Here is a 922,746-nt window from a genome sequence, read left to right as displayed (position 1 = left end):
TCATTGACATAACTCCTTAGATAAGTCCTGCTGCACGGGGCAGGAAGAGGGTGATCTCGGGGATGTAGGTGATCAGGATGAGGACGATCAGCATGACTATAATCGGCCAAAGGATTTCACGCATGATATCCTTCAGCGGAGTGCCGGAAATACCGCTTGTGATGAAGAGCAGCATACCGAACGGCGGGGTGGAAAGTCCTACCATCATGTTGAAGGTGACTACCAAACCGAAGTGGATCATGTCGATGCCCAGGGCGTTGGCCACGGGAATCATGATGGGCACGAAGACCAACTGGATGGTGGAGGTGTCCATGAACATTCCCAGGATCAGGATGACTACGTTTACGATGAAGAGGAATGTCCACTTGCTGCTGGTAATTCCCAATATCCAGTTGCCGATGTTGGCGGCTAGTTGCTCACGGGCGACGATGTAACTGATGATGGTGGCAGCTCCGATCATGATGCTGGTTGCCCCCACATCCCTGATGGAGTCCTTGACCACATTCAAGAGATCCTTGAAGCCCAATGCCTTATAGGCGAACACAGAAATGATGATGGCATACAGGCCTGCAATTGCTCCTGCCTCGGTCGGGGTCATGACTCCGGTATAGATGCCTACCAGCAGGATGACAGGAGTCAACAGGGCGGGAATCGCCTTGACAGTGGCGGAAATAAAAGTTTTTAGGACGATCTTCTCGCCGCGTGGGTAGTTGCGTTTCTTGGAAACGATTGCTACATAGATCATCAAGGCAATCGCAAGCAGGACGCCTGGAACCATGCCGCCCATGAACAGTGCTCCCACCGAGGTTGAGGAGAGCATGGCATAGATGACCAAGGGAATGGACGGGGGGAAGATCGGGCCGATGGTCGCCGAGGCTGCGGTGATGGCACAAGCAAACTCAGGTTCGAAACCGCTTTTCGTCATAGCTTCAATTTCAATTTTGCCCAGGCCTGCCGCGTCGGCAATGGCCGATCCCGTCATTCCGCTGAAAATCAGCGATCCGAGAATATTCACCTGTCCCAAAGCGCCCCGCATTCTTCCCACAAGCCCAAGGGCGAAATCATAAATCATCTCGGTGACTTTCCCTGAGTTCATGACATTTGCAGTAAAGATAAAGAGCGGGACTGCGATGATGACGTAGTTGGTGTAATAGGTGTTCATGACCTGGTTGACGACCAGGCTCAGGTCTGCGCCCTTTACCAGCAGGTAACATGCAGCTGAAGCAAGCATGCCCAAGGCGATGGGCATCCTGAGAATGAAAATCAATATGAATACGAGCAGGGTGATGAATAAGGGAAAACTCATTTCTTTACCTCCCCGAGCAGCGGGTCGTAGCTGTGGTCGAAACTATCGGAAAGTTTTCCGGTAATGACCTTCCAGTCCTCCAGGACCGGCTTGATGCTGTAGCCGATGATGGCCAGGAGGAAGTAGGTGAAGGGGAGAAAGATCCAGGTGTAGGAGACACGCAGGACCGGGGTTTTCTGGAAACCCAGAAAGAAGGCGTATTTGAAGGAGGGGACTACCATCACTGCAAAGGTGATGATGATCAGCAGATTGCCCAGCAGTCGTGCAACAGCTGCAACCTTGGGGCTATAGGCTTCATAGAGCATGGTGAACTGGACGTGTCCCTTGCGACGCATCGTGTAGCAGGCACCAAGGATGACCGACCAGCAAAATCCGATGACAATCACGTCCTGGGTCCAAGTAAGAGGATGGTTGACCACATACCTGAAGAATACTTGCAGGATGAATGCCAGAAACAAGAAGATGAAAGCGGCGGTAGGAATGTAGACTTCCAGCACCTCTCTGATAAATAACGCTAGTTTTCTCACGTGGTTGGTCTCCTGTTCAATTACAAGAAGAAACCCGGGGCAGGCAGCCCCGGGTTCGTAAGTGATTGCTTACTTTCCAGCAGCTACGACTTTGTCGAACATCGCCTTGTCCCATTTCTGAGCGTAAGGGCTTGCCAGATACTGTGCCAGAACGTGGTCGGCGAATGCATTCAGGTCTGCATTGTAGACCTTCAGGCCTGCATTCTTGAAGAATGCTACTAATTCAGCCTCAGCCTTGAGGTTGGTGCTGTCGCAATACTCGATGCCGGCCTTCACCCCTTCCATGACCCAAGCCTTTTGTTGAGCGGTCAGGGACTGCCATTTTGCTTCGTTGATGGCAGGCCATACCGAGTCAACCAGATGGTTGGTGATGGTGATGGATTTAGTTACTTCATAGAACTTTGCGTTCTTGGTGGACGGAAGCGGGTTGTCCTGGCCGTCGACGGTCTTGGTCTGCAGTGCCATATACAGTTCGCTGAAGGAGATCGGGGTCGGGTTGGCTCCCAGAGCCTTGCCCAGGAAAATCCAGGAGTCGGAGTTCGGCATTCTCAGGTTCACACCCTTAAGGTCAGCCGGGGTCTTGATTTCCTTGTCTGCAACCAGGTTGAGCTGGCGGGTTCCAAGGTATTGTGCACCGAGGGGGCGGATTCCCTGCTCCTTGGCGATGCGGTCGAACACCTCAGCGCCGATGGGGCCGTTGAGTACGCTGGTCATGTGGTCGTAGCTCTTGAAGATGTAGCCTGCGGTAAACATGGATACCCAGGGGCTTCCATCGGTCAGCCACGAAGCTGCAGTGGCGGTCATGTCGGCCTGGCCGCTCTTGACCGCCGATACTTCCTGCTCCTGCTTGAACAAGGATGCCGAATCGTAGGTAAGAACCTTGATCTGTCCATTGGAAACGCGTTCGACGGTTTCCTTGAAGACGCGCATGGCACCGGCGTGTGCATCGGTGGGGACTGCGGTCATGGTATAGACCAATTCAACGGGCTTGACTTCAGTTGAAGCTTGGGCGAATGCCATGGGAAGTACCAGGGCTGCCAGCAACAGGGTGACGATTACTTTCTTCATTGTTTCCTCCTCAGGACCGCAAAGCGGCTAACAATGTTCGATGCGTTTCCCGGCGTATGCCGGGAATATAAATCTGCTTAGCTGTAAAGCTGTCTTACAGGTTAATGATTGCATGGGTTTTCCCGTCTGTCAAATAGAATTTTCAATACGTCAAAAAAGAAACCATTGATTCCTACAGAGTAATCACTATGTGTCAATTTTATTCTTCATACCCATACTTTTCTATTCGGTTCGTGGTATACTGTATACAATCATCATTGAGGGACATCCATGTTTACCATTGAATTCATTGCACCATACAAGAATCTTGTTGCTACTGTTGAAACTGCCTTTGCCGAGCATCCCAAGCGCGAAGAGATCAAGCATGTCGTCAATTTCAAGGGTGTTCCTGAGATACGAAGAAGCACCTTGGTCGGCGACATCTTCATCGCACGCGGCTTGACCGCATCGTACCTCAATCAATTATGGAAGGATGCAACCGTGATCGAAGTGCCGATGAGCGGTTACGACATCCTGCGTGCCATGAGTGAAGGAGTTCGTCTCCATGGTTCCAAGAGCATCGCCCTGATAGCTACCTCCAATGCCATCTACGGGGTTGACAATTTCTCCACCATCTTCTTGCCTCCTGTTGCAACGTATGAGATCGGACCCTTGGACGAGGTGGAGCCGATCATCCGCAAGGCTGTGAGCGATGGGGCCGATCTGATCATCGGAGGCAATTCGGTGACCATCAAGGCAAAAGCGATGGGTTTGTGTGCACAGAGAATTGAAGTCGGTAAGGAAAGTGTACGCCAAGCCATCGACGAGGCTTGGCGATTATGGCACTCAAACATCGAGGAACGGGTCCGGGTACAACGCTTGAATGCCTTGGTGGAGCATGTGCATGAAGGTATTATTGCAATCGACCAGGATAAGAGAATCACCATCTGCAACCAGTTCGCCGAACGGCTTCTCAACAACCAGGCACAGGAAATCTTTGATCGTCCTCTCTCTGAAATTGCTCCATCGCTCGCCGAACCCGATCTTCTACAGCTGCAACAGCCCGGTCTTGGTGATTACTTGGAAATCCAGGGCAATCAGGTCGTAGTAAACAGGGTTCCCATTATTGTGGATGGAAAGTTTCAGGCAGGCATCATCACGTTGCAGGAAGTGTCGCAGATTCAGAAGATCGAGACGAGAATCAGAAGAGAAGCGCATCAGAAGGGATTGGTCGCCTCCTATGATTTCTCAATGATGCTTGGGGAGAGCAAGGCATTCTGTGCATCCAAACGCTTGGCCCTCAGTTATGCAAATGTGAGCTCAAGTGTCATGATCGTCGGTGAAACAGGAACCGGAAAGGAGCTGTTTGCACAAAGCATCCATCGCTCGAGTCAGCGTTCAGGCGGACCCTTTGTTGCCGTCAACTGCGCGGCATTGCCTGAGTCACTCCTGGAAAGTGAGTTGTTCGGCTATGTGGGGGGTGCCTTCACCGGAGCTTCAAAGAACGGAAAAATGGGGCTGTTTGAGCTTGCCCATACCGGTACCATATTCCTTGATGAGATATCTGAGATGAGCCTTCACCTGCAAGGCCGCCTGCTTCGGGTGATAGAGGAGCGGGAGATCATGCGAATCGGCCACGATACCGTAATCCCGGTCGATATCCGCATTATTGCAGCAACGAATCGCAATTTGGAAACTTTAGTCGACCAAGGCCTCTTTAGGAAGGACCTGTTCTATCGGTTGGACGTATTGCGCCTGAACATCCCGCCGCTTAGGAAGCGGGGGGAGGATGTGCTCTTGCTCACCAAGCATTTTCTCAGGCAATTTGATGAAGCCAATGGCAAAAAACGGCACATGCTCGACCCCGAGGTCCTTCCAATATTACTCAACCTCCCTTGGGAAGGAAATATCAGGCATCTGCGAAATGTCTGCGAACGGCTGTCGGTTGTCATCTGCGAGACGGTCATCACAGCCAAGGATATATTGGCTTGTCTGGGATCCAGCGATGAGGAAAAGCAAGTGCACTTGTGTGCGGAGGGTTTGGATGAGAAGGACAGACTCATAGCAATACTTGGCCAAACCAATAACAACAAGAAGGAAGCGGCACGCCTGTTGGGTATCGATCGCAGCACCTTGTATCGAAAATTGCAAAAGTACGGCTTGATGTAGTGTTGTGTGTCATAGGTGTTGCATTGCATCACAGGCAAGCGCTTTCCAAGCCTTCGTTGGTGCGATTTCCTTGCTTTGGGAACAAAGAAGCCAGAAAAAAGCCGTTTTAGTGATGTTGGCATGATATATGCATTGAATAAAGCGTAGAAAACAGACAAGGAACAATCAGTCTGAAACAAGAAAAGGAGTACCTCATGAAGAAACTGTTCGTTGTATTGGTGTGTGTTCTCGCACTTTCCGGAGTGCTTTGGGCGCAAGGTAATGCTGAAGCTGCAAAGTATCCCGATCGTGGCATTGAATTTGTCATTCCCGGTAGTGCAGGCGGCGGAAGCGACATTTTGGGTCGTACCATTGCTGACATCATCCAGAAGTATAAGCTGGTTGACCAGACTATCACGATTGTAAACAAAGGCGGCGGGGCTAGTGCCGTGTCACACGGATATGTGAACGCCAAGACGGATGTTGATTACTATCTCTTGACCTGCAACTCAGCAAATCAGCTTTCCATGCATGTCAACAAGAGCATGTCCCCGAAGGGTCCCTTCACTCCGATCGCCAACATGGCCTTGGATGATATTCTTTTGGTTTCCCGCACCGACGGCAAGTTCCCTGATTGGGCATCGGTCGAGAAAGCCATCAAGGCAAATCCCTCTTCACTGACTGTCGGGCTTGCCGATGACCTCGATGCAATGGCTCTTGCATTGCTCGAAGAGAAGACAGGAACCAAGTTCAACTACTCTGCATATTTTGCTTCCAGTGGTGAAGTAGCGACCGCTTTGCTTGGTGGCCATATGGACCTTGCCATTCTCAATCCTGTTGAGTGTGTAGGATTGGTTGAGGGGGGAAGACTGACAGCCATCGGTTCGTTTGCTCCAAAAGCCATGTCCGCCCCGTTTGAGAAGACTCCGACCTTTACAGCTCTTGGTCATCCCGATGTTGTCATGCAGATGTCCCGTTCGGTCATCGGACCTGCCGGCATGAGCCGTGAAGCTCAGCTTTTCTGGAGTGATATTCTGCAGAAGGTATCGGAAACCGAAGAGTGGAAAGTTGGATACATCCAGAAGAACGTACTCGAAGGACAATATCTGAATGCCGATGACTTTACCAAATTCTACGGTGAATCCGAGAAAATGCTCCTCGATTTCGCAAAGAAACTTGGAATTCTCTAGTGATACAGTACTGAACGATCAGGGGGGCGAAGAGCCCCCTGATTCATAAAAGGAATAGGGTATGGAACTAGCAATCAACCTCATTATCTTTCTGCTGTCGGGATATTGGTGTCAGCAAGGTTTGATGGTGTATACGTTTTGGAATAAGAATCAGCCGGGCAGCGGATTCATCCCGGTCATATTCTCTGTAATATTGATGATTTTCTCCTGCGTTCTCCTAATCAAGGAAATCAAGCGGATTCGCATGAATCACCGTCAAACATCTCAAACAGCGAGTACCTTTTCCTTGTCCCGCATTCGTCCACTGCTTCCAGTGGTGTATACCATTGCTGCCATTGTGGTGTTCCGCTTTGCCGGAGTAGTGGTTTCGATGTTCCTTACATCGTTCATCTGGCTGCTTTTCATCAGTAAAGTACGCCTGTCCAAATCTCTGATCATCTCGGTCATCGTGACGCTGCTGGTGTACCTGATCTTTGTCGTGTGGCTGAGGATTCCCTTTCCTCGCAGCATATTCGGTTTCTAGAGAAGAAGGAGGAAGGGTATGAACAATTGGGAATTATTGATGCAAGGCTTCTCAGTCGCATTTACGTTCAGTAATGCGATGGCGGCATTTATTGGATCTCTGCTGGGTATTGTAGTTGGTGCGATGCCTGGAATCGGGGCTGCAGCGGGTATCTCCATGTTGCTGCCTATGACATTTAAAATGAGTCCAACGGCAGGAATCATCATGCTTGCCGGCATCTACTATGGAAATATGTATGGCGGTGCGTACAGTGCCACCCTGTTGAATATCCCCGGCGATACTCCAGCAGTGGTGACCGCCCTCGATGGATACCAGCTGACATTGAAAGGAAAAGCGGGCAAGTCCCTGGCTACCGGCAACTATGCCTCATTCATCGGTGGGAGCATCGGTATTGTCTTTTTGACCATTTTCGGCCCGCTTCTGGCGGAAATCGGTCTGAAATTCGGACCGGCAGAAGTAGCCGCCCTGATTTTCCTTGCTCTGACCTCAATCGGTTGGCTGCTCGGCGACGATCCGGTCAAGGGTCTGGTGACAGCATGCCTTGGCATCCTGCTTTCAACCATCGGCATCGACGGGGCTTCAGGCAACGCCCGTTACAACTTCGGCAGCCTCAACCTCATCGGCGGCATCACCTTCGTTCCGTTGGTGATCGGCATGTTCGGTTTCAGCCAAGTCCTGGAGATGATCAGCGATTCCAAGGATTTCAAGGTCGATGGAGTGAAGAAGCTTTCCATTCGTGAAAGCATGCTGAGCTGGGCTGAGTTCAAGGAAATTTTCTGGCCGTCGGTACGAAGCGGCGTGTTGGGTAACTTCATCGGTTTTCTTCCCGGTGCAGGAGCAACCACCGGATCCTTCCTTGCCTATATCCTGGAGAAGCGCATTGGAAAGAAACGACATACGCTGGGAACAGGCGAGATTACCGGTGTCGCGGTTTCCGAAGCTGCAAACAATGCAGCTGCTGTAGGTTCTTTTGCACCGTTGCTTTCATTGGGCATCCCTGGATCCTCCACCAGTGCGGTTCTTCTTGGAGGTTTGATGATGTGGGGGCTGAGGCCCGGCCCGCTGTTGTTCGAGTCGAATCCGGATTTTGTCTGGGGCCTGATCAGTTCCATGTATTTCGGCAATATACTCTGTCTAGTTGCCGGTATGGCGGTTCTCCCGTTTCTGGTGTCTTTCCTCAAGATTTCCAAACGAGTCATGATTCCCATTATTATGGTGATCTGTCTCGTAGGTTCCTATGCGGTAGGCAACAGCATCTTTGACATGGGTGTCATGGTGACTGCAGGGGTGGTGGCCTTTTATTTGAAGAAACAGGCATTCCCGTCCTCTCCTGTGTTGTTGGCTTTTGTATTGGCACCTCGGCTGGAGGTCTCGATGCGCCAGGCTCTCAGTATTTCACAAGGAAGCCTTTGGGTATTCTTCGAGAAACCGATATCTGCGGTGATTCTGATTTGCACCTTTGCTCTGCTGCTTTTTCCTGTGATACAGAAACTGATTGCTTTCTCAAAAGCCCGCAAGAACTGAAAAAGAGTGAAAAAACCTGAGACTCAGAATCCCTTCGTATGAAGGGAGAGCCTCTGTCTATCAAACTACCAAGAGGAAACAATGCTGATGAACTATTCAACCTTATTCAAAGATAATGCAAAAGTCGCTCAAGTTGGCATCATCGGAGCTAATGGCGGTTTCGGCTATTCATTTCTGGCACAGGTCCCCAGGATGCAGGACTCCCTTTCGCTGCGGGTCATCTGCGACCTGGATATGGATGTATCGAGAAAGCTGCTGGAGTCACTGAAGTATGACAGCTCGCGCTTTCATCCCTGCAGGAACCAGCGCGATATCGAACAGGCTCTGAAGACCGACGATCCCATCATCATCCTGGAGGATGGAACACTTCTGCCATTCTGCAAGATCGATGTGTTGGTTGAGGCTACCGGCTCTCCTGAGGTGAGCTCGGTGATGGCTCAAGCGTGCCTGAAACAAGGTATTCATGTCTGTATGGTCTCCAAGGAAGCCGATTGTGTCTCAGGTCCCTACCTGTACAACCTTGCAAAACACCACAAGTGCGTATATGCCATTGCAGCGGGGGACCAGCCTGCCAACCTTATCCAGCTGTTGAGTTGGGTGAAAACATTGGGCCTGGAAATCATTGCCTGCGGCAAGTCCAGCGAATACGATTTTGTTTATGACCTCGAAAGCGGAAGCTTTGAATTTCAAGGCCAGAAGGCAGACTTGCCTGAATTGGCAACCTGTTGGCACCTGGAGAGTATGCAAACACTTAAGGAGCGCAGCAGAATTCTCTCTGACTTCCCACAGTTCGCCGTTCCCGATTACTGTGAGATGAACGTAGTCAGCAATGCGACGGCCTTACGGCCCTCCTGTGACCGTTTTCACTACCCAGTGTGCCGGGTGGAAGAACTTGCCGATATTTACATCCCGATCGAAGATGGGGGTGTGCTTACCAAAACAGGGGTGGTGGATGTGTTCAACAACCTGCGCCGACCCGATGAGGCAAGCTTTGCCGGCGGTGTCTTTGTCATAGTGCGCTGCCACGATGAGAAGGTATGGGGCTTGCTCAAGGCCAAGGGCCACATCGTCAGTCAAAATGGCAAATATGCCTGCATGTACCTGCCGTATCACTTCATGGGAGTGGAAGCTCCGTTGTCGGTGGTGAATGCCTTCCGCCTCGGTCTTTCCACCTACGACGCATGTACCCATCAGTCCATTATGCTCGCAACCGCAGAACGTGACTTCAAGCAAGGCGAGCGGATGGACTTACGAGGCCATCACCGCCTACTCGATGACGTGTATGTAGAGCTGCTTAGTGCACAGGAAGCCCCGATTGATGCAGCCCCTTACTACCTCATTGCAGGCAAGAAATTGACGAAGGATGTACAAAAAGGTGAGGTTATCACCCTCGATATGCTCGACCTTGCAGGCTCTGAGCTAGAAAGGATGTACAGGGAGGGTAAGAACATATGAGTGAATGCCGTGTTCTAAGCACCAATCATGTAGGTTTGGTGGTGGAGGATCTGGATAGGTTCCTTGTCATCATGACTGAGTTATTCGACTATACCGTACTTGATCGCGGCCCTAGGGATATCGGCGTGCAATCCCAGGTGACGGGCCATTCCGATGCGACTGTTGAAATTGCATATATCAGTGGGGGCGGGTTTACCTTGGAAATCTTGTGCTATGCGCAGACTTCAGGTACTGCTCGCTATCAACCAAAGGTTGTGGATATCGGTCATTGGCATCTTTCGATCAATATCGAGGATATCGAGAAGATCCGCCGCGCTGCAGCTACCTTTGGCTTGAAAGAGCTAGGCAGCCTGATTACTGTCTCATCCGGTCCCAACAAGGGGAACAAGATTCTGTATCTCTCAACTGTGGAAGGAATCGTCATTGAACTAACCGAGCGTCATGCATGAATACGTGACATCTGAAAGATTTGCAGATTCAGGAATCCGACTCGAATGGGTCGGATTCCCTATGCGACAGCGAGAGCTGACAAGTCCTGCTATTCCCCATCCAACAACCAGTTTGATGTTCTACTTGCGTATTCCTTCAACGGCTTGGGTCTCCTTGCTCAGGTCATGAGCTATATCCATGGCTGCAAAACTTTCACTATCAGGAAGCACAAGCGTGTACTCCTTCATATCCCCCATTTCCAACTCAGCTTCTTGAACATCGACTTCCAAAAGATGGCCGCCCTTGAGGGTATCGGAAGAGAGGAAATGGAGATGCCAACCCGGCATGTTGATCCCCTGTACATAATCCGGACAGCGGAACGCAACGATACTGCCGTCGACTTGCTGTAAGACGTATTCCTTCTGGGAAGCGGCAATCGTTGCAAGCCTCTGGTAGGGCTTTTCCTGGGCAGGAACGCTGCGTATCCGTACATGGCTGAACGAACCTTCCAGTTTCACGACATAGAAGCGGTTGAAGTCATTGGTTGTACTGCTGATCATCCGGTCCAAGCTTGTTTTCAAGGCTTCGATTCCAGAAATAGAGGACAGTGATTTCGCCCCGAGTGTAGGCGAGAAATGGGTGGCCATGGCAAAGGGAATCATTATTGAGTCCCCCACAGGCAGTACAGTACCGTCTGCCTTGGCTTGATAGACCGTCCCATCGAGCAGGATCATCTCCCCGTCGAGGGTATCGAAGGTGCCGATGCCGATGTCTCCATACCTCTTCAAGTCCTCAACAGGCAAAAAGCCATCGTACTCGCCAAGCAGCAAGGCATTAAGTAATGAAACCTGGAACAAATGACCGCTTTGACGATTAAGCGTGCTGCATCCTGAAAGAACCAACACCACCACGAGCATGCAGACCAAAAGAAACCTACGTGAACGAACGCGCCAATACTTCATGTACAACCTGCCTTTTGCTAGTAGCGTACAACCCTGATAGTCATGGTGCAAGAAGGTGAAAGAATTCTTCTTGAACTCACCGAGCATCAGAGAGGGAAAATTCACGTTTCTTCTCTTGGATGAGCAAGCCAATGGTCAAGCCTACCGCCAGCATGTCCGAGAGGGGGAAGGAGAACCACAAGCCCTTTGAGCCAAAGAGATGGGAGAAGGCCAATACAAGTGGCAACAGGAAGAGAAACTGCCTGCCCGTCCACAGCAGCAGTGATTGTATGCTCTTGCCGATACTCTGAAAGTAGGCCGCTCCCAAGCTTTGGATGCCGATGAAGGGAATGGTTGCAAGGACAATGCGAACCCATGGCAGTGTTGAAGCAACAAGTGCTTTGTCACTGCTGAAGAGCCCCACCAATGACTCAGAAAAGAGCTGGAATACCGCAAGCAGCAACAAACCAATACCTATCTGCAAAAGAAGCGAGAGTTTGATCAGGGCTCTTAAGCGCTTCTTGTTGCTAGCCCCGTAGGCAAAGCCTGCGATCGGTGAGAAGCCCATCACCAAGGCGGAAAGCGGCAGGTAGGCGAGCATGGTCAGTTGGTTGATGATGGTATAGGAAGCTAGGGCAGCTTGTCCTGCTGTTTGTATCAAAAGAGTATTGACTGTGGCAATGACCAAGGTAGTGCCCAACTGCCTGACCAGTGAGGGAAGTCCCAGGGGAACAATCTGCTTAAGCAACTGGAAATCGGGCTTGTTTGGCTTAAGCAGCAACTTCTTGTTCAGTATGAGCGATAGGGCATACGCGCACGCCCCGGTGTGACCGAGGGCCGTAGCAAGGGCCGCGCCCTTGATACCCCAGCCGAACTTCAGGATGAAAAGGGCATCGAGGGCGATATTCAAGCCATTTCCCAGCAATAAAAGAAGCAGCGCTTTATCAGCCTTTCCTTCTGAACGCAGGATGGCGGACAGGAACGTGGAAGCACAAAAAAGCGGGGTGAAAGGAAGCAGTATTTTCAGATAGGCAAGGGCTTGTCCCTGGATGGCGGGATTATCACCTTTCAAAAGCAATGAGGGAAGTAGGAAAAAGAGGAGTGCAAGGCTGCATACGGTCAAAACCAGGGCCGTAAGAGCAGTGCTGAAAGCCGCTCCTGCTCGTTTTTCGTCCTGTTTCCCCAAAGCCCGGCTGATCACAGACGCGCTGCCTGCCCCGAACATCTGGGCGAAGGCAACAAGAAACAATTGGATGGGAGAGGCATACCCCAGGCCTGCCAGGGCGAGCTCTCCTACCGCTTTTCCCAAGAAGATGCTATCGGTAATGCTGTACAGCGAGCTTGCAAACAAGGCAACCAGCGAAGGGATGGCCAGTTTTGCAAGCAAGGAAGGCAGTGCATCGGTCGCAAGGTTTGTACGCATGCCTTATGATACACGACCTTTGTCTGTTCAGGATACCAGAATCTTGAATACCACCTTCACTACTTCAGTTGCAGCACCATCCACCAAATTGGGGGCATGGGGCTCACCGGGGAAAAACAGGGCAAACGTTGAGGTATCAGCATGGTAGCTGACAGCCTTCTTACCCTTGGAAAACAAGGCATCCTTGTCACTGTCGTACTCTCGGACAGTTTGTAGTCCATCCTTGGAAGCGATATCCATCCGCTCAAAACCTGAAAGGAGAATCTGTACATCTACTTCCTTGCGATGGATTTCATAGACATCACTTTCTATCTTTTCTGTATGGTAGGTGAAGAGGTTGTAGCGAACCTTCGGATTTTCAGTCTTATAGCTTCCAAAGCTCTGGTTTTTCAGTACTCCGCTTTCCACTATTGAGCAGACTTTCTCCAAGTCTGGAAGAGCCGGCACATAGCGACGCAAGTCGCTGAGTTTGTCAATGATCATTTCTGATTCTCCTTGTCCTCAGCATATCCAAACCAGCGCATTTGGAAAAGGAGAAAGGATGGGAAAAGCTTTTGCATTCTCTTATTCGGAAGCCTTCTTTTTAAGGATGGATGAGCATTATTTCCTTGATTTTACGCAATAAACACCCTAGGATTTGCCTATGGGAAAACAAGCTTTAGTCATCGGTGGAGGCTTTGGAGGCCTCAGCGCAGCTGCATTGCTTGCACGAGATGGATATACGGTAACCGTGGTTGAAAAGAACGCAGAGCTCGGCGGACGTGCCCGGTACTGGCATAAGGATGGCTTTACCTTCGATATGGGGCCGTCCTGGTACCTCATGCCCGAAGTATTCGAACGCTACTTCTCCCTCTTTGGAAAGAAACGGGAGTCGTACTACAAACTCAAGCCGTTGGACCCCTACTATAAGGTGTTCTTTGGGGAAGAGGGAACGGTAGCGCTTACCCCGGATTTTGAAAAGGACATTGCCATTTTCGAATCCTTTGAAAAGGGTGGCGGTCAGGCCCTGAAAGCCTACATGGAGCAATCGACATACAAATATGATGTTGCCATGGAGGATTTCCTCTATCGTGACTACAAGCATATCGGACAGTTTTTCAACCGACGCCTGATGACTGAAGGCCTCAAGCTCGGAGTGTTGGGAAAACTCGACACGTTTGTCTCGCACTATGTGCAGGACCGCAGGGCCAAGCAGATTCTTGAGTATGCCATGGTATTCTTAGGTACCAATCCCGCCCAGGCACCTGCCATTTACTCGATCATGAGTCATGTAGACCTTAAGCCGGGTGTATTCTTCCCTGAGAAAGGCATGGCAGGGGCGGCCGAGGGTTTTGCCAACCTTTGTAGGGAACTGGGTGTTTCTTTGCTCACCGATACAGAGGTGAAGAACATAGTGACCAAGGACGGCAAGGCCGTCGGCGTACAGACAACCAAAGGGTATTTTACAGCCGATGTGATCGTCAGTTCCGCCGACTATCACCATACCGAAACAGCTTTGGTCAAGAAGGAGGAACGGACGTATTCCGACTCCTATTGGGAAAAGAGGGTTGTCGCTCCTTCCATGTTCATTGCGTACCTGGGCATCGGTCGTGAGCTGAAGGGTCTTGAGCATCACAACCTCTACTTCGCCAAGGATTGGAACGAACATTTCGATGATATTTTCAAGAACCCCGCATGGCCGCAGGAAGATCCCTGCTTTTACCTCAGCTGCATCACCAAAACCGATCAAAGTTCTGCACCCCAAGGGTGTGAGAACGTCTTCCTGCTCGTTCCGGTAGCCCCCGGACTTGCCGATACCGACGAACAAAGGGAAGCATATTTCTCCTTGATGGTCGAACATGTGAAGCGCGTCACCGGCGAGGATCTGAGTCAGGATGTCTTGGTCAAACGGCTGTATACGCATCGGGATTTCATCCAGGATTACCATGCCTACAAAGGCACGGCGTTGGGGCTGAGCCACACGCTTTTGCAAACAGCAGTGTTCCGTCCCAGACACCAAGCCAAGCGATTATCGAATCTGTACTACACAGGCCAATATACCCATCCGGGCGTAGGAGTACCGATGGTGCTCATTGCAAGTGAATTGATTGCTAAGGAAATCCAAGAAACCTATGGTCGCTGAGAAACATGAACACATTTTCAGAAACGGGAGCAAGACGTATTACTTCAGTTCCCGTTTCTTTCCTCCTGTAGTTCGCAGGGATGTCTATGCTTTGTATGGGTTTGTCAGGGTGGCTGACAACCTGGTGGACGACCAACCGGTCGACCCTGATGCTTTTCATGCTTTTCGGAAAACCTATACCGAGGCATTAACATCAGGGAAGGCAAGCGGCGATGTAATCATCGATGCTTTTTTGGAGCTGCAAAACCGCAAACATTTCGATCCTGCCTGGACCGAAGCGTTCCTGGACTCCATGGAACACGATCTGTCTGCTCGTACGTGTGAAAGCCTCGATGAAGTATTGACCTACATCTATGGCTCGGCCGAAGTCATCGGCCTGTATATGGCAAGGATCATGGATCTCAGTGAAGAGGCTTTCGGTTATGCGGTGATGCTTGGTCGGGCGATGCAGTACATCAACTTCATCCGCGATATAAAGGAAGACCTGGAGATTGGAAGGCGCTATCTCCCTCTTGGAGGAAGCGGCCTCACCTCCTTGGACTCAGAGTACGTTCAGCAGCATCCTGAGCAATTCAAAACATTCATCAGAGATGAGATCAAGCGCTACCAACATTGGCAGAAAGAAGCGCAGAAGGGCTATCGCTTCATCCCAAGGCGTTATCGCATACCCATTATGACCGCAGCGGACATGTACTGCTGGACTGCACATCAGATAGCCAAGGATCCTTTCATCGTGTTTGAGAAGAAGGTAAAGCCGCCGAAGGCGAGAATCCTGAGAAAGGGAATAGCCCACAGCATAGGAGTCGCCCTACCATGCAGAATAGTAGCAAACCAGAAAGGTTGATCTTCCTCCTGCTAGTTCCGTTCTACTGTATCGGAATTCTTCTGCACAGCATTGAGGCAACCTTGCCTTTGATGCTCCTCTTCACTCCCTACACCATTGCAGCAACCTCGATTCTTGGGTTTGCCTTTGAGATCAAGGCTCGCAACCGGAACTTGCTTATCTGGGCGGTCGTTACCTTGTTGGTCACCCTATGTTTGGAAATCGTGGGAGTGGCTACTTCCTTGGTTTTCGGGGCCTATACGTATGGTCAAACACTGGGACTGAAGCTGTTGGGTGTGCCGCTCTTGATTGGCATCAACTGGACCATTATCATTATGGGCATTGCTCAGGTTGCCGTTAGGGTGCTTGAAAAGCCCTTGCTCGCAGCCTTTGCTACAGCAATTTTTACTGTGGTATTTGACTATGTGATGGAGCCTGTAGCCATCGCTTTCGACTACTGGACGTGGGCTGAAGGAGATATACCCTTGCAGAATTATATCGCTTGGTTCTGTATTGCTTTTGTCTTTGCCTTATTGTTTGCACAGCATAAGCTTACCACAACGAACAAGGTTCCCACCTTGATCGTTGGTATCCAGTTTGTCTTTTTCACCGGATTGCGGGTCTTCGCCCTATGAAAAAATACCTGCTTACCCTAATTTTGCTCACCCTTATGCTCGCTGTATCGGCGGAGGTGGTCCCCGAACAGCAAAGTGCGCCGCTCAGTAGAACAGAAGCCCCTGCAGTACGATATTGGAGTACCCATGAGCAGGGCCTGCTTCCCGTACAGACGCTGCCGGGCTTGGATAGTACCGTTCAGGTTCCCCAAAGAAAGGATCCCAAGCTCTTGGTAGTGCTCTACCACAATATCGTGTTCGGCAGGACGGGGAATGTCTACAATCGCGATCTCTATAATTTTGAGCACGACCTGGCTTTTCTCAAACGGAATTTCACCATCACCAATTTCAGGGATGTATTGGCCAAGGGCTCCAAAGCGACCACCGACCAGGTGATCATTACCTTTGATGACGGAGACCTTTCCCTGTATGCCATCGTCTATCCGCTCTTTCGTCAGTATGAACTTGAGGCTACCATTTTCCTGGTTCCCAACTTCATCGGAGAAGTGGGCTACATGAGCTGGGAGCAAGTGCGGCAGATGAGTGATTACCGAACGCTCTCAGGCAGAAAACTATTCTACTTTGAATCACACTCGCTCACCCATCGGATGATGGGGCAACTCAGCGTTGAGGAAATCCGTCATGAGGCGGATACCTCCAAGCGCCTTATCGAGGAACAGACAGCCGAGGGTGTCACCGTTTTGGCTCTGCCGTTCGGAAACGGGGCAGGGGAACGCAGTATCATCGATGAAGCCCGCGCCTCGGGGTACCAGGCGATCAGGACCAGCATCCCCCAGGCAGTGTTGACAAAAAACCTCAATGTATGGGAAATCGGGGCAATGAATGTGGAGAACTACAGTACCGATGTCTTTGTGCAGAAGGTGCTTGTCTTGACCGGGAGGTAGGTATGAAAGCTTTATGGGTTCTATTGGCGTTGGTAAGTTTGCTTTCCTGCACCCTGTACGCACAAGACGTTCCTCTAGTGAAGACCGGTCCGAGGGAACTGGAATTCGGCAACCTGCACTGGAGAATGAAGTCCAGTCTTACCCCTACAGCCCCCGGACCGAACTACTTTCGGGGAACCGAGGATGCAGTCTGGGTCGACGACTGGGGCTTGCATCTGACCATACAAGAGCAGCAGGGAACGTGGTGGGCTACTGAGATATTCACCCGTGAGCGGGTCGGGTACGGTACCTATACATTCACTGTTGAGACTGACATCCAGCAGTACGACCCAAACGTGGTGGCAGGTTTCTTTACCTGGGATACCGCACCACAAGAGTACAACCGGGAAATAGACATTGAGTTTGCAGCATGGGGACAACCAAGTGGGACTTTGTTTCAATATGTGGTCCAGCCCTATGCCGATCCCTCACGCATTTTCGTCTTCAAGCCGGCTTTGAACGGCAATGTAACGACCCATCGCATTGTCTGGACAGCTGATGGGGTAACCTTTTCGTCCTACCACGGCTCTGTCGACCCCGACCAAATGGAGAGTAGTACCATGCTGATCAAGCAGTGGCACCATCGCCCAAGCCCCACCGAGGGGAAGGTTCGGTTCCGCATCAACTTCTGGCTCTATCAGGGAACAATACCGGTAAGGCCCGCCGACATGGTTATTACTTCGTTTTCGTTTGTGCCCCACCGGCCTTGAAGCCCGTCCTCACCTGTGCCCCCCATCCGCGGTTCTTACGCATGGCGCTGAAATAGGCGCTCACCCGCCACAAGCTGATCACTTGGCGTACTCCGAAATTCTCGATGATTGCCATCCACACCAAACGCAACATATCCCGCTTTGAGTAGAGCGGACGGTCGAACTCGCTGATAAGCAGAGCGGAGAGTGAGACAAGAATCCCCAAGAGAATGGTAGAGGTGAACAAGGCAAGGGCGATGGGAAGGTTTATCAGACCCATGAGGGCTCCGATGAACACAAACAACAACCCTTGTGCTTCCACAAACGGTCCGAGCAGCTCAAAGATGAAGTAGTAGAGCATGCCCGCCATACCAAGCCGTCCGTAGCGGGGATTGGCTATCATGGTGCTGTGGAAGAGCAGGATATCGATGAGCCCGCGATGCCAGCGGTCCCGCTGGCGATGCAGGACTTTCCACTTCTCGGGGACCTCGGTCCAGCAGTTGGCATTGCTTGCATACTGCACCCGATAGGGAAGCTTGCGTTCACGCATGTAGCGTGAAAGCCTGACCACCAACTCCATATCCTCACCCACTGTGTCCTTGTGATACTTGCCGCTCTTGGTAAGGTAACCGCCGGTGGCAATTGCACGGTCACGATGGAATATGCCGAAGGCTCCGCTGATGATCAGCAGCATATTCAAGCGCGCCCAACCTACGCGGCCGGTCATGAAGGAACGGATATATTCAAGACTCTGAAGCCGGGGAAGGAACTTCGACGGCAAGCCGATCGAGTCCAAATTGCCCAATTCGACATCACAGCCGTTTACCGGGCAAATATTGCCGCCGCTGGCAATACTCTCGGTACTGTGGTCGAGCATCACCGAGACCGCCCTGAGCAGGGCATCGGGTTCCAGCAAGGAATCGGCATCGATGCCGCAGAAGAATACTTTGGTAGCGACATTCAGCCCCAGGTTCAGCGAGTCGGCCTTCCCCCCGTTCACCTTGTCCACCACAATCAGGTTGGGAATGTTCTTGTTCTTGTAGATTCCCCTCAGCGCTCGTGTTTTCAGCCTCTTGGGGACCAACTGGTCGCGTTTTTCCAAGTTGAAGTACATGATCAACTTTTTAAGCGTGTCGTCCTTGGACCCGTCGTTGACAACAATCAGCTCAAAGTCGGGGTATTGCTGGTTGAGCAGGCTATTGGTGCTCTCAATAATATTGGCCGCCTCATTGTAGGCCGGAGCTATGATCGAGACCGAAGGAAGCACCCCTTTGGTGAAAAGCATGCGTGTATCCTTTGCCCTCCAGAGTCGATTCTGTACTCCCGCCCCCCGATACGAAATGGCCAGCATGGCAAGATAGATGACATTGATCGTAACCGAATAGTAGACCAATAAGTAATTGAAGCGGACTACATACAGGGAAAGAAATTCTCCCAAACTCAAGTCGATGAGGTTGGGAATTTCTGAGAGGAGGATGATCAAGGGGAAGATCAGAAGGGTGAGAATCAAAAGGAGAATCAGATTCAGTCGTTGGGGTTTCTCCTGATGTGCTTGTGCTGAAGGTTTGACTACCTCCGGCTTGGAGAGGTTCAGTGTTTGATACACAGACGGATGCAGGTAGGCGAAGAACAAGAGCTTGAGCTGCTTGTTGCGCTTGGCAATTTTCCTGACCAGTGCTACCAACTGCTCTTGTTTGTGGATATCGGTATTGGTATTGAGAAATTGCACCAAACCGCTGATATGTTTCTCTTCAGCCAACCTGGTAACCAGATTGACGAGCTGTGCATCCAAATCCCCTTGGTAGGCACTCAGGATGTAGGTCAGACGGTTATCCAGCACTTTGGCTAAAACGATTGCTTCGCTTTTACTGCGGGCCTTCTCAAACCGCAACAAAAAGTCATTGAGCAGCGTAGGGTCCTTATAGGCCATCTCGGAAAGACTTTGCACCAATTGGTCGCGCATTGAAGTGTACTTGCTGTATGCCAAGAGGGCAGGGATGTATCGTTTATCCCCGATGCGTGCATATGCGCGGATTACAGAGAGTTTTGTGCTTGGAAAGGGACTTTCCAAGAACTCAGGTTTGAGCAGTTCCTCAGGAAAATGTTGGCATAAAGCGAACAACGCACTCTTACGGACTTGGATATTCTTACTTTGTGCGTGACGGACCAGATAGGACTTCAGTACATCGGTGGGATATAGAGCGGCATATTCACAGATGAGAAGCCCAAGGTACATGCGGTCGACGGAAAGTCGCTTTTTCAGATAGGGCAACAATTGGAATTCATAGCTGATCAAGAGGGCCCGGTAGCGGCCTGCCATCCACGGAGTCGCCCTGCTTAGGCGTCTGAGCATGGGAATGATGGCACGCTTCTCCTGTACCCAGGTGAGGGCTTGGAATAGGTACAGCGTAACGACTTGGCTTTTTTCTGCAGATAGCACCTGTAAAAACAGTGTTCGGTATTCACTAAGACAGAGCAGTGGCTTGAGACGGACTGCAGCCTCAATGCGTCTGATGAAAAAAGGGGATTTCAGGCGTTTGGTCTGTTTCTTGACGAAGGGGGATGTGCAAAGAAAGCTCAGAATGCTGTCATGCACTGAGGCTTCCAACTGCAGACTGTCGCACAGCCTGCTGTAAAGCTGGAGCAGGGTCCTGGCCCTAAAGGTTGAGAAGTCTGGTGTTTCTGCCTCAAGCTGGGCTAAAAACAAAACTTCTGTATGCTCAAGTTTGCGCTTTCTCCTCGCTCGTACCAAGCGCAGGCATACAAGGCTGGCCAAAACGAAAAGGTTGAGTGCCACTACGGCAAAGGTCATGATGATGGCGAAGTTGCTGGACACCTTAGGCCCCCTTTTCTGCAATGAGGTTGACGAGGCCAGTCAACTCATACAAGGCCAAGGGGCGGGCGAAAAAGTGTTGGATGCCTAAGTCGAAAGCTCTTCTGACAGTCTGTTCCTGCTTGTTAACCGACATGAGAATGAAGGGGATTTTTGCGGTGAGAGGTTCTCTGAGCAATTCCTTGCGAAGGGTCAGGCCACTGAGCTTGGGGATGAGCAATTCACATACAATCAGATCAATGCCACCCAAGAGCAACTTGTTTTTCGCTTCCAGTCCATTGTCGGCAACCACCACACGGTAGCGCTGTTTTTCCAAGGTTTGTTTGAGCAAATCCCGGGAGAAACCCGGAACATCCACCAGGAGAATGGTATAGGCTGAGCGGCTCCCCACTTCGCTTGTAGAGCAGTCAATAATTCCCCCGGCTCCACTCTTTTTGGCAAGACGGAGTCGGAACGCTGCGTTTTGATTGATATAGGCTGCCATGAGCGTCACATCCTCACGACTGGCTTCGTCAATTTCATCAGAGTGGATAATTCCCATCGACACCGTAATCGGGACGATGAATCGGTCCTCCTCTGCTATGAGATTTCGCAGTTTTGCAGCCCGCTGTAAGGCTTCTTCCTTGGTCAGGGAAGTACATAAGAGAGCGAACATTCCCCCGGTGATACGACATACCTGGACCTTCGGTTCAACGCTCTGGATCAGAAGTTCTGAAAGGATGCGCATGGTGCGGTCCCCTTCGCTGCTTCCGAAATCGAGATTGATTCGTTCCAAGTTGTCGATACTGAGCACCAAGGAGACTACGGAAGAGCCCAAGGCCAGTTCTTTTACTAAGAAGGCTTGGTGAAATTCCTTGTTGTAGAGCTTGGTCACTGGATCGCGGTACATGCTCTCTTCCAAGTCCTTGAGACGTTCTTCCAACGCCTTGAGTTCGGCTTCCTTTTCCTTAAACTTACGCTCTGAATCGACAATGAGGGTGGAGAAAGCCAAAGGAATGGTAAGGCCGTATTGTTTTCCGAGCAATTCCACCAGTGAAGAGATGGAAGAGAGGTAGCTCACCCCCCTCCTTTCCTCGATGAACGAGAAAAAGCTCTCCCACATCTGGTCCTCGGCGATGGTGGTCTTTGCTATTTGCCGCTTTTTGATCGCAAGGGAGAAAGGAGAATTCTCAAATGTCTTTTTAACTTCTTGCTCCCCATGGATGGTTATCAAGCGGAGAACCACTTGGTCGAGCAGGGAGCGAACGCCACCATCAACAGGAAGCGTTTGGAGACGGGGTTGCAGAAACAGGCCGCATGGCATGGCCTTGAGCGTTGAGATAGAGAGCTCAATGTTCTCTTTGATAATTGAACCATGCTGGGGGCAGATGAGGGAAATGGGGTAGCTTTCCAGGCTTTGCATGGCAGATGCAAGAATTTCATGGCTGGGCATGTAGACTTCGTGGAATGCCTTCATGCCATCGAGATAGTTCTCATCGGCATATAGGTGCCAATCGGCGGTGATCGAACCGAAGAGGTCGCCGCTGATAAGAACCTGCTGGTCCGGCAGATAGCTCATGATGGAACCTGGGAAGTGGAGGTAGGGAGCGAAGATGAAACCGATACTGGCATTCTTACCCAAGGTATAGGAATAGAAATGGTGGTTTACGATATAGAAAGGGCTTTTCACCCCATAGTACTGAATCAACAGCGCTGTACGCTCATGGCAGCAGATGTCCCCTTTGAAGCCGGCTTCTTCAAAGAGGGGAATGGCCGAACACAAATCCGGGTCCTGATGGCTGCATACGATGGCTTTGAGATTGGAAAGCGGGAGTAAACTCTTGGTTTTCTCCAGGACAATGTGGCCGTCCAAGGTTGAGCCCGGGTCGAAGAGAATGCCCAGTCCATCCTTGATGTAGAGAAATGGATTGCACTGTAAACTCTGATGGATTCCCTCTGAACCGACCCACCACAAGTCTTCTGCAACCTGTACGGGTTTGGTAAGGTCATTCATGTGCTCTCTCCTCGGCAAAATATGCCTTCAGCAAATCATAGCTTGCTTTCAGTCGTTCTTGGTATATAGGTTGGTTCCATCCCGAAAGAGTCAGCTGTAGTGCTTGCGGTGCATCGAGGATGGTTTGTTTACCTGTATCAGAGACCACAACGCTGAGCACAATGCCATCGGTTGCCGTAGTGGCAAGTTGGTCGCGAAGCGGATCGCTGTAGTAGAGCTTCTCGTCGTCGAGTACTTGGGAAGAAGAAGGATCGCTGACATTGATGCGTGTCCAGGGGATGCGGATGGAAAGCTCCTTTCCCTGCATGTCCCAGTGATTGGTATTGCCCTCAAGACTGCCGAATCTGAGGTGGCTCGAATCCTCATACTTTGCCTCGATTACTGTTCCGTCCTCCAACATCCGCCGTTTGTTGATCAGTTTGCTCATCGGCTCAAAGTGGCCTTCTTCTTGCAAGGAAGGCGCCGTACTGAATTGGTAGGTGGTATAGTTCGCTTCCGGTAAGGCGAGCAGTCGTGCATGCTCAAAGGAGTCGAGCACTACTATATACTCCATTCCGGACGGCCCTTTATAGTCGAGCAAGACAGAATATGCGAGCTCTCCACGGTCGCGATAGAGTGTATCGATGCCGACTACTACCTGCTCGGCTCCAAAGTTCAATGCTCGTTGCAAGGTGATATCAATATACAGGAAGGAGGCGTCTGAACGTACTTCCATGCGCTGGACCAAACCTTCCCCGAGAAGCGAATTCCCGCTTCGTTTTGGTTTGACCGACTCATAGGCAAGAATACCGTAGTTCTGTTCGGGGTCGACGGCATTGTGCCACAGAATCTGCCGCTCATAGGGAACCATGTAAGGTTCGGTGGTCCAAGTTTTCTTTGCCCACTCATCCATCCATTCAAAGATGATGCCCCCGCTGTAGCCCTCAGCCTGCATGGCCTCGAACATGCGGATAATGCCCTCTGCCTGCTGTTTTTCGGTAAGTCCTCCGTGGTTGTAGCCATCGGGACTTGTATGGGCATTGCCCATGCCGGTGGCAATACCGAACTCGGCAACCACAGCCGGGTACTGTCGATGTCCTTCCATAAAAGCCTTGAGGTACCCACCGTAGCGAAACCTTCCATTCTCATCCTCATACGCTTCAAAGGAGGGCTCGTTGTTCATGAAATCGGGATAGTTGGGGTAGATGTGGTACGAGCCGAAGAGACCGACTTGGTTGCGGCTCCCAACCACCAAGTGGTTGATGTCCACCGTAGTACGGTCGTTGTATTCTCGCACCTTCTTGCCATCCTCATCACGCTCTGATTCGTGGACAAGATAGTCGAGGGTGGGCCAGTTGACGATGGAGACGGGGTGTTGCCAACCGTAGGTTTCCTGTTCGTAGGCGAGCAGGTAGTCACAGCTTTGGGCAAGCCAGCTCTCGGTGGGTGTCGCATCCTTTGTAGTACTGATGTATTGGCCGCTGTAGCGGTAGCCGGCGTGCAAAAGATTGGTCTCTTCCACTTCCTGCGGTTCGAGCTCGCGCCCCACCAGATATCCCAGTACATAGGCGGAGACATCGGTGGTATACTCCCCGAAGGCTCTTCCTTTGCGTTCAGCTATACTGGCTTTCCCGTGAATGGCATCGACGACGTTGATGATTTCCTCTTCAAAGGCCTTCTGGTAGGCAGGCTGTAGGTAATCGTGTCCCGGTGGCTCTTCTTCAGGCCATACCTCCTGCAAGAGGAACAGAGGCTTTTGGGGATGCATCCGGTTGTACAGTGCGAAGGCTTGGTAGAACTGTGGGTCCAGCAGGGTATAGATGCGTACGGTATTCACCCCAAGCTCTCCCATCTGCTCCATCCATCGGTAGTACAGGCTCTTGTCCTGGGGGAACTCGGTGAACCACCGACCCGGCATGGCTATGCCCAGGTTCATGCCATACACAAAGTAGGGCTTCCACGCTCCTTGGCTGTACAGTTCGAGGGTGGTACTGGTGGCTCGGCTGACCATTCTGCTCTGCGCAATAGTGGCAATCTCACGAGAAAGAGGAGGTAAAATTTCGGTTTTCCGCTCTTCAGCCTCGGCAAAGATTGCATTGAGGATGGGGAAATAGAATTTCCAGGTGAAAGCGCGTTCCCCGGTGGCAACAGTCTTTAGTAAGGAGTACAAGCCTTTGAGTCTAAACAGATTCAATGTCCGTTTACTGTATGCCCAGTTGCCTCCCAGATAATACGAGCGGTGGTTTGCAGTTTGCTTGAGCTGGATGGCGGCAAAGGAGGAGGGGATACCAAACTGATCGAGCAACGCTTTTCCTGTATCGGTGACATCAAGGTTGTAGGTAGCCAACACCTCAGTACCACCGAGCGGCTCGGTAATATCAAAGAGAAGGCGGTAGGCTGTTGAGCCTGAGAGCCCCAGGATATCCGTTCCTTTTTCGGTAAAGGAGAAGGTCATGTGCTCAGGTCACAACTCAATGCCGTTTCTCAATACCACAATTTCATCATCGGTGTTGTACAGCAAAATGCCGCTGCCGGAGAATTCCCAATTCTGGGCGTAAAGGTCCATAATCCAAGCAGGGGTTTCCCCACCTTTGGAGAGGTCGTTGACGTACATGCCGGTCCATCCGGTCCATCGGGTTCCCAGTACTTCATACATCTGTGCCTGTACATAGGAGGGAGTGGGGGTGGCGAAGGTGTTGTATTCGGCAACAACGGTACTGCTGGATTCCCGATTGAGGAAGGTACGGAGAACCTGGACATCGGAATTACTACTTCCCCCCCAGATAAGATTGCTCTCCCCTTCTGAAAGAGTGCGTAAGAAGCCCTCACCACTTTTATACACACCATAGGTATCGGCAATATAAAGCAGATCGGTTCTTTCATCCATGCTCGAAAGGTCGCGAATTGGATTCTCACTTTTTGGATGGTACCCCAGATAGGTTTTTTGTGTCCTGAAACGCTCACCTTCTTGGGTGGGAACCTTGAAGTGGCTGAGAAACCACCCCAGATTCTGGTGTTGTTCGGCTTTTAAAGTCGCTACACTCTTGTCGTAAACGGTGACTTGTACATCCTGATTTGGCGTAAGCAGCCACAGCACAAAGGGAAGGCTGAGTACAAGAGCTAGCAAAAACAACAGGGCTACAAGGAAAAGAGGTCGCATGCGACCCGGCTTCGGAGGTTTTTTGCGCTTCATTGTCTTCAGTATAGCCTTGCTCTGTACCTTTACCAAGAGAATAAGCATGCAGGATAGTGCGTACTTTTTGGTTTGGAAGTATGTACATTCAAACTGAGGGTGGACGTGGTCGACAGGAAAGGAAATGGGTATCTTTACTGTATAAGGAGAAACCAACTATGAGCGATACCCATATCTATACCACCTCGGTAGAGTGGACAAAACAAAAGAGAGGGGCTTTGTCCTCTGCATCTCTTCCTACTCTTGAGGTAGCAACGCCACCGAATTTCCCTGGCGGCCATGAGGGCATTTGGTCACCGGAGCACCTCTTCACGGCAGCTGCAGAAGTGTGCCTGATGACAACGTTCCTCTCCCTGGCTGAAAAGGCCAAATTTGCCTTCAGAAGCTACAAGAGTGAGGCCGAGGGGAAGCTGGACAAGGTGGAAAAGGGCTTTCTTATGACGAAAATCCACATCAGGCCGACGGTGGTCATTGCAGAGGAAAGCAGACGGGAAGAGGTGATGAAACTCTTTGAGAAAGCAGAGAAGTATTGTTTGATCTCCAACTCCATGCGCACTGAGGTTACCGTCGAGCCCCTTGTTTTGGTCAAGTAAGTGAATTGGTGACATTTGTCACTGCCCTATGTCTCTGACTCTTTCTATACTGGGATTCAGAGGTACACACATATGGTATTGCAAGTAGACGATGTCATTAAACGATTCAATGCGAATCTCGCCCTCGATTGTTGTTCGCTGAGTGTAGAGAAGGGTGAGGTAATCGGCCTGCTCGGACCCAATGGTGCGGGCAAGACGACCTGCATCCGCTCGATCATCGGCCTTATCGGCATCGATGAAGGCTCCATTACGGTATTCGGGATGAAGCAGGATGGGAAGAATAAAGCCATCCGAAGTAAAATCGGGTATGTTACGCAGGAAATTACCCTGTATGAGGATATGAGCGGGAAGGACAACCTGGCGTTCTTTGCTTCCTTGTATGGGATGAGTAAGACCGATATCCAGCTGCGCATCGCCGAAGTCGGCAAGCTCATCGGCCTTGAAGGAAGACTGGCCGACAAGGTAAAGCACTACAGCGGTGGTATGAAGCGCAGGCTGAACATCGGCTGTGCCTTAATGCACAAACCTTCGTTGATCATTATGGACGAGCCGACAGTGGGCATCGATCCTCAGTCACGTTCTTTCATATTGCAGTCGGTGAAGGAGCTGGCCAAGGGCGGGGCGACCATTATCTACACTTCCCACTACATTGAAGAGGTGGAAGCTGTTGCCAGCCGCATATACATCATGGACAACGGTCATATCATCGCACAGGGAACGCTGAGCGAGTTGATCGCCCGCATCCAAGGCGACCATTTCATCGAGGTCGAGGTACGGCTTGCCACCGAGCAGAAGCGCAAGGAGCTGCTGGGTCTTGGTGATGTGAAGGAAGTTGCCTTGGATGGCAATCGATATACGATTGTGGTGCCCGGCGGCATCCCCATTCTGGACAAGGTAGTCCTCGCCCTCTCCGAGCAGGGATTGGTTGCCATCAACACAAAGCAGCCCAATTTGGAGGATGTGTTTCTCACCCTGACCGGCAAACAGCTGCGTGATGAGGTAGCATCATGATTGCGTTTCAGATCAAACGTTCGGCAAAGGACCTGCTGGGCAACGCCATTCTTATACTCTTTCCCTTGGTCCTGATTTTCTTCTTCGACTACTTGTACAAGACCATCGATATCCAGACCGGTATGGAGGTGGCAGGCCAACAGCGATTGTCCCTTTTGGTCATCGGTTTTGCCCTCACGTTTCAGATCTATGGAGCCGGTTTGAGCTTTGAGACCTTGGCCGAGGACCTCTATACCCCAATGCACGACCGCCTATTTGCCTCTCCGGTGGAAGGGCGTACACTGGTCCTCTCGGTACTGTTCAGCGGCTCTGTGGTCAGTTTTTTACAGTCTCTGGTAATTGTGCTCTTCACTACTGTCGTATTGGGAGCCCGCATTCCCGGCATTCCTTTGGTACTTATAGTTCTTCTGGTTTCAGTAATCTTTAATCAGTTGTTGGGAACGGTGCTGCTCTTGCTCGTAGGCACTCCAAAGGTAGCCAATGTCGTGACTACCATCTACGGTTCGGTGGTTCCCATGCTGGTGGGCCTCTACTTTCCATTACCCACGACTGCTTTGTTCCGATTCATCCGCCTCTATGGTACGCCGATGAGCTTGGCCAATACGGCGAGCATCCGGGCGATGGAGGGAAACTTTTCCTCCATGGCGCTTGTGATGCTTCCCATCCTCATAGCAATAGCTCTGTTGCTGCTTTGTCTGAAACCTTTGGTACGGAGGATAGCAGTATGACAATTTTCCTGTTTGCCTTACAACAAAATCTTAAGCAGCGCATCTCTCTTCTACTGCTGTTGGTCCTTCCGCTCATTCTGCTTTCCATTCCTTCGATGAACGGCTCGCTGCCGATGGGATTCAGCCTCTTTGGTCTGTTGAATCTCTATACGGCGTTTCTGATGTCCAGGCCTGTGGTGGAGGACCGGATGCAAAAGATAGTAGTCCGTATCGCAGCCTCACCGATAAGCCACGGGTTCTACCTGGTGAGCCATCTGCTTGCTTCCTTGTTGCTGCTCTCTGTGCAGTGTCTGATTTTTGTCATTGCAGCGCGCCTCTTCTACGGTCCGGATAGAACCAATTACCTGATATTGTTTTTGCTCTATTTCTCCTATAGTGCGATGGTCCTTTCGCTTGCCCTGGCTTGGAACAGCATGTTCCGCTCCTATACCACCAGTTTCGCCTTGTTTAGCGGTATCGGTTCGATCATGTGTCTGGTAAGTGGCTTGTCCTTTCCGCTCAGCCTTCTTCCTCAGTCGGTGCAAACCATGGTGAGAATTCTGCCCACCTACTACCTGGCCCAAGCGCTTGCCATGCTCGATGCGCAATCGCTCTCTGGTATCCTGCTATCCGCTGTGGTACTCTGGATATTCACAGGGATATTCCTGTTGATCGGCAGCAAAAGGAGATTCTAACCGTTGGCTCAGAGCAAATATTCGCTTGGTTGTGAACAGGTGACGAGGCTGATGGCAATCCTGCTGTTGGTTTCGTCGCTGTTGTTGCTCTTTGACAAGCTCGATGTCCCGCTGATGCTGGTCTTTTTGCTGGTTTTGTTTTCTTTGTTGCTCCGCTGGAGGTTTGCACTCAATCCTTTGCTTTTTCTTGTGGACAGTACGGCTTTAGTGGTTGTCTCCTTATTCCAAAGCGACGCCACGCTTTTAGTGAGTTTGTACCTCTACAGCTTTGCCTCACGCTTGCAGTTGCTCGCCCTTGCCCCGTTTCTGCTCTATGCCTTGGTTGTGCTTCCCCTTCCTCTGGCATTATTTCCTGTTTTGAGCGTATTGCTGGGCTTGACGATGGCTTTGTGGCAGAAAGAGAATACTAGAGTACAGGACGAGGCGGATGAGCTACGTCTGAAAGTGTATCACCTCCAGGAGGAAGAGGAGCATTTGCTGCTCGACTATCAGGACGCACAGCAGCTTTCGCGTCTTGAGGAGCGCAACCACATTGCACAGATTTTGCATGACAGCCTTGGCCATGAGTTGACCGCTGCACATCTGACGCTCAAAGCGCTGGGGTCATTGCTCCAGCGCGGCGAGGTTGAGAAGGCACAGGACAGCCAGGCCAAGGCTCTTGTTCGTCTCCAGAACAGCCTCGAGCAGCTCAAGCTTGCCGTCAGGCAGTTGCAGAGCGATGAGGAGGAGGCTAGCCGGAGGTTGAAACAGCTGTTTGAGGGTTTTGGTTATCCGGTGGATTTGCATATGAGCGGTGCATTGGAAGAGCTGGATCCTGCAGTTCAACAGGTGCTCTATGCTTCTGCAAAGGAAGCTTTGACCAACGTTGCCAAGCATGCAAGGCCGACTATGGTCAAAGCCCAAATTGCCGTTACCAGCACGACAACCCGCATGATGTTGGAGAATGACGGGCTTTTGGAAGAGAGACCTTCAGAGGCCGGTAACGGACTGAGATATATGCGTCGGCGGGTGGAAGCCCTCGGTGGCAGTGTGGCCATCCAGCGGGAGAAGACCTTTCGCCTCATCGTCACCATCCCTTCAAAAAAGGAGTTTTAAGATGCGGCTTCTGCTCGTCGATGATGATGTTTTGGTGCTTGAGAGCCTGGAGATCCTGCTCTCCGATGATCCTATGCTTACCATTGCAGGGAAGGCTGAAAATGGGGCACAAGCCCTTTCGTTCCTGCAAAAACAATCAGTTGACTTGGTGCTTTTGGATATTCAGATGCCGGTTATGGATGGCATTGAGGCCGCCCAGCGCATACGGGCCGAATTTCCCCCTATCAAGATTTTGATGCTCACCACCTTTGCCGATTACCGGACGCTGCATCGTTGCCTGGAGTCGGGGGCCTCGGGCTTTCTGCTTAAGAGCGACAGCACCGAGAAACAGATTTTAACGATCAAGGCGGTGCACCAAGGTCTTCCGGTGATCAGCGAGCAGGCACTGAAGAGCTTTTCAGACGATCAGTTGTTCAGCGATTTGACCCAACGGGAGCAGGATGTATTGATGCAATTAGCTCAGGGGTTGAGCAACAAGGAAATCGCTACTAGGCTGTGTATGAGTGAGGGGACGGTGCGTAATATGATCTCAGTGATGCTGGATAAGCTTGATTTGCGTGACCGCACCCAGCTTGCCATTGCGTATTGGCAACGTAAAAGCAGGGGGAGGTAGCATGTCCGATATTCTGATTCTCATCACCATCTATGTGGTGGCAGCAGCCCTTGGGGGAATTGGACTGTACTTTTTGCTTACGCATCACACAAGCAAGCCTCATAAACACGAGAGGCCAAACAAGCAGGCCACTATTTCCACCGAGGATATGCTTCCTGGTTGGGGTAAGGAAGAAGAGGAATCGAAGCGATGAGACAGATTTTTTTGCTCGGCGACTCCACCTGCGCCCACAAGAGTGATGACAAGCGCCCGGAGACGGGGTGGGGGATGGCACTCCAACCGCTGGTCAAGAAACCATGGCAGATACTCAATCTGGCACAAAATGGCCGCTCGACCAAGTCATTTCTTGACGAAGGCTTGTTCGATTGCTGTTTGGACCAGCTTACCGAAGGTGATTGGGTTTTCATCCAGTTCGGGCACAATGACAGCAAGGAAGATGAAGCTCGGCATACCGACCCTTGGACAACGTTTCAGGGAAATCTCCTTCTGATGACTGACCAAGTACTGGCAAGGAAGGCGCACCCTGTGCTGCTGACACCTATTTGCAGAAGGCGCTTCGATGAGAGGGGAAATCTGGTCCAAACACATGGCGAGTATCCCATGGCAATCCTTTCATTGGCTGAAAGCCGAGGCTATGCTGCCTTGGATATGACAGAGAAGACGTTTCAGTTGTTCAACCAGCTGGGTCCTGAGAACTCCAAAATGCTGTTTTTGCACCTGAAGAAGGGAGAACACCCCAATTACCCGGAGGGAGTAGCCGATGACACCCACCTGAATGAGTGGGGTGCCCAGGTTATTGCCACCCTCATACTGTCCCAGCTACGGGACTTGTATGCTTTCGTTCCCTTTCTGAAAGACTAGTAAGTCGTTAGTACTCAATTTCTTTTTGGAACTATTTCCTCTTATCGAGGAGTGCAATCGTGTGTGTGGTAAGAGTGAGCTGAAGAAAGTGGTGAGATTCGCAACTATGTGCCTGATTAGAGGGATGGAGCACGCTCTTGATGGCGTGCTCCATGAATCGGATGAGGCGAAAGCGTCATTGTGCAAATTCGCCTTATATTCCATTTACTGGACCTTGTTCGGCCCTTCGGTTTCATCATGCTGTGATGCGAACATACGCATCAGAAGATTCGCACCCATCATTTCCGGCTCCTGCATGCTTCTCAGGCTGTCGGCGAACTCCTGAAAGTCGACCAAGCTCTCCATGAGCATCAGCCGTGCATAGGCTTCCTGCTCTTTCTTAGCGGATAGCTCAAGCTTCGCTCCGAGCCTTCGGAGGATCAACACCGTTTCTTCCTTGCGAATCTGCCAGGCACGGACCGAACCTTCGATGGTCCTGATGAAGAAGCCCTCACCGCGGAATGCGTCAGCCAAGGAGTGGCGCATGAAATCGGCCGTCCGCTCCGAGGGAAACTGCAGTTCGATTGTCACCATCCCCTGCATTTCATCGGTTACCAATGTTTCGCGGTACCCAGAACCACCCTTGAACGAGGCGAGAATCATCGGGGGTGCTGCCACCGATGCCAAAAGCATTGTCATTACTGCGACACCAAACATGTCATTTCCAATGATACCGCTCGATAGTCCGATCCCAGCAACAATCAGGGCGACTTCACCGCGAGGGAGCATTCCGGTGCCGATGCGCAGCGCCCCTTTGAGGTTGAACCCCACAAAAAGCGCGGGAAGTCCGCACCCGGCGATTTTGCCGATGAATGCAGCGACGTTGTAGATGAGTCCGAAGACGAGAATCGATCCCAAGGCTTTGAAATCGACCATCATTCCCATAACAGCGAAGAATACTGGGACGAGGTATTCACCCACAGCATTGACCCGCTCGTTGATTTCACCGGCGACATCGGTCTGGCTGAAGGAGAGTCCGGCGATGTAGGCTCCAATGATCATTGCCAATCCCGCCATTTCCGACAGACCTGCAAGCAAGAGTGCGATTCCGAACGAGATTTCGGCCAGTACTCCCAGCGACTCCATGCGTTTCATCTGTTTTGTCAATCGTGGTGCCAGTAGAATTCCTGCGACCATGCACAGAACCCAGAACCCCACTGCCTTCAGGGCAACCGCACCGATGCTTCCCCACGCTACTGTGCCCCCTGCGAGAGACACCGTCGAGATGCCAACCACCACCGAAAGCAGGATGATGCTGATAACATCATCCAATACCGCCGCCGCCAGGATGGTCACCCCCTCAGGGCTTGATATTTTGCGTGTCTCACTTAAAATTCGTGCAGTGATCCCAATTGATGTCGCTGTGCTTATGATGCCCAGGAACAATGCTTCGGGGTCCATCAGGGAGTCGACTGCGGGATTGAAAAGAACGGTGATCCATGCACCGAGGAAGAAGGATATGATCACTCCCCCAAGACCGACCACTGTGGCCTTCCCGCTGAAGCGCAGGAACGTGGGCAGGTCTGTTTCCAACCCGCTGGTGAACAACAGCAGCACCGAGCCCACCGTCGCAATTCCGTACAGTTCAGGCGTCACCGGAATCGAGCCGGATACCACAGGGAACAAGGGTCCCAAAGCCCCAAGGGGTATGGCTCCCAGTACGTACGGGCCCATTACCATTCCCGCAACGAGTTCACCCAGTACCTTCGGCTGGCCCAGCTTGCGCGAAAAGAACCACCCACACAGCTTGGCGGCCACCAGGATTACACCTAGTTGCAGTGCCAGCATCATCATTTCATGTGCCATCGCTTTTCCTCACAACCCGAACACGGACAGTACGTCCTGCGCGTTCTTTGATTGGAGCAGGCGCTCGCGCGCCTCCTCCGTCCTGATTACCATGCTCACCTCTGCCAGGAACTGCACATGCGGTCCCACACGATCTATCGGCGACAGCGTCATGATGAAGATCCGGCTCGGCAATCCATCCAGGGCTGCGAAGTCCACTCCCTCCGGCTTCAGACCGATGCACGCCACCAGCGATTTGACTGCAGTCGTCTTAGCATGCGGGATAGCCACCCCGTGCTGGAGCCCGGTTGACATCTTTCTCTCGCGCTCCATCAAGGCCTCATATACAGTTTCCCGATCGGTTACCAGCTGTGCCTCGACCAGGACTTCCAGCAGCTCGCGAATTACTTCTTCTTTTGTCGTCCCTTGCAGTGATGTCTTGATCACCGCGGGACTTAATTTATTCTTGATATTCATATAAGAAGTGATACCATTTGCGCGGAGTTCACACAAGATATTGAGAGCATTCTTCCGAGTGAGAACAAGGATGCAAGGTATGATCGAAGAGGGTAAGTATTTTAATGCATAGTCAGAATATAACAAGCATGATAGTACTCATCACATTCCTGTTGGGCTGTGCTGCCTTGGATTTGACTGAGAGCACGTTCCGCTTGGGTCCTGGGAATTCCAAAATACTGTTTCTGCACCTAAAGGGGGGTACCCTAGGTATTGCCGCCCCATACAGTCCTACTTAAGAGAGTTCTACTCAGGTAGCCTTTCTCTGGGAGTGCTTGATTAGGCTAAATACCTAATTCGATATGATACGCTTTCATATAAGGTATTGTTTGTTGGATTCTTGGTTTTTCAAATTGTGGAATTGTTAGTTTTTTTAATCGTTCAGTATTACTTATGCTATGCTGTATCTACCTTAATTTTGGAGGAAGAGCTGTGAAACGGAATACATCAAGGACTATTCTTGCATTGTTGGTTGTTTTATTGGTAGTTGGGGGCTTGTTTGCCCAGACAACTACTTCAGGTACCCTGAAATTCACCGGGGCTTGGGATGGGAAGAAGGGCATTGAAGCCAAGGGTGAAGCAGCCTACCAGGTGAAGATTCCCATGCTGGTCGGTGAAGGCCCGCTTATGAGTGGCAACAACCTGAAGCTCAAGACCCAGATTGGAGTCTCTCCGATTGCTGCAACCGCTACCCTGGATGCAGTCTTGACCCCAATCGCCGTTCTTGAAGTCAGCCTTGGCGGCGGAGCAGGAACTGGTTGGGATTTCTCTTTGATGGATCTTGCCGGCCTGAAGCTGGCCACCGGCGGTATCGGCACTACACTAAACTCTGACCAGCTTGCCGGAACCTACTATATGGGAAGACTTGGTGCTGCATTCCAGTTTGACACCGGAGCAATTCTCGAAGGTGATTGGACCAGCGTAGTCATCCGTGCCTATCAGGAATTGAACTACAAAGGCTACTCCAACGCACCTGCAGACATTGCCTGGGAGTTTGAGAATGGGGGAGCCATGGTCAATGGTTTCAACTACAAGGGCGAATACATCCTTGGCTATCAGATGCCTCTCATCGTCAACCTTGTTGGTGTACAACTCGAAACCTATGCGTACAACGTGCTTGATAGCGCGAGAACCGGCTTGTTTAGTGACCTGAGTATCCTTGCCAATACTCAGATCAACGAGAATCTCTCGGTACTCACCGCCGTTCAATTTACGAATTTCGAGAAGGATGCCAACAGAGTCATCGTCAAGAAGGCAGAACCTGCCTTCAAACGTGTTGCCATGATTCTCAGTTATGGCTATTAAATAATCCTGCTTTCTATATTGTCCTAAAATCCCCGACCCTCATTGAGAGCCGGGGTTTTTTCCGTCCGTGAAGTTCAGTAAAAATCAGGATTTTACAGATCTTGTTGAGAGTTCATCTAGAAAACGTATTGTGCTTGCATTGGAATTTCATTTAAATCATCAGGCTTTCTCAAGTTTAAAATGGTATACAATTCAATATTTTGCAAGCTATGGTATTCAGAATGATAGTAAAAATGTGTACAATATTCATGAAAATGTATACAGTTATAAACAATAACAAGAACAATAATACTGTAAAATCATATAATAAAAGAAATAGAAAAACTACCATAAATTGATCTTTTTTATTGACAGATACATATGTCGATGTTACGATGCTAATGTATACAAAAGGAGGATTCTATGAAGGGCAGCAAACGCGAGCACACTGATAATACATTTATCGCTCTGGTTGATATCTTTAATACATGGTTGCAGTATGTCGGGATTTTAATCCTTTGCATCATGACAATTACAGTATTTGTTGCTGTGTTATCAAGGTTTTTTATTGGTTTCTCATTAAGTTGGGTTGAAGAAAGTGCCACTTTTGCCATGGCCTGGATATGTGCCATTGGTGCTGGCCTGACAGCTAGAAAAGGTGGGCTTACCACCATTGAAATTGGTGTCATGTGGTTGCCCGAACACATTAAGCGTGTGGTTGCAGTTATTGCTGCACTCATCAGTTTCTGTATCTTTACTGTAATTATCTATTACGGAACCGAAATGGCCATTATTGTAAATTCCCAGCATGCAACGACAATACCTATGCTCACAATGTTCTGGGTATATGTCGCGATGCCTTTCGGAGTATTGATAATGTTTGTGAATACACTGATTCATACCGTTGAAGTTGTTCGAGGGGGGGCTGCAAAATGATTGTTGTTGTACTAATACTTATTGTTACAATGTTCCTCGGTGTTCCTATTGCTTTCTCATTGGCAGGTGCCTCAATTGTAGGATTCCTAATTTCTGGAACAAGCCTCATGGTACTTGGACAGCAACTTACCATGGGAATTGCGAAGTATTCCTTATTACCCTTACCCTTTTTTATTTTTTCTGGTTACCTGATGGGCCAGGGTGGAATTTCAAGAAGACTTATTAAAGTAGTACAAGCCTATACCGGACATAGAACAGGTGGTGTGGCAATGGTTACCATCATTTCCTGTATGATTTTCGCTGCGGTATCTGGATCAAGTTCTGCAACCACTGCTGCAATCGGTTCAATCCTGATTCCAGCAATGCTTGAAAGAAAATATGATCGGGCTTTTGCGGGTTCTGTCACTGCAGTTTCGGCTGAGCTTGGTATGATTATTCCACCAAGCATTTCCATGATTATCTATGGTGTAATAACTGAAACATCAATAGCGAAATTGTTCATGGCGGGGTTTTTGCCTGGTATTTTCATTGGCATCACTCTGATAATTGTCTCCTATGTACTTTGTAGGAAAAAAGGCTATTCGGGGTCTGAAAAGGCAAGTAAAGAGGAAAAGCATAATGCATTAAAAGACTCATGGCTTGCTCTTCTTATGCCAGTAGTGGTCCTCGGTGGTATCTATACAGGAATTTTTACTGCAACCGAATCTTCTGTAGTAGCCGTAGTGTATGCAATTATCGTTGGTACATTCGTCTACAAAGAAATTAGCTGGGAGAAGTTCAAGAAATCAGCAATCGATACCCTTACAACTTCAGGAATGATTATGATGGTGATTGCCTGTGCAACCGCATTCTCTTTCCTTCTGACGAGAGAACAGATACCTCAAAATGTGGCAATAGCATTCAGTACCATTGCACCGAACTCTGCAGTTTTCCTCATACTGACGATTCTTCTGCTCACTTTGACTGGAATGTTTTTCGATTCTACATCTGCAGTAACTGTACTTGCAGGAATCCTTACCCCTGTTGCTATCGCTTTTGGAATTAACCCAATTCATTTTGGAGTAATCATGATTGTCAATATGGCGATAGGGTGCGTAACGCCTCCTGTGGGAGTAAATCTATTTGTTGCTTGTAAGTTAGGGGATATTCAGATGGAGAAAATGTTTAAGGAACTGATTCCCTTCTGGATAGTAATACTACTCGACCTAATTGTGATTGCATTCGTGCCGCAATTGAGTCTCTTTTTACCAAGTCTAATGCATTAAGCATAAATAAGGAGAAATTCATGAAAAAGATTCTAATTATGGTACTAGTAGCACTAGTAGCCACGGTCGGTGTGTTTGCAAGTGGTGCGTCAGAAAGTGGAACTGCTGCAGCACCTAAGAAAGTTGTAGTTGCTCATACCGGCAATGAAAGAACTACGTATCAGACAGGAATGTTAGCATTCAAATCGGAATTGGAGAGCCTTACAAATGGAAGATTCGTCTGTGAAATTTATCCTGCTACTCTTGGTGGCGATAAGGTTCTCATGGAAGGGCTTCAGATCGGGACTGTCGATTTTGCAGAGGTTAATACTTCTGTTGTAACAAGCATTGTTCCCGAGCTGTCAGTTTTGGACCTTCCCTACTTATTCGCTAGCAGTGAACATGTTTACAAAGTTCTTGATGGTGAGATTGGTGCCCAGATGCTCGCGCTCGTTCAGGCGAAAGCAGGAATTGTTCCCGTAGCATATTGGGAAAATGGGTTTAGGTATTTTACGAATGATGTAAGGCCAATCACAAAACCTGATGATCTGAAAGGCATCAAAATGCGCAGCATGCAAAGTGCAACCCATCTTGCGTCTTATAGATTGTGGGGTGCTGATGCTACTCCGATGAGTATCTCTGAAATGATCACTGCTATGCAGCAGGGAGTAATTCAAGGGCATGACAACAACGCTGACACTGTTGTTGCAAATAGCATGTGGGAATACCAAGATTACTTCTCTGAAAGTGGGCACTTTTATGGAAGTAAGGTGCTTGCCTTCAGCCCGAGTTTCTGGAAATCCCTTTCCTCAGAAGACCAGAAGTTATTTGTTCAAGCGGTCAACTATGCGAGAGATATACAGAGAAAGGAAGTGTCTGTCAGGTTTGAGAAATCAATTCAGACGCTGCAGGAGAATGGCATGAATGTAACAAGGAAGAAGGATATCGATACAGATGCTTTCATCAAATCAGTTCAGCCGGTTTGGGATGAGTATAAAAATAAATATGGCGATGAATTAATTAAAAAGATTGAGAGTGCTCGTTAAGCGCAAGGAGATGGTAGATGAGAAAGTATAATATCGCGTTGCTCCCAGGAGATGGCGTTGGCCCTGAAGTAGTGAAAGAAGGAGAAAAAGTCCTTCGAGCAGTCTCAAAGGTAGTGGGACTTGACCTTGATTATCAGGAATACTATGTAGGGAACCAAAGATATCTTGAACATGGAGAGGTTCTGCCGGAACAAACGTTCCAGGATTGTAAGGCTGCTGATGCAATTCTCATGGGTGCAATTGGACTTCCTCGAGCAGGCATGAAACCGGTAACCGACAAATATGGAACAGAAGTCACTGGGCATCTTATGTTCAAGCTCAGATTTGACCTAGACCTTTTTGCAGGGGTTCGACCGATTAAATCGTTTCCCGGTGTTCCTTCCGCACTTGCAGGAAAGGATAGAAAAATAGATTTGATTATTCTGAGAGAGAGTACTGAGGGGTTGTTTTCCTCATACGGAGGAGGAGGAGTAGTCAATGATGCATGTGCCTACGATACTCAGATCATAACCAGAAAAGGAACTGAGCGAGCTGCTCGATACTGCTTTGAGCTCGCTATAGGAAGGAATGGCAGACCTGTTGATGGGAAAAGACTGGTAACCTGTACGCATAAGGGAAATGTATTCAGATCATTCGCTTACATGACTAAAGTATTCAATGAAGTGGCAGAAGAGTATAAAGAAAGCGTTGATTCAGAACTTTGTATGATTGACGCACTTACATTGCTGATGACGCAACGGCCTGAGAACTACGACATTATTCTTGCAGAGAATATGCATGGGGATATTATCTCTGACATGGCTGCAGCTTATGTTGGCGGAATGGGTATGGCTCCGAGTGGTGACATTGGGTTTGAACACGGATTATTTCAACCTTCACATGGAAGCGCTCCTACTATTGCGGGTAAGGGATTGGCCAATCCTACTGGTACGATTTTGTCAGCAAAAATGATGCTTGATTGGTTAGGCCGAAAGCATGAAGATGCAGCACTCACCAAAGCTGCGCAATTGATTGATGATGCCGTGTACCAAACCTTCCTTGAAGGGGTGAGGACATCAGATGTTGCAGGTACTGCTTCTACGTCAATGTTTGGCGATACAGTAGTAAAGCACATAATGAAATAAGCATATTGCCGACCTTCGAAAGAGGGTCGGCAATCATTTCTAGGATATGATTATGATAAAAAGCGTTCTCGACCATTGTGCAGTGATGATACAAGACATTGAATTTGGAATTAATCTTTGTGAAACAGTATTTGGTATGACCGTGAGAAAGACTGAGATGAAAGAGGATAGAATCTTTCAGATTTGGTTTGATCAAGGAATCCAACTCACCAGAAGTGATTTCCCAGGAGTGCCGGGACATGAAATTGTGAATCATATTGGGATTCGGGTGGATGATGTAGAGAAGTGCCTCTCGTTGGCTAGCAAGTATGGTGCGAAGTCTCTCGAAAAAGGATTAAACTGGCTTGTATTCCCCTTTGGACTTTGTATAGAAGTACTTCCCATGGAGAAGCATGTATGAACAGGATAGCTTTGATCCATACCGTACCAACCGTGTATTTGTCATTTGCAAATGGACTCAAGGAATTGCTTCCTGATACGAAAATTACCAATATGCTCGATGATTTTCTCGCAAGTGATGCAGAAGTACGCGGCTATTTTTCAAAAGAGAATCAAAGACGGTTGTATAGTTTTTTAGATGCGGCAGAAAAAACTCATCCGGATGTAATCGCTGTGACATGCTCAACCCTATCCCCGTATGTTGTGGCTGCAAGGGCTTTATATGATATTCCACTCGTGACTATTGATGAATTGATGATTTGTGAATCTGTTCGGATAGGGACTTCGATGTTGATTGTCTCAACTGCAGAAAGTACTGTTATCCCAACAAAAAACAAATTATTGGATGAAGCCGTAAGGCAGAAAAAACATATTCTTATCGATAATATTGTGTGTAATGAAGCATATGTCGCAATAAAGAATCGCGATACAGAAAGGCATGATAAACATGTCCTTAAAGCAATACATGAAATACAAAAAAACTACGATGTGATTATTCTTGCTCAAGCTTCCATGGCACATCTCGAACAACAGGTACGTGCAATTACTTCAAGTATTGTAGTCAGTAGTCCACGGTTCTGTATCCAGAATATCATGGCTGTATTGAAAACATGTCAATAAGTCTTTATGATTTATGAATCAAGACAAGGTGGAAATAGTTCAATATGGATGATACCTCACGAAAAGTATGTGATCAAGCGTATGCAAATATTAAGAAAAAGATTCTGGATTTCGAATATAAACCGGGTGAGAGCATCGCTGAAACCACATTATCCGCGAGCTTAGGTATTAGTCGGACACCGATACGAGAAGCTTTGAGACGTCTCGAACAAGATGGACTTTTAGAAAATAAGAATGGACGGAAAAAAGTTACAATCATCACAGTTGATGACTTGCAGCAAATATTTGAACTGAAAATTGCTATTGAAGGCATGGTAATGAGAAACTGTGCAGAAACTCGCACAGAAAAAGATATTTCCAAATTGAGAAAAGCCATTAAACAAATGACTGATCTTGAAGATAAAGCAAGAAATGGATTCACGAAAAATTTATTTAATGAGTGGGGTGAGGTAAATGCCGCCTTCCATTCACTTACGTATAAGATTGCCAATAATTCCAGAGCTGAAGCAATTATCAATAATCTCAATATGCAATGGCATCGTTGGCGCGTTGGTATTACTGCAATGGAATGGAGACTGGAACGAAATATCAGTGAGCATATCCAGTTTTGTGAGGCAATTATTGAGGGAGATGGAGGGAAAGCTTTTCAGCTTATGGAAAAACACACAAAAGACTTGTTTAATACTGTTGTCAATATTATTAAAACATTCTCTCTGGATTAGGCCTGAACGTATATTTTTGTCCAATTGATCAAAAAGTCAGAAAACGGCTTTCTGAGAGACTGGGCTTTTTGTTATCTAGACCCACTCAAAGTTTTAACTTATGGCTATTAAACAGATTTGACACTTTTGACTTTATATCGATACTGCGATATCTTGTCAGTACAGATTATGCCCCGGTTTTTTGCAAATCCGGGGTATTTCATACCTAACCGATAGACACTTTTTGGAGGGATAGATGAAAACGAATCAACTTGCAGATGCAATCCGTATATTAAGTATGGATGGTGTGCAGAAAGCAAACTCTGGACACCCCGGAGCCCCAATGGGAATGGCCGATATCGCCGAGGTTCTGTGGCGCAAAATTATGGCACACAACCCCAAGAATCCTCAGTGGGCTAACCGTGACCGCTTTGTCCTTTCCAATGGTCACGCTTCCATGTTGCTCTATTCTCTGCTTCATTTGAGCGGCTATGACTTGGGTTTGGATGACCTGAAGCAGTTCAGACAGCTTCACAGCCGAACAGCCGGTCACCCTGAATATAAACTGACTCCGGGTGTTGAGACCACTACCGGACCCCTTGGACAGGGCCTTGCCAATGCTGTTGGTATGGCTTTGGCAGAAAAAATGCTTGCTGCCCAGTTCAACAAAGAAGGCTTTCCTGTTGTAAACCACTATACCTACACCTTCCTTGGTGACGGATGTCTTATGGAAGGTATCAGCCATGAGGCTGCTTCCCTTGCTGGAACCTGGAAGCTTGGAAAGCTTATTGCTATCTACGACAACAATGGCATCTCCATCGATGGCGAAGTAAAAGGTTGGTTGACCGACGACACTGCCAAGCGCTTTGAAGCATACGGATGGCAGGTGTTCAAAGACATCAACGGTCATGACTCCGATGCAATCCAGAAAGTTATTTCTGCTGCCAGATATGAGACCTCCAAGCCCACGCTGATCATGTGCAAGACCACCATCGGCTACGGCTCCCCCAACAAGGGTGGAAAGGAATCGTGTCACGGTGCACCCCTTGGCTCCGATGAAGTTACTCTTGCCCGCAAGCAGCTCGGCTGGGAATACGACGAGCCGTTCTTCGTTCCCGAGGAAATCTACAAGGCATGGGATCAGACAGAACGGGGTGGTAAGCTTGAGCACAAGTGGAACGATCTCTTTGCTTCCTACGAGAAGGCTTATCCTGCTGAAGCTGCTGAACTGAAGAGAAGACTCAATGGTCAGTTCCCTGCCGATTGGGAAGCTTCTTTCGACGCAGTGGTGAAGCAGTGGCAAGCTGATAAAGTAAAGGTAGCAAGCCGCAAGGCAAGCCAAATGACCTTGGATGTATTGGGCAAGTTGTTTCCCGAGCTCACCGGCGGTTCGGCTGACCTCTCTCCCTCCAACCTTACCCAGTGGAAGGGTGTACAGGACTTTGATGTAACAACCGGCAAAGGCACATACCTGCGCTTTGGTGTTCGTGAGTTTGGTATGACTGCCGTTCTCAACGGCATGGCCCTTCACGGTGGCTTCCTTACCTACGGTGCAACCTTCTTGATGTTCATGGAATATGCCCGCAATGCGCTTCGCATGTCCGCTCTCATGGGACTGCGCAACGTCATGGTATTCACCCATGATTCCATCGGCCTGGGCGAGGATGGTCCCACCCACCAGCCGGTCGAACAGATTGCAAGTCTGCGCATGACTCCGAACATGACTACCTGGAGACCCTGTGATGCCGTTGAGACCGCCTGCGCTTGGAAGAGTGCAGTCAAGCGGACCGATGGCCCGACAGCCCTGTTGCTCAGCCGCCAGAATCTGGCTCCGCAGGAGAGAACGGAAACCCAGCTCGCTCAGATTTCCAAGGGAGCTTATACTCTCTATGAGTCTGCAGCAAAGCCGCAGGTGATTCTCATCGGAACCGGTAGTGAAGTATCACTCGCCCTGGAAGCAGGCAAGAAACTTGCTTCCGAAGGCAAAGCTGTTCGTGTAGTCTCCATGCCCTCTCCTGAAGTCTTTGAGAGGCAGGATGCAGCCTACAAGGAAGCCGTACTTCCAGCTTCTGTGAAAGCACGCGTTGCAGTCGAAGCTGCCTGGACTGATTTCTGGTACAAGTATGTCGGTCTTGATGGCAAGGTCATCGGTATGCACAGCTTTGGTGAGTCCGGTCCTGCTGAGAAGCTCTATGAGTTCTTCGGCATTACCGCTGTTAAGGTGTACGAAGCTGCAGCATCACTGCTGTAGGTAATACTCTCTCTAGTTTATTCAGCCCGCTTTCCTTTGGGGAGGCGGGCTTTTCTGTACTTAGCAGGTATGAACATGCATACAACACCCCCGCGTGAGCGGGGAAAACGTTTTAACTTCCCTCCATTGTACTAGTCAATAAGAAACACCCCCGCGTGAGCGGGGAAAACTCCCAATACTTGGAACAGAAACACGATCTTTTCGAAACACCCCCGCGTGAGCGGGGAAAACACTGATGTTATTCTATCACTGGTTCAAATACGGTGTTTTTTTTGGGCTATTACCTTTCCTACTCTGCTTTATTTAAAAATCAATGGTGCAGTGCTAATGAAGCGACGCTTTATGTAAGTTCTCTACTGATAATTGCTTTGGTTGACACCCGCTAGTTTCTTGAAAAATACTATCATGAGCATTGTACCTTGCTTTCTTTGCAGATAAAGGGAAAACTAACGCAGATTGGTTCTCAATGTAGAAATATCCGGCAATTATCCTGATTGCGTTCTGTACCTAAGTAAGCCGATTAAAAATTTGCAAGGAATATTTCCTTATGACCTTGTTCTCCCTCTTTTGATCTGTACCATGCCGTTTTTTAATCTTCCCCAGGATCCTCCTTGTTGATAGAACTACTTACATAGTACAATAAAGAAGGCGGAGGCTTATGCGATGGACTACTATGACAAGCATGCTGATAGCTATATCAGTACTACCGTCTCGGTGGATATGAGCATGCAATACTCGATGTTTCTTCCCTATCTTGTAGAAGGTTCCTCCATTTTGGATGCCGGCTGCGGGAGCGGGCGTGACAGTCTTGAGTTTCTGAAGAGAGGGTACTCGGTTGAAGCCTTCGACAATAGTATTGCGATGGTTGAGCATGCACGAAACCTCACCGGTTTGGATGTTCGACGGCTCTCCTTTCAAGAAATGGACTATGAAGGAGCCTTCGATGGTATTTGGGCTTGTGCTTCGCTCTTGCATGTACCCAATACTGAGTTACCTTCTGTGTTTGTCCTTCTGCACCGGGCTCTTAAACCGCAGGGCTTGCTTTACTGTTCCTTCAAGGACCGTGAAGCTGACTTCTCCCAAGAAGGAAGAAGTTTTTCCTGTTTTACGTCTGATGGCTTCAAATCTCTTCTTTCTGAGCTCTCCCTCTTTGAGCTTATTGAGCTTAAAAACTCCCAGGATATGAGAGTGGGAAGGGAAGATGAAAGGTGGTTGAATCTACTTTTACGTAAGAAATAATACAAAGATGAAAGGGTTATTCGCTGTTTCTGGTGGGTAAGACTCAATTGGGTATTCATGAATAGAGGGTAATTTGCTATGTTTAGAGCAAGGAGCAAAGCAGATGATCGATCCGCATATTCAGAAACTTTTCAGCCTCGGATTGGGCCTTGAGGAACCTTGGCGCATCACTTCACTGGAGATGGTTCCGTCCGAGAAGCAGCCAACGCTGTTGGAACTCCACATACGGATCGATTTTGAGGAAGGGTCGAGTTTCCCGTGTCCAGGCTTCGACCAGGGCTGCAAGGTCCACGACACACGGGAGAGAACCTGGAGGCATCTTAATTTCTTCCAGTATCGCTGCTACATCACGGCGAGGGTTCCCAGGATCATCACGCCCGACGGCAAGGTGAGGACCGTCCCGGTGCCCTGGGCAAGAAGCGGCAGCGGCTTCACCTTGATGATGGAGGGGGTGATACTCACCCTGGTGAAGCATATGCCGGTCAGGACGGTTGCCCGGGAGATCGGGGAGCACGACACCAAGCTGTGGCGCCTGATCGATTACCATGTGGGGGAGGCCCTCAAGGACCAGGACTTCTCGGATGTCAGTGCGATAGGGGTGGACGAGTACAGCCACAAGGGTCACAACTACATCACGGTATTCCTCTCCCATCCCGATGTCGTCACCGATGAGGCTGGAAGGCGCAGGCAGGCGGGGAAAGCGAGGGTACTCTTTGTGACGGAAGGAAAAGACAAGGATGCCGTGAAACGTTTTCTTGAGCGTTTCAAGGAGAAGGACGGAAAACCCGGGCAGGTGAAGGTTGCCACCAGCGACATGATCCACGGCTACCGCAGCGTCCTGGGGGAGAGCTTTCCCGAGGCCGTCGTCACCGTGGACAAGTTCCATGTGGTCAAGAATTGTTCGGATGCGGTGGACAATACCAGGAAACGGGAAATGCGCAGCAAGAACGCCGCAAAGACAAAGGACCTGAAAGAGACGCGGTACATCTGGCTGAAGAACCCCGACAACCTCACCGACAGGCAGCGGGAGCGGCTCGGCCAACTGCTCCAGGTCGAATATCTGGATACGGTCCAGGCCTACAGCTGCCGTCTTGAGCTGCAGGATTTCTATGAGACCCACAAGGCCTATGACGAGGACATGGTGTCTGACTTTGAGCGGCTGGCCATCAGATTCGCCAACTCGGCGGTCATGGAAATCCGCAAGTTTGCACAGTGCCTGACCAGGAATGCGGTGGAGATTCTCAACTACTTCCAGACCCTGAGGACCAATGCAATCCTGGAGGGGTTCAACTCGAAGATAAGCATCATCAAGAGCCGTGCGAGAGGCTTCAGGAACATGAGGAACTTCATGAATATGATCTACTTCGTCTGTGGAGAATTGTCCCTTCCCCTGCAGCCAATCATGTAGAGCTACCCACTATAAACAGCGAAAGGCCGATGAAAGTTGGATATATATAAACATGATAAAAAGATACAAATCCTTCCCCCATTGCAACACACCCATATGTACATTACTATTAAGGAGTCGATAGCAAGTATCGGTAGGCTAAGGGAGAAAAGTCTTTGCTCAGTACATCGTTGTTTGCCATGCTTTTCATCACCGTATGTATTGTCTCCCTGGTAAGCGGAATTCTGGTTGTACAGAATGACCGAAAATCAGCTGTTCACCAAGCGTTCTTTGCTTTGGTAGTCTCGCTCATTCTCTGGACGCTTGGATTAACCATGTCCACCATCGCTTCCTCGGAGTCTATTGCACAATGGGGGTATCGCATCTCCGCCTTTGGATGGGGAAACCTCTATGCAATTCTTCTTCTGTTTATTCTTCGCCTCACAAACAGGCCCTATCGCAACTATTACCTGCTGTTTATCCCCACCGTATTGATGATACTGGTCTTCGGACTTCCCCTAGGCCTCTATACCTACGACTTGAAATTCACCCGCTTTGGGTATGCTCTTTCTACTGTCGATACCTTCTGGGATTACATCTTCTATGCCTACTATATTGGGTACACGATTGCGAGTGTCTATCTCCTGTTCAGCTGGAAAACAACGCGGGAACAGAAACAGAGAAAACAGATTTTATACTCGCTGGTCATTGCCTTTCTTGTCGGTTCAGTAACCGACGTGCTTCTGCCTGCACTCGGTTTTGAATTGCCTCAACTTGGACCGATCATTCTTGTCGTGCCTATAGTTCTCTTTTCCCAAGCGTTGCGAAGCAGAAACCCCGTGGTTGTAGGATTGGACTCCAATTCTCGTTATACCATCACCTTTATCGGAGTAGCCCTGTATGTACTCTTATCAGTAGTACAGGTCCGGTTGGCAGTAGATGCAAGCCTGCTTGGCTTGTTCAACCTCCAAGAGTCGACCTTTAGGGGTATCATCACCCAGATGCAGATGTTTATATCCATCTATCTCGTCCTACGCGCAAAGAGAACCGGCGTTATTGCGGCGCTTCTGGTAAACGGTGCAAATCTTGTTTCCTCCTTGCTATTTCTCCTGAGAACAAACTCCGCGGCTCCCATTCCAGGCATTATCTCCTATATCGGAGTGTTGTTGCTCGTCTATCTCATCATGGAATATGAGCAACGCTCTGAATGGTACATCTCCCACATGGACTCCCAACGTGTTGAACTTGAGCAATCACAGGAAAAGCTCTATACCATGGCTTTTTATGACTCACTTACCAATCTCCCCAATCGAGACTATTTCATTGAGCAAGTTGATCTGGCGATTGCTCAGTCATCAAAAAATGGGCAGTTGATCGGACTTCTCTTTCTCGATTTTGATTCCTTCAAATCCATCAACGACACCGCCGGGCATGCCACCGGTGATTTGGTACTGAAGAAAATTGCCCATGTGCTTGCATCAGTCTTGGACAAGGATGATGTGATAGCCCGATTTGGCGGCGATGAATTCCTTATGCAAATAAAAAGGCGAAAGGAAACTGATATCCTGCAGGTGACCAGACAGATCATGAAGGCGCTCAAGCATCCTATTGTCATCGAAACTGAGGAATACTTTCTTCCCGCCAGCATCGGAGTTTCGATGTATCCGACTGATGGCAACGACGCCGAAACCCTGATCATGAATGCCGATATTGCCATGTACTCTGCCAAGGCGAAGGGAAAGAATCAGGTAGTATATTGCGACGAGGAAATGAAGGAGCAGACAACAAAGAGGCTGCGACTGACAAACAGCCTCTATAGGGCCCTTGATAAAGGCGAATTGTATGTTATGTACCAACCCCAGGTAGACACAAAAACCCGCAAGGTCTGTGGGTTTGAAGCCCTCGTGCGTTGGAACAACCCAGAGTACGGCCTGATTCCTCCCTTGAGTTTCATTCCTCTCGCCGAGCAAACCGGCCTCATCCGCCCCATCGGTTTGTTTGTTCTTGAAGAAGCCTGCAATCAGCTTGTTTCCTTTACGAGTCAGTTTACGGAAAGGCTGACCATGTCGGTCAATCTCTCCCTGATACAACTAAAGGATTCCCGTATTGTAGAGAAAATCCAGGAAATACTGGTTCGCACGGATGTTGATGTCTCTTGCGTGCAAATAGAGATTACCGAGAGTGCCAACTTCTTGGACGAACCGATTCTGCTGCAGCGCCTGATTGAATTGAAAGAACTTGGTCTTTCAATAGCCATTGACGACTTTGGAACCGGACACTCGTCCTTCAGTAGACTGAAGACCTATCCCATTGATCAGCTGAAAATCGATATTGAATTCGTACGGGGCATCAGCACCGGCTCAGAGAAGGATATGGCCCTTATCAAGAGCATTATCCAGATAGCAAAGAATCTGGGAATTGAAGCCCTTGCTGAAGGCGTGGAGACCGAGGAGCAACTGCAGTATCTCAGTGAACACGATTGTGACAAGCTGCAGGGTTATTACTTCTCCAAGCCCCTGGAGGTTGAGGCTATTATCCAGAAAAATATGCTGACACCCCGGAACTAGGATCTCTGCTACAACGTTACATGAAACAAGCGCAACACCCACACAAGAGCGCCGTACAGGACTATGGTTGCTGAAACCGATATGCCCAGGCTCGCCCAGAAATGCAGACCTTTGGAAAGCAGGGCAGGGAAGAGCAAAAAGAATGCCAGAGAAGGCAGTACGAGCCAGAAAATCGAACGGGAAAGATCGGCAATCGCCTGTGTTTCCGTCTTTTCCAGGTACATCCAAATCAAGGCAAGCAAGGATGTAAGCGGCAACGAAGCGATGAGTGCCCCAACGAAAGAACTTCGTTTGGCAATCTCACTGACAGCAACGATCAGGGATGCAGAGAGGGTTAGTTTGACAAGGTAGTAGAACACAGCGGCCTCCGATACGTTCTTTATATCCTGTTTGTGAACCGGATGCTAGAAGTTTGACATTTCGAATCTGTCGACATGATTGCCGTATTCTCGCCTTGTGGGCACACAAAACCAGTTCTAGAATAGAACTAGATTACCTTGTGTGATCCAAAAGGAGAAAACTATGAAGAAAGCATTGGTGTTACTCGCCGCAATTCTGCTGATCTCAACGATCAGCCTCTTCTCTGCAGCACAGCCTGAGGCAAAGCCTGTTTCGAATGAGCTGACTCTCTACTATTCCCACGCAGCTGACTGGACAGACCCCATTATCAAGGAATTCCAGGACAGAACTGGCATAAAAGTCAATCTTGTTGGTGCTGGAACTGGTGAACTGGTTTCCAGAATCCGTGCTGAGAAAGACAACCCACTCTCTGACGTACTTTGGGGTGGTGGTTCTGACTCCTATCAAGTTATTGTTGAACTCCTCGAGCCATATTCCCATGCGCACATGGACAAGGTTCTGCCCGTTACCCGAGACCCGGGTAATCGCTGGCATGGTACTACCATCGACCCGATGGTAATAATCTATAATCCAAAGCTGGTGGCTGAAGCCGATGCTCCCAAGGGTTGGGCTGACCTACTTAATCCCAAATTCAAAGGAAGAATTGCTCATGCCGATCCGGCCCGTTCAGGCTCTTCCTTCATGGCTCTTATCATCCAGTTGCTCTCTATGGGAGGAGACAATGAAGTTGGTTGGACCTACATGAAAAACTTTGTTACCAACCTTGACGGTAAGTTGCTCGGTTCTTCATCGGGCACTTTCAAAGGCGTTGCTGACGGTGAATATGCTGTGGGAATCACCTATGAGGAAGCCGCTCTCAAGTATGAGAGAGCTGGTGCAAACCTTAAAGTTGTCTATCCCGTAGAAGGCTCTTCCAAGGTTCCCAGTCCTATTGCTATCGTAAAGGGTGCAAAGAACCTAGAGAACGCCCAAAAGTTTGTTGACTTCATCCTTAGTAAGGATGTCCAGGTTCTAATGGGAAATCTCAATCGTCGTACTGTACGTACCGACATCGAGTTGCCCTCCATCATGATTCCAAACGACAAACTCGGCGATATTCCTTACGACACGGTTTGGGTCGGCCAGAACAAGGACCGCATCATGAACCAGTGGAAGAATTTGATTGTAGGTCGCTAATGCCTATCTCTTGCCAGGCTTCAGTCAGAAGCCTGGCACACTTTCTAAAGGAGCTTTACATCATGAGCCAGCCATTATTCATTGAAGAAGTCACCAAACGCTATGGGGACTTTACTGCCATAGACAGAGTCAGCATCGCTATTAAAAAAGGCGAGTTCTTTACCCTGCTCGGACCATCGGGTTGCGGCAAGACGACGTTGCTCAGGATGATTGCAGGTTTTAATAGCATAGAGGCTGGTACAATACGTTTTGGGGAAACGGTAATCAACTCGATTCCCGCATACAAACGAAATGCAGGCATGGTGTTCCAGAACTATGCCATTTTCCCCCATCTCTCGGTCTTTGACAACGTAGCGTACGGTCTGAAAGCCCGCGGCTACACAAAAGAGAATATCGAGAAGGACGTAGAAGAGGTCTTGGGTTTGGTGAAAATGAGCGAGTACAAGGATCGTCAGCCCTCACAGCTCTCCGGAGGGCAACAGCAGCGCATCGCTCTTGCTCGTGCCATTGTGATAAAGCCTGACGTATTGTTGATGGACGAGCCGCTCTCCAACCTTGATGCCAAATTGCGCATTGAGATGCGCTCGGTCATCAAGAAAATTCAGCAGAATCTGAATATCACCACCGTTTATGTTACTCACGATCAGGAAGAAGCCTTGGCGATGAGTGACCGCATCGCTGTCATGAACTTAGGTACCGTTCAACAAATCGACAAACCCTTGGAAATCTACACCCGTCCACAGAATACCTTTGTCTCCAACTTCATCGGCATCTCTAGCTTCATTCCGTGTACAGTAGTCGGAAACGCTGTCTCACTGCTTGGGCATACCTTCGCGATAAAGCTTAAGAAACAGCACACAGGAGAGGCAATATTGGCTGTTCGCCCCGAAGAGGCGAGTCTGTCGATTACCGACAACGGCGGCATCCCTGGTAGAATACAATTTGCCACCTTCCTAGGTGATTTCATCAACTACGAAGTCGAATTGGGTGGTGAGCGTGTAATCCAAGTCAACGAATACTTGAAGGAGGGTTTGGCCATCAAGCAAGCAGGAGACGTGGTGTATGTCTCCTTTGACCACAAGAGTGTGAACCTCTTCACTTCCGATGGAAAGGAGAGTCTGGTATGAGAGAGCCTAACTGGATGCAGAAAGGTCTGAATAGATTCGGCTTCTGGGGCTTTGTCATTCTTTCAGCCTTTGGCTTGGCAATTTTCTTCTTGGTCTACCCTCTGGTCGGAATGCTCTCTCGCAGTTTCCTCGCCAACGATACAGGAAAGCTGTCACTGGTGAATTATGTCGACTTCTTCCGCCTTCCCTATTATTTCAACACTTTAAAACACAGCTTTGCTGTTTCCATTACCACTACAATCTTTGCGATACTACTGGGAGTCCCAATGGGATATGTAGTTGCCCGCTTCAATATCCCAGGCAAAAAGATTCTCAATGCCATGGTTATCATAAGCCTGCTTTCACCTCCTTTCATTGGAGCCTACTCGTGGATTATGTTGCTGGGTCGAAATGGTTTTATCACAAACCTAGTACGGCATATTGGTATTGAGATTCCTACCATCTATGGGTTTCGCGGTCTGATTCTTGTTTTTACCCTTAAGTTGTTTCCCTTTATTTATATGTATGTCCAAGGGGCGCTACAGACGTTCGACAGCTCTCTCGAGGAAGCAGCTGAGAACTTAGGTGTTCACGGACTGAAGAAGCTTCTGACGGTTACGTTTCCCTTAATCATGCCCACAATCACAGCCGGAGCGGTAGTAGTATTTATGACAAGTCTGGCAGATTTAGGGACTCCGATGCTCATCGGAGAGGGTTATAAGGTTCTTCCTGTTCTTGTTTATGAGGAATATATGAGTGAAATCGGCGGCAATGCAACTATGGCGAGCACGCTGAGCGTAATTATTAAAAATCCGTATTTGCACACGGGAGCTGACCAGTGAATAGGAAGGGACGCCGAATCATGGTAGAATATCCATGAATCCGGCGGAGAGGCTGCATTTGGAGCGTGGTGGCCCTTGATGCAGCTTCAAAGCTTGGTTCTTCAAGAGGCCACCACCTATGAAACCAGATCAGCACAGCACATCCCGGCGTTCCACGCCCTGGGATGAACAAGGAGACATCACTCCTTCCCAGGCTTTCATCAAGCAGCATCATGAGCGTCATTACCATGAGCGGCACCATGCCTTAGCCGAAACAAATGAAGCCGAGTTCCTCAACAGCAAGATTCCTTTTGGTTGCAGGCTGTGCGGATCCAGTGACATTAAGAAGGCCGGACTGTCGGCAAATGGTGTGCAGATGTACCGATGCAATGCCTGCTACAGGAAATTCACCGTGCTTACTGAAACGGTCTTCGACGGGCACAAGATACCAATCAGCGAATGGATAGAGTATCTGTACAACTTGTTTTCCTATGTAAGCCTGCGTGCGGACTCATGGAACAACAAGAACGCCATAACCACGTCCCGATTCTGGCTTGAGAAGGTATTCCTCCTTGTCCAGGAATACCAGGAGGGCATCGTCCTCGAGGGTGAGGTGACCCTTGATGAGACCTTCTATTCCGTACGCACCTCGGATCTGGTCATGCAGGAAGGAAAGAAGCTGAGAGGCATATCGAGAAACCAGATCTGCATCGGCGTCGCCTGCGACTCCCATCATGTTTTCTGCACATTGGAGGGATACGGAAAGCCAACCCAGAGAAAGGCGTACGAATCCTTCAAGGATCACATCAGGCCTGGTTCGGTGCTCATCCATGACAAGGAAGGCTCCCACAGAAAGCTTGTTGAGGGACTTGGCCTTCAAAGCAGGGCCTACCAGTCGGCAGAGCTTAAGAAGCTCCAAGACAAGGAAAACCCGATGGAACGCGTCAACAGAATCCATTTCTATCTGAAGAGGTTCTTTCTTGCCCATTCCAGCTTCGACAGGGACTCGATTGAAGGCTTCATCAACCTCTTCTCATTCGTGATGAATCCTCCTAAGGAAAAGCTTGAAAAAGTGGATATTTTGATCAATTTGGGAATTGAGTGCTCCCGAAACATCTCATATCGGGAGCTGTTTCTCAAGAAGAAAGCGAATTCTGAAGGTTTCTAGCTCCCGTGTGCAAATACGGATTTTAATTATTATTCTCTTTTCCCTTTCCGTTCTGCTCCTACAGAAAATTTCCATCGGCAAGCGCTCCTATTCCATGTCTGGCCTTCGTCCGCCAGCGGTGAAAAAACTCAAGAAGCTGCCTTTTATTCTGCTGACCATCCTTTGTTACTTCATTGCACTATGTGCCTTAGCACCTCAGATAACGACGATGGTTACGTCCTTCATAAAAACCCGAGGGCCTCTTTTTGTTTCCGGTTTTAGTTTGGAGAGCTATCGTTCTGTTTGGTTCAAGCTATCGGCGAACATAGCAAGAACGTTCCTCTATTCCACTATCGCTATGGTATTCATGATTGTCATCGGGATGTTCACCTCCTATGTCATTGTCAGACGCAAATCGAACTTAACCAACATTCTGGACTTCGTGCTCATGTCACCGTATGTCATTCCTGGTTCTGTATTGGGCATAATCTTGGTTATGGCTTTCAACAAGCCGCCGCTTGTCCTCACCGGAACCGCTGCGATTTTAATCATCAGCTACACCATTCGCAAGATTCCCTACATCATCCGTTCAAGTACCGGCATTCTGTATCAATTGGATCTCAGTAGTGAAGAGGCTTCAATTAACCTTGGAGTTTCCCCAATGAAGACCTTCTTCAAGATTACTGCCATATTAATGCTTCCCGGGGTTCTCTCGGGAGCTATTCTCAGCTGGATTTCCACCATCAATGAATTGAGTTCTACCCTCATTCTTTACTCGGGCAGGACAGGAACCATCTCTGTGGCAATCTACACCGAGATTATGAAGGACGGGTACGGAACTGCAGCAGCGCTTGCCTCAATTCTTACATTTGCTACTATTATCAGCTTGCTGGTTTTCAACACTCTGACCAAGGGTAAAGGGAGCGTGGTATGACGGTATCTTGTTTCGAAGATCGTCTGAAAATCGCCTGTGGTGCAGCTAAAATGGCCGGTGAAATGATTCTTGCTTCCAACCTGACTGATATCGCCTTCCTGGTAAAAGGAAAGAGCGATGTGGTCACTCATCTGGACACTGCCAGCGAGCGTCTGATTCGCGATATAATCCATCACTCATTTCCTTTGGATAACTTCCTTGGTGAGGAAGAAGGCCTGATTGAGTATGGTAATGGAGGGACCTGGATAGTTGATCCCATAGACGGGACAAACAACCTTGTCCACGGTATCCCCGGCTATACCATCAGCATTGCCTACGAGGCTCAGGATTCACACCCGGTAATCGGCGTGGTGTTCTCTCCCCAAAGTAACGAACTCTTCTATGCCGCACAGGGCTGTGGAGCCTTCTTGAATAGTAAGGCGATTCACATCTCTTCGGTTGCTTCCATTGCCGATGCAGTGAGTATTGCACCTCCTCCCTTACGCGTTCCCTCTCTCATCCCTTCCCACTTGAAAATCTATGAACTTCTCTGCCGAGAGGGTGGGGATGTGCGTGACTTTGGTTCGGCAGCGCTTCATTTGTGCTATGTGGCCATGGGGCGTGTTGAGGCTTTTGTCGAGTTTAAGCTCAAGTATCATGATTATGCCGCAGGGAAGGTGTTGGTTGAGGAAGCCGGTGGCTGTTTTTCATCTCTGCACTGTGTCGACCACATGCCGTATCAGGATATTCTTGTCACTAACAAAGCGCTTTTCCCATGGTATACTAGGTTCATTCGAAATCTACTGGGAGAGCAGGCGTGCAACGACGAGTCAGAAAGTTCTTTTCACAGCTCCTGATTTCTTACCTGCTTATCGGCGTGCTGCCGTTGGTAATTATCGGTCCGCTGGCATACTCTCTTGTACGCAATATTCTGCTTGATCGGGTACGTTCAACAACTGTGGAAGTGAATGATCGTCTCTTTCTTCAACTGCAGGGACTGGTTGGTGACACCTTGACTGTATTGGATGCAATTGCCACCGACCAAACCTTTCTTCCTCTGTATGCTTCGCAAATTTCCCAAGAACAACAAACCAATCTTTATAATGCCCTTTTCCTGTTGCTTACTGCACGTCACCTCAAGCCTGCAGTCCATGTAGTATCACTTGATGGTCACGTACGTCTGAATTCTGTAGAAACACCCATCGAATATACCCAAGAGTCCTATCGTAACTGGGGTGTCCTTCGCAAAGCCTTTCTAACCCAAGGTGAGGCAGTGTTATATCTACACGCCTCTCAGGATAGTCTGGGACGAATATTCAGTCTTGCAAGACATGTCAAGCAAGCTTCCTTTGAGGGTTTCATTATTCTCGATATTGGATATGAGCAACTAAAGGATATTTTGGATACTCACTCTACCGCCCACTTTCCCTATGTGGCTATACTCGACGAGCATAAGACAAGCAGTCGGATACTCAACGGAATTTTTACTGATGAAGAGCTAGATTTTATACGTCAGAGCAGCCTAAGCATCCATACCCCTGTTTCCATCAACGACGGCCAGCGTTATCAATTCTCTATCCAGAATGATAGAGCTCTTGCGTTCTCGTTAGTTTCTCTTTATCCGTTGGCCCAGATTGATGAAATTACATCCATTGTGGCTACCATCAGCATATCGCTGGGAACACTCATGACACTCTTATGTTTTTATCTTGCCTATCGATACAGCCGAAAAGCATCCAAGCCGTTGGATGAGGTGGTTGCATGCTTGAAGCGTGTTAGCGAGGGAGACTTTTCTGCTCGAACGCACATCATCGGCAACGATGAATTTGGCGTGCTCGGTGAATCGGTGAACGAGATGGTAATGAACATGGAACGGCTGTTACTGACCAACCAGCAGAAGGAGCAGAGCCTCAGGACTGCCCAGATTAAGGCATTACAGGCCCAGACTAGGCCGCACTTTATTTTCAACTGTTTGGAGTTGGTCAAATGGTACATTCTGCTTAACCAAAGCGAGGAAGCTTCCGCCACAATTGTTGAGCTGGGTCTTTTGCTCAGGAGTACGCTCGATTTGGCCGAAGGTATGATCACTCTCGAAGAGGAACTGGCCATTGTTTCCCACTACCTAGCTTTGCAGCAACGAAGAATGGGCGAGCGTTTGTCAGTCGAGTGTGATATTGATTCAACGCTTAACTCACTCACGATTCCCCGCTTTCTTCTCCAGCCTCTCGTTGAGAATGCTCTTATGCATGGACTTGAGAAGAAACGGGGAAAAGGGAGGCTGACCATCGGTACAAAGCGCGAGGATGCTGCAATACTATTCACGATTTCCGATGACGGGGTCGGCATGGAGAGTGAGAGGGCAAAAGGCATGGCATCCTATCGTGAAATCATTGATGCAATGCAGGAGGGTACCGGGCTGCAGAATGTTCAGAGGCGACTTACGTTGAACTATGGCAGTGCTTGTGAATTCTTCATCAGATCCGATGTGGGCAAGGGAACTACCATTACGATTCGCATACAGCAAGAGGTACTGCAATGGAAGAAAGGTTGAAGGTATTGGTAGCTGAGGATGAGAATATACTGAGAAAGGGGCTAATTCTCACTACCGATTGGAAGGCTTTGGGCATGGTCGTCATCGCAGAGGCCGACAACGGTATCGATGCACAAGAACTAGCTCTTAAGCTAGAACCTGATATCCTAGTCACCGATATCGCCATGCCAGGCAAGGATGGTCTTGAGCTCATCGGCGTTTTATCTGATCAGCTTCCCGATTGTGAGTGCATTATCATCAGCGGCCATGCGCAATTTTCCTATGCCCAGAAAGCTCTCAGTCACGGGGTGAAGGGCTACATTCTTAAGCCCATAGATCCCAAAGAGCTGGCAGCGGTACTCACCAAGGCCGCCAAAGAGATTCACAGCCGCAAACAGGAACGGGAAAAAGACCTTGAATTGGAGCAGCTGAGAGCTCTCTCTGAGGGATTTGTCCCAGGTAAAGCCAGTTTATCAAAAGATTATCGAGATCAATACATCCAAGATGCGGTCGCCATCATCGAGCAACACTATGCCGAGCATCTGAACGTAGGAGATATTGCCGAGCACATGGGGTTGAGCGAAAGAACCCTTTCGAATCTGTTCAAGGAACGAACCGGTTATACCTTTTTGGAATATCTCACCTTGTATCGAATGCGAATGGCCACCGCGATGCTGCAACAAAAGGAGCGGCAGGTGGGAGAGGTAGCCCTTATGGTTGGGTACAAGGACTATCGTTACTTCTGCAAGATTTTCAAGAGTTGTTTCGGTCTCACTCCACTGGAGTTCAAGAAAGGCGGCCGTTGATACGATTGACATGGAAACAGAGCAAGTCTACTGTTTTCTTATGTGAATATCACTCAAGGAGTAAGCAGATGAATTTGTGGTGGGTATTTGTAACAGTTGGTATTCTTTTGATGGCCATGGAAATCATTACTCCGGGCTTTATTATCATGTGGTTCGGTATCGCAACCATTGTAGCTGCAATACCGGTCTATTTCGGAGCTTCTACGTCGGTGGTTCTGATCACGTTTGCTATAACGCTGCTCATACTCACCGTATTCGTCAGAAGAATCTTCACCAATAGGTTTGCAGGCAAGGGTGGCATTCGGACCAACGCCTCCTCCCTGATCGGGGAGAAAGGGGTAGTCATTGAGTCGATCGACCCCCTCAAGGCAACAGGGAAGGTGCGGGTTCGCAAGGAAGTCTGGAGCGCCGGGACAAAAAGTGGAAAGCCTATCGGTGTCGACCAGATTGTCGTAGTCCAAGCCATCGAAGGGGTGAAACTGTTGGTGGAAAAGGAGTAGGGGATGGAAGAGCTCTATATTATTCTTGCGATCACGTTCTTTGTCATTCTCATCGTACTGAAGGGCATTAAGCAGGTAAGCCAAGGCCAGGCGATGATCATCGAGCGGTTGGGTAAATATGTGCGAACCCTGGATTCGGGCATTAACTTCATTATCCCGTTTTTGGACCGCAAGCGGGTGGTAAAACACCTCAACTACAAGCCCGACGGCCTCTCCATCTACTGCGTCGACCTTCGCGAGCAGGTCTACGACATCCCCTCGCAGGCGGTGATTACACGCGACAACATCAGCCTGACCGTCGACACCCTGATTTTCTACCAGATTGTGGAACCACACCGGGCCCTGTATGAGATCAGCGACCTGATCATGGCCATCCGTGAGCTCTCCAAGACCACCATGCGTAACGTGTTCGGTGAAATGGACCTCGATGCCAGCCTCTCTTCTCGTGATGTTGTGAACCAAAGGCTGCGCACCATCCTCGATGAGGCAACCGACAAGTGGGGGGTGAAAATCCTTCGTGTTGAAATCCAAGACATTGTCCCCCCTGCCGATCTCAAGGAGGATATGGAGCGGCAGATGCGCGCCGAGCGTACCCGCAGGCAGGAAGTCACCATAGCCGAGGGAAAGAAGCAGGCTGCCATACTGGAAGCTGAAGGAGTCAAGCAGAGCTTGATTCTCAACGCCCAAGGAGAAAGCGAGTCCCGTATAATGAAGGCCGAAGCATTCAAGACAGAGAAGATTCTGCTCGCCCAAGGCGAGGCGGAGTCAATTCAGCTTGTACAGCAAGCAAAAGCCATCGGCCTCGATGCTGTACGAAAGGTCTATGCTGAGCAAGGTGGTTCGAACAACCTGCTGATGATGGAAGTGCTGCGTTCCCAGAACGAGATTGCCAAGGACCTAGCCAATGGAACCAGCCAGAAGATTTTCCTCCCCACCGAGGCAGCCGGCTTGTTTGGATCTATCAAGGGCATCCAGGAACTGCTTTCTACCAGAGACTCCTTAGCCGATCAAAGCTAGATGAGTACTCACTGCAAGGCTTTCACCCATCCCAAGAGCACGGAATCCACTCTTTTCGGGTGGAAGCTTTGAGTTCGGGGCATCGATGATCCAGGTTTGCGGCTCAGCACAGACAAACCCTTCCTTGCCCCCCTTATTGAAGAGCATCCAATAGTCCAAAGGCGAGCTGGTGCTGTAATGGATGCTCCTCTGACTCGGTAGGTGGGTATACCAGATTTCATGCACCTGGTCAGTTTTGGTGGTGAGGTGGTTGGAAAGTGCCTGAGCATACGGTCTATAGGAACCCTCCCGCAGTGCAGTAAGCAGTGCGTTATCCCTAGCATATTCACCGGTAGGCATGAACGTTGACCGTTCGATCAGGATTTCCTGGTCGGCGTCCACCTTCAGTACATACGCTTCTTCTCTTCCCTCATGTAGAAAGTCAGCATTGAAAGCAGTATGAAAACCCACGCCCACCGGCATTGCAGTCTCTGACGTGTTGGTGATGGTCAACGCATGAGTCAGCCCTGTCTCATCAAGGCTGAAGGAGGATTCCACTGAGAATGTGTGGCCGAAGGAGAGATAGGGCTCAGAGGCGGTAGCCTCATAGAGGAAACTGATATGCGCTTCTTTTGCAGTGCACCACCGCTCTTTCGGCTTGAAAGGCGTGCTGCTGAGAAACCCATGAATGTGATGACCCCGTTCCTGCTCGTTGATCGGCAAGCAGTATTCCCTGCCTCCAAACGTAAACCTTCCGCTATTGATGCGATTGGGAGGAAACAGCAGGGGAGTGCCATACAGATTGGGTTGAGCAAAAAATTCTTCTTGTGAAGGTGGGGTGCGTAGCAGGTCTGCCTCTCCCTTACTTAGCTGGATGCAGTTTGCCCCCTTTTGGGCGCAGATGAAGGCACTGTAGAGCCCTGCTTCCAAACGATAGCCGCTGATGCCGTTAAGTTCTTCTTTATTGATTCTAGATGTCATAGTATCAAGATTGTGACCTTGGATGATGGAACACGCAAGATGAAAATCTTGCAAAATTCAGCAATCAATTGAACTGGCTCTGCGTATTCAGCTCCAACAATGCTTTTGTCCATATTTCTGCAAGGCTTGCAAGGCTCTGCTCGTCACTTACGAAGAGTCGCTTGATACAGTCAGTCAGAGTGAGAGCTTTTCTCCAGCGCAGCGGAATCCCTTCTGCGCTGGCAAAGGCCCCGGCCAATGCACCATAGATGGCTGCGTTGGTATCTGCATCACCGGCACGCATCGTGACTTCGACCATGCCTTGCTCAAAGCTCTCTGCATGGAGGACAGTATAGAAAGCAAGCTGGAAGGCAATGAGAACCCAACCCTTCAGACTTCCGTCTATGCCGTCAGGGGGAGCATCCTTGGCCTTCTTCAGGGCTGCAAGCACTTCTGTTTCCGTTACATAGGAAGGGGCGCATTCAAGCAGGTAGGAGTATACTTCCCCTGCACCCCAGCCTTTGCAGATGGCAAGGCTCAGGGCAATTGCAAAGAGGCGGTTGCAATCCCGGCTGACGGGGTTGGTGTGGGTGATGGAGCAGTCGAGATCAGAGAGCTGCATAAGTTGCGGAATGGATAGTTTGCAGCCCAGGATTCCTAGTGGTGTTATCCGCATCAACGCTCCATTGGCTTGGCTGTTGGGATTCATTCTTCCATCGAGGGCACCGCAGATGGTGATACCGATATCCTCAGGTCCCGCATTGCGCCACCTTTGGTATGCTTTTCGCACCATGCTCTGTGAGTAGGAACCGTGGCTGAGGATGCTTTGAAGCATCATGATGGCCATTTCGCTATCGTCGGTGATTTCCCCGAATGACCCCACCGATCGCTTGCATGCATCCATCTCCAAGATTCCCGAGGGGAATTGCTTCAGAATGTCTTTTTCCCGCTTGAACTCAGTTTGGGCTCCGAAGGCATCACCAACAAAACTGCCAAGCAGCGATCCAAGCGCTCGTTCATACAGTGTTGCCATCTTTGCATCTCCTTGCAGCCACTTTATCATAAAAATGGCTAAAAGGTTGGTAATCCTTACTCGCTGAGCAAGTTTTTGCTGGAAAACCATGCACAATTCTCCGTACCTATGAAATAGTGAGCAGGATTGGATGCTTGGCAAGCACTTCCCAACTCCTTTGCAGTACCTGGTCTTCACACCCAATTTTGCTATTGTGCTCGAGCAAAATAAACTCTTTGGTGTGAAACCTGCGGTGGCAGGAAGGGCAGAGACATAGTAAATTTGAGAGAGAGTCGGGGCCATTTTGATAGAGCGGCTGGATGTGATGGGCATCGGCATTGAGGTAGTTCCACTGCTGTTCTCGGCTCAAGGTCTTGACCCAACCGGGACGATAGATTCGTGTCCCGCAGACTTGGCACTGAAAATCATACAGGCATTTGACCGCTTCCTTCAGTGCACCGTTGCTGTAGTAATAACGCTTGGTTCCTATCTTCACGGTCTGATCATGAGAATTAGTAGAGAGAAGGCTGAGCAACTTCTGATCGATGCTTTTCTGGGGAGCCTTAGTCAGAAGTGTCTCCTTAATCCAGTAGGAAGCTTCAACATGGTCGGTATGGTAGTCTGGATCCTTCTCTTTTACCAGGTCTTCAGTAAGGGCATCCGATGCCGGATGCTCGATAAACCAGTCCCGTAGATAGCAATAAATAAGGGTATAGGCAGGGTCGGAATCGGTATGGGAGAGCAGGGTGGTCAGTGCATACGAGGGTTGGGCCTGTTCGAAGAAGCCATGATGGGTGTCGTCCAAGCCTAGGTAATGGGCGATACCCATCGACTGCCAGCCATGGCTGACCAAACCATCAAGGCCAAGGCAAAGCGCATCAAGCTCTCGAAACCCTTTTCTGCTGAAGAGCCAGTAGTACACAACCGATGAGCGTTGTTCGTCGGTATAGAGGGAGAATTCACGTTTTCGTGTTCGCTTGTTCAGGATAGGAAACTCATACATGAGCACATCGTAGCAGCCTTGAGGCTGGGAGGCCAGAGCCGGCTCTCATACTTTTCTGAACTATTTCTCATGATTTGCTGGTGAAAACCTCGCAATCATAGCGCAGTGTGTGGCCATCCAGACATTTCTGTGGAGGAATACATGAGAAAACATTTACTGATGGTTTTGCTGCTTGCAGCAGCAGTCATGGCAGGTCTCTCGGCACAAGCCGCGGGAGAAATTCAGGGTAGCAGTGCAATGCCTGTACAAGCACAGCCCAAGTACGTATTCATGTTCATCGGTGATGGTATGAGCCATGTGCAAATCAATGCTGCACAGGTTTTGAAGGGCAGCAATGAGAAGGGAAAGCTCTCCCTCAAGCCTCTTACCTTTACTTCATTCCCGGTTCTTGGTTTGCAGACCACCTACGATGCAACATCCTTCTGTCCCGATTCAGCTTCCACCGCAACTTCGCTTTCCAGCGGGTACAAGACGCATAGTGGAACGCTCGGACTGGGCATCGACAAGCAGATGCTTGGCAAGACCATTGCAGAACAGGTAAAAGAGCAGAAGGGCTGGAAGGTGGGTATAGTATCCACTGTCACCCTCAACCATGCCACCCCTGCTGCCTATTATGCCCACGTACCTTCACGCAATAGTTACTACGACATCGGCCTACAGATGGTACAAAGCGGGTTCGACTACTTTGGAGGTGGAGCGATCAACAAGGCTGACGATGGTGGCAAGAAGAGCATCTATACGTTGCTTGAGGAAGCAGGCTACCTGGTTACCGACGATGCGGACCAAATACGCAACCTCAGCTCAGCAAGCGGCAAGGTCTATGCCCAAAGCCCAAGGCTCCAGGACAGCGGTTCAATGCCCTATGCACTGGACATGGGCTTTGAGGATATCGGCCTTGAGCTGTTTGTACAGAAAGGAATCGAGGTGTTGGACAATCCCAATGGGTTTTTCATGATGGTGGAGTCAGGCAAGATCGACTGGGCTTGCCACGCCAACGATGCCGCCGCCGAAATCTACGATCTGCTTGCTTTTGATAAATCCATCGATGTTGCACTCGCCTTTGCCCAAAAGCACCCAGAAGAGACCTTGATTGTGGTGACCGGCGACCATGAGACCGGTGGTATGACCATCGGCTATGCCGGTACGGGATACTCCACAGCGTTCGATATCCTGGATGCTCAGAAGCTCTCCTATATCGCCTTCGATGAGAAGTTTACTGCACTGCAGAAACAGAATCCCAGTCTGCGATTCGAACAGGCTATGGCCTTGGTGGAAGCAGACTTTGGCTTGGTGGCACCTGGTAAAAACACAGCCAACAAAGCTTTGGTGCTTTCAGCTCTTGAGTATTCCAAGCTTGAAGCATCGTTCAAGCAGGCGATGCTGCCCTCCAAGCAGAGAGACGGCAGTGACCAAGCCTACTTGCTCTATGGTGGATACAATCCATTCTCCGTCACCCTGACGCACATCCTGAACAACAAGGCAGGTATCGGTTGGACCAGTTATTCTCACACCGGAACTCCGGTAGGAGTGTATGCCTATGGAAGCGGCAGCGAGCTTTTTAGTGGTTCCTATGACAACACCGAGGTGTATGCCAAGTTGAAGCAACTGACTGGTATTGTGTAACAGGGACGACTACTTTCTCCCTTCTTCTCCCCCCCATCCGGGGGGAGATTTCTTGCAAAGGATGAAGAAATGAAACTACATAAAGTTGTTCGCGAACGGGTTTTGATCGGTGTGTTGCTTGCCTTCGCTGTTGTATTGTTCCTGATTCCTACCGGTTTTGAACGCGAGTTGTACAGTAATGCCTTGGGCAGCAAGGCCCGTGTCATTGCCGTTGACAATACCAATCTCATTCAAAAAGGTGTGGTGAGGATGGGGGAACAGGTTGTAACCGTCCGCTTGCTCAAGGCTCCCTATAAGAATTTGGAAACCAATGCAGTTAACTTGTTGGGGGGCAAACTGGAGTTCGATACCGTCTATCAGGAGGGAGACCTTGCTTGGGTGCTGGTGGAGCGGGGCGGGGACGGCTCGATAGTGTTCGCCAACATGGTAAGTCTTTACCGGGTCTCCAAAGAGTTGCAGTTGCTTGGGGTTTTTGCATTTCTGGTACTCATGGTCTTAGGATGGAAGGGGGCTCGGACGCTGCTCTCCTTTACCCTTGCGTTCCTCTTGATCTGGAAAGTGCTCATCCCTCTCTGCCTGAAGGGGTATGAGCCGATTCTTGTCGCCCTGTTGGTGGGTGCTGTATTGACTGTCTCCTGTTTGCTTTTGGTGGCCGGGCTCACCAGAAAAGCATATTGTGCTATTGCCAGTTCCCTGCTCTGCTCGCTGGTCACCTGTCTTCTTGCCATGGTCGGCACGTGGTACTTTGCCATCCATGGAGCGGTATTGAGCTGGGCTGAATCCCTGCTGTTTGCCGGTTTTGGTCATGTCAATCTGACCAAGCTGCTGCAGGCAGCCATCTACCTCTCTTGCAGCGGGGCAATTCTGGACTTGTCCATCGATATCAGCGCAGCCTTGGAGGAAGTGCATCTGCACAATCCTCAAATTAGCCGGCTGCAGTTGTTTGCTAGCGGTATGCATATCGGCCAATCGGTAGTGGGCAGTCAGACCACCACCTTGCTGCTTGCCTATATCGGCAGCTATTTGACGATCATGATGGTCTATATGGCCCAAGGGACCCCGCTGATGAGCATTCTCAACTCCCAAAGTGTAGCCTCTGAGATCCTGCATACTCTCATCGGCTCCATCGGACTGGTACTGGTAAGTCCCTTGACTTCAGCAGTGTGCTCTTACGTGTATACGAGAATCCCGCAGCACAGAGCTTAGGATTCCTCGCGACTTTCTTTCTGCTCCTCAAGCGCCCTCAGCCGGCTCTTGTCCCGGTAGATGACCGGACTCGCTCCAAAGAGGAAGTCGTCCTCCAATGCGGTGCGTTCCATTTTGGTTAGTTCCTTGGCAATGGTGGTAACATTGCGCTTGAAATCCGGGCTGTTGATCTCCTCAACTGTCTTGCCCTTCTTCTTTCGGTAGTGGGAGTAGTGCTTCCACAGGCTGTTGGTGATTTTAACCGTAGTGGAAGGACGACGCAACAAATCCAATACTTGGGCTCTGAATGTCGGCTCAAACTGGGCGAAGTCTCCCTTGGAAAGGGATGCAAGGGTACGCCCCATCTCCCTAGCCCACGTGTTGTCCAACTCCTGGCAGAGGAACTTGAGCACATACCAAGTCTCATAGAGTTCCTGCATGGAGTGTAGTGGATGGTTAGCAAACCAATGGAAGGCGAGCAGCCGCCTTCTCCAATCCCACCACTTCAGCGGGCTTTGCAGATCACTGGAAGGAATGAGGAAGAATCCCTCGTCAAGCAGAAGCGAGCCGAAGACTCCGGGAGGGTTGCCCCGCTTGGTGCTTTTCAGCGTTGTACGATATACCCCGCAGGAAGGGCTGCCATCCATGTAGATGAAGGCTTTGACACCCGAGCGCTTGAGTACTTCAAGGCACTCTAGGGAACCTTGCTTCATCTGCTTGGTCACCAACCGGCCGGAACGGTTCTTTACTTCGGCTTCCCCGCTCCAAACCTGCTCCCCGTTTCCTCCTGAAAGGTGTACAGGGTCGCGGGTGACACCCAAGCCCGCCTGGCACTCAGGACAGACAGGGTAGAAGATAAAGTCGTTTTTCTCTCTTCCCAAGTCAGAGAGAACATCGATGCCCTTGCCGTTATAGCGAACCGGCCCTCCCATGGCACACAAGCTTATGCCGATGGGTATCTTCTCGGTAATGACGACTTGTTTTTGCTCCACAGATAGTTCCTCACTTGATTGCATTGTAGCATTGAAAAAGCGGAATGCGATAGGGAAGCAATCTGTTTAAATTTGGTCAGGGGTATAGTACTATCTAGGTATGACCCTTGAGCACTTCTTCCAGGACTTTCCCCAATCCTTCTCTCTCTTCACTGCTGTAGAAGAGGCTCTCAAAGCCCTTGGTCCCTCTACCATGAAAGTAACCAAGAGCCAGATCGCCTATCACTATGGCAAGCCGTTTGCCTATGTGTGGGTACCCGCACGCTACCAGCGAGGTATAACTGCACCCTTGGTGATCAGCATCCCGCTCTCCTATCGGGACGGGACCGTACGGTGGAAGGAAGTCTATCAGGTACGCAATCATGTAATCATGCATCATAAGGAACTATGGTCCTCAGAGGACCTGGCTCAGACGCTTCTAGAGTTGCTGCAGACAACCTATCAAGCATTGAGGAAAGGCCGTGCGTAATCCACGGTTTATCGCCCGACATCGAGGCGGCTTGTTGGAAATGGACCATCATCGGCAATTGATGAGCTGGGCGCTTGCAATGACAGAACACCTCATTCCCTACCTGTCAACATCCGTCGATTCCCTGTTACTGGAAGCACTGGAAATTGGAAAGCAATGGGGTGAAGGCTCTGTCGGCACCGGGGAAGCAATGGGGATGAGCAGATCAGTGCACAAACATGCCCAGAGCGTTGCAGACCCGGCCTACAAGCTCTTTTGCCGTGCTGTCGGGCAGGCAGTGGCAACCGCCCATATGGCCGACCACAGCATGGGGCCGGTCTATTACGGAAGAAAGCTGGTAACGCTCCTTGGTATGGATGCAGATAAGGAACTGGCTTGGCAGCTTGCAACACTGCATGAGCTCTGCCCAAGCCTTGCTGATGGGGTAGTAGAGGCTCTTTCTGAAAAAGGGATTATCTGATCAGGCCGAAATTGCTGTAATGAAGATAATCACCGAGAATATGTTGCACAGGCAGTGGCAGACCATCGATACGTAGATGTTCTTCAGCTTGAAGGCTGCATACGCCGCAGGCAAAAAGACGGCAATCCTGAAAATATTCCCAAAGGGCGCCCAGAAGTGGTAGAGCGAAAAAAGGATGGTGATGATCAGCGGTGCAGCCTTGCCGAATCTGCTTACTCGTGAGGTGAGATATCCCCTGAAAAACAGTTCTTCGGTGATGGGACCCACAAATCCATTAAAGAGGAAGTAGTACGCGAACGTAATGAGTACGGTAGTGCGTGGATACTGACCCAGGGCATTCCAATCAAAATACGCAGGGATGTTCTGCTGCATCGGGACAAACAACCTAGCTTCCCAAGGAGCAACCGTAATGGACATGAGCCCTGCAAAGGCAAAGAGTAATGACCCATACAGTAGGATTTTCCACCATTGCAGCTTCATTTGGTCAAAAAAGGCACTTCGTAAGGAGATTTTCCCGTACTCCTTTTTACTTGCATACAGAATAATTCCAAGTTCAAGGGGAAAGAGAATTGCTGTGGCACACAGGTAAAAGAGTAGGAGGGATGGGATGGTGGTTTGCATCATACCCAACACCACATAGGTGCCGGTAACAAGGGTCGTGGGCACGAATATCAGAAGCACCAGCTTTGTACTGCTGATTTCGTGTGTTTTGATTGTTGAATCCATCACCATTCCTCCCCGTAGCACCCGTTCAATTGTGAACCCTCTTTGTCACAATGAAAAGCCATGGATGTTGCATTCATGACGATCGGTTAGGAATTGTGAGTATCGTAACAAGTACTTGACATGTGTATAAATAGTATTCAAATCAATTTTTGAAAAACGATTTGGATAGCATGGATAATCCGGTTACTTTCACCATCTAAATCCGGAGAAATCTAACCAGTATAATTCGGTAATAATTCACCAGTGATGGAGGTGACGGCCTGAACCGTCACCGGTTTAAAAACCCTATTTCAGCTTAACGACAGTCGCTCCTTCGGTCAGGGTTTTGATCATCGAAACCTTGTAGCTGGTATTGGTTTGCATCATCGAAGCCCAGTCATCCGGCGGGGATGGGATATCAGGATGGTTTTCTAATAGTTTGGCCGGTAGTCCATGATTTCTCTGATCAGCATCAGTTCGTTGTGGTTCAGCGGGGTGTTTCAACCTGAGCAAGGTAGGTCGAAAATCCATTTGTAAGATACCATCTGTTCTTACCTCCATAGTTACGAATTGCTCCCCCAAGTCGGAGGAGATTCCCTATGGTACAGGCAAACAAGTGGTGAAGATTATACGGATTTAACTGATGAAAATTTCCGGGATTCCACTGGTGAATATAGCGGGATTAACCAACCATCAGCTTCAAGAATTCCAACATTCATGTAGCAGATTGCCGAGTACAGTACTGCCCATCACCAGCAATCCTTGTATTGAGTTTTGGTTCCTCTTGCAGTTTCTGGACAACCCGAAAAGTCGAATATATGAGTCATGTCAAAGCGTTATCAATAATGCGTTGCACAAGTTCATCCCTGGCTATGAAAAAACAGAAACATATTTCGCCTCTTCTCAAGCCTTTGCACGTATGGAGCAAAACAATGGCTTACAGAGAGCTTTGTCCAGTGCTGAGTATCTCCTTTCAATCCTACACGCCGAAATGGATGTCGCATTGTGTTCTTTCACTGAAATATCGACACGTATTATGCACTTGGAGACATGTAAAGGATGTACCTTCAAAAACGACTGCAGAACATGTTCCAACACAGTATCTACGTTCTTCGGGAGATAGATGCACGCTGAATATGCATGCAATTTCACTGATAGAGTGAAATTGCACCCATCAGTGAAACTGTCTCAGTTCAATAGAGCTACTTGCTATCGGGAGAAGTACAGCCGCTGTGCATTGTCATGAAAGACCAAGGCCTGCTCAGCTTCACTGAAGAGAAGCCTCTGATACTCCATAAGCTGCTCATAGCTGTACTGTACCAACGTCGATGGAGCGTCAGTACCCCACATCAGGTGCTCTGACCCCACGATATCCTTTGCAAGGTTGATGAACGCCTGTGCGGTAGGGAAGGGATAGGCCTCGGGACGTACCTTGTGGTGCAGGGCGGCAAGGTCGAAGTGGATGTTCTCGGCTTTCATGGTCTGTAGAGCATCGGTAAGCTCCGCCCGATGCTGGCGCCTCGGACTAGCCAAGTGGCAGATGACAATTTCAAGATTAGGAAACTGTCGTGCGATATTTCGTATCGCGTTGGGTTGGTGTGATCCATCACCGGGGCTCCCTAAGTCGAAAACCAATACACCCTTGTTCCCTGCAATCTGTTCGTAGAAGCCCATCATCAAGCTGTTGTCCAGCGCGAAGTCGGGGTGGCTGCCCATAATGCCGCAACCGGTGGAAAGCTCGAACTTGAAGAGAGAAAAGCTCTTTTGCACATTGTCCAGAATTTTCTGTGCATTACGGCAATAGGGGTCAAACGTTGCTGCAGCTGCAAAACGTGTGGGATATTTCTCTACTACTTCCTTCAGATACTGGTTGGCGAAGCCCAAAAAGCCACCTTGCAACAGCACTGCCTTCTCTATGGCATGCGCATCCATCACCTCAAGGAATCGCTCAGCGGGAAAGGTTGTGTCACCATAGCAGGATGGAACAAGGTCTATAACCTCTCCAGTAGCCCAGATGGCTTTCCCTTTGGGCATAGCCCTCAGTTCTCCGTCGGCACCGAACCCGCAAAGCTGTTCAAATATATGGGCATGAGCATCAATATACGCCATGGCAAGACCTCCCTTTTTCCTGTACGCTACAGGTGTTTATGCTATCGGTCAATGGAGGTTTCGTTTCTTCAATGTCAAGAAATGATACTACTTTGTCAAAACTCTCTTGCTGGTAAGAGTAGAGAAACCATCTCAGACTACAGCTACTTAGTTCACAAATGGAGGCTCGTTATGAAAAAGACACTCGTACTGCTTCTCATCGCCATGTTGGCAATGGGAACCGTGTTTGCAGCAGGAACCAAAGAAGCTGCAGCACAAACCGGACCGGTTACCCTCAGGCTCAGCTGGTGGGGTGGAGATTCACGCCACACCCCGACCCTCAAAGCCATGGATGCCTATACGCAGAGCAACCCCAACGTAAAGTTGGAAGGTGAGTATGGCGGATGGGACGGCTACTATCAGAAAATCGTGACCCAGATCGCCGGTGGAACTGCTGCCGACATTATCCAGATCGACCAGCCCTGGCTTGCCGAACTCGCCTCCAAGGGAGACGTGTTTGCAACCATCGACAATTCGATGGTCGACCTCTCCCAGTTTGATGCAGACTTCCTGAAGAACTACTGCACCTACAACGGAAAGCTTCTTGGACTTCCCACCGGAACCAACGTCAACACCTTTATCGTTGATGCAGACATGCTTGCTTCAGCCGGTATCGATCCCAACACCAAATGGACGTGGGACAATATCGTCACCGAGGGCAGGAAGATCAACCAGAAGGACAAGACTGCGTATTTCAGCGGAGCAACCCCGGACCTCATGCGCTACTGGTTTGAGATTTATATCGCCCAGCTCGCAGGTGCAGTGGTAGACGGCAACAAGAAAGTTGCATTCACCCAGGCTCAGGGCACCGAGGCTTTCACCTACTTCAAGCGTTGGTTCGACGAGGGCATCGTAGCTCCTTTCAGCCAGACCTCCCTTTTCTACCAGAAGTTCCAGGAAAATCCGTCGTGGATCAATGGCAAAATGGCCACCAGCTGGACTTGGGTGAGCTCAATGGATAAGGACATCGGAGCCAGGAAGATGGTAACCCGCCAGTTCCCCGTCATGGCAGGAGCCAAGAACAGCGGAGTGCTGATGAGACCGTCCCAGATTTTCGTTGTCAACAACAACTCCAAGAACAAAGCCGAAGCGATCAAGGTACTCAACTATCTGTTTACCGACGCCCAGGCCCTTGAGCTGCTCGGTCTTGCACGCGGCATTCCTTCGACCACCGTCGGAAGAAGCGTACTTGCCCAGAAAGGCATGATCACGACCATGGCTGAGAAGGCTACCAATGAAGGCATCGCCCAGGCAGGACTGCCCCAGAGCGTATACCAGATGAACAGCGAAGTTATCCAGACCATGCAGGATGTCATCGATGAGTTCGGCTTTGGAAAGCTCACTCCCGCTGAAGCTTCCGCCAAGATGATCAAGAATCTCGAAGCTACTCTCGCAACTCTGTAAATCATGATTGTTTGCCATCCGTCCACTACGGACGGATGGCTTCTAGCAAAGGGAATTGAGATGCAAATACGCAAACGCTACAACTACACAGGATACTTGTACATCCTGCCTTGGATCATTGGGTTTCTGCTGCTCCAGCTCGTTCCCCTGATCAACTCCTTCTATTACTCCTTCACCAATTTCCAGCTTCTGGGGGATCCCAAGTTCCTTGGACTGGAGAACTATAAGAAAATCTTCACTGCCGACGCGACTTTTTTGCAGTCGCTGAAAGTGACGTCCTACTATGTCATGATCGCAGTCCCCCTGAAGATTTCCTTCGCCTTGGTTATTGCAATCATCCTTAATCAGAATATCAAGGGTATCAACCTGTTCCGTACCCTCTACTACATACCTTCCATTCTCGGCGGCAGTGTGGCCATCAGCGTACTGTGGAAGTATCTGTTCATGAACCAAGGGGTGGTGAACAACATCATTGCCGTCTTCGGCATCAAGGCCGTGGACTGGCTGGGTGATCCCCGCTTTGCACTGGGAACCGTCAGTTTGGTCACCGTCTGGCAGTTCGGCTCGTCCATGCTGCTCTTTCTGGCCGGGCTGAAGCAGATTCCGGTCAGCCTCTATGAGGCGGCACGGATCGATGGGGCGGGACGGATGCGGATTTTCTGGAAAATTACCATCCCCGAGCTCTCTCCCATCATTCTGTTCAATCTCATCATGCAGATGATCAACGCCTTCCAAGACTTCACCAGTGCGTTTGTCATTACCCAGGGAGGTCCGCTCAAGTCGACCTACCTCTACGGCCTCATGCTCTACGACCAAGGCTTCAAGTTCTTCAAGATGGGCTACTCCTCGGCCCTCTCGTGGATTCTGTTTGCCATCATCCTCTTCTTCACCAGCCTGACCTTCCGCTCCTCCGAGTCCTGGGTCCATTATGGAGATTCGCTATGATCAAGAGAAAAACCCCTGTAGCAAAATTCCTTTCGTATTTCTTCTTGATTGTCCTGGCGTATATCATGACCTATCCGCTTCTGTGGATGATCGGGGCTGCCTTCAAGAGCAACGAGGAAATATTCGGTACCATCGGACTTTTGCCGAAAAACCCGATGTTCGGTGCCTTTACCGAAGGGTGGAAAGGTTCAGGCCAGTATGGTTTCTCAACCTTCCTGTACAACACCTTTCTCATGGTAATTCCCACCGTCATTTTTACTGCCATCAGTGCAACCTTGATCGGTTACGGTTTTGCACGCTTTGAGTTTCCTTTCAAGAAGACACTGTTCACCATCATGCTCTCGACGATGATGCTGCCGGCTACCGTTATTCTTATTCCGCGGTATATCTTCTTCCGCAACCTGGGATGGCTTGACTCGTACCTGCCGTTCATCGTTCCTGCGATGCTGGGATGCTTTCCCTTCTTCAACTTCATGATGGTTCAGTTTTTCCGCGGCCTTCCCCTGGAATTGGATGAATCGGGAAAGCTTGACGGTTGCAACAGCTTCATCATCCTCAAGGACCTCTTGTTGCCGCTGTGCAAGTCGGCCATTTTCTCAGTCATCGTCTTTCAGTTTGTCTGGACATGGAATGATTTTTTGAACGTGTTGATTTACATCAGCAGTGTGGCAAAGTACCCCGTTGCCCTGGGCTTGAGGATGACGATGGACATATCCACCGAGTTCAACTGGAACCAGATTCTGGCCATGAGCCTGATCTCGATCGCTCCCCCGATCGTCCTCTTCTTTGCAGCTCAGAAGTACTTCGTTGAAGGTATTGCCACCACTGGTATGAAGGCCTGATTATTCTCTTCTCAGCGGGAGGACGATCGTAACGGTCACACCCCCTGTTTTCCCGCTGGCAACGACGATGGGGGACTTCCCTTGGGAAAAGAGCATCAAACGCTTGTTGATGTTCATCAGCCCAAGGGATTTCTTTTTCTTCAGCACATCGCTTTGGTTGTTGTTCAGCTTTGCAAGTTCATGTTCGTCCAGTCCTTTTCCATCGTCTGTGACAACGATTTTCAGCTTCTCTGCATCCTTGAAAGCATCCACGGTGATGCAAAGCACTTTTCCCTCGACAAAGCCATGGTTGAAGGCATTCTCCAAAATGGGCTGGAGCAACAGGCTGGGAACCCGTACATCGAGCAGTGTTGGATCGATGTGTTCTGTGTAGGTGAAGCGACCGGGGAACCTGATTTTCTGCAGCTCGACGTAGTAGCTGGTCTGTTCAAGCTCCTTAGCAAGTGCAACGCCGCTAAAGTCGTCAACCTGCAGCGAATACTTCAGCAGCTTGGAGAGCAGCAGAATCATGCGCGAAACATCGTTCTCACCTTCAGCTAACTTGACTGCCTTCCAGTTGATCGTATCCAGGGTGTTGAAGAGGAAGTGCGGGTTAATCTGCATCTGCAGGGCCCGGTACTCCATCGCTTCCTTCTGCCACCTGAGGTAGTCCTGCTCCAGGAATGTCTTGATCACGTGGTGGTTGAGGTAGTCGAAAATGTTTCGGTACTCCTCGGGTCCCTCTCCGGTAAGGTCGGCATCGGCAACCTGCGTCAGCTGTTTCATGACATTGGAAAGGAACTTGCGCTCCTGTCGGTTTGTGCGGTGGGTGAGGTACAAACCCAGCAACAGTGCTATGAGGGTGAGTGCGATGGTGTAGTACATCAGGGTGGCAGAGAGCCGATAGAGCATCGGTTTATACATCCCCAAGGTATATTTCCAGCCATATTTGCTGGAGGCCGCCTGGAAATACTGCATGTCCTCGTCTGCATAGTGCTGAGGTTTGACGGTATTGTAGAAGAGCAACTCTCCGTTTCTAGTATGCACCTGCAGAATTTCTCCTTCCTGGAACTGGTAGGCTTCCGACAGTGCGGCTTCCTTGATGTCCAGCACGATCACACCGATGCGGGCGTTGAGCTGACTGGTAATCGGACGCATGATGCGGATGATGGACTGCTCGGTCGGAGTGCCGGCCTTCAGGTGTACCCGCTCGGAGTAGCTCTGGTTGGAGTCGCCCAGGTTTTGGTAGGTGCCGAACCAGGAACTATCTTCCAGGTGGGAGAGTGGAATGAAGGCCAGGTCGGCGCTGAGTACCAAGTCTTGGGGATTTTCCAGGTATACATAGATGTTGTGGATGTACGGCCGGGCATTGGCCGGGGCGGACAGGAACGAGCGGATGAGCCGAATCTCCCGGTAGTTGTCCAAGTCGACGCGTCCTCCTTCCTGCAGGACACGCATCAGGCGGGCCATCATCTCGGGGTTGGTGCTGAACATCAAACTCAGGCTGTCCATCTCATCAAGTATTACATCGTAGTAGGATTGGACGGCCGCAAGCTTCTGGTTTGCCTGCAGTACTGAATTGCTGCGGATGAAGTTGCGCGACAGAAACATGGCTCCGCTGCCAAGCAGGAGCGCGACAATGACCAGAGGAAGGCTGTGGCGCATGAAAATCCTTACGATTCTATTCGGTCGTGCATTCATTGTCCCATCTCCGTCTTGAATTTCTGCGGACTTTTGCCAAAACACTTTCGGAAGGTTCTGCAGAAGTTCTGGGTGTCCTGGTAGCCCAGGGCTCGGGCGATTTCCTTATTCTTGTATCCGATTTTGCTTTCGAGCATCCGTCTTGCAGTCTCCATCTTCACTGAAAGCAGGTAGTCCTGGAAATTCTGGCCGGTTTCCTCCTTGAAGAGGCGCGAGAGGTAGCTGGACGTCACCCCAAGCTCGCCTGCGATGTTTTGCAGGGTGCAGGAGCTGAGGCGTTTCTGAACGATGACAAAGGTTTGGGAGACCAAGGGATTGCCTGCATCCTGGGCGGTATCGGAAGCAGCCGACGGTACTGTTCCATCGAGGGTGTGGCGGATTTTCTCAAACGTTGCCTGTATCTCCTCAAAGGCCGCAGGTTTGACCAAGTACTCCTGGACCCCGTAGCTGATGGCCTTTTTGGCATACTCGAAGTCGTTGTATGCACTCATAATGCAAAAGAGCGGACAGGTGGGGAGCGCTTTGAGCTGCTCGATCAGTTCGAGCCCGCTCATGAAGGGCATTCGGATGTCGGTAAGTAGTACATCGACGCGCTCCTTCTTGCAGTAGGCGAGGGCGCTGCGGCCGTCGCCGAAGGAGCCGACTACCTCGAATCCAATCGATTCCCAAGGGAAATAGCTGCTGAGCCCTTCCAAGAGCTCCTTTTCATCGTCTACAATTACCAAGGTGTACATGAGCCTACTCTACTAAGAAATGTCAAAAAAAGATACTCAATGTCAAGGTAAACAACCTGTTCTTCTTTCCATGGAGAGGGGAAACTACACCTACTGATAGGAGGGATGAGATGAAAGAGACCCGTATCTGCATTATTGGAGGCGGTGGCCGTCTGTGGGCCATCCAGTTCATGAAAGATCTTGCGTACAATACCATGACCCATGGGACCTTGGTTCTGTACGATATCGATAAAGAGGCTGCCCGCAACAATATTGCCGTAGCGAACCAGGTGTTTGCCGTCAACAAGAGTGAAGGCCGGTTCAATGTCATCGCCATCGACGACCTTGGTCAGGCCTTAAGCGGCTGTGATATGGTGATCATCTCCATCGAGCCGGGGAAGACCGAATGCCGGTACGGCGATTTGGTGTTGCCCGAAGAGTACGGCATTCTGCAGTCCGTCGGTGATACCACAGGCCCTGGCGGCATTATGCGTGCACGACGTGCGCTCCCCATGTTCTTCGACCTTGCCAGGAAAATTGAGCAGTTCTGCCCCGATGCCTGGGTTATCAACTATACCAATCCCATGACGCTGTGCACTGCAGCGCTGTACAAGGCATTCCCGAACATTAAGGCCTTGGGCTGCTGTCACGAGGTTTTTCATACCCAGAATTTCCTGGCAAAGAAAGTCAGTGCGTGGTTCAATGTCCCCACGCCCGACCGCCGGGAGATCAAGATCGACCTGACAGGGGTGAACCATTTCACCTTCGTGACCAAAGCGTTCTGGCAGGGTCACGACCTGATGGCAAAACTCATTGAAGAAATTGCCGATCCTGCAACGTTCACCGATGAGACAGCCATTGCCAAAGAACGGCTTGCCAATGAGAAGTGGTTTGACTGCGACCAGAAAATTGCTCTGGCTTTCCTGCGTGACTTCGGTTCCCTCGGAGCTGCCGGGGACCGCCATCTTGCTGAATTCGTTCCCTACTTCCTCACCAGTGATGAGAACCTGCACACCTATGGTGTCATTCGTACTCCCTATGCTTGGAGAATGCGTCAGGCTAAGGAGAAGCGGGAGAGGACATTCAAGGACGAGGATCTGAAGGCTGCACTCTCCGACGAGGAGGGTGTGGACATCATGCGCTCGTTGATGGGCGACAAGAGCATGGTCACCAACATAAATCGACCCAACGAGGGGCAGATCAGCTACCTGCCCAAGGGCCGGATTGTGGAGAGCAATGGTTTGATCAGCGAGGATTCGATCAGACCCATCGTCGCCAACGATCCCCCGCTTGCCATCCAGAACCTGGTCAAGCAGGTCAGCGATGTCCAAGAGATGACACTAGAGGCTATCTACAACAACGATGACGAGCTTCTGTTCACAGCTTTCCTGTCCGACCCGTTGATGAACTTGAGTCTGGACAAGGCACGTGAGCTCTTTGAGAAGATGCTCGAAGCTTCGAAGTTGCAGTATTAGGAGTAAGCATGATCAGCAAGAGCGAGTATGAGAAGGCGGTAGAGCGAACCATTTCTTTCTTTGAAAAGGCACAGATTGTGCTTACTAAGGAAGAGAAAGCCTCAATCGAGGTTGCCGACTTTGGTTTGAACGACCTTTCTCATACCGGTCTTGAGTTGATCACCTACCTGAATACCGAACGTGTCTGTGCCAAGGAACTTGTATTGTTCCCGGGCCAGACCTGCCCTGAGCACCGTCACCCCGCCTTCGGCTCCTACATCGGCAAGGAGGAGACCTTCCGCTGCCGATGGGGGAGGGTATTTCTCTATGTGGATGGAGAGACAACAAATCCCATCAAGGCCAAGCCTGTTGATGGGGTTTATACGGTCTTTCATGAGATAGAGCTCCTTGGGGGAGAGCAATACACCCTCAAACCCGATACCAAGCACTGGTTCCAGGCGGGAGATGAGGGAGCGGTAGTCTCAGAGTTCTCCACTCCCAGCTTTGATGAAGAGGATATTTTTACCGATCCCAGGATTACAAGAAAACCTCAGATACTCTAGAAAGAAAGCTGTCGTGCATCCAACCCGAAAGCTATAGCAACTCGATTCCTTGTTGCTTGTCTCGGACGCTTCGCTTTTTCCATCTGACAGTAGGCAGCTTGAGAGACATTGAGCCTATGCGCCACTTCCTCCTGGGTCAATCCCAGATATGTCCGCCATGCTGCAATAACAGAGAGTTCATCCAACAGATGGAGTTTAACCACAGCATTGGGTATGGAAATTTGTTCATCTTGTTTTGATTGGACTATCAACTTCTGAAAGTCTTCCACAGGCACGAGGAAATAGTGTGTTTTACCATCCGATCCAACCACTCTGCTATACTGAGTATGTGCGCTCATCACGTTTTCTTACCTCTTCAATGCTGATGATTACGATTCCATCCTCCAGTGAGTCAACATGGGCAGAAATTCTCATTTGATCTGATTTTGGAATCTTCTTCATTTGTTTGATGGCTTTCAATTTTCATTCAATTTTCATTTATAATATAAGTAAAATATAAGTAAAAAACAAGAATTTATCCTACTATTTACTTAAAAAACAGGCATAGAATAGTGTTTGATAAACGTCTACTCGGTGTTCCTTTTTCATTCAAGCCTACCATACTTGCCTCCTCCCTGCAATGAAAGGAGGGAGGAGTGAACTGCTTCAGTCAAGGGGCATACAAATATTTGTAAGCTATTTCAAAATAGCTTACAAAATCTTGTAAACCTACCTTAGTTCTTCAGCGGCAGAACTTCACTGACCATGAAGTCGATGAACATGGATGCTTGTGTATACACACCGTTATGCCCTGATCGCTCAAGCCAAAGGTAGTGCTTGCTTGGTGCTTTTGCCTTGGAATACCATCGCTCGGTAATTGATGCTACACAGCTGTAGTCGTATGTAGCATTGACTACCACCAAAGGGCAGTCGAACTGAGTTGCTTCGTTCTCCAGACTACGGTGCCTCAGCTGTGGATAGACCTCTTTCACTCCCTGAATTAAGCCCTTTATTAGATTGATTCGATCAAAGAATGAATGCTCCGGGGCCAGGAATAGAATCTCTGAACGGAAACCCGAGTCTGAAAGGGCTTTGGGGCTGTAGGAATAGAGACGCGAAAGCACTGCATAGTAAGCATCCCCATCGCCAATTACATTGCCTTTCTTGTCCAGCTTCTCATAGGGAGGCAGGCCGATAGCCTCAAGCTTCGCTACTGTTTTGGTGTCGCCCCGTTTCTTGGCTCCATCCAGAATCATGTGGTACCCGATGGTGTCGTTCTCGGTGGAGTTCACATGCGGGGAGGCTGCGATAAAGGCATGGTAGAGATCGGGTCGCTGTTGGGTTGCCAAGGCTCCGATGAACCCACCCCAGGAGTGACCAAGTAGGAAGATTTTTTTCTGTCCATGTTCCTTTACCAGGTACTCGGAGAGGGCGATGACATCCAGGACGTAGTCCTCAACACTTTGTCCTTTCTTTGCTGCCTTGAAGCTTGCAGCAACACCTCGTTGGTCCCAGCAGACAATGGTGAAATCCTGATGCAGCGGCCCCAGATACTTTCTCACCCAGGCAAGCTCCGAGCCGCCGGGGCCTCCGTCGAGCCACAGAAGAATTGGGTTGTTCTTGTCAGTTCCTGCTGTGTAGATGGTCTGCTTGGTACCGTTGATCGAGACTCTCTGCTTGCTATGAAGCTCAAGGGCGAGTGTGTTTCCCTCTTCATCCTGTACTTTCGCTGTGTGGGTGCAGGAAGTTGCCAGAAGAAGTAGGCAAAAAATGAGAACGCTTGCTGTGATGAATTTGTGATGCATGATTGTTGACTCCTTACTAGGCCAAGTGTAGGGAGCCAGTGAGGGAAAACCTATCGGAAGAAACGTTGAGTACTGTAAAACTCATCTACGTACTGTATCGTAGAGCCCTATTGATGCAGCACATTCAGCAGTTCGATACGGCTTTGCACACCGACTTTCTGGAATAGATTGTAGATATGGGTGCGTACCGTTGCCTCGGAAATACCGAGACGAAAAGCGATTTCCTTGTTCGTAAGTCCCTGTGCTATGAGTGATGCCATTTCCTGCTCACGGGCGGTGAGCAGAAAGCGCTTCGCTGTTTCTAAAGAGAGCTCACCAAAGGCGGCTCCGCTTTTAGGTTGCTTGGCAAGGACCTGTACAGCGGCCAAGAGAATTGTGATGTTGATGCCCAAGTACAGCAGATACTCCAAACTCAGCGGTTGGTAGGCATACAGGGAAAATACTTCCAGAACATACTCTATCGCCCCCATGGGAACAAAGAGTAGGCAGCATAGCCCGATTCCCTTAAAGAGAATCTGAAGGGAGGGGTGGTCATTGCTTGTGCGGCTTTTTATGAGCAGAAGACCTAGGGCTCCCATTGCCAGGGCAATTATCAAATAGGTGGCAACCTGCCACAGTGACGATTGCACCAACCCAGGCGACCCGAGTAGAGCAGAGAGCAGATGCACGATTTGGATGGCAATGGTTGTCAAACAAAGGGCGAGAGCTGTTTTATAGAGACTTTTATTAGCAGTGCGAAATGAGTGAAGTGACAGCAGAAAGACCAACGACCCGTAGAGGGCAATACTGAGAATCGTAGCAATGATGCCGAAGGTGAAGTCTATTGAAGACGAAGTTCCGACGAGCTCTACCACCTGCATGGTATAGTAGTAAATGGCAACCAGTGCAAGGTTGGCGATGAACAGGCTCTGCACCAAGAGCATTCGTTTGACAAACGGATGAGAGAGACGCACAGCAAGCACACCCAAGCCTGCAAGGGAGGCAAAGCCGGTGGAGAAGATCAAAATGTAGACCAGTAGGATGAAGTGCTTCATAGGGAAAAAGCGTACCATCGCACTCCCTGATAGGCAATACTTGGTCGTAGGAAAGCGTAACTACGAAGAGTTTCTGAGTGTAATTTTTTTGTAATAAATCTAAGTTTGGGGCATTGGAGATACGTTATGAAACAATTACAACATTTACTTTTGCTTAGTATCGTTTGCCTCGTCTTGAGTTCCTGCTCGTTCATGGGCAATATCTGCCTCGGTTCTTATTCACCGTCAATTGTCGATGACCAGCAGAGGATGCTGCAAGCCGGTGACTCATTCTTTTACCGTAATCGGAATTTGAGTCTCACAAATCGCAATGCTAGCCTTTCCTTTCGAGGCTTTCATGGCATCGAGACGCTCTACCGCCTCGATTGCGACCAGAGTGGGTACGTGACTATTACCATCAGCAGCTCTGTCGATACCACACACTTCAAGCTGGTTCTCGTCGATACCGTCCGGCAGGAAGTTGTCACCCTTATCCAAGGTTCAGGCTATGCCAACCGGACGGTGAACTTGAAAGCCGGAAGGTACTACATTAAGTCGGTCGGTTACGATGTCGAGGGTTCGGTGAGTATAAACCTTTCGGTACCATTAGCGGTGAATGTGAGTGCTCAGGCTTCACGGTAGGACTGTATGAATTCTGGGAAATAGAGAATGCTACTGCTCTTTTGTTTGTCGAAGAGCAGATGTTCACAATCATGCTGCTTCAGAGATAGGTCGACTTGTTTGAGACGTTCCAGAATTGCCTGCTTGAGCTCGGCTTCGCTTGTAATCCCTTGCTTTACTGAAAGAAAGTCATAGTTGGGCTTTGTTTGTGTTAGCAGAAACTGAGCATCATAGATATCTCTTCCCTTTGTTCTTGAAAGCAGAGCTGAAATTTTCATGGCACACAATATGTCATCCGGAGGAACAGGGACAGGGAAATGGAAACCACAGCTCTGGATAAAGGCACGCTTAACAGGATAGGTGTATCCTTGGTCCTGCATCTCAAGCTTTATAAGGAATTTTGCATTTTTATAACCGCTGAGGTTCAAGGAAAAGAGAAGCTGGGGGAAATACAAGCTTCTTCGATAGGCATGCAGTCCCTCATGTTCCTGCGGTTTTGGCTCAACGTTGTACCCTTGGTCCAAAAGATGCTTGATTACCAAGTCTGTCATCTCCTGAAACTCTTCAGAACTGAGGTTCTTGCAATCAAAATCGAGATCCTCACTGAAACGGTCGATTCGCTTGATCAAACGGAGGTTTGTTCCACCGATGAATGTGAGGTGCTCCATATATTGCGTATGGCCTAGATATTCCAATATTTGGCACTGCAGGTATTCTTTTACCATATAAGCAGCCAAGTCTGTTCTTCGTTGTACCGTGACGGGAAAGTAGTGTTGCAATGCTTGTAGATCGATCATATAGAATACGCCTCCTTCAAGGTTTGTACACGCTTTTCGAGGGCTCTTACTCCATACTGCACTGTATAGGCATCGAGTTTTACTATATCGACGTCATCCAGGTCCAGACGCAAGTCAAGCATGTCCAGTTTGCTCGTGTACTGTGGATACAGGTAGAGCAAGTCCAAGATTGCTTTTTCCCGTTCAGCGATGAGCATTCCCCAAGTTGGATGGAAGGCACTTTGTTCGATTGTGTAGCCAAACATCGCTTCCCTTTTCACGGTATGGTAGCTGAACTGTCCCAGCTCATTCTCAAAGAAGGTTGTTTTTCTGCTGCCGACACTCGTAATTTGAACTACCGCTTCAGGTATCATTCCATAGAAAGCGAGTGCCGAGTGGATGCTGATGTATGATGGTGTATAGAGCTTGTTTGCAATGTAGAATGGGGCATCACCATCCTGCTTTACATCGGGAAATGCATACATTCCTTGCCTAAGCTGTATTAGCTTGCCTTCCTTAACCCACCGGGAAATGGAGTTCCTGCCCACTTGGTATACTCCACCAAAGCGTATTTGATTCAGGGAGAAGCAACCCATTTCAGAGAAGATAGATCGGAATGTGAGATATGAAGCACGTTCATTTGTTTCCATGATGCACTAATTATAGTGCATTCTAGAAATATAACAAGGAGCTGAGCAAGATAGAGAGAATGATTTATTGTTGTCTTGGTACTATGGTATCATGCACCTATGAATAGCAACCAAGCAGACACGAACCATGAAATTGATTTTTCTGATTTGGCATATGAAAGCCTTGTATTCGCAGAACAAGAAGCTGAGAGTGATCAGAGACGATTTAGCTCAGAGGATATCCTACAGGCAATAGCAACAGAACTTGGTAGTACTATAAAAACCTTCTGAAAAAGTTTGCCGCTCTTGATTGTTTCTCCTCTGTGAAGACATGTCCATCCTCAGTCACTTCTGTTATGCACTGATTGGACGCTTCCTGAAGGGTATAGATGCTTTGAGCCTTTCTGCAGATGTCCAAAGAGGCGTCCACAGGGAAAATCCTGTCCTCAGCTCCGAAGGTGAGATACAGCGGTTTGGGACAGATTTCATCAAGCAGGTCCGGGGTATCCCCGTAGTTCAGGATGCTGGGCAGGTACATGGTGAAGGTGTGGTTCAGGTGTCGTTCCTGAAGAAGTGTAAGAGAGGAGAAGCCGCATGCCGAGGTGATTGCCTTGATCCGCTTTTCATACCAGCCGAACCAGTAGGCGATAAGGCCTCCCATTGAGTGGCCACAGATGCCGATGCGCTCCTTGTCCACAAATGGTACATTAGCGAGTACATCCACCGCACATTCCAGGTCGAACAGGCACTTGCCAAGTAGCGTACGGCCTTGAAGGTAGTACTGAATGAAGAGCCAGCGCTCATTGTCTCGGCCGTTCATGTACTGTCCGTCAGAGAGCTTCTCTCTTCTTCGGCCAAATCCTATCTGCTCGGGGCAGAGGACGACAAAGCCTGCCTTGCAGAGTGTGAGAGCGAAGGTGTTGGCCGGATTTTCGCACAAGCCTGCCGGCTCGAGCATCCCGGCATCGTATCGCCCTCCGTGCTGATGGTGGGCGATGATGGTGGGATGCTTCTCACTCGTTTCAATATCCACACCATCGGGGATCAAGAGCAATGCCTGCACCGTCTCACCGTCACATGCTTGGTAGGAGATCTCGGTATATCGATACCCATCCTCCTGCGTCAATGTCGCAAGACTGTAGGTGGTTTTTTCCTGTCTGGCAGGTTTTTCTCCCAAGAGACGCAACAGCAACGCTCGATCCATATGCTTCATCCTTTTTCAAAGCGAGGGAGCCTGTATGTTCCCGTCAGGCTCCCTCAGATTTGGTATTTCTACAACAGGAGTCCATTCTCCTGGGCGTAGGCACGTGCTTCGTCCTCCCAGGCTTTGCCGCCCAGACGGTCGAAATCTGCTACAAAGGCCTTCCAGTTGGCCTGGTTCAGCACTCTGCGGCCGGTGATGAACTCCGCAACACCCTGTTCATAGAAGCGCTTGAGATCGTCATTTGGCAGCGGCAGGGTATCGGCACCGGTATCCTCGGTCCAAGAGCGGGTCTGGTAGTCCCGCAGAATATCCAAGGCACTCTGGCTTCTCCCATTGGCAGTTTTGTACGTGGGGAAGGTGGCCTTCAATTCGGCATCAGTATAGCGGTAGATGAGATTTGCAAGCTGGATGACTGGTCTTCCCTTGGGCTGCGTGTAAGCAAGCTCAGCATTGGGAATGCCGGCAGCGGTCGGGATACCATCCTTGTCAAAGGTGTAGTTCACACCTTCAACACCCCAGCCTAGCAAGTAGTAACCTTCGTCGCTGCTCATCCATTCAAACAGGCGGGCGATGGCTTCTTTCTTGCCTTCCTTGGCAGCCTTCGCACTGATGGCAGTGATGCGGTAGGTGACAGAGTATACACCGACGGAAGACTTGCCTTCAGGACCCATAGGAGGATCGATGACCATCCACTGGCCGTCGGGGAAATTCATGTCAAACGGCTTGTAGTTCGCTTCCATGGCCAGCGCTCCGTTCTGTTCTCGCATGATGCCGAAGCGGCCCTGTTTCCAAGCGGCTCTGAAGTCGTCCTTGCGGTAGGAGAGCCAGTTTGGATCGATCAAGCGCTCATCAACCATCTGCTTGACGAATGCGAGGGCATCGTAGTATGCGGGCTTTCGGATGTTCAGGCCGAAGTTGTCCTTGCTCATGTTCCAAGTGCCGGCTACGCCGAATGCTCCGAAGAAGGGGTCGAGCCTACGTCCGAGTCCTTCCTCACGCGGATTGATTTCCAAAAAAGCCCCATAGCCGTAGGTGTCGTTCTTGCCGTTTCCATCAGGGTCGTTGAAAGTAAACGCACGCATGACGTTCAAGAATTCTTCTGTTGTCTTTGGTGCTGCGAGGCCAAGTCTGTCCAGCCAGTCCTTGCGAATGACCACGCCTTCATTCTTGATGATGGCTCCCGGGGAGGCAAGGCCGTAGGATTTGCCGTTGTAGGTGGTGTAGGCGCGGCTGCCGGGAGTGTACATCTCTTCAGTCCGTTTGGGCATGAGGGGATACATGTCGTCGACATCTGCAATGACACCCTGCTTGACCAGCCTCAGCCACGGGGTGCGTCGAATCATGAATACATCGGGAAGGTTGTTTGCCGCTCCTGCTGCCTGGACCTTAACGTCTTGGTCGCCTTCACTGGAAGGAAGGGCAGTGAGGCTAAGCTCGATGCCAAGCTTTTCGCGTACGATGTCATACACGACCCAGTCTGCAGGCGGTGGACCGGCTTCGGTCATCAATGCTCCATACCACATGGTGATTGGAATTAATTCTTGCTTTTGCGCTTGTTCCTTGGTTCCTTGGGCAGGCAAAGAGAGTGCCATCATCAGGCACAGAGCCAGACCGACGAGAATGCGTAGGTGTTTGTTCATAGAATCCTCCCTTTTGCGGATAGGGCAGAGCCCTTCCCGTGTGTAGGTTCAGTATAGAAGGAGAAAAAAGTGCAATTCCTAAATATTATTGCATTATACCGGTAAACCCTGTGACTCATTGTTCTTAATTTCTCCCGCTACGGAAGGCGGAAGGGGCTTTGCCCGTCAGATTGCGATACATCCTGCAAAAATAGGGGCTTGAAGAGAAACCCGACATTTTTGCAACCAGCTCGACCGGTAGTGTGGTGGTTCCCAATAGGTTTGAGGCATGCCAGATACGATACCTGTTCAAGTACTCCCAGACAGTCAGCCCGTACTCGGCCTTGAAAAGAACGGTCAGGTAATCTTCGCTGAGACCCAGCTCCTGGGCAAGTTCCCAACGGGCGAACGGGGTGTCAAAGCGCCTATGCAGGGCGAAAAAGATTTGTTTTGCCATGGCGCTGGCAGTGTCTTTCAGAGGTTGGGTCTCAGATACAAGACCTTCAAGGCGGTCGAGAAACCCCTTACTTCCCGCCAAGGCTGGGTCGCAAAGTAGTACCTGGGAAAGATTATGGTACGTTTCACCCTCTTGATTCGACCATCGTCTTTTGTGGATGACAATCGGTACTGTTTTGGTGTTGGTCAAGGACCGAAGGTCCATGATCTCAACTGCCGACAGTGAATCGGTGAGAATAGCCAGCGGTTTTGCTTCCAAAACAGCTGCGACCAGTTGTTCGAAATTGGTGAATGTTTGCTTTGTCCTGTTCGAGAGTTCCTGAGGTGGAGCTCCATACAGATAGATGTCTGCAGTTTGGACCTTGTCGGTGCTGGGTTGCTGTGAAGAGGCGTGCGGCTTGTTGAGTCGTTGGATGTGGTAGGCAGCATCACCGATATAGACACACAACGTTTCAAGCAGTGAGGCCTCCCACTGTGAGGGCTGAAGATGCAGGTATCCAAGCAGCTTTTGGTCTCTGATGATCGGCTTAAGGCTGTGGATGCCCGGCTCCTGTGCAAATGACATCGTTTCACCTTTTGTAGCAAGGAAGCTGGACCCTTGGAGGCGAAACCCGCTTTGATACTTAATCAGCAGAGTTTGCAGCTGATTATAAGAATGGATTTCACCTAGGGCTACCTTGAAGGAAGAGAGCATCTCTTCGCGTTTGGAGATTCTCGCAAGCGTGTGCACATACTGCTGTTCCTGGGCTCGGGATATAAGGGGAAAGAGCAGTTCGCTGACAAGTGGCCGAAGGTTTTGATTGCTGAGTTCTGCACAGCGGAGCAGACCTGCGTGTAGTAATTCAATGTCCTCGGATGAACCGATGATGTCCTGCACACACTGCAAGAACAGGCGTTCGAGTCGAGCTTTGTTTTCTTTGGTCTGCTCTTGTTCGTAGAAAGAAAGTAGGTTCCATACTTCAATCAGGCGTTCTTTTTCCTCTTTTGCGAGGTGAAAGAGACCAGCCATACGGTTCTGGACTGCCTCCAGGCTACGCGAGGTCTGTCCGAAGGTGTCCTGTACCGTACAACCGCATGAGCGGCGGATAATAGTCTTGGCGGGATAGCTGAGATCGCTGACCGATTGACCTTTCCATACTCTGTCCAGAAGGGTATATACAGCACAGCTCATCTCCCGGTAGGGAAGTCGTACGGTAGTGCAAGGAGGATTGAAGCTTCTACTCTCCTTGCTGTCGTTGAAGCCGATGACCTTCACATCCTCGCCGATGTTGATGCCTTGTTTTCCAAGCAGACTGTACACTCCAGTGAGCAACAGGTCGCTGGCACAGATGATAGCCTCATAATCACTGCCTGGGGCAAGGCCTCTTCTATAGAGGGCTTCCAACCCTAGTTGCCCGCAGCTCCAGTCCACCGGAGGGCTGATTAGGTCGGATTGGAAGGGTATGCCGGCATAAGAGAGTGCATCTAGGTATGCTTGGTACCGCTCTTGTGCGTAGGCATCCTCTTGCGGCCCACGGATGAAGGCAAGCCGTTTGGCCTTGTGCTCGTAAATGCAATGTAGTACCACGGCCTTCATGCCAGAGTAGGAGTCAAAGAGCAGACAGGGGTGGTCGGGATGCTTGCCTCCGATGCTGATCACTGCAAGCTCTTCCTCTTTCGCCTTGGCATAGACCGGGGCGAAGGCTTCAACGGTTCCCCAGACTATTAAGGCATCGAAATTCGCAGGAGTAAGTAGTTGGAGTACCTGCTCATATGCACTGTTCTCCTTCACATAACCAACCATGACAAGGCTTGCCGAGGCTCCAAGTGCTCTACAGAGGTGGCTGATCATCTCAACCGAAGCCCCTCCGAAGGGGTTGCGGGCGAGAAAAGCGATGCGCTTGATTGGTATAGGTGTTGATTGAGCCTTTGCACGCATACAGAAAGTATACATGACGCTTCCTTGAGAAACACGTGAATTGATGAATAAATGAATCGGGCATGCCATTCAGCATGCCCAACAATCATTAATACTCTTCCCGTACTCCAAACTCGGCATTCTCAACCCAGCGATGCGGGCGAGTGACAAGTTTGATGATCTCTTCCAGGATTGCATAGTGGCGTTTCTCTTCAGCAAGAATCAGAGCGAGAGCTTTCTTCTCTGCCTCAAATTCGAGGGAGGGAAGTTGTGCTGTATAGAAGTCGATGCTCTTCTTTTCTACAAGCAATGCTTCTTCATAGGCGGGAATCTGGCCATCGATGATAAAGAAGTTTTCAGGATTGAATGCCAAGAAAACCTGCTTTGCTTGTTCAAGAACTGAAGATTTAACGGTTACGAGAGCACTTCTTGCCTGTAATGCCTTGAAGTAACTTTCGTGCTTCTTTTCATCATCAGCAAGCATGTTGAAGATAGTAGCGAAACCCTCGGTTGGAGCCTTCTTAGCTAGCTCTTTATAAAACTGAGCACCTTCTTGCTCGAGCTTGATTGCAACTTCAAACAAATCCATAACGTCCTCCTCGTTTGTCTACAGTATAGGTAGGATATGAGGAGGATGCAAGGGGGAGTTTGCGTATCGAGCTGTATTGCGATAATTCTGTACTAAGAATCAATGCACATGCTATGCAAAATACCTTTGTATTGTTATAAATCAATAATTAGATATCTATTGCGGGAGTAGGCATGAAAAAGCTCATATTTAGTTCTCTTTGTATTATAGTGTTGTTGTCTAGTTGCGCTTCTGTTTCAACAAGAACAACAGAATCCGGAATATATCAGATTCCCTCGTATGACGGCTACTTAATCGAGGGCAAGCTTGCAATGCCGGAAGGCAATACAGCTGATCAGCTGGTCATTTACGTTAATGGATCAGGGCCCAATACGTATGACAACAAGCGTCAGCTTGATGAGCATAAAAAGTTCACCTATTTCGATCTCTTCAGAGAAGAATTTACGAAGCGGGGGAGTGCATTCTTTAGTTACAATACACGAGGAGTTACCACTTCTGATGAACCTCCTTATTTCACTGATGTTGATGATGAGCTCTACAGAAGTTACACACCGCAGGCGAGTGTGAAAGATGTGGTCTCGATGGTTAAATATCTGAAGAAACAGCCTGGACTTAAACATGCAAAAGTAATTCTATTGGGTTGGAGCGAAGGCACGCTTATAGCACCATTAGTCTCACAACAAACCCATATTGACGGCCTTATTCTCTGCGGCTTTATGTACGATGACATGATGACCATTCTTGACTGGCAGCAGACAGGTGGATCAAGCATGGTTTTCTATCGCAACTATTTTGATTACGACAAGAATGGCATTGTATCGCCTGAGGAGTTTGCAGAAGACAGGAACGAAATCGCAAAGTACTTTGGGATCACGTACGACTACATGGATCAGAACAAGGATGGGATTCTCGATGAAGCTGACTTTGCAATTATGCTTGAGCCTTCAAGAACCGAGCTCTATAAAGCGATTGAAGAAGGAAATCGAGAATTCCTAAAAGACAGTTACGGTGTATATCTCACTCCTGAGTGGTTTGCCGGTCACAAGCTGATGCCAACAAACAAGGAGATTCTTCCCCAAGTTGATATCCCAATCCACATTATTCATGGCACATTTGATCAGAATGCTTCTGTCGAGGGTGTCTATGCAATCGAAGCAAAATTCAAGCAACTAGGCAAAGATAATCTTACTGTCTCAGTATTTGAAGGCTACAACCATGACCTTAACTACATTGACTATGTATTAACTGGTGAGATTCCAGAGGGGCTGGAGAAGGTGTTTGAGGCGGTGGGAGAGTGAGGATGCTTGTATTGGGTTCCATCCTTCTCAGTTGTTTGAAGGCAGCTTTAGGGGATTAGACTTGTAAGTTCCCCAGGGTGATGTATTATTGCTTTAGGAATTATCCATGCAACAAGAGTACTTTGAACGATACCTGCTAAATATTCGTGATCTCTCAACAAAATCGATTGAGAACTATAAGCAGGCATTAAGAAAGATTGATTCTGTTTTACAAAGCAATGGATTCAACGAATATGCTTCAATCTACGAAATTGATTCATATGCTGAACTGCAAGACATAGAGCAAATGCTAAAGCGTGATGAAGATTTCTGTGCCTTGGATTCACGAGGAAAGCAGATGTATACTGCTGGCCTGCATAACTATATGAATTTTGTTGAAGGTAAAGAGTTCGAGCGAAAACCTGCCCCCTTAGCACTGATTGATTATCCTGTTATCCCTACAAGAAAACGTACATTAGGGGTAAGAGAAGAAGCTGATAGGGATCGAATTATTGTTAGGCAAGTATTGATTGCTGAGCATTTTCAATGTGAATCAGATTCATCACATAGGACTTTTACTTCAGTTGCTTACAAGATGCCCTACATGGAAGGACATCATTTGATACCCTTAAAACAGCAGGAGAAATTTGAATATAGCCTCGATGTGTACGCAAATATCCTCTCCCTGTGCCCAATTTGCCATCGTTTGCTTCATCATGGAGTCCTAAGTGAAAAGAAACCTGTGTGGAAAAAGCTGTTTGATGAGCGAAAAGAAAGGCTTGAAGAATCGGGTATTAGATTAGGTCCAAAGGAATTCTTGGATCTCATCACCGAGGATGAGAGCAAGCGGCTATTTTAGCAGATGGGCTTGATCAAAAATGTCCTTTTCAGTATGCTACAGCGAATAAGTTGCATTGATTCCCTGTGTCCTTAGGTACGAGAGCAGCTTAACTGATGTGTGGGGAAATTTATAAAATCGCATGCCGGCACGCAAATTTTGCTGGATCGATTCTGCAAATATATGTATACTAATGTTAACATACGTATTTTTAAGAATGGCAGGTAATCATGTCTGATAACTATAATGTAGTGGAACTGTTCGCTGGTGTGGGAGGCTTTCGGGTCGGGCTCGAGGCTAGTGGAGTCTGGAAAGTAGCATTCGCCAATCAGTGGGAACCCGGAAAGAAGAACCAATGGGCTTTTGACTGTTACACCAAACATTTCTCAGAAGGCATTCATTCCAACGCAGATATTGCAAAGGTTGAAGCAAAGGATATTCCAGACCACAGCCTTCTGGTTGGGGGGTTCCCCTGCCAGGACTATTCGGTTGCTGCTACTCTTGCCAAGGGAATTCAAGGCAAGAAAGGAATTCTTTGGTGGGAAATAAGAAGAATTATTGAACAGAAGCAACCAAAGTTTGTTCTGTTGGAGAATGTTGATAGATTAATAAAATCACCGGCTAAGCAACGAGGTAGGGATTTTGCAATTATACTATCTTGTTTAAATGCATTGGGTTATATTGTCGAATGGAGAATCATCAATGCGGCTGATTATGGTTTCCCTCAACGAAGAAGGAGAACTTTTATATTTGCAACCAAACCAAATAAGAAAGCTCGTAAGATGTATGCGTCCCCTTCTTCTGATGTGATTCTTCAGTCAGGGTTCTTTGCTCGAACCTTTCCGGTTGAGTCAGGCTCAATTCAAAAGAGCATCGAAATCCCTAAGGATTTGGTGAGAATCACTGATGAGTTCAGTACGCTCTTTGGAAATGCCGGCTATTGTGTTGACTTCTCAGCTGTTCATCAGACTGTTCTTCCCCAAGAATGTGAAAACGGAATGACACTAGGTGACATCTTAGATACAGATGTTGGTGAATCATTCTATATCAGGGCAGAGGACATGCCCAAATGGGAATACATGAAAGGATCGAAACGGGAGATGAGGAAAACCCGCGAAGGGTTTGAGTACAATTATACAGAAGGCGCAATACCATTTCCTGAATACTTGGATAGGCCAAGTAGGACCATGCTTACTTCAGAATCTACAAAGAATAGATCTACTCATGTGATTCTTGACCCACAGACGAACCGTTTGCGGTTGTTGACTCCACGAGAATGTGAAAAACTGGATGGCTTTGAACCAGATTGGACTGCAACAGGCATGCCTATGAGAACTCGATATTTCTGCATGGGTAATGCTTTAGTCGTAGGATTAATCGAGAGAATGGGAAAAAGCTTGCTTGAGTTTGCCAAGGAATATAAATTGCTAAAGGCTTGAGTTTTCACCCGTTTTTCTTGAGGTATTCAATTAATCGATCAAGTGATTCTGCTGAGAAATATTTTGATAGTGCTTTCTTGGTCGAGTTGATTGAAATACTTTCCTGCAATTGATCTCTCAACTTCCGATTCTGCTCCAAAGCGTTGGAAAGTAGTAAAGTTTGCTTGAGATGTTGATCTTTAAGCAATGAATATTTGCTATTTTGCTTTTCTAATGGTTCAGGGGCTGGACTTTGCTGGAGATGGACAAAAAGAGCATGAGTCCTTTTTTCTTCTTCAAAGGCGGTCAAGACATTTACATCGTTGAATATTTCCGAAGCAGAGGGTGTGCTTGCTTTTTCCTTTTCGCGTAGAGCAACGATTCCTTGTAATTGAACGTAAAGTCTTTCCAAATGAGTGGTAGCAAGTTTAAGAAACTCGAATGGCACATCACCATCCAAATTTGTGACGGTTTCAAGGATGGTCTTCAGTTCTGTATTAAGTTCTTCAATTCTATCGTTCTTGTCATCATTAGTAAGTGCTTTATTTAGAAGTAATTCTTCCATTATAAAGACAGTTTCTAAAAGTATAACAATCTGCTCTGAATAAGCATCTTTACTATCTAGCTCGAGGGAATCGATGGATGTTGAATCATCTTCAAATGCTGGAGACTGATTTACATCAACTCTGACTAAGAAAGTTGGTTGAATTGGTTTCTTGGAATATTCAACAATCAATCGATTTATAGTTTGCTTGTCTTGTAGTGTCTCATTGGTTGAATTTCTTCGCCACGAATATTGAAGAGGCAGTACACCACTTCGGATTTTAGTGAGAAGCGAATAGTCTTCATGCCGCATTGAATATCCTGAGTGAAGGAAATTACCCAATACTTCTTTGAAGTCTTCGAAGTAATCTTTCTTCTCTGCTTCGTTCCAGATGAAAGTGGACTCATCCTGATGTCTGGGATCCCAAGGAAAAGCTAATTTGGTACCTGGCTGGCAAAATAGCAATGAACACTCAAGTAGTTTTGCTATGCTAGAAAAACCAAGCCCCTTTACACGATCATCATAAAGGAAAAATGTGGATTGAGCGTTTCTTTCCATGTATGAAGTATACGAAGCGGGGTAGGATAGGGTGAGAAAAGTTAGAGCACAACGAGTGAGAAATCTTTTATCGACATCTTTTCGCAAGGTGTCGTAGTTTATAGTCCAATATTCATTCCAGAATTGAAAAATTCGAAAATAGTGATAGAAGCCTTCAGCGACTCGTTTCAATTCCTTCTCATCATAAAAATTATACTGTTGAACGATTTTCTCCATAATTGGAGCATTGGGATTATCGAAAACTACTTCGGTAAATGGGACACCTAGCTTTCTCGCAATCTTTGATTTGTTATCAAGATATGCACTGATGAAGAACTCAAGATAAAAAGAATCCCGTTCCCTTTTTGAGGTACCTTTTTGTAGAGAAAATTCAGAAACGCGTTTTTCCCAATAGGGGACTGAATTGAAGGGCTCTATGCTAAAAAAGGTGGTTGTTTCCATGATGTTGGTATTCTTTTCTCCTTCAAGTATTACCCCTTTGCAGTCAAATCCTCAATTATTTCAGTAATAGAGGATTGTTGGAGAATAGGGGGTAGTTCATTTTCAATTGCTTGATTCATCCTCACTTCTTTCATGATGACACGACTGTAGACTCGTTCATCAATCGTATTATTTGCCTGAATATAGTAATAAAAGGTTTTAATTTCTGGAGAGAGGCCCAATCGGTGTATCCTATCTTTCGATTGGATGTAATGAACTGCGTTGTAACTCATATCCAAGTAGATGGCATGATGACAGCAAGTATGGAGTGAAATTGATTCGGACACCGCACTTGGATTTGCAATTACTACAGGGAGCGCATCTGAGTGTTTAAACTCTTCAATAATCTCTGCTCTAAAATTTTTAGTTTGCCCGTTAAGTAGTTCTACAGAAAGTCCAAGTTCCTTTTGTATGAGATTGCGCAAGTCTTGCATTGTCTGCACGAAGATGGTCCAAACGATTACCTTATTACCTTGTTTTACCAAATCAGAAATTAGATTGAGCACTGTTCTCAGCTTTGTTGAAACTCCAATTTCTTCAATCAGATTTGAAATCTGATTCTTGGATGCTTGAGAGGCCATTAGGACCAGGGGATCGTAAATCATTGGATTGAAAGAGTCTTTATCATCACTCTCTTCAGTGTCATCGGGAACAGAGTTGTTGAAAAGTAACTCAAAACTAATCCTATTTAAGGGTTTTTTCAGTAACTTTGGATTGGTTGTCACTTGCATAAGTCTAATCACTTTTGCACGTAGTAAGCGAATAGACGTAAGATCATTTGGATCAATATTGATTTTTGCTTGATTGACTAGGTCATACAATTTTTGTTCGGTTTCAGAAAGTCTAACCGTTTTTATAACAGGTAACTCTGGCGGGGGCAGCTGTAGCATTTGTTTTGTGATTCTTACAAAGTAAGGGGAGATATTTTGTTGTAAAACCTCTATCGTCGGTTTTGCGTAAAGCGAGTTTTGTCCTGCCTTGGATAGGTTTTTCAGCTGGTCATAGGTAAAACCTATTGTTTTATGGTCTGGCCAAAGAAATGAAAACTGCGTATATAAGTCCTCATACCCATTGGGCATTGGAGTACCGGTTAATAACATTTTTGCGTTAGGTATATCCCCAAATTTTCTGATAGCGATGGATGTTTGCGAGAGGGGATTTTTCATTCGATGCACTTCGTCTATCACAAGCATTGTCTTGTTACGTTCAAGGAATATTTTAAATGAATCTGCGTTTCTTCTCACTTTTTCATAGTTAACCACGGTAATTTCATTCGTAAGCATACTTCTGCAATATGTATTGATTTGATCAGGTGTGAATTTATCAAGGACTACTACACTTAGTTCGCGTTTGCTTCCGAAGCATTGCACGAATTCTTCTTTCCACGGTTGAAAGGAACTGATTGGGCCGATTACCAAGACTTTATCAACATGTTCTGACTCGGTCTCTGGAAGGCTGTTAAGGTACGCAAACGATGCATAGGCGATGGATGTCTTTCCTGAACCGGGAACTGAAAAATTACATGACATAATGGCTTTTACGGCAAAAAAAGCAGCCCTATACTGGTATTCCCGTAATGTTCTAGTCATTAATCTGTCAATAGAATGCTTGAACGATTGATACTCTATCCCTAGAAAATTGTCCCTTGCTAAGATTGCTGCTTCTCTACAAGTATCATAATCATTCTTTTTAGACTTAAGTTGCTCCACCAATTTGTGAGTTTGTAACGTCAATGGTTCAAAAATGATGTTTTGACGTTGACATAATCCATATATAGCAATCAGGAGATCTTTCGATTGATCAGTAGAATTAGTTGTTACAGAAAAATTATCACTGGATTGAAAATTGTTCCTATACACAACAGATTTTGCAATCAAAGATTGCAAGGTTCTAAAAAAGATAGTTTGCTCTCTAATATCTGGACTAATTTGAATTGTTAGCTCAGTGCCTTCAATTCCAAAGGACAAAGTCGGTTTTTTCATTCCCTTATGAACCTGCCATTTCTTTCTGTATCATAGTCAGATTCTCGATAGTCTCAGCAATTGCTTTCTTCACTTCTTTGTTTTTTGAGTATTGGGCAATCAACAAATCATGATAAGTATCGAATAGATTTTTAGTGCTGTCTCGGATTGTTTCCACAATAACAAGAACTTTATCATCCTCGTTGTCAATTTTGACTTCTCTAATTGCTTTATCCAAATTGGTTCTCATCTCTTTTGAATAAGTATTCTGGAGAGTTTTCTCTATGTCATTGGTCGAGGATTCAAAATCATCAGTTGCAAGCTCAGTTTTAAGTGCTTGTACGGTAGGGGCGATTCTTTTATGCACTTTTTCCATGTGTTTTTCGAAAAAGTCTTCCCAAATAGCTTTTCTGCCAAAAATACCGTCAGCTGTTTTAGCATTTGGTTTTCCAATAATTTCACGAACGATTTTATGATCGTTGGTAGGTTTTATTCTGATTGTATCAAAAACGATAAGCTTCAGCTGTTCAATTTCTTCCGGATTTATCGTCCTAGAGAGATTTGCTGAATGGGAACCCTTCTCTAATCTGGATACAGCTGAATGTAATTGTAAGATTGGATCCTCAACCCCTTCGAGTAAATCATAGTATTCTGGATACCCAATGAACTCCAGATACTCCTTGAATAGTTGATATATTTGTTGGTACTTCTCGATGTCCTTTATCGTTAGGTTCATCATTTTAGCAATGGCTTCAGGAGTATAAGTATACTCATTGAGTAACTCATCGACACGAAGGTATTTCTCAATGGCGTTGTAGCCTTCTTTCTCATCTGTACCTAATTGTACCTCAGTTTCAAGTCGTACCAGCTCACGCTCATCAATGTCTTCAGTGAGGATTACTGCCTCAAAATATTCAAATTGGGTGGGATATATCTCGTGCAGTTTCGAAAGAACCATGAAACGGCGGTTCCCATCAATTATCTGACCATCTCTTGTTACAATTCCCGATTGCTGTTGCCCTTTCTCACGGATGTCATCCATGGTCTGCTTATTTTTTGGTTCATTAGATTTCCAAAGAAAGTCGTTGATGATTTGCATGTCTGACGAAATCTCTGAATTAAGCTTTCTCCCATGAATTGCTTCATATGTCTTGAACTTCGATTTGAATCGTCCGTTGTAGGAGTTGTAGATAAGACAATCTAAAGGGATTTGATAGACATTGAAGTCTCTGGATTTATTGCGTAGTGTGAGATGAATTCCTGTCTTTATTGGGGTGGTTTTTAAAACTTCTTGAATCTTTCGCTCGCGGGCACTTTTATCCATATCAACCTCATAAAAATATATCGCTATGAGTATACTCCAAAATATCTAATCATGCTAATATTATCTATATACAATCTAGACGCGCATTCATGACGTATTTTCAGATGAGGATGAAGTTTCTAATATCATTGCAGTTGAGCGGTGATACCTGGAGAAATATTCAAATAGATTAATTATTGTTCAAAATTTCCATGATGTAATTTCGATTAAGCCAAAAGCTTTTCTTTTTCTCATAGGTTCCTTGTGGTGTTCTCATTACATCAGAAGAGTCTGTTGCATGAGGCCGCACATGAGCGATTTTCCTATCGCTAGATTTGACAAAATTCTCATAATTCCCACTGGAAATTTTCTGTTGAGCATCCAACCACACTTGCTTTACTACTTGAAGGTCTGTTTCGGGCATATTCCAGAATAGAACCCGGTCGAGAATGTAGGGATCCTCTGGGTGATCATGCTTGAAAACTATAAAAAAGAATTTGCTGGTAAGTTCTACATAAAAATCACTATCTTCCCATTCTTGATCAATTATCTCCTCGTACCGGATTTGCTTGAACGACATTGATTCTTTGCATTTGCCATTAGGTTCAATTCTGATGGTTTTAATCTGTATATCAGCAGCCTCGAACTCGTATATCTGTTGAGTATCCTCTGCTCCAAGTATTCGTTTAGTCACCATTGCATAAAAATTTTTTGACTTCAGCTTAAAAGGGATTTTTAGAAGAGTGCAAATCATAAGTACATTCATACCTATGTAGGGCAAGAACTTATTTTTAACGATTTGCTCCAGTTCGTTACCAGGGGAGTTGAGCATGTGGATGTATGAGACGAAACGGTCCTTTTTTCGGTCCAATAGTATTTGATAGATATGATTGACATACTGAATCTTAAAACAGAAGGCGCGAGCGTGGGCGAGCAAAGGAGAATATGGTTGCATTCTTTGTGCAGTTTCTTTTGTTGCTCCTTTGGTACATGCTCCAAGGTAAAGTGTATCTCCCTCAGAGATTTCGTGGGCACGGCCCTCCTGTACTTTATTAACTATATATTCCCAGTCCTTCCTAATCTGGTACTCATCCTCCTGGATACAGTTCCATATATCTACTAGCGGGATGCCGAGATTGCAGTACTCTTTGAGAGGATCATGGAAATAGAAAACCAATAAGATGTCTATGTTCTTTGCGATAAAATGAGATGTGTCAAAATTCTCATGTACGATAGTCATAAAATCCATGAGTCCAAGCACAATTCTTTCTTTTGCCCTTACTTCCCCATTCGAAAGTTTCTTGAGCGGAGCAGTCTTAAGTTCCAATCCAGCTTCTTCAAAGTCAGCTTTGGACAATGAATTATTACGTTTGCCAAAATAGACCTCCTCAAGATACTGACCAAAGCCTCCTTTACCTGAATATTCTTTATCCCACTCAATCGAGGCCTCTCCTATGGGCATCCCCCCATACATTGCGTTTGTATCAAGTGCTTCTGCAACGCAAGAATCTTCAAGCATACGGGCAAAATCACAAATTGATTCCTTCGAATTTGCATCATAGAGGTAAGGCATCAGTTCATTCCTTATTGATAAGCATAGTTATAATATCACATATGAAGTTATACCGTGTTCTATACATATTGCAACCTTTTGTATTCAGAAAGCTATTTTTCTATACCTCTATAGTTTTTAGAGTATGGTATGATAGGTCATAAAGGACACCCGCATGACTACCACCTATACCCGCATTCTAGATATCCGGAAACAACTCCAGCTCTCTCCATCCGAGATGGCAGAGAAACTAGGACTCTCCGAACAAGACTACTTGATCGGCATTGAGTTTCCCTCTGCTTCCTTGATTGAACAACTCTGTTCTGTTTTTGGTCTTTCTCATCAGTACCTTACCGAGGGAGTTGGTCCTATGTTTACTGAACGGCCGCTTCCCATTGCTGAAATCCTTGCTTTTAGGGATGCTCGCAACTGGAAACAGTTTCACACTCCAAAGGACCTCTCAATTTCCTTGAGCCTTGAGGCTGCTGAGCTGCTTGAATGTTTTCAGTGGTCGGGAAGTGATGTAGAAGCAAAGAGTAAGCAGGCTCAGATGGAAGAGGAGCTTGCAGATATCCTTATCTATAGCGTTCTGTTTGCAGATGCCATTGGTGTTGATATTCCTACCATCATACATAACAAGCTCAAGAAGAACGGTGAGAAGTACGCCGTAGCCAAAGCCTTCGGGAATGCAAAGAAGTACACTGAATTCTCAGAGACCGATTAGCCTGGAGGCTTGAATGCTTGTATATGCAGGAGACAAACAGCAGTTTCTTCACGATGTTCGGACCAATGCCATCGACCGAAAGATTGAGGATTTGATGGCAGTGAAGCTGCATAAGCATGTAGGGAGCAGTGAAAAGCAGTCGTGGATTAATTCGCTTACCCATATGCAGAATATTCTGCTTGACCCTGAAATTCCTCAGGACTCAGGAGTAGCCATCGAGTTTGCCATCCCTAATACCTCTAAGCGAGTCGACTTCATCCTTAGCGGTCTTGATGAACACAACCGCCATAGTGCTGTAATAATTGAATTAAAGCAGTGGAGCGAGGTGTTTCCTCTTGAAGCTGTTGACCAGCTGTTGCTTACCGAGGATGAACCAGAGATCAAGCATGTGAAAACTTACCTTGGAGGAGGCAAACACAAGGCTGTGCATCCCTCCTACCAAGCTTGGTCCTATCGAGCTTTCATTTCTGATTACAACTCCAGCGTTGAAGATGTTCCTATTACCTTGCAGAGCTGTGCATACCTGCACAATTACTACAGTAAAGCAAAGAATGATCCTTTGTTTATGCCATATTTCAAGGAAATTCTTGAAGAATCGCCATTGTTCTGCCGCTCCGATTCTGAACTTCTCTGTACCTTTATTAAAAAGTACATCCGCAAGGGCGATGCCAAGCAGACTCTCTTCTATATTGAGAATGGAACGATTAGGCCTTCCAAGAGCCTACAGGACTCCTTGGCAGCAATGCTTCGGGGCAAGCGGGAATTTGTTCTCATCGATGAGCAGAAGATTGTCTATGAGCAGATACTCTCCCTCTCCCGCAGGTCCTACTCTGATGGAAAGAAACGTGTTTTCTTAGTCAAAGGCGGACCGGGAACAGGCAAGACGGTTGTTGCTATTAACCTGCTGGTCCAGTTAAGTAATGAAGGTCAGGTATGTGCCTATGTGACCAAAAACAGTGCTCCACGCAATGTATTTGAACAACGATTGAAGGATGGGAAGTTCAAGAGAAAGAACATTTCCAGTCTTTTCAAGAGTTCTTCTGGTTTCATTGATTCTGAGTCCAATGACTTTGGTACGCTCATTGTCGATGAGGCACATCGCTTGAATAAGAGAACCCAACTTGGCCCGAAGATAACTGGTGAGGACCAGATCAAGGAAATCATGCATGCTGCTGCCTGCAGCGTATTCTTTCTAGACGAAGATCAACGGGTAACCGCCCAGGATTATGGTGATAGGGAGCGAATCCTTTATTGGGCAAAGCAGTTTGGAGCAGAGGTGCAGGAAGGGGAGCTGGTCTCACAATTCCGTTGCAATGGATCCGATGGCTACCTGTCTTGGCTTGATTATGTTCTGGGAATCCAGAGGGAAACAGCCAATCCAACACTGGTAGGTATTGAGTACGATTTTAGAGTATTGGATGACCCGGCTGAGCTCAGAAGGCTCATTGAAGAAAGGAATGCACCAGACAATAAAGCACGCCTGGTTGCCGGCTACTGCTGGGAGTGGATTAGTAAAAATGGAGCTAATACTGAGAATGACATTGTTCTCGGTGACTTTGCCATGCGTTGGAATCTCAGCAGTGACCCGACCTTTGCCATATCCAAGAGTTCCATCGACCAAGTTGGATGCATTCATACCACTCAGGGTTTGGAATTTTCGTATGTCGGTGTGATAATCGGGGATGACCTGCGCTTTGAAAATGGGAAGGTCATCACCGATTTTTCCAGGCGAGCAAAGAGTGACAAGTCCCTGCATGGTTTAATTGGTAAAGTGAAAAAGGGCGACTTACAGGCAGCGAAGGATGTGGACATCATCATCCGCAATACCTATAGAACTTTAATGAGCCGGGGGATGAAAGGCTGTTATGTGTATTGCACTGATAAAGTATTGGCACAATTCCTGAGGAGCAGGATTACAGGGTATGCATTTGAAGACGACGAAATGCTGGCAGCGGAGGAAACGCGATGAGAGCATTCGTTGGGGTAACTGATTATGATTGGTATCAGAGACTTTCAGCTCAAGCATACGATGAGGTGAACTTCTGGAAGCCGGGTGGGAGTACCAATTTCAAGGCGCTCGAACCAGGAGAACTTTTCTTATTCAAACTCCATGCACCGTTGAATTACATTGTCGGCGGCGCTTACTTTGTCCGGTTCTATATCTTGCCCAGCTTTCTAGCCTGGGAAGCTTTTGGGGAGAAGAATGGAACACAGAGCTTTGAGTCGTTGGAGAGTCGAATTGCAAAATATCGTACGACCAATGATCCCAATCCCCAGATAGGGTGCATCATCCTTAGCTCTCCCTTCTTCTTTGCTGAGTCCGATTGGATACCAGCTCCCTCTGATTGGGGCAAGAGCATTGTACAAGGCAAAACGTATTATTCTGATACCCCGACGGGTAAAGCTTTGTTTGATGCGGTGTATGAACGGATCGGCATGCCTTTTGGACGGAATTATTTTGAGCAGGTAGACGGTGTCAGAGAAGGTTTGACTCTGACAAAATACCGAATCGGACAAGGAACTTTTCGTGTCATGGTTACCGAAGCCTACCATAGAAGGTGTGCAATCAGCGGAGAGAAGACCCTTCCTGTTCTTGATGCAGCCCACATCATACCTTTCAATGAAGAGGGAAGTTATTCTGTTCGAAATGGCCTTCTGCTCAGAAAGGATATTCATACGCTGTATGACAAAGGATACCTGACTGTAACTCCGTCATATCATGTCGAGGTAAGTCCTCGTCTTAAACAGGACTACGGCAATGGAAAAATCTATTATGCTTACCATGGTCAGGAACTGCCAAACCTACCTAATGCTCCTCAGGAGAGACCTTCTGGAGAGTACCTCATGTGGCATGCGGAGCATGTGTATCACTAGAACAAACAAAGACCTAGTACAGTGGTAGAGTAGGTAAATAGATCAACATTGAGATTTTCTGAATTCTTACCAAACTTACAGAAGTATGATATTTACTCGAGCAAAACATGCATGGGAGAACTCTTTTTTTTTAGTTTAGGCTCCATCACCTAAGACTGAACCTTGTTGGAGATGATTCTTCTGAAGCAAAACAGAAACTGATGTTCCTTAGACTTACGGGTAGCAAATGGCGCAAGTCTCTAGAATCGTTGCATATCAGGACCGGATGTGCGAAGATGGTTTGGTAGGGTATAGAGGGATAATTTCAGATGAAAAATAGCAGTCAATTATTCAATAAACTCTTTACACAGAAAGTGTTCGGTGAGTTAGTGAATAAGAGAACTCATCCCATTTTTCACGAGATAGTTGAGGACAATCTGGATAATCCTAATCTCCATAGCAATGGCGAGATTGTGAGTACCCTCTATACACTAATGGCAAAATCGTACCGTAACGAATACTTCTATCAGAACACCCTGCTTAATAGTCTGCTGCTAGGAAAGCACAGCGTACGTACTACGACTGCATTAAGCCAAGTTCCGATCGGAAAGGCAGTAGCTGATTTCCTCCTCATCAACGGGAAAGCCGTAGTGTATGAAATAAAATCTGATTTGGACAACTTCGACCGATTGGAAAGTCAGATCCAAGCTTACTATCAAGCGTTCGACCACGTCTGTGTTGTAGCCCCTGAGTCGTCGTTTCCCAAGTTGCAAGCAATGTTTAGTGAAGGTCCTGTTGGCATCTATACACTGACAAAGCGCAATACTATCAGTGCAACCTACAAGAAAGAACCTATTGTTGATAGAAGCAAACTTTCTCATCAATCATTGTTCAAGCTTCTTAGAAAGAGAGAATACGAGCATATCGTGTACTCCTATTATAGCTTCCTGCCTAAAGCGACTCCTGTGTTCTGGTATGAAGCGTGTGAATCGTTGTTTTCAAAGATTCCAATGGATCAAGCCTATCCCATGGTGCTGAATACGCTGAAACAGCGGGTATCTGCAAAGCAAGAACACCTGATTGATGTCCCATATCCCTTGCGCTCTCTTGCCTATTTTTCCAAGGAATCAGGCGCAAATCCTGCATCCTTGCAATCCTTTCTGACACAGCAATACGGGAGGTAAACGTATGTATTTCCCTTATATACGAGGCCGACAATTTGATTTATTGGCGTTACGTGAACTGGTGGGAAAAAACCTTTTACATGAACAGATTATCCCGGTGATTGAGCCAGTCAATCTGTCCTCAACCTTGATATCCACAATCGCCCAGTTCAATACAATGAAACATACGCTTGCAGTAATCCGAAACCCTGAAGTGGGCTCTTTTTTGGAAGAATTTGGAAGTCTCGACGGAGCAATCGGGAATGCTTCGAAAAAACAGGATTTCATTGCATCAATTCAGCAGCCTACAGTGTTGCAAGCGCTTATTATGAACAACGAAACGCCTAGAATTCTTTCTGAATTAGCAGTATTAGGCATCCAGAAGCAAGATTTAGTAGTCGTCCTTAGCGATCGGGACATGCTCAAACCATATCAGAACTTGTTTGCATCAGCTGCGCCCCGCTATACTGTAATACCCGATGAAGGAACATTTAGGCGCAATATTGCTACAAATAAAGTCTTGCTTACAGACTGCTTTCAACGGCAGGAGCGTAATGCTGATTACTCTCATAAAGAAGACGAACCCTTTTCTGATACGTATCAATACTACGCAGATGAAGGGTATGTCGGATTCGGTGACTACTCCATAATTGGAGATGACTATAATGCCTCGGGCTTTGCTCCTTACGCAGTTGCCATCCATCTTGTGTATCCAGCAAAGGATAATAGCCTGAGAGTCAGGCATTTTGTTTCCGATTCCAATGAAGACATCAGCAATCCTGCCCAAAAATTCTACCAAGCCTTGAGAAAATTGGTTCGTTGGTATGAGGAAGAGAGAGCAGTACCTCTGACAATGGGACTGAAGACGTTACTCAATCATTTTAAGGATGAAACGTATCCTGGACTCGGAAGCTTGAAAAAGCTCACCATCATGCACCATCTCGAACTGATGGGCAAATTGCTTGATGGGGGATTGTTTGTATGAAATGTTGCGTCCATTGTTTTAAGGATTCTGAAATCATTGCGGTTATTGAAGCAACTCAAAATATTGGGACCTGTGACTTTTGTGGGCATGAGCACACTGCCATATATGAAATTTCCGCCAACACAATCCTAACAGAACTGTTTGAAGGATTTCTTGACATCTATTCGGTGGTTGATGAATTGCCCCCTGGGTATCCAGATGAACGAAAAGCTCTATTACGTGATTGCCTGTTTCAAGATTGGGGCATCTTTGCCGTGGACGCAGAATGTATCCAAAAACTCATACTTGCCCTATGCCACGACAAATATGTCGCCCAACCCAAGCTTTTTGAATCACCAGTTGGAATTGCAGAATATTGTAATCCCACATATTTGGAGAAGAATGCCATTCTTAAGACTTATAGTTGGCAGACTTTTGTTGAGGACATCAAGCGAAACAATAGATTTCATACCAAGTATGTGAACAAAGACATATTGAAACTGTTCATACATTGTGTGAGAAAAACATATGAGCCTAGGCAGGTTTTTTACCGGGCAAGAATTTGCACGAGTATAGCCGGGTACAAGACAAAGGAAATGGGCGCTCCCCCATTCGAGCGTGCAACTGCAGGCCGGGCGAATCCTGAAGGTGTTCAGGTTCTCTATGTATCAAATTCCGAGAAGACGACACTGCACGAGATTCGTGCGGGTATGTTTGACTACGTCTCCATCGGAGCTTTTGCATTGCTCAAGCAAATCGAAGTCATCAATCTCGCTGAAATTGATGTAATCAGCCCATTTATAGCTAATTCTTTATTTGGAATTGACTATGTACAGTATGCAGTCAATCTTGAGGTGCTACGGAAAATGAGAGCTGAGATTGCAAAACCGCTTCGTCGGCACGATAGCTCCTTGGATTATCTGCCTACACAATACATCAGCGATTTCATCAAGAGTCTTGGGTTCGATGGAATAGAATACACCAGTACCATGAGTGAAGAGGGAAGGAATCTTGCAGTTTTCAAGGAGTCAGTATTCCGTTGCACCAAAACCAAAGTTCTCGACATCAAAGCAATCGAATATGCATACGATGTACTAGGTAAAAGAGCGTGAGTATTACCCTTACTTCAATAATGAAGCGTTCTCGCTTCCCGCGAATTATTGTCGTAATGAAGATTCCCAAGCACAATATTCCTGCTTGTTCTTCTCTGAAGTAAATCTGTATTTCCAAGGTTGAACCCTTCACTTAAAATCTTGAATCATAGAGAGCATCCCCGATGTAACATCAATACAAGGCCAAATAAGGTAACTATTGATGACTATGATCAGATGCTAAATCTTTACAATTACAATTGTTGGACCTATGCTGTCCTTGATATGGAATATTTTTTATTGTTGAATTACAGTAAAAAAAATCCGTTGCTAACCATAACTCGACCGAAACCATCTCGCTAATTTACTTGCAGAGTGTACCACCCAGAACATTGTATATGTGTGAAACCTAGCAAAGCAAAACGCTTTGAAATTTTATATGGTTTTAATCCGTATCGTTACATCTGGAGGGTTTATGAACAAAAAAGTATTATATGTTCTTTTACTGGTTGCATTAATGGATATGCTTCTTGGTGGATGTGAGAATGAAAACAACTCGTATATTTATCAATCCGCAGATAAGGCCGTCACCATAGTATCAGCAAATCCAATCCCTGAAGATATGAAAGATGGCTTCACTTTCAATGTTTCCATCGATCTTCCAACGAATATTTCGGTGTATTATGTCTGGATTTATCCCGATGTTTGGTCCTCGAATTCGGGAGAAATTCCAGTAGATGCTGATGAAGTTGGTATATGGTATAAACCAAGTGGGAGACTACCACCAACAGCTTCAAATATTATACGGGGTGGTTGGATTTATTATATACACAGTAATCAAGCTGTTTATGCTCAAAAAGGTATGGTATCCACTTGGACCCTCACTGTCAGTTATAAAAATGAAGCAGGAAAGTTTGTTGATGTGGTTAATGAAAATTTTACGTATCTGGTTCAAATAAAGTAAATTTAGAATAGAAGCGCTCCTGTTACCTCATCACTCTGAGAAGCATGTGCTTCGCTGTCCCCTGGATCAGTGGCCTAAGTATGCTGCGTGCTACCGACCCAATTTCCGCCCTATACAGTCGCTACAGGACAAAAATCCATCCCAAGGGATTCTGGTTTGAAAAGGAATACCATGCCTCTGACCCCGGGGTGAAGCAGGTTCCGGTTACGGTGCCAAGGCATGATTGAAATCCTGTATGAATGACATTTTATGTTGAGCCAACGCTGATACCTTTGAAGTTTTCGCAGACCTCCCGCTTAATACAAGATACTAAACAGGAGGTTTGCTATTTTTTCATGGATAAACCCGGCTGTTGATGTGAGGTTTATACCCTTACAGTGTTCTTTCGAATAGTCAAAACAGCTCTTCAGTAAAATCGCACGTTTATGGGATTGAAACTTTTGCTTGATGCATTCGTAAATTCTCGAGGCTATGCATGGTAATACCAATGGGGACTTTACATAATGAATCCAAAGCAAGCATTCAAATTCATGCAGGTATTCCTTGCATCGTTATGTAATGAAATCTGGTCAAGTCTCCTTATATAGTTTAGTAAAATTGAAATCCAATCCTTCAATGCTGTTGGAGTAGTACAATCTGTTGTCTTTACTCTGAATTACTTTAGCCTTGTAAAGTCAGGGATTCTCTTGAAAAGTACGAAGTCGTAAAATGTATTAAAATTTTTATTGACTTGTATACAATCTTGTATAAAATGGAAGTCGGGTACTTTTCCAGTGGTGTGGAAAGAGAGTGCCTTCATGAAACAGGTCGTTGTCAAGAAAGACATGTATGTCGATTCTGTTGTCTTAATGCTACTCAGCAGGGATCTGGAAACAAGAGAAGAAGTCGAATCGGCAACTGTTGCCATGGGCACTGCCATGAATGTGCAATTGCTCATCGCCCAAGGGTTCTCTCCCGCACAGCTCGAAAAAGCTACCCCTTCCGACCTGCTCATAGCCCTCAATTGTCATCATGAAAAAGACATACCCACCATACTTACATTCACCGACACGCTGTTGGCAGGCAAAGGCGGGAGTGGGAAAGCAGGGACTTCGCAGGAAGTTTTTTGCAGCATTGAAGATGCAGTACAAGCCCAAGAAGAAACAAACCTCGCCATAATATCCGTACCAGGTGCCTATGCAGCGCATGAAGCAAAAAAGGCGTTGGACCTTGGCCTGAATGTCATGATATTCTCCGACAACGTTACCTTGGAAGATGAAATTGCGCTCAAGAGCCGTGCCCAGGAAAAAGGCTTGCTGGTCATGGGTCCCGACTGTGGGACGGCCATACTCGGGGGAAAACCCCTGTGCTTCGCGAATGTAGTCCCCAGTGGCTCGATCGGGGTGGTTGCCGCATCAGGTACAGGCTTACAGGAAGTGACATGCCTCCTTACTCGAATGGGCTGCGGCATCAGCCAGGCCATCGGTACCGGGGGAAGAGACCTGAAGAACAAAGCCGTAGGAGGGCGGATGATGCTCATGGGCATCACAGCCCTGGGCAACGATCCAAACACCGAGCTTATCGTGGTGGTATCAAAACCCCCCGCACCGGAAGTGGTTACCACCGTACTCAATGCCTTGGTGCAGACAAACAAGAACTCAGTCGTGCACTTCATCGGAGCCGATGCAAATCAGTTTCCCGGTCATCCCTTGATTCACTGGGCTTCCAATCTGGAAGAAACCGCACGCATTGCAGCCTCGCTCAGCGGTAAAGCCATCCCCAAGCGTGAACACTCTGATGATTGGCCGTTTGACCTGGACCATGAAACCATCGACGCCTTGGTCTTACGGGAAACAGCGCATAGATTGAGTGAGCAAACCTGTATCCGTGGATATTACACAGGGGGGACACTCTGTGACGAGGCTTGGATATCCCTTGCCGGCCTCAAGGAAAAGGTCTATTCCAACAACCATACCAACCCAGCTTTGGTCCCCTCAGACCCGCACATCTCTAGCGGGAATACCATCATCGATCTGGGTGATGACGTCTTTACCGTAGGGCGGCCGCATCCCATGATCGACCCCACCACCCGTACCGATCGAATTCGCAAGGAAATGCATGACGCAACCATCGCTGTCATGGTACTCGACTGCGTACTCGGCTACGGAAGTTGCGACGACCCGGCGGGAGCGATGGTTCCCACGTTGCTTGCAGCCAAACAGGCTGCTCTCAAACGGGGAGGGTATCTGAGTATCGTCGCTTCGGTAACCGGAACACAGCACGATCCCCAAGGTCTTGCAAGCCAGGTGCAAAAACTTGAGCAGGCAGGGGTTGTCGTCATGCCGTCGAACTTCCAGGCTGTCAAACTGGCCCAGAGGATTTTACTGAAGCAACAGGGCGTCGGAAAACAAGTAAAACAAACAGCTGCATCGGTGCAACCCAAACTCAAGAGTGCTACGTTGTCACCTATGCTGCAGGTTGCCCCGATTCTCTCGCTCTTTACAGAGGGAGTACATGCCGTAAACCTCGGTTTGGAATCATTCTCTACGAATCTCAAGGTATGTGGGGGCGATGTTCACCATTTGGATTGGAAACCCCCTGCCGGTGGTGATGTCGCTTTGATAGATGCACTACGTCGCATAGAGGACATCAAGGGCATCGATATCGAGCAAGCCAACAAGCAAGCCGTGGAAAGGGTCCTAACCAGCAAACCGATGCTGCTTGGCATCGCCAAGGCAAAGGACGTCATCCCTGGCATGCGGGAGAATCTTCTATTGCATGCCGGTCCCCCGGTTACCTGGGCCCGTATGTGTGGTCCCATGCGGGGGGCGGTCATCGGCGCTCTGTTGTATGAAGGGATGGCAAAGGATGAGAAGGAAGCCCAAAAGCTTGCAGCCTCGGGCAGCATAGAATTTGAGCCCTGCCATCACCATAATGCGGTCGGTCCTATGGCCGGCATTATCAGCAGTCGTATGCCGGTGTGGATCGTAGAGAACGACACCTACAAAAACAAGGCGTATGCAACACTCAATGAAGGACTGGGAAAGGTGCTCCGTTACGGCGCATACAATGAGGAAGTGTTGACCCGCCTCTCTTGGATGGAAACAGTACTGGCACCGATTCTGAACAAAGCCCTGCAGCTCCATGGACCGATAGACATGCGTTCCTTGATGGTGCAAGCCTTGCAGATGGGCGATGAATGCCACAACCGCAACAGGGCGGGAACCTCTCTGGTCATTCGTGAATTGGCCCCGTATCTTGTATTGCTTGACGAACCGAAGAAGGACATCTCCGATGTGCTGACATTCATGCACAAGAATGACCACTTCTTCCTCAATCTTTCCATGCCGTCTGCAAAGTGCACGATGGACAGTGCAAGAAATATTCAGGGAAGTACGCTCATAACGGCGATGGCCCGCAACGGTACGGATTTCGGTATACAGCTTTCAGGCCTTGCAGACCGTTGGTTTAAAGCCGGGGCAACGGCGGTGGAAGGGTTATATCTGCCCGGGTATAAAGCCGAGGATGCCGCATTGGATATCGGAGACTCGGTCATAACCGAGACATCGGGTATCGGCGGCTTTGCCATGGCAGCCTCTCCTTCCATCGTCAAGTTCGTCGGTGGCTCTCCCTCTGATGCAATCATGTACACCAAACGGATGTACACCATCACCATGGCTGAAAACAGAGAGTATAGGATTCCCATTCTGGATTTCAGAGGGACTCCCACCGGCATCGATGTACGGAGCGTGGTGGAGAAGGGAATATTGCCCGTCATCAATACCGGAATCGCGCATAAGGAACCGGGTATCGGAATGGTTGGGGCAGGTTTGGTGAAACCTCCGATGCAGTGTTTTCAGGATGCTCTCTTGGCTTTTGCCGACGAATATGCGCCGGTTGATCATAGCGTGAAAGGAGAAAGCAATGAAAGTAATTGATCTGACGATTCCCTTGGGCGTCGGAACCCCGCCTTGGCCAACGTATATACCGCTACAGGTCCAATATTTCAAGCGGCTTGCCCCCAACGGAGCTAACGGGCAGGTGGTAACCCACTCCAACCACGTGGGAACTCACCTTGATGGAGAAATTCACTTCTATACGCCCGGCAAGGATATTGCACAGCTGGATATGGACTTTCTGGTACATGAAGGCGCCATTGTCGACCTTTCCGATGTGTGCGGCGACTACGATGTCTACACCTCGAAAATGGTCGAGGAACGCGTCGAGGTGAAAGAGGGTGATATCCTGCTCATCCATACCGGGTATCACCACTATGGGTGGGACCAGCCTACCGGGGACGAGATCAGATACATGATCAAGCACCCGGGACCCGATCGGGAGTTTGCAGAATGGGCCAAGAAAAAGAAACTGCGGTGGATAGGAGTCGACTGCGGCAGCGCCGACCATCCCATGAACACCAAAATCCGGGACTGGATGCCCAAGGAAGCCAAGCAGTGCGATGCACATTTCAAGGAAAAGTACGGCAAACCTTTGGATGAGTTCTTTTCCGAGGACAAGTACCAGTTGATGCACATTGAAATGTTCAACCATGGAATCATCCATGCAGAGTGTGTCGGGGGAGACCTCGATTTGCTGTTGAACCAACGGGCGGTCATCGGATGCTATCCTTGGCGGTTCGTGGATGGGGAGTCCTCCATCGCCCGAATTGTAGCCCATGTCGATGACGATCGCTATGAAAGGCTGATGGCAAAGAAGGCAAAGGCTGTACTTACCCGTTTTGGGGATGTTGCAGGAAGCAAGAACGCTTGGTTGCATGAAGAAGCAAGAAAACATAGGTAAAAAAAAAGGAGTCTACGATATGGCATTGGATGCTATGGAAAAGACATTGAGACCTCCTGAGCTGACGCTCAAGGCCTATCCCCCCAAGGTAATAACTTTGGCATCAGGGGAGAAAATGGTGGTTCGGGAAGCTAAACGGGAAGAAGTGGGAGCTTTGCTGGGAACCTTGTATCCCCTGATCGGTGTCCCAAAGGACTTCTACGACATCGTAGCTGTGCGCATGTATTCGGAAATCCTTGGCTGGTATCGCTATCGGGTGGCCAATGAGTTCGTCCTGGTCGGTACCATCGGCGGAGTCATCGCCGGCATCGTCACCAGCCGTGCCGTTACTCCGCAATTGGGTATGAGCCTGCATACATTGACGATCAAGCGAGGCCTTCGGGTAGGGGCTCAGCTGTTTGCTGCAAAAATGGAACATCACATCGACATTTTGGGTGAAGATGAAGTGTACATCGTTGCCGAGAGTCCCAACGGTTTCAAGCGATGGATGATCGAATACCAGCTTGAAGACCGATCAGCCCAATTCCCCGAAGTCAGGCATGAATTAGGCGGAGTTCCCACCTATGTGTTGACTCGACCGCTTTGGGAAGCCGTACGGCCAAGCAAGTGTACCGGCAGCCGGCCGGTTTCACCTGAGGATCTCAAATCATCCGAAAAGCTGATTATGCCCAGTGAATATCCCCAGATCCCGGGATTCAAGAGGTAAGCCATGGCAAATGTAGGAATAGTAGGAATCGGGCACACACGATTCGGCAATTCATCCGAGTATGATCTTTCGGATGTATTGGCGTATGCTGCAACTGATGCCCTGGAGGATGCACATTTCCTATCAAGAAGGAAAGAAGTGGACCAGGTGATCGTAGGCAATATGGCAAGCGGTCTCTTCTGTCACCAAAGTGCCGTGGCTTCAGCCTTGGTAAGTCGCATGGATATGGAACCGGTCCCTGCAGAGCTGGTGGAGAATGGGCCCGCCTCGGGAGCCAGTGCCATCAAGATCGGGTACATGGCGATTGCCTCCGGCATGGCCGACATCGTTCTGGTTGTTGGAGGCGAAATCATGCGCAAGGTCTCGGGTTGGGTTGGAACCGAGTATGTAGCGACGATGCTGCAGACCGAAGCCGAATACAACATGGGACTCACTCTTCCTGCCTTCGGGGGCATGTTCACCCGCATGTATATGGAACGTTATGGACTGACCGAACGTGATCTTGCCTTGTTGGCAGTGAAAAACCATGCCAATGGAGCAAAGAACAAGTACGCCCACATCCAAGCTCCTTGTTCCATAGAAGCAATCAGTGATGGTCCTGAAGCGTCGGTAGTGAATACGTACGTGGCTGAGCCGCTTCGCATGTATTCCACCTGTCCGGTAAGCGATGGGGCCGCAGCCTTGCTGTTGGTAAACATGGATAGTCCGAAGGCTAAGCTTTTCCCCAAGAAGCCGATCAGGATCGCAGGCATCGCCAGTGCCACCGATACGCATTGCGTGCATAACAGAAAAGATCCTTTACTGCTCGATGCAGTGAGGATTGCAGCTGAGAAAGCCTATGCAATGGCAAAGCTTACACCAAAGGACATCTCCTTTGCGGAGCTTCACGATGCTTTCTCCATTCTTGAACTTGCCATCAGTGAAGAGGTTGGGTTCTTTGAGCGGGGTAAGAGTTTCTTGGCGGTACGTGAGGGACAGACCAACATCGATGGGAGATTGCCGATCAATACGTCCGGGGGGTTGAAATCCAAAGGCCATCCGGTAGGGGCGACCGGAGTATCGCAGGCGGTGGAACTGGTAAGGCAGTTGCGCGGGGAAGCTGAGAAAGGAAGGCAGGTAAGCAATCCACGCTATGGAATGTCGGTCAATTTCGGTGGATTCGGCAATAATGTCGTTGCGCTGATCTGCGCGAAGGAGTAAGGGTGCAACCATGATTGATTTCAGCATGTACGAGCTTAAGGAACCGAAGATTTCCGCCTACCGATGTGAATCGTGCGGGACGCTGTATTACCCAGCACCCATGGTGTGCAAAACCTGCAACTGCCGCCGCGATCCTGTAACTGACAGGGGATGGGAGAAATTCGACTTGGAGGGACCGTGCACCTTGCTTTCTTGGACACGGCTGTGGAATCTTCCCGAAGGCTATACAAAAAAGAACATGCTATTCGGGATCGTTGAATTCGAAAATGGACTCCGTGCATCCGGGCAACTGGAAGTGGATGAACCCAAAACAGGAATGAAGTTGGTTTCAACCGTGGTGGAGTCGGATGAACGACCGGGCAACCCCGTGAAGGTATTCGTTTTCAAGCAGTAGCATCCCAGGAGGATCTCGATGGGCAATCCGGCACGCAGCACTGATATCTACAACACGCTTTCAAAGCGAATCATAACCTGGGCTTACACCCCGGGATATCGGTTGACGGAAGAAGAGCTCTGTGCCGAGTTTGAGGTTAGCCGCTCTCCCGTGAGAGAAGCGCTCAACAGTCTAGTATCAGCCCGTTTGGTTTCCAAGGAAGCTCATAAGGGGTATATGGTAAGGCTGATCGACCTCAGGGAAGTGAACGAACTGTATGACACCCGACTGGTCCTGGAACTCGCGGTAGTCCAGACTCTTTGTGAAAAAGGTATGGATATCCACGTGCTTAAGGATTTGCAGGAACGTTGGAATACGTTGATAGAAACGTTGCCTGAGGTACTTGCCTTGTGTGCCGACGAGGATGAGATTTTTCACAGAACGCTCTGCAGTGCTGCGGGGAATTTGGTGATGGCCCAGATGTTGGACGATATTGCCAAGAGGATTCACTTCGTCAGACTATCGGACATAACCGATCCTGACAGGATGCGGATAACCTGCCAGGACCATCTTGATCTGTTGTCTGCACTTCAGCAAAGGGATGTAGAATCAGCAAAGGCGATCGTGCGGCGGAACATCCTTTGGGGAAAAGAGAAGGTCGATACCGCCATCAAGGAGGCGTTGTTTCATGCGCACCATATGGCCTGAAGGTCCCTTGGGGACCATTGAGGTAATGGGCTCACGCTTCCCTTCTTCTCCAAGGGTGCTTTCGGTGCACTCTGTATTCAACACCTCGCTGAATCTTAAGGATAAAGATGGTAGCCTGTACGCTCTGGTGATGCGACCTTCGCAACTGCATCCCTGTACCGCTGTCATGCATCCCAAATCGACCTGTACAGAATTTTCCCAGCTTTGCCTTAGCGCCGGACAGAAGGTTATGCTGCAGGAGGAACGCATAAGTTTCGACTGTGGACTTTGGGTTTCCTTTGTAGGAGCCATGAGGGTGCATCCATACAACGAGGCAGCACCTTGTGTCAGCTCCCTGAAAGTAAAGAGCATTACTCGACAGGGAAATGAGCTTTCCAAGGCCCAACACGGAAAAGGTACGTTGTTGGTGTATGATGCATTATTTCAGCATCTCGATGTCAGCGATGGTTTTATGGGATATTTTTCCCCTCATGCAAAGGTTCTTCTCGTAGGTGTCCAAACAAAAAATCTTCTCGTAGCTGAACGGGGAATGCAGGCCCTCTTGGGGCTTGGTCCCGGTTCCACCCCGGTGGGTGATGATTTTCTTTGTGGTTTTCTTCTCGCCCTTTTTATGCTCTCTCAATCGGCCGACGATAGCTCGTTTACTCATTTCGTACAGGTATTCACTACGAGTATTCGTCGAATGCTCCATGATTCATTCCACTATACAACTGACATCTCAAAACACATGCTGCTCCTTGCCTGCGACAATTTGTTTGCTCAGGCATTGGTTGCGTTTGCCAAGGTGTTTTCTCAAGCCCAAGTCGATGAAGTGCAGTTTGCTGGAGCGTTACAGGTACTTTCAGGATTGGGCCATAGTTCCGGGTTTGATGCAGCTTCCGGCCTGTTGTACTGCCTTCATGGCCTTATGCCGGAAATTTTTGGGAAGGGGGACGTATGATTGTTGAATTCTCGTACAAAGGACCTACCTCGGAATCTACTCTGTTGGAATTGTTGTCTGATACATCCCGAAAGGCAAAGTTGCTCGCCGGTGGGACAGACCTATTGGTTGGTATCCGGGGAGGTGTATACAAACCCGATTTGGTACTCGACCTGAAAAAGATACCCGAGTATCAAAAACTGGTTTTGGGGGAGGATCACGCCCTTACGATAGGACCTGCTGTTACCATCAATGAGATTCTCTCAAACAAAGTAGTGCAGCAGTACCATCCTCTTCTGTGTGCATGTGCCAAGGACTTGGCTTCCTATCAGATTCGCAATCGGGCGACCGTGGTTGGGAATATCGTGAATGCTTCTCCGTGTTCCGATATGGCTCCCGCATTGCTGTGCCTGGATGCGACGATCACCATTGCCTCGGTGAGGGGGAAACGCGAAGTGGCAATCGGCGAGTTCTTTACCGGGGTGAAAAAGACCGTACTGGAAAAAGACGAACTGGTCACTGCCGTACATGTTCCTGCAAGCAGTGCATCTGCAAATGGCGTCTATCGGAAGTTGAAGAGAATACAGGGCCATGACCTGGGGATCGTAGGGGTTGCAGTAGCCCAAGTACAGGGGAAACTAAGAATTGCGGTGAGCTCAGCAGCTCCAACTCCTGTAGTTACCAAGCCTTTGGATGGTACTCTTTCCGTTGAAGCGTTGCTCAAGGAAGTCGATTCCATCATCAGTCCCATCAGCGATGTCCGGTGTTCACAGGAATATCGCAGGTTCATGGTTTTGGAGTACACCAAGTATTTGCTGAGGGAGGTGACATCATGCTGATACGAGTCACGGTGAATACAGTAGTCTATGAACGTGAGGTGAAGGAAAACCGTACCCTGCTGAGGTTCTTACGGGAAGACCTGGGGCTGACAGGAACCAAGGAAGGGTGTGGTGCCGGTGAGTGCGGCGCCTGTACGGTATTCCTTAATGGAAAGACGGTAAATTCATGCATGGTCCTTGCTGTGGAAGCCGATGGTGGTGTTGTCCAAACAATAGAGGGGGAAGCTCAAGAGGGAATGCTTTCCGCGTTGCAGGCAGCGTTTGAAGCCCATGGGGCGGTCCAATGCGGTTTCTGTACTGCGGGGATGATCATGTCTGCACGACAGTTGATCCATAACAATCCCCATCCTACGAAAGAGGAGATTCAGGAAGGTCTGGAAGGTAATTTCTGCCGATGTACCGGCTATGAGCAGATTATCGAGGCTATTTTGGATGTCACCGGTCAGGTGCAGGAAAAGGAGGAGTTGCGGTATGTATGAAACCCTCGATCGTTCTGTTCTGAAAAGTGTAGGAAAAAGTGAGATTCGCCCCGATGCAAGGGTCAAGCTGACAGGTGAGGCCGGCTATGTCAGCGACATGGTCCTTCCCGGGATGCTGTATGCGCAGGTTAAGAAGAGCCCGCATGCACGGGCAAGGATATTGAGCATCGATACGTCAAAAGCCGAAGCCTTGCCGGGAGTAAGGGCTGTATTGACGGGAGCCGAGCTCGATTATCGGCTGGGGCTCTACATCGTGGACAAGTATATTCTTGCAAAAGGAGAAGTGCGCCATTATGGGGAGGCGGTAGCTGCAGTGGCAGCCGAGACGCTGCAAATAGCCCGCAAGGCAGTCGATTTGATAGAGGTTGTCTATGAGGTCCTGCCTCCCGTACTCAGTCATATGGATGCGCGCAAAGAGGATGCTCCTCTGGTACATCCCGATTTGGGCAGCTACCAATACATCAAGGCGGTCTTCACTCCGATTCCGAATACCAACATTGCGAACTGGACGAAACTCCGCAAAGGCGATGTGGAACAAGGATTCGCAGAAAGTGATTATATTGTGGAACGCGAGTACGACAATCCAAGTGTACAGCATGTTCCCATGGAAACCCATGTGGCCATTGTTACCTGGGGTTCCGGGGACAAGGTCACCATCTATACCAGTGCCCAGTCGCCGTTTACCGTCCGCAATCTGTTCTGCAATACGTTCAGTCTTCCCCTGTGCAACGTACGGGTGGTCATCCCGTATGTCGGAGGTGGATTCGGCGGGAAGGCCGGTATTCATATCGAGCCCTTGACGGCATGCCTTTCGAAGAAGGCCGGCGGAAGGCCGGTGAAATTCCAAGCTACGAGGGAGGAAGAATTTTCCTTATTGCCTTGTCGCAGTGCCCTGACGTATCACATAAAAACAGGAGTTACCAAGGAAGGAAAAATCCTTGCCCAGAAAATGGAGATGTATTGGGATGCCGGTGCGTATGCTGATTATGCGGTGAATGTCACCAGGGCTTCGGGGTACTCGGCTTCGGGGCCGTACGAGATTCCCAATGCATGGGTCGATGCGTATACGTTGTATACGAACAAACCCTATGGGACTGCCTACCGTGGATTTGGGCACGTGGAGTTTCACTGGGGTATCGAACGCCATATGGATTTGGTCGCAAAAACGGTGGGGATGGATCGGGTTGCTTTCAGAAAGCTCAATGCCCTGAAGGAAGGCTCCATTACCTTGACCGGGGAGAAAATCACCAAGCATTCAGGAGATGTGGTAGCCTGCTTGGATGCTGTTGCTGCCTCAATCGGATATGGGAAGCTTTCCAAGGAAGAGCGACAAAGACAGAAGGATACCGGTTGGAGGATTGGCAAGGGGGTGGCGATGTTGCAGAAAGCTCCAGCCATGCCTTCCAATACCGCTACTGCCAGCGTGGTGAAAATGAACAGCGATGGGACGGTTTCTGTCAATGTAGGGTTGACCGATATCGGTCAAGGGTCCTCAGCTGCATTGGCACAGATTGTTGCCGAGCGCCTGGGTTTCGAGTACAAGAAGGTCTTCGTCAAAATCGAGAAGGATACTGACAGCGATCCCTATGACTGGCAGACGGTAGCTTCCAAAGGTCTGATCATGTCGGGGAACGCCTGTATCCTGGCTTGTGAGGATCTGTTGAGAAAAGGGTATGCCGTGGCCTCCCATGTCCTGAAGGCTAGTGTGGATGACCTTGCCCATGACGGAGAGGGTGTCTATGTAAAGCATGACAGTGAGAACCGCATTGAATGGCCTCAGATAGCCATCGGGTACGCGTATCCGGATGGGAAAGCCATCGGCGGGCCCTTGATCGGGGTGGGTAGTTACATAGCCCAGGGACTTTCCAATCTCGATAAGGAGACAGGCCAGGGTAAACCTGCCCTGGATTGGACCTTTGGTGCCCATGGAATCATCTGTGAGGTGAACCCCAGGACTGGGGAATACAACATACGAAAGATTGCCTCGGCTTTTGATGTAGGAAAGGTAGTCAATCCTCAGTTGCTTCGGGGCCAGATTGTCGGTGGGATGCTTCAGGGTTTGGGAACAGCCATGTGTGAAGGCTATATATTCGATACACAAGGGCATCTGCTCAATCCTTCGTTTACCGATAATAAGATTCCGACTTCCAAGGATTTGCCGTTTGAGATTGAGACGATTGCAGTGGAGAATTCTCAAATCGACGGGCCTTATGGAGCCCGCGGGGTGGCTGAACACCCTATGATCAGCGTTGCACCGGCGTTGGGAAATGCTCTTTTTGAGGCAGTAGGGGCCGACCTGGTTCATATGCCTATTCGAAGTGAGGATGTCTGGAGAGCTATGGGGGATAAAACGCCAATCGACAATTGGATTACCAAGTCTCCGATCGGTTCATGTCGCAGCGACTTGGTATACAAAAAGGAGGATGCAAGCAAGCATGGAATTGATTGAAACGATGTATTTGAATCAAATGTCCGGGCTTATGTCTCTGCGCGTGAGATCCGGATAGGACTGTAGGCTTTTTTATGAGGAGACTATCGTGACTAAGAAAGATTTGACAGGAAAGAACATTGTATTTGGACTCCAACATACCTTTGTCATGTTCGGGGCAACGGTATTGGTCCCGATTCTTACAGGGTTGGATATCGGGGTGACGTTGTTTGCCGCAGGTATCGGAACTTTGTTGTTCCATGTGATAACCAAATTCAAGGTTCCTGTGTTTTTGGGAAGTTCTTTTGCCTATATACCCGGCATTGTTGCCATCGGGGCTTCTCAAGGGTTGCCGTATGCATTGGGTGGTATAGTCGTTTCCGGCGGGCTCTATATTGTAGTTTCAATTATTTTCAGATATGTAAAATATGAGAACCTGCATAAGATTCTTCCTCCCCATGTCACAGGACCCATGATCATTATGATTGGGCTGATTCTAGCCCCTGTTGCCATCCAGAATGCCAATGGGACGAACTCCCCGGGCATCGCCGAAGCAATTGGGCAGAATGGTTGCTGGCTTGTTGCCTTGCTGACGTTCGGAGCTGGGGTGTTCGTCAAGATTGGCTTCCCAAAATTTGGATGGAAGTTTGCTTCCAATCTTCCCGTTCTGCTTGCCTTGGTGTTTGGCTATTTTGTTTCCATCATCATTGGGATCATCGATTTCTCCGCAGTCAAGGAAGCCGCCTGGGTGGGTATCCCTCATTTTACACTGCCCAAATTCTCAGTAAGTGCCATAACCGTCATGGTCCCCATCGCCATTGTTACGATGGTGGAACATTTTGGTGACATCCTTGCTATCGGCAATGTAGTCGGCCAGGATTTCATCAAGGATCCCGGCATCAAGAGAACGTTGCTTGGTGATGGTCTTGCGACCAGTTTGGCCGGTTTGATCGGCGGTCCTGCAAACACGACATACTCTGAAAATACTGGTGCTATAGCCCTTACGGGGGTTTCCAATCCCATTATTATGAGAATTGCTGCAGTGTTTGCGATTTTCCTCTCCTTGATTCCCAAGTTCACCGCGTTGATCGGTACCATTCCCGCTCCTGTAATCGGTGGTATTTCCATTTTGCTGTTTGGTATGATCAGTTCGATCGGTATCAAGAATATGGTTGACGCCAAGGTGAACCTTTCCAATCCGAAGCTGTTGATCATCAGTGCTGCCATGTTGGTGTTGGGACTCGGTGGAGCTGCCTTCAAGTTGGGCGCAATACAACTTTCGGGTCTTGGACTCGCTGCCATTTTCGGTATTATTCTCAATGCAATCCTCAGGCCGAAGGATATAACCAAGTCCGAGGGCTAAGGGTGAGTCTGCAATGGACTGATTCCAAAGAAAAGGATTAAGAAAGGAACAACCAGAAAAGAAATCATGCAACGAATGGCTTCATCAAGAAAAGGATGAGGCCGTTCGTCTGTATCAGAGAGGGAGAAACAGCGACCGTCTACCTTTTCCGTCAGGACTTTTGGAAGCATGCCCGACTCCCGTTGTGTCCTCTACCAAGACAATGGACCCTGGTCCAAACGTCCGTTTCTCGCCATCTCCCACTTCAATCTCCACCAACCCTTCTAGCATGACGATGTACTGCCTGCAGGGTGCCGTGTGCCAAGGATAATCGTATCCTGGAGGGTTTTCCCGAAGTATCATGCACTGTACTGCAAGAGGAGAGGACATCCACCCCAAAGGTCCTGAAGGGGTAACCAAAACTTCCTGTTCTTCGAAATGGGAATTACCGCTTTGGTCTGCATAGATTCTTGTGATGGTCATGCGATGCTCCTCGCTATTTCAGCTTTCCCATGCAAAAGTGCACGATGAAACTACCCCGGTAGTATACCATGGCTTGTTGGATGGGGGGCATAGGATATCTGCTGGTTCCTTACCTGCATATCACCAATTGGAGTACATGCCACTAGGGAGGTCTTTCCGCCCAAATCTGACAGGAGATGCCATCGCAGTGTATAGCGATAATCCAGTATGTGAAGTATGGCTTATTACAATTATATATTCCCGATTACTTTATCCCTGCATTTCCAGATTGCCATAGGGTGATACATAAGTCGTTCTACGATAGTTGAATCATCAAACAATAACTCAGGCTTATATTGGTTTCGAGAGAAGGATGACCAAAAAGCCAGCTCATTAGTTGTCGGTATAAGAATTTCCTGCAAATATGCAACAACCGTTTCATAGGATTTTTTGACATCAAACCATGTACCATGACGTAGAACTGGTACGAGATCAGTCTTGATTCGTTGTTGAGTTATTAATTTGGCATTCTCTAAATTGAATTGTTCCGGTACCTTCTCAGACCCAACTGCGCTATAGAACATCACACATTTTCTTAATAATGATTCTTGAGATTTATTGATAAGGCCCTGCTGTATCATCATAGCTACATCAAACAGATCTCTTGGTGCGGCACGATTGATCATAGCCACAATTTTTGAAGCATATATTTCTATTGGATCGAGGCTAAGTGCAGTTAGCTCTTCTTCTCTCCATGACAATAGGGCAGTTCTTTTTGTAGGAGGAAGAATATGGCAACGAAGCATGTAGTTGATCTCGATTTTAATATTATCCTTCATGCTACCAGCATTTTGGTATTCAAACACAAGTGAATCCAGAGCATGATACGTTTTTGACTTGGCCCCAAGCAGGTAACCGGCAGAACTCATGTACTTTCCAATTCGTTCTACAAGGATTTTTCGGGTCAGCAACATTTCATCACGGGAGATATTGTCAGTGAAATCCAAATCTATATCAACAGAGAGCCGAGGAAGCTCGAGGATCATCAGATTGAGTGCGGTTCCTCCTTTGAGAGCTAATAACTCAGATAATAATGAGTCAGAATTGATCCATTTCAATACATCTGCCAGCCGACATATTTTTTCAAAGGTATCTCTGACAAAGCCCAGTTCTCGAGCTTGTCTGCCTAGTACCATGCGATTATATTGCATCGTAATCAGTCACTCCTTTATTAACAAGCTGCAACACATCTGCAGGTGCGTACATGTTCCAATTCTTATGCCATATAAAACCGTTCGATTTTTCATGCAGGTACGATTTACCAGATGGGAGATGTGTTTTGCACTCCTTGAAAAACGAATTGGATATATGGAGTGAGTTTGCTAATGCAGAAAGAATCAATCCGGTTTTTTGGTACAAGAACCCGTTAGCATACTCCTCCAAGCAAGCAAGAAGAGCTGTTTCCTCCAGTGCAGGAATCAGCAAGAGGCATCGTAACAGTTCTTCCAATCCCCCAATTCTCTCGAACATATCTATGCTTTCTATCACAGCTCGTTCAAGGGACGAGATACGGACTCCATTTGGTTCGTGTTGTATGTGGCTGTAAATTTTTGGGACAACTCGCCGATAATTGATGCTATCAAATTCAAAATCTCGAAACCGACTCTGACTTGTCACATAAACCTCATAGAACACTTGATTCGCATAGCCGTAATATTCAAAAGCACTGTGGTACGAAACAACAGCATCATCGCTGATATGGGAGGCAATTTCAAAACGACTTGGTACTGGTTGTTTCGATTCTAGGCTGATTGCAACATAGAGATTCTTCCGGACACTTTGGATATATCCTTTCTTTCTATACGCTTGGCTAAGAGACTTTGCGGCAGCTTCACTGCCTGTAATGGTTTCCAAGTCTGTAATTCGGAAGCATCCGAGAGATACTAACTCTGGATAATACTTCATACACTACCTCCTTCTGTAGGTAATATAACACAGAAAGATGGTTATAACTATCTTTCTGTGCAATTGTGGCTACAATTGAAACGGTATATACTGGATTTTACTCAGAATGCTTTAACAATATAGTAAGTGAAAACGCATTCGGTTCTGCTTCAGGTTTTCCTGTACTGAGGATGGCATTGGGGGAATTCCAGAGGAAGTACCACGATTTTTTCCATGAGGTGTATGAGCGAGCAGATATCCAATGGCTCTTAGCTCGCTCGCACCGAAGCCAGCCACATGGCCATGCGAGATGGTGAAGAAGTCTATCTCAACGGTATCAAAGAATTTCTCAACAAGGTGTAATAGAGAACATCTCTTTGTAAGACTGTCCCGGATCCTAGATACTATTCGGGACAGAGAGCAAACATTCAAATCTTGAATGAAAGCCGTGTTCTAGTTCTGAATCTGCACAATGCCTGCGAGTACGATCAAATGCAGCACCACCTGTTCAATCCAGGAGAACCATTCAGAACCGCTAATGTTACCGAAGTCTATGGTCAATACATCGAGGATGACAATCATGGCAAGCCAGAATATCACGATTGCCATATGGGCAAGTTTGACGAACTTGTCAGGGATGCCTTGCATAAGCAATTGGGCGCCCAGAAACAACCCACACAGCAGTTCGAGTGTGGAGATGAGATAGAGCAACAGCTCATTGTCACCTCCAAACATGTTGGAAAGCTCCCGGGAAATCTGGTTACCTAGTCCCCTGCCAGAAGAGAACCCGAGGATTCCCATTGCAATAAACAGCAGGGCGATAAGCATTTGCATAGCTTTTTTCGATGCTACAATCTGTAGCGATGCCTTAGGATCTTTTGCCATGTTCTCACTCCTCATTCAATACGTAGCTTCATTGTAGTGCCATGGCAGCCTGGCGTAAAGGCTGGGGGAGTACTAAATCTTAGGTATCTACTTGACGATTACAAAATAATATTGTAAGCTACTAAATATACAGCAATCAAACATTGTTAAGGAGATTTGAAATGAACGTACCAAAAATTGGAATTATCATAAGCAGCACCAGAGCAACGAGAGTAGGACAGCAGGCGGCAGAGTATGTTGAGTCAATCGCAAAGAAGAGAACCGACCTCTCTTTTGAGATCGTCGACCTTCGGGACTTTCCCATGCCGTTCTTCGACGAAGTAGCTTCAAACGCTTATGTCCCTTCAACCAACACTATTGCCCAAGCATGGCAGAAAAAGGTTGCAAGTCTGGATGGCTTCATTTTCGTTACCGCTGAATATAATAACAGTATAACAGCAGCCCTGAAAAATGCACTGGACTATGCCTATCCTGAGTGGAATCGCAAGGCAGCAGCTTACTTCTCCTATGGATCAGCCGGTGGAGCACGTGCTGTACAGCACCTTAGGGACATCTGTGTTGAACTGCAGATGGCACCGGTCAGGCAGTCTGTACTGATTATGGGAAATGACTTCTATCCGATCATGAACGGTCAGAAGCAGGTAAAGGACCTTCCCAATCTCGAACCCCAGGTAACAAACATGCTCGATCAGCTTTCCTGGTGGGCAACTGCATTGAAGAGCGCCCGCGAGAGTAAGTAATACGCATCGATATCCAGTAACCAAATAAACGTTGGGAGGAACAGGCCGTTGGCTTGTTCCTCCTTTTTAGTTTGCTCAGCGCATCTCGTTCGGATACACAACCTTCTCCAAAGCATCGAGCAGTATATAGAGCCCAAGTCCCAGGAGACTGAGCAGAACAATTCCTGCGTACATGCCTACATAGTGGGCCATCACCCAGTTGTTCATAATGTAATAACCCAGCCCATAGGTGGCTGCATAGTTTTCGCTGATGAACAGCACCGACAGCGAAATGCCGAGGGTAATGCGCAAGGAACTGAATATTCTCGGTAGTATTGCCGGCCACACGATATCGGTAATCACCTGCCTTGGGGTGAGTCGGTACGCTTTGGCAAGCTCCAGGTACTGCATGGGGATTTCCTTCACTCCGTCGCGGATAGTTACGGCTGCAGGAAAGAATACTATGACTGCGATAAGGATGATTTTTGAGAGGTCACCGATACCGAAAAGCACCATGAAAACCGGAAGAAAAGCAATCTTGGGAAGGGGATAGAGCAGGTACAGTACCGGCGAAATGAACTGGTCGAGGCGCTTCTTGCGGCCGGCGACCATACCGGTGGGAATGGCGAAGAAGAGGGCAAGAGCCATCCCCATAGCAATCCTGTACAGCGAAAAAAGCAGATGCAGGTACGTCTTTGTAGTTTGCATGGTTGAAAGAAGAAAAACAAACACTGCATGGGGGTAGGGTATGATCGGACTGTGCATCAGCAAGGCCAACAGGTACCACCCTATAAGAACAACCAATGAACCTCGCAGGTATTTCATAGATTCCCTCCAAGCTTACAACGCAACGTCCGCTCCAACTCAAAGGCCTCGGTTCTGCTGCGTAGGTCTGAAAGGGCGTAATAAGGATTTTCTGTCTCATAGGAAATTCCGCCAGGAGTCATCACTACAATCCTATTTCCCATGAACACAGCCTCCCTGATGCTGTGGGTAACCAGAACCAACGTGATGTGGTGAGCTTGGACATAGGCTTTCACTTCATCCTGCAGCCGCTCCCTGGTCTGTTCATCCAAGGAGGCAAAGGGTTCATCGAGCAACAGAAGGCGGGGGTTGCGAATGAGACAGCGTGCAAGGGCGACCCGCTGTCTTTCCCCGCCGCTGAGTTGTTTGGGATAGCTTTCCGCCTTATCCGAGAGTCCTACCAGAGCCAACATCTCTTGTGCCTGCTTTCTCATGTCCTTGGGCAGCCCAAGGCACACATTGTCGAGGGCTCGCTTGAAGGGAAGCAGACGGTCCTGCTGAAACATGAGTGAACACTCAAGCGGGGAAGCAATGCTCCCCGTGCTCAGTGGAAGCAGGGATGCAATGGCATACAGCAGACTGGTTTTGCCACAGCCGCTCTTACCTATGATGCTCACCCTATCGCCTTGCTGTACTTCCAAAGAGAAGTGGGAGAATGCGAGCTTGGTGCCATAGCTAAGAGAGGCATCCTGAATGCTGAGCATCACAGGCCTTCGATGAAGCGGGAATCGATCATGGCGGTAGGTGAGAATTGATACTTCATACCGGTTACCGAACTCGTCCAGTCCATAATCTCCTGTATGAAAGGAGTGCTGGGAAGCCTGGGGGATTGGTATATCGGCACCTTGATCGTCAAGCAGATTTCTCCAGGAAGGTTTGGAATATATTTCATCAGGGCGTCACGTGCAAGATTCTCGTCCTGTCCGATGGCTTCAACCGCCTTTGCATAGGCGATATGAAATCTCTTGAGTGCTATAGTCTTCGTTTGCGTGGCTTTCTCGGTGAAAGCGATGATGTTCAGGCTTTCCGAAGGAATGCCAGCAAAGAAGAGCTTATCCAACCCACGAAGCTGCCCGATGGAGGCAAAAGGCTCAGGAAATATGCCGGTATCGAGTTGGCCTGAGACTACAGCCTCAAGGCGGGCGGGTATCTCATTGATATAGACTTTGTTGATGGTATGGTCTTGCCCAAGGTACTTGTCGACGAGGTAGTTGGTGACACTTATTTCCATCGTGCCAGCCGAAATTGCCTGCTTTTCCTGTAAACCGGGTTTTGCCAGAAGGGGAAAATCCCCATCGGTGGAAAGCGTTCCTATGAGCTTGAAATCTCCCTCTGTCTGGGTGATGAGGGCAACCAGGTCGGTCATGGCCCCATCGACCTGGCCGGTCTGCAAGGCAGTCTGGCGATTCTGGCCGTTGGTGAAAAGTATCAGGTCGACAGCAACGCCTGCTTCCTGAAAATACCCTTTCTCCAGGGCTACATAAAAGGGCGCGGCATCAACAGCGCTCATCATGCCTACGGTCAGACTGGGAAGGGCAGCTTGTGCAGAAGTTTGTTGTTCTTCTTTCCTACAGCCGGGAAACAGTAACAGGGTCGAGAAGAGAAAGGCGATCAGAATCTTTTTATACATGGTAGACCTCATACATACATCAGCATACTGTAGCATGGCAGAATATGCTGATTCAATGAGGGGAAGGTTGATGTGTACCGCATGACAGATAGGAGGAAGCTGTAGGGCAGGTGAATACCTGGTCTGTTGCACTTTCTCCACAAGGATGGGAATCATGGTTGCTATTTCTTTCGTTTCTCAAAATTCTGCTTGATATCCTTGTTCCAGTTCTTGGGAAATGCCTTGCAGGCTCTCACGCTGGTCACCGTCTCACATACCGTATTGAAGTTGACCTGGATGCCCTCGCTGTCGGCATGAAAACTTTGGGCACGATCGGCATCGATGCCGAAATGGGAAGCAGTCTCGACGGCATCGATATTTGCACCCAGGAACATAAACTCCCAGTGTTCGGCTTGCTTTGCTTTGACCAAGTCCTTTACAGCCTCGGCGGTGTATTCCCTGCTCGAGTTCTCCTGCCCATCGGTGATGATGACCACCAGCACCTGCTTTGCCTGAAACTCCGATTCCAGATGCTTCTGCACATTCTCAATCGTATGCACCGTCCTGCCGATGGCATCCAGCAATGCCGTACTGCCGCCGACGCAGTACTCCTTCTCGGTAATGGGGCTTACGGCCTTGATGGGTAGGCGGTTATGCAGCGACACATACTCGTTGTCGAACAGAACGGTGGTGATGAAACACTCACCCTCAACAGCCTTCTGTTTCTTCAACATTGCGTTGAAACCTCCGATGGTATCCGTTTCCAAGCCACTCATCGAACCACTCTTGTCCAGGATGAAAACCAATTCCGTCAATCCAGTTTGCATTACAACGCCCTCCTTAGGCTGACTAAGGAGTACCATGTCTGTGTTGGTAAGAGGTCACTTGAAAAGCGACATTTTCAGTTTCCCAAGAGCGGCTGGTCGTAGCTGAACAATACCTCATTGATGCAATAGATATCATACAGGTGTTCTTTGAGGAAATACTCAACAATCACATCGAATTTGCTGGCATGGGAAAATGAGTAGCCAGCAAGGCTCAAGAGCCATTGGGTCTCCTTAAGGCTCAACTCCAACGCGACAGCAAGAGCCAGAATTGTCTTTTTGCTTGGTACATATCCACCGCCGGTCCTGATTTTTGAGAAATGCTTGCGGTCGAGGTTCGCCCTCTTATAAATCTCGACCTCGGTTCTCCCTTTCTGCTGGATCAGATGAAGCAGCGTATCGGAGAAGCTCTCGTCCAGATGTTCCAACAAATCGTCGAGGCCATCATAATGAGGCGATCCAATTCCGCACTCTTGCACACTTTGCATTGCTTGGATTTCTGCATTGAGCAATGCCCGAGAAAGGGCGGGTTCGTAGGCAGTATCGAGATAGGCTCCAACTTGACCAAGCAACGTACTTCGTATCTGAATCGAGTCGAAGAGGGCCAAGGTGACTTCCATTTCACAGTCCAGCAAGAACCTTTGGATGGCATCGGTAGCAATCTTCAAGGCCTCCTCTTTAGGATACCCATAGATTCCGCTGCTGATCAGCGGGAAGGCAATACGTTTGCAATGATGTTGCTTGGCTAGATTGAGGCTGTTGGTGTAACAGGCTTTGAGTTTCTCCTGCTCTCCATGCTTTCCGTCCCTATAGACAGGGCCTGCAGTGTGAATCACGTAGGTGGCGCTCAGATTGAAGCCCGGGGTAAGTACCGCCTCCCCAATGTTGATAGGAGAGAGAGCCTCACAGGCGCTTTGCATAGCTTCAATGCCTGCTGCCTTGAAAATTGCACCGCATACCCCGCCTCCCATCTTCAAGGCAGTATTTGCTGCATTGACGATGGCATCGGTCCTAAGCGTGGTGATATCTTTTTTGATCAGGAAAAAGGGCATGTTTACATTCCTTGGTAGGGTTCGAACACCTTCTGAAAGGGCTTCAGGTTTCCCTCGGGGTTGAACCATCTATAGGAGTTGTGATTATCCAGAATGGCAAATAGGATGTGCGAGAACTGATTCTTGTACAAAGGTTCCTCAAGGACTTCCTTAAACAGAAGAGCAATGTGGTTTGGAGGATTCTTAAAGGCGCCACAGCCGAATGCCCCAAGGACCAGATGGGTGTGGTTGTGAAGGATTGCGATGTTGAAAATGGTCCTGATCTTGCGTTTGGTCGGTTCAATGAAGGAGTCTTCGAGCCAGTAGTGCTCAGTATGGTCGCTCAGCAGGTTGGGTTGGCTGATGGCTGCAACAGCTACGCAGGAAACCTCGAACGGCTGCTCAAGTTTCGCATACCCCTCTTGCTCCGTCGAGCGGAACACACTAACCGATGGTGAATAGACACCCCCGTAGTTTCGATCAAGCGGGTAAGATTCTTCTCGCCTGGGAACCATGAAGGAGGAGCCTGTATCGCTGAACTGATAGAGAAAGCGGAAGTAGTTGGAGACGCGAAAGAGATATTCCTCCTGGGCCCCAGCCCCATCGAGCACGCCGCCTCCCGGCTGGTGGCGGTTAGCCATATTCAAAACCAGGGGATTACTGAGTAATTGTGCAGCCTTCAGGGTGTCCAGCTCCTTGACCTCGATACGGGTTGTCCTGTCTTCCCTGGGTCTTTCCACCTGAAGTTCTTGTTGGTACAATTCCGATTTTTCTAAACGTAGAGCATCGTCCTTCAGAAGGACCTGCTTGCCAGAACTGGATAGATAGTAACCTTTCTGTACATCAGCGACGGTATCGAAAAACACATCACGCCTGAGCGCGTGCAACCGTTCATAATCTTTTTCATGAGAAGCCTTTTCAAATTGTTCAAGCCATCGTTTAGCATCCCACATACCTGACTCCTAATTCAGTAGTTTCTCCAAGTCCGTAAGCATCAGATCCAGTGTATCACACAATCGGGTGATCAGGGCATGTTGGTTGCCAAAAGAGAGGTTGCCTTCCAATCCGATGCTGACGATTGCATCGATGCCCGGCCCCTTTTCGACCAATAGGTAGGGTGCATACACCTTGTTTCTGAGCTTCTCCCTCCAACTATCCTGCAATCCACGGTTCCGTGCAGCCAGCCAGAATTCAAAGCCTTTGTTTGCATGCACATAGACGATGGCAAGCTTAAGGCCGAGTTGTTCCAGTCTGGGGGGAACCAGTGCCAGGTAGCTCATATCCAGATACCCTTGGTAGAGCGAGCTGACCTTTGCTTGGGGATACTGCTGTTGCAACTGTGTTTGCAGGTTGCAAAAGAACGAGAAGATCAAGCGATAGGCTCTCTCTTGCAAACCCGACTGCAGACTCCGGGTGTAGAGATCGATCAGTGAATCATCACTCAGCTGTTTTTTGGCAACGGCCAGCATCTCAAAATCATCGGACGTCAATGGCTTTTCCCTGCTGAAAGCACCCAGTGTTGCCCCAAAGAACTCTATGGTGGAGAAGCCAAGCTTTTCAAGCATCGAGGTAAGCTCGCTTGGGATGTAATAGCGCTCGCTGCTTGTAACGGAGTGTTCCTTGTTTGCATCATCGGTAAAGGATGTCGTATTGTGATCACGCATGGAAATTGGGTTGAAATGAGTATCGGCACACGCCGAGCCTGCATCAATTACTTGGCCATAGAAGTCATCCAGCGAGTGGGTGAGTGGAAACAGGCCGTTGAGCGTGGTGAATATAAGAAGGGCCTCATCCTTGAGTGCTTTTGCAATGCTGATGAGAATTGCCTCATTCTCCCTGTCCGTTTCCATCAGGCAGAAGCCACCCTCACAAAGCATGATTGCTGCATCAAAACACCTATCAAAATTCAGATTGCGGGCATCGGCCTGGAGAAAGGGGATGTCCAGATGAGCCTCTTGAGCTTTCTGTCTTGCACGCTGCAATTGTGCCTCGCTCAAATCGATGCCGGTGACAGTGTACCCGCGCTTAGTCAGCTCGATAGTATGCCTTCCGGTTCCACAGCCTACATCGAGGAGTTTGAGCTTCTTGTCGTAGCCCAATTCCTGTTCAATGAAGTCGCACTCGCCAAGCGTACCCTGCGTGAAGGACTCGTTGTCATAGTGGTGGGCATAGTTTTTAAAAAGCGAAACATACCAAGGATCTGCCATAGAAGCCTCCTTGTCTCAGTCTCGCTCGATTATCAAAGCTTGTACAGCGTTGTACTAAAGCAAATACAGCTCATTTTCGATGAATAGATTGACCAAATCGGTATCAAATTGGGAGCCGCTGAAAAACTTGAGTTCCTCGATAGCGATTTCTGTGGGTAGCGCGGCACGGTATGCTCGGCTGCTGGTCATCGCATCATAGGCATCGGCAAGGCTGACAATTTTAACCTCAAGGGGAATGGCTTCGCCTTTCAGCCCATCGGGATATCCCTGTCCATCGATGCGTTCATGATGACTTCTTACTATGGGGATATAGCGCTTGAGGTAGGGAAGGTGTGCAACAATGCGCTGGCCTGCCTCCGGATGTGTCTTGATAACCTCATACTCTTCTTTGCTTAGCGAGGAATCCTTGTTGAGAATTTCCTCGGGGATGCTGATTTTGCCGATATCGTGCAAAAGGGAGCCTCCCTCCAGTATATCAAGACTCTCGTGTGGCAGTCCCAGAACCCTGCCCAAGGCTACCGAGAGGTTGCGCACCCGGTTACAGTGTCCCTTGGTATAGGAATCCTTCTGCTCAATGGTCTCGCTGAAAGCTTCCAGTGTAGCAATGGTGGTATCCTGCAAGGAAGTAAGGACCTCCTTGAGTTCAGTCTCCAGTAATGCCCTCTGATGTTGGGACTGCATCTGCTTGTCCAAGAGTTGTTGCTCTTTTTCAGCTTCATCAAGCACACGCTTGACGGTAGCAAACAAAGCCTCTCGGTGCACCGGCTTGGCCAGGTAATCGGAGGCTCCCATCCGCATGGCTTTCATACCGGTATCCAGGTCGTTGAAAGCGGTAATCATAACAATGGGAATCTGTGGATAGCTTGCACGAATCATCTCAAGCAGCTCAAAACCCGAGAAGCCCGGCATTTTGATATCCAGCAATATGAGGTCGATGGATTCCTCACTCTGGCGCAGCAGTTGCAGCAACCCATTTCCTTCCTCACAGGCAGTAACCATGTACCCTTCCTTGCGGAGCATGATTTGAAGGATTTTACGGATAGCAGGATCGTCATCAGTAGTCACAATATGTCTAGTCATCGCAAGCTTCTCCGATTTTTCCAGCCCTAGAAGGGAATGAGAAAACGTGTAGTCTTTTTATAATCCTTGTATTGGGGGAACATTTTTGGAAACAATACTACATCCTCCAGCGTTATCAATGCGAAGTTGCAGCATATAAATCCCAAGCACACCCAAGCAAGTGGAGCATACCAGAAATAGGTAGCAGTCAACAAGGTGAAAAAGGAATACCATAGGAAACCGGGATGTCTGCACAGGCTGTAGGTCCCTTTTGTGTAGAGTGTACCATTTCCATGCAAGGGTATTTCCAGCAGGACCGAGTAGAGGGTCAATACCAAGGAAATGAACATCAGGACCAAGATAACGACTCGTAATGCGGTTGGATGGGGTGAGGTGAAAGAGATGAAAAAGAAGACAAACGGAAGGGCAGTTAGAAAAAAACCCACGTATAATAGTCTGGCAAGCCAATTTTTATTATACAACAAAGCAATATCGTATAGAGTGGCAAGCAAATAGCCACATGCTCCTAGTAGAAATAGTTTGATTATGTTCATAAATTGCCTTTATACTAATACAAATTTTCCGTGAGTGAAAGGAAAAAAGAGGAATCCCCATGATTATTGATGTCTCGACTATAATTCCTGCGGTGGCGTTCGTCTTATATGTGTCATTTGTTATATTTGGATTCTTCCAATACAAGAAAGATCGTTTCTATTGGTCCTTTCAGCTATATATGATTTTTGTCTCCATCTGGAGCTTCGGCTCAATGATGATGCACCTCAACAGCCCAATCCAGACACCATTGTTCTGGAACCGTATTATGCTTATAGGCCTCTTGTCTGTACCATACGCCCTGTGCAGTTTCGTAGTCGATATTCTGGAAATCCAGAAACGCGCGATTGTGGTTATCATCAAGCTTAGTTATATATTGATCATTCCCCTGATGCTCCTCAACTTCACCGGCAATATCGTCAGTGCCGTCAGTTTCAGCGCAGGGGGAGAATTCTCCTACCAGTTGGCCCCAGGAGCACTTTCGGCATACTCGCTGAGCTATGTCTATTTGATTTTCACCCTGGTCATGCTGCTGATCGGGGCCAATCGCCGAAACAGTCAAGGGTTCCAGAAGAATCTTGCACTTCCCCTCATCGGCGTTGCGATCATGCTCGTTGGTATTTTCATGAATGTTTTCCCGGAACTGGGGCGCTATCCAATCGATATTTTCGCTGCAACCATCAACGCAGTCCTTCTTTTCTACACTATCTATAAGTATAAGTTGATAAACTACTCACGCATCGGGCTGTCAATCATCTACTCGACCATTTTGGCAATAGCGGCCTCGGTGGTGTACCTGCTGATTTTTACGTTTATCCAGTACTACAACAGCAATTTCGATCCCGGCAACATTTTCCAGCTCTCCTTCATCCTTGGTGTTGCAACGGTATTGATCATCCACCCACTACGCAATTTGCTCTCCTATATCGTGGATACGGTAATTATTCCCAAGCGCCACCCTTACCAAACAACCATCAAGAATTTGAGCAAACGACTTACCACCATCGTCAACTTGCACGATTTGGGCAACGAGGTGGTCAAAAGCCTGAGTTCGGGTCTAAAAACCGAATGGGTTGTGTTTGTAGCCAAGCGTCATGACGATGAGCAAAAGTTCTTTTTGGTAGCCCACAACAACTGTCCTTCCGCATGTAAGATTGGACAAGAGATTAGCTTCTCGTTTTCCGATGAGGTTTCACAACGTCTGGAGTTGTATAAGAAGGAGAATCAGGGTTCGGTCATCAGTGTAAACCCCGATGAGAAACGCATGGAAGTCAGCTCCTCGCTTCCTCCGGTCGATGTACTCATTCCCTTGGTTTTCCGCAAGCAGATCGCCGGCTACATTTTTATCGGCTATGACCATGCCAAAGCTCTGATCAGTGAGATCGAACGCGAAGCATTGGAAATCCTTGCCGCCCAGAGCAGCCTTTCTTTGGAGAACGCTCTTTCGTTTGAACAACTGCGCATCCAAGGTGATGAGCTGACCATGAGCAAGAATAAGCTGGAGGCCATTTTCAATGGTATCGCTTCCCCTGTCTGCCTGATTGATATCGACTTCACCATCCAGGAAGCCAATACCGCTGCTGTAAGCTTTTTCGGCCAGGACCGGGAAGCCCTTATCTCAAGCAAGTGTTACCGCGCGTTCTTCCACCGAAGCCGTCCCTGCCCATTCTGCCAAGGCCTTGAGTGCCTGCACACCGGGGTATTGCAGGAGACCGAAGCCGATGTCGCCGACCAAGTATTCTCATTCCAGTTTCACTCCGTTCGTTCCCCGGATAAGAGCAAGAGTGTATTCATTGAGATAATCAACGACATCACCGAGCAGAAGCACATGCAGGAGGAACTGGTCCGAACCGAGAAAATGGCGGGTATCGGAACGTTGGCTGCCGGTATCGCCCACGAATTGAACAATCCGTTAGCCGGTATTGTGGGAACAGCCGAAATTATGCTCAGTGAGCTTGAGGAGAAGAACCCGCACTTTGAATATGTGCAGGATATCCTTACCTATTCCAAGACTGCCAGCGATGTTATCAAGGAGTTGTCCATCTACAGCCGCAAGGAAGAAGTGAAGCAGACCCAGCAGGTTGAACTGGTACGGGTGCTGGAGTTCTCCCTGCGATTGGCTCTCCGAGGTATCGATTCCCTGAATATTCATGTTGAGCGTAATTATCATGCACTTCCCTCCATTGAAGCCAATGAGGGAGAGCTGCAACAGCTTTTCCTGAATCTTATCGTCAATGCCATCCAGTCAATGGATGGAAATGGCAAGCTCACCTTGAGCTGTATAGAGAAAGATGGATTTGTGCAGGTCAAAGTCGGTGATACCGGCTGCGGTATTCCTGAGAAGCATATGAGCCAGATTTTTACCCCGTTCTTCACCACCAAGGCTCCTGGAAGCGGTACCGGTCTTGGACTATCCAACTGCTATAACATTGTAGAAAAGATGGGGGGACGAATCCGGGTGAAGAGCGAGGAACAGGTAGGTTCGGAATTCACGACCATCTTTGCCCTCAATGAGGAGAACAAGGAAAACATCCGGTTCCAGCTTGTCACCGATCAGAACGGCATGAATGACGTATTCTTCATCCAGCGCAAGGTGCTGGTTGGGGAGAAGGGCTACATTGAGGAGTCGATCCACCGCAAGGTGGACGAGAAGGCTCTCCACATTCTTGCTTTCAGGGGTCTGCACCCGGTGGGAACGGTGAGCCTGATGACCAGCGAGCACTTCTGGCCGCTGCCGATTTCCAAGTACTTTGACATCCAATCGGTGCTTAAGACACGCAAGTGTGCCGAGATCATCCGCTTGGCGGTGCTGCCTGAGATGCGCAATACCTCAGCGTCCATCGGCTTGATCATCCTGGTATTCCTTTTGGCTCGTGCTACAGGGGTGGAGGAGTTGATCATCGATGTGTTCGCCGATGACGATAAGACTATCAAACTGTACAAGAAGTTCGGTTTCGTCGAAGTTGGCTCGTACAACTCACCCTCGGCGGTGACCGTAATGGTGTTGCAAAGCAAATCCACGTTGGAAAAGGATAGAAGCCAGCTCAGGCACTTTGTCCGTCCGCTTTTCATTCGTCTCAGGCCGTTGTTCGACTTCGGTCCCTATACCCAGGCAGTCCACGATGAGATGGACCGCATCCTGAGTGTGGACAAGGAAGAAGATATCGAGGAGATCAAAGTCATTTAGACGGGAACGGTAAATATCTTTTGGGTGGGATAGGCAAACTTGATACCCTCTTCGGTAAACTTCTTGAGTAAGGCAAGGTTGATTTCTTGCTGTACGTCCATGAAGATTAGGTATTCCGGAGAGGGTACATAATAGACTGTTTCGAAAACCAAGGCCGAAGCACCGAAGGTCTGAAAGTGGGAGCGGTCACACAGTACACCCTCTATGGTTTTTACATCGGCAATTGCATCCTTGATGAACCCAGTTACCTTTTGCACCTTTTCAATAGGAGTCTCATACGGAATGGTAATGGAGGATACTACACGCCTTCGCTGCATCTGTTTATAGTTATGGATCCGACTCGAGGTCAAATCGGAATTGGAGATGATCAGAACCTCACCGCTGAGGACCCGTATACGGCTGCTCTTGATTCCGATCCGTTCCACGACACCTGACTTATCACCGAAGACGATGAAGTCCCCGAGTGCGAAGGGATGGTCGAAAAAAATGACGAAGTAGCTGAACAGATCCCCCAAGATTCCTTGGGCGGCTATGGCAACTGCGATACCGCCGACCCCGAGGCCCGCAAGGGCCGTGGTGATATTGAAGCCAAGGTTGCTGACTAATATGAGAAAACCTATCACCCACAGAAGCAACTTTACAAAGGAGAGCAAAGGCTTGAGATTCTTCTCATGCTCCCGATTTGCATACTCTTTTTCAAAATACTTGGAAAAACTCAGTTCCAGGGCCTTATTGACCGATCGCACAATAATGATGGTCATAATAACGGCAAAGACAATCTGGACTATCCTATGCACTCCCTCTGCAAACGAAACACTGTTCAAAAACAAAGAGAGAGAGGCAAGGAAGAGCAGGGGGATGGCGATGCGCTTGATAAAGCGCAAGGCAGGAAGGGCGAGTGCCTTGACGCTCTTCTCATCCCGAATTTTCAGATCCTCAAGCTTTTTGATACGCTTACCCAATAATGCATTTGCTCCAAGCAATACCAGCAACGTGCCAAGGAGTATGAAAAAGGAGACCATGTATTGCTCTTCAAAGGTTTTCAGGAATTCTGTGATATATGTCATGTAGGTACTATACAATACTTTTTATCTGCCATCCATCAGATGGGAAGCTTCGCTGAACTCAAGGCCGGCATGGGGGCTGCAAGCGTCGAACAAAAGTTCGCCTTGATTTGTTTCCAGTCTGAGTTGCATCGTTCCGTCCACGCTCTCGTAGATGGTGCGCTCCATACTCCCTTGTTTCGGTGCTGCCAGGCCGCTGGCGCTTCCTAGCGAGGCAGAAAGCGTAATCCGATATGCTTTGGTGGATATCGTCACCTGTACATTGGTCGGCTTAACCTCATCGATACGGAATTTTGCGCCGGTGTAGGTGCCGAACGAAATTAGGGAGTCGGGTAGCTGGATGAATCCAAGAAAACCCGTAAAGGAGAGCCCGTGAAAGGGTATGTGGGCGATGCTGAGCATGACCGATACTCCTTTGGCGGCAAAACTGTTGGCCTGCATCCATAGGTAGGCTTTGGGAAACGAAGTCCCCCAATCCTTTTCCATGTATCCGTCGGCCTCTGCAATGTCGACAGACCGACTGTTCAGCACGTACTGGCCTCTTGCTGTACAGCATGTGGCAACAACGGCATGCAGGCATTCCATTCTAGGTACATAGGCATACCAACCCATGATGCCTGGCCTGGTAAAAGAGACAGGGAATTGTTTCACCTCCGAGAAAGTAAAATCCCCGACAAGGTCCAACCCGTCGGTTTTGATACTGATGTGTACCGTATCCCGGCTGAAGCTGTTCTCACCGATGTGAATGATGAACCGGTTCTTTTCTGCATGAAAGGCTGAGAGTGGAAACCGTACATACCAGGATTTTTCCTGCAAGCTCGAAACAACCTGGATAAAGGCATGCGAGTCAGAGGAGAGGGAGATGCCGCTGATGAGGCACAGTACTTCAGGCGTCGGTTTTTGTAGGGCGATTTTGCAATACCAGCCTTCAAAATACTTGTGCTTTCTCTTTGCGCCTTGGAACAGTTCGGGATGAAAGACCTTCCATTCTCTCATGATTTCTCCTAAGGTATTGGGTAGATGGTAGCAGAGAGGAGGCGCCGAGGAAACATAAATCGACAAGTAGGGTTTCCTGGATTCCGGCCATTCACTGAGACCGGAAAGCAAGGTTGTTTTTCATTGTTCTCGTTCAGTTTTTTGAGAGCTTTCATTCTGAAAAAATACCTACGAAATGATGAAGAAATATGCACAGAGTATAGCGACCTTTTTTATTCTTAGTGATACACTGGTGGCGACGATCATGGAGAGTCGAAAGGACCGTGATTTTGGTCGTCAAGGACGATTTTTATGGGACAGTTCAATACTAACGAGCGTGTTATTATTGATGATGTCGAGCCTCCGCTTATACGGAGCGGTGTACCTTCGGGTGCACCGAAACCTCATCACCAGAACGGCAACCTTCAAGAGTCGAGATTTCCTCTGGAAGGCAGAATCGAAGAGTTCAGGAAGCAGTTCTTCCCGGACGCGACCGATACGATGTGGAATGACTGGCACTGGCAGCTTTTTCATCGAATCACCACCTACGCGGACCTTTGTCGGTTCCTCACTCCCACTGAAAGTGAACGCGAAGCCCTCAAGAGTGCGGACACCTTGTTTCCCTTCTCCGTAACCCCCTACTATCTCAGTCTCATTGATCCAAATGATCCTACAAGTGCCCTTCGCAGGACTGTCATACCCTCCATCGAGGAATCGTATGTTGGTAAAGGCGAGAGTGCAGATCCCTTGGCCGAGGAGCATACCACCGCCGTACAAGGTCTGGTGCACCGCTATCCCGACCGTGTGCTTTTTCTAACCACCAGCTTTTGCAGCACCTACTGCAGGTACTGCACCCGCTCGCGTATGGTTGGAGGTCACACCGAGGCTCTGCAAAAGCATTGGGAAGGCGCGATCAACTATATCAAAGAGCATACCGAGGTCCGTGATGTGGTCATCAGCGGTGGCGATCCGCTTACCCTTTCGGATGAGATGATTGACTATCTGCTCGACCAGGTGACCAGTATCGACCATGTAGAGATGGTGCGTATCGGTACCAAGGTTCCGATGGTCATGCCCCAACGTATCAATGAAAGCCTTTTGGCAATCCTCAGAAAATACAAACCGATTTACATGAGTATCCATGCAACCCATCCTGATGAGCTGACCAAGGAATCGGTCAGGGCCTGCAATGCACTTGCCGACAGCGGTGTGGTGTTGGGCAGCCAGACGGTGTTGCTCAAGGGTGTCAATGACTCGGTATCTGTATTGACCGATTTGTTTCACAAGCTCTTGCGTGCAAGGGTGAAACCCTACTACCTCTTCCAGTGCGATCCTATTTCCGGTTCCGAACATTTCAGAACAACGGTGGACAAGGGCAAGGCACTGATGCAGGGACTCAGGGGATTTACCAGCGGGTATGCGATTCCCCAGTACGTCATTGATACTCCGGGCGGCGGTGGCAAGGTACCTATTCTGCCGCAGTACGAAGTAGGACAGGATGATGAGCATCTGTACCTCAGAAACTATGAGGGAAAAGTGTTTACCTATCCCACTGCAAGGGAGCAAGTAACGTGCTGATTGGAATGACCTATGACTTGAAGGACGACTACCTCAAAGAAGGGTATGCACCTGAATTGGTTGCCGAGTGCGATAGCATCGTAACCATCGATGCTATCGATGCGGCACTGCAGAAACTGGGCCATCAGACGGTGCGTATCGGCAACGTGAAGGCTTTGGTGGGGTATCTTGGTGAAGGTAAGCGTTGCGATCTGGTGTTCAATATTGCCGAAGGTCTGTTCGGCTTGTTGCGTGAGTCGGTGATCCCGGCCCTCCTGGATGCCTATCAGATACCCTATGTTTTCTCCGATTCCTTCGTTCTGGCGATTTGCCTGCATAAAGGATTCACCAAGGAAGTGGTGAGAAAAGCCGGGGTGGCTACTGCAGACTTTTGCGTGCTGAGCTCATCCGATGACTGGAAGCAAGTTTCGTTGCCCTATCCTCTCTTCCTTAAACCGGTTGCAGGGGGTACGGGTATTGGGATTACCGCATCCAGCAAGGTAACGAACCCCAAAGATCTTCAGAAGGTTTCGGGGGCAATGCTTGCTGCGTATCAGCAGCCGGTCTTGGTCGAGACGTATCTGGGTGGGCGTGAGTTCACTGTCGGCATCACAGGAACCGGTGATGAGGCACAGAGCACCGGGGTGATGGAAATTATTATTGACCATAGCAGTGACGGTGGCATTTATTCCTACAAGACCAAGCAGGAGTACGAGACCACTACCCGCTATGAGAGACCCGATGAGTCGGCATGGAAGGCCTCCGAGGCTGTTGCCTTGGCCGCTTGGCGTGCCCTCGGGTGCCGCGACGGGGGACGTATCGATGTGAAAATGGACGAGAAAGGGGTAGTGCACTTCTTGGAAGTGAATCCTTTGGCCGGCCTGCATCCCATCGATTCAGATCTCCCGATACTAAGCAGGATGCATGGCTTGGGCTATGATGAGCTTATTGCCCGGATCATGCACTCTGCACAAAAGAGGCTCGGCTTATGAAGGTTCTGATTCTCACCGATGTACAGCGTAGCGGTATGCGTGAGGATGAGGCTGACACGCTGCTTCAGGTTAAGGCGGTAAAGAAAGCTTTGCTCCGCCTTGGCCATTCCGTCGAGGTGGCTGCCTTTTCCTTGAACCTGATTCTCACTGCCCGCCGCATTGAGAAGTCGGGCTGCGACCTAGTGTTCAATCTGGTGGAGAATCTGAGTTCAAGCCGACTTCTTCACTTGGTCCCGTTGGTTTGTCAGACGCTTTCGGTTCCGTACAGCGGAGGTAGTGCCTATACGCTTTCTGTTACCGGAGACAAGCTGGTTGCCAAGAGGCAACTCGGTTTGGCTGGTCTTCCAACTCCTCCTTGGTTCGAAGATGTTGCTGAGTGTTCTGACTTCCTTCAGGTCCCCTTGATGCTTAAACCTGTCGCTCAGGAAGCCTCGGTGGGTATTACCGATGCTTCGGTTCGGACATTTTCTGATAAGGCTCAGCTTAGCCTGGCTTTATCAGAGCATCCCGACCTCTTTGCCGAGCGCTATATCGATGGCAGGGAGTTCAATCTCTCCATCCTACCCTCAGGCAGAGTATTGCCGGTCTGTGAAATGCGCTTCGTTGACTATCCCAAGGATAAGGTGAAGATTGTAGGGTATGAGGCTAAGTGGCAGCAGGAATCTTTTGCCTATCAGCATACCCAGCGTTCTTATGTCTTTGCCCCTGAGCAGAGAGTCTTGGTTGAGGAGCTGAAACGGCTTGCCAAAGAAGTCTATACTCTTTTTGGAAGCAGTGGGTATGCCCGGGTAGATTTTCGTGTTGATGAGCAGAACAGGCCGTTTATCCTTGAGATGAACAGCAATCCGTGCATAACCGCAGACAGCGGCTTTATTGCTGCCGCGTCTGAAGCAGGCATGTCCTATACTGAGGTAATCGAGCAGTTGCTCGGGAGTTACTAAATGCAGTTTCGTGAACAACCAATAGATACGGATAGGGAGGCGGTGGCTTCCATTTTGAAGGCCTCGGGTTTCTTCAATGAGGAGGAGCAGGAGGTAGGGGTGTCGCTCGTTCGTGAGCGGCTTGAGCAAGGCGAGAAAAGTCTGTATTTCTTCCAGTTTGCCCAAGAAGGCGATCGTGTGCTCGGATATACCTGCTTCGGTCCCATTCCCGGTACACAATTCAGCTATGATCTCTACTGGATAGCCGTCGACCCCGCGTATCAACGACAGGGGATCGGAGCACAGCTGCTTATGCAGACTGAGGCTGAGATCGAGCGTAGGGGAGGGAAGCGGATTTACATTGAGACGTCCTCCCAACCTTTATATGTCCCTACCCGCAGTTTCTATACCCGCCATGATTACATCCTGGAGGGTCAACTGAAGGACTACTACGCTCCCGGTGATGACAAGTTGCTCTACGTCAAAGGGTGGTAGGCTATGGACATTCAGATTACAACCTTCCAACACACCTGTGCCATCGCTGATATCGAAGGTGTGCACAATCTTGTGCATCAACAATTGACGTTCATCGGGTATACGCCAACGATGGAGGATGTACAGGCTGTCTTGGCCAATGCCATGAAACAAGAGAGCCGCTCGGTTCTCTTCGTAGCCTACCAACACAACAAAGCTCTGGGTATCGCGTTCGGCAATGTCTGTTGCGGGCTGGAGAGCGGAGGCGACTACTTATGGCTCAATGAGCTGTATGTTGCAGAAGAGGCCAGGGTCCATGGCTTGGGGACTCAATTGTTGACCGAAGCCCAGCGTTGGGCGAAAGAACATGGTTGTACCTATTTTGCCATGGTGACCCATCCTAAGAATGAACGGGCCCAAGGGTTGTATGCAGCTGAGGGGTTTGAACTGGAAAACCTGGTTTGGGTTGACAAGTACTTATGAGACGTGCGGGTGTTCTACCAAAAAGAGAACGATGTCCTCGAAGCTGAAGAGCCACTCCTTGGCTAGGTGGTAGAAGCCATAGAAACTTGGATTTGCGTTCAGTTCAAGGATATAGGGACGATTCTGATCATCGACCCTGAAATCGACGCGTGCATATCCGTGCAGGTCGAAAACATTCCAACACGATGTGGAAATCTGTACCAATTGCTGAAGTAAGGCTTTGTCAGCTTCATCGTGGGTATACTTTGCAGTGATGTGTTCATAGCCGAATGTATTTTCAGTCCATTTGGCATCGTAGGTGATGATTTTTGCATTCTGTCCGTAATCATTGAAAACCCACTCATACGGGGGGAGGATGTGTGCCTCCTCCTTGGTTCCATACATACAGACGGTGAACTCCCTGCCGTCGATATACTGTTCGGCAAAACAAGGACACCCAACCTCCTGTTCCTTTTCCCTGAGTACTGCTTGTACTCTGTCATGCTCCACCAGACACTGTTCATCCAGGCCCACCGAGGCATCCTGGGTTGTCGGTTTGATCAGGTACAGGCCTTTCTCACTCTCTTTGCTATAGAGGGCCGGGGTGGGCAGGGTGTGCTCACTGAGCAGTCTTTTTGCCAATACCTTGTCGGTACTGAGAAAGAGCGAGGATAGTGAACAGCCGGTATAGCGCAGATGAAGGCTTTCAAGGATTCCCGGAACCAAGTAGGAGAGCAGCTCCTCCTTGGGTGCCGAGTCAACGAGATTGAAAACGACAACGCTCTTCTCCAATTGTTCGAGTGCAGAGAGCGAGTAGGGCAGAAGTGTTGTAGCATACCCTTTTTCTGTGAGGATTTCAGCAATCCATTGGGCTTGCCGAAGAATATCCAGTACGTCCTCTGGGGCGTCTGAAGGGATCTGGTTATGGAGGATGATTACCTGTTGCATGATGGTAGTTCATCATTTCCCTGCAAGAGGAAATTGTCAAGGACGATGGGGCAGCTAGGAAGGTTTTTCGGATTAGTATTGAGAAAAAGCTCTAAGCAAGCTTCTCGGATGCTGGCATCTGTGTAAAGAAAAAGGAGCCCTTTTGGGCTCCCTATGCTGCTTGATATAGAGACTAGTACCTGTTGTTGTAAGAAGGTCTGCGTTCAGTTCTTTCTTTTGCAATGGCTTCGTTGACCCTGAGGTTTCTGCCATCGAGCTCACGGCCATCAAGCTGGCTGATTGCTGCAACTGCTGCGCTATCGTCGTCCATCTCAACAAAGGCAAAGCCCTTGGGACGGTTGGTATCGCGATCCATGATGATGCGTGCGCTCATTACGTCGCCGTACTGTGCGAACAAAGAGTACAAAGCCTCTTCAGTGGTCTGGTAGCTCATGTTTCCTACATAAATTTTTTTTGCCATGATAATTTCCTTGCGCAGGTCAATGCCTGCTTTCTTTGGGTGTCTTAGGAGTTTGGTACAGTTTCGATCGATTACCCGTCAGAAGTGCATGGAAGTCAAGCAGCATGGCTACAAAGATAGGATCGGGAACAAAAAGGAACACAAAGTCTAAGCTCCTTAACACTACGAGGTATCACAGAAAGAGTCAATGCTATTGGAGAAAATAAGTATCTATTTTTTCCAGACTTATGAAAGGAATGATTTGAAGAAATCCAAATTACCCCATCCGGGTTTTCCTTCTTCTGACTCAATTTGCCCAATTAGTTGTACTACCAAGTCGTTGACAGGGGTAGCAATACCAGCCCTTTTCCCTTCCTTGGAAAGAATGCCGTTGATACTATCCACCTCACACTTTTTCCCCTTTTCAATATCCTGCAGCATGCTGGGCTTGAGACTGGCATGTTTCTTCATGGCAAGGGGGATGAGCAGGTAACTGAGCTTTTGCTTCAGGCTGTTTTGGTAATCAAACAACTTTTCAAGGTTCTTTCCCTGAACAGGCTCGAATTTGATGGCTAGCCGGTGACCGGTATCAAAACACTCCTTGAGGATCAACTGGGCGACCCGGCGGGCCTTTTTGTCCTTGGCAACCTCACCGAAGGTGCACCCGAGTACTGTTGCCGTTCCACTGAAGGCGGCATTGATCAGAAGCTTTGACCATCTGGCCCCGATGAAGTTCTGTTCGATGGTGACCGTTCCCATAGCAGCCAGGACAGTAGCAATCGCTTTCAGAGTCTCCTCCCGTCCCGCTTTGAGCATGCCCAGGCTGAAGGCGAGGGCTTGTGGCTCGCTGGTAAGTTCTGCAACCCCGCTTTCCAGCAACGTTGCTCCCCAGCCGATTGCACACCCTGCCACCCGCTGAGAACCCAGTACCTGTTCCAGTTCGCTTTCCGGCAGTCCATTTTGCATGGTTACCAACAATCCATCCTTGGCAAGGTAGGAGCGGAGGAATGTGGCTACCTTGCGGTTCTCAAGCTGCTTGGTCAAAAGGAAGATTACGTCGTAGGTTCCCTCCATTTGATCGGGCAACAATGCCTTAACCGGAACGGTGAAATTGGCTTTTCCTACAATGCGTGCCCCTTTTTGCTGTAAAGCAGTGACATGGGACTTGTTACGGCTTATCAGGTCGCATTCGATGCCCTGTTTCGACAGATAGGCTCCCAATACCGTTCCCAGTGATCCCGCTCCATAGATGGCTATACGCATAGATGTTCCTCTTGGGCATCAGCGTACCGAGACTGTCGATGTGAGGCAATAGATGAGCTGTATTCGCTTCGTGAACGTATACATGCCAATTCTCTCCAACATTGATTCAAATCAATTATTCATTTTTACATCGGTGCTACAGTACCTCTGTAACAACGAGAAAGAAGGAGAAATCAGCATGTCAAATACTACAGCATTCGCCGATGTCAAAAAGCAGTATCTCAAGGTTCTGAAACAATATGTCCCCATCGTAGATCGTGTCCACGGCTCCAATCATCCTGAGTTCCACGAAGTTCGCAGAGTATTCGAGACTATGGTCAAAAACATCGAGCAAGCAGGGACAAAATACCCTTCCTTACAAGAAGAATTCGCTATGCTGCGAACCATTACCCATGATTACCGTGTCCCCCAGGATGTATGTGAAAGCTATGAAGCGGTCCTTTTTATGTTGTCAAAACTCGACGAAGCATATCGTTCATACTGGAAACAAGGAGGACCAAGTGCAGAAGTTCATACTAAGCAATAAAACCATAATTACAGTTCTCGGTGCATTGTTGATCGCCTTCGGCTTTACAGGAGAGATTGTCTTTCACCAAGAGCAGCTGGCCATGTGGTCGTTCATTCTTGCATCGGTGCTCGCAGGAGCTCCGATTGCCATCCAAGCCTATCAGGCTCTTAAGGTCAAAGTGGTCAGCATTGATGTCTTGGTAACCTTGGCAGTCATCGGGGCTTTTTTCATCAGAAACTTTGAGGAATCAGCAGTAGTCACTTTCTTGTTTCTCTTCGGAGCCTATTTGGAGCAACGCACCTTGCAGAAAACACGTTCCGCCATCAAGGAACTGACTGAAATGGCTCCTGAAAGTGCTTTGAAACAGACCGACAGTGGTGAGTTTGAGGAAGTTGCTGTCGATGATGTCGACGTTGGCGATACGCTACTCGTAAAAACTGGCTCAAAGGTCCCCGTTGACGGAACCGTCCTTACCGGTGAAGGCTATATCAACGAGGCGAGCATCACCGGTGAAGCAGTGCCGGTTGGCAAGAAAATGGGCTCCCAGGTATTTGCCGGAACCATATTGGAAAATGGCACCCTGCAAATTGTTGCCGATCGTGTTGGTGAAGATACCACCTTTGGACGAATCATCGAGCTGGTGGAGGAGGCTCAGGACTCAAAGTCGGAAGCAGAACGGTTCATTGACCGATTCTCAAAATACTACACACCCGCAGTTTTGGTGCTTTCCACGCTTGTATGGGTGTTCTCCCAGAATATGGAACTAGCCATTACCATTCTTGTATTGGGTTGCCCCGGAGCCCTGGTAATCGGGGTTCCCGTTTCTCATGTCGCAGGCATCGGCAACGGTGCACGTCATGGCGTGTTGCTCAAGGGTAGTGAGGTCATCCACGATTTCAGCAGGGTCGATACTATTGTTTTTGACAAGACAGGGACGTTGACAGCGGGCAATCCTACTGTTGCAGATACCCAATACTACGCCTTTGATACGCAGAAAACCTTAGGATATCTGTCCAGTGTGGAACGAGAGTCTGACCATCCGCTGGCAAAAGCGATAGTCCAACACCTCGGTCCGGTCGATGCCTATGTCGTTCAAAAGACCGATGTGGTTGCAGGTGGGGGAATCGTGGCAGAGGTGGATGGGCACCGTGTTGCAGTCGGAAACGTTGCTCTGATGGAGACGCTTGGCGTAACAATCCCTCAGAACGGACGTAAGGATATCGCCCGGTTTGAGGCAAGAGGAAATTCTCTTGTGTTGACCGCTGTGGATGGGCAGCTTAGCGTGTTGATGGGGATTCGGGATCAAATACGGCCTGGTGTGAAGGAACATCTGCAAGCGTTGAAGAAACTGGGTGTCAAACACTTGGTAGTCCTCTCCGGTGACAACCAAGGGACGGTGGATTTGGTTTCAAAGCAGCTGGGTTTGACTGAGGCCCACGGGCACATGTTACCCCAAGACAAAGCAGCCTTCATCAAAACGTTGCAGTCAGAGGGTCGCATCGTTGCCTTTGTCGGTGACGGGGTGAACGATAGTCCCTCGCTTGCCTTGGCCCAAATTGGCATTGCCATGGGTAGCGGTACCGATGTTGCCATCGAAACGTCAGATGTCGTATTGATGAATTCAGACTTCAGCCGCCTGCCCCATGCTCTTGGTCTGGCGAAGGCGACAGCAAGCAATATGCGCCAGAACATAGCAATCGCTGTAGGTGTGGTGTTGGTTCTTCTGGCAAGTGTGTTCTTCAGCGAGTGGATGAACATGTCCATTGGGATGTTGGTGCATGAAGCAAGCATTCTGGTTGTCATCCTCAATGGAATGCGGCTGCTTCGCTACCGATTGAAGAGAAGGAAGTAGAAGTTGATTTGAATCAATTACTACGTGAGAGAACCCTGGTATGCTATCCATACCATACGATGAAAGGAGCGATACCCATGAAAAAATTAACCATCCAACTAGAATCCTTGGCCTGCCCGTCCTGCATGCAAAAGATTGAGAATGCAACCAAAGTACTGCAAGGTGTGCAGAAAGACAGCGTGAAGGTGTTGTTCAACTCCAGCAAAGTAAAACTTGACTTTGATGAGTCCCGTATTGCTGCAGAAGCCATAGAACAGGCCATCAGTACGTTGGGCTATGAAGTAAAGAAGTCACAAGTCAAGGAAATCTAGTTTTTTTCCTAAGGCAAAGGCACTCTGTTGTTTCCAGCAGGGTGTCTTTTTGTGACCGCTTGGTGGTATATGACCGTGACTATTTGGCATGTGAAGAAAAACGGGACTGCATTCGCAATCCCGTCTTAGCCTCAACTCAGCCCTTTTTCTGCTCGATCCGCTTCTTCTGCGTCTTTTCAATTGCATCGACAATGTGTTCATAGCCGGTGCATCGGCAGAGGTTGCCTGAAATTTGCCTTCGGATCTCCTCTCGGGTGGAAGGCTCATCCTTTTCAATGATGGGAATGGAGGCCATGATGAAACCCGGGGTGCAGAAACCGCACTGGACAGCTCCCTCATCGATGAACGCCTGCTGGATGTCACTGATGGTACCCTTGGTGTCACTGAGCCCTTCAAGGGTGAGAATGGTTTTTCCCTCAGCCCAGATAGCCATATAAATACAGGTGTTGAACGGTTTTCCGTCGATGAGTACGGTGCACGCACCACATTCGCCTACGTCACAGCCATGCTTGATGCTGTCCAAGCCGGCATTACCCCTGAGCATATCTGAAAGGGATGATCGAACATCCACACTGAATACTCTCTCTTTTCCGTTCACGATACAGTGTACGTCTTTGTTAGCCATTGATGGTGCCTCCTGCTTTCTCAACCGCAGTCTTGGTTGCTCTTCGTGCCATTTCCTTGACCAGCTGCAAGCGGAATTCCTTCGATGCGCGCCAGCTGGTTCTGGGCTTTACATCGGCCAAAGCTCCTTGTGCCACTGCTTCAAGCAATTGCTCATTCAAACCATGCCCTTGGGCATTTGCTTCTGCAGTTGTGGAACGAAGGGGAGTCGGGGCGGCAACACCGAAGGCGATACGAAGTCGATCGATGTGTTTCTTGTCGTTGGAAAGTCGTACATTGACCGAACAGCCCAGTGTTGCGATATCCATGGCCTTGCGCATTGCATACTTGATGTACTGACCGTACGTGTTTTCGTAGCTTTGCTTGGCAATACGAATGCCAGTCAACATTTCACCCTCTCTGAGATCGACCTTTCCGGGTCCGAGGTTGAATTCGGCATAGGGAAGAAGGCGAATCCCGTCCAGGCTCGTAATTTCCAAGGTTGCATCGTACGCTTTCAGCGTAGTGGCACTGTCGGCACTGGTAACACCGTTGCAGATATTGCCTCCGATGGTGCCGATGTTTCGTACCTGCGGGCCGCCGATTTGGTCAACGGCTTCCCCGAGGACGGGAACGTACTTCCTGATAACCGGGTGCATCGACACGTCGGTGAAACTGGTAAGGGGTCGGATGAGAATCGAGCCATCGTCCTCAAGGCAGATTCCTCTCAATTCTTCCAGGCAATAGATGTTGATCAGGTCGCAACCGGCAAGCTTGCCTTCCCGAATTTTAATCAGGATGTCGCTTCCCCCAGCGAGGAGCAAGGCTTGGGGATGCTCCTTTTTCATACGCAGGGCTTCTTCGACTGAGGTTGGTTCATAAAGGTTGTTGAAGTTATACATACACTGTTTCCTTATTTAATCAGGGCCGCTTCGATGAATGCGTCGAACATCCGCTGTGGGTGCAGGGGAATGGCATTGATGGCAACTCCGGTTGCATTAAGCACCGCATTACGAATTGCAGGCGCGACAGGAATCGTCGGGGGTTCTCCCAATGACTTGTTCCCATAAGGCCCGGTGGGGTCATCGGTCTGTACAAAGTCCGCATGGAGTTCGGGCGTATCGATGGCTGTCATCAGCTTATAGTCCAAAAGGTTGTCGTTGAGCATCTGACCGGTTTTCGGGTCGAACTTCAGGTGTTCATACAGCCCGTACCCCAAGCCCATGCTCATACCGCCATGGACCTGTCCGCGTGCGGTCTGTCCATTGATGATTTTGCCGGAATCGTGGACGTTGATGATGTCCAGGATCTTGACCTGGCACATCGGAATGTCCACCTCGACTTCGGTAAAGCAGACCCCGAAGGAGTAGGTGTTGTCCGTACAGTGGTGTGATTCCTCGGCAGCAATGTGGGTGGAATTGGTCAAGCTGTAGCAGGACTCAATGGCGACATCGGCGACGCTGAGCAATTTCTCGTTCTTATTGACATGCACGATGTTGTTGTCCTTGATATCCAAATCCCAGCTATCCTTCTTCAGCATGAAACCGGCGAATTCAAGAATTTTTTTCCTGAAGGATTCAGCGGTCTTTTTGACTGCCATACCCGATACGTAGGTTTGCCTGGAGGCATAAGCTCCGGTGTCATACGGGGTGACATCGGTGTCCTGCTTGCTGATCACATGCACCTTATCCATCGTCACTCCGATGGTCTGGGCTGCCATCATGGCAAAAACGGTGTCGGCCCCCTGTCCAATTTCGGTAGCTCCGATCTGCATCTGCAGCGAACCGTCCTGGTTGAGAATCATGCGGCAGGCGGAAGTCTCCAAGCTGATGGGGTAGACACCTGTCTTGTAACAGAAAATTGCCATACCCACACCCTTCCTGATCGGACCTGTCTGGTGGGCATAGGCAACCCGTTTCTTGGAATAATCGAGGTACTTTTCACCTCGGTCGATGCACTCCTCCAAACCGGTGGAGTGACAGGTGATGGTGGTAAGCGGGTCGACATACCCAAGCTTCATCATGTTCAGCTTACGCATTACAAGCGGATCGAGACCGGTCTGCCTGGCAATGTCGTCGACGTGGGCTTCCAAGGCAAACCCGATCTGGGGAATACCGTATGCACGCATGGCTCCTGCAGTGGGCAGGTTGGTGTAGACTGTGTAGGCTTCACTTTTAATGGCTCCTACCGGATACATCATCCTAAAACCGTTTACTGCATTGGCTACGAGGGCATGTGCATGGGATGCATAGGCACCCTGGTTGGAGTAAGCCTTGATTGAGCGGGCGGCGAAACTGCCGTCCTTGCGGATATAGCTTTCAATATGGAATTGCATGGCATGACGGGTACGGGTACAGGCGAAGGTTTCCTCGCGGGTGTAGGCAAGCTTAACAGGCCTTCCCCCGACTCGGGTGGTGAGGTACGCATTCAACGGTTCGGTCAAAGCATCCTGCTTGTTTCCAAACCCACCGCCGATGTACGGCTTGATAATCCTGATTTTGCCGAAGCCAAGGCCAAGGGCCTGTGAACAAATACGCCTGACAATGTGGGGGATTTGGGTGGAGCTGACCACGACAATCTTGTCACTCTCCATGTAGGCAAAGGAGTTTGCACTCTCAATATGGCAGTGGCTTACTACCGGAGTTTCATAGTCTCCGACTACCTTGATCAGTCCTTCTTCCTTGATTGCTTCCTCGAACTTGCCAATTTCGTAGGTTGACTTTACAACAATATTGTTCGGCCGCTCGTCATGGAGGGTTATCGCCCCTTCCTTCATAGCGTCTTCGACGGTAAGAATGGGGGTGAATTCCTCATACGTGACCTTGATTTTTCTCACTGCCTCTTCGGCAGCAATTTCATCCTCAGCAATGACGGCAGCGATGTCATCGGCATAACAGCGAACCCTTGCATTGAGCAACTTTCGGTCTGCAATGTCCTGATGCTTCGGATCAGTCGACCAAGGGTGGCCTGCGGTGGGGAACTGGATGTTGGGTACATCGAAGCAGGTAACAATATCCACAACACCGTTGACCTTCCACGCTTCGCTGAGATCAAACTCCTTGACCCAGCCGTTTGCAATGGTGCTATGCAGTACTTTTGCAATGAGGGCATGATCTGAAACCAAATCGTCCGTGTATTTCGCTTTACCTGTCACTTTGTCGAACGCATCGACTCGTTTCAGGGAAGTTCCGATTATATCCATGAAGTCCTCCTTCCAATAAGGAACCAACGTATGTCTACTCTTCCTGGAATTGAACAATCACCAAAGTCTTGGTAACAAGCGTACGTAGCCAGAAAGGGAGACCTTTCTTATCTGTAGGTCAATAATACAACAATCTGCAACAAATACAAGAAAAAACTTGGGTGAGAATCGTAAGAAAACATACACTCTTTCCATCGGTTGCTTCTCCAAGTTTATCATCTTTACCCCTACGTGGCGACTCCCCCTCCCAAAGGCAGGAAGCTTGCTTGGCACCAGTCTTGTTGAAGCAAAGGCCGAATCACAACACAATAGTGGAATTCTCAATGTCCAGTTATTCTATGCCTTGGACTTGGTAAAGATGGAATCTGAAAAGACAAAGGAACCTACCTATCGGTATGGTGTGGATATCGCCAAGGCAGTTGAAGCCCTACCTTAGCGTCATTGGATGCCTGAAGGATGTCTGGATTCTGAAGGTAAAGCTTCTCTCTTCTGATATTCTATGGCACCATAGGCCTATGATTGAATCTTTTATTGCAGCTCTGTCTGCACACCCTGCTCTCCAAGCTCTTGCTCTTGCAGGTTCCAGAACCGGTCTCGGTTCTGATGAGCTGTCGGATTACGACCTCTATGTGTACAGCAAAGAACCGATACCAATGGCCTTCCGCCAAGAATTGGCAGATACTTTTGCATCCAAGGCTGAATTGGCGAATGACTATTTCGGCCCCGGTGATGAGATGCAGCTGAAGGACGGGACCTTTGTTGATCTCATGTACCGCAATCTTGATTGGGTCGAAGATGAGATCAAGCGCGTCTGGGTGGGTCATCAGCCTCGGGTAGGGTATTCCACAGCCTTTGTGCACAACATCAAGACATCAACGGTATTGTATGACGAAAGCGGAAGGTTTACTGCACTGAAGCAACTGCTTGAATCTGATTATCCCCAAGCTTTGCAGAAAGCAATCATCAATCACAATTATCCATTGCTTAGAAGCAAGCTTACCGCTTCTTTTTATGAACAGATCGAGCATGCAATGACACGAGGTGATCAGGTAAGTCTGATTCATCGTACTGCTGCCTTGCTTGAGAGTTATTTTGATATTCTCTTTGCCTTGAACAATCAGACTCATCCCGGTGAAAAACGTCAAGAAGCCTGGGTGCATACAACCTGTACACTCATCCCCCCCCTGTTCGATGAGGATATCAAAGAGCTCACCCAGAGCATTGGCCATGCCGACCAACTGAAGGCGATAACCCGGTTGTTGGATCATCTGGATGAACTCTTGGAACAAGAGGGGTGGGTTTAATCTTTCCAAGAAGGTGCATCGCTTAGTCAAAGGTAGGGCAATCTGTACTGATTGTCTATTTTGTATGTCTTTGGTGGAGCAAAAAACTTCCCATTATCTAAAAATTGAATACTTTTTCTTTACAAATCGTTAAACCTGTTCAAAGAATAATCATATAATTCCGTGGCAGCGGAGATGCAGGGCGGGAAGCCTGGTCCGTATCGTTGATATGAAGCCGCTGTTTCTCACATCCAATATACAACTTACAAGCAGCGAGGGAGGCCTGGTTCGTGGCTGTGTGCCGCCTTGTACGTACCAATCCACAAAATTCCGAAAGAGTTGGAGCAGGACGGGAAGCCTGATTTGTAGCAATACCTTCAACCTTACACCATTCGTCTGGATACCCACTGCAGGACGGGAAGCCTGGTTTGCCAAAAAGGCCGGAGTATCTGAATTTTGATTGATTGGAGGATTCACGATGGAACGAACGATTGAGAATTTGAGGCAGCTCATACGCGCAGGGCGCGCATTGACTCCTGCCGATACAGTCATCCTGAACGGGAACCTGGTCAATGTCATGACTAGTGAAATCTACCCGGCGGATGTAGCCATTTTCCAAGACATGATTGTTGCTGTAGGAGATGTATCAGCGTACCGGGGTCCAAAGACCCAGGTTATCGATGCATCGGGTTCCTATTTGGTCCCCGGCCTCATAGACGGTCATATCCACAGCGAATGCAGCAAACTCAGCATCACCAGCTTTGCAAAAGCAATTGTCCCCTCAGGAACCACCAGCATGGTCTCCGGTCTTGACGAGTATATCTCCGTCTCAGGACTGGAAGGCCTGAAAGAGGTGTTTGCCGAGATTAAGCAAAGCCCGTTGAAAGTCTTCTGGGGAGCCCCCTACAAGACACCCTACACATTTCCAACCTCAACAATCTCTTGCAATTTCAACCCTGAGATTCATGAGCAGGTACAACAGTGGCCTGAGTGCTTCGGTGTGTGGGAAACGGTGAGGGAAGCGGTGCAGGAGTTGGACGAGGATACCTTGGGTGCCCTCTCGCTTGCATATAAAAACCGACTTCCGATTTTTGGATGTGCACCCATGGCACGCGGCAACGACCTCAATGGATACTTGTGCGGGGGAGTAAGACTCGACCATGAGAGCTATGACCACCAAGAAGTGGTTGAAAAGCTGCGCAAGGGTATGCACATGGTCATTCGCGAGTCTTCGGTGACCCATTTCCTTGCCGAGAACATCAGAGCGGTAACGCAAGTGAACCCAGCTCTCGCCAGACGGGTGAGTTTCTGCACCGATGATGTAACAGCGAAGGATGTAGTTGAGAAAGGCCATGTCGACCATTTGGTCCGACTAGCCATCAAAGCCGGCGTAGCTCCTATGACAGCGATCCAAATGGGGACGATCAACAGTGCCGAGGCATATCGCATCGACCATCTTGTTGGTTCCATCTCGCCGGGCAGAATCGCCGACATTCTTTTGGTGGACGATCCGGCAACCTTCAAGGTGCACACTGTAATCACCAATGGAAAGCTAGTGGCCCGCAACAAAAAGCTCACCTATGACCTGAGGGCACCCAAGAGGAGCAGCCTCCTTAGCAGTGCCCTGAAATGCAACCTTACGGTGGCAAAGGATTTTGAGTATCGCGTACAGTTGGCGAACGGAAAGGCCAAGGTCTTGTCCATGGAGGTCAAGGGTCCGTTTGTTCGTAAACGCCGTGATGTAACGCTGGATGTAGTCGACCATGTGGTCCACAGCGACACCAAACAGGATGTATTGATGGTTTCAGTCTTGGAGCGTTTCGGCATCAACGGCAATAAGAGCCTTGCCTTCTGCTCGGGCTGGGGACTGAAAGCTGGAGCGATGGCCTCCTCAGCGGCTCCTGACGACAACAACATCATCGTGTTGGGCGCCAATGCCCAGGATATGGCTGTTGCAGTCAATCATCTGATTACCGAAGGCGGTGGCCAAGTGGTAGTGAAGGATGGAAAGATTCTTGATTTCCTACCCCTGCCGGTCGGCGGCATCGTCTGTGACCTTGAGCCACAAGAAGTAGCACGAAGGGAAGATGGTATCAATGCATCGGCACGACTGCTTGGCTGCGATCTGCCGGAACCCTTGATGTACATGTTCTTCCTGCCGATTACGGCTATCCCCGATTATGCGATAACTGATGTTGGGCCGGTCGATTGCGTTGCGTTGACCACTTTCGATCCAATCCTCGAACTCATCGAGCACACATAAGGAAAACAGAAATGGAACGAACTCTTGGACATACTGGACTGTTTCGGCCGGGAGACCTCGGCGGTGTCGTCTATTCGTATTTTGGCAATATCATCAATTTCATTATTATCGCCTACGCCCTGCAGGGCATTGGCTGGCCTGATACCATTATCTATGGTCGAGTGATTCCGGGTTTGGCGGTTGGCTTGATGCTCGGCTGTCTGGCCTATGCCTGGCAAGGCTATCGGCTTGCAAAGAAGACAGGACGCAATGATGTAACCGCCCTGCCTTCAGGCGTTTCCACCCCGGCCATGTTCGTCTATCTGTACGGTGTCATCTATCCGTTGCATTACTCAGGGCTTTCGCCTGAGATGTGCTGGATGGCAGCCACCGCTGCTTGCTTTCTCGGTGGATTCATCGAGATGCTTGGTGGTTTCATCGGTCCCTACATTCGCCGCTTGATCCCCCGCGTTGCCATGCTTGGCACCGTAGCGGGTATCGGACTGGTCTGGATGGCTACCGCAGGTCTGTTTGAAGTCTATCACGATCCAATTCTGGGTATGCCGGTCGTTGTCATTGCCATCATCGGCCTGATCGGAGGGTATGTCTTCAAGAAGCGGATTCCGATGCTCCTCATCTCTGTCGTATTCGGTATTGTGTGGGCACTCTTCTTGGGCCGTGTCCAGGTCGATACTTCCACGCTGGGCGTCTCTCTTCCTGTACTTTCCATCGGGGCTGTAATCCAAGGCTTCAAGTACATCATTCCCTTCCTCAGCGTCATTATTCCGATCGAGGTCTATAACTTCATCGAGACGATGGACAACGTTGAGTCGGCCATTGCAGCCGGTGATGAGTACAATGTCGGTCAGACGCAGATTATCGACGGAGCCTGCACCATGGTATCCGCGCTGTTCGGTTCCGTCGTCCCCAATACTGTATGGCTCGGTCATGCAGGATTGAAGAAGAGTGAGACCGGCATTTCCTACTCATGGATCTCTGCAATTCTCTATGCTCTTTCTTCAATTTTCGGTCTCTATGGGTTTATGAACTCTCTCATGCCGGCAGTGGTTGCTTCGATCACGTTCCTGTGGTGTGCAATGCTGATGCTGGTCCAAGCCTATACCGACGTTCCCCGCCGTCACGGGGCTGCTTTGGCCATTGCTCTCATCCCCCATCTCGCCGATGGACTGTATACCTATGTTCGTGATGCCCTCGGTGCCTTTGGCATTTATCTGGAGGAAACCCTGACAATGAACAGTTCGGATGAGATCGCCCAGACCATGATCACTTACGGGGTAGTATGGAAAGGGGTGGTCGCCATGCATAGCGGGGCAATTATCACCAGTATTCTCTGGGCTACGGTGGTGGCTTTCATTATCGACCGTCGCTTGGATAAGGCTGCTGTTGCTTTTCTGGTAGCTTCTGTACTGTCGTTCTTCGGCTTTATCCACTCTCCTGCACTGGTCGTTGGCGTGGCTACGATGAGCTTCCCCTACGCAGTGGGCTATCTGCTCGCTGCAGTAATTTGTTATGCCATCCACCTTGGCCAGAAGAAGTTCATGGATGTGCCTCGTCGGTATGACTACGTCTAAGGAGGAAGTAGTATGGATGTCAAATGCGTACGTATTTTGAGAGCTTATGAAGATAGCAACGATACAGAAAAGGCCATCTATGTTGATGAAGCAGCCCGATATGCCTTGATTAAGAAATGGGGAGACTCGGTGATGGTTCGTGGTCGCAGGGATGTGAAAGGCGTTGTGATCAAAGCTCTTAAGGAGCTTGACCAGGACGGTTTCATTGCAAGGGCGAACCAAGCGCTCATCGATGAGCTTTTCATTGAATATGGAGAAGAGGTATTGTTGATTTGATGAACAAGAAAACATTGAAAAAACTGATCGACGTGGCCAGCGGCAGGCTTCCTGCCGACTTGGTCATAAAGCATTGCAAGATTGTGGATGTGTATAGCGGTACCATTACCGAAGGTGATATTGCAATCTCCGACGGCATAATCGCCGGTGTTGGCTGCTATGAAGGACTGAAGGAAATCGATGCCCAGGGGCGCTATGCCGCCCCTGGCTTCATCGACAGCCACATCCACATTGAGTCCTCGTATGTTACTCCTGAGGAGATGGGAAGGTTGGTTGTTCCCTATGGGACAACCACCATCATTGCCGATCCTCATGAGATTGTGAACGTTTGCGGCCTCAAGGGGCTTCAGTATATGCTGGATGCTGCTTCCGAGACTGCCTTGGATATACGCTTTATGATTCCTTCCTGTGTACCGGCAACACCGTTTGAGCATGCAGGGGCGGTCGTAGATGCTGCTGCCATGAGCAAACCCATTACCGATGAACGCATATTGGGGGTGGGGGAGTTCATGGACTTTCCTGGAGTCATACATGCCCAGGATGGAGCTTTGGATAAGCTTATGCTTGCAAAGCAGGTAGGAAAGCTGGTTGACGGTCACTCACCAGGAGTGTTCGGCAAGGATTTGAACGCCTATGTCGCCACGTTGATCCATACCGATCATGAATGTTCCAGTGTACAGGAGATGCACGACCGTATCGCAGTCGGCATGTATGTGCTGCTTCGGGAAGGGTCGGCCTGTCATGAGTTGTCTCATCTTATGAAGGGGATCACCCAGTACAACAGCAGACGCTGTCTGCTCTGTAGTGATGACCGCCAGCCGAAGACCATTCTTGAGAAGGGGCATTTGGATGAGCATATGCGCATGCTCACTAAAGCAGGCATTGACCCGATTGTTGCCATCCAGATGGCCAGTTTAAATGCTGCTGAGTGTTTTCGCCTGTTCGATAGAGGGGCACTAGCTCCGGGCTTGAGGGCGGACATCGTACTGCTTGATGACCTGAAGGATTTCAAGGCTGAATCGGTTTTCATAGAAGGTCGGTTGGTTGCCCAGAAGGGCTGCTATCTTCCTGAGGTGAAGCGACACAGCATCGATAATGTCAGGGGAAGCTTCCATGTCAAGGATTTTTCCCTACAGAAGCTGCGGTTGAAGCTCTCCTCCGATTACGTCACTACCATCGATATTCTCCCTGGCGGGGTGGTAACCGCAAAGGGAAAAGCTCGTGTGGCACGTGATGAGCAAGGTTGTTTCAAGTATGACCCCTCCCAGGATGTAGTCAAGGTGGCAGTGGTGGAACGACACCATGCAACCGGCAATGTAGCGGTGGCTCTGCTGCGCGGCTATGGAATTACACAAGGGGCTCTAGCCATTTCCATCGCTCATGATTCTCACAACATCATCGTTGTGGGCGTGACTGATGAGGATATGGCTGTTGCCGTCGAGTCCTTGATCTCCCAGAACGGCGGTATGGTGTTGGTGAAGGACCAGAAAGTCATTGCTTCAATGCCGATGCCGGTGGGTGGGATCATGAGCGACCAACGTGGTGAGTGGGTGGATGAAAAGCTCAGTGAAATCCATGAGGTAGCGTATCGGGAATTGCATGTCAAAGAAGATGTGGAGCCGATTATGACGCTCTGTTTCATGTCCTTGGCAGTCATTCCTGAAGTAAAGCTGACCGACATGGGTTTGTTCGATGTAACTACCTTCTCATTCATTCCGGTAGAAGCATAAAGTAGTTGGAGGTGGGATTGCACTCCTCCCGCCTCCTTCCATCTCTCATTCCCAATATGTTTAGTCTCTAGAGAAACAGCTATGTATGCCCCAACAATCCTACCAAACAAAATGGTTTGCTAGGAAAGCATATGCTTGTTTGGCTGCTTCCAAGCCGGTTGGCTTGGGAAGACATTCCACCGATACAACTCCGTCGTAGCCAATCTCGCATAATTGTTTGGTAAAAGCTTCGAAGCGAAAACTCCCCGACCCTGGATAGCCTCTTGTGTTGTCAGCAACATGAACATGGCCGAGAAAGGGAGCAATCTTGGTGATGCAGGTATTGAGATCGGGTTCCTCGATATTGCTATGAAAAGAATCCAAGAGTACTTGAGCATGGTCCAGTTGGTATTTTTTGATGATATCAACTACTTCATCACCCCGGTTCAAAACATTATTCTCATAGCGATTGGTAGCCTCAATAAGAAGCTTTACTCCTTTTTCCCCTGCATATTCAGATAGACTGTGCAAGGTAGTCCCGAATACCTGTAGGGCTTCTTCCCGTACCCATCCGTTGCAGCAATTCCCTTTGATGCTTCCAATGGTGACTTTGCTTTCCAATAGTGCTGCACAGTCGATGAATTGATGGATCATGCCTACCAGCATTTCCCGCTTCAAGTCATCTTTTTCCAACAAGGAAAAACCAAATTTCCCAAAAATGGATCCTGTTCCCAAGGTTGCAATAGAGAGGCCCAGCTCTTTTTTTGTTTTCAGCAATGCGGGAATATCCAAAACATTTGGCATGGGTATATGTAATTCTACGGCATCATAGCCTATTGAAGAAGCAATGTTCATTTGCTCGATGAGATTCCCCCCGAGCGGTACCGGAGTGGTTTCAACCAACGCAGTTCCTATAGCTACACAAAATTTCAATTTCTACTCCTATGAAGACAAGGCACAGCCTTCTGAAAGAAAGGTGACATTAAAAATCAGACGAAAGAGGATTAACCTCAGAAAAGCAAGTTCTGAAGGAACAAGAACGGTCCGGGAAGGAATACCAGCACTATCATGGAAAGCAGAAAGGTAACCAACCATGGAATCATTTCCTTGGTATATTCATTCAGCGAACAGCCGATGATGGAGTTTACGGTGAACATGGAAAGCCCCACAGGAGGCGTGCAGTTGCCCATGGTGACAACCGTACATACGATGAGACCGAAATGGACCGGGTCTATTCCCATCTGAAGAATCAGCGGCATGAATACCGGGGTGAGGATCAGAATGGTTGCTGCTCCTTCCATGAACATTCCAACCAAGGTGAGAATGAGCACGAGAAGAAGGAGAATGATATTCGGATTGGTTGAAATGCCAACCATGAATTGGGAAACTACTTGAGGTACTTTTTCGATGGGTACTCCATACCCGAAGATAGCCGATAGCGCAATGATGAACATTACCGCCCCGACATCCTTGACGGTATTCTCCAAAGCCTCAAAGAAGGTCTTTACATTCAATTCCTTATAGATGAATGCACCAACCAAGAGTGCATAGATACAGGCAAAGGCGCCTACTTCTGAAGGGGTGAAAAGACCCATCCTGATGCCTACCAACAACATAATGGGGAATATGAGTGCCCAGATACATTCTTTCAAGGAGACAACAATTTCCTTGGCGCTTGCTCGTGTTGATCGGGCTGGTTGATAGTTCCGCATTCTTGAGATGCCCCAGGTGGCGAGCATCATGACCATCATCATGAAGCCACCCACAATCAGGCCTCCTGCAAAAAGCTTCCCGATGGAGACGTTGCTGGTAGTTCCAAAGATAATCAGGGCATTCCCCGGAGGGATGGTGGCGGTGATAAGACCCGTGAAAGCAATGTTGTTTGCAATAAAGCCCTTCGAATAGCCGGCTTTCTTCATATCATCGCCTAACAGGCGTGCTTCCATGGCAGCATCGGCAATAGCAGAGCCTGAAACACCGCCCATAAGGGTACTGAGCACTACACTTGTTTGCGCGAAACCTCCGCGCATGTGACCGGTAAGGAGTCCGGCAAACTTGGCAAGCCTTTGGGTCGTCCCTCCACTGTTGAGAAGATTCCCGGCAAAGATGAAAAGCGGTACAGCCAAGAGGGCAAAGTTCTGTGTCTGGGTAACCGGCAACTGAACGAGAATGGTAGCTGGAAGGTTGGGATGCTGCAGAAAGAACAATGCTCCAGAAATACCGATTGCAAAGGCCATGGGCATACCAAATAGCAAGAAAATAACAAAGGCAATAAAGACTAGCGTCATATATATCTCCCCGACCTACATTTTCGCAATTGCAGAGCAGTCATTGCTTTTCAACAGGACAATTACTCGCTTCACAGCTGTAACAATCATGAAGACTGCACTGCAAGGCAAGGAAACGGTTACCCATGCAAAACTGAAGTTCGGCACACCGTTAAAGGTTCTGAATCTGGTAGTGTAGGTTAATCGCGTCCCGAGATAGACCAAGGAACAAAGAAAAATGATGATGATTGCATAGATAATGACCACCAATGTTTTCTGGATTGATTTAGGGAACTTGGCAACAACAATATCCAAGTTGGCGAGCCTTCCTTCCCGAAATGCGATGTCACCGCCTAGGAAGGTGGACCAAGTCAACATCAGCATGCCGATGTCCGTCGTCCAGCTCAAGGGTTTGCCAAGTGTTCGTGAGACTGCCCCCAGAAAGATGCAAAGTGTAAGCACGACGATGCCGAACATGGCGAAGTACTTCTCAATTTTGCATATCCGATTAAATAGTGTGTTCATGCTGTGTGGTTCCTATACAGTATGATCGGACGGATGGAAAATCACCCGTCCGATCGAATGCCTTTGAGTAAGGCTTATTTGCCGAGAGCCTTGTAGACGAGATCTTTTGCATCGGTGATACCAAGTACCTGGTATGCCTTCTCGCCGGCTTTACGGAATGCTTCCATATCAAGTTCTGAGTTGGGAATTACGCGGATTCCTTCCTTGATCAGCTGTGCCTTTACAGTATCAGCCTCGGTCTTTATTCTTTCAGATACTGCGTATCCTGCACGGTCGGCCTCTTCAACCAGAATAGTCTGATACTCAGCCGGAAGAGCATTGAACCAAGCAGCAGAACACACGGAGAAGTTGATCAGGTAGATGTGATTAGTCTCACTGACCACCTTCAAGACTTCGTCAAGCTGAGCAGCTGCGTAAGCGGTATATACATCTTCAAGACCATCGATAGCCTTAGTCTGGGCTGCGGAGTAAATCTCACTTCTGCCCATCGCTACGGGAGTGGCTCCGATTGCACGGACGGATTCCTGCCAAATGGGAGCACCTGCTGTTCGCAGCTTGAGACCCGCGAGGTCTGCAGGCTTGAAAACAGGCTTATTGCTGATAACGTTTCGATGACCCTGTATGTAAGCAAAAGAAAGCACCTTGAGACCGAACTTGTCCTCAAGCTCCTTCTCCCAGCCTTTAACAACCGGCAATTCTGCTGCACGCTTCACTTCATCCATGTTCTCCAGCATGTAGGGGCCGTTGAACACAGCAATCTGCGGTACATAGTTGCCAAGTCTTGCTGAGTCAGTATTATGCCCGATATTTGCACCGGCTCGCATCTGTTCAATGACATCTTCTTCAGCACCGAGCTGGGAGCTGGCAAACACATCGATAACCAATCCACCGTTCGTTTTGGTCTTCACTGCATCAGCCCAATCCAAGAAAGCCTTGTGATAAGGGTCATTCTCGGTCAAAGCATGACTGAACATCAGATTGTATGTCTTCTGTTCTCCGACGGCTTCCTTGGACCCTGCAGCGGCTAATGCACCGAGCACCAAGACGAGTACACACAGACTAACGAGTAATTTTTTCATTTCTTCCCCTCTATTGCTCTACGATTTGATGCGTTGGAGCAAAAATTGATGATGTTTATTGAAGGGAGTCTTCTCTCCAACAAACCTGACTAGAATATATCACAGCATTAGAAACAACACAATAAAAATATTTAAAACGAAAAAAACAGCTTTTATGTATATTTAAAATTGGTTTAGTCTCTATTAGTAACAAATCTATAGTGTGAGCTTTATATGCACAAATAAAAACTCCCTGATTACGGCAGGGAGTTGCATGAACAAGAAAGGGTAAGTCGATCAATCACTACCATGTTCCTTCTCATAGAGATCGATGGTGGCAAGAGCGGAAGCCAGATAGTAGTTCAGATGGGTATTGTAGGTGCTGACTATTTCCTGTTTGTCCTCTTTGAATATTGCTTGCAGAATCAGGTGATGGTGATCATAGGTTTCTTTCCAGGTTCTTCCTCTGGTATTGGTAAACCAATTGTTGAACATGCTGATGCGGTAGGCATCCTGGAAGACTGGGTTCAGCAATCGGCTAAGTCTGCTGTTGCCTGAGTTCTCGATGAAGAACGAGTGAAAGGCCATATCTGTCTTGCAAAGTTCTGATGCCGGTACCTCTTCGGCATTCTTGCTGAGCCGTTCCATCAATCGGTCGTTCTCAAGGAGTTTGGAGACGTCAATTCGATTCAGGTAGGTAAATACGGCCACAGGTTCCAGCATTTTCCTCATGCTGAAGACTTCTATGACGTCTGTTCTGGTCAATCGAGTGGAAAAAGTCCCATGTCGAGGGCGTACTTCAACCAGATGCTCAGCTTGCAGCATGATTATCGCTTCTCGAAAGGGGGTTCGCCCGATTTCTGCGGATTCGAGAATATCTTTCTCCGAGATATATTCACCGGGTTTAATCTCACAGTTCAGAATCTTTGTTTTTAGGTAATCATACGCTTGCTGCTTGAGGTTGAGATCTTTCATGCATTATAGGTATCCCAATCGACAGGGCAAGTCAAGAGCGTGGAGAAGGGGTGCTCAGCTGAGAATGCAATAATCTGACAATTCCCAGACACTATTTGAAGTTCTTTATAGGGAAAAGCAGAAGCATCTCTCGATTCCGAACATTCCATCTACAAGTAATCCCAATCACTGAGGGTGATTTCCAGGTTCTCATACTCAGGCAGCCAGAATTGGAAGAGTGGGTACCCATCCTCGTCATACGCCTCTACTGAAAGAAGATCCTGTGTTTGTTTCTCCAGAAACGAACGCAGATACGGCCATTTCATGAGGTCTATGACACATGTTTCGCCACTTCTTATCACTTGTCCTTGCAGGATTTCCTTACTGTAGTCTCGCTTCGCCTCCATCGCCGGGGTGAGTAGATACAATTCAACGAGTGCATACTCACCTTCATTGATCACGGCAAGTGATGTAAGTGATTTCTGCTTTCTTTCGTGCTCCGGTAACAGAATAATCTGAAGATTGTTCGTGTCAGGTCTCCATTCGTACCTGAACTCTCTCTGTCGCTCTGCGGTTGCATCGACTTGCAGTACTTGGCCGTATCGATAGAGGATTACCGCTTCTAGGTCGGGGTTCTCAGCAAAGTATATCTGCACACTTTGTCCATTCGGCAGTCTTTCGTTGGCGAGAAGATTTTTTTTATGCACTCCTACCGCCCGCATGTCGGAGCTAAAGATACCCAGGTACGTAAGTGTTGTACCTGTGTTGTTGGAAACGGTGAAAGACTTTGGGGAAGGGGTGCTGACCGGTTCAAACGGTTCCTCAGGGATATCAATATACATAATCGAAGCTTCATCCGGTTTAATAATGTTCCCCTTGGCATCGAGAAATACAAAGGTGGTATTCCAACCCTCGTAGGTCTCCCCACTTTTGTAATACTCAGGACCTTCCACAATGAGAATTGTTACCGTCCCCCCATCCTTGTAGGTAAGCAAGTCCATGGCTACGGCGGCGCTACCGATACTTGAGTTCCATGCATATTCACCAAAGCCATAGACAGGCTTAGGTGTCCCGTTTGGAGGCAGTTGAAAAGTGATCTTCTCTGTGTATCTGCCTTTATATTCCTGGGCAGTCGTCTCCCAGGTAATGGATGTGACCTCCGACCCCGGCAAAAGCGGGAGTGCAAACACGATGAGGATGCAAACAAGTAGAGTTCTCTGCTTCATAGGCTTCTCTCCTCACTTCTACTATACCCATGAATTTTGGAATCACGTAAGCTCTTGTTCCCTTGGTTTTGCATGGTTGTAGAGAGCATGTAAGATTTTGTATTTCCCTAAAGCAATAAACCTATACAAATCTTGTATATTTCAAGGTGTATAGCTACAATCATGCGAGAGGAGTCCCTATGAGCAAAAAGAAAAAAGGCTGGTTCAAACGACTGTTGAAGTGGGTTTTCTTGTTCATTGTGCTTTCTTTGGCAATTACGACCTTGTTGCATGCAACGTACTTCAAGCAGCAATACAAGAAGGCTCAGCCGAATGGCCAACTGGTATCAGTCTTTGATGGGACTATGCACATAAGCTCTATGGGGCAGGGTAAAGACACCGTTGTTCTGTTGCCTGGCATGGGAATCGGCCTTCCTTCTGCTGACTTCGGTCCGTTGATGAGAGAACTCAGCAAAAAGTATACTGTGGTTTGCGTAGAATATTTTGGAGTGGGTTTTTCCAGCCAGACACAGCGTGAACGTTCCAGCGCCAACTATGTAGAGGAGATTCGCTCAGCACTGAAAACAGCCGGATTTACGGCCCCCTATGTCTTGATGGGCCATTCAATCTCAAGCCTTTACAGCGAGTACTATGCTGCTGTATATCCAAACGAAGTCAAAGCCATCATTTCCTTGGATGGAACCTCGTCGGCCTTCTATGCAAAGACTCCGGGCTTTGTAGCAGCGCTGCTTCCGATAGCAAAACTCCAGCAGACATTGGGAGTTCCCTCCCTGCTCGGCCCATTGGTGACCAACCGAAAAAAAACCTTGGAATTAGGCTACACAGAAGAGGAAATCGATCATATGTTGCTGTTTGCAGGCTTTTCGGTCAACGACACGCTGCTTAAGCAGATTGCATACGGTAATGAGTTTGTCGCCGAGACCAAAGCTCTTGCCTATCCATCCGAGATCCCCTATTTCAAGGTCATTTCCAAGCAGACCTATGAGACACCCAATAAACAGTTGCCCATTACACCCCAGGAATACCAAATGGAGCATCTCAAGAGAATTGGGCCACAGGCCAAGTATGAGGTGCTTGAAGGGACGCACTTCATCTACCAGACCAATGTGGAACGTATTGCCTCCATTGTGGATGAGGTGCTGAATACCTAAGCTTTACTCACATATTCCTTCGCTTCCCGAAGTACCTGCTCAAGCTCTCTGAGCACCGAGGCAATACTCTCTTGTGAGGGCATACTCTCCTTCTCGAGGCTTTGTTGCAAGCTGGCACAAAGCTTTTGTGCCTGCATTGCACCGACAGCACCACAACTACCCTTGGCCTTATGGGCCAGTTCTGCAGCAGCAGGGAGATTCTGCTCGGTAATTGCACTTCTCAAGCTGAGCAGCAACTGCTCCAGCTCCGAAGTGAAAGAAGTGAGTACGCGTGTATACAGATTTTTATCACCACCAATGCTGAATATTCCCCGCTCGAAGTCAATGCTCTGCCTTCTTTGGTGGTAAGCAAGGGCTAGTTCGGCAACTTTGCTGATAAGTTGGTCCGGGTCATAGGGCTTTCCAATGAGGTCGGACACTCCGATTTCCCTGCACTGCTTCTGAACCGTTTCCATCAGGTCGGCACTGGTGATGATAATCGGCACCCGCTCATTCTTTGCCCTGATCAGGGTGGAGGACTCATATCCATCCATCACATCCATATGCAAATCCATCAACACCAGATCCAGGGTATCCTCCATGGAAAGGAACATCTCATACCCAACTTTGCCATTGTTGGCCAGGTGTACCGACCAGCCCTGCTGTTGTAAAATCTCCTTGGCGATGATTTGATTGGTTGCATTATCCTCAACTACCAGGATCTGCAGCGGTACTGAAGCAGCAGCCTCGGGATTTGGATTGCTTCTTTGCCCATCTGCCACACCTTTCCCAAACAGATGCAGCAAGGCATTGAAAAGCACGGAGTTGATTACGGGTAATGGCAGTACTATGTCTATGAAAGGAGAACTCTTCAGCTGGGTATCGTCATGCACGAAGGCTAGCACTTTCGGGCGCTCCAGCCCTGTTTTCTTCATACTATTCATAAGGGTATCGGAAAAGGCTTGGATGTTTGTAAGCTCAACTACAACTATGTCAAAGGTATTTCCGCTTTCCAATACTTTGGCCGCAATTGAAGGCGAGGAGACAGCCTCCGATTGGATTTTGTACTCACCAAAGAGTATTCTTATGCGCTCGTCGAGGTAGCGGTCCGAACAAACGACCAAAGCCTTGATTGCCGAGAAATCAATGCTCTTTCTCCTTTGCTGTTCCTCTTTTGAACCCTGGATGTCGAGTGTGTAGGGAATGGTGGCGGTAAAGGCACTTCCCTTTCCCATCTCACTTGTCACCGTGAGGGTCCCACCCATTTTCTCTACAAGAGCTTTTACGATGGAAAGACCAAGCCCGGACCCCCCGTATTTGCGATGAATGGAGGCATTGGCTTGTACAAAGGGTTTGAAGAGGTTCTCCATCTGTTGTTCGTTCATGCCGATGCCGGTGTCCTTGACTTCAAAGCTAAGCGAACACGATTGTTCCGCCAAAGTTTGGACCTGTACCGTGAGGTCGATGGACCCGGCTTCTGTAAACTTGACTGCATTATTCAGCAGATTTATCAGTATCTGGGCGAGGCGGGTCGGATCACCCACCAGATGTTGTGGTACATCATCTGGTTGATTGAGCCTGAAGTGCAGGCCTTTTTGTTGAATGAGATACGATTCAATGGATATGCAGTTCTCAAGTACATCGTCTAGTGCAAAGGGAATATTTTCCAGAATAATGCGGTCTTCATCGAGACGGGAGAACTCAAGAATGTCGTTGATGATGCTCTGCATCGTCTGCGTTGCACCGCTGATAGTCTTCACATACCGCATCTGATTGGCATCGAGGGATGTTTTTTCCAACAGGTAACTCATGCCGCGAATTCCGTTGAGCGGAGTGCGGATTTCATGGGACACACGGGCGAGGAACCTGCTCTTCTCAATATCTGCCTGCTGAGCCTGCTTCTGTGCTGCATCCTTTGCCTTCACCGCATCCCTGAGACGGGAGACCCAGAACAGCGAACTGCCCAGAATGATGACCAGAATGGAGACAATGATACCGACCAACCGGATGATGGGAGCAAGATCGTAGCGGCTCTCGTAGCGGATCCAGCGGTCGAGGATTGACTTCATCTCTTTTTCGCTGATTGAGTCGATCCCTTTTTGCAGGATGCTTGCCAATTGCGGCCAATCGCTGCGTACCGCCATATGCAATTCCTGCAGCCCCCCTTCGGCGATGGGAATAAACTGCAGATCGGTCAAGCCAAGGGTGCGGCTGAGGTAGATGCTGGTAGCCTCATTGCCAACGAAGGCTAGCTCTTCACCATGCTGTACTGCAAGCAGAGCCTCCTCGACAGTATCGTAGAGACGCATGGTGATGTCGGGGTAATAGAGCAAAAAACCTTCATGGGAGCTGTCGCGTTGTACCGCAACCTGTCTATACGCTAAATCCTTGAAACTGGTAATGGTGGAGTTGCTCTTTTGTATGATGATGGCCCGTTGGAAGTGTAAATATGGTTCCAGATAGGTCATGTACTGTGCCCTGGCCTGGGTGTAGCCTACCGCAGAGAGCAAATCGATGGACCTTTCACGTGTTTTCTGTACTGTCTCTGTCCAGCTCAGTGAAGGGTCATAGGTGAAAGTGAGGCCGGTGCGTTCAGAAATGAGGGAAAGTACATCGGCGGTGATACCGCCGTGCTTTCCTTCACTGGTAATAAATTCAAAGGGAGTGAATTTGGGATCGATACCTACCTGAATTTGCGGATGAACGGCGATGAAGCGCAACTCTTCTGCACTGAACTGAAGCTTTGCTTCTGCTCCAAGGATTGATGAGCACACAAAAAACAGCATCAAGAAACTGCAAACCTTGATCCTGCATTGGCTTCGCATCGCTTCTCCTTATGACTCTTCCAGTCTCTTTCGTATTTGGGGAACCACCGCTAAAAATGCTGCAAAGACAATGGGATCGAAATGTCGCGGAGATTCCTGTTTCATCACCTCAATGGCCTCATTGTGTTCGATTTTTTCTTTGTATACACGTTTGCTGGTAAGCGCATCGTACACATCGATTACCGCCATCAATCTGCCGGCAAGAGGGATGGCTTGGCCTTGGATGTTAGCTGGATACCCGCTGCCGTCGTACCACTCATGATGACTGGCAATCAACTCACGGGCTGTTTCGATGAAACTTATCTTCGTCTCTTCGCTCTCAATGCTGTAGTCGAGAGCCTCAATACCCTTGTTTACATGCTCGCGCATGATGGTAATCTCATCTGGATCAAGTCTTCCCGGCTTAAGCAGGATGTTGTCCGGTATACCGACCTTGCCGATGTCGTGCAAGGGTGCCGTATCGACCAACTCGTTGATCTCCTTATCACTTAGCTGGTATCCAGCGAGTCCTTGCTTCTGCAACTGGCGGCAAAGCAACTCCATCATGACCTTGGTTCGTCGGGCATGGTGGCTGGTCTCGATATTGCGTACTTCCAAGAGTCTAACCAAGGCATTGATGGTGATCTCATTCGTACGTCGGATGGTTTGGGTTCGTTTCTCAATAAGCTCCTCGAGCTGGCGGTTGTGTTCCTTGATCAATTCGGTTGACTGTTTGAGCCTTAGCTGTACATCGATGCGCATTTGCAGGGCTTTGAAATTCAAGGGTTTGCGGATGAAGTCCACAGCTCCTTTCTCCAAGCCACGTATTTCCTTATCTATTTCCTCGGAGTTGGTAAGGATAATGATTGGTGTATCGAGATTACGATCATGGCAGATGTCCAGGAAGGTGAATCCATCCATGACAGGCATGTGCAGATCCAGGAGTATCAGGTCGACTTTGGGATGGATGTCCAGTTCTTGCAAACCTTCTTCACCGTTTCGTGCCAAAATGACTTCATGGTTGGTCAAAATATACTGAATCATTGAAAGATCGGTTGCCGAGTCGTCAATTGCAAGAATTAATGCCATCTTCCCACCTCTTTGCATACACCCTGACATACATCATCCTAGCATCGGCAATCAGTGCGGTAAAGAAGAATAGTATGCCTTTTATTTGCCTTTTATTTGCAAATAAAAGAAAACATAGCTAATAGGCTCGGGTGAAGTCTACAAGGTTGATCAGAGGTTTTTCTTCAAGGTACAACGCAAGATTTTGGAGAAAAAGGGAGAATACCTGATGGGGGTCGCTCGGTGACAACCCGCTTGCATGCGGGGTGATCAGCACATTGGGCAGCGTCCACAGCACATGGTCGAAAGGAAGTGGTTCCACCGTGGTCACATCCAGTCCGGCTCCACCTATATGCCCGCTCTGCAAAGCCTCGACCAAGGCCTCCTCGTCAATCAGGTTGCCACGACCGATATTACACACAAAAGCTCCGTGCGGCAGCAAGGAAATCCTTTTTGCATCCAAAAGGTGCTCGGTTTGGCTGGTGGATGCAGCGCACAGGGCGACATAATCAGCTTGGGGTAGGAAAGCCTCCAAGTCATCCTCGGTTCCGAGTTCATCCACCCAGGCGGGCTTTTCCGTCTTTGTTCTCTTGACGGCCAATACCCTCAGATTATGGGCTTTTGCCCGAACAGCCAGCTGATTTCCGATATCCCCGAGTCCGATGATCAACAGTGTACTTTCCCAAAGGTCCTTGGTGGGAAAGTATCGCTTCCAAAGCTTTGCTTTCATCTGGTCATGGTAGCGGAGCAAGTTATGATTGAAGGCGATGATCATGCCGATGATATGATCGGCAATTTGTTTGCCGTAGGTTCCCCTTGCATTGGTCAACAGAATGGGATCAGCAGCATAGAGGGTTGGATCGACATACTGGCCGACACCTGAAGAAGGGGTCTGCAACCATCGGAGATTGGTTGCAAGCTTCAGATCCTGTGCCTTGGGAAGGCCGACGATGATTTGTGCCTGCTGGATGTGCTGTGGGGTATAGTCTAGCATGCTCACACTGGTCAATTGAATCTGAGGAAACAAGGCGGCAAGCGTAGCTAATTCCTCTTGGTCTGGATTGAAGTGGGAACCGGTAAGAAAGAGTGTGTTGATGGTGCGCATGTCAGCATCCCTCCCATATGGGTGAAACCCTATCGGTTACCTTCTGTTTGGGCAAGACGCAATCAGCCTTTTTTTCTAGCAGCTTGGTTTTTTTTCATCTCGTAGAGGCTGGCATCGGAGCGCTTGGCTAAATCTTCCAGACTCTCTGTTTCGTGCCATTGGGCCAATCCAATGCTTACAGACAGGGTTTGTCCCTTCAGTTCAGGGAGGAAAATTGCTTGGACATCAGCCTGTATCATGTCGCGGATTGGTTCTGCCTGCTCCAGGTTGCTTTCTGGCAGCAATACGGCATACTCATCTCCGCCTGAGCGGAAGCAACCATTCTCCCAAATCGAGTGTTGCAGCAGGGTATCGGCGATTCGTATCAGTACCTTGTCCCCGACGGGGTGTCCGTATTCGTCATTGATCTGCTTGAAGGCATCGACATCGAGGGTGAGGAGCACAAAGGTCTTTTGGTTTTTACGAGCCTCTTTCTCCACGCGAGCCAAAGCCCTGTTCAGTGCGCGTCGGTTGCCCAGTCCTGTCAATTCATCGGTATACGCATGGATGCCGATCGCCTCCATGATTACAAAAAGGGCAAAGGAGAGCAGCAGCGAAAGCAGGGAGAATGTAACGATATGCAACCATAGTAAAGCTCTTGATTGGGCAAGCAGTGTATCGGCGGAGTAGTCTACTCCCACCAAGCCTGCCAGGCTATTGTCACGGCCGTCGATGATGGGGGCGAATGCACTGAGCAACGTTCCCCATTCTGAGACTAGTAAGTTGCTGGTAGCAATCTGTCTGCCAGCATAGGCACCGCTTTCGGTATCGTCCATCTCATCGAGGGAGTTGAAAGCAGAGAAATTCTCACTGTCGGGCAGTTCTGCATCGAGCACATATCGGATGGTGGATGCATCAACCAATGCTTCAGCGTACACAAAATCAGCTCCGCTTTCTTCCTTTATGGTACGAAGTAACCTATTGAATCGCAGGTAGTCGGCATGCTCTTGGGAGTTGTCCAGCAGCGTTGAACTCTCACTGAGGTTGCGATATGCCTCGATATCATCTTCCAAAAAGGTTGCAATGGTGGTGGCAATGGAAAGGGCACGCGAGCGTGCGTTGTCTTCCAGGACGCCTGTAGTCTGACGATAAATGATTTGGGCGGGTATGAAGATGCAAAGACTCGTTGCCAGCAACAGCAATAAGAATAGCTTGCGTTTTTCTATAAGCGATGTAAGCAGGGCTTTCTTCATAGAACCTCAGAATGCAGAGAGAGTAGTGCTTGTATTCCCGCTCGTTACTGACCTTCTGCATCTATCATACTTATAACGTACTATGACTGATTTGTCATCCAGTGCATGCTTCATGGACGCTGGAAGTTGGTGAGAAGTGGGAACAAGAAGCCGATACAAGGTTGTGTACCGGCTTTTTGCAATTATCTCAGGTCTGCTCGAAAACTCACCGAGTTGAATGGGCTTGAAAGGGTGTTGGCCTGCATGCCCAATTGTGCTTCATGGGGGGCAAAGCGATAGCCTGAGAGCAGGAGAATGGTGAAGGAGTCGAAAATGTTGAGTTCGAACCCGGTGGCAATGCTGCTATAGAAATGCCACGCAAGGTCGGGATATGACTCGGTCTCCTCAATCTTTCCCAGAATCATCTGCCCTATGCTTGCCTGTACCATAGGATTGAAGGTGGCGTCCTCAAAGAGGGTGAGAGAGGTTCTCATTCCGCTCATCAGTGCAAACGTGTTGTCTTGTGCTGTCAGTTGCACGGCAAGCGGCTGTGCCAGCAGGAAAGCTTCGACTGAAACTCTTGAGCCTAATGGTGTTCCTACTGACAATTCATAGAATCGATACTTCTGATCCTCGATTTCGGCCTTTCCTTTACCAAAACCGAGATACGGTTCCCAGGCTACGGCAGCACCTACCTGGAAAAGTGCGATGCACAAGAGTGCGACGATGACCATGCTTCGTTGTTTCGCTTTCATACTAAATTCCTGTTTCGTGAGAATGGAGATGTATCTACATCAAATTTCTTTATGCAGAAACCTTGCCAAGTCTTGAAACAGCGCAATTTTGAAATACAAATCTAAAAAGGATGGGAAGGGAATGTTGCAACATGGTGTAATACGCCAAGGCTGGTGGGGGATATTACCATTTTAATCGTATTATGAGGGGTAACCTCTTTTGAATAGGTGATTTGCATTGAATTGTTGCTCTGAGTTAGTAACTCCTTCTGCAACTATTTTTAGAAATTTGTATTATACAAAGGTTGAAATATGTCACATTCAAAAAGTGCGTAGTATACTTTTACAAACTTTATGCACAAAAGGAGAGTGCTTTATGGAACTGTTGAAATTGATTGGAGTACTGATAGTCATCGTCGGCTTCGTACTCAAGAAAGACACCATCGCAACGGTTGTCATTGCCGGTGTAGTCACCGGTTTGGTAGCAGGTATGCCCTTTTTGGAGATTCTGAACACCTTGGGTAAATCCTTCATTTCACAACGAACCGCCACCCTGTTCGTCCTCACCCTTCCAGTCATAGGGATTTGTGAGCGATACGGACTGAAGGACAAGGCCGTTGATTTGATCAGGAAAACCAAGCGTGCCACCTCGGGAAGGATTATCAGCCTCTATCTGGCTGTCAGGGCTTTGGCTGCCGCCTTCTCGCTCCGTCTCGGAGGCCATCCACAATTTGTACGTCCCCTCATCAATCCTATGGCCCAGGCTGCCTATGTTGCCAAACATGGAAAAGCGGATGAAAAGACCGAGGATACCATAAAGGGTTACAGTGCAGCAGGTGAGAATTTTGGTAACTTCTTTGCCCAAAACTGCTTTATGGGCGCCAGTGGTACGCTATTGATCGTATCCACCCTCAACGGGCAGGGGTATGAGATAAACGCCTTGCAGATAGCCATGATGTCCATTCCCATTGCTGTCATCGCAGTTCTGGTGGGTATCGGCCACAACTATCTGCTTGACCGCCATCTCGACCAACATGCCAAGAAAGGAGGGAAATGAATATGACCAGAAACGTAGCAATCGCTGAATTCTTCTACTGTATTATCGCCATCATTTTCCTGTTGGTCGGCGTGAAAGCCCTCAGGGATAAGAATCATCCAAAGCGCATCAGTACGAGTGCGTTCTGGTTCATCCTTGCTTTCACCTTCTCAGCCGGGCCCTACCTGCCGTCTTGGATCACCGGTGTATGCGTACTGGCTATTGCAGCCCTTACGGCAGCAAACCGGGTGGTGCAGTCCAAAAGCGAAAACCCCGAAGCCGAGGAGACACGAAAGCATGCCGACACACTCGGGTACAAGGTGTTCGTCCCAGCTTTGTGTTTGGCAATTGTTGCTGTATTGGCGGCCACGTTTCTCCCCTTCGGGGCAAACAATGCCATCGGTATTTCAGCGGCCGTCGCCCTCATTGTTGCCTATCTGATCACCAAGGCACCGGCACGTTCTGCTGTTGTTGATGGTACCCGCCTGATGGACAATGTAGGTCCGGTAGGAATTCTGCCTCAGTTGTTGGCAGCCTTGGGTGCCTTGTTTACTGCAGCCGGGGTTGGTACGGTGATAGCCAAGGGCGTCAGTGCAATCATTCCCGATGGTTCCAAGCTCATTGCTGTTGCAGTGTACTGCATCGGTATGGCTCTCTTTACCATCATAATGGGCAATGGTTTTGCCGCATTCAGTGTCATTACCGTCGGTATCGGTATTCCTTTTTTAATCATGCAGGGAGCCAATCCGGTGGTGGTTGGTGCATTGGGCCTGACAGCAGGCTACTGCGGTACACTGCTCACCCCGATGGCGGCCAACTTCAACATTATGCCGGCAGCCTTGCTGGAAACCAAGGATAAGTACGTCATTATCAAAAGCCAGGCACGTGTGGCTTTGGTTATGTTGGTTGTCCATATCATCCTGATGTATATCTTGGCATTCTAAGGGGGTGCACATGAAGCTCTTGTTGACAGCGTTCGATCCTTTTGGCGGGGAAGCAGTCAATCCAGCCTTGGAAGCGGTGAAGATGGTCCGTCCAGTGGTCTCAGCCATCGAGGTGGTGAAGCTGGAAGTTCCTACCGTCTTCGGCAAGGCTATCGAGAAGGTGAGGGAAGCAATCGAAGAAATCCAGCCGGATGTGGTGCTTTGCATCGGACAGGCCGGTGGCCGATTCGATATTTCCGTTGAACGGGTGGCGATAAACATCGACGATGCAAGAATCGCCGACAACGAGGGTAATCAACCCATCGACTGCACTATTGTCGTCGATGGGCCTCCTGCCTACTTTGCTACCATTCCCATCAAGGCGATTGTAGACACAATCCGTAAAATCGGCCTTCCAAGCAGTGTTTCCAATACTGCCGGCACCTTTGTGTGCAATCACCTGATGTACGGCGTGTTGCATACCCTTGCCCTCCAGGACAAGCCGATGCGAGGGGGATTCATCCATGTTCCGTTCATTCCCGCCCAGGTGGTGGCAAGGCCCAATGCCCCGTGCATGTCCCTCTCTGATATTGTACGGGCTCTGGAAGCAGCCATTACCGCCATCGGGTCCTTTACCGATGATGTGAAACTGGCAGGAGGAAAGGAGTTTTGAGTACGTGTGAACGACTGTGGGTATACGGCAGTCTGCTCTGTGGCTACTTCAACCATGTGAAAGTGCTACAGGGCAGGGTGCTTTGTGTTCAGCCGGCACGCATCAAAGGCAGGTTGTTTCACCAACTTCACAAAGGGTATCCGGCCTTGCTTCACGGGTCCGATTGGGTCTATGGCGAGCTTTTGGAAGTCAAGGATTTTGCCAGTGTCCTTCCTCTGGTTGATGCGCTGGAAGGGTATGAATACGGTGGGGCCGACAATGAGTATGAGCGTACGGTAAGTGAGGTGTTTGCCCTTGAGGATGGGATTTGGAAAGTTGCAAACGCCTACGTCTACTGGTATGGCCGAAAGGACTTGGGAACCAAGGAGAATCCTGCTCTCTATCTGCCTGGTGGTGACTGGAAGGGGTATATGCGTGGCTAGCATCTAATTGTCTTGACAGGAGATGAATCTTTTAGTATATAATGAATGAATTAATATATATTCATTCAGGATGCATTGATGGAAGAAAAACAAGCGCAATTATTCGAGGCAGGAAGGACTTTGTTCACCCAGTACGGATTCAAAGCCACCAGTGTGGCTGCCATAGCCAAGCAGGCCGGCCTTGCAGTAGGTACTTTTTACCTCTATTACCCGTCGAAGGAGAGACTCTTCCTGGATATTTTTATACAAGAAAATGAGAGATTGAAGCAGCAGTGCCAAGATGGGCTAAGTCGGATGCAAGAACCCAAGGAAGTGATTATGCATATGCTCTCATGCAATGCACAAGGCATGCAAAAGAGTCCGATCCTCCGCGAATGGTACAACCGCAAGGTCTTTGACAAGCTCGAACGCCTGTATCGAAAGGAGCACGGCAACACTAGTGTCCATTTCCTTTTTGACACGTTCATGAAATTGGTGGAGAAGTGGCAGGCGGATGGAAAAATCAGGGGCGATATTGATGCAGCGACGATTATGCAGGTCTTTACGGCGATCATCAATGTCGATCTGCACAAGGAAGAAATCGGCATAGAGTACTTTCCTCGTCTACTTGAGGTTCTTACCATCTTGGTATTGGATGGCCTGGTGCCGGGAGGCTCTCATGCACTGGTATGAAGCAAGTCTTGCAGTCATGCATACCCAGCTTACCTGCAAGGCCTATGGCAAGCAACCTGAGGCTGCTGTTGAGGCGGCATTTGCTGAGGTACAGCGCTTGGAATTGGTTTTCAGCCGTTTTTTGGCTCAGAGTGAGATTTCACAGATTAATGCCCATGCTGGCAAGGGTATGGTCGATGTATCGTTGGATACAATACAGGTTCTTGAGGAAGCTATTTCGATTGGAAATCTTTCGCACGGCCTGTTCGATGTGACTATCGCCCCGTTGATGAACCTTTGGGATTTTACGCATGCAAAGAGCTCTCCCTCCCCCAGGGCAATCGAGGAAGTGCTTATGCATGTCGACTACCGAAAGCTGGAGGTTTCTGCCCATGCACATCGTGCCGGGTTACGCGAAAGCGGTATGCTCTTGGATGTGGGAGGCCTTGCCAAAGGCTATGCTGCAGATTGCGCCAAGCAGGTTCTCAAGGTATGGGGGATTACATCGGCATACATCAACATAGGCGGCAATGTGATGCTTCTGGGTGCAAAACCTGATGAGTCTGCATGGAAGGTGGGAATCCGCCATCCCCGGGTGGCATCTTCGTTGGTGGGTGCCATTGCAGAGCGGGATGTTTCGGTGGTTACCTCCGGTGACTATGAACGATTCTTCATCGACTCGGAAGGGACTTGGTACCACCATATCGTCAATCCGAAGACCGGCTATTCCGCTCGGTCGGGATTGCTTAGCCTGACTGTTGTTTGCCCCCGGTCCTTGCATGCCGATGCACTGTCTACTACGTTGTTTATTGCGGGCTTGGAGGGTTCGATAAAGCTGCTTGAACAGCTGCCCGGGGTAGGAATCTTTGCTATTGATGAGACTATGCATGGATGGATTACTGAGTCATTGATCCCGGCCTTCCAACCGGTAACGGGGCTGGAACTATCACTTCTCAAGGTTTGAGGAGGTATGAAATGCATAAGAAAAGGAGAATGTGTATGTGGATTCTGTTAAGTTTGGTAGCGGTACTTGCCATTGGCCTATGTATGGCAATGCGCGTGGATAGTCCGAATCGAAAGGAAGCTTCCCAGTTGCAGTTTGCTCAGGTGCAGTTCTCCAATCTTAAGGATGGAACCTACGTAGGACAGTGGAATGGCAGTACGTCTCATGTGCGCGATACCAAGGTTGAGGTCGAGATTGCCGATGGCAAGGTTGCGCACTTCAAAATTCTCAAGGGAGCGGTGGGCAAGGATGGCCAACCGGTCAAGCTTTCCAAGGGACGAACAATCGAGGAGCTGTTTCAAGCTGTTGTTGATCAGCAAAGTCTGGCAGTTGACGTGATCAGCGGGGCAACCGTTACTTCCAAGACGCATCTCAAGGCATTTGAGAATGCCTTGGTGCAAGCAGGACAGTAACATAAGAAAGAAAAGAATGCCTTGACAAAATTATCGTATTACGATAAATAATAACTGTAATACGATATTTGGAGGCGTTCTATGCTTAGCGTATCAAACAAAGGGTGGCGTTTGCTTGCCAGCTTGCTCACCCTCAGTCTCATCCTTGGTTCGGTTGCTGTCATTGCTCTCGGGGTATTCTTGGTATTCATGGCTTTGCAAGGCAATCTCTCATTGCCTTTGTTGCTTGGTGAAGGGATTCAGCTGTCTCACGCACTTACAGCGGTAAGCCTGGGTTCTTATATAGGCTATTCCCTGCTTCTGGTGGCAACACTCCTGATTGGACTTTCCTTCCTTTTTCTGCTGCGTTCGATACTCATCTCAATCCAGAAAGCCAAGGGGTTCAGCCAAACCCTTCCTACGCAGATCAAGCGCATGGCTTTTCTGTTGCTGGTTCTTGCGTATGCAAAACAACTGCTTATGCTGTTTGCTTTCAGTCAGGATTTGGGAAGCCTGTCAGGCCTGCTTGAGTTCCGTTTCCAATTGCTTCCTTCCGAAGCGCTCTATGCACTCACCCTTCTCTTGCTTGGAGAGCTTTTCAGGTATGGACTCGCTTTGCAAAGTGAATATGAGCAAACGGTATAGGTGCATATATGGCAATAATCATCCGACTTGACCGTGTGCTTGCAGACAGAAAAATGTCCCTTACCGAATTGTCTGAGAAGGTGGGGATTACCATGGCGAATCTTTCCAATCTGAAGACAGGAAAAGTAAGCGCAATCAGGCTGAGCACCCTGGAAGCAATCTGTAGGACCCTGTGCTGTCAGCCTGGGGATTTGTTTGAGTATCAACAAGAATCTGATTAAGGTTGAATCCCCTCCTGTTGCATGCGATGATACTGTAAGCATAAAAGTAATCAAAGAAACGGAGTGCGTATAAGCTGAACAAGAATACTTGAAATTCATGTCGTGTCGTCTTTGACGATGCGGTTTGTTTACGGGCTCGCTTTGTTTCAGAGGAGAAGTATCGGTATGGATGCATGGAGGATTGAGCACGATTTATTAGGGCACAAGCAGGTCCCTTCTGATGCCTATTATGGGGTGCAGACCGTTCGGGCAATGGAGAATTTCGTGGTGTCGAACATCCCGATATCCCAGTTTCCCTTTTTTATTCAGGCTTTGGGATATATAAAGAAAGCTACGGCCTTGGCGAACCTTGAGTATAAGATTCTCGATCCAATCATTGCCGATGCCATTGTTACGGCATGCGATGAGATTATTGGTGGCAAACTCCACGACCAATTTCCGGTTGATGCCATCCAGGGAGGGGCGGGAACCTCCACGAATATGAATGCGAATGAGGTTATTGCGAACAGGGCCCTGGAACTGTTGGGTAAGAAACGGGGTGAGTATAAGATTGTCCACCCCAACAACCATGTAAATCTCTCGCAATCGACCAACGATGTGTATCCTACTTCCATAAGGCTCGCGGCTTCCTGGATGCTCAACGCTTTGCTTTCCGAGTTGGAGCGGTTCAAGCAGGCCCTTGAGGAGAAAGGCCGGGAGTTTCACGATGTGCTGAAGATGGGGAGAACCCAGCTGCAGGATGCCATTCCCATGACCTTGGGTCAGGAGTTTATCGCCTGGGCGGAGAGTGTGGGGGAGGATATCGAACGGATGCGGATAGCACAGACTCTGCTGTATGAGATCAACATGGGAGCCACCGCCATCGGAACCGGCTTGAATGCTCCCAAAGGGTATGCAGAGGTGGTTACCCGGCATTTGGCACTTCTGACAGGTTTACCTTTGGTCCCCTCCCGAAACTTGATTATGGCTACCCAGGACTCTGGCGGTTTCATTGAACTGAGCGGGGTACTGAAGCGAATAGCTGCAAAGGTCTCAAAGATTTGCAACGACTTGCGCTTGCTCTCCTCCGGTCCGAGGGCGGGAATCAATGAGATCAACCTCCCACCCATGCAACCAGGGTCTTCAATTATGCCCGGCAAGGTGAATCCCGTCATCCCCGAGGTTGTAAACCAAGTAGCCTTCGACGTCATTGGCAATGACCTTGCCATAACCTTGGCTGCCGAAGCCGGCCAACTGGAATTGAATGTCATGGAGCCGTTGATCGCCTTCAAGCTCTTTACTTCGATCAACAACCTCACCAACGTGCTGAATATCCTGACCACGCGCTGTATTACCGGCATTACAGCAAACAAGGAACGCTGTAGGGAGATGGTGGAAAACAGCATCGGTTTGGTAACGGCTTTGGTTCCCGTATTAGGGTATGAACTCTGCTCTGAGATTGCCAAGAAAGCCCAGAAAACCAATGGCTCGGTGTATAGGATCGTGCTTGAGGATGGGTATCTCAGCGAGGCCGACCTTACAAGGATTCTCTCGCCTGAATCGATGTTGAACGGGTGATGCCACAATCCCAATTTTCTTGACTTCCCGCTTTTACCCCCATACCCTATAGCCAATACTAGTATGCTGAAGGAAGGAGATTGGGTATGGGTGAAGCGACCAAGGTGGTTATCGTCAATGCGAGTCCGAAGGGTGAGTATAGCCTTACCCTGCAATATGCTAAGTATCTGGTTACCCGTGAGCCAACTATTGACTGGTTCATTATTCACGTTGGTGAACAGTTGACCGATATGGAGTATGACAAGGCCTGGTTTGAGAACAGTCTTGGTGTGCTCGAAACGTGTAAGGCCGTCATCTGGGCTACGCCAGTTTATACCATGCTGGTTCCCTGGCAGCTGATCCGCTTCTTTGACTTGGTCAAGCAGGCAGGAAGGGATTCCATTTTCAAGGACAAGTATGCAACCAGCGTGATGAGCTGCTTCCACTACTTTGACAACCTTGCAGAGCAATGGCTCTATGGGACCTGTGAAGACTTGGGCATGCATTTCATGGAAGGATTCAGTGTCGACAATACCGATCTCCTCAAGAGCGAGTTCCGAGCAAGCATGCGTTTCTTCATGCAGGAGTTTCACCAGGCCACAATCGATCGATCTGTTGTGATACGCCGCAGCAATGTACTGAGAAATGAGAGCTCTCCTCCTTTCAAGGCGCAAAGTATGCATTCTGCAACCGCCAAGAAAAAGGATCTGCGTACCGTGTTGCTGACCGACGAGAAGAACACGGACAGCAATCTGTCTGCCATGATCGATGTCTTTGTAGCTGCGTATCCCAATGAGGTGGAAGTCGTGGACATCAACAGCTTCCCCTATGAAGGAGCATGTCAGGGGTGTCTCAGATGCGAGCTGGTAGGAGAATGCGACCGCAAGGACGGGTTTCAGGACTTCTACCAAAACTTGGTGAACACCTGTGATGTATTGGTCCATGCCATGAATATCGAAGGGCGGTACGCCCGCCCCATATGGAAGCTTTTCTTGGATCGAACGTTCTCCAACGGCCATCGAACGAGCATGATGGGCAAGCACACCTGTTATCTGGTAGCCGGCCCTTTGAGCCAACTTCCCAACATGAAGGAGTTTTTGGAAGGAAAGGATCGGGTTGGAAAAGAGAATTCAGCAGGCGTCATCAGTGATGAGTGCCCCGATTCTGCTCATTTGCAAGCCTTGATCGAGAACCTCGCCTTGCGCCTCGATCGTGCAGCACGAGCCAACTACCAGAAAGGTGTCAACTTTTTGGGCGTCGGTGGTATGAAAATCTTCCGTGATCTGATTTATGGTATGCGCGGTGTGGTGCGGGATGACCACCGCTTCTATAAAGAGCGCAAACTTTACGACTTCCCGCAGAAAAATCTGAAGAACCAGCTGTTCAATCTCTTCATGGGAGTGGCAACCACCTTCAAGTTCGTACGCCTTGGGGCATATCAGAACATGAAGCCCCTGTACATCCTGGAACACAAAAGGTTGGTCGATTCTGACAAGCTTTAGGAAAATAATTGTTTGATCAATTAGTATTCAATGATCAACGGTTCGAATGAGGCTCCCCTGGCAGCAGGAACATAAACGAGGTTTTCCGTATCGAAGGCAAGGAAGGCTGTGGTCTCTTCCTTCTTCTCGAGAATGGGAATCGACCTGGGGCCAGCCCAAAACTTTCGTGGTTTATCGTGTGTATAGCGGATAGTAATCCTATCCCCAACGGTGAGGTTGGACTCGCTGCGAATAACGGTACGTACCTCCGCATTGGCTTTGACTTTAGTGTTGCCGGAAAAGAGGTTGTAGGATTTGGAGACAGAAAGTACTTTGATTTCCAAGTGCTCAAAAGCATTCAGCTGCATACCCCGGTACTCCTCTGGTGCAATCTCTGCACTCAAGGTCCCTACAGTGAGAAGCAGCAGCAATACCAACAGGTGTTTCACGTACGTATCCTCTCTTTATTTCATCATGTACGGCACAATTAGCGATTTGTCAATTGAAGCGCCCTTGCAGACTGGACAGCTTTGCATGTCGGCAGTAGGGTTGGTCAAGGAGTTTTACCGATATGGCAACCACCCAGGATTTCATAGAGTTTGTCGTAAACCAGATAGATGATGTATGGCAGCCGCTGTACAAGAAAATGTTTGGTGAGTACATGGTGTATGTGCATCGCAAACCCCTGTTGCTGGTCTGCGACAACACTGTGTATGTGAAGATGTTGGAAAGCCTTTCTGCCGTTCTTGGTGAAGCTGAGAAAGGCTTTCCCTATCAGGGAGCAAAAGAACACTACATCGTCGATGTGGAAGATAGGGAATTGTTGTACCAGGTTATCGAGATTCTCGAGCAAGAAATTCCTGTTCCCGTCAAGCGCTCCAGAAGCAAGAAGAAGAGCTGAGTCAGGTCAGTCTTCATCTGCATATGCAATGATACAAAACTTTTAAAGGCCTTTGGCTGATACATAGTAATAAGATGCTTTCGAGGGGGCTCCATGATGGTGTTGCTTGGGCCAGCCACTCTCATCTACAGAGTCCCATAGAGTTTTCGCTGAAAGACTTGGACTTTATATTCAAGCCTTTGCAGCCTATGGACAGTATAGGTACGCTGAAGCTGGAGAACAACCTGTACCAAAGCTTGTATCAGCATACTTTTTTTCTTTGTTGTTCGCATGCAGTGCTCTAGATACTGGGTATCGATCCCTTCTTGTCTGCAAGCTTGGCTGAAGTGGAAACTTTGACTCAGCCGCTCTCTCTGCCGCTGATGGTCATGCTGTGTGAATTCCATAGCAGTGAATCCTCCTTTTGCTGTAGTTAGGGTTGTAGTGCCAGCTCAATGGATTTTAGGTAGGCCTTTGAAGTCACGGTGGAGCCTGAAACTGCATCGACTCCCAGGCTCTGCTGATCAAGGACCTTTTCGAAAATTGCATTCGAAACCTCAGCCTTTGCAAAGCGCACATCCTTGATAATGGATATTGCCGTGATTGCATGGCCTTGTACCGTTACTTCCAACATATTGCTCCATCGTTCAAAGGTAAACGAACCACGGTAGGAACCGTTTTCGACGGCTGACAAGGAAATTCCTCCCACCTCAAGGGCCATCATTTCATCCAGCCCTTTTGTCAAAGAAAGCAAACTGCAGGAACTGAATACAGTAAGCGAGCCGAGGAGGAAAAGGAATACGGTGATTTTTCTCATTGCTTATTCCTCCATCCTTGCCATTCGGGCGACCACTATGTCGGAAAAGTAGGTGATCACCGTCTCTCTCTGCTTCAGAGGAAGGTCTTTCTCGGTGATGAGTTTCAGGGCAAGGCCCAAGGTGGCCGCAGCAATCGACTGGGCGGTCAATTCAACCAGGTCTTGGTCGAGTACCCTCCCTTCATGCATGGCATTGATGCACTTTCCAATAAATTGAAGCGGAAGTCGTTTCTCCATATCGCCCTTTGACAGATAGGAGGTGTGTTCCAATACCTCTGCCGAGCTGTCCAGATGGACGATGACAAACTCTTTGGGAATGGTGAGTGCTGTCATCAGGAAGGTGCGAGTCATTCCTGTCAGCATGGCTATCGGTTCCTTGGCGGCATGCATTGAAGTTCCAAGGGCTATCGTAAGCTTTTGGTATCCTCGTTGCAGCAAAACTGAAATGATTTCTTCCTTGCTGGCAAAGTAGTGGTAGATAAGCGAAGGGGTATAGTCAATTTTCTGGGCGATTTTACGGACCGATATGGCTTCAAAGCCTTCTTGTTCTGCTATTTGACTTGCAGCTGCGAGTATATCGTCCTTCATCTGCAGTGCATCGCGCTCTCTTCTTGTCGGCATGGCGGCTCCTTGTTGAACAGTGTAAGAATATTAAACACTGTTCTATATATTCCTAAATATATTCCTTGTCAACAAGATAAAGCATTTTTTATACAGAAAATGTAAGAAGACTGTTGATCAGCTGTCTTGTCGCCCTGTATCGGTTTTCTGTAGGAGCTTGAGAAACAGTGCTGCAAGATCTGGGTCGAATTGACTCCCTACTCCTTGCTCGATAACTGCCCTTGCACGTTGTTCGTTGCCCTGTTCTTCATTGTTTCTGACCCTGTCATAGACTTCGGCTATAGCGATAATGCGGGCAAGCAAAGGAATCTGCACTCCTTTCAGGGCACGAGGGTAGCCTGTTCCATCCCACCTTTCATGGTGAGAGTAGACAGGTTCTGCGAGAATTAGGGTGTCTTCAAACAGGTTCAGGATGCGATAGCCGATCACAGCATGCTGCTGCATGGTGGCATACTCTTGCTCGGTGAGGGTTTTCTTGTGAAGCAATTTTTCAGGGAGGGAAACTTTTCCAATGTCGTGCAGGAATGCGGCTTGCTTGAGGGTGGCGAGCTCTGATTTGCTGATGTGAAGTTCTAGTCCGAGAATCTCACTCAGATTGCTGACCTCGATCGCATGCTCTCTTTCACGACTGCTGCGAGCATGCAACCTCGCTTGCAATGTAGTAATCATATCGGTTTGTACATGCTTGCGATTGGTTACTTTATCCTTGTACATGGCATTCTCAGCATTGGCCATCAGCTCTGCAAGGGTCATCGTTTGATTGGTTTTTGTTTCATAGCCCAAGGAAATACTGCACTTGATTGCATCAGAAGGCGCGTGTTCAAGGCTTGCATGAATCAGGGAGATGGTCATTCGAGCTTGTACGGTGTCGGTATTCGGAAGCAGCACAATGAACTCATCGCCTCCAATGCGTGCCACTACATCACCACCCCTGCATGCTTGCTTCAGGATTTCAGCTGCTTGGCAGAGCAGGCGGTCTCCAGCCCCATGACCAAAGATGTCATTGGTTAGTTTCAACCCATTAAGGTCGGCAAAGATAAGGGATAGGGGCCAATACTGGGCGGTATCGAGGAGGCGGAACTGTTCCTCAAAATGCCGCCTGTTGAACAGACCTGTCAAGGGATCATGACTTCCCAAGTAGCTGATTTGGTTCTCTCTCTGCTTGCGTTGGGTGATGTCCATGAAGGAGACCACCCCTCCAACTATGTTGCCTGCACGAATTTGGGGGTAGGAGTGGTAGGCTACCTCGAAAAAGGTTCCGTCGGCTCTCCAGAACACTTCGTCCTCGGCTTCGTAGCCTTTGCCCTCTCGTATTGACTGGAAGATTTTGCAACTCGAAACAGCCATCGGTTTGCCATTGCGGTTGCTATGATGAATAAGATCGTGCATCTGTTTGCCCAGAAGTTGCTGAAACCCGGTAAAGCCTAGGATGTTTACGGCACTTTGGTTGCAGAAGGTGCAATATCCGTCGAGATCGATTCCATAAATACCCTCAGCTGTAGAGTTCAATAGCAGCTCAAGTTGCTGCTTGTTTTCCTCAAGGGCGTCGGTTCGTTCCTTGACTTGGTCCTCAAGGTTGTTGATCAGCTGTTGCATGGTGTCGGCGACATTGTTCATGGAGGAAGCGATACCGCCGATTTCATCCTTGCGTGTAAAACTTACACGTTTTGAGAGGTCGCCTTCCGACAAAGCTTTTGAGACTTCAAGCAGGTGCGATATCGGCTGCATCAAGTACGAACTGGCTGCTACATACAGTATCAGGCCGATCAGGAGGGCTGCCAAAGCCAATACTATCGTAATGACGATGGTCTGCCTGACCTGGGCAAATAAGAGGGATCGAGGGATGGCCGAGATCACCACCCAATCGATACCGGCAAGCTGTAGGGGGAACAGACTTACCTGATAGTCTTCATACAGCGAACTCTGTCCTGCTTCATACGCTTGGGCAAAGGCTTGGGTTTCGAGTTCAGCGACATGCTTTCTCTTAAGTTTTCCATCCTCACTGACCGTGAAGTTTTTCAAACCGAGGGAATTGGCAACCAGCAATCCACTCTCTCGTTCCACCACTATGGCCTGCCCTTCATGTGAACGGACGGTGTTCGCCAAAAAATCTCCTATCCGATTCAAAAGAATATGGGTGCCCAGAACTCCTTGCAGCACATGATCGCGATCATAGATCGGCCAAGCTGCAGAGATGGCAAGATCATCGATGATGAAGTGCTTGTAAACCGGAGAAAATGAAGGGCCTTCCTGTTGCTCGGCAACTTGGTACCACGCTCGAGTACGGGGGTCGAAAGGTCCGGCATCCAGAACTTTTTCTCCTGCACTGAGGTCTTCAGCAACTGAATAATACCAAGAGTGAGAGTCGGTTTGCTCATTGTTTCGCATGATTTCGATGGCACCTTGCGTATTGCGGCGCGCACCGTAGTAGTGACCGTCGCTGCTGCCATAGCTGAAGCTGTATAGGGAAGGGTCGAAGGAAGACATGAGTGATACGAAGAACCGGTCGCGTTCCTGTTCATCATCCAGATGTACAATGCGTTCTTCGATCATGCCCTGACTTGTGTGATTGATTTGAAGCGGAACTTGCATGAATGTACGAAGTTGTTGCTGCAATGACAAGCCGATTGTGTTTGCTATGTCATCTGTGGTTTGTTCAGCAGAGGCAGCCCAACGAACATACACCAGTGAGCCAATGCCCCCTATGGTGAACACCATTACGGCAAGGAACAAGAGGAATACCATACTTTTGATTGAAAGCGGCTTTGCTTTTATGCGGTTCACAGCTCAACCCCTTGTTCATGGGCGCTCGGTTCTGTCATAAGTAAAATCAGTATGACATAGGAGCAAGTAAAAATACTAGTGCTTTTCCGCAGTGACAAGGTTTCAGACTCGGTAGAATTCCGTTGTCCAAGAGAATGGATGTAAATAGAAAGGTACAGGCTTAAGACTCAAGTCTGAAGTTCTTGCTAATTACGTATGAATGGACTGCTTAGTGATGGTGCTTTTTCAGCTTTTGCACATACAGGTCCTTGTCAGATAAATCGATCAGCGTCTCAGCTGTAATGCCGGGAAGCCATTCAGCCATGCCGATGCTTGCCGACACACGCATTCCTTTCAAGTCAGGAATATCGATTGCGCTGATTTCATCCTCCATGCTCTTCTTGGCTGCTTGCGCTTGCAAAAGTGTGGTGTTGGGTAAGAGTACTGCAAATTCATCGCCTCCGTAGCGGTAACACCCTTTGGATTTATCTACTGCCTGCATCAATGCCCTGCCTATACACCTCAATACACTATCCCCTACCGGATGACCGTAGGTGTCGTTGATGGCTTTGAAGGAATTGACGTCGAGCATGCATAAGACAAAATTCTGATTGGTCTTTTTTGCTTCCTCCAAGGTTACCTGCAGTCCTTTCAGGAAGGCTCGCTTGTTGCCGAGCTTGGTTAAATCGTCAATGCCGTTACGTTCATGGATGGCAACTATGAGGATGTAGATAGCAATGGAGATCAGTAGGGTGAAGACGGTAAAGCTGATATTCAGGACCCAACCAAACCGTCTGAATTGTACCAGAAGATAGTCTTCTGAATAGTCGACCCCTACCAGTCCAACTGTCGACCCGTCCCGGTTATCCTTAATCGGAGCATATGCTGAAAGGTAGGTCCCCCAGACACTGTCATCCTCAACTCGTGTTACGGTCGATTCTCCTGAAAGCAGAGTCTGGAGCTCAGCTGGATCCATGCTGTCCCGGCTGCCGAAGGGGGAGAAGAGTACACTGTTGGGATTCTCTGCATCCAGGATGAATATGCTGGTTTTGTCGTTGAGGTACTTGCTGGTATAAATAAAGGTGACATCACTGTTCCTTTTTATCTCTTCAAGGACTGCGTTGAACGCAAGGTATGTTTGTTCAAGCTTGCCGCCCTCTGCCAATACATCCGCTTCCGAGAGAGGGCGATAATCCTCTATGTTGTAGGATAGGAAGGCTGCCACAGAAACAGCGAGGCTGCTTGCTTTTGATTGGGTTTGTTCGATCATGATGGCTTCAGCCTGTTTATAGATGTAGTACACAGGCATGGCGACAGAGAACCCCACTACAAGCAGGAGCAGAAGGAAAAGATTACGCTTCCAAGCCAGGGCATGACGGTTGATGGGCATGCTGAAACCTCTGTCTGTAGCTGGTACGTTAGAAGTGACAGTCCAGTATCACGTACCTCTTTCCTACTTATAACGTATGATACGCTCTTTGTCATGTGAATGTTGTGCGTTGCATTCGTATAATTCTTCTATGCTCTCATCCCAATCGTATGGGCAAACGGACGTACCGGGCAGTAAAGTATGCTGTTCAGCATCAATTTATACGAGAATAGACGATTTTTATTGACAGATGAGGTAAAGTTGTTCCAACTATTATCTCATGTTGTATGAAAAAGGGGTATGAATTTACCATGAAGAGAAACATCTTTATTGTTGTGCTATTGATTGCATTGGTGAGTATGTTTGCAAGCTGTGATATGTCGATGAGCAGTGATGCACTATCACGGAGTCTTTCAACAAGTGACGAGGTCGTGTCACGCAAGGTGGGAAAAACCGGCGGACCTACAAGCTTCACAGCGACTGTTAATGTGTACCAGGACTATGAGAGTGTGGTTACCGAACACAAGGGTGACAGCAACCACTACAAGACTGTCGAAGAGACCTTGTATAGTTTTGCCTATGGCCCATACGGTGGAGCGGTTGAGTCCGACTGGGATTTGCTTGATGGCAAGAATGTGATCATGAACAATGTCACCAACTACAATCTCGATCCTGTTACCGGTGCGATTTCCGGCTCCAATCATAGCGTAATCAAGATTGTTGATGACGCCATGCAGGTTGTCGCGGTATTGGAAGCAAACGGCACGATCGATGGCTCTCTGCTTGGTGCCGAAATTGCCATGAATTGGGTACTCAAGGAAATGAATGGCAAGAAGGTCAACGCTCGCGGCAAGATTGGCGGTCTGTTTACTTGGGCCGTATTCAATTATGAAACCATGTCACTGGAGTATATTCTTCCCAATGGGACGTTCAATCTGACGGGCACCTACAACTAAGCTATCATTGTTAGAAGGTTGAGCCGGGCTTTTCAGCCCGGCTTTCCTATTTCCTGGCGATTCATACTGCCCTAAGCGGATCTTTGAATCTGCACAAGGACTTCTTGATTACATCGTAGCTGCAGGAATCGGCATTCTCCCGATTGCAATCATCAGATTGCAATACAAATCGCGGATGGTATAGATACAGAGAAAGAGAGCGCAGATCGGGATTGCCATATACCCCCAGCGTTTGCAGATAGGCAGTATTGTCATGGTCATGTTTCCCTCAATGGTCAGTTTGGTGCCATACCAAAGCAAGAGAGAGAAAAAGGTAAGACTGATGAGGTTGGTTACGACCTCCAAGTAATAAAAGTGCTTTTTTGTGCCAAAGCGAGTTACCAATAAATCGACCTTGAAATGCTGTTTTTTCTGACAGAGTACTGCACTCGATGCCATGACCATATAGGCAAAAAGAAGTTCGACAACTTCTGAGTACCAACTCATTTTAATCGGTGCACTAGTAATCCTGATCACCACATTGCTTAAGAGTACCATGAAGAGGGCTACGAAACAGCCTATGGAGAAGGTGGTTAAAGCACGTACAGCTAGTTTGTCTAGTTTTCGTAATAATTCCATACAATCCTCTCTTTAGGCCAAAAGATTTGGCAGTGTCATGGAAAGCGGCGGCCAGAATGCAATCGCAAGGAGGACCAAAAAAATACCTAAGACATAGGGTAGTACTTCCTTGGACAGTTCGATGACACTAACTCCTGATATGCTTGAAACTGCATACAGGCTCATGCCTACAGGGGGTGTGAGCAGCCCAATCATACTAGCAAGGATCATGATTACACCAAACTGAACGGGGTCCATACCGATTGAGGTGATTACCGGCATGAAGATAGGTGTAGTAATAAGAATGACGGCAACCCCTTCCACAAAGCAACCAAGCACCAGAAGGATGAAGATGATGATGAGGATCAAAATGGTAGGATTGGTGGTGAGCGTAGTCAGACCTGTTATGATCATATTAGGTATTCTTTGGTGGGTAAGGAAGTAGGCGAGGAAGTTTGCGACAGCAATTATGAAAAGTGTCATACAGCTTTGCAACATTGAATTAGTCAGGACTTTTTTAAGGTCTGCAAGCTTGATTTCCTTATAAACCAGCGTTCCGAGAATGAGGGCATAAAAGCTTGCAATGACTGCAGCTTCGGTTGCCGTGAAAAACCCTCCCCAGATACCTCCGATGATCAGGACCACAGTCATCAGAGAGGGAATGGCTTTCCAAAAATACACCAAGCGCGTTTTCCAAGGCATTTTTGCCTCAACAGGGTAGTGTTTGCGTTTGCTGGTGATAAACACGGCAACGCTCATTGCTGCTGCCATGAGTAGGCCGGGAATGAAGCCTGCCATGAAGAGTTTTCCGACTGAAGCTCCTACAATGGAAGCGTAGACGACAAAGGGGATGCTTGGGGGGATTACCGGCCCGATGGTGGAAGAGGCTGCGGTAATACCTGCAGCAAATCGCTTATCAAAGCCTGCATCTCCCATTGCCTTCATCTCAATAGCTCCCAAGCCTGCCGCATCGGCAACTGCAGAGCCGCTCATGCCTGAGAAGATGACGCTTGAGAGAATGTTTACTTGTCCCAAGCCCCCCGGCCAATGGCCGCAGCAGGCTCGAGCAAAGTTGAAAATCCTATCGGTGATACCCCCGGTATTCATCAGGTTCCCTGCAAGAATGAAAAAAGGAATCGCCAACATGGTAATGCTGGTCGCCCCCACGTAAATTCGTTGCGGCATGACTGCCAGATATTGGCCTTGTCCAAGGGCTGCGAAGATGCCAAGTGAAGTGATACCCATGCTTGCTGCAACGGGAACACCGAAAATCATAAGACCGATGAGTAATACAGAAACGATCAATGCCAACATAGTGTACTCTCCCTTTTATAAGCGTGAAGCAGCTGCAAGCACTGCCGCTTCACGCATACACTAAAACCCAGCGTTATTTGCTATTCTTGGTATCACTTACCATTTTCAGGAATTGGTCGATGATCGCCTGGTCCCCAACGTACTTGGAGATTGCCTTGTACGACGAGTCCATTTTGGCTGCAAAGGCCGCAGTATTGGGCCGAGTGACAATCATTCCCTGCTTCTCAAGTTTAGCGATGTAATCGGCATCACTGCTCTTGATCAGGTTTCTCATGGTCTGGGCTGCATTGGCACTCTCTTCGCGCAGGATTTTCTGATTCTCGGCTGACAGCTTGTCCCAAACCTTCTTGGAGACTACCAGGTTCATGGAGTTGTACACATGGTTGGTGATGGCAAGATACTTCTGTGCTTCATAATACTTGTTGAAGTAAATGACGCTCAGCGGGTTTTCCTGTCCATCAACGGTGCCTTGTTTCAACGAGAGGTAGAGTTCATTGAAGGCTATGGTCTGCACGTTTGCTCCCAAGGCTTCCATACAGGACTGCAGTTGGATCTCTCCCGGCGTCCTGATCTTAAGGCCTTTGACATCATCGGGGGAGTTGATGGGTCGTACCGAGTTGGTAAGATTCCTGAATCCATAATCCCAGCTTCCGATGAAGACAAGGCCCTTTGACAGAAGGTCGTCCTTTATCCAATTGTAGAAAGGTCCATCCAATACTTTGTAGGCAAGGTCATAGCTGTCAAAGACAAAAGGAAGCATGACAACGGCAAACTTGGTTGAATACTTGCCAAGCGATCCCTGGGTGCCGAGTGTCATGTCGACAACGCCTTGGATGTTTTGTTCAAGCATTTCATCGGGTGCTCCCAATTCATTGTTGGGATACACTTCGATTTTAATGGCTCCGTTGGTCCGCTTTTGTACGTTCTCGGCAAATTGCTTTGCAGCAATCCCACCGGGGTGGTCAACTGCCGCATAGTGTGCCAGCTTCATGTTGATAACAGGAGCAGCGGCGGCTGCTGTTTCAGCTTGTGCAGCTGCGAAAACTGTTGTCAAAGCCAAACAAAGAACCATCAGAATTACAACGATACTTTTTTTCATCCTTTCCTCCTATGTTTTGTGGATATTCCACAAATTGCTATTTTTTGGCCCTCAGTGCAGCCAAAACCCCTTTGAACCAGGTGGGTACCTTGGTCTCAATCTTGTTGGCGGGATATTTTCCCTCGGAATCGGGCATGGTTTTGTAGGAGATCATTCGTTCAACATGCCCGCCTTTGTCGGTACGGGGGGGTGAGAAAATATCGATTCCTTTGAAGCCTGTGAGAGTTACCCCTCCGTGCATGACATTGCCCGGATGAATGCAGACATCGCCTGCTTCCATGTGAATCTTCTGCCCATCGATTTCATGTTCCTCGGTACCTTCCAGCATGATGAGGATTTGTTCAGCTTCGTGGGAGTGTAGGGGAAAGGTTGCTCCGGGAGGGTTCTGGATGAAACTGATCTGAATGTTGTCACCTAATAGGAATTGCGTGACTATCCCTTCTTTTTCCACAAGCGGTGTGAAAGGTAGATCATCGATGCGATATACATACTGTTTTTTTGCCATGGGGCTCTCCTTCCTTCTTTTTGAATCGAGTATTTATATGAATTCTTGTATAAGTATAGGAACCGGTTTTTTGAATTGTCAACTCTTGGATACAAGCAAAATAGATAAATTGATAATAATGTCCAAAAATATCTGCAAATACTGGTAATATTCAGGACATTATTGATGATACAACGTCATAACTTGGATACATGAAGAGTATATGGCGATAAAAAAATTCTATAAATGACAAATATAGTTGCAAGAAATGGCAATAAAAGTATAGTATTTGCCAATATTTCTTGGTATATCTATTGCTTGTATCCAAGAATCGATACAGTATGTGGTATATACTTATTGCACTAAAACAGGTGAGGAATCCATGGTTTCTGATGTTTTCCAGGATGAAAGTAAGAATGCACTTTCGATGAGTGAGATCTATACAATTCTTCGACAGGATATCCTTACGCTCAAAATAACTCCGGGTGCATTACTTAGCGAGAATCAAGTCAGCACTCGCTTCAATACTTCGCGCACTCCGATCCGCAATGTGTTTGCCCATCTGGCACGTGAGGGGTTGGTAACCGTCCATCCAAAAAAGGGGACGTATGTCAGTCTTATCGATTTGGATTTGGCTGCCCAGATTATTTTCATGCGCACCCAGGTGGAATATGCCGTCATGTCGCATATTGCTTCGAATCCTGATGCACAGCTGTTCAAGGCTTTGGAAGAGAATTTGCAGATGCAGCAGGAACAGATCCGCCAGGGTGTCAACGATGAAGAGTTCTATTTCATCGACTCTCAGTTCCACGGACTCTGTATGCGCTCGATGCGCAAGACCAAGCTCTGGGAAATGATTCAGAGAATGGATGTCCACTACTCGCGATACCGCAGATTGGATTATAAGGCAACACGGCAGAAACACGTGTTTGAGACGTTGCTCAAAGAACACAAGCAGCTCTACCAATATATGAAGAATGGTGAGCCTGCGAAGCTTAAGTATGCCCTCACCGCCCATCTGTATGGTGGGTTCTTCAGGATCAATACCCGGTTCGAGACTGAGTATCCAGAACTGCTGACCAAGAACGGAAAGAGTGTGGAAGACCTGCTGCTGGAGATAAAAGTCCTGCTCAACGAAGCCCAGAAGGGGTAGAGGAAGAGCAGCTGAAATCGCCTGTTGCCAGCAAGGCTTACGCCCGTAGAATCTTCCCCATCGCCTTTCCCTTGGCAAGTTCATCAATGAGCTTGTCCAAGTACCGGATCTCCTTCATGATCGGGTCCTCTATCTCACTCAGGCGTACGCCACAGACAGAGCCCGTGATGTTACTTCGCTGCGGATTGGGATGGGGACTTTGTTTGACGAAGGTCTCAAAGTCAGTTTCCTTCTGAATGTGCTCTTGCAATTGTTCTTGGGTATACCCGAACAGCCAACGGATGATGGTGTCCACCTCATCCTTGGTTCGGCCTTTCTTCTGTGCCTTTTGGATATACATAGGATAAACACTGGAAAAACTCATTGCATAGATTCGATGTGCTGCCATATCTACTCCCCTGATGGCTAATCCTACGAGGTAGAAGAAAGCATGTCCAGAGTTACTCTTGCTCAGGTCGTTCTACGGCTTTTCATATGCCGTCTGTGATTCTCCCCAGATTTCCTTATTGTTGTTTCTCGGCTTCCTGGTCCCGGCAGCCCCTGGAATCATCGGCTTCGCAGGATGCTCTTGTAGACGTAGAATGAGGGAATCAATCATCTTTTCTTTTTCCTCAATCTTTGCACCAGCACCGCTTAGCAACTCGGCTACATGGAGATTAAGACTGATACCGTCAGCTTTGGCTTGTTCAGCCAATGTTTTATGAAGGGAAGGGGAGACACGCACAATGAATTTTCCGCTGTAGGCTCTGCTTGAGCTGGCTTCAGGTTCTGGTATGGGTAATCCTTTCTCTAGGCTGAAACGAATCCAATCTTCCTTTGCATCTTCAATCATTGCAATGGCTTCTTCTACTGTCTGGCCAACTGAGATACAGCCTTCCAATTCTTTGACTGAAATGTACTAGGAGCCTGATTCTTCTTTCTTGATACCAAGGGTATATGACAATGCTAGATAGTCCTCAATCGTCCTCATGCAGGTAATCCTCCAATTGAAAAATCTTTATACCATCTTTGATATACTGTGCCTTAACTGGCATGAAAAGGCATTAATTCAAGTAGTAATTCATTTGGAAATACGAATTACATAAAATGATTACAAAAACGTGTTTATTGAATTAAACAGGTATAACGTCATGAGAGTCTTACTGCGCTTGTTCCATCAGATAGGTATAGAGATCATCCTCACAGGGATGCTGAAGTCTGAACAGGAAGTTTACGATATTCAGGTCCTTTCCTTCATCGTCCTTGATTGTGGTCTGTCTTTCCCTGCCTTTGAGGTATTCGGCTTGCCCGATATAATAGAAGTCAGCACCTTCATCGTCGTGTTTCTTGATGAACAAGGGTATGGACAGACCGGAATCATGCTGGCCTAGAATTTTTTTCACTTCACCTGAATCCAGCGTTCTTTTACTGCGGGTCATCCAAGAAAAAAGCTCGGGGCTGAGAAACATATCATCGTAATCGGTACTGGCACTAATCGCCTCTCCCTTATGGTACGTCACAAAGATTGGACACGTATTGTACTTGATCTTATACCCATACATGGTCGAGTCCTCATTGTCCTCCCAATTGAGGATTCGACATACATCCTTGCGTGAGTATTTCTCATAGAGCACAAGAGAATTCGGCTGGCGAAGGTGATTGTCATAATGGGCTCTGTAGTTGAACAACCCCAGCGCAATCACATCGTCGCATGCATTGCGGTAGCTCTCTGATGCAAGCAGGGCAAGAAACTGTGGTGTTGCCGATAGGCTGCCATCCTGCATGAGGGCATATGAAATATTTCCATAGGTATCGCGTACTGCTTGTTTCACAAACCCATTATTCAGCAATCTGATTGCTGATCCAAACGTTTGTTCATCAAGAATTACGTGGTACTCCTGCTCCAATGTGGATTGGAACATGGCAAGTTTGATGCCACCGTGTTTTGCAAGAAGCTTCAGGATCAACAGCTCATGCGGCCTTTTGCCGTTGGCTAGTTCTTGGGAAAGAAAGCGTAGTGAGGAGAGCTCATTCTTTGTGAGGGTGTCTCTTGCAAGTTCCCCAAAGCCCATAAGCAAGGCGGGATAGCTGTCATACTTCTTGAAGAAGAGCAGGGGATCATACTCCTTGGCAATGGCAAAGTCCATGAGAGAAGGTATTTGACCCAATTTTGCCTTGAGTTTCAGGTACTGTTCTTTGAACAATGCCTTGGTATCGAGACGGGCATTATCAATGGCTTTGTAGATGCGTTGACGCGCAATGCGATCAAAACTTACCGTCGACTCGCCGCTGAGAACCAAATTTCCGCTAACCATCATCTTGCGCATCCTATCCTTGTTGAAGGATGTGTCCCCATAGAGGGCGATAGGAATAAGGTAGTTGTTGTCATAGTTGCCGACAAAATCGATAACGGTGACAAACCTCTTGCCTTTTGCCTTTCTCAGTCCCCGTCCCAATTGCTGTACAAAGATGATAGCCGACTGGGTGGGCCTGGCCATAATGATCTGATTAAGATTGGGGATGTCGATTCCTTCGTTGAAGATGTCGACACTCACCAAGTATTCAAGCATATCCGGCCTTTGGTCGGATTGCAGCCTTTGGATTGCTTGCTCCCGCACTGTCTCCGAGTCTTCCCCTGTTACGGCCAGTGTTTTCAAACCGAGTGAATTCAGCCTTCCTGAAAGCTCTTTTGCTTCTATAACCGTGCGGCAGAAAATGAGTCCCCGTTTTCGTTTCTCGTGCATGCTGTAGGTGTCGATTGCCACTTTGATGTGCCCGGCTCGTGCTGCGCTTGTCAAAAAGCGCGTATCACTGGAGTCATCGACGGCAAACCCATCAAGTGTGAAATCACTGATACCATAGTAGTGGAACTGACACAGCAGCTTGGCCTCCATAGCTGCCTGCAGTCTGATGATGTACGCAATATTGTAGTCAAAGAGCCGGTAAATATCCTGACCGTCGGTACGTTCGGGGGTCGCGGTCATGCCAAGGGTAAATGCTCCCTTGAAGTAGGCAAGCACCTTCTTGTAAGACTCTGCACCCGCGCGATGTACCTCATCGACGATGATGTAGTCAAAATGATCGGGTGCAAATTGGGAAAGGACATCCTCGCGTGCCAAGGTGGAAATACTGGCAAAAATGAAATCGCACTGGGTTTCTTTCCTCCCTCCTCCTACAACACCGAAGCGTATTCGCTCATTCTTTCCAAATACTTGCTGGAAGGTTGCCATGGATTTTACCAGGATGGTCTCTCTGTGCACCACATAGAGGAGGCGTTTGGGATTACAGGCCTTTGCGTCGAAGGCGGCAAGGTGGGTCTTGCCCGTGCCGGTGGCCGAGATGATAAGCCCTTTTGTCTCGCCCTTTGCACGCAGGCACAAGAGCTCTTGTAATGCTTCCCCCTGCATGGTGTTCGGAACAAGCTCACCCTGCTGCGTCTCCTCTTCGTAGAGGGGATAACGGGGTTGGGGAACCGGAGGTAACGGTGTCCATTGCATTGTTGTCCTAGCAGCCTCGCGCTCTTTTTCGTAGTGCATCAGATATGCTGGGGATAGCGTTACCGCAGTATCCCACATTCTGTTAAAGTCGGCATAGGTTTGATGCACCAGTTCCCCGTTCTCGGTCGAGGTGAACTGCACATTCCACTCCTGGTTGGTCGAAAGAGCCTGAGCTGTCAGGTTGGCACTTCCCACCACCAGGTTGATGGTCTTGTGCGCATGGTGGAACAAATACCCCTTGGTATGCAGGTTGCCCTCGAGGATTCGTACTTCCAGGTTAGGCAAGTCGAGTAAAGTCTCAAGCGCCTCCGGTTCATTGAAGTGAAGGTAGTTGGTGGTGAGCAGCCTTCCCCGAACCCCCCGTTGGGATGCTTCGAGCAAGGTTTGCAGCAGCGAAGCAATTCCATCGCGGGTGATGAAGGCGACTGCAATGTCGAACTGTGTGCAAGATGAGAGTTCACTCTGGATGGTGAGCAGCACCTTTTGGTGCTTCTCCCGATTGTTGATGATCAAGCGGGGACGAAGCGAGGGAGAAGAAGGGAAGGCTCTGTCTATGAAGCCGGTATAGAGACTTTTCTCTATCTCCTGAGGACTATACTCTGAACTCTGTTTTGACATACCCTTTCCTTGACAATAAAAGTACACCAATTGTACAAGTTGATCCAGGCATGCATCCAGGATTCCTTTGCAATAGCAATCTCAAGGTTTTATTTGGATGGATTATGGCGATGGGTAGCCGCCATGGTTTGTTCTATGGCCTCGATGGAGGCATCGAGATTCTTGGAAACCATCAATGAATAGAGAATATCGATGACTGCCAATTGATTGATACGTGACGTACTTGCCCCTTGGCGGTAGATTCGTTCAGAGGCGGGAACCACAATATTGATATCGGACAAACGACGGATGGTGTTGTCGCTATCCATCGTGATCGAAATAATGGGAACCTTATTCTTCTGGATTTGCTTTGCTGCAGCTATCATGGAGTCGTTCTCTCCCGAGTAGGAGATTATGAAAGCACAATCATGCATCCTGATGGTTGAAGCGGCAGTGAGCTGCAGATCGGTATCGTGCGTATAGAAAACGGGAAGCCCGAGTCGGACGAGTTTCTGCATGAAGTCGAAGGCAACAACTCCCGAGGCTCCGACACCGAATAGGGCGGTGGACCGGGCAGAAAGAATCATGGTGACAGCTTGCTCCAAACACTGGCTGTCGAGCCCCCGTTCAAGGGCTGCAAAGGATTGCTGAAACCGCTGGATTATGGAATGAATGACCGCTTGCGGGGCTGTCTCAGACTCAAGTTCCAGATCGGGAACATAGCGCTCATCGTAGTTGTCGAATACATCGCGGGCAAGCCGAAGCTTGAAGTTGCTGAAACTGGAAAAGTTGAGATGCTTGCAAAAACGGATGACCGCCGCTTGGCTGGCACCACTTTGCTTGGAAAGTTCACGGACGTTGAAATGCAGGGTTTTTTTTGGTTCACGCAGTACATACGAAGCTACTTTCTTTTCAGAATCACTGAGAAGATTGTAATGTGCATTGATTTCAAACAAAGCTCCTTCAATTTGTACTTTCTCTTGCATGAACATCCCCTTTGGATTGTGTAGTTTACCGGGTATCTCTCCCCTGATACAAGCGAATCATTTCAGAAATCGGCCCGCTGGACTGCTCTTCCAATGCTATGGCGGTTTGGGCATCAACGCCAAGGAGAATCATGAGAATCGCCACCTTGGGCCTTTTTCCTGATTCCTCAAAGGCCTTTGCCGCTTCAGCTTCCGTACAGCCGGTTGCCTGCTTGATCAGATGCTTGGAGCGTTCCACCAATTTTTGGTTTACCGGTTTCAGATCAACCATCAGATTATGATAGACCTTTCCCAGGCGGATCATACTCGCAGTGGTGAGCATATTCAAAACCAATTTCTGGGCAGTCCCTGCTTTCAGGCGGGTGGAACCGGTGAGTACTTCCGGACCGACATCCAAAAAAATGGCATGCTTGGCGGCACTGAATGTCTTGGAATCCTTGTTGCAGCTGATCGCTCCAACCACTGATCCAAGGTTCCTGGCATACTCCATGGCACCAATTACATAGGGAGCCTGCCCCGAGGCGGTAATGCCGACCAATACATCATCTGCATTGAATTGGATCGCCGTAAGAGCTTCTATTCCTGCCTGTCTGTCGTCCTCTGCATTCTCAATGGAACGGACCAAGGCATCGCGTCCTCCGGCGATCAGAGCCTGCACCATCGTGCAAGGGACTCCGAAGGTAGGCGGGCACTCCGATGCATCGAGCACTCCCAACCGGCCAGACGTTCCCGCCCCTATATAGACAAGCCTTCCACCTTTTCTAAAGGCTAGTACAATGTCAGAGACCAATGCTTCAATAATCGCCAGTTGTTTCTCTACAGCATACGGAACTGTTTTATCCTCATTGTTAATGATTTGGAGAATTTGTGAAATGGAGAGCTCATCAATATTGGAGGAGTTGACGTTACACTGCTCGGTGGTAAGCGAGCGCAGTGTTTCTTGCGTGATTTGCGTATCCATTGCGTGAGATCTCCCTGAAGTGGATAAAATTTTATTTCAGTACATGCTCACTATACCCTTTCATAACACGGATGTAAAGAAATAATATTTTAAAAACATTTGCGTTTTGAAATATTGTGCCATATACTATCGGTAATAGGGATAGGCATATGAACCAGATGGATTTTCTTCAATCGTATCGAAATCGTTTGCAACACAGGCTCATCGGACTCATGTCAGGAACATCACTGGACGGGGTGGATGCTGTTCTCGTTTCCATTACCACGAATGAAACCGGTGAAGCTGTTCAGGTAACCTTGGAAGATCAAGTTTCCATCCCCTACACCAAGGAAATGAAGGAAACTGTAGCAAAACTCTGCATCCCTGGATCTTCAGACATCAACGACATAACCGTGGCTCATAGCGGTCTTGCCTATTGGAATGCGGCTGCAGTCAATGAGCTCATTAAGCATAGCAACATGGAACGAAAGGCCATTGATGCAATATGTATGCATGGTCAAACCGTGTGGCATGCTCCCACGGGTCAAACCTTTCCAGGTCCTGCCGGACCGTTGGAAGTAACAGGAACCTTGCAACTGGGGAACTCCCAATTTGTGGCATCGCTTACCCACCTTCCTGTTATTTCAGACTTTCGCTCTGCCGACATGGCTGAAGGCGGCCAGGGTGCACCCTTGGCACCCTACATCGATTACCTGCTCTTTCACCAGGAAGGCAAAGGTATTGCCGTACAGAACATCGGAGGTATCGGCAATGTCACCGTTCTTCCCGTGCATGGGAAAAATGAGGGTGTTTTTGCCTTTGATACAGGTCCTGGGAATATGATTATCGACCAGATTGTTGCACTGCATTCAAACCAGCAAAAGCAATACGATGAAGGGGGGGCTATCGCTGCTTCAGGGACTGTATGCGAAACCTTGCTTTCCCTGTTGCTTGAGGATCCCTATTTTGCCAAACAGCCCCCGAAAAGCACGGGTCGTGAGGTGTATGGATATGAGTACACCAACTCATTGCTTCAGAAGGCTGAAAGGCTTCATCTCTCGTTTGAGGACATCGTTGCAACGGCCACAGCCTTTACTGCATGCACCATTGCCCAGGCATATAAGGACTTTGTGTTGCCTCTCACCGCCCTGCATACGGTAATTATCAGTGGAGGAGGGGCCCGCAATGCAACCTTGGTATCTATGATCAAGCAATACCTGGGCGGGAGTATCGAGGTCGTCACCTCCGATGACGTTGGTGTTCCCGACCAAGCCCGCGAAGCCATGGCCTTTGCCTTGATGGGTCATGAGTCCTTGCTGGGGAGGCCTTCAAATCTACCTGCGGTAACCGGAGCAAGAAAGCCGGTGGTGTTGGGTACCATAACCATGCAACAGCTCTGATGTATGTCAGATGAGTATCATTTCATAGGAGTTAACGATGAAAAAACGCAATCTGTTCGTGTTGTGCACTGTACTGCTAGTTTTGGTCGCAGTCTCTTCTGTGTTTGCCGCCGGTGTAGCCGAACAGGCTCCAACTGCCCAGAAGTCCCCGACCTTGACAATCGGTGTGAGTCAGGAAGCAGTAGGCTTGGACCCACATATCGTAACGGCATTCTCTTCGATGCGTCGTTTGGATTTGCTGTACAACCGTTTGGTACGTCTTGATGACAACATGCAGGTGGTCCCGGATTTGGCAGAGTCATGGGAAATTCCCAATAACCTTACCTACATCTTCCACTTGAGAAAGGGTGTCAAATTCCATAACGGAAGAGAGTTGACTGCCGACGACGTGAAGTATTCGCTTGAGCGTGTACTCGACCCGGCTACCGCTTCCCCTGGTCGTTCCTACATCTCCACCATCTCCAAGATTGAGGTCGTGGATGCATACACCGTAAAATTGACCCTTTCAGCCCCTCTTGCCTCACTACTCGATGCGCTCACCTCGAACAACATTTCCATCGTGCCGAAAGAAGCGGTACAGGCGAATGGAAATCTGCAGCGCGTTGCTGTAGGAACCGGTCCGTATATGCTTCAGGAGTGGGTGGTCGACAACTCCATGACCCTTGTAAAGAACCCCAACTACTTTGAAGCGGGTTTGCCCAAGAGTGACCAGATCATTTTCAGAGTCATTCCCGAGGAAGCTTCCCTCTATGCTGGTGTGCGGTCCGGAAACTTGGACTTGGCTACCATCAACGATGGTGCAACCATCCGCCAAGCAAAGTCCGACAAGAATGTGGTCGTCATGAGCAAGCCGGGTATGAACGTTCGCGTGTTCAGTTTCAACAACCAGAAAAAGCCTTTCGATGACATCCGTGTCCGTCAGGCTGTCGCCCTTGCCCTCGATCGTTCGGAAATCCTGACCATGGCTGAGTATGGCATGGGTGCCGCAACCGGTCCGATTCCCATCTCTGCCAAAGTGTGGGCGATTTCTCCTGACAAGCTTCCCTTGGGAAAGACTGACTATGCAAAAGCAAAACAATTGCTCGCAGACGCCGGCTATCCTAATGGATTCTCCTTCGACATCGTGTGTTCCTCAACCTATGAAGGCGGTTTGGCAGTAGCACAGGTGGTACAGAACCAACTGAAGAATATCGGCCTGACTGCAAACCTGGACGTAGTGGAGTGGGGCAACTATATCGATCGTTGGGTGAAGCGTGACTTTGCCACCATGGTTGAGCTACGCGGTGGAAGCAGCGAACCTGATAGATTCCTCTATCGATCCCTGCACAGTACCGGTGGGGTGAACAACTTCATGTATAAGGATGCAGAGACTGATGCCCTGTTGGAACTGGGACGTGAACAAACCGATCCTGCCCAAAGAAAAGCCACCTATGACAAGGTGCAGGAGGTCCTCAGTGAGAAAGCTCCGTTGGTGTTCCTCTATAGCCCGAACGAAAACCAGGTAACCAGTCCGTACGTGGAAGGTTTCAAGCAAATCGGCAATGGAAGTCTCTACTATGTGACCCATGCCCAGGTGATCAAGTAACAACTGTGGATGCACTCCTCCCTTCGGGGAGGAGTCTCTCTTCTTTGCTGTACTGAGGTGTTTCGTGGGAAAATATATAATCAAACGACTGCTCTCTCTCGTGCCTGTCCTTATCGGGGTTTCCTTGATTGTGTTCTTTTTAGTGCGCATGATCCCGGGTTCTGCCCTGCAAATGTATATGGGTACCCAAGTTGAAGCGACACCCGAGCAAATGGAAGAACTCAAACGGCTCTTTGGCGAGGATAAGCCCATTCCCGTGCTGTATATCGAATGGGTGGGTGATTTGCTCAAAGGCGATTTCGGGTACTCCCTGAGAACCGGTCGACCCGTGCTGCCCGATATCCTCAACAGGCTTCCCATCAGCCTGGAGCTGACGCTCTATTCTCTCATTCTGGCGCTATTGATCGGCATCCCTTTGGGAGTGCTTTCTTCCTTGCGCCAAAACACCTTTGGTGATTTTTTGAATCGGGTTTTCGGCCTTATCGGGCTCTCGTTGCCGCAATTTTGGCTTGCAGCCCTCATGGTGATTGCGTTTTCCAATTCCCAAGGCTGGATTCCCATGGGCAACTATATCAGTTTGCTCCAAGACCCGTTGAAGAACCTGAAAATGTTCTTTCTTCCTTCGCTTGCCATCGGCTTCGGTTTTGCCGCAGTGGTTATGCGTTATACGAGAAACAGCATGCTGGAAGTACTGCAGATGGATTATGTTCGAACTGCAAAAGCCAAGGGCCTTCCGCATCGCAAGGTAATACTGATCCACGCCCTTAAGAATGCCATTCTCCCGGTCATTACCGTTACCGGGTTTAATGCCGGATACCTGCTTGGCGGCTCGATTGTGATCGAGGAAGTGTTCGCCCTTCCCGGAATGGGCAGGCTTGCCCTCTATGCGATCAATCAACGCGACTACCCGGTCATCCAAGCGATTGTTTTGGTAATAGCGACCCTCTTTGTGTTGGTCAATTTGGTTACCGACTTGGTGTATGCCTTGGCAGACCCAAGAATCCGTTTGGTCGATGAGAAGAGGTGACGGTATGAAAACTCCACGATTGCTGCGAAACAAAATTGCCATGGCCGGCCTTGTCCTGATACTCCTGTATGTGCTTATGAGTGTAGTCTCCCTGTTCTGGTTGCCTTTCGATCCTTTGGCCATGCATGCTGAACAGATTCTACAACAACCATCGTTTGCCACCGGCCATCTCTTCGGAACGGATGAATTCGGTCGGGATATTCTTTCACGCATTATGAAGGGAACCTCCGTCTCCTTCATCATCAGCGTGAGTGCTACAGCTTTAGGAGCTGTGATTGGCATTTTCATGGGAGTGTGGGCAGGTTATTTGGGTGGAAAAGCGGATAATGTCATAATGAGAATCGCCGATATCCTGTTTTCCTTTCCCTCCCTGCTTCTTGCCATTTTCATCATGGCAGTGTTGGGGGAGCACACCTATAACGTGGTGCTCGCAATCGGTATTGTGTACATTCCGCAGTTCGCAAGAATCAGCCGGGGTGCAATCATCGCCCTGAAAGGGAATGAGTTCATCAGGGCGGCAAAATCAAACGGTGCAGGAAGGAACTACATTCTGGCCCATCATCTGCTACCCAATATTACCGCTCCGCTTATTGTTCAAATATCGCTGTCTCTCTCCACTGCCATTTTGCTCGAATCGGCGTTGAGCTTTCTTGGTTTGGGAGTGCAGCCTCCAAATCCCTCTTGGGGGAATATGCTCAGCAGTGCCCGCAAGGTAATGATGTTTGCACCTTGGACGGCAGTGTATCCAGGTCTCGCCATCGTGTTGTTGGTGCTTGGTTTCAACCTGTTAGGCGATGGATTGAGGGATATCCTGGATCCGCGGCTGCGCAACGTCCGATGAGGAAAGTGAGTATGAAAGAATCACCCATTTTGCAGGTGGAAGCCTTGATGACGGAGTTCAAGACCGAACGAGGTATCGTCAATGCAGTAAACAAGGTCTCCTTTGATGTTGAACGGGGTCAAACGTTGGGTATCGTGGGGGAGTCCGGGTCGGGCAAGTCGGTTACCAACCTCTCCATCCTGCGTTTGATCGAGTTCCCACCCGGCCGGATTACCGGGGGTAAGGTCTTGTTTCATGACAAGGACCTGTTGACAGCAACGGAACACGAGATACTGGGCATCCGCGGCAAACATATCTCCATGATTTTCCAGGACCCTCTGACTTCCCTGAACCCGGTTATAAAGATTTGGAAGCAGATCGCCGAGGCTTTGATCCTTCACCAAGGGATGAAGAAAAAGGAAGCAAAGATGCAGGCAATTGAGTTATTGCGGATCATAGGCATCCCTGATCCCCAAACACGGGCGGAGTGCTATCCCCATCAATTTTCCGGGGGGATGCGCCAGCGTGTCATGATTGCCATGGCTCTTTCCTGCAACCCCGATATCCTCATTGCCGATGAACCTACCACAGCCCTGGACGTTACAATCCAGGCGCAGATTCTTGAACTCATACGAGCTCGGAGGGACCAACAGCAGACATCAGTGATTATGATCACCCATGATTTGGGTGTCATAGCCGAAATGTGTGACCAGGTCTGTGTGATGTACGCGGGCCGAATTGTGGAAAAAGCCGATGTTTTGGATTTGTTCCAATCGCCCAAGCATCCTTATACGCAAGGCTTGCTTGATTCCATTCCCCGTCTTGACCGCACAGGTGTTGAACGGCTGCACTCCATCAAGGGCTCTCCCCCCGATTTGCTGCATCTTCCAGAGGGCTGTCCTTTCAGGGAACGCTGTGACAAGGCGATGAATCGTTGTGTTAGCGAACTTCCTCCCGAGCTGGTTCTTGACGGGTCCTCCAGTCCAAGAAAAGTTGCTTGCTGGCTGTACGCAGATAAGGAGGAAGCCCATGCAAAAGCGTGATGTCCTACTGGAAATCAGGGACCTCAAGGTCCATTTCCCCCTGGAGAAAGGCATTTTATTCAAAAAGAATGTAGGCTCTGTTCGAGCCGTCGATGGTGTCTCCTTTTCCGTATACAAAGGCGAGTCCTTGGGTTTGGTTGGGGAGTCGGGTTGTGGCAAGTCTACAACCATCATGGCTCTTGCAAGGCTCGAACGCATCACTGAAGGGCAGGTTCTCTTTGAAGGAAAAGATCTGGCTACCCTGAAAGCGGAAGAGCTCACTCGCGCCCGCAAGGATTTCCAGATTATTTTCCAGGATCCGTATTCATCCCTCGATCCCCGTATGAGGGTCCTCGATATTGTCGCAGAGCCCATGAGGATTTTTACCAAAAAGGGAATTCTATCGCTGTCAGAGAAAGAGATTGAAGAGAAAGCACTCAGTTTGATGGATAAGTGCGGGCTGTCTGCGTCGTATGCCAAGCGCTATCCTCATGAATTTTCCGGGGGACAGAGACAGCGCATCGGCATAGCGCGGGCCTTGTCGCTTGGACCGAAGCTCATTCTCGCTGATGAACCGGTAAGTGCTTTGGATGTTTCCATCCAGAGCCAGATCCTGAATTTATTGAAAGACCTGCAGAAGGAATTCGACCTCACCTTCCTGTTCATCGCCCATGACCTGTCGGTCGTCGAATATTTCTGTAATAGGGTGGCTGTTATGTACCTGGGCAATATTGTGGAGATGGCCTCCTCCAATGCCCTGTATAAGGATCCGATGCATCCCTATACGAAGGCGTTGCTTTCCGCAGTCCCTATTCCTGACCCCGTTGCCGCTACAACGCGAAAGCGTTTGATTCTTAAAGGTGATGTCCCTTCCCCGAGTGTAGTTCGTCCCGGTTGCCCGTTCTTTGAACGTTGCCATATGGCAATGCCGATGTGCAAAGAGCGAAAACCAAGGCTGCTGGAAGTTGGTGAAGACCATCAGGTGGCCTGTTTCCTCTATGAGAAAGTTGAAGGTGATGTGCATGCTTAGAGTTACTGCGATTCCTAGGAAATTGCTGTTGCAAAATCCGTTTCATATTGCCCATGGCAGTTCCGATTACCGGGAGAATGTCTTTCTTCAGATCATTCACGATTCGAATGTCGCCTATGGAGAGGCGGCTGTCGTTCCTTACTATGGTATTACCAAGGAGCAGATTCTCCAGGATCTCAAGCAGACTATCACAGCTGAGATGATTCTTAAACGCGAGGCTCTGACAGCAGTAAAGCGGTTCTCGCACAGCATGAGTGCCTGTGCATATACCAGTGCTATACAGGCTCTTGTGATGCAACAGAGCGGACCAGCTTTGGCCGGTTCCCTGGAAAAGCAGTACCAAAGAGGATCTTCATTCACCATTTCCTACCGAGCTGATGTGCAGAAGATGTTGGATTCCATCCGAACCTGTGGTTTTTCAACCATCAAGCTGAAGGCGGGTTTCCCTGACGATGTCCAGAGAATTCGTCTGATCCGACAGCATTTTCCCGACTTGGTCATCCGTCTGGATGCAAACCAAGGATGGAATTTCGAGCAGGCTTGCAACATCATCTCAGAACTTAACACCTTGAACATTGAATTGATCGAGGAGCCTATCAAGGGAACGGTAGATGAAATTCGGATGCTTTCAGAACTGAGTGAGATTCCCATCCTACTGGACGAAACGGTGCAAAATGCAGAGGATTTGAGAAGGTACGCCCCAAGTGTCTCCGGTATTGTGGTGAAGCTTGCCAAGAGCGGAGGGCCCCAGGCGGCTCGTGTTCTGATTGCAGAGGCAAAACAGCTCGGCCTTGAGGTTATGCTGAGTTGCATGATTGAGTCGTCCTTGGGTATTGCCCATGCCTTGACGCTGGAACCCCTGTGCAAATGGATTGATCTGGATGCTCCTACCTTGTTGGCAGAGGATGTATTTTCCGGTTTGACCTATCAGGATGAGTTGCCTCGTTGCTCAATCTCATCCTTGGTTCCTTCCGATGGATTGCTGCAAGCCTTCGCTATGGCGAAGCCCTTTATTGAGGAGTAGTATGAAAGTCGAGATTCGGCCTTTCACCGAGGATGCTTTACAGCCTTGCGCACGCCTTGCAGCTTCTTCTGCATTGAAGGATGTATACGGGTTTACCGAGGACAGCTGGTTTGAAAAACTGCGTAATGCAGGTAAGGACCCTTTGAATACTGTGTTTGTTGCCTGGGTGGGAAATGAGGTTGCCGGGTTTGCCTGGGTGCATCTCAAGGGTGCATTTCTGGTAGCTCCCTACCTTCGATTCATTGCAGTGGACCCCCAGTTTCAAGGTATGGGAGTGGGCAATCTTTTACTTCATGAGTTTGAGGAAACAACCAAACATCTGGGAAAGAGTTTTTTCCTGTTGGTTTCCGATTTCAACCAAACAGCGCAGCTTTTCTATGAGAAACATGGGTATTGTAAAGTAGGGGAGCTTCCCGATTTTGCAGTTGCTGGTGTAGCTGAAGTCCTTATGTGCAAACAGAACAAGGTGGAGTGTGAATGAACGAGCAAGAAAGGCTCGAAAGCTTGTCTCCCTTGGTACAGCAGTATATAGGCGAGCAGTACTTCAGCGGGGCGGTGATTGCTCTCTCTCATGCACAAAGCACCTGCTCAAAAGCTTGGGGCACTACTGCCATGCAAGGTGGTCCATTGGATGGTTCCCATCTCTTCGACCTTGCTTCCCTAACCAAGCTTTTTACTACTCTAGCGGTATTGCGCCTGATTGATACCGCTATGGTTTCCGATCAGACACGATTGCTCGATATCCTGCATTTTCCCGACCCGGTACTTGCAACCTATTTGGGTAAGGTAACGGTTTCGTCCCTATTGACCCACACTTCTGGGCTGCCAGCCTGGTATCCATTCTATACAAGACAAGGGGAATCCTTTGAGGGAATTCTTCACGATATTCTTCATTCCACCCCACTCCAAACAGGAGTGGTGTACTCCGATCTCAACTTCATGCTGCTGGGTATGGTGGTAAGCAGCGTGACAAAGCTCTCTTTGGAACAGGCAATGCGTAGTTTGGTGTTTGAACCCCTAAACCTGAAGAGTGCCACCTATCATCCTAAGCGGTCACGCTGTGTTGCCACGGAGTTTGGGAATCAAATAGAAAAACGCATGGTATCGGAACGTGGACTGCACTTTGATGGTTGGCGCAGTGAACAGGTTCCCCTCTGCGGGCAGTGTAATGACGGCAACGGATTTTATTATTTCGGGGGAGTAGCAGGGCATGCGGGTATTTTTGCAGACGCTACCGATGTGCTGGCCGTGGGAAGAGCATTCGATTCCAAGAGGGGAACCTTCCTTTCGCCTGATGTGCTCACCCGAACCTTGCATGATTGGGGTGGTGGGCGCGGATTCGGCATTCAATATGGTGAGCTGTATCCAAACGGGGGCTTTGGTCATACAGGGTTCACTGGAACCTACCTGTACATACATCCTCAGCGTGATTTGGTCATCACGATACTCACCAACCGCTTGCATGCACCGGTTGTGCAGTCAATCAATCATATTCGCATCGAGGTGGTAATGCAGCTTTTACGTAGTATTGCCAGTTAGTCAAATCCATATCTATTGGTAATATAGTCCTTATCCCATACTTTGTAGAAGTTTAGCTCATACAATGTCATTTCATCCTCGTACACACAAGAGACATCCTTGATGAAGATGTTGGCATTGGAAAAAACCTTACATATTTCAGATTCAATCTGGCATTTTAGATTCGTATTGCTCATAGGTGCACGCCCATCGAGCAGTACTTGGATTGCGAGTTTATATTGTTGGTCGGGCGCAACCTCCCTGTCCGGTTCAACGAGGAAGAAGATCCGTTTGAGAAATGGATACCGTGCATTCAGAGTTTTCAGTTTCGTATCGATATGCTTGATCTTTGCAATATAATCGTTGAATCTGTCAGGAAAAGCTGGCCTGCTGTATCGTTTTGACATCCAGGAAAGCAGAATCGTGTGTGACTTCTCTGCAAGAACAATCCTTGGTTGTGTGCACGATATGTCTGCAAGAAACTCTCTGTGGATGCGAATGTGATGACTTATGATTACTTCAAAAAATCAGGATGAATCGCAACATAGATGAAGTCGTCGTGGGTTTTTCCCATAGGCGATTGAACAATCCAGAAAGTCGATAGTCCTGATACAGAAGAACTCTGCAAAAGGCTCATAATCTAGTGATGGATGCAAGATATCACAATCTTGGCTGAAAAGAAGAAGCGCATCAGATGACTTTGCCCAAGTAAACTGTTCTGTTGCATGGGAAAGGATGGTATCCTTATTCTCTCCAAAGAGAATCAGCCCTTGTTCCCATCCATTGTTTTGGATGGCATTTCTCAGAACAATTCCCTCGGTGATAGATTCAATCATGGATTCAATTGGTTAAGATTGTAATCAAAGGTTTCACGGCTAGGTCGTTGTTTATTCTCTAATCTATCCAACGCACTTGCTTTGTTTCGAGCCCGTTCGAGTACTTCAGTTATTATTCGCACGAGGGTTGTTCGGTCGGTTTCAAACTCACTCCGGTTGCAGAGAAGTTGCAACAGAGATGTATTGAGAATACTGATGTGCATTCGTGTGTACACCCCGAGCGAGTCATGTTCGGTGCGTTCTGGTATTGCAGCGATAAGTGAATACAGGGAAGCCATCTTGCTCGCATGTTCACCGGTAGGAACCAAGGATTTATTCAGCCACCCATAGATTGTTATGCGGGAGACGTTAAATATCTGCGCCCATTCAGTTTTTCTAAATCCAAAGAATTGGTGTAGTGCGTGAAATTGTTGCTGGCTATCCAGTACGTACAACTCGGATGGGGTGGGCGTTGCAATCAATGGGAATATTCTGCTATAGAGAGGCCGTAACCGATATGCCGTTGCAGGGAGTAGAAAATTGGAATAGGGAGTCTGCTCCATAGGATTGCCTATTGTGATGTAGTGACTTTGTTCCCAAAGTAGGAAACTAGCATGCACTGGACCAAAGCAAGGCAATGCCTGCAAAGGGGTTGGTTGGGAAACCGGAATTTCGTTCATGTTTATGACCATAGTGCGTGTGCTTCCTTTGTCGTGATAGTAGTAAGGAATACTTTCATGATTACTGCATAGAAGGCATGGAAAATTTCTTTCTGATTCAGTAAAAGCGTTTGCTTATCTATGTATTCGACTGATCCGTAGTGATCCAAATCAATGCAGGTAACCAGAGTTTGCGGTGTAACAAAGTCTGTGAGTCCGCGTGGATCTCGGAGGATATCGTCAGGGTAAAGCCTCCCCGATGGGTTCTGGAGTATTCGTACTTGGAAAATGCTGGGATTCTGTAATACTTGTAGCTGTATGGTTCTTTGTAGTGCAAAGTTATACCACCCTGATCCAGTCCAAGGAATATCGACAGGTAGGCTGCTCCCCAAAAACCCCTTCTGCACTATAGTTTTCCACGAAAGATTCGTTGACTCCACTATGCTCTGAATGCATCGAAGTCCGAGCCTGGTAATAATGGAAAAGTCGAGTATTGTATCGAGAGTGTGTACAAGAAACTCAAATTCACGCACGATTGCATCAAGTGAATTTGCTTGAGTGTCGAAAACTTGGAATGTGCATTTCTCTGCATCAAGGATAAGGGCTTTCTGATAGTCTGAGGAGACAAGCATCCATTGCTCAATGGCTTTTTTCTCCAAGTCACCCGATGTTGTTAGCTGGACGATATCGCCTTTCATCGTATGGCAAAGAGGGTAGCCCAGTTTTCTGAGCATATCCTGGATAGGAGCTATGTAGTGCTCGATATTCAAAAGAGGAGTGTACTGCATTTGCAGTAATACTGCAGAAAACGGATTGGTTGCAAGTTCATGGGTATTGGTGTTCATGGTTTCCTACCTACGTAGACTTTACACCAAACTTTACACTCTGTACAGGAAAATTACACAGAAGCGTGTACTATTATTCACGCCAATACCATGAGTGAATGGAAATCTGTTCAGCGTATTTCAGAAGTATGAACAAAGTTTTTCGGAGACATCCGCATCCGAATGTACACGTCTTTGCTCCTCTTCTTCCCTCTCAAACGGGATGCCCCCGTTGGCTTTGAGCACTTTAATCTCCGGCTTGAGCATGACATGCTGGGGGAAATCCTCCCAATTGCCGCCTAAGCGCTTGAGTAGCAGGGCCGCAACTTCTTGGCCGATCTGCTCGAAGGGCTGGGAGACGGCATAGTGGCAGAGCTTGAGCAGGGGAGCGTAGCTTAGGTAGTCAAAACTGGCGAACACCGGCGGGAGGCCTTGGATTTCTTGGAGGTTCTCTATTGCATAGATGGTAGCCCCAAGGTGCATGGAGTCGTTGGCAATGAAGAATGCCTGGGGATGGTCGGGATCGGAGAGTGCCATTTTCAGCTGGTCCCGTCCATTGAGCTGGGTCATCGGTCCTTGATGGAGGACAAACTCGTCCTCTACGGGCAGGTTGTACGCAGCCATTGCTTCCAAATATCCATGAAGTCGTTCGCCGGCTGTATGGATATTGGGATCCCCACCGATGAATCCTATGCGTTTGAAGCCTTCATTGCAGAGAGCCTCTATCATTTTGTGGACACCGTAACGGTTGTCTGTTTCCACAGAGTCAACCTTCAAGGCCTTGATACGGCGGTCGACAAGCACAAGTGGAATATTGGAAAGTGCTTTGGACAGGAAGTGCTCTCCCTCGGAGCCCGAGGGCATGACTACCATGCCATCGACGTTGCGTTCGATGAGAATCTGCAGTTTTCGCTTTTCCTCCTGTACCGAATCGTAGGAGGAGGTGATGATCATCGAATACCCTTTCGGAGCGAGGCAACGCTCCAGAGCCTCGACGACCTCCATGAAGAAAATGTTGGAGAGCTCGGGGGCGATAATCCCAATAGTTCGTGTCTGACGAAACTTGAGTGAACGAGCAACCTCGTTGCGGTTGTACCCAAGTTTCTCTACAGCCTCCAACACGGCTTTACGGGTCTGGTCCTTGACCACATCGCTTTCGTTGAGGACCCGGGATACCGTAGCGATCGACACACCGGCCAATCGAGCGACATCCTTAATTGTCACAGACACGTTAGCTTCCACCGGTATGCTCTCCATGAAAGCTGGGGGTCTTGTACGACCCCCAGTTGAAAGTAAGGTGTATCAATCGTAGATCAGGCCCTTGATATCGGCATTATCCATATTCTGGAAGTTATAGAACTTGGCACCGGTATCGACATCGGCAACTGGTTCGCCCTTGTAGGCCTTGTAGGCCAACTCGACTGCCTTGTAACCGATCTGGTACGGATCCTGGGTGATGGAACCGAGGAAGTACTGGTTGCGCACTGCATTCTTCTGGGCGGCACCGGCATCGTAACCGATAACCACTACGTTCTTCAGAGCAGCATTGGTCTTCAGCGTAGCACCATCGTTGGTGGCGGCCAAAAGACCCTTTACGGTTGCTTCATTGGAGCAGAAGATTCCCAGAATGTTGTCGCTGCTTACCTTGTTCAATACTGCTTGGGCGGCATTGGTGGCGTCAGTCATGGCAGCGGAGGCAGGAACGATCATCTCAATGATGACTTTCTTCCCGCTTCTGGGGCTGTCTGCGGCGATGTAGGCGGTGTTGCCGATGACTGCGATATCACTCTTGGAAAGAGCGGTTTTCTCATCGATCAACTTGACGATTGTGTCGCGGAAACCCTTGCCGCGGCTCAGCAGTGATTCACCGGAAGCATCCTGGTTCATGACCACGATTTTTACCGGTTTTGCATCGGTTGCTGCTTCAATTCGGCTCTTGATCACCTCGAACATCTTATCAGCTGCCATACCGGCTGCCGCATAGTTGTTCGTGGAAGCATTTGCCCAAATCGATCCAGCCGGGGCTTCGGGTACACCAGAGTCAAACCCGATTACGGGAATTTTCTGGCTCTTGGCCTGCTGTAATTGGTCAAGAACACTGCTGGTATTCAGGGCTGCCAATGCGATAGCCACCGGGTTCTTTGCCATGGCATTGTTCAGCATTTCTACCTGGATTTGCACATCACTTTCAGAAGGAGGTCCTTCGAAGGTAATGTCGACGCCATACGCTGCAGCAGCTGCGTTGGCACCAAGTTTTACCTGCTGCCAGAAATCATGCTGCTCCCCTTTGGAGACAACGGCGATGTACGGCTTCTTGGCTTCCTGCACGCCTTGGGCGAATACAGTTACCGAAGCGAGTACAACCAGAGCCAATAGAACGACTAAGGTTCTCTTCATAATAACCCTCCTATTTTCTTCCGGGATCATACGACCCCGGATATTCTCGCGTCTATGATTTCTCAAATTCCTTTTCTTGCTTGCGCAATGCTGCCCGCTGCAGTTTCTCCTCACGCCTGAGCCGTCGGTACTCCTTGTTCATTTCCACTTTCAGGGCAGCTGCTTCTTCACCCTGCAATTGGCTGAGTTTGAACAGCATCTCCTGGCGATACCGGTCGGAGGCTGAGAGTATGCGGACTTCTGTGGATTTTTTGGTGCGGTAAATATCCAGCATTACTGCGCCCAGGACGACTATACCGGTGAAGAATGTCTGGTATTGGGCTTGCAGGTCCATGGATGGCAGTCCTGCCCGAAGGACACTCATGATGTAGACACCGATCATGGTACCGAGCACAGATCCTGCTCCTCCGCTGAGGCTTGTTCCTCCGATGACCGTTCCTGCAATGGCGTACAGCTCAAAACCTTGGCCTTGGGCGGGCATGACGGTGGTATAGACGGCTGCGAAGGCAATGCCGCCCACACCTGCCAGAAAACCGCTGATCACATAGGCCATCATCTCCCACTTGGCTACATCGACACCGGAGAGGCGGGCTGCTTCCTTGTTGGAGCCTACGGCAAATATGTAACGGCCCATCTTGGTCCGTGTCAGGATGATGTATGCGATGAAGGCCGTACCGAAAAGAACCAATGCCCCCGTGGGATAACTGGCATTGTCGGGGGCGATATACTTGAAGATGCCCTTGAACCAGCTGTCCGCTGCTCCACGGGCCGGGAACGTGGCACTACGGACATTGGATACGATTGAGCCGATACCGAGGCTGATCATCATCGTGCCGAGAGTAGCTATGAACGGGGGAAGCTTCAGGCGGCTGACCAGAATTCCATTGAATAGCCCGAAGCTGGTGGAAACGAGGAGAATGAGGACGAGAGAGAGCCACATGGGCCATCCCCATGTCTTATAAGCCGTACCACCGATGATGGTGGATGCCATCATGATGGTGCCGCAGGAGAGGTCGATGCCGCCGGTGATGATGACGAACGTTACCCCGATGGCAATGAAGCCGATGTAGTAGGAGGAGTCGAGGATGTTGACCAGCGTTGTGTAGGAGAAGAAGTTTCTGCCGAACAGGGCGAAGAAGGCATAGATGATGACAAGCGCAAGGGGTGCAAGCAACTTCTGTGCACTCACTCCTTTTTTCTCCCTGATGTTAGTGTTCTCTTTCAGTTTCATTGATAGTCACTCCTATCCTCGTTGGGTAGCCAAGGCCATGATTCGTTCCTGGGTTGCCTCTTCGATATTGAGAATTCCGGTGAGTTTTCCTTCGCACATGACGGCGATGCGGTCACTCATCCTGAGAATTTCGTTCAGTTCGCTGCTGATCATAATGATTGACTTACCTTCTTTAACCAGGTCGTTCATCAGGTGGTAAATCTCGCTCTTCGCCCCTACGTCGATACCGCGGGTCGGTTCGTCGAAAATGAGCACCGAGCAATTCTTGATCAACCATTTGGCGATGACTACCTTCTGTTGGTTTCCCCCCGAGAGGTTTCTGACAAACTGGTCGAGCGAAGGGGTTTTTACATTCAGCTTCTCTACATACTCGCCAGCGATTTTGACGAGCTTCGCCCGGGGGAGGAAAAGGGAGGGGCAGAGGTCATCGTAGGATGCCATGACTGCATTCTCTTGGACGGAGAGCTTGATAGCCAAGCCGAAGCGTTTGCGGTCTTCCGAGAGATATCCGATACCGTTGCGTACGGCATCCTGAGGGTTCTCGATGAGGGTTTTCGTGCCATTGATGAATATGTTGCCGGAGGCTCTGTCGGCTCCGAAGAGCGCGCGCATGGTTTCGGTGCGTCCTGCTCCCATAAGACCTGCAAAGCCAAGGATTTCACCTTTTCTCAGCTCGAAGGAGATGTTCTGCACCAACTTTCCGGCATTGAGATTTTCAATTTTCAGAACCACCGGGGCATCGGGGGGAACGGTACTTTTGGTTTTGGGCTTCTCGTAGATTACCCGGCCGACCATCATGTTGATCATCTCATCCTTGCTCAGGTCCTTGGTTTCCTTGGTACCGACATACTCACCGTCGCGCAGTACGGTGACTCGGTCGGTGATGACCCCGATTTCGTCGAGGCGGTGGCTGATGTAAATCATGCCTACGCCTTTTTGGGCGAGATCCTTCATTATGATAAACAGGTCGTTGATCTCTCGATCCGTCAAGGCTGCGGTAGGTTCATCGAGAATGAGAACTTTCAGGTTGTGTGAGACTGCTTTGGCAATTTCTACCATTTGCTGCTTGCCTACGGTAAGGTTGCTCACTTTCTCCTGGGGATCGATATGCATGTTCAGCTTCTCAAAGAGCTCTGAAGCACGCTTGTTTTGTTCCTTTTCATCCAGTAGCCAACCATTGCGTTTGGTTGCCTCGCGACCTATGAACAAATTCTGGGCAACGGTAAGGTGCTCCATCATGTTCAGTTCCTGGTGCACGATTGCAATGCCTGCATCCAGTGCTTCCTTGGGCCCCTGTGGATTGAAGAGCTTGCCAAGGTAGTGGATTTCTCCTGAGTCCTTCGGGAATATTCCGGTCAGTGCTTTCATCAGAGTCGATTTGCCGGCTCCGTTTTCACCAACCAGTGCATGGATTTCGCCTTCGCACAACTCGAAGTCAACACCCTTGAGTGCATGAACGCCGGCGAACCGCTTGTCAATGGCTTTCATTGACAGTATGACGTTTCTCATGGCCGCATCTCCTTGCCAAGTACCATGTTCACATGGCTTATTGCATCTGTCAAGGATTGGACTGTAATCGTTTACAATTTTACTAAGGTTCCTGATAGCATCAAAGATGCAATACGTTTGGAGGATACAGAGTCCATATGGCTAGAAACCTTGAGAGCTAGTAATTACCCATATCCAAGAACTCTCTGGTGATTACAATGCCAATCTGTTTCTCCATGGGACACCCATTGGAGTAGTAGTCGTACCCCAATGTTGACATGGATATATTCATCTACAGGGATCGATCCTTTCTTTGGATCTTTACTGTTTGAAATACACAACAGATTACATAAGCATCATTGCAAAGCTAAAAATTTGTAGCACACCTGTTTGGTACATAAGCATAGTCACTGTCCGGGAAAATCTCATTGCTAGGTTTAGAGAATCTATAGAACTGGGGCTTACCTGAGTTCTTCTCTTGGACTGTATACCCTTCTTCATGGATAACATCCCAAAATTCCTCAACAAACGAGGCTTTTACCACGAAACGCTCTCCTTCAATGTCTGTAGCGCCTGTTCAGTTCTTTCGTCGTACTCCCCGGTGAAACTCAACAGCAACGAGATGATATCTACCGTTTTGCTTGGTACCAATAAAGTAGGATCATACTTCCAGATTTCAACAGGAAAGCCTCCGAAGTCCAAGAAATCCTGTTTACTTATCTTCTGAAATTCCTGCTGGTTTGTTTTACGCCTTGGTATGACGTACGATCCATCCGATGAATCCTCTGAAAGAGATGTAAGAGAGGCCAAAGCCAACATTCCCCCAAGCAACACGTTGGTTGGTTTTTCTGAGAGGTAGATGGTTTTAAGCACTGGTGATTGTAAATATGGTTTAGCTGCTTCCAGTAGCTTATGGTTGGAGGTGCTGGCAGGTGAAAGTAACTTCTTCGTTCCTTCACTCGTCACCGTGAGGAGGCCAAGCTGTTCAAGCGAGCTTATTGCCCTGGTGAGCGTTGCCTTTGATAGTTTCAGGTGTTTTGCCAAATCTGTAGCCGTAACTGCATGACTGGATTTCAGATAGTAGAAATAGAGAAAAACAAGTTGTGTACCTGGAGCCATCGCCTCCGGCAAGGGGAGCGTACTCCTTTTCTTTTCAGTGAACACACACCCAATAAAGGGAAGGTATACTTGTGCATCGGGTACCAAGAAAGGAATCCTTAGTTGAATAAGTACACTGCGTTGCTGTGTACGCAATAGGGAAAAAACCAAAGCACAAGGCAGACCAGTCAGCTGAACTACTTTTGATAGATGCTTGACCAGAGTGGGTAATCGATACTCTTGCGTAACAGGTCCCATAGCAATGAACTTGGTTAGCTGCATGGTAATAAGCAGGAACTGGTAGCCTTCAGCTAGATAGAGTGGAGAAGTCTTTGGCAATGAATACTCGTGGATGTCAGTTTCAAATCCGAACAGAGATTGCAAATATCGATTCAGTGTATCACGCTTTATTTGTACCATCATACTAGTAATGTACCGCTAACAATGAAACAAGTCAAAATAAAAGAAACAATAAAGAACCTATCAGCGTAAGTCCTAGAGTACAAACCGATTCTCAGAAGGGTAACCTAGATGTTTATTCCATACATAGGGACGATAAAGACAGAACTTTCTTCATTTCCCAGCATCCAAGAATTCGCTATCGATTACGATGCTCACCTGTTTCTCCAAGGGAAAGCCATTGGAGTAGTAGCCATACTCAACGGAAGTGGTAATCCCCTCATGCTCAATAGCAACGACATAGCAGCTATCACTCTTGGTAGCCTTCTTCAAGTTGAGTTGGAGAGTCTTTGTCTGACTGCAGGCAAGTGTGGAAGATGAGGCGGCAAGTTCGGAATTGTGGATGGGGTAAACAGAAACCGTTTGTATGGTACTGCCCAAAGCGTTGGTGAACGTGAATGCTATCCTCTGATCGGGAAAGAGAGAACAGGAGATGAGAAGAATGCTCAGTACTAGGGAAAACAATAGGCGTTTCATGCTAAGAGTATATTCCTACGTGACAACTATAGTAATAAAGATTCCCTGCCAAGCAATTGCCTGGCAGGGTAGATACCTTTAGAAGTAGCGTACTGCCCTGATAGGTGTTACGGCAGGTTTATCGAACACATGGTTCCGCATATCCCCATCAAAATAAACTGCATGGAAATATGGCCACGGGTCCCAGCCAGGTTGAGTAGACTCTGAAGAACTCATGTAGACACTGGCAACGAAATTGCCGATGACAACTCTATTGTCTCGTAGTTTCAACAACTCATGCCACGAAGGGAGGAACCAATCATTGTAGTCTCCATTGGTATACAAGCGTGCTTCTTTTGCACCGTACATACCTATCTCGCTGCCACCAAGGGCCAGGATGATGGCATCGGTATTAGATGATCCCGTTCCGATTCCGATTCCCGTGCCAATAGTCAATGTAGTATTAGTGGACCATTTACTTCCATTGGTAGACGTATCAGATTTGGCTGCGATCAAGCCATGCAGTTGTCCTTCTACGTACCCAGGATCGTAGGTTTGGTAGATGTACCCTACCACACCTCCTGCGTAGTAGTCTCCGATTGCCAAGTCTTGCTCTGCGACGTTGAGCACTAGGTCAGCTCCTGGGAAGGCTGTTGGTGTCTCCTTATACCTGATTTTGACTTTTGTAGCGGAAGTTGTTGATATCATGGCCCTGCCCCGACTGTCGATTTCGAGTTCATCATATGATCCATACGTCGTCCCATCCGTAGAGATATTTGCCTCCAGTCCTGTCTGATTAACATCAAAGCCAGTTACGTTGACGATTGTCTTTGTTGCAGGTGAATACGGATAGTATGCACTGATGGTTCCGCTGAAAGAAGCTCCTGCAGCTTTTGATATGTTTGCTGCTGTGCTTACAACCTGACCCTTATAGTTACCCGCTGTCGCATTGATAGCTACTTTGATGGAATACCCGATATCAGCTTCAGTCAAAGTATACGTAGATTCTGTTGCACCAGCTATAAGCCCACCATTACGCACCCATATATAGGTTGGAGCAGGCCCGGCATTTGTGAGAGTTGGAACAGCTGTGAGGGTCTCGCCATACGTCCAGCTGCCAGTAAGGATGACAGAGCCCGTCATAGTGATTGGTTCGATGATCAGCGTACCTGTATCGCTGGTATTGAAGCTGTAGTTGGTTGCACTTCCTCCCGATATGGAGATTTCATAGTTTCCCGTATCGGTGGTGGTAGTGGCTGCAGTAGATGCAGTCGGTGCAACATAGTCGCCGGCTGTTAAGGCCGTCTCGCCGTTCACAAAGCCCGTAACGGATACAGTGAATACAGGGTTCGCAGTTCCATAAGTCTTTGAGTAGTCTCCCACCGTCGCTGTCAAAACAGCCTTGTTGATCGTCAGCGTAGCCGTCTTGTCGGCAATGGCCTCGTAATTGGTGGCATCGCCGCTGAAATGAGCGGTAGCGGTGTAGGTTCCTGCATCGGTCTTCGCATTGTCGGTGTAGGAAACAGTAACGCCTGAAGGCAGAGTCCCGGAAATGGGCAGGCTCTGCTCGGTCCCGTTGTACGTAACCGTCTTGTCGGTGAAAGAGACTGCGCTCATATCATACGTGGCCTTGTTGATCGTCAACGTACCTGTATCGCTGGTATTGAAGCTGTAGTTGGTTGCACTTCCTCCCGATATGGAGATTTCATAGTTTCCCGTATCGGTGGTGGTAGTGGCTGCAGTAGATGCAATCGGTGCAACATAGTCGCCGGCTGTTGAGGCCGTCTCTCCGTTCACGAAACCTGTAACATTCACAGTGAATGAGGGATTTGCTTGACCGTATATCTTTGTATGATTTCCAACAGTGGCCGTCAGCCGCCTCTTGGAGATTACTCCCGGGAGGCTACTGTTGGAAGAATCTGCCAGTAACGTATAGTTATTGGCATCATCACCTCTGAGGTTATAGGTTACTGTAATTGTCTTCTCATCACCCGCGGTTGCCGAGTTATAGGAAGCCTGGGCATGAATTTGCACATCGTCACCAGGTATCACATCATCTTCGTCGAGGCTTCCGGATGTCGTAAAAACAGCTGTTGTGCCATCATACTCCTTGGATAGTTGGATGGAAGGAAGATTGGCAGTAAGTGCTTTCCTGGTTATCGTACCCGCAAAACTTGCGTCGTCGACTGGCTTGAGGTAGTTGTCCTTGTCATCACCAGTGAGGGCATAGGTAACGGTGATCTGCTTGCCCGTTCCTGCATTTTTGTCTCTATACACAGCTGAGGCAGTTACCGAGACCTGTTCCGAGCCAATGACGCCAACCAAGCTTCCTAGGTTGGAAACCTCGGCTCTGGTTGCATTGTCATACTCCTTGGAAGTATCAACACTGGTTCCTGTGATGGAGAGCTGCTTTTGCTGAATGATGCCTGTCACCGCTGCGTCGACCGGCTTGAGATAGTTGTTTGCATCAGCGCCTCCAAGGAAGTAGGTAACGGTGATGGTTTTACTGTTCCCTACAGAGGAAGAATCATAGACAGCTTGTGTGTGAACAGTCACCTCATCCCCGCTGAGCATACCACTCAGAGTTCCCGGTGTAATGCTTCCTTGCACGGTATTCGTCCCGTCATATTCCTTGGTCGTGGTCAGAGAGGTACTGGTTATCGTCAGCTGAATCGGCGTGTATGCAGGGACGGTGACGGTAAGACATTCGCTAGCCTGAAGACCATGTGCAGCAGCATATCTGACTTTGTATGTCCCCGGTATAAGCAAGGTGATACCAGCAGAGCAGGCGCTAAAGGGAGCATCCTCGGCAGCTGAAGCAAGTCGGTACTCCATCTTCACCGTTGTTCCTGCGACTGAACCCTCTCTGGAATCGTGACGCGAGGGTCCTGTGATGGTGAACGCACTTGCCAGCGGCGTGCTCTGGCTGAATACCACCAAAAGCGAGGTGTCGACAATCTGGCCTTCTTTGAGATCGACCGCCTTGGTCCCGATTCCTATCTGACTGCCTTGGTCGTCGAACGCTTTAACGCTTAGGTTCCATCTTCCCTGCTTCAGTTCAGTGAGTGTATGCCTTGGCGGGGTTATATTGTTCAGGGTGAATCTGGTAGCCGTATCGACTAAATTCCCCTCCAAGGTATAAGAGGCCACCTCAACTTCGGGAGTGTCCAAATCGATGGTCAGACTGATGTTCCCAAGCGTAGCCATCATATCGCTGCAACCAACGAAGCTAAGCAGAGTGCAAAGTATCACGATAGATATGATTGATAGTGTTGTATTGATGTTTTTCATGGTTTTTTCCTAGAAGTTGAAGCGCATTCCAGCTTGGACGCCATACAGTGCTGCGACCCTTGATTTCTCGAAGAACATGACACCCAAAGGAGCGATGAAGAATGCATGAGCTTCACAGAATGTGTAGCTGAAGGTGAGCGCAAGGCGTGCCTGCTGGTCGACAAAAACCTCAAGCGAATCCGTCCCATCCAGGTCTTGGTCGCCGTCGAGGATGTGGAGGACCAAGCCGTAGCCCGCCTCAGGTGCAAGATCCACGCTCTTTCCCAAACGTATCCTGTAACCAAACCCTGCTGAAATGTTGACCGCCTGCATCACATTAACCCAATCAGACTTTGAAGGTCCTCGGCTGTATGCGCCTTCCACGTATCCGTACAAGGGCTTGTGTTCGTCGACGCTGAGGTTGAACTTGACAGCTCCCCCGATCACTGAGGAATAAAGCGTGGAACTCGAATTTGTCGGGAACAACGCATACGGTTTAAGCTCCATCGAGTCAATGAACAACGGTTTCTTGAGAGTCGGCAGCGTTACGTCCCAGCTGTTTGTCTGCTCGTCGTACCGGTACTCATAGCTACGGCTCCAACCCTTGTTTGGTTCTTTTTGCTGAACGAAGAGGACATCCTGTATACTGTCGAATGCTTGAAGTGACAGGATGGGATGGTCGGCATTCACCTCTTTCCAAGGTCCTTTTGCTTTGTGTCCGGTTTGGTACCGGATTGCCACAACCTGCTCGGAGGTCGGTTTGATTACAATCGGCAAGGGTGAAGCCGAAGCATAAATCGATAGAGAAGATGCAAGAAGCAGGAGCGCAGTACAAACCGCTGTCCGAACGCTGAGTTTCATGGTTAAACCCCTCGTGCAAGAACGACCTTTGTAATTGTCTCTCTGTTGATAAAAGAACAAAGTACTGAGTCGTTTGTCAGAAAATTTGGAATAAATTCTAGCTGATTACTCACAGCAAGAACTCGGATTTACATAAATAGTATGTTTTTCTACTTAGATATTACATGAACAGTTGTACGGTAAATATTCCCTGATCGATGTTATAGATAAGCTCGGCATGGTACTTCGCTGCAAACGCGACGACGCTTTTGGTCCCGATACCATGGCCTTCCCTGTTACTTATAGGCAGACCATCAGCATCGAGGACGATATTCTCCCTGCATGGGTTTGTGATTTCCAACAGAATTCGCCCTTTTTGAAAGCAATGGAAAGAAATACATTTCTTTCGGTCTTCCTGAATGGACAGTGTGCCTTCTATTGCATTCTCCAAAAGATTTGCGATAACCATGGAAAACTCGAGAGAATCGAAGGGAAGTTGAGCCGGCACAGACAGGTTTATAGTTGTCTGTACCCCTTGTTGTTCTGCCATTTCAGCATAATAACTGGTTACTGCATTTACTGCTGTATTCTCACAATAGACTTTCGTTGCCGGTTGTTTTGTTGCAAGCTGTACTTGTAGGCAACCTATCGCTTCCTGGGTTTCGCCTTGCTGCAACAATTGCAGCAGCATACCGTATATATGTCGGCGGTCATGAGATGCAAGGTTGTTCTGGTAGACAACCTTATCCATGAGATCAAGTTTCTGCGCCATCGTGGAAGCTGCTTGGGAGAGTAGGGTTTTTTCGTACTGCATGCTCAGGTTTTCCGTCTCCAAGGCGTGTATTACACTATAACGCTTGAGTGAATAGAAAATGGTCCCGTATGCCGCTGTTGCAAGAACGACAAGCAATAAGAGCGGCCAGCGATACGTCTGTAAGGTTCCAACTATATCGGTGGTTGCATAAAAGGGATAAGAGAGGATCAAAAAGAGGCAAATTACCAAGACTGAGAATATCGGCCAGTTATCGGCCGCAGACCGATAGAGTGGAAGCAGGTATCGATTGAATAAGAAAATTACCAGCACATAGAGAACCAAGCGCGAGAGTGTATGAATGTGAGGAATGAAGGGAAAAAGCATTCCAATTTGGAAACTGGCGATGACGATCATAATCATGATGTTCATCGTTGTCAGATAGTTGAATGCCCACTGCATGGTGCTTGTTTTGGATAAGGGTTTGAGAAAAATGCCCAGTATGATGATGGTAAGCAGATTTACGTGTGATACTGCTGTGAGGTCGGCATACAGGTATAGATACATAGTCGAACAGATATCGGCCAGGAATACCAGGGTTGCCGCGACGATGGTACTGGTCCTTCCGTATTTTGATTTGGTCAGGGTGAAGAGGAGCAGGACGTTCATGACAGCCGTAACACTTCCCCGTAGGATGTTGCTGATCAGGTCCTGCATCGTTCAGTTTCCTTTGCAACCAGATACTGCATGTAACCAATTCGTACTGCCTCATAGTGGTTTGTTGCTATGGGAATGCTCTGTCCCGACCGGAGCGTGAATTGAGACTTGGTAAAGCTGTCAACATGTTCCATATTCAGCACATAGGAGACGTGCGGCCTGATGAAACGCGAGTCTTGCAGCAGGGGCTCGATATGCTGTGAAAATGTACCTTTGATCACGCACGTGGTAAAGCATCGCTGCCTCGTGAGCGTATAGGTCACGGTGTGTTTTGAGTATTCACAAGAGAGGATTTCCGAGTATCGGATTACCCGGATTCCCTCACGAGTTTTTATAAGGCAAGTTTTCTCCTCTGAAAGATTCAACTTGGAGACAACCAGTTGCAGGGTACTGTAGAATTGTTGCTTGTCGATGGGCTTGATCAAGTAATTGATGGGGTGTGTTGCAAATGATTGCAGCGCGAAGTTTGGTTCATTGGTGGCGTAGAGTATGAATGCTTCCTGATCGTATTCCCTGATTGCTTTTCCCACTTCCAACCCGTTGATCATGGGCATTACTATATCCAGGATGTAGAGATGATAGTGTTGTTTTTCACACTTGGATAAAAGTCTGTCGGGGTGATCGAATTGGTGGATTACAGCCCCGATTGCGTTTGCCTGGATAAACTCTTCTGTATAGGAGGCAAGCAGGCTCAATTGGGTGGGATCATCATCACAGATGGCAATATCCAGCATACAGTATCCTTGCAGAACAAACCTTAGTTTTAACTAAAATACTCTACCGTATAACTGAACAGAAGTCTATTACAAACTTGTGAGAAGTGTGTAAGAACAGCCGGATTAACCGATTATAAACGGGTAATACCCAGCATGGTACTAAGGAAAATACCCCCGCCAAGCAGATGCTTGGCAGAGGTAGGGTATACTAGAAATTTCGGACGGGACGGACGAAGTAAGCGTATGTTTTCGGAGAATTTGAAACCAATATTGAATTGCCACTATTGGGATTGAATTCTATCGCATGCACTGTATCACCTGTATATGCCGTTTCTTCGCGCGACCACGCCTTTTCCTCAGTGGAACTCCAATAGAATGATGCTGGTGATGCGAAATTACCGATAGAAACAAACGCTAAGCGCATTTTATATAGTTCATCTTTTGAAGGCAGGAACCAGTCGGAATATCCACCTCCCCTGTAGTTGCGAGTCATACCTGCAGCATAGGATGACGCTGAAGAGCCGATTGACGTAACAATTTGATTGGTATTATTCAATCCTGTTCCGATACCTGATGATGTTCCCACAATGGTAGTCGTACTATTCGACCAAGCAACTCCTGTGGATGAAACGTCATTTGTTGCTGCAATCAAACCATGAACTTGCCCAGCTATGTAGCCAGGGTCCCCACTTACAAAGAAATAGGCCACAATACCACCCTGATAATAGTCTCCGATCGCAAGGGCTTGGGAGGTGAGAGCAATCTCCTTTGCAGGTCCTGCCGCTAGAATGTCTGTCTCTTTCACTCTGATCCGGACTTTGGTAGCAGTAGTTACCGTCGTAGTGGGGACTATCATTGCACGATTACGACTATCTACTGCAATATCGACATAACTGCTGAATGTTGAACCATTGATGGCAACAGCCGCCTCGAGGTTAGTTAAGTTCGTAGAGAACCCTGTAACGTTGATGACCGTCTGGCTTGCAGGAGACGCAGGAATATAGCCCATTATGGTATCACTGATTGCAGGGCCGGCAGGCTTCTGGATGGTCAGAGTTCCCGTGTCAGTCATAGTGAAGCTGTAGTTGGGGGCGCTGCCTCCTGATATGCGAATCGTGTAGGTTCCTGCAGCAGAGGAGGAATTGGTTCCTGCTGTTGCAGTAGGAGCGGTATATCCCCATATATTGGTAGCGCTATCCCCTGCAACAAAGCCGGTGACATTGACGGTGAAGGCAGGGACAGCAGATCCGTATTGCTGGGTATAGTCTCCCACCGTTGCAGTCAAAACTGCTGCGGTAATTGAGGCAGTTTTGCTTGTATCACTATTCAGGTAGTAATTGTTGGCATGAGTCCCGCTGATGGTATAGTTAATGGTAACGGCCTTGTTGGTTCCTACATCATCACTAGCAATACCAGAGAAATATGCAACAACATTGCTCAGAGTTACAACATCACTTCCAATCACACCGGACAGCGTCCCTTGTGATGTGATGGTGATTGTAGATGTTTTATCATACACCTTTGATGCAGGGAAGACAGTGCCGATGACGCTCAGTTGTTTCTTCTCAATGGATCCCCAAGGGAAAGCCCAGACTGGTGGGGCGTAATTGCTTGCATTGGGGCCATCCAACGTGTATTTGACTGTGATCTTATTATAACCACTCGTTGCATAGGTAACGTCGGCCGACTCATAGCTTGCAGCAGCTTCTACGGTAACCTCTTCTCCTGACACCACGCCGGAGAGAGTCCCTGGTGTGACGGTACCAGCGACAGCTGTTGTGCCATCGTAGACCTTTGTTATTGTCTCCAAGGTAGGATCACTAATCGTAAGCTGCTTCTTTGAGATTGAGCCTGCTCTTGTCAATACCATGTCAATTGGCTTGAGATAGTTGTTCTTGTCGTCTCCTGAAAGCGTGAACACAAGTCCAATCACTTTATTGGTCACTGCTGCAGCAGAGTCATAAGTAGCTGTTGTCGTTACTGTTACAGTATCGGGCGAAAGCTTTCCAATCAGAGTTATTTGGGGAGCTGTTGCAGAAGTGGTACCGTCATACACCTTGGTGGAAACATAGTCTTCAATCCTGGCATCAAGTTGTTTTGGGGTAATCACACCTGCTTGTGATGCAATTGAGTCAACTGGTTTGAAGTAGTTGTTCTGGTCTGTTCCGAATAAGGTGTACGTGAGAGTAATGGGCTTGCCTGTGCCTGCCGCTTTTGTATCGTAGGCAGCTGTTGCTGATACGTACACTGAATCACCGGAAACAACACCTGCCAATGAGCCGGGTAATCCCACCGCAGCGGAAGTCGTCCCGTTATATACTTTGCTTGCTGTGATGGTTGTTCCTGTAACGGTAAGCTGCTTCTTGGTGATAACTCCCTGACTTGTTGCTAAAACATCAGCGGGTTGTATGTAGTTGCTCTCATCGGCACCAGCGATGGTGTAATGCACCCAAATCGATTTATCTATCTCTGCAGATTTCGTCACATATGCAGCCGTTGTTGCCAACGTCACCGTGTCTCCTGGAATAACACCACTGAGGCTGCTGTATTGCGTAATCTGTGCACTCAGCGTCCTGTCATAGATTTTCGTCGTTGCTACTGTTGTCGGTGTGGTCACCTGTAGTTGCCGTTTCTGAATTACGCCTGAGCGCACATAGCTCTCCGGCTTGATGTAATTATCCTTTGCATCACCGGTAAGCGAGTAGACAACAATGATATCTTTGTTTTCACCCGCTGTTTCCGAGGTATAGGCGGCAGTGACGCTGAAATCGACTGCATCACCTGCTGCAATGCCCGAGAGCGTACCGGACACCGTGATTGCTGCAGCAGTATTTCCATCATATACCTTGGTCAGGGTGAGCTCTGTCCCTCTGGCCGTCAATTGTTTCTTGGAGATTACACCCGCAATGGTGGCTGCTGGGTCGATTGGCTTGAGATAGTTGCCCTTGTCGATTCCCTCCAGGGCGTAGGCAACGGTGATTTGCTTTGCATTTCCCGCAGTAGGTGAATCATAGGTTGCAGTTGCCGTCACCCGTACATCCTCGCCCAGGACCTTTCCATCGAAAGAAAATGTGGGGGATGCTACAGAGGTCGTGCCGTCATACACCTTGCTGGAAGTAAGGGCAAGATTCGAAACAGTGAGTTGCTTTTGTGTGATCTGCCCGCCATTGAACGTAGCATTCTCAGGCACCAAGTAATTGGTGGTATCGCCACTGATTGCATAGCGGACGGTAATTTGTTTTCCACTTCCTATCGTAGTGTCGGAATAGGTTGAAGTTGTTTGCAATGTCACAGCATCACCAGGTACAACCCCTATGAGATTCCCGCTGTTCTGTAGCTGAGCTGATGGAGTGCCGTCGTATTGCTTGGCAAGTATAGGTTCAGTGCCGGAAACAGTGAGTTGCTTCTTGGTGATTTCTCCAATGAAGGAGGAATCGTCAATTGGTTTAAGATAGTTAGCGGCATCAGTATCACCCAGCGTATAGCTCACTGTGATTGTTTTATCGGTCCCTGCAGAGTTGTCACTGTATGCTGCACTTGCAGAGACGGTGACGGTATCGCCTGTCACAATTCCAGAGAGGGCGCCGTGGGAGATGACCGCCGAAAAGGTCTCTCCATCATATACCTTGGAGTTGGTGATGGTTGTTCCCGAGACGGTAAGCGGCTTCTTCTCAATGGATCTCGTTACAGCCTTGTCGACCGGCTTGATGTAGTTGCCTGCATCAGGTCCATCGAGGGTGTAGGTGAGCGTGATGGTTTTCCCGCTTCCAGATGATTTGTCGTCATAGGTTGTCCGGGCACTTACGGTTACCGTGTCAGTTTCCCGTACCCCGCTGAGGGCTCCAAGCGTAACGGTGCCGGACACCTCCGTCGTCCCGTCATAGACTTTGCCGGTGGTCAGCGTCGGGTCTGCGATGGTCAGCTGGATCGGCTGGTACTGCGGCACGGTGACACGAAGCGGCTCGCTTGCCCTCAGGCCGTGTGCGGCTGCGTACCTGAGCAGGTACGTGCCGGTCCCCAGAATGGTAGTACCTTCAGTACATGCCGTATAGGGGGTGTCTTCCGGCTCCGATGCCAGCCGGTACTCCATGTTCGCCGTCGACCCGGATAAAATGCCGTCAAAACTGTCAAAGCGCGTGGGGGCTGAGAACGTGAAGGAGCTTGCGGCGGGTACGGCCTGGTTGAAGACGACCAAGAGGGTGGTCTCCGCTATCTGGCCTTCCTTGAGGTCGACGCGGCTCGTGCCGGCGCCGATCTGGTCCCCGTCGGCGTTGAAGGCGGTGACAGTGAGATCCCACGTCCCTTTCTTCAGCGAGGAGAGCGAGTGCCTCGGAGGGGTGATGTCGCTTATGCTAAAACGTGTATTGGGAGTGTTGTGCAATCCCTCCAAGCTATAGGATGCCACTTGTACATCGGGGGTGTCCAGGACGATGGTAAGGCTGATGTTCCCCAGCTTTTCCATCATGTCACTGCAGGCGGTGAAGCCGAGCAGGACTGCGGCAAGCACGAATAGACTGAGTAGCATCGTTATGGTGGTTTTTTTCATGGCAATCCCCTAGAAGTTGAATCGAAGGCCGGCCTGGAGGCCCAACAGGGTCCCGATGTTGCCTTTCTCGAAGAACACGACACCCAGCGGGGCGGCGATGAGGGTGTACTGTTCACAAAGGGCGTAGGTGAGGTTCAGTGAGAGGCGGACCTGCTGGTCGATGAAGGGCTCGAAGGACTTTGTCCCATCCTCGTCGAAATCCGCATTCAGCAGATGGAGCACAACCCCGTAGCCGAGCTCGGGGGCCAGCTGTAACTTTTCGGTAAGGCTGAATCGATACCCCATCCCCACCGACATGTTGAGCGCCTGCATGGTATCGACCCAGTCGGACTTCGACGGGCCCCTGCTGTAGGCGAGCTCCGTGTACCCGAGGAGGGTCTCTTGCTTGTCCAAGGCGATGTTCATCTTCAGCCCGGCCCCAATCACATACGAGTAGTAGGTGGAGCTCTTGCTCAGCGGGTAGAGGTTGTACAGCTTCAGGTCCAGCGATTCAACGGGACCGGATGTTTCAGATCCAATAGGAGAGACCGTCCAGGACCTTGCCGATGGGTTGTATTTGTATTCGTAGCTTGGGCCCCAGTTCTGGCTGTCCTGCGACTGCTGGACAAAGAGCCTGTCCCGGTTGCTGTCGAATACCTCAAGCACCAAAACGGGGTTGGATGCATCCATTTCTGTCCACGCATCGGTTGCCTCGGCCCCGGTCTGGAAGCGTATGGACCGGACCTTCTCCGAGGTTGGCCTGATAACAATCCGGATCGGGGGGATAGTCCACCTTTTGTCGGAGGGGTTGTATTTGTATTCATAGCTGTAGTTCCAGGAAAGTTTGTCCACCGACTGCTGGACGAAGAGGCTGTCCCGGGTACTGTCGAAGCTCTCAAGCACTAGAACTGGGTTGGCTGCATCCATTTCCATCCATGTATTGGTTGGCTCTATTCCTGTCTGGTAGCGTATGGCTTGGACGCTGGCGGAGGCTGGCTTGATTACGACCTGCAAGGAAGTGCTTTCGGCACATAACGATACGGTAGAGAGAAGAAGCAGGAGAGCTGTGCAAGCTGCCGTCCGAACTTTGAATGCCATGATGAGACCCCTCTTACTCGGTTGGCATTCAGCTGCATACTTGTGAGGAAAAGGAACATGCAGGGAGTGCCAACCAAAAATCTGTTTGGGTGTTAGCCTAGCAAATTCGGATGGGGGAGAAAGAGTTTTTCCTTAAAAGGCTTGAGTTCCTACTTATAAAGCAAGGAGAAGTTAGACGAGCAGTCTCACTCTGAACTGACCGCCCTCTACAGAGTAGAGCAGTTCTGCATCGTACTTGGCCGCAAAGGCTGCGATGCTCTTGGTTCCCACTCCATGGCCTTCCTGATTAGTGAACGGAAGCCCATCGGGGCCTAATTGTACTGTTTCCCTGCAAGGGTTGGCTATTTCAAGCAAGAGCCGTCCGACCTGGTGGCAGGTGAGATGGATATATCGGTTCTGGGTTTCACTCAAAAGAGAGACTCCCTGGATCGCGTTCTCGAAGAGATTCGATACCACAAGCGCCAATTCCAGCGAATCGACAGGCAATTGGGCTGCAATGGTGAGGTTGATGTCTGTCTGAATGCCTTTCTGTTCTGCCATATCCACGTAATAACTGACTGCGGCGTTCACGGCTTTGTTTTCACAATAGATTTTGCTAGGACTTGTTTTGATTTCATTCTGCTTTTGCAGACAGTCCATGGCCTCTTCAATCTCTCCCTGTTTCAGAAGGCCTAAGAGCATGCTGTTGAAGTGTCTGCGGTCATGGGAGACGAGGCTGTGTTCATAGGCTATTGTATCCATGAGCATAAGCTTCTCTGTCATGGTAGAGGCTGCTTGGGAGAGAAGTATTCGCTCATGCTGCATATTCAGGTTTTCTGCTTTCAATGCATACATTGCAGTAAAGCGCTTCAGCGAATAAAAGACTGTCCCATAGGCGGCTAGGGAAAAAGCGACCAACAGGAAGAGAGGCCATTTGAACATAACCAAGGTATTTTTGATGTCGTCAGTGATGGAGAAGTAGTAGGACAGATTGAGGAACATGCAGATTATCAGGGCAGCGAACATCGGCCAGTTGTTGACAACCGACTCGTACAAGGGGCGAAAGAACCTGATAAAAAGTACGATGACCAGTAGGTAGAGTACGAAACGGATGAGGGTATTGGCATACTGTGGCACGGGGAAGAGCCTTCCCATATGAAAGCTGATGATGATGATCATCATCGCAATATTGAGGGTTGTAAGAAAGTTGAAGCACCATTGTATGAAACTATGCCTTGTGAGGGGCTTGAGGGCTAGTCCGACTACGATAAACATCACAATATCAAACCGGGATAGGGAGGTAAGGTCTTCCTTCAGATAGAACCAGAGCGTGAAGGCGATGTTGCTCACAAAGACCAGTACTGCAGCAAGGACGGTACTTTTACGTCCATATTTTGGTTTGGTCAGGGAGAATAGGAGCAGGATATTCATGAATGAGGTGACACTGCCCCGCAGGATATTGCTCAGTAGATCCTGCATCACAGCTGTCCCTTCGTTGCCAGATAATCGAGGTAGGTATCACGTATCGTGCAATACTGTTTGGCGACTATGGGAACTGAAAGGCCCGATCGAAGGGTGAATCTTGTTTTGGTGAAACCCTCGACATACTCCATGTTCAGAATGTAGGAGACATGGGGCCGTAAAAAGCGCTTGTCTTTCAGTAATGGTTCAATATGATGAGAGAACGTACCTTTTATTACTTTCGTGGTTACAGTTCTGGCATCCGTGAGTGTGTAGATGACGGTGTGATCACAGTATTCGCAGCACACTATTTCTGAGAACCTGAGGACTCGCATTCCCTCTTGGGTTTTCACCGTGCAGGTATGCTCTTGCGGGAGATTAAGTTTGGAGACGGCAAGCGAAAGCGTCCTAAAGAGTTGCTGCTTGTCGATCGGCTTTAGCAGGTAGTTGATGGGGTTTGTCGCAAACGATTGCAGAGCGAAGCTTGGTTCAGAAGTTGCATAAAGAATAATGGCTTGTTGATCGTGTTCACGGATGGTTTTGCCTACTTCAACCCCGTTGAGCATGGGCATGACAATATCCAAAATATACAGGTGATATCGTCGTTTTTCACAGGTTCGCAAGAGTTCATCAGGATGCATGAATTGGTGAATGGAGGCTTGGATGTTATTTTCTTGCACAAATTGAGCTGTATAGGAATGAATCAGCGCCAGCTGGCCGGGGTCATCGTCGCAAATGGCAATATCTAGCATACCTCTTCCTTGTCGTGCAACACCAAGATTCAGACTGGTTTACTGTACTGTAAATGGAGAGAGAAGTCTACGAAGAATTTGTTGGAGGGATGTAAGATGAGAGATAAATATGCAGATAAATATGCAGATAAATATGCAGAGCATATATTCTCTTTTCTTGTGGTTCCAGGTCACGTATACTACCCTTACGAATGAAGGATGTAGTATGGGTAGGGTACATGTCGGACTTGATATTGGTACAACGAATATTTCGATGGTGGTCTTGGACCTGAATGGAGGCACCTTGTTGCCTGCCCGCTCGATTCCCAATGTCCAGCTGCAGACTGGCGAGTCGTATGCCTATGCTCAGGACCCGCATGCGATAGAGAGCGCTGTGCGAACACTGCTTTTGCAAGTGAAAGAACCGATAGGCTCCCTGTGCGTGACAGGCCAGGTACACGGTATCGTCTACTACGATGCTTCGGGAATTGCTGTTTCTCCGCTCTACACCTGGCTCGACCGGAGGGCCATGGAGCAGGTGGACGGAATGGACTCGCAGCAGCTGTTGTTTGAGAAAACCGGAGTACATCTTCCTTGCGGCTATGGCTTGCTTGCCCACTATGCCAACAGAAGACTCAAAAATGTCCCTGCTGAAGCTGTAGGTTTCTGCGGGATTCTGGAATATATAACAAGTCGCTTGGTGGGAAAAACGATCGATAAGTCTGATCCAAGTTGTCTAGGTCCGTTCGGCGCTTTCGATCCGGTTTCCTCTCGTTTCAATGACAGAGTCATCGAAGAAGTGTTCGGATTGAAAGAGTCCCGGTTTCTAGATGCCTGCTCTCCCTTTGAGTTGGCTGGATATACCCCTGAGGGTATTCCCGTGGCCTTCCCTGTTGGTGACAACCAAGCCGGTTTCTTTGGTATGGTTTCCGACTGGCCTCATTCTGCGTTGGTCAGCATGGGAACCAGCGGTCAGATTTCCTTGTTCAGTACTTCACCTGTTTGTCCTGCCTCCATGGAACTGAGGCCCTTTCTTGGCGAAGGATATTTACATGTCGGGGCAACGTTGACTGCAGGCAAGGCCTATGAGACCCTCCACCACTGTATTGCTTCCATTATCAGCAGTGCTGGAATGAAAATTTCTGATGAGGCTGTGTTCGAGCTTATGAAGAAAGAAGGGAAAAGTCATGGTATTCCTGGTTCCCTGGCTGTCGATACGAGGTTCAATGGCTCAAGAAAGGAGCCGAATGCCAGGGGCTCGGTCAGTTCCATCCAGTTGGACAATCTGACACTGGGGAATTTAGTAGTGGGAACAATCGATGGGATTGTAGATGAGTTATATCAATTCAGCGTTGAGGCCTCTGAGGTGTTCCTAGCAATGGAAAGAATTATTGCAACCGGAAGCTCAGTACGAAAAAACTTTCTATTTCAGGAGGCACTGGATCGGAAGTTCAAGCTACCGACCAGCATAGCTCAAGTAGATGATGGGGCAGGCTTGGGAGCTGCGCTGATCGGGGCTGTGGCTGTAGGGGCTTTGAGCAAGCAAGAGGCGAAATCCTTTGTTGGGAGCATGTTGAGGGCGTAGTAGGGGATTTTGATCAGCTATTTTTTCGGATGGGGAACAACATGAAGGCTTTCCCTGTTGCTGGGTCTGTGAAGTCTTGAACTGCACCTGCAAGAGGCATTTTATGAGCCTTAAGAAAAGCAATCGTTGTTTCAAAGATAGAAGCTGACCAACACTCAACTGAGAGATATTCAAAACCTGGGATTGTCCAGCATGTCCAACCATCAGGGGTCTGTATATCGTCAAGGCACTCAACTCCTGCAAGGTATAATCCTCGAGTAAAATTCTGTTCCCAGGGCTTGAAGGACCGAGACATGTCGCTCATCAGACCCCAGATGCCGCATACCTTCCCATTGCTGTCCTTCTTCGCATACGGTTCTATGTGGTCGAAGTGATTGTTGGCTTCCTGCCAGAGTCGTTGCACAAATCCAGGTCCTTCTTCTGTTGAACCTTCCTTCCCCAAAACTGAGAAGCTGGCTTTTTCTCGTATTGTGGAATGCTCGGGCAGGCGAAGAAACATTATATATTGCTCTTTCATGGAGATTTTGTGGCAGAGCCAGCCATAGGCGTGAAGGTCCTTCTTGTAATTCAGGAAGGCATGGTTGATAGGAAACCCCAAGATTGCTTGTATTTCAGCAAAAGACAGTGTCAAAGACTGTACATCCTTTTCTGCAATGTACTGCCAAAGTGGTTCGTATAGACTGTTCTTCTGCATGGTCCTCTCCATTGCTAACGTGAGAAAAGTATAATGCAGCACGGGACTGCGCTCAACAGGAGGTGATAGTGAGAGATAGCACAATATTTTCTTTTTTGCTTGAAGCAAAATGCAATGACTTTCTGAATACAAGACAGTTGCGCATCCTAAGGAGGATGCCTTGAGTAGAGAAGAAAAAGGAGAGGAGTTATACAATTTGTATAATAGTTGACATATTTTATACATAGTGTATAATCTCAAATAGAGAAGTGATCAATTCACGGCCGAACTATTGTTTTAGCGATTTTGTGCAGGCATGTAGAGAAACGCTATCAGGGAAACACGTAAGCGTGGGATTGGAAAACTGGGTACACAAAGATGCTTATAATGATTTTAATTTGACGACAAAGAGTCAAATCCTCGAGTTCATTACTGCTGGTGGTTTAGAGAACATGGAATTTGTGAATTCAACCCACTATAGAATTAGCAATGAATTCCCTCCACCGATTTGTGATGCCTATACGTTTTCCTCAGGCTCGATTTGTGGCTACATCTCGATTTTCTACAGCCAACAGAATCAAAGGTGGATTATCAAATCTCTTCATCGCTGTCGTAAACGAGATGAGACTGATTTTGCTCTTGCATTCAGGAAGGCCGGGATGCTGAATGATGAAAAAAATGAGGAGTGAACTATGAAATGTTCCTATTGTGGAAGTGATTCTCTGGTAATACAGGAAGCAATATTTGCATTGAATGAACCCTTTGCTCAGAAGAAAACTGTACCTGTGAAGGTGATACGGTGCGAGGCCTGTGGATTTGAAGAGGACGATCCAGGCAATGATGTACTTATACAGAAAGAGCTTGCCTTGCAAAAGCAATCATCCATGGTGAATATTCTGAATTACCTCAACGAACAGGGGTATTCCAATGCCTCGATGGAGAGATCCCTTGGATTGCCTGCCAGAACGCTGGCTAGATGGAAAAATGATAGTGCAATAGTGCCTTCTGCTGCAGCCTTGGCTCTCATGAGGATAGTCCGAACCTATCCGTGGATCCTCCAAGTCGCTGATGCCAAGTTCGATGAGGAGATAGCATGCTCCTTACTCAGCCATGCGACAGTTGAATCGACGAGAATGAGGTCCCTCGGCTGATTACTATTTGATGCATGCCATAGGTTGAACATTCTCAGGAATTGGTATATCACTATGCTGCAAGTACTGTTTGACAAGGATTCCTATAAACTGTTTGAGGATAAATTCTTATGTACTATCGCATCCTTCGCTGGTGCGTGGATTGAAACGAGCCCTATTATGAAGTAATAGATGGATTGGAACCTGTTGATTGGGGAGGAATCCCTGGTATCGACCTGACATTGAGAAGAGAACGTTATTATAGGGTGGGAGTAATACCCACGTTCATCAGTGAACGCACTCCAGCTGCGAACCGAGTAAATCTGCAAGAGGAATTGCGTAGAGCGAATCTGGACTATCTCAACCGCCTGCAGTGGTTGATCAACACCGATACAATATATACAGGCGATAAGCTGGTGGTACAACAGGATGGATTCAACAACTTCACCGGTCTCTCAATCAAAAGTGCACAATGGCATGCACTCTCGATTCTCCAATTGCTGGGGATGAGACTTCCGATCGACATCCATGGCACACATTTCTCCGAGCTGGAACGTAGTACTCTCATCAAGGCTTATCTGATCGAGTATGAGTTTCTTGCAACCAAGCGAAGACAGCAGCAGAGCAGGGGCCAACTGGAAGCTAGGGAGCGGGGTGTCTATACTGGAAGAAAGCCCATTAAGGTACCCCTGCCGCTGTTGGATGAGGTGAGACAGAAGCTGAATGCAGGCCGCATCACGCTCAATGAGGCTCTTACAATCACCAAGCTATCAAAGGCGACGCTGTATAGGCGATTCAAGGAGTTGGAAGAGTCTCAGAAAATGAAAGTATAACTTAGTGAGACTACGCGATAGTGTGATAGAAGCCGAATGTTCCTGAGTCAAGAACAAAAACGTAAAACCGTTCCTAGCGCAGGGACGATGGAGTGCAGACCACTAGTACAAGGCAGCCATAGCCAGTATGCGACGTTTCATTTCTGTACGGATATCTAGTGGTTCCAAGCATTCACACTCCGTACCAAAACCGAACAGGATCTGGTAGTAGTAGTCATTCTCCATGAAGGGAAAAGCAACGATGTAGTGCTCAGGTCCGTCAGGCTGGAAGTGGTCATAGGTGCAGTATTCGAGCACCTTGTCCATGACCGATGTATGAATCCGAATGGTGATGGTTGTGTACAATGGAGCCAAAGCATCCGGATACTCAAACTGTGGCTTAGGGCATTCCTTGGGAATGAACGACTGCTCAAGCATATGCAGGTTCAGTGTCCTGGATAGCCTGAACAATCGGAAGTCCTTTCGTGTATGGCAGTATCCCTGCCAATACCAATGACTGTTCTTCAACACGAGTTGATAGGGCTCGGCTGTCCTGGTGGTTTTTGTCCCATGTCGGTCTACGTAGTCGAAGGCGAGCAGGTTGTTTTGCTGCAACGCTGTTTTCACCATTTCTACATAGGGTTGTACATTCCTGTTGCCCAGCCAGGGACTCAAATCGATGTATAGTTGGTTGGCCTTCAGGGAAATGTCCTTTGCTTTATCAGCAGGAATGAAGCTTTTTACCTTCGCAAGGGCCTGCACCACTTCTTCAGCACGTACCATGGAGGAAAGGCTGGATAGCCCCATCAGGATGGCCGAGAGGTCGGAACTGGAGAATACCTTCTTTTCCAGCTTGTACTCCTCCATAATCTCAAATCCACCGCCTACCCCTGGTGTCGACCGTATGGGAATACCCGCCATGTTGATGGTTTCAACATCGCGGTAGATGGTGCGTTGTGATACCTCGAACATAGCTGCCAACTGCTGTGCACCTATACGCTTCTTGTCAAGGAGCACCATGATAATGCTTACAAGCCGGTCAATTTTCATCGTTGGTTTCCTAATTCTTTTTCATTGTTGCCATACTGATGTCAACAATAGCACAGCACAGTGGAACAATACAGAAAGCAATCCATGAGGAGGAGCTATGCGTACTGTCTATGTGTATGTACTTGATACGTTGGCCGACTGGGAACTGGGGTATGTGACGGCGGAACTGCACAGTAGTCGCTTTTTCAAGAAGGATGCTGAGCGGATATCTCTTAAAACGGTGAGTTGTTCCAAGGATCTGGTCATAACGATGGGAGGCCTGAAGGTCGCTGTCGATTGCCTCGTTGATGATATTAACGTAGGTAATGCAAGTGTGCTGCTTCTGCCGGGTGCCGATACATGGAGCGATCCAAAACATGGTGCCATCATCAAGAAAGCAAAGGAATTGCTTGCTGTCGGTGCAACGGTCTGTGCGATCTGCGGCTCTACTGTTGCGCTTGCTGATGCAGGGGTGCTGGACGAACGAAGACATACCAGCAACGGACCTGGGTTTTTGGAGATGGTTTCTCCCTCCTATAAAGGCCAGGCATTGTACGTTGACCAAGGGTCGGTAACTGATGGCAACTTGGTTACTGCTGGTTCGACCGCTTCGCTCTTATGGGCGAAACAGATTATTGAGCTCCTGGAGGTGTTTGAAGAGAATACGCTGGAAGCTTGGTTTTCTTATTTCAGTACCGGTGAGCCCAGTCATTTCTTTGCCCTCATGCAAACATTGCAATCCGGCAATGAGAGCTGATCATTTTCGATGCTTTTACCTACTGGTGCAGATAAAGATAATCGGAGAATGTGGCATTTGGCAGCTTACGTCGCTTAGCTAACATTGAAGCCCAAATTGTATTGCCTTGTGCTTCGGTAACTAACTTCTGATTGAGAGCTGCCTCTAGTATGCTTGGAGATGTAATGTGCTGTAAGTTGTATATCTTTACATAGTGAGCGACATCTCGCAGATTATTGCTGGCCAACAAACCATCGTTGATGATTGCCAAGGCTATGCATGCGGCTTCTCCGTTTCCAATGGCCATTCGGCCTGCTTTTGGCGAGGTTAGTGTAGAAAATATTTCATATGCTTTAGAATCGATAAGAATATGTTCGATTTGCAGTTGCTGGTTGGCTATCATACTATCCGTTTGGGCTTTAAGGTGCGGAACTTTAGATATCTCTGAATATGTTTCATACGGGATGAATAGTCTTCCAGGATAGAGGGATTGTAGTACATTTTCATGCTTCACCCACAGAAAGGCCGATAAACAATCAGTATCGAAATATATAGGATCAATCAACATACTCATCCTCAGTCTCAGGGCCGAAAACTATGTCCGCTCTGAATGCGTCGAGGAGGTACTCTTCATATTTCCCTGTTGAAATTTTGTTGTCGCTTAAGAGTTGTTCTGCTTTTTCAATGTAGTAACCCAATGTGGTCTTCTGTCTTTCTACTGGTCTAGGTTCATAGAGTGCCAAATCATATCCAAATGCAGAAGCGGTGATTTTGACGTTTTGTTCCATGCTTTTCGAAGCTTCTTGTGAGAGTAGTTTTTCTTCACGTAATCGGAATAGTATGGCTTTCCTGCTTACCTGAAAGTATTGCTCCAGATCAACTATATCTTTCGTGGTGAGATTGCGATTCGAACCGTTACGCAATTTTGCTATTCGTTCGTTGAGGGCTAACGGTGGTATCAAAAGATATGAAGCGAACCTATCGGCATTCCTCTCTTCAATATCCCCAGAGTCAATTTGTGTTGGGCATATGTTGGTTGTATTGGTCTTGTCATAACAGTAATGATACATCTCGTGTGCTAAAGAGAATCTTTGTCTTCCCAGGGTTTGTGTTGAGTTGATGGCTAACACTGCCGATGTAGGACTTTTTACGCATATACCACTAATATTTTCTCCAAAAGGGAATAATACTAGCGTTGCGGTATCGATTTGGCTCACAATTGCAAAAATATCAAGAGGAGATGTTGAGTCCTTTCCCCATCTGTGTCTAGCTTGCTCTGCATAGGTTCTGAGTTTCATTTTATCCATAGGTAATCCTAATTGGAAAACTGGTCCATCATCATTTGATTCAACACAATCTTATTGATTTCTGCTAGTGACACTAAGTCTTTCATGCTGGCATTATCAGTTCTGAAGGAGAATTTCAGAGACGTGTTGCAAGGTTCTCCTGAGAGAATCTTGCTTGCCGGGCAACAGTATAACATAGCGAGTTTCTCTAAAGTTGCAGAGGTCATTGCCCGATCCCCATTTTCAAATCTTGCAATGAGGCTTTGGTCAACTCCAAGATAATCTGCAATATGTTTCTGCATCAATCCTGACTGCTTGCGAAGTTCTTTTAAGCGATTACCGATTGCAACGTTATCGATAGTCATGTTCGTACTCCTTACTTCTTTCTCATTTCTAGTATACCATAAATTGTCATAAAAGAAATATAGTTAGTACTCATATTTATGACAACATCACGGTAGTTAGGCTTTGTTGATTGAGAATTGTAAGCAAGCTAAACATGACACTTTTACATTCGTTCTCTGTACTTGGAAATACTCTCAGAACCGTAAGTTACTATTACAAGGCTGGTATATTGATTTTCCATCGTATAGATTCTTTTTGCATTGCCGAATGTTTATCTCCAGATTCTGTAATGCTTTCCTCGGTTACTCCGGGAAATATTTTGATCACGTGTACGTTTCAGATTCCCAAGAGTTGATATGCCCTTACTACTGCTTTCCATAGAGAGATTTTTAGACTAAACGAGAATGATGTATGCCACATTTTTGAACTTTGCAGAGATACTCTTCAAAATGATCAGCGCAACAAAAAGCCCCACACGTTTCTGGAGAACTCCAGAGAATGTAGGGCTTTTACCTTTTGGATTGCCAGGTTCTAGTAGGTTTTAGAAGCTGAGGGCAACACCTAGTTTTCCCGTAATCGTGTAGCCTTCGACATCATAATCTACCGTAGTCGAGCTCCCTCCGAGGGTGTATTCTCCCTGCTCGGTAAGGGGGAATGCGACATCTACTCCTCCAACAATTGCGAGGGAGTCGGATAGGTGGATGAGCAGGTCACTTGCAAGTATCGCACTGAGTGTATTGAAGTTGATCACATAATCAGTTCCTAGGATACTGCCAGTTCTTGCATACCGTTCGTACATAAGGCCTGCACCAAGTTCAAGCGAGAGCAAGTCTGACAGGGGGAGCATGAATTTTCCAGTAGCTCCAACATTCATTGTCAGCGGATAATCCTCGACTTCCAACTCCTCTCCGTCCCTTTGGTGAATAGCTGTCTTGGAAAAACCAGCTTGGAATCCTATTCCGACGGGGGAATCGCCAATACCAATGGTTCCTGCGATATTCAAACCGATAGGAATGATGGTGTGATCTTCAGTTCCCGTTTCCTGTTTGACAGAGGCTGTGCCTTGGACACCTATCCAGCTTGGCGCTGCAAACAGAAGTCCGGTTGATAGCAATACGATTGCTACTACAATAAACATTTTTTTCATGATTTTTCTCTTTTCCCTAGGATTTGTCCTAGAATCTTTTTGTAAGTAGGAGGTGATGTGGAATAAAAAGTACCTAAAATCAATATACACCAATATTCATTAATTAACAACAAATATTAATAATAATAAATATTATTTAATAAATATTGTCAGAAATCGAGCTATACCAGAGTGTTTTTAGTCTCAGGGAAATTTTTCTTAGTACCGTTGATTATGCGAAGAACTTCCTTGATTTCCTCTGGAAGTATTTGAATTATTTGTTTATCGCAGGTATCCAAGAATATAATTATTCAATATTCCTATAACCTACTCGGTTCCGAGCAGATGGAAAGCATGCAACAGCAAGGCAAGGTGATCAAATCGTACGGACACATCGATGAAACCAACAGGATGCTGATTGGTCACAGCATGTTGATTGTTGAAAGACCCTGTGATGAGTTTTCAGGGGTTTTAGGGGACAATGCACCTGGTCTGGATTCCAGACATTGAACGACAACCCTTACTGCTGCTAACCCGTATATTGAAATGGATTTCTTGAGCAATCCAAGGCATGCATTTTTCCTACACGAAATGTTTCAGCGAGAGACTCTGGACGGATTTGGGTCTGAAAGACTTAAAGCACTTGGCTTCGTGTTTTCCTGAAAAGAGTATACCGGATACCTGCCTCTGAGGGAATTTGATTTGTTCGTTCAAGGTCCAGGTTGGCGCTTCAGCGGACAGCCTGGGTGAGGCATCGAGTAAGCCTGCGTATAACAGCTTGTTTCCTTATCAATCATGGCCCGTTTTTATCAGAGAGTTCAGAGGTGCTGCTATGCAAGGTTAAGGCAGTTTTCCTTGTATTTTGATTTGAGGTATCTGAGCAACATTGACCAAAAGTTCGTTTTTGGTTAGCCTGCATTCAGGCGATGGGGTTCGCCGAAACCTATTTGGTATAAACCGCACGTTATAAACGTTTGCTGATAACTCCTACAAATTGTAAGGCCGCACTCTTGCTGCATCCAATAGGATGCACATTGATAGTGTGTGCCTGAAGTAGGAGGAAGGTATGGCCTTCAGTCTATCGAGGCGAGTTCCCTGCTGCGTTTCTGATAGTAAGTGACACCAACGGCTTTTTGCTCTGCAGTATATTCTTTTTTACTCGAGACGTTACCAGTGATTGGCGTTTCAGTATTGTATACATGATGGTCTATTAGCAATTATTCTCTCCTTTTTACTTGACCCGCTAAAAGTCTGGAATTTATACTGCCATCCATAACATACCAACATCCCCTATTTGCTGTCTCAGCTTTGATGCTTTGCCTGTACGTGGTGGCAAGCGTCATGCTTAAGAACGTGGCTGAGGGATAGAGAAGGAAGAGTTCGTGATGCACACATTGCAACGTATGGTACTTGTAGTAGGCTAGATACTGACGATGGGGCTTCTGTTGATATCCTGTACTGATGAAATTGAGATGGTCCAGGTCCATTTTGACAGTAGGGAGGGAAGTTCCCTGGATGCAGTAGGGGTGGCCAAAGGAAACCGACTTTCCGAGCCGGAAAATCCGCAGCGAGAAGGCTATGCGTTTGCCGGATGGTATAAGGAAAGTACCTGTAGTACGGCATGGAACTTCACCACTGATGTTGTGGATGCCGACACCCTGCTCTATGCAAAGTGGACCCCTACAGTCCAAACGCTACGCTTTGATGCGAACGGTGGCGATAGGTCAATGGGTTCTCTTACCCTTGCAACCGGACAAGAGGCTTCGCTGCCAACATGTGCGTTCATAAACTCTGGCTATGTTTTTACCGGTTGGTCGACCAGCCCTGATGGGGAGCGAGAATATAGTGACGAAGGCCGGTACACCATGGGACCTGTTGATCAGACGCTCTATGCGCTTTGGATACCCCTGTGTTCCATCACCCTTGATCCGCAGGGAGGCTCTGGGGGAACTACCCATGTTATTGCCGTATTGGGAGAACCCATGCCACCTGATATGGATCCGCCTCAGAGACCCGGGTATCAGTTCTGTGGATACTCTGATCAAGCAGGCAGTGGAGGAACCCTGTACTATGCAGCGGATATGAGCAGTGTCAAAAACTGGGATAAGTCTACTGGTAGTACTGCGACGCTCTATGCACAGTGGAGCCCGACGAATCTCAATAGTTCTGCGGGTGGGCATGTTTTCTTTGACAAGGGCTTATATAGTGATGGATGGCGATATTTGGAGGCAGCCCCGGTATCTACTCAGTGGGTGGCCAAGCAGTGGAGTAGTGCGGAGCAGTTTCGGCTTGTCGGAGCGGCAGACTCTGCTATCGGTGATGGTTATGCAAACACCAACCTGATCGTCGATGAACTCGGGCAAGATGGAGAGTATGCTGCCCTGCTTTGTGCAAATCTCTCGGTTGAACATGATGGGGTGACCTACGATGATTGGTTTCTCCCCAGCCACGACGAGCTTGCTTTGATGTATCAGGTACTGCATCAAAGTGGGCTTGGGGGCTTTTTTAATACATACTATTGGAGTTCCTCCGAGCGTTCCTCCGCAATTGCGTTCATGGATAACTTCTCAGACCCAACCGAACCACTTGAAGCGGCAAAGACCTATTGTGCTCATGTTCGAGCCATCCGTGCTTTCTGAGTAATCGTTTTTCAGATCCTGCGGGACTGCCGATAGGCGGTAACGTGCTCTTCTCATTCTTGGCTTCATGTCCAACTGGCATGAAGCCATTGTTTTTATTTTATTGTAAAAAATTCTATTTTAAGCTACATATATGCAACTCTTTGTCAGAAATACACTTTCAAAGTATTCGGCTTCACGAATTCTCGCATGTGAACACAATTGCAGGTTGATATACTACAATTTTGGTAGTATATTAATTGAAGGTACAAATAGCATTTTTAATGATAAAATTATCAAGTACGTACACTCACCATCGGAGGAAATGTATGAGTAAACAGATTTTTCATGATCCAGACCCTGCAGAAACCAAAGATTGGCTACAGTCGTTAGAAGGTGTAATTCAGAAAGAAGGCGATCAGAAAACTGATTATTTGCTTTCAGAACTTACCCAAACCGCCCGTAACAAAGGTGTTGCAACATCTCCTGGAGTCATAAGCCCTTATATCAATACAACTATTACTGACCCGAGTGCGGCCATTCCCGCCGAAGAGTCCCTTATCGCCCGAAATGTGTCTGCGTTTGTCCGTTGGAATGCCATGGTAATGGTAGCTAAGGCAAATGAAGGGGGAAAAGGCTTGGGCGGGCATATTGCCAGCTACTCATCCTCTTCAGCAATGTATGAAGTGGGATTCAACTGGTTCTTTAGGGGACCACAGTCCGAACACGGTGCGGACTTAATCTACTTCCAAGGCCACTCATCGCCAGGCATGTACGCCCGGGCATTTGTGGAAGGAAGGCTGAGCGAAGAACAACTGGATCATTTCAGGCAGGAAACAGAAGGGAAAGGCCTCTCTTCCTACCCACACCCTTACCTGATGCCTGAGTTCTGGCAGTTCCCGACTGTCTCGATGGGCCTTGGTCCTTCGATGGCAACCTATCAGGCACGCTTCATGAAGTATATGGAAGGAAGGGGTCTGAAGAAACAAGGTGACAGGAAAGTCTGGGTATTCATGGGTGATGGCGAATCGGACGAACCTGAGTCCTTGGCCGCACTCTCTCTCGCATCCAGAGAGAAACTCGATAACCTCATCTTTGTGGTTAACTGCAACCTGCAGCGCCTGGATGGACCGGTTCGCGGCAATGGTAAGATTATCCAGGAACTTGAAGGAAAGTTCAGAGGTGCCGGCTGGAATGTCATCAAGGTTATTTGGGGAACTGAATGGGACTCCATCTTGGAAAAGGATACGAAAGGATTACTCCTGCAAAAGCTCGCACACATGGTTGACGGGGAGTTCCAGACCATACAGGCTAAAGGCCCCGCATATCTGCGTGAGAAACTTTTCTCCGGGGATGCATACCTTGAGTCGCTTATTGAAGGCAAGACCGATAAGGACCTGTGGCAGTTAAGTCGTGGAGGTCACGACCCAAGAAAGATTTATCAGGCTTTCCATGCGGCATCGAACCATAAGGGAGCCCCTACGGTCATTCTTTTCAAGACCATCAAAGGGTATGGCATGGGAAGCGGAGAAGGTGCGATGGGCGCTCACAACCTGAAGCATATGGAAGAGAAAGACCTTCTCGCCTTCAGGGATCACTTCCATGTACCCATTGATGACGAGCAGGCGAAGAACATGGTGTTCATCAAGCCTGATCCAGAAAGTAAAGAAGGGAAATTCCTCACAAGGCGCCGAGAGGTAATGGGAGGCCCTGTTCCTTTCCGTTATAAGGATGGAGAGAAGCTGACGGTTCCCGCATCCAAAAGTTTTGAAGACATGGTTGCCTCTTCAGGTGATAGAGAGCTTTCCACCACCATGGCCTTTGTCCGTCTGCTTACCAAGCTGGTTAAGGACGAGAACATTGGTGAAAGAATTGTTCCCATCGTCTCCGATGAGGCACGAACATTCGGTATGGAGGGCTTGTTCAGACAGATTGGAATTTATGCACCGGACGGCCAGTTGTACGAGCCGGTGGACAAGGATTCGTTCCTTTGGTATCGCGAGGATAAGAAGGGACAGATTCTGGAAGAGGGAATTACCGAAGCCGGAGCCATCTCCTCTTGGATAGCAGCTGCTACCAGTTATGCAAACCATAAGGTTTCCATGATTCCTTTCTTCATTTTCTACTCAATGTTCGGTTTCCAGCGTATCGGTGACTTCATCTGGGCCGCAGGGGACAGTGGGGCAAAGGGCTTTTTACTGGGAGCAACTGCCGGAAGAACTACCTTAAACGGTGAGGGTTTGCAGCATGAGGACGGGCATGGGTTGCTTTTGGCATCCACCCACCCAACCTGTCAGGCATACGATCCCACCTTCTCCTATGAGCTTGCTGTAATCATCCAGGATGGATTGAAGCGCATGTATGAGGATAACGAGAACATCTTCTACTACATCACGCTGATGAATGAGAACTACACCCATCCAGAGATGCCCAAGGGGGTCGAGGAAGGGATTAGGAAGGGTGCCTACCTCTTCAAAAAAGCCAAGAAGAACAAGAATCCTGTCGTCCAGCTTATGGGAAGTGGAACCATACTGAGGGAAGTCATCGCAGCTGCTGAGCTCCTTTCAAAGGACTTCGGGGTGGAAGCGGACATCTACAGCATTCTCGGGGTCAATGAACTGCATCGTGACGGCGTTGAAGCAGAGCGATACAACCTCACCCATCCGGAAGCTGAAGCGAAGGTGCCGTACCTTACCAAGCTTATGGAAGGCCACGACGGACCGGTGGTGATAAGCACCGACTATATCAGGGCCTATCCTGAGCAGATCAGAAGGCTCATCCCCAATCCAAGGGTTACCATCCTGGGTACTGATGGATTTGGCAGATCTGATTTCAGACAGGCCCTCAGACGGTTCTTTGAGGTTGACCGGTACTATATCGCCGTTGCAGCGCTTAAGGGACTTTCCGATGAAGGTACCATTCCTGCCAAGCGCGTAAGTGAGGCACTAAAGAAATATGGCATTGACGTTGATAAGCCCAATCCATTGTTGAAGTAAGGAGGTAGGAAACATGGCAATAAAGCAAATACTCATCCCGGATATCGGGGATTTCGAAGATGTGCCGATCATTGATGTGTACATCAAAGTCGGTGATATCATTGCAGTTGAAGGCTCCGTGGTAGCTCTTGAAAGTGAGAAGGCTGTCATCGATATTCCTTCCCCCTTTGCAGGGACCGTCACAAAGGTTCTGATCAAGGAGGGCGATACTGTCTCCAAGGGCTCTCTGGTGGCGGAGATTGAGGTTGCATCAGAAGAAGTTGAAGAAGCAAAGCAAAGCTCTGCAAAAGAGCCCGAGAAACAACAACCTGCTGCACCTAAGGAAGAAATAAAGCCGGAAGTGGTTGCTGAAATTGAGCAGCCGACAGAAGTGGCCGAAGAGAAAGAACCTGCCAGTGAGCTTATCAATGAACAGGCACCGGGTGCTGTCTTTCATGCTACCCCTTCACTACGCAAGTATGCACGGGAGCTCGGAGTCGATCTTGCTCTGGTGAAGGGTAGCGGGCCCAACGGAAGGATCTTGCATGAAGATGTGCAGGCTTTGGTCAAGAAGGCTCTCAGTGGTAGCAAAGAGTCTACTGCTTCCTTCGGCAAAATCGAGCTGGAGGACTTTTCAAAGTACGGGAAGACCGAACGAAAGAGACTTTCCCGTATTCAGAAAATCTCCGGACCGCATCTGCAGAAGAGTTGGCAGATCATTCCTCATGTCACCCAATTTGATGAGGCTGATGTCACCGATCTTGAGGTTTTGCGAAAGGCGATCAAGGAAGAGATGAAGCGAAGTGACGAGCCTGTGAATATCAGCATCCTTCCCTTCATTATCAAGGCTGTTGTCGCAGCATTGAAGAAGTTCCCTGAGATGAACGCTTCCTTTGATGAGGACAGCGGTGAGTTGATTCTCAAGCACTACTACCATATCGGGGTTGCTGTGGACACCCCCGAGGGCCTGATCGTACCGGTTCTCAAGGATGCCGATACGAAGAGTGTGACAGAGATTGCAAGAGAGATTACATCCATAAGCCAGCGTGCCCGAGACAGAAAACTGAAGCCGGAGGACCTTAGCGGAGGATCGTTCAGCATTTCAAGCCTCGGAGGAATCGGTGGTACGGCATTCACGCCCTTGATCAACCCACCGCAGGTTGCCATCCTTGGTGTCTCACGGCTTACCAAGAAGCCGGTATGGAATGGCAAGGAATTTGCTCCCCGTGACGTTCTGCCTTTCTCTGTAGCCTACGACCATAGAGTCATCGATGGTGCTGCAGCAGTTCGCTTTACCACGTATCTCGCCTCCCTCTTGGGCGATTTGCGACGTGTACTACTCTAAGGAGGTGTGTACAGATGCAAGAAAAGAAAACAGACCTCGTGGTCCTCGGAGGAGGACCCGGTGGGTATAGTGCAGCTTTTAGGGCTGCTGATTTAGGTCGGAAGGTAACGCTCATCGAAAAGAGCTCTGTTTTGGGAGGGGTATGCCTGAATGTAGGCTGCATCCCTTCCAAGACGTTGCTCCACCTTGCCGAGGTGATAGAGGATGCCCAAAAGCTTGCTCCGCTTGGAGTGTCTTTCGGTAAGCCTACGTTTGACCTGGAGAAGATCAGAGCCCATAGGGATTCGGTCGTACATACCCTTACCTCGGGGCTGGACCAGTTATGCAAGGCAAGAAAGGTCGAACGCTTGGTGGGAGTCGGTACGTTTCTCAGTGATACCGAGCTGAAGGTGGTTACCGATAAGGAAGAGCTGAAGCTTACCTTTGAAGACTTGATTATCGCCGTCGGCTCCCGTTCGGTGCAGATACCGGGCATTCCTTACGAGGACCAGCGTATCTGGGACTCTACAAAAGCCTTGGAGCTCACGCACATTCCCAAGCGGCTTGCGATCATAGGGGGAGGGATCATAGGGCTGGAAGTGGCTACCATGTACCACGCCCTGGGCTCGGAGATTACCATTATTGAGATGATGGATTCCCTCATCCCTCCTGCTGACACCGATCTCAAGCAGCCATTGGTGAGAAAGCTCAAGAAGCAGTATGCAGCCATCTATACCTCCACGAAAGTCGAGAAGGTGGAAGCGAGAAAGGATGGCCTTGTGCTCTATTTAAAGGGGGAGAAGGCTCCTAGCACAATCGAAGCTGATGCTGTGCTTGTAGCAGTGGGAAGGAAGGCCAATTCCGATGGCATTACACTAGAGAATACGTCGATTAAGACGACCAAGCGCGGCTGGATCGAGGTGGACAAGAAGCTGAGGACCAATGTCGCTCATGTGTTTGCCATTGGAGATGTTGTGGGAGACCCCATGCTCGCCCATAAGAGCAGTCACCAGGGCAAGGTGGCAGCCGAGGTGGCATCGGGACACGCTTCTGCTTTCACTCCCATGGGGATCCCCTCTGTCGCCTATACAAACCCCGAGGTCGCATGGATTGGTTTGACCGAAATGGAGGCTAAGGAGAAGGGGATAGCCTTCAAGAAAGGTTCGTTCCCGTGGACGGCAAATGGGAGGGCATTGAGCGCTGTCGCCTCCGAGGGGGTCAGCAAGGCCCTCTACGACGAAAAGACAGGACGCTTGTTGGGAGCGGGAATTTGTGGGAGGAATGCAGGCGAGCTTATCTCTGAGGCTGTGCTTGCCCTTGAGATGGGCGCTGTCGCCCAGGATATTTCGCTAAGCATCCATCCGCACCCAACCCTCAGCGAGACGTTTGCACTTGCTGCAGAACTTGCAGAAGGCACAGCAACCGATACGCTAAATAGGTGAATAGTAGAGAGCCCGCCCAGACAAAAAAGGACGGGCTTTCTGTCTCCAAGCGGATGTAGTGAGTTGTTTTCTCCCACAGGGATTGATTATCTCCCAAAATAGAGTATTCTATGGGAGATAAAGGAAACACGTGGGAGAAAGATGCACCAATTCGATTATATCAAATTGAAAGAAAGCTCTTGGGACAGTGAGGTCCTCTCGTTTGTTGCTCAGATTCGCGAGCATAAGGGAAAACAGGAGCTGTATCTCAGGCAGAAACCGGTCGAACTGGAACGTTTGATCGAGGTGGCAAAGATCCAGAGCACCGACAGTTCGAACAGGATTGAAGGCATTGGGACCTCAAGTGCACGGATGCGGGATTTGGTCCAGGAAAGGACTACCCCTAAAAACCGCGACGAACAGGAAATCGTAGGCTACCGCGATGTCCTGAATACGATTCACGAAAGCTACGAGCATATCCCGCTCAAGAGCGATATAATTCTGCAATTGCACAGGGACCTACTTGCATACACTGACAAGACTTTCGGTGGGAAGTTCAAGAATTCCCAAAATTACACCACTGAGACTCATACCGATGGCAGCTCCTTTACCCGCTTCACGCCGCTTGAGCCTTTTGAGACACCGATGGCAGTGGATGCAATCTGTAGCAGCTATCAGCAGGCTCGTGAGAATCAAGTGATTGATCCGCTGATCCTGATTCCAATCTTCATTTGCGATTTTCTCTGCATTCACTCGTTCAATGATGGCAACGGCCGACTGAGCCGGCTCCTTACTACATTGCTGTTGTACCAAAGCGGTTTCATTGTCGGCAAGTACATCAGCATGGAGCAGAAGATTGAGAAGTCAAAGGATACGTACTACGATGTATTGGAGAAAGCCTCCAACAGCTGGCGTGACAGGAAAAATGATTACGTTCCCTTCATCAAGTACTTTCTGGGGATTGTCTTGAATTGTTATCGTGATTTTGAAACCAGGCTTGGTTCGGTCGACTTCAAGAGTACCCCGTATGAGATTGTAAGAAAAGCAGTTGGTGATACCTTGGGAGTATTCACCAAGACGCAGATTCTCGAGCTTTGTCCCAGCCTCGGTAGTTCATCCGTTGAGGCTGCACTTAAACGCCTCAAGGAGGAAGGTATCATTTTCCGCCTAGGCGGCGGCAGAAGCACCACATATATACGGAATCATAATCAATAGTAATCTCCCATACAATACACTCAATGGGAGATTAATGCCGTACGTAGAAGAATCATGCGGTACCTGGACGGTACATGGCGGAGCTGCCTGTCGAATTCATCAGCTGTTACTGATAATCCATTACAAGGTTCAAGCCTGCCTGCATCAGGGAAGCGAGCACTTCCATGCCCATGCGGGTTGGATGGAGACCGTCGGTAAGCATCCCATCTCCTTCGGTGATTGGATGCAGGGCAAGGTCGATCAGGTGAGCTTTCGGATAGTCTGCAACGATAGATCGAATGCTGTCGGCAAGGTCAAGTTGGGTCCACCCATGGATGTTCTGTTCTGTTAGTGCGTGGTCGGTCCTTTGCAGCGGTGTGCAGAAATAGAGCTTGCTTTTTGTGTGTCGCTTTAGCATCATCTCTACCAAGTTCCGGTATGCTTCGGTAAAGATTTCTTTGGTAGCGGGTTGTTCCTTCGCTCCCCAGTCATTGGTTCCCCCAAAAATGATGATTATATCGCCGCATAGTGGGCTTTGTCTCTTCTCGTCCAGAAAGGAAGAGGTAATCGGTCTGTTTCCCGTCCGGCTGACTCTGCTGCCCGAATAGGACTCATTGACCAAAAGACTTAAGCCTGTTCTCTTTGAAAGGATATGCCACCAGGTTTGAGAGACATCTACGACATCTACGCCATCTTTTGGATAGAAAAGTTCATTCTCCTCAGGCACGTAACCAGCGAAGGTCGATATCGAGTCTGCGAGAATTGAAAAAGTGTTTGCTGCTATGCCGGGCAGGATATTGCTGAGCTTTTTCTCCGTCAATGGATTAAGCCACGCCCTTTGGTGAGATTGGCATAGATACGACAATTTCGAAGGTTGAACTGGATGCTTAGAAGCTGGTGGGAGGTATTGTGTTTGTAGATGCATTCTGTAATGTCTCCGCTTTGTTTGCCATTGAGGAAGGAAGTCTAGTAGGTTCGTTCAGGCAAGTCACTGAAAGCTCAGTTTTTGCTGATTCCAGTAATTCTGGTCAAGAAGTAAGCTGCTTCACTCGTCGATTAATCTCAAGGCAGGCCCGTACGGTATGGTAGGGACATTTGTAGGCGCTGGCTTTCTCCTTGCCGGTCCTGCTGTCCCTTGCCCTCTGTTGTTGAATGCTCACCTCATCTGTGTAGGGATTTTTTGCCGAAGAAAACCATTCTCCTCCATCCCAGTCGACCAGATGTTGTTCGATAAACTTCCATATTTCAGTTGCCCAGTTTAGGAAACAGTTTTCGTTGGTGGCCTCATAGGCATCCAACAGAGCGACCATTGCCTCTGCATGGACATACCAAACCTTGCAACGATTTAGTCCATGCTGAACATGAGATGAGAAAAAAAGGCCCCCATGCGTCTCATCCAAAGCAATATGCATGACATTTCTCACCAATGTAGTACAAAGTTGGTCGACTCTCTTTTCGTCTCCACAAAGCCTTGCAGCTCGTCTGAGAAGGTATGCTGTCTCCAGTTCGTTGGAGAAGTTTATCGTTTCATCCATTGGCTTAGCCTGATCTGAGATTGAGATAAATAGATGATTGTTCGTGCAATCGAGGAACCATTGGAGAATGAAGGTTATTTGGTCCTTAATCTGATTTGATTTTTTTTCGCTTGGGGCTGCTTCTTGAAGTTCAATTGCTGCCTCAAGCATGTGCAGTTGGCTGTTAAAGATGAAAGGCGCTCCTTGGTTGTTCATCCACCAGAAGTGTTCATCCACCTCGTCACGCCAGTCGCGAGTGAGGGTGTCGGTGAAACCTCCTCTCACTATCTGGGCATGTTGAAGAAGAAGTTGGTGGGTGTTACTTGCTTCCAAGAGCGCTTCATTGCTCCCGGTAGCCTTTGAATACCGTGCCAGGGCGATGATGTAGAAGGCTTGAGCAAAGATCCGTTTTTGTAGAACCAAAGGTGTGGAGTCAGCCTGTATTTGGTAGAAGATACCCCCGTAGAGAGGATCCCTGAAAGAGTTGAGCAGGGTTTTGTAGGCAGCATCAGCAAGTTTAAGACAGGCAGTGTCCCCGGACTGTTCGTAGACGGCACTGTAAGCCCAGAGCATCCGGGTCAATAGTATGGCGTTCAACGGGCGTGTTTTGTCGGGTATCCGATTCTGGTCAATATATGAGTAAAAACTCTGATTCTGCTCATCAAAGAGAGCTTCTTTCCAGAAGGGGAGAATATTGGTCCCTAGGACATGCTGAGCACGTGCTGATAGATTGGTGAGGGTACTGAAATCATCCGTATTCATCGTTTCACCTGTGATGGAGGTGTACCTATGACCTGTTTGAAGAGCCGGCTGAAATAAAACTCATCATTGATACCTACCCGGTCGGCTACTTCGCTGATAGTATAGTGCTCGCAGGTAAGCAGATCGTAGGCATGGTGCATTTTGATATAGTTCTGGTATTGGACCGGTGAGAACCCGGTGAACTGTTTGAAGATTGTCCTGAAGTAAGAGGATGAGAGATCGACCATTTCAGCAAGTTCTTGGACCGAATAGTTCTCTTGTACATTACTTCCGATGACCGATAGCACATTGGATAGCACTTTGGAGTACTTTGAATGTTCCATATTCCCGGCCATCTTGCTAAAAAGCTGGTACATGATGGAATAGAGCAACCCTTTGCATTTCAGGATATAACCCGGTTTTTTTGTCCTCCATGCCAGTTCCATTTCCTTAAACCCTTGGATGACCGGATGGTTGGGTAGTTGGAGGATGTTTGGGATAGAGTCAAGAATTGCCTTGGTCTCATCATTTACATGGGAGAGACGGAACTTGATAACGATGAATTTCCAAGGACTGAAGGAGCTGGTAGTAGCGGAACGTGATTTTCCAGGAGGGATGAAAAGAATATCTCCCTTCTTGATCATCTTGTACTGATTGTCAATGGTATAGGTGACCTCTCCGTCGACCGAATAGCAGAGGATCCAACGGTCCATGAAACAGAGATTGCTCAACTTCCAGTCACGTTGGGTCTCAATGAAGACGGCACTGAGAATTTCGTCGATGGAAAAATCGTAGGTATTCTGTACAGAGATCATAGGCGTTGATTCTCCCGTATTTTACGTTTCTCTATAGCTTCCATAAGGCCTCTTAGGTAGCCGATGGTAAAGAGGTTACCCAAAATGCCGTATCCAGGAATCTGGTTGTTTTCTCCGATGAAGGTCGGGGTGTGGTCAGGTCGGATGACTCCCTTGAAGCCGATGTCGTAGTAGCTTTCGATGGTCTCTTCCATATCAGTAATCCCATCATCGGCAAAGCATTCTACGAATTGTTCGGCATTTCCTGTGACATCCCTGAAGTGAGCGAAATGGATGCGCTTGTCGAATCGTCGAATTTCCTTAGGTACATTACTACCCATCGTAGCGAAAGTACCCTGACAAAAGGCGATGCCGTTGTATTCGCTGGGAACCAGGTCAATGGCTTTCATCATGGCATCGCTACTGGTGAGTATCCGTTCTACACCGGCTATTTCTCCTACCGGGGGATCATCCGGGTGAAGGGCAAGCTGTATCTTATACATTTCTGCAACAGGAACCACGCGACTCATAAAGTATGCAAGGTTTTTCCAAAGGTCCTCTGCCTTCACTTTTCCAGCAGAGGTTTCCTCTAGATCCTTCACAGCATCGAGAGAAAAGGCTGTGGCAAGTGCACCACCCCGGACAGGAACCTCAAGGTTCGTTCTAAACCAGCCGAAAATCGGCATCCAGTTGTAACAGACTGTCTTGATACCAAGTTGGTGCATATTCTTGAGCAGAGTACAGAAGTTGTCGATGGCCTGATCGGCGTCATTGGTTCCCAGTTTGGCAGCATCGATGAACTTGATTCCTTCCAAGACGGCAATTTCCATGCCATATTGTTTCATCTCAAGCATCTGGGAACGCAAAGCTAAGGTATGCCAGCTTTCAATATAGGCACTCTGCTTTGCGCTGTAAGGGACAGTACAGACAGCCTTGTTGATGCCCAGTTGCTGGGCGATGGCTTTCAACGGTGCGTGGTGGTCCCCAAAAAAGTTCAGTGCAATATCCATCTGATAGTGCCTCCTTGTTCCAGAATATAGGTATCGTTCACGGTGGGAATCAGATACGAAAGGCCTTGTTTGTTCGCCTCGTTGACGAACCGACCAACCTGCTCCGTGTTGATTGTGAACATATCGTAATGGCAGGGAATGGCGATTTCAACGTTTGTTTTGAGTGCGAGGTTGATGGCCTCCAAGTATGTAAGATTCGAGGCAAACCCCTTCTCAAGAAGCTCCTGGGTGTAGCCATTGATCGGCAGGAATGCCATTTCTGGCTTGATACTGGATAAAAAGGCTTCCAAGGGGGGATGGGGAATTGTGTCCCCTGCAAAGAATAGGGTATGGGAGGAAAGCCGAATGGCGTAACTCAGGTAGGGGAACCCTGTTTCCTCCTTCTGGTCATAGTTGTTATGCTTTGCCCGGATGGAGTCTATAGTCAATCCATTCTCATCCCAATGTTGTCCATCATCGAGACTGATGACCCTACAGTTTTGTTCCGCCTTAATTCTTTGGGCGAGAGCTTTGGAAGCGATGACGGTACATGCAGGATTGGAGGAGAGAATTCCGCTGACCGTCACTTGGTCATAGTGGTCTCGATGTTCATGGGAGATGAGTATGTAATCAACCTTGGAGAGCTCTATAGGTTCGATCAGGATGTCCATCATGCGAATGTGACGTTTCCAACTCTGCTCCATAGTCGCCTTTTCCAAGGTGGTTGAAAGATATGGATCAATTACGATGCAAAGGGAGTCGGTCTTCAAGACGAAGCCGCTCTGTCCTATCCACCAGAAATAGATCTCCCCAACTTTGGGTTGTGCTTCCTTAATTATCGAACCGAGCATCAGGGAACCTGCTTGAGCATCAGTCCTCCGTCGATGACGACGGTGGCTCCGGTCATGTATCGGAAGGCGTCTCCTGCAAGTAGAGCTACTGCTTCCCCGATTTCTTCTATAGTTCCGATTCGTCTGAGAGCAACCTTCTTGTTGAATTCCTCCTTGAATCCGGGGGTATTGAAAGCCTCCGCATTGATTGGGGTGTCGATGGCACCAGGTGCACAGCTATTGACCCGAACGTTGTAAGGGCCGAGGGAGGAAGCGAGGGCTTTCACTGCTCCTTCCAAGGCGAATTTGGTGACCGAGTACATCGCCTGGGTGGGGTGAGGGTTCAACCCGTTGACTGAGGTGATAACCACAATCGAGCCCTTTCTCTGCGCCTTCATGATCCTTGCGGCCTGCTGCAGGCAACAAAGAGCACCTTTGAGGTTGGTATCCAGAAGCCCATCGATATCCTCCTGTTTTGTTTCCTCCAAGGTGGCATGGACCGAGTAAGCTGCATTGTTGATGTAGATATCAAGACATTCATGATGTTCTTTGTAAGTCTGGAAGAATGCGTTTACTTCTTTCCTGTCTGAAACATCAAGAGTATATGCTTCATGATACTCGCCAGGAAGTAGCTTCAACGTCTCCTGAAGGGTTCGAGGATTCCTTCCTACAATGGTAACATGGGCTCCCAGCCTGGCAAGAGAACAGGCGATGCCCCTACCGATACCTTGGTTGCCCCCCGTAACAATGGCGTTTTTTCCTTCAAGACTACAGATAGATTGGATAAAATCAGAGTCAAACATTCCTAGCCTTCCTTTAGAAGAGAAGATTGGGTATGACCATGGTAAACCATGGGATATAGGTTATTACTATTAACACCGCGATACAAACCCCTATGAAGGGAAGTAGTTCCCTGACAAGGAGGTCTGTCTTCACCTTGACCGTCCCTGAGACAAGGAAGATATAAGTCCCAAATGGTGGGGTGATCGCCCCGATGGCGCAGTTGAGGCACATAACCAGACCAAATTGTACCAAATCGATTCCCAATGCGGTCGCAACTGGTGCCAATAATGGGGCTAGGATAATCATCGTAGCCATGCCGTCAAGGAACATCCCAAGAATAAGCAGAAGTACATTGACGAAGAGTAGGAAGAGATATTTGTTTTTGCTGATTTCAATGAGTGAAGCGCTGAGGGCTTGGGGAATTCTTTCCCAGCTAAGATAGTAACTGAAGACATTGGCTGCGGTGAGGACCAGCATGACGGCTGCCATGCTCAATACCGATTCATAGAGAATCTTGGGAAGATCACGGAACTTCAGTTCCTTATAGACATATTTACCAATGATCAGGGAATAGAGAGCCATCATAGCTCCACCTTCAGTGGCGGTGAACATGCCGAAACGAAGGCCCATTATTAATCCAAAGGGGAGGAAGAGCGCCCAACTGGACTGCTTAGTCAGAGTCAAAATCTCCTTGATGGTTGCCCGTTTTGTTCTTGAGGGCTTGTATCCTCGCTTTCGGCTGATGAAGCCAACTAACAGCATCATGCCGATCATCATCAGTAAACCGGGTATATATCCAGCACTCATCAGTTTCCCAAGGGAAACTTCACAGACGAAGGCGAAGACGACTAACCCAACTCCAGGAGGGATGATTGGAGTAATGCAAGCTGAAGCTGCGGTTACTGCAGCGCTGAAGCCTTTGTCATACCCCCGCTTCTCCATTTCGGGAACAAGGAGTTTGCATTCCATTGCAGCATCGGCAGCTCCGCTTCCGGAGATACCTCCCATCAAGGTGGAAAGAAGGACATTGACATGTCCAAGACCACCGGTAAGATGACCCACCAGGGCATCGGCTAGAGACATGAGCTTTCCGGAAATTCCTGAGTAGTTCATGATTGTGCCGGCGGTGATGAAGAAGGGGACGGCCATTAAGGAGATACTCTCTGAAGAGGAGACAAGTCGTTGTATGACGACGTTGATTGAAATATAGGGGTCAAGGATGAAGTAGGGGATGACCGAGATGATCAGGGCGAAGGCGCAGGGGAAGCCAAGCATGAAGCTAATGGCAAGGATACACAATGGGATAAGGTTCATGCTTGTTCTCCTTGAAGCTCGACTTTCATATCGTCGGTTTCTTGATAGGCATTAGCGTAGTATTGCTTGAAATAGTCAGGTGCTTTGATACTCTTGATGAAGAAGTAGAGCGAATAAATGGTCATGCTGAGGAACCCGACGATGGCTGCGCTGTTGATGAATCGGTAGGAGACCATGAAAAATGAAGTAGTCTTGGTAGTTCTGATGGTAAATGCGATAGCCACATAGGTCAGTGTTGCGAATAGAATTACGCAAACCCCCATTAGGACTTGACGAAGTCTATACTGCATATTCTCGGGCAGTCGGTTGACGAGGAAATCCATTCCATAGTGGAGATTCTTTTTATGGCAGGCAGCAGCTCCGGGAAAGGTAGCCCAGACCAGGCAGATGACCGCAAGTTCTGTCGCCCAGCTCTTGGGTCTATCGAATGCATAGCGCATGACCACATTGAAGATGGTAAACAGCAACATTCCCGAGAGGCCGATGACCGAGATGGTTTCCTCAATGTGAAGTATCAACCAAAGGAGTTTCTTTTTCATTTACTCATTCCTGTGTTGTATGAATTTGAGAGAAGACCTCCCTTCCGATAGGCTTTCCCATCGAAAGGAGGGTCTTCAAATAGGTTAGTAGATTATCGCAGAAATCTGATCGAAGAGCCCCGCAGTCATATTCGGGAACATTGCAAAGCTAGCCTTGCCTGCCTTCTTCAGAGTCTCGACATCCACAGCAGAGGGTTTGACGAACTTCACACCGGCTTCTTCCATCTTCTGACGATACGAGGCTTGCGTTTCCAATCCCTTCTGGGTGAAAACCTTCCCGTACTTGACCATAGCATCTTGAAGGACCTTCTGGTCGGCGGAGGAGAGACTGTTGAAGATTGTGGCACTCATTGCCCAGCATGACGGAGCGAGGGAGTGTTCCGAGAGATAGATGTTCTTGGCGACTTCATGCAGGCTGTAAGAGTAAAGGGTACTCAATGGAGCTTCACAAGCCTGAAGCACTCCTTGACTCATGGCTGTGTAAATTTCGCTAAAGGGCATCGACTCGGTGGAGGAGCCTAAAGCCTGGAAGAAGGCAGAAACTGCTGCACCGGGAACGCGAAGCTTGAGATTCTTCAAGTCTGCAATGTTGTTGATAGGTTTGGTAGACATCACACTTCTAGGGGCAGCAGCCCAGTTCATGCAGAGCATCTTTAGTCCAGAGGCCTTCTCAATGTCGTTCGCCATTTTTTGGAAAAGCGGAGAGTCATTGAACTTCTGCACGGCATCAGGGGTTGGAAGAGCGTATAGTAGCGCCGTCCCCATGATGTCAGGACTTCCATAGGTGGCATAGAAGTCACCGGAGGTTCCTGCCAAGATATTTCCACCCATGACCATCTGTTCTGTGACGTCGGCCAAGGAACCCAGTTCGTTACTGTAGTAGATTTCGAACTTGATTCTTCCATTGGTAGCACTCTCAACCTCAGCGGCCATATCCTTGATGATATCGCCCTTGATGTCAGTCGAGGTTTCTGCCATGCTGACTTTCAAGACAACGGGCTTTGCCGCGGTCTCTGCTTGTCCGGTTGCGAACAACGATGAACTGAGCAGGAGCACGAGCAGAGCCAATACGATACGTTTTACCATTTTCATGTTTTCCTCCTTTTTGGAACAACGAAATAAACGGTTTATAATGCACTTTGACCACTGTGTGCGGTCAGGTCATTTGCTAAAGAATACTCTTCCGACCAATCGATTCCGCGGTAAGCATCTGCTTTTGGGTCGGTTTTGATGAACTCGACCAACAGATCGAGCATTTCTTTCGTCCAGACATGTTTATCTATTTGGGCGGTAGTGAATCGATTCAGGGAGATCATCTCAAATCCAAAAAGGTCCTTGATCTGCGTCTTGAACGCTCCATCGACCACAGAAGCTACTAGGTGTGGAGGAATGAAGAGCACTCCGCCACTACAACCGTACACAATATCCCCGGGGAGGCAGATGGCTGCTTCCCGACCCTGGCCAAGCCTGATGGCACCATTCATCTGAAGCATGGAGAAATCTCTGATTGGGGTTGGATCGATGCCTCGGTAATATACCTGTACATCGGGTACCTTCTGCATTTGTTCTACATCTCGTATGCCGCCCCAGATAACAGCTCCACCATGAATTGTTTTCGTTTGGATGGCAGTAAGCAAATTACCACCTACGAAGGTTCCCTTATAGATTTTGTCATACATGTCAATAATAATTACGTCGCCTTCGGTGAGGCTGTCGATAATCCACTGGTTGGGTGTACCGGAAAGCCCCTTCTGTTGTGCAAGGGTGAGGGAAGCTTCATGATAGTCCGGCCGAGAGGGGGCATACATGGCAGTTACCGCCCTACCGATCAGCTTACAATTAACATCCCCGGACTCCTTGAACTCCGGGTGGAGCGACTTCATCGCAATGAACTGGTTTTCATACCCTTTGACGAAGATGACCTTCCATAGCTCCTCCAATGTCATCTGTCGTAAAGCCTCCAAGTAGCGGTCCGCTACCTTGGGCCTCCCGTCGGCAAACCGTTCTCCTTTCCATTGGGGGGTTATTGAAATCAACTCCTCTGGTGTCGTGAAAATCATAGCTTTGTACCCATCCTTATAGTATTGGAGCCTTTAGCTCCAGAGTCTGTCGTTTGAGAACTCCTGGTCCCACTCATCGGTGCTTTCCCACAGGCCTGGAATCTTGGGATTGAGATGCGCTTGAATAACCGAATCGTTCAAAGACTCAATACCGAGTCCTGGTTTCTCTGGCACCTTGATGAATCCATCATGAATAAGCGGCTCATCAAGACCGATGACAATATTCTTCCACCACGGAACATCCACAGAGTGTAGTTCCAAGGCCATGACATTATGCATTGCTGCTGCTACATGTACCGCTGCCATACACGCGATTGGACTTTCAGCCATATGAATGGCCACTGCAATACCGGCATCATCGGCCATATCGGCTATTCTCTTCAGTTCTGCAGCTCCACCGCAGGTTAAAATGTCTGGGTGGATAACCGAGACAGCATGCGACTCCACCAACGGTTTGAAGTTTTCTGCGAGATAGATATCCTCCCCTGTACAGACCGGAATGGTCGTTGCTTCCTTAAGGCGCCTATACTGGTCAGTGTACATCCAGGGAACAATATCCTCGATCCAGGCAAGATTGTACTTTTCCATCCTACGGGCGAAACGTATGCCATCCTCAACACAAACGTGACCAAAGTGGTCTACAGCCAGCGGGATGTCATACCCAATAACCGATCTGACGTCAGAAATATACGTTTCCAGGTAATCCAGACCCTTTTCCGTAAGGTGAATCCCAGTAAATGGGTGAGCTGTAGTGGCAAGGGCATAACTCTTCTGATGACTGATCATGTCCGAAGTAACAGAACCACCTTGGGCATTCAATACATGCGGAGCATAGGTTTTCATCTCCTCAAGTAATCCTAAAGGAGCAGTAAGCATTCCCTCTTTACCTAATAACATTCCGATACCAAGATCCATTTTTAGAAAAGTGAATCCCATCGCCATCCGTTCTTTCAGTGCCTTCCCCATTTCCAACCCACTATGTCTACCTTCTACATCGGTATCACAGTAGATTCGTATTTTGTCTCGATACTTGCCTCCGAGCAGTTGGTAAAGAGGGACTTGATAGACTTTGCCTACAATATCCCAAAGTGCAATTTCGATGCCTGAGACCCCACCACCTTGACGGGAGTGACCTCCGAATTGTTTGATTTTTCGAAAAATCTTATCTACATTGCAGGGATTCTCGCCGATGATTCTGCTCTTTAGCATAAGTGCATAAGTTTTACTGGCAGCATCTCTGACTTCTCCGTACCCTTCGATGCCTTGATTTGTCATGATCTTCATCAAAGTACATCGCTTCGGTGCATCGATGATATCTGCAAATCGCATGTCGGTGATCCTGAGGGTTTCTGGATCGATTTGTTGGCTTGCTCTCATCAAAGATTCTCTCCTTGGAATTGCTTCTCTATAGTTATTCTACGCTAAGAAACGTAGAAATCCATGAAAAATATAACTATTATTTGCATAAAACAACTATCTCATTTATTGTCTAGAAGTACAGGTAATTTTCTTAAAAATTAATTAAATATATATAATAAAAAAAGATAAATACGATTAGGTATAATTTTACTTATACATACTCCTGTATATGTATCCTAAAAACAATATATCCATTTGTACAAAATGATTTTTATCGGAAATTTGAAATGGTAACCAATTTCAAGCGAACTATAGATTTCACGATGACTTTTCACCGAATTCACCACAAGCCGTTTTTTACGCTTTGAATGGCTTGTTCCCTAGATACCTAAGGACGAAATGATCTTTCTTTTTGGGATTGATATATTTTTGATTAGAGAATATGTAAGCGATTACATTAAATCTATATATTTTGCATTCTATGGTAGAAGCAATTACCATACAGAGAATTTTAAAAACTATGTAAAACAATATATTATAATAATATAATAAATTAAAATACAAAAACCCTCTTTTGCACAGTGTTGGTAAACTGTTAGCAAAATATTGAAATTAGTGGTAAGGTAATAAGGCATTGAGAGGGCGATGGAGCAGAAGATGTGGTAGTCCCTGCCCATTGTTCTCCCAATGCTTAGGACTACCACAATGCCCAAGCATATCACTTCATCCAGGAAGGAGACACCCTGGACCGGCAAGGACGATGCGACCCCGTTGCAATCATTCATTGATGCAATCAATCTGTCCAACTACAAGAAGAAGCATCCCTCAATTTCGGACACCGAAGAAAGTGAGCTTCTCAACTCCTATGCACCCCAGGAGTGCCGGTATTGCCAGAGCCTCAAGATCCAGAAATACGGATTCACGAGCAACCATGTCAGACGTTACCGGTGTTCGGATTGCGAAAGGACTTTCACGGTCACAACGGGCACCATATTCGACAACCACAAGATACCCATAAGCGAATGGGTGGATTATCTGCTCGGCTTGTTCAGGATGCAGAGCTTCAACTCAGTATCGAAATCAAACAGAAACAGCGACACAACAACGAATTACTGGACATCCAAACTCTGCCTTACACTCAGGGGATACCAAGATACTATTGTTCTCAGGGGAAAAGCTTACATCGATGAGACCTTCTACAAGCTGAGGAAAGAAGATATCCAGATGAAGGAGGATGGGCTGCAGTATCGTGGTCTATCACGAAACCAGATCTGCATGGGGATAGGATGCGATCTCTCCGGCCATGTTTTCTGTACCATCGAGGGGAACGGAAAGACATCCTCCAAGAAAACGTTGGAGGCATTCCTTCATCATATCGAGCCAGGGACAACCCTTGTCCATGATAGAGAGAAAAGCCATGACAGTCTGGTGAAAGACCTGCACTTGGTGAGTGAAGCTCATAGCTCGAAGTCGCTCAAAGGCTTGCCTGACAAGGAAAATCCAATGAACGAAATCAACCAGCGCTGTCGACAGCTCAAGCAGTTCCTGAACTCGCATTCCGGTTTTGACAGAGCCAATCTCTCTGATTACTTGAACCTCTTTGCTTTTATTGTCAATCCTCCCAACGACCCGTACAAAAAGATTGAAACTCTACTCAACAGGGTTTTCGAAAACCCTATTTCGCTCAGTTACAGAGAGAAATACTCAAACTAACGCTCTATTTGCAGTTGGCGACCAACACTGTGCAAAAGAGGGTTTAAATACAAATAAATGTAGAATTAATTAAAAATCTACCACATGTAAGCGTTGACAAATATGCAATGAGTGCTACACTACACGAGAAGATGCTGTATCATAAAAAGGAGAGAATTATGAAAAAAGCTTTGCTGGTATGGTTACTCATTACCCTTGTATTTCCAGCGTTTGCTGCAGGAAATATTGAACAAGCTGCCCCGATCAAGAGGGAGTCTTCGGTTTCTTCAGAAGAAATTGCGCTGGTAGGAGGAAGCCCATTCCCAAAAACTGTTGCGATTACATTCATGAATTCAAAACCAGAAATTACAGAAGCATTACAGGCAGGCTGTAAGGTGTTTGGCACTACGTACAATGTCGACATTGAACTGTATGAGACATCCTCTCCCGGTGATGCTTTGGCCAAGAAGTATGCATCAGGTGAAGCCCCTACGTTGGCTATTGTTGATTTGGCAAATATTCGGGACTTGTATGCAGAAAAATTGGTCGACTTGTCTGACGAAACTTGGGTTCCTCTTGGGGGGCGAGAACTAGGGGCGGTGATGAATGGCAAGGTGTATGGTATGCCTTTCACCATTGAAGGTACTGGCTTGCTGTATAACAAGACTGCAATTGAGAAAATTATTGGAAAACCCTTTGTTCCAACTGCCTATGCAACGCTCGACGCTTTCAAGGCCCTCTGTACTGAATTGCAGAAAGGTGGGATGAAGTATCCCGTCGTCCTCAACTCGGAAGATTGGTCTGTCAACAAGACCTACCAATGGATATATGCATTGCAGGATGGGACAATTAAGGGTGGGATTCAATTCCTGAAAGCTGTACACGATGGCAAGACTACGTATGAAGATAATGCAATTTTCCAGGGTGTGATGGATACCTACGACTATCTCATTTCCACCAATATCAACCATGCTGATCCGCTCGCTGCAGACTATGATTTGAATGCCAGCTATGTGGCGGAAGGGGAAGCAGCTTTCTGGCTGAATGGAACTTGGGCATGGCCTGATTTTGCCCCTTTTGCGGTTCAGGGTATGGAATATGGTATCTGCGGCTATCCCATTAACGGTGCCCCCGCTGTCCAGGCGAAAGCTTTTGGAGCTGCAACAAAGTTTATTATGATTGACAAAATCAACAGTAGCGAAGAGCAGAAAAAAGCTGCAAGATTGTTCTTGAATTGGTTGGTATTCACAAAGGAAGGGCAGGATTGTCTGGTGAATCAGTGTGAGATTGTCCCTGCGTTCTCAAACGTTACGTTACAGCCCACGAATCCGTTCAATGTCAGTCTGAAGAAACTGATCAACGACGGGTTGTTGGCCGAAGGCGTTACGTATTCACCTTCAGACCACAGGAGCGTATTGGCCGCCCCGCTTCAGGCATATCTAGCCGGAAAGAACTCAAGAATGGATATTGCCAAGTTGCTTGATGAGTATTGGACCAAACGACTGCCCAAGGAATGAGTTGCGTAATCGGCAGGTTGGATGAAACCAACCTGCCGACTAGAAGGAAGAAAGGTATGCCTGTTCAGAAATCTCACTATCGGAATGTCGCTTTATTCCTTTCGTTCGTCGGACCTTCAATCCTTTTCTTTGTGTTGGTGTTTATCGTTCCGATGATATTCGGTGTATACCTTACGTTTACTGATTGGAATGGATATTCGAGCAGCAAAGTGTTGGTTGGGTTGAAAAACTATATCGATGTTTTCTCTGATGGTTCATTCTGGAAATCGATGGCGAACACCGTTAGGTATTCGTTTGTTTCAGTTGTGATGGTCAACTTGTTGGCCTTCGCCCTTGCCTACATGCTAACGAGCGGGATTAAAGGGGAGCGCTTCCTGCGAGCTGTTTTTTTTATTCCGAATCTCATCGGAGGCCTGATTCTAGGCTATATTTGGAGGTTTATCTTCAGCCGGGTTGTTGTGAACCTGTATTCAGTCATTCCATTGGCACTTTTCAAGCAATCGTGGCTCTCTTCTCCCGATACTGCAATGGCTGCAATGATTATTGTTACTACATGGCAATACTCAGGATATATCCTGTTGATTTATATAGCCGGTTTTATTGGCATTCCACAGGATATGATTGAGGCTGCACGAATCGACGGTGCGAAGGAATTGTGTATTACGAGAAAAATTCGGATACCGCTCATGGTTCCCTCGATAGTGGTAAGTTTATTCCTGACCTTGACAAGAACATTCAAAGTATATGATTTGAATTTGTCGCTTACCGGTGGCGGCCCCTACGATGCAACGAAATTGGCAGCGATGCACATATATGCAAAGGCCTTTGAGGAACAAAAATATGGGGTCGGGCAGGCTGAAGCACTCATACTGTTTGTCGTGATGGCGACTATTGCCCTTACCCAGACATACATCGGAAAGAAACGGGAACAGGAGATGTAGAGATGGCCTCTGAGAAAAGAAATTCCACAAAACAGAGCTTCGGGATCAAGACCCTTTTTGGATTTGTTCTGTGTTTCATCTACCTGCTTCCGTTTGCCCTGGTGTTGGTCAACTCCTTGAAGCGCAAAGTGAGTATTGTCAAGTTTCCCTTGCAACTTATCGATGACAATGGCTTGCAGTTCATAAACTATTCGAATGCCATCGAAAAGATGGATTTCTTCAGGTCGTTTGCAAACAGCATCGTCATTACGGTGTTCAGCGTTATGATTCTGGTTGTTTTCTCGTCGATGGCGGCATATTTTCTTGTTCGACACAGTACCTGGAAAGTGTGCAAGCTGACTTTCTCTTTGATGCTTGCCTCAATGGCGGTTCCTTTTCAGGTAGTGATGATTCCCTTGATTACCATCTATGGCGGCACACTGCATGTATTAAATTCCCGAGCTACTTTGATTTTGATGAACTTTGGGTTTGGCGTTGCGATGTGCATCTTCATGTGCCATGGATTCATAAAATCAAGCGTTCCAATCGCAGTTGAGGAAGCTGCGACGATAGATGGCTGCAGCGCACATGGTATTTTTTTCCGTATCGTGTTTCCTTTGCTGAAACCGATTTTGTCGACGTTGGTGATTCTCGAGTCCATGGGATTCTGGAATGATTTCCTGCTTCCTTCCTTGGTGCTTGGACAACGACGTTTGTATACGCTACCCTTGGCAATCCGGACATTTTATGGCACTTTTTCCAATGATTATGGGAATATTATGGCTGGACTAGTACTTTCCATGCTTCCTATTATTATTCTCTATATTCTGTTGCAACGTAATATAATTAGCGGTGTTGTCTCTGGTGCTGTAAAATTTTAATCACGAGGAATGAAAAAGTGTCGACAATCAACGATGTAGCAAAAGAAGCCAATGTATCAACAGCAACGGTATCCAGAGTAATCAATGGTAGTTCCCGAATCAACGCCGATACTGAAAAAAAAGTATTGGACGCAATGTCCAAATTGCGCTATAGCCCGAATACAATCGCCAGGTCATTGGCGAAAGGTCATAACGATTGTATTGGTTTCCTCCTTCCTGATCTGAGCATGCCCTTCTGGGCGAAATTGGCTCATGAAGTCGAGAAGTGTGCAAAAAGTCATGGTTGGAATGTTATGATTTCCTCTGCTCCCAAAAACTTGGATGATTATTATGCAGCATACAATCGTCTTTCAGGAAGTATGGTTTCTGGGATTATTACCACATTCATCGGGGGGACTGCCGACTTCATTGGTAGGTCGAAGACTCCGACTGTGACAATAGGCAGCATCAATGAAGGTTCTCACTCCGTATCGTCCAACGATGAGCAGGGTGGTATTTTTGCAACCCGTCACCTCATCTCCCGCGGTTGTAAGAAAATCATTCATATCAGTGGTGAAATGCTTCCCCAGCGGTCATCGAACGCACGGACATATGCCTTTGTCAAGGAATGTGAACAGTCTGGTATCCAATGCAAGCTGTATGAGACTTCTTTGGTGGATCAGGTTGAGAACGACTATGCAGGAATTGTTGGAAATGTTTTTTATGAGAACGCCGACTTCGATGGCATTTTTGCCAGCAACGATATTCTTGCAAGTATGTGTTTGTCGACTGCGCTCTCTCTGGGCTATCGTGTACCGCAAGATATAAAAATTGTGGGGTATGATGACATACCCATCAGCGCAATGATATATCCTCCGCTCACAACGATACATCAGAACTATCAAAAGTTGGCGACTCTTGCAGTTGAGACTGTCTTGAATCTGATTAATGGAGTCGATGTTCCAATGAAACAGCAAGTTCCTGTTGAATTGATTGTTCGTGGAACAACATAGGAATAATTTGAATGTCACAAAAAATCACAAATCGAATCATGTTGATTACGTATCCTGATTGTTTTGGCCAGGGCCTGAAGGACTTGAGAATGGTTCTGGATACCGATTTCAAAGGGTTGTTCGGAGGACTTCATATCCTTCCGTTTTTCCCTTCTACCGCTGATCGAGGATTCTCTCCGACCACCTATACAGAAGTGGATCCACGGTTCGGCGATTGGGACGATATCATGGCACTGGGCGAGCAGTATTACCTGATGTACGACTATATGATTAATCATCTGTCATCGGAAAGTGATGCATTCAAGGATTTTGTTGAGAAGAAAGACGCCTCGCTGTATCGCGATTTCTTTATCCGATATAAAGACTTTTGGTCGAATGGGGAGCCGACAAAACAAGATCTGGAAAGGATGTACCGCCGGAAACAGATTCCCTGGATTACTGTTCAGTTCAACGATGGGTCACAAGAGAAGTTGTGGACGACGTTCAGCGACTACCAGGTAGACATCAATCAAAATTCACGAGTTGCCAAGCAATTTCATGCGGACACTATTTCATTTCTTGCTTCCCATGGCGGTACCTTGATTCGCCTCGATGCGGTTGCCTATGCGGCAAAGAGGGAGGGTACTAGTTGCTTTTTTGCAGAGCCGGAAATTTGGGAATTGCTACAGCAGTGTGCTGATGTATTGAAAGGTTCAAATTCCGTTGTGCTTCCTGAAATCCATGAGAATTATTTCTTGCAACAGAAAGTCGAGGAGAATGGCTACTATGTATACGATTTCCAACTCCCGATGCTTGTTCTGAATGCGCTCTATTTCGGTAAAAGCCGATATCTGAAGAACTGGTTGAGGATTTGCCCGAGAAAGCAATTCACGACATTGGATACCCACGATGGGATCGGGGTGGTGGATGCTCGATATCTCATGCCGGATGAGGAGTTGCTTGCCACCCGCAGGCGGTGTTTCGAGATGAATCCCGATGTATATGCAATGTATGCACATTCAGGAATAAAGATTGATTTAGATGCGTTCGATACGTATCAGATCAACTGTACCTATTATTCTGCCTGCGGTGCGGATGACTGGCAGTATTATATTGCCCGCGCTATTCAATTTTTCGCCCCTGGTATTCCTCAAGTGTATTATGTCGGGCTTCTTGCTGGGGAGAATGATTTTGAGCTCTACAACCAGACACAACAGAATCGTGATGTGAACCGGTCGTATTATTCTTTGCTGGATGTGAAAGAGAACATGAAGCGACCGATTGTGCAGAAACTGATGCGCCTGATGGCCTTTCGGAACACGCATCCTGCCTTCAACGGTGATTTTGAAGTGCTCCCATCTGGTGTATCTGAACTAGATCTCTGTTGGAGAAATGGTTCAGAGTATGCAATATTGTATGTTGATTTCTCGACGTTCGAATGTTCAATTGTCTATACAGAACAGGGTGTTGAGAAAGAGCTGTGACTGTAATGTAGACTCATTTTAATGGTAGAAATCAACTATCACTCAGGAAGTGGTAAATCCTATGGTACAGATCCTAGGCACTAAGTATAAATATGAGCATTCTCTCACACCAATACGCAGCTTCCTTGGTTTAAAGCTCATTGGTTACTAGTCTGGATTTGTGTATTCCTAAAACCTTTTTGCAGTGGGTACTGTGCCATACGACATTACTTTACATAACGGTCGATCCCTATCGACTTCCTTCAAGTTTCATCCCTTTTCAACGCTACCACAACGAAAGTTCGTTATGGATATTAGGTGTAAGGAAAGAGGTGAGGGCAATATTCTGAGTGGTAGAGAAGGAAATAACTTAGCATCATGAAATATTTTATAAACATTGAATCATAATAGGAAAATATTTTCAAAATTCTTGGGATTGTTAGGCAGGGGTATTGACAAAGTAAGAAGATGGTAATAAATAGAACAGTGTTCTATTATAAAACGACGTTCTTATAAAGAGATGTAAGACTATTGCCGGCAGTGATAAGGGAAATATTATGCGTCTCGATAAAAAAGGTTTCCACTATTGGATTGCGTGATGAAGCGGGGGTATTTGAGGAAGTTTTAAGAAGCAAATCTATTAATAAGATTGGGGACAATCCCCCAATCAAGACACAATATTGTTACAACAAGCAGCATGTATCAAACTATTGAAACCTTTGGGATCAAACTGTTCTCTTAAGCAGGTAGTGGATACCCCTACCTTGATTATGAATTTGATACCGCAACGTTTTCATACATCGTGGGAAACCAGAGTAATGAAAAAGATCAAATTAGCTTCTTGGATGGCTCGCGCTACCAGAATTCATAAAATCATGCATGTAAATCGCCTGGGTGGCAAATGCGTCTTCAATGAAAAGGAGAAATCAAATTGTATATGTCAAGATTTGATCATTCACGTCATCGTGAACGATTAATGGATGGATATCGCTTAACTTCCTTCAGTGAAATTGAAGGAGTTGATGAAGATTATCTCAAGTATGAGATTATGAAATCTCACGAAAAGCCGTCTCTATTGCACTGTCTCGGTGCCCGAATTAAAGACTATCTCATGCAATTTTGGGTCGTAACATTTGGAATCACCACTATCGCCAAATCGAGTAACGAGGAACACACCATGTAAACGGTAGCATTATTTTATAGAAGAACTTGATTAGCTTCGGATTCATATGAATCATCAGGAATCGTTGTAATGCTGGCAGAGTTCCAGTATCCAAGGATTGAACCATGCAAAACGTGGAAAATGATTGAAAAGCATGAAAAAATATCGATCATTTTTCAACAAAGTAAAAAGATGAATAGTCATCTCAATTTTAATTACCTGTAGGAAATGATATGAGGACCGCATTAAAAAATCTTATTTGTCTTAGTCTCATTCTTCTGTCCCTCTCAAGTATTGGAGCTGTAGTAACGTGGGAGCCGTATCTTGGAATCAACAAAGGAAGAGCAAAAATCGAGGAGGAAAAACTTTCATTGTATGAGCTCTCCTTTGGGACATCTCTCGGCTCAAGGGGAGCAATTGAACTGTTCCTCATAGCCCAACCGCTTTCTGAGAATTTTCTCAATTCTTTGGATGTGAATAACGCAGAAACTGTAGGCACCTCTGTCTTTATGACGGGAATAAAAACTAGTCTCACATTATTCAAAGATGCCTTCTTTAATCCGATGATACAAACTGGTGTCGGACAGATGATGATTACCAGTTTTGAATCACCAGAGACTCAACCAAATTTCTTCTGGTATTTTTATAGTAGCATTGCAACAGGTTTTGAAGTTGATTTCGGTGATTCATTCAAGATTAACCTCCTATCGGGGTATCGCTTTGCTCCCCATAAGCACGTGATGAATATAGAAAGAAATGCGCTATCGTCAAAATTCAGCTCAATAGGCTTTAGGGTGCAATTGGATTAGTTTCTATGGCCAGTTATCTTGTATGGAGCTGGTCTATTCTTTTTGAATCCATAAAGTATAAGAAAATACTAAGCAAAAGGAGAGGATCATCATGAAAACGGGTGTAAAGATACAGATTATTTCAATAGTGGTTTTTTGTGTGTTGCTTGATATCTTTCTGCATATGTTGACAAGCGCATATAGCACAATGCCTGATAATCCCGACTTTAGCTTCGTAGTAGCTAGCATCGGAATAGAAGCCACAGCTTCTCTATGGGCTTTATTAGCATTTTCAGTTGCAGCTTTTGTCTATTGGCGTATCAGGGATGCGATACCTGGGAAAGGTGTGAGGAAAGGTTTGCGTTGGGGGTGAAGACATTTTCTTGGACTCTTTAAGGAGAAGGGAATGTATTCATACGAAGAGAGGAAGAAAGCCGTTGAACTTTACATAAAGTTTGACAAAAGTGCTTCTGCTGTCGTAAGGGAACTTGGGTATCCAACCACCAGGATGCTTACGCTATGGTATCGGGAATACCTTGAGAATGGAGACCTGCGCAAGAAGTCTCGAATGCAATCAGGATACACAGCAGAGCAAAAAGCGGTTGCTGTCAAATACTACCAGGAGCACGGGAGAGGATTCGCCCGTACGGTCAAGGCTCTCGGATATCCTTGCCGCCAACTTCTTGGGAAATGGGTCAGCCAAGACTCTTCTTGCGATTTTCAACCTTTGAAAAGGGAACAGCCTGTTGTAAAATGCACAGACAAGCAAAAGATGGCCGCTGTAGTGTCTGTAGCTTCCGGTGAAAAGACTTCAAAACAGATCCAATCAGAGATTGGAGTATCCCGGAGAACGGTCTGGCATTGGAAACGGCAATTGCTTGGGGAGGTAAGCAACCCCGAGATGAGAAGGAAATCCCAAAAAGAATCCGAGAAGGCTTCATCAGAACAGGAGATTCAGCTGAGGGCTGAATGCAACGACTTGAAAGAAGAACGGGACAGGCTGCAGAAGCAGGTACAGAAGCTCCAGATGGAGAAGGATATTCTTGAAAAGGCGGCTGAAATAATAAAAAAAGATGAGGGCATCGGTATCGATACACTCTCCAACAGGGAGAAAGCCATGATTATCGATGCCCTTACAGGCAGGTACACCATAAGGCAGCTGCTGCCCTCCCTGCATATGGCGAAAAGCAGTTACTTCTACCAAATCCAAGCCATGAAGAAAGATAAGCATGAGCTTGTCAGGAAAGACCTGAGGAATGTGTTCTCTGAGAACCGGCAGTGTTACGGTTATCGCCGACTGCATGCAGTCATGACATCCAATGGAAGCACCATTTCAGAGAAGGTGGTTCTTCGCCTTATGCACGAGGAAAACCTTGTCGTTCCTTCCGTGAAGAGAAAGAAGTACAGCTCATACAAGGGTGAGCTCAGCCCTGAGGTCGAGAACATCATCAAGCGTGACTTCCATGCCGAGAATCCGAATGAGAAATGGCTGAGCGACATCACGGAATTCAGCATTCCCGCCGGCAAAGTATATCTTTCTCCGGTGATTGATTGTTTTGACGGCTACGTCACCTCCTGGACCCGTGGTACGAGCCCCAATGCGGAGCTGGTGAACTCGATGCTGGATGGGGCTGTAGGAACACTGGAAGACGGTGAGCACCCATTGGTCCATACCGATCGGGGGAGTCATTACCGTTGGCCCGGCTGGATTGAGAGAATGGATAATGCCGGGTTGGTTCGTTCAATGTCGAAGAAAGGCTGCTCACCCGACAATTCGGCATGCGAAGGTTTTTTCGGCCGATTGAAGAATGAGATGTTCTATTCCCGCTCATGGTTTGGTGTATCAATCGAAGAGTTTTGTGCACTGCTTGATGATTACATCTATTGGTATAATGAGAAACGAATCAAAATGTCCTTGGGAGGGCGGAGCCCTCTTGAGTACCGCAGGAGTCTTGGTCTAGTATCATAGAAAAGTCCAACTTTTTGTCCGCACCCCCATACCTAAACGACTGGTTACCGTGTAACCTCAAAAAGTTGTTGTCATGCTACCTCAAAAACATCATACCGCCAGCAATTGCGCTACTTTGGTTCTTGGCAATGCTTGAGGGAGTATCCTTGTTTGGCAATCCTATCATCAAAGAGAGCATTATTGGTCTTAGTGATGCGATACCTGTATTTCTCTTGGGTATCTTATTAAGCTTGGTGAACCCCAAAAAAGATTCGAAAAATTATGCAATACCATGCTTTACTCATCCTAAATATAAGGTTATATCACTCTTCGCTGTACTATTCTTGGCAGGAAGATACCTTGCATATTCAACAGGTTTGATTACTTCTGGACTACATGACATGTCCGTGGGAACATTCGTATGGACCCTGCTGATGGGAATTGCAATCGGGACATCCTTCATTTTACTAGGTGATTATCGAAATGAGAAATCACTGAAGCACAGGGCAGGGGAATTTTCATTTTTGATATTTGGCATGAATTGGTCGGTTTTTCTTGTTTTCATGCCTCTGTTATTCTCTGGATATACCATTGATGTCATACTCCGCATTGTACTAGATACCACGATTGTGATGATTGCTTCATGCATGATACTGGCAGACAATCAATTTTTACATAAACTTCCTACTATTAAGATTGGGTGAACCCGAATGATTCTGAAATTCCACCTCTTTGAGAAGGGAAAATACAAAAACACAACACTAGGTATGATTACATTCCTAGCGCTGCTTGGTATGCAATTTGTATTTGGGAAAGTATGATAGGTAATCGCTGGAATACTGAAGCAAGTCCGGAGAAAGTGTTAGGTGAGCTGTTTCTTTTCATTTTCCCGGGTACTTTGCCATTCTGACTACCATTTCATCGGAAAAGTAATCGATTATTTTCTTTTTCTGTGCTTCTTCCAGGTTTTTCTCAGCGATTAATTTTAGTGTCAGACCCATTGTTGCAGCCGCTATCGACTGAGCGGTTAATTCTACTTTTCCCCCCTCCAATTCTTCTTGTGGATTCATGTCGATGATACACTTCTTAATCATATGAATTGCCTTTCTTTTTTCTGAGGCTCCCTCAAAAAGGAAGGAAGTGTGTTTTATCACATTTGGGGAGCTATCTGAGTGAACAATTGCAAACTCTTCAGGGATCTTTAGTGCTTCTTCAATATAGGTACGGGTCATAATACGCAATGTATCTTCTGGATTGTCCGAGATCCTTTTTGACGAAGCAAGGGATGTAGTCAATTTCAGATAACCACTTTCCAACAGTTGTTCTAATATTTCCTCTTTGTTGGAAAAATAATGATAGATTATGGACGGTGTATACTCGATCTTTTGGGCAATCTTTCTTATCGAGATGCTTGCAAACCCATCCTGGTTGGAAATTTCTCTTGCAGCAGCAAGGATATCTTCCTTCATTTTTTGTGCATCACGTTCTCTTCTTGTTTGTATCGACATGGTTGCTCCTTATTGAACGATGTTTATATATTAAACACTGTCTTGGTCGGGTTTTCAATGTTTTATGAGCATCTAGTAACCTTTGAAGCAACTTTATAACGAATCTATTTCTGATTCATACACGATGGTGTTACGCTATATAGTTACAACGAAAGCTTTTTGTTCCATACCGCTTTCACATCCCATTACTCATTATCTCCTCAAACACAAATCACTCTAAGTATGTGCTCATAGCCATATTGCTGAAGAACATACCCAAATTTCGTTCACTCTGTAACCAAACGGCGGTTTGGACAAGTATGCAATGGTATTCTTATCGTTTTCTATAGCTAGGGCAATGATGGGGTGGAGTGAGAAGAGGAATTCTGTTGTTTGCTTACAATAGCCAAAGTATCTTCTGCATGATGACGATGATGTACGTTTTGCCCTAACGTCATCTTTCTTGTGATAATCCACTGTACAGAAACGCTGTATTAAATAAATACAAAGTGTTTTATCTCTGCAGAGAACAAACTTTCAATAACTATATACTTTTTTCTGAATAGTCGAGATATGATTCATCGCTTATGACTACTGACCGCCTAGTGCCGTACGCTGCTCGTTTTGTAGCGCATCCGTGGTTTTCCCGATGTCATTGTCTCCTATGAGCGGGTTTTGACACATCCAATTATTTTTAAGTAGAAAACTTCAACTAGTAAGTATTCACGCATCCACCGGTCGTGAAACTTGCTAGAGTACATTCCAAATTTATGCCTATGCGACCTCTTGTGTATATCCTTCAGCCCATCAGGTAAGGGACTACATGGATGTCGTTCAAAAGAAGGATTCTTGCCATGATTTTTAGAATACGGACAGCCGTTTGCACAATCTTCCTGCTTCTTCTGTCTTGTGCAGCCTTGTTTGCTGCAAGTAACCTCCTCTCTTTAAAGGTCCGATCCACCGATGATCGCATCCAGGCATTCCGGTGCCAGCAAGGTCCTGAGTCAGAAAGCCTTTGGAAGGAGCTTGAAGGTGCTGCGCCCACCATGTCTCTTGAGGCTTTTGATTATGTGCAGGACAAGCTGTTCATCCAACAATCGGAAGACAGCGTATCGTGGAGTGAAACGTATGCATACCACTACGACGCTGCAACGGATGTGTGGAGACTCGCTTCCCATAAAACATCAGAACTTCAGCGGAGCATCACTGCCTATGCAGTTGCAATGAGGACGGCCAGTCCCATCGTACATCTGTATGAAACAAGTTATGGTGCTGGAGTCGAATTCATGCAGGAAACACCTTTTCTCCAGAATGCGGTGTTCATCGCTGACTTTTCAGCCAGTGGAGCTGATTCAAACAATGTCTTCATGGATCAGTTTTTGATCCTCAATGGCCGTTTCGGGCTGGGTTACAAGATTGCGGTGACCAAAAGGCTGAGCCTTGTTCCCTCTTTTACGTACGGCGTCTTGGCTCATACGGGCAATACTGATCTCGATCATGACGGGAATGTCGAAAGACAATGGTATTTCGACCAGCAGGTACGGGGCTCGCTGGGCTTTGATTTTATGCTGAACAACGGGATGAGTATGGTCGTTAAGCCTGAGGTTGCAGCTTTCTTTGAGTCGAACAACGTCGGATTTCTGTATGGAATCACGGCCGGACTGAAGTTCGGATGGTAGAGGTGAAACTATGAAAACTTGGAAGATTCTAACGATATTCACAGTTTTGGTGCTCTCTCTATTCATCGGATGCAGCGACATGATCGATACGATGGCCCGCATTGAACTGACGGTTACCATCAATGACCACAACATTCCCTTGGATTCAGCATTCACGCTCCATGCAACCCGCGAAGGGTCTTCAGACCAGATCAGCAAGACACTCGGCTCAGTGGCGACCGATGTGACCCTTATTGAATTGCAAAGCGGAACTTGGACGCTGCGTGTACAAGCAAGGGCCGACGGCGTGCTGATAGGTGAAGGTGAAGTTTCCGTTACCACCAAGCCGGGGACCGCCATACCTGCGACGATCAACATGGTCTATCAGTATGCGGTCACATTCGATGCTGCAAGCGGTACTGCTTCGCTACCGGGTAAGGATGTCGTGTATGCAGACACCTATGGTACGTTGCCGACTGCCAGCAGGATCGGGTATGCATTCGACGGATGGTATACCGGCCTCAATGGTACGGGAACTGAAGTTGATGAGACGACGACAGTGTCCACGACGACGAATCACACGCTGCATGCAAAGTGGACCCCCCTCCGTTACGACATTACCTACGCTTTGAATAGCGGGACCAACAACGCGTCCAATCCCTCCACCTATACGATTGAAACTACTGATATCATACTAGCTGCTCCCACGAGAACCGGCTATTCATTCGGTGGCTGGTTCGCCGACAGTACCTTCGCAGGGAGTGCAGTACCAAGCATCCTGCAAGGGTCCACGGGGTCCAAGACGCTGTACGCGAAGTGGAATCCGCTCAGCTACGACATCACGTATGCTTTAAACAGCGGGACCAACAACGCGTCCAATCCCTCCACCTACACGATTGAGGCCACTGATATCATACTAGCTGCTCCCACGAGGACCGGCTATACGTTCGATGGCTGGTTCGCCGACAGTACCTTCGCAGGGAGTGCAATACCAAGCATCCCGCAGGGCTCCACGGGGACCAAGACGCTGCATGCTAAATGGATGGCCAACAGCAATTTGGCAATCTTTGACAAGCAGGAAGGTACCGGTGGAACAGTTTCAGTGAGTGCAACCTATGATGCAGCGATGCCAGGGGCAATGGCTCCCACAAGGGCCGGTTTCACATTTGGTGGATACTACGATAGAGAAGGTGGTGGTGGAAACCAATACTATACCGATGCGATGGCAAGTATGCGCAGTTGGGACAAGACTGCCGAGACTACACTGTATGCGAAATGGACCTCTCTGGTGACGTATGATAGCCAGGGTGCGACGACAGCAGCCGATCCTACTGCTAAAACTGTAATCTACACTTCGGGAATCGACACGGTCGGCTTACTACCGACACCTCCCCAGAGGACGGGTTACACTTTCGGTGGATGGTGGACGGCAACAAGCGGAAACGGAACCGAGTTCACAGCTATCACACCGGTGAATGGAAACATTACCGTTTATGCGAAATGGATAGCCAACACCTATGCCGTCACCTACGATGGGAATGGTGCAACCGATGGCTCTGTACCTGGAACTGGCATAACCAAGACTCACGATATTGATCTTGTTATTCATGGGAATACGGGAAACCTGGTGAGGACCGGCTATGCCTTCAGTGGTTGGAACACCCTGTCGGGTGGTTCTGGAACTGATTATGCAGTAAATAGCACCTATGTTGTAAATGCTGCTGTCACGCTGTATGCGAAGTGGAATCCCCACAGCAATACGGCATACAAGGTGGAGCATTACCTGCAGGACCTTAGCGGAAGCACGTATACCCTGAGTGATACCGAGAACATGACAGGGATAACTGGCGAGCCGGTCACTGCCGAAGCGAAGAGCTACACGGGTTTCACCGAGAATACCAGCAATACCTCCAAAGTGGACAGCGGGACGGTGGCAGGCGATGGTACGCTTGTGCTGAGGCTGTACTATGACCGCAATACATACTCGGTAAATTTCATCGAGAACGAGGGTAGTGCAGTGACCGATCTGACGGGAGTGCGATACGGAGCAACGATTACTGCACCGACGGCCCCGACAAGGACCGGGTATACCTTTGGCGGATGGTACAAGGAGTCGAGCCTAGCCACAACTTGGACGTTTGGTAGCGATGCGGTAACCAGTGCCCTTACTCTGTATGTGAAGTGGACCTCTCTGGTGACGTATGATAGCCAGGGTGCGACGACAGCAGCCGATCCTACTGCTAAAACTGTAATCTACACTTCGGGAATCGACACGGTCGGCTTACTACCGACACCTCCCCAGAGGACGGGTTACACTTTCGGTGGATGGTGGACGGCAACAAGCGGAAACGGAACCGAGTTCACAGCTACCACACCGGTGAATGGAAACATTACCGTTTATGCGAAATGGATAGCCAACACCTATGCCGTCACCTACGATGGGAATGGAGCAACCGATGGCTCTGTACCTGGAACTGGCATAACCAAGACTCACGATATTGAGCTTTTCATTCATGGGAACACGGGAAACCTGGTGAGGACCGGCTATGCCTTCAGTGGTTGGAACACCCTGTCGGATGGATCGGGAACCGATTATGCAGCAAATAGCACCTATGCTGTAAATGCAGCAGTCACGCTGCATGCTAAATGGATGGCCAACAGCAATTTGGCAATCTTTGACAAGCAGGAGGGCACCGGTGGAACAGTTTCAGTGAGTGCAACCTATGATGCAGCGATGCCAGGGGCAATGGCTCCCACAAGGGCCGGTTTCACATTTGGTGGATACTACGATAGAGAAGGTGGTGGTGGAAACCAATACTATACCGATGCGATGGCAAGTATGCGCAGTTGGGACAAGACTGCCGAGACTACACTGTATGCGAAATGGACCTCTCTGGTGACGTATGATAGCCAGGGTGCGACGACAGCAGCCGATCCTCCTGCAAAGACTGTAATCTACACTTCGGGAATCGACACGGTCGGCTTACTACCGACACCTCCCCAGAGGACGGGTTACACTTTCGGTGGATGGTGGACGGCAACAAGCGGAAACGGAACCGAGTTCACAGCTACCACACCGGTGAATGGAAACATTACCGTTTATGCGAAATGGATAGCCAACACCTATGCCGTCACCTACGATGGGAATGGAGCAACCGATGGCTTTGTACCTGGAACTGGCATAACCAAGACTCACGATATTGATCTTGTTATTCATGGGAATACGGGAAACCTGGTGAGGACCGGCTATGCCTTCAACGATTGGAACACGCAGGCGGATGGATTGGGAACCGATTATGCAGTAAATAGCACCTATGTTGTAAATGCTGCTGTCACGCTGTATGCAAAATGGACTCCCAATACCAATACGGCATTCAAGGTGGAGCATTACCTGCAGGACCTTAGCGGAAGCACGTATACCCTGAGTGATACCGAGAACATGACAGGGATAACTGGCGAGCCGGTCACTGCCGAAGCGAAGAGCTACACGGGTTTCACCGAGAATACCAGCAATACCTCCAAAGTGGACAGCGGGACGGTGGCAGGCGATGGTACGCTTGTGCTGAGGCTGTACTATGACCGCAATACATACTCGGTAAATTTCATCGAGAACGAGGGTAGTGCAGTGTCCGATCTGACGGGAGTGCGATACGGAGCAACGATTACTGCACCGACGGCCCCGACAAGGACCGGGTATACCTTTGGTGGATGGTACAAGGAGTCGAGCCTGACCAATGCATGGTCGTTTGGCAGCGATGCGGTCGTAGCGGATACCACGCTCTATGCGAAGTGGATCACGAATTACGTAGTTGGAGGCTTAGGCCCATCCGGCGGATACATTTTCTATGCTAAGGAAAGCTACAGTGAAGGTTGGCGATATCTTGAGGTAGCTCCTTCGGACATCGTATTGGGCGGATCCGATTATGGACATGTTTTCGGATATTACCGGACAACCCCAATAGAGGACAATCAAGGGACGGGTGCTACGGGCACGGCGATAGGAACGGGTAAGGCGAACACTGCTAGCCTTGTGGGTAGCATGGGAGCAGCAGCCTATACTGAAAGTTCGGGAACCACGACAACATCAGACTATGCGGCTAAGCTTACCGATGACTATACTATCACTAATGGCGGAGTGACATACAGCGATTGGTTCTTGCCATCGAAGGACGAGTTGAATCAGATGTACTTAAACCTAAAGGTTAGTAATCTTGTGAATTTTTCATCCGATACCTACAATGAATACTGGACTTCCTCAGAATACGACTCTGGTTATGCAATGTACCAATCCTTCGACAATGGGTATCAGGGTTATATATATCGTGGGTCTATGGGGCATAGGGTCAGGCCTGTACGGGCTTTCTGATGAGCCTTTCAATCATGTATCTGGTTAACTAGTTCGAAGGAAGCAGGGGGCGAAATGCCCCCTGCTGATATAAAAGGTACATAGCTCAGAATAAAATCCAATCAGCTCGTTATTACTGCAACTATGCAGTATTGGGAGACCAGCCACGTTATGTGTTCATTGTTCCTGACCCTAAAGTCTTGTGCTCTTAGTGTGCCGGCCTCAATTCAATACACGGTATGTATTACGTAGCCATTAACATATAGGTATGTAAGTCTCTATAGCCAAATAGCATATTAGTTCTATCTCGATAGAGAAAAAACTTTCGAAAATTACATACTTTTTGCTGAATAGTCGAGATTTGATTCTTCGCTCATGCCATCAGAGTATGGGGAATGCACAAGTAAAAAGTGGTTAGAACAACCGCTGGCTAAAGCACCCCTGTACTCTCAAGAGGCAATAGCATATGATTCGCAACAGACCGTCCATCAATAATAAAGCTATACAAGTAGTATAAAAGGATCAAGCTCATATGCCATTTACTTCTTTGGGAATTTCAGAATCTCTGTGTGCTGTTTTACAGCGAGAAAATATTACAACGCCTTATCCAATTCAAACAGAAGTAATTCCAGCAGTCTTGAGCAAGAGAGACGTGCTTGGGATTGCCAAAACGGGATCGGGCAAGACTCTTAGCTATGTATTGCCTATCCTCATGAATATTCAAAAAAAAGTGGTTCTGAAAAGCAGGCATATCCAGGTATTGGTAATGGTTCCCACCAGAGAGCTGGCAGCGCAAGTTCATTCCGTGTTTTCCCAGTATATTCATGAATCAGGATTGCGTATAAAGACCCTTGCTGCCTTTGGCGGAGTATCAATCAATCCTCAAATGATGGCAATGAATAATGTAAGCATTCTCGTTGCTACCCCGGGCAGATTGTTGGAACTAGTCTCTTTACATGCTGTTAATTTGTCATCAGTGGAAATGGTAGTTCTCGATGAGGCAGACAAGATGTTAACGGTCGGTTTTGAGAAGGAAATGGATCAAGTTTTTGCGTTACTTCCTGAGAAACGCCAAAATTTGCTTTTTTCGGCAACGTTGAATGATCAGATTCAATCATTGGAAAAAGTTCTTTTGCATGATCCCTTGGTGATAAAAATCGAAGAGGAGTCAGATGCGTTGGATTATATCCATCAGAGTGCATATTTTATTCCAGAAGAACAAAAGGGACCGCTTTTACGGTACCTTATCAAGAGTCAGGATATGCAACAAGTATTGGTCTTTACTTCTTCTGTAGCAAGAGCTGATCGGGTTGTTGAGAAGCTGCAAAAAAACGGTATTGAGGCCAGATCAATTCATAGTAAGAAGACTCAGGGAGCGCGGACAGAACTGCTGCGGGATTTTAAGCTGGGATACCTCAGGGTATTGGTTACCACCGATCTGCTGTCCCGAGGAATTGACATTGAGTTCCTTCCCTTCGTCATTAACTATGAGTTGCCTCGTTCCCCTATCAATTTCATTCACAGAATTGGGAGAACGGGCCGTGCAGAAAGGTTTGGTGAAGCCATTACGCTTGTAAGTCCTTCAGAAGAAGCCCATTTCAAGGTGATAGAAAAGAAGATGAAGAAAAAGGTTCCCCGGATAGCGTGGGAGCCTCTTGGTCGTACCTAAGCGACTCTTTTCCGTAAAACCCAGAATTCATGCATCGTTGAGTGATTGTATCAGTTGCTTGACCAGAGGTTTCTTGAATGATACGAAATAATTTTGATGCAAATCCAAAACTATGCGCCAGAAGGCTGACATCCTCTAGTTTTCCTTGTTAATGCTTGTGCAGTGAATGTATAATCAGTTCATATGCACTCAAAAGGATCCTGTCAATGATTCATCATACAAGGCAAATCAGTAAGCGATTCCGTATTGTCATGATTGTTATAATCATCTGTTGTCTAGTCGGATGCGGCGCTCAGAAAAAGAAGGTCTCCCAATTTGAAGAAGACCATGGGATTATCGTAGGTTTTTCGCAGATTGGTGCTGAAAGCGCCTGGAGAACTTGCAACACCCGCTCAGTTCAGGATGCCGCAGCTGAAAAGGGCGTGCAGTTGGTGTATGCCAATGCTGAACAGAAACAGGAGAATCAGATAAAAGCATTACGTTCCTTTATCGCGTATCAAGTTGATGTGATAGTGTTTATACCGATTGTCACCGATGGCTGGGATAATGTACTGCAGGAAGCCCGGGATGCCGGTATTCCTGTTCTGGTCACCGACCGCAAGATTGCTGTTGAAGATCAATCCTTATATGCAGGATTCATAGGTACCGACAGCCTGAAGGAAGGCCGGACTGCCGGGCAATTTGTATTGGAAAAATTTGCAGCCAAGCGGGAGAGTTTCGGCCAAACCAAAGAACCCATTACGATTGTAGAGTTATTCGGAACAGAAGGTTCTTCCGTAGCAAACGGAAGAGCGGAAGGTTTCAGGGAAGTGCTAAAGTCGTATCCGGAGTTTCAAATCATATACAGTAAATCAGGTGATTTTCTCCGCTCAAAGGGATACGAACTCGCTGTGGAATTTCTCGAGATGTATGATGATATCGACGTTATTTTTTCGCACAACGATGGAATGACCCTTGGGGCGATCGAAGCAATGGAAGAGCGAGGGCTTCGTCCTGGAAAAGACATCGTCATCATCACTATTGATGCACAGCAGGAAGCCATCGATGCGCTGCGTGAAGGAAAGGTGAACTGTGTCATCGAGTGCAACCCTAAAACCGGTCCTGAAATTATCAAGCTGGCTCAGCGCTTGGCTGCTGGAGAAACAATTCCACGACTACAATATGTACATGAAGAAGTGTTCTATGAAACCGATAACCTTTCGCTCATAGAGCCGCGTGGGTATTAATATGAAGAAACATACATCCATTGTTGATAAGATTTTCTCAGTGTTCAAAAGCAGAAGCATAAAAGAGAGAATTAAGATTTCCTACGTGATCATAATCCTTCTGATGATAACACCTCCTGTTATTACGATTGTTTCGTTTGTTGTCCAAATGGGTCGCTATGACCGTATCATAACCAATGTCAGCAAGACAAACCGTCTCAACCAGACAGTAAAGATGGAAATCTCAGACGAAATATGGGATATCGTTGCTGGAAAAAAGAAATTCGATGAAGGTAGGCAGTACGACATCATTGATGGGATCAACGAGAGCCTGGATGATATCATGCAAACGACTGAAGAGCGAGAAAACCGACAGATGCTTGAAGTGGCGGGTAGGGCAGTCGATACGCTGAAGCGCAATGTTGACCGGTTGGGAAGTCAGATAGCGAACCAGTCTCTGGTGAGTGAAAATGAAGAAATCCTCGATGAAATTCGAGGGGTATCCGCCCTTATCTATGATATCCTTCAGGATTTTATTGTACGGGTGATAGAATCGGCAACGATAACAAATGAGCATCATAAACGTATTACTTTCGTACTTACAGTCATTCAGATTTTTACCGTATTTTTTGTTACCATCTTTGCTGTTTTTACCCAACGTTCAGTGACTGCCAGTATCAATAATCCTATTAAAAGACTTGAGAACCTGTCTAAAAGAATTGCTGAGGGAGATTTCTCTGTCAGGGTAAAACTTCCGCAGGTAAGCGAGCTTGACGGTCTGACCGACAACCTGAACATCATGGCAGTCAAAATCCAAGCATTGATCGCAGAGAATGTGCGGGAACAGCAAAACCTTCAGAAATCGGAGATGAAGGCCCTTCAGGCTCAGATTACACCACATTTTCTCTATAACACATTCGATACGATAGTCTGGCTTGCAGAAGAAAAGAAAAATGATCAGGTCATTGACATTACCCGTGCCTTTTCCAGTTTTTTCAGGATATCTCTCAACAAGGGCAAAGATTTTCTCACGGTCAGCGAGGAATTTGAGCATGTGAAAAGCTATCTGACTATTCAGAAAATTAGATATAGGGACATCCTGGATTATGAAATCGAGTACATGCCTGAGATGGCAGACTGTCAAATTTTGAAACTATTGCTCCAGCCTCTTGTTGAAAACGCATTGTACCATGGAATTAAGAACAAAAGGGGTCGTGGATTATTGTCGGTGAAGGGCTGGCGTGAAAACAATCGCCTTTGTTTTTCCGTTCAGGACAATGGAATAGGAATGACACAAGAAAAATTAGCGAACATCATGAAACAGATTAGTGGTTCGGCCGATCCCGAGGATTTGAACAATGTCTATGGACTGTATAATGTTAATAAGAGACTTGAGCTGTATTATGATGCTAGCACAAAGCTGGAAATAACAAGTCAGTATCAAAAGGGTACTACCGTGTATTTCAGCGTACCTGAGGTTGGATTCAATGTATAAGGTTTTTATTGCAGAAGACGAGATAGTAGTACGTGAAGGGCTGCGAAACAGCATTCAGTCGGGGACAGGCCCCTTTGTCCTCGTGGGTGAAGCTTCCGACGGCGAGATGGCCCTATCAATTATGAAGGATTTGAAACCCGATATCCTGATTACTGATATTAGAATGCCGTTTGTTGATGGACTTAGCCTTTCTAGAATTATCAAGAAGATACTTCCCTGGATAAAAATAATCATAATTTCAGGGCATGATGAATTTCAGTACGCACAAGAGGCAATATCAATCGGTGTTGACGAATACCTTCTCAAACCCATTTCTGCCTCAGGTATGCTAGAAACGCTTAATAAACTGGTAGATACGATTGAACAGGAAAAAAAGCACCTTTCAAGCATAGAGAACCTTAAACAGCAGGCCCAATCCAATTCGGACTTGATTAGGGAACGCTGGCTATGCGACTTGGTAACCGGTATTGTCAAAACGGAAGATGCGCTTGAGAAAGGAGGTGATATGGGCATAGACCTCATCGCCCATGGCTATCTTGCAGCAATCATCAAGCTTTCCATCTCCTCTGAGGACTATTCCAATTTGATTACCGCCAAGCTCCATATAAACAGTCTTATTGACAATCAAGAAGAGGTGGTATGCTTTTCACAAAGCAGGGACTCCATCATCCTGCTGTTGATGCAGCTTGTATCTGAATCGCTCGAGGAGACTGCTTATACATTAGGCCAGGCGATCAAATATGAGGTTGAACGAAACACCGACTGCATGGTAACCATTGGAATAGGCTCTTTCGTTGAGCGAATCGGAAGCCTGTCGCAATCCTATGCTGATGCGGAAAAAGCTATAAAATTTTCTGTTAAAACCGGTCAGAACCTGATATTTGGAATACATGACCTGAACTCCTTTTCGGAAATTGATTTTTTAAAACTGGACGGTAGCCCCATATCGGAGCGGCTGAAATATGTAAAGAAATCAGGTATCAACGAAATCATCGCCCAGTATATGACCATGATAGGCGATGACCCTTTTCAGACCACTCTCATAAGCTATTACCTTCTCTATGATCTTATGGTGGCTATATCAAGGATTATTGATGAACTGGGTGGTGTTGTTCAGGAAGTTATACCATGGGTAGCAAATAAATCGCAGCTTTCAGAGATAGCCGGCTCAAAAGAGACTTTCTGTGACGGTGTGAAGTCAATCCTGGATGCATTCATAGATTTCAGGGATTTAAAATCAGCGGGCAAATACTATGAAATGATTCAGAAGGCGAAGCAGCATATAAACCTGCATTTTGCCGACCAAGATATTTCCCTGCACTCAGTGGCCTCGATCGTGCATGTTAGTCCAAACCATTTCAGTACCATCTTTTCTCAGGAAACCGGGGAGACCTTCATTGAATATCTTACTCGAGTCCGTATTAATACATCGAAAGACCTGTTGCTGACGACAGCGCTCAGAAGTGCGGACATCGCCTACGATGTAGGATTTGGTGATCCCCATTATTTCAGTTATATTTTCAAGAAACATACAGGCATTTCCCCCCGGGAATTTAGAACCGGGAGCAAATGCCTGAATTGAAAATGGAGTCTCTCGCTAGCCTTTGCGGCTATTTATGATTTTGGGCTTGATCCTTGTCCGACAGCCGCAACCAAGGCGGTAGCGCAATACTGATTCTTTTTCTGTCACGAAGCGACATGATGACGCTTTGCAGCACGATGAAGAAATAGAGCAAAAGTCCGCTTACCATTGCTTGGAAGTTTGATTGAACTCCCGCTGCTCGGATTAGTTCGTTGATTATCAGAAGCGTCAACGTGCCTATAGGGGCGCCAAGCAGGTTTCCTACGCCGCCGTTGAGCAACGTACCACCTATGATAGCCGAGGCTATTGCTTTCATTTCGGCTCCTGCCGCATTTCCGACATTGCCTGCTCCTGTTGTCATTATGTACACAAAACCCGCGATACCGGCCGTCAATCCACTAATCACATAGGTGATGAATATCGTTCTCTTTACGTTGATGCCGAGCATCATAGCGCTGCGACTATTGCCACCGACGGCGTAGACATTGCGCCCGAAGCGCGACCACTTCATCAAGGACGCAAGAATGGCAAGAAGGATTACAACAAGTATAGCACCGGGTTTTATTTCACACGGAATGAAGATTCCCAGTCTGTTTTTCGTACCAAGCCATGTGATCACTATATCAAAATCCCTCAAACTCACGAATGCAGGCATGGTGACATTGATAGGGTCCTTATGGAGTGTCGTCAACAGTCCCTGTGCCAGGAACAACCCTGACAAGGTAATGATAAACGGTTGAATCTCAAGATAGGCTATGAGATATCCTTGCAGGATTCCGAACGCAATGCCTATGCCCAGTGCAATAAGGATGGCACCGGCGATGCTCCCTGACTTAGACTGGAGGAAGACTGCACAGGCCATTGTTATCAACCCACATACTGAGCCGATGGAGATGTCGATACCGCCACCGATCATAACGATGCATAGTCCAAGTGTCATGATGATGAGTGGGGCATTGAGGTTGAATAAGTCAAAGAACGTCTGAAACTGCATGAAACTGGCTGGATACCAGATAATTGCAAACAGGTACATCAGCACAAATATGACTGCAGCGATGAGAAATAGAATATTCGAATTCGATAGTCTTGCTTTTGGTTTGATTACATTCATAGATGCCATCCTATTCCTCCTTCTTTTTGGCTGTGTTCGTGGGGGGAATGGTTGAAGCTCCACCCTTGCTCTGGCTTGCAGGAATTCTCCACGCTCGAACCTTGTCCAGGGATTTGCTGATAAAAACCCTGACTACAGGCGATGAGACCACCATGAGAATGATTATGAAGACCGCCTTGAAAACCTTGATCATCGCGGGTTCAATCTCCAGCCTCAGCAGGGTCCTATTCAGCATCTCTATCGTGTACGCACCGATTATGGAACCGGTAATGCTGAACTTCCCACCGCTCAGTGAGTTTCCGCCTATGGCCACGGCGAGAATCGCATCCATCATGATAAGTTTGAGCAAGTTGACGCTATCGTGACGCCCTGCTTTGTTCACTGCAATGAAACCTGCAACTGCGGAACAGAATCCCATAATCAAGAAGGTCAAAAATATGATTTTCTTGGGATTGATACCATTGAGGCGTGCAGCATTCGGGTTGATCCCCACGGTCTCTACATAGAGCTTGAGCGTTGTAGTCTTGAACAGCACTGCAACAAACACGATGAAGACAACAGTCAGGATTATTGGAGTCTGTATTGGTACTCCTGGAATAACCGTACCGATTTTATTCGATATATCGTTCGCAAGGATGGGAGATAATTTTCCGTCGATCATGAAGGCTATCGACCGGCCACCTGTAAACAGGATAAGTGATGCAACCATTGGCTGAACCTTGAATACTGAAACCAAGGCACCGTTGAATGCGCCAAGAGCCAAGCCTGCAACACAACTTAAGAGGAAACCCATCACTATGGTAAACAGGGTGACCTCACCGGCCTGTAGCACAAACAGCACAAATACCGCAGAAGTAATGGTGGCACTCTCTCCGATGCTGATGTCCTGTCCTCGTGAAGCTGCCGTTACCAGCGTCATGCCTATGGACAGGATGACCAGCTCGGAGGCCCCAAACAAGATATTCGGAATATTCCCGTAGAGTGCCCCGTTTACCATGGTTATGGAGAAATAGTCGGCACCCTTTATCAAATTAATGATAATGAGCAGCGCCAAAACCGAGAGAGGGAGAAACAGGTAAGAAAAGTTTTTTATCAATTTGCGCATTTGGTCTTTCCCCCCTGTGCGATTACGTTCATTACATCGTTCTCCGTCAACTCTGTTCCCTTGAGTTCTGCTACAATTTCACGGTCTTTCATGACTATCAAACGGGAACAGGTTCTCAGCATCTCTTCAATTTCTGAAGAGATGAATGTCAAGCTCATTCCTTCACTTGCGAGCTTGAGTACAAGTTTCTGAATCTCGACTTTGGTGCCAACATCGATACCACGGGTTGGTTCATCCAGGATCAAGTACTCCGGGTTGGTAAGCAACCATCGGGCCAGAATGACTTTCTGCTGGTTGCCTCCAGAAAGAGATTTGATCGGCGTGTTGGGAGTCGGAGTCTTGATATTCAACTTCTCAATATACTCTTCGGCAAAGGTCTGTGCCTGTTTTAATGAGAGCGGTTTGAAAAATCCTTTCAGGACCTGCAGGGTGAGAATGATATTGTCTCGTACCGACAGGTCATCGATGATTCCATCGTCTTTGCGGTCTTCGGGCAAATATCCTATTCCTTGCTGTATGGCTTGCAGGGGTGTTTTGATCTTCACCCGCTTACCCTTCATTCTTACTTCACCACCGGTTACCTTATCTGCTGCGAAAATTGCACGGGCACTTTCACTGCGTCCGGAGCCGAGCAGTCCGGCAAACCCATTCACTTCACCTTTTTGTATGGTAAAGTTGAAGGGTCTTACTCCTGCGGCACTTGAAAGCTCTCTCCCTTCAAAGACCGGGATGGTGGTGTCGGTTACAATCGGCTCATGTTTTTGTAATTTGGTAATATCCTCAAGTACATTTCCCAGCATCTTTGAGATGAGGTCGAATTGGGAAAGCGAGGATGTTTCATATTCGCCTACCAGCTTCCCATTGCGAAGCACGGTAATTCTATCGCTGATTTCATATACCTGCTCGAGAAAGTGAGTGATAAAGATGATTCCCACGCCCCGCTCTTTCAACTCACGCATGAGGGCGAAGAGTTTCTGTACCTCGTCTTCATCAAGAGAGGAAGTTGGCTCGTCGAGTATGAGGATCTTGCAGTCCATATCGACTGCACGGGCGATTGCAATCATCTGCTGTACCGCAAGCGAGCAGCTTGAAAGTTCCTGGATCGGGCTTGCTGGAATACCCAGTGATGCAAGCAACTGCGCCGCCTTTTCGTTCATTTGCTTCCAATTGACAAATGAGCTGTGACTGCGGCCGATACACATATTCTCTGCCACAGTTAAATTCGAACACAGCATTATTTCCTGATAGACGGTGCCTATTCCTTTGTTTTGCGCTTCTTCCGGTGTCTTACAGTGGATAGGTTCTCCCTGTAAGGTAATTAAGCCGGCGTCCTTTTCGTAGACTCCGGTAATGACTTTAATCAGTGTGGATTTGCCTGCTCCGTTTTCTCCCATGAGAGCATGGATCTCCCCCTTTCGGAGTTTGAAGTCCACGCCGTCCAGAGCTTTGACTCCGGGAAATGATTTGCAGATATCCTTCATTTCGAGTATGGTTTCTGACAACAATCCAAGATCTCCTTATGCTCATAGGGAAAAGCTAGGTGCGGTGCGGTATTCACATACCACACTGCACACATAGCTTCGTTGTGATCGAAAATCTTACGATTACTTACCTGGTGATTACACCCTTGCCAGGATCTGCGTTGATGCCCCACTTGTCGATGAGTTCATCGCTAATGGTTGCAGTAGTCAAGAGCAGTTCTTCCTGATAGATGGTTCCGCTGGGGATGGTTCCACTCTTTATCCATTTGGAAATCTCAGCTGCCTGACGGGGATTGCATTGCATGTCGGCATCCCAGTAACCGGCCTGGACGTTGCGAAGTGCAAAACGGTTGAAGTCAAATCCGATGACCTTGACCTTTCCGTCTTTGCCATGGCTGATACCGGCTGCTTCGAGTGCCTGAACGGCGCCTTGTGCCATACCATCATTTTCTGCGTAGATAACGTTGAAATCTTTGCCTGCTGCAATTGCTGCTTCAACAACTTTGCGGGCTTCTTCAAGACTCCAGCTGTCTCCACCGGTTCCATCTGCTACGATGGTGAGCTTTCCAGCTTTTGCGGCTTCGAGTACGGCTCCACTTCGGCCGATTTCAGCTGCAGAACCCATCTGTCCGCGAATGAGGATCAGATTGATCTTAGGAAGACCAAGGCCCAACACCCATTCCACTGCTTTCTTGCCTTCATAGGCCATGTCGGAGAGCAGAGCTGCCTGGTAATTGGCTTTGTCCGTATCGATTGCACGGTCGAAGAGGATTACTTTTATGCCGGCATCTTTTGCGGACTTGAGGGTGTCATCCCATCCAGAAGCGTTTGCTGCTGAGATCAGAAGATAGTCCACTCCGTCACGAATGTAGCCTTTCGCGGCAGCGATCTGTTCGCTGTTGTCCATTGTGTTGGTCTGTTTTGCGTCATAGCCGTTGGCTGTTGAGAACACAGTGTTCATGTCTTCAACGTTAGCTTGCCGATATCCGGATTCTTCTGGGGGCAGATTGACAATACCCACCTTGGTAAGACCGGTCTCCTTCTGACCTTGGGCGAACAGAACGCCTGAACCCAACATAACCAGAACCATCAAAAGAACTAGAGTCTTTTTCATGTTCTCCTCCTTTTAGGGAATCATAAAAAATTTGGATAGTTGTTTAGCGGCAACGCCGCATCTAATAACAAAATCCTAAAGTCTGCTATGTCAGAAGTACATGAAGTATTCTATCGAGTTTGGTATGATATTTTACGCTTTCAAACCAAATCCTGTGAAAGGAGAAATAAGGTTTGCTATTTTATGAAAAAGGTACGTTTTCTTCCGATTTCAACAAGGACATCGTATAAATCATAAAATAGGTGTAGGAGGGTGGAGATGGAAAAAGGGGTGAGGCATTCGATGAGAAAGAGCCACCGGATGAAGAAGGTGCCGGCTTATTGGAAGAGGGTAGTGTTTGCTGAGATTGTTCAGCTTGCTATGAAGGAAATGCAACGATAGTGGCTAGAAGGGAAATCACTCAACAAGTTGACTGATCATACAGCTAGTTGCCCGGCTTTTAGCATCGATGAGGCATTGCCATTGCAGTAATAGGCTTTACAGTCAGTATCGGCTGATCTTTCAAATCTGAAGGACTCAGATGCTAAGAATTCTCATCTGATGTTTTATATTCATTTCCCGTGCACTCTACGTGTTGAAGTAATAAACAGATTTAGCAATCGCTATATCAATGATTTCCGTCGCGTTCTTGGCTCCTTCCACTGATTCGAACAAGCTAAGCCATGAAATGCAGGCGTCCACGACTCAGAACAATTCGCTATGACTTCCCGTTCTTGTCAAGGTAAGGACAAGTTTTTCATTGTTCACAGAGTAAACTAAAAGCCAATCGGGCTTGATGTGGCATTCCCTTTGACTCTTGAATTTCTTGGAGTCGATCAATGCATGATCGCGAAATTTCTCTGGCAGAGATAGTCCTTGCCGCAGCAGGTCAATTACCTCATCAAGCAAGGTTATCTCCCCGGATTTGGACACTTTTCGATAATCTTTCTTGAATTGGTTGGTGAAATAGAGATCAAACATTCAAGGCAACTTTTAGCTCTTTCATCGATTTGTATGGTCCGGAAAGATTCTTTCCGTTCTCTGCATCATCCATTGCTGCGAGAGTCTCTTTATTGGGAAAGCTCTTGGAGACATTGAAGGGAATTCCATTCATGTCAATCGATTTTAAAAGGAAAATGTTGATTGCAGTGGACATATCCAATCCAATGCTTTCATAAAGTGCTTGAGCCTCTGCTTTTATCTTCTCGTTCACTCGAACGGTAATGGTTCCAGACATTTTTGTTCTCCTTGATTACAACTTTAGTACATTGTATATACAAATGCAATATTTGGCTAGGTGATCGCACGAATCTTCGTAAAACCAGAAAGCTGAAGACTATCGATTCTCAACAGTCCAGGGGTTCTCGAATCAAAAAGATTAATTGCACCAATCGTTCTTTTCCTGAACTTCAGCCCGAATTGCTAAAGACTCTCGCCTATTATGAAATGGCCAACTTGGATTACGGGAAATGAATAAAGGCTGGGCTGTACCTGATGGCATTCGAACCTGTTTTCTTCAGTCTATACCTATTCCGCCCAAAACATGACGTTGATTACATGAAGATTATTATCAGGGCTATACTAAGACCAGGTTTTGGACAGGAGGACATACATGGATTCTTTTAAGAAAGAGGTTTTGTTTGAGACTCAGAAATAGCGGAACACGGTCAATGTAATTGCTGCTAAATACGGAATCTCGGGAAGACGCGAATGGAGAACAAAATCCTACACTCTGTTGATTTGTCGGCAATGCCAGCTAGAGCCTCCAGCATACTTGGAATGCTGGCAGTTTGGCACCTGGTGCAAATCTGATACGGATTGCTCTTCAACTTTATTCCATTCTCCTATAGAGTGAGGGGTGTGGGAGAGATCGATATGGATGGTAAGACAAGAGCTAATATACACGCTGGATTGGAAGTGCTTATCGTCCTCAAGCAGGACCAAGCCACAGGTAACACCACCAAAGGTGTGGTCAAGGACATCCTGACCAACTCCAGCACGCATCCGCACGGCATCAAGGTCCGCCTTGAGAGTGGTGAAGTAGGGCGGGTGAAGGAGATTCTATCACGGACATAACCAATTCAACTACACAAGTGAACAACCCCCTCCATGGTATAACGCTGGAGAATTTGCTTATCCGTCTGGTCGATTACTACGGCTGGGACGGGCTGTTCGAAAGGTTGCAACTACAATGCTTCTATAACGATCCCAGCATCAAATCCAGCTTGAAGTTCCTACGCAAGAATCTTTGGGCGCGGACAAAGCTGGAGAATATCTACCTGGACCTTGAATATTACCTGAACGAGGAATCGAGGCGTTAGAGGTAGGCTGAAAAAGCTGGGTATTTTTCTTTAGATCCTTGAAATGAAGAATCAACAAAGAATCCTACTTCAAGTAATATTTTTTCTCCATCGATGTAATCAGTACAAACCCATGTTGTAAATCCTTCAGCTTCCTCCTCAATAATTGTTTTGGTGTTAATGATGAGTGTTCTTGGACCAGATGCAGTAGCAGAAGCAGGTGGAATTAGGCTAACACAGGAAGCTAATAAAAAACGCACAACACAACTACAATGAATATGGAAAACGCCATGGCAGTGGTATTTTACAATCTCTATGGAAGATATGGAAATCCTTCCGGATGCCGGGAGTTGGATTTGGCAATCATCCTATCATGATGAGAATAAGATTATGGAAACTTTCGTAGTATCATACGATGGTGTGAATATTCACTACAGCATCAGCGGAAACGGGAGACTTGCGCTCGTTTGTATCCACGGTTGGTTGGGTAATGAACATTGATGGAATGAACAGAGAAAGTATTTCAGCAAACAATACGCAGTTGTTTGTCTTGAATTTGCTGGGTATGGAAAATCAGGGAAAAACAGGGTCGACTGGACAAGTAGTCGGTACGCTGAGGATATTCTTGCGGTTCTTGAAATCGTGGATGCAGACGAATTCATTTTGATTGGACATTCTCAATTCTTGAGAGGATACTACAGCGTTTTAAAAGCATCTTTGCCCCAAAGGTCAATGATTGAAAGATTGTGGTAATATATGTTGCTATGTGTGAGAAACAAGTTAAAATTTTCGTAAAAAGGCATTGACGCTAATACAAAACATACGTGGAACTTAGGTACAGGTAAACAATAAAAAATAGAAGGAGAAAAGCCATGTCGAAAGGTATAGAAATAATCGATGTAGGTGGGGTGAACTGTTATTTGATCGAAGCCGATGATGACTTTGTGCTCATAGATACTGGGTTTTCCACAAAACGTATGTTTCTTGATGAAGTGCTGAAAAAAGCAATCAATAAGCCCGGAGAAGTACCTAAAAAGTTAAAGCTTGTTATTTTAACTCATGGCGATTCCGATCATGCTGGAAATTGTAAGTTCCTTAAAGAAAATTACGGAGCGAAAATCGCAATGCACTTTGAGGATTCTAAGATGGTCGAAAATGGTGATATGTCGTGGAATCGAAAGTCAAAACCTGATAAAATCTCTTTTACTTTTAGATTAGTTACGCTTGCTTTCGGTAAGAATAGTGCTTTTGGCACGTTTAAACCTGATATTTACTTGCAGGAGGGACAAAATCTCTCTAAGTTTGGTTTATCTGCAAAAGTAATTCATCTTCCGGGGCACTCAAAGGGATCTATTGGTGTACTGACAAACGAAGGCGATTTATTTTGCGGTGACTTGATTTACAATTTCGCAGGTTTCAAGTATATCGATAATCTTGAAGACTTTAACAAAAGCATAGATAAACTGAAGAAGTTAGATATCAATATCCTTTACCCTGGTCATGGAAAACCATTTTCTATAAGTAATTTTTATAGAAAAGTTAACAAGAAATAAGTCGAAGATTATTGTCAACAAACAAAAGTTGTTACGTTAATTCTATGATTATATGAATTATGTATCAGAGGTCCTAGGGATTTTACAGAATTGAATCCTTGGATCTTTCTGATGATTTCAAGAGTTTGTTTTATGCCGAAATTGGAGTTTGGATAGACCTGAGATACGAAGAAATTTTGTTCGTGTGCTCCAATTTCCTCCTCAATGAGGATTTCCTACCTGATACCGTGAGACGTTCGGCATCTATCTTGTCAATTATTGGTACCATTAAGAACTTCCAAATCCTCCGTAGAAATCGCAAAATTGTACTTCCAGACCGCATATTTCTAACTTTGGGTTTCTCGTAGAATATCCCGAAAATCCTCTTCTCTGTTTCATCTGTTTAGATTATGGCCTCCTGACTTTTTTGACTTGCTGAAAGAGAAATCAGTCAAAATAGTTGAATAGGATCACCAAATGAAGGTTTCTAGGGAAATGTGAGAAAATAGATTCTCCTACTAAATCCGGTTCCGCTTCTTTTGCAGATTCATCTTTGTGGCAGGGAGGAACTTCATGATAGTCATGTCCCTGCGAAAGTCTTTCATCTTCAGAAGCCTTGGCCTGTCCAGGTACTTTTGACTGACATTGATTAGGGTAGCCATGACATCGGGATAGGCACCCTTGCTAGTGTCAAGGACTTTTTTATATAGGGAAACTTTTAGGCTGACTCTAACAACATCAAACTAGTTCGAAAACAAACATAGAAATTGATTTGTCTTTAAAAATGCCTTGTTAGATGAAGAAAAATCAAAATAGTTCTTGACAATCAGGAAAAAGTGTTTGATTATGAACACAATAATTGTTAGAAAACAAACACGATACTGTGAAAATCGGAGGTGTAGGGATGAATGAGCGACGAGTGAATATCATTGGTATCTTGGAAAAAAATGGATTTGCCTCAGTCTCCCTTCTTGCAGAAGCCTTGGGCGTTTCCGACATGACCATCCGAAGGGATTTGGATTATCTTGAAGAAAAAAAGAAAGTAAGAAGAGTTCATGGAGGAGCGGTTACGGTGGAGAACTGCAACCGAGAACCAGCCTTTGAGCAAAGAGCCACAAATCTTGTCGAAGAGAAACGCAATATTGCGCGCTTGGCTGCGACCTTGGTGGAGACAGAAACCACTATTGCCTTAGATAGTGGTTCTACTGCACTCGAATTGGTCAAATGTCTCGTAGATATTCCCCAGTTAACCATCGTCACGTCCAGCATTCATATAATGAATCTTTGTCTGAGTCATCCAAATATTCAAATACTTGTACCTCCGGGGCATCTGCGTCCACACGAAGGTTCCATAGTTGGGAGTGAAACCGTCGAGTTTCTTCGCACCATTCATGTGGACCAATTCTTTATGGGCGTAGGGGGAATTGATAGTAAGGCTGGTGTTACAGAATACAACATGGATGATATTGCTGTCAAAAAAGCGCTAGCTGCGAATGCAAAACAACTCATCGTCCTGGCCGACGCCAGCAAGTTCAATAAGATAACATTTGCAAAAATCTGTGATCTCGATCTTATAGATTGTCTGGTCACGAATGCAACATTACCAAAAAATTTACAAGAACTATTCGATGACCTGGGAACTATGGTTCTCAAGCCATAATAAATAAGAAGAGTACAAAGACCTACGCGGGAGGAAGTATGGGTAAAGAGTGGTTGAAGGATGTATATGGAACATACAAGCCAGTTATCGGTATGTGCCATTTGGATGCGCTTCCTGGGGATCCCAGATACGACGTTGAACATGGTTTGGATTGGGTTATAGATAGGGTGAGATACAACGTAAAGGCACTCCAAGAGGGTGGAGTGGACGCAATCATGTTCTCCAACGAGTTCAGTCTCCCCTATCTGACAAAAGTCCATCCAATAACTCCCATCACGATGGCTCGCATTATCGGTGAGGTCAAGAACGAGGTAAAGGTTCCCTATGGGGTGAACGTACTTTGGGACCCCGAGGCAACCATAGAACTGGCAGTTGCTGTTCAGGCACAGTTTGTTCGAGAGGTTTTCACCGGTGTCTATGGAAGCGACTTCGGCCTCTGGGATACTAATTGTGGAGAAGTGGTACGGTCCCGCAACACTCTTGGAGGTAAAGGTATCCGCTTGATGTTCAATATCTATCCGGAAGCCAGCACCTATCTCGGTGGACGTGACATAGCTGATATCGCCAAGACCACGGTATTCAACGCACATCCCGATGTGCTTTGTGTATCAGGACGAACAGCAGGGGCTGAGACTTCTCCCAAGCTTTTACAGGATGTCGTTTCCGTTGTTCCAGATGTTCCGGTTTTCACAAATACCGGGGTCAATGAGAAGAATGTAGTAGAACAGTTGAGGATTGCCGATGGGGCGGTTATAGGTACTGCGTTCAAAAAGAACGATGATTTTTTTGAGTTAATAGATCGCGAGAAAGTATCGCGTTTTATGCATAAGGTCCGTTCATTCAGAACCTAAAGAAGGAGGAAAACGTATGAACAGAAAACTAGGAACAATGGTATTGTTGCTTCTGTTGGTCACCACCATGGTGTTTGCTGCCGGTCGTACTGAACAGAAAGTAGTGGACGACAAGGTAACCGTCGCAGTCGTTATGCCCAGTCCACTTGGGGACCGATCATTTGTTGATTCAGCAGCGACGGGGGTAAAGAGGGCTAATGCCGAGCTTCCAGTCCGTGCCGACATCATCGAGACTCAAGGTGTTCATGAACATGAGACAGCGATGAGAAGTGCCATTAACAGAGGGTATGACCTGATCTTAGGTGTCGGTCTTGACACTCAGATGATGCTTGACCTTGCAGAAGAGAATCCAGACCAGACATTTGGCTCCCCGTCGGAACTATATGCAGACAAGCTTCCTGCAAATCTTGCCTCATTGCTGATTAATGTCAACAAGTCCAGCTTCCTTGCTGGTATTGCTGCAGGTCTGTTAACAGAGACTGGTAAAGTTGGTGCAGTATGTGGTGGCGATGCCCCTGGTATTAACCAGTTCTTCTACGGCTTCAAGCAGGGTGTTTTGGAAGTAAATCCTGACGCCAAGGTCTACGTTAACTACCTCGGTTTCGATTTTTCCAATCCCACCTTGGGAAAAGAGAGTGCCATTAGTCTATACGATGAGGGATGTGATATCATTTATCACGTTGCAGGGCTTTCGGGAGAAGGTGTTCTTGCTGCTGCAGCAGAGCGTGGCCTTTATGCGATCGGCGTTGACAATGTGCAGGATGGCTTCTATCCCGGAAGTATCATCACCTCGGTCATCAAACGCGTCGATAACAGCACCTATGACTTGATTAGTGAGTTTGTGAATGGTACCTATCAAGGCGGTTTCCGATCACTAGACCTTGAGGATGGCGCAACTGGACTTTCATGGGACGTCGGTGCAACCGATTTTGCAGACAAGGGACCCAAGGAGATGGTTGCGAAGCTGCCAGAGATCCAAAGTCTGATTGCCTCCTATCGTGAGCGTATTCTCAGTGGAAAATTCGAGGTCTATGATGCATTGACCATGCCTCTCTGGGATTCATTGAAGTAAGAGTCATTTGGTTGTGGATGGTGCGTTTGTACCATCCACAAATATGACAGATTAGTTGAGGAGGCTTTGTGTGGAACATGCAGTCACATTCCATGCCATAAGCAAATATTTTGCCTCTACGCAGGTCCAAGCCAACAAAGATGTCTCCTTTTCAATCCGAAGAGGTGAAATCCATGCAATCTGCGGTGAGAATGGAGCAGGGAAATCGACCTTGATGAACATTCTGTTCGGGATTACCAAACCGGACTCAGGCATGTTGGAAGTGAATGGGAAAGAACAGGCCTTCGCTTCACCATCAGATGCAATAGCGGCTGGGATTGGAATGGTCCACCAGCACTTCAAGGTTGTCAACTCCTTTACAGTCACCAAGAATATTCTCTTAGGTATCGAGCGTGGAAAGTTTGGATTCATCAATTCCAAAGCAGAACAGGCTTTTGTCGAGCAGCTTTCTGCGAAGTATTCACTTCCCATTAAGGCCGACCAGATAGTTGGTACACTGCAGGTTGGTCAACTCCAGCGTGTGGAAATCCTGAAGATGCTTGCCAGGAATGTAAGCATTCTCATTCTCGATGAACCAACAGCGGTTCTCACCCCGCAGGAAGTGAAACCCTTCCTTGCCACCTTGAAAGAACTGGCAAAGGCAGGCCAGACAATCCTCTTTATCTCACACAAACTTCAGGAAGTACTTGATGTTGCTGATCGAGTTACCGTCATGAAAAAGGGTGAGGTGGTAGGGACCAAGGAGACAAAGGATACCACGCTTGCTGAGCTTGCAATGATGATGGTCGGAAGGGAAGTACTCTTCACTGTCGAGAAAAGTGACCCGGATCCGAAGGATGTCGTTCTTACCGTCGAGAACCTATCAGTAGTAAATCAGCTGGGGGTAAAGGTGCTCAGTGATGTCTCCTTTTCCATTCGATCGGGAGAGATATATGGTTTGGCCGGGGTGAGTGGAAATGGTCAGGAGGCCTTGGTAAATGCCATCTGTGGACTTGAAAAGGTAGCGGGGGGAAGCATTGTTCTTGAGCATAAGGACATTACCCAAGCTGATGTCATCAAGCGTAAGGAGCTTGGGATGTCGCATGTACCGGAAGACAGGATCAATGTCGGGTTGAACCTGTCGACATCGATTAAGGAAAATTCCATTCTAGGGTTCCAGCGTAAGAAACCATTTAGGAAGCGATTCTTCCTTGATTCGATGGTGTGTGAAAGTCACACCCAGCAAATCATCGAAAAGTATCAAGTTGCAGGAGCTCATGCCAACGGTGAGGTTGGAAAGCTTTCTGGAGGAAATATGCAAAAGATTGTCCTGGGACGGGAACTCGCTTCCAAACCTAGGCTTCTAATTGTCAACCAACCGACTCGTGGATTGGATGTCGGTAGTATTGAGTTCGTCCATCGTATGTTGATCAAACAGCGAGATGAGGGGGTTGCTATTCTCCTAGTCTCAGTTGAGTTGGAAGAGATTCTGAGTATGAGTGACCGAGTCGGAGTGCTCTGTGCAGGAATCCTTCAGGGAGAGTTGTTGGAACACGAAATGAATGAGAGAAATATCGGAATACTGATGGTAGGAGGGAGCCTGGATGAAACGGCCAAGTAAGACCATGGTACTTTCTGCATTAGTGCCGTTGTGTGCTCTCACCTTGGGAGTGGTGGTCACCTCTTTTTTTATTGCACTTACTGGAGTTTCTCCGCTCAGTGCGTTCCGTGTTCTGCTTTCAGGCGCTTTTGGAACGTCGGGAAAGGTCTGGCCATTGTTGATTACTCTTGGACAGGCAACCCCCTTGATTCTAACTGGCCTTGCTGCAATGTATTCGTTCAGGGTGGGCGTCTTCTGTATTGCCCAAGAAGGGCAGTATGTGTTTGGCGCTATTGTGGCCGCCTGGCTTGGTGTGGTACTTGCTCTCCCTCCTTGGTTACATATTCTAGTTGTATTGGCTGCTTCAATGCTTGCCGGCGGTATATACGGCCTCATTCCTGCGTTTCTGAAAGTCAAACTTGGGGTTAATGAAATTATCTCCTCCATCATGCTCAATAGCATCGCTGTTTTGGTGCTGGAGTACATGGTGGCCTTTCCCCTACGTGCCGATCAAGGGCAAAAAGCCCAATCGGCCGTTCTGTCCCGCGCTATCTGGCTTCCTCAGTTTGTCCAGGGTTCTCGATGGGGTATCTCGTTCGTCATTGCGATCGCTTTAGCTGTGTTCGCCTACTTCCATATCTGGAAGACTTCAAAAGGGTATGAACTCCGCATGGTCGGCCAGGCCAAACGGTTTGCCCGCTATGGGGGAATCAAGGCGGATCCGACTATTCTCAAGACCCTTTTTCTGAGCGGTATGATTGCCGGTCTTGCGGGAAGCATGGAGATTCTGGGTAATTATCATCGTATCATGACTGGCTTTTCCTCCGGCCTTGGATTTGACGGATTGAGTGTGGCCTTGCTTGGTCAATCCCATCCTATCGGGGTCGTCATAGTGGCGATTCTCCTCTCCGGTATCCGCCAAGGTGCCCAGTTGGGGCTGCAGATCAGTTTGCAGGTCCCCCGTGAACTTGGTGGGGTACTCATTGCCATGATAATTCTCTTCATCGCTGCCGAGAATGTTTATCGTCCCATCTTGGAGAAATTGTACGATGCTGTTCGAGGATGGTGTCTCGCCTTGAAGCAAAAAAGAAATGGGAAGGAGGTTGATCATGCTTGAGTTTCTCAATTTTTTCAATATCAATGTCATCAACAGCTCAATCCGCCTTGCTACTCCCATCGTTCTTGCTGCCCTTGGAGCCGCAATGTGTAATAAGGCAGGGGTTCTAAACCTTGCCATCGATGGGAAAATGCTCATTGGAGCCTTCACAGCCATAGTAACCACTTACTTCTATCGGAATTTTACCTCCTTGGGGATGGCATATCCCGTGTTGGCCACTTATCTCGGAGTACTTACAGCGATGCTAGTCGGAGGGGTATTTGGGCTCTTCTTTGCTTGGATGCATATTAAATACAAGGTCCACTTGGTCATACTTGCCATTGCCATCAATATGCTAGCTTTGGAAGTGACTGTTTACTTGATGCGAGTTCTTTTCAAGCAGGCAGGAACTTGGAGCCATCCTAGCATTGTTCAGTTGCCTTCGATCAATGTTGCTTGGATATCTTCGATTCCTCTGATTGGAAGGTTTCTTACCGGATACAATGCTATTGTTTACTTTTCTTGGTTTGTTGCCATCGCGTTGACGATTATGATGTACAAGACCAGTTTTGGAAGGCATATTCAAGCGGTTGGAGAGAACATCGAGGCTGCCGAGGCAGCAGGAATCTCGGTAAAAAAAGTCCAGTACTTTGCTCTGGTGTTCAGCGGGATGCTCGCCGGTATGGCAGGAGCTTTCCTTTCGGTCGGCCACCTTACTCTTTTTACCAGAGATATGAGCAGTGGTAGAGGATGGATCGGTAATGCGGCTGCTCTGTTCGGATTCAACAGTGCCCCGGGTTCCTTCTTTGCCGCCCTGTTTTTTGGGTTTGCCGATGGAATTGCACTTCGATTACAGAATGTCACCAACCTGCCACCCTATATCGTTCAATTGATGCCAAACTTATTGACCCTAGTCATTCTCGCTATTGTCTCCTATCGGGGAAAAATTCGCGAACTCAAGCGTACACAACAGTAATTACAGGGAGATGTTGAAATGAAACGTACTTTGATTATGGCAAAAGCTATTGTTACCATGGATGACGATTACCATGTGTATGAGAGCGGACATCTGGTTGTTGAGGATGAACGTATTGTTCTGATTGGAAGTGGAAAAGCTCCGAACCAGCACTACGATGAGGTAATGGATCTTCCCAATCATCTCTTGATGCCCGGTTTGATTAACGCCCACACCCACACCCCGATGGTGCTCACACGCGGTATGTGTGAGGGTGTCAGTTTATTTACGATGGATGGGTTCATCAACACCCTTCGCCGATACGAGATGGATGCCGATGCTGACATGGCCAGTGCCTCAGTGGGTGTTTCCTGTGCAGAGATGATTCGAACGGGTACAACCTGTTTCGTAGACCAGTATTTCTATGCTGATCGGATTTTCGAGGCAGTCGACGCTTCATCCTTGAGAGCCGTCATTGCCTACGGAATTGTAGAACTTGGGGAAAAGAAGGCACGCGAACGTGAACTGGCTCTAGCAACCGACTTTCTCAATCAATGCAGAACCCATGTCCGAATAACTGGTTGGATTGGACCTCATGCTTTTTTCGTGGACAACAGTGAGGAGTTGATCCAGGAAGAGATGCGTCTTGCCTTGAAGTACAAGGCAGGATTCCATATTCATTTCGCCACGAGCAATGAGGAGAATAACTACTGTAGAAAGACCTATGGCTGTGATGCCATCAAGAAAATGGAAGCTATGGGAATCATGGAGATACCAATTCTTGCAGCTCACTCCATCACTGTCAGCAATGAGGATATCAGGATAATGGCGGAACACCCTTTCTATCCAGTCATGGCCCCCTCTGCCGCAATGAGAAGCGGTTTTGCTGCAGCTCCGGTAAAAGAAATGAGACTAGCTGGGGTAAAGGTCCTTCTTGGAACAGACAATGTTTGTAACAGTAATTCATACGATATGTTCAGGGAGATGGCTACCGCTGGGAAGTTGGTCATCCATACAGCACGTGATGTCAACGCCATCACTCCGAAGGAAGTTGTTGCCATGGCGACCCGCGATGCTGCCCAGGCTATTGGCCAAGGAGATAGGATAGGGTCCTTAGAATCTGGCAAACTTGCCGATGTTATTGCGCTCGACCTCTCCGATATCGGGTGGGTTCCGATGGGAGCACAGGATTGGTATACCCAGTTGGTTTATTCTGTTTCCGGCCACAGTGTTACCCACTCGATGGTTGGTGGGAAATGGTTGATGAAGGATCGGCTTCTGTGCACTGTAGATTATCGGAAGGAATGCGAGAGATTGGAAGAATCAAATCTCAAGTTGCTCAAACGGCTCGCAAAACGGGCAGGCCGATGAGAGAAGTTGATAGCTTGCTCTTCGACCTTGATGGGACGCTCTGGTCACCTCTACCACTTTCTCTCCATTGTTGGAACGAGGCGTGCCGGGTTAACTCTGTCTCATCAGAAAATGTTACCGAAGAGAATCTGAGATTGTGTTTTGGACGAAGCTCATCTTTCATTAGGTCCACCTTGGTTCAATCCTATTCCTCCTCTGTGCAGCGGAAGGTATGTGAAACAGCCTTTGGCTTGGAGAACCAGAACATTGCCTACCATACCAACTTGCTCTATCCCTTAGTGAAAGAGACTTTGGAACGACTATCTGTAAGCTATCCACTCTTCATTGTCAGCAATTGTCAGCCTGGGTATATCGAGGCATTTCTTGAGTCCTACCATCTTGCTCATTTGTTTATTGATTTTCGTTCTTCAGAAGAGAATGGATTATCGAAGCATCAAAATATTGCAGATTTGGTACGGATTTATGCGTTGGACCATCCCATCTATATTGGAGATACCCAGCTTGATGCTGAGGCCGCTTCTCTTGCACATGTCCCCTTTATTTATGCAACCTATGGATTCGGATCTGTTCCAGAGGCAGGATTTGCAATCTCAAATTTTTCCGATCTTCCAAAGTTGCTAACCCAATAGGAGCGTATCCATGGAAAGAAGTTTGTATATTGGACTTGATATTGGCACTACAGCTATTAAGCTGCTCTGTCTTGCACATGATGGGACGATAGTATTCAGCGATTCTCTCACTCATGACTTGTTAACGTCTAAGGAAGGTTTTGCAGAAGAGAATCCCGAGGAATGGGAACAGCATACTTACAGCCTTTTCAAGGCTTTGATAGCATCCCTTTCTTCTGAAGACCTTGCTTCAATCAAAGCCATCGGAGTAACAGGGATGGTCCCCACACTTATTCCTCTTGATGCTGATTACCGGCCGATGGGATATTCCATTCAGCAGCAGGATAATCGTGCTATCACCGAGGTGGAGGAAATGCAACGTGATTTCGACTCTGATTGGATGTTTGAAACCACTGGAAGCATGATTAACTCTCAACATATCGGGCCGAAATTGCTTTGGTTGAAGAAGCACAAACCAGATCTCTTTTCGCATATGTCTCATATCCTGGGGTCTTATGATTATATCAGATATCTATTGTGCGGAATGGCAGCCATTGAGCGAAACTGGGCTTTAGAGAGTGGGATGTGGAATCTTAGAGAAGAGGCCTGGATTAATGATGTGCTTTCCTACTGCTCTATTGATGTCTCCTATCTTTCTGAAGTGAGAAAGTCACAAGACGTAGTGGGCACGACAACTAAGGAATTTTGTGCTAAGACCGGGTTCCCGAGTGGCGTGAAAGTCGTTGCTGGCAGTGCAGATCATATAGCCTCTGCATTTTCGACTGGAGCCCGCTCTAATGGGGATTTAGTACTCAAGCTGGGTGGCGCCGGGGATATCTTATTCAGCGTTGATCACCTGGTGACCGACAAACGGCTTTTCATAGATTATCAATGTGATGGAAGTGACCATTATGTTCTAAACGGATGCACCGCAACTAGTGGATCCCTTTTAAAGTGGTTCAAGCAGGAAGCAAGTCTTCCAGAATTCGAAGATATGGATGTTCAAGCGCTGCATATAGGCCCGCTAAGTGATGGTGTCATCGTGCTGCCTTACTTCATGGGGGAGAAGACGCCTTTGTTTGATGCCCATGCAAAAGGAGTCATTTACGGTCTTTCACTTTCTCATACGAGGGTGCATATATATCGTGCAATTCTTGAGGCTGTGGCATACAGTTTCCGTCACCATATTGAAGTGTTTGCTGAACAGGGGCTAGAGGTCAAACGGGTTTATATCACCAACGGAGGCTCTAAAAGTAAACTCTGGCGTTCCATTCTTGCCGATGTAATCGGGTATGATGTCGCCTATATTCCGAATCATCCCGGTTCTTGCCTTGGAGGAGCCATTATTGCCGGTATAGCAGTCGGGGGGATGGATCAATCAATTATCGATACAATGCTCGTGCATGCCCTTCATATTCCTCACAATAGAAAGTACCACTTACAGTACAATGAGGGCTATCGAAGGTATAGACAGCTCTATGAACAGTTGAAAGGAATGATGAGAGCAGAATGAAACAAATTGATATGATATTGACTGATATTGATGGGGTTTGGACAGATGGAGGCCTATATTTTTCCCAGACCGAGGAGAGTATGAAACGGTTTTCTGTCTATGATGGATGGGGGATTAGGTACTGCAGAAACCTCAACATTCCTGTAGGGATAATTACCGCCGAAGATCTTCCAATGGCTAGTTTAATTGGAAAAAAGTTCAAAACTCCGTATATCTTCACAGCGGTGTCTGACAAGTTGGAAACTGGAAAGACCCTAGCGGAACAATTGAATATATCGATGGAACGCGTTGCCTATATTGGCGATGACCTCAACGATCTGCCCTTACTACGGGCAGTGGGATTTTCTGGTTGCCCAACGAATGCTCCAATCTGGGTAAAGCGTGAAGTCGATTATGTATGCCAAACACAGGGTGGATATGGCGCTTTCCGAGAGTTTGTGGAACACATCCTTCAAGATAGAAAGGATTTCCAACATCTAATCGAAATCTATGCACAAAAAGGGCGGTATGTACAATAATCACACCGCTTGAGGCTTTGATTTGTGATTCCTGCGGAGGATGTGGATGTTCTCCCTGGTACCGATATTACAGAAGGTTTCGGGGCTTGGTAGATCTTGTTAGAATTGATTCTAATCCTTTCTGTAGAGCACTATTGGCTTTTAGATACTGGCTGTATTTGAATGTCCAGCAGCTAAACTGTTGTTCATACAGGTAGCTCCCAATGATGAGATGCTCATGCCTAGTTAAATTGGTGAAATAATTGTGAACTAGCTCATGAGATGTTTCAGTTTAAGCAATATATAACTTAATCCCATTTGATGTAATGAAATCTCTATAGGCTTGCGGGATTCCTTCATCAGTTATGATTGCTGAGAAAGTTGTGAGATTGGTAAATACACATGTACTCACTTTGTCGAACTTGCTTGAGTCAATAATGAGGATTCGTTCTTGACTACAATCAAGCATAGCTTGTTTCAATGGTACATCTTCAAAATAACCGCAGGTAATCCCTTGATTGATATCAAAGCCTGTAGCGCCGATGAAGCATTTACTAGCACGATATTGACGAAGTAAATTTGCAGATTCCTGATTATAAAACACTCGTGGCTTATTCAAATATATGCCGCCAGGGCAAATAATCGATGATTGGTCCAGTTTGACAAGTAATTCTATTGCAAGGAACGATGGAGTAATAATTGTATAGGAAGAATCACGAGGTAACAATTTGGCTATTGCAGCAGCAGTAGTACCTGAGTCCAAAAAAAATACCTCATCTTTCGCCAATAAGCTAATTGCCTTGGCTGCAATTTTTTCCTTGATAATCGTGTTCTTTTTGATTTCAGAATCAACTATATAATTTGGCGTCTTTCCTGGGATATTGGACGTAATACCACCATAAACTTGCTTAATTAACCCTTGATTTGCTAACTGTGCACAATCTCTGCGTGCAGTCATTTCTGATACGTTGAGAGTATTTGCTAAGTCTTTGATGGTAATGAAGTGAAGATTGTTTACAATTTCTACTTCTTTTTGCTGTCTGTTGTTCAAAGTGTTCATTTGTTGCTCAGTATATATAATCTTATTCATGAAAAAAAGTGTCATCTACTAAAGGATAGACACTTTCAGGTTCGTGGCGGCGTATTGGTCGTTGAATCAATTCATAACAAATTCCATATGTTTCTTCTGTGTCCAAATAAGCATAATGTCCATCTCCATCAAGTCCAAAACCGCCTCCCTCCATTATTACATCGATTCCACTTTTCTTGACGATAGCAAGAGAACTTTCAATATCTTGAACATAGATGCCAAGGTGCTGCAGTCCGTATCCGTGTTTTTCAATAAAGTCGGTGTAGATTGTGTGTCCATCGAGAGGTTGAATTAGCTCGATTCTCGTGCTACCAAAATAGCCGAGAGCAATACGAGAAGAATAGCTTGTCGGTTTTCCCTTATAGGTCATTAGTGTTAGTAGTTGCGGGCCATAGGTATAGATCTTCCAATCGCCAATCCCAAAACTCTCATAGTAAGATTTGACCATGGCATGTACGTTTTCTACGACAAATCCAAGTTGTCCAATCGATGAATCCAAGATGGCTAATTTTTCTTTTACCGGCATGATAGCCTCCTCCTATTGATTGGATTGCCTTGAGATACTTGATTCAATCTAATTCATGATCAAGTCACCCGATGTGCCGGGTATGAATAAATCTATAACACATCTTTTATCCAAAATATCGTTATAGTCAATGTTTTTATCACAAATGCAGAGTTAAATGGTAAAAATGTTGACATAATAGCAATGTGATGGTAATACTTTAACATAGGATACCAGATAGATTAGGCTGCTTGAGCTGTGAAAAGGTATCATGTGGTAGGAACATTGTGGCTCATTCTAGATACAAGGGAATAATGTTATTTCATATAAATATTTGCATGAATTAAAAGGAGTAGCAGGATGGATTTTAAGAAACTTGCTGAAGTGATACTTGAGGAGAACCGACAGGTTCTGGACAGGATTGATATCAAAGAAGTTGAACGCTTAATTGAGGAGATTGATAAGGCTAAGACCATCCAACTCTACGCCATGGGCAGAATGGGACTCTCTATGCAAGGCTTCACCATGCGATTGAGACATATGGGTTATGATGCTTACATAGTCTACGACACCATCACTCCCTGTATCGGAGAGGGTGACTTATTATTGGTTCTGTGCGGTATGACCAATGTAGAAATGAATATTGTTAAGCTTTCCAAGGAAGCCAAAGCCACTATCGGCATTCTTAGCCCTCATCCAGAGAATGAGATCGGACAACTAGCGGATTTCACCGTTAGGGTTCCGGGTCAATTTTTCGGTGATCCAAGTGAAGTAAAGTCAATTCAGCCGATGTGTACAATCTTGGAACAATCGATGTTCCTGTTCACCGACATCATTACCATGATGATCATCGAGAAGAATCATGTCGACATAGACAAGATGCATAAGAGACACACCAATCTGGAAGGATTGTTGAAACCATTTGCAAAATAGAAGGGGACGGTATATGAAAGATGGAGATATCTGTCAGATAGCAGAGGTTGTTACTGACATTGACAAAGCCATGAAGCATCTTTGGGAAGACTTTGGTATGGGACCTTGGGACATCTATGAATATGGACCAACTACTGTACGTAATTCGATGTATCGCGGGAAACCCAACCTGCAAAGATATAAGCTAGCCGTGTGCTGGATTGGGCCGGTTCAATACGAACTGATGCAGCCGATTGATGGATATAGCATCTATAACGAATTCCTTGAGAAATCCAATGGGAGAAGTGGTATCCAGCACTTCAAAATCTACTACAAGGATTGCAAGAAAAAAATTGCTGAGCTGAAGAAGAAGGGTTATGAAGTCATTCAATCAGGAGAAATTGGAGACGACGAATTTTATTATTTATCAACTGAGGAAAAAATCGGGACTGTCATAGAACTTGGTAATGCAGGCTCCATACCTGCACCAATAAGGACGTATCCTGAAACGTAAATAAAGGGAGAAAAACACTTTATAAGTGGAAGTATCATACAAAAAGGAGAAAAAGGTATGAAAAAATTTTTGTTGGTGATGGTGATTGCACTTGTTGCACTTTCACTTTTCGCACAGGGTACAAAGGAAGCTGGAAAGACAGAGCCGGAGATGATTCTGAATCCGAAGCTGATTTCAGCTTGGTTTGAGCCATATGAAGCCGATGGTATTGCAGCAGGCACTGAATATGGCGCAAAAGTGTATTTTAAGGCTAGCGCAGCGGCTGATGAAGCCGAGCAAGTCAGAATACTTGAAGATGCTATCAATACTGGAGTAAATGCTCTTCTTGTAGTTCCAAATGATGCGAACTCGCTCGTTCCGACGTTTAAGAAAGCTAGAGCGCAGGGAATCGTTGTGTTGACTCATGAGTCACCGAATCAGCCTGAAGCCGACTTTGATATTGAGATGATTGACAATGTCAAGTTTGGCGAGAAGTTCATTGATGAATTCGTGAGGATCACAGGGTCCAAAGAAGGTGAATATGCAATATTCGTAGGATCCCTGACGGTTCCAGCACACAACATTTGGGCAGATGCAGCCATTGCATATGCCAAGAAGAACTACCCAGGCTTAAAGCTTGTTGCCAGCAAATTCCCAGTATCAGAAGACAGGAATGCCGCTCGACAACAGACTCTTGAGCTGCTCCAGGTGTATCCTAAGCTGAAGGGAATTCTCGGATTTGGAAGTCAGGGCGGCCCAGGTGCTGCACAAGCTCTCAGAGAAGTTGGAAGAACAGCTGATGTAACCGTAATCTGCACCACTAGCCCAGCTGAAGCCTCTCCGTTCTTGAAGGATAATTCCATCGATGAATGCATCCTTTGGTCCTCTGGAGATGCAGCGAAGGCTATGGTCTATGTAGCAAAACTAGTCCTCGATGGAAAGCGTGATCAGATTAAGCAGGGCATCGAGATCCCCGGGCTTGGTAAACCAACCGTAGATGGTATGAACCTGATATTTGATTTCCCGCTAATCGTCGATAAGACAAACAGTGACAAGTACAATTTCTAGTCTGTATTGACTCATTTATATTGTGCGGGACTGGGAGAACCCCCCTCCCGCACATTTATTAGGAAAACGGGCATCAACATTCCTAAACTGAATAACACTTAAGAGTACAGGATTCGGCGAGTCAGTTAGACTAAAGATAGATGAAATTCTCACGATTGGTGGACGATGTAAAGTGTCTATCTCGTGAATGAAAAGGGCCTATTCAGGGGTGCTGGAATCTGGTTGGTGCAGCAATTTATGCCATGATCCTTTCTGTAAAACGCATGGACCGGTATGGTATTGTACGTAAATTCATGTACAATAAATAAAAGAATCTGGTTGGTCGAATCTTCATATTCTGTGCAGCTTGTACACCGGTGTAGGGATTAGTGAAGTCCAATAGTCTCCGCCCTCACTCATACGATTCAGCCAAAAAAGAGGGAATCAGATGGATTTTATCGCTATTGAAAACTGCAGCAAGGCATTTGGCGGGGTCAAGGCTTTAAAGGGCATCTCGTTTTCTGTTAAGCAGGGAGAGATACACGGTCTTGTGGGCGAAAATGGCAGCGGAAAATCAACTCTTATCAATATTCTAGCAGGTTCTCTTTCTGCTGATACGGGTAAGATTGCTATTGATGGGGAGCCGATGGCTTCCTATGGACCTCTTTCCGGTATGCAATATGGCATCAGTGTAATCTATCAAGATTTCTCTTTGTTTCCGAACTTGACCGTCCTGGAGAATGTCTGCCTTTCGAACCAGATAAAGGACAAGAAAGCTTTCTTCTCGATTAAGAAACACTCTGATGAGGTGAAGAGCCTTTTAGATCAATTGGATGCCAATATCAGCCTTTCTGATATAGTCGGAGAAATTCCTGTGGCCAAGCAGCAAATGGTAGCTATTGCCCGGGCTTTGAATAATAACCCCAAGCTCCTAATCTTCGATGAACCAACCACTGCTCTTACGAGAGAAGAAATAAATAATCTTTTCAAAATCATAGGTATGCTGAAGTCTAAGGGCATTTCGATTATCTTTATCAGCCATAAGATTGATGAGATTATGGAAATCTGTGATGTAGTTACCATTCTGAGAGATGGAGAGGTAATTGATATCAAGCAAATCAGCGATGTAAGCATTGCCGAAATAGAGAAGTTGATGGTTGGAGCCTCTTCTGTCTATACAAAGCATGTCGATGATTCGCTGATCAGTAGTGATTCTTATATGTTGAAAGTTAAGGGCCTGTCGAAGATAAATAATTTCCTGGATATCTCATTTGACTTGAAGAAAGGGGAGATTATTGGTTTTACAGGCCTTCTTGGTTCCGGTCGTACTGAAATTGCAACTGCTTTATTCGGGATTGCGCCGGCAGACAGTGGGGAGATTGAGATCGATGGACAAGGTGTTTCAATCAGAAGTGTTCAGGATGCTGTGACCCATGGGATTGCTTATGTTCCGGAGAACAGACTAACCCAAGGGTTGGTGATGGATTATTCCCAGAGGGATAATATTATACTTCCCACAATCAGTAAATTCACCAGAAAAGGCTTGTTGGATGAAGTCAGAATGACTGAAACAGCAAATCATTGGATTGATGAGGTGAAAGTCAAGACTGATGATGTTTTCAAGGAAGTCAAGACGCTCTCAGGTGGAAACCAGCAGAAAATTGTGTTGGCAAAGTGGTTGGAAATGAATCCGAAAGTGCTGATTCTAGATGGTCCTACGGTTGGAGTGGACGTCGGTGCAAAGGCCAGCATTTTTAAGACTATCCATGAGATGGTAGAGAAATACGAGATGTCTGTTATTCTTATTTCTGATGAGATTCGTGAGCTGACTGCCAATTGCAATCGCGTTCTGGTCATGCAGAATGGAAGGCTTTGTAGGATTCTGGATAAACCTGAGGAGATTGATGATGATTACATCAAGGGCATTCTTGATGAACAGAAACGAGCAATTTAGGAAGTAGCAGTATGGAAAAAATTAGAAATATACTCAAAAAACGAGAGGCCTTGCTAGCTGTAATCATCCTGATTTACTCTGCTTTTGTTGCTATCATGGCACCGACATTCCTCAGCTATGGGAATCTAACCAACGTGCTCAAGGCGTGTTCTGTCACGGGTATCTTCTCATTGGGTGTGCTGATCATAATTATCAGCGGAGGGTTCGATGTATCCTTCACAGCTATCGCTCAGGTCACAGAATATTTTTGCGTCTATTTCATGGTCAATTGGTTTACTCACGGTAATTTGTTGCTTACCCTCCTTTTGGCAAGCCTTGTAGGGGCTTTGATGGGACTTTTCAATGGTTTTCTCATCGACCATTTCAAGATGCCTGCCATCATCATAACGATTTCGACCCAGAATCTTTTCTACGGCCTTATGTATGTGGTTACGAGGGGAAAATTGCTGTATACCATCCCAGAATATATCTGGCCGCTCGCTGATGGCAAATTATTCAAGGTGGCACAGGCTGTTGGTTCTCCCAATGGATTTAGTTATGTCACGGTACTCTGGTTCGTCATGGCAGTCATTCTTGACTTTGTGCTGAGGAAGACTACGTTCGGTAGAACCATCTATTGGGTTGGGGGCAACCGAACAGCAGCTAAAAGAGTCGGAGTCAACATGTTTCGTAACACGATGCTGGTTTACGGTATCGCAGGGGCGATAGTTGGAATAGGATCAATAGCTCACGTGGCCATTGTCCAGACAGTTATTCCAAATTCAATTGTAGGTACTGAGATGGCGGTAATCGCCGCAATCATTCTTGGAGGTGCTTCAATCTCTGGGGGAAGAGGTTCTGTCCTCGGTTCTATTTTGGGCGTTCTTTTGTTTCAGATAGTGAATAACAGCCTTACTCTTTTGAAGATCTCTTCATATTGGTACAACGTATTCACAGGCGCCATCATTATTCTCAGCCTTATCCTCAATGCTACCCAAGAAATACAGCAGAAGAGGCAGATTATCAGAGTGAAAGTTGCATCTGACATCAAGGAGGCTGCTGTATGAGCAAAAGGAATATTTTTCTGAGAATGAGGGAAAGTGAGTTCTTTTCGCTGTTGATTACCATAGTAGCGATATTCCTCTTCATGTACTTGCTCAATGGCTCCAAGTTTCTGTCGTTCAGGAATCTCACCACTATGATGTACCAAATGCCAACTATTGGGTTTATGGCCATCGGCATGCTGATAGCTGAGCTCACCGGAGGAATCAATCTATCCATTGTTGCTGCTGCTAATTTCAACGGTATTGTAATCCATGTGGTACTTAAGTCCCTTACCATGGGAGATACAGTGAATGCCAGCAATGGCCAGGTGTATATCGCACTTTTGATAGGGCTACTGGCTTGTATTCTGATTGGGTTTATTAATGGCCTGCTGATTTCCAAACTGAAAATTCCAGCCCTTTTGGTTACTTTGGGTATGTCCACTCTCCTACAAGGTCTGAGCATTCTCATTACCATGGGATATACCATTTCTGGATTTCCAGAGCAAATAACATGGTTTGGAGTAGGGGAGGTTATTGGTATCCCTGTATCAATCATTTTATTCATCGTAGTTGTATTTGTGCTTCACTTTATTTTGGATCGTACAGTTTATGGCAAACAGCTGTATATGACGGGGGCCAACCCAGAGGCTGCTAGGTTTTCCAATGTTAATACTGACAAGGTCATAATCGTCGAATATATTCTATCTGCCTTTCTGTCCTTTTTTGCATCGATGGTTATGATTGGTCAGATGAACTCTGTCAAGGCTGACTATTATGAGTCGTATGTCCTTATTGCAGTTCTAGCTACCTTCCTTGGTGGAGTGAAGCCTACTGGTGGATTCGGAAAACTGTTTGGTACTGTGATGGCCTCAATTATCCTGCAGCTAATTTCTACAGGCTTGAATCTGAAGAGATTTGACCCCTATCTGGTCACGGCAATCTGGGGCTCCATCATTATTCTTGTACTCTTTGGGAGAGAAATCTCCAACAAGATACTACATAAGCTAAGAAGGAGTGCCAAATGAGAAAGATTGGTATCTACTATGCATTCTGGACACATGAATGGGTTGCGGATTTTTTTCCGTTTGTCCCTAAGGTAAAGAAGCTCGGCTATGATATTCTCGAGGTGCACAGTGGAATACTGGCTGATTGGACCGAGTCGAAAAGGCTGGATCTAGCCAAGGCAGCCACAGATGAAGGCATCCAACTGTCATACGGACTAGGTTGCAGCGCTGAGTACGATGTCTCTTCTCCCGATGAGAGTATTCGCCAGAATGGGCTAAGATACATGACATCACTAATCCAGGCTGTTGGAAGGATGGGTGGGGGAGTAATCCAAGGTTCCACATACTGCGCATGGCCAAAAAAACTGGAGATAGGAGAAAGCAAACAACACTATGTTGACCAGAGCTTCAAGAGTATGAGGCAACTGGCTAAAGTAGCGGAAGATGATAATGTTATTGTCAACATGGAGATTCTCAACCGCTTTGAGCAGTTTGTTTTCAATACGGTTGCTGAGGCTTTGCCATTTGTCAGCGCAATTGACAGCCCCAACCTTGGGTTATTACTTGATACGTTCCATATGAATATCGAAGAGGATTCTATACCTGAGGCTATCATTATGGCAGGGAAGTATATGAAAGGGCTTCATTGCGGGGAGACCAACAGAAAGCCGGTAGGTATGGGTCGGATGCCATGGGCGGAGATACGGGAAGCTTTGGATGAGATTCACTTTGACGGCCAGATAATCCAAGAGCCCTTTGTAACCTTCGGAGGTCAGGTTGGTCAGGATATTTCAGTCTGGCGCGAGGTTATCGAGAATCCGGATCTAGACAAGTTGGCAGCTGATTCTGCTGCTTTCATGAGAAGGGTGCTGGTAGACTGAAGTTGAGGGTTTGTTGTGATGGTTCAAGTGATGCCTGATTACCTAGCAAAATCAATGAGCTGACTACTCGTGTGCCGATTGGCTCAGAGCGACTTGTCTTTTGCTATATTTGTTAGGGGTGTCACCATACCAGGACAAGATTTCACTATGTGATTATGGAAGGAGTAACATTCTTGATGTGTTTTTATAAAATATCAAGCATGATTTCTATCGAGTTATTCCTTCCGGAAAGTTATGAACCAGTCTCTTTTAGGTGCGGCTGCCTCCACCAAGCCGGTTATCGGTTCTTGTTGAAAGAAGCAGGTAGCAAAAGCCATCCAGTAACGCCTATTCTTGTTAATTTTGAATAATATGTCAGAATCCTTGATGTCTATAGAGAGCTTTGCCACGTCAAATCACACATGATGGAAATCTCTGATTTCAACTATTGGCTTCTATTGCAGACTGTTTATCTCATTAGGGCAATCATAATAGCTTAGCATCTCAAATTCCCGTCTCAGTTATATCTAGGGATTAGATAATTCTTTTAAATAGTTGCAGATAATGTCGTAAAGTGCGTGACAAAAGCTCTAAACATAGGTATAATTCTATCTATGATAGATGCCAATCCAAAACCGACGAAAATCATCCGTGTCACCAACAAGAAGAACGGTGTCACCTACCTCTACGAGGACCAGGCCTTCTGGAACAGCGAGAAGAAGCGCGGAGAGCACAAGCGGAAGTGCATCGGCCGCCTCGGTCCCGACGGCGATGAGATATACAACGAGTACTATCAGGCAAAGAAGCAGGCCGTCAAGGCCGAGACTCCGCTTGTCTCCAAGACCACTCTGATGGGGCAGAACCTCATCCTGGACAAGGTGGTCAAGGAAACCGGCATCAAACCAGTTCTGAAGGAAGCCTTCGGCACAGATGACGCCGATGCCATCCTCCAGCTTGCAAGGTACAGCGTCTGCGAGGGCAAAGCCCTCAGCAGAGCCGAGGACTGGCTGAACGACCGGGGTTTCAACGGCAGCGCCCTTTGTTCGCAGCGCATCAGCGAGCTGCTCGCCTCCCTGTCCGACGACAGGCGCAACACCTTCTTCAAGCTTTGGATCAACAAGCAGGCGAAGAAAAAGGCACTGCTGTTCGATATCACCAGCATATCCTCATATGGTAAAACCAATACATATGTGGAACGGGGGTACAACCGCGACCACGAGAACCTGAGGCAGATCAATCTCGGACTGCTCAGTTCCCACTCGTCGAACGTCCCACTCTGGTACTCGGAACTGCTCGGCAGCATGGCGGACTCCATCGTGCTCGACCATGTGCTGGGCAACCTGGAAAAGCTCGATGTGAAGGACATCAACCTGGTAGGCGACAGGGGCTTCTACAGCGAGGCGAACCTCAGGAACATAGCAGAGAAGGGACAGAAGTTCACCATCCCCGTACCCTCCAGCCTCAAGTGGCAGAAGGAATTGATTGACAAGGTCAGGGACTCCATCAGAAGACCGGCTAACATCATCAGGAACCCAGAGGACGACAAGTCCTACATCTATGGCGTCACCGACTACAAGACCGAGTCCTACGGCAGGACCTGGAGGCACGTCTACTTCGACCCCGTCAGGAAGGAGCAGGACATCGCATCGCTGATGCTCAGGCTGCGAAAGTGCGAGGAGGAGCTTGCAAGCGGGAATATCGTCGAAAGGAACAAAGGCCTGTACGAGACGTACTTCACCGTCAAGGAGACGCCCAAGCGGGGAAGAAAGGTCAGCCTGAACGAGGAGGCCGTCACTTCCTACATCAACGGCTACAGCGGGTTCTGGATCATCCTCACCAATGCGGAAAAAGATGCATCCAAGGCCTTGGAGCACTACAACCGCAGATGCGACATCGAGTTCCACTTCGACGACATGAAGAACCTCTTGGACTGCAACAGGCTCAACGTGCACACAGAGAAGACCATGAAGGGCAGGCTGTTCGTCAACTTCATCACCCTCATCCTGCTCAACGATCTGAGAGGCAAGGTCTCGGCCATCAAGCCGAGGGATAGGAAGTACTGGGACTCCAAGGACATGCTGAACAAGGTTTCCACCTATTCAAGGATTCACTTCACTGGTACCTATAAGGACCTCTGGACGGTGCCCACCAAGGCCCAGAGGCTGATCTTCAGCCTCTTAAAGATAGAGTATCATTGGAAGGGAAAGATAGTGAATCTTGAGAAGCCAATAGAGCCTGAAGATGATAGCGAACAGGAAGAGGACGAGACCTAGTTATAATTAGGTCGGGAATTTGAGTTAGCATATAGATATGTCTTATAAGATTGGCTCTGCAAAACATCCAGGATATTTTTAAAAAAAGAAATTTATATGTTCATTTATAGTGATTGGATTTGGTTTGCTGAAACGTAATTGTAGCAAGCAGCGCCAAACCTCCGGGAAGGAAAAGAAAGAGTGTAATTCCGATGAACACGGAAAGTACCATGATAGTAATGATAGCCATACTGATCAGCAAAGTTAGTTTTAGATTGGTAAAACAGAGAAGAATGGATTCACTGTAGAGACGTATGAATTGGAGTGAGGGTTGTTCTACCAAGAGCGGGTATCGGTAGAGTGATGAGAGAAAGAGAAGAATATCAAACCAGATGAATAGCGCGTTGATGAAGCGAGATAAAAGGAGAGTCTCAGTCGCAATCATGTTCTTGATGGATAAACCAATTGAAAGTAGTAAAAGGATATCAATGAAACCCATGCAGAAAGACTTCCAAAGGGATGGTGAATGAAAAAATAATAGCCACAATCTTTTTGCTTTCCAGATTGTTTCCTCAGTCTCTTGTTTGGCCATAAGTAGTATGAAAGCCCATCCAATACCTATTGTAATCAATGGGAGGGAGCAGAGCAGAAACCAAAGGCTCATTTTCATCCAAGAGATAGGCTCATGGATGATGATATGAGCCCATTCTCTCATGCAAGGGATATAGCCACTTTCCTTTCTCATCCTTTGATTCCAGTCATCACAATACCTTCTACTACATACTTTTGACAAAAAATATAAATGATTATTAGTGGAAGCGATGCAGTTGAGAGAAGTACCATAATTTGATTCCAGGGAACCGCGGAGACAGTGGCTGTATAGATCTGAAGCATCAGAGGCCATTTGTCTTTTGCCGGTAAAAGCATCAACGGTACCATGAACTGACTATAAACCACATTGAACGTATTGAGAATGGCGATTGAAAATACGGGTAGGGAAAGAGGGAAGACTATACGGCTAAAAATCACGAAGCTATTTGCCCCATCGATTCTAGCAGCGTCCATTAATGCATCAGGGATGGTGTCAAAGAAATTTTTAAAAAGAAATACCATCCATCCCCACGCCGAGAAGGTGAGAATGATGGACCAGTAGCTATTGATTAAGCCCCAGCTGTTCATCATGAGAAAAGTTGGAATTATAGTAGCTTGATTGCTAATCATCATGGTCCCAATGAAGAAAAGCAACAAGGAATCGGAATGCTTGATTCTTAGTTTTGATAGACCGAAGGCACATAAAGAGCTGATGCTCACCTGTACAAGAATCGTCCCTCCACAGATGATGACGGTATTCTTGATATTGTTCCAGAGATTGAATGTTCTGAATGTCTCACCGATGTTTCTCCAAAGGAAGATTTTTGGAAATAGGGAGGGGGGAAATGCCATAACCTCAAGCTTATCCTTGAACATACCAAAGAACATCCAAGCGTGAGGAAGTATTTGGAAGGGAATCGAGACTATAAGAATCGTGATGATTGCAATATATATGCGTTTACCTTGTCCCTTTTTTCGTTCGGAATCCTGAATGATTGCCATGAATTTTCTCCTCTATCGGTTTGCCCGTTTCTGCATTCTCATCTGTAGTATTGTCAAAAGGAATACAATCACAAAGGCAATGGTTGTTATCGTAATGGCGTAGCTATACTCACCACCGGTATAGGCTTTGTCAAAGGCATAGAGTACCAGTGTTTCAGTGGATTTTGCCGGACCCCCGCCTGTCATGATCTTTGGCTCATCGAATAAGTTAAAAATTGCAATGGTATTGGTGATTAAAAGCATAGAGATGGTCGGCCGGATGGTGGGTAGTGTCAAAGAAAATAATTTGGACCAGAAACCTGCACCATCGATTTGTGCCGATTCATACAACTCCTTTGGGACATTGTTCAGACTTGCAAGGTAAATAATAAAGTCCATTCCTGCTGAGAGTCCTGCAAATATGAAGAGATATGGATATCTCATGCACCATTTTACCAAGAAAGTTGAGTTCAACCACAACTGATGAGGAAGTCCTGCTTGGCCCAAGATGTAATTAGCCAAGCCATAATCAGGTTGCCAGATGTATTTCCAAAGCACAGTGACCACAACAGAGGGCAGAATAGCCGGAATGTAGAAAAGGGTTCTTATGAGACCTTTGAATTTCTTCACCTCATTCACCATGATAGCGAGTACCAAAGGAACCCAGAAATTAAGGATCAACATAATTGCCCAGAATTCGAGGTTGTTCTTCAATGCATTGAGTACATACGGATCTCTGAAAGCACGGATATAGTTGCCAAAACCGATGAATACTCCTGGTGGTTTCATAATCTGATACCGAAAGAAACTGATGGTAATACCAGAGAGGATAGGATAGTACTTGAACATGATGAAAGCAATCAAAGCTGGCAAGAGAAATAGCCACCCTGAATTCCATCGTCGTTTTTTCATGATTGGTTCCTGATGTGTGAATTTGAAAGATATTCCGGGTTGCCCTATGCAACCCGGAATGGGTTTGACAATAGTGTTACTTCTTGAATGTTTCTGGATACTGCTTGTACGCTTCATTTGCTGCCTGTGTCAGCAAGGTACGTATTTCATCACGCGTAAGCTTCTCTGTCAGCAGAATTTTTTGTAGTACAGGGGCCAGAATATTCTTCAAGTTGTTCCAGTTCGGACACCAAGGCTCCATACGCGCAGTCTCGGAGATGATAGCAAACTCTGCCGCCCAACCTTCCGGCCAGCTGGTTGCCATGGAGAATTTTTTTTCGGTCATGTCAGTGCGAGGGGGTATTCTATTGTTGATACCACCAATAGAATTCTCATATTCCCACTTCTTTACCTGGAATTCTTCATCATAATCGAATAGCTGAACGAATTTCCAAGCTGCATCAAGCTCTGCCTGAGTTGCTGTGGGACTGAATATCCATGCATTACCACCTGCGATGGAGGCTTGTTGATGATTGGCATCCTTTGCAGGAATGGGAATAATCCCGAAACTATCCTGCGGAATTCCATACTTTTTCTCTGCTTCACTTGCAAAGTGGTCCATACGACCAAAAGCAAAGACTCCGCGACCTGAGTGCATGTCGTCACGAAGGTCATTCCATGACTTTAAGACATCTTTTTGGGTCATACGATACTTCCAGATCATGTCGTGCCAGAGCATTGCAGCGTCAATACCTGCTTCCTCTGAAAATCCAACGCGATAGGTTCCGTCACCATTGGGAATTACCATCTCACCGCCTGCAGACCAAACCCATGGAGTGAAGGGCCAGGCATTCCACTCCATTCCAACGAGCAAATAGCCGAATCGAGGAGCATTCATATCCGTTACTTTCTGTCCGAGGGCGGTAAATTCAGCCCAGGTTTTCGGAAGGTTGGCAGGATTTCCTCCACCGGCCTGTAGCGTATTCTTGTTGTATACAGTACCAGCCAGGTAGATATAGTCCATTACACCATACCACTTTCCATTGTACTGAAGAGCTTCATCCATAGCAGGATTAACCTTGCCCATTTTTTTCAAGTCCCAATTGTTAACAAAGTTGGAGATGTCTGCAATCATTCCGTTTGATGCACGAGTCTGGACATCAACATACGGAAGAAGGTTGGTAACAGTAGGCGCCTCTCCTGCCATCAATGCCTTGTCATATTGCTGTCGATAATCGGTTCCTGCTGGGGAGAAGATGCTGACAATCTCGATTTCTGGATAGCGACGCTGGAATTCCTCGACACAGAATTTCCATGAAGCTTTTTCTACATCGCTGTAATTCTCAAGTGGCCCCCAGACAGTGATTTTTACTTTTTCCTGTGAAATTTGTTCCGTTTCCTTGGTGCCGGCGGCAAAAAGCATACTCAAACAAGCGAACAACACGACGAATACTGCTACGACCTTGACCTTTTTCATGTTTTCTCCTTTTTGTCCTACCAAATTCGTCTTTGCTTGGTAGGTACTAAACAAAGGATATCAGAGGGTATTTCGTTTCTGTACCGGTGATTTTCTACAAAAGACCTTACTAATCTTAACCTTTGCATTATTTTGCATAAGCAGAAGGAGTCGTTCCTACAAATTCCTTAAACACCTTGGTAAAGTATTCAGGATTTTTGTATCCAACCATATCCCCCACTTCATAGACTTTATACTTTCCGCTATCGAGCAATTCCTTTGCCTTATAGATTCTAAGCTTTGCAAGATACTGTGAGAAACTGGTGCCCATTGATTTGGCAAAAAGGGTTGAAAGATAGTTCGGGGTAAACTGTAATTGGTCGGCGATTTCAGTGAGCGTAATACCTTCCGAGAAGTGTTCTTTCGTAAAGCCGATCATTCGATGGACTATTTGATAGTTCTTGGCAAGTTCTCTGCTTTGGATGGAACCAATCAAGCTTTGGATATATTCATTGACGTGGATTTGAGCTTCATGGATAGTGCTATGTTTCTGGACAACTAGTGAAAAAGCTTTTGAATCATATTGGATGCCGTGCTGCAGGAGTGAGACAGTGGTTGCTCCGATGAGCTCAGATAGGAGTGGTGTCAAATAGATGTCTTGTGGAGCAGGAAGCCGTGAAACATGGGAGAAAAACTTTTCCAAGAGTTGCTGTGCGGCCAAAATATTCCCGATAAGTATTGCATCAATTAATTGGTCCTTGTCGAAAATCCATGAAAGGGGGGGGCAAGAACTACCTTTCATGCAGTGGTTGGTATATTGCATTACTTCATTGTCCAAGCTTTCGCGTATACATATTTGTGTCTGGCTGAAAGCTGTACTGATTTCCTCAAAACTATGAACGATGTCGCTGATTCCTATCCGAACGGTAAGATTGAGGTCATCAATCTTATTGCAGAAATCAAGAATCCTGGTGCATAGGCCCACCAGTTGGTCCAACGAATACGAGTCAGTTTGATCAGCACAGAGAAAGTAGGCAGTATTGCTTCTAAATCCAGGAGAGTATACCGTTCCTGGAATGAGTGATAAAACCAGTGAATTGATTCTATACAAGGCATACAACTGTTGTTTCATCTCCAATTCAGCAAATGCGTCTTGGCTGTTTTCCAGATGTACTCCGATTACCACATATTCTTTTTCAGCCAACATAGAGGAAAAGAATTGGTCTTTTCGGGCAAACTGTTCATAGGTGAGGATGCGTCCTTCAAGCAATTCGTCGAGAAAAGGCTGGAAAAGTTGCTGTTTACTCTCCTCAAAATCCTTCTGAAGACGGTTTAGTTCAATGATTCGAATTTGTTCTTCTCGAATACGGTTGCAAATAGCTTCTAGAGGAGCTTCAAACTCTTCAGGAAGGGCTGGTTTAAGAATGTAGTCACTGACTCCATACGAGAGAGCTTTTTTGGCATAATCAAAATCATCGTATCCCGTGTAAATGAGGAAGTAAGGATGCGAATTCATTTGATAGAGTTGCTCAATCATTGAAATCCCGTCAAGTTGTGGCATGGTTATATCGGTAATGATGCAGTCTGGATTCAGCTGAAGGGTTTTCTCAATTCCCTGCTGGCCATCATACGCCTCACCGACAACTTTCATGCCCAGTTCGTTCCAATGTATATGACGCTTCAATGCGTCAATCACATAGGCTTCATCATCCACCAAAAGTACCCTTATCGTGTCTGCCATGGCCGTTTCCTCTTTAAGCAGATTGCAAAGTGAATATGAAGACCTACAGAAGACTCTATAATCTGAAGGCCAGTGAAAGCTTCAGGAGAAACAACGTACCGAATACGGTCATTGATATTTTTCAGGCCACTTCTTGATGACGATTCAGAGGAGGCGATTACTTGTTTGAAATCCTCTTTATTCATCCCTTTACCATTGTCTTCAATATCAAAGCAAAGCCAATCTTTTCTGCGTGAAACATTCACATGGATGTATCCATCTAAGAAGTGTTTGCCAAATCCATGCATGATTGAGTTCTCTACCAAAGGTTGCAGGATGAATTGTGGAACTTGAATTTTAAGTAGGTTTGCATCTACTGAAATTTCGTAGGTGAAAGCACCTTCATATCGGACATGAAAGATTTCCAGATAGGTACGTACATGTTCAATCTCAGATTCGAGAGGGCAGGTCAAATTGCTTTCAGTTAAGCTGATTCTCATAAACCGACTGAGGTTGGTCAGCATCCTTGAGATTTCAGGCACCTTCTCATCCTGTGCTTTCCAATTAATATAATCTAAGCAATTATACATGAAATGTGGATTAATCTGGGCTCGTAATGCATTTATCTCAAGCCGTTTTTGGTTTTCCATTGAATCCTGAAGCTTGTTAATGAGTTCAGTAATGTGCTCGGTCAACATTCTATAACTACGATAAAGTGTACCGATTTCATTCTGCCTTTCCAGAAACTGGGTCGGAAGGGTAGCATCCAGTGGCGTTTCGCTGGTCATTGCTTGCGAAAGATCGACAATCGGTTTGGTGAGTCTCTTTGTAAGAAGATAGGTCAACATGGATGAAACAAGGATGGAGAGGAAGGCAAGGAGAGCATAATTATAGATGAGTGGACGAAAATTAATGACATCTTGCAACGGAATGAATTCGATCACTTTCCACTTGAACTTGCTCGGTCTGCTAACCACTTGAATATGGAGACTTCCTTCAAAGGTGGTAGTAAAGGCCCCCTTTGTATGTTCATTTGCAATTTGGGGATATATTGCAGATGCCGGACTTCCTAATAAGGACAACTCAGGATGTGTGACGATTGTCATATCCTCGTTGACGGCGAAGAGAATCGAATTAGGGGAAGCTAACGAGCGCTCTATACATTGGGCGTATACATTTTTCGCAGAAATTTCAAAGGAAAGGATTCCTAGTGTTTGATTGTTTTCGTCATAAATCTTAACCAAGGAGAGTGAGTTGAAAACTATTGGCCCGCGGGCAATTGGTGAAGCTGCATTGATAATGATTCCTCTGTTATTGCCAAGCCGCTCTAACCATCCGTAATGTTCAAGAAATTTGGTAGAACTGAGCCCTATTGTACTGGTATTGATCTCTTCAACAGCATCCAAATAGATAGTTATACCGACAATTTCCGGACGATTCATCCAGAGTTGAGTCAAGTATGCTCGAAGAGCATTCTTGGCGGTGATTTGTTCAATGGGGTCCTCGGGGAAATGCTTGAGTAGTTGCCGCAACTCTGCTTCTCCCGCGATATAGAATGAAACAGAAGTAATCAAATCATTCAGTGCATCAATATTAGTTATAGCTTGGTCGACCAACTTCTTATTGCTGTCATGAACTGATTGGATGAGGGTGTGCCGAACTGATATGGTGAATACCAATGTTGAAAGACTTAGGATGATAGCAAACAAGATACCGAAAGAGACTACGATGATTGTAGATATAGATCGGTTTCTCCACCAATTTCTGATGGTTCTTGTAGACTGCCGCATCATGAAGTCACCTCAATTTCAATACATTATACCATGTCTTTTTCTAGCCTTGAGGAAATCTCTCAGGAGTAGAGTCCGAATTTGGGATGGATGATGGTCAAGAAGTTCCTCACAAAGGCTGATTGCCAAGGATGTGTCATGATTCGCCGCTCTGCTGAAGGCAAGTAGGTGTGTGTAGAATACATCTCGGGCAATCGTTGGATCCTCAATAAATGTCTCAAAGAAAGGTGTGGCGGCAAAGTAGCCTGATACAGGTTTTGCTAGAGCTTTCTCATATGTTTTTATGGAAGACTGTAACAATGCATCAGCTTCCTCACGGTATCCTAATTGACGTGATGCGAGTGCTTTATAGATAGGGAAAGCAGGCAGATACATGACTGTAAAGTAATTGATGGGAAAATCATTGACTGCCTCAAAGTCCTTCAACCCTTTCCCTGGTTCTATTTGTTCTTTGCACAATCCTTGAAGATATTGATAGGGTGATAGCATGACTTGGTGCCAGACTCCACCCCCTAGATTGGAAGGGATGTGAAAATTCTGTTCCAGTTGCATCAGCGCAATTTCCCAGTCTCCCCTATTCATTGCATGCAATGCCAAGGCAAGATGAGCAAGAAGAAACTCATTTGCAACAGTATGTTCGCCTCCTTCACAAGGCACGAATTGGTGGGATGCAAGCAGGGCAAGAGCTTTTTCAAATTGAGAATTCTGGTTATAGGCATGTACTCCCAAGAGAAAAAGGTCATCTCGATTTTTGGTGTTCTCTCCCATACGTTCAAACGCTTTGATACGGGTAGTTAAATTTGTTTCAGTGAGTTCCAATACCCGTAGGAATTCGTAATGAAGCTGTAAGTGGTCTGGATCTTTTTCCATTGCTTGCATGAGGAGTTTTGGGACTCGCAAATCATGCATGTTGCACTTGAAGAGAGCAGCCGCTTTATTCCTGAGGGCTTGGATTCCTATGCCTGCTTTCTCCCATGAATCACGGGAGCTTTCATAATTCCGCTGTATTCCAAATTGAATATTTCCTAACAATAGGAAGGCTTGTTCCTGTTCAGGCATCGATTGTGTCGCCTCCAACAAAGCTGTCAATTCCCAGCGTCTTGAGGGGAAGCAATAAGTTTCATCCTGCAGCTTATACTGTCCATTACAAAGAAAATGCAAATAGGATATCATTGGATTGCAGTTCTCAGCTTGTTCGAGTAACCCGAGAGCTTCATCTTTCAATCCTGCATCGAGATAATCAGAGACGACATCCAAGAGCATTTGGTCCTGACTGGTCCTCCTGACAATCTGGCTTGTTTCTAATCCGAGCAACCTTGCCTCGTTGAGTACATAATAATCGAGAGGATCTTCCTGTAGCAGATTTTTTACCAAGGCCCCAGCAGCTTGTCTTTTCCCTGTCTGCCTGAGCAGACTAATTTTTAATTGTTGCGCTTTCTGATTATATGCACCAAACCGTTCGCCATACTGGATGAGGTCAAGTCCCTCTTCATAGGATGCACTCATACATGCCAATTGAGCGAGTACAAAGGAACAGGTAGCGATTCCGCTTTGGTTCCATAGGCCTTTGTGGAGATATTCCTTTGCCTGATCAAATTTGCCTTCATATTTCAACGAAAGACCAAGGAAATACAAAGCACGGGAGGAGGTCGGATTAGGATTCAGCCGGTTTTGTTCAGCCAAAGCTTGTCTTGCATAAGCTTCAGCCTCATCAAACCGGAGTCGAAGCAATGAGTACCAACTGAGACCGATTAAACTAGGGATATGCTTTGCATCAAGCTCTAGGGAGTGCTTCCAATACAAGTCCGGTTCCCGGATTGGATCACGATACTGGGCAACATGAAGCCCAGTTTGAAATGACGATTCTGCAGTACTGATATCACATGGTAGAGGATATTCAGTTTGAGGATCAGGAACGGTTGATACTGAAGATTTATCTACTGGCTGGTAGGATAGTATTGTTGAAGGTCCGTCTGTGACGCGAATTTCTGTGAAACCTTCCAAGGCAGGAACATGAATACAGATTGGTATTGTGGCGAGTAAGTTAATGTCAGCTGTGAACAGAATAGTCTCTTTGCCAAATACTGAGAGCCGAAGATTGTTCTTATTGGTCACTGGATACAAGTTGATTTCTTGGTTTTGAACCGAAAGAGCAAGGATATTGTTGGCTTGTTGAACCTCCCCGATTTCTTTATAGGGATACCAACTTTGCGAGAATTCCTTCACTTCAAATGGTTCAATCCAAGCAAAGTCCGGTTGATTGTCAGAATAGGAACTTGCCATCAATTCAGCATAGGCCCCGTCGTTATCAGTGAGTGCTGCTTCCCAAGCCTTCGAGAGAGTGCGATACCCCCAGGTAAACATTTTTTTCCCTACTGAGGTGTGATGAGAGGCATAGTGGATGACACCTGCTTGTTTACCCTCATCGTAGCCACCGAAGAAATCAAATTTGGATGATCCACTAAAGTAAGATGTCGCCTGTTTTGTATTCTTATGGAACCGGATGTCATTTCCTCCACGGTTATCCTGGGTATTGAAATATTCATCCATAACCGGAAAAGCCCCGGTAGCTTTCTTGTAATGAAAGTTTACTGACTGGACATCAGGGGGGAAGAAAACCCGATAGTGTTCGTTGACAGGAACGGCAGCATTTTCCCACCAGAGGAAAGAGTGTGGTGTGTCAGTCCTATTGAAAATTCTAACTTTTGTCTCAAACAAGGCTGTGTCCGGTTTAAGGTGGACGCCTACCATTCCTTTCATTCGGTCGAGTGGTTCATGCTCGCCCAACCATACGGTTACAGAACCGTCCGGGTGGTTCTCGATGAAGCTATCGACAGGGAGATATGTCGATGGCCTATGATGGATAGGCCAATTGAACTCAACCCCACCGGATATCCAGAGTCCGAGCATTCCAATAAGTGCAGGTTTGATGACATGCTGTCGGTAAAAGAAATCATATCCATTGGTTTTATCGCGTGCGGTAAAAATTCTTCCACCAATCTCAGGAAGTATTTCAAGGTATAGATAATCATTTTCAAGGACGATACAGTCGTATTCTCTCTCAATCTTGGTATCATGGCGGACTGTATTTACAATTGGATTGGGGTAGGGATTCCCACTGGAACGTTGATGAACACGATTTTCTGCAAACATTGGTAGTGTTTCATACTCTGCTGGCATATAGGTTGGGATAATTATCCGTTTCTCAGTTACCTGTACTCGTTTCATCGTACTCCTCCAAATCTCTCATCTGTATTGTAAGGGTACGTTTTGAACTCAGATACCTGCAAAATTCTTTGATTTTCCCCGCTAAATATCAACTATCCTTTAGCCCAATCCTCTCCAAGATATCGCTCAAGAAGAGAAAGCATGGCAAGACGGTGATCAACTTCTGCTAGTCCCATCATTCTTTTCATTCGATATTTAATGGCATTCTCACTCATACCGAGACTCTCAGCAATCTCTGCATATTTCCTATTGTTTGCTACACCCTGAAGCAGTGTGAAATCGCTGGGGAGGATACTGGAAAACAAGCGATCGAGATTGCATAATTCTTCGATTATGGGATCTTGATAAAAATTCATTGAGTTCTCGGATGCTTGATCTCCAATATGCCTTTCGATGGGACTAACTATAAATGAAGCATTGTCCGTGGTCTCTGCGGGTATGATATTTGCGTCGAGAGTACAGCATAGCGTCGAGAATGCATGGTTTTTAAGAAGGAATTGGGCAATCTTAATAATCTGTCTACCCACTAATATATGGTCCACTTCAATAGCTGTCAAAGAAGGCTTGATATAATTTGCAATGGCACTTCTGCCGAATGTCATCAACCAGATCTCCCGAGGGATTGCTCGTTTATCAAGCTGAAGTTGCCGCAATAGCGCTATAGCTACCAGTTCATTACAGCATAGGACTGAATCCACCAAGGGGTATTTTTGTGTCAGGGTTGCGCAGCTTTGTGAAACTGAGCTCTCATGTATGCTTATGGTTCCCGCTGGAAACGCTGTACGAAAGGCTTGAGCCTTTAGTTCATCAGTAGTGGATGAAGGGTTCACACCAAATAGTACAGTATGATTTCTATGGTGGATGGCGAAGTAGGATGCTGCCATCTGCATCGCTTTATGGAAATCTATGTGAATTTGGGAAGTCATTCCGGTTTCTATTGAGCAGTCGGGATTTACGACAATACAGCGTATTGTATTTCTTGCCAAATCAGCTGACATCTTCCGTAGCCACTGTGGAGTAGAGCCTAAAAGAGTACAAATACCATTCTCTGGGGGCATATATCCATCTAAGGATTCAATAAATACAAGCGGAATTGAGTTTCTTCCTGCTTCATATTTCAGCCCATCAAGATATTGTCTGCACCAGAGCGAGTCTTTATAGAGAGGCTCAATGAGCACGTATACATCCATAATCAGAGAGTATACCACGACCGATTGTAGTGAAAGTACAATATTTGGTCTGGAATTCCGGATTTTCTTTGTATTGTGCCGTCTAGATACTGACTTCATCATAAAGAAGCCAATAAGGAGAGCTGTACTATGAATAAAGCCACACAAGCAAATTTTGTAAAGAAAAGAATCACCACTTATAAGATGGGTAAGCCTATGGATATTCCTTTCTTCTTTGAGAAGAAGCCCTATCAAGGAGCAAGTGGTAAATTGTATCCGTTGCAGTTCAACGATACACTCACTGGGAAACGAGAAGAGAAAGAATTCACGGTAGGTGTGTTGGAGAATGAGTATATTCGAATCGAAATCATGCCGGAGATTGGAGGAAAAATTAGTCGCGGGTATGACAAGATTGGTGAATACGACTTCATGTACCACAACGCTGTAGTTAAGCCGGCTCTCATTGGATTGGCCGGACCTTGGATTTCCGGTGGTATTGAATTCAACTGGCCGCAACACCATAGACCAACCACCTTTCTTCCACTTGCAGCAAGCATTGAAAAACATGAGGATGGTTCTGCAACGCTTTGGACGGGAGAGATTGACCCGCTTCTCAGAATGAAAGGTATGGCGGGAATTACTGTCGAACCATCTCGTTCCTATTGCAAAGTGAAGGTAAGAATTTTCAATCGGACGGAAATGAGACAGCCCTTCATGTGGTGGGCTAACCTGGCGGTGCCCGGAAATGATGATTACCAAATAGTGTTTCCTCCCGATGTTGAGTATATGAATGATCATGACCGACGGGCTGTGATTAGTTGGCCGATTGCTAAAGGGATATACAACACTGCAAGACCCTATGACTTTGGTGATGGTGCTGATTTGTCTTGGCATTCCGCTATCAAAGTGCCTTCCTCTTTTATGGTAAGTGAGGGGCAATCAGAGATGGATTTTGTATGTGGCTATGACCATAAAGCAGGGAAAGGTATTGTTGCTTTTGCAGATCATAGAATTGCACCCGGTAAAAAACTTTTCCACTGGGGAGATGGTGATTTCGGTAATATGTGGTGTTCGAACCTTACTGATGAAAATGGTCCTTACGTCGAATTGATGACAGGTGTATTCACCGACAATCAACCTGATTTCAGCTGGATTCTCCCAGGAGAGACGAAGGAGTTCGAACAGTACTGGTATCCCATCCGCGATATCGGTCCTGTGAAAAACGCAACCATTGACGCAGCCCTCAATATTGAAGAACGAGATGGAGAGCTCTCTGTTGGTGTCCATGCAACGGGAAAATTCCCTAATTCAACCATCAGCATCCAGTGTAAAGGAAAAGTGATTTGGTCTGGTACTACTGATCTCTCGTGTGAACGGCCATGGGTACGAAAGATATCTTGGCAAGAGGGATGGGTTTATCAGGATATGTCTGTGTCAGTGGTTGATTGTACAGGTAGGGAGTTGGTTTCATTCAAAGTACCTGAACGAGGTGTCAAAAAACCTATAGAACCACGCAAGCCAGTTCCACCTCCTTCCGATATTGAAACTATCGAGGAGCTTTACCTCCATGGGTTACATCTTGAACAGTACAAGCATCATACCTATGATCCAAAGGATTACTACCTCGAGAGTCTTTCTCGTGATACCAATGATTTTCGCTGCAATACTGCAATGGCCCGACTCTCCTATAGAAAAGGCTTGTATGAAGACTGCGTTTCCTATTGTGATGTAGCTATTAAACGACTGCTCTCTCGTAACGAGCATGCAACTAATGTTGAATCGCTTTACCTAAAGGCATTAGCCTTGGTACATCTCAAACGTGATGCAGAAGCTCGTCCTCTTTTCGGCAAAGTTATTTGGAGTTATGAATACCGAAGTGCAGCTCTCTATGAGTTGGCTTGCATGGATTGCCGTCAAAATTCATACTTAGATTCCATGAGAAATTTGGAGATTTGTATCGAGGAAAATCCAAAACATGAGCGTGCTCGAAACTTGAAAGCTGCATTGCTTCGAAAACAAGGAGCCGACCAATCCTATGAGATTTCTAAAAATAATACTCAATTTGATACCCTTGATCTTTGGGCACGATTCGAAAACTATTTCGCTTCATCTACACCAAAATTGCTTCAAGAGATCAACGCAATATTTTCGAGTAATATACAATGGTATTTTGACGTAATCTGTGAGTATTTTTATGCTGGTCTCTATGAAGATGCTCTTTCTGTATTACATACTATTGATCCCGCCTATCCTATGGTGAAGTTCTATCACCGTTATTTGCTTCATTGTCTTGCTCTTGACCTTGATGTTCTGCCTGAGTATCCAGAGGGAGGGAGTTGTTTCCCAAATAGGCCGGAGGACTTAATAGTCCTTGAGCACGCTGTTCAGGACTCCTATCACCCAAAACAAGCTGCATATCTTGCTGGATGCCTTCTGTATGACAAAGAGCGGTATGAAAAGGCTGTCGAGTATTGGGAACAAGCTGTGGCTCTGGACCACTCATATTCCTATGCATTGAGAAATCTCGCGATTGCATATTTTGATAAATATAGTGATAAGCGTAGTGCGCGACTTTGTATCGAGAAGGCTTTTATCCTTTCAGGACATCCAAGGATTCTCTATGAATATCAGCAGTTGCTGAAACAGAGTTCATGCTCAACTGAACAGAGACTCGCTTTGTATGAGCAATATAGTACAATTGCAAAACAGCGGGATGATTGTTATTTGGATTGGATTATGTTGCTTACTAGTATGCGTCGTTATGAAGAAGCCAGACTGATGATTTCATCCCGCACTTTCCACATCTATGAAGGAGGTGAGGGTAAACTTACCAAGCATCATGGTTGGCTTTATGTACTCTCTGGGTTGTCTCGATGGAATGAAGATGATTATGAAGGAGCTCTTCAATTCTTTGAACAAGCACTTGTAATTCCAAAGGAGTATGGAGAAGCAAAGAGTTGGTTTGCACAGGAAGCTCATGTGTACTACTTTATAGGTCGGCTTTTTGAGGACATGGGTAAGGATTCTCCTACAATAATGAATGCTTATGAAACTGCTAGCATACCGAAATCTGCGGTTTCAGAAATTTCATTGTTCAGAGCGCTTGCTCTTCAACGGCTATGTCGGTATTCGGAAGCGCGTACCGTATTGCGGGAAATGTTGGAGAAAGGACAGAACCTGCTTGATAATCTTGATCGGTATGAATATTTCGGTGTTGGTTCCCCAACTCCAGCTCCCTTCGATTATGACATCAAGAAAATCAACGCAATCGAGGGAGGTATCCTAAAAGCATATGCACTGCTTGGTTTTGGCAGGCTTGAGGAAGCGGAAGCAGAACTTGATCGGGTTCGGTTTCATAATCAATATGATTTCAGGTTGTATGCTTACGGGATAATCTCAAAAATCATCTGAGATTTGTTATTTGGTCAATGCTAGCAGCTCCAAAAACTATCAAGGTGAATGGAGCTGCTACCCTATTGCAGTTTGGTTATGAGAAGCGCATGGCTCACATAGTGTGTTGATACTCCTATGCCTAATGGATAGGTGTTTCATTAATGGGTTTGCTAAAAAGTAAACTCCGATTCTTCGGCACGCATTTTCCTCTTTTTCGTTTCTCTCTGTGTGATTGAGCTCCTGTTGCGTACATGTACGGGGCCAGCTTTACTGTCTTAGGCAGCTCCGATGAAAACTCATTTTTTGCAGGCTTTCAGAATACTACTACTTTTCCAACGCCTGATAGGAAGCAACTTTTCTTGGATGTGAATGAATGACAATAATCCAAAAAATCTAAGTAATTGAATTATCTCCGTGATATCCAGAAACAGTCAATTAAACTTGCATATAACGGTTTTTAAAGGTATAGAGTTTTTCCTCTCTGCGTCCTGTTTGTTAGGTATGAACCGAAAAGCCACAGGTTATTTTATTTATTGCACAGCCTCTTTTTACTGTCTTTTACTTTACTTGAATTTGAGTGAGAAAAAAATTGTACTAGTAATGTTTTTATCATATCATATAGTACAAGTATACTAGGTATACAGCCTGGAGGTATGGGATGAAATGTAAAGTACTTTTGATACTTATTGCTGCGGTGCTTCTTTTTGGCGGATGTAGTAAAAATCGGAATAAGGAAAATGTAGAACCAGTTATGACTGTGGTTCTGGGTATGGATGGTATCCCTCAACCTGAATGGGTCAACAATGATATTGTATCAGCGCAAGTTCTCTATGTGCGTGGGTACGGAAAGATGTCGGATCGGCAGATTTCAATCAAGCGGGCAACCGCCGAGGCAAAGAGTGAAATTGCCGAATGGGTTAGTACTAAGGTGAAAGAAACACTTGTAAACTATATAACTGATACAGGAAATAGAGATAACCAGCAGGCTTTGGATGCGATTGAAGTTATAAGCGGCCAAGTAGCAGAAGCAACCTTAAATGGTGTTGTGGCCGAGGATTTATGGGCTGATGCAGAAGGAGGAATCAGCATCCTTTTTTCCCTATCCATATCCAATGTTGAGAAAGCCTTCGCGCCCGCTGCTGAAGCTGTGGCTGAGGCATTCATGGGTATAGAAAAATTTGAAGTAGTTGCTACTAAGATGAAAGATGACTTTTCAAAGCTTATTTCTGAATCAGATATTGGTGAGTGAGGATTCAAATCAATAATTTGTCTACGAATTGTTTAATCAAAATATGAATGGAATGTTGCGGACTCCTTTATCAAGAGCTTCGGTGCCATTTTGAGTTGAGGCAGTCTTAGGGGGTGATAGCCTAATCATTGATGATCTTGGACAAAAACATTCCAGCAAAATGCAATATTTATGGGTCAATTATTTTTGCCTAATAAACATATTTTTTAAAAAATCCAATAAGGATATCCTGGTGATATCAATTCTTTGTTCATCTTTTTGTTGTGGGTACTGGGTCCAGAAACAATTGACACTGAAGTATTTCGCTTTTTCTCCTCGAGGTATAATAATTGTGTGATAGAAAGGAATTCCTGAACTTAAGGTAACTAATTCTAAGTAGCGTTGCTTGTTGTTGTTGTCTGTTATTATGATTTTTACTGGAATGTCTGTATGGAGGCTATCGGCATTGGTCACAACTATTTTTAAGGTGCAGGATTCATCCTCTTTAACTGATTTCGGCATGAGTAAATGAAGGTTTACTGAGGCGATGAGACGGTCTTTTCGATAGGGAATGATTTTTTCAAATGATTGCTCATTGGGGAATATTAAATTTTCTACCTCAAGGCCAAAGGGAGAGGACTCAAGCAGTTGCTGCATTTTCTCCAATATCTGCAACTTCCCGGTTACCGAATTATTTGCTTGGTAGGCATTTTCCAGCGTCTTTGCTTGTTGGTACAGCGTATCTACTTCTTTTGCTATTAGATCCTCCCATACTACTTTTTGCACGATGAGGTAAATAAAAGATAGAGTTTGTGTAGATTCAGGTCCCTCAAGAAATTCTAATAGACTTGCATTTTGAGTTGTAGAAAATTCTACGGAATTTTCAATCTTTTCCTTGAGTTCAGGTGAAGTCATCGGTGAAGAGAGCCGAACACGTAAATTCTCATACTCTTTATACATTTTCTCGATCTGCATATTCTTGAAGTCTTGCAACGCAGATTCTTCAGCTTGGGCTCTCGAGGAGGCTGATCCTTCTCCAATGTAGTATTGCTTTGAGGAGAATACTCTCGTGTAAAGTGTGTCCCTTCTTGCTTGGATGAGTGGTAATAAGTATCCCATTTTTTCATCAAAGATACCTTCAATCAAGGATCCCCAAAAGGTGGATTGCAGCGAGGCAATAGCTTTGTTGAGTACTTTGATTTCCTGTACTGGTGACATATCCGGGTAACGGGAGGATAAAACCGACTGTACCTTCTCTTTTTCTCTCAATATCTTTCGTGCTTTTTGAATCTCCCAATCACTTCTGCGTAGAATCGCATAGGTGGTCTGTTCCTTTTTGCGAGTATAGGTTTCTTCTATATAGATTACATTCTCAAACTCTTGATGCAACGTCTCTTCTATTAATTCTTCAAACACAGAGAATTGTGTTGTCCCATCGTCGCTTGATGAGGCTGTCCTGGTTGAGAAAATGGTTGTTTGAATTTGAGATGCCAAGTCGGAAATTGCCTTCATTTTGGCAGTTTCGAGTGCCTGGCCCTTATCAGCATTTTTGGTGATTCCCGTCCCTACATAGAATTCATCTACTGGATAGCGTGCGCGGTCGAAGAGAATAGGAGTAGTAGTTCTGCAAGAACTTACAGAAAGTGTTATGAGAAGTATGCTTATAATATACAAGCCAATACGGTATATTTTGGCCCTCATGCGAGCATACTACCATGAGTGATTATTATTTACTACTTTTCCAGCTCCCTAAATTCATGAAAACTCGCTGATTGCGATAAAAAAGTTGTACTCCTGATATTTCTGAGATAAAATAAATCACTGTAACTAAAGCTTTATGATGGAGGAAGATATGAAAAAATGGATAGGCGTCTTTGCTCTTTTAATCACAATTGTTCTGGGCGGTTGTGCTACAAGACAGGTTGTTTCTCAAGTTGAACCAGTGAAACCGGTGATACTGGGGATGGATGGAATTCCCCAGCCTGAATGGGTCTATAAGAGTGTTGTGTCACAGGACACACATAATAAAAATGGGTACGGCAAGATGTCGGACCGGCAGACTTCGATCAAGCGAGCAACCGTAGAGGCAAAGAACAAGATTGCCGAGTGGATTAGTACTCAGGTCAAGGAAGTGATCGTAACGTATGTGAATGACGCAGGGAGCGGAGCTGACAGGCAATCACTCGATGCGATGGAAGCCATCAGCCTGCAGGTAGCTGAGGCAACCCTTGTAGGTGTTTCCACAGCGGAGACCTGGATCGATGCAGAAGGGGGCGTATGGGTGTTGTGTTCCATCCCGCTTTCCAACATCCAGAAGAACTTTGAACCGGCTGCAGCTGCCGTGGCAGAGGCTTTCACCGAGAGTGATGCAACCGAAGCCGCCAACGCAAAGATGAAGGATACTTTTGCAAGGCTTCTCAGCGGGTCGGGAGTATAGTGAGTGTGTAGACCAGATGGTGCAGATTTATACCCCTTTTGAATTCCCTGCGGATGGTCCTCTCGCTCTTGCCCAACAATCGGCCAAGCAGCGTGGGGCTGGTGATCTTCTGGAATCTGTTTGTCCCGCAGTGGTGATACTGCAATGCCAAACGTTCCCCCCAGGTGAAATGAGCATACTTGCATACTGACTTTATGGTAAGCTTTGTCCGTCCCATGGTTACCTCGTTATTTTGTTCTGGTAAAACCATAATAACAGAGCTCCATGGGACTTCGTGTTTCTTTCCGTTTTTCGGCGGACATTTAATCTTACTGTTCACCCAACAACACACTAAATGTGTGTTGTTGGAATTTATTGATTGTCCATGGAAGGTGGAGTATTATCTGCTGAGTTGATCCTCCCATTCTACCACCCATTTGATGCACCGGGATCAGCACAGCACGAAGTATGGAAGAAGCAATCTGATTGGCTTGCTATCACTTTTTTGGGTGGAAATATATGAAACAAGGTTCTCGTCTCGTTGTCGTTGCGGCTTTGATCACCGTGTTGTTGGTGTGTCTATTGGGTTGTGATCTTACACTCATCTCCGGCAGTGGCTCATTGGTAATCCAATTGGGTGATCGTGCAAGGAACATCAACTGGCTTCCTGAGATTGATATGGATATTGATACCTATACAATCACCGGGACAGGCCCCGATAGTGGGGATAGTTTTCAGGAAGAAGGCTTTCCCGGGGGTGTCTTTGTCAAGGATTCTCTTTCTGTGGGAGATTGGGAGATTGTCATAGACGGCTACAATGAGGATGCCAGCAAGATTGCCACTACCACGATCAATCTAACGATACGCAAAAGCCAAACAGCACAGGCGACTGCGACTATGAGACCACTGGTTGGCCTTGGAACGCTGGAGGTTTCAGTGAGTTGGACTGACAGCCAGGACAAGCTTGCAGATCCGCAGGTCTTCGTTCTGATACAGGATGAGCATGGCAATGAGCTATCCGCTTATTCGGATCCGATCAGACTGACATTGGGAGAGGATGGAAAGTCTGCCTCCAAAACGATTGGCGAAATCCCTAACGGTTGGTATGAGGTACGTGTAGGACTCTATGAGGGAATTTCTGGAGGACAGTCGGAATTGATATGGCAGGATACCAGTACCTTGCGGATTGTGAAGGATGAAACCACAGAGGGGGTGGTACAGATACCCGAGGCTGAGATTCTTTTTGGTTTGGGAAGCATATCATTGGTGCTCGATGAGGAGATGAACAACCCTTTCGACGTTTCCTTTACAGGTTTGCCTGAATCAGTAAAGGAAGAGCAAGAAGTCACAGTAACAGCTGCAGGCACCTTCGGGGAAGGGGGTACTTACCGCTGGTATGTGAACGGAGTGAGGTAAACAGAGAATGCGAACGAGTTTGCATTTGTTTCCAACGCTGCCGGACTCTATCGTATCAGCCTTCTTGTCAACAGCAATGGAGCAGTCGCCGGTTATCAGCAGACTGTAGAGGTGGTCAAAGCAACCGAGGAAGTTGCCTCCGATATAGCAGTTCTTGCAATCGGGTTCACCGAAGGCGACAGCACTGATTCTGTGATGAATGATGTTGTACTTCCCACCTCAGGAACTCAAGGCACCCGGATAACATGGGAGAGCAGCAATTCGGCGCGAATAGACACAATGGGAACCGTAGTACGCCCTGCCTATTCAACTGGGGATGCAGAGGTGCAGCTTATTGCAACAGTTGAGCGGGGAACCGTAAGTGAAACAAGGACATTCACTCTTACAGTGAACAAGCTACCGCAGACCGATATCGAGGCGGTTGAAGCCGACAAGGCAGCGCTTGCAATAGGTTTTTCAGGATTGGACAGTGCATCTACTGTCACCCAGGATGTAACACTTGCCAGCAGTGGAACCAATGGAACCACCATCAGCTGGCAAAGCAGCGTTCCCCAGACAATCTCCACCACAGGCGTGGTGACCCGTCCTGATTACACCGGAGAATCAGATGTAGAGGTCACCCTGACTGCAACCATCAGCAAGGGTGCAATAAGCGAAACCAAGACCTTCAACTTGATAGTAAGGATTGTCCTGCAGGAACAGACGGTGACCTATGAGAGCAACGGAGGGAGCGCACTGCCCAGCCAAACCGTATACTGGGGTCGATTGATTGAAGAGCCTGAAGCCCCGACGAGAGTTGGATATAGCTTTGAAGGATGGTTCACAGACAGTGAGCTGACAGAGCAATGGGACTTCTCCCAGGATTATGTGAATGGGGATGTAACGCTGTATGCGAAATGGGGGGCTGGGTATTTAATCAGCTTTAACACAACAGGAGCCCCGTTGACACCTTCGAGTATTATCGTCGGATACGGAGTGCAATATGGTACTTTCCCTTTAACTCTGAAATTGGGGCATGCTTTGGAAGGCTGGTATACCGAGCCTGATGGGACAGGAGAGAGAGTCACCGAAGAATCCCTTGTTGTTATTAATGCCAACCATACATTGCATGCATATTGGATTCCCAGCACCTATACCATCACGTTTGATGCCAAAGGAGGAGATATTCCAAATCCATCTACGAAGACCGTGACATATGGGCAACCTTACGATGAGTTGGCAACCGTAACTAAAAACGGCTATACATTCGCTGGATGGTGGATAGGAGAGAATGGAACAGGAAATCAAATAACAAGCGATTCTATTGTCATGGGAACAGCGGATAGGACCCTTTACGCAAAGTGGGTGTTTACTGTTTTCACAGGACAGGCAGGGGGCTTAGTATTCTATGAAAATCCAAATTATGAGGCAGATGGTTGGAGATATTTAGAAGCTGCTCCAGCTGATTGGTATGATTGGGAAACAAACCCAATAAATTCTGAATATGGGTGGGGAGACGCCTATTGTCAGTGGGGATCATTCGGATATTACGTTGATAACGGTTTTAATGGGTATGGGGAAATTGGGCAGGGCGAAATTAGTACTCAAAAAATAGTGGACTTTCATGATACATTATGGCTTCAGTATCCTGTAAAAGGTGATTACTATGCAAATCCGACTGAATATCATGAACGCAATAATGGACAAGTAGCTGCAAAAATCTGTTCAGAGTATTCAGTTGAATACCAAGGTACCCTGTATGATGACTGGTTTCTCCCCTCACTGCATGAGTTGAACCAGATATATTTGAATTTAGAATTGCAGAACCTAGGAGGATTTTATGACAGAGTATACTGGTGTACAGGTAATGATGAAGTCTATGGGTATGTTATAAGGTTTGAAGATGGGCTTTTTGCATATGCAAATAAATATTATCAAGCAAGTGTAAGGCCAATTCGAGCATATTGAAGAATTCAGTTCATTATCTTAAATTCTCTAGACAAGTAACAGAAGTATGCTTTTATTATTGATTGTGTTTAACTACACCCACAGAGTGATTCATTTTGTGATGTTTTTTTTCAGAGTCAGTACCCTGTAAACGTTTTTGGGCTGAAAATAACAACTTGCTTAATCAACTCAAGATTGATGTGATTGGGGTATATGGCTTTCCTTCTTGGGCTGCTTTTTCTATCTTGATTTGGATTGCCTCTCTAAGAGAAATCCTCCCTTCAAGAATGTGCATTAGGTCTTCCCCTGAAAAAAGAATAATATTTCCTTTCTTCCCTTCAAAGGTTTGAACAACCTCTCTCCTGAAACCATTCATCGAAAAGAACATACCCCGAGTGCTGTCCAGTTTTGTATTCACTTTTCTCTCAAACCCACCAATTTTCTGTTCATTTGGAGGATCGTTTTCCCATTTAGCTTCAACCAAGTAATCGAAACCTTCATATTTGAAATGCCCATCAATTTGTTGAGTTTCTAGTTTATAGGGTTTTCTGTATTCGATACCTTCAAGGGCGAATAACCTCATGAGTACATCTTCAAGTGCATACCCGGCTCCTTGTCTATCTTGATTGGCAAAAGCTGAATAGACAGTCTGTTTCAATTTTACTAGTTCTGCTGACCGCTCTTCCGCAATTTTGTTTTTCTCTTGAGCGATTTGTTTACGTATTTTTGCATTAGTTTTATTTTCCTCAACTATGATTCCATTTTCAAATGCAAGTTCCTTAAGCCTTCTTAAGGCGTCTAGACCAGCACTAGGATTTGGAGCATCATTATCAGGCAGTTTCCGCATTTTGCATAACTCAGTTAAAATTCGCCGTTGATAGATTTCTCCATTAGGGTCGTTATCTAGGTCATCCATCAGAAGACGTGCCCAGACGAATTTTTTCTCATCCTTATGCCTACTGGCAACTTTCCTATTTAACTCGCAGGACATTAAAAAGGCTTCAACATTATCCTTGTAATGAAAACATGTCCCAATACATTGGATTATCTGCTTTCGGATTTCATACGGTAAGGCCATAACAATTTTCCTATCATCATGAGTGTAATCTTTTGGCAGTTATAGCTGCATAATTTACTATACGCCAAGAAATACCATCTGTAAATCTTTTACAATTCGTAGCATATTTCATTTTTTCCCCAATTTGTTTCAAATTTTATAGCCACACTGGATAAGGAATCAGAATCTCAGAAGAAACATCATGAGTCCAGTTGTTGTTATGGCGAGAACTGTTAGCCTAGTGCTGAAGTAGCTGTAGAAGATTTATTGGTATTTGTGCACTCTTTCTGCACCACCAGTTAATATGCTGGCGGGGATTCAACACTTCACTGGAAGGAGTTCCTCCGGCCAAGTAGCTGGGCTATGTTCTCGAATAATGAATACAACAATCAGATCAAATGAAATCAGATTCATAGACCATTTCACGGTATAGCTTGATTCTCTCAAATTCAGGAATGGCTATCCAATCTAGGTATTCCCCGTAATGCCAAAATCTCTTTTTGCGTTTTTCACTTGGGCTCTCAGACTTCCCGAAGTTAGGCATGTGCCAAGGTCGATTCATCACATCCTGCCTGCTCAATCCAAGTGAATTTGCAATCATAGTCACTGTAATAAAGACTGGATTATTCTTCTCAATCAGGTTAATCAAGGCAGCATATTTGGCATCTGCCTCTGTAAGCCGATCATATTCTTCTGAAGAAATCGTATACGCGTGGATTTTTCCCATACATGTATTTTCCATTACCTAGAATGTTGATATTTAAACACAGATATCAGATATTGTGATATTAGTCGATTGATTATTGTAACTTCTCACATTGATTAATGTAACTTATGAGGCCATGGATGATGCATAAGGATTTCTGGAAAAGAGTGTACTTCCTAATATCTGATTATGTATATAAATCGGTTGGGAGTGTTCGAGTCAGCAAAAAGTTTTACCTATGATATTGAATACTGATGCCGGTAAATAATTGCTGAGCAATTACTGAATCCAAAAAATATAAAGGTTATACGCAAGAAGACTTCATATAGTATACTTAACCATTCTCAGGTATTTGCTTTATGAAAATTGAGGAAAAAGGGGGGATTTGTGAACAACAGAGACAATCATTCAAAAACTCTGATTTTTATTGATACCAATATTCTTCTGATACCCTTAAAGGTAGATGGTCTGAGTGTTGAAGATTTTAAGCGTTTGTTCAATCCCTTCATTGATATTATTTATATCCTCCCTACTGTCTATGAAGAATACAAAAATATTTGCAGGACTATTAACCATAAAAATATTCATGCAATTGATCATGCATTCCAGGATTGGGCAAAGGCCGCAACTGCTTTACGAGCATTAGTGGAAACAATACCAGATTGGAAACAGTTCTCTAACAAGTGTTTAAGCCCCAAGGTATGTAAGAAAGCAGAAGAATTGAAGTCTAATACAAATAGCAGAAACAAATCTATTTGTGAGGATTCAATTTCAAATTTGGAACCTTTTATTAAGTCAAGGCTTTATCGCGAGCCTTTATCATATACAGAAAAATTAAAGTTGTATGAACAAGCCGAGTTTAGATTCAGGAACCAGATACCTCCAGGATATAAAGATAATGGGAAAAAAGGTATAAGTAGATATTCGGATTTTATTATATGGAAAGAAATGATAAAGGCAACAAATGAAATTTTTAAAGAGAAAACTGGATGGCATGAAGTCATATTCGTTACAAATGATAAGAAAGACGATTGGTTAAGTGAAGAATCTAAAGAAAGATTGGTAAGTGAATTTGAAGAAGAAACCGGATGCTCGTTTCTTCTGATGAACTTGAAAGAATTTAAAGAAGCGCATAAAAACCAAGTTAAGAGTTTAACGACGTTAATGAGCCAACTTCAAGTAAACCTCGAAAAGAAGAATACGAGTAAAGCTTTGTACTTTTTAAAAAGGCAACTTAATATCCTTGTTCCCTGGGGAGCAACCTTTATTAATCTATCCGATTATCTTTCATCATCAGAGCTAGAAGTTATAAAGAAAGCGATTCAGACGCTTCCTGGAGCTATATATTTAATTCCAATTCAATTCTTAGATTTGACTAATAGAGCAAATAATTGCTGCTTAAATGCTGAAATCACAACAGTTGGAATGTTCTCTAAAATGACTTTATTTGACATAGCCAGTTCTCGTAATTTCGGAAAAAAATCCTTGGAGGAATTACAATCCAAAACTAAAAATCTCATAGACTACTTTAATATAACTGGAGAGGATTCAATAATTGCATCAACCTCAGAATAACCTGAGACAGATATCATCTACGTCAGGATGGCTGGAGCCAGTAGAATCTCTTATAAAAGTAATCAATATTACGACAATAAAAGGAACCGTTACACAAATAAATTTTTCCCTGAGTGCCAATTAGAAGGTTTCAATTTACACACTAGCTCTGGCTCTCCAAGCATTCTCGCTTATAAAAGTCGGAGTACAGACTCTCCAACATTGAGAAAACCTCAAAATGCCGCATTCAATAGCGGTTTCAGCCCTTTTTACCCCAATAGCTTTGTATCATTTATCAGGTCAAGACATCTCTTGGGCAAACTAAAGTTCTATTCACTTGACTGTTCAATTAACATTTTTTTCCACCCTAGGCTCCCAAGAATTATCGGGTTTTACCTTTATGGTGTATCCATTTGGAATATAAGAGTATCTCTAAAAAACAAGAACTCCTTGCATTGCAAAGAGTTCTATTATTGGGCCCAGAAGGACTTGAACCTTCGACCCACGGATTATGAGCGGGCACTTGATCACATCTAATTTGTTTTATTATGTTCCTAAATCGATTTGCTGTCAAGCATTATGAAACAACCTAAAACAAGTTAAAACAAACCGGAATTGGTACATTTATTGGTATTTTGGTACATTTGTTGGTACACATAGTGGTTTGCTAAAAACAAAATATCCTCTATACGAAGTATAATTCACTTGGCTTTAGCATAATTGACTAATCGAGGCATGTGTTAAAATACCGACTTGTAGCCAGAGGTCAATGGTGAATCATGAAGCGAAGTTATTGCAATTATCGGATGATTAGACATCCATAATTACAAGCGCACTGCTGTACGGCCGTTTTATATTTCTTCCATGATAGTAGTGGTCGGGGCCGGTTATGGCAGAACACAACAACTCCAAGTAATGATTTAGTCAAGAAATGATTGAAGAATTGCTGTAATTAAGACAATTACAAGCATGTATTTAAAGCAAAACGAGTAGAATGCTTAAGTGCCTAAAAGGTAACGCCAGATATCATAGAAAACATACCTTTTAATGGGCCTGACGTATTAATTCGTATAGCCATATCCCCTCCTATACCTATATCCTTCTCACAATAAGCAACGCCCAGACCGAGTACAGTCTCAGTACCCATTGCGCTTGTTCCTAGACGTAATTCAAGAAAAGGTTTCCAAACTGAACTAATGGATTCGGAATATAATGGATACGTTAGTCCCAATATCGAGGAAACCCCAATATATGAAGGATATGTTTCCATATAATCTAATAATATTTGTGCGTCCAAACTTAACCCCAAATAGAAATAGTTAATCGGAGTGAAATATACTGACAAAGAGATCGGGAAAGCTATAACCGAAATTTCGGTATCATAACTATAATTAGGTAAATTGGAATATGTGTAGGTATATGTATAATCAAAAAAACCAGTTCCAAGGCTGATTCCAATCCCGGAACGATAAAACATCTTCGGGTTCGATAGTTCAGAGGCTAAATGATTTTTAATCTTCTCCTTTCTCTCTATCTCCTTTCTCTTTCTCTCTATCTCCTTTTTCTTTTCTGCAACTCGAGAGAGTTCTAAATCATAAACTGATTCAAACGGAAATTGGAAGTTGCTTGTTGGTTGGTATATATATACCTTTGAATCCAAAACAGCATCTTCAATTGGTTGCTCAAGAATTATCCTTCCAGTATCAGTCCGAATAACCGTATATGCCCTTGGGATGATTACGTATGAAGACAGTTGATCAGATATGCTAATTGAGTAGCTAACTCGAGTTGTAATGGGGCCGGTTGTTGACATCAAATATGTTTCATACAATTCGACATTATTCAAATATTGGTGATATGCCTCAATGTCATCATCTGTTTCTGTTGAAAAATTCGGAAGAGGCAATGATGTTACTTCCGAGTAAGTCAACTCAAGGTCCTGTTGGAAGTCAACCCCTAGGATTGTGTAATTCATCATTATCGGCCAAGCCCTTATAAGTCCGTCATATGACTCTATCTTATAGACAAAATCACTTGAAGAAGAATCAATAAAGAAGGTTTTTGATTCTAGGTTTTTATAACCTAATTCAATACTTGTTTTAATATCAAACATTTGGGAAGCTACTGAGTTTTCTAGAGCTTTCATGACTGAATCCAGCTCTATTTGCATCTCGCCATTCTTGTTTACAATCTGGTTATTGCGAAGATTGATTGCCCATTCTGTTGGCATGCCGTTTGCTATTTCTCCAATGCGATAGGATGCTCCTTCTATCGTCGCAATTTCTTGCTCATATCGATTTTTAATTCCTTCTGATAAGTAATTATATTCATTCATTATTGCTGCTTGGATTTCCAAATATCGCTGCTTAAGATCCTCCAGCTGCACAATCAATTCATATGGAGTGATGCCTGGTTTTTCATCTATTCTTTGTCCATTCTTTATAACAGCTAGAAGGACCATTTGCTTGGCACTTTCTTGGATTGCGTTTTGTATATCAGAAAAGAATAGATCTCGCTTTTTGGATTGTTCCTGTTCTATCCTATTGAGTTCTCTCTGGTTGATTTCCAATTGTTGTGCAATCATCTGAATCTTGGATTTTGCTTCCACAGCCGTTAATTGACTTTTTATTGACGAAGTGCCCTGTTTTATGTCTGCAAGTGTTATATTCAACAGCTCAGATTCAGCAATTAAAAGATTTAGATAGTCAAGTTCAGCTCCTGCCCGAGTTCTCGATAGTCTCGGGATCTTGATTGTGTTGTCAAAAAGCCGGGCAATAATACTATATGCTTCATATTCTGCGTAATAGCTGATCAATCGTAATAGATAGACTTTTTTTGATTCAATGCTGGATTGTTCATCCAAGCGTTTTTCAATCTCTTCAATACTTTGTTTTAGCAAAGATAGTTTGTCCATATATAAAGGTAATGTAGAATCTGAGAGAACTGCTGTAACAAATACTCGGTTCTTGTTCAGTTCTACAGTCTGGTACTCGACTCCGATAAGATCAAGCTCAGACTGAAGTTGGATATCTTCAAAAAATAACTCAGTTTTATCTTTATCTGAAGCTGCTTGTATGAGTCTTTGTTCAGAAGATACTGTAACAATGATTTTGGTTAAGAGTTCCTGTCCTGCAAAAGCTTTCGCCTCACTTAAGGTAGCACCTTCTCCCGTTGCACGGATAGATGTTCCGAATAAAGGAATCACTAAAGCAAAGAATAACAGGATGCTTGCAAATAATCTGATATGTTGCCAACCTTTCTACTTTACTCATTAAAATTATTAATTCTTTATGAGTCTTTACTAGCGTTCTATAGTCTCTCCGCAAGAAGAGTTTACTAAAAGAGTGTATAAACATGGAGTAAACTTTCAAATTATTCTCATATCTGAGCCTAGTATTTGTCAAGTTTATTGGTTCTGAAAAATTCTTTGTTTTCGTCAGAAGATCTGAGCCTCCCAAATAAAAACAGCTAGATACCCCGACCTTGAGGATTATTATCATGTCGGCCTCAATGACATCATATTGCTAGCATCTACCACCTCTTACTTACCTCAATTGTTGCATGTTGTTACCCAAGCTGGAAGAGATTCTCTATGATACAGGCAAGACAGGTGATGAGGTTTATTACTCTTTAACTGATGATAGATTTCCGGATTTCACCTGTGAATGTGATCGGATTAACCAGACAAAATTTGTAGATATGTTCAGCTTTCGTTTTGATGTGATTTCGAAAGATTATCCAATTGCTGTTATAGCTAATACTCCCAAGACTATCCCTTCTCCCGTGTATATCATATCTCTGCCTGAATTAGAGTAATCGGCTTTCCATAGTGGTATGAATTCGATAATAAGTCCAAATTCTTTGTTCAAAATCGATTGGTACTAAAAATAATCCTGTCGGTTTGTTCAGGTGAGAGAGATTTGAAAATTGATGAAAGCAGTATGTACTTTATGAGTTTATCAAGAATATTACATGCCCTGTACAGTTTCTTCCTTTCTATTACTGATATTTCTTTTTTTGCATGGTCGTACTGATTGCGAAAATCACTGATATTCTTAGGAGTTAATGGTTCTCCACGTTCCCTAAAATAAAGGTTGGTGAAAACATCTTCTATCATGGTACGAAGTGATTTTTGGTTTGAATGCTCGATACCAGACTTTAACTTTGCTTTAAGTTGTTCGGTTGTGTCTAGACTATCAATGAATGTGTCTATTTGTCTCTTTACGGCTCTAAATTTAGCTGTCTTGATGTATTTATTATTGGTTGAATAGAGATCACGATAAAACCCTTCATACGCTGATACTAGATTTAGGAACAACTGCTCAAGGGTAAGCGTAGAGAATGAGTAGAAAGTCATAAAATACAAGATGAAAGCTCCAGGTGCTTTGTCATAGCTGTCAATCCATTTTATAATTATTTGGGGTAGAGCTTTCTCGATTAATGCACTATCTATTAACCAATTTCCTTTTGGTTTAAATTTTTTCCCAAACTGCACTTGCCTGAAATATAAAGCGTAGTGACCACTTTGAGTATCACTTGAAAGAGAAATACCAGATACCCATGAAGCTTCATCTGTAACAAAGGATAAAAATGTATTTACTTTTTCGACATAGGAAATGACTTCTCTGATAGATGTTGTTGTATTGAAAATGATTTGCATTGTTGGACTTGATTCAATTACATACGATCTAGGTGGTAGTAATTGAGTGTGGCTTAGAATTCGTTCATTAATTAGTATACTAATATCATTGATCTCTATAGAGATTTTTTTGTCATTGCCTTTTTGCAGATAGCCTTTTTCCCCCACAGTGTATGGGATATAGTCAAGCCAATTCTCCAACTGATTATAGATAACATCGCAAGAGATGAAATCAGGTGCATCTATATTATCTATGGAATAATCTTCAAGTAGAAAATCAAAGATATAAGTATAAGTATTATTAGTGGATTTGTAATAATTCTCAATTACCGATTCTGTAAGTTGATGGCCTACATTGATTAATGGAGTAATGCTTCTGCAATTCAGACATGTATAATATTTATCAAAGAAGTCTTTTACCTCACCTTGAATAGTTATTCCTTCACTTAAAAGAATTTCTGACAAGTTTTTGTTTATCTCGAAGGAACCTAATGAAAGTTCAATGCGTCCCCCTGTTTGAGGTGAAAAAGTAAGTTTCCCAGGAATAGACTGATCAATACCACTAATTTGCCACATTCCATTACAAGAAATGTTTTGCATAGACTTTCCTTTTTTTTTTGATGTCCTAATGCAGACAAACAATAATTACTTCCAATTATTGCGTGTCGAGAGGCTATATTCAAGTGATACTTATTTTAGTAGTGTGAGAAACCCACAGGCTATGCCTGTGGTGCGGTAACTGGTTTCACTCGGAAACATTAGGGAAACGAAACCTCCCATGCTAGAGTATTTGTAGCGCTCCGAAACGCAAACAAACACAAAAGCACAGGAGGAATTATGGTAGAAGAGAGTCTAGCACATACGACATGGGATTGCACGTACCACATCGTATGGATACCGAAATACCGGAGGAAGGTCTTGTACGGCGAGTGCCGCAGGGAAGTGATAGAGGTGGTCAGGACGTTGCTGTCGAACAAGAAGATAGCAATAGTGGAAGGGGCTGTATGTTCGGACCACATCCACCTGAGCGTACGGATACCACCGAAATACTCGGTAGCAGAGATAATGGGATATGTGAAAGGCAAAAGCGCGTTGATGCTGTTTGACAGGCACCCGGAATGGAGGCGCCGAATAGGTCGAGACAGGAGCTTTTGGGCAAGAGGGTACTATGTGAGCACGATTGGCTTGAACGAGGATGTGATCAAGAAGTACATCCAGAACCAAGAGGAATCGGACAAGATAGGCGCCGACACGTGAGCAGAGCCCCTTGAGGGGCAGCAAGTACCAGTGCGATTCGGAGCGACTTTAGTAATAGTAACTAAAAGTAACTAATAGTGAGTATAATACTCGAATATGAGTAATTCAGCTTATATGGCAAATGATATGACCGAGCCAAAGCTTTGAAGGCTACCTACTACAGAGTACCGTATTGTTCGCGTCAGGAGCTTTATAGGTGTGCGCATGCTTTAAAGTTTGGATAGACAGCATCAGTACGCTTGTCCGGGAATTGGCGAATTTCCCATAGCAAAATATTAAAAACACCCTTCCATTGGCTATTAATGTAGATATAATAGAAAAAGGTGCTACAAAGATTCACTGAAACTAAAGCTGACTAATTACTTCAAAGATTCTACTTGCTCTGCTTGTCGGTGTGTGCTGTATGGTTTTAATACTCAGGAAGGGTGGTAATGTTTGAAGTAGAGAAGTTGAAGCTTGAGAACCTTGGGTTTCGTTATACCCACAACGGTGCTGACTCAACTAGGACAATCATGATTGATGTAATTAATTTCTTGTTCCAAGCTGACGACGATGTATCTGCTCCGCACCAAGCATTTATTGACAGAATTGTATTGGATCCCTGTTTGGGCAAAAAGTCTGAGAAAGCAAGAGTACTTGCTGCAAAGCACAAAAAAGATTGGGTAATACTAGTATGAAGATTCTTCAGTTAGGCTGGATTGATTTTTCCAGAGAACAACGAGACAAAGTCATGAAGATTTTGCATAATTTGGCACAGAAGACTGCCTTGGATGAATTGGGTATAGGTGCCATTCGAGATGGATTTGCGGATATTTTCTTCCCTGGAACCAGTACTATACAGACTCGGGCAAAATACTTTGTGCTTATCCCGTACATCTTCCGTGAAATAATTACAGGGAAAAATATTAAGAAAGGGTCAATGCAAGATTTGATTGAGCAGCGAGAGCTGGAATTGATTCAAGATTTGAAGGACAACTCAGGCGATGATTTACGCGGTATCATCGGACAAGACTCGGGTATAAATTTGAAGCGTAAGCCTAGCAGTGTTTACTGGAGTGGAATACGATCTTGGAAGATTTTCGATCCTCCTGAAGAGCATCTGAAAAATTTCTCACTCAACCAGTATTGTATGTTCGTCGAAAATCATCATAGTAAGCGTGAGCAAGGGAAGTTGTCTGGGAAAAAAGTTGAAGATGATGAAGATGCTCTGAATGATGACCCCGCGTATATGATTATTGGATTATCATTTTTTGATTTTCCTGAAAATATTCCTGACTCCTTGGACCAATCGACGATCAAGCTGACCTATGGTGAGGCGGTTTTTCTCCAAAAAAAGATTATCGCTTCCCACAGTGAAAGCCTCTTGGCACACTTTCTTGTTCAAGATAATTGGTACTTATTGCCCAAGGATAATCTGTCTTTCCAAGATCTTCTGGACTTGTCAGGCTTCAAAGATGCGGAGATGGCCAGAAAGATTCAACTTGCATCTTGGTTCGCAACCTTCAACAAAATCATTAATGTGCGATTCAATTGGTTATTAAGAGAGGGAATGAATCGAGAATCGTATGATAGAAAGTGGCAAGAATCTCTCGTTCAGGTCAATAATCTAGGCGATAATCATCTTGAAGAAATATTTACTCTGTTGAAACTAACTCGGGAGTCGGAAAATAAGACAAAACAATTCTTGAATTTGGTATATGAATCCTTGAAAACAGGGGATTTTGATACTGCAGATAGATTGATACGTAAAAGGGAAGAATCATTAAAAAGGAGCCGGTCGAAGTTCAAGAATATCCAACAGCTTAACCTCGAACATAATATAGGCATCGAGGAATTGGATTATAGGTTGCCGATTGCTCTACAGTTGCTTTCAGATATTCATCATGGGTTGAGGATGTAATATGGCAAATGTACAAAAGAAACTGTTGAATCCTCAATCAGACCGACTGGATTATATGAAGCTCCTTACTCCACCTTTAGGGTTTGAGACAGAATTTGCTGTCGGGACAACCTATTCGTTAGACCTGAATTCCCTGATAGGCGTTACGATGGCTTTGGGAGTTTCTGAAACGATGGATGACGATTGTCTTAAGAACCCCATACGGATGTTGAATGCTTTGACTTTAAGTAGCCAGCGTATCGCGGTGTTCTGCCAGACTGGTCAGGTTTTTATTCCTCAAGATATAATTCCTGTACATGGATTGCTTGATTCGATGGTCTTTGAGATCAAGACGAATAGAAGAATTCATCATGTGTTTCATCCCAAAGTATGGATTGTAAAATTCAAGAATGGAATCAGTGATTTGTGGCGTGTAATCATACTTTCGCGTAACTTGACCTTTGATTGCAGTTGGGATGTTGCCGTCTGTTTAGAGGGGAAGACAGAGAAGGAAGAGGATTCTAAGAATGCCCCTCTTCAGGATTTCCTAAAATATCTCATGAAACAATGCAAGGACACTACTCAACAAGGCCAGAAGAAAAAGATGTTGGGAACTATGGCAAAAGAAATCATGGAAGTAAAATTCTCTTCTGGAGAAGATAAAGTAGATTTTGATTTTCATCCTGTGGGAATCTCTCGTGGGACTGGGGGATCATACTCCATTGACAATAGCGGACTATTTAACAAGTGGGATAGGCTAATCGTCATGTCTCCATTTCTTGGAGGTCAAGGAAAGAAAACCCCGCTGGAAAGATTGCTTGATATGAAGAGTGGGAAAAATCTACATGATTACAGACCCATTCTAATTACCAGAAGATCTGAAGTATCAAAGCTTTCCGAAAGAGTCCGTAAGGATTTTGATATCTATTCATTACGAGAAGAAGCTTTCCATAGCGGGGAAGAACATGAAGATTACACAAATCTGGATGGTCAGGATATTCATGCAAAGTTGTTCTTTCGAACATATAATTCAAAAAGTGAATTATTTATAGGTTCGATGAATGCTTCATACAATGCTTTTAGTGGTGGCAATATCGAGTTTATGTTGAAACTATCGACAACCTGGGGAAAGTTGAATACTGAAATGCTCTCGAGAGCACTCTTGGAAAGCGATGATAGCCCTTTCGAGTTGCTTTCTGAAGAAATGCCAGAGTACGTTCCAGATCCAAAGGATGAAACACTGGAAGAGTTGACTGGATATTTGCGACGGCTGGAGTTTGCTGGGAAGGTAAAGCCTACTGGAGATGATTTCTTTGATTTTGAAATTAGTGCATCCAATGTGTGCGAAGATGTGAAGGGTAGCCTTTTTCCACTCTTATCTCCTAACCTAGGGAAAGACATTACTACCCAAATAATTTTCTCAAAAATGAAGAAAGAACAGCTTTGCGAATTTTTCTTGATCAAGCTAGACGGAGATCTTGATACAAGATTGGAACGAATTGTCAGAATACCATTGACTGGAATGCCTGGAGATAGGGATGCTGCTATAGTAAAGTCAGTCATTCGGGATGAACAGGACTTCATCTCCTATGTGTCATTGCTTATGGGCGATGACTATTATGATGATGTAGTGATGGAACTGAAAAGATTCAAGAAGTATTCAGCTGATTTATCTGGCAACAATAAACCCATACCGGCGATGTATGAAAAAATGCTCAAGGTTGCAGCAGATAAGCCCGTCAGATTGAAAGAAATTGAGAAGTTGTTGGAAGACCTGCAAGACCATCCTTCGGTACCTGCGGGATTCCATGAAGTCTTTAATACAATTATCAAGGTTGCGAAGATATGAGTAATTTGCCTACCCCAGAAGAACTTAAGATTCTAGAAGAAAAAGCTCTTGCTGGGCTGAAGGATTTCCAACGGGCAACCGTCAAGCAAGTCATGAAGTGTTTTCATGATTGCCACAATCGTGTACTTGTTGCGGATGAAGTTGGTCTGGGTAAAACATTGATAGCCAAGGGGGTAATTGCATCCACGGCTCGGTGGCATCGAGAGGAAGGTGATGAGCTGTTTAAGATTGTATATGTCTGCTCCAACCAGAACATTGCCGATCAGAATCTCCGAAAACTAATCATTACCGGACAGAAAGATTTCATGGTTGATCGAATCGCTGATTCCCGGCTTTCGATGCAGCATCTGAAAATATTCCAACAGGAATATCAAAATTATAATGGAATCGGTCAGGAGGGGAGATACTTTCAATTGATTCCACTTACCCCTGCTACTTCCTTCTCGTTGAAATCCAGTGGCGGAACAAAGGCTGAACGAGCTTTGATTCTTGCTGTGCTGAATAAGACCAAAACTCTCGAAGAATTTGGGATCTGGTATGATTCCTTGAAGTCATTTCTGAAATTCGATCGAGCGATGTTGGAAAGGAACTGGGATGGGGACTGTAATTTCTATGAAGAGCAAGTCGAAAATTGTAATGATCTCAGCAGTGGTGCGTATTTGGCCTTCATGGGAACAAAGTTGTCTGAAGCTTTTACTACTACTCATAAATTCTTGATTGATCAATTGAAGGAGAGTTGCCAGCAGATTGATAATGATCCTGATTACCGGTCTCCGTATGCGGCCGATATCATCAGCAATTTGCGTATACTTTTTGCAGAAATCAGTATCAACAGGTTGGAACCGGATCTGATTATCATGGATGAGTTTCAAAGGTTTAAAAACTTGATCTCAGCTGACGATGGCTCTGAAACATCTCTGCTCGCAAGAAAGTTTCTTTCTGCCTCAACGGGAGGTAATGATCCCAAGGTTCTCCTGCTGTCCGCCACACCGTATAAGCTCTATTCAACTTTGGAGGAGATGGAGGATCCTCAAGAAGAAAGTCACTACTCAGAATTCATGGGAATCATGAATTTTTTAATGAACAATTCTGAGATTGATAAAGAATTCCAGACGGACTGGAATACGTTTTCAGAAAAATTACGTGAATTCACGCCTAAAGGATTTGCATTGGTGAAGGTTGCCAAAACCACAGTTGAACAGTCAATGACCAAACATATATGCAAAACAGAACGACATGTCGCAGAGGATGCCGGAAATCTTATCGACAATGAAACCCATACGGTGCCAATTATTCCGAATGAGTCGGACATTGTCTCTTATCTCGATACACAGGCAATTTTTCGAAGTCTAGGGAAAGAAAACTTACCTATAGAATATGCTAAATCAGCTCCATTTTTGTTATCCTATCTCGATAAGTATCAGATTAAGGTAAAACTGGAAAAGTTCCTTAAAAATGAATGGAGCAATCTTTCTACACATCAGAAGAAACTGCTGAAGAGTCCCTCTGTTTGGTTAAATCGGAATAAGATTCAGACCTATACCGATTTTTCAATTCCGAATTCCCGGTTTGAAATGTTGAGGAAGATTGCTTTTGAAAGAAACAACGAACTGCTGCTGTGGGTTCCACCTTCATCGCCGTGCTTCTCTTTGGAAGGAACTTTCAAGAACAAAGATATGTTTTCAAAAATCTTAGTATTTTCATCGTGGGAAATGGTGCCACGAATGATAGCTACGCTCATGTCATATGAACTTGAATTGAAAACACTAGGGAAGCTTAAGGATAAGCTGAAGAATATCAAGTATTTCACCAGAAAGTCCAAGAAAGATGTTGATGGTGAGAAACGCGAGAGAAGGAATCCAGCTCGAAGATTGGAGTTGGGATCAATCGAGGAAAACCAAAGACATAAATATTTGACGCTCTTGTATCCTTCTATGACGCTATCAAAAATATTTGATCCCATCGCTACCCTAAATGGTAAGTTAACCTATGATAATCTTTTTCAATCAATCAAACAGAATTTGGCTGAACGCATTACCTCCTTGCAAATTTCAGTTGATAATGACGGACAGGCAGATGCCAGTTGGTATTATCTGATTCCAATGATCCTTGATAATCAACAGCAACACGGGTTTGTAGATAACTGGATCAATGCGATTAAAACCAGAAAAAATGAGTTGGCGGATGACAAAAGCAATCTGATAGAGCATCTGGAAAAAGTAAGAGAAGAATTGCGAGATCCTCCTACTGGGAAACTTCCGGAAGATCTTGTGGAAGTACTAGCTCTCATGACAGTGGGATCTCCTGCAGTATGTGCGTATCGCAGTAGTGATGGATTGTTATTGGAATCTTCATTGTTGGCACGAAGGATGATTGATAAATTCAATTCTCCTGAGGCGATTGCCATAATTATATTGGCTGAAAAACTCAATAGCGGAGAGGGTCATTGGAAACAAGTTTTGAGATACTGCTGTGAAGGGTGCTTTCAATCTGTCTTGGATGAGTGGGCTCACATGGTTTCAGAGGATAACAGGCTGTCATCAAGTGAGTCGGACCGGAAATTATTGTTCAGTCTGTTATCCTCCTACGTAAACATCAGATCCGCTTCGATTCAAGTCGATTCCTGCGAAAGTTTCCATTCAAGAATCCATGAAGTAGATGGATCTCATAACAAGATGTCAATGCGAACACATTTTGCAGCCGGGTTCTATAAAACCAAGGATGAAGACAAGGCCGTTTCACGGAAAAATGCTCTGCGTCATGCTTTTAATTCTCCATTCTACCCATTCGTATTGGCAACAACTTCGGTAGGCCAGGAAGGGCTTGATTTTCATTACTACTGCAGAAGAATTATGCATTGGAACTTGCCTTCGAATCCGATTGATTTTGAGCAACGTGAAGGTAGGATAAATCGATTCAAGAATTTTGCAATCCGGAAGAATCTAGCTAGTAGGTTTAGAGATGCGCAGTTTAATGATGATGTGTGGGCAGAAATCTTTGATTTGGCCAGTAAAGCTTTCGCTGGAAAATCATCTGAACTCATTCCATTCTGGGGAATCCAAAAATCTGACCAGAACGATGATAGTCTAAGGTATAAGATTGAAAGGATTGTTCCTCAATTTACCCTAAGCAAGGATCAGGGATTATATGAATATCTGCTCAAGGTGCTTACCTTGTATAGGATAACTTTAGGTCAACCAAGGCAGGAAGAGCTCATAGAGCAGTTTGGAAATCTCAGCAAGGAGGAAGTGAAAGCTTTATTTATAAACCTGAGCCCTCACTACCGATCAAGAGAACATGCAAGTCATTTTACGCATAACAGTAGTGATGAATCGGATACGCTTATTGATGAGTAATGGTGTAATTTACCAAGTACCTTCTATGGCTGTTAGAGGGAAAAAATTCACTGACTCATAAATGGCTACGTATGGATAATCGGTAGTTGTTTCCAAAAAACAAAAGAAATCTGCTTACTAACAATTTGAAAGCAATTAGCTCATCTTCCAAACAAATTGGGAAAAACTACAGCTAATGCTTTGCAAACCTGCTCATCAATCTTTTGCTCAGAAAAACGAATTATCCCAGATATCACATCTTGGACAGTATTCTGAGAGAAGCAATCATTGAACCAGATTTCCCGATCCTTCATGGTTTTTGGTAAATCCAAACCAGTGCCTGGATGTATTACTTCCCAATACTCCTTGTACGTTTTCGCTGTTTTGGAGATTCTCCTTGAGTAGCTCCTACCGCATTCTCTCTCATTCTTGGCGTAGGAATACAAAGCAAGTGAAATTGCCTGACACAGAAAAAAACTAGAAAAATCACTTGCCATATGGCGATATTTGAATGCTTCTTGATACTTTTCCATAGCGCTGTTGGCGTCGGGCGAAAACAACCACAAATAGCCGGATGAAAACAACCAATACAAGACAATAGAAAATAACCAAAACAGAAATGGGACATGAGGCCCTATACTGGTGGATAGCCAAATCTGCCAAGTAAAGGAGAACACATGTCCCAAGAGATTACACAGGACATACTATCACAAGCAGTGAAAGATGTTATAGCCAAGTTCGGCAAGATGAACCTTGCCGAGCTGGAACGAATGCTACATCTTTCACGTCAACAGTTGAGGCACCTGCAGAAGAATGACTTCAAGCTCATGCCAAACGGGAATACCGGGAAGTCGAAGACGACGAAGATTTCGCCCTTTTCGGAATTCATCAATACTGAATACCTTGCCAAAGGAATCAAGAATTCGTCTGTTATCTTTGATGCACTACGAAGGCAAGGCTACAAAGGCAGCCATACTTCGGTGAAGGCTTACATCAGTAAGCATCTTGACCTGGTGCCTGCCCGCAGGATCCTTGCAGCAAACACGCCAAACCGTGGTCGACGATATGTCACTGAGCCTGGAGAGATGTTCCAGATGGACTGGGGTTTTGTAAATGTTTGCGATAATTACGGCAACATCTGGCAGTGTGCATGCTTTGCAATGGTATGCCATCACTGCGGTCTCCGATACGTGGAGTTCTTTCCGTCAGCCAAGCAGGAGAACCTCTTCATCGGCATGGTACATGCCTTCATGGTGATGGGAGTCCCAAAGACAGTCCTTACTGACAATATGAAAAGTGTTGTGATAAAGAGACTTGGCGATGGGACTCCTGTCTGGAACAAGGAATACGAGGCCTTCCAGACTTTGATCGGATTCAAGACCAAGCTGTGCAAGGTTGCTCATCCCTTCACCAAGGGGGCTGTCGAGCGGCTGATACTCTATGTGAAGCAGAACTTCATAGTCGGAAAGACCTTCACCAACATAACCGATCTCAACAACGAAGCCAGAACTTGGTGTTACGAGAAGAACAACGTCATTACCAGAAGCAGGGATGTCGTACCGATGGAAGAGCACTATAAGCACGAAGCTTTTTCCATCCTTCCTGAAATTGCTCGTCTAATCCCGTATCTTGCTCCCATGAGGACAATTTCTTATGACGGATACGTGAATTACGAGAACAGGATCTACGGTGTGCCCCTCTGCTATTCTGGCAAATTCGTGAGGGTCCAGAGAACGGGTGATGTGCTCAAGATTCTTACTCCTGACACACACGATGAACTCTATGCGCATCACGTGAACTGGTCAAAAAAACCGAACAACTGCATCGGACAATGGTCTCTTGAACCGGAGGAACAGCCGACACAAAAAGTCACCTCGACATTGGCATTTGTCCCTCCAAGGGATACAAGTAGGAGGTTTGATAGGTTCTCTATCCTGAAGGAGGATTCGTTCAATGACAAGTGACGAATTTCTCATCGGGTACGAGAAGGCCGTAATGGAGCTGAAATTGCCTTTTTCACCGGATGATTTCCTGGGATGGAGCCTGACTTCTGATGTTACACCAACCGAACTCGACATCTTGGACAGGCTCCTTGGCGCAATGGTTGCGAAGAAGAACGCGTCTTCGATAAGCACTTTGAAGAAGCTTTCGAGAATTCCACAGAAAAATCCTCTCCTGTTCGGCAACTTCAACATGGATCTTCTCAACGAGAAGGCAAAAAGGCAGGTTCTATCATTGAAAAGCCTTTCCTTCATCAGTTCAAAGAGAAATGTAATAATGATTGGACCGACGGGAACTGGTAAAACCCACCTTGCTATGGCCATCGGGAATGAATGCTGCAGCAACAAGATGAAGGCGTACTTCATCAAGATGGATGAGCTGAAAGATAAGTTTCATGATGCGATTGTCGGAGAAAAGACCGGAAAACTCCTGAACGGACTTTCCAAGTATTCCTGCCTTATTGTCGATGAGGTGGGATACTGCAAGCTCAACAGGCAGGAGACGCTTCTGTTCTTCCAATTGGTTGACCGAATAGGACTGAAGGAGACGGGAAGCATTGTTCTTACCAGCAACAAAGATCTTTCTCAGTGGCCGGAAGTGTTTGATGAGGATGATGCTCTTGAATGTGCCATCGACAGACTTTGGGACAAGGCCATCTGCATGACCTTTTCTGGGCAGAGTCACAGAGGTTCGGATAGGGAGCAGATTGAGTTGAACTTCCTCAAGTTCAGATAAAGAAATGAATCTTGGCAGATTTGGTTTATTTACTCTGACTTTGGTTGTGACTGACCCAAATTGGTTCTTTCTTCCTGTCTCCTAATGGTTCAATCCGCCCGACCCTAACAGCGCATTTAAAATTGCCTTTTTTTACCTCATAATATCCTTCTATCCACGGAAGTAAAAAGCTACAACAATGAGGCACTTTATCTTCTAGATATTTTTTATATTGCTTGACTGATGGAGAATTGAAAGAAGCTTTCAGATTGTTCAGAACACTAATCAAATCACATGTGATAAGTGTTGGCAAATTTAGTAATATCTTATGGAAGCTATGTTCTATCGATGGGTAGTGAACGGCATCTTCAATAGCTGATTTTTGTAAATCCATAATTTTTGACCAATCAGCTTCTGTAAATCCGAAAACATCTAAAAAAGCCTTTTTTAAATTATAAACCCTCTTTTGCACAGTGTTGGTAAACTGTTAGCAAAATATTGAAATTAGTGGTAAGGTAATAAGGCATTGAGAGGGCGATGGAGCAGAAGATGTGGTAGTCCCTGCCCATTGTTCTCCCAATGCTTAGGACTACCACAATGCCCAAGCATATCACTTCATCCAGGAAGGAGACACCCTGGACCGGCAAGGACGATGCGACCCCGTTGCAATCATTCATTGATGCAATCAATCTGTCCAACTACAAGAAGAAGCATCCCTCAATTTCGGACACCGAAGAAAGTGAGCTTCTCAACTCCTATGCACCCCAGGAGTGCCGGTATTGCCAGAGCCTCAAGATCCAGAAATACGGATTCACGAGCAACCATGTCAGACGTTACCGGTGTTCGGATTGCGAAAGGACTTTCACGGTCACAACGGGCACCATATTCGACAACCACAAGATACCCATAAGCGAATGGGTGGATTATCTGCTCGGCTTGTTCAGGATGCAGAGCTTCAACTCAGTATCGAAATCAAACAGAAACAGCGACACAACAACGAATTACTGGACATCCAAACTCTGCCTTACACTCAGGGGATACCAAGATACTATTGTTCTCAGGGGAAAAGCTTACATCGATGAGACCTTCTACAAGCTGAGGAAAGAAGATATCCAGATGAAGGAGGATGGGCTGCAGTATCGTGGTCTATCACGAAACCAGATCTGCATGGGGATAGGATGCGATCTCTCCGGCCATGTTTTCTGTACCATCGAGGGGAACGGAAAGACATCCTCCAAGAAAACGTTGGAGGCATTCCTTCATCATATCGAGCCAGGGACAACCCTTGTCCATGATAGAGAGAAAAGCCATGACAGTCTGGTGAAAGACCTGCACTTGGTGAGTGAAGCTCATAGCTCGAAGTCGCTCAAAGGCTTGCCTGACAAGGAAAATCCAATGAACGAAATCAACCAGCGCTGTCGACAGCTCAAGCAGTTCCTGAACTCGCATTCCGGTTTTGACAGAGCCAATCTCTCTGATTACTTGAACCTCTTTGCTTTTATTGTCAATCCTCCCAACGACCCGTACAAAAAGATTGAAACTCTACTCAACAGGGTTTTCGAAAACCCTATTTCGCTCAGTTACAGAGAGAAATACTCAAACTAACGCTCTATTTGCAGTTGGCGACCAACACTGTGCAAAAGAGGGTTTTAAATTATTAATGAAATATTGTTGAAGTAACAGCTCTTTTTGTTCCGGATAAATTTCTATCAGACGCTTGAAGAATTCCCATTTACTTGGGTTTACATTCTTCATTACTACCCGTTTTAGTGTTCTTCCATATTCTGATGATTCAGAACAGCTTTCAATATTTTGAGCTTTCCGATCGAAGTCATCATAGAGTTTAGATAATTTTGGTAGTTTTAGCGATTCCTTCACATTCTTGAATACCATCTCATAGGTACATGATTCTAAAAGCAGTTTTTTAGTATCTATGCTATCTGGAAAATATTTGTAAATATTAAGAAAGAATTCCAAAGCAATCCTCTGAACAAAGGTCTTTGTTGAAAATTCAGGAATTGTCAATAAACACTCAGAACTTGCAAGGTATTCATACCACCCCAGAATCAAGTGATAGAAAATGCTGCCCAGCTTCTTAGTGCACTCATATTCTTCGAACCACAAGTAGCAGGCGCTTCCGATTTCGCCCTTGAAACTATCTGATTTTTTAGAACCCGCATATTCTCCTCTACATATTCGATTCCAATCTTTTACAATGCATGCATCTGCATTATGAATATTTCTCTTTGCTTTTAGGATTTCAATAAGAGCCTTATCACCAAGAACAATCCTCATGAAGCGATTTATCTGCTCTAGAGAAGGGAATCCATATTGTTCATTCATCTCAAAAAATGTCTCTTCTTTTGTTAGTTTTTTTAAGTGTAGAGTCATATATTTCTACTATCAAGAAAAATTGGAGGCAATTTTATGGCAAAAGCTACTGTAAGACCTGGAAACCCATTTTTTGAAACCGGTGGAAACTTTCCAACCAAGGCTCCAAACAGCAAACCCAGTGGAGGAAACCGAGGTAATAATCCTCCTGCAAACAATGGGAAAAAGGGAGGTAAAAAGTAATTCTTTTTAATTGAATAATAGGAGAGGGCTTGTTAACTACAGCCCTCTCTTTCGGACTATAGAGAATATCGTGACAACTCATCCAGACAGTATTAAAATTACCATCTAATGGACAATTGCCATGCCTGTTCACATTGTTATGCCTTGTAACACATAACTTGGTAAAGATTAATGGAAACTGATAAATAAATTACAATTTTTCTATTGATCAAAAAGACAATGCATGCCGATTGATATGAACATAGAGATTTATAGAAAATGTCATCTGAATAACGCCGGTAGTTTACCTATTAATGCTCCAATAATATTTATCTTCAATCTCTTTTTCCAAGTCCTCATGGACAACAAAGTCTTTATCTTTTGAAGCTGGACTAAAAAAGTAGTTGAGATAGATGTTCTCGTAAATATCTCCATATATTTTTAGATTATAGGTTTCTTTGTTGAAGTGTATATACGCTTGAACCCTTGCAATCATCTTATAATAAAGTCGATCTAGATCTGTCTCAATCAACCCCCTTGCGTCTGCATTAAAAAACTTATCAGCAAACTTGTCTGCATAATATTCAGAATATTCTTCCCCGTTTCCCTCAAGAATCTGTTCTTCATAAGTCCTGGCTTTCACTTGCGCAAATTCCAGAGGGTCTCCACTGGAAAGACTATCAGCATAAATGTTCGAATAAGTGGAGGAATCACCGTTTTCTATGGCTGACTTATAGTAATGGAAATATTGTTCTGCTTTTTCCGTGGCTCGAGAATCGAATTCTCCATGAGAAATTTCTTGGGCATACTTGTTGCATTCGATTGGATCTTTTCCTTGTTTTAGCCAATCGATGTAAGCCTCATCGAATATAAGCTTACTTTTTTCCTCATACGATATATTTTTATCAAGTGAATATAAATATCTGTAGGCAGCATCTTTAACTGTTGAGTCATTCTCTTCTATAAAAAATTTTTCAGCATAGACTTGTGAAAAAGCATCACTATGCCCAAGTAGTTTTACTTTCTCATATGAAACTATTATATCGCGAAGATATGTTTCAGTTTCTTCGATGATTTGACTCGCATTTGCATCTATCATTTCTGGATCTGTGCTGATTTCATCGTAAAGGGTCAAGTAATGATGCTCAATCCACTCCCTGCTCATACCTTCAATTATGTGGTTATTAAGAAAGCATTCCATTCTTGTTTGGAGATCAATATTTTCAGGCATTGCAAGCTCCTTCTTCCGAACAAAAAAAGTATTTATTTTTAGGAAGGCAATCAAAATTTCCTTATAATTGGAATATAGTATGTATTATATCACTATTAGCATGTTTTTGAAAAAAATTCTTGGCTTTATGCAGGAATTAATAGAAACCAATTTTTAAACATCTCTTACGAATAATTTTCTGATCTGCCAATCCTGAGAGTGAGGTTTATATCAACAGCCAGAATCGACTGGTGTCTATCGAATGTCGAACCGTTATGCACATCCATAATGAGCTGGTCATTGAAGCATCGAAGCTAATGTAGATCGACGAGCTCGACAGGAACATGGGCATCGTGCCATCATGGGCTGAGGGGTTGACCCTGGATGCGGCGGGGTATGATACGGGGTTCTACATGAAGGATTAATAAATGATTGGGAATAATAAGTTTTAAAGTACAGATCCACATTTCCTTATCAAGGATAAAATTTAATACTCACCAATGCTAGTTGGCGAGCAAGTTGCCATATTTCGTAGATATTGAGTAATGGATAGCTATTTCACATCATTAAGCCGCTCAATCTGATTCCATTGAGTGAGCTTGAAATCTATTTTGCTTACGCGATTTAGATGATAAACTAAGCCTTCACCATATTTTGTTGGTTTTCTACCATTAAATCCATAGCTTTCATTTATCTGGCTGTTACTGTTAAATGCATCAATAATATTGTCAATTTGATTCTGGGAAAGTTTCTCAATATATGGCAATAATTCAGATAACTTGTTACTTTCGTCATAATTAGTACAATCTTTAATAGCTTCAATATAAGCATTTACCATTGCATCATTCTTGATAAGAATCTGCACAATTTTATCAGGAGCTCCAATCCAAGTACTTGATAGCGCCTGGAATTTGCCAATAAATCCGTAAGGATCTCTTTCTAGCCTGACTGAAATGATGGGAACTCCTCTACCGAAAGCAAAACCAACCTCCTGATCTGTCCAGTTACTATCATGAAAACTACCGGTTAATAATGCAATAAAGGAGTCCATTGTATTAAGGGCATTTTCGATTTCAGTCTGCCACTCTTGTGTAGGATCAATGTCCTCGTGGGCCACGAAACATGAAATTCCAAATAATTTTAATTTTGCTTTAAGTTGAGCAGTCTCTTTTTTAACTTCTGTCTTATGGCTAAGAAAAACACGGAACCCTTTATCTCCCCAAATACGTTCTGTAACAGGCGCTGAAATGACTCGTTTATTTGGGAGCAAAAGCCCAGACTCTTTTCGCCAGTCAATTACTTCTGATCCCTCCTGCGTCTCAATGAAAACTTCTGCTATTAACTCATTCTGTATATCGTGAACTTTATTTATTGCTTTCGTTATTTGATCTTGCAGCTCGGTTTTATCATCTGCATTGTTTGGGTAAATTATCTCAGGAACTGCCAAGTACAGAGCATGTCCATATGTTCCCCCATTCCAATTATCAAAGGACCAACCGGTTTGAATCCTTGGGATTGAGTTGACTACAATCTCTTGAAGATCCTTCCGTCCCTGTTTTTGGAATTGTTTCGAAAGAATTTTTAAACATGTATCAATTTTTTTGGGAAGTTCAAATTTGATGTTTTGTTCATTCATGGGGACTTACCTCATAAAGAAGAATAGTTTTATCTGACGATATCATCGATAGTGTTTGGCAGTTCTGAGTAATTGATTCCTGTGGCTATACAAACTTGCTTCCACGTAATATTCCCAAGATAGTGTCTTCTCAATTCAACCCTCTCCTCTAATGAAAGGTGAGGAAGACTTGCCGTGAACATTGTCTCCTCAAGTTTATATTTCCCTTCCTCATCAATAAGGATAAGAGCATATTCTTTATCCTTTACATATTGTTTGAGAGCCTCAAGATTCCTGACCAGTTGGTTTCTTTGCGGATACCAGTCAACGGATTGGGAAGGGCCTTCTTCTGTCCTTTTGCCTTCAATAGCTAAAACTATATTCTCAGTCTCGATTAGACAATCAACTTCTGTGAAACCTTCAAATACCCACCAGTCTCGATTTGGGTTTCTAACTTGATTGTTTCTTAACAATTCTAATGCTTCAGCAATTGTAGTGGAGTCATTATTGAAAAGTTTCCGTCGTTTGTATTCTGTCTGTTCACTATACTTCTTACCGTTTGGCCATTTCATGAGTAAAGGGTTTTGAATCAGCCATTCAAGGAATCTTACAGGAGGCGACAATGAGAATTCAAAACAGTTTTCCAGATCAATCGAATTCATTCCTAGTTGCTTTTGTATAGGGTCTGTATAGGGTTTTTTCTGGAGTGAGTAATCGCAAATTGAACCTACAATACGGACTAGTCCTTTCCCATACTCTGATTCACATAGTTCTAAGATTGTTGGAATCCAGTCCATACTTTTCCTATGAATTAATTGTTTAAATACTGGCCTTACTCTTGTGATGGAACTGTTATAAAGTTTATGTTGCATCTTCACATTGCCTCACAAATCTTTGCTTAGAGCATAGTATATCATACAAAACGACATGATGAAAATTTGTATTACTTATTTCTTCCATAATGGATGTGATTTGGTCCTAATGAGATAATTCGAGAGGAAGTACAGAACTTCCTCCCGAATACTCCGTGTTACTTTTTAATTAAAAATCCGTATTTGCACACGGGAGCTGACCAGTGAATAGGAAGGGACGCCGAATCATGGTAGAATATCCATGAATCCGGCGGAGAGGCTGCATTTGGAGCGTGGTGGCCCTTGATGCAGCTTCAAAGCTTGGTTCTTCAAGAGGCCACCACCTATGAAACCAGATCAGCACAGCACATCCCGGCGTTCCACGCCCTGGGATGAACAAGGAGACATCACTCCTTCCCAGGCTTTCATCAAGCAGCATCATGAGCGTCATTACCATGAGCGGCACCATGCCTTAGCCGAAACAAATGAAGCCGAGTTCCTCAACAGCAAGATTCCTTTTGGTTGCAGGCTGTGCGGATCCAGTGACATTAAGAAGGCCGGACTGTCGGCAAATGGTGTGCAGATGTACCGATGCAATGCCTGCAACAGGAAATTCACCGTGCTTACGGGAACGGTCTTCGACGGGCACAAGATACCAATCAGCGAATGGATAGAGTATCTGTACAACTTGTTTTCCTATGTAAGCCTGCGTGCGGACTCATGGAACAACAAGAACGCCATAACCACGTCCCGATTCTGGCTTGAGAAGGTATTCCTCCTTGTCCAGGAATACCAGGAGGGCATCGTCCTCGAGGGTGAGGTGACCCTTGATGAGACCTTCTATTCCGTACGCACCTCGGATCTGGTCATGCAGGAAGGAAAGAAGCTGAGAGGCATATCGAGAAACCAGATCTGCATCGGCGTCGCCTGCGACTCCCATCATGTTTTCTGCACATTGGAGGGATACGGAAAGCCAACCCAGAGAAAGGCGTACGAATCCTTCAAGGATCACATCAGGCCTGGTTCGGTGCTCATCCATGACAAGGAAGGCTCCCACAGAAAGCTTGTTGAGGGACTTGGCCTTCAAAGCAGGGCCTACCAGTCGGCAGAGCTTAAGAAGCTCCAAGACAAGGAAAACCCGATGGAACGCGTCAACAGAATCCATTTCTATCTGAAGAGGTTCTTTCTTGCCCATTCCAGCTTCGACAGGGACTCGATTGAAGGCTTCATCAACCTCTTCTCATTCGTGATGAATCCTCCTAAGGAAAAGCTTGAAAAAGTGGATATTTTGATCAATTTGGGAATTGAGTGCTCCCGAAACATCTCATATCGGGAGCTGTTTCTCAAGAAGAAAGCGAATTCTGAAGGTTTCTAGCTCCCGTGTGCAAATACGGATTTTTTAATTAAATGAAGAAAAGTCACTATCTGGTATTGTCATCCCTCATAGAACAACCTGAAATCCTCCTTGATCTTCTTCATCCTCCGATGAATCGTAACCTGGGATACACCCATCACATTTACAGTTGCATCCTGTGATTTGCCTTCTTCATGGAGGTCATAGATTTTTCTCAGTTCTACTGAAAGCAGCTGAAGGAAGGCTTCAGCCTTTTCCCTGAACTCGTTTCACTCTACAGCAGTGTGGGGCTCATAAGTCTAATGCCGATTGGTATTCATGATTTCCAAATCGTAGTACAGCTGTGCAAGTGTGTCCTGCTCGGGATCACGTACCCAGTCGCAAACATTGCACTCGCTGCCGTATAGCCACTATTTACTGTACGCACTGCTTTTGACCAAGCAAATTTCCCATTTAAGAGAAAAGACAAAACAAATGCAAAACTGTGTTTCTGGGAATTCTAGATTCAGTTCCCGCATTTTATAGATGATTGGCTCTCTGCCAGCCATAGATGAAATTAAACTGGTCTTTTGCGTTTTGTGTTGTTATAGTCCCTAAATAATAAAATTTTTTAATACTTTTCCTACCATTCTTTTAGTACCTGCTATACAATTCATGTAAATTTATGTTTGGGCAGGTATTCATGTCAATTCCTTTTTTTGATCATCCAATTCTAAATTCTCCGTATGAATATCCAACGCGTCACTGGGAACTCGATGAATCAGGTCAGCCTACACAGAAAATAGTCAATACTCGTCGTGAAGCAAAATTCATAGTTCCTTTTCCAACAGCAAAGAAACATGAGGCACAGCAAACAAGTTTACTATTTGGAGATGAAGAGAACCTATCAACAGAAAGACAACAATACAACGAAAATGCGGTTATAAATGCAATCAGGGGTAAAGTTGATGAGTGGCGAATGCTCCCTCCATCTGAATGGCTAGTAACACCGGAAACTACAAGACTCCTTCAGCATTGGAGGCACCATCAGTTCGCAGGAATCCGCCCATTTTTTTGTCAAGTTGAAGCTGTTGAAACGCTGATCTGGCTAATTGAAGTAGCTCCTAGACTAGGAAAAGAGGGGCAAAGTTTCCTGAATCATATCGAAGATGTAAGTCTTGATGCGAACCCAGAACTGTTACGAATTGCGATGAAGATGGCAACTGGCGCAGGAAAAACTACGGTCATGGCGATGGTGATCGCCTGGCAAACGATTAATGCAGTTCGTCATCCTCAAAGTAGACGATTTACACGAGGATTTCTAATAGTTGCACCTGGCATTACTATTCGAGATCGATTAAGAGTTCTTTTCCCAAATGATCCTGATAGTTACTATTCAGTTAGAGAACTCGTCCCGAAAGATATGCTTTCTGATCTGGAGAGAGCAAAAATTGTGGTTACGAATTACCATGCTTTTATGTTGCGTGAACGCATGGTGCTGTCGAAGGGGGGGAGATCTCTATTACAAGGGAGGGGAGAAGCATTAAATACCCTGGAGACCGAAGGGCAGATGATTCAGCGAGTGATGCCCGAACTCATGAGTTTGAAGAATATTTTAATCATCAATGATGAAGCTCACCATTGCTACCGGGAAAAACCTGATAAGGATGGACTTTCTGGAGACGATAAGGATGAAGCTGAAAAAAACAATAATGCTGCTCGTGTTTGGATTACTGGTCTTGAAGCTGTAAAACGAAAAATTGGGAATTTATTTGTTCTAGACTTATCTGCAACTCCTTTTTTTCTTCGTGGTTCCGGGTATGCAGAAGGAACACTTTTCCCTTGGGTCGTGAGTGATTTCTCACTCATGGATGCAATTGAATCTGGCATTGTCAAACTTCCCCGAATACCTATTGCTGATAATATTCCTCAAGGTGAAATGCCAAAGTTTAGAAATCTATGGACTCACATTGGCCCAAAAATGCCAAAGAAGGGCAGGGGAAAAGGAGTTATTCTCGATCCTCTATGTTTACCCGTTGAATTACAGACTGCTTTGGATGCTTTATATGGACATTACAATGAAACTTTCAAGCTCTGGGTACAAGCAGGAATAGATACTCCTCCTTGCTTTATAATTGTCTGTAACAACACAGCTTCTTCTAAACTTGTCTATGACTATGTGTCTGGCTTTATTCGTGAAGATGAGAATGGAAAACAAATATTCATTAATGGAAGACTAGAATTGTTCAGAAATTTTGATGAAACAGGAATTCCTCTCGGACGGCCGAGAACTTTATTAATCGATTCACAGCAATTAGAATCCGGCGATGCTCTTGATAAAGACTTTAGGACAATGGCTGCTGATGAAATAGATCGTTTCAAACGCGAAATGCTTGCGCGAGGTGCAGGACGAGACGCTGTTGACAATTTATCCGACCAAGACATATTGCGAGAAGTTATGAATACTGTCGGTAAGAAGGAAAGGCTTGGAGGATCAATTCGTTGTGTTGTTTCAGTTGCAATGCTTACTGAAGGATGGGACGCTAATACAGTAACCCATGTACTTGGAATCCGAGCCTTTGGGACTCAGTTGTTATGCGAGCAGGTAATTGGAAGAGCTCTTAGACGCCAGTCATATGAGATTAACGGTGAAGGGCTGTTTGATGTTGAATATGCTGATGTTTTAGGTATTCCATTTGATTTTACTGCCAAGCCCATTGTTGCTCCTCCCAATAAACCAAGAGAAACTGTGCATGTTAATGCAATTCCTGAAAGAAGCGCTCATGAGATTGTTTTTCCACGTGTTCAGGGTTATCGGACAGAGCTCCCTGAGGATAGACTGGAAGCAGAATTCACCGATGATTCAACTTTCTGTTTAACCCCAGACATTGTGGGCCCAACAGAAACCCGGAACTCAGGAATCATCGGGGAATCTGTTGATTTGAGTATTAAATATCTAGAAAAGGTCAGAAGAAATACTGTTTTGTACTCTTTGACAAAACATCTATTGGAAACTAAGTTTCGCGATCCCAATGGTGAACCAAAGTTATTTCTTTTTGGACAATTGAAAAAAATCGTCTCAGACTGGATGGAGAAACATTTGATCTGTAAGGGCACTTTCCCCGCACAGTTGTTGTACAAAGAATTAGCTGATATTGCATGTGAGAGAATTTCGAATGCAATTACCAGAGCTTCTAGTGGAGAGAATCCGATTATGGTTGTACTCGATCCTTATAACCCTACGGGTTCAACCAGCAATGTGAATTTTACCACTAGTAAATCCACGAGGTGGCAAACAGATTCTCAGAAATGTCATATAAATTGGGCGATTGCTGATAGTAATTGGGAACTTGAATTCTGTAGGATTGTTGAAAGTCATCCAAGGGTTATCTCCTATGTAAAAAACAATGGCCTTGGTTTTGAAGTTCCTTACCGAATAGGTTCAGTTAGCAGGATCTATATACCAGATTTTATCCTGCTTATTAATGATGATCACGAAGATTTATTACATCTGATTATTGAGATTAAAGGATATCGCAGAGAAGATGCTAAAGATAAAAAACTTACTATGGAGACGTTCTGGATTCGTGGGGTTAATAATATCAAATCTTATGGACGTTGGGCATTTGCTGAACTTATTGATCTTTTCGATATGAAAGAGGTCTTTGAGGATCTGATTAAGCAAGTTGTTGTATCCAATGAAGAAGTATTTACAATTAGTAAAAGGACGGAGTTGTTTAATGGTAAAAGATAGAAATCATAAGACAATAGAAACACTTACCCATGAAGAAGCCAAACGTAAAAATATACCAACTGCTGAATATCAGTCCATTATCGATCAAGAGGTAAAGAGTTCTATACGTGTCGCGTATGAACGTAGAAATAAGGATCTTGACCCTCAATTAGTTTGGAAGGGAAAAGATGTCCAGGATTGGTCAGATCTTATTGTCCACGTACCTCCTCTATACATTCAAGAAAAAGTGCATCCAAAAGTTCTCATAGATGATTTAGTAAAGCAAACAGAAAGAGATAAGAGAAATGAAGATGCACAGATAGATTTGTTCTCCGATTTTAATGGACTACCAAACGAAGCTGCAAAAACAGAATTCTATCAACATGATGCACACTGGTCGAACAGAATGATTCTCGGAGATTCTCTTTATGTGATGGCAAGTCTAGCAGAAAGAGAAGGCCTAAGAGGAAAAGTCCAATGCATTTATATTGATCCACCATACGGGATTAAGTTTAATTCCAATTTTCAGTGGTCTACAACTAGTCGCGAGGTAAGGGATGGGAATATCCAGCATATTACACGAGAATCTGAACAAGTGAAGGCTTTCAGGGATACCTGGAGGTATGGAGTCCATTCATATCTAACCTTTTTAAGAGAAAGATTAACAATCTCAAGAGAACTTCTATCCGATTCAGGATCAATTTTCATACAGATTGGAGAAGAAAATGTCCACCGCATTCGAGTATTGATGGATGAAATATTTGGTGAGAATAACTATCAGAGTACAATATATTTTGCCACTACTGGGGGATTTGCAACCTCAGGATTGTCCAGAATTGGAGATTACATTCTCTGGTATTCAAAAAATGCAGAAAATACAAAACATAGGCAGTTATATACCAAAAAAAAGGGAGCTGATGATGATCGGAGCGCTTATAAAAACATACAACTTGGTATAGGCGATAGACGGCGATTATCAATAGATGAGTTGGATAATCTCGAAGTATCCCAGCAAAAGGGTAAAATATTCCGAATTGATAACTTGTGCGGGCAAGGTTCTCCAAAAGAGCCCACTCCATTTAATTTTCAAGGAAGAACATATAAACCTTCTAATGACAGCCATTGGAAACCGAATTTTCCAGATGGTCTGGAGAGACTGAAAAAAGCAGATCGGATCAATGCAACACCGAAGGCTCTGAGCTATATAAGATACTTTAATGATTACCCAGTTTCTCCATTAAGGGATATTTGGGATGACACAGGGCATTCTGGTTTTTCTTATGACAAATTATATGTTGTTCAGACAGGAACAAATGTAATTCAACGGTGTATTTTAATGACAACTGATCCAGGAGATTTGGTACTTGATCCTACATGTGGTTCTGGTACAACCGCTTATGTAGCAGAGCAATGGGGACGACGATGGATTACTATTGATACTTCAAGGGTTGCTCTTGCCTTGGCCCGAGGACGAATTATGGGGGCTCGCTATCCATATTATTTGCTCTTAGATTCTACCGATGGTCAGGCTAAAGAAGCTGAACTTTCAAAAAGATATTTATCAATAAAACATACAAATGGTGATATTAGACAAGGTTTTGTATATGAGCGAGTTCCACATACCACGTTAAGCTCAATCGCAAATAATACTGAAATAGATGTTATATATGAAAAGTATCAGCGTGAATTGGAACAATTATTACTGGACTTTAATCAATTGTTGGGTGAGGCACTGAAAGAATGGGAAGTTCCGTTAGAACAAAAATCTATTTGGAATTCTACAGTAAGTGAAGTTCATGCAAAATTGTGGAAACTGCGAAGCCAAAGACAAAATGAAATTGATAATTCAATTTTGAAGAATGCAGAGACTGAGTATCTTTATGATAAGCCATTTGAAGATAAACGAAGGGTCAGGGTAGCTGGTCCATTTACAGTTGAGAGTCTTTCCCCTCATAGAGTTCTTGGTATTGATGAAAATGACGAATTAATTAAGGATTCTTGGGATAAAGAACCTGAGTTCGGAGGCAAGCTGGATTTCTATAATATGATTCTTGAGAATTTGAAGACTTCTGGTGTCCAACAAGCTCATAAAGAAGATAAGATTATTTTCACTTCTTTAGTAGCTTGGCCAGGGAAATTAATCTGTGCTGAAGGGCAATTTGTTGATAGTGTGAAAAATATTGAGAAAATTAGACGTGCAGGGATTTTTATTGGACCTGAATTTGGCACGGTTTCCAGACCAGATCTCGTTGAAGCAGCGAGAGAAGCTGCAGATGCTGGATTTGATGTCCTAATCTCATGTGCTTTCAATTATGATGCGCTATCGACTGAATTTAATAGTTTAGGGCGTATTCAGATCCTCAAAGCTCGCATGAATGCTGACCTGCATATGGCTGAAGATCTTCGAAACACAGGCAAGGGCAATCTATTTGTTGTTTTTGGAGAACCTGACATCACTTTAATCAATAATAATTCAGGTAAGATTCAAGTCAAGATTAATGGTGTAGATGTATTCCATCCCAATACAGGTGAAGTACGTTCTAGCGGACCTGAAGAAATAGCTTGTTGGTTTATTGATTCTGATTATAACGAAGAGAGTTTTTTTATTAGGCAAGCATATTTTCTTGGTACTAATGATCCTTATGGGGCTTTGAAAACAACATTAAAAGCTGAGATCAACAAAGAAGCATGGGATTCTTTAAAAAGTGATGTGTCTAGACCTTTTGAAAAACCAAAGTCAGGGCGAATCGCTGTAAAGGTCGTGAATCACCTTGGCGATGAAGTTATGAAGGTGTTTAGAGTATAAGGACTAACAATAAATTGCTAAGAAAATTTTCTAAGGAATAATGAGATACTTCGGATTACTATTGCGAGCTAATACATACCTAATACACTCCGAAAAACCGATGCATTCTGTGCATAGAAACTAATAAGCCGTAAAGAATAAGAAATGATGAAATAGGAAGCATAATGTATTTAAGAACAATAAAAAAACTAATTGAACCAAATAATATAGAATATACTAATGCGTTTTTTATGGATTGTCATATAGCTTGTGAAGCGTACTTCTCAAGATTGATGTTTATTGGTTTAAGAATGAATGGAGTAAGTTATAAGCAGGCTATGGAGGCTACTAAAGAAAGTTTTTTACATATTCACGATACTCTTGAGAAAGCTTTAGTACTTATTAATAAGGAAAAGGGGCCAATGGTTTTCAAAGAAGAAAACTTGAAAACCGGTTTGCAGCTTTTTGTAGATTGTTCTGCAGGTTATCGTAATAAACTACAACATGGAGCAATTGAAGAAATTAACGATTTAAATGTATTAAAACTAATAATTGACATTAACCTATCGTTGATTCGGGAAATAGAATTTTATTTAATGAAATATTTCAATCAATCGGCCTTTGATTCACCTGGAAAATGGGGGGCTAAACGAATAATAACAATTCAGGAAATTGATGATATTCGAAAGAAGTTTAAATTAAAACCAGGATCAAAAATTATGTCATTTGAAAAATCAAATGAGCTGTTCTCCAAAATCAATTGGCAACATAAAAAATGATGCCGAAGGTAGAATTCAGAAGTTAATTTTTCTGGGGTATATAAAAAGGTTTTTCCTCTGTGCGTGGATTTGGTGGTTTCCAAACACACGGATTCCTTGATTCGACGAGTCCATCCTTGTTGGAAGGTAATCGCTAATGAAGCCCGAGATGGTATAGGAACCTCAAAATACCGCAGTATTTTTCCAATTTGTTTAAGATTCTTTGTATCAATTATCAGATCAAGACAGCTCTTGGGTGGACAAAAGTTTTCTTCATCTAGCAGCTCATCGATAATCAATCCTGCTGGGGATTGTCCCTCATATTTAAATTGGCAAAGCAGAATTTTTTATTAAGCCCTCCGAGTTTAACAGTTCAGGCTTTCCATTTACGATATGGGGGATGAGGCGCAATAGAAGTAAAAATCACCTACATCAAGAATGTATACTATATAAATAGAGAAGTTATACATTGTTATCGTTTCCATCCTCCTACTAGGATGTGAACTTCCTGGCTAGCTACATAGTTTGTCTTCCACTCCAGATTTTTTGTATTTGTTGACACTATCCAGATTGCTACATGTTGGAATCAGAGCATAGCCAATTAGATATATACCAGCTGGATCCGCTATTTGTATGGTGTTGGTCGGTACTGTTTCACACTTCTCAACTGATTGTCCATACCAGTTTTTACTTTGCTTCTGACTTTGAAATTTCTTTATATTATCAATCTTCCGCTGTACACGAAAGGGAACCAAGTCATTTTCTGATATTGAGAAAGAGACATAATGGGCAACTTCTGTTTTGCAGATACCAGCCCTGAATCCTAGAGAATTGACAAGCGCAAGAACATCTAGAGATAGTTGTTCTTTCTTTTGTACGAATGTTGCTCCGTTCCCATACATCCTAGACATGTTGCCATCAGTATCCATCAATCCTTGCAGCAGAGCCAGCCGCTGTTCAACAGATGCTGCAAAGTAGATTGATGGAATATGCTTGTTGTGAAGAAGATTCTGTTTTCTCAATTCCTTGACTAAATTATAAACCGTTCTCGTTTGGAAAGGTGCTCGCGTAGGACAGTGGCTTTCAGATAATTTGTAACCATCTTTTCTGATTGATTCAAAAACCTCCTCATCAGGACCGCACACACGTCCTCCACTGTTATCTCCATCACCTAGCCAAGCTCCAAGCGTATAAGGTTCAATAGGTAAATCAACCGGGGAGCTGGAATATCCTGTAACGGGAATATAAGGGTGCTTATGGTTAGACATCAATTGAGAAGTTTGATTATGAACAGATTCCCATCCGACTCTTTTCTCACCTTTTGCTCTCTTAGAATTCCATTTCATGACTTTCCATGAATGAGCAGAACCACAAATAATTTCTTGATTCCCTCGAAAACCTACTTTCATGCATTGGGAATTTGGATAATGCTTGACTGAAAGAACCTTACTCAATCCTCTTGGTGTGTATACTGAATCACCCACCTGTAATTCGCCGTGCTTTTTCCACCCAGTTTTTGTAAGTACAGGGGTATTACTTGACAAACCGCTATTCCCGCAATCTGCCTCTGAATCGACGAATCCATCATGAGAATCCAATTGATTCAATTCAGATTCTATAAATTCTGTGCCAGTAATGTCTTTCATTTCCGCCTCCAATATCCACAATAAAAGACTTTCCATTTTGAGGATGGCTTGGAGGTAACGAGGGGTGTTATTAGTCTTTTCTTTTCTTATGTATCTATCTTACTTGTACTGCGCTTGTCGGGGATCATTGTTCATTCCAACACCTTGGTCTGTTTTTCTGGAAGAAAAGAGTATCAACTTCAAATATGGATTCTTGTTGTAGTCGATATTTAGTACGTATATTGATGAGGTTGCTCCTCCCTTTCCTTGGTAATACAAATATGATCCTATCATTCTTGTACTTATAGCTGTATAATTCGACTGATTATGTTGAAAGGAGGTTGGTTATCAGAAAATACACCTTGATAGCAGGTCTGATTTTGGTATTATTAATGGCGGGTTGTACTAATGACGTCCCTGGTTCAAATGGGAGAGTACCCCTATCTCCGCCTTCTTGGACTATCGGCAGCTGGGAAATAAAGGCGGGAGGAGAAGTAATCAGTACTTTGATATTCAGCAAGGATAATGTAGTTTGGACAACTAACAGCATTGGGCTTAATTTCAAGGAAATGAAAGCAGCTGGAGCTCCAATAACTCAAGTGTCTACAAGTAGTAGCACATACTCATTTAATATTTCTGATGAGGGAGTGACTCAGACTTATTCCTTTACAAAGACTTCTGATACTACCCTGAGATTCTCACTAAATACTAATGGATTTATCCAGACATTGGATTATACCAAGGTCTGATTTTTATTCTTACAGTTTGATGATGTGCTACTCGGTGATTTACAGGACGGTAGACTTTGAAGAAAATTGTTTTTATATGTATCACTACTCTTATTTGTTCGTCTCTTTTTGCTAAAGTTCTAGATCCAAATGCTCCAATTGGATCTAGGAAAAATCCAGTTTCAATTGGTATTCAAATCCAAAAAACAATCATGGCTGAGAAAAATCCCATTGCTATCGCTAACTTGAAAATCAATGGTGTTATGAGAGGCTTGTATTCTGATATATATTTACTGGCATTACAGATTACTACTGAAGTAGGAGTTCCTGCTATCAAAAATGATTCGAAGGAATATATGCTTGTTGTGTTGTCTGTTGAAAGTGTTGAGGACTTGTCTGGTATCGATAAGCCTTTTTTGTAGGCCATGATGTCATAGCCCTAGCAAATAGTACATTTGTCACAAAAACTCCACAGCGTATTATGCATATAATGGATGAGCTTGAAGGCAATATGTATGAGGGGTCATCTCATGCAGGTTTCTTGCTATATCAAGTGAATAAAGATGAAGAATATTATCTCGTTTTTCAAAATACTTGGTTCGAGCTTGGTGTGGATACTGACGATATTACTAGGAATGCGCTTGCAAGGAATTGAGTCAGGGGCATGCCTTTCAGGGAATACCAGCCGGTAGGCTGCATCGTCGGTCATGTCCTTCATATCCTTGTAGGACAATCCTTTTTGCTTCGCTTTCTCCACGGTTGTACAGACTGAATGTTTGGAGATTTTTCTTGTGTTGGATATCTCATTCATTGATATCCCCTGCTCATGAAGCTCAAGAATGAGCTTCACCTTGATTTTCCTGGCCATGTCGGCCTCCTCAGAATTTGATACCGGAACCCATAGATTCCGTTACCAATATTCTGGGTCATGTTGTGTAAGGTGTGGTGCTCAATGTGATTATTGTGGTGCCCATGATGCAAATGGGAAAACGGTGCTCATGCAGCTACCGGTGGTACTGAATAAGCGAATGATGGTTTTAATGCGTGCGGATACTCAATAAAGAGAAATATTACTTACGGGCATATTCACTCAGTATTGATCCGGAATTATCTTTCATTTCTACAGATGCAAGAATTTATGATTTTTAGAACATAGATAGTTGAAAACAAAAAAAAGAATCACAGAAAAAAAGGGCAGGAGATTTTCCTGCCCACCTATCAATATGCTCATGTGTGATTATAACAGAACTGACATATGCGTCAGTTTAAAGTAATCTTTCTATTGCCAACAATACCTACCTTTTGTGTTTGTTATTGCACAAGCGATACAATCAGCAGTTCCTTTTTGCCCTGATCGAATATGTGCACGATAAGCAGCGCTAACAGAACTGTATAAGCCCCGATTGGCCTGTCGAGGATACCCTCTAGCGTTTAATAGATGTGCTAGTACATTAATCGTGATACGGATACCTTTGTTCCAGTTATCTGAGGCAATTTCTCCAATTACAAAATATTCTTTTTTCATTTTCTTCCTCCAAAAATATAATAGAAACAATGTATTTTGAATAATTTTTTCTTCTCACTAGGAAACTAGTGGAGGTAATAATTTTGTTCTCGCTAGAAAACCAGCGGAGGTAAGAATTTTGTTCTAATGAGCATTATTGACATAATTATATTAATAACGATCCTAAAAATCGGATAGAGCTTTTCTAGAAGTTTTTTACCATATGCAGTGGTAGAGGCAGTATCTTCGCGCACCCCTGGATCCAATCCGCCGCCCCCCCTGCCTTAATTTTGACCCCCCTCCCCCTACCTTGAATATGCACCAATTATGCATGAATAAAGCCTGTATGCAGTCTGTATGCAATATTGATTGGTATAAAGCCGGTAAATTGGGAGACCTTATGCAAGAATTATGCAGTATGTAACTATTGTATGTGTGAGGGCTGAAGGGAGTAATTAAGCTGGTATCCTTACTGTATTAATAGGGCTATGTGCTTATATCTAATAGAATTGGGCTTGGTGTCCATAATAAGGCTTGGTGTGGTATAGGTGTACAAATTGGTGCTTACTACCTGGGTTTAGGTGTCGATTGGTAGCGAGATAACTGGTAATAGGATGGTTAGGGAGTGTAGGGGAAGTAGTAGGGTATACTCCCCGGCTTGAATCTAGGTTTGTATACCCTTGCTTGACTTTATTTGCCTTGCCTTCTGAATATTTTTTTATTTCATCGGTCAATTTTAAAAATCTTCAATCTAGGCTTGGTCCTTCTTTGTCTGAAGCTGTTTTGCTCTCTTGTGCGATATTGGTATATATATTATTACCACTATGGGCAAGGAAGTATCTTATAGCTTCCTTGATAGCTCCCTGTACACTCCCCCCATTTTGTTTCACTGTATCAAGATACGTGATAATATCCATATCATTACTTTTCATTAAATACATACCATAGAACACTTTATTTTCTTTGTCCCATTTTCTTTCCGCCTCAGTTCTCATTATATTAACCTCATAAAAATTATTTTTCTTAGTTAAACCATTATAGCATAAATAGGTATAACTAATCCATCATATATCTTGAAAAATTAGATAAAAAAGTAATTGACATTAGTTAAACTAAGTTTTATTGTCTAAACATCACTTAGTTAAACCGAACAAACAGGAGGGACCAATAAAATTCACAGGGGAGCTAAACCCCTACCAAGTATTCACTAACCTTTCGGGGTTAATAGGTGTTGGCTAGCAGTCTTTCGGGGTTGTTAGAAGGCAAGTGGATATAAGAAGAGAGTCAACGGTACTAGGGACACTGGTACAGAGTTGTAAAACATGGGTTTTTTGACAGAAGTGTGATTTGTCATCATGCGTTACCAGTACAGACGGTTTCGGCTTGCTGTATATGGAATTGAATGGGAAGTATCCGCAAAACTTTGGGACTAACCGCTGTAAACCTTAAAAATAGCACACTTTAGCTGGGTTTCGGGGAACGACAGAGTAGGTACTATCCGATAGCGAAGCCACTATGCCCGAAATGGGAAAGGTGGGTGGACTGAAACTGTAGCCATACAGGAGTAAACACAGGTGAGCAAAAAACCTCCATAGCGTACGCAGGAAGAATTCAAGCATTGCATTATTCCCTGTTTTGCAGGTAATAACGGAACGCTTGAGCGTCCCTAAAATTTAAAACGGGCAAAAAATGCCCTAGGAGTGAATCATGAACGCAACAACCAACACCAAGACCGCACAGGCTATCGAAGAGGCAAAACAGGCTATTCTCGCAGTAGGAAAAGTAGACCAAGCCGCAAAAGAAGAGGGCGGGGAATTTGCCGCACAATTGAAACAGGCAACCGATGCTTTGTCACTCGCCTTGACTTGGAAAATCGGCCTTGAAACCCACGTTGCAGTGCTCAAAGACGGTACTGTACGCAAATACATCAAAGTGACCAAAGGCATGCCTAGAGACCTTGATGTAATCCTCCTTGAAGGCAAGGGACATAGCATCAAGGTGAAGAGTTATTCCAGGGACGCACGTTATGAGGAAACCGAAAAGAAAACCCTGACATCTGAGCAGGTGGACTATAACAACGCTATGGATTCGTGGCAGGCGAAGTGTGACAAAGAGTCGAAGGCTCGCCTTGAGAAGGTCCTCAAAGATGCCAACACGTGGGATGCATTGTGGGGATACGTGGCTCTTATCGAGAGAAACAACGAGATTGCCAAGTCAGAGAAGTATTTCGGCTAATCGATCGACAACGTGAAAAGACTGTTTTTCCACCCTGTACAGTCGTCTAGTAGAGGTTCAATTCTTCTCGCAGGGTATATATCCCACACAAGTTAAGTGTGGGTATTTTTATTTTAGGAGGCTCAATATGAGCATTTGGCACATGGAAAACGGGGCATTTTTGGAAGAGTTTGACTCAATGGATACGGTTGTCAGCATGGGTATTCCAACCGACAACCTGTTCTACGTGGCAGGTGATGAATCGGGTTTCGAAGTGTCCAGTGTCCAGTCATGGACCGTACAGCTCATCTGAGGAGGCATGCAATGAGAACAGCAGATATTTTCTTGGTCGATGGGAAGTATACCGACAGGTATAAACTGGAGCAGATAGACGCTACGCACTTCTATCAAAAGCTCTTGAATGCAGATGGATCAGACAGTAGGCCAGACACAAAAGGCATGGTTCAACACGTGGCACAAATAGGCAACAACAAGCCTTTCTATGAAGCAGTGTTGGAGTGGCTACAAGGCATGAGAGACCTGCAGAATGTAGGATTTGAGGTTGCATGATGGGAGAGAAGCAAACCAAGGGGTGGGAGCTGCTTTGCACTCTCTCAGGGGAACAAGTGGCACGACTGTTTACCGACTATCACGGAATGCAGTTGTTGGATGATGGATTTGAAAAGCACCTGAAATTCGAAGGGTATATGGGAGACAACGAATGAGTCTATACGAAAAAGAACCAATTATGGTCAAGCTGGAAATGAATGTACTCGATCGGAAAGGAGATTGGGTACTCGTTCAATACTTCCCCGACCCGACTATTGCGGAAACCTTCCTGTACAACACGAAGGAAGAGAAATGCTACGGAGGGTATCTCGATATAGATGCCGAAGAGCTTACCGAGGATTGGTACAGGCTCACAGGAGATACCCGAAATGAAGAGTGAACAGAAAAATTCCGTGTATGAGATAGTCACGCAAAGAATCATTGATTTCATCGAGCAGAACAATGAGCTTCCTTGGAGAAAACCTTGGGCAACGGTTGAATCGGCTCAACAGAATTACAAGAGCAGAAAGCCCTATCAAGGTGTCAATGCCATTCTCACAGGGATGAGTGGATTTTCCAGCCCTTTGTGGTTGACCTTCAAACAGGCAAGAGAACTTGGCGGAAACGTCAAGAAAGGCGAGAAATCAACACCTGTCATTTTCTGGTCTACCATCGAAAGAAAGGTTAAGGATGATGAAATAGAAGATGATGAAACCACCAAGAAATTTGGTTTTTATCGCCTGTATTTCGTCTTCAATTCGTCTCAGATAGAGGGTATCGAATTCCCTGAAATCATCAAGCCTACGCAGAATTTCAACCCGATTACCGAGGCCGAAGAAGTCATCAGAAACATGCCAAATTGTCCACGTATCAGCAGGGATGGAGGTGGAGCCTATTACTCTCCCGTTTTCGATACCGTGACGATTCCAGACACGTTTTTCACATCAGAGGAACTATACTCCGCTTTGTTCCATGAGCTGGTCCACAGCACAGGCCATCCTTCCAGGCTCAACAGGTTCAAGGAAGAAGGTGATGACCACAAATTCGGAAGTCAAACCTACTCAAGGGAAGAGTTGACCGCTGAGATGGGTTCATCATTCATTCTCAACACGCTTGGCATTGCAAACGAGAGCACCGACAAGAATTCGGCAGCATATATCAAGAGTTGGCTCAGGGCACTCAGGAATGACCCTCAGATGGTCGTTACCGCAGCAAGCAAGGCAGGGAGAGCTGCCAACTATATCATGAACAAGGAGGCAGACAATGTCGTGGGAAACTAATGATGACGTACTGGATATCATCGCATCCACCGGCTCGATCGGTGGGACCAGAATGTAAAAGACGACCGTATTACTACGGCCGCCAAACCAAAAAATGATAAGAGGGCCTGTCACTGACCTGATGGGCCTTCACTTATGGAGATTAACACAATGAAATACTTTGCACAACTTACAAGTGTAGAGCAACTAATGATTCTGGAGAGACTTGTAACAATTCTTAAGAAAAATATCGGTGATAATGGATCGGTTCATGAGGCTGTTGAACATGCAATAAACAGCAAGGTTGATGACTTGGAAGATATCGTAGAAATCAGGGTGTGCGATGAATGTGGAAAACTGATGGTCGAAGGCTATTGCATTGCTGGAGGAGAGGAATACTTCTGTTCTGATGAATGCCTTCATAAAAATTACGCTCCCGATGAGTGGTTGGCTATTTATGCCGGGCTTGACAATACCGACCCTGCAGAGGTTGAGAGAGCGTCGAAGTTGTCACAGGCAGAGCTTGATGAGCTGAACGAAGAGAATGACTCACAGAGCTATCACACAGCTTGGGAGGTGTGAGCATGTACGAAGTTAAAAGCGTCAAATCATTCATGGGTACAGAAGGCTACGGCTACAATTGCAACCTGTATCGGGATGGGAAGAAGGTTGCTGAGGTGGTTGATACTGCAGATGGCGGAGCGGTCAATTTTTATTGGGAAGCCAAGGGAGAGGCCGAGGATTTTCACCAGTATGCACTAAACCTTCCTATGATTGATATGTCCAAATTTGGCTTGGCTGATGTCCCACAGGATATTGATACAGCAATAGGTGGTCTGGTGGATGAGTATGAGAACACCAAGCGGCTCAAGGCACTATGTTCAAAGAATTGGGTGTACAAGTTCGAGAACCATAAGTCTGATGAGATAGCGTGCTTCAAGAAGAATCATCCAGATATCAGGAAGGTCATTGAGACGAAGTACGAAAACCAGATTGTTGAGTGTATCAACGACAGATTCCAAAAGGAGAATTGACCATGAGAAGCGAAGTAATGAAAAAATATGAGAACCTGAAGAAACAACAGCTTATTGATATCTTGGTGAGCATGGCTGTCTCCGAGACACCGTCGATCGGCACACCATCGGAGGTTTATAGCAGGCTTATCAAGTGCATTCCGCTTGAAGATTTCTTCTTCAATGAACACTTTTTCAGCATAACGCTGAACGGAGCGCATCAGGTTGTTGATGTTCACGCCATTACCAAAGGATTGGTCAATAGAACATTGGTTCATCCACGGGAAGTGTTTCGTCCAGTCATCTTGGATAATGCAACGGCTATCGTCATTGCACACAATCATCCAAGCGGCAATCTTGAGCCAAGTATGGAGGACAAGGACATAACCATGAGGCTCAGGCAGGCAGGGGACATACTTGGCATCAAGGTTCTTGACCATCTCATCTTCTCTCCAAACGGATACCACTCAATGCTAGAGAACGAAGAGTTCTAAGCAAAATCTACGACATACCGAATAAGGAAAAGTACAATGGATACAGAGAAAACGACATCATCAATTTTACTCAATTACGAATTGTTGGATGAATACAAACATTTGTCTCTTATCAAATTGACCACCAATTTCTCTGATAATGGCAAGCAATTATTCGCCATCGTAAATAATCTGTCTGGAGAAATCTACTACATTGCCATAACTTGTGAGGCCCTCCATGCGACTTGGAAAGAGCTGACAGGTATTTCGTATAATGCCTATGGCTTGCCTAATACCTTGGCGAAAAAGATCAAGCAACAATTGAGAGAAGGGCTGCAAAAGGAAGGTGTTAAGGAATCCTCATTGAATCACAGGGTAAGCTTCATATTTGAGTTTGTGGCAGGTTATCTCAAGCCGTATATCGACTTCATTGGCAAGCTAGGCGATTTGTACGTAGAGCATCGATCGGATGTATCTGAAATGTGCGGCATGTTCCTTGAAAGCGGAGCAATGCCAGATGTGGATATGCGAGAGAGTAGGTTCGTCTACGGAACGCTCCCAGATGGCACAGAACTTATGTATGACACGCTAACGACTCACATTGAGTATATGCCTGTCGGTGGCGTTTGGGACATTTTGAACACCGACTACAAAGGCTGATTGTCCTTTATAACATTCTGAGAAAGGAATAATATGTCGAACAATACAGAGAAAATTAGCCATTACGAATGGATGGCATGCTTCTTTATCAACGATGATTTGAGCGGATATTCGATGGAAGAAATCACAGAAATTGAGAGATTTGAGAGCCAGTTGAAGGAGTATTACGGCGACTCAGTCAGGGTTATGGACTGCTCCGAATGTACAGGCTTTGGGACACCTGATTATGGTGGTCCGAAGGGTGATTTGTGTGAGTATTTGGTCGAGTATAAACCGCAGGATTTGCCGTCTGAACACTGGCAATCGCACAAGGAAGAGGCTCTGAAAAGTCGTTACTGGTAAGGAGTTTTTATGCCAAATTGGATCAAGACTTTTATTAAACTGAAGGGTAAAAAGGATGAGTTGGATATGCTGGAATCGATGATGACCTACAGGTATGCCGGTGAGAATGATGACAAGGAACAGAACTTCTTCAACAGCCTTGTACCGATGCCCTGCAAGCTTCCAGCGCTTGAATGGCTGTACGAGCATTGGGGAACCTGTACCGAGGCTGAGGAGCTTTGGTTCTGCAGGAATGAGGCAGAGCTGCTTGAGCTTGCATTTGAGACTGCCTGGACGACTCCGAAAGAGATATTCGCAGCAATTACCAAACAATTCCCATCAATCACATTGGGAGGCTATTACGCTGATGAAAACCTTGGGGACAACTGTGGTTTAATTGTTGGCAGTCTTAATCGTGTTGAGACTATAAAAATGGGAGACGAGAGCGATGCTGCCGTCCAGTTTTCAGAGAAGGTTTGGGATGTGAATGTCAAGGAGTTTTTTCTCTGATGGGGGTGCGGACAAAAAGTTGGACTTTTCTATGATACTAGACCAAGACTCCTGCGGTACTCAAGAGGGCTCCGCCCTCCCAAGGACATTTTGATTCGTTTCTCATTATACCAATAGATGTAATCATCAAGCAGTGCACAAAACTCTTCGATTGATACACCAAACCATGAGCGGGAATAGAACATCTCATTCTTCAATCGGCCGAAAAAACCTTCGCATGCCGAATTGTCGGGTGAGCAGCCTTTCTTCGACATTGAACGAACCAACCCGGCATTATCCATTCTCTCAATCCAGCCGGGCCAACGGTAATGACTCCCCCGATCGGTATGGACCAATGGGTGCTCACCGTCTTCCAGTGTTCCTACAGCCCCATCCAGCATCGAGTTCACCAGCTCCGCATTGGGGCTCGTACCACGGGTCCAGGAGGTGACGTAGCCGTCAAAACAATCAATCACCGGAGAAAGATATACTTTGCCGGCGGGAATGCTGAATTCCGTGATGTCGCTCAGCCATTTCTCATTCGGATTCTCGGCATGGAAGTCACGCTTGATGATGTTCTCGACCTCAGGGCTGAGCTCACCCTTGTATGAGCTGTACTTCTTTCTCTTCACGGAAGGAACGACAAGGTTTTCCTCGTGCATAAAGCGAAGAACCACCTTCTCTGAAATGGTGCTTCCATTGGATGTCATGACTGCATGCAGTCGCGATAACCCGTACACTGCCGGTTCTCAGAGGACACATTCCTCAGGTCTTTCCTGACAAGCTCATGCTTATCTTTTCTCATGGGCTTGGATTTGGTAGAAGTAACTGCTTTTCGCCCATATGCAGGGAGGGCAGCAGCTGCCTTTATGGTGTACCTGGCCTGTAAGGGCATCGATAATCATGGCTTTCTCCCTGTTGGAGAGTGTATCGATACCGATGCCCTCATCTTTTTTTATTATATCAGCCGCCTTTTCAAGAATATCCTTCTCCATCTGGAGCTTCTGTACCTGCTTCTGCAGCCTGTCCCGTTCTTCTTTCAAGTCGTTGCATTCAGCCCTCAGCTGAATCTCCTGTTCTGATGAAGCCTTCTCGGATTCTTTTTGGGATTTCCTTCTCATCTCGGGGTTGCTTACCTCCCCAAGCAATTGCCGTTTCCAATGCCAGACCGTTCTCCGGGATACTCCAATCTCTGATTGGATCTGTTTTGAAGTCTTTTCACCGGAAGCTACAGACACTACAGCGGCCATCTTTTGCTTGTCTGTGCATTTTACAACAGGCTGTTCCCTTTTCAAAGGTTGAAAATCGCAAGAAGAGTCTTGGCTGACCCATTTCCCAAGAAGTTGGCGGCAAGGATATCCGAGAGCCTTGACCGTACGGGCGAATCCTCTCCCGTGCTCCTGGTAGTATTTGACAGCAACCGCTTTTTGCTCTGCTGTGTATCCTGATTGCATTCGAGACTTCTTGCGCAGGTCTCCATTCTCAAGGTATTCCCGATACCATAGCGTAAGCATCCTGGTGGTTGGATACCCAAGTTCCCTTACGACAGCAGAAGCACTTTTGTCAAACTTTATGTAAAGTTCAACGGCTTTCTTCCTCTCTTCGTATGAATACATTCCCTTCTCCTTAAAGAGTCCAAGAAAATGTCTTCACCCCCGATTGGGTAAGGAGTTTTTTCCTTGATTAGGTAAGGAAGTCTTTCTTAATCTGGGTAAGGAAGTTTTTCCATAGAATAGTCACTCGATAGATGTCAAGAAAAGTTTACACAGAAAGTGGCATTTAGGGTTCGTTTACTTGAAGTAGACACGTGCTCTCAAATGATGAATGCATCGGGCTTCGGCTTGCCTTTGCTTCCTGCTTTCGGGGTTGAGCTCTTCATTTCTCGGAAAGGCATGAAAGGCGGAAAAGACACTATGGTTTTTACTCAGTGTGCCTTGAACGCCTGTACGAGAGTGTCGTTGACCAGGTGGTTTACACTACATCCTTGGCTCTGCGACTCAATCCTCAAGAATTCCAGCAGTGATGGTCGTACAAGGAGCTGAAGCCTGGCACTCTTGGTCTCGTTCACGCAGGGCTCATGGGTGGTCATGCAGGGAATTCCATCCGATATCCTGCCCTTCGAGACATCAACATTGCACCCTTGGGCGATCTCACAGGCGGCATCGATCAAGGACATTGCATTCTCCAGCGCTTCATCAAGCATCTCAACGGCATCCTCGCATCGTGAGGCGTTCCTTGACGTGGACAAGCTCTCGGGCATATCCGCCAATTTGCCGTTCTCCTTTTCCAGAAGCCTTTCTGCAGCATCCCTGAATGCTTCTGCGCTGAGTTTCACGTCATGAACCAACCTGCGCACTTCCCTTGCCAATTCATTTCGTTCTGTCCTGTTCATGTCAATCAGTCCCTTTATGTGTATAAGCGCTCATCCGATGGCCGGGTATGGCTTGCTTTCCTGGTTTGGACAAGCTTGGGAGGGGAAAAGGATTTTGTCCTTAAAAGTCCCCTTTGACGGCATCCTGCCTCAGAGCTTCTGCAATTCCTCCTGCGGGTGTTTTATCCGATATGATTCGCCTCTCAACGAGAAACATTTTGAATGATGAAGAATCCTGTCCAACAGGGCGGTGGTGAGAATCGGGTCCCCCATCACCTCAGCCCACTGCCCGATCTCCTTGTTGGTCGTGAATATGATCGATGTCTTCTCGTACATCTCGCTGACCAGGTTGAAGAAGCTGTTCGCCTGGTCTTTCTTGATGGGGGTGAAGCCGATCTCATCGATGATGATCAGGTCAGCCTTGCGGATTCTCTTGAGCCGAAAATTGGAAGCCCTGCTCACCCTTGCGGTGTCGATGATATCCACCAGGGATGCCATCCTCTCGAAGCAGACCGAATACCCTGCATTGACGGCCTCAAGTCCGAGCCCTATTGCCAACATGCTCTTGCCTACACCCGGCGGGCCCAGAAAGAGTATGTTGACATGGGCGTCTATCCAGTTCAGGTCCTTGAGCTGGTAGAGCTGGGTTGAGGTGATGCCCGACTCCAGCTCCCTGGTATCGAATTCATCCAAGGTGCGCGGATTCGGCGGGAAGTGCGCACCGGAGAGGTTTCTCCTTCGATGCTTCTCGTTCCTGGCCGTCAGTTCGTTCTCGATGAGCAGGTTGAGGAACTCACGGTATGACAGTTTCTGTTCCTCGGCGGCGTTGATGAGCTCGGAGAGGACGGGGATGACATGCTTGAAACCCACTCCGGTAAGGGATGCCTTGGTTTGTGCCATGGTGCGCTTTTCCATCACACACCCCCCATTGCAGTCTGCTGCACCTTCTTCTGGAAAAGATCCTGGTAGGCATCGGAGCCCCTGACCTGCACGCCTACCCCGTTGGGCATGGTGATGAACGAGGGCTGCATGCCGTCATCTGCGTACAGTTCATCATGGATGGAACATTCCTTCTGAAGCCCGCCGTAGATTGCCTGGAACTGGGAGACCTTGTAGCTGAACGTCTCGCAGCAGCGGGTCAGCACCGAATCCAGAAAGGCTGACTCGGGTTGTTGCTTATCCAGCCATGCAAGAATGGCACTCAGCTGTGGTTCCCGGTAGTGTGGGTTCTCCTTGCAGACCCCATTGAGGAAATGCAGCATGTTCGGGCTGGGATATCTTCGCAGCAAGGTATCCTTGACATTCATCCACTTGAGGGAAGGCATTCTCATGTCGTCCGGATGGATGAAGGTTTTGTACTTGACCTCCGCTGGTGCAACCTGATGCTGGCGTATGAGCAGGGTCCCCTGCTCATCGGAAAAGACGAACATGACACCACTCACTATGCGGTAGTAGACAGCCTTGAAACGGTAGGCGGGCGGTACCGAGTACCCGTTTGTCTTGTAGGTGATGATGCGGTTCTTGTCTATCGAGACCGGTCCCGTCAGCATGGCCAAGCCTCCATAGGCCGACGGCAGGTTCGGCCTCAAGGCCGGCTGCTCCTCCTCAAGGAATTGCTGCATCGGCAATCTGTGGGTTGCCTTGTTGAGATCCCTGGTGTTCTTCCTCCTGCACCAGTCGGCAATTCCTGCAATGAGTTTCTGGGCCGGTTGGTCCAGCCTTGCACTTAAGTAATTCTTCTCTACATAAGCAACTAGATTCTCAACACTTCCCTTGCTCTGGGGGTCGGCCTTGTGAAGGACCCTCAACTCGATGTCCTGCTCATGCAGGAATGCCTGGAAGTCCCTTGTCGCTATGATCTCCCCGAGGGTTTCCTGGACCACCATGCAGCTGTCCTGGTCGATGACAAGTTCCTTCGGCCTTCCCTTGATGTAGACGAAGAAGAGGAAGAGCGTCCGGCATGTTTCCACTGCATTGAACCGATGGTCCTGGGCCCGAACGAACAAGAGCCGGCTGTAACGCATCCTGATGCAGAGGAAGTGCACATGCTCCCCCCCGTTGATTTTCTGGACGCCGTAGTCGAGCTGGATCTGCACTCCAGGGGGAGGCGACTCGATGTAATTGCAGAGCCTTGCCTCGACGGGAGGGCTCGTGACCTGTTCGGTTTTTCTCAGATGTGCGCAATAATTGCGAAGCGTCTGCTGGTTGCCGGGCAGGGATTGCATCTTTCCCGTATCCACCAGCATCTCTTCCAGCAGGTCGTACAACGAGCTTATCCGCAGCTGCTTGTTGTTGCAGTTGGCTTGCAGGGTGCTGATGATGATTTCCCTGCAAACCGGATCGTCGAAGGCTTTGTCCTTCTGGTAGGGGCTTGCCAACTGGCTTGCCGATGGGGCATCATTCATGGTGTAGTACTTGCGGATCGTCGGCGCTGACGGTGGCTTGAGATTCATGTTCCGCAGCACTTTTGCGATGTCCGATTGGGCTATGCCCTGCCGTTTCAGTTCGATGATTGTGTTCATTACTTCTACCTGCTTCAGCAACGTTGCCATTGGCGGCCTCCTTCTGGTGATAATGTATTGCTACCTATCACTATACTGGGAGTCGCCAATGCTTGGCCCAATTTTATTGGCCGGTTTACTGGCAGGGATTGGCTGTCATTGAAAAAACTGCTTACCGTAGACTAGAAAAACTTCATTACCGCGCTTGTGAAAAACTTCATTACCGTGAGAGAGAAAGACATCCCTACCGCATTGGGGGTGAAGACATTTTCTTGGACTCTTTAAGGAGAAGGGAATGTATTCATACGAAGAGAGGAAGAAAGCCGTTGAACTTTACATAAAGTTTGACAAAAGTGCTTCTGCTGTCGTAAGGGAACTTGGGTATCCAACCACCAGGATGCTTACGCTATGGTATCGGGAATACCTTGAGAATGGAGACCTGCGCAAGAAGTCTCGAATGCAATCAGGATACACAGCAGAGCAAAAAGCGGTTGCTGTCAAATACTACCAGGAGCACGGGAGAGGATTCGCCCGTACGGTCAAGGCTCTCGGATATCCTTGCCGCCAACTTCTTGGGAAATGGGTCAGCCAAGACTCTTCTTGCGATTTTCAACCTTTGAAAAGGGAACAGCCTGTTGTAAAATGCACAGACAAGCAAAAGATGGCCGCTGTAGTGTCTGTAGCTTCCGGTGAAAAGACTTCAAAACAGATCCAATCAGAGATTGGAGTATCCCGGAGAACGGTCTGGCATTGGAAACGGCAATTGCTTGGGGAGGTAAGCAACCCCGAGATGAGAAGGAAATCCCAAAAAGAATCCGAGAAGGCTTCATCAGAACAGGAGATTCAGCTGAGGGCTGAATGCAACGACTTGAAAGAAGAACGGGACAGGCTGCAGAAGCAGGTACAGAAGCTCCAGATGGAGAAGGATATTCTTGAAAAGGCGGCTGAAATAATAAAAAAGATGAGGGCATCGGTATCGATACACTCTCCAACAGGGAGAAAGCCATGATTATCGATGCCCTTACAGGCAGGTACACCATAAGGCAGGCTGCTGCCCTCCCTGCATATGCGAAAAAGCAGTACTTTCTACAAAATCCAAGCCATGAAGAAAGATAAGCATGAGCTGTTCAGGAAAGACCTGAGGAATGTGTTCTCTGAGAACCGGCAGTGTTACGGTTATCGCCGACTGCATGCAGTCATGACATCCAATGGAAGCACCATTTCAGAGAAGGTGGTTCTTCGCCTTATGCACGAGGAAAACCTTGTCGTTCCTTCCGTGAAGAGAAAGAAGTACAGCTCATACAAGGGTGAGCTCAGCCCTGAGGTCGAGAACATCATCAAGCGTGACTTCCATGCCGAGAATCCGAATGAGAAATGGCTGAGCGACATCACGGAATTCAGCATTCCCGCCGGCAAAGTATATCTTTCTCCGGTGATTGATTGTTTTGACGGCTACGTCACCTCCTGGACCCGTGGTACGAGCCCCAATGCGGAGCTGGTGAACTCGATGCTGGATGGGGCTGTAGGAACACTGGAAGACGGTGAGCACCCATTGGTCCATACCGATCGGGGGAGTCATTACCGTTGGCCCGGCTGGATTGAGAGAATGGATAATGCCGGGTTGGTTCGTTCAATGTCGAAGAAAGGCTGCTCACCCGACAATTCGGCATGCGAAGGTTTTTTCGGCCGATTGAAGAATGAGATGTTCTATTCCCGCTCATGGTTTGGTGTATCAATCGAAGAGTTTTGTGCACTGCTTGATGATTACATCTATTGGTATAATGAGAAACGAATCAAAATGTCCTTGGGAGGGCGGAGCCCTCTTGAGTACCGCAGGAGTCTTGGTCTAGTATCATAGAAAAGTCCAACTTTTTGTCCGCACCCCCATTCCGGTAAAAACATCTTACCGCTCACATTTGGGACATGCTTGCTGATGAGGAGTATGTTGGAAAGAAGCTTGAGGACGCTATCAAAAGACCAATACCGACTGCTTTTTATGAGGTCGGCTTGGTTGAGGAGGAAAAGTGAGTTATCCACAAGTTATCCACAACCCCAGTAATAAGTTATCTTCTCTTTAAAGATATAAGATGCTTATATTATATATTAAAGCTTAATTATATATAATAAAGCTATTGGTCAATAAGCTTATTGGTCAATAATCAAAATTAAGCTTAATAGCCTAAATGCCAATTAAGCATTTTAGGCTAATTAAGCTTTTAATTAAGCCATTTACCAAATAGTCTTTTGATGGGAAAATTCATGTTCGACTAGCTCTTGCACGAGATCAACAAAGTCGCTATCACATTTGGTGAGAAAATACCCGATATCCATGATTCGCTCGTTGTTGATAACTACTGCGTATTTCACATCGATTGCATTCTTGTCCTCTCCAGTCATGAGCCAATGTGGGGTTACTCCAAAATAATCAGACGCAGCGATGAGAAAGTCTCCCCTTGGGATTGTTCCTCTGCTGATTGAGACTGAAACATACGAGGTTGTTACGTTTAAAGCCTTAGCTAAATCCGTTTGAGTCATTCTGTGTGTCGCTAGCAAGGCATTGATTCTATCCCAAAACATCATATCGGAATTCCTCCTGATACTGAGAGTATACCAGAAAAAATTTGAAAAAAGTAGTTGACGAAATGAAAAAAAATGAATAAAGTAGTTGACGAAAGTAAGGTTTACCCACAAATGTTAAGCATCTAGTGAATCGGAACATCCCTTGCAGAATATCCGATTCAGGAGAATGTAAACATTGAACCAGGTTTTAGCGAGTTAGGCTAACAACTGGTTGGAAGAATTATTAAACACTTCCTGCAATGTGGTGTCGCTATTAGGCGGAATTAGTTAATCTCCGCTGTTATTCATCTCACTTACTGACATGTTACCAATTTCCCGAATGGTCCACGCTTTGATGGATTTGTGTAAGGCAACGTTTCCAGGATTTATTGGGGAACGTTTTACATTCTCGGGGTATGAGCGTATCAATCTGCTCTCCAAAAACAAGTGAACAAAAATTACTGCGATGATGGTTACCCGGGTTCGATTCCCGGACATCGCATACCTTCTCTATGGAAGGAAATCATTAAAAGCCGCAAGGTTAATGCGGCGAGGAGTATTTTATGACAGTGCTGGAACGGAGTTTGTTGGAGAGTCTGAATCTGGTTCAACCAGAAGTCGAGAAAATGGCTGGAGAGATTGAGGAGCTGACCGAGAAACTCAAGCAAGCCAGAGATGGCAGGGATGTGTGGTATCGCTCAAGCTGCTCTCTGGAGGAGAAAATTAAAAATCTTGAGGCAGAGATAACAACCCTCAAGGCACAAAAAAAGGAGCAGGAAGTTGCCGCTTCCAACTCCTTCAACAACCTCAAGGAGGTCATCTAATGTTGATCACCAACAAATTTGGATTACCTGAACCTTACTACAGAAGTTGCCTTCATGACAATCATCCGAGATTTGGTTGGGATTCATTCTCTGTAACGGAGCTGATGAAGGGTACGAGGGAAATCGTCCTAAACAGACGTTACTGGGAAGAGCTTGAAATGGACTGCGTGGATATGATCTGGACAGTCTTCGGGACAGCAGTTCACAGCGTGATGGAAGGCCATGAGAGCGACAATGAGCTTGCTGAAGAGCGTATCTCGATGGAAGTTCCTTGTGGCGAGTATGGCATCCGAAAGGTATCTGGCGGCTTCGATCTATACAACGGTGACACCAAAATCCTCACCGACTACAAGACCACTGGAGTGTTCTCCTACCAGATGAAGCTTCAAGAGGGCACCGAAAGTGATTGGGCAAAGCAGTTGCGTGTCTATTGGCTGATTCTCCAGAATGCTGGTTTCCCTGTGAAGGGTGTTCGCAACACTGTGTTCCTCAAGGATTGGTCAAAGACCCAAGCAAGGCGTGACCGTTCATATCCTCAGAAGCCGATTTTGAACATCAACTATGACTTCGGTCCTGTTTTCCGCAGCGATGTTGCGGCTGATATGATTGCCGACCTTTCCTGCAAGATCCAAGAGATTCTGCAGTACAAGGACGCATTGGAGGAAGATATTCCAATCTGTACTCCAGACCAACGTTGGGAGAGGGATGAATGTTGGGCAATCATGAAGACCGGAAGAAAGTCAGCAGTCAAACGCCACTTCAAGAAATTCGATGCAGAACAGCATCTTCAGACTCTTGGTGCAGGTCATTACATCGAGCATCGCTCAGGCGTTCCTGTGAAGTGCATGGATTATTGCAACTGTGCTGATAAGTGCAATTTCTACAAAAACTACATGGCTTCACTTGAAGCTCAAAGTGAGGAGACAATCAATGAGTAACATCTATCAGGCAATGGCCGAAGTAATGAGGGATGTTGAGGCTATCGGAAAAGACCAGAAGAACCAACAGCAAGGCTTCAAGTTTCGTGGGATTGACGATGTTTACAATGCCGTCCACCCAATCTTTGCAAAGCATGGTGTCTTCACTGTTCCAACCCTCCTAGCCGAGAGAACCGAGGAGAGGCAGACCAGAAACGGAGGAAATCTCATCTATCGCATCTTGACCATGAAGTACACCTTCTTTGCCTCCGATGGCTCCAACGTTGAAGCTGTGGTCATTGGCGAGGGAATGGACAGCGGAGACAAGGGGGCGAACAAGGGTATGGCAATCGCTCACAAGTATGCCTTGCTCCAGACACTCTGCATCCCAACCGAGGACATGGTTGATCCGGATTCAGAGACTCAAGAAACGAGTACCAGGAAACCCACTGGAACACCCTCCAATGTAGTAAGGCAGGATGTACAGCAAAAGCCAGAGAGACAACCTAAGCCAGAACCAACAACTCCTCCGTACGACCCTGCAAAGGCTTTCCTGCCGAAGGTTGCAAGTACGACCAAGGCAATCATCACGGATGCGAACCTGATTATTCCTGGGCTGTTCTCGGTAAGAAGGGCTTGGAACCATATTCTTGAGATTTGCTCTGGTGATAAGCAGGTTGCCAAAGGCTTGTTCGAGCAATTCGGGGCACCTACTTCAGATGAGATCACTTACGACATTTACAAGGCTGTGTTCAATGCTATCAAGAGTCCTGCTGAAGAGCCGGAAGGCCCAGAGCTGTTCATTGATGACGAGATTCCCTTTGAGGCTAGTGGGGCGATTGCATGAATCTGACGTTTGTAATTCACGGTGGGGGCTTTCGGGTCCCTGCCGGATATGAAGCTAGGTACGAGGCAATCCTCCTACAAGCTCTCAAGGGTGATGGAACAATCAAGGTGACTGTCGAGCCGAATTACCAGCAGAGAACCATGAGGGAGAATGCTTACTTCCATGTCTTGTGCAAGAGGCTTTCCGAGATGGCTGGAGGAACACCCGAGGATATTAAGGAGATGGCAAAAGCTAAGGCTGTCTCGCTCGGCTATCCAGTGGAAACCGATGAGCATGGCAATCCGGTCGAAGGCGAATTTGGTGTAAAGGGTATACCTTCCAGCGAGGCTAACGTTGGGGAGTGTGCGTTGTTGATTGAGGCCGTCCATATGATGGCTGCGGAGAACGGTTACAGTCTGGAGGACTAATTATGGCAGATATGTGTTCAATCATGATTACTGGAAGGCTCACTTCTGACAGTGAAATCAAATATGCAGGGCAGACCCCGATACTGAAATTCAGCGTTGCTGTTGGACGATATGACAAGGGACAGAACACCTCATCGTTCTTTGATGTTGTCCAATTTTCAAGGGCTGCTGAATCGCTTGTCGGAAAGCTCACAAGGGGCAAGCCTGTAGTTGTCAGAGGAGAGATGAGACAGGAATTCTGGAATTCCAACGATGGGTCAAAGAAAAGCCGTTGGGTGTTGGTTGCTGATTCGTTCGGTGTCCAGCCGCTTGGAGGATGTCAGGAAGAAAACCCAAGCCGTTTAAATCCGTACGATGATGATGCTGAAATTCCTTTCTAGTGGTTCTTCCTTGGAGGGGGAGCTTAGGAAAGAAGCAAGCTACTGAGGTTCATGTACATTCTGTGCTTTCTGAAAATTAGTTCGTATCAATACAGTATTAGTGTTTTCCAAACAGAGAGGTGTCGAAATTGTATCAACCAAAGCAAGTAGTTGCATTCGAGAGGAGAGAAACCTATGTTTTTAATTCCATTGCGGAAGCAGCTGTTGAATATAACGTAAACAAGAAGATCATCCTCGACCGGATCAATGATGGATGCACACTCAAGGATGGTTATACCACTCTTGATTGGTATTCCAGAGAGGGTGATACACTCAGTGAGTTTAGAGAAATGAGGCAGTATATCCCAGAAGTTGTTCCTACTGGCTTGTATAGCACCAATGCTTCTGGATGCTGAACAGCAAGACCTGCTGCTTTAGCCATTTTCAAGATAATCATTACCATTCTAGTTTGCGACTACTTTATCAGTAAAAGCTGCATATTACGTGATTGGTTTGCTCTCTGGTAGTGTATTATTGAAGATAATACTCGGCTAAGGGAGCGAGGCCATGCAGCAAGAAAATATACCATCACCAAACACATTTGCATCTCCAATGTCCAGAAAGTGGATGCTGGCCGAACAGACTGCTGAAAGGCTTGAGAAAGAAGACGGGCTTGATCGAATCATCCTTGAAAAAGACAATGATTACACTTGTCTGACCCTGGATGAGTGTTTCAAGATGTTCTCTGAATATGATGGTCAGAAAGTTGTGAAAGAGCATATCGAGGAAGCTTTTTACCATTCACCGGACGGACTCCCTATCGATATGTTTTTTGATTACATACTGAGTGTGAAGTTGGATAGTGCGGAGTACTTCATTAGAGCATTGACTATGGTCAAGGGTAAATACTTCTATATGATGGATGTCGAGGATCAAATGGATAATGAAATCTTCAACATGCTTCAGAATAGGCTGGGTTCATGCTCAGATATGCTGTTCCTTACTTGCTACTTGAAGGAGCATGAGGCAAAGTTTGCACGACCCTTTATTTTTGAATAATTCCCTCTAAAAATATGATGCTTTTAGGACGCTTGGTCATACATGCGTCAGGAGTTAACCTACTATGGTTACTGTGAATTTTTCCTATAGAATATGGGATCTTCTGATGCTTTTCGGTACCTGAAGGATACCGTACAGTACCGTTATGGTCATGTGAGCAATCCCAATTGCCCGGATACACGGTAGTCCGCTCAATATACATATAATTATAATAGAGAGAGGCTGAGAATCGACTTGTAAAGTGTAGACCTTCCAGCTTTTCAAAGTCGGTAGGCCTCTGGGGGGTCTCCATATTCAAGGGGATTGTTGATGGTAGCCAATCCCCAAGAAAATGGGCAAACTGTGGGTATGTACTCAACTTGCTTTAGGCGGTAGTGCTTGGTCCCTTGCCTCCTCAAAGAGCATGTATCCCGGTTGATAGTTCATCTTCACATAATCAAGACGCCCGTCACGATTCTTTTGGATAAGCAGAAATGTTTCCTTGTCAGTACTTCTGTCTGATATCGCATTTTGAATGTGGTAAACCATGATGGCAACATCGGCATCCCGTTCAATCTGCGTTGAATCTGAGAAATCACTGAGTTGGGGTTGCTTGCCTTCTGCATCCCTCCGAAGCTGTGCTGCTGCAATTACAGGAACATCGAGTTCTCTTGCCAACTGCTTCAGACGCTTGGAAATTTCTGAGACTTGTTCATTCTTTGCCCGAGTCTGATCACCGTAGGTAATCAGCTGAATGTAGTCGATGAAGATTGCTTTGATCTTGTAGTACTTGAAGGCATCATGAGCTACCTGTATGAGCCTTCTCAACGAGATGTTGGGCTCATCATGTATGGTCACGTAATCTCGCTGATATAGTTCGTTGCTGGCTTGGACTACTTTCGCAGTATCGTTCTCCGTCAGGGTACCATTGTAAAAATTCATGCTGTTGATTTTTTCTTGCTTGATGATCATCCGGTCTGCATACTCCCTCCTGCTGGACTCAGCAGAGAAAATGAGGCAGGGGACCTTAGAGTTTATTGCAATGTTCATCAGCAAGGTACTTTTACCCTGTGATGGTCTTGCCCCGATGTAATACAATCGCCCCTTCTGCAATCCACCAAAAGCGGCATCAAGCCGTTTGAATCCTGTCGTCAAGCCGGGAAGAGACTTGCTAGATACCCGCTCCTCAAGTGCCCTAATGCTTTCATCGATGCATTGGGAAAGCGGATATGGCTTGAAGATTTGTAGGCTTCTAGCCTGCTCGTTTCCTGTGATGAACATATCCATCAACCTATCAGCAGGAAGCTCACTTGCGAGTATCTGCTCGCAAGTTTTCTTGATGGTCCTGATTCTGGATGCATCGATTATCTGCCTCTGATAATATTCCCAGGTTGACGGGATTACCTTGATGTCCTTGAAGGGGAGGATGGTCCCAAGTGGCAAGCCGGATTTCTTCGACACCGTCTGCTCATCGATTATGCTTCCCTCATCCACCAACGATTGCATTGATGAAAAAATCTGTTGCTCCTGCGTTGAGAGAAAATCGGATGGAGTCAGCACTGTCCTGCCTGCAATGGAAGGGTCCCAGAAAATCTGGCCGATAAAGTATTTCTCAATGCTCATCCAAGCCTCCTCAGATTTTCATACGGATCATATGACTGAGATGGTTTATCAGCTTTCACGGTTGAGTTTTTTTCCCAGGTTCGGATTGCAGCTTTCCAACTTTTCATCGGGTTCTTCCCAATTTTCCAACCATTGGCCTCGTAGTAATCATGGAAATGAACAGGGTCAATGTCATTTCTCCTTTCAAGGCAATATGCCTCAATTTCTTCGAGTGATGGTCTTAAAAACTGATGTGGTTTTTGTTTCCCATAACTACTATCTTTCTCATCTATCTTATCTTTCTCATCTATTGCAGTGTTCCTGCAGTGCAGGTGCAGTGCAGATGCAGTACAGGTGCATTGTTCCACAATGTCTTTATTTTGCTCTATATCAATATTTCTTAAGGCATTATCAAGATCTCTCTGGTGTCTGATCTGAGCAGCATTGCTTTTCTTGTGAGACATCCCAAGGATTCTATCTATTTCGAATAAGAGTCGGTTGGACCAGAAATACGTGCCGTCTGAGTCGAATAATTGATAAATCTCGATACAATCAGACAGGAAGCACTTCACTGATTTCACATCTTCACCGATTGCCAGAGACACAATCTTTGGGTTGAGCAAGGCTCTCCCATTGCACGTAAAAAGGTACTCGATGATTTCCCAGAAATAGCCAATTCCCCTTGCACCATACTTTTCTCTCATCCTTAAGATTTTCTCATCTCGAGATGTATTTTCGTCGTGGCGAATGAACCGATTATCTAATTTTGCCATTTTAGTTTTCTCCTCTTAAGCGTTCTGTAATACGGAAAACAATAGTGAATTGAAAGATCTGGTATCTTGTTGCTGGTTGCAATGTTTGCTAACCAAGATCCTCAAAATTGCGGACAATAAATTCCTTACGGGATACCTGGTATCAGCATCCACTTCCCCGAATTCCCTTGTGAGATAGAAATCAGCGATTTCTGCAGAAGTAGGATCATGAGGATTCTCAATCGTAGACGTTTGCGAGTGGATATTTTTGCTGTTCAACAAACTAGTTTTCTTCATATACATTTCTTCTCCTTAATCGGTTTGCAATTTTTTGTTTTTCTTCATCCGTCAAGTTCGTTCGTTTTTGGAATGGGTTTCTGCCCAGTCTGAAAGGGTATAGTGTGCAATCCTTTGCTGGACATTGCTTGACTTCCTTCTTTGAGTCGCAGCAGCACCAGAGGCAATATGTCCGAATGCTGTTCAGGGGAGTGATCTTCTTTGTCCCAGATGCTCCATTTTGCTGGCTAATTTGAGTGACTTGACTCACGCTTTACCTCCATTGAAGAGGACAGAAGCTTCTCTTGTCGTCTCAAACCGTTGAGGTATACCGTCGCGGATGTGCACTGCAAGTGTGAGTTTCCCATGTTCCGGAGCCTGTTCGAACATTGATACCAATTGATCATAAAGTTCCGAAAGACATGAAAGTGGGATTTTATCGCGCTTCATACCGAGCCTCCGAGTTTGGTGTTCTCAAGCTGGTCGAGTATGGATGCTGAGATCAGGACCCTATTCCCTAGCTTTCTGAACGGTACGATTCCCTGCTTCATATACCGATGAAGCGTAGTCCTGCCGATTCTTGCTTCCTCGCAGAATTCCTTTATAGTGAGGAACCTCTTGCCTCTAGTATTCTCAGGCATCTTCTTCCTCCTTTAAGCAGTCCTGAGAATCCTTTTGACTGCTGTGAGAAATGACGCATGTTGGATCAACGAGGGTTGATTTGATGTATTGGTCAATCATCGCTTGTGTGAAGCGAACATTGGCCCCAATTTTTAGGTGCGGAAACTTCTTTTGGGAAACCCATTGTCGTAGAGTTTGTGGATGCATACGGAGGGTTTCCGCTACTTCCTCATACGTTAGCAACGTTGCTCGTTCTGTTCGTGTGGCCATAAACTATCTCCTGAAATTTGATGTTTGAATAACGTGCGCTACCCTTACAATCACGAAGATAACGGAGAATAAGCTTGTCCTAGAAATGACTGGGACAGAGTGGGACAACTTTTTTTAAAGGTAGTCTAAAGTAATAACATATAAACAAATAAATAGAATTTTCTGAGAAATTTTATTAGGACATTATCATAAAAAAATACCGGCCACTGATGACCGGTATAAAAAAAGCTTAAAGTTTTATTGCATTGATCGAATTGTTCTCAGAACGCTGCCATTGAAGCTCTTGTCAAATTTTGCCTCAGGGTTCCTCTTGCGCTGTGCTGCCTTTCGTATGGCGTCCAACTTGAAGTCGATTCCATCACTGTTGGCAAAATGAGTTTCAATGAGGTTGTAGATCTTTCCAGCAGTTTTCGTACAAGTTTTTTTCCCGAAAGGAACAATACTGATTATATTAAATTCCACAAGGCTTTCGAGCATTCTGAGCAGGTTGTCAAGAGAGCTGTACCATCTGATTTTCGGTGCAAGGGTTGTTCGATTATTCTTGGAATGTTTGTCAACAAGTTGGAAACGACCACTTAGGAAATCCTGGAACTCTGTGTTTTTAACATACTCATGCTCAGTAAGTACCTTCCATAATGCTTGAAGGTTTTCTTCTCCTCGCATCCAAGGAATCAGCTTTGCAGATCTTGGGTCTGCTTTTTTGGTTTGTGGTTTCTTTTCGAGACTCTGCTGGTGAAGAAGTACAGCTTCATTCTGAAGTTCCAAGGCTATCTCAATATCAAGAGTCATGAAAGTTTCCACGGATATCGCTTTTTGTTGCAGTACTTGCTGTAGGTATTGCTCCTTCATATATTGGCTTTCATCGATGCTCCTGATATGGTCCTGAAGTATCGCATACCATTTTATCGCAAGTACTGGCCCCCACTCAGAACCAGAGGCTCCCTTACCCTCCGGGAAGTTAGGATAGGTCGATAACATGGATGCTAGATTGTCTTGACAGTATTGTTCCACGATTTTCATGATGCTCAATGCAAACAAGTCAGCCGGGTGGTTTTGGTACTGGTCCTCTGTGAATCTGAGGATTTGATCCTCCATTTCATTGAGGGCCTTATTCGCTGCATCGATTAAATTGCTTGGTATAGGCTTAAACGTGAATGGCATAAGCAGCTTTCGATATCCCTTGAGCCAACTTTCACTTATCTTGAATGGCGGTGTGTTTGGGTATTGATCCCAGCATCCTTGGTCAAGAGCGGATTTGATACTGTCGGTTATTTGCGTTAGTTCTTCCTTGGATGTGGTTCTGTATAGCTTTTGATGAACCGGAAGTGGGAGAACCATTCCTTTAAAATTTTCTCCGCATGCTCTTACCAGACTGTCCTCAGCCATTGCAGCCAATTGCTGGACTTGGCTGGATGCGAGTCTTGGGAAAAGGCTGCAAAGGCGTTTTGAAATAAATGTTCCTTTGATAAGGGGTGTGTTGAGATCTACGGTATTAATTTCTCCATAGGCCATTTTGACGGCATCAGCATATGTTTTGAAATCAGTAGGGAAAATTGGTTTAACGTTCATTTTAGTGTCCTCCAAGGTTGATACGGCAAAGTATGCTGGACTATGAGGAACTACACATGAATGCAGGTAACGAGATGGGTGATAGACTTTCGAAGGTGGCAAAGATGCCCCGAAAGGGTATGAAAATCATGCAAATTTTAAGATTTTGGTACACTTTTTTGGTACAGTTAGAAATGGAAATAATGTAATTGTAAATTATATAAGTAAATATAATACTATACCCGCGGAATGGCTTTCCGTGGTGAGAAAACTAAACAAAGGGTTCTCCTATACAGTATACAGGGGGCAAGGATACATCATCCGGTAGCAGGAGTACTCAGTGGTATCTTCCTTAGAATAGGGAAAAAGTATGGTAATCACAAAGCCCCAGGGAACATCTGGAGCTGGGGAGATTTGCTGGCTGATGCGCTAGGGGTAGTGGCTGGGGGAGTGCTGTTTTGGCAGCTTTATTATGTTTGGTTCTTTGTGAGTTTGAGGATGGCCTTGGGCTCCATAGTGCTGTACTTGTAATTCGGAAACCTGGCTAGTCGTTAAGTTTTAGTTTTGCACGAGATATCTTGTCTATCAGATAGGACACATTATTCAAATAGTCCTTTGCATCTGTTTCACTGATTTTTGCATTTTCACTGGAAGCCATATTTTTCAGATTGTAAAGCTTATGAAAAACCAAACTAGTAACGCTTTCAAGCTCTGTATTCCTTATAAGCTTACCCATTCCAGAGACTGAATCAAATAGCATAGTTTCAGATCTAAGATTTAATCTTCTTAAGTTTGAGGAAATGCTATCAGCTAACTGATTCCATCCCATGAGGATTGCCGCTTTCGGTGATTCTCTTACTATTTCATCAAGAGAGACTTGTTTTAGCGGCGAGGATTTTTTTTCTGGTTTCTTGGACTCTAGACCAGGATTTAAATCATTAAGTTGGGCTAGTTCTTCAGAGAACTCTACTGCGACATCTTTAAAAGTTAAGGAGGCAATTCTACCCAATAGTTTCCTTAGTGGTTTCCTGAAAATGATAAGAAGAGCGATTAGAAATACTGGCCATATAGCAGAATCAATAATATTGGCAATGAATGTTTTTAAATCCATAATCCAGCTCCTTCATAATGAATTTATGATACTTTGTATTTTAGAATCGTCTTAAATGGAATTTTTATCATCATCCCTTAATGTTATCCGTTGAGTCATTCTGGCGAGCAGAGAATTATCAGCAGAATCCATATCATTTGCACTTCTATGAATAGTTTGGAACTTCTTCACAAAATCTTCAGGTACAGGATGATCTGCAAATGGGTTCAATAATATACTGATTCCATCTTCTATAGACTCATCGTAATCTTTTCCCCATGATGCGCCGATATGTGGGTTCCCGAATACATTTTTGTTAAATCGGACCCATTGAAAAATTGCAGGAAATGGTTTGATTTTATTAGCCATCGCTTGGACCTTGCCAAAAGTAGCTACGTTTGAAAAAATTATTGCACTAATTTCTGAGCAGCTATCATTGTTGAATATGCCAAGATTAATATCGGCTCCATTTTCCTTCTGAATGAAATCGAGATTTTCAAATCTACCTGTAGTTTCATCAATACGCCTAATCCACTTTCCATATAAAAGCAGTGAGATTGCTTGAGAGGTCTGTATATAGAAAAAAGGACGATCGAAGGGAGCGAGTGCAATAATAAAAGGTTTCGATTTGACATGTTCGAGTTCTGCATAACTTTTCTTAAATTTAGTTAGTTTTGAAAAGATGGCATTCGCCAATCTTATTGTCGATTCCTTTACAAATTTTGCATGTTCATCAGGATTTTCTAAGTTAATGAATTCTGGTTCTTTTCCAGAGTTAATCCATTCAGGGTCAGAATCAAGAGCGTTACTTGCTGTTACAGCTTCGACACAGATACCATTGAATTCATTGATATTAAAATCTGGCGCATCATATCTAAAGTCATCCGATAAACCCCAATGTTTGAATAGATTGAACAAATACAACTCCCAAAACACCGAGTTATAGGTTGTTTGGAATTCTTTTGCCAGTTTTCCATCACGATCTTTGAAACCATCAGCCCATTGGGTAAGAACGTCCCTGACTGCTTTATTGCCAGGAATTATTGTTTGTTTGAAATTTGGATGGAAAAGGCTTTCATCTACTTCGATTTTAAATAGGTCAAGTGGCTTATTTTTCTTTTTACTCATGATAATATTCTCCGTTTTGAAGTAAAATTCTTGTTCAGCCTAGTTGTTCAAAATTTCTCTCAGTGTAGTTTCACCATCTTCATATCACAAGAGCATTCGGCCAGAATATTCTGAAGATTTAGATTTCCCCTTGGTTCGGGGGTACCAATCATTTGTTAAACTTCCTCTGAGCTATAGAGCTAGGAGGAATCATGGTTGATGCCCATCTGAGGTCGAAGACGATTGAAACTGCAGAAATTAAGAACCTGATCATCGGGGGACAGACGTGGAAAGATGGTATCCTGTTCTGTCTTGCTGCCGTCACCAATGGGGATAATCTTGCTGATCCGACTTTCTCCTGGTTTCTGCAATACAAGAACAAGAACGGTCAGGGTAAGTCCGTCGGCTTGACCCCTGTCTATGAGAATGGCTTGGTGAAGCTGCCCTGGGTACCGAATAAATTGGCTACTCAGGTACCTGGAAGAATGCAGATTCAGCTGTATACTGTCATAATAACGGGTTTTCTGTGGTCCCATCCTCTAGAGTACATTCTACCCCGTAATTTGGATGTCCAAAAGTTTTTCCCATTATATAAGGGAGAAAACGACTGGAAAATCGCTGTTTTGAGTCGTTCTCTCCCTGTATGTAAGTTACTTCACTTTGCCTGTCCGAAAGCTTTCTCCGTTGCTTCCCTGACAGCTTTGAAATGATTTTCATTCGCATGGGCGGCATAATGCTCAAGCATTGCCATCGTTTTGTGGCCCGTGGCCAGCCCAAGGCTTCTAGCATCTACCAGGTCAGCCATCTTAGCCGCATATCGGTGCCTCCAGCTATGGAAGACGATATTGCGTTCTTCCTTTTCTTTCTTAGAAATGCCAATCTTGATCATGGCCTCCATCAGCCCATCATTTAAAAACTTGTGATCCATAGGCTGGCCTGCCTTGTCGCTGTAGAAGATGAACCCATCATCCCAAGGATTCTTCTCGACAAGGCTAAGTAGTTTTTCTCTGACTTCAGGAAGCAACGGTACCTGGCGTTGTTCTCCATTCTTGGGAGTTTTCAACCCATCAAGCGGACTGTACGAATGACGGATGAACAACCTATCCAAACCAATATCCTCAGCTTTGAGTCCCAACACTTCACCAGATCTGAGCCCGCAGGTGGAGGCAACCAAATTGCCCACATACGATCGTTCTTCCTTCCATTCCTGTTCAAAGAGGGCGGTATTCTCTTCATCGGTGAGAATGCCTCTTTCTTTCGCTTTGCCAACGAAGTTCTTGAGCCCTTCGCTGGGGTTGGTATGAATGTAGCCCTCCTGATAGGCCCAAGCAAAGGCAACCTTACCGGCAAGCATGACTTTATTGATGGTGGCTGCAGCAAGACCTTTCTTTTTTAAAGAGAGTGAAAATTCTCTCAACTCATCCCTGGTGATACTGGAAAGTGTTCTCTTCTTAAAATACTTCTTCCAATAGATATTGACGCGATTTACTGAGTCTTGGCAGTGTGTCTTTCCGATGGACTGGCCATGTGCAAGCTTCTCCCGTACATAGGGACTGGTGTCATAGTTGTAAAAGTCGAGCAGGTAGGTGATGAGGTCCCTATCCTCTGCTTCCTTGATCTTCTTGAGCAGTCCCCGTTGCTTGAGAATGGTCATAATCTTCTCAGCTTCCCGATTGGTGAGATCAATATCTTGAAGAACATTGAACAATCGATTTACGGTAATGGCTTCAGAGACATCTCTTTTTGCCTTTATACGTTTTTGAGGAATTCCTTCGACAAGCCAACGGGACACAGTCATGACAGCCATATCCCGATTAGTTTGACCGGTGCTTATTGCTGAGAGCTGATTTCCTGTTTTGGGATCAACAATTCTTGCGTACCAAACGCTACCATGACGGGAAAGATAGAAGGGTTTCCGGCTCATGTTCCACTCCTGAAACTGACCCCAAAAGGTGTTTTTGGTACACCTTTTGGTACAGTTGCGATGTGACATGCTGCCGGTTTTTCCGGTGAGCTACGCTATCTTCTTACAACGTAAGAAGTAATTCTTTGGGCCCAGAAGGACTTGAACCTTCGACCCACGGATTATGAGTCCGATGCTCTAACCAACTGAGCTATAGGCCCGATTGATGGTAATCTAAAGGATTTTTGGAAGAATGTAAAGAATGTTTGTGAAGAGGTATGGTACTTGTACTCAGAGTCTCTTTGCTGTGGTAGTATTGAGACCAATAAAAGAGGAGGACAGGCATGCGTAAGAAGATTGTTTGGATGATCATCCTTGCTTGCTTCTTGCCATTCTCGCTCTTTGCCTCTTGGTCTTTCGCCTACGACAGCTGGGAAGGCCACCCCCGCATCAGTGCCGGCCTTATTCCAACCGGAATCAGGGCAGGAATTGTGAATGACGATCTTTCATTATTTGCCGACTGGAAGACCAATCTCTATCTCCTGGGAAAAGTCGGCTACCATGAACGACTTGTTTGGCAGAATCCCTTATCTGGAGCAATGCTATCAACTAACCCCTTGGTTTATGACCAGCTGCTCTTCGATTGGACCATAGGACTTCGCCAATACTTTGGTTCTCCACAAAAGCACAGCCTCTTTGTCGGGTACCGAGGTTCCTATGAAAAAGCCCTCGATTCAATGATCGTTGGAACTGTGCTGGATAGCGGCACCGTCCAAACCCTATCTTCCTGGTTTTCAGGTGGTGATAGTGTATATGGTCCGCTATCAGGAATTGGCACCAATATCGGCTTGGCCTACCAATACAACAACCTTGTCGACACGCTTACCGCCACGGACGGCTTTTCTGCTTCAGCTCTCCTCTGGTTCGGCCCCATGCTTATGAATGCAAACGCCTCCTATGTTCGCATTGAAGGTAAAGCCCAAGCTGCCAAGACTCTCTTCAATATTCGTGAGCAAGAAAAGAACCTCTATTCAATTGTTATTTCCAATCGAGTTTCATCGAGTATTGTTTTTGGTTCCAGTATTCCCTTAGCAGTACAGCAGAATGCCACTCTGGGCAGTAAAGTACGGGGTTTTGGAACCTTCCAGTTTCCCACCGATTACTCCCTAGCCAACCAGATCGATCTTCGCTTCAACGGTCCGGAACCCTTTCTCTCCGGCTTCTTTCCCCGCCTGGCACTCTTCCTCGACTTCGGCTACGGCTGGGGGGAGTTGTATAACACGTCTCTTGCTCAGTCGGACTTCATAGCAAGCACAGGAGTAGCGGTAACCTTCACTGTACGTTCATACATGGATATCGGTTATGAAATGGCCTACCTCCTAGCAGGGGAGAATTACGAATATCCAGGGTCAAAAATGGTCGGCAAAATCCTGGCAAGGCTGCAGTTCTAACTCTTTTTCCCAACATTTTCTTCTCATTTGTATTCAGCATGGTACAATACATGAGACTAAGTGTCTGGAGGAAGTGACATGGGAAAGCACATCGTTGTCATCGGAGCTGGAATAGCAGGGCTCTCTGCAGCCTCCTATCTTGCAAGAAATGGCTACCAAGTAACCGTCCTTGAGAAGCACAGCATGAGCGGAGGCCTCTGCACTTCGTGGAAACGGGGAGGCTACACCGTAGACTACTGTATCCATTGGCTGATGGGCTCGCGCAAAGGAACCGAGTTCTACTCTATGTGGCAGGAACTGGGTGCCTTCACCAATGCTGATGGATCAACAGTTGAAATTATTAACTTCGACCAGTTCACCACCATAGGCCTTTCCACCGGTGATTCTCTCTGCCTATCCAGCAATCTTGAACAACTGAGGGATGAGTTGCTCCAGCTGGCCCCTGAAGACGAGAAAGAAATCAAGAAATTCTACCGTAGCCTCAAGCGCCTCGGCGGTACGCTCTCGGCCAATCCTCTGGTGCGCACCTATGCCGGCCTGATACAGTTTGCCACCATGATGAGCCATCTCAAGCCCATGGAAGAGTATGCCAAGCGATTCAAGAATCCCAAAATGCGTGAGATCTTTCTCTGTTCAGTTCCTCCAGCCTGGAGCTTGGTAGCCCTTACCCTGGGACTCTCCCAGCAGCCACTTAAGAGTGCCGGGTATCCAATCGGGGGCTCTCTGAACCTTTCTAAAAACATAGAGCGAAAAGCTGCACAACTTGGGGTGACATTCCGGTTCAACAGTCCTGTAGAAAAGGTATTGGTTTCAGAGGGAAAAGCCGTAGGAGTACAGCTTTTTGGAGGCGAGACGATAGCCAGCGACTATGTGGTCAGCGCAGCCGATGGCTATACCACCTTATATTCGATGCTTGGTGGCCAATACATTAGTTCTGCTTACCAAGAAGCGTATGAGCAGTACCTGCTGTTTCCCTCCACGGTCATGGTTGCCTTGGGAATTAGGAAAGAGTTGCATCAGTTCGTACATTCCTCAACTCCCTACTTTGAGCAGCCCATCGTCCTTGCTGACGGTACAATCCACAATAGTTTCAACCTGAATGTCTACGCCTTCGATCCTACCCTTGCTCCGGCAGGCTGCACGTTGGTGACCGTATTGTTTAATACCTGGGAGTGGGAGCGTTGGGAAACGCTAGCTAACGAGAGACCACAGGAGTATGAAGCCGAGAAGAAGCGTATAGCAGAAGAGGTGATCAAGCGATTGGAAGCTGTGTTGGGACCCTTGAATGGGCTGATCGACATGGTCGATGTCAGTACCCCGCACTCGGTCATACGCTACACCGGAAACTACAAGGGTAGCTTTGAGGGCTTTGCCCCCACCAAGGCATCGCTTTCAAAACGTCTCCCCAAGACATTGGAAGGCCTTTCTCAGTTTGCCATGATCGGGCAGTGGACAACACCCGGAGGCGGCCTTCCCACCGCTGCAAAGGATGGTCGTGACATTGCACGGTGTATTTGCAAGCAGGATGGAAAGCATTTTAGCGGTAAGGATTGACCTCGCTCTTCTTCAGCACATTCTTCTCGGCAAAGCCAAGGGCTGAGAGAGCCTTCATCGTTCTATCGAGCTGGTAAGCCGGAACCCAGCGTACCGTAAGCCGCACTGCCTGAGAGTCGGGAAGTTGCTCGGCATAGGGCTTGAGCCCTGCGTTGAGCAGCCTGTCGTACTGGGCATAGGCGGTGAGCAGGGAGGAGTAGGCTCCCACCTGGATCTGATACCAGCCGGTGTCACCTGCACGGTTGTACTTTGACTCAGGAACCTCCGGTTCGAAAATCAGGGTTAGGTCGACCGATGAGATACCACTATTGAGCATGTCGATCTGCTTGGCAGCAGCCGGGGTAAGGTCGATGATTCTTCCATCAACATAGGGGCCCCGGTCGTTGATGCGCACATCCACACTCTTTCCGTTGGCAAGGTTCGTCACTCTGACAATGGTGCCGAACTTCAGGCTCTTGTGGGCGGCTGACAGTACATTGGGGTCGAAGATTTCACCATTGGCAGTCAAGCTCTCGCTCTTGTCAGTGGTGTACCAGGAAGCTATTCCCTTTTCTATGACGCTGCCGGGTTGCAGCGGTTCATCGGCTGCAAAGAGCCAAAGCGATGAGAGAAGAAGTACTGCAAGCAATGCCATCAATCGTTTCATACCAAAGAGTATAAACTCCCGCTATTGGTTTTGGCAACCAGCAGTTGAACTGATGGATATGATTCACTATAATCGACGTTTATGAGTGAACAGAACGTATCTACACATTGGGCGGATATATACGCCGACAAGATCATTCGTGAGAAAGGGGAGAAAGAGGTATATACCTGTGCCTCCGGAATTACCCCTTCTGGCACCGTACATATTGGAAACTTCCGGGAGATTATCTCGGTCGACCTGGTGGTGAGAGCCCTCAAAGCCAAAGGCAAACAGGTCCGCTTCATCTACAGCTGGGACGACTACGATGTATTTCGCAAAGTTCCTAAAAATATGCCTCAGCCCGAGCTTTTGGCAACCTATTTGCGCAAACCCATCACCTTGGTTCCCGATACCACCGGCAAGGCTGAGAACTATGCACGTGCCAATGAATTGGATGTCGAGCAAATTCTTCCGACCGTCGGTGTAAAGCCCGAGTTTCTCTACCAAGCTGATCGCTACCGGTCAAGCATGTACGCCCAGGGCATGAGAACCGCCTTGGAGAAGAAAGACGAGATCAGGGCGATTCTTGACGAGTTCCGCACCGAACCGTTGGAAGCTGACTGGTGGCCGATTTCCGTATTCTCCTCCTTTACCGACAAGGACACAACCACTGTTCTCGACTGGGATGGCGAGTGGAATATTACCTATCGTGACGATGAGACCGGACAAACCGAGACCATCGACTTGCGTACTACTCCCTATGCCAAGCTGCCTTGGCGCATCGACTGGCCCATGCGTTGGGCTCATGAGGGCGTTGACTTCGAGCCGGCCGGAAAGGATCATCACAGCGAGGGCGGCAGCTTCGATACTTCCAAGAAGGTGGTAACCGTCTTCGGGGCTCAGCCTCCGGTATCGTTCCAGTACGACTTCATCAGTATCAAGGGCAGGGGAGGCAAAATCTCCTCGTCCAGCGGTGAGGTCATCGATATTTATGATGTCCTGGAAGTCTATACGCCTGAGATTACCCGCTTCATGTTCGCCGGTACGCGGCCGAACACGGAGTTTGCCATCTCCTTCGACCTTGACGTACTGAAAATCTACGAGGACTACGATACCTGCGAACGCATCTACTTCGGACTGCAGGAAGTCAATGAGAAGCGTAAGGAGAAGGAGAAGAGAATCTATGAACTGAGCCAAGTTGGTGAGATTCCCTCTGAAGCTTGCTTCCAGATTCCTTTCCGCCATCTGTGCAACCTCCTTCAGCTGCATGAAGGTGATATCGAACGGGCCATCGGCACACTCGGCGAGATGACCATTAGCCAAAAGGATCGACTCAGAACCCGGTGCAAGTGTGCTTGGAACTGGATTACCACTTTTGCCCCTGAGGACTTCAAATACCGACTCTGGCATGAGGGCGATGCACTTGTAGAACTGGATGAACTGCAGACCAAGGCAATTCACGACTTGGTGAAAGTCGTTGAGCAGATGGATGTATTGGAAGACAAAGAGTACACCACGCGCCTCTACGATGCTGCAAAGCTCAATGGTCTGGATACCGGTGACTTCTTCAAGCTTGTCTACAGCATTATGATCGGCAAGGACAAGGGACCGAAACTTGGACCTTTCCTGCAGACCTGTGGAAAAGAGAAAGTTCTGGCAATTCTTACCAAGTATTAATCGTACTTGTGTGGCATACTTACAGGGAGCTTCGGCTCCCTTTTATTATTTGGAGGTTTCTATGCATGTTTTGATGATCAACACCAGTCCCCACCAAAAGGGCTGTACCAACCGGGCTCTTGAGGAAATTGCTTCTGTTCTTCAAAAGAAAGGAGTCAGTAGTGAAATCTTGTGGATCGGCAAAGAGAGCCTGCATGGCTGCATCGACTGCGGCTATTGCTTCAAGCATGGTGTTTGTGTTTTCAACGACGATACAGTAAATGAGGCGGGTCAGAAAGCACTGGCCTGTGATGCCCTTATTTTAGGAGCCCCGGTGCACTACGCAAGTATTGCAGGTGCGGGCAGTGCTTTCCTGGACCGGTTGTTCCGCGTTGTTTCCAAGCGTATGTACCTCAAACCCGGGGCCAGCGTGGTCTCCTGCAGAAGAGGTGGTGCCAGCGCTTCCTTCGACCAACTGAACAAGTACTTTACGATCAGCGGCATGCCGGTAGTCTCTTCAACGTATTGGGACAGTGTCCACGGAAATTCAGTAGAAGAAGTTGAACAGGACCTGGAGGGACTGCAGGTGATGCGAAACCTAGGCTCCAACCTTGCCTGGCTGCTCGCCTCGATCGAGGCAGGCAGACAAGCAGGTGTAGTAGCTCCTGAGGCTGAACGTCAGTTTGTTACGAATTACATCCGTTAGCGCAGGATCTTGTCCAGGACGACGGAGTTGTTTCTCCACTTGTCCTGGGCTTTTACCCTGAGGTCGAGCCTGAGTTTCTTGCCGGAGAAAATCTGACGGATCTCGGGCTCGGCACCCTTGCGGATTTTGGTGATGTTGGCTCCACCCTTGCCGACCACAATACCCTTTTGGGTATCGCGCTCAACAATGATGGCAGCACGAATCCAGATGGTATTGGTAGCTTCGGTATGCTCTATGTCCTCAATGGTGACATAAATGGCATGAGGAATCTCCTCGGTGACCAGATTGATGGCCTTCTCGCGGATGATTTCACTGATACGGAACTCCAGGTTCTGGTCGGTGTACGCATCGGGGGGGTAGAGCAGCTCCCCTTCAGGGGCAATCTTGAACAGTTCGATAAGAATCTCATCGACCCCTTCATCCAACTTGGCCGAGGCTTTGAGCACGGGCCTGTCGGGAAGGTGTTCGGCAAGGAAGGCTTTTACAGCCTCTTCTTCACTGTCGCGGATAATGTCGGCCTTGTTGATGACGCAAATTACCGGAGTCTTAATTTTGGCAATATGGGAGACCAAGGCAAGTTCTTCTTCTCCGGCACTGCGCTTGGAGTCGATGATGTAGAGCACTGCATCGCTTTCCTCAAGGCTTTTGAGAGCCGTATCCTGCAGGCGCTTGTTCAGCGTCTTCTCACTGAGGTGGAAACCCGGGGTGTCAGTGAAGATCAACTGACCACGGGCGTCGGTATAGATTCCCCTGATGGCGTTGCGGGTCGTCTGGGGCGTAGAGGCGGTGATTGAGACTTTCATCTCACAAATAGTATTGAGCAGGGTGCTTTTGCCTGCAGATGGTCGGCCGATAATGGCAACCGTGGCACATTTCATAGGGTGTTGCTCCTTACGCTAAGTATCGGGAATTTTCTCTTCCTTGTATATATGTCCAGTTCGCCTGAGTTTTGGAAAGCATCCACTTGATGCAGTTGGCCTTTTCTCTGTCACGTTTATACTTTGAAGCAAACCGAGTACATCGGAAGCTTACACGTATGAAAATTCCTCTTGTTAGGTATACCGAATCCGTAAGCTTGGATGGAATACGTATACATGATGGAATTAAGAAAAATCAAATATAAATGAAGGAAAAGGTACAAAAAATATCATTTGAGGTATTCAACTTGACAAATATGGAAAGTAATGCCATCTTTTTGGAGAGACAAAAGAGGATAGGAGGATGGCTTATGAAATCGGCTACAGTAAGGATTGTCGGTATATCCATCCACAACTTCAAGAATGTAATCGACGGATCGCTATCTCTCGAAAACACAAGAAAGAATTACCGGGCCAGCATTGTGGGCCTCTATGGCCAAAACGGTTCAGGCAAGACAGCCTTGATAGATTCCTTGGAACTTCTCAAGCATGTGCTATGCGGAAGTACAATCCCGGGGAAATTTGCAGAATTCATCAATGTTGATTCGGATGTCGCTACGCTTGTTTTTGAGTTTGCTGTGAATACCCTTGAGGATACTTCTACACTTTCATACCAGTTCAGCATTAAGTCGGTCTTGGATACTCCCGAACGAAATATAGCTTCCCTCCAAACTGTTGATACTAAGAAGCGGGTCTGTATATGCAATGAAATCCTGAAGTGTCCGATTCTGAGTGACAAGCAAATCAGGACAGGCAAGCTCGTTGATACAGATACAACAGAAGTCTTCCTTCCAAGACCGAAGAGGCAGCTTCTGATTGGTAATGACAAGGAATCTATCACAAACCTTCTTGTCGCAAAGAAGCTTGCAAGCGCACAATCCCGTTCCTTTGTGTTTTCTAGGGAGTTCTTGGACGCTGTAAGAAGCACTCTGAAGGAATCTATGCATTCCGATAAGGAACTTTCATTCTATACAAGTCTCATCGAGAACCTGGTGAACTTTGGAAACCACGAGCTTTTTGTCATCAATACCACTAATTCCGGCCTGATAAGTCTCAATGAACAGCCTTTGAGCTTCAAGTTCGCTGAAGGGAACATGGGAGCCCTCGGTTCGATGATGATTCCACTCAATGAACCAGCTTTGATACCACTGAAGGCAAAGGATATCGTCATAAAGGTCATCCAAAACATGAATACGGTCCTGCAACAAATCGTTCCCGGGCTTACGATTAGTGTCAAGGACTTAGGTACTCAGGTTCTTGAGAACGGCAAGGAGGGAAGCCGAATCCAGCTCATGTCTCGCAAGAACAGCAGGGAGATTCCACTCAATTATGAATCAGAGGGTATCAAGAAGCTGATCTCCATCCTCCAACTTCTCATCGTCGTTTACAATCAACCGTCCATTACGGTGGCCGTTGACGAACTTGATTCCGGAGTCTTCGAGTATCTGCTTGGAGAGATGCTCAGGATTATTTCTGAGAAGGGGAAGGGTCAATTGATCTTTACTTCACACAACCTACGCCCACTTGAGACGCTGGATCGCGGGTTCATTGCATTCACGACAACAAATCCACATAACCGTTACGTACGGATGACAAAAGTGAAGGATAACAACAACCTACGAGACTTCTATTATCGAGACATCATGCTTGGGGAACAGGATGAAGAACTCTATGAACAAACGAACAATGCTGAAATAGCGCTTTCGTTCAGGAAGGCTGGAGAATACTTTGGCTCGTAAAAAGATAGTGTTCGTGATTGTAGAGGGACCTTCAGACGATGAAGCGCTCGGTGTTCTGCTGGAACAGATGTATGACAAGAACTCTGTGCATATCCAAATCACCCATGGTGATGTTACTACAAAGAAAGGGGTTGGCTCTTCGACAATTCTTGCAAAGCTTGGAGGTATTGTTAAAACGTATATGAGTTCGAATCACCTTGCCAAGACGCATTTTCAGGAAATTGTCCACATCGTGGATACGGATGGAGCATACATTCCCGATGATGCGGTGGTTCAGGATGAAACAGCAAAGAGACCCATCTATTCGCTGGAGGAGATCCGAACCGCCGATGTTACTGGCATTATTAATCGTAATATGACAAAGCGTGGTTGTGTCGACAGGATTTCCTCGACGCCGATGCTTTGCGCTATTCCGTATCAGGCGTATTTCATGTCCTGCAACTTGGATCATGTTTTGTACGACAAGCTAAATTCCACAGATGATGAAAAGGAAAGGGACTCGTTAAGCTTTGTAAAAAAAGTATGGTTCCAATATTCCTGACTTCGTGAAGTTCATATCCGAATCATCTTTCTCTGTCGGGGGAGGATATCTGGAATCTTGGGCTTTCATAAAAAAGGACAAACATTCTCTTGAACGCCACACCAACTTGGGAATATGCATAGCTAAAGCTTCTGAAAGGTATACTAAACCGTTTAGACCGATAGGTAACGGATATTGAATCATCTCTGTATTACTAGGGAAGCGAACATCTTGGTATGAACGGTAGGGATTTGGGTAAGAATCCCAAACCCATCTCCCTTTTCAAGGACGCTCTTATCCCGTATACTTGACTGGACCTTTATGGAATTCAACTGAAAAGAAGGGGCGTTACATGCCACAAGAAGAAGAAAAGAAGCCTGCAGTGCAGGATCCGCAGATACAAGAAAAACTCCTGAAGACCCGAAGCATACTTTTGAGCGGGGAAATCAACAAGGAAACTGCAGAAGTCATGATTAAGCAGCTGTTGGTCCTCGAGGGCGAAAGCAACGAACCCATCAAGATTTTTATCAACAGCCCAGGCGGCGACGTCGATGCCGGATATGCAATTTTTGACATGGCCCGTTTCATCACCGCCCCTGTTACCATGATCGGCATGGGACTCGTGGCCAGTGCAGCAGCCCTCGTTCTGCTTGCCGTCCCTGTAGAGCGACGCATCGCACTTCCCAACTCCACCTACCTGATCCACCAGCCGATGAGCGGGATGCGCGGGGTGGCAACCGATATTGAAATTCATGCACTGCACCTGGAAAAACTCCGTCTCAAGCTCGATGCCCTCATTGCCGCAGAAACCGGTAAGAGTGCCGAGGACGTCAGACTGGATACCGAGCGGGATCACTGGCTCACTGCAGAAGAAGCCAAGGCCTACGGTCTGGTTAGCAACATTGTCTCCCACAGGAGTAAGCTGTAACGAGCCATGCCCAAGACAAAATACCTCAGCGAGGCAGAAAAACGAGTTGGTAGGAAGCATATGTACCGCCAGGAGCTGTACAACGGTGTTGCTTACAGCTTGCTTGGCGATACTATTGTGTATCTCTTGGCTATCTACTTCGGCGCCGGCAATATTGCCTTGGGCTACATCTCGTCGGCCAGCTACATAGCCGGTATCGTCCTTCCCTTTGTTCCGCAAATGTTTCACGGCCGTAACCAAATCAAAGTACAATCGCTGGTTTGGGTATTGCGCGGTGTGGTGTGCTTGGGGTATGTAGGCTTGTTCGTCATCTCGGGTGACTTGGCCGTACTCCTACTTTTGTTCGTGTACACGTTGTTCAACATCTTCCGTATGATCGGCATCGCCCTTAACGACTCGACGCTGAAGAACATCAGCAGTGTCTCCAACCGAGGCAAGGTGGTGGCCAATGTGAACGCTGCCTATCAGAGTTCCTCAATTGTGGTCCGCTGCCTTACCGCACTTATATTGGGCGTTCAGCGCTTTGGCGGCTTGGCGGGCCTCGTCGGACTGCAAATTTTTGGAGTAATCGTCAATTTTGCCGCCAGCCGCGAGATGTCCCTCATCCCATCACGAAGCACCATCGTCTTCAAGAAGGGGAGAACCGTCATGGTTCTCTTCAAAGAAGCTATGGCCCAGCAAATGTTCCGTCGCCGCTTGATCCTGCGTTGGCTTTCTACCGCTGTAGCCGTTATTTTCGGTCTTACCACACCGTTCTTGCGCATTGAACTGGGACTCTCCAATTCAGTGGTCGTTTTGTATTCGGTGGTTCTCGGTGTTTCAGTCATTGCTGCCAGTTTTGTCAGCAAACAGTTCTCCGACCGCCTTGGTTCCCGGCCCTTGGTATTCTTCTCGACCCTGTTCGCCCTTTTCTTTTTTATGGCCTGGGTCCTGATTACCAAATCAGTCAATCCAATATGGTTTTTCGTGCTGGGTTTCTTCACCAATTTCTTTGTCGCCCTGATCAGCTTGTTGACCTTCCGCCTGGTCGCCCAGGTCATGCCCGATGATGAGACGGTTCCCTTCAATTCCATGGTCAATTTTGTCATAGCCATCATTGCGTTCTTTGTCGGAATCTTCAGTGGATTTTTGGCCGATAAAGGCGATATTGCCCGCAGTCTGTTTGTGCTCGATGGAAGAGTAGCCGGCAACGGCTATACGCTGGTCTTTCTGTTTGCAATCGCCCTGACCATGATTGAAGTTCTCGTGGCAACCAGATTGCAGGAAGTAGGAGCCTATTCATCCCAGGAAGCTGCACAGGTCATATTCTCGATGCACGGCATCCGTGCTGTTTCCATGATCGAAAAGCTTGAGAGAACCAACGATCCGGCAAAACGCCGCTTTTTGATGCTCAGTTTGGGAGAAAACTTCAACAACCTTGCCACCAGCGAACTGAAGCAGATTTTGGCCAGCCCATTCTCTCCAGATAAGCTGGAGGCGGTACGTACGCTTGCAGACAGGCCGAGAAAATCACTTTTGGACGATGTGATCAAAGTGGCCCGTGACGACGATTCCTATGTCCAGCTCGATGCCATAGCCGCTCTGGGATCGTATCGCAAGGAAGAGAAGGCCAAGGATGCCCTCCTTCAGCTGATGCTGCACGGTAGATGGTCATCAGTACGTTCCATGGCCAGCAAGAGCTTGGCGCGGATTACCGAAAGTACCGAATATTTGAGCTTGGTCAATGAGCTCAGCCACTCGGCTAAACACATCGATGAAGTCATCGATTACTTAATTGCCAAGCGCTTCATGGACAAGAGTGGCTCCTTTTATCAGGAGTTCTTCCTCTCGATCGACCAAGGGCGCAGCGCCACTTTCCGTCAGACCCGTTATGCGGTCATCGCAAGTTTCTTGAAATTCGGCTCCCCCCGGCTAGCCGGGCTCTATGAGCAGATGAACTTGGGAACTCCGAAGGATTTCCTTTCTCCTTTCCTTACCGAAGCACGAGACCTGAACCAGATTGACCTCTATTTCAACGAAGTACTGTCTTATTTTAAAAATCAGGATTGGGTGGCGCTCAGGGACTTCTGTCTGGGCATCCTTGAAGTCAGTGATGTCGGTTTCGACCCCTGCTTCGACAACCTGAAGAAAGGCCTTCTCCGGGCTAGGGAAATGGACATTGCTACATTCGATGTCCAGGATGCCCTGGCAATGCTGTATTTCAGTTATTCATTGGGAAAGAACGCCAAGAGCTGAAGCAAACAGGGTGATTGCATACCTTATTGGGCATGGTGATTGTACTTCTTGTTTTTCTGATACTCTTCTCCGGTTGTTCCTGCGATATCCAAGACGACCCGAAACATTTCCGTGTGCTTTCGTACAACGTGCAGAACCTCTTCGATGCACAGTTGGATGGAGGTGAATACCCGGAGTATCAAGATGCAAAAAATTGGACAGATCGTTCCTACCGCATGCGCCTTACCACACTCAGCACTATGCTCCTCAGTGATAGAATCGGTTTTCCCGATGCGATAATACTTGAGGAAGTTGAAGGACTTTCTGTGGTACAAGACTTGCTGTCCCTCCATCTGGGACGCAAAGGGTATCGTTGGTATGCTGTGGCAAAAGGCTCTGATGCTGCCATTTCTGTTGCCATCATCAGCCGCCACCCCATTACTTCTTCCCTGGTTCACGGCTCTGATGGTATCAGGCCGGTGCTTCAGGCAACCATTGCCACCCAAGCGGGAGATATCTGCCTGTTCGCCCTCCATGCCAAAAGTCAGATCGGGGATGGGTCGGAGCTTCGCCTTGCCCTTGCCAAGGCAGTAGGGTCGGCGGCACAGAAACATGCAAGCTCAGCCGTATTGTTGTGCGGGGACTTCAACGAGGATCCCACCAGCATATGGTCTACAGAAAGTGGGCAGCCGGCCCTGGTTGATATGAGTCACCCCGATGCAGGAGTGTATCAAAACGCCGGTTCACTGGGATTGGTCGGAAGCTCACAACAGCTCTCTCCCGCTCTCTACTACTGCCCCTATTTGGACCAGGCATGGACTAGCAGTGTTTCGGGATCCTGTAATTGGGACGGGCAGTGGCATCGGTACGACCAGATTTTGTGCAACAACAAATTGTTTGATGGTATGGGATGGGAGTATGAGAGCTTTACAATACAGAACCTGCCGTCATTGTGTAGCAGTGACGGCAGGCCCTATGCGTGGAATTTGAATACATTGCAAGGTGTCAGCGACCATTTCCCGGTCCTGATGACCCTGAAACGGCGCTGATTACTTCGCCTTGGGGAACTTGAGCTCGTAGAAAATCTGCTCCAGCTCCAAGGCAATGTTGATGTTGTGCACGACAGGTATGCGTCCGTCCTCGATTGCCTGAGGCTTGAGAGTGATGGGACTGAAGTTCAGGATTCCCAAGACTCCTGCCTTGAGCAGTCGTTCATAGCTGTCCGATGCTGCCTGTTCAGGAACGGTGATGATGCCTGCAGTGACTTCCAGAGCTTCGACCACCTCATCGATACGACTGATAGGATAGATGGGCACCGGATGCGAGGCATCGCTGTACACCAGCGGATCGCTGTCAAACCCTGCAACAATACGGATGCCGTCGGGCTCAAAGCCATTGTAGTGCATCAACGCTTTTCCGATTCTCCCGCAGCCGATGATAATGCAGTTCTGGCTGTCTCCCTTGCCAAGGATTTCACCCAAGGAAATCAGTAGGTCGTGGATTTCATAGCCGCCGCGTTTCTGTCCATGGATTCCCAATTGGGAGAAATCTTTACGTACAATTGCAGCTGAAACACCGGCTGCATCGGCTAGGTTATGTGCAAACACTTTCTCAAGTCCGATGGTCTTCAGACGATTAAGCGAGCGGTAGTATCTGGTGATTCGTATGAGTTGGTCGTTGTTCATATCATTTACTCCTGTTTATGTGAAAAATTGTACATTAACTCTCGTACTTGGTCAATATATTGTTCCAAAAAATAGAGTCTTGTAGATAAAACCCTGTTTTATGTCAAAAATGTTATGTACAAGAGAGAGGAAAAAGTGCTAGGATACTCCCAACGTTTATTTGGGTACTGGAGGTTACATGTCGGACAATAACGAATTCACGTTCTCACCCGCTCTGGTGTCTTTCATCAAGGAATGGAAAACCAAGCCGGGCAATCTCATCATGGTGCTCCATAAGGTACAGCAGGAACAGGGCTACATCTCCCGCGAGGCAGCGGATCTGGTGGCAGCTCAGCTCGATGTACCCTTGGCTACCATTTGGGGTGTCGTATCTTTCTACCACTTTTTCAAGTTGACAAAGCCGGGTAAGCACAACATCCAGGTATGTCTGGGAACAGCTTGTTATCTCAAGGGTGCACAGCCGCTCATTGACGAGATTGACAAGCAGCTTCATCTGCCTGTCGGAGCAGTTACCGAGGACGGCAACTTTTCCCTTGATGCGGTACGGTGTGTCGGTTGCTGCGGGCTTGCTCCCGTAATGACTGTCGGTGGAGAGGTTTTCGGCAAGGTCACTAAAGACCAGATTTCCGGAATCATCGCGAAGTTCAGGTAAGAAGAGAGGCGCTCTTCGTAATGCATATCTGCATCGACGACTATCTGCTTGATATCGTACAAAACTCCTTCGAGGCAGACAGTTCACAGGTTGAACTGCTGATCGACCAAACCGAGGACAGATTGGACTGCACGGTTCGGGATAATGGGAAGGGGATGGATGCAGAGGTTCAGAAAAGGGTGCTCGACCCGTTCTACACGGATGGGAAGAAGCACAGTACGCGTAAGGTAGGATTGGGGTTGCCGTTTCTCATCCAGGCTTGTGAAGCCTGTGAAGGAACTTTCGCCCTCCATTCCGAAGTCGGGGTCGGTACCACCGTTGAATTCAGTTTCAATCTGGCCCACCTTGATGCCCCACCACTTGGGGATCTGTGTGCAACGTTCGTAATTCTGTTGGCTCACCCACTGGCAAAGGGGTTTGTCATCAAGCGGACGATCAGTACACAAAAAGGCTCGGGGAGCTACCAGCTGGATAAGTTGGAGCTTGAGGAAGTACTCGGAAGCCTGACCACCAGTGGGACCTTGAACCTGTTGAAGGAGTATGTGACTTCACAGGAAGAGGATGTTCGGCAATATTACGCAAGTCTGAATCTACACAAGCAAAAAGCGCCGCTTTCCAAACAACAGGAGATGTGAACATGGCAAAAATGACACTAGAGGAGCTGAGAAAGCTCAGGGACCAGAAGCAAAGCGAGCTGCAGAAGCGTGATATCGAGGGAAAGGATTCCCGCATTGTAGTGGGAATGGGTACTTGCGGTATTGCCGCCGGCGCCAAAGTCGCACTCGATACCTTCTTGCAGGTTCTGGACGAAATGAAAATTGAAAACGTATCGGTCACCCAGACCGGATGCATGGGCCTTTGCTATGTAGAGCCGACCATCGAGGTCATCGTTCCCGGCATGCCCGACGTAATCTATGGAAAAGTGGATGCTGCAACCGCTCGTAAGATCGTTGAACAGCACATCATTGGTAAGCAATTGGTGACCGACCACATGTTCGATCGGCCGGCAGCTGACATCATCAAGAAGAACGGGGGTAAATAATGGCGTTCAGAAACTACATCTTGGTCTGCGGAGGTACTGCTTGTGAGTCAAGCCGCTCGGACCAGATTTACCAGAACCTGATAGAGGAGTGCAAGGCACAGGGAATCGCTGATGAAGTGCAGGTCGTCAAGACCGGCTGTTTCGGTTTCTGTGAGCAGGGCCCGATCGTCAAAATCCTTCCTGAGGACTCTTTCTATGTAAAAGTTACTCCCGAGGATGCCAAGGAGTTGATCAGCGAGCACGTTATCAAGGGCCGCGAAGTCACCCGTCTGCTGTACGACAAGGAATCCAGCCGCAAGCATGCCAAGGTTGAGGACATCAAGTTCTACCAGAAGCAATTTCGTATCGTACTGCGCAACTGCGGTTTTATCGATCCCGAAAACATTGATGAATACATTGCCCGTGAAGGCTACCAAGGTCTTGAAAAGGCTCTCTTTGAGATGACCGGTGAGGAAATTATCGAGGAGCTGAAGACTGCAGGCTTGCGCGGCCGCGGCGGTGCCGGCTTCCCCACCTGGATGAAATGGAATTTCTCCCGTCAAGTACAAAACGACACCAAGTATGTCGTTTGCAACGCCGACGAAGGGGACCCGGGTGCCTACATGGACCGCTCGACATGTGAAGGCGACCCGCATTCCGTGCTCGAAGCCATGACCATCTGCGGTAAGACCATCGGTGCAAACCAAGGCTTCATCTACATTCGTGCCGAGTATCCCTTGGCTATCCACCGCCTTGAAATTGCCATGAAGCAGGCACGTGAATACGGCCTCTTGGGCAAGAACATTCTGGGCAGCGGTTTTGATTTCGATATTGAAATTCGTCTTGGAGCCGGTGCGTTCGTCTGCGGTGAGGAAACTGCCCTGTTGCAGTCCATCGAAGGCAAGCGTGGCATGCCCCAGCCCCGTCCCCCATTCCCAGCGGTAAAAGGCTTGTGGGGTAAGCCGACGGTTATCAACAACGTTGAAACCTGGGCAAACGTCCCCGTTATTCTCACCAAGGGCGGCAACTGGTTCAATAAGATTGGTACTGCTGACAGCAAGGGAACCAAGGTTTTCGCCCTTACCGGCAAGATCCGCAACTCCGGCCTGGTAGAAGTTCCGATGGGAACCACCCTGCGTGAGATCATTTACGACATCGGCGGCGGCATTGCCCATGACAAAAAGTTCAAGGCTGTGCAGACCGGCGGTCCGTCAGGCGGCGTCATCACTGCAGAGAACCTCGACACCCCGATCGATTTCGGCTCGCTTATCCGTATCGGCTCGATGATGGGAAGCGGTGGTATGATCGTCATGGACGAGGACGACTGCATCGTCGACGTTGCGAAGTTCTACCTGAACTTCTCCGTTGATGAATCCTGCGGAAAATGTGCCCCGTGCAGAATCGGTGGAAAGTCCTTGTGCAACATCCTGGAGAAGATTACTGCAGGAAATGGCACGCTCAAGGATTTGGATACCCTTGCCAATATCGGCGAGGCAATGAAGAAGGGCAGTCTGTGTGCTCTGGGACAGACCACTCCAAACCCGGTCCTCTCTTCGATCAAACACTTCAAGGAAGAGTATCTCGCCCACATCGTGGACAAGACTTGCCCAAGCGGTAAGTGTAAGAAACTCATTTCCTACACGATCAATGCCGAGAAGTGTATCGGTTGTACGGCTTGTGCACGAAAGTGTCCCGTCGCTGCAATCTCAGGCGAACGAAAACAGGTTCATGTCATCGATCAGTCCATCTGCATCAAGTGTGGAGTCTGCATGGAGACCTGTAAGTTCGGCGCTGTCGAAATCCACTAGGATCAGGAGAGGAGTAAACAATTGAGTATCGTACATGTGAAGATAAATGGCATCCCTGTTGAAGTTGAAGAGGGGACCAGTGTTCTGAATGCAGCCAAGAAAGCCGGGGTCAAAATCCCGACTCTCTGCTACCACGAAGACCTCAAGCCCTTCGGCTCCTGCGGTCTGTGTATCGTGAAGCAGGAAGGCAGCGCAAAGATTATTCGTGCTTGCGCAGCACCGGTCAATGAAGGTCTGAGTGTCATCACCCACGACCATGAGTTGTTCGAAGCCCGCAAGACCATTTTGGAGTTGATTCTGTCCACGCACCCCTCCAGCTGCCTTACCTGTATTCGCAATGGTGAGTGTGAGCTGCAGGACCTTGCTGCTGAGTTTGGCATCCGTGAGCAGCCTTTTGAGGTCCGCCTCAATGACCGCGCAAAGGACACTTCGTCTGCCTCCATCGTTTTGGATCCAGAAAAGTGCATCAAGTGCGGACGCTGCGTACAGGTCTGCCAGGACCTCCAGGGTGTATTTGCCCTTGAGTTCATCGGTCGTGGCGATGAGACCTGCATGGCTCCCGCTGCCATGCTCAAGCTTGAGGACAGCCCCTGCGTACGCTGTGGCCAGTGTGCTGCACACTGCCCGGTTGGCGCCATCTATGAGAAGGATGAGATTGCAACCTTCCTCGCTGCTGCCGCTGATCCCCAGAAGCAGGTCGTCGTCCAAATCGCTCCCTCAATCCGTGTAGGACTGTCCGAATCCTTCGGTCTTCCTGCAGGGACTGTCACAACCAAGAAAATCTATGCTGCACTTCGCAGGCTTGGAGCCAAGGCTGTGCATGACACCAACTTCGGTGCCGACCTCACCATCATGGAAGAAGGAACCGAACTGGTAACCCGTCTGACCAAGGGTGGAGCACTACCTCAGATGACCAGCTGCTGCCCGGCCTGGGTTGACTACGTTCAGAAGTACTACCCCGACCTGCTTGACCATGTGTCCAGTGCCAAGAGCCCGATGCAGATGGTTGGAGCTATCGAGAAGACTTTCTATGCCGAGAAGATGGGCATGGATCCTGCAAAGATGTATACCGTTGCCATAATGCCCTGTACCGCGAAGAAGTATGAATCCGATCGCGACGAGCATATGTACGCCAGCGGCTTCAGAGATGTGGATTTGGTGCTGACCACCCGCGAGTTCGCCCGTCTGATCAAGAGTCAGGGAATCGATTTCCTTTCTCTTGCCGAGGAAGAGGCCGACAGTCCGCTTGGTGAGTATAGCGGAGCCGGTACCATCTTTGGTGCCACCGGTGGTGTTATGGAAGCTGCAGTACGCACTGCCTACCATATTGTAACCGGTAATGAGCTTCAGAACGTTGAGGTAGACGTCGTTCGCGGTCTTTCTGAAATCAAGAAGGGAACGGTCGACTTTGACGGAACTCCGGTTCGCGTAGCTGTCGTTCACGGTCTGTCCCATGTCAAGGAAGTGATGGATGAGATCCGCGCTGCCAAGGCTGAGGGCAAGCAAGCTCCCTATGAGTTCATCGAGGTCATGGCTTGCCGCGGTGGTTGTATCGCCGGTGGCGGTCAGCCCTACGGTGCTACCGATAGTCTGCGCAAGGAACGCTCCGCCGGTCTGTATACCGACGACAAGAACAGCGCAGTGAGGCGCTCGCATGAGAATGAATCGATTCAGAAACTCTACGAGACCTACCTCGAAAAGCCGATGAGCCACAAGGCGCATCATCTCTTGCATACCACCTATCAGGAAATTCCTGTTTATAAGGCCTGATAGTTGGCCAGTATCCAATGTGCCCGGCCCCCGACAGGCCGGGCCTTTCTCTGTAATGACACGACCCGGACAACTGTCTGGGTCGCTTGTATTGCACCTAATGATCACCGATACGATGGTGAAAAACCATCGTAGGACTCTTTAGACGGGGAGCATCGAATCTATGTGATGAAACAAAACCATGGTAGCATGAAACAATGAATGCCAGGAGGTGATGTGGATGCTTGAACCTGCGGAGTACCGGTGCAAGGGATTGGTTTCGGGAGGCGTTCTGCCTGAATTGCTGATCAGCACCCAACTTGGAATAGGCGTGATGGTTGCTTCGTTTCCGCTCGGATTGCCTTTCTGGGCACAAGTGCTGCTGCTGGTGGGGACTATTACGGCAGTGTTATTCATCTGTTCGGCTGAAATCCGGTATAGCTTGGAATTCGATGGACTAACCCGTTCGATCAATCCGAAGGTTTTGAGATACAAGCAACTGAAGCGTCTGACTCATATCGATTGGGCGCGTATCGAATGGTATACGCTTGACTATGACCGCAATCGAAACCGGCAAGCCTATCCGTATTTGCTCATCAGGGGCAAGAAACCTTACTTCCAATGGAAAATTGCTGGAAAAACCATGCACGATACAGCCTTCGATCAGTTTGTACAGAGCTTTGTCCAGAGCATCCCTGTATCCGGGGGAAAGCAACAAGAGAAGGCAGGCGAACCCTCTTTTCGGCCGGCAATGCAGCAGATCAAACCCCGTCCAGGGTTCTATCGCACCAAAGTGGCGAAGTTTCTGACCCTCGTCTTCGTCATAATCGATGTGAGTATTGTAGTCGGGGTAGTGACAGGATTCCTGACGCTCTCGGCGACCAGTATGTACCGGCTTCTCGCAGTGCTGTTGCCTGGCACCTTTTACCTTCTTTACCGGACGCTGCGCAGTTGAGCGATTTCTCAGATCAGATACTTATTTCACAAAGAGAAGGAATGCAAACCTAACGTCAACGGAGGGTAATCTGTTGTTGGATGGAGAGGCAGGGGCAATAATGCCCCTGCCCGCTCGACGAATCAGGGAATTCTACAAAGAAGCAACGATGGGCTGGAAGCAGAGGTAATCACTACCATATCCTGGTCCTGCGAAATATCCATTCTGGATGCTTGGTAGGAATCGAGGAGGGTGGAATCCACATAGGTAAGCTCGTACGCTGGTGAAGGTGTTTGGAAAGTAAGCAAGGCATTGCTGGCTAGGACATACAACCGGGTGCCGGTGGTATTCGCTGTAAGCTGTACGATGCCTTCCATGTCGGTGATTCCATCCGAACCTGAGGAGTAAACCTCGGCTTGTTCCCATACCGAACCGGTATAGGCAAACTTGCCGACATCATTGTCCGTAGCATAGATCAGGTGGTTGTCGTTCAGGAATTCCACCTTGGACACATTGGCAATATACGGTGTTCCCGGAGAAGAGAAATCCACTGGATTGGTGAATTGGGCGTTGATCGTTCCCTTGCGGAAGATTCTCAGAAGCGAGCCAGCTTGCTGGACAAGGGCGGTTGATAGGCCTCCACTACTGATGGCCATTGCCGTATACGGGTTGGGGAACGGGGGTATTTTCATATAGTAGTAATTCGTATACAGGGTATCTTGCGTATTTGCATAGAAATTGGTCTCTATAACATGGTCTTTGAGCGGATGCAGGCCATAGAGAACTCCCGTACTCCTAAGCAACGTAAGTTCACTAAGATAGGGGAACGTAAGGCTGCCCGGTCGACTGGTCCCATAGGTATTGTCGCGATTGAGGAGTTTTACCAGGGAGGAAGTCCCGAAATTGTATTGGTAGATGGTGATGCCCGGTTTCACGGAATCGGCAATGGCCACCCTATTGGTGGCAAAATCGACCAAGATATCGGTAATCCCGGCAGCATTGAATCCATCGGCTGCAGTGTAGGTATGCACGACTTCCAACGACTCACGGACAATTCTGCAGACCTGAATGGTCTGATGTTGGTTGCTGGCCAGCAAAATCTTTCCATCGGGCAGGAATGCCGCATGGGCATCGATTCCGATATTCATGCCGCCGGTATTGTCCTGTACCGTGCTTACGAGGATCGGTACACCCGCTTCCCCGTTTACCGTGGCAGTGAAAGAAATGCTGGCCGACCCGGAACTGGCCTGTAAGGCCCCCTTTGCAATGACATCCAAGCGATGGGAACCGCTGGAAGGGGTGAAGGTGCAGGTCAGTTCTGAAGCCGTCAAGACTCCATCCAAATACCAATCGACTTCCAGGTTCGAGGGGTCGCTGGTTGTCAGGCTGGCTGTCACCGGCTGAAGGGCATTGACGTTCTCGCTGATGCCGGCGATGGTGCACTCTACCGGCACCCCAAGATGATTCACCAAGGTAAGAGGGGAAGGAACATTTGCATACTTGTCCAACCTCAATTCGATGCTTCCCTCGGTGGTTCGGTTTCCGACAAGTCTGATCACCTCGGCACACCCTGCGACAGGGACCGAGCCACTGAACAGCTGGGCATTTAAAAGGTAGGATCCCGCAAGGTAGTGTCCGCTGTAGAGCACCGAGCCATTAGCCATATTGTTTGTCGTGGGAGTAAGTGTCTGGATGGCGCCAGCCTCATCGGTAAGACTTACCTGGAGCGAAGGATCACTGACATTCAGCGCATTCCAAAGCAGTTCGATACTCAGCAATCCCTTGCCAACCAGAGAGCTCAGTTCGATGGTCACCTCACAAGGCTGGGGTGTCAGCGTAACCGTTGCTTGGCCGGTGACCAAATCTACGCCGCCGGAGTTCTGTCCGATGGCTGTGATGGTCCAATTGCCGATCATCAAACCTTCCACTTCCAAGTTTTGCGTGGTACTCATGACGCTGAAGGTGGTTCCCTGGGGACCTTCACCTTCTACAACATAGCGGGACACTTCCAGGGGAGTGTCTTTTGGCAGTAGGGAGCGACTTTTTGTTTCACTGCTCACCATCTTCAATTGCATGGTGGATCGTGCTGCGCTCTCTTGCTTGCATCCTGCAGTCATCAGGCACAGAAGGCCTATGAGAGGGATGAGAAACCAACGAGAAGTAATGGATATTTTATTCATTCTTTCCTCCATTCGCAAAGGAGGAAAGGAGCAAGAATTGCTTCACATCTTTTCTTTTTTCTCGTCAGAAGGTACATTCACACCATGCAAGTATTGATTAAGCTAGTCCTGTTGTCACTGACGTTGGTTTTGGTTTTCATCAACCCCCATTACATCCTGAAATCTCGTGATTTTATAGTTATGAATAGCTAAATCATTATTCTGTTTTGAATAAAACATTGACAATGGGTCTTAAGCTAACTATAATTATAGTTAGCTATGGGAGGCCACAGTGTCAAGCATCGTATTCCAGCACCATCCAAACGGTACCGACTATGCATACATGTCTTCTTCCTATTGGGACGCCGAAAGGAAGACTACCAGGACCCGCATGATCTGCATCGGCAAGAAGGATCCCCGTACCGGCGAGATCATCTACAACAAGCGATGGAAGGAGCTCCAGGCAGAGCAGCAAGACAAGGCCCCCGGCACCGACATGCCTCCCGCCGTCTCCTCGACGCTCAGCATCGGTCCTTCCCTCCTGCTTCAGGCGGTGACGGATAAGCTTGGGTTGAAGCGGTCCCTGCTGAAAGGGTTCGACGCGGACACCACTTCCCAGCTGCTGGCTCTTGCATGGTTCTTCGCATCCTGTCCCGCCCAGAGGGCATATCTGGCGGAAGGATGGATGGAATCCCATCGCTGCCCCCACCAGGAAAGCCCTCTGGCAAGCCCGAGGATCACCGAACTGCTGCAGTCGATAAGCCGGGACCAGATCCTGTCCTTCTTCAAGAGCTGGCTGAGACGGTCCAAGGATACGGAGTACCTGTGCTTCGACATCAGCAGCGTCTCCACCTACGGGACGTACAATCCCTACGACGAGTACGGCTACAACAGGGATGGGGAGTCCCTGCCCCAGATCAACATAGCCCTGCTGATGGGGATGGAAAGCGAGATCCCTTTCTACTATGAGATACTGCCCGGCTCCCTTCATGATGTCTCAGCCTTGCCCGCATTCACGGCCATGCTGGGGAAACTGGGCATGACGAAGGTCTCCCTGATGATGGACAAGGGCTTCTACAGCCAGAAGAACATCTCGATGCTCCTGGAGAACGGCATCCATTTCACCATGCCTGTACCGAAGAACATCTCCCGGGTGAAGGGCTATATGGATGGTGACAGGGACGACCTCGAGCTTCCCCAGAACATCCTGGTCTCCGATGAGCGCTCCACCGTGTACGGGATCACCCACAGGACGAAACTTGACGGCAAGAGGCTGTACTACCATGTATTCACCGACACGGCCATGCGCATCGAGCATGTGGCGAAGTTCAATGCCTACATGGTCGAGCTTTCCAGGGAGCTTGAGACGGGGGAGCTTGTAGAGTCGCATGCCGAGGATTATTCACTGTTCTTCACCGTCAAGGAGACGCCGGTGAGGGGAAGGAAAGTCATCTGGAACCATGATGCGATCAAAGCCTATCGTGACCGGTATGTGGGATACTGGTCCCTGGTGACGAGTTGCGAGCCCGATGCCCGTACCGCCCTCTTGCAGTACCGCAAGCGTGACAAGGTCGAGAAGCAGTTCGACAACCTCAAGAACATGATCGACGGCAACCGACTGAGGACCAAGGGGACCGTCTCCAATGAGTCGGTTGTGTTCCTCCGGTTCCTGTCGCTCATCATCACCGAGTACATAAGGAAAGTGCTTCGCGACACACCCATCGACCCCCGGCTGGGGAATACGAAGACTTGGATCACCCGGTATTCCGTACCCGAGGTTTTCAACCGGCTGGAATCGTACACCGAGATAGTGTTCAAGAACACCTACAAGCCGATTCACCCGGAGAAAACGAAGGCTCAGCGTGAGATCTTCCAGATCTTCGGGCTCGAGTCGTGAGCCCTAACTATAATTTCTCGAGATTTCAGGTTACATTGGACAGGTGGTGTATTATTCTCTCTTCCCCCTGTTGTTCATCCTGGTATGGCTGTACTATCGAATCAGGTACTACGTAGGTGAGGAGCAGGTGCGCAAGGTGACGGATGAAAGCTTTACCTACTCATGCTTTTGTGCTCTCGTTCCGCCCGTTGACGATGGGGACCTCATCCGCGGCAGGTTGATTATTACCTCCAAGCGCCTTGCCCTCTTTCAGAAAGAAGCCAAGGGTAGGGCTGTCAAGGAAGTTTGGAGCATGGACATCGATCAAGTCAAACAATTTACCGTAGGACAGGTAATTTCGGTACGCAAAGGTGTCACGTTCATTGCAGAAGAAAGAGAGGCCCGGTTTGTAAGTTACCGAGCCTCGAAGGATAAAGAGGCAATTACGCTTGCCTTAGGTTGGAAAAAAGCCTAAAAACTGTAGCTGAACCCCACGCGCATTGGTTCAAGTGTGAGGGTGAAGTCAGGTTTGGTGATCACCCACTGCGCCTGAATGCCTGCTTGGTAGAAGAAGCGCAGATTCCTGACAATTTCGTAGGAGAAACCTCCCAATACTTTTGCCGACAATCCGAATTCATTGCTGGTTCCCATCAGGAAGGTGGGTCCAAGGGAGACGGAGACCGGGATATTGAAGGCCCTGTCCTCTCGGAACGTCCACTGGCCTTTTGCCAGAACACTGAGATAGGAATCCCCATCAATTTGTCCATATTCGAGAGCTCCTCCGAAACTGAAGAGCGTGTCGGTGTGTTTCAGTATGTCCACCTGTACGGAGAATCCATTATGGGTCAATGGTAGAGGCAAGCCGAAGTTCGCAAACGAGACAGCAGTTCCAATCGTCCAAGTAAGCGGCTGGGGGTCGATCTCCACGCGGGTGGTAGGAATCACCGGCGTCTGGGGTACAGAGGGGGTGAGGACCACTTTCTCGCTCTCAGGAGCAACCTCGATGGCAGATGGCTCTTCTTGGGGAGCTTTGGTTTCAGGTACTACCATTTCAGGTGTCTCTTCAACGATGACAGCCGGCTCAACGGGTATTGGTTGCACGTCAGCACTAGGCGTTTCTGCTGGTAGAGCAACTTCGTTTGAAGCCTGTACCAGAGGCTCTCGTACAGCAAACGGGACAGGTACCTTGGGAGCGCTGGGAACGGGAAGCTTAAGCAAGCCCGATAGCAGCAGGGGGTCGATGGGTGGAGGAAGGGGAGAACTGACGCCGACGACCGGTTGCTCGATGCCTACCTCAACGATCGGCTCCTGCTTTCCTACTTCCAAAGGCTCGGTTGCTTCCTGCTTGGGCTTAACTTCAGGTACCTGCGGTACCGGTTGGTTGTTGACAGTGGGTGCAGGCGGTTGTCCCGAAGGCGCAGCACTTTGCTTCTGAACAGGAACAGAGGCCGCCTCAATTTGCTCAGTGGTACTTGTCGCAGGCCTCAGCACGAAATACCAGTAGGTGCCGGAAAGTACTCCGAGGCAGGCTAGGATAATCAACACTACTGACCAAGTCTTGTTCACAACGTACTCCTTACAATAACTATAACACCATACAAGGCCCTTTATGTACAAGTCTAGCACGAGTTGTTACCGACGGTACTATCATTTCCTCCTTTTTCTGTGAAGATTTGTGCATTTCTTCCCTTGCAGGAGTACTTCTAGCGGAGAATATCTTCCCTTGGTGTTGCATGGTAGGGTCTGCAAACGGAGGGTTCTGTATGCATATCCGCCTTTGTGTCCTGTTCCTGCTGATGCCGTTCAGCTTGGCCGCAAGCCAGGCAAGCATCTGCACTTCCATCGACCTCCGCTCTTTGGAAAGTCTTGTTTTGGATACAGCCCAGGTTCGCATTGAGGCCACTGTGGCCCTGACGGGGGAGTTCAGCTTGAGCATTCCCGTTTCCTTGGTTGCCGAACGCCGCCGTGGCGCCGTCCAATGTTGGGAGACAGGTCTGTTTCTTCAATACCATCCGCTTTCGTATGACCTGTTTCTTTCACTCTCCCTCATGCAAGTGGCCCTCTTGGCCAACCATCCCTATGAAGAGGGGCCGCAATTTCTTTTTCTTAATGAAATGGCCGTAGGCTGGCAATTCTCGGTTCCCCCATCAATCGTGATCAAGCCCTGCCTCGTCATTAAGGATCCCCATAAGGTTTTCGTCCAGGAGTATGAAGAATTGGGAGCACTTTTCTCACAGTTTCCCATGGTTCGCTTCGCTCTGCTTGTTGGGTGGAAGTTTCCTGTTCCCTCCTCCAAAAAGGCTGAGCAGTGAAAATGCAGTATGAGCAGGTAAGGAGGAGTTATATGGTGCGCACGCTTGGCAATTGGATGATGGTCATCCTGCTGGTACTGCCTCTCAGCGGCTGTTCTTTGGGTTGGGAAGTGCAAAGCAAAGCAAAAATCAGCGATGACCAGTTGTTTCCTGCCGTTTCCGAGATGATTGAACAACAAAAGGATGTCGTTTGGCCGTATTTGGAGGAGGATGTCCAACGTAGTCTGGTTAGCCGAACGATCAGCTCAGAAGAGATTGTGAACAACACCTTGGACGAGGAACAAGGTCGCCAGTATCTGGAGTTCTGTTATACCGTGGGCTCGAGTGCTGATCTCCAACAAGTTGTGGACTTTGCTCATGGCTTGTTGGATGCAGAGAAGCAGCAGGAATTGGATGAGAAACTGGAGGTTGCCCGATCTCTGATGCTGGACAAGGCACAAGTACTCAGCCGGGCCTTGGCTCCGAGCCAACGGGCGCCATTCTGGAAGGACATGCAAAAACTGGTTACCCGAACACTGGTTCTTTTTACTGCAGGTGTTGTCTATGCTTGCATTCCTACAGTGGTCTTCTGGGGCAAAATCTCGGCAGCTACGGCGGTGGCGGTGGCAACCGGAGTGGTGGCAAGCACCGTCATGTCAATTTGGCGGTATTATCAGTTTGGGGGCAGTATTGACGAATCATTCGGTGAGTGGCTGACCAGCGTCACTACTGAGCCCGAACTCTCCTATGCCTTGGCTGCCAGTGTAATTGCAGTAGGCAACACGCTCAAGCGAGGCTTTGTGGTAACAGGAATCATTATTTGTGTCTTTGCTTTGTACAATGTGTTGGACATGGTCAAGCCGATGCTCGCCAAGTACAATTTCAACGTATGAGGTAACAAGCTCCGTGTTTCTGTGGTTGCTCCTGCCTGTGCTTTGTGGAATACTATGTGCATCACAAAAATCAGGAAGGAGCTTTTCATCATGTCTACTACTCTCCGCAAAGAAATCCTGTCACGTTTCCTCCGCTATGCAGTCATCGATACCATGAGCGACGACCAAGCTGTTGCCGTGAAGCACCCCTCCACCGACGGTCAGTGGGATTTGCTTAATCTGCTTGTTGATGAGCTGAAAGCTCTGGGCATCAACGATGTACAAGTCGATCCCAATGGTGTGGTCATCGCAAGACTTCCCTCCAATATTGAGTATACAGTACCCACGGTAGCCTTCATGGCCCATGTCGATACTGCCGACGATGTAATGGGAAACAATGTAAAACCAAGAGTCATCGAAGCTTTTGACGGCAAGGACATCGTACTGAACGAGCAGTACACCCTTTTCTCTGAGGATAATCCCGAGCTTGGCAAGTATATCGGCGAGACCCTGATCGTCACCGACGGCAATACATTGCTTGGCAGTGATGATAAGGCCGGTGTTGCCGAAATAATGAGTGCAGCAGCCTATCTGATAGCCCATCCCGAGGTAAAGCACGGGGTGGTGGAGTTCATCTTCACCAGTGATGAAGAAACCGGGGCTGGTATGAACACCTTTCCCTATGAGAAAATCAGCTGTGACTATTGCTATACCATCGATGGTGGCAAGCGCTTTGAAATTGAAAGTGAGTGTTTCAATGCAGCAACGGTGAAAGTCCATTTCAGCGGGGTCAGCTATCATTTGGGCATGGCCCGCGGCCGGCTCGTCAATGCATTGACTATGGCCTCGTTCTTTATCAACGCCCTTCCCCAAGCAGAGAGTCCTGAGGCAACCGATGGCCGCTATGGGTATTACTGCGCACAGAGTTTCAACGGGACGAGTACTGAAGCGGATCTGACCCTCTACCTCAGGGATTTCGATTTGGACATCCTCAACCGCAGAATCGATACGATCAAGAGTCTTGCATCTGCAACCGAAGCCCTCTATCCGAAGGGGAAGGTCCTCGTCGATGCAAAGCATATCTACTACAACATGGCCTTGGTGGCTGCTACCAAGCCTTTTGCCATGGAAAATCTGTATGAAGCAGGCCGACAGTTGGGTATGGAGCTTGAGAGTGCGTTGATCCGTGGAGGTACGGATGGGGCACGGATGGCAAACGAACGCAATATTCCCTGCCCGAATATCTTTACCGGCGGACACAACCTGCATTCTCGTTATGAGTGGGCTGCTCTTCCTGCCATGGAAGATGCCTGCCGCCTGATCATCAAGATTGTTGAGGTTGGTGCTTCGAAATGAAGAAGCTTTGGGCTCTGTTCATCTGTTTGCTCCTCTTTGTGCTTCCGGCTGCCACCCTTGAGCTGGAAACTGAAAGCGGGGTATCAGATCGGGTTCGCTTGTCAGTCAAGCGGGCTCTGGAGCGCTCAATGCTGCCCCGACTCAAAGCAGACGAGACGCTTATTGCCCAGCTAACTGAGCTTTCCGTTCTTCGTCTGCAGGTAGGGGAACGGACACTTACCCTTGATATTGCCACCAATGATGAGGACTTGGAAGAATATCTGGTTTCCAATCTGCACTACGACGGCCTTTCCTTGTTGCAGGATCTTCCTCTCTTAGGCTTGGAAGTAGCTCTTGATCGGGGATTTGCCGTTGCCCTGGATTCTGAAAAACATATCAGGGAAGGACTTTCCTATTGGGTTTTGGATGGACAGGGCGATAAGCGTGGGGTGGTGGTAGCCACCCATGTGCGAAAGAACGAGTCAAAGCTGGCGTTTCTGCAGCAGACAGCAGGAAAGGAACTTTCATTGGGTATGGGCCTCGTGCCGATGGGTTCCTTTCCCCTTTCGCTTCACTTCAGCCTACACCAAGGTGGCACAGTGGGCTTTGCCTTCGATAGTTCCTATCCGCTTCCCTCCTATCCCTTCAGAGTGCTGTTCGGTCTCACCTCCCCTGACCTGAAACAAGGGTTTCTTGTTGTCGGTCTCGGCTCTGAATTGCCGCTTTCCCTTCTGTTTTCATCCAAAACCCAATTTGTGCGTGCCATAAGCCTCGAAGGGAGAGCCCTTGTAGGGATTGGGACCGCTTTTACAGGAGGGAGCTTGCTTTATTACAGTGAAGGCAGCCTCGCTTTGGTGTATCGAATGGGAGCCTTGGCCTTCAGCTTGGGAGGGGGAAACCGAGTATCGGCAACTTCTGCGGCCTTGACTCATCAAGGGCTTTTCCTCAGTCTCGGAACATCGTACACTTACACACCATGAAACAAGCGGTACGCAATGTAACAATCATTCTCATCTTCAGCCTAGTACTGTCTTCCTGCTCCTCGCTCTCCTCGTTGGTGCGCTCACAGGTGGAGGGCCTTCCGTCCTGGGTTTACAGTCCTCAAACCCGTAGTGACCAAGTAGCCTATGTGGGAAGGGGCACTGATATGGTTTCCTATAATGCGAGACTGCTTGCCTATGAGGACATTCTTGCACAAATTTCAGCGTATGTAGGTGAGGATGTACGTGATGCCTACTATCGTGAGTTGACCACTACCAACGCCATCGTCGATTTGAATCTGTCCATATCCAACGAATATGAGCGTACTGAAACCCGCGGCCAACATCAGATGTACCTTCTGGCCCGCTTGGATGCCAACCTGCTTGCAGGCAAGCGTACCAGTGTCTACAACGAAATATTGGAGCGCGATGCCCAGATAGAAGTCCTTTTGAAGGAGGCCGATCGTGCCTATCGGGCGAATGATGACACCTCAGCCATCGATCTCTATCTGCAAGCTGCCATCCTTGCTTCCCAAGGACCTGTCAATGTGAAGAAGCATGAGGTCTCCAATCTTTTGGAAAAGGCCCAAACCTTCCTGACTTCCTTACGGTTTACCTTGCGTGATGCCGACCAGACAAAGGCTACCGTCACCGTGTATGTTCGGCGTAAAAGCCGTTTGTTGTCGCCGAAAGTGCTCAAGGCACCGGTGCATGCTACCTTTCAGGCACGTAACAGCCTAGGCAAGCCCTATACGGATTTTCTTCAGTTCAATACTGCAACCGATGGATTTTTCACCTTTATTCCCTATAACCAGGGTCTTCAAAAGAGTGGGGAAGTGATTTTTTCTGTAGACTTTTCCCGCTTGCGCGAACAAATATCCTCTGTGTTCGACCAAGAGACCATAGCCCCCATTTTGGCCGCCATGGATGCGTGCCGCATTGAGTTCCCTTACTCGGTCAGTTCTCCGGTGACAGAGAAAACAGTGGTTGCTGCAATTCAGGCGTTCAGCCAGGAAGGGGTGCTTCTTTCTCACCCTGGGGCCTTGCAAACGTTCAGCGAAGAGCTTGCCTTGGATACCATCCCGGTTGTGCAGCTATCACTGGGTACGTTGGAGCTCGAAGACCAACTCAGTGAGTTGCGTTCTCGCTATCCCCAGGGAGGCTTGGCCTTGTTGGGGACGGTGGGAGTGGTGCGCACCGAAGTCGTGCGCCAACAGCAGGTGGTGGTCGCCTCCGGCAGGGTACAGGTCTATGACTTGGGTACCCAAAGCGTGCTGTACGACACCAAAGAGGTTGAGGCTGTCGCTTCGGGACAAACGATGGATGCGGCGCGCGATGCAGCGTTCAAGCGTTTTGGCTCAATCGCCAGTTATTTGGTAAGTTCCTTCCTGTTCATGCGTTGAACAAGTGCACCAGTTCTTTTGGATTGTTGCTGATAATGCCCATGGCCCCTTTCGCAAGCAAAGATGCTGCCTGTTCGGGATCATCGACCGTCCACGTACAACGTTGATAGTTCCACAGGCGTGCTTCTTCAAACTGCTGTACAGGTGGCTTGAGATAGGTCGGATGTACCAGATGCCTGCCGAATCCATGGCGAAGGAATCTCGGAACCGATGGTGAGTCACTATAGATGAGGGCGGTGGGGATGCTGTTTTTACTGATGTGTTTGAAGCGTAGCAGGCTGACAGGGTTGAAGGAGCTTATCAACGCTTGGTTTTGCAAGCCTGTCTTGGCCAGCTGGTCCCAAACTGCCATCTCCAAGCCGGTGTTCTGTATTCCTTCTGCTTTCAGCTCAATATCATATAAGAGCATATCCTTTCCCAGAGCCAAAACCTCCTCAAAGAGGGGAATGTGTTCACCTCTGCCTACATCGATATGCTTGAGATCTTGGTAGGTCATTGCATCGATGCGCTTGGGTATGCGGGCTATACGCTTGAGGTCGAAGTCGTGGATGACAACCAGCTCTCCACTTTTACACTGCTGAACATCGAGCTCTATGCCCTGTATATGCATATCCAGGCATGCTGAAAAGCTTGAGAGGGTATTTTCCGGGTGATCGAACGAGGACCCTCGATGGCCAAAGAGAACGGGTGTATCGAATACTCTGTGCATTATCGCTTCCCCCAGCGCAGATGCGCCACTTCATCCTTCCATTTTTCGCTGTCGATGGTCTCCAAAACCAAGGGAATGTTTTCGAATCGTGGGTCGGTGGCGATATGTTCGAAGGTGGCCCAGCCGATGGTACCTGCTCCAAGACTTTCATGGCGGTCGAGATGGCTTGCCGCAGGGGCCTTGGCATCGTTGAGATGCATGCCCATAAGCTTGTCCAACCCGATAAGATGGTCAAAACGATCGATGGTCTTTTCGAATTTCTCAACGCTGGACAAGTCGTAGCCGCCGGCGTGCGCATGACAGGTATCGATGCAAAAGCCGATTCGATTCTTGCTTTGGCAGTTCTCATACAGGTAGGCAAGCTCTTCAAAACTCGAGCCAAGATTGGATCCTTGTCCGGCGGTGTTCTCAACGACCGCGATGGCACTTTCGGTCTCACTAAGAGCTATGTCGAGGCTTTGTGCAACCAAGAGCAGGCCCTCTTTTGCATCAATCTGAGCGAGGTGGGAGCCTGGGTGGAAGTTGAGAAGCTTCAAGCCAAGTTGCTCAACCCTCCTCAGCTCGTCGATGAAGGCCTCTAGGCTCTGCTTACGCTTTTGTGCATCAGGATTTGCAAGATTTATCAGGTAGCTGTCATGTACCAGAATCTGATCATTGGAAAAATGCAGCGAAGCGCATGTTTCGACGAAAAGCGTTATCTCCTCGTCTGTCAGGGGCTTGGCCTTCCACTGTCTCTGATTCTTGGTGAACATGCCTAAGGCATTTGCACCAAATTCATCCGCTCTGGCCAAGGCGAGGTGAAGCCCTCCACCGATGCTTGTATGAGGTCCAATCGTATGCATAGAAGAAACCTAGAGCTTTGAGGCAGGGTTGTCAATCATCTTAACTCGTGTTAGTGTCCTCCTTACAGAGGAGCGATACAGCATGAGCGAACGGCAATGGGCCCTTGGCGATGAACTATCCGGTTTTCAGTTGGTTGAGATTTCCACCTTGCCGGAATACAAGGGTGTTGGATACCTGTTTCGGCATATCGAAACCAATATGGAAGTGTTTCAGGTAGTCAATGATGACAGTGAGCTGTTCTTCAGCTATGTGTTCAAGACCTTGCCCAGCAACGATTGCGGTATCGCGCACATCCTGGAGCACTCCGTGCTTGCAGGTTCTGAACGCTACCCGGTGCGCGACCCCTTCATGACCTTGCTCAAGGGCAGCACCAACACCTTCATGAATGCGATGACCTACCCCGACAAGACGTTGTATCCTGCCGCAAGTCCGTTGAAGAAAGACTTCGACAACCTCTTTTGCGTGTACACCGATGCGGTGTTCGCTCCGCTGTTGCGGGAGGAAACCTTCTGGCAGGAAGGAGTACGCTTGGTCACCGATGGGGAGAACAGCCACTTCGAGGGCGTAGTCTACAACGAAATGCTCGGGGATGGTTCGGATCATGATTCCATCGTCGGCAAGAACAGTGTGCGTACCTTGTTTCCCGATACTCCGTATGCTTTTGAGTCGGGAGGCAATCCTGAACAAATCGTCCGTCTTGATTACCAACAATTTCTCTCGTTCTATAGCCAATTTTATCATCCATCCAACTGCAAGCTCTTCTTGTACGGCAACTTGCAGGTCGGGGAGAAATTGGCCTTCCTTGACCAGGAATATTTAAAAACCCGTGGTTCTTTGAAAGTAAACAGCACCTGCAAGCTTGCTGAGAGCTGGAAGCAGGAACGCAGTGTCAGTTTCACCAGTCCGATGGAAGAAGGACAGACTCAGGAGAGCTCCTCGGTCGTACTTTCGTGGGCGACCAGCGAGGTGACAAAGCCTTTGGAAGTGGTCACGCTCTCCACCTTGGTGGATATTATTCTGGGCAATCCTGCAGCTCCGCTGTATAAGGCATTACTGGATAGCGAGCTTGGTTTGGATATTTCTCCGGAAAGCGGTATGAGTGCCGATTTCAGGCAGATGCCTTTCTTGGTTGGATTCAAAGGCATTGATGCCGAAAAAGCTGAAGCTGCCAAAGCGTGCATCCTGGGTGCCCTGTCTTCCATTGTAGAAGAAGGACTGGACAGCGACCTGGTAGCCTCGTGCCTGAAGCGTGCCCGTTTCAAGCAGTTGGAGATTCCCGGGGGAATGCCTACTGGGCTGAGAGCCTTGAACCGAAGTCTTCGCGGCTGGCTTTTTGATTTCGGGCCGACTGCAACCATCCAATCGGTAGGACCGCTTGAGGAACTTGAGCAGCAGCTGCAGGCCAATCCTCGCTATTTTGAGGATTGGATTCAGACCAATCTCATCGACAACCCTCACCGGTGCTTGGTAACCGTCAAAGGTGATGCCGATCATCAGAAGCGCCAGAATGAGGCAATTGCAAAGTATGCCCAACAGACCAAGGAAGCCTTGGGTAAAAAGGGACTGAAGCAGCTTGTCCTGCAAAACGAACGGTTCTTGCAGTTTGAGAACGAGGGTGATACCCCCCAGGCTCTAGCCACTGTGCCGTACCTGCATTTAAGCGACCTCCCCAGCACGATCAAGCCGAATACCCATGAGCATGTATCCCTGGAAGGCCAGGACCTTTTTGTCAGGTCGCAGTTCTGCAACCAGATAGTCTATGCCGATATAGCCATACGCATTGAGGACCTCAGTGAACGGGAGCTGTTGTTGCTTCCGTTCTATACCCGCTTGGTACAGATGACCGGGCTCGGAGAGCTCTCCTATGTGCAAGTTGCCACCAAGCTGAAGCATCTGACCGGTGATTTCAACCTCTTTGTTGAGATGGGCTCCTCCTGCATCGATGAGGATGTCTTGGTTCTGCTTCTCAGAACAAAGATGCTTCTTGAGGACTTTGATGATGCGATGCAGTTCATCCAACGCTTGCTCTTTGAGGCAAACGTGGATGACCTGAGGCAGATCAAGCAGGTATTGAACAACTATAAGACTGATTTCGCAGACAGCATCACCTACAACGCCCATGGTTTTGCCTCGTTGTGTGCCGCCAGTGTTTTCAGCGCGGTCCAGTACGAGGGCGAACAGCTTTCGGGTTTGCATCAGTGGTTCTTCCTCGATGCACTCACCGATGCGGACCTTCCCCAATTGGCCCAGGAGATGCTCGCATTGCAACAGAAACTGAACAACTGTCACCGGCTGATCAACCATCTTAGTTGCGATGAGGAATATGTGCAAACCTTGGTACCGGTATGGGAGCATTTTGTAAGGGGTTTTGAGGATAAAGGCCCCATTGCAGCAAGAAAACGCAACTATGAGGCAGTCAGCAAGGGCGAAGTGCATGAGGTGCAGCTCTACAGGCTTCCCTCCACGGTCAGCTATGCAGCGTATGCGATGAGGACCAGCGCACGGGGCAGTATCGAACAGGCGGCCCAGATGCTGTTGGGCCAGATTCTCAGTGGAAACGATTTATGGGAAGTCATTCGCGGTCAAGGAGGAGCTTACGGGGTGTCGGCAAATGCCGATGTGATGGAGCAGATGTTCGTCTTCTCAACCTATCGCGATCCCCGGATTGTTGGTTCCTTGAGTGATTTCAAACGGGTGCTTGCAAAGTATGCAACCCAAAGCATCGATGCCAAGCATATTGAGAATGCCTTGATTTCGACCGTCGGATCGGAGCTCAAGCCACTCTCTCCAAGCCAGGACTCCATTCTGGCTTTCCGCCGGTTGCTCTATCACATTACCGACGAATTCCGTCTGATGCGCCGTGAACAGTTATTGGGATTGGATAGCGACCGGCTCAACAGGGGAGCCGAGGCATTGCTTGAACTGGCCAAGACCGAGGATAGTTATGTAGTGCTTGCGGGTTCCCAGCTCCTGGAAGCGGAGAAGGATAAGCATCCTATGCTTGATCGTCCTGCAGTCCGTCTGCCGTTGTAGACCTTTCACCCCAAATCCGGGCCAGGGAGTTCAAATCCTTGGCCGATTTTAGTTTTAGAACGGCACATTGACGAATACTCGCCTGACTCTTGGCAATGTCCTCGGACAAGGCTTTGCAGGACGGGCTGCCGCACAGTCCGCAGTCGATACCCGGAAGATAGGCGAGGATGCGCTCCGCCTTTCTCAGTTTCTGCAGGGCTTTGCTGTGATCGGTATCGAGGCCTAGAACGTGCAAGGCCTGTACCGGTTCAAGGTTGAGGTTCTTCAAAAAAGCCTGCTTCTGCTCGATGATCCGCTCACAGAGGTCTTGGCTCAATTGCTTGGGCACCGTGCTGGACCAGTGCCTGATTCGCTCGGTTGCCAGGAAACGGTTGCGTACGGTGAGTATCCCGCCGACGCAACCTTCTGCGCAGGCATCGAGTTCCAAGAACTGCAGATTTGTATCCTGCTCGTCTTCCAGAATCTCCAGGAATTCAATCACATTGTGCATTTCATCCACAGCGAGGCAGCGACCGGTATGGTGCGAGCTTTGTCCTTTTACCAGACTCCATCGCAAGGCTTTGCGGGTGCAGTCAGGAAAGCTGAAGGTGTGCTGCTTTTGATCTGCGTCCCCTTTGTGTTTGGCAATGTAGGCGCATACCAGGTTGTAGGCAGTGTCGAAATTGATGATACCATCGAAAAGGCGGTGCTCTTCGGAGCCCTCAGTTTTGAACTGGGCGATTTTGGCTGCACAAGGGCTGAAATAGAAAATGCCCAGACCTTCGAATAGGGCTTTCAATTCACTGCGGGCAAAGAGGGCGGTGACTTGGGCGGGGGAGCGCAGGGTGCTCAGGTTATTCACCAAAAGAGGGAAGCGGACCTGAATGAGTCGTTGTACCGAAGGACAGAAGTTGCTGATCAAAGGAAGGGTGGTACTTTGGTCCTCAGCCTCAAGTATACCAAGAATGTCCACCCCGGTTTCAGCGAGGTACAGGTGGGTGAAGCCGAGCGCATACAAGGCTCCGCAAATGTGGCTGAGCGTCACTGAATCATCGAACTGAGCGAAAAATACAGCAGGAACAATGGCTACCCGCGTAGTGAACGCTTCAAGCTGTGAGAGGGAATCCTGTTCAATGGCGATGGCGTTGTTCGGACAGACAGCCATACACTGACCACATTCGATACACAAGTCATTGTCGATACGGGCTTTTCCCTTGGCTATGCGGATGGCTTGGGTGGGGCAGCGTTTCATGCAGTGGGTACACCCTTTGCACGCTGATTCAACGATATAGAGGGCATGATGGAATAGTTGGTTGCTCATGACTCCTCCTTGAATTTGAACAGCATGGACAGGTGGGTGTGGTCCCCGGCCTTGGTATAAATGGACAACTTGTCACAACTCTTTCGAATATTCGGCAATCCCATGCCTGCTCCGTACCCCATCTCGCGGACTTCGTCGCTTGCCGTCGACCATCCTTCGGTCATGGCCAGCTCCAAGTCGGGGATGCCGGGTCCGGTGTCGATGACATCCACCTGAACTTGTTCTTCCTCGAAGTCGCAAAGAATCTTGCCCCCATAGGAGTGGGCTATGACGTTGACTTCAGCCTCGAAGACTGCGACTATGATGCGCTTGATCGTCAAGGGGGGGATATTCAGCTGTTTGAGCAGCCGCTTTAGGTTGCTGGATGCAACACCCGCCACCGAGAAGTCCTGTGCTGGGACAAGGTACTCTTGATGCATGCTAATATACCGGCTTCAACCCTTGTTGATAGAGAAGCCCGCTAGCTTTAAAAAGGGAGAAGGAGGTGTAGGCGAGCGAAATATTCAACTCCTTGGCCATGTCGATCATGCTTTGGCTGGGTTTCTTGTTGCGAACCAGCAGAATGTTGCTGATGTCACTCATCTCCGCCGTTCTGATGGCCTGATTATTGGACAAGCCGGTGATGAGGATGATGTCATCCTCAAGGATGGTCAGTACATCGCTCATAAGGTCGCTGGCAAAACCTCTCATTACTTCGTCTTCCAGATGGGATTCTCCGCAGACAAGCTTCCCATCCACACATGCTAGGATATCTTTAAGTTTCATAGGTGTGAGTATACCATGGACAAGGCTCATAACGGTAGGTAAAACTCAGGTCCCTTTTGCTCTTTTTGCCTTTCAAAAAGAGGGGTGAGAAGCTATACTGACTCAAAGAGGAGGAATCGCGTGAAATACGTTGGAGCTTTGGACCAGGGGACGACCAGTACCCGATTTATTGTATTTGATCAGAAAGGGACTCTTGTCGCATCCCATCAGCTGGAACACCAGCAGATTTATCCCCAGCCCGGTTGGGTCGAACATGATCCTTGGGAAATCTGGGACAACAGCTCGGAGTGCATCAGCAAGGCCCTCAAGGCTGCCAACCTCAAAGGCAGCGATATTGCAGGAATCGGCATCACCAACCAGCGGGAGACCATCATCGCTTGGAATCCGAAGACTGGAAAAGTCTGGCACAATGCCATCGTATGGCAGGACCTGAGGGGTTCCGACCTCATTGAGAAGCTGAAAGAGCATGTGGATGCTTCTTTTTTGCAGAAAAAGAGCGGTCTGCTTTTCAGCCCGTATTTTTCTGCTTCCAAAATTGCTTGGTTGCTTGACCATGTGGATGGTCTGCGTGATGAGGCCGAGAAGGGCGATGTGGTCTTCGGCACCATCGATACCTGGCTTACCTGGAACCTTACCGGTGGAAAAGCACTGGTTACCGATGTGACCAATGCTTCACGATACCTTTTGATGAATATCGAGACCTGTCAGTGGGATGACGAGCTGCTCTCCCTGTTCAATATACCCAAGAAAGCTCTTCCTATGATTGTTCCGTCATCGGGCATGGTGTATGCCACTACCACCCCCAGCGGTCCGCTTCGCAGCGAAGTTCCTGTGTGTGGAATCCTCGGCGACCAGCAGGCTGCCTTGTTCGGCCAGGCCTGTTTCACGGAAGGATTGGGAAAGAGCACGTACGGTACCGGCTGCTTCCTTTTGGTAAACACCGGACTCAAGCTTGTCACCAGTGCCCAAGGTTTGTTGACAACCGTGGCCTATCAGCTGGGCAGTGAAAAGCCGATGTACGCATTGGAAGGTTCCATTGCAGTAGCAGGCTCCTTGGTTCAATGGGCACGGGACAATTTGAAGATCGTGCAGAATCCACAGGAACTGGACAAACTGGCCTCCTCTGTGCCAGACTGCGGCGGAGTGTACATCGTTCCTGCTTTCAGTGGGCTTTTTGCTCCGTACTGGAGATCTGATGCACGCGGGGTAATTGCAGGGCTGACCGGCTATGTGACCCGCGCCCACCTTGCCAGGGCCATTTTGGAAGCGACAGCCTTCCAAGCCCACGATATTTTCAAGGGAATGGAAAAGGATAGCGGAATCGAGATGACTACCCTCAAGGTCGACGGCGGGCTTACCAACAGCCAGCCATTGATGGAATTCCAAGCCGACCTGCTGGGGATTCCTGTCATCCGTCCCTTGGTGGTGGAGACTACTGCTTTGGGTGCCGCCTACGCTGCGGGCTTGTCTGTGGGAGTATGGAAGGATTTACAGGAGCTTGCCGCCTATTGGAAGGAGGAGCGCCGTTGGGAACCGAAGATGTCCAAGGAAGTTCGATGTGAGAAGATTCGCTTCTGGAAGAAAGCTGTGAATCGCACCCTCGACTGGGTGGGGCCGCAGGAAGATGAACAGTAGGAGTGCTTGATGGTTTTCGATGCGATGCAAGGTTTGCTCTCATTCATGCGCCCCGCCCTTCAGGTGGGGGTGCTTGCATGGGTGTTCTATCGGTTTTATGTAACGATAGCACAGACCAAAGCTCAGCAACTGGTCAAGGTTGTAGTAGTCTTATTTGCCTCCTTTGCCGTGAGCTACATCCTGAAGCTGGATGTTCTGCTCTGGATGTTTCGGTATATTTCGATTCCTGCAACCATATTCATCTGTATTGTTTACCAGCCCGAACTGCGCCGATCCTTCACCCAGCTGTGGAGTGGTGGCTCGAGGCTTTTCAGGATTGGTACGCAGACCACGAGTTCCGACCAGATAGACTCCATTCTCAATGCCTGCAATGTACTGGTGAATAAACGAAGGGGCGCCCTCATTGTGTTCCCCCGTCGTTTGGGCATCAAGAATATTATCGACAGTGGAACGAGGCTCAATGCCGACCTTTCCACCAGTCTGATTCTTACCGTCTTCGACCATGACACACCGTTGCATGACGGAGCAATGGTCGTTCAGAGCGGCCGCATCGTAGCTGCCGGCTGTTATCTGCCTCTCAGTGAACAGACCGACATCAAGAAAAGCTTTGGTACCCGTCACCGTGCTGCCTTGGGGTTGGCTGAGGAGTCCGATGCCGTGGTCCTGATTGTCAGTGAAGAGACCGGTGCCATCAGCATGACGTATAATGCGAACCTCTACTATGATCTTGAAGCAGGAACCATCAAGCGGATGCTGCTAGCCTTGTTCAGTTACAACGACATTACTCCCGAAGAGCTTTTGCAGGAGGCAAGCAGTGACGAAGCTGAGTAAAAACCTGCAAGCATTTTTGTATAACTGGCCGGCCAAAGTTCTTTCCTTGGTATTTGCCGTGCTAGTCTACGCCTTCATCCAATACACTACGTTGGGAGCAAGAGTGGTAACCATTCCCATTTCAGTCTCTCTGCCTGCACAATTTGAAGCTCAGAGTTTGGTACCAACTTCGGTTGAGGTCAGCATCCGCGGAAATGAAGACATCATTTATCTCATTGACCCGAATTATATTCGGGCAACCGTGGACTTCTCAGCGGTCAAGCAGGAGGGCATAGCCACCGCCCCGGTTATTCTTGTATACGACGAACAGGTCTTCGACAGTGCCGAAATTGCCCTATTGGCCAATCCCACCCAATATCGGATTCTCTTCGGAGTAGGGAGCGGAACCTGATGATTGAGGGTATCGGCATCGATGTAGTGAATATTATTCGGATCGGCAAACTCTCTGAGGCAGTCAAACAGCGCTTGTTCCACCCACTGGAGCTCTCTGATGCTGCTTCTCTTGCCCCAGGGGTACAGAGTGAGTTCCTTGCGGGGAGGTTTGCCGCCAAAGAGGCTTTGGGTAAAGCCTTGGGTACAGGATTGAAGGGCATCAGCTTGCAGGAAATCTGGGTTGAGCGACAAGCCGATGGCAGTCCGCTGCTTTGTTTTTGTGGGAGAGCCCAGGCATTGGTAGGAAGTCGCAAGGCCATGCTTTCCATCAGTCATGATCAGCCTGTGGCAGTAGCGGTGGTTCTTCTTCAGGGAGGCAACGATGGCTCGCTCTGATTGGAAACGACCTGACCTTGAGCCGTTGGACCCCGGTTTGCGAAGAATACGTATGACCGTCTCCTACCATGGAAGTCACTACAGTGGCTGGCAGAAGCAATCAAATGCCAAAAGTGTTGCAGAAATTATTGAACAGACGCTTAAGCAGATACTCGACGAGGAAGTCCAGGTTGTTGGCAGTGGACGAACCGACAGCGGGGTGCATGCCCTAGCCCAAGTCTGTCATATGGACATAGCAAACACGAGGATCAAGGGCGAGAAATTCGCCCTTGCCCTCAACCGTCTGCTCCCTGCTGATATCAGGATTTTGGATTCATGTGAGACTGATGGGACCTTTCATGCCCGCTATACAACGATGGCCCGCACGTATCGCTACTACTATAAACGGGAGTGCGATATGACTGCTTTCGATGACAAGCTGGTTGCAAAAGTCAAGCAGTTTCCCTCCCTTGAGCTACTGAATGAGTATGCATGCAGCATACGGGGAACTCACGATTTTACTACATTCACTGCAAGCGGCGACCTCTGTCCCTCGCGCTTTCGGGATATTTATGAATCCTATTGGAGGTTGGAGATCGACCGCTTTGGCAAGGAGTTGTTATCCTATACCATATGCGGTAATGCTTTCTTGTATAAAATGGTGCGTTCTCTGGTTGGATCGATGATGGAGTTTGCAACCAAGGATTTGCCTGTAGAAGAGTTTAGGCACATCCTTGCTTCCAAGGACCGAAGCCGTTCTGGTCGTACTGCAAGTGCCTGCGGTCTGTATCTCTACCGCATCAGCTATGATGTGGATGAGTATGCGTGGTTCGAGGAGGAAGAGCATGAGTGATATCCAAGAGAGACGCAAAGGTCTTGCCTCCGCACTCCAAAGTTTTGTTGATTTGTGTGATGAGGCACAAGCCGTGATCGGAGCAACCCCGCTGCAAAGCTGTGGTGAGCGTGACTTCTCTGTCCTGCTTGATACGATGCTTCCCCTTCCTATCGATAAGGGATCGGTGCATGGTACCAATGTCCGTCAGCTTGAAGCGTTGGTCGCACTCTGCACCAAATGCCGTTTGTGCGAGACTAGGAAGCAAGTAGTATTTGGTGAAGGGTCCATTCCTGCACGCCTGATGGTTATCGGGGAGGGCCCGGGATTTGAAGAGGATGCGAGCGGCAAACCCTTTGTAGGAAAGGCCGGCAAGTATCTGGACAGCTGGTTGGGTGCCATTCATATGGATCGCAGCAACGCAGTCTACATAGCCAACATTGTAAAATGCCGGCCACCGGAGAATCGCGACCCTGAAGTCGATGAGGTACAAGCGTGCCTGCCATACCTCAAGCGCCAGATTCAGTTGGTCAAGCCCCAGATCATTCTTCTCGTCGGCAGTGTTGCTGCACGTTCACTATTGGGTGTTTCCGATGGGGTGGGCAAGCTCAGGGGGCGTTTCCTCCGGTATGAGGACGTTCCGGTGGTTGTAACCTATCACCCCGCTGCAGTCCTTCGGAATATGGAGTTGAAACGACCGGTATGGGACGATTTGAAGAAGATTGCCGCCTACCTGGACATTCAGCTTTCCGGGAGGTCCTGATGGCCTTGTTTGCCATGGTGGCATTGGATTTGCCGCTCAAGCAATCCTTTACGTATACCATTGAACCAGCTATGCAGGATAAGGTCGCAGTAGGTCACCGGGTTGTTGTTCCCTTCGGAAAGCGGGAGATGACCGGGTATGTCATCGATTTGATGGATGCGTTCAGCTCTCCGTATGAGCTGAAGGCGATCAAGCGGGTAATCGATGCATCGCCGCTGTATGGAAAGCAACTCCTGGATTTGGCTGCCTGGATGAGTCGCTACTATTTGTGCTCGCTTGGCGAAGCATTGAGCATGATGATTCCCGGTGGCAGGAGGGAGATCAGCATCCCGGCCCTTGAAGTCGAGGAAGATCTCAGCTTTGCGAAGATTGAACAGCTCAGCGATGAGCAGGATGCAGCCATTAAGGCCATCCTAAAACGTGACAAGCCGATGTATTACCTCTATGGGGTGACGGGAAGCGGCAAGAGTGAAGTGTTCCTTCGTTGTGCCGAGGCGGCAATCGCAGAAGGCAAGGCGGTCATCTACCTTGTTCCCGAGATTACCTTGACTCATCAACTTGCCCAACAGGTGACCTCGCGGTTCGCCAACAAGGTGGCAATCCTGCATTCAGCCCTTACTCCGAGCCAACGGCTGAAAGAGTGGAAGCGGATAATTTCAGGAGAGGTGCAGCTTGCCATCGGGGCTCGCAGTGCCGTCTTTGCCCCGTTTGAGAACCTTGGCCTGATTATTCTCGATGAGGAGCACGAAAACAGCTACAAGAGCGGCAATACTCCCCGCTACCATGCCAGACAGGTTGCCCAAAGGCGTTGTCAGCAGGAAGGGGCGACGTTGGTCATGGGAAGTGCAACCCCCTCCTTGGAGGCTTACAGCCTGATGCAGGATGGCTCACAGGTCGGTGCCTTGCATCTTACCAAACGAGTGGCCGGAGGGAGCATGCCCAAGGTGGAGGTTGTGAATCTTGCCTTTGAGAAGTCCTTGGTCAGTTCCGCCTTGAAACAGGGTATTAAAGAGACACTGGACAAGCAGAAGCAGGTAATACTCTTTTTGAATCGCAGGGGTTTCTCATACTTTTTCCACTGCAACAGCTGTGGCTATGAGCTGCACTGTCCCAATTGCTCGGTAGCTTTGACGTATCATAAGAAAAGTGAGCAAATGGTGTGCCATTACTGCGGCTACCGCACTGCTCCGATGCGCGTCTGTCCTGAGTGCAGAAGCGTTGACGTGCAGTATAGCGGCTTTGGTACCGAGATGGTGGAGATGGAAATCCGTACACTCTTTCCCAAGGCACGCGTCGAGCGTCTGGACACCGATAGTGCCAAGGAAAAAGGGCATGTACAGAAAACTCTTTCTGATTTCCGCCAAGGTTCGATCGACATTCTTTTAGGAACTCAGATGGTGGCCAAGGGACTCAATTTCCCCAAAGTTGAGCTGGTGGGAATCGTGCTTGCCGATAGCGGCATGAATATTCCCGATTTCCGCAGTCAGGAACGGACGTTCAGCCTGCTTGTACAGGTCTCGGGCAGGGCAGGACGGTACAACGACCAAGGCAAGGTGATCATCCAGACCTTCCATCCCGATAATCCCGCCATTCAGTATGCCCTTGCCGGTAATGTCGAAGGCTTCTACAACGAAGAACTTGCAGTAAGGAAAGACACTGGATTTCCTCCTTATAGCAGGCTGATAAACCTGGTACTCAGGGGCAGGAATCAGAAAAAGGTACAAGAGGAGACAGAGAAGCTGGAAGCGCTGCTGAATTCAGCAGCCGTTCATGCCAAGGCAGAAGTACTTACCTCGGGTGAGTGCCCCTTGGAAATGATTGCCTCCAACTATCGATATCACATCCTGATCTCAGCCAAGGATGGCTCTTCAGCACACCATTTGGTTGCCACCGTTCTTGCTTCCTACACTCCAGTATCGGCTGTGTACCTCGAGGTTGACCTCGACCCGCTGCAGTTGCTGTAGTTTTTAGGGATTTTCGTACATTTCTTCAGCATCCTCAGTCACATCAGTTTCGTTGAGGAAGCAGGAAGTGACATCCATTTCTCTCGGGGGACCGGTTGCTACAATGGTAATATTCAGGCGCAGGCGTGTCAGAGTCCCCACCGTCCCCCCGCTGAAATCCATATCCATGACTCCGTATTGCGGTACGGGCAAGGCGGAGAGATCATCTGTTCCATCTATGAGTACTCCATGTGCGTTCGTATAATCGGTGTAGGTGCGTGTAGTCCCTGATTCTGAATATCCTGCAGGTGGGTTTCCACTATGCGAACTCCGATACGCCATTACCTCCTCATCTGCAAGCTTGAGCTCATCTAGCAGTAGTTTGATCTTTTCTTGGGTTGGATTCAGGTCCGAACCCCCATCCGGGTCGCAGGAAACAAAGAAAAGGAGAGCGAGACAAAGAAGAACTGACAGCATGGTGCGCATAGGTGCCTCCTTCTGGTCCTATAGGTGCGATTGGACTGGCAAAAACCAAGGGAACTGAAACACTCTTTATTATACATAATAGTAAATCTGTAATAAATTATTGCCTAGAGAACAACCCTCTTTGTCCTGTGGGTGTACTCACCGCCCTTGCGTTGACCATAGCCTTTTGTGTTGGTATAGTTGAGCTACTATGTTAGATATATATACACTTGGAGATGAGGTACTTACAGAGAAGTGCCAACCAGTAACCAAATTTGATAGTGCTCTGAGAATCCTGGTGGATGCAATGTTTGAAACCATGGCAGAAGCAGATGGTGTCGGACTGGCCGCCCCGCAAGTTGGTGTAAACAGCCGCTTGTTTGTGATTCACATCCAGGGCTCCGAAAATCGCGCCTATATCAATCCGCAAATTATCGAGACCTCGATCGAGACCGATACCTCAGAAGAGGGTTGCCTCTCAATTCCAGGGGTCTGGCACGATGTTCAGCGTCCCGCGCGGGTTACCGTACAGGCTCAGGATGTCGAAGGCAAGGTTTTCACCGTCAAAGCGGAAGGCTTGCTTGCCCGTGCGATCCAACACGAGTATGACCACCTCAACGGAGTACTGTTCATTGACCGCCTCAACGATGAGGAACGGGAAAAAATGGTAAAAGCGTACGAGAAGCGCGCCAAACTGGGAAAAAGGAGACGATAACGGTGAGAATCCTCTTTGCAGGAACTCCGCAGGTTGCAGTCCCCACCCTGAGGGCCTTGTCACAGCACTTTGAGATCGGTGCGGTTTTAACCAACACCGACAAACCTGGTGCAAGGGGCAAGGCCCTTGTTCCGTCTGCGGTTAAAACCGAAGCCGTCAGTTTGGGCCTAAGGGTGCTGCAGTACGACCGACTCGGTTCCGAGGTTCGGGCTGAGGTCGCAGAGACCGGGTGTGATACCTTGGTCTGTTTCGCCTATGGGAGACTGTTCGGGCCTAAGTTTCTCTCCCTGTTTTCAGGAGAAACACTGAATATTCATCCATCCCTGCTCCCCCAGTTGCGTGGACCAAGTCCCATCCAGGGCTCCATACTCAACCAACTTTCAGAAAGCGGCATCAGCATCCAACGCATCGCCAAAGAGATGGATAGTGGGGATTTGCTCATGCGTGAGCATTTCTTGCTGCAAGGTGACGAGACCAGTGAAAGTCTCTCATCGTTTGTCAGCCTGAAGGCCGCTGACTTGGCGGTGAGAGCACTGTTGGATTTGCAGGCGGGAAAGGCAAGGTTTACCGCCCAAGAAGGGCCGGCTACCTATACTTCCTTGATAACTGCAGAAATGAGCGTTGTCGATTTTAGCAAGAGTGCGAAAGAAATTCATGCTCAGATTCGTGCCCTTTACCCTTGGCCGAAAGCCCGAACACTGTACAACGGACAAAGTCTGTTGCTTACTGGAGTCTATGGTACGGTATTTGAAGCAGGAGAAGAAAAAGTGGATGCAAACATCCCCGTAGGAACGGTTGTACAGAAGCAAAAAGGGAAGGGTATCGCCATCGCAACCGGTGACGGCCTACTGTGGGTTACATCCATGCAGCTGGAGAAGCGCAAGGAGATGGACTGGTCTTCCTTCCTCAACGGCAACCAAGGCTTTCTTGGTGCAAGGCTCGGGTAGTCGCATGAAGCGTTCGATGCTGTTTTTGCTCCTTGTTTTGTTGTGTGCTCCGCTTATTGCTTCAAAACCCTCGGTTGCCGTGGTACTCAGTGGAGGCGGTGCCCGTGGGGTTGCCCATATTGCCGTCCTGGAAGCGCTTGAAGAAGCGGGTATTCCCATCGACATGGTGCTGGGAACCAGCATGGGCTCACTGGTCGGCGGGCTGTACAGCAGTGGATATACACCCAAGGAAATTCGAAGGCTCCTCGTTGAAACTGATTTGGTCGGCTTGTTTTCTGAACCAGTGCTTGATCCCATCCGAGTTCAGGACACCGCATTCTCCTACATGCATGACCATGCATTTTCACTAGGCTTTGGGGAGAACGGTATTGGTAATGCCCCGGCTCTCATAGGTGATCAGAAAATTCTTGAACTTCTGGGTTTTCTCTTCTCCAAATACCCCAATACCATGGATTTCGACCAATTGCCAATTCCCTTCCGTTGTGTTTCCGCTGATGCCGTGACCGGAGAACGTATCGTGCATGATTCAGGATCTCTTGTCAGCGCCATCAGAAGCAGCATCTCTATCCCCCTTGTTTTCTCGCCGTATCCGTATGAGCAAACTCGCTTGGTAGTGGATGGTGGAGTGGTGGACAACCTCCCTATCGCTCTTGCCCGCTCCCTCGGTGCTGACATTGTCATCGCCAGCGATGTGAATGCTCTGAAGCTCGATACCTATGAACAGTTGGAAAGCCTTTCAGCAATGGCTATGCAGACCATTATTCTTGTTACGCAGGATAAGGCTGCAGCGCAGCACCCACTCGCAGATGTATTGTACTTACCCGACTTACGGGATATCAACGCACTGGATTTTACCAAACATGAGCTGATTCTTGAGCGTGGTGAACAAGCCGTTGCAGATAAGAAGGAGGAACTCTCAAATCTGGCTACACGCATAGCGCAAACACGAGAGCTCACAATACTTGATAGCGACCGTGATGGGGTGTATTCCCTGCGTTCAACTCCGACGATTTTGCAGATTACCATCCAGGATCTCTCCCTGAATAAAGATCATCGGATGCCGCAAGTAAGTCAGCTGTCATCCTTTCTTGGCCGAAGCTTCACCAAGCAGACGGCCGGAGAGCTCAACCTCAAGCTGAGGGAAATCCGCAAGTCCAACTCCCTGGCAAGCTTGGGATATGAAATGGCACCGGATGGAACGCTTCTGGTCTCAGGAAGGGGATTTGAAAAACGCAATAGCAACATAAGCCTTGGCCTGCAAAGCAATGCAGGTTTTTCCAATGCCTTGCCAGCCTCAATGGCTTGGTACAAGGCCGATGTTTTTCTCGATGCGTACATGCTGGAGCTCTGGGGAACCGATCTTGCATTGCTGCTCAATGCGACCTTGGGGCAAATGACGAGTATGCAGATGGCCCTTCGCTATCCCTTTGCACTCACGAGTTGGGGCGAAGTCGATGTGAAGTTTGGCCTGTTGTATGGCAGCGGCAGCCTGAGTACTCTCAGCACCGTAGTGAATGCAAACCGAACTGCTCCCTTGGACCGCATATTCCGATCTGAGCTTTCGCTGGATCTGCACTTCAACGAATATGGTCTCGCCTCGCTTTCCGGCTCCTACGATCTTGTATCCTTGCACGATGCCACGTTCCCCAGCACGTTCCTTGCATTCCCCGAATTGGAAGCAAGCCTGTTGTACAACAGTCTCAGAAGTCGGTTCAAAGCCAGTGGCGTCAGGTTGGATATGCTTCTATCGATTGGTTACTTGGATGGGATGTTGAGCAGCATGCGCATAGGGTGGAACCAGAAATTTGCAGTATCGTATCTTGATAGTTACTCCTACGATATGAACCTATCGTTGATCCGTAAACCTTTTGCCTTGTTGGAAAGCTATGCCGATTTGGGGACGGTGGAAGGAATTCCCGGGTACAGCCCCTTGTCGATCAGACGTGACACCCTCTATGCAGGGATGGGCTGGCAGCATCGACTCAGCGAGATACTTGGCTACCCAACCTATTGTAAAGTAATTTTGCGGGGAGGAATCCTTGATTCCTATGACCCGTATACTGCTGTTGCTCCCACCAATAATGCATATTTCTCCGATACCACATGGGATTTGGGGCTCGGTGTTGTACTGGGATTGGTTTCACCGTTAGGGGAAGTCCTCCTGAGTTTTGGAGCGAGTCTGGGTGGTTTTGTGACTTTTGCCGTCGGAGTCTATTGATGGAGCTTCCTTACCTAAGCTACGCCCGACATCTGCAGAATAGGTATAAAGCTCGTGTCTACCGCATTGGAGTCGATGGTCTTTTTTCTTGCCCAAACCGTCAATACGATGGAAAAGGTGGGTGTGCCTTTTGTGATGGCAGAGGGGGCTCTGCTGTATATCACCGTATTGAGGAGCATGCATCAAGCCGTTTGGGATATGCAGAGCAGGGCCAGCTCTTCGAGAGCGAAATCTCTGGGGTTTCTCTTGATCAGCGGGTCGCGCTCATTCTGTCTCAGATTGAACGGGGAAAGGCATTTGTCCAGCATAGGTATAAAGCACAACAGTACAGCCTCTACTTCCAATCCTATACCAACACCTACGACAGCATCGAGAATCTGAAGACGTTGTACGATACGGCACTTTCTACACACCCCTTTGTTGAATTCATCGTTTCCACCCGACCCGACTGTCTGTCACAGCCGGTGATCGACCTGCTTGCTTCGTATACCACCAAGGTTGAGAAGGTCTGGGTTGAAATAGGTCTGGAGAGTGCAAATCAACAGAGTTTGGATGTACTTGGAAGAAATCACGATACCGATTGTTATATTCGTGCAGTAGATTCGTTACATTTGCGAGGTATCGGTGTTTGTACTCATGTGATGCTCGGACTCCCGAATGAAGGACGCGCCGATTATCTTGCAACGGCAAGGTTGGTGAACAGGGTGCATAGCGATGCGGTGAAAATTCACAACCTGCATGTCTGTCTGGGAACCCGGCTGGATGATTGGCATCGTCAAGGAGAGGTAACTACCGCGTCTCTACGCAGACATGTAAGCGATAGTATTTTCTTTCTCAGACATCTTCACAGCTCAATTGTTATTGAGCGTATGATGTGCGAAACTCCCAGTCATAGACGTGTTTCACCTCGTTTGTTTCCTGACAAGCATCAGTTTCTTGCACAGGTGACGGATGGTATGCTGAGCCATGGTTGGGTACAAGGGGATTTGGTATGAGTCGTAGGATTCCATTGCAGAAGATAGTCCGGGTGACGGGAATTATACTCACGCTTGTTGTGGTCTACCTCATTGTGTTGTTTTCATTCATGAGCAAGGAGTCATATCCACAAATCTCGTGGATACCGTTTGCCGACAAGGGGGATCATATGGCAGCGTACGCGGCCTTCGGCTTCTCCTTCTTTCTTGCAACCTTGCAGATTCCTGGTTCCGGAAAACAAAGAACGGCATATAGCAAGCCTCATTCGACCTTGCATATTACCAGCTGGTCGGGCAGGTCCATTATCTACACCTTGGTGACAGGAACACTGCTCGGCTCCTTGGTAGAGGTGATCCAGCCGCGCTTTGGAAGAACTCGTGAATGGTTCGACCTTGCTGCAGATTTCATGGGTCTTGTAGTCGGCTTGGCAGTGGTGCTTCTTTTGCTCAAGCTGGTCGGTTCCTATTTTACTGCCCGTCCGTGGCTGTACGATCCCAATTGGAAGGATGAGGTGGATGAAACTCTCTGAAAGAATACGTGATGCCCTTATGCATGCAGTGGTGGAACTCGATGACGATGTATTGGCTTGTATTCAGACCGCTTCCATACAAGAAGAAAGTGAAGCAAGCCGGGCTGTGCTGCAAGCCATTCTGACAAATGTATCCCTCGCAAAGGAGTCCGGCATGCCGATGTGCCAGGACACGGGTCTTTTTCTGGTTTTTGCCGATGTCGGCCGCAGCTGTCCTCTTTCGCTCAGCCATATCGAATCATCCATCATGGTAGGGTGTACGCAAGCCGTAGAACAAGCATATTTTCGACGTTCCATCGTAGCGGAGCCGGTTTTTGACCGAACCAATACCCAGAACAACCTACCTCCAGTCATCTGGTGGAACCTCGTTGAGGGAAGCGGACTACAAATCCAGATTTTGCTCAAAGGTTTTGGGAGTGAAAACTGCAGTTCCGTCAGGATGCTTAATCCCACCGGTGGACAAGAGGCCGTCGTGGAGGCAGTCAAGCAAATTGTAAGTACTGCAGGGGGGAAACCCTGTCCTCCCATATTTGTGGGTGTCGGCTTGGGTGGCACGATGGATCGCTGCGCCTATCTCAGTAAGCGTGCTCTGCTTCGTGATGTCCGACTTTCACACCCTGATCCCCGTTATGCTTCTTTGGAACAGAAACTGCTTGATGCCATTCAGTCGTTGGGTATCGGCAGTGGTGGCCTGGGAGGCACTATTACCGCCTTGCATGTCGCCATAGAAGAAGAGAGTACCCATATTGCAGGGCTTCCCCTCGGGGTGTCCATCAACTGCTGGGCTGACCGCAAAGCCAATGTGGTATGGAAGGAGGGAGAGGATGCGTGAACTGAAACTTCCCCTTTCTGAACAGGACATTGCAAGTCTGAAAGCGTATGACCAAGTCCTACTCACCGGGCCCCTGTACGTTGGCCGTGACCAGGTGCACAGTCTGTTGTTTGACATGGTCAATGCAGGACAGAGCCTGCCGATACCCCTCCAAGGACAAGCCATCTACTACATGGGGCCTTCACCTGCTCCCGAGGGAAAGGTTATTGGCGCGTGCGGCCCTACAACCAGTGCAAGGATGGACCCGTTTACCCCTTTGTTGCTCGACCATGGCTTGAAGGTCCTGATCGGTAAGGGGCCACGCAGCCAGAGTGTTGTCGATGCCATCCGACGCAACAAGGCAGTCTACCTGCAAGCTTTCGGAGGATGTGGAGCTCTCTATGCCTCTACCGTCAGGTCCTCGAGCATTGTTGCTTTTGAGTATCTTGGGCCGGAGGCACTTTTACTGCTGGAAGTGGAGAAATTCCCTGCCATTGTGGCTATTGATAGCCAGCAGGGGAGTGTTTTCGTTCATTAGACGGGATTCTTCTCTTTTTACTGGACGTTTCGCTGGAGGTGGGGTACAGTTTTCTGTATGCAAGTCTCCCTTGCAAAGGTCTTCATCTTGGGGTGAGTGAAGAGCTTTTTTCTTTCCATGTGGAAAGCGGGGAGAAAAATCATGTAATACGGAAGGCTATACCGTGAAGAATCATGTGACTGTGCGCCTCGCACCCTATCTCCTCTTGTTCCTGCTTATCGGCTGCTCCAAAGAGGTTGTTCCCCAGATTGTAGTTCCGAGCATTCCCTCTGTTACTGAAAAGCCGATTATTAAAGAAACCGATGTCATCAATGACATGCTCAAACCGGTCGATTTGGATGACCGATTCAGTTATACCTATGGCTATATGCTCTATGCCACCCTGAAACAGCAGGGTTTTGGCAACCTTGATGCTTCCTATTTTGCCAAGGGGGCTCTGGATGCAGTAAATCAAAAGGGTTTCTTCTCCCAAGAGGAAATGAACCAGATTCTGTATGAAGTACAGACTAATATGCTGCAGATCGCCCAGCAGGAGCTTGAAGCCCTTGCAGAGAAAAACCTGAAGAGTGCTCAGGATTTTCTTGCCAGCAATAGTACACGTGAGAACGTAAAGTCCACACAGTCGGGTCTGCAGTATGAAGTACTGCTCGCCGGTGAAGGTGAAAATCCTTCAGAAGAGAGTATTGTGGAAGTTGATTACCAAATATTGCTGCCCAACGGTCAAGTAGCCGACAGCAGCTATGAGCGTAATCAGAGTTCTTCATTCCAGCTGAAAGCCATCATGGTACGCGGTTTCATTGAAGGGGTGAAGCTCATGAACGTAGGGTCCAAGTACCGGTTCTGGATCCATCCCGACCTTGCGTATGGCAAAGAAGGTACACAGACTATTGAACCCAACACCCTTTTGATTGTGGAAGTAGAGCTGAAGGCGATCAAATCGGATTTGTGAGCAGCCCCAGTATTTCTTCGAGCCGATTCACCGTGTACGTTGTTTTCAGATGAGGGGGAAGCGCCAGATTGTGGGGATTGTACCAAAGTGCATCGATGCCGCTGTCTAGCGCTCCCTGTATATCGCTTGCAAGGCTATCGCCGATCATCAGGCATTGCTGTTTCTTATCTGTCAGATGGGTGCGTTCAAGCATGGCCGAAAAATACCGGGTATCGGGTTTTTGGTATCCAAGCTCCTCACTGATGAAGATGTCCTGAAAAAAATGCGTAATGCCGCTTTGCTTGAATCGACCCCACTGGACATCGGCAATGCCGTTGGTCGCGATGAAGAGTGTGTAGCCGCGCTGGGTAAGCGAGGAAAGTATATTCTTGCTGTGAGCGAATAAAATTCCCTGCCTTGCCAGATGGTTTTGGTACCGTTGTGAAGCATCATGGGGGTCCAAGCGAAAAAGCGTTGCTTCACAAAAGCGTTCAAACCGTTTGGTTTTCAATTCCTCAAGAGTCAGCTCTCCACGTTCGAATTCCTTCCAGCAGGAGGCATTGCAGGCTTTGTACTGCAAAAAGTGTTTGCTTTGGATGCTCAAGCCCATTTCCTTGGCCATGAGATGGAAAGCTTGGAATTCTGCCTGCTCGAAATCGAACAAGGTTCCGTCTGCGTCAAAGAAAAGATAGCGGTACATGCTCTGTCATCCTTTACTTGGGTTCTGCATGTCTGTACCATAAAGAAAAACCATCCGGTAATGCAATACCGGACTAAGGAGATGTTCTATGCAGGAAAGTTTTCTCAAACGCCACCTGATGCTTTCGATCGTCTTTGGATCGTTGCTCATGATTTTCGGCATATACCTGATGTTCCAACAGGAATCATTCATCAGAATATTCATCTCCATCCTCGGCTTGTTCCTGACAGGTTCCGGGCTGTTTTCTCTCTTTTCCCTTAATCGGTACCAGCTGGGAAAGCGTACAAAAATTGCGACGCTCGTCAAGGCGCTGATAAGTCTTGGCCTGGGTGTTGTTGCCATCATAGTGCCGCTTTCGGCAGCAAACGTCAGTTGGACGGTACTGCTGTATGTAATCGCAGCTGAACTGATATTCTCATCGATCATCCTGTTTTTGGATGCACTGTTGCTGAGAAAGAGCGGCATTATCATTTCAGGGATGCTATCTGAAGGAGTCTTTTCCTTGGTTGTGGCAATTCTGCTGTTTGTATTTCCCCAGCAGATCGGCAGCATGCTGCTTAAGCTGGTAGGGGCGGTACTTATTGCTTCAGGCCTGGCAATGGTGCTGTGGGCTTACCGGATCAGAAAAATAAACCGACAGTCCAGCACTCAAACGATTGAGGCTGAAGCTGTCGTTGTGGACGAACCCTCCAAAGACTAGGGTACCAAGAATGAGGCGACAAGTCCGTAGCGGGCGACGCCGTTTTCATCGGTAACCGATTCCCCTCCGATGGTAAGCATTGAGGATGAGAGCGGCAATAATTTGCGGCTGAACAGATAGTCGATGCGCTCCTTGAGTTCTTTCTTGACGAATGTGTTCCCTGCATCGGTAGCACTGGAGAAGTGCGTTGCGCGATAGACATCGTAGAACTGTGCATCCTCCAAGAAAGTGGAGAGCGGCCAGAGATAGTCGATCTGGCGATAGGTAATCGGACTGAAAGTGTTCCAATCCTGGTGTGAGGGTTCAAAGAGACTTGAGCCGATGATTGTCGGTTCCGTTATTGAGCCTTCCCCAACAATTGTTTTCAACGCATCAAGCCGCGCTTGGGTGACGCGTTTCTGCACTGTCTGCCAATCACCGCCGGAAGCGAACGTGGAGAGCACTTCATATTCAGGAAGATAGGCTAGTGCGAGTCTGAGCGTTTTCTTCTCACTGAGCTGTACACTGGCTCCATTCTTGCTTGAACTGATGATCGGCAGCGTAGTAATAATGGCTCCGCCTTCAACCAGGATAGCGTGCTGTCCCATCGATCGAACCACATCTATGACATTCTGCATGTGACCGGTCACGAATAGTACTGGATACGAGAGGTCGCTGATGCTTTGCACAACCTCTTGAGCCATCCCTTTTTCACTCCAAGGTGCATCATCGAGAGGCAGAAGCATAATATCCAGCTGACTCTGCTCGGAAAGTTGGGCGGTGGGGGTATCGGTTGTATAGATTCTCGGGAAGGTGAGGGAGGAAAGAGGAGGAATCTGGCGGTATTGTTCTTCCAATGCGGCTTTCTTGGCATTCTCTTCATCCATCAACCGCTTTAGCTCAGCTTCCTGCATTGCAAGTTCCTGTTGTTTCTGATCTGCAATGCGTTTTGCCTCAGCTTCACGCTCTCGTTCCAGTCTGAGTTTCTCTTCCAGCGTAAAAGCCTTCTCCTCAAGCTGTGCCTTGAGAATGGTGATTTCCTCACCCAGATTTTGGATGGTCGTCTGAAGAGTTTGCACTTCACTTTCGTGTTGGTTTTGCAGCATTGCAGTTTGGGATAGGGAGGCTTCTTCTGCTTGTGAGAGCAACAACTGGAGCTCACGATTGATGACTTGTTGTTCGGTCAATAGCCCCTCAAGTTCATTTGCTTGGTAGGTCACGGTATTGAACGCTTCAGTCATATCATCCAACTGCTGCAACGTCGCTGCAAGCTGTTCACTCGTCGAGCCCGATTGGCCCTCCGTGGCTGTGAGTGCTTGTAATGTTGCATCGAGGCGTGTTTGCAAGTCAGCTATCACGATCTCATTGGCTTGTAGTTTTGTTTGCAGATCTGCAATGGTGGCTTGGGCTTCATCCCATGCCTTTTGCCGGCTGATCTCGGCTTGTTGCTGTTCCAAAAGACGTTGCTCTTCAGCTTCTTTCTGCTGTTGCTGTTCGAGCGATACGTGTTGCTGGTGTTTTTGCTCTTCCAAAATACGCAGTTCTTCTTGCTGTTTGGCCAACTCTGCATCGAGGGCGGCCTGTTTTTCGGCTTCAAGGATGGAGTATTTGGTCACCGGCGGCTTTTGTTCTGAAGAAGGGAGGGTAATGACATCCTTTCCTTGTCGGGCGGTGTAACTTTGGCATCCAGCGGCTGAGAGCAGAATAAGTAGAAGAATAGGGAGTAACAAGCGTTTGTTCATAGTGTTTTCTAGTCCTTAGAAGTTGAAGAATGCCTCGGCTCTTGCCTTGGCGAGTTCTTTGCGGGCCGTTTCCTCCTTGGAGTCCTCTCCAAGCATGAAAGAGTCGCAATAGTTTGCCTCTACTTTGTCCTCTATATACTCTTCCACTCCTTCAAGGCAGTCATGGTAGATACCCGGACTGTAGAAACGACAGTTTACACAACTGTGTAGACTTTTTGAGCAGGTTGGGCAGAGCGTCGAATAGCCGATACTGGTCATTGCATCGATGGAAGTATGACAGTGATGGCATGCACGCATAGCTTAAAACTCCAATTGTTTCCCATACTCGGCCATCTCGCCGTCGGTATAGGTCTCTTTCGAAAGCTGGATGTTCTTGTGGTCATCCTTGAAGCGCGGAACAATATGGAAGTGCAGGTGAGCAACCTCTTGTCCGCTCTCCTTGCCATTGTTGACGATCAAGTTCGTTGCGTCACAGCCGAGGCGTTCCCTGAGCGTTGCATCAGCTTGTTTTGCCAGTCTGATGAGATGGGCCAATACCTCATCCGGACACGATTGGAGGGTTGGATAGGGCTCCTTGGTGATGAGTAACAGGTGCCCTTTATTGACTGGATTAATGTCAAGGATGGCGAAGCAAAGTTCGTCCTCATGAAGTTTAACGCTGGGAATATCCCCTTTTAAAATCTTGGTGAAAATCGTTTCCATGGCACACCTCAAAGCCATTGTATCACACAAGTGTCGAGTCGGAAAAGGATTGTATTGGGAAAAGGGATTGCACAAAATAAGCAGATATATTATTATCCACGAGGTACGGTGGGACAGCTGAGTTACTTCTTCGTCCCTTCCACTCCCTTCAGATGTTAACCTGATGTGTGTAAGGAAGAAAGCCCTTTCCCGTCAGGCATTGTTTGGTACTGCAGGGATACCTGTGGATTCGTTTTTATTCTATTTTATAGAGGTTATACAGAATGGCTAGTTTGCAAAACTTGAGGAACATCGGAATCAGTGCCCATATTGACTCGGGAAAGACGACTCTCTCCGAACGCATCCTCTACTACTGCAATAAGATCCACGAAATTCACGAAGTTCGTGGTAAGGATGGCGTTGGCGCCACCATGGATAGCATGGAGCTCGAGCGAGAACGAGGCATTACGATCGCCTCTGCTGCAACTAACGTCAATTGGAAAGGAACGGAAATCAACGTTATCGATACTCCGGGCCACGTCGACTTTACTATCGAGGTAGAACGTTCACTGCGTGTTCTTGACGGTGCAGTTTTGGTCCTTTGTTCCGTAGGTGGTGTACAGAGCCAGTCTATCACTGTCGACCGACAGATGAAGCGTTACCATGTTCCCCGCATTGCCTTTATCAACAAGTGTGACCGAACCGGTGCCAATCCGTACCGCGTCAAGAAACAGCTGGTTGAGAAGCTCGGGTTGAATGCCGTTCTCATGCAGATTCCCATCGGCCTTGAAGACCGCCTTGAAGGTGTGGTCGACTTGATTTCCATGAAGGCACTCTATTTCGATGCAGGCGAGAATGCTGACCAGGTTCGCGAAGCAGAGATTCCCGCCAATCTTATGGAAGAGGCTCTTGCCCGACGCGAGGAGTTGCTCGACGGTGTTTCCATGAGTTCTGACGAGTTGATGGAAGCCATGCTTGAGGATAAGGTAACCGTTGAATTGCTGCAGAAGGCAATCCGTGAGGCTACCATCCGTCTTGAGCTGTGCCCGGTATTCATGGGTTCAGCTTACAAGAACAAGGGTATCCAGCCGTTGCTTGATGCTGTAGTGAGTTTCCTGCCCAATCCGACCGAAGTTGTGAACAGGGCATTGGACCTTGACAAGAACGAGACCGAAGTGATTCTCCAGTCTACTGAAGATATGCCTCCTGTCATTCTTGCTTTCAAGCTTGAGGATGGTCAGTACGGCCAGCTCACCTATGTCCGTGTCTATCAGGGCAAGGTGAAGAAGGGCGACGAACTGTACAACACCCGTTCAAAGAAAAAGTTCCGCGTAGGTCGTTTGATTCGTATGCACGCCGCTGCGATGGAAGACTTGACTGAAGCCGGTTGCGGTGAGATTGCTGCCCTCTTCGGTATCGAATGCGCAAGTGGTGACACGTTCTGCGATCCGAAGCTCAACTACTCACTGTCCTCCATGTATGTCCCCACCCCTGTTATCTCATTGGCCATCAAGCCGATTGACAAGAAGGCTGCCGACAACATGGGTAAGGCATTGAACCGCTTCACTAAGGAAGACCCGACGTTCCGCAGTTTCGTGGACCCCGAGTCCAACCAGACCATCATCCAAGGTATGGGCGAATTGCACCTTGAAGTCTATGTTGAGCGTATGAAGCGTGAGTACAAGGCAGAGGTCGAGGTTGGTCAACCTGAAGTTGCCTACCGTGAAGCCATTACTGCCCGTGCTGACTTCAACTACACCCACAAGAAGCAGACTGGTGGATCCGGTCAGTATGCACGTGTTGCCGGTTATTTCGAGCCGCTTCCTGATCCGGTGGAAGGTGAAGAATATAAGCCGTACGAGTTCTCTGACGAGGTTAAGGGTGGTGCCATCCCGACCGAGTATATTCCTTCCTGCGACAAGGGCTTCCAGATGGCCGTCAAGAAGGGCAGCCAGGTTGGTTTCCCGGTCATCGGCGTCAAGGCAGTAGTCAACGATGGTGCCTGGCACCCGGTTGACTCTTCCGACCAAGCTTTCCAGACAGCTGCTTTGGGTGCATTCCGCGAAGCCTTTGAGAAGGCAAAGCCGGTTATCCTCGAGCCGATTATGAAGGTTGAGGTTGTTGCTCCGAACGAGTTCCAAGGTGGAGTGTTCGCTTCGATCAACCAAAGACGTGGTCTTATTGTCGGCTCTACCGAGGATAATGCCATGTGTACCGTTATTGCAGAAGTACCCCTCGCCGAGATGTTCGGTTACTCCACTGTGCTTCGTTCTCTTACCCAAGGTAAGGGCGAGTTCACGATGGAACTGGGCAAATACGGTCGCGTACCTTCCGGTGTTTCCGAACAGCTGAAGAAGGATTATCAGGAGAAGCGAAGGAAAGAGCAGAAGTAAATTCTTTTAGCTTTTCATCCAAGCCCCCAAAAGGAGATACCTCCGGTTGGGGGCTCTTCTTTGCGCCTATGCGTAAAAAAGTACCCAATCGGCAATTTCCATAGTATACTGAGGGTGAACCTAAATACTACTTGGAGGTGAGCACTATGGAAATTCAAGAGTTGAACGACTTGAGTCCTCTTCGCGTTTTTGATGAGTCACTGGGCGGCGGGCTCGGTCGTGGAAACCTCGGTGTCCTCGTTTCTCGTCACGGAGTTGGGAAAACAGCATGTCTGGTCCACCTGGCTACCGATAAACTGCTCAGAGGGGAGCATGTAATCCACGTTTCCTTTTCCGGCAATGTTGAGCATGTCATCAATTGGTATAAAGAAGTTTTCCGGGAAGTCTCCGAGGGACGCAGCCTCGATGATGCTGCATCCGTGTACAATAATATTCTCTCAAACCGTGTGGTCATGAATTTCAGTCAGGAAAATGTCACCATTGAAAAGGTGCTTTCCAGCTTGGAAACCTTGATCAAGCATGGTTCTTTCAAAGCTGACGCCATTCTTTTCGATGGGTACAAGCTAACCATCGCAACCGAGGATGATGTTAGAAAAATCAAACAGTTTGCCGAGAGCATGAATCTGGAGGTATGGTTCAGTGTATCACCGGTTCGTGCAGATGTAGTATACGACAAGTATGGTGTTCCCAATACCATGCTCAAATACATCAACCTGATCGACGTCCTTATCGGACTCATTTACAATGAGGAGCGTGACAAGGTAGTCATGACTGCTGTGAAGTCTCATGGGGGGATGGTCGAAAAGCCTATGGGCGTCAGTCTTGATCCCAAGACTATGCTTATTTCCAAGTAATGTTCACCTGAAGGCCGCTATAAGCGGCCTTCAGTGTCCTTAGCTGTCAGACCGGCCTTTGGAGGGCCGGTCGTTTCTTTATGCCAAAGGATTGATACTCAGATTTTCACCTTCAAGTCCCACCACGACCCCCTGGGAAGTAAGTTGGACTCTAGCCGGGTGAGCAAGCATCCATTTGTTTTGTTTGAACAAAAGTCTGTCTTCCTCGCAGCTCGGGTCTTTCTGAAGCTCCTTGTCCAACGGCTCATTGGTCCCCTTGGGCAGGACGATGATGGACTTGAAACCCTCCTTGTGAACACAAAGGGGGGCAAGGTGCAACACCCTCTCCTTGATAAGGGCAACCGAACCCTTGGGAAAGTAAAAGAGTTCAGCACTGTTTGTATGGACTGAAGAAAAATCTTTGAGTTGGCTGAAAGGCGTGAGAAATTGCAGGCAGTCGGTTACTGCGATAAACAGCTCGGGGCTTTTGTGGTACTCCGCCCCGTTGATGGAGGTGTTGCGTCCATTGCAATATCCCACTTGGATCGGTTGTCCTGCAAAGTAGGTCTCCATATTCCTTGTTTCTGGAAGTGCTTCAAGCTCAGCAAGGGAGGCCACATATATGTTCCCCTCTTTTGGAATGGTTGTCAGCTTTTCTTGTGATGCAATAAGCTCCTGTACGCAAAGGGAAGGAAGCAAGGTTCCATACTGGGAGAACCGGGAAGAGTCGATGCGATGAATCATGAGATGGGGATTCGCACTGATAAGGGCACAAGGAATGTGATAAAAACTCGATTGCATGATTTACCTCGTGAATGCCAACATGAAGATTCCGGTCAACAATAGCATGGAAAAGACAATGAGGGAGAACTTTCTCCCATCGACTTTGTCGTGTACCCGTTCACCGATGACTACTCCCACTACGACAAAAGGAATGAGAAGGGCGGTTGTTGTAAGCGTAGTCTGATCGAGTGAGCCTTCGCTTAGGTAGGTAGCGATAATGATGGTATTGAGCGTTGTCCAGAGCAGGCACAGCGTCGCTCGAAACGATCCCTTATCAGGGAGGGCGCGGGTGGCATACAATACCACCAAGGGTCCCCCTGAGGAGAACAGGCCATGCACGATGCCTCCCAGGACAAGCAGGAGATAGTAGGGTATTGCAGCTTTTCCGGTAGGAATGCTACCGGTTTGCTTCGTGCGTAAAAGTCGGTAGAGCTGACTCACTGAAACGAAGACAATGAATATCGCGAGAATGAAGGAGAGAGCTGTCGTATCCTGGCTGCGGAAGAGATACATACCCGCTGGAAGGCCGGCTAGCATGCATGCAGTGATGATTGCATACTGTTTGAAGTTGATCTTTCGGTAATTGCGTACGGCCAGATACAAAGCCAACAGCCATGCAAGGATGGTAATGACCTTCACGGCCGTCTTCACACCAAGCAGGGCGCTGACGAAGGGCATGGCCAAGACTGCACAACCAAACCCGGTCACGGCTTCCAGGGCGTGGGTGATGAGGACCACCACCCCGCTTGCCAGGATGGCGCTCACCGCTTTGCCTCAAGCATGCGATACAGATCCTCTTTTTGAAGAGGCGGGCGCTGGTTGTGCAGCTTCGGATCGTCAAGGCAGCGGTCGAAAACGGTGATGTCCGAAAGTGTTACGTTGATGTCTGAAAAGCGTGTAGGGATTGCAAGATCCTGCATCAGGGCGGCGATATCGCTTCTTAAAGCCATAACAGCCTGCTCCTGACTGAACGTTGGATGAAAATGGTTGCCGATCAAGGCAAGTTCCATCTTGTTCGTTGCATCCTGCACGGCCCAATCGAAAACCTCCAGCAGCGTGAAGGCACAGGCAAGGCCGTGGGGAACATGCCACTCTTCACTGAGGATGAAAGAAATGGCGTGTCCGGCTGCCGTACCGGTCAGGTTGAAGGCGATTCCCGCTTTTGTGGATGCTTTGAGCATCGCCTGTGTGAGAGAGCGCTTCTTGGGATTGTTTGTTCTGATAGCCTCGTAAAGCTTGGGGAGTGTTTCGAGTATCTCAATGGCAGCATTTCGGGCAACTATTTTAGTAAGAGCGGTACTATTCTTGTTCCAGATCGACTCCAAGGCATGATCTAAGGCATCCAAGCCTGTAGCTGCACAGAGTGAGGGAGGAACGCTGTCCAGCAGACAAGAAACCAAGACTGCCGCGTGTGCCATCATCAAAGGCGAGCCGAGGGTGTATTTCCTTCCTGTAGCATCGGTATAGACACCTACCTTGGTTACCTCCGAGCCCGTGCCGGCGGTGGTAGGTATCAGAACCAAAGTCCGTGAGCGCTCGGTAATTTTTCGCTTGCTCTGATTCCCAAGGTATTCATCCAGTTCGCCCCCATTGGTTGCGAGCATGGCCAGGGCCTTGGCGGAGTCGAGGGTGCTGCCTCCTCCGATGCCTACAATAACATCGCAACCAAGAAAGCGAGGATCGGCGTACATGCTCATGATATCTACGGTTTGGGGATTTGGTTGGACCTGATCAAATACATGGACAGTTGCATACTCACTCAGTTCCTTCAGCAAGCAATCCTTGTACGGGATAGGAGCATTGTCAATGACGGCACATACGCTAAGCTTTGCTTCATTCTTCGAGGCAAAGCGTAACAGTTGCGCAAGCGATGAGCCATTCAGTTCTGTAAAACTGAGTATAGGTACCGCACTGAGCAAGCTTTCCATCATTTGAGGTTCTCCTCTTCGATGGCTTGTACTTGGGCGAAGGCATTCGTCAAAAAGTCTTTCTTGAATTCCATTTTTTGGGTAAAACTCATAGCAAGCCAAGCATCGACAATCTGCTTGCCGACAAACGGTGCCGTAATCCATCCGCCAAGGGTGATGACGTTTGCATTGTTCACAATCTTGGATCGCTCTGCACTGAAAATATCATCCACCACGCAGGCATAGATGCCTTTGTGCTTGTTTGCAACAATAGCCATTCCCTGCCCGGTGCCACAAATCAGAATTCCCTTTTCTGCTTTGCCTTGCTGGATGGCCTTGGCTACTTTGGGGGCCTGAATGAAGTACGGCTGGGGTTCTTTCTCGTTTTCAATACCGAAATCGAGGACGGTGTAGCCACTCTCTTTCAAATGCTCGACCAGTTCCTTCTTGAGGGGAAATCCACTGAGATCGCTTGCAATTGCTATGGTCATACGTTACTCCTTCTTGCTCTTGACCAGTGCAAGAGCCTTGCGCGTAATTTCTTCTGCAGTGAGATGATAATACTGTTGCAGCCAGCCTTGGGTGCCTACTTGGCCAAACTCATCCTGAATACCCACCATTGCCATCGGTGTGGGGTGGGTTTTGGCTAGGAAGTTTGCGACAGCGGCTCCCAAGCCTCCCGCCGTTTGATGGTTCTCGGCGGTGACGATGCAACCGGTTTTCCTTGCATAGGAGAGAACGAGTTCCTCGTCCAGGGGTTTGACGGTATGCATGTCAAGAACAGCAGCTTCGATGCCCATATTTGCCAGCTCATCCTTGGCCTTGAGCGCTTCAGGGACCAGGATTGCTCCTAAGGCGATAAGGGTGACATCGCTACCGTCGCAAAGCACCTTGCCCTTTCCCAATGCGAACATTTCATCGTTCTGATAGATTGGTGCTACCGCCTTGCGATGCAGGCGCATATACGTGCAACCCTGATGGGATGCACAGGCCTTCAGCAGTGCCTTGAGGCTGACCGGATCCGATGGCTCTACAATGGTGAGGCCCGGGATCATGCGCATCAGACCGATATCCTCAAAGGGCATGTGGGTTCCCCCGTTGAAGGCTGCGCTGATACCGGGATCGGTGCCTACCAATTTCACATTCAGCTTTGCATAGTTTGCCGAAAGGAAGAACTGGTCGAAAGCCCGTCTTGAGGCGAAGCATCCGAAGGTTGCTGCAAACGGTATCTTGCCTGCAGCACTCAGGCCTGCACTCACTCCAACCAGGTTGGCTTCGGCGACACCGACATCCACCCCCCGGTCGGGGAATTGTTGCTTGAAGGACATGGTCCCGCTGGCCCGCATTAAATCGGCCTCGACTACCATGATCCTTTCATCCGACTGAGCCAGCTCGATAAGGGTGTCGCAATATACTGCTCGCATCTCTTTGGTTTCCATCTGATCCTCCTTATCCCAGCTCAGCAATTGCCTGATTGGCGATTTGCAGGTCGAAATTCATATTATGGTTGGTCACCTTGTTCTCGCAGAAGGAGGCTCCCTTGCCCTTTATTGTGTCAAGAATAATCATTGAGGGCAGATTTTTCTGGTTCTTTGCCTGCTCGATGGCTGTTTCCATGGCCTCAAGGTTGTGACCATCGACACGTTGGGTGTACCATCCAAAGCTTTTCCATTTCAGTTCAAGGTCCCCCAGGCTCATAATGTCGTCGGTAAGGCCGTCGATTTGCATTTTATTATTGTCGGTAAACGCTATGAGGTGGGAAAGTTTGTAATGAGAAGCAAACATTGCAGCCTCCCAGTTCTGGCCTTCCTGGCTCTCCCCATCCCCGATGACTGCATAGACGTAGGCATCTTTTTTGTCTATGCGATTGGCATAGGCAAGACCGCAGGCTGCCGATAAACCTTGCCCAAGCGAGCCGGTAGTCATGTCGATTCCCACCGTCTTTGTCCGGTCGCAGTGGCTGGGCAGGTTGGTTCCCCCTTGGTTGAGGGTGTCCAATTCGGAAAGGGGGAAGTAGCCCTTGAGAGCCAGTGTGGCGTACAGGGCCGGGCCTGCATGTCCTTTGGACAATACCAGGAGGTCTCGGTCTTTCCATCCAGGATTGGAGGGATCGATGCGCATCACCTTTGCGTAGAGCAATGCTAGTAATTCGGCGATTGAAAGGGCACCCCCGATGTGCCCCACACCGAGATTTCCAATGGTATACAGGGTTTTCTTGCGTATTTCCTTGGCAAAATCCGATAGATGCTGCAGTTCTTGCGAGGTGAGCATGAACGTACCTCTCTTTTAGTTACTTAGTGAAAGTAAATATATTGCATTCCTTCTTGCTTGTAAAGTCACTTCGTATGGATTTTTTTCATCGATGGGATTAGACTGGTCCCACAAGGGAGGGCTCAATGCAAGGAAATCCACTGAGAGCATCAGATTTGCGGGTCCATAACCAGAACATGGTACTCGCTCTCATCCATGCTTCCAAGAACTTGGGAACCAGTCAGTCGGAAGTGGTGCAGAAGACCGGACTGAAAGCCCCGACCATTTTTCGTATATTCTCCTCCCTTGAAGAGGAAGGCCTGATACTCCCTGCACAAGGCAATTACGAAGAAGCCGTGGCGAAAAAGGGAAGAAGACCGGTACTGTATGTGGTTTCAAAGAATGCCCGCTATACCATAGGCCTTGAATTCTGGACTGCATTTCTGTGCCTGGGAGTCTTCGACTTTCAGGGTGAGCGTATCTACTCGGTTATGCACCCCCTCGCTGAGTCGGTTGAAGCAAGCCAGGTCATCGACCTCATTGTCAGTGAAATCAACCGAATTCTCTCAGAACTCTCGATACCCAAGCAGAAAGTCATCGGGGTGGGGGTGGCCGCTCCGGGCCAGGTCGATCTTGCACAAAAACGGGTGCGCTATTATCCCCGAATCGAGGGCATGAAGGATATTGCCTTGGTCGAAGAGTTGTCGGGACGTCTCGGGCTTGCCGTTATGATTCATAACAATTGCAGCGCCCTTGCCTTCAGCGAGTACCGCTATGGAGGTTTCGACCACCAGGGAAGCATGTTCACCTTCCTGCTCAGGACCGGCGTCAATGGAGCCTTCGTGCATGATGATGAGATTTATGTAAACAGCCAGAACCAAACGATTGAGACTGGCCATATTCCGATCGACAGCGACGGGCCGCGATGCAGCTGCGGCAGCAGAGGATGCCTGCAGGCATATCTGCAGGACCTCGACCCTGATTCAGTCGAATCGCGTCTGGCCTTGTTCGAAGGCTTGGAAGAGAGGCTGCGAAGCGGTGATGTCTCAGCCAAGCGGACCATCGAACGGGCCGCAGGGTATCTGGTCATCGCCATGAAAATACTTACTCGGTTGCTTGCACCAAAATCCTATCTTTTTGTAGGGTGTTGTGATGCAGTAGCCCAGGCATTGCGTGAGCAGGTTGAACACCTGTTGTCCGAGCCTGATGCCTTCTGCTCGGAAACACCGCAAATATTTGCAACCGCCTATGATCCTCTGCTTGCCCAAAAGGGAGCAAGCGATTTGGTGCTGCAGGAGTACTTCCGGTAAAAAACGAAAGTTTTCATTGACGAAACAATCATTGTGGTATTTACTTACTTATGGAAAGTAACTATTTAGGGGTGAAGCTCGGCCTTTTCCCTTCCATTCATAAGGAGTAGAGCGTGAAACATACCGTGAAGCTTGCAGTAGTGTGCCTTGCAAGGAAGACCTATGACTATGGTGCGGCAGAGGAGCTCTATACCAAAATTCGCTCGGATTTACAGAAGATTGAAGCGGTTGATTGGTGTTTCATTGAGACCTTGGTGATCAGCCAGGAGGATGGGCTGGCGGCAGCAGCCAACCTTGCCACCGAGCACGTGGATGGTTTGATCTGTATTTCCGGCACATTCCATCTTGGCCATTTGGTATTGATGCTCAAACGCGAGCTTTCCGTTCCGGTTCTTTTGTGGGGGCTGCCGGAACTGCCGTACAACGGGGGAAAAATCAGACTCAACTCGGTATGCGGGGTTAACCTCAATGCCTCAAACCTCTATAAGAGCGGCTATGACGATTATACGGTGATCATCCAGGACTCGGTGGACGAAGACTGGATCGATGCCCTCAGGGTCATCAAGGCGATGAAGGGTGCGAAAATCGGCATCATAGGCTACCGTGCCGACGGTTTTTTCAATGTCGGGGTGCAGGACAACTTGTTGTATGGACAGACCGGAGCCTTGGTCGATCATTATGAGCTGGGCGATGTCTACTCCTATGCCGTCCCTGATGAAGCGGTCAAAGCGCGAGAAGAGCATATCAGGGCGACCTTTGATGTCTCTACGCTCTCAGTATTTCAAATTGAGAAGGTATCCTCCTTGGCTGCCAAACTCGATGCTTTTTACCAAGCAAACAATCTTTCGGCCTTGGCTATCCGCTGTTGGCCCGAGTTTGCCCGGGATTTCGGGGTTTCCCCCTGTGCGGCGATGTCGTTGCTGCAATCAGAAGGTCTCATCCTTGCGTGTGAAGGGGATATCGATGGAGCCCTGTCGATGATTGCTCATAAGGCTTTGGGAGCACAGACTCCTTTCCTTTTTGACTTTTCCCAAGTGGATTTCGAGCAGGACTTCGCTCTCTTCTGGCACTGTGGGGTAGCCCCCTGCAACCTGTGGGATGGAGTCTGCAACCGAAGCCTGGACACCTACTTTGCCGGCGGCAAGGGAGTCACTGCCGACTTTGTGCTCAAGAGTGGGGAGCTCTCGGTTCTCCGTCTTGACTCAGCCAGGGGCGGGTATCGGATGTTCCTGCAAAAGGCAAAAGCCATACCCATGGAGAAGCTGCTTAAGGGCACGTACATGAAAGTTGTCTTCGACCGGCCTGTTCGGGAAGTGTTGAACCTTGTTTTGGACAACGGGCTTGCCCATCACTCATCGGTGGTCTACGGCACCTACATCAGAGCTCTGGAGTTGGTCGCCCGCATTAAAGGGTGGAAGGTAATTCAGTAGTTACGTATGTCTTTCTTGCATATTACCATACAAACTTTTTGCTTTAGAGGCAAAAATAGGATACAAAGGAGATTGCTATGATGAAAAAATCGAGATTACTCGCGGCTCTGCTGATGCTCTGCCTGCTCTTCCCGCTTGTTGCTCAGGGACAGGTTGAGAGTGCTCCCGCAAAGGAGATCGAACTGCGTTGGGCAAGCATTTGGGTCGGAAACGACAGCAAAGCCCCGGCCGTAGAAGCTTTGGTGGCAGAGTACAATGCAAAGAATGCCGGCAAGGTCAAAGTCGTCATTGAACCGCAACCGGACTACAATGCGTACGAGCAGAAAGTGCGAACCAGCTTGGCTGCCGGTCAGGCACCTGCCGACATTTTTACGATTAAGTTCAATCCGACCACAGCCACCTTTTATCAGAGCAACCTGCTCATGGATTTTGCTAAGGTGATGGACACTACCTGGAAACAGACCTTCGATGCAGGCTCGATCGAGCAGTCAACCGTTGACGGCATGCTCAAGTCCCTGCCGATGGAAACCGCCATTCTTCCCATCTGGTACAACATGGATGCTTTCAAGAAAGCCGGTGTCACCGAGCTTCCGACTACCCTTGAAGGGATGTTTGCCGCCTTTGATATGCTGAAAGCCGCAGGTATCACCCCGGCCAGCCAGATGACCGGCGATACCAATGCATGGACGAGCATGATATGGTTCAGCCACTTTGCCGTCTCGTTGGGTGGAACCAATGTATGGGACAAACCTTTCACCGATGCTGCCTTCGTCGAGGCTGCCAAGCTGACCAAGCGTGTCATCACCGAGTACTCCACCAGCGATGCAGTGGGACTTGGAGCCGGTGGAAGCGGTGGGCACTTCCTTGCAGGACGCACTGCAGTATTCTCCAACGGTCCTTGGTATGCAGGTCGCGCAGACTTGGCTGCCACCCCGTTCTTCAGTTCCATCAAAATTGCAGGCCTTCCCGCTGCCGGTTCAACCAAAGACTTCATGATCAGCCGCCTGCAGGCCAACATTTGTGCCGCAGCCAGCAAGGACAAGGCACGCGAGGCAGCCATTGTCGACTTCCTCAAGTTCCTGACCAGTGAGCCCTCAATCTCCAAGATTGCTGAGACCAGCGGAGCCATGTTTGCCCTCAAGACAGGGTATCGCCCGGTCAAGGACCTGCAGAAGCAGTTCTACGATGTAGCTTCTGCTGCCAAAACCACTGCCTTCGATCTTGAAGCAGCTCTTGGTGCTGAAGTAACCCTCGAGTTTGCCCAGCAGCTTGGGGCTCTTGCCCTGGGTCGCATTACTGCAGAAGAGTTCTGCGCCCTGATCGATCGCAAGATCGAACGCTAATTTGTATAGAGTGCTGCCGTCTTCCCTGACGGCAGCCTTTTCATCCATTTCTTGAGGAGCAAGGTATGCAAGCTGTTGGCACAAACCGAAGGCGGGTCTGGGGAGCAAGAGTTCTGTTTTTACTTCCGGTCACAGTCCTGTTCTTCTTCTTTTTCATCTATCCTTTCTGTTTTACCCTCTACACCAGTTTTACCAGTTGGAGAGGAATCGGGTCGATGAAATTCAATGGGTTGGCTAACTATAGCAAGCTCCTTGGCGATCCTACTTTTCGCAAAGCCTTGGGAAACAATGTCATCTGGGCTCTTTGCCAAGGTTTCATCCAGGTTCCCTTAGCCTGTCTGGTTGCCATGATACTGGTGCGCAAGCCCCTCTTCTGGCGCTCGCTACGAACCATTTATTACTTGCCCAACGTTATCTCCACGGTTGCCTTGGCGATGGTTTGGGTTGCAATCTACAATGTGGAAGGACCCTTGAATGTCATTCTCGGCGCCCTATTCGGAGCAGAAAAGAGGAACTGGCTCGGTAATCCCGATACCGCCCTCTTTGCAGTCATTTTCCAGACTGTCATCTACATCGGCTATTTTATGATCATCCTGCTCGCTTCGGCGATGAACATTCCCCGATCCCTGTACGAGGCTGCTGAAATTGATGGTGCAAACACCTTTCAGCAGGAGTTTAACATTACCCTTCCCATGTTGCGCGGAAGCTTGATTACCACCATGACGCTGGCCATGGCCTATGGCATGCGTCACTTTGAATCGACGTTTCTCATGACCGGAGGCGGGCCTGCCTATGCCACTACCACCATGGGCATCGACCTCTATCTGAAAATGGACGCCTTGCGGTACAGCGAAGCAAGTACGGCAGGAGTGTTCCTGATTATTATGGGAACGGTGGTTATCACCGTTTTACGCAAGCTCTTCGGGTCCTCCGACCCCATGAGCGAGATGGCACAATAGGAGAGGAAGATGAAACGCCATTATACACCGGCCCAGATTGTCCTCAACCTTTTCAAGTGGGTCTTGCTGATTTCCCTGTTGGCCGTCGCTTTGCTGCCCCTCATTTGGCTTCTTGTCAGTTCACTCAGAACCAATCTGGAACTGCAGACCAATCCCTTCGGGTGGCCGGATCGGATGCAGTGGGTCAACTACACCAAAGCCCTTGCCATGGCAAGCCTTCCCAGGCTCCTGCTCAACTCGGTGGTGGTGGCTGCAAGCAGCGTCATTCTCAACAGCATTGTCACTGCAATGGGCTCATTCATACTTTCCAGGGAGCGCTTCAAAGGCCGGGATGTCCTGTATACCATTCTTACCGCAGGTGTTTTGGTGCCGGTTATCTCCTTCATGGTTCCCTACTTCTCCTTCATCACCAAGAGCGGGCTGTACAACACCCTGTTTGCGCTCGTGCTTGTGTATACAGCAGTTAACATTCCGGTTTCCATATTCTTGGTCACCGCTTTCATGAAATCCATCCCCCGTGAGTTGGAAGAGGCGAGCGTCATCGATGGTTGCGGCTTCTTCAAACGGTTCTCGGTTATCATTCTCCCGCTTTCGCGTTCAGGCTTGGTCACTGCGGCAACCTTTTGCTTCATCTACAGCTGGAATGAGTTCCTGATGGCCATGCTTTTAACCTCCTCCATTGAGTCGAGGACCATTCAGCTGGGCATCAAGTTCTTCACCAGCCAGTTCATCACCGACTATGCAAGCATGTACGCGGCTGTCATCATTACCATTATTCCCAGCATCGTCGGCTATGTATTTCTCCATGACAAGATCATTGGCGGACTGACCGCCGGTGGCGTGAAGGGGTAGGCATGATCAGCTTCTCAAAACAGAATGGAAAGCTCTCCGTTTTCTACAACCAACTCAAAATTCTCGAGCATAGTGAAATCTGCCCCTTGGTTACACTCAAGGAGGGCAAGGAATCGGTAGACATGTATCGGGGCAACTATTTCATCGAGGATGAAACACTCTCTACTCTGAGTCTTGGCTCCTACCTGCTAAGCGAATCGTACAGTGAAGGAAGGGGTGTTTCCACACTTACCTTTTCTGCTCAAGGCCTAGCATTTTCTATCGAGTTGAGTGAACGGGAAGGAAGACTCCATCTGTGTTTCTCTTCCCTGCCGAAGCCTTACAACCGCTTGGTTCTTCGGCTGTTTGCCACCGAGGATGAGTACGTGTGGGGTTGTGGGGAGCAGTTCTCCCACTTCAATCTCAGAGGGAAAAACTTCCCGCTCTGGACTCAGGAACAAGGTGTCGGCAGAAACAAGCAGACCGAAATCACCCAGATCGCCGACCGACTCGATCGCGCCGGTGGTGATTACCATACCACATTCTATCCCCAGCCGACCTTTGTCTCCAGCCGGCGCTATTTCGTGCATGCTGACACCTACGGCTACGCAAATTTCGATTTCTCCCTTCCGACTTGCCATCAGCTTGAGTTCTGGGATGTTCCCGCCACGCTGACACTCTCAGTCAAACCGAGCCTGCTGGAGGTGGTACAAGACATATCCTTGTTGCTTGGCAGACAGCAGATACTGCCCCCCTGGGTCTATGACGGTATTATTCTGGGTATGCAAGGCGGAACAAGCACATGCCTTAAGAAACTTGAGGTGATGCAAAGCTCTTGTGTCAAGGTTGCCGGATTGTGGATTCAGGATTGGGAAGGGGAGAGGTACACCAGCTTCGGTAAGCGCCTGAGATGGAATTGGCAGTGGGATGACGAGCTGTATCCAGGCCTTGATACCGAGATAGTTCGTCTCAAGCAGCAGGGAGTGCGGGTGTTGGGGTACATCAACCCGTATGTGCTTGCCGACCATCCGCTGTACGAAGAAGCGTTGCGACTGGATTTGTTGGGCAAGCGCTGTGACGGCTCGGTATATCTCGTTGATTTTGGTGAATTCGATGCCGCCATTGTCGACTTCACCAAGGCAGAAGCAGTTGCTTGGTATAAGCGTGTCATTACAGATGAGCTTATAGGGTTCGGCCTTTGTGGTTGGATGGCTGACTTTGGTGAGTACCTGCCTACCGATGTTGTGCTTGCAAACCAGCGACCGGCAATGCTTGAGCATAATGCCTGGCCCGGCTATTGGGCCAAGGTCAACAAGGATGCCATCCAGGAAAGCGGGAAAAGCGATGAAATCCTGTTTTTCATGCGTGCAGGTTCTCAGCAAAGCCTCGCTTCGTGCCAGATGATGTGGGCGGGGGACCAGAATGTGGATTGGTCCGAGGACGACGGTCTGCCTTCGGTTATAACCTCGGCCCTCTCTCTTGCCATGAGCGGCATGGGGCTGCATCACAGTGATATCGGAGGATACACCACCCTGTATGGCATGAAGCGCAGCAAGGAATTGTTGATCAGGTGGGCCGAGCAGGCAGCCTTCACAGCTCTGATGCGTACCCATGAAGGTAACCGACCCAAGGATAACTGGCAGTTTGACAGCGACCAGGAGACGATTGCGGCAATCAAACGGATGACCGATATTCACGTCTATCTCAAGCCCTATCTCATGCATCTGGTAGCACAGAACGCACAGCAGGGAAGACCGGTGATACGACCTCTTTTTCTACATTATGAACAAGAACGGTTCTTCGGTGTGAAGGATTCCTATCTATTGGGACGCGATTTGCTGGTCGCCCCTGTTTTGGAAGAGGGCAGCAATTCGGTTGTAGTTACCCTTCCTGATGATGTTTGGGTGCACTTGTTTACCAAGGTTGAGTACCAAGGTGGAACACATTGTATTGACGCGCCGCTGCTTTGCCCTGCAGTCTTCTACCGAAAAGAGAGCGACTTTGCCTCCCTGTTCGCCTCGCTTCAGTAAAGGAAGGGAACGACTTCCTTGAGTGTGGTTTTTGGAATGAAAAGCTCAATGATGTTTACTGTTTCATGCTTTACCACATACAGGATTGTAGACAGGGTGCCCTTTGCAAAAGCGTAGATTCCTGTAGGCTTTTCGTGCGCCTTTGCGGGAAGGTTGCCGGCCTGGAAAGCTTCACGGTCCTTTGCGCTAGCGCTGAATTGTGAGAAGTCCCACAGCGTGGCATCGACCGACTCTTCCAGTTTTGCTTCCTCGGCATCCTTGAGTCGATGAAAGAAGTCGATGCCCGTAAGCTCCTCCACCTCATCGATGCTGAGTGCAAACTTCTCAAGATCCTTCTTTGAGCCTTCATTGGGAAGTACGAATCCAATGGCTTTGTATTCAGGCTGCTGATAATCCAGAACTACCTTGTAATAGGCATTGGGGATCGAAACCTTGTTTTTGCCGATGGTCTTGTAGGGCCCGTCGGTAAGCACCGGTCCGGTGACTACATACACAGCTCCCTCGGTATCGGCAAAATTGCGCACGGTTGCTTCAAGCTTGCTCCAGATTCCGCGGTTGAAGTCCCCGACCTGCGGACTCATGTTGCTGAGGTAGAAGGAACCGCTCATCGCCTCTTCTGACCAGCTTAGGTCGGCGGCAGGAATGAGGTGGCCGCGGTCGTAACCGCTGCCTCGGTAATCGTCCAATGTTGCCGATCCACTTAGAATGGAAGGGTCGACCCTGAAATCATCGCCGCGGTCATAGCTGCCGTACAATTCTTCCCGACTCAGGTGGTAGGCCACCCAGCGCGGCTGCTCATGCTCTTCATCATAGAGAAGGGTGTACCCAGGATGGCTGACCACCAGATCTCCCCCTTGATAGAGCGGAAGTTCAAGGTCTTGGACATAGGTGGAAGTACTCGCAACGGAGGGTTGTTCGCTCGGGGCGAAAATCAGGGTGAGGATCCAAAGGACCAGGAGGATGGCAAGCAGAATAAGTAGTCGCTTGCCCTTCTTTTTCGCTTTGCCTGCTTGTTTTTCCAAGTGTCTAAGCCGTTTCTGTTTCGCCATCGATGCCTCTCCTGTAAAGCAATGAGTATACCTGAGAGTTGCCTATTGGAAAACAGGCAACTCTCTAGGGAACGAACCACATACTTACAGAGAGGTTACGAACGGACGATGGAAATTGTTCCTGGTTTGGGAATTCTCCTGGCAGGGTAGTCCCCCTTCACATAACCGACGGCCAAGGTTCCTGTGACACGGTAGCCATCGGGGATGCCGAACTCGCCCAGGTTGGTATCTATCTCATGGTTGGCGTTGATACGGTTGCACCAGACCGAGCCCAAGCCCAAGGCATGGGCGGCCTGCATCATATTGGTCAGGGCGCAGGCGGTATCTTCCTTCTCATAGGCGTTGCCTACTTGGATGGAAACGAGGATCAGGGTGGGGGCGTAGTAGAAAAACGAGTTCCCTTTTCCCACTACAAGTTCGTCCAGCTTTCTCAATTTCTGTGCATCCTGCAAGGCGGTGAAGTGCCAAGGCTCCTGGTTTTTTCCGTTCGGGGCGAGAATGGCTGCCTGCAGGATGTTATTCAGGTCCTCATCCTTGATTTGTTCTTCCGTAAAACTACGAACGCTGCGCCTGCTTAGTAAACTGTCGATGGTGGTGTTCATGGGTGCCTCCTCTTTGCATTCTACCTCTTCCCAGAAAGCCTTCCAATAGGGTATGGTAATGACTCATGAGATACCTCACCCAGCTTGCAATAATTTTTGGTCTGTGTTTGGTGGGAGACCTGATTTCCTCGCTCCTGCCGTTCTCGTTTCCCGGCAGTGTCGTGACTATGCTGCTGGTACTTGTGCTGCTTTCCACGAAGGTGCTCAAAGAGCAGTCACTTGGTGAGAGTGCAGATTTCATGCTGAAAAACATGACGTTCTTTTTCATCCCTCCGGGGGTGAGCATCGTCCGCTACATGGACATCATTCACAGCATTTGGTGGCAGTTGTTTGTTGTCAATATCGTCAGTGTCATCACCTGTTTCGCCGCTGCCAGCTGGACAGTGGTATTGGTGACGCGCCTGCAGAAGATACTAGGCAGGAAACAGCATGCTTGAGATACTCAGCTCCCCACTTTTTGGTATATCGCTCTCCATCGTTGCTTTCAGGATCGGCATGTGGGTGAACCGCAAGCTGAAAACTCCCTTGGCCAATCCCCTGATCATCGCAATGCTGTTGGTGGTCGCAGTCCTGACAGTTTTTGATATTCCCATAGAAGCATATGAGCAAGGATCATCTTTCATCCTCATGTTCCTTGCCCCGGTCACTGCCGTGTTGGCACTTACCATCTACCGTCAGCGAAAAATACTGATGAGTTCCTTTTTCCCTGTGCTGTTGGGTACTCTGTCTGGTGCTCTCGCTGCCATGGCGACGGTTCGCATCAGTTGCGACCTTTTGGGTCTTGACCGTACCATCCTTGCCAGCTTGCTTTCCAAATCAGTCACCACCCCGGTGGCGATAGCCCTTACCGAGCAGTTCGGGGGTATTCCTGCCCTGACCATCGCTTCGACGATCATCACCGGCCTTGGGGGAAACCTGCTGGCTCCGGTGCTTCCGAAAATGTTTGGCATTACCGACCCGGTAGCCCATGGAGTGGGAATCGGTTCGTGCAGTCATGCCTTGGGGACAAGCAAAGCCCTCGAAATCGGCGAGATCGAGGGCGCTATGAGTTCCATTTCCATCAGTTTGTCAGCGATTTGGACGGTTTTGCTTGCTCCGCTTTTCTTCTGATTTAATCAGCTTCTGCATCGGTACAAATCCTTCTCCAAGCGCTTGGTAGGTCTCATGCACGAACATGAATGCCTTGGGGTCCTCTTGGTGGACGATTTGGGTGAGGTGGTTGATCTGCTGGTTGTGCACTACGGCAAGCAGCATGGTCCGCTCCCGTCCGGTGAAGATACCAACTCCGCTTATCAGTGTCCCACCGTGGTGTAGTTCGCTGATGATGCGCTTTCCGATCGCCTCGTGATGCTCACTGACGATGTAGGCGGTTTTGGCGTACTTGGTGCCCAGGTTCATGACGACAAAGTTGACCATTTGCCCGGATAGGTACAGGGTGATGACGGCAAACAAAGCTCGTTCAAGTCCGAAAACTACCGCACCCAGTACGATAACCGAGGCATCACACAAAAACAGGGCGGTACCCAACGGCAGGGGAGTGAAATGCGAGAGAATCTGGGCAAGGATGTCGGTGCCTCCGGTATTGGACCCTGAACGCATGACAATGCCGATACCGCTACCCAGCAGTACTCCGCCGAAAATAGCAGACAGCAGTGTATCCATTCTATCCACATACGGAAGAAACCCGTTGTAGTCTGTCATTTGGCCGAAGAGGCTGACCCAGAGGCTGAGCAATAGTGTTCCTGCCAGACTTTTTGCCCCGTAGGACTTGCCGAAGATCGACATGCCGATCAGAAAGAGGGGTATGCTGATGCCGAGCATGACCAGGCCTGTGTCCCAGCCTGTGAGGTGGTAGATGATGGTTGCCACCCCGTTCACGCCACCACTGGCGATTTTAGCCGGAGTTATAAAGACTGCAACGGCAAAGCCTGCCAAGGCAGTCCCCCCAATAAGATAGAGCGCCTCGAGACCGAGGCGCTTGTGAGTAGTATTAGCCATACATCCTCCCCTCTGGGGAAGTATTCATCAATGGACGTTCCGTTGCAAGGTCCTGCGTACTGCACCTTTGCCTTCGATCAGGCTGGTGAAGTAGGAAAGTACCAAGTCGGCAAGTCCAACCTCGAATAAATCGACGCCGAAAATGGTTGCGTCGGACAATAGTCCCTTCAGCTGATCAAGATTTGGCTTGTCGCCGATCTTGATTCCCTTCAGGTATGCCTGAGCTTCTTCAAGTCGCGGATCGGAGCTGGGGGTGAAACTGTTCAGCTCATCGTCCTGTGCCATCAGATAGCGCAGCCAACCGGCAAAGACCAGCGGGATGAGCTTCAGGTTTTTCACCTCAAGCTTCGGATTAGCCACATACGCCTTGATAGTTTCGCCAAAGCGGATGGCAAGCTTCTGGGAGGTGTCGGTCGCGATGCGCTGGGGTGTATCGGGCATGAACGGATTGGGGAAACGCTTGTTCAGCACTTCGCCGATGAAGGCCTTGGGGTCGAGAATCTTTGGATCGACGACTACCGGCATTCCTTCCACATATCCGATGCCTTCAACCAATTTCTTCAATTCGGGGTCCAGCATCTCTTCACTGATCAGAGTGTGTCCGAGAAGGCAACCGTAGATGGCTAGGGCGGTGTGCAAGGGATTCAGGCAGGTGGTAACCTTCATCCGCTCCACTTTGTTGACTGTGTCGCGGTCGGTGAAATAGACTCCTGCTTTTTCGAGGGCGGGTCTGCCATTGGCAAACAAGTCTTCGATCACCAGATACTGCGACTGTTCGGCATTGACGAAGGAGGCGGTGTAGGTGTTCTTGTCGGTGATGATCAGGCTGGTGTCCTCAAAGCCGTCGGCTTGGAGCATGGCCTCAACCTTGGCATCGGGACGCGGGGTGATTTTATCGATCATAGACCAAGGGAAGGAGACCTGTTGGTTCAAATAGTCGCAAAATCCCTTCTCGACGAGGTTGTTCTGTTCCCAGGTGCGGGCGATATCGAGTACGGCATCATACAGCTTTTGGCCGTTGTGTGAGCAGTTATCCATGCTCACCAGGGCGAGCTTTCCTGCTTTTGCCTGATACCGTGCATGGACCAATGCGGTCAGCTTGGATAGGAACATCGTCGGTTTGGAGGGTCCGTTTGCCAGGTCCTGTACCATCTGCGGATAATAGGCGCCGTTGCCACCTTTGAGTGAGTAGCCTTTCTCGGTGATGGTGAAGCTCACCATCTGCAGGCTGGGTTTCGTAAAGGTTTCGGTAAAGAACTTCCATTCAGCTTCAAACTGGGGATCGCATTTGTAGGCATACGCAACCGAAGCGATGACATCCTTGTCGATCGAGCCGTCGCTCTTGAGGGTGACCATCAGGGTAAGGTTGTCATGCTTGGCATAGACCTTGTCGATAATCTGGTAATCGAACCCTTCACCGACGATTATGCCGGCTTTGCTCAAGCCCTTGTTCAACAGCTGTTGCTGCAATGCTGCAGGGAATACCCTGAAAATATTGCCAGCCCCAAAATGAACCCAGATGGGGTTCTTTTTGGTTTCCTGCTGCATGGCAGCACGGTCAAAGGAAGGGAGGGTATATCCCTTAGCTTCCCAGCTGCCTCTTTCTCTCAATCCAGTATCGGTAAGTTTCATTTCAGACTCCTATTGATTGGCAACACGTAGTTGCAGCCCGCTGTAACTGTTTTCCTGCTTGAAATAAGCGGGGTAGCGCCCGACCATGCTCTCAGTTTCCTGCAGAAGCTTGGACAAGTGCTTGTCCTCAAGATTGAGCATCACATCCAGTTGCTTGTTCCTGAGGGCATCGAGCATGTTCTTGTGCTGATCGATGATATTGGACAGTACGTTCTTCTCAGAGAAGGAAAGGAGGCGGATACGGTGATGGTTGCCTCCCTGTGCCTTGATGATGGACCAAATCCGCTGCATCCCAATCCCATTGAAAATGTTGGAATGGAAATGGTCGTCCTCATCCAGGAACGTGATGAAGTCGTTATGCTGCATGGCCAGGATCTGATTGTCGATTGCCCTATCCATGTTTGCAAAATGCTCTTCCCGTCCTTGGTAGATGAACTTCTTCACCGCACTCTCTTCCAGACTCTTGCGCAAGAAGCGTTCCTCTTCAACCTGCTTGAGATTGATAAGGGACACCCTGGTGCCTTTTTGCGGAAAAATATCGACCAGATTGTCACTGGCTAGACGCATCAGGGCATCACGCACCGGAGACCGGCTGACCTGCAGTTGCGTTGATAGCAACTGCAGATTCAGTTCCTCGCCGGGCTTGAACCGCAATGACAGGATTTCTGAGCGTAGGGTCTGGTAAATTTCTTCCGATGCCGTGACTCGGACAATAGTTGCCATGTTACTTCCTTGAATCGTTTTTCTGGATGGCTTCGTACAACCCGAGGATGTAGGAGGCTCCCAGGGCACGGTCGTACAAACCATAGCCGGGCATTGCTACTTCACCCCAGATCATTCTTCCGTGGTCGGGGCGGGCAGGTCCATCAAAACCGATGTCGTGCAGGGCTTTCACAATCTCGTACAGGTCGAATGATCCATCCCTGGACAGGTGGGCGGCTTCTTCGAATACTCCGGGTTCGAAATGATGGAGGTTGCGGATGTGAGCGAAGTGGATTCTTCCGGGAAGGGCGCGGATGATGCCAGGCAGGTCATTCTTCGGATTGGTTCCGAACGAACCGGCACAGAAGGTAAGCCCATTGAACGGTGCATCAACAGCTTTCATGACCTTCAGGATTTTTTCCTTGCTGGTGATGATGCGCGGCAGTCCAAATACAGGCCAGGCCGGGTCATCGGGATGGATGGCCATTTTAATGCCCCACTTCTCACAGGTAGGCTGGATGGCCTTGAGGAAGTAGACCAGGTTGTCAAAGAGCTTCTCTTCACTGACTTCCTTATAGGCATCAAAGAGTTCCTTCACCTTGGCAAGGCGCTCGGGTTCCCAACCGGGCATCTCAAAACCCTTGGCACTGGAGGTAGTCTGATTGAAGAAGGTCTGCGGATCGATTCCATCGACAATTTTCTGGTCGTAAGCGAGGACGGTGGAACCATCGTGCCGCTTCTTGAACAGGTCGGTCCGGGTCCAGTCGAAGACCGGCATGAAGTTGTAGCAAACAGTGGTGATGCCCTCTTTGCCCAAATTGTCCAGAGTCTCGATGTAGTTGGCGATGTACTGCTCGCGATCAGGACTGCCGATTTTGATGGAGTCATGAATGTTGACACTCTCGATGCCCAGCACCTTCAGCCCCGATGCCTCGATTTCAGCCTTAAGAGCCTGAATCCGTGCAAGCGGCCAAGTCTGGCCTGCGGGAATATCGTACAGGGTGGTGATTACTCCCTCTACGCCGGGAATTTGCTTAATTTTTTCCAATGAAACGGTATCGAACTTTGAGCCGAACCAACGAAGTGACATATGCATCATGGTGAGTGCCTCCAATCATAATTGTTATACTAATACTCTAGCATACTAATATATTAGATGCAAGAGGAGGGACCTTTTTTTGCTTTTTTTAAAGAAAAGTTTTTTATCTTCGGTCACCCATGACGAGCAGCGAGGATGGACGATCCAATAAGAGGGTGCACTCTTTTTTGGTACGGAGAACCGTGCACGGGGCGTATACGGAAATCTGGTCGTACAGGCACATGGCAACCGCTCTTGCCTTGCGTTGGTCGGGTACGGAGCAGACCAAGTTCTTGGCCTTGAGAATCTGGCGTACCGACATGGTGACGGCTTGTCGGGGAACCTCTTCGAGGGTGGCAAACCAGCCTTCGCTGACTTGCTGACGCCTGCATCGTTCCTCCAGCTCGACGACGATGTAGGGGGCGTTTGTTTCGAAGTTTGCGGGAGGATCGTTGAAGCCGATATGGCCGTTCTCGCCGATGCCCAAAAAGGCGACATCGACATCCTTCTCCCTGATCAGGGCGTTGAGACGTTCAATTTCTGCTTGCAAATCCTGAGCATCGCCATTGACCGCATAGAAGGCCCCCAGGTGTTGTACTTTCTTGACGAATCGGGTTTTGAGGTAGTAGCGAAAGCTGGAGGGGTGGGTGTCGGGCAGGTTTACATACTCATTCAACCCGAAAGCTTCGACTTTGCTCCAATCCAAATTGGCTTCTCCAAGGTGTGCATAGAGAGAGAATTGGCTTAAGCCGGTGGCAACCACGATGACGGCCTGACCCTTTCTCTCAATCGCTTCCTTAATGAGGGAAATGCCGAGTTGAGCGGCCTGGTAGCCCATTTCGTGCTTGTCTTCGCACATGATGACGCGCATAGGTGTAGATCCTCCCGAATACCGTTCAGTGTATCCGAAGAGGCATATCATTTGTAGTACCCTAGAGGAAAGCCTCTTCGCTGCTGGGGTGATTGCTATTCCAGTTGCTGGTCGAAAGAATCAGATGCTTGGCAGCGGTCTGATTCGAGTAGGGGGTAAAAAGCCGTTCGAGTGAGACCGAGGAACCGATGAGGTTCACCACAATGGTACGATAATGGAACCGTGCCATTTGGCGGCTGAAGGCGTCGAACAGAAGCCTGAAAAGCCCCAAGCCCCGGAAGTCGATCTTTACTGCAAAGAAGGGGACCTCAACCAAATAATCGGTAACGGGTATGTAGGCAAGCATGGCGGCAAGGGTTCCGTCATGACTGCGGGCAATCTGGTAGTGTTCGGGCATTTCATTCTCGAACCTGCGGGAAAGCAGCAGGCTGGCTATTGCATTCTGCTCGTCGCCGCTTTCCATTTCCTCAAGGATTGTCTGCAGGAAGCTGTCGATTTCACTGGTGGGATATCCTTCGTGCGTCTCAAAGGTGAAATCCTCTAAAAGGATGTCCTCGGTGAGGTCTTCAGTCTCCTCGCTGAGATGTATCAAGCCCAAGAGGCCTTCCTGTTCCCGGTACCAGGTGATGACTACTCGTTTGAGTTGTTCGTCCTTGAAGGAAAACCACTTGCGCTCCAACACCGGCAGTTCGGAAAGGGTGTCCTTGAACTTGCGGAATACTCCCTTGCCGCTGTTCAAGCAAGAGAGCAGGCGTTCTCGATACAGGGGGTTGCGCACCCGATTGGCAAACATTTCCATCAGACGGAAACCGTCGGAGGGCTCCCAATCGGGAATGGAGGTGAAGCGCTCCTCAGCACATGGTCCTTCTGCTTGCTCATCCTCTGCTAGGTAACGCATCTCCTCCTCACTGATGAGAGAGCCGTCCTTGAGGTCGATATAATAGGAGCTGACTTGGTCTTCCATGGCAAAGATGATTGAGCCAAGCAGATCCTCGGTGAGTGGTGGCATATGATACGCAGCAGTTTCCATGGCATGTATCATACTCTCTGATTTCCCATCTGGCTAGAGGAGCTTCGAATAGTCTCGACTTGAGCTTATGAATCTGCGCAATTCCATGGTGCCGTCAATCACTATATAATAGAGTGTGAAATGTTTGATATAGATTCTGTAATAGAGATACTGTCTAACCTTGCAGGTATGTACTGGTTCAAATCCTTCGGGATTCGAAGTGCGATTTTCGATTGCTTTTTCGATGGATGTAATCAATCGTTGAGCAGCATTTGTATTATCCAAGACGTGCGAAATATAGCGAACAACTTGTGAAACATCCAGTATGAATTGATCCGTATATCGGACGTTCTCAATCATCGAGAGCTTCCTTGATTTTTTTGAAAGCTTGCTCATGTGTGTAGCGCTTTTTTGTTGTCGTAGCAGAATAATCTGCTTCATCAAGGATCCGTTCAACTGGATCGGTGAGAAGAGCATACTGTTCGATGCTCATGACTACCATGGAACCTTCCCCATTCTTGGTAAGGAACACTGGTTCTCCTTCTTTGACAAGAGATTCGATTTCGGTGAACTTATTACGCAAATAAGAAACTGGTTTAATCCGTATCATGAGATTCTCTCTCCTATCATAATTCTATCGAGATACTATCATGTAAGTATCGATATAACAACATTAATACCATAATAAAATGCCAATAGATGCTGATTCGTGTTCCATTAAAGATAGTTCCCGGTTTCGGTTTTCCAAAGTAGCCATGTATGGTTTTTTTGGCACATTTCCTTTTCCCAATTGAGACACATCACACGATTTCTTTGCAAATGCATTTCCCAAAGTACACACGTTCACATAACTTGATTGCATGCCATGAAAAGCCTTGAAAGACTGACAATCCAAGAAAGTTGCTTGCCTTGACATTAGCGCTAAAAGATACGAATATATTTTGTGTGACTTTAATTACGAAATTAGGAGTGTATTCATGAGCATTATTGAATTTATCGAAGCCAGGGAGATCCTTGACTCACGTGGTAACCCCACCGTAGAAGTAGATGTCATTCTTGAGGATGGTTCCATGGGCCGTGCAGCGGTTCCCTCTGGAGCATCCACCGGTGTTCACGAAGCAGTAGAGCTCCGTGATGGGGACAAGAGCCGCTATTTGGGTAAAGGCGTTCTGAAGGCTGTCGACAATGTCAACAACATCATAGCTCCCGAACTCGAAGGCATGGATGCTCTGGATCAGGTCGCCATCGACCGCGCCATGATTGCTCTTGACGGCACCGCCAACAAGGCAAAGCTTGGTGCAAACGCAATCCTTGGTGTATCCATGGCTGTTGCCCGTGCAGCTGCCGATTACCTTGGACTCCCCTTGTACAAATATCTTGGTGCCTACCATGCCTGCGTTCTTCCCGTTCCGATGGCCAACATCCTCAACGGCGGAGCTCACAGCGATAATAAGGTAGACTTCCAGGAATTCATGGTTATGCCTATCGGTGCTCCCTCACTTCGCGAAGGCCTGAGATGGACTGCTGAAGTATTCCACAATCTCAAGTCTGTTCTGAAGGGTAGGAAGTACAACACTTCTGTAGGTGATGAGGGCGGTTTCGCTCCCGACCTGCAGTCAAACGAAGAGGCCCTCGAGGTCATCATGGAAGCCATCAAGAAGGCAGGGTATACCACCGGTCGCGATGGGGATTTCATGATCGCCCTTGACCCCGCCGCTTCTGAGCTCTATGACGAGAAGACCAAGACCTATACCCTCAAATGGACCACCGGTGAGAAGCTGACCAGCGCTCAGATGGTTGACCTGTGGGAAGACTGGAGCAACCGTTACCCGATCATCAGCATCGAGGACGGCATGGCTGAAGACGACTGGGAAGGCTGGAAGATGCTTACCGACCGTATCGGCGACCGCGTCCAGCTTGTAGGTGACGACTTGTTCGTAACCAACGTTGAGAGACTGAAGATTGGTCTTGAGAAGGGTGTTGCAAACTCCATCCTGATCAAGGTGAACCAGATCGGTACCCTCACTGAGACCTTCGAAGCCATTGACTTGGCAAAGCGCAACGGTTATACCGCTGTTGTTTCCCACCGCTCAGGTGAGACCGAGGACAACTTCATTGCTGACCTCGTAGTCGGCCTCGAGACCGGTGAGATCAAGACCGGCAGCATGAGCCGTTCCGATCGTCTTTCAAAGTACAATCAGCTGCTGCGCATCGAGGACTACCTCGGTGATACCGCCAAGTATGCTGGTCGTGACGCTTTCCGCGTACTGTAAATAATCGTTCACTTTAGTATTCAAAGGCCATCGCATTGCGGTGGCCTTTGTCCTACAGAAAGGCAACAGTAATGAAAAAACCAAATGCTTTGCGACCAGGGGATACCGTAGCCACGGTGAGTCTGAGTTGGGGTGGTTCTGGAGATGCAGATCTGCTGTGGCGTTACGAGCTGGGGAAAAAGAGGCTTGAGACAGTATTCGGCCTGAGGGTGGTAGAGATGCCCAATACCCTGAAAGGCAGTACGTATCTTCGTGAACATCCACTCTCTCGTGCTCAGGACTTGATGGACGCCTTCTCTGATCCCTCCATCAAGGCGGTTTTCAGCTGTATAGGCGGCAATGACAGCATACGGCTGCTTCCGTATATCGATTTTTCCGTACTCAGCAGGAATCCCAAGATTTTCCTTGGGTACTCCGACTCCACTGTCACCCACCTTATGCTTCATAAAGCCGGGATTCCCTCGTTCTATGGTCCCTCCATTCTGGCCGAGTTTGCTGAAAATATTGCCATGTATCCCTACACGGAGCGGTGGGTGCGAAACGCGCTCTTTTGTAGCGAGCCAATGGAAGTTATTGAGCCACCTCTTCAATGGACCGGGGAATACCTGTCCTGGACGGAGGAAAACCAAAAGAGAACAAAGAAGCTTGTACCTCATGAGGGCTATCAGGTGCTGCAAGGTGAATCTGTGATGGAAGGTCCTTTGCTGGGAGGGTGTCTGGAAGTGCTGGATATGTGCATCGGCACTGAAATTTGGCCTGATTTCTCAGGTTGCCTGCTTTTTCTGGAGACCAGTGAGGAAGCTCCTTCCAAAGAGCGATTCACCCAACTATTGGACAGGCTTGTGCAGGCAGGGCTTTTTACCAACATTAAAGGTATCCTGCTTGCAAAGCCGTATCAGGGTTTGTACGAACGGGAATACCTTCAGGTTTTACAGCAAGTACTCCATCGCCTTGGAATGGAAGACCTTCCGGTTGCCTATAATTTGAGCTTCGGTCATAACGAGCCGATGTGCATTCTTGCCTATGGAGCATGTGCTCGGTTCGACTGCCACACCAAGACATTCAGCATCGTGGAAAGTACGTTACAGTAAGCAATTTGGTTTCATGAAACACTCTCTGCTCTAACCATGCTTTTCCCCAAGAAAACCAAGGGAATGAAAAACACCGGGCTCATAACTGCAATAACGAGAAAGTCAGTAAACGAAAAGGGAGTCCCCACCAACACCGGTTGGATGAGCATGAACAGCAGTAATGAGACACAAAGCAGGGAGGCGTGGATATAACAGATGAAAGCGGCTAGGAAGCATCTCTGCTGATTTTTCAAAAAACCTATTCCATTTGCCAGCCAGAGGGTGCAGAGAACCAGGTCTGCAAGATTGAGTGCAGTTTCGGCTGTTGTGTGTCCCCCCCTGACAAGCAGGATGATCGCCCGTACAAGAAAGAGCAGCGCCATACAAATCAGGATGGCTGAGTAGAGCTTCTGGTGGTTGGTGGTGAGTTGTGTGGCCAAAAGTTTTTGGTACGCAACACTCTCTACGAGTGTCAACAGGGCTGCAACACCCATTATCAAGAGTAGGATGCTCAATGCACTTCTCATTGCATACACCGAGGCAATCGCATTGTATAGAATAAACAGAAGGATTCCCGAGCGGCAGGGGAGATAGAACTTGCTATCTCGTACTACCTTGAAAAATGAGAGAAGCAAGACGATGGTGCCGAATACCAGGTTGATTGCATCATTGGGGTAGAACGAGGTGTAGACTTCGGATGACGGATAGAACATCTGAGCCCAAAGGATATTGACCAAAGAGGATGCGATAAACAATACCAAGGCAAGGAAGCTGAAGAGAGAATGCTTTTGAACCTTCATGATTCATTACCCTCCCTGATTGCAAGAGGACAATCATTGCCCTGATATAAAGATACAACCGTAACACTAGATTGTCCATCTCTGCAGCGCAGGAAGGTCTAGAGGGAATACGTTACTCCTATGCTCATCTGAATATCGTAGGTGAGAGCCTTTGCAACATTGCCTTTGTTCCAGATCATTGGAACAGCGATATGTGCCATGCCGCTGAGATTCTTGTTCAACGTATATGCGACGAGAAACGAAGGCAGCAGTGTGTAGGAAACCGGACCCGATTCCGTACTGTCAAAGGGGTTCTGAGTCGTCGGAGTGGTCACCAGGCTTTCAGATCCTTGGTACAACTGCCATATGCTGTCGATGCCAAGTACTCCATGGACCATGCATAGTGTTGACGCCTCAAAACGTACTTTACCCGGTCGTTCATATCCGAGGTTCAGTTGGGCAACAATGGCATCCCCTCCATAGGGATAGCCCTGCCAGTAGTGAAGGTTCTCCATACTGTGGGAAAGTACCCGTACAATGACATCGTAGCCGACACCGAACTGCTGGGTGGTCTTGTTGTATGGTTCCCGTAGGTAAAGAAAAGGATCGGTATAGGCACCCTCCAATGAGTAGGTGAATACTCCATCACTGATGCCAAATGCGCCTTGAACACCTGCCAAATAGCCAAAAGCGTTAGGTTTTGAGTTCGCTGCAGGGGGAACATCCTCCCCGAAGGCGATTTCATCGATTCCGATTTGCGCGTAGAGGTTCAAGGCCTTGCGTGGGGTATAGTCAAGCTCAAAAACCAGCATGGAATTCGAATTTCCCCGGATGTATTGGTTGTGGTAAAATCCCACTGGATTGAGGAACCGAAGGTCAATCGAGCCGGATGCACTCTGATACATCATCGATTCACTGATGGCAAGGCCGACCTTGTCCTGCAGGAACCGAAACTCCACTCTATGGGCCAAGAACATCTTGATGCCATCTCCCAGCAGGTCCTGGGTGTTAGACCCTGCATTGTCATCAGATGCATACGTATGAATTTTCGGATGGGTGTAGAACGAGGAAGCGAAGGTGTATTTGAAGCGCTCAAAACTGGTGGTGAACCTTGCGAACTGCTGATATGGCATATTGTTGCTGATCATGAGATTACCGCTTTTTCCTGCTCCCCAACTCAGCTTGTCTCTTCCTATTTGCAGGTTCCAGTGTTCCGACCCCAGACTGACGAAGGCTCGATAAGGAAAATTCAGGTCAATGTTTTCAATCTTGTTCGGCCAGACCATGATGACATTGCTCGTCAGTGGTGCCTTGCCGTACAACGTGTTGGGTTGTTCGTTGGCCTTGGTGGTTCCAAAGGAATCCAACACTCCGAAGTTGTTCATCAGCGAGAGCTCGAAGTAGCTGTAGAACGAGTCTACCGGCCAGGTTTCGAAGGAAAGATTACCAAGGCTCTTGCGTTTACCATATCCGTACATCCAGTCACGTTCGGCTGTGAAATCGATGGTATTGGTATGGGTATAGAGCTCTGTAGTAAGTGTGAGATCGATGGCGTAACCCAAGTTTCCGGCTTGCTTTCTCTGCGGTTCAAGTTCCTGTACAAGAGAGGCATATAAAGCCTGCTCGGCTTTGCTTACAAGCTTTGACTGGTCTATCTGCTGAAGCAGCCGCAATGCTTCCTCCTCATTGTAAGGTAACGAAGTTGAAGGCAAAGCCTTTCCCTGTAAAATATAGAGGGTGGCAAGATTGCGATAGAGAGAACTGTCCAGAGGATGAATTTTCTGAAGATTGGCTGCTGGAAGTATGAAACCCAACGAGAGAACGATGCTGCAAACGAGAACCGACTTGGTACGCATATCTACCCCTTTGTCATGCAATACATGGGTAGTACCATACCATAGGAGATTTTGATTGTCAGCTTTCTTTTCGTTTTCTCCCAAGCAAAGCTACCAAAGCAAGGCTGGTGCACAGCTGCAGTAGATCATATATCGTCCCGATGGGCCTGGTGGTCTGTAGCAGTGGAAGGCTGGGAAGGGAGGAGGCTGGACTGTTGCAGACCAAGGCGACAAAGAGATTGTTTGCAGCATGGACTGCCAATGCTATTTCAAATCCTTGGTGCTTCATGCATAGGGAGGTGACTACAAACCCGAAGAGTGCATAGTAGAGTATGACCACAGTACGGCTTGAGGCGATTGCCACCTCCCGGTTGCCCAAGTGGGGTGCTGCAAACAGCACTGATGAGATCAGGCAGGTCCCCAGTTGCCGTAGCATTGGTTGCCTCAATTGGTTTTTATTGATGACTCGAACTGGGAGCATGCGAAAAACGAGTTCTTCGATGCTTGTCTGAAGGGGAGTGAACATGAGCACCAACGGAAGCAACATGAAAAAGGTTCCACCCGAATGGGTAAGTGGCTGGTAATAGTGAGGGTGCAACAGTAAGTCTACAACCAGAAAAAGCGTTGCAGATACAAAGTATAGAAGAAAAGCACGGACAAACAATGCTGTCCTAAACCTTGGATGGTCGGTAACGAGCGCGAGCAACGGTTGCTTGAGCAAGAGTTGCTTTGCCAATAAAAACCCCATCGCCATCGCCACAAACGGAGCATTCGCCGTGAGGTAGGGTATGCCGAGACTTTGCAATATTCGGGCAAAGAATGGGCCCAACAGCAACCAAGAGAGCAAAGAAAGCACCATGGCTAAGGCAAACTCTATCGGTTTGGTTTCGTAGGTACGAAAAGGTTGGTCATTTTCTGATAGTTTTTTCATCGCTTTTTGCATCACACAGGCTCATCGTACACACAATCATGGTATACTGCAATGCATGTTGGAGACCAAACGTTCATACGTACAAAGGGCATTTGATGAAGGGTATGTGTGTGTATTCCCCACCGAGGCGGCTGCACGTTCGTACGTAGTCGACTATGTCTTGTCTGGCAACAAGCAAGCCATCCTTTCGGAACGCAGTATCTCGTTTGATACCTTTCGTGCCAAATTTCTGGAGCACAAAGAGGATTTGGTTCCTGCAAACTCCTTGATCAGAAGCTTGTTTGTTCATCAGGCGCTTGAGGCAGGACTTCCCTTATCCAGCCTGATAAACCCACTCTATCCCGAGGCTCATGGGCGCTTCATCAGCTACATCGCCTCGATCCTTCCGTCATTGAAGCAGGCGTGCGACAGCGAGGTCCTGGGCTTGCTTGATGATCAGATGCAGCACGACCTCTTGTTGCTCTACCAGCAGTATCAACAATTCTTACAGGAACGATCGCTGTTTGAACCCCGGTATGCACAGCCTTGCCTGCCCCCTGATTGGGATGCCTCAGTCCGCTACTGCATCCTTTTCTGTGATACCATAAGTTCAGCACAACAGCTCTTTACCTCACTAGGCTGTCCGTCTTGGTTGGAATTGCGGCCCACTCCTTGTGCGAAGCTTGCTACGTTGGAAGTCTTCGGCAACCACGTAATGGAAATTCGGACGACGCTTCGCAGGATTCGCAAGCTGCTTAGCAGCAAAACGCCTGCACACTCGATTGTAATCGGGTGTGCAGCCTCCAACCTGTTGCTTCCCATTCTGCAAGAGGAGGCTGTGCTCTATGACATTCCGCTGGTAATACGGGAAGGGAAGCTTGCCCTTGAGTATCCCAGCGGACGCTTTCTGAACCGCATCCAGGAAGTGTATGACGACCAGTTCAGCCTGGAAAGCCTGAAGTCACTTCTCCTCGACCCAGGTATTCCCTACAAGGATCGTGATCTGCATCACCGGTTTCTTCGTCGTGCAGTGGACAAGTCGATTGTCCATGGTTCATTGAAACAGAAAGACCAGTTTACCGAAATGCTCGCAGACAGAGATTTGCGTTCCTGGTATCGGTCATTGAAACAAAGCATTATTGATATTGTAACTGCCAGTGATATCGAAATGCTCAGGCGCAAGCTCAATCACTTCCAGGACACCTATTTTACTGCTGAGCAGTGGGTCGGGACCGAAGACGAGGATGTTTACTCATTCTGTCTGGATGCAATCGACCATATCAAACAGGCGATGCAGAGGTGTTCGATTGCTTCCTATCCCCATGTTTTCTCCTATTTGCTCTCATATCTGCAGACAAAGCTCTATGTTCCCCAGCAACGCAAAGGGGGCATTGCCGTATATGCCTGGCCTCAAGTAGCCCCGCTGATCGCCGACCATCTCTTCGTACTTGGTCTCGATCAGGAGAGCTCTGCCACCATCGAACGTCCTTTACTGTTTCTTCCCTCCCAAATCGGCGAGGAGCATCGTAAGGAAATCGATACGACCAGGGCCAACCTGCAAGCAGTAAGCCTGGGTGATGGGAATGTGACACTTTCCTGCCATACCAGACGGTATGAGGGAGAGCTGCTTCCCCCGTCTGCGTTCCTCGAAGAGGATGCTCTCTTGTATCACGGCCAAAGTCCCAATCTCTGTGAGGATCCCTACTTGGAAGAGTTGGCTCTCTATAAGCAGGGCCCAAGCGGCCCGGCAATTTCCTTGGAAAGCCAAAGACGGTTCTTCCTCACAGCACGGAAAACAGCATTACTTGAGCGAAGGGACGACTATACCCGTTACCCGATCCCCCTTGATCTGGTGAAGAAACTCAAAGAAGAGCGGGACGGGAAAGCCCTGCTTGTTTTGTCACCGACCAAAATCGATCTCTTTGACCGCTGTCCCTATGCTTGGCTTGCCCATTATCTGTATGGAGTCACAAAAGAAACGTATGACGTAGAGCGGGTCGACCATCTGATGATCGGCAATCTGCTGCATCTGGTCTACCAACGATTCTTCTCCCAGATAGTGGACTTTGATCCTGCGTTGCTTGAACAGTATCGCAGCCTGCTTACCTCGCTGTTCGATAGTACCCTTACCGATGTATATGGAAGCGAAGGCCCCACCCCGTCAATTCGGAGCTGGATCATAGCAGAGTATCGACAGAAGGTGCTTTGTATTCTCGAGCAGGAAGCGAAACTCTTCAGTCATACCCGCTCGATTCTGTTTGAACAGGAACTCAGTTTCAGCTATGACTCGCTGTTCCTTCATGGCCGAATCGACCGAATCATCAATCTTGATCCGCCGGAGGGTAAGAGCTACGCCGTCATCGACTACAAGAAAGGTGAAGCTCCAATGAAAAGCATCAAGGAAAAGCTCAGCTCCTACCAGCTGCCGCTCTACCGGGCATTGGTCAAGCATGCATTGGGGGGTGCGGCCTCCCACGCAGCCTATTACAGCGTGAAGGAGGGGAGGTACCGAAGCCTTTGGACGGACGATGGCAGCGAAGAGGCATTGCTGGGTGATGAGCTGCTTGTCAATCGGTTGGACTCGCTTGGCGAATCGGTACAAGTGGGCGCCTTCATGGCCACCCCCTCCAAACAACACTGCAGCGGTTGTGACTACCGTTCGCTCTGCCGAAGGAGGTTTGCAACCCGATGATTACTTTCGAGGATTTTCTGATGCAACATAAGGCAAGACTGGATGCTCACCAGCTTGAGGCGGTACACTGCGATGTCAACTGTGTGGTCAGTGCAGGGGCAGGGTCGGGAAAAACCACCGTGCTCAGCTATCGCTTTTTGCGCCTCGTGTTGGAAGGCAAGGCACAAGTAGGTGAGATACTGACGCTCACGTTCACCCGCAAAGCAGCGCGTGAGATGCAGGAGCGCATTCATCGCCACTTGCTTTGCTGCAAAAACGATGAGAGAATCGTAGGCCAACTTGCTACCTTCAGCGAAGCTTCCATCTCAACACTCGACAGTTTCTGCAGTCAAATTGTACGCAGCGACAGTATACGCTACGGTATAGCCCAGGATTTCGTCATCGATGATGAGCAAAACCTAAGAAACGCCAGACGGTGTGCCACCGAGCTTTTGGATACCTGGCCGCAATCACAAGGGGCCAGAATACTGTGCGGCCTCTACAGTCCCGACAAATTGGTCGATGATGTCTTGGTCCCTTTAGCCAGCAATGCCTACTGCATGCCAAAGCAAGTGGAGGAGGATGCCCACGTGAGTATTCTCTCTGCTGTCCAGACTGTCTTCGACCAGAGCTGGGATGGATTTGTCAACCTGTTGGACAGCTATGCAAATTTGACGGATACCTCCAAGACAGTGCAAACGGCAAGAGAAGCGGCCCTGTCTCTTCGTTCTTCACTAGAAGCCTGTACCTCTGTTGAAGAGAAGCATCGCATCCTTTGTTCGGCTTTGGGCTACTTCCGAAAACCTGGAGCGGGAAAAGCGGAGCAGATGCTGTATATCAAGGAGACAATCGAGGAGTTCAATCAACTGAGAAAGAAGCTCTGCATCGCACGCTCCGTGCTTCTCGGCTCATCTCAGCTGCAGGCTGTTCTTTCCTTCATGCAAGAGTATATCGCCTCATATCAGAAGCAGAAACGCCAAAGCGGAGTGCTGACGTTTGCAGACATCTCTTCTCTTGCAGTAGATATTCTTAGCAGCAACAAAAGCCTGCGCCACTATTACAAGATGGCATACAAGTACATTATGATCGACGAATTCCAGGACAACAACGAACAACAGAAACAGCTGCTGTACCTGCTTTCGGAGCGTTTGGATAGAGAAGGGGACGGTATTCCGGGCCCCGAAAACCTCAAGGCTGATAAGCTTTTCTTCGTTGGGGATGAGAAGCAGTCAATTTACCGCTTCCGCGGCTCGGATGTGAGTGTATTCAAGCGCCTCAGCTGGGAGCTTTGCGCCAACGGAGGCAGGCACATCCAACTCGATACCAATTACCGCAGTGAGCCTGCTTTGATCCAATGGTTCAACACCCTGTTCCCTTCGGTGATGCAGAATAATGGGGAGAGCTTTGAGGCTGATTTCTCCGCCTTAGGCTGGAGAGAACCCTCAGAGGGAATCCAAAGCAAGTGTACGGTTTTGATAAAGCCGTATGAAAGCAAGTTGGACGAGGATGAGGAGGATGCTGCCGATACCGATGCCGAAGCGTATGCCGTTGCTTCCCTGATCGATGAGATGCTGCATACCGACTCCTATCTTATTCCTTCTGAGACTGGCCCCCATAGGCCAGCAACCAGTGACATCGCCCTGCTTTTACGTACCACCAGCAGCCAATTGAGTTTTGAGAAGGCGTTGAGAAGGTTCAACATACCCTACACTGTGCAGGCTGCCCGGTCGCTTATGCTCGAAGCTCCAGCCAACGATATGTACGCCATGCTGCAATTGGTCCTCTATCCCCAGGACCGGCATGCCTATATGACCGTATTGCGTTCCCCATTCTGCAATCTCAGCGACTTTGGCATGACAGAGGTATTGGATTGCCCCTGCTTTTCAATCCCGGACTCGATAGGACCTGAGGATAGGAGCCGCCTTGAGGCCGTCGGGGCATTCTATGCACATCTGAAGAAGGCAAGTGCGACGGCAAGTCTGAGTTCCTTGGTCTCCTTGTTGTGGTACGAGAGCGGATACTACCTCAGTCTGGTGGCAACCCCTTCCTACCAAGTGTATACGGAGCACTATGCATTTTTACACCGTCTGGCACAGATGCAACAGCAACAAGGCAAGAGCTTGAGTCAGTTCGTAGACTTTCTGAGGGACAATCTTGCCCAGAATGAAAAGATCGAGAACCTGGAAGTCATCAAGGAGCAGGAGGAGGGTGTACAGATTCTGTCCATCCATAAGTCCAAGGGCTTGGAATTTCCCATCGTGGTGGTAGCCAATACCGGCTCCAAAGGGCGTTCTGAAGAGGACGCGGTCTCTACCTACCAAGGCATTTCCATACCCCATTATGTATCGGTACCCTATCACGTCAGCGAAACCAGGATCGAGACGGCAAAGCACGCCGGTCAGTTGCTTGACAAGGGAACCGAGGCACAGCTCAACCGTGCCGAGCTCAAGCGCCTTTTGTATGTTGCCCTCACCCGTGCCCAGACGCATGTGGTGGTCAGTGGCTGTTTTTCCAAGACCAACCGATCGCTTGCAGAGGATGGAAGGTCGTCAACGCTGCTTTTAATGTTGGCCCAAAGTCTTGGCATCGACATCGATGCTCCCGCCTTGGAGCAGGGCATTGTCACCGTCCGAAGCATTGCCGATATTGCTGAGTCGTTGCTTTACGACCAGAAAAGAGAAGATGAGCAAGCATTTGAGCAGCGAATTGATGCGGCTGCCTCGTTTTATGCACCCCGTGAAGAAGCCTATGAAATGAGGCCGATTCGCTATGCGGTGACAGCCTTGCATGCCCCGCTTTTTTCTGAGACGGCGAAAGCCTTGCCTTCCTTGGCCTCTGATGCATTGTTCAGTGAAGCGCAGGTTGCGGATTTCGGCACCTTTGTGCATGCACTATGCGAGCAGATGGTACTACAGCCAAGTCAGGCCATCGATGCTCTTGCAATGCTTCCCCCATCCCTTGGCGGGGTGAACCAGCAGCAGGTAATCGCTGATGCACTTTTTTTGTGTCATGCATTTGTTGGCAGCAGTTGGTATAGGACAGAGGTGCAACCTTATCCGGTTTCCTGTGAAGTGGGGTTCTTTTCGCTTATGGAACATGAGGGGAGGGCTGTGGTTGTTGAAGGTTCGGTGGACCTGTTGATCAAGCGAAAGGACCACTATCTGGTTGTTGATTTCAAGACGGACCGGTTCCGGGATGAAGAGGTTCACCGGTTCCAGCTACAGACGTATATGCAGGCAATGGCTAGAATTCATCAGTGCCCGGTCAAGGGGTGCGTGGTGTATCTACGGGATGTACAGAACATTGTTGTATGGGAAGGAGAGAACCTATGATGCGAATACCGTTTGAAACCCTGGTTGCCCAATTCGAGAAAGTGTTGACCAGCCGGGGCATGGATGCTGAAGATGCAAAGCTTTGCTCGCAACTTATCGCCGAAACATCGGCTCAAGGGGTGTATACCCATGGAGCAAACAGATTCCCTTTCCTGGTCAAGATGATAGATGACAAGCTTGTCGATGTGCATGTGAAGCCTGAAAAATCAGCTTCCTTCGGCTCCCTTGAACGATGGGATGGAAAGGGGGGAATGGGAAACCTCAATGCCTATGCTGCGATGAATCGGGCTATAGCACTTGCCAAGGAGCATACGATCGGGTGTGTTGCCTTGTCCCATACCAATCACTGGATGCGCCCGGGAACGTATGGTTTGATGGCTGCCGAACAGGATTGCATCGGCATCCTGTGGACCAATACCATGCCTCTGATGCCTGCCTGGGGCGGCATCGATGCCAAGGTGGGAAACAACCCCCTGGTACTCTGTATCCCTTGCAAGGATGGACCGGTACTGGTCGATGCAGCGATGAGCTTGTTCAGCTACGGCAAGTTGGAAACCTATGCACGCGAACAAAAGAGCCTGCCTGTTCCCGGCGGATACGACCAAGAGGGAAATCTTACCACTGATGCCAAGGAGATTCTGGCATCCAAGCGGCCCTTGCCGATCGGGTTCTGGAAGGGTACAAGCCTTGCTTTTGCACTCGATCTCATTGTCAGCGCATTGAGCGGGGGCAATACCACCCGGCAATTAGGCCTGATGGGCAAGGAGAGTTCTGTAAGTCAGCTCTTTTTGGCCATCAATCTCTCATCTCTTCCCGACCGGGAACGCATTGAAGCTGAAATCCATGCAAGCCTCGAGGACCTTAAGAGTTCCCAGAGGGAGCATGAGTCAGCAGCTGTTCGCTTTCCCGGCGAATTGCGTACACACATCAGGGAGGAAAACCTCAGAGAGGGAATTCCCATCGATGAACGTATCTGGCAGACTATTCTTTCTCTCTAGGATCAGAAAATCAGAGGGAAGAACAGGGTGACGAAGAGGAACCAGAAGGCATAGACAGTGAGAAAGACTGCCTGGATTTTTGCCGTTGAACGACGGGTAAGCAAGGCAAGCACCAACGCAAGCAGGTTTGCAAACAGCAAGAGGTTCTCTGCAAGAACAGCGAGGCGGTTGGCGCTCAGGCCGTATGCAAGCAGGCGTGAACCGATGGCCATCAGCGCAACACTGTCCAAAAGCAAGGCCGTTACCGACGAGACGAGTACCATCACCCGCCAGAAGCGGGAGTTTTGTTCTGTTTCGAAGAGGTCGGTTGCATACAGGATCATCAACAGCAGTAAAGCCAAAAGGGCATCGATGGCAAGCAAGAGTGACCGATCCTCCTTCACCGTGGTTCCTTCGAATACGAGGAATGCAAGGAATACCAGCATTACTACGGTGAATACAGGCAGGAAAAGAGAGGCAAGCAGGCGGGTCAACTGCAGCAGTCTGCTTCCCTTGATGGTGATCACATGGATTGCCACCAACGGCAGCAGCGGAAGAATTGAGGTGATCAGGAATTGGACAAGTCCATCCTCGATGCGAAGACCTATTGCCTCAAACAGGGTGATTGAAAGCATCATAACCACAAAACAGGCACAGCACAGCAAGAAGGTCAGCAATACGACCTCACCGACAAAACGCAGGTGTCGGCTGAGTTTCTGGGTGAAGGTATCCTGTTTTTGGAAAATTGCCAGACTGAGAATCCCAAACAGGGGCAGGTGGAGGGCACTGAGGATAAACGTGGTTTCCTTGGCCGTAGCTTTGTTCGCCTGCTGAAGATTCACCAACAGGCACACCAGTGCAAAGACGGCGAGGTAGGACAAAATCTGTGTATTCCAAGAGCGCGACAGATAGACTGCCATGAAGGGAAAGACCAAGAACGAGAGGTTCAAGAGGTAGTATGGTATGGAGGCATCGGAAACAGGAAAGCCAAAGAGGGCAGGCAGTTGGGAGACGACGAATTGGATGGCTAGCAGGATAAGCACCCCTTTGTGCATGGATGCCGAGCCGCCTTGGCTTACGAGCTCAAATCTTGCACCCATGCGATGAAGGGATACAAGTTGAGCTTCCTCATTGTGTAGGTATTCGTTCAATTGTGTTTCGAGCGTTTGCTGAGTTTGCTGTTCCGCTTCTATTTGTTTGTCTGTTTTACCCTGTCGCGAAAGGTCTTCTTTCCAAGCAGTGATTAGATTTGCCATACAAACCTCCCGCTGTGTAGCATATTCCTTGTTGTATGGATTGCATAGGGCAAAAAAAAAGAAATGATTTCTGTTTGGTAGCGCAAAAGAAAGGGTTGGCAACGAGTGCCAACCCAATTGATGCAGTATGTTGTAAGAATCAATACTTGCCGTACAGAGGGCCAAAGGTTTCGCAGGCGCGGAAATCTGCTCCTTCCTTGTCCATACCGAGCATCGACCAGGCGCTGGGACGGAAGATTTGGTCCTCACTCACGTTATGCATGCATACGGGTATGCGCAGCATTGAGCAGAGGGTGATCAAATCGGCGCCGAAGTGTCCGTAACTGAGCGCGCCGTGGTTGGCTCCCCAGTTTGCCATCACCGAGTACACATCCTTGAACGGACCTTCCTTGCCATTCGTCCGGGGGACGAACCACGTGGTCGGCCAGGTCTGGTCGGTTCTCTTGTTGATGGTGTCAAATACCTTTTCAGGGACTTCGCAGGTCCAGCCTTCCGCCAACTGCAGAACCGGACCAACTCCCTTCACAAGATTGACGCGAACCATGGTCAGAGGCATACCGCCTTCGCTGAGGAAGGTTGAGCTGAAGCCGCCGCCGCGGAAATAGCCGCAGTTTGCAACGCTGAAGCGGGTATTCTCAAGGGTCTTTTGTACATCTTTCTCGGTGATTTCCCAGAAGGGCTTCATTTCACTTTCACCTTGCTCGTTCTTCATCTGACCTGCAGCATCCAAGGTGGTTGCACCACTGTTGATGAGATGGATGAAGCCTTCCTTGGCTAGACCTTCGGGTTTCCATCCGGTCACCCGCTGTACTGCTTCAGGACTCCAGTAGGTGCGCACATCGCTGAAGATTGCCGCACGGTTGGTCAAGAGCTTGCAGAAGAGCATGCTGATACCGTTGAGGTGGTCGTTCTCGGTAGCCATAATGTACGGTTCGCGAATGCCGTTCCAGTCAAAACTGGTGGTGAGCATGGTCTCCATAAAGTCGCCGTTCGGCCAATGGTCGGTCCACTGCCTCTGGCCTTGGAAGCCTGCAAACAGGGCGTTGTGGCCGAGCGCTTCTTCTCGGAATCCAAGCTTCTTCAGGTTCTCGTTCCCGATCATGAGATCGCGTCCGATCATGGTCATCTTGGTGCAGTACTCCCAATCCTTCTTCAGTTGCTCTGCGCTTCTGCGGTACTCGGGGGCGTTGACCGTATCCTCGGCCTGGGTGCAGTTCTGCCTTACCCAGTCGATGGCTTTTTTGTATTCTTCGGGATCATAGATCTCTTCGGCGATGCGCCTTTCGATCTCGCACATGTCGACGGCTTCCGTTCTCATTCCCAAATAGCTTTGCAACAGATCCTGGTCTACCAACGAACCGGCAATGCCCATTGCCATGCCACCGATGGAGAGGTAGCTCTTGCCGCGCATGGTCGCCACGGCAAGGGAAGCACGGGCGAATCGCAGGATTTTCTCAGAAACGTCATCGGGGATGGATGTGTCGCTGTTGTCCTGTACGTCACGGCCGTAGATGCCGAAAGCGGGTAGGCCTTTCTGCGTATGGGCAGCCAGCACAGCTGCAAGGTACACCGCTCCAGGGCGTTCGGTGCCGTTGAAGCCCCAGACAGCCTTGATGGTCATCGGATCGATGTCGAAGGTTTCGGTTCCATAGCACCAGCAAGGGGTGACGGTCAACGTTATAGCGACTCCCTCCCTGGCAAACTTTTCTGCACAATCGGCACTTTCACGCACTCGACCGATGGTGGTGTCGGCAATGACGCACTCGACCCGCTCTCCGGTTCCGTGAAATACATTATCGCTTATCAGTTTGGCGGCAGCCTTTGCCATGTTCATGGTCTGATCTTCAAGAGATTCGCGAACCCCTCTCTGCCGTCCGTCAATAACAGGCCTAATTCCAATTTTGGGAAGTGTGGAAGCGTAGCGTTTTTCTGGTCCCACATTTTTCATTCCAGATATATTTGCCATATTGTCCCCCTTGGTATATGATAGGAAATGTAATCGTTTACATCATGTGTAGTATTGCACACGATCGAGGTAATTGCAATCCAATTTTCCATAGGAGCACCCAATGCTGAAAACTATTCCTTCCATTCTGAGTCCCGATCTCTTGAAAATTCTCATGGAGATGGGCCATGGCGACGAGCTGGTCATCGGTGATGGCAACTTTCCCGCCGCTTCCCTCAACGACAGGGTGGTACGCCTTGACGGCCACGGCGCAGAAGCCACTCTTAAGGCAATTCTCCAGCTGTATCCACTGGACAGCTACGCCCCCAACGCATTCTTGATGGAGAAGGTAAAGGGTGATACCGTGCAAACCCCGATTTGGGCTTCTTACGAAACGATAGCCAAAGCCGGTGATCCCGCTTTCAAGGGATTCGAGCAGATCGAGCGCTATGCTTTCTATGAACGAAGCAGAAAGGCGTATGCCATTGTGGCTACCGGTGAGTCGGCCTTGTATGCAAACATCATCCTTAAAAAAGGGGTGGTTGTCTGATTACGCTCTGGGGGTCGTCCACAACTGCTTGTATTGCCTGGGGCTCATCTGCATGTGGCTTCTGAACTGCCTGGCGAAGTAGTTGGCATCGGAAAAGCCTGTTTTTTCGCTGATCCGCTCAATGCTGAGATTGGTAGTAAGCAGCAGCGTGGAAGCGAAGGCGATGCGTCGGTGGATATGAAAGTCCACCGGCGACCAACCAGTGGAAAGCTTGAACTGCCGGTTCAGCGTACTTGCACTCATATTGGATTGGGCAACCAATTCTTCAAGGGAGAGGCTTCGGTCGAGGTTTCGTTCCATGAAGGCAATGACCCGTTCCAGGCGTTGGTCGGGCTGGAATACTCCTCCTTTGCGGGAGGTGTGGAAGCGGCTGATGAGAATGAGCAACTGAAGCAGCTTGGAGTAGGCCATCGCTGATGCCCCGTTGCCGTAATCCTGTTTTTCCGATTCTTCCTTGATGGCGCTGACCAAGGCAATGATTTCTGAGATCTGGTGGCAGTTCATTCGTACCAGAGGTATTTCACCCTCTGGTTGGAGAAAGACTTCCTGAAAGCCTGAGACCTCGCTCAATTCGCTTACATGCCCGCTGAGAGCTTTAAGGCCGATGAGTACGTCGTACAGTACGAGGTTGTCAATTTCAGCATATCCATGGGCGGTTCCCGGTTTGATGAAAAAAACCATGCCTTCCTGCAGGTGGCGACGGTCGTTCGCCAGGATATGGGTTCCTTTGCCGGATACTACCACAACAAGCTCATAGAAGTCGTGGCTGTGCAAAGAGAAGGGGATTTCTGGATCCCTTAACAGCACCTTGATAGGGAGACGGTTTTCCCGGAAGAACATTGATTCGGACAGGGTGAAACTCGACATGATAAAATCGTGCTAGAAATTGACTATTCTGTCAAGGTAAATCTTTGGAAAAATGCCACACTATTGTAGTGAGTACCGTACTTGAGGAGGCCTATCATGTCAGAGTATGAAGTAGCCAAGAATATATACGCCGAGTATGGCGTGGATACGGATGCAATATTGGAGCAACTTGCCAAGATTCCCATCTCAATCCATTGCTGGCAAGGTGACGATGTTGGGGGCTTTGAGCGTCCCGATGCAGAATTGGGCGGTGGTGGTATTCAGACTACCGGCAACTACCCGGGCAAGGCAAAGACCATCGAGCAACTGCGCGCCGACCTTGAGAAGGTCCTCTCCTTGGTTCCCGGGACGCATCGGGTCAACCTGCATGCAAGCTATGGTGAGTTCGGTCCCACGTTTGTCGACCGTGACCAGATTGAGGAAGTACATTATCAGGGGTGGGTCGACTGGGGTAAGAAAGTAGGGGTGGCCTTTGATTTCAATGGCACCTTCTTCAGTCATCCGATGGCTGATGAGGGATATACGCTGGCCAGCAAGGACGAGAAAATTCGTCGTTTCTGGATTGAGCATGCCAAACGCTGCAGAAAGATTGCAGCCTGGATCGGAGAGCAAATGGGTTCTCCCTGTATTTTGGATACCTGGGTGCCCGATGGTGCAAAAAACTATACGGTGGATAAGTTCGGCTATCGTTCCATCCTCAAAGAGAGCTTGGATGAGATTTTTGAAACCGAATACCCCTCGGAATGCATGCGTGATGCCTTGGAAACCAAACTATTCGGTATCGGCAGTGAGGCTTTCGTAGTTGGCTCTCACGAGTTCTTCATGAACTATGCAGCCCGCAACAATAAAATGCTCTGCATCGATATGGGCCATTTCCATACTGAAGAGGATATTTCGGACAAGCTTTCTTCCATCCTGCTCTTTGACGACGAGGTGCTTTTGCACGTCAGCCGCCCGATGCACTGGGACAGCGACCACGTGGTACTGTTCAACGACAAGGTCAAGATGGTGGCCGAAGAGTTGGTCCGCAGCGGCAAGCTGGAGTCAACCCATATCGGATTGGACTTCTTCGATGCTTCAATCAACCGCATCGGGGCTTGGGTGACCGGTGTTCGTTCCATGCGCAAAGCTCTCTTGTTTGCCTTGCTTCAGCCGATCGACCAATTGATTGAATATGAAGAGTCGGGCAACGGGTATGCGACGATGGCCCTGCTGGAACTGCAGAACGTCCTGCCTTTTGGTGCGGTGTGGAATGAGTTCTGCACCCGCTACCATGCTCCGCTGGAGAGTAAGCTGATCGGCATCATCAGCGACTATGAAGAGAGTGTAATGAGGGAGCGGTCATGAGCTTTGCAACATTGATAGAGCATTCACGTCGCTATGGTTCGGATGCCTCGTTTGTCCTGCTTGGAGGTGGCAACACCTCCTACAAGGAGAACGGGGTTCTCTACGTCAAGGCAAGTGGGTATGCCCTGGGTACCATCGGTGCCGAGGGTTTTGTCCGTATGGACCTTGCAAAGATGCAAGGTATCTGGAACAAGGAATACAGTCAGGATGACGATACGCGGGAGGATGAGGTTCTTAAGGACATGATGGCCTGCCGTCTGGAAGGCGAACATGCCCGTCCTTCGGTTGAAGCCTTGTTGCATGCCCTGCTGCCGTTTGACTACGTGGTGCATTTGCACCCGGCCATCGTAAACGGAGTAACCTGTGCCCAATGGGGTAAGGAAGCTGTTTCCCGTCTGTTTGGGGAGGCTTTGTGGATTGAGCTGGTGAAGCCCGGTTTCATTCTTGCCCATATTGTGCGCCAGCGTATGGCCCTTCACACACAAGAGACAGGCAAGGTTTGCTCCCTGATCTTTTTGCAGAACCATGGTATTTTTGTCGGTGGTTCGAGTCTTGAACAGATTGCAGCCATGTATGAGTCTGTGATGAAGCGCATCGAAAGTCAGTTGGTGAGGAAACCCGATTTTTCACCCGTCAGTTCTGATGAAAAACAGGTGGAAGCAGTAAAGACGGTTTTGAAGCATTATTCCAACGATACCATTCTCTTTGCCATGAACAAGGAGTACCAGCACTTTCTTGGTGATGCAACATCTTTTGCCAAGGTAGCTTCCTCATTCACCCCGGATCACATTGTCTATGCCGGCTTCAAGCCGTTGTGGGTGGCCGAGGATGATGATGTCGCCAAAGCCTTTGAGGCGTTCGAAGCGCACAACGGCGTGAGGCCAAAGATTGTCTGTGTGCAAAACCTGGGGGTGTTCTCTCTTGGGGAGAAGCCACTGCCTCTGTTCTTGGACAGCGTGGCGATCAGTGTGTACTCAGAGAGCTTTGGCGGTCCGCTTTTCATGGATGAGCCCATGATTGATTTCATCCGCAATTGGGAAGTGGAAAAGTATCGATCCAAGGTAGCTGTACAATAAATGAACCTGGCCACCTTCAATGCAAAGAGTGATAAGGCGGTACCTTTTATCACTCCGCTTGGGGTGGTGGTTGGTTTGGCACTGGGTTCCCGTATTTCTGGTTATTCAGAGTGGGGAACCTTTTTCTTTGCCTGCATCACCCTGATCGGGGCACTGCAGATCAGCTTCTCCCAAGTGCTTAAGGCGCTTAGCCGGGTACGTTCGATAGCTTTGGTCCTTTTCTGTGCCCATGTGGCCATTCCCTTGGTAGTCAAACTGCTTGCCTTGCTCGCTTTCCCTACTTCTCCATCCTATATCACCGGCTTTATTTTGCTCTCATCGATCCCCATAGCGGTTACCTCATTCCTTTGGACAACCATCCATAAGGGCGATGCAGCGTTGGCTTTGTGTTTGATTCTCTTGGATACTTTGCTCTCACCCTTGTTGACACCGTTGACGATTCGTCTGCTTGCAAATTCCTCCGTTGTTTTGGATTTCCAGGGCATGATGGTTTCCTTGGTGTTCATGATAGTTCTTCCCTCGATTCTGGGGATGCTGATTAAGCATGCAGCACCCGATGCCTGCAACAAGGCAAGGGCGTACCTTAATCCGGTTACCAAATTGTGCATGATGCTGGTGATCATCATCCATGTCGCCTCCCTTTCCGGAACGCTTTCCTTTTCGGCTGTCTATATACCTTTGATTCTCATGAATCTAGTCGTTATTACTCTGGGGTTTTTACTCATCTACTGTCTTGCACGTTTTGTGGTGCACGAAGAGCGCTCTTTTGTAGTCTCCATGACGTTTACCGGTGGTATGCGCAATATCAGTGCAGCCCTGGTTTTGGCAACCAGCTACTTCGATCCGATGACGGCCTTGCCGGTTGTCATCGGTATTTTGCTACAGCAGACCTTTGTGGGCATATTGGGATCTCGTTTATTCGCCAAGGATGCATGGTGAGCTGTCTATTGTCCTTCATTTGCTGAGCTTGGCTTTTCGTATCACTTTCATTTCTATTCCGGTCAAACACTCATACAATCCGCTGTCATGATAAAATAGTGCTAAAAAATGACTATACAGTTATTGCGGAATTCAAAAAAGCTGTCACACTTATAGATAAAGATATAGCATGTAGCTATACGTATTGTGCTGTTTGCCCTGGCATGACCAGGTACAAATAGATTCCGGGTCTGCCGGAATGATTTCGCAAAAGGAGAGTTTGTATGAAGAAAGCGTTGTTGTTTGTACTCATCGCTAGCTTGGTCGTCACTGGTCTTTTCGCCCAGGGAACCAAGGAAGAAGCAGTAAAGTCGGAGAAGGAAATCGTCATTCTCGTAAAGAGCATGGGTAATGGTTTCTTTGATGCAGTATTCAAGGGCAGCCAGGAAGCAGCAGCCGAGCTTGGTGGAATCAAGACCACCTACATGGGTCCTCCCCAGGCAACCGCTGAAGGCCAGATTGAGATTATCGAGACCCTCATTGCACAGAGAGTTGATGGGATTGCCATCAGCGCAAACGACTCTGATGCTCTGATTCCCGTCACCAAGAAGGCTATGGCAGCCGGTATCAAGGTCATCAGTTTTGACTCAGGTATCAACGTAGGTGGACGTATCGTCGACCTGCTGCCCAGTAACGCCGAACTGATCGGCCGCCAGCAGATTCAGCTTGCCGCCGAGCTTACCGGCAACAAGGGTGAAGTTGCTGTTCTCTCCGCTTCCGCTCAGGCTACCAACCAGAACCTTTGGATCAGCTTCATGAAAGAAGAGATCAAAGATGCAAAGTATGCCAACATGAAGCTCGTTGAAGTTGTCTACGGCGACGACGCCCCGGACAAGAGCTATCGTGAAGCTGTTTCCTTGATGCAGAAGTACCCCAACCTTAAGGCAATCATTTGCCCGACCACAGTTGGTTTGCTTGCTACTGCACAGGCTGTCAAAGACGCCGGCAAGGTTGGTGTTGTGGAAGTTACCGGTCTTGGACTGCCTTCGGAAATGAAGGGCTACATCCTTGACGGAACCTGCCGCCAGATGGCTCTGTGGAATCCGATCGACCTCGGTTATACCTCCACCTACATTCTTGATGCTCTGATCGATGGAACTTCCAAGGGTTCCGTTGGTGAAGTTATTCCCGCCGGCCGTATGAAATCTGTCAAGGTTGAGAATGACGGACTCATCTACATGAGCACCCCGTACGTATTCAACAAGGGCAACATCGAGCAGTTCGCAGCAATTTTCTAAGAATATCGCATCCGGCTCCTGCCTGCTTTGGCAGGAGCCTTCTGTTTTGCTTGCATAAGGAGGAACAATGCCAGACGCATTGTTGGAAGTTACCAACCTAACCAAAATATTCCCCGGAATCCGTGCTCTTGATGATGTTCACCTTACCCTGCGGTGCGGAGAGGTACACGCGTTGATCGGAGAAAACGGTGCCGGAAAATCAACATTGGTGAAAATTCTTACCGGTGTGTATATCCCAACGCATGGAAAGATGGTGCTAGAAGGGAAGGAAATCTCCTTTAAGAATGCCATTGACGCACAGGCCTCAGGCATCGTTGCCATCCATCAGGAAGCCTCGATGTTTCCCGAGCTCAGTGTCACCGAGAATATTTTCATGGGTCACCACCTACGCAATCCCAAGACCAAAAAGCTTGATTGGAAGGCGATGACCGAACAGACCAAGACCTTGCTTGGACGCATGCAGCTGGATATCGACCCCGACACCCTGGTCAAGAATCTGAGTGTGGCAAAGCGGCATATGGTGGAAATCACCAAGGCTCTTTCCCTCGATGCCAAGCTGGTGATTATGGATGAACCGACCAGCGCCCTCACCGGACGCGAGGTTGAGGACTTATTCCGCATTGTCCGCTCACTGAAGGAGAGCGGGAAAGCCATTCTTTTCATCTCACATAAGTTTGATGAGATTTTTTCAATCTGTGACTACTATACCGTCTTCCGCGACGGACAATATATTGGGGAAGGGAAGGTCAAGGACAGCACCGAAGACAAGATTATCAATATGATGATCGGTCGTTCGATCGACCAACTCTATCCTGAACATACTCCCGTGCTGGGCAAAGAGATTCTCAACGTGGAGAAATTGAGCCAACTCGGGGCCTTCAAGCACATTTCCTTCAACCTGCACGAAGGAGAAATCCTGGGGTTGTTCGGCTTGGTTGGTGCCGGCCGCAGCGAAGTGGTTCGTACCATTTTTGGTATTGATAAGGCCAGTGAAGGAGTCATGTACCTCGAAGGGAAAGCGTTTATGCCTAGAAGTGCGAAAGAGAGTCTGCACAAGGGCATCGCCTTGGTTCCCGAGGATCGTCAGAAACAGGGCTTGGTGCTCAAAATGAGCCTGACACACAACATCAGTCTGCCTGTTCTCAAACTGCTCTCCTTCAAAGGCTTGGTTACCCGAGCCAAAGTGGAGAAGCAGTATGTATTGGAGCATGGCAACCAGATGGAAATAAAGTCGGCCGGCTATCATGTCGACGCTGAGACCCTCTCGGGAGGAAACCAGCAAAAAGTCGTCCTGGCCAAGTGGATCGGGACCAAACCCAAAATCCTCATTCTCGATGAACCGACAAAAGGCATCGATGTCGCCACCAAGGCTGCTGTACACCAGTTTATCTGTGATATGGCTGCAAAAGGTGTGGCTGTCATCCTCATTTCCAGTGAGTTGCCTGAGGTCATGGGAATGAGTGACCGGATTCTGGTTATGCATGAGGGTTACCAGACTGCCATTCTCGATGCCCGCAAAGCAACAGCTGAGATGGTCATGCGCTACGCAATTGCTACTCTTCCCCAGGAGGCTTCCAATGCCTGAACGTGCTCCATCCTCACTGCTGAAAAAGGCTCTAGAGCGCAGGGAATTGACCCTGATGCTCCTCTTGGTGGTTCTTTTGGTTCCTATCACCATCCGCTCTCCTCAGTTCCTCTCGGCTGAGAACATCAACAGAATTCTGAACGATATGGCAATCCTGTCCATTGTTGCCATTGGTGAATTCTTTGTCATTCTTTCCAATGGTATCGACCTCTCGGTCGGTTCCATCATCGCATTTACCGGCATGGCATGCGGCATGATCAACGAATCCTATGCTGCAGTACCTCCCTTTGTCCTGTTGTTGGTAGGAATGGGCATAGGCTTGATGATGGGCTTGTTCAACGGTGTACTGGTGGCATACGGGAAAATCCCTCCCATCATCACCACCTTGGGAACAGTGAACATCTATCGCGGTCTGACATTTTTGCTGAGCAAGGGAACTTGGGTCACCGCCCATGAGATGAGCCCCTCCTACATTGGGTTTCCCCGTACCACATTTTTAGGTCTTTCTTATCTCTTGTGGATAGCTTTTGTTGTTATCGTCATCTTGTACTATTTCAGTCGCTATACGCGAACAGGGCGTGAGGTGTATGCCATTGGAGGCAACCCTACTGCAGCAAAGTTTGTAGGAGTAAATGAGAACCGGGTCAGGGTCGTGGTGTTCCTCATCAGTGGAACACTCTGCGGACTTGCCGGAGCATTATGGACCGCCCGGTATGCATCGGCGGTCAATGAAATGGCCACCGGTTTTGAGATGCAGGCCGTCGCAGCCTGCGTGCTTGGCGGCGTGAACTTCTCCGGTGGGGCAGGCGGCATTATCGGGGTGGTTTTGGGAACACTCTTTTTGGGAGTGGTAACCAATGCACTGCCGGTGATTTATTTGTCGGTTTTCTGGCAGACCTTCGTCCAAGGCTTGATCATCCTGATCGCCTTGGCTCTGAATACCCTGTCCGACCAACGCAAGAGTACAAAATTGCTGGCACAGAGGAGGGGATAGGGTATGGCTGAAAAACAAAATCTGATGGCAAAAAGCCGACTTATCGACGAGCTTTCGGTCAAGAACCGACTCATCGAGTTCTTTACCAAATGGGAAGTGATCCTGGTCATTATCTTCACCCTGATGTTCCTGTTCTTTACCAGCCGGACTCCTTACTTTCTTGATAGGTTCAACCTAATGAATGCAACCTTCCAATTCAGTGAGAAAGCAATTATGGCCCTGCCGATGATATTCATCATCATGTGTGGTGATATCGACATATCGATTGCTTCCATCATCGCCTTGTGTGCCTATGTGGTGGGTAATGCTGCGCAGGCGGGAGCTTCCATTCCCTCGCTGCTGTTTCTCTCACTGTTGGTGGGTACTCTGGCCGGACTCTTCAATGGTTTGATGATCACCGGTCTGAACATGCCTGCCATTGCCGTAACACTGGCAACCCAATCTATCTTCCGCGGCATCTCAATCGGTTTGTTGGGTGACCAGGCACGTACCAGCTTTCCCGAAGGTTTCGGCATCTTCGGCCAGGAATTCATCCCCAATGCCATTATTCCCTTTGAGTTTGTGCTCTATCTTGCCCTGATGCTCCTCTTTGCCTTCGTTCTGCACAAAACTACCTATGGAAGACGACTCTATGCCATAGGCAACAGTGCGGAGGCCGCTCGGTTCAGCGGTGTGAATGTCAAGCTCACCAGAGTGATCAACTTCACCGTTACCGGGTTCTTCTGCGGACTTACCGCAATGTTGCTTGCAAGCAGAATTCTTTCGGTACGCTCGAACATAGCAACCGGCTGGGATTTGGAGATCATCACGCTGGTGGTTCTGGGTGGAGTGGCGATTACCGGAGGAAAGGGCACTGTTTTTGGAGTATTCATCGGTTCTCTTCTTGTCGGGTATCTCAAGTTCGGCATGGGTCTGCTCAAGTTCAGTGGCACGCTGATGACCATCGTCATCGGAAGCCTGTTGATTACCGCAGTCCTGCTGCCCAGGTTGCTTGACTTGTACAAGGCGAATCGAAAACTCAGATTACAGTCACAGCGATAGGAGGTTTTCATGCGTAAAGCATTTGTCATGCAATTAAAGAAAGGATGTGAGGCTGAGTATCAGAAGCGTCACGATGAGATTTGGCCCGCCCTGAAAGCTCTGCTCAGCGAAAGCGGAGTATATGACTATACCATTTTCCTTGAACGTGAAACCGGAAAACTCTTTGCCTTCCAACACGTCAAAGGAAATGGAGGCTCACAGAGCTTGGGCTCCAATCCTATTGTACAGAAGTGGTGGGCCTGGATGTCCGACCTCATGGAAACAAATCCAGACAACTCGCCGGTCTCTATTCCCTTGGAAGAAGTCTTTCACATGGATTGAGCAATTTCTTTCATTTCTGCTTGATTTATTCATCGAAGCATAATAGAATCGAAAGCATAACGAAAGTGAATTGAAAGCAGGAGCGAACTGGATGTTAGGACTTTCCCCCCGTGAGGAAAAAATTCTCCAGCTGCTGAAAAGTGGAGAGGAGTACCCGGTCACCCGGCTCAGTCAAGAGCTGGGCGTTTCTGCTGTTACCATACGTGCAGACCTTAGGGACCTCGATGCCAAAGGCTTGGTGGTTCGCTCCCATGGAAGGGTGGTGGTGGCTTCTTCGCCCCAGGCATCTTTCCGCGATGGCTCGAACAACTCACAGAAAGAGCTGATTGCAAAAACGGCAGCCGCCTTGGTCAAGGACAACGACTGCATCATGATTACCAACGGCTCCACCTGCTCGCTGATCCCGCGCTACCTCTTCGGCAAGCGCAATGTGAAGGTGGTAACAAACTCCACCCTGCTTTTACCGTATGCCAGGGCGAATACCCAATTGGTCATCACCCTTGTAGGTGGGGAATACCGCCCCCAAGCCGAAGCTCTTGTCGGCCCGGCTGCAATAAGCCAGATTGAGGATTACCATGTAACTACCACCTTTTTCGGGACCGATGGTTTTACGTTGGAACATGGGCTTACCACCAGTCTGGTGGAGAATGCCCAAGTGGTCCAACGTATGTGCGGCCAAGCCACCCGGCGGGTGCTCTGCGTTGATTCATCGAAGGTGGGCAACCGGGGATTTGTTCGAATTATGCCGGTAACTGAGATTGATACCATTGTCACGGACAGTGGATTTCCAGCCGACCTCATAACCCAGCTCGAGGAGCAGGGAGTTGAGGTCATTATTGCACAGTAGAGGAGAAGCATAGATGGCACAACAGGTTGTGATGCCCAAGCAGGGAAACTCAGTCGAGTCCTGCATCATCGTGGAATGGAACGTTCAGCTCGGGGACAAGGTAGCCATCGGGGATGTACTGTGTTCAGCTGAGACTGATAAATCCACCATCGACGTTGAGTCGACTGCCGAGGGTGTGGTACTTGCCCGCCTGTTCGAAGAAGGCGCCGACGTCCCGGTCATGGTACCCATCGCCGTTATTGGAGAAGCAGGGGAGAAAGTCGAGACTGCTGCCCAAGAAGAGGCGAAGCAGCAAGCAGAAACAGTGAACCACGTTGCATCATCGGAAGTGGAGAAACCTCTTGTTACTGCGGCTCAGGCAATAGGTGCCAGTCCGCGAGCCCGGCAATTGGCTTCATCCTTGGGTATTTCACTTGAGAATGTACAACCTACCGGTCCGAAGGGTCGGATCATCGAGCGGGATGTTGAGGCCGCCAAGGGTCAGCCTCTCTCTCCTGTTGCCAGAGAGCAGGCACTAGAGCAGGGCCTTAAGGCTCCTCTAAGCGGCAGCGGTATCGGTGGCAGGGTGCTTGCATCCGACTTGGTAGCAAAGCCTGTAGAAGCAGCAGCGGTTGCAGTACCATCACTCGAGGATGTTACCGAAATCGCGGTGAAGGGAGTACGCAAGGTGACGGCAAGAAGGATGATGGAGTCGATTCACTCGACCTGTCAGCTTTCCTTGCATGCTTTCGCCGATGCCCGCGCCCTCAAGCGTCTACGTGCAGGGTTTAAGGCATCGAAACCTGAACTCGGGTTGCAAGCAATTACGATCAACGATCTGGTCCTCTTTGCAGTTTCGCGTACCCTTACCCAGTTTCCTGCCTTCAACGCCCACTTCCTAGGGGATAAGATTCTCCGCTTTAGCCATGTCCACCTCGGTGTCGCCACCGATACTGCCAAAGGCTTGCTGGTGCCGGTGTTGCGTAACAGTGAGCTGTTGAGTCTGAAACAACTCAGTGAAGGGACCAAGGCGCTCGTCGGTAAGTGCAAGGCAGGTACTGCCCAACCTGATGAGCTTTCCGGTTCAACCTTTACCGTCAGCAATGTCGGCTCGTTTGGCATCGAAGCTTTCACTCCGGTACTGAATGTGCCCGAGGTTGCCATTCTCGGAGTGGGGACCATCACCCTCAAGCCGATTGAGGACGAGGATGGTGATGTAGTCTTTATCGAGCACATCGGCCTGTCGTTGACCATGGATCACCAAGCTGTCGACGGTGCTGATGCAGCACGCTTCCTCAAGGCTCTTATGGACAATATCGCCTCGATCGACCTCTTGTTGGCCCTGTAGGAGGAACGCATGGATAGCTTTGATTTGATTGTAGTGGGCAGCGGCCCCGGCGGTTATGTTGCTGCAGAGCGTGCAGGAGCGCTTGGTAAAAAAGTGCTTCTGATTGAGAAGGAGCACTTTGGGGGAGTGTGCACCAATCGTGGCTGCATTCCCACCAAAAGTCTGCTCAACAGTGCCAAGCTCTATGCCCATGCCCAGGACGGCAAGCAGTTTGGTGTTCAGGCTGAAGGTGTTTCCTTCAGCCTTGCCGATGCTATGGCTTGGAAGCAAGAGACTATCAATACGCTTCGTGGTGGTATCGAATTCCTGATGAAATCGAACAAGGTCCAGGTCGTGTTCGGTGAAGCACAGTTTTTGGATGCCCACCATGTACAGGTAGCGAATACCACCTATGAGGGTTCCTACTTGATCATCGCAACCGGAAGTTCCCCCTTCGTTCCCCCTATTCCCGGTTCCAAACAAAGTCACGTGCTCACCAGCGATGGCATTTTGGAGATCAAGGATATTCCTTCGTCTCTGGTGGTAATCGGCGGCGGAGTGATCGGTATTGAGTTCGCTTCCTTCTTTTCCATGATTGGGACCAAGGTCACCGTCTTAGAAATGATGAGTGAAATCCTTCCGATGATGGACGGTGAGTTCGCCAAGCTGATGCGCCGCGAACTGAAGGGAGTCGACTTCCATCTTGGTTGCAAAGTTGAGGAAATTACATCCGATTCGGTGCTCTATACCGATGCAAAAGGTGAGAAGAAATCCATCGGTGCCTCTTTGGTGCTGATGAGTGTGGGCCGCAAGCCCAATACCCAGGGTCTGGAAAAGCTTGGCCTGGATATCGACAGGCGGGGAGTGGTGGTTAATGAGCGTATGCAGACAAACCTAGCCACCGTGTATGCAATCGGTGATGTCAACGGTCGCTCCCTTTTGGCCCACAGCGCTTCACGCATGGCCGAAGTAGCGATTTCCAACATCTTCGGTTCGAAGGCGATGCGCATGCGCTACCAAGCCATTCCCTGGGCTGTCTACGGCAATCCGGAATCCGCAGGCTGCGGGATCACCGAAGCCGAAGCGGCAAAGCTTGGTATCCCCATCAAGAGCCAGACGGTGCAGATGCGTTCCAATGGAAGGTTTTTGGCGGAACATGGAAAAAAGGGTGCAGGTTTGGTGAAGGTCATCTGCCATGCACATACGGGAGCAATCGTCGGTGTCCACCTGCTCGGACCCTACAGCAGTGAGATGATCTGGGGCGCTTCGGCTCTTATTGAGGCCCAATTGCGCGTCCAGGATGTCAAAGAAATCGTATTCCCCCATCCCAGTGTGTCTGAGTTGATCAAGGATGCTTGCTTTCAGCTCGACCATACCCTGTAAGGATGCAAAGATAAGGAGTTATTATGTCCAAAACACTAACGTTTGACCCCGCCACGCTGAGGGAAAAACAAGTCATCAAAACACCTTCCATTCCGGTAAACCAATACCAGAGTGATTTCAAGAAGGAGCTCAAGCTGTATGGGAAGGACCGCCTGATTCGTGCCTACTATGACATGCTCCTCATCCGAAAGTTCGAGACCATGCTCGATACCATCAAAAAGGAAGGGGTGTATCAGGGGATCAGCTACAACCACAAGGGGCCTGCCCACCTCTCTGCAGGGCAGGAAAGTGCTGCAGTAGGCCAGGCCATGGTATTGGAGCCCGAGGATCAGATTTTCGGCTCACACCGCAGTCATGGTGAAATATTGGCAAAGAGCATGTCGGCCATCCAGAAAATGGAGGACAAGGACTTGTTGTCCATTATGGAAGGCTTCATGCAGGGAGAAACCTATCAGGTAATTGCCCAGCATTTCCCGGGCAAGGATGTTCGTGATACTGCGGAGAACTTTATACTCTATGGTGCTTTGGCCGAAATCTATGCCAAGAAGACGGGTTTCAATGCAGGCCTCGGCGGCTCGATGCATACCTTCTTCAAGCCCTTCGGCAGCATGCCCAACAACGCCATTGTCGGCGGTTCGTGCACCATTGCCGTAGGAGCTGCCCTCTATAAGAAAATCAACCGCAAAAAGGGCATTGTCATCGCCAATATCGGCGATGGCTCGCTTGCCCGCGGTCCTGTATACGAAGGGTTGGTGCTCTCCTCCATGGACCAGTACAAGACCTTGTGGGAAGAAAATCCCGGCTATCCCCCGTTCATGCTCAACTGCTTTGACAACCTGTACGCCATGGGTGGACAGCCCATCGGAGAGACCATGGGCTACAAGGTAGCCGCCCGTGTAGGGGCTGCCATAAACGAATTCTCCATGCATACCGAACGCGTCGATGGTTTCAATCCCCTGGCGGTTGCCGATGCAACAGCCCGCAAGAAGGAGTTGTTGATCAAGGGTGAAGGGCCGGCTTTCATGGATACCTTGACGTATCGCTACAGCGGCCACAGCCCCAGCGATGCAATGACGTATCGGACCAAGGAGGAGCTGGAAGCGTTCCGCAATCAGGATCCAATCGTAGCCTATGGCAACTACCTCATTGAAAATGGTCTGCTCTCCCAGGTCGATCTCGATACTATGGACGTCCAACTTGAAGAGAAGATGAAACGGACGCTTCAGATCACCGTCGATCCCAAGCTCAGCCCGATGGTTGATGAAGCGTTCGTCGAATCGGTGATGTTCTCCAATGGTAGTGTCGAGAAGTTTGACGATGCAAAGCCTGTGATGTTGCAGAGCCTTGAAGAAAATGCTCGTGTGCAGCAGATTGCAAAGCGCAATCGTTACGCCTATGACGAGAATGGCAAGGAATATCCGGCCGCCCGTCAGTACCAGTATCGTGATGCCGTATTTGAAGCCATGGCACACCGGTTCTCCATCGATCCGACCATGATCGCCTACGGTGAGGACCACCGTGACTGGGGTGGGGCGTTTGCCTGTTACCGGGGTCTTACCGAGTTGCTTCCTCCCTCGCGGTTCTTCAACTCCCCGATTGCCGAATCTGCAATCGTCGGCAGCGGTGTCGGCTATGCAATGGCAGGGGGACGGGCCGTCGTTGAATTGATGTATTGCGACTTCCTTGGTTGTGCAGGCGACGAGGTCTTCAACCAGATGCCCAAGTGGCAGGCCATGAGCGCCGGCGTGCTTACGATGCCGTTGGTACTTCGCGTGTCGGTGGGCAACAAGTATGGAGCCCAGCACTCCCAGGAGTGGACGAGCATGGTGGCCTCGGTTCCCGGGCTGAAGGCTATGTACCCGGCAACCCCGTACGATGTGAAAGGCATGCTCAACTACGCGTTGCGTGGCACCGACCCGGTGGTTTTCTTTGAGAGCCAGAAGCTCTACGGCATCGGTGAGATGTTCGTCAAGGAAGGCGTACCCGAGGGCTACTATGAGATTCCCGAAGGTGAGCCTGCCATAAGACGCGAAGGCAAGGATGTTACCTTGGTGGCCCTTGGACCAGCCTTGTACACTGCCATCGCTGCTGCGGACAAGCTGAAGGAATACGGTCTATCGGCAGAAGTCATAGACCTGAGATGGATCAACCCCCTCAAGTATGAAATGCTCATCGAGTCGGTCAAAAAGACCGGTCGTTGTGTCATGGTAACCGACAGCGCCGAACGCGGAAGCTATCTGCATACGGTGGCAAGCAACCTTTCGAGGCTTGCCTTCGATTACCTGGATGCCCCGATTGTAATCGCCGGTTCGAAGAACTGGATTACCCCTCCCGCTGAAATGGAGGAGTACTATTTCGCCCAGCCTTCCACCATCCTGGATGCAATCCACGAGCAGCTTCTACCCCTGCAAGGGTACACAGCCAAACACAACATCACCGACGGCGAGTTCTTCAGAACCAGCCGCAAGGGAGTGTAAGGAAGAGTCATGGATATACAGACGCTTGAACGGGATATCAATGATCGCAATCCCTTGGTGCGCTTGGCGGCCAGTGAGAAAATCGGCTCCCTGATCAAAGAGGGAACGCTTGGACATACGGCTAGCGAAGAGGTGAACAACCATGTGCACACCACCTATTCCTTCAGTCCCTATGAGCCTTCTGCAGCCGCGTATGCGGCTTGGAAGGCAGGGCTTGGGATTGTGGGAAGCATCGACCACGACAGCATTGGAGCTGCCGCCGAAATGCTTGAAGCTGGAAGGAATATCGGTATTGCGACAACCGTAGGCTTTGAGCTGAGGGTGAGCTTTCTTGATACGCCTTTGGCGAATCGGAAGATCAACAACCCCGATAGCGAGGGCATCGTCTATCTGTGTATCCATGGAGTTGCCAAACAGCATATTCCTACCGTTGTTTCCTTTCTGAAGCCCCTTCAGGAAGTTCGCAACAAACGCAACAAGGCACAGGTTGAAGCGTTGCAAGCCCTGGTGGGCCGCTACGGCTTCGACCTGGACTTCAAGCGTGATGTGCTTCCACTTTCCCGCTTCAGTGAGGGAGGTTCGGTTACCGAACGGCACATTCTGTATGCCATGGCCAACCAGAGCATACAGATGTTTGGAAAAGGTGAGAAACTGGTACGTTTCCTGACTTCTTCCTTGGGCCTTTCACTCTCTCCCAAACTACAGGCCTTGTTCCTGGATGAAAAGAATCCTCACTATGCCTATGACCTTTTGGGAGTCTTCAAAAGCACTTTCCTGCCTCGCTTCTTTATCCAGCCGGATAGGCAAGAGTGCATGGATGTGCGAAGCGTAGTTGATTTTTCCAACAGCATCGGTGCCATTGCCGCCTATGCATACCTGGGCGACATAAAGGAAAGTGTGACGGGGGACAAGAAGGCAGAGGAGTTTGAGGACTCGTTCCTTGTTGAACTGCTCGACTTGCTGGTTGACTGTGGTTTCCCGGCTGTCACCTACATGCCGCCGCGCAATACCAAAGAGCAGATGCTCCGCCTGCAATCATTGGCCAAGGAGCGGGGTTTGATGGAGATAAGCGGAGTGGACATCAATTCCAGCAGGCAGAGTATGAATTGCCCCCAGCTGCTTGACCCGACTGCACGTCATCTGGTCGACTCTGCATGGGCTTTGGTCGCCCATGAAAAACTCAGCAGTGTTGACGCAAAACTGGGTCTGTTCCATCCTGATAACCCGCTTGCACACAAGTCGTTGGAAGCAAGGCTGGCCCGCTATGCCGCTCTGGGACGGTCGATGGATGCATCTGACCCCTACGCTATCATCAATAAATTCTAGGAGAAGCTATGACGACGTTTACCTCCAATGTAACGCATGAAATTGCACCTTTGCTCAGGGGCTTGACCTTCGATGGTCAAAAGGGCCTGTTCGTGCATGAAGTCTCTCACAAAATACCCTCACTCATTCTCCCTGCAGTAGCAGAAGGCTCCTCGGTCGAGGAAACTGCTTCCTTGTGGGGCCGCTTGCTCTCAGCCTATACAGCAGAGCGTCAACTCTATCCGTCTATTATTGCCATTGATGGACTGGACCTGCAATTCGGATTAGGTACCAACTATGACGAGGCTGTTCGTGCAGAAGGGGTGAGTGCCATCCCCTCCCTCCCTCCTTCCCAGAGCCGAGAGGATGTGGTTCGGGACAAAATCGCCTTGGTTACCGGCGGTGCCCAAGGTTTTGGTGAGGGCATGGTCCGTTCTCTTGTCCAGATGGGCGCATTTGTGTATATCGCTGACATGAACGGGGAGGGGGCAAAAAAACTCGCCGATGAGCTCAACTATGAAGCTTGCATCACGGTGGCAAAGCCGCTGACGGTCAACGTAACCGACGAGGTTTCTGTTGGTCAGATGCTGGATGAGGTTGCCAAGCAGACCGGAGGCTTGGACTTGTTCATTTCCAATGCCGGGGTGCTCAGGGCAGGTTCGGTAAAGTCGATGGCGCTGAAGGACTTTCAATTCGTCACCAATGTCGACTATACAGGCTTCTTCATCTGCACCAAGTTTGCATCAAAGCTGATGAGCCTGCAGAATATTCCTTCCAACGCCTACTACTCTGATATTATCGCCATCTCCAGCAAATCGGGCCTGCAGGGTTCGAATAAGAATGGAGCGTATGCCGGGGCGAAATTCGGTACCATCGGCTTGACGCAGAGTTTTGCCTTGGAGTTGGTCGAGGATAACATAAAAGTGAATGCAGTATGCCCGGGTAATTTCCTCGATGGTCCCCTTTGGTCGGACCCCGAGAAGGGCTTGTTTGTACAATACCTTGCCGCTGGAAAGGTCCCAGGGGCCCAGACGGTGGCGGATGTGAGACGGTTCTATGAATCGAAGGTCCCGATGAATCGCGGTTGTAGAACAGCCGATGTCATGAAGGCGATCCTCTACATAGTCGAACAGACTTACGAGACAGGCCAGGCGGTCCCGGTGACCGGCGGCCAGGTCATGCTTAATTAGGAGACAGCAATGAAAACACGTGCCATCCGGCTCTATGGAGTCAATGATCTCAGGCTCGAAGAGTTTGAACTTCCCCCGATCGCAGAGGATGAAATCCTTGCAAAAGTCATTACCAATAGTATCTGCATGAGCGACCACAAGGCCGCTGAGCAGGGACCCAATCATAAGCGAATCCCCAAGGATATCGATAAGAACCCAATTATGCTCGGTCACGAGTTCTGCGGGGAAATCGTAGAGGTAGGCAAGAAGTGGCAGTCCAAGTTCCAGGTGGGCTCCCGCTTTTCAATCCAGCCGGCTTTGAACTACAAAGGCACCTTGGATGCCCCGGGCTACTCCTTCCGCTACATCGGAGGCGATGCAACGTATGTAGTCATCCCCCAGCAGGTGATGGAACTCGATTGTTTGCTTCCCTATGACGGGGATGCTTTCTTCCTTGGAAGCCTTGCCGAGCCTGTCAGTTGCGTGGTAGGCACCTTCCATGCGATGTACCACACAACCGGCGGCAGCTATGTCCACCACATGGGCATTGTCGAAGGTGGGAACCTAGCAATTCTGGCCGGAGTCGGGCCTATGGGGCTTTCGGCGATCGATTATGCCCTGCATAATACCCACCGTAAGCCAGGCCGTCTCGTAGTCACCGATATCGATGATGCCAGACTCAAGCGTGCTGAAAGCCTGTACAGTGTCGAGGATGCCAAAGCCAACGGGGTACAACTGATCTATCTCAATACAAAGGAGTTCAGCGACCCGGTTGCCAAGCTGATGGAGCTCACTGGCGGCAAGGGCTACGACGATGTACTGGTCATGGCCCCGGTGAAGGCTCTGGTCGAGCAGGCGGATGCCATTCTTGGCAAGGACGGATGTCTCAACTTCTTTGCCGGCCCGAACAAGACCGATTTTTCTGCGAGCTTGAATTTCTACAACGTCCATTACGCTTCCACCCACATCGTGGGTACCAGCGGCGGCAATACCGACGATATGCGTGAGTCGCTGATGCTGATGGAGAAGGGTTTGATCAATCCCTCAGCAATGGTAACCCATATCGGAGGGCTTTCGGCGGTGCCGGAGGCGGTGATTAACCTGCCGAGCATCCCCGGTGGAAAGAAAATGATGTACACCCATCTGGACTTCCCCCTTGTAGCCCTTGCCGACTTGTCCGAGCTTGGCAAGTCAAATCCGGTATTCAAGGAACTTGCAACGTTGGTAGCCAAGCACAATGGCTTGTGGTCGGCGGAAGCTGAGACCTATCTGCTGAAGCATTGCACCAAACGTATCAAGGAGTAAGGATGAATAAGCATATTGCCATCGACTTGGGAGCCTCCAACGGTCGGGTCCTGGTAGGGGACCTGAAGGAGTTTGAGGTTGTCCACCGGTTTGTGACCCACAATGACCAGATTCTTGGTTCGTTCTATTGGAACCTTCAGAGTCTGTTTGGTGAGATCAAGACAGGGTTGAAGAAAGCTTTTGCAGCGTACCCGAATCAGATTACCTCCATAGGCATCGATACCTGGGGGGTGGACTATGTCCTTACCGATGAAAGGGGGGACTTGGTCTCTCTGTGCTATCACTATCGGGATAGCAGGACAGACGGTATGATCGAGAAGGTTTCCTCCCGCCTCGGTGGCAAAATGCGCATCTATGAACAGACAGGTATTGCTTTTCAGCCGTTCAACACACTCTATCAGCTTGCTGCCATGCAGCAGGACAGGCCCGATGCCCTGAAGGCGGCACGTCACTACCTCTCGGTGCCCGACCTGCTTGCATACTGGCTGTGTGCGGTGATGAAGAATGAAAGAACCCACGCTTCAACGACCCAGCTCTATGATCCGAGAACCGGTGACTGGGCTTGGTCCTTGATCGATGCCATGCAATTCGACCGATCCTTGTTCGGTCAGATTGTGGACAGCGGTACGATTCTCGGTCCCCTTACCGAGGAAGTGGCCCATGAGGTCGGCTCTCCCAAGGGTGTGATGGTCATCGCCAGTGCCGCCCACGATACTGCTAGTGCTGTTGCTGCCGTCCCTGCGGCCGAGGGGGAGACTCCTCTGTATATTTCCAGCGGCACATGGTCGCTGTTGGGCGTGGAGCTTGCTTCTCCCCGTACCGATCTATCGGCCATGGACAGTGGGTTTACCAATGAGGTGGCCGCAAGCGGGGCCATCCGCTTTCTGAAGAACATCATGGGGATGTGGATTCAGCAGGAGTGCGTCCGACACTGGGAGCGCGAACAAGGAAGCCCCATCAGTTGGAGGGAACTGGATGAGCAAACTTTGCTGTGTCAAAACTACCAAGGGTATATTGACCCTGCAGACGGACGCTTTCTTAAGCCGAACACCTACGACAACCTGATGGCCGACCGTATCAATGCCTGGTGTGATGAACACCATGTCAAGCGTCCAGCTTCAAGGGGTGAGTACATGGTTGCCATCTACCGGGGTCTTGCCCTTGCATATGAAAAGGCGATCAAGGACTTGGAGGGAGTGCTCAAGACAAAGTTCACCTCGCTGTACATCATCGGCGGCGGGTGCAAGAACGAGATTCTTGACCAATGGACTGCTACGCAGACCGGTCTGACCGTCTATGCGGGGCCTGTGGAAGCAACGGCCTTGGGCAATCTGGTTGTCCAGGCTTGGGCAACCGGAGAGCTCGCTGATCTACAGCAAGGACGGGACAGGATTCGTACTGAGCAGAAGGTGAAAGTCTTTCATCCCTGATGCTTCAGATTTGTACTTGTATGCCAGCTTCTTTCGGGAAGCTGGTTTTTTTCGAGGTATGTGTAAAGGTTTACACTTTTCCAATAGTCATTAATAGTTTAATAAGTTGTACTATAAGTGTACAATTTTAGAAAAATTGTAAACGTTTACATTTTTTCGTTGACAAATCAAAAAACCAGTGTGAAGATACGTATAACACAAAGGGTACAGGTAAATCGTCTCATTCTTTATGAGAACGATGCAAATCAAGCTTGCCAGGGAGCGTAATCCTGGAACCATACAAAAGGAGTTTTCTATGAAGAAACTAGTGGCCATTCTGTTGGTACTCGCTCTGTTGAGTACTGCTGTCTTTGCACAGGGCAGCTCTGAAGCAAAGAGCGACAAAGTGAAAGTCGGCGCTCTGATCCGCAACCTCAACGAACAGTTCGTGAAAGACTATGCTGACAACCTTCGCAAGCTCGCAGCCGAGAAGGGTGTGGAGCTGAATCTTCAGGATGCGCAGGGTGACGTAGCTCGCCAGCTCGACCAGCTTAATACCCTCATTACCCAGGGTTACAAGTATTTCGTGATCATCCCCCAGGATACCAGTGCAACCGAGCAGATGGCTCAGCAGATCAAGGCAGCCGGTGGTGGAGCAGCATTCTCCAACATCCAGCCTTCTGTTGCAGCACTGAAAGTCGGCAAGGACTTCTATCTGGCTTCTTCCCCTGAATTGGTCGCAGGCCAGTATCAGGCACAGATTGTTGATGAATACTATGCCAAGTACCCTGCTAAGGCTCCCGGTAAGGTTCTGAACATCCTCTACCTCCAGGGCCAGCTCGGTCACCCGGCTCAGATCAGTCGTGAAGCAGGCTTTGTCGACACCCTCAAGAGCCTCGGCTATACCGTCAACTTCATCGCCAAGGATACCGCTGACTGGTCTCCTGACAAGGCACAAGAGAAGATGGACACTTGGCTCGCCGCCCACCGTGGTAAGTTCAACCTTGTAGTTGCACAGAACGACGGTATGGCACTGGGTGCAGTAGAATCCTTGATCACCAACGGCTTGGTAGACAACGATGCCAGCGACGGCACCATCCTGACCTTCCCGGTCATTGGTATCGACGCAACTGCAGACGCACTGAACTCGATGGACCAGAACAAGCTCTATGCAACTGTTCTGCAGGACTCCGTCGGTCAGAGCAGCACCGCTTTCGAGCTTGCCTATGCCATGGCTACCAAGGGTAGTGCAACCGGCATGACCGCTTGGGGCATTGCACCTGCCAGCAAGGTCATCAGTGAAGAACCGGCAAATGATGCGGCTGTCATCGGCCAATGCTACCTGGTTCCTTTCAAGCCTGTCACAAAGGCCAACTACAAGGACTTTATGTAATGAGTATCGCGTGTCTCCTGCCCTACGGGTGGGAGACACTTCATGAACGCCGAAAGCAGCAAGGAAAGAGGAAGTCAAATGGAAAGCACATTCGCCTTGGAAATGGAGTCGATAACCAAGGTGTTTCCCGGAGTACGTGCCTTGGATGATGTTACCTTCCGGGTAAAACCAGGGACAGTACATGCCCTTATGGGTGAGAATGGTGCGGGCAAATCGACGTTGATGAAGTGTTTGTTCGGTATCTACAAGGAAGACGGGGGGACCATCAAGCTCAACGGTGAGGTCCATCGGTTCAAGGATAGTCACGATGCTCTGCAGAATGGAGTCTCGATGATACACCAGGAACTCTCCAATGTCCCTGAGCGCTCGGTTGCCCAGAATATTTTTCTCGGTCGCGAGCCTTTAAAGAAACTTGGTTTGATTGATCATAAACAGATGTATGAGGACACCAAAGCGTTGCTCAAGCGTTTGGAAATCGATATTAAGCCTGATCGCCGCATCGGATCGTTATCCATATCCATGCAGCAAACCTGTGAGATTGCCAAAGCGGTCTCCTACAACAGCCATGTGGTGGTGATGGACGAGCCAACCAGCTCCCTGACGGACAATGAAGTGGCACACTTGTTCAAAATCATCCGTCAATTGAAGGCGCAGAATGTAGCGGTGGTGTATATCTCCCACAAAATGGAAGAAATATTTGCCATTGCCGATGAGGTGAGCGTCATGCGTGACGGCAAAATGATCGGCACCTATCCCACGACGGACCTTACCAACGACAAGCTGATCAGCCTCATGGTTGGCCGTGATGCCAACTTGCGTTTTCCCACGGTAAAAAGTAGCGTAGCTGAGGAGATTCTTCGGGTTGAAAACCTGATGTCCATCAATCCCCGCTCCTTCAAGGACATTTCTTTCTCGCTCAAACGAGGGGAAATCCTGGGTATCGGCGGTTTGGTGGGGGCACAGCGTACCGAGCTGATGGAAGCCATCTTCGGGGTGCGTGGCACAAAAGAGGGAAAACTCTTCATAAAGGGCGAAGAATTGCAGAACCTCACGCCCCGCAAGGCCATTGAGCACGGCATGGGAATGATCACCGAGGACCGCCGAGGAAGTGGCATTTTCCCGCTTTTGAGTATCTCTACCAATACCTCCATCGCCTCATTGAAGGAGTACCTGAGTAAACTGGGCCTTCTCAAGCATAAACAGCTCAAAGAGGAAGCGGCCCGATATAATGAGGCTTTGCGCACCAAGACCCCGACCATGGAGACACTGATCCAAAACCTTTCGGGAGGGAACCAGCAAAAAGTCATCATCAGCCGTTGGCTGATGACCTTGCCGGACATCCTGATTATGGATGAGCCTACCCGCGGTATCGATGTCGGGGCGAAATATGAAATTTATCAGATCATGTGTCAGTTGGTTGAGCAGGGGAAGGCCATCATCATGGTCAGCTCCGAGATGCCTGAGTTGATCGGGATGTCCAACCGTGTCATGGTGCTGTGCGACGGTCGTTGCACCGGAATCCTGGACAAGCAGCAATGCAATCAGGAAACCATCATGCGCCTTGCTACCAAGTTCATGTAAGAAAAGAGGGAGAATGACCGATCATGGAAATGAAGAAACTGCTGAATGACAGCAAGAAACTAGCGAGCCAGTATACCACTTGGGTCACCTTTGTAGGTCTGCTTTTATTGTTGTCCGTCCTGACTAAAGGCAATGCCTTGCGGTGGAACAGTATCCGCAACCTTTTGATCGCCGAGTCTGTCCGCTCCTTTGCAGCCCTGGGTGTCGGTATGATTATCATCACCAAGGGTATCGACCTCTCCATCGGGTATGTCGTCTGCCTTACGGCCAGTGTCGCAGCCTCCTTCGCCCAGAATCCTGATTACGCCTCGGCCATCTATACCGGTCAGAGTTTTCCCCTTATCGTTCCCGTCGTAGCAGCGGTTGCCGCAGGAGGCTTGTTCGGTCTGTTCAACGGCTATTTGATCGCCTATGGAAAATTGCCTCCTTTCATCGCCACACTCGGCAGTATGTCCATAGCCAAGGGCCTGCAGCTTATCTATACCAAGGCCGCCGTAGTAGGGTCGCTGAACCAGAACTTCAAGAATATCAGCCAAGGAAGCGTCGGTCCGGTTCCCAATCTCATACTCTATGTAATCATTGCAGCCTTCATTGTCTGGGTAGTGCTCAAGCATACCAGACAGGGGACCCATTTCTATGCCATCGGCGGCAATGCCCAGGCTGCCCGGGTGTCGGGCATCAACGTTGAACGCGATTTGATGATGGTGTACACCTATGCTGGACTTTTGTATGGGATTGCTGGTACCTTGCTTGCAAGCCGCCTTGGCCTTGCCAACTCCCTTACCGCAAATGGTATGGAATTGGATGCCATTGCTGCTGTCACTGTTGGTGGAGTTTCCCAAAGCGGCGGCGTAGGCTCAGTCAGCGGTATGATGATCGGTGTATTCACCATGGGCTTGATCAACTACGGTATGTCCTTCCTCGGAGTGGACAGCTATTATCAGCAGTTGGTTAAGGGCTTCATCATTATTGTTGCCGTTTATTTTGATATGAAGAAATACGCTCGCAGAAGCTAGCGAAGGGGTTTCAAATGGGCACGGGTGAGACAGCAACCATCAAGGACGTAGCCAAGTTGGCTGGTGTCTCCATTGCCACGGTCAGCAGGGTGCTGAACAAGCTTGGAGTCGTGAATCCCGAAACTGAGCGTAGAGTACTTTCTGCGGTTGCCATGCTGCACTATCAGCGCAACGCCGTTGCCAGATCCCTCAAGCTCAAGGTGACAAAGAGCATCGGAATCATGGTACCTGAGATTTCCAATACCTTTTTTACGGAGATTGTAGAGCAATTGGAACATCTGCTCGGCCCGCTTGGATATGCCTTGTTGGTATGTAGTTCCGAAAACTCGGTTGCTGAGGAAAAACGCAAGCTCTCGCTGTTGCTTGAACGCAATGTGGACGGCTTGGTGGTAATCCCTGTCAGTGATGTGGGTTCCCATTTCACTACGCCCGCCCTTGTAAGCACTCCATTCGTCATGATCGACCGAAAGATTGAGGATCTTGACTGTGATGTAATTCTGACAGACAACCGACAGGGAGCCTACGACATCACATCCGCCCTCATCCGCGAAGGAAGGACGCGCATCGGCTTTCTGGGGGGGGATGCTCATGTGCACACCTCGGTGGAACGACTGCATGGCTATTTGGATGCAATGAAGGATCATCACCTGGAGATTGAAAAGCAGTTTATCCTCTTGGGTGGTATGACTCAGAAAGCCGGCTACACACTGATGCAGCAAGCTCTTGCCATGGAAAATTGTCCAGATGCCTTTTTCATGGTCAATGACATGGTCCACATAGGTTCCACCAGTTATTTAATGGCGCAAGAGGGCAAGGAAAAGCGTAGTCGCATGGCTTTTGCCACCTTCGACTACCTTTACTATGCACCGCTTTTGCAGTTCTGCCACTATGCAGCTGCCCAGCCGCTTGATCTTATCGGTGAAGCGGCCGCTCAGCTTCTGATTCGCCGCATGGAAGGGGATAAGGAAGGCTTTCCGGCCACCATCGTGTTCGAGCCTACCCTTCATGTCATGAAAGAGAACGGGGGGATTGTCACCGACGAGAAGTCCAAGACCTCCCTGTATGATCACTCCCCCCGATTCGACAAGGTCTTCAGTTAGGAAGTTCCTCGTCAAAGCACACAGCCACCTTGCCGCACGCTCCGCTTGCCATTAATGCATAGGCTTCATCAGCCTTATCCAGGGGGAAGCGATGCGTGATGAGGTCTTCGGGGTGGATGTTCCAACGTACCAATCTTTCAACCAAGTCCTCCATTTTCCAGATGCTGGTGACCCAGCTGCCGTAGATGGTCTTTTGGTCGTGCAACATATCCTCACTGGGGTTGAAGTGCACCGTACCACCTTCACCGACGAAGGCAATTTTGCCCCACTTGCGGGTGGCCTTGATTGCAGTCGCCCGTCCGGGATCACTGGCTGAACAGTCAAAAGCACGCTCGACGCCATGGCCTCCGGTTACTGCCTTGACCTGGGCGACGTTCTCCTCCGAGGGAGTGAATACGTGGTCGACCAAACCAAGTTTCTTGGCAAGTTCTATACGAGCACTCTGGCCTTCAATGCCGATGAGCTTGTTTGCTCCCATGGCCTTGGCCAACATAAGCGCTGCCAAGCCTACAGGGCCTAAGCCTACGACCAAAACAGCATCATTGCCGCTGACTCCGATCTTTTCGATGGCTTCATACACTGTTCCGAAGCCGCAGGCAACCTGTGCCCCATCGGCATAGGAGAGCTCGTCCGGAAGCAGGACCAGATCCTTTTCATCGCAGAGCAAGTATTCAGCCATGCCGCCGTCACGTTGCCAGCCGTAGGCCGCACGCTTGTCACTGGTACAGCTGATCATGAAGCCTTGGCGGCACTCGTGGCAGACACCGCAGCCGCTGATGTGGTAGACGATGACGCGGTCGCCCTTTTTAAAGCGTTTCAGCCCTTCGCCTTCCTCGACGATCTGCCCGCAGGGTTCATGACCGGCGATTACATTCTGATAGCCCTCCGGGCCTTTGCCGAGGTGCTCGCGGTAGATGCAGCGGATATCACTTCCGCAGATGGTAGTGCACTTGGTCTTTACCAATACCTGACCGTATCCTGGCTTGGGTACCTCAAACTCTGCAAATGCCACGGTACTGTTGCCCGGCAGCATCGCCCCTTTCATCATACGCTTGGTCATCATACTCCTCCTTTGCAATAGCTCTTTGGACAGGGGATTGTTCCATCCTCATCCCATAGGTCATGCCATGAATCAGCCTCGTTCCATAGAAATACTTGTCCTTTGATCAGGCGGTTGTTGCACTCAGCACCATCGAGCAGGGCAAGCTCCTCAGCCGTCAAAGGTTCTGTAAGAACACTTTGGAGATTGCTTCTCAGGTTCCTCTCCTTGGTAGACTGGGGAATGGGGACGATACCGTTGCCCCGTGCCCATTTTAGACAAATGGCGGCAGGGTGGCAGTTGTGTTTTTTTGCCAGCTCAACAACGATTGGATTCTCCATATCCACCACATCCTCTGCTGTTGTGTCACGCTCGGGTCTATTGGGAGAACCAAGCGGACTATAGCCGATGGGGATAATGTTCTGTTGTGCGAGATAGGAACGGAACTCCCTCTGCCCGAAGCAGGGGTGTAGCTCCATCTCATTGACCGATGGCCTGATGCTGCAGGAAGCGAGCAGCAGTTCGAGTTTGGGTATGGTCACATTGCTGGTTCCGATATGTCGAACCAGTCCCTCTTTGACCAACTCTTCCATGGCCTGCCACGTTTCCATAAACTCTTCGTGGATATAGGGCCTTGCATCAGGACTGCGGCTTGATACATCACATTTGGGAGGATGGTAGTTGGGAAACGGCCAATGGACCAGGTACAGGTCGAGATACTCGAGGCGTAAGTTAGAAAGACTTTGCTTTGCTGATGTAATGACATTCTTTCTGCCGTGCATGTCGTTCCAGACCTTGCTGGTGATCCAGAGCTCTTTGCGGGATATGGTACTTGCGTGCAGTACTTCGCCTATTTCTTTCTCATTGGCGTAGACGCTGGCACAGTCGATGTTGCGGTATCCGATATCCAAGGCAAGCTTGACGGCCTGGGCCATCTCGGATGCACTGACATGGTCGCTTCCGAAGGTTCCGACTCCGATGACCGGCATTTCTGCTTTCGTACCGGGGATGGTAATGGTTGTGTGGCTCATGCGTTTCTCCTCATCACTAGCATAGGGTGTTTTAGCGGGTTTGCAATGCTTGATATGCGAAAACTTTCTATCGTTTTGCGAATTATATGCTACACTAGCCAGTAATGAAACAAATAGGGTTGAAGCTGCGATTTCAAGACGGGTATGACATGGCTGTGGCCGGCGGGGTTGTACAGTACGCCAGGACCAAGGGTGATTGGCAGGTCAGAGGGCAGGGGCCTTGGTTTTTCTCTCTCGACCAGGAGGCCCTTTCGGAGTGCGATGCCCTTATTGCACGCATCGAGGATGACCAGGAAGCCCTCTTCTGTGCTTCCTTGGGAATTCCGGTGGTTGATATTGCAGGTTCTTCCTCGCTCAAGCTTTTCAGCCAGGTGCGCAACGATGACTACCAGACCGGGGTGAGTGCCGGTACGTACCTGAAGAAGCTGGGCAGTAAGAACGTTGCTTGGTGCGGAGTCGACCAGGTGCATTGGGCCCGTGAGCGCTTTGTCGGTTTTGCCAGCAGCTTGAGTGCAGATCCTTCTGAGATTGCTTCATTTTCTCGGCCGCTTGCTTGGTGGCGACAGCTCTATGAACCCTCTGTGGAGCTTGATGCATGGCTGTCTGATTTGGAGAAACCGATCAGCCTGTTTTGCTGCAATGACCTTTCGGCCATGAAAGTTGAGCTTGCATGCCAGCGGCTGTCTATTAAGATTCCCTCCCATGTCATGGTACTGGGAGTGGATAATGAGACATTGCTCTGTGAGCTGGCCAGTCCTTCGATCTCCAGCATCCAGCCCGACTGTAAGACTATCGGCTACGAAGCTTCAGCCATGCTCGATGCCATGCTCAGTTCCAAGCAGAGTGGGCTGCATATCAGGCGTATCGCACCCGCTCCGGTTACCGAGCGCGAGAGCACCCGCCTGGTACTGTGTGAGGATGAGCAGGTAGCCAATGCACTGCGCCTGATCAAAACTCGTGCCACATCAGGACTTACAGCCAGCGATGTCGCTTTTGAGGCTTCAATTTGCAGGAGGGCGCTGGAGATGCGGTTCCGCAAGTATCGGGGGCGGACAATATGGCAGGAAATCTCGGACGAGAAGCTTGATCAGTCCTGTTTGTTGCTTTCCCATTCGAATGCTACCATTGCACAAATCAGCGAACAATGTGGTTTTGGCTCAGTTCATCGGTTCTACAGCTTATTCAAACGGGCATACGATGTGACACCGAATCAGTTTAGAGCAAAGAAACAACGATTCTGATACTTCCCCCCAGCCTTGCTTCTGTGGCATGATGGAACAAGAGGTATGCCATGGAACTTATGCTTGATACTGCAAACCTTGCTCAGATCGAGAGAGGCCTTGCGACCTATCCCATCAGCGGGGTAACTACCAATCCAACAATCATCAAGGCCGAAGGCGGCGTTGATTTTTTCCCTCATATGCAGAAAATCCGGGAGCTCATCGGTGAGAACCGAAGCCTGCATGTACAGGTTGTCAGCACGGAGTATGCATCAATACTTGCTGAAGCAGAGAAAGTACTATCCCTGCTTGGACCGTCCACCTATATTAAGATTCCGGTTACCGAACAAGGGCTTCAAGCCATCCGCATTCTCTCTGCAAAAGGTGTCAATGTGACTGCCACGGCCATATACACCACGCTGCAAGGAATTCTTGCCATGCTCAGTGGTGCACGGTACCTTGCTGTCTATTACAACCGGATGCTGAATATCGACATCGATGCTGCAAAGGTGATCAAGGAGCTGAGCTCCTTGCTCTGGGCCAACAGTACCAGTTGCCAGGTTTTGGCGGCCAGCTTCAAGAACATCAGCGAGATCACTACAGCCTATGCAAACGGAGCCAGTTGCTGCACTGTCCCGTACTCGTTGCTCTCTACGGGCTTGAGTATGCCTTCAATTACCAAGGCTGTTCATGATTTCTCTACGAACTGGGAAGAGGTATATGGAAAACGAACCCTCCTTGATCTTTGATCTCGCACATAATGCCCTCTCATACCGCATGCTGGACGAAGGGTATGTACAGCTGTTGAGGTTCAACGACTCCGACAATGAGCCCTTTACCTCCCATCCGCTGTATCGGGCCATGGCCAAGACCAGCGCTTCGGTTTGTTTGCGTTTCGTCACCAAAAGTGAGGCTGTACTGGAAATCAGGCGATATAACCCATCTTTGTTGGTGAAAGCTGGTGAACAAGCGCTGGATTTTGCCTCGTTGTATGGCAGGCCTTTGGATCTTTCTGAGACTTTGGATGTAAGCGTCGATGGTGTGCTGTCTCATCGGCCTCTAGCCAGCGGTCGGATTACCTTCGAAGCAGGCCACGATGTAGCGGTACATCTGCCGTTGCACCATCAGGTAGGTATAAGGATTGAAGGAAATGTCGAGCCTGTTGCAAAACCTGCAAGAACGCTTGTATTGCTTGGTGACTCAATTGTCCAGGGTGTGGGCATCCATCATCCTTCCCAGAATCTGGGGGGCCGGCTCGGCTCTTTGCTTGGGGTGCAGGTACTAAACCAAGGGCTTGCTGGTGCTATGATAAACGCTAAGTTTGTACAAAAGCTTGAAATGGCATCCCCGGTCTCTTCCATTCTGATTAGTCTGGGGACCAATGACTGGACGATACGGGAAACATTGGCCGAAATCAGAGGTGAGATGTTTGCTCTCTTGGGTCGAGTTCGCAAGTTCTATCCAAAGGTGCCGGTCTTGTTGCTCACTCCGCTCTATCGCACTGATATCCTGCAGAATAAGCCTATGGGAACTTTCGGCCAGCTTACGCAGGCTTTGGTTCAGGCAACGAAGTGTTTTCCTGCAGTTGAGGTAGCCGATGGGCTCTCCCTCTCACTGAGGGATGCGTACGATGATCAGTTCCTGCATCCCGACCAGAAGGGCATTGCCTTTCTGGCCAAGACCCTTGCTCCCCTGATTCCCTTTCAGCGATAGGTCGCTTGCAGGAAATCGACAGCCTCTTTGATTCGCTTCAGTGCACGTTCAATATTTGAACGTTGTGTTCCATAATTGAACCGCACAAACTGGCGGTACTCATTTCCGCCGAACCAAGTCCCATCATTGCATACGAGCGAGGCACGCTGACCAAAGAACCGGGAGAGCAGGCCTCCCTGGGGGCTGACCGAGCTATCGTAGAGTTCAGGGTGGGCCTGTGCATCACGTTCAACCAAATCCAAAATGGCGCTGCAGTCAAGCAACCCTATAAAAGAAGCCTGCGGCTTGATGAAGACAATGGAAGGGACCTCACGTTGCAGGGTTTTCTCCATGAGCTCTGCATTCTTCTGCAGATACACAAGAAGCTCGCTCAGCCACTTTGCTCCACTCTGATAGGAACTCACGGCAAGGGTGGTTGCAACCAGTGAAGTCTCTGTAATGAAAAGTTGCTCAAGTCGGGTAATGAATCGCTGCTTCAATTCCTGATTATTGAACAAGGTAACCGAGTAATGCTCTCCTGCAATATTGAACGTCTTGGAGGGAGCCATGCATACCACTGCTTCACAGCCCACCTTTTTTGCCGGCTCCAGCAGCATGACGTGTGGTTTGTAGCAGAGATCGGCATGAATCTCATCGCAGATGATGACGATGTTGTGCCGTTTTGCAATCTCGCAAAGGCGTACAAGATCATCTTCGGAAAAAACCAAGCCTGAGGGGTTTTGTGGTGAACAGAAAATCAAGATTTTAGCCTGCTCACACAGTTCTTCGTAGCGATTCCAGTCAAGGCTGAATGTATGGGTATCCTGATCGTAACGCAAAGGCCAACTGAGCAACTTGCGCTTGAGGTTGTTCACTATCCTTACAAACGGTTGGTAGGCGGGAAGGGGGACAATGATGCCGTCCTGCTCGTTGGTCAGCAGTTCCACCAGGATTGCAATGCTGCTGAGCACCCCTTGGCTGATCGCGACCTGATTGGGCTGGATGTCCACCTGATGACGCTCTTTTACCCACGTGCAGAAGACTTGTCGTTGATTATTCGCATACGGATAGCCAAAAATGGCATGTTCACTGAGATTACGTGCCTTTTGGGCTACCTCGGTGGCTACAGGAAAATCCATATCTGCAACCCAGAAGGGTTCAGCATCAGGGTTTCCGCACAAGCTCTTGATAGCCTCTCTGTTCCATTTTACGGAAAGGGTGCCCCGACGGTCGACTGACCGGTCAAAATTGTATTGCATTACCTACGATACTCCATGGTGTAGGTTGAACGGGGATTGGGATACCTTCCATTCTTCACCTTTTGTTTGAATACAATGGCTTGGGTAGGACAGCGGTGGTAACATCCAAGGCAGCCGGTGCAAGCCCTGTCAAATTCGGGCTTCCCATCAACCATTTCAATATTGAAAGAGGGGCACATGCGATAGCACAGGCCACAGGAGATACAAGCATCGGTGACTTCGAAATCGAGGGCTGTATCCATGAAGGCGCGATGGATGGGTACCATGAAGTGATTGACCGCCAAGCGACTGAAGGGTGGGCGGAAGGGAAGTCTGAGGGTTTCCATTTCAATATCCTTCGCAATTTGGGCAATTTTCAGGTCAGCCTTTGTGTAGAGATCATCAATTTTTTCTTGTGCCGGGGCGGTAAGCAACGGTACATACCCATCGGGCATGACTACGTGGTTGACGTAGCTGGTGATGGCCCCAGCTTCCTTGAGTACTACATCCATGGCTTGGAATGTGTACGCCTGAAACAAGTAACGGGTAGCCACTTGGAATAGATACTTGACCGGTGTAAGGTCTTGTTTGGCAAAGACCTCTTGGATGAAGTGCGTTACGAGGTTGGGAGGAAAGCCCTTATACACGGGAAATACGAAACCCACCTGCTCAGTAAGCTCAAACACTTGGTTCTGCATGAGGTGCGGAATCATCAGAACTTGACAATCCCCAAGTTCTGCGCAAAGGCGCTGTGCAATATAGTAGCTGTTTCCCGTTCCAGAAAAGCAGATGAGTGTTGTTTTCATGCAAGGCCCTCGAGCTCGAATGAAGCGAGCAAAGAACAAATACTTTGGGTATCGTCATCGCTGATATCGAGGTTGGTTACCAAGCGTACCGTATCACCTTCGGTATTGGCCAAAATACCGATGCGTGCGAGTTGTTTTACCACCTCTTGGGCGGTCAGGGAGTGGACAGTGAAGAACAGGATGTTGGTCTGTACTCCCGGCATATCCACATCAGCCCAGCCGGTTTTTGCAAGGGTATCGGCGATTGCCTTTGCATGAGCATGGTCGTCCTTCAGGCGATCGACATGATGCTCAAGTGCATACAGCCCTGCAGCAGCGAGTATGCCGGTTTGGCGCATTCCGCCTCCGAGCAGCTTGCGTACGGTAAGCGCTTGGGAAATAAAGTCCTTGTCACCACAGAGCATGCTTCCCACCGGGCAGCCAAGGCCTTTGGAGAGGCAGAACGTGATAGAGTCGGCATACTTGGCATAGGTCTTTACCGGGATGCCGGTGGCAGTCTGGGCATTGAAAATCCGAGCGCCATCCATGTGGACTTTCAGATTGTGGGTAGAGGCAAAGTCGTGAATCATTTCGAGGTTTTCCAGTGGATAGCAATATCCTCCGATGGTGTTTTCTACCTCGATGAGGGCTGTGGTGGCCATATCGTAAGAGCCTTGTTTCACCAAGGATTTGAAGTCGGTTGCATTCAGCACCCCTCGAGGTGCATTGATGGTAATATGAAGTGAGCCGGCTATGGCTGCAATGGAACCTATCTCGTGCTGGATGATGTGGCTGTTGCTTGCACACAGTACTTCCTTGCCCCGTCCAGCCTGGATGTACAAGCTGATAAGATTACCCATGCACCCCGAGGAAACAAAGAGGGCCCGCTCTTTTCCGGTAAGCTCTGCCGCCAGCTTCTCAAGCTTGGTTGTCGTTGGGTCTTCCCGATAGACGTCGTCTCCTACCTCAGCTGCTGCCATGGCTTTTCTCATGTCAAGGGTGGGTTTGGTAATCGTATCACTTCGAAGGTCAAATACCTGCATGCTTGTTCCTCCTGCTCCTGTAAAACTATACCGAACAGAGAGCGTTCAGTCCAGTTAAAACGAGAGCAGCCTCGATGATAAGGCTGCTCCAGAGAATCGGTTATTTAGAACAAGGATGTGGTGAGGAATACGGTGGACATCAAGGAGGAAATAAGTGAAACAACGGTAATTTGGGTATTGATCGAGGGCCCCGCTGTATCCTTGAAGGGATCACCTACCGTATCACCAACGACGGCCGCTTTATGAGCATCTGAACCACGGCCCCCCAGCTTGCCTGATTCAATATATTTCTTGGTGTTGTCCCACAATCCACCGGAGTTTGACATGAAAAGGGCCAGCAGTAGTCCGCTGACAATGTTTCCTGTCAAAAACCCCCCAATAGCTTGCACTCCTCCAATGAAGCCAACTAGTAACGTAGAAATTATGGCCATAAAGCCTGCAGGGATCAATTCCTTAAGTGCCCCGACAGCTGCAATATCGATGCATCGATCATACTCGGGGACTACACCTTCCACTCCCTCCTTCAAACCTTTGATAGTCTTGAACTGACGATGAATCTCAGCAATCATGCGCTGTGCGTTCCGATCGACTCCCAATATCAACATGGCTGAGAATACTGCAGGAATGGCAGTTCCGACCAGCAGGCCGAAGAATACAACGGGATTCATGATATCAAAGCCTGTGAGGAATTGCATACCCATGCCCAGGGCGTTTGCCGTTGCATTGACTTCTGTCATGAAAGCTCCAAGCAAGGCAATGACTGTCAATCCCGCTGCTGCAATGGCAAAGCCTTTCGTTACCGCCTTCACGGTATTTCCTGCACTGTCCAAAGAATCCGTTATCCCAAGCGCCTTATCGCCCAACAACGCCATCTCCACCAAACCCCTGGCATTGTCAACGATGGGGCCATAGGCGTCGTTGGAGATGATCATACCGACGATGGAGAGCATACCGACTGCAGACATTGAGATTCCAAACATGGCGTAACCGGGTCCGAGCGGGTCACAGACGAGGTAGGCTGCCAATGCTGCCACCGCAATTCCCACCATGGCAGGAAGTACACTCAAAAACCCATAAGAAACACCGCTAAGAATCGTAAAAGCCGGACCAGATTCAGAAGCCTTGGCAACGAAATGGACCGGTTTCTTTTCATCGTTGGTAAAGTAATCGCTGACAATACCGATTATGGTTCCAACACCCAGACCGATGGCGGCAGCCGCCCAAATTCGCCAAGAGAATCCAAGCACTTGGGTTGCTACAGCGGTAAGGATGGCATATAAGGCGGTAGTTACATAGGTACTGCTGTTCAGAGCATGGTTGGGATTATCCGACTTACCCATTTTTGCTGTCCCGACTCCGATGATGGAGGACAGAAGGCCAAGAGATGCAAAGCAGAATACCGTAGTGACATTCTTAGCTGAGAAGCTGCTGTCGAGGGAGAGGCCAATGACTAAAGCAGCAGCTAGGCTCGCAACGTTTGAATCGAACAGGTCTGCTCCCATACCTGCCACATCTCCTACATTGTCCCCAACATTATCTGCAATAACAGCAGGGTTTCGAGGATCGTCCTCGGGGATACCCAGTTCAATTTTCCCGACCAAATCAGCGCTGATGTCAGCTGTCTTGGTGAAAATACCGCCACCAGCCTTTGCAAACAGGGCAAGAGAACTTGCACCAAAGCTGAAACCAAGAATGGCGGTTGCATCAAAGGTGAGCATGAATACTGCAGTTACTCCCAGCAAACTGGTACCGACTACTGCCATGCCCATGACTGCTCCTCCCCTGAATCCTGCGAGGAAGGCATACCTAATGCCGGTCTGTGATGCTGCAGCAGCCTTGCGGTTGGCAATGGTGGCTACCTGGATGCCAACCTTTCCGGCAAGGGCTGAGAAGGTCGCACCTACAAGAAACGCAACGGCCATTACGATATTTTGGGTTGACCCCTTCCAAATCGGAGCGGGAATGAACAAGAGAATCAAGATGGCAACGATACCGGCAAAACGGGCGAGGATTGCATACTCTTTCTTCAAAAAGGTATTGGCCCCTCGTTGAATATACTGTCCGATACTTTCTACCTTACTGTTGCCTGCTGGCTGTGCTTTGACCCAGGTATACAACCAGAGGGCCATACCGAATGCAAGAACTGAAATTGCAATCGCAAATAACTGAATGATGGTAATCATACAAAAACCTACCTTGTAGGGTGCTGTGCACCTATGTTTGTTCTCTATGAAAGCAGGAAGACCTCTCGGTCCACCCTCGATAGTGAACAAGTATCAGCGCTTTTTCCCATCTTGGTCATGTATGCAATTCAAAAGAAATTCCCTGGAGGTGGGGATGCTGTCTGAGAGGTGTTCGTGTCTGCGATGCCTGAATGAGACCGCGATTCCGACCAAGGCGTAAGCTACACCCACCCAAAGTTCCCTGATTACTTTTCCGTGATTGGATTGGGCTTGCACTGTCTCACTGATGAAGTCATACGGGATGATTTGTGTGACTGCTTGGATTTGGGAAGGGGTGTTCTCCGCCGTCAGTTCAAAAGGGTTGCATTTGTAATGTGGAAAGGGAATGCTGATGAGACAAAAAAACAGGACGATAAGAACTCGCAACTTAGGCAAACCTGCCTGAAACCTGCACATGAGCCCCTTCCTTTGCATCCAATTCATCCAATTAATTTTATTCTAGAAAGAGAGTCAATGAATGTCAAGAAAGGGCTCAAGGCAAAAAAAGATCCCCAGGAAACCCTGGGGATCGAAAAGGCAATAATCTGACAACTACTTCTTGTAGACGTCCTTGACCGGATGGTAATCCATGGTGTTGGTATGCCATCCACCCCACTTGTTGGTATCGATCATGTTGATTGTTACGTAGTAGTAGAGAGGCATGAGAGCCTGATCTTCGTTGATCATGATGTCCTCAGCAGTCATCAGAACGCCGTAGCGGTCCGGTCCTGCGGGCATTCTTGCAGCTTCGTTGATCAGAACGTCATACACTTCATTGGAATACTTTCCACCGTTCATACCGGCACCGGTGAGGAACATGTCGAGGAACGTATTCGGATCCTGGTAGTCACCAACCCATCCGGCGCGTGCAATCTGGAAGTTGCCCTGGTTACGGTTGGAGAGGTAGGTCTGCCATTCCTGGTTTTCAAGTACTACGTTGATGCCCAGGTTGTTCTTCCATTCCTGCTGAATGAATTCAGCAATCTGCTTGTGACCTTCGTTGGTGTTGTAGAGGATGGAAACGGTCGGGAAGCCGGCGCCGTTGGGATATCCAGCAGCAGCGAGCATGTCCTGAGCCATCTCGATAGCCTCATCCATAGTCTCAAACGGGAACTCAAGTCCAGGATAACCGGCCATCGGAGAAACAATACCCCAAGCAGGAATCTGTCCAGCCTTGGTTACGCCTTCAACCAGAGCAGTCCGGTCGACTGCATAGGAGAGAGCCTTTCTTACCAAAGGATTGTTGATCGGAGCTACTTCATTCTGGAAGACATAATAGTAGGTTGAAAGCTGCGGGGAGGTCTGGAAATCATCACGCATCTTAGCAGCATTGAGCTGATCTGGGGGAACGTTGGTTGCCCAGTCAATCTCACCATTAAGGTACATGTTGTAGTTGGTGGTATCGCTGTCGGAGGAGTAGAAGATGACCTTGTCAAGCTTTACGGCATCAGCATCCCAGTACTTTGCGTTCTTGGAAACGGTGATGGAGGTCTGTGCAACACGATCGGTGAGCACGAACGGACCATTGCCGACAAAGTTGGCGGGATCAGTCCAAGCGCTGCCGAACTTATCGATGGCGTGCTTGGGAACGATTGCAAAGCTGTAGTGGGTCAGAGCATCGACTGCATACGGCAGGGGACCGATGAGGTCCATCTGGAAGGTGTAGTCGTCAAGGGCGCGGATTCCGACAGCCTCAGGACCAGCTTCTCCAGCGTTGAACTCGGTTGCACCGGCAAGGAACATGCAGGGGAACCAAGCGTAGGGACCAGCAGTTGCGGGATCCAGAAGTCTCAGCCAGCTATATACGACGTCGTTGGCGGTGATGGGAGTGCCATCGGACCAAACAGCGTTCTTGCGAAGCTTGAAGGTATACTGGGTTCCGTCAGCGTTAACTTCCCAGCTTTCAGCAACACCGGGAACTGCAAGAGCAGTCTCGGGATCGTTTGCTACCAGACCTTCGAAGAGTGCCTCGAAAATTCTGTGCTCGGGAACACCCTGAATGAGTGCGGGATCCAAAGATTCGGGTTCAGCACCATTGGTGATGCGGAATACGACTTCATCTTTAGCCGTGACTGCGGGAGCAGCAGGTGCCGGTTTAGCAGTTGCAGCAGGAGCGGGAGCCGGAGCGGCCGGAGCTGCAGGAGCTGCGGGTGCCGGCGTCGTGGTTGCGGCTGGAGCAGGTGCTTCTTTCTTTCCACAGGAAATAAAGAGAGCACTTACAAGCAGGACGCAAAGCATGATAGCCAGAAATTTCTTCATAGACATATCTCCTTGTAGTTCTAAGTGTAAACGTTCAACTTAGCTTAAATCACATTAAACCATGAATCAAGAGAAAACGCAAATAGGTTTGGCTGAAAACGAGCTTGCAATAGATGATAAACCGTTAATTTATGCATTTTTTGCATACTCTGGGTAGCGTTTTATCATGACCAGCATGCATGAATGCAGTATGCTACAATGACATTGCGAGGTAGCGTATGATCCGACACTCAACCTTTATCAAGCACGATGGAATTGCTTATGGGATTAACCACTTTTTCCATATACTCTGTGCACTGTTCTCCCTGTTTCTCATATGGGGTTTGTCAGAAAACCTTTCTGATGGGGTTCCATTGGGTACCATGCCTCATATTCCTGTGCTTTTGTTGCTTAGTTTGGCCGGCAGTGTCTACCGTGATACATGGTATTTCAATACCCAAAGCAATACGATTACCAGCGTGTACGGCTTTGCTTGGATTTGCAAACGCGAAACGTTTTCGTTTTCCGATGTTGAACAGTTGGAAATCACCCATTTTGTCAGAGGCAGCAGCGACAAGGAGGCCAAACCAACCAGACGCCGTCTGAAGGCAATGCTGGTTTTCTCGCTCAAACTCAAGGATGACCAGATACGATCGATAGAAATCATGCCTGAAAAGACTTCGGGGGGAAGAACCGAGTCTGCAATGCAGGCAATCGGGGCGGTTACCGGTCTTCCCTTATATATGGATCGACCACGGGATTTGGACCTCAACGTTTCCTACAAGGACCTTTAGAAAGTGAAGCCACCCTCGCGGGTGGCTTCATACTACTTACTTGCCTTTTGGGCATCAGCTTGGGCTTCTTCCATGCTGGTCTTGCTGTGGTCCTCTGTATCATAGAGCCAGCAAGCAACTTGGTGCTTGTCCTCTATGTCGAACATCGGAGGCAGGTGGCATGAACACCAAGGCATCTTCTTCGGACAACGATCGTAGAAATAACAACCGTTGCGTTCCTTGTCAGGGGACGGAACGTCGCCGGTGAGGATGATGCGCTTTCGTTCACGCTCTACCTTTGGATCGGGAATCGGAGCAGCACTGAGCAGGGCAGTGGTATAGGGGTGCAGCGGATTGTCGTACAACCTGACTGCATCGCTGATCTCAACAATCTTTCCCAAGTACATGACTGCCACACGGGTGGAAATGTGCTGGATGACTGCAAGGTCATGAGCGATGAAAATATAGGTGAGGCCGAACTCCTTCTGCAAATCACCAAGCAGGTTCAGAATCTGCGACTGGATCGAAACATCCAGAGCAGAGACCGGTTCATCTGCAAGAATGATTTTTGGATTGAGAGCCAACGCTCGGGCAATGCCGATTCTCTGGCGCTGACCGCCACTGAATTCATGCGGATAGCGGTTTTTGAAAGCCTTGTTCAGACCAACGCGCTCCATCAGGTTCTCAACCTTCCGCTCGATATCCAACGAAGAAAGCGGCTTTTCCAGAAGATTGCGGTTGTTGTAGATAACCAGTGGTTCGGCAATGATGGAACGGACAGTCATGCGCGGGTCCAAGGATGCATACGGATCTTGGAAGATCATCTGAATGTCCCGCCGGGATTTGAGCATGGTTTTCTGATCGGCACCAACCAAATCGACACCGTTGAAAACAACACTGCCGCTGGTAGGTTTGTACAGCTGTGCTATCGAACGTACCGTTGTGGATTTGCCACAACCCGACTCACCGACGATTCCCAGAGTCTCCCCGGGATATACATCAAAGGAGATGCCGTCTACGGCGCGGATGGCGCCGACTTGTTTCTGTAAAATGGATCCGCTGGTTATGGGGAAGTGCTGTTTCAGATCCTTGACTTCCAAAAGGGGTTTCTTTGATGTGCTCATGTTGCCTGCTCCTCTACGTTTGCCTCTTTCAGTGCCTGGGCTTTAGCTGCCTCATCGGCAAACAGCCAACAGGCAACCTCATGTCCTGCTCCCAAATCCTTTACGGGAGGGTATGCGTGTCGGCATACCTCCATTGCCTTGTGGCAGCGGGGATGGAAGGGACAGCAAGGAGGAAGGTCGATGACATTTGGCGGTTGCCCTTCAATGGAGAAGAGCCGGTTGCCCTTCTTGGTTGTGTCCATACGGGGCACGCTCTTGATAAGGCCTTCGGTATAGGGGTGGGAGGGTCTTGCGTACAGGTCGTCGGTGGCAGCCTTTTCCACAATTTTTCCGGCATACATAACGCATACATGGTCACACATGCCGGCAACTACGCCAAGGTCATGGGTGATGAGAATAACCGCAGTACCCATTTTGGTACTCAGTTTGTCGATCAACTCGAGAATCTGGGCTTGGATGGTTACGTCCAGAGCCGTAGTCGGTTCGTCGGCGACCAACACCTGGGCGTTGCAGGAAAGGGCCATGGCAATCATGACACGCTGGCGCATACCGCCGGAGAACTGGTGGGGATAATTCTGAATCCGCTTCTCCGCTGAGGGGATGCCAACCAACTTGAGCATGTCGATGGAACGCTTCAGTGCATCCTGCTTGGAAACATCCTTCTCGTGGAGGCGGATGGTTTCAACCATCTGCGTGGAGATCCTAAGGAACGGGTTGAGACTGGTCATCGGATCCTGGAAGATCATGGAAATCTTCTTGCCTCGGATTCCTCGCATCTCTTTCTCGGTAACCTTGAAGATGTCTACACCATCAAAGAGGGCTTCGCCACCGACAATTTTTCCCGGAGGGGAGGGGATAAGGCGCATGATTGAGAGGTTGGTGACGCTCTTGCCGCTGCCGCTCTCTCCTACGATGCCCAAGGTTTCCCCTTCATGCAGTGTAAATGATACGCCATCAACAGCTTTAACGATGCCGGCGTCGGTTTTGAAATATGTCTTGAGGTCCTTAACTTCGAGGACCACCTTAGCATTGGGTTTCTGGTTCACGTGGATCCTCCTAGAGTTGGTTTTTGCTTTGTGGGTCGAACGCATCCCTCAAACCATCACCAAAGAAGTTCATGGCGAAGAGGAAGATGGTCATGGCGATAGCCGGGAAAATCAATTTCCACGGATAGAGGGTCATGCCATTCACCGCATCTCCAACCAATGAACCCCACGATGCAAAGGGAGCCTGAACACCAAGCCCCAGGAACGAGAGGAAAGACTCCTGCATAATGAAAGCAGGAACCCTAAGGGTTGAATAGACAATGATGACCGAGAGCGAGTTGGGAACCATATGGCGGAAAATAATGCGTCCAGTGGATGCGCCCATGCTACGTGCCGCCTCAACATATTCGCTGTTCTTCAAGCTCATGACCTGTCCTCGGACCATTCGTGCTACCGTCAGCCAGCTGACCATTGCCAAGGCGACGAAAAGGTTCATGATATTTCGACCGAATATGGCCATGAAAATGATAACCAGCAGCATGTACGGAAGGCCATACATGATATCGACGAAGCGCATCAGCAGGAAGTCGATTTTCCCACCTGCATACCCGGCTATTGCCCCAAGGACGATACCGATGATGACACTGGTGATGGTTCCGATCAAACCGATGGCAATGGAGACTTGACCACCATAAATAATGCGCGAGAGCATGTCGCGACCGCTATAGTCGGTTCCGAGGACGTATTTGCGTTCGTGCTTCTTGGTAGCGGTAATTTCGGCAGTGAGCTGGTCGTTGACGGTAATCTCACGGTCGATGGGGAACTGGGCTTTTCCTTCGCTGATTTCCTTGCGAAGCTCGCGCTCGGCAGTACGGGTGATGGTGGTCTTGATTTTACCCAAGAGGTTGGTTTTTCCCTGGGAGGCTATACCTTTCTCTCCAAGGGTGTCCATCTCGATTTGCAGGTTCGCCTCATACTCCTCTGCACTTAAGTCGGGAGTGGACGCTTTGAGGTTGTTAAGTACAAGGTTACGAATCTCTTCTCGGGTTTGCTTCTCGATTACCGCAATGTCAATCTTCAGCAAGTCCGCATAAATTTTCTCAATTTCAAGAAAATCCATGCGAGCGAGGTTATGTACTTTTCCACTGGCAGGGTCGGTCCACAGGACCTTCTCGACGTTGATCAGAAATTCATTGTTGATTTTTTCCTGCAGGCGGTCGATGGTTTTCTGGTCGGCACTGCTGAAGGTGAATGTTCCTTCAGCTTTCTGTCGTTCTCCCTCTGCATAACAGAAGTCCCATACCTTGTTGGTCTCGTTTGCGGCAATCCAGGTCTTGATCTGGGCCGACTGTTCTTCAGTCACTTGGAGAGAACCAGCTCTCCAAGCCTTGAAATACAGGTCCTCAAGTTTTGTTTCCATCATTAGGTCGCCCGCATTCTTTGAAAATGAGGGACGTAAGTGCTGATGGTCAAGGATAATCTGGTCATAGGCATAGATGGGCAGGAACGTGGCAAAGGCGGCAAGCAAGGAGTAGACGATGACAATTATCATGCCCAGTACGGCCATTTTGTTCTTTTTCAGTCTTCTCCAGGCATCCTTGCTCAGACTATTCCCTTCAACGACCTGATCAAATTCGTTGAGGGCCGTTAATTTTGCTTTATTTCTTTTTAAGAACATGGTCCTCTCCTTATTTGTAGGTAATTCTCGGGTCGAGTTGAGCGTAGACGATGTCTACGATGAAGTTCATGATAATAAGAATAACCGAGTACACGATGACAACACCCACAATCAGGGTATAGTCACGGTTGAAAGAGCTCTGGACAAAGAACTTGCCCAAGCCGGGAACCCGGAAAATCTGCTCTACCACAATCGAACCGGTAATGATACCTGCAAATGCGGGACCGAGATAGCTGACAATCGGGAGCATTGCCCCTTTCATGGCGTGTTTGAAGATTATGGTTGTGTTCTTCATGCCCTTGGCTTTAGCTGTACGGATATAATCACTTCTCAGCGTCTCAAGCATGGAGGAGCGGGTAAGTCGTGCAATGTTTGCAAAATAGGCAAACGAAAGGGAGACTGCAGGAAGAATGACGGTTTTCCATCCTTCGCCGGTGGTGTACCAACCACTGGTGGGCAGCCATTTGAGCTTCATCGCAAAAATGAGCTGCAAAACTGGTGCAATGACAAAGAGGGGTACTGAGATACCGATGACGGCTATCCCCATACTCAGGTAATCAACCCAAGAGTTCTGTTTTACTGCAGCAATAATTCCAGCCGATATTCCAAAGAGGAGTGCAAGCAACATGGCCCAGCTGCCCAGTACAATTGATTTGGGAAGGCTGTTGGCGATGTAGTAATTAACATCGTAGTCCTTGTATTTGAAGGACGGGCCGAGATCGCCGCGGAGTATGTCAAACATATAACGTCCATACTGTTGGACCATGGACTCATCCAGATGATACTTGGCCTCAATGTTTCGCTTTACCACCTCGGGAAGGTTGCGTTCTGTGGCGAACGGCCCTCCTGGTGCGATGCGGACAATGAAGAAACTCAGCGTGATGATGATCAGTAGCGTAGGAATCATTCCTAATAGGCGGTTCACGATATATTTCGTCATTCGTTTCCTCTTGTAAGATTTTTGTTGCATAGATGGGTAGGCGTGATAAGCCTGAAATCATACAGCATTCAGATACTATACCAAGACGGTCATTTATGCAAGAATTACCATAATTATGCAAAATGAACTCTTTTTGCATAGCTATAAGAGTTTTGGTTATAAGCAGATACCGTGTTAATAGCCAAAAGTTATTTATTACACTATTTCACTATCTGTCAGGTTGTTTTGGTGCCTCAAGAGGTAGGATAACCCTAGGCTTTTGTGATACGCTACGCTCTCGTATGTGAAGCAATAATGGAGAACTGCATGAAAAAAGTATATATGGAAAATCTTGGTTGTTCCAAAAACCAAGTCGATGCCGAGACGCTGATCAAGCTGCTTGAGGATGACCAGTTTACTCACACTACTGAGGTGGCGGAAGCCGATTTGATCATGGTCAACACCTGTGGTTTCATTGAGTCGGCAAGAGAGCAGTCAATCGAATCCTTTTTCTCGCTGCATGAGGCAAACCCCCAGGCAAAAATCATTCTCAGCGGATGCATGGCCCAACGGTATGCCAAGGAACTACAGGATGAATTAGGAGAAGCTTCAGCCATTTTCGGCAACCGCGACCTTTCCAAAATCCATGAGGTGGTCCGACAGGTTTTTGCAGGGGACAGGGTGATAGAGCTGCCGTCCTATCCTGATCTGGCGAATGAGGTATATGAGCGCAATGAATTGCTGTCCTTCCCCGGCAGTGCGTACTTGAAAATCAGTGAAGGATGCAACCATTGGTGTTCCTACTGTGCCATTCCCCTCATCCGCGGTGGCCTGCGAAGCAAGCTGAAAGAAACAATCCTTATTGAGGCAAGAACGCTCATCGAGCGGGGAATCAAGGAAATCAATCTCATCGCCCAGGATCTTGCAGCCTACGGTACCGACGGACCGGACAAGTCAAGCAAGTTTATGGACCTCTTGGAGGCTTTGGTCGCATTGGATGGCGATTTTTCCATCCGACTGCTCTATATCTATCCCGATGCGTTCCCCCCAACGCTCGCCAAGTTCATTGCAGAGCATAAGAAGGTGTTGCCCTATTTCGATATTCCTTTCCAGCATGCCGACCAAAAAGTGCTCCAAAGCATGGGTCGGACCGGTACAAAAGAGAGTTACCTTTCGCTCATAGAATCGATTCGCAATACCGTACCTGAAGCGGTTATCCGTTCGACGATACTATTGGGGTATCCGACAGAGGATGACAAGGCTTTTGCCGAGGTACTGGATTTCCTGTCCAAGGCGAAACTCGATTGGGTTGGTTCCTTCACCTATAGCAGGGAGGAGGGGACCAAGGCTTACTCGCTTCGCGGCGAGCGTGAGCACAAGAAGGCAAACAAGTTGGCCCAAGGGTATCAGGCGCAATTACAAGCCTTGCAGGGTCCGATCACCAATGCAAACCTTGCTCGGTTTGTGGGCAAGGAGTATGAGGTACTCATCGAGGAGCTGGTAGAAGGTGAAGATCTTGCCATCGGGCGTATGTATGGCCAGGCTCCTGAAGTTGATGGATTGACCGTTGTTCTGGGAAGATCACTTAAACCAGGACAGAAAGTGCTTTGCGGTATCAGAGCTGTCAATGGCCTGGATTTGGAAGCCGTCCCGGTAGGAGGAGCTCTTAATGGCTGATATCGTCTCTATGCTTGAGGCTTTGAACGAGCAACAGCGCGAGGCTGTTTTGGAGAACGAAAGGCCTTTATTGGTCCTAGCCGGGGCCGGCAGTGGAAAAACAAGGGTTATTACCACAAAAATTGCCTATGCCGTTGAGAAGCTGGGCATTCCTGCGTATAAAATTCTTGCCGTGACATTTACCAACAAGGCCGCAAGTGAAATGAAAGAGCGGGTAGGCGTGATGCTGGACGGCAACAGTCAGGTTGAGGATTGTACCATCCGTACCTTCCACTCCTTTGGTGCATGGCTGCTCAGGCGATTTGGCTCAGAGATCGGACTTGCTTCCAATTTTACCATTTATGATGACGATGATTCATTGTCCCTGCTTGCTTCCTGCTTTCCAAACTATAAGAAACGTGAGCTCGACCCGGTCATGCGAAAGATTTCCTATGCGAAGGACCGCGCCCTGAGGCCGTCGGACAACCTCTCTTCGTTGAAAGTTGACGGCACCTTCAAACGGATGTATGAAGCGTATGAGAAAAAGCTCAGAAACATCGGCAATGTCGACTTTGCAGACCTTATCGGGCGGAGCATCGAACTGTTACAGGAAAAGCCGGAAGTTTTGGATTGGGTGCACCGTCGGTTCTCCATGATTCTCGTTGATGAGTACCAAGACTCAAACGCAGCGCAGTTCAACCTGCTCAAGCTTTTGGCCGGTCAGGGTTGTTTCATCTGTGTAGTAGGTGATGACGACCAGTCCATTTATCGTTTCCGTGGTGCCGAGGTGCAGAATATTCTCAGCTTCCCCGAGCTGTATGCGGGAACGAGAATCATCAAACTGGAACAGAACTATCGATCTACGAAGCATATCCTCGATGTTGCAAACTCGGTGATACAGCATAACAAGGGTCGCCATGCAAAAAAGCTTTGGACCGCCAAGACCAAAGGTTCAAAACCCAACCTTATATATATACAAGACGAGCAGGATGAAGCATTGAGAGTGAGCAACATCCTCCTTTCAGATAAGAAATTCAATGAGAGTGCGGTGCTTTACCGTACCAATGCACAGTCTGTGGCGTTCGAAACTGTCTTCAAGCGGCTTTCCATTCCCTACAAGGTAGTAGGAGCTTTACAGTTCTATGACCGTGAAGAGGTGAAGGATTCTCTTGCCTTGCTTTTCCTGCTTACCAACGAGAAGGACGAGGTGAATTTCAAGCGCATGATCAATAAGCCTGCCCGGGGGATTGGCCCGGGGGCCTTGGACAGCATCCTCTCCTTCGCTTCCCAGACCGACGGCAGCATCTTTGCCATGCTCAGGCTTGCCATTGCGCAGAACGTTCTGTCTGCCAAGGCAAAATCGGGAGCTTCCCAGTTTCTCAGGATGTTCGAGCATGCACAAGCCATGCTTGGGGAAGGTGAGTTGGTCGACTGCGCAAATTTTTTGATCCGCGAGTCGGGTCTTTTGGACTATTACCAAGAAGTTGACAGCCAGAACAGTACCGGCAAGGTGGGTAACCTTGAGGCACTGGTCAATGCGCTTTCTTCCTACGACTCCTCCTTGGAGGGGCTGTTGCTCTTTTTGGAGCAGCTTTCCCTGGACCCCACCACGTTGGGCAGGGAGGATCCCCGTGACAAGGAAGGTGTCACCTTGATCACCATGCATAATACCAAGGGTCTGGAGTTCGACCGGGTTTTTGTTGCAGGGCTGGAAGAAGAGCTCTTTCCTGGAAGGGCGAATGAGAGCGATGATGACATTGAGGAAGAGCGGCGCATATTTTATGTAGCGGTAACTCGGGCAAGGAATGAGTTGTATCTGCTTTGTGCCAGGGCGAGGAAAATCTGGGGGCGAACAAGTTTTCAGCATCCCAGTCGATTCCTCGATGAAGTGGATTCCTCCTTGGTCAATGTACAGGGGATACGGCCCGGCTCCTTTGACACCTCTTCCTATCAGGGGCTTTCAAGTCTGGGTGAGAAACGCAGGGAACACCAGCAGTCCAGTACTTCATCCTGGGGAAGCAGTGGCGGCTCCCTTATCCAGAAGGGTTTCGGCAGCAATGCAAAAACCTTTGCAATGAAAACAGTCCATTCTGAGGGAGAGACCGGAGTGCTGTTTCCTGTTGGTCAGCGGGTGTATAGTGAAAGTTATGGCGAGGGCGAAGTGGTGAATGTTCGGATGAATGGAGACCGTGAGGTCATCGAAGTCCGTTTCAGCGGTGGTCGAAAAGCCACGTTTATCAGCAAGTTCGCCCAACTTGAGAAAATTGGGAGTGAGTGATATGGCCGATGGGGGGAAAGAGACTAGACAAGAAAGGCCGGAAGGTTATACAATGCCTACCGTTGTCCGTGCGCGCTCATTCTATCTTTATGATAGGCGAGGCGTGCGATACACTGATTTTTTTCAGAATTATGGCAGAGCCATTTTGGGGCATCGAAACGAACAGATCCAACGGTCCATCAAGGCCACGGTCAGTCGTGGGTTGCTTAGCGAATATCCTTCGCTTTTCCCAGGAAGGCTCGAAAAGCTGCTGGCAATGCTGTTTCCAGATTTTCCGGTGATCAGGGTGTACTCTGATCAGCAGAAAGTCCTCCAGGTGGCACGACGGGTTTCGAGTGATGCAATCTTCGACCCGGCAGTCTCACCTGAGCATGAAAGCCGTACAGTGTCCTATTGGCGACCGTTCCTAGGTTTTGGCGGGGCAGATTCCGTGATGCTCCTCCCTATCCTACCTTTCCCAGGGAGTTTCGTACCTCAGGTCGTTTGCCTCAAGGAAGAAGCCTGTACAGCTGACATACCGCCTTCAGATTGCGTATCACCGTTGTTGCTTGATTTGCTCATCAAAACTACAGCGTCATTGATTCGCATTCTTTCCGTGGAGGAGACAGTTGCAAAGCGAATGAACAATCCTTTACAGGGAGTGTTCGAGACCAGAGGTCCGTACGGATTAACCGGCCTTTGTGCTCAGCGCTACGAGGAGTTTGCTTTGGAGGCTTTGGCCCTCAAGGTAGTACTGCCTCCTTCTGCTGATGTTCCGTTCATTATTCCAGGCGAGTATTCAAATGGTGATATTCGGAGTTTTGTGCAGTTGTCGCGTCAGTATGCTGGTGCTGTAACATAGTAAATATGGCAGTCTGGGATGGTATCCATCCTTCTGTCCATGCAAAAAACACACGCAAGGCTGGTCCTTGCAGAACAGGATGAATAGATGAAGACTATTTTTGTGAAACCGCTGACAGTTCAGAAGAAATGGTATCTGATTGATGCAGAGGGAAAGGAGCTTGGCAAGGTAGCAGTTGCCGCTGCACGCATCCTTCGCGGGAAGAACAAGCCCATTTACGTTCCTCACCAGGACATGGGCGACTATGTGATTATCATCAATGCTGAGAAAGCTGCTCTTTCGGGCAACAAGTACCAGGACAAAATGTATTATCGCCATTCGAACTACCCAGGTGGACTTCGGTCATACAGCTATGCTGAAATGGTCAAGCGCAACCCTGTCTACCCGATGGAGCGTGCCATCAGAGGTATGCTTCCCCGTGGCCCGCTCGGTCGCAAGTTGTACACCAACATGAAAGTCTATGCAGGTGCAAATCACCAGCAGCAGGCTCAGCAACCCATCACGGTTGAAATCTAAGGTAGGAGCGAAAAATGGCAAAGAAAGAAGTGAAAAAAGTTGTAGATCTTGGTCATGGTGTTGGCCGCCGCAAGACCGCCATCGCTCGTGTATACCTGCGTGAAGGCGAGGGCAAGATCATTGTGAACGGTAGAGATGTTGACTCCTACTTCGGAAACCCGATGTTGGTGTTCATCGTCAAGCAGCCGCTTGAGATCACTGAAACTACTGGCAAGTATGATATCCTTATCAATTGTATCGGTGGTGGTCCCTCTGGACAGGCTGGTGCATGCCGTCATGGTATCGCACGCGCTCTCTGTGCACACGACGAGGCTTTCAGACCCGCACTGCACACTGCTGGATTCATGACTCGTGACTCCCGCATGGTTGAACGCAAGAAGTACGGTCAGCCGGGTGCTCGCCGCAAGTTCCAGTTCTCCAAGCGCTAAGTGGCATTTGCACGCATCGAAGGGGAAATCCCTGGACAAGGCTATCAAGTCCTTGTCCACGAGGGTTTCCCTTTTTTTATTACAGCCGATGTCTTTCGTGCCCAGCACCTCAGTGTGGGGCAGGAGCTTACCGAGGAGCAGTGCTCTGAGCTGAAGGCTTTTCAACAGAAGCGCAATTGCTACTCCCAAGCCATGGTCTACCTAGCCAGACGCGAGCATACAGCCCTTGAGCTGACGCAAAAACTGGTGCAGAAGGGGTATGAGCTGCAGATTATCAAACCTACCCTTGAGCAACTTGCCGAAGAAAATCTACTCAGCGAGTATCGGTATGCCCTCCTGACCATTGAGCACAGGCAGAAGAAAAGTCCTGAGGGAAGAGTCCTGATGGCCCAGCGTCTTGCAGCCAAAGGGGTTACCCGCGAGGATGCCCAGCGTGCTTTGGACGAGCTGTATGACGAAGAATCCATCGTAGAGTATGTACAGAAAGCCTACCTGCAGGTAGTGAAGAAAGTGGGTGAGGACAAGGTGCGGTATTACCTGCAAAAGAAAGGTTTTTCCTCCTATGAGATTCGCCTTGGTCTTGAGGGCTTTGAAAAGTCCGAGTAGACTGAAAATCCAAATGGAGGCACGTATGAACAGAAAACAGACAACAATTGCACTACTACTGATCCTGTGCTTCTTTTTGTCCCCCCTCTCAGCCCTCGATTTTGCCTACAATGAGGACCTCTCCACAGCCAGTGATATCACCTTGGGTTTAACCCTCATTGCCCCCGGAGCTATCGGATTTGTTGCGCCCCCTTCTGATTACCTGACTGTAGCAACCAGTTATGCGTGGACCATGGTAGAAGCCTATACCGTTCGTACCGTTTTAAAACAAGTAATTCACAAACCGAGGCCGTATGTCCAGGATGGGGTTCCCCTTCCTGATGGAGTGAAATCTGAAAAAAACTATGAATCGTTTCCCTCCGGGCATACCCTGATGGCCTTCAGTGCAGCGGCCTACACCCAGACCATGCAGATTCTTTTCTATCCCGACTCTAAAGCCATGAAGGCTGTCAGTGCTACAACGTGGGCTTTAGCCCTCGGTACTGCAGTGTTGCGTGTGGTAAGCGGATGCCACTATACATCGGATGTCGCAGCCGGTGCAGCAATAGGCTCAGCCATTGGGTTTCTAGGCCCGTATCTGACCCATCGGATGCAGCAAAAGGATGCTAATGCCCCCAAAGTGCTAACTGGCTCTTTGGTAGGGGTGCAGGTATCCTTCTAGAATTACTATTAAAATAGAAATATATTTATATTTCAGATAAAGATTTGATAGATTCTACTATCCATTTTTAAACTATCGATATAATTTTAATAAAAGAATGTTTGACAAAAGTGAGAATCTATCCCTAAACTGTAACTAGTTAGTTACTTTTATAAGGATGTCACATGACCAAGCAAGAGATGCGTACAGATGCTACGAAAAAAGCAATTCTAAAATTTGCTGAAGAAGAGTTTTCTGATAAGGGTCTCTATGGGTGTAGGGTTGACGAAATCGCTCGTAAAGCAAATGTAAATAAAGCTCTCATTTATCGTCATTTTGGGAATAAGGAGACTTTGTACAAAGAAGTATTAGTACGAGTCTATACCCGTCTAGGCGACTTGGAAGAAAAAGTCATCAACCTGCAGACAGATTACGAATTGAAGCTTAAGGATCTCGTGCACATATATTTCCAGTTTCTCTATGATAATCCATCGTTTGTTCGCATGGTCATGTGGGAAAACCTGCATGGAGCAAAAAGTTTCAAAGAACGAGGTGTCGCAGAAACAAAAAATCCTATTCTCCATGAACTCGGGAGAATTATCCAAGAAGCACGCCTCCGAAGTGAAGTACCTGAATCCATCGATAGCGATCAACTGATACTCACGCTAATCGCATGCTCTTTCAACTATTTCTCCAACATGAATACTCTAAATATTATTGTTGGCAAGGATTTGATGCTCTCAGAGAATCGTGAAAAGCGAATTCAGGCAACGACAGAAATGTTACTGGCCTACCTCAAAGCAAGGCAGTAGGAGAGTTCATATATGCAAGATGAAATTAGAACCATCCTAAACTACAATAAAGATACAATTATGCTATTTGGTTCCACATTGCTAGCTCATCCGGAGCTTGGTTATGAGGAGTTTTTCAGCAGTGCTTTTATTGAATCTGCCTATCGAAAAATGGGACTTCCTATAGAAAACAAACTTGCACGAACGGGTCTTAAAGCTAGAATCGAAGGTAAAACGCACGAAATTACCGTATGTATCCTGTCTGAGCTTGATGCAGTTATAAGCCCCTCCAACCAATTTGCAGCAGAAAGTGGAGAGGCCCATGCCTGTGGTCATAGCACGCAATCTACTCAAGTCTATGCTGCGGCTCTTGCTCTCAATACTTTGAAGGAACAACTAGACGGTGATGTCGTTTGTATGGCTGTTCCCGCTGAAGAGTTTCTTGATCTCCAGCATCGGTTGGAATTACAAAAGCAGGGTAGCATTGCCTATCTTTCCGGTAAACAAGAGCTCATCCATCTTGGCGCTTTCGACGATGTCGATATGGTAATTATGATTCATTCACAACCCGAAAATCCATCGTACGATGTATTTGTCGGGGGTGGCAGTTTAGGCTTTACAGCCAAGCATATTCAGTTTATCGGTAAAGAAGCCCACGGGGCAGCCCCTTTCAAAGGCGTTAATGCATTGCAAGCCGCTAATCTGGCAATGGCTGGAATGAATGCAAATAGAGAGACTTTCTCAGAAGAAGAACGTATACGGATTCATCCGATTTTGACAAAGGGTGGAGATGTTGTGAATACGGTACCTTCGGATGTTCGTATGGAAACCTACGTACGAGGATCATGCAAACAAGCCATAGATAAAGGTTGTAATGTTGTTGACCGGTGTGTTCAAGCCGGAGCATCCATGATGGGGGCTGAGGTTAAGGTTAAAACCATCCCTGGATACCTCCCACTCAAACAAGACAGCAACCTGAGTACCCTCTTTGCATCCATAGCAAAGGATGTACAAGGAATCGGTGATGTTGTTTGGGGAAAAGATATGATCGGTTCTACCGATATGGGGGATCTCGCTCAGCTCAAGCCTTGTATCCAACCAACAATGGGTGGCTTTATTGGTGAAGCTCATTCAAAGGAATTTTGTATGGTTGATGCATGGGAAAGTTATCGGCTTGGAGGCGAGTTGCTTGCCGAGCTGGTTCTGGCGCTACTTACCAATGGCGCTTGCCAAGCAAAACAAGTTCGAGATTCCTTTATCCCAAGTATGGATAGAGAGACGTATCTGGTACATCTGCAAGCACAAGGAGGAAGATAATGTGGGATCAAGTATCTTTGGAGAAGCTTTTAACTAAGCCTTCCACTCGTCTAGTTGAGGACATAAAGAGTATGAAGGGTGACATTATGATATTGGGTGCTGGAGGCAAGATGGGACCTTCTGTTTGCCTCATGGCCCAGCATGCTATCAATGAAGCCAAGCTTGATAAAAAGGTATATGCGGTTTCTCGGTTTACCAACCAGGAGAAACGTTCTCAACTGGAAAGGGAAGGCGTAGTTGTTCTCTCTTGTGATTTGCAGAAAAAAGATGATCTACAAGCTTTGCCTGAGGTTGAGAATATCATCTTTATGGCAGGCAGGAAATTTGGTACGGATGGAAATGAATGGCAAACATGGGGAATGAATGCAGTAGTCCCCACGTTGGTTTGTGAGCGTTTCAAGAAGTCACGGTTTGTTGTGTTCTCTTCAGGGAATATCTATCCATTGGTAACGGCTTCCAGCGGAGGTGCGAGCGAGAGCACGCCTTGTAGACCCCTTGGAGAGTATCCCCAAAGCTGTCTTGCTAGAGAGCGGATTTTTGAATATTACGCAAAAACCTGTGGTACGAAGGTACTGATTTATAGATTGAGTTATGCGATTGCTCTTGAGTATGGCGTAATAAGTGACATTGCCCGCAAGGTTTATAATCAGATTCCCCTTGATTTAGGTAATGGTTGTTTCAACTGTATTTGGCAGGCAGACGCCAATGAGTATGCTATTAGGTCCTTGCTTCTTGCCGACAATCCTCCCGTGATTCTTAATGCTACAGGTCCCGAGTTGGTAGGGGTCAAAGAGACTGCGAAGAAGCTCGGTGTCCTGTTTGGAAAGGACCCGATCTTTACCGGAGAAGAGAATGGTGATGCATATCTTATAAATGCATCAAAAGCCCATAGTGTATTTGGGTATCCTCATGTCAGCCTCGATACCATGATTGCATGGCAAGCTGAATGGATACTCGCAGGCGGCCATGATTTGAACATGCCGACGCATTTTGAGGAAAGGAAGGGGAGTTACTAATGCATGACCATCAAGCAGCGTTAAGAATTCTTGCCAAGGGTACGGTAATTCCAGCAACACCGCTTGCACTGGATGATGCAAGGATGTTCGATGAGAAAACTCAGCGATTGTTGATGCGTTACTATCTTGCTTGTGGAGTAGGTGGTATTGCCACAGCAGTCCACAGTACCCAATTCAGCATTCGAGATCCCGAGATACATCTGTTTGAACCAGTCATTTCGTTGATCATTGATGAGATAGCTCGCTTTGAGGCGGCCAACAACACTTGTATCGTGCGTGTATGTGGTGTATGCGGACCAATCGAGCAAGCCCTTCAGGAAGCTCGATTGGCGAAGTCTCTTGGCTATGACGCGGTATTGTTAAGCCCTGGTGGATTGAATCACCTTTCCGAGGAATCTCTAATTGAGCGGACAATACAAGTAGCCTCGGTAATTCCTGTCATAGGGTTTTATCTTCAGACCGCTGTCGGCGGACGCGTGTTTTCCTATGAATATTGGCAGAAACTGTGTGAGATTCCAAACCTGGTTGCAATTAAGTGCGCAAGTTTCAACCGATATACCACGCTCGATGTAGTACGCGCTGTTGCATGTTCCTCCCGGCACAAACAGATAGCACTTTATACCGGTAATGACGATAACATCGTTCATGATCTCATGGATGTTTTTACATTTGAAACACCTGAAGGCAAGCGTTCAGTTCGATTCTCCGGAGGACTGCTTGGGCATTGGTGTATCTGGACGAAGAAAGCTGTTGAGTTGCATAAACTGCTGGGAAATGCGGTGGATGAAGGTTGCATTGATGCTTCGATTATCCATCTTGCAGCAGCGGTGACTGATATGAACGCAGCGGTTTTTGATCCGCATCATGCGTTCAAGGGATGCATTCCCGGCATTCATGAGGTGCTTCGAAGGCAGGGAATATTCAAGAATCGATATTGCCTCGATAGTGAGGAAGATCTATCACCAGGGCAAAGTGAAGAGCTTGATCGGGTGATCAGAAGTTATCCCAAGCTTATTGATGATTCCTTTATTCTGGAAAATCTCCCGCATTGGAAGAGAGATTTGTAGCTGTGTCTCTATATCAGCGTTAGCTGATTTGTAATACTAAGGAGGAGAAAAAATGAAGAAGCTTATTGTTTTCATGCTTCTATTGGGCCTTACATTTTCTGTTTTTGCTGGAGGAGCAACTGAACAGAGTAGCCTGAAAGGTGAAGGACCTATAAAAATCGGAAGTATCCAAGATCTGAGTGGTGGAGCTTCTACAGCCGGCCAACCCAATGCATGGGGTGCCGAATATGCTGTAAAGGTCATTAACGAGAAAGGCGGCATCAATGGGCGTATGCTCGAGATTACTACCATGGACTGTAAAAACGATGCTGCCGAGGGCGTGATGGCCTATCGCAAGCTTGTTGATGAGGTTGGCGTTGCAGCCATTATCGGGCCTCCTCTGTCCAATCCGGCTGCCGCATGGGTAGAGCTTTCCGAAGAAGATAGTATTCCCATCGTTGGCCATTTCATGGATGAAGTCTGTACCACCAATCCTGATACGGGTAAACCTTACCCCTATATGTTCCTTGCAGAGCCCAGTAGTGCGATCCAAAGTTACTGCATGGCCGAATATGCCTTGACGAAGCTTGGTGCAAAAACCGCGGCTACACTGTACAACCCTGGTAATGCCTTTGCAAAAAGCCAAGCTGCTCCTTTTGTCCAATACATGAATGCTAATGGTGGAAAGGTAGTAAGTGAGCAGACCTTCTCATGGACAGATAAGGATTACAGCGCACAGGCTATAAAGATAGTGGCAGCTAAACCTGATGTTGTGTTCCTCTGTGATTATCTGCCGCAGAATGTTACCAGTTATGATGCATTGCGCGATGCCGGCTTCAAGGGTGCCATCATTGGTGCAAATACCTTGTCCCTTCCCTTTGCTACGATGGTAAAGAATAAGGTAAATGACGTCTATTTCTTACAGAACTATGACATGCTCAATTCAAATGTAGGGAATATCAACGAGCTGGTAACCAAGCACATGAAAGAGACCGGCACGGCAGCCCCAGCTGCAAATGTTGGCTTTGGTTGGGATGCGGTTCAAGTATTGGCCCAAGCAATGCGCATGGCAAAGGACCCGACTGATGGAAAAGAAGTTGCTGATCTTCTGCGTAAGACAGACAATGTAATGCTCAGCAGCGGTTCAACCATTACCATTGATCCTGCAACTCATCGACCCAGCAACATGGGAATGTACATTGCTGATTATGATGAGAAGTTGAGTCTTAGAATTGTTGATTTCATTAAGGTAAATTAAGTATTTGTCAAGTTTGGCTGGGAGGACGGGAAATCCGTCCTCCTGCATAAGGAACTATCCATGGTAGCGCAACTTTTGATTAATGGAATTTCCCTTGGAGCTGTGTACGCTTTGATTGCCGTAGGGTTTGCGGTAGTCTTCAGTGTCCTTAAATTCAGTAACTTTGCTCATGGTGGGATGATAAGCGCGTGTGCATATATTGGATTTTTTTTCCAGCGATCGTTCGACCCAGCACCCTCCATACTCGTGACTATACTGTTTACAGGGCTTTGTGGAATGGGTATCGCACTGTTGCTGGATTTGATTGCTTATCGGAGCATACGAAAAAACAAGAGTCCGAACATCTATTATTTTCTCTCCTCCTTGACGATTTCCATAATCATCGAACAGATTCTCAATATCGGCTACAGCAAAAATCCCTATGCCTATCCAAATATTTTCTCAAGCAACTTTTTTATGATCGGGTCTCTGCGGGTTTCAACCATGGACACGATGATCATGGCAATTTCTCTTTTGATTTTGATGCTGATGATACTAGTAATTACAAAAACCAAGATGGGACTGGCAATCCGAGCCGTTGCGATCAATGCCGACACCAGTAGGTTGATGGGAATAAATAGTGGGGTTGTGGTTGTGATGGTTTTTATTATCGCAGGTTTTCTAGCAGGAGTGAGCGGCGTCCTGCTGGGTGCAAAATATTCAGTATATCCAGATTTAGGACAGACTATGATGATCAAGGGCTTTATTGCCAGTGTAATTGGCGGCCTAGGCAGTCTAGGAGGAGCAATTGCAGCTGCTGTTCTTCTTGGTGTACTTGAGATTTTCTGGACGTATTTCTTTGGGGCTTTTTCTGCTCCGGTTATGTTATTCATTTTGATGTTGCTTTTCTTGTTTATCAGGCCACAGGGTATTGCCGGAAAATTCGCTAAGGAAAAGGTATAGGAGAAAGAGATGAGCAGTTATCAACTTGGATTAATCATGAACTCCTGTATCTCAATCATCGGTGTAACCGGTGTATTTGCAATTACTTCCTTGGCAGGAATGTTTTCTTTAGGGCAAGCAGCATATTTGGCAATCGGGTCTTACGTTACCTTCATTCTTGCACGAATGTTCAACCTGCCTATATTCGTAACATCTGTCGCTGGTATCGGATTAAGTGCCTTGTGTGCGTATGTCATAAGCGTTCCTACCCTCAAGTTAAGAAAAGACTATTTCGCATTAATTACCATGGGATTTGGACAGATGATTACAGCCACCATCGTACTTTTGGAACGGTATACAAATGGTTCAATCGGGTATTCCAGAATTCCGAAGGTGAATCATCTTGTCTGGGTGATTCTTGGAATTACTGCCTTGGTAGTGTTCTGTGTTCGCAACCTAAAGTATTCTAGGTTCGGCAGAATGTGCATCGCTCTAAAAACTGACGAAATTGCTGCAAAAAGTTTCGGGATTGACGTTTACCGCTTGAAACTGCGTATGTATGTGCTTGCTTCTGCAATCGCGGGTATTGCCGGAATTCTCTATGGTTTGAAAAATCGTGTTATCCTGCCTGATTCCTTTGGTTGGAATCTTTCTGCGGAAATGCAGATTTTCCTTTTCTTCGGAGGCACTAATTCAATTACTGGAGCAGTTTTTGCAGGTGCTCTTCTGAAATTATTACCCGAACTTTTCAGGACTGTGACGCTTTTCGGGCAGAGCCTTCAGGAGTACCGGACGATCATATACTGTGTACTGATTCTTCTCATAATCAATTTTAGGCCAAGTGGTGTGTTTGGCGAGTATGAGCTCTCACTTCGAGCCATTAAACGCTTTGTCATAAGAAACCGGAAGGAGAGCAACAATGGCTGAACTCGTTCTGAAGTGTACCGATGTGTGTATGTCATTTGGAGGCGTAAAAGCAGTTGATACATTCTCCATGTCCTTGAATCCAGGAGAAATTCGAGGGATTATTGGACCTAATGGTGCAGGTAAAACTACTATCTTCAATGTACTTTCCCGCATCTATCAACAGGATGCTGGAAGCATCCTGTTCAAGGGCCAATGTATAGATGCCAAGGACCAAGTTACCGTAGCAAGAATGGGATTGGCTCGTACCTTTCAAAATATTCGCCTGTTCAGTGGTCTTTCAGTTTTGGAGAATGTGAAGGTATCCTTGGATTATGCAGGAAAATACTCCTTCTTCGAAGCTATGTTTCTCCTTCCTCGAAGGTTCAAACAAGAAAAATTGACAACTGAACGAGCTTCGAAATGTCTGGAAGTTTTGAACCTTGAACAATATGCATCCCTTCGTCCTGCGAATTTGGCATATGGACTGCAACGGAGAGTGGAGATTGCCAGGGCTTTGGTTTGTGAGCCCAGTGTCTTGCTTCTGGATGAGCCTGCTGCCGGATTGAATCCTGAAGAGGTATTTGAACTGATAGATTTTATTCAACAAATCAAGGGATTGTATCCACAGATTGCCATTTTGGTGATTGAGCATAGGATGGATCTCATCATGAATCTCTGCCAGTACCTGTACGTTCAGAATTTTGGTACTACCATTGCTGAAGGAACCCCTACAGAAATCCAGACAAATGAAGCAGTTCTTTCTGCATACTTGGGTGAGGAGGAATAACCATGGCACTGCTTGAGATTCATGATGTTACCGTGGCCTATGGAATGGTCGAAGCCTTACATGCAATAACGATGCAAATTCAAGAAGGGACTATCACTTCGATTATTGGTTCCAATGGTGCAGGAAAAACTACGATTATTAATGCTATCTCTGCGATGGTCCCTTATAAAGGCTCAATACAGTTTGATGGAAAACAACTTCCCTTAAAGAGTAACCAGGTGGTAAGAAAAGGCATCGTACAAGTACCAGAAGGAAGAAAAGTCTTTGCAGGGCTTACTGTTGAGGAGAACTTATTGGTAGGTGCCTATACCATAACCGACAGAAAACAGCTCCCGCAATTATTGGCACGTCAGTATGCACTTTTCCCTCGGCTGAAAGAACGAAAAGACCAAGATGCGGGTACGCTGTCCGGAGGTGAGCAGCAAATGCTGGTTATCTGCAGGGCCTTGATGGGTGGACCGCGACTTCTGATGCTTGATGAGCCATCGTTGGGATTGGCACCAATTATTGTTCGCGAAGTTTTTGAGACTATTAAGCAAATCAAAGAGAGCGGTACAACTATTCTTCTTGTGGAGCAGAATGCGAACAAGTCGCTTTGTATGAGTGATTATGGGTATGTGATTGAGAATGGTAGAGTCATTCTGGAGGGGAAAGGTCTTGCCTTGCTTTCAGATTCAAAGGTCGCTGAAGCCTACTTGGGGGGTAAGCGAAAACCAATGGATTGCAAATGATTCCGAGCTTTTACCTCCTTCTCATTCTTGATTATTGCCTACCAAAGGCGTACCTTGATGCCCATGAAGCAATCATCCGACACCTCGAATAACAGTGCACTGATCTTGGCTTTCCTTACCGTAATGCTTTGGTCCACGGGCTTTGTATTCACACGCATCGCCGTGCGGGACATCGGGCCATTTCCTTTGGGCCTCCTGCGGTATGGATCGGCTGCTGTTATTCTTGTGGTAATTGGATTGGTCAAACGTATAGGGCTTCCTACATTGAAGGATGTTCCTCTCTTTCTGGTGTTGGGAGCCTTGGGTTTCTTTTTCTACCAGATATTCTTCAATGTAGCGATGACAACCATCACGGCAGCAACGGCGAGCGTTGTAACTGCAACCGTCCCCGTCCTTACAGCCTTCTTTGCCTCACTGCTGTTCAGGGAGAAACTTGGAAACCTTGGGTGGATTGCCGTGTGCCTTGAGTTTGCTGGAATTCTGGTCCTCACACTCTGGCAGCGGGAAGTCTCCATCGGGTGGGGCTTGGCGTGGATGATAATTGCCGCCCTCTGCTTTGCAGGCTACAACCTGATCCAACGCTTTGCCACCAAACGCTATACTCCCGTGCAATCGACGGTCTACACCATAGTAGCTTCTGCCTTCATGTTCCTGTTGTTCCTACCCCAAGCCATTGAGGAAGTAAGGACTGCTCCCGTCCAATCACTCTTGGCTGTCCTGTTCATGGGAATCTTCCCCAGTGCAATCGGTTTTCTGCTCTGGACAAAAGCCTTGTCCATCGCCAAACAAATCGGTGATGTTACCAACTTCATGTTTGTCACGCCCTTGCTCTCCACGTTGCTGGAGATCATCCTGATCGGTGATATTCCCGATACCGGAACCATTATAGGTGGTTTGATGATTCTCTTTGGAGTGGCTCTGTTCAACAATAGGGCGAGGCTGGTACCAAGGCAGCATGCAATCTTACGTAAGGAAGGAGTGTAAATCTCCTGATTCTTGCATATCCAAATGCATCGGCTCTTGATGTTGTGCGATAGTTACTATCAGATGACATCTATAAGAAGGAGCTTTTCAGACATGAAGAGATTTGCTGACAACGTATTGGTGGTAACCGGCTCTGCCGGGGATATTGGTAGGGCTGTAGCGCTTCGGTTTGCCCGGGAAGGGGCTATTTTGGCTCTTTTTGATGTACGCCCAAGCGATGCGACTCAAGCAGCTGTTGAGGCTATCGGGGGAGAAGCCCGTTCCTATCGTTGTGATGTAACCGATGCACAAAGCGTACAGACAGCTGTTAATCAAGTGGTCTCCGACTTTGGAAAGATTGACCTACTGTTCAACAACGCCGGCTACCAAGGGTTGTTCAAGAAGACTCATGCATATCCTCAGGATGATTTCTTCAAGGTAATCAACATCAATCTCGTAGGAGCTTTTCATGTATTGCGTTCAGTATCGGAAGTGATGGTCAAGCAAGGATCGGGTTGTATCGTAAACACCGCCAGCATGGCCGGAGTAGGCGTTCCTCCCAATATGATTGCCTATGGTTCGAGTAAGGCGGCCATTATCTCGATGACCAAGATTGCAGCCAAGGATTTGGCTCCTTATGGCATACGGGTGAATGCTATCAGCCCGGCCTTTATGGGCCCCGGGGTGATGTGGGACCGTCAGGTTGCACTCCAAGCCCAGGCAGGTTCTCCCTATTACGATAGCGACCCTTTAGTAGTAGAGCATCAGATGGTCAATGAAATTCCCATGCATAGGTTAGGGGATATTAAGGAAATCCCAGGTGTTGTCGCCTTTCTTATGAGCGACGATGCCAGCTATATAACCGGAGAGAATGTGCGGATAGCTGGAGGAGTTTAAGGTACTTGTTGTCGAATTTCCCAACAAAAAATCAGGATTCAGTATAAAAGAATCCCTAAATCTTTAGCATATCATATGTTAAGTAAAAATTACCTATGCATAATTATTGCCGAAGTAGTAAATATTTTATGGGAAAAAGAACATAATATTCGCTATCCAATCTTGACATGGACTATACTTATCACTATCAGCAAAGACATAACGTGAAAAAGGAAGGTTCATATGTCAAAGAAAGTGTCACGTCGGTATGAAGAGCAAGCACAAGAAATCTGTCAAAGACTAGGTTCTAGACCGTATAGCATTGGCCTTGATTTGGGAGTAGGCTCGATCGGAGTAGCTGTAGCTGCATACGACCCAATTAAAAAGCAACCTTCGGATTTGGTTTTTGTATCTTCAAGAATCTTCATCCCTTCTACTGGCGCTGCCGAAAGACGACAAAAACGTGGACAGCGAAACTCTCTTCGTCATCGGGCAAATCGGCTGAAGTTCCTATGGAAACTTTTAGCAGAACGTAACCTTATGCTTTCGTATTCAGAGCAGGATGTGCCTGACCCCGCGAGACTCCGGTTTGAAGACGCTGTAGTAAGAGCAAATCCATATGAATTACGTCTGAAGGGGCTAAACGAGCAACTAACGCTTTCAGAGCTAGGATATGCCCTGTATCACATTGCTAATCACAGGGGATCTTCTTCCGTACGCACATTTCTCGATGAAGAGAAAAGCTCCGATGATAAGAAGCTTGAGGAACAACAAGCAATGACAGAGCAGCTGGCCAAGGAGAAGGGTATCTCCACGTTTATTGAAGTCCTTACTGCATTCAATACAAATGGCTTAATCGGATATCGCAATTCCGAATCAGTGAAGAGCAAGGGTGTTCCTGTCCCCACTCGTGATATCATTAGCAATGAAATCGATGTATTGCTACAAACGCAAAAACAATTTTATCAGGAAATTCTTTCTGATGAGTATTGTGACCGCATAGTCTCTGCAATTTTGTTTGAGAATGAAAAAATTGTTCCTGAAGCAGGCTGCTGCCCGTATTTTCCAGATGAGAAGAAGCTGCCGCGATGTCATTTCCTCAACGAAGAGCGACGTTTATGGGAGGCTATAAATAATGCCAGGATCAAAATGCCAATGCAAGAGGGCGCTGCCAAACGGTATCAGTCAGCATCCTTTTCTGATGAGCAACGTCATATTCTCTTTCATATAGCAAGATCCGGCACCGATATTACCCCGAAGCTTGTGCAGAAAGAGTTTCCGGCGTTGAAAACGAGCATCATTGTCCTGCAAGGGAAGGAGAAAGCAATCCAGAAAATTGCTGGATTCCGATTTAGGAGGCTTGAAGAAAAATCATTTTGGAAAAGGCTCAGCGAAGAGCAAAAGGATGATTTTTTCAGTGCTTGGACAAATACCCCCGATGACAAACGACTCTCCAAATACTTGATGAAGCATCTTCTTCTCACAGAAAATGAGGTTGTTGATGCATTGAAAACTGTATCTCTGATTGGCGATTACGGCCCGATTGGAAAAACTGCCACGCAATTGCTTATGAAGCATCTTGAAGATGGTTTGACCTATACCGAGGCGCTTGAAAGAGGTATGGAAACCGGTGAGTTTCAGGAACTCTCAGTATGGGAGCAGCAATCGTTGTTGCCATATTATGGACAAATTCTTACTGGATCAACACAGGCCTTGATGGGCAAATATTGGCATTCTGCATTCAAGGAGAAACGTGACAGTGAAGGGTTTTTCAAACCCAACACAAATTCAGATGAAGAGAAGTATGGACGGATTGCCAATCCCGTAGTTCATCAGACACTCAATGAATTACGTAAGCTCATGAATGAATTGATTACGATACTTGGTGCTAAGCCACAGGAAATCACTGTTGAGTTGGCAAGAGAGTTGAAGGTTGGAGCAGAGAAGCGTGAAGATATTATCAAACAACAGACGAAGCAAGAGAAGGAGGCTGTTCTAGCATACTCCAAGTATTGTGAGCCTAACAATCTCGATAAGCGATACATCGAGCGGTTTCGGCTATTAGAAGACCAGGCGTTTGTTTGCCCTTACTGCCTTGAGCATATCTCTGTTGCTGATATTGCGGCGGGAAGAGCTGATGTGGATCATATTTTCCCAAGGGATGATACTGCTGATAACTCTTACGGCAATAAGGTCGTTGCTCACCGTCAATGCAACGATATAAAGGGCAAGAGAACGCCCTATGCTGCTTTCTCCAATACATCTGCATGGGGTCCGATTATGCACTATCTTGACGAGACTCCCGGCATGTGGAGAAAACGGAGAAAATTTGAGACGAATGAGGAAGAATATGCAAAGTATCTTCAATCAAAAGGTTTTGTCTCTCGATTTGAATCGGACAATAGCTATATAGCGAAGGCTGCAAAAGAATACTTGCGATGCCTGTTCAATCCCAATAATGTGACAGCCGTTGGATCATTGAAAGGCATGGAGACGAGTATTCTCCGCAAAGCATGGAACCTTCAAGGAATTGATGACCTTCTGGGCAGCAGGCACTGGTCGAAGGATGCTGATACCTCCCCGACTATGAGGAAAAACCGCGATGACAACCGCCACCATGGACTGGATGCGATTGTTGCCCTCTACTGTTCCCGTTCCTTGGTACAAATGATCAACACGATGTCGGAGCAGGGTAAGCGTGCAGTAGAAATTGAAGCGATGATTCCCATCCCGGGGTATGCCTCGGAACCCAATCTATCATTTGAAGCCCAAAGAGAATTGTTCAGGAAGAAGATTCTGGAATTCATGGACCTTCATGCTTTTGTGAGCATGAAGACTGATAATGATGCAAATGGTGCTTTACTGAAAGATACCGTGTATTCGATTCTTGGTGCAGACACCCAAGGCGAAGACCTTGTGTTTGTAGTGAAGAAGAAGATCAAGGACATTGGGGTTAAGATTGGGGACTATGAGGAGGTTGCTTCGGCAATACGTGGACGCATTACCGATAAACAGCCGAAGTGGTACCCCATGGAAATGAAGGATAAAATTGAACAGTTACAATCTAAGAATGAAGCTGCTCTTCAGAAATACAAAGAGTCCTTGGTTCAGGCTGCAGCAGTACTGGAGGAAAGCAACAGGAAATTGATTGAGTCAGGTAAGAAGCCTATTCAGCTCTCCGAAAAGACAATCAGTAAGAAGGCATTGGAGTTGGTTGGCGGGTATTACTATTTGATTTCCAACAACAAGAGAACTAAAACTTTCGTGGTTAAAGAGCCCTCCAATGAAGTCAAGGGATTTGCGTTTGATACCGGATCTAACTTATGTCTCGACTTCTATCATGATGCACAGGGTAAGCTTTGCGGGGAGATCATTAGGAAAATTCAAGCAATGAATCCATCCTACAAGCCTGCATACATGAAGCAGGGGTACTCGTTATACGTGCGTCTTTATCAAGGTGATGTATGTGAGTTGAGAGCCTCGGATCTAACGGAAGCAGAGTCAAATTTGGCGAAGACCACACATGTGCGACTTCCTAATGCAAAACCAGGAAGAACCTTTGTGATAATTATTACATTCACTGAAATGGGTTCTGGGTATCAAATTTATTTTTCAAATTTAGCTAAATCAAAAAAGGGTCAAGATACCAGCTTTACCTTAACTACAATCAAAAACTATGACGTAAGGAAGGTCCAACTCAGTTCGGCAGGTTTGGTACGCTATGTCTCGCCTCTTTTGGTGGATAAGATTGAAAAGGATGAGGTGGCTTTATGTGGAGAGTGATTGACCTTGGTGGTACTGGTTATTACCTGCACACTGTGCATAACAAACTCATTGTTGAGAAAGATGGAGAAGAATCACTTATTCCGTTTGATGATATTCATTCGATTATTTGTCATGGAATAGGATTCAGGTATTCGGATAAATTTTTCAAATCTTGTCTGCATCACAAGGTACCGGTAACGTTCTGTGATGAGAAACATATTCCCTTGGGGATGTTGCTCCCTATGCTGCAGCATAAGGATACATCTCAAAGAATGGATATTCAGTTGAAGGCTTCGCTTCCTCGTAGGAAGCAAGCCTGGCAACAAATCATAACAGAGAAGCTGAAGAATCAAAGAGATTTTCTTCAGCATTTACAAATTCCAGGAGTAAAACGCTTAGATGTGTTGTCTCAGACTGTGCTATCAGGTGATAGCTCCAATAATGAAGCTCAGGGAGCAAGAGTGTATTTCGAATCCATTTATGGAACCAGCTTCTTCCGGTCAGATGAGGACAATGCAATCAATGGAAAACTGGACTATGGATATAGCATTCTCCGTTCTGCAGTTGCAAGGGCTGTGGTGGACACCGGATTGCTGCCATCCTGTGGAGTATTTCATTCAAGTCGAATAAACCCGTTTTGCTTGGTTGATGATTTGATGGAGCCTTTTCGCCCGATGGTGGATTCTTTGGTGCTTGCGATGTGTTCCAAGTATGGTGTCATCGAAGATCTGGAATCGCGAGAGAAGAAAGAGTTAATGCGAATAACAGCGAGAGAAGTGGTCTTTGAAGAGCAAGATGTAGAGTTTTCGTATGCGTTGCGTCTATATGTGCTCAGTTATCTTAGTTTTCTTTCACGTAATCGTGATGCTATTCAATTTCCGAAGTACCGATATGCTTGGGCCGTATAATGCTATGTGGGTTTTTGTAGGATTCGATGTTCCGACTCTCACGAAGCTCGATGTCAAGCGTGCAAATCGGTTTCGAAATGATTTGCTGGATATGGGATTCTCCCGGTTCCAGTTATCATTCTATACCTATTATGTGCCCTCTAAACAACGTGCTGAAACCTTGGCAAAACAGGTTGAACATAAAGTACCTCCAAATGGTAAGGTCTCAATTTTCTTTATAACAGATCGGCAGTTCGGGATGACCAGGACGTTCTATGCCGGTCAACAGGTAGAGAATGAGTGCCCTGAGCAGGGATTGCTTTTTGAATAAAAAAAGAGCTCCCAAAATAGGGAGCATTTTGCGACTTAAGTCTTATTAGAGATAATCGCTGGTTTTTGTTAAGATATAACCATCATAGAGTGACCTTTGCTCAAAGTCAAGGAAAATTGCTTTAATCACCTTGATTTAGTGCCTCAGAATCTCAGTTTTCTTCAGTTGGATGCTACACATTTTCTTTTCCCATTGGAATATATTCCAGTACTGGTCAATCTTAACAAAAATCAGCGGTCATCCCCAACACTCAAGAGCCGGAGCCGCGACCATCACATGGTCAATCTTAACAAAAATCAGCGGTCATCCCCAACCAGTTGCCTCCATGCCGTGAACGTGTCATTGGTCAATCTTAACAAAAATCAGCGGTCATCCCCAACATAGACAGACTCCAGTACAACCTCATCCTCGGTCAATCTTAACAAAAATCAGCGGTCATCCCCAACAAGCTGGTGGAGCATATAGACAAGGTGCTCGGTCAATCTTAACAAAAATCAGCGGTCATCCCCAACTAGGCGAAGTGACGAGTGAATATTGCAAGAGGTCAATCTTAACAAAAATCAGCGGTCATCCCCAACTGGCTTCCTTGCCCTTCTGTTCTATCTTGTGGTCAATCTTAACAAAAATCAGCGGTCATCCCCAACGCAATGCCCTCGATACGAGATCCTCAATATGGTCAATCTTAACAAAAATCAGCGGTCATCCCCAACGAAATCACGCGCTGTAATACCGTTAAAAAAGGTCAATCTTAACAAAAATCAGCGGTCATCCCCAACAGGAAGGATTGCATGAAACAATACATTGCAGGTCAATCTTAACAAAAATCAGCGGTCATCCCCAACTGAACTCATGTATGAATATGCACAAAGGCTGGTCAATCTTAACAAAAATCAGCGGTCATCCCCAACTGTTTTATCTACGGTAAAATAAACAGAAAAGGTCAATCTTAACAAAAATCAGCGGTCATCCCCAACCTCATTAGCTTTGTATGTCTCTTCCCTTGCGGTCAATCTTAACAAAAATCAGCGGTCATCCCCAACATACGGTGACACTTCCTCGCAAGCAATGGAGGTCAATCTTAACAAAAATCAGCGGTCATCCCCAACGTATATGGTTTGATTAAAAGTTTAAATGCAGGTCAATCTTAACAAAAATCAGCGGTCATCCCCAACAACGGCGAACTGGGTCAAGTACATGCTTCCGGTCAATCTTAACAAAAATCAGCGGTCATCCCCAACAAACATATCTTTCATCTACAGCACTCCCTTCGGTCAATCTTAACAAAAATCAGCGGTCATCCCCAACAGGTACAGGAACAACAGCTTTAGACTCGGTGGTCAATCTTAACAAAAATCAGCGGTCATCCCCAACGTGGATCATGAGTCTATTGCCAGTACAGGAGGTCAATCTTAACAAAAATCAGCGGTCATCCCCAACCGGAACACCCGATTGATGATCCATTCGTTGGGTCAATCTTAACAAAAATCAGCGGTCATCCCCAACTGGGCGGTCAATGCCAATCTCTCTCATATGGGTCAATCTTAACAAAAATCAGCGGTCATCCCCAACGAATTTCGAAGTTTTCAGTACCTATTAACAGGTCAATCTTAACAAAAATCAGCGGTCATCCCCAACATAACTAATCATTGTTATACCTCCCGTGATGGTCAATCTTAACAAAAATCAGCGGTCATCCCCAACGATTTGTACTTGCGAATGAAAGGTGTTGACGGTCAATCTTAACAAAAATCAGCGGTCATCCCCAACCGTCGATCTTGTCTGCCACCGGCTTGAGATGGTCAATCTTAACAAAAATCAGCGGTCATCCCCAACAGTATCCTACACAAGTGTTTGACGCTCTCAGGTCAATCTTAACAAAAATCAGCGGTCATCCCCAACTCATCCGTATCTGAGAGATTTGATACAATCGGTCAATCTTAACAAAAATCAGCGGTCATCCCCAACGACAAGGGAGAGAGCAGGGAAGTCAGCAAGGGTCAATCTTAACAAAAATCAGCGGTCATCCCCAACAAAGAGCCAATGGGATGCAGGGGGGCTGTCGGTCAATCTTAACAAAAATCAGCGGTCATCCCCAACATTTTCCTTGTCCGTATACACGACATCGGCGGTCAATCTTAACAAAAATCAGCGGTCATCCCCAACGAGTTTCCTTCCTCGTCAGCGTCGAACATGGGTCAATCTTAACAAAAATCAGCGGTCATCCCCAACACGTCTGCTGGCGTTGGATATGGGATTTGTGGTCAATCTTAACAAAAATCAGCGGTCATCCCCAACCTAGGCGGTAGCCCGACTATAGCGAAAGTAGGTCAATCTTAACAAAAATCAGCGGTCATCCCCAACAAACCAAACTCAGCATCCAACGTTCTATAGGGTCAATCTTAACAAAAATCAGCGGTCATCCCCAACAATCAATCGTGTATAATCGGAGGTAGGATTGGTCAATCTTAACAAAAATCAGCGGTCATCCCCAACAAGCCACACGACTGATGGCAGACAAGGAAGGGTCAATCTTAACAAAAATCAGCGGTCATCCCCAACCCACCGAGACGGGCAATCCCTTCGACGTGGGGTCAATCTTAACAAAAATCAGCGGTCATCCCCAACCGCAAGTAAGAGCGGCTGGTAGGCCGGAATGGTCAATCTTAACAAAAATCAGCGGTCATCCCCAACCTTGAGGGCTGTCCTGGCCTCCGAAAGCTCGGTCAATCTTAACAAAAATCAGCGGTCATCCCCAACGGCATAACAGGAAGGGCATCCACTATGGATGGTCAATCTTAACAAAAATCAGCGGTCATCCCCAACTGGCGTGCTTCGCGTCAATCGGTGCGGCAAGGTCAATCTTAACAAAAATCAGCGGTCATCCCCAACGATGTTGTTGATCTCCACACGGCCATTTCTGGTCTATCTTAACAAAAATCAGCGGTCATCCCCAACGGGGTATATAACCCTCCAGACATCTGGGTAGGTCTATCTTAACAAAATTCAGCGGCAAATTTTTATTGCCAGATATTCACTAATAAACAGAAATGGCTGCTACACCATTGTAACAGCCATTGGAGAAATCAGCATTGTTTTTCTTTTACTTCTGCTTGATATGTGCCAGGAACTCCTCAAATCCATCACCACCTTCCTGCGGTTCATACTCCACCAAAGGATAGTGCTCCATGACAAAGTCTATGTCCTTGTCCCCCCTTCCTGAAAGGTTGACTAAAATGACCTCATCCTTACTCATTTTCTGAGCCAGCTTAATGGCATGGGCTACTGCATGGCTGGATTCAAGAGCCGGGATAATGCCCTCCATCCTGCTCAAACCATAGAAAGCTTCTACCGCCTCTCGGTCGGTAGCACTATCGTATATAACGCGGCCAATGCTGTGCAGGTAGCTGTGTTGTGGTCCAACACCCGGGTAATCGAGACCACTGGCAATTGAATAGACCGGCAAGGCTTCTCCCTTTTCGTCCTGGAGGAGCAGACTCTTGAATCCATGTAGAATGCCAACACTACCCTTGGTGATGGTTGCTGCATGATCGGGAGTGTCCAAGCCTCTTCCGGCCGGTTCAACCCCATAGAGCTTGACCAGTTTGTCATCGAGGAAGGCACTGAAAATGCCCATGGCATTTGAACCTCCGCCGACACAAGCCACGATTGCATCAGGGAGGGAGCCGGTCATCTCCTGAATCTGCTTTCTTGCTTCTATGCCAACCACACTTTGGAAATCACGGACCATCATGGGGAAGGGATGGGGACCAACTACCGAGCCGATGCAGTAAATCTGGGTTACAGGGTCTTGGAGATAGGCTTCAAAGGCTGCATCAACGGCATCCTTGAGCGTTTTGGTCCCTCTGGTTACCTCGACTACGGTAGCACCGAGGATTTTCATCCGGCTTACATTTGGAGCCTCTTTCTTAATGTCAACCGCTCCCATGTAAATGTCACACTCCAGACCCATCAATGCAGCGGCGGTGGCGAGTGCAACACCGTGTTGACCGGCGCCTGTCTCAGCAATTACTTTTTTCTTGCCCAGTTTTTTGGCGAGCAGCACCTCTCCGATGCAGTGGTTGATCTTATGGGCTCCGGTATGGTTCAGGTCTTCCCGCTTAAGGTAAATCTGAGCTCCACCAACTGCATCGGACAGACGCTTCGCATGGTAGACCGGCGAAGGGCGGCCGACATAGTGTTTTTGGAGGTCTGAGAGTTCATTCAGGAATGCCGGGTCTTGGACTATCTGCTCATAGGCTTGGGTGATCTCGTCCATAACTGCTTGCAATTGGGGAGGGATATACGAACCTCCAAACTCTCCGAAGCGTCCTTCCTTGGTGGGAAGATTGGTTGTGTTTATTTCTTTAGTAAGTGCGTTCTGCATAGGGTACTCCTTCTTGGGTTCCGATGTTACTATAGGTAGAAACATTGTGTCAACAAAAAACCACAATAAAGTTTCTATAAAAAGAAACATTTTTCATGTTGTCTATAAAACACCCAAAAAAGAATACAGGATTGCTCGAATCCTTGTGTACTTTTCAAATTTTTCGAAAAAAAACCCACAGAATATACTAATCCTGTGGGCTTGCTCCTGAAGATGTAAGGGAATTTAGATTCCCAAAGACTTTCTCAGGGCGGCTGCATCGCGTACGCCAACGGCCTTATTCACTACCTTGCCGTCCTTGTAGAACAGAAGGGTGGGGATGGACTGTACACCAAACGTGCCTGCCAGTTCGCCTTCCTCGTCTACGTTGACCTTCACAATCTTTGCCTGATCGGCAGTGATTTCCTTGTCCAATTGCTCGAGAATGGTTCCCTGCATGCGACACGGTCCACACCAAGCGGCCCAGAAATCGACAACTACGGGTACGGTGCTCTTCAAAACTTCAGCTTCATATGTGCTCTTATTAACATGTTTAATCATTCTGTGCTCCTCTTTACTGTATACTATACAGGTGAATTCTTATATCGTATAGATACATTACTACTTTTATTTGCTAACGGCAACTACTTGGGAGTACTTTTTTATGTATCCAGTGATCGATCTGCATTGTGACACCATCTATGAGCTGGAGTATCAGAAAGAAGGCTCCTTGGCAGAAAACAAGGGTCATACCTCGCTTCGCTGGATGGACAAGGCGGGAAAAGTAACCACCTGTTTTGCCCTATTTGTTGATACAAAGCAATGCGTTTCTGCTTGGCATCAGGCCCAAGCTTTACATGAGCGCTTCCTTCGTGAAATGCGTCTCAACCAGGATAGGATCATACCGGTTTCTCAAGCAGTTGAACTTGCCACTAGCTTCAAGCATGGGGCGATACTCAGCTGCGAGGAGCTGCAGATTCTGGAAGGAAAGCTGGATCGTATCCAAACACTCTCCTCCTGGGGGGTGCGTCTTGCAACCCTGACATGGAATTATGAGAACGACTTGGGTTTCCCTCACCATCAGAGGGGAGGCTTGAAGTCCTTTGGGTTTGCAGCAGTAGAGGCCCTGGAACAAAACAATATTCTCGTGGATGTCTCCCACCTCAACGACGATGGATTTTTTGATGTCGCATCGGTTGCTCGGAAGCCCCTTATTGCAAGTCACTCAAATTGCCGGTATATAACCAATCACAGCCGGAACCTCAGCGACCGGATGATCCGCACCATCGCCGAAAGCGGTGGGGTGATAGGGCTGAATTTCTGCCCCTCCTTTCTCTCCGAGGACTGGCACTCCAGCAGCCTCGAGGCCATGGTGCGTCATGCTCTCCATCTGAAGAAGGTTGGGGGGAGCTCAGTATTGGCATTGGGTACCGATTACGATGGCATTACCGGTGAGCTTGCCATACCGCATTATGACAGCTTGCCTTTGTTGTGGCAGGCTTTGGAACATAGTGGATTCACTGCTTCAGAATTGGAAGGACTTTGGTCGGAAAATGCCCTTAGAGTCCTTTGCGGAGACGCTTAAGTAGTACCTTATCCTCAGCACTGACCAGCAGGGACTCAACGCACTTCTGGATGGCTTTGCGCCGAACAGGTTCCTGGAGTCTTCCTGTTTGGAGATAGGGTAGGGTTTCCTCACGGTTCTTGCAGAAGGCTGAGGCATAGGCCCAACCTAGGGCCATGACCACATAGTAGTGGGGATTGGTAACCGTGGCGAGCTCTCTGAGCGTTTCGTTGATGTGAGAATCATCGAGGTAGTAATACATCAAGGCAACAATACCCAGCCGTTGGTCATACGGATTGCTTTCTTTGAGCAAGGAAAGCAAATATGGATACAACGAAGGTTCTGCTGTCAAATGTGATAGACAGCCGCTGAGGTTGTCATTGGTTGCCCAACTCTCATTGAACTGTCTGAGCTTGTTAAGGTAGGAAAAAGCGCTTTGCCCCTCCAACTTGAGCAAGCCAAAGAGCGAATAGCTGATTTGGATCTCCTCGTAGGAGGGATCGGTATAGGTGAAGAAATCATCAAGTGCCTTGATGCCTTCGGTTTTGAAAAGTTCTTTGACCAGCTTCTGGATCATGGGTGTCCGTACCCCATAGATGGGTCTATCGGATACCTTGAGTTTCTCACTGAAGGCACGATACGATGGCTCAGCCATCTCGCTGAGCCTTCGTCGTAATTCGTTCTGGTTCAAAGACCCATGCGCTTGATGAAGCGCATCAAATTGTCCATGGTCTTTTCCATATCGTGGGGAGCACGAGGTTTGGCAGCCTTGAAGTCGATGGCCAGACGGTTGATCGAGAAGATTGCACTCACCCCTTCATTGTATGCGCCTTCAACATCGTCTCCGATGTCACCGACGATGGCAACTACCGGTACATTGACTTTCTTTGCCCGCCTTGCAACCCCGATAACAACCTTGCCCCTGAGGCTCTGCCCGTCAATCTTGCCCTCACCGGTAAGTACCAGGTCGGCTTTGGTTAGGAGTTTGTCGAAGTTTACGGTCTCCAGTACTGTCTCGATGCCCATCTGCAACTGACTGCCGAAGAAGGCTGCCATGCCGCCGCCCATGCCGCCGGCAGCACCGCTGCCTGCAATAGCCTGCACGTCGATTTTGCAGTCCCGCTCGATAACCTTTGCAAGCTTCTGCATATTGGCATCAAGAATCTTGACCATTTCGGGGGTGGCTCCCTTTTGCGGTCCAAAAATGTGGGCTGCCCCGGTAGGTCCGTAATACGGATTGTCGATATCACACATGGTTGTGATGGTTACATTCTTAAGAGCAGGGTCCAAAGAAGAGGTGTCGATGCTCTCGACCTTGCCAAGCGTCCCTCCGGTGGGAACAAAGGCTTTTCCGTCCTTGTCACGGAAGACAACGCCGCAGGCGGCTGCTGCTCCACATCCACCATCGTTGGTGGCACTGCCACCAAGACCCACAATAATGGTCGTGCAACCAGTCTTTGCCGCGTCAAGAATCAACTCGCCGACTCCGTAGGTGGTGGTGAGATCAGGATGGAGTTCATCGCCAACCAAAGGAAGACCTGCACAGGCCGCCATCTCTACAACTGCGGTGGTTTTCTTGATCACCCCGTAAAAACTTTCCATGGGAAATGCATAAGGGCCTTGGACGGTAAGACTTCTTCTTTCGCCTCCGAGAGCTTGCAGGAACGCGTCGACACTACCTTCTCCACCATCGGCTACAGGAATACTGGTGACCTGGGCGTCAGGATAGTGTTGCTTGATAGCTCTGTCCATGATGGAACAGATTTGTTCGGAACTCATGGTTCCTTTGAAGGAATCGGGGATTAATAGGATGTTCTTCATCGCGGGCTCCTCACTGATGTGGGGGCCGAAGCCCCCGTAGTATCAGTATATTACAGCAAAATGAGGGAGAAAAGCCAGATGAAAATGATACTGGCCAAACCTTGCAGCAAGGTGACCATGGTTTGCGTCTTATATCCATCCTCAGGCTTCAGTTTTCCGAAGTTGGTTACCACCCAGAAATAGCTGTCATTTGCATGGGATACCGTCATGGAGCCGGCTCCGATCGCCATGACTGTCAAAACGGCTGCCATAGGGCTGGCAAGACCGAGGGCGGTCATCATCGACGAACTTTCAGCAATACTGCCCATAATACCTGCAGTGGTGGTAATGGCGACTGTCGAAGAACCTTGGGCCGTCTTCAAGATGGCTGAAATCAGGAAGGGGAAGAAAATACCGACTGCAGCCAGAACCGAGGCATGTTCCTGCATGAACGCTACAAAGCCTGCACTTGCGATGACTTTTCCCAATACGCCGCCGGCTGCGGTTATGAACAGGATGGGACCGACAACCTTCAGGGTATCGGTAGTCATGGTATTGAAGTACTTCATCTCACTGCGTTGAATGAGTAGCAGGATGCCGAACAACAAGCCGATGGTCAAAGCTATGATCGGTGTTCCTGTAAAGGAAAACAGGCTGGCAAGAGCGCCTTTCCATTTCAAAGCAGCTGAAAGCGAACCGAGGGCCATGGCGAGAATCGGCATGAGAATCGGGGCGAGGGAGAGGAATCCATTGGGAAGGTCCCCAAAACTCTTCAGCAGCGTGTCGTAATCGACCCCTTCTTCCTCTTCTCCCAAATCTTCTCCGCTCTTTATTTTCTTGCCGATATAGTTGGCATAAAAATAGGCGACCACCAACGAAGGAATGGAGCAGAGCGTACCGATGACTATTACCATAAAGAGATTGTCACCGATGCCTAAGGTTCCTGCGGCGGCAATCGGGCCCGGGGTAGGTGGAATGAGTACATGACTGGTGTAAAGACCGGCAGAGAGGGCAACGGTCATTGCAACGGACGAGAACTGGGTCTTTTTGCGAAGGGCTTTTCGGATAGGGTCGAGAATGACAAAACCACTGTCGCAGAATACGGGAATGGAGACAACCCAGCCCATGATTTCCATGGCAAGTTGGGGGTGTTTGCGGCCTACCAGCCGAACCACCATTTCAGCAAGCTTCAGTGCAGCCCCCGTCTTCTCCAATATGGTGCCGATCAGGGCTCCAAGGATAATGACGATACCGATGCTGCTGAAAATTCCACTGAAGCCTGAACCTATGACACCAGGAATATCTTTTAAGGGCAGTCCGATGAAAATGGCAAGCAGCAGGGAGACTCCCATCAAGGCGAGGAACGGGTGGACGTTCCACCTCGAGATGGCAACGATCATAATAGCAATGGCGATTACAAAGGTGATAATCAACGCTATTCCAGACATGTACAACCTCCTCATGGTTTTTATCCAGTATATCACCCAAAGGCATAATGAGAAGGGTTAATGTCTTGGTTTTTTTAGTGCTTACAGAAGAGGTTTGAAAAGAGCACGTACACAGCAAAGAGCTGCAACCAGCCGATATGCATCAGAAAAGAACAAAACACTGTCTGTCCAAAGTACTGTGCTAAAGCATTCTGAACGCTGGAATGGAATTGCCTTTGTCTTTGAGGTAGTAATCCATGAACTGGAGAACCGCCGCATTGGTGGTTTCCATACAGGAGAAAGGATCCACCGTTCCCGTACCCAATAAACCGGCAAGGAAAGGGGAAACAAGAGGGAGATCGGTGAAATTCAGATGCCCGGAACCCTCCACCACCAGCTGGAACGACTTTGAAGCATTTGCATGCATCAGCATATTGGCATATTCCAAGCCCATTGCTTTCCCATCCTGGTAATGCTTCTCGTTGAACAGGTTCAATATCGGTTTTGGATATGGCACGTTGGTAAGCACTTCCTTGCCGTTCTCAAACCCAATAATTTCGCCCATCAACGTACCATCAAGTACGATTACTGCATCGATTGCATCGTCTTGGCGACCGATCCAGGCTGCTGTTGCCCCACCCATCGAGTGCCCAAGCACCCCGATGCGTTCACTATCTATTTGATGGAAGAGATCCTTGGAAGTTGGTGATGCAACCTGCTGTCGGATTTGATCCAGCACAAACGCCATGTCAGCGCTTCGCAAAGCCATCCATTCTTCTTGGATGTGATACAGCTCCTCGCCTTGGATAGTCCCATTTTCCACTTGCATGGCAGTGTTGATGAATCCCCTATCTCCGAGAATTGTTGTTCCATCAGCCTCTTTGGTCATAAAGGCTTGATGGGTATGATCGATGCTTGCCACGATATAGCCGTTGCTTGCCAGTTCCATGAACGTGGAGTGGTTGCTCATACGAAAGCCGAAAGCACCATGGGAAAAAACAATCAAGGGGAAACGACCCTCGAGAGCCCCAGTATTGTCTCCCCCTTGGGCAAGCGGATACCAAAACTGTACCGTCACCTTGCGTCGGTCCTCTTCTACGGTGAAACCGTCTTGTCGGCTTGCATCTGTCCAGGTAAATACCGTCGTACCGACGCTATGGCTCCCAGTAGGTTTGAGTTGTGCATACCCGGGGAACACCAGAGGCGGTATCATTACCAGGACAACAAGGGCAATACTGCCGATGAGCCTACGAACCGCCTTGCTTTTTATAGAGTCAATAGGTGCTTTTTTTCTGAGTAATGATACGATTCCAATCAAAGCCTTGATTCCCAGCAGCAGAGTCAGGGCATACCATTTCATTCCCCAATCGATGATCCCTGCAACGCAAAGTATCAGAAAGACCACAAGGAGAATAATCCTTGTAAACGATGATTCGCGTCTATCGAATCCCTTTTTCTTTGCGAAGCGGGCAAACAATGCCACTTCCACGGTACACAAGCCAATAAAAATACCGATAGCCATCATCAAAGCTCCCTTGATCAAGTCGTATGTTGGGCCGCGAATGCTCGTTGCGCTTCACCTAGCATTGTTTCCGCCTCACCTGGTTCCAAGTGGACGAATTTGGAGGCAAGCATTGCTGCAATGCCATGAGTAAAAATGAACATTTTCATATAGAACCGTTTCGCAGAATCAAAGCTGATGCCCATAGTAGAAGAGAGCGTTTGTGCAACCTCAAGATTCTCTGGATCATCGTACATGTCGGCAAAGCCGTGTAGATCCATCACCTCGGACATGAACAGGAGGCGGAACAGATTACTTTCATTTCGGGCGAAATTGATATAGCACTCGCCAAGTTTTCTAAAGGAATCGCCCCCTTGCATCGCCTCTGCGGCATAGCGATCGAAATATTTGCCTGCGTAGGCATGGAAGACTTTCTTCAACTCCTCCATACTTGCGAAGCGGCTGAAAATGGGTTGTGTCGAACATCCTAGCATGGAAGCTAGGCTGCGGGCGTTCACGTTCTCGTAACCGTGCTCCCTGGTGATGTGGAACGTGGCTTCGAGTATCATCTCCTTGGTGATTTTCTGTTTTGGTGCCATGGTTTGTACCTCATCCATGATTAAAATCGATTGTTATATAACATAAGTAATATTATTGTGCAAACGTGTCAATCGGTTAGGTGCATACTTCGTTTTTTTTGGAGAAGAATAGGGTTGGTATCAGTGCTTCCAGAAGTGTTTTGAGAAGAGGACATATACGGTAAAGAGTTCCAATCGGCCGACGAGCATCAGAAAGGAACAGAACCATTTGATCCAGGAAGGAAGGAATGCGAAATTCCCGGTGGGACCAACTTCACCAAAGCCGATACCGATATTGCCCAAACAGAGGAAGGAAGCTGAAAAACTAGTTATCAGATCAGCTCCGCTTAGTGAAATTACCACTGCCCCAACCACACCGGTGAGTATGTACACACCAAAAAACGTAGCAATGGAAACCAGCAAATCCTCTCGGAAGGTGGTTTGCCCAACTCGTACTTGGAAGACTCCCCTTGGGTGGATTCTCTGTTTGAGTTGTGCCCTTCCCATTTTAATGAGTGCCACGATGCGGATGACCTTCACGCCGCCTCCGGCTGAACCTGCCGACCCTCCAATGAAGAAGAGCAGAAAGAGCAGGGCTTGGGAAAACGCAGGCCAATGAACATAATTGGCGGTAGCAAAACCGGTGGTGGTAAGAATGGATGCTGTCTGAAATGCGCTGTAGCGAAGTGATTCGAAAAATGAGCCATAGGTACTGGAAAACGAGAGCTGAAGCGCTGCAAACACAGAAACAAACGCCCATATACCGAGGTAGACCCTCAGTTCCCCATCTTTGAATACCGATGAGATTTTTCCGCTGAGTGCCTTGTAATAGAGAGCGAAGTTTGCTCCGCTGACCAGCATGAAAAAAGTGACCACGATATCAACATACGCACTGCCGAATGCCCCGATGGAGGAATTCTTTACACAGAATCCTGCTGCAGCCATGGTGGAAAACGTAACAGTTATGGCATCATACCAGTTGAGCCCACCGAATACGAGCAGGATAGTCTGCAGAAAGGAGAACCCGATGTAGATGGACCAGAGGATGATTGCTGTATTTTTGATTTTCGGTGTGAGTTTGTCTTTGGTAGGACCTACCGACTCTGCTCCGACCAGCAGCGAGCCGCTGACACCCAACGCAGGAAGCAACGCCACAAAAAGTACGACGATTCCCATGCCGCCAAGCCAGTTGGTCTGCGACCGCCAGAACAGGATTGACTTGGGAAGACTCTCGATCTCAGGCAAAACAGTTGCCCCGGTTGTGGTGAAACCGCTCATGATTTCAAAATAAGCACTGCTATAATCGACATATGCGCCGCTTGCAGCCAACGGGATGGCAGAGAACGCAGTCGCAATTACCCAAGTCAGGGTAACGACCAGATAGCCGTCACGGGCATACATTGTCTTGGTTTTAGGTTTGCCGATGAGAATCAGGGTAATCGAACAGAAAATGGCGATCCCCAGGTATGCAATGAGAAACCCACGCATTGCATCGGCTTCCTGGTACCTGAAAGACAGGGCAGTTGGGATGAGCATGAGAAAGCCGATGAAGAGTTCGATGAACGCAAGCAGACGAAGGTCAAGTTTCCAGTTTATCATATGCTGTTACCCGAAGAGCTTTTGTATGAAGTCGGAGGAGTCCCGCATGACTGCCACCAAGGCGGTGTCCCCTTCCTTGAGGGTGGTTAATCCGGTTGGGATAATGCTTTTCCCTTGGTGGTCGGTAACACCGGCAACAATGGCCTTCTTACGCATATTGATATCCTTCAACTGCTTGTTGCAGACCATGTTCTCTGCATGGATGACAAACTCATACACTTCCAACTGACCGTTGAACAAAGAATGGATGCTGGTGACATTGGTACCCCTGAGATAGCGAAGCAATGACTCCACCGTGGTATCAGTGGTGGAAATGACCACGTCGATATCGAGGTAGCTTGCCATACGTGTATAGTTGTTGTTTTGCTTGATCAAAGCGATCGAGCGTTCCACCCCTATGCGTTTTGCATAACTGGCTGTGATTATGTTTAATTCATCATTGTCGGTTAGTGCCACAAGCAGGTCGTAGGAGCCTAACTGCTCCTCAGCCATAATATCCTCATCGGTAATGTCGGCCTTGATGACCAGTATCTCACGAAAACGCTCGCTGAAAGCTCTGCAGACTTCTGCATCCTGGTCGACTACAGCCACTTTGGAGCGCATGGCGGGACTCATGCGGTTAAGCAGGGCCCGTGTTATTTTGCTTGCTCCGACCAAGACCATGTTGCTCGGCCGCTTTTGCAGCTGTCCCACGGTTTTAAGGATATCGGTGACCTCTTCCGAGTTGGCGACGATTGAAAGGGTGTCCTGTGCCTGAATGGTCGTATTGCCTGAAGGCACGATTACCAAACCCCTGCGATTAATCGAAGCTATGACAAATTCAGCTTGCAGCTTGTTTCTCATCTCCATGACGGTTGAACCGACATAGGAGCTGAAAGGCTCAATGTAGAAGTTGTACAGCAGCAGTTTGGAATTGGTAAAACCCAATACATTGCCGTTGACTCCCTGTTCGATAGTATTGTAGATGGATTTGGCAGTTTCTGCATTGGGGTTGACGATGTAATCGATACCCAACAGCCCTTCTTTCAGACCGTCAACGCCGGTATAAATCAGTGAGCGGATAGCTGCAACTGTTTTTACATGGGGATAGGTCGAGGAGACCAGACCGCAGGAGACCAGGTTGATCTCGTCGCTGTTGGTTACTGCAATGAAAGCCTCAGCGTGTTCCACGTCGGCTTCCATCAGTTTTGCAATATCGGTGCCGTTGCCTAGTATGCCAAGACAATCTTGTTTGGAAACAGCGCTTTCAATTCGCTCATGGGAACTGTCGATGATAACCACATCCTTTCCATCAACGATCAGCTGCTTTGCCAAACCCAACCCGCGTCTACCTGCTCCCAGGATAATTACCTTCTTGCTCGTATCCAGCTCCTTGCTTTCCCAACTCCTGGGAAACTGTGATGCTAATCAATGATGATACCAGAACCTGCCTAAAAGCAAAAGACCTCGTATTTTACAAAATTTACTGAAAGCTATTTCATTATAAAGCATAATCATAGGAAATACCTAGGATTAATTTCTAGTTCTAGTTGACAAGATTTTCCATTTCTCCTATAGTTGGTAAGAAATTCGACGCAGGGTGGAGCAGTTGGCAGCTCGTCGGGCTCATAACCCGAAGGTCGTAGGTCCGAGTCCTACCCCTGCTAAATAGTTGGCTGATGAATGGACTGTTGAATGTACAAAGGTACACAGCAGGACGGTGATTCCTGATTCTCCCAAGCTTTTGGGCAACTTGTTAAGGTGACAATGGTCACATGGCGGGTTGCCTTCCTTTTTTTATAAGGGGGTCCCCCTCTTTGACACTCCCCAACTATTTCGATATAATATCAGATTATGGACGAAAACACACCTGTGCTTGAGCTGGCAGTGGATGCCAAGCACAACCTCTCTGTATATGCCTATTCCTACCACATGGACATGCGCCTCACGATATCACTGGAGAACGATGATTCGGTGTTCTCTTCCGTCCACATTCACCCAATATATTGCCCGTTTACCGGCAAACGAGTGGGTAAAAGTAGTGAGGATGTTGAGTCTCTGATACAAGGTATTTCCTTGAAGGGTCCCAACGGGAAACTGCTTCTGAGCTGCTGCAAGCTTGAAGGATCACACTTGGTTCTGTACAAAGGTGACCAGAAAGCATCCCTCACCCTTAGCTATGATATGATTACCGGCAAGAAACACCAATAACTTTAGCTTTGTTCCAGCGACAACACTATCCTTGCAATCTTTGTTCCATACAGTATGATGAAAGAAAAGCCATCAGGTAAGGAGCCTCTTTTGCCGCTTAAGCATCGTTGTATCGGAATTTTTACTGCCAGCCTGGACGATGAGTATCAGTCCACGCTGTGGCATGCCCTGGAGCAGGAAGCCAAGAAGCGCAATCTGGGTACCATCTCCTTCATCGGTTCGCGTCTGGGATCCCCGATTGCCAGTGAGGCTTCCTCAAACCTTGCGTATCATATGGCTGGGTCCCAGAATGTAGACGGACTGATTATCATTGCCTCGTCCCTGGCAACATTTTTCACCACGGTTGACCTGAATAAGTTTTTTGCTCCCTGGTCGGATCTTCCCCGGGTGTCGATCGGGATGCGAATGCAGGGAATGAGCGATATCACCGTCGAAGGGGAGGAAGGTATTGCCTCTTTGGTGGAACATTTGATCAGGGTGCACCACCGCAGCCAATTCGCCATTCTCAAAGGACCTGAAACGCACGAAGAGTCGATACGCAGGCTGAGTGCCTGCAAAGAAGTGCTTAAAGCCAATGCCATCGAGATCGATGAAGACATGATCAGGCCCGGAACCTTCACCGATGTGGCGGGCAGGGATGCTGTTCGGTATTTGGTGGACAACCATTTGCCGTTCGACAGCCTTATCTGCCTGAATGACTGGATGGCACAAGGAGCCTTGGAAGAACTTTCAGCATTGGGAATCCGGGTGCCCGACGAGGTGTCGGTCATCGGCTTTGATGGGTTGGATCCTTCCCGGTATACCTTGCCGCCTCTGACTACTGTCGTTCAGCCCCTCTATGAGATGGGAGTGATGGCCATCGATGTCCTGGATCGCATTATGGCAGGCGGGCAAGAGGAGCACATTACCCTTGCTTGCACAGCGGTGATCAGGGAATCATGCGGCTGCAATCCCCATGTCAGCTATACTCCGGGATTGCATGAACTGCCAAGCTACGCAACAGCCCAAGAACGAAATGCCGTTCAGGATCTGCTGCGCTTGATGCGTCTGGGCGACTATCATCAAATGATTTTCAGACTCAACAGGGCCTTGGATGCCACCGCAAGCGAAAGCGGCTCGATGCACCGTTGGAACGAGTACCTTTCAGTGATTGAGTACAAATCGAATGTGGAAAGTGACCTTAGTGCAAAGACACAGGCAATGCTCATGGGAGCAGCCCGTGCCTTGGTTGGAGATAAAATCGGACGCTTCCAAGCAGCAAAACGTGTGGCGGTGGAATGTTCTTTCGATTCCCTGCGTAAAGTAAGTGCAATGCTCAGCGGCACCTTCGAACTTGAGCAGTTGATGGTCAACCTCAAGCAAAGCTTGCACTTGTTCGGCATTCATGAGGGGTATTTGGTACGGTTTCTTGGTCGTTCCCAACAGGTTCAGCTGATGATGACCGTTCAGGATCTCGACAAATCGGAAGCCTTCAACTCAGCCTTTGCTGCATTGGAAATCCTTCCTCCGGTCCTTGGCAAGCAGTGGAAGCAGCATCGCTGGGTCCTCCTGCCGCTTGTCTATATGGATGAGCCGCTAGGCTATCTCCTTGTTCCCTTCGGCATGGTAATGCCCGCGCTCTATGATGTACTACAGGAACAGGTTTCCAGTACGCTCAAAGGCTCGCTGCTGCTCACCCAGATCCGCAAGCATGAGAAGAATCTGGAGGAGCAGGTGAAACTCAGGACCCAGGACCTGCTCTCAGAGATTCGTCGCAGGACCGAGCTTGAGCAGGAAGTGATGGAGATTTCAACCAAGACCATGGAGCGAATCGGCCAGGACTTGCACGACGACTTGTGCCAGTACCTTCTGGGAATTTCCTTGCTCGCTTCTTCTGCCAGGCAACGACTCAACCACAAGGAAGGACCTATTGCCGAAGAGCTGGAGAGCATCAGCAAGCACTTGAATGAGGCGATAACCAAAATCAAGACGATAAGCCGCGGCCTGATGCCGCTGGACCTCGAACCGTCCAGTTTCCAGAAGCGGCTTGAGGCCTTGGTTGCGGACAGTCTGCGGTATGCCGAGGTGGAGATAGATGTGAATGTCGATCCCGCGTTCCATATCCAGGATGCCAACCGGGAGCTCAATCTCTTCCGTATCGTACAAGAAGCGCTTACCAATGCCATCAAGCACTCCCATGCAAGCCATATAGAAATCTCATCGTCCAAATCCGAGAACAAGCAAGGAGAATCCATGCTGTGCCTTACTGTCAGCGATGACGGAACCGGATTGCCCAAGAAACTGCAAAAGCGTGGACTTGGCTTGAGGATCATGCGTAACCGTGCAGTCATGGCCGATGCTGAGCTTTCCATACAAAGCAGTGAGGAAGGTACAATTGTGAGCGTACAACTCAAGGAGACGCATGTATGAACCATACCGTTCGATTCCTCTTGGTGGATGACCACCCCCTGTTCAGGCAAGGTCTGGCCAGCGTTATTGAGAATGTCCGCCGTTACAAGGTTACTGCCGAGGCGACTACCATCGCCCAAGCGCTCTCCTTATTGGAATCCATCACGGTGGATGTAGCCTTGGTTGACATTTCGTTGCAACAGGAGAACGGACTGGAGCTGGTAAAGACGTTGAAATCCACACACCCGGAGATTTCCTCAATCGTAGTATCGATGTACGATGAAATCATTTATGCCTCCAGTGCCCTGAAGGCCGGGGCGAAGGGGTATGTGATGAAGCAGGAGGCGGCTTCATCACTGCTCGATGCGATCGAGCACGTGCTCAAGGGAAAAATCTACTTATCCAAGGATATGCGCGAGCGGATGCTGGATACCATGTTGCTGCAGGACTCGCGGGAGGAAATCGACCCCGTCAAACTGCTCAGCATCAGGGAGATGGAAGTCCTGCGTTTGTTGGGGCAGGGTTTTGGCGTTTCCGAGATTGCCCAAAACCTCAATCTATCGGTCAAGACAATCAATGTATACCGTGATAATATCCGCCACAAGTTGTCCATCGGCGACGCTGGCTCGTTGCGTAGGTTTGCAATCCAATGGGTGAAAAGCAATGAACGTTGAGTCAGCCTAGGACAAATGTCCTAGCCTAAGTCAAGACAAACACCTAGTGTCATTCTCGCAAAACCTCTTCTAGTATGATGGTTGTGGGAAGCTCTGTTCAGTACAAGCGTTGTACGAAAGCGGGGTAACCTACATCGGAATCGTTCATATGTCTTGGACATATACAATGTAAGGAGGAATCTGTATGAAACGGAACATGCGTATCGTCGTCAGTTTGCTGCTGGTCGCCTGCATGAGTCTCTCTCTGTTCGCCGCCGGCCAGAGTGAAGCCGCAAAGGCCCCTGCTAGAAAGGTCATCAATCTTTGGACCTTCACCGATGAAGTCCCCAAGATGCTCGAGAAATTCAAGGCTCTCAATCCTGATTTCGATTATGAAATCAACACCACAATCGTCGCCACCACCGACGGTGCCTATCAGCCGGCTCTTGACCAGGCTTTGGCATCTGGTGGAGACAATGCTCCCGACCTCTACTGTGCAGAGGCAGCATTCGTTCTGAAGTACACCAAGGGTGATGCCGCTCAATACGCAGCTCCCTACAAGTCCTTGGGCATTGATGTAGACAAGAAGCTCAAGGATGCCGATATCGCTCCGTATACCGTTGATATCGGATCCAACAGCAAGGGTGAACTGGTTGGCTTGGGCTATCAGGCAACCGGCGGCGCTTTCATTTATCGCCGTTCACTTGCCAAGGCTACTTGGGGAACCGATGATCCTGCAGTAATCAAGACCAAGATAGGGCCGGGTTGGGAGAAGTTCTTCCAGGCTGCAGCCGACTTGAACAAGAAAGGCTATGCAATCATGAGCGGTGACGGAGACATCTGGCACGCCATCGAAGGCTCCTCCCCGAAGGGATGGATTATCGACGGCAAGCTCTTCATCGACAAGACCCGTGAGGATTTCCTTGACATCGCAAAGATGATTGTTGACAACGGATACAGCAACCAGACCCGTGACTGGGAAGATGGTTGGTTTGCCGACATGAAAGATGCCGGTGCCAAGAAGGTGTTCGGTTTCTTCGGTCCCGCATGGCTCATCAACTACGTCATGGCTGGCAACAGCGGTGGAACCAAGCCCGGCGAAGGCACCTTTGGTGACTGGGCCGTGTGCGAACCTCCCGTAGGATTCTTCTGGGGCGGCACGTGGGTTATTGCAAACAACAACAGCCCTGTTAAGGAAGCAGTTGGAAAGATCATCGAATGGATCACCCTCGACACCTCCGAGACCGGTCTTCAGTATCTGTGGGCCAACGGCACCCTCAACGGGCCCGGCGGAACCAAGGATACCGTTGCTTCCGGTACTGTCATGAGCAAGAGTGACGGAGCCGTAGCATTCCTCGGTGGTCAGAATATGTTTGACGTATTCGTACCCGCCGGCGCTTTTGCTACCGGTAAGAACAAGACCCAGTATGATGAAACCATCAACCAGTACTGGCGTGATCAGGTTCGTTCCTACGCTGCAGGAAACAAGACTCGCTCTGAAGCAATTGCTGAGTTCAAGAAGCTGGTTTCCGACAACCTCGCTATCAGCGCCCTGTAAGGGGAACGTTGACTTCCAGGTGCGGGCTTTCCAGCCTGCACCTGGATTCTTCTGCCATGCAGCATTGCTCGGATGGAAATTCTCGATTCATGCTCGCTTCGATGTACGCTCTGACACTTACTGGAGGACAACACCATGCGCAAGAAAGGCATCAACTATGCAAAGTATGGGTATTACTTTTCCATCCCATTTGTGCTTGCCTATCTAATTTTCTCGCTTTATCCGATCATCTATACGACCTTTATCGGATTCACCGACCTACGAGGTCTTGGCCGGACAGACATTAAGATTCTTGCTGATCCCTTTGAGAACTTCAAATTGATTCTGAGCAACGATACATTCAAGAAATCAGTAGCGAATACGTTCGTCATTTGGATTATGAACTTCATTCCCCAAATTTTGTTAGCTTTGCTTCTTACGGCCTGGTTCACCAGCCGTCGTTTCAAAGTCAAGGGACAAGGCCTGTTCAAAGTGCTGATTTATATGCCCAACATCATCACCGCTGCCACCATTGCCATTTTGTTCAACTCCATGTTCGCCTTTCCGATAGGTCCGATCAATGACCTGTTGGTCAAGCTCGGATTTCTGGACGAACCGAAATATTTCCATATGCAGGTTTGGACCTCCAAAGGTGTTGTTGCCTTTATCCAGTTCTGGATGTGGTATGGAAACTCCATGATTGTACTCATTGCAGGAGTGCTCGGGATTGACCCAACCCTCTTTGAGGCTGCCGAGGTGGATGGTGCCACCCCGACCCAGATTTTCTTCAGGATTACACTTCCCCGATTGAAAACCATTCTGCTGTACGTCCTGATCACCAGTATGGTCGGCGGACTTCAGATGTACGATATCCCCAAGCTCTACCTATGGGGAGGACCGGACAACTCTACTCTCACGGCAAACCTCTTCATCCACAACCAAGCATTCAGCGGCAGTTATCTCTACAATCGTGCAGCAGCTGCAAGCATGCTGATGTTCCTGATCATTGTCGTTCTCTCCATTGCCATGTTCTATCTCATGCGCGACAGAGGCGAGCAAAAATTGCGAAGACAGGAACGGGCTTTGAAACGAGCCTTGAAGCGGGAGGCATCAGTATGAAAAGCTTGAAAGCATCAACCAATATTACCAAGACAATTATTTATATCGTATGTATATTTCTCTCAGTTCTGAGCATCTTCCCATTCTGGACCATGTTCGTGAATGCTACCAGAAGTACCTATCAGATCCAGCAGGACTCTGTCGCCTTGTTTCCTTCCACCTATCTGCTCAGCAACTGGAAGATTCTCAATGGCAAGACGTTCAATGCAGCAGTCGGCTTCATGAACTCAATGCTGGTCAGCAGCGGAGCCACACTGTGCGCCGTCTACTTCTCCAGCCTGACTGCCTATGCCCTGGTTGCCTATGTCTGGAAACTGCGCCAGCCGTTCTTTACCTTTATTCTAGCCGTCATGATGATTCCCGCCCAGATTACAGGCGTAGGTTTTTATCAGATGATGTATCGCATTGGTTGGGTCAACAGCCTCTGGCCGTTGATTCTTCCTTCGATTGCCGCGCCTGCAATGGTCTTCTTCATGCGTCAGTACCTCATGGCGACGCTGTCGCTTGATATTGTCAATTCGGCTCGTATCGATGGGGCAGGGGAGTTTTTCACTTTCAACCGCATTATTCTGCCGATTATGAAGCCTGCAATGGCAACACAAGCAATTTTTACGTTTGTCACAAACTGGAACAACTTGTTCATTCCGACGATTATCCTGACCCGAAGAGAAAAGTACACCATGCCGATCATGGTCAGTCTGCTTCGTGGTGATATTTATAAAACCGAATACGGTTCGGTGTATCTGGGCTTGGCCCTTACGGTATTACCGCTCTTCATTGTCTACTTCCTGCTCAGCAAATACATCATTGCTGGTGTTGCACTAGGAGCACTGAAAGAGTAGGAACCTCTCGACCGAAACAAGGAGTACGGATGTATGCAACAGAATAGGGAACGGGCGGAACAGCTCTTGCACAGCATGACCATCGAGGAAAAGGTGGCCCAGCTAGTGTCTGCCTGGTTGGAAATACAGGAGGATGGTTCTTTTTCTATCCGTGAATATGGACATAAAGACCATCGTAACGGCAATTTGTATCAGGAAGTGCTGGGAAAGGGCATCGGCCAGCTTACCAGGCCTTTTGGGACTATGGCCAATGATCCGCATAAGCAAGCCAAAGCCATCAATAAACTCCAACACTATTTGGTCACAGAGACTCGCCTGAAAATTCCAGCCATGTTGCACGAGGAGTGCTTGACCGGGGCGATGGTCAAGGGTGCTACGATTTTTCCCTCAGCGTTGAACTATGGCTCTACTTGGGACCCTGCCTTGATCGGCCGGGCGGCCTCGGCCATCGGTGATGAGCTCAGGAGTTTGGGCATTCATCAGGGACTTGCTCCGGTACTGGATGTTGCCCGCGATGCACGTTGGGGCCGCTTGGAGGAGACCTTCGGTGAAGACCCCTATCTTTGCGGTGTGATGGGTATCGGCTACGTGAAGGGTCTGCAAGGGGCAAAACAGTCGCCGCTCGCAACCCTGAAACACTTTGTCGGCCACTCGTTCAGTGAAGGCGCACGCAACCATGCACCGGTCCATTGTGGAATGCGGGAGATCCGCAATACCTTCGCCCTTCCTTTTGAAATGGTTGTGCGCAACGCCCATCCCGCTGCCGTCATGCCAGCCTACCACGACATTGATGGCATTCCCTGTACCAGCAACCACAGCTTGGTCACCGACCTTTTAAAGAAGCAGTGGGGTTTTGACGGCCTGATAGTGGCCGATTATGAAGCAATTGTGCAGCTGGTCAATGACCATCAAGTAGCAAACGATATGGCCGAAGCCGCCGCTTTGGCGTTCAATGCAGGCATGGATATCGAGCTTCCTGGATTCACTGTCTTCAAGGAAGGACTCATTGAGGCTCTGTATCGTGGCTTGGTGACCGATGAAGCCCTGGACCAGTCGGTTCTCAAGATACTGCAAGAGAAGCTGCGCCTGGGCTTGTTTGAGAATCCCTATATCCGTGAGGAAGCAATAGACCTAGGATCGGAAAAGAACCACATCCTTGCCAGGGAAGTGGCTGAGAAGTCGCTGGTTCTTCTTAAGAATGATGGTACGTTGCCCTTGAAAAAAGGGTTGAAGGTTGCACTCATCGGTGCTTTGGCCGACCATCCCTATGCAATGTTCGGCGGGTATGCGCCGCCGGTGCACCTGCAAGGTTCCCATGGACCTGAGGAGACGGTTCCTGTGTTGGCTAAGACCATAAAGACAGCCTTGCAGGACGTACTTGGAAACGAACAGGTACTTTTTGAGCCCGGGTGTATGCTGTATGAGAGCAACGTTGAACGCGCAGTATTTTTCCCCGGCGATGTCCAGGAAGGGCAGGGGACGCAGGTTCATGAACTGAGCAGCGATGTCAGCAGGATTAAACTGGCCTGTGAGGCAAGCCGCAAGGCCGATGTTACCGTTCTTGTAGTCGGCGATCTGGCTGGTTTGTTTGGCCAAGGAACAGTGGGTGAGGGCTCTGATGCCGCAAGTTTCACTCTTCCGGGGGTGCAGGAACAGTTGATGCAAGAGGTTCTGCAAACGGGAAAACCCGTAGTGGTCGTCCTTGTCAGCGGAAGACCCTATACCTTGGACAAAGCGGTGACCGATGCACGTGCCATTCTCTGCACCTGGCTTCCAGGAGAGGGAGGGGGTGAGGCGATAGCCAGAACGTTGGTCGGTTTGAATAATCCCAGCGGAAAAACACCGCTTTCCTTCCCCAAATCGGTAGGCTCGATGCCGTATTTCTACAACCATACCAAGAAGGCTGGAGGCCTACCTGTCCAAAAGCAGTTTGGAACGCTGTATCCCTTCGGACACGGACTGTCCTATACCAGCTTTACTTGGTCGGACTTTCAGGTTGAACAAAGCCAGATTACCAATACTGGTGAATTCAAGATTAGTCTGCAGGTGCAGAACAGCGGTACTGTTGCAGGTGATGAAGTGGTTGAGCTTTACATCCACGACAAGGTTGCTTCACTCGTCCGTCCGGTAAAGGAATTGAAGGCGTTTGCACGAGTGAGTCTCAAACCGGGGGAGAAGAAGAAAGTGGTGTTCTCCCTGCCTGCAGAATTGTTCTCGTTTATCGGAGAGCGGATGGAACGAGTGCTTGAAAGCGGAAGCTATGAACTCTTTGTTGGTAAAAGTTGTGACGATATTGTATTTACGAACGAGCTCTCAATTCTTGGGGAGGACAAAGTGCTTTCCAATTCCTGGCGCTGTCTTTCCTCTTCCTCGATAGTTTCTCTGTCCTGATTCTCCTTTTTGTTTCCTGTATTTACCTCCACGTTTGGCAACTTGTCTGATAGGTCACGCGATCAGGCAGGTTGCCTCTTTTCTTGGGTGGTCGACAACCTTGCATTTTAGAATGGGTGGACTATGATAGGAGGTGGGTATTGGAGGAGCCGACTACAATGATACGAAAAGCACACTTTGCAGGGTCTTGGTATCCCGCTGATAAACAGACGCTCAGGGCTTTGATCAACGAATCGATTGAGGTTGTCCTCAAGAATACCACCTATCAACACTGTCCCTATCGATTTGCCGTTCTTCCCCATGCAGGACTTTTCTACTCCAAGGCAGGCATCGCCCCATTTTTCGCTGCCGACCTTTCCAACGTACAGCGTCTGGTTGTCCTTGCCCCGAGCCACTATGCAAACCTAAGCCAGGATGCTTTGGTCAGCGCCCCTCTGGATGGCATTGAGACACCGCTGGGAATGCTCGAGAGCCAGAATCTTAGTAGTGCCCAAGCCAAGTATTTCTCGGCAATCCAGAGTGAACACGCCTTGGAGATGGTCCTCCCCTATATTGCCAGTCTTTCTCGGCCGCCTACGGTCACCTTGGCCTTGGTCAGCCACTTCTCCCAGCCGCAAGCGGTGAAGACCATCGCAGATGCACTGGTTGCCGAACTGGGAGAGCAAGAGATACAAGCTGGCAGGACTGCCCTTATTGCCAGTAGTGATTTCACCCATTATGGACCGCGCTTCGGCTATACCCCCTACCAAAGCGGGGCTCCCTTGAAGGTCAGGGAAGATGACCTGGCCCTTTCCCACCTGCTCTGCGAAGGACGGATCGAAGAGGCTTTTGCCTTTTGCTCTTCAAAAAGAAGCACCGTATGCGGTTATGCTCCCGCTATGGTGGTCAGCTATATCGCACATCACAACCAGAGCCGGGGGTGGGTTGCCGATTACTACACATCCTTGGATATAAGTTCTTCGCCGGATGCCAATTTTGTCGCCTATTCGACGATTTTGTGGAGGTGATGCATGGAAAGCATGGTGCAGAAAACACTGCTTGAACTCGCCCGCGAGGCAATCCAAAGTGCATTACTGAGTGAAGCGACACCGCTTGCCGATAGGCTGAAGGACGAAAACCGAATACCCTATACGCTTGAAATGGGTTTGTTTGTGACCCTGAAGACAAAAGGTGGGGCATTGAGGGGATGCATCGGCAATTTATGGGGTAGAGGCCCTCTCTATCAGGAAGTGCCTTCCCTGGCTCTCCAGGCTGCATTCAGTGATCCCCGCTTCCATCCGGTTGCCAAGGATGAGCTTGCTTCGCTGTGTATTGATATCTCGCTACTGAGCAGCATGCAAAGTATTGATGATTGGTCTGCCATCCGCCTTGGAAGGGACGGGGTGCTGTTGACTCACGGTTATCACCGTTCCGTGTTCCTTCCGCAAGTGGCGACCGAACAGGGGTGGGATTTACCGACCCTCTTGAGCAACCTCTCCACCAAGGCAGGTCTCTGGCCGAATGCCTATCAGGATGCAGCGTGCCACTTTGAGGTATTCCAGGCGGAGGTGTTCGGTGAGCCTACGTTGTGACTTTTGCTATCATCGATGTTCCCTTATAGAAGGACAGAGCGGCATCTGTTCGGTCAGGGCGGTAGAGGGGGGCAGGTTGGTTACTAAAGGGTATGGCCAGCTTGTCGCCTTAGCCGTGGACCCGGTTGAGAAGAAACCGCTGTATCACTTCCTTCCCGGCAGCAAGACCCTGTCACTGGCGATGTTTGGGTGCAACCTTGGCTGCGAGTTCTGTCAGAATTATACCATCAGTCAGCATGAGTACGTGCAGAGCCAACAGGCCGAGACCTTTGAAGCCTCGGACTTGGTCGGTCTTGCCTTGGAACGCAAATGCCCCTCGATCAGCTTCACCTATAGCGAACCGTTGGTATGGCAGGACTATATGATCGAGGTTGCAAAGCTGGCAAAACAGAAAGGTCTTGCCACCATTATGGTGACCAATGGAACCTTCAGCGAGCAAGCCCTGGCAAGGATATCTGATCATATCGATGCCTACAACATCGACCTCAAAGGTGATGAAGCTTTTTACCGTCGACTCTGCAAAGGCAGCGCCAAGCCTGTTTTGGATGCGATCGAGTACCTTGTAGCCAAGTTTTTGCACGTGGAAGTTACCACCATGGTTATGCAAGGGCAGCATGACAAGGCTCAGATGCTCGGGCTGTCCGATCAGCTTGCCAAGCGCAAGGTGCAGGTCTGGCACCTGAGTCGCTACTTCCCCCGATACCTGTGTACCGACAGTGCAACAAGCGAATCCTATCTTGCGGGGATGGTTTCGATGCTCTCTTGTTCGGGGATTCCTTATGTGTATGCCGGCAATTCCGAACAGAAACAGGCCACCTATTGCCCACAGTGTCATACCCTGCTGGTATCGGACAGACGCTATAGCCCGATTCATTGTGACAAGGCCTTGCTCGCAGGCAAATGCAGTACGTGCGGTCATGCAATCTACGGTCGTTGGCCATCCTGACATACACAACCATTTTCTGCTACACTCGACTTTTCGAGGAGTGAGTGGTGGTTAAACTGAGTAATGTTACTGTGGCCTATGGGGATCGTTTCATCCTCAAGGATGCAGATTTCCTGATAAAAAGTGGAGATAGAATCGGGCTTGTAGGCCCCAACGGTGCCGGAAAAACGACGCTTTTGCGCGTGTTGGCTTCAGAGGAACATGCCGATAGCGGCCAAGCACTCATCGACAGCGGGACCGTCATCGGATATTTCAGCCAGAATGTGGGCGAAATGCAAGGTCGTAGCGCTCTCATGGAGGTTATTGCCGGTTCGGGCTCGGTCTATGAGATCGGGTTGGAACTTGAAGCTTTGGAGCATCGCATGGCTGATACCAGCCAAGTTTTCAGCGATGCTGACATGGATCGCTATGGTCACTTGCAGACTGAATTCCTGGCTCGCGACGGGTATGATTTGACCCAACGCAGTGAAGAGATTCTCACCGGGTTGGGCATAGGGCCCGACCGCTTTCATGAACCGGTTGAGCATTTCAGCGGTGGTTGGAAAATGCGTATCGCCTTGGCAAAGATTCTTGCCCTGAATCCCGATGTGCTCTTGATGGACGAACCCACCAACCACTTGGATTTGGAGTCAATCATCTATCTCGAGTCTTGGCTTTCCAGCTTCAAGGGCGATGTGGTGATGACCAGTCACGACCGCCAATTCATGACCCGTATCTGCTTCCGTACTGTTGAAGTGGCAAACGGCCAGGTGACCAGTTACAGTGGCGACTATGATTTCTACATCCGAGAACGGGAGATACGGCGGCAGCAGTTGATTGCTACCTTCAACCGGCAGCAGGCAAGGTTTGCCAAGGATGAGGAGTTCATCGCAAAGTTTGCCGCCCGTGCCAGTCATGCATCCTTGGTGCAGTCGCGCATCAAGGCACTGGAGAAGATCGAGCGGATCACCCTTCCCCCTGAATCGAAAATCATGCAAGTTCAATTCACCCCCTGTACACGAAGTGGAGATCAGGTGGTGGTCATGAAAGATTTGACCAAGCGCTGGCCCATGGCACAGGGTGGTCAGCATACTGTGTTTGAGAATATCAGCGCAACAGTCATGCGTGGCAACAAGATTGCACTGACCGGCATAAACGGGGCGGGAAAGTCGACCCTGTTGAAAGTCATCGTCGGACTCACCCAGCCCACAAGCGGAGAGGCAAGCCTGGGAGCGAGTGTGAATCTGGGGTACTTCAGTCAATACTCATCCGATGTCCTGGATCCAAATAAGACTATCTTTGAGGAAGTTTCCGAACGCGTTCCGATGTCCACCATTCCCATCATCCGTTCGATGCTTGGATCGTTTCTCTTCAGCGGCGATGATGTCGACAAAAAGATCGGGAATCTCAGCGGTGGTGAGAAGAGCAGGGTGATGCTTGCCTGCATGCTCGCCCTTCCGGTCAATTTCCTGGTGCTGGACGAGCCGACCAACCATTTGGACATCCAAAGCCGTGAGGTCCTGCTGGATGCGCTTTCACGTTTTGAAGGAACACTGATGATCGTCAGCCATGACCGATACTTTCTCAAGCACCTGGCCAATCGTGTGTTCGAATTGGACAAAGCGGTGCTCAATATCTATGAAGGTGATTATGCCTACTATCTGCACAAGTCGGGCAGGGAGTAGAGAAGGAGGATAGTGTGGAACAAGACTATGTAAACAAAGCGATGGAGCTTCGCAGCAAGGGGTACAACTGCGCCCAGTCGGTGGCCTGCGTATTTGCCGATGAGGTGGGGATGAGTGAACAGACGCTCTTTTCCCTGATGGAAGGATTCGGCGGGGGGATGGGTGCTCACCAGGGGACGTGCGGGGCGGTAAGCGGTGCTGTTGCCATCGTCAGCATGGTGACCAGCAAAGGCAGTGTTCAAGGTGGGACGAAAAGCCTTACTTACGCACGAACGGCGGCCATTGTTTCCGAGTTTTTTCAGAAGAACGGTAGTTCAGTATGCAAGGAAATCCTGGGTGACGAAACCGGTGTCGTGTTGCGTTCTTGTGATGGATGTGTAGAAGATTCTGTACGTATGGTGCATAAATTGTTGCAAAAAGTGAAGGAAGCGGATAGATAAAAGCTTTAGTACAACATACTTGGCAATTTGGTGCAGATTTTGTTGCATATGTACTTGCATAAGTATGCATATTTGGCTATCGTACGCCTATGCAGACAGTCCAACAACGTGTTGCCATCCTCCTCGGAAGTGAGAACGACCTAAGCCTGGTACAGGCGGCGATCAGCACTCTAAAAGAACTGGATATTCCCCATTCTGTACGAATCCTTTCAGCACACCGCCTTGGTGATGAAGCCTGCCGGTTTGCCAGCAATGCAAGAGCCGAAGGGTTCGGGGTCCTCATAGCGGCTGCAGGAAAAGCAGCCCACCTTGCAGGCACCCTGGCAAGCAGAACCCTTCTGCCGGTTATCGGACTTCCCCTGTCCACCTCCCTCGGAGGCCTCGATGCCTTGTTTTCAACAGTCCAAATGCCCAGTGGGTATCCGGTGGCCACGGTAGCCATAGATGGGGCCGCCAATGCGGCCTTGCTTGCGGCCCAAATACTGGCCTTGTCCGACTGTGACCTGCTTACGCGGCTCGAAGAGAGAAGAAAGGCAGGCCAAGAGGCTGTGCGCGAAGCCGATAGTCGAATTGCGAAGAGCTTTATGTAGATAAGGCTCTTTTTTTATTGCAACAGGGGGAAGCGATGCAAAAGCTAGCCATGCTCTATGAAGGAAAAGCGAAACGGGTGTATGAAACTGACCAGAAGGGTGTCTATATTGTTTCATACAAAGATGATGCTACAGCGTTCAACGGTAAGAAAAAAGGCTCGATCCTGGGCAAGGGAGCGATCAACAACCAAGTTACCAATCATCTGATGCAGCTGCTTTCCAAGGAAGGGATTCCCACCCACTTTGTGGCTCAGCTTTCCGAGACGGAGACGGCGGTCAAGGCTGTGCGAATCGTACCACTGGAGGTTATTGTTCGCAGCATCGCTGCAGGCTCACTGTCCGAGCGGTTGGGCCTTAAAGAGGGAACCAAGCTGGCAAGCACCGTCATAGAATTCTGCTACAAGCGTGATGACCTGAACGACCCGTTGGTAAACAACAGCCATATCAAGGCCCTCGGCCTTGCCACTGAGCAGCAGCTTGAGCTCATCACCAAATACAGCCTCAAAATCAATGACATACTCTCGGCCTACCTGGTGGAAGTCGGCATAGCCTTGATTGATTTCAAGCTGGAGTTTGGTATCACATCTGAGGGAGAGCTGGTACTCGCCGACGAGATCAGCAGTGATACCTGCCGTTTCTGGGATATCAAGACCGGAAAAAAACTGGATAAGGATCGGTTCCGCCGAGACCTCGGGGATGTGGAAGAGGCGTATCACGAAGTGATGCAGCGTCTTTTGGGGAGAGCCTGATCATGGCTGCCATCAAGGAGGCCTGCGGCTTGTTCGGCATCAGTTCAGCACACAAGGAACCGATAGGCTTTGCCTGCCATTATGGCCTGTATGCCCTGCAGCATCGCGGTCAGGAGGGGTGCGGTATTGCCCTGAATACCGAGGGGGAGCTCTCGGTGCACAAGGACTTGGGTCTGGTCAACGAGGTGTTTCCCCGAGCCTTGAGCGTTGACGAGGAACACACCCGGATGGCGATCGCCCACACCCGGTACGGAACGAGTGGCGAACGCTCACGTGAGAATGTACAGCCTTTGCTGTTCCGCCATCATATGGGCAGTATGGCAATTGCTCACAATGGCAACTTGACCAACGATGCGGCCCTTCGCTGTCGATTCGAAAAAGAAGGGTGTTTGTTTCATACCACCAGTGATACCGAGGTGATTGCCTATCTGATCTGCAAGCATCGTCTGGCAACAGGCGATATCCATAAGGCGATCGAACTGGCGATGGATGAGCTTGAAGGAGCCTATTCGCTCTTGATTATGACTTCATCCCTTTTGATCGCTGTACGTGATCCAAACGGTTTTCGGCCGTTGTGTCTGGGAAAGCTGGACGATGGCTACGTGTTTGCCAGTGAAAGCTGTGCCTTGGATGCGGTAGGGGCGGTTTTTGTCCGTGACCTTCAGCCTGGTGAACTATGTATTGTCGATAAGGCTGACCAGAGTTTGACCAGTTCCCTTGTGCATTGCAATGCGATAAAGAGTAGCCTATGCGTCTTTGAGTTGATTTACTTTGCACGGCCCGACAGCGTCATCGACACCATCAGCGTCCATCAGGCACGCATCAGAAGCGGCTCGTTTTTGGCCCTTGAACACCCCTGCCAAGCCGATGTGGTCATCGGGGTTCCCGATAGCGGCATCGATGCTGCTATCGGCTACTCCCGGCAGTCGGGTATTCCCTACGGTATCGGCTTCATCAAGAACAAGTACATCGGAAGGACCTTCATCCAACCCAAGGCCGGGGATAGGGAGAGCGGGGTGCGCATCAAGCTCAACCCGATTGCCTCCACGGTTCGCGGTAAGCGCGTGGTGCTTATCGACGACTCCATCGTCAGGGGGACTACCAGTAAGCGAATCGTCCGCCTGCTCAGGGAGGCGGGAGCCAAAGAGGTGCATCTGCGCTCATCTGCTCCTCCCTTTCTCCATCCCTGTTACTATGGGACGGATATCGATTCGCGCAAGGACCTGTTTGCCTGCAAGTATGACCATCAGCAAATGATGGACATACTGGATGTCGATTCACTGGGCTTTTTGCTACCCGAGCAGGTTGTCAAACTCAGCGACCATCAGGGCATCGGATTTTGCAGCGCCTGTTTCACCGGCGTCTATCCTACTGCAGTACCCAAAGGAGCGAGCAATGCATAATGAGAGTTTCAGCAATCGGTATGAACAGGCTGGTGTGGATATCAGGCGCGGCTATGAAGCGGTCGAGTTGATGAAAAAACATGTAGCCTCCACCTTCACCAAGGGTGTCCTCTCCGATTTGGGCGGCTTCGGCGGTTTGTTCGAGCTCGATTTGAGCCAGACTCCCCATCCCGTACTGGTTTGCGGTACCGATGGGGTGGGCACCAAGCTCAAGCTTGCCTTCGCCCTCGACAAACATGACACCATCGGTATCGATTGTGTGGCGATGAGCGTCAACGATGTCATCTGCTGCGGGGCAAAGCCACAGGTATTCCTGGATTACATCGCCTTGGGCCGGCTTGAGCCGACCAAGGTGGAGCAGATTGTCAAAGGTGTTGCCCAAGGGTGCAAACAGGCGGACTGCGCCCTCATCGGAGGAGAGACCGCCGAAATGCCCGGCCTGTATCAGCAAGGTGAATATGATCTGGCAGGCTTTTGTACCGCGGTGGTGGAGAAGACCAAAATCTTCAACAATGCAAGTATCGTCGAAGGGGACGTTTTGGTTGCACTGCCCTCCAGCGGGTTGCATTCCAACGGCTTCTCCTTGGTACGTCAGATTTTCAATCTGGATGCCAAATCTGAGAACCTGTCGATATTCTACCCGGAACTAGGGAAAACCTTGGGCGATGAGTTGCTCACTCCCACCCGCATCTATGTCAAGGATGTGCTCTCTCTTGCTCGAAGCATCACCATCAAGGGGGCCTCGCATATCACCGGGGGAGGGTTCTTTGAGAATATACCCCGTGCCCTTCCTGCCGGCCTTGGGGCCAGGATACGCAAAAACGATGTGCGGGTCCTCCCCGTATTCTCCCTGTTGCAACGCCAAGGCGCAGTCGATGAACGGGACATGTTCAACACCTTCAACATGGGGGTCGGCATGGTCCTTATTGTGAATAAGGAAGAGGCATTGCAAGCCCTGGGCATGGTGGATGGCTCGTATATACTGGGTGAGGTCGTGGCAAGCGACAAGGAATTGGAGCTTTTATGATTCGTATTGCAGTGCTGGTCAGCGGTGGGGGAACCAATCTGCAAGCCCTTCTGGACGCCCAAGAAAAGAACGAACTTTCGTGTGGGAGCATCGTCCTGGTGGTAAGCGACCGTCAGGCCTCGGCCTTGAAGCGGGTGGAGAATAGGGGGGTGAGTGCTGTCCTGTTGGATAGGTCGGCCTTGGGAAAGAAGGCGTTTGAAACACAGTTGCTCGCCTTGCTTGTGCAGAAAAATATTGACCTGGTCGTGTTGGCCGGCTTTTTAACCATCCTTTCCAGTGAGGTGATCGCCCGCTATCCAAAGCGAATCATCAACATCCATCCCTCCCTGATACCCAGCTTTTGCGGAAAAGGGTATTATGGGTTGCGTGTCCATCAGGCAGCCCTCGAGCGTGGGGTGAAGATAAGCGGAGCTACGGTGCACCTTGTCGATGAGGTTGCCGATGGCGGTCCGATTCTCGCCCAGCAAGCGATTGATGTCCTGGACGATGACACTCCAGATTCTCTGGGACAACGAATTTTAGAGCAGGTGGAGTGGAAGCTGCTTCCAAAGACAGTAGCCTCCTACTGCCGATGTATGGAGAAAAGCATGGATTTAGAGCAAAGGCTGTCATCGATTCGGTACCCGGGCAGAGGCATTGTGTGCGGCTTGAATGAACAAGGCAATGCCATAATCGCCTATTTCATCACAGCCCGCAGCCTTCACAGCAAGAATCGTTGTCTGGTGGTCGAAGGCGAGACTGTACGCACCAAAGCTTTGGATGAAAGCTTGCTCGTCGATCCTTCGCTGATCATCTATCGGGCGATGGACAGGCAAGGCAGTGCTGTCGTTGTGGCCAACGGCGACCAGAGTGATACAATTCTCGAAGGTTTAGGGAGGGGAATCACCATGCAGGCATCGCTTGCAAGCCGCACCTTTGAACCGGATGAGCCCAACTTCACCCCCCGCATCAGCGCTCTCTTCCATCTTGGTACCGACCCTTCGTATACGCTCTCCATTCTCAGAAGGGCTGGCGATGGCAGTTGCGACCGCTCCTACTACTCACATTCTGCTTGCAGCAAGGGGCAAGCGCACCTGATACATACCTATGAAGGGGATGGCAATCCACTTCCCAGCTTTCAGGGGGAACCCCCACTTGTACGCATCAAGGGTAATGCCGGGGAGTTTGCAGACCATCTGTGGTCCCTGTTGGACAAGGAATACCGGGTCTGTGTATGCGTCAAGGAAATCGATTTGACAAGCAATGCAACAAATCTTGTGATCAGGCAAGGAGCGAGTAATGGACTGTATTGAACTGAAGTATGGCTGTAATCCCAACCAGCAGATGGCAAGCATCTCTATGCATGAGGGCAAGCTTCCTTTGACTGTGCTCAATGGCAAGGTGGGGTACATCAATTTACTCGATGCCCTCAACGGCTGGCAGTTGGTCAATTCCCTTTCGAAGGCAACCGGCCTTGCAAGCGCCGCTTCCTTCAAACATGTCAGTCCCGCCGGAGCGGCGGTAGGTCTTCCCCTCAACGAGGGAGAACGGCTCATGTATTTCATCTCAGAGAAGACCACTCTCAGCGAGCTTGCCACCGCCTATGTGAGGGCGCGTGGAGCCGACCGTATGTCAAGCTTCGGGGATTTTATCAGCCTCAGTGGTGAATGCGACCTGTCTACCGCCCAGATTATCAAAAGCGAGGTCTCCGACGGTGTCATCGCTCCTTCCTACAGCAAGGAAGCCCTGGAGGTGTTGAAGAAGAAGAAAGGCGGTTCCTACACCATCCTGCAAATAGATCCGGCGTATGAGCCTCCGCTGTTGGAAGAACGCTCTGTGTTCGGCATTACCTTCAAGCAGATGCGAAACACCCAGGTGCTTGATAGGTCGGTCCTCACGCCGATTGTCACAATCAATACAACACTCAGTGCAGAGGCCCAGCTGGATTTGCTGGTTGCTCTCAATACGCTGAAGTATACCCAATCGAACTCGGTTTGCTATGCAAAACGCGGTCAGACGATCGGGGTGGGGGCCGGTCAGCAGTCCAGGATTCACTGCACGCGCCTTGCCGGTGATAAGGCCGATCTGTGGCACCTCAGACAGAGTGAATCCGTACTTTCTCTTCCCTTTCTGCCGCAGCTGAGCCGCAATGACAAGGATAACGCTGTTGAGTTGTTCCTTCGTTCAGAGATGCAGCAATGCCAGCGTTTTTTGAGCAGGGAAGTACAACCTCTGCATGAGGATGTAAAGCGGGCTTTTCTTTCTGAAGTGCACAACGTAAGTCTTGCAAGCGATGCCTTCTTCCCGTTCAGGGACAATATCGATCGTGCTTTCCAAAGCGGTGTCTCCTACATCGTGCAAAGCGGGGGGTCTCTCAGGGACGACGAGGTTATCCAAGCGTGCGATGCGTACGGCATGGTTATGATCACCAACGGCATTCGCCTCTTCCACCACTGATATGCGCATCCTCATCATCGGGGGCGGCGGCCGTGAACACGCATTGGCAAAGGCTCTCAAGAGATCGAAGCAAGCGATTGAGTTGTTTGCAATCGGCAGGAATGCCGGTATGCAGGCATTGTGCACCATGGCCCCCCTTGCACTCTCAGATCCCCCTGCGTTAGTCGACTATGCCCGCACGAAGGCTATCGACTTGGTGGTCATCGGGCCCGATGAACCGTTGGTATGCGGTCTTGCGGATGTGTTTCGGGCATGCCATATTCCCTGTTTCGGCCCATCCAAGGAAGCGGCAAGGTTGGAAGGCAGCAAGTCGTTTGCCAAAGCTTTCATGCAACGCCATCAGATTCCTACTCCTTCCTACCAAGTTTTCACCGACTATAGAGAGGCTGTTACCTATCTCCAGCGCTGTCCGGTTCCTGTGGTGGTGAAAGCCGACGGTCTTGCCCTCGGCAAAGGCGTGGTTATTGCCTTCGACAGGGAGACTGCCTGTGAGGCCGTACAGCAGATGATGGTCAACAATCAATTTGGGACCAGCGGGCAAACGGTAGTCATCGAAGAATATGTCTCAGGAGCGGAAGTTTCGCTGTTGGTTTTCAGCGATGGGAACACCGCCAAGCCGATGGTAAGTGCAATGGACCATAAGCGTGCCTTTGATGACGACAGTGGGCCAAACACCGGTGGCATGGGAGTAATCGCCCCCAATCCCTGGTATACACCAGAGATTGCTGCACTGTGTGAAAGAACCATCATTGAACCAACCCTCAGAGGGATGCGCCAGGAAGGTCATCTTTTCACCGGCTGCCTCTTCTTCGGCCTGATGCTTACCCAAGAAGGCCCGGTTGTCATCGAATACAATTGTCGCTTCGGTGATCCCGAAGCTGAAGCGGTACTCAGCTTGTTGGACAGTGACTTGTCGGACATCCTTCTTAGCTGTACAAACCAGACGCTTCACAAGGTGCCTGTTCATTTCGCCGATGATTGTGCCTGCAGCATCGCCCTTGCAAGTGGAGGGTACCCGCTTGCCTACGAGGTGGGAAAGCAGATTCTTATCGGCCCTCTTAGCGAAGGTGTCGACGTGTTGCACGCCGGTACTGCTTTCGATGAAAAGGGGAACCTGATTACCTCTTCGGGCAGGGTGCTGCATGTGGTTGCCCGCTCAAAAACGCTTAATTCGGCCATCGAGCAGGCTTACTGTGCCGTTGACTCGATTTCATTTGCAGGAATGCAGTATCGCAAGGATATCGGAAAGAAAGCCTTGCTCAAGGAGAGATCTGATGGTACAGCGAATCTGGGTACGGCGCAAACAAGGATTTCGCAGCTCTGAACAGGCTTTGTCGACTTCCCTCACTTCGTTGTTGGCACTCAAAACCCCGGCTTGCGTGGCTATCTGCTACCGCTATGACATTGAAGGCTTGGACGAACTGGAGGCAGCCTATGTTTCTCGTTCAATTTTGAGCATGGTGCAGCGGGATGAGGTGCTTGCACAAATTCCTGCCTGTTCTTGGACCTTGGGAGTTGAAATGCACCCGGGCCAGTTCGACCAGCGCTCCGACTCAACCAGAATGTGCATTCAGCTTGTCTACCCGCACCGCTCTGTTTCTGTACGCTGTGCCACCTTCTACTGTTTCAGCTCACAGCTGGATGAGGAGGAACAGAAGCGCATCAGGACCTACCTGATCAACCCTGTGGAGGCAAGGGAAGCCTCCCCCAAGCTTGCCGAGCACCTTGGTGAAAGTACCTTTGTTCCGGCTTTTTCTGATCAGCTTACCGGTTTCTGCTCTCGTACCGACCTGAACGAATTGATACAAGAGTATTCTCTTGCCATGGATTGCGCCGACCTGATGGTGGTACAGCGTTATTTTGCAGACAAAAAAAGAGATCCCTTCCTCACCGAGTTGAAAGTAATCGATACCTATTGGTCCGATCACTGCCGCCATACCACGTTCCTGACTGAACTCGATCAGATTTGCATCGAGGATCCCGAGGTTCTCACGACGTTTGCCTCCTACCTGGAGACGCGCAGGTCGTTGCATAGTACCAAGCCGATTTGCCTGATGGACCTTGCAACCTTGGCCGCCAAGCAGCTGAGAAAACAAGGAAAGCTTAACCGCATGGAAGTCAGTGAGGAGATAAACGCCTGTTCTGTTACCGTGGAGGTGCAAACCGACAACGGGCCGAAGGCCTGTCTTGTGTTGTTCAAGAATGAGACACACAACCATCCGACTGAAATCGAGCCTTTCGGTGGGGCTGCCACGTGCATCGGTGGAGCCATTCGAGACCCGCTTTCTTCGCGTGCCTACGTATACCAAGCGATGCGCATCAGCGGCTGTGCCGATCCCCGCACCCCCTTTTCCCAAACCCTGGAGGGCAAACTGCCCCAGCGCGTGATCGCCCAGCGTTCAGCCCTCGGCTACAGTTCCTACGGCAACCAGGTGGGGCTTGCCACCGGCATTGTGGAGGAAATCTATCATCCACGATTTGTCGCCAAGCATCTGGAGCTGGGCTTTGTCATTGCAGCAGCACTACAGAGCCAAGTCAGAAGAGAGAGGCCGAAAGAGGGTGATTTGGTGATTCTCGTCGGTGGAAGGACCGGCCGGGATGGTTGCGGTGGGGCTACCGGCTCCTCCAAGAGCCACGATACCGCTTCGCTTGCCACCTGTGCCGCTGAAGTGCAGAAGGGCAATGCTCCCGAGGAACGCAAGATTCAGCGGCTTTTGCGCAAATCTGAGGTTTCAAAGCTGATCAAGCGGTGCAACGACTTTGGGGCCGGCGGGGTGAGTGTAGCCATTGGCGAGCTTGCCGCAGGCCTTGTCATCGACTTGGATGCCATTCCCACCAAATATGAGGGACTGGATGGCACTGAACGGGCGATCAGTGAGAGCCAGGAGCGGATGGCCATGGTTGTGGGCCCCGATGATGTTTCTGCCTTCTTATCCTACGCAAACGAGGAGAACCTGGAGGCCACCGTCGTTGCCCGTGTCACCAAGGAACCCACATTGCACATGACCTACCAAGGTCGTACCCTCGTTGAGCTCGACCGGGCGCTTCTGGATAGCAATGGGGCGAAAAAGCATGCAACGGTGCACATCAAGCAGTATGCACCTTCGCTTGCATCCAATAGGTATCTGGACTTTGATGCCATGCTCTCGGACTTGAACGTTGCCAGCAAACAAGCCCTGTCGCAACTATTTGACAACACCATAGGATCGGGGACGCTGCTTTTACCCTATGGTGGGAAAACGATGCGTACTCCCATCCAAGCGATGGCCGCCCTCATTGCGGTAGGTGATACGACCAGTCATACGGCAAGTCTTGCCTCTTGGGGCTACGACCCCTACGAGATGGAGCAGAATCCTTTCAAGGGAGCTTTCGTATCGGTACTGCATTCCCTTGCCAAGGTAGTGGCAACCGGTGGGGATTGGGACCAGACCTATTTGACCTTCCAGGAGTATTTTGGTCGGCCTGGGGAGGATCGGTCGCGGTGGGGCGAGGTTACTGCAGCACTTTTAGGTGCTTTCAAGGCTCAGATGCTTTTTTGCAAGGCGGCCATAGGGGGCAAGGACTCGATGAGCGGAACCTTCAAAGACCTGGATGTTCCCCCTACCTTGGTGAGCTTTGCGGTTTCGGTTGCTCCCGAGGATGAGGTTCTCAGTCCTGAGTTCAAGCAGGCCGGCTCCAAGCTCTTGCTGCTGCAAGCGGATGATGAGCGTTCTCTTCCCGGTTTGTTTGAGCAAGTGAGCAAGTTGGTCAAAACGAAACAGGTTCTCTCCTGCTGGGCTTTGGGGTATGGCGGTATTGCAGAAGCACTCGCCAAAATGGCCTTGGGCAATGAGATCGGCTGTGAGGTTGAAACCGATCTGGACCTGCTTTGCAAACGCTATGGCTCTTTCTTGGTGGAGGCTGATCACGAACTATCTGTTCCGTCCTTCCTAATCGGACACACGACAGCGAAGGCAACGCTATGCTTGGGTTCTGTGCAAAGAGATTTGCAGCAGGTTCACCAACTTTTGTCAAAACCTCTTGAATCGGTATATGGAACCATGGAAGAGCAGGCTTCCCCATCCTCTCTCCCTACCTTGTCCTATACCGGGCGCGAGAGACTTCGTTCTCACTATCCGGTGAAAAAGCCCAAGGTGTTGCTTCCGGTCTTTTATGGCACCAACTGTGAATATGATGTTGCACGTGCTTGGCAGTTGTGTAATGTGGATTGTGAGACGCTGGTTATCAACACCCAAAACGAGCGAGAGGTGAAACAAAGCATCCTGCGTTTCAGGGATGCACTTTCCCAATCACAGATTCTCTTTCTCAGCGGAGGGTTCTCTGCAGCCGACGAGCCTGACGGCTCGGGAAAGTTCATTGCAGCCTTCTTGCGCAATCCCTTGATCCAAGAAGAGATTGCAAACCTGCTGGACAAGCGCGATGGCCTGGTCGGAGGCATCTGCAACGGCTTTCAGGCCTTGGTACAGGTGGGCCTGCTTCCCTATGGCCGCATTACGACCACGACAGAACGCGACCCCTTGCTCGATTTCAACCGTAAGGGTAAGCACATTGCTGCGATAGTGAGGACACGGGTCAGTTCGACCCTATCGCCCTGGTTCAGTGAATATGAGGTGGGTGCTACCCAACTGCTGCCGATCAGCCATGGGGAGGGTCGGTTCACCGCCCCCCCTGAAACGCTGAAAGCGCTTGCCGATGCAGGGCAGATTGCAAGTCAATATGTGGATGAGAATGGCCTTGCCGCCGATTTCTCCATCCACAATCCCAATGGGTCGTTGTACGCAGTGGAGGCGTTGAGCTCCCCCGATGGGAAGGTGTTCGGCAGGATGGCGCATAGCGAGCGAGTCATCGGCGATATCTATCGCAATGTGCCGCTTGCAGCCGATTGTGCACTCTTCAAGGGTGCTGCAAGCTATGTGCGTTGAGTCAGATGGAAGCAGAAAACGGGTCTTTTTGACGTATGTGTGTCATTCTGATACGTTCTGAGTGACCTTTGTGGTTTGGTGGGGCAAAAGGGAAGGGTCTGGTTTGATGGAAGTTTGTTTGTGTAGTGTATGAAAAAGTTTAAATAATTATATTATAATAAATTATAAAATTATACATACTGTTTTGAAAAAGTTGGCACGTCTCTTGCAATATGCTTTACGTAACGAAAAAGCACAACAATGAACACGTGGAGGTGTCAACATGAAATATTACGTAACCTATAACCAGAATAACGGTCTTTCGAACTTCGATTCACTGTTCAACGATCTCTTCTCCGATTGGGGTGCGAGTCGTTCCAAGATTCCCCCGGTAGACATCTATGAGACTGAGAAGTCGTATGTGATCGAAGCAGAGCTTGCAGGCTACAAGCAGGAAGAGGTCCAGGTCAACGTGGACAAGCATGTTTTGAAGCTGTCCAGCAACAAAGAGACCCTCAAGGATGCCGATGGCAGAAAGAATCTGGTCCGTGAACGCTATTTCAGGAAGTTCGAGCGCTCCTTCAGCCTTCCCGAAGGCATCGATGAGGAGAATATTGAAGGCGAATTTTCCGATGGTGTTCTGACCATCACCCTGCCTAAGAAGAAGGAAGTTCTTCCCAAGACTATTGAAGTGAAGATTAAATAACTATCGATCAATCGCCCACTTGCACCAGAGAGCCTGCAGAATTCTGCAGGCTCCTGTCGTTTCTCTACTCGAGAATGATGAGAGCCATCAGTTTCAAAGTTTCGTCCTCGTCGTTGCGGATTGCATGGCTGGCTCCGCCTCCGGTGATGACAAGGTCTCCCTTCTGGACGACTTTCTCGCCATCGGCTTCGGTAACGATGCCTTTGCCTTCGGTAATCCAGTAATATTCCGTTTCATTGACATGGTCGTGCTTGCCGATGGAGCAGCCTTTTTCGATGACCAACTCAGCGAACAACCGACTGTGCGATACAGTCCCCTCATCCATCAGTGATTTTACCACCACCTGTCCGGTACCTTCGCGCATCTTCTGCTTGATGACGCTCTTCATCTCCTGCTCTTTCTTGATCATGGTTGACCCTCCTTTCCCTAGTTTGCCAGCATGTGCCTTCTTGGGCAAGATAGACTTGACACTCGGTGCTCAGAATTTAATACTAACACTATCATGCACAGTTGTTATATACGCATGTTTGACCTTTCTTTAGGTCAGGGTGATGGGTTGTGCATACGCCAAAACTAGAGTTGAGGAGATGACATGAATACGATTCTTTCAAAGCAGCGGCTTTCGGCCGAGGTTTTCAGAATGGAGATCGAGGCCAAGGAGATTGCCGAGGCAAGAAAGCCCGGACAGTTCATCATTCTGCAGATGGGCGGGGATTTTGGCGAGCGCATCCCGTTGACGATTGCCGATGCCGATCCTGCTAAAGGTTCCATTACCCTGATATTCCAGGCAGTTGGAGAGACGACTCATCGTCTTGCCCTGCTTGAGAAAGGCGACTTTATTGAAAACCTGCTGGGACCTCTGGGCAGACCTACCGACATCAAAAAGTACGGCAAGGTTGTCTGCGTGGGAGGAGGCATCGGGGTTGCTCCGCTATTTCCCATCGTACAGGGCATGAAGATGGCCGGTAACGAGGTTAAGGTGATCATGGGGGCCAGGAACAAGGACCTCTTGATCATGGAAGATGATATGAAGGCTACAGCCGATGAGGTTATTGTTGTAACCGACGACGGATCCTATGGTCGCAAGGCTTTGGTCACCGAGCCGCTGAAGGAGCTGTGCGAGACCTACAAGCCCGACTGCGTTGTCATCATCGGTCCTCCGATCATGATGAAGTTTGCAGCACTTACCACCAAGCCCTACGGCATTCATACCATTGTCAGTCTGAACACCATTATGATTGATGGAACGGGCATGTGCGGTGGTTGCAGGGTAACCATCGGGGGAAAGACCAAATTCGTCTGCGTCGATGGTCCTGAGTTTGACGGCCATCTGGTAGACTGGGACAATATGTTGCTCCGCTTGGGCACGTATAAGAGTAAGGAACAAGAGGCTCATCACCGCTGTCATGTTGGCTTACATATCACCGAAGGGGAGGCATAAGCGTTATGCATGCTACAAGAGAAGAGTTGGATGCACAGGCACAAGCATTGTTGGTCCAATATGCAGAAAAGAAATTGACACCCAAGGACCGCGCCCAGATTCCCCTCCAGGAAATGCCTACCCAGTTTGCTGAGGTGCGGGTGAAGAATATGCAGGAAGTAGCAATCGGCTATACGGAAAGCCAGGTGAAAGTGGAGGCCATGCGCTGTCTGCAGTGCAAGAACAAGCCCTGTATCGCAGGTTGCCCTGTTGCCATCGATATTCCCGCTTTTATCGCCGAGGCTGCACAGGGTAACTTTGCCAAGTCGGTTGAGGTCATCAAGCAGAGTAGTCTGCTCCCCTCCATCTGTGGACGTGTGTGTCCTCAGGAAAGTCAGTGCCAGCTCTATTGCACGGTCGGCAAGATGCACAAGGATATTGACCAATCGGTATCGATCGGCCGTATCGAGCGCTTTGTCGCCGACTATGCCCGCGAACACGAGCTGGAGACGATTCCCCAGGTTGGCAAGCCGACCGGCAAGCGTGTGGCGGTCGTCGGGACCGGTCCTGCAAGTATTTCTGCCGCTGCAGACCTGAGAAGGGAAGGCCATGAAGTAGTGATGTTTGAGGCGTTGCATAAAGCTGGTGGAGTGCTGGTATATGGTATTCCCGAGTTCCGCTTGCCCAAGAAGATTGTCGAGCATGAATTGAACAATCTGGTCGCCATGGGAGTGGAGATTCGCAGGAACTACTTGGTTGGCAAGACCCGAAAAATTTCTGACTTGATGGAAAAAGACGGCTTTGATGCTGTGTTTGTCGGCTCCGGTGCCGGACTTCCCAAGTTTATGAACATCGAGGGTGAGAATTATATCGGGGTGTTCTCCGCCAATGAGTACCTGACACGCAGTAATCTGATGAAGGCTTACGCTGTCGGGGAGGCGTTGACTCCGCTTTTTGATTCACACAAGGTCGCAGTTTTTGGTGGTGGCAACGTGGCCATGGATGCGGCTCGAACTGCAAAGCGTTTGGGAGCCGAGGAAGTGACGATTGTCTACCGCCGTACCGAGGTGGAGATGCCCGCCCGTAAGGAAGAAGTCCAACATGCCAAGGAAGAGGGCGTACAGTTCTTGTACCTGCATGCTCCTTTGAAGATTACCGCCAACGATAAGGGAAGGGTAAACGGGGTGGAGTTGATCACCTGCGAGCTGGGTGAGCCCGATGCTTCGGGACGACGCAGTCCGGTTGAGATTGCCGGTAGTGAAACAATGTACGACTATGATACGGTCATTGTTGCTATCGGAAACGACAGCAATCCTTTGATCAAGGCTACCACCGATGGTATCGAGGTCAATCGCAGGGGCAACTTCCTTGTGAACGAGGAGACGTGTGAGACAACCCTGAAGGGTGTCTATGCGGGTGGTGATATCGTTTTGGGTGCTGCAACGGTCATTCTTGCCATGGGGCAGGGCCGTAAGGCAGCAAAGGCGATGAATTCGTATCTCTCTGCTCTGTAACGCTCAATGGGTGGGCCTGAAGTGGTTCAGGTCCACCGCCTTGAAGCTCATTTCTTGTTTGTGTATAGTATCGTAGTGAATATTCGTAATGATTGCCGATCGGTAATCTGTCAGCTTCAGTCTACTGATAAAACCCAGGCCATTCTGGAAGTGATAGATTCCTGCAATATATTTTCCTCTCTTCCCGATCTCGAACGCTTCAAACGCGGGGTGCTTCGTCGTGAGCGTGCGCAGACGACAGGAATCGGACATGGGGTGGCTATTGCCCATGGAAAGATTCTTGGTTTGAACGAGGTGCACATTGCCTTGGGCATCAGCAGGGATGGGATCGAGTACGGTAGTGCCGACGGTATGCCGGTGCACTTGCTTTTTGTCATCGCCTCCTCACCTTCAATCCAAATGGAGTATCTTGGTTCCTTGAGTGCAATTTTGCGTAGTGTGCGCACCGAAGAGATGCGTACTCACCTCATGGATATACACCAAAGCAAGTCAGACGAGGCTTGCCAAAGGTTTTTCTCCATGATGGCTTTGCAGCGATTTATCTGGTTCTGTAAAGACACTCAATAAAAGACACCGGCACACAAAACCTTTGAAACCCGAATGTCCCAGGCCTCGGTGGGGATGCTCTGTAGCAGCTGGTAGGTGCGACACATCCCAATACTCAGTATGGTTGGATAGGTACTCAGGTAGCGGTCGTAGTAGCCTTTACCACGTCCAAGGCGGTCACCTGTACGAGTGTACGCGAGGGCCGGGACAATCAGGATATCCTTTTCAGTGGGTACTGCCACTTGCGTCGTTTCTGGTGCAAGGATGCCATGGCGTCCTAAGCTCAATGCATCAAGATGTTTAACCTCATAGAAGCTTAGACTTGTGTCCTCATTGCATACGGGCAAGGCGAGATGCTTGTCTGCGATACAATGCTCCAGTATCTCTTTGATGTTCACCTCTGAGGCCAGTGGCATGAAGGCGAAGACCCGATCGGCAGTCTTATACGCATGGCTTTGCAGCAATGCATCACAACTGAGTTTGTCTTCTTGCATGAAGTCATCCAAAGTATGAAGCTTTGCTTGGTTTCTCAGTTCTTTGCGTAACACGTGTTTGACATCCATGGCTGAACTATAGCACAGATGCGACTACAAGCAGTACGAGAACGAGGGTGAAAAGCAATACGTCTACGTATGTGTAGGGCAGTCTTGGCCTCGGGCGGGCTGGGTCGAATTGCCTTGCCTCCAGGGCAAGGGAGAGGTCTTCTGCCTTGTCCAACAGCAAATTGAAGATGCCTGATACCAGTGAGGTGAGTGAGCCTAAGGGATTGCGGTTTCGCTGTAGCCGCGCTTTTCTGGCCGTTACTACTTCCAGTGTTGCATCGAAGATCATGGGGAGTATGGAGAGGGTCAATTCAATGCTGCTGGCTACTTCCCAGCCATGGATGAAGGGAATTCTCTCAAGAATACCCCCAAGGGAGCGAGCCAGGTCATCGGGTGCGGTGCTGTCGGCAATGAGCAGGCCGCACAGGATGATGCAGACAAAACGGGTGAAGGCTGCAGTTGCTGCAACATAGCTCTGTGTAGCGAGGTATTCGGTGATGAGGATGAGTAGCAACAGGAATGCGAAGTACTTCAGTTCCCGCTTGTAGCGGCCCCAGGGAAGCTTTTGAACATGTGTGGCTATAAGCAAGGATGCACTCACCAAGAGTAAGCCATTAAGGGAGATCGAGAGAATCACCAGGCAGATGGCGATGGTGGTGGCTACCTTGGTCAGCGGGTTTGCTTTGCAGAGGATGGTGTTTTGCTGTCGATAGTGGAATATCAGCGCTTCAGCCATGAGAGGTCCTTTATGCCAGCCGAGGATGGCAGGTAGATGCCATGCGCCTGTAGGTATGGATACACCTCGGCGGCAGTACCGCTTTGTACCAGCACTCCATCGTCGAGCAGCAGCACGTGGTCAGCGTGTGCGAGGGTTTTATCTACCTCGTGGCTTACGAGGATTATGGTATGGCCTTCTTGTTGCAGCCGCAGCAGGGTGGACAGGACGCTGACCACCGATCGGTAATCGAGGTTCGCAAAGGGTTCGTCCAGTACCAACAGTTTGGGATCCATGACCAGCACTCCTGCGATGGCGAGGCGCCGCTTTTCTCCGCCGCTGAGCGTGCGGGGCCGTTGGTTTTTTTGTTTGTGCAGATCCAGAAGTGTGAGTACTTCTTGTAGTCTGGTTTCTTGCTCTTGCATGGACAATCCAATATTTTCCATGCCGAAGCGTATGTCCTTCTCCACCGTTTGGCCGACTATCTGCGTCTCTGCATCCTGAAAGACCAATCCGATGGCCTGCATGCGTTGCTTGGCCTTCTGGGTCAAATCTTCACTCAAGAGATGAATCTGTCCGCAATTGGGTTGCAGCAGTCCCTTGAGACAGCGGAGCAAGAGGCTTTTGCCCGATCCATTGGGCCCTGTTACCAACGTGAAGGACCCTTTGGGTATAGAGAAGGTAAGGTCCTTGAGAATGGGTTTGTCCCGTTCAAAGGAGAAGCTGAGGTTTCGGACACAAAGGATCGGTGAGCTTGCTTCAGTCATGTGTTCAGACTGTACCAGAGGCTTTTGCTTTGGACAAGGTTTGAATGGTTTACAATCAGATTGCTTTCTGTTCTATCGCTTTAGCCTATACATTCGTTGATATGGCTACCTGGAAACGGGCTGTTCACTGCCAGGTATTCCGTGAGTAAGGAGAAAGCTCGTATGCGGGGAGCTTCGAGCATGATGCCACACATTTTCTTGTTGGGAGTCACATGTACATTCTCGATGGAAAGGTTGTTCTCTATACAACGATCAATACAACTATCACCTATGCCGGGGATTTCGTACACCCCTGTGTCGTATACAATTTCTGGAAAAAAGGATGCAGCTACTCCCTTGTTTGATTGGGGAAAATACGTTAAACGGCAAGGGAGGTGGATGCTTGTGTTTACGGTACAAGCGCATCATTCCTTTGTGGATGGGATTCCTATTGGAAAGCTTGCTTACTCGATTCAGAAACGTTTGGATGCGTTTTAGGCAAGGAGCTCCAAGTTCTTCAATTGCAATCGCAACTGGGTGGCATCTGTATACAGATAGGCTTTTAACCCCTGCTCTTGGGCACTGAGAACGTTTTGTTGCATGTCGTCGGTGAAGAAGACTTCGTTCGGTAACAAGTGCTCCTCTTTGATGATTGTTTGGAAAAATGAGCCTTTCGGTTTTGAAATATGCATACGGTGAGAGGCGTATACGTGATCGAATATGTCATATTGATGCAAACGGTGATGCATAGTGAAGTGAGCATCGTTGACGTTTGTGCCGCAGATGACTCTATAGCCGTTCTGTTTGAGTTCAGAGAGCACTTTCAAGGTAGGCTGGTCTAGAGTCGGTTCAAAAAACTTTCCGAGCAGACTGCCTTCATGGTTGACTACAGTGGACTCTGTTTCCCGTTCATATACTTCCCAGAACTCGTCTTCACTGATTATCCCTTCGCTGTGAGAGGTCAAAGCATTATTTACGATGGGAGATATTTTAGAAAACGACGATTCTTTGCGACCTAGGAAGGCTAGAAGCTTGGGTGCAACCATAAAGTTCCTTACCAGTACCCCACCCATATCAAACATGCAGACTTTGATCATATACTGTCCCTCCCTCGATGGGACTATACCATAAAACCACCTTGAAATTGGTGCAAGATTTTGCGTTTTTCTAGAAAGGTGTTGACAAGAAATCATCAATTAGGGTATACAAGAGGACGTTGACGCCGCTTTAGCTCAGTTGGTAGAGCAAAGGACTGAAAATCCTTGTGTCCGCAGTTCAATTCTGCGAGGCGGCACTAAACAGAGAAGACTCCTCCTCCCTTACGGGAAGGGGAGTTTTGCTTTGTAGGGGGGTAATTAGTGTAGTACAATTCTGTCATTAAAAATGGATTGAAGGTAGCGACTCAGTTCTTAGCTAGCTTCCCTGCATGATTTGAAGGTATTGCTATCTTGGAGGAATTATTTGGAATTCCTGTAAATGACCCTGATGGTGTTGAAGCCCAGAATAGAGAGAAATCAAAATGATGGTTTTGCAATGCTCCTATTAATCCATTGCACTTGCAAAAATCTGTTTTGAAATCCTTGTCTGCTTTGCTGGATAGTAATTCTTTGATTCTATGGAGGCCGCAGCTTCTTATCAATTATTGTTCAAGGTTTTTTACCTGAGGGATGCAAAGTACGCGCTTAATCATTGGCTGAGAATTCAGCATTTTAATATTTTCATGCAAGAGAGTGGCATCATTGGTGTCAGTATCAAAAATCAGAATTACAGTAGTATTGAACCGCAACGATGAGAGAGAACCTCTTGTTAGTAATTTCTCTACTACAGTATGAATTCTTACTTTTCCTGCACAGATGCATCTAAAATCAGTCTTTAGGACCTGTACCAGCTTTGCTTCGGTTTCCCCTTCAACAAAATATTGATAGTAGTGTTGCATCAAATATCCTCACTTCACAACGTAGCAATGCGACTCACATCAGGGGATGTTGAGAAGAGATCGTTCTCAACTGCACGCTTAAGTGAATCGGTATTTCGCTTGAGAAAGTCATCAGCATTGATACAACGGATTGTGCATGTTTTCCCTAACTGCTCCTTTTTTAGAAAACAATATGAGTGTTTGGGAAAAGACATATCCAAAATATCAGTAGTATGGGTAGTAAAGAAAAGCTGTTCATCCTCTCCCAATTTTTCAACCATTTTGGCAAGAATTTCTCGTTCTATATCACTGTGTATATATGAGAATTTCTCATCGCAGTAGTAAAAACCATTCTGTTTTGCCAGAATGGCAGCCAACATGGATGCGATTCCAATCCCAGATTTTGTTCCGCTGGAGAGAATTTCTCCATTCAGTACTTTTCCATCTTGGATGATTACATCATGATTACCCACCTTGATAACATAAGAATTCTTAATATCCCTCGCCTTGATAATTTCCTGAATAGAAGGGTCCAAGACAGAGAGAACAATATTAAGAATTTCTAGCAAGCCATTCTTATCCAATTCCTGGAAGGTAGGTATTTTTTCTTCGATACTTGGATAGGTAAAAAGCCATCCGAAGTTTTCAATAGATTCCAGTGCTTTGCTGCATGACTCTCTTTCAACGATCAAGTTGTCCAGTTTCGAGGCACACATCTCATAACTATCTGAAAGAGCGATAGGAACTGACTTTACTGTAACTTCCATATCACCTTCATCATACGAGCCGGGAGTAACTGGGGGGCTTATAAGGGCTTCCACCCGATAGAGCCTCTTTGCTTTTGCCACAAATTCGATGGTAAATGACGCTTTCTTGGATGTGTCATTGATAGTATTACAGACCGGGATAAGGCTTTTATTATAGATGCTATTAAAAATGGCCATGAAAGCTTTTCCCAAGGTTGTTTTGCCTGAGGCATTAGCTCCCATAAGAACTATCAGCTTTTTGTACCGGAAATTGTTTCTACCTGAAAGAACTTCATGCTCAATTATGGACCCCACAATCTTTTTTGGGTAAGTCAGCATAATTTCAAAATTATTGAAAGCAAACACATTGTCCAGCTTCAATCGCATGACAATCATAGAACTCTCCTTGTTTATTTCGTAAAATACGAACTAATACAGCTATACTATAGCCATAAACAAACAAGAATGCAACAAGAACACATTCGACTTGTACTGATGATTTACAAAGAAGTGAGACTTAAAGAGAATGGTTTGGATTTCTACAACCCAGCCAACGCCTTACCCAAGTACTCCATATCCTCTTTGCTGTATCGCTGGTCTATCTGAATGCTCATCACATGGTCATAAATCCAGAGGGCATGAGGAAACTGTTCCTTGTTGGTCAGCATCGGAGGCAGCGGCCAATAGACTGTGCTCTTGATGCTTTGCCTTTCCAATTGCTGTTGGGCTCTCTGCCTGTCTTCACTATAGAAGGTGAAGTGACTTGGGCAGGTTGCCTCATCCAGGCTCTTGAAAATCGGCTGGCATTGCGGGGAGGGTGTGAGTGCGTTGAGAACTGTTTGGTAGTTTTCCCTACGCTTCTCAATCATGTGTGTTGGATCGAGCGAGTTGAGAATGGTCTTGGACTTCTCATCACCTGCAAAGGCATCGAACATGTGCCTGAGGCGCATCTCCGTTTCCCAGAAGATGGATGAGGCCTGTTCGGCATAGGTGTCGTTTCCCGACTTATTGGCCAGTTTTTGATACTCCATCGCCTTATAGCGGCCCATCAGGTGCTCTTCGTCAGCTTTCAAGGGCTCAACGGAAAAGCTTTCTTTTCTCTTGACGGCTACACCGCCGCTGGCAATACCCAGCCATTTTCGGACACTACCTGCATAGTAGTCTGCATTGGGATAGTGTCCATCTTGAGAAAAAAGGCTATGGGTGGTGTCCTGGATAATGGTGATTCCATTCTGCCTGCAGACCTCAAGGAAGGCCTTGTCGTATCGGCTGAACCCGTAGTAGCCGCAGAGGTTCAGTACCGAGACATCCGCTAGGTCCTCATACTTGAAAATTGGCTTGAGTTCCGCTTGGTCGACATCGTAGAAACGCAGGGCGTAGCCTGCCTTTTCGTAGCTGCTAAGCACCGTCTCACACGTATAGGCAGGAACGTAGGCAAGCTTTGGCCTGCTCGCGTTGGCACAATCCAACAAACAGGCATACAGTGCGCATCGGCCCGAGAGGAAGGATTGAACATCCGCTCCAAGGGCCGTGAAGTATGAACTTGAACACTGACTTGGCTCTTGGAGGGTGAACATGGATCCGATGCGCATTCTCATATTAGAAACTCCGGATGATCTGATTGTCCATTCTCAAAAGAATTTCTTTGGCTAGGCGCACCGCTTGCTCTACATCATAGAGAGCGCTGATTCCATAGTGGGTATGCGCATACCGCACAGGAACTCCAATGACAATGGCGGGAATACCGTCGTTGGCCAAGTGAATCGGTGCTCCATTGGTTGCCCCTGCACTGCGAACGGCTTCCTGTACCGGAATACCGAGTTGCTCTGCAAGGTCGAGGGCATACCGTTGGAAGCGCGGGTTGGTGATCATGCGGGAGTCGATATGGCGCAGCATCGGACCTTTCTTCAGACACGTTTGCGCCTGATATGCTGGAACGACCGTATCGTCGGCAGGACACCCTTCAAACACGATAGCCAAATCCGCTTTGATTGTATTTGCACTGACGATGGAACCACGGGTTCCCACCTCCTCTTGGCTGGAGAAGTCGCCTACAAGGTTTACCTTCAATTCGGTTCCCTGCAAATCCTTGAGTGTGGCAAGGGTGCTTGCACAACCGATACGGCAGTCAAAAGCCTTGCCGATGAAGAGGCCATGCTTTTCATCATAGGTGCAGGTTACCTCAGGAACTACCGGAGCTGCGATGCCGATTCGATAGTCATGAATGACCTCATCGCTGCTGCTGGCCCCTACATCGAGTACCAAGTTGGTAATCTCAAGCGGAGCCTTCTTCTCAGCCTCACTCATGAAGTGTGGCGGCTTACTTGCAACGACAGCGGGAATATACACGCCATCCTTGTTGCGGATGCGAACCATGTGGGCAGGCACGTTGGTTGGAATCCAACCTCCGATGGTTATGAATTCAATCATTCCATCAGGCCTGATCGCCTTCACCATGAAACCGACCTCATCGGTGTGGGAATTGAGCTGTACGATGGGAAGACCGGTTTTATTCTCATGTCGGTAGAGGTAGAGGTTGCGAATTCGATCTTCGGTGAAGGTTCCCAAATCGGCTCCTTCTTCTCGAATTACAGAAAGCACTTCATCTTCAAATCCGCTGATGCCGTTGGCATCGCTGATGCGTTTGATGCTTTGAATGAGGTCTTGCGTATTCATGGACTATATCCTTTAGGATGAGGAATTTTGAGTAAAACCAGGCAGGGGCACCACAAGAAAACTCAAAGGTGTACAGTTTTGTAAGTATGTCCGCTTGTGCTGCCACCGGCCTGGAACCTAATACATGTTACTTGGCAACCTTGACGGTTTCCAATCTGTGGTATCCGATCGGGTCGAGGACGAAGCCCTCGGTCTTCTTGTTTGCACCGGCGGTGATGGCGGTGTAAATGATCGGAGCGTTGTTTGCGACTTCCTTCAGCCTGATAGCCAAATCCTTATAGGCAGCATCACGAACCTTGGTATCGGCACTGGTGCGTCCGAGCATGACCAAGCGGTCAACTTCGGGATCGGCGATGAAGGAACGGTTTCCGGGAGCACCCTGCTGTGAGCTGTGCTCAAGCGAGTAGTAAGAGTAGTCAGCATCCTTGGTTGAGGTTACCCAGCCAAAGTATCCCATGTCGTGCTCACCGGCGGTCGTGCGGCTGATGAAGGTACCGAATTCCATTACCTCTACCTTTACCGTGATGCCGATTTCTCGGAGCATTTCCTGGATAGCCTGACACATCTCAACACGGCTCTGGTTGTTGTTCACCCACAGCGTTGCATTGAAACCATTGGGATAGCCGGCCTGGGCAAGCATTGCTTTTGCCTTGGTGGGATTGTATTCCCATACACCGGTGGAGTAGTAGCCGTATACAGCCGGGGCGATGATTTCGTCGGCGGCGGAGCCGGTGCCACTATTGACGGTGTCAACAAGCAGCTGGCGATCGATTGCCATGTTGATGGCCTGACGAACCAACTGGTTGTCGAAGGGAGCCTTGCGCGTATTGAAAGAGATATAGAAACAAGTCAACGAAGGAGCTTCCAAAAGGGTGAGGTTCTTGTTTTCCCTTACACGCTTGAGGTCGGAAACAAGGATGTCGTACACGATATCCAGCTCTCCGGTCTCCAAGGCAATGGTTCTCTGGGAAGCTTCAGGAATGACCTTGACGATCAGATTCTTGGTCTGGGGAGCTCCCTTGTAGTACTGGTCGAATGCCTCAAGCTTGGCATTGTCGTTCTGGGTCCACGAAACGAACTTGTAGGGACCGGTTCCGACGGGTTTGGTCTTCAGGATGTCCGGGTTTGCAGAGACATAGTCCTTGGGAACAATGGCTGCAAACGGAACTGCGAGGTTGCGCAGCGTCGGTCCATACGGAGCCTTGGTGGTTACCAGCACCGTATACTGGTCCTCAATCTTGACTTCCTTGATGAAGTCGACGATGTAGGAGACCGAAGCACTTGCAATGGCACGGTCGAGGGAGAACTTGACGTCATCGGCATCCAAGGCTTCACCGTTGTGGAATGTGAGGCCTTTGCGAATGAAGAACCGGTACGAAGTAGGGGATACTACCTCCCACTTCTCAGCGATCTGGGGAATGACTTCACCTGTAGCAGGATTGGTATCCACCAGCGTGTCAAAGATGTGGTTGGTCACTGCGACAGCGGGGGTCTCTTTACCGATGTGGGGATCGAACGAGGTGACATCCGCCCCCTGTCCAACAGTAATCGTATCCTTGTAGCCGGTTACGGCTGCAGTGGACGATTCTGAGGATCCGCCAGCGAAGAGGGCTGCGCTGCAGAACAAAACGAGTAGCACGGTCAGCATCTTTTTCATGGTCTTTTCTCCTATTTTCTTTCGATGCCCCTTTGGCAGGAACAACGAGTTACACCAAAACACAAGCAACAAAGTGACCAGGCTCCACTTCCTTCAGCGGAATATCGGCCTTTCTGCAAGCATCAGAGACATACGGACAGCGCTTGGCAAACCTGCAACCCGGTACCGGATTGACCGGACTGGTCAACTCGCCATGCAACAGGACGCGGTCGACCTCATAATCGGGATCGGGAACGGGTATGGCGGATAGCAGTGCCTGGGTATAGGGATGCAGCGGTTTCTCAAAGAGGGAACGCGAGGGTGCATGCTCAACAACCTGTCCCAGATACATGACGGCTATCGTATTGGAAAGGTGCTTCACCACCGATAGGTCATGCGTGATGAACAGGTACGTCAAGCCGAACTCATCCTGTAAATCCTGCATGAGATTCAAAATCTGCGCCTGGATGGAAACATCCAGGGCCGACACCGGTTCGTCGCAGACGATGAACTTCGGATCGAGGGCAAGGGTGCGGGCGATACCGATGCGTTGTCTTCTCCCCCCATCGAGTTCATGAGGATAGCTGTTGACCAACCTGGCCGACAAACCGACAAAGTCCATCAGCTCAACTACACGCTTTCTTAACTGTACAGCTTGCTTACGGGTGTATAACCTTTGGATGAGCAGACTTTCTGCAATGGTCTCACTGACTGTCATGCGGGGGTTGAGCGAAGCAAAGGGGTCTTGGAAGATGATTTGCATATCCCGTCGGATTTCTTTCATCTCGTGCTTGGTAAGCGCGGTAATTTCCTTTCCATCAAAAAACACCTTGCCATCGGTAGGCTCATGCAGTCGTAGAATGGTTCTGCCAAGGGTTGACTTGCCGCAGCCCGATTCACCGACGACGCCCAGAGTCTCCCCCTTGTTCAGGGTGAAGGATACATCGTCGACAGCATGCAGGGTGCCATGGTTTGTATGAAAATATTTTTTCAGGTGTTCGACCTTGAGCAAGGGTTCAGCCATTTTGTACCTCCACATTGGCAAGGATGCAGCGCACCTGATGGGTGGCGCTTACCTGATAGGACGGCGGGACAGCCTGTTTGCAGACCTCCGTTGCAAACTGGCAGCGGGGTGCAAACTTACAACCCGCTGGCAGGTCGGTCGGATCGGGCATCATACCCTTGATGGGGCTGAGCCTTTTGACTTCCTTGGTCAAGGAAGGAATGGAGCCAAGCAATCCCTTGGTGTAGGGGTGGGTGGGTCGTTTGAATATATCCTGGAGCGTTCCCAGCTCAATGACCTGACCGGCATAGATGATTGCCACGCGGTCACAATTCTGCGCTACAACCCCCAAGTCATGGGTGATGAGCAACATGGCGGTGTTGAGTCTGTTTTTCAGGGCGGTTATCATATCGAGCACTTGGGCTTGGATGGTCACATCCAAGGCCGTAGTCGGCTCGTCGGCGATGAGAAGCGTGGGATTGCATGCCAAGGCAATGGCGATGATTACCCGCTGCTTCATCCCGCCTGAGAACTGGTGGGGATACTCATGGCTTCGAGATGAAGGTATGCCGACCATTTCCAGCATCGAAAGAGCCTGTTTTTCCATCTCTTCCTTGCTCAGGTTCTTATTGTGGGCTTCCACCACCTCCATGATTTGGTCGCCCACCGACATAACCGGATTGAGGCTGGTCATAGGGTCCTGGAAAATCATGGAAATACTGTTGCCGCGAATGGCACGCATTTGATTTTCACTCAGTGAGAGCAGGTCCTTGTCTTCGAAGAAAATCTTACCCGACTTAATGACTCCCGGAGGGGAGGGGATCAAGCGGAGAATACTGCGGGCAAGCGTTGTTTTTCCTGCTCCGGTTTCACCGACCAGCCCCAGTGTCTCACCTTTGAGCATGGATAGGGAGACATCGTTCAGCGCATTGACGATACCGTCATCGGTTTCGTAATGAACCGTCAAATCTTCTATGCGTATCAGCTCTTCTGTTTTACTCATGCTTGCTCCTAATTCTTCAGTCGGGGATCCAGAGCATCCCTGAGGCCATCACCCATAACATTGAGAGCGAGGATGGTAATCATGATTCCCAAGCCGGGAATAACGGTAATGTGCCAGCCCTCTCGGATGTAGGACCTAGCCGAGGAGAGCATCGAACCCCATTCTGGGGTGGGCGGTTGGATGCCCAAACCGAGAAACGAGAGTCCGGCTATGGAAAGTATTGCACCGGCAACACCCAAGGTTGCCTGCACGATAAGCGGAGCCATGGAATTGGGAAGGATGTACTTGAAGATAATGCGGAAATCACTGGCACCCATTGCACGGGCGGCCTCGATGAACTCCTGGTCCTTGATGGTCAGTACGGAAGCACGGACGGTTCTGGCGAAAGTGGGCACATAGCTGATGGCGATCGCAATCAACACGTTGGTCAGGCTGGTACCCAAGGCAGCTACAATTGCAGTTGCCAGCAGCATGGACGGGATGGCAAGCAACACATCCATGAAGCGCATGATGACGTTGTCGGTAACCTTGCCGTAGTAGCCGGCAATGGAACCGAGAATGACACCGACGGTGGTCGAAAGAGCGATGGCAATCGTTCCCATGAACAGCGAGTATCGCACAGCCCAGACCATGCGCATGAAAATATCACGTCCAAACTCATCGAGACCGAAAATATGGGCTTTGCTCGGGCCTTGCAGCCTCAAGCGCAAGTTCTGCTTGATCACATAGTTGTTGTAGATTGCATTGTCAGTCACCAAGTCGATGACTATGGTGCTTAATGCGATAAGGACCAGTGAGACCAGGACAATCATGCCGGTAAGGGCAAGTTTGTTCTTTCTGAAACGTCTCCAGGTTTCAGATGCAAGGGTGCGCTGTTTCTTGACCTCTGATGTCTTCATACGGTGACCTCCCTTTTGCTGGCTGCCTTTTTACCCTTGTATTGGCTTTTGATGCGTGGGTCGAGGAAGGCATAGAGGATGTCGACCAAAAGATTGACGAAACTGAACATGACTGCCATGAAAATTACAGCACCTAGTACCATGGGAATATCCTTGCTGGTGATGGAATCGACCATCAGACGGCCAAGACCCGGCCAGGAGAAAATGGTCTCAGTGAGCATGGCGCCTCCAAGCAGGTGTCCGAACTGCAAACCGACTGCGGTTACGATGGGAATCAGGGCGTTCTTGAGCATGTGCTTGTTAGTTACCTGCTTTTCTGTGATGCCTTTTGCACGGGCTGTGGAAATATAGTCCTGCCGGATGACTTCCAGCATGGAGGAGCGGGTCATACGCACCACCGTTGCAGCAACTCCCGTCCCCAACGTGATAGCCGGTAATATCAGGGACCTGAGCAACCCCCAAAATCCGCTTCCCATGCCTTGTGATGGCAACCACCCCAGTTTGAGTGCGAAGAGAAGCGAAAGCAACAAGCCGAGCCAGAAGTTCGGCATCGAGACCCCGATGAGCGAGAGTACCATCGAAGAGTTGTCCATGAAGGTGTATTGTTTTTTCGCTGAAAGAATTCCTACAGGAATGCCGATCATAAGGGCCACGAGAATGCCGGCGATGGCTAAAAGGGCAGTGTTGGGAAATTTATCCCACACCTGTTCAGCCACCGACAACTGGTTTCGGTAACTCGTCCCCAGGTCCCCACGGAATAGGTTTCCCATGTAGGTTGCATACCTGAAAAGCAACGGTTTATCCAAGCCCAATTCAATCCGCTTCAGGGCGAGGGACTCTGCACTGGCCTGATCGCCCAGAATGATGGCCGCCGGATCGCCGGGCGTCAAGGACATGATGAAGAATACAATGAAGGTGACTCCTAGGAGTACCGGTATCATCATGAGCAAACGTCGTACTATATACTTTCCCATACCTCTTCCTCTCTCACGTGCTCTGCTTATGTGTATTGGGCGAATTTGCCACCAAGCATGGCAATGGTCAGGATCATGTGGAAAATATCGGTGTAGTTGCTGCTCTTGTACTGCACAGTCCTGCCGTCGAGGCGCGTGATGCCCGGGACTATGGAAACGGCATCGGCAATGACAGTCGTAGCCAAATCCACTTCCAGGGTTACCTCGCCCTCTAGACGTTTCACCTCAAAGTCATCTTGCTTAAGGAACGCCTGCACCTGTGACTCAAAGGCTTTCTGCACCCGCTCGGGGCTGTACATTTTGGCAGCATAGCGGCCCATACCTTCCTTGGTCCGTACATAGGGGACCGGCAGGAACTCTTTCATTTGTTCTTCAAGAATGTCATCGCCGCTGATGAGGGCGATAGGAACACCGAACAAGCCCGCATAATAGGCATTGATCTCCACTTCCCCCACTTCCTTCCCATTGAGGCGCACCCGGTAGATGCACGATGAGCTGTAGGAGTGGTCCATGCCACCGTTCAGTGTTCCGATGCTTGCATGGTAGCCCAGCAAGAATACGGCATCAAAGCTCTCATCCAAGCCTTCCATCATGTAATTGCGACGTGGATAGCCCTTCACATGGGTGACCCGTTCATCACCGAATGAACCATACAGCAGGTTCTCTCCCCGGCTGTGGGAATCGCAGATACAGATTTCCTGGATATCAGCGTTCTTCAGGAGCGTTGAGATTACATAGGTAAGTTCCTGTTTCAAAAGACCTGCACACCAAGCTTCCTTGGTGGTCATCTCATTCCAAGAAGAGATGCCTTCGATGCCTTCCATGTCTGTTGAAATAAATATCTTCACAATAAGCCTTCCTTCTGGGCTTTCAGGAATGAGTAGCCCTGTTGTTCTGAATGATAAATTTCCTTCATATGGGTTATGAGGCTGCCTTTGCTGGAGAGCAGAAGCATGTTGATGAATACCTGGATGACTGCAATCATACCCACATAGGAGTTGGTGAGCAGCAGTGAGTTGTTTGCGCAACGAACCACGGCCTTTGCAATGGGGTAGATCGGGCAGTTTGCTGAATCAGTGAATAAAAAGACTTGCGCACCCTGTTTTTTAGCTTGTGTGGCTACATGGATGGCCTCGGGGGAGTAGGGAGGCATGGTCAGGATGAAAAGGCTGTCATTGACGGTGATATTGCGAAGCTTGGGACTATAGTCGCTGATGGAACCGGTAATGCCATGCACATCTTTGATTTGCAGACAAGTCAAGGCATACTCAAAAATCTGCATGATGTTCTTGCTGACGCCGAAGCCGCTGATGAAAACTCGATTGCTGGAAAAAACTCCTTCAACCATTTCGAGCAGCGAGGGTACGCTGATGTCCTTCAGCGTTTTACTTAGGTTGTTGATTTCGTTGTCAGCAAGCCTTTGCAACTGTTTCTTGACCGGCAGCAGATCCAGTTCATTGAGGGTGACCGCCGAGTCGGGGTGAAGCTTTGTTTTCACCTCTTCCTGAACTGCTTCCCTGAACTGCTTGTATCCCTTAAAGCCGAGGGCCTGGGTATAGCGAACCAAGGAAGCATTGCTGACTCCGATGGTTTTACTGAGGTCATGCACTGAGGAAAAACCGATAGCGTCGTAGTTGTCCAAAAGCCAACGCCCGATTTCCTGAAAGGACGGGGACATGCTGCCAAGATTTTCCCGAATCCTCTCTCTGATCATGACTGCCTCCCCTTCGTGGTTGAAGTGTGTAATAAAAATTCCAACCCCTGCTCAAATATTAACAAATATTACAGAAATATGCATCAATTTTTTAACATTTTTATCAAGAATGACATAACCTGTTGCTGTGTAAATGTATAAATATTGGAAAAAGTGCAAAAACACCTGATTTATTGCATATTTGCAACAAAATTCATTCATTTTGCTTTTTCCTTGTACGTTGAGTATAATAGAGAAAGGAGGCACGGTGAATGGACGAATTGAAAGCAGCCTATGAGGCATTGGGCCCTGATGCGACAGACGAGCAAATCAATCTTACTGCTGAAGCCTTGGCCCGCAGGCAGTTTATGCCTGTTTTGATTCTCTCGGTTCCGAACTTCTTCCAGTACACGAAAAAAGACATGCTTAAAGAATTTGACCGTGTGAGAAAGCTTCCTGATGACAGCGAGGAATTGAAAGCAGTCATCGGCCTCTCGGGTGCGGCTGAAGTAAAGGAAAAGCATCTTTTGACGTTGCTCAACCAATATGAACTGCTTTGCGGCTTACGCGTAAGTGACGGTGATGCATGGGCTGTGGTGAACGAGCTCTATGAGGACGATTGAAAGCGATGATGCAATGTAGTGCCTGTGCAAATGGGACATCCCCCTGTCTGCATAATGTTCCTATCTTCCAACATCTTGACCCGACAGAGATCAAGCGGGTGCAGAAACTCATCATCCAGCGGGAGCTCGAAGCAAATGAGGTACTGTTCCATGAGGGGGATGCTTGTGTAAACCTCTACATCGTACGCACAGGCTCATTGAAGCTGGTTCGCTACTCGAATGACGGTAAGGAGTTTCTGCTGGATACCCTGTTTCCCGGCGACTTCTATGGCAGTGATGGCTTGTTTGCTCCAGGGACTGTGCAAGAAAGTGCTATTGCCGAGCAAAAATGCGGTATTTGTACGATACAAGGAAAAGAACTTAAGCTTTTGATGCTAAGCGATCCTTCCATTTCGCTTAAAGTCATGGAGTATTTCAACACCAAGCTGGAACAGTACCGTCAGCAGCTGGAAATGCTTTCCACCAAGGATGTCACCAAGCGCCTTTGCATGTATCTCTATCAGCGGTCGACGCGTAGTGCAAGTTTGGAATTGCTTCTTTCCCAGGAGGACATCGGCAATGCCATCCACCTCACCAAGGAGACGGTGAACCGCAAACTATCAGTCCTGCAGGAACAAGGGATGCTACGGATTGCCGGAAAGAAGAAAATCATTATCCTTGACTTGGATACACTCAAAGAACTCGCTTTTTGAAAAAAAGTTCCTACATTGATTTGAATCATATTAGTTTGCTTATATGCGGTGTATGCTTAGTACAGGACAATGATACAAGGAACAAGGTGCTCCATGGGTTGTACCATTTACTTGCACAGTACCCGGGAGCTTTGGATACGAAATAATGGAAAAGGAGTGAATGCATGAAACGGAGTATCAAGAACAACGTCTCTTGGGTTGGAAGAATCGACTGGGAACTGAAGAAGTTTCATGGTGATGACTACTCGGTCAACCATGGGTCGAGTCAGAATGCCTATCTGGTCGAGGAGGAAAAAACCGTTCTCATCGACACGATTTGGAAACCCTATGAAAAGGAATTCCGGGATAATCTGGAGAAGGAAATCAAGCTTGGGGACATCGACTTCATCGTTATCAACCACGGGGAGGTGGACCATAGCGGTGCTTTGCCGTATCTGATGGAGAAGATTCCTCAGACCCCGATCTATTGCACTGCCAATGCGGTGAAGTCTCTGGTAGGTCAATATCACCATCCCGAATGGAACTTCAAGGTCGTAAAGACCGGCGACAGTGTAGACGTGGGAAATGGTAAGAAACTGGTTTTTGTGGAAATGCGCATGCTCCACTGGCCGGACAGCATGGCAACCTACCTGACAGGGGATAACATCCTGTTCTCCAATGACGCCTTTGGGCAGCACTATGGCATTGAGGAACTCTTCAACGATAAGGCCGACCAATGTCTGCTTGCCGAGGAAGCAATCAAGTACTATGCGAACATCCTCACCCCGTTCTCCTCTCTGGTTAAACGCAAGATAGAAGAGATTGTCGCGCTGAACCTGCCGATCGACATTATTGCACCGAGCCACGGGGCCATCTGGCGGGACAACCCCTTGCAGATTGTTCAGCAGTATGCCGCTTGGGCCGATGCGTATCAGGAAGACCAGATCACCATCGTCTACGATACAATGTGGGACGGGACGAAACAACTGTCCCATGCCCTGGCTGCCCAGATTCAGGCACAAAGCCCCCAGACCAAGGTCAAGGTATTCAACATCAGCCAGACTGACAAGAATGACATCATGACCCAGGTATTCAAGTCAAAGGCAATAGCCGTGGGTTCCCCGACAGTGGGCAAGTCCATACTCTCCTCTGTCGGCGGTTGGCTCCATTTCCTTTCAGAACTACAGTTCAAGGGCAAGAAGGCTGCAGTCTATGGCTGTTATGGCTGGAGCGGAGAGGGAAATACCATCCTGTGTGAGGAGCTGAAGAAGTCGGGCTTTACTGTAGTGGATCCACAGGTCAAGGTGAACTGGAATCCAACGGAGCAAAACCTGTCCGAGATGCAACAGCTTGCAAAAGCTCTGTTGGCTTAAGAACAGTATCCAAGGTCGAGAAAGCGGTAGAGATACCGTGCAGCAAGTGAACGATAGGGCTTCCAAACGGAGGCCCTTGTTTCTATATCCTCATCACCGTAGAGGTATCGGTAGGCTTGCAGGAATGCTCCATCCTCCAGCGGAAGTATATCGTTTCGGTCCAATACGAATATGAGGTACATCTTTGCCGTCCATGGTCCGATGCCTTTGTATTGGCAGAGGCTTGCCATGCATTCTTTGTCGCCAAGAGAAGCCAGCGAAGCAAGCAAGGTAGGATTTTTTTCTACCATGGCGGCAAGAGCAAGAATGGTTTGAGCCTTTCTACGGGCGATTCCCAAGCTTCTCAGAAGATCTTCATCGAGGCCGGAAATGCTTGCTGCATCGATGTCTTTTCCCAATCTGGCCACAAGACGGGCATAGATGGTATCAGCAGCCTTTGCCGACAGCATTTGTCCGATGATTACTTGCACCAAAAAAGCAAAACCGTCTTGCTCCGCCTCATACTGAAGCTGTCCAACCTTCTCAATTACCTGATGCAACTTCGGATCGGATTGCTTCAGTGTTTCAATGGCCAACTGTAGTGTTTCGTTCTGCATAGGCTGAGTATAGCGCAAACTTTCTGGGAAGCCACATACTTTTCATGGCTTTTGGGTACATTGGTGTCAGTTGGCTTTGATTGCGCTTTACTCGATGCTTGTGATACCATAAGCCATGGACAGCATACAGCTTCAGGCCTTGCATTATGAATCCTTGCTCAAGGCAGCCAATGGCTCCGAGGCTAAGGCTTCCTATGCGTATGAGAAGGCTTTGGAATGCTCGATCATCGGTGAGAGCCTTGTTTTGCATGCCCAGACCTATGCACAATTGCTGGGTGTGGAAGCTGCGGCAATCAGCGATGCTTACTACAAAATCCGCCCGCTCTTTGAAGCAATGGATACTTCTGTTTCCATTCTGGGTTGGGACAGCCCTCTCTGGCCGAAACAGGTTGACTCTTTCGCCTTCCGTCCGAGATTCCTTTATGTGCAGGGTAATGTACAGCTGCTGAAGCAAAACTCGGTTTCGGTCATCGGAACCCGCACTCCTTCCTTGGAGGGAAAGCAGCTTGCTCTTTCCTGTGCCCAGGCACTGGGAAAAGCCGGATATGTGGTGGCAAGTGGTTTGGCCTTGGGTATTGACGGTGTGGCTCATAAAGCTGCCTTGGCAGCAGGATATCCGACCATAGCGGTTATCGGCACCCCGATCAATGCCTACTATCCCCCCGAGCACTGTGCATTGCAGCAGGAAATTGCAAAGGTAGGCGCGGTGGTCAGCAGGTTTTCGCCTGCAACGGTTACCCAGAAATGGCATTTTTTGCTGCGCAACCGCCTGATGAGTGCCCTCAGCGATGCCTCGGTGGTGGTGGAGGACCGCGATGGTGGTGGTGCAGTAAGGCAAGCGGCGTTTGCCTTGGAGCAAAAAAAGTACCTATTCATCTATCAGGGGAGTGTGGACAACCATAGTGTCCTCTGGCCAAGGCAGTTCGCCAATCAGAGCAGGGTGTTCGTGATCAAGAAGAGCCAAGACCTTCCGAGGTTGCTCAATCAAGCAAAAAAGACACGGGAGGGAGTGGGGAAACCCAAAGAAAAGAATCTGCAACTGGACCTCTTCTGACTCGCGTCTCCTTGACATACGATTGCCGACGAGACTACTATCTGCATATTATGAAAAAACAGCTGACCGCCAACGAATTACGGCAAAAATTCATTGACTTCTTTGTGTCTAAAGACCATGTGCAGATCAGTGGTGCTTCCCTGATCCCCGAGAACGATCCTACGGTTCTTTTTACCACCGCAGGCATGCATCCCCTGGTACCCTATATCCTGGGCAGCGACCATCCGAGCGGAAAGCGTCTCACCGACTATCAGAAGTGCATTCGTACCGGTGATATTGAGGCGGTAGGCGATCCCCACCATCTCACATTCTTTGAGATGCTCGGTAACTGGTCCTTGGGTGACTACTTCAAGAAAGAGGCAATCGCCTACAGCTTTGAGTTTCTCACTGCATGGCTGAACCTTGATATTTCTCAGCTTTCGGTTACCGTGTTTGCCGGTGACGAGCTGGTTGCCCGTGACGACGAAGCCGCTCAGACTTGGGAGAGCTTCGGCATTCCCCGTGAGCGCATTTACTTCCTTCCCCGTGAGGACAACTGGTGGGGGCCTGCCGGAGAAACCGGTCCCTGCGGTCCTGACAGTGAGATGTTCATCGACACCGGTCGTCCTTCCTGCGGTCCCGATTGTCGCCCGGGGTGTTCCTGCGGCAAGTACTTCGAGATTTGGAACGACGTATTCATGGGCTACAAGAAGAACAGCGATGGCACCTATGAGGAAATGAGCCGAAAGTGCGTTGATACCGGCATGGGTATCGAGCGTACGATAGCCATCCTGCAGGGCAAGAAATCGGTCTATGAGACTGAAGTATTTGCACCCATCATCGCAGGCATTGAGAATCTGTCCCAGAAACACTACGGCGATAACGAGGATATTGACATCTCCATCCGGATTCTTGCAGACCACATCCGTACCAGCGTTTTCATTTTGGGCGACCAGCGGGGTGTTGCTCCCTCAAACGTGGGGCAGGGTTACATTCTCAGACGCCTGATCAGACGGGCCGTACGCCATGGTCACAAGCTTGGTATCGAGGGAGCTTTCCTCGGAGATCTTGCACTCATCGTACTTGAGCTTTATGGCAAGCCCTATCCTGAGCTTGTGGAGAATCGTGAGTTTGTCCTGAAGGAACTCGCACAGGAAGAAGCAAAGTTCTCTGAAACCCTGGCAAAGGGTGAGCGTGAGTTTGAGAAAATGCTTCCCAACCTCTTGAAAGGAAACAGCCGCCAAATCAGCGGTCGTACCGCCTTCAAGCTATACGATACCTATGGCTATCCCATTGAACTGACCAAGGAACTTGCCGCCGAGCACGATTTTACCGTGGATGAGGCAGGGTTCAAGGAAGCGTTTGAGAAGCACCAGGAAATCAGCCGAAGCGGTTCTGAGCAGCAGTTCAAGGGCGGCCTTGCCGACCACAGTGACAAAACCACAGCCTTGCATACGGCAACCCATATGCTGCATCAGGCACTGCGTACCGTTTTGGGTGAGCATGTCGGCCAGAAGGGCTCAAACATCACCATCGAACGGCTTCGCTTTGACTTTACGCATCATTCTCCCATGTCAGCTGAAGAGATCCAGAAGGTAGAGGATATGGTCAATGAAGCCATAGACCGAAACCTTGCGGTGAAATGCGAGACTATGACTCTCGATGAAGCCAAGGCTCAGGGAGCCATTGCCTTCTTCGACAGCAAGTACGGCGAGCAAGTCAAAGTCTACTCGATCGGAGACTATTCCAAGGAAGTGTGTGGTGGACCCCATGTTGAGAATACTTCGCAGATGGGACATTTCAAGATTCTCAAGGAACAGTCTTCCTCTGCCGGGGTGAGAAGAATCAAGGCAATTTTGGAAAAGTAACCAGCGCTAGCTGCCATACGTTTTTTACTAAAGCTGTTTCAGGGAAACCCTCTGGACAGCTTTTTTTACGGTCAATCGCTTGATGTGTTCTTCCTCTGATGATAGCTTGCTTGGGGAGGGCCTTGATGCAAACCTACAGGACACAAGAGTTGGCTGTTTTGACAGGAGTGCATCCCAATACGGTACGCCTCTATGAGAAATTACAATTCATCACCCAAGCCAACAGAAAAGAGAACGGGTATCGGGTATTCACTGAGTTGCAGGTATTGCAGATTCGGTTCGCGCGATTGGCACTTCGTAGCGAAGTCTTGCACCATGGGCTGAGAGATCAGGCACTGTGTATCATACGGCTCTGTGCCGGATTGGATTTTCAAGGGGCCATGAAGGCCGTGGATAGGTACCTATCCAGTATCGAGGAGGAACTGGTACGTGCCAGGTCCGCCATCAGCGATGTACAGGCGATTCTCAACAGCAAGCATCATGAGCGAGACTTCACCCTTACCAGAAAACAAGCGGCAACGCAGATCGGCGTTACCTTGGACACCCTAAGAAACTGGGAGTTGAATGGTCTGATCCATACCAAGCGAAAGCAGAATGGCTACCGTATCTATGATGGTGATGATTTGAGGCGGTTGTGCATCATCCGCACCCTTCGGCTTGCCGGTTACTCGCTGATGTCCATTTTGCGATTGCTGAACCAGTTGGATGAGGATGCAGAACCTGCATTGGAAATGATACTCAACACACCTTCTTGCTCGGAGGACATAATCTCGGTTTGCGACCGACTTATCGTTTCCTTGGAGGCTGCCTCTGATGATGCAAAGTCCCTGCGCTCTCTCTTGCCTTCGATGATGCAACTATCCAAACCCTCCACTATACCACCAGACTTTGGATGAACGGTATGCTTGCAAAATATTTCTATCAGGAGGATGTTGCATGCAAGGTTGGAAGCTGAAAACCGTACTGTTTCTGCTAAGTCAGGGGATTACCCTGTTTGGCTCTTCGATTGTTCAATTTGCGCTGGTCTGGTACATAACACTGGAAAGTTCTTCCGGGGTATGGGTGTCGGCGCTCACCCTTTGTGCTTTTGTCCCACAGTTTCTTATTTCGTTTGTCTCGGGAGTCTGGGCTGACCGGTACAACAAGAAGTACCTCATCATTGCAAGCGATGCCCTCATCGCCCTTGCTACCCTGGCTCTTGCACTGCTGTTTCCCTTGCTGAAAACCAATGCAACAATCTTTGCCGCACTCTTGATTGTTTCCTTGGTTCGTTCGTTGGGCAGCGGGGTGCAGGTTCCTGCAGTTTCGGCTATGATCCCTGATCTGGTTCCTCAAGAACATCTGATGCGTTTCAACGGTATGTATGCCGCCCTGACGTCATTGGTCCAGTTTGCATCCCCCTTTGTAGCAGGAGCTTTCCTGACTTTTTCAAGCCTGAGAAGCTCGCTCTTGTTGGATGTTGCAACAGCGGTGATCGGAATCAGCCTGCTAGCAAGCTTGTCGGTTGTGCATCAGAGCAAGCCTTCCAATGGAATGTCCATGGCCAAGGAAATCAAAGAAGGGGCTTTGTACGCTTTCCAAAACCCATGGATAGGCAAAATGTTGATTGTCCATGGGTTGTTCATTGTTCTGGTAGTCCCTGCAGGCTTTCTTGCAACGTTGTTTGTTACTCGTTTCTATCAGGAAAGCTATGCTTACATGACGATAGTCGAGGTGGTAGGCTTTGCCGGAATGAGCCTTGGCGGGGTGCTGATGAGCTGGTGGGGAGGGTACAAGAATCAGGTCAAGACACTCCTAGCCGGTATGTTGGCTTTCGGCCTTCTTGCCATCGGCATGGGTTTGATTGACAACTTTCTGGTGTATTTGGCACTCATGGTCATCTACGGCGTTGCCTTGACCATGGTGCAGACGGCGACGATGACCCTTTTGCAGGAACGAACCGACCCTGGTGTACAGGGTCGAATCTTCTCTTTTCAGAATATCATGTATTGTGGAGCCCTTCCGCTGGGCATGGCAATCTTCGGCCCGATGGCCGACGTGGTTTCCTTACGGATATTGATGGCCGCAAGTGGCGCATTGCTTGTCCTTCTGGTACTCATGCTCCGTCTGGACAAGCAGTTTTACGCATCAGAGCCTACTCTTCATCCTCATCAACCATCAGATCGTAGTCCAGATTCAAGCCTTTGTTGAGAGGAACGGCGAGTTGCCCGCATGCTCCATTGATTTCCCTTCCACGGGATCGGCGGCGTGTGTAATTGACATGCAAGCGGTCCAGCTGCAGGGCGAAATAGTCAATCTCTTCCTCGGTAGGAGTCTTGTAGGGCAAACCTTCTGCTGGGTTCCAGGGGATGAGGTTGACGATGACGTCCAAGTCCTTTACATAACTGGCAAGCTTTTTTGCACTGGTTTCATCGGTATTGGTGTTTCCCAACAGGCAATACTCAATGGTAAAGCGTTTGCCGCCAAGGCGCTGATAATGCAGCAAGGCCTTTTTCAGGGCCATGATGTCCCAGGCCTTATTGACCGGCATGATGCGGTCGCGAAGGCGGTTGTCGGCACTCACCAGCGAGACTGCGAGCTTGACCGGTAGTTTCTGTTCGGCCAGCTTGAGAATTCCGGGGACAATGCCGCAGGTTGAGACCGTGATGCGCCTGAGGCTGAGATTGAAAGTCTTGGGGTTGTGGAAGTAACGGATCGAACGGGTAACTGCTGCAATATTGGCGAGTGGCTCTCCCATTCCCATATATACAATGTGGGTGATGGGTTGCTTGCTCACGGAAAGCAGGTGGATATATTGTTCGATGATTTCCTCTGCACTGAGGTTTCGTAGTAATCCCATTGTTCCGGTTTTGCAGAAGGTGCAGCCTTGGGCACACCCTACCTGACTGGAGAGACAGGCCGTGTGCCTGCCTTTCTTGTCGACCAGTAGGACACACTCGATTACTTTGCCGTCATGCAGGCGAACGCCCATTTTGGTAGCTCCGGTTTCATCGGTATCACAAGTGTGGATGGTCGATGAGCAGGCACTGCTCATCAACGATGCCAGCCGCTCCCGTTCAGCCTTGGGCAGGTCGGTCATAGCCTCAAAGGAATATACTCCTTTGACAAGCCAATTAAAAATTTGCTTGGCATAAAAGCTTTTCGAAAGCGAAAGTATTTCAGCGATAGTTTCTGCCTCAAGCCCATACAGGGAGAGGGGAAGGTGTGTAGTTTGTTGCATACTTGGCAGTATACCTATTTAAACATAGAAAGAATAGCAATCGCCACGCCTGTTATTCCTTCGCCTCCCAACAAGCCACTTGCCACCAAGCCGGTCTTTTCTCCCAGCTTTTCCTTGCTGAGCTTCTTGGCGAATACTTTCTTTGCCAAAACGGACACAAGAGCGCCCAGTCCCATAATCGAAGAAATGTAGATCGGCAGGTATACTCCCAAGCCGAGGGTGGCACTGGGAAGCTTGGACAAATACAGGACCAAGCCTACTCCAAGCCCGATCAGGAAGGCGGGAATGTGCTGCAGTCCCCCAACCATCGCCGATACGGCTGCTGCCTGGGGAGCGGGAAGCTCAGCAGTACCGAAACCTCCAAAAGCGGACTTCATGATCAAGAGGACGAAGACCGAGAGAATGGCACCGATAACGCCTCCAATCCCTTCACCGAGGATCTGTTGCCTGGGATTGGTTTTCAAGAGGTATCCACTCTTCAGGTCGTTCATGACATCCCCGGTCAGTCCACAGGCGACAGCAACTATGGCTGCTATGCTGAATGAGGCTATCAAGGACGGATTGGAAATAAGCTGGATGACCAAGAGCACGAGGATTCCAAATATTTCCATAGGGTTGATGCCGGTCTGCCCGGTAAGCATGCCTGAGAGGTAGGTTGCCAGGTAAATGCCTGCCATGAGTGTCAACGCCTCGATGAGTCCGAGCTCGGTTCCCAAGGCAAGAAGGATGACGGCAAAGAAAAGAATGAGGACAATGACCAGACGGGAGGAAGCGTTCAGGGAACTCTTTTTTTCCTCAAGCTTCTTGTGGGCGGAAAGCCTGCTTGCGATTGCCTTGAAGAAAACTCCCAAGCCTGTTCCGATCATCAGGCCGATGCCGAGGTTTGACCGAAATACATCAGCATCCGCCATGGAGGCAAACAGACCCTGCTGGATTCCCAGCGGGGTGAGGATGTAATACCCGAAGACAGCTCCCCCGAACCAGAGCAAAGCAAAGAGCGGACCGATGATTGCTCCGATACCCAAAGCCATCGGAGATACCCATATGGAGAAGGAGGGAATAATTGCACTTCCTGCGTAGATGGTTACCAGCGAAGGAATCTTGGCAAAGCCATCACGCAAAATGGTGAATATGACTGAACCCCCCATGGAAGCGAAGAGGGTTTTTGCCGCCTTGCCCCCTTGGGTTCCTGCCATAAGCGTGTTATAGCTTGCAATCCCCATGGGATAGGGAAGTGCTTCTTCCTCGATGAGCTTCTTCCGGAAGAGGGCGGAGAAGAGTGTCCCCAGAATGGCTCCCACTACAGTAAGCACCAGAAGGCTGGGAATGGAGAAATTGGCCGAAGGGTCGAGCATCCAAAGCCCTGGCAAGGTGAAGGCAAGGCCTCCGGCTACCATGGCTCCACTACTCATAATGGTATGGGTGACATTGATTTCCTGCAGCGTCGAGCCTTTTGCTTTATGCAGTGCCGCCATACTGACAACAGTGACAAATATGGTGGGCCAGGGAAGGGCTCCCATACGTAGTGCTACATACATGGAACTTGCAGTAATAACTAAAAGTCCGGCAATACCAATGATTGCTCCTCGAACGGTCAGATGTTTTTCCATATTTAACACTTCCTCCGTTTTTGTATAATAGTGAAGAACTAAGAAAAACACTAGGGGCTTCCTGTCTCCTAGCAAAATCCTAGCTTACAGGCATATTCAAGGATTGTTGGCTGTTCAAGTGCTTTTGGATGTGGTATATTCAAGGAAACATTACAATGTAGGAGGAAGTCCTACGAAGGGAGAATGCGTATGAAAAAAGTACTACTTGCACTGATTCTGGTCGCCCTCGTTTTGGTTCCTGTAACCGCTGCTACCGAGCGCGCTTCAAAAACCGATCTTGCTGTCGGATTAAACCTCGGCACCAACTCGGGTGTTGGCGTGCAGTATCGCATGAATGATTTCGATCTGATTGGCAACCTTGGATTTGATTTGTTCAATGGATACCTCTCTGTTGATGCTGCTGCAAACTACAAAGTGGCTGAGTTCAACATCGAGAAGGCACAGTTCGATGTAACCGTTGGTGGTGGCGCCTACTTGGGAATTCCCATTGAATCCGGTGCAAAGCTTGGTCTTGCTGCCATTGTTCCTGTTGGAATAGTGTATAGCATGAATAACAATGATTTCCCGCTTGATTTCTATCTTCGAATTGCTCCTGGCATAAGCATCCTTCCCGATGTTGGATTCCATGTCGGTGGCTATCTCGGTGCTCTTTGGAGATTCAACTAATCGTCTAGGGACGTTCGGATATTGCAACTTGGGTGCTTCCTTTCGGGGAGGCACCCAGTTTTTTAGTCGTGTCTGTAGTTCTGAAGCGGCCCTTGGAACCTGCCTTGGATACGGCTCTTCACCAGAATACCCTCTTCGGTGTAGTCGATGCTCTCAACTTGGCCGAAACGGTGGATATGTGCCACCAAATCATGGCGTGTGTTGGGCAGCAGGTAGGTGGTGGTAGCACACAGTTCGTGAAGGGTTATACCGATTTGTGTAAGCAGTGCATCGAGCCCTTCCCCTGTCTTGATGGATGTTTCCAACACAGGATTGTACATTGACTTGAGGCGGGAGACTGCAAACGCATCCTCGACCTTATCCATCTTATTGGCTAGCACGATGGCCGGCTTGTCTGTGCAACCCAGCTCTTCGAGGACCTGCACGGTAGTGGCGTAGTTTGCAAGCATGTCAGGATGGGAGGCATCACAAACAATAATCAAAAAATCGGCATATTTTGCCTCTTCAAGGGTGCTCTTGAACGCATCCACCAGGTTGTGAGGCAGGTCGCTGATGAAGCCTACGGTATCGGAGAGCAGAATTTCTTCCCCTCCGGGCAGCTTTACCAATCGAGTGGTAGGGTCGAGGGTTGCAAAGAGCTTGTCTTCAACCAGCACCCCGGCGTTGGTCAGGGCATTAAGCAGGGAGGACTTTCCACTGTTGGTATAGCCAACAATGGCTCCGGTCGGTATATTCCCGTTCATTCGCTGGTTGCGTTGGATGTTGCGCTGTTGCACCACCTTCTCAAGTAGGAGTTTGAGAGCGACAACCCTGTCCTGGATTTGTCTTCGGTCAAGCTCAAGCTGCGTCTCACCTTCACCCTTGGTGCCTTTGACACCACCCTTTTGGCGATTGAGGTTCGTCCATCGGCGTGTCAGCCTAGGCAGCGAGTACTCAAGGCGGGCAAGTTCCACCTGTAAATTTGCTTCCTTGGTGGCAGCTCGGTCGGCGAAAATCTGCAGGATTACTTCATCGCGGTCGATGACGCAGGTCTCCATCTCTTTTTCAAGGTTGCGTTGTACCCTTGGATTGATTCCTTGGTCGAAAATAACGACGTCGATTGAAAGCTCCTCTACCAAGAGTTTGATTGCTTCAACCTTGCCGCTTCCGATGAGCGTCGCGCTATTTGTCTGGCGCATAGGAATATATTCGACACGGATGGTTAAAGCACCCATGGTGTCGACAAGAGCTTTCAATTCATCGGCTCTGCGCTTTGAGCTTTGCTCTGATTCTCCATGTGAGACAAGGATGAGCAGCAGTGCTCTTTGGTCTTCATCCTTGATTTCGTAGACACGTTTTCCTTTGGAAATTGGCTCTTCAGAGCCTGTTAACTGTTCAATACCCATTGCTGTTGACTATAGGGCTGGTTAACGAGCGAGTCAATATGTGCTACACTGCCCCTACTGGCTCCAATGAGCCGAGAATGAGGTAAATAATGGGCTTAAATTGCGGCATAGTAGGGCTTCCCAATGTTGGTAAGTCGACCATCTTTTCAGCATTGACTGCAGCTCCCGCCGAAGTTGCGAACTATCCTTTCTGTACGATCGACCCCAATGTGGGTATAGTTTCCGTTCCCGATCCCCGCTTGGACAAGATTGTCGAGCTGATTCCTCCTGCCAAAGTGGTGCCTGCAACCTTCGAGTTTGTAGACATAGCCGGCTTGGTGGCCGGAGCGAGCAAGGGAGAAGGCTTGGGCAACCGTTTCTTGGCATCCATCAGGGAGGTGGGCGTCATCGCCCACGTGGTCAGGTGCTTTGACGATGGTGACATCATTCACGTGAACAACAGGATCGACCCCGCCGGGGACATCGAGACGATCAACATCGAGCTTGCCCTCGCTGACTTGGATACCGTGACGAACCGCTGGGCAAAACAAGCCAAGCTGACTCGGTTGAGCAAGGAAGCACAAAAAGAGAATGAGAAAGTCCTTCCTTTGCTCACCAAGCTCAAAGAATGTCTGGAGGACGGTAAACCTGCCCGGTCGCTGAAACTCGAGGAAGAGGAACTTGCCATGGTCTATGACCTGCACCTCATCACCCTCAAGCCGGTCATTTATGTCTGCAATGTCGATGAAGAGGGTATCGTCCAGGAAAATGACTATGTCAAAACGGTACGTGCCATTGCCGAAGCGGAAGGCTCCGAGATCGTAGTCATTTGCGGCAAGATTGAGTCTGAAATTGCAGTATTGGAAACAGCGGAGGAGAAAAGCGAATTCCTCGAGGCTGTTGGACTGAAAGAGTCAGGACTGAATCAGTTGATCCGCAGTGCGTACCATACCTTGGGTATGAGGACGTATTTCACCGCAGGTTCGGATGAGGACCGGGCATGGACCTTCCATGCCGGCTACAAAGCCCCCCAGGCGGCGGGAGTCATCCATACCGATTTTGAGAAAGGATTCATCAAAGCCGAGGTGTACAACTGCGAGGACCTTTTCTTCTATAAGACCGAACAGAAGGTCAAGGAAGCCGGAAAGCTGAGAATGGAAGGCAAGGAGTATGTCGTGCAGGATGGAGACATCATGCACTTCCGATTCAATGTATAAATCGGCCGATTGCTAAAAAAATGAGAGGCAGCAGATTTCTGCTGCCTTCGCTTTTTTGGGTATGCTTACTGCCAAGTTACCGTAAAGGTAATAGGGTCCTCAAGCAAGAGGAAGTCGATCAAGGGGAAGCTGAATTCATACAGGCGCTCGGAAATCTTTTTCCCGTTGATGAAGCCGGTGATGGGGGTGGGTGTTTCAACTCTCAGGGTGATGAAGGATTGCTCGATGGCGGGAGGCCCTTCTTCCCCAAGCATGAAGCTGATCATCTCCAGGTAGTCAGCATCGCTGAGCCCTTGGTTGTACACCGGACCGAAGGCTTCAAAGTTCTCGTCGGCCAAGAAAGGGATGACAGGAACAAGCTGGTCGTAGTTGTCCATGGATAAGGAGAATGTCATGCTGTTCTTTTGCATGGTCAACAGGCTCTGATCGGGCCCGGCGCCAAGGTCACTGAACAGTTGCTGCATATTGGTAAAGGTAAAGGTTCCTCGGTATGCATTATCGTTGAGCTTGGTCATCCGCACCTTGTCGGTGGTGGGACTGTAGTCCAGGGCACGTTCGAAATCATTGATGGCTTTGTCCATCAGCGATTGGTCGCCCTCGGGGGGGATGAACTCACTGAAATCCTGTAATACAGCAATGAAAAAATCCTCAACGGTAAAGTCAAAAGCTGATTCATTTGGTGCAGTGCTTTTGAATGATAGCGTTTCGGTAACGGTACAACCGGTAACCAAAAAAAAGACGGCGAGCAGCAGAACTGCTCGGATTGTATATTTCACATGCTTCACTGTTTCATTCCTTATCAATACTGTACGGGATTTTTTGTTGCTTCTCAACAAGAAGTTTGCCTAACTCTGCTCGGAAACAGGCAGAAAATTGAGTTCACCCTCATCATTGGCATAGATGGATAGCTCAACCTCTTGTGTGTAGGGATGAGCGGCCAAAAAATCATCAAGTGACATCGTATCGAGTGAGGCAAGTTCTTCCAACGGATAGAAGAGGTGGATCGTGGGGCTTTGTTCATACATATGGAAAAAGGCTATCCCCTGATGCAGTTCCATGTAGGAGAGCAGCGGCTTTAGATACTGCTCTTTTCCCAACTTTTTCAAAAGACTGCCGACAAAGGCTTCCTGTACAGCAAAAATATCCAATTCCGACTCTGCAGTCTGTGTCTTCCCTGTATAAAAGGAGAGGTAGGATTCGAACAAGGTGAGTAGGGAAGAAGGTCGTTGCCCGGTTGCCTCACAAAATGCATGCATCCACATACCGGCTTGTCCCTGGGTGAAGAAGAGGTCGCAGCTGTGTTTGAGGCGCATGGCCTTTTTCAGATCCTCTTCACTGAAGGTGGGGGAGTGGAGAATGGTATACGGGGCCTGGGTCATGCTGACAATACCGTAGGAGGCTGCCCGGTCGCTGACTAGGGTGCCGGGAAGCAGGGAGAGGGGGAAAATATCGAGGTTGCTGGGCTTTAGCAGCATTGCATAGTCCAAGCTTTTGGTGAATGCCGCCAAACTGTCATGGGGAAGGCCGATAATGAGGTCCAAGCCGAACGGAATGCCTCGTTGGTTGAGCAGCTGGATTTTCTTGGCAAACTGGGAGGGATTAAAATTTCGGTTTGCCGCTTTGAGAACCGCGCTGTCACTTGACTGCAACCCGATTTGCAGTGAGCAGTTGATGGTTGCAAATGCATCGGCTAAGGCGGCATCGAGCAACTCTGCACGGACCTCAAAGACAAAATGAATCGATGCCTGTTTCTCTTGAAGCAGTGAAAGAATTGCCAAGGTGCGCTGCTTGTCAATATTAAAGGTAGGGTCGAGCACATAGACTTCCCCGACCTCGTGCTCGATAAGATACTCGAGTTCCTCCTCCAGTCGGTCCAGACTGAAGTGCCGCACGCTGCGCTCTCCCCGGGATTCGAAACAAAAGGAGCAGTGGAACGGACAGCCGCGGGTCATTTCCCACAGAACCGATGCCCCGGGTTGCAGAAATGGATCTGCAAGGCCATTGAGAAGAGGGGAAGTCAAGCTATCGAGATTGGGGCTGGGAGCGGGGCTGTAGAAACCAGTCGATGAGAGTACTCCCGCAAGTTGGGGCTTTTTGCCGGTTTTGATCTGATCGATTGCCCCAAGCACTGTCTCTTCCCCCTCGCCGAGGATGAGGAAGTCGTACAGCGCCAAATCAAAGGAAGAGGGATTGGCTGTTGCTTCAGGACCGCCGGCGAAAAGTATGCAAGCGGGCGAATTCTCTTTGAGTTGCTGGGTGAATAGGTCCATCCAGCTTCTATTCCACAGGTAGACCGAAAGCCCTACTACATCCATTGGCTCAATGCCAAGGGACTTTGCCGCGACGATTGGGTCGTCGGCAAGGGTGAATGCGTGGTGGAGGCAGTGCTCGCCTTCGTAATGGGCAAGAATGGAGCTTTGGATGCAGAGTGCTCCAAGCGGGTAACTGAGATTGCCCTCTTCGAGGCAGCAGGAGATCAAGTGTATGGTCATATGACCGATAGTAGCTGGCCAGCCAATCTCTTGCAACTAGGGGGCAGCTGTGTATACAGTAACGGTATGAAGCGATGGATACTATGCTTGTTGCTTTGTTTCGGGCTCCCTCTGTTTGCTGCACCTCTTGCAGTTGATTTGGTTGGGGCATATCCCAACCAGTTGCATCTGAACTGGGAAGCAGTCTCCGGTTGCGACTATTACGATATCTATGTTGATGGAAAGCCCGTCCAGCGGGTGCGACAGACATCTGTGGTCCTGGGCTCCAACGAAAAGCCTTTGGAAAGCCATCGGCAGTACGAGGTGATCGTCGCTGCACGGAAAACAGGCAATATTGATATAGCCGCTGCCAAGCAGTCCTATTCCACCACCGGATGGGAAGGTCGCTACCGTTGGATCAACCTTACCGACAAGGACAACAAGGGAAAATGCAAAGAGCTTGATCTCTTGGTCACCTATACCGAGCCGTACTATACGATCCAAGGGATGTTCGACCGTCCCTATACCTTATTCCCCTTGCTTTCAGATGATCGGCTCAACGAGCCAATCCCTTTCGAGGGAGAAAGTGAACAACAGAAAGCGTATCGGGCCAATGCTGAAGTTTTCAATACAACAAATTTCACTCCTTCTGTTTGGAGTGTCACTTCCATGGAAATTGGCATGGACCGTTATACCGTGGAGGTTAAGACAAAGGTGGGGGCTCTCTCTTTCAAGACCCGCTCAGTCTATACGTTCGTCCTTTCCCCTAAAGGGGAAAAAGAATTGCACTTTGAAACCAAAGGTGATGGTATGGCTTCCTGGGGATTGTTTACCTCCCCCAATCCAGGGGAGAACGGAGTGTTTGTATGCAAGTTCATTCACGAGCCAAGGCAATTGACCCAATGATGGTATACGTTGACAAAAGCTGAAGGCGGCAGTATATGTGTTAACCTAAGACCACGTGTCTTTAGGAGAAGAACGCATGGATAATGCCAATACATTGATCATTGTTGAGTCGCCTACCAAGGCCAAGACGATAACAAAATTCCTTCCTTCCTCATGCAAGGTAGTTGCGAGCAAAGGACATATCAGAGACCTTCCCGAGGATCGGATGGCTATTGATGTGGAGCATGAGTTCGCTTGTGACTACGAGGTGGTGTCCGGCAAGGAGTCATTGATCAAGGAGTTGAAAAGCAGCTTGAAGAAAGCCGATCGACTGCTGCTGGCAACTGATGAGGACCGTGAAGGAGAGAGTATTTCCTGGCATTTACTTGAGGTTCTTAAGCCCAAGATTCCGTTCCAGCGTATGGTTTTTCACGAAATTACCAAGAGTGCAATAACCAAAGCCTTGGAAGGTGGCAGACCGCTGGATGAAAATCTGGTCAAGGCACAGGAGGGAAGGCGCATCATCGACCGCCTGTATGGGTATACGCTTTCGCCGACTCTCTGGAAAAAGTTATCCAATAAAAAACTCTCGGCAGGGCGCGTGCAATCGGTCGGGTTGCGTTTGACCGTGCAGCGTGAGCGAGAGCGGCTTGCGTTCCAGCAAAGCACCTACTTCGATGCAAAAGCGGAGTTGCTTGCAGAGCAGAAGCAGCATTTTGAAGCCAAGCTGACAGCCTACCAAGGTCATCGCCTGGCAAACAGCAAGGATTTTGATTCAATTAGCGGCCAATACAAGGCCAAAGGCCAAGTGCTCCAGCTTTCTCGGGAGCAAGCCCAGGCTATCGTAAAGGAATTGAAGGCAGAGCCGTTCAGGGTCCAGGATATCCAACGCAAACCCTTTGTCACCCGGCCTAACATTCCCTTCACCACCAGCACCCTTCAGCAGGATGCTATTAAGAAACTGCATATCAGTGCCTCTGATACGATGCGCATTGCTCAGAAACTCTATGAGAACGGCTTCATTACCTACATGAGAACCGACAGCCCTTCTCTGAGTCAGGAGGGAACGCAGGCCGCCAGAAGTCAGGTGGACCAGTTGTACGGCCAAGAATACCTATCCCCCTCGGCCCGCTACTTTGCTGCAAAAAGCGCTGGTGCACAGGAAGCCCACGAGGCGATCAGGCCCGCAGGGGAACGGTTCCTTATTCCTTCTGAGACACATTTGATCGGCAAGGAGCTTGCCCTGTATGAATTGATCTGGAAGCGTACCCTGGCAAGCCAGATGGCGGAGGCCAAAAAAGCCACCACTACCGTTACGCTTGAGGCAGGAGAGGGAACCTTTACTGCAACCGGAACGGAAATTGTGTTTCCCGGCTTTCTGAGAGCCTATGTGGAAGGGTCGGATGACCCCGATGCCGCTTTGGAAGACAAGGAAACCTTATTGCCTGCCATGAAGGTAGGCCAAGTCTGCCCGCTTGCAAGCCTTGTTGAAGTCGAGCACCAAACCAAGAGCCCTGCCCGTTATACGGAAGCCTACTTGGTGCAGGAGCTGGAGAAACGGGGAATCGGGCGTCCTTCAACCTATGCTACCATCATTAAGACGCTTTTGGACCGTCGCTATGCAATCAAGGAAGGGTCTGCCTTGGCTCCGACCTTCATCGGGTTTGCCGTGTGCCAATTTCTGGAGACCAATTTTCCCCAGTTCGTCGATTATGACTTTACCTCGATGATGGAAGATGGCTTGGACAAGATTGCATCGGGAGAACTCGATAAGATAGTGTTTCTCAGTTCCTTCTATTGTGGTGAAAGCGGCCTGTTGAGCCAGAATGCCTTACAACTTAAGCAGGATAACAAGGTAGTTTCCAAGACGTTGATACTGCCCCATATCAGCGATAAGAACCCGGTCATGATAGGGCCCTACGGTGCGTATGTCATTGATGCAAATGAGGCGTTCATTTCCTTGCCGCTTTCCTGGATACCGGGCAATATCACCGATGAGGATGTCAAAACCCTGATCGCCAACGGCAAGGAGAAACAACAGCCGGTAACGTTGGGCAGTGGTGCTGTCAAGGGTGAGGCGGTGAAGGTCATGAACGGCAGGTTCGGGCCCTATTGGCAGGAAGGCGAGGGAAAGGATGCCAAACGCGCAAGCATACCCAAATGGGTGCAGGATGCCAACCGATCCGAGGAATTGGAGCTGGCCAACCGCTATCTCAGTCTTCCCAGAAATCTGGGAAAGGATGAGGATGGCAATGAGGTGCTTGCCTACAAAGGCAAGTACGGGCCCTACATTGCAAGCAACAATAAGACACGGAACCTGAAAAAGACCGATCATGACCAAGAGCTTTTCTCGATCACCTTGAAGGAGGCTCTTGCATTGCTTTCCCAAGAAGTTGAGAAGAGTGGTGCCAAGGGCAAAAAGGGCGGTGCAAGGTCGGCTAAGGCTTCTACGGTCAAGGACCTTGGCCAGTTTGAAGGTGAAGCGGTTTCGGTGGCAACCGGTCGGTATGGCTTCTACCTGAAAGCGGGCAAGGAGAATATCGCACTGCCCGATGCATACAAGAAAGATGAAGAGAAAGCACTTTCGCTTACGCTCGATGAAGCTGTCGAGCACATCCGCACCAAGCGTGCGAAGGAATGATGGAACCATATCATGGCAAAACTAATGGGCAGAAGAGCCCCCGCTCTCAAGGTGGAGACTATTTCCTCGGAGAATGCACTTGATGTGCTGGGCTCGGAGTTCCGCCTTGGCAAAGAGAAGATTGCAAGCATTCTCAGGAGTGTAGGAATCAAGGTGGAAGGAGCGAAGGCTGCAAACGAACTGATCTTGTATCGGGAGATTATTGCATGCAAGCTCGGAGACCGCTCACGATTCGCCACCACTGACGAAGCGTACAATGAGATGCTGGATGCACAATTGCGCTCCTTCGACGAAATTTATGTCGATACCGCTCCGATTATCCAGCTGGATTATTTCCTGTATTTTGTTACCAATGCCGAGCCCATTCTCAAGCGACGCAAGAAGAAGTTGCTCATTCTTGAGAAAACAATGGAAGAGCTTCACGGCTTGAAGGACAATCCTGAAAAGGATCTGGAGGTGCGCGTCCGCGCCACCATCCGTCCTGATTTAATCCGTCAGCTCGCCAAGCGGGGTCTGGTGCGCATCGGTGATACCGGTAGTACCGGTATTGCCGACGACCATTTGGTTTCTTTGTTCAGGCAGGTTGGGGCGAACAAAAGCCTCCTTCTCATCACACAGGACCGAGGTTTGAGTGAACGGATCGTTCGCTTGGCCCAGGAACTGGAGAAGCAGCCTCAGGTCAACGTATCCTTTCCTTGGTGGAAGAAATTGCTTGGCAGAAAACAAGAGCTGCATGAGCATGAACATCACATGGTGGTGTGCAAGCTGGTGGAAGAGGGCAAGCTCAAGCGTTGCTATATCTGCCCTGAATGCAATGAGAGCTATTACGACGATCTCCATGATTGTGAGGGCTTTGTTCTTTGCGGACGCTGTTACCTTGATTTGAAGGAACAGGAAGCCAGGCAGGTCGATGAAAACAAGAAGAAACGTGAAGCTGAGTTGAAAGCCGAGGAAGCGCGTCAGCGTAAACTCGAGGAAGAGGAAAAACGGCTCGAGGTGGAGCGCAGCAAACAAACTGTCGCACAGAGGCTTGAGCAACAACGAAAGAAGCTGTTCAAAATCGGCCTCATAGCACTTCCCCTTGTGCTGTTGCTGTTGATTCTCCTACTGCTGATACTTTTATGACCCTCTACCGTCTGCCAATGTGCAGGCGGTTTTCTATTACACTTGTCCTCCAATTTCTCCGATACCCAACCTTGACAGCAGGAATATCGGGTGTAATATGAAGATATGAATGAAATCTTCACTTTTTCACCTAAAGGACAAAAGCGCAAACAGCAGCTCTTTGAGACTGCCTTGTCGGTGTTCTCTGAATATGGGTATCGCAAGACCAGCATGGAGGATATTGCCCTTCGCATGCAGGTTGCTGTGGGTACCCTCTATCGCTATGTCAAAGACAAGCAAGATCTCTATATACAGTGTGTGGCCTATGCTTTTGAGAGGTGGCAATCGTATGCCCTACAGCAGGCCAGAGCTCAACAGCAACCGCTTGAGCGGTTCAAGGCACTGTGCATGAGCGCCTTTTCCTATATGCAGAAGGAGACGAGGCTCAGAAGGATTCTAGCCAGTGATCCTGCGCTTTTTCCTGTGTTGGATGGAACCGATCCCTTCGCTCACATCAATGAAAAGTCAGTCCAGTTGTTGGCCTCGGTCATCCAGGAAGCTGTGGATGCGAAAGAATTTTTCGTTGAGGATGTACAGCTTGCCGCCCAGATTCTTTTCTCGCTCTACCGGTTTTCGATTGAGCGAGCCTATGTTGAGGAATCGGGCAGCGAAGAAAGGCGCTTTTCCCAAAGCCTTGATTTGGTATTGAACGGGCTGTTGGCCCGCGAGACGCATAAGGAGGATTGAGAGCATGGATGAGAAGTTGAGGTATTTGAGCAAGGCTTGGCGGGATGAGGGGATAAAGCTGCTGGTCAGCGAGATAGATCCGGAGAAAATGCACAATGTGACAACTTCGATGGTGGATATTTACGAACACGGCCCCGAGGGGAAAGAGTACTTTCTCTTTTTGAAGTGCGAGAATGGCAAGGTGGTACAGTTCGAGACCGGTGAGGTACCAGCTCCGGAGGCGGAATTCATAATTCGCGGTTCGTACTCGGTTTTTTCCTCGATAACCCGGGGAGAATTGAGCAGCACCCGGGCCTTGATGACGGGAAAGCTTCGCCTCAAAGGCAATATGGCAAAAGCGGTCAGGCTTGCACCGCTTGCAGACCGGGTCAATAAAATTCTCAGTATGATTCCGACCGACTATGTGGAGGCTTGAACATGGGAAACAGACTTGAACTAACCAGTCCGTATTACATCGACAATCGTAAGCGCGTACAGGACCTACAGAAGGCTATGGAAAAAGAGGGCCTGGACGCCTATTTGGGTACCCGCCCCCGCACGCTCAGTTTTCTTTTGGATGCGTTCATCCCTTGGCGCAGCTATGTGGTTATCCCCCGTACGGGAGAACCGATTCTCCATACCTTTATCGTCGATGCCACCCGCGTTGGTGATGAGACATGGCTTAGTACCGACAACGTTCGGGCCTATGCCCCGATGGGAGGACAGGATCCGATAAGCCTTATCGCTGCCTGTCTGACGGAGGACCTGGGCATAGAACGTGGCAGGCTGGGTATTGAGGACGGTATTGCTACCTATACAGCAGAAGGCAATCTCAGCCATTACGAATACACTCAGTTGGAAGGGGCCTTGGAGGGGTGGACTCTTATCAACGCACACCATCTGGTCGATGAGCTTTCCATCATCAAGGATGCGGGTACCATCGCTCGCTTCCGTGAGGCTTCACGCATCGTGGATGTAGGGCAGAAGGCTGTGTTTGAAGCGCTCAGTAATGGTGGCTGGAAACACCTGACGGAAACGGTAGTGGGCGGCATTGCTGCTCTTGCCATGCGTAAAGAGGGGTCGGTATCGGAATGGAACTTTGCAGGGCTCAATGAGATTTCCAGCGGGTATAGGACGGCATTGGGAGCCTGCACGCCGCCGACTACCAAAGAACTGGCAGCCGGGGAGCCTTTGATGGTGGATTTGCACTCGATGTTCCACCTTGCACTGGGCGACCACTCGCACAATTACCTGATCGGTCCTGCCACAAAACGCCAGCGGCGTCATGCAGACAACTTTGTGGACTTGGTTCAGACCGTATTGGACAATTACAAGGCAGGTGTTACTCCCTCCATTCTTGCCCAGGTGATGATGGATAGGGCGGAGGTTCTGGATTGCTCCGACTTTTTGCTGCCCGGCTGTGAGCATGGAATAGGGCTCTTTGGTGATGAGTGGAGAATAGGGCATGCCATGGAAGGTCCGTTCCCCTATTGGACAAACCCTGACCATGTGTACCAGAAAGGTGAGATGGTTATCTGTGCCATGCAGTATGCCAGCATGGAAGAGGGAATAGGCTTCCGCTATGAAAATCCGATTCTTATAACAGAGAATGGTTGCGAGCCTTTGTCCAAATACCCGCTGGTCATCGAGGAGATACTCTGAGAGCATAAAAAAGAGAGGCTGGAAAACAGCCTCTCGTACATGCCCCTGGTGCGATTCGAACGCGCGACCCCTTCCTTAGGAGGGAAGTGCTCTATCCAGCTGAGCTACAGGAGCTAATGCAAAATCGATAGTACTGTAAATGGAAACCGGTTGCAAGGGGAGGGAGTGAAAACTTCTTCCCCTTGCTGCTGTACGCTTTATTTCTTCTTCAGCAGGTCTCTGATTTCAGTAAGCAGAACAACATCGGCAGAAGTAACCGGAGCAGGTGCCGGGGTTGCTGCGGCCTTGGCTTTCTCTTCTTCCCGTTTCTTTGCATCAAGGCGTTCACGAAGGCGATTGATTGTGCGCACGATCATGAAAACGACAAATGCAATAATGAGGAAATCGACGACTTTCTGAATGAAATTGCCGTACATGATTGCTACTTCAGCCGTCTCGGCAGTTGCTTCGGTAATGACGATCTTCAGGTCGATAAAGCTGACTCCTCCGAGAATGAGGCCGATGAAGGGCATGAGAATGTCCTTGACCAACGAATTGATTATCGCGGTAAATGCACTGCCGATAATGATACCAACAGCCAAATCCATGACGTTTCCCCGTGTTATGAATGTTTTGAATTCACCGAGCATCTTGCTTTTCCCTGCCATAGAGGCCTCCAAATAATGAGTTTCTGTATTGAGTATAGCACGTTACTAGGAAATGTGGACAGCAAAGAAGGTACCGCAAGAAAGTGACATATGAAGGCTCTCAGGCTTTTTTATAACCATAACCGGGAAAATTTTCAAATAACAGTGACTAAATATTGCATAAATATACTTGTTATTGTATAACCAAGTAAATGTTCCGATAGAATACTGTCGGACTTTATTTGGAGGTACCAAAGATGAAGAAAAGCCTGTTTGTTTTGTTGGCCATCTTGGCCGTATTGTCCTTTCCTGCCTTTGCTCAGGGCGGTGGTGAAGCAGCCAGCCCGAAAATTGGCTTTATCGGTCCTATGACCGGTGACTATGCCAACTATGGAGTATTGAGCAACAACTCTGCCATGCTTGCTGTTGGAGAGTTCAACGCAAAGGGTGGTATTGGCGGCAAGCTCCCCGTAGTACTGGTAACTGAAGATTCTGAAGGAAACGTTGAGAAGGGTCTCTCCTCAATCGAGAAACTCTCCTCCTCTGATAAGATTGTTGGTCTGATCGGACCTGTTTTCACTGGCGTAAGTTTCGCAGTCGGCGAACGCGTACAGAATGAAGGCATCGTAATGATCAGCCCCTCGGCTACCCATGCAGACATCACCAACATTGGTGACTTTGTATTCCGCACCGTTGTATCTGACGGCTTGCAGGGCGAGGTTGCTGGTCGCTACTTCTTCGAGAAGCTCGGCTACAGCACCATCGGTGTCCTGTATGCCAAGAACGACTACAGCCAGGGTTTGTATCAGGGCATGACTGCTTCCTTTGAGGCAGCTGGCGGCAAGGTAACGATTGCTGAAGCTTTCAATGTCGGCGACAAGGATTTCAAAACCCAGCTGACCAAGATTCGCTCCGCCAATCCCCAGGCCATTTACATCCCCAACTATACCGCTGAGATGGCTCAGATTCTTGAGCAGGCTTCCCAGCTTGGCATGAAGATTCCGTTCCTTTCCTGTGACGGATTCTCCAACCCTGAGATTTACAACCTCGCCGGTGGTTTCACCGATGGTGTTGTCTATGTCGGTCCCGCCAAGGTCAAGGAAAGCCCGTCCTATAGCAAGTTTGTTGCCGACTACAAGGCCAAATATGGCGTAGGCCCCGATAGCTTTGCCACCAACGCCTACGATGGCACCAACATTCTGCTTGCAGCCATGGACAAGGTTTACAAGGCAACCGGCAAGTTCGATCGCAAGGCTATCCGTGATGCAATTGCTGCAACCAAGGATTATGCCGGTGTAACCGGAACCGTCAACTTTGCTGAGAATGGTGACTTGGTAGCCTACCAGGGACTGTACAAGGTCAACAAGACTACTCCCGAGTATCTTGGAACCTACACAGTTGTGGATGGAAAGCTCGTCCAGATTGACTAAGGTCTAAAAGTGTTCCCGGTCTTGCGGGAAATGGGAGGACCGGTGTTGTTTACACCGGTCTTTTCATGTTATGTTCTGTTCAGTTCTCGTACGAAGGAGAGAGCATCGTGGGAATTGCTGAATTCTTCCAACATTTGATGAATGGCCTGACTTTGGGTGGTATCTACGCCCTGATAGCACTTGGATATACCATGGTGTACGGCATTCTGAAATTTATTAACTTCGCCCATGGTGACGTCTTGATGGTAGGCGCGTATGTAGGGTTGTTCTTTTTTGACTTGCTTCGGGGTTCTTCCCCGCTTGGCTTGTGGACAATCGTAGCCTTCTTCTTGGCCATGCTTATCAGTATGGCATTCAGTGCACTGCTGGGGATGTTCATCGAACGGGTGGCCTATAAGCCACTACGCAAGGCGACACGTCTTGCCCCGCTCCTTAGTGCAATTGGTGTTTCATTCATTCTCAGCAATGGTGCTGCATGGATGTTCGGCACCCACTCAAGGAAATTCAATTATCCGTTTGACAACACTCCTGTTCACTTGGGAGACGTTGTGATTACCCCGCATCAGATTCTCATTCTGGTGGTGTCGCTGGCAATGATGATCATCCTCAAGCTGTTTGTCGATAAGACCCGCATGGGCAAGGCAATGCGTGCCACCAGCCTTGATCAGGGGACGGCAATGCTGATGGGTATCAGCGTCAACCGCGTCATAAGCATGACCTTTGCAATTGGTAGCGCCTTGGCAGCCGTTGGCGGCATTCTGATAGCCTTGGATTTTAAAGTCTATGCAACCATGGGAACCATGACTGGCTTGAAGGCCTTCGTGGCTGCTGTCGTTGGTGGTATCGGCAATATTAGTGGTGCGATGTTTGGCGGCATTCTCCTGGGATTGCTGGAAACCTTCGGAGTCGCAATCTTTGGCATTCCCACCGGATTGAAGGATACCATCGCTTTCGGTGTCCTTATCATCATCCTGTTGGTTAAACCGGAAGGACTCTTCGGCAAGGTCGAAAAGGAGAAAGTATAATATGTTCAATTTCTTCTTGCTCATCCTGATTTATGCAGGCATTTATGCCTTGATGGCCCTTGGCCAGAATATCATCACCGGGTACGGTGGCATGCTCAGTCTCACACAGGCGGGTTTTTTTGCCATCGGCAGCTATGCTACCGCTATTTTGGCTACCCGTTTTGGCTGGTCATTCTGGGCGACCCTGCCCGTGGCTGCGCTGTTGAGTGCCTTCTTTGGGCTTGTTATCGGTCTTCCGACACTCAGACTTAAGGGCGACTATCTTGCTATTGCCACCCTGGGTTTCGGGGAGATCGTACGCAATGTGCTGAACAACTGGGACAAGGTTACCAACGGTCCCATGGGAATCCAGAAGATTCCCATGCCGGTCCTCTTCGGTTTCACTCTGAATCCCTACAAAAAGTACGCTTTCCTATTTATACTCATCATAACCGTTCTGATTGCCTATCTGCTGTTTCAGCGACTTGCCCGTTCTCGCATGGGTAGGGCGCTCACCGCAGTTCGTGAGGATGAGATTGCTGCGCAATCAATGGGTATCAACATTACCAAATACAAGGTGTACGCGTTCATCCTTGGTGCATCGGTTGCCGGCATTGCCGGTTCCTTCCAAGCAGTATTCACCCTTTCGGTGACTCCGGGAACCTATACCTTCATGGTTTCCATCATGGTGCTGTGTATGGTCGTTCTCGGGGGAATGGGTAACTTCAAGGCCTCGATTCTTGGAGCCTTCATTATCCAGCTTATCAGTTATTTGCCCCAGCTGACCGGGCTTTCCAGTGTCATTCCTCCCCAGTTCAAGCAGATTCTCTTTGGCTTGATTCTCGTTGTCATGATGATTTGGCGGCCTCAGGGCCTGCTTGGGCGTGAGTCCAACCGGTATGGCAAAAAGGTTGCCAAAACCAAGGGAGGTGCACAATGATTCTCTTGGAAACTGAAGCATTAACCCGAGCCTATGGCGGTGTCATAGCAGTAAATAAAGTCGATTTCCAGGTCGAAAGCGGTTTGATCACCGGCCTTATCGGCCCCAACGGAGCAGGAAAGACCACGCTGTTCAATAATATTACCGGTCTCGATACCCCGTCTGCAGGAAAAGTCTATTTCAATAGGAAAAATATTACCGGCTATCCCGCTCATGCTATTTGCAGAATGGGCATTGCGAGAACTTTCCAGAACATACGGCTCTTCAAGGAGCTGACGGTTGTGGAAAACGTAATGATCGGCCGTCATTTCAAGACCGGGAAGAGTGAGACGAAAGGGCGCTTCCTCAATGCGGTGAACAGCTATATCCACCTCAAGGCCGAGGAAGAGCAGATTTATGAAAGAGCCTGCGATTGGCTGGATTTCTTTGAGATGGGTTCGATGAAAAATGAGCTGGCTAAGAATCTGCCGTACGGCAGGCAGCGCGAGTTGGAAATTGCCCGTGCCCTGGCCACCGATCCCAAGCTGTTGTTCTTGGATGAACCGGCAGCAGGGATGAACCCCCAGGAAACCGACCATCTGATGGCTACCATCCGTAAGATCAGGGACTTGGGTATTACGGTTGTTCTCATCGAGCATGACATGAAGTTGGTGATGAACATCTGTGATACCATCACTGTTCTCAACTATGGCCAGAAACTTGCCCAGGGAACGCCGCGTGAGATCAAGCACAATCCGAGCGTCATCGAAGCCTACCTTGGAAAGGAAGAAGAATGAAAGAGTTGCTAACCATTGACGATATCTGTGTCTCCTACGGAAACATCAAGGCGTTGCAGCATGTATCAATGCATGTCAACGAAGGCGACATTGTGTGCCTTATCGGTGCCAATGGCAGTGGGAAAAGCACGCTACTTAAAGCAATTGTCGGCCAGGAGCCCTTGGTTGGAGGCTGCATCACATTCGATGGTGAGGAAATTTGCAGGGCAAAAGCTGAATTCGTAAAGGGTGAAAAACGCGGCAGGCATTTGACTACCGACCTAATTGCGGCAAAAGGAATCGCCTTGGTCCCTGAAGGCAGGCGGGTGTTTGCCGATATGACCGTCGAGGAAAATCTCGATATGGGTGCCTTCTTGGTGCGGGACGAGAATATAATCGCCGAGCGAAAGGAAGCAATGTATGACTTCTTTCCGATCCTTGGTGCACGCAGAAGGCAAAAGACCCGTTCGCTCAGCGGCGGCGAGCAACAGATGATGGCCATTGCACGAGCTTTGATGAGCGGGCCCAGGCTTATTCTCCTGGATGAACCAGGATTGGGGCTGGCTCCCTTGGTAATCGCTGATATTTTCGAGAAAATTGATATGATCAACAAGCAGGACAAAGTCACTGTTTTCTTGGTTGAACAGAATGCACGCATGGCTCTGAAAGCTTCCACTGAAGGCTATGTCATGGAAAACGGCAAGATTGTATTGCATGATGTATCCTCTGCGTTGCTTGAGAATGAACAGGTCAGGGCAGCGTATCTGGGCGAATAATGACTGGAAATTACCGCTCTCTTGAATTATAGTGTGAGTAGAGTAGGTAGGAGATTCATATGATTATCGAACGAAGAATGACGCGCAATCCTGTTACGGCTACTCCGGATATGTCCATTGCCGAAGCTTCGGCCTTGATGAAACAGGAAAAAGTCCACCGCCTTCCGGTTCTCGACAAGGAGAAGAAGCTTGTTGGGATTATTACCGAGAAGGATATTCTGTACGCCACCCCTTCGCCGGCAAGCAGCCTTTCCATTCATGAGATGGCCTATCTGTTAAGCAAGCTGACTGTAAAGAAACTGATGAGCAAAAACGTGGTGACCATCAACAAGGATACTACTGTTGAGGAAGCCGCCCGCATGATGGTCGACCAAGACCTGTCCAGCCTTCCAGTACTTGAAGGGGACAAATTGATCGGCATCGTCACCAAGAGTGACATGTTCAAGATCCTTCTCGAGCTCTTTGGAGCCCGCCATTTTGGTGTCAGGGTCTCCTTCATCGTGGAAGACAAACCAGGGACTATTGCAAAGATCAGCCAGGCTCTCAGTGAACAGGGTATTGACATCATTACCTTTGGAACCTTCATGGGGACAGATCCAACCAATGCAATCTGCACCATCAAGGTGCAGGGCGCTCCTATCAGTAAAGTGGTTGAGATCATTAAGCCCTTTGTATCACAGCTACTCGACGTGAGGGAGGTTTGAGTGCCTAAGAAGAAAAAGAAGGCCTCAGGACAAGACAAGGCGGCTGGAGACAGCCGTCTTGGTGTTGAATCTGATGCATATCGTCCGTTTGAGGACATTAAAACGATCAAACCCAAGGTTATCAAAAAAGAGCAACCCAAGGCTGTAAAGCCGGTTGTTGAGCGCAAGGAACCTTTGGTAAAAGGATATGATCCCAAGGCAAACTTTGGTGATATTCTCAAAAGCTGGGAAGCTACCGGCGAGCTTGATGGCGTCACCAAACGGATGAAAAGCCACAGTAAAGTGCAGGTCGAGAAATCGTTCGCCGAAATTCTTGCAGAGTGGGAAGGCGAGAAAGCTAGCAAAAACACGCAAGAGCAGAAAGCGGCGGAGCCGATTAAGAAAAGCGACAACTATGTTCCTACCAAGGATTTTGGTGCACTCTTGGATGCCTTCGAAGGTAAGCAAGTACCAAAAGATAGAACGGTAGCCAAACGTTCGCAAGTCAAGGCGGTTTCAAAGACTCCGTTAGCTCCCACTGTGGAAGTTGAGCAGGCTCTTCTGGAAAAGGATGAAATGGACAGCGAACGTGAAAGTACTGTCAGTTGGTCTTTTGCCGATACCTACCGCAAGTGGAATGAATTATCCGATGAGCAGACTGCAATCCAGAAAGCCCGCAAGGATACAAAAGAACCCAAGGCCAAGGAACGCACCATAGGCGAACTGAGGGCACTGGAGCCTGAAGCAACCCTGGACCTGCATGGGATGACGGTGCTGGAGGCTGAAAAGGCTTCTGCAGATTTTCTGCGTGCATCCAAGGACAAGCACTTGGTCAAGGTGGCGATCATCACCGGCAAGGGGCTTCACAACGACAAGGGCTATTCCTTGCTCAAGGACGCTGCCCTCTCCCAAATCAGGCTAAGCAAGGTAGTACGGGAAGCAACTACACCAAAAGCCCGTCATGGCGGCAGCGGAGCAATCTGGATTATCCTAAAGTCTGATGAGTAGGGCATGAAAGAGGCCGGGTTCCCAAAGGAATCCGGCCTTCATAGTATGATGGGATTATCGCTCGCGATAAATGATGCGACCCTTGGTCAGATCATACGGGGAGAGTGCAACACGTACGGTGTCACCAGGAACAATCCTGATATAATGCTTGCGCATTTTGCCCGAAAGATGGGCAAGGATAACGTGCTGGTTTTGCAGTTCCACACGGAACATAGTATTCGGAAGTGCTTCGCGAACGACGCCTTCAACTTCAATTGCTTCTTCTTTGGCCACAAATCCTCCAAATATCTGCTTCTAAGCTAGGAAATTATAGGCACTAGCCTTGAGCGTGTCAACCTAGCGCTATTTAACGAAAATATCCCAATACCCTTTGATGAAGATGCCGAAAATGACAGTAGGAAGAATGTACTGGAAATACAAACGCAGGGCTGAGGGGAACTTCTGACCTTCACCACTGTCAGCTTCCTTAATGAACTTATCCCATCCCCAGCCGTATTTCCAAGTACAGTAGAGAGTAAAGATTAATGAACCGAGCGGAAGCAGTGTAGAGCTAACAATAAAGTCTTCAAGATCGAGCACTCCGGTGCCGGGTCCGAGTGGTTGGAATCCCGAAAGAAGGTTGAAGCCGAGAACGCAGGGAATACTCAACAAGGAGATGGCGATTGCATTGATCAAGGTAGCTTTTTTTCTGCTTACACCCTTGGTGTCGATCCAGAAGCTGATGATGTTTTCGAAAACAGCAATAAGGGTGCTCAGGGCTGCAAAGCTCATGAAAAGGAAGAAGAGCGTCCCCCAGAAACGTCCGCCCGCCATCTGGTTGAAGATATTGGGAAGGGTGATGAAAATCAAGGATGGACCTGCATCGGGTTGGACGCCAAAGGCAAAAGCCGCCGGGAAAATGATCAGCCCGCTGCACAGGGCGACAAAGGTATCCAGACCGATTATTCGTACTGCTTCCCCGGTGAGCCGATGTTCTTTGCCGATATACGAACCGAAAATTGCGATACTACCGATTCCCAGGCTCAAGGTGAAGAATGCTTGTCCCATTGCAGCATAAACGGCTTCAAAGAAATTGCCTCCAAGCTTCGCAAAGTCAGGGATCAGGTAGAACTTCAAGCCTTCCGAACCACCTTTGAGCGAGAGGCTGTTGATTGCAAGAATCAGCATCAAAGCCAAAAGGCCGATCATCATGTATTTGGTGATTTTCTCAACTCCGCTTTGCAGGCCGCGTGCAACCGGCAGGAACCCGAGAATGACTGCAACTATCATCCAGACTGTCATACTCAGCGGATTTTCAAGCATGCTCCCGAAGAAAGAACCGACTCCTGCGGCATCGAGTCCGAGGAAGTCGCCCTTGATCATGTGAACAAAGTACGAGAGAAGCCATCCGGTGATGGTGGTGTAGAACATCATGAGGGTGTAATTGCCGATGATGGCCAGTTTCCCATACACATGCCAAGGTTTCTTTGCAGGGGTCAGCGTGTTTAGGGCCAAGCCGATGTTCTGCTTGCTTGCCCGACCGATAGCCAATTCCATTACCATGACAGGAAGCCCAAGGATGATGAGAAAAAGGATATAGATAAGTACAAAAGCAGCCCCGCCATAACGGCCGGTAATAAAGGGGAACCTCCACACATTTCCCAGTCCTATGGCGCATCCAGCGGAAAGGAGAATGAATCCTAGTCTGCTGGCCAATGTTTCTCGTGCTTTTACTTCATGCATACCTGATAACTCTCTCTTTATAAAGGTGTTGATAGAATTGTCCTTTATAAGGACAACCGAAGTATTGTAGTAGGATGCTCATAAAAATTGCAACAGAAATGTGCAAAGAGGGCAAAGTCCGTTGACAGAGGAGCCGAGCAAGGGCAAGATACCAACTAAGAACGCACGCAAGAGGTGAGAAGAATGGCGAAACTCAAGGCATTGCAAGCTTATTTGAATCAGCATGAAAAGGTTAACGAGGCGATGGTTGCCTACACGGCAGCATTGCAGCAAATTGCGGATGTTGACAGCCGGATTGCCGCCCGCATTGTCAATGAACTGCACGACCAGAGGACCCACTTGAAACTGATAGCAAGTGAAAACTTTTCCTCTATTGCCAGCCAGCTTGCCATGGGCAACCTCTTGACGGACAAGTACAGTGAAGGCTACGCCTACCACCGCTTCTACGCAGGTTGCGACAATGTCGATGCCATCGAAGCCATTGCTTCTGAATACGCCTGCCAACTTTTCGGCGCCGAGCACGCCTACGTACAGCCGCACAGCGGAGCCGATGCCAACTTGGTGGCCTATTGGGCCATCCTCAATGCACGGGTGCAGGTTCCCACACTCGCAGAGATGGGAGTCACCAACCCCAGTGAGATGAGCAGGGAGATGTGGAACCAGGTTCGTGCAAAGCTTGGCAATCAGAAAATCCTCGGTCTCGACTATTACAGCGGCGGACACCTTACCCATGGCTATCGACAGAATGTCTCAGCACAAATGTTCGATGCCTACAGCTATTCGGTAGACCAGAAGAGCGGACTGCTCGATTACGATGCGATTGAAAAACAGGCAAGAGAGATCAAGCCCTTGATTCTGCTTGCGGGCTATAGTGCCTATCCCAGGAAAATCGATTTTAAGCGGATGGCCGAAATCGCCCACTCCATCGGTGCCGTTTTCATGGTGGATATGGCTCACTTTGCAGGTCTTGTGGCAGGTAAGGTATTTGTGGATGCATACAATCCCGTTCTCTGGGCTGATGTGGTTACCACCACAACCCATAAGACGCTTCGCGGTCCCCGCGGTGGCATGGTTTTATGTAAGGCCGAATTTGCTGAAAGCGTCGACAAAGGATGCCCGCTGGTAATCGGAGGGCCGCTTCCCCATGTCATGGCAGCAAAAGCCATAGCGTTCAAGGAAGCCCTTGATCCTTCTTTTGCAGCCTATGCCCAAGCGATTGTCAAGAATTCTGAAGCCCTGGCGAAAGCCTGCATGGACGAAGGGATTACCGTTGCAACCGGAGGGTCCGACAACCATCTGATGCTTTTGGATGTCCGTTCCTTTGGTCTGAACGGACGACAAGCAGAAACCGCCTTACGTGAGTGCGGTGTGACGCTCAATCGCAACGCACTGCCGTTTGATCCCAATGGGCCTTGGTACACCAGCGGCCTCAGAATTGGGACTCCAGCAGTAACCACGCTCGGCATGGGTGCAGAGCACATGAAAGAAATTGCCTCCATCATTGCTCTTGTTTTACAGAATACCAAACCGGTTGTTCTGACCAAGGGTGAGAATGCCGGGCAGCAGAGCAAAGCGAAGGCTGTAACGGCTGTAGCGGTGAAAGATGAGGCTCAAAGAAGAGTACTTGCTCTTTTGGAAACATTCAAACTCTACCCAGAGCTGGATTTGGCTTTCCTTCAGCAGTACTTTCCTCTCGACAACGAGCAGAGGTGATGGTAGCATTGACGATGGTTGGAGGCAAGAGATGAGTAAGATTGTTGAGGGCTTGAGGTACAGCAAGGATCATGAATGGGTCCGGCTTGAAGGTGACAAGGCGTATGTTGGAATTACGGACCATGCCCAGCATGAACTCGGAGAGATCGTGTTTGTGGAGTTGCCCCCCCTCGGGGAGCGATATGGCAAGGGTGAAGAAATTTCGACCGTCGAAAGCGTTAAGGCTGCATCTGCAATCCTCAACCCGATCGAAGGGGTGGTCAGTGAGGCGAATGAAGATCTCGATGGCTCTCCTGAGCTGGTCAATGAAGATTGCTACCAGCATCACCTCTATGTCCTGCAGTCATACAGCAAAGAGGATTACGAGTCCCTATTGGATGCAAAGCTCTACGAAGCGTACCTCGCTTCTCTGTAATTACTGAATATTCCGCCGCCTATCAAGGCGGCGTTGTTCTGTGTATGTACCGGGAGGTACCCATGGTTTATCCCTATATTCCCCATACCGATGAGGACCGAAAGCACATGCTGAAGGCCATCGGTGTTGATTCATTGGACCAGCTCTTTGATGGGCTGAGTGAGGACCTTTTGCTCTCCGATTCCGTTCCCATCAGTCATGGGAGAACTGAGGACGAGGTCCAGCGGATGATTGACTCCATCGCCCAGCGCAATGTTCGGGGTATCCCGTTCCTTGGTTGCGGCTGTTACGACCATATCATTCCTGCGACGGTGAAAGCCCTTTCCTCCCTTCCCTCATTTGTAACAGCCTACACTCCCTACCAAGCTGAAATGAGCCAAGGGTTGCTCCAGGCTATCTATGAGTTCCAGAGCATGATTTGTGAAATCACCGGACTCGATGTTGCCAATGCCTCGCTGTACGACGGGGCGAATGCCGCCAGTGAAGCTGCCTCCCTCATGATCGGGGCCAAGCGAAAAGCAACTACGGTCCTGGTATCGGAGACGCTGCATCCGTTTACGCTCCAAGTCCTTCAGACATGGGCCAAAGGAACCGAGCATGTCATTCGCTTGGTTGGCGAGAAGGAAGGGGTTGTCGACCTTTCCTCTCTTGCGTCGTTGCTTGATCCTTCTTGCAGTGGTCTGATCGTCCAGAGCCCGAACCGATATGGCCTGTTGGAGGATTATACCGACGTTGCCGGCATTCTTCACGAGCAAGGTTGTCTCTTTGCCATCTCCAACGACCCGCTCTCGCTGGCCATCCAGAAAAGCCCGGCGGAATGGGATGCCGATATCGCCATCGGAGATACCCAGTCGTTGGGTCTCAGTCTTGCTTTCGGCGGTCCTTCCTGCGGTTACATGGCCGTCAAGGAATCTCTTCTGAGAAAAATTCCCGGCCGCATCGTCGGGGCAACCGTTGATGAACAAGGAAGAAGGGGCTACACCCTTACCCTTCAGGCGAGGGAACAGCATATCAAGCGTGAGCGTGCAACGAGCAATGTCTGCTCAAACCAGGCCCTTGCCGCTCTGATGACCACTATTCATCTCTCCTCCCTTGGATGGGGGGGTATGGTGGATGCAGCCAACCAAAGTTATGCAAAGTCGCACTACCTTGCGTACCATCTGGCTCAGCTTCCAGGGATCACGTTGATCTGGGACAAGCCGTTCTGGTGTGAATTCCCACTTGTTTTCTCCGATGCAAAGCGGATGCGTAAGTTCCTTCAGGAATTGCGCAATGAGGGAATTTTTGCAGGCGTGAGACTCTCTTCGCTTACCCGTCAGGTCAAGGACGAGCTGGTTCTTCTGGTAGCAGTAACAGAAAAGCGTAGCCGTGAGGAACTTGAGATGTATCTGGCTGCTGCACGGAGGGTGATGAAATGAGTGAACCATTGTTGATTGATCTGTCGAAGAAGGGTAGAAAAGCTTACTGTTTTCCTCCCTTGGACCTTCCTCGGGGATTCGACCAAGCCCTCCCGCTTTTACCTGCGAACTTGATACGCCAGAAAAGCGCCCGGCTTCCGGAGGTTGCTGAACTGGACGTAGTCAGGCATTTTACCCGGCTTTCCAATCAGGTGCATGGTGTGGACAACGGTATGTATCCGTTAGGCTCCTGTACCATGAAATATAATCCCAAGCTCAGTGAGCATATTGCCGGAATGCGTGAATTCACCCAGATTCACCCCCTGCAGGACATTTCCACCTCGCAGGGCTGCCTCTCGGTCATGTACAACTTGCTTGAGGACCTTAGCTCGATCACCGGCATGAGCTGGGGAACGCTGCAGCCCTGTGCAGGGGCGCATGGCGAGTACACAGGCCTGAAGATGATTCGCTCCTACTTCCTCAAGAAAGGAGAAGCCCAGCGAACGAAGGTGCTCATCCCCATCAGCGCGCATGGAACCAATCCTGCAAGTGCCGCTGTCAATGGTTTTGATGTTGTCCCGATAGCCAGTGATGAAAAAGGAATGGTCGACCTTGCCGATCTTGCTTCCAAGCTCGACGACACAACTGCCGCCCTGATGCTCACCAATCCCAATACCTTGGGCTTGTTCGAGAAGGAAATTCTGCAGATTTCGACCATGGTACATAACAGTGGGGCTTTGCTCTATTATGATGGGGCCAACCTGAACGCCATCATGGGTATGGCCACCCCTGGTGATATGGGCTTTGATGTCATCCATCTCAACCTGCATAAAACCTTTTCCACTCCCCATGGGGGAGGAGGTCCGGGTAGCGGGCCGGTTATGTGCAATGATACACTGCGTCCCTTCCTGCCCAAACCTGATATCGAATTGACGGACAGCGGGTATGTCTATCGTTGGGACGATGAGGATTCAATCGGCAAGGTCAGCCTGTTCTGGGGCAACTTCCTCGTACTTCTCAGAGCGTATGTGTATATTCTGAGAATGGGAAGCGAAGGCATCCGGGCGGCGGCCAGACACGCGGTGCTCAATGCAAATTATGTGGCATCCCGCCTTGCCTCAACCTTCCCCATTCCGTATGGCAAACGGTGCATGCATGAATTCGTACTCAGCTGTGAAAATCTGAAAGAGCAGTATGGAGTCACCGCCCAGGATGTTGCCAAAGCCTTGATTGACGAGGGCTACCATCCACCAACGATGTATTTCCCTTCCCTCGTCAGCGAAGCATTGATGATCGAGCCGACGGAGAGCGAAAGCTTGGAGACTCTAGACACCTTTGTGGATACCTTGCTTGCGATAGCGGAACGTGCCAAAACCGACAGTGAAAGCCTCAAGACAGCGCCCCATACAACCGTAGTGGGAAGACTCGACGAAGTGAGGGCGGTCAAACAACCCGATCTTCGGTACTGAGCAACCATCACTTTTTACTTTGCAGACTCTTCATTCCTAGAGTATTCTTTAGGTATGAAGAGACTATTGATACAAAACGGACTACTTGTTGATACGGAATGGACGAGGCATGCAGACATCTTGGTGGAAGATTCGAAGATTGTGCGTATCACTGCATCAATTGAAGCCGAGGAGGTTCCCCTGGGAACCGAAATCATACATGCCGAAGGGCTCTGTGTGTTACCGGGAATCATTGATGCCCACACCCACTACCACTTGGTAAGCCGTGGTACGGTAACTGCCGACTCCTTTGAAGAGGGAAGTCGCTGTGCAGCCTATGGAGGCGTTACCTGTGTCATCGACTTTGCTGATGATGACAAGAAGGGAAACCTTGCAGCATGCACCAAGGAGCGCATCAACGCCATGCATGCTTCGATGGCGGTAGACTTTTCCTTGCATCAAGGCCTCTATTCCTACCGTGAGGGCTTGGAAGAGGAACTGACAGCTTTGAAGAAGGCTGGAGTCAAGGTGATCAAAATGTTCACCACCTATCGCAATGTAGGCTACTTGGTAGAAAAGCAAGAAGAGCTGAAAGCCATTTTCACTCTCTGCAAGAAGCTTGACCTTCTGGTAAGTGTACACTGCGAGGATGATGCTACCATTCAGAAGGTTGATACTGAGTATTCAGGACCTTATGATCCGCCGGCCCACGCCCTGCTGAGACCCAGCGAGGCAGAGGCCCGGGGCATCGATACAGTCGGAAAAATTGCCTTGGAACTGGATATGAGCCTGTATATCGTGCATCTTTCCAGCAAAGCGGGCCTGCAAAAGGTACGTGAGCTCAGGGCTAAGGGACTGAGGGTTATTGTGGAGACCACCCCCCACTACCTGTTCCTGAACAAGGAGAAGCTGCAAGGGCCTGATGGGGCTCTGTACGTCATGACTCCACCGTTGAGAAGCACTGAGGACAACGAAGCTCTGCAGGAAGCAGTGCTCAATGGGGAAGTGCAGGTCATTGCCACTGACCATTGCTCGTTCACTGTAGAGCAGAAGAAGTCAAGCAATGACTGCAGAAGCATTCTCCCGGGTATTCCTGGGACTGAGGAACTGCTGAGCTTGGTGTATTCCTTTGCAGCGAACAGCGGTAGGATCGGGGTGCAACAGGTGGTAAACTTGTTGTCCACTGCACCTGCAAAAGCGTTTGGCCTCTATCCCAACAAGGGAGCGATCAGAGTAGGCAGCGATGCAGACTTGGTTCTCTTCGATCCCGACCATGCATGGACGATCAGCAAGGAAACGATCCATTCAGCCAGTATGTATTCCCCGTATGAAGGAATGCAGGTGATTGGAAAGCCTCTGATGACGTATCTGCGGGGTAGACTGATCATGGGTGACGGTATGTACCTCGGTATTACCGGCAATGGAGAATTTGTACCCCAGCGTGATGTTGGAAGAGGGAAAACCATCATGCATTGATTAAGGTGCGAATAGACGGCAGCTGACGAAGCTGCCGTTTTCGATTTCTTTACCCATAGTACTCTCTTTCTTGTCACAAACAGCTGTTTTCACTACACTGGCGGAGAGGTATAGCCATGATCAGAGGAATACTATTTGATATGGATGGGGTTCTCATCGACTCAGAACCGGTAATCCTTCAAGCCGCAATCTCATACTTATCCGATAGGGGTGTCACAGCTCAGCCTGAGGACTTCATTCCTTTTATTGGAACCGGCGACCGGCGTTATTTGTGCGGTGTTGGCCAGAAGTATGGCTTATCCATCGATTTCGAAGAAGCAAAACATCCTTTTTTTGCCTACTATGAGCAGTTTGCCATAAATCGCGGTCCAATGCCTGGTGTTCATCGGTTCATAGCCAATGCCCGTAAGGCCGGCCTCAAACTTGCGCTGGCTACCAGTGCAATGAAAATGAAGGCTGCCATCAACCTGAAGGCAATTGGCTTGAAGTTCGAGGATTTTGATACGGTGGTAACCGGAGATATGGTCAAACGGACCAAGCCGAATCCGGATATTTACCAACTTTCCGCGCTTTCCATGGGCCTAAGTACCGATGAGTGCCTGGTTGTTGAGGATGCTCTCAACGGTGTACAGGCTGGTAAAGCCGCCCATTGCTCGGTTTGTGCCCTCGAGGGAACATTCACTGTCACTGAACTGGTTGATGCAGGCGCTGATTACGTTCTCTCCAGTCTTGACGCTTTCGAGGACTTTTCCAGTCTGGAAGGGTTCAATGCTGTTTTATCCTCCTATGAAGGAAGTGATGACCGCACGGTATTTGGAGCCAATAAAATACTGGAAGCAGAGTCTGTTTTGATGGGTGAAGAAGCATTGCTTGCTTTTGCCGTCGAACAAGCATGCAAAGCCCGCAAGAATGCCTATACCCCGTACTCCCTGTATAAGGTGGGAGCTTCTGTTGTCAGTGCAAAGACCAACCGCGTGTACAGCGGTTGCAATGTGGAAAACTCAAGCTATGGAGCGACTATCTGTGCCGAGCGTAATGCCATCCTCAACGCGATAGCCAATGAGGGTGCTATCGGTATAAAGCTGGTTGTTGTAGTCAGCCTGGATGCGCCTCCGGCCCCTCCCTGTGCACAGTGCCTGCAAGTTCTTGCAGAGTTCTCGAGACCTGAAACTGTAATTCACTTGGTTGATGTAGATTTTGCTGAAGGAAGGGGAGGTGTACATGTGATGTATCCATTCTCTGAGTTGCTCCCCCATCCCTTCATATTTCCGAGTATGAGGTGATAATGAAACGTCTCTGTATCGTGTTTTTGCTCTGTTTGCTTTTGTTCTTCACCCTTGGTTGTTCGTCCACAAGTCAGATGTTGAGCCCTTTGGCGCTCGATGAAGCGCTCAGTTTGGAGGAGAAGCTTATCTCTTCCAATATCCCTAAGGTGCAGGTCTCCTATCCTACCGTCTATTACGACGGGAATGTTTGGAGGGAGCGCCTTATTGAATTGATTGAAGGTGCCCAGGATTATCTCATAACCTCCGCATTCCTGGCTTCCAGTTCAGAGGAACTGGAAAGCTTATACGCCGCCTTGATCCGAAAAGCCGAGAGCGGAGTACGGGTCTACTTTGTGGTGGATGGTATCGGTCCGTTTGATATGACCGAAACCCGATACCATTTGATACCCCTTAAGTACCTTCGCGACAGCGGGATCCATCTGCTTGAGTACAATCCCATGTCAGCGGCCCGCTTGGTCGGTGGGCTCAATCTCATGTATCGCGACCACCGCAAGTTCCTGATTATCGACGGAAAACATCTGGCGGTAGGGGGAATGAACCTGAACTATATTTCCATTGGAGCACCTGGAGAGGACTTGCAGCGCGATAGCATGTATGAGTTTTACTCTCCCTCCTTGGCTGCAACCATGCTCGACCATTTTGTTGTCTGGTGGAATGAGCAGAGCTGGGAAACGATTAAGCGCGATGATTTCCGTGTTGACCAGACATCAGTGGACGGCCTTGCAACCTACGATGCTTTCTATTTGGACCAGCATCCGCAGTCAGATAACGTGAGCTTGCTTTTCGGCGCTTTGCTTACTGAGGCCAAGCATGAAATAAAGGTGCTTCCATTTCTGCCCTTCATGGATAAGAATATGATTGAATCCTTCCGCAGAACACAAGAGCGGGGGGTAAACATTCAGATGCTCGTTCCTTTTGACAAACGGGTAACCAACCGCAAGGGCATTGAATACATGGCCAAAGATCTGCTGAAGATGAACATTGATCTGAGGCTTGAGAGGGAAAGCGAAGAGACACAGCAACTGCTGCATGAGAAACTCATGATCATCGATGACCGATATGTAGTTATAGGATCGACAAATATCAACTATCGCTCATTCAACCTTGCCTATGAGACTACCCTGGTAATTGACAGTCCTGAGCTTGCAAAACAAGTTGAGGCTCATTTTGATGCATTGTATGCCGATACAATTCCCATTACCGAAGAGATGGCCCAGGCGTGGAGGACTTTTTCCAACTACCCACGCTTCGCCTTTGGTTTCATTGGAGGTTGAGTGTGAGACGTCTGGTTAGTATTTTGGTGATGGTGTTCCTTCTCTCAAGTGCTCTTTCAGGGCGTAGTATCGGCTACGGTTTGGGCTATTATGGCCAAACGGTGGAGTCTGACCTACAAAAGACCTCTAGTGGAGTGGAATTCTCGTTGGTGTATAAACCTTGGAATTTTGCATTTGCAAATCCGTCGATGATCGCAAAGAGTGCGTTGGGAACCGATCAGAGTGGGAAGTACGGTGTACCGTATCTGGGAATAGGACTGGGATTGGACTTTTTTAGGACGACCCGTCATCCCTTCAATTTCCTTGCCCATAACATTATTGCTTACTCTCCGATGGTTTCTGTTTCCTACACGTTCGATCCTCGCCGGGGGCAATCGTTGCTAGGACTGGAAATCAGTCCTTTCAAATTGATCCAGAAGGATTTTTGGTATGATGCCCTCTCTCCTTTTTTCACCTATGATGTTCAGAAAGGCGAGCTTGACAGCTGGGGATTCAATCTGATTCGTTTCACATTTTTCTTTAAGTAGGTTGGTATGCGTAAGAAAGTGCTTTTGGTATGCATGATGATAGGGTTTGCTTTTCCCTTGTTTGCCGGGTATTTCGATGTGGGTATTACGTTGGGCACCAACGCCCATTTGGGTGAAAGGGACCTCGACTCCAGTCGACTGAAACTTGCTTGGGGTTTGTCGATCGGGTTGACCGATGTCTGGGAGCTGGATATCCAGACCGATACCCAGCTGGTTCCGAAATTCCTTGGAGATCACTCCGTATCGATGCTCCTCCAACGTACATTGCTGGGCCAACGATCCACCGGGGGCAAGACTGCAGGCGTCGGCATCAACACCTTGCTAGGTGTGGGGGCCATGATTTCAGCCTATACGCCCGAGGGTACAACTACACTTTCCCATCTGCTTGTCTCTCTCACCCCGATCACCATCGGCAGCCCGATTACCGGTAAACGTGAAAGAGCGCTCACGATCACCCTTGCCTATAATCTGTATACGCAACAAGTAGTGGTTCTCTTTGACCTGCTGAAATTCGATTTCTATGTGAGAGGGTCGTACAAAGATTACCGTTAGCAGCTGTGCTCCAGGCTCATAATCTTGTCGACTCGTCTCTGATGCCGATCCCCTTCGAAGGTTGCTTCCATGAAGGCATCAAGCATATCCACCGGATTCTCTGGGTAGTTGATTCTTCCCCCGAATGCGATGAAGTTCACATCGTTGTGCCTGCGTGCCATGGCGGCGGCATAGCTGTTCTGGGGTAGGGCGCAACGAATCCCTTCAATCTTGTTGGCACTGATGGAGATGCCGATACCGGTACCACACAAAAGGATGCCGAATTCATAGCCTCCTTTCTTATACTCATCGCAGGCTATCTTGGCCATGTCAGGATAATCTACCGAGTCATTAGTCTTAACACCCAGATGATTGACTGTATACCCAACTTTTTCCAGGTACTCAACCAAAAGAGTAGCCAAATCTACAGCTCCGTGGTCATTTGCTAGTACTACGCTTGGCATGTTCATTATCCTCCGTTTGATAATGGTACTCCATTTAGTGGCTTCTGACTAGCGTGTTTGGCGTTGTAAGTCCTGTGCAACTAGGATAAAATATGGCAACGACAGGAGTGTGAAGTGGCTGAGATCTATGTAAGTGGACACCGTAATCCCGATATGGACAGCATCTGTGCTGCCTATAGTTATGCGTATTTGAAAAATAAGGTCGATCCAAGCAACACCTATCTTCCCGTACGGTGCGGAAGTCTCAACGATGCGACAAAAGCACAGTTTGAACGCTTAGGCCTCACACCACCGCCTTTTATCAAGGATGTCCGAACCAAGGTGAGCAGTGTTACGAGAAAAGCGGAGGCCGTTGTGCAGGTTGACGATCCTGTATATACGCTGGTCTCCTTTTATGGTACTTCCAGCCGCTCTTCTGTCGTTCCTGTAATGGATACGGGAAAGTATCGAGGCTTATTAAGTGTCGATGAGGTGAGCAGCTTCATTCTCAAGGAGAATAGCGGCAAGCGTCCTCTCTATCACTTTGTAGTAGATAATTTCCCCAAGGTTCTCAAAGGTTCATTTGTTAAAAAAGGGGAGCAGAAAAGCTTCACTGCACCCATAATGGTAGGGGCGATGCGCTATGTGATATTCTGTAGGCATATGGATGCTCTGCAAGGGCAAGCTCCCATTTTGGTGGTCGGAGATAGGGAAGACCACATTAAGAAGGCTATCGAATTGCAGATTCCGGCCATCATTCTGACAGGAATTGAACATGAGGTTACCAGCAATGTAAATTGGGAAGCCTACCGTGGTACGGTATTCGTAAGTGCCCTTGACACCGCAGAAACCTTGCGTCTCTTGCGCCTCAGTGTTCCAGTTGTCCAGCTTATGGTACAGGATCCACCCAGTCTCCAGGCTGATTCTCTTTTTGAGGAAGCCAGGGATATTCTTGCCGAGAGCGAATTCCGCGGACTCCCTGTTTTTGAAGGCGAGACCTATACCGGGTTTGTGACCCGCCGTTGCTTTCTGCACAAGCCCAAAATCAAGCTCATCATGGTAGACCACAATGAGACCGAGCAAGGGGTGGAGGGTATTGAGGAAGCTGAGGTTGTTGAGATCATCGACCATCACCGTCTCGGGGCTGCAAAGACACGCAATCCGATTTTTATCTGCTGCGAGCCTCTCGGCTCAACCTGCACCATCATCTACAAGCTGTATGTACGTAACAGTATTGCAATCACCGCGCAACTGGCAAAGGTGCTACTCAGCGGCATTATCAGCGATACCATCATGCTCAAGAGCCCTACCACGACTTTTGAGGACTATACTGCCGTACAGGACCTGCTATCCATTGCACAGGTTCACGACATGATGACCTTCGGCCAAACCATGTTTGCTAGCGGTGCATCGCTTGCCAAGGAGGATCCGCGTAAAATGCTTGAGTCCGACTTCAAGCAGTACAAGGAGCTGGGAGTCAGCTTTGGTATTGGCCAGTGTGAAGTCACCACCCTCAGTGATGTGGACGATTACAAGGCTTCCTATCTCGCGGAGCTTGGGAAACTGAAGATTGCTCACAATCTGGACTGGGCAATGTTCCTCATCACCGACGTTGTGCGTGAAAACAGCGTTCTGTTGATGACCAGCATGCCGATAGCCGAACGCAAGCTCGCCTACAAGAAGGAGAGCGAAGGGAAATTCCTGCTCAGCGGAGTGCTGTCTCGTAAGAAGCAGCTGTTGCCGGAAATACTCAGAGTGTTGGAAGAATAGTTGCTATTTGATTTCTGAAATGGTGTTGATGGAAGGGATGGTTTTCAGGTTCTTGATGATTTTCTTGAAGTCTTCTTCGCGTTCCACTTCCATGGTGAATGTTCCCATCAACTTGCCTTCCTCATCGTCGAAAAGACGGCCTTCGATGAGGTGTCCCTTGAACTTGCGCAAAGCTCCTTCAATTTCCCCGAACAAGTCATAGGTGCGCTTGCTGGTTACGCTGAAGCGCTTGGTGAGTTTGGGGAACTCAGTTTCCCATTCCACCTCGATCGAGCGGTCGACAATTTCGCTCATGTTCTTGAGATTCGGACAATCGCGCTTGTGGACGATGATGCCCCGACCTCTGCTGATATAGCCGACGATATCGTCCCCTCGCACAGGCGTACAGCACTGTGCAATGTGGATCATCATGTTTTTCTCGTCGCCCACGCGGAATTTCATACGCTTTGCGTCGACAACCTGACGGACTATACTCTCATCATCGGGTAGTGGAGTGATAATCTGAGGTTCAAGCTTGACCGGTGGTTCCACAACCTTGCGTTTGGCAATGATGTCCTTGTCAATGAGGATGTTCTCATCATACTTGTTCAGCCATGCCTTGATTTTCTTGCGGGCACTGCTGGTCTGGGCATACCGTAACCACTGCAAATGGGGTCTTGCATTGGGGCTGGTGAGAATTTCTATGACTTGGGTGTTCTTCAGCGGGGCATTGAGTGGAATAATCGAACCATCGGCCTTCGCCCCTGTGGTATGGTTGCCGACCTCGGTATGGATCTGGTAGGCAAAGTCCAAGGCAGTGGCATTGGCGGAGAGTTCGACGATGTGGCCTTGGGGGGTGAATACATAAATGGTATCCTTAAGCAATTCCCCCTTGATGTCATCCATATATGATTCGCTGGTCTCAATCTCATTGGACCAGGTCTTGAGTTTGCTGATGATTTTGGAGAACTGCTCATTGTCCATTGTCGACCAAGAGCCGGTGTCGCTTCCTGATTCCGCCTTATAGCTCCAATGGGCGGCTACACCGTATTCAGCGGTGAAGTGCATTTCCTTGGTCCTGATCTGGATTTCCAGCAACTTGCCGTCAAGCGCCATGACGGTGGTGTGAAGGCTCTGATAATTGTTCGCCTTGGGCATGGCGATATAGTCTTTGAAACGACCCTCAATAGGGGGCCAGAGCCGATGTACGACCCCCAAAATTGTATAACACTCGGTGACGGAATTGCAGAGAATGCGTACGCCAAGGATATCAAAAATCTCATCGATCTCCTTCTTGCGCTTCTTCATTTTCATGTAAATCGAGTAGGTGTGCTTTGCCCGGCTGGTAACAATGATATCGCTGAATTCAGCATCGACGCAGGCTCGGTAGATGGACTTCTCAATTCTGCTCAGATAGGCTTTCTGCTCACTCTTTTTGGAGAGCAAGTATTCCTGGATGTAGTTGAAAGTATCGGGTTTGAGAATCTTTAGGCTGAGGTCTTCCAGTTCATCCTTGAGCCAGGAAATGCCGAGTCTGTCGGCAAGGGGTGCAAAAATATCGAGGGTGTCGCCGGCGATTTCCCGGGCACGCTCAGGATTAAGGTGTTGCAGCGTTCGCATGTTGTGCAGCTTGTCCGCAAGCTTGATGATGACCCTGATATCCTTGCTCATGGCAAAGAACATCTTGCGAATCGTCTCAGCCTCGGCCAGACTCTTATTCATCGTCTTCAGGTTTGCAATCTTGGTCTCGCCTTCCACCATATCGGCAACACTTTGCCCAAAAACCTCTTTCAGCTCTTCATAGGTGGTTGCGGTATCTTCAAGGGTGTCGTGCAAAAGGCCTGCACAAATGGTGTCGGCATCCATTTTCAGCTGGATCAGTATCTCGCCGACTGCTAGGGGGTGGATTATATACGGCTCGCCACTGGCGCGCTTCTGGTTTTCATGCTTGCTAGCCGCAAACGTGGCGGCTGCCAAGAATTTTTCCTGATCGTTCTTGGGATACTTGAATGCTTTTTGAATGAATCGTTCGATCAGCTGTTCGTACATGCAAGCACCCCCCATACGACTCGTTCGCGACCTGCAAGGTCTTTCTCAATGCGCACATTAGTGAATCGACTTGAAACTAACAACTGTTTTACAGTCTCTGCCTGCCGGTAGTCACACTCCAAGAACAAAGCCCCGCCTGCAGCAAGGTGGTCAAGACTCTGTGCGACCAACGCCCTGATGAGCTCAAGTCCATCCAAGCTAAAGCCCTCGAGCGCCAGCCTTGGTTCCCACTGTACCTCAAAGGCGACCTCATCGCACCAACTTGCGGTGAGATAGGGTGGGTTGCTGACGATGATATCATATTTTTTATCAGTAGGGGAGAGAAGATCGCCATGTAAGAATGTCAGGGGCCTGGAAACAAGGCGACGGGCATTCTCTCGGGCGACCGCCAAAGCACCTTCACTGAGGTCGGTGAGGGTAACAGCAGAGCCTAATTCCAAAGCCAGCGTGATGCCGATGCAACCGCTTCCGGTGCAGACATCGATGATCGAAGGCGTATCGGTCTTATTTTTTGCAAATGCAAGGACTGCTTCAATGAGGGTTTCGGTGTCCGAGCGGGGTATGAGCACCCGCTCATCTACTTGAAAGTCCCGCCCGTAGAATTCCCTGCGACCTAGGATGTAGGCCATCGGCTTATGGCTCAGACGGACTTTTCTCAGGGAGGTAAGACTATCCAATTGTGCATCGGTAAGTACTTTGTCGAAGAAGAGAATCTGCTTAGCTTGATCAAAGCCGGTTACCTGCTGTAAAAGCAATCGGGCATCAAGGTCGGGTGTGCCTTCCAAACCCGCCCCTTTGAGCAAGGCAGCGGTTTCGACTTTCCACGCCTGGATGGTCATCGCCACCTTAGCCTTCCTTCAGGGCTGCCTCACCGGCGGCGATTTTCAGCCCTTCGACAACTTCGTCAAGCTGGCCTTCCATGATCAACTCCAGCTTGTACAGCGTAAGGTTGATACGGTGGTCGGTAAGCCGGTTTTGGGGAAAGTTGTATGTTCTGATGCGTTCACTGCGGTCCCCGCTGCCTACTTGGCTTTTCCGGGCTTCGGCCCGTTCACGGTTCTTCTTGTCCTCTTCCAAATCGAAGAGGCGTGAGCGAAGCACCCTGAGAGCTTTTGCACGGTTCTTGATCTGACTTTTTTCGTCCTGGCATATGACCACCAAGCCGGTGGGAAGGTGGGTGAGACGTACCGCACTATCGGTAGTGTTTACGCACTGGCCGCCTGGACCTCCTGCCCGCATGACGTCGATTTTCAGATCTTCCTGACGGATTTCAATATCGGTCTCTTCCGCTTCAGGAAGGACGGCGACCGTGACTGCACTCGTGTGGATTCTTCCACCACTTTCAGTCTCGGGAACACGCTGGACTCGGTGAACCCCGCTCTCCCAACGCAAAGAACCATAAACATCCTTTCCACTGATGGAGATAACCAGTTCCTTATAGCCACCGATACCGGTTTCATTGGAAGAGAGGATTTCCATCTTCCAACCTTTTTCATCTGCATAGTGGGAGTACATTCTGAAGAGGTTTGCAGCAAACAGTGCAGCTTCCTCGCCTCCGGTGCCGGCACGGATTTCCATAATGATATCCTTGCCTTCCAAGGGGTCGGGGGGAATGAGCAGCATCTTGGTCTTCTTTTCGCACACTTCAAGCTCATTCTCAAGTTCATGGAGCTCTTCACGAGTCATTTCCAACATCTCCTGATCAGTTTCTTCCTTCATCAGTTGATGTGCTCCAATGATCTGTGTCTGCAATGAGTGCATCAACTGCAATTGGTCGATGATGGGTGCAAGATGTGATCGTTCCTGGTTCAGGCTTTTATAGAGTTTCATGTCCTGCATGGTTTCAGGACGGCTCAGTTTTTCATCTATATCCGCGAGTTGTTTCTCATACTCGGGCAGTTTCTTCAGCATTCGGTTCTCCTAAAAGCAAAGTATACAAAACCAGTGGCTCTTTGCATAGCGTTGCTAGATATCCAATAAGGAGAGTGCCTTGCGATTTTTCTGAATTTGATTGGCATCCAGTCGATTCATCTTCAAAAAGAGTAGACCACCAATAAGAAAGAAGAGTGCAGGAATAAGACCCATGTGCAATCGTATTCCCCAACGTGCCGCCTCGGTAATGTTCTGGTCATCGAAGCCGGTAGCTTGGTGCACCACAAAGAAAACGATGGCCTGACTTGCATAACTGAATCGCATGAAAAATGCCCTGATACCGAGTACTACCCCGTCATCACGACGCTTCTGGTCTACCACCAGGCTATCAATTACATCTGCCATGGCTGGACTCATGAAGGTCCAGAAGCCTCCAAACCCGAGGCCCCAAAGCGTCATTCCCAAAATATACGTACCTGCATTGGGAAGGAAGGTGAGAGGCAGGGCAAAGAGCGCAAGGGCGAAGCTGGAAAGAATAAGCATGCGTTGGTTGTTTTTAACTTTCTTAGCGACGCGGGTCCAAAGCAGGATGGAAAGCAAGGTGCCGACCAGCATGCCGGCGAAAATCGGGGTAGCTTGGCTGCTCTTGGCCCCTAGCACATACTTGACCACATAGTTGATGCTGGCCGTCATAAGCATGCATCCACTCTGGTAGAAGAAGAGCAGCAAAACGAATGCAAGCAGGTTGCGGCTTTTCAAGGCTTTGCGCATTTGGCTGAAGAACGGGGGAACGTCCTTTTGATGCTGCTGGGAGAACCTCGTTATCATTTGCTTGGTCTCAAAAACTCCAAAGCTCAGCCCCAGGGTACTGACGATGCTGATGGCTGCTATAACAATGGCGCAGACTTGGTAACTCGCGCGCACTCCATAGGAGAAGAAAAGCGGGGGAATGATGAAGCCGCTGGCAATGCCCAACACTCCGATACCCGTTCCAATGGCGGCGGTAGTGGTCCGCTCTGAATCGGTACGGAATTTGTCCGGGTAGATACTTTGATAATTTACTTCCCAAAGGGAATACAACCCGTCATACAGGCAGATGGAAAGAACCATCCACAAAAAGACGGGAAGCGGTTGTTTCTTTGCATCCCAGAGTGTGGGCACCGAAAAGATTGATATGAAGGCAAGACTGCACAGTATCAAGCCGCCGATAATCCAAACAAATCGTCTGCCGAATTTTTTGGAAAAGAGCGCTGTCTTGTTGGTGACGTATCCGATGATCGGATCGTTGACCGCATTCCACACTGAATAGATGATAGTCGCCAAAGCGGCATATCCACCCGCCAACCCTACCTCGGTCTCATAGAACATGAATACGATGGACCCGAAAGCGCCGGTAAGAAACTCGGCAATGAACTTGCCCATCCCATAGGAGACCATAATGCCTTTTTTCGCCATATCAGCTGCCCTTCCTCTCCCTTTCCTTATACCGTAGAGCCAAGGGCGTGTCAAAGTAAAAGACTCTTATCGCTTGTCGGGGGTGAAGCGTACTACCATATGTACGGTTGCAGGTTGGCTGCTTTCATTGGTGATGGAGTGGTCGATATCGCAATGGTAGACCAAAAAGTCACCCTTCTTGATCTCAGCGGTATTCTCGCCCACCTGCACTTTCACTGCTCCCTTGACGACCGTCAGGAATTCTTGGGTTCCGGGGTAGTGGGGTTCGCTGGCGAGCTTGCTGTGTCCTTCGAAGGTGAGCAGATACATCTCCAGTTCCTCAACCATGTTCAGGGGACTGAGTATGCGAATGGATACTCCGTTGTCATGGGTCTCCATTTTGGGAGCATCATCACCGGCAGGATTGAGACTGAAAACGCGTTTGGGTTGGTCGTCGGTATCGAGCAAATCATTGAGCTCAACATTCAGGCCGCGGGCTATCTTCCAGACGGTTGCTACGGTAGGATTTACCTTGTCGGACTCAATTTGGCTGAGCATGGCTTTGGAGACACCTGAACGCTCGGAGAGAACATTAAGGGTAAGTTTACGGCTGTTCCGAATCCTTTGGATATTTTTGCCGATCATCGGAGGGTTTTCCATCTTGCTGCTCCTGCTGGGTAAAAAGTTTGACATAGTGAAAAGAGTTCACTATAATGAACATGTTCATTGTAAGCCGGGTTGACTACCTTGTCAAGAAAAGCACTCTGTGGAGGTTGCTATGAAGAACATCCTGATCATCGGTTCATTGGGCCAATTGGGCTCCGAAATTGCGCTGGAATGTCGTAAACGGTACGGTGATGACCATGTCGTTCTGACCGATATCCGTAATGATGTAAACAAGCCTTTGGTGGAGGGCGGTCCCTTCTACCTTGTCGATGCACGTGATGGACAGAGTGTGGATGCGATTGTGAAGAAGCACAATATCGACACCATCTATCATTTGGCGGCAGTTCTTTCAGCCAGGGCGGAAAAGGATCCTTTGAATGCCTGGAACCTGAACATGGGTGGTTTGATCGCCACTCTCGAGGTTGCCAAGACAAATGGCTGTGCGGTTTTCACTCCTTCCTCCATCGGAGCGTTCGGGCCGACTACACCCAAACAGTACACACCGCAGGATACGATTCAGCGGCCTACTTCTATATACGGGGTGACCAAGGTAGCCGGTGAATTGCTTTGCGACTATTACTATCATAAGTTTGATGTCGATACCCGCGGTATCCGCTTCCCCGGGGTCATCAGCAATATGACACCTCCGGGAGGTGGAACAACCGACTATGCGGTTGAGATTTACTACGAGGCGGTGAAGAGCCACCATTATACCTGCTTCCTTCGCGGGGACACGTATCTGGACATGATTTACATGCCGGATGCCGTTCAGGCCGCCATCCAGATCATGGAGGCAAACCCCGCCAAGCTGCGGCATCGAAATGCCTTCAACATTGCAGCAATGAGCTTCTGCCCGGAAGAGCAGGCCGCCTATATCCGAACCCATATCCCAGATTTCACCATCAGCTACGATATAGATCCGGTCAAACAGGCCATCGCTGATTCTTGGCCTGACAGTCTGGAAGATTATGCGGCAAGAGTTGAATGGGATTGGAAACCCCGCTTTGACCTTGCTGCCATGACTTCTGATATGTTGACAACCATCCAAAGGAGGAGCGAATGAACGAATCTGTACGGCAGGAGTTGCAAGCGTTCTTTACCGAGCAACAGAAGCAGGGTTTACTAAAAAAAGAACGGGTGCTAACCAGCAGCCAGAGCCGCAGCATTGAAGTAGGCTCCAAGCATGTATTGAACTTCTGTGCAAACAACTACCTCGGGCTTTCCAACAACAAAGACGTGATCCAGGCAGCCAAGGATGCTATGGATACGTGGGGGTATGGACTTTCGTCGGTACGCTTCATTTGCGGTACACAGCAGGTGCACAAGACCTTGGAAAAGCGCATCAGCTCTTTTCTGAGAACTGATGACACCATTCTTTTTTCCTCCTGTTTTGATGCAAACGGGGCTTTGTTCGAACCTCTGCTCGGCGAAACGGATGCAGTGATCAGCGATGAACTGAACCATGCTTCGATTATTGACGGCATCAGATTGTGCAAGGCAGAACGGCTGCGGTACAAGCACAGCGATATGGAAAGTCTGAAGGATTGCCTGAAGCAGAGCCAGCACTGCCGCCGCCGTCTCATCGCCACCGATGGGGTATTCTCCATGGACGGCGATATTGCCAAGCTTAAGGAAATCTGTACGCTAGCGAAAGAGTTTGATGCCTTGGTAATGGTTGATGACTCACATGCGACTGGGTATCTAGGGCCTACAGGACGTGGAACGGTTGAGCTTTGCGGTGTGGAAGGACAGGTTGATTTGATCACCACCACCTTCGGAAAAGCGTGCGGGGGCGCAAGCGGGGGGTGCATTTCAGGCAACCAACTGCTTATCGATCTCTACCGCCAACGTGCCCGGCCGTATCTCTTCTCCAATACGCTCGCTCCCGCCATCTGCGGTGGGACCCTGAAGGTCCTGGACCTTTTGGAACAGGGAAATCCCTTTAAGGATTTGACCATGCGCAATGCCAAACACTTTCGCCGTCTCATGGAGGAAGCGGGCTTTGACTTGGTCAAAGGTGAGACCGCCATCGTACCGGTGATGGTGTATGACGAAAACAAGGCGGTTGCAATGGCGGATGCCCTCCTTGCTAAGGGCATTTACGTCATAGGGTTCTGCTATCCGGTGGTTCCCAAGGGTAGGGCAAGGATCAGGGTTCAGCTATCAGCAGTCCACACAGCCGAAGACATCGAAACGGCAGTCTCTGCCTTCGTTTCTGTGGCTAAGGAAATGAAGTTGCTCTAACCGAAGATTTTCGTTTCCAGTTCTTCCCCATAGGCTTTCAAATCGGCAAGCACGCGTTTTTCCTCGGCAGAGGTTTCCGTGCTTGCCAATTTTTCCTCAATCTTGCGTTTGAAGAAATTCCAGTTCATCTTGATCGAGCCCGGTGGATTAAGGGTACGATTCGCACAGAAACTTCTCCACTTGCGTTTTTGTTCGTCGGTGAGGACTTCGCTCCAGTTGCGTGCCACGTGCCGAAAAAGCAGGGGGGCAACCCGATTATCCTCGAAGTCGAGGTGCAGTGAAAGCTTGTCCTTAGGCTCGGCCTGGCGGATGAGATTGAATCGTTTCTGGTCGGCATCGCCGAAGAAACGGTCATAGAGCTGAAAGTCTACATCGTCCACTCCCTCGTACTTTTCCTCGATATTACGGGCCGTCATCAGAAGTTTTGTTTGGTTGACGATTTGCTGGTGCCTGAAGAGGGCAAGCTCCTTGTCGATGCCCAATTTTATGGCCAATTGGTCGGTGAGGACGTTCAACGGTGAGACAAAGGGACACTTGTTGATCGATAGGGTGAACACACCCTCGGTCTTTAGCAGGGTCTCTTCGGTTGCTTGAAGCAGCGGGGCGACATCCTTGCTCAAGTCAAAGCAGATGATGGCATTGGCATTGCTTTTCATATGGGTGATCGGGGTGATAAGGCGTGAGCACCCCTCATTCTTGCTGAAGAAGGCTGCGGTATAGAGTACCGGCTCCCCAAAGGGTGTCTGCACGACTTTCTTGACCTGGGTTTTGGCACGCAAGGCAAAATAATACTCATACAGCTTGGGTTGCTTCTCCTTGATCAGGCGGGCGATGGCAATCGTAGCCCGTACATCGACGAGTGCATCGTGGGCCCCAACCTGCTCAATATTGTTGGCCTGTGTAAGGGCGACCAAGCGGAACGTTGGGTTGCCTGTCTCCTCCTTGCGGGGAGGCCAGGCAATTCCTTCAGGTCTCAAGTCATAGGCGGCACGAACCAAGTCGATGATGTCCCAGCGGCTGCAGTAATTATCCCATTCCCGCTTGTATGGGTCGAGAAAGTTGCGATACAAGGCGTTGCGGATGAACTCATCGTCAAAGCGGATGGTATTGAAGCCGGCCACCACGGTATTGGGTTTGGAGAACTCGGAATTGATTCGATCGATCAAGTCACTTTCACAGATGCCTTTCTTATTCACTTCCTGCGGAGTGATGGAGGTTATCGTGCACGAGAGTGGATCGGGCAGGTAATCGTCACTGAGTTTGCAGTACAGAACAATAGGTTCTCCGATGGGATTGAGGTTCAGATCGGTACGTTGACCTGCGAATTGGGCGATGCGATCGTACCTGCTGTCCAGGCCGAAGGTTTCCAGGTCATACCAGAAGATTGTCGTTTGTTTCGGATGGTAACTCATGCATTGAGTGTATCACATTCGCTTCAATCTGTCTTTTTTCTCTCCTTGTGTTGTTCTCTTTTCATCCGTACCGTATGATAGAAAAAAGGGTAGTCATGAAAGTAGCAGCACTTATTCTCATTGTAGTAAGTCTCATGGTGCCATTGGCGGCGAAAGCCCCTACGGCAAATGATGTTACGGTGGCAATTGCTGCCATCACCGATTCTGCCATCTGTTCGGTGGCGGCCTTTTTGAATTCTCCTTCTCTGGACCTTCCCGGATCCACCCTACACTTTCGGACAAACGAGTCGTTACCCCATATCCTGACATTTCAGAACTCGGATATCGGTACCTATCTTTCAGTATTCATGGCAACCAGACAACCCAACGCATCCTTCTTTGCAAGCTTGTTCAATGCGGCGCGCGGCCCGCTTAATGACATTGCAATCCAGTATCTTACCGTACACGGTTGGGAGGTCGGCCATGCCGTTCTCAAGGGAGCCATGGTCACCGAGTGGGGTGAAGGAGCAAGTCTGGCCTCTCTTATGACGACTGTCGTAACCAGCGGTAAAATTCCTGCCATCACGGTGGTCGCCGATGTTACGGTTCAGGGCAGAAGGGTGAGCATCCCTGTTCGTGTTGAGGGGACTTTTATGTTACACTCCGATGAAGAAGGATATTTTGCGGTCAAACCGCTTGCTTTGAAAATAAATGGGGAGGAGAAGGAGGTGTAGGTCAGCCCTCCTGCCTCTGAAAAGGAGAAACCATGTCCGATTGTGTCCAAAAGACCACAGCTTTTCTTTCAAGGTGGGGTATAGATCCTGCTTCTGTCGATATGAAGGCTTTGCTGGCAACCTTTCTCAGTGAAATGGAAAAAGGTCTCGAAGCGGAGAGTACTAGTTCCCTGAAGATGATTCCCACCTATACCGAGGTGGTCAGTACGATTGCCAAGGGAGAGAGCGTCATCGTCCTGGATGCCGGAGGGACTAACTTTAGGACCTGTTTGGTCACGTTTGATGAACAAGGGAACGCCCATATCGAGGATTTTAAAAAGGTTTCAATGCCCGGGGTGAAGGAAGAGGTCTCCGCCCAGAAGTTTTTCAGCACCTTTGCCGATGAGGTGGAGCGCCTGATAGACAAGAGTGACAAGATTGGATTCTGCTTTTCCTATGCTGCGGCCATCACCGCCGACCACGATGGCATTCCCCTCGTCTTTTCCAAGGAGATCAAAGCACCCGAGGTCATCGGTAAGAAGGTCGGGGCAAGCCTTTTAGCTGAACTCGAACGTCGCGGTTATGATGTTACCAACAAGAAAGTTGCCGTACTCAATGACACCGTCGCCACCCTGTTGGCCGGCCAAAGTGCTGCGAGTGACATACCGTACAGCGGCTATATCGGGTTCATTCTCGGCACCGGAACAAATACAGCCTACGTTGAGCGTAACAGCAATATTGCCAAACTCGGCCTTTTCGATGGAAAGAGCCAGATCATCAATATTGAGTCGGGCAATTTTGATTACTGCCCGAGCAAGCTCGACCGCGAGTATTTTGACTCAACCAAGCAGCCCGAGCAGTATCATCTGGAGAAGATGATCAGCGGGGCCTATCTTGGTCCGCTCAGTACGTTGGTCATTCAGAAAGCCATCGCCGACGGCATCCTGAGTGCAACCTTTGCAAAGCGGTTCGCTCAGTTGGGAACTGTCAATACCACGGTGATGAGCAACTACCTGGAGATGCCTCTGAATAAGGAATACGCCCTGGTTGCCTGCTGTGAAGGCAATGAGGATGATGCGATAGCCCTATGGATGATCATCGATGCAGTCATCGCCCGTGCAGCCAAGCTTACCGCTGCCAATCTTGCTGCTACGGTTATCAAGAGCGGAGCCGGGACCGACCCCAGAAGACCTGTGTGCATCAATGCCGACGGCACCACCTTCTACAAGACCGAATACCTGAAAAAGTACACCGAGTACTACCTGCACACGTATTTGCAGCTGGAGTATAAGCGCTATTACCGCTTTGTACGTATCGATGACTCTCCTACCATCGGAGCGGCCATAGCTGGACTCAGTCTGTAAGGAGGCCTCTGTCCATGAGCGATTGTTTTTCCGTTGAGAAACGAAGCAGGATCATGGCCAGCATCAAAGCGAAGGATACCAAGGCGGAATTGGCAGTACGCACCTACCTTTTCCGCAAGGGTTTCCGATATCGCGTCAATGACTCGCATCTTGTGGGTAAACCTGACATTGTACTGCCAAAATACAAAACCGTGATTTTCATCAACGGTTGCTTTTGGCATGCACACCAAGGGTGTAAGCACTTCTCCCTTCCTAAGACTAATCGTCCGTTCTGGGAACAAAAGCTAAAGAGAAATACAGAGCGAGACCAAGAGGTTCTTGCAGCTCTGCTTCAGAAGGGGTATCGGGTGTTGGTTGTATGGGAGTGTGAGCTTTCTCCCCCCCTAAGAAGGGAGGAGACGCTCTTTGGTCTGGTCAACGAGATTTGGCAGGTCGAAAGCTAAGCCTGGTCGGCTCGCTCGATCAGGCTGCGGTGCCAGGCAAGCAGATACTCATAGCGATGCTCATCGTCGCCTTGACAGTCGACGAGTACGCGGAACACCGGCTCGGTTTTGCTCCCCCTCATCCACAGGTAATCGGTTAGTACGCCATCCTTATCCTTGAGAGCGACTTTGTACCCACCGCTGAAGCTGCCGTGGCGGAAAGCTTCCCCCATCCCTTCATAGCTGTTCGTTCCCTCGGTCTGGTATATGGCATACGAGTGGATGCCCATCGCCGAAAGTTGGGCCTTCCGTTCCTCCCAGTCACTTTGCAGCAGCGCTTCGTACCGGTTCTTGAGCAGCGCATGGCTTTGCTTCACGTACATTTTCCCCGCTTTTGAGAAGGAGCCTGTTGTTGTATAGACAGGAAGACTGTCGATAAGACTGTCTAACGTGATGGAATGGGGAACCTGGCTTCCGATTGAACGAAACCAGAGCTTTGCAATATCACGGTTACGCAGAAGCTTGACGAGACTGAGCAGGGTGTTCAGCGGATCTCGAACCTTTGCCGGGTGGGTGATGTTGCCCCCGTTCGACCCTTCCCCGAGGATTGGTACCAAATACCCTTCGGATCGTTTCAACTGGGCCAGTTCCACCACGTTGGCTTCTCCCACTTCACAGCGGAAGACTTCGGCATCGAAGGCCAAGGCTATTCGATCGATGCGCATGGACGTCGGGCCATTCACTACGGTGGCCAAAAGGTTTGTAGGGTTCTGCAGTCTAGTCTGCGAAAGCTCGGCGAGAACCACCAGGGCAAATACGCTCTGTGCTTCCAGAATCTGGGCCTTGCCGCTGCGTTCCGAGATGTATACCAAGTTGCCGCGGTCTCCATCGTTGTCGGGAACATACCCGAGGCGGTAGGAAGGGTCCTTTGCGTACATTGTTTCGAGGGTGGATCTGCATAGCTCAAGATTCTCACCTTCGGGAACAATTGCATGCACCACATCGCCGGGCTTGTCGTTGAGCAGGAGCACCTTCAACCCCAGTGATGTCAACAGGCGTTTGTCAATACTGGCTGAGCGTGCACTTCCATTGAGCTCCCCGATCACCGAAAGAGGTTCTTTCTGGTGAGCCTGCACAAGAGTCTGGAGGAAGCGGTCGTGTTCCTTTGCATCGGTACTTTTGACTGCGGTGTTCAGAACAAAGGTTTCATACCGCTCAAGACTTCTGTTGCGCTCGAATTCCACCTGCTGTAGTACGCTTCGATACTGCTTTACATCCATGGCCTCGCAGATTTTGTGCAGGTAAGAGGGCGCCATGACTTCCTGTTCCACGATGGTTTTGAAAGCGGCAGTCAATGCATCGGCTTGGGTGAGGGAGTACACCCCTCCGTTGCTTCCGAACTTGAAGCCGTTGTGTCCGATGGGATTGTGACTTGCCGATATATAGAAGAATGCGTCCGCTTCGTCGGGATACAGATTGCAGTCGGCCATTATCTGCGGTGCGGCACAAATGAAAAGATAACGCACCTTGCAACCTAAGGCTGTGAGGGTACGGCAGACAATATCCCCCAGTACACGTCCGGTAGGTCGTGCATCGAGACCGACGAGAATGGTTTTCTCAGAAGTCGAACAAGGAGCGACGCCTGAAAGGACAGCTTCCTTTTGTGCACAGGCCACTCCAAGGCTGCGAGCCAAGGCAAGGGCGGCGAGGGCTGTGAGGGTGGCATCAGCATCGCTGACTTGCGGACCTGCATCCTCCTCATCACCACGTATGGCAAACACCTTTCTCCATCCCGAGGAGGAGAGAATCATGGATGAGAGCGCTTTTTCCAACTGCTCGTGGGATGGCAGGGGAAACGACAAAGGGCTTATTTGGTCATCGGCGATCATCATGTGATGCAGACTGTCATAGAATAGCATAAGGACCTCCACTAGGCTGAGTATACCATATATTGCCTAGTTTGCAGATGTACGGTAGTGTAGATTCATGCAACGTACCTGTGCCGCCATCCACGATTTGAGCTGTTATGCAAAGAGCTCTTTGACCGTTGTTTTGCCAACCCTCGAGGTCTTGGGCATTGAAACGTGCCCGCTTCCGACGGCTTTGCTCTCCAGTCAGACCGATGGATTTTCTTCCTATTATTTCAAGGATACAACCGCTGACATTGAGAAAATCCTTGAAGTCTGGAAAACCCTCGGTCTTGGTTTCGACGCTATTTACTCAGGCTTTCTTGGCAGTTCCGTACAGGTGGCTTTGATCAAGGCATTCATCCAGGACCAACGACAAACCCAAGCACCTCTTACCCTCATCGATCCGGTTCTCGGTGACGATGGGAAGCTGTACGGTCCCATCACACAGGCTCACGTATCGGCAATGCAGGACTTGGTAACATACGCCGATGTCATCACCCCCAATACAACGGAGGCTGCCTTGTTGCTCGGCCGTCCCTATCAACACAAATTCGATGAGGCTTGTGCACTCAACTGGGCGAAGGAACTTGGTGTGAAAACCGGTGCAAACGTGGTCATCACCAGTGTACCGCTTCAGAATCAGAGCGTTGTGGCCTGCTATGCAGAAGGACAAACCTTCATGGTTCCATACAAAAAATTGCAGGCTTCCTATCCGGGGTGCGGTGATTTGTTTGCCAGCCTTTTGCTGGGATTCTTACTTAATAAGGACTCCTTCCAAAAGTCTGTCGACCAAGCCGTTGCCTATACCACGATGGCCATTGAGCGAACTTTGGCAGGCGGGTATGAAACGCGCCATGGTGTGGCAGTTTCGCTCATACTTGCAGATTTGGCAAAGAGATAGCTTGGTATGGAAACGGAAGTATTGGTTCTTGCAGCAACGAATCGTGAATTGGAAGGAGTGCTTACAAAGCTCGATGAACCTATCCACATCGGTGAACACAGTGTTGTAGGTGTCTGCACCGGGGTTGGCAAGGTGCAAAGTGCTCTTGCAGCCCTAAAAGCACTGTATGTCCATAATCCCCGATTGGTTGTCCTTCTCGGGTATGCGGGAGCCCTTGATCCTTGCTTGGACATCGCAGATCTTGTGGTGGCAACGAAGGTTGTTCAGTATGATTTGGATCTTCGCGCTTTCGGTCTTCAGCGCGGGCAGACCTTCGACGGCGGCGGCAGGATAGTGCCGGCAAGCATCGACCTCTATGCCCCCGATCTCAATGGTACCAAGAAGGTGGTATTGGGCACTGCCGACCGCTTTCTTTTACGCTCCTATCGTGAACAGAATCCTTATTTGACTGAAGAGCTGGGCTTGGGTGCAAGTGATATGGAAGGGTTTGGCATAGCGCAAGCCTGCGTCATGCAAGCCATTCCTTGTACAATCCTCAGAGTCATCAGCGATGATGCAAAAGGTCATCGTCCCAAGGACTTCAAACGATTTGTTAGGCAGGCTAATGAACGTCTACATGATGGTTTGCTTCAGTTGCTGGAAGTTCCCAAGGAAAAATCCCCTACAAGTTTATAGACATTGCCATCCTTCTTTACCTCGATGTGACGGCTGGGGAAATAGAGTGGGATGATCGACCTTAGATAGGTAATGGCAGCGTGCTCGATGGCTTTGCGGTCCTCCTGCCTAACACGAGAAAGCGTACGAATCTCAACGGAAACCAAATATCCCCTACCAAGGTCGCTGCCGTAGCCAAGGGTGAATTGCGTTCCTGTAGAAAAGAGTCCGTCGTAGGCAACACTGGCAGCCTTTCCTCTGGCCGGTCTGTTCGGATGCAGGGGATAGTGATCCCCGTAGGTGTCCTCCAGATAGTGGTCAAGATCATCGCAGAGCCTGCGCATGATAGACTCCAACTCCATTTGCAAGGGATGGGTGCTCACATCGTACCATCCTGCTTCGCGCTTTCCTCGATCTGGTAGCGCTGCAGAAATGAGTAGTACGAAGCGAGTGCCGGAATTTCGGTATCCGGTGTCAGGATGGGGGAAGGCAACTGCTGTTGGGGCGGCTCGACTTCCCGAGGACCAAGGGTGAGCTGGTCGAAGGAAGTGCGGGCAATCAGGAGCCTTGCGAAATCACGGATTTTCTCTTCATTTTCCGAGAAGATTTGTTCGGCCCCTTTACACATGGAGGCTAGGGCAAGGGCACTGGTCGCATCCAGTTTGTATTCTTCCCCAAGCTTTCCATGAACCCGTGTATAGCCCAGGTCCGGGATCTGCTGGGCGATGTGGTCGACTACCTGCATTTGGGCGGTGGCATAAATTTTTTGGATGGGGGCACCTTTTGCAGGATCGATCCATCCAATAACCCCGGTGCCGGCACCGCTGACGGTGAATGTAAAATCACTGCTCGCCGTGGACAAGGAGAGAATGTGGAATTTCTTCGCATTCGGATAGAGCCTTTTTGCCTCCGTATAGGCATACAAGGTAGGATTGTTGGCAACAACACCCCCATCGATGAGCGTCTGCATGGTGAGTTCCTGACGGTCGTATAGGTAGGCAGGCCTGAAGAACGTCGGAGCTGCACTGGTTGCCCGGGCGGCTTCCCAAAACAAGAAACCATGTGAATCATTTGAGCTGAGTACGAATGGCTTGCCGGTGGAAGCCTCATAACTCATCACCAGCGTTGGTACTACGGCCTCACTCAGGGGTACTTCCTTGAAGGTTTGCTTCAAAAATCGCTCCAATGGCTCGCAATCGTACTTATCAATGAATATCTGACTGAAAATTCTTCCCTGGTTCTTGGGGAAAATCTGTTTGCCATTCTTAAGATAGAGGGATTCTAACGTTTTGGTATCCAGGCCGAAGGGCAGTGTACCTGAAAGCGTCTCATTTCCACGACGCCTACGCACACGCTGCCAAAAAGTTTGCTGTTCCTGCTCAAAAATATAGGAAATGTAGCGTGTATCCGCTATCAAATTGGTTTTTTCAACCGGGGCTGCAAGAGCTAGGGCAAGCAAGCCTCCAGTGGAGGTGCCGGCAATGAGATCGAAATGTGCATACAGTGGACGGTTGTCTCCAAGCTCTTCCAAAAGCGTGGAAAGCTTGGCAAGCATGACCGAGGGTACAATCCCCCGCATCCCGCCTCCATCTATGGAGAGGATGTACCGTTCCTCCTCTTTGCCTTGAGTCGGTGAACGTCTCAGAAAATCTCGTAATGCCATGCCATAAGAGTGATGAATTTGTGCTCTTGGGTCAAGCGTATCCATACAACTGGATAGATGCTTCACTTCATATGTGTTTACAATATACCAAACAAGGAATAATAAAAGTGCATAGTATGCATACTCTGTTTCTGGACATCTATGCATGCGAGACTACTTTTGCTACACTTTTGCTATGGAAGAACTGATGTTGAATGCCTACCGATCGTGCAGGCTTTGCCCGAATTTTTGTAATGTGGACAGACTTGCAGGTAAATTTGGACGTTGCGGTGAAACAGCCGAGGTACGGGTTGCATGGGCCGGGTTGCATAAAGGTGAAGAGCCTCCTATAACCGGAGAGAATGGCTCGGGCATGATTTTCTTCAGCGGTTGCCCGCTCAATTGTGCCTATTGCCAGAACCATCAGATTTCCACCGACGAAAATGCATTGGGTATAGTCGTGAGCATCGAAGAACTTGCTTCTCTCATGCTTGGCCTACAGGACCTAGGAGCCACCAATCTCAATATGGTTACCGGTACCCATTTTATTCCCTCCATTATTGCAGCGTTGCAGATTGCCAGGACCAAAGGATTGGTATTGGATGTGGTTTGGAACAGTTCCGGTTTTGAGGATGTCACAGCCTTGGAGATGATTGATCCTTACATCGATGTGTATTTGATTGATGTAAAAACTTTGGACAGTGAAGTTGGTGCCAAGTTTTGTGGATTGCGGCGCTATGCTCAGGATATCAAAGGCGTCATGCAGTTTCTCAAGCAGAGGCATGAAAGAACCTATGTGGATGAAAAGGGGAATCTGAAAGGGCTGCTTGTCCGGCATTTGGTGTTTCCGACGACACTTGAGGCAAGTCTTTCTTTTCTTGAGTATTTTGCTGAGGAGCTGAAGGAGTGTGCCTTTCTCTCATTGATGGTGCAGTTTGAACCACCCAAGGGTGATATCTCGTTCCCCCCGATCACCCAAGAAGAATATGACACTCTGCTTGTGGCTCTAGAGGATTTGCAAATAGAGGAAGGATTTGTTCAGGAATTGGGGGAGAATATCTCCTGGATACCTGACTTTACCCAGGAGAATCCTTTCCCCGAGGGGTTTGCAACCCCTCTGCCGTATTTCCAGACTCTTAAACGCTCTCTTCTCCGATGACAGTTCCGAAGAATGGCCGCCCATAGAGGATATCCATAGTGTTCTGGATGTTTCTTCCATCGGCACACACTACTTTCATGTGCATTTTCTCGGCCCGTTTGCTGGCAATCGGGTCGAAAGGTGTACTCTTGCCAGGAGTCCATTGGTTGCCTACCATGGTACGATAATCGGCCCAGCTTATTGCATCCAAAGGTTGTGCATCCGGGTTTTTCTTCGGATCATCGGTGTATACCTTGGCAATATTGCTCAGATTGATGATGAGCTGGCCTTCGAAGCGCTCGGCGAGGATGACTGCATCGTTGTCTGTGGAGAAGCCGGGTTTCCAGCCAGCTGCTACCAGCACCTGCCCGCGGAAATTTATATGTCCGGTTGGGTCGGTGATCAGGTTGTCGGTGCAGAATTCACTGAGCATTGCCTTAATCAATTGCCCATTGATGTGGGTGGCGCGGATACCAAGCCAATCGAGTTCTTCGCTGTCGATATCCTCTTGGATGGCCCGCATCGCTTCCTGATATACCCTCGCAGGAGCACCACCGCCGCATACCAATATGATTTTTCTGCTCTTATCTTCTTTCAAATATATTCTGAGAGCCTCATTGAGCTGCCTAAGAAAGGTACTGTCCACCTTATCCGGAGCAATGATGGATCCTCCAAGTGAAATGACTGCCAAATTGTTCATTGAATCCTCCGCCAAGTATCCTACCAGATTTGGGCCTGGGTCTCAATCATTGCAGTATGCTTGGTCCTTTATTCGAGCAATTTTACCGCAATCCAAATCTCACTATGGGCATATCCTGGATTTTGTGTATCCATGACGGTCCATGAGAAGGATGGAGCGTCGACAAGTTCATAGTTTGAGGAAGGCAGCCACTGGGCGTACACATTTGCCATAGTCTGTTGCAGTGTCGCAGGAAAGGGTCCGTGATTGGGAAATACTGCCCAGGTATGTGCCGCTACTGCAACCAATTCCAAGCCTGCTCCAACCTTTTGTTCTGAGGTCAAAACCCCGATCAAGTGGGTCAATTCACCTTCCTCCCTCAGAAAGTGCGCATCCGCCTCATACGATGCGTTCACGACCTTGTACGGCTCGATGTTCTGCAGCCTATGTAACTCTTGTCTCTGCTCAGCTGTGATGCTCTGGGCAAGCTTGATGATCTCTTGGTTTACTCCTTCAAATTGCATGGGTACCCGTTTGGTGACTCCTGCAAGATAAAAGGCCGGTTTTTCAATGATTTTGTACTCCATGGTGTTGGCTCCTGTTACTGAAATGGAAAAAGATAGTTTTTGATAGAGCGTACAAGTTTTTGTTTTGTTGATTTCACTGGGCAACATTGAACACCAACTTTTGAAAGCGCGGGTGAAACCATCCAAGGATTCGTAGCCGTATTTGAAGGCGACATCGGTAACCTTCTCTCCACCCAACAAGTCCTTGCACGCTTCAGACAATCTCCTTAATCTGATGTATTCACTCAGCGATGTGCCACTCAGATAGAAAAAAATCTTCCTGAAGTGGTAGTCGGATACCCCGGCTTCGCTGGCGATCATCTCAAGGGTAAGGTCCTCACTCAGATGCTGCTCAATAAAATCGATTACGTGATTCAATGTTCGTATCATGCTTTTATACTCTCTGGTTGTACTGTATCAGACTCAATACAAGGAAGCTCGACAAAAATATACGTACAAAAGTCGAATCTATGAAGCCTGGATTCCTTTCTGTGCTTGCGTGATGTTGCTGCGATTGATAGGTCCTTCAAAGACGAATTCCTTGGTATCCAGCGTAAGCAAGTCGTCAGTTGTGATAAGCTGTGTAACCTTCGAAGAGGAGAATATTCCGCTTTCGATGAGTATTTCTGCAACAAACTGGGAGCAGAAATAATGGGATTTTCGTTTGATAGGGGTATTGAAAAGGATTCCGAACAATCCAAGCATATTGTAGCTGTACGTATCCTTCTCAAGAATGAATCTTTCAATACGATTTGACAGAGCCTCGTATTGTAATGCCGTGACCGGAATCCTGTAGATCAAGCAACGGCAATCCTGGGATTTGGTGTACACACCCTCATACAGGTTTTCAATGACAAACCCACCACAAAATGGGTTGTCCGGTTCAGTACGGCCAAAAGAGTACAGTCTTTCAAAACTCTCGTCGAAGCTGATTGAAGCATGGGCATACTGCAAATGAGAACACAAACCGATCAAGGTGGAGAGCCAGGTTCCTGTTTTGGAACATATCAGGTAAATCGAATGGCTGGGTTTATTCAAAGTATTCGCTCCTCTCTAGCGTACATACTTGCAAATGGCGTGCCAGCTTGTTGTTTTGGAAGTATTTGGCTGATTATACTCCAATTTTTTACAATTCCTGCTGACTTTGGGTGAATTTAACCAATTTATATGGTTTTCTTGGCCACTAGGAGGGTTGCATAGCAATACAGAATATCATAGTGTTTTACTATGTGAGGTGCACATATGATGAAACAACGAATTATTCCCCATATCTGGTTTGACAACCAAGTATTGGAAGCCGTGCAATTCTACACCGAGGTGTTTGAAGATTCGGCAATAATCCATGTCACCAAGCTCGAGGATACCCCCTCAGGTGATTGTGATTTGGTTTGGTTCTCCCTATCAGGTTATCAATTCATGGCAATGAATGCCGGACCGTATTTCAAGCCCAATCCCTCGATATCATTCTTCGTGAACTTCGATCCAGGCAGTGATCCTCAGGCTAAGGAACATCTGGATCAGCTGTGGAACAAGCTCAGTGAAGGCTCCACCATTCTGATGCCGCTTGGTGAATATCCCTTTAGCAGCCATTATGGCTGGATTCAGGATACGTTCGGACTCTCCTGGCAGCTCATTCTTACCCGTGCGGAAGGAGAACCAAGGCCTAAGATCATTCCCTCTCTTTTGTTTGTAAACACGGTGAATGGAAAGGCAGAAGAAGCCACCCGCTTCTACCAATCAGTGTTTAGGCAATCGAAGATGGGTGAAATTGCTCGTTATCCTGGTGGTATGGAGCCGAACTTGGAAGGAAGTGCAATGTTTATCGACTTCATGCTGGAAGGCCAATGGTTTGCCGCCATGGACAGTGGCTATGAACATCCCTTCTCGTTCAATGAAGGCATTTCCCTGATGATCGAGTGTGACAGCCAGGAGGAAGTCGATTCCTATTGGCAGCAGCTTTCTGCTGATCCAAAGACAGAGCAGTGCGGCTGGCTGAAAGACCTGTATGGTCTTTCTTGGCAGGTATCTGCGCGCCGAATCGATGAAATGCTCTATACGGGGACACAGGAGCAGCGAAATCGGGTAACACAAGCCTTTTTGGAGATGAAGAAGATCGATATTGCCAAGCTGGAAAACGCCTTCAGGTAATTAGGTCGTCTGCCCAACGGTAGGTGTGACTTCGGTGAGAATCTTTTTCATCACTTTCTTCTGCTCATACATTGCATGGTCGGCCAATCTGGTCAGGGCGTCTGCCGTCAGTGAGGGCTCATAGACATGATAACCCGAACTGAAACTGAGCGAGGCGAGGTGTGGGTTTGTGTGATGAATCAGGAGGTTTCGTAGCTCCTCAATCTGCTTTTCGATAGTTGTAGAGGTGTAGATTACGGCAAATTCATCACCTCCGAGCCTGAAGGCCAGGCCGTTTGGATGGAATACCTGTTTAAGAGCATGAGCAAATCCAATCAGTACCTCATCCCCTGCAACGTGTCCATATTGGTCATTGATTTGCTTGAAGGAGTTCAGATCAAGCATGAGCAGGCCAAACTGCTTATCCGATTGGATAAGAAAACTCAAATGGGTATCGAAACTGTTCCTATTGTACAGTTTGGTCAAAAAGTCCTCATCGGAAGGCGTAGTTTCAAGAAATATGTAGATGACCAACAATGCAAGTACGACTGAAGTCCATGAGAAGTGAAGTTTGGAATTGATCAGTTGCAGCAACATGCCCGCGATGGGGATGAAAAAGAACAGTATGTATATCAGAGCCTCCTTGTTGGGAATCCTCTTTCTATGCTTTGTGACAAAACCGATGCAATAGAGATAGATTGAACCGATAAGCAGGTAATGGAAGGCTTTGAACGGGCCGCTGCTGTAGCTGTTGGTTTGCATCCTGACCGTGAAATATACAGGAATGAACATGTTTACTACCAGCAATGCAAACGTCAAAAGGCTCGCACCTTGGTAGTAGAGGCGTTTCTTCAGGCGCTGAGGATTGTGAAAAAGGCGATAGTCCACATAGGACATCAAGAGGCCTCCGATTACTGGTCCGATGAGGAAAAGCACGAAATTGGTACCATATTCCCAGGCATAGGCGCCGACGAACAGTTTCCCATCAAAAATCCAGGTCAGTGGCTCCATAATGATTGCTATGGCAGTAGTCAGGAGAATCCATTCAACAAGCTGTCGACTGAAGGTGCGTATGCGGGACGTATGAATGAACGCCAACAAAATGAGCAGGATGGACAACGCAAAGAGGTTTATTTGAAATTGTATTGCATAGCGCATCGTAAAATCCTTCTGTATAGGTACGGTATATCCTGAAGAAGCCTTTTGCGCTTGTCAACCGTCTGCAAACTAAAGGAAATGGGATATTCCTGGAAAAACGTGCAGGCTATGCACTGAAACTCATCGTCGGGATAACGCCCAGGAATATCACTGTTTCAATGTAAGGTACTTTTCTGCTTATTCCTCTACCTCTGCGACTTCAAGGACTTGAACCAAGTCCTCCGGCTCAAGCCTGAAGGGAGAACCTTTGCCCTCAAAGAAGCAATGTTCTGCGATGAAGTGGATGTGAAGGTCCGTATATACGATGGTTCTTCCTGTCTTCTTGTTGACAACCGTCGTATTGATTTTCCCATACATGCCCTTGCCTCCGAAGGGGGAGGGCAGCAGGCCTCGAACCGAGTCCACCTTTACGTCAAATCGGTCTTCAACGGATATGAACTCGCCAAGTCCTGCAAAGCCCAGTTCCTTGAAGTGGTCCATTCTTTGTGAAATGGCTTTACAGGTGGTTTTAAGCCTACGAACCGTCAGGCTGTCACTTGCAATAATATCTACAAGGTTGCGCGTGTCATCGCCAAGGAATCCATCCAAGGTGATAACGCCTTTCTTCATCTGCTGCTGGATCTTATCGAATTCGGGCGTCTGTTTCATCGTCGGCTCCTTGTTAAGAGAATTTGTCGTAGAAAATGTTTTCCGGGGCCACGTTCAGCTCGGTGAGCACCTTCATGCAGGCGTTGATCATCCCGGGGCTTCCGCAAAGATATGCCTCACTATTGGGTCCATCCTTGACCATACGCCTGACTACATCGGTGATGAGGCCGATTTCGCCTTCCCATTTGTCTTCGGGGGCAGGTTCGCTCAGCGCCGGTACGAACTTGAAGTTGGGCATGGCCTGCTGTAGCTCATGCATCTCATCCAGGAGGAAGAGATCACGCTTGGAACGGGCGCCGAAGAAATACATTGTATTGCGCTTGATCCCCTTATCCTTCATATCCAGCAGGATTGATTTGATAGGGGCCATTCCAGAGCCTCCTGCGATGCAAATGATATTTCGTTCACTGGTACGTAAGTAGAAATCTCCGTAGGGCCCGTTGATGGTGACCTTATCACCTTCCTTGAGGAACTTATGTACGTAGGTGGTACAAATCCCATTGGGAACCAATCGGATTTCCAGCTCCACCCGTGTGTTGTCATCCGGGGGAGAGGCAATGGAGTAAGCACGATACACGCTTTCTTCTGAGTTCTCATACTCCGGTACTTCGAATTGGATATACTGTCCGGCCTTTGGGGTGATGGTATCACCTTCCTTGAGGCGCAGCGTGACTTCCTTGATGTCATGGGTGAGGTCTCGGATACGTTCAACCACCGTATTGAACTCCCTGACTGAGAAGAGTTCTTCGGGGATGGCAATGGAAACATCCGTTTTCACCTTGAACTGACAGGAGAGTCTAATCTGTTGCTTCTTCTCCTCCTCACTGATGAAGGGCAGCTCGGTAGGCAGGTATTCCCCGCCTCCTTCCACCACCCGAACCTTGCACAAGCCGCAAGAGCCTCGTCCACCACAGGCGGAGGGAATGAACACCCCTTCCTGGTTGAGTGCCTTCAAGAGAGGTTGGCCTCCCTTTACCTGAAGCTCCTTGGTCCCGTTGTTGATGGAAATCTTGACGATTCCGTAGTTGCCGATGGTTGCATCGGCAATAACCATCAACAAAGCGAGAAAAACAGAAATCAGGCTGATGATTGCGATACTGATCAGAAGTGTAAGTACCATGTGCTATTCCTTATGATACGGCAATCATGCCGGAGAAGCCCATGAAAGCCATGGCCATGAATCCAGCGATTATCAGGGTGATTCCAGGTCCTTCAAGCGCAGGCGGAACCTTGGCATTTTTCAGCTTCACGCGGATGCCTGCCATGGCGATGATGGCGACAAACCAACCGATACCGCTTCCCAGTCCAAACAAAAATGAGGTAAAGAACGTGTACTCTCTGATAACCATGAACAAGCTGACACCCAATATTGCACAGTTGACGGTGATCAAAGGCAAAAAGATTCCCAGCGATTGGTAGAGTGGTTCGCTGTACCGTTCGATGGTCATCTCAGTCAGCTGGACGAAGGCGGCTATAACGATGATGAAGACAATGAAGCGCAGGTATTCCAGGCCGAAGGGGATGAGCAGATACTCATAGACAAGCCAATTCAGCGGCGTTGTGGTTGCCATGACGAATATGACGGCAATGCCCAATCCCACCGAGGTTTTCATCTCCTTGGAAACAGAGAGGAACGAACAAGTGCCCAAATAATTGGTCAACAGGATGTTGCCGGTGAAGATGGAGGCAAAAAATACAGCGAAGGGCATCAGTGACTCATGCATGTTTGGCCTCCTTCATAATGGTTTCACGGATGATCCAGATCAGGATGGCAAGGACGAAGAACCCGCCGGGAGGCATGATCATGATCGACCAGTTCGTCCACCAGGACCCGAGGATTCTGTAGCCCCAAAGGCTGCCTGTTCCCAAGAGCTCACGCACGAAGGCAATGGCAAGCAGAACGTAGGCATACCCGAGGCCTGAGGCAAGGCCGTCGACCAACGAAAGCATCGGTTTGTTCTGCAAGGCGAAGGCTTCGACACGTCCCATGACGATGCAGTTCGTGATGATCAGACCAACGTACGGTCCCAACTGCTTCCACATATCCGGATAGAAGGCCTTCAGCACGATATCGACGATAATGACGAAGGTTGCAATAACCATGGTCTCCACCATCATGCGGATGCGTGAGGGAATATGGTTGCGGAGCAGGGAGATTGTCCAGCTGGAAAGGGCGGTGGTGAACATGACTCCCAGCGTCATCACCAAGGTGTTCTGCAGCTTGTTGGTTACCGCGAGGGTGGAGCAGATACCCAGAATCTGGACAAACACAGGGTTGTTTTTCCCCAGTGGTTCCATAAAGGTCTTGCGTAGTTTGTTCTTGGCCATATCACTCTCCTCTGATGATGCGCTTGGCAGCATCGGCGGCTTGGTTTGAAAGATTCCTAAAATACTCCGAGGTTCGGGTGGCCCCGGTTATGGCATCCACTTCACTCGGTGTGGCGGCAGTTCCTTCCTCGACCAAGGTAAAAGGTGCCTGCTTACCTTTGAACTGGGCGGTAAACCATGGCTCCTCGATACGGGCTCCCAAGCCTGGGGTCTCGTTTTGGCTGACGATGGCGATACCGGTAAAGGTGCTTAGGTCCTCCTGAAAACCTGCCATGATGGAGATGGTACCCCAAAGGCCCGGGCCTTCAAGGGGAATGATGTAGCGTGTACCCGATGTGCCGCTGGTGGTGAAATAGCCCTCGGCCTCTTTGACGGCTTTCTTATAGGCTAGCTCGATGCCCTCGGTAGTATTCTCATACTCCACTCCTCCTGCATCGAGGATGGCCTTGCGGGTAAAGGAGAGCTCATTTGCTAGAGCCCTGTCCTGGGTTGCAAGATGGATGCCGGCGGTAAGCAGAATGCAAAAAAAGGTAGTAAGGAACATGAAAAGCAAAGGGTAGATGCGTTCCCGGTAAAAGACCTTTTGTGTACTCATGCAGCACCTCCTTGGACGCTTTTCTGTTTCTTCTTGGCCTTTGCACTCTTGAGCAGGGTGTCAAGCAGAGGAGCGAACATGTTGGCGATAAGGATGGCGAAGGTCACCCCCTCGATCCATGTGGAAAAGGTGCGGATCAGGACGGTAAGCAGCCCGAACATGGCCCCATAGATCCATCGGCCTGCATCGGTCGATTGGGAGGCTGAAACCGGGTCGGTAATCATGAAGAAAGCGGCAAGGAGGAAACTGCCCGAGAATAGGGCCGTGAGGGGAGAGGTCGCTGCCACCAAGCCATTCTCTGTTGCAATTTGCAATCCACTTGCCCAAAAGATGGTCTGTAGCAGTACGAATGAGAGCAGGGATGCGAGCACGATTTTCCAGTTGGCCGCCTTTTTGTAGACGATGTAGATACCCCCCAGCAGAATGAGCAGTGCACTGGTTTCGCCAAAACTCCCGCTGCTGAAGCCTAGGAACAGGTCCAGAACACCTACGCTTCTGGTTACGAGCGGAGTAGCGGCAGAAACGCTGTCGGCTTGGCTGATCCAGGTACCAAACCCTGCAGGGAAAAAGCCCAAGGTGGTGGCATTTCCAATAAATTTTGCCGTCATGGGAACGCCGAAGCTGATATACACGAAAGCTCGGGCGGTAATCGCAGGATTGAAGATATTCTTGCCAAAGCCTCCAAAGACCATTTTTCCGAAGAGTATGCCGAATGCTATACCCATGGCCGCTATCCAAAGGGGTATGGTCGGCGGTAATGAGAGAGCAAACAGCGTACAGGAGACGAACAAAGACTCGGTTACCTTGAATCCATACCGCTTGAACATGAGCCATTCACATACCAGCCCTGTAGCGGTTACGACTGCGAGAACTGCGATAAATCGCCATCCAAAAAAATAGAGTGCAGCAAGGCAAAGCGGAGCAAGTCCATAGAGGACAGTTCGCATTGCCTGTTGTTTTTGTATGTTCACCTTACCTCCCCCTTTTGCTTTGTAGTATACGGCAAGTTTGGAGAGAAGTAAAAAGTAAACTGTCAGTAAATAACGCTTCTGGTAGGCTCAGGTTGGGTGCTGGTTAATCCAATGACCGTATGTAGCAACGCCTTCGTTTGTGCTGTTCGGTACGAAAACTCTTCCATTGGGTTTGTACATTGTTGTTGTTTTCCAGCTCCGGGCCAGTTTCGGCATAGAGTACGCCATTGGCAATCGCCCGTTTGATCCCCTCGTGCATGATTATCGCATTGACGCCCCTGCCGAAGTATTCGGGCTTGACTGCAATCAGGTACATATCCAGTACCTGATGCGTTTTCAAGGCTTGAAGGATGGGGATGAAACCAAAGGGGAAAATTCGTCCACGAGTCTGTTGCAGCGCCTTTGAGAGAGAAGGAACCATGATGCCGAAACCGATGACCGATTCCAGAGCATCGACGACTACGAAAATATAGTCCAGACTCACCAAGCTGAAAAATTGCTTGATGGCCATATCGATCTGTCCATCACTGAGCGGGCAGAAACCATACAGTTTCGCAAATGACTCGTTGTACATATGAAACATCTGATGGGCGTACGGGATTACCTCTTTTTTCTTGGTAAATGAGAGCAGACGATACCCATGCCGTTTTTGAGCGATTTCACAGATTCTCTCGATGCGGGGATCTGGTTGCTGAGGAACAAAGACTTTGTATTCGACCCAGTCAATATCCTTGGCAAATCCAAGTTGGCTGAGGTGTTCATGGTAGTAAGGATGGTTATAGAGGGTAATGAACATGCCGATCTGGTCAAAGCCATCCACCAGCAGGCCCTGCTTGTCGAGGTCTGAGAAACCGATGGGCCCGATGATGGTATTCATGCCCTTTTGCTTGCCCCAGGCAAAAACTGCATCGAACAGAAGACGGCTTACTTTTATGTCGTCAATGACATCGAAGCGGGTGAAGCGCATGTATGACTGAGCTTGGACCTTATTGAGCTTATGGTTGATCAGAGCTGCAATGCGCCCTACAACCTTACCGTCTTGCTTGGCGAGGAACGCAACAGTCTCACAATATTCATATGCAGGATTTTTCTTGGGGTTGAAGTTCCACCGTTCATCGAGCAATAAAGTTGGTACATAGTAGGGATTGTCGGTATATAAAAGATTGGGAAAGTTGAAGAACAATTTCCAATCGCGCTTCGAGGATATTGGTTGGACACAAAGCATGTGGACCTCCAAGGTTTGTCTTTTGCCATTGTATCGCATTTGGTTTGCGATGCAACTGAGAGTTTCAAGTTTTTTATACATTCTCATCGAAAGTGTTCTCCATATCTGATTGCTTCAAGGAGTGGTTTTTTCATGCGTATCGATTACACTACAACACAGGAGGCCTACTGATGCGAATCTTGGTGATAGGAGCCGGAGCAATCGGGAGTCTGTTTGCAGGGAAGTTGTTAAAAGCAGGTAATGAAGTTGCTCTCTTGGCTAGGGGGGTGCGGCTTGGTCAGTTGCATAGCGATGGCCTAAAGCTACGCTCAGCCAACTCGGCACTAATCGAGACCTGTCCGGTACAGGTAATCGCATCATTGGAAACCGATGACATTTTTGATTACATCCTGGTTGTAGTTCAGCGAACGCAGATACAAGCTTTGCTGCCTATCCTAAGAACCAACAAATCTCCAACTATTGTGTTCATGGTCAATACAGCATCAGGGTATGCTCCCTTCATCGATGCAGTAGGGGCTCAACGGGTCATGATTGCATTCCCGAGTGCCGGCGGCGAAGTTGTTGATGCTGTGGTGCACTATCGGCTTGGAACAGGGTTGGTACGGGTATTCCAAACTACGACGATTGGAGAATTGGTGCCTACTCAAAACGACCGTATCAGGGTGTTGAAAAGAGTCTTTTTTCGTGCAGGCATCCCCACTGTAACCTGTACTTCCATGGATGCATGGCAGAAAACCCATGTTGCCATCGTGTGCCCGATAGCGCAAGCACTCTATAAGCATGCAGGGAACCCGAAATCTCTAGCCAAGCATCCCGATGATGTCAGATTGATGATTCGTGCCATGCAGGAAGGCTTTATAGTGCTAGGTGCCCTTGGATACCGGATAGTGCCCCGAAAGTTATGGTATTTGCGATTGCCAGCCGTTCTGGTGGCACCGATTTTCTCTTTGATACTTCTCACAAATCTTGCAGAGACTGCGATGGCGAAGCATGCACGCAGAGCTACGAAAGAAATGGCTGTGTTGCAGCAGGAATTGTTACAATTGGTGGATGCAAGTACCCTTGCTGCTCCAGCAATTCGAGCGTTGGCAGCAATTCCCTGTGAGATACAAGTACAGCCTACTATCTAAGTGTACGTTCGCCTATCGATTATTGCAGTAATGCATCAAAAAGGAATGCATCAATTTCCTGCATAAGACTTGGCTGCAACATAGAGAGTTGCAAACGGTCAATACCGTCGTAGAATTCTTTGTTGGTTTCGTAGGGAATCTCCCCATCATACGCATCGAAAAGCAAGCGATACTGTGCATTCACTTTCTCTACATACTGAACCATCTCATCGGTGCGAAACAGGTTGTTGTGAGCGTTTCGACCTTCTTGTGTTGCCGTGATATAGCTGACCTTTTCGTTGGTTATCCGATCTCTTTTGGCAAGGATCGAACTGCCACTATAGTGGACCATCTCGTCCTCAATCCCATGGATGATGAGAACCGGTATGTCTGTCTTATTGAGAGCGGACACGGCAGTAGAGGAGGCCACGCTTCCAAACAACAGGTGTTGGTAGAGCCAAAGAAAAGGATATTGTGTGTATATGAAACTTCCCATCAGATTATGTCCTTGTTCAAGGACCATATCCATTGCCGAGTTTGCCCCCGAAACACTCACCACTGCCGTAACGTCATGCCCGAAATTGAGCACATTCACTACGGCATATCCCCCCCAGCTGTGACCGAAAAGCAACAGAGGAAGGGAAGATAGGGTTGGCTGGCTTTCAATATAGGAGAGAGCGGCATGCAGGTCCAATACTGCCTGGGGAAAGCCTTTGGTGGACTTGCCTTCACTGTCGTAACTCCCTGTGCAATCGTAGGTAAAAACTCGAAATCCAGCGTCGACGAAATGCTTGATCTGGCTCAAATAACTGTCAGCCCCACCACCCAACCCATGGGCGATCACCATCAATGCACGGCTATGTTCGCTGCCATACAGATACCCTTGCAAGGTATTCTCTGTTGAGTTGAAGGATACAAGCAAGCGGGGATAGTCCGCTTCTATATCATGGTATCGAAGGTTTGCTGATAACGCCTCGTCAGCTCTATCATAGCGGGGAAATTGTTTGTCGTAGACAATCTTGGTGATACCAATCGACACAAGCATGAAGAGGAGGACCAGCAAGCCGAGTCCGATCGCTAAGCGCTTGCCAATGTGTCTTTTCTTCTTGGTTGTTTCCGGCACCGAGATGACTCCTTTCCAATCGCCTGAAAGAAATCATAGTACAGATTCTCAGCAATGGATTGCAAGCTGTGAAGGCAGTCAGGCAGATATCTTGAAACGTTGCTTTGTTTTCACTTCTTGCTCTTGCAGTACCTGAGTATGGTATAGTTATCCAAAATTTCTCAAGAAGGACTTGCAAGCATGCAGTTTCATGAAAAACTCAAAGCCTATCGGTCGTCCTACGGCCTTACGCAGGAACAGCTTGGAGAAAAAGTATTCGTCTCCCGAGTTACCATTTCCAAATGGGAGACGGGTAGGGGGCTTCCCAACCTCGGTTCCTTACAGCAATTAGCAAGTTTGTTTGGGATTTCTGTTGATGAGCTTCTTGGTTCCAACGAGCTGGTGGCCTTGGCCCAGACTGAAGTGAAGAATACCGTACGACAATCCCACACCCTTATGTTCGGCCTCCTCGATGTCCTGTGTGTACTTCTGGTTTTTCTACCCATCTTTGCGGATGGGAAAGGGCATTCGTTTACCTTGTATGCGTTCTATCCAATCGCGCTCTTTCTCCAGCCGCTGATGATGGCTCTCGTTATACTGCCCTCCGCTTTCGGTGTAGTCGAGCTTGCACTACAGTCACGACTTTCAGAAATCTGGGGCAGCCGGATTTTGAAGATTTCTCTCACTCTTTCCTTATTGCTCTTGCTGCTGCTTGTAAACTGCCGTCAGCCATATCCCAGTACGTTTGTGCTTTGTTTGGTGGTGGCAAAGGGTTTCATCCTCATAAAACGGTGATGATACGCAAAGTATCGCTCTGTAAAGCAGAGTTTGTGGTGTCTTTCAGCCATCCGTGCACAATGGGTGGCTGGAGGTACGATCATGAAACGAGATGTACGAACGGCTTTTCTGCTTCTTTTCCTGTTTTTGCTCTTGGTTGTCTTACTGCTCACATTGGATGTCCAGCCTATTGGCATAGAGCAATCCTTGGTTGGTCTGGCAACCATCAATACAGCATTCCATCACTGTATGGGAACCCATCTGCTTTGGTATGTGATAACTGATTGGCTTGGCATCGCAGCATTGCTCACCGCCTGCCTTTTTGCCGCAGTCGGCTTTTTCCAACTGGTCAAGGGCAAGAGCTTTCGCCGTGTAGATGTCTCCCTGCTCATTCTGGGAGCCTTTTATATAGGGGTACTGGCGCTTTACCTTTTCTTTGAAACCTGCATTCTAAACTACCGACCCCATTTGATTGCAGGACCGATGGAGGCTTCGTTTCCTTCCAGTCATACCCTGATCGTGCTCTTCATTATGGCATCGGCAAATGTACAGATGCCCAGCTATGTATCCAATCCGACTGCAGTAAAAATTCTGAGAGGCTTCTCAACACTCATCATCGCTGTGACCATACTAGGCAGGCTCTATAGCGGTGTCCATTGGTTTACCGATGTGCTGGGGGGCGTACTATTGGGTTCTGCTCTCGTTTTGCTGTTCCGAGCAACCGTGTATAGGGGGGATAGGGTATGAAAAAGTACTCTGCTTTCCTGGTGCTTTTGATAGCAATCTCATGGTCCGCTTCAGCGGTTAACTCCTTTGACCGATCAGCAATGTATCCGTACTCAAAATCCTTCGATTCCGTGGGAACAGCCTTCGAAATTGCTTCCCTTCTCGCTCCTGCAATCTTGCTTGGTGAGCAAAAGAGCGAATATCTGACAATCGGGACGATATATGCTGAAACGATGCTGGCTGCCTATGGCCTGAAAGAGCTAGGAAAACTCTGTTTCCAAAGGGCTCGTCCCTTCATGTATTTCACCGACTATCCCCAGACCAAGGTCGATGAGGGCGATGCCTACGATTCCTTTCCCTCCGGACACGTCACCATGGCGTTTGCAGGGGCTTCGTTTGCCTGTTCAGTCTTTGCTGCCTATCATCCTGACTCTACGTGGAGGCTGCCGGTTGCCGTTGCTACGTATGGCTTTGCAACTGCAACTGCATTACTCAGGGTTGCAAGCGGAAATCATTTCATGAGTGATGTGCTTGCAGGTGCTTTAATCGGGACAGCTGTCGGGCTTGGCATCCCATTTTGGCATAGGAAGGCAGGGCTTACGAGTTTTGAGGCAACGGTTTCTCCGTACGCATTGGCTTTTCGGATTACTCTGTGACAAAGAGTATTCCTACGTATCTGTTCGGAGATTTGAGGTGGTTTCACCTTCCTTGCTGTTCCGTTTTGCCTCATACATTGCCGCATCGGCTTTTCGCAACAACGTTTCGCTATCGGCTCCTTCGTCAGGGTAGACGGCTAAACCGATGGATGCCTTCACCGAATAGGCAATATTTTCCATATACACCGTACTTTGCAACACCGTTTGAACGTTGGCTGCGAATTGTTGAGCACTGGCATAATTTTGTATGTTGGATGCGATTATTGCAAATTCGTCTCCACCCAGGCGTGCCGCAAAATCAGATTCGCTGATGCTTTCTGCCAAGCGACTCCCTACTGCAACAAGGACTTTATCCCCGATTTGGTGACCATAGGTATCGTTGATGGTTTTAAATCCATCCAAATCAATATACAGAACAGCAATCTTGTTTGCTCCCTGGTTTTCTGAGACGACACTTTCCAATCTTTCAAAAAAGTATCTTCTGTTGGGCAGTCCTGTCAGCATGTCATATTTTGCGTACTTTTCCATTTGCAGTGCAGCCTCATGAAGGCGGCTTGTTTCCTTTTGGATATGCAGGTTCTCAGTTTCCAGTGCATGGATGGTCATGAATTTCTTCATGGAGTAGAAAACGGTGCCGTAGGCAACCAAGGAAAGGCCAACCAACAAGAGTAAAGGCAATTTGTTGGCTTGTAGGGTGGTTCTAATGTTATCCGTGACGTAAAAGTAATAGGACAGATTCAGAAAAATTGAGATTACCAAGGCAGAGAATACCGGCCAGTTGTTGACGATTGACTGGTACAGGGGCTTTAAAAACCGTTGGAACAGGAGAATAACAATCAGATAGAGCACAAAACGGAGGATGATATTGGCATACGCAGGAGAGGGAAAGAGTCTGCCTAGGATAAAACTGAGGATGATAACCATCATCGCAAGGTTGATGCTCGTTAGAAACGTAAAACTCCATTGCATGAGGCTTTGTTTTGTCAGGGGTTTCATGGCGAAACCTACTACGATAAACAAGAGTATTGAGAAACGTGACAATGATGTCAGATCTCCATAGAGGTAGAACCAGATGGTGCTGGCCATGTTGAGTGTAAACGCAAATAGGGCAACGATGATGGTGGTCTTACGGCCAAATCTTGCCTTTGTCAGTGTAAACAGAAGAATGACATACATGACCGATGAGACACTGCCGCGAAGCATATTGATGATCAATTCGTTCATACGGTATAGGATCCTTTGTGACTTGGTGTTCCTGTCAGCACAAATTGCTTTAAGAATAGCAACGTACTCGTACGGTAATGCTGAAAGTGTAATGATTGATGGATAAGTCTGCAATAGAAAACCCTATAAGAAGGAATTATGGTATAGCTATTAATGTAATATACCTACCTAGAGGTATAGTATTAGATGCGAATATTCACGGAAGTCCAATGGATGATGAATCGATTCACACAGAATTCGGTGTTACGGTTGGCACCATGGATCTAATGCATCTACGAAATGATGGTTTTAGCTACAATACTTTTCGCCGCTTCCGCAACAAATTGGAGATCTCGCTTATTGGGGTGGGTAAGCTTAATGAAAAACACTGCCCCGGGACAGGTGATTTCATCAACTACCGAAATGCCTTTCATGGTTAAAATTTCCCGAATTTCTTGTTGCTTGCGCTGGGTGATGGATACGCTGCTTGTTATCAGCACCACGTTCTTAACCTGCTCGGTATCAAGGCTTTGTGCATAGGAGACCAGCGCTGGATTGCACTTGCCGGCATAGATGCCACCGGCGATGAACAGCAACTCTGATTGTTCGCCCTTTGTGCATTGATCGACAGATTTTGCTTGTACGAGAAGAGCTTTCGCTACGGCCTGTGCCAACTTTTTTGAATGTTGAGTTTTTGTCGCATATACGACGCGTACGTGGTCCATCATCATCTCTTTTTCCCTTCATCGACAGAATCAGTATGTAGGTTGGATGCCAAGGCCATTATCAGGTAACAATGGTAACGCTGGTACCATTGGTCATATCCAAAGTCTCAATGTTTACAGTGTCAACATTATTTAGTAAAATTATTCCATACAAGTAGTAATGAGAGTGCTATGGGAAAAAGAAGCTACCATCATGGTTCATTGGAGAACGATCTGATACACAAGGGCCTTCAATTGCTGACCACTGTCGGTCTAGAGGCATTTTCCTTACGAAAGGTTGCTGCTCTGTGTGGAGTCAGCAATACTGCCCCCTACCGGCATTTCTCAAGCAAACAAGCCCTCATCATCGCTATTACCACCCGTGTATCGACGGAATTTACGTGTGCTCTCGATAGCGTTGTGCACCAATACGAAGGTGATCGCAAAAAACAGATTATTCAAGCCAGTACGTTGTATGTTTCTTTCATGGTGGAACATCCCGAACATTTCAAATGCATCTTTATGATGGATCATACAAGGCCGCTTTTCATCAAAGAGGGAACCTTTACAGAGCCTGACCGATATATCGTATCGATGTTTAAAATGCTGTTTGGGGGCCTTGGGGAAGAACACACCATGGATGCACTGGCAGTATGGAGCTTGGTCCATGGCTTTACCGCCATGCTGGTGAACAAGACCCTTGTCTATGAGGGCAGCTATACCGATGCGGTGGAGGCAATGGTGAAAAAGCTTTGTTTCTTTTCACCCTCGGGTATTCATGGAAGTCCGATAGATGATGAATCGATTCACACAGAATTCGGTGATAAGGTTGACCACCATGGTCCCACCCAGGACGATGTAGTCTGAAATCCCAATCTGCACCAATGCATCACCCCACCAGGTGGATAGCGGGGTGAAAATGGCGTAATAGATAGCCAGTTGCAGCATAGCCTTGGGAATGTTGTTTGCACTCTTAAAGGTAAAGCGTCGGTTTACCGTAAAGTTGTAGACGACACTTGCAATGAGGGCGGTCAAATAGCTCGGCCAATAGGGTAGGTGGAACAATTCCTCACAGAGGGTGAAAACCAGGACTTGGATGATTCCTGCACTGATGGAAAAGAGAACGAACTTGCCGATTTGGATGAGATTCTCTTTCTTGCTTACTGCTGCAGCTTCATTGGTTTCCATTATTTCTTCCTTATGCCGGCACAATTTCCGACACTCTGTTTGAGTATACCGCCCTTTATTGCAAGGTCAAGGACTCTTTTACGTATGTATTCCCGCTACTGCTGAAAGGAAAACCTTCCCTGCTGTGATATAGTAGTTGTATGAGCGAAATTTTCACTAGGTCAGGTATGCGGATAATCCTTATCGGCTACGGATGGCGCAGTCTCTTCTATTATCGGATCATCAAGGCACTGCCTGAGCGCTTTACCTTGGTGAATTGGGTTCTTCACTCCAAGCAGCGCGCAGAGCAAGTGAAGCAGCAGTATCAGACGACGACCAGTTTTGACGTTCTTGAAGCTCTTTCGTATCCTCATGATCTGGTGGTTTTGTGTGTTCCTTCCTTAAGTCTCCAGTCCCTCTTGCCTACACTTATCGAGTGTGGGGAAACGATTCTCTGTGAAACCGGTTTTACCCAGCTGTCATTGCAAACGCTGTCCACAATCTATACGCTGTATGCACAGTCACAAAGCAGGGTGTTTGTCGCCGAGCAGTACTATCGCTACCCCTACTTCCAAACATGCGATGCTCTTATTCCTCTTCTGGGACCCATAACAGAGGTACGAGGGGCCTGCCTGCATGATCATCATGGCACAAGCATCCTTCGTCATTTTCTTGGTGAGGGGGGCGGCAATTGCAGCATTACCGCTTCAAGCAGAACTAGTTGGGTGGTGAAAACCGGTGGAAGGGATTCTGTCGATACCGAAGGTATTCGCATCCCAACCAAGCACACTACCGCTACATTGGCATTTGAGGATGGAAAGACCGGGTATTTCGATTTTGCCGGCGTAGCCTACCATAGCAGCATCAGAAGCCGGCACTTCAGCCTTTGTGGGGAACGGGGGGAGATTTTTGACGATACAGTCCGGTACCTCAATACACAAAACGAGGGAATTTGCCAAGTCATCAAGAGAATCGAGGATGGAGTTGCGAACAACAGCCCGCTTTCCCTTCGTGCCATGGCCTTTGGGGATACCTACCATTTTAAGAACCCGTATTGGCCTCTAGGCTTCAACGATGATGAGATTGCTCTTGCCTTATGCCTGGAAGATGCCTGTTGGGGCAAAGGGTATTCGCTGTCTGAAGCGCTTCAGGATTCCTATCTTGCACAATGCATACACAGAAGTTGCAACGAGCAAAAAACCATAGAAACCCAAACACAAGTCTGGGCGAAAGCTCTGTGGCGTGAGAAAGAACAATGAAATCAATCATAACCTATCTCGAGAGTGAAGAAACAAGGAAGAGCATCATGCATGCTATTCAACAGAATCTGTATCTGTACCAAGGTATCAATACCGAGGAAAAGATTCAGAGCCTGACAGGCTCCTTATATAATTATCTGGTTATGGAATGTGTACAGGTCAATCAGTATGTTTCCCTTTCAAAGGATACCATTGATTCCCTCAATATCCTCTATAGGGAACTTGTGCTTCATCTTCGAGGTCTCGCACTCGAAAATAGGACGTTGCAGGATGATTTGGAGATCATCGTTCAGCGTCATAGGGCGAAGCTTATTTCAGCACTCAAGCATAATAGCTACAATAAGAATCAGGATCAGCTTTTCATTCCTTGTGCAGAGTATTCGGGGAGTTTCCAATTCCACTTGCTCCACCTTGGGGACTGTTTGCTGAAACAACCAATTCTTGATGTGGGTTGCGGGAAAAAACATCAGCTGCTTTCGTATCTGGAGGAAAAAGGATTTGAGGAGCTCTATGGGCTTGACCAATACCACAGCGACGAGCATCGAATCTTTTGCGGCAACTGGTTTGACTACCATTTTCTTCAGTCAACCTGGGGAAGTGTAATTGCCCATATGTCTTTTTCCAACCACTATAGAAGAAGCCTCATCAATCAAGATTCCGATACGGTGCTCTATACCATGAAGTACTTGGAAATCCTGGATTCGCTCATTGTTGGGGGGCTTTTCATCTACAGCCCGGCTGTGCGTACAATAGAGGAGACACTGGACAGACAGAGGTATTCAATCACCTATTTTCCCAATCTGGACGATAGGAATCTTGATAGTGTTTGCATTCAGAGATTGTGCTGATACAGAGGAGCATGTGCTGTATCAGGCAAGTTTTGAGTATTTCTGCTTGTACACATAGCGCATCAAACGGGCATCGAGCCACGTAATGTGCCGTACACGCAAGTCGGCAAGATGGAGCACCTCTGCCTTGCAGTTTTTCTGAACCAGTGTAGCAACTGCATGGGCTTCCGATTCACTATTGCCCATGCACAGCGCCCCTACGCCTTTCATGAGTAAGGCATCACAATGCTTGGCTTTACCCAGGAGCTTGGAAACTGGAGCGTTCTGGTGCATTACTGCCAAAGAAGGAGCTGCAATCTGAGCAAAGTCATCCAAATAGGCAGCCAGTCTAGGGACCATGTCCATTACGGCAAGCACTTCCTGCGAAATGAGTAGTAAGATAGTGTTGCAGTCGGTCTTGTCCGTAAGCAGTTTAGCGCAGAGTTGCTGAAGGGTGGGGTCAAGAGTCTTCCCGTATTCGAGGTTTCCGGTATTGCTGATTGCAGCAGCAAGCTTGATGCTACTTGTTCCCTCCAAGGCTTTTATCATCGGTGCATGGACATACACCGCCTCTTTGCATGCCTGTTCCAAGGCTTGGGCGATTGCAAACGAGGCCTCCATGCTTGGACCGAAACAGAGAGCCCCATGACAGGCCATCAGCAGGGCCGAAGAAGAGGTAGCCTGGAGTACCTTGGTGACGTTGTTGTGAAGACGCTTGGTACCGGGAAGGCCGTAGCTGGCAGTCGGTATGCTTGTTCCCAGTATGTCCTGGAACGCAGTCGGGACCGATACCGATTGGCCGAGCAAGCTAGCCAAGGAGGCCATCTCCTGATGGGTATGCAACACACACTGTACAGCAGGTTTGTTTCGATAGACTGATGCATGCATGCCTTTCTCCGAGGAAGGCTTGATGCTACCGCTATAACTCAGATCAGAGAGTGAAACCAATACCAGTTGGTCCTCACTCAGGTGCTCATAGGCTTTGCCGCTTGGAGTGATGAGAAACGATTCTTCTCCCACCCTGCAGCTGATATTGCCCCACGTGCGGGCAACCAAATTGGAGGAAAGCAGGTTCCTTGCAGCTTCCAGTACAGCCTGTTTTGCTTGTTTCAGTTCCATCCTGCCCTCCTTCATTACTCAATGCATTCGACGTGAGCGAATACACGGTCGAAGGCTTCAAGGGCCTGGTCGATCATCGCATCATCGTAGGCGGCACTGGTATAGAGCCTGCTTCCCGCGAGCGTGACCAGACCCTCTGCCATATAGGCAGCTCCCATGTACTCCATTTCCTTCTTCCGTTTGGATGTTTCATTGATAACAGAGGTAATAGTCCAAGGCTTTTTCCAGTTGATGAAAAAGTGCATGGTTCCCACCGTTTCCAGATGGCATATCGATCCCTGGTTGAAGGCAACGAAGGGTAGGTGATGGTTCTCGATGAGAATCTGTAAACCTTTTGTGAGGCGGTCGCCCATACGCCCGGCGTTGCTACATGCATCGGTTCTTTCAATCTCTTCAAGGGTATGGTAGCCGGCGGCGCAACTGAGGGCGGTTGCCGCCATGGTTCCCCCGACCAAGGCCTTATGGATTTTGTCCCCGGTCTGGATGCCTGCAGCGAGGTATTTCATATACTCCTTCTTGCCGCCAAGCCCACCGGCACCGGGATAACCGCCGGCAATGACTTTGCCGAAGATGGTGAGATCGGCAGAGACCTTGAAATAGCCTTGGGCACCCGCCATTCCGATTCTGAACCCTGTCACAACCTCATCGAAGACCAAGAGTGCACCATATGCATGACAAAGGTTTTCCACTTCCTTGTTGAAGTGAAGGTCCAGCGGCCTGGTTCCGCTTTCAGGGCCGATAGGCTCAATGAAAACGGCTGCGGTGCCTCCCTTGAGTCGGTTGCGTTTAAGTCTATTCTCGAGTGCCTCAAGGCGGTTGGGAAAAAACTCCTGGGTATGCTTGAACAGATAGGAGGGGACTCCGTGCGCTTGCAACCCTTTGGTTCCAGGCAGGCGGATGCCATAGGCGAGTTGGTCGCTCCAGCCATGGTAGGCACCGCCCATTTTTACAATATTCTTCTTCCCTGTTGCAAGGCGTGCCACCCTGATCGCCGCCATGCAGGCTTCAGAGCCGGAGTTGAACATCCGAAACATCTCGACACTCGGCACACTTTCACAAACTTTTTTCGCAAGCTTGTATTCGTATTCATGGAAAAGACCGGTAGAGGGACCTCCATCCTTAAGGAGTTCTATGACCTTTTCTCTCACCGATGGAGGGTTGGAACCAAGCACGGTAGGTCCTCCAGCCTGTAGGAAGTCAAAATATCGATGGCCGTCCAGGTCGTACAGGTACGCACCTTCGGCCTTGGTCATTACCAACGGAAATGGATGGTTGAAGGCCAGGTTATGCTGTACACCCCCGGGAATATAGTGCTTTGCCTCATCGATCATAGCTTTGGAACGGGGGCACTGCTCATCGAAATATGCATGTTCATACTGAGCCAATGCTTTTCTTGCAATGCTGTACACGGGGCCTTTTATCAAGGCGTCGAGTTTCTTGGTGACAGCAGCACAATCGGGATAGGTTGAAATAGCAAAACGGGTATCCATATACGTCCTCCTACAGAATGTTTGTATGTTCGCGTTCCATGCGGGTGTTCATGGATGTGCGGTAGATGATGAACCGATTGACGCAGAATTCTGTGACGAGGTTGATGATCATGGTCCCTCCGAGCACGAGGTAATCGGATATGCCCAAGGCAACGAGCGCATCACCCCACCAGGTTGAAAGCGGAGTGAACAGGGCGTAGTAGATACCAAGCTGCATCATGGCTTTGGGTACGTTGTTTGCACTCTTGAAGGTAAAGCGCCTGTTCACGGTAAAGTTGTAGATTACACTTGCAATGAGGGCAGTCAGATAGCTGGGCCAATAGGGGAGATGCACAAGTTCTTCAAGAACCGTAAATACCAGGACCTGGATGACACCTGCACTGATGGAGAAGAGTACAAACTTTCCAATCTGGATGAGATTCTCCTTCTTGCTCAGTCGTACAACATGATTTGTTTGCATGGATTATTTCCTTATTCTCGGCAGTTCAAGGCAGCAAAAAGCTTCTTGTTGCAACGGTAGAGCTGTTTGTAGACAGAATAATTGCGGTCATATACCGCCTTGGCTTCCACCCTGGGAGTATAGAGTGCTCCCACCACGATTGCCTGTGTCGCTTCCTGGGCGGATTTGTATAATCCCAGCCCCATGGCTGCAATAATGGCGGCACCCAACGCCCCGACGTTCTGGGGTTGCTCGATTGTCTGGATGTTTCTCCCCAAGGTATCACTGAGAATTTGACAAGTCACCGGTGACAAGGCTCCCCCCCCAACGAAACGGATGGTGGGGGATGTTTTGATCGTTCGTTCCTGAACTTCGAGAAACCACCGCATATGCAGGCAGACACCCTCGGTGACTGCCCTGATCATTTCGGTTTTCCCGGTTTCCAGGCTCACGTTGAAGAACATGCCCCGGACATTGCAGTCTTCAAATGGACAGCGGTTTCCATGCAGCCACGGGGTGAAAAGGACCCGATTGCTTCCAGGGGGAATGGAGTCGATAACCGAAGCCATATATTCATAAAGGTTGGTGGCGATCGCCTCAGGTGAGTCGGTTACCAGTTTCTTATCCAGATAGAGGTTGATTTCGTCCAAAGCCAGGTGGTCTTTCACCCATTCTAGGCATTTGCCGGCGGTTTCCAGTTCACAGAAATAGGTGAAGAATCCGGGTAAAGCACTGACGATGGCTGCAGTTTTTGTTTTTGGATCGACCATGCTTCTTTCTACGACGGTTGAGAGCCAGCCTGAGGTGCCGATATAGATATGGCTGTCCCCAGCCTTGGCAGAACCGGAACCGAGTCCGATGATGGCAGCATCGCCTCCGCCTCCAAATACGGGAGTCCCTGCTTGGAGACCCAAAAAGTCAGCCGCCTTTTGGCTGAGCTTTCCAGCTTCATCCGTTGAGCGGATGATAGGTGGCAAGTGGCTTGGGTCGACTTTGAGCATTTTACACATCAAAGGACTCCATATCCGTTTTCTCACATTGAAGAGCAGGGTGGCAAAGGCTGAATCCTCGGTCATGACAAAGGCACCGGTAAGCTGTGCGATGAGATACTCTTTGACATCAAGCCATTTGTGAATGCGTGCATAGATTTCGCTTTCATGCTTCTTCACCCACTGATATTTCCAAACGGGATCCTTCACACTGGTTGCTACCGCTTTGGTAATGGCTAGTGATATCAGCAGCTTGACGATATTTGCACCGGCAATCGTCAGGCCGTGCGCCATGCCTTCCTTCAATTCATTGGTAGCACGTTGGTCGAGATAGCTGAAAGCGTTCCTCAGAGCGTTGCCTTGGGAATCTACGAGCACCAGAGCCTGCATCTGGGAGCAAAAGGAAATTCCCCGAATTAGAGAGGACTCAATGTTCGATTGAAGCAATACCTGTTTGGTGGTTGTGGCCATGGCGTTGTACCAGTCCTGGGGGTCTTGCTCGGCACCGCCTCCTTCACAGAGGTACAACGGGTATTTTGCGAGCGAGGAGGCAACCAGTTTCAATTGGTTCTGACTTGAAAAGAGGCATGTTTTCAAACCTGTTGTTCCGACATCGTAGGAAAGCAGGTAGGTATTCTTTTCCACGGCCATCCTCCTGATTGTGGATTATGGTTTCAAGGCAGAAGAAAGAAATCGCACCATCTGTTCGCACACAAAGCTGTCCTTTTTCTCAATATCACTCCCCAGAAAAATCTTGAAACGCTGTTGGTAATATTCACTGGCATAGGAGAATTGCAAGGATATGAAGAGGTTGTCCAGCAAAAATGCCGCCATTGCCGGCTCAATGTCCAATCTGATTTCTCCCGTATCCTGCCCATTCTTGATCAAGGCGGTGTACATGCTCGCCGATATTGCCTCGATCTCATAGGAAAGTTGCTGTACGAGTTCACTGTTTCCCACCCCGGTCAATTCACTGTAGAGGCGGATGAGTTGCTGCTGCTCTCTGCTGGTTGTCTGGATGGCTTTGATCAGATCCCGACACTTATCCTCAAACGATTTCGCTGAAGGCACGATAGCCTGCAGTGTATGCATCAGGACCTCGGTGCCTTGGTGGATGGTCATCAGAAAAAGGTCCTGCTTCGAGCCGAAGTACTTATAGAGGGAGCCTATGCTGATACCTGCTTTCTCGGCGATGGTGTTGATGTTTGCATGGTCGAAGCCATGGATGGCGAATTCATTGGTGGCTGTCTTAAGAATCAACAACTTCTTTTCGTCGGGTAGGTTGTCGAAGGTTGCTTTGGTAAGCTTTCGTTTGGATTCCATGGGCAGTCCTTTTCTTGGAAAGTCTGGTGAGTGAGTGCTCACTCACTATTTGAGCATACCACGAATTTTCTTGGGGTCAAGGAATGGACAGGGACAGTTTTGATTGAAATTCAGAAAATCGCAGCAACGGCTAGAGCCATACTGCCCAATCACCATACTCGCAAACCCCGGTCCCATGGTGAAGCTTTCCTTCTGCATCCAAATCCTCGAATGTGTTGCGCATCCTTTGGAGAATTTCAGGCTGTATATCCAGCGAATGATGTGCCGGGAAAACCTTTTCAACCGGTAATGCTGCAATTTTCTTAAGGGAAGCAAGATAGGCTTGGGGATCGGTGGAAGGGTAGTAGGCAAAGAGCGTATCCTTGTAGACAAGGTCGCCGGTGAATAGGTATTTGCGATTTTCTTCCCAGAAGCACAGGTGCCCAGGGGAGTGGCCTGGGGTGTGCAGCACCCTGATAATCCTCCCTCCGATGTCTATTGCTTCCCCATCGCTGAGAAGTCTGGTGGGTGTTCCTTGGAAAAACTCATAGGTGTTTACGTCATAACCGACAGGGGCATCACATCGGTCCATTACCATGGCTTTGATTTGTTCCAGGGAGAGAGGAAACTCGCCGTGCAGCCAGTTCAATTCATCCGGATGAGCATAGAAATTGGGAAAATATCGGTGTCCTCCGATATGGTCCCAGTGGATATGGGTGGCAACAGCGATAATCGGATTGTTGGTCAGTTTCATCACTTCATCGTGAATGTTGCAGATGCCGAGTCCTGTGTCGATGAGCAAACTACAAGAGGACCCATTCAAGAGATAACAATGGGTCTCTTCCCAGTGTCGGTATTCACTGATTATGTATGTGTCGGCTTCAATTTGGTTGATGGTGAACCAATTGTTCATACAATCTCCTTATGAGTTTGATGTACCATGCATCGGTTTTTTTCTTACCTGTAGTTCCTTTGCAAGAAGGAATACTCCGTAGATACCACAAACCAAGAGGATTACATCCTCATAGGCATTAAAGAATATCGCTTTCACTCCTGTCAAACCCCAGATAGTTAGCAACACCAAAAGGACCTTGTTTTTTTTGGGATACAGAGCGTAGATGGATAGTCCCAAACAGGCTACAGGGCAGGGCATGCTGTAGGTAACAAGCTGTGGAAATCTATGGCCCAGTACGTAGGAGAAGGCAGGATAGAGGGCGTACAGACAGAGGAGTATACTCTGGAACTGGTTTGGTTTCTGGGGTTTGTCAGTATGATTTGCTCGTGCCTCGTACAAGAACAAGAGGCCACAAGCAATGAAGAGCGGGAGTGCAAAATACTTCTGGATAGGTTCTGTCCCGAACATCCCAAAAAACACAACCCCGATGAACAGGTGGAAGAGTCCCAGCGTCAATTTCACCGCAAAACGTAGCTTCGTTGTATAGGAAAGCACCAGTGTTGCAACCAGGAGAGCCGGAAATGCAATGAAGGCCCACCGTGTTGCGTCATTGTAAGCTCCAATTACCTGCCAGAATGCTTGCCCTTCCATCTATTGCTCCTCGATACATTCCTAGTTTCCAAGGAATAATTCTCGAAATACGATCGGATTTTTAAGGTAACTTGCCTCAACTATCATGCTTTCTTGCTGGTATGTTGTCCAGTGGTACAATAGGTGACCTGTTTGTTGTACCTGATATGATTATGATTCTTGAAAAACTCCGGCTGGGGGATTACGGTATGAGAAAGGGGATTCGTATGGATACCGCGCTGATTACTGCAATTTCTAAATTGGTTGAGCATGCCTGCGCTTCAGAACAAAACAAGATTGGATATGAGATCTGGAAGTATCACATCAAGCCGATGGTTCCCCTTGCACAAGAACTCGCTGGTGTACAGAAAGCGGATGAGGAAATTGTAACCCTTGCAGTGCTGCTTCATGATTTGGCAGGAATAGAGGATTTCTCGCAAAGGAAATTGCACCACAGCTTTGGCGCCCAACGTGCTCGAGAAATCCTGGCAGGATACCAGTACCCTATAGATAAAATTGAATTGGTTGCACAGTGTATTTTCAATCATCGTGCAGACCTGAACCTTCCCAAGCAATCCCCTGAAGAATACTGCGTTGCTGATGCCGATATGTTGATCAACATCGTGGATATTCCAAGCCTGTTTTATGATTCATACCATCAAGAACATCTCGGTTTTGCTGAAGGAAAAACATGGAGGCAGTCAACATTGGAATTATACTGGGGACATGTAAGTATGATCTCTCAAGCGCAGTTTTTGGATAGGTTCAATCTGGTGAAACGTCTCTCACTTGGTAATGACAGAGAACCCTATAGTTTTACGTCAGATCTTGAACGGACACTTGCCGATTTGGTGAAGAAAGCTTGTTTATCTGAGAAGAATGCCTACGGATATGGGATATGGGAAAACCATATTGCTCCTATGGTAACTATCGCAAATGAATTGGCACAACTACATTCAGCTGATGCAGAGGTTGTTCGCATTGCCACCCTGCTGCACGACCTCTCCTCCATTGAAGACTATTCCAAAGCAAAAGAACATCACATCCATGGTGCCCAGAGGGCGAGGGGCCTGCTACGAGAAGCGGGATATCCTGTAAAGAAAACTGAACTGGTTGCGCAATGCATATTGCACCATAGAGCAAGTGTTCTGATGCAGAAGCTAACAGCAGAGGAGCAATGCCTTGCTGATGCCGATGCAGTTGCCCATATGGGTGATCTTCCCTCCTTGTTTTTCGTAGCCTATGATAAACAAGGTATGACCTTTGAGGAAGGGCAGCGATGGGTAAAGCAGAAACTTGAAAGAGATTGGCAGAAGATGAGCGAAATAGCAAAGCATAGATACGCTGAGCAGTATGCTGGAATCATGAGTTGCTTCTCCATATAGGCTGGGAAATGGGTATTTCGGGGAGAGAAGGAGAGAATGATGAGGCTTGATGGATTTGGGTTGTTTGTGAAGGATATGGCGGTGATGATCCGTTTTTATCGGGATGTGTTGGGATTTGAGATCAAGGAAGCTGAGAATGCTTCCAACGTCTATTTGATAAAGGATGGAACGCTGTTTCTATTGTATGGGAGATATGACTTTGAGAATATGACTCACCGTACGTATGCATATGCAGAAGGATTGAATGGCCGTTGTGAGATTGCCTTATCTGTTGATACGTTTGACAACGTGGATGAGGAATATGCCAAAGCAATCCATAAAGGTGCTCAATCGGTAATGGAGCCTACCACCGAGCCTTGGGGACAAAGAACCTGCTATATTGCCGATCCAGAGGCGAATTTGATTGAGATAGCCTCGTTCAACCGGCCCTTCAGAGCTTAGCTTTGCCTGAGTACTGAAGCAATACCAGATAAAAAATCCCTACCTACTCGAACACCCCTATGAAGCGTACCCCAAGATCCGGGCTTGAGCCTGGCGGGGATCTGAAGCAGGGGGTGTTCGGAGGCAGGTATGAATAATCTGAATTCGGTGCTGTTGGAAGGCAACCTTGTACGTGATCCTGAAGAGGTGGTGATTGGGGAGGCTGCTACGCAGATGGCAAAGTTCAGCATTGCGGTAAACCGCTTTTTCAAGAACGCCCAATCAGAACCTGTGGAGGAGGTGATGTTCATCTCCATCCAGGCTTGGGGAGCCCTTGCCAAGAGTTGCTTGCAATACTTGCAGAAAGGTCGGGGTGTACGGGTGGTAGGCCGGCTCAGGCAAGAGCGCTGGACGGACAAAGAGGGCGGCAACAAGGAAAGAATAGTTGTGGTGGCCGAACATGTGGAGTTCAAGCCGGATCCGAATAGTACGAGCAAGGCGGAACAAGCACAAGAGCTTGATGCTCTGGATCCGGAGATTGCATTCTGAGTTCTCATGGTAGGAGAATCGAACGACCTCATTTGCATCATCCCTGCAGAAGAGGTCGTTTTGCAGAACCTCCCCCATCAGTACGATGGACCGAAGTGAAAATTGCGTTCTTGACGTCACAAAGATGATTGTTTGATAACGAACAGCCGTTGATCTGTGTACGTTTTAGACACTTTCTGAGAGGTGAGGCGCTTGTGGAGACAGTAGAACTCAAATTCCCGACGACCCTTCCCATCTTGCTCGGCTCTACAATCTCTTGAATCAGGACAGTCTCTGCTGTTGCAAGGATTGGCATGAAGAGGCTCACTGCTTGATGCCCTGAATCCTGGTAAGGTGTTCCTTGGGCACCAGATGGGAAAGATTGCATTAACCGCAGGGCTTTGGACTCCGGATCCCAAGGACTGTATGACCGATACCGCAAGCAATAGCTCTACCTGTCTGCCCAAAAGGGATATGAGCAGGAAGGGCACCATCGTCGCGAGGGTAACCCCTATACCTTCCATACACCTTGCTCCCTTAACTTCCTGTTGGTTCTCTGGTACAGCAGACCAACCAGGGCCATGAGAGCCCCTGAGACGATGAGTAGGCTCTCTATGGAGACTATGTCAGCCAGAGGGCCGTAGACGAGCATACCCAAGGGGATGGTGCTTCCGGAGAGGACCTGCACGATGGAGAAGACCCTGCCCATCTTGTTCGAGGGGGTAATCTTCTGGATCATGACAGTCTCCGCTGTGGTGAGGATCGGCATGAAAATCCCTGCCAGAGCCATAGTCAGGAGATAGAGGGAAAAGAAGGGGGCAAGCCCTAATAGGGCAAAGCCTATGCCCAGGGCGATGAGGGAGATGGCGATAGCCTTCACCTTGTCATTGAAGTGGCCACGCAATGATACCAGTACTCCTCCGATAAGATTCCCTACTGTCCAGGATACCTCATTGACGGTCAGGCGCCAGACCTCTGGGCCAAAGCTGCGTTCAACCAGCAGTGGGGTGAGAATGGCTGCTGGAGTGATCAGGAAAAAAGCAAACGAGTAGTAGATGATGAGATTGCGCAGGACTGGATGGCCAAAGGTGTAGCGTACCCCTTCAAACATCGCATGCACTACTGGAATGTCTTTCTTCGCCCGCTTAATGGAATCAACCTTGATGAAGACAAATATGGATAGGGCTATGACAGCGGTCACCACATCAAGAAGAAATGTCCAGGAGATGTCCATGAAGCCCAGCACCATGCCACCCACAGCAGGGGCGAGCATGAACAGGACTGAGGAGATGCTCTGGTTTATGCCTTGGATGCGTGTCAGGTGCGTAGGAGGGACCAGCTGGGGCAGGATGGCACTTACCGCAGGACCCTGGACACCGGTGCCAAGGGAGCGTATGACAGTGACAAGCAACAGCAGCCAGAGATGCTGGAAGCCCAGGCGAAACAGGATAAACAGGATAAGGGTGACAAAGGCGATGAAGCCATCGCTGAGCATGATGAGATATTTCTTGCGGTGGCGGTCAGCCCACACACCGCTATAAAGCGAGATGATCAGGTGCGGAACCATGTTGGCCAGAGTGGCGTACATAAGCCAGATACCACTGGAGGTCTCAATGGTTATATACCAGATGATGGCGTACCCCACTACTGAAGATCCAAACAGGGAGAGGTTCTGACTTATCATGAAAAGCACTATTCGTGTGGAGAAAAGTTCATCCCGTACTGGCTTTTGCTTACTTTCCATGAACTACCTAGCAGGCCTCCAACAAGGCACTAGACCAAATACTACGGTACTACCATTTGCCTGCAAGGACAAGCTTTCTTCCAATCCAAGCTAAGCGAATCCCATTACATAAGAGCAAGGAGAGACCTGCTGTCGAGGCCAGATAAGCCAATGTGTTCGGCGAATAGAAGGTGATGAGATTATACTCCTTATGGACATATATCTTTTCAGGAATGAAATAAGGATCATAGCAATCAACACGGTAGCCATAGCTCTCCAGTAGCTGTTGCTGCCTCCTACTGGATATGAGGAAAATATTGATCCAAACAAGGAGAAATCTTGCCGGAGAACAAATACCTTTGAGGGTATATGAACTATACTATACACCTCGTACAACAACTGAGACCAGTCTTGAAAGGAGTTCGAGAAAAATCAGGAATGACCCAAAAGCAAGTTGCCGAAAAAGTAGGATTGCTTCCCAAAACCATCTCAGCTTTGGAAGCAGGATCGCCCAGAAGCACGCTTGACAGTCTTATGACACTTCTGGGAGCCTATAACCACACCCTTGGACTTGTTCAAAAAATTGACGATTCTTCTTCAGCTTTAGATTGGTAAAAAGGTATAGGAACAAGCACCCTCTCTGGTACAGTCCTTTACCTACGATTTTGCATGGTTGCATAATCCCTTTGATCAAGAGATTGCCTTGTAGGTTTGCTCTTCCCTTTTCACCGGTTTGCCGCTACCATACATCCTAGATGAGGAGCAGAATCCATGAGTGAAATCATTGTTACTGAAGCGAATTTTGAACAGGAAGTTTTAAAGGCTGACAAGCCGGTATTGGTGGATTTTTGGGCACCCTGGTGCGGACCTTGCAAAATGATTGCACCGGCGATCGCCCAGTTGGCACAAGCTCACGCCGACAAGCTTAAGGTAGCTAAAATCAATGTGGATGAGGCTGGATCACTTGCAACCATGTACAGCGTGAATTCCATTCCAACCTTGATGTTGTTCAAGGGTGGGGAAGTGGTAGGACAGCGTATGGGCGCCGCCTCCCTTTCCGTTATTGAAGGATTTGTAGCAGAGTTCCTATAATATACGCATGCAGGGGGAAGCGTTGGTTTCCCCCTTTTTTCATTTATGGGATGTGCTTTTCTTGTGAATTCTGCGAGCCGAATGTAGCATTCTTGGTTGCACATACGTACCAGTCACCGCTCGTGTTTGTGTCGATAAGCCGGTCCCTGCACAAGGATCTGGTAGCAGTGCTTGTATTCGAATCAATTACATGCTTGCTCTCCTTGCTGTTCCAATGACCACACCCATATATATGATTCACCTGTGATAGCAGGGATGCCGAGCCAAACCCTTCAAAGGTGGTCGTACTCATATTACCCCAGACAACTGCGTCGATCAGTGGGCTTTCCCATTCAGGACTCTGTGCTATCGAAAGGCATCCATTGTTCGAGCCCAACCCGGTCTGAAGGGCCGAAGGGTAGTTTGTCGCATCGTAATCACCCTTACCAAATACTACAACCAGATACGTCCCCCGTTCGACCCATCGGTCGGGGAGTACCAAGCGGTCGGACCAGTCTTCGGGAACCCCTGCATAGAGGGTCAATCCTGCAAGGTTTCCCCTGCCTGTTACCAGCAGCTCAACCCGGTCTGGATTGGTCTCGCTTCCCTTGGTAGTGAACTCATTAATCAGCACCTGTGCCGGATTGCTGTTCTTCGCCCAGAGTTCAGTGGTGAACTGAAGACTGTTTCCCCGTAGGTCCTCGACTCGACCTTCCAAGGCAAGTGACTCGCCCATTTTTAGTGGCTTTGCCAAGCTGAGGGTGAGTGAAGTATCTGAAACGCTGGTATTGGTTATAGTATTTTGCCCGCAACGCAACGAAGCCGAATCGTGGCCGATCGGTTCGTTGAAGGTCAGGGTGGCGTTGTATTGGTTGATCATGGTTGCCGCAAGAAAAACCGGAGGAGAGCTGTCTACTTGTTCGAAGAGATTGTATAGGCAGAGCTCGGGTTGTCTACAGCCGCAGCCGGTACAGAGAAGCAAAAATGATACAAGAGGAATGAGAAGCTGTTTCATGCACAGTAGAGAAGCAAAGAAGGACCATTTGCTTCAATTGACAGGCATGGTCAGAGCCAATAGACTGGTTTTGCACAACCAGGGGGACATTCATGGGCAAACTATGGCAGAAAGATTATACACTCGATTCCTTGATGGAAGATTTTACCGTCAGTAATGACTACATACTCGATCAACAGCTGGTAATCGCCGATGCTCTGGCATCCATCGCTCATGCACGTGGCCTGCACCTCATTGGTTTGCTTTCAGATGAAGAGCTCTCAAGCCTTGAGCAAGGGTTGTCCCAGGTCATAAAGCTGAGAACTGACGATTCTTTTCCCATCACCAAGGAGAACGAGGATTGTCATACCGCCATCGAGGCGTATCTGACCGATCTCGTTGGTGAGGCGGGCAAGAAAATCCACACAGGAAGAAGCCGGAACGACCAAGTCCAGACCGCCCTACGGCTGTGGATGCGAGAATATGCCGTCAAGCTTTGCAACCTGACCGGTCAACTTGCCGAGCGTTTGGTCGATTTTGCCGAGGAACACGCCTCGGTTCCCATGCCCGGCAGGACCCATATGCAGCTTGCCATGCCTTCTTCGGTCGGCCTTTGGGCTGCCAGCTTTGCAGAGGAGCTGTATGATGAGGCACAGCACTTGATGCAGCTTTCCTGGACCCTCGACCAGAGTCCGCTTGGTTCTGCAGCCAGTTACGGCGTACCCATTCCCCTGGACAGGCAGTTCACCGCCGAGCAGATGGGTTTCACCAGAGTGCAGAACAACGTCCTGTATGCCAACAACAGCCGTGGCAAGTTTGAAGCGATGCTTCTGGACAGCTGTGACTATATCGCCCTGACACTGAGCAAGCTCGCCCAGGATTTGATTCTCTTCACCTTGCCGGAATTCGGGTATTTCTCACTGCCCAAACAGCTTTGCACCGGTAGCTCAATTATGCCGCAAAAGAAAAATCCTGATGGATTGGAGCTTGCCCGCAGCCGTTCTGCGTTGGTGAGCAGTGCTTCGATGCGGGTCAAATCGATAATCCGCAGTCTTCCTTCCGGGTATAACCGAGACTTTCAGGATACCAAGGAACCACTTCTTTGTGGTACCAAAGCCACGTGGCAGCTGGTGCACATTTTCCTAAGGATGCTTGATGGCCTGGAAGTTCATCCCGAGGCTCTTGAAAAAGCCTGCACCTCTGAACTCTATGCAACCGATGTCGTGCTTAAGCAAGTGTTGGAAGGAAAGAATTTCCGCGATACGTACAAGGAAGTAGGCCTTCATCTGGATGCGCTTGCAAAGTTCGATCCCCACAAGGCTCTTGAGGAGCGAACAAGTCTGGGAACCACGGGCAATCTCGGCCTCGATGAGGACAAGTTCTTCATCTCGCTGATGAGAAATGGTTGTGAGGATATTCTAAAAAGCTTTTCAGAGGCCTACCACAACCTCTGCGGTATCGAGGATGTACAGACAGTTCTTTACTAAACAACCTGTTGGTTCTTTATAAGACAGCCTCCCAAAACGGGAGGCTGTTTCAGTATCAGGCGAGTTCCAAACTCTTACCCGAACGTTTTTGCAGCATCGGGGTATGTTTGACTGCCTGGTGATAGGCTTCTGCAATATTGGTGCAATAGTCACCGATATGTTCCAGATGACGAATTTTCTCAAGAATGAGCAGCTCAACGCGAACGTCGGCCTTGCCATCAGAAAGACGTTCCTGAACCAATTGACTGAGACGGTTGCGGGAGTTGTTGATCTGTTCCTCAAACTCATTGGCTTTCTGCATTTCTGCCTTGGTCAGGGTTCTGTCCATACGGTCGCGGACGTAATCGAGGAATTCCTGAACCAAAGCCTGATACTCCCTGAGGTCCTTATCAGTCTCCGTGTCGAATTTCCAACCTTGATTATACCTTCTCTGGCTGAGTATGGTCAGATTGTAGCAACTGTCGGTGACCGACTCCAACTCATCCATGACGCGAATCAGGCAGTTGAGTGACGAGGCATTGGTAGGAGTCTGGGAGTCTTGCAGAAGGTGGACGCAGAAATTGGAAAGCTGTTCCTGCATCTGATCGGCATAATCCTCGTCCTTCTTCATCGCAAGGGCGTCACTTTCCATGTTTGCTGCAGGGTTGTTGAACATGCCGCGGTAGCGGGTGAGCATGTTGCAGGCAAGGTTTGCCATTTTCTTGATTTCATCGCGAATAGCCAGCATGTAGATTTCTGGGCTGTCGATGAAAATACCTCCGAGGTACTTGAAATGGTAGGTACCTTCATCGTATTCGGCTTTGGCTGGAACCAATCGCTCGATAAAGTGGGCATACTGACGAACAAAGGGGAAGAAAAGAATCGTATTTACTACGTTGAACACCGAGTGGAACATTGCCAAAAACAGGGGGAGCTGGGTCGAAAGGGTTGCTCCTTCCAGTGAATAGATATCCCCTGGGGTGAGATAATTAACCAACGTAAGAAGGGGGTGGAAGAAAACCAAGGCAATGACACTACCTACCACATTGAAAAATATATGAGCCCAAGCTGCACGTTTTGCCGTGGTGCTGGTTCCAATGGATGCAAGGTAGGCCGTGATGGTGGTACCGATGTTCGAACCGAGGATCAGGGCGGCTGAGGCGGTAACTCCGAGCCAGCCGTTGTAGGCCATCGTCAAGGTCATTGCCATTGCAGCCGACGATGATTGCACAACGATGGTTACCAGCGTGCCAAGCAGGATGCAAAGCATGTTCATCCACAGCGTATCGCTGTTGAATGTCGCCAAGAATTCCAGTACCTCAATGTTTCCGGTGATGTCCGGAATGGAATGAGACATGAAATTGAGCCCTAAGAACAGAACTCCGAAACCGAGCAATACGTCTGCTGCATCGCGGGTTTTGCTTTTCTTGCTGAACATCATCGGTGCTGCAAAAGCGATGGAAACTAAGGCTAGGGAGCTGATGTCCAACTTGAAGCCCAAAAGGGCGACCAACCAACCGGTGAACGTGGTACCTATGTTGGCTCCCAGTATGACTCCGATGGCTTGGGTGAGTCCCATCAGACCAGCATTAACGAAACTCACCACCATGACGGTGGTTGCTGAGGAGCTCTGGATAATGATGGTTATGATAAGCCCGGTCATGATGGAGACAAACCGGTTTTTTGTCATAAGCTTGAGAATGGCTTTCATTTTGTCGCCAGCCGACTTCTGTAAGCCCTCACTGAGGAGTTTTATCCCGAAGAGAAAGAGGCCCAAACTACCTACAATCTGAAAAAAGATCACAATGGTTTTCATATCAACACAAACGTATCAAGTTTATGGCAGGTTGGTAAAGTAGTTGGGTGGATACATTTTCACCAATCTTAAGCATAGCAACTTGCTTCAGTCGGGTGAAACCGATTGAACTTTAGGCAGTGTTGTTGTATGGTTCAGCCATGAGCATCATCAAACCCCATAAGCTTGGGATTATCTCAGGTCCCGGTTCAGAATATTTCACCGGCAAGGTTGTGAAGCACCTTCGCCGTCTCTATCTGGAGCGCTATGAAAAGCTCTCCACTGCTTTGGCGAAACGTCACGGGATGAGTGAAGAAGAAATCCTGAGGACTGTGACCCTGATGGATGACCTGAACAACAAGCGTATTCCCAGGACAAAGTGCCCTACCACCTTTCAATGTCCTGATTTCACGATCAAGGTAAAATATACCAAGTTTGCAAATGGGGAAGAGAAGGCCGAGATTCTGGATGCCGTCAGAGGGTTGAGGATTTTCATCATCTATGACCTATCCAATAGCGAACCGGTAAAAGTGGCTGGTTCTGATGAGCCGGTCAAGCTATCGGTGAACGACCATCTGATGTTTCTGTTTACCACCATCAATGCTCTTCAGCTTGCTGGTTCGGAAAGTGTGACATTGGTCCTTCCCACCTATCCGTACTCGAGGCAGCATAAGAAGGGTGGACGTGAAGCTTTGACAGCTGCCATGTTCGGCCGGATTTGTGAGATGCTCGGGGTCGAACGCATTATTACCCTGGACATTCACAGCCGGGAGATTGAGAACAGTTTCTCAGATTTGCATCTGGAAAACCTGCATGCTTCTTATCAGACGTTGATCGCCTTGCATAAGCTCATCGATTTCAGTGATCCTGAGCTGGTGGTCGTCGCTCCCGATACCGGAGCCATAAGTCGGAATAAATTCTACGCCCAAGCCCTCCATCGACCCTTGGCCATGTTGTACAAGGAACGTGACTACTCCATTGTCAGCAAGGACGCCAAGCATTCGAATATCAAGAGCATCAACCTTCTTGGTGATGTCAGCGGCAAGACAGTACTCATCGCCGATGATATGCTCGCCACCGGTGGCACCATGATCATCGCCATGCGCGAATTGACAAACCTCGGGGCCAAGAAAATCATCTGTATGGTCAGTCTTCCTTTGTTCAACGCCAGTGCGGTTGAGGATTTTGATGCCGCATACAAGGAAGGAATCTTCTATCGAATCATCGGGACCAACGCAGTGTTCCACGGACACGACCTCTTGGACAAAGAGTGGTACATACAAGCTGATATCACCGAGCTTTTTGCCCGAGTCATCAGCCGCCTGCACCACGGACGTTCGATCAGTCCTCTTTTGGATAACCGTAAGTTCATCCAAATCCTGATAGACAACAGCCAGGCAAATCCACAAGCTCCCCTGCCAGGGGCCAGTGCTAGTGACCCGGACCGCGACTAATCAACGTTGCGGCTCCGGGCTCATTCCACTTCATTGTCCCTCTTACGTGGTATTAGGGATGGTGTCGACAAATCCAAACTGAGTTCTTGGAGTGTCTTATATGCAAATGTCACACAGAATTTCTGCTTTCCAATGTTCCCCGATCAGACGACTTTCACCCTATGCCCGCGATGCTGTCAAGCGCGGAATCAAGGTCTACCACCTCAATATCGGACAGCCGGATATTAAAACCCCCGTGCAGGTCATTGAAGCTGTGCATCAGTACAGTGAAACCATCATCGCCTATGGCAACAGCGAAGGGAGACAGGAGCTCAGAGAAGCTCTTCCCGGCTATTATGCAAAGTACGGTTTGGATGTGAAGGCGGAGGATATCCTTATCACCACCGGTGGCAGTGAAGCGTTGCAGTTTGCTTTCATGACACTCTGCGATCCCTATGATGAAGTAATTATCCCCGAGCCGTATTATACGAACGTTTCTTCCTTCGCGCATTCAGCCATGGTGGATTTGGTTCCGATCACCAGCAATATGGAGGATGGTTTCGCCCTTCCCGATATTTCTGAGTTCGAGAAGAAAATTACCCGGAAGACGGGGGCAATTCTGCTTTGCAGCCCAAACAATCCCACCGGCCACGTGTATACGAAGGATGAGATGTTGCAGCTCTTGAACCTGTGCAAGAAGCACGACATTTTCCTGATTGTGGATGAGGTGTATCGTGAGTTCTGCTATGACGGTAAACAGTTTACCAGCGTACTTGCGTTCCCTGAGTTTTCCGACCGGGTCATTTGTGTCGATAGCTTCTCCAAGCGATATAGCATGTGTGGTTCGCGCATCGGGGCCTTGATCAGCCGCAACAAGGATGTTTTGGACAACGCCCTCAAGCTCGCCCAGGCCCGCCTGTGTCCTCCCGATATCGAGCAGGTTGCCGCCTGTGCTGCGCTTAAGACTGACGATTCGTATTTGTTTGAGGTTCGCAATGAGTATGAGCGCAGAAGAAACTTCATCGTCGATGGGTTGCAGAAGATTGACGGAGTAAAGTGCAGCATGCCCAAGGGTGCCTTCTATATGGTTGCTGAGCTTCCTGTCGATAATGCAGAAAAATTTGCCATGTTCCTGCTCAAGGATTTCAACTTGAATGGGGAGACTGTCATGGTTGCACCTTGTGAGGATTTCTATGTGACCAAGGGGGTAGGCCGCAGGCAGGTAAGAATTGCCTACGTACTCAACACCCATGATCTAGAGCGTGCAGTAGCCTGCATTGATGCAGGCTTGAAGGCATATCGGAAAGAAGTGATGGGAGAAAAACTCTAATCACTCCCCAATGATTTTGATGAGTACGTGCTTGTCGCGCATTCCATCGAAATCATAGAAGAAGAGTTGCTCCCAGGAGCCGAAATCGAGCCTTCCCCCGGTAATTGCGATGACCGCCTCACGGCCCATTATGGACCGTTTGAGGTGGCCGTCTGCATTACGCTCCTTGTCCGTATTGTGCTTGTATTGCTCGTACGGAAGCTCAGGGGCAAGCTTTTCCAGCCAAATCTCAAAGTCTTCGTGTAGGCCTTTTTCCACTGCGTTGATGAATACACTGCTAGTGATATTCATTGCGTTGACGAGAACCAAACCCTCCTTAATCCCGCACTCATTAATTGCTTCCTGTACGGCGTCGGTGATATTTATCAGACCGCGTCGTTTGTTGAGGTGAAACCATAGTTCCTTGCGATAAGTCATCATAGGCGCCTCCTCGGGTATGCATAGTATAGCATGGCTTCTTGCATCACAGAAGGAATCGGAGTACACTGCCGGCCAATATGCAGGAAGAAGCAGTTATTGTAAAGAAAACCCGTGTTCTGGGACATGTAGCGGTGTTATTGACCATGGTTGTGTGGGCGACCACCTATGTCTCTTCCAAGAAGTTGCTCACATCTTTTACTCCTTCACAGATTCTGGTGATTCGTTCTACCCTCGGCTTGTTGGTGCTCAGCGCAATTAATACAAAACCTTTGGTGTACAAACAGCGACTCGACCGCCTTTTGGTTGCCCTTGCAGGGTTTTGCGGCATTTTTCTCTACTACTTTTTGGAGAATACGGCGTTGCTCTTCACCAGTGCGAGCAACGTAGGGGTTATCGTGGCTGCCGCCCCGTTTTTTACCTTGCTTGCTTCTCACCTCTTTTTGAAGGAGGAGGCCTTGAGAAAGAATTATTTTGTGGGTCTGGCTCTTTCGATGGGGGGCATTATTTTATTGACGTTCTCCAGCACCGAAGAAGTGGCCTTCAATCCCAAAGGTGATTTGCTTGCCCTGCTTGCCATCATGGTATGGGCTTTATATACCGTACTTACCCGAATTATCGGTAGAAAGGGATATCCAAACCTGCTGGTAACCAGGAATATGTTTTTCTATGGGTTGATTGGTCATACGCTTGTTTTGCTTCTTAGTGGTGAAACACTTCCTGTCAAGGAAATCATCCAAACGCCGTATATCTACCATTTTCTCTTTCTGGGTGTGGTTGCCTCGGCTTTTTGTTTTCTTTCTTGGAATTTCGGGCTCAGAACCATCGGTCCCATAAAAAGCTCTTTCTATTTGTATCTCAGTCCCATTATCACCATTATTGTTGCAGTAAGCTTCCTTTCTGAGCCGTTTGGGGAGCTCGATGCGATAGGTACGGCACTTACTCTCTCAGGTTTGTTGATAAGTGAGTATCGAAGTAGGGGCAGATAGCTTGTCAAAACTACTTTACTGATGTTACCCTACCTTCAGAATGAGGTAGGAAATGGATACTCAAAGCAAGCTGGATATTTTAAGTCGTGATGCACAATATGACCTCAGTTGTGCCTGCAGCACCAAGAATCCAGAGGAGCATCGAAAGCGAAGCAGCACAGGTTCCGGGTGGCTGTATCCCACTACCACGGCCAGCGGAGGCCCGGGTATCATGCTCAAGACACTTTTGGGCAACCGCTGCACCAACGATTGCAAGTACTGTCCGTTACGAAACAACCAGGATTTCAGGCCGGTCTCTCTTGCTCCGAAGGAGATGGCCTCCTTCTTTCATGAGTTTCAGAGCAAGCGACCACTAATCGGACTCTTTCTGTCCAGTGCAGTACTTGGATCACCGGATAAGACGATGGAGATGCTCAATGACACAGCAAGGATTCTCAGAAACACGTATCGGTACCGGGGGTACATTCACCTCAAGGTAATCCCCGGAAGCAGCAAAGAGAATATCGATGAGGCCCTCAAGTATGCCTCAGCACTTTCTTTGAACATTGAAGCTCCCGGTGAGCAACATTTTGCCAAGCTTTCAAACATAAAAAACTATACCCAGGACATTCTCAAACCCTTGACCTATATTGCCAGCCAAACAGCAAAGGGTTCCCGCTTCGAGCGGGTCCATACCTCCAGTCAGTTTATTGTCGGGGCGAGTGATGAACTGGATAAGGAAATTCTTTTGTATACCAGCCAATTGTATCGAGAGCTCCATATGGGCAGACTGTATTTTAGTGCTTACCAGCGGGGCCTCGGTGATCAAAGCCTGCCTGGAGAACAAAAGCTTATTCAGCCTTCCCAGCCTGAGTTGTTCGACCTGGGGACGGAAGGCGAGTCCGCCCAAGCCTCCTTGACGCGAGAACATCGTCTGTACCAGGCTGACTGGCTATTGCGAAAGTATGGGTTCTCCTATGAGGAGATGTTGTTCAACAAGGAAGGAAACCTCAGCTTGGAAAAGGACCCGAAACTCGTTTGGGCTGAGTCAAATCCCCAATATTTTCCTCTTTCTGTAAAACGTTCCCCCAAAGAAGCGCTACTCAGAGTCCCTGGGCTTGGCCCTACCTATGTGGGAAGGATTGTCGGCCAAAGGCGGATTGCTCCGCTCTCTTGTCTGGAGGATTTGCGATTGCCTTTTTCGGTGCTTGAAAAGGCGCGTCCTTTCCTGACAATCTAAGCGTACGCTCTTGTTGCTTATCACTCAATTGCCTACAATGCGGACTATGATCATTCTCTATTCTTCATTCTTTTTTGTGTATTCCATCTATGCGATCGTGAACCCTTTTCTGCAGGTAATGCTCCGAAATATGGGGTATTCCTACGAAATGGTAGGGGTCCTTCTTTCGCTGTATGAGATAGCCGGAATTGTCGGGCCCTTGCTTGTAGCGCGACAGGTGGATACACGGGGTACTATGAAGGGTACTGTTCTTTTCAGTACCGTTTTGTCTTCGTTTGGCATGCTCTTGCTGATGCTGTCATCATCACTTTGGATGACTATTGCGGGTTTGATTCTGGTAGCATTTTTCCTTCGCTCCCTGATGCCTGTTTTAGATACCTATACCAACAATCTTTTTAATGGTGATTCACTGAAATATACCCTGATTCGTTCGTTTGGTACGGTAGGTTTCGTCTTTTTCTCCTTGCTTTTTGCTGCAACCAAAAGGCCGGACCTAACGAACAATGTCAGTATTGGTTCCTATGCCTTGATCATCAGCTCAATTTTCTTTGCTTTGGTCCTTGGATGGAAGCGTGAGCCGAAAAAGAGCAAGCTCCAAGTATTGGACGGTGTACAGGAAAGTGGAACCTGGTACGACCGAGCCTTTGTGGTAGGTATTTTCATTATTGCATTGAACAGGATCAGCATGTCTTCGGTCTCCAGTTTTTTCTCGTTGTACTTGGTTGAGGAACTGCAGATTAATGCGATCAGTTTGATGAATGCTCTTGCTGCAGGCAGTGAGTTTGGTGCAATGATTATTGCTGGAATTCTCATACAGCGAAAAAAAGCCCTTCCCGTGCATTTGTTTATTGCAAGTGGTTTGGCTATGATGGCCCGCTTGGTCATCTATGCGATGTTCCCCTCGATTACAGGTGTTTTGGCTGCCCAGCTGCTGCATAGCATAGGGTATGGGTTTTTTCATCCAGCCGCAATCTACTTTGTTGCACGAAGGGTCAAACGTTCGCATCGTACGTTGGGGATGTCCATCTACATATCACTTGGGACTGGTCTTCCTGCAGTTCTTGGTTCCAGCTTGGGTGGTTTGGTGGTCGAGTCGTACGGATATAAAACACTTTTTCTCTCGTATTCTGTCTTTGCGCTTGCCTCTGCGGTGTTATGCCTTGTCTTCTATCGGACTATGAAAACGCCTCCTTTGGAAGAGGTTTGATAGAAGGTATGCTTTGCGAGTTTGAATGCATGGACAAGGTATGCTATGCTCAGTGCTAAGGAGTGGTTACAGTGAAAAATAGTGAGGGCTGGGATTTGCTGTCCATCGGAGATATTTCTCCGGATAAGATCCAAAAGAATCTGAAAGAAATCTCTGTTTTCCTTACCAATGATGTGAGGATCATACAGAGTATCATTGTTGCCTACCATCCCTTTGAACTGTTGAAATACGCATGTTGGGAACGCCGGCGCATTGCGAATCTTAAGAAACAGGATGTCTTCGCCCAGCAGGTTTCTGAGCGGCTGGTTTCCTATCTGGCACAACTTTTACCCTATTGGCAGGCTGAACCTTCCAAGAACCGCGATATTGCAAACAAGGACTGGAAACGGCTTACCCAGGTTTTTGAGGATCTTTGTAGGAAAACTGTCCGGTACGTTGACAACACTGCCTTGCTTCTCCGCTCCCAGCAAACTCTCGATTCCGAACAGCTTCTCTTGGCTTATCAGGAAGAAGCAACTGATTTCTGTCTACCCAGGATTGTCCAGCCTGAGTTGCTTGAGCAAACCTATACAGCCTTGCGCTATAAGATGCAGCCTTTCAACGCACTTGTCAGCGAGGTGTTCCCTGCCAAGCTCGATGGTCTGCTTTCTTCATTCCTCAAGCTTTCAAAACGTGCGATTGAGGGCATAGACCAACTCCGTGAGGATAGCGCTACCTTCAAACAGGCAAGCATGCTCCAGTTGGAGATGCTCAAGAGCCGTGGAGAAAATGTCGATAATCTCGATGTTGTGATGGACCGGATTATCAAAGAACAGAAATGGGAGTCATGGATTGATGGCATTGTACAGCGAAGGGATGGTTTTGCTCTCTTCGACGTACTTAAGGATACTCAGTTATCTGAACGTGATGCTTATCTGCTCTGTCAAAATTTTGCTTCACAACCTGTAGAGGAAGCTCCCTCATTATTAACGGATAGTACAGATAGAAGGAATCGTCCGTTTGTCCGTTTTGGTGCCATGTATTATTGTTTTGATGCAGAGTCCTTGCTTGATAGGGCGTATGAGAGTATTAAACGAGCGGTATGCGAACAAGATCCAGATCTTGCCCAACAGTGGAAAGAGATTGAAGCGGAAAAGGAAACTCTGGTGCCTATTACTTTCTTTACTGCTATGTTGGGAACCATGCACTATACCCGCAATGTTGCCGTCCCTGGTGGTTCACTGAATGCATTGTTTGAGGATGGAAAGAAAGAGCTGGTTGTGCAAGTTCCTTTTTGTCAGCATGCATATGCATCTCTTAATCCTTTTAGCGATGCTACAGATTATTGTAATTTTCTCAAGGTTGAACTGGATGCACGCTCTCTTGCTATACAGCAGAAGAGCAAGACAGTAATCGTAGATACCAAGCATGCTATGCTCTATCCACTGAGTATGCAGAATGACGTACTCGAACTTTCCTTTCTGCAACTGGCAAATCTAGCTACAAATTGGGAAGGAATAGCTACACTTAAGGATATCCTTGGGCTTTCTCCCTTCTCCGATATCCATCACGAAGAACCTTCCGTAGAGGAAGAGCTGCCCGTAGAGGAAGAGCTGCCCGTAGAGGAAGAACTGCCTGTTGAGGAAGAGCTGCCTGTTGAGGAAGAGCTGCCTGTTGAGGAAGAGCTGTCTGTTGAGGAAGAGCTGCCTGTTGAGGAAGAGCTGTCTGTTGAGGAAGAGCTGCCTGTTGAGGAAGAGCTGTCTGTTGAGGAAGAGCTGCCTGTTGAGGAAGAGCTGCCTGTTGAGGAAGAGCTGCCTGTTGAGGAAGAGCTGCCTGTTGAGGAAGAGCTGCCTGTTGAGGAAGAGCTGCCTGTTGAGGAAGAGCTGCCCGCAAAGTCACCTTATATGGGCTCCTCATATTTTACGGCTTCAGAAGAAACTGAAGAGAATCAAGATGATAACGAGCAGGATGAACTTGAGACTGCCGATGAGTTGGCGGTATTTGAAGAACAACCGAGTCTGTTTGAGTTTGACGATGACGAACTAGATCAATATGAAGATCATGATGGAGAAGGGGATGAATACGAGAATGAAGCCTATTGCATCCTTGAACCAACCGATGACCATGATGATGGGGACAATGAAATACCGGACTCTTTGAATTCTGCTGACGAGGATATGGAGGATGGAACAGAAGAGTTTTCTGAACTGTTCCATACGGGATCCACTGATGAGGATGATGAAGAAGACTTGGTTTCCATGCTTCAGACAGAAGGAAAGGAAGAGCCTGCACCTGTGAGCAAACCTTCTTCCCCATTTTCTTTCTTCTCTCATTTATCGAATATTGCAAAAGGGGTTCCTGAAGAAACTGCCAAAAAAACGGAACCAACTCTGGCAAAACCCCTAGAGAAATCGACGTTTGGCGAAACAGAATTATTCTTTGATGATGACACTCCGATTGGAGATTTGCTTACTGAAGAAGATGAGCTTCCTGGAGAGGAAGAACCTACCGTAGAGGAAGAACCTGCCGTAGTGGAAGAACCTACCATAGTGGAAGAACCTACCATAGTGGAAGAACCTACCATAGTGGAAGAACCTACCAGAGTGGAAGAACCTACCATAGTGGAAGAACCTACCATAGTGGAAGAACCTACCATAGTGGAAGAACCTACCATAGTGGAAGAACCTACCGTAGTGGAAGAACCTGCCGTAGTGGAAGAACCTACCATAGTGGAAGAACCTACCGTAGAGGAAGAACCTGCCGTAGAGGAAGAACCTGTAGGAGATGAAGAGGGTACTCCGGTTAAAGTTGAGGAGAAACCTTACCATCCCGATAATCGCCTTGCCCTGCCTCCAGAGTACAGGGAGCATAAGAAAGAGAAGGATGAGGAGAGTAAGAGCGAGGAAAAGGTTGAGGTTCCCTCTACTCCAATTCCCCGATTCATACTTGCCGATACGATTGCCAAATCAGGAAGTAGGGAAGCTGCTTCTGCTGAAGCAGAAAAGAATGCACCCACTACTGTGGTACAGCTGGAGGAAGTGGTAAGTTCCTTTGATGGAAATCTCCCTTTTACCATAAAGGAAATTCTGGGCAAGCTTAAGGAGACTACGGAGAATACGTTCTTTGAATTCTGTAAGAATGCTGAACCTCAATTGTTGATGGGAACATCATCATTGATCGAGCAAGCTCGTCAAGCACAGAATTCTGATAATAAAGATAAAATGTTTACCATCCCCGGCATTGACCTAACCGTAGTATTAATGGCTGGGAAAGGCGACATGCTTCGTGCCTGGGATAGAAGAAACAATGTAGGGGCTATCATGTATGCTCAAGGCAAGACAAGTTGGAATGTCTTATACCTTGGGTATAGCCATGCAGGGACCCTCTATCACGCGGAAGAAAAAATAATCCACTTTGAAGAATTCTCACAGTCGGATTGGAAGTATGTAGTCAACTTGGGTGAACGCATCCTGGAGAAGAAACGAATACGATGAACAACACAAACCTCATTGCCCGCCATTTGGAGGTAGCCTTGCAAGCAGCAAGGCTGGCCGGTTCCTATGTTCTGGAAGCAGGGAAAAATCCGCAAATCGAAGTACACGACAAGCATCTCAACGATTTTGTCACCGATGCAGATCGTGCCTGTGAGGAGCTGATAATTGCTACCATCAGAAAACACTTTCCTGATGACGCAATCTTCGGGGAAGAAACAGGAACAAGTGGTGAAAGCGCCCATGGGCGGTGGATTATCGATCCCATTGACGGCACCACGAACTTTTTTAGGTCGCTTCCCAACTACACAATCAGTATTGCCTGGGAGATTGAACCATTTCACCCTCTGGTGGGAGTGGTGTTCAATCCAAGACAGCAGGAACTTTTTTGGGCCAGTGAAGGGGCAGGGGCCTATTTGAACGGGCAGCCTATTGTTGTCTCCTCGGTAAAGGAATTTGCGAAAGCGCTGATGGTGTGTGTTCCCCCGCATCGCCGACATGAGTTGGTTGACACGTATTTTGAGACCGCAAAGAGAATCTTCTTGGCAACCAGTGATTTCCGCTCATATGGATCATGTGCACTGGAACTTGCCTACATTGCGAGCGGAAGATTGGATGGTTATTACGAATTGTGCCTCGGCTATTACGACATGGCTGCAGGTCTGATGCTGGTCAGGGAAGCCGGCGGAATGGTAGAGAGCGCCGACCCCAAACAACCGTTTACTGATACCCGATGTGATCTGATTGCATCAAATGGCTTGATTCACCAGCATATTTTGCATATGGTTCATGCATGAATTTCAAACTCGCAATTTTTGACCTCGATGGAACCTTGATGAATACCTCACCGGGCATCTTCGCTACAGCAAATGCTACGGTGCAGCAGCTCGGTCTTGAACCCGTGCATGATCCCAAACAACTCAGCAAGTTCATTGGCCCGCCCATCACCCAATGTTTTGTGAAAGTATATGATATGGACCCTTCTCTGATTGATCAGGCTGTTGTTTTGTATCGCAAGGAATACAATGAGCGAGGAATGTTCAATGCTTCTGTATATGACCACATGGTAAAGACTCTGCAAGCATTGAAAAAGCAAGGGTATCTGCTTGCAGTTGGTACGCTCAAATATGAGCTTCTGGCAGCCCAGATGCTAGAGCACTTCGGTCTTGCTTCTTTCTTTGATTCAATCCGGGGAGCCGATGCATCCTCTTCTCTCTCAAAAGCTGACATCGTTCAGAATGTTTTGGATGATCTGGGTGTTGCAAAAGAGGACGCTGTGCTTATCGGTGATACCACGCACGACCAGAAAGGGGCTGCAGAATCAGGCGTTGCATTCATTGCCGTAGACTGGGGCTTCGGCTTTCCAAAAGGAATGCAGAAAGAGCCATCCATGTATGCAATGGCTCGCCAGGTTGAGGATTTGCTTACATTCCTGTAAACAATGCACGTGCTTGGGCGAGGGCTTCTACGTTCTCGCCAGCAGGATTGTCATCATCAGCGCAAACAGGCAAGTAACCGGCAAATTCCATGCCGGTATATTCACAAATTGCCTCGAACTGTTCTTTGACCAGCCGATACTGCACGCCGTCAAGGGTATCTTCCCCGGTTGCTATCACAGAGAGTTTCTTATCCTTGAAGTCATCCATCTGTAACTGATACAACCGGTCGATGAATAGTTTGAGCTGTGCTGAAACGCCCCACCAAAATACAGGAGTTGAGAAGCAAATTGCTTCACTTTCCTTAAAGGTGAGGCAGAGTTCATTCATTCCATCCTCGATTACACATCGATAATGGGTTTTACACCATTTGCATGCCCTACAAGGCTGTAGCTGGGCATCCTGAAGATGCACCTCTTTGAGGGTGTATTGGTTTTGCGATGTTTGGGCAAACACTTTTGCCAAGGTTGTACTATTTCCCCGTTTCCTGGGGCTGGAATAGATCATCATCATTTGCATGCCATTAGCATACGATGAGCACATTCACCTTGCAAGAGTATCCTGCAACGGGTATTCTATCTAGGTAAAGAGGAGATACAATTATGATGTTTCAATTGAAAAAAACACAAGTCAATACTGATAAGGCCCCAAAGGCCATCGGCCCTTACAGCCAAGCTGTCATAGCCGGTCCCTTCGTTTTCACCAGCGGTCAGATGCCGGTTGATCCCAAGACCAATGAGCTCGTCGGCGGGGATGCCGCCAACCAAGCCAAGCAAGTGTTTGAGAATCTTAAAGCAGTACTGACCGAAGCCGGTACCGATTTATCCAAGGTAGTCAAAGCAACGGTTTTCCTCAAGAATATGGATGATTTTGCTGCCGTCAACCAAGTCTATGCCTCCTATTTTGGTGAAGGAATCCTTCCTGCTCGTTCTGCTGTCCAGGTAGCAAAGCTGCCAAAGGATGTAGCGGTCGAGATTGAAATGATTGCCCTAGCCTAAATAGAAAGAGGATGAACCATGAAACGCACACCATTGTATGAGCGATACAGTACCTATCCATCAGTCAAGCTCATTGATTTTGGGGGATGGGAATTGCCAGTCCAATTCGAAAGCGGAATTCTCGCGGAGCATGAAGCTGTCCGCACGAAAGCCGGTCTTTTTGATGTTTCGCATATGGGGGAGTGTCTGGTAAGCGGTGAGAGTGCAGATGCCTATCTCGACTACCTGTGCACCAATTCGATCAGCGATATGGCTGTCGGACAATGCCGCTATACTTTGATGTGCTATCCGAATGGAACCGTGGTAGATGACCTGCTCATCTATCGCCGTACCGATACCTCTTTCTTGGTTGTGATGAATGCCTCCAATACACCAAAAGATTTGGCATGGATCAAGACTGACAATCCTCACGCACATCTTTGTCCCCAGGTTGTAGACCTCTCGGATGCCACCGTACAATTGGCTCTGCAAGGACCTCTTGCCGAGCAAATACTCAGTACCTTGGTCACCGATTGCGCTTCGATTAAGAGCTTTACCTTCAGAAGTCAGTGCGAAGTGGGTGAGATAATGGCCCTTATCAGCCGAACCGGATACACCGGAGAGGATGGATTTGAGCTCTATTGCGCATCTGATGACGGCCCTCTGCTTTGGGACACCCTGCTTGAAGCCGGTAAAGCATATGGTCTTATTCCCTGCGGACTGGGTAGTCGTGACACCTTGCGTATGGAAGCCAAGCTGCCTTTGTACGGACATGAGATCAGCGACTCAATCACCCCTCTTGAAGCGAACCTGGGAGTCTTTGTAAAGCTTGAGAAGGCTGATTTCTGCGGAAGGGAAGCGCTACTCAAACAACAAGAGGAAGGAATTCCCCGAACTCTACGTGGCATTGAAATGCTCGACAAGGCAGTACCCCGCAATGGGTATCGGGTTTTGCTTGACGGGCGGGATATCGGATATGTTACCAGCGGGAACAAGAGTCCTACACTGGGAATATTTTGTGCTTACGCCCTCATCGACCGAGCGACGAGCCTGAAGTTTGGTGATGTCGTACAAGTCGAGATTCACGGGCAACACAAACGGGCGAAGTTGGTACGGACCCCGTTTTATAAACGTGGGATGAAGAACGAACAACCTTGAAAATACGAGTACAGAATTATGCCCCGGAGGGGTTTATTGCACTAGATAATTCAGCTCTGATTTACCCTCCTACTGAGGCAGTGTATAATGCCAACACGTTCAGGGTCTCTATCGATTTGCACTTCGCAATCAAGAAGGAGATTCTTGAGCAGGCTTTGCATGATGTACTGGAGCGGTGTTCCTATGCAAAAGTCAGTTTGAAAGCCGGCTTCTTCTGGTATTATCTATCACCAAATCCTAAGCAACCGATCGTCCATGCGGAAGGTTCATACCCAAGTGGACGCTTTTTGTTCAAGGAAAACAATAACTACTTGTTCAAGGTGCTGTACAATGAGCATCGCATTGCACTGGAGTGCTTTCACGCCCTTACCGATGGATCTGGGGCAATGGCATATCTGAAATTGTTGGTTGAACGCTATTGTCATCATGCAGGTATCGCAGAATTCCAATTTTCCGGGGGACTGGACTACAAGGCCAGACCTTCCAAACAAGAATTCAGTGATCCATTTCAGCACCTCTATGACAAAAATCTTCCTTCATACCCAAAGATCAGCAAAGCCTATCACCGCAAAGGCAGAGGCGGCATTGATGACCGTGTAAAGGTTATTAGCGCGAGCATTGCAACCAAGCAGATCAAGGAACGTGCAAAAGCTAGGGGGATTACCATCGGAGAATACCTCTCTTCGACGTATCTGTATGCACTCTCACAACTGCAGCAGTCGGAAGTGCCTTCCCAAAAGCATCGCAAACCGATACGTTTATCGGTTCCCATGAACCTGAGGAAGATCTTCGGGTATGAGACCATGCGTAATTTCACACTATTTGCCGTCATCGGTATTGAACCGGCGCTCGGTGTTTACACCTTTGATGAAATTACGAAGGAAGTACATTTGCAGATGGCTCAGAGTCAGGACCGTAAACGGTTGCTCAGCCAGATACGAAGAAATGTTGGGGGAGAGCGCACTCCGCTGATTCGGTTTGCCCCCAATATATTGAAGAACCCCTTGTTCAAGCTTTTATCTGATTATCTGGGCGATGACCAGTATTCGGGTGTCATATCCAATCTTGGGCAACTTGAGCTTCCTCCAGCCTTGGAAGGCACCATTCGAAGAGTAGATTTTCACCTAAGCCCTGGACTACTGAACAAGGTAGCCCTTGCGGTGATCGGATATCGGGATACCATTGTGGTAAACTTCACCAGCTTCCTCAACAATGACACAGAACTGGAACGGCTGTTTTGCACCTTCCTGGTTGAGGATGGCATTGAGGTTACCCTGTCGACCAATAGAGAAACTGACAGGTAGGAGCAACTATGGCCTATTGCATTCGATGTGGAGTAAAACTGGCGGAGGGAAGTAAAGCCTGTCCCTTATGCCAGACACCTGTACAACTTCCCCCTGATATGGAAGAGGGAAAGGCGCAGCCGCTGTTCGCCCAGAACCTACCGCCTAGGGGAATGGGCGGGGTGAATAAGACACGCAAGGGCGTGATAGAGCTGATCCTATCACTGTTCGTCATCAGCGAATTAACCGTGTTCTTGTCGATGTGGCTCAGCGGAAACGGCAGCCAAAGCTTTATTCCCGTATTCAGCATTGCAATGGCTTCTCTCTCGCTCATTCTTGCCTTCAGTGTGAAATCCTCCTACACTGTGCAGGCAACCATCCAATGCATTCTTATCTCAATTTTTCTTTTTGGTCTCGATGCTGCAGATCTGAGTCTTTTCTGGTCGCTCATCGCGAGTCCCGCCATTGGCGTCTGCTGGTTGTTTTTTGTGTATCCTTTCACCCGAAAAGCGATAGCGAAACCCAAAACTGCAGCAGCGATATGTCTGCTTGGTTCCCTTGTCTATCTAGCTTGCATTAATTTGGTGGTAAATCACAGCCTTACCTGGTTCGTCCCGGTGACGCTTCCCGTTAGCGCTACCTTGTTGGCTTTAGTTGCGTTGTTTGCTTTGTGGTTCACCAAGCGAAAGAACAAACGTATTCCGCTTGCTGATATAGTTTTGGCTACGCTGGTGATCGTGTTTGTCACCATCGCCTCTCTCGATTACTTCCTTACCGGCTATCAGTTGGGGGCTTTCGGCCTCAGGTGGTCTACAAGTCTTCTCAGTGCAAGCATGGTTATCCTACTCTTCCTGATCAGCGTCTCAGTCTCCAGGCGCGTAAGACGGTTTTTTACAAGCCATAATCGGCACAGTTAGGTCAGGTAAAGTCGGCGAAGGTTGCATTCGCTGCAAGCACTAAATCTTGCGGTCTCAGCTTGAGCTGTAAACCCCGCTGGCCCGCACTGACATATATATACTCTTCCAGTTGGGCAAGTTCTTCTATGAATGTCGGGTAGTGCTTTTTCATGCCAAGAGGGGAGCAGCCTCCTCTCATATATCCGGTAAGGTCCTGCAGCTCACTGAGCTTGATTAAGTCCAAATCCTTGCTCATTGTAAGGGAACGGGCCTTTTTCAGGCTTACGCTGAAGTCGGCAGGCAGACAGAATACATAGACTTGCTTGGTGCTGTCCTGCATGACGATGGTCTTGAAAACCTGTTGGGGGAGCAACCCTGCAGTTTGGCTCGCGTGTACTGCATCCAAGTGCTCCTCGTCCCATTCATAGGAGAGTACTTCATACTCGATACCCTGGCTTTCCAGGATTCTCATGGCATTGGTTTTCTTCATGCCTGTATCCTAGCCAAATGCAGAGTGGAGGGCAAGTATGAAAAAGGGACTCGAAAGTCCCTTTTTCAAAATATACATGCTACGTTTCTTGTACGGGAAAACTGCGCACCTCAACATTGGGGTACGCAATTACATTTATAGCAAGGGCTCTGTTACCATAGAGGTATCCAAGGTTACTGCTGTCTTGGCAAACAATCGGCCATCAACAGAAGCTCCCGCACCGAGTGCGATACCGGTTCCCGATAACACTACACCTTCCAGGTGTGCTCCGGCTCCCAAGCCGACACCACCACCAACTTGCCAGAATATGTTCTGCGGCAGGGCACCTCCCAAGAGGAGGACCTCGATATTCGCAGCCTGTGTAAGAGATCCATCTATCTGGAATATCCAGACGCCGGAAGCAGGACCATTAAGGGTCAGGTTGGTACTGATGGACACTGCTGATGTCCAAGCATACATGCCAGGAGCCAGCGTCATGCCGCCGATCTCACCGATCAGATCATCGACCACTGTGGCTTCGACTCTCGAATTGGCTTGTTCATAGGCTGCATCTGCATCAAGAACCGCTTGGGTAAGGTTCGCTGTAGTCGGCTCTGCATAGTCGGAAGCATACACTGACCCATCAACGAGTGTTGAAGTGGAGAAGGCTCCCAGTATTGGGTCGAGTACAAGGGCGAATCCTGTTATTGCTGCCGAAGTTACCGGGCTTACTCCAATATCACCAGTCACAAATGTTCCTGCATTACCCGATACTGCTGACTGTGCCAGTATTACATACGAGCCCGCTGTCAGAAGATCGATCGGATCAATAATGATAGGTGCATCCCCTATGCGAAATGTCGCATCCGTTGAACCTGCAACGTCACCAATCCATCCGATGACTGTGAGGGTATGAAGGGTCTTTTCTGCTAGACCAATACCTATTGTCACCGTAGAGGTTGTTTCTCCAAGCATGACATCACCGTCAAGATACCATTTCCATGAATCAGGAGCAGGGGTTCCTGATGCTGTCACCGTCATTGAAGTATCGTAGGCTAAGACGGCAAGTACATCAGAGAGAGCCATTTCGATGGGAGACTTGGTATCCACCGTAAGCAGCAATCCAAGATTCTGGGGAGTCGGGGCATTCATATCCGCTGCTACAAGGGTCCAGCTTTCACTGGTTGTCGCATTTACAAATACCAAAACAGTCTCTACCTTTGACCACACCAGATACGGATCAACCGATGCATCGGTGAGTTTTACACTCAATGTATAGTAGCCACGCTCCAGTGATAAAGGAGTCATAGAAGCTGTTGTTCCAGTGATGGCGAACGTAAGATCAATGACTGTTCCGATATCAGGGGTAAGGGTTGCTGTGATTGATGGGGTTCCAATCATATCGGTCGGCCACGAGAGGTCTAGATCAAAAGTTCCCGTTCCTGAGATGGGGAGCAAACTAAGTGGGAGGCTGTTGTTCTCACTGTTCAAGGTTATCAATGTTGCTGCCGATTGGACAATAACAATGCCGTCGATGTTTTTTCCCTTCGCAGTCACCGACCACTGGCCAGGTACTAGATTTTCCATAGTATAGGATGTTGCGGTAATCCCGGTTATTGAGAATACGGCACCATTAGGCCCGATACCACTCAAGTCATACGTGCTGACAGCAAGATTCAGGGTATCCGGTTTCAGCGTTCGGGATTCGGCATCCGGTGTGAAGCTGATTGTCAAACTCGATTTTGGAATTGGGGCGTTGTTCATGTTGCAATTGGTGAATGTCAGTGCAACGAGTAGGATGAGGAGTAGACTTACTACCATGGATGTAAATTTTTTCATAGCTTTTCCTTTTTGTTCGTCCTCAAGGATCAATCAAAAAGTATCCTGCCGGATTTGAGGAAGGCCTATTTCAGCCCTTGTCGCAAAAGGTGATACTCGTTGAAGCTGAAAGTCTTGAATGACTTGACAGAGTCTTCACTTCAGTACCGCAAACTGGTTTGTGTACGTACAAGCATCCAAACCCTCACAAAAACGGTTTTGCTTACGTTCTCAAGGTCCTTTCGCTAAAGAATATAAGGAGGCTGTTCTTAGGTTGGCAAAAAGTGCCTACTTGTAATCAGATCTTGCGTCTTCTGCATAGGAGAATACCTACGTTTAGACTTCTTCTCGATTCTAAGAATATCAGATAAATGATGTATTGTCAATCAGAATATATTAATAATTATTAGTAATTATTAATAAATATTAGTAAATGTTGTAAACTGTCTATATAAATATATAATAGATAAATTTTACCAATTTTTATCAATAACAAACAAATGCATTACATTGTAGCGGCGTACTGAGAAAGAACCCCCCTGCTGATTGAATAAACTGCAAAGTGGTCGAATTGAATCTGTTTGTTATGCTGAAATAAGCATGAAAAAGGGACCCGAAGGTCCCTGTCATCTATTTGTCATCAATGGCAAAAGCTGTACCCAACGCAGTGGGCGAGGCGAAAGAGCCTCGTTTCTTCTGGTTGATGATCGTCATGGCCGTGAGCACGAGAAGGGTGATCAGGTAGGGCGAGAATCCTAGGAACTGAGCGGGGATGACCATTTTGAAACCGGCAGCCTGGAGGCTGAATTGCAAACTGGTAATACCTCCGAAGACCAAGGTTCCAATGACCACCCGACCGGGGTTCCAAGCAGAGAAAATTACCAGAGCAATGACAATCCAGCCTTTACCACCGGTCATACCCTCGTTCCAGCTGGGAATGAAGCTGAGTGACAGACATGCCCCACCCAAACCTGCGAACATACCGCCGATGGTTGTATAGAGGTAACGGATTTTTGATACCGAAATACCCATTGCAGCTGCAGTCCTCGGGTTCTCTCCTACGGCTCGAACAACCATGCCCTGCTTCGTCTTGTACAGGAAGAACCAGGCAAACGGCAACAGGAAGTACAGTGCATAGGTGAGAATGGAAACGTCGAACAGAGCTCCAAGTATCGGAATCTGACTGAGTCCTGGAATTGAGATGTTGTCAAACTTGGAGGCAAGGTTCATCCCGGTAAGATTGTGGTTGTTCGCAGCCGGTCCCAGTCTCTGTCCTAAGAAGTTGGCCAAGCCTGTACCGAACATGGTGATGGCCAAGCCTGCTACTACTTGGTTTGCACGCATGGTGATACACAAAAATGCATGCAAAAGTGAGAGCATGGCACCGACTGCCATTGCAACAAGCAACGCGAAAACCAAGTTGCCCGTATTGTAAGCCGTGGCAAAACCAGCCAAGGCCCCCATGAGCATGGTGCCTTCCATACCGAGGTTGAGGATGCCCGTTTTTTCGGTGTACACCTCGCCCAAGGTTGCATAGGTAAGGGAGGTTCCCATCGCGAGCGTCGCCGCCAGCAATCGGGTGAAGAAATCCAGAAAGTTCATACGCCAGCCTCCTTGTGCTTTGCATGGACAACCAGTCGATATTCAGTGAAAATACTGCCGGCAAGCAGGGGAATGAGGATGAGGCCCTGCATTACTTCGCCCATCGCCGAGGGTAGTTTCATAATCTGCAAGGCATCGGAGCCTGTTTCCAGGGCTGCCATAATCACGGCTACCAGAATGGAGACGAACGGATTGAGTCCGCTCATCCAAGCAATGATGATGCCCGTGAATCCATAGCCGGAGTTCACTCCCTTGGTGAGCTGGTGCGTCACTGCAGCACTGTCGATGACTCCTGCAAGGCCTGCGATGCCACCGCTGACCAGCATTGCCAGAATGATGTTCCTTTTAATCGAAACCCCTTGGCAGCGGGCGGCGCGCTGATTCTTGCCGATCATATTCAGCTCAAAACCCCAACGGGTTTTGTAGAGGACAAACCAAAGAATAACCACAAGAACCAGGGCAAAGTAGACACCGGCGTGTACGCGCCCCCAAATCTTCGGCAACCAAGCCGCTTCGGGGTAGAGTACGGTGCCCATATTTCCACGGGGGGCTTTCCATGCATTGATGTACAAGTATTCGGCATATCCAATGATGATATAGTTCATCATCAACGTGGTAAGTGTCTCATCGACACTCCACTGAGCCTTCAAGAGACCGGGAATCCCTCCCCACATGGCACCAAAGAGAATGCCTACGATCATGCCGACAGGAAGCAACAGGTAGGTAGGGAGAAAGGTCCAGAACTGCATGACCCATGTGATGCCTATGACCCCGCTGATATACTGCCCCTCGGCTCCGATATTCCAGAATTTCAGACGGAATGCGATACCGACCGCAAGACCGCATAAAAGCAGAGGAATGGATTTTGCGATGGTGTATTGGATCTTTGTCTGACTGCCGAATGCCCCTTTGATCATTGCAGCATAGGTGCGTGCCGGGTTTGCATTGGAAATCGATAATACGATGGCCCCTAGGATGAAAGAGACCACCAGACTGATGATGGGGACAAGAATGGCCATCTTTTTGGAGCGATAGTCTCGCTTTTCAAGGCTGAATCTCATATGTCCCTCCTCTCAACGCCAGCCATCAGCATACCAAGCTCCTCGGTCGTTGCACTCGCTGCATTCACTATGTCCATAATTCTTCCTTCAAACATAACGGCAATTTTATCTGCTACCATCAAAAGCTCTTCAAGCTCTTCGCTGACCAATAAGACTGCATTTCCTTTGTCCCGCTGCTTGATGATGTTCTGTCTCACCGCTTCGGTCGCACCGACGTCGAGTCCCCTTGAAGGGTAGACCGCAATCAGGATACCGCCGCACGAGTCAATCTCACGGGCGAGGATGGTCTTTTGGATGTTACCTCCGCTGAGGAACTTGACCGAGGTGTCTTGGCTTGGTGTCTTGATGGTGAATACATCGATCAGGTGGTCGGCAAACTTGCGAACCCAATTCCGCTTGATCACACTGTGACTGGAAAGCTCTCCTGTGCGGTATTTTTTCATCGAAAGGTTGTCACCTACGCTCATATCACCAACCACACCCATTCTGCCGCGGTCTGCCGGGATATGGCTGACACCATTCTTGATGACCTGCAGCGGAGTCTTGTTGGTCATATCCTTTCCATTGATGAAGATGGATCCTCCGTTGACTTTCAAGAGCCCGGTGATAGCTTCAGTCAACGGCTGCTGACCATTTCCAGCCACTCCTGCGATACCGAAAATTTCCCCACCGCGGATGGAAAAACTTACATGATCGAGCACTGGCTTTCCTCCGCCTACGGGGAGAACGACCACGTCCTTTGCCTCCACCATGATTTCTCCTGGTTTGTAGGGGCCGCGGTCGAGAGAGAAAAGAATGTCACGGCCTACCATCATGTTGGCAAGGTCCTGGACACGCTTGATTGACTTGGTGGGGCAGGTAGAGACACATTTGCCTCTTCTGAGGACTTGCACCGTATGGCTGAATTCCATGACCTCATCCATTTTATGGGTAATAAAAATGGCACTTTTCCCTTCAGCAAGCATTTTTTTGAGGATTTCATTCAAATCACGCGATTCTCCGGGGGTGAGAACAGCAGTAGGTTCATCCAGAATGAGAATGTCTGCACCGCGGTACAGTAGCTTCAGTATCTCTACACGCTGCTGTTCACCGACCGAAAGGTCCTGGATGATTTTATCGGGATAGACCTGCAAACCATAGCGTTTGCTCAATTCCGTAATTTTCGCTTTTATGTCCGTCATGGGAGGAACGAAGGGGAGGTCTTTCATTCCTAAAATGATATTTTCGGCAACACTCATATTGCCTACCAGCATGAATTCTTGATGGATCATGCCGATGCCCAAAGTCATGGAGTCTTGAGGGGAATTGATGTCGGCAAGTTGACCCTTGACATAGATTTCTCCACTGTCCGGCCGATAGAGCCCGACCAGCATGTTCATCAATGTGCTCTTGCCGGCACCGTTCTCACCAAGCAAGGCGAGAACTTCGCCTTTATGCAGGGTCAGACTTACTTGGTCGTTCGCAAGAACTCCAGGGAAGTGTTTTGTAATATTGACCATACGCACGACGGGCGTTTCGTCGGTGTTGAATTCTCTCATGTTCTGTCCGTTTACAATGCCCGAAAAAGGGCGGTATTGGGTTAATCAAGAAGAGGCGGGCGTTTGCCCGCCCCTCTTGATTGAGGATCAATGATTAGTTGACTCTTCCGATGACGCCTTCTACAAACCAATCCATGGTAAGCATGGCTTCATCACTCATTTTCTCTCCAGCCTTCTGGCGGACAGCACCGGTGTTGTCCTTCAGAGCGCCCCAGAATACATCCCACTTGCCGTCGTGAATTTCAGTCTGCTTGGCTTCAACCTGCTTGACGAAATCGGCGGGTACGAGCGGGGAAATCGGGGAAAGGTGAATCATGTCAGCCTCAAGGCCACCCCAGTAACTCTGAGTCTTCCAAGTTCCATCCAATGCACTCTGGACAGCCGGGATCATGTAATTGCCCCAGTTCCACATCGGGGAAACGAGAATGCGGTCGTCACCGATCATGCCGCGGAAGTCAGCGTTGTAACCGATGGCATACTTGCCTCTCTCGATTGCAGCCTTTGCGGGCTCGGTGGTGTCCTGGTGCTGAGCGATGACATCGCAACCCTGGTCGAGCAGAGCAATTGCACCCTGTCTCTCCAGTGATGGATCGAACCAAGTGTTGGTCCAAACAACTGTGACACTTGCTTTCGGATTGATGGTGCGGGCGCCGAGAGCGAAAGCGTTGATACCGCGAACAACTTCAGGAGTGTTGTAGGCGCCGACATAGCCGAGCTTGCCGGAGGGGGACATCTTGGCAGCAATCATTCCGGAGAGATAACGCATCTGATACATTCTGCCGAAATAGTTGGACATGTTGTCATTTGAGAGATAGCCGGAGCAATGCTCGAAGTACACATTGGGATATCTCTTGGCGACGTTGAGCATGTACTGCTGGTAGTTGTAGGAGTTGGCGAAGATGATTTTGCAGCCTTCGTCGATGAGGTTCTCCATAACCCGTTCGCTACTCTCGTTCTCAGGAATTCCCTCCATGCGGATAACCTGTACCTTGTCCCCGAAATGCTTTTCCATGGCAATGGTGCCCTGGTCGTGCATGTAGGAATAGCCCATGTCTCCAGGAGGACTGATGTAGATGACGCCCACTTTCAGTGGTGCATCTGCCGAACCGGCAGCTTCTTTTGTTCCTTGCGCAAATGCGAAGGAAGAAACCAACAGCACGATCAACAGAAGAACAATACCTTTTTTCATGATTCTCTCCTTAAAAAAGATTGCGTGATGGCGTTGATAGTACTAGAAGAACCTCAACTGTTTCAAATTATACGGGACGTTTTTCTTGCTGTCAAAGCATTCTTTAGAAACATGTAAAGCGGTAAAACTCAGAGTTTGCTGAAAAAAAAGTGGGAAATTGAAAAAGTGTTTAATAAATGTACTATTTCCCTCAAAATGCAACAAAGTGAAAATAAAATGTGTGAAATACCGAAGCAGAAAGAAAAATATGTTGCAAGCGAGCATAATTGTTGCATTATCATACCAATTGGGCTGCAATAGGTAGTGTATCCTAGTACATATGCTGCATATGTCGCAACAAAACCTCTGCATTGTAATAATTTTCCTTAAGAGTGGTTTTCTTGTATATAAAGAGCATTGATGCTTGTTTCACCTAATGACAAATGTTAGGATGATACGCATCGCAATGCACCTTTTACGCATATACTTCAGAAGTGAAGGATTTCATCGCATGAAGAAAAGTAGAATTCAGTTTTCGATTCTTTTGCTGTTGCTTATCGTTTGTATTTCCAGCCTACAGGCGCAAGATGCAGGGTTGGTAATACGTTCGTCCCTTTTTGGCCCAATCCCAAAAGAGACAGACGAGCAAGAAACCCTCCAAATTCAGAGTTATGCCCAACAGCTCGGGCTGATCGATGAGCAATTGCAGCTGGATGCAAACCAGCGGGTCCTCAGTGCCATCAGCAGCCCTTCCTATCCAGTAACTCCTGGAGACACGTTTCGTCTTGTCTATCTTGATGGAATGAAAACAGTCACCTTGGATCTGCAAGCCGATGATCAGGGCTCTGTGGCGATTCCCGGTTTGGGCACTATTGAAGGCCGGGGCCTTACATTCCAAGAACTCAGACAACAGATATTATCGATGGTACAGACTTATCACAGCTTCTCCAATCCACAGGTGGTGTTCATTGGAACCGGCTCCTTTACTGTTTCTGTAGTTGGAGAGGTGGTGGGAACAAGAATTGTCCCGGCTTGGGGCCTTTCAAGACTTTCAGAAGTTGTAAAAAGTGCGAGTCCCTATGCTTCCAGCCGTGAGGTTGAGATTACCTCCGTCGATGGGAGCACCAAAACGTACGATTTGTACAAAGCCCTGAGAAAGGGTGAACTGGCGCAAGACCCCCTGCTCAAGAGCGGTGATGTCGTTCGTCTGAAACGGGCCCAAAAGCTTGTGAGCCTTGGTGGAAATGTGTACCAAAGCGGGACCTATCAGTTGCTTTCGCAAGACACCCTATCTTCTCTTATATCCTCGTATGGGGGAGGCGTGCTTAGCGGTTCCGATGTCCAGAACATCAGACTGCAACGGTATAACAATGAAACAGGTATTTGGGACGTGGTGTACGTAGATTTGGTTAAGAATCCGTCCTTTCTCCTACAACACCAAGACCAAGTAATCGTCGATACAATTACCCCAAGCATGCACAGTGTCACCATCGAGGGAGCGGTAGCAACCAGCGAAGCTTTTGATACCCTCAGCTCCACAGCCTTGGTTGGATACACTTCCGGAAGGATTTTCTACCAGTTCTATCCGGGGGAGACGCTGAAGCAGATGCTGTCCTCCATCTCGCCCCGTTTGATGACCGTCAGCGACCTTGACGGGGCCTATCTCCTCAGAAATGGAGAAAAAATTCCTGTAAAGGCCCAACAGGTGCTGTATGGTACGAATGACCAAGGTTCGATGCGCCTTGAAAGCGGTGATACCTTCTTAATTCCCTTCAACCAGCGGTTTGTGACGGTAAGCGGAGCCGTTGTGCGATCAGGAATTTTCGCCTACGTTCCTGACAAGGGAATCAATTACTATATTGCACTTGCCGGTGGCTTGAGCGATGATGCGACCTATCCGACCTCAATCAGTGTCTATGGTCCGGATGGCAAGAAACAGGATGGCACTGACCCCATCCAACCTGAATCGACAATAACCGTTGCAAAGAATTCTTTTGTCCGTGACATTGCTCCGACGGTGGCGATTATTGGCTTGGTCAGTTCCCTGCTTGGCATTGTTGCCACAGTCGTAAATATCATTCTTGATGCCAAGACCCTGTAGGAGGAGCATAGATGAGTCAACAAGAAGAGTTGCAGAATACTCTTTCACCGTATGATAGTGGAGAAGAAGGCATCTCAATAGCTGAGCTTCTGCATATTTTCCGCAAACGGTTCCGCTGGTTTGTCATTGGCTTGATTGTAGTTATGGGTCTTGCTGTGGGATATTTGCAGATAGCTGTTCCCCAATATGAGAGTCAGGTTTCTGTTTTGGTTGAGCCGATCCAACGTTCCTCCTCGTTTGAATCCCTGTTGGATGTTTCTACATCCACTACGAAAATTGCTACGGAAGTAGAGCTGATCACCAGCCGCAAGAATATTGAATATGCACTAAGTACCTTGGATTTGGCTTCCTATCACAACGCTGACGGTGTTGACTATCGAAGTAAGGAAGCTCTGGGAAATGTCAAGGAACGCATCGTCGTGTCGACTGTGAAGGACACGAACATCGTCCGCATTGCGGTAACCGATGCCAGCCCTGCCTTTGCCCGTGATTTTTCCAATGCCTTGGCAGCAAGTTATGACTCACTACTCACCGGCATTGCGAAGAACTCCAAGACCGCCCAGCGTGAATTCATTGAATCGCAGATTCCCATCAACGACGCCGAACTTTCCAATGCAAGCGATTCCCTCGGTGATTTCAGGGAGAACAGTGATATCATCCAGCTTACCGACAAAAGTTCATTGTTGGTAGAACAGATTTCTTATTACACGCTTCGATTGGAACCACTGAAGCTACAATTAAAGGAATCGCAAGTCTTCATTGAATCGTATACCAATTCACTGAAAGCAGCTGGAATCGCTGGTGTGTTAGCTTTGGACCAGATCAAGAACGACAGCGTCGTGATGGCTAAGCTTGCCGACCTGGGTGCTTGGAAAACTGAGCTTACCATGTATGAATCACTATCCAATCCAGCAGGGAACACCGCAACGGTGGCTCCCTCCACGGTATTGGACTCCTCATCGCGCACGTATGTTATCAGCAGTGCAATCAGTCAGGTTACCAAGGAATTGCTCAACCGTATTTCCACGCTGACCCGTTCCTACGGGAATGAAGCCTACACCCAGGCCATCGTACAAGCCTTGACTACCGAGGTGGGAATTCAAGTGCTGGAGATGCGGGGTGAGGTTTTCGTAGAAGAGCTTTCACAGCTTCCCGTGCTTGAACGCAAGCTCAGCGAGTTGCAGCGCGATGTCCAGATTTATGAAGCAATCGGTTTGAAACTCAGAGAGATGCTTGAAGAGGTGAAATTGACTGAGGCAGCAGTCACCGGCAACGTGACAGTCGTCGACGCCGCCAATCTACCCCTCAATCCGGTCAGTCCCAATAAATTACTGATTCTTGCTGTAGCCATGTTGCTTGGTGCTGCCATAGGACTCTTGCTTACGTTGGGCGTTGAGACTCTCGATGTCTCCATCCAGAGTGAACAGCAGATTCAGAAAATCGTAGGAAAGGAAATTCCCATTCTTGGTTGGATTCCCATGATGAAGGTCTCCGAGAACGATAAGTATCCAACCCTTTCTGTGTACAACGATCCGCTTTCCTTTGAATCAGAACGATTCAAGCTGGTAGCCAACATGTTGTACAACAAAACAGATAAGAAAGTCTTTTCCATCACTTCCTGCGCTATGGCTGAAGGAAAAAGTACCATCATCGGCAATATGGCTCTAGCTCTTGCCCAGATGGGAAGCAAGGTTCTGGTCATCGATGGTGATCTGCGCCTTCCGAGTATGGAGCGGTATTTCCGTCTCAAGCATCGGGAAGTGGGTTTGGTAGACTTTGTCACCAAAAAGGCAAGGCTCGAGGATTGCTTGATCCAACCTTTCGAAAATACTCCTACCTTGCATTTGCTGCCCCCAGGCAATGCTCCGCTGGTACCTGCTGCAATCTTCTCCAATCCCCGTTACATTCAGGGTATTGCATACTTGGAGAACCTTTACGATTTCATCATCATCGATGCGCCTCCACTTGAGTCTGCAAGTGAGCTGCTTTCGATCAGCAAGCATGTAGACGGCCTGATCATTACCGTACGTGCCGGTATAACCAGCAAGGGTTCCTTGTTTGATTTGGTTTCCAACCTGAAAACGGCCAACGCTCCGCTTATTGGGTTTGTGTTTAACGGAGTGCTTCCCGGTTCTTCTTCCAGCTATCGCTACGGCTATGGCAAGGGATATGGTTATGGCTACGGTCATTACGCCTATCGCTACGGATATGCCCAAGGGCAGGGGAATGCGAGAAAAAACAGCAAAGGCCATATGCGAAGGCGCTCCACCTCGTGGTATCGCAGGCGCTATAAGCTTGACCTTAAAAACCGTGGTAAAATCACCACCGAGCAGTTTGACCCGGTTCTCGCCTTTGGAGAGCATGCAGAATTCAGGACATTGGAGGCATGGGCTCAAGCTCATGCTAGTACGCATAGTTCAGCTTTTTTCGAAGCGAAAGCCAGCCCTTCTGTTGCATCGCAAAGTGCTCCCGTTGTACAGGTGGAGGAGAAATCGGCTACACCAGCAGTACCGGTAGCACCGAAACAATCTGAAAAGCCTGCCAAGAAGGCAAACGTTCCGTTTGACAGCCTCAGCGTGATCGAGATGGATGAACTGGCGATAGGCAAAAAACAAGAGGACTGACTCTAGACAGAACTGCTTCTCTCTGCTAAGGTCTGAGAAGAAAATTGGAGGGAACCTATGGGTAGGAAACGATACAGATGTGTATATCAGTCCACCAGCGGGTATTTCCCATATTGCATTGCATTGAAAAGTCGGTCGTAGGGCCGGCTTTTTTTTTGAAGGAGCGAAGATGGAACAGCAGAATGTATTTGCCTCACGGTCGTTGTGCGTCATCGAGGACTTCTCCATTGAGGAGAGATTGTACCTCTTTGAACAAGTAAAGATTCTCAAGAGGGCGATGGAAAACCAAGATGCAGCCACCCTTGAACAATATCGGATCGATGACAAGGATTTCGGTATCTATGAGGTATTCCTTGAGGACAGCACCAGAACCAAGGAATCGTTCCGCAATGCCGCCAATTTTCATCATGCCAAGGTGTCAGAGCTGAATAGCGACTCGTCCTCCTTCAATAAAGGGGAGAGTTATGCCGATACCTTTTATACACTCAGCGGTTATGCCAATACCATCTTCATCGTGCGCAGCAAGCTTGAAGGTGTGTGTCGCTGGCTCGAGGACACTTGTGCCAACTATGCGAAGCGTAACAAGCTCTATCGCAAGCCGGCCTTCATCAATGCCGGGGATGGAAAGCACGAGCATCCAACCCAGGAACTGTTGGATGAGTTTACCTTCCTTGAAGACAACAACTGGAGTTGTGATTCTGTGCATCTTGCCTTGGTAGGAGATCTCTTCCATGGCCGCACCGTGCACTCCAAGGCGGATGGATTGAAAATCTTCAAGCACGTCAAAGTAGATTTGATTGCTCCTGTTGAATTGGCCATGCCTGAGGCGTATGTGCAAAGAATGCAGGAGAATGGATATGAAGTACGGTTGTTCGAATCCATCGAGCAATACCTGCAGCAAAGCGATGTGGCGGATAAATGGTATTTCACCAGACCCCAGCTGGAACGCATGGGTGACCGGATTCTGCAGCGTCAGGCTGAATTGAGACGCTCCATCACATTCCGTAAGGAGTTTATGGATACCCTTAAAGCAGGAACCAAATTCTATCATCCGCTCCCACGGCACAAGGTAACCCCGACCATTCCTACCTTCCTCGATGAAACACCTTTCAACGGATGGGAGCGGCAGTCGATCAACGGCATGTATGTGCGCATAGTCCTGCTTGCCTTACTTGCAGGAAGGATCGGCTCTGAATTCCAGCCTGCAAAGCTTGCAATGAAGCCGGAAGAGGAAGATTACATTCAGGAAGTGGACCTGAGTTGCCAGCAACTCAGGGAGAAGGTGATCAGTGAAGGGGTGCAGCCGATTCACGACGGCTTGGTTATCGACCACATATGCAAAGGCGATTGCCCCAGCGAGATTCGTGACCATATGCGCCTTATCAGCAGCGTTTTGGGTCTGGATGAAGCCAAAGGCGGGGAATGGGTCAGTACCGGTCATAAGGACGGCACGCTTTACAAGGGCATTATCTTCAGGCCTGGATTGTATGAACTGAGCCGAAAGCATCTCAAACGCCTGAGTGCCGTAGCTCCGGGGTGTACGCTCAATCTTATCAAGGGAGGCAAGGTGGTAAACAAATATCGGTTGCACCTACCGCCACGAATCTATAACTTTGAGGACCTCGGGTGTACCAACGAAGCATGCATTTCCCATCCCGATCAAAGTGAAGGGGTTCCCGCACGTTTCTATCGGACCAACGACAATCGTTTTGCTTGCGCCTACTGCGGGAAAAAGCATACCTTCAAGGAAATCTGGAAGAGCAGGAAAAAATAAGGTAGACTGGAGAAACCATGAAAAGCACTACTGAAATAACGAATCATTATGGGCCTCTCTTGGCACATGTGGCGCTGGATCTTGGAGCAATCAAGCTACAGGTACAGCAACCCTTCACCTGGGCAAGCGGGTACCGCATGCCCATCTACAACGACAACCGCAGATTGCTTGCATCACCGAAAGCCCGATCCTTGGTTTGTGATGCCTTTGCCGCCATGCTGGAAAGCCTGCAATTCGAACCGGACAATATTGCGGGAACGGCTACCGCCGGCATTCCCCATGCAACCACATTGGCCGACCGGCTTGCAAAACCGCTGAGCTATGTGCGCAGCTCGGGTAAGGACCATGGACTGGGGCAACAAATCGAGGGCTTGGGGCAGAGTGGATCCTATGAAGGGGCAAAGGTGCTTCTCATAGAGGATCTTATCTCCACAGGAGGCTCTTCGATCAAGGCAGTCGAGGCCATTGTCAAGGCAGGGGGAGTCTGTCCCTATACCTTGGCCATCTTCACCTATGGCTTCGATGCCGCAGTCAAGGCTTTTGAAGCGCTGGATCAGAAATGCACGTTCTACACAATTCTCGACTACGATGTCATGGTGGAAAGCGCATTGAAAAAAGGCTATGTGAATGAAGAAGAAGCAGGCTATCTGTCCCAGTGGAGAGAGGACCCCTTTACATGGGGAGAGAAACACGGATTTCCTATGGTTGCCAAATAAGGAGTCAACATGCAGTATGGAGCATTACTAGAGGCGAGCGCGAAGCAGGTAGGGAATATCGCCTGTATGGGTTTGGATCCTCAAAGAGAGTCTCTGCCGTTTGACAGCGGAGATTTGCGTACCGATTTGAATGCATTTTTCCAACAACTGTTCCGAAGAATGGCTCTTTCCGGACTTATCCCCGCTGCGTTCAAACCCAACATCGGGTATTATCAGAGCTTGGACAGACCCCGGGAAGAAGACTTTTCAGGAAGCATGGCCCTCTGTGATGTCCTGGATCTGGTGGAGAATTTCTTTCCCGGAATTCCGGTGATTCTTGACAGCAAGCGTGGTGATATCGCCCGAAGCAGTCTCAACTATGCCAACGAAGCCTTTGAGGCTTGGAATGCGGATGCGGTTACGGTGGCACCCTACATGGGTAGCGATTCGATCAAGCCCTTCACTGACTTCGAGGGCAAGGGAATCTACATCCTCAATCGAACCAGCAATCCGGGTGGAAGGGATCTGCAGAATCTGTTGCTCTCCGATCAAAGGCCTCTCTATCTTGAGGTTGCAGCGCAAATTGCCTCCTATAACCAGAAACGATCACAAGTAGGGGCGGTCGTGGGTGCGACCAATCTTGAGGAATTGAGCGCTATCGCCTCGTTCTATCAGGCCGAGTTGGTCCCCATGCTCATCCCCGGTGTCGGTAGTCAGGGAGGTTCTGCCCCCCAGGTCATGGATATTCTCAGAAATGTCGGGTATCCCATCGCCTTGGCGAGAATCAACAGCTCAAGTGCGCTTACCCATCCATGGAAGAAGGCTCCGGTACCCGAGGATTGGCTTGAGATGTGTGAGGATAACCTGCGTCAACTGATCAAGGAGACAGCTCTATGAAGGATGTTCTGAGGACGCTTGGCCGTCGGCATCTGGATTGTTCCAAGGAGGTATTGCTGACAACTGTCAGCGGTGTCGCATCCACAAAACCAAAGCTCATCACCTATTTTGATACCAAAGTGCCGAGCATCGGCATTATCACAACCAAAAGTTTCCAGGTTGAAGTGAATCCTGGAAACCGGGAACCAGTCATTTGCGAAACCCAGACGGGAAACTTCGGTAATTCAGTAGGCCTGCGTAATCCCGGGCTGCAGCAGGCACTGTATGAACTGAGAATGCTGAGAAGCGAGCATACGTTCAATGCCTTGCTGAATGTCTCCCTTTCAGCCAACAGCATCGAGGATTTCATCACGTTGGTGAAAGCCTTCGATGAAGTTGCCGACTTGGTCGAGTTGAACTTCTCCTGCCCCCACGCCTCCGTAGGATACGGAGCCTCCATCGGTTGCGACCAAGCAATCGCTGCCGAATATGTTCGGGCCATCAAGGAAGCAACCTCCTGCTGCAAAGCCCCCCTGTTTGTAAAGCTGACTCCCAATGTAGAGGATATCGGCTCTATCGCCAAAGCGGTGATGGACAGTGGTGCCGATGGGCTGGTCGCCATCAACACCGTTGGGCCCATTGTCCATCTGGACCCGGTTAGTGGAATGCCCATTCTTCAGAACAAGCTCGGCGGCAAGGGTGGATGCAGCGGCAAGCAAATTTTTTCTGCCGCCCTGCATGCTGTTACGGCCATTCGCCATGCTTGCGGGGATGCTATTCCCCTCATTGCAATGGGCGGGGTGAGCACCGGAGATGAGGTTGCCCTTTTGGTCCAGGCGGGAGCTGATGCAGTAGGCATCGGGTCGGCTTTGGGCACAGTGGACCAACAGGACTGGCCTTCCTACCTGTATGCGGTCAAGACTGAAGCAGAAGCTTTATTGCGAAATGTTGAAACAAGTAGGGTTCGACACTCAACTTCCTTCATCAAGCACGAACGGCAAATGGCTTATGAAAAACATGTAGTAACCGCTTTTGAGCGGTATGGAAAGGATACCGTCATTATTACCCTGGACGGCAGTCTTGACTGCAAAGCCGGTCAGTTTGCCTTTCTTTGGCTTCCGACGATCGGGGAGAAGCCCTTTTCAGTTGCCCACAACAAGCCCTTGACGTTCATCATCAAGAAGCGGGGTCCTTTCTCTGAAGCTCTGTGCAATTTGTCGGTAGGCTCGACGCTCTATGTGCGGGGACTCTACGGTGCCCAACTACAAAATACACCAACCAAACGTGCCCTTTTACTAGCAGGAGGCACCGGGGTTGCGGTACTTCCTTCCCTGGCCAAGCAACTGAAGGAACAGGGAACGGAAATGACTATTCTCATAGGGACGAGCGAGGCGGTTGCAAGTAAGGCCCTCTTGGAGGATGAGCTTGGTTTGTATGGATCATTTACCTGTGTCTCTGATGATGGAAGGCCGGGTAGGGTGCTCGATTTGTTGGATACCATCGAATTGGGGAACGAAACGGCATGTTACTTGGTTGGTCCTGAGATTTTCATGGCGATAGCCAGCCGCAAGCTGCTTGGCCGAAACATCGAAGAAACGAACCTCTACCTCTCGATGGAGCGGATGACGCTCTGCGGTATCGGTATGTGCGGCGAGTGTGCATGCGGCGATCGACTTACGTGTCGCTGGGGTACGTTCATGCGCTATGATTTCCTTAGGCAGGAAGCAAGCGAGTTGTTGGCCTATGATTGACCCACACGTACACCTCAGGGACTGGGATCAGGCAGAGAAAGAAACCTTGGGACATGGGATGGAGGTTGCCTTTCGGTGCAAAATAGATGAGCTGTTCGATATGCCGAATACCAATCCACCCCTTACAACCGAGGCGGCGATCCGTAAGCGCCTAAAAGATGCCGCCCATGCCAGCCAGGATGTCCGCTACCACCTTTGGGCCGGAGTGACCTCCGACTTGAAGCAGGTAGAAGAAGTTGCCTCTCTTGCAAAAACGCTGTTTCCCTCAGTAATCGGTTTGAAACTTTTTGCCGGGCATTCGACCGGGAATATGGGCCTTGTTGATGAGGCGATGCAGCGTACGGTGTACCAAACCCTGGCAAAGGTAGGGTACGAGGGAATGGTCGCCGTTCACTGCGAAAAGGAGTCGTTGCTCAAATCTGATTTGGAAGATGCTCATGATTTCTCCAGCCACAGCCTTGCCAGACCTGTTGAGGCCGAGGTTGCCTCGGTATTCGACCAGATTCAATTCTCTGAAGAGGCAGGCTTCAAAGGCCATTTGCATATCTGCCATCTCAGCAGCATTGAGGCTCTCCGTGGTATCGAGGAGGCAAAGCGCAATCATCGACGAATCAGCTGTGCAGTGACCCCTCATCACGCTCTTCTCACAACAGAGGATGCAAAAGATCGTTCACTGTATGCAAAAATGAATCCTCCGCTACGCAGTGAAACGCAGAGGAGTTCCCTTTTTGCCGCCTTGCTTCAGGGGAGGGTGGACTGGATTGAAACTGATCATGCACCCCATACCCTGGTAGACAAGGAAGCGGGAGCCTGCGGCATTCCCGGCTTCAGCGGTTTGCTTCTGTTGGTGAAACAGCTCATCGAGCACGGAGCTTCACCTGCTTTGCTGACACAGCTGCTGGGAGGGAGGATCCTTCAGGTTGCCCGTCTGGAAGAACGGGAAATTTCCATCCCCTCCTACGACCAGCTTTCAGATCTGTCTCTTGCAGCTTCCCTCGCCTATCCATACGACAGCTTTAGCAAGTTACGATTGCGTTAGCGCATTCGCTCCTGTATACTACTGCAGTCGGGAGGGCGACTTGATAGATCTTCGTAAACACTCGAGCAGACACCTGGAAACTAAACTCATATTGCCGATTCCTGAGACAAAACGGTATGACCGCGAAATTCACTACTATCTGTTTTCCCCACCACAGTTGTATGTGAACAAGAATACGTATTCAGAAGAACGGCTGCTCCACAAGTTTCAAAGCCATGGAAGGTACTCTTCTCCGGAAATAACGCTGGAAGAGCTGCTGGATATGCGCAACAACCTCAGTCCTCTGACCATCCTCAAGCGATACACCGATGATCTGGTTAAGGATGTGACCAGTGTGCCCGAACGCAACGTAATCCATGAACTGCAAACCATTGTAAACTCCGTGCGGCATGAGAACAAAGCGTGCCTTCAGGATTGCAAGGACATGGTGAAGCTGGGCATGGTCAACGACCTTGAGATGACCTTGAATGCCTGGCATGCCAATACAAACCAGCTTTGTGTGACCATCCGCGACCTTGTGGAAGCCATTCAGGCAAAATTCAGTCCCGACAATCGTTTGTTGCTTGCCTTTCTTTGGGCCGATGAAGCGAACAGCCTGCTCTGTGAGAAACATGCGATCGACCTGTATATGGCTTGTAGTTCCTTGCAGCCGCAAATTCCGAAAATCCTTTCGGAGTTGCTGAGCTTTTCTCGTGAGGAAATGGAATATCGCAGTGAACATGATTACCCAAGCGGAAGCAATAATTCCGAAACTGTGCAGTACCGCAAGGCAATACTGAAGAAGTGGACCCAATCCTCACTCTATCTGGTTCCTGAAGTCTCCCGATGGCCCAAGCGTGTTTCAGAAATCCTAGCCGGTACGGCCGCTGGTGTTGCTATGGCATTCGCTACATTGACGACCATTTTTGCCGAGACAACGTTCATACGCAACAGCTTCCAGTGGGCGTTCATAGTAATTATTGGATATGTCTTCAAGGATAGAATCAAGGAATGGCTGCGTCTTTTCTTCAAGGCTGTCCTTCCTAGGATGATGGCTGACGAGATATCCTCGTTTCTCTCACCCAAAACGAACAAAAAAATCTGTTCGAGCCGTATTCGTCTCACCTTTGAGGATGTTGAAAATCTCCCTCCTGTTGTGAAGGAAATCCGAAAGGATAAAAACAACCCCTTCAGGGACATGCTCCCCAAAGAGGATGTGATTCATTATATCCGCGATCTATCCATGCATCCTTTGACCAAGCATGCTTTGGAGCGGGATAGCTTTCCAAGGGAGAACAATTTCACCCTTGTTACCCGCATACGCCTCGATGACTTCCTCAAGGAAATGGACGACCCCAACGATGTAGTTTTCAGGATGGATCCCAACGCGGATGAACTGGACCAGCTCAGTAGCGAACGGGTCTATCATATGCACTTGGTCATCCGCGAGTATTCCAAGAAAGAAGATCTGGACAACTATAGTCACTACACGGTGGTGCTCAATAAAAGCGGCATCGTCCGCATTGAGCAGATGCCGCTGGCCTAAAGACCTATTTTGGTGCTGGCTTTTTCCATTGCCTCAATGGTGAGATCGATGATGTGCTGTAGTGGGATGTCGAGCATTTGAGCTCCTTGGGTGATCAAGTCGCGGTTTACTCCCGCGGCGAATCCCTTGGAAGCCCACTTCTTCTTGACAGATTTTACACCCATGCCCTGCATGTGTTCCGGTCTCATGAGGGCTGTCGCATATATCAGGCCGGTCAGCTCATCGATGGTATACAGTACTTTTTCCATGAAGAGTTTTGGCTCAATATCGCTGCACAGGCCCCATCCGTGGCTGCAAACTGCACGCACGAATGCGTCGTCAACATCGATTTCCTTCAAGAGCTCGGGAGCTTTTTTGCAGTGCTCAGCGGGAAACATCCCCCAATCGATGTCGTGCAGTAAGCCTACCAAGCCCCAGTAGTGTGGGTCGTGACCATACTCGACGGCAAAGCGCATCATTGTCTCCTCAACGCAGAATGCATGATATATCAATGCCTCATTGGGATTATACTTACGCAGCAGAACCTCGGCTTCTTCTCTCGTGACCATAGCGTTCCTCCTTGAACCGAGTATAGGCTGTTTGTTTGATTTGGAAAAGGTTGATTTTTCTTTCATGCCCCCTTTATTCTTCTTCTCTGTCTGTGTTAGACTGAGATCGGTGCTTGCCAGCTAGGCAGGCCATCTCATGTAAGGAGGAGCCAGATGTCTACGTTAGACGATGGTGGCAGTATAACACCCCTGCCTAGAAACCCGCTTATGGCGTCCTCCTGGTATTGCATGTAGACCTACCAGGTCCATCCCCTGTGGAATCGGGAGAACGCCCCAATCATCCACGGAGGAATTATGATCACAATCAGAAAAAATCTGATGAGCCAAAATCCAGGAGAAATCATCCAGGAGGCTCCATACACTTGGGTTGATGCACGAGACATCAACCGCGATGACATCTCCCAGCTCGAGGAGCAGTATTCGATTTCCAGTGAATTGCTAGCAGATATCATGGACCAGGACGAACAGGCGCGCATAGAGAAAGAGGATGATTACATCGCCCTCATCGTGCGTCTGCCCGCCATGGCCGATGATTGCAAGGGAATCAACCAGTATGCTGTTCCGTTGGGCATTGTTCTGGTCCGCGATACCGTCATCACCATCTGCCAAAGTGACAGTATTGTGCTTGAGGACTTTGCCAAGAACCGATATCGCCAGTATCCCGTGCAGACGATGGAAGGCTTTGTGATCAGCATTCTCGGCCGTGCTGTGATGGTCTACATCCGCCTGCTCAAATACATCAACCGTCAGAAGAGCCAGGTTGAAGAACAGCTTCAGAAAAGTATCATGAACTATGAGCTTATTCAGCTGCTGCAGATCCAAAAGTCCTTGGTGTACTTCTCCACCAGCTTGACTACGAATGAGGCACTTCTTGAACGACTGCTTCGAACTCCCTATTTCAAATTGGCAGGGGAGGAGGAGCGTGACTTTTTGGACGATGTCATTACCGACAACAAGCAGGCCATCGAGATGGCGAATATCTATTCCTCAATTCTTACGGGAACCATGGATGCTTTTGCCTCGGTCATCAGCAATAATATGAATGTCATCATGAAGCGGCTGACCATTATCTCCATCAGCTTGATGTTCCCCACCTTTGTTACGGGTTTCTATGGGATGAACGTCAATCTACCCTTCATGAACAATCCCTTTGCTTGGATAGGCATCCTGACCTTCTGCGGAGTAAGTGCTCTGATCGGTGGTTGGACTCTCTCGGACCGCCGCAACGCAAGGTTGGTGCAACGGTCTTTGCTCGGAGCTCGGGTGACAGAAAAAGAGAATCGGAGAAAAAAGCGCAAGAAACGGTCCTTACCCGATTGATTCACTCAATTTTGTAATGCTACCATCACAAAGTTCTCAGGAGAGTACTTTTATCATGGACAGCATCGCACAACTCTGTTCCGCGTTTGGCGGAACCTACGCCGGTCAATCGATGACCGACTTGTTTTCCCTATATACAGATATCGAACAAAAGAGTAATGCCTTTTGTAGTGAGTATGCCATAGCCTGCGGCCCGGGGTGTGGAACCTGCTGTGAGCATTTCATGCCTGACATCACTGCAAGCGAGGCACGTTTGGTTGCAGCCTATCTGCTCTTTATCAAGAAGGATGCCTCACTGATTGAAAGCGTGCGCCAGAATATGGGCAATCAACAGGGTCCCTGCCCCTTGTACCGCTTCGATTCCCCGTTTCATTGCTCAGTGTATGCCGCACGGCCTTTGATCTGCCGCTTGTTCGGAGCTTGTGCCAATCAGGACAAAAATGGTGCTGCAGTATTTCGGAGATGCAAATACAACGCGGAAAAAACCATGCCAGAACATATTGCCTTTACAGCCGATGTTCCCGTCATGCAGGACTACTCCTATGCATTGCGTTCACTTGATGACCAAGAAGGGGAAGTCGGATTCCTCCCGGAAAAAGTATCAAGCATGCTCGACCAGCTTCAATTTCTGGCAAGCATGCTTGAATTTGACGATTCCAATCCCGACGATACGCCGAATCCGTTGGCCAGTTAGCGCAGAACCCGCAAAATATACCCGCATAGGTATTCTGATTCAGGGAACGAGAGGCGCACTGGATGGTCTTCGGCTTGGCCGAGGACTTTCAGGACCTGAATCTCAACATTGGCATCCTTTGCACTCCAAGCCAGAATCATCCGCAGCTGTTCTGCACTGATCGATGCACTGCAACTGAAGGTGGCAATAATGCCGCCGTTCTTGATTTTTTGCATGGCAAGACGGTTCAAATCCTTGTACGCCTTTTGTGCCCCTTCAGCTTGCGCCTTGGTCTGCGCCAACTTGGGAGGGTCGAGAATCATCAAGTCGTAGTGGTTGCTTTCAATGACTCGCATCTGTTCAAAGATGTCACAGACTGTAGTGGTTACTTTACTGCGGCTGTCCTGGGGGATGGTTTTCATATCTTGGTTGATATGCACATGCACCAACGCTTGGCGAAGAGAAGGGTCGCTGGAATCAAACAAGTCAACACTCTTTGCTCCGGCTCTCAGTGCATGAAGGCTGAAGGCCCCCGTGTAGGAACACCCATCCAGCACTACCGCATCCTTGGCATAGGCTTCGATGGCCTTGCGATTCTCCCGCTGGTCGCAGTAGAATCCACTCTTTTGCCCCTTGCCCGGAACTACCTCATAGTACAGACCATCCTCTCGGAAGCGGATGGGATCCAGCCGCTTGGAGGGATTGAAATACTGTCCATCCTGATAATAGAGCATGGTTTCACTTAACTTTTCTGCTCCGCAGAACGCACTGTCGGTTGTCAGCAGCATCAATGAAGGCTTAAGCAGACTATCCAAGGTGGAGACAATCACATCGCGATGGTCCCAAGCAACCCTGGCACTGATGATGATCCTCAGTAGCGTGCCATACACATCGACGACCACACCGGGAAGCATGTCGGCTTCAGAAAAAATAATGCGGAAGGTGGTTGTACCCCCTGCCTTATCCTGAAAAAAGGTGCTTCGTCTGCGTACACTATCGGTAATGGCTTGTTTCCACCATGCCATGTCAGGGATTCTTGCTTCGTCCCAACTAAGCAGTCGAAGCGGGATATGGCTTTCCTGGTCGTACCAGCCAAAGGCAATAAAGGAGCCCTCCTGGGTTTCCACCCTGGCAATTCCGGTTTCCAACGCTGTGGTTGGGGTAGAGAGAGCACCACTGAAGACCCAAGGGTGATGGCGAAGGAGTTGCTTTTCCTTACCATCCTTGATTGTAATGATTTGCATGGCTACACAGTAGCCGAAGGCCATGGTTTTGTCAAAACGTTTGTTGACTTGCTCCCTGTGCATACCGGATAATGGCCCTATGCAGAAACCGGTTGTCAAGGCGATCCTTTTCGATTTGGACGGGACGCTGGTTAACACCATCGAGGATATACGCCGCTCATTGGCACATGCACTTGCTGGTGAAAATCTTCCTTCTCCTTCAGCAACCCTCACCAAACAGGTGGTTGGCAGGGGGCTTTCCAATGCGTTGAAAGGGGTTCTCTCCTCGTTTGGCCACCAAGTTGACGAAAATCGGTTCGATCAACTCTACCAAGCCATGCTTCTCTATTATCGTGAACACTATGCAGTGTATAGTCATCCATATGAGGGAATAGAAAGCTTGCTTGTACGCCTTGCAAAGCAGAATATTCCCATAGGCATTTTTTCCAATAAAGAGGATGGGCTGACCAAACGCATTGTTTCCTCTCTCTTTCCCACCTACTCGTTTGTATGGGTTCGGGGATTGCAGGAAGGATTTCCCAGAAAGCCCGACAGGTCGGGAATCGACTATTTTTGCAGGAAAGTAGGTATTCCATCGGAAGACTTGCTGTATGTTGGAGATAGTGAAGTTGATTGGCAAACCGCAAATAATGCACACTGTTCCCATATACTTGTTTCGTGGGGTTTTCGGCCAAAGGATGAACTGCTGGCTCTGGAAGGGTCTGTGGTTGTCGATACGGTAGGTGAATTGGAGGACGCAATCTATGGCATACAACGAGAAGGATTTACGGAATAAGGCCGACTCATATTTGAGAGCCGAGCGGCAGGAAGTGTTTTCCAAAGAAGTCGAAGCTGAACTTTCCCAATCGAACTGGGAGTCCTTGTATGATCGTTTCTATACCAGTCTTGCCTTCGGCACGGCCGGAATGAGAGGTGTCATCGGCGGCGGTACCAACCGCATGAACAGCTTCATGGTTCGCAAGGTCACCCAAGGCCTGAGTGACTATCTGAATCTCGCTTCCAAGAATCCCTCCGTAGTCATTGCCTATGACAGCCGTCGTTACAGCGACCTTTTTGCCAATGAGGCAGCCTTGGTCCTCGCGGCAAATGGAATTTCAGTCTATCTCTATCCCAATTTGCATCCGGTTCCGATGCTCAGTTTTGCTGTCCGTTACTTACAGACAACCGCAGGCATTGTCATCACTGCCAGCCACAACCCCGCCCAGTATAATGGTTACAAGGTGTATTGGCGTGATGGAGGGCAGGTCACACCTCCCCATGACTATAGTATTGCCGAACGTGCGAATGCAGTGAAACCTGAGGACATCAAGGAAATGACTGAGCAGAGTGCCCGTTCGAAGGGTCTTCTGGTTCCCGTTCCTGAAAAGGTGGATGAGGCTTACTACCATGCATCTCTCATGAGCCTTAGGCGCCCTGCCTTGGTGCAGGACAGTCCTGTCACTGTGGTCTACACTCCCTTGCATGGCTCGGGCAACATACCCGTTCAGCATTTGCTGCACAAGGTGGGAATCCGTTGCATAGTTGTGCCAGAGCAACAGGAGCCGGATGGGAATTTCCCCACTGTCCCGCTTCCCAATCCGGAGCATCCGAAAGCCATGCAAATGGCAATAGCTCTTGCCAAGAAAGAGAAAGCAGATATTGTACTGGGAACGGACCCCGATGCAGACCGACTAGGCATTGCCATTCCCCTCGATGCAGAAAAGAAGCAATATCAGCTGCTGACAGGAAATCAGATTGCTACCTTGCTGGTTGATTACCTGATTGAAGCGGACAGCCATAAGAAATTGGCTAAGAAACCCTTGGTGGTCAAGAGTCTGGTTACCACCGACCTGGTAGCCAGGATTGTGGAGAGTCAGGGTGGCCGTTGCAAGGACGTTCTCACCGGATTCAAGTATATTGCTGAGCAGATTGCTGATTTGGAAGGACCAAAAGGGGAGTCGGAATATTTCCTTTTTGGCTGTGAGGAAAGCTATGGGTTCTTGACACTTCCCCAGGTCAGGGACAAGGATGCTATCAGCAGTGCCCTTGCAAGCGTAGAGATGATGAGCTATTGGGCGACGAAGAGTTTGACCTTGCAACAGCGTCTAGAGCAAATTTATACAACGTGGGGATACAGTACCGAGGCAGTCTTCTCCAAAGACTACGAAGGCGCCAGTGGAAAGGAAAAAATGGCAGCCATTATGGCAAATCTGCGCAAGTTGTCCCTCGGCGATGTGCTTGCAGGAGCCAAAATTTCCTCCATCCAGGATTTGTTGGATGGAAAGCAGACAGCCTTCCCTCCCTCCGATGTGCTGATTATCCGATTCGAATGCGGTGACAAATTGGTTGTCCGCCCCAGCGGGACGGAACCCAAAATTAAATACTACCTCTTCTTTACCCTGGAAGGGGGGAAGCGGGAAGAAGATGAGCTTGAGCTTGCCTCCCGCATCCAGCGTTATAAGGCGGCCCTCAGTTGATTACTTGTTATGTACTTGCCCGACATCAGAAAAACAGTCTTTGCCTCTCTCCGTACTTGGATGTTGAGCGTATGGATGATTGGAAGGAAGATGAAGAGGTAGTGCTCAAGAGCAGTGGGATGTTGACTAAAAACCAGAAGGATGAGGTTACGTATGCTTTGTATTCTGCCATAGACTTCAGCGTAGATCGCTGGATACAGAACAAACAATATGTACCCCGCTTGTTGCTTTGCGCCATCCTTTTCACTGCTTCCTATTTTGTGCTCTCTTTGGGCATACGAGATCCTCTTCCCATGGTAGATGAGATTGCCATCAGCGTTGCGTTGACGGTCCTGGGTTGGACAGCACTTGCAAAACGTGACACCCGTTCCTCGGTTGCCCAGCGCCGACGTTATGAGCTGAAAGTCCGGTCATCACAGTTGCAAGAGGTAATCGACCAACAGATCTTTACCTTGGAGGAGTATCTGGATGAGGTTTCCAAAGTCGATGCCTTATCACTGTGCAATTCCTTGTGTCTTGTTTCTTCTGAACAGATGGTGCCGTTCTCCTTTGAAGGGCAGCTGGACGAACTTTCCGAGATTACCAAATTGTTGTTTCTGTATATTCGTATCAATGACAAGGCTTTACTGAAGACTGCTCGGAACCTTGTAAGTCTCAGACGTCAGAAGAGGGTCGATTCCCGTCTTGCGGCAAGGCTTTTCCACCAGCACATGCAACAGAGGATCGATCTGCCGTTGCTCTCCCTCTTGGTTACCTTATCTGAAGCAACAGGATAACTAACCTACCTTTGCAGGCATGCAAGCCTATCATGCCGCTCTCTTGCTCCTGTCCCTCGTAGGTCTCTATATGGCGAGTTTTTCTGTCGCTCTGGTTGCCTATCCCTTGCCTATAGGCTTGCTGGGTGCCTTGATTACCTTCAGCCTGATGCAGACGTGCAAGACAAAGCGAATCAGCATAGTGTTGCTTTCGCTTGTGCTTTATTGCCTGTATGCCGTATTGGGATGGGCGGGTGGGGTTAACCAGCCAAGCTACGGCTATCCAGTGCAGCATATCACCGAGATCGAGGGAACTCTGGTAGAAGACTCCCTGCTTACTCGTTCGAACAAGCAACTCGCCCGTATCGCCCTCAGCTGTTGTACTTCCAAGGAAGGGTATCGTGCTACATGCAAGGGAACAGTGTCAGCCCTGATTGCGGTGGACGAGGTGCTGGCCTCGGGATCCCAATTGAGGATGAAAGGGCATTTGGACCTGCAATCCGGTTTATTCATTGCCGATAGCCTCCAGGTTATGTACCTTTCCATGCTCGCCCGCCTGCGCCTGTATTTTCTGCGTTTGCTCAGTGCACGAATACAGCAGGTAATTGCCGATGAAGCGACGCAAAACCTTGCCACAATGCTCTTGTTGGGCCAGACGGGACAGGCAGGCTTCCTTCTCAAGGATGTAAGTCTCGCCTGCGGGTGTTCCCACCTCCTTGCGCTCTCGGGTATGCACCTTCACTTTTTTCTGTCGTTGAGCAGCCGCATCAGCATAGTTCTTTTTGGACGATTCTGGGGGAAGCGGGTAGGCTCAATTCCTGCAATCCTATATGTCGTACTCGTAGGCCCAAAACCTTCTTTGGTCAGGGCCTTGGGTATGCATCTGTGTTCACTACTTCCCATATCCCGTATTGCAGCCTTTCAATTAACGTTCTTCTTGCAGCTGTTGCTGTTTCCGTACTCGCTCTCCAGCCTTGCCTGCTTATACAGCTGGGCAGCCTACTCAATGCTGCTGCTGGCAGCTTTCTTGCCCAAGTTCCCCCTGCAGAATACCGCTATCATCATCGCAGGTACCGGCCCTGCCTCCCTGCTTATGAATGGCAGCTGCAATCTTGCGGGATTGTTCTTCTCTCCCATCCTTACCCCCGTAATCAACGTTGCCATGGCCTTTAGTTTCCTCAGCCTTGTCTTTGGCTCATTTTTTGGAAAAATCCTTACGCTTGTACAGGATCTGCTGCAACGAGTGCTCTCAACAAACCAGGGGTATGCCATGCAGGTAGGCCTGCTTGGATATGGTGTGTATATCCTTGTGTTGTTGACCTGTCTTGTCTCAATTGGCTATGCTACAAAAGCTGTACAGAAGCGAAGGAGATCACACTATGAGTTGGACATTCGCATACGACTCCCCGATAGCAATCACTGCTCTGCTCAAGGAAGAGGAGCTCTCGATGTCCAAGAAATTTGGTCAGAACTTCCTGATCTCCCGAGCAGTGAGGGAGAAGATAGTAGCACTATTGGATGTCCAACAGGCACAGACGGTCTGGGAAGTGGGACCGGGGATCGGAGCGATCACCAGCCTGCTTCTTGAAAAAGGGACGAAGGTGACTGCTTTTGAAATCGATCATGGGTTTTGTCGTATTCTTTCTGAGCAAGCCTTTGCAGATGAATTGTCATTCCGTCTCATTGCGGGGGATGCCCTGAAAACGCTTCCTCTCACGCTCGGCCAAGAAGGAGCTCCTGATAGGCTGTGCGGCAATTTGCCGTACAATGTAGGGTCGGTGGTAATAGCCAAAGTCTTGGAGAGCGACTATCGTCCCCCTGTTATGGTATTCACCCTGCAAAAAGAAGTAGTCGACCGACTGTGTGCATCACCCGATTCGAAGGATTGGTCATCCTTCTCCATGCTCGCTCAGATGGACTATGAGGTAAAACCAGCCTTCAGCATCAGCAGCGGGTCTTTCTACCCACCTCCGAAAGTGACCAGCAGCACGGTAGTATTCACGCTTCGCCCCCAGAGCTTGGTTCCTTCACAGCTGAGACACCTCTTTCTCTTGGTCATCCGTGACCTGTTCGCCCAACGACGTAAGACGGCCAAGAATAATTTACTCTCAGGTAAGATTGCCGCCCAAGTGGGAAAAGAGGGAGTGGAGGAACTGTTGAGACGGTCGGGTGTTGATGCTTCCAAACGAGCCGAAGCGCTTGTGTGGTCGGACTTTATTGCTCTCAGTGAGTCTCTTTCCAGCTATCAAGCCAAGTAAATCTACGATACTGCACCAAGCAAATGATTCCTCTGAGTGTAAGGTCGCTGGCCATGGCTATCCAGATGCCCAACAGGCCCAAGCTTGTAGTGTGTAGCAACAGATATGCGAGAGGCAAGCGGAGCAACCACATGCCTGCAATGGAAATAAAGAATGGTCTTCTTGTATCCCCGGCTCCCCTGAACACCCCGAACGCGAGCATGGAAAGGCCGAAAGCAGGTTCGGCAAAGGCTTCGATGCGCAATATTGTTGTCCCCAAGGCGATGACTGCAGCATCGGAAGTGAAGAAACCCATCAAATTTGGTGCAAAAATATAGAGCATCAACCCCATGAAACTCATCAGCAGCGTTCCCCATAAGGTACAGAGATTGGCAAACTTCTTTGCCAGCTCCTTATCGTTGCTGCCCAGCGATTGGGCAACCAGGGTAGTCGCTGCGGTTGAGAATCCCGAAGGTGGCAGGTACGTTATGGATTCTGCGGTATTGGCCAGGAAGTGGGCGGCCAAGGCTGTGGTTCCCAGAGTCCCCACCATTTTTGTAAATACTATCTGGCCGAGCGAAAGGGTGGAGCGTTCCAATGCCACCGGAATACCTAGTCTGATGGCACTTCTTTGGATGGATTTTTCATAAGAGAAGCGCTCAAACAGACGGATTCGTATGGGATTGTCTGTGCCGATGAGAATGATCAGCAGCAGAATGCTGGTGATGGTGCAGGATAGGGAAGTAGCCATGGCAGCTCCCTTGACGCCCAAGCCCAAGCCTTTCACTTGGAGGGACCCCAGTGAAATGGTCTCAAAAATAAAGAAAAAGTTGAATACGATATTCAGGATATTGTTCAAGCCGTTCAGGTAGAGTGCTTTCTTGGAATCTCCACTGCACCTGAGCAGGGTGCTGATGAGAATCATCACCAGGTTGGGAAAGTATCCCAAGGCTATGTAGTGGAAATAGTGTCGGGCAAGCAGCTGGACCTCGGCTTCAGCGCCAATCCAGGCGGGGAGATAGCGTGCGAGGATAATGCCGATCAACGTGAGGGCAAGACCGAAATAGACCGACGAGAAGAGGGCTTGTTTGGTAATTTGCTTGGCCCGCATTGTGTTGCCGGAACCAAGATTGCGGGCCATAAGGACGGAAAATCCAATGGCAAATGCATTCATCCAGCCATTTATCAGCCAGATAGTGGAAGTGGGGACTGAAATTGCTGCGGTTGCATGAGCCCCGAGGGAACCCACCATGGCTGAGTCGACATAGGTAACGGTAACCTGGAGGATCTGCTCAAGGATGGACGGCCAGGCAAGAGACCAGATAATGATACCCACAGGTATGGAACGATCAAGAAGGTTGATGGGATTGCTTACACGCCTCATACAAAGCCTCTCCTTGTGAGGCGCGGTTATCGTAGTGGAAAGCAGTAATTGGAGCAAGGGCAGGAAGAGATTCCTTCCTGCCCTGGATGCGGATGTTTAATTGGCAGCAGCTTGGGCGAGTGTAATGGCGCTGGTGACGACAATATCCTCGACCGAGCAACCGCGGCTGAGGTCGCTGATCGGTTTTGCAAAACCTTGGAGGATCGGGCCGTACGCTTCAGCTCCTGCGAGCCTCTGAACAAGCTTGTAGCCGATGTTCCCTGCCTGCAGGTCCGGGAATACCAAGGTATTTGCACTACCGGCTACTTCGGAGCCCGGGGCCTTGCTCTTGGCGACGCTGCCAACGATGGCTGCATCGAGCTGCAGCTCCCCGTCAACGGCCAGATTCGGAAGCTTCTCTTTCAAAATGCGGGTGGCGGTGACCACCTTGTCAACCAAATCTCCCTTTGCAGACCCCTTGGTCGAGTAGGAGAGCATGGCCACCTTCGGCTCGGCACCGAGGAAGGTCTTGCAGGAGAGCGCGGAAGCCTCGGCAATTTCGGCCAGCTGCTCTGCAGTGGGATTGGGGATGGTAGCGCAATCGGCAAAAATGAAGGACCCGTTGACTCCGTACTGGCTCTTGTCGGTAGCCATTACAAAGCACGAGGATGCAAACTTGATGCCGGGTTTGGTCTTGATGATGTTGAAGGCGGCAAGCAGGACGTTGCCAGTGGTATTCTCAGCACCTGCAACCATGGCATCGGCCTTGCCAAGGCGAACCATCATGGCTCCCCAGCGCAGAGGATCGATAATGCCCTCAAAGGCTTCCTGCTCGGTCAAGCCCTTGTGCTTACGCAGTTCATAGTATTCCTGGGCGAAGGCCGTGCGGTATTCACTGGTTGTGGGATCGATTACGGTGATGCCCATAAGCGAGGTGGAAACCGAGGCGGCAGCTTGTGCAACAGCCTCAGCATTTCCTACGAGAATTACTTCCTTGGCGAGTTTCTCATCGACAATCTTGCGTGCCGCCTGAATGGTTCTCAGCTCGGTTCCCTCTGCGAGGACAAGATTTTTTTGGGCCTTTGTAGCCTGGGCCTTCATTTTTTCTGCAAACGTCATGGTTCTGCTCCTTGACAGGATATTTGGTTCAATCTGATATATTCTACCACGTTCAGAAGGCTTAGAAAAGTACGCCAAGGCTCTGTATTTCATTGGCCGCTTATGCTATTGTCCGCTCATGGGTATACGCATCCTTCTCTTCGCCATGGTGATGGTGTTGGCCTTTTCCGGTAGCCTGTTCGGTGGTTTGGGGGAGGAAATTCAGCGTGCGTGTTCGATTTCCCTCACCCAAATGGGTTTGCTCATGAGCCTCAGTCAAGTTGGCTCCTTCATTTCCTTTGTAACCCTTCCCCTGCTGGCAAAGAGACTGAGTGCCTATTCTCTGTTGATCTGGGGAATACTTGCCAGTTCGGTCACCTTGCTTGGAATGGGCCTCAGTCGGAATTTACTTTTTTTTGGCACATTTTTCTTACTCAACGCATTGGGCGGGTATCTCTATGGAACCAGCAATGTCATGGTCCTGATCAATGTCGACCGCGCTCACATGAAAACCAATATTCCCCTGATGCACCTGACTTTCAGCATCGCCAGTATTTTCAGCGGGTATTACATCACCTACCTTAAATTGCATACGTGGTATCACGGGTATGTGCAGATGGCCCTTGCCTATTTGGTAATGGGTCTGTTGTTTATAGCGTTCAAACCTGTAGGCACCGAACAATGGGAGAGAAGGAAGGGGCAAACACTTTCCGACTCGTTTTCCCTCTTGAGAAACAGATCGTTTGTGAAGTATTTGGCGTTTCTCATCATTGCAAACTCTGTGGAGTACTGCAATGTGGTGTACCCCTTGCTTGCCATCAGCCAGCTGCACCAGGGCGGGGCTAAAGAGGTCGGGTTGGCCATCATCATGCTTCATGCGGGAAGCACGCTTTCCCGCTTATTTGCAATTCCTCTTCTCAAAAAAGGGTTTGCACCCCAGCGCATCCTTTTCGTGCATTGCTTGTTGAGCATGTTGGGTTTGGGGGGATTTTTTCTCGCTCCATCCCTTGGCTTCGCCTATCTGAGCATGGCTTTGATGGGACTGGGCATGGGGGGAGTAAACCCGATAAGCCAAGTGCTGGAGATTTCGCGTTGGCCTCTAGACTTGCTGCAACTGGCAAATATCAGGTCCATGGGTTCCACCCTTGGCCGCATCGGCATGCCCCTTGCCGTAGGGGTGGTGATCAGTTTCTCTTCCTTGTCCACCTCGTTTTTGTTGCTGTCGCTGAGCATGGGCATTGCAGCTTTGTTTTTGCTCGCATCCAAGGGAGAGTCAACTCCTTGCTAGGGTGCGTGATTTTTGAGTACAATGCCGGCCATGGAAGCTAAGCAAAGCGTCGGAGTGTATGGGATGGGTCGTTTCGGTTCCTTTTGGGCAAAGGAATTAGCCAAACATGGGTTCTCTGTCATCGGGTATGGAAGAAGTGCAAAAATTGCTCCACAAGGGGTGAGGCTGGGAAGCGAGGACGAGGTTCTTGCTTGTTCAGTACTTTTTTATTGCGTTTCCATAAGCGCTTTCAGTGAAGTCCTCGACCGGACCAGCTCTCGAATTGCCGATCATACGGTAGTGATGGATACCTGTTCGGTAAAAATCTACCCGGCAAAACTGATGCAGGAAAAGCTTCCCAAACAGGTACAATGCATTGCCACCCACCCCATGTTCGGTCCTGATTCAGGCAAGGACGGGGTAGAGGGGCTTCCCATGGTCATCAGCGGGGTACGCTGCGACAGCCAGACGCTCACCTGGTGGATTGAAGAGTTTACGCGATGGAAGCTGAATGTGCTTGCTATGTCCTGCGACCAGCACGACCGCGAGGCGGCTTGGTCGCAAGGCATCACCCACTTTATCGGGCGGACCCTCTCCGAGCTCTCGCTTGGGGATACGGAACTGGCCACCAAAGGGTATCGTACACTCCTGACGGTAATGCAACAAACCTGCAATGACCCGTTGCAGCTGTTTTATGACCTGCAACGGTACAACCCGTATGCCAAACAGATGCGTATGGGTCTCAAGGGGGCTCTTGATACAGTGATGGAGACCCTCAAGAAGCAGGAGGAAGGACGTTGAACGTATGTGTATATACTTTGGGATGCAGACTCAACCAATGCGAGAGCGAGGCCATAGCCGATAGCTTCGCAAAAGAAGGTTTCACCATCGTCGAAGAGCAAGTTCCTGCCGACTTGTATGTCGTCAACACCTGCACTGTTACCAGCAAGGCAGAACAGAAAGCTCGCAGGATGATCCGCAAGTTCGCAGAACTGGCTCCTACGCTTGCCACAGGTTGTTATGCCCAGGTCAATGAGCAGGAATTGAAAGAACTCAGCGACAATGTAATCGTCGTACCCTTGGAAAAAAAGGCCCACCTGCTCAAGCTTGCCCTGCATTTGAAGGCGTGTCTTGTCAGCGGAATGGACCTCAAGGGCGGCTGTCTTTCCTTCAGCGATGGAAAGGCCAGCGTTTTCGACTATGATGCAGCTTCCTTTTCCTATCACAGCCGAGCCTATTTGAAAATTCAGGATGGCTGCGATAACAGTTGTGCCTATTGCCGTGTACATATCGCCCGCGGTAAGGCGGTAAGCCTGCAAACCGAACAGGTTATTGAAAGAGCCCTCGCCCTTGAGGCTTCAGGCTTTCAGGAAATAATGCTCACCGGGGTTAACCTGACAATGTATGATCATCAGGGTGAAGGCTTGGGCGGACTCTTGGAAAAGCTGTTGGCAAAGCTCTCATCTTCAGTGAGGATTCGTCTCTCATCGATGGAACCGGATCATATCGATGACCGATTGCTTGATGTCTTGACCGATAGGCGAATGCAGCCGCATTTTCACATTCCTGTGCAGTCAGGCAGCGACCATATCCTCAAGCATGTCGATCGTCATTATACGATTTCCGAGCTTTCGGTCATACTCGACCGGCTCAGGAAGGCTAAGAATGATCCTTTTTTGGCTGCTGACATAATTACCGGGCTTCCCGGGGAGCGTGAAGAGGATTTTGCAGCGACCCGTCAGTTTGTCATCGACCAGCAGTTTTCTTTCCTGCACGTGTTTCCCTTTTCACCACGACCTGATACGGTGCTGTACAAGGCAAAGGACCGGGTTACGGAATCACTTCGTGATGAGCGTGCTCTCGAGCTGAGAACTATCAGCGAGCAGTTGCACGATGCATACAGGAAGCGACAAGTAGGTAAACGAACCGAGGTGATATTGCAGAATCGCAAGGGCGGATACTGGTACGCCTTGAGTGGAAATTATCTTGATGTACGAGTGCTCTCTTCTCCTGCTTTTGCCAGGGAAGGCATGTTGCTCGGAGGTACCTTCGGCCAAGTGATTGGCAAACAGACATGGATGGAGTTCATCCCGGATGCAACCACTCTTTGAGACTGAACGGCTGTATGCATATGTGAGTACTATCGGCTTGGCAAAGCATCTGCTTGCCTATGAGAGTCGTAATCGTGAGGCTTTTCGACCGTTCTCTGTCACCTATCAGAGCAGTTACTATACGCTCTCTTCTTTGGAGGATGTCTGCAGTAGGCAGGCCTACCTCTATGGGCAGCGGCGTATGCTGCCCCTGCTCTTCTTTTCCAAGCAGGAGCAGCGGCATGTGTTGGGTACAGTGTACCTCAATCATATTGTGTGGGGAGTGAATCTATCGGCTAAAATCGGTTACAGCATAGACCATGCCTTTCAAAGGCAAGGTTATGGTAATGAAGCTGTATCGTCTGTAATCGAGTATGCCTTCAACACCATGAAACTGCACCGCATCGAGGCGAATATCATGAGGGCAAACGAAGCCAGCATCCACCTTGCCACCAGTCTTGGATTCTCCTGTGAAGGAGTGAGCAAAAGCTACCTGTACCTGAATGGGAGGTGGGAAGACCACCTCCGGTATGCTTTGTGCAACGAACGGGTCAGACCCTAGTTCCTGCGCATTTTCAGGTCTCTGAACGTGATTTCAGGTTCTTGGATGACTACCATGGTGTCAGCTGGAACCGATTCCTTTATCCAGACGTTGGAACCAATGACGGCATTCTTGCCGATGGTTATATCCCCTAGAATAGTTGCATTCGAGTAGATGGTGACATTGTCCTCGATGGTCGGATGACGCTTGGTTCCCCTGATGAGGGCCCCACAGGCATCCTTGGGAAAACTTAAGGCACCAAGGGTGACCCCTTGGTACAGTTTCACATTGTTTCCGATGACCGATGTTTCACCGATAACCGTACCGGTGCCGTGGTCGATGAAGAAGGAGTTGCCGATTTGGGCTCCGGGGTGGATATCAATGCCCGTCTCCTTGTGTGCGAACTCATTCATCATTCTGGGCAGCAAGGGGACTTCCATCTTGAAAAGCTCATGAGCAAACCGGTGGATGGTCAGTGTTTTTATGCAGGGGTAGGAAAGGATGACTTCCCTGAGGTTTTTCGCTGCCGGGTCACCTTCGAAAGCCGCACGGGCATCCATTTTCAGGCTGACACGCAGCTGGGGGAGCAGGCTACAAAGCGTACGTATGGTGGTGTCGGCCTTCTGTATGGCTGCACACTCTTCCAAGGATGGGGCATCATAGCGATAGGCTAAAAATAGCTGTCCTTTGAGCAGCGAACAGACTTTATTCATCTGTACCGTAAGAATTTCTTTCAGGCTGAGATTCGCTTGGTCCCGGCCGCAGCGACCCGGGAACATGAGCTCAAGCAGCTCATTGGAAAAGTCCCCGATGCTGAGCATCTGGGGTAGGGGTTTGAGACCGTGAAAGTTGGCGTTTCCGGCTACTCTATCAAAAGTTCCCAAAAAAGCGGGAACATACTCTGAAGCATCGAATTGCTGATCTGTGCACTGTTTCATGCCCATACCATACGTGTCTTGTAGGTCTTTATGCAAGAGCTCAGCCCAGCAGCTGGGTGATTCTTGGATGAAAGAGCCTTGCAAGCTGTGCGGCGGCAAATAATTTGATGAAATCACCGATCAAGAACGGCAGCATGCCAGCCTGGATGGCAACGCTCCAAGAAAGAGAGCGATTGTATTTAAGAAAGGGAACACCGATGAGATAGATGACAAGCGTAGCAGCCAATCCGAAGACCAGGCACAGGGTGAAGTAGGTTTTCGGCCTCTCAACCTTCCGGGGAAAATTACCGGCGATGCCTGATATCAAAGCAGCCGGCAGCAATGCTAGGAGAAAGCCTCCGGTGGGACCGATTAGATTGCCAAGTCCTCCTCCGCTGGAAAATACGGGTAATCCTACGGCCCCAAGCAGAAGGTAGATGGCAGTGCTGGAAATTGCAATTCTCGTTCCCCCGAGCATGCCCGCGAGCAATACGAAAAGTGTTTGCAAGGTGATGGGGACGGGGGGGAGCGGGAAGCGAAGGTAGGCACCGATGATGATCAAGGCACTAAACAGTGAGGTAAGTAGAAGCCGTTTGTATTGCATAGGACGACTGTACCATGCCGGTTTTCTGATTGTAAACACCCATCAGGTTGACAATTGAGACTTCCTTGCCTAGTATCAGCTCATGACTAGTGAACAAACCGTATTGCATCTTTTGGAGCAGAACAGGGATTGCTACCTCTCAGGAGAGGAACTTGCAGGCAAACTGAGCATCACCCGCAGTGCCGTGTGGAAGGCGATCGAAAGCCTTCGCGACCAAGGCCATGTCATCCAAGGGATCTCCCGTAGGGGGTATCGACTCCTGACGGCAACCACCCAGCTTTCCAAGGAAAAGCTTGAAGGCCTGCTCGGCTCGTATGCGGTACATCTTTTTGATTCGCTTGATTCGACAAACCGCTATGCAAAAGTGCTTGCAAGTGAGATGAAAGACAAACCCTCGGTGGTGATCGCCACCTACCAAAGCGGAGGCAGGGGGCGGCTTGGCCGTTCATTCTTCAGCCCGAAGGGTGGGCTGTACATCAGCGTAATGTTGCCTTTCTCGTTCTCCCTTGAAGCAGCCGCTCTCATTACCAGTGCGGCCAGCGTGGCTACCCTTAAGGCCATTGAGCAGGTCTGCTCCAAAAGCTGTTCCATCAAATGGGTCAACGACCTCTATCTGGAGGGCAAAAAGGTATGCGGCATTCTCACCGAGGGGGTGCTGGGTGTGGAAAGTGGCAGACTCAGTGCCGTTGTGGTGGGGATCGGGATCAATTTGTGTACCCCAAAAACCGCATTCCCTCTTGAGCTGCAAGGCTTGGCGACTTCATTGTATGACGGGCCTTCCTCTATTCCTCCGTCCTTCGACGCCAATGAGCTGGTTGCCGCAGTCGTGAATACTCTGCAGGAATTGGTTCTAAAGTTGCCGGACAACGCATTCTTATCGGTGTACCGCAAGCGCTCCATGCTCTTGGGACGCAAGGTCGTTGTCCATCAGGGGAAGAACTCATACTCTGCCTTGGCCGTCAGCATCGACGATGAGGCCCATTTGGTTGTGCAGGATGAAGCGGGAAAACAGTATACTCTCAGCTCGGCTGAAATCAGTATCCGGCTTGAAGTATGACTTTGGTTTATTGTATAGTCGGTATCTACAGATAAAGGAACGAACAGATGCTTAATGCCGTACGTGAGATTTGGAAGTCGCTCATTGAGGAGCAGTTGGCTCTCTATGCAAAAGAAGTGCTTGGACAAGATCAGGTTCTCCCTCCTCTTGCCGTACAGACACCACCCAAACCCGAGCTGGGAGATTTGGCTTTTCCCCTCTTTGCGTACGCAAAACTTTTGAGAACCGCCCCCCCGATGCTTGCTGCAACGCTCAAGGATCGCATTGAAAAACTTGATCAACGACCTCTGGGTGAATTGCTGGTTGCCGGTCCGTATCTGAATGTACGCATCGATATGGCTGCCTTGGCGACTTCGCTTTCGGCTTTGATTGCAGATAAGCAAGAGCGGTACGGCACTAATGAGAGTATGGCTCCCAAACGTGTGACCATCGAGTTCAGCTGCCCGAATACCAATAAGCCCCTGCATCTGGGACATATGCGAAACGATAGCTTAGGCGAGAGTGTCGCAGCAATTCTGAAGGCAAATGGAGCTACGGTGCGCAAGGTCAACCTTATCAACAATCGTGGTGTCCATATCTGTAAATCCATGCTTGCCTACCAGAAGTTCGGCAATGGGGAGACTCCCCAAAACAGCGGGATCAAGGGTGACCATTTGGTCGGAAAATACTATGTGAAGTTTGCCCAATGGGCGAAAGAGGATCCGACTGCCGAGGACCAAGCCCAGGAGATGCTCCGACAGTGGGAGGCGGGTAATGAGCAAGTCATTGCCTTGTGGAAGCTGATGAATGGTTGGACGCTGGACGGCTTGAGTGAAAGCTATATAAAGATGGGTATCAGCTTCGATGCCTATTACTATGAATCGGAAACGTACCAGTACGGCAAGGATGAAATCCTCAAAGGACTGGAAAACGGGGTTTTCTACCGTGAGGAGGATGGCTCGGTTTGGGTTGACCTCGAGCCCATCAAGCTGGATAAGAAGGTTCTGCTGCGAAAAGATGGTACCAGCCTCTACATGACCCAGGATGTGGGAACCGCCATTATGCGACATAAGGATTGGCCGTTTGACTCCCTCATCTACGTCGTGGCCAGCGAACAACAATACCATTTCCGTGTTCTGTTCTATGTACTTGCACAGTTGGGTTATACGTGGGCACAGGATCTGCACCACCTCAGCTATGGAATGGTCAACCTGCCTGAAGGGAAAATGAAGAGCAGAGAGGGGACGGTTGTCGATGCCGATGAGTTGGTCGATACCCTCACTTCTCTGGCCCGTAAGGAAATTGAGGCCAAGGAACGCGAAGCCCTGGTCGATGATGTCCAGAAAACCAGCCAAAGCATCGCCCTCGGTGCCCTAAACTATTATCTGTTGCAGGTCACTCCCACCAAGGATATGATTTTCAATCCTGCCGAGTCCATTTCCTTCAATGGGAACACCGGTCCCTATCTGCAGTACATGGGTGCGAGAATATCGAGTATGCTGCGTAAGTATGAGAGTGAGTATGCCGACATCCGTAAACTCAGCTTTGACAGCAGCCTGCTTACGCTCAGTGATGAGAGGGAGCTGATCAAGCAAATCGCCCTGTATCCCGAAGTGGTGGAGAAGGCCGGCGCAGCACTTGATCCTTCGCTGCTCTGCACCTACCTGTATGACCTGTCCAAGCTCTTCTCCCGATGGTACCACGACAATCCGATACTCAAGGCAGCTACCGCTGAGTTGGTACGAAGCCGCATCGAGCTTGCCTCCATGGTGCTGCAGGTGTTGAAGAACGCTTTTGGCTTGGTGGGCATTCCCTTCTTGGCATCCATGTAGCTTACAGCCCTTTATACAGGGCACAGAAGCTTTGGATGAAGCGCTCCTCTTCCCACTCCAAGTCCTCTTGGTCGTCCAACAGTACCCGTCTGAGAAACTGTTGGACGACACAGCTGAAATTGAGAATGGCCAAATCCAGGTCTTCAATAACCAGACGCCCGGATTCGCTTAAGCTCTCCAATAAGACCCCGCTCTGGCCTTGGAGCATTTCATCCAACGTCTTTTGGATTGCTTTTGCCGCTTGGTGTGTCAAAGCTTCCGACTGGATGATTCGGTAAAAGTATCGCATCGGATCGGTGGCATACAGTTCGTGCCAGTGCTCTACAGCACGCCTGAGTACCTCACTGCTCTTTCCTGCAAGGCTGATGGTTGCCATCTGCTGGTAGGCGAGTGTGTTGCAGTAGGCAAAGAGTTCTTCAATCATGGCCTCCCTATTTGCAAAGTGATGGAAAATAGCAGCTTTACTGATGTTGTTTTCCTTGGCAAGAGCGGCTAGGGAGATAGCTTCAAGGCCTTGTTCAGAGCCAAGCTTGAGCAGTGAAAGGATGAGATTTTGTTTGGTTTGGGTTGTGTGCATAATCAATACTAACTTATCGGTCGGTAAGTTTTCAAGAGCTTTTTCTTTGTTTTTCAACCATTTATATGAAAAAGTTGTTGAATCTTCTTTTCTATGTGTGGTATAAGGGACAAGCACAAACTAAATCTAAGGATGAATATCGACATGTACGCACTTGTAGAGATTCTCGGAAAGCAGTACAAGGCCGTCGAAGGGGAAACCGTCCAGGTTGATTATATCAGCAGCTGTGAAGCTGGTTCCTCCCTTGAGTACGCCACCGTTCTCGCCGTTGTGGATGAGAGCAATGCAAAGTTTGGCACCCCGTACGTAGCTGATGCAGTGGTCAAGGCGACCCTGGTAGGCGACATCAAGGGTGACAAGATCAGAGTGTTCAAGAAAAAGCGCCGCAAGGGCTATAAAAGGACCCAGGGTCACCGCGAGCGGTACTCCCTGATCACGATCGACAAGATCATTGCATAAGGAGGACGCAAGATGGCACATAAGAAAGGTGGCGGAAGTTCCCGCAATGGTCGCGATTCGAATTCCCAGCGTCTGGGAGTGAAACGCTTTGGTGGCCAATTGGTCAAAGCAGGTGAAGTCCTTGTTCGCCAGCATGGAACCAAGTTCCATCCTGGTCAGAATGTAGGCCTCGGTTCCGATTATACGCTGTTTGCAAAAGCTGAAGGTACTGTTCTGTTCCATATCAGAAACAACCGGAAGTATATCAGCATCGTAACTGAGTAAACGATAGGCGAGAGCCGAAGAAAACGAACGCATGTTTGGATTTTCAGACGAAACGTATCTTGATGTTGCCTCCGGAAACGGGGGCAACGGTTGTGTTTCCTTCCGACGGGAAAAGTATATTCCCAAGGGGGGCCCGGATGGTGGCGACGGCGGCCGTGGCGGGGATGTAGTATTTGTCGTCAGGCAGAATCTAAGAACGCTCGCTCATCTGAAGCTTGTCCGCACCTATCGTGCAGAAAATGGTAAGAATGGCTCAGGAGAACGTTGTTACGGTCGTGACGGTGTCGACATTGAGATTCCTGTTCCCCCGGGAACGGTAATCAAGAATGCCGATACAGGTGAAGTCATTAAGGACCTTACTGATGTCGACCGCTGGGTTTTCCTCAAGGGAGGTCGCGGAGGGCAGGGTAACTACCACTTCCGTACGGCTACCCGACAAGCACCCCGTTTTGCCCAACCCGGTGAAAAGGGTGAGGAAATGCGCATCGGTGTTGAGCTTCTGATTATTGCCGATATCGGTTTTGTAGGCTTTCCCAATGCCGGGAAGTCCAGTTTGCTCAACATGTTGACCAACGCCCGAAGCAAGGTGGCAGGGTATCCCTTCACCACCAAGATTCCTCAGCTTGGTATGATGCGCTATGGCGATCACGACATTGTGCTTGCCGATATTCCAGGTCTCATCGAAGGCGCCAGTGAGGGTGCAGGCATGGGGATCAAGTTCCTCAGGCATATCAGCCGTACTACTGGTCTCGCTTTTCTTGTAGATCTTTCCGATGACCGATATTTGGAAGCCTATGATATACTATGCAACGAGCTAGCGGCTTTCGAGCCCGAGCTTTTGAAGAAACAGCAGGTTATCATCGGTACAAAGACTGACGAACCTGGAACCGCAGAGAGGCTTGAGGAGTTGAAGCAGAAGTACCCTGACAAAGAAGTCATCGGACTTTGCGTCTACTTTGAGACGGGCGTTGAAGAGGTGAGGCAGGCTTTCATCCGCATCGTATCAACGAATGAGAATGTAGCAAGCAAAGCGTTTCATGAGAGCGCCCAAGGGGGTTTCTCCACAATCGTAGACCTTGATGCATACTATCATTCGGAAGAGGAAAGCCAGTAGGAGGCTTGTTTTGGCGGCAGAACCGACTGCAATGGTAGGCGGAAGTTTCGATCCCGTGCATCTAGGGCATCTGCACCTGGTGCACACGGTGGCTACCTCCACCCCCTATCGAAGGTTCATTTTCGTACCTGTTGCCCGCAACAACTTCAAGCAGGATGCCGAACCGGCTTCTGCAGAGCATCGTATGAGCATGCTGCGTTTGAGCTTTGAGGCCTATAGGGAGCTCTATCCTGATGACCCACCGATCCAACTGATAGCTGAAGACTGTGAATTGGTGCGAGGTGGTGTATCATATACCTATGACACGGTCAAATATATATATTTGCACTATTCGATCAAGGGTAGGCTTGCGGTGGTGATGGGGGACGATTTGCTTTCCGCACTGAATCAATGGCATGCGTATGAACAGCTCAAGGAGTTGGTCACCTTCGTGGTCATCAGGCGGGAAGACAGCGCTGAACGGTTCTCCGACATCGCCGCCGATATTATCTATTTGGAAAACCCTCTTCTGGAGGACAGTTCCACGAAGATCAGAAATCGATGCAGCGTGTTGGAAGTACACCAAGAGCTTGGTGACGATATTGCGTGCCTAATGCCCAAGGAGGTTGCTCGATATGTACGAGAACATCGATTGTACCGTCCTTGAGCAAGAGCTGAAAGAAAGCTTGAGCGAGAAACGCTATCGTCATAGTAAAGCGGTGGCACAGACCTGCCTGCTTCTGAATGACCGTTATGAACTACACCTTGATACTACTGAGTTGTGTAGTTGTGCCTTGATGCATGACATGGTGCGGGAGTGGAGTAGGGAGCAGCTGGTCGACTATGCTTTGGCTCATCATCTGAAACTTAGCAGCGAAGAACGTGAATACCCGGTGTTGCTCCATGCTCCGGTGGGAGCTTCCCTGCTTAGCGCCAGAGGATTCTCAGAGCAAGTGTGTACTGCAGTGCGGTATCACACCGTTGGCAGTATACATATGGGAAAAATGGGGCTTCTGCTCTATATTGCCGACTACCTTGAACCAAATCGGATGCATCTGTGTGACCAGGATAGGGAACTGTTATTGGCCCTTCCTAAGCCGGAGGACCTCTGCCTGGCTGTCCTGAAACAGGAACGGGCCTATCTTGTTGCCAAGGGGAAGCAAATTAGCTTTTCAGGTGAAGAGCTGTATCAGTTTCTTTGCAGCGGAGGAACGTTTTGAAGTCTTTGTTGTTCTCCGTTGTCCTGGTTTGTATGGTGTTCATCGGTTGCCACTCTGAATCGGTAGAAGCCACCTACATACTCAGTGATGGGGAACTTGCCTGTGTTGCCTGGGTTGAGGCGGACTATCTGGCAGTATTGTTGCTTGATCAGCAGGTTGTGGATGGGTTTGCAGCATATTCAAAGCTTGAAGCTTCCCTGGCTATCCAGCATCTTTGCGGCCTACCGGCGAGAAAGGTGATACGTACCAGCCAAGCCGCTCTAGCTTCTTTTGGGGAATTGGCCACCACGTTGGCCGTGACTGTAAAGACAGTAGAGCGAAGCCAAGTCGATGCCCAGCTGAGGCTCGAGGCCCTGACGGAGGGTGCACCCCACTTGAGGAAAACCCTCTTGGCCGATACACTTGCTTCCATTACCGGTCATGCTGACCCGTTTGGAGAACTACAGACAGTGAAGCAAGCAACTGTCTTTGATATGCGAAAGAGTCTTGCAGTATCGCAGAATACCGACTGGGAGCGAATGAGAGTTCATCTCAAGCGTTATATTGAAGAGTTGAGGCGCTACCAGCGTAAGGAGTAAGGAAGAATGAATGACTTGGTTCTGGCCAATGCCCAGGCAATCGGCCAATTTCTAGAAGACCATAAGTGTCAGGATGTAAGCATCCTGGATGTATCAGCGGAGTGTTCCTGGGCTGATTGTTTCATCATAGCTACAGTTTCCAGCATAGGTCACCTCAAAGGTGTCGCCCACGAGATTTGGAGTGAGTTGAATGAGCTGGGCTTGGAAGTCGCCAACCGCCATAAGAACCCCGTCGGTGATGGTTGGGAGCTTATCGATTGCAACGATATCGTCATCCACCTGATGAGTTCTGAGTTGAGGGATTTTTATTCGCTGGAGAAACTCTGGCAGAAACGGGAAATGTAAGCTCAATCGTCAAGATTTTCCCTGATCTTGATGATGGTTCTTGTTATAGTATCGACGACGGGCTCCTGCTGATTCATGAGGTGAAAAAACAACTTCTGAATCGCATCATAGCCCTGTCGTTGAGGTTCCTGACATATGGTAAAGGTGATGACACCTTTCTGTATCAACGCTTTGGTGGTGGGAATATCATCAAAGCTGAGGATGCGGATATTTCCCGTTTTCCCCAATTCCTGAACTGCTTGGCAGGCACCTTGCACGCCTGCTGCAGTTAAATAGAGACAATTAATTTCCGGTTTTTCCTTGAGGCAGGAGAGTGTTCGCTCGTATGCCTTATCGTTGTCATCCAAACTTTCTATCACATCGACGATGCTGTGCGGCATCTGACGGGTGGTAAGGCCTTCCAGAAAGCCTCTGATACGCTCCTGGTGGCCCTTGATGTTGAATGACCCGGTGACGATGAGTATCTTTTGCTCCTGCTGCTTGCAGACCAAGCTGAGCAACCCGCTGGCGGTGGTTCCCCCCAAATAGTAATCCGGTCCAACATAGCAAAGGCGGTGTGTATCGCTGATGTCAGTATTGACGGTAACCACCGTGGTACCGGTTTCGGTGATTCTATCGATTGCTGCTATAACCGGTTCCACATTGATGGTAGTGATGCAAAGGCCATCGTAGTGTTTGCTTTGCAACGTTTCTATTGCATCGAGATGGACGGCTCGGTCGAAGGACTTAACCTCCATAATGTCTACGGATACACCGAAATCAGAAAGTTCACGTTCAGCTTGTCTGAAGCCAGCAATGACTTCGGTAAAAAAAGGGTTGCCGATACTTGGAAGGAGGCAGCCGATTCTCAGCGGTTGCTTGCGGTTGGCTAAGGCTTTACCTGCAAGATTGGGAATAAACCCCAATTCCTTGGCTATAGCTCTGACCCGACAGGCAACCTCCTCATTGACCCCTTTCCGGTTATGGAGTACTCGGTCGACAGTTCCTCTCGATACTCCTGCTCGTTTTGCAATATCCCTAATCGTAACAGCCATGGTTGTCCTTTTTTAGCTGAGAATACGCTACTTTATACAACGTGGCAACAGTGTCTAACTAGATTTTACCCGCTTTTTGCTGAGCACATCAAAGACTACCGCTGCAAGCACTACAATACCTTTTACAGCTTTTTGCCAGTTGGCATCAATTCCGAGAATGGACATACCATTGTTCAAGACACCCATGAAAATTGCACCAATGATTGCTCCCCCGATGGTTCCGGTTCCGCCGTAGGCACTTGCTCCTCCGATGAAGCAGGAACCGATGGCGTCCATCTCATAGTTGGTTCCCGCCGTTGGGGCGGCTGAGTTGAAGCGGGCGACACCGACCAAGGCTGCTACTGCAGAGAGGAAACCCATGTTAGCATACGCAAAGAAAAGAACTCGGTTTGTATCCACCCCTGAAAGCTTTGCGGCCTTCTCGTTGCCTCCCATGGCATACAAATGTCTGCCTGGAACGGTACGGGAGGTGAAGTAACTGTAGCCTAATACGATGACGGCAAGCAGGATCAATACTACGGGAACACCCTTATGTCTTCCGAGCAGAAAGAAAATGACCAAGACGGCAACGGAGAGCAGGATTACCTTGGCTAAGGTTACCGCCAAGGGTTCAGTTGTATAGCCCTTCTTCTTCTTGGTATAGCGATCAAAAAGAGCCCAGAATCCGTAGATCAGACAAATGACGACACCCACAATGACCGTAACGGAAAGCACGGTTGCGGCGTCCTCTGTGTTGGGAAGGAAACTGTTGAAATACTTCGTATACTCAGCAGGGAAGGGGGAGATTGTCAATCCATTGAGAATCAGGAGGGCGACACCACGCCACAACAACATGCCCGCGAGGGTTGTGATGAACGGAGGGATGCGGACATAGGCAATCCAGAAACCCTGCCATGCACCGATTGCAAGACCGGTTAAAAGACAGATTATAATCGAAACATAGATGTTCCAATGCAGGTTTACTACCAGAGTTCCTGCCAGAGCACCGACCAGGGCAACGACCGAACCAACAGAAAGGTCGATGTTTCCACCGGTGAGGATGCACAGCAACATGCCGCTTGCCAAAATGACAACATATGAGTTTTGGCTGATAAGGTTGGAAATATTGGAGGGAGCAAAGAGAGAGCCCCTTCCACTGCTGCTGATGAGCACCTGGAAAAGAAGCATTGTTGCCAGAAGAACGATGAGCATGGAGTTCTTCTTCACGGTATCTTTGATGCCTAGGCTGTGTCTCATGGCAGTTGGTCTCCTTTCTGATTCTGTACAATGCATTTCATGATTTTTTCTTGGCTTGCCTCAGATCCCAACATCTCCCCGACTATCTTGCCTTCACTGAGGACGTAGATGCGGTCGCAGATACCCAGGATTTCAGGCATCTCGCTGGAGATGAAGAGGATGGATTTCCCTTCTTCGGCAAGCTGATTGATGATGCAGTAAATTTCGTATTTCGCCCCGACATCGATTCCCCTCGTCGGTTCATCGAGCAAGAGAATATCCGGCTCTGCAAAAATCCATTTGCTCAACAGTACCTTTTGCTGGTTTCCTCCTGAAAGGTTGTTCACGTCCTCCAGGACAGACGAGCATTTGGTATGCAGCTTCTCATTCATCTCTTTTGATACCTTCAGTTCCAAATCAGGGTCAATGACCTGATATTTGCTGATGGCGTCCAATTTGGCAAGGGTGGTGTTCTGCATGATGGACTTGGAGAGAATCAGTCCGTTGCCCTTGCGGTCTTCAGTGACATAGGCGAGTTTATTCTGAATGGCACTCTTGACGGAATTAAGCTGGACTTCCTTGCCGTTGATCCTCAGCGTTCCGCTGATGTTGCGTCCGTAGCTCTTACCGAACAAGCTCATGGCAAATTCTGTTCGCCCGGCCCCCATAAGTCCGCTGATGCCGACAACCTCACCCTTATGCAGTTTGAGATTGATATCCTCACAGACCTTCTTACCCTCATACAGGGGGTGATAAGCGGTCCAATGTTCAACTTCAAGGCTCACTTGACCGATTTTAGCATTGCGTTTGGGGAATCGGTCACTGATATTCCTGCCAACCATGGCTTTGATGATTTTATTCTCATCGAAAGCCTCTTCAGTCTTATCCATGGTCGTAATTACTTCACCATCACGGATGACGGTAATACGATCGGCGATATAGGAAACCTCGTTGAGCTTATGGGAAATGAGAATGCTGGTCATTCCCCTCTCTTTGAACTGCAATAGCAGATCAAGCAGCTTCTTGGCTTCCGTATCATTAAGGGATGCAGTCGGCTCGTCCAAAATCAAGACCTTGACGTTCTTTGCCAAAGCCTTGGCAATCTCAACAAGCTGTTGCTTGCCTACGCCGATATCCTTGATGATGGTCTTGCTGGATTCCTCTAGACCAACCAAGGCGAGCAGTTCATCGGATCGGCTGTATGTCTTGTCCCAGTCGATGGAAAATATTCTGCCCTGCTCATTACCCAAGAACATATTTTCAGCAATGGTAAGATAGGGAACGAGTGCCAACTCCTGATGGATGATGACGATTCCCTGCTCCTCGCTTTCCTTTATGGTGTGGAACTGGCATGGCTTTCCATGCACCAAAATTTCACCATCAAAGGTTGAAGCAGGATAGACTCCACTGAGGATGTTCATCAGTGTGGACTTGCCTGCCCCATTCTCCCCAACTATGGCGTGTATTTCTCCCGGACGGACTTGAAGGTTCACATCATGCAGTGCCCTGACCCCGGGAAAGGTCTTGGTGATGTGTTGCATTTCCAGTAATAGGGTATCCAAAACGGACCTCCAAAGATGCGGGCAACCTAGGTTGCCCGCAAAGGATCAAAGGAGAATCAGATCTTCAGGTCAGCTTCAGTGTAGTAGCCGCTGTCGATCAGCAGAGCCTTGTAATTGTCAACAGTTGCGAAGACGGGCTCACAAAGATAGGAAGGAACAACTTTGACGCCATTGTTGTAGGTCTTGGTGTCATTGACATCAACTTTCTCGCCCTTGACGATGGAGTTGACCATTTCGACGACCTTGCTTGCCAATGTGCGGGTATCCTTGAAAATGGACATGCTCTGCAGACCTTGCAGCATGTTCTTTACAGCGGGTTTGTCGCAGTCCTGACCAGTGATGATCGGGAAGTTGGCCTTGGTATAGCCGGCAGCAACGAGAGCGTTGGTCAGACCGTTTGCAATGGAGTCATTGGAAGAATAGACTGCGTCAAGGCGATTGCCCTTCGGGCCGTAGCCGTTGGCGGTGATCAGGTTTTCCATTCTCTTCTGGGCTTCTTCAGTGGACCAGTTGAGTGTTGCAACTTGGGCCTTGCTGGTCTGGCCGGAGCGAACTACCAACTTACCGCTCTTGATGTACGGCTCAAGAATCGACATGGCACCACCAAAGAAGAAATTGATGTTGTTGTCGTCAGGAGAACCGGTGAACAGTTCGATGTAGTAGGGACCGGGGGTGCTGTCAAGTTTCAGAGCATCGCGGATATAGGTACCCTGGATGGTTCCGACCTTGAAGTTGTCGAAGGTTGCATAGTAGGTGACGGCGTCAGTGTTCATGATTAGGCGGTCATACGCTATGACAGCGATGTCCTTTGCTTTTGCCTGCTTCAGAACTTCGCTCAGGGCGGATCCATCAATGGAAGCAATGACCAGAGCTTTACAGCCGGTGGTGATCATGTTTTCAAGTTGGGCAACCTGAGTCGGGATGTCATTGTCGCCTGCATACTGCAAGTCAACTTTGTATCCTGCTGCTTCGAGCTGGCTCTTCATGTTTGCTCCATCCTGATTCCAGCGCTGGAGGCTCTGGGTGGGCATTGAAACACCAATCTTGACAACAGAAGCATCTTCTTTTGTACCTGCTCCGAAGAGAGTTGCTACTGTGAGCAACACCATCAAGAGGACACACAAACTCTTTTTCATATACGACTCCTTTTTTTCTGGATTACTCCAGTGATTGACCATGAGGCTAAAGGGGTATACGTAGGACGGATGCTCAAAACTTGTGGTGGAAATACTCAAGGTTCTGCGTAGTGCCCGAGCACATTACAAGTATTATGATATCTCACTTTTCAAATTTGTAAAGAGATGAATTGCAATTTTTGCAAACGTTGAACACTTTTGCCTAAATGACGCGCTTGGTTTTCCATTTCCCGCGGACAAACCGGACAAGAAAGAAAACACTGCGGCTGAACCAGTCGAAATACATTCCGATCCAAACCCCATAGATTCCCCAGTTAAGGGTGATGGCCAAGAAGTAGCTCATCGCCACCCGGAAAGCCCACATGCTGAACATGGAAACCAACATGGTGAACTTTGCATCACCTGCGGCCCTGAGAAAGTTTGGAAGTGCAAAAGCAGTCGGCCAAAGCAATGCACTGAAAATCATCGCAGTACGGATGATGGTACGGGCATACTCGGTTGCTTCAGCCGAAAGATTAAAAATATGCACAATACTGGGAGTAAGAAAGTAACCAGGGATGGCAAGCGCTGCCATACTGATATAGGTAATCAGTAAAAGGCGTTTGCCATAGTATACAGCCTGGTCAGGCCTTTTTGCACCGATAGCCTGCCCGATTACGGTTATGGAGGCAAGGCCGATGGCCCCGCCGGGTATATTGATAAATGACGTTACGGAACCGGAAATGGCGTTAGCGGCAATTGAAGCAGTCCCGAAGACTGCGATGAAACCTTGCACCAACAGCTTTCCTACCTGAAAAACACTCCCCTCGATCCCGTTGGGAATTCCGATGCGAAGAATTCGCTTGATCATCTCCCATCGCCACTCGAGTCTGCGATAATTTCGGATGGAGATTACGTTCATCGGGTTTGCAATGAGCACAAGAATAATGGCAGAACCAATGATTCTGCTCAGAAGTGTTGCCAGGCCGGCTCCGGTCACACCGAGATGGAGAACGAAAATGAAGTAGGCGTTTCCGACAACATTGATCAGGTTCATGATTACGCTTACCCAAAGGTTGACTTTACTGTGGCCCATCGACCGAAATAGGGCGGCACAGGCATTGTAGGTAGCCAAGAAGGGTAGGGAAGCAAGAATATATAAAAAGTAAGTGGCCCCGTTATCCAGTACCTGTTTTTCAATAGAACCGAACGTGAAGCTGATAATCTGACGGCGAAACGGGATGCACAGCAGCATCATAATCGTAGAGACCACCACCGAAACTACCAACAGTTGTTTTGCGGCACTATTGGCCGATGCATAGTCCTTTCTGCCCAGATATTGGCTGGCAACAACGGCCCCGCCGGTGGCAAAGGCTGCAAACATGGTGACCACCAGGATGGTTATGGCATCGACCAAACTGATTGCACTGACCGCCGCTTCCCCTGATGAAGCAACCATGACAGTATCAGCCATACCGATGGTGACAGCAAGAAATTGCTCAATCACCAAAGGAACGATCAGGGTATACAAAAAGCGGCGGGTGAACATACGATCGGACGCCGCTTGGATTGGTTTATTAGCTCTCACGAACCTATCTTAGGCTGAATCACCAAACCAAGCAAGCACCTTTTGGAATTCTATTCCTTGGTAAGCAAAGCTTCGTCATTGGCATAGGTTTTATTTCTCAAGTTCTTGAAAAGCCTGACCAATTCTTCAACGGTAAGCTTGGACTTTTCCTCGCCGCTGACATCAAGAATGATTGTTCCTTCATCCATCATGATCAAGCGGTTGCCGAAATTGATTGCGAACTGCATGTTGTGGGTAACCATCAACGCCGTGAGCTTGTACTCTGCAATGAAATGTTCGGTAAGGTCCATGACAATCTGGGCATTGCGTGGATCCAAGGCTGCAGTGTGTTCATCGAGCAGCAGCATCTTAGGCCTGCTCATGACAGTCATCAGCAAGGTGAGTGCTTGTCTTTGTCCGCCGCTGAGAAGTCCGACGTTGTCCTTGAGCCTGTCCTGTAGTCCAATAAACTGTAAAAGCGAACGGAAATGCTCCCGTTTCTCATTGTTCAGGCTGATTCTCAGACCCTTCATCCCTTTGGATTCTGCGGTAATCATATTGTCCTCGATGGACATATTGGCAGCAGTTCCCTTGGTCGGGTCCTGGAAAATGCGCCCGATGGTCATGGCCCGTTTGTATTCAGGACTTGCCGTGATATCAGTCCCGTCAAAAATAATTTTACCGTTGGTAACCGGATAGGTCCCACTGATAAGGTTGAAAAGCGTAGACTTTCCTGAACCGTTGGAACCGACAATGCAGATGACATCGCCCTTGTTTACATGCAAATTAACATTATCCAAGGCCATCTTTTCATTGACCGTACCGGGGTAGAATACTTTGGTGATGTTGCTCAAATCAAGCATTGGTTGAATCCTCCTTCGAATCGTGTCTTGCCAGCGACCTTGCAATGGCCTTTTTCTTTGCTCCTGCCGAGGAAGCCGCACTCCGTGTCTGTGCGATGAAAAGGCTGGCGATGACGAGGATACCAGTGAGCAACTTGAAGTCGTTCGGAGTGATATTCACCAAGTAACCGTATTTACGTCCGAAGAACATGAGCGCTTTATAGATGATCGCACCCAACACGGCGCGAAGGGTAAGCAGTGAAATACGGTTGGATGAGAAAAGGAACTCTCCAATCATGATGGCCGCCAGGCCCTGGACAACCATACCCTGACCGAGGTTTGCATCGGCAAAGCCCTGATACTGTGCAAGAAGGCCTCCGGAAAGGGCTATGAGCCCGTTGGAAAGGCCGATACCCATCAGCTTAAGGACATCGGGATTGATTCCTTGGCTGATAACCATCTGTTCATTGCCTCCCATTGCACCCATCGAGACACCAAGGTCAGTACGAAAAAAGATATCGACCAGCACCTTGACGAACAGTACCACCAGCAAGGTCCCCAGTAATGCAGCCCATTCACCGGGAATGAAGCTGAAGATTTTCGGGAGTTTGGAGTACAAGGTTTCAACTCTGAGCAGCGGCACGTTAGCCTTGTTGCCCAGCACCCTCAGGTTGATGGAGTAGAGCATGGTCATGGTCAGAATACCGGCGAGCAAGCCGGGAATTTTCAGCTTGTTGTGGATTGCCGCAGTTACCATGCCGGCGATGACACCGGAGAGAAACGCAAGCAGCAGTGCTACAAATATCGGGAAACCGGCTACAATGCTCATGGTGGCTACAGCTGCCCCTGTTGCTACTGCACCATCACAGGTCAAATCGGCAAAATCGAGAATCCGATAGGAAATGAGAATACCAATGACCATGATCGAAAAGACCAAGCCATCCACGAAAATACCTTCAATCATGTAAAACCCCTTACACAGAAAAAATCGCCGGTCTTAAGCAAGTCCGGCGATTCTTTCCCAAGCCATACTTACTGGCTGATTTTCTTTCCGTCCTTGATGAGCACAGCAGCACCATCCTGCAGTGACTGCGGAATAGTATAGCCAAGCTTCTTGGCGGTATCAAGATTAAACCACAGTTCAAACTTGGTTGGATCGGTGATATAGACGGTTCCCACCGAACCAGCTTGCTCACCCTTGAGAATTCTTTCGATGACCTTGCCGGTCTCCACCCCGATGCTGTAGTAGTCGAAGCCCCAGGCAATCATGGCGTTCAGGCCTTCCACTCCACTGGGATCAGCAGAGAAGAGCACCTTGTTTGCCTTGGTGGTGACATCGTCAATAGAAGCAATGGCACTGATGACAGCATTATCGGTAGCGATGTAAATGGCATCGACACGGTCGATAATGGACTGCGCAGCCATTTTTACTTCGCTGGAATTGCTGATGGCGCTAGCAACAAACTCGACACCGTATTTCTGGCAGGCAGCTTTTGCCATTTCCATAAGAACAACACCATTTGCCTCGCCGGAAGCATAGATGTTACCAATGCGCTTGGCACCGGTAAGGTCGATCAAGAGTTTGATCTGTTCGTCAACCGGATTCTTGTCGGAGACACCAGCGATGTTTGCAGCTACCAAACCGGCTTCATCTGCATCGGTGACGGCACTAAAGACAACAGAAGTACCGGAAGAGGCAGGGAACACCTGGGCAAGGGCTTGTGCTGAGGGAGTTGCAATACCGACGGCAACATTGACCTTGTCACTCTTGAACTTCTGAGCAATGGAAGAGGCTGTAGAGATGTCCCCATTGGCGTTCTGGAGGTCATAAGAGACTGAAAGTCCTGTAGTGGCAAGGTGGTCCATCAGGCCTTTCTCAGCAGCGTCGAGAGCGGGGTGGGCGAGAAGCTTGGAAACTCCAATCTTGTAGGTAGCACTTTCTTTCACTTCAGCCTGTCCGGCAGCAAAAACGCTGAATGTTACGAGTAAAACAAGAGCAACGGTAAGCAAGGAGCGGCGTGTAATGTTCATCTGATTTCCTCCAATACGGGTAATCCTTTTCGTTTGCAAAACTATAGCCCGATTTTTTTGTTTTGTAAATCGTACTATGCAAATAACTGAATATTAATTCACCGATTATGCATAGAGGAGGCTATTGTAATCAATTAGGATCATTATACATACAGAAAAAGGAGCCTGATCGCGAGGACCAGGCTCCAAACAAGGAGTATGAACGTTACTCTCGTACTATCTTTTTCCCGTCCTGAACCAATACTTTGGCCGAAGAAAGCAAATCCTCAGGGATGGTGATGTTCAGTTTCTTTGCTGTATCAAGGTTGAACCAGAGTTCAAATTGGGCAGGATCGTCGAAGAAGATGGCTCCGATGTCCTTCGGTTTTTCACCCTTGAGAATCCTCTCAACCACTTTTCCGGTTTCTACACCGACGGTGTAATAATTGAAGCCCCAACTCATGAGAAAGTCGATGCCGTCGCTACTGGTGGTATCGGTATTGAACAACGGTTTTCCCTCTTTCATGCATACTTCACTAACCGAGGGGATTGCGCTGACTACCGTATTGTCGATGGCGACATACATGGCATCAACACGTCCGATAATTGATTGGGCAGCCATCTTTACTTCACTGGAGTTACTTACTGCTGCACCAACGAAGGCCACCTTGTTCTGGGCACAAATCTGTTTGGCCATTTCCATCTGTGCAACCCCGTTGGCTTCACTGCTGGTGTAGATCATACCGAGGGCTTTGGGTTTGACGATGCGAAAGTAGGTCTCAAGCTGAAGCTGCAAGGGGTTGAGGTCGGAAATGCCTGCGATGTTCGTATCTTCAGTTTTGTCATAATTGACTACCAATCCGGCAGCCAAGGGATCGGTTATCGCTCCGAAAACCACCGGTTTGTCGGTAATGACTTGCGCCAACGCTTGGGCCGGGGGAGTTGCAATACCGATTACCAAATCCTTGTCGTCACTCTTGAATTTTTGGGCTATCGCGATAGCGGTTGCAATTTCCGCATTGCAGTTCTGCAGGTCGAAATTTACCGTAAGATCGGTACTCGTAAGGTAATCCATAATTCCCTGTTCAATGGAATCGAGGGCGGGATGGCTCACCATTTTTGATATTCCGATTTCATAGCCTTTTGATATTTCGGTATTGGGCTGGGAAAACAGTAGTGCAGAGGCGCTCAAAAAGCAGACAAACAACAAGATTTTTCGGGTCATGGTCTTTCTCCTTACGTGTTGGTGTTACTATACAAAGAAACGTTTGGGAGTGCAAGTATCTATTGATAGAAACATAGATTTTTTCTCTATCCTTTTCACTGCTTGTGTCGGCATGCCTGATTCTCGGGTCTCCAGTTGCAATAAAAAACCTCCCCGAAGGGAGGCTTGGTTGTGTATTGATCGGACAACTCAGAGAACTTCATCCTCTTCCAAATCATCGAATTCATCTTCTTCTTCAAAGAATTCGTCCTCGAATGACTCATCGCCCTCGACCATGAAGCCATCGTCGAGCAGTTCATCATCATCTTCTTCATCGTCAAGGATGTCATCGTCATCGTCCCCGAAATCAATCACTTCCGGAGCATCGTATAAATCAGCAAGATAGGCGTCTTCTTCGTCCTCAAGCCTACTGAAATAACGATCTTCCTCATCATCAAGCTCATCTTCTTCTTCACGGTATTTAGCCATGCCGGTACTCCTTGAAACCTTAATCATTTCCCACTAATTACAACATAAGAGAAGGTAGTACAGTTGTCAATTGGTTCTGTGGTTATGGACAGCTCACCCGCACACTGTTATCATGTGCCATGATGCAAGCAAAGCGATATTTAGCGGTTCCCAGCGGGGACCCGGCCGGTATTGGCCCTGAGATTATTGTGAAGGCATTGAAGGCAGTCCGGTTGCCCATAGATATAGGCGTGATTGTTATTGCAGACGCCCCTGTATTCGCCAAGGTAGCCACCGATTTGGGACTGAAAGCCGACTTCGACGCAGTTGTCAATGATGAAGAAGAGCTGAAACGTGCCATTCAGGGAGGGAGTCGGAAGATTCTCTATACCCAACATATAGTAGACATGAACCAATTTGCCTATGGAAAGATCAACGCCATGTGCGGCAGAGCCGCGTATGTCTCGGCTGAGACTGCTGTTCATCTCGTACAGAAAGGTTTTGCTCGTGCAGTGGTTACCCCTCCGCTTCATAAAGAAGCCTTGAAGGCTGCGGGCATCGAGCATATCGGATATACCGAAATACTTTCTGCACTAACCAGCACCAAGAAGGCGATAACCATGTTTGATACGATGGGACTGAAAATTTTCTTTCACTCACGGCATCTCTCCTTGCGAAAGGCGTGCGATGCAGTGACCAAAGAGAGCCTAGTAGATACCATCGTGACCTGCGACAGGATATCCAAGAGCAACCCTGCTTTTGACCAGAGACTGAGTCTGGCTGTCGCCGGCCTCAATCCCCACAGCGGTGAGCATGGCCTGTTCGGGGATGAGGAAGTGGTGAGCATTGAACCGGCTATCAATGATGCGCGTGCGAAAGGCATTGACGTGGTCGGCCCCATCGGGGCGGACTCGGTATTCTACCAGACCCGCATGGGCAAATATCGTGCAGTGATTTCGCTGTACCACGACCAAGGCCATATTGCCGCCAAGACGTATGATTTCAACCGAACCATTTCCATCACCTGGGACCTGCCGTTTTTAAGAACCAGTGTCGATCACGGCACCGCATTCGACATTGCCGGTAAAGGTCTGGCTGATCCGAATGGGATGATCCGTGCACTGGAAGTTGCAGCCGAATATACCTGCAGTAAAGAGGAGATACTATGAAAATTCTGAGCAAAGTTCTGATCGTAGCCTTGACGGTGGTTTTTCTCACCTCTTGTGCAACCTCCATAACCGTGAGACATCTTGTACCCGGCGAGGTTGACCTAAGTGTATCAAGAAACATTGCCATCGCATCGACTGTACCGTTCAAGTTCCCCTATGGAAGACCCCTCAGTCCTTGGATCAGCGGCCTCAGCGAAACCGATTTCACCCTCTCAAGTGGATATGATGCAAACCTGCCGTCCAGTATTGCCAATACCTCCACACGCATGCTGCTCGATGCTGCCCAGAGTACGAGCTACTTCACCATCCTTACTCCCGATGTGACCGATGCCTATCTTTCGCTTTCCAAGGTAGGGGAAAACAGCTCTGCCATGCTCAAGTCAAAGGGTGTACAGGCCCTGCTTTCCAGCAATATCTCCTACATGGATGTTGAGGAAGAGGTGGTGGGAAGGGACGTGAAAACCTATGTGACCGAGGATATAGACCCCAGTCCCACAGTCACTACAATGAAGAGTTATGAAAAGGTAACATCCAGAGAGTATTTTTTAGTGCAGAAGGCTACCCTGACACTGACCTATACCGTCTATGACTTGGTTAACAATCGTATCCTGCTTACCCGTTCTTTTACCGGCAAGGAGGATCAGGAGACGAAAATCGGAATCAGGACCTATGACGCCGGAGCCCCTGGTGGGTATCGGGACGAGAGAAGATACTCAAGTGGCTTTGCTCCTTCCTTCAAACCATTGTTTGAGAAAGTCCTGCGTTCGTTCTCCTCAACCATTTCCAAGCAATTGGCACCTTCCTGGCAGACCAAGCGCCTGACTCTCATGAGCAACAAACCAAAACTGGAGGCTGCCAAGAGTGCATACACCCTTACCGAGCGTGGCTCATATGAGCAGGCATATCGGCAATTCCTTTCGCTGTATGAGCTGAGCGGACACATTGCCAGCGGCTATAATGCTGCCTTGCTGCTGGAGGCCTTGAACAGGCTCCCGGAGGCGGTTGACTTAATGAACGACGTTTTCAATCGATCCGGCTCGCAACAGGCATATACTGCTCTTTTGCGTATGCAGGAGGCAAAGAGCCAGAGTGAGAAAGCCCAACGGCAGATCAGCGGGGAGAGCGCCCAGGATGGCCAAGGGGTAATGATGATGCAATACGTGGTGATGGAGTAGAGAATGGGCAAAGCAATGGTGTTGGTATATACCGGTGATGGAAAGGGCAAGAGCTGCGCTTCCATGGGGCAGCTAATCCGTGCACTTGGCCACGGTGCTCATTGTGCTGTTGCACAATTCATCAAACAAGATCCCGAGATTCTCGGCTCCGGTGAATATGCGATAGCCAAACAGCTGGGTGTTACGTGGAAACATTTCGGAGCCGGTTTCACGTGGGAAGGTGATAATAACACGGTGAACGCCGAGCTTGCCAAGCGCGGATGGGAGCAGGTTAAGCGCTGGATTTCTGCATCGGCTTTTGATGTGATTGTCTTGGATGAATTCACCTACACGCTCAATTTTGGGTACCTCGATACCGATGAGGTGTGTACCTGGATTTCCGACCATCGCAGTAAAGAAGGGTTTCCCCACCTTGTCATCAGCGGCCGCAATGCGCCAAAAGCACTTATTGCGATAGCTGACATGGTCAGTGAAATTCAGGAAGTAAAGCATCATTTGCAGCAATCAGGCCGTAAAGCAGAAGCAATGATTGAGTTTTGATGTCCTAAATCGCAAGTGAGCTCCTTTTTTCCTTTCACATTTTTGTGATACCGGGTATAATCAGCCAGAGGAGTTTACCATGGCCCTTTGTGATTTTCACTGTCATCTTCTTCCCTTGATCGATGATGGCTATGTTTCCAAAGAATCCTTTTCCCGTATGTTGCACCTCTACTTGGAGAACGGGATTACCACGATTGCCTTTACTCCGCATATCTACAATCCGTATGTGACTACCAATATTGCTGCACTCAGGTCCACGTATAGCTGGGCTGAGGAGGAGGCCTTGAAGGTAGGAATCACTACGTATCTGGGCAGTGAACTCTACGTGGGAGACCAGCCGGAGCTCACTTCCATCCCTATTGCAGGAACCTATGCCTTGCTGGAATTTGGTCTCTCGCTTCCGCCTGCCCGAATGCTTGAGCGTATAGCCGTTCTTCGTGAGCGAAATCTTGTTCCCATTCTTGCCCATGTGGAACGATATCGCTGGCTGGAGCCTGAAAGTGCACTCCTCTCGGAGTTGCTGAAACTTGGTTGCCTGTTGCAAACCAATGTGGAGGCAGTGGAGAATGGTGACTCGCACCCGTATTTGAAACGTAATTTGATTGATCTCATAGCGACGGACAATCATGGAGATGAGAATCTTCCCTTGCGCATGGTGCAATGCTTGAATGCTTGGCCCCAAGTGTATGGAAAGATGGAAACACTTTTGTAATTCCACCTGGGAAAGGTGAATGAGGAGGTAGCGCATGCTGCTGGATATGACGATAGCGAACTTCAAGTCAGTGAAGTCAGCGCAAACGATTTCGTTTGAGGCTGTAAAGGACAACCGTTTTCCTGAATCGAAGGTTGTACCGGTGACTGAGAAGTTGAGGATAATCAAGACTGCGGCCATCGTAGGGCCCAATGGAGCGGGCAAGAGCTCGTTTGTTCGAGCACTGGAAGCACTGAAAGGCATTGTGTGTGCAGCAGAGGATATGGATAATCCCCTGCAGATTCTCAGCGGGACTTCCTTTGCCTATTCTGAGGAGAAAGGCCAGCCTGCGACCATCATTATCCGCATTTTGCTTGGCCGGGATGAGCAGACTGAAGAGGTGATAATCGCCCAATATACGCTGGTTGCAGACCGGGAGAAAGTGTTTGAGGAGTCGTTATATCATCTGATCGGTAGATCGAAGAAACTGATGTTCGAGCGCAAGCTTGATGAAGGTGCGCTTCTTCTTGACGATGTCAAGCTAACCTATACCTACCGGTGGGGCAAGGCCTATCGGGGTGAGAAAAAACGCTTGGTAGGCAAAGTGGATGAGAAGCATTCATACCTCGCAGCTTCAGCTGTCAAGGGTAGTGAAACGACCCTCCCTCTCTATACTTGGTTCAACGATAGTCTGCATCTGCTCCCCATGGGTGTGTCCAACATCAGTGAAAAATATCTGATTGCTCAGCTCACCGAGCATCCTGATTGGGTGCAGCAGCTGATCAACTTCCTGTGGAGTGTCGACATCACCGATATTCGCGACATTCGTGTCAAAGATGATCGCATTATCTTCATTCACACCAATGTCACCCAGCACTATGCATCCTTCTTCAACCTTGAGAGCTTGAGTCTGAGAAGACTCTGTTTGATGGGTGTTGCTTTCTTTGAGAGCTTCACGAAACCAAAAACCTTGGTTATCGATGATTTTGGCATGCTTTTGCATCCCGACGTATTGTGTCACATTGTTGAGGTCTTCGAGGCAAGCAACATTAGTTGTCCCTCCCAAATGCTTGTCGTCGACTGCAACCCCTCACTTCTCAGACCGGGCTTGCTCAGGCGCGATGGAGTATATTTTGCAGAAAAGAACAGCGAAAGCGCTACCGTCTACTTCAGCTTGGCGAACTTCAAGTATTCACGCAGCAAGGACAAGACGCAGAGTCAGTATATGAACGGAGCCTACGGTGCCCTTCCGATTCTTTCGGAGTTCTGTTTCATTGATGCGAATAAGGATAAGGAGGAGTAACCATGGCACGCAAACGAATTTCCCAGCAGCCCCGTCAAACCATTCTGTTGGTGACGGCAACTGAAGCGGAGGCCCTGTATTTCTCCCAAATGCGCAAGGACTGCCGCTATTCCAATATGACGGTGGTCTGGGAGCAGGACTGCAAGGACCTTTCTGCCTTGATCAATCTGGCTAGCCGGATGCGAAATGCTGGCAACTACAGCAGTGTATGGGTGGTGTTCGGCCTTGCCGACCTTGGTGTCTCGCCTGAACAGGTTTCCAAGCTGCTCGCTCACGCTGAGCAAAAGAAGGTGAAACTGGCATGGAACAATCCCTCGCTACCGCTTTGGTATCTATTGCATCTGCAGGCTCCCAAGGGCTTCGTACAAGATCCAAACATGATTGAGAGTGCCCTGGCCAAACAGTTCCCCTCATTCTCCAGCGACGCCTCCTATCTGCTTGGTGATGGGATGAATCTTCATCTCAGGCTCTATTCAGCCAAGTCGAAAGCAGCTGTCAATGCCAGCTCCTACAACGCATTGGTTGCGGGGAAACTGGGTTTGGCTCCTACCAATATTGTCGGAATGCTCAATGACATCACCGAAATTTGTGGATTGGCCGACCTTACCCACAATCAGAAGCAACTTGGCTTGAACAAGAAAAACGGGTAGTGCTCAGTGAGTGGAATCCTGCTGCTTGTCTACATGCTTGCCTTCGCTCTGGGGTGTATGACTTTGGCACTTGCCATAGTCTATCGGCTTGCGAATAAGCAGAGATGGGCAACGTATTTTATCGTCTGTCATGCATCCCTTTTGGGATGCATGATGCTCTTGGCCCTGCAAGTGCTCTCTCGTATGTATCTGTCAGGCTTGGTATATGAGATAATTACGTACAGCATCGGCTTTGTGGTGCTTGCCGATGTTACCTTCCTGATTGTCTTTATTCCGTATTTCACCACCTGGGTGATAGCCCATCCATGGAGGCAACCTTACAAGGGCTTGTTCTTTTCCCTTGCCCTTGTCTACCTGTTCTTAGGGATCGGTCGTGAGATATGGCAGATTTCACTTTTCGACCAATTGATGCTTGTGCTGTTTGTGTTTGTAATCGCTTTCTGCCTCTCCATAACACTGAAAAACATCAACTCGATCGCAAACAAAACCGCTCGTACTTCAGCGATTTCAATTATCATTGTCAGTGCCTCGATGGTTCCGGCTATTTTACTTGCAATGTTCTTTCCCTCCCTCAAACCACTTCTTTTCGGCATCTATTTCCTTGCTCTCTCCATTACCATCATGACCTTTTTATTCATGCAGTTTGTTATTTTGGGAAGGGCTGAGGTGGTGAAAAGCAAAGAGCTTGTGTTGGGGGATTTGGAAGAGTACCATATTACTGAACGTGAGTTTGCCGTCATCCAGCTGATCAGCAAGGGTCTAACCAATAAGGAAATTGCAAGCCAGCTGGGTATCAGTGCAAACACGGTAAACAACCATGTGGCGAATATCTATGGGAAAACCCAGGTAAGGAGCCGCATCGACCTTTTGAATCTGCTGAAGCAGAGTTGGTAGGAGATTCCATGCAGATAACATATGAGGTTCCCAACTTCGCAGAACACCATTATCAGGATAAGGCACCGATCAGAAAGTGTGCACGGCCGTGGGCCATGGTCCATGATGAGGCGGTGAAAAAGGCCGTATTGTTGTGTCATGGGTATACAGGTTATCCGGGTGAACTCATTCGTCCCGGTACCGATTTATTTGAGGCGGGCTTTGATGTGTACTGCCCCCGGTACCCGGGACATGGAACCAGTGGAAAAGATTTTTTATCCAGCAAAGCCGAGGATTGGATCGGTACTGCCTATGACGCTTTTGCATACCTTGCCCAACGCTATGAGCACGTTTCGTTGGTAGGCCATTCCATGGGTGGGGCGATTGCCACCATTATTGCTGATGCTTTTGATGCAGACACCCTGGCTTTGCTTGCTCCTGCCTTGGTGATCCCCTCGCTGCCAGCCACCCAGGTAAGGATTCTCAGGCATGTGGTCAAACGTAAGAAAGTCGCCTGGAAGGCGGATCTGGAGTATCATTTCCACTATGAGGGCGATGCTGACGATGATGCCTTTTTAGGCTCTGAATATTGGTCGTATCAGTTTCCCAAGGGCATTTGGGAGCTTGAAAGAGTCAGACGGCGCGCAGTAGCTTCCATCGATCACGTACTTGCCGACACGCTTTCCATCAGCGGTGGACTCGATCCAACCATTCCCGAAGAGGCTTCTGTGTTGGTGACCAGCAAACCCAAAGGGGTGAATAAGCATTTGCATATCAAGACAATCGGGCATCTTATGCCCTACGATAAGAATATTGATGCCCAGAATGAGGCTATGGCTGCTGTGGTTGCTTGGATGCAGGGAAAGCGCTAGGCGCGCACCAGGTATTCGTAGATAGCCGAAAGCTTGTCCGAAATGCTTACCACCACGCTTTCCTTGTACCGTGGGAGCGCCAGGGTTTTGGGAAACATGTGCTTGGTAATAATGTCCTCTTCCATATCATTGACAGAGAAATAGGTCTTTGCGTTCGCCAAGGCGATGAACGGATGTTCTTTACCGTGGCTTGAACGTTTTTCATCTTGCTCTTTTCGCTGCCGCCAATCATACAAAAAGAAATCGTGCAAAAGACCGCCTCGGGCGGCTGCCTGATAATCCATGCCCAAAGCCTTGCTTATGCGAAAGGAAATATAGGATACGCGATTTGCGTGGTCGTAGATGTGGTTGGTGTGATGGCGGAACTCTTTGAGCTTGAGGAATTGCTCGTGTTGCAGAATATCCTCTACCAACAAGGTGTGTTGGGTTCTCAGCTGCTGTATCGTTGAACGCTGGATGGTATAGGCAAAGAGCAGGGAAAAGAGTGAGAAAAGCAGGAAAAGAAGCTCAATGGGAAAGAGATTGAAAAAGCTTGCTATATTGAAAACTTTGGATGTATAGAATGTGGTAAAAAGTCCTACAGGCAGTTTGAATAGTTTTACAAGGTGGGTGTTTCCCCCAGTAAGGAAGGCAGGAAAAGCATCAGGTATCAGGATAGTCCTCCTAAGGTCAATTGAGTGTACGGTATCGAAATAGCTGGGTATGGTCAAGCCTCACACCTCTTTTTCTATTTCTCTCTGGACAGGTGTATGTTTCACCCTTGCTACAAGCCTTCTTTGTGTTGCTATAATCTCTGTTTTACGGTACAACAGTACCATTGAGAGGAGTATATCCTGATGGAAGTGAGAGTACGCTATGCCCCATCTCCGACTGGTCTGCAACATATCGGTGGAGTAAGGACAGCTTTGTTCAACTATTTCTTTGCCCGAGCGAACGGAGGCAAGTTTATACTGCGTGTCGAGGATACCGACCGTGAGCGTTATAGCGATGAGTCTTTACAAGATCTCTATGACACCCTGTCTTGGCTGGGTATTGCTTGGGATGAAGGTCCGGTTGTAGGCGGCCCTTGTGGTCCTTACATCCAGAGCGAGCGCTTTGAGCTGTATCGCGACTATGCCCAGCAATTGGTACGTGACGGAAAAGCGTATTATTGTTATTGCACCCCTGAACGCTTGGAGGCGGTCCGACTCAAGCAACAGGAAGAAAAGAGTGAAGTGCAAGGGTACGACCGGCACTGTCTCCATCTTTCTGAATCCGATCACGCCAACTATGCGGAGCAGGGCATTCAGCCGGTTATCCGGCTCAAGGTGCCTACAGACGGAAAGACCACCTTTCACGATGTGCTGATGGGCGATATCACCCGTCGCAATCGTGACGTCAGTCCCGATCCCATATTGCTCAAGAGTGACGGCTTTCCTACCTACCACCTGGCAAATGTCATCGATGACCATCTGATGGGCATCACCCATATCATGAGAGCCCAGGAGTGGATTCCCTCGGGACCGCTGCACATTCTGCTGTATGAAGCGTTCGGCTGGGAGCCTCCGATGTACTGCCACCTGCCCATGGTCATGGGCAAGGACGGCCAGAAGCTTTCCAAGCGTCATGGTTCAACTTCGGTACGCGATTTCAAGGAAAAAGGCTACTTGCCCGAAGCCTTGATGAACTATGTGAGCATGGTTGGTTGGTCGTATGACGGGCAGCGGGAATTCTTCAGTAAGGAGGACCTCGAACAGGTCTTCTGCCTGGAAAAAATCAACAAGGCCCCCGGTGTTTTTGACTACAAGAAGCTTGACTGGTTCAATGGCCAATACATCCGCCAAAAGAGCGATGAAGAGTTGATGGCTCTATTGCTGCCTTATATGAACAAGGCTCAATTTTTACCTGCCTCACTTTCTGAAGAACAGAAAACCAAGTTCTTGGAAATCACCAAGGTGGTGAAAGATCGGCTGAAGGTCCTCGGTGATGTGGTGGATTTGACTCGGTTCCTTTTTGAGACGCCCTCTTATGACGACTTGAGTTTGTTTGCCGCCAAGGGTGTTGAGCTTTCTGTTGCTGCTTTGGCACTCCAACGCGCATATGATGTCCTGAAACAAGGCTTTGAGTCGCATGAGAGTCATGAAGTGACCGAGCAGAAGCTAACCGATTTGGCAGCAGAGCTGGAACTGAAGGTCAACGGGGTGTTCATGCCCCTCAGAGTAGCTTTGACCGGCAGTACCGTCAGCCTTCCATTATTTGATTCCATTGGCCTGCTTGGGCAGGAAGTGACGTGCTTACGCATTGAAAACGCATTGGCTTTACTGAAGAGAGAGGTACGATAAATGGCAGAAGTAACGATGGACAAGATTGTCTCTTTGTGCAAGCGACGTGGATTTATTTTCCAGTCGAGCGAAATCTACGGCGGTTTGAACGGCGCCTATGACTACGGTCCACTGGGTGTCCAGTTGAAGAATAACATCCGCGATTTCTGGTGGAAGGAGATGACACAGATCCATGACGACATCGTCGGTTTGGACGCCTCCATCCTCATGCATCCCCGTGTTTGGGAGGCCAGCGGCCACGTTTCCAACTTCAGTGATCCGATGGTTGACTGCAAGCAGTGCAAAAGCCGTTTCCGAGCCGACCAGATCGACCTCAAGGGCGCCTGCCCGACCTGTGGTACCAAGGACAGCTTCACCGAGCCGAGGAACTTCAACCTCATGTTCGCCACCCACATCGGGGCTAACGCCGATGCCAGTTCGACCATCTATCTCCGACCTGAGACCGCACAGGGCATCTATGTCGATTTCAAGAATGTGGTTTCCTCAAGCCGGGTGAAGATTCCTTTCGGTATCGCCCAGGTAGGTAAATCCTTCCGCAACGAAATTACCACCAAGAACTTCATTTTCCGTTCCTGCGAGTTTGAGCAGATGGAGATGCAATGGTTCTGCAAACCGGGAACCGATGAGAAATGGTTTAGCTACTGGAGAGAGCAGCGTATGGCTTTCTACCATAAGATGGGTATTAAGCCGCAGAGCCTCAGATGGCACCAGCATGGTCCGGATGAACTGGCCTTCTATGCAAAGGATGCCTACGACATCCAGTTCCTCTTCCCCATGGGATGGCAGGAACTTGAAGGTGTTCACAGCCGCACCGATTATGACCTCACCCAGCACCAGACTTTCAGCGGCAAGGAGATGACGTATTTGGATCCCGAGTCCAACGAACGGTATATCCCCTATGTTGTGGAAACCTCTGCCGGTCTTACCCGAAATGTCTTGATGGCTCTAGGCGATGCCTATGATGAAGAGGAGCTTGAAGGCGGCGATGTCAGGACAGTCCTGCATTTCCATCCCAGTCTTGCTCCCGTCACTGTTGCCGTGTTGCCGTTGGTGAAGAAGGATGGTATTGCCGAGTTTGCTTCCAAGTTGGAACATGAACTGAGAGACGATTTTTCCACCTTCTACGATGTCAGCGGAGCAATCGGCAGACGCTATCGGCGTATGGATGAGATCGGAACCCCCTACTGCGTAACCGTCGATTATCAGAGCCTTGAAGACCAGACGGTAACGTTGAGGCTGCGCGATAGCATGGAGCAAGTACGAGTCGCCATTACGGACCTGGTAGCCACTATCAAAAAGGCAACCAAGGAGTACAAGCGGGTGGAGCGGTAACATGAACACAGCACTTCAGACTTTGATGGACCGTGGGTTCATTAAAGCATGTACAGATTATGATGCACTCAGTGACTTGATGGACAAGGAAAAGGTTACCTTCTATGTGGGGGCAGACCCGACTGGCCGAAGCCTTCATATCGGTCACATGGTGCCTTTCTTTGCCATGCATCACCTGCAGAAGGCTGGTCATAATCCCATCGCCTTAGTCGGCGGCGGGACTGCAATGATCGGTGACCCCTCTGGCAGGACAGAGATGCGCAAGATGCTCACCCCCGAGCAGGTAACGGAGAACTGTAAATCCATCAAGGCCCAGCTTGGGACGGTGGTAGACTTCACCGAACATCCTCAGGAGGGGATGGGCAAAGCAATCATGCTCAACAATGCAGACTGGCTGACTGATTTGAATTACATCACTTTCCTGCGTGAGATCGGGCGTCACTTCTCGGTCAACCGCATGCTGACCTTTGAATCCTATAAGCAGAGGCTCGAACGCGGCCTTTCGTTCATTGAGTTCAACTATCAGCTCCTTCAGTCCTACGACTTCTATGTGCTCAATCAGGAGCATGGTTGCAGACTGCAGATCGGCGGTGATGACCAGTGGGGCAATATCGTCAGCGGTATTGAGTTGATTCGTAGGATGAACGGAGCTGAGTGCTACGGACTTACCTTCAATCTCATTACCCGAAGCGACGGCCACAAGATGGGCAAGAGTGAAAAGGGTGCAGTCTTTTTGGATCCCGAGCTCTTCAGTGCGTATGACTTCTACCAATACTGGCGCAATGTCAATGACGATGATGTAATTAAGTTCCTCAAGCTGTTTACGTTCCTTCCTTTGGAAGAAATTGCCCAGTATGAGAAAGCGGATGTGAATATCAACGATGCCAAGGAGAGGCTTGCCTACGAGCAGACCAAAATCATCCACGGCGTCGAGGAAGCGGAAAAGGCAAGGATTGCTGCCAAGACCATGTTCAAGGGAGCCAACCTTGGGCAGGAAGGTAGGGACGGCATGCCCTCCCTGGCCATTGCAGCCTCTGAACTTGAGAACGGCATCCCTGTTCTCGACCTCTTCAGTCGTACCGATCTGGCGGCTACCAACAGTGATGCCCGCCGATTGGTTGCCGGTGGAGCAGCCTGGATTGGTGAAACCAAGATAGAGGATCCCAAGACCCTCATTGATAAAACCTATCTGGATGGTTTTGGGGAGATGATCCTCAGGGCGGGAAAGAAGCGGTACTTCCGTATCACCATTGCTTAGTTTATAAGAAGAGAAGGGGGGGGAACCCCCTTCCTTCATAGGGAGATAGTTCATGAAACGTTTTGTAAGTATTTTTTGTATTGTCCTGATTGCCTCTTTTTCATTGACAGCGCAAGCGGTGGCAGAAACACCTGCTGCTTCTGCTTTGGATATACAGTTCGGTGTCATGGCCGGTCCCACCGGCTTCTCTTCGGTTGCCCTGAGCCTCAATGAGGGTAGAATTGCTGATAATCTGAAAGTCACGATGAGTGTGTTCCCCTCTCCAAACGAGGTTATTGCCCGATTGGCCAATGGGGAACTGGATTTTGCAAGCCTTCCCACCAATGTGGCGGCGAATCTCTACAATAAGGGTGTGAAGGTAAAGCTTGCTGCCGTCATCGGCAACGGTATGCTCAGTGTCCTCTCCAGTGATGGTTCGGTTGCCAGCGTTCAGGATTTGCTTGGCAGGACGGTCCATGTCCCCGGTGCAGGCTCTACTCCTGACCAGATGAGTCAGCTGCTGCTACAGAAGGCTGGTTTGGTTGCAGGTAAGGATGTCATTCTTGATTACTCCGTCGCAGCTCCAGCCCAGCTTGCCCAACTGGTTATCGCAGGCAAAGTATCGCTAGCAGTTCTTCCTCAACCGTTTGTTTCCATGGTTTTAGGCCGCAGTCCCAACGCTCGCGAAGTTGTGGATGTCCAGGCACTGTATTCCCAATTATCCGGCGTCCCCACATATCCGATGAGCGTGCTTGTCGTCTCTGAGTCTTTTGCAAAGAACCATCCGCTTGCCTTGGCAGCAGTACTCAAGGCATACGAGGAATCGGTTGCATGGGTCAATGCCGACCCCAAGGCAGCAGGACTGGCCATCGAAGCCGCGGGTATTATGGCCAGTGCCATGGCAACTCCGGCAATTCCTTCCTGTAATTTGGTCTTTGTTCCCAGTCAGGAAGCAAAAAATGAGGTGCAGGCATACTTTACCTTCCTGCACGGCTTCAGTCCCGCCTCCATTGGTGGTACGATTCCTTCTGAAGACTTGTATCTGTAAAGGATGTGTTGATGTCCTCGCTTAAGCGTAGTCTGATTCTCTTCTTCTCTTCGGCCTTCCTGCTCTTGCTTTGGCAGGTTGGCTCTGTGATGCTTGACAGTCAGATTCTGCTTCCAGGCCTTGGCCCGGTATTTTCAGCTCTGGTGGAGCTTGTGCGTCAAAAGCCCTTTACCACCAATGTGTTTTCTACCGTGGTCAGGGCTCTTGAGAGTTTTCTGATTATTGTTGCCAGTGCAACGGTGATTGGTATAGCTGCCGGCAGGTACCCCCTGCTTTCGCTTGCGCTCAAGCCTTTTGTCACCGTGCTGAAGGCAATTCCAGTGATGAGCATCATCCTGCTTGCCTTCATCTGGTTCACCAGTGGAACTGTACCGCTCTTTTCTGCCTTCCTTATGGGTTTTCCTGTCATGTATGTGCAAATCGAGGGGGGAGTGAGACAGAAGGACAGACTCCTCGATGAAATGTGTAGGCTCTATGATATACACGGCAAGGACAAACTGATCCACTATACCATTCCTTCGCTTTTGCCGTTCTTTGTCATCGGCTCGCGTGCAACGCTTTCCATGGTATGGAAGGTTGTCATAGCAGCCGAGGTCCTCACCGTTCCGCGCTTTGGCGTGGGATCACGCATGCAGCTTGCCCAGGTACAGCTTCAGACTGACCAAGTTCTTTCTTGGACCCTGATCGCCATTCTTTTGACCGCACTAGGTGATTTGCTTTTTGATAGCCTTGCATGGTCCTTGAGAAAGCTGAAGAAGCATGTTGATGCAAGGAGGGTGGAATGCAGTTCCAAAGGATAAGCAAAGCCTACGGCCAAAATTGTATCTTCGATGAATTCAGTTTGGAAATTACAAAGCGAACCATCCTTTCTGTGGTAGGCCCTTCCGGCGAGGGAAAGACAACCTTGCTGCAGATTGCAGCCGGCTTGATTCAGCCTGATAGCGGGATTGTGATCAAAGAGGTTGAGGAAGAGGGAAGTATCAGCTATCTGTTTCAGGAGCCGCGCCTGCTTCCCTTCAGTACCGTTTTTACCAATGTGGAACTCGCCTTGCGCTCGTTCCTGTCCAACAAGAAAGAGCGAGAAGAAAGTGCTTTGCATTACCTAAGGATGGTTGGCCTGGCAGACAGTATGGGACTATATCCTGATCAGCTTTCGGGGGGAATGCGCCAACGGGTGGCCATTGCCAGGGCATTTGCCCATCCTTCAAAACTGATGTTGCTCGATGAACCGTTTCAGAGCCTGGACATCAAGCTCAAGGTTACGTTGGTGAACTCCTTCCTCCGTCTTTGGGAGGAGAGCCCGAGAACTACGCTGTTTGTCACCCATGACCCCAAGGAGGCTATCCTGCTTGGCGATGCCGTGTGTTGTCTGGGTGATCCTAAAAAACCGTTGCTCTACCAACAAATACATATTCCTCGCAACGCGAGGAATATTGGTGATCAAACCTTGTTGGCTTTGGAAGCCTCCCTGGTACAGACATTGGTCGGCGCTTAGAGGTCTACCTTCCAAAGTCCATGCAGGTTGCAGTACTCGTACACAGCTACAGCCTTGTCGTCGTCGAGAGCGAATGTTGCGTGTGGCTTTCCGTCAACTGGAAGGCTTTTGCGCATGCCGCCATTCTCGGTCTGGACATAGATGAAGGCAATGTGGTGTTCTTTGGTCATTGGATGGTCCACCGATCCCACGTTCACTTCCAGCTTGTTTCCTTCCACTTTAACGACAGGAACGTGCTTTTCCTTGGCAGCATCGACAGTATTGGCTTTCAGAACGATCATCTCTTCGCCGCAGCAAGAAATCTTCGGTCCACGGTCGATTACCTTGGCAACAATGTTTCCACAATGTTTGCAAATGTAAAATTCTTGTTCTTTCATCGGTATTCTCCTTGTCTCCCATTCTACCCGAAAATTGCGTTGCCGTACAGTCGATACTTTGTACTGGTAAGCGAAGTTTCAGTCTGCATGCAAAACAGGCAGGTCATCAGACCTGCCTGCATTGAAGGAATCCTATGGTTTACACGTAGCCTTGGGCGATCATGGCCTCGCTGACTTTCACAAAGCCTGCAATGTTGGCACCATCAACATAGTTGTCCTTGGTGCTGTATTTTTCGGCTGCACTACTGATGGAAGCGAAGATGTTCTTCATGATCTGCTGAAGTTGCTGGTCAACCTGCTGGGGCGTCCATTGCAATTTCTGACTGTTCTGGGCCATCTCAAGGCCGGATACGGCAACACCACCGGCGTTTGCCGCCTTGCCGGGTGCATGGAGAATTCCTGCATCCTTGAAGATTGCATCAGCTTCCAAGGTGGTAGGCATATTTGCGCCCTCACCAACGAGTTGGATGCCATTGGCAATAAGGTTCTGCGCATCCTTTGCGTTGATTTCATTCTGGGTGGCACAGGGGAATGCATAGTCGGCTTTCACTTCCCAAAGCGGGTTGCTTTCCTGGCTTCCATTATGCGGGATATAGGTAGCTTCCTTGAACTGCTGTGCATACTCGGCAATTCTACCGCGGCGGACGTTCTTTAGCGTCTTGATGTAAGCAAGCTTCTTTTCATCAATACCGCTTGGATCTATCAACACACCGGAAGAGTCACTGAGTGTGAGCACCTTTGCATTCATCTGAAGCAATTTGTCGATGGTGTACTGGGCAACGTTACCGCTACCGCTGACAAGGCAGGTCTTGCCTTCCAGACTCTTTCCCTTGGATTCAAGAATTGCTGCAGACAGGTAGACCAATCCATAGCCGGTTGCCTCAGGACGGATGAAAGATCCGCCGTACGATGGTCCCTTACCGGTGAGAATGCCCACCGATCGGTTGGTCATCCGACGGTATTGGCCGTACATATAGCCAATTTCACGGCCGCCGACGCCGATATCACCGGCGGGGATGTCGGTATCCTCTCCGATGTGTCGGGCAAGTTCGGTCATGAAGCTCTGGCAGAAGCGCATTACCTCATTATCACTCTTTCCCTTGGAGTTGAAGTCACTGCCGCCTTTACCACCGCCCATGGAAAGGCCGGTGAGGCTGTTCTTGAAGGTTTGTTCGAAAGCGAGGAACTTGAGGATGGAGAGATTTACCGAGGGATGGAAACGCAAACCGCCTTTGTACGGGCCGATGGCGCTGTTCATCTGTACTCTGAAGCCGCGGTTGATTTGCAACTGCCCGTCGTCGTCGATCCAGGGCACACGAAACATAATCACACGTTCAGGTTCTACAATACGGTCCAGTACTTTATGATACACAACCTGCGGAAGGTCATCCACCAAGGTATCTATGGAAGACAGGAAAGAGGTCACCGCTTGGATGAATTCCTTCTGATGGGGATCGAGCTTGATCACGTGGTCAAGTATCTTTTGGGTTGCGTCATTCATGTCGGGTATCACTCCTCATATGCATGTATAAATATACATAAAACTGCATACGATACTACAGAATTTGTTCAAGTTGGTAAAGGCTTTCGGAAATACGAAAAAATGTAGAAAAATTTTGAGGGATGCGTAGAAACACATGATAAACATCCTCAGTTGAGGGAGTGCTCAACTGAGGGCTTTTCAATTGCCCATTTCACCAATTTGGCAAAAGGGATGTTTTTTATAAAAAAAATGAGCATACGGGATTTTAGAGTGTTTCGCCGCGTCTAAGCCTCTCAATGTTTTGTTTGAACGGGGGATAGATGATTCCTCGTTCAGTGATAATACCTGTAAGGTTTTGGTGCGGTGTTACATCAAAGGCAGGGTTATAGACCTGCATTCCAGAAGGTGCGACTTGCACTCCCTGGACATGGGTGACTTCTTCTGCTTCCCGTTCCTCGATGGGAATCTCTGATCCATCACGAATGGTAAAATCGATGGTGGAGACGGGGACTACGCTATAAAACGGGACGCCATACGCCTTGCAGATAACCGAGAGGGCGAATGTTCCCAATTTATTGGCAACATCCCCATTGGCTGCAACACGGTCACCACCAAGGATGACCAAGTCGATCTTGCCATCGCGGATGAGGGTTGCTGCAGCACTATCGGGGATGAGTTTGGAAGGAATCTTGGACTCCATCAACTCCCAGGCAGTAAGCCTTGCCCCTTGGAATCGGGGTCTGGTTTCATCGGCGTAGACAAAAATATCCTTCTTATCATAGAAAGCTTGCTTGATTACCCCCAAAGCGGTTCCCCAGCCTGCGGTGGCAAGCGCTCCAGTATTACAATGCGTGAGGATGGTTGCCTTGTAGGGAACGACCTGGTTCCCAATTCTGCTGATGGTCTTGTTTGTCTGGATATCCTCTTCCCTGATGGTATGCGCTTCCATAAGCAGTCTCTCAAGGGTCTTGGGACGACCTTGAGCCTTGACTGTTTCATAGACGCCGAGCATGCGATCGATGGCCCAACCCAAATTAATGGCGGTAGGTCGGGCAAGACTGAGGAATTTGCAAGCCTGGTAAAAGGCAGCTTGCTCGGGGCACTGCTGTAAGGCGAGGTATACCCCATAGGCCGCAACTGCACCGATGGCCGGAGCACCACGCACAATCATATCACGAATGGCAAATTCGACCTCTTCATAGGTTGCACAGGTCACATACGTTACTTGGGTCGGCAAAACCCTTTGGTCGAGAAGGATCAGCTTTCCCTCTGTGAAATTCAGAGCAACAAACGATTCATCCATGAGTCTCTCTCCTATCGCTGCTGAACTTCAGCCCAGCTCTTTTGTGCATCCTTGATGACCTGATCCTCGTCTATGGTCATCACTTTTCGTCCTTCCATGAGAATCCTGCCTTGGCAGAGCAGGGTGTCCACGTCAGAAGCCTGGGTTGCATAAACCAAGGCACTAAACGGGTCATTAAGCGGTGTCAAATGACTCGCGTGCGTATTTACAAGCAGAATGTCAGCTTCCATACCGGCTTTCAATTGTCCGATTTTCTTTTCCAATCCCAAAGCTTTTGCGCCATTGACGGTCGCCATACTGAGCACCTCATACGGATGCAACGTATAGCCAGTCGGCTTGTACACCTTACCGAGCAGACTTGCCACATGCATCTCCTCAAACATGTTGAGGTTGTTGTTGCTGCTGGCCCCATCGGTGCCAAGAGCTACGGAGATTCCTTTTTGGAAATAGGTGCTGATGGGCGCGATTCCGCTGGATAGTTTGCAGTTGCTGCTTGGATTGTGCACGATGGTGCTGTCTAGACCCTTGAGCAGTTCGACTTCCGTATCAGTAAGGTGTACACAATGGGCGAGCAGGCTTTTGACATCCTTGAGGACCCCGCAATCGAGCAGGTACTGCAGGGGAGTTTTTCCTGTCTCTTTCAGGCAATCCTGAACCTCCTGCATCGTTTCGCTTAGATGCGTATGCAGGATGGCCTGATGATCTTTCGCCCAGCTATGAGCGAATTGGTACGTTTCCTTGGGGCACGTATAGATGGCGTGGGGGGCACAGTCGACCTGGATGCGCCCTTCGCTTCGTCCTACGTACGGGCTCAAGAGCCTTTCCCGATCGAACACCCGAGTTTTGTTCTCTTCCAAGCTTCCGAACAGCGTTATGCTGATACTGGCGCGCAGGCCGGTTTCCAGCACAGCTTCAGCACTTGCCTGGGGATGGAAGTACATGTCGGCAAATGTAGTGACACCGCTTTGGATCAACTCGACCAGACCAAGTCGAGATGCAATCAGGATATCCTTCTCAGTCAGCTTATCTTCGATGGGGAAAATTTCACCCAGCCAAGCCTGCAGCGTGGGCAGGTCATCCTTATAGTTGCGCATCAAGCCCATGCTCAAATGAGTATGGGCGTTCACAAGTGCGGGCATGGCTATATGGAAGGAGCCGTCAATGATGCGATCTGCTACAAAGCCGGGGTCGGCTTCCCCGACAAAGACGATATGTTTGCCATCAATGCCGATATCACCACGGAAATAGGTACCTTCTTGTGTCATCGGCACAATAAGGGCGTTGGAAATAAGTAGTTTCATGGCCGGTATTGTAGCATGAACCTCTTAAGCAGTCACCTTGTTACGTTTGATCTTTTTGGTACTAGTCATATCCATAGGCGCATCCAAAATCGTCAGACGGGTAATTTTCTTGTAGCCTGAGAGCTGTTGGTTCACTTCCTTGATAACCCTTTCCAAGTCATCCTTCGATGAAACCCCATGTTCCTTGTAATACTCTGCATTGGGATAGACGACTGCCTCGATCATTTCAGCAGGTACATCCTTGTTCTCCTGATATCCTCGAATAAGTATCTGGTCAATCTGGGTGTATAACTGAAAGAGGTCTTCGATTTCCTCGGGATAGACATTCTTTCCACCCTCGGTGACAATCAGATTCTTAGCCCTTCCTTTAAGGTAGAGGTAGTTCTCCTTGTCCAAATACCCAAGGTCTCCTGTTTTCAGGTATCCCTCTTCGTCGAAGAGTTCGGCAGTGTGTTCTGCATCGTTGAAGTACCCTTGGGTGATATTCGGTCCCTTGACCCGAATTTCTCCCACACCGTTCTGGTCAGGGTCGGCAATTTTCATATCGACCATCGGAAAAACCATTCCCACCGATTCAATCTTGAAATGGCTTATGGGATTGAGCGTGAGAATCGGGCTGGTCTCAGTCAGACCGTATCCTTGGATGAAATCCAGCCCGAGTTGCTGGTACTGCTTGAATACCTTCGGGCTTAGGGGACCTGCACCACAAATCAAGAAGTTGTTGCGATCCAGACCGACTTTGCTCAAGAGCATTGCATTGAAAGCTTTCCGGAAGAGATTCCAACGCAGGTACTTCTTTGTAAAACCGTTGATGGTCATCATGGTAAGAATAAGGGCATTCACGAAGGGTCCCTTCTTCTTTACCTGTTTGAGTAGTCCAGCAAGCAGCTTGTTATACAACAGAGGAATCCCCATGAAAATAGTTACCTTGCCCTGGGTGAGGTCATTGATCATACGGCTGACGGCAATGTCCTGGCCGAAGACACACTCAGCCCCATGCTTGATCGATTCGAGTAGCACCGCAGTACAGCAATAGGAGTGGTGCAGGGGCAACAAGGCATACAGGACATCAGTCTCGTTCAGGCTGAGGAACGTACCATCACAGGCTTGATACAGGTCGCTGACTATGTTTGCATGCGTGAGCATGGCTCCTTTCTCATTGCCGGTAGTCCCACTCGTAAAGAGAATGGCGGCGAGATCGTGTTCCCCTCTAGCTCTGCGCTCTGAAAGCTTGGCAGCCTTAAGCTCATCAATATGAGGAAACAGCTTACTATCCTCTTGTAAGGACGCCAACCCCTTGAGCTGTTTATACCATGCTTTTTGGGAATCGAGGGCTTCAAGGACATTCTTATCACCGAAAAAAAACGAGGCGTTCACAAAACTGCTGAGATTTTCCACTCTGTCGATATGCAGTTGGTGGTCCAACGGAACCACCACAGCCCCTGCATACAAGACGGCAAGATACGCTATTGCCCAAGCTGGACTGTTTTTCCCATTGATGATGACCCTGTCGTTCTTGTTTACTCCCATTTCCATGAGGTAGGAGCCAACACGTTTGACATGATTGAGTACCTCTGTATAGGTAAGGGTGGTCCTGTTGGGCTTAAAGATGGTGAAACTATTTCTGCTGCCGAACTGCTGTTCGGTGATGAGAAGCAAATCTATGATGGTAGGCCACTGTCCATCGAACAGTACTCCACGATATTGGTCCAAATCATCCCAAGAATGTTTCATGATAGGGAATACTCCACGTTGCCGCGCATGATACAAATATACTATACGCACAAAATAAGCGTTACTGCGTTGATTTTCACAGAATACACCGTATTTGTCAAGAAACCGTTAACTCCTTTACTCAATTATGATTGATTGAATAGTTAAAAATCACTAGAGACGAGGAAAAAGGTGTTTATCCGTCAGAAGAGCGGAGATATCGGGATACACGACATCCGAAAGAGGCCTAAGGCTCTTTGTATCATTGCTTCCACTCAAGAGTGCGATGGTATATCCTGCTTCTGAACGTTTGGCAAACAACATATCGGTGATGGTGTCTCCGACCATGGCAACTTGGCTGGGGACAATGCCCTCCTGATTGCAGAATTCAAGGAATGCTTGGGGGTGTGGTTTCTTTTTGTAGTTACTGTCCCGGCTGGATACAAAGTCAATATACTCACTCAGTCCCATGAGGGAGAGAAAGAGCGAGGTGGAGGAAGCGTTGTCGTTGGTGATGATTCCAATTGAGTAGCCGCATTGTTTCAAGTTTGAAAACAGTGTCTGTTGCAGCGAAAAATCCATTTTTTTCAGCTTTTTGCTCAGGAGTACTTCGCTGTTCTGCACACTTTGGTGATAGGCTCTCATTGCCTTGAGTGCGTTTACTCGATACCGGATGCAGTACACCAAGAACCTTCGAAAAATCTGCACGGGGCGGTGGGTGAATACCAATCCCTTGGGATGGCAATCACCATGTTCATCGATGCCCATGAGATGAAGCATAGCGTTTTTTGCTTTTTGGTGGCTGGCTTTGCCCATAGAAATGAAGGCGCTATCGATGCCTTCCTTCAGCACATCCTCCCATACTTGGGCGTAATCAAAGAGTGTGCCGTCCTTATCAAAAATGATTCCCTTGAGTTTCTCATTCATTTGTGCCATGTTGGGGTATCATCATACGGTACACACTCGCACTCTGCCTAGGGGGGAATGAATGCTCGCACTGCAAGAAAAGGTCATTGAACGTACAAAAATCTTCGCACAACAAGTTGAAACGCTTCGTTTCAGCTGCGATTGCTATATCTACAACCCATTGACTTATGCTTGGCCGATGCATGAATTGTATATTCGCACCTATCTCAGCAATCCAATCAGAACTCTTTTGCTGGGGATGAATCCCGGTCCTTTTGGGATGACGCAAACCGGTGTTCCCTTCGGCGAAATAGAAGCAGTAAAGAACTTTCTGAAGCTTGATGCAGAGATTTCGAAGCCTTTGACGGAACACCCCGGCAGACCGGTACTTGGTTTGAAGACGCAACGAAGCGAAGTCAGTGGAAGGCGCTTGTGGGGTCTGATTGCAGATCACTATGGGAGCGCCCAAGCTTTTGCCCAGGAGATGGCTGTTATAAACTATTGTCCATTGGTTTTTTTGGATAGAAAACCAACAGCCAAAAACATTACTCCCGATATGCTGGTAAAAGGGGAGCGCCTTGCCTTGGAAACCATATGCGATCGATACCTTATAGACATGATTGAGCTCCTTGAGCCCACCTATTTGATAGGGATCGGTAAATATGCGATGCAAAAGTTTACTCATGTTGCGAGTCAAAGACCTGGGGTTGTGATATCTTCAATTCTCCATCCAAGCCCGGCAAGTCCTCAAGCAAATCGTGGATGGAAGGAAAAGACTGAAACGCATCTCTCCTCGTTGGGAGTCTGGACTTTGGATAAATCCAAGAATTGTATTGTTTTTCCAGACAATTAATCACTTAGAGAGCGATTAAATCGTGAAAAATCTGCTCTGGGAAACTACATATGCAAAAATCTTACTAGACAATCACGGTCGGCTTTGATACTCTGTTAGCCATGGATACCGTGTGTTCGCGTCCTGCCTATGCCAAGGTAAATTTGCATTTGGCTGTCGGGCTTCCTTATCCGGATGGGTATCATCCCATCCAGTCCCTGTTTGCATTGGTGGATCTCAGTGATTCCATCACGTTGCAATGGAAAGAGAGCAAGACGTTCGATGTAAAGGTAACTGGCTTGGAAGCGTATTGCAGTGCCCAGAACGATACCCTGACGAAGGCAGCCCGCCTCTGGCATGAAGCCGGGGGGTATCCACTTTCGCTTGACATCCGTTGTGATAAGCAGATTCCTGTCAAAGCTGGGCTTGGAGGCGGTTCCAGCGACGCAGCTGTCCTGCTGCAGATGCTGCAAGATATTGATCCCAAGCGGGCATTACCGTTGGAGACGCTCAAAGATGTTGCGTCGCAAGTTGGTAGTGACGTACCTTTTTTTCTTTCGGGATATTGTGCGGCGCTTGTAACAGGGAAAGGCGAAAACGTTACACCTTTGGAAGGGCGAAAGATGCACGTGGTATTGGTGATGCCAACCTATTTTGACGTGTCTACGTCATCGGCATTTCGTTTGCTTGATGAAATGAGAGGCACGCAAAAAGAAGTTTCCTGGCTGAGCATACAGGAATTGTTACAAATATATAAAAAACCTTCCCATAATTGGAAGGGTTCATTGTATAATGATTTCGAGCCGTGCTCGGGCAATGACGCTTTTTATGAGACACTGAGTAGTCTTTGTGAAGGATATGAAGGATATTATAGCATGAGCGGTAGTGGAGCCTGTTGGTTTTTCGTCAGTGAGAATGTTTCCCACGTCCACGATGTTCATGCCGCTGTTGCCGCCGCTTTTGGCTCTCGTGTCAGGTGTTGGCTAACACACTTGATGAGTTGCTAGTAGGAAAAAGTTGCTTGTGGTTGTTTGGAGGTTTTTGTGGATATTTCAGAAGTACGTGTACGGAAAGTCAATCAGACAGGGAAACTAAAGGCTTATGTGACCGTTACGTTCGATAGCCAATTCGTGGTTCATAATATCAAGGTCATCGAAGGTCGGGACGGCGATTTCATCGCTATGCCGAGCAGACAGTTGGCTAACGGTGAATTCAAGGATGTGGCACACCCGATAAGTAGTGATTTCCGAGATCACCTCCAAAAAGTAATTATGGAAGCGTATGCCTCAGACACGGGTGAAACAGCACTTGAGGAAGAGCTGCAATAAACCGCTGGACAAATCCGTTGTTTTCATATACTGTCGTATCCGTTGTTGGGAAGTCGCCAAGCGGTTAAGGCTCTGGTTTTTGGTGCCGGCATCGGGGGTTCGAATCCCTCCTTCCCAGTAGGGCAGTCCATGTATTTGGATTGCCCTTGTTTTTTTATAGAGGGCTTGCACTTACCATGCTAAACACTCTATACTCCCTTCTTAGTGATATTCTAAATATCAAAATGCTATGGTAATTGGGCATCGATGAATGCGCCAATGAGAGTACAAGGAGTTTGTATGTCTGACAACAAGAGTTTGAAAGCGGAATTGAGAACCGAGGATTTCGGTAGTGCAGGTGCCCGCCGCTTGCTTCGCACCAAGCGCATTCCTGCAGTAATCTATGGAAAGAATGAGCCTGTACATATTATTTTGGATTCTCGTGAATTTACCAACAAAATGCGCCATTTCTCTGAAACCGCACTGTTGAAGATTTCAGTTGGCAAGAAGAGCTACGAGTGTCTGATGAAAGATTATCAGGAAAACCTGATGCGCGCTGAGATCAAGCACGTAGATTTCTTTGAAGTCACCCGTGGCCAGGTTCTTCGCACCTTGGTCTCCATTGTCCTCAAGGGTAATCCTGTGGGAACCAAAGAGGGTGGTGTTCTTGATCAGGTCATGCATGAAGTTGAAATTGAATGTTTCCCCAAGGACCTTCCCGCTGCTCTCGAAGCTGATGTAACTTCCTTGAAGATCAACCAGAGTCTCCATCTTAAGGATGTAGTGATTCCTGCCAACGTCAAGGTTCTTGATGACCTGGCCAAGACGGTTGCGTCTGTCAAGGGCGTGAAGGCTGAAGCTGTCGCTCCTGCTGAAGAAGCTGTGGCTGTTGCTGCTCCTGCCGAAGCTGATAAGGATGCAAAGGCTAAGAAATGAGGTTGATTCTTGGACTGGGTAATCCCGGGGCCAAGTATGAACACTCCCGACACAATGTCGGCTTTGATGTAGTGGACACATGCGCAGCGTTTTTTCAGGTAACTCTGAAAAAACGCTGTTTTCGTCTCTATCGTCAAGCCAAGGTTGGTGATAACGTTCTCTTGGTACAACCCCTCACGTTTATGAATGCAAGTGGAGCAATCCTCAAACACTTTCCCCAAACAAGTGCATCGGATATGATTGTTATCTGCGACCAGTTGGATTTGCCCCCGGGTATGATCCGGATACGCAACGGAGGGTCTTCGGCGGGGCATAACGGGTTGAAGAGCTTGATTGAATGCTATGGGAACGGAGATTTCATCCGAATCTATATAGGAATTGGTCGACCTAAGGAAGGTGTATCCGTAGTTGACCATGTCCTTGGTCAACCAGAGGATGAGAGCATTGCACAAGGGGTCCATTTGGCGTGCGAGGCATTGATTGATCTGATTGAGGGGAAACCCCTACAGGAGGTAATGGTTGCCTACAACCGGAGAAACCGTTCTGAATAATGTTCGTTCCTTTCTTGCGATGCAGCATATCGATGCAACAAAGCGTATTGGAGTGGCTTTTTCAGGGGGAAGCGATTCTCTCGCCCTTCTCATTGCGCTCAGAAAGATGTATGAGCCTTCCTTTTTGCATGCGATGTATGTGCAGCATCACCTAAGGCCTAGTAACGAACTTGAAGCAGAGACAGCCCTCAATAGGGAAAACTGCCAGAAATTGGGGGTCTCGCTCCATATTCTGGACCTTGGGAAAGGCTCTGTTGCACACGCGATGCAAACAAGACGGGGCGGGGTTGAGGAAGCTGCTCGATACCTTCGCTATGAGGCCTTGTATGAGGAGTGTAATCGTGGTGGATGTACCTATCTGGCCACCGCTCATAACGCTGATGACCAGCTTGAAACAACGTTGATGAGACTTTTCCAAGCTTCAAGCATAGCAGCCTTGGAGGGGATTCGACCTGTACGAATTGTCGATGGGTATGCATTGACCCTTATCAGACCGGTTTTGGAGTGCTCCCACGCCGTTCTTGCCGAGTATGTCGGATTGCACAACCTGGTTTGGTCTGAAGATTCCACCAATACCGAGGATGCCTATCTGCGCAATACCATCAGGCATACGATTACAGCCCCGATTCTCTCTACGTTCACTAGTGCATACGATTCCATCTCCGTTATGACCCGGAGGTTTAGTGAAGCGGGTCAGTTGCTGCAAACACTGACGGACCAGGAGCTTGCAAGCGTATCCTTTTTTCCGGAAGGTGCAGTGTTTTCGCTCTCTTGGTTTTTGGCATTGGCACCGGCGCTCAGGGAATTGGTTCTTTTTCGAATTGTCGCACAGTTTGAACAGAAAAGTCGGGTAAAGGGGTCCTTCATTCATCGTTTACGGTCAGAATTGGAAAACAGCACGAAGGAAGGCAACTGGACCTTGGAGTCTGGCCCTCATCGGGTTATTCTTGATAAGGATGTATGCAGCTATTGTTTTATAGAACACCCGCTTTGGCAATTCTGTCTACCCCTAGCGAATCCACAGGCAAAACAGGTTTTGGACTTGGGAAACAATGTTATTTTCACCATTCTCCCCTACGAGGACGCTTTTGGTAATGATAGTGCCTTGCTTGCCTTGGATGCTAAGCAGCTTGATTGTGCAGTCCTTCGGTCGTGCACGCTTTCTGATGAAATTTGCTTGGAGGGAGGAACGGTCAAGGTGACGAAACTGCTCTCTTCGTATAAGATACCAAAGCATCTGTATGCTTCGGTTCCGGTTCTCGCTGACCGATCAGGCCTTGTTGCCGTTTTTGCCCGCCTTCATGGGGGACGTGACCGGCTTGCAAAGCGGTTCAAAGCTCCCCTTGCCCGAAGATTGACAAATATATATAGTAGTAGCAAAAGGAACAATTGCAGTGAAATTGAGAAAAGACAGCCAAGATAGCGATTCGGAAAAGAAGCCTGAGAACCAGGAACCCAACCAATATTGGCAGGGTCCGGGCAAGGATAATAAAAAACCGTCGTTCAGGCCTTCAAACAACCCCAAAAACCGTTTTGCCTTAATTGTGTTCATCACTTTGGCGATTATGTTTGCCTATATGTTTTTTGATTCAGCCTCTGGTGCAAAGGACCAAGTGGTTCCCTATACTACGTTCACGGGCTACGTGGATGCAAACCAGGTGATGCAAGTGGAAATCAAGGAGCAGTCCTTGATTCGCTTTGTCCTGAAAAACGGGCTTTCGGCCCAAACGAGAATTCCCTATTTTGATGAGAGCTTGCTTCCTTCTTTGAAGGCAAAGGGTGTCTCCGTTACCGGTAGCGTGCAAGAGATTTCTTTCCTGCAGATACTATTGCAACTTTTGCCTTGGATTATTTTTATTGGTTTTACCATTATGTTGTACCGCCAATCCAGTGGGTTGAATGGGAAAATGATGTCCACCTTGGGAAAGAGTAAAGCCAAGGAGTACATGGATAGTGATACCAAGACCACGTTCAAGGATGTTGCCGGTCAAGTTGAAGCGAAATATGAGTTGGAAGAAGTAGTCTCTTTTCTCAAGCATCCCGATCATTTTACCAAGGTTGGTGCTAAAATTCCTCGTGGAGTCCTTTTGGTGGGTCCTCCGGGAACCGGAAAAACCTTGTTGGCGAAAGCCGTAGCAGGGGAGAGCGGGGTTTCTTTTTTCCACACCAGTGGTTCTGACTTTGTTGAGATGTTTGTCGGTATGGGTGCCGCCCGCGTTCGGGATTTGTTCGAACAAGCCCGCAAGCATGCTCCTTGCATTTTATTCATTGATGAGCTGGACGCAGTTGGGCGAACCCGTGGCGGCGGACTGGGTGGCGGAAATGATGAGAGAGAGCAGACACTGAACCAGATTCTTGTTGAGATGGACGGATTTTCCACTACTGCCGGGGTTATTGTCATGGCAGCCACCAACCGTCCTGATGTACTTGATCCTGCACTTCTCAGACCCGGACGGTTTGATAGACAGGTTGTCGTCGATCTACCTGACATTCAGGAACGGGAGGAGATTCTCAAGATTCACTGCCGCAAGATCAAGCTGGAGAAAGATGTGGACCTGAAGCGGCTTGCCCGTGGTAGCGCAGGCACCAGTGGTGCTGATTTGGCTAACCTGGTCAATGAGGCTGCCTTGTTTGCTGCACGAAAGAATAAATCCACCGTAAACATGGAAGATATGGAAGAAGCAAGGGACAAGATTCTGCTCGGTGTAGCTCGCAAGAGTCGTGCCATGAATGAACAGGAGAAACTTGCAACTGCATACCATGAGGCCGGTCATGCGCTGTTGCACTACTACCTGAAGCATCTCGACCCGTTGCACAAGGTTACCATTATTCCTCATGGACGGGCGTTGGGCCTGACGGTGAGCCTGCCCGAGAGAGATCCCTACACCAAGACAAAGTCAATGCTTGGTGATTGGATTAAGGTATGCATGGGTGGCTATGTTGCAGAGGATCTGGTGTACGGGGAAACTACGACTGGAACCAGCAATGACATCAAGCAGGCTACCGACTTGGCACGCCGCATGGTTACCGAGTGGGGCATGAGCGGATTGGGATTTGTGAACTTGGCTGATGAGTCAGAGCCTTTGTTCCTTGGCCGGGAAATTACTCAGCATAAGGATTACAGCGAGGAGACCGCCAAGCGGATTGACCAAGAAGTCCACAAGATTCTTGATTCTGCCATGGATGAGACGAAAGATATTCTGTCTACCCACCGAGACAACCTGGATTTGCTAACCAAGGAGTTGGTGGAGAAGGAGACCTTGGACGATGCCCAGATTCGAGTACTTTTGGGCTTTGACAAGATCCTGTACCCGACTTCTGAGGCGACCGAGCAAGTTTCAAATGAACAACCGAACGAATAAGGACGAGTATGAGTGCTGATTCCAGTCTGACCCGAAACTTTTGCATTATTGCGCATATCGATCATGGTAAGTCCACCCTTGCCGATCGATTTATTGATATGGCCCATATAAATTTTTCCCGGGGTCCTGCCCAAGCCCAAATGCTTGATAACATGGATATTGAACGGGAACGTGGCATTACCATCAAGAGTCAGGCAGTAACGATTCCCTATACTGCCAAGGATGGGAAAGTATACCAGTTGAACTTGGTCGACACTCCGGGCCACGTGGACTTCTCCTACGAAGTGTCGCGGGCTATCAGCTCTTGCGAAGGTGCTTTGCTGCTCATTGATGCTACCCAGGGAGTTGAGGCTCAGACTTTGGCCAATCTTTATATGGCAATGGAACATAATCTGACGATTATTCCGGTCATTAATAAAGTTGACCTGGCTTCTGCCGATATTGAAGCTTGCCTGCACCAGATCGATCACGACCTTGGATTGGATAGCTCCTTGGCGGTACAAGTCAGTGCCAAAACCGGTTTCGGTGTGGATGCCTTGTTTGAGGCGATTGTGAAGCAGATCCAGCATCCCGAAGGCAAGGATGCCTTTCCTTTGCAGGCTCTCATTTTTGACTCGCATTACGATGCCTACCGCGGCGTCATCGTTCATTGCCGTGTCTTCGACGGGGTCTTGAAAGTAGGTGATGAAATTCAGTTCATGAATACCGGGGGCGTCTATAAGGTTGAGGAAGCTGGAATATTCCAGCTTGAGCTCATTAAGACGGGAGAGCTGCATGCCGGTGATGTCGGCTATGTAATTACCGGTGTCAAAACCATCAGTGATGTACGCGTCGGTGATACGATTACCTCCACCAACCGACCTGCAAAAAAGCCGCTTCCAGGTTTTATGGATGTGAAGCCGGTAGTCTACAGTTCCATCTATCCTGTTGATACCAATGATTATGAGGAACTGGTCAGTGCCATTGAAAAGCTGAAACTCAACGATGCTTCCCTGATTTATGAGAAGGACTCTTCTGCAGCGTTGGGATTTGGTTTCCGTTGCGGATTTCTCGGCATGCTCCATCTCGAGGTGATACAGGAGAGAATTGAACGTGAATTCGATCTTTCCATAGTGTTTACCAGTCCTTCGGTCAAGTATATTGTCCACTTGAAGAACGGGGAGACCATCAATATCGACAATCCTTTGGAATATCCTGACCCGATGCGGGTTGAGTACGCCGAGGAACCCTATATCCAGGCTAATGTAATTACGCCGACCCAGTATGTAGGGCCGATCATCAACTTATGCATGGAAAAACGCGGGACACAGACAGGTATGAACTACTTGGATGAAAAGCGGGTTGAACTGATTTATGAAATGCCGCTTGCCGAGGTTCTGTTTGAGTTCTATGACCGCTTGAAGTCCATCAGCCGAGGCTATGCTTCATTCGATTATCAGGTCATCGCTTACAAGCGGACCGACTTGGTCAGATTGGATATTTTGGTAAATGGTGAACCGGTTGATGCTTTGAGTCAATTGGTTTTCCGAGGAAACAGCCAGAACCGTGGAAGACAGGTTTGCGAACGACTCAGGGGTGAGATTCCCCGTCAGCAGTATAAGATTGCCATTCAGGCAGCCATTGGTGGAACTATTGTCAGCCGCGAGACAATTACCGCTTTCCGCAAGGACGTCACTGCAAAGTGTTATGGTGGTGATATCAGCAGAAAGCGAAAGCTTTTGGAAAAACAGAAGGAAGGAAAGAAGCGCATGAAGATGGTGGGAAATGTTGAAATTCCCCAGAGTGCTTTCTTGGCCGTTCTCAAGAGTGATGACGATTCCAAGTAATCCGCCAATCCCAATTGTTCTTTGTTGCCCCCTCAAGCCGAGGGGGTGTATACTCTCAAAAAATGAATTGTAGAGGGGAGTAGCCTATGTTAACCAAACGCTCGGTTGCCACTACCGCTGAAGGCGATGATATCTATTTGATTACCCTTACTCAAGGACCGTATTCTGCTGAGATTCTAAGCCTTGGGGCCAATCTGAAAACCTTGAAGACTCCTGACCGTAGGGGTGAGATTCGAGATATTGTCCTTGGGTTTGATAATCCCTTGGACAACCTTACATCGACAACCTACTTTGGTCAGGTTGTTGGTCGCTTTGCCAATAGAATTGCCAAAGCCACATTCAGTTTGGAAGGTAAGACCTACACGCTGGATACGAATGATGGAAAGAACAATCTTCATAGTGGCAGCAGCAACTGGGGTTGGCGCAATTGGCTGGTGGAGACGTTTGATTGGAATGGGGATCCTGGTGTGGTGTTGAGCCTTTTCAGCCCCTCCGGTGAAGGTGGTTTTCCTCATTCTGTTACCTGTACAGTCTCGTATGTACTGAAGAGCAATGGTGATTTGCGTATAGACTATGAAGCAACCGCCTCCGGCCCGACTCCGATCAATTTGACTAATCACAGTTATTTTAATCTTGGGGGCGCAGGCAGTGGTACTATTTTGGGCCACGAAGTACAGCTCGCCTGCGACCGGTATCTTGAGGTGGACTCCGCATTAATTCCGACAGGAAAGATTCTTGATGTCCAGGGGACGGCCTTTGATTTCACGAAGAGAAAGAGTATTGGAAGGGATATCGAGCAAGCCGGCGGATATGACCATTGTTTCATTCTTTCCCGAAGCTCCGAGAAACTTGTTGAATTTGCTTCGGTTTATGAACCGGATAGTGGCCGTACCATGAAAATCAGTACAACTATGCCGGCTGTACAAATGTATTCGGGAAACTTCCTCAAGGCGAAGGAAATCGGTAAGGGAAAGGTTGCCTATCCGAAGCATGGAGGGGTATGTTTTGAAACCCAGTACTATCCGGATAGTCCGAATCATAGTGAATTCCCCTCTTGCATTTTTAGCAAGGAACGAAGTTTCAAGCATACAACTGTCTTTAGTTTTGGGTGTAAATAGGCCAGGTGCCTGTCCCGCATAGAGTAATAAGGTAGGGGAGTGAGCAGTGAAAGAGGTTAAGATCATTGGGATTACCGGAGGGTCCGGCTCAGGCAAATCAACCATTGTGCGCAAGATTGGTGAAGTTTGTTCTGATTTTGTGTTTATCCCGCAGGACAATTACTACCGGTCCGCTACCTTCATCAGCAATGAAAATATTACAGCGTTCAATTTTGACCACCCGGATGCCTTTGATATGGAACTTTTATATGAACATCTCAAGGCTCTAAAAGAGGGTAAGAGCATTGAAATGCCGCAATATGATTTTGTGCACCATCGACGCAAGGATGAAACGGTAAACGTACAGCCAAAACCTTTGGTCATCATAGAGGGTTTGATGGTTCTGTATGACAAGCAGGTCAGGGACCTGCTTGATCTAAAACTCTATGTTGATACTCCTGACGATATCCGCTTCATTCGTCGTCTTAAGCGTGATATCGCCGAACGAGGAAGAACGGTGGACAGTGTGTGCAACCAGTATTTGGAAGTAGTAAGGCCGGGGCACTTCAATTTCATCGAGCCTACCAAAGTATTCGCTGACCTGATTATTCCTGAAGGCGGGTACAATGAAAATGCTTTGTCGGTGCTGATTCCGTTTGTCAAGGAACTGTCTCGTTGATTATCGTTTTCTGAAAAGTGTGAAGCCATCGCGGATGGCTTTCCAGGACCAGGTTTCAGGAACTTGATCGTCCCCACTGTAGTACCAGCGGCTGCAGCGAAGAATTCGGGCGAACCCCATGATAAAGCCTTTGGCTATGCCATGTTTGAGTACTGAATCTACCATATAGCTGGAACAGGTTGGGTGGTAGAGACAACTACCGCCAAAAAAGGGGGAGAGTATTCCCTTGTAGAGGTATACTGGTATGAGAAATAGTTGCCTAAGCAACTTTACTGGTTTTTTCATAAGAACATTCTATGTTTGGATTGTCAAAGTTGCAACATATGGATAAAATAGATAGGTAGGGATTTGACTTGACAAGTGAGAATCGCTATAGTAACCAAGAATTGAGCAAATTGTATGGAGGGATAGGTATATGGCAGGTAACGTATCAAAGAACGCTCGCCGTGAAGGTGCAAAAGTTATATTGAGCCGCTGGGGTGGCCCGATCAAGATGAAGGCAGTATTTGAGAATGGTAAACTTCGTCACGTGGCTTATTGTGAGAAATCCGGGAATACCGCTCGCAAGCCAAAAGACTTGATGTAAGGATTTCTTTATATCGAATTGTAACCATAAGCCTGTGAATTTTTTAATCACAGGCTTCTTTTTTCTTCAAATTAGGGCTTAAATCACCATTTTTCGCGTATTTTTGATGTATCCGATTCTAGCAGTGTGTGTTATAGTGTTGTTGAGTACGTATACAACGACACATGAGAACGTCATGAGGAGGAAACACGTGAAACGTCTTTCAAGAACAATTATGACAGCAATGCTGGTAGCTTTGTTGGCTTTTTCCCTTGTAGGCTGTAAGAGCACCGCAAAGGTTGAACCAATACCCCCAGCTCCTGTTGTAGAAACTGCTCCCGAGCCAGTGGCTCCCGTAGCACCCGTTCCTGAGCCCGCCCCTGCACCGGTAGCCCCGGCCCCTGCTCCCGTAGCACCCGCCCCGGCCCCTGCCCCGGCTCCGGCCCCTGTAGTAGCTGAGCCCGTAGAGATCGAGCTTCCCTACGGAGTGAAGGAAATTGTAAAGAATGATGACGGAGCGAAAGCATTCGATCTGTTCATCGTGCATACGAACGACCTGAACGGCAACATCTATGCCGAGAACGGTGGACTGGGACTGGCAAAGTTCTCAACCGCCCTGAAGGCCGGACGTGCGATCTCCGACAACTGGCTGCTTCTGAACAGCGGCAATGTCGGTGAGGTACCCGCTCAGGCAGCAATGCTGGCGGCCGAAGTCGTTGACGAGCTTGGCTACGATGCCTACACCCCGCAGGCAATACAGCTGGCTACCGGCATCGCCGGAACGAAGAAGGCCATCCCGTTGAGTGCAAACGCCCTCGATGCGAACGGTTACCTGGTTGCCCAGCCCTATCAGATCTATGACTTCAACGGATTCAAGGTTGGCGTAGCCGGCCTGGTAGCCCCGAAGCCGATCCAGGGCGTAAGCTTCACCAGCGACATCATTCTGGACAGTGCCCAGTATGCAGTCGACCTTGCCAAGGGTTATGTTGACTACCTGGTAATTCTGAGCGATTTGGGCGATGAAGGCCTGATCACCAGTGAGATGGTAGCCCAGAACATTGACGGCATCGATTTGATTGTTGACGGTAATGGTTCTGCGAAGGCGAAGACCGTGAACGGCACCCTGATCGTCAGGGCTGACGAACAACTGAAGAGCGTTGGTGCTGTGCAGTTGAGCGTAGTCAATGGCGAAGTGAAGGCTGTCTATCCGATGCTGCTTCCTGTAGCCGACGTTCTCGAGCCTGCCAAGAGTGCAATTGCCAAGACCTATGAGCCGTTTGCCAGAGCGATGGGATACACGCTGATGGTAACCGTGCCCGAGGATCCGGCCATTGTTGCGAAGATTGGTGCGACCCCGGTAAAGAAGGCAGCAGTGCCTGCTCCGGCTCCTGCACCGGCCCCCGCTCCGGCTCCTGCTCCCGTAGCACCCGCCCCGGCTCCCGCCCCTGTAGTAGCAGCCCCGAAAGCTGTTGAATATCCGCTTGGTGTTACCGAAATCGTGAAGAACGATGCAGGTACAGCAGAGTTTGATCTGTTCATCGTCCACTCCAACGACGTGCATGCACGTATCGTTCCTGCTGACGGTGGCATGGGTTATTCCAAGCTGTCAACCATGCTCAAGATGGGACGTGCTCTCACCGACAACATTCTCGTACTTGATGCTGGCGACGTAACTCACGGAACCAATCTTGCGAACATGTTTGAAGGCGAGACCGTAGGAGTCCTGCTTGACACACTCGGTTATGATGCAGTTGCTCCAGGCAACCACGACTTCAACTATGGCGCTGATCGTCTTATTGAAGCTGCAAAGTTTGCTGAAGAGTATACTGACCTCAAGGTCCTGTCCGCCAACGTATTGGATGAGAATGGCTATCTGCTGTTCCAGCCCTACCAGGTGTACAACTTCAACGGATTTAAGATTGCTGTTGTTGGTTTGACCACTCCTGATACCGCCACCAAGACCCATCCGAAGAATGTCGAAGGCATCACTTTTGCCAACGAAGAAATCTTTGAGATTGGCCAGATGGCAATCGATATGGCAAAACAGTATGTTGATTACATCATCGTACTCGGCCACATTGGTATGGATCCTGATGGAGCTTCCGGTCTCACCACCGATAAGATTGTCAGCAAAATCAAGGGTATCGACCTCTTCGTTGATGGTCACAGTCACACCTTGCTCAAAGAGGGCATGAAGATTGGTGATACTCTGGTTGTTCAGACTGGCGATTATTTGAAGAATCTTGGACTGGTACAGTTGCATGTTAAGAACGGTAAGGTAACCGCTACCTATCCGATGCTGATTCCTGCAGCCGATGTCCTGAATGCAAAGGATTCCGCCCTTGCCAAGCAGTACGGCATTTCTGATATCCCCAACGATCCTCAGGTCGATGAGTATGTCGGTTATATGTCTGCACAGCTGAGCGAGAAGCTGAACACTCTTGTTGCTACACTGCCTGAGAACTTGGATGGTGAACGTGCAAACGTCCGCACCAAGGCGACCAACCTTTCCAAGTTGATCACCATGGCAATGACTGCAGAGAGTGGTGCTGACTTCACCATTACCAATGGTGGTGGTATCCGCGCATCTCTGAAAGCTGGAAACGTGACGATGGGCGATGTCATTAACGTACTACCGTTCACCAACATCATTACTGTTGTTGAAGTGAAGGGTTCGGACGTCTATGCAGCTCTCGAGCATGGCTACAGCAAGCTCCCCGAACAGAATGGTGCATTCTCCCAGACTGATTTGCAGGTTGTTTACAACCGCTTTGCAGCCCCTGGCAAGCGCATCCTTCGTGTCCTTCTCAATGGCAAGGCCATCGATCGTAATGCTACCTATAAGGTTGCTACCAACGACTTCATGGCTGCCGGCGGTGATGGATACACCATGTTCGGTAAGGTTCTTACTGAAGGTTCCCTGTTGAGCGATGTGTTCATCGAGTTCCTGAAGAAGAGCTACCCTGTGAAGTAATTCACGCTACTATGATCTATCAGACGGCTACCTTCGGGTAGCCGTTCTTGTCACTGAATGAGGACCTTGCTTTGTTGAATTTTCTGGTGATTATACTGGAAACTGCTTGACATAAAAAATGGTATCGGGTAATGTACCAATCGTTCGAAACGATATTCGCCTGTAGCTCAGTCGGTAGAGCAGGTGGCTGTTAACCACCCTGTCGGGGGTTCAAATCCCTCCGGGCGAGCAAGATGAAAGACAATCCTACGGGGTTGTCTTTCTTTATATGGCTGGGAGAATGCAAAAAAACGGCAGGAAATCCTGCCGTTTGAACTATGGTAATTACTCGAGCGAACTATGCTTTCATTCTTTTCTGATTGGCTTCATACACCTTCCAGGTAGTCTCCAATATTGTCTGTGCCGAAGAATGTTCTGCTTTCCATCCAAGCGTCTTGTAAGCCATCTTGGAGGAAGCAACCAACTTTGCCGGGTCTCCTGGGCGTCGATCGACATATTGTGCCTGGATGGGCTTATTCGTGATGCTTCTTGCGGTATCGAGAATCTGCTGTACACTCAGCCCTTCCTCTGAACCAAGGTTGACTATCAGATTGCCCTTACCTGCAAGCAGGTAATCGGCTGCGAGGACATGTCCTTTGGCAAGATCGGTAACATGGACATAGTCTCTGACTCCTGTGCCATCTACCGTGTCGTAGTCATTACCAAAGACTAATAGGTTGGGACGTATACCCATGGCAACTTCCATGACTACCGGAATAAGGTTGGCCGGATTATTCTCAAGTCCGAGCATTCTTCCCTTTTCATCATACCCGGCGGCATTGAAGTATCGAAGGGATACATACTCAAATTCCTTAAGCTGTGCGTACCACTTCAGATTCTCTTCGATGCATAGTTTGGTATAGCCATAGTAATTGGTGGGATTCTTGGGATGGTTCTCATCAACCGGAAGATATGCCGGCTCCCCGTAGACTGCTGCGGAGGAGGAGAGAATAAAGCGTTTCACTCCTGCTTTGATACAACCTGTGATCAGGTTGAGCGAGCCGGCTATATTGTTCTCAGAATATTTGATCGGTTTGATCATCGACTCGCCGGCGGCTTTGAAAGCTGCCATATGGATTACTACATCCCAGCCAAGTGAGAGCACTTCTAAAACCCTGGCTTTATCACGGATGTCTCCTTCATAGAAAAGAGCTTCTGGATGAACATTGCTTTTCAGGCCGGATGAAAGGTTGTCAAAAATACCTACCGTATCATTTCGGTCAATAAATTCCAAAGCTACATGGGTACCAATATAACCGGCACCACCGAACAAGAGTACTTTCATATGACGCTCCTAGGCTAGTTGAATTGTTTGATGATGCTAGAGAGCGCTTTAGTGCGCTCTTGCAACTCTGCCGCATTCTTCGCTTCTACAACCAATCGCAGATACGGTTCTGTATTGGACTTGCGTACATTGAACCACCAGGAAGAGAATTCGATGCGATAGCCGTCAAAATCCATTACCTTGGAGGGTTTGTCATTCTCTACAAATCGTTCATAGAGTGCCGCCATCGCGCTATCCTTGTTCTCAAGCTTGAAGTTGATTTCTCCGCTATTGGCATAGGCGATGATTGAATCGATGAAAGAGCTGATGCTCACGCCCTGTTTCTTCAACTCGCTGACAACCTGCAGGACGATCAATGAAGCGAGGAATCCGCTGTCACAGTTGAAAAAATCCCTGAAGTAATAGTGTCCGGCAAGTTCGCCGCCGAAGATGGCTCCTAGATCCCGGAGCTTGGTTTTTGCGAATGCATGTCCAACTTTCCAAATGTATACGTTTGCACCAAGCTTTGTCAGGTACTCGGTTGTCGATCGGCTGGTTCTGATATCGACCAATACATTCCCTTGTTCTTTCTTTAGGTAGTAGTACCCAAGCACTGCGGTAATATAGTCGGGCTGCAAAAATCTACCATTCTCGTCCAAGAACATGACCCGGTCGGCATCGCCATCGTAAATAACTCCAATATCGCTCTTGTTCTGCAATACTGCTTTTTCAAGATCCTTGGTATTCTCGACTTCAAGTGGATTGGGTTCATGTGCTGGGAATGTTCCGTCGAAATGGTCATACAAATAGTGGTGATGTGTTCCCAAAAGGTCCTTCACCAACAGATTTGCCATTCCATGTGAACAATCGATGGAAATGTTCAGATTGGAGGTATCGGGTACGAACTGCTCGAGGAATGCAAGATAGGGGGTTTTTGCATCCTTTGAAAGGATTCGGCCTTTAGTGGCTGCAACTTCTATTGGCTGGGTGAGCACCATTTGCTCCAACTCTTTCAGTCCGCTGTCAGAGCCTACCGGTACAGCCTTTGTCCGGCTGATTTTCAAGCCATTGTACTTTGCTGGATTGTGGCTGGCAGTGATTTGTACTGAGGCATCAACAGAAAAATGGACCGTGGAAAAGTATACCATGGGAGTTGTTGCCAAACCGATGTCATAGACATCTGAACCGCTATCGGTAATACCTTTGCACAGGTATTCAAAAATTTCCTCACTGCTGGTACGAACATCCCTGCCTACAAGAACTACCTTGCTCTTAAGAAGTTTGGGTAGGAAATACCCAATCTTATAGACGGTATCCTTGTTGAAATCTGTATTGTAGATTCCTCTGATATCGTACGCCTTGAACGCTCCCATCTATTCCTCCTTGTTGCTTTGCTGCAACTCACTCACAAACTGTTTTCGATCCATCAGTTCAAAGAAATGAACTGTACCGTTTTTTAATGTCACCATCTCAACCATCTGTCTGAACACCTTGTCAAAAATATTGGAATTCCTGATGGAAGTGGCATCGCGTCTTCCTTGGATGACTTTTAACGCCAATGTTTTTGGGATTGGTCTCGAATCTATAACCTCTTCAAGAGAAAATGAACCCTCATATTTAATGAAAGGTCCTTTTGGTTTTTTAGGTTTAATAGAAATGCCGAACAGTGTTGGATTTCGTTCAAAATCTTCAAAGTGGAAAGAGTTTTTGCATCTATAGAAGAAAACCCCGAATTCCCTGAAGGTATCATGGTTGTTGCCATACCAAGTGGCATAGGTTTTCCATGTCAGTGGCGCTTCATGCCTTGATTCGAGTTCAAAGATAAAGGCCTGTGCATCTTCTTCCATTATTTTTATCCTTTGCTTCACTAGCTTTTTTCCATATTAGCATATACACTGCGTTGCAGAAAGAGCTACTAGGAATGTCATGGATTACACAGAGAAGGATTTTAGCAAGATTTTGAAAGGTAATGCTCTCAAAATGCGCCGTATGATGCTTAAGAGCGGTACGACTTGTATGAGAGTATATGATCGAAACCTTGAAAGGTTTCCGGTTACTGTGGATCTCTATGGTCCCTATGCAAGGGTCACCGATTACAGTGATGAGGGCTTGGATGAAGAAGAGGAGTTGATATGCTGCGATATCGTCTCCCGTATGCTTTACATTCAGGCAGACCGTGTGATTTTCCATCGTCGACCGAAACGGGTCGGCAAGGAACAACACAGCTTGCAGGGCGAAACTTCGTTGGTTTTACAAGTCACAGAGAATGAATTGTTCTTTACTGTAGATTTGACCAAGCGAATTGATACTGGCTTGTTTCTTGACCACATGCTTACCAGGATGATGGTTGAGTCGGTGAGCCAGGGTTGCAGGGTACTGAACCTATTCTCCTATACAGGAGCTTTCTCGGTCTATGCAGCCCGGGGAGGAGCCACCAGCGTTGAGTCGGTGGACTTGTCCAGTACGTATACTGCATGGGCACAAAAGAATCTTGCTGACAATGGGTATAGCACAGTAATGTATCCTTGTATTGCCGCTGATGCGTGGCAATATGTTGTTGAGGCGCTTTCGAGTGGAAAGGTGTATGACCTGATCGTATTCGATCCACCGAGTTTTTCCAACAGCAGGAAGATGGATTATGATTTTGATGTCCAAAGAGACTATCAGCGTTGGATGAAAGTGCTGAATGCACTATTGGCGAGGGAAGGAAAGCTGGTGTTCTCAACAAATCTGGGAACATTCAGGATGGACACGAAAGCAGTTCGAGGATTTGAAGTTCAAGAGATAACAACACAGGTCGTAGCCCCTGGGTTTACCCGCCGTCTCGGAACGGCGAGGACGTGGTTGCTGCAAAAGCAACAGGATGTACGGATAACTGCAGCAGATCTGCGGACCGTTGAGAAAAAAGCTGGCAATGACCAGCGTGAAGAACATGTGGATGTAGAAAGTATGAAAAAAGAAAAAGCATTGAAAGACATTGAAGTACAGGAAGAGAAAATTGTAGCAGAGATTGCACAAGAAGAAGCTGTACAAGAAGACGTAGTCGTAGTAGCAGAGAGTGCACAAGAAGAAATTGTACAGGAAGAAGCCGTAGTTGCCGAGAGTGTACAAGATGAAGCCGTACAGGAAGAAGAGTCCTCTGATCTTGAACAGGATACTGAAGAAGCTGCTGATGAAACCGAAGCCAATGAAGTAGAAGACGACCTTTTGACCCTTCACTGGGATGATGAAGATATTGCTCCGCTTTTTGAAGAGGACGGGGAAGCAGAACAGACTGAAGCTACCCGCTCTCCAAGAATGGATCGTGAGCGAACAGGCAATGAAGAGAGAGGCCCTCGTCATGATGACCGTCGCCCCGCGTACGGCAACCGTGATGAGAGAAGACCCTATGGTGACAGAAACGAGAGGCCGTCGTCTTTCCGTGACCGTCCCGCAGGCGACCGTCCCTCCTACGGCAATCGTGAAGAGAGAAGACCCTATGGCGACAGAAGCGAGAGGCCGTCGTCTTTCCGTGACCGTCCCGCAGGCGACCGTCCCTCCTACGGCAATCGTGAAGAGAGAAGACCCTATGGCGACAGAAGCGAGAGGCCGTCGTCTTTCCGTGACCGTCCCGCAGGCGACCGTCCCTCCTACGGTAACCGTGAAGAGAGAAGACCTTACGGCGACAGGCCCGAACGTCCTTCGTTCCGCGACCGCGACGACCGCAAGCCTTTTGGTGATCGTCCCTCATTCCGCGACCGCCCAGCCGGCGACCGTGAAGAGAGAAGACCTTACGGCGACAGGCCCGAACGTCCTTCGTTCCGCGACCGCGACGACCGCAAGCCTTTTGGGGATCGTCCCTCGTTCCGCGACCGCCCAGCCGGCGACCGTGAAGAGAGAAGACCCTACGGCGACAGGCCCGAACGTCCTTCGTTCCGCGACCGTGACGACCGCAAGCCCTTCGGTGATCGCCCCTCATTCCGCGACCGCCCGGCCGGCGACCGTGAAGAGAGAAGACCCTACGGCGACAGGCCCGAACGTCCTTCGTTCCATGACCGCGACGACCGCAAGCCTTTTGGTGATCGTCCCTCATTCCGCGACCGCCCAGCCGGCGACCGTGAAGAGAGAAGACCCTACGGCGACAGGCCCGAACGTCCTTCGTTCCGCGACCGCGACGACCGCAAGCCCTTTGGGGATCGTCCCTCATTCCGCGACCGCCCGGCCGGCGACCGTGAAGAGAGAAGACCCTACGGCGACAGGCCCGAACGTCCTTCGTTCCATGACCGCGACGACCGCAAGCCCTTTGGTGATCGTCCCTCATTCCGCGACCGCCCAGCCGGCGACCGTGAAGAGAGAAGACCCTACGGCGACAGGCCCGAACGTCCTGCATTCCGCAGAAGCGAAGATCGTCCTGCATTCTCAGCACCACGTGATGAGATAGGAGCAGATGCAAGAGTGAAGCGTGAACGTAAATCTTCCCCCAAACCCTATGGTTTTGACAAGTTCCGTGAAACCAAGACACGGGGAGAGAACGAGAATGATTCATTCTTCTGGCTCGATGAAGATGGGAAAAACAAAGATAAGTAAGTGATTCCTGTTGTACAGGAAGCCCCAGGTTTACCTGGGGTTTCTTGTTGGGTGCCCGGTTTTTCCAGTATCTTGTTGACACTGTGTTTAGCTTGGACTATCATAATTATTGAGATTCAATATCATTTAGGAAATTCCATGAAAGAGAAGCGACAGACAATACAGAAGGGACTGGTATGGGACGCAGTTACTACTGCAACCAATCATCCTAATGCTGAACAAATTTACGAGAACATTGTGCTGAAGCATCCTTCCATCAGTCGAGCGACGGTATATCGCAATTTGAATATGCTGGTTGATGAAGGAAAGGTAAAACGTATCCGTGTTCTTGGTGGCCCTGACCATTTCGACCGTACATTGGGAAATCATTACCATATCCAATGCACTGATTGTAAGCAGGTGAGTGACATTGAGATGTTTGACGATATCAACCTTTGCGCAAAGAATGTTGAAACCTTTGGATATGTCCTTGAATCTTACGAGATAGTGTTCAACGGGGTTTGCCCCGATTGCCAAAAAAAGCATGCTGCCGAAAAGCAGTGAAGGAGTAAGGTATGGAATTGAAAGGATCAAAGACGGAAGCCAATCTGAATACTGCGTTTGCAGGTGAATCCATGGCACGCAACAAGTACACGTATTACGCTTCCCAGGCCAAGAAGGAAGGGTATGTTCAGATCGCCAATCTGTTTGAGGAAACTGCTGCCAATGAAAAGGAACACGCCAAGATTTGGTACAAGCTCCTGCAGGAAGGTGGAGAGATTCATACTACCGCTACTAACCTGAAGGATGCTGCCGCCGGCGAGCACTATGAGTGGACCGAAATGTATTCCGGTTTTGCCAAGATTGCCCGCGAGGAAGGATTCAATAAGATTGCAACCCTCTTTGAGATGGTCGCAGCGATTGAGAAGCATCATGAGCAGCGCTATCTTGACTTGTTGAAGAATGTCGAAGGTTCGTTGGTCTTCAGTCGTGAGGGAGACCAGATGTGGAAGTGCTCCAACTGTGGTCATATCGTCATTGGCAAGAAAGCCCCTGCAATATGTGCTGTTTGCGCCCATCCCCAAGCATATTTCGAGATTGTTGCCAAGAATTACTAAGCGAAATCAGTGTAGCGCTAGAGAGGCAGGCCATCGGCCTGCCTATTTTTTAGCTTTCGAATTTCATGAAGCGGCTTGGATTGGTTGAAACCATCGCATGCACCTCATCATCGGACAGTGGCGATTGCTCAAACATCCGATAGTAGGAGGTATAACTTTCCACTTTCATCAGATTGACTGAAAAATCGGAACCGAAAAGCGAACGGCAAAGAATAGTCTGCCGTTTTTCTTCATCCAATGAATTCAAATAGTTGGTAAACAAAGCATAGAAGTCCCCATTGGTTCCGCTGAAAGAGACATCGGCATAGATGTTTGGATAGAGCTGCATCAGCTCGATAATCTCATAGAACCATGTTGAGTCGGGGATTTTGCTGGTCAGACCAGAAAACATAGTAAGGGGATTCTTCTGCAGCGGAGTATATTGCCAGCCATAATGGGCAAAGTCAATCCTAAGCATCGGAAAGCGGGCCAGAACCGGCTTGTAGGCCGATGGTGCAGTGTACTTCCAGGCTTCCTTGGCTGGAACTCCTCGAAAGCCTTGGTCATCACAATGCGTCATGATCGGGATGCCGTATTGGTTGCAGAAATCATAGATATACAGGACTTTCTCCCTCTCCATCTCATCGGTCGGCCAAGGATCATATCCTAGGGGCGGATAGAACTTGATGCCATAGAATTGCTTGGTTTGTTTTTTCTTTCCATCCGTAGTCACATAGGTTTCCAATAACTCCTTGATGAAATCGAGGGAGTGCACCGGAGGATTGATTCCGAGGAACGGAAAAAACTCAAACAGTCCATCAGGCTTTTCCTTACGATAATAAGCAAATCCTTGAAGCGTATCTTGTACATAGTCGAGGATTTTTTGTTCATTGGGAGTGGGGTAATAGAGATTTTCCTTGCGGATTTGGTTGCTGGAGAAATCCATCAGAAGCGGGCACATAGCCAGTTTATCGTAGGTTCTCCCACGCATATGCATTTTCCCGTCCCTGATATAGGGAAGCTCGGGTCTGGGCGCTCCTTCTTCATGTGATGCAAACACGCCTTGTAAGTCATCTTCCATCATCACCAAGGTTTGGCCGATGGTCTGCTCGAAGGTGGTAAGTGTATTGGTCAATCGGTTGAGGAGTATCGGGCCTTTACGATTCTTGGTTGTGAGAATGTAGCTGGGGGAGAGTGCTCCGCTGGTGATGAGATCGGGAATGCCGGACTCCAGCGAAGAGAAGAAACTGATGAGATTCGGATGGGAAATGTGCATGACATGGAAGTGCTGGTCGAAGAAATAGTTCATTATTCTCTCCCCTGCAAGCAGGGGGACGTACATCGTCCCCCTCAACGCAAATATTACATACCCATTTTCTGTTTGAGCTTGGCCCAGGAATCCTTAAGCGTAACGGTTCGGTTGAAAACCAGGCCTTCGCTATGGTTGTCCTTGCAGAAATACCCGTTTCTAATAAATTGCAGGTAATCGCCGACTTTGGCATTGAGTATCTCAGGTTCAGCCTTTGCGTCGGTGACAATTTTCAAGGAATCGGGATTCAAGTCATCCAGATAGTTGCCGCTCGCTTCACCAGGATACTCGGTCATGAAGAGTTTGTCATACAGGCGAGTCTCGATGGTGACACCCTCTGAGGCGCTGACCCAGTGACTGGTTCCCTTCACCTTGCGATTGTCAGGGGTTGTTCCCCCCTTGGACTCAGGGTCGTAGGTGCAATGCACCTCGACAATGTTGCCCTGTTCATCCTTCACCACAGAATTGGCCGTGACATAGTATGTATATTTGAGGCGGATCTCATTGCCGATATACAGGCGATGGTAGCCCTTGGCCGGAACTTCCATGAAATCTTCCCGCTCAATATACAATTCCCGTGAGAACGGAATTGTATGAGTGGCACTATTGGGATCTTCGGGGTTGTTTACAGCCTCAAAGTACTCAACCTTGCCCTCGGGATAGTTGTCGATGACCAGTTTCAAGGGATCCAGGACAACCATCAACCGTTCTGCACGTTTGTTGAGGTCTTCACGGACGCAGAACTCCAGAAGAGAGTAATCCACCATGCTCTCTACCTTGGCAACACCGATGCGGCTGACGAAATCCTTCATCGATTCAGGGGAGTACCCACGCCTTCGGATACCGCTGATGGTAGGCATACGCGGATCGTCCCATCCGTCTACGATGCCAAGCTTCACCAGGTTGAGCAGCCTTCTCTTGCTCATCACCAAATAGTTGATGTTAAGGCGGGCGAACTCGTACTGATGGGGCGCATGCTCGATGTCGTCAATGGCTGTTGCCCAGTCGTACGCAGGACGATGGTCCTCGAACTCCAGGGTGCAGATTGAGTGGGTGATGCCTTCAATAGCATCACTGATGGGATGAGTAAAGTCGTACATCGGATAGATGCACCATGTATCCCCGGTTCGGGGGTGGGATGCAAACTTGATCCGATAGAGCACAGGGTCGCGAAGGTTGATGTTCGGGCTGGACATGTCTATCTTCGCCCTGAGAACCAACGATCCTTCTGGGTGCTTGCCCTGGTGCATCTCTTCAAAGAGCCTGAGATTTTCCTCAACGCTCCTATCCCGATACGGGCTGTTCTTGCCTCCCTCGGTCAATGTTCCTCGGTACTCCTTCATCTCCGCGAAGCTAAGGCTGTCAACAAAGGCTTTCCCTTCCTTGATCAACCGCACCGCAATTTCGTACAGCTGCGGATAGTAGTCGGAGGCATGGTACTCATACTTGCCCCAATCGAAACCGAGCCAGCGAATATCCCGCTTGATGGAATCGCTGTACTCGATATCCTCTTTCTCGGGGTTTGTGTCATCGAGGCGGAGATGGCAGCGGCCTTTGTATTTCTCAGCAAGACCGAAATTCAGGCATATCGACTTGATGTGACCGATATGCAAATACCCGTTTGGTTCCGGGGGAAAACGGGTTACTATGGTGTTGTCGGGGACCCTGTTGTTCGCAAGGTCGTCCTCAATGATTCGCTCAAGAAAATTGAGGGGTGTTTTTTCCTCAGTTCGTTCGTCCATGACAAATCCTTCCTTATGCCCTTCCAAAGGGGCTCGTTTGAAGATAGCTCATAGTAGCATAAGCGCAATGCTTGAACCAGTAGAGGTTATGCTTCTTTGGTATACTGTACTGAATGCATCCAACCCGGCATGCTTTGCTGGGTCGCATTCGAGAAATAGGGACCGAAGCTGATGGATTGTTCGGTGCCGGGGAGGTTGAAATACCCGATCCAGACTTCCTCTTTCCCTTTTTCCCTTCGATAGCCGATCGCCACTTGTGCTTCAGTTCGCTTCAGCAGCCACGTGATCTCGTCTGCTTCAAAAGCGTGTGCAAGAGAGCTTCTGCTGCGATGACCGCCAATTGAGGTATGGATCTCAATTGCTTTGCGATTGCATCCCACAGCCGCAAATGTTGTATCCAGATGGTAGACACACAAACCAGCAAATCCTCCCTCGGGGGGAACGTTCAACGCAGCCTCAAATTGAAAGGATTCGTCGCTGACTGCCAAAAGCATAGGGCCGGTTGGCAGGCACATATGTGCTTGCACTTCCAGCTTCACGTGTCGATAATCCTTCTCCCACACCAAGGGGCTGCCCATCCAGCGAAAGTCGCGCATTGTGATTCGTCTCATAATCCCAGTATAGGCAGTTTGTCTCATTTTATCCACAGACTCTTTCCGTTGTAATGAAGTTGTTGTAGTCTTATGGTATGAAGTCACCAAAAGAATACCATCTGGAACGACAACTGCTTTCCCTGCTTGAACAGGGATCTGATAGCTACACGCTCGCGCAGCTGCTCATCAGCGACCCGGAAATTGAGGCAATTCAGGAATATGCGAACAGCGTATCGATAAAGCGATTGAACTATAACGATCACGGACCGGTACATATGCGCCAAGTGGCTGTGAACGTAGTGAAAATGCTCTCCCTGCTAAAGGCTGAATCGGTACGGACATCGCTACAGCAGGAGGATGCCGGCAGCCATGAGGACAGCCTCTGTGCTCTGCTGCTTGGAGCATTCCTTCATGACCTGGGCATGAGCGTAGGCAGGAGCGAGCATGAGTTGACGGGTCTCATCATCGCGCGCCCGATCATGGACCGCTTGCTGAAAGTCTTGTTGCCTGATTCGCTCAGTCGTCGCATTGCCATCATTTCGATTGCAACTGAAGGTGTGTTGGGTCATATGGCGAATAGGAAAGTCCACTCATTGGAAGCGGGTTTGCTGCTGGTTGCCGACGGATGCGACATGGAGAAGGGCAGGGCCCGAATTCCTATGAGCATCATTACCAGTCCGAAGACCGGTGACATCCACAAGTATTCAGCAAACTCCATTGAGAAAGTAACCATCAGCAAGGGCGAAGGGGCACCGATCCTTATCGATGTGCTCATGTCCAGTGATGTTGGATTTTTCCAGATTGAGGAAGTGTTGCTGCCTAAAATTTCCATGAGCCCCGCCAGGCAGTATGTCCAGGTGTATGCGGGAGTCATCGGGCAAGAAAAGAAACGGTATTTGTAGGAGAGAATGCAATGATAGGTGTCATCGGTGAGGCTTTGGTGGATTTCATTTCCCAGAAGGCTGAAGGTTCAACGGTCAGCTTCGATTCTCATGTAGGCGGGTGCGGCTTGAATGCAGCAACAGCAGCTTCGTTGCAAGGCACTTCCGTTGGCTTTATGGGGAAGCTTTCCCAGGATATGTTCGGCAAGAGGATTTTGGAACACTTGGTTGACAACCAGGTGTTGTTCGACCCCAGTCTATGCGCTGCCCCGCAGCCGTCCTTGCTGGCATTCGCTTCATTGGATGAACAAAAGAAGGCTACCTATGCTTTCTATTGGGAAGGGTCGGCTCCGGTCACCTTGGGTAAGGAAGAACTGCTTGCGGTTCTGAGCGAACATTCCGATCTCAGGGTTGTACATATTGGGTCGCTTGCTTTGGCTCTCGAACCCGGTTGCCACGCAATCCTCGCTGCATTGAGGCAGTATGAACCGCGTCCCATCATATTCCTCGATCCCAATGTACGACCGGCGGTAATTGCCGATGAGAAATCCTATAAAAAGCGCATACAGGAGGCTTTTGGTCTTGCCTCCATAGTCAAGCTCAGTGATGAGGACTTGGCTTATCTCTATCCGAATACGGATGTCCGAGCACAAGCCAGAAAGCTTGCCAAGGACTACTCGATGCATGTCATCTTGACGTTGGGCAGAGAAGGAAGCATCTGGTTTACCCCTGAGGGGGGCGCAACCAGCATGCCGATTGTGGATTTGCCTGTCATCGATACCGTGGGGGCCGGGGATACCTTCAGCGGTGCATTGCTCTCCTACTTGCATGAACGGGATTGCTTTGGCTCGGATGGTCAGACTCCTTTGCTTGGAGAGCTCAACGAAAGCTTGATCAAGGATGCTCTGCGCTGGGCCACAGCCGCAAGTGCCATAAACTGTTCACGTCGTGGTTGCGACCCACCTACAAAATTGGAAGTACAGACACTGCTGTCCAGCCAATAGTTGCCTAGCGTCTCCTTTGGAAGTACACTAGGTTCATGCTTCGCAATACACGCAGTCTAGTCATCCGTATCTTGCTAGCCATTCTTATCGGGACGGCCTCGATATTTTTTGCCTTTATCCTGATTCATTGGACGAATTCCATCAGCGAGGACAAGCGCCACAAAGAACTTGCAGAAGTTCTGAAAGGGGTGGTGGAATCAGAGGGTGTTGAAGGGCTTCTGAGTATTTCAGGAGTTCCTGTTGCCAATATTTTCCATGGTGAAGATGGCTTAATTCTCTTTGAAGGTGAACAAAAAGCTTGGGTCTATAGTGCGGATGAAAAGCAAAACATCAGTGTCTATGAGAACGTAAACAAGAGTGTGGTGCACATCACCACGATTGCGGAAGCTCAGGTGAATGCATTCATGGATGTGCTACCCGCCCAAGGTACCGGAAGTGGGATTATCCTTTCCTCCGACGGCTACATCCTTACCAATGCCCATGTGGTTGAGAAGGCTGCAAGCCTGAAGGTGGGGTTGTATAACAACCGTACGTACTCAGCCAAGTTGGTCGGCATAGACAACGAGGATGATTTGGCGGTCATCAAAATCAATGTTGAAAAGGATGTTGTCCTGTATCCCATTACCTTGGGCACCAGTGAAGAACTGAAAATTGGGCAGAAAGTCATTGCCATCGGCAACCCCTTCGGCTATGACCGTACAATGACCGTCGGTGTGGTAAGCGGCCTGAATAGACCTGTGCGTACCAGCGACGGCAAGATTATCATGAACGCCATCCAGACCGATGCCTCGATCAATCCTGGAAACAGTGGTGGTCCTTTGCTCAACGGCCGCGGTGAGGTGATCGGTATCAATAGTACCATCTATTCCACTACCGGAAGCTCCCAGGGCATGAACTTTGCCATTCCTATCGATACGGCCATCGCCGTGATCCCCGATCTGATAAAATTGGGCAAGGTAAGTCGTGGTTGGCTTGACTTGGCGGCAGTGCAGCTATCGCCCCAGTTGGTTGCGTATGCAAAGCTTTCAGTTGATAAAGGTGTATTGGTCAGCCAAGTGGTGAATGGGGGTTTTGCCGACAAGGCAGGAATAAAGGGTGGGGCGCAGATGGTCCAGTACGGTTCAAGTGTGATATACCTCGGTGGTGACATCATTACCGGTGTAAACGGTGAAGTGGTCGAGGACCTCAACGATCTCTATCTCGCTTTACTGCCGCTGAGAAGCGGACAGAAGGCACGGGTGACGGTGAATCGCAAAGGTGAGACCAAACAGATGGATGTAGAGCTCATCGAACGAACGGCGCAGCATGTAAGCGCATTGGTACGATAATATGGAAGAAATGAAAGTAGATGAACGATGGGGTGGGGAATCTATCACCAATGTCCATGGTGATGTTTCCTTCCAGAACAAGCCCTTCAGGGTTGTCTCTGCTTATGACCCGTCCGGCGATCAGGCACAGGCTATTGAAAAGCTCAGTGCAGGGTTGGTACAGGGTGATGTGTACCAAACGCTCAAGGGTGTGACCGGAAGTGGAAAGACCTATACAATGGCAAAGATCATTGAGCAGGTACAACGCCCCACGTTGGTGCTTTCCCACAACAAGACCTTGGCCGCCCAGCTCTATCGGGAGTTCAAGTCTTTTTTTCCCGACAATGCAGTTGAGTACTTTGTATCAACGTACGATTACTACCAGCCGGAGGCGTACGTGCCCGGTAAGGATTTGTATATTGAGAAAGATGCCGATATCAACGTAGAAATCGACCGTCTCAGGCTATCGGCTTCTTTTTCCTTGATGGAGCGCCGTGATGTAATCGTTGTGGCTACCGTGAGCTGTATTTTTGGTTTGGCCAACCCGGTCTCTGTTCGTGATATGGTTCATACCTTTACCAAGGGCGATCAGTTTGAGCATCACGATGTCCTCGAAAAACTGGTGAGGATGCAATACGAACGCAACGATGCAATTCTGAAGCGGGGTGCTTTCCGGGTGAAGGGCGATATTATTGAAATCTGTCCTTCGTACTTGGAAAACGCAGTGCGAATTTCCATCGATTGGGATGAAATCGCCTCGATCCAATGGTTCGACCCCGTCTCGGGGGAGAAGCAGGAGATGGTGGATAGCTACACCCTCTATCCTGCGAAGCAGTTTGTCATGCCCCCTGAGCAGGTGAAGGCAGCCATCGGCAAAATCCGCAGTGAGATGGAAGACCAGGTGGAGTACTTCAACAGCATGGGCAAGCCTCTTGAGGCGGAACGTATCAAGACCAGAGTCGAATATGATTTGGAGATGCTGGAGGAAATTGGATACTGTTCGGGCATCGAGAACTATTCCCGGCCGTTGTCGGACCGCAAAGTAGGGGAGAGACCTGCAGTCTTGCTCGATTACTTCCCCCCTGATTTTGTTACGTTCATTGATGAGTCGCATGTCACTCTTCCCCAGGTAGGTGCCATGTATGAGGGAGATCGCTCACGCAAGCTTAATCTAGTCAATTATGGTTTCAGGCTTCCCTCAGCTTTGGACAACAGGCCTTTGAAGGCTGTCGAGTTCGAGCAGGTGGTGCAACAGCGTATTTATGTCTCTGCAACACCGGGAAAGACTGAGCTTGGCTTAAGTTCGCAGATAGTGGAACAAGTAATTAGACCTACCGGTCTCTTGGATCCTCAGATAGAGGTGCGTTCCTCCGAAGGCCAGATGGAAAATCTGTATGGTGAAATACGAAGCGTAATTGCGAAGAAGCAACGAGTTTTGGTCACCACCCTGACAAAGAAGATGAGTGAGGATCTAACAGATTACTTTGCTTCCCTTGGCTTGAAAGTACGATACTTGCATTCAGAAATAGATACCATCGAACGAGTGGAGATTCTCAGAGACCTCCGCCTCGGCGTCTTTGATATCCTGGTAGGTATTAACCTACTCAGAGAAGGATTGGACCTACCCGAGGTGTCCTTAATTGCCATTCTGGATGCTGATAAGATTGGTTTCTTGCGTTCAACCACTTCCTTGATTCAGATTATCGGGCGTGCAGCCCGTAACTCTGAGGGAAGGGTCATTATGTATGCAGACCGCATGAGTTCTGCAATGGAAGAATCCATCGGTGAGACAAACCGAAGGCGGGCCATTCAGACGGCATACAACGAAGAGCATGGCATTACTCCGACCACGATCGTCAAGGCCGTTCAGGATATTCTCGAGCGGGAGAGGGAAGTGACAAAGGAGATCCAGAAGCAGGATCTTACCATTCTCAAGAGTGGATACAACCTTTTCAATGCCAATGACCGCAAGAAGTATGTGAAGGCCTTGGAGAAGGAGATGCTGGAAGCTGCCAAGAACCTTGAGTTTGAACGTGCTGCCATCATCCGCGATGAGATCGCCGCCATTCGCGAGGGTCAGTTTTCCTCTTGACGCAAGACCAAGTCCAGCGCCCCGCCGTTGATGGTTGGGTGCTGGTAGACACCTGCATCGCGTATGGAGAGCCCTATGCGTTGGTTTTCCAGGATGTAGTGGTACAGTCCGTCCATACTCACTGTAATAGGAGTTGCCACTAAACTTTGTGTCTCTTCATCCCATCCGAGCCCTGCAAGAAGGGCTTCGGTGAAATATCCGTGGATATGGGTACCGCTGTAAGGCTCCTTGCTTGTGTTGTCGGCGGTAGTGGCCGCCATGACAAATACCTTGTTTTCATAGGTTCCTTCGCCGAAATAGGTCTTGTATGCATCCCAGAGGATGTGCTTGGGATCAATAAGAGAAACTGATGATCCGCTTTCCTGTACAAAATTTCCTGCATAACAACTATCGATGATGAGCAAAGTATTTCCCACCGAAGGGGCGATCAGGGCAAACAGCTCATCTACCGAGAACAGCAGTGATGGATCTAGGTTGGTTGCATCCAGAAAGATGGTGCCCGATGCATTATCCGGTGCCAATACCCAAGAACCATCCTCCATGCCATGTCCGCTATAGGTGATTATGAGCAAGTCCTGCTCTTGTTGCTCGCTTACCAATGCTTCAAGCAAATCCACTACCTTTTCTTTTGTAGGAAGCAGTGGTGAAGCCAGATTGTCATACGAACCATCACCACTGCCTTCTTGCAGCATCAGATAACTGTTATGGATTCGCTGTGCAAACAGAAGGCCAAACGCCTGCTCCTGTTCTCTGGCGTCGTTGATCGTTCCTGAAAGTGGATTTACGTTAGTCCCCCGATAGTTCAGTCCGATCGCCACATGCGTGACCTTGCCTTGTTGCAACGGTTCATACATGAGTTCGCAACCGAAGAAAAGGAGAACAAAAGGAAGCAAGAGTAGGTGTTTCATATGCATAGAGGTTAGGGAGTATACCTTTTACTTCAGAAGCGAAACAAGACCATATCCATGGCTCCACCTGAGACCAGGGGGTGTTGGTAATTTCGGGAAGGTTTAAAGATGTTCCATCGTACTGGAAGACTCTGATGCTTCTTGATGTAGGCATAGAGGGAATCGACGGTGAGATCGGAACCACGTATGGCTGGGGGCGTATTAGGATCTACTATGTTTAGGTCTGTTGCATGGGGATGATTCCAGCCCAAAGCTTCAAGGAGTGCGGTGCTGAAGACACCATGTACATGTTCGTTCGAACTCGAGTCCAAATCTATCTCATAGGAATCAGTAAGTGCACTGGCAGTCATTACAAAGAGATTAGGAAGCCCATACATCGATTTTTCCCAGAACTTTGCATACCAATCATCAATGTTGCTGTCTAGGACAGTACTGAGGCTGGATTCACTTTCGGGAACAAAGACACCGCTGACGCAACTATCCAGGATGAGTAGCTTTTTTGCCTGGATGGGAACAAGGTATTGATCAATGAGCAGAGAAGGGGAAATCCTCAGTGGCTCTATTGCCACACCTCCCGTGCTGGTTGTGTGAGCCATGACCATATCACCATTCTCAGCAATACCATGACCGCTGTACGTAATGATTACCAGATCTTCTGGTTGCGCTTGGCTCTTGATAGTGGTGAGAACAGTGAATAAATGAGTTTTTGATGCGTAGATTCCTGTATCTGGATCAAATGTGGAAAAGGTATCAGTACTGTGATCTGTACCTTCTTGCAGGAGCAAGTATCCATGCCAATTCCTTCCAGTTCGGAGGGTGATGTCCTTAAGAACAGTAAATAACTCCTTCGCATCGGGAACGGTTCCTCTGAGGTTGGGTAAAATACCTGTTTCATTGGAATCATTTGGCTCATTCTTATAGTCGATTCCGATTGAAACCACATACACATCCCCCAACTCAGCCTCATCATAGAACAGCTCGCAAGAACTGAGAAGGAGTAGCAGACTGAGCAGCAGGGGGATGAGTTTTCTCATTGGGGGCCCCCTCGATGGTAAGGGAAGAGGTGATAACGTAACCCCACACCCATTTGTATGGCAGTAATTTCTTTTCTCAGGTGTAAAGAGACTGGAAACGTGAGAAAGAGTTGGTAGGTGGGGTTTTGAAGAAGAAGCAACTGTCCTCCTACCTGCAATGAGAAGGAAGCGAAGGCTTCCTCGATTTTATGGTAAAAGTTTATTTCGGTCCCCATCTGACCATAGAGTGAGAAGGCATCGGTTAAGGTGAATCGTGATCGTATGGCGAAACCTAAGGAATTGAAACCTCTGCTGCGGTACAGGCCAAAGGGAAGAGACTGGCTGACGGAGAGGAACTGCAGTTCCAAAGAACCATCCCAGCGTTCTCTCTGATACCCAAGCAATCCAACAGATGCAAGTGCTGCAAACGAGGAACGGGCGGGAATCTCATCGTCGAAATGAGGGATTCCCAGATACTCGGAAGCTGAGGCAGTGGCCGAGTAATAGTACCCTGTGGTCTGAGCTGACAAGGGGAAGACAGTAAGCGTAAGAAGGAGGATCGTGAGGCAGTGTCTTCTCATATACTCAGTATACAGAAAATGTGGCTTGTTGCTATTCCCCTACTGACGAAAGCAAGGTCTTTTTTATTGATTCACCGTCAACATATTCTCGAATATGCTTAATTCTTACACCCAATGTTACCGATTTTGCCTGCGGGCGTTGCAAGCAATGACTGATGATGGTAAATCCTTCCCAGTTGCAGGCAACCCGATAGTGATCCCCCTGGAACTCACAACTTACTACCTCAGCCTGCTTGAATTGCAGATGGACCAAATATTCAGCAAGCGGCAGGTTCTTGTTGTCTTGGACCAATACGTGTTCGGGCCGGAAGAAAATTGTATGTTTCCCTTCCTTTGGCTTGAAGACAAAGGGAACAACCCCTCCCGGGTTGATGAGCGTTTTAGGGATTATGCTATACGGTAATGTGTTCCCCTCTCCCATAAAGGTTGCAACAAAAATGTTGGCCGGTTCATTGTAGATTTGCTCTCCCGTTCCTTCCTGCATAACGCTCCCTTCATTCATGACTATAATGCGGTCAGCGATAGCAAGCGCCTCTTCCTGGTCATGGGTGACATAGAGTGTGGTTATACCGGTTTCGTCGTGAATTCGGCGAATTTCCTCACGCAGATGCTTTCTCAGTTTCGCATCCAAAGCGGAGAGAGGTTCATCCAAAAGCAATAACTTGGGGTCCGAAGCAAGAGCTCTTGCCAAAGCAACACGCTGTCGTTCTCCTCCGCTGAGCTCCTGACTCTTACGTTTCTGGTAGCCCTCAAGGGCGACCATGGAAAGCAGTCGTGAAACCCTCTCCTTCCTTTTAGCCCTAGCGAGTTTTCTGATCTTCAACGGATACGCAATATTTTGCTCGACGCTCATATGAGGAAAGAGTGCATAATCTTGAAAAACCATGGCAACCTGTCGTTTATGCACGCTGAGGTGGGCAATATCATTGCCATTGAGCACAAGCGATCCAGTGTTCAGCGGCAGTAATCCTGCAATCAACTGCAAGGTTGTGGACTTTCCACAACCCGAGGGGCCTATGATGCAAGTCAGTTCTCCGCTTTTGACGGAGAAGGAAACATCGAGGTTGAAGTCTTGATAGGAAGCTTTCAGGGAACAAGAAAGACCATCATCGGTCATGAGTACCTCCCTTTGATAATTCGCTTACAATGAACACAACGGTACAGACCGCGATGAGGATGGTTCCCAAGGCGCAAGCTCCTTGGAAGTTGTAGGAGCCTATGAGGCGGTACATGATAATGGGCAACGTCACAATTGAGCTGTTTGCCAAGGTAAGGGTAGCATTGAACTCTCCCATACTCAGGGCGAAAGCGAAAATTCCACCTGTTAACATTGCTCCCCTGAGCAGAGGCAGTTCGATATGAAGGAATGTCCTCAGTGGTCCGGCTCCCAGGGTCAATGAGCTGTGAATATAGGAATTGGGAATTTTACGGTATTCAGGAAGAATGGTCCTCAGCACAAAAGGAATGGCGATGACCATGTGGGCAAGGACGACCAGACTATAGCTTGTCAGTACCCCCCCTCTGACCCTTGAGCTGATCAGATAATACCCTAATCCAATAATTACTGAACTGACGGTCATCGGCAACATGCCAAAAAGCTCCAAAGCAGAGCCTTTTTTCTCTTTCTTGCGAATGGCAAGGGAAAGAGTAAGAGCGAGCGGGACCGTGCAAAGGGCAACCAACAAAGCAATGATCAGGCTGTTGGACAGGGCTTGCAACGCGGAATTCATATGTCCGGTCGCCCTTTCGAGTGAAAGTAGCTGACGGTACCATTTTAGGCTGAATGACTCCGCACTCGATCGCGAAGAGGAAGCCATGAACGAACGGACCACCACCGATGCGATGGGGCCGAGTATGAACAGGAACGAAGCGACGGTATACACAAGAGCGAGCAGCTTGCCGACTATGGTTGTCGGTCTCTTCTCTGTCAATCGATTGTTGCTCCTGTAGGTCTCACTCTGTGCCAACTTCTTTTGGGTTCTGTTGTACCACAAAAGCAGCAAACTGGTGACTACTATGGAAAAAAGTGAAAGGGCTGCTGCCGAACCGCTCTGACCCAACATGCGGGCCTGACGATAGATTTCGACTTCCATAGTCGTATACTGTGGACCGCCGCCGAGAACCAGGATAATGGCAAAGCTGTTGAAGCAGAAAAGGAATACCAAGGAGGCTGCGCTGATGATTGCCGGAAGTAGGCGTGGCAGAGTGATAAGGAAGAAAGTCTTTGCCTTGGTCGCTCCCAGGGTATAGGAGGCAGTCTCGCAATTGCCGTCCATATGCTCCCAATAGGAGGAGACCAAACTCATGATAATCGGGAAGTTGTAAAATGTATGAGCGAGAATGATGGCGGGAAAGGAGTAGAGTATTGATAGGGGAGGCTCTTCAAGGTTAAAGAGTGTCATGAGAATACGATTCAGAAATCCGTTGTTTCCAAAGAAAATTACAAAGCCCAGCACCACCAAAATGGAAGGAATGACAAAGGGGATGGCACTGAGGGCCAGAATAAGCCGCTTTCCCCTGAACGAATAGGTGGCGATCAAGTAGGCACCGGGTAGGGCTACCAACAGGGATGCCAAGGTTGAAAGCGTCGCCTGCAGGAGAGTGAAGAGCATGATCCTCTGTGTATAGGGGTCGGTGAAGACCCCTATAACACGAGAGAACGTGAATCCCTGCTCAAAGATAAAAGCCGAGGAGAGGGTGAAAAAGAGGGGGACGAAGAACAACAGCAGCAAAACCATTGTTGAGGGCAACGGCATTACGCGATAGAAACGCTTGTACTGTATGTTCTTGTCTTCTCTCATCTACTCATTACCTGTGTCCATTCAGTAAGCCATCTATCGAGGTTTTTTGCAAGTATTTCTGTCTCCATAGCGAGGCTCTTTTGCGGTTTTGGTGCATAGTCGAACGCTTTTGGAAGTTCAGCCTTGCTATTGGTCGGATACATGGAGTTTGCCAGGGCAATGGGAAGCTGGGCGTCGGTAAGCAAATAATCGATAAACTTTCTTGCCTGTTCCTTTTTTCGGCTCGATGCAAGAATACCCACACCTTCGATAGTAGTGCTGTGGCCTTCGGTAAAAATTGTCGTCTGATACCGAGTGGTTTCGTCATAGGTTACGTGGTAGACCGGACTGGTAGTATAGCTGATAACCAAGGGAGCTTCACCTTCAGTAAAGAGCCCATAGGCACTCGACCAGCCATCGGTAATGGTGAGGGCGTTCTCTTTCATGGCTTTCCACCACCCCAGATAGTCTTTCTCACCAAAGACCTCGATTGTCCAGAGCAATAAACCCAAGCCGACCGATGATGTGCGGGGGTCTATCAGAATAACCTTGCCCTTGTATTTGGGTTCAACCAACGAAGCCAGCGAGGTGGGAATATCCTCTGCCTTCATGTGCTCGGTATCGACGACAAAGGCAAAATTGCCATAGTCGAACGGCAGCAGACGATAGGCGGAATCGAAATGGAGGAACGAAGGGATATCGGAAAGGGCAGGACTGGCATACCGCTCAAGCAGGTTTGCGTCATACACTTTCTGAGCCATATCGTCAGTGATACCCACCACCACGTCCGCCCATGGATTATTCGCCTCACTGATGACTTTGGTCATCATCTCCACTGCATCCCCTGCACTAACCAGGTTCACTTCGATTCCATACTGCTTCTCAAATTCCTCGACAATCGCAGGGCCTGGACCCCAGTCACTGCAAAATGCGTCGTAGGCGTACACGACCAGCTCATTCGATTCCTTGGCTGGTTGTGCAAAAACCGGGAAAGAGAGGGTAAGGATGGCAACCAAAACACATACGTACTGATGCTTGTTCATAAGCACCTCCATATTGAATAGTCTGCCATGGGGATAGGTAGTAATTGAGAAGTGACTGTCTCCCTCCGCTGGTATTATCCAGATCAGGTTAACGGGTGTAATCTCAGGCTGTTACGCCACCCCAGGACAGTTGTAGCCTAACGGGATGACCCTATAGTGTCAAGATAGGAAATGTTGACCGCCCCTTGTGCCTCATGTACAGTAAGAGCATGAAATCACTCGTACTTGCTACTGAGCTTGCAAAACTGGACGAACATGCACAAAGCATTGCCAATATCCCCCCTCTTTGCCTGATGGAGAGTGCAGGACTTCTGATCTACCAAAACTGGAAGCCCTACCTGGCAAAGGATGACCGGCTGGTGTTTTTGTGTGGTGGAGGCAACAATGGTGGGGATGCCTTGGTAGTAAGCCGATATGCTTTCCAGGATGGGTTTACCAATCAGCTGCTGATCTTCATCGGCAAGCGGATCTCCGACTCCAGCGCAATTCACCGTTCAGTAGCAAATGCATACGGCCTTCCTATTCTCAAGGCTGAAGAAACCGAGCTCTCTGTATTGGCCAGTGAGCTGGCACAGGCTGCTTGGATTATCGATGGCTTGATGGGTATTGGCCTGAAGGGTTCCCTTGGTGGTCTAACAGCTTCCTTGGTCGATGCCGCCAATCGAAGCAAAGCCCGAACATTGTCCATCGATGTCCCTTCCGGCCTTGGTGATGAAATAGCTTGTACGGAAACCATGATACACGCCGACGTAACGGTGACGATGGGAAGCCTCAAGCGTTCTATGTTCCATCCAGCAACCCGCTCAGCTTGCGGTACGATTGTCTGTGTGAACCCATCCTTTCCTCCCTTCCTGTTGGAACGGGTACCACAGGCTGCCCAACTCTGTGACAGAAAGGCGTTTTTACCCAAGCTGGATAGCAGTGAATACAAGAACAGTCGGGCCCATGTGGGAATTTTCGGAGGCAGTACCTCGTATACAGGGGCAGTGAGGCTTTCTGCGAAAGCGTGCTTTGCAACGCGTGCGGGGCTTGTAAGCCTGTATTGTGACCCTGAGGTATTCAATCTGGCTGCGACGTCTTCTCCCTCTGTCATGGTAAAAGTGTACGAAGGCCAACCTATCCCCGCCTTCGGAGCTCTGCTGGTGGGCCCGGGATGGGGTCCCGGACGGGAAGACCTGCTTACAACACTCTTTGCAACAGGACAGAGCATGGTGCTCGATGCTGACGGCTTACGAGCATATGCATCCTTGCTTGCCCAAGGACTGAGGCCTCAGCATGGACCGCTTATTCTTACTCCCCACCTTGGGGAACTCAAGACGTTGCTCGACGGTTTTTACGGTGCCAAGCAGGATACACAGTCGCCGGACTCCTTTTTCGCTTCCATCCAGGATTTGGCGAAGCAACTGGGTGTTACACTGGTGGTGAAGAGCTCGCTGGTGCATATAGTCGACGAAAAGGGGAGGGTTGTAGTCATTGAAGGCAACAATCCCTCCCTTGGTGTTGCGGGAAGTGGTGATGTGCTCTGTGGGGTCATTGCAGCACTCTTGGCCAAATATCAGGACTGTTGGTTTGCAGCCTTGGAAGGCTCCTTGATCCACCAAGAGGCAGGTCGCCTTGCAAAGAGTGCGTATGGGTATTACGATAGTGAAGCGTTGCTTGCCATCCTCGGCAAGGCCGTCCAGGAGGCCGAGCATTGATTCAGCTGTATGTTCTTGCCATAGCATATCTGTTAATAGGTTCTGGTTTCTTGCTTTCCGATTCCTATGGCCTTACGTTTCCCCTTTTGCTTTCGCTGCGGTATGCCTTTCGCACCCATAAAGCAGTTCGAAGAATTCTCATTCTCGGCGGTTTGCTCTTAACCCTGGCGTTGGCATTTCTTCCAATGGATCCCGGTCCTTGGTTGTTGGGCGACTTTGTTCCCATGCTCAATGTGTTTTCGCTTACCATTTGGTACGTATATCAGGCCTTGCGTGGCATCGGGGTGAAACAGGACGAGCAGCAAACAGTATTGGATGCAACCGGCCTGTATATGGAACGAAATAAACGCAATCTTGGGTTTGTAACGATGTCCATCGCGATTATCCACTTCGTAGCACCGCAATTGGTTTTATTGTAGGAGGAGGTTTGCATGCAGGAACGAATTACCACTGCTGGAATTTTGATGCAGGGCGATACATATTTCATAGCCAAGCGGGAAGATAAAGGTTCCATAGGTGGACTTTGGGAATTCCCTGGAGGGAAGAACCGCTACACTGAAACCGAGCAGGAGACATTGAAGCGTGAGTTTTTGGAAGAGCTTGGTATGGAAATCGAAGTAGGGGAACTGGTTCACAGCCATGACTTTACCAACAAGGAGACGCTCTACCACCTGAAAGCCTATCGTGTGTATGCCACGCAAGTGGAGAATTTGCCTTTTCGCGTACATACTGAATATCGCTGGGTTGAGCTTGGTGACTTGGTCAACTATTCATTTGCTCCCAGTGACCAGCAAATCGTCAAGACGCTTCAGTCAATCTGTGTGACCAATACATAGATGGTTGAGCTATACAGGCCCGACGCAGGTTGGGTGTTGATCGGTACGGATAATTTCAACTTCCCCTCCATCCGATAGGCTGTGTAAGAGCCTCCAACAGGTGATGGCAGAGTACTGGAGACTGTTGCAAATGTATTGGAGGACGGCGTTACTTCTACAGCAGCTAGATTGGGTAGTGTCCCGTCGTAGACAACTTTGAACGGGAAGGACAACCCTTCATCCGAGGTAAAGCGGAAATTCGTATCAGTTCCAGTTGCATTACTTGCGATTCTGATTTGGGCTTGGTCGACATGGGATGTATACCGGATGGTTGCCACCTCCAAAGCAGATGCAACAGTGTTTCGATTCTCCAACTCCGTAAAGGGAAAAGCTTGGGTGTATAGCTCCTCTATGCCGAAGAAGTAGGCCTCCGGTTCAATATGGTTGCTTCTCGGTATGTACTCGCCTCCCAAATGAAGCTCATGGCATAAGCCGGTATTGGTGCTGATGCGAATATGGCTTTCATAATATCCACGCGTGTAAATGCTTTTCGAAACGTTGGTACGAATTAAAGTCAGGTCAATCCAGATGGCCTGGTAAGGGTATTTGTATCGAAAGGCGTTCGAGCCGGTATAGATACCGCTTTGTCGGTTGGTATCATACCCTGTCTGCCCAACTGCCACCAATTCAGGTCCAGCTCCATATGCTAGACTGAACGATCCTCCATTGTTGGCTATAACGGAGTTCACGGAGGTGAAGGCATATTGGGAACCCCCTTGGGTTATTCCCTTTGCACGGGCTACAAAAAAGAACTCTTTCCATACTGCAGTATTCGCCGTTCCTGTATTGTTCAGGATAAAGTAAAAGCGGTTGTTCGAAGTACCGTATGGATTTGATCCAATATTGGTGAACGTGAACGTTGTGGGCTCTCCGACGTACAGCAATCTCCCAATGAATCCGCTCTTATCCCACACTTCAGTTGAGTTTTCATATCCACTTGAATAATTTGGGGAGTCGGTAGTCGTAACTGAGAATCCGTCAAGGTTGCCTGTAGCCTGGTCATAATCCAGGGAACCCGAAAAAATCATTGGGCTATATACCAACATGAGAGCTAGTAGGAGTGTTGTGGTTTTCAAGATGCTCCGAGCTTTCAGCATTTGCCAAAGAGGGGAAATCTTATGTCAACAGATGGTATACAATCGTTGTTTATAAATCAAGTATTTTCTTCAAATTTGTATAAATTGTATGCTTAGGTGGATTAAAGAGAGTTTTTCACAAATACATCTTATGTCAAAAGTAACAAGAAATCATGACTTGCTGTATCGCTTCGTTTTTCCTTTGAGCCAAAGCGACTATGTAGTACGATACAATTAGATAGAGGGGGTGCCCATATGTCGCTTATAAAATCCGCTTTGGTCGTCCTTGTCACGGTAATGCTGGTACTGTTTATTCGGTTGCTATGGAAAAAAACTCTCTCCGCATCAAAACGATGGCCGTATCAGCGTCAATTCTTGGTAATTTTGGTTGTTCTTACCGGGGTGTTTGTAGCGATAGCCTTACTTCCGCTTGAGCACGAAGTAAAGAACCAGATACTCTCTCTCCTGGGCATACTGCTCAGTGCCGTCATCGCACTTTCCTCAACAACCCTGGTCAGTAACGCCATGGCAGGACTCATGCTCAGAATAACACATGAATTCAGGGGAGGCGACTTCATCGAGGTTGATGCCTTTGTAGGCAGGGTAACCAATTTGGGGCTCTTTCATACCGAGATACAGCTCATAAGCCGAGATGTTGTAAGCTTGCCCAACCTGCTGCTCTCGCAGAAAGCCGTAAAGGTTACGCGTAGGGATGGTACCTTTATCAATCTGGCTGTTTCGATTGGCTATTCGGTTGCACACCAATTGGTTGAGAAAGCCTTGTTGGAAGCTGCCCATCGATGCAACCTTGCGGACAACTTTGTGTTTGTCGAGTCTTTTCTCGACCACGCCACCCGTTATAGGCTCTACGGAATGCTTGATGAAAGTTCTGAGCGGCTGAGCAAGACCAGCGAATTGCACAAGGCTGTTTTGGATGTCTGTCGTGAACAGGGCATTGAGATAGCTTCTCCTGCGCTGATGGATCGCAGGGAGTTTGATGCGGCCAAACAGTACATCCCGAAAACCGGTATGAAAGAAAAACCACAGAAGAGAAAGGCCATCATTGAAGAACTGGTTTTTGATAAAGCTGACGAGGCGCAGTCGCTGGAGGAACTTAAGGAAGCTCAGGATACGCTGAGCAAGTCTCTGGACGGCCTTGATCCCGCTCAAAAAAAACTTGTAGGAAAAAAGATAGCTAAAATAGGTGAGGAACTTGCAAAGCGAGAAGAAAAGAAGGAAGGCTCTTAACTGTGTGTCAATTACCGTGATGCATGCATGGTTGTAGCCACCCGATGCCCAATAGCTTTGCAGCGGAAGCTCAGATGAAGGGGATCAACACGGTGAGCTTGCTTTACAAGGTAGGGCACCAACCCTTTTCGTCGATAAGATTTTCAGGCAGGATGATATCGATCGGTACGCAGATGGTTTCTTCGGGCACTTGGTTGAGCAACCCTTTTCGATACAGTTGATAGGTTGCAGTATAGCCCTGGTACTCAGGTCTTTGACTGATGAGACAATCGACGGACCCTGCAACCATCGCCCTTCGGTTGTGTTCGACCAAGTCATAGCCTATCATGGTTGTCTGGCTCTTTCGTCCGAGAAGCAACACACTTTGTGCAACCTTGTGGATGGCATCATTGACTACGAAAATTCCGCATACATCGCCATGTTCCTGATAGAAAACGTTCAGTTCCTTATCCATGGTTTTGGCTTGTGGAGCCTCCATCTCGAATACAGAGAATTCAGGCTTGTTTGCAAAGTATTCTGCAAAACCTCGGGCTCGCTCAACCGAGTTGTAAGCGGCGCGGTGGGTTTGGATTGTCAGCAAGGTACCGCTATTTTTTGTAAGAAGGTTCATCATCCTGCCGGCTAGGAAGCCGCCACGATACGGATTTTGCACTACGCAGGAAACTGGTTTGGTATTGGGCAGTGGGCTGTCTATGAAGGCATAGAAGGGTATGTTTTTTGAGCTGAGAAGTTTCTGTGCATCATCAGGTACCACCGGAGCCAGCAAGAGGGCATCAACAGTATGCTTGAGCAGCGCTTCTCCTCGTTCAAGCAGCGAGCCGGGAACTGTACGGTCGAACTCCATCATATCGATGCGCACCGCCAAGGGGTACAACTCTTTTGCAGCTTTGAGGATTCCTTCGTAAATAAGGTTCCAATACCCGAACTCCGAATGGAGTAGGGGAAGGAGCACACCAATGGTGAAGTCCTTGCTGAGTTTGAGATTACGTGCATAGGTGTTCGGTTGATATCCATAATCGTCAACGATACTCATGACTTTTTTGATGGTTTCTGGAGCAACCCGGCCTCGCTTGTGCAGGACTCGATCTACCGTTCCGATTGAAACCTGCGCAAGTTTCGCAATTTCAGATATTGTCATCTGTTTGTTGTATCCTTTCTGGTTTCCCAGAGATATTTTTGATTATCGATAACGCAATTATATCACAGAATACAGTTTTGTCCATGCGGTCAAAACCAGCGTTGCAGCTATGTGATACATTATTCTCATTCAATGCTTGACAGAAACTGCAGGAGGATAGAATATACGTATAGGAATGCGTTAACGTAAACGCAGATGATTATTTTGAGAATAGCTACGATTAGGTGGAGGATATAATGCAAAGACAACCTTTGGCAACGTATGAGTTTTGGTTTGTGGTCGGGTCTCAATTTTTATATGGGAAAGAGACGCTTGAACAAGTGGCCAAGCATGCTCAGGTAATGGTAGAGAATATGAATGCAAGCAGCTTGCTTCCCTGCAAGTTGGTATACAAGGCAACGGTCAAAACACCGGAAGAAATTGAGCAGTGCGTCAAGGACGCCAACTATGATGACAACTGTGCCGGACTCATTACCTGGATGCATACATTCTCTCCTTCAAAAATGTGGATACGCGGCCTCGACTTATTGCAAAAACCCTATTGCCACCTTCATACCCAGTTCAACCGTACAATTCCCGATACCGAAATCGATATGGATTTCATGAATCTGAACCAGTCGGCTCATGGGGATCGTGAACATGCGTTCATTGCAGCAAGAATGCACACCAAGCGCAAGATTGTTACCGGTTTCTGGGAAGATGCATCAGTTCAACTCAAACTTGCATCCTGGATGCGTTCCGCTGTAGGGGCGATAGAAAGCCGAAAGCTCAAGGTGGTTCGTTTCGGGGACAACATGCGCAACGTCGCAGTTACCGAAGGCGATAAGGTGGGTGTTCAGATGCAGCTTGGATGGCAGGTGAATACCTGGGGAGTCGGTGACTTGATCAGGGAACTTGACCAGGTGAGCGAAGCCGAAGTTCAAGCTCAGATGGATATCTATCAGAACCGCTATGTGTTTGCGACCAAGGATATGGAGACGGTTCGGTATCAGGCCCGCGAAGAAGTTGCCATGCGAAAGTTCCTTCAGCGTGAAGGAGCCTATGCCTATACCAACACCTTTGAAGACCTGCAGCAGATGCGGCAGCTTCCCGGCTTGGCCAGTCAGGACTTGATGGCTGAAGGATATGGCTACGGTGGTGAAGGTGACTGGAAAGTCTCCGCTATGACCAGCTTGGTCAAGCGTATGACTGAGGGAATGGGAAAAGGAACTACCTTCATGGAGGACTACACCTACCACATGGAGAAGGGTAATGAACTTTCCCTTGGTGCTCACATGTTGGAAATCTGTCCCTCCATCACAACCGACAAGGCTCATATCGAAGTGCATGAACTGGGCATCGGGGGGAAGGAACCTCCTGCAAGGTTGGTTTTCGAGGGTCATCCCGGTAAAGCTTTGCTTGCCTCGCTCGTGGATATGGGCGGTCGCGTCCGCTTGATCGTCAATGAAATTGAAGTAGTCAAACCGATCTACCGTATGCCCAATCTCCCGGTTGCAAGGGTAATGTGGAAACCCGAGCCGGATTTGAATCAGGCTAGCCACTTGTGGATGCTCTCAGGGGGAGCTCACCATGCTGTACTCAGCTACGATGCAACAGCAGAAATGCTTGAGGACTGGTGCGAGATCATGGGTATTGAGTTTGTTCACATCAACAGCCGTACTACGGTCGAGTCATTGAAGATGCAACTGTTCCTCAGTGATCTTGCTTGGAAACTGCGGTAAGCAGAGAAACGTAATGGTATATAAAAAGGAGGTTCACTGAACCTCCTTTTTGTAGCCATAGATGTAAGAATTCTTACTTCAGATTCTGGACCGCAGCCTTCTCGACTACAAGCCCACGTTTGTAACGTTCAAGGAAGGTGTTGAATCCATCGATATCCGCTTGGTCGGCTTCGACGGTATTTACTTCAGCAGTAGCAAAAGCATCGGTACTAAGGAAGTCGGCAAGGCTTCTGTTTTGCTTGTTGACCATGTATGAAGCAAGCAGTGCAATTCCCCAAGCTCCACCTTCTCCTGCTGTTTTCAAAACCGAAATGGGGGTATGCAGGGCACTGGCCATCATTTTCTGTCCTACTTCAGCGGTCTTGAAGAAGCCGCCGTGGCCGGTGATTGAATCAATCGCAACATGCTCCTGCTCGAAGAGGATGTCCATGCCGATGCGCAGTACTCCAAGGGCAGTGAAAAGCTGCGAACGCATGAAGTTGGCAAGGTTGAATGTGTTTTTGGTCTCCCTGACAAAGAGGGGACGACCTTCATAGAGTTCAGTCATGGTCTCGCCCGAGAGATAATTGTACGCTAAGAGGCCACCGCACTCCTTATCCCCTTCCAAGGCTTTATACAACAGTTTGTCATAGAGTTCGCCTTTACTGAGTGCAAATCCTGCTGTAGTGAGTACTTCGCTGAACAGGCGCATCCAGTTGTCATACTCTCCGGTGCAATTGTTCCCATGGCTCATCGCAACCAGCGATCCGTCAGGAGTGGTGACAAGGTCAATAAACTTGTTGTAACTCTTGGAAAGTTCTTTCTCAAGAACAATCATGGCAAAAACCGAGGTGCCGGCTGAAACATTGCCGGTGCGTTTGGCTATGCTGTTGGTTGCAACCATGCCGGTTCCTGCATCGCCTTCAGGAGGACAAAGAGGAATGCCTGCTTCAAAACTACCGCTTGGGTCGAGCAAGTGGGCACCCTCGCTGGTGAGCCTGCCTGCTGTTTCACCAGCGGTAAGGATGGAAGGGAGCACTCTTTCGAGCTGCCAAGAAAATTGATAGCTCTTGGTAAGATCGGAGAAGGCCTTCAGCATGCTCTTGTCATAGTGCCCCGTCTTGATGTCAACGGGAAACATGCCTGAGGCATCACCGGTACCCAATACTTTTTCTCCGGTCAACTTCCAATGCACGTACCCAGCCAAGGTAGTAAGGAAACCTAGGTTCTTGACATGCTCTTCCTTGTTCAAGATGGCTTGGTACAAGTGGGAGATGGACCAACGTTCGGGAACCGGATAATCAAACAAGGAGCTGAGTTGTTCGGCTGCAGGGGCAGTCATGGTATTTCTCCAAGTCCTGAAGGCGGCAAGTTGTTTTCCCTCGCTATCAAAAGGCAGGTATCCGTGCATCATGGCACTGACGCCCAGTGATTTGGTGCGCGTAAGGTTCACTGCATAGCTTTTCTGGATGTTCGTCTGCAAGGAGGCAAAGCAGGATTGTATCCCTTTCCAAACATCATCGAGTGAATACGTCCAAATTCCATCGAGCAAGGTATTTTCCCAATCGTGGGCACCTTGTGCTATCGGCTGGTTCTCTGAGTTTATCAGAACTGCCTTGATTCGGGTGGATCCAAGTTCGATTCCCAGGATGGTTTGACCATTGACTATCTCTTCTTTGATTTGGTTGGTATGCATTGAATTCTCCTTCCAGTAATTATAGCCGGTATAGCAGATTATTTCCAGTAGAACAATAAAAAAACAGCGGAAGAATTCACTTCTCCCGCTGGTAAAAATGCTAGGTTCACCTACATGACAGTCCCGTTTTTAATGACTGCATTCTTGTTGATGACAATAATTCCATCATGGATGGAGTACATGGCAAAATCTCCTTCCTGGCGCGGGATGTCATCGATGCCGATTCTGCATCCATCGCCGATACGGGCATTCTGGTCAATGATGGCCTTACGGATGATTGTACCGCGACCGATACCAATATTGGGGATTCCTTTCTTGGCATTTGCGGTCTTTTCAACCTCCGTTTCATAGAACGAAGCTCCCATGCAGTACACACCGTCAAGCGATGCTCCCGATTCGATGATCGTACGAACACCGATGATGGAATTCACGATATACGCGTTGGTTATGATGGAACCTTCACTGGTCAGTGAACTGGAAATGTTGCAGAAATTCACTTTGGTAGCCGGCAGGTGGCGGCGATGGGTGTAAATCGGCATCATCTCATTGTAGAAATTGAACTGAGGATTGATGGAAGCCAGGTCGAGGTTTGTCTCGTAGAAAGCCTTAATGGTTCCGATATCCTCCCAGAAACCATCAAAGAGGTACGTGGCCACCTTACGCTGTTTGATGACATCGGGGATGATTTCCTTTCCGAAATCGGTCTTGTCATTGTTCAGAACCTCTTCCATGGTTTTTGCATTGAAAATATAAATGCCCATACTTGCGAGGTACTCATTGCTTGCATCCACATGTTTTCCCAGTGAGGCGTGCAAGAGGGAATCGGCAACCTTGTATTCGCTGATATCCAAATCATTTGCAGGCTTTTCATAGAATTTGGTAATGATACCTTCGCTGTCGCATCCAATAATTCCCAGGCCGGTAGCCTGTTCGCGGCTGATAGGCTTGGTAGCAATGGTAAGTTCAGCCCCGCAGGCAATATGGCGGTCGAGCATATCCTTGAGATCCATGCGATACAGCTGGTCTCCACTGAGAATGATGTAGTAATCCGCGTTCTGGTCATGGAAGTGCTTCAGGTTCTTGCGCACTGCATCAGCGGTGCCTTGGTACCACGTATCGGTTTGGTTGGTTTGCTCGGCAGCCAAAATCTCAACGAACCCATTGGAGAATGTGTCGAAGATATAGGTGTTGGATATGTGGTTGTGCAAGGAAGCAGAATTGAATTGAGTCAGGATGTAGATTTGCCTGATACCGCTGTTGATACAATTTGAAATGGGAATGTCTACCAAACGGTATTTTCCAGCGAAGGGTACGGCAGGTTTAGCGCGATCCATGGTGAGAGGGTACAATCGGGTCCCCTTTCCTCCGCCTAATACGATTGCGATAGTCCTTTCTTTCAGACGCATACTCATTTCCCCCTTATGCTGGTTTCATATAGTGAACGATATGATCGGGCAGACCGTTCCCAGGTACTGTCCCAATGCATACATCGAGTTCTGATAGCTTGCATGGATTTCTTTCCTTTGCTCCACCAATGAAGTGCTCGTTCTACTGCTTCCAGTATACCACGACCGGTCATGGAGTCAAAGAGGATTCCTGTTCCGCTTTCTGGATTCACGTCCAGGTCAAGAATGCTGTCAGCCAATCCACCTGTTCGCCTCGCTACCGGAAGCGTGCCGTAACGCAGGCTGTAGAGCTGATTCAGACCACACGGCTCATAACGGCTTGGCATTAAAAAGAAGTCTGATCCAGCTTCCAGCAGGTGGGCCGCCCGGTTGCTGAACAAAATATTGACCGAGAGGTTGGCGTACCGTGAGCCAATTTCAATGAGCTTTTTCTCAAGGGCATGGTCCCCGGTTCCCACAATAATCATCTGCATTGGATGAAGGGTTAGCATCTGTTCCAATGCACAAGGCGAACCTTCCAACAGCTCTACAAATCCTTTTTGCTCTGCAAGGCGGCTGATCATGCTGAAGAGAGGAATGCTCTCATTCACCTCCAAGCCGAACTCAGCCTGCAATTCTGCTTTGGTGAGAGCCTTTCCTTGTTGCTGTGTTGCACTGAAATGATGACTCAAAAAAGCGTCTGTCTGGGGATTCCATTCCTCATAGTCGATTCCGTTGATGATACCGGTCAAATCTTCGGAGCGTTCGGATAGGAGATCTTGGAGATTACACCCATATTCGTTGGTCTGTATCTCTTTTGCATACGTAGGACTGACGGTGGTGAGCGTATCAGCAAACACCAAGCCCGTCTTAAGCATGTTGGTCCGCTTTTGTGCAGCAGTGCCGCTGAACATGGCATCGTCGGGAAGCATGTCGCAGCCAAGCAACTCCAGGCGGGAGAATTCACCTTGATAGGCGAGATTATGAATGGTCATCATACTCTTGGTATTGCGATAGAACGAATCGTTGTCTGTTTTAAGCAAATAGGGCAGAAAACCGCACGTCCAGTCATGGCAGTGCATGATGTCCACTGTCCAGTCAAGTTCCTTGCACAAGAAAAGGGCTGCTTTATTGAGCAGTGTATAGCGTCTGAGATTATCTGCATACGGGGTGAAGGATGTATCACCATAGAGGCCCTTGCGCCCGGTAAAGTAGCTGTGTCGTAAGAAATAGTAGGTTACCCCATTGAGGATGGTCTGACAAAAACTGACGGGCTCCTCGGAATCAAGAAGTGAAAGTTTTCCTAAAACGGGTACTTCAGTAAAAGAAGAAGCGTTGACACTTCCATACAACGGAAGCACAACCCTTACATCCTCTCCCAATGAAGCGAGGGCTGTCGATAGTGCACCAACCACATCTGCAAGCCCTCCAGACTTCGAAAAGGGTACAGATTCACTGGAAACCATGCAAATATTCATGGTTCAATTAGAACACTAACGACCAGCCATCGTCAAGGAGATTTGTGTGATATATAAGTAGCAACCCCTTATTTAGCGGTACGCTCTTCCCTCAAGCTCATCGATATATTCGCTTGCGCAATGGGCTGCGATGGCTCCGTCGCTGGCGGCTGTAATCAGCTGCCTAAACACGGTCGTACGCACATCACCGGCCGCATATAAACCAGCAATGGAAGTTTCCATTCGGTCGTTGGTAATGACATACCCACTCTCATCAAGGATGGTTTTATCAAGCAGGTCAGTCTGAGGCAGCATGCCGACAAAGATGAACACGGCATCAAACTCCCGTTCATACTCAGTGCCCTTGACCAGGTCCTTGAGAATAACCGAGGTGACTTTCTTCTCATCCCCCTTGATCTCTGTGATGGTATGTTGCATGACCAGCTCAATATTCTTGTTGCGCTTAATCTGCTCAACCAGATTATCCTGGGCACGGAATCGGTCTTTCCTATGTACAATGGTAATATGATCGCTGAGCTTTGAAAGGAAAATGCCATCGGTAAGGGCTGTGTCACCACCGCCGACAACTAAAATCCTTTTGCCTTTGAAGAACGGACCGTCACAGGTACCGCAGTAACTGACACCCTTGCCATTGTACTTTTCCTCACCTTCGACACCGAGATGGCGATGATTTGCCCCGGTAGCGAAAATGACAGCCTTGGCTTGATAGGTTTCACCGTCGGCAGTCTCAGCAAGGAAGATCTCTCCCTTCTTGGAAAGCTTGCTGACGGTTGCATAGACAAGCTTTGCTCCAAAGGCTTCAGCCTGGGCGTGGAATTTCATACCGATTTCGTAACCGCTGATGGGTTGATCAAAACCAGGGTAATTCTCGATCATATCGATGTACATGGTCTGTCCGCCGGGGGCAATGGACTCGAGAAGCGTAACGGAGCGACCTGCACGTGCCGCATATTGGGCAGCGGACATACCTGCAACCCCTGATCCTATGATAAGGATATCTTGTTCAATCATGTGTTTCCTCCAATGAACTGATGGTTTGTTGTAATGCTATTTCTGCGTCGCTCTTTCTCACATACAGCGGACCGTTGTCCAAGTCGTCGGCTCCGAACCGCTCAAACTTTTCCTTACCCAGTGTACAGAGTACCAAGGAAAGGTTGAGGTGCGATATCTCATCGAATCTGTAAGGTTTTGAGAGTTTTGTTGCAAGAAGGGCTGCGTCATTTCCTACCAAAAGGGCATCGGGGTAGGGTGCAAGCAGACTTTCAATCTGTCCTACTTCAAGGTCGAGCTCCGGACTCAGTTGAACGCCATCTTTGAACAGGGCAGCGTAAAACCGCTTTTTTTTAGCATCGATGACAGCAAGGATGGCATGTGATTCCGATCTGTTGCATGCTTGATATGCCTGCAGGGTGGGAATGCTCACCATGGGGATGTGGGAACCAAGACTGATTCCCTTGAGTGTGCTCATGGCTATCCTGAGTCCGGTAAAGGAGCCCGGTCCACTGGTGCATACCAAAAGGTCAAGGTCTTTGAACTGCATGTTATTGCGCTCACACAAGCTGAGAATGCGCACAACGAGCAGTTCAGAATGCTGATTGCCGCTTGTCAGCACCTGCTTCTCAAAGAAGGGCTTCTTTCCCTCCTCCAAACGTGCCAAGCATAGGTGCATGAATTCAGTGGAGGTGTCGCACGAGAGAATATTCATAGTGTTACCCCTTGCAGGGTGATAGCTCGGTCTTGATTAGGCATAATCCTAATATCGACATAAAGGGTCGAATCGGGAAGCATCTCGGCAATCTTTTCACTCCATTCAATCAGGGTCACTCCATCACTGTAGAGCAACTCCTCACCACCGATTCCTTCGAATTCCTCTGTCCCGCTGATCCGATACAAATCCATATGAAACAGTGGCAAAGTTCCTGCATACTCCTGAATCAGGGTAAAGGTCGGACTTACAATTTGTTCGGTGATACCCAAGGCTTGGGCAAGCCCTTTTGCCAGAACTGTTTTTCCTGCCCCAAGGCTTCCCCTCAGAGAAATTACCGTACCGGGTTTACACAGTTTGCCCAAGCGATAGCCAACCTGTCGAGTCTCCTCTTCACTATGACTGAGAATCGTCATCAAGGAGTATCCTCAATGTCAAAATCAGTCTCAAGATCATCGGTCTCATCCTTGCCTTGGATGAAGAATGGCTTCTCTTTTTTGGTCTGCCTGATTACATCTTCGGTGTCGACAAATTCCTGGATGATGGGCGAGGAGAGTTTGTCTCCGCTTGATGCCTCATAATCCTTCATCAGTTGGATAATCAGCGGATCGTTGGGATCGATGGTACGCGCTGTTTCCAGATACTGACGAGCCTCGTCCCACATCTGGTCCTTTAAATACAGGTAGGCCAAGTTCGAGATCAAGGTGATGTTCTGGCTGTCCAAATCTACTGCAGTATTGAGATAGTCCTTGGCGAGTTCAGCCTTTCCCGTCTCCAAGCTGCACAGAGCCAGTTCATTGTAGATGTCGCTGGTTCCCTTGCTGTTTGCCAGGGCGGCGAGCAATGCCTGTTCGGCCTCCCGATAGTTACCCATTCTGCGAAGCGCCCAGCCCTTGAGAAACCAGGCATTCCATACTTTGGGGTTATCCTCTAAGAATGAATCCAAAAGGGTGACTGCTTCTCCTTCTTTGTTCATCTGGATGGCATCGTAGGAGCGCATCAAGGTCTGGTCATCGTTAAGTTTAGCTTCGATATCGTCCATAATTTTCTGTACATGTGCTTTTTTCTCATCTGCTTCAGCTATGGAGAGGTATCGGTCCAAGTACTCCTTGGCAATTTCAACATTCCCCTGATAGAGATGAAAGAAGCCTATCTCCGAGAGGAGGGTTGCATCATCACCGACGACATCAAGCCCTTCCTTAAGGGTGTTCAGGGCTTTCTGCTGATAAAGGTCGTACTGGGCACCCTTTGAGGTATCCTCGGCAGCCTTTCGGCTGTACAAGGTGGCCAAGTTGACATAGGTGGCACTCATTGGCGCGAGGTGGCAGACGGTAAGGAACAACTCTTCTGCAAAGGCAAAATTATGTTTCTGTTCCTGGGCTATGGCTGCTATGTTGAGTTCCTGGACGGCATCAGGCTGAAGCGCGAGCACAAAGTCGCGATAGTAGGATGCATGCTCATGATCGTCCTGATAGGCAAGAATTTTTAGCATTCCTGCAACGATCAATTCCACCGAAATATCCTTGACGGGGTCAAAGGATGAATTTCCTTCGGGGCGTTGTACGGGAATTTCAATCGAGCTGTCGACATGGAAATTGTTGATATCCCGCTCCATGGAAGCGGGAAGTTTGATGAAGAGAATGTTCCTCAGGGCATCGTGTGTTTCTGACATGGATGAGTTTTCCTGTATGCAAGATAAAACCTGCGGTGCCGTACCCGGAGAATGCTCTTGAACCATTGGTTCAAGGGGGCTGCTAGTTACGCTGAAAATTCTGTTCCATTAAACCCCGAAGGAGTCGGATCAATGCAAATCAGCTATACCGCTACCCATTTGTGTATGTTGAGCCAAGAGACTGTGGCTCCAGGCGCACACCGCAGGAAACTTGTCAAATATCAAGGCAGATGACTGCTCTGCCTACATGGTACAATAAGAAAGCGCTTTATGAAAGGGGGTTTGGAAAAAGAAAACGGGACCTATCGGCCCCGTTTACGGACAGTGTCCAGACTACTTCCATCGACTCAAAGTGAGGGAGAATCCTCCAATAGGGCATCAAGGTCGACTTCCTCATTTGCAAAGGCGTCTCCACTGGTGAATCCATCGGCGGCTTCCAACTCGAGCTCTGCATCATCCAAAAGCTGGACATCATCCAGCCCTTCGATGGTGGAAAGATTTTCCATGGCATTTGCAATACTTTCTTCGAGGAGCTTGGTGCTGGAAGTAAAACTTTCAACATACTCTTCGAGTTCAGCGTTGTGTGCATGTACCAAATCGAACTTTTCTTGGAGTTCGGCTTTCTCCTTGCGGAGCATCGCGATCAAGCCTGCAGCTTTTTTGGTCCGCAGTTCGAGCATTTTTACGGTATCAACAACTGACATGGTTCCTCCTTCAAACGTCTAGACGAGTTGTTTTGGACTATTTAGCCAAAACACCCTTTACCTGGGACACGAGAGCGGTGAAAGTAGCCTTATCTTCAATAGCCATATTGGAGAGGGCCTTTCTGTTGATCTCGATGTTGGCAAGTTTAATACCATGCATGAACTGAGAGTAGTTGAGACCCTCTTCCTGCACAGCTGCGCTGATTCTTGCGATCCAGAGCTTGCGGAAATCCCGCTTGCGCTCTTTACGGCCGCGATAGGCATACTGGCCAGCCTTGGCAATCGCATCTTTTGCAACGCGGTTGTTCGTGCTTCTTCGGCCATAATAACCTTTAGCGAGCTCAAGAATCTTCTTCCGTCTGTCCTTGTGTTTAGTTCCGTCTACTGCTCTTGGCATTTGCCCACCCCCTTACGCGTATGGAAGCATGGTCTTAACTCTCTTTGCTTCCATATCTTCGAGAATACCAGCTGCACGGAGGTTGCCCTTACGCTTGCTGCTCTTCTTGGTGAGAATGTGGCGAAGACCCTGCTTTTTATAGCGGACCTTACCAGTTCCAGTGACGTGGAACCGTTTTGCAACGGACCTTCTTGTTTTCATTTTGGGCATTGTAGTGCACCTTCCATCTTGCGCTCACAAGGAACAAGATCCCCTTGGAGCAGCATATTCAACATCCCATGCGGGATACTGTTACTGATTGTCTTTCTTGACTGAGGCAGCTGAAACCTTGGCAGGACTGACGATCATACTCATCATCTTGCCTTCCATCAGGGCGTCTCGGTCAAGATTGAAGCCTACACCATTTTCGGTAAGCTGGGCAAGTATTTTGTCCAAAACTACTTTTCCGAGTTCAGTGTGGGCAAGCTCTCGGCCACGGAAGCGGATGCTTACCTTGACCTTGTTTCCCTCAGCGAGGAATTCACCGATGAATTTGGACTTTGTCTCAAGATCGTGTCTCTCAATCTTGGGCTGCATCCGGATTTCCTTCATTTTGACGACACTTTGGTTCTTCTTGGCATCCCTGAGCCGCTTTTCCTGCTCATAACGGTATTTTCCGAAGTCGAGGACCTTGCAAACGGGAGGGTTTGCGTTGGGGGATACTTCCACCAAATCCAATCCTACACTCTCTGCAAGCATAACGGCGTCAAACACGCTCATGATGCCTTTTTGATTACCTTCTGCATCAATGACGAACACTTCTCTTGCGCGGATCTGTCTATTGATCCTCAAATCCTTCGTAGCCAATCGAACTCCTTGTGTTTTCGGTGAAAACCACTGTGTGTGAGCGTTTCCCAGCCTAAAAGGCCGACGGAAATCAATATATCACAAGCATAAGGGGAGTGTCAAAGTATCTCCCCTTGAGCAAATGAAAAAAGGCCGTAGGAAACCTCCCAACGGCCTTTGCCTATCCTAGTAACCATTACGCCTGATTTGCGGAACCCAGGACGTTGATGTTCTTGTGCATGTACATCTTCTTCAGCTCATCACGGGCAGGGCCGAGGTACTTGCGTGGGTCGAATTCACCGGGTTTCTCAGCAAGAACCTTGCGGATGACGGCTGTCATGGCAAGTCTTCCATCACTGTCGATGTTGATCTTGCAGACTGCGCTCTTTGCTGCCTTGCGAAGCTGTTCCTCGGGAATGCCTACGCTGTCCTTGAGCTTGCCGCCGAACTGCAGAATCATGTTTACATACTCTGCGGGGACAGAAGAGGATCCGTGCAGAACGATGGGGAACCCAGGAAGTTCCTTCTCGATTTCCTCGAGGATGTCAAAGCGAAGCGGAGGCGGAATGAGGATGCCTTCAGCATTGCGGGTGCACTGGGAGGGTACGAACTTGTTCGCACCATGGCTGGTTCCGATGGAAATAGCCAGGGAGTCGACACCGGTTCGGGATACAAAGTCAACAACTTCTGCAGGCTTGGTGTAGTGGCTGACGGCACTGCTTACTTCGTCTTCAATACCGGCCAGAACTCCAAGCTCGCCTTCGACGGTTACATCGTGGGCGTGAGCATATTCAACGACCTTCTTGGTCAGTGCAATGTTTTCTTCATAGGGGAAATGTGATCCATCGATCATGACAGAGCTGAATCCGTTATCAATACATTCCTTGCAAGTCTCGAAGCTGTCGCCGTGGTCGAGGTGCAGTACGATGGGGATTTCAAAGCCGAGTTCTTTTGCATATTCACCGGCCCCGCGGGCCATGTTTCTCAGCAGATTGATGTTTGCGTAATCTCGTGCACCCTTCGATACCTGAAGAATGACAGGACTCTTGGTAGCGACACATGCCTGGACAATAGCCTGCAGCTGCTCCATATTGTTGAAATTATAGGCAGGAATGGCATAACCGCCCTTGACTGCTTTTGCAAACATGTCTCTGGTATTAACCAGACCGAGTTCCTTATAGGATGTCATAGGTTGCTCCTTGTTCAATGGAAAGTTCAAGTCGTTACAAATGTATCCAATCTGCACAAACAGGTCAACCTGTATGCATCTGTTTATTGACCGGCCTAGGCCAGACTGCTACATTCAAGGGCATGAAAGCACCTGTTCTGTTGCCCTATTTGTTAGCCCTATTGCTGTGTGCAACACTGCTTGCTACGTTTCTTTTGCTCCCTATACTTTGGTTTCTTACCGATGCAACGTATTATGCGAATGTCTATGCGTATCAGAACTTCCGTATGGCGACTTCACTGCTAATGCATGGGTATCGTCTTCAGACGGTAACGGTGAAAACGGATGTTGATGAGAAGTTCCTTCATACACTGTTGCAAGCTCAAGAAGGCTTTGTGTTTTGTTCGCCGGTGATCACCCAGGCTCTGCAAAACCTCGATACAAAGCGCTTGGAGGCACTTGTCCCGCTGACCTGGGTTGGTATGGGACGCCAAAGTCCAACAGCAATGCTGTTTGACCGTATGATCGTCAATTTGGATGGGGAAGATGTTTGGCAGACTGTGGTTGAGAGAAGGAAAAACGAAGTTCTCTATGTCCGTAACTCCGATGAACAGTATTACCCGACAGGTATTCCCTCAGATTATGTGTTGTCTAAAAAAGACTCAGAAAGTGATACACAATTTTCCGAGCGCGTGCGTACAACGCTTGGAAGGCAACCCATCATGCATGTGCTGGCTCCCAGGCTTGGTGCATGGGCATTGCCACTTTTACAGACGTCTTCGCTTTTATGGACAGTCGATGCTTCCTATATCGGTTTGGTCAAACCATCACAACGCTATGGCGCGATTGCCGAGGATCTCGGTCGCACCTTTATTGGCGTCCTCTCAACAGAGAAGATGACTGTACCAGCCGTCAAGCGCTTGTTTACTGCTCGACAAATGCGTGGAAGTTGGCTCTGATTTGCTCAATCAAGGTTTCGAGTGCAAGACCCCGCAATTGAGCCGCAAATGCGTAGATATGCTGCATGGAAAGCGGAGTATTGACCGTTCCCCTCACCGGATTGGGACTGAGATAGGGACTGTCCGTCTCCAAAAGTAGGTGGTCGAGGGGAAGCGAAGAAAACAATTCCTGCATGCTCTTGTTCGCCTTATAGGTCAAGGGTCCGGCAAAGGAGAGATAAAAACCCTGCTCAACGGCAAGTTCTGCAAGCTCTCTCCCCCCTTGGTAGCAATGAAAAATACCACGCTTTGCAAAGGTTGTTTTCCCCAGCAATTTTTGAAACTGCTTGTCCGCTTCCCGGTTATGAAAAATGACTGGCTTACCGATTCGGTTGGCAAGCTCGATTTGCTTTTCCACCAAGTACTCCTGGTTCTCAACAGTTCCATACGTATGGTAGTTGTCCAGCCCGATTTCCCCGATGGCGACAACTTTGTTTCGAGTTAGCTGGTCTTCCAACTTGCCAAGTTGTTCATCCAGCGGGTCATCAGCTCCCCAGGGCCCGATGCCTGCGCTGAGGTGAATGAACGGGTAGGGGGCAAACAACGCGGTTCTACCAGCCAAATCGTCGCAGTCCAATCCAACATCGATGCCTTCCATCGAGGCTTCCCTCATCGACGCGAGGACGAGGTCGATGTCAACGCCCTTTCTCTGCATGGAAAGAAGGTGGAAGTGGGAATCGATGAGTTGGGTGGCTATGGTTTGCATACCTTCTTTATACCTGCTTCACTTTTTTGTTGCAAGGTAGGCATTCTTTCATGGCTTGAATGCCTGTGTCATGCTACACTCATTGCTATGATTGGAGACTCCCAATGAATAGAATTCTTATTTATTACTCATCAGAAGGGCATACTCGTCTCGTTGCTGAAAAGATATCCGAGATGCTTGGTTGCGATGTTTTTGAACTACAATTGGTCAAGCCGTATCCTACCAAAGGATTCTTAAAGTTCTATTATGGTGGAAGGGACTCTGTTTTTCACTTCAGTCGGGCTTTCAATAAACCTTTCCCTGATTTGAGCAACTATGAAGTTGTACTGCTTGCTACGCCGATCTGGGCCGGGACTGTCAGCGCCCCCATGTATTCTTACTTGAAAAAAGCCAGCTTCCTCCAAAAGGATCTCTATCTCATTGCTACCTGTAGTGGTGGTGATGTTTCCAAATGTTTTTCGACTATCAAGAAAATCAAGACTGATGGCCACACTCGAGGGGAAATCTCGTTTGTAAATCCAACTGAAGCGACTTTGCAGCAGGATATCGAACGTCTCAAAGCCTTCAGCTCAGCTGTTTTGTCGAACGATTCTTTTCAGTAAAGGGGAAACAATGCACGTTGATGTACTCGTCATAGGAGCAGGCCTCAGTGGTCTCAGCTCAGCAGCTTTATTGGCAAAGCGAGGGTTGCAGGTAGCCGTCATCGACAAGGCCTACTGTCCTGGAGGAAGCTGTGGTGCTTTCAAGCGCGGCGATGCAATCTTCGACCAAGGTTCATCCATGCTTTTTGGCTGGGGGGAAAAGGGGTTCAACGCTCATCGGTTTCTCTTCAATTGTCTGGAGGAGCCCATCACCATCATCCAGCATGAATTGCTCTACTGTGTCCATTATGATGGTAAAAAAGTAAGGTTTTTCTCTGATATTTCCCGGTTCATCGAAGAAGTAGCCACAATATTTCCCGGCCAACGAGAGAACTTGGTACATTTCTATGCTGATATGCAAAAAATGTACGAGCATGTCATGGTGGAAAATCCTTCCTATACCACTCCTGACGAAGTGGATAAGAAAGCTGCCCTGAGCTCGTTGCTGCAGCATCCTCTTTCCTATATGCGTTTCCTTTCCTACTTGAATGTAAGTGCTAAGAGCCTGCTTTCCAAATACTTCACCGACAAATCGATATTCAATTTCTTTGACAAGCTCACCTCAACCTATTGCTATGCAACCGTCGAGGAAAGTCCTGCGATTCTTGCCTCGGTGATGTTTGTCGACAACCATGTCGGTGGTAGTTACTACCCGGCCGGCTCCACGTTGCACCTAACGGGTGCACTGGAGAAAGTAATCGAGCAACATGGATCTACGATGATTGCAGAACATGAAGTCGTCTCCATTCTCTTTGACCAAGGGAAACCCTACGGAGTGTTGCTGGACGACGGGTCCCAATATACTGCAGATCAGATCATCTACAGCGGTACAGTCTGGAATTTGTACGACAAGCTGCTTCCAAAAGAGTATACTACCGAAAAACAAAGACAGTGGGCAAAGAATCAGGAACCTACCTATCCGAGCGTGGCGCTCTATACACTGGTTGACAAAGAAGTTGTTGAGTCTGATACCTTGGCTGTGGAAATGCTTATCGGCCGACCCGATATGCTGGATGAAGACGAGGTAACCGCCTACATTCCCAGCGTCGATGACAGAACCATTTGTAGCGATGATGAACACATCGTTATGGCCATCGGGCCTTCGTTCAGTGATTGGTCTTCACTCAATCCCGAAGCGTACAAGCAAAGAAAGAACGAGGAGATTGATCGCCTGCTTTCTGTACTTGCAAAGCGATTCCCCACGATCAAAGAGCACATCAGGCATGTAGAGCTTGCCACGCCAAGAACCATAGAACGCTTTACGTTGAAGAATGGGGGAGCGGTGGCCGGACCCAAGCAGAAACTTGGCAACCATATGTTCAAACGCCAGCATATCCGGACAGGGTGGGATAGTTTATTCTGCTGTGGCGAGTCGACTACGCTGGGTACCGGCACCCCTACGGTAACAACCAGCGGTATTGCTGCAGCAAATGCCGTTCTCTCCAAACGAGGTCTCAAGCCTTTCCTGTATGAGCCTGGCATGAAAGAGTTTGTCAAGGTTATCGATGCACCGTTTACCAACGAGCAACTGTATGCAACAACAGACGCAGAACGTGATGCCATTCAGAGGGCGGCACGACGCTGTCAGCTCTGTGAACATCCTTCTTGCAGTCAAGGGACAGACTTGGATGTACGCGGTATCATGAGAAGGGTGACAGTGGGCAACTTTGCGGGAGCAAAACGCAAGCTAGCTGAGTCAGCAGTGCAAGATCCCAAAAAACTGGAACCAAACTGCATCAGAGAAGAGTCGGTTGCGATTGGGAAGGTGTGTACGTATTTGAAAGATTATTGAACTATTTCGAGAGTCTTGATTCGTACCAAGCCATAAAACGATGAACCATCACCGCTTGCCTCGACCATAATTAGCTTACCTATATCTGCGTTTGTCGTAGTATAGGTATGTGTGTTTGCGCCGACAATAAGCGTTTTATCATCAAAATCAAGCGGGTTCACTCGATACCAAGTCCAAGACCCGATTGCATCAGGCAGGATTGGATTGAGTGAGAAATCAGTTGCGCTGACAAAAGTTCTGATTTCGATCCCTACTTCGATGCCGTGTCCTGCTGAAGGGGACATCACTCCTGTAAGGTGCAGGGAGGTGTCCAACGTCGAATGATGCAGATATCCTCCCTGGGGGGCGTACTTCGCCCACATGGTGTTTGAAGTTTGTCCATCATATTCACCCCCATTGATTCTTATTCGGGAATAGCAATTCTCGGTAAGTCTGGGATCGATTCCAATCGCACTCTGGTCTGTAATGGTGAATATGAGCCCGTTGACCATGAAGTCAGACCACACATTCCCATCAATCGAGCTTTGGATTGTATAGGATGCAGCTCCCATTTCTGGGAGAGGTTTGAAATAGAGTCGCGCAACCGGGTCTTGATAATAATCACAGTGTGCGATGAATAAGAGATTGGATGGTAGAGCAGCTACTGCTGGAGTAGGTGGGGGTTCTTCATATACAAGATAAGGAGTGTTGTTTTGTAGCATATCAGGATCAATTTCACATCCTAGTATGAGAAAACAGCAGGTAAGACACCCCATAACACACATTCGAAGCAAGCGTCCAATCATGAGTAAACCTCAGCAGGTATAAAGGCGAGGAACGACTCAACTCTTTGTAGATACAGTATAAACTTGCCAATTCTACTTTTCAAGCAAGACATATCCCCCCATGGTACGGAAGACCACTCCTAATGAGAGCGCTGTTTGCACTGAACGTTGGAGCGATGTAGTTGCCTTCCATGCAGGGATGTCTTGTTCTGTAGCGGTGAAACTAAAGACACGTTCAAAAATCTGAGGGGTTTGAAAGGGGACCGGAAACTTGGAGAACCGCTGCATGAAGCAGACGATGTTGCTCGATGGTTCAGCGACCTGCTTCAATGCAGGATCGATCAGCCATGAAGTACAGAATACCAAAGAATGGGTAGGAAAGAAGGTTTTTGCCTGAAGCAGGGAATCGTCCACAACTTCTCTGGACAATTTTTCTCCGGAAGGGATATGCATATGCAGGACTTTCGTCTGCGAATCAGCAAGCAGGCTTAGGGAAGTGGTTTCAAATGGAAGAGGCTTGTGTGCAATGCTCCCGCTTTGGCAATCTATGGTATGGGCTGTCAGCACTGAAGCTTCTTCTTGTAAGGTGGTGACAAACGCTGCTTTTTCCCTATCTGCGAGATAGCCTTCCTGATCGCAAGCAAGGTTTGCCTCAGCAATAGCAAGCAACACTCCTGTTTCCTTCTGCTTATAGACGCGAACGGGTGAGCCCAAGCTTTTCAGTTCGAACTGCAACCTTCCAAGACGAAGAATTCTGGCACACAGATGACGTGCAATCCAAAAGACCTGGGTAAGGCCGGTCTGCTGTTGGTGTGCTTGTGCATAGGTATCGGTCCAAAGCTGAATGTCTTTGAGTGTGGCGATCCTGATGGCATTATCAATGGAAAGCGTATCGTAGAGTGAGCACACGCAATCATAACAACTTTGTATGAGATATAAAGGATAGGTTGGCCCAAAGGTTTGCAATCCCTCAAAGAGAAGAGCCCCTGCGGTTTTTTCATCACGATTCGCTATTGCTGCGCGCAACCCTGTGTTCAACCTTGCATGGTGCTTTGCATCGGTAATCTGCCGTGCCGCTCGCTTGACATCCTCTCTCTGCTGTATCGAGAACCCAAGTTCATCGAAGAATCTCTGCTGCATACGTTGAGCATGCACGCTCGACGAAGTTGGGTCAAGAGGCGTTACAAGTATGCGTATCATGCATCAGAAAAGGCAAAAAAAACCGAGGGTCAGAAATTCCAGCCCTCGGTCCCTTGCTTCAGTTGATCTTACAGCAATCCAATTTCTTTGTAGTAGCGTGCAGCGCCTTCATGGAGGGGGAGACCTGCAAGGTCTTTTACCGCTTCCTTGGGATTGACCTGCTTCAGCGGAGCTTGGGTAGCCTTCAGTTCCTCAAAGTTTTCCCAGAATGCCTTAGTCATATCGTAGATTACATCGGCATCGACGCGGGCATCGGTACAGACGGTAATCTTGATGGCGGAAGTCAGGACATCGGTTGTCTGTCCCGGATAGGTACCGGCCGGGATGGTGTAAGCACCATACCAAGGGTAGGCTTGCTGCAGCTTCTTGATCAGGTCCATGTCGAGGCTGAGTAATTTACCACCGGCGGTTGAAAGCATCTCGGTAACGGCGGCGTTGGGAATACCTGCCATAATCCAAGCTCCATCAAGCTGTTTGTTGCGCATTAGGTCAATTGCTTCCGTGAAACCGACATACTGGACTCTCAATCCATCGGGATAGTTTACTCCACTTGTCTTGAGGTGCAGGCTTGTCTCCACTTCTGTTGTAGAACCCGGGGCTCCTGATGCGAAGCGCTTTCCTGCAAGGTCGGCTAGTGAATTGATATTGCTGTTCTGGGTGACCACCACTTGGTTTGGATTGGCATACAAGCCGATCATAACCCTGAGGTTCGGATTCGGTCTTCCCTCAAATGCTCCGATGCCATTGAAGGATTCATACATAATGGAGGTCACGGCAACACCCAGTTGGGCTTCTCCGTCGGCGATCATATTCAGGTTGGCAATACCGCCGGCACTGGCTTGGGCACTGGCCCTGACGTTATCAAGCTTAGTATTCCACAAATTTGCCATGGCGGACCCAAGCGGATAGACCGCTCCGGTAGTTGCTGCTGTGGGGAAATTGATGACGGTTTTCTTTACAGGTTCAGCCGCTCCTTCCTGCGTACCTGCTGCGAACAGGAGGCCCTGAATGAGCATTGTGATAACCAACAGTACTACTACAGACTTTTTCATACGATTCTCTCCTTGGGTTGTGATTTTATGTTTTTATATTGGATGGCTATGATGATTACGACGAGAAAGAGTCCAGCCAGGTCGGTGACAAGCCCGGTTTCTATGAATAAGAGCCCTGCGACGACCATGAGCAAGCGTTCGATGGTGTTGAGTTTATTGAAAAGATATCCCTGCAGGCCTGATGAGAGGGCGATGACCCCTATGGACGAGGTAAGCAGTGCCCTGAGGGTCACAAGCAAGGGAATACCTTCCGTGCTTCCCAATAAGAGGATGGGATTGTTCAAAAAGAAGAAGGGGAGGATGAACCCGGTAAGTCCAAGTTTTACCGCGATAAGGCTGGTTTTTGTTTGGTCGGAGTCTGCAATGCCGCTTGCTACGTAACTGCTCATTGCCACAGGGGGGGTGATGTTGGAAAGACAGGCATAGATAAGGCAGAACATATGGGCTGCCATGGGAATTGCCCCTGTTTGGATCAAAACTGGAACAGAGACTGTCGAAACAATGACATAGGCAGCAACACCGGGAACTCCCATTCCCAGGACGATGCTCATGAGCATGACCATCAAACCTCCGAGATAGAGCTGCCCCTCGCCGACAATCTTGAGGATGATGTATCCGAAGCTCAGCCCGATTCCTGTCAAGGAAACGGTACCGATAATTACTCCGATGATGGCACAGCTCATACCTACCGCTACAGCCGAGCGTGCACCTTCCACTGTTGCCTTTACGATAACGGACCAGGTCATCCGTGTTTCTTTTCTTAGCCAAGAGGCACCTACGGTAGCAAAAATTGCAATGACTGCAGCAAATAATGGAGTGAATCCAAATCCAAGCATTCCAATCAGGACAAACAGGGGAATGAGCAGATGACCCTGCTTCTTCAGTACGACAACGGCATTGGGGATGTTCTCTTTGCTTAATCCCGACAGCCCGAGGCGTTTAGCCTCGAAATGCACTGCGAACAGCAATGAAAGATAGTAAAGAAAAGCCGGAATGGCGGCGGCAACCATTACTTTAGTGTAGCTGACACCTAAAAATTCGGCCATTACGAATCCCACTGCTCCCATAATGGGAGGAGCAAACTGCCCACCGGTGGAGGCAACAGCTTCAACAGCTGCGGCAAACTCTTTCTTGTAGCCGGTTTTCTTCATCATAGGGATGGTAATGGTTCCCGTGGTTGCCACGTTGGCGATGGCCGAGCCGTTGATCATGCCAAGCAGTGCACTGGCAATTACGGCCACTTTTGCAGGGCCACCGGCTGATCTTCCTACCAGTGTCAGGGAGATGTCGTTGATGAATTGGCTGAATCCACTGTATTTCAAATAAGCACCAAAGAGTACGAAAAGGAAAATATAGGTGGCACTGACTCCGATTCCAACGCCGAAGATTCCCTGGCTGCCCCAAATCATATGATTCAGGACGCGTTTGACACTAAATCCAACATGCCCAAGCTCTCCTGGAATCCACATCCCCAGAAAGTTATACAAGAGGAATATCAATCCAAGGATAGCGAGATTCTTACATGCTCGCCTTCCAGCCTCAAAGATGAGCAGCATGGTAATGCCGGCGATCCAAAGATCGGGATTCAGTAGGTATCCGCCCCGTTTGGCTACCAAAATGTAATTTTTCAAAAGATACAAAAAGGTGAAGCCAAGAACTGCCAGTAATACCATATCCCAGATAGGGGGAAGGGCGCGCTTCCTTTTTTCAGAAGGGTAGGTTGGGAACAAGAGAAAGGTGAAAAGCATGAGAAAGAAAAGGTGCCAGGTCCTTAACGACATGGCATCGATGATGCCGATAGTATTTGCATATACTTGAAATACTGACCATATAAGAAATAATGCAGTAATTGCTGTTCCTAGTGGACCAGAATACACGCGTAATTTGCTATCTGATTCTTTTTTGTCCAGCAATTCCTGGGCGATGAGCTCTTCTTTGGTGAACGTTTTCTCTGTTGAACTACTTTCCATGACACCTACCCCGAACGTTCTCTTCAATCTAGAGGTTGTTTGTCGGTTTGTCAATTTAGATATGCATTATTGTGTATAAACATGGAAGTTTTATACACTATAATGAAAATTTACATACTATGGTATGAACGTTCTCTTGTTTGTAGGGCAAAGTATTCTCGTACACCTTGGCACAAGAGATGCCTGAGGCTGTGCTTTTTCCTAAGCAATTTCCATAAACCATGGTATAACTGATACAACCCAAAGGAAGATGGTAACGCGCCATGGAATATACGATTCAGAGCAAGGAACACCTGAAAGACCTATGGACCAATATTTACAATACGGAAGGAAAGCCTGATTGGTCCCATATTCTGCCTTACTATGATGAGGCAATCTATTTTTGTGACAGTGTACAGAAAATTCAGGGCATACACGATTTCAAGGCGATGACCGAGCGCCTGATCAATCGCTCGAACAACTTGAGAATGGATGTAAAGAATACCGCCTCAAACGGTACTGTAATTTTCATGGAGTGGGAGATGAGTCTGAGTTTTAAAAAGTATCCCAATTCATCCATCTATGGCTCTAGCAGGGTAACCTTGAACGAGAACGGCAAGATTATCGAGCAACGCGATTACTATGATCTATGGGGCGACATTTTCGATAACATCCCCAGGTTCAACAGAATGTACAGAAAATTCATGCACAAGAAGTTTGGTTGAGGTGCCTAAAGCAATGAATCCCTATTGGAAACAATACGAATGGTCGAATATCCGTGCAATGCTGAAAAACAACAAGGCCATGCCCAAGCAAGAACAAAAAGACTTGCAAGGTCACTTGGTAGTCATTACCGGCGCCACCTCGGGTATCGGTTATGAGACCGCCAGACTTTATGCCAGTCATGGCGCCGACTTGTTGATGATCAATCGCAACAAGGAGAAATCAGAAAAGCTGAAGGCTGGACTTGAGCAGCAATTCAAGGGTGTCTACACCTATTTCATTGCTGATTTTTCAAAGCTCGAAGCGATCCATGCTGCAGCCGATTTTTTATGTTCTCTTGACCGGGATATTTGCGTGCTCATCCACAATGCAGGGGTCTACAACACAAAAAAACGCTTCACACACGATGATATCGAAGAAGTATTCCAAGTGAACTACCTCGCTTCGTTCATGCTGACCTATCGATTGCAGGATAAGCTGAAGCGGCAGAAGCACGCGCGAATCCTCTATGTCAACTCGGAAGGTCACCGGTTTGCACTTGCCGGTTTGAAACTTGATGACCTAGGCTGGGACAAACAACACTACACGGGTTTGAAAAGCTATGGCTCGGCCAAAACGGCCCAATTGCTTTCATTGTTTTTCTTCAGCCGGATTTTTAAAGACACCAACGTTACCATCAATGCAATGCATCCAGGCGATGTGTTGACCAACATGGGGGAGAACAACGGTCGGCTATACAAGTTCTTCAAGCATCGGATCATCAACCCCTCATCAAGATCTCCCCAGCTTTCAGCCCAAGCGCTGTATTACTTGGGAGTCTCACAGGAAGTAAAAGAAATTACTGGAAAGTTCTTCAACTTGACCACCCTTGAGATTCCTGCTCCCCATGCACTGGACGTGGTTGTTGCAGAGCAACTTTGGGCAAAAAGCCTGGAAATGGCAAAAATCCAAGTAAAGTCTGTTGATGAGTAATTGGGAGTAAGGACCGCAGAAAAAGAAAAACCTCGAATACGATTCTCGTGGTTTTTACTTAAAACTCGTTGCTTTATATGAATTTGCCGAAAACGGGCATACTTCACACAAAATCTATAATTGTATGATCCGTACCTCGCTCATAAAGCTTTCAAGCCAATAATTCCGCCCTTGGTATGAGCGTAATTTTTCCAAATTAGACGATGTACGCTGTGCATGAATGTACACTGTCTCGTTACCTCCAAGCGAGTGAGTTCCTTGTCATAAGGCTACACTTTTGCAAAGAGGATGCAGTGAAGACAGTAGTTGATGACAAGCTTGGCAAGACCATCTATGCAGACAATATCAAGCTTGTAAAAGGCAAGGTTAGAAAGACACCCGGAGAATCGCTCAACAAAGCTGGTCTCCAGATTCTTGCCGTTGACAGGTCCGACCTTTATTCGCAACTCCGACTCATGGGTTCTGACAGCAACATTACTCCGGTGGAGAAGCGATCATTAGATAGAGAGTGGAAAAGTCTCATTGCTTCTAAGGCTGCAACGCTTCAGAAGGTCGATGAGTATGACATTGGGGAACACACCATCAGTGTCTCAATGCTCCAAGCTTATAACAACCTTGAGAATTACCTAAACATCGTCCTTGACCCGACCAAGATGGGTGATAACACCGACATCACGGAGCTTGGCAGCCCTATCACATTGTTTGAGGATTACTACACCAAAAAGACGGCTCTTGATGAGATGCTCTTCCGTCTTGAGACAGGAATCCTTAGCGGCATGGATTACCGCACCAAGTTTACAGTCAGCGTAATAGGCTCAACAGGGGTAACTGTTCCTCTGGATGGGTCTTCTACGACTCTTCGTGTATCTCTATATCAAGAAGGAATCGATGCAACGGCCAACTACCCTGATTCTGATTTTACCTGGGAAAGACTGTCGGAAAACAGGACAGCAGATTCAACTTGGAGAGAACCTCAGCAGTTGGTCGGCAAGTCAATAACTATAACCAAGTATGATCTGGTCTATAAGTCTGCTTCATTCCTTTGCACATTCAAGCACATGTATAGCGACACCATGTACTTTGAGAAGATTGGGTTCGCCTCCTTTTCGGAAGAAGTCCCCGGGCCGCAAGGACCACAGGGCGAAGAGGGCAAGTCGTACAGGCTTGAGATGCACTCCACCAATGGGTTGGTATTTAAACCGGGTGAAGTCATGGAGACCACGATGTACGGAAGGGTTTTCCTGAACGAGGTGGATATCACCGATACACTTCCAGACTCAGCTTTCAGATGGACCAGAAATAGTTTCTATCCAAGATTGCCGCCCGATGACGACTATACGTGGAATTTATCGCATGCAAGTGGATATCGGCAGATACATGTTGCTGCAGATTCCGTAGAAGCAAGAGCAACGTATCACCTAGACATAAATCAATAAGGAGATTTACATGCCAGTAATTACTAGCGGTTCGCTTACATTGTACGATCAGAACGATGCAGCACCGATTACCGCAATCATCAGTCCTTCTCAGAAAGGCCAGCAGGTATTCACGGAAGAGGAAGGTTCTACAACCTACAACCCAAACTGGGCTAGTACTCCAAACGTCCTTACCCCTTATGTTTATTGCCGTGGAGCGAATATCCATAGCGTAATGACGGGCCACAAATGGGGAACTACCGTTGGAGGTTCTGACTTGGGGACTGGTGCGACCTATTCCAAGAACACGAACATTCCTTCAGCATCGCCTGTCTTGACCATCTATTACGAAGGGACATACACCGATCCTACAACCAGGATTTCTTCGATTGTCCAGTCTTCAATAACCCTTACCTGTCAACGCAATGGAACTTCTGGTGTTTCGCTTGATGTTGATGGCCAGTTCATTATTGAAAAGACTGCAGAGGGAGCAAAGAACAACGCTACTATTACCGCACGATTGTTCCGTGGCTCAGCGGAAGATACTTCTGGTATTTCCTATCAGTGGTTCGTATCACCCTACGCTGCAGCAAACCAGCTCGATGCAAACCATGCTCTGGTGACAGGCGGCAAGGTATCGTTCAAAACTACTGCTGGTGGTGCGGCAACAAACCCGGCTGACGGAGCTTGGGCAGATGTGAGGTCCATCGTTATCACCGAAGATGCTGTGACCGATATCGGGCTTTTCATGGTCAAGGCGAAAGATGCAGGTGGAATCATCTACACAAGAAACTTTGTGGTACACGATTTGTCAGACCCTTACGAAGTGGATGTTAAGTGTGCAGAAGGCAATGTGTTTTTGAATGGTGTTGGTATAAAGACCATGATTCCAGAGGTAAGGTACGGAAACAAGGTTGTTTCTGATCTTACTGGCTACACGTTTGTTTGGAAGCTCTATGACCGTTTCGGAAAACGCTCTGGATTCATCGACACAACCAAGACCAGTGAGGTGAACGCAAGGAATATCACGGCACATGGCACTACAATCACGGGGACAGTCACTCATGATGGTGCGGCTATCTCTGGTCTCGTTGCTGGTTCTGTAGTCCGTCTTGTCTCTGCGAACGGCCTTGCAATCAACTCCTATGAGGTAGCATCCGTAGCAACCAACACCATCACACTTAGAGCACCCTTGAATGGCTTTGAATCTGTAGCACCTACTGCAGGACAGTTTGTTGGTGGAAAGCTCTACGTGTATATCGGAAGCGGTGCTACTGCAGGGGAAGGGACATCCTCTGGTGCTACTCCGTTCATTGCACGTGACATTGATGTTGATGGGAATGCAAACATCTACATCGAAGCAAGCAAGGCATAAGGAGCATTTCAATGGGAGTTGTGGGAACTGGTTCATTAACATTGTACGATCAGAACGATGTAACGTATGCTGTGTTGACATCGGATGCTGGACTCGTTTCGGTTGATGCAAGCGGCACTCCAAAGATTCCACTTTCTACGACTCCCTTAACAACAACCATGAAGGTCTACAGGGGTAATACTCTGCAGACTGGATGGGCTTTTTCTAGAACGAATTCGGGAATGGGAGTAACGTCATCCGTTAACTCTTCCGGGGTTCTGACTGTTACTGCTCTCACAACAGATATGGGGTGGGTGGATATCACTGCATCCAAGTTTGGTGAGGCTTCGATTACCAAGCGGTATGCTCTCTCTAAGGTGTATCAAGGGCAGACTGGAGCAGAAGGCCCTAAAGGAGACCCTGGCGAAATTGGACCACAAGGACCACAAGGCCCGATGGGAAACCCCGGTCAACTTGGGTTGTATGCTGATGGCACAACTCTCTATCTAAAAGGATTTGCTGACGATGGAACACTCACCGCAAATACAGGGTACATTTATGCAGAAGGTATTAGACACACAGTTCCAGCTTATTCCGAAGTTCTCACTGCAGATGGGAAAGGGTATGCAATATTCGATGGAGTAGCAGCACAATTCGCAAAGCTGATAGCTGACGGAACATCGAAGAGATGGGAGCCGTATAACGGTGGTGAGGCACTGACCTCGGATTTCTTTGTTCTCGGTTCGTTCATGAAGAATGGGGATTCGATTTACGATATCCAGTACGTAATGCCAGAAAGATCGGAGAATTTTGAGCGATCACACTTCATGGATATCCTTGCAACCGGGGATATTAAAAACATCAACGTATGGGCGCAAGCAAACAAGATAGACCAAGTATTCCAGAGGGTGGCTGTACTCGAAGCTTTTATCAACAAGGTATTCGCAAACAAGATAGAGATGTCCAATAATGGTGCAATCTATTCAAGATACACCGAAGATGGAGCAGCCCCCTCCGATGGTTCTGGATATTATTTAGCTGGAAACGGAGAGATAAAGGCAAAAAACATTGAATTGCAAAATGGCTCAATCTACTCAGGGTATACAAAAGATGGCATTCCTATAACAACTTCGGCTGGATATCATTTATCCCCTGATGGGATATTTCAAGCGATGAATGCAAAGCTAATAGGTACTCTAAGAACTGGGCTTAATGCACTTGCTAATTCACGTGTAAGTATTCGTGATGAAAGTGGAATTATTGCTGGACCTACTTTTGTTGGTTCTGGTTTGAATGACTTAACAATCATCAACTCTGGAGCAGTAGCGGTCGATGCTGTAGTGAGAATGCGAACAATTGCTCCTATATATCAATTAGGTGGCACAGGCCCTGCTGGTGGAAAGATTTTCCATATAACTGACACTACAATTTATGAATGTTCTCCAATCGCAGCACAAAGCGGAAGATTAAAATGGGGACCGACCGCACCAGAATTGGGACTTTATAATTATTCTGTTGGCGCAGGTCAAACAAATACCAACACAATTTTGTCTGCTTTTGGAAGTTCAGCACCAGCGGCTACATATGCTAATGATTTAGTATATGGAGGATACAGCGATTGGTATTTACCAAGTCTTGATGAATTAAAATTGGCTATTGATAGACTTGGAACCGATTACGGTTTTACTGTAGGAACAAGTGAGAATTATTGGGCTTCTAATGAATATAATGCTTCTTCAGCAAGTATTTATAGAATTACAGTCGGTGCTACTGGAATGTCAAAAACTTCAACAAGTACAGCGATAACTTGGCCATATGTTAGAGCAATTCGGTCTTTCCCAATTCCAAAAGATACTTTTGATGTATCAGTAAATAATGGAAGCTCTTACAGTTCTGAAATCGCTATCCCCGTTAATAAACAATATTCTATTGGTGGCTATGATATCACTTTTAGGATTGGTTCATATAATGGACATACCTCCGGCAATTATTGGACCTTCAAGCAAGGTGGGATGAAAGGATTATCAATTCAAAGTTCCAACGGGGTTGAGTATGTTACTGCATCGGCAGGGGTTCTTTCAGCCACTCAGATCAATACACAAGGAACAACAAACATAGTTTGGGGAGCAGTAGCAAACTAATGGCGTTTACACAAGCACAGATAATCACTGCAACAGAGCTAAACAACGTTAACAACTCATGGCAAACATTCATCCAGCAATGGGGCGATGGCTATGGAGACCATTCAGGTGTTTCCCCTTGGTTCTATATCAGGGGTAGTTCTGGAAAGTTTGGGAAGATCAGGCTTGCCAATGGGGGATGGTTCCCTAGGGTAAGGGGATATATGAACAAAAAAGACAGTGCGACAGGGGCTTCCTATACAGTCTGGACTGTCGGAGACCTTACTAAATCACAAAGTGCATGGGAGTATGAATTTTATGTCCAGAATTATGGGCCTGGTTGGTATCAACTAGGAGGTAGCGGTAGCAGGGCTCACCACACTGTTACCTTCTGGTGCGGACAAAAGGATTGCCAGCAAGGGAAATTGCTTACTTATTGGGACAACCCCCAAAACAGTTCGAACAGGATTCCAGGGACATCATTCACTACGAGTGTTTTGAATAGTGGTTTGGCTGGAACGATCAATTAGGTGGAGGTAAAAATGAAAGTAGAAGTTTATAGCGGTAATGAGAAGGTGTTCGAATCTGACATTACAAGATTTTCCATTGCTGAATCGAGAATGGTGGTAGATGTTGTCGGAGGGTTCATCGATACGACCTTCCAGAACAATAAGTTGTATCGAATCATCGTGAACGGAACTGATGAGGTGATTGAAAAGTTTGCCGAGTTTATTTCGTATAATTACAACGTGCAATCTTCATGGAAATTCGATCCTACAACAGGGACATTGATACTTGATGAAAATGGAAACCACATAATCGAATATAGGCGTGGAGAGAACTCGCTCCTCTTCAAGATGTTTTGATTATGAAGACACACTTGGAGCTTGCTCAGCTTTTCAAGACAATTGACTGCTGGAGCACTATCGGTACTGACACTCAATACCGGGTTCTTGAATATTCGGATGAGGTGGTGATTATTTTCTGCCCGTCCAATTCAAAGGCAGACTGGAAAATCAACTTCTCATTTCCAAAGAAACCTTACAAGCGAATGAAGACACCGTTCTATGTTCATGGAGGATTCTTGAAGGAATGGAAGAAGATCAATGACCACTTCCTGAAAGAGGCTGCAGCGTACAACAAGCCAATCACCGTTTGCGGTTGGTCGTATGGGGGAGCGATGGCAACCCTTTGTTACGAGGATATCTGGTTCAAATATCCTCAGAAGCGTTACATCATTCGTCTGGTGACTTTCGGTTCTCCAAGAGTGATTGGTGCGTACAACTTCAAGAAAATATGGGTTCGGTGGCATGGGGCGAATCTCTATGTGAATGGAAGCGATATTGTTACTGAAGTACCTCCTGTACTTTTTGGATTCAGACATGTAGCAAAGACTAAGCACATCGGAGGAAAGAAATTCTTGATTGGATACTTCAAGCCGAAAAAGTACCACCACATTGACGGATACATTGAGAGTTTGGGAGACGTTACATGCAAGACAGCTTCATGAACTGCCCACAGGGTATAAAGAATGAGAAGGACATCGAAAAACTTGGGGAGAGGGTGAGCCTTATGTTTGAACATCTAGGCGAGGGGATAGATAAATTGGACAAGAAACTAGATCAACTCGACAAAAAGATCGAAGGCCTCAAAGAGAGTATCCCCAAGCAGATTGATGAGTCTGTAGAGGAGAAATGGAAGACAGGCGTGTATGGAGTTGTTAAATGGCTGGTCATTGCCGTTGTCACGGCAATCATCGGAGTGACTGTTCGAGTATTTATGGGGAGCTGATATGGATTGGTTGTTGATTCTAAAGGTTCTAGGACCTGTAGTGGTGGCGATTGCTATTTTCATGGAGACCTACAAGAAGAAAATCAAGAAGGATAAGTTCGATCCCATCAAGGTATGGAAGATTGCTGCAGTGCTTTCTTTCCTGTTCTCCACCGTGGGATATTTCTCTTTCGACCTGCCGGGGCATCACATTGCCATCGTCTATTACTCCATCGTGGTATATGCCCTCCAGTTCGTGGTGGACATGAAGCTTATCAAGTTTTTGACGAGAGCTTATGCAAAGAGCAAAGGCATCGTGCTGGAGGGGTTTGAGTGGAATGAGTAGTTTTATCAAAAAAGCTTTTGGAGCGATTGTAGGCGTACTGTTGCTCTTCCTGGGTATCGAAAGACGCAAGAATAAGAAACAGAAAGAAAAGATTGTTAAACAGGAAGGACAGATTGCTCATGAACAAGAACAGAATGAAATCTTGGAAACCACACATACAATCAAGGACGATTTAACAAAGAAGAAAGAGGAACTATCAGAGAACAGGGAGGATGTAACCCAGAAGATATCTGAGATTCCGGAAGAAAAGGAGGTTGAGGTAAGTGATGAGGTCAAGAAACTTGCTGCTGAGCAGTCTGCTCTTGCTCGTGTTCGTGCTGAACGGTTGCAAAACAGTAGAAATAAAAACTGAATATCAGATACCCTCGTTGGAAGCCTTTCGTCCAGCATATGAGCCTGTACTGAACCCGCAACCTAAAACAGACAAGGACCTTATGCAGAACTTGGTTGAATGGGAAACATTCGCCTATGCGTGGCAGGATTATGCCTTGGCTCTTGAGGATCAGATTTCCTCACTATAAGGTAAGCAATAAAATGCCCCCTAGAGATTCGGGAGCAGTATTATGAACAACCATTGAGCATAAGAGCGACAATTCTCAAAAGAAAGCTATCCATTAAACATAGGATGTCATCTTCCACCAAGCACCTTTGTCACATGAGTTAATTGGTGGAAATTTTTCTCCTGTTTCAAGAGTGATACTCTTCTCTGCTTCCGTAGGAGATGGTGAATGTGTTCCGTCAGTATACCCATCCCAAGCATAACGTGCGTGAGCAGGAGAGTCCTGTCCTGTTTTGTACCTATCACCTATAGCCATAAATTGCCTCCTAAAAGCAGTATAGACACTTTTAGTGATAAATCAAGATTAAGTTATCTAAATTTATATAATAAAAGGATCAAGCGTTTACTATTAGCTGATTTATAGCACAAAGGACTACTTGATAACAAATATGTGCAGTGTGAATTGAAGGACTGAATCCTTGTAGAAATTGTACACCTGGGTGGATGTAATTACGATAATCTCTCAACACATGACTAAATTTAATAATATCCTGATCAATAAAACCACACGAATTAGCGGCTTCAATTAAGTTATAGAGGTCCCATTTCTCAATTTTGTTAACAATTCCACTTCTATCCCGCGGAGCGTTCTTTGATTTCATGAAATCATCCAAATGGTCAAATGCAAAGAAAAGGAGAGCTCCTTCAAGAATACTCCCTGCAAGAACTATTGAAGCTAAAGAGCATTCTTGCTTAATGCACTTATCCAGTTCATCAAGCCTTTGATTAAGGGAAATTTGAAGTCCTGTTTCAAATTTCATTTTGTTAAAATCTGGGCGAGGGAACACTTTCTCTAGAAAAGCTACTTCTGTATCTACTTTAGGCAGGTCATAAGTCTCTACTGCATGAATTTCCGTTGCTTTCTCTATAAGGATTTTTGCATGCTCCCTCCGTACACACCATCCATCAAATTCCAAGAAAATATTAAACCGATTAATAGTTTCATCCAGCTCACTCATTTTTGCTACAAAATTTCTTGGATCAAATGTATTCTTTATACATCTATCGATTTCCGGTTTTCCATTAATCAATGCAATCCGGCTTTGAGCATATGTTTGGCGAGAAGGAAATCCTTGGCCATATTCATCATGAAAACCAAATTGACTAAAAAAATCAATTAACTTCTGTCCTGACCGACGGCTAACCAAACCATCGCCGCAGATGATTCTTGCCAATTCCTCAACGGACTTTTGCGATAATACCATCACAGTACTCCTTGGCCTTATTCCTTCTCCCAATCAACTTCAGGCAAGCTGTTCACGATATCCACCGTTTGAACACTCACATTAATAATACTGAGCAACAAGTCCAAAATGTACCGTGGTTGGTTATGCTCTCGCGCCCAATCATTCGGATCATTCTTAATCTGGCTGGCTTTATCTACAGTAACTTGGTAGCGTTCCATAATCCATTCGATAGCACTCTTTCCATTCACAACATATTCATAAGCTTTATCCGGAATGTTAGTAATAGTGATTCGGTTATTGTAGAGGATAGTATCTTTTTGGTTCTTCGACGGGAATCGCATCTTTTGCACTTCAAAATTGGATGACTCTTCTCCTGAAACTATCACACCAGGATAATGAGGCACTGATTCATAGTTGATGTGCAAATCCGCAAGCTGCCTACCCGATTTGCTAAATGCCCAAAACTTTGACGGATCAGTCACTAGTGGCAATCTCGGCAACATCTTTTTCAAATCAGATTCAAATTTCGATTTGTAAGTATCTGAATGTAAAATCCCATACACATAATAAAAAATATCTTCTTTATTTACTCTCGGACCGTATTTTTCTTTGGCTCTTTTTAAAATAAATTCGGTGATACCATCCACACGGTTATATTCAGTTTGCTCAAGCTCAAACAATGAAGCTTGTTGAACTTCAAGTCTATTGTAATAGTATAAAGGCAGGCATTGAGTTTTCTCAAGAAAATCTAAACATGGAATAGCGTCAATAATTAAAGTTGAAAAATTTTTAATACTACCAACACCAGAAATGCAAATAACAAAATTGGGCAATTCATTTGATGGGAATATTTGGTTCCACCGGCCAGGACGTTCGATAAAGTTTGTATTTGAATAAAAATTCTGCCTTACAAATGGTCTATATATACCTTTTACAATATCTCTATTATTAGATTCCAAATTGCCTTTTTGAGATAAGAGTTTTTTCAAGCCAACAGTCCAACTAATACTGTTCGTTGGAGCTTTTTGACAAATAGAATCAATGGATTTTGAAGAGACGTCCAATCCAATATCAACTTTTGCTTTATTAAATATTTCGACCATATAGTCAATTTGTTTTACTAGTTCTGTTTTAGAGAAACTATAAACCCATGCATCCCGATTACTCGATGAGCCAATTACAATTGTAGAAAAAACTGATTTGGAACTGGCATCAAACCTTTTTTCAGGAGAGAGCGTATTAAAATCGAAGAACTTTGTACTTCTTTGTGTTAACCAATCACCATTTTCATCTGGCGATAATACAATTTTTTTAATTTTGGGATTCAGTATTGAACCAAAACCAGCTATAAGGTGCAATTTTTCCTCACGTGATAAATAATCAGTAACTTCATAATAATAGATTCTTGCTTTATTCTTTATCTCCGGGTTCTTTACTAATATGGTTACAGCAATCGGCGTACGACTTCCTAGTCCAAAAACATTCCCCGCTTCTTTGCGTCTTAATTCTCCTTGAGCCCTGCAATTTCCTCTTAGATTAAAAATATAAACAGAACTAAATTCTTCTTCTATGCACTTTCGAAATCCATCTAAGGAATTACCGTCAAGCCAAGCACCGTTAGATACAAACCCTACAATACCCCCATTATCAGCATCCAATCTGTCACTACTCCAGCGAAAAGCCTTAACATAAGAATCATAAAGGGCTTTTTTCAAGTTCCCTGATGATTTTGTAGCATATGTATTCATAATTCTTTCTTCGAGTAAAGGATAACTTTGATTTTGAGCATCATCATTTGCAGTTTTCTGCCCAATCGAATAAGGAGGATTGCCTACTATCACCATTAAGGGGGTTTTTTTCTGGCTATTCACTCTTTGGCTATTTTTCGGAAAAACCTCATTTACAAGTATGGTATTGTCTTCTCCAAGTTGAAAAGTATCTGTTAAGCAAATCCCTTCAAAAGGAATATAATCAATAGCATCAACGGATTTGTCGTGCTGTTGTTCTATTTGGAGATCATGAAACACATTCTCAATATTTATTGATGCTATATAATAAGCAAGAAGAACAATTTCGTTCGCATGAATTTCCTTGAGGTATTTCCTTTTCAAATTATCTTTCGAAATTATCCCTTGCTGGAGCAGCCGAGTAATAAATGTTCCGGTTCCCGTAAAGGGATCAAGGATATGTATGTTTTCATCTGAAAGACTGCGCCCAAATTCCTTCCTTAAGATATCCTCAACACTGTTTAGAATGAAGTCAACAATCTCTACAGGGGTATAGACTATACCTAGTCTTTCCACAGTGCGAGGGAATGCCGTCTTGAAGAATTTATCATACAATTCAACAATGACTTTCTGTTTAGCTTCAGCATTATCAATATCTTCAGCTCGTTTTGCAACAGATTCATAAAATCGCTCAAGCTTCTCGTTATCTTCCTTAGGAGTTTGTTCATCCAGTATAGAAATCATTCCTTGCATGGCTTTTGAAACCGGATTGTTCTGTGCAAAAGAATAGTTCTGAAATAATGCTTCAAATACAGGTTGCGTAATATAGTGTTGCGCCAGCATTTCGATAGCTTCATCTTCAGAAACAGATGGATTGATATTCTTTCTTAATCCATTCAGAAAGCGACTAAACTCCTTTTGGGGCCAACTCCCCTCGATAGAAATCAGTTTTTTAATTTGTGCAATATGCCGTTCAGCAATCTTGGCTATATCAGCAGCCCATTGCTCCCAATAGCGACGATCACCACATTTTTCAACCATCTTGGCATATACTGCACTTTGAAGCTTCTCGAATTGAAGCTCCATCTGGACTGCAAGACCTTTTGCGACCTTTTCAGACGATTCTTTTTCAGATCCTTCAAGACCCCTCCCATCAGAAGTCCCTCCGATATTGGGAGGCGTAACGATTATTGCTCCTGGTTTCTTCTTATTAAGTTCCAGCTTATTTACTATTGCATTAAATCGATCATCATGTGCTCGAAGCGCATTTAAGACCGTCCAAACCACTGCAAACCGCTTATTATCTTCTAGTGCATCCTCTGGCTCTACATGCGATGGAATCACAACTGGAATGATAATATACCCATAATTCTTATCCTGTGCGGTCCTCATCACCCTGCCAACGGATTGAACAACATCAATCTGGCTGTTTCGTGCGGATAAGAATAAAATGGCATCAAGTGTAGGAACGTCTACACCTTCTGAAAGGCAACGGACGTTCATGAGTATTTGGCACTCAGAGCCTTCACGTGAGACTTTTTTAAGCTTGCTCAATTTTGCGTCTCGGGTTGTTGCACCCATCGTTCCATCAACATGATCAGCTTCGATTGATACAATTTCCCGCCGCTCTTCTTCAGGGAGAGTTTTGTAGTATGCATCTCTACAAGCATTCATAGCTTCTACTGTACGTTTAGATATTTTGATATTTTGGCAAAAGGCAACAGCGCTATGCATCAATCCCGGATCAACATCAGAAAAGGTTGACGTCTCTTTTGTTCGTTTGGACAGAGCATTAATGCAACCTATCAGCTTTAGAGCATCATCAGTAGGAATCTCTGAATCCTCATTTGCGATTGATTGCTGAAGTTCTGCTGATAATTGGTCCTCATCGATTGTTAGAACAATTACCTTGTAATCGGAGAGCAATTGCTTCTCAACAGCCTCACCAAAGCCCAGCCGATAGAATTCTTCTCCATAAATTGCAGTATCATCCATCGAGCAAAGAATTGCTTCTTTATCTTTAGCTTTTTTCTGAGAATCTTCACTATAGAGTCTCGGAGTTGCGGTCATGTATAAACGTTTATTGGCCTTAATAAAATCTGGGTCATGAACGCGAACAAAAGCAGACTCCTCTTCATCTTTCAACGTTACCCCTGTGGTCCGATGTGCCTCATCACAAACTATCAAATCAAAGACTGCTTGCTTGCCTTGCGAAAGAAGATAGTTCTGTGCATTCTTCACTGCATCAATGGATTGGTATGTCGCGAAGATAACAATTAGCCCATTATCACGCTGCTTTAATAGTGTGGCATCCATGAATTGTGCAGCTACACTTCTCGAATCGGTAGTAGCAGGCAATGCCAAATCAACAGTTGACAACAGAGTAGGATCATCATCGATATTTTTCTTGGAGACTTTGGGATCAGAACACACACATATTGCATGAAGAGGGTTATCAGATTGGGATGCCCATTCCTTGAGTGTTTGACCAAGAAGTGCGATTGAAGGTACAAGAAATAAAACGAATCCCGATCCGTTACCTGCAATGTTTTCTGCAATTTTCAATGAAGTAAAGGTTTTTCCAGTACCACATGCCATGATAAGCTTGCCTCGATCATTCGACTGGAAATGCTCATTACATTTTCTAATAGCTGTTTTCTGATGTTCTCTTGGGGTTTTCTTTGTGACTGTAGCGTTTGCTCCTGAGAGGCCCGCTTCTATCTTATCCCAATCAACCTCTGAATCCATCAATTCATAAAGATTAAGTCTGCTTACAGGAGGAGTCTGGTTGTGAACAGTCTGTTCAGCTTCTGGGTTAAAGCCTCTTGAAGTAGTATCTATCCAAAGCCTGTGAGAAAAATGCACTATTTTGCCAATCTCTTCAGTATCTTCAAAACTTTTTCCCGAAGTCGAGATAAATGTATCAACTTGAGGCTTGGTTATTAATGAATCTTCTTTGAAAAATTTACACTGGATTGCCCAATATTCGCCGAGCGTTGTCTTTGCCACTAAATCAATGCCTAAATCCTTCCCACCAAGATCTTTTCGGGAAGGGAATTCATTCCATAACCAAACTTCTTGAAAACGGCCACGATACTGGGGTTCAGTCAGCAAATAAGCTTTCATTAACTTTTCAAAGCGACTACCTTGATCGCGCATATCAAATGAAACCTTTCTATACTTATCAAGAATTTGCTGAAGCCCCATAAAATCCCCCATTTGTAAAACAATTGGAAGTATTATACCACTTTAAGAACTGAATTGTTTGGATTTCAATCAAAAAAACGTCTTCTTTCGATATATATGGCTTCTTCTTTAACCACTAGATAACAGTAACCAATACGACGGTTTACCTAATCCACAAAATCTCTGCCAAGTAGATACCAGAGATTCACCTTGCCGTCCTCAGTGAAAGCATCCCAAATCTTCTTGGTCTGCCCGGAGGGAAGTCCTACAAACTCTGCCCCACCAAGTCCCATGTTGACGCTCCTGTCGATGATTCTCTTCTTCTTACCGCTTTCAATTGCACTAATCAGACTGTTTAATTCAGAGACAAGCGGCATACCGCTATCACTGTAATAACTGTTCTGCATGATATCAGAGAGGTTCGGTCCTACAACGGGAAGCATGGATACAAACTGTGCGGATACGTTCCTAAGGATATCATTCCACCTATCTTCGTCATCGTCATCCCCATCATCCAATCCACCTTCAAGGGCTACGATTCCTGCAAGGGAAAGGCCAAGGCCTAGCGTATTCCTGAACGCCTTCTCGTACATTTTGTGCTTGATTGCATAGGGAATATCATAGACGATGTTAAGGTTCTTATTGAGCTGGTTCGTGAACATCAACAAAAACTTCACAATGGTGCTGTTGGTATCATAGATAGCAGCAGAGTCCTTCGTAGTACCTCCAGGCTGAGTGTCGTTGATCCATCGGGTTGCCTCCATAGCTGCTTGTCCGTCAATGTCAGACATACCCTTTTCGATATTGTTCTGGTACGCTCCATACCACAGAGTATTCTTGATGAACCCGTCAACAAATTGAATCGGGGTCATGCCGACCTCACCAACCTTCTTCACTGTTCTTCCAAACTTGCTCTTGGCTTCAAGCTGAGCCAAGGAAGAGAAGTCGATTGATATACCGTGGTTTCTCATCTGAGGAGACATCTCATAGATGAAATTACAAGTTCCCTTGTAGTCGGTGGTCATGTGAGCAATCGCCTCAAAGAGTCTGCCAACCCCGAATTGCTGTGCGAATAGACCAAGAGCAGGAGTCTGCTTGAGCACAGTAAGCATATTGTAACCAAGTCTTGCTACCACAAGATTGCTGCGGACCTTGTTTATCATCGAGTCAGCGTCATCGTAGATGTACCGCTTGTTTGCAACCCGGTTAAGGAAGTCCTGCAGAGCCGTTGCGTACTCCTTGCCATTGTTGATAGCAATAAGATTGTAGAGGTCTCCACCGTTCTTATTCATCAACTTGTTTGCCTTATTGAAGAATTCAGCACCGGCAATGTAGTGTTCCTGTTTGGCGACCATTTTGTTCCAGATCGAGAAGGCATTAAGCTGAAGCTCGTAATCACCACCTGTTCTTTCTCTGGTGTTGCTATCATCGGGGGTATCCTGCATCCTCAAGAAACCATCTTGCATCAGGTCATCAAATGCCATTCGATCCCCTGTCCGTACCAGTGGGAAATAGTTGGCAATATATCCAAGGGTCTTGTTATTAACTTCGTAGTAGATATCCGATATTTCCTTCCATCGGCTGCCCATCTCATCCTTCATCCAATCAGCAAAAGCTTTCTCATCCTTGGAGAGACTGTCCACAACCAATTTGATCTCATTTGTTATCATGTTTCCTTGGATGTCTCTCTTGATTATCAACTTGTTTCCGTTAGGAGATGTAAGTTTTTCAAGAGCATCGGATTGCTGTGCGTAGATGTAAACACCCATAGCCTCCTCAAGAGTAAGGCTTCTGCCTGTTACATCCACACGCTTCTTGAGGAGGGCTTTCTCGGTGATCCCATACTTCTCCATCGTCTGCCGCATAGCCTGAAACCGCTTAAATTCCTCACGCTTCTCATCGTCAAGGACACCTTCGATTCCCCGGTGGAACACATTGTTCTTGTCGTATCCACCAAAGATAAACGGCTTGAGAGTCTTTCCTTCTGGATCAATCTTGTTGATGATGCGGCTCATCGTTATAAACTTGGTTTCGAAGTAGGCTTGGTATTTGTTTTTTGCGTTCTGAACCTTACCGTCAAGCTTTTCTTTCGTCATGTAATTGTGGTAGTTATTTTCAGTCTTTACATCATTCCAAGAAGCTCCTCTTGCGGACATGGCATACCCTTGAGCAAACTTGAAAACCTCACGCTTGAGTTCCATATCACGAAGAGCCTTCTCAGCTCTAGCCTCCCTGCGTACATCGAGAGCAGCGTTGTGTAGATTAGCTACCGTACTTAGGTCAATATCCTTATAAAGTTTATTGGCAAATACTCCAGTGTTGTTGATCGTAAAGTACGCTTTGAGCTGGTCGGGTATCTGATCGATACCGATGTGGCGATCTGCAAAGAAACTCGTAAGGTCCTGTCCTGTGGACTCCATAAGAGCCTGCATCGACACCTTCAATGCTTCCATAATCCTGGCATCATTGTTGTTGCTCTTGCTGTTGATAATCTTATTAATGGCTCGGGAGTGGTTATCGATTTGCTGCTTGGCACGGATGTACTGTAGACGCTTGGCCTTGAGCTGATTCATCCGCTTCTGCACACGCATGTGCTCATAGTTCTTGGTGTTGGTTTTCTGGAGCTTCTTGTACATCTTGTCTGTATGCTTGAGCTGTTTCTCGGTCTGCTCAAGTTGCTCAGTTTTCTCAGTAAGCTCGTCAACACTGCTTTCAGCTAAGGCCTCAGCATCCATCACTTCCATTTCAAGCTGTTCGATTTGTTTGCTAGTTTCGTCAACAAGAGTCTGCAGTACATCCCCGGTAGCAAGGTTCTTTCGGATAAGCTCCTTCAGTACAGGGTCGGTATCATCGCTTTCCAAAAGCTTCTTGATTTCCTCATTACCGAAAGCCTCAACATCGTTCCCATCATCGAGAACAGTGCCCTCAACAGTATCCTCATAAGAGAGCTGTTGAGTATATCCAAGTGCAGTGTAATAGAATCTCCTATACTTTCTTACATCGCTGAGCAACTCCGTTTTAGCATTGCGAATCTTGTATCCACTCATTTTGGATTCGTCACGGACACCATCCATGAATAGCGACAACGGTCCCATACCATAAGAATTGAAGCTTCCAGCATCTCTACCTTTCATGATAGCGGATACGATGGTTTTTAGCTTGTCGAAATTGGAGATGTCTCTCTTGAACTTATAGTCAGCGGAAGCAGGGTTGAGATACTTGGACTGCCACATGAGTCGTTTGACAAATCTTTCGGGATCACGTACCTCGCCAAGCATGGTTTGATACCTGTCCCCGTTGTCGGCCTCAAGAACCTCAAGGACTTTCTCAGGAGTAAGTTCAGCATCATCCCCAAGCTTGTCGGTTGCTTTGTCCAGAGCTTTTTCAAACGCATGAAAAACATCGATGTCTTGGGTCATAATGCGTCTGAATTGGATTTCCCAATCTACGTCAGGGTCTCCAGCATGCTGTTGAAGGTCCGAATCTGAAGGATACTCGTTGTTGGCAAGCATCTGCTTAACGTTCTCAAGCGTGATAGTCTTGCTGATGGATGCAAGAATCTTTTCCGGGTCTCCAAATAAGTCAAACTCCAACTGAGGTGCTTTACTCGTTGAGGTTTCTGCCTTTGCTGCAGCCTCAAGCTTAAAGTCAAAAAGCTTATCGAAGGCCTTGCGTGTCTCATTATCCAACATGGGGTTGAGAAGGTGTAGCAATTCACGGATACCGTCACCAATCTTCTTGAACATGGTCTTCAGGCTGCTGTCACGCACCTTCCCATCAATGAAGTACTGCTCAAGGTCCTTTGCAAAAGTCTCTTGGAAGTGTACACCGATTTTTCCTCCATCTTGTGAGAGCTGATCCTTGTAAATCTCAAGGAACGGCTTGAACGCTTCTGTATCCTTGATAACCTTGACCATGACATGGCCGATCTCATGGACAACGGTAAGAGGCGAGTAGCTTTTGCCAATTCCTATAGTGTACTTTCCTTTCTTGGGAATGGTCAGACCGAAGAGAGAAGCTTCGTTTGCAGCATTACCAGTCTGAATCTCGATGCTTTTAAGACCAGTCTGTGACTTGAGGAAGTCTTTTTCCTGTTTTGCAGTAAGGGCAACGAAAGCTTCAGGGGTGAAGTGCTTGCTGAAAAATTCGTCAGTAGTCATTCCAGCAACCTTTGAAGTGACAAAGGCAAAGTAGGCTGACGGCAATACGGTCTCGTAAACCTGTTCTTCTGACAAGTCTGAGAACTGTTTCCTCATCACATCATGAATCTGTGGGATTAGCTTGTCGTTGATGAATCTTTGCTCGGTATCGGTAGCCCCTTTACGATTGAGCGTTTTCTGTAGGTTGGTATAGGATTTCTTGAAGACTTCTTCGGGCTTCTGGACTACCTCTGGTTTTGCGAACTGCTGTTCCTGTTCTTCGATTGCGGCAGCCTGTTCGTCAAGCTCAAGTTGCGTCTCTTTGACTGGTTCAACATCCTCGTCAGTCACAGGTTCTTGGATTGGATCAATGCCAGCATCAATTACCGGGTCATTCTGTTTGACGGACTCATGATATTCTTTGGTACGGAATATCAACGAGTGCTTAATATCATCCTGTTTTCTGTCCAAGATTATTTGCCCATCTTCTTCGTGATACCCATAAACGGAATGGTTATCCATTGCGTACTCGGAAGCAGTTTTTTGCATGGATGCTTGGTCATCAAACAAGACAACACCATCCTTAACCTCTTTGCCGTAGTTGCTTCCGAAGTTTCTTGCCGATGCAATGGAATACTTGTTGAATTCAGAGCTGCTATCGACCATCTCTACATTCAAGGCTCTTGCACCATTCTTTTTAAGGGAAGCAATGATGGCAGCATTCGCAGCATCAAGCGGTTTGTAGGTTTCCCCAACACGAATAACCTGGACCGGGGAATCAGAGCTTTTCATCTTGTTGTCATAGGATACATCGCTTGAGGCCTTAATCTTATCGATTGGTATTACAACTGATGCTTCACTACGCCCTGTATATTCGTTGGCGTTTCTCTTCAGCTTTGTGTCACTTGCATTGTATTCCTGAACTGTAGAGACGACAGACCCGGGAAGGCCAGTAAGTACCATACCCTTTGCCGTTGAAAGGGCAGTCTGAGCCATCGTCTTGATAATGTCATCCTTGCTATGGCCTTCAAAGAGCGTTCCTTCTGTCTCATTACTGTTCTTGATGACATAGTTGGAAGCAACCATGCCGATTAGCTCTTCGATGGCTTCCTCTGCGGCTTCTCCTACAATGCCTTTTCCAAGGTAATTGACAGCAATGTCTTTACCCCACTTTGCTACCGTACCACTCTTCACCAAATCCTTGAGAGACTGCTTGCCGAAAATCTTCTTGGCAACATTGGAGGCAATCCCTGCTGTTACCTTTTCGAATCCGTCTGTGACAAGGTTCAAGCCTCCAACACCTGCCATTGCAAGTGTCCATGCTGAGAGGATGTAATCATCACCAAGCTTATTGCCATTGCTATCCTTTATCTTGAACAACTCTTTTGCAACAGAGCCAGCTTCCATCATCCCCGAATAGACTGATCCTGCACCCTTTGCGGCAATCATACTAGCACCACCAGTTACGGTTGAGAGAGCACCCCCGGCAGCATAAATGCCGATTGTAGGAAGCATTGAAGGGACCAGCCTTCCTGTTTCAGTGAGTAGGTCAGTGAAGATGCTCATGTCCTTGAAGTCATTTCGATAGACAAGTTCCTCCGAATCTAATTCCTCCATAGCCTGGACAATCTTCTGCTTGTAGGAATTGGAATCAAGACCCTGTGTCTTTGCAGCAAGCATGGCGTTACTGAATTTCATGGAAACGGCAAGGTCGCTTGCCTGTGCCTTTGCCGTATTTACGAATTCAGTCCATGCTCCCTGTGTATCCAGTTTGTACCCGGTAAAATTCTCGATGATCTGTTGGGAATTCCGCATGGCCTCATCCCTGCTGATTACAGGGAATGCATCAGATATGGCGTTGGAAATAGAGTAAGCCGCTTCAGCACTCCTCGGGTCAGGGTGAGAGCTATAGACTTTGTGGACAGAATTTTCTATTTCTTCCCATTTCTTTGCATCATATGAGACTTTGAAATTGTTCATCTACCATCCTCCGGGATTTACTGGACTGCTGGAATCAGTTTAGAGCCAATGAAGCTGCTTAGTGGGACACGGAGTATCGAGCCGTCCTTTGTTGCAGCATCGATCATTGCTTCATCTACAAAATATTCAACACCTGAATATCTTCCTTGCGTCATACCGACAGATTCCTCCAGCTCAATAGAACGCTTGTTGACAACAGATACATAGTTATCAGCAACCCCCTTGAGATCCTCTTTCCTGTTTTCCAACTCGACATTAAGCCGTTCCACCAAGAAAGCCTTATTGACAGTGATATTGTCCCCATCGGATTGGATGACTTCATGCGTATCAATGTGGAGCTGGTCGAAAGCGTTGACAACTCCAAGCGAGAAATTCTTCTGAGCATTTTCATATACGCTTTTTTTGGTCTCAAGCGACTTCAGATTCTTGTCGGAGGTGATATACTTGAATGAAGCATTGCCACGCTTACCACCCTCATCGAACATCAGGATTGTTTCACCAATCTGGACACCAATCTTACGATCAACAAAAACTGGAACGATATTACCGTCCTTATCAAGATTCTTGACCATATCATCTGGAAGCTCTGCCTTGGCAAACTTCACGATGTCTGTGGCCCATTTTGCAGTACTCACTGCACTGGTGAGCTGAGACTTGGTATAGGGCGAAAGAGTCCCAAGTAGTGCCTGAAAGTTTCTCTCAAAGTCACCATCCAATGGAGGAGGAGTAAACCCCATATGCTTTGCAACGTCATACACAATTTGATTGCCTACGGTTTTTGCGTCTGCATTGTTATCATACATCCCGAGCCACTTGCTCACACCGCCCGAATCAACCCCATAACTAGCCCCGGCCACGCTTGGGTCGTTGAGCAGTTGCCCAAGACGGGCTTCATCAAATGATGGCGATATCCCCTTAGCGTAGTCTTGATAAGCCTTGAAGTTCACACCCTCGTTCGTACCAAACAGTCCCTCATACATATTCATGTTATCCATGTGGGCGATATCAAGAACACTGTTGGCAATCTGCGAGTACTCTGCATCCCTCATGCGGTCATACACACGCTTCGCAATGTCATTTGCGTTTACAGGAGCACCGTTGGCGTTCTTCGCTTCCCTCTGGTATTCCTGAAGGAAAGCAGCTTTGTATCCGTTGACAGTAGAGTCAATCAAGATACTGTCGTGCTTTATCTTGTTGTCATCGTTATCGTAGTAATAGGACGCTTCCTCCTTGACGTATCCTGAGAACATCTCAAGAGCATCCTGAAACTGCTTGTACTCAGGACCTTTGAACACCGATACATCCTCTGCAATGTAGCTGAGATACGACTTCTCGGTGATCTTACCATCCATGAGCTGCCTGTAGGCGAACGCATCAAAATCATTATCTTCCATAGTAAACTTTGCGAGTTCAATATCTCTTACAGCGTCAACGTTGTCATACCTTGCCCCGACCTTCATGCCAGCAACGAGGTCCTTTTGGATTCTGTCAGCCGATTCAGTAATCGCTTTGCTCAACCCGTTCACAGAGGTTGCACTATCCACCTTTGTTCCAGAAGGAAGCGTACCCCTAATCATCTTGGAGCTTGCTTCGCTGACAAGTTGTCGTGCGTATTCCTCGGTAGTCTGAGGTTTTGTTCCCTTGTTTTCATTCATCCATACAAGTGTCTTCTGGAAGGAAAGGTCAGGAATAGTCAATCCCAATTCCCTGATCGAAGCATCGCTGAGTCCTCTCTCCCGGAGAGCAAGATACATCTGATTGTCGGTATACTGGTCAACATACATTGCATGCTGATTCAAGGATTCAGTATCTTTCATCTGTAGATAATCAGTATCTCTAGCGTAGTCTTCAGGATTTAACCCGGCTTCTCTCATTCGCTTGTCGGTATCCCCGGGCATGATGGTTTTGCTGTCCTGCATGAAAGGCTTGAAAATCTTATCCTCAAATATTGCATCGGAGGTGGTCTTCTTTATCAGGTATTCGTTGTTGATCTGATTGAACTTATTCTTGTAGTCGGTCTCCGAAAGATTGCCTCTTTGTGCCTGGAGATAGGTGAGTGCATCGCTCTTGCTGACTTTCCCATTACTGAAGTCGGCAATCTTCGCCCCGACAGAGCTTAGTGCTTCTTCTGTAGTATTTTCAGCAAACCCCTGACTGGTTGCTCCAATGGTATCCAAGTGCTTCTGCCAGTTCTGTTCTGCCTTCAGCGTCATGTTTTTGTAGAGATCGCTATCTGTCCCGAGACCGAATGTACCTGCAATACTCTTTACCTGCTCAACGGTTATGGAATCATCAAAATCCAGCGAATTGAACATCTTTCTTGCATTGTCATTGGTTGTAAGGTCTGTTTGGTTCTTCCAACTACTGAAAAACTCCGGGTTATCCTCAACGGTAAGTCCATACTTCTTACCTACTTCTGACACGGATGCTGCACTCAAAGTACCCCTGTATAATTGGGTGCTAAGCTCTTTCCCTGCATTCTCCATAGCTTCAGCATTATAGACATCGCTTCTGCCGAGCTTCGAATCTCCAGCCTGTTGCAATGCCCTGATCTGGTCTCTGCCGAGAACCCCTTCGTACTGTTCAAGCGACCTATCAAGTTCCTCACGGCTTCCAAATGTGGAAGATTCAACCGTCCTGAGAGCTTCGTTGAAGGTGTCTGCCTGAGTCCGATAGCTCACACCAGACTTCTCAAACTCCCTCATTGCTTCCACATTACCTGCCTGAACAAGGGCCTGTTGCTTGAGGGTGGCGATCTCATCATCGGAGAACATCTTGCTGAGTTCGAAGAATTTCTGCTCCTGTTCGTCTGAACGTTCTCCATTGGTAATGTAGAGTTCCTTGAATTGACGCTGCTGGATGATCCGTTCATTGTTCTTTGCAACGGTAAGCTGATTTTCTCTTTCTTCTATGATGAATTTTGCCATTCCAGGGTTCTTCTGGAGAGCAGCATCGAATGCTTTGTTAACGTCCTCGGTGGTGTAGAGACTGTTGCTGTTAATAGCCTGTGCATTACGAAGTTCTTGAATGACAGGAACAATCTCATTGTTGTAGATTTCGGTAGCCGCTGTATCAACCCTTGCGTTCAGGCCTTTCCACATGGTGTCTAGATTGGACAGGAGTTGACGTTTCTTTTCTGAAGTGACAGGCTTGCCGCCATACTGGATGGTATCAAGTTCTTTTGCATAGGATTTGTAAAACTCCGAATAGCTTCCCCAAGCTGACGGATCGCTCTCGGAGAACGCTTTGCTGAAGTTCAATTCAAGGTCCTGGGTGGGGACGGCATCTCTCAGCTTATTCGTGTACTGCTCGATGGTGAGCTTTTGCAAATCAGCATTGTTCGGATAGAGCTGCTTTACTGCCTTGGTGATTGCCGCAACACGGATATCGAACTCGCTTGCCTCGGAATAGGCGAGTGACTGCATATCAGGATCGAAAAGCGAATCCTCATTCTCTTGGACAGGGACACCCTGCTTCGCATTGCCGATGAATCCCTCGGTGAAGTCCATAGGCTCATCATTCTGGACCGAAGCGTAGTCCTTATCCTTGACCCATCCAGTGGTTTTTACTTCTGTGACAATATCGTTCGTGGTGACGAATGAGTCCAGCATGGAGACGATGGAAGCATCTTTTGCCTTCAGAGCAAGCTGAAAATCCTCGGCATTCCAGTTCTCAACAATTTTTGAAACACGTTCCTTGGCATTGCTACTGAGCATCTTGAACACGCCAGGCAAAGTCTTTTTGTTCGCTTTAGCCTCATCAAGAAGGGTGGTGTAGCGTTCATTCAACACATCTTTACGCTTCTCAGGAGGAATTGAGCTATCGCCATATACTTCTTGGTCAACCTTCTGGAATTCCTCGGACAGCTTCCTGTTCAGGTCTTGTGCCTGACTGGTCTTGATATCGCTGTAGATTGCCTGCCCAACCTGTGAAGCGGTGTTCAGTACCGTCCCAAAGGCATTGATATTCGCCTGTTCATCGATTAGGAATTTGCTGGATTCATTCTGAGCCTTGTTAACACCTATGTACGCCATTTCTCCACTCCTTACTTGTCATCGTCTTCAAAGGCTAAATATTCTTCGGTGATCCTGCTGTTCTTCTGCGTTTTGTACCTTGTGACTTCCCCTGTCTCCGGGTCGGTTATTGCGGTCTTCTCATTGGATTCACTGGTGAAATAGTCGGCATCCTTCTTGTAGTTCTTCATTGATTCTGCATAATCTTCCTGCTGTGCCTGATACCCTGCGTATGCATTGATTGCCTGTTCAGCCTTTTCTTTCGCGGTGATGTGAGCACTCTTACGCATCTTGTCTGCCGATTGGGAAGCCGTCATTTGGGTGTTCTGCATCTGCATGGTAGTAGACTTGTTCGAATACTCGATCTGCTTCTGCATCGCCTGAAGATTCTTTTCGTTGGCTTGTTCCTGCAACTTTTGGGCATTAGCCCCTGTCCCGGCATCGCTTCTGATACCGCTTGTAACCTGTGAGCCTACTGCAGCACCTTGGGCTTGTTCGGCCTGTATTCCCTGCTGCATCAATCCAAGAGCGTTCTGCTGGCCCTGCATCGCGGCAAGCTGTCCTGTCTGCCTGTTGGAGGTATTTGAATTCTGGATCGCCTGTTGAGCGTCTGCCTCCATGCCCTGGAGTTGTTTTGAGAATGCTGTATCACCCTGTGAAAGGCTGTTAATCAAGGTTGCTGTATCAGCACCACCTTGAAGGCTTGAGAGGAAGTCGTTTCCGTAAGAGGTTTGCATCTCATCGTTGAAGAGTCTGGTTGAAACCTGCTTCTGTCTTCCTGTTTCATTGTAACTCCTGATTGCATTATTCGCCTGTTCAGCGTTCGCAATCCTGTTTGCCTTCTTCTGGGCGTTCTTATTCATTTCGTTTTGGATAAGTCCGAACGCACCACTTATCAATGCCGCACCAATTACCACGGACATCAGTTAACCTCCACGTTGTAAGTCATGGCCAAGAGAGTCAGGGGATCGCTCCCAACTGATTCAATGCGTGTCCTAAGCTCCTTTCTGGAGCCTCCAGAGACGTATATCCTGTAGTCTTCACTACCCACAGGCCCGGCAGTCTGTTGCATGTACTCCTCATCAACACCTGCCTTGAGTCTGCCGGAGTCTAGGCAACGAACCCACACCTCTTTCGTTTTCTTGGATTTTCCGATGGTCGGGCCTGCATCGGTATTGAAGTCAAACCTATTTCCAACCATCAAGGATTGATACGCCAGATTGCCATGCAACGCCTCGCCATGCCTGTCCTCAAAGAATTCGGTCTCTTCAAAATCAAAATACTCAATGGAGTAATCATTCCCCCTCCGAACATGTGCGAACATCTTCTGACCGTCTTCATCTTCGTAGGGTGCAAGGCACATGAATTCCCCTTGAGTACTCCATCGTGACCAACCTTGCATTCCGTAGTTCTTGTCGTAGCAGAGAACGGCAAGCGTACCATCGTTGAGCAAGCAGAAAATCATCGGATCGGGATTCTTGAGTGTTGCAAGCTGCCTAATTCCTGCAAATAGGATATGGTCAGCGGTAAAGCTCAAGTCGTTCGAAATTGAGCCGTTCTGCGATCTGGTCATCTCCCTGAGACGATTACCCCTCTGAAGGAAGAAAATGCCGTCATGGAGTGTCTGTGGTTGAATGGGAAGGCTTCCGTACGAGGACAGCATCGATGCACTTTGTTTGGTCGGGTCTATATCGAAAGGACACATCCATTCGTTCGCCTCTGTACCGATAAAGATATTGTCCATACCGGCAACCCACTTGATGGTGTCGTTGCGTCCGCTGGCAAGCTCAATCTCCATTGCACACTTGGCGTTGATGACTTCCTCTATCTCCTTAACGGTCTCCACAAACTTGGAAGAGTCGGAGAAGTCAATCATCTCATCGCCTTGTTCATTGGTGGTCTTGGGCCATGTTGAAGGGTCTTTGATTACCTCGGTATTCACCTCAATCACATCAAAGGTTGTAAAATCATGGTGATTGTTCGACCCATCATAGGGAGGACGTGACACCCAGGTTGTATAAGGCTTGAGGATAGCAGCGGAGAACCAAAGGCGGTTCTGACAGATACCGACCACTGAAGGGTAGTAGCCTGTTGATTTGCCGAGCTGTTTTCCTGCATCGGTTTCAGCAGTGAAGGGTGAGAACTGGAATGCCTCTGCAGCATAGACAACAACATGCGGTTGATAGTCCTTGTGAACCAGATATAGGCGATCATAGTACTGTGCATACTGGATGGACCATACATCAGCTTCAAGGTAGTCCGTAGGAAGGTAGTCATTCCCGGAAGGAAGGAAGGTGACAGTGTAAAATCCAAGAACGCCCTTCCTCCATACACGGAGTTTCTTGTTGGATAACTCGACAAGGAAGGATTCCCCACTACTGAGCGTGAAGGGGATGGTACGTCCTCTGACCGTCTGTGCGACATGCTTGAGAGGAGGCCTTCTTGTTATGCCACCCTGCAGCATATTACGGAAGTCTTTAAGTATCTCACAACCTTGTGTATTCATTTCAAGGTCAAGCCGACCACCAAGCTTCGGGCTTATCTCCCCATACATCCAATTGTTTACAAGTTGGTTCATTAAACCTCCCCATTAACAATCATGTTTCTCAAGCCGATAATATTATAGGTTTCAAAACCAGCATCCCAAGAACCTGCAGCCTCCCAATTTTCGGGTCTGTCGTTGCTCCTGGTCTCGCTCTCCATGATGGAAGCAAGGGTGAGCTGATACATCTGTGCTGCAACGCTCTGTGCCTGGCTTTCAGGGTCGAGCATCGGTGCTATATGCAAGGCAAGCTGGTAGGCCACCAGTGCAAGAAAATCATCGGGATAGGGGAAAGTACCATTCTCATCAACGGAGAGCGTGGAGGGCATATATTCAAGCTCTGGATTGAGTATTTTGCACCATAGCTTGCCGAACCTGTAAGCATAGGCGTTCTTCTTGCTTGCATTGATCTGGATGGCCCTTCCGAAGTCTGCAGGAACATCATAGCCGTACGGGTAGCTGTTCCATGTCATAGGATTGCCTACAACGTCTGTAGCGAATTCTGTGAGCTGTGTTCGTTTGATAAGAAAAGGGAAGTCCCATGCCTTGATGCAAAAGGAGACAACCTTGCCGTAATTCAGATCCAAGAGGGTAAGTTCCTTGCTCGGTGTCTGGAGGTCCTCGATTCTCTGGTCAAAGAGAGACAGTGCAAGATTGTAGAGATTGAGTTTGTTCATCCTTCTTCCCTGTGAAAGTAAATCCGTGGGCAGGAGGAACCCACGGAAATTTTATTACTAGGCCTCTACCTCCGAGGTCATCTTCTTACTTTTCTTCGGTTTCGGGTCCTGTTCAGGCTGAGGCTCTACAACAGGGTTTTCCAAAACAAATTTGCTCCCGGAGTAAGTCTCATCTTCGGTAAGAAGGAGGATATCACCGGGGTTATACAACTGGCCCCCCCTGTAGACAGGGGAGACACAGACGTAACGTTTATGCAGAGAATCGATCACAAGGGCCTCACCAAGGCAAGAACCTTGCCAGCGGTAAACACCTCAGTGCCAACCACGGCCTTCAGACGCATGTGCCGCCCAGCCTGTGCAGGGATACTGAACCTGCGTACCAGCGAGTCCTTCACAATGTCAGCCTCAGCCAAAGTGAAGGCAACCTCATCCTTCCAGCTCAGTGCATCCTTGCTCGACTGGAGAGTCAGAGTAAGGGTTGCAGCCTTGCCGACAGAGGCGGCAGTTTCCCAACCGATTACCTCAAGGGTGTTCTCCTCGGGGAAATGCTGGTTGTCAGCCTCATAGTCGAGAGTCTCAGCAGTGCCAGCAGTTGCACTGACGGCCTGTCCCACAAACACCACTGCGTCCTTTGCAAGAGCTGCAGCGGTCAGATCAATCGGCTCACGCCCGAAAGTGCGTTTCTTTTCGTACAACATTCAGTCCCCCTTACGCAGCTTCGCCAGCAGCGAGACCACCGTCAACGACATCTTCGCCTGCGTCCAGCATGGAATCACACTGCCGCAATACGAAGCGATCAAACCGAACGTCACCAACTGCATTGGTCGGGATGGCGTTCTCGTAGGTAACGGGATGCACCAGACCAGCGTAGTAGTCGTTCAATCCAGCGAGTACCGAACCCGGTGCGTAGATGCGTACTCGGCTCTTGAATTCCTTGGGAAGCAGGGTGAAAGCCTTGAACAAGTTCTTCTTCAGCTTCGGCATGGAGGTTGCGAGAGCAGCGTCACTGGTATCGATGTTGGCGATGCGGAGGGCCGCAAAGCGGTTCATGATACTCAGACCAGTACTCATCAAAAACTGAGTGTCCCTCTGGAAAAACTTCTCATTGTTCTCGATGACAGTCTGCCACTGACCCTTGGTGATCTGGATGCCACGGGTGGCTGCATACCGGGGATACAGCATGTTGGTTGCACCAGAACCCCAAACGACCATGAGGATGGAAGACATGGACTCATCAGTCTCCCCACCATTATCCAGAGTAATAAACTGAGGCTTGCTACGGATGAACGAAAGGTCTTTTGCTTCAGTGATCTTGTTGAATCGGGGCATGATACCCTTGAATTCACCAACCTTGCTGCCACCGTAAATGAGGCAGGATTCAACATCCAGACCCATAGAGGTAACATGGTCCCGTTCGTCCTCAGCATAGACAGCTTCCGGGTTGGGAGCGATCATACCTTCCTTCTGCCGAGCGGTTGCCCAGGACTCAATCATGCCAAGCTCGTCCTTGAACAACTCCTTATGCCCCTTGCTGGACTTGCCGCCCTGGTCGATTGCAACCCACTGGTTGGAGGGCAGGGAAGTCTTTCTCATGCCCTGATGTTCGAGCATGCCGGTGGCTTCGGTGAACGAAGCGTCTGCCAGCATGGTAGTGGAACGAGTGATCTCATCCACTACATTGGTGATGTCGGGCTTGCCAAGACCTTTGGTCAGCTCAGCCAACGTCATGTATTCGTATGCCATTTCTTAATTTCCTTTTACATTTGCCACGGATATGTTTCGTTTTCCCTTGAGAGGAAACCCGAGGTCTTCTGACTTCCAACGGAAGAGCGACCCGGGGGAGTATGCTCACTGATGGCTTCTCCGACTTCGGCAAGCATCTGAGCAACGAACGGGTTATTGTGTGCTCCCGTCATCTTCAGACCTTTGTCGATATCAGAGCCTTCCTTAACCAGCTTGTCGTAGGCCCGTTTCATGGCAGCCTGTTTGCCGTCATACTTATCGCCCCACATCTCTTTCAAAGCGGATTCGCACAACTCTTTGCCATTGTTTTTGTAGGCATCGATTGCTCCGTTTTGAAAATCAACAAGTGCGTTATAGATCGGCTCTGCCTTGTCCTGCGGAAGTCCCAACGTCTTGAGGGTCTCGGTCAGCTTCTTGGTGAGAGTTCCATCGCTGTCAGCTTCCTCCACGAAAGACTTCGTGAATTTGTAGTCAATCACAGGAGGTGTCTCCTGCAATCCTTCACCACTCTCTTTGGCTTTAGTCTTGCTTCCATCAAGAAAGTGCTTCAGTGCCTCACCCAAGCTGGTATGCTTGGCAAGCTCTGCATTGCCTTTCAGTTCGTCAGGGAGCTGTGACATCCACTTCTGGGTTGTGGGTTGCGTAGTATCAGGGGTAGTAGAAGTCTGCTCACCATTGGGAAGGTTTCCCTGTGTACTGGAAGGGGCTGTTCCTGCAGGAGTATCGACAATCTGCTGGTCTCCATTAACTTGCATCTATGTCTCCAATCGACCTACAAGAGGTCGTTAATTGCATCGCCTGTCTCTTCGACAGTCGGTCTCAAGGCGAGAGGAAGCGAGAACAGGAAGTTCACCACCTCCACAATCACTTCTATGTCCAAGAATCCGAGTTCCTCCAACTTGCGGATTCCGTAATTCCTCATAGGCAGTTCATCGGAGTTGACTTCCCGGAATGTCCCAAGATCGGTAAGAAGCCTTGTAAGCTCCTGTCTTCCCTCGGTTGTGTTGTAGGCCTTTCTAACTGCATGCCTATGCAACAAGTCATCGTTGGAAAGTCTGGTGTGGCGAGTAATCAACTAATTCATTCCCCCTGCGTTGTTGAGATTTCCTTGGCCATTCATGTTTCGCTGGATTTCAGAGGCCTGTTGCATCTGCTGCATCTGCTGCTGTTGCTGGATAAGGGCCTGCTTCTGCTTTCTCATCTGCTCGACCTCTCCAAGCTCACGGAGCACGGATTGAGGCATACCGGCAGCTATGAAAGCCTTGCGGACAAAAATGTCGGTGTTGATGTTGTCTAATGTGTTGGTCATCTGCATGGCGTGAAGGGCTTGCATCCATTCAAGAGAGGCCTGTAGGCCATCCTGCATGGCGAACATTTTTACATTCTTCGCCAACGGACCGTCCAAATCGATACGCATGAGAGCGTTCTTTATCCGAAGCAATTCCTTGGGAGGCTTTGGCAACCTGTTGCCCTTGACCATGATGCGAAAAACCCTCTTAACGATGGGGTTGATTTTCATGTATTGGGTCGTTCCGAGAATGGAGGCAAGGAGTGCAAGTTCCTCGCTCTTGATTGCTTGGGTTTGGGTGGCAGTCAATACCTTGTCCTGACGCATCAAGTAGTTGAACAAGTCGTTAAAAAACAACCTGCCAATCTTCTCCTCAAGCTCGGTAATTTCCTGACTGAGCCAGCCAATGTCCTGAACGGTCTGGATGATCTCGGGCTTTGCATCCATATTGCCCATGTAGTTTCTCGCCCCCGGGTCTCCCGAGAAGCGTCCCTTCAGGGATTCGGGAATTGACATGGGAGGCTTGGCAACCTTCTGGACGGTCTCAAGGTGGTCACGAGACATAGAATTCAGCCTCTTCAGCTCAGTCAGGTACTTCATTACAAGTCCCATGCCGTAAGCAGAGGTTCCATCCTGTTCGAATACGTGGACAGCTACAGGGAAATCGTCATACCCGGATTCCTCTACGATGCAGTCCTCGACAGGGTAATAGGTCACTGCCGCAAAGGGTTTCTCGGTGGAGATGAGCACCTTTCCCTTCTCGCTGCGGAGCTTCTTACGGGGATAGATTGCAAGCACAAATTCATGTTCGTTGTGCCCGGCATCAGTCTCTACATCCCTCAGAATATTGGGAGGAGTCTTGTCCTTGAACCTGTCCAGAGCATCAGCTGAGGTCATTGTGAAGCGGATGAAGATGGTATCAATCTTGCCGTTGGCGTTCTTATCGATCCAAAAATCCCACGGAGCGATGGTCTCAAATACGCAAGTACCTGATTCCACATCGTCATAAACCCATTCAGCACTAGTCCCCTGCACGACAGCATCTTTGGTTGCAAGCTTATCCAGCGGATAGAAGTTGGTCTTATTCAGCTCTGCGAACATCTGAGTCTCAGAGATTTCCATGTAGTCGTTTGCACCGTGGATGGTATCGGAGTCCTCAAAATTTTCCCCGGTAAGGGTGAGTTTGAACCAACGCATGGAAGGGGTAATGAGGTTGCCGTGATATCCGTTGATGAAGGTGTCCAATGCAAGGATTCCAGAGGTATTGTAGAGCTTCACAGGCTTGATGGGGTTGTTGGAGTCGCTGAATTCGTTCATCCGATGCTGTACAAACGCACAGGCTTCCCAACGGAGAGCCTCAGTCTTCTGACGAAGAGTCTTTAGTCTGCTCCATTTGGCTGCAATGGCTTTCGCCAGCGGGTCATCACCCTGCTTTTTTATCGGCTCTCTTCGGCCAAGATAGTCCTTGGAACCATTATCGAGGCCAACTACTACAGTATTCATGACCACAGTCTAGAAAAACGAGACAAGTCGATGTTGCAGTGAGGTAACGAGATTTCCCTCTTGAATTTGTGTGATAGCAAAGGTGTGCAAATTGAAAATATTTGCTAAGTGTGATTATAAAATACTTATTGTTGATTTTTAAAAACCGAGTCTGCACAGTATTGATGAATTTGCATCGAACCAATATCTCTTATAGCACTATATTGGTGCAGTAATTTGCTCAGGTAGATGGTTGGTTCGTTGCGATGTGATAGGCCCTATCCGGCCTCTGTGCTTTAGCTTAGGCCTACTACATGAAGAGGATTATATCGAGATCAAAGAGAAAGACTCTTTGGAACGGTGTCATTGAGGCCTCTTAGCTCACGTCTATTAAAAAGGAGCTATCATATTTTGATAGCTCCTTTTAATTGAAATTAAATCAATATTCGTTATTGTTTTATATAACTAGTGTCATCTACAGTCAAGGTTACAGTAGAGCCGCTTTTTGTGATTCTATAGTCAACAGTTTCAGTTAAGATTTCTTCTGAACCTGCGAATTCAATTAAATCCGCTCCAGTAAGTGTGGCTCCCAAAATTGTCATTGAAGTAATAGTCGTAGTTAATGTAGAGTCGGTCTTTGTGTAGGTTCCTGATGCACTAGTTTCAACCAAAAATGAGTCACTCTGCGTTGTATTATTCATTGTGAAAGAGGAATCTTCAAAAACCATTATTGTGGTAGTCGTTACTCCTTCTTCAGTTTCAACATTTCTCCAAGTTCCCTTTAATGACACGCTCATGCTTTCTTCACAGGACATAAATATTCCAAGAGAGAGGACGATAAGCAAAACAACTAGTAACCTTTTCTTATTCATTGAACAACTCCTAATGTGTAATATATGGCTATGCTAACAGAGATTTTTTCATATGTACAGCAAATATACAATTTCTTATAGCAATTTATACATACTATAAGATTAGTACAAAAAAATCACACAAAATATAAAAAAACCTTTAATTATGTATAGAATCTTCCAAGATATTATGCAGTTCAGCTTTTTCCCAAAACTCAAACATTAATCAGCCGGATTCTCATCAACCCAATTCTTCACTGCCTATGTACCGTTAGTGATTTCAAAATTACTTTACTACGCGAAAAATGCCCTACATATTAACTAAGAATTTTAAATTTTACTTGCTAAATCGATTCATATTCAACAGTTATGGTATCCCTGAACCTCAATTCACGCCCTGCTTTTTTATCGGCTCTCTTCGGCCAAGATAGTCCTTGGAACCATTATCAAGGCCAACGATTACGGTATTCATGGCTTCAGTGTAGGAAAACGAAACAAGTCGATGTTGCAGCGAGGTAACGAGATGATTCTTTCTACATCAACAACAAGATTTTGTTAAAAAAATAAACTATTAGCTATATATATGCTATAGTGTCAATATTGAACTTTTGTATGGGAGAGAACAATGAAAAGAATCATCGCATTCGGTATATTAATTTGTTTATTATTTTCGGTATCTAATGTATTTGCAGCAGAAAAAGATGAAACAAGTTATTTTCAAATCAATCTATTGCTTGATAACTCAAAGAAATTGACTAAGGAGCAGATTCTTCTTATCTCAGATCTTTCCTCCGACCTTTCCGCGATGCAAAGAAATATTGTTTATGAATCAAATAAGCAAACTACAACAACGCCTTTAGTCCTAAATTTATTACTCGGTTGTGGTATCGGTTCATTTGTACAGGGTGATACCTATGGTGGAACAATGGGCTTAGTTCTGGATCTCCTATCTACTACTCTTTTTTATACTGGGTATATGCAATCATTAGAGGCTTCTACACGATGGTCTTCAGATGGAACGGAGGGATCTGAATTAATAATAATGGGAGCCGCCATGATGCTTGGTTCTAAAATCGGCCAACTTATTCGACCGTTTATCTATGCTAATGAGTACAATAAAAATTTGTCTTCTGCATTAATGAGTGTATCTATGGTCCCAGTTATGGACCAAAACAAGGAATTTGGGATGCGAGTTGCAGCAAATATCAGCTTTTAATTTTTATCGATTTTCAATCAGTTTTTTGCTTCAATCTAAATTGGCTCATAAGAGACAGGAATTGCGTCCTCAAACCTCAACCCTCTTCCCTCAAGCAGGGACCTTATCTGGTTCTCAACCGACACTGGATCAGGGAACACCATCTGGGAGCCTGTCTCCGTATCAGCAATCCTTGACAGTGAGTCCAGGGCATCATCATGGGCGCAGAATGGATAGGGGATGTACTCTTCCCGGATGAAGGATGACATCATGTCTTCTCTCATTCCCTCCCAGTTGTAGTGCCAGGCATCCTTGCAGAGCCACACACGCCGTTCACGGAAGATAGGCTCAAGAGCATCGATTCTCTGGCCCTTCGCAGTGTTCGCCCCAACAGGATTGATTGCGAAGCGATAGTTTCTCTGGTTCATGACGTACTGGATATGCTCGATATCAGACTGCATTGATACCTTCTCGTAGAACACGATTGGCTTTCGGTTGCGGTAGGTGAACTGCTGAACCAATTGGAAGAGCATATTCGTCTTCCCGGTGAGGTCGAACTTGTCACGGATGAGGTCAAGAACATAGTAGTTTCGGTCAGCCCCCAATCCAATCACCCACATTGTGGTGTAGTCAGCCTTCTTTGACTTTGTTCCAGCAGGGTCAACAATGATGTAGATATTGAGATTTGACATACTCTGACCATCCCATATCTGCAACCAATCCCTGTTGAATCCCATCGTGGAGGCTTGTTTTGGGTCACACATCATCTGTGAAGCAAAGACGCCGCTTCCCATCGCTTTTTTCTTGTCAGCTATGGTCTTTTCATCATAAAGGACAGGAACACCCCTTTCATCGACACAAGGGTACATCCTGAGCTTGGCGAAGCCAGAATCAATGATCCACTGATAGGTGTCTGCATAGTGATAACGAGTACCGATGATGCGTACACGAAGATTGCCAGAAGAACCTGTGTTCAAGCTCATCTGCCACTGCTTCGTGGTCTTTGCGATCATCTCAGGGGATGTAACAGAATCAGGCGTAACAACGTCATCATATACGAGCAGATTATAGTGACCGCCAGTACGCTGACCGATAACGAGACCAGAAGCCTCGACAGTGTTTTCCTTTGCATTTGACTTCCTCTTTACACGGATACCGTCTTCAGACCAAATCATCTTCTGACGTACACCGTCCTCATCTATCCAGTAAGGCTTTGAGGTGTCATCGAAGAGAATCTCGGGGAATAGGTCAATGAGCTTGCGGTTTCCCTCAAGGACAAGCTTGATCTGACGAAGAAATTTGGTTGCTATGGAGCTTGAGTATGAGTAGATACAGACAGTTATTTCCTGATCGACTAAAATATCTTGAATTGTTTTTAGGAAAGTAATTAGGGTGGATTTATAATGATCTCTCGACCATATATCTATAAACCCATCCGGCTCTGCTTGGACCTCCATGCAGCGGTCATACAGCCAGTCCCGGTACTGAGGTATGCCGTTTGCACCAGTTATGTGGTCTATGTCAGTACGCCCAAGAACGTAGGTAGCCAGGAAGAAAATGTCATTGCGGCACATCATCCGCATCCACTCAGTCAGTGTCCCATTTTTCTCGGCTTGTGCCATGAGGGTCCTGATCTGTTGGTGGTACTCAATCCTGGTCAACGAATGTAGCCCTCATCTTGAACTCATCTTCCTCGACATACTCCGAATCACCGTTGTCATAGGCGATGTAGTACCCACCCGGTTTCGCCTGATTGCTCAAGATCCATTTGTCAGTGACGTAGATACAATCGATGCTAGGATCGCTGTCTGAGTAGAGGATGCAAAATTCACCATCGTTGACTATCTTGCGGATACGAAAAGCAGAGGCGAATACCTGGACTACGTACCTCATTCCTCGACCTTTTTCTTTGGTTCGGGGAGTCCCTTAACCACAGGTGACTTCTTCTTGGCACTTTCCAGAAAGAGCTTGGTTTGCTGCTCAAGGTCTTCAGCCATCTTCTGCTCTACAGTCTTCTCTTCCTTCGGCTTATTGTTCTGCTCGGCCAAGCCAAGGATATTGACCAGAACCTTACCTGCTTCGATCTGGTTCTTGAACGTGATGGGTACATCAACCACCTGACCCTGCTTGGTTACAAACTCGCTGGACAGCTCTCCGTTGAACATCTTGGTCAGACGCTTCACTATGGCCTTGGCATCGATCAGATTCTCTTCTGCAAGCTCTCTACGGCGTCTTTCGATCTCTGCCTGTACTTTCGGTAGGTTGTAGAGTTTGGCTGCACTGCTGGTAACTGTAGAGCGTTTACCCTTGCCCTTGTAACCGCATTTCATCATCGCTTCACGCTTGTTTCCGCACTTCATGTATTCATCGATAAACCGCAACTGGTACGGGGTAAGCTCGATTAAGCTGGTGTCTTTATCCTCTTCCATTTCAACCCTCCTGATTGAAGGGTACATGTTTTCCACTCAAGAGATGGACGATGAGGTAACGAGCTAAAGGTGGTTGTTTGTCCAATAACTAATATTCTATCTAATCTATTCTATCTATCTATTCTATTGCAGTGTTCCTGCAATGTTCCCGCAGAGCAAATGCAGAGCAAATGCAGGTAGTTAGGAAAACACATATCGTTATATAGAAATGGATAACCAAGAAAGAGGGTGAGCATCTTTGTTGCAGCACCAAACAACACATCTTCTTAGATGTTGAATACATTGTGTGCAGTATAATGATAAGTGCCTGACATCCGCAGTAGATCATGATGGTATTGGGGCATTACGGTCAGTATAAAAGCGGGGGTGATCCTAATTAAGTAGTGGCAGCATTACCAAACAAAAAGAGCCTCCCCAATTATAGGAAGGCCCTTATCCAGAACTTTTGAGCAATGTATGGTGGTAGAGGCAGTATTCCCCCGCACCCCCAGATCCAATCCGCCGCCCCCCCTCCCTTAATTTTGACCCCCCTCCCCCTAGCCCAATTATGCACCAAATATGCAGGAATTAGGCCTGTATGCAGTCTGTATGCAGTATTGGTTGGTATAAACCCGGTAAATTGGGAGACCGTATGCAAGAATTATGCAATGCTTAACTATTGTATGTGTGAGGGCTGAAGGGAGGAATTAAGCTAGTATTCTTACTGTATTAATAGGGCTATGTGCTTATACCTAATAGA

Annotated in this window: 842 protein-coding genes, 6 tRNA genes, 2 pseudogenes, 1 CRISPR repeat array and 2 riboswitches (1 of these 853 only partly in view); of the genes and pseudogenes, 481 read left to right on the top strand and 369 right to left on the bottom strand. The window is 48.3% G+C overall.

Going from position 1 to position 922,746, the window contains the following annotated elements:
- From SPIBUDDY_RS13660 to SPIBUDDY_RS13645, 4 genes are all read right to left on the bottom strand, one after another.
- A protein-coding gene (locus SPIBUDDY_RS13660; RefSeq protein ID WP_013608356.1) for a dihydrodipicolinate synthase family protein crosses the window boundary here: on the bottom strand, positions 1–4 show its 5' end (the start). It extends 920 nt beyond the left edge of the window; 4 of the gene's 924 nt are visible here — the first part of the coding sequence; it begins with the start codon at positions 2–4; its stop codon lies off the left edge, out of view.
- Between the two features lie 12 nt (positions 5–16).
- Complete coding sequence (locus SPIBUDDY_RS13655; RefSeq protein WP_013608355.1) at positions 17–1,306, bottom strand: TRAP transporter large permease; 1,290 nt, start codon at positions 1,304–1,306, stop codon at positions 17–19.
- Positions 1,303–1,833, bottom strand: a complete 531-nt coding sequence (locus SPIBUDDY_RS13650) for a TRAP transporter small permease (RefSeq protein WP_013608354.1) — start codon at positions 1,831–1,833, stop codon at positions 1,303–1,305. Before SPIBUDDY_RS13650 ends, SPIBUDDY_RS13655 begins: the two co-directional genes overlap by 4 nt.
- Positions 1,834–1,902: 69 nt before the next feature.
- Positions 1,903–2,901: a sialic acid TRAP transporter substrate-binding protein SiaP gene (locus tag SPIBUDDY_RS13645; protein WP_013608353.1), complete on the bottom strand. Its 999-nt coding sequence runs from the start codon at positions 2,899–2,901 to the stop codon at positions 1,903–1,905.
- A gap of 270 nt (positions 2,902–3,171) precedes the next feature.
- On the opposite strand from SPIBUDDY_RS13645, the gene SPIBUDDY_RS13640 reads away from it, so the two are divergent.
- The 6 genes from SPIBUDDY_RS13640 to SPIBUDDY_RS15900 all read left to right on the top strand — a co-directional run bounded on the left by SPIBUDDY_RS13640 (position 3,172) and on the right by SPIBUDDY_RS15900 (position 10,169).
- On the top strand, positions 3,172–5,049 hold the full coding sequence (locus tag SPIBUDDY_RS13640) for a sigma-54-dependent Fis family transcriptional regulator (protein WP_013608352.1): 1,878 nt from the start codon (positions 3,172–3,174) through the stop codon (positions 5,047–5,049).
- Between the two features lie 194 nt (positions 5,050–5,243).
- Positions 5,244–6,218 carry a Bug family tripartite tricarboxylate transporter substrate binding protein gene (locus tag SPIBUDDY_RS13635; protein ID WP_013608351.1) on the top strand — a complete coding sequence of 325 codons (975 nt, stop codon included), beginning with the start codon at positions 5,244–5,246 and terminating at the stop codon, positions 6,216–6,218.
- 61 nt (positions 6,219–6,279) lie between these two features.
- Complete coding sequence (locus SPIBUDDY_RS13630; RefSeq protein WP_013608350.1) at positions 6,280–6,741, top strand: tripartite tricarboxylate transporter TctB family protein; 462 nt, start codon at positions 6,280–6,282, stop codon at positions 6,739–6,741.
- A gap of 18 nt (positions 6,742–6,759) precedes the next feature.
- Positions 6,760–8,265, top strand: a complete 1,506-nt coding sequence (locus SPIBUDDY_RS13625) for a tripartite tricarboxylate transporter permease (protein WP_013608349.1) — start codon at positions 6,760–6,762, stop codon at positions 8,263–8,265.
- Positions 8,266–8,352: 87 nt separating this feature from the next.
- Entirely contained in the window at positions 8,353–9,720 is a 1,368-nt protein-coding gene (locus tag SPIBUDDY_RS13620) for a hypothetical protein (RefSeq protein ID WP_041381389.1), read from the top strand.
- Positions 9,717–10,169 (top strand): VOC family protein, encoded by a 453-nt coding sequence (locus SPIBUDDY_RS15900; RefSeq protein ID WP_013608347.1) that lies wholly within the window; start codon positions 9,717–9,719, stop codon positions 10,167–10,169. The genes SPIBUDDY_RS13620 and SPIBUDDY_RS15900 overlap by 4 nt, the downstream gene beginning before the upstream one ends.
- 120 nt (positions 10,170–10,289) lie before the next feature.
- On the opposite strand, the gene budA is transcribed toward SPIBUDDY_RS15900, so the two are convergent.
- Genes budA through SPIBUDDY_RS13600 form a run of 3 tightly spaced genes read right to left on the bottom strand, consistent with a single transcriptional unit; the run spans position 10,290 to position 12,996 of the window.
- On the bottom strand, positions 10,290–11,216 hold the full coding sequence (gene budA, locus SPIBUDDY_RS13610) for an acetolactate decarboxylase (protein ID WP_245523781.1): 927 nt from the start codon (positions 11,214–11,216) through the stop codon (positions 10,290–10,292).
- Positions 11,188–12,513, bottom strand: coding sequence for an MATE family efflux transporter (locus SPIBUDDY_RS13605; protein WP_013608345.1), 1,326 nt, complete (start codon positions 12,511–12,513; stop codon positions 11,188–11,190). The genes budA and SPIBUDDY_RS13605 overlap by 29 nt, the downstream gene beginning before the upstream one ends.
- A gap of 27 nt (positions 12,514–12,540) precedes the next feature.
- Positions 12,541–12,996, bottom strand: coding sequence for a NanQ anomerase/TabA/YiaL family protein (locus SPIBUDDY_RS13600; protein WP_013608344.1), 456 nt, complete (start codon positions 12,994–12,996; stop codon positions 12,541–12,543).
- Between the two features lie 160 nt (positions 12,997–13,156).
- Here SPIBUDDY_RS13600 and SPIBUDDY_RS13595 point away from each other — a divergent pair, with 160 nt between their 5' ends.
- Genes SPIBUDDY_RS13595 through SPIBUDDY_RS13575 form a run of 5 tightly spaced genes read left to right on the top strand, consistent with a single transcriptional unit; the run spans position 13,157 to position 17,726 of the window.
- Positions 13,157–14,635, top strand: coding sequence for a phytoene desaturase family protein (locus SPIBUDDY_RS13595; protein WP_013608343.1), 1,479 nt, complete (start codon positions 13,157–13,159; stop codon positions 14,633–14,635).
- Complete coding sequence (locus SPIBUDDY_RS13590) at positions 14,625–15,479, top strand: phytoene/squalene synthase family protein (protein ID WP_013608342.1); 855 nt, start codon at positions 14,625–14,627, stop codon at positions 15,477–15,479. The genes SPIBUDDY_RS13595 and SPIBUDDY_RS13590 overlap by 11 nt, the downstream gene beginning before the upstream one ends.
- Complete coding sequence (locus SPIBUDDY_RS13585) at positions 15,449–16,093, top strand: carotenoid biosynthesis protein (protein ID WP_013608341.1); 645 nt, start codon at positions 15,449–15,451, stop codon at positions 16,091–16,093. The genes SPIBUDDY_RS13590 and SPIBUDDY_RS13585 overlap by 31 nt, the downstream gene beginning before the upstream one ends.
- A complete protein-coding gene (locus SPIBUDDY_RS13580) occupies positions 16,090–16,977 on the top strand; it encodes a polysaccharide deacetylase family protein (protein ID WP_013608340.1) in 888 nt (295 codons plus the stop codon). Before SPIBUDDY_RS13585 ends, SPIBUDDY_RS13580 begins: the two co-directional genes overlap by 4 nt.
- Positions 16,978–16,979: 2 nt before the next feature.
- On the top strand, positions 16,980–17,726 hold the full coding sequence (locus tag SPIBUDDY_RS13575; protein ID WP_013608339.1) for a LamG domain-containing protein: 747 nt from the start codon (positions 16,980–16,982) through the stop codon (positions 17,724–17,726).
- Here SPIBUDDY_RS13575 and SPIBUDDY_RS13570 read toward each other — a convergent pair.
- The 4 genes from SPIBUDDY_RS13570 to SPIBUDDY_RS13555 are packed head-to-tail and all read right to left on the bottom strand — an operon-like array spanning position 17,692 to position 25,703.
- Entirely contained in the window at positions 17,692–20,541 is a 2,850-nt protein-coding gene (locus tag SPIBUDDY_RS13570) for a glycosyltransferase (RefSeq protein ID WP_013608338.1), read from the bottom strand. The genes SPIBUDDY_RS13575 and SPIBUDDY_RS13570 overlap by 35 nt on opposite strands.
- Position 20,542: 1 nt before the next feature.
- The gene (locus tag SPIBUDDY_RS15895; RefSeq protein ID WP_013608337.1) at positions 20,543–22,531 is read right to left on the bottom strand and encodes an oxygen-binding di-iron domain-containing protein; all 1,989 of its coding nucleotides are present in this window, start codon (positions 22,529–22,531) and stop codon (positions 20,543–20,545) included.
- Positions 22,524–24,965 (bottom strand): hypothetical protein, encoded by a 2,442-nt coding sequence (locus SPIBUDDY_RS13560; RefSeq protein WP_041380820.1) that lies wholly within the window; start codon positions 24,963–24,965, stop codon positions 22,524–22,526. Before SPIBUDDY_RS13560 ends, SPIBUDDY_RS15895 begins: the two co-directional genes overlap by 8 nt.
- Positions 24,966–24,974: 9 nt before the next feature.
- The gene (locus tag SPIBUDDY_RS13555; RefSeq protein ID WP_155816126.1) at positions 24,975–25,703 is read right to left on the bottom strand and encodes a hypothetical protein; all 729 of its coding nucleotides are present in this window, start codon (positions 25,701–25,703) and stop codon (positions 24,975–24,977) included.
- 158 nt (positions 25,704–25,861) lie between these two features.
- On the opposite strand from SPIBUDDY_RS13555, the gene SPIBUDDY_RS13550 reads away from it, so the two are divergent.
- The 8 genes from SPIBUDDY_RS13550 to SPIBUDDY_RS13515 all read left to right on the top strand — a co-directional run bounded on the left by SPIBUDDY_RS13550 (position 25,862) and on the right by SPIBUDDY_RS13515 (position 31,278).
- The gene (locus SPIBUDDY_RS13550; RefSeq protein WP_013608336.1) at positions 25,862–26,296 is read left to right on the top strand and encodes an OsmC family protein; all 435 of its coding nucleotides are present in this window, start codon (positions 25,862–25,864) and stop codon (positions 26,294–26,296) included.
- A gap of 72 nt (positions 26,297–26,368) precedes the next feature.
- The gene (locus tag SPIBUDDY_RS13545) at positions 26,369–27,307 is read left to right on the top strand and encodes an ABC transporter ATP-binding protein (RefSeq protein ID WP_013608335.1); all 939 of its coding nucleotides are present in this window, start codon (positions 26,369–26,371) and stop codon (positions 27,305–27,307) included.
- Positions 27,304–28,035 (top strand): ABC transporter permease, encoded by a 732-nt coding sequence (locus SPIBUDDY_RS13540; RefSeq protein WP_013608334.1) that lies wholly within the window; start codon positions 27,304–27,306, stop codon positions 28,033–28,035. The genes SPIBUDDY_RS13545 and SPIBUDDY_RS13540 overlap by 4 nt, the downstream gene beginning before the upstream one ends.
- Positions 28,032–28,709 (top strand): ABC transporter permease, encoded by a 678-nt coding sequence (locus tag SPIBUDDY_RS15890; RefSeq protein ID WP_013608333.1) that lies wholly within the window; start codon positions 28,032–28,034, stop codon positions 28,707–28,709. Before SPIBUDDY_RS13540 ends, SPIBUDDY_RS15890 begins: the two co-directional genes overlap by 4 nt.
- 3 nt (positions 28,710–28,712) lie before the next feature.
- Positions 28,713–29,804 (top strand): sensor histidine kinase, encoded by a 1,092-nt coding sequence (locus tag SPIBUDDY_RS13530; protein WP_013608332.1) that lies wholly within the window; start codon positions 28,713–28,715, stop codon positions 29,802–29,804.
- 1 nt (position 29,805) lies between these two features.
- Positions 29,806–30,417, top strand: coding sequence for a response regulator (locus tag SPIBUDDY_RS13525; protein WP_013608331.1), 612 nt, complete (start codon positions 29,806–29,808; stop codon positions 30,415–30,417).
- Between the two features lies 1 nt (position 30,418).
- Complete coding sequence (locus SPIBUDDY_RS13520) at positions 30,419–30,610, top strand: hypothetical protein (protein ID WP_013608330.1); 192 nt, start codon at positions 30,419–30,421, stop codon at positions 30,608–30,610.
- A complete protein-coding gene (locus SPIBUDDY_RS13515) occupies positions 30,607–31,278 on the top strand; it encodes a rhamnogalacturonan acetylesterase (RefSeq protein ID WP_013608329.1) in 672 nt (223 codons plus the stop codon). Before SPIBUDDY_RS13520 ends, SPIBUDDY_RS13515 begins: the two co-directional genes overlap by 4 nt.
- Before the next feature lie 204 nt (positions 31,279–31,482).
- Here the strand turns inward: SPIBUDDY_RS13515 and SPIBUDDY_RS13510 are convergent, their stop codons facing one another.
- On the bottom strand, positions 31,483–33,123 hold the full coding sequence (locus tag SPIBUDDY_RS13510) for a cation:proton antiporter (protein ID WP_013608328.1): 1,641 nt from the start codon (positions 33,121–33,123) through the stop codon (positions 31,483–31,485).
- Positions 33,124–33,132: 9 nt separating this feature from the next.
- Positions 33,133–33,579 (bottom strand): PTS sugar transporter subunit IIA, encoded by a 447-nt coding sequence (locus tag SPIBUDDY_RS13505; protein ID WP_013608327.1) that lies wholly within the window; start codon positions 33,577–33,579, stop codon positions 33,133–33,135.
- 471 nt (positions 33,580–34,050) lie between these two features.
- Between SPIBUDDY_RS13505 and SPIBUDDY_RS13500 the strand changes: the two genes are divergently transcribed.
- From SPIBUDDY_RS13500 to SPIBUDDY_RS15880, 12 genes are all read left to right on the top strand, one after another.
- A complete protein-coding gene (locus tag SPIBUDDY_RS13500) occupies positions 34,051–34,923 on the top strand; it encodes a hypothetical protein (protein ID WP_013608326.1) in 873 nt (290 codons plus the stop codon).
- Positions 34,924–35,325: 402 nt separating this feature from the next.
- On the top strand, positions 35,326–35,838 hold the full coding sequence (locus SPIBUDDY_RS13495; protein WP_013608325.1) for a TRAP transporter small permease: 513 nt from the start codon (positions 35,326–35,328) through the stop codon (positions 35,836–35,838).
- Positions 35,835–37,103, top strand: a complete 1,269-nt coding sequence (locus SPIBUDDY_RS13490) for a TRAP transporter large permease (protein ID WP_013608324.1) — start codon at positions 35,835–35,837, stop codon at positions 37,101–37,103. Before SPIBUDDY_RS13495 ends, SPIBUDDY_RS13490 begins: the two co-directional genes overlap by 4 nt.
- A gap of 20 nt (positions 37,104–37,123) precedes the next feature.
- Complete coding sequence (gene dctP, locus SPIBUDDY_RS13485) at positions 37,124–38,128, top strand: TRAP transporter substrate-binding protein DctP (RefSeq protein ID WP_013608323.1); 1,005 nt, start codon at positions 37,124–37,126, stop codon at positions 38,126–38,128.
- A gap of 17 nt (positions 38,129–38,145) precedes the next feature.
- Entirely contained in the window at positions 38,146–39,252 is a 1,107-nt protein-coding gene (locus SPIBUDDY_RS13480; protein WP_013608322.1) for an isocitrate/isopropylmalate dehydrogenase family protein, read from the top strand.
- A 52-nt stretch (positions 39,253–39,304) separates the two neighbouring features.
- Positions 39,305–39,652, top strand: a complete 348-nt coding sequence (locus SPIBUDDY_RS15885; RefSeq protein ID WP_013608321.1) for a VOC family protein — start codon at positions 39,305–39,307, stop codon at positions 39,650–39,652.
- A complete protein-coding gene (locus SPIBUDDY_RS13470; protein ID WP_013608320.1) occupies positions 39,649–40,311 on the top strand; it encodes an aspartate/glutamate racemase family protein in 663 nt (220 codons plus the stop codon). Before SPIBUDDY_RS15885 ends, SPIBUDDY_RS13470 begins: the two co-directional genes overlap by 4 nt.
- A gap of 44 nt (positions 40,312–40,355) precedes the next feature.
- On the top strand, positions 40,356–41,033 hold the full coding sequence (locus SPIBUDDY_RS13465; protein WP_013608319.1) for a GntR family transcriptional regulator: 678 nt from the start codon (positions 40,356–40,358) through the stop codon (positions 41,031–41,033).
- Positions 41,034–41,268: 235 nt separating this feature from the next.
- Positions 41,269–43,263, top strand: coding sequence for a transketolase (gene tkt / locus SPIBUDDY_RS13460; RefSeq protein ID WP_013608318.1), 1,995 nt, complete (start codon positions 41,269–41,271; stop codon positions 43,261–43,263).
- A gap of 663 nt (positions 43,264–43,926) precedes the next feature.
- Positions 43,927–44,502 carry a class I SAM-dependent methyltransferase gene (locus tag SPIBUDDY_RS13455; protein WP_013608317.1) on the top strand — a complete coding sequence of 192 codons (576 nt, stop codon included), beginning with the start codon at positions 43,927–43,929 and terminating at the stop codon, positions 44,500–44,502.
- A 103-nt stretch (positions 44,503–44,605) separates the two neighbouring features.
- Complete coding sequence (locus SPIBUDDY_RS13450; RefSeq protein WP_013605953.1) at positions 44,606–45,910, top strand: ISL3 family transposase; 1,305 nt, start codon at positions 44,606–44,608, stop codon at positions 45,908–45,910.
- Between the two features lie 155 nt (positions 45,911–46,065).
- Positions 46,066–48,456, top strand: coding sequence for an EAL domain-containing protein (locus SPIBUDDY_RS15880; RefSeq protein ID WP_013608316.1), 2,391 nt, complete (start codon positions 46,066–46,068; stop codon positions 48,454–48,456).
- A gap of 8 nt (positions 48,457–48,464) precedes the next feature.
- Here the strand turns inward: SPIBUDDY_RS15880 and SPIBUDDY_RS13440 are convergent, their stop codons facing one another.
- Entirely contained in the window at positions 48,465–48,815 is a 351-nt protein-coding gene (locus SPIBUDDY_RS13440) for a DUF3147 family protein (RefSeq protein ID WP_013608315.1), read from the bottom strand.
- Positions 48,816–48,978: 163 nt separating this feature from the next.
- Between SPIBUDDY_RS13440 and SPIBUDDY_RS13435 the strand changes: the two genes are divergently transcribed.
- From SPIBUDDY_RS13435 to SPIBUDDY_RS13390, 10 genes are all read left to right on the top strand, one after another.
- Positions 48,979–49,992 carry an ABC transporter substrate-binding protein gene (locus SPIBUDDY_RS13435; protein ID WP_013608314.1) on the top strand — a complete coding sequence of 338 codons (1,014 nt, stop codon included), beginning with the start codon at positions 48,979–48,981 and terminating at the stop codon, positions 49,990–49,992.
- Between the two features lie 62 nt (positions 49,993–50,054).
- Entirely contained in the window at positions 50,055–51,119 is a 1,065-nt protein-coding gene (locus SPIBUDDY_RS13430; protein WP_013608313.1) for an ABC transporter ATP-binding protein, read from the top strand.
- Positions 51,116–51,940 (top strand): ABC transporter permease, encoded by an 825-nt coding sequence (locus tag SPIBUDDY_RS13425; RefSeq protein ID WP_013608312.1) that lies wholly within the window; start codon positions 51,116–51,118, stop codon positions 51,938–51,940. The genes SPIBUDDY_RS13430 and SPIBUDDY_RS13425 overlap by 4 nt, the downstream gene beginning before the upstream one ends.
- Positions 51,941–52,058: 118 nt before the next feature.
- The gene (locus SPIBUDDY_RS13420; protein WP_013608311.1) at positions 52,059–53,087 is read left to right on the top strand and encodes an IS1/IS1595 family N-terminal zinc-binding domain-containing protein; all 1,029 of its coding nucleotides are present in this window, start codon (positions 52,059–52,061) and stop codon (positions 53,085–53,087) included.
- 7 nt (positions 53,088–53,094) lie between these two features.
- Positions 53,095–54,000: an ABC transporter permease gene (locus SPIBUDDY_RS13415; protein ID WP_013608310.1), complete on the top strand. Its 906-nt coding sequence runs from the start codon at positions 53,095–53,097 to the stop codon at positions 53,998–54,000.
- On the top strand, positions 53,997–54,836 hold the full coding sequence (locus SPIBUDDY_RS13410) for an inositol monophosphatase family protein (RefSeq protein WP_013608309.1): 840 nt from the start codon (positions 53,997–53,999) through the stop codon (positions 54,834–54,836). The genes SPIBUDDY_RS13415 and SPIBUDDY_RS13410 overlap by 4 nt, the downstream gene beginning before the upstream one ends.
- Complete coding sequence (locus SPIBUDDY_RS13405) at positions 54,797–56,530, top strand: sensor histidine kinase (RefSeq protein ID WP_013608308.1); 1,734 nt, start codon at positions 54,797–54,799, stop codon at positions 56,528–56,530. The genes SPIBUDDY_RS13410 and SPIBUDDY_RS13405 overlap by 40 nt, the downstream gene beginning before the upstream one ends.
- The gene (locus SPIBUDDY_RS13400) at positions 56,515–57,315 is read left to right on the top strand and encodes a response regulator transcription factor (protein ID WP_013608307.1); all 801 of its coding nucleotides are present in this window, start codon (positions 56,515–56,517) and stop codon (positions 57,313–57,315) included. Before SPIBUDDY_RS13405 ends, SPIBUDDY_RS13400 begins: the two co-directional genes overlap by 16 nt.
- A gap of 68 nt (positions 57,316–57,383) precedes the next feature.
- Positions 57,384–57,815 (top strand): NfeD family protein, encoded by a 432-nt coding sequence (locus SPIBUDDY_RS13395; RefSeq protein WP_013608306.1) that lies wholly within the window; start codon positions 57,384–57,386, stop codon positions 57,813–57,815.
- Positions 57,816–57,818: 3 nt separating this feature from the next.
- The gene (locus SPIBUDDY_RS13390) at positions 57,819–58,832 is read left to right on the top strand and encodes an SPFH domain-containing protein (protein WP_013608305.1); all 1,014 of its coding nucleotides are present in this window, start codon (positions 57,819–57,821) and stop codon (positions 58,830–58,832) included.
- On the opposite strand, the gene SPIBUDDY_RS13385 is transcribed toward SPIBUDDY_RS13390, so the two are convergent.
- The 3 genes from SPIBUDDY_RS13385 to SPIBUDDY_RS13375 all read right to left on the bottom strand — a co-directional run bounded on the left by SPIBUDDY_RS13385 (position 58,815) and on the right by SPIBUDDY_RS13375 (position 61,786).
- Positions 58,815–59,792 carry an aldose 1-epimerase gene (locus SPIBUDDY_RS13385; RefSeq protein WP_013608304.1) on the bottom strand — a complete coding sequence of 326 codons (978 nt, stop codon included), beginning with the start codon at positions 59,790–59,792 and terminating at the stop codon, positions 58,815–58,817. The two genes, SPIBUDDY_RS13390 and SPIBUDDY_RS13385, sit on opposite strands and share 18 nt — an antisense overlap.
- A 64-nt stretch (positions 59,793–59,856) precedes the next feature.
- Positions 59,857–60,804, bottom strand: a complete 948-nt coding sequence (locus SPIBUDDY_RS13380) for an ADP-ribosylglycohydrolase family protein (RefSeq protein WP_172634208.1) — start codon at positions 60,802–60,804, stop codon at positions 59,857–59,859.
- A gap of 106 nt (positions 60,805–60,910) precedes the next feature.
- Positions 60,911–61,786, bottom strand: coding sequence for an HNH endonuclease signature motif containing protein (locus tag SPIBUDDY_RS13375; protein WP_013608302.1), 876 nt, complete (start codon positions 61,784–61,786; stop codon positions 60,911–60,913).
- A 141-nt stretch (positions 61,787–61,927) separates the two neighbouring features.
- Here SPIBUDDY_RS13375 and SPIBUDDY_RS13370 point away from each other — a divergent pair, with 141 nt between their 5' ends.
- Entirely contained in the window at positions 61,928–63,409 is a 1,482-nt protein-coding gene (locus SPIBUDDY_RS13370; RefSeq protein ID WP_013608301.1) for an alkaline phosphatase, read from the top strand.
- Positions 63,410–63,478: 69 nt separating this feature from the next.
- Positions 63,479–64,615: a YibE/F family protein gene (locus SPIBUDDY_RS13365; protein WP_013608300.1), complete on the top strand. Its 1,137-nt coding sequence runs from the start codon at positions 63,479–63,481 to the stop codon at positions 64,613–64,615.
- On the opposite strand, the gene SPIBUDDY_RS15875 is transcribed toward SPIBUDDY_RS13365, so the two are convergent.
- Positions 64,612–65,586, bottom strand: coding sequence for a 2-thiouracil desulfurase family protein (locus SPIBUDDY_RS15875; RefSeq protein ID WP_013608299.1), 975 nt, complete (start codon positions 65,584–65,586; stop codon positions 64,612–64,614). The two genes, SPIBUDDY_RS13365 and SPIBUDDY_RS15875, sit on opposite strands and share 4 nt — an antisense overlap.
- Before the next feature lie 100 nt (positions 65,587–65,686).
- On the opposite strand from SPIBUDDY_RS15875, the gene SPIBUDDY_RS13355 reads away from it, so the two are divergent.
- On the top strand, positions 65,687–66,055 hold the full coding sequence (locus SPIBUDDY_RS13355; RefSeq protein WP_013608298.1) for a DUF5655 domain-containing protein: 369 nt from the start codon (positions 65,687–65,689) through the stop codon (positions 66,053–66,055).
- Entirely contained in the window at positions 66,048–66,515 is a 468-nt protein-coding gene (locus SPIBUDDY_RS13350; protein WP_041380810.1) for a putative immunity protein, read from the top strand. The genes SPIBUDDY_RS13355 and SPIBUDDY_RS13350 overlap by 8 nt, the downstream gene beginning before the upstream one ends.
- On the opposite strand, the gene SPIBUDDY_RS13345 is transcribed toward SPIBUDDY_RS13350, so the two are convergent.
- Together SPIBUDDY_RS13345 and SPIBUDDY_RS13340 are read right to left on the bottom strand one after the other, a co-directional pair.
- Positions 66,516–67,241: a CPBP family intramembrane glutamic endopeptidase gene (locus tag SPIBUDDY_RS13345; protein WP_013608296.1), complete on the bottom strand. Its 726-nt coding sequence runs from the start codon at positions 67,239–67,241 to the stop codon at positions 66,516–66,518. It abuts the gene before it with no gap.
- 285 nt (positions 67,242–67,526) lie between these two features.
- Positions 67,527–67,751, bottom strand: coding sequence for a hypothetical protein (locus SPIBUDDY_RS13340; protein WP_155816124.1), 225 nt, complete (start codon positions 67,749–67,751; stop codon positions 67,527–67,529).
- Between the two features lie 112 nt (positions 67,752–67,863).
- Between SPIBUDDY_RS13340 and SPIBUDDY_RS16525 the strand changes: the two genes are divergently transcribed.
- Positions 67,864–68,343: an RloB domain-containing protein gene (locus tag SPIBUDDY_RS16525; RefSeq protein ID WP_013608295.1), complete on the top strand. Its 480-nt coding sequence runs from the start codon at positions 67,864–67,866 to the stop codon at positions 68,341–68,343.
- A gap of 86 nt (positions 68,344–68,429) precedes the next feature.
- Here SPIBUDDY_RS16525 and SPIBUDDY_RS13335 read toward each other — a convergent pair whose 3' ends face one another.
- Positions 68,430–69,329 carry an amidohydrolase family protein gene (locus SPIBUDDY_RS13335; protein ID WP_013608294.1) on the bottom strand — a complete coding sequence of 300 codons (900 nt, stop codon included), beginning with the start codon at positions 69,327–69,329 and terminating at the stop codon, positions 68,430–68,432.
- Positions 69,330–69,500: 171 nt separating this feature from the next.
- Between SPIBUDDY_RS13335 and SPIBUDDY_RS13330 the strand changes: the two genes are divergently transcribed.
- Genes SPIBUDDY_RS13330 through SPIBUDDY_RS13320 form a run of 3 tightly spaced genes read left to right on the top strand, consistent with a single transcriptional unit; the run spans position 69,501 to position 72,559 of the window.
- Complete coding sequence (locus SPIBUDDY_RS13330; protein WP_013608293.1) at positions 69,501–70,772, top strand: ABC transporter substrate-binding protein; 1,272 nt, start codon at positions 69,501–69,503, stop codon at positions 70,770–70,772.
- Between the two features lie 3 nt (positions 70,773–70,775).
- A complete protein-coding gene (locus SPIBUDDY_RS13325; protein ID WP_013608292.1) occupies positions 70,776–71,717 on the top strand; it encodes a carbohydrate ABC transporter permease in 942 nt (313 codons plus the stop codon).
- A complete protein-coding gene (locus tag SPIBUDDY_RS13320) occupies positions 71,714–72,559 on the top strand; it encodes a carbohydrate ABC transporter permease (protein ID WP_013608291.1) in 846 nt (281 codons plus the stop codon). The genes SPIBUDDY_RS13325 and SPIBUDDY_RS13320 overlap by 4 nt, the downstream gene beginning before the upstream one ends.
- On the opposite strand, the gene SPIBUDDY_RS13315 is transcribed toward SPIBUDDY_RS13320, so the two are convergent.
- Both SPIBUDDY_RS13315 and SPIBUDDY_RS13310 read right to left on the bottom strand, forming a co-directional pair.
- On the bottom strand, positions 72,560–74,239 hold the full coding sequence (locus SPIBUDDY_RS13315; RefSeq protein ID WP_013608290.1) for a sensor histidine kinase: 1,680 nt from the start codon (positions 74,237–74,239) through the stop codon (positions 72,560–72,562). It abuts the gene before it with no gap.
- Entirely contained in the window at positions 74,236–74,973 is a 738-nt protein-coding gene (locus SPIBUDDY_RS13310; protein ID WP_013608289.1) for a response regulator transcription factor, read from the bottom strand. Before SPIBUDDY_RS13310 ends, SPIBUDDY_RS13315 begins: the two co-directional genes overlap by 4 nt.
- 110 nt (positions 74,974–75,083) lie before the next feature.
- On the opposite strand from SPIBUDDY_RS13310, the gene SPIBUDDY_RS13305 reads away from it, so the two are divergent.
- Entirely contained in the window at positions 75,084–76,427 is a 1,344-nt protein-coding gene (locus tag SPIBUDDY_RS13305; protein ID WP_013608288.1) for a family 4 glycosyl hydrolase, read from the top strand.
- Positions 76,428–76,435: 8 nt separating this feature from the next.
- The gene (locus SPIBUDDY_RS13300; RefSeq protein WP_013608287.1) at positions 76,436–76,969 is read left to right on the top strand and encodes a D-lyxose/D-mannose family sugar isomerase; all 534 of its coding nucleotides are present in this window, start codon (positions 76,436–76,438) and stop codon (positions 76,967–76,969) included.
- On the opposite strand, the gene SPIBUDDY_RS13295 is transcribed toward SPIBUDDY_RS13300, so the two are convergent.
- The 3 genes from SPIBUDDY_RS13295 to SPIBUDDY_RS15870 form a co-directional block, all read right to left on the bottom strand.
- Positions 76,966–77,307: a helix-turn-helix domain-containing protein gene (locus SPIBUDDY_RS13295; protein ID WP_013608286.1), complete on the bottom strand. Its 342-nt coding sequence runs from the start codon at positions 77,305–77,307 to the stop codon at positions 76,966–76,968. The genes SPIBUDDY_RS13300 and SPIBUDDY_RS13295 overlap by 4 nt on opposite strands.
- A 375-nt stretch (positions 77,308–77,682) precedes the next feature.
- On the bottom strand, positions 77,683–78,753 hold the full coding sequence (locus SPIBUDDY_RS13290; protein ID WP_013608285.1) for an alpha/beta hydrolase: 1,071 nt from the start codon (positions 78,751–78,753) through the stop codon (positions 77,683–77,685).
- 107 nt (positions 78,754–78,860) lie between these two features.
- On the bottom strand, positions 78,861–79,787 hold the full coding sequence (locus SPIBUDDY_RS15870; RefSeq protein ID WP_172634207.1) for a helix-turn-helix domain-containing protein: 927 nt from the start codon (positions 79,785–79,787) through the stop codon (positions 78,861–78,863).
- Positions 79,788–79,913: 126 nt separating this feature from the next.
- On the opposite strand from SPIBUDDY_RS15870, the gene SPIBUDDY_RS13280 reads away from it, so the two are divergent.
- Positions 79,914–80,408: a hypothetical protein gene (locus SPIBUDDY_RS13280; RefSeq protein ID WP_013608283.1), complete on the top strand. Its 495-nt coding sequence runs from the start codon at positions 79,914–79,916 to the stop codon at positions 80,406–80,408.
- Here SPIBUDDY_RS13280 and SPIBUDDY_RS13275 read toward each other — a convergent pair.
- Both SPIBUDDY_RS13275 and SPIBUDDY_RS13270 read right to left on the bottom strand, forming a co-directional pair.
- A complete protein-coding gene (locus SPIBUDDY_RS13275; RefSeq protein ID WP_013608282.1) occupies positions 80,393–81,184 on the bottom strand; it encodes a nucleotidyl transferase AbiEii/AbiGii toxin family protein in 792 nt (263 codons plus the stop codon). The two genes, SPIBUDDY_RS13280 and SPIBUDDY_RS13275, sit on opposite strands and share 16 nt — an antisense overlap.
- Entirely contained in the window at positions 81,181–81,813 is a 633-nt protein-coding gene (locus SPIBUDDY_RS13270; RefSeq protein ID WP_013608281.1) for a type IV toxin-antitoxin system AbiEi family antitoxin domain-containing protein, read from the bottom strand. Before SPIBUDDY_RS13270 ends, SPIBUDDY_RS13275 begins: the two co-directional genes overlap by 4 nt.
- 99 nt (positions 81,814–81,912) lie before the next feature.
- Between SPIBUDDY_RS13270 and SPIBUDDY_RS16235 the strand changes: the two genes are divergently transcribed.
- Positions 81,913–82,083 carry a hypothetical protein gene (locus SPIBUDDY_RS16235; RefSeq protein WP_155816123.1) on the top strand — a complete coding sequence of 57 codons (171 nt, stop codon included), beginning with the start codon at positions 81,913–81,915 and terminating at the stop codon, positions 82,081–82,083.
- Here the strand turns inward: SPIBUDDY_RS16235 and SPIBUDDY_RS13265 are convergent.
- The 4 genes from SPIBUDDY_RS13265 to SPIBUDDY_RS13250 all read right to left on the bottom strand — a co-directional run bounded on the left by SPIBUDDY_RS13265 (position 82,067) and on the right by SPIBUDDY_RS13250 (position 87,557).
- A complete protein-coding gene (locus tag SPIBUDDY_RS13265) occupies positions 82,067–82,996 on the bottom strand; it encodes an alpha/beta hydrolase family protein (protein ID WP_013608280.1) in 930 nt (309 codons plus the stop codon). The two genes, SPIBUDDY_RS16235 and SPIBUDDY_RS13265, sit on opposite strands and share 17 nt — an antisense overlap.
- Positions 82,997–83,064: 68 nt before the next feature.
- On the bottom strand, positions 83,065–84,636 hold the full coding sequence (locus SPIBUDDY_RS13260; protein WP_013608279.1) for an extracellular solute-binding protein: 1,572 nt from the start codon (positions 84,634–84,636) through the stop codon (positions 83,065–83,067).
- 124 nt (positions 84,637–84,760) lie between these two features.
- Complete coding sequence (locus SPIBUDDY_RS13255; RefSeq protein WP_172634206.1) at positions 84,761–86,989, bottom strand: helix-turn-helix domain-containing protein; 2,229 nt, start codon at positions 86,987–86,989, stop codon at positions 84,761–84,763.
- 88 nt (positions 86,990–87,077) lie between these two features.
- The gene (locus tag SPIBUDDY_RS13250; RefSeq protein WP_013608277.1) at positions 87,078–87,557 is read right to left on the bottom strand and encodes a ferritin family protein; all 480 of its coding nucleotides are present in this window, start codon (positions 87,555–87,557) and stop codon (positions 87,078–87,080) included.
- 173 nt (positions 87,558–87,730) lie between these two features.
- Here SPIBUDDY_RS13250 and SPIBUDDY_RS13245 point away from each other — a divergent pair, with 173 nt between their 5' ends.
- The 3 genes from SPIBUDDY_RS13245 to dcm all read left to right on the top strand — a co-directional run bounded on the left by SPIBUDDY_RS13245 (position 87,731) and on the right by dcm (position 91,111).
- Entirely contained in the window at positions 87,731–88,855 is a 1,125-nt protein-coding gene (locus tag SPIBUDDY_RS13245; protein WP_013608276.1) for an alpha/beta hydrolase, read from the top strand.
- A gap of 106 nt (positions 88,856–88,961) precedes the next feature.
- Positions 88,962–89,693: an HNH endonuclease gene (locus SPIBUDDY_RS15865; protein ID WP_013608275.1), complete on the top strand. Its 732-nt coding sequence runs from the start codon at positions 88,962–88,964 to the stop codon at positions 89,691–89,693.
- Positions 89,694–89,902: 209 nt separating this feature from the next.
- The gene (gene dcm, locus SPIBUDDY_RS13235; RefSeq protein ID WP_013608274.1) at positions 89,903–91,111 is read left to right on the top strand and encodes a DNA (cytosine-5-)-methyltransferase; all 1,209 of its coding nucleotides are present in this window, start codon (positions 89,903–89,905) and stop codon (positions 91,109–91,111) included.
- Positions 91,112–91,115: 4 nt separating this feature from the next.
- Here the strand turns inward: dcm and SPIBUDDY_RS13230 are convergent, their stop codons facing one another.
- The 4 genes from SPIBUDDY_RS13230 to SPIBUDDY_RS13215 form a co-directional block, all read right to left on the bottom strand.
- Entirely contained in the window at positions 91,116–92,633 is a 1,518-nt protein-coding gene (locus SPIBUDDY_RS13230) for a hypothetical protein (protein ID WP_013608273.1), read from the bottom strand.
- A gap of 29 nt (positions 92,634–92,662) precedes the next feature.
- A complete protein-coding gene (locus SPIBUDDY_RS13225) occupies positions 92,663–94,654 on the bottom strand; it encodes a DEAD/DEAH box helicase (RefSeq protein WP_013608272.1) in 1,992 nt (663 codons plus the stop codon).
- 4 nt (positions 94,655–94,658) lie between these two features.
- On the bottom strand, positions 94,659–95,957 hold the full coding sequence (locus SPIBUDDY_RS13220) for a hypothetical protein (RefSeq protein ID WP_013608271.1): 1,299 nt from the start codon (positions 95,955–95,957) through the stop codon (positions 94,659–94,661).
- 169 nt (positions 95,958–96,126) lie between these two features.
- Complete coding sequence (locus SPIBUDDY_RS13215) at positions 96,127–97,509, bottom strand: Sau3AI family type II restriction endonuclease (protein ID WP_013608270.1); 1,383 nt, start codon at positions 97,507–97,509, stop codon at positions 96,127–96,129.
- 154 nt (positions 97,510–97,663) lie between these two features.
- On the opposite strand from SPIBUDDY_RS13215, the gene SPIBUDDY_RS16340 reads away from it, so the two are divergent.
- From SPIBUDDY_RS16340 to SPIBUDDY_RS13125, 18 genes are all read left to right on the top strand, one after another.
- Positions 97,664–98,212 (top strand): MazG-like family protein, encoded by a 549-nt coding sequence (locus SPIBUDDY_RS16340; RefSeq protein WP_013608269.1) that lies wholly within the window; start codon positions 97,664–97,666, stop codon positions 98,210–98,212.
- Between the two features lie 13 nt (positions 98,213–98,225).
- A complete protein-coding gene (locus SPIBUDDY_RS13205) occupies positions 98,226–100,181 on the top strand; it encodes a DUF2075 domain-containing protein (RefSeq protein ID WP_013608268.1) in 1,956 nt (651 codons plus the stop codon).
- Entirely contained in the window at positions 100,178–101,086 is a 909-nt protein-coding gene (locus SPIBUDDY_RS13200) for an HNH endonuclease (RefSeq protein WP_013608267.1), read from the top strand. The genes SPIBUDDY_RS13205 and SPIBUDDY_RS13200 overlap by 4 nt, the downstream gene beginning before the upstream one ends.
- A gap of 308 nt (positions 101,087–101,394) precedes the next feature.
- Complete coding sequence (locus SPIBUDDY_RS13195) at positions 101,395–102,249, top strand: sce7726 family protein (protein ID WP_013608266.1); 855 nt, start codon at positions 101,395–101,397, stop codon at positions 102,247–102,249.
- A 4-nt stretch (positions 102,250–102,253) separates the two neighbouring features.
- Positions 102,254–103,213, top strand: coding sequence for a sce7725 family protein (locus tag SPIBUDDY_RS13190; RefSeq protein ID WP_013608265.1), 960 nt, complete (start codon positions 102,254–102,256; stop codon positions 103,211–103,213).
- A 494-nt stretch (positions 103,214–103,707) separates the two neighbouring features.
- Positions 103,708–104,304 carry an RES family NAD+ phosphorylase gene (locus SPIBUDDY_RS16335; protein WP_215904713.1) on the top strand — a complete coding sequence of 199 codons (597 nt, stop codon included), beginning with the start codon at positions 103,708–103,710 and terminating at the stop codon, positions 104,302–104,304.
- 454 nt (positions 104,305–104,758) lie between these two features.
- Complete coding sequence (locus SPIBUDDY_RS13180; RefSeq protein ID WP_013608263.1) at positions 104,759–105,247, top strand: hypothetical protein; 489 nt, start codon at positions 104,759–104,761, stop codon at positions 105,245–105,247.
- Positions 105,248–106,044: 797 nt separating this feature from the next.
- Entirely contained in the window at positions 106,045–109,164 is a 3,120-nt protein-coding gene (locus SPIBUDDY_RS13175; protein ID WP_013608262.1) for a bifunctional FdrA/YlbE family protein, read from the top strand.
- Positions 109,151–110,026, top strand: a complete 876-nt coding sequence (locus tag SPIBUDDY_RS13170; RefSeq protein WP_013608261.1) for a cyclase family protein — start codon at positions 109,151–109,153, stop codon at positions 110,024–110,026. Before SPIBUDDY_RS13175 ends, SPIBUDDY_RS13170 begins: the two co-directional genes overlap by 14 nt.
- Positions 110,001–110,732: a hypothetical protein gene (locus SPIBUDDY_RS13165; protein WP_245523780.1), complete on the top strand. Its 732-nt coding sequence runs from the start codon at positions 110,001–110,003 to the stop codon at positions 110,730–110,732. Before SPIBUDDY_RS13170 ends, SPIBUDDY_RS13165 begins: the two co-directional genes overlap by 26 nt.
- A 3-nt stretch (positions 110,733–110,735) precedes the next feature.
- Positions 110,736–111,932 (top strand): thiolase C-terminal domain-containing protein, encoded by a 1,197-nt coding sequence (locus tag SPIBUDDY_RS13160; RefSeq protein WP_013608259.1) that lies wholly within the window; start codon positions 110,736–110,738, stop codon positions 111,930–111,932.
- Between the two features lie 10 nt (positions 111,933–111,942).
- On the top strand, positions 111,943–112,326 hold the full coding sequence (locus SPIBUDDY_RS13155) for a Zn-ribbon domain-containing OB-fold protein (RefSeq protein ID WP_013608258.1): 384 nt from the start codon (positions 111,943–111,945) through the stop codon (positions 112,324–112,326).
- An 18-nt stretch (positions 112,327–112,344) separates the two neighbouring features.
- Positions 112,345–113,013, top strand: coding sequence for a GntR family transcriptional regulator (locus tag SPIBUDDY_RS13150; protein WP_013608257.1), 669 nt, complete (start codon positions 112,345–112,347; stop codon positions 113,011–113,013).
- Positions 112,994–113,953, top strand: coding sequence for an oxamate carbamoyltransferase subunit AllH family protein (locus SPIBUDDY_RS13145; RefSeq protein ID WP_013608256.1), 960 nt, complete (start codon positions 112,994–112,996; stop codon positions 113,951–113,953). Before SPIBUDDY_RS13150 ends, SPIBUDDY_RS13145 begins: the two co-directional genes overlap by 20 nt.
- Positions 113,950–114,771 carry an FAD binding domain-containing protein gene (locus tag SPIBUDDY_RS13140; protein ID WP_013608255.1) on the top strand — a complete coding sequence of 274 codons (822 nt, stop codon included), beginning with the start codon at positions 113,950–113,952 and terminating at the stop codon, positions 114,769–114,771. Before SPIBUDDY_RS13145 ends, SPIBUDDY_RS13140 begins: the two co-directional genes overlap by 4 nt.
- Positions 114,765–115,250 carry a (2Fe-2S)-binding protein gene (locus SPIBUDDY_RS13135; protein WP_013608254.1) on the top strand — a complete coding sequence of 162 codons (486 nt, stop codon included), beginning with the start codon at positions 114,765–114,767 and terminating at the stop codon, positions 115,248–115,250. Before SPIBUDDY_RS13140 ends, SPIBUDDY_RS13135 begins: the two co-directional genes overlap by 7 nt.
- Positions 115,243–117,699, top strand: a complete 2,457-nt coding sequence (locus SPIBUDDY_RS13130) for a xanthine dehydrogenase family protein molybdopterin-binding subunit (RefSeq protein WP_013608253.1) — start codon at positions 115,243–115,245, stop codon at positions 117,697–117,699. Before SPIBUDDY_RS13135 ends, SPIBUDDY_RS13130 begins: the two co-directional genes overlap by 8 nt.
- An 88-nt stretch (positions 117,700–117,787) precedes the next feature.
- Positions 117,788–119,041: a uracil-xanthine permease family protein gene (locus SPIBUDDY_RS13125; RefSeq protein ID WP_013608252.1), complete on the top strand. Its 1,254-nt coding sequence runs from the start codon at positions 117,788–117,790 to the stop codon at positions 119,039–119,041.
- Positions 119,042–119,155: 114 nt separating this feature from the next.
- Here the strand turns inward: SPIBUDDY_RS13125 and SPIBUDDY_RS13120 are convergent, their stop codons facing one another.
- From SPIBUDDY_RS13120 to SPIBUDDY_RS13105, 4 genes are all read right to left on the bottom strand, one after another.
- On the bottom strand, positions 119,156–119,503 hold the full coding sequence (locus tag SPIBUDDY_RS13120; RefSeq protein ID WP_013608251.1) for a cupin domain-containing protein: 348 nt from the start codon (positions 119,501–119,503) through the stop codon (positions 119,156–119,158).
- 230 nt (positions 119,504–119,733) lie between these two features.
- The gene (locus SPIBUDDY_RS13115) at positions 119,734–120,693 is read right to left on the bottom strand and encodes a nucleotidyl transferase AbiEii/AbiGii toxin family protein (protein WP_013608250.1); all 960 of its coding nucleotides are present in this window, start codon (positions 120,691–120,693) and stop codon (positions 119,734–119,736) included.
- The gene (locus tag SPIBUDDY_RS13110) at positions 120,683–121,447 is read right to left on the bottom strand and encodes a type IV toxin-antitoxin system AbiEi family antitoxin domain-containing protein (protein ID WP_013608249.1); all 765 of its coding nucleotides are present in this window, start codon (positions 121,445–121,447) and stop codon (positions 120,683–120,685) included. The genes SPIBUDDY_RS13115 and SPIBUDDY_RS13110 overlap by 11 nt, the downstream gene beginning before the upstream one ends.
- A 432-nt stretch (positions 121,448–121,879) precedes the next feature.
- Complete coding sequence (locus tag SPIBUDDY_RS13105; protein WP_013608248.1) at positions 121,880–122,311, bottom strand: hypothetical protein; 432 nt, start codon at positions 122,309–122,311, stop codon at positions 121,880–121,882.
- Positions 122,312–122,472: 161 nt separating this feature from the next.
- Between SPIBUDDY_RS13105 and SPIBUDDY_RS13100 the strand changes: the two genes are divergently transcribed.
- On the top strand, positions 122,473–123,051 hold the full coding sequence (locus SPIBUDDY_RS13100; RefSeq protein ID WP_013608247.1) for an NADPH-dependent FMN reductase: 579 nt from the start codon (positions 122,473–122,475) through the stop codon (positions 123,049–123,051).
- Positions 123,052–123,126: 75 nt separating this feature from the next.
- Here the strand turns inward: SPIBUDDY_RS13100 and SPIBUDDY_RS13095 are convergent, their stop codons facing one another.
- From SPIBUDDY_RS13095 to SPIBUDDY_RS13055, 9 genes are all read right to left on the bottom strand, one after another.
- Positions 123,127–123,855 (bottom strand): ABC transporter permease, encoded by a 729-nt coding sequence (locus tag SPIBUDDY_RS13095; protein WP_013608246.1) that lies wholly within the window; start codon positions 123,853–123,855, stop codon positions 123,127–123,129.
- Entirely contained in the window at positions 123,852–124,538 is a 687-nt protein-coding gene (locus tag SPIBUDDY_RS13090; protein ID WP_013608245.1) for an ABC transporter ATP-binding protein, read from the bottom strand. The genes SPIBUDDY_RS13095 and SPIBUDDY_RS13090 overlap by 4 nt, the downstream gene beginning before the upstream one ends.
- Positions 124,538–125,464 carry an ABC transporter substrate-binding protein gene (locus SPIBUDDY_RS13085; RefSeq protein WP_013608244.1) on the bottom strand — a complete coding sequence of 309 codons (927 nt, stop codon included), beginning with the start codon at positions 125,462–125,464 and terminating at the stop codon, positions 124,538–124,540. Before SPIBUDDY_RS13085 ends, SPIBUDDY_RS13090 begins: the two co-directional genes overlap by 1 nt.
- Before the next feature lie 161 nt (positions 125,465–125,625).
- Positions 125,626–126,270 carry a vWA domain-containing protein gene (locus SPIBUDDY_RS13080; protein WP_013608243.1) on the bottom strand — a complete coding sequence of 215 codons (645 nt, stop codon included), beginning with the start codon at positions 126,268–126,270 and terminating at the stop codon, positions 125,626–125,628.
- Positions 126,271–126,344: 74 nt separating this feature from the next.
- The gene (locus tag SPIBUDDY_RS13075; RefSeq protein ID WP_013608242.1) at positions 126,345–127,319 is read right to left on the bottom strand and encodes a macro domain-containing protein; all 975 of its coding nucleotides are present in this window, start codon (positions 127,317–127,319) and stop codon (positions 126,345–126,347) included.
- 2 nt (positions 127,320–127,321) lie between these two features.
- A complete protein-coding gene (locus tag SPIBUDDY_RS13070) occupies positions 127,322–128,251 on the bottom strand; it encodes a TIGR02452 family protein (protein WP_013608241.1) in 930 nt (309 codons plus the stop codon).
- 9 nt (positions 128,252–128,260) lie between these two features.
- Positions 128,261–129,505, bottom strand: a complete 1,245-nt coding sequence (locus SPIBUDDY_RS16070; RefSeq protein WP_013608240.1) for a class I SAM-dependent methyltransferase — start codon at positions 129,503–129,505, stop codon at positions 128,261–128,263.
- A 54-nt stretch (positions 129,506–129,559) separates the two neighbouring features.
- The gene (locus SPIBUDDY_RS13060; protein ID WP_013608239.1) at positions 129,560–130,585 is read right to left on the bottom strand and encodes an HD domain-containing phosphohydrolase; all 1,026 of its coding nucleotides are present in this window, start codon (positions 130,583–130,585) and stop codon (positions 129,560–129,562) included.
- Positions 130,586–130,611: 26 nt separating this feature from the next.
- The gene (locus SPIBUDDY_RS13055) at positions 130,612–131,010 is read right to left on the bottom strand and encodes a hypothetical protein (RefSeq protein WP_155816121.1); all 399 of its coding nucleotides are present in this window, start codon (positions 131,008–131,010) and stop codon (positions 130,612–130,614) included.
- A gap of 167 nt (positions 131,011–131,177) precedes the next feature.
- Between SPIBUDDY_RS13055 and SPIBUDDY_RS13050 the strand changes: the two genes are divergently transcribed.
- Positions 131,178–134,303, top strand: a complete 3,126-nt coding sequence (locus SPIBUDDY_RS13050; RefSeq protein WP_013608237.1) for a GNAT family N-acetyltransferase — start codon at positions 131,178–131,180, stop codon at positions 134,301–134,303.
- On the opposite strand, the gene SPIBUDDY_RS13045 is transcribed toward SPIBUDDY_RS13050, so the two are convergent.
- Together SPIBUDDY_RS13045 and SPIBUDDY_RS13040 are read right to left on the bottom strand one after the other, a co-directional pair.
- Positions 134,300–135,370: a mechanosensitive ion channel family protein gene (locus SPIBUDDY_RS13045; protein WP_013608236.1), complete on the bottom strand. Its 1,071-nt coding sequence runs from the start codon at positions 135,368–135,370 to the stop codon at positions 134,300–134,302. The genes SPIBUDDY_RS13050 and SPIBUDDY_RS13045 overlap by 4 nt on opposite strands.
- A 21-nt stretch (positions 135,371–135,391) precedes the next feature.
- Positions 135,392–136,363 (bottom strand): tocopherol cyclase family protein, encoded by a 972-nt coding sequence (locus SPIBUDDY_RS13040; protein WP_013608235.1) that lies wholly within the window; start codon positions 136,361–136,363, stop codon positions 135,392–135,394.
- Between the two features lie 291 nt (positions 136,364–136,654).
- On the opposite strand from SPIBUDDY_RS13040, the gene SPIBUDDY_RS13035 reads away from it, so the two are divergent.
- From SPIBUDDY_RS13035 to SPIBUDDY_RS13015, 5 genes are read left to right on the top strand one after another with little or no spacing between them, the layout of a single operon-like run.
- Positions 136,655–137,920, top strand: coding sequence for a KamA family radical SAM protein (locus SPIBUDDY_RS13035; RefSeq protein ID WP_013608234.1), 1,266 nt, complete (start codon positions 136,655–136,657; stop codon positions 137,918–137,920).
- Complete coding sequence (locus SPIBUDDY_RS13030) at positions 137,914–138,891, top strand: D-alanine--D-alanine ligase family protein (RefSeq protein ID WP_013608233.1); 978 nt, start codon at positions 137,914–137,916, stop codon at positions 138,889–138,891. The genes SPIBUDDY_RS13035 and SPIBUDDY_RS13030 overlap by 7 nt, the downstream gene beginning before the upstream one ends.
- A complete protein-coding gene (locus SPIBUDDY_RS13025) occupies positions 138,888–139,832 on the top strand; it encodes a D-alanine--D-alanine ligase family protein (RefSeq protein ID WP_013608232.1) in 945 nt (314 codons plus the stop codon). The genes SPIBUDDY_RS13030 and SPIBUDDY_RS13025 overlap by 4 nt, the downstream gene beginning before the upstream one ends.
- The gene (locus SPIBUDDY_RS13020) at positions 139,833–140,306 is read left to right on the top strand and encodes a GNAT family N-acetyltransferase (RefSeq protein WP_013608231.1); all 474 of its coding nucleotides are present in this window, start codon (positions 139,833–139,835) and stop codon (positions 140,304–140,306) included.
- A 3-nt stretch (positions 140,307–140,309) separates the two neighbouring features.
- Positions 140,310–140,768 (top strand): GNAT family N-acetyltransferase, encoded by a 459-nt coding sequence (locus SPIBUDDY_RS13015; protein ID WP_013608230.1) that lies wholly within the window; start codon positions 140,310–140,312, stop codon positions 140,766–140,768.
- On the opposite strand, the gene SPIBUDDY_RS13010 is transcribed toward SPIBUDDY_RS13015, so the two are convergent.
- From SPIBUDDY_RS13010 to SPIBUDDY_RS13000, 3 genes are all read right to left on the bottom strand, one after another.
- Complete coding sequence (locus SPIBUDDY_RS13010; RefSeq protein WP_013608229.1) at positions 140,763–141,695, bottom strand: ATP-grasp domain-containing protein; 933 nt, start codon at positions 141,693–141,695, stop codon at positions 140,763–140,765. The two genes, SPIBUDDY_RS13015 and SPIBUDDY_RS13010, sit on opposite strands and share 6 nt — an antisense overlap.
- A 172-nt stretch (positions 141,696–141,867) precedes the next feature.
- Complete coding sequence (locus SPIBUDDY_RS13005) at positions 141,868–142,155, bottom strand: RNA recognition motif domain-containing protein (protein ID WP_013608228.1); 288 nt, start codon at positions 142,153–142,155, stop codon at positions 141,868–141,870.
- A 225-nt stretch (positions 142,156–142,380) separates the two neighbouring features.
- Entirely contained in the window at positions 142,381–143,397 is a 1,017-nt protein-coding gene (locus SPIBUDDY_RS13000) for a ketopantoate reductase family protein (protein WP_013608227.1), read from the bottom strand.
- Between the two features lie 178 nt (positions 143,398–143,575).
- On the opposite strand from SPIBUDDY_RS13000, the gene SPIBUDDY_RS12995 reads away from it, so the two are divergent.
- The 3 genes from SPIBUDDY_RS12995 (at position 143,576) to SPIBUDDY_RS12985 (ending at position 146,068) form a co-directional block, all read left to right on the top strand.
- On the top strand, positions 143,576–143,923 hold the full coding sequence (locus SPIBUDDY_RS12995) for a hypothetical protein (RefSeq protein WP_049787881.1): 348 nt from the start codon (positions 143,576–143,578) through the stop codon (positions 143,921–143,923).
- Positions 143,898–145,757 carry a heavy metal translocating P-type ATPase gene (locus tag SPIBUDDY_RS12990; RefSeq protein WP_013608225.1) on the top strand — a complete coding sequence of 620 codons (1,860 nt, stop codon included), beginning with the start codon at positions 143,898–143,900 and terminating at the stop codon, positions 145,755–145,757. Before SPIBUDDY_RS12995 ends, SPIBUDDY_RS12990 begins: the two co-directional genes overlap by 26 nt.
- A 77-nt stretch (positions 145,758–145,834) precedes the next feature.
- The gene (locus SPIBUDDY_RS12985) at positions 145,835–146,068 is read left to right on the top strand and encodes a heavy-metal-associated domain-containing protein (protein ID WP_013608224.1); all 234 of its coding nucleotides are present in this window, start codon (positions 145,835–145,837) and stop codon (positions 146,066–146,068) included.
- A gap of 136 nt (positions 146,069–146,204) precedes the next feature.
- Here the strand turns inward: SPIBUDDY_RS12985 and xdhC are convergent, their stop codons facing one another.
- The 3 genes from xdhC to xdhA are packed head-to-tail and all read right to left on the bottom strand — an operon-like array spanning position 146,205 to position 149,873.
- Positions 146,205–146,693, bottom strand: a complete 489-nt coding sequence (gene xdhC / locus SPIBUDDY_RS12980; RefSeq protein WP_013608223.1) for a xanthine dehydrogenase subunit XdhC — start codon at positions 146,691–146,693, stop codon at positions 146,205–146,207.
- Complete coding sequence (xdhB, locus tag SPIBUDDY_RS12975; protein ID WP_013608222.1) at positions 146,686–147,573, bottom strand: xanthine dehydrogenase subunit XdhB; 888 nt, start codon at positions 147,571–147,573, stop codon at positions 146,686–146,688. Before xdhB ends, xdhC begins: the two co-directional genes overlap by 8 nt.
- An 11-nt stretch (positions 147,574–147,584) precedes the next feature.
- The gene (gene xdhA, locus SPIBUDDY_RS12970; protein ID WP_013608221.1) at positions 147,585–149,873 is read right to left on the bottom strand and encodes a xanthine dehydrogenase subunit XdhA; all 2,289 of its coding nucleotides are present in this window, start codon (positions 149,871–149,873) and stop codon (positions 147,585–147,587) included.
- 157 nt (positions 149,874–150,030) lie between these two features.
- On the opposite strand from xdhA, the gene SPIBUDDY_RS12965 reads away from it, so the two are divergent.
- The 6 genes from SPIBUDDY_RS12965 to ade all read left to right on the top strand — a co-directional run bounded on the left by SPIBUDDY_RS12965 (position 150,031) and on the right by ade (position 156,996).
- Positions 150,031–150,309 carry a hypothetical protein gene (locus tag SPIBUDDY_RS12965; protein ID WP_041380797.1) on the top strand — a complete coding sequence of 93 codons (279 nt, stop codon included), beginning with the start codon at positions 150,031–150,033 and terminating at the stop codon, positions 150,307–150,309.
- Positions 150,310–150,388: 79 nt separating this feature from the next.
- The gene (locus SPIBUDDY_RS12960; RefSeq protein WP_172634205.1) at positions 150,389–151,177 is read left to right on the top strand and encodes a DUF4037 domain-containing protein; all 789 of its coding nucleotides are present in this window, start codon (positions 150,389–150,391) and stop codon (positions 151,175–151,177) included.
- A gap of 457 nt (positions 151,178–151,634) precedes the next feature.
- Positions 151,635–153,419 carry an adenine deaminase gene (locus SPIBUDDY_RS12950; RefSeq protein ID WP_013608219.1) on the top strand — a complete coding sequence of 595 codons (1,785 nt, stop codon included), beginning with the start codon at positions 151,635–151,637 and terminating at the stop codon, positions 153,417–153,419.
- 11 nt (positions 153,420–153,430) lie between these two features.
- The gene (locus tag SPIBUDDY_RS12945) at positions 153,431–154,990 is read left to right on the top strand and encodes a SulP family inorganic anion transporter (RefSeq protein WP_013608218.1); all 1,560 of its coding nucleotides are present in this window, start codon (positions 153,431–153,433) and stop codon (positions 154,988–154,990) included.
- 12 nt (positions 154,991–155,002) lie between these two features.
- Positions 155,003–155,266 (top strand): hypothetical protein, encoded by a 264-nt coding sequence (locus SPIBUDDY_RS12940; RefSeq protein WP_013608217.1) that lies wholly within the window; start codon positions 155,003–155,005, stop codon positions 155,264–155,266.
- Positions 155,266–156,996 (top strand): adenine deaminase, encoded by a 1,731-nt coding sequence (ade, locus tag SPIBUDDY_RS12935; protein ID WP_013608216.1) that lies wholly within the window; start codon positions 155,266–155,268, stop codon positions 156,994–156,996. The genes SPIBUDDY_RS12940 and ade overlap by 1 nt, the downstream gene beginning before the upstream one ends.
- A 99-nt stretch (positions 156,997–157,095) precedes the next feature.
- Here the strand turns inward: ade and SPIBUDDY_RS15860 are convergent, their stop codons facing one another.
- The 6 genes from SPIBUDDY_RS15860 to SPIBUDDY_RS12905 form a co-directional block, all read right to left on the bottom strand.
- A complete protein-coding gene (locus SPIBUDDY_RS15860; protein ID WP_013608215.1) occupies positions 157,096–157,908 on the bottom strand; it encodes a sugar phosphate isomerase/epimerase family protein in 813 nt (270 codons plus the stop codon).
- A 77-nt stretch (positions 157,909–157,985) separates the two neighbouring features.
- Complete coding sequence (locus tag SPIBUDDY_RS12925; protein WP_013608214.1) at positions 157,986–159,263, bottom strand: TRAP transporter large permease; 1,278 nt, start codon at positions 159,261–159,263, stop codon at positions 157,986–157,988.
- Between the two features lie 15 nt (positions 159,264–159,278).
- Entirely contained in the window at positions 159,279–159,767 is a 489-nt protein-coding gene (locus SPIBUDDY_RS12920; protein WP_013608213.1) for a TRAP transporter small permease, read from the bottom strand.
- A 74-nt stretch (positions 159,768–159,841) separates the two neighbouring features.
- On the bottom strand, positions 159,842–160,846 hold the full coding sequence (locus SPIBUDDY_RS12915; protein ID WP_013608212.1) for a C4-dicarboxylate TRAP transporter substrate-binding protein: 1,005 nt from the start codon (positions 160,844–160,846) through the stop codon (positions 159,842–159,844).
- 276 nt (positions 160,847–161,122) lie between these two features.
- Positions 161,123–161,800, bottom strand: a complete 678-nt coding sequence (locus SPIBUDDY_RS15855; RefSeq protein ID WP_013608211.1) for a GntR family transcriptional regulator — start codon at positions 161,798–161,800, stop codon at positions 161,123–161,125.
- A 149-nt stretch (positions 161,801–161,949) separates the two neighbouring features.
- Positions 161,950–163,005 (bottom strand): LCCL domain-containing protein, encoded by a 1,056-nt coding sequence (locus tag SPIBUDDY_RS12905; RefSeq protein WP_013608210.1) that lies wholly within the window; start codon positions 163,003–163,005, stop codon positions 161,950–161,952.
- Between the two features lie 179 nt (positions 163,006–163,184).
- Between SPIBUDDY_RS12905 and SPIBUDDY_RS12900 the strand changes: the two genes are divergently transcribed.
- A complete protein-coding gene (locus SPIBUDDY_RS12900) occupies positions 163,185–164,156 on the top strand; it encodes an alpha/beta fold hydrolase (protein ID WP_013608209.1) in 972 nt (323 codons plus the stop codon).
- On the opposite strand, the gene SPIBUDDY_RS12895 is transcribed toward SPIBUDDY_RS12900, so the two are convergent.
- From SPIBUDDY_RS12895 to SPIBUDDY_RS12875, 5 genes are all read right to left on the bottom strand, one after another.
- Positions 164,153–166,960, bottom strand: a complete 2,808-nt coding sequence (locus tag SPIBUDDY_RS12895; RefSeq protein ID WP_013608208.1) for an ATP-binding protein — start codon at positions 166,958–166,960, stop codon at positions 164,153–164,155. The two genes, SPIBUDDY_RS12900 and SPIBUDDY_RS12895, sit on opposite strands and share 4 nt — an antisense overlap.
- Positions 166,961–166,969: 9 nt before the next feature.
- Positions 166,970–168,028 (bottom strand): HD-GYP domain-containing protein, encoded by a 1,059-nt coding sequence (locus SPIBUDDY_RS12890; protein ID WP_013608207.1) that lies wholly within the window; start codon positions 168,026–168,028, stop codon positions 166,970–166,972.
- Between the two features lie 118 nt (positions 168,029–168,146).
- On the bottom strand, positions 168,147–169,112 hold the full coding sequence (locus SPIBUDDY_RS12885; RefSeq protein ID WP_013608206.1) for a D-2-hydroxyacid dehydrogenase: 966 nt from the start codon (positions 169,110–169,112) through the stop codon (positions 168,147–168,149).
- Positions 169,113–169,174: 62 nt separating this feature from the next.
- Positions 169,175–170,344, bottom strand: a complete 1,170-nt coding sequence (locus SPIBUDDY_RS15850; RefSeq protein WP_013608205.1) for a GGDEF domain-containing protein — start codon at positions 170,342–170,344, stop codon at positions 169,175–169,177.
- Between the two features lie 182 nt (positions 170,345–170,526).
- Positions 170,527–171,078: a hypothetical protein gene (locus SPIBUDDY_RS12875; RefSeq protein WP_013608204.1), complete on the bottom strand. Its 552-nt coding sequence runs from the start codon at positions 171,076–171,078 to the stop codon at positions 170,527–170,529.
- Between the two features lie 355 nt (positions 171,079–171,433).
- On the opposite strand from SPIBUDDY_RS12875, the gene SPIBUDDY_RS12870 reads away from it, so the two are divergent.
- The 11 genes from SPIBUDDY_RS12870 to SPIBUDDY_RS12820 all read left to right on the top strand — a co-directional run bounded on the left by SPIBUDDY_RS12870 (position 171,434) and on the right by SPIBUDDY_RS12820 (position 180,061).
- On the top strand, positions 171,434–172,114 hold the full coding sequence (locus tag SPIBUDDY_RS12870; protein ID WP_013608203.1) for a DUF969 domain-containing protein: 681 nt from the start codon (positions 171,434–171,436) through the stop codon (positions 172,112–172,114).
- A gap of 2 nt (positions 172,115–172,116) precedes the next feature.
- Positions 172,117–173,037, top strand: a complete 921-nt coding sequence (locus SPIBUDDY_RS12865; protein WP_013608202.1) for a DUF979 domain-containing protein — start codon at positions 172,117–172,119, stop codon at positions 173,035–173,037.
- A 10-nt stretch (positions 173,038–173,047) separates the two neighbouring features.
- Entirely contained in the window at positions 173,048–173,689 is a 642-nt protein-coding gene (gene pcp / locus SPIBUDDY_RS12860; RefSeq protein ID WP_013608201.1) for a pyroglutamyl-peptidase I, read from the top strand.
- The gene (locus tag SPIBUDDY_RS12855; RefSeq protein ID WP_013608200.1) at positions 173,686–174,111 is read left to right on the top strand and encodes a gamma-glutamylcyclotransferase family protein; all 426 of its coding nucleotides are present in this window, start codon (positions 173,686–173,688) and stop codon (positions 174,109–174,111) included. Before pcp ends, SPIBUDDY_RS12855 begins: the two co-directional genes overlap by 4 nt.
- A gap of 78 nt (positions 174,112–174,189) precedes the next feature.
- Complete coding sequence (locus SPIBUDDY_RS12850; RefSeq protein ID WP_013608199.1) at positions 174,190–174,783, top strand: TetR/AcrR family transcriptional regulator; 594 nt, start codon at positions 174,190–174,192, stop codon at positions 174,781–174,783.
- A complete protein-coding gene (locus SPIBUDDY_RS12845) occupies positions 174,770–175,726 on the top strand; it encodes an FAD:protein FMN transferase (protein WP_013608198.1) in 957 nt (318 codons plus the stop codon). The genes SPIBUDDY_RS12850 and SPIBUDDY_RS12845 overlap by 14 nt, the downstream gene beginning before the upstream one ends.
- A gap of 11 nt (positions 175,727–175,737) precedes the next feature.
- Complete coding sequence (locus SPIBUDDY_RS12840; protein WP_041380790.1) at positions 175,738–176,178, top strand: FMN-binding protein; 441 nt, start codon at positions 175,738–175,740, stop codon at positions 176,176–176,178.
- Positions 176,179–176,259: 81 nt separating this feature from the next.
- Positions 176,260–176,802: a DUF2975 domain-containing protein gene (locus tag SPIBUDDY_RS12835; RefSeq protein WP_013608196.1), complete on the top strand. Its 543-nt coding sequence runs from the start codon at positions 176,260–176,262 to the stop codon at positions 176,800–176,802.
- An 8-nt stretch (positions 176,803–176,810) separates the two neighbouring features.
- Positions 176,811–177,023 carry a helix-turn-helix domain-containing protein gene (locus tag SPIBUDDY_RS12830; RefSeq protein ID WP_013608195.1) on the top strand — a complete coding sequence of 71 codons (213 nt, stop codon included), beginning with the start codon at positions 176,811–176,813 and terminating at the stop codon, positions 177,021–177,023.
- Between the two features lie 165 nt (positions 177,024–177,188).
- Complete coding sequence (gene aspA, locus SPIBUDDY_RS12825; RefSeq protein WP_013608194.1) at positions 177,189–178,580, top strand: aspartate ammonia-lyase; 1,392 nt, start codon at positions 177,189–177,191, stop codon at positions 178,578–178,580.
- 86 nt (positions 178,581–178,666) lie between these two features.
- A complete protein-coding gene (locus tag SPIBUDDY_RS12820) occupies positions 178,667–180,061 on the top strand; it encodes an NAD(P)H-dependent oxidoreductase (protein ID WP_013608193.1) in 1,395 nt (464 codons plus the stop codon).
- A 20-nt stretch (positions 180,062–180,081) separates the two neighbouring features.
- Here SPIBUDDY_RS12820 and SPIBUDDY_RS12815 read toward each other — a convergent pair whose 3' ends face one another.
- Positions 180,082–180,489: a hypothetical protein gene (locus SPIBUDDY_RS12815; protein ID WP_013608192.1), complete on the bottom strand. Its 408-nt coding sequence runs from the start codon at positions 180,487–180,489 to the stop codon at positions 180,082–180,084.
- A gap of 122 nt (positions 180,490–180,611) precedes the next feature.
- On the opposite strand from SPIBUDDY_RS12815, the gene SPIBUDDY_RS12810 reads away from it, so the two are divergent.
- Entirely contained in the window at positions 180,612–180,941 is a 330-nt protein-coding gene (locus tag SPIBUDDY_RS12810; protein ID WP_013608191.1) for a transcriptional regulator, read from the top strand.
- A 125-nt stretch (positions 180,942–181,066) separates the two neighbouring features.
- Here the strand turns inward: SPIBUDDY_RS12810 and SPIBUDDY_RS12805 are convergent, their stop codons facing one another.
- From SPIBUDDY_RS12805 to SPIBUDDY_RS12785, 5 genes are all read right to left on the bottom strand, one after another.
- Positions 181,067–181,327, bottom strand: coding sequence for a hypothetical protein (locus SPIBUDDY_RS12805; protein ID WP_013608190.1), 261 nt, complete (start codon positions 181,325–181,327; stop codon positions 181,067–181,069).
- 26 nt (positions 181,328–181,353) lie between these two features.
- Positions 181,354–181,737: an FMN-binding protein gene (locus tag SPIBUDDY_RS12800; protein ID WP_013608189.1), complete on the bottom strand. Its 384-nt coding sequence runs from the start codon at positions 181,735–181,737 to the stop codon at positions 181,354–181,356.
- 3 nt (positions 181,738–181,740) lie between these two features.
- Positions 181,741–182,358, bottom strand: a complete 618-nt coding sequence (locus tag SPIBUDDY_RS12795) for a TetR/AcrR family transcriptional regulator (RefSeq protein ID WP_013608188.1) — start codon at positions 182,356–182,358, stop codon at positions 181,741–181,743.
- Positions 182,359–182,475: 117 nt separating this feature from the next.
- The gene (locus SPIBUDDY_RS12790) at positions 182,476–185,142 is read right to left on the bottom strand and encodes a diguanylate cyclase domain-containing protein (RefSeq protein ID WP_013608187.1); all 2,667 of its coding nucleotides are present in this window, start codon (positions 185,140–185,142) and stop codon (positions 182,476–182,478) included.
- A 208-nt stretch (positions 185,143–185,350) separates the two neighbouring features.
- A complete protein-coding gene (locus SPIBUDDY_RS12785) occupies positions 185,351–186,511 on the bottom strand; it encodes a diguanylate cyclase domain-containing protein (RefSeq protein WP_013608186.1) in 1,161 nt (386 codons plus the stop codon).
- A 290-nt stretch (positions 186,512–186,801) separates the two neighbouring features.
- On the opposite strand from SPIBUDDY_RS12785, the gene SPIBUDDY_RS12780 reads away from it, so the two are divergent.
- Positions 186,802–187,446 (top strand): hypothetical protein, encoded by a 645-nt coding sequence (locus tag SPIBUDDY_RS12780; protein ID WP_245523779.1) that lies wholly within the window; start codon positions 186,802–186,804, stop codon positions 187,444–187,446.
- A 108-nt stretch (positions 187,447–187,554) separates the two neighbouring features.
- Here SPIBUDDY_RS12780 and SPIBUDDY_RS12775 read toward each other — a convergent pair whose 3' ends face one another.
- The 4 genes from SPIBUDDY_RS12775 to SPIBUDDY_RS15845 form a co-directional block, all read right to left on the bottom strand.
- Positions 187,555–188,064, bottom strand: coding sequence for a TRAP transporter small permease (locus SPIBUDDY_RS12775; protein ID WP_013608184.1), 510 nt, complete (start codon positions 188,062–188,064; stop codon positions 187,555–187,557).
- 12 nt (positions 188,065–188,076) lie between these two features.
- Positions 188,077–189,357 carry a TRAP transporter large permease gene (locus SPIBUDDY_RS12770; protein WP_013608183.1) on the bottom strand — a complete coding sequence of 427 codons (1,281 nt, stop codon included), beginning with the start codon at positions 189,355–189,357 and terminating at the stop codon, positions 188,077–188,079.
- 73 nt (positions 189,358–189,430) lie between these two features.
- Positions 189,431–190,456, bottom strand: coding sequence for a TRAP transporter substrate-binding protein (locus SPIBUDDY_RS12765; protein WP_013608182.1), 1,026 nt, complete (start codon positions 190,454–190,456; stop codon positions 189,431–189,433).
- Between the two features lie 37 nt (positions 190,457–190,493).
- The gene (locus SPIBUDDY_RS15845) at positions 190,494–190,961 is read right to left on the bottom strand and encodes a cupin domain-containing protein (protein ID WP_013608181.1); all 468 of its coding nucleotides are present in this window, start codon (positions 190,959–190,961) and stop codon (positions 190,494–190,496) included.
- A gap of 361 nt (positions 190,962–191,322) precedes the next feature.
- On the opposite strand from SPIBUDDY_RS15845, the gene SPIBUDDY_RS12755 reads away from it, so the two are divergent.
- Positions 191,323–192,093, top strand: a complete 771-nt coding sequence (locus SPIBUDDY_RS12755) for a GntR family transcriptional regulator (RefSeq protein ID WP_013608180.1) — start codon at positions 191,323–191,325, stop codon at positions 192,091–192,093.
- Between the two features lie 37 nt (positions 192,094–192,130).
- Here SPIBUDDY_RS12755 and SPIBUDDY_RS12750 read toward each other — a convergent pair whose 3' ends face one another.
- The 5 genes from SPIBUDDY_RS12750 to murQ form a co-directional block, all read right to left on the bottom strand.
- Positions 192,131–192,481, bottom strand: coding sequence for a DUF2200 domain-containing protein (locus SPIBUDDY_RS12750; protein ID WP_013608179.1), 351 nt, complete (start codon positions 192,479–192,481; stop codon positions 192,131–192,133).
- Between the two features lie 72 nt (positions 192,482–192,553).
- Positions 192,554–192,973 (bottom strand): toxin-antitoxin system HicB family antitoxin, encoded by a 420-nt coding sequence (locus SPIBUDDY_RS15840; protein ID WP_172634204.1) that lies wholly within the window; start codon positions 192,971–192,973, stop codon positions 192,554–192,556.
- A 259-nt stretch (positions 192,974–193,232) separates the two neighbouring features.
- Positions 193,233–196,187: a DEAD/DEAH box helicase gene (locus SPIBUDDY_RS12740; protein ID WP_013608178.1), complete on the bottom strand. Its 2,955-nt coding sequence runs from the start codon at positions 196,185–196,187 to the stop codon at positions 193,233–193,235.
- A gap of 89 nt (positions 196,188–196,276) precedes the next feature.
- Positions 196,277–197,152, bottom strand: a complete 876-nt coding sequence (locus SPIBUDDY_RS12735) for a MurR/RpiR family transcriptional regulator (RefSeq protein WP_013608177.1) — start codon at positions 197,150–197,152, stop codon at positions 196,277–196,279.
- A gap of 25 nt (positions 197,153–197,177) precedes the next feature.
- Positions 197,178–198,113 carry an N-acetylmuramic acid 6-phosphate etherase gene (murQ, locus tag SPIBUDDY_RS12730; RefSeq protein ID WP_013608176.1) on the bottom strand — a complete coding sequence of 312 codons (936 nt, stop codon included), beginning with the start codon at positions 198,111–198,113 and terminating at the stop codon, positions 197,178–197,180.
- Between the two features lie 149 nt (positions 198,114–198,262).
- Between murQ and SPIBUDDY_RS12725 the strand changes: the two genes are divergently transcribed.
- The 9 genes from SPIBUDDY_RS12725 (at position 198,263) to SPIBUDDY_RS12685 (ending at position 207,539) form a co-directional block, all read left to right on the top strand.
- Complete coding sequence (locus SPIBUDDY_RS12725; RefSeq protein WP_013608175.1) at positions 198,263–199,492, top strand: anhydro-N-acetylmuramic acid kinase; 1,230 nt, start codon at positions 198,263–198,265, stop codon at positions 199,490–199,492.
- Between the two features lie 37 nt (positions 199,493–199,529).
- Positions 199,530–201,077, top strand: a complete 1,548-nt coding sequence (locus SPIBUDDY_RS12720) for an ABC transporter substrate-binding protein (protein WP_013608174.1) — start codon at positions 199,530–199,532, stop codon at positions 201,075–201,077.
- A 64-nt stretch (positions 201,078–201,141) separates the two neighbouring features.
- A complete protein-coding gene (locus SPIBUDDY_RS12715) occupies positions 201,142–202,104 on the top strand; it encodes an ABC transporter permease (protein WP_013608173.1) in 963 nt (320 codons plus the stop codon).
- Between the two features lie 4 nt (positions 202,105–202,108).
- Positions 202,109–202,945 (top strand): ABC transporter permease, encoded by an 837-nt coding sequence (locus SPIBUDDY_RS12710; protein WP_013608172.1) that lies wholly within the window; start codon positions 202,109–202,111, stop codon positions 202,943–202,945.
- 11 nt (positions 202,946–202,956) lie between these two features.
- Positions 202,957–203,967 carry an ABC transporter ATP-binding protein gene (locus tag SPIBUDDY_RS12705; protein WP_013608171.1) on the top strand — a complete coding sequence of 337 codons (1,011 nt, stop codon included), beginning with the start codon at positions 202,957–202,959 and terminating at the stop codon, positions 203,965–203,967.
- On the top strand, positions 203,954–204,976 hold the full coding sequence (locus SPIBUDDY_RS12700) for an ABC transporter ATP-binding protein (protein WP_013608170.1): 1,023 nt from the start codon (positions 203,954–203,956) through the stop codon (positions 204,974–204,976). The genes SPIBUDDY_RS12705 and SPIBUDDY_RS12700 overlap by 14 nt, the downstream gene beginning before the upstream one ends.
- Entirely contained in the window at positions 204,969–206,000 is a 1,032-nt protein-coding gene (locus SPIBUDDY_RS12695; RefSeq protein ID WP_013608169.1) for an enolase C-terminal domain-like protein, read from the top strand. The genes SPIBUDDY_RS12700 and SPIBUDDY_RS12695 overlap by 8 nt, the downstream gene beginning before the upstream one ends.
- A gap of 1 nt (position 206,001) precedes the next feature.
- Positions 206,002–206,481: a GNAT family N-acetyltransferase gene (locus SPIBUDDY_RS15835; protein ID WP_013608168.1), complete on the top strand. Its 480-nt coding sequence runs from the start codon at positions 206,002–206,004 to the stop codon at positions 206,479–206,481.
- Entirely contained in the window at positions 206,478–207,539 is a 1,062-nt protein-coding gene (locus SPIBUDDY_RS12685; protein ID WP_013608167.1) for a serine hydrolase domain-containing protein, read from the top strand. Before SPIBUDDY_RS15835 ends, SPIBUDDY_RS12685 begins: the two co-directional genes overlap by 4 nt.
- Here SPIBUDDY_RS12685 and SPIBUDDY_RS12680 read toward each other — a convergent pair.
- The 18 genes from SPIBUDDY_RS12680 to SPIBUDDY_RS12595 form a co-directional block, all read right to left on the bottom strand.
- On the bottom strand, positions 207,536–207,925 hold the full coding sequence (locus SPIBUDDY_RS12680; protein ID WP_013608166.1) for a hypothetical protein: 390 nt from the start codon (positions 207,923–207,925) through the stop codon (positions 207,536–207,538). The genes SPIBUDDY_RS12685 and SPIBUDDY_RS12680 overlap by 4 nt on opposite strands.
- Before the next feature lie 120 nt (positions 207,926–208,045).
- Positions 208,046–208,354, bottom strand: a complete 309-nt coding sequence (locus SPIBUDDY_RS12675; RefSeq protein ID WP_013608165.1) for a hypothetical protein — start codon at positions 208,352–208,354, stop codon at positions 208,046–208,048.
- On the bottom strand, positions 208,351–209,013 hold the full coding sequence (locus tag SPIBUDDY_RS12670) for a hypothetical protein (RefSeq protein ID WP_155816117.1): 663 nt from the start codon (positions 209,011–209,013) through the stop codon (positions 208,351–208,353). The genes SPIBUDDY_RS12675 and SPIBUDDY_RS12670 overlap by 4 nt, the downstream gene beginning before the upstream one ends.
- Before the next feature lie 2 nt (positions 209,014–209,015).
- A complete protein-coding gene (locus SPIBUDDY_RS12665; protein WP_013608163.1) occupies positions 209,016–209,837 on the bottom strand; it encodes a TIGR04255 family protein in 822 nt (273 codons plus the stop codon).
- Positions 209,838–209,957: 120 nt separating this feature from the next.
- Positions 209,958–211,046 (bottom strand): LacI family DNA-binding transcriptional regulator, encoded by a 1,089-nt coding sequence (locus SPIBUDDY_RS12660; RefSeq protein ID WP_172634203.1) that lies wholly within the window; start codon positions 211,044–211,046, stop codon positions 209,958–209,960.
- Between the two features lie 72 nt (positions 211,047–211,118).
- The gene (locus SPIBUDDY_RS12655; protein ID WP_013608161.1) at positions 211,119–212,213 is read right to left on the bottom strand and encodes an ABC transporter substrate-binding protein; all 1,095 of its coding nucleotides are present in this window, start codon (positions 212,211–212,213) and stop codon (positions 211,119–211,121) included.
- Positions 212,214–212,265: 52 nt separating this feature from the next.
- On the bottom strand, positions 212,266–213,444 hold the full coding sequence (locus tag SPIBUDDY_RS12650) for an ABC transporter permease subunit (RefSeq protein ID WP_013608160.1): 1,179 nt from the start codon (positions 213,442–213,444) through the stop codon (positions 212,266–212,268).
- Positions 213,445–213,456: 12 nt separating this feature from the next.
- Entirely contained in the window at positions 213,457–214,953 is a 1,497-nt protein-coding gene (locus tag SPIBUDDY_RS12645) for a sugar ABC transporter ATP-binding protein (protein ID WP_013608159.1), read from the bottom strand.
- Positions 214,954–215,469: 516 nt separating this feature from the next.
- Complete coding sequence (locus SPIBUDDY_RS12640) at positions 215,470–216,453, bottom strand: MarR family transcriptional regulator (RefSeq protein WP_013608158.1); 984 nt, start codon at positions 216,451–216,453, stop codon at positions 215,470–215,472.
- A gap of 150 nt (positions 216,454–216,603) precedes the next feature.
- The gene (locus SPIBUDDY_RS12635; RefSeq protein ID WP_013608157.1) at positions 216,604–216,966 is read right to left on the bottom strand and encodes a hypothetical protein; all 363 of its coding nucleotides are present in this window, start codon (positions 216,964–216,966) and stop codon (positions 216,604–216,606) included.
- 78 nt (positions 216,967–217,044) lie between these two features.
- On the bottom strand, positions 217,045–220,236 hold the full coding sequence (locus SPIBUDDY_RS12630) for a YDG domain-containing protein (RefSeq protein ID WP_013608156.1): 3,192 nt from the start codon (positions 220,234–220,236) through the stop codon (positions 217,045–217,047).
- 9 nt (positions 220,237–220,245) lie between these two features.
- Entirely contained in the window at positions 220,246–221,076 is an 831-nt protein-coding gene (locus SPIBUDDY_RS12625; protein ID WP_013608155.1) for a hypothetical protein, read from the bottom strand.
- Positions 221,077–221,236: 160 nt separating this feature from the next.
- Complete coding sequence (locus SPIBUDDY_RS12620; protein ID WP_013608154.1) at positions 221,237–222,523, bottom strand: ATP-binding protein; 1,287 nt, start codon at positions 222,521–222,523, stop codon at positions 221,237–221,239.
- Entirely contained in the window at positions 222,511–223,257 is a 747-nt protein-coding gene (locus SPIBUDDY_RS12615; RefSeq protein ID WP_013608153.1) for a LytR/AlgR family response regulator transcription factor, read from the bottom strand. The genes SPIBUDDY_RS12620 and SPIBUDDY_RS12615 overlap by 13 nt, the downstream gene beginning before the upstream one ends.
- Positions 223,258–223,447: 190 nt before the next feature.
- Positions 223,448–227,785, bottom strand: a complete 4,338-nt coding sequence (locus tag SPIBUDDY_RS12610) for a YDG domain-containing protein (RefSeq protein WP_013608152.1) — start codon at positions 227,783–227,785, stop codon at positions 223,448–223,450.
- Positions 227,786–227,794: 9 nt separating this feature from the next.
- Complete coding sequence (locus tag SPIBUDDY_RS12605) at positions 227,795–228,862, bottom strand: hypothetical protein (protein ID WP_013608151.1); 1,068 nt, start codon at positions 228,860–228,862, stop codon at positions 227,795–227,797.
- 171 nt (positions 228,863–229,033) lie between these two features.
- On the bottom strand, positions 229,034–230,320 hold the full coding sequence (locus SPIBUDDY_RS12600; RefSeq protein ID WP_013608150.1) for a GHKL domain-containing protein: 1,287 nt from the start codon (positions 230,318–230,320) through the stop codon (positions 229,034–229,036).
- Positions 230,320–231,054 (bottom strand): LytR/AlgR family response regulator transcription factor, encoded by a 735-nt coding sequence (locus SPIBUDDY_RS12595; protein ID WP_013608149.1) that lies wholly within the window; start codon positions 231,052–231,054, stop codon positions 230,320–230,322. Before SPIBUDDY_RS12595 ends, SPIBUDDY_RS12600 begins: the two co-directional genes overlap by 1 nt.
- A 205-nt stretch (positions 231,055–231,259) precedes the next feature.
- Here SPIBUDDY_RS12595 and SPIBUDDY_RS12590 point away from each other — a divergent pair, with 205 nt between their 5' ends.
- Positions 231,260–232,618, top strand: coding sequence for a sedoheptulokinase (locus tag SPIBUDDY_RS12590; protein WP_172634202.1), 1,359 nt, complete (start codon positions 231,260–231,262; stop codon positions 232,616–232,618).
- A 13-nt stretch (positions 232,619–232,631) separates the two neighbouring features.
- Here the strand turns inward: SPIBUDDY_RS12590 and SPIBUDDY_RS12585 are convergent, their stop codons facing one another.
- Positions 232,632–233,312 (bottom strand): GyrI-like domain-containing protein, encoded by a 681-nt coding sequence (locus SPIBUDDY_RS12585; RefSeq protein ID WP_013608147.1) that lies wholly within the window; start codon positions 233,310–233,312, stop codon positions 232,632–232,634.
- Between the two features lie 671 nt (positions 233,313–233,983).
- On the opposite strand from SPIBUDDY_RS12585, the gene SPIBUDDY_RS12575 reads away from it, so the two are divergent.
- Positions 233,984–234,442 carry a hypothetical protein gene (locus tag SPIBUDDY_RS12575; protein ID WP_013608145.1) on the top strand — a complete coding sequence of 153 codons (459 nt, stop codon included), beginning with the start codon at positions 233,984–233,986 and terminating at the stop codon, positions 234,440–234,442.
- 245 nt (positions 234,443–234,687) lie between these two features.
- The gene (locus tag SPIBUDDY_RS12570) at positions 234,688–235,254 is read left to right on the top strand and encodes a recombinase family protein (protein WP_013608144.1); all 567 of its coding nucleotides are present in this window, start codon (positions 234,688–234,690) and stop codon (positions 235,252–235,254) included.
- 102 nt (positions 235,255–235,356) lie between these two features.
- Here SPIBUDDY_RS12570 and SPIBUDDY_RS12565 read toward each other — a convergent pair whose 3' ends face one another.
- The gene (locus SPIBUDDY_RS12565; RefSeq protein ID WP_013608143.1) at positions 235,357–236,283 is read right to left on the bottom strand and encodes a helix-turn-helix transcriptional regulator; all 927 of its coding nucleotides are present in this window, start codon (positions 236,281–236,283) and stop codon (positions 235,357–235,359) included.
- A 97-nt stretch (positions 236,284–236,380) separates the two neighbouring features.
- Between SPIBUDDY_RS12565 and SPIBUDDY_RS12560 the strand changes: the two genes are divergently transcribed.
- Positions 236,381–237,019 carry a DJ-1/PfpI family protein gene (locus SPIBUDDY_RS12560; RefSeq protein WP_013608142.1) on the top strand — a complete coding sequence of 213 codons (639 nt, stop codon included), beginning with the start codon at positions 236,381–236,383 and terminating at the stop codon, positions 237,017–237,019.
- A 19-nt stretch (positions 237,020–237,038) separates the two neighbouring features.
- On the opposite strand, the gene SPIBUDDY_RS12555 is transcribed toward SPIBUDDY_RS12560, so the two are convergent.
- The 4 genes from SPIBUDDY_RS12555 to SPIBUDDY_RS12540 form a co-directional block, all read right to left on the bottom strand.
- Positions 237,039–237,566: a hypothetical protein gene (locus SPIBUDDY_RS12555; protein WP_013608141.1), complete on the bottom strand. Its 528-nt coding sequence runs from the start codon at positions 237,564–237,566 to the stop codon at positions 237,039–237,041.
- Positions 237,556–238,305, bottom strand: a complete 750-nt coding sequence (locus SPIBUDDY_RS12550) for an ImmA/IrrE family metallo-endopeptidase (RefSeq protein ID WP_013608140.1) — start codon at positions 238,303–238,305, stop codon at positions 237,556–237,558. Before SPIBUDDY_RS12550 ends, SPIBUDDY_RS12555 begins: the two co-directional genes overlap by 11 nt.
- 8 nt (positions 238,306–238,313) lie before the next feature.
- Positions 238,314–238,649: a helix-turn-helix domain-containing protein gene (locus tag SPIBUDDY_RS12545; RefSeq protein ID WP_013608139.1), complete on the bottom strand. Its 336-nt coding sequence runs from the start codon at positions 238,647–238,649 to the stop codon at positions 238,314–238,316.
- A gap of 521 nt (positions 238,650–239,170) precedes the next feature.
- Entirely contained in the window at positions 239,171–239,776 is a 606-nt protein-coding gene (locus SPIBUDDY_RS12540; protein ID WP_013608138.1) for a hypothetical protein, read from the bottom strand.
- A gap of 324 nt (positions 239,777–240,100) precedes the next feature.
- Between SPIBUDDY_RS12540 and SPIBUDDY_RS16230 the strand changes: the two genes are divergently transcribed.
- From SPIBUDDY_RS16230 to SPIBUDDY_RS12515, 6 genes are all read left to right on the top strand, one after another.
- Positions 240,101–240,265: a hypothetical protein gene (locus SPIBUDDY_RS16230; RefSeq protein WP_155816113.1), complete on the top strand. Its 165-nt coding sequence runs from the start codon at positions 240,101–240,103 to the stop codon at positions 240,263–240,265.
- A 403-nt stretch (positions 240,266–240,668) separates the two neighbouring features.
- Positions 240,669–240,752: riboswitch (Fluoride riboswitch) on the top strand.
- 436 nt (positions 240,753–241,188) lie between these two features.
- On the top strand, positions 241,189–242,394 hold the full coding sequence (locus SPIBUDDY_RS12535) for an InlB B-repeat-containing protein (RefSeq protein WP_013608137.1): 1,206 nt from the start codon (positions 241,189–241,191) through the stop codon (positions 242,392–242,394).
- Positions 242,395–242,702: 308 nt separating this feature from the next.
- Positions 242,703–245,369, top strand: coding sequence for a pyruvate dehydrogenase (acetyl-transferring), homodimeric type (aceE, locus tag SPIBUDDY_RS12530; protein ID WP_013608136.1), 2,667 nt, complete (start codon positions 242,703–242,705; stop codon positions 245,367–245,369).
- A gap of 13 nt (positions 245,370–245,382) precedes the next feature.
- Entirely contained in the window at positions 245,383–246,693 is a 1,311-nt protein-coding gene (locus SPIBUDDY_RS12525) for a 2-oxo acid dehydrogenase subunit E2 (protein ID WP_013608135.1), read from the top strand.
- 14 nt (positions 246,694–246,707) lie between these two features.
- Positions 246,708–248,114, top strand: coding sequence for a dihydrolipoyl dehydrogenase (lpdA, locus tag SPIBUDDY_RS12520; RefSeq protein ID WP_013608134.1), 1,407 nt, complete (start codon positions 246,708–246,710; stop codon positions 248,112–248,114).
- A gap of 141 nt (positions 248,115–248,255) precedes the next feature.
- Positions 248,256–249,308, top strand: coding sequence for a Fic family protein (locus SPIBUDDY_RS12515; RefSeq protein ID WP_013608133.1), 1,053 nt, complete (start codon positions 248,256–248,258; stop codon positions 249,306–249,308).
- A gap of 106 nt (positions 249,309–249,414) precedes the next feature.
- Here the strand turns inward: SPIBUDDY_RS12515 and SPIBUDDY_RS15830 are convergent, their stop codons facing one another.
- The 11 genes from SPIBUDDY_RS15830 to SPIBUDDY_RS12460 form a co-directional block, all read right to left on the bottom strand.
- On the bottom strand, positions 249,415–250,107 hold the full coding sequence (locus tag SPIBUDDY_RS15830) for an SGNH/GDSL hydrolase family protein (RefSeq protein ID WP_245523778.1): 693 nt from the start codon (positions 250,105–250,107) through the stop codon (positions 249,415–249,417).
- Between the two features lie 208 nt (positions 250,108–250,315).
- Complete coding sequence (locus SPIBUDDY_RS12505) at positions 250,316–251,563, bottom strand: AGE family epimerase/isomerase (protein ID WP_013608131.1); 1,248 nt, start codon at positions 251,561–251,563, stop codon at positions 250,316–250,318.
- The gene (locus SPIBUDDY_RS12500) at positions 251,560–252,357 is read right to left on the bottom strand and encodes an AraC family transcriptional regulator (RefSeq protein ID WP_013608130.1); all 798 of its coding nucleotides are present in this window, start codon (positions 252,355–252,357) and stop codon (positions 251,560–251,562) included. Before SPIBUDDY_RS12500 ends, SPIBUDDY_RS12505 begins: the two co-directional genes overlap by 4 nt.
- Entirely contained in the window at positions 252,354–253,346 is a 993-nt protein-coding gene (locus SPIBUDDY_RS12495; RefSeq protein WP_013608129.1) for a mannonate dehydratase, read from the bottom strand. The genes SPIBUDDY_RS12500 and SPIBUDDY_RS12495 overlap by 4 nt, the downstream gene beginning before the upstream one ends.
- Positions 253,331–254,176, bottom strand: coding sequence for an MBL fold metallo-hydrolase (locus tag SPIBUDDY_RS12490; protein WP_013608128.1), 846 nt, complete (start codon positions 254,174–254,176; stop codon positions 253,331–253,333). Before SPIBUDDY_RS12490 ends, SPIBUDDY_RS12495 begins: the two co-directional genes overlap by 16 nt.
- On the bottom strand, positions 254,176–254,958 hold the full coding sequence (locus tag SPIBUDDY_RS12485) for an SDR family NAD(P)-dependent oxidoreductase (protein ID WP_013608127.1): 783 nt from the start codon (positions 254,956–254,958) through the stop codon (positions 254,176–254,178). The genes SPIBUDDY_RS12490 and SPIBUDDY_RS12485 overlap by 1 nt, the downstream gene beginning before the upstream one ends.
- A gap of 13 nt (positions 254,959–254,971) precedes the next feature.
- Positions 254,972–256,252: a TRAP transporter large permease gene (locus tag SPIBUDDY_RS12480; RefSeq protein ID WP_013608126.1), complete on the bottom strand. Its 1,281-nt coding sequence runs from the start codon at positions 256,250–256,252 to the stop codon at positions 254,972–254,974.
- Positions 256,249–256,791, bottom strand: a complete 543-nt coding sequence (locus SPIBUDDY_RS12475) for a TRAP transporter small permease (RefSeq protein ID WP_013608125.1) — start codon at positions 256,789–256,791, stop codon at positions 256,249–256,251. Before SPIBUDDY_RS12475 ends, SPIBUDDY_RS12480 begins: the two co-directional genes overlap by 4 nt.
- A gap of 84 nt (positions 256,792–256,875) precedes the next feature.
- Entirely contained in the window at positions 256,876–257,883 is a 1,008-nt protein-coding gene (locus tag SPIBUDDY_RS12470; protein ID WP_013608124.1) for a C4-dicarboxylate TRAP transporter substrate-binding protein, read from the bottom strand.
- A gap of 35 nt (positions 257,884–257,918) precedes the next feature.
- Positions 257,919–258,851: an RraA family protein gene (locus SPIBUDDY_RS12465; protein ID WP_013608123.1), complete on the bottom strand. Its 933-nt coding sequence runs from the start codon at positions 258,849–258,851 to the stop codon at positions 257,919–257,921.
- Between the two features lie 33 nt (positions 258,852–258,884).
- Positions 258,885–260,228 carry a mandelate racemase/muconate lactonizing enzyme family protein gene (locus SPIBUDDY_RS12460; RefSeq protein ID WP_013608122.1) on the bottom strand — a complete coding sequence of 448 codons (1,344 nt, stop codon included), beginning with the start codon at positions 260,226–260,228 and terminating at the stop codon, positions 258,885–258,887.
- Between the two features lie 687 nt (positions 260,229–260,915).
- Between SPIBUDDY_RS12460 and SPIBUDDY_RS12455 the strand changes: the two genes are divergently transcribed.
- From SPIBUDDY_RS12455 to SPIBUDDY_RS12405, 10 genes are all read left to right on the top strand, one after another.
- Complete coding sequence (locus tag SPIBUDDY_RS12455; protein WP_013606063.1) at positions 260,916–261,923, top strand: IS1/IS1595 family N-terminal zinc-binding domain-containing protein; 1,008 nt, start codon at positions 260,916–260,918, stop codon at positions 261,921–261,923.
- A gap of 158 nt (positions 261,924–262,081) precedes the next feature.
- A complete protein-coding gene (locus SPIBUDDY_RS12450; RefSeq protein WP_013608121.1) occupies positions 262,082–263,419 on the top strand; it encodes an ABC transporter substrate-binding protein in 1,338 nt (445 codons plus the stop codon).
- 56 nt (positions 263,420–263,475) lie between these two features.
- Positions 263,476–264,360, top strand: coding sequence for a carbohydrate ABC transporter permease (locus tag SPIBUDDY_RS12445; RefSeq protein WP_041380780.1), 885 nt, complete (start codon positions 263,476–263,478; stop codon positions 264,358–264,360).
- 2 nt (positions 264,361–264,362) lie between these two features.
- Positions 264,363–265,220, top strand: a complete 858-nt coding sequence (locus SPIBUDDY_RS12440) for a carbohydrate ABC transporter permease (protein ID WP_013608119.1) — start codon at positions 264,363–264,365, stop codon at positions 265,218–265,220.
- Between the two features lie 17 nt (positions 265,221–265,237).
- Complete coding sequence (locus SPIBUDDY_RS12435) at positions 265,238–266,212, top strand: LacI family DNA-binding transcriptional regulator (protein ID WP_013608118.1); 975 nt, start codon at positions 265,238–265,240, stop codon at positions 266,210–266,212.
- Positions 266,213–266,223: 11 nt separating this feature from the next.
- Complete coding sequence (gene gtfA, locus SPIBUDDY_RS12430; RefSeq protein ID WP_013608117.1) at positions 266,224–267,675, top strand: sucrose phosphorylase; 1,452 nt, start codon at positions 266,224–266,226, stop codon at positions 267,673–267,675.
- A 1,374-nt stretch (positions 267,676–269,049) separates the two neighbouring features.
- Complete coding sequence (locus SPIBUDDY_RS12420; protein WP_013608114.1) at positions 269,050–269,625, top strand: hypothetical protein; 576 nt, start codon at positions 269,050–269,052, stop codon at positions 269,623–269,625.
- Between the two features lie 91 nt (positions 269,626–269,716).
- Positions 269,717–269,977, top strand: coding sequence for a hypothetical protein (locus tag SPIBUDDY_RS12415; protein ID WP_013608113.1), 261 nt, complete (start codon positions 269,717–269,719; stop codon positions 269,975–269,977).
- Between the two features lie 33 nt (positions 269,978–270,010).
- Entirely contained in the window at positions 270,011–271,573 is a 1,563-nt protein-coding gene (locus SPIBUDDY_RS12410) for an IS3 family transposase (RefSeq protein ID WP_013608112.1), read from the top strand.
- A 128-nt stretch (positions 271,574–271,701) separates the two neighbouring features.
- A complete protein-coding gene (locus SPIBUDDY_RS12405) occupies positions 271,702–272,256 on the top strand; it encodes a hypothetical protein (protein WP_013608111.1) in 555 nt (184 codons plus the stop codon).
- Between the two features lie 177 nt (positions 272,257–272,433).
- Here SPIBUDDY_RS12405 and SPIBUDDY_RS12400 read toward each other — a convergent pair whose 3' ends face one another.
- Complete coding sequence (locus tag SPIBUDDY_RS12400; protein WP_013608110.1) at positions 272,434–273,060, bottom strand: TetR/AcrR family transcriptional regulator; 627 nt, start codon at positions 273,058–273,060, stop codon at positions 272,434–272,436.
- Between the two features lie 833 nt (positions 273,061–273,893).
- On the opposite strand from SPIBUDDY_RS12400, the gene SPIBUDDY_RS12395 reads away from it, so the two are divergent.
- The 6 genes from SPIBUDDY_RS12395 (at position 273,894) to SPIBUDDY_RS12370 (ending at position 284,993) form a co-directional block, all read left to right on the top strand.
- Positions 273,894–274,718, top strand: coding sequence for a hypothetical protein (locus tag SPIBUDDY_RS12395; RefSeq protein WP_013608109.1), 825 nt, complete (start codon positions 273,894–273,896; stop codon positions 274,716–274,718).
- Between the two features lie 10 nt (positions 274,719–274,728).
- Entirely contained in the window at positions 274,729–279,063 is a 4,335-nt protein-coding gene (locus SPIBUDDY_RS12390) for an InlB B-repeat-containing protein (RefSeq protein WP_013608108.1), read from the top strand.
- 511 nt (positions 279,064–279,574) lie between these two features.
- Positions 279,575–280,711, top strand: a complete 1,137-nt coding sequence (locus tag SPIBUDDY_RS12385) for a DEAD/DEAH box helicase (protein ID WP_013608107.1) — start codon at positions 279,575–279,577, stop codon at positions 280,709–280,711.
- A 206-nt stretch (positions 280,712–280,917) separates the two neighbouring features.
- Entirely contained in the window at positions 280,918–281,937 is a 1,020-nt protein-coding gene (locus SPIBUDDY_RS12380; RefSeq protein ID WP_013608106.1) for an ABC transporter substrate-binding protein, read from the top strand.
- Between the two features lies 1 nt (position 281,938).
- On the top strand, positions 281,939–283,411 hold the full coding sequence (locus SPIBUDDY_RS12375) for a sensor histidine kinase (protein WP_013608105.1): 1,473 nt from the start codon (positions 281,939–281,941) through the stop codon (positions 283,409–283,411).
- Positions 283,404–284,993, top strand: coding sequence for a response regulator (locus SPIBUDDY_RS12370; protein WP_013608104.1), 1,590 nt, complete (start codon positions 283,404–283,406; stop codon positions 284,991–284,993). Before SPIBUDDY_RS12375 ends, SPIBUDDY_RS12370 begins: the two co-directional genes overlap by 8 nt.
- 28 nt (positions 284,994–285,021) lie before the next feature.
- Here SPIBUDDY_RS12370 and SPIBUDDY_RS12365 read toward each other — a convergent pair whose 3' ends face one another.
- From SPIBUDDY_RS12365 to SPIBUDDY_RS12350, 4 genes are all read right to left on the bottom strand, one after another.
- Positions 285,022–286,113, bottom strand: coding sequence for an ABC transporter permease (locus tag SPIBUDDY_RS12365; RefSeq protein ID WP_013608103.1), 1,092 nt, complete (start codon positions 286,111–286,113; stop codon positions 285,022–285,024).
- Between the two features lies 1 nt (position 286,114).
- Entirely contained in the window at positions 286,115–287,209 is a 1,095-nt protein-coding gene (locus SPIBUDDY_RS12360) for an ABC transporter permease (protein WP_013608102.1), read from the bottom strand.
- On the bottom strand, positions 287,197–288,714 hold the full coding sequence (locus SPIBUDDY_RS12355) for a sugar ABC transporter ATP-binding protein (RefSeq protein WP_013608101.1): 1,518 nt from the start codon (positions 288,712–288,714) through the stop codon (positions 287,197–287,199). The genes SPIBUDDY_RS12360 and SPIBUDDY_RS12355 overlap by 13 nt, the downstream gene beginning before the upstream one ends.
- Before the next feature lie 103 nt (positions 288,715–288,817).
- Positions 288,818–289,804 (bottom strand): substrate-binding domain-containing protein, encoded by a 987-nt coding sequence (locus SPIBUDDY_RS12350; RefSeq protein WP_013608100.1) that lies wholly within the window; start codon positions 289,802–289,804, stop codon positions 288,818–288,820.
- Between the two features lie 258 nt (positions 289,805–290,062).
- Here SPIBUDDY_RS12350 and SPIBUDDY_RS16450 point away from each other — a divergent pair, with 258 nt between their 5' ends.
- Positions 290,063–290,185, top strand: a complete 123-nt coding sequence (locus SPIBUDDY_RS16450; protein ID WP_013608099.1) for a hypothetical protein — start codon at positions 290,063–290,065, stop codon at positions 290,183–290,185.
- 303 nt (positions 290,186–290,488) lie between these two features.
- Here SPIBUDDY_RS16450 and SPIBUDDY_RS12345 read toward each other — a convergent pair whose 3' ends face one another.
- Both SPIBUDDY_RS12345 and SPIBUDDY_RS12340 read right to left on the bottom strand, forming a co-directional pair.
- The gene (locus tag SPIBUDDY_RS12345) at positions 290,489–290,764 is read right to left on the bottom strand and encodes a type II toxin-antitoxin system YafQ family toxin (RefSeq protein WP_013608098.1); all 276 of its coding nucleotides are present in this window, start codon (positions 290,762–290,764) and stop codon (positions 290,489–290,491) included.
- Positions 290,757–291,020 carry a type II toxin-antitoxin system RelB/DinJ family antitoxin gene (locus SPIBUDDY_RS12340; protein ID WP_013608097.1) on the bottom strand — a complete coding sequence of 88 codons (264 nt, stop codon included), beginning with the start codon at positions 291,018–291,020 and terminating at the stop codon, positions 290,757–290,759. Before SPIBUDDY_RS12340 ends, SPIBUDDY_RS12345 begins: the two co-directional genes overlap by 8 nt.
- Before the next feature lie 638 nt (positions 291,021–291,658).
- Here SPIBUDDY_RS12340 and SPIBUDDY_RS12335 point away from each other — a divergent pair.
- Both SPIBUDDY_RS12335 and SPIBUDDY_RS12330 read left to right on the top strand, forming a co-directional pair.
- Complete coding sequence (locus tag SPIBUDDY_RS12335) at positions 291,659–291,859, top strand: YwbE family protein (RefSeq protein WP_013608096.1); 201 nt, start codon at positions 291,659–291,661, stop codon at positions 291,857–291,859.
- A gap of 17 nt (positions 291,860–291,876) precedes the next feature.
- Positions 291,877–292,104 carry a VF530 family protein gene (locus SPIBUDDY_RS12330; RefSeq protein WP_013608095.1) on the top strand — a complete coding sequence of 76 codons (228 nt, stop codon included), beginning with the start codon at positions 291,877–291,879 and terminating at the stop codon, positions 292,102–292,104.
- On the opposite strand, the gene SPIBUDDY_RS16225 is transcribed toward SPIBUDDY_RS12330, so the two are convergent.
- The gene (locus tag SPIBUDDY_RS16225; RefSeq protein WP_155816111.1) at positions 292,101–292,343 is read right to left on the bottom strand and encodes a hypothetical protein; all 243 of its coding nucleotides are present in this window, start codon (positions 292,341–292,343) and stop codon (positions 292,101–292,103) included. The genes SPIBUDDY_RS12330 and SPIBUDDY_RS16225 overlap by 4 nt on opposite strands.
- A gap of 268 nt (positions 292,344–292,611) precedes the next feature.
- Between SPIBUDDY_RS16225 and SPIBUDDY_RS16520 the strand changes: the two are divergent.
- Positions 292,612–292,836 (top strand): annotated as a pseudogene (locus SPIBUDDY_RS16520) (alpha/beta fold hydrolase); the annotation flags it as partial.
- A 119-nt stretch (positions 292,837–292,955) separates the two neighbouring features.
- Positions 292,956–293,636: an MBL fold metallo-hydrolase gene (locus SPIBUDDY_RS12320; protein WP_013608094.1), complete on the top strand. Its 681-nt coding sequence runs from the start codon at positions 292,956–292,958 to the stop codon at positions 293,634–293,636.
- A gap of 497 nt (positions 293,637–294,133) precedes the next feature.
- Here the strand turns inward: SPIBUDDY_RS12320 and SPIBUDDY_RS16220 are convergent, their stop codons facing one another.
- Positions 294,134–294,277 carry a hypothetical protein gene (locus SPIBUDDY_RS16220; protein ID WP_155816109.1) on the bottom strand — a complete coding sequence of 48 codons (144 nt, stop codon included), beginning with the start codon at positions 294,275–294,277 and terminating at the stop codon, positions 294,134–294,136.
- 242 nt (positions 294,278–294,519) lie between these two features.
- On the opposite strand from SPIBUDDY_RS16220, the gene SPIBUDDY_RS12315 reads away from it, so the two are divergent.
- From SPIBUDDY_RS12315 to SPIBUDDY_RS12270, 10 genes are all read left to right on the top strand, one after another.
- Entirely contained in the window at positions 294,520–295,275 is a 756-nt protein-coding gene (locus tag SPIBUDDY_RS12315) for a DeoR/GlpR family DNA-binding transcription regulator (RefSeq protein ID WP_013608093.1), read from the top strand.
- A 38-nt stretch (positions 295,276–295,313) separates the two neighbouring features.
- Positions 295,314–296,126 carry a BtpA/SgcQ family protein gene (locus SPIBUDDY_RS12310; protein ID WP_013608092.1) on the top strand — a complete coding sequence of 271 codons (813 nt, stop codon included), beginning with the start codon at positions 295,314–295,316 and terminating at the stop codon, positions 296,124–296,126.
- 16 nt (positions 296,127–296,142) lie between these two features.
- Positions 296,143–297,198 (top strand): BMP family ABC transporter substrate-binding protein, encoded by a 1,056-nt coding sequence (locus SPIBUDDY_RS12305; RefSeq protein WP_013608091.1) that lies wholly within the window; start codon positions 296,143–296,145, stop codon positions 297,196–297,198.
- A 70-nt stretch (positions 297,199–297,268) separates the two neighbouring features.
- Complete coding sequence (locus SPIBUDDY_RS12300; RefSeq protein ID WP_013608090.1) at positions 297,269–298,798, top strand: ABC transporter ATP-binding protein; 1,530 nt, start codon at positions 297,269–297,271, stop codon at positions 298,796–298,798.
- Positions 298,782–299,894 (top strand): ABC transporter permease, encoded by a 1,113-nt coding sequence (locus SPIBUDDY_RS12295; protein WP_013608089.1) that lies wholly within the window; start codon positions 298,782–298,784, stop codon positions 299,892–299,894. Before SPIBUDDY_RS12300 ends, SPIBUDDY_RS12295 begins: the two co-directional genes overlap by 17 nt.
- On the top strand, positions 299,887–300,849 hold the full coding sequence (locus SPIBUDDY_RS12290; RefSeq protein WP_013608088.1) for an ABC transporter permease: 963 nt from the start codon (positions 299,887–299,889) through the stop codon (positions 300,847–300,849). The genes SPIBUDDY_RS12295 and SPIBUDDY_RS12290 overlap by 8 nt, the downstream gene beginning before the upstream one ends.
- Before the next feature lie 18 nt (positions 300,850–300,867).
- Positions 300,868–302,199: an amidohydrolase family protein gene (locus tag SPIBUDDY_RS12285; RefSeq protein ID WP_013608087.1), complete on the top strand. Its 1,332-nt coding sequence runs from the start codon at positions 300,868–300,870 to the stop codon at positions 302,197–302,199.
- A complete protein-coding gene (locus tag SPIBUDDY_RS12280) occupies positions 302,085–302,828 on the top strand; it encodes an HAD hydrolase-like protein (protein ID WP_081454654.1) in 744 nt (247 codons plus the stop codon). The genes SPIBUDDY_RS12285 and SPIBUDDY_RS12280 overlap by 115 nt, the downstream gene beginning before the upstream one ends.
- Positions 302,829–302,838: 10 nt before the next feature.
- Positions 302,839–304,320, top strand: a complete 1,482-nt coding sequence (locus SPIBUDDY_RS12275) for an FGGY-family carbohydrate kinase (protein ID WP_013608085.1) — start codon at positions 302,839–302,841, stop codon at positions 304,318–304,320.
- Positions 304,317–304,838 (top strand): KdsC family phosphatase, encoded by a 522-nt coding sequence (locus SPIBUDDY_RS12270; protein WP_013608084.1) that lies wholly within the window; start codon positions 304,317–304,319, stop codon positions 304,836–304,838. The genes SPIBUDDY_RS12275 and SPIBUDDY_RS12270 overlap by 4 nt, the downstream gene beginning before the upstream one ends.
- A gap of 271 nt (positions 304,839–305,109) precedes the next feature.
- Here the strand turns inward: SPIBUDDY_RS12270 and SPIBUDDY_RS12265 are convergent, their stop codons facing one another.
- On the bottom strand, positions 305,110–305,907 hold the full coding sequence (locus SPIBUDDY_RS12265; RefSeq protein WP_041380772.1) for a DeoR/GlpR family DNA-binding transcription regulator: 798 nt from the start codon (positions 305,905–305,907) through the stop codon (positions 305,110–305,112).
- Positions 305,900–306,433 (bottom strand): VOC family protein, encoded by a 534-nt coding sequence (locus tag SPIBUDDY_RS12260; RefSeq protein ID WP_013608082.1) that lies wholly within the window; start codon positions 306,431–306,433, stop codon positions 305,900–305,902. The genes SPIBUDDY_RS12265 and SPIBUDDY_RS12260 overlap by 8 nt, the downstream gene beginning before the upstream one ends.
- A gap of 339 nt (positions 306,434–306,772) precedes the next feature.
- On the opposite strand from SPIBUDDY_RS12260, the gene SPIBUDDY_RS12255 reads away from it, so the two are divergent.
- The 8 genes from SPIBUDDY_RS12255 to SPIBUDDY_RS12220 all read left to right on the top strand — a co-directional run bounded on the left by SPIBUDDY_RS12255 (position 306,773) and on the right by SPIBUDDY_RS12220 (position 315,980).
- Positions 306,773–307,345, top strand: a complete 573-nt coding sequence (locus SPIBUDDY_RS12255; protein WP_013608081.1) for a phosphoheptose isomerase family protein — start codon at positions 306,773–306,775, stop codon at positions 307,343–307,345.
- 13 nt (positions 307,346–307,358) lie between these two features.
- Positions 307,359–307,838, top strand: a complete 480-nt coding sequence (locus SPIBUDDY_RS12250; protein WP_013608080.1) for a VOC family protein — start codon at positions 307,359–307,361, stop codon at positions 307,836–307,838.
- 57 nt (positions 307,839–307,895) lie between these two features.
- Positions 307,896–308,885, top strand: coding sequence for a substrate-binding domain-containing protein (locus SPIBUDDY_RS12245; protein ID WP_013608079.1), 990 nt, complete (start codon positions 307,896–307,898; stop codon positions 308,883–308,885).
- Between the two features lie 427 nt (positions 308,886–309,312).
- Complete coding sequence (locus tag SPIBUDDY_RS12240; RefSeq protein ID WP_013608078.1) at positions 309,313–310,818, top strand: sugar ABC transporter ATP-binding protein; 1,506 nt, start codon at positions 309,313–309,315, stop codon at positions 310,816–310,818.
- Positions 310,819–310,829: 11 nt separating this feature from the next.
- On the top strand, positions 310,830–311,864 hold the full coding sequence (locus SPIBUDDY_RS12235) for an ABC transporter permease (RefSeq protein ID WP_013608077.1): 1,035 nt from the start codon (positions 310,830–310,832) through the stop codon (positions 311,862–311,864).
- Between the two features lie 131 nt (positions 311,865–311,995).
- Positions 311,996–312,868 (top strand): ABC transporter permease, encoded by an 873-nt coding sequence (locus tag SPIBUDDY_RS12230; protein WP_245523777.1) that lies wholly within the window; start codon positions 311,996–311,998, stop codon positions 312,866–312,868.
- The gene (locus SPIBUDDY_RS12225; protein WP_013608075.1) at positions 312,865–313,728 is read left to right on the top strand and encodes a D-psicose 3-epimerase; all 864 of its coding nucleotides are present in this window, start codon (positions 312,865–312,867) and stop codon (positions 313,726–313,728) included. Before SPIBUDDY_RS12230 ends, SPIBUDDY_RS12225 begins: the two co-directional genes overlap by 4 nt.
- A 593-nt stretch (positions 313,729–314,321) precedes the next feature.
- Positions 314,322–315,980 (top strand): IS1634 family transposase, encoded by a 1,659-nt coding sequence (locus SPIBUDDY_RS12220; RefSeq protein ID WP_013608074.1) that lies wholly within the window; start codon positions 314,322–314,324, stop codon positions 315,978–315,980.
- Positions 315,981–316,080: 100 nt separating this feature from the next.
- On the opposite strand, the gene SPIBUDDY_RS16215 is transcribed toward SPIBUDDY_RS12220, so the two are convergent.
- The 8 genes from SPIBUDDY_RS16215 to SPIBUDDY_RS12180 form a co-directional block, all read right to left on the bottom strand.
- Positions 316,081–316,458: a hypothetical protein gene (locus SPIBUDDY_RS16215; RefSeq protein ID WP_155816107.1), complete on the bottom strand. Its 378-nt coding sequence runs from the start codon at positions 316,456–316,458 to the stop codon at positions 316,081–316,083.
- A 242-nt stretch (positions 316,459–316,700) separates the two neighbouring features.
- Positions 316,701–317,552 (bottom strand): carbohydrate ABC transporter permease, encoded by an 852-nt coding sequence (locus SPIBUDDY_RS12210; RefSeq protein ID WP_013608072.1) that lies wholly within the window; start codon positions 317,550–317,552, stop codon positions 316,701–316,703.
- A gap of 12 nt (positions 317,553–317,564) precedes the next feature.
- Positions 317,565–318,443 carry a carbohydrate ABC transporter permease gene (locus SPIBUDDY_RS12205; protein ID WP_013608071.1) on the bottom strand — a complete coding sequence of 293 codons (879 nt, stop codon included), beginning with the start codon at positions 318,441–318,443 and terminating at the stop codon, positions 317,565–317,567.
- Positions 318,444–318,519: 76 nt separating this feature from the next.
- On the bottom strand, positions 318,520–319,899 hold the full coding sequence (locus SPIBUDDY_RS12200) for an ABC transporter substrate-binding protein (RefSeq protein ID WP_013608070.1): 1,380 nt from the start codon (positions 319,897–319,899) through the stop codon (positions 318,520–318,522).
- A 127-nt stretch (positions 319,900–320,026) separates the two neighbouring features.
- Positions 320,027–321,619: a response regulator transcription factor gene (locus tag SPIBUDDY_RS12195; RefSeq protein WP_013608069.1), complete on the bottom strand. Its 1,593-nt coding sequence runs from the start codon at positions 321,617–321,619 to the stop codon at positions 320,027–320,029.
- Positions 321,604–323,307, bottom strand: coding sequence for a sensor histidine kinase (locus SPIBUDDY_RS12190; protein ID WP_245523776.1), 1,704 nt, complete (start codon positions 323,305–323,307; stop codon positions 321,604–321,606). The genes SPIBUDDY_RS12195 and SPIBUDDY_RS12190 overlap by 16 nt, the downstream gene beginning before the upstream one ends.
- Positions 323,308–323,406: 99 nt before the next feature.
- Positions 323,407–326,616 (bottom strand): DUF5107 domain-containing protein, encoded by a 3,210-nt coding sequence (locus SPIBUDDY_RS12185; protein WP_013608067.1) that lies wholly within the window; start codon positions 326,614–326,616, stop codon positions 323,407–323,409.
- 92 nt (positions 326,617–326,708) lie between these two features.
- Positions 326,709–327,806 (bottom strand): substrate-binding domain-containing protein, encoded by a 1,098-nt coding sequence (locus SPIBUDDY_RS12180; protein WP_172634201.1) that lies wholly within the window; start codon positions 327,804–327,806, stop codon positions 326,709–326,711.
- Positions 327,807–327,935: 129 nt separating this feature from the next.
- On the opposite strand from SPIBUDDY_RS12180, the gene SPIBUDDY_RS12175 reads away from it, so the two are divergent.
- Positions 327,936–331,196, top strand: a complete 3,261-nt coding sequence (locus SPIBUDDY_RS12175) for a DUF5107 domain-containing protein (protein WP_013608065.1) — start codon at positions 327,936–327,938, stop codon at positions 331,194–331,196.
- A gap of 640 nt (positions 331,197–331,836) precedes the next feature.
- Positions 331,837–332,427, top strand: coding sequence for a hypothetical protein (locus SPIBUDDY_RS12170; protein ID WP_013608064.1), 591 nt, complete (start codon positions 331,837–331,839; stop codon positions 332,425–332,427).
- A 180-nt stretch (positions 332,428–332,607) separates the two neighbouring features.
- Here the strand turns inward: SPIBUDDY_RS12170 and SPIBUDDY_RS12165 are convergent, their stop codons facing one another.
- The gene (locus SPIBUDDY_RS12165) at positions 332,608–334,107 is read right to left on the bottom strand and encodes a hypothetical protein (protein ID WP_013608063.1); all 1,500 of its coding nucleotides are present in this window, start codon (positions 334,105–334,107) and stop codon (positions 332,608–332,610) included.
- 151 nt (positions 334,108–334,258) lie between these two features.
- Here SPIBUDDY_RS12165 and SPIBUDDY_RS12160 point away from each other — a divergent pair, with 151 nt between their 5' ends.
- Positions 334,259–334,843 (top strand): hypothetical protein, encoded by a 585-nt coding sequence (locus SPIBUDDY_RS12160; RefSeq protein ID WP_013608062.1) that lies wholly within the window; start codon positions 334,259–334,261, stop codon positions 334,841–334,843.
- Here SPIBUDDY_RS12160 and SPIBUDDY_RS16210 read toward each other — a convergent pair.
- Positions 334,824–335,060: a hypothetical protein gene (locus SPIBUDDY_RS16210; RefSeq protein WP_013608061.1), complete on the bottom strand. Its 237-nt coding sequence runs from the start codon at positions 335,058–335,060 to the stop codon at positions 334,824–334,826. The two genes, SPIBUDDY_RS12160 and SPIBUDDY_RS16210, sit on opposite strands and share 20 nt — an antisense overlap.
- A gap of 281 nt (positions 335,061–335,341) precedes the next feature.
- Here SPIBUDDY_RS16210 and SPIBUDDY_RS12155 point away from each other — a divergent pair, with 281 nt between their 5' ends.
- Together SPIBUDDY_RS12155 and SPIBUDDY_RS12150 are read left to right on the top strand one after the other, a co-directional pair.
- On the top strand, positions 335,342–336,238 hold the full coding sequence (locus SPIBUDDY_RS12155) for a hypothetical protein (RefSeq protein ID WP_013608060.1): 897 nt from the start codon (positions 335,342–335,344) through the stop codon (positions 336,236–336,238).
- Positions 336,239–336,349: 111 nt separating this feature from the next.
- A complete protein-coding gene (locus SPIBUDDY_RS12150) occupies positions 336,350–338,185 on the top strand; it encodes an immunoglobulin-like domain-containing protein (RefSeq protein WP_013608059.1) in 1,836 nt (611 codons plus the stop codon).
- A gap of 163 nt (positions 338,186–338,348) precedes the next feature.
- Here the strand turns inward: SPIBUDDY_RS12150 and SPIBUDDY_RS12145 are convergent, their stop codons facing one another.
- Both SPIBUDDY_RS12145 and SPIBUDDY_RS12140 read right to left on the bottom strand, forming a co-directional pair.
- On the bottom strand, positions 338,349–339,242 hold the full coding sequence (locus SPIBUDDY_RS12145; protein ID WP_013608058.1) for a restriction endonuclease: 894 nt from the start codon (positions 339,240–339,242) through the stop codon (positions 338,349–338,351).
- A gap of 373 nt (positions 339,243–339,615) precedes the next feature.
- Positions 339,616–339,948, bottom strand: coding sequence for a hypothetical protein (locus SPIBUDDY_RS12140; RefSeq protein WP_013608057.1), 333 nt, complete (start codon positions 339,946–339,948; stop codon positions 339,616–339,618).
- Positions 339,949–340,314: 366 nt separating this feature from the next.
- Between SPIBUDDY_RS12140 and SPIBUDDY_RS12135 the strand changes: the two genes are divergently transcribed.
- Positions 340,315–341,502, top strand: a complete 1,188-nt coding sequence (locus tag SPIBUDDY_RS12135) for a PIN-like domain-containing protein (RefSeq protein WP_013608056.1) — start codon at positions 340,315–340,317, stop codon at positions 341,500–341,502.
- Positions 341,503–342,487: 985 nt separating this feature from the next.
- Here the strand turns inward: SPIBUDDY_RS12135 and SPIBUDDY_RS12130 are convergent.
- Both SPIBUDDY_RS12130 and SPIBUDDY_RS12125 read right to left on the bottom strand, forming a co-directional pair.
- Positions 342,488–344,686: a hypothetical protein gene (locus tag SPIBUDDY_RS12130; protein ID WP_013608054.1), complete on the bottom strand. Its 2,199-nt coding sequence runs from the start codon at positions 344,684–344,686 to the stop codon at positions 342,488–342,490.
- 660 nt (positions 344,687–345,346) lie between these two features.
- Positions 345,347–346,720 (bottom strand): ApeA N-terminal domain 1-containing protein, encoded by a 1,374-nt coding sequence (locus tag SPIBUDDY_RS12125; RefSeq protein ID WP_013608051.1) that lies wholly within the window; start codon positions 346,718–346,720, stop codon positions 345,347–345,349.
- 237 nt (positions 346,721–346,957) lie between these two features.
- Here SPIBUDDY_RS12125 and tnpA point away from each other — a divergent pair, with 237 nt between their 5' ends.
- The 5 genes from tnpA (at position 346,958) to SPIBUDDY_RS12100 (ending at position 354,461) form a co-directional block, all read left to right on the top strand.
- Positions 346,958–347,377 (top strand): IS200/IS605 family transposase, encoded by a 420-nt coding sequence (gene tnpA / locus SPIBUDDY_RS12120; RefSeq protein ID WP_013608050.1) that lies wholly within the window; start codon positions 346,958–346,960, stop codon positions 347,375–347,377.
- 431 nt (positions 347,378–347,808) lie between these two features.
- On the top strand, positions 347,809–348,054 hold the full coding sequence (locus SPIBUDDY_RS12115) for a hypothetical protein (RefSeq protein ID WP_013608049.1): 246 nt from the start codon (positions 347,809–347,811) through the stop codon (positions 348,052–348,054).
- Positions 348,051–349,277 (top strand): DUF6361 family protein, encoded by a 1,227-nt coding sequence (locus SPIBUDDY_RS12110; protein WP_013608048.1) that lies wholly within the window; start codon positions 348,051–348,053, stop codon positions 349,275–349,277. Before SPIBUDDY_RS12115 ends, SPIBUDDY_RS12110 begins: the two co-directional genes overlap by 4 nt.
- 1 nt (position 349,278) lies before the next feature.
- On the top strand, positions 349,279–351,105 hold the full coding sequence (locus SPIBUDDY_RS12105) for a phospholipase D family protein (RefSeq protein WP_013608047.1): 1,827 nt from the start codon (positions 349,279–349,281) through the stop codon (positions 351,103–351,105).
- Complete coding sequence (locus tag SPIBUDDY_RS12100; protein ID WP_013608046.1) at positions 351,102–354,461, top strand: helicase-related protein; 3,360 nt, start codon at positions 351,102–351,104, stop codon at positions 354,459–354,461. Before SPIBUDDY_RS12105 ends, SPIBUDDY_RS12100 begins: the two co-directional genes overlap by 4 nt.
- A gap of 140 nt (positions 354,462–354,601) precedes the next feature.
- On the opposite strand, the gene SPIBUDDY_RS12095 is transcribed toward SPIBUDDY_RS12100, so the two are convergent.
- The gene (locus tag SPIBUDDY_RS12095; protein WP_041380767.1) at positions 354,602–354,973 is read right to left on the bottom strand and encodes a hypothetical protein; all 372 of its coding nucleotides are present in this window, start codon (positions 354,971–354,973) and stop codon (positions 354,602–354,604) included.
- Positions 354,974–355,117: 144 nt separating this feature from the next.
- On the opposite strand from SPIBUDDY_RS12095, the gene istA reads away from it, so the two are divergent.
- Entirely contained in the window at positions 355,118–356,404 is a 1,287-nt protein-coding gene (istA, locus tag SPIBUDDY_RS12090; RefSeq protein WP_013608045.1) for an IS21 family transposase, read from the top strand.
- The gene (locus tag SPIBUDDY_RS12085) at positions 356,394–357,176 is read left to right on the top strand and encodes an ATP-binding protein (protein WP_013607225.1); all 783 of its coding nucleotides are present in this window, start codon (positions 356,394–356,396) and stop codon (positions 357,174–357,176) included. The genes istA and SPIBUDDY_RS12085 overlap by 11 nt, the downstream gene beginning before the upstream one ends.
- Before the next feature lie 25 nt (positions 357,177–357,201).
- Here the strand turns inward: SPIBUDDY_RS12085 and SPIBUDDY_RS12080 are convergent, their stop codons facing one another.
- A complete protein-coding gene (locus SPIBUDDY_RS12080) occupies positions 357,202–357,627 on the bottom strand; it encodes a hypothetical protein (protein ID WP_041380765.1) in 426 nt (141 codons plus the stop codon).
- 125 nt (positions 357,628–357,752) lie between these two features.
- Here SPIBUDDY_RS12080 and SPIBUDDY_RS12075 point away from each other — a divergent pair, with 125 nt between their 5' ends.
- Positions 357,753–358,760, top strand: a complete 1,008-nt coding sequence (locus SPIBUDDY_RS12075) for an IS1/IS1595 family N-terminal zinc-binding domain-containing protein (protein WP_013606063.1) — start codon at positions 357,753–357,755, stop codon at positions 358,758–358,760.
- Here the strand turns inward: SPIBUDDY_RS12075 and SPIBUDDY_RS12070 are convergent.
- Positions 358,752–359,546, bottom strand: a complete 795-nt coding sequence (locus tag SPIBUDDY_RS12070; RefSeq protein ID WP_013608044.1) for a hypothetical protein — start codon at positions 359,544–359,546, stop codon at positions 358,752–358,754. The two genes, SPIBUDDY_RS12075 and SPIBUDDY_RS12070, sit on opposite strands and share 9 nt — an antisense overlap.
- 36 nt (positions 359,547–359,582) lie before the next feature.
- On the opposite strand from SPIBUDDY_RS12070, the gene SPIBUDDY_RS16290 reads away from it, so the two are divergent.
- Positions 359,583–359,729: a hypothetical protein gene (locus SPIBUDDY_RS16290; RefSeq protein ID WP_013608043.1), complete on the top strand. Its 147-nt coding sequence runs from the start codon at positions 359,583–359,585 to the stop codon at positions 359,727–359,729.
- Between the two features lie 283 nt (positions 359,730–360,012).
- On the opposite strand, the gene SPIBUDDY_RS12065 is transcribed toward SPIBUDDY_RS16290, so the two are convergent.
- From SPIBUDDY_RS12065 to SPIBUDDY_RS12055, 3 genes are all read right to left on the bottom strand, one after another.
- Entirely contained in the window at positions 360,013–360,939 is a 927-nt protein-coding gene (locus SPIBUDDY_RS12065; protein ID WP_013608042.1) for a hypothetical protein, read from the bottom strand.
- Between the two features lie 532 nt (positions 360,940–361,471).
- Positions 361,472–362,554, bottom strand: coding sequence for a toll/interleukin-1 receptor domain-containing protein (locus SPIBUDDY_RS12060; RefSeq protein ID WP_013608041.1), 1,083 nt, complete (start codon positions 362,552–362,554; stop codon positions 361,472–361,474).
- A 29-nt stretch (positions 362,555–362,583) separates the two neighbouring features.
- Positions 362,584–363,405, bottom strand: coding sequence for a hypothetical protein (locus SPIBUDDY_RS12055; RefSeq protein WP_155816105.1), 822 nt, complete (start codon positions 363,403–363,405; stop codon positions 362,584–362,586).
- 325 nt (positions 363,406–363,730) lie between these two features.
- Here SPIBUDDY_RS12055 and SPIBUDDY_RS12050 point away from each other — a divergent pair, with 325 nt between their 5' ends.
- From SPIBUDDY_RS12050 to SPIBUDDY_RS12035, 4 genes are all read left to right on the top strand, one after another.
- The gene (locus tag SPIBUDDY_RS12050; protein WP_013606133.1) at positions 363,731–364,759 is read left to right on the top strand and encodes an IS1/IS1595 family N-terminal zinc-binding domain-containing protein; all 1,029 of its coding nucleotides are present in this window, start codon (positions 363,731–363,733) and stop codon (positions 364,757–364,759) included.
- Positions 364,760–365,420: 661 nt separating this feature from the next.
- The gene (locus tag SPIBUDDY_RS12045; RefSeq protein WP_013608039.1) at positions 365,421–368,471 is read left to right on the top strand and encodes a BPTD_3080 family restriction endonuclease; all 3,051 of its coding nucleotides are present in this window, start codon (positions 365,421–365,423) and stop codon (positions 368,469–368,471) included.
- Positions 368,458–371,256 (top strand): site-specific DNA-methyltransferase, encoded by a 2,799-nt coding sequence (locus tag SPIBUDDY_RS12040; RefSeq protein WP_013608038.1) that lies wholly within the window; start codon positions 368,458–368,460, stop codon positions 371,254–371,256. The genes SPIBUDDY_RS12045 and SPIBUDDY_RS12040 overlap by 14 nt, the downstream gene beginning before the upstream one ends.
- Positions 371,257–371,420: 164 nt before the next feature.
- Entirely contained in the window at positions 371,421–372,014 is a 594-nt protein-coding gene (locus tag SPIBUDDY_RS12035; RefSeq protein ID WP_013608037.1) for a hypothetical protein, read from the top strand.
- A gap of 491 nt (positions 372,015–372,505) precedes the next feature.
- Here SPIBUDDY_RS12035 and SPIBUDDY_RS12030 read toward each other — a convergent pair whose 3' ends face one another.
- The gene (locus tag SPIBUDDY_RS12030; RefSeq protein WP_013608036.1) at positions 372,506–373,639 is read right to left on the bottom strand and encodes a hypothetical protein; all 1,134 of its coding nucleotides are present in this window, start codon (positions 373,637–373,639) and stop codon (positions 372,506–372,508) included.
- A 320-nt stretch (positions 373,640–373,959) separates the two neighbouring features.
- On the opposite strand from SPIBUDDY_RS12030, the gene SPIBUDDY_RS12025 reads away from it, so the two are divergent.
- Together SPIBUDDY_RS12025 and SPIBUDDY_RS12020 are read left to right on the top strand one after the other, a co-directional pair.
- Complete coding sequence (locus SPIBUDDY_RS12025) at positions 373,960–374,367, top strand: hypothetical protein (RefSeq protein WP_155816104.1); 408 nt, start codon at positions 373,960–373,962, stop codon at positions 374,365–374,367.
- A gap of 56 nt (positions 374,368–374,423) precedes the next feature.
- Positions 374,424–374,768 (top strand): hypothetical protein, encoded by a 345-nt coding sequence (locus SPIBUDDY_RS12020; RefSeq protein WP_041380761.1) that lies wholly within the window; start codon positions 374,424–374,426, stop codon positions 374,766–374,768.
- A gap of 122 nt (positions 374,769–374,890) precedes the next feature.
- Here SPIBUDDY_RS12020 and SPIBUDDY_RS15825 read toward each other — a convergent pair whose 3' ends face one another.
- From SPIBUDDY_RS15825 to SPIBUDDY_RS12005, 3 genes are all read right to left on the bottom strand, one after another.
- Positions 374,891–375,214 carry a MarR family transcriptional regulator gene (locus SPIBUDDY_RS15825; RefSeq protein WP_013608034.1) on the bottom strand — a complete coding sequence of 108 codons (324 nt, stop codon included), beginning with the start codon at positions 375,212–375,214 and terminating at the stop codon, positions 374,891–374,893.
- Between the two features lie 411 nt (positions 375,215–375,625).
- Entirely contained in the window at positions 375,626–375,871 is a 246-nt protein-coding gene (locus SPIBUDDY_RS12010; RefSeq protein WP_013608033.1) for a hypothetical protein, read from the bottom strand.
- A 725-nt stretch (positions 375,872–376,596) separates the two neighbouring features.
- Positions 376,597–376,845, bottom strand: coding sequence for a hypothetical protein (locus SPIBUDDY_RS12005; RefSeq protein ID WP_013608032.1), 249 nt, complete (start codon positions 376,843–376,845; stop codon positions 376,597–376,599).
- A gap of 712 nt (positions 376,846–377,557) precedes the next feature.
- Here SPIBUDDY_RS12005 and SPIBUDDY_RS12000 point away from each other — a divergent pair.
- From SPIBUDDY_RS12000 to SPIBUDDY_RS11955, 12 genes are all read left to right on the top strand, one after another.
- Complete coding sequence (locus tag SPIBUDDY_RS12000) at positions 377,558–378,085, top strand: hypothetical protein (protein WP_013608031.1); 528 nt, start codon at positions 377,558–377,560, stop codon at positions 378,083–378,085.
- A gap of 127 nt (positions 378,086–378,212) precedes the next feature.
- Positions 378,213–378,377: a hypothetical protein gene (locus tag SPIBUDDY_RS16285; RefSeq protein WP_013608030.1), complete on the top strand. Its 165-nt coding sequence runs from the start codon at positions 378,213–378,215 to the stop codon at positions 378,375–378,377.
- An 11-nt stretch (positions 378,378–378,388) separates the two neighbouring features.
- Positions 378,389–378,634 (top strand): hypothetical protein, encoded by a 246-nt coding sequence (locus tag SPIBUDDY_RS11995; RefSeq protein ID WP_013608029.1) that lies wholly within the window; start codon positions 378,389–378,391, stop codon positions 378,632–378,634.
- Positions 378,634–378,789 (top strand): hypothetical protein, encoded by a 156-nt coding sequence (locus SPIBUDDY_RS16280; RefSeq protein WP_013608028.1) that lies wholly within the window; start codon positions 378,634–378,636, stop codon positions 378,787–378,789. The genes SPIBUDDY_RS11995 and SPIBUDDY_RS16280 overlap by 1 nt, the downstream gene beginning before the upstream one ends.
- Positions 378,786–379,013 carry a hypothetical protein gene (locus tag SPIBUDDY_RS11990; RefSeq protein ID WP_013608027.1) on the top strand — a complete coding sequence of 76 codons (228 nt, stop codon included), beginning with the start codon at positions 378,786–378,788 and terminating at the stop codon, positions 379,011–379,013. The genes SPIBUDDY_RS16280 and SPIBUDDY_RS11990 overlap by 4 nt, the downstream gene beginning before the upstream one ends.
- Complete coding sequence (locus SPIBUDDY_RS11985; RefSeq protein WP_013608026.1) at positions 379,003–379,893, top strand: ArdC family protein; 891 nt, start codon at positions 379,003–379,005, stop codon at positions 379,891–379,893. Before SPIBUDDY_RS11990 ends, SPIBUDDY_RS11985 begins: the two co-directional genes overlap by 11 nt.
- A 150-nt stretch (positions 379,894–380,043) precedes the next feature.
- On the top strand, positions 380,044–380,454 hold the full coding sequence (locus SPIBUDDY_RS11980; RefSeq protein ID WP_013608025.1) for a hypothetical protein: 411 nt from the start codon (positions 380,044–380,046) through the stop codon (positions 380,452–380,454).
- A gap of 2 nt (positions 380,455–380,456) precedes the next feature.
- Positions 380,457–380,906 carry a hypothetical protein gene (locus SPIBUDDY_RS11975; RefSeq protein WP_013608024.1) on the top strand — a complete coding sequence of 150 codons (450 nt, stop codon included), beginning with the start codon at positions 380,457–380,459 and terminating at the stop codon, positions 380,904–380,906.
- A gap of 2 nt (positions 380,907–380,908) precedes the next feature.
- Positions 380,909–381,379 carry a JAB domain-containing protein gene (locus SPIBUDDY_RS11970; protein WP_013608023.1) on the top strand — a complete coding sequence of 157 codons (471 nt, stop codon included), beginning with the start codon at positions 380,909–380,911 and terminating at the stop codon, positions 381,377–381,379.
- 36 nt (positions 381,380–381,415) lie between these two features.
- On the top strand, positions 381,416–382,018 hold the full coding sequence (locus SPIBUDDY_RS11965; RefSeq protein ID WP_013608022.1) for a hypothetical protein: 603 nt from the start codon (positions 381,416–381,418) through the stop codon (positions 382,016–382,018).
- Positions 382,019–382,051: 33 nt separating this feature from the next.
- Positions 382,052–382,360 (top strand): hypothetical protein, encoded by a 309-nt coding sequence (locus tag SPIBUDDY_RS11960; RefSeq protein ID WP_013608021.1) that lies wholly within the window; start codon positions 382,052–382,054, stop codon positions 382,358–382,360.
- Positions 382,361–382,369: 9 nt separating this feature from the next.
- Positions 382,370–382,849, top strand: coding sequence for a DUF1281 family ferredoxin-like fold protein (locus tag SPIBUDDY_RS11955; protein WP_013608020.1), 480 nt, complete (start codon positions 382,370–382,372; stop codon positions 382,847–382,849).
- Positions 382,850–382,878: 29 nt separating this feature from the next.
- Here SPIBUDDY_RS11955 and SPIBUDDY_RS16445 read toward each other — a convergent pair whose 3' ends face one another.
- The 5 genes from SPIBUDDY_RS16445 to SPIBUDDY_RS11935 form a co-directional block, all read right to left on the bottom strand.
- Positions 382,879–383,568 (bottom strand): IS3 family transposase, encoded by a 690-nt coding sequence (locus SPIBUDDY_RS16445; RefSeq protein WP_281047950.1) that lies wholly within the window; start codon positions 383,566–383,568, stop codon positions 382,879–382,881.
- 51 nt (positions 383,569–383,619) lie between these two features.
- The gene (locus SPIBUDDY_RS16440; protein WP_049787877.1) at positions 383,620–384,444 is read right to left on the bottom strand and encodes a hypothetical protein; all 825 of its coding nucleotides are present in this window, start codon (positions 384,442–384,444) and stop codon (positions 383,620–383,622) included.
- A 308-nt stretch (positions 384,445–384,752) separates the two neighbouring features.
- Positions 384,753–385,220 (bottom strand): hypothetical protein, encoded by a 468-nt coding sequence (locus SPIBUDDY_RS11945; RefSeq protein WP_013608019.1) that lies wholly within the window; start codon positions 385,218–385,220, stop codon positions 384,753–384,755.
- Positions 385,221–385,349: 129 nt separating this feature from the next.
- Positions 385,350–386,114, bottom strand: a complete 765-nt coding sequence (gene istB, locus SPIBUDDY_RS11940) for an IS21-like element helper ATPase IstB (protein WP_013608018.1) — start codon at positions 386,112–386,114, stop codon at positions 385,350–385,352.
- Entirely contained in the window at positions 386,114–387,751 is a 1,638-nt protein-coding gene (locus SPIBUDDY_RS11935) for a DDE-type integrase/transposase/recombinase (RefSeq protein WP_013608017.1), read from the bottom strand. Before SPIBUDDY_RS11935 ends, istB begins: the two co-directional genes overlap by 1 nt.
- A 244-nt stretch (positions 387,752–387,995) precedes the next feature.
- Here SPIBUDDY_RS11935 and SPIBUDDY_RS16060 point away from each other — a divergent pair.
- Positions 387,996–389,558: pseudogene (locus SPIBUDDY_RS16060) on the top strand (IS3 family transposase).
- Positions 389,559–389,929: 371 nt separating this feature from the next.
- On the opposite strand, the gene SPIBUDDY_RS11920 reads toward SPIBUDDY_RS16060, so the two are convergent.
- Complete coding sequence (locus SPIBUDDY_RS11920; RefSeq protein ID WP_013608016.1) at positions 389,930–390,280, bottom strand: helix-turn-helix domain-containing protein; 351 nt, start codon at positions 390,278–390,280, stop codon at positions 389,930–389,932.
- Between the two features lie 542 nt (positions 390,281–390,822).
- Here SPIBUDDY_RS11920 and SPIBUDDY_RS11915 point away from each other — a divergent pair.
- The 6 genes from SPIBUDDY_RS11915 (at position 390,823) to SPIBUDDY_RS11885 (ending at position 394,672) form a co-directional block, all read left to right on the top strand.
- Entirely contained in the window at positions 390,823–391,083 is a 261-nt protein-coding gene (locus tag SPIBUDDY_RS11915) for a hypothetical protein (protein ID WP_013608014.1), read from the top strand.
- Complete coding sequence (locus SPIBUDDY_RS11910) at positions 391,083–392,021, top strand: hypothetical protein (protein WP_013608013.1); 939 nt, start codon at positions 391,083–391,085, stop codon at positions 392,019–392,021. The genes SPIBUDDY_RS11915 and SPIBUDDY_RS11910 overlap by 1 nt, the downstream gene beginning before the upstream one ends.
- Positions 392,014–392,847 carry an ERF family protein gene (locus SPIBUDDY_RS15810; protein WP_013608012.1) on the top strand — a complete coding sequence of 278 codons (834 nt, stop codon included), beginning with the start codon at positions 392,014–392,016 and terminating at the stop codon, positions 392,845–392,847. The genes SPIBUDDY_RS11910 and SPIBUDDY_RS15810 overlap by 8 nt, the downstream gene beginning before the upstream one ends.
- Positions 392,844–393,254 (top strand): hypothetical protein, encoded by a 411-nt coding sequence (locus SPIBUDDY_RS11900; RefSeq protein ID WP_013608011.1) that lies wholly within the window; start codon positions 392,844–392,846, stop codon positions 393,252–393,254. Before SPIBUDDY_RS15810 ends, SPIBUDDY_RS11900 begins: the two co-directional genes overlap by 4 nt.
- Positions 393,255–393,256: 2 nt before the next feature.
- Entirely contained in the window at positions 393,257–393,634 is a 378-nt protein-coding gene (locus SPIBUDDY_RS11895) for a single-stranded DNA-binding protein (RefSeq protein ID WP_013608010.1), read from the top strand.
- 591 nt (positions 393,635–394,225) lie between these two features.
- On the top strand, positions 394,226–394,672 hold the full coding sequence (locus tag SPIBUDDY_RS11885) for a hypothetical protein (RefSeq protein ID WP_155816102.1): 447 nt from the start codon (positions 394,226–394,228) through the stop codon (positions 394,670–394,672).
- 354 nt (positions 394,673–395,026) lie between these two features.
- On the opposite strand, the gene SPIBUDDY_RS11880 is transcribed toward SPIBUDDY_RS11885, so the two are convergent.
- The 8 genes from SPIBUDDY_RS11880 to SPIBUDDY_RS11835 all read right to left on the bottom strand — a co-directional run bounded on the left by SPIBUDDY_RS11880 (position 395,027) and on the right by SPIBUDDY_RS11835 (position 401,938).
- The gene (locus tag SPIBUDDY_RS11880; RefSeq protein WP_013608007.1) at positions 395,027–396,274 is read right to left on the bottom strand and encodes a DnaB-like helicase C-terminal domain-containing protein; all 1,248 of its coding nucleotides are present in this window, start codon (positions 396,272–396,274) and stop codon (positions 395,027–395,029) included.
- Positions 396,271–397,026: a DUF4373 domain-containing protein gene (locus tag SPIBUDDY_RS15805; RefSeq protein WP_013608006.1), complete on the bottom strand. Its 756-nt coding sequence runs from the start codon at positions 397,024–397,026 to the stop codon at positions 396,271–396,273. Before SPIBUDDY_RS15805 ends, SPIBUDDY_RS11880 begins: the two co-directional genes overlap by 4 nt.
- 522 nt (positions 397,027–397,548) lie before the next feature.
- Complete coding sequence (locus SPIBUDDY_RS11865) at positions 397,549–397,731, bottom strand: hypothetical protein (protein WP_013608004.1); 183 nt, start codon at positions 397,729–397,731, stop codon at positions 397,549–397,551.
- Positions 397,728–397,922, bottom strand: a complete 195-nt coding sequence (locus SPIBUDDY_RS11860) for a helix-turn-helix domain-containing protein (RefSeq protein ID WP_013608003.1) — start codon at positions 397,920–397,922, stop codon at positions 397,728–397,730. Before SPIBUDDY_RS11860 ends, SPIBUDDY_RS11865 begins: the two co-directional genes overlap by 4 nt.
- Positions 397,915–398,172 (bottom strand): helix-turn-helix domain-containing protein, encoded by a 258-nt coding sequence (locus SPIBUDDY_RS11855; protein WP_013608002.1) that lies wholly within the window; start codon positions 398,170–398,172, stop codon positions 397,915–397,917. The genes SPIBUDDY_RS11860 and SPIBUDDY_RS11855 overlap by 8 nt, the downstream gene beginning before the upstream one ends.
- Before the next feature lie 237 nt (positions 398,173–398,409).
- Positions 398,410–399,741, bottom strand: coding sequence for a hypothetical protein (locus SPIBUDDY_RS11850; RefSeq protein ID WP_013608001.1), 1,332 nt, complete (start codon positions 399,739–399,741; stop codon positions 398,410–398,412).
- 523 nt (positions 399,742–400,264) lie between these two features.
- Positions 400,265–400,831 (bottom strand): KRAB domain-containing protein, encoded by a 567-nt coding sequence (locus SPIBUDDY_RS11840; protein ID WP_013607999.1) that lies wholly within the window; start codon positions 400,829–400,831, stop codon positions 400,265–400,267.
- A gap of 51 nt (positions 400,832–400,882) precedes the next feature.
- The gene (locus SPIBUDDY_RS11835; protein WP_013607998.1) at positions 400,883–401,938 is read right to left on the bottom strand and encodes a hypothetical protein; all 1,056 of its coding nucleotides are present in this window, start codon (positions 401,936–401,938) and stop codon (positions 400,883–400,885) included.
- A gap of 191 nt (positions 401,939–402,129) precedes the next feature.
- Between SPIBUDDY_RS11835 and SPIBUDDY_RS16200 the strand changes: the two genes are divergently transcribed.
- The gene (locus tag SPIBUDDY_RS16200) at positions 402,130–402,627 is read left to right on the top strand and encodes a hypothetical protein (protein WP_013607997.1); all 498 of its coding nucleotides are present in this window, start codon (positions 402,130–402,132) and stop codon (positions 402,625–402,627) included.
- Here SPIBUDDY_RS16200 and SPIBUDDY_RS11825 read toward each other — a convergent pair.
- Entirely contained in the window at positions 402,573–403,841 is a 1,269-nt protein-coding gene (locus SPIBUDDY_RS11825) for a tyrosine-type recombinase/integrase (protein WP_013607996.1), read from the bottom strand. The two genes, SPIBUDDY_RS16200 and SPIBUDDY_RS11825, sit on opposite strands and share 55 nt — an antisense overlap.
- Before the next feature lie 126 nt (positions 403,842–403,967).
- Positions 403,968–404,041 (bottom strand) — tRNA-Ile (locus tag SPIBUDDY_RS11820).
- A 123-nt stretch (positions 404,042–404,164) separates the two neighbouring features.
- Between SPIBUDDY_RS11820 and SPIBUDDY_RS11815 the strand changes: the two genes are divergently transcribed.
- Together SPIBUDDY_RS11815 and SPIBUDDY_RS11810 are read left to right on the top strand one after the other, a co-directional pair.
- Positions 404,165–405,271 (top strand): BamA/TamA family outer membrane protein, encoded by a 1,107-nt coding sequence (locus SPIBUDDY_RS11815; RefSeq protein WP_013607995.1) that lies wholly within the window; start codon positions 404,165–404,167, stop codon positions 405,269–405,271.
- 78 nt (positions 405,272–405,349) lie between these two features.
- The gene (locus SPIBUDDY_RS11810) at positions 405,350–406,825 is read left to right on the top strand and encodes a phytoene desaturase family protein (protein ID WP_013607994.1); all 1,476 of its coding nucleotides are present in this window, start codon (positions 405,350–405,352) and stop codon (positions 406,823–406,825) included.
- Here the strand turns inward: SPIBUDDY_RS11810 and SPIBUDDY_RS11805 are convergent.
- Positions 406,809–407,471, bottom strand: coding sequence for a septal ring lytic transglycosylase RlpA family protein (locus tag SPIBUDDY_RS11805; protein WP_013607993.1), 663 nt, complete (start codon positions 407,469–407,471; stop codon positions 406,809–406,811). The two genes, SPIBUDDY_RS11810 and SPIBUDDY_RS11805, sit on opposite strands and share 17 nt — an antisense overlap.
- An 81-nt stretch (positions 407,472–407,552) precedes the next feature.
- On the opposite strand from SPIBUDDY_RS11805, the gene lysS reads away from it, so the two are divergent.
- Entirely contained in the window at positions 407,553–409,127 is a 1,575-nt protein-coding gene (gene lysS / locus SPIBUDDY_RS11800) for a lysine--tRNA ligase (RefSeq protein ID WP_013607992.1), read from the top strand.
- Positions 409,128–409,188: 61 nt separating this feature from the next.
- On the top strand, positions 409,189–409,812 hold the full coding sequence (locus SPIBUDDY_RS11795) for a flavodoxin family protein (RefSeq protein ID WP_013607991.1): 624 nt from the start codon (positions 409,189–409,191) through the stop codon (positions 409,810–409,812).
- On the opposite strand, the gene era is transcribed toward SPIBUDDY_RS11795, so the two are convergent.
- A complete protein-coding gene (era, locus tag SPIBUDDY_RS11790) occupies positions 409,809–410,690 on the bottom strand; it encodes a GTPase Era (RefSeq protein WP_013607990.1) in 882 nt (293 codons plus the stop codon). The two genes, SPIBUDDY_RS11795 and era, sit on opposite strands and share 4 nt — an antisense overlap.
- 350 nt (positions 410,691–411,040) lie before the next feature.
- Here era and SPIBUDDY_RS11785 point away from each other — a divergent pair, with 350 nt between their 5' ends.
- The 5 genes from SPIBUDDY_RS11785 to SPIBUDDY_RS11765 all read left to right on the top strand — a co-directional run bounded on the left by SPIBUDDY_RS11785 (position 411,041) and on the right by SPIBUDDY_RS11765 (position 417,179).
- Positions 411,041–412,468 (top strand): AAA family ATPase, encoded by a 1,428-nt coding sequence (locus tag SPIBUDDY_RS11785; RefSeq protein ID WP_013607989.1) that lies wholly within the window; start codon positions 411,041–411,043, stop codon positions 412,466–412,468.
- Entirely contained in the window at positions 412,458–413,009 is a 552-nt protein-coding gene (locus SPIBUDDY_RS11780) for a hypothetical protein (protein ID WP_215904711.1), read from the top strand. The genes SPIBUDDY_RS11785 and SPIBUDDY_RS11780 overlap by 11 nt, the downstream gene beginning before the upstream one ends.
- Before the next feature lie 286 nt (positions 413,010–413,295).
- Positions 413,296–413,916, top strand: coding sequence for an ATP-dependent Clp protease proteolytic subunit (locus tag SPIBUDDY_RS11775; protein ID WP_281047949.1), 621 nt, complete (start codon positions 413,296–413,298; stop codon positions 413,914–413,916).
- A 6-nt stretch (positions 413,917–413,922) separates the two neighbouring features.
- The gene (locus SPIBUDDY_RS11770) at positions 413,923–416,151 is read left to right on the top strand and encodes an MFS transporter (RefSeq protein WP_041380753.1); all 2,229 of its coding nucleotides are present in this window, start codon (positions 413,923–413,925) and stop codon (positions 416,149–416,151) included.
- 32 nt (positions 416,152–416,183) lie between these two features.
- Positions 416,184–417,179, top strand: coding sequence for an endonuclease/exonuclease/phosphatase family protein (locus SPIBUDDY_RS11765; RefSeq protein ID WP_013607986.1), 996 nt, complete (start codon positions 416,184–416,186; stop codon positions 417,177–417,179).
- Here the strand turns inward: SPIBUDDY_RS11765 and SPIBUDDY_RS11760 are convergent, their stop codons facing one another.
- Positions 417,180–417,815: a redox-sensing transcriptional repressor Rex gene (locus tag SPIBUDDY_RS11760; RefSeq protein WP_013607985.1), complete on the bottom strand. Its 636-nt coding sequence runs from the start codon at positions 417,813–417,815 to the stop codon at positions 417,180–417,182.
- A gap of 178 nt (positions 417,816–417,993) precedes the next feature.
- On the opposite strand from SPIBUDDY_RS11760, the gene SPIBUDDY_RS11755 reads away from it, so the two are divergent.
- The 6 genes from SPIBUDDY_RS11755 (at position 417,994) to SPIBUDDY_RS11730 (ending at position 424,000) form a co-directional block, all read left to right on the top strand.
- The gene (locus SPIBUDDY_RS11755; protein WP_013607984.1) at positions 417,994–418,467 is read left to right on the top strand and encodes an NADH-quinone oxidoreductase subunit NuoE family protein; all 474 of its coding nucleotides are present in this window, start codon (positions 417,994–417,996) and stop codon (positions 418,465–418,467) included.
- 20 nt (positions 418,468–418,487) lie between these two features.
- Positions 418,488–419,102, top strand: a complete 615-nt coding sequence (locus tag SPIBUDDY_RS11750) for an ATP-binding protein (RefSeq protein ID WP_013607983.1) — start codon at positions 418,488–418,490, stop codon at positions 419,100–419,102.
- A gap of 2 nt (positions 419,103–419,104) precedes the next feature.
- A complete protein-coding gene (locus tag SPIBUDDY_RS11745; protein WP_013607982.1) occupies positions 419,105–419,509 on the top strand; it encodes a (2Fe-2S) ferredoxin domain-containing protein in 405 nt (134 codons plus the stop codon).
- The gene (locus tag SPIBUDDY_RS11740; protein WP_013607981.1) at positions 419,509–421,296 is read left to right on the top strand and encodes an NADH-quinone oxidoreductase subunit NuoF; all 1,788 of its coding nucleotides are present in this window, start codon (positions 419,509–419,511) and stop codon (positions 421,294–421,296) included. Before SPIBUDDY_RS11745 ends, SPIBUDDY_RS11740 begins: the two co-directional genes overlap by 1 nt.
- Before the next feature lie 21 nt (positions 421,297–421,317).
- Positions 421,318–423,066 carry an NADH-dependent [FeFe] hydrogenase, group A6 gene (locus tag SPIBUDDY_RS11735; protein WP_013607980.1) on the top strand — a complete coding sequence of 583 codons (1,749 nt, stop codon included), beginning with the start codon at positions 421,318–421,320 and terminating at the stop codon, positions 423,064–423,066.
- Positions 423,067–423,286: 220 nt separating this feature from the next.
- Positions 423,287–424,000, top strand: coding sequence for a hypothetical protein (locus SPIBUDDY_RS11730; RefSeq protein ID WP_013607979.1), 714 nt, complete (start codon positions 423,287–423,289; stop codon positions 423,998–424,000).
- A gap of 122 nt (positions 424,001–424,122) precedes the next feature.
- Here SPIBUDDY_RS11730 and SPIBUDDY_RS11725 read toward each other — a convergent pair whose 3' ends face one another.
- Positions 424,123–426,159 (bottom strand): hypothetical protein, encoded by a 2,037-nt coding sequence (locus tag SPIBUDDY_RS11725; protein ID WP_013607978.1) that lies wholly within the window; start codon positions 426,157–426,159, stop codon positions 424,123–424,125.
- A 271-nt stretch (positions 426,160–426,430) separates the two neighbouring features.
- Between SPIBUDDY_RS11725 and SPIBUDDY_RS11720 the strand changes: the two genes are divergently transcribed.
- Entirely contained in the window at positions 426,431–428,035 is a 1,605-nt protein-coding gene (locus tag SPIBUDDY_RS11720) for an IS1634 family transposase (RefSeq protein ID WP_013607976.1), read from the top strand.
- A gap of 43 nt (positions 428,036–428,078) precedes the next feature.
- Positions 428,079–428,489 carry a hypothetical protein gene (locus tag SPIBUDDY_RS11715; RefSeq protein ID WP_155816101.1) on the top strand — a complete coding sequence of 137 codons (411 nt, stop codon included), beginning with the start codon at positions 428,079–428,081 and terminating at the stop codon, positions 428,487–428,489.
- Here the strand turns inward: SPIBUDDY_RS11715 and SPIBUDDY_RS11710 are convergent.
- Positions 428,486–429,580 carry a hypothetical protein gene (locus SPIBUDDY_RS11710; RefSeq protein ID WP_013607974.1) on the bottom strand — a complete coding sequence of 365 codons (1,095 nt, stop codon included), beginning with the start codon at positions 429,578–429,580 and terminating at the stop codon, positions 428,486–428,488. The genes SPIBUDDY_RS11715 and SPIBUDDY_RS11710 overlap by 4 nt on opposite strands.
- 197 nt (positions 429,581–429,777) lie before the next feature.
- On the opposite strand from SPIBUDDY_RS11710, the gene SPIBUDDY_RS11705 reads away from it, so the two are divergent.
- The 5 genes from SPIBUDDY_RS11705 (at position 429,778) to SPIBUDDY_RS11685 (ending at position 434,895) form a co-directional block, all read left to right on the top strand.
- Complete coding sequence (locus SPIBUDDY_RS11705; protein WP_013607973.1) at positions 429,778–430,326, top strand: hypothetical protein; 549 nt, start codon at positions 429,778–429,780, stop codon at positions 430,324–430,326.
- A 32-nt stretch (positions 430,327–430,358) separates the two neighbouring features.
- Positions 430,359–431,198, top strand: coding sequence for a hypothetical protein (locus tag SPIBUDDY_RS11700; RefSeq protein WP_013607972.1), 840 nt, complete (start codon positions 430,359–430,361; stop codon positions 431,196–431,198).
- Positions 431,199–431,288: 90 nt separating this feature from the next.
- Positions 431,289–432,533, top strand: coding sequence for a peptidase T (pepT, locus tag SPIBUDDY_RS11695; protein ID WP_013607971.1), 1,245 nt, complete (start codon positions 431,289–431,291; stop codon positions 432,531–432,533).
- Positions 432,530–433,492, top strand: a complete 963-nt coding sequence (locus tag SPIBUDDY_RS11690; RefSeq protein WP_013607970.1) for a hypothetical protein — start codon at positions 432,530–432,532, stop codon at positions 433,490–433,492. The genes pepT and SPIBUDDY_RS11690 overlap by 4 nt, the downstream gene beginning before the upstream one ends.
- Positions 433,489–434,895: a hypothetical protein gene (locus SPIBUDDY_RS11685; RefSeq protein WP_013607969.1), complete on the top strand. Its 1,407-nt coding sequence runs from the start codon at positions 433,489–433,491 to the stop codon at positions 434,893–434,895. The genes SPIBUDDY_RS11690 and SPIBUDDY_RS11685 overlap by 4 nt, the downstream gene beginning before the upstream one ends.
- Here SPIBUDDY_RS11685 and SPIBUDDY_RS11680 read toward each other — a convergent pair.
- A complete protein-coding gene (locus SPIBUDDY_RS11680) occupies positions 434,885–435,604 on the bottom strand; it encodes a glycerophosphodiester phosphodiesterase (RefSeq protein WP_013607968.1) in 720 nt (239 codons plus the stop codon). The two genes, SPIBUDDY_RS11685 and SPIBUDDY_RS11680, sit on opposite strands and share 11 nt — an antisense overlap.
- Positions 435,604–436,446 (bottom strand): deoxyribonuclease IV, encoded by an 843-nt coding sequence (gene nfo / locus SPIBUDDY_RS11675; protein ID WP_013607967.1) that lies wholly within the window; start codon positions 436,444–436,446, stop codon positions 435,604–435,606. The genes SPIBUDDY_RS11680 and nfo overlap by 1 nt, the downstream gene beginning before the upstream one ends.
- Before the next feature lie 82 nt (positions 436,447–436,528).
- On the opposite strand from nfo, the gene SPIBUDDY_RS11670 reads away from it, so the two are divergent.
- Positions 436,529–439,480, top strand: coding sequence for an insulinase family protein (locus SPIBUDDY_RS11670; protein ID WP_013607966.1), 2,952 nt, complete (start codon positions 436,529–436,531; stop codon positions 439,478–439,480).
- Here the strand turns inward: SPIBUDDY_RS11670 and SPIBUDDY_RS11665 are convergent.
- From SPIBUDDY_RS11665 to SPIBUDDY_RS11655, 3 genes are read right to left on the bottom strand one after another with little or no spacing between them, the layout of a single operon-like run.
- Positions 439,443–440,780: a [Fe-Fe] hydrogenase large subunit C-terminal domain-containing protein gene (locus SPIBUDDY_RS11665; RefSeq protein WP_013607965.1), complete on the bottom strand. Its 1,338-nt coding sequence runs from the start codon at positions 440,778–440,780 to the stop codon at positions 439,443–439,445. The genes SPIBUDDY_RS11670 and SPIBUDDY_RS11665 overlap by 38 nt on opposite strands.
- Entirely contained in the window at positions 440,777–441,199 is a 423-nt protein-coding gene (locus tag SPIBUDDY_RS11660; RefSeq protein ID WP_013607964.1) for an ATP-binding protein, read from the bottom strand. Before SPIBUDDY_RS11660 ends, SPIBUDDY_RS11665 begins: the two co-directional genes overlap by 4 nt.
- 1 nt (position 441,200) lies before the next feature.
- A complete protein-coding gene (locus SPIBUDDY_RS11655; RefSeq protein WP_041380750.1) occupies positions 441,201–441,545 on the bottom strand; it encodes a DRTGG domain-containing protein in 345 nt (114 codons plus the stop codon).
- Between the two features lie 120 nt (positions 441,546–441,665).
- Between SPIBUDDY_RS11655 and glpK the strand changes: the two genes are divergently transcribed.
- From glpK to priA, 7 genes are read left to right on the top strand one after another with little or no spacing between them, the layout of a single operon-like run.
- On the top strand, positions 441,666–443,180 hold the full coding sequence (gene glpK / locus SPIBUDDY_RS11650; protein ID WP_013607962.1) for a glycerol kinase GlpK: 1,515 nt from the start codon (positions 441,666–441,668) through the stop codon (positions 443,178–443,180).
- 9 nt (positions 443,181–443,189) lie between these two features.
- Positions 443,190–444,011 (top strand): diadenylate cyclase CdaA, encoded by an 822-nt coding sequence (cdaA, locus tag SPIBUDDY_RS11645; protein ID WP_013607961.1) that lies wholly within the window; start codon positions 443,190–443,192, stop codon positions 444,009–444,011.
- Positions 443,995–444,402 carry a CdaR family protein gene (locus tag SPIBUDDY_RS11640; RefSeq protein ID WP_013607960.1) on the top strand — a complete coding sequence of 136 codons (408 nt, stop codon included), beginning with the start codon at positions 443,995–443,997 and terminating at the stop codon, positions 444,400–444,402. The genes cdaA and SPIBUDDY_RS11640 overlap by 17 nt, the downstream gene beginning before the upstream one ends.
- Positions 444,402–444,779, top strand: a complete 378-nt coding sequence (gene acpS / locus SPIBUDDY_RS11635; protein WP_013607959.1) for a holo-ACP synthase — start codon at positions 444,402–444,404, stop codon at positions 444,777–444,779. Before SPIBUDDY_RS11640 ends, acpS begins: the two co-directional genes overlap by 1 nt.
- Positions 444,766–445,611 (top strand): tRNA pseudouridine(38-40) synthase TruA, encoded by an 846-nt coding sequence (gene truA, locus SPIBUDDY_RS11630; RefSeq protein ID WP_013607958.1) that lies wholly within the window; start codon positions 444,766–444,768, stop codon positions 445,609–445,611. Before acpS ends, truA begins: the two co-directional genes overlap by 14 nt.
- Positions 445,604–446,353, top strand: coding sequence for a uracil-DNA glycosylase (locus SPIBUDDY_RS11625; RefSeq protein WP_013607957.1), 750 nt, complete (start codon positions 445,604–445,606; stop codon positions 446,351–446,353). Before truA ends, SPIBUDDY_RS11625 begins: the two co-directional genes overlap by 8 nt.
- The gene (gene priA / locus SPIBUDDY_RS11620; protein ID WP_013607956.1) at positions 446,353–448,317 is read left to right on the top strand and encodes a replication restart helicase PriA; all 1,965 of its coding nucleotides are present in this window, start codon (positions 446,353–446,355) and stop codon (positions 448,315–448,317) included. Before SPIBUDDY_RS11625 ends, priA begins: the two co-directional genes overlap by 1 nt.
- A 3-nt stretch (positions 448,318–448,320) precedes the next feature.
- Here priA and SPIBUDDY_RS11615 read toward each other — a convergent pair whose 3' ends face one another.
- Positions 448,321–448,782 carry a hypothetical protein gene (locus SPIBUDDY_RS11615; protein WP_013607955.1) on the bottom strand — a complete coding sequence of 154 codons (462 nt, stop codon included), beginning with the start codon at positions 448,780–448,782 and terminating at the stop codon, positions 448,321–448,323.
- Positions 448,783–448,972: 190 nt separating this feature from the next.
- On the opposite strand from SPIBUDDY_RS11615, the gene def reads away from it, so the two are divergent.
- The 8 genes from def (at position 448,973) to SPIBUDDY_RS11575 (ending at position 456,443) form a co-directional block, all read left to right on the top strand.
- Entirely contained in the window at positions 448,973–449,476 is a 504-nt protein-coding gene (gene def / locus SPIBUDDY_RS11610) for a peptide deformylase (protein WP_013607954.1), read from the top strand.
- Between the two features lie 2 nt (positions 449,477–449,478).
- Positions 449,479–450,423, top strand: coding sequence for a methionyl-tRNA formyltransferase (gene fmt / locus SPIBUDDY_RS11605; RefSeq protein WP_013607953.1), 945 nt, complete (start codon positions 449,479–449,481; stop codon positions 450,421–450,423).
- Between the two features lie 4 nt (positions 450,424–450,427).
- Positions 450,428–452,641 (top strand): patatin-like phospholipase family protein, encoded by a 2,214-nt coding sequence (locus SPIBUDDY_RS15800; RefSeq protein WP_013607952.1) that lies wholly within the window; start codon positions 450,428–450,430, stop codon positions 452,639–452,641.
- The gene (gene mnmL / locus SPIBUDDY_RS11595) at positions 452,641–453,636 is read left to right on the top strand and encodes a tRNA modification radical SAM protein MnmL/YtqA (RefSeq protein ID WP_013607951.1); all 996 of its coding nucleotides are present in this window, start codon (positions 452,641–452,643) and stop codon (positions 453,634–453,636) included. Before SPIBUDDY_RS15800 ends, mnmL begins: the two co-directional genes overlap by 1 nt.
- Positions 453,633–454,145, top strand: coding sequence for a VanZ family protein (locus tag SPIBUDDY_RS11590; protein ID WP_013607950.1), 513 nt, complete (start codon positions 453,633–453,635; stop codon positions 454,143–454,145). Before mnmL ends, SPIBUDDY_RS11590 begins: the two co-directional genes overlap by 4 nt.
- On the top strand, positions 454,132–454,977 hold the full coding sequence (locus SPIBUDDY_RS11585; RefSeq protein ID WP_013607949.1) for a fumarate hydratase: 846 nt from the start codon (positions 454,132–454,134) through the stop codon (positions 454,975–454,977). Before SPIBUDDY_RS11590 ends, SPIBUDDY_RS11585 begins: the two co-directional genes overlap by 14 nt.
- Positions 454,970–455,494: a FumA C-terminus/TtdB family hydratase beta subunit gene (locus tag SPIBUDDY_RS11580; RefSeq protein ID WP_013607948.1), complete on the top strand. Its 525-nt coding sequence runs from the start codon at positions 454,970–454,972 to the stop codon at positions 455,492–455,494. The genes SPIBUDDY_RS11585 and SPIBUDDY_RS11580 overlap by 8 nt, the downstream gene beginning before the upstream one ends.
- 163 nt (positions 455,495–455,657) lie before the next feature.
- Positions 455,658–456,443 (top strand): FKBP-type peptidyl-prolyl cis-trans isomerase, encoded by a 786-nt coding sequence (locus SPIBUDDY_RS11575; RefSeq protein ID WP_013607947.1) that lies wholly within the window; start codon positions 455,658–455,660, stop codon positions 456,441–456,443.
- On the opposite strand, the gene SPIBUDDY_RS11570 is transcribed toward SPIBUDDY_RS11575, so the two are convergent.
- On the bottom strand, positions 456,427–457,122 hold the full coding sequence (locus SPIBUDDY_RS11570) for a YjjG family noncanonical pyrimidine nucleotidase (RefSeq protein ID WP_013607946.1): 696 nt from the start codon (positions 457,120–457,122) through the stop codon (positions 456,427–456,429). The two genes, SPIBUDDY_RS11575 and SPIBUDDY_RS11570, sit on opposite strands and share 17 nt — an antisense overlap.
- A gap of 88 nt (positions 457,123–457,210) precedes the next feature.
- Here SPIBUDDY_RS11570 and SPIBUDDY_RS11565 point away from each other — a divergent pair, with 88 nt between their 5' ends.
- Positions 457,211–457,822, top strand: a complete 612-nt coding sequence (locus SPIBUDDY_RS11565) for an HdeD family acid-resistance protein (RefSeq protein ID WP_013607945.1) — start codon at positions 457,211–457,213, stop codon at positions 457,820–457,822.
- On the opposite strand, the gene SPIBUDDY_RS11560 is transcribed toward SPIBUDDY_RS11565, so the two are convergent.
- Genes SPIBUDDY_RS11560 through SPIBUDDY_RS11550 form a run of 3 tightly spaced genes read right to left on the bottom strand, consistent with a single transcriptional unit; the run spans position 457,819 to position 460,245 of the window.
- Positions 457,819–459,543: a coiled-coil domain-containing protein gene (locus SPIBUDDY_RS11560; RefSeq protein WP_013607944.1), complete on the bottom strand. Its 1,725-nt coding sequence runs from the start codon at positions 459,541–459,543 to the stop codon at positions 457,819–457,821. The genes SPIBUDDY_RS11565 and SPIBUDDY_RS11560 overlap by 4 nt on opposite strands.
- A gap of 15 nt (positions 459,544–459,558) precedes the next feature.
- Positions 459,559–459,840 (bottom strand): hypothetical protein, encoded by a 282-nt coding sequence (locus tag SPIBUDDY_RS11555; protein ID WP_013607943.1) that lies wholly within the window; start codon positions 459,838–459,840, stop codon positions 459,559–459,561.
- Positions 459,841–459,843: 3 nt separating this feature from the next.
- The gene (locus SPIBUDDY_RS11550) at positions 459,844–460,245 is read right to left on the bottom strand and encodes an HIT family protein (protein WP_013607942.1); all 402 of its coding nucleotides are present in this window, start codon (positions 460,243–460,245) and stop codon (positions 459,844–459,846) included.
- 263 nt (positions 460,246–460,508) lie between these two features.
- Here SPIBUDDY_RS11550 and fusA point away from each other — a divergent pair, with 263 nt between their 5' ends.
- Complete coding sequence (gene fusA, locus SPIBUDDY_RS11545; protein WP_013607941.1) at positions 460,509–462,617, top strand: elongation factor G; 2,109 nt, start codon at positions 460,509–460,511, stop codon at positions 462,615–462,617.
- 146 nt (positions 462,618–462,763) lie between these two features.
- Positions 462,764–463,471: a hypothetical protein gene (locus tag SPIBUDDY_RS11540; protein ID WP_013607940.1), complete on the top strand. Its 708-nt coding sequence runs from the start codon at positions 462,764–462,766 to the stop codon at positions 463,469–463,471.
- A gap of 78 nt (positions 463,472–463,549) precedes the next feature.
- Here SPIBUDDY_RS11540 and SPIBUDDY_RS11535 read toward each other — a convergent pair whose 3' ends face one another.
- The 6 genes from SPIBUDDY_RS11535 to SPIBUDDY_RS11510 are packed head-to-tail and all read right to left on the bottom strand — an operon-like array spanning position 463,550 to position 468,411.
- Positions 463,550–464,251, bottom strand: a complete 702-nt coding sequence (locus SPIBUDDY_RS11535) for a DUF4867 family protein (protein ID WP_013607939.1) — start codon at positions 464,249–464,251, stop codon at positions 463,550–463,552.
- A gap of 3 nt (positions 464,252–464,254) precedes the next feature.
- On the bottom strand, positions 464,255–464,998 hold the full coding sequence (locus SPIBUDDY_RS11530) for a sulfite exporter TauE/SafE family protein (RefSeq protein ID WP_013607938.1): 744 nt from the start codon (positions 464,996–464,998) through the stop codon (positions 464,255–464,257).
- Positions 464,995–466,164, bottom strand: a complete 1,170-nt coding sequence (locus SPIBUDDY_RS11525; RefSeq protein WP_013607937.1) for an iron-containing alcohol dehydrogenase — start codon at positions 466,162–466,164, stop codon at positions 464,995–464,997. The genes SPIBUDDY_RS11530 and SPIBUDDY_RS11525 overlap by 4 nt, the downstream gene beginning before the upstream one ends.
- The gene (locus tag SPIBUDDY_RS11520) at positions 466,161–466,631 is read right to left on the bottom strand and encodes an RpiB/LacA/LacB family sugar-phosphate isomerase (protein ID WP_013607936.1); all 471 of its coding nucleotides are present in this window, start codon (positions 466,629–466,631) and stop codon (positions 466,161–466,163) included. Before SPIBUDDY_RS11520 ends, SPIBUDDY_RS11525 begins: the two co-directional genes overlap by 4 nt.
- Before the next feature lie 3 nt (positions 466,632–466,634).
- Positions 466,635–467,579, bottom strand: a complete 945-nt coding sequence (locus SPIBUDDY_RS11515; RefSeq protein ID WP_013607935.1) for a transketolase family protein — start codon at positions 467,577–467,579, stop codon at positions 466,635–466,637.
- A gap of 10 nt (positions 467,580–467,589) precedes the next feature.
- Complete coding sequence (locus tag SPIBUDDY_RS11510) at positions 467,590–468,411, bottom strand: transketolase (protein ID WP_013607934.1); 822 nt, start codon at positions 468,409–468,411, stop codon at positions 467,590–467,592.
- A 125-nt stretch (positions 468,412–468,536) separates the two neighbouring features.
- Between SPIBUDDY_RS11510 and SPIBUDDY_RS11505 the strand changes: the two genes are divergently transcribed.
- The 6 genes from SPIBUDDY_RS11505 (at position 468,537) to SPIBUDDY_RS11480 (ending at position 476,293) form a co-directional block, all read left to right on the top strand.
- Entirely contained in the window at positions 468,537–469,700 is a 1,164-nt protein-coding gene (locus SPIBUDDY_RS11505; RefSeq protein ID WP_013607933.1) for an ROK family transcriptional regulator, read from the top strand.
- A 113-nt stretch (positions 469,701–469,813) separates the two neighbouring features.
- Positions 469,814–471,130 (top strand): fucose isomerase, encoded by a 1,317-nt coding sequence (locus tag SPIBUDDY_RS11500; RefSeq protein WP_013607932.1) that lies wholly within the window; start codon positions 469,814–469,816, stop codon positions 471,128–471,130.
- 80 nt (positions 471,131–471,210) lie between these two features.
- Complete coding sequence (locus SPIBUDDY_RS11495; protein ID WP_245523774.1) at positions 471,211–472,473, top strand: ABC transporter substrate-binding protein; 1,263 nt, start codon at positions 471,211–471,213, stop codon at positions 472,471–472,473.
- A gap of 65 nt (positions 472,474–472,538) precedes the next feature.
- Positions 472,539–473,432, top strand: coding sequence for a carbohydrate ABC transporter permease (locus SPIBUDDY_RS11490; protein WP_013607930.1), 894 nt, complete (start codon positions 472,539–472,541; stop codon positions 473,430–473,432).
- A gap of 9 nt (positions 473,433–473,441) precedes the next feature.
- Positions 473,442–474,284: a carbohydrate ABC transporter permease gene (locus SPIBUDDY_RS11485; protein ID WP_013607929.1), complete on the top strand. Its 843-nt coding sequence runs from the start codon at positions 473,442–473,444 to the stop codon at positions 474,282–474,284.
- Positions 474,285–474,286: 2 nt separating this feature from the next.
- Entirely contained in the window at positions 474,287–476,293 is a 2,007-nt protein-coding gene (locus tag SPIBUDDY_RS11480) for an alpha-glucosidase (protein WP_013607928.1), read from the top strand.
- Here the strand turns inward: SPIBUDDY_RS11480 and SPIBUDDY_RS11475 are convergent.
- Entirely contained in the window at positions 476,287–477,342 is a 1,056-nt protein-coding gene (locus SPIBUDDY_RS11475; protein WP_013607927.1) for a DNA/RNA non-specific endonuclease, read from the bottom strand. The two genes, SPIBUDDY_RS11480 and SPIBUDDY_RS11475, sit on opposite strands and share 7 nt — an antisense overlap.
- A 95-nt stretch (positions 477,343–477,437) precedes the next feature.
- On the bottom strand, positions 477,438–477,944 hold the full coding sequence (locus SPIBUDDY_RS11470) for a nitroreductase family protein (RefSeq protein WP_013607926.1): 507 nt from the start codon (positions 477,942–477,944) through the stop codon (positions 477,438–477,440).
- A gap of 65 nt (positions 477,945–478,009) precedes the next feature.
- Here SPIBUDDY_RS11470 and SPIBUDDY_RS11465 point away from each other — a divergent pair, with 65 nt between their 5' ends.
- On the top strand, positions 478,010–478,381 hold the full coding sequence (locus SPIBUDDY_RS11465; RefSeq protein WP_013607925.1) for a CidA/LrgA family protein: 372 nt from the start codon (positions 478,010–478,012) through the stop codon (positions 478,379–478,381).
- Positions 478,374–479,054: an LrgB family protein gene (locus SPIBUDDY_RS11460; protein ID WP_013607924.1), complete on the top strand. Its 681-nt coding sequence runs from the start codon at positions 478,374–478,376 to the stop codon at positions 479,052–479,054. The genes SPIBUDDY_RS11465 and SPIBUDDY_RS11460 overlap by 8 nt, the downstream gene beginning before the upstream one ends.
- Here SPIBUDDY_RS11460 and SPIBUDDY_RS11455 read toward each other — a convergent pair.
- From SPIBUDDY_RS11455 to SPIBUDDY_RS11420, 8 genes are all read right to left on the bottom strand, one after another.
- Positions 479,013–479,942: a YitT family protein gene (locus SPIBUDDY_RS11455; RefSeq protein ID WP_013607923.1), complete on the bottom strand. Its 930-nt coding sequence runs from the start codon at positions 479,940–479,942 to the stop codon at positions 479,013–479,015. The two genes, SPIBUDDY_RS11460 and SPIBUDDY_RS11455, sit on opposite strands and share 42 nt — an antisense overlap.
- Before the next feature lie 27 nt (positions 479,943–479,969).
- Positions 479,970–481,574 (bottom strand): mannitol dehydrogenase family protein, encoded by a 1,605-nt coding sequence (locus SPIBUDDY_RS11450; RefSeq protein WP_013607922.1) that lies wholly within the window; start codon positions 481,572–481,574, stop codon positions 479,970–479,972.
- A 9-nt stretch (positions 481,575–481,583) separates the two neighbouring features.
- Positions 481,584–482,297 (bottom strand): GntR family transcriptional regulator, encoded by a 714-nt coding sequence (locus SPIBUDDY_RS11445; RefSeq protein WP_013607921.1) that lies wholly within the window; start codon positions 482,295–482,297, stop codon positions 481,584–481,586.
- A 1-nt stretch (position 482,298) separates the two neighbouring features.
- Positions 482,299–483,372 (bottom strand): mannonate dehydratase, encoded by a 1,074-nt coding sequence (gene uxuA, locus SPIBUDDY_RS11440; RefSeq protein ID WP_041381335.1) that lies wholly within the window; start codon positions 483,370–483,372, stop codon positions 482,299–482,301.
- Between the two features lie 106 nt (positions 483,373–483,478).
- Entirely contained in the window at positions 483,479–484,225 is a 747-nt protein-coding gene (locus tag SPIBUDDY_RS11435) for a glucosamine-6-phosphate deaminase (RefSeq protein WP_013607919.1), read from the bottom strand.
- 61 nt (positions 484,226–484,286) lie between these two features.
- The gene (locus SPIBUDDY_RS15795; protein WP_172634200.1) at positions 484,287–485,255 is read right to left on the bottom strand and encodes a UPF0158 family protein; all 969 of its coding nucleotides are present in this window, start codon (positions 485,253–485,255) and stop codon (positions 484,287–484,289) included.
- Between the two features lie 33 nt (positions 485,256–485,288).
- Positions 485,289–485,594, bottom strand: a complete 306-nt coding sequence (locus SPIBUDDY_RS16515) for a type II toxin-antitoxin system RelE/ParE family toxin (protein WP_013607917.1) — start codon at positions 485,592–485,594, stop codon at positions 485,289–485,291.
- Positions 485,587–485,844: a type II toxin-antitoxin system Phd/YefM family antitoxin gene (locus tag SPIBUDDY_RS11420; protein ID WP_013607916.1), complete on the bottom strand. Its 258-nt coding sequence runs from the start codon at positions 485,842–485,844 to the stop codon at positions 485,587–485,589. Before SPIBUDDY_RS11420 ends, SPIBUDDY_RS16515 begins: the two co-directional genes overlap by 8 nt.
- A 367-nt stretch (positions 485,845–486,211) precedes the next feature.
- Here SPIBUDDY_RS11420 and eno point away from each other — a divergent pair, with 367 nt between their 5' ends.
- Together eno and SPIBUDDY_RS11410 are read left to right on the top strand one after the other, a co-directional pair.
- Positions 486,212–487,507: a phosphopyruvate hydratase gene (eno, locus tag SPIBUDDY_RS11415; protein ID WP_013607915.1), complete on the top strand. Its 1,296-nt coding sequence runs from the start codon at positions 486,212–486,214 to the stop codon at positions 487,505–487,507.
- A gap of 71 nt (positions 487,508–487,578) precedes the next feature.
- Entirely contained in the window at positions 487,579–488,598 is a 1,020-nt protein-coding gene (locus SPIBUDDY_RS11410) for a S66 family peptidase (RefSeq protein ID WP_013607914.1), read from the top strand.
- 11 nt (positions 488,599–488,609) lie between these two features.
- On the opposite strand, the gene SPIBUDDY_RS11405 is transcribed toward SPIBUDDY_RS11410, so the two are convergent.
- The 3 genes from SPIBUDDY_RS11405 to SPIBUDDY_RS11395 form a co-directional block, all read right to left on the bottom strand.
- Positions 488,610–489,377: a hypothetical protein gene (locus tag SPIBUDDY_RS11405; RefSeq protein WP_013607913.1), complete on the bottom strand. Its 768-nt coding sequence runs from the start codon at positions 489,375–489,377 to the stop codon at positions 488,610–488,612.
- A 98-nt stretch (positions 489,378–489,475) separates the two neighbouring features.
- Complete coding sequence (locus SPIBUDDY_RS11400) at positions 489,476–491,212, bottom strand: capsule assembly Wzi family protein (RefSeq protein ID WP_013607912.1); 1,737 nt, start codon at positions 491,210–491,212, stop codon at positions 489,476–489,478.
- Between the two features lie 58 nt (positions 491,213–491,270).
- The gene (locus SPIBUDDY_RS11395) at positions 491,271–492,134 is read right to left on the bottom strand and encodes a CPBP family intramembrane glutamic endopeptidase (protein ID WP_013607911.1); all 864 of its coding nucleotides are present in this window, start codon (positions 492,132–492,134) and stop codon (positions 491,271–491,273) included.
- 43 nt (positions 492,135–492,177) lie between these two features.
- Here SPIBUDDY_RS11395 and SPIBUDDY_RS11390 point away from each other — a divergent pair, with 43 nt between their 5' ends.
- The 3 genes from SPIBUDDY_RS11390 to yiaK are packed head-to-tail and all read left to right on the top strand — an operon-like array spanning position 492,178 to position 499,102.
- Positions 492,178–494,793, top strand: coding sequence for a PD-(D/E)XK nuclease family protein (locus tag SPIBUDDY_RS11390; protein ID WP_013607910.1), 2,616 nt, complete (start codon positions 492,178–492,180; stop codon positions 494,791–494,793).
- Positions 494,790–498,104 carry a UvrD-helicase domain-containing protein gene (locus tag SPIBUDDY_RS11385; RefSeq protein WP_013607909.1) on the top strand — a complete coding sequence of 1,105 codons (3,315 nt, stop codon included), beginning with the start codon at positions 494,790–494,792 and terminating at the stop codon, positions 498,102–498,104. The genes SPIBUDDY_RS11390 and SPIBUDDY_RS11385 overlap by 4 nt, the downstream gene beginning before the upstream one ends.
- Positions 498,101–499,102 (top strand): 3-dehydro-L-gulonate 2-dehydrogenase, encoded by a 1,002-nt coding sequence (gene yiaK / locus SPIBUDDY_RS11380; protein WP_013607908.1) that lies wholly within the window; start codon positions 498,101–498,103, stop codon positions 499,100–499,102. Before SPIBUDDY_RS11385 ends, yiaK begins: the two co-directional genes overlap by 4 nt.
- A 2-nt stretch (positions 499,103–499,104) precedes the next feature.
- Here the strand turns inward: yiaK and SPIBUDDY_RS11375 are convergent, their stop codons facing one another.
- Both SPIBUDDY_RS11375 and SPIBUDDY_RS11370 read right to left on the bottom strand, forming a co-directional pair.
- Complete coding sequence (locus SPIBUDDY_RS11375) at positions 499,105–500,337, bottom strand: hypothetical protein (protein ID WP_013607907.1); 1,233 nt, start codon at positions 500,335–500,337, stop codon at positions 499,105–499,107.
- A 139-nt stretch (positions 500,338–500,476) separates the two neighbouring features.
- Positions 500,477–502,303 (bottom strand): L-fucose isomerase, encoded by a 1,827-nt coding sequence (locus tag SPIBUDDY_RS11370; RefSeq protein ID WP_013607906.1) that lies wholly within the window; start codon positions 502,301–502,303, stop codon positions 500,477–500,479.
- Between the two features lie 103 nt (positions 502,304–502,406).
- Here SPIBUDDY_RS11370 and fucU point away from each other — a divergent pair, with 103 nt between their 5' ends.
- On the top strand, positions 502,407–502,832 hold the full coding sequence (gene fucU, locus SPIBUDDY_RS11365; RefSeq protein WP_013607905.1) for an L-fucose mutarotase: 426 nt from the start codon (positions 502,407–502,409) through the stop codon (positions 502,830–502,832).
- Here the strand turns inward: fucU and SPIBUDDY_RS11360 are convergent, their stop codons facing one another.
- Positions 502,833–503,699 carry a helix-turn-helix domain-containing protein gene (locus tag SPIBUDDY_RS11360; protein WP_013607904.1) on the bottom strand — a complete coding sequence of 289 codons (867 nt, stop codon included), beginning with the start codon at positions 503,697–503,699 and terminating at the stop codon, positions 502,833–502,835.
- A gap of 96 nt (positions 503,700–503,795) precedes the next feature.
- On the opposite strand from SPIBUDDY_RS11360, the gene SPIBUDDY_RS11355 reads away from it, so the two are divergent.
- The 20 genes from SPIBUDDY_RS11355 to SPIBUDDY_RS11260 all read left to right on the top strand — a co-directional run bounded on the left by SPIBUDDY_RS11355 (position 503,796) and on the right by SPIBUDDY_RS11260 (position 528,570).
- On the top strand, positions 503,796–505,046 hold the full coding sequence (locus SPIBUDDY_RS11355; RefSeq protein ID WP_013607903.1) for an L-rhamnose isomerase: 1,251 nt from the start codon (positions 503,796–503,798) through the stop codon (positions 505,044–505,046).
- Positions 505,043–506,122: a class II aldolase/adducin family protein gene (locus SPIBUDDY_RS11350; protein ID WP_013607902.1), complete on the top strand. Its 1,080-nt coding sequence runs from the start codon at positions 505,043–505,045 to the stop codon at positions 506,120–506,122. The genes SPIBUDDY_RS11355 and SPIBUDDY_RS11350 overlap by 4 nt, the downstream gene beginning before the upstream one ends.
- Positions 506,123–507,061: a bile acid:sodium symporter family protein gene (locus SPIBUDDY_RS11345; protein ID WP_013607901.1), complete on the top strand. Its 939-nt coding sequence runs from the start codon at positions 506,123–506,125 to the stop codon at positions 507,059–507,061. It begins immediately after the preceding gene.
- A gap of 263 nt (positions 507,062–507,324) precedes the next feature.
- Entirely contained in the window at positions 507,325–508,338 is a 1,014-nt protein-coding gene (gene rhaS, locus SPIBUDDY_RS11340) for a rhamnose ABC transporter substrate-binding protein (RefSeq protein ID WP_013607900.1), read from the top strand.
- A gap of 67 nt (positions 508,339–508,405) precedes the next feature.
- Positions 508,406–509,923 carry a sugar ABC transporter ATP-binding protein gene (locus tag SPIBUDDY_RS11335; RefSeq protein WP_013607899.1) on the top strand — a complete coding sequence of 506 codons (1,518 nt, stop codon included), beginning with the start codon at positions 508,406–508,408 and terminating at the stop codon, positions 509,921–509,923.
- On the top strand, positions 509,916–510,917 hold the full coding sequence (locus SPIBUDDY_RS11330; protein ID WP_013607898.1) for an ABC transporter permease: 1,002 nt from the start codon (positions 509,916–509,918) through the stop codon (positions 510,915–510,917). Before SPIBUDDY_RS11335 ends, SPIBUDDY_RS11330 begins: the two co-directional genes overlap by 8 nt.
- Before the next feature lie 3 nt (positions 510,918–510,920).
- Positions 510,921–511,958 carry an ABC transporter permease gene (locus tag SPIBUDDY_RS11325; protein ID WP_013607897.1) on the top strand — a complete coding sequence of 346 codons (1,038 nt, stop codon included), beginning with the start codon at positions 510,921–510,923 and terminating at the stop codon, positions 511,956–511,958.
- A gap of 9 nt (positions 511,959–511,967) precedes the next feature.
- On the top strand, positions 511,968–512,279 hold the full coding sequence (gene rhaM, locus SPIBUDDY_RS11320) for an L-rhamnose mutarotase (protein ID WP_013607896.1): 312 nt from the start codon (positions 511,968–511,970) through the stop codon (positions 512,277–512,279).
- Between the two features lie 91 nt (positions 512,280–512,370).
- Positions 512,371–513,126, top strand: a complete 756-nt coding sequence (locus SPIBUDDY_RS11315) for a DeoR/GlpR family DNA-binding transcription regulator (protein ID WP_013607895.1) — start codon at positions 512,371–512,373, stop codon at positions 513,124–513,126.
- A gap of 13 nt (positions 513,127–513,139) precedes the next feature.
- Positions 513,140–514,453: a dihydrolipoamide acetyltransferase family protein gene (locus SPIBUDDY_RS11310; protein ID WP_013607894.1), complete on the top strand. Its 1,314-nt coding sequence runs from the start codon at positions 513,140–513,142 to the stop codon at positions 514,451–514,453.
- A gap of 9 nt (positions 514,454–514,462) precedes the next feature.
- Positions 514,463–515,815, top strand: a complete 1,353-nt coding sequence (gene lpdA / locus SPIBUDDY_RS11305; protein WP_013607893.1) for a dihydrolipoyl dehydrogenase — start codon at positions 514,463–514,465, stop codon at positions 515,813–515,815.
- A 23-nt stretch (positions 515,816–515,838) separates the two neighbouring features.
- Positions 515,839–518,292 carry an alpha-ketoacid dehydrogenase subunit alpha/beta gene (locus SPIBUDDY_RS11300; RefSeq protein WP_013607892.1) on the top strand — a complete coding sequence of 818 codons (2,454 nt, stop codon included), beginning with the start codon at positions 515,839–515,841 and terminating at the stop codon, positions 518,290–518,292.
- 9 nt (positions 518,293–518,301) lie between these two features.
- Positions 518,302–519,618 carry a histidinol-phosphatase gene (locus tag SPIBUDDY_RS11295; protein WP_013607891.1) on the top strand — a complete coding sequence of 439 codons (1,317 nt, stop codon included), beginning with the start codon at positions 518,302–518,304 and terminating at the stop codon, positions 519,616–519,618.
- An 8-nt stretch (positions 519,619–519,626) separates the two neighbouring features.
- Complete coding sequence (locus SPIBUDDY_RS11290; protein ID WP_013607890.1) at positions 519,627–520,787, top strand: SDR family NAD(P)-dependent oxidoreductase; 1,161 nt, start codon at positions 519,627–519,629, stop codon at positions 520,785–520,787.
- A 9-nt stretch (positions 520,788–520,796) separates the two neighbouring features.
- Positions 520,797–522,071, top strand: coding sequence for a zinc-binding dehydrogenase (locus SPIBUDDY_RS11285; protein WP_013607889.1), 1,275 nt, complete (start codon positions 520,797–520,799; stop codon positions 522,069–522,071).
- Between the two features lie 2 nt (positions 522,072–522,073).
- Positions 522,074–523,501: a rhamnulokinase gene (locus SPIBUDDY_RS11280; RefSeq protein WP_013607888.1), complete on the top strand. Its 1,428-nt coding sequence runs from the start codon at positions 522,074–522,076 to the stop codon at positions 523,499–523,501.
- 295 nt (positions 523,502–523,796) lie between these two features.
- Positions 523,797–524,873, top strand: a complete 1,077-nt coding sequence (locus SPIBUDDY_RS11275) for a substrate-binding domain-containing protein (RefSeq protein WP_013607887.1) — start codon at positions 523,797–523,799, stop codon at positions 524,871–524,873.
- A 42-nt stretch (positions 524,874–524,915) separates the two neighbouring features.
- On the top strand, positions 524,916–526,454 hold the full coding sequence (locus SPIBUDDY_RS11270; protein ID WP_013607886.1) for a sugar ABC transporter ATP-binding protein: 1,539 nt from the start codon (positions 524,916–524,918) through the stop codon (positions 526,452–526,454).
- Between the two features lie 23 nt (positions 526,455–526,477).
- A complete protein-coding gene (locus SPIBUDDY_RS11265; RefSeq protein ID WP_013607885.1) occupies positions 526,478–527,470 on the top strand; it encodes an ABC transporter permease in 993 nt (330 codons plus the stop codon).
- A 14-nt stretch (positions 527,471–527,484) separates the two neighbouring features.
- Positions 527,485–528,570, top strand: a complete 1,086-nt coding sequence (locus SPIBUDDY_RS11260) for a LacI family DNA-binding transcriptional regulator (RefSeq protein WP_013607884.1) — start codon at positions 527,485–527,487, stop codon at positions 528,568–528,570.
- On the opposite strand, the gene SPIBUDDY_RS11255 is transcribed toward SPIBUDDY_RS11260, so the two are convergent.
- A complete protein-coding gene (locus SPIBUDDY_RS11255; RefSeq protein ID WP_013607883.1) occupies positions 528,563–529,630 on the bottom strand; it encodes a zinc-dependent alcohol dehydrogenase family protein in 1,068 nt (355 codons plus the stop codon). The two genes, SPIBUDDY_RS11260 and SPIBUDDY_RS11255, sit on opposite strands and share 8 nt — an antisense overlap.
- Positions 529,630–530,640 carry an aldo/keto reductase gene (locus SPIBUDDY_RS11250; protein WP_013607882.1) on the bottom strand — a complete coding sequence of 337 codons (1,011 nt, stop codon included), beginning with the start codon at positions 530,638–530,640 and terminating at the stop codon, positions 529,630–529,632. The genes SPIBUDDY_RS11255 and SPIBUDDY_RS11250 overlap by 1 nt, the downstream gene beginning before the upstream one ends.
- Before the next feature lie 104 nt (positions 530,641–530,744).
- Between SPIBUDDY_RS11250 and SPIBUDDY_RS11245 the strand changes: the two genes are divergently transcribed.
- The 3 genes from SPIBUDDY_RS11245 to SPIBUDDY_RS11235 are packed head-to-tail and all read left to right on the top strand — an operon-like array spanning position 530,745 to position 533,573.
- On the top strand, positions 530,745–531,881 hold the full coding sequence (locus tag SPIBUDDY_RS11245) for a XylR family transcriptional regulator (RefSeq protein ID WP_013607881.1): 1,137 nt from the start codon (positions 530,745–530,747) through the stop codon (positions 531,879–531,881).
- A 50-nt stretch (positions 531,882–531,931) separates the two neighbouring features.
- On the top strand, positions 531,932–532,609 hold the full coding sequence (locus SPIBUDDY_RS11240; RefSeq protein WP_013607880.1) for a fructose-6-phosphate aldolase: 678 nt from the start codon (positions 531,932–531,934) through the stop codon (positions 532,607–532,609).
- Positions 532,581–533,573, top strand: a complete 993-nt coding sequence (locus tag SPIBUDDY_RS11235) for an SGNH/GDSL hydrolase family protein (protein ID WP_013607879.1) — start codon at positions 532,581–532,583, stop codon at positions 533,571–533,573. Before SPIBUDDY_RS11240 ends, SPIBUDDY_RS11235 begins: the two co-directional genes overlap by 29 nt.
- Here the strand turns inward: SPIBUDDY_RS11235 and SPIBUDDY_RS11230 are convergent.
- The 6 genes from SPIBUDDY_RS11230 to SPIBUDDY_RS11205 form a co-directional block, all read right to left on the bottom strand.
- Positions 533,564–534,811: a MalY/PatB family protein gene (locus SPIBUDDY_RS11230; protein WP_013607878.1), complete on the bottom strand. Its 1,248-nt coding sequence runs from the start codon at positions 534,809–534,811 to the stop codon at positions 533,564–533,566. The two genes, SPIBUDDY_RS11235 and SPIBUDDY_RS11230, sit on opposite strands and share 10 nt — an antisense overlap.
- The gene (locus SPIBUDDY_RS11225; RefSeq protein ID WP_013607877.1) at positions 534,811–535,596 is read right to left on the bottom strand and encodes an EFR1 family ferrodoxin; all 786 of its coding nucleotides are present in this window, start codon (positions 535,594–535,596) and stop codon (positions 534,811–534,813) included. The genes SPIBUDDY_RS11230 and SPIBUDDY_RS11225 overlap by 1 nt, the downstream gene beginning before the upstream one ends.
- Positions 535,593–536,618, bottom strand: coding sequence for a threonine aldolase family protein (locus SPIBUDDY_RS11220; protein WP_013607876.1), 1,026 nt, complete (start codon positions 536,616–536,618; stop codon positions 535,593–535,595). The genes SPIBUDDY_RS11225 and SPIBUDDY_RS11220 overlap by 4 nt, the downstream gene beginning before the upstream one ends.
- Before the next feature lie 104 nt (positions 536,619–536,722).
- Positions 536,723–538,801: a sodium-translocating pyrophosphatase gene (locus tag SPIBUDDY_RS11215; protein WP_013607875.1), complete on the bottom strand. Its 2,079-nt coding sequence runs from the start codon at positions 538,799–538,801 to the stop codon at positions 536,723–536,725.
- 93 nt (positions 538,802–538,894) lie between these two features.
- Positions 538,895–539,257: a hypothetical protein gene (locus SPIBUDDY_RS11210; RefSeq protein ID WP_013607874.1), complete on the bottom strand. Its 363-nt coding sequence runs from the start codon at positions 539,255–539,257 to the stop codon at positions 538,895–538,897.
- 135 nt (positions 539,258–539,392) lie between these two features.
- A complete protein-coding gene (locus SPIBUDDY_RS11205; protein ID WP_013607873.1) occupies positions 539,393–541,099 on the bottom strand; it encodes a peptide ABC transporter substrate-binding protein in 1,707 nt (568 codons plus the stop codon).
- Between the two features lie 218 nt (positions 541,100–541,317).
- Here SPIBUDDY_RS11205 and SPIBUDDY_RS11200 point away from each other — a divergent pair, with 218 nt between their 5' ends.
- Positions 541,318–541,872 (top strand): hypothetical protein, encoded by a 555-nt coding sequence (locus SPIBUDDY_RS11200; RefSeq protein ID WP_013607872.1) that lies wholly within the window; start codon positions 541,318–541,320, stop codon positions 541,870–541,872.
- A 32-nt stretch (positions 541,873–541,904) separates the two neighbouring features.
- Here SPIBUDDY_RS11200 and SPIBUDDY_RS11195 read toward each other — a convergent pair whose 3' ends face one another.
- The 4 genes from SPIBUDDY_RS11195 to oppB are packed head-to-tail and all read right to left on the bottom strand — an operon-like array spanning position 541,905 to position 546,579.
- Positions 541,905–542,975, bottom strand: a complete 1,071-nt coding sequence (locus tag SPIBUDDY_RS11195; protein ID WP_013607871.1) for an ABC transporter ATP-binding protein — start codon at positions 542,973–542,975, stop codon at positions 541,905–541,907.
- Positions 542,972–544,021, bottom strand: a complete 1,050-nt coding sequence (locus SPIBUDDY_RS11190; protein ID WP_013607870.1) for an ABC transporter ATP-binding protein — start codon at positions 544,019–544,021, stop codon at positions 542,972–542,974. Before SPIBUDDY_RS11190 ends, SPIBUDDY_RS11195 begins: the two co-directional genes overlap by 4 nt.
- A 10-nt stretch (positions 544,022–544,031) precedes the next feature.
- Positions 544,032–545,639, bottom strand: a complete 1,608-nt coding sequence (locus SPIBUDDY_RS16535; RefSeq protein WP_013607869.1) for an ABC transporter permease — start codon at positions 545,637–545,639, stop codon at positions 544,032–544,034.
- A 10-nt stretch (positions 545,640–545,649) separates the two neighbouring features.
- Positions 545,650–546,579, bottom strand: coding sequence for an oligopeptide ABC transporter permease OppB (gene oppB / locus SPIBUDDY_RS11180; RefSeq protein WP_013607868.1), 930 nt, complete (start codon positions 546,577–546,579; stop codon positions 545,650–545,652).
- Positions 546,580–546,885: 306 nt separating this feature from the next.
- Here oppB and rimO point away from each other — a divergent pair, with 306 nt between their 5' ends.
- The 21 genes from rimO (at position 546,886) to cas2 (ending at position 569,118) form a co-directional block, all read left to right on the top strand.
- Positions 546,886–548,235, top strand: coding sequence for a 30S ribosomal protein S12 methylthiotransferase RimO (gene rimO / locus SPIBUDDY_RS11175; protein ID WP_013607867.1), 1,350 nt, complete (start codon positions 546,886–546,888; stop codon positions 548,233–548,235).
- The gene (locus SPIBUDDY_RS11170; protein ID WP_013607866.1) at positions 548,228–550,492 is read left to right on the top strand and encodes an ATP-dependent helicase; all 2,265 of its coding nucleotides are present in this window, start codon (positions 548,228–548,230) and stop codon (positions 550,490–550,492) included. The genes rimO and SPIBUDDY_RS11170 overlap by 8 nt, the downstream gene beginning before the upstream one ends.
- Positions 550,493–550,595: 103 nt before the next feature.
- Positions 550,596–551,333, top strand: coding sequence for a glutamate-1-semialdehyde aminotransferase (locus SPIBUDDY_RS11165; protein ID WP_245523773.1), 738 nt, complete (start codon positions 550,596–550,598; stop codon positions 551,331–551,333).
- An 87-nt stretch (positions 551,334–551,420) separates the two neighbouring features.
- Complete coding sequence (gene rplM, locus SPIBUDDY_RS11160) at positions 551,421–551,849, top strand: 50S ribosomal protein L13 (RefSeq protein WP_013607864.1); 429 nt, start codon at positions 551,421–551,423, stop codon at positions 551,847–551,849.
- A gap of 14 nt (positions 551,850–551,863) precedes the next feature.
- Complete coding sequence (gene rpsI, locus SPIBUDDY_RS11155; RefSeq protein WP_013607863.1) at positions 551,864–552,277, top strand: 30S ribosomal protein S9; 414 nt, start codon at positions 551,864–551,866, stop codon at positions 552,275–552,277.
- Entirely contained in the window at positions 552,278–552,883 is a 606-nt protein-coding gene (locus SPIBUDDY_RS15790) for a regulatory protein RecX (protein ID WP_013607862.1), read from the top strand. It abuts the gene before it with no gap.
- A gap of 25 nt (positions 552,884–552,908) precedes the next feature.
- Positions 552,909–553,544, top strand: a complete 636-nt coding sequence (locus tag SPIBUDDY_RS11145) for a phosphatase PAP2 family protein (protein ID WP_013607861.1) — start codon at positions 552,909–552,911, stop codon at positions 553,542–553,544.
- 164 nt (positions 553,545–553,708) lie between these two features.
- Entirely contained in the window at positions 553,709–554,335 is a 627-nt protein-coding gene (locus SPIBUDDY_RS11140; RefSeq protein WP_013607860.1) for a TetR/AcrR family transcriptional regulator, read from the top strand.
- Positions 554,336–554,347: 12 nt separating this feature from the next.
- Positions 554,348–555,631, top strand: a complete 1,284-nt coding sequence (locus SPIBUDDY_RS11135; protein ID WP_013607859.1) for an amidohydrolase — start codon at positions 554,348–554,350, stop codon at positions 555,629–555,631.
- On the top strand, positions 555,631–556,647 hold the full coding sequence (locus tag SPIBUDDY_RS11130) for an NAD-dependent epimerase/dehydratase family protein (RefSeq protein ID WP_013607858.1): 1,017 nt from the start codon (positions 555,631–555,633) through the stop codon (positions 556,645–556,647). The genes SPIBUDDY_RS11135 and SPIBUDDY_RS11130 overlap by 1 nt, the downstream gene beginning before the upstream one ends.
- On the top strand, positions 556,647–557,714 hold the full coding sequence (locus SPIBUDDY_RS11125) for a dihydrodipicolinate synthase family protein (protein ID WP_013607857.1): 1,068 nt from the start codon (positions 556,647–556,649) through the stop codon (positions 557,712–557,714). Before SPIBUDDY_RS11130 ends, SPIBUDDY_RS11125 begins: the two co-directional genes overlap by 1 nt.
- A 52-nt stretch (positions 557,715–557,766) precedes the next feature.
- On the top strand, positions 557,767–558,951 hold the full coding sequence (locus tag SPIBUDDY_RS11120; protein ID WP_013607856.1) for an ABC transporter substrate-binding protein: 1,185 nt from the start codon (positions 557,767–557,769) through the stop codon (positions 558,949–558,951).
- A 60-nt stretch (positions 558,952–559,011) separates the two neighbouring features.
- On the top strand, positions 559,012–559,893 hold the full coding sequence (locus tag SPIBUDDY_RS11115; RefSeq protein ID WP_013607855.1) for a branched-chain amino acid ABC transporter permease: 882 nt from the start codon (positions 559,012–559,014) through the stop codon (positions 559,891–559,893).
- Positions 559,894–559,902: 9 nt separating this feature from the next.
- A complete protein-coding gene (locus tag SPIBUDDY_RS11110) occupies positions 559,903–560,799 on the top strand; it encodes a branched-chain amino acid ABC transporter permease (RefSeq protein ID WP_013607854.1) in 897 nt (298 codons plus the stop codon).
- Positions 560,792–561,565, top strand: a complete 774-nt coding sequence (locus SPIBUDDY_RS11105; protein ID WP_013607853.1) for an ABC transporter ATP-binding protein — start codon at positions 560,792–560,794, stop codon at positions 561,563–561,565. Before SPIBUDDY_RS11110 ends, SPIBUDDY_RS11105 begins: the two co-directional genes overlap by 8 nt.
- A gap of 2 nt (positions 561,566–561,567) precedes the next feature.
- Entirely contained in the window at positions 561,568–562,296 is a 729-nt protein-coding gene (locus SPIBUDDY_RS11100; RefSeq protein ID WP_013607852.1) for an ABC transporter ATP-binding protein, read from the top strand.
- A gap of 63 nt (positions 562,297–562,359) precedes the next feature.
- Positions 562,360–563,280, top strand: coding sequence for a DMT family transporter (locus tag SPIBUDDY_RS11095; protein ID WP_172634199.1), 921 nt, complete (start codon positions 562,360–562,362; stop codon positions 563,278–563,280).
- A 93-nt stretch (positions 563,281–563,373) separates the two neighbouring features.
- Positions 563,374–564,156 carry an SDR family NAD(P)-dependent oxidoreductase gene (locus tag SPIBUDDY_RS11090; protein WP_013607850.1) on the top strand — a complete coding sequence of 261 codons (783 nt, stop codon included), beginning with the start codon at positions 563,374–563,376 and terminating at the stop codon, positions 564,154–564,156.
- Between the two features lie 222 nt (positions 564,157–564,378).
- Positions 564,379–567,918: a type II CRISPR RNA-guided endonuclease Cas9 gene (gene cas9 / locus SPIBUDDY_RS11085; RefSeq protein ID WP_013607849.1), complete on the top strand. Its 3,540-nt coding sequence runs from the start codon at positions 564,379–564,381 to the stop codon at positions 567,916–567,918.
- Positions 567,906–568,808 (top strand): type II CRISPR-associated endonuclease Cas1, encoded by a 903-nt coding sequence (gene cas1, locus SPIBUDDY_RS15785; RefSeq protein ID WP_013607848.1) that lies wholly within the window; start codon positions 567,906–567,908, stop codon positions 568,806–568,808. Before cas9 ends, cas1 begins: the two co-directional genes overlap by 13 nt.
- A 4-nt stretch (positions 568,809–568,812) precedes the next feature.
- Positions 568,813–569,118 carry a CRISPR-associated endonuclease Cas2 gene (gene cas2, locus SPIBUDDY_RS11075; protein ID WP_172634198.1) on the top strand — a complete coding sequence of 102 codons (306 nt, stop codon included), beginning with the start codon at positions 568,813–568,815 and terminating at the stop codon, positions 569,116–569,118.
- Between the two features lie 212 nt (positions 569,119–569,330).
- Positions 569,331–572,073: direct repeats of the CRISPR family, unit length 36 nt; unit sequence GGTCAATCTTAACAAAAATCAGCGGTCATCCCCAAC.
- A 145-nt stretch (positions 572,074–572,218) separates the two neighbouring features.
- Here the strand turns inward: cas2 and trpB are convergent.
- Complete coding sequence (gene trpB / locus SPIBUDDY_RS11070) at positions 572,219–573,502, bottom strand: tryptophan synthase subunit beta (RefSeq protein ID WP_013607846.1); 1,284 nt, start codon at positions 573,500–573,502, stop codon at positions 572,219–572,221.
- A gap of 225 nt (positions 573,503–573,727) precedes the next feature.
- On the bottom strand, positions 573,728–574,042 hold the full coding sequence (gene trxA / locus SPIBUDDY_RS11065) for a thioredoxin (protein WP_013607845.1): 315 nt from the start codon (positions 574,040–574,042) through the stop codon (positions 573,728–573,730).
- A 103-nt stretch (positions 574,043–574,145) separates the two neighbouring features.
- On the opposite strand from trxA (SPIBUDDY_RS11065), the gene SPIBUDDY_RS11060 reads away from it, so the two are divergent.
- Positions 574,146–575,066: a dipeptidase gene (locus SPIBUDDY_RS11060; RefSeq protein WP_013607844.1), complete on the top strand. Its 921-nt coding sequence runs from the start codon at positions 574,146–574,148 to the stop codon at positions 575,064–575,066.
- Here the strand turns inward: SPIBUDDY_RS11060 and SPIBUDDY_RS15780 are convergent.
- From SPIBUDDY_RS15780 to trkA, 7 genes are all read right to left on the bottom strand, one after another.
- Positions 575,041–575,736 carry a DNA alkylation repair protein gene (locus SPIBUDDY_RS15780; protein WP_013607843.1) on the bottom strand — a complete coding sequence of 232 codons (696 nt, stop codon included), beginning with the start codon at positions 575,734–575,736 and terminating at the stop codon, positions 575,041–575,043. The genes SPIBUDDY_RS11060 and SPIBUDDY_RS15780 overlap by 26 nt on opposite strands.
- Positions 575,733–576,866 (bottom strand): glycerate kinase family protein, encoded by a 1,134-nt coding sequence (locus SPIBUDDY_RS11050; RefSeq protein ID WP_013607842.1) that lies wholly within the window; start codon positions 576,864–576,866, stop codon positions 575,733–575,735. The genes SPIBUDDY_RS15780 and SPIBUDDY_RS11050 overlap by 4 nt, the downstream gene beginning before the upstream one ends.
- Before the next feature lie 50 nt (positions 576,867–576,916).
- Positions 576,917–578,293, bottom strand: coding sequence for a GntP family permease (locus SPIBUDDY_RS11045; RefSeq protein ID WP_013607841.1), 1,377 nt, complete (start codon positions 578,291–578,293; stop codon positions 576,917–576,919).
- 181 nt (positions 578,294–578,474) lie between these two features.
- Positions 578,475–579,797 (bottom strand): alpha/beta hydrolase family protein, encoded by a 1,323-nt coding sequence (locus SPIBUDDY_RS11040; protein ID WP_013607840.1) that lies wholly within the window; start codon positions 579,795–579,797, stop codon positions 578,475–578,477.
- Positions 579,798–579,811: 14 nt separating this feature from the next.
- Complete coding sequence (locus SPIBUDDY_RS11035) at positions 579,812–580,390, bottom strand: TetR/AcrR family transcriptional regulator (protein WP_081454646.1); 579 nt, start codon at positions 580,388–580,390, stop codon at positions 579,812–579,814.
- Between the two features lie 102 nt (positions 580,391–580,492).
- Positions 580,493–581,950 (bottom strand): TrkH family potassium uptake protein, encoded by a 1,458-nt coding sequence (locus SPIBUDDY_RS11030; RefSeq protein WP_013607838.1) that lies wholly within the window; start codon positions 581,948–581,950, stop codon positions 580,493–580,495.
- 6 nt (positions 581,951–581,956) lie between these two features.
- Positions 581,957–583,291 carry a Trk system potassium transporter TrkA gene (trkA, locus tag SPIBUDDY_RS11025; protein ID WP_081454645.1) on the bottom strand — a complete coding sequence of 445 codons (1,335 nt, stop codon included), beginning with the start codon at positions 583,289–583,291 and terminating at the stop codon, positions 581,957–581,959.
- A gap of 232 nt (positions 583,292–583,523) precedes the next feature.
- On the opposite strand from trkA, the gene SPIBUDDY_RS11020 reads away from it, so the two are divergent.
- The 22 genes from SPIBUDDY_RS11020 (at position 583,524) to SPIBUDDY_RS10915 (ending at position 609,503) form a co-directional block, all read left to right on the top strand.
- Positions 583,524–583,596, top strand: a tRNA-Met gene (locus SPIBUDDY_RS11020).
- 187 nt (positions 583,597–583,783) lie between these two features.
- Complete coding sequence (locus SPIBUDDY_RS11015; protein ID WP_013607836.1) at positions 583,784–584,140, top strand: hypothetical protein; 357 nt, start codon at positions 583,784–583,786, stop codon at positions 584,138–584,140.
- Between the two features lie 57 nt (positions 584,141–584,197).
- A complete protein-coding gene (locus SPIBUDDY_RS11010) occupies positions 584,198–586,549 on the top strand; it encodes a substrate-binding domain-containing protein (protein WP_245523771.1) in 2,352 nt (783 codons plus the stop codon).
- Entirely contained in the window at positions 586,546–587,202 is a 657-nt protein-coding gene (locus SPIBUDDY_RS11005) for a response regulator (protein WP_013607834.1), read from the top strand. Before SPIBUDDY_RS11010 ends, SPIBUDDY_RS11005 begins: the two co-directional genes overlap by 4 nt.
- 184 nt (positions 587,203–587,386) lie before the next feature.
- Positions 587,387–588,739: an ABC transporter substrate-binding protein gene (locus SPIBUDDY_RS11000; RefSeq protein WP_013607833.1), complete on the top strand. Its 1,353-nt coding sequence runs from the start codon at positions 587,387–587,389 to the stop codon at positions 588,737–588,739.
- 135 nt (positions 588,740–588,874) lie between these two features.
- Positions 588,875–589,837: a carbohydrate ABC transporter permease gene (locus SPIBUDDY_RS10995; protein ID WP_013607832.1), complete on the top strand. Its 963-nt coding sequence runs from the start codon at positions 588,875–588,877 to the stop codon at positions 589,835–589,837.
- The gene (locus SPIBUDDY_RS10990; RefSeq protein ID WP_013607831.1) at positions 589,834–590,679 is read left to right on the top strand and encodes a carbohydrate ABC transporter permease; all 846 of its coding nucleotides are present in this window, start codon (positions 589,834–589,836) and stop codon (positions 590,677–590,679) included. Before SPIBUDDY_RS10995 ends, SPIBUDDY_RS10990 begins: the two co-directional genes overlap by 4 nt.
- A gap of 33 nt (positions 590,680–590,712) precedes the next feature.
- Entirely contained in the window at positions 590,713–593,070 is a 2,358-nt protein-coding gene (locus SPIBUDDY_RS10985) for a glycoside hydrolase family 3 N-terminal domain-containing protein (protein ID WP_013607830.1), read from the top strand.
- A 158-nt stretch (positions 593,071–593,228) separates the two neighbouring features.
- Positions 593,229–594,077, top strand: coding sequence for an AmmeMemoRadiSam system protein B (gene amrB, locus SPIBUDDY_RS10980; RefSeq protein ID WP_041380739.1), 849 nt, complete (start codon positions 593,229–593,231; stop codon positions 594,075–594,077).
- Between the two features lie 3 nt (positions 594,078–594,080).
- A complete protein-coding gene (amrA, locus tag SPIBUDDY_RS10975) occupies positions 594,081–594,641 on the top strand; it encodes an AmmeMemoRadiSam system protein A (protein ID WP_013607828.1) in 561 nt (186 codons plus the stop codon).
- Positions 594,625–595,587, top strand: coding sequence for an AmmeMemoRadiSam system radical SAM enzyme (amrS, locus tag SPIBUDDY_RS10970; RefSeq protein ID WP_013607827.1), 963 nt, complete (start codon positions 594,625–594,627; stop codon positions 595,585–595,587). The genes amrA and amrS overlap by 17 nt, the downstream gene beginning before the upstream one ends.
- A gap of 47 nt (positions 595,588–595,634) precedes the next feature.
- A complete protein-coding gene (locus SPIBUDDY_RS10965) occupies positions 595,635–597,251 on the top strand; it encodes an ABC-F family ATP-binding cassette domain-containing protein (protein WP_013607826.1) in 1,617 nt (538 codons plus the stop codon).
- 14 nt (positions 597,252–597,265) lie between these two features.
- Positions 597,266–597,691: a C-GCAxxG-C-C family protein gene (locus SPIBUDDY_RS10960; RefSeq protein WP_013607825.1), complete on the top strand. Its 426-nt coding sequence runs from the start codon at positions 597,266–597,268 to the stop codon at positions 597,689–597,691.
- 89 nt (positions 597,692–597,780) lie between these two features.
- Complete coding sequence (gene purE, locus SPIBUDDY_RS10955) at positions 597,781–598,281, top strand: 5-(carboxyamino)imidazole ribonucleotide mutase (RefSeq protein WP_013607824.1); 501 nt, start codon at positions 597,781–597,783, stop codon at positions 598,279–598,281.
- A 35-nt stretch (positions 598,282–598,316) separates the two neighbouring features.
- The gene (gene purC, locus SPIBUDDY_RS10950; protein ID WP_013607823.1) at positions 598,317–599,030 is read left to right on the top strand and encodes a phosphoribosylaminoimidazolesuccinocarboxamide synthase; all 714 of its coding nucleotides are present in this window, start codon (positions 598,317–598,319) and stop codon (positions 599,028–599,030) included.
- A gap of 2 nt (positions 599,031–599,032) precedes the next feature.
- A complete protein-coding gene (purF, locus tag SPIBUDDY_RS10945; protein ID WP_013607822.1) occupies positions 599,033–600,433 on the top strand; it encodes an amidophosphoribosyltransferase in 1,401 nt (466 codons plus the stop codon).
- Positions 600,426–601,460: a phosphoribosylformylglycinamidine cyclo-ligase gene (gene purM, locus SPIBUDDY_RS10940; RefSeq protein ID WP_013607821.1), complete on the top strand. Its 1,035-nt coding sequence runs from the start codon at positions 600,426–600,428 to the stop codon at positions 601,458–601,460. Before purF ends, purM begins: the two co-directional genes overlap by 8 nt.
- Positions 601,457–602,752, top strand: coding sequence for a phosphoribosylglycinamide formyltransferase (gene purN, locus SPIBUDDY_RS15775; RefSeq protein WP_013607820.1), 1,296 nt, complete (start codon positions 601,457–601,459; stop codon positions 602,750–602,752). The genes purM and purN overlap by 4 nt, the downstream gene beginning before the upstream one ends.
- Entirely contained in the window at positions 602,739–603,896 is a 1,158-nt protein-coding gene (locus tag SPIBUDDY_RS10930) for a phosphoribosylaminoimidazolecarboxamide formyltransferase (RefSeq protein ID WP_013607819.1), read from the top strand. The genes purN and SPIBUDDY_RS10930 overlap by 14 nt, the downstream gene beginning before the upstream one ends.
- 1 nt (position 603,897) lies before the next feature.
- Positions 603,898–605,220, top strand: a complete 1,323-nt coding sequence (purD, locus tag SPIBUDDY_RS10925) for a phosphoribosylamine--glycine ligase (protein ID WP_013607818.1) — start codon at positions 603,898–603,900, stop codon at positions 605,218–605,220.
- Positions 605,171–608,818, top strand: a complete 3,648-nt coding sequence (locus tag SPIBUDDY_RS10920; protein ID WP_013607817.1) for a phosphoribosylformylglycinamidine synthase — start codon at positions 605,171–605,173, stop codon at positions 608,816–608,818. The genes purD and SPIBUDDY_RS10920 overlap by 50 nt, the downstream gene beginning before the upstream one ends.
- Positions 608,819–609,080: 262 nt before the next feature.
- Complete coding sequence (locus tag SPIBUDDY_RS10915; RefSeq protein ID WP_013607816.1) at positions 609,081–609,503, top strand: Hsp20/alpha crystallin family protein; 423 nt, start codon at positions 609,081–609,083, stop codon at positions 609,501–609,503.
- Between the two features lie 64 nt (positions 609,504–609,567).
- On the opposite strand, the gene SPIBUDDY_RS10910 is transcribed toward SPIBUDDY_RS10915, so the two are convergent.
- Positions 609,568–609,912, bottom strand: coding sequence for a cupin domain-containing protein (locus SPIBUDDY_RS10910; protein ID WP_013607815.1), 345 nt, complete (start codon positions 609,910–609,912; stop codon positions 609,568–609,570).
- A gap of 183 nt (positions 609,913–610,095) precedes the next feature.
- Here SPIBUDDY_RS10910 and SPIBUDDY_RS10905 point away from each other — a divergent pair, with 183 nt between their 5' ends.
- From SPIBUDDY_RS10905 to SPIBUDDY_RS10895, 3 genes are all read left to right on the top strand, one after another.
- Positions 610,096–610,944: a sulfide/dihydroorotate dehydrogenase-like FAD/NAD-binding protein gene (locus SPIBUDDY_RS10905; RefSeq protein WP_013607814.1), complete on the top strand. Its 849-nt coding sequence runs from the start codon at positions 610,096–610,098 to the stop codon at positions 610,942–610,944.
- A 5-nt stretch (positions 610,945–610,949) separates the two neighbouring features.
- Positions 610,950–612,437 (top strand): NADPH-dependent glutamate synthase, encoded by a 1,488-nt coding sequence (gltA, locus tag SPIBUDDY_RS10900; RefSeq protein WP_013607813.1) that lies wholly within the window; start codon positions 610,950–610,952, stop codon positions 612,435–612,437.
- Positions 612,438–612,512: 75 nt separating this feature from the next.
- Positions 612,513–613,004 carry a PTS sugar transporter subunit IIA gene (locus SPIBUDDY_RS10895; protein ID WP_172634197.1) on the top strand — a complete coding sequence of 164 codons (492 nt, stop codon included), beginning with the start codon at positions 612,513–612,515 and terminating at the stop codon, positions 613,002–613,004.
- Here the strand turns inward: SPIBUDDY_RS10895 and SPIBUDDY_RS15770 are convergent.
- From SPIBUDDY_RS15770 to SPIBUDDY_RS10880, 3 genes are read right to left on the bottom strand one after another with little or no spacing between them, the layout of a single operon-like run.
- Positions 612,998–613,546: a 5-formyltetrahydrofolate cyclo-ligase gene (locus SPIBUDDY_RS15770; protein ID WP_013607811.1), complete on the bottom strand. Its 549-nt coding sequence runs from the start codon at positions 613,544–613,546 to the stop codon at positions 612,998–613,000. The two genes, SPIBUDDY_RS10895 and SPIBUDDY_RS15770, sit on opposite strands and share 7 nt — an antisense overlap.
- Positions 613,547–613,553: 7 nt before the next feature.
- Entirely contained in the window at positions 613,554–614,261 is a 708-nt protein-coding gene (locus SPIBUDDY_RS10885; protein ID WP_013607810.1) for an energy-coupling factor transporter transmembrane component T family protein, read from the bottom strand.
- Entirely contained in the window at positions 614,246–615,007 is a 762-nt protein-coding gene (locus SPIBUDDY_RS10880) for an energy-coupling factor ABC transporter ATP-binding protein (protein WP_013607809.1), read from the bottom strand. Before SPIBUDDY_RS10880 ends, SPIBUDDY_RS10885 begins: the two co-directional genes overlap by 16 nt.
- 162 nt (positions 615,008–615,169) lie before the next feature.
- Here SPIBUDDY_RS10880 and SPIBUDDY_RS16390 point away from each other — a divergent pair, with 162 nt between their 5' ends.
- Positions 615,170–615,484: a CatA-like O-acetyltransferase gene (locus SPIBUDDY_RS16390; protein ID WP_081454643.1), complete on the top strand. Its 315-nt coding sequence runs from the start codon at positions 615,170–615,172 to the stop codon at positions 615,482–615,484.
- Here the strand turns inward: SPIBUDDY_RS16390 and SPIBUDDY_RS10875 are convergent.
- Positions 615,481–616,083: an HAD family hydrolase gene (locus SPIBUDDY_RS10875; RefSeq protein WP_013607808.1), complete on the bottom strand. Its 603-nt coding sequence runs from the start codon at positions 616,081–616,083 to the stop codon at positions 615,481–615,483. The two genes, SPIBUDDY_RS16390 and SPIBUDDY_RS10875, sit on opposite strands and share 4 nt — an antisense overlap.
- 124 nt (positions 616,084–616,207) lie before the next feature.
- Here SPIBUDDY_RS10875 and SPIBUDDY_RS10870 point away from each other — a divergent pair.
- Positions 616,208–616,280, top strand: a tRNA-Phe gene (locus SPIBUDDY_RS10870).
- A 345-nt stretch (positions 616,281–616,625) separates the two neighbouring features.
- Here the strand turns inward: SPIBUDDY_RS10870 and SPIBUDDY_RS10865 are convergent.
- The 11 genes from SPIBUDDY_RS10865 to SPIBUDDY_RS10815 form a co-directional block, all read right to left on the bottom strand.
- Positions 616,626–616,922 carry a hypothetical protein gene (locus SPIBUDDY_RS10865; RefSeq protein WP_049787871.1) on the bottom strand — a complete coding sequence of 99 codons (297 nt, stop codon included), beginning with the start codon at positions 616,920–616,922 and terminating at the stop codon, positions 616,626–616,628.
- A 14-nt stretch (positions 616,923–616,936) separates the two neighbouring features.
- A complete protein-coding gene (locus SPIBUDDY_RS10860; RefSeq protein WP_013607807.1) occupies positions 616,937–618,043 on the bottom strand; it encodes an AAA family ATPase in 1,107 nt (368 codons plus the stop codon).
- A 143-nt stretch (positions 618,044–618,186) separates the two neighbouring features.
- On the bottom strand, positions 618,187–619,245 hold the full coding sequence (locus tag SPIBUDDY_RS10855; protein WP_013607806.1) for an aspartate aminotransferase family protein: 1,059 nt from the start codon (positions 619,243–619,245) through the stop codon (positions 618,187–618,189).
- A gap of 1 nt (position 619,246) precedes the next feature.
- On the bottom strand, positions 619,247–620,323 hold the full coding sequence (locus SPIBUDDY_RS10850; protein ID WP_013607805.1) for a M42 family metallopeptidase: 1,077 nt from the start codon (positions 620,321–620,323) through the stop codon (positions 619,247–619,249).
- A 127-nt stretch (positions 620,324–620,450) separates the two neighbouring features.
- Complete coding sequence (locus SPIBUDDY_RS10845) at positions 620,451–621,980, bottom strand: ABC transporter substrate-binding protein (RefSeq protein WP_013607804.1); 1,530 nt, start codon at positions 621,978–621,980, stop codon at positions 620,451–620,453.
- A gap of 49 nt (positions 621,981–622,029) precedes the next feature.
- Entirely contained in the window at positions 622,030–622,983 is a 954-nt protein-coding gene (locus SPIBUDDY_RS10840) for an ABC transporter ATP-binding protein (protein ID WP_013607803.1), read from the bottom strand.
- Complete coding sequence (locus SPIBUDDY_RS10835; protein WP_013607802.1) at positions 622,976–623,965, bottom strand: ABC transporter ATP-binding protein; 990 nt, start codon at positions 623,963–623,965, stop codon at positions 622,976–622,978. The genes SPIBUDDY_RS10840 and SPIBUDDY_RS10835 overlap by 8 nt, the downstream gene beginning before the upstream one ends.
- An 8-nt stretch (positions 623,966–623,973) precedes the next feature.
- Positions 623,974–624,864, bottom strand: a complete 891-nt coding sequence (locus tag SPIBUDDY_RS10830) for an ABC transporter permease (RefSeq protein WP_013607801.1) — start codon at positions 624,862–624,864, stop codon at positions 623,974–623,976.
- On the bottom strand, positions 624,861–625,838 hold the full coding sequence (locus tag SPIBUDDY_RS10825) for an ABC transporter permease (RefSeq protein WP_013607800.1): 978 nt from the start codon (positions 625,836–625,838) through the stop codon (positions 624,861–624,863). The genes SPIBUDDY_RS10830 and SPIBUDDY_RS10825 overlap by 4 nt, the downstream gene beginning before the upstream one ends.
- Positions 625,839–625,864: 26 nt before the next feature.
- Positions 625,865–626,686: a M55 family metallopeptidase gene (locus SPIBUDDY_RS10820; protein ID WP_013607799.1), complete on the bottom strand. Its 822-nt coding sequence runs from the start codon at positions 626,684–626,686 to the stop codon at positions 625,865–625,867.
- Positions 626,683–627,552, bottom strand: a complete 870-nt coding sequence (locus SPIBUDDY_RS10815; protein ID WP_013607798.1) for a MurR/RpiR family transcriptional regulator — start codon at positions 627,550–627,552, stop codon at positions 626,683–626,685. The genes SPIBUDDY_RS10820 and SPIBUDDY_RS10815 overlap by 4 nt, the downstream gene beginning before the upstream one ends.
- Before the next feature lie 251 nt (positions 627,553–627,803).
- On the opposite strand from SPIBUDDY_RS10815, the gene SPIBUDDY_RS10810 reads away from it, so the two are divergent.
- From SPIBUDDY_RS10810 to SPIBUDDY_RS10800, 3 genes are all read left to right on the top strand, one after another.
- On the top strand, positions 627,804–628,154 hold the full coding sequence (locus tag SPIBUDDY_RS10810; protein ID WP_013607796.1) for a hypothetical protein: 351 nt from the start codon (positions 627,804–627,806) through the stop codon (positions 628,152–628,154).
- Between the two features lie 5 nt (positions 628,155–628,159).
- Positions 628,160–628,846, top strand: a complete 687-nt coding sequence (locus tag SPIBUDDY_RS10805) for a Crp/Fnr family transcriptional regulator (RefSeq protein WP_013607795.1) — start codon at positions 628,160–628,162, stop codon at positions 628,844–628,846.
- A 164-nt stretch (positions 628,847–629,010) separates the two neighbouring features.
- Positions 629,011–630,198, top strand: a complete 1,188-nt coding sequence (locus tag SPIBUDDY_RS10800) for an oxygen-binding di-iron domain-containing protein (protein ID WP_013607794.1) — start codon at positions 629,011–629,013, stop codon at positions 630,196–630,198.
- Here SPIBUDDY_RS10800 and SPIBUDDY_RS10795 read toward each other — a convergent pair.
- Positions 630,195–630,794 carry a DNA-3-methyladenine glycosylase family protein gene (locus SPIBUDDY_RS10795; RefSeq protein ID WP_013607793.1) on the bottom strand — a complete coding sequence of 200 codons (600 nt, stop codon included), beginning with the start codon at positions 630,792–630,794 and terminating at the stop codon, positions 630,195–630,197. The two genes, SPIBUDDY_RS10800 and SPIBUDDY_RS10795, sit on opposite strands and share 4 nt — an antisense overlap.
- A 115-nt stretch (positions 630,795–630,909) precedes the next feature.
- Between SPIBUDDY_RS10795 and SPIBUDDY_RS10790 the strand changes: the two genes are divergently transcribed.
- The 4 genes from SPIBUDDY_RS10790 to SPIBUDDY_RS10775 all read left to right on the top strand — a co-directional run bounded on the left by SPIBUDDY_RS10790 (position 630,910) and on the right by SPIBUDDY_RS10775 (position 635,885).
- Positions 630,910–631,848, top strand: a complete 939-nt coding sequence (locus SPIBUDDY_RS10790; protein ID WP_013607792.1) for a DNA-processing protein DprA — start codon at positions 630,910–630,912, stop codon at positions 631,846–631,848.
- 50 nt (positions 631,849–631,898) lie between these two features.
- Positions 631,899–633,695, top strand: a complete 1,797-nt coding sequence (locus tag SPIBUDDY_RS10785; RefSeq protein WP_013607791.1) for an alanine--tRNA ligase — start codon at positions 631,899–631,901, stop codon at positions 633,693–633,695.
- Positions 633,696–633,820: 125 nt separating this feature from the next.
- The gene (locus SPIBUDDY_RS10780; protein WP_013607790.1) at positions 633,821–634,591 is read left to right on the top strand and encodes a MerR family transcriptional regulator; all 771 of its coding nucleotides are present in this window, start codon (positions 633,821–633,823) and stop codon (positions 634,589–634,591) included.
- 40 nt (positions 634,592–634,631) lie between these two features.
- A complete protein-coding gene (locus SPIBUDDY_RS10775) occupies positions 634,632–635,885 on the top strand; it encodes an MFS transporter (RefSeq protein ID WP_013607789.1) in 1,254 nt (417 codons plus the stop codon).
- On the opposite strand, the gene rlmN is transcribed toward SPIBUDDY_RS10775, so the two are convergent.
- A complete protein-coding gene (rlmN, locus tag SPIBUDDY_RS10770) occupies positions 635,830–636,915 on the bottom strand; it encodes a dual-specificity RNA methyltransferase RlmN (protein ID WP_013607788.1) in 1,086 nt (361 codons plus the stop codon). The genes SPIBUDDY_RS10775 and rlmN overlap by 56 nt on opposite strands.
- A gap of 14 nt (positions 636,916–636,929) precedes the next feature.
- Positions 636,930–638,525: an OPT/YSL family transporter gene (locus SPIBUDDY_RS10765; protein WP_013607787.1), complete on the bottom strand. Its 1,596-nt coding sequence runs from the start codon at positions 638,523–638,525 to the stop codon at positions 636,930–636,932.
- A gap of 189 nt (positions 638,526–638,714) precedes the next feature.
- On the opposite strand from SPIBUDDY_RS10765, the gene SPIBUDDY_RS10760 reads away from it, so the two are divergent.
- The gene (locus tag SPIBUDDY_RS10760; protein WP_013607786.1) at positions 638,715–639,191 is read left to right on the top strand and encodes a hypothetical protein; all 477 of its coding nucleotides are present in this window, start codon (positions 638,715–638,717) and stop codon (positions 639,189–639,191) included.
- A 62-nt stretch (positions 639,192–639,253) separates the two neighbouring features.
- Here the strand turns inward: SPIBUDDY_RS10760 and hflX are convergent, their stop codons facing one another.
- A complete protein-coding gene (gene hflX, locus SPIBUDDY_RS10755; RefSeq protein ID WP_013607785.1) occupies positions 639,254–640,576 on the bottom strand; it encodes a GTPase HflX in 1,323 nt (440 codons plus the stop codon).
- An 89-nt stretch (positions 640,577–640,665) separates the two neighbouring features.
- Between hflX and ychF the strand changes: the two genes are divergently transcribed.
- On the top strand, positions 640,666–641,772 hold the full coding sequence (ychF, locus tag SPIBUDDY_RS10750) for a redox-regulated ATPase YchF (RefSeq protein WP_013607784.1): 1,107 nt from the start codon (positions 640,666–640,668) through the stop codon (positions 641,770–641,772).
- A gap of 65 nt (positions 641,773–641,837) precedes the next feature.
- Here the strand turns inward: ychF and SPIBUDDY_RS10745 are convergent, their stop codons facing one another.
- Both SPIBUDDY_RS10745 and SPIBUDDY_RS10740 read right to left on the bottom strand, forming a co-directional pair.
- A complete protein-coding gene (locus SPIBUDDY_RS10745) occupies positions 641,838–642,548 on the bottom strand; it encodes a hypothetical protein (protein ID WP_245523770.1) in 711 nt (236 codons plus the stop codon).
- 69 nt (positions 642,549–642,617) lie between these two features.
- Entirely contained in the window at positions 642,618–644,264 is a 1,647-nt protein-coding gene (locus SPIBUDDY_RS10740) for a B12-binding domain-containing radical SAM protein (protein WP_013607782.1), read from the bottom strand.
- Between the two features lie 66 nt (positions 644,265–644,330).
- Between SPIBUDDY_RS10740 and SPIBUDDY_RS10735 the strand changes: the two genes are divergently transcribed.
- From SPIBUDDY_RS10735 to SPIBUDDY_RS10710, 6 genes are all read left to right on the top strand, one after another.
- Entirely contained in the window at positions 644,331–645,149 is an 819-nt protein-coding gene (locus tag SPIBUDDY_RS10735; protein ID WP_155816098.1) for a hypothetical protein, read from the top strand.
- 76 nt (positions 645,150–645,225) lie between these two features.
- Positions 645,226–647,769, top strand: coding sequence for a type I DNA topoisomerase (topA, locus tag SPIBUDDY_RS10730; RefSeq protein ID WP_013607780.1), 2,544 nt, complete (start codon positions 645,226–645,228; stop codon positions 647,767–647,769).
- 12 nt (positions 647,770–647,781) lie between these two features.
- Positions 647,782–648,894 (top strand): PIN domain-containing protein, encoded by a 1,113-nt coding sequence (locus tag SPIBUDDY_RS10725; RefSeq protein WP_013607779.1) that lies wholly within the window; start codon positions 647,782–647,784, stop codon positions 648,892–648,894.
- A 105-nt stretch (positions 648,895–648,999) separates the two neighbouring features.
- A complete protein-coding gene (locus tag SPIBUDDY_RS10720) occupies positions 649,000–649,620 on the top strand; it encodes a TetR/AcrR family transcriptional regulator (RefSeq protein ID WP_013607778.1) in 621 nt (206 codons plus the stop codon).
- Positions 649,621–649,624: 4 nt separating this feature from the next.
- Positions 649,625–650,035, top strand: a complete 411-nt coding sequence (locus SPIBUDDY_RS10715; RefSeq protein WP_013607777.1) for an SCP2 sterol-binding domain-containing protein — start codon at positions 649,625–649,627, stop codon at positions 650,033–650,035.
- Positions 650,036–650,037: 2 nt separating this feature from the next.
- Positions 650,038–651,261, top strand: coding sequence for a M24 family metallopeptidase (locus SPIBUDDY_RS10710; RefSeq protein ID WP_013607776.1), 1,224 nt, complete (start codon positions 650,038–650,040; stop codon positions 651,259–651,261).
- Positions 651,262–651,301: 40 nt separating this feature from the next.
- Here SPIBUDDY_RS10710 and SPIBUDDY_RS10705 read toward each other — a convergent pair.
- Both SPIBUDDY_RS10705 and mscL read right to left on the bottom strand, forming a co-directional pair.
- A tRNA-Arg gene (locus tag SPIBUDDY_RS10705) sits at positions 651,302–651,375 on the bottom strand.
- Positions 651,376–651,458: 83 nt separating this feature from the next.
- A complete protein-coding gene (mscL, locus tag SPIBUDDY_RS10700; protein WP_013607775.1) occupies positions 651,459–651,908 on the bottom strand; it encodes a large-conductance mechanosensitive channel protein MscL in 450 nt (149 codons plus the stop codon).
- Between the two features lie 236 nt (positions 651,909–652,144).
- On the opposite strand from mscL, the gene SPIBUDDY_RS10695 reads away from it, so the two are divergent.
- The 7 genes from SPIBUDDY_RS10695 (at position 652,145) to SPIBUDDY_RS10665 (ending at position 658,483) form a co-directional block, all read left to right on the top strand.
- A complete protein-coding gene (locus tag SPIBUDDY_RS10695; protein ID WP_013607774.1) occupies positions 652,145–653,317 on the top strand; it encodes an ABC transporter substrate-binding protein in 1,173 nt (390 codons plus the stop codon).
- 107 nt (positions 653,318–653,424) lie between these two features.
- Complete coding sequence (locus SPIBUDDY_RS10690; protein ID WP_013607773.1) at positions 653,425–654,342, top strand: branched-chain amino acid ABC transporter permease; 918 nt, start codon at positions 653,425–653,427, stop codon at positions 654,340–654,342.
- Between the two features lies 1 nt (position 654,343).
- A complete protein-coding gene (locus tag SPIBUDDY_RS10685; RefSeq protein WP_013607772.1) occupies positions 654,344–655,261 on the top strand; it encodes a branched-chain amino acid ABC transporter permease in 918 nt (305 codons plus the stop codon).
- Positions 655,258–656,037 carry an ABC transporter ATP-binding protein gene (locus SPIBUDDY_RS10680; protein ID WP_013607771.1) on the top strand — a complete coding sequence of 260 codons (780 nt, stop codon included), beginning with the start codon at positions 655,258–655,260 and terminating at the stop codon, positions 656,035–656,037. Before SPIBUDDY_RS10685 ends, SPIBUDDY_RS10680 begins: the two co-directional genes overlap by 4 nt.
- On the top strand, positions 656,034–656,792 hold the full coding sequence (locus SPIBUDDY_RS10675) for an ABC transporter ATP-binding protein (RefSeq protein WP_013607770.1): 759 nt from the start codon (positions 656,034–656,036) through the stop codon (positions 656,790–656,792). The genes SPIBUDDY_RS10680 and SPIBUDDY_RS10675 overlap by 4 nt, the downstream gene beginning before the upstream one ends.
- 59 nt (positions 656,793–656,851) lie before the next feature.
- Complete coding sequence (locus SPIBUDDY_RS10670; protein ID WP_013607769.1) at positions 656,852–657,496, top strand: CBS domain-containing protein; 645 nt, start codon at positions 656,852–656,854, stop codon at positions 657,494–657,496.
- A complete protein-coding gene (locus SPIBUDDY_RS10665) occupies positions 657,497–658,483 on the top strand; it encodes a Smr/MutS family protein (protein ID WP_013607768.1) in 987 nt (328 codons plus the stop codon).
- Positions 658,484–658,537: 54 nt separating this feature from the next.
- Here SPIBUDDY_RS10665 and infA read toward each other — a convergent pair whose 3' ends face one another.
- On the bottom strand, positions 658,538–658,756 hold the full coding sequence (gene infA / locus SPIBUDDY_RS10660; protein WP_013607767.1) for a translation initiation factor IF-1: 219 nt from the start codon (positions 658,754–658,756) through the stop codon (positions 658,538–658,540).
- Positions 658,757–658,825: 69 nt separating this feature from the next.
- Positions 658,826–660,205: a sodium-dependent transporter gene (locus SPIBUDDY_RS10655; protein ID WP_013607766.1), complete on the bottom strand. Its 1,380-nt coding sequence runs from the start codon at positions 660,203–660,205 to the stop codon at positions 658,826–658,828.
- Between the two features lie 183 nt (positions 660,206–660,388).
- Here SPIBUDDY_RS10655 and SPIBUDDY_RS10650 point away from each other — a divergent pair, with 183 nt between their 5' ends.
- From SPIBUDDY_RS10650 to SPIBUDDY_RS10605, 9 genes are all read left to right on the top strand, one after another.
- The gene (locus SPIBUDDY_RS10650) at positions 660,389–661,918 is read left to right on the top strand and encodes a glycine hydroxymethyltransferase (protein ID WP_013607765.1); all 1,530 of its coding nucleotides are present in this window, start codon (positions 660,389–660,391) and stop codon (positions 661,916–661,918) included.
- Between the two features lie 31 nt (positions 661,919–661,949).
- Positions 661,950–662,333 (top strand): glycine cleavage system protein GcvH, encoded by a 384-nt coding sequence (gene gcvH, locus SPIBUDDY_RS10645; RefSeq protein WP_013607764.1) that lies wholly within the window; start codon positions 661,950–661,952, stop codon positions 662,331–662,333.
- A gap of 62 nt (positions 662,334–662,395) precedes the next feature.
- Positions 662,396–663,751 carry an aminomethyl-transferring glycine dehydrogenase subunit GcvPA gene (gcvPA, locus tag SPIBUDDY_RS10640; protein WP_013607763.1) on the top strand — a complete coding sequence of 452 codons (1,356 nt, stop codon included), beginning with the start codon at positions 662,396–662,398 and terminating at the stop codon, positions 663,749–663,751.
- On the top strand, positions 663,748–665,199 hold the full coding sequence (gcvPB, locus tag SPIBUDDY_RS10635; RefSeq protein WP_013607762.1) for an aminomethyl-transferring glycine dehydrogenase subunit GcvPB: 1,452 nt from the start codon (positions 663,748–663,750) through the stop codon (positions 665,197–665,199). Before gcvPA ends, gcvPB begins: the two co-directional genes overlap by 4 nt.
- Before the next feature lie 54 nt (positions 665,200–665,253).
- Entirely contained in the window at positions 665,254–666,654 is a 1,401-nt protein-coding gene (locus SPIBUDDY_RS10630; RefSeq protein WP_013607761.1) for a dihydroorotase, read from the top strand.
- Positions 666,655–666,770: 116 nt separating this feature from the next.
- Positions 666,771–667,937 carry a cytidine deaminase gene (locus SPIBUDDY_RS16050; protein WP_013607760.1) on the top strand — a complete coding sequence of 389 codons (1,167 nt, stop codon included), beginning with the start codon at positions 666,771–666,773 and terminating at the stop codon, positions 667,935–667,937.
- 2 nt (positions 667,938–667,939) lie between these two features.
- Complete coding sequence (locus SPIBUDDY_RS10615) at positions 667,940–669,214, top strand: phospholipase D-like domain-containing protein (RefSeq protein WP_013607759.1); 1,275 nt, start codon at positions 667,940–667,942, stop codon at positions 669,212–669,214.
- A 2-nt stretch (positions 669,215–669,216) separates the two neighbouring features.
- Positions 669,217–669,741 carry a hypothetical protein gene (locus tag SPIBUDDY_RS10610; protein ID WP_013607758.1) on the top strand — a complete coding sequence of 175 codons (525 nt, stop codon included), beginning with the start codon at positions 669,217–669,219 and terminating at the stop codon, positions 669,739–669,741.
- A 6-nt stretch (positions 669,742–669,747) separates the two neighbouring features.
- The gene (locus SPIBUDDY_RS10605; protein ID WP_013607757.1) at positions 669,748–670,293 is read left to right on the top strand and encodes a hypothetical protein; all 546 of its coding nucleotides are present in this window, start codon (positions 669,748–669,750) and stop codon (positions 670,291–670,293) included.
- Here SPIBUDDY_RS10605 and SPIBUDDY_RS10600 read toward each other — a convergent pair.
- The gene (locus tag SPIBUDDY_RS10600; RefSeq protein ID WP_013607756.1) at positions 670,290–670,736 is read right to left on the bottom strand and encodes an RpiB/LacA/LacB family sugar-phosphate isomerase; all 447 of its coding nucleotides are present in this window, start codon (positions 670,734–670,736) and stop codon (positions 670,290–670,292) included. The two genes, SPIBUDDY_RS10605 and SPIBUDDY_RS10600, sit on opposite strands and share 4 nt — an antisense overlap.
- Before the next feature lie 114 nt (positions 670,737–670,850).
- Between SPIBUDDY_RS10600 and SPIBUDDY_RS10595 the strand changes: the two genes are divergently transcribed.
- Positions 670,851–672,485, top strand: coding sequence for a putative manganese-dependent inorganic diphosphatase (locus SPIBUDDY_RS10595; RefSeq protein WP_013607755.1), 1,635 nt, complete (start codon positions 670,851–670,853; stop codon positions 672,483–672,485).
- Between the two features lie 3 nt (positions 672,486–672,488).
- On the opposite strand, the gene SPIBUDDY_RS10590 is transcribed toward SPIBUDDY_RS10595, so the two are convergent.
- From SPIBUDDY_RS10590 to SPIBUDDY_RS10570, 5 genes are all read right to left on the bottom strand, one after another.
- A complete protein-coding gene (locus tag SPIBUDDY_RS10590) occupies positions 672,489–674,513 on the bottom strand; it encodes a RelA/SpoT family protein (protein ID WP_013607754.1) in 2,025 nt (674 codons plus the stop codon).
- The gene (gene prmC / locus SPIBUDDY_RS10585) at positions 674,498–675,352 is read right to left on the bottom strand and encodes a peptide chain release factor N(5)-glutamine methyltransferase (protein ID WP_155816160.1); all 855 of its coding nucleotides are present in this window, start codon (positions 675,350–675,352) and stop codon (positions 674,498–674,500) included. Before prmC ends, SPIBUDDY_RS10590 begins: the two co-directional genes overlap by 16 nt.
- Positions 675,353–675,359: 7 nt before the next feature.
- On the bottom strand, positions 675,360–676,424 hold the full coding sequence (gene prfA, locus SPIBUDDY_RS10580; protein WP_013607752.1) for a peptide chain release factor 1: 1,065 nt from the start codon (positions 676,422–676,424) through the stop codon (positions 675,360–675,362).
- A gap of 54 nt (positions 676,425–676,478) precedes the next feature.
- A complete protein-coding gene (locus tag SPIBUDDY_RS10575; RefSeq protein ID WP_013607751.1) occupies positions 676,479–677,840 on the bottom strand; it encodes an MFS transporter in 1,362 nt (453 codons plus the stop codon).
- Positions 677,841–677,906: 66 nt separating this feature from the next.
- Positions 677,907–678,479: a helix-turn-helix domain-containing protein gene (locus tag SPIBUDDY_RS10570; protein ID WP_013607750.1), complete on the bottom strand. Its 573-nt coding sequence runs from the start codon at positions 678,477–678,479 to the stop codon at positions 677,907–677,909.
- Positions 678,480–678,597: 118 nt separating this feature from the next.
- On the opposite strand from SPIBUDDY_RS10570, the gene SPIBUDDY_RS10565 reads away from it, so the two are divergent.
- Together SPIBUDDY_RS10565 and SPIBUDDY_RS10560 are read left to right on the top strand one after the other, a co-directional pair.
- Positions 678,598–679,548, top strand: coding sequence for an NAD-dependent epimerase/dehydratase family protein (locus tag SPIBUDDY_RS10565; RefSeq protein ID WP_013607749.1), 951 nt, complete (start codon positions 678,598–678,600; stop codon positions 679,546–679,548).
- Complete coding sequence (locus SPIBUDDY_RS10560) at positions 679,545–680,729, top strand: glycine C-acetyltransferase (protein WP_013607748.1); 1,185 nt, start codon at positions 679,545–679,547, stop codon at positions 680,727–680,729. Before SPIBUDDY_RS10565 ends, SPIBUDDY_RS10560 begins: the two co-directional genes overlap by 4 nt.
- On the opposite strand, the gene sbcB is transcribed toward SPIBUDDY_RS10560, so the two are convergent.
- Positions 680,726–682,141: an exodeoxyribonuclease I gene (sbcB, locus tag SPIBUDDY_RS10555; protein ID WP_013607747.1), complete on the bottom strand. Its 1,416-nt coding sequence runs from the start codon at positions 682,139–682,141 to the stop codon at positions 680,726–680,728. The genes SPIBUDDY_RS10560 and sbcB overlap by 4 nt on opposite strands.
- Before the next feature lie 95 nt (positions 682,142–682,236).
- On the opposite strand from sbcB, the gene SPIBUDDY_RS10550 reads away from it, so the two are divergent.
- From SPIBUDDY_RS10550 to SPIBUDDY_RS10540, 3 genes are read left to right on the top strand one after another with little or no spacing between them, the layout of a single operon-like run.
- Entirely contained in the window at positions 682,237–682,854 is a 618-nt protein-coding gene (locus SPIBUDDY_RS10550; RefSeq protein WP_013607746.1) for a hypothetical protein, read from the top strand.
- Between the two features lie 32 nt (positions 682,855–682,886).
- A complete protein-coding gene (locus tag SPIBUDDY_RS10545) occupies positions 682,887–684,197 on the top strand; it encodes a hexokinase family protein (RefSeq protein ID WP_013607745.1) in 1,311 nt (436 codons plus the stop codon).
- Positions 684,198–684,211: 14 nt separating this feature from the next.
- Positions 684,212–684,640: a very short patch repair endonuclease gene (locus SPIBUDDY_RS10540; RefSeq protein WP_013607744.1), complete on the top strand. Its 429-nt coding sequence runs from the start codon at positions 684,212–684,214 to the stop codon at positions 684,638–684,640.
- Here the strand turns inward: SPIBUDDY_RS10540 and SPIBUDDY_RS10535 are convergent.
- Positions 684,637–686,538 carry a phosphoglucomutase gene (locus tag SPIBUDDY_RS10535; RefSeq protein ID WP_013607743.1) on the bottom strand — a complete coding sequence of 634 codons (1,902 nt, stop codon included), beginning with the start codon at positions 686,536–686,538 and terminating at the stop codon, positions 684,637–684,639. The genes SPIBUDDY_RS10540 and SPIBUDDY_RS10535 overlap by 4 nt on opposite strands.
- Positions 686,539–686,605: 67 nt before the next feature.
- Here SPIBUDDY_RS10535 and SPIBUDDY_RS10530 point away from each other — a divergent pair, with 67 nt between their 5' ends.
- Both SPIBUDDY_RS10530 and SPIBUDDY_RS10525 read left to right on the top strand, forming a co-directional pair.
- On the top strand, positions 686,606–687,430 hold the full coding sequence (locus tag SPIBUDDY_RS10530; RefSeq protein ID WP_013607742.1) for a pyridoxamine kinase: 825 nt from the start codon (positions 686,606–686,608) through the stop codon (positions 687,428–687,430).
- A gap of 6 nt (positions 687,431–687,436) precedes the next feature.
- Complete coding sequence (locus SPIBUDDY_RS10525) at positions 687,437–688,105, top strand: 5'-methylthioadenosine/S-adenosylhomocysteine nucleosidase (protein ID WP_013607741.1); 669 nt, start codon at positions 687,437–687,439, stop codon at positions 688,103–688,105.
- Here SPIBUDDY_RS10525 and SPIBUDDY_RS10520 read toward each other — a convergent pair.
- Both SPIBUDDY_RS10520 and SPIBUDDY_RS10515 read right to left on the bottom strand, forming a co-directional pair.
- Positions 688,060–688,467 (bottom strand): hypothetical protein, encoded by a 408-nt coding sequence (locus SPIBUDDY_RS10520; RefSeq protein WP_155816097.1) that lies wholly within the window; start codon positions 688,465–688,467, stop codon positions 688,060–688,062. The genes SPIBUDDY_RS10525 and SPIBUDDY_RS10520 overlap by 46 nt on opposite strands.
- Complete coding sequence (locus SPIBUDDY_RS10515) at positions 688,464–689,747, bottom strand: patatin-like phospholipase family protein (RefSeq protein WP_013607739.1); 1,284 nt, start codon at positions 689,745–689,747, stop codon at positions 688,464–688,466. Before SPIBUDDY_RS10515 ends, SPIBUDDY_RS10520 begins: the two co-directional genes overlap by 4 nt.
- Before the next feature lie 175 nt (positions 689,748–689,922).
- Between SPIBUDDY_RS10515 and SPIBUDDY_RS10510 the strand changes: the two genes are divergently transcribed.
- On the top strand, positions 689,923–690,885 hold the full coding sequence (locus SPIBUDDY_RS10510) for a radical SAM protein (protein ID WP_041381307.1): 963 nt from the start codon (positions 689,923–689,925) through the stop codon (positions 690,883–690,885).
- Here the strand turns inward: SPIBUDDY_RS10510 and pyrH are convergent.
- From pyrH to SPIBUDDY_RS10495, 3 genes are all read right to left on the bottom strand, one after another.
- A complete protein-coding gene (gene pyrH, locus SPIBUDDY_RS10505) occupies positions 690,863–691,564 on the bottom strand; it encodes a UMP kinase (protein ID WP_013607737.1) in 702 nt (233 codons plus the stop codon). The genes SPIBUDDY_RS10510 and pyrH overlap by 23 nt on opposite strands.
- A 68-nt stretch (positions 691,565–691,632) precedes the next feature.
- The gene (locus SPIBUDDY_RS10500; protein WP_013607736.1) at positions 691,633–692,499 is read right to left on the bottom strand and encodes an AraC family transcriptional regulator; all 867 of its coding nucleotides are present in this window, start codon (positions 692,497–692,499) and stop codon (positions 691,633–691,635) included.
- Positions 692,500–692,577: 78 nt separating this feature from the next.
- Complete coding sequence (locus SPIBUDDY_RS10495; RefSeq protein ID WP_013607735.1) at positions 692,578–693,147, bottom strand: hypothetical protein; 570 nt, start codon at positions 693,145–693,147, stop codon at positions 692,578–692,580.
- Between the two features lie 204 nt (positions 693,148–693,351).
- Between SPIBUDDY_RS10495 and SPIBUDDY_RS10490 the strand changes: the two genes are divergently transcribed.
- Complete coding sequence (locus SPIBUDDY_RS10490) at positions 693,352–694,257, top strand: VOC family protein (protein ID WP_013607734.1); 906 nt, start codon at positions 693,352–693,354, stop codon at positions 694,255–694,257.
- Here SPIBUDDY_RS10490 and SPIBUDDY_RS10485 read toward each other — a convergent pair whose 3' ends face one another.
- The 8 genes from SPIBUDDY_RS10485 to SPIBUDDY_RS10450 all read right to left on the bottom strand — a co-directional run bounded on the left by SPIBUDDY_RS10485 (position 694,258) and on the right by SPIBUDDY_RS10450 (position 701,161).
- Positions 694,258–695,394 (bottom strand): GGDEF domain-containing protein, encoded by a 1,137-nt coding sequence (locus SPIBUDDY_RS10485; RefSeq protein WP_013607733.1) that lies wholly within the window; start codon positions 695,392–695,394, stop codon positions 694,258–694,260.
- 177 nt (positions 695,395–695,571) lie between these two features.
- The gene (locus tag SPIBUDDY_RS10480; RefSeq protein ID WP_013607732.1) at positions 695,572–696,042 is read right to left on the bottom strand and encodes a hypothetical protein; all 471 of its coding nucleotides are present in this window, start codon (positions 696,040–696,042) and stop codon (positions 695,572–695,574) included.
- A 13-nt stretch (positions 696,043–696,055) separates the two neighbouring features.
- A complete protein-coding gene (locus tag SPIBUDDY_RS10475; RefSeq protein ID WP_013607731.1) occupies positions 696,056–697,162 on the bottom strand; it encodes an NADH:ubiquinone reductase (Na(+)-transporting) subunit F in 1,107 nt (368 codons plus the stop codon).
- A gap of 10 nt (positions 697,163–697,172) precedes the next feature.
- The gene (locus tag SPIBUDDY_RS10470) at positions 697,173–697,766 is read right to left on the bottom strand and encodes an NADH:ubiquinone reductase (Na(+)-transporting) subunit E (RefSeq protein WP_013607730.1); all 594 of its coding nucleotides are present in this window, start codon (positions 697,764–697,766) and stop codon (positions 697,173–697,175) included.
- The gene (locus SPIBUDDY_RS10465; protein ID WP_013607729.1) at positions 697,759–698,370 is read right to left on the bottom strand and encodes an NADH:ubiquinone reductase (Na(+)-transporting) subunit D; all 612 of its coding nucleotides are present in this window, start codon (positions 698,368–698,370) and stop codon (positions 697,759–697,761) included. The genes SPIBUDDY_RS10470 and SPIBUDDY_RS10465 overlap by 8 nt, the downstream gene beginning before the upstream one ends.
- Before the next feature lies 1 nt (position 698,371).
- Positions 698,372–698,965 carry an FMN-binding protein gene (locus SPIBUDDY_RS10460; RefSeq protein WP_013607728.1) on the bottom strand — a complete coding sequence of 198 codons (594 nt, stop codon included), beginning with the start codon at positions 698,963–698,965 and terminating at the stop codon, positions 698,372–698,374.
- Entirely contained in the window at positions 698,962–699,936 is a 975-nt protein-coding gene (locus SPIBUDDY_RS10455) for an RnfABCDGE type electron transport complex subunit D (RefSeq protein WP_013607727.1), read from the bottom strand. Before SPIBUDDY_RS10455 ends, SPIBUDDY_RS10460 begins: the two co-directional genes overlap by 4 nt.
- Before the next feature lie 103 nt (positions 699,937–700,039).
- Positions 700,040–701,161, bottom strand: coding sequence for a hypothetical protein (locus tag SPIBUDDY_RS10450; protein ID WP_041381305.1), 1,122 nt, complete (start codon positions 701,159–701,161; stop codon positions 700,040–700,042).
- A gap of 170 nt (positions 701,162–701,331) precedes the next feature.
- Here SPIBUDDY_RS10450 and SPIBUDDY_RS10445 point away from each other — a divergent pair, with 170 nt between their 5' ends.
- The gene (locus SPIBUDDY_RS10445; protein ID WP_013607725.1) at positions 701,332–702,291 is read left to right on the top strand and encodes a ketopantoate reductase family protein; all 960 of its coding nucleotides are present in this window, start codon (positions 701,332–701,334) and stop codon (positions 702,289–702,291) included.
- A 19-nt stretch (positions 702,292–702,310) separates the two neighbouring features.
- On the opposite strand, the gene SPIBUDDY_RS10440 is transcribed toward SPIBUDDY_RS10445, so the two are convergent.
- The gene (locus SPIBUDDY_RS10440; RefSeq protein WP_013607724.1) at positions 702,311–703,393 is read right to left on the bottom strand and encodes an alpha/beta hydrolase; all 1,083 of its coding nucleotides are present in this window, start codon (positions 703,391–703,393) and stop codon (positions 702,311–702,313) included.
- A gap of 180 nt (positions 703,394–703,573) precedes the next feature.
- On the opposite strand from SPIBUDDY_RS10440, the gene SPIBUDDY_RS10435 reads away from it, so the two are divergent.
- The 3 genes from SPIBUDDY_RS10435 to SPIBUDDY_RS10425 all read left to right on the top strand — a co-directional run bounded on the left by SPIBUDDY_RS10435 (position 703,574) and on the right by SPIBUDDY_RS10425 (position 705,531).
- Positions 703,574–704,167: a helix-turn-helix transcriptional regulator gene (locus tag SPIBUDDY_RS10435; RefSeq protein WP_013607723.1), complete on the top strand. Its 594-nt coding sequence runs from the start codon at positions 703,574–703,576 to the stop codon at positions 704,165–704,167.
- A gap of 84 nt (positions 704,168–704,251) precedes the next feature.
- Positions 704,252–704,896, top strand: coding sequence for a phosphatase PAP2 family protein (locus SPIBUDDY_RS10430; protein WP_013607722.1), 645 nt, complete (start codon positions 704,252–704,254; stop codon positions 704,894–704,896).
- Positions 704,893–705,531: a phosphatase PAP2 family protein gene (locus tag SPIBUDDY_RS10425; RefSeq protein ID WP_013607721.1), complete on the top strand. Its 639-nt coding sequence runs from the start codon at positions 704,893–704,895 to the stop codon at positions 705,529–705,531. The genes SPIBUDDY_RS10430 and SPIBUDDY_RS10425 overlap by 4 nt, the downstream gene beginning before the upstream one ends.
- Positions 705,532–705,543: 12 nt before the next feature.
- Here SPIBUDDY_RS10425 and SPIBUDDY_RS15765 read toward each other — a convergent pair whose 3' ends face one another.
- Both SPIBUDDY_RS15765 and SPIBUDDY_RS10410 read right to left on the bottom strand, forming a co-directional pair.
- Entirely contained in the window at positions 705,544–706,755 is a 1,212-nt protein-coding gene (locus SPIBUDDY_RS15765) for a GGDEF domain-containing protein (protein WP_013607720.1), read from the bottom strand.
- 272 nt (positions 706,756–707,027) lie between these two features.
- Positions 707,028–707,459, bottom strand: coding sequence for a flavodoxin domain-containing protein (locus SPIBUDDY_RS10410; RefSeq protein WP_041380727.1), 432 nt, complete (start codon positions 707,457–707,459; stop codon positions 707,028–707,030).
- A gap of 171 nt (positions 707,460–707,630) precedes the next feature.
- Here SPIBUDDY_RS10410 and SPIBUDDY_RS10405 point away from each other — a divergent pair, with 171 nt between their 5' ends.
- Positions 707,631–708,305, top strand: a complete 675-nt coding sequence (locus SPIBUDDY_RS10405) for a TetR/AcrR family transcriptional regulator (RefSeq protein WP_013607718.1) — start codon at positions 707,631–707,633, stop codon at positions 708,303–708,305.
- Here SPIBUDDY_RS10405 and SPIBUDDY_RS16045 read toward each other — a convergent pair.
- Positions 708,201–708,626: a GtrA family protein gene (locus tag SPIBUDDY_RS16045; RefSeq protein ID WP_013607717.1), complete on the bottom strand. Its 426-nt coding sequence runs from the start codon at positions 708,624–708,626 to the stop codon at positions 708,201–708,203. The two genes, SPIBUDDY_RS10405 and SPIBUDDY_RS16045, sit on opposite strands and share 105 nt — an antisense overlap.
- Before the next feature lie 140 nt (positions 708,627–708,766).
- On the opposite strand from SPIBUDDY_RS16045, the gene SPIBUDDY_RS10395 reads away from it, so the two are divergent.
- Positions 708,767–709,864, top strand: a complete 1,098-nt coding sequence (locus SPIBUDDY_RS10395) for a Gfo/Idh/MocA family oxidoreductase (RefSeq protein WP_013607716.1) — start codon at positions 708,767–708,769, stop codon at positions 709,862–709,864.
- Between the two features lie 47 nt (positions 709,865–709,911).
- Positions 709,912–710,712 (top strand): hypothetical protein, encoded by an 801-nt coding sequence (locus tag SPIBUDDY_RS10390; protein ID WP_245523769.1) that lies wholly within the window; start codon positions 709,912–709,914, stop codon positions 710,710–710,712.
- A 21-nt stretch (positions 710,713–710,733) separates the two neighbouring features.
- Here SPIBUDDY_RS10390 and SPIBUDDY_RS15755 read toward each other — a convergent pair whose 3' ends face one another.
- From SPIBUDDY_RS15755 to SPIBUDDY_RS10355, 7 genes are all read right to left on the bottom strand, one after another.
- Complete coding sequence (locus tag SPIBUDDY_RS15755) at positions 710,734–711,810, bottom strand: class II aldolase/adducin family protein (protein WP_013607714.1); 1,077 nt, start codon at positions 711,808–711,810, stop codon at positions 710,734–710,736.
- 14 nt (positions 711,811–711,824) lie between these two features.
- Entirely contained in the window at positions 711,825–713,300 is a 1,476-nt protein-coding gene (locus SPIBUDDY_RS10380) for an aspartate aminotransferase family protein (protein ID WP_013607713.1), read from the bottom strand.
- Positions 713,301–713,310: 10 nt separating this feature from the next.
- Positions 713,311–713,760, bottom strand: coding sequence for a GtrA family protein (locus SPIBUDDY_RS10375; RefSeq protein ID WP_013607712.1), 450 nt, complete (start codon positions 713,758–713,760; stop codon positions 713,311–713,313).
- Between the two features lie 11 nt (positions 713,761–713,771).
- A complete protein-coding gene (locus tag SPIBUDDY_RS10370; protein WP_041380724.1) occupies positions 713,772–715,379 on the bottom strand; it encodes a xylulokinase in 1,608 nt (535 codons plus the stop codon).
- A 15-nt stretch (positions 715,380–715,394) separates the two neighbouring features.
- Positions 715,395–716,051: a TetR/AcrR family transcriptional regulator gene (locus SPIBUDDY_RS10365; protein ID WP_013607710.1), complete on the bottom strand. Its 657-nt coding sequence runs from the start codon at positions 716,049–716,051 to the stop codon at positions 715,395–715,397.
- A gap of 130 nt (positions 716,052–716,181) precedes the next feature.
- Positions 716,182–716,943, bottom strand: a complete 762-nt coding sequence (locus tag SPIBUDDY_RS10360) for an MBL fold metallo-hydrolase (RefSeq protein WP_013607709.1) — start codon at positions 716,941–716,943, stop codon at positions 716,182–716,184.
- Between the two features lie 9 nt (positions 716,944–716,952).
- A complete protein-coding gene (locus SPIBUDDY_RS10355) occupies positions 716,953–717,576 on the bottom strand; it encodes a DUF6064 family protein (RefSeq protein ID WP_013607708.1) in 624 nt (207 codons plus the stop codon).
- Positions 717,577–717,782: 206 nt separating this feature from the next.
- On the opposite strand from SPIBUDDY_RS10355, the gene SPIBUDDY_RS15750 reads away from it, so the two are divergent.
- The 3 genes from SPIBUDDY_RS15750 to SPIBUDDY_RS10340 all read left to right on the top strand — a co-directional run bounded on the left by SPIBUDDY_RS15750 (position 717,783) and on the right by SPIBUDDY_RS10340 (position 719,909).
- Complete coding sequence (locus SPIBUDDY_RS15750) at positions 717,783–718,940, top strand: HD domain-containing protein (RefSeq protein WP_172634195.1); 1,158 nt, start codon at positions 717,783–717,785, stop codon at positions 718,938–718,940.
- A gap of 39 nt (positions 718,941–718,979) precedes the next feature.
- Positions 718,980–719,381 (top strand): VOC family protein, encoded by a 402-nt coding sequence (locus SPIBUDDY_RS10345; protein ID WP_013607706.1) that lies wholly within the window; start codon positions 718,980–718,982, stop codon positions 719,379–719,381.
- A 129-nt stretch (positions 719,382–719,510) separates the two neighbouring features.
- A complete protein-coding gene (locus SPIBUDDY_RS10340) occupies positions 719,511–719,909 on the top strand; it encodes a single-stranded DNA-binding protein (protein WP_013607705.1) in 399 nt (132 codons plus the stop codon).
- A 490-nt stretch (positions 719,910–720,399) separates the two neighbouring features.
- Here the strand turns inward: SPIBUDDY_RS10340 and SPIBUDDY_RS10330 are convergent, their stop codons facing one another.
- Complete coding sequence (locus SPIBUDDY_RS10330) at positions 720,400–721,632, bottom strand: MFS transporter (protein ID WP_013607704.1); 1,233 nt, start codon at positions 721,630–721,632, stop codon at positions 720,400–720,402.
- Positions 721,633–721,980: 348 nt separating this feature from the next.
- Between SPIBUDDY_RS10330 and SPIBUDDY_RS10325 the strand changes: the two genes are divergently transcribed.
- Both SPIBUDDY_RS10325 and trxA (SPIBUDDY_RS10320) read left to right on the top strand, forming a co-directional pair.
- Positions 721,981–722,226, top strand: a complete 246-nt coding sequence (locus tag SPIBUDDY_RS10325; RefSeq protein WP_013607703.1) for a helix-turn-helix domain-containing protein — start codon at positions 721,981–721,983, stop codon at positions 722,224–722,226.
- Positions 722,227–722,382: 156 nt separating this feature from the next.
- Positions 722,383–722,703: a thioredoxin gene (gene trxA / locus SPIBUDDY_RS10320; protein ID WP_013607702.1), complete on the top strand. Its 321-nt coding sequence runs from the start codon at positions 722,383–722,385 to the stop codon at positions 722,701–722,703.
- Between the two features lie 43 nt (positions 722,704–722,746).
- On the opposite strand, the gene SPIBUDDY_RS10315 is transcribed toward trxA (SPIBUDDY_RS10320), so the two are convergent.
- On the bottom strand, positions 722,747–723,697 hold the full coding sequence (locus tag SPIBUDDY_RS10315) for a lipoprotein TP_1001-related protein (RefSeq protein ID WP_013607701.1): 951 nt from the start codon (positions 723,695–723,697) through the stop codon (positions 722,747–722,749).
- 92 nt (positions 723,698–723,789) lie between these two features.
- Between SPIBUDDY_RS10315 and argH the strand changes: the two genes are divergently transcribed.
- Positions 723,790–725,163, top strand: a complete 1,374-nt coding sequence (gene argH, locus SPIBUDDY_RS10310; protein WP_013607700.1) for an argininosuccinate lyase — start codon at positions 723,790–723,792, stop codon at positions 725,161–725,163.
- A gap of 55 nt (positions 725,164–725,218) precedes the next feature.
- Here the strand turns inward: argH and SPIBUDDY_RS10305 are convergent, their stop codons facing one another.
- Positions 725,219–726,958, bottom strand: a complete 1,740-nt coding sequence (locus SPIBUDDY_RS10305; RefSeq protein ID WP_013607699.1) for a Na/Pi cotransporter family protein — start codon at positions 726,956–726,958, stop codon at positions 725,219–725,221.
- Between the two features lie 140 nt (positions 726,959–727,098).
- Here SPIBUDDY_RS10305 and prs point away from each other — a divergent pair, with 140 nt between their 5' ends.
- Together prs and SPIBUDDY_RS10295 are read left to right on the top strand one after the other, a co-directional pair.
- Positions 727,099–728,391 (top strand): ribose-phosphate diphosphokinase, encoded by a 1,293-nt coding sequence (gene prs, locus SPIBUDDY_RS10300; RefSeq protein WP_013607698.1) that lies wholly within the window; start codon positions 727,099–727,101, stop codon positions 728,389–728,391.
- 100 nt (positions 728,392–728,491) lie between these two features.
- Positions 728,492–729,700 (top strand): pyridoxal phosphate-dependent aminotransferase, encoded by a 1,209-nt coding sequence (locus SPIBUDDY_RS10295; protein WP_013607697.1) that lies wholly within the window; start codon positions 728,492–728,494, stop codon positions 729,698–729,700.
- Here SPIBUDDY_RS10295 and SPIBUDDY_RS10290 read toward each other — a convergent pair whose 3' ends face one another.
- Positions 729,701–730,120: a secondary thiamine-phosphate synthase enzyme YjbQ gene (locus SPIBUDDY_RS10290; protein WP_013607696.1), complete on the bottom strand. Its 420-nt coding sequence runs from the start codon at positions 730,118–730,120 to the stop codon at positions 729,701–729,703.
- A gap of 77 nt (positions 730,121–730,197) precedes the next feature.
- On the opposite strand from SPIBUDDY_RS10290, the gene SPIBUDDY_RS10285 reads away from it, so the two are divergent.
- The 6 genes from SPIBUDDY_RS10285 to SPIBUDDY_RS10260 all read left to right on the top strand — a co-directional run bounded on the left by SPIBUDDY_RS10285 (position 730,198) and on the right by SPIBUDDY_RS10260 (position 738,440).
- Complete coding sequence (locus SPIBUDDY_RS10285; protein WP_013607695.1) at positions 730,198–731,106, top strand: DMT family transporter; 909 nt, start codon at positions 730,198–730,200, stop codon at positions 731,104–731,106.
- A gap of 52 nt (positions 731,107–731,158) precedes the next feature.
- Positions 731,159–732,325, top strand: coding sequence for a radical SAM protein (locus tag SPIBUDDY_RS10280; protein ID WP_013607694.1), 1,167 nt, complete (start codon positions 731,159–731,161; stop codon positions 732,323–732,325).
- A 46-nt stretch (positions 732,326–732,371) separates the two neighbouring features.
- Positions 732,372–733,532 (top strand): MFS transporter, encoded by a 1,161-nt coding sequence (locus tag SPIBUDDY_RS10275; protein WP_013607693.1) that lies wholly within the window; start codon positions 732,372–732,374, stop codon positions 733,530–733,532.
- 71 nt (positions 733,533–733,603) lie between these two features.
- Positions 733,604–737,005, top strand: coding sequence for a hypothetical protein (locus tag SPIBUDDY_RS16385; protein ID WP_013607692.1), 3,402 nt, complete (start codon positions 733,604–733,606; stop codon positions 737,003–737,005).
- Positions 737,002–737,799, top strand: a complete 798-nt coding sequence (locus tag SPIBUDDY_RS10265) for an inositol monophosphatase family protein (protein ID WP_013607691.1) — start codon at positions 737,002–737,004, stop codon at positions 737,797–737,799. The genes SPIBUDDY_RS16385 and SPIBUDDY_RS10265 overlap by 4 nt, the downstream gene beginning before the upstream one ends.
- Positions 737,796–738,440: an HAD hydrolase-like protein gene (locus SPIBUDDY_RS10260; RefSeq protein ID WP_013607690.1), complete on the top strand. Its 645-nt coding sequence runs from the start codon at positions 737,796–737,798 to the stop codon at positions 738,438–738,440. Before SPIBUDDY_RS10265 ends, SPIBUDDY_RS10260 begins: the two co-directional genes overlap by 4 nt.
- On the opposite strand, the gene SPIBUDDY_RS10255 is transcribed toward SPIBUDDY_RS10260, so the two are convergent.
- Positions 738,427–738,957, bottom strand: coding sequence for a flavodoxin family protein (locus tag SPIBUDDY_RS10255; protein WP_013607689.1), 531 nt, complete (start codon positions 738,955–738,957; stop codon positions 738,427–738,429). The genes SPIBUDDY_RS10260 and SPIBUDDY_RS10255 overlap by 14 nt on opposite strands.
- An 83-nt stretch (positions 738,958–739,040) precedes the next feature.
- On the opposite strand from SPIBUDDY_RS10255, the gene SPIBUDDY_RS10250 reads away from it, so the two are divergent.
- From SPIBUDDY_RS10250 to SPIBUDDY_RS10235, 4 genes are read left to right on the top strand one after another with little or no spacing between them, the layout of a single operon-like run.
- Positions 739,041–739,436 carry a RidA family protein gene (locus tag SPIBUDDY_RS10250; protein ID WP_013607688.1) on the top strand — a complete coding sequence of 132 codons (396 nt, stop codon included), beginning with the start codon at positions 739,041–739,043 and terminating at the stop codon, positions 739,434–739,436.
- An 18-nt stretch (positions 739,437–739,454) separates the two neighbouring features.
- The gene (gene gcvT / locus SPIBUDDY_RS10245; RefSeq protein WP_013607687.1) at positions 739,455–740,573 is read left to right on the top strand and encodes a glycine cleavage system aminomethyltransferase GcvT; all 1,119 of its coding nucleotides are present in this window, start codon (positions 739,455–739,457) and stop codon (positions 740,571–740,573) included.
- Positions 740,570–741,877 (top strand): hypothetical protein, encoded by a 1,308-nt coding sequence (locus tag SPIBUDDY_RS10240; protein WP_013607686.1) that lies wholly within the window; start codon positions 740,570–740,572, stop codon positions 741,875–741,877. Before gcvT ends, SPIBUDDY_RS10240 begins: the two co-directional genes overlap by 4 nt.
- An 8-nt stretch (positions 741,878–741,885) precedes the next feature.
- A complete protein-coding gene (locus SPIBUDDY_RS10235; protein ID WP_013607685.1) occupies positions 741,886–742,773 on the top strand; it encodes an RING finger protein in 888 nt (295 codons plus the stop codon).
- Between the two features lies 1 nt (position 742,774).
- Here the strand turns inward: SPIBUDDY_RS10235 and ybaK are convergent, their stop codons facing one another.
- The 6 genes from ybaK to SPIBUDDY_RS10205 form a co-directional block, all read right to left on the bottom strand.
- Entirely contained in the window at positions 742,775–743,242 is a 468-nt protein-coding gene (gene ybaK, locus SPIBUDDY_RS10230; RefSeq protein WP_013607684.1) for a Cys-tRNA(Pro) deacylase, read from the bottom strand.
- Between the two features lie 135 nt (positions 743,243–743,377).
- Positions 743,378–745,060, bottom strand: a complete 1,683-nt coding sequence (locus tag SPIBUDDY_RS15740; protein WP_013607683.1) for an ice-binding family protein — start codon at positions 745,058–745,060, stop codon at positions 743,378–743,380.
- A 609-nt stretch (positions 745,061–745,669) separates the two neighbouring features.
- Positions 745,670–746,641 carry an ABC transporter permease gene (locus SPIBUDDY_RS10220; protein WP_013607682.1) on the bottom strand — a complete coding sequence of 324 codons (972 nt, stop codon included), beginning with the start codon at positions 746,639–746,641 and terminating at the stop codon, positions 745,670–745,672.
- Positions 746,638–747,702, bottom strand: coding sequence for an ABC transporter permease (locus tag SPIBUDDY_RS10215; RefSeq protein WP_013607681.1), 1,065 nt, complete (start codon positions 747,700–747,702; stop codon positions 746,638–746,640). Before SPIBUDDY_RS10215 ends, SPIBUDDY_RS10220 begins: the two co-directional genes overlap by 4 nt.
- Positions 747,699–749,240: an ABC transporter ATP-binding protein gene (locus SPIBUDDY_RS10210; protein ID WP_013607680.1), complete on the bottom strand. Its 1,542-nt coding sequence runs from the start codon at positions 749,238–749,240 to the stop codon at positions 747,699–747,701. The genes SPIBUDDY_RS10215 and SPIBUDDY_RS10210 overlap by 4 nt, the downstream gene beginning before the upstream one ends.
- Positions 749,241–749,334: 94 nt before the next feature.
- Positions 749,335–750,429, bottom strand: a complete 1,095-nt coding sequence (locus SPIBUDDY_RS10205) for a BMP family ABC transporter substrate-binding protein (protein ID WP_013607679.1) — start codon at positions 750,427–750,429, stop codon at positions 749,335–749,337.
- Positions 750,430–750,919: 490 nt separating this feature from the next.
- Here SPIBUDDY_RS10205 and SPIBUDDY_RS10195 point away from each other — a divergent pair, with 490 nt between their 5' ends.
- The 8 genes from SPIBUDDY_RS10195 to SPIBUDDY_RS10160 all read left to right on the top strand — a co-directional run bounded on the left by SPIBUDDY_RS10195 (position 750,920) and on the right by SPIBUDDY_RS10160 (position 762,793).
- Entirely contained in the window at positions 750,920–752,509 is a 1,590-nt protein-coding gene (locus tag SPIBUDDY_RS10195) for a polysaccharide biosynthesis/export family protein (RefSeq protein WP_013607677.1), read from the top strand.
- 11 nt (positions 752,510–752,520) lie between these two features.
- Positions 752,521–755,133, top strand: a complete 2,613-nt coding sequence (locus tag SPIBUDDY_RS10190) for a GumC family protein (protein WP_013607676.1) — start codon at positions 752,521–752,523, stop codon at positions 755,131–755,133.
- Positions 755,134–755,302: 169 nt separating this feature from the next.
- A complete protein-coding gene (locus tag SPIBUDDY_RS10185; protein WP_013607675.1) occupies positions 755,303–756,907 on the top strand; it encodes a bifunctional aspartate carbamoyltransferase catalytic subunit/aspartate carbamoyltransferase regulatory subunit in 1,605 nt (534 codons plus the stop codon).
- Between the two features lie 17 nt (positions 756,908–756,924).
- A complete protein-coding gene (gene pyrE, locus SPIBUDDY_RS10180; protein WP_013607674.1) occupies positions 756,925–757,623 on the top strand; it encodes an orotate phosphoribosyltransferase in 699 nt (232 codons plus the stop codon).
- 9 nt (positions 757,624–757,632) lie between these two features.
- Positions 757,633–758,499 (top strand): orotidine-5'-phosphate decarboxylase, encoded by an 867-nt coding sequence (gene pyrF, locus SPIBUDDY_RS10175; protein WP_013607673.1) that lies wholly within the window; start codon positions 757,633–757,635, stop codon positions 758,497–758,499.
- Positions 758,496–760,229, top strand: a complete 1,734-nt coding sequence (locus tag SPIBUDDY_RS10170) for a dihydroorotate dehydrogenase (RefSeq protein ID WP_013607672.1) — start codon at positions 758,496–758,498, stop codon at positions 760,227–760,229. Before pyrF ends, SPIBUDDY_RS10170 begins: the two co-directional genes overlap by 4 nt.
- Positions 760,222–761,268, top strand: coding sequence for a dihydroorotase (locus tag SPIBUDDY_RS10165; RefSeq protein ID WP_013607671.1), 1,047 nt, complete (start codon positions 760,222–760,224; stop codon positions 761,266–761,268). Before SPIBUDDY_RS10170 ends, SPIBUDDY_RS10165 begins: the two co-directional genes overlap by 8 nt.
- Before the next feature lie 40 nt (positions 761,269–761,308).
- Positions 761,309–762,793: a hypothetical protein gene (locus tag SPIBUDDY_RS10160; RefSeq protein WP_013607670.1), complete on the top strand. Its 1,485-nt coding sequence runs from the start codon at positions 761,309–761,311 to the stop codon at positions 762,791–762,793.
- Here the strand turns inward: SPIBUDDY_RS10160 and SPIBUDDY_RS10155 are convergent.
- Complete coding sequence (locus SPIBUDDY_RS10155) at positions 762,790–763,341, bottom strand: hydrolase (RefSeq protein ID WP_013607669.1); 552 nt, start codon at positions 763,339–763,341, stop codon at positions 762,790–762,792. The genes SPIBUDDY_RS10160 and SPIBUDDY_RS10155 overlap by 4 nt on opposite strands.
- A 294-nt stretch (positions 763,342–763,635) precedes the next feature.
- Between SPIBUDDY_RS10155 and SPIBUDDY_RS10150 the strand changes: the two genes are divergently transcribed.
- Positions 763,636–764,661, top strand: a complete 1,026-nt coding sequence (locus tag SPIBUDDY_RS10150; RefSeq protein ID WP_013607668.1) for a magnesium transporter CorA family protein — start codon at positions 763,636–763,638, stop codon at positions 764,659–764,661.
- Between the two features lie 55 nt (positions 764,662–764,716).
- Entirely contained in the window at positions 764,717–765,355 is a 639-nt protein-coding gene (locus tag SPIBUDDY_RS10145) for a YkgJ family cysteine cluster protein (protein WP_013607667.1), read from the top strand.
- Here SPIBUDDY_RS10145 and SPIBUDDY_RS10140 read toward each other — a convergent pair.
- Positions 765,352–766,578: a class I SAM-dependent rRNA methyltransferase gene (locus tag SPIBUDDY_RS10140; protein ID WP_013607666.1), complete on the bottom strand. Its 1,227-nt coding sequence runs from the start codon at positions 766,576–766,578 to the stop codon at positions 765,352–765,354. The genes SPIBUDDY_RS10145 and SPIBUDDY_RS10140 overlap by 4 nt on opposite strands.
- A 79-nt stretch (positions 766,579–766,657) precedes the next feature.
- On the opposite strand from SPIBUDDY_RS10140, the gene SPIBUDDY_RS10135 reads away from it, so the two are divergent.
- The 5 genes from SPIBUDDY_RS10135 (at position 766,658) to rsmA (ending at position 772,047) form a co-directional block, all read left to right on the top strand.
- Entirely contained in the window at positions 766,658–767,353 is a 696-nt protein-coding gene (locus SPIBUDDY_RS10135) for an HAD family hydrolase (RefSeq protein WP_013607665.1), read from the top strand.
- Positions 767,322–769,034: a phospho-sugar mutase gene (locus SPIBUDDY_RS10130; protein WP_013607664.1), complete on the top strand. Its 1,713-nt coding sequence runs from the start codon at positions 767,322–767,324 to the stop codon at positions 769,032–769,034. The genes SPIBUDDY_RS10135 and SPIBUDDY_RS10130 overlap by 32 nt, the downstream gene beginning before the upstream one ends.
- A 71-nt stretch (positions 769,035–769,105) precedes the next feature.
- Positions 769,106–769,810, top strand: coding sequence for a hypothetical protein (locus SPIBUDDY_RS15735; RefSeq protein ID WP_049787868.1), 705 nt, complete (start codon positions 769,106–769,108; stop codon positions 769,808–769,810).
- Between the two features lie 19 nt (positions 769,811–769,829).
- Positions 769,830–771,377, top strand: a complete 1,548-nt coding sequence (locus tag SPIBUDDY_RS16380; RefSeq protein ID WP_081454641.1) for a ComEC/Rec2 family competence protein — start codon at positions 769,830–769,832, stop codon at positions 771,375–771,377.
- Positions 771,280–772,047 (top strand): 16S rRNA (adenine(1518)-N(6)/adenine(1519)-N(6))-dimethyltransferase RsmA, encoded by a 768-nt coding sequence (gene rsmA / locus SPIBUDDY_RS10120; protein WP_245523839.1) that lies wholly within the window; start codon positions 771,280–771,282, stop codon positions 772,045–772,047. The genes SPIBUDDY_RS16380 and rsmA overlap by 98 nt, the downstream gene beginning before the upstream one ends.
- Here rsmA and SPIBUDDY_RS10115 read toward each other — a convergent pair.
- Together SPIBUDDY_RS10115 and pta are read right to left on the bottom strand one after the other, a co-directional pair.
- Positions 772,013–773,410, bottom strand: coding sequence for an MATE family efflux transporter (locus SPIBUDDY_RS10115; protein ID WP_013607661.1), 1,398 nt, complete (start codon positions 773,408–773,410; stop codon positions 772,013–772,015). The two genes, rsmA and SPIBUDDY_RS10115, sit on opposite strands and share 35 nt — an antisense overlap.
- 96 nt (positions 773,411–773,506) lie before the next feature.
- Positions 773,507–774,508: a phosphate acetyltransferase gene (gene pta / locus SPIBUDDY_RS10110; RefSeq protein WP_013607660.1), complete on the bottom strand. Its 1,002-nt coding sequence runs from the start codon at positions 774,506–774,508 to the stop codon at positions 773,507–773,509.
- A 118-nt stretch (positions 774,509–774,626) separates the two neighbouring features.
- On the opposite strand from pta, the gene SPIBUDDY_RS10105 reads away from it, so the two are divergent.
- Genes SPIBUDDY_RS10105 through SPIBUDDY_RS10090 form a run of 4 tightly spaced genes read left to right on the top strand, consistent with a single transcriptional unit; the run spans position 774,627 to position 778,406 of the window.
- A complete protein-coding gene (locus tag SPIBUDDY_RS10105) occupies positions 774,627–775,775 on the top strand; it encodes an MFS transporter (protein ID WP_013607659.1) in 1,149 nt (382 codons plus the stop codon).
- Between the two features lie 30 nt (positions 775,776–775,805).
- The gene (locus SPIBUDDY_RS10100; protein WP_245523768.1) at positions 775,806–776,555 is read left to right on the top strand and encodes a prephenate dehydrogenase/arogenate dehydrogenase family protein; all 750 of its coding nucleotides are present in this window, start codon (positions 775,806–775,808) and stop codon (positions 776,553–776,555) included.
- The gene (mtaB, locus tag SPIBUDDY_RS10095) at positions 776,552–777,865 is read left to right on the top strand and encodes a tRNA (N(6)-L-threonylcarbamoyladenosine(37)-C(2))-methylthiotransferase MtaB (protein ID WP_013607657.1); all 1,314 of its coding nucleotides are present in this window, start codon (positions 776,552–776,554) and stop codon (positions 777,863–777,865) included. The genes SPIBUDDY_RS10100 and mtaB overlap by 4 nt, the downstream gene beginning before the upstream one ends.
- On the top strand, positions 777,849–778,406 hold the full coding sequence (locus SPIBUDDY_RS10090) for a GNAT family N-acetyltransferase (protein WP_013607656.1): 558 nt from the start codon (positions 777,849–777,851) through the stop codon (positions 778,404–778,406). Before mtaB ends, SPIBUDDY_RS10090 begins: the two co-directional genes overlap by 17 nt.
- Here the strand turns inward: SPIBUDDY_RS10090 and epsC are convergent.
- A complete protein-coding gene (gene epsC / locus SPIBUDDY_RS10085) occupies positions 778,403–779,323 on the bottom strand; it encodes a serine O-acetyltransferase EpsC (protein WP_155816096.1) in 921 nt (306 codons plus the stop codon). The two genes, SPIBUDDY_RS10090 and epsC, sit on opposite strands and share 4 nt — an antisense overlap.
- A 40-nt stretch (positions 779,324–779,363) precedes the next feature.
- Entirely contained in the window at positions 779,364–779,906 is a 543-nt protein-coding gene (locus SPIBUDDY_RS10080; RefSeq protein ID WP_013607654.1) for a biotin transporter BioY, read from the bottom strand.
- An 82-nt stretch (positions 779,907–779,988) separates the two neighbouring features.
- Between SPIBUDDY_RS10080 and SPIBUDDY_RS10075 the strand changes: the two genes are divergently transcribed.
- A complete protein-coding gene (locus tag SPIBUDDY_RS10075) occupies positions 779,989–780,963 on the top strand; it encodes a biotin--[acetyl-CoA-carboxylase] ligase (RefSeq protein ID WP_013607653.1) in 975 nt (324 codons plus the stop codon).
- Positions 780,964–781,010: 47 nt separating this feature from the next.
- Positions 781,011–782,774, top strand: coding sequence for an arginine--tRNA ligase (argS, locus tag SPIBUDDY_RS10070; RefSeq protein WP_013607652.1), 1,764 nt, complete (start codon positions 781,011–781,013; stop codon positions 782,772–782,774).
- Position 782,775: 1 nt separating this feature from the next.
- Here argS and SPIBUDDY_RS10065 read toward each other — a convergent pair whose 3' ends face one another.
- Positions 782,776–783,351, bottom strand: coding sequence for a TetR/AcrR family transcriptional regulator (locus SPIBUDDY_RS10065; protein ID WP_013607651.1), 576 nt, complete (start codon positions 783,349–783,351; stop codon positions 782,776–782,778).
- 144 nt (positions 783,352–783,495) lie between these two features.
- On the opposite strand from SPIBUDDY_RS10065, the gene rplU reads away from it, so the two are divergent.
- Genes rplU through rsfS form a run of 7 tightly spaced genes read left to right on the top strand, consistent with a single transcriptional unit; the run spans position 783,496 to position 787,310 of the window.
- Positions 783,496–783,810 (top strand): 50S ribosomal protein L21, encoded by a 315-nt coding sequence (gene rplU / locus SPIBUDDY_RS10060; protein WP_041380720.1) that lies wholly within the window; start codon positions 783,496–783,498, stop codon positions 783,808–783,810.
- A gap of 12 nt (positions 783,811–783,822) precedes the next feature.
- Positions 783,823–784,074 (top strand): 50S ribosomal protein L27, encoded by a 252-nt coding sequence (rpmA, locus tag SPIBUDDY_RS10055; RefSeq protein WP_013607649.1) that lies wholly within the window; start codon positions 783,823–783,825, stop codon positions 784,072–784,074.
- Between the two features lie 31 nt (positions 784,075–784,105).
- Positions 784,106–785,188: a GTPase ObgE gene (obgE, locus tag SPIBUDDY_RS10050; RefSeq protein ID WP_013607648.1), complete on the top strand. Its 1,083-nt coding sequence runs from the start codon at positions 784,106–784,108 to the stop codon at positions 785,186–785,188.
- 10 nt (positions 785,189–785,198) lie between these two features.
- On the top strand, positions 785,199–785,834 hold the full coding sequence (gene nadD / locus SPIBUDDY_RS10045; RefSeq protein ID WP_013607647.1) for a nicotinate (nicotinamide) nucleotide adenylyltransferase: 636 nt from the start codon (positions 785,199–785,201) through the stop codon (positions 785,832–785,834).
- Positions 785,803–786,387, top strand: coding sequence for a bis(5'-nucleosyl)-tetraphosphatase (symmetrical) YqeK (gene yqeK / locus SPIBUDDY_RS10040; protein WP_013607646.1), 585 nt, complete (start codon positions 785,803–785,805; stop codon positions 786,385–786,387). The genes nadD and yqeK overlap by 32 nt, the downstream gene beginning before the upstream one ends.
- Positions 786,384–786,965: a hypothetical protein gene (locus tag SPIBUDDY_RS10035; protein ID WP_013607645.1), complete on the top strand. Its 582-nt coding sequence runs from the start codon at positions 786,384–786,386 to the stop codon at positions 786,963–786,965. The genes yqeK and SPIBUDDY_RS10035 overlap by 4 nt, the downstream gene beginning before the upstream one ends.
- A 6-nt stretch (positions 786,966–786,971) precedes the next feature.
- Positions 786,972–787,310: a ribosome silencing factor gene (gene rsfS / locus SPIBUDDY_RS10030; RefSeq protein ID WP_013607644.1), complete on the top strand. Its 339-nt coding sequence runs from the start codon at positions 786,972–786,974 to the stop codon at positions 787,308–787,310.
- A gap of 2 nt (positions 787,311–787,312) precedes the next feature.
- Here rsfS and SPIBUDDY_RS10025 read toward each other — a convergent pair whose 3' ends face one another.
- The 10 genes from SPIBUDDY_RS10025 to SPIBUDDY_RS16195 all read right to left on the bottom strand — a co-directional run bounded on the left by SPIBUDDY_RS10025 (position 787,313) and on the right by SPIBUDDY_RS16195 (position 798,348).
- The gene (locus SPIBUDDY_RS10025) at positions 787,313–788,344 is read right to left on the bottom strand and encodes a LacI family DNA-binding transcriptional regulator (RefSeq protein ID WP_013607643.1); all 1,032 of its coding nucleotides are present in this window, start codon (positions 788,342–788,344) and stop codon (positions 787,313–787,315) included.
- A 54-nt stretch (positions 788,345–788,398) separates the two neighbouring features.
- Positions 788,399–789,580 carry a multiple monosaccharide ABC transporter permease gene (gene mmsB / locus SPIBUDDY_RS10020; protein ID WP_013607642.1) on the bottom strand — a complete coding sequence of 394 codons (1,182 nt, stop codon included), beginning with the start codon at positions 789,578–789,580 and terminating at the stop codon, positions 788,399–788,401.
- A complete protein-coding gene (locus SPIBUDDY_RS10015; protein ID WP_013607641.1) occupies positions 789,577–791,121 on the bottom strand; it encodes a sugar ABC transporter ATP-binding protein in 1,545 nt (514 codons plus the stop codon). Before SPIBUDDY_RS10015 ends, mmsB begins: the two co-directional genes overlap by 4 nt.
- Positions 791,122–791,177: 56 nt before the next feature.
- Positions 791,178–792,257: a multiple monosaccharide ABC transporter substrate-binding protein gene (chvE, locus tag SPIBUDDY_RS10010; protein ID WP_013607640.1), complete on the bottom strand. Its 1,080-nt coding sequence runs from the start codon at positions 792,255–792,257 to the stop codon at positions 791,178–791,180.
- A 202-nt stretch (positions 792,258–792,459) separates the two neighbouring features.
- A complete protein-coding gene (locus SPIBUDDY_RS10005) occupies positions 792,460–793,824 on the bottom strand; it encodes an MATE family efflux transporter (protein WP_245523767.1) in 1,365 nt (454 codons plus the stop codon).
- 50 nt (positions 793,825–793,874) lie between these two features.
- Positions 793,875–794,666 carry an ABC transporter ATP-binding protein gene (locus SPIBUDDY_RS10000; protein ID WP_013607638.1) on the bottom strand — a complete coding sequence of 264 codons (792 nt, stop codon included), beginning with the start codon at positions 794,664–794,666 and terminating at the stop codon, positions 793,875–793,877.
- A complete protein-coding gene (locus SPIBUDDY_RS09995) occupies positions 794,659–795,609 on the bottom strand; it encodes an ABC transporter permease (RefSeq protein WP_013607637.1) in 951 nt (316 codons plus the stop codon). The genes SPIBUDDY_RS10000 and SPIBUDDY_RS09995 overlap by 8 nt, the downstream gene beginning before the upstream one ends.
- 68 nt (positions 795,610–795,677) lie before the next feature.
- A complete protein-coding gene (locus tag SPIBUDDY_RS09990; RefSeq protein WP_013607636.1) occupies positions 795,678–796,676 on the bottom strand; it encodes an ABC transporter substrate-binding protein in 999 nt (332 codons plus the stop codon).
- Between the two features lie 205 nt (positions 796,677–796,881).
- Positions 796,882–797,880, bottom strand: coding sequence for an ABC transporter substrate-binding protein (locus tag SPIBUDDY_RS09985; protein WP_013607635.1), 999 nt, complete (start codon positions 797,878–797,880; stop codon positions 796,882–796,884).
- Positions 797,881–798,069: 189 nt separating this feature from the next.
- The gene (locus tag SPIBUDDY_RS16195; RefSeq protein WP_013607634.1) at positions 798,070–798,348 is read right to left on the bottom strand and encodes a hypothetical protein; all 279 of its coding nucleotides are present in this window, start codon (positions 798,346–798,348) and stop codon (positions 798,070–798,072) included.
- A gap of 119 nt (positions 798,349–798,467) precedes the next feature.
- On the opposite strand from SPIBUDDY_RS16195, the gene pdxA reads away from it, so the two are divergent.
- From pdxA to SPIBUDDY_RS09940, 8 genes are all read left to right on the top strand, one after another.
- A complete protein-coding gene (pdxA, locus tag SPIBUDDY_RS09975; RefSeq protein ID WP_013607633.1) occupies positions 798,468–799,496 on the top strand; it encodes a 4-hydroxythreonine-4-phosphate dehydrogenase PdxA in 1,029 nt (342 codons plus the stop codon).
- A complete protein-coding gene (locus SPIBUDDY_RS09970) occupies positions 799,493–800,671 on the top strand; it encodes a tetratricopeptide repeat protein (protein WP_013607632.1) in 1,179 nt (392 codons plus the stop codon). The genes pdxA and SPIBUDDY_RS09970 overlap by 4 nt, the downstream gene beginning before the upstream one ends.
- Before the next feature lie 3 nt (positions 800,672–800,674).
- On the top strand, positions 800,675–801,211 hold the full coding sequence (locus tag SPIBUDDY_RS09965; RefSeq protein ID WP_013607631.1) for a cob(I)yrinic acid a,c-diamide adenosyltransferase: 537 nt from the start codon (positions 800,675–800,677) through the stop codon (positions 801,209–801,211).
- A gap of 79 nt (positions 801,212–801,290) precedes the next feature.
- Positions 801,291–801,923, top strand: coding sequence for a CpsB/CapC family capsule biosynthesis tyrosine phosphatase (locus SPIBUDDY_RS09960; protein ID WP_013607630.1), 633 nt, complete (start codon positions 801,291–801,293; stop codon positions 801,921–801,923).
- A gap of 34 nt (positions 801,924–801,957) precedes the next feature.
- Positions 801,958–803,205 (top strand): AAA family ATPase, encoded by a 1,248-nt coding sequence (locus tag SPIBUDDY_RS09955; protein WP_013607629.1) that lies wholly within the window; start codon positions 801,958–801,960, stop codon positions 803,203–803,205.
- A gap of 2 nt (positions 803,206–803,207) precedes the next feature.
- Positions 803,208–803,855: an RloB family protein gene (locus SPIBUDDY_RS09950; RefSeq protein WP_013607628.1), complete on the top strand. Its 648-nt coding sequence runs from the start codon at positions 803,208–803,210 to the stop codon at positions 803,853–803,855.
- 6 nt (positions 803,856–803,861) lie between these two features.
- Positions 803,862–804,749 (top strand): helix-turn-helix transcriptional regulator, encoded by an 888-nt coding sequence (locus tag SPIBUDDY_RS09945; protein ID WP_013607627.1) that lies wholly within the window; start codon positions 803,862–803,864, stop codon positions 804,747–804,749.
- Between the two features lie 8 nt (positions 804,750–804,757).
- Positions 804,758–805,600 carry an alpha/beta hydrolase gene (locus SPIBUDDY_RS09940; protein WP_013607626.1) on the top strand — a complete coding sequence of 281 codons (843 nt, stop codon included), beginning with the start codon at positions 804,758–804,760 and terminating at the stop codon, positions 805,598–805,600.
- Here the strand turns inward: SPIBUDDY_RS09940 and SPIBUDDY_RS15730 are convergent.
- A complete protein-coding gene (locus tag SPIBUDDY_RS15730) occupies positions 805,597–806,310 on the bottom strand; it encodes an HD domain-containing protein (RefSeq protein ID WP_013607625.1) in 714 nt (237 codons plus the stop codon). The genes SPIBUDDY_RS09940 and SPIBUDDY_RS15730 overlap by 4 nt on opposite strands.
- Before the next feature lie 126 nt (positions 806,311–806,436).
- Here SPIBUDDY_RS15730 and gltX point away from each other — a divergent pair, with 126 nt between their 5' ends.
- From gltX to SPIBUDDY_RS09905, 6 genes are read left to right on the top strand one after another with little or no spacing between them, the layout of a single operon-like run.
- Entirely contained in the window at positions 806,437–807,921 is a 1,485-nt protein-coding gene (gene gltX, locus SPIBUDDY_RS16190) for a glutamate--tRNA ligase (protein ID WP_013607624.1), read from the top strand.
- Positions 807,922–809,253 (top strand): glycine--tRNA ligase, encoded by a 1,332-nt coding sequence (locus SPIBUDDY_RS16185; protein WP_013607623.1) that lies wholly within the window; start codon positions 807,922–807,924, stop codon positions 809,251–809,253.
- Between the two features lies 1 nt (position 809,254).
- On the top strand, positions 809,255–810,511 hold the full coding sequence (gene tyrS / locus SPIBUDDY_RS09920) for a tyrosine--tRNA ligase (protein ID WP_013607622.1): 1,257 nt from the start codon (positions 809,255–809,257) through the stop codon (positions 810,509–810,511).
- 52 nt (positions 810,512–810,563) lie between these two features.
- Positions 810,564–811,538: an ABC transporter substrate-binding protein gene (locus tag SPIBUDDY_RS09915; RefSeq protein ID WP_013607621.1), complete on the top strand. Its 975-nt coding sequence runs from the start codon at positions 810,564–810,566 to the stop codon at positions 811,536–811,538.
- A gap of 11 nt (positions 811,539–811,549) precedes the next feature.
- The gene (locus tag SPIBUDDY_RS09910; protein WP_013607620.1) at positions 811,550–812,338 is read left to right on the top strand and encodes an ABC transporter permease; all 789 of its coding nucleotides are present in this window, start codon (positions 811,550–811,552) and stop codon (positions 812,336–812,338) included.
- Entirely contained in the window at positions 812,320–813,033 is a 714-nt protein-coding gene (locus SPIBUDDY_RS09905) for an ABC transporter ATP-binding protein (RefSeq protein ID WP_013607619.1), read from the top strand. Before SPIBUDDY_RS09910 ends, SPIBUDDY_RS09905 begins: the two co-directional genes overlap by 19 nt.
- Here SPIBUDDY_RS09905 and SPIBUDDY_RS09900 read toward each other — a convergent pair.
- From SPIBUDDY_RS09900 to SPIBUDDY_RS09875, 6 genes are all read right to left on the bottom strand, one after another.
- The gene (locus SPIBUDDY_RS09900; RefSeq protein WP_013607618.1) at positions 813,030–813,410 is read right to left on the bottom strand and encodes a desulfoferrodoxin family protein; all 381 of its coding nucleotides are present in this window, start codon (positions 813,408–813,410) and stop codon (positions 813,030–813,032) included. The two genes, SPIBUDDY_RS09905 and SPIBUDDY_RS09900, sit on opposite strands and share 4 nt — an antisense overlap.
- A gap of 139 nt (positions 813,411–813,549) precedes the next feature.
- A complete protein-coding gene (gdhA, locus tag SPIBUDDY_RS09895) occupies positions 813,550–814,911 on the bottom strand; it encodes an NADP-specific glutamate dehydrogenase (protein WP_013607617.1) in 1,362 nt (453 codons plus the stop codon).
- A gap of 247 nt (positions 814,912–815,158) precedes the next feature.
- Positions 815,159–816,196, bottom strand: a complete 1,038-nt coding sequence (mtnA, locus tag SPIBUDDY_RS09890; protein WP_013607616.1) for an S-methyl-5-thioribose-1-phosphate isomerase — start codon at positions 816,194–816,196, stop codon at positions 815,159–815,161.
- 11 nt (positions 816,197–816,207) lie between these two features.
- Positions 816,208–817,497 carry an amidohydrolase gene (locus SPIBUDDY_RS09885; protein ID WP_013607615.1) on the bottom strand — a complete coding sequence of 430 codons (1,290 nt, stop codon included), beginning with the start codon at positions 817,495–817,497 and terminating at the stop codon, positions 816,208–816,210.
- A 24-nt stretch (positions 817,498–817,521) separates the two neighbouring features.
- Positions 817,522–819,231 carry an AMP-binding protein gene (locus SPIBUDDY_RS09880; RefSeq protein WP_013607614.1) on the bottom strand — a complete coding sequence of 570 codons (1,710 nt, stop codon included), beginning with the start codon at positions 819,229–819,231 and terminating at the stop codon, positions 817,522–817,524.
- Positions 819,232–819,384: 153 nt separating this feature from the next.
- The gene (locus SPIBUDDY_RS09875) at positions 819,385–820,146 is read right to left on the bottom strand and encodes an HAD family hydrolase (RefSeq protein ID WP_013607613.1); all 762 of its coding nucleotides are present in this window, start codon (positions 820,144–820,146) and stop codon (positions 819,385–819,387) included.
- A gap of 52 nt (positions 820,147–820,198) precedes the next feature.
- Here SPIBUDDY_RS09875 and SPIBUDDY_RS09870 point away from each other — a divergent pair, with 52 nt between their 5' ends.
- The 11 genes from SPIBUDDY_RS09870 to udk all read left to right on the top strand — a co-directional run bounded on the left by SPIBUDDY_RS09870 (position 820,199) and on the right by udk (position 830,706).
- Complete coding sequence (locus SPIBUDDY_RS09870) at positions 820,199–820,969, top strand: uracil-DNA glycosylase family protein (protein ID WP_013607612.1); 771 nt, start codon at positions 820,199–820,201, stop codon at positions 820,967–820,969.
- Positions 820,970–821,070: 101 nt separating this feature from the next.
- Positions 821,071–821,955: a 4-(cytidine 5'-diphospho)-2-C-methyl-D-erythritol kinase gene (gene ispE, locus SPIBUDDY_RS15725; RefSeq protein ID WP_013607611.1), complete on the top strand. Its 885-nt coding sequence runs from the start codon at positions 821,071–821,073 to the stop codon at positions 821,953–821,955.
- Positions 821,956–821,991: 36 nt separating this feature from the next.
- Entirely contained in the window at positions 821,992–822,276 is a 285-nt protein-coding gene (spoVG, locus tag SPIBUDDY_RS09860; protein WP_013607610.1) for a septation regulator SpoVG, read from the top strand.
- Between the two features lie 46 nt (positions 822,277–822,322).
- Positions 822,323–822,394, top strand: a tRNA-Gln gene (locus SPIBUDDY_RS09855).
- Positions 822,395–822,555: 161 nt separating this feature from the next.
- Positions 822,556–823,191, top strand: coding sequence for a 50S ribosomal protein L25 (locus tag SPIBUDDY_RS09850; RefSeq protein WP_013607609.1), 636 nt, complete (start codon positions 822,556–822,558; stop codon positions 823,189–823,191).
- Positions 823,188–823,742, top strand: coding sequence for an aminoacyl-tRNA hydrolase (pth, locus tag SPIBUDDY_RS09845; protein ID WP_013607608.1), 555 nt, complete (start codon positions 823,188–823,190; stop codon positions 823,740–823,742). Before SPIBUDDY_RS09850 ends, pth begins: the two co-directional genes overlap by 4 nt.
- Complete coding sequence (tilS, locus tag SPIBUDDY_RS09840; RefSeq protein ID WP_013607607.1) at positions 823,711–825,165, top strand: tRNA lysidine(34) synthetase TilS; 1,455 nt, start codon at positions 823,711–823,713, stop codon at positions 825,163–825,165. The genes pth and tilS overlap by 32 nt, the downstream gene beginning before the upstream one ends.
- Complete coding sequence (gene ftsH / locus SPIBUDDY_RS09835) at positions 825,137–827,104, top strand: ATP-dependent zinc metalloprotease FtsH (RefSeq protein ID WP_013607606.1); 1,968 nt, start codon at positions 825,137–825,139, stop codon at positions 827,102–827,104. Before tilS ends, ftsH begins: the two co-directional genes overlap by 29 nt.
- 8 nt (positions 827,105–827,112) lie before the next feature.
- Positions 827,113–828,930, top strand: a complete 1,818-nt coding sequence (gene lepA / locus SPIBUDDY_RS09830) for a translation elongation factor 4 (RefSeq protein ID WP_013607605.1) — start codon at positions 827,113–827,115, stop codon at positions 828,928–828,930.
- Positions 828,931–829,016: 86 nt separating this feature from the next.
- The gene (locus SPIBUDDY_RS09825; RefSeq protein ID WP_013607604.1) at positions 829,017–830,048 is read left to right on the top strand and encodes an aldose epimerase family protein; all 1,032 of its coding nucleotides are present in this window, start codon (positions 829,017–829,019) and stop codon (positions 830,046–830,048) included.
- A gap of 46 nt (positions 830,049–830,094) precedes the next feature.
- Entirely contained in the window at positions 830,095–830,706 is a 612-nt protein-coding gene (udk, locus tag SPIBUDDY_RS09820) for a uridine kinase (RefSeq protein WP_013607603.1), read from the top strand.
- Here udk and yidD read toward each other — a convergent pair whose 3' ends face one another.
- Positions 830,707–830,991 (bottom strand): membrane protein insertion efficiency factor YidD, encoded by a 285-nt coding sequence (yidD, locus tag SPIBUDDY_RS09815; protein WP_013607602.1) that lies wholly within the window; start codon positions 830,989–830,991, stop codon positions 830,707–830,709.
- A 130-nt stretch (positions 830,992–831,121) separates the two neighbouring features.
- Here yidD and SPIBUDDY_RS16180 point away from each other — a divergent pair, with 130 nt between their 5' ends.
- The 3 genes from SPIBUDDY_RS16180 to SPIBUDDY_RS09805 all read left to right on the top strand — a co-directional run bounded on the left by SPIBUDDY_RS16180 (position 831,122) and on the right by SPIBUDDY_RS09805 (position 834,474).
- Positions 831,122–831,292 (top strand): hypothetical protein, encoded by a 171-nt coding sequence (locus SPIBUDDY_RS16180; RefSeq protein WP_013607601.1) that lies wholly within the window; start codon positions 831,122–831,124, stop codon positions 831,290–831,292.
- A gap of 190 nt (positions 831,293–831,482) precedes the next feature.
- Complete coding sequence (locus tag SPIBUDDY_RS09810; protein ID WP_013607600.1) at positions 831,483–834,245, top strand: 5'-nucleotidase C-terminal domain-containing protein; 2,763 nt, start codon at positions 831,483–831,485, stop codon at positions 834,243–834,245.
- A 156-nt stretch (positions 834,246–834,401) separates the two neighbouring features.
- A tRNA-Asn gene (locus SPIBUDDY_RS09805) sits at positions 834,402–834,474 on the top strand.
- A gap of 108 nt (positions 834,475–834,582) precedes the next feature.
- On the opposite strand, the gene galE is transcribed toward SPIBUDDY_RS09805, so the two are convergent.
- From galE to SPIBUDDY_RS09790, 3 genes are read right to left on the bottom strand one after another with little or no spacing between them, the layout of a single operon-like run.
- The gene (galE, locus tag SPIBUDDY_RS09800) at positions 834,583–835,569 is read right to left on the bottom strand and encodes a UDP-glucose 4-epimerase GalE (protein ID WP_013607599.1); all 987 of its coding nucleotides are present in this window, start codon (positions 835,567–835,569) and stop codon (positions 834,583–834,585) included.
- A gap of 14 nt (positions 835,570–835,583) precedes the next feature.
- Entirely contained in the window at positions 835,584–836,921 is a 1,338-nt protein-coding gene (locus SPIBUDDY_RS09795) for a phosphomannomutase/phosphoglucomutase (RefSeq protein WP_013607598.1), read from the bottom strand.
- Positions 836,922–837,395: a hypothetical protein gene (locus SPIBUDDY_RS09790; RefSeq protein ID WP_013607597.1), complete on the bottom strand. Its 474-nt coding sequence runs from the start codon at positions 837,393–837,395 to the stop codon at positions 836,922–836,924.
- Positions 837,396–837,564: 169 nt separating this feature from the next.
- Between SPIBUDDY_RS09790 and SPIBUDDY_RS15720 the strand changes: the two genes are divergently transcribed.
- The 3 genes from SPIBUDDY_RS15720 (at position 837,565) to rbr (ending at position 841,211) form a co-directional block, all read left to right on the top strand.
- Entirely contained in the window at positions 837,565–840,114 is a 2,550-nt protein-coding gene (locus tag SPIBUDDY_RS15720) for a class I SAM-dependent methyltransferase (RefSeq protein WP_172634194.1), read from the top strand.
- Between the two features lie 138 nt (positions 840,115–840,252).
- Positions 840,253–840,657 carry a Fur family transcriptional regulator gene (locus SPIBUDDY_RS09775; protein WP_013607595.1) on the top strand — a complete coding sequence of 135 codons (405 nt, stop codon included), beginning with the start codon at positions 840,253–840,255 and terminating at the stop codon, positions 840,655–840,657.
- Between the two features lie 11 nt (positions 840,658–840,668).
- Positions 840,669–841,211, top strand: coding sequence for a rubrerythrin (gene rbr / locus SPIBUDDY_RS09770; protein WP_013607594.1), 543 nt, complete (start codon positions 840,669–840,671; stop codon positions 841,209–841,211).
- 49 nt (positions 841,212–841,260) lie between these two features.
- Here the strand turns inward: rbr and SPIBUDDY_RS09765 are convergent, their stop codons facing one another.
- From SPIBUDDY_RS09765 to SPIBUDDY_RS09755, 3 genes are all read right to left on the bottom strand, one after another.
- Entirely contained in the window at positions 841,261–842,499 is a 1,239-nt protein-coding gene (locus tag SPIBUDDY_RS09765) for an amidohydrolase family protein (RefSeq protein ID WP_155816094.1), read from the bottom strand.
- 53 nt (positions 842,500–842,552) lie between these two features.
- Positions 842,553–844,241: a glutamine--tRNA ligase/YqeY domain fusion protein gene (locus SPIBUDDY_RS09760; RefSeq protein ID WP_013607592.1), complete on the bottom strand. Its 1,689-nt coding sequence runs from the start codon at positions 844,239–844,241 to the stop codon at positions 842,553–842,555.
- 86 nt (positions 844,242–844,327) lie between these two features.
- Positions 844,328–844,852, bottom strand: coding sequence for a hypothetical protein (locus SPIBUDDY_RS09755; RefSeq protein WP_155816093.1), 525 nt, complete (start codon positions 844,850–844,852; stop codon positions 844,328–844,330).
- A gap of 77 nt (positions 844,853–844,929) precedes the next feature.
- Between SPIBUDDY_RS09755 and SPIBUDDY_RS09750 the strand changes: the two genes are divergently transcribed.
- From SPIBUDDY_RS09750 to uvrB, 4 genes are read left to right on the top strand one after another with little or no spacing between them, the layout of a single operon-like run.
- Complete coding sequence (locus SPIBUDDY_RS09750) at positions 844,930–845,736, top strand: phosphohydrolase (RefSeq protein WP_013607591.1); 807 nt, start codon at positions 844,930–844,932, stop codon at positions 845,734–845,736.
- Between the two features lie 11 nt (positions 845,737–845,747).
- The gene (locus tag SPIBUDDY_RS09745) at positions 845,748–846,719 is read left to right on the top strand and encodes a carbohydrate kinase family protein (protein ID WP_013607590.1); all 972 of its coding nucleotides are present in this window, start codon (positions 845,748–845,750) and stop codon (positions 846,717–846,719) included.
- Between the two features lie 35 nt (positions 846,720–846,754).
- Positions 846,755–848,047 carry a S1C family serine protease gene (locus SPIBUDDY_RS09740; protein WP_013607589.1) on the top strand — a complete coding sequence of 431 codons (1,293 nt, stop codon included), beginning with the start codon at positions 846,755–846,757 and terminating at the stop codon, positions 848,045–848,047.
- A 1-nt stretch (position 848,048) separates the two neighbouring features.
- The gene (gene uvrB, locus SPIBUDDY_RS09735; RefSeq protein WP_013607588.1) at positions 848,049–850,118 is read left to right on the top strand and encodes an excinuclease ABC subunit UvrB; all 2,070 of its coding nucleotides are present in this window, start codon (positions 848,049–848,051) and stop codon (positions 850,116–850,118) included.
- On the opposite strand, the gene SPIBUDDY_RS09730 is transcribed toward uvrB, so the two are convergent.
- Genes SPIBUDDY_RS09730 through SPIBUDDY_RS09705 form a run of 6 tightly spaced genes read right to left on the bottom strand, consistent with a single transcriptional unit; the run spans position 850,103 to position 856,443 of the window.
- Positions 850,103–851,032 (bottom strand): caspase family protein, encoded by a 930-nt coding sequence (locus tag SPIBUDDY_RS09730; RefSeq protein ID WP_013607587.1) that lies wholly within the window; start codon positions 851,030–851,032, stop codon positions 850,103–850,105. The genes uvrB and SPIBUDDY_RS09730 overlap by 16 nt on opposite strands.
- 26 nt (positions 851,033–851,058) lie before the next feature.
- Complete coding sequence (locus tag SPIBUDDY_RS09725; protein WP_013607586.1) at positions 851,059–852,060, bottom strand: caspase family protein; 1,002 nt, start codon at positions 852,058–852,060, stop codon at positions 851,059–851,061.
- Positions 852,057–852,620 carry a hypothetical protein gene (locus SPIBUDDY_RS09720; RefSeq protein ID WP_013607585.1) on the bottom strand — a complete coding sequence of 188 codons (564 nt, stop codon included), beginning with the start codon at positions 852,618–852,620 and terminating at the stop codon, positions 852,057–852,059. The genes SPIBUDDY_RS09725 and SPIBUDDY_RS09720 overlap by 4 nt, the downstream gene beginning before the upstream one ends.
- A gap of 31 nt (positions 852,621–852,651) precedes the next feature.
- Positions 852,652–853,737 carry an ABC transporter ATP-binding protein gene (locus SPIBUDDY_RS09715; RefSeq protein WP_013607584.1) on the bottom strand — a complete coding sequence of 362 codons (1,086 nt, stop codon included), beginning with the start codon at positions 853,735–853,737 and terminating at the stop codon, positions 852,652–852,654.
- Complete coding sequence (locus SPIBUDDY_RS09710) at positions 853,727–855,421, bottom strand: ABC transporter permease (RefSeq protein WP_013607583.1); 1,695 nt, start codon at positions 855,419–855,421, stop codon at positions 853,727–853,729. Before SPIBUDDY_RS09710 ends, SPIBUDDY_RS09715 begins: the two co-directional genes overlap by 11 nt.
- Positions 855,418–856,443: a thiamine ABC transporter substrate-binding protein gene (locus SPIBUDDY_RS09705; RefSeq protein ID WP_013607582.1), complete on the bottom strand. Its 1,026-nt coding sequence runs from the start codon at positions 856,441–856,443 to the stop codon at positions 855,418–855,420. The genes SPIBUDDY_RS09710 and SPIBUDDY_RS09705 overlap by 4 nt, the downstream gene beginning before the upstream one ends.
- Before the next feature lie 44 nt (positions 856,444–856,487).
- A riboswitch (TPP riboswitch) is annotated at positions 856,488–856,577 on the bottom strand.
- A 75-nt stretch (positions 856,578–856,652) separates the two neighbouring features.
- Here SPIBUDDY_RS09705 and SPIBUDDY_RS09700 point away from each other — a divergent pair.
- From SPIBUDDY_RS09700 to SPIBUDDY_RS09690, 3 genes are read left to right on the top strand one after another with little or no spacing between them, the layout of a single operon-like run.
- Positions 856,653–858,140: an NAD(P)H-hydrate epimerase gene (locus SPIBUDDY_RS09700; RefSeq protein ID WP_172634193.1), complete on the top strand. Its 1,488-nt coding sequence runs from the start codon at positions 856,653–856,655 to the stop codon at positions 858,138–858,140.
- Complete coding sequence (locus SPIBUDDY_RS09695; protein ID WP_013607580.1) at positions 858,137–858,559, top strand: hypothetical protein; 423 nt, start codon at positions 858,137–858,139, stop codon at positions 858,557–858,559. Before SPIBUDDY_RS09700 ends, SPIBUDDY_RS09695 begins: the two co-directional genes overlap by 4 nt.
- Positions 858,560–858,571: 12 nt before the next feature.
- The gene (locus tag SPIBUDDY_RS09690) at positions 858,572–858,976 is read left to right on the top strand and encodes a (deoxy)nucleoside triphosphate pyrophosphohydrolase (protein WP_013607579.1); all 405 of its coding nucleotides are present in this window, start codon (positions 858,572–858,574) and stop codon (positions 858,974–858,976) included.
- Here SPIBUDDY_RS09690 and SPIBUDDY_RS09685 read toward each other — a convergent pair.
- Positions 858,949–860,061, bottom strand: a complete 1,113-nt coding sequence (locus SPIBUDDY_RS09685) for a hypothetical protein (RefSeq protein WP_155816092.1) — start codon at positions 860,059–860,061, stop codon at positions 858,949–858,951. The genes SPIBUDDY_RS09690 and SPIBUDDY_RS09685 overlap by 28 nt on opposite strands.
- A 285-nt stretch (positions 860,062–860,346) precedes the next feature.
- Between SPIBUDDY_RS09685 and SPIBUDDY_RS09680 the strand changes: the two genes are divergently transcribed.
- The gene (locus tag SPIBUDDY_RS09680) at positions 860,347–861,339 is read left to right on the top strand and encodes a mechanosensitive ion channel family protein (RefSeq protein WP_013607577.1); all 993 of its coding nucleotides are present in this window, start codon (positions 860,347–860,349) and stop codon (positions 861,337–861,339) included.
- A gap of 103 nt (positions 861,340–861,442) precedes the next feature.
- Here the strand turns inward: SPIBUDDY_RS09680 and SPIBUDDY_RS09675 are convergent, their stop codons facing one another.
- A complete protein-coding gene (locus SPIBUDDY_RS09675; protein ID WP_013607576.1) occupies positions 861,443–862,477 on the bottom strand; it encodes a LacI family DNA-binding transcriptional regulator in 1,035 nt (344 codons plus the stop codon).
- A 236-nt stretch (positions 862,478–862,713) separates the two neighbouring features.
- Between SPIBUDDY_RS09675 and araA the strand changes: the two genes are divergently transcribed.
- Complete coding sequence (gene araA / locus SPIBUDDY_RS09670; RefSeq protein ID WP_013607575.1) at positions 862,714–864,198, top strand: L-arabinose isomerase; 1,485 nt, start codon at positions 862,714–862,716, stop codon at positions 864,196–864,198.
- A gap of 73 nt (positions 864,199–864,271) precedes the next feature.
- Here araA and SPIBUDDY_RS09665 read toward each other — a convergent pair whose 3' ends face one another.
- From SPIBUDDY_RS09665 to SPIBUDDY_RS09610, 12 genes are all read right to left on the bottom strand, one after another.
- Complete coding sequence (locus SPIBUDDY_RS09665) at positions 864,272–865,873, bottom strand: xylulokinase (protein ID WP_013607574.1); 1,602 nt, start codon at positions 865,871–865,873, stop codon at positions 864,272–864,274.
- Between the two features lie 110 nt (positions 865,874–865,983).
- The gene (locus tag SPIBUDDY_RS09660) at positions 865,984–867,279 is read right to left on the bottom strand and encodes a glucose-1-phosphate adenylyltransferase (RefSeq protein ID WP_013607573.1); all 1,296 of its coding nucleotides are present in this window, start codon (positions 867,277–867,279) and stop codon (positions 865,984–865,986) included.
- Positions 867,280–867,281: 2 nt separating this feature from the next.
- Complete coding sequence (locus SPIBUDDY_RS09655; protein ID WP_013607572.1) at positions 867,282–868,736, bottom strand: glycogen synthase; 1,455 nt, start codon at positions 868,734–868,736, stop codon at positions 867,282–867,284.
- Positions 868,737–868,808: 72 nt separating this feature from the next.
- A complete protein-coding gene (gene trxB, locus SPIBUDDY_RS09650; RefSeq protein WP_013607571.1) occupies positions 868,809–869,747 on the bottom strand; it encodes a thioredoxin-disulfide reductase in 939 nt (312 codons plus the stop codon).
- On the bottom strand, positions 869,740–870,441 hold the full coding sequence (gene tsaB, locus SPIBUDDY_RS15715; protein WP_013607570.1) for a tRNA (adenosine(37)-N6)-threonylcarbamoyltransferase complex dimerization subunit type 1 TsaB: 702 nt from the start codon (positions 870,439–870,441) through the stop codon (positions 869,740–869,742). Before tsaB ends, trxB begins: the two co-directional genes overlap by 8 nt.
- Positions 870,438–870,857, bottom strand: a complete 420-nt coding sequence (gene tsaE, locus SPIBUDDY_RS09640; RefSeq protein WP_013607569.1) for a tRNA (adenosine(37)-N6)-threonylcarbamoyltransferase complex ATPase subunit type 1 TsaE — start codon at positions 870,855–870,857, stop codon at positions 870,438–870,440. Before tsaE ends, tsaB begins: the two co-directional genes overlap by 4 nt.
- Positions 870,857–872,113: a tetratricopeptide repeat protein gene (locus SPIBUDDY_RS09635; protein WP_013607568.1), complete on the bottom strand. Its 1,257-nt coding sequence runs from the start codon at positions 872,111–872,113 to the stop codon at positions 870,857–870,859. Before SPIBUDDY_RS09635 ends, tsaE begins: the two co-directional genes overlap by 1 nt.
- Before the next feature lie 347 nt (positions 872,114–872,460).
- Positions 872,461–872,817, bottom strand: coding sequence for a hypothetical protein (locus SPIBUDDY_RS09630; protein ID WP_013607567.1), 357 nt, complete (start codon positions 872,815–872,817; stop codon positions 872,461–872,463).
- A 37-nt stretch (positions 872,818–872,854) separates the two neighbouring features.
- Positions 872,855–873,214, bottom strand: coding sequence for a 50S ribosomal protein L20 (gene rplT, locus SPIBUDDY_RS09625; protein WP_013607566.1), 360 nt, complete (start codon positions 873,212–873,214; stop codon positions 872,855–872,857).
- 12 nt (positions 873,215–873,226) lie between these two features.
- Positions 873,227–873,424, bottom strand: a complete 198-nt coding sequence (rpmI, locus tag SPIBUDDY_RS09620; RefSeq protein WP_013607565.1) for a 50S ribosomal protein L35 — start codon at positions 873,422–873,424, stop codon at positions 873,227–873,229.
- Between the two features lie 81 nt (positions 873,425–873,505).
- Positions 873,506–874,060: a translation initiation factor IF-3 gene (infC, locus tag SPIBUDDY_RS09615; RefSeq protein ID WP_013607564.1), complete on the bottom strand. Its 555-nt coding sequence runs from the start codon at positions 874,058–874,060 to the stop codon at positions 873,506–873,508.
- 175 nt (positions 874,061–874,235) lie between these two features.
- Complete coding sequence (locus SPIBUDDY_RS09610) at positions 874,236–875,228, bottom strand: class II fructose-bisphosphate aldolase (protein ID WP_013607563.1); 993 nt, start codon at positions 875,226–875,228, stop codon at positions 874,236–874,238.
- Positions 875,229–875,350: 122 nt separating this feature from the next.
- On the opposite strand from SPIBUDDY_RS09610, the gene SPIBUDDY_RS09605 reads away from it, so the two are divergent.
- A complete protein-coding gene (locus SPIBUDDY_RS09605) occupies positions 875,351–876,166 on the top strand; it encodes a hypothetical protein (protein WP_155816091.1) in 816 nt (271 codons plus the stop codon).
- Here the strand turns inward: SPIBUDDY_RS09605 and SPIBUDDY_RS09600 are convergent.
- Positions 876,132–876,911: a TatD family hydrolase gene (locus SPIBUDDY_RS09600; RefSeq protein ID WP_013607561.1), complete on the bottom strand. Its 780-nt coding sequence runs from the start codon at positions 876,909–876,911 to the stop codon at positions 876,132–876,134. The two genes, SPIBUDDY_RS09605 and SPIBUDDY_RS09600, sit on opposite strands and share 35 nt — an antisense overlap.
- 104 nt (positions 876,912–877,015) lie before the next feature.
- Between SPIBUDDY_RS09600 and SPIBUDDY_RS09595 the strand changes: the two genes are divergently transcribed.
- Both SPIBUDDY_RS09595 and SPIBUDDY_RS09590 read left to right on the top strand, forming a co-directional pair.
- Positions 877,016–877,513 (top strand): flavodoxin family protein, encoded by a 498-nt coding sequence (locus SPIBUDDY_RS09595; protein WP_013607560.1) that lies wholly within the window; start codon positions 877,016–877,018, stop codon positions 877,511–877,513.
- A gap of 10 nt (positions 877,514–877,523) precedes the next feature.
- Positions 877,524–879,344: a phytoene desaturase family protein gene (locus SPIBUDDY_RS09590; RefSeq protein WP_013607559.1), complete on the top strand. Its 1,821-nt coding sequence runs from the start codon at positions 877,524–877,526 to the stop codon at positions 879,342–879,344.
- Here SPIBUDDY_RS09590 and SPIBUDDY_RS09585 read toward each other — a convergent pair.
- The 4 genes from SPIBUDDY_RS09585 to SPIBUDDY_RS09570 form a co-directional block, all read right to left on the bottom strand.
- Positions 879,338–879,895: a hypothetical protein gene (locus SPIBUDDY_RS09585; RefSeq protein WP_041380707.1), complete on the bottom strand. Its 558-nt coding sequence runs from the start codon at positions 879,893–879,895 to the stop codon at positions 879,338–879,340. The genes SPIBUDDY_RS09590 and SPIBUDDY_RS09585 overlap by 7 nt on opposite strands.
- Positions 879,896–880,201: 306 nt before the next feature.
- The gene (locus SPIBUDDY_RS09580) at positions 880,202–881,248 is read right to left on the bottom strand and encodes an acyltransferase domain-containing protein (protein ID WP_013607557.1); all 1,047 of its coding nucleotides are present in this window, start codon (positions 881,246–881,248) and stop codon (positions 880,202–880,204) included.
- Between the two features lie 128 nt (positions 881,249–881,376).
- Positions 881,377–882,360: a TAXI family TRAP transporter solute-binding subunit gene (locus SPIBUDDY_RS09575; RefSeq protein ID WP_013607556.1), complete on the bottom strand. Its 984-nt coding sequence runs from the start codon at positions 882,358–882,360 to the stop codon at positions 881,377–881,379.
- Complete coding sequence (locus tag SPIBUDDY_RS09570) at positions 882,357–884,330, bottom strand: TRAP transporter permease (RefSeq protein ID WP_013607555.1); 1,974 nt, start codon at positions 884,328–884,330, stop codon at positions 882,357–882,359. The genes SPIBUDDY_RS09575 and SPIBUDDY_RS09570 overlap by 4 nt, the downstream gene beginning before the upstream one ends.
- 263 nt (positions 884,331–884,593) lie before the next feature.
- On the opposite strand from SPIBUDDY_RS09570, the gene SPIBUDDY_RS09565 reads away from it, so the two are divergent.
- The 11 genes from SPIBUDDY_RS09565 to SPIBUDDY_RS09515 all read left to right on the top strand — a co-directional run bounded on the left by SPIBUDDY_RS09565 (position 884,594) and on the right by SPIBUDDY_RS09515 (position 893,361).
- Positions 884,594–885,034 (top strand): nuclear transport factor 2 family protein, encoded by a 441-nt coding sequence (locus SPIBUDDY_RS09565; protein WP_013607554.1) that lies wholly within the window; start codon positions 884,594–884,596, stop codon positions 885,032–885,034.
- A gap of 13 nt (positions 885,035–885,047) precedes the next feature.
- Complete coding sequence (locus tag SPIBUDDY_RS09560) at positions 885,048–886,004, top strand: SDR family NAD(P)-dependent oxidoreductase (protein WP_013607553.1); 957 nt, start codon at positions 885,048–885,050, stop codon at positions 886,002–886,004.
- 293 nt (positions 886,005–886,297) lie between these two features.
- A complete protein-coding gene (locus tag SPIBUDDY_RS09555) occupies positions 886,298–887,440 on the top strand; it encodes a hypothetical protein (protein ID WP_013607552.1) in 1,143 nt (380 codons plus the stop codon).
- A gap of 10 nt (positions 887,441–887,450) precedes the next feature.
- Positions 887,451–888,794, top strand: a complete 1,344-nt coding sequence (locus SPIBUDDY_RS09550) for a hypothetical protein (protein ID WP_013607551.1) — start codon at positions 887,451–887,453, stop codon at positions 888,792–888,794.
- 11 nt (positions 888,795–888,805) lie between these two features.
- Complete coding sequence (locus SPIBUDDY_RS09545) at positions 888,806–890,914, top strand: hypothetical protein (RefSeq protein WP_013607550.1); 2,109 nt, start codon at positions 888,806–888,808, stop codon at positions 890,912–890,914.
- Complete coding sequence (locus SPIBUDDY_RS09540; RefSeq protein WP_013607549.1) at positions 890,914–891,423, top strand: hypothetical protein; 510 nt, start codon at positions 890,914–890,916, stop codon at positions 891,421–891,423. The genes SPIBUDDY_RS09545 and SPIBUDDY_RS09540 overlap by 1 nt, the downstream gene beginning before the upstream one ends.
- A gap of 12 nt (positions 891,424–891,435) precedes the next feature.
- Positions 891,436–891,759 carry a hypothetical protein gene (locus tag SPIBUDDY_RS09535; protein ID WP_013607548.1) on the top strand — a complete coding sequence of 108 codons (324 nt, stop codon included), beginning with the start codon at positions 891,436–891,438 and terminating at the stop codon, positions 891,757–891,759.
- A gap of 2 nt (positions 891,760–891,761) precedes the next feature.
- Positions 891,762–892,403, top strand: a complete 642-nt coding sequence (locus SPIBUDDY_RS09530) for a lipase family protein (protein WP_013607547.1) — start codon at positions 891,762–891,764, stop codon at positions 892,401–892,403.
- The gene (locus SPIBUDDY_RS09525; protein ID WP_013607546.1) at positions 892,385–892,684 is read left to right on the top strand and encodes a hypothetical protein; all 300 of its coding nucleotides are present in this window, start codon (positions 892,385–892,387) and stop codon (positions 892,682–892,684) included. The genes SPIBUDDY_RS09530 and SPIBUDDY_RS09525 overlap by 19 nt, the downstream gene beginning before the upstream one ends.
- A gap of 1 nt (position 892,685) precedes the next feature.
- Entirely contained in the window at positions 892,686–893,009 is a 324-nt protein-coding gene (locus SPIBUDDY_RS09520) for a hypothetical protein (protein WP_013607545.1), read from the top strand.
- Positions 893,002–893,361 (top strand): hypothetical protein, encoded by a 360-nt coding sequence (locus tag SPIBUDDY_RS09515; RefSeq protein ID WP_013607544.1) that lies wholly within the window; start codon positions 893,002–893,004, stop codon positions 893,359–893,361. The genes SPIBUDDY_RS09520 and SPIBUDDY_RS09515 overlap by 8 nt, the downstream gene beginning before the upstream one ends.
- Positions 893,362–893,623: 262 nt before the next feature.
- On the opposite strand, the gene SPIBUDDY_RS09510 is transcribed toward SPIBUDDY_RS09515, so the two are convergent.
- From SPIBUDDY_RS09510 to SPIBUDDY_RS09440, 14 genes are all read right to left on the bottom strand, one after another.
- Complete coding sequence (locus SPIBUDDY_RS09510; protein WP_041380705.1) at positions 893,624–893,824, bottom strand: YjzC family protein; 201 nt, start codon at positions 893,822–893,824, stop codon at positions 893,624–893,626.
- A 79-nt stretch (positions 893,825–893,903) separates the two neighbouring features.
- Entirely contained in the window at positions 893,904–894,773 is an 870-nt protein-coding gene (locus SPIBUDDY_RS09505; RefSeq protein ID WP_013607542.1) for a hypothetical protein, read from the bottom strand.
- A 17-nt stretch (positions 894,774–894,790) separates the two neighbouring features.
- The gene (locus SPIBUDDY_RS09500) at positions 894,791–899,689 is read right to left on the bottom strand and encodes a DEAD/DEAH box helicase (protein ID WP_013607541.1); all 4,899 of its coding nucleotides are present in this window, start codon (positions 899,687–899,689) and stop codon (positions 894,791–894,793) included.
- Positions 899,690–899,835: 146 nt separating this feature from the next.
- Positions 899,836–905,787, bottom strand: a complete 5,952-nt coding sequence (locus tag SPIBUDDY_RS09495; protein ID WP_013607540.1) for a hypothetical protein — start codon at positions 905,785–905,787, stop codon at positions 899,836–899,838.
- Positions 905,788–905,804: 17 nt separating this feature from the next.
- Positions 905,805–909,821: a hypothetical protein gene (locus tag SPIBUDDY_RS09490; protein WP_013607539.1), complete on the bottom strand. Its 4,017-nt coding sequence runs from the start codon at positions 909,819–909,821 to the stop codon at positions 905,805–905,807.
- A gap of 11 nt (positions 909,822–909,832) precedes the next feature.
- Positions 909,833–910,723, bottom strand: a complete 891-nt coding sequence (locus tag SPIBUDDY_RS09485) for a hypothetical protein (RefSeq protein WP_013607538.1) — start codon at positions 910,721–910,723, stop codon at positions 909,833–909,835.
- The gene (locus tag SPIBUDDY_RS09480; RefSeq protein ID WP_013607537.1) at positions 910,723–912,378 is read right to left on the bottom strand and encodes a phage tail protein; all 1,656 of its coding nucleotides are present in this window, start codon (positions 912,376–912,378) and stop codon (positions 910,723–910,725) included. Before SPIBUDDY_RS09480 ends, SPIBUDDY_RS09485 begins: the two co-directional genes overlap by 1 nt.
- A complete protein-coding gene (locus SPIBUDDY_RS09475) occupies positions 912,378–913,019 on the bottom strand; it encodes a hypothetical protein (RefSeq protein WP_013607536.1) in 642 nt (213 codons plus the stop codon). Before SPIBUDDY_RS09475 ends, SPIBUDDY_RS09480 begins: the two co-directional genes overlap by 1 nt.
- Positions 913,020–913,285: 266 nt before the next feature.
- A complete protein-coding gene (locus SPIBUDDY_RS09465; protein WP_013607534.1) occupies positions 913,286–913,717 on the bottom strand; it encodes a Bbp16 family capsid cement protein in 432 nt (143 codons plus the stop codon).
- A 10-nt stretch (positions 913,718–913,727) separates the two neighbouring features.
- Positions 913,728–914,762, bottom strand: coding sequence for a major capsid protein (locus SPIBUDDY_RS09460; protein WP_013607533.1), 1,035 nt, complete (start codon positions 914,760–914,762; stop codon positions 913,728–913,730).
- Between the two features lie 14 nt (positions 914,763–914,776).
- Positions 914,777–915,517, bottom strand: coding sequence for a hypothetical protein (locus SPIBUDDY_RS09455; RefSeq protein WP_013607532.1), 741 nt, complete (start codon positions 915,515–915,517; stop codon positions 914,777–914,779).
- A 17-nt stretch (positions 915,518–915,534) separates the two neighbouring features.
- The gene (locus SPIBUDDY_RS09450; protein WP_013607531.1) at positions 915,535–915,837 is read right to left on the bottom strand and encodes a hypothetical protein; all 303 of its coding nucleotides are present in this window, start codon (positions 915,835–915,837) and stop codon (positions 915,535–915,537) included.
- A complete protein-coding gene (locus tag SPIBUDDY_RS09445; RefSeq protein WP_013607530.1) occupies positions 915,838–917,553 on the bottom strand; it encodes a portal protein in 1,716 nt (571 codons plus the stop codon).
- 428 nt (positions 917,554–917,981) lie between these two features.
- Positions 917,982–918,404, bottom strand: a complete 423-nt coding sequence (locus SPIBUDDY_RS09440) for a hypothetical protein (protein ID WP_013607529.1) — start codon at positions 918,402–918,404, stop codon at positions 917,982–917,984.
- A gap of 604 nt (positions 918,405–919,008) precedes the next feature.
- Between SPIBUDDY_RS09440 and SPIBUDDY_RS15710 the strand changes: the two genes are divergently transcribed.
- Positions 919,009–919,599: a P13 family porin gene (locus SPIBUDDY_RS15710; RefSeq protein ID WP_013607528.1), complete on the top strand. Its 591-nt coding sequence runs from the start codon at positions 919,009–919,011 to the stop codon at positions 919,597–919,599.
- A 35-nt stretch (positions 919,600–919,634) separates the two neighbouring features.
- Here the strand turns inward: SPIBUDDY_RS15710 and SPIBUDDY_RS09430 are convergent, their stop codons facing one another.
- The 3 genes from SPIBUDDY_RS09430 to SPIBUDDY_RS09420 are packed head-to-tail and all read right to left on the bottom strand — an operon-like array spanning position 919,635 to position 922,007.
- Positions 919,635–921,239: a hypothetical protein gene (locus SPIBUDDY_RS09430; RefSeq protein ID WP_049787867.1), complete on the bottom strand. Its 1,605-nt coding sequence runs from the start codon at positions 921,237–921,239 to the stop codon at positions 919,635–919,637.
- Positions 921,226–921,471, bottom strand: a complete 246-nt coding sequence (locus SPIBUDDY_RS09425; RefSeq protein WP_013607526.1) for a hypothetical protein — start codon at positions 921,469–921,471, stop codon at positions 921,226–921,228. The genes SPIBUDDY_RS09430 and SPIBUDDY_RS09425 overlap by 14 nt, the downstream gene beginning before the upstream one ends.
- Positions 921,468–922,007, bottom strand: coding sequence for a terminase small subunit (locus SPIBUDDY_RS09420; RefSeq protein WP_013607525.1), 540 nt, complete (start codon positions 922,005–922,007; stop codon positions 921,468–921,470). Before SPIBUDDY_RS09420 ends, SPIBUDDY_RS09425 begins: the two co-directional genes overlap by 4 nt.
- Positions 922,008–922,746: the final 739 nt, after the last annotated feature.

The organism is Sphaerochaeta globosa str. Buddy, assembly GCF_000190435.1.
Taxonomy (GTDB): domain Bacteria; phylum Spirochaetota; class Spirochaetia; order Sphaerochaetales; family Sphaerochaetaceae; genus Sphaerochaeta; species Sphaerochaeta globosa.
Note: the sequence above shows the minus strand (reverse complement) of the source record. Positions and strands in the feature narration are given on the sequence as shown.

What these genes read in the sequence shown, in the direction of transcription:
- SPIBUDDY_RS11275 (WP_013607887.1), top strand. Translation starts at nt 523,797, where the DNA reads ATGAAGAAACTAGTGGCCATTCTGTTGGTACTCGCTCTGTTGAGTACT.
- SPIBUDDY_RS11325 (WP_013607897.1), top strand. Translation starts at nt 510,921, where the DNA reads ATGGCTGAAAAACAAAATCTGATGGCAAAAAGCCGACTTATCGACGAG.
- SPIBUDDY_RS10145 (WP_013607667.1), top strand. Translation starts at nt 764,717, where the DNA reads ATGGACAGCATCGCACAACTCTGTTCCGCGTTTGGCGGAACCTACGCC.
- SPIBUDDY_RS09600 (WP_013607561.1), bottom strand. Translation starts at nt 876,911, where the DNA reads ATGCAAACCATAGCCACCCAACTCATCGATTCCCACTTCCACCTTCTT.
- rhaS (WP_013607900.1), top strand. Translation starts at nt 507,325, where the DNA reads ATGAAGAAAGCGTTGTTGTTTGTACTCATCGCTAGCTTGGTCGTCACT.
- SPIBUDDY_RS10670 (WP_013607769.1), top strand. Translation starts at nt 656,852, where the DNA reads ATGATTATCGAACGAAGAATGACGCGCAATCCTGTTACGGCTACTCCG.
- SPIBUDDY_RS10375 (WP_013607712.1), bottom strand. Translation starts at nt 713,760, where the DNA reads ATGCAAACAAATCATGTTGTACGACTGAGCAAGAAGGAGAATCTCATC.
- SPIBUDDY_RS12795 (WP_013608188.1), bottom strand. Translation starts at nt 182,358, where the DNA reads ATGCCGACAAGAAGAGAGCGCGATGCACTGCAGATGAAGGACGATATA.
- SPIBUDDY_RS11095 (WP_172634199.1), top strand. Translation starts at nt 562,360, where the DNA reads ATGAAGCAATCATCCGACACCTCGAATAACAGTGCACTGATCTTGGCT.
- SPIBUDDY_RS09490 (WP_013607539.1), bottom strand. Translation starts at nt 909,821, where the DNA reads ATGGCGTACATAGGTGTTAACAAGGCTCAGAATGAATCCAGCAAATTC.
- SPIBUDDY_RS12770 (WP_013608183.1), bottom strand. Translation starts at nt 189,357, where the DNA reads ATGTTGGCATTGATCGTTTCTGTATTACTCATCGGTCTTATGATTTTC.
- SPIBUDDY_RS11700 (WP_013607972.1), top strand. Translation starts at nt 430,359, where the DNA reads ATGGTGCGCACGCTTGGCAATTGGATGATGGTCATCCTGCTGGTACTG.
- SPIBUDDY_RS09685 (WP_155816092.1), bottom strand. Translation starts at nt 860,061, where the DNA reads ATGTTGGTATATAGCCCAATGATTTTTTCGGGTTCCCTGGATTATGAC.
- SPIBUDDY_RS11680 (WP_013607968.1), bottom strand. Translation starts at nt 435,604, where the DNA reads ATGCACAGAGTATTCGATACACCCGTTCTCTTTGGCCATCGAGGGTCC.
- rplU (WP_041380720.1), top strand. Translation starts at nt 783,496, where the DNA reads ATGTACGCACTTGTAGAGATTCTCGGAAAGCAGTACAAGGCCGTCGAA.
- rlmN (WP_013607788.1), bottom strand. Translation starts at nt 636,915, where the DNA reads ATGCAACAAACTACACACCTTCCCCTCTCCCTGTATGGGCTTGAGGCA.
- SPIBUDDY_RS12780 (WP_245523779.1), top strand. Translation starts at nt 186,802, where the DNA reads ATGAAGAGAAACATCTTTATTGTTGTGCTATTGATTGCATTGGTGAGT.
- SPIBUDDY_RS11770 (WP_041380753.1), top strand. Translation starts at nt 413,923, where the DNA reads ATGCCCAAGACAAAATACCTCAGCGAGGCAGAAAAACGAGTTGGTAGG.
- SPIBUDDY_RS10080 (WP_013607654.1), bottom strand. Translation starts at nt 779,906, where the DNA reads ATGCAATACAAACGGCTTCTACTTACCTCACTGTTTAGTGCCTTGATC.
- SPIBUDDY_RS10090 (WP_013607656.1), top strand. Translation starts at nt 777,849, where the DNA reads ATGCAACCACTCTTTGAGACTGAACGGCTGTATGCATATGTGAGTACT.
- SPIBUDDY_RS13430 (WP_013608313.1), top strand. Translation starts at nt 50,055, where the DNA reads ATGAGCCAGCCATTATTCATTGAAGAAGTCACCAAACGCTATGGGGAC.
- SPIBUDDY_RS13625 (WP_013608349.1), top strand. Translation starts at nt 6,760, where the DNA reads ATGAACAATTGGGAATTATTGATGCAAGGCTTCTCAGTCGCATTTACG.
- SPIBUDDY_RS12055 (WP_155816105.1), bottom strand. Translation starts at nt 363,405, where the DNA reads ATGCAACATAAACTTTATAACAGTTCCATCACAAGAGTAAGGCCAGTA.
- SPIBUDDY_RS15800 (WP_013607952.1), top strand. Translation starts at nt 450,428, where the DNA reads ATGAAGCGTTCGATGCTGTTTTTGCTCCTTGTTTTGTTGTGTGCTCCG.
- SPIBUDDY_RS12155 (WP_013608060.1), top strand. Translation starts at nt 335,342, where the DNA reads ATGAAACAAGGTTCTCGTCTCGTTGTCGTTGCGGCTTTGATCACCGTG.
- SPIBUDDY_RS12555 (WP_013608141.1), bottom strand. Translation starts at nt 237,566, where the DNA reads ATGTTGATTGATCCTATATATTTCGATACTGATTGTTTATCGGCCTTT.
- SPIBUDDY_RS16340 (WP_013608269.1), top strand. Translation starts at nt 97,664, where the DNA reads ATGACTACCACCTATACCCGCATTCTAGATATCCGGAAACAACTCCAG.
- SPIBUDDY_RS11860 (WP_013608003.1), bottom strand. Translation starts at nt 397,922, where the DNA reads ATGCCTGAGAATACTAGAGGCAAGAGGTTCCTCACTATAAAGGAATTC.
- SPIBUDDY_RS10295 (WP_013607697.1), top strand. Translation starts at nt 728,492, where the DNA reads ATGCAAATGTCACACAGAATTTCTGCTTTCCAATGTTCCCCGATCAGA.
- oppB (WP_013607868.1), bottom strand. Translation starts at nt 546,579, where the DNA reads ATGACGAAATATATCGTGAACCGCCTATTAGGAATGATTCCTACGCTA.
- xdhB (WP_013608222.1), bottom strand. Translation starts at nt 147,573, where the DNA reads ATGTATAACTTCAACAACCTTTATGAACCAACCTCAGTCGAAGAAGCC.
- SPIBUDDY_RS11000 (WP_013607833.1), top strand. Translation starts at nt 587,387, where the DNA reads ATGAAACGGAACATGCGTATCGTCGTCAGTTTGCTGCTGGTCGCCTGC.
- SPIBUDDY_RS13420 (WP_013608311.1), top strand. Translation starts at nt 52,059, where the DNA reads ATGAAACCAGATCAGCACAGCACATCCCGGCGTTCCACGCCCTGGGAT.
- SPIBUDDY_RS13175 (WP_013608262.1), top strand. Translation starts at nt 106,045, where the DNA reads ATGAAACAGGTCGTTGTCAAGAAAGACATGTATGTCGATTCTGTTGTC.
- SPIBUDDY_RS09720 (WP_013607585.1), bottom strand. Translation starts at nt 852,620, where the DNA reads ATGAGAAGACACTGCCTCACGATCCTCCTTCTTACGCTTACTGTCTTC.
- SPIBUDDY_RS11395 (WP_013607911.1), bottom strand. Translation starts at nt 492,134, where the DNA reads ATGCAAAAAGCGATGAAAAAACTATCAGAAAATGACCAACCTTTTCGT.
- SPIBUDDY_RS10460 (WP_013607728.1), bottom strand. Translation starts at nt 698,965, where the DNA reads ATGAGTACACAAAAGGTCTTTTACCGGGAACGCATCTACCCTTTGCTT.
- SPIBUDDY_RS10850 (WP_013607805.1), bottom strand. Translation starts at nt 620,323, where the DNA reads ATGAATACGCAAGACCTCATTCAAAGCATCAAACGCATCAGCGATGCC.
- SPIBUDDY_RS10560 (WP_013607748.1), top strand. Translation starts at nt 679,545, where the DNA reads ATGAACGAATCTGTACGGCAGGAGTTGCAAGCGTTCTTTACCGAGCAA.
- SPIBUDDY_RS13130 (WP_013608253.1), top strand. Translation starts at nt 115,243, where the DNA reads ATGTATGAAACCCTCGATCGTTCTGTTCTGAAAAGTGTAGGAAAAAGT.
- nfo (WP_013607967.1), bottom strand. Translation starts at nt 436,446, where the DNA reads ATGCATACGATTGGACCTCATACAAGCATCGGTGGAGGGCTTCACCTC.
- rpmA (WP_013607649.1), top strand. Translation starts at nt 783,823, where the DNA reads ATGGCACATAAGAAAGGTGGCGGAAGTTCCCGCAATGGTCGCGATTCG.
- SPIBUDDY_RS13225 (WP_013608272.1), bottom strand. Translation starts at nt 94,654, where the DNA reads ATGAAAAAACCGACTTTGTCCTTTGGAATTGAAGGCACTGAGCTAACA.
- gdhA (WP_013607617.1), bottom strand. Translation starts at nt 814,911, where the DNA reads ATGAATGACGCAACCCAAAAGATACTTGACCACGTGATCAAGCTCGAT.
- SPIBUDDY_RS13200 (WP_013608267.1), top strand. Translation starts at nt 100,178, where the DNA reads ATGAGAGCATTCGTTGGGGTAACTGATTATGATTGGTATCAGAGACTT.
- SPIBUDDY_RS12200 (WP_013608070.1), bottom strand. Translation starts at nt 319,899, where the DNA reads ATGAAAAAGGTCAAGGTCGTAGCAGTATTCGTCGTGTTGTTCGCTTGT.
- SPIBUDDY_RS09660 (WP_013607573.1), bottom strand. Translation starts at nt 867,279, where the DNA reads ATGCGTCTGAAAGAAAGGACTATCGCAATCGTATTAGGCGGAGGAAAG.
- lpdA (WP_013608134.1), top strand. Translation starts at nt 246,708, where the DNA reads ATGCAAGAAAAGAAAACAGACCTCGTGGTCCTCGGAGGAGGACCCGGT.
- SPIBUDDY_RS13320 (WP_013608291.1), top strand. Translation starts at nt 71,714, where the DNA reads ATGATCAAGAGAAAAACCCCTGTAGCAAAATTCCTTTCGTATTTCTTC.
- SPIBUDDY_RS09495 (WP_013607540.1), bottom strand. Translation starts at nt 905,787, where the DNA reads ATGAACAATTTCAAAGTCTCATATGATGCAAAGAAATGGGAAGAAATA.
- SPIBUDDY_RS12440 (WP_013608119.1), top strand. Translation starts at nt 264,363, where the DNA reads ATGGCCTCTGAGAAAAGAAATTCCACAAAACAGAGCTTCGGGATCAAG.
- SPIBUDDY_RS12365 (WP_013608103.1), bottom strand. Translation starts at nt 286,113, where the DNA reads ATGGCATCTATGAATGTAATCAAACCAAAAGCAAGACTATCGAATTCG.
- SPIBUDDY_RS12050 (WP_013606133.1), top strand. Translation starts at nt 363,731, where the DNA reads ATGAAACCAGATCAGCACAGCACATCCCGGCGTTCCACGCCCTGGGAT.
- SPIBUDDY_RS11335 (WP_013607899.1), top strand. Translation starts at nt 508,406, where the DNA reads ATGCCAGACGCATTGTTGGAAGTTACCAACCTAACCAAAATATTCCCC.
- SPIBUDDY_RS10780 (WP_013607790.1), top strand. Translation starts at nt 633,821, where the DNA reads ATGCAAACCTACAGGACACAAGAGTTGGCTGTTTTGACAGGAGTGCAT.
- SPIBUDDY_RS10525 (WP_013607741.1), top strand. Translation starts at nt 687,437, where the DNA reads ATGGAAACGGAAGTATTGGTTCTTGCAGCAACGAATCGTGAATTGGAA.
- SPIBUDDY_RS16280 (WP_013608028.1), top strand. Translation starts at nt 378,634, where the DNA reads ATGGGAGAGAAGCAAACCAAGGGGTGGGAGCTGCTTTGCACTCTCTCA.
- SPIBUDDY_RS10140 (WP_013607666.1), bottom strand. Translation starts at nt 766,578, where the DNA reads ATGCAAATCATTACAATCAAGGATGGTAAGGAAAAGCAACTCCTTCGC.
- SPIBUDDY_RS10405 (WP_013607718.1), top strand. Translation starts at nt 707,631, where the DNA reads ATGGGAAAAAGAAGCTACCATCATGGTTCATTGGAGAACGATCTGATA.
- SPIBUDDY_RS10210 (WP_013607680.1), bottom strand. Translation starts at nt 749,240, where the DNA reads ATGAGAGAATTCAACACCGACGAAACGCCCGTCGTGCGTATGGTCAAT.
- SPIBUDDY_RS13195 (WP_013608266.1), top strand. Translation starts at nt 101,395, where the DNA reads ATGAAAAATAGCAGTCAATTATTCAATAAACTCTTTACACAGAAAGTG.
- SPIBUDDY_RS12240 (WP_013608078.1), top strand. Translation starts at nt 309,313, where the DNA reads ATGGATTTTATCGCTATTGAAAACTGCAGCAAGGCATTTGGCGGGGTC.
- SPIBUDDY_RS15895 (WP_013608337.1), bottom strand. Translation starts at nt 22,531, where the DNA reads ATGAATGACCTTACCAAACCCGTACAGGTTGCAGAAGACTTGTGGTGG.
- SPIBUDDY_RS12405 (WP_013608111.1), top strand. Translation starts at nt 271,702, where the DNA reads ATGCTTGAGGGAGTATCCTTGTTTGGCAATCCTATCATCAAAGAGAGC.
- SPIBUDDY_RS09850 (WP_013607609.1), top strand. Translation starts at nt 822,556, where the DNA reads ATGTCTGACAACAAGAGTTTGAAAGCGGAATTGAGAACCGAGGATTTC.
- SPIBUDDY_RS12280 (WP_081454654.1), top strand. Translation starts at nt 302,085, where the DNA reads ATGGTTGATGAAGGATCGGCTTCTGTGCACTGTAGATTATCGGAAGGA.
- SPIBUDDY_RS12085 (WP_013607225.1), top strand. Translation starts at nt 356,394, where the DNA reads ATGACAAGTGACGAATTTCTCATCGGGTACGAGAAGGCCGTAATGGAG.
- SPIBUDDY_RS12885 (WP_013608206.1), bottom strand. Translation starts at nt 169,112, where the DNA reads ATGCGCACCATCAACACACTCTTTCTTACCGGTTCCCACTTCAATCCA.
- SPIBUDDY_RS13455 (WP_013608317.1), top strand. Translation starts at nt 43,927, where the DNA reads ATGGACTACTATGACAAGCATGCTGATAGCTATATCAGTACTACCGTC.
- SPIBUDDY_RS10530 (WP_013607742.1), top strand. Translation starts at nt 686,606, where the DNA reads ATGCAACGTACCTGTGCCGCCATCCACGATTTGAGCTGTTATGCAAAG.
- SPIBUDDY_RS16525 (WP_013608295.1), top strand. Translation starts at nt 67,864, where the DNA reads ATGAAAATTTCCGGGATTCCACTGGTGAATATAGCGGGATTAACCAAC.
- SPIBUDDY_RS10510 (WP_041381307.1), top strand. Translation starts at nt 689,923, where the DNA reads ATGGAAGAACTGATGTTGAATGCCTACCGATCGTGCAGGCTTTGCCCG.
- SPIBUDDY_RS10465 (WP_013607729.1), bottom strand. Translation starts at nt 698,370, where the DNA reads ATGGCCAAGAACAAACTACGCAAGACCTTTATGGAACCACTGGGGAAA.
- ybaK (WP_013607684.1), bottom strand. Translation starts at nt 743,242, where the DNA reads ATGAAGAAAACCAATGCCATGAGAATCCTGGAAAGCCAGGGTATCGAG.
- SPIBUDDY_RS10630 (WP_013607761.1), top strand. Translation starts at nt 665,254, where the DNA reads ATGAAGAGACTATTGATACAAAACGGACTACTTGTTGATACGGAATGG.
- SPIBUDDY_RS11485 (WP_013607929.1), top strand. Translation starts at nt 473,442, where the DNA reads ATGAAACGCCATTATACACCGGCCCAGATTGTCCTCAACCTTTTCAAG.
- SPIBUDDY_RS10830 (WP_013607801.1), bottom strand. Translation starts at nt 624,864, where the DNA reads ATGAAGACATCAGAGGTCAAGAAACAGCGCACCCTTGCATCTGAAACC.
- SPIBUDDY_RS11550 (WP_013607942.1), bottom strand. Translation starts at nt 460,245, where the DNA reads ATGGAAACGATTTTCACCAAGATTTTAAAAGGGGATATTCCCAGCGTT.
- SPIBUDDY_RS13080 (WP_013608243.1), bottom strand. Translation starts at nt 126,270, where the DNA reads ATGCAAACTGGATTGACGGAATTGGTTTTCATCCTGGACAAGAGTGGT.
- SPIBUDDY_RS12370 (WP_013608104.1), top strand. Translation starts at nt 283,404, where the DNA reads ATGTATAAGGTTTTTATTGCAGAAGACGAGATAGTAGTACGTGAAGGG.
- SPIBUDDY_RS11480 (WP_013607928.1), top strand. Translation starts at nt 474,287, where the DNA reads ATGATCAGCTTCTCAAAACAGAATGGAAAGCTCTCCGTTTTCTACAAC.
- SPIBUDDY_RS12495 (WP_013608129.1), bottom strand. Translation starts at nt 253,346, where the DNA reads ATGGATATTGCACTGAACTTTTTTGGGGACCACCACGCACCGTTGAAA.
- SPIBUDDY_RS13135 (WP_013608254.1), top strand. Translation starts at nt 114,765, where the DNA reads ATGCTGATACGAGTCACGGTGAATACAGTAGTCTATGAACGTGAGGTG.
- SPIBUDDY_RS10480 (WP_013607732.1), bottom strand. Translation starts at nt 696,042, where the DNA reads ATGAAACAGACGCCCGAATTCGATAAGATCCAGCAGCAGATGAAGAAA.
- SPIBUDDY_RS11585 (WP_013607949.1), top strand. Translation starts at nt 454,132, where the DNA reads ATGAAACTCTCTGAAAGAATACGTGATGCCCTTATGCATGCAGTGGTG.
- SPIBUDDY_RS16290 (WP_013608043.1), top strand. Translation starts at nt 359,583, where the DNA reads ATGGCAAAAGCTACTGTAAGACCTGGAAACCCATTTTTTGAAACCGGT.
- galE (WP_013607599.1), bottom strand. Translation starts at nt 835,569, where the DNA reads ATGAAAGTACTCTTGTTCGGTGGTGCCGGTTATATTGGTACCCATGTA.
- SPIBUDDY_RS13025 (WP_013608232.1), top strand. Translation starts at nt 138,888, where the DNA reads ATGAAGGTTCTGATTCTCACCGATGTACAGCGTAGCGGTATGCGTGAG.
- gcvH (WP_013607764.1), top strand. Translation starts at nt 661,950, where the DNA reads ATGAGTAAGATTGTTGAGGGCTTGAGGTACAGCAAGGATCATGAATGG.
- SPIBUDDY_RS11965 (WP_013608022.1), top strand. Translation starts at nt 381,416, where the DNA reads ATGGATACAGAGAAAACGACATCATCAATTTTACTCAATTACGAATTG.
- SPIBUDDY_RS11670 (WP_013607966.1), top strand. Translation starts at nt 436,529, where the DNA reads ATGAGCGAACGGCAATGGGCCCTTGGCGATGAACTATCCGGTTTTCAG.
- SPIBUDDY_RS11935 (WP_013608017.1), bottom strand. Translation starts at nt 387,751, where the DNA reads ATGGCAACGTTGCTGAAGCAGGTAGAAGTAATGAACACAATCATCGAA.
- SPIBUDDY_RS15795 (WP_172634200.1), bottom strand. Translation starts at nt 485,255, where the DNA reads ATGGAAACTGCTGCGTATCATATGCCACCACTCACCGAGGATCTGCTT.
- SPIBUDDY_RS12310 (WP_013608092.1), top strand. Translation starts at nt 295,314, where the DNA reads ATGGGTAAAGAGTGGTTGAAGGATGTATATGGAACATACAAGCCAGTT.
- SPIBUDDY_RS11565 (WP_013607945.1), top strand. Translation starts at nt 457,211, where the DNA reads ATGCAGGAAAGTTTTCTCAAACGCCACCTGATGCTTTCGATCGTCTTT.
- SPIBUDDY_RS09900 (WP_013607618.1), bottom strand. Translation starts at nt 813,410, where the DNA reads ATGAAAGAACAAGAATTTTACATTTGCAAACATTGTGGAAACATTGTT.
- mnmL (WP_013607951.1), top strand. Translation starts at nt 452,641, where the DNA reads ATGGAGCTTCCTTACCTAAGCTACGCCCGACATCTGCAGAATAGGTAT.
- SPIBUDDY_RS12245 (WP_013608079.1), top strand. Translation starts at nt 307,896, where the DNA reads ATGAAAAAATTTTTGTTGGTGATGGTGATTGCACTTGTTGCACTTTCA.
- SPIBUDDY_RS10380 (WP_013607713.1), bottom strand. Translation starts at nt 713,300, where the DNA reads ATGGATACCCGTTTTGCTATTTCAACCTATCCCGATTGTGCTGCTGTC.
- SPIBUDDY_RS12610 (WP_013608152.1), bottom strand. Translation starts at nt 227,785, where the DNA reads ATGAAAAAAACCACCATAACGATGCTACTCAGTCTATTCGTGCTTGCC.
- SPIBUDDY_RS11505 (WP_013607933.1), top strand. Translation starts at nt 468,537, where the DNA reads ATGCAAGGAAATCCACTGAGAGCATCAGATTTGCGGGTCCATAACCAG.
- SPIBUDDY_RS12865 (WP_013608202.1), top strand. Translation starts at nt 172,117, where the DNA reads ATGACCAGAAACGTAGCAATCGCTGAATTCTTCTACTGTATTATCGCC.
- SPIBUDDY_RS11885 (WP_155816102.1), top strand. Translation starts at nt 394,226, where the DNA reads ATGTCCAGAAAGTGGATGCTGGCCGAACAGACTGCTGAAAGGCTTGAG.
- SPIBUDDY_RS10695 (WP_013607774.1), top strand. Translation starts at nt 652,145, where the DNA reads ATGAAGAAAAGCCTGTTTGTTTTGTTGGCCATCTTGGCCGTATTGTCC.
- ispE (WP_013607611.1), top strand. Translation starts at nt 821,071, where the DNA reads ATGGATACCGTGTGTTCGCGTCCTGCCTATGCCAAGGTAAATTTGCAT.
- SPIBUDDY_RS10535 (WP_013607743.1), bottom strand. Translation starts at nt 686,538, where the DNA reads ATGCTATTCTATGACAGTCTGCATCACATGATGATCGCCGATGACCAA.
- SPIBUDDY_RS12805 (WP_013608190.1), bottom strand. Translation starts at nt 181,327, where the DNA reads ATGGAATTCACACAGCATGACCATCAGCGGCAGAGAGAGCGGCTGAGT.
- SPIBUDDY_RS12775 (WP_013608184.1), bottom strand. Translation starts at nt 188,064, where the DNA reads ATGGAATTATTACGAAAACTAGACAAACTAGCTGTACGTGCTTTAACC.
- SPIBUDDY_RS11295 (WP_013607891.1), top strand. Translation starts at nt 518,302, where the DNA reads ATGGATATACAGACGCTTGAACGGGATATCAATGATCGCAATCCCTTG.
- SPIBUDDY_RS11685 (WP_013607969.1), top strand. Translation starts at nt 433,489, where the DNA reads ATGAAACAAGCGGTACGCAATGTAACAATCATTCTCATCTTCAGCCTA.
- SPIBUDDY_RS12010 (WP_013608033.1), bottom strand. Translation starts at nt 375,871, where the DNA reads ATGAAAAAAGAATATTTTGTAATTGGAGAAATTGCCTCAGATAACTGG.
- SPIBUDDY_RS09910 (WP_013607620.1), top strand. Translation starts at nt 811,550, where the DNA reads ATGTCCTCGCTTAAGCGTAGTCTGATTCTCTTCTTCTCTTCGGCCTTC.
- SPIBUDDY_RS12455 (WP_013606063.1), top strand. Translation starts at nt 260,916, where the DNA reads ATGCCCAAGCATATCACTTCATCCAGGAAGGAGACACCCTGGACCGGC.
- SPIBUDDY_RS10715 (WP_013607777.1), top strand. Translation starts at nt 649,625, where the DNA reads ATGGATGAGAAGTTGAGGTATTTGAGCAAGGCTTGGCGGGATGAGGGG.
- SPIBUDDY_RS11015 (WP_013607836.1), top strand. Translation starts at nt 583,784, where the DNA reads ATGGACGAAAACACACCTGTGCTTGAGCTGGCAGTGGATGCCAAGCAC.
- SPIBUDDY_RS12340 (WP_013608097.1), bottom strand. Translation starts at nt 291,020, where the DNA reads ATGTCTGGAACCATTACCGTTCGAGTGAACGAGAAGATAAAAGCAGAG.
- SPIBUDDY_RS12900 (WP_013608209.1), top strand. Translation starts at nt 163,185, where the DNA reads ATGAGCAAAAAGAAAAAAGGCTGGTTCAAACGACTGTTGAAGTGGGTT.
- SPIBUDDY_RS12870 (WP_013608203.1), top strand. Translation starts at nt 171,434, where the DNA reads ATGGAACTGTTGAAATTGATTGGAGTACTGATAGTCATCGTCGGCTTC.
- yqeK (WP_013607646.1), top strand. Translation starts at nt 785,803, where the DNA reads ATGTACGAGAACATCGATTGTACCGTCCTTGAGCAAGAGCTGAAAGAA.
- rhaM (WP_013607896.1), top strand. Translation starts at nt 511,968, where the DNA reads ATGCGTAAAGCATTTGTCATGCAATTAAAGAAAGGATGTGAGGCTGAG.
- SPIBUDDY_RS12735 (WP_013608177.1), bottom strand. Translation starts at nt 197,152, where the DNA reads ATGCAAGAGAAAGTACAAATTGAAGGAGCTTTGTTTGAAATCAATGCA.
- SPIBUDDY_RS12945 (WP_013608218.1), top strand. Translation starts at nt 153,431, where the DNA reads ATGGAACGAACTCTTGGACATACTGGACTGTTTCGGCCGGGAGACCTC.
- SPIBUDDY_RS12565 (WP_013608143.1), bottom strand. Translation starts at nt 236,283, where the DNA reads ATGAAAATTGACCGGCTTGTAAGCATTATCATGGTGCTCCTTGACAAG.
- SPIBUDDY_RS12785 (WP_013608186.1), bottom strand. Translation starts at nt 186,511, where the DNA reads ATGCCCATCAACCGTCATGCCCTGGCTTGGAAGCGTAATCTTTTCCTT.
- SPIBUDDY_RS12270 (WP_013608084.1), top strand. Translation starts at nt 304,317, where the DNA reads ATGAAACAAATTGATATGATATTGACTGATATTGATGGGGTTTGGACA.
- SPIBUDDY_RS15855 (WP_013608211.1), bottom strand. Translation starts at nt 161,800, where the DNA reads ATGAAAGATCTCAACCTCAAGCAGCAAGCGTATGATTACCTAAAAACA.
- SPIBUDDY_RS09760 (WP_013607592.1), bottom strand. Translation starts at nt 844,241, where the DNA reads ATGGACGAACGAACTGAGGAAAAAACACCCCTCAATTTTCTTGAGCGA.
- SPIBUDDY_RS11030 (WP_013607838.1), bottom strand. Translation starts at nt 581,950, where the DNA reads ATGATAAACTGGAAACTTGACCTTCGTCTGCTTGCGTTCATCGAACTC.
- sbcB (WP_013607747.1), bottom strand. Translation starts at nt 682,141, where the DNA reads ATGAGTTACCATCCGAAACAAACGACAATCTTCTGGTATGACCTGGAA.
- SPIBUDDY_RS12635 (WP_013608157.1), bottom strand. Translation starts at nt 216,966, where the DNA reads ATGAAACGCCTATTGTTTTCCCTAGTACTGAGCATTCTTCTCATCTCC.
- SPIBUDDY_RS09585 (WP_041380707.1), bottom strand. Translation starts at nt 879,895, where the DNA reads ATGGGAGCTGCATCCTATACAATCCAAAGCTCGATTGATGGGAATGTG.
- purF (WP_013607822.1), top strand. Translation starts at nt 599,033, where the DNA reads ATGGCTGCCATCAAGGAGGCCTGCGGCTTGTTCGGCATCAGTTCAGCA.
- SPIBUDDY_RS13340 (WP_155816124.1), bottom strand. Translation starts at nt 67,751, where the DNA reads ATGGATTTTCGACCTACCTTGCTCAGGTTGAAACACCCCGCTGAACCA.
- SPIBUDDY_RS11435 (WP_013607919.1), bottom strand. Translation starts at nt 484,225, where the DNA reads ATGCGCGTCATCATGTGCGAAGACAAGCACGAAATGGGCTACCAGGCC.
- SPIBUDDY_RS09680 (WP_013607577.1), top strand. Translation starts at nt 860,347, where the DNA reads ATGTCGCTTATAAAATCCGCTTTGGTCGTCCTTGTCACGGTAATGCTG.
- SPIBUDDY_RS11555 (WP_013607943.1), bottom strand. Translation starts at nt 459,840, where the DNA reads ATGCGTGCATGCCATCACTGTCATACTTCCATCGATGCAATGACCAGT.
- SPIBUDDY_RS10875 (WP_013607808.1), bottom strand. Translation starts at nt 616,083, where the DNA reads ATGATCAAAGTCTGCATGTTTGATATGGGTGGGGTACTGGTAAGGAAC.
- SPIBUDDY_RS15845 (WP_013608181.1), bottom strand. Translation starts at nt 190,961, where the DNA reads ATGGCAAAAAAACAGTATGTATATCGCATCGATGATCTACCTTTCACA.
- SPIBUDDY_RS09560 (WP_013607553.1), top strand. Translation starts at nt 885,048, where the DNA reads ATGAATCCCTATTGGAAACAATACGAATGGTCGAATATCCGTGCAATG.
- SPIBUDDY_RS11110 (WP_013607854.1), top strand. Translation starts at nt 559,903, where the DNA reads ATGAGCAGTTATCAACTTGGATTAATCATGAACTCCTGTATCTCAATC.
- SPIBUDDY_RS11725 (WP_013607978.1), bottom strand. Translation starts at nt 426,159, where the DNA reads ATGAATAAAATATCCATTACTTCTCGTTGGTTTCTCATCCCTCTCATA.
- SPIBUDDY_RS12720 (WP_013608174.1), top strand. Translation starts at nt 199,530, where the DNA reads ATGAAAAAACGCAATCTGTTCGTGTTGTGCACTGTACTGCTAGTTTTG.
- SPIBUDDY_RS10435 (WP_013607723.1), top strand. Translation starts at nt 703,574, where the DNA reads ATGCAGTTTCATGAAAAACTCAAAGCCTATCGGTCGTCCTACGGCCTT.
- truA (WP_013607958.1), top strand. Translation starts at nt 444,766, where the DNA reads ATGGCTCGCTCTGATTGGAAACGACCTGACCTTGAGCCGTTGGACCCC.
- SPIBUDDY_RS11195 (WP_013607871.1), bottom strand. Translation starts at nt 542,975, where the DNA reads ATGAGCACATCAAAGAAACCCCTTTTGGAAGTCAAGGATCTGAAACAG.
- SPIBUDDY_RS10775 (WP_013607789.1), top strand. Translation starts at nt 634,632, where the DNA reads ATGCAAGGTTGGAAGCTGAAAACCGTACTGTTTCTGCTAAGTCAGGGG.
- SPIBUDDY_RS12180 (WP_172634201.1), bottom strand. Translation starts at nt 327,806, where the DNA reads ATGGATGTATACGTGCTCATTGAGCCTCTCTATAAAGACTCGCTCTGG.
- SPIBUDDY_RS11090 (WP_013607850.1), top strand. Translation starts at nt 563,374, where the DNA reads ATGAAGAGATTTGCTGACAACGTATTGGTGGTAACCGGCTCTGCCGGG.
- SPIBUDDY_RS09790 (WP_013607597.1), bottom strand. Translation starts at nt 837,395, where the DNA reads ATGGAAGAAGATGCACAGGCCTTTATCTTTGAACTCGAATCAAGGCAT.
- SPIBUDDY_RS11310 (WP_013607894.1), top strand. Translation starts at nt 513,140, where the DNA reads ATGGCACAACAGGTTGTGATGCCCAAGCAGGGAAACTCAGTCGAGTCC.
- SPIBUDDY_RS09460 (WP_013607533.1), bottom strand. Translation starts at nt 914,762, where the DNA reads ATGGCATACGAATACATGACGTTGGCTGAGCTGACCAAAGGTCTTGGC.
- SPIBUDDY_RS12140 (WP_013608057.1), bottom strand. Translation starts at nt 339,948, where the DNA reads ATGGGAAAAATCCACGCGTATACGATTTCTTCAGAAGAATATGATCGG.
- dctP (WP_013608323.1), top strand. Translation starts at nt 37,124, where the DNA reads ATGAAAAAGATTCTAATTATGGTACTAGTAGCACTAGTAGCCACGGTC.
- SPIBUDDY_RS13315 (WP_013608290.1), bottom strand. Translation starts at nt 74,239, where the DNA reads ATGAATGCACGACCGAATAGAATCGTAAGGATTTTCATGCGCCACAGC.
- SPIBUDDY_RS13060 (WP_013608239.1), bottom strand. Translation starts at nt 130,585, where the DNA reads ATGACTAGACATATTGTGACTACTGATGACGATCCTGCTATCCGTAAA.
- SPIBUDDY_RS10410 (WP_041380727.1), bottom strand. Translation starts at nt 707,459, where the DNA reads ATGGACCACGTACGCGTCGTATATGCGACAAAAACTCAACATTCAAAA.
- rpsI (WP_013607863.1), top strand. Translation starts at nt 551,864, where the DNA reads ATGGCAAAGAAAGAAGTGAAAAAAGTTGTAGATCTTGGTCATGGTGTT.
- SPIBUDDY_RS09500 (WP_013607541.1), bottom strand. Translation starts at nt 899,689, where the DNA reads ATGGGGCTTCAGCAAATTCTTGATAAGTATAGAAAGGTTTCATTTGAT.
- SPIBUDDY_RS12890 (WP_013608207.1), bottom strand. Translation starts at nt 168,028, where the DNA reads ATGGCATTAATTCTTGCAATTGACGACTCGGCAACCGATCTTTCAATG.
- SPIBUDDY_RS12845 (WP_013608198.1), top strand. Translation starts at nt 174,770, where the DNA reads ATGCACTGGTATGAAGCAAGTCTTGCAGTCATGCATACCCAGCTTACC.
- SPIBUDDY_RS09745 (WP_013607590.1), top strand. Translation starts at nt 845,748, where the DNA reads ATGATAGGTGTCATCGGTGAGGCTTTGGTGGATTTCATTTCCCAGAAG.
- SPIBUDDY_RS09985 (WP_013607635.1), bottom strand. Translation starts at nt 797,880, where the DNA reads ATGACCCGAAAAATCTTGTTGTTTGTCTGCTTTTTGAGCGCCTCTGCA.
- SPIBUDDY_RS10655 (WP_013607766.1), bottom strand. Translation starts at nt 660,205, where the DNA reads ATGCATGAAGTAAAAGCACGAGAAACATTGGCCAGCAGACTAGGATTC.
- SPIBUDDY_RS09875 (WP_013607613.1), bottom strand. Translation starts at nt 820,146, where the DNA reads ATGGCACAAATGAATGAGAAACTCAAGGGAATCATTTTTGATAAGGAC.
- SPIBUDDY_RS09705 (WP_013607582.1), bottom strand. Translation starts at nt 856,443, where the DNA reads ATGAACAAGCATCAGTACGTATGTGTTTTGGTTGCCATCCTTACCCTC.
- rbr (WP_013607594.1), top strand. Translation starts at nt 840,669, where the DNA reads ATGGAATTGAAAGGATCAAAGACGGAAGCCAATCTGAATACTGCGTTT.
- SPIBUDDY_RS11200 (WP_013607872.1), top strand. Translation starts at nt 541,318, where the DNA reads ATGATCCGACACTCAACCTTTATCAAGCACGATGGAATTGCTTATGGG.
- SPIBUDDY_RS12100 (WP_013608046.1), top strand. Translation starts at nt 351,102, where the DNA reads ATGAGTAATTTGCCTACCCCAGAAGAACTTAAGATTCTAGAAGAAAAA.
- SPIBUDDY_RS12235 (WP_013608077.1), top strand. Translation starts at nt 310,830, where the DNA reads ATGGAAAAAATTAGAAATATACTCAAAAAACGAGAGGCCTTGCTAGCT.
- SPIBUDDY_RS11300 (WP_013607892.1), top strand. Translation starts at nt 515,839, where the DNA reads ATGTCCAAAACACTAACGTTTGACCCCGCCACGCTGAGGGAAAAACAA.
- SPIBUDDY_RS13280 (WP_013608283.1), top strand. Translation starts at nt 79,914, where the DNA reads ATGAAACAATTACAACATTTACTTTTGCTTAGTATCGTTTGCCTCGTC.
- SPIBUDDY_RS13635 (WP_013608351.1), top strand. Translation starts at nt 5,244, where the DNA reads ATGAAGAAACTGTTCGTTGTATTGGTGTGTGTTCTCGCACTTTCCGGA.
- SPIBUDDY_RS12985 (WP_013608224.1), top strand. Translation starts at nt 145,835, where the DNA reads ATGAAAAAATTAACCATCCAACTAGAATCCTTGGCCTGCCCGTCCTGC.
- SPIBUDDY_RS15900 (WP_013608347.1), top strand. Translation starts at nt 9,717, where the DNA reads ATGAGTGAATGCCGTGTTCTAAGCACCAATCATGTAGGTTTGGTGGTG.
- gtfA (WP_013608117.1), top strand. Translation starts at nt 266,224, where the DNA reads ATGTCACAAAAAATCACAAATCGAATCATGTTGATTACGTATCCTGAT.
- SPIBUDDY_RS13605 (WP_013608345.1), bottom strand. Translation starts at nt 12,513, where the DNA reads ATGCGTACAAACCTTGCGACCGATGCACTGCCTTCCTTGCTTGCAAAA.
- SPIBUDDY_RS10075 (WP_013607653.1), top strand. Translation starts at nt 779,989, where the DNA reads ATGACTAGTGAACAAACCGTATTGCATCTTTTGGAGCAGAACAGGGAT.
- purN (WP_013607820.1), top strand. Translation starts at nt 601,457, where the DNA reads ATGATTCGTATTGCAGTGCTGGTCAGCGGTGGGGGAACCAATCTGCAA.
- SPIBUDDY_RS09565 (WP_013607554.1), top strand. Translation starts at nt 884,594, where the DNA reads ATGGAATATACGATTCAGAGCAAGGAACACCTGAAAGACCTATGGACC.
- eno (WP_013607915.1), top strand. Translation starts at nt 486,212, where the DNA reads ATGAGCATTATTGAATTTATCGAAGCCAGGGAGATCCTTGACTCACGT.
- SPIBUDDY_RS12940 (WP_013608217.1), top strand. Translation starts at nt 155,003, where the DNA reads ATGGATGTCAAATGCGTACGTATTTTGAGAGCTTATGAAGATAGCAAC.
- SPIBUDDY_RS11540 (WP_013607940.1), top strand. Translation starts at nt 462,764, where the DNA reads ATGGAAATTCAAGAGTTGAACGACTTGAGTCCTCTTCGCGTTTTTGAT.
- SPIBUDDY_RS10765 (WP_013607787.1), bottom strand. Translation starts at nt 638,525, where the DNA reads ATGGAAAAACATCTGACCGTTCGAGGAGCAATCATTGGTATTGCCGGA.
- SPIBUDDY_RS11245 (WP_013607881.1), top strand. Translation starts at nt 530,745, where the DNA reads ATGAAACAAATAGGGTTGAAGCTGCGATTTCAAGACGGGTATGACATG.
- SPIBUDDY_RS10815 (WP_013607798.1), bottom strand. Translation starts at nt 627,552, where the DNA reads ATGATCAGAGAGAGGATTCGGGAAAATCTTGGCAGCATGTCCCCGTCC.
- SPIBUDDY_RS12065 (WP_013608042.1), bottom strand. Translation starts at nt 360,939, where the DNA reads ATGCCTGAAAATATTGATCTCCAAACAAGAATGGAATGCTTTCTTAAT.
- SPIBUDDY_RS10840 (WP_013607803.1), bottom strand. Translation starts at nt 622,983, where the DNA reads ATGGCTGAACCCTTGCTCAAGGTCGAACACCTGAAAAAATATTTTCAT.
- SPIBUDDY_RS10215 (WP_013607681.1), bottom strand. Translation starts at nt 747,702, where the DNA reads ATGAGATTCAGCCTTGAAAAGCGAGACTATCGCTCCAAAAAGATGGCC.
- SPIBUDDY_RS12575 (WP_013608145.1), top strand. Translation starts at nt 233,984, where the DNA reads ATGAAATGTTCCTATTGTGGAAGTGATTCTCTGGTAATACAGGAAGCA.
- SPIBUDDY_RS16180 (WP_013607601.1), top strand. Translation starts at nt 831,122, where the DNA reads ATGGCAGGTAACGTATCAAAGAACGCTCGCCGTGAAGGTGCAAAAGTT.
- SPIBUDDY_RS09420 (WP_013607525.1), bottom strand. Translation starts at nt 922,007, where the DNA reads ATGGAAGAGGATAAAGACACCAGCTTAATCGAGCTTACCCCGTACCAG.
- SPIBUDDY_RS11705 (WP_013607973.1), top strand. Translation starts at nt 429,778, where the DNA reads ATGCATATCCGCCTTTGTGTCCTGTTCCTGCTGATGCCGTTCAGCTTG.
- SPIBUDDY_RS15850 (WP_013608205.1), bottom strand. Translation starts at nt 170,344, where the DNA reads ATGAAGAAAGCCCTGCTTACATCGCTTATAGAAAAACGCAAGCTATTC.
- SPIBUDDY_RS12620 (WP_013608154.1), bottom strand. Translation starts at nt 222,523, where the DNA reads ATGCAGGACCTGATCAGCAACATCCTACGGGGAAGTGTTACGGCTGTC.
- SPIBUDDY_RS09595 (WP_013607560.1), top strand. Translation starts at nt 877,016, where the DNA reads ATGAATAGAATTCTTATTTATTACTCATCAGAAGGGCATACTCGTCTC.
- SPIBUDDY_RS10550 (WP_013607746.1), top strand. Translation starts at nt 682,237, where the DNA reads ATGAAAGTAGCAGCACTTATTCTCATTGTAGTAAGTCTCATGGTGCCA.
- SPIBUDDY_RS09905 (WP_013607619.1), top strand. Translation starts at nt 812,320, where the DNA reads ATGCAGTTCCAAAGGATAAGCAAAGCCTACGGCCAAAATTGTATCTTC.
- SPIBUDDY_RS10195 (WP_013607677.1), top strand. Translation starts at nt 750,920, where the DNA reads ATGAAGAAAAGTAGAATTCAGTTTTCGATTCTTTTGCTGTTGCTTATC.
- SPIBUDDY_RS09700 (WP_172634193.1), top strand. Translation starts at nt 856,653, where the DNA reads ATGAAATCACTCGTACTTGCTACTGAGCTTGCAAAACTGGACGAACAT.
- SPIBUDDY_RS12695 (WP_013608169.1), top strand. Translation starts at nt 204,969, where the DNA reads ATGCTTAGAGTTACTGCGATTCCTAGGAAATTGCTGTTGCAAAATCCG.
- SPIBUDDY_RS10905 (WP_013607814.1), top strand. Translation starts at nt 610,096, where the DNA reads ATGAATACGATTCTTTCAAAGCAGCGGCTTTCGGCCGAGGTTTTCAGA.
- tyrS (WP_013607622.1), top strand. Translation starts at nt 809,255, where the DNA reads ATGAACACAGCACTTCAGACTTTGATGGACCGTGGGTTCATTAAAGCA.
- SPIBUDDY_RS10825 (WP_013607800.1), bottom strand. Translation starts at nt 625,838, where the DNA reads ATGGGAAAGTATATAGTACGACGTTTGCTCATGATGATACCGGTACTC.
- SPIBUDDY_RS11370 (WP_013607906.1), bottom strand. Translation starts at nt 502,303, where the DNA reads ATGGCAAATATATCTGGAATGAAAAATGTGGGACCAGAAAAACGCTAC.
- SPIBUDDY_RS11960 (WP_013608021.1), top strand. Translation starts at nt 382,052, where the DNA reads ATGTCGAACAATACAGAGAAAATTAGCCATTACGAATGGATGGCATGC.
- SPIBUDDY_RS10590 (WP_013607754.1), bottom strand. Translation starts at nt 674,513, where the DNA reads ATGTACGAACAGCTGATCGAACGATTCATTCAAAAAGCATTCAAGTAT.
- SPIBUDDY_RS15735 (WP_049787868.1), top strand. Translation starts at nt 769,106, where the DNA reads ATGGATGATTGGAAGGAAGATGAAGAGGTAGTGCTCAAGAGCAGTGGG.
- SPIBUDDY_RS12670 (WP_155816117.1), bottom strand. Translation starts at nt 209,013, where the DNA reads ATGAACGAAATTCCGGTTTCCCAACCAACCCCTTTGCAGGCATTGCCT.
- SPIBUDDY_RS09610 (WP_013607563.1), bottom strand. Translation starts at nt 875,228, where the DNA reads ATGACATCCTATAAGGAACTCGGTCTGGTTAATACCAGAGACATGTTT.
- trpB (WP_013607846.1), bottom strand. Translation starts at nt 573,502, where the DNA reads ATGCAGAACGCACTTACTAAAGAAATAAACACAACCAATCTTCCCACC.
- SPIBUDDY_RS13620 (WP_041381389.1), top strand. Translation starts at nt 8,353, where the DNA reads ATGAACTATTCAACCTTATTCAAAGATAATGCAAAAGTCGCTCAAGTT.
- SPIBUDDY_RS09955 (WP_013607629.1), top strand. Translation starts at nt 801,958, where the DNA reads ATGCTGCTGGATATGACGATAGCGAACTTCAAGTCAGTGAAGTCAGCG.
- SPIBUDDY_RS12335 (WP_013608096.1), top strand. Translation starts at nt 291,659, where the DNA reads ATGGATGGTAAGACAAGAGCTAATATACACGCTGGATTGGAAGTGCTT.
- SPIBUDDY_RS12540 (WP_013608138.1), bottom strand. Translation starts at nt 239,776, where the DNA reads ATGAAAAAAATGTTTATTGTAGTAGCAATCGTATTGCTATCAACCGGA.
- amrB (WP_041380739.1), top strand. Translation starts at nt 593,229, where the DNA reads ATGATACGAAAAGCACACTTTGCAGGGTCTTGGTATCCCGCTGATAAA.
- SPIBUDDY_RS10290 (WP_013607696.1), bottom strand. Translation starts at nt 730,120, where the DNA reads ATGATGACTTATCGCAAGGAACTATGGTTTCACCTCAACAAACGACGC.
- SPIBUDDY_RS13575 (WP_013608339.1), top strand. Translation starts at nt 16,980, where the DNA reads ATGAAAGCTTTATGGGTTCTATTGGCGTTGGTAAGTTTGCTTTCCTGC.
- SPIBUDDY_RS10205 (WP_013607679.1), bottom strand. Translation starts at nt 750,429, where the DNA reads ATGAAAAAAGGTATTGTTCTTCTGTTGATCGTGCTGTTGGTTTCTTCC.
- SPIBUDDY_RS11290 (WP_013607890.1), top strand. Translation starts at nt 519,627, where the DNA reads ATGACGACGTTTACCTCCAATGTAACGCATGAAATTGCACCTTTGCTC.
- SPIBUDDY_RS10545 (WP_013607745.1), top strand. Translation starts at nt 682,887, where the DNA reads ATGTCCGATTGTGTCCAAAAGACCACAGCTTTTCTTTCAAGGTGGGGT.
- SPIBUDDY_RS10185 (WP_013607675.1), top strand. Translation starts at nt 755,303, where the DNA reads ATGGAACAGCAGAATGTATTTGCCTCACGGTCGTTGTGCGTCATCGAG.
- SPIBUDDY_RS11945 (WP_013608019.1), bottom strand. Translation starts at nt 385,220, where the DNA reads ATGAACAGGACAGAACGAAATGAATTGGCAAGGGAAGTGCGCAGGTTG.
- SPIBUDDY_RS10540 (WP_013607744.1), top strand. Translation starts at nt 684,212, where the DNA reads ATGAGCGATTGTTTTTCCGTTGAGAAACGAAGCAGGATCATGGCCAGC.
- SPIBUDDY_RS11810 (WP_013607994.1), top strand. Translation starts at nt 405,350, where the DNA reads ATGGGAAAGCACATCGTTGTCATCGGAGCTGGAATAGCAGGGCTCTCT.
- SPIBUDDY_RS12160 (WP_013608062.1), top strand. Translation starts at nt 334,259, where the DNA reads ATGAAAAAATGGATAGGCGTCTTTGCTCTTTTAATCACAATTGTTCTG.
- SPIBUDDY_RS11895 (WP_013608010.1), top strand. Translation starts at nt 393,257, where the DNA reads ATGGCAGATATGTGTTCAATCATGATTACTGGAAGGCTCACTTCTGAC.
- SPIBUDDY_RS12680 (WP_013608166.1), bottom strand. Translation starts at nt 207,925, where the DNA reads ATGTCAAAACGATACAGCAGGCCAGCTTTTCCTGACAGATTCAACGAT.
- pepT (WP_013607971.1), top strand. Translation starts at nt 431,289, where the DNA reads ATGTCTACTACTCTCCGCAAAGAAATCCTGTCACGTTTCCTCCGCTAT.
- istA (WP_013608045.1), top strand. Translation starts at nt 355,118, where the DNA reads ATGTCCCAAGAGATTACACAGGACATACTATCACAAGCAGTGAAAGAT.
- pyrE (WP_013607674.1), top strand. Translation starts at nt 756,925, where the DNA reads ATGAAAAGCACTACTGAAATAACGAATCATTATGGGCCTCTCTTGGCA.
- SPIBUDDY_RS09530 (WP_013607547.1), top strand. Translation starts at nt 891,762, where the DNA reads ATGAAGACACACTTGGAGCTTGCTCAGCTTTTCAAGACAATTGACTGC.
- SPIBUDDY_RS10365 (WP_013607710.1), bottom strand. Translation starts at nt 716,051, where the DNA reads ATGGAATCCAAACGAAAGCTTACCAAAGCAACCTTCGACAACCTACCC.
- SPIBUDDY_RS12070 (WP_013608044.1), bottom strand. Translation starts at nt 359,546, where the DNA reads ATGACTCTACACTTAAAAAAACTAACAAAAGAAGAGACATTTTTTGAG.
- cdaA (WP_013607961.1), top strand. Translation starts at nt 443,190, where the DNA reads ATGGTTTTCGATGCGATGCAAGGTTTGCTCTCATTCATGCGCCCCGCC.
- mmsB (WP_013607642.1), bottom strand. Translation starts at nt 789,580, where the DNA reads ATGAGACACAGCCTAGGCATCAAAGATACCGTGAAGAAGAACTCCATG.
- SPIBUDDY_RS12960 (WP_172634205.1), top strand. Translation starts at nt 150,389, where the DNA reads ATGATTGAATCTTTTATTGCAGCTCTGTCTGCACACCCTGCTCTCCAA.
- SPIBUDDY_RS10735 (WP_155816098.1), top strand. Translation starts at nt 644,331, where the DNA reads ATGAAGCGATGGATACTATGCTTGTTGCTTTGTTTCGGGCTCCCTCTG.
- SPIBUDDY_RS11385 (WP_013607909.1), top strand. Translation starts at nt 494,790, where the DNA reads ATGATTACTTTCGAGGATTTTCTGATGCAACATAAGGCAAGACTGGAT.
- SPIBUDDY_RS12445 (WP_041380780.1), top strand. Translation starts at nt 263,476, where the DNA reads ATGCCTGTTCAGAAATCTCACTATCGGAATGTCGCTTTATTCCTTTCG.
- SPIBUDDY_RS12895 (WP_013608208.1), bottom strand. Translation starts at nt 166,960, where the DNA reads ATGCGAAGCCAATGCAGGATCAAGGTTTGCAGTTTCTTGATGCTGTTT.
- SPIBUDDY_RS13345 (WP_013608296.1), bottom strand. Translation starts at nt 67,241, where the DNA reads ATGGATTCAACAATCAAAACACACGAAATCAGCAGTACAAAGCTGGTG.
- SPIBUDDY_RS10000 (WP_013607638.1), bottom strand. Translation starts at nt 794,666, where the DNA reads ATGCTTGATTTGAGCAACATCACCAAAGTATTCTACCCCGGTACGGTC.
- SPIBUDDY_RS11865 (WP_013608004.1), bottom strand. Translation starts at nt 397,731, where the DNA reads ATGAAGCGCGATAAAATCCCACTTTCATGTCTTTCGGAACTTTATGAT.
- SPIBUDDY_RS11225 (WP_013607877.1), bottom strand. Translation starts at nt 535,596, where the DNA reads ATGAAAACAACACTCATCTGCTTTTCTGGAACGGGAAACAGCTACTAT.
- SPIBUDDY_RS13560 (WP_041380820.1), bottom strand. Translation starts at nt 24,965, where the DNA reads ATGACCTTCTCCTTTACCGAAAAAGGAACGGATATCCTGGGGCTCTCA.
- SPIBUDDY_RS09520 (WP_013607545.1), top strand. Translation starts at nt 892,686, where the DNA reads ATGGATTGGTTGTTGATTCTAAAGGTTCTAGGACCTGTAGTGGTGGCG.
- SPIBUDDY_RS12205 (WP_013608071.1), bottom strand. Translation starts at nt 318,443, where the DNA reads ATGAAAAAACGACGATGGAATTCAGGGTGGCTATTTCTCTTGCCAGCT.
- SPIBUDDY_RS10255 (WP_013607689.1), bottom strand. Translation starts at nt 738,957, where the DNA reads ATGCAAATGATGATGATCTATTCCAGCCCCAGGAAACGGGGAAATAGT.
- SPIBUDDY_RS15885 (WP_013608321.1), top strand. Translation starts at nt 39,305, where the DNA reads ATGATAAAAAGCGTTCTCGACCATTGTGCAGTGATGATACAAGACATT.
- SPIBUDDY_RS13305 (WP_013608288.1), top strand. Translation starts at nt 75,084, where the DNA reads ATGAAAGAGACCCGTATCTGCATTATTGGAGGCGGTGGCCGTCTGTGG.
- SPIBUDDY_RS16440 (WP_049787877.1), bottom strand. Translation starts at nt 384,444, where the DNA reads ATGTATTCATACGAAGAGAGGAAGAAAGCCGTTGAACTTTACATAAAG.
- SPIBUDDY_RS11035 (WP_081454646.1), bottom strand. Translation starts at nt 580,390, where the DNA reads ATGGATGAGGTACAAACCATGGCACCAAAACAGAAAATCACCAAGGAG.
- cas9 (WP_013607849.1), top strand. Translation starts at nt 564,379, where the DNA reads ATGTCAAAGAAAGTGTCACGTCGGTATGAAGAGCAAGCACAAGAAATC.
- SPIBUDDY_RS12665 (WP_013608163.1), bottom strand. Translation starts at nt 209,837, where the DNA reads ATGAACACCAATACCCATGAACTTGCAACCAATCCGTTTTCTGCAGTA.
- SPIBUDDY_RS16215 (WP_155816107.1), bottom strand. Translation starts at nt 316,458, where the DNA reads ATGGGTTTCATTGATATCCTTTTACTACTTTCAATTGGTTTATCCATC.
- SPIBUDDY_RS12345 (WP_013608098.1), bottom strand. Translation starts at nt 290,764, where the DNA reads ATGTTTGATCTCTATTTCACCAACCAATTCAAGAAAGATTATCGAAAA.
- SPIBUDDY_RS13545 (WP_013608335.1), top strand. Translation starts at nt 26,369, where the DNA reads ATGGTATTGCAAGTAGACGATGTCATTAAACGATTCAATGCGAATCTC.
- SPIBUDDY_RS13365 (WP_013608300.1), top strand. Translation starts at nt 63,479, where the DNA reads ATGAAACTACATAAAGTTGTTCGCGAACGGGTTTTGATCGGTGTGTTG.
- SPIBUDDY_RS10995 (WP_013607832.1), top strand. Translation starts at nt 588,875, where the DNA reads ATGCGCAAGAAAGGCATCAACTATGCAAAGTATGGGTATTACTTTTCC.
- SPIBUDDY_RS11825 (WP_013607996.1), bottom strand. Translation starts at nt 403,841, where the DNA reads ATGAGCCGGAAACCCTTCTATCTTTCCCGTCATGGTAGCGTTTGGTAC.
- SPIBUDDY_RS12655 (WP_013608161.1), bottom strand. Translation starts at nt 212,213, where the DNA reads ATGAAGAGAACCTTAGTCGTTCTATTGGCTCTGGTTGTACTCGCTTCG.
- SPIBUDDY_RS09630 (WP_013607567.1), bottom strand. Translation starts at nt 872,817, where the DNA reads ATGTCAGTTGTTGATACCGTAAAAATGCTCGAACTGCGGACCAAAAAA.
- SPIBUDDY_RS11060 (WP_013607844.1), top strand. Translation starts at nt 574,146, where the DNA reads ATGTATCCAGTGATCGATCTGCATTGTGACACCATCTATGAGCTGGAG.
- SPIBUDDY_RS13380 (WP_172634208.1), bottom strand. Translation starts at nt 60,804, where the DNA reads ATGGCAACACTGTATGAACGAGCGCTTGGATCGCTGCTTGGCAGTTTT.
- SPIBUDDY_RS11260 (WP_013607884.1), top strand. Translation starts at nt 527,485, where the DNA reads ATGGGCACGGGTGAGACAGCAACCATCAAGGACGTAGCCAAGTTGGCT.
- SPIBUDDY_RS12850 (WP_013608199.1), top strand. Translation starts at nt 174,190, where the DNA reads ATGGAAGAAAAACAAGCGCAATTATTCGAGGCAGGAAGGACTTTGTTC.
- SPIBUDDY_RS09570 (WP_013607555.1), bottom strand. Translation starts at nt 884,330, where the DNA reads ATGGAAAGTAGTTCAACAGAGAAAACGTTCACCAAAGAAGAGCTCATC.
- SPIBUDDY_RS12550 (WP_013608140.1), bottom strand. Translation starts at nt 238,305, where the DNA reads ATGGATAAAATGAAACTCAGAACCTATGCAGAGCAAGCTAGACACAGA.
- SPIBUDDY_RS11590 (WP_013607950.1), top strand. Translation starts at nt 453,633, where the DNA reads ATGAGTCGTAGGATTCCATTGCAGAAGATAGTCCGGGTGACGGGAATT.
- SPIBUDDY_RS12450 (WP_013608121.1), top strand. Translation starts at nt 262,082, where the DNA reads ATGAAAAAAGCTTTGCTGGTATGGTTACTCATTACCCTTGTATTTCCA.
- SPIBUDDY_RS09655 (WP_013607572.1), bottom strand. Translation starts at nt 868,736, where the DNA reads ATGAATATTTGCATGGTTTCCAGTGAATCTGTACCCTTTTCGAAGTCT.
- ychF (WP_013607784.1), top strand. Translation starts at nt 640,666, where the DNA reads ATGGGCTTAAATTGCGGCATAGTAGGGCTTCCCAATGTTGGTAAGTCG.
- SPIBUDDY_RS09540 (WP_013607549.1), top strand. Translation starts at nt 890,914, where the DNA reads ATGGCGTTTACACAAGCACAGATAATCACTGCAACAGAGCTAAACAAC.
- SPIBUDDY_RS12755 (WP_013608180.1), top strand. Translation starts at nt 191,323, where the DNA reads ATGGTTTCTGATGTTTTCCAGGATGAAAGTAAGAATGCACTTTCGATG.
- SPIBUDDY_RS13110 (WP_013608249.1), bottom strand. Translation starts at nt 121,447, where the DNA reads ATGAAGTATTATCCAGAGTTAGTATCTCTCGGATGCTTCCGAATTACA.
- SPIBUDDY_RS09950 (WP_013607628.1), top strand. Translation starts at nt 803,208, where the DNA reads ATGGCACGCAAACGAATTTCCCAGCAGCCCCGTCAAACCATTCTGTTG.
- SPIBUDDY_RS10710 (WP_013607776.1), top strand. Translation starts at nt 650,038, where the DNA reads ATGGGAAACAGACTTGAACTAACCAGTCCGTATTACATCGACAATCGT.
- SPIBUDDY_RS13335 (WP_013608294.1), bottom strand. Translation starts at nt 69,329, where the DNA reads ATGGCGTATATTGATGCTCATGCCCATATATTTGAACAGCTTTGCGGG.
- SPIBUDDY_RS12950 (WP_013608219.1), top strand. Translation starts at nt 151,635, where the DNA reads ATGGAACGAACGATTGAGAATTTGAGGCAGCTCATACGCGCAGGGCGC.
- SPIBUDDY_RS12255 (WP_013608081.1), top strand. Translation starts at nt 306,773, where the DNA reads ATGGATTTTAAGAAACTTGCTGAAGTGATACTTGAGGAGAACCGACAG.
- SPIBUDDY_RS15805 (WP_013608006.1), bottom strand. Translation starts at nt 397,026, where the DNA reads ATGGCAAAATTAGATAATCGGTTCATTCGCCACGACGAAAATACATCT.
- SPIBUDDY_RS09730 (WP_013607587.1), bottom strand. Translation starts at nt 851,032, where the DNA reads ATGCATATGAAACACCTACTCTTGCTTCCTTTTGTTCTCCTTTTCTTC.
- SPIBUDDY_RS09775 (WP_013607595.1), top strand. Translation starts at nt 840,253, where the DNA reads ATGAAAGAGAAGCGACAGACAATACAGAAGGGACTGGTATGGGACGCA.
- SPIBUDDY_RS12810 (WP_013608191.1), top strand. Translation starts at nt 180,612, where the DNA reads ATGGCAACCACCCAGGATTTCATAGAGTTTGTCGTAAACCAGATAGAT.
- SPIBUDDY_RS13100 (WP_013608247.1), top strand. Translation starts at nt 122,473, where the DNA reads ATGAACGTACCAAAAATTGGAATTATCATAAGCAGCACCAGAGCAACG.
- SPIBUDDY_RS10395 (WP_013607716.1), top strand. Translation starts at nt 708,767, where the DNA reads ATGAGCGAAATTTTCACTAGGTCAGGTATGCGGATAATCCTTATCGGC.
- SPIBUDDY_RS11740 (WP_013607981.1), top strand. Translation starts at nt 419,509, where the DNA reads ATGGCGTTCAGAAACTACATCTTGGTCTGCGGAGGTACTGCTTGTGAG.
- mscL (WP_013607775.1), bottom strand. Translation starts at nt 651,908, where the DNA reads ATGGCAGGGAAAAGCAAGATGCTCGGTGAATTCAAAACATTCATAACA.
- SPIBUDDY_RS13160 (WP_013608259.1), top strand. Translation starts at nt 110,736, where the DNA reads ATGGCAAATGTAGGAATAGTAGGAATCGGGCACACACGATTCGGCAAT.
- SPIBUDDY_RS16195 (WP_013607634.1), bottom strand. Translation starts at nt 798,348, where the DNA reads ATGGCTAAATACCGTGAAGAAGAAGATGAGCTTGATGATGAGGAAGAT.
- SPIBUDDY_RS10235 (WP_013607685.1), top strand. Translation starts at nt 741,886, where the DNA reads ATGGCCTATTGCATTCGATGTGGAGTAAAACTGGCGGAGGGAAGTAAA.
- SPIBUDDY_RS11520 (WP_013607936.1), bottom strand. Translation starts at nt 466,631, where the DNA reads ATGACCATAGCAATTGCAAGCGATCTCAGTGGATTTCCCCTCAAGAAG.
- SPIBUDDY_RS11850 (WP_013608001.1), bottom strand. Translation starts at nt 399,741, where the DNA reads ATGAACGTTAAACCAATTTTCCCTACTGATTTCAAAACATATGCTGAT.
- SPIBUDDY_RS09580 (WP_013607557.1), bottom strand. Translation starts at nt 881,248, where the DNA reads ATGCAGCAGAGATTCTTCGATGAACTTGGGTTCTCGATACAGCAGAGA.
- gltX (WP_013607624.1), top strand. Translation starts at nt 806,437, where the DNA reads ATGGAAGTGAGAGTACGCTATGCCCCATCTCCGACTGGTCTGCAACAT.
- SPIBUDDY_RS12275 (WP_013608085.1), top strand. Translation starts at nt 302,839, where the DNA reads ATGGAAAGAAGTTTGTATATTGGACTTGATATTGGCACTACAGCTATT.
- SPIBUDDY_RS12920 (WP_013608213.1), bottom strand. Translation starts at nt 159,767, where the DNA reads ATGAACACACTATTTAATCGGATATGCAAAATTGAGAAGTACTTCGCC.
- SPIBUDDY_RS10250 (WP_013607688.1), top strand. Translation starts at nt 739,041, where the DNA reads ATGATGTTTCAATTGAAAAAAACACAAGTCAATACTGATAAGGCCCCA.
- SPIBUDDY_RS12400 (WP_013608110.1), bottom strand. Translation starts at nt 273,060, where the DNA reads ATGTCGATACAAACAAGAAGAGAACGTGATGCACAAAAAATGAAGGAA.
- SPIBUDDY_RS13370 (WP_013608301.1), top strand. Translation starts at nt 61,928, where the DNA reads ATGAGAAAACATTTACTGATGGTTTTGCTGCTTGCAGCAGCAGTCATG.
- SPIBUDDY_RS09765 (WP_155816094.1), bottom strand. Translation starts at nt 842,499, where the DNA reads ATGAACTATTTCTTCGACCAGCACTTCCATGTCATGCACATTTCCCAT.
- SPIBUDDY_RS10860 (WP_013607807.1), bottom strand. Translation starts at nt 618,043, where the DNA reads ATGATTGTCATGCGATTGAAGCTGGACAATGTGTTTGCTTTCAATAAT.
- SPIBUDDY_RS11375 (WP_013607907.1), bottom strand. Translation starts at nt 500,337, where the DNA reads ATGGCAAATCTAATCACTGCTTGGAAAGAAGACCTTTCGCGACAGGGT.
- epsC (WP_155816096.1), bottom strand. Translation starts at nt 779,323, where the DNA reads ATGAAACAGTGCACAGATCAGCAATTCGATGCTTCAGAGTATGTTCCC.
- SPIBUDDY_RS10345 (WP_013607706.1), top strand. Translation starts at nt 718,980, where the DNA reads ATGAGGCTTGATGGATTTGGGTTGTTTGTGAAGGATATGGCGGTGATG.
- SPIBUDDY_RS12710 (WP_013608172.1), top strand. Translation starts at nt 202,109, where the DNA reads ATGAAAACTCCACGATTGCTGCGAAACAAAATTGCCATGGCCGGCCTT.
- SPIBUDDY_RS13480 (WP_013608322.1), top strand. Translation starts at nt 38,146, where the DNA reads ATGAGAAAGTATAATATCGCGTTGCTCCCAGGAGATGGCGTTGGCCCT.
- SPIBUDDY_RS13165 (WP_245523780.1), top strand. Translation starts at nt 110,001, where the DNA reads ATGAAGAAGCAAGAAAACATAGGTAAAAAAAAAGGAGTCTACGATATG.
- SPIBUDDY_RS13505 (WP_013608327.1), bottom strand. Translation starts at nt 33,579, where the DNA reads ATGAATATCAAGAATAAATTAAGTCCCGCGGTGATCAAGACATCACTG.
- SPIBUDDY_RS16185 (WP_013607623.1), top strand. Translation starts at nt 807,922, where the DNA reads ATGGCAGAAGTAACGATGGACAAGATTGTCTCTTTGTGCAAGCGACGT.
- SPIBUDDY_RS12395 (WP_013608109.1), top strand. Translation starts at nt 273,894, where the DNA reads ATGATTTTTAGAATACGGACAGCCGTTTGCACAATCTTCCTGCTTCTT.
- SPIBUDDY_RS12165 (WP_013608063.1), bottom strand. Translation starts at nt 334,107, where the DNA reads ATGAGGGCCAAAATATACCGTATTGGCTTGTATATTATAAGCATACTT.
- SPIBUDDY_RS10930 (WP_013607819.1), top strand. Translation starts at nt 602,739, where the DNA reads ATGGACTGTATTGAACTGAAGTATGGCTGTAATCCCAACCAGCAGATG.
- prs (WP_013607698.1), top strand. Translation starts at nt 727,099, where the DNA reads ATGAGCATCATCAAACCCCATAAGCTTGGGATTATCTCAGGTCCCGGT.
- SPIBUDDY_RS11760 (WP_013607985.1), bottom strand. Translation starts at nt 417,815, where the DNA reads ATGAACAACGACCAACTCATACGAATCACCAGATACTACCGCTCGCTT.
- SPIBUDDY_RS11400 (WP_013607912.1), bottom strand. Translation starts at nt 491,212, where the DNA reads ATGCGTACCAAGTCGGTTCTCGTTTGCAGCATCGTTCTCTCGTTGGGT.
- SPIBUDDY_RS11880 (WP_013608007.1), bottom strand. Translation starts at nt 396,274, where the DNA reads ATGAGCATTGAGAAATACTTTATCGGCCAGATTTTCTGGGACCCTTCC.
- pcp (WP_013608201.1), top strand. Translation starts at nt 173,048, where the DNA reads ATGAAGCTCTTGTTGACAGCGTTCGATCCTTTTGGCGGGGAAGCAGTC.
- pta (WP_013607660.1), bottom strand. Translation starts at nt 774,508, where the DNA reads ATGACGTTTGCAGAAAAAATGAAGGCCCAGGCTACAAAGGCCCAAAAA.
- lpdA (WP_013607893.1), top strand. Translation starts at nt 514,463, where the DNA reads ATGGATAGCTTTGATTTGATTGTAGTGGGCAGCGGCCCCGGCGGTTAT.
- SPIBUDDY_RS13375 (WP_013608302.1), bottom strand. Translation starts at nt 61,786, where the DNA reads ATGTATGAGTTTCCTATCCTGAACAAGCGAACACGAAAACGTGAATTC.
- SPIBUDDY_RS11510 (WP_013607934.1), bottom strand. Translation starts at nt 468,411, where the DNA reads ATGCTCACCTCGCAAGAACTGCAGCATCTATCGGATTTTGCCAAGGAA.
- rpmI (WP_013607565.1), bottom strand. Translation starts at nt 873,424, where the DNA reads ATGCCCAAAATGAAAACAAGAAGGTCCGTTGCAAAACGGTTCCACGTC.
- SPIBUDDY_RS11570 (WP_013607946.1), bottom strand. Translation starts at nt 457,122, where the DNA reads ATGTACCGCTATCTTTTCTTTGACGCAGACGGAACCTTGTTCGATTTC.
- SPIBUDDY_RS13655 (WP_013608355.1), bottom strand. Translation starts at nt 1,306, where the DNA reads ATGAGTTTTCCCTTATTCATCACCCTGCTCGTATTCATATTGATTTTC.
- SPIBUDDY_RS11345 (WP_013607901.1), top strand. Translation starts at nt 506,123, where the DNA reads ATGAACCTGGCCACCTTCAATGCAAAGAGTGATAAGGCGGTACCTTTT.
- SPIBUDDY_RS16390 (WP_081454643.1), top strand. Translation starts at nt 615,170, where the DNA reads ATGCGGGGAGCTTCGAGCATGATGCCACACATTTTCTTGTTGGGAGTC.
- SPIBUDDY_RS13010 (WP_013608229.1), bottom strand. Translation starts at nt 141,695, where the DNA reads ATGCAACAGGTAATCATCCTCCATAACCAGATCCCTTCAGACGCCCCA.
- murQ (WP_013608176.1), bottom strand. Translation starts at nt 198,113, where the DNA reads ATGGATACGCAAATCACGCAAGAAACACTGCGCTCGCTTACCACCGAG.
- SPIBUDDY_RS12415 (WP_013608113.1), top strand. Translation starts at nt 269,717, where the DNA reads ATGAAAACGGGTGTAAAGATACAGATTATTTCAATAGTGGTTTTTTGT.
- SPIBUDDY_RS12725 (WP_013608175.1), top strand. Translation starts at nt 198,263, where the DNA reads ATGAACCAGATGGATTTTCTTCAATCGTATCGAAATCGTTTGCAACAC.
- SPIBUDDY_RS16070 (WP_013608240.1), bottom strand. Translation starts at nt 129,505, where the DNA reads ATGGCAGATCCTTGGTATGTTTCGCTTTTTAAAAACTATGCCCACCAC.
- SPIBUDDY_RS13230 (WP_013608273.1), bottom strand. Translation starts at nt 92,633, where the DNA reads ATGGAAACAACCACCTTTTTTAGCATAGAGCCCTTCAATTCAGTCCCC.
- SPIBUDDY_RS11100 (WP_013607852.1), top strand. Translation starts at nt 561,568, where the DNA reads ATGGCACTGCTTGAGATTCATGATGTTACCGTGGCCTATGGAATGGTC.
- SPIBUDDY_RS11140 (WP_013607860.1), top strand. Translation starts at nt 553,709, where the DNA reads ATGACCAAGCAAGAGATGCGTACAGATGCTACGAAAAAAGCAATTCTA.
- SPIBUDDY_RS13260 (WP_013608279.1), bottom strand. Translation starts at nt 84,636, where the DNA reads ATGAACAAACACCTACGCATTCTCGTCGGTCTGGCTCTGTGCCTGATG.
- SPIBUDDY_RS12420 (WP_013608114.1), top strand. Translation starts at nt 269,050, where the DNA reads ATGAGGACCGCATTAAAAAATCTTATTTGTCTTAGTCTCATTCTTCTG.
- SPIBUDDY_RS13580 (WP_013608340.1), top strand. Translation starts at nt 16,090, where the DNA reads ATGAAAAAATACCTGCTTACCCTAATTTTGCTCACCCTTATGCTCGCT.
- SPIBUDDY_RS11900 (WP_013608011.1), top strand. Translation starts at nt 392,844, where the DNA reads ATGAATCTGACGTTTGTAATTCACGGTGGGGGCTTTCGGGTCCCTGCC.
- SPIBUDDY_RS12360 (WP_013608102.1), bottom strand. Translation starts at nt 287,209, where the DNA reads ATGCGCAAATTGATAAAAAACTTTTCTTACCTGTTTCTCCCTCTCTCG.
- SPIBUDDY_RS12640 (WP_013608158.1), bottom strand. Translation starts at nt 216,453, where the DNA reads ATGATGGTACAAATAAAGCGTGATACACTGAATCGATATTTGCAATCT.
- SPIBUDDY_RS12515 (WP_013608133.1), top strand. Translation starts at nt 248,256, where the DNA reads ATGCACCAATTCGATTATATCAAATTGAAAGAAAGCTCTTGGGACAGT.
- SPIBUDDY_RS12625 (WP_013608155.1), bottom strand. Translation starts at nt 221,076, where the DNA reads ATGAAACTCAGCGTTCGGACAGCGGTTTGTACTGCGCTCCTGCTTCTT.
- SPIBUDDY_RS12750 (WP_013608179.1), bottom strand. Translation starts at nt 192,481, where the DNA reads ATGGCAGCACATCGAATCTATGCAATGAGTTTTTCCAGTGTTTATCCT.
- SPIBUDDY_RS11405 (WP_013607913.1), bottom strand. Translation starts at nt 489,377, where the DNA reads ATGAAGGTTCAAAAGCATTCTCTCTTCAGCTTCCTTGCCTTGGTATTG.
- SPIBUDDY_RS12385 (WP_013608107.1), top strand. Translation starts at nt 279,575, where the DNA reads ATGCCATTTACTTCTTTGGGAATTTCAGAATCTCTGTGTGCTGTTTTA.
- SPIBUDDY_RS10135 (WP_013607665.1), top strand. Translation starts at nt 766,658, where the DNA reads ATGCAGAAACCGGTTGTCAAGGCGATCCTTTTCGATTTGGACGGGACG.
- SPIBUDDY_RS16050 (WP_013607760.1), top strand. Translation starts at nt 666,771, where the DNA reads ATGATCAGAGGAATACTATTTGATATGGATGGGGTTCTCATCGACTCA.
- SPIBUDDY_RS10795 (WP_013607793.1), bottom strand. Translation starts at nt 630,794, where the DNA reads ATGCAGAACGAAACACTACAGTTGGCCATTGAAACACTGAAGCAATCC.
- SPIBUDDY_RS11490 (WP_013607930.1), top strand. Translation starts at nt 472,539, where the DNA reads ATGCAAGCTGTTGGCACAAACCGAAGGCGGGTCTGGGGAGCAAGAGTT.
- SPIBUDDY_RS13515 (WP_013608329.1), top strand. Translation starts at nt 30,607, where the DNA reads ATGAGACAGATTTTTTTGCTCGGCGACTCCACCTGCGCCCACAAGAGT.
- SPIBUDDY_RS11910 (WP_013608013.1), top strand. Translation starts at nt 391,083, where the DNA reads ATGTTGATCACCAACAAATTTGGATTACCTGAACCTTACTACAGAAGT.
- SPIBUDDY_RS12210 (WP_013608072.1), bottom strand. Translation starts at nt 317,552, where the DNA reads ATGGCAATCATTCAGGATTCCGAACGAAAAAAGGGACAAGGTAAACGC.
- SPIBUDDY_RS12170 (WP_013608064.1), top strand. Translation starts at nt 331,837, where the DNA reads ATGAAATGTAAAGTACTTTTGATACTTATTGCTGCGGTGCTTCTTTTT.
- SPIBUDDY_RS13325 (WP_013608292.1), top strand. Translation starts at nt 70,776, where the DNA reads ATGATTGTTTGCCATCCGTCCACTACGGACGGATGGCTTCTAGCAAAG.
- SPIBUDDY_RS12485 (WP_013608127.1), bottom strand. Translation starts at nt 254,958, where the DNA reads ATGTTTGACTCTGATTTTATCCAATCTATCTGTAGTCTTGAAGGAAAA.
- SPIBUDDY_RS13215 (WP_013608270.1), bottom strand. Translation starts at nt 97,509, where the DNA reads ATGCCTTACCTCTATGATGCAAATTCGAAGGAATCAATTTGTGATTTT.
- SPIBUDDY_RS11285 (WP_013607889.1), top strand. Translation starts at nt 520,797, where the DNA reads ATGAAAACACGTGCCATCCGGCTCTATGGAGTCAATGATCTCAGGCTC.
- SPIBUDDY_RS13105 (WP_013608248.1), bottom strand. Translation starts at nt 122,311, where the DNA reads ATGGCAAAAGATCCTAAGGCATCGCTACAGATTGTAGCATCGAAAAAA.
- SPIBUDDY_RS11460 (WP_013607924.1), top strand. Translation starts at nt 478,374, where the DNA reads ATGCTTGAGATACTCAGCTCCCCACTTTTTGGTATATCGCTCTCCATC.
- SPIBUDDY_RS13205 (WP_013608268.1), top strand. Translation starts at nt 98,226, where the DNA reads ATGCTTGTATATGCAGGAGACAAACAGCAGTTTCTTCACGATGTTCGG.
- SPIBUDDY_RS12590 (WP_172634202.1), top strand. Translation starts at nt 231,260, where the DNA reads ATGGGTAGGGTACATGTCGGACTTGATATTGGTACAACGAATATTTCG.
- SPIBUDDY_RS10360 (WP_013607709.1), bottom strand. Translation starts at nt 716,943, where the DNA reads ATGAACAATTGGTTCACCATCAACCAAATTGAAGCCGACACATACATA.
- rplM (WP_013607864.1), top strand. Translation starts at nt 551,421, where the DNA reads ATGAAGACTATTTTTGTGAAACCGCTGACAGTTCAGAAGAAATGGTAT.
- trxA (WP_013607702.1), top strand. Translation starts at nt 722,383, where the DNA reads ATGAGTGAAATCATTGTTACTGAAGCGAATTTTGAACAGGAAGTTTTA.
- SPIBUDDY_RS11350 (WP_013607902.1), top strand. Translation starts at nt 505,043, where the DNA reads ATGAGCTTTGCAACATTGATAGAGCATTCACGTCGCTATGGTTCGGAT.
- SPIBUDDY_RS10500 (WP_013607736.1), bottom strand. Translation starts at nt 692,499, where the DNA reads ATGATACGAACATTGAATCACGTAATCGATTTTATTGAGCAGCATCTG.
- SPIBUDDY_RS12075 (WP_013606063.1), top strand. Translation starts at nt 357,753, where the DNA reads ATGCCCAAGCATATCACTTCATCCAGGAAGGAGACACCCTGGACCGGC.
- SPIBUDDY_RS11135 (WP_013607859.1), top strand. Translation starts at nt 554,348, where the DNA reads ATGCAAGATGAAATTAGAACCATCCTAAACTACAATAAAGATACAATT.
- SPIBUDDY_RS10600 (WP_013607756.1), bottom strand. Translation starts at nt 670,736, where the DNA reads ATGCCAAGCGTAGTACTAGCAAATGACCACGGAGCTGTAGATTTGGCT.
- SPIBUDDY_RS15870 (WP_172634207.1), bottom strand. Translation starts at nt 79,787, where the DNA reads ATGAAGCACTTCATCCTACTGGTCTACATTTTGATCTTCTCCACCGGC.
- SPIBUDDY_RS13590 (WP_013608342.1), top strand. Translation starts at nt 14,625, where the DNA reads ATGGTCGCTGAGAAACATGAACACATTTTCAGAAACGGGAGCAAGACG.
- araA (WP_013607575.1), top strand. Translation starts at nt 862,714, where the DNA reads ATGCAAAGACAACCTTTGGCAACGTATGAGTTTTGGTTTGTGGTCGGG.
- obgE (WP_013607648.1), top strand. Translation starts at nt 784,106, where the DNA reads ATGTTTGGATTTTCAGACGAAACGTATCTTGATGTTGCCTCCGGAAAC.
- SPIBUDDY_RS11815 (WP_013607995.1), top strand. Translation starts at nt 404,165, where the DNA reads ATGCGTAAGAAGATTGTTTGGATGATCATCCTTGCTTGCTTCTTGCCA.
- SPIBUDDY_RS13070 (WP_013608241.1), bottom strand. Translation starts at nt 128,251, where the DNA reads ATGTGGGATGCTAAACGATGGCTTGAACAATTTGAAAAGGCTTCTCAT.
- SPIBUDDY_RS11915 (WP_013608014.1), top strand. Translation starts at nt 390,823, where the DNA reads ATGACAGTGCTGGAACGGAGTTTGTTGGAGAGTCTGAATCTGGTTCAA.
- SPIBUDDY_RS11410 (WP_013607914.1), top strand. Translation starts at nt 487,579, where the DNA reads ATGAAAAAACCAAATGCTTTGCGACCAGGGGATACCGTAGCCACGGTG.
- SPIBUDDY_RS09995 (WP_013607637.1), bottom strand. Translation starts at nt 795,609, where the DNA reads ATGATTGAAGGTATTTTCGTGGATGGCTTGGTCTTTTCGATCATGGTC.
- SPIBUDDY_RS10990 (WP_013607831.1), top strand. Translation starts at nt 589,834, where the DNA reads ATGAAAAGCTTGAAAGCATCAACCAATATTACCAAGACAATTATTTAT.
- SPIBUDDY_RS12840 (WP_041380790.1), top strand. Translation starts at nt 175,738, where the DNA reads ATGCATAAGAAAAGGAGAATGTGTATGTGGATTCTGTTAAGTTTGGTA.
- SPIBUDDY_RS12700 (WP_013608170.1), top strand. Translation starts at nt 203,954, where the DNA reads ATGCAAAAGCGTGATGTCCTACTGGAAATCAGGGACCTCAAGGTCCAT.
- SPIBUDDY_RS13400 (WP_013608307.1), top strand. Translation starts at nt 56,515, where the DNA reads ATGGAAGAAAGGTTGAAGGTATTGGTAGCTGAGGATGAGAATATACTG.
- SPIBUDDY_RS10130 (WP_013607664.1), top strand. Translation starts at nt 767,322, where the DNA reads ATGGCATACAACGAGAAGGATTTACGGAATAAGGCCGACTCATATTTG.
- SPIBUDDY_RS10915 (WP_013607816.1), top strand. Translation starts at nt 609,081, where the DNA reads ATGAAATATTACGTAACCTATAACCAGAATAACGGTCTTTCGAACTTC.
- SPIBUDDY_RS11805 (WP_013607993.1), bottom strand. Translation starts at nt 407,471, where the DNA reads ATGAAACGATTGATGGCATTGCTTGCAGTACTTCTTCTCTCATCGCTT.
- SPIBUDDY_RS09825 (WP_013607604.1), top strand. Translation starts at nt 829,017, where the DNA reads ATGTTAACCAAACGCTCGGTTGCCACTACCGCTGAAGGCGATGATATC.
- SPIBUDDY_RS13390 (WP_013608305.1), top strand. Translation starts at nt 57,819, where the DNA reads ATGGAAGAGCTCTATATTATTCTTGCGATCACGTTCTTTGTCATTCTC.
- SPIBUDDY_RS10605 (WP_013607757.1), top strand. Translation starts at nt 669,748, where the DNA reads ATGCGTAAGAAAGTGCTTTTGGTATGCATGATGATAGGGTTTGCTTTT.
- fucU (WP_013607905.1), top strand. Translation starts at nt 502,407, where the DNA reads ATGCTGAAAACTATTCCTTCCATTCTGAGTCCCGATCTCTTGAAAATT.
- SPIBUDDY_RS09575 (WP_013607556.1), bottom strand. Translation starts at nt 882,360, where the DNA reads ATGAAAAAGTCTGTAGTAGTACTGTTGGTTATCACAATGCTCATTCAG.
- SPIBUDDY_RS10685 (WP_013607772.1), top strand. Translation starts at nt 654,344, where the DNA reads ATGTTCAATTTCTTCTTGCTCATCCTGATTTATGCAGGCATTTATGCC.
- SPIBUDDY_RS13435 (WP_013608314.1), top strand. Translation starts at nt 48,979, where the DNA reads ATGAAGAAAGCATTGGTGTTACTCGCCGCAATTCTGCTGATCTCAACG.
- purE (WP_013607824.1), top strand. Translation starts at nt 597,781, where the DNA reads ATGCAGACAGTCCAACAACGTGTTGCCATCCTCCTCGGAAGTGAGAAC.
- SPIBUDDY_RS12230 (WP_245523777.1), top strand. Translation starts at nt 311,996, where the DNA reads ATGATGTACCAAATGCCAACTATTGGGTTTATGGCCATCGGCATGCTG.
- era (WP_013607990.1), bottom strand. Translation starts at nt 410,690, where the DNA reads ATGAAATGTGCCACGGTTGCCATTATCGGCCGACCATCTGCAGGCAAA.
- SPIBUDDY_RS12460 (WP_013608122.1), bottom strand. Translation starts at nt 260,228, where the DNA reads ATGAGAGCAAGCCAACAAATCGATCCAGAAACCCTCAGGATCACCGAC.
- SPIBUDDY_RS10370 (WP_041380724.1), bottom strand. Translation starts at nt 715,379, where the DNA reads ATGGCCGTGGAAAAGAATACCTACCTGCTTTCCTACGATGTCGGAACA.
- SPIBUDDY_RS10425 (WP_013607721.1), top strand. Translation starts at nt 704,893, where the DNA reads ATGAAAAAGTACTCTGCTTTCCTGGTGCTTTTGATAGCAATCTCATGG.
- SPIBUDDY_RS11105 (WP_013607853.1), top strand. Translation starts at nt 560,792, where the DNA reads ATGGCTGAACTCGTTCTGAAGTGTACCGATGTGTGTATGTCATTTGGA.
- SPIBUDDY_RS12490 (WP_013608128.1), bottom strand. Translation starts at nt 254,176, where the DNA reads ATGCTCGGTTCGATAATTAAGGAAGCACAACCCAAAGTTGGGGAGATC.
- SPIBUDDY_RS11840 (WP_013607999.1), bottom strand. Translation starts at nt 400,831, where the DNA reads ATGGATTTAAAAACATTCATTGCCAATATTATTGATTCTGCTATATGG.
- SPIBUDDY_RS11665 (WP_013607965.1), bottom strand. Translation starts at nt 440,780, where the DNA reads ATGAGCAACCAACTATTCCATCATGCCCTCTATATCGTTGAATCAGCG.
- SPIBUDDY_RS11615 (WP_013607955.1), bottom strand. Translation starts at nt 448,782, where the DNA reads ATGCGCACCATGCTGTCAGTTCTTCTTTGTCTCGCTCTCCTTTTCTTT.
- SPIBUDDY_RS09940 (WP_013607626.1), top strand. Translation starts at nt 804,758, where the DNA reads ATGCAGATAACATATGAGGTTCCCAACTTCGCAGAACACCATTATCAG.
- SPIBUDDY_RS09795 (WP_013607598.1), bottom strand. Translation starts at nt 836,921, where the DNA reads ATGGGAGCGTTCAAGGCGTACGATATCAGAGGAATCTACAATACAGAT.
- SPIBUDDY_RS10065 (WP_013607651.1), bottom strand. Translation starts at nt 783,351, where the DNA reads ATGCACACAACCCAAACCAAACAAAATCTCATCCTTTCACTGCTCAAG.
- SPIBUDDY_RS11215 (WP_013607875.1), bottom strand. Translation starts at nt 538,801, where the DNA reads ATGATTACCATCATTCAGTTATTTGCGATTGCAATTTCAGTTCTTGCA.
- amrA (WP_013607828.1), top strand. Translation starts at nt 594,081, where the DNA reads ATGGAAAGCATGGTGCAGAAAACACTGCTTGAACTCGCCCGCGAGGCA.
- SPIBUDDY_RS10805 (WP_013607795.1), top strand. Translation starts at nt 628,160, where the DNA reads ATGATGCAATGTAGTGCCTGTGCAAATGGGACATCCCCCTGTCTGCAT.
- lysS (WP_013607992.1), top strand. Translation starts at nt 407,553, where the DNA reads ATGAGTGAACAGAACGTATCTACACATTGGGCGGATATATACGCCGAC.
- SPIBUDDY_RS10565 (WP_013607749.1), top strand. Translation starts at nt 678,598, where the DNA reads ATGAAGAACATCCTGATCATCGGTTCATTGGGCCAATTGGGCTCCGAA.
- SPIBUDDY_RS13005 (WP_013608228.1), bottom strand. Translation starts at nt 142,155, where the DNA reads ATGGCAAAAAAAATTTATGTAGGAAACATGAGCTACCAGACCACTGAA.
- SPIBUDDY_RS15825 (WP_013608034.1), bottom strand. Translation starts at nt 375,214, where the DNA reads ATGGCCAGGAAAATCAAGGTGAAGCTCATTCTTGAGCTTCATGAGCAG.
- SPIBUDDY_RS12265 (WP_041380772.1), bottom strand. Translation starts at nt 305,907, where the DNA reads ATGAATAAGATTATATATACTGAGCAACAAATGAACACTTTGAACAAC.
- SPIBUDDY_RS10325 (WP_013607703.1), top strand. Translation starts at nt 721,981, where the DNA reads ATGAACTATACTATACACCTCGTACAACAACTGAGACCAGTCTTGAAA.
- SPIBUDDY_RS09485 (WP_013607538.1), bottom strand. Translation starts at nt 910,723, where the DNA reads ATGTCCGTGGTAATTGGTGCGGCATTGATAAGTGGTGCGTTCGGACTT.
- SPIBUDDY_RS10855 (WP_013607806.1), bottom strand. Translation starts at nt 619,245, where the DNA reads ATGAGAATGCGCATCGGATCCATGTTCACCCTCCAAGAGCCAAGTCAG.
- SPIBUDDY_RS13300 (WP_013608287.1), top strand. Translation starts at nt 76,436, where the DNA reads ATGATCAGCAAGAGCGAGTATGAGAAGGCGGTAGAGCGAACCATTTCT.
- SPIBUDDY_RS10115 (WP_013607661.1), bottom strand. Translation starts at nt 773,410, where the DNA reads ATGAGGCGTGTAAGCAATCCCATCAACCTTCTTGATCGTTCCATACCT.
- SPIBUDDY_RS10280 (WP_013607694.1), top strand. Translation starts at nt 731,159, where the DNA reads ATGGATACTCAAAGCAAGCTGGATATTTTAAGTCGTGATGCACAATAT.
- SPIBUDDY_RS11210 (WP_013607874.1), bottom strand. Translation starts at nt 539,257, where the DNA reads ATGTGCAGGTTTCAGGCAGGTTTGCCTAAGTTGCGAGTTCTTATCGTC.
- SPIBUDDY_RS15865 (WP_013608275.1), top strand. Translation starts at nt 88,962, where the DNA reads ATGCAACAAGAGTACTTTGAACGATACCTGCTAAATATTCGTGATCTC.
- SPIBUDDY_RS11145 (WP_013607861.1), top strand. Translation starts at nt 552,909, where the DNA reads ATGAACAGAAAACAGACAACAATTGCACTACTACTGATCCTGTGCTTC.
- SPIBUDDY_RS15835 (WP_013608168.1), top strand. Translation starts at nt 206,002, where the DNA reads ATGAAAGTCGAGATTCGGCCTTTCACCGAGGATGCTTTACAGCCTTGC.
- SPIBUDDY_RS13190 (WP_013608265.1), top strand. Translation starts at nt 102,254, where the DNA reads ATGTATTTCCCTTATATACGAGGCCGACAATTTGATTTATTGGCGTTA.
- SPIBUDDY_RS11010 (WP_245523771.1), top strand. Translation starts at nt 584,198, where the DNA reads ATGAAAGAAAAGCCATCAGGTAAGGAGCCTCTTTTGCCGCTTAAGCAT.
- uvrB (WP_013607588.1), top strand. Translation starts at nt 848,049, where the DNA reads ATGGAAGAAATGAAAGTAGATGAACGATGGGGTGGGGAATCTATCACC.
- SPIBUDDY_RS11420 (WP_013607916.1), bottom strand. Translation starts at nt 485,844, where the DNA reads ATGATACGGATTAAACCAGTTTCTTATTTGCGTAATAAGTTCACCGAA.
- tnpA (WP_013608050.1), top strand. Translation starts at nt 346,958, where the DNA reads ATGGTAGAAGAGAGTCTAGCACATACGACATGGGATTGCACGTACCAC.
- SPIBUDDY_RS09990 (WP_013607636.1), bottom strand. Translation starts at nt 796,676, where the DNA reads ATGAACATTACACGCCGCTCCTTGCTTACCGTTGCTCTTGTTTTACTC.
- SPIBUDDY_RS11005 (WP_013607834.1), top strand. Translation starts at nt 586,546, where the DNA reads ATGAACCATACCGTTCGATTCCTCTTGGTGGATGACCACCCCCTGTTC.
- yidD (WP_013607602.1), bottom strand. Translation starts at nt 830,991, where the DNA reads ATGAAAAAACCAGTAAAGTTGCTTAGGCAACTATTTCTCATACCAGTA.
- purD (WP_013607818.1), top strand. Translation starts at nt 603,898, where the DNA reads ATGCGCATCCTCATCATCGGGGGCGGCGGCCGTGAACACGCATTGGCA.
- SPIBUDDY_RS12000 (WP_013608031.1), top strand. Translation starts at nt 377,558, where the DNA reads ATGAACGCAACAACCAACACCAAGACCGCACAGGCTATCGAAGAGGCA.
- SPIBUDDY_RS11205 (WP_013607873.1), bottom strand. Translation starts at nt 541,099, where the DNA reads ATGAAGAAATTTCTGGCTATCATGCTTTGCGTCCTGCTTGTAAGTGCT.
- SPIBUDDY_RS12285 (WP_013608087.1), top strand. Translation starts at nt 300,868, where the DNA reads ATGAAACGTACTTTGATTATGGCAAAAGCTATTGTTACCATGGATGAC.
- SPIBUDDY_RS10885 (WP_013607810.1), bottom strand. Translation starts at nt 614,261, where the DNA reads ATGGCTGAAGCGCTGATATTCCACTATCGACAGCAAAACACCATCCTC.
- SPIBUDDY_RS13520 (WP_013608330.1), top strand. Translation starts at nt 30,419, where the DNA reads ATGTCCGATATTCTGATTCTCATCACCATCTATGTGGTGGCAGCAGCC.
- SPIBUDDY_RS12535 (WP_013608137.1), top strand. Translation starts at nt 241,189, where the DNA reads ATGGGGCTTCTGTTGATATCCTGTACTGATGAAATTGAGATGGTCCAG.
- SPIBUDDY_RS10760 (WP_013607786.1), top strand. Translation starts at nt 638,715, where the DNA reads ATGAAAAAAGTACTACTTGCACTGATTCTGGTCGCCCTCGTTTTGGTT.
- SPIBUDDY_RS11660 (WP_013607964.1), bottom strand. Translation starts at nt 441,199, where the DNA reads ATGCATCAAGAGTACCTTGTCCCAGCACAGGACTTCTCGGTGGCGGGT.
- SPIBUDDY_RS09510 (WP_041380705.1), bottom strand. Translation starts at nt 893,824, where the DNA reads ATGGCTATAGGTGATAGGTACAAAACAGGACAGGACTCTCCTGCTCAC.
- SPIBUDDY_RS15765 (WP_013607720.1), bottom strand. Translation starts at nt 706,755, where the DNA reads ATGAACGAATTGATCATCAATATGCTTCGCGGCAGTGTCTCATCGGTC.
- SPIBUDDY_RS11120 (WP_013607856.1), top strand. Translation starts at nt 557,767, where the DNA reads ATGAAGAAGCTTATTGTTTTCATGCTTCTATTGGGCCTTACATTTTCT.
- SPIBUDDY_RS11445 (WP_013607921.1), bottom strand. Translation starts at nt 482,297, where the DNA reads ATGGCAACTATTGTCCGAGTCACGGCATCGGAAGAAATTTACCAGACC.
- SPIBUDDY_RS10265 (WP_013607691.1), top strand. Translation starts at nt 737,002, where the DNA reads ATGAACAACACAAACCTCATTGCCCGCCATTTGGAGGTAGCCTTGCAA.
- SPIBUDDY_RS12320 (WP_013608094.1), top strand. Translation starts at nt 292,956, where the DNA reads ATGTCGAAAGGTATAGAAATAATCGATGTAGGTGGGGTGAACTGTTAT.
- SPIBUDDY_RS11625 (WP_013607957.1), top strand. Translation starts at nt 445,604, where the DNA reads ATGAGTGATATCCAAGAGAGACGCAAAGGTCTTGCCTCCGCACTCCAA.
- tsaB (WP_013607570.1), bottom strand. Translation starts at nt 870,441, where the DNA reads ATGAATATTCTCTCGTGCGACACCTCCACTGAATTCATGCACCTATGC.
- SPIBUDDY_RS10390 (WP_245523769.1), top strand. Translation starts at nt 709,912, where the DNA reads ATGCATGCTATTCAACAGAATCTGTATCTGTACCAAGGTATCAATACC.
- SPIBUDDY_RS12500 (WP_013608130.1), bottom strand. Translation starts at nt 252,357, where the DNA reads ATGATCTCTGTACAGAATACCTACGATTTTTCCATCGACGAAATTCTC.
- SPIBUDDY_RS15810 (WP_013608012.1), top strand. Translation starts at nt 392,014, where the DNA reads ATGAGTAACATCTATCAGGCAATGGCCGAAGTAATGAGGGATGTTGAG.
- SPIBUDDY_RS11495 (WP_245523774.1), top strand. Translation starts at nt 471,211, where the DNA reads ATGAAAAAATCGAGATTACTCGCGGCTCTGCTGATGCTCTGCCTGCTC.
- SPIBUDDY_RS13075 (WP_013608242.1), bottom strand. Translation starts at nt 127,319, where the DNA reads ATGCCCTTTTTCCTGATCAAAAAAGATATCACCACGCTTAGGACCGAT.
- SPIBUDDY_RS09590 (WP_013607559.1), top strand. Translation starts at nt 877,524, where the DNA reads ATGCACGTTGATGTACTCGTCATAGGAGCAGGCCTCAGTGGTCTCAGC.
- SPIBUDDY_RS11220 (WP_013607876.1), bottom strand. Translation starts at nt 536,618, where the DNA reads ATGCAGGTATTTGACCTTCGAAGTGATACGATTACCAAACCCACCCTT.
- SPIBUDDY_RS13470 (WP_013608320.1), top strand. Translation starts at nt 39,649, where the DNA reads ATGAACAGGATAGCTTTGATCCATACCGTACCAACCGTGTATTTGTCA.
- SPIBUDDY_RS10475 (WP_013607731.1), bottom strand. Translation starts at nt 697,162, where the DNA reads ATGGTACTTACACTTCTGATCAGTATCGCAATCATCAGCCTGATTTCT.
- SPIBUDDY_RS15770 (WP_013607811.1), bottom strand. Translation starts at nt 613,546, where the DNA reads ATGGATGTCAAACACGTGTTACGCAAAGAACTGAGAAACCAAGCAAAG.
- SPIBUDDY_RS11980 (WP_013608025.1), top strand. Translation starts at nt 380,044, where the DNA reads ATGAAATACTTTGCACAACTTACAAGTGTAGAGCAACTAATGATTCTG.
- SPIBUDDY_RS13410 (WP_013608309.1), top strand. Translation starts at nt 53,997, where the DNA reads ATGACGGTATCTTGTTTCGAAGATCGTCTGAAAATCGCCTGTGGTGCA.
- rimO (WP_013607867.1), top strand. Translation starts at nt 546,886, where the DNA reads ATGAAAAAAGTATATATGGAAAATCTTGGTTGTTCCAAAAACCAAGTC.
- ade (WP_013608216.1), top strand. Translation starts at nt 155,266, where the DNA reads ATGAACAAGAAAACATTGAAAAAACTGATCGACGTGGCCAGCGGCAGG.
- SPIBUDDY_RS11835 (WP_013607998.1), bottom strand. Translation starts at nt 401,938, where the DNA reads ATGAGTAAAAAGAAAAATAAGCCACTTGACCTATTTAAAATCGAAGTA.
- SPIBUDDY_RS09690 (WP_013607579.1), top strand. Translation starts at nt 858,572, where the DNA reads ATGCAGGAACGAATTACCACTGCTGGAATTTTGATGCAGGGCGATACA.
- rsfS (WP_013607644.1), top strand. Translation starts at nt 786,972, where the DNA reads ATGAATGACTTGGTTCTGGCCAATGCCCAGGCAATCGGCCAATTTCTA.
- SPIBUDDY_RS13275 (WP_013608282.1), bottom strand. Translation starts at nt 81,184, where the DNA reads ATGATCGATCTACAAGCATTGCAACACTACTTTCCCGTCACGGTACAA.
- SPIBUDDY_RS11730 (WP_013607979.1), top strand. Translation starts at nt 423,287, where the DNA reads ATGCTTGAACCTGCGGAGTACCGGTGCAAGGGATTGGTTTCGGGAGGC.
- SPIBUDDY_RS10445 (WP_013607725.1), top strand. Translation starts at nt 701,332, where the DNA reads ATGCGAATCTTGGTGATAGGAGCCGGAGCAATCGGGAGTCTGTTTGCA.
- SPIBUDDY_RS15750 (WP_172634195.1), top strand. Translation starts at nt 717,783, where the DNA reads ATGGATACCGCGCTGATTACTGCAATTTCTAAATTGGTTGAGCATGCC.
- SPIBUDDY_RS12585 (WP_013608147.1), bottom strand. Translation starts at nt 233,312, where the DNA reads ATGCAGAAGAACAGTCTATACGAACCACTTTGGCAGTACATTGCAGAA.
- SPIBUDDY_RS12630 (WP_013608156.1), bottom strand. Translation starts at nt 220,236, where the DNA reads ATGAAAAACATCAATACAACACTATCAATCATATCTATCGTGATACTT.
- SPIBUDDY_RS09915 (WP_013607621.1), top strand. Translation starts at nt 810,564, where the DNA reads ATGAAACGTTTTGTAAGTATTTTTTGTATTGTCCTGATTGCCTCTTTT.
- SPIBUDDY_RS13355 (WP_013608298.1), top strand. Translation starts at nt 65,687, where the DNA reads ATGACCCTTGAGCACTTCTTCCAGGACTTTCCCCAATCCTTCTCTCTC.
- SPIBUDDY_RS09880 (WP_013607614.1), bottom strand. Translation starts at nt 819,231, where the DNA reads ATGAAACATTCTTGGGATGATTTGGACCAATATCGTGGAGTACTGTTC.
- SPIBUDDY_RS10615 (WP_013607759.1), top strand. Translation starts at nt 667,940, where the DNA reads ATGAAACGTCTCTGTATCGTGTTTTTGCTCTGTTTGCTTTTGTTCTTC.
- SPIBUDDY_RS09970 (WP_013607632.1), top strand. Translation starts at nt 799,493, where the DNA reads ATGAAAATTCTGAGCAAAGTTCTGATCGTAGCCTTGACGGTGGTTTTT.
- SPIBUDDY_RS15720 (WP_172634194.1), top strand. Translation starts at nt 837,565, where the DNA reads ATGAGAGTATATGATCGAAACCTTGAAAGGTTTCCGGTTACTGTGGAT.
- SPIBUDDY_RS12465 (WP_013608123.1), bottom strand. Translation starts at nt 258,851, where the DNA reads ATGATTTTCACGACACCAGAGGAGTTGATTTCAATAACCCCCCAATGG.
- SPIBUDDY_RS13555 (WP_155816126.1), bottom strand. Translation starts at nt 25,703, where the DNA reads ATGAAGCGCAAAAAACCTCCGAAGCCGGGTCGCATGCGACCTCTTTTC.
- SPIBUDDY_RS13630 (WP_013608350.1), top strand. Translation starts at nt 6,280, where the DNA reads ATGGAACTAGCAATCAACCTCATTATCTTTCTGCTGTCGGGATATTGG.
- SPIBUDDY_RS12005 (WP_013608032.1), bottom strand. Translation starts at nt 376,845, where the DNA reads ATGAGAACTGAGGCGGAAAGAAAATGGGACAAAGAAAATAAAGTGTTC.
- SPIBUDDY_RS11465 (WP_013607925.1), top strand. Translation starts at nt 478,010, where the DNA reads ATGAGATACCTCACCCAGCTTGCAATAATTTTTGGTCTGTGTTTGGTG.
- SPIBUDDY_RS10305 (WP_013607699.1), bottom strand. Translation starts at nt 726,958, where the DNA reads ATGAAAACCATTGTGATCTTTTTTCAGATTGTAGGTAGTTTGGGCCTC.
- SPIBUDDY_RS09455 (WP_013607532.1), bottom strand. Translation starts at nt 915,517, where the DNA reads ATGCAAGTTAATGGAGACCAGCAGATTGTCGATACTCCTGCAGGAACA.
- SPIBUDDY_RS16230 (WP_155816113.1), top strand. Translation starts at nt 240,101, where the DNA reads ATGGAAAGCATGCAACAGCAAGGCAAGGTGATCAAATCGTACGGACAC.
- SPIBUDDY_RS12685 (WP_013608167.1), top strand. Translation starts at nt 206,478, where the DNA reads ATGAACGAGCAAGAAAGGCTCGAAAGCTTGTCTCCCTTGGTACAGCAG.
- SPIBUDDY_RS09440 (WP_013607529.1), bottom strand. Translation starts at nt 918,404, where the DNA reads ATGAATAAGAAAAGGTTACTAGTTGTTTTGCTTATCGTCCTCTCTCTT.
- SPIBUDDY_RS12350 (WP_013608100.1), bottom strand. Translation starts at nt 289,804, where the DNA reads ATGAAAAAGACTCTAGTTCTTTTGATGGTTCTGGTTATGTTGGGTTCA.
- purC (WP_013607823.1), top strand. Translation starts at nt 598,317, where the DNA reads ATGCAAAAGCTAGCCATGCTCTATGAAGGAAAAGCGAAACGGGTGTAT.
- SPIBUDDY_RS10470 (WP_013607730.1), bottom strand. Translation starts at nt 697,766, where the DNA reads ATGCATGAGTCACTGATGCCCTTCGCTGTATTTTTTGCCTCCATCTTC.
- SPIBUDDY_RS11045 (WP_013607841.1), bottom strand. Translation starts at nt 578,293, where the DNA reads ATGTCTGGAATAGCGTTGATTATCACCTTTGTAATCGCCATTGCTATT.
- SPIBUDDY_RS10910 (WP_013607815.1), bottom strand. Translation starts at nt 609,912, where the DNA reads ATGATCAAGAAAGAGCAGGAGATGAAGAGCGTCATCAAGCAGAAGATG.
- SPIBUDDY_RS12380 (WP_013608106.1), top strand. Translation starts at nt 280,918, where the DNA reads ATGATTCATCATACAAGGCAAATCAGTAAGCGATTCCGTATTGTCATG.
- SPIBUDDY_RS11270 (WP_013607886.1), top strand. Translation starts at nt 524,916, where the DNA reads ATGAACGCCGAAAGCAGCAAGGAAAGAGGAAGTCAAATGGAAAGCACA.
- SPIBUDDY_RS11990 (WP_013608027.1), top strand. Translation starts at nt 378,786, where the DNA reads ATGAGTCTATACGAAAAAGAACCAATTATGGTCAAGCTGGAAATGAAT.
- SPIBUDDY_RS12595 (WP_013608149.1), bottom strand. Translation starts at nt 231,054, where the DNA reads ATGCTAGATATTGCCATTTGCGACGATGACCCCGGCCAGCTGGCGCTG.
- purM (WP_013607821.1), top strand. Translation starts at nt 600,426, where the DNA reads ATGCATAATGAGAGTTTCAGCAATCGGTATGAACAGGCTGGTGTGGAT.
- SPIBUDDY_RS13645 (WP_013608353.1), bottom strand. Translation starts at nt 2,901, where the DNA reads ATGAAGAAAGTAATCGTCACCCTGTTGCTGGCAGCCCTGGTACTTCCC.
- SPIBUDDY_RS10790 (WP_013607792.1), top strand. Translation starts at nt 630,910, where the DNA reads ATGGACAGCATACAGCTTCAGGCCTTGCATTATGAATCCTTGCTCAAG.
- SPIBUDDY_RS13085 (WP_013608244.1), bottom strand. Translation starts at nt 125,464, where the DNA reads ATGTATAAAAAGATTCTGATCGCCTTTCTCTTCTCGACCCTGTTACTG.
- SPIBUDDY_RS11355 (WP_013607903.1), top strand. Translation starts at nt 503,796, where the DNA reads ATGTCAGAGTATGAAGTAGCCAAGAATATATACGCCGAGTATGGCGTG.
- SPIBUDDY_RS13035 (WP_013608234.1), top strand. Translation starts at nt 136,655, where the DNA reads ATGGGACAGTTCAATACTAACGAGCGTGTTATTATTGATGATGTCGAG.
- SPIBUDDY_RS10450 (WP_041381305.1), bottom strand. Translation starts at nt 701,161, where the DNA reads ATGCTTTGTGTCCAACCAATATCCTCGAAGCGCGATTGGAAATTGTTC.
- SPIBUDDY_RS13395 (WP_013608306.1), top strand. Translation starts at nt 57,384, where the DNA reads ATGAATTTGTGGTGGGTATTTGTAACAGTTGGTATTCTTTTGATGGCC.
- SPIBUDDY_RS12035 (WP_013608037.1), top strand. Translation starts at nt 371,421, where the DNA reads ATGTATTTAAGAACAATAAAAAAACTAATTGAACCAAATAATATAGAA.
- mtnA (WP_013607616.1), bottom strand. Translation starts at nt 816,196, where the DNA reads ATGGATGAATCGTTTGTTGCTCTGAATTTCACAGAGGGAAAGCTGATC.
- SPIBUDDY_RS12410 (WP_013608112.1), top strand. Translation starts at nt 270,011, where the DNA reads ATGTATTCATACGAAGAGAGGAAGAAAGCCGTTGAACTTTACATAAAG.
- SPIBUDDY_RS12115 (WP_013608049.1), top strand. Translation starts at nt 347,809, where the DNA reads ATGTTTGAAGTAGAGAAGTTGAAGCTTGAGAACCTTGGGTTTCGTTAT.
- SPIBUDDY_RS11330 (WP_013607898.1), top strand. Translation starts at nt 509,916, where the DNA reads ATGCCTGAACGTGCTCCATCCTCACTGCTGAAAAAGGCTCTAGAGCGC.
- SPIBUDDY_RS12195 (WP_013608069.1), bottom strand. Translation starts at nt 321,619, where the DNA reads ATGGCAGACACGATAAGGGTACTTTTGGTGGATGATGAAGCCTATGTG.
- topA (WP_013607780.1), top strand. Translation starts at nt 645,226, where the DNA reads ATGGATAATGCCAATACATTGATCATTGTTGAGTCGCCTACCAAGGCC.
- SPIBUDDY_RS16380 (WP_081454641.1), top strand. Translation starts at nt 769,830, where the DNA reads ATGCAAGCCTATCATGCCGCTCTCTTGCTCCTGTCCCTCGTAGGTCTC.
- SPIBUDDY_RS13255 (WP_172634206.1), bottom strand. Translation starts at nt 86,989, where the DNA reads ATGCGTGCAAAGGCTCAATCAACACCTATACCAATCAAGCGCATCGCT.
- SPIBUDDY_RS13155 (WP_013608258.1), top strand. Translation starts at nt 111,943, where the DNA reads ATGATTGATTTCAGCATGTACGAGCTTAAGGAACCGAAGATTTCCGCC.
- SPIBUDDY_RS12705 (WP_013608171.1), top strand. Translation starts at nt 202,957, where the DNA reads ATGAAAGAATCACCCATTTTGCAGGTGGAAGCCTTGATGACGGAGTTC.
- SPIBUDDY_RS11765 (WP_013607986.1), top strand. Translation starts at nt 416,184, where the DNA reads ATGGTGATTGTACTTCTTGTTTTTCTGATACTCTTCTCCGGTTGTTCC.
- SPIBUDDY_RS11230 (WP_013607878.1), bottom strand. Translation starts at nt 534,811, where the DNA reads ATGCAATACAATTTTGACCGGTCAGTCGACCGTCGGGGCACCCTTTCC.
- SPIBUDDY_RS15890 (WP_013608333.1), top strand. Translation starts at nt 28,032, where the DNA reads ATGACAATTTTCCTGTTTGCCTTACAACAAAATCTTAAGCAGCGCATC.
- SPIBUDDY_RS13250 (WP_013608277.1), bottom strand. Translation starts at nt 87,557, where the DNA reads ATGGATTTGTTTGAAGTTGCAATCAAGCTCGAGCAAGAAGGTGCTCAG.
- SPIBUDDY_RS16210 (WP_013608061.1), bottom strand. Translation starts at nt 335,060, where the DNA reads ATGGGACGGACAAAGCTTACCATAAAGTCAGTATGCAAGTATGCTCAT.
- SPIBUDDY_RS13640 (WP_013608352.1), top strand. Translation starts at nt 3,172, where the DNA reads ATGTTTACCATTGAATTCATTGCACCATACAAGAATCTTGTTGCTACT.
- argH (WP_013607700.1), top strand. Translation starts at nt 723,790, where the DNA reads ATGGGCAAACTATGGCAGAAAGATTATACACTCGATTCCTTGATGGAA.
- SPIBUDDY_RS11130 (WP_013607858.1), top strand. Translation starts at nt 555,631, where the DNA reads ATGTGGGATCAAGTATCTTTGGAGAAGCTTTTAACTAAGCCTTCCACT.
- SPIBUDDY_RS10845 (WP_013607804.1), bottom strand. Translation starts at nt 621,980, where the DNA reads ATGAAAAAGATGCTGACCGTGCTACTCGTTTTGTTCTGCAGCGCAGCC.
- SPIBUDDY_RS09715 (WP_013607584.1), bottom strand. Translation starts at nt 853,737, where the DNA reads ATGACCGATGATGGTCTTTCTTGTTCCCTGAAAGCTTCCTATCAAGAC.
- SPIBUDDY_RS11655 (WP_041380750.1), bottom strand. Translation starts at nt 441,545, where the DNA reads ATGAAACTTAAAGATATCCTAGCATGTGTGGATGGGAAGCTTGTCTGC.
- SPIBUDDY_RS16220 (WP_155816109.1), bottom strand. Translation starts at nt 294,277, where the DNA reads ATGGCTACCCTAATCAATGTCAGTCAAAAGTACCTGGACAGGCCAAGG.
- SPIBUDDY_RS13245 (WP_013608276.1), top strand. Translation starts at nt 87,731, where the DNA reads ATGAAAAAGCTCATATTTAGTTCTCTTTGTATTATAGTGTTGTTGTCT.
- SPIBUDDY_RS11855 (WP_013608002.1), bottom strand. Translation starts at nt 398,172, where the DNA reads ATGGCCACACGAACAGAACGAGCAACGTTGCTAACGTATGAGGAAGTA.
- SPIBUDDY_RS11795 (WP_013607991.1), top strand. Translation starts at nt 409,189, where the DNA reads ATGCATGTTTTGATGATCAACACCAGTCCCCACCAAAAGGGCTGTACC.
- SPIBUDDY_RS16235 (WP_155816123.1), top strand. Translation starts at nt 81,913, where the DNA reads ATGAATAGCAACCAAGCAGACACGAACCATGAAATTGATTTTTCTGAT.
- SPIBUDDY_RS11475 (WP_013607927.1), bottom strand. Translation starts at nt 477,342, where the DNA reads ATGGCGAAACAGAAACGGCTTAGACACTTGGAAAAACAAGCAGGCAAA.
- SPIBUDDY_RS15710 (WP_013607528.1), top strand. Translation starts at nt 919,009, where the DNA reads ATGAAAAGAATCATCGCATTCGGTATATTAATTTGTTTATTATTTTCG.
- SPIBUDDY_RS12105 (WP_013608047.1), top strand. Translation starts at nt 349,279, where the DNA reads ATGGCAAATGTACAAAAGAAACTGTTGAATCCTCAATCAGACCGACTG.
- SPIBUDDY_RS13170 (WP_013608261.1), top strand. Translation starts at nt 109,151, where the DNA reads ATGAAAGTAATTGATCTGACGATTCCCTTGGGCGTCGGAACCCCGCCT.
- xdhC (WP_013608223.1), bottom strand. Translation starts at nt 146,693, where the DNA reads ATGGCTAACAAAGACGTACACTGTATCGTGAACGGAAAAGAGAGAGTA.
- SPIBUDDY_RS09425 (WP_013607526.1), bottom strand. Translation starts at nt 921,471, where the DNA reads ATGAGGTACGTAGTCCAGGTATTCGCCTCTGCTTTTCGTATCCGCAAG.
- def (WP_013607954.1), top strand. Translation starts at nt 448,973, where the DNA reads ATGTTAGATATATATACACTTGGAGATGAGGTACTTACAGAGAAGTGC.
- gltA (WP_013607813.1), top strand. Translation starts at nt 610,950, where the DNA reads ATGCATGCTACAAGAGAAGAGTTGGATGCACAGGCACAAGCATTGTTG.
- SPIBUDDY_RS12470 (WP_013608124.1), bottom strand. Translation starts at nt 257,883, where the DNA reads ATGAAAATGGTAAAACGTATCGTATTGGCTCTGCTCGTGCTCCTGCTC.
- SPIBUDDY_RS10785 (WP_013607791.1), top strand. Translation starts at nt 631,899, where the DNA reads ATGAAAAAACAGCTGACCGCCAACGAATTACGGCAAAAATTCATTGAC.
- SPIBUDDY_RS09480 (WP_013607537.1), bottom strand. Translation starts at nt 912,378, where the DNA reads ATGAACCAACTTGTAAACAATTGGATGTATGGGGAGATAAGCCCGAAG.
- SPIBUDDY_RS13140 (WP_013608255.1), top strand. Translation starts at nt 113,950, where the DNA reads ATGATTGTTGAATTCTCGTACAAAGGACCTACCTCGGAATCTACTCTG.
- SPIBUDDY_RS12765 (WP_013608182.1), bottom strand. Translation starts at nt 190,456, where the DNA reads ATGAAAAAAAGTATCGTTGTAATTCTGATGGTTCTTTGTTTGGCTTTG.
- SPIBUDDY_RS13220 (WP_013608271.1), bottom strand. Translation starts at nt 95,957, where the DNA reads ATGGATAAAAGTGCCCGCGAGCGAAAGATTCAAGAAGTTTTAAAAACC.
- SPIBUDDY_RS12650 (WP_013608160.1), bottom strand. Translation starts at nt 213,444, where the DNA reads ATGAAACTGAAAGAGAACACTAACATCAGGGAGAAAAAAGGAGTGAGT.
- SPIBUDDY_RS13090 (WP_013608245.1), bottom strand. Translation starts at nt 124,538, where the DNA reads ATGCTCAGCATTCAGGATGCCTCTCTTAGCTATGGCACCAAGCTCGCA.
- SPIBUDDY_RS13595 (WP_013608343.1), top strand. Translation starts at nt 13,157, where the DNA reads ATGGGAAAACAAGCTTTAGTCATCGGTGGAGGCTTTGGAGGCCTCAGC.
- SPIBUDDY_RS16515 (WP_013607917.1), bottom strand. Translation starts at nt 485,594, where the DNA reads ATGATTGAGAACGTCCGATATACGGATCAATTCATACTGGATGTTTCA.
- SPIBUDDY_RS12145 (WP_013608058.1), bottom strand. Translation starts at nt 339,242, where the DNA reads ATGGCCTTACCGTATGAAATCCGAAAGCAGATAATCCAATGTATTGGG.
- SPIBUDDY_RS12915 (WP_013608212.1), bottom strand. Translation starts at nt 160,846, where the DNA reads ATGAAAAAATTACTCGTTAGTCTGTGTGTACTCGTCTTGGTGCTCGGT.
- SPIBUDDY_RS11235 (WP_013607879.1), top strand. Translation starts at nt 532,581, where the DNA reads ATGGAAAACGAACCCTCCTTGATCTTTGATCTCGCACATAATGCCCTC.
- SPIBUDDY_RS13145 (WP_013608256.1), top strand. Translation starts at nt 112,994, where the DNA reads ATGCGCACCATATGGCCTGAAGGTCCCTTGGGGACCATTGAGGTAATG.
- SPIBUDDY_RS12605 (WP_013608151.1), bottom strand. Translation starts at nt 228,862, where the DNA reads ATGGCATTCAAAGTTCGGACGGCAGCTTGCACAGCTCTCCTGCTTCTT.
- SPIBUDDY_RS12220 (WP_013608074.1), top strand. Translation starts at nt 314,322, where the DNA reads ATGATAGATGCCAATCCAAAACCGACGAAAATCATCCGTGTCACCAAC.
- SPIBUDDY_RS10155 (WP_013607669.1), bottom strand. Translation starts at nt 763,341, where the DNA reads ATGGTCACGAGAGAAGAAGCCGAGGTTCTGCTGCGTAAGTATAATCCC.
- SPIBUDDY_RS12030 (WP_013608036.1), bottom strand. Translation starts at nt 373,639, where the DNA reads ATGAAAGACATTACTGGCACAGAATTTATAGAATCTGAATTGAATCAA.
- SPIBUDDY_RS10315 (WP_013607701.1), bottom strand. Translation starts at nt 723,697, where the DNA reads ATGAAACAGCTTCTCATTCCTCTTGTATCATTTTTGCTTCTCTGTACC.
- gcvPA (WP_013607763.1), top strand. Translation starts at nt 662,396, where the DNA reads ATGGTTTATCCCTATATTCCCCATACCGATGAGGACCGAAAGCACATG.
- SPIBUDDY_RS12505 (WP_013608131.1), bottom strand. Translation starts at nt 251,563, where the DNA reads ATGAATACGGATGATTTCAGTACCCTCACCAATCTATCAGCACGTGCT.
- SPIBUDDY_RS10340 (WP_013607705.1), top strand. Translation starts at nt 719,511, where the DNA reads ATGAATAATCTGAATTCGGTGCTGTTGGAAGGCAACCTTGTACGTGAT.
- SPIBUDDY_RS09725 (WP_013607586.1), bottom strand. Translation starts at nt 852,060, where the DNA reads ATGAGAAAACTCATCCCCCTGCTGCTCAGTCTGCTACTCCTTCTCAGT.
- SPIBUDDY_RS11535 (WP_013607939.1), bottom strand. Translation starts at nt 464,251, where the DNA reads ATGCAATCGAGTTTTTATCACATTCCTTGTGCCCTTATCAGTGCGAAT.
- SPIBUDDY_RS13510 (WP_013608328.1), bottom strand. Translation starts at nt 33,123, where the DNA reads ATGGCACATGAAATGATGATGCTGGCACTGCAACTAGGTGTAATCCTG.
- SPIBUDDY_RS10100 (WP_245523768.1), top strand. Translation starts at nt 775,806, where the DNA reads ATGGAAGCTAAGCAAAGCGTCGGAGTGTATGGGATGGGTCGTTTCGGT.
- prfA (WP_013607752.1), bottom strand. Translation starts at nt 676,424, where the DNA reads ATGCTGAAGAAACTGCCCGAGTATGAGAAACAACTCGCGGATATAGAT.
- tkt (WP_013608318.1), top strand. Translation starts at nt 41,269, where the DNA reads ATGAAAACGAATCAACTTGCAGATGCAATCCGTATATTAAGTATGGAT.
- SPIBUDDY_RS11785 (WP_013607989.1), top strand. Translation starts at nt 411,041, where the DNA reads ATGAAATCGGCTACAGTAAGGATTGTCGGTATATCCATCCACAACTTC.
- gcvT (WP_013607687.1), top strand. Translation starts at nt 739,455, where the DNA reads ATGAAACGCACACCATTGTATGAGCGATACAGTACCTATCCATCAGTC.
- SPIBUDDY_RS13020 (WP_013608231.1), top strand. Translation starts at nt 139,833, where the DNA reads ATGCAGTTTCGTGAACAACCAATAGATACGGATAGGGAGGCGGTGGCT.
- SPIBUDDY_RS12260 (WP_013608082.1), bottom strand. Translation starts at nt 306,433, where the DNA reads ATGCCGGTAAAAGAAAAATTAGCCATCTTGGATTCATCGATTGGACAA.
- SPIBUDDY_RS09750 (WP_013607591.1), top strand. Translation starts at nt 844,930, where the DNA reads ATGAAGTCACCAAAAGAATACCATCTGGAACGACAACTGCTTTCCCTG.
- SPIBUDDY_RS09445 (WP_013607530.1), bottom strand. Translation starts at nt 917,553, where the DNA reads ATGAATACTGTAGTAGTTGGCCTCGATAATGGTTCCAAGGACTATCTT.
- SPIBUDDY_RS11450 (WP_013607922.1), bottom strand. Translation starts at nt 481,574, where the DNA reads ATGAAACTTACCGATACTGGATTGAGAGAAAGAGGCAGCTGGGAAGCT.
- SPIBUDDY_RS10355 (WP_013607708.1), bottom strand. Translation starts at nt 717,576, where the DNA reads ATGGAAGGGCAAGCATTCTGGCAGGTAATTGGAGCTTACAATGACGCA.
- trxB (WP_013607571.1), bottom strand. Translation starts at nt 869,747, where the DNA reads ATGATTGAACAAGATATCCTTATCATAGGATCAGGGGTTGCAGGTATG.
- SPIBUDDY_RS16450 (WP_013608099.1), top strand. Translation starts at nt 290,063, where the DNA reads ATGGAAAAAGGGGTGAGGCATTCGATGAGAAAGAGCCACCGGATGAAG.
- SPIBUDDY_RS10570 (WP_013607750.1), bottom strand. Translation starts at nt 678,479, where the DNA reads ATGGAAAACCCTCCGATGATCGGCAAAAATATCCAAAGGATTCGGAAC.
- SPIBUDDY_RS11560 (WP_013607944.1), bottom strand. Translation starts at nt 459,543, where the DNA reads ATGAACAAACGCTTGTTACTCCCTATTCTTCTACTTATTCTGCTCTCA.
- SPIBUDDY_RS16535 (WP_013607869.1), bottom strand. Translation starts at nt 545,639, where the DNA reads ATGTTCTTAAAAAGAAATAAAGCAAAATTAACGGCCCTCAACGAATTT.
- SPIBUDDY_RS11920 (WP_013608016.1), bottom strand. Translation starts at nt 390,280, where the DNA reads ATGATGTTTTGGGATAGAATCAATGCCTTGCTAGCGACACACAGAATG.
- fusA (WP_013607941.1), top strand. Translation starts at nt 460,509, where the DNA reads ATGGCTAGTTTGCAAAACTTGAGGAACATCGGAATCAGTGCCCATATT.
- SPIBUDDY_RS13040 (WP_013608235.1), bottom strand. Translation starts at nt 136,363, where the DNA reads ATGAGAGAATGGAAGGTCTTTCATCCCGAACTGTTCCAAGGCGCAAAG.
- SPIBUDDY_RS10985 (WP_013607830.1), top strand. Translation starts at nt 590,713, where the DNA reads ATGCAACAGAATAGGGAACGGGCGGAACAGCTCTTGCACAGCATGACC.
- SPIBUDDY_RS13385 (WP_013608304.1), bottom strand. Translation starts at nt 59,792, where the DNA reads ATGACATCTAGAATCAATAAAGAAGAACTTAACGGCATCAGCGGCTAT.
- SPIBUDDY_RS13490 (WP_013608324.1), top strand. Translation starts at nt 35,835, where the DNA reads ATGATTGTTGTTGTACTAATACTTATTGTTACAATGTTCCTCGGTGTT.
- SPIBUDDY_RS16200 (WP_013607997.1), top strand. Translation starts at nt 402,130, where the DNA reads ATGGTTGATGCCCATCTGAGGTCGAAGACGATTGAAACTGCAGAAATT.
- SPIBUDDY_RS10575 (WP_013607751.1), bottom strand. Translation starts at nt 677,840, where the DNA reads ATGGCGAAAAAAGGCATTATGGTCTCCTATGGGATGGGCAAGTTCATT.
- SPIBUDDY_RS10485 (WP_013607733.1), bottom strand. Translation starts at nt 695,394, where the DNA reads ATGCGCTATGCAATACAATTTCAAATAAACCTCTTTGCGTTGTCCATC.
- SPIBUDDY_RS09525 (WP_013607546.1), top strand. Translation starts at nt 892,385, where the DNA reads ATGCAAGACAGCTTCATGAACTGCCCACAGGGTATAAAGAATGAGAAG.
- SPIBUDDY_RS10220 (WP_013607682.1), bottom strand. Translation starts at nt 746,641, where the DNA reads ATGAACTTTCTGGATTTCTTCACCCGATTGCTGGCGGCGACGCTCGCG.
- SPIBUDDY_RS13150 (WP_013608257.1), top strand. Translation starts at nt 112,345, where the DNA reads ATGGGCAATCCGGCACGCAGCACTGATATCTACAACACGCTTTCAAAG.
- SPIBUDDY_RS12295 (WP_013608089.1), top strand. Translation starts at nt 298,782, where the DNA reads ATGAAACGGCCAAGTAAGACCATGGTACTTTCTGCATTAGTGCCGTTG.
- SPIBUDDY_RS12290 (WP_013608088.1), top strand. Translation starts at nt 299,887, where the DNA reads ATGCTTGAGTTTCTCAATTTTTTCAATATCAATGTCATCAACAGCTCA.
- SPIBUDDY_RS09885 (WP_013607615.1), bottom strand. Translation starts at nt 817,497, where the DNA reads ATGAAACTACTTATTTCCAACGCCCTTATTGTGCCGATGACACAAGAA.
- priA (WP_013607956.1), top strand. Translation starts at nt 446,353, where the DNA reads ATGGCCTTGTTTGCCATGGTGGCATTGGATTTGCCGCTCAAGCAATCC.
- SPIBUDDY_RS13450 (WP_013605953.1), top strand. Translation starts at nt 44,606, where the DNA reads ATGATCGATCCGCATATTCAGAAACTTTTCAGCCTCGGATTGGGCCTT.
- SPIBUDDY_RS11955 (WP_013608020.1), top strand. Translation starts at nt 382,370, where the DNA reads ATGCCAAATTGGATCAAGACTTTTATTAAACTGAAGGGTAAAAAGGAT.
- SPIBUDDY_RS12600 (WP_013608150.1), bottom strand. Translation starts at nt 230,320, where the DNA reads ATGCAGGATCTACTGAGCAATATCCTGCGGGGCAGTGTCACCTCATTC.
- SPIBUDDY_RS11255 (WP_013607883.1), bottom strand. Translation starts at nt 529,630, where the DNA reads ATGACCAAGCGTATGATGAAAGGGGCGATGCTGCCGGGCAACAGTACC.
- pth (WP_013607608.1), top strand. Translation starts at nt 823,188, where the DNA reads ATGAGGTTGATTCTTGGACTGGGTAATCCCGGGGCCAAGTATGAACAC.
- SPIBUDDY_RS16285 (WP_013608030.1), top strand. Translation starts at nt 378,213, where the DNA reads ATGAGCATTTGGCACATGGAAAACGGGGCATTTTTGGAAGAGTTTGAC.
- SPIBUDDY_RS12545 (WP_013608139.1), bottom strand. Translation starts at nt 238,649, where the DNA reads ATGACTATCGATAACGTTGCAATCGGTAATCGCTTAAAAGAACTTCGC.
- SPIBUDDY_RS13425 (WP_013608312.1), top strand. Translation starts at nt 51,116, where the DNA reads ATGAGAGAGCCTAACTGGATGCAGAAAGGTCTGAATAGATTCGGCTTC.
- aspA (WP_013608194.1), top strand. Translation starts at nt 177,189, where the DNA reads ATGGATGCATGGAGGATTGAGCACGATTTATTAGGGCACAAGCAGGTC.
- SPIBUDDY_RS11985 (WP_013608026.1), top strand. Translation starts at nt 379,003, where the DNA reads ATGAAGAGTGAACAGAAAAATTCCGTGTATGAGATAGTCACGCAAAGA.
- SPIBUDDY_RS13270 (WP_013608281.1), bottom strand. Translation starts at nt 81,813, where the DNA reads ATGGAAACAAATGAACGTGCTTCATATCTCACATTCCGATCTATCTTC.
- SPIBUDDY_RS12175 (WP_013608065.1), top strand. Translation starts at nt 327,936, where the DNA reads ATGAATAAAGCCACACAAGCAAATTTTGTAAAGAAAAGAATCACCACT.
- SPIBUDDY_RS11280 (WP_013607888.1), top strand. Translation starts at nt 522,074, where the DNA reads ATGAATAAGCATATTGCCATCGACTTGGGAGCCTCCAACGGTCGGGTC.
- SPIBUDDY_RS11390 (WP_013607910.1), top strand. Translation starts at nt 492,178, where the DNA reads ATGTTGGAGACCAAACGTTCATACGTACAAAGGGCATTTGATGAAGGG.
- SPIBUDDY_RS10165 (WP_013607671.1), top strand. Translation starts at nt 760,222, where the DNA reads ATGATTGACCCACACGTACACCTCAGGGACTGGGATCAGGCAGAGAAA.
- SPIBUDDY_RS11995 (WP_013608029.1), top strand. Translation starts at nt 378,389, where the DNA reads ATGAGAACAGCAGATATTTTCTTGGTCGATGGGAAGTATACCGACAGG.
- SPIBUDDY_RS10025 (WP_013607643.1), bottom strand. Translation starts at nt 788,344, where the DNA reads ATGGCTGTTACGATTAGGGATATTGCAAAACGAGCAGGAGTATCGAGA.
- pyrH (WP_013607737.1), bottom strand. Translation starts at nt 691,564, where the DNA reads ATGAACAATTTGGCAGTCATTTCACTTGGAGGATCCATCATTGCTCCG.
- istB (WP_013608018.1), bottom strand. Translation starts at nt 386,114, where the DNA reads ATGGAAAAGCGCACCATGGCACAAACCAAGGCATCCCTTACCGGAGTG.
- SPIBUDDY_RS10675 (WP_013607770.1), top strand. Translation starts at nt 656,034, where the DNA reads ATGAAAGAGTTGCTAACCATTGACGATATCTGTGTCTCCTACGGAAAC.
- SPIBUDDY_RS12305 (WP_013608091.1), top strand. Translation starts at nt 296,143, where the DNA reads ATGAACAGAAAACTAGGAACAATGGTATTGTTGCTTCTGTTGGTCACC.
- SPIBUDDY_RS11470 (WP_013607926.1), bottom strand. Translation starts at nt 477,944, where the DNA reads ATGAACACCACCATCGACAGTTTACTAAGCAGGCGCAGCGTTCGTAGT.
- SPIBUDDY_RS09740 (WP_013607589.1), top strand. Translation starts at nt 846,755, where the DNA reads ATGCTTCGCAATACACGCAGTCTAGTCATCCGTATCTTGCTAGCCATT.
- SPIBUDDY_RS09870 (WP_013607612.1), top strand. Translation starts at nt 820,199, where the DNA reads ATGCTCGCACTGCAAGAAAAGGTCATTGAACGTACAAAAATCTTCGCA.
- SPIBUDDY_RS09665 (WP_013607574.1), bottom strand. Translation starts at nt 865,873, where the DNA reads ATGCATACCAACCAAATCAAAGAAGAGATAGTCAATGGTCAAACCATC.
- SPIBUDDY_RS13095 (WP_013608246.1), bottom strand. Translation starts at nt 123,855, where the DNA reads ATGAAATACCTGCGAGGTTCATTGGTTGTTCTTATAGGGTGGTACCTG.
- SPIBUDDY_RS12185 (WP_013608067.1), bottom strand. Translation starts at nt 326,616, where the DNA reads ATGAAACGAGTACAGGTAACTGAGAAACGGATAATTATCCCAACCTAT.
- SPIBUDDY_RS09535 (WP_013607548.1), top strand. Translation starts at nt 891,436, where the DNA reads ATGAAAGTAGAAGTTTATAGCGGTAATGAGAAGGTGTTCGAATCTGAC.
- SPIBUDDY_RS11315 (WP_013607895.1), top strand. Translation starts at nt 512,371, where the DNA reads ATGTTAGGACTTTCCCCCCGTGAGGAAAAAATTCTCCAGCTGCTGAAA.
- SPIBUDDY_RS12315 (WP_013608093.1), top strand. Translation starts at nt 294,520, where the DNA reads ATGAATGAGCGACGAGTGAATATCATTGGTATCTTGGAAAAAAATGGA.
- SPIBUDDY_RS11360 (WP_013607904.1), bottom strand. Translation starts at nt 503,699, where the DNA reads ATGTCGAGTTTCACCCTGTCCGAATCAATGTTCTTCCGGGAAAACCGT.
- SPIBUDDY_RS11755 (WP_013607984.1), top strand. Translation starts at nt 417,994, where the DNA reads ATGTCGGACAATAACGAATTCACGTTCTCACCCGCTCTGGTGTCTTTC.
- SPIBUDDY_RS11525 (WP_013607937.1), bottom strand. Translation starts at nt 466,164, where the DNA reads ATGATGGAAAGCTTGCTCAGTGCGGTACCTATACTCAGTTTTACAGAA.
- SPIBUDDY_RS12125 (WP_013608051.1), bottom strand. Translation starts at nt 346,720, where the DNA reads ATGCAAAACATTTCTTGTAATGGAATGTGGCAAATTAGTGGTATTGAT.
- dcm (WP_013608274.1), top strand. Translation starts at nt 89,903, where the DNA reads ATGTCTGATAACTATAATGTAGTGGAACTGTTCGCTGGTGTGGGAGGC.
- SPIBUDDY_RS11265 (WP_013607885.1), top strand. Translation starts at nt 526,478, where the DNA reads ATGGAAATGAAGAAACTGCTGAATGACAGCAAGAAACTAGCGAGCCAG.
- chvE (WP_013607640.1), bottom strand. Translation starts at nt 792,257, where the DNA reads ATGAAAAAGAGTTTGTGTGTCCTCTTGATGGTGTTGCTCACAGTAGCA.
- SPIBUDDY_RS09515 (WP_013607544.1), top strand. Translation starts at nt 893,002, where the DNA reads ATGAGTAGTTTTATCAAAAAAGCTTTTGGAGCGATTGTAGGCGTACTG.
- lepA (WP_013607605.1), top strand. Translation starts at nt 827,113, where the DNA reads ATGAGTGCTGATTCCAGTCTGACCCGAAACTTTTGCATTATTGCGCAT.
- SPIBUDDY_RS12560 (WP_013608142.1), top strand. Translation starts at nt 236,381, where the DNA reads ATGCGTACTGTCTATGTGTATGTACTTGATACGTTGGCCGACTGGGAA.
- trxA (WP_013607845.1), bottom strand. Translation starts at nt 574,042, where the DNA reads ATGATTAAACATGTTAATAAGAGCACATATGAAGCTGAAGTTTTGAAG.
- SPIBUDDY_RS12740 (WP_013608178.1), bottom strand. Translation starts at nt 196,187, where the DNA reads ATGTCAAAACAGAGTTCAGAGTATAGTCCTCAGGAGATAGAGAAAAGT.
- SPIBUDDY_RS12645 (WP_013608159.1), bottom strand. Translation starts at nt 214,953, where the DNA reads ATGAGAAACGTCATACTGTCAATGAAAGCCATTGACAAGCGGTTCGCC.
- SPIBUDDY_RS09675 (WP_013607576.1), bottom strand. Translation starts at nt 862,477, where the DNA reads ATGACAATATCTGAAATTGCGAAACTTGCGCAGGTTTCAATCGGAACG.
- SPIBUDDY_RS13540 (WP_013608334.1), top strand. Translation starts at nt 27,304, where the DNA reads ATGATTGCGTTTCAGATCAAACGTTCGGCAAAGGACCTGCTGGGCAAC.
- SPIBUDDY_RS13290 (WP_013608285.1), bottom strand. Translation starts at nt 78,753, where the DNA reads ATGCATCACAAATTCATCACAGCAAGCGTTCTCATTTTTTGCCTACTT.
- SPIBUDDY_RS13120 (WP_013608251.1), bottom strand. Translation starts at nt 119,503, where the DNA reads ATGACCATCACAAGAATCTATGCAGACCAAAGCGGTAATTCCCATTTC.
- SPIBUDDY_RS10170 (WP_013607672.1), top strand. Translation starts at nt 758,496, where the DNA reads ATGAAGGATGTTCTGAGGACGCTTGGCCGTCGGCATCTGGATTGTTCC.
- SPIBUDDY_RS13600 (WP_013608344.1), bottom strand. Translation starts at nt 12,996, where the DNA reads ATGATCATTGACAAACTCAGCGACTTGCGTCGCTATGTGCCGGCTCTT.
- pyrF (WP_013607673.1), top strand. Translation starts at nt 757,633, where the DNA reads ATGCAGTATGGAGCATTACTAGAGGCGAGCGCGAAGCAGGTAGGGAAT.
- SPIBUDDY_RS10105 (WP_013607659.1), top strand. Translation starts at nt 774,627, where the DNA reads ATGGGTATACGCATCCTTCTCTTCGCCATGGTGATGGTGTTGGCCTTT.
- SPIBUDDY_RS12835 (WP_013608196.1), top strand. Translation starts at nt 176,260, where the DNA reads ATGCTTAGCGTATCAAACAAAGGGTGGCGTTTGCTTGCCAGCTTGCTC.
- SPIBUDDY_RS13550 (WP_013608336.1), top strand. Translation starts at nt 25,862, where the DNA reads ATGAGCGATACCCATATCTATACCACCTCGGTAGAGTGGACAAAACAA.
- SPIBUDDY_RS11050 (WP_013607842.1), bottom strand. Translation starts at nt 576,866, where the DNA reads ATGAAGAACATCCTATTAATCCCCGATTCCTTCAAAGGAACCATGAGT.
- SPIBUDDY_RS12480 (WP_013608126.1), bottom strand. Translation starts at nt 256,252, where the DNA reads ATGAACCTTATCCCATTGTGTATCCTTGCCATTAGCTTCATGCTTGGC.
- SPIBUDDY_RS12375 (WP_013608105.1), top strand. Translation starts at nt 281,939, where the DNA reads ATGAAGAAACATACATCCATTGTTGATAAGATTTTCTCAGTGTTCAAA.
- SPIBUDDY_RS09635 (WP_013607568.1), bottom strand. Translation starts at nt 872,113, where the DNA reads ATGTCAGAAACACACGATGCCCTGAGGAACATTCTCTTCATCAAACTT.
- SPIBUDDY_RS12830 (WP_013608195.1), top strand. Translation starts at nt 176,811, where the DNA reads ATGGCAATAATCATCCGACTTGACCGTGTGCTTGCAGACAGAAAAATG.
- SPIBUDDY_RS11040 (WP_013607840.1), bottom strand. Translation starts at nt 579,797, where the DNA reads ATGATGGCTATCGGTATTTTTATTGGCTTGTGTACCGTGGAAGTGGCA.
- SPIBUDDY_RS10285 (WP_013607695.1), top strand. Translation starts at nt 730,198, where the DNA reads ATGCAGGAAGAAGCAGTTATTGTAAAGAAAACCCGTGTTCTGGGACAT.
- SPIBUDDY_RS09960 (WP_013607630.1), top strand. Translation starts at nt 801,291, where the DNA reads ATGGCCCTTTGTGATTTTCACTGTCATCTTCTTCCCTTGATCGATGAT.
- argS (WP_013607652.1), top strand. Translation starts at nt 781,011, where the DNA reads ATGCTTAATGCCGTACGTGAGATTTGGAAGTCGCTCATTGAGGAGCAG.
- SPIBUDDY_RS10275 (WP_013607693.1), top strand. Translation starts at nt 732,372, where the DNA reads ATGATCATTCTCTATTCTTCATTCTTTTTTGTGTATTCCATCTATGCG.
- SPIBUDDY_RS11750 (WP_013607983.1), top strand. Translation starts at nt 418,488, where the DNA reads ATGCATATCTGCATCGACGACTATCTGCTTGATATCGTACAAAACTCC.
- SPIBUDDY_RS15755 (WP_013607714.1), bottom strand. Translation starts at nt 711,810, where the DNA reads ATGGAACTGAAACAAGCAAAACAGGCTGTACTGGAAGCTGCAAGGAAC.
- SPIBUDDY_RS12390 (WP_013608108.1), top strand. Translation starts at nt 274,729, where the DNA reads ATGAAAACTTGGAAGATTCTAACGATATTCACAGTTTTGGTGCTCTCT.
- SPIBUDDY_RS11745 (WP_013607982.1), top strand. Translation starts at nt 419,105, where the DNA reads ATGGCAAAAATGACACTAGAGGAGCTGAGAAAGCTCAGGGACCAGAAG.
- SPIBUDDY_RS12615 (WP_013608153.1), bottom strand. Translation starts at nt 223,257, where the DNA reads ATGCTGGATATTGCCATCTGTGATGATGATCCCACCCAATTGAGCCTG.
- SPIBUDDY_RS11240 (WP_013607880.1), top strand. Translation starts at nt 531,932, where the DNA reads ATGGAACTTATGCTTGATACTGCAAACCTTGCTCAGATCGAGAGAGGC.
- SPIBUDDY_RS09550 (WP_013607551.1), top strand. Translation starts at nt 887,451, where the DNA reads ATGCCAGTAATTACTAGCGGTTCGCTTACATTGTACGATCAGAACGAT.
- uxuA (WP_041381335.1), bottom strand. Translation starts at nt 483,372, where the DNA reads ATGCATATGTCACTTCGTTGGTTCGGCTCAAAGTTCGATACCGTTTCA.
- SPIBUDDY_RS09710 (WP_013607583.1), bottom strand. Translation starts at nt 855,421, where the DNA reads ATGAGAGAAGACAAGAACATACAGTACAAGCGTTTCTATCGCGTAATG.
- SPIBUDDY_RS10430 (WP_013607722.1), top strand. Translation starts at nt 704,252, where the DNA reads ATGAAACGAGATGTACGAACGGCTTTTCTGCTTCTTTTCCTGTTTTTG.
- SPIBUDDY_RS11580 (WP_013607948.1), top strand. Translation starts at nt 454,970, where the DNA reads ATGCGTGAACTGAAACTTCCCCTTTCTGAACAGGACATTGCAAGTCTG.
- SPIBUDDY_RS09605 (WP_155816091.1), top strand. Translation starts at nt 875,351, where the DNA reads ATGAAAGCACCTGTTCTGTTGCCCTATTTGTTAGCCCTATTGCTGTGT.
- SPIBUDDY_RS10920 (WP_013607817.1), top strand. Translation starts at nt 605,171, where the DNA reads ATGGTACAGCGAATCTGGGTACGGCGCAAACAAGGATTTCGCAGCTCT.
- SPIBUDDY_RS10330 (WP_013607704.1), bottom strand. Translation starts at nt 721,632, where the DNA reads ATGGAAAGTAAGCAAAAGCCAGTACGGGATGAACTTTTCTCCACACGA.
- acpS (WP_013607959.1), top strand. Translation starts at nt 444,402, where the DNA reads ATGATTGAGGGTATCGGCATCGATGTAGTGAATATTATTCGGATCGGC.
- SPIBUDDY_RS09545 (WP_013607550.1), top strand. Translation starts at nt 888,806, where the DNA reads ATGGGAGTTGTGGGAACTGGTTCATTAACATTGTACGATCAGAACGAT.
- SPIBUDDY_RS15740 (WP_013607683.1), bottom strand. Translation starts at nt 745,060, where the DNA reads ATGAAAAAATTTACATCCATGGTAGTAAGTCTACTCCTCATCCTACTC.
- SPIBUDDY_RS10835 (WP_013607802.1), bottom strand. Translation starts at nt 623,965, where the DNA reads ATGAGTAAAACAGAAGAGCTGATACGCATAGAAGATTTGACGGTTCAT.
- SPIBUDDY_RS11125 (WP_013607857.1), top strand. Translation starts at nt 556,647, where the DNA reads ATGCATGACCATCAAGCAGCGTTAAGAATTCTTGCCAAGGGTACGGTA.
- SPIBUDDY_RS13180 (WP_013608263.1), top strand. Translation starts at nt 104,759, where the DNA reads ATGAACAAAAAAGTATTATATGTTCTTTTACTGGTTGCATTAATGGAT.
- SPIBUDDY_RS12040 (WP_013608038.1), top strand. Translation starts at nt 368,458, where the DNA reads ATGGTAAAAGATAGAAATCATAAGACAATAGAAACACTTACCCATGAA.
- SPIBUDDY_RS12875 (WP_013608204.1), bottom strand. Translation starts at nt 171,078, where the DNA reads ATGAAAGCGAAACAACGAAGCATGGTCATCGTCGCACTCTTGTGCATC.
- SPIBUDDY_RS12905 (WP_013608210.1), bottom strand. Translation starts at nt 163,005, where the DNA reads ATGAAGCAGAGAACTCTACTTGTTTGCATCCTCATCGTGTTTGCACTC.
- SPIBUDDY_RS10190 (WP_013607676.1), top strand. Translation starts at nt 752,521, where the DNA reads ATGAGTCAACAAGAAGAGTTGCAGAATACTCTTTCACCGTATGATAGT.
- SPIBUDDY_RS10650 (WP_013607765.1), top strand. Translation starts at nt 660,389, where the DNA reads ATGGCGAAACTCAAGGCATTGCAAGCTTATTTGAATCAGCATGAAAAG.
- SPIBUDDY_RS13050 (WP_013608237.1), top strand. Translation starts at nt 131,178, where the DNA reads ATGATTATTGATGTCTCGACTATAATTCCTGCGGTGGCGTTCGTCTTA.
- SPIBUDDY_RS10810 (WP_013607796.1), top strand. Translation starts at nt 627,804, where the DNA reads ATGGACGAATTGAAAGCAGCCTATGAGGCATTGGGCCCTGATGCGACA.
- aceE (WP_013608136.1), top strand. Translation starts at nt 242,703, where the DNA reads ATGAGTAAACAGATTTTTCATGATCCAGACCCTGCAGAAACCAAAGAT.
- SPIBUDDY_RS09475 (WP_013607536.1), bottom strand. Translation starts at nt 913,019, where the DNA reads ATGAACAAACTCAATCTCTACAATCTTGCACTGTCTCTCTTTGACCAG.
- SPIBUDDY_RS10515 (WP_013607739.1), bottom strand. Translation starts at nt 689,747, where the DNA reads ATGGCATTACGAGATTTTCTGAGACGTTCACCGACTCAAGGCAAAGAG.
- SPIBUDDY_RS12675 (WP_013608165.1), bottom strand. Translation starts at nt 208,354, where the DNA reads ATGATTGAATCTATCACCGAGGGAATTGTTCTGAGAAATGCCATCCAA.
- cas1 (WP_013607848.1), top strand. Translation starts at nt 567,906, where the DNA reads ATGTGGAGAGTGATTGACCTTGGTGGTACTGGTTATTACCTGCACACT.
- SPIBUDDY_RS16045 (WP_013607717.1), bottom strand. Translation starts at nt 708,626, where the DNA reads ATGGAAACCAATGAAGCTGCAGCAGTAAGCAAGAAAGAGAATCTCATC.
- SPIBUDDY_RS12475 (WP_013608125.1), bottom strand. Translation starts at nt 256,791, where the DNA reads ATGAAAAAGAAACTCCTTTGGTTGATACTTCACATTGAGGAAACCATC.
- SPIBUDDY_RS10490 (WP_013607734.1), top strand. Translation starts at nt 693,352, where the DNA reads ATGATGAAACAACGAATTATTCCCCATATCTGGTTTGACAACCAAGTA.
- SPIBUDDY_RS09465 (WP_013607534.1), bottom strand. Translation starts at nt 913,717, where the DNA reads ATGTTGTACGAAAAGAAACGCACTTTCGGGCGTGAGCCGATTGATCTG.
- SPIBUDDY_RS12995 (WP_049787881.1), top strand. Translation starts at nt 143,576, where the DNA reads ATGTCAAATACTACAGCATTCGCCGATGTCAAAAAGCAGTATCTCAAG.
- rplT (WP_013607566.1), bottom strand. Translation starts at nt 873,214, where the DNA reads ATGCCAAGAGCAGTAGACGGAACTAAACACAAGGACAGACGGAAGAAG.
- tsaE (WP_013607569.1), bottom strand. Translation starts at nt 870,857, where the DNA reads ATGACGATTCTCAGTCATAGTGAAGAGGAGACTCGACAGGTTGGCTAT.
- SPIBUDDY_RS11115 (WP_013607855.1), top strand. Translation starts at nt 559,012, where the DNA reads ATGGTAGCGCAACTTTTGATTAATGGAATTTCCCTTGGAGCTGTGTAC.
- SPIBUDDY_RS10880 (WP_013607809.1), bottom strand. Translation starts at nt 615,007, where the DNA reads ATGACTGAAGCAAGCTCACCGATCCTTTGTGTCCGAAACCTCAGCTTC.
- SPIBUDDY_RS10800 (WP_013607794.1), top strand. Translation starts at nt 629,011, where the DNA reads ATGAAACGGAGTATCAAGAACAACGTCTCTTGGGTTGGAAGAATCGAC.
- SPIBUDDY_RS10740 (WP_013607782.1), bottom strand. Translation starts at nt 644,264, where the DNA reads ATGACCATACACTTGATCTCCTGCTGCCTCGAAGAGGGCAATCTCAGT.
- cas2 (WP_172634198.1), top strand. Translation starts at nt 568,813, where the DNA reads ATGTGGGTTTTTGTAGGATTCGATGTTCCGACTCTCACGAAGCTCGAT.
- SPIBUDDY_RS12925 (WP_013608214.1), bottom strand. Translation starts at nt 159,263, where the DNA reads ATGACGCTAGTCTTTATTGCCTTTGTTATTTTCTTGCTATTTGGTATG.
- SPIBUDDY_RS12045 (WP_013608039.1), top strand. Translation starts at nt 365,421, where the DNA reads ATGTCAATTCCTTTTTTTGATCATCCAATTCTAAATTCTCCGTATGAA.
- SPIBUDDY_RS13525 (WP_013608331.1), top strand. Translation starts at nt 29,806, where the DNA reads ATGCGGCTTCTGCTCGTCGATGATGATGTTTTGGTGCTTGAGAGCCTG.
- SPIBUDDY_RS13115 (WP_013608250.1), bottom strand. Translation starts at nt 120,693, where the DNA reads ATGCAATATAATCGCATGGTACTAGGCAGACAAGCTCGAGAACTGGGC.
- SPIBUDDY_RS11170 (WP_013607866.1), top strand. Translation starts at nt 548,228, where the DNA reads ATGGCTGATATCGTCTCTATGCTTGAGGCTTTGAACGAGCAACAGCGC.
- SPIBUDDY_RS10865 (WP_049787871.1), bottom strand. Translation starts at nt 616,922, where the DNA reads ATGCAACACTACTATCAATATTTTGTTGAAGGGGAAACCGAAGCAAAG.
- SPIBUDDY_RS10680 (WP_013607771.1), top strand. Translation starts at nt 655,258, where the DNA reads ATGATTCTCTTGGAAACTGAAGCATTAACCCGAGCCTATGGCGGTGTC.
- SPIBUDDY_RS09965 (WP_013607631.1), top strand. Translation starts at nt 800,675, where the DNA reads ATGGGCAAAGCAATGGTGTTGGTATATACCGGTGATGGAAAGGGCAAG.
- SPIBUDDY_RS09755 (WP_155816093.1), bottom strand. Translation starts at nt 844,852, where the DNA reads ATGAGACGAATCACAATGCGCGACTTTCGCTGGATGGGCAGCCCCTTG.
- SPIBUDDY_RS10260 (WP_013607690.1), top strand. Translation starts at nt 737,796, where the DNA reads ATGAATTTCAAACTCGCAATTTTTGACCTCGATGGAACCTTGATGAAT.
- SPIBUDDY_RS12250 (WP_013608080.1), top strand. Translation starts at nt 307,359, where the DNA reads ATGAAAGATGGAGATATCTGTCAGATAGCAGAGGTTGTTACTGACATT.
- SPIBUDDY_RS12525 (WP_013608135.1), top strand. Translation starts at nt 245,383, where the DNA reads ATGGCAATAAAGCAAATACTCATCCCGGATATCGGGGATTTCGAAGAT.
- SPIBUDDY_RS12095 (WP_041380767.1), bottom strand. Translation starts at nt 354,973, where the DNA reads ATGGAAAAGTATCAAGAAGCATTCAAATATCGCCATATGGCAAGTGAT.
- pdxA (WP_013607633.1), top strand. Translation starts at nt 798,468, where the DNA reads ATGATGCAAGCAAAGCGATATTTAGCGGTTCCCAGCGGGGACCCGGCC.
- SPIBUDDY_RS12800 (WP_013608189.1), bottom strand. Translation starts at nt 181,737, where the DNA reads ATGAGAAAAATCACCGTATTCCTTTTCCTCCTCGGCTCGCTTACTGTA.
- SPIBUDDY_RS10725 (WP_013607779.1), top strand. Translation starts at nt 647,782, where the DNA reads ATGGCAAAACTAATGGGCAGAAGAGCCCCCGCTCTCAAGGTGGAGACT.
- SPIBUDDY_RS13465 (WP_013608319.1), top strand. Translation starts at nt 40,356, where the DNA reads ATGGATGATACCTCACGAAAAGTATGTGATCAAGCGTATGCAAATATT.
- SPIBUDDY_RS11250 (WP_013607882.1), bottom strand. Translation starts at nt 530,640, where the DNA reads ATGAGCCACACAACCATTACCATCCCCGGTACGAAAGCAGAAATGCCG.
- SPIBUDDY_RS11515 (WP_013607935.1), bottom strand. Translation starts at nt 467,579, where the DNA reads ATGGAAACCAAAGAGATGCGAGCAGTATATTGCGACACCCTTATCGAG.
- SPIBUDDY_RS11455 (WP_013607923.1), bottom strand. Translation starts at nt 479,942, where the DNA reads ATGGCTAATACTACTCACAAGCGCCTCGGTCTCGAGGCGCTCTATCTT.
- prmC (WP_155816160.1), bottom strand. Translation starts at nt 675,352, where the DNA reads ATGACCATCCAGGCGTGGAAAGTCGAAACCGCTGCCTTGCTCAAAGGG.
- SPIBUDDY_RS13330 (WP_013608293.1), top strand. Translation starts at nt 69,501, where the DNA reads ATGAAAAAGACACTCGTACTGCTTCTCATCGCCATGTTGGCAATGGGA.
- SPIBUDDY_RS11970 (WP_013608023.1), top strand. Translation starts at nt 380,909, where the DNA reads ATGAGAAGCGAAGTAATGAAAAAATATGAGAACCTGAAGAAACAACAG.
- SPIBUDDY_RS13585 (WP_013608341.1), top strand. Translation starts at nt 15,449, where the DNA reads ATGCAGAATAGTAGCAAACCAGAAAGGTTGATCTTCCTCCTGCTAGTT.
- SPIBUDDY_RS11690 (WP_013607970.1), top strand. Translation starts at nt 432,530, where the DNA reads ATGAAGAAGCTTTGGGCTCTGTTCATCTGTTTGCTCCTCTTTGTGCTT.
- SPIBUDDY_RS12820 (WP_013608193.1), top strand. Translation starts at nt 178,667, where the DNA reads ATGGGTGAAGCGACCAAGGTGGTTATCGTCAATGCGAGTCCGAAGGGT.
- gcvPB (WP_013607762.1), top strand. Translation starts at nt 663,748, where the DNA reads ATGAGTGAACCATTGTTGATTGATCTGTCGAAGAAGGGTAGAAAAGCT.
- SPIBUDDY_RS12225 (WP_013608075.1), top strand. Translation starts at nt 312,865, where the DNA reads ATGAGAAAGATTGGTATCTACTATGCATTCTGGACACATGAATGGGTT.
- hflX (WP_013607785.1), bottom strand. Translation starts at nt 640,576, where the DNA reads ATGGGTATTGAACAGTTAACAGGCTCTGAAGAGCCAATTTCCAAAGGA.
- SPIBUDDY_RS12060 (WP_013608041.1), bottom strand. Translation starts at nt 362,554, where the DNA reads ATGAATGAACAAAACATCAAATTTGAACTTCCCAAAAAAATTGATACA.
- SPIBUDDY_RS11975 (WP_013608024.1), top strand. Translation starts at nt 380,457, where the DNA reads ATGTACGAAGTTAAAAGCGTCAAATCATTCATGGGTACAGAAGGCTAC.
- SPIBUDDY_RS13015 (WP_013608230.1), top strand. Translation starts at nt 140,310, where the DNA reads ATGGACATTCAGATTACAACCTTCCAACACACCTGTGCCATCGCTGAT.
- SPIBUDDY_RS09505 (WP_013607542.1), bottom strand. Translation starts at nt 894,773, where the DNA reads ATGGTATTATCGCAAAAGTCCGTTGAGGAATTGGCAAGAATCATCTGC.
- yiaK (WP_013607908.1), top strand. Translation starts at nt 498,101, where the DNA reads ATGATGCGAATACCGTTTGAAACCCTGGTTGCCCAATTCGAGAAAGTG.
- SPIBUDDY_RS13265 (WP_013608280.1), bottom strand. Translation starts at nt 82,996, where the DNA reads ATGGATCGAGCGTTGCTGTTGCGTCTCTTGGGAGAAAAACCTGCCAGA.
- SPIBUDDY_RS13045 (WP_013608236.1), bottom strand. Translation starts at nt 135,370, where the DNA reads ATGACATATATCACAGAATTCCTGAAAACCTTTGAAGAGCAATACATG.
- SPIBUDDY_RS10150 (WP_013607668.1), top strand. Translation starts at nt 763,636, where the DNA reads ATGATCACAATCAGAAAAAATCTGATGAGCCAAAATCCAGGAGAAATC.
- SPIBUDDY_RS13000 (WP_013608227.1), bottom strand. Translation starts at nt 143,397, where the DNA reads ATGCGTATAGCCATCTATGGAGCGGGATCACTGGGAACGGTATTGGGA.
- SPIBUDDY_RS10720 (WP_013607778.1), top strand. Translation starts at nt 649,000, where the DNA reads ATGAATGAAATCTTCACTTTTTCACCTAAAGGACAAAAGCGCAAACAG.
- SPIBUDDY_RS13495 (WP_013608325.1), top strand. Translation starts at nt 35,326, where the DNA reads ATGAAGGGCAGCAAACGCGAGCACACTGATAATACATTTATCGCTCTG.
- SPIBUDDY_RS13295 (WP_013608286.1), bottom strand. Translation starts at nt 77,307, where the DNA reads ATGAGCGCACATACTCAGTATAGCAGAGTGGTTGGATCGGATGGTAAA.
- SPIBUDDY_RS12110 (WP_013608048.1), top strand. Translation starts at nt 348,051, where the DNA reads ATGAAGATTCTTCAGTTAGGCTGGATTGATTTTTCCAGAGAACAACGA.
- SPIBUDDY_RS13310 (WP_013608289.1), bottom strand. Translation starts at nt 74,973, where the DNA reads ATGTACACCTTGGTAATTGTAGACGATGAAAAGGAGCTCTTGGAAGGG.
- xdhA (WP_013608221.1), bottom strand. Translation starts at nt 149,873, where the DNA reads ATGGATATAATCGGAACTTCCCTGAAACGAGTCGATGCGTTCGACAAA.